Source organism: Shewanella sp. W3-18-1, assembly GCF_000015185.1.
Lineage (GTDB): Bacteria > Pseudomonadota > Gammaproteobacteria > Enterobacterales > Shewanellaceae > Shewanella > Shewanella putrefaciens.
In genome coordinates this window covers 2,993,809-3,916,554 of the sequence record NC_008750.1, presented here as the reverse complement: position 1 = coordinate 3,916,554, position 922,746 = coordinate 2,993,809, and the positions used below count along the sequence as shown (strand labels likewise).

Genomic DNA, 922,746 nt, shown 5'->3' with positions numbered 1-922,746 from the left:
AATCTCATACCCAGCGATTTAGTGAGCAAAATGTTAAGCCAATTCAGTTAGAAAGGAGATCAGAAAATGTGGTTAGAACTTAATAAAATCTGGCGATCAATTACAGGAGTCCTTCCAACAATTTCAGTTGCTTCTGTAGGCGGAAGTACATTTTTGGTTCCTCAGGCGTATGCTATTCCGTCAGTGACAATGGCAGACATTGATAGCGCTCAATTGAACCGCCTAGTCAGTTTTGACATGCAAATAAACGCAAACAGCGAAAACTTATATGCTGGTCATCGTTCTCATTCCAGCCACCGTTCTCACTCAAGCCACAGATCTCATTACTCATCTAGGACTGGAACGAGTTCATATCCATCCACATCTAGCCCTATTTATACGCAGCCAAATACTCCGACATATCCCAGCTCAGCAGCTCAAAACAGTTCTGTATCAGATACTCCATCTTATCAGGGCAGTAGTGATACCCTGAAAGCATTAGTGATGAGAGTTCAAATTTCACTCCTTAGAAATGGTTACAACATAGGAGCGATTGATGGACTAATGGGACCTAGTACTTCATTAGCACTGAAATCATACCAAAAGGATATGGGGCTGAAGGTGACGGGAACCATGACAACAGAGACACTAACTAGCTTAGGAGTTTCACTTCCATAAATGCAATGTTATGGCATAACTCAGTGTCACTGGGAAAACAATGACAATGGATATTTGCACTATGTGACTACTACGCTTTGAGGTAAAGTGAGTTAAACATAGCGGTGCGATATATCTTCCTCTGCCATTTGAGGATGATGTGGCAATTCCATATGTTGATCTTATGACTCAGAATGAAGCTTTATTCTTACCTCATTCTGAGTTTCACTAAACAAGATTATTCAACCGAACTTAATTATCAACCACAACCTTTTCATCAATAATGACGGGTAACTCTTGAGGTTTTCCTTGGCGTATCACTGTCATCATCACTTTTTTGCCGGGGGGCGTTTCTGCTATGCGATCCATCAGCATCTCGACGCCGGGGACATCTTCACCCTCGTATTTAATGATCACATCCCTTGGCATTAGCTGTGCTCGTGCTGCTGGACCATTAGGATCGATACCTGTCACTAATACGCCACGTAGATCGGGAAGATTAAGAATTTGTGCCACAACAGGGTTAATTGGTTCGCCAGAAATGCCTAATGCTCCACGGATAACGCGGCCATTTTTAATTAACTTGCCCATAATGCTGTGGGCCAATTTAATCGGAATAGCGAAGTTAATGCCGTGCCCCCCCCCTTCTTCACCAATTTGGAAGGCTGCAGTGTTTATACCAATAAGACTGCCATTAGTATCAATTAATGCGCCACCGGAGTTACCCGCATTAATCGCAGCATCGGTTTGCAAGAAGTCTAAGTAACCTGAACTTAACCCGTTGCGCCCAGTGGCACTGATGATACCTTGGGTAATGGTTTGACCTAAATTATAGGGATTACCAATGGCAAGTACGACATCACCTACTTGAGGTGGACTATCAAGATTAACCGGGACAATCGGTAAATTATCCCCCTCAATTTTAAGAACCGATAAATCGGTTTCAGGATCAAAGCCCACGACTTCAGAGGTAAATTTACGTCCATCCTGTAGTGCGACCACAATTTCGTCGGCTTTTTTAATCACATGATAATTGGTAAGGATATAACCTTCCTTACTCATTATTACCCCAGAACCAAGACCTTGGAGTGAGCCAGAATTGAGAGGGCGACGTTGATCGATACTGAGACTATAGATATTGACAACGGCAGGGGCTGCCCGGCGAACGGCTTTGGCAAAGGAAAGTTCAACGGTATTATTGGCGCGGGTTTGCAGTAGAGTATTCCCGAGATTGTTACTATCGAAATAACGAGTCACCAATAAAAACATTGCCGCCATGATAAGACCGAAAAGGATGGCTTTACCGAGATACAACAGGGTGTCTTTTATAGTCATGGCAGGATAAATATTGAAAAAGGTGAGTTAGATTAACATGTTTAGCTAGGCAAAGAATAGGGAGCGCAGGCTCCCTATTCTGATCTAAGTCTGAAAAATAGCTGATTTTTCAGCGATGATTAGTCCGTTAACGCAGTACTAAATATAACATGCTCTTATCGCGCAATATTTTTAGCGCTACGGCACCTTCTTGATCCTTAAGATGGGCTTTGAGTGCCTTAAGATCTTTAATTGCAGTGCGGTTAATTCCCACTATGATATCGCCTTTCTGTAAGCCACTCATCGCGGCGGGGGAACCTTGAGCAACATCAGTAATCGTCACTCCGCCCTTGGCAGCATTTTCTAAGGCGGCACCTTGTAACATAGGGTGCACCGCGCCTGCGGCCGAATCACTCGTTTGGCTTGCTTCACCTAAGGTGACTTTAACGGTTTTTTTATCACCATCGCGGATGATCCCTAACTCGACTTTTGCACCCGCTCCCATAGTCGCCACCTTAGCACGTAGCTCTTGGAAAGACTTAATGCCCCGGCTATCAACACTGACAATAATATCGCCCGCTTTAATACCTGCCTTTTCTGCAGCGCTACCCGCGGTCACTTCATTGACAAAGCCACCGTGCTGAGTATCTAAACCAAAACCTTGAGCAAGTTGACTATCGAGATCGCGGCCTGAAATACCAAGCACACCACGACGTACTTCACCATGTTCGACAATCTGTGCGACTAAGTTTTTCACCATATTGGCAGGAATTGCAAAACCAATACCGACGTTACCGCCTCCCGGAGCCACAATAGCAGTATTGATACCAATCAATTCGCCATTAAGGTTAACAAGGGCACCACCTGAGTTACCGCTATTAATTGCCGCATCGGTTTGAATGAAGTTTTCAAGCATTTCAATTCCTAGGCCACTACGACCTAAGGCGCTGACGATACCTGATGTCACAGTCTGACCTAAACCGAAAGGGTTACCAATGGCAACGGCAAAGTCACCTACGCGTAAATCATCGGAGTCTGATGACTTGATAGCGACAAGATTTTTAGCCTCAATTTGCAATAAGGCTATATCCGATTCGGCATCGGCACCAATGAGTTTCGCTTTGACCTCTCGACCATCGTGTAAACCAACTTGGATATCATCTGCGCCATTAATCACATGGTTATTGGTAACAATATAACCTTTATCAGCATCAATAATGACGCCGGAACCTAATCCTCTAAAAGGACGTTCTTGAATTTGTTCCTGTGGCACATTAGGGCCAAAGAAGTAACGAAATACATCAGGTACTCTTTGTTTAGAAACATGGGTACCAGTGACAGCCACAGAGACGACGGCTGGCGTTGCGCGCTCAAGCATGGGCGCAAGACTTGGCATCGACTGTCCATCAACAGTTTGTGGAATTGCGGCCTGTGAGATAGCAGGCATCATAGTCAGGGTTGCGGCTAACATTGCAGCTGAAAGTACAGATAGTTTTGTTTTCATCTATTCATAACTCCAAATAAGGGTTCAAAGATCTGGCTATAATGCGCTGTAATATACGCCCCAGATCGAATCTGTATCGGTACTGGCTATTTGCCTAGGTAACCATTCGGACACGCACCTATTTGAAAAAGTTCATTAATATTAACAAAGGTTAATTTCTTTAAGCTGGTTTTATGAGCTTTTCCGATTTGTTACTAAGGCCAACACTATGGTCGAAAGATGTACTTTTCAAGGGGGAGGATGAATCAAATCTATCAACTTAACGGGTTACCCGCTAACACTATTTTGATTGTTTACATGATGCTTCAATCTGTCGTGTATTAAAGACGATATTACGCTCAGTTTAAATATATCCTGTGTCACATTTGCCGTGCTAATATCGTCACAGTGTTATTAAAGGATAGAAGAGAATTAAACTGTGCCCCAGTTAAGCCCTTGGCAGCATTATCAAAAAGATCTTACCCGTGACGGTTTTTCCCATGATCCAGCCCAAGAAGTGGCGGTTAAAGCATTACAACGTGTATATGAGGACTTAACCACAGCCGAAATACCTCATTCTATCGTCGGTAAATTGTTTACGGCTTTAGGGTTAAAATCCGCTCCTGAAGGTATAAAAGGACTCTATCTTTGGGGCGGTGTTGGTCGTGGTAAAACCTATTTGATGGACACGTTTTTTGATGCATTGCCTGGTGATAAAAAACTGCGCGCTCACTTCCATCGTTTTATGCACCAGTTGCATTTAGAGTTGGATAAGCTAAAGGGCGTTCGCGATCCATTGATTGTGATTGCCAAACAGATGGCCGCTAAATATCGAGTGATTTGTTTTGACGAGTTTTTTGTTTCCGATATTACTGACGCTATGTTACTAGGTACGTTATTCCAAGCTTTATTTAAAGAAGGAGTGGTATTAGTTGCGACCTCAAATATTATTCCCGACGATCTCTACAAAAATGGTTTACAGCGTGCGCGTTTCTTGCCGGCAATAGCTTTGATCAATCAACATTGCGAAGTGCTTAATGTGGATTCTGGGATTGACTATCGTTTACGCACCTTAGAGCAAGCGGAAATTTATCATTACCCGCTAGATGCACAGGCAGATAAAAATTTACTGCATTACTTTTCTCAATTAGCGCCTGAGGCAGTGGTATCCACTGAAGCCATTGAAATTGAAGGGCGTGTGATACCGATTCGTCAACAAGCACAGAGTGTGTTATTAATTGATTTCAGGGCTCTTTGTGATGGACCTCGTAGTCAACGTGATTATATGGAATTGGCTCGGATTTATCATACCGTGCTGGTCAGCGGCATAGAACAAATGGGGGCATTTTTAACAGGTGACGATATCGCAAGGCGTTTTTTAGCGATGGTGGATGAGTTTTACGAGCGTAATGTAAAGCTTATTGTGTCAGCCCAAGTCCCGCTTGAAGATATCTATGCCGATGGTTTGCTTAACTTTGAATTTAGGCGTTGTCGCTCGCGTCTTATTGAGATGCAATCCCACGATTATTTGAAATCGGAACATCTTCCCTAGTCCTTGTAGACAATCGCACTCGCGTTATTTTTTTACACCATCGAGAGCGGCTCATTCCTCCTTGAGATGACTCGCCGCTTGATCGAAATTTTATGTTTTTTGTCAAAATATCAGGTGATTTTTAACTCAGCTTTGTCTATACTCCGCCACCTGCCCACGTTACTCCGCCAATTGGGCGGAAGTTGTAAGCCGAATTAAGTGCTCGAAGGGGTACTGAAAGGCAATTTTGTGTTGTTTGCAAATGCAAGCGGCATGTGAGACAGAAATTAACTTTGGGTTTTTGTAATAATGAAGACTTTTACTGCTACACCAGAAACTGTAACTCGTGACTGGTTCGTCGTTGATGCAGACGGCAAAACTTTAGGTCGTATCGCTACTGAAATTGCTACCCGTTTACGCGGCAAGCATAAGCCAGAATACACTCCTCACGTTGATACTGGTGATTACATCATCGTTATCAATGCTGAAAAAGTCACTGTTACTGGTAACAAAGCGAAAGGCAAAACGTACTACTCGCATTCAGGCTTCCCTGGTGGCATTAAGCAAATCAGCTTTGAAAAGCTGCAAGCGCATAAGCCAGAAATGATCATCGAGAAGGCAGTTAAGGGTATGTTACCAAAAGGTCCTCTGGGCCGTGCCATGTTCCGTAAACTGAAAGTTTACGCTGGCGCAGAACATAACCACGCTGCACAACAACCTCAAGTTCTTGATATCTAAACGGGATTAAGCAAATGGCTGCAACTCAGTACTACGGCACTGGCCGTCGCAAAACCTCTACAGCTCGCGTATTCGCTAAAGCTGGTAGTGGCAACATCGTTGTAAATCAACGTCCTTTGGATCAGTATTTTGGTCGTGAAACTGCTCGTATGGTTGTTCGTCAACCTTTAGAGTTAGTTGAAATGACTGACAAGCTGGACATCTATGTAACTGTTAAAGGCGGTGGTATCACTGGCCAAGCAGGCGCAATCCGTCACGGTATTACCCGTGCTCTGATGCAATTAGATGAAGCGCTGCGTCCATCGTTACGTTCTGCTGGTTTCGTTACCCGTGACGCTCGTAAAGTTGAGCGTAAGAAAGTGGGTCTACGTAAAGCACGTCGTAAGCCACAATTCTCTAAGCGTTAATTCGTTTTTGGAATATCAAAAAACCCAGCCTATGCTGGGTTTTTTATTACCTAAGATTTATTATGCTTATCAAAATAAAGCGTTAGGTTAAGTTTGAGGATGGAAATGACATTTCAATTATTTATGCTTGCGATAGCATTGGTGTTGATCTTAGAAGGAGTAGGCCCACTATTATTTCCCAATAAATGGCGTCGTTATTTAAGTGAGCTTTCCAATCAAAATCAGCAAGTTTTACGCAGAATGGGCGGTGCTTTGGTTACTGCCGGCGTGGTAATCTTGATTATTTTTTCATAAATGGCTTGCAACTTGGCCCCACAAATCTGCTAGAATCCTTTTTTAACCACAACCTTGCAGCAAACAATGGGCAAAAACGTAGTTGTTCTCGGCACTCAATGGGGTGACGAAGGAAAAGGTAAAATTGTCGACCTTCTAACAGAACAGGCAAAATATGTAGTTCGCTATCAAGGCGGCCACAATGCTGGTCATACCTTGGTTATCGACGGTGAAAAAACCGTTCTTCATCTGATCCCATCGGGTATTCTGCGTGATAATGTGAAATGCATTATTGGCAACGGTGTGGTGCTTGCACCAGACGCCCTGATGAAAGAGATCAATATGCTCAAAGATCGTGGAGTTCCTGTTGAGGAGCGCCTGCTGATTTCTGAAGCGTGTCCGTTGATCCTACCTTTCCATTGTGCCCTTGATATTGCCCGTGAAAAAGCGCGCGGTAATAAAGCTATTGGTACAACTGGCCGTGGTATTGGACCTGCGTATGAAGACAAGATCTCTCGTCGCGGTCTGCGAGTAGGCGACCTGTTCAATGCTGAACTGTTTGCTGAAAAGCTGAAAGAAGTTATGAAATACCATAACTTTATGCTGACAGAGTACTATCAAGTCGAAGCGGTTGATTACGAGCAAACGCTAGCAGATGCTTTGGCTATGGCCGATTATCTGAAGAGCATGTGTGTTGATGTGACTGAACTATTGGATACTGCGCGTAAAGCCGGTGAGCCAATTCTGTTCGAAGGCGCTCAAGGTACATTACTCGACATCGACCACGGAACATACCCATTTGTAACATCTTCAAATACCACTGCTGGTGGTGTTGCGACAGGCAGCGGTTTTGGTCCGCGTCACTTAGACTATGTCTTAGGTATCATGAAGGCTTACACCACTCGCGTAGGTGCAGGTCCATTCCCAACTGAACTATTATGTGAAGTCGGTGATCATTTAGGCACTAAAGGTCATGAGTTTGGTGCGACCACGGGTCGTAAGCGTCGTCCAGGTTGGTTGGATGCAGTGGCCATGCGCCGCGCAGTTCAAATCAACAGCGTCAGTGGTTTCTGCCTGACTAAGTTGGACGTACTTGATGGTCTCAAAGAAGTGAAGATCTGTGTGGGTTATCAACACCCCGATGGTACTATCGCGAAAGTGACACCACTTGCCGCAGAAGGTTATGAGCAGGTTACACCTGTTTATGAAACAATGCCGGGTTGGAGCGAGTCGACTTTTGGTGCGACGTCGATTGATCAACTGCCACAGGCGGCGATCAATTATATCAAGCGTCTTGAAGCGTTATTAGAAACACCAATCGACATTATCTCAACAGGTCCTGATCGTAACGAGACGATGATTTTGGTTAATCCGTTCAATTAAGACTTGAAAGGCCGTGTTTCACGGCCTTTTTCTCTTCGCGCTATCCTTTCTCTGTGCTTCCCTGTGGTTAGATATTCAGCTTAAGCTCAAGAAATAGGTTATACTGCCGATGCAAGTATTCACCCTATTGTCATTGAGAGTCGTTATGCTTCGTACTGTATTAGTTGCGCTACTGCCTTTAGTCTCTTCAATGTGCTTTGCGCAAACACTGGCAGTCGATATTTACAGACAAGATCAATTGCTTGAATTGATCCGTAGCAATCAGTATTTAGCGAAAGTAAAGCGTGATGATTGCCAATTGGTCCAAGATATTGAGGCCAGGGCTGAAGTTCTGAAGCAACCTTTATATCAATTTCTTTGGGGAGAAATGCTGAACCATGGGACTTGTGTAAAAGCAAATCCTACTAAGGGAATGCGCTTGCTACGTGATTCGGTTGAACAAGGTAGCCCTGAAGCAATGGTGAAACTTGCCGAGTATTATCAAAGTGGTAAATTTGTCATTCGCAATAAAGATCGAGCAGTTAACTATTTGTTACCTGCAGCCGCAAGCGGCGATTTACCCGCTCGTATGATGTTAGTGCGTTTATACGGTGAAGGTTACGGTAGTCCAAGGGATTACGAAATGGCCTATCACTGGTTATATAACGATGTATTTGTAGATGAGGCGACGAAGAAAAAAGCCTTATCTTTACTGCAGGTGTTAGCAGCTAAAATGCCCCCCAGTGCAGTGGCGCGGGCCCAGCAAGAGCAGTTGCGAACCCGTTAAGATGTCTCTGAAAGCAGAGACACATTATTTGGATATTGAATGATAAAAGACCCTCATTTTGAGCGTGAACAGGATAAGTACGAAAACCCTATCCCAAGCCGTGAGTATATTATCGAATACTTACGTTCTCAAAAATCACCCATCACTCGTGACAGCATCGCCGCAGCGTTAAACATTCACGAGGAAGAGCAACTAGAAGCCTTAAGGCGTCGCCTACGTGCGATGGAACGCGATGGCGAACTGGTGTTCACCCGCGGACAAAGCTATGGCTTACCAGAGAAGATGGACTTAATTTCCGGCATCGTTCTTGGGCATAGGGAAGGCTTTGGCTTTTTCAAGCCCGATGAAGGCGGTGATGACTTATTTATCTCCAACCGCGATATGTTGATGTACTTCCACGGTGATAAAGTACTGGCGCAAAAGGCAGGGTTAGATCGTCGAGGCCGCCGCGAAGCCCGTATTGTACGCCTTATTCAGCCTCGCAGTGCTGCAATTGTCGGTCGCTATCATGTCGATAGCGGTATGGCATTTGTGATTGCCGATGATAAACGCATTACCCAAGAAATTTTAGTCGCCAATGAAGACCGCAATGGCGCCCGTCAAGGTGATGTGGTTGTGGTTGAATTAACGCGTCGCCCAGGCCGTTTTGTTAAGGCTGCGGGTAAAGTGACCGAAGTGCTTGGTAAGCAAATGGCGCCGGGGATGGAAATCGAAATCGCCCTGCGTAACTATGACTTACCCCATACTTGGTCACCCGTGATCGAGAAGAAACTGCGCCGTATTCCCGATGAAGTGACCGAAGCCGATAAAGTAGGCCGTGTGGATTTACGTCATCTCCCCTTAGTGACTATTGACGGGGAAGACGCCCGCGATTTTGATGATGCAGTGTATGCCGAGAAAAAAGCAGGTGGCGGCTGGCGTTTATGGGTCGCAATCGCGGATGTCAGTTACTATGTACGCACCGATTCGGCATTAGATACTGAAGCGCGTGCCCGTGGTAATTCAGTGTATTTCCCGTCGCAAGTTATCCCTATGTTGCCAGAGAAAATCTCTAACGGCTTATGTTCGCTTAATCCTCACGTCGACCGTTTATGTATGGTCGCTGAGATGACGGTATCTGCAAAAGGTAAGTTATCGGGTTACAAATTTTATCCGGCTGTGATGTATTCCCATGCCCGTTTCACTTATACCCAAGTGGCAGAGATGTTAGAAGGCGGCCCGATTGCACCAGAGCACGAGGCCTTATTCCCACATTTGCAGTGTTTACAATCATTGTATTTAGCGCTCGATGAGCAGCGAGCCGAGCGCGGCGCGATTGCCTTTGAGACCATGGAAACGCAGTTTATTTTTAATGAGCAGCGCAAGATTGAAAAAATTGTGCCACGTGGCCGCAATCAAGCACATAAAATCATTGAAGAATGTATGATTTTAGCCAACGTTTCGGCGGCTAAGTTTGTGAAGAAACACAAAGGCGAAGTCTTGTATCGTGTACATGAAGCGCCATCAGAGCAAAAGCTAGCGAACTTTAAAGAGTTTTTGGCCGAGCGTGGCTTGACTATGACTGGCGGGCTTGAGCCAACGCCGTCAGATTATCAGAACGTGATGCTGCAAATTGCCGACCGTCCCGATGCTGAACTTATCCAAGTGATGTTGCTGCGTTCTATGCGTCAAGCAATTTATACACCTGATAATGAAGGCCACTTCGGTTTAGCCTTAGAAGAATATGCGCATTTTACCTCGCCCATTCGCCGCTATCCGGATTTAGTGTTACATCGTGTGATCCGTTATTTACTGGCGAAGGAAAGGGGCGAAGCCACTGAGAAGTGGACGCAGGATGGTGGCTACCACTATCAACTCGATGAACTCGATCAATTAGGTGAAGAGTGTTCGACCACAGAACGTCGTGCCGATGAAGCAACTCGAGATGTCAGCGATTGGCTCAAGTGCGAGTTTATGCAAGATCACGTCGGCGATACCTTCGAAGCTGTGATTGCTTCAGTAACCAGTTTTGGTTTGTTTGTGCGTTTAAATGAGCTATTTATCGATGGCTTAGTGCATATCTCAAGCCTAGGTAGCGATTACTACCAGTTTGATCCAATGCGCCAACGTCTTATCGGCGAGCACACAGGCCAAGTCTATCAAGTGGGTGATCCTGTGACAGTTAAGGTCGCTGCAGTCAACTTAGATGACAGACAGATTGATTTGATCATGCTGGGTGATGATAGCAAAGGTGGCAAGCGTAAAGTATCAGCTAGCCGTGATAAACCTATGACAGCCCGTGAGCGTGTTAATCGTGAAGGTGCTAAGCAAGGTAAAGCTGGCAAAACCGCGGCATCTAGCGCCAAAGTTGGAACAGGCAAAGCCAAACCTAAGGCCAAAGCGGGTGCTAAAGCCAAAAAAGCAACTGTAAAAGATCCGGCTAAAAAGCCAAAAGCCGCGAAGCGGAGCACGAGAAAGAAATAAATGAAAAAACAAGATATTATTTTTGGGATCCACGCAGTTGAAGCCCTGTTAAAACACAGCCCTGAGCGCATTATTGAGTTGTGGCTGTTACAAGGTCGTGATGATGAGCGTTTAACTGTGCTTGCCGATCAGGCTAAGGCCTTTGGTACGACGATTCAAGTGGCTTCTCGTAAAGCCTTGGATGACAAAGCGGAAAGCAGCCAACATCAAGGCATAGTCGCGCGCGTTAAAGCGGCAAAAGTATTGAATGAGCAAGATTTAGATGTGCTACTTGCTAACACTGAGCAACCATTCCTGTTGATCTTGGATGGTGTGACCGATCCCCATAACTTAGGTGCTTGCCTACGTAATGCCGATGCGGCGGGCGTGCAAGGTATTATCGTCCCTAAGGATAACTCGGTTGGCTTAACGGCGACAGTGAGTAAAGTGGCATGTGGCGCGGCAGAAACCGTCCCTTTATTCCAAGTCACTAATCTTGCGCGCACGATGCGCCATCTACAGGATAAAGGTGTGTGGATTGTGGGCACGGCGGGCGAGGCTGATTGCGAGCTTTATCAAGCGGATCTTAAAGGGCCATTGGCGATTGCTATGGGCGCTGAAGATAAAGGCTTACGCCGTTTAAGTCGTGAGTCTTGTGATTCGCTTATTTCTATCCCTATGGCGGGAAGCGTGTCTAGCTTGAATGTCTCGGTCGCGACAGGTGTTTGCTTATTTGAAGCAGTGCGTCAACGCCGTAGCTAATTAAATTACTCGTTATAAGCCATAAAAAGACGGATATTTTCCGTCTTTTTTATTAATTGATTAATTAAATAGGTTTAGCTAAATCTTTTGTCTCGCAGACTTGTTCATCAAGCGGCACTATCGTCTCCATTTGTGAGGCGAAAGTGCGAACGGGTTCCATATCGAAACTAAAGGCAAGTTGTTGATCATCATCTTCGTCATCACTCGTTATCGCATCTGCACCTAAATCTTCTTGATCCTCATATTCTTCTGGATTCGGAGTCATATGCTCCTGAATTGACTCGACGTCCACCCGAGGATCAAGTGCTGCAGCCAGTGGAGACGAGACTAAATCCCCTGTCGCCATTATGTAGTCTTGGGTGATATTTGTTTCCGTTTTTTGCAGTGAGTTGACATAACGTAAGCGTAAAAAGAGTACTAACGTGCAGGCGGACATAAAACCATAGAGCATGTTATTGCCTAGCCATTGCATTAGGGTGGATGCGATTAATGGACCGATACTGGCACCCAGACCAAAGGTGAGTAAGATTGTGGCTGACAAACCCACGCGTTCACTTTGCTCTACCCGAGAGTTAGCTAAGGCTGTTGCCAATGGATAAAAAGTAAATCCAAGGATCCCAAAAAGGAAAGTCATCACCAATGAAATGACGGGGTGATAGGGTGTGAGTGCAATGCCCAGAGCTAAAATACCGAGGAGCACGCAGTTGATACGAATAAGCCTGCTGCGGGGCATAATGTCGGACAGTTTGCCCATCGGCCATTGTGCCAAAAGTCCTGCAAGGATAGTGGCAGTCATGTAGGTTGCGACTTTCTCCGGTGGTAATCCTAAATTACTGGCATAGGCGGGAGCGAGACCATAAAAGGAGCCGACGATCATGCTGCCTATTGCAATGGTGGTGAGGGCCTGTGGGGCTTTTTTCCAGTAATGAGTAATTTGCAGTGGCGCTGGTATCAGTGGCGCAGGATGAATTCGGCGAGTAAGTGAAATAGGTACAATACACAGTGCAAAACAAATGGCGATAAGCAATAAGGGTTCTAAACCCAGTTCGGGATAGATACTAATGGCCCCCTGTCCGAGGATTAAGCCAAAGTAAGAGACGATCATGTAGCTCGCGAATACAGTGCCACGTTGACTATTTTCCGCTTGTTCATTTAACCAGCTTTCAAGCACCATATATTGGCACATCATCCCCATGCCAACGATAAGTCTAAGTAGTATCCATATAAATAGATCATTAACGAGAGCGTGACATAATGCCGATGCCGCAACGATACCCGCACTTGCCACAAATGCACGAATATGACCGACCTGAGCGATAAGTTTATGCCCTATCTTGGAGCCAGCAACGAGGCCGACGTAATAGGCAGACATCATGCTACCAATCCAAAGTTGTGGCACATTCGCTACAGAGAGCCTAAGTCCTAAATAAGTGGTAAGTAAGCCACCTGCCAACACAGTTAAGAGCGTTGTGCTATATAAAGAGGCGAAAGTGCGTAGCGGGTTTGCCATATACTACTCCTAAGGCGTGTTAACTTTCCGATGTTGAATTTTGTCTGCCTTGTATAAAAAAGTGTCAAATCACTCTAAACACCAACACAGCCAAAAACGCAAACAAGATAATTCTTGGCTAGTATATCAGGGGTTGGTGTTTGTAGAGTGTTGCAAATTGTTGGTGATTATCGATTTATTTTTCGTTTTTGTGTATGGGTCACTAAATTATGACCACAGAAGCATAAATGGTGCTTCAGATTACACGGAGATAATGGCGGTTTTGCACAAGGAGTTTGGGTTTAACCAAGGTTAATCGATGGTCCATTAATCCAAACAATTTACCTAAATGTATAGAGTAGATTGAATGTCGTTATCGTATCAGTTTGCTGACTCCCTTCGGGAACCACTTCAGTGTATTTAATGTTCATTCCAATTTTAAACGCCCAATCCTGAAATACGAGGTTTTTGTAGCTCATATCTAAAGTCAGTGTGTTGTTATTTTCCCCAACTTCAGCGGTGAGATCGGCATTGATACTCGTGTATTCCTGTAGTTTTTGAGAAAACTTCGCCGCTGTACGTAAAATGGCATCTTTTTCTGCGTCTGGATCGGGAACAGAAGTAGACTCAGCGGGTAAGTTATAACGGTAACCAGGACCTATTTCGAGACTCAGCTTTGTTTTATGATTACTAATAGCATTAAAACCATAACCACTTGAAAGTGTTGATATCTGGGTATAGCTACCAAATTGGTCCCACGTAAAGTCCCCACGGCCAAAAACATACCCTTTATTGAGCTTATAGTTTGACTGCAATTGCAGTTCATATTTTTCTGAAGTGGTTTGGCTTTTTTCGGATGCAAAGTAAGCTTTTAATGTGGCTTCTTGTTTGGTTTGTTTCGTGTCGTAAATGAGCTGGGTTCGGCCATTAAAACTACTCGATTCGGTATTACCTGTGTTTAGCTGTAATCCTGCTTCGACTTCAGCCGTAAAGTCGCTAGGAGGCTCCTGATAGTCGGGGGGGACGAGCGCAAATGCCGGCATTGAAAGAGAACATAAACTGATAAGAGCGGTAACTTTTAGCATTGTATTTTATTCTTGGTTGGCTGATTTCAGATATCCGAATGGGGGCGAGGCGTCATCATACCTGTATTGGCAAGCGAGGCAAAGTTATTGCTTGAGTTTCGCGTCTGCTTTCTGTACTATCTCGCGCTCAAATCAGTCACTAATTTTCGTTCCTTGCCTCTATTTGGTTTGACTGAGCCAATACCGGGGCTACATAACCGTAAGGAGCAATAAATGCGTCATTACGAAATCGTATTTATGGTTCACCCAGATCAAAGTGAACAAGTACCAGGTATGATTGAGCGTTACACAGGTGTTATCACCGAAGCTAACGGCACAATCCACCGTTTAGAAGATTGGGGCCGTCGCCAATTGGCTTACCCAATCCAAGATCTGCATAAAGCTCACTACGTTCTGATGAACGTTGAAGCACCTGCAGAAACGATCGAAGAGCTAGAAACAGCTTTCCGTTTCAACGACGCAGTTCTGCGTAACATGGTAATGCGTACTAAAGTTGCCGTTACTGAAGCATCTCCAATGGCTAGAGCTAGAGATGAGCGCGATTCACGTCGTGGCCCAGCTGGCGAACGCTCATACGATGAAGCTCACGCTGAAGAAATCGGTGAGTAAGTTTATCTGTGACCACCAATAGCTTGGTGTTGTCCGGAACCATAACCCGTTCCAGACGCTTTAAAAGCCCAGCAGGGATTGCACACAGTGTGATTATGCTGGAACACAAATCGCAGCGTTATGAAGCAGATATGCTCCGCAACGTCTACGTACAAATACAAGTGATATTGAGTGGCCCGCGCTTTGAAAGCGTCGCAGACAATCTGAAAGCAGGTGTGGAAGTGCAAGTGCAAGGCTTTATGACGCTCCAACAAGGGCGAAATGGTCAAAACCGCTTAGTTATCCATGCCGAAAATGTCGAATTGAAAACTTAGGAGACTGTCACATGGCACGTTATTTCCGTCGTCGCAAGTTCTGCCGTTTCACCGCTGAAGGTGTTGCAGAGATTGATTACAAAGATATCGTTACTTTAAAGAACTACATCACTGAAAGCGGCAAAATTGTTCCAAGCCGTATCACTGGTACTAGTGCTAAATATCAGCGCCAACTAGCTCGCGCTATCAAGCGTGCTCGTTATCTTTCTCTACTGCCATACACTGATTTACATCAGTAATTGCAGTATTCCTAATCGAATATAGAGGATTTGATAATGAACGTTATTCTGCTTGATAAAATCGCTAACCTAGGTAACTTGGGTGACCAAGTTGTAGTTAAGGCTGGTTACGCTCGTAACTACCTGCTGCCACAAGGTAAAGCTGTTGTTGCTAACGAAAGCAACGTTAAAGTATTTGAAGCTCGTCGCGCTGAATTAGAAGCTAAATTAGCTGCTGAATTAGCTGCTGCTAACCAACGCGCTGAGAAAATCACTGCCCTGGAAGCGGTTGTTATCGCTTCTAAAGCGGGTGATGAAGGCAAACTGTTTGGTTCAGTTGGCAACCGTGACATCGCTGATGCAGTAACTGCTGCTGGTGTTGAGCTGGCTAAATCAGAAGTTCGTTTACCATTAGGCGCTCTGCGTACTACTGGCGACTTCGAAGTTGAAGTTCAGTTACACACTGAAGTTAAAGCTGTTGTTAAAGTTTCTATCGTTGCAGAAGCTTAATTACATACTGCTTTAAACTAAAAAAACACCGCTTCGGCGGTGTTTTTTTATGGTTGAAATTCAGTGTTGGGCGCCATGTTATGCTTGAGCAAGTTTTGATAGGGAATGAATGCGGTAAGTAATCGGTACACATTCAATCTTAAACTACATAAGTGGCTAAGGTGCTCGCTTAAATAAAAACCGCTCATTGCATAACAGTGAGCGGTTTTTTGTCTATAACAACTGATTTAGCTTAGAAGATTAATTTCTCACTAAATCCAGTTCTTTAATCAGATTATCGGCATGGTCAACTTTATCCATCATCCACAGGATATAACGGATATCCACGTGTACGGCGCGGGTGATTGTCGGATTGAAGAACCAATCCTTAGTAATCGCTTCATAGGTAGAGTCGAAGTTAAGGCCCACCAATTCCCCTTTACCGTTAAAGACGGGTGAACCTGAGTTGCCACCTGTGGTATCTACGCTGGATAAGAAGTTAACCGGCACTGAGTTAAATTCTTCTGGTTTATCTAAGCAAGAGAACAGACGGCAAATCCAGCCGCGGGGATCTTGATAAACTGACTTCACAAGGTGATCGCCAAAGCGTTGCTCGCTAATGGCATCAAGTAGTTTTTGGGGGGCATTGTAGGGTTCGGCTCCTGTGTGTTTAGCCACTATGCCATCCAGACGAGTAAACGGCTGTTTATAGAGTGCATCACGGGATTGATAACCATCCACCATACCGTAGCTGATACGAAGTGTACCGTTGGCATCAGGGTAGACAGGCCAGTTATTGGCTTTGTAATACTCGATAACCGCGGCCATATAGTCAGGACGTGCAGTCGATAACTTACCATCGAGTATTTTTTCCGCTTTCTCCTGTGCCATATTGGTATCGTAGAGCGCAACGGCTAAACGAATAAAGGGATCGGTACTGGTTTCGAAGGTTGTCGTATCGGCATCCATCCAGGCGAGACGCTGGGCTTGGTCTGTGAGCGTCGTGAGTGAATACAAACCATCGAGTTTTGCCTCGAGATTTGTCTCTTTATTGTTGAGATCCAGTGCATCATCAAGGGCTGCTATGCGATTCGGTTGAGCAAGATACGCTGTGAGGTCTTGTCGCCATAGGGTCTTATCTACGTCAACGTGAAAGCTTGAATCGATACGTTTTAAGCGCGAGCTAAACATCGCCAAATCACGCTCTTGATAACCAATTTCGCGTTCAGCATCGCTCTTTTGTTTTTCCTTCGCAAGGCGATAAAGGCTGTTAGCGGCGGTTAACAGTGTGCTCGATTGGGCATTGGTAAAGTAATAATTACTCTGGAATACTTGTTGCTGCTCGGCGAGTAACACTTCTAGTTCTGCAATAAGATTTTGATTTAGTTTAGGGTTTTGTTTAAGCCAAGCTAAAAAATTATCTTCACGGCTTTGCTTAATGCCAATGATATCCGTGGCTTTAAAGCCCGCTAACAAACCATTAAGTTTCTTCATTCGGTTGGCCATTGAGGCCATATTACCAGCGTATTTTATGGCGATATCTGCATCTTCTTGCCCCATAGCGTCGATGGTATCAATCTGTAATTGATAGCGTTTGGCTTGGGTTGGATAGAGCCAATCACTGGCAAATTTAATCTCACTAGTGAGATTATAGCGGCTAGTCGTTCCGGGATAACCCGCAACAAACACGCCATCACCAGCCTTAACGCCATCGGCATTCACTTTAAGGTAGCTTTTCGGTTTGTAGGGAATGTTATCTTCCGCATAGGCTGCGGGCTTACCATCTTTACCCACGTAAGCCCGTAGGAAGGCAAAATCCCCCGAGTGGCGTGGGTACTCGTAGTTATCGATATCACCACCGTAGCCGCCAACACTTTCTGGCGGTGCATAGACTAAACGTACATCGCGGATCATCAATTGCTTGATTAAGTAGTATTCTAAGCCGTTATGAAAACTACGGACATTACAGCGATAGTTATCATCCACTTCACAGTTTTTTATGAGTGCTTTGCTATTATTTTGAATTTCTTCATAGCGGGTGAGGGGATCTTGACTTAACTCTTTAGTGACGTCCTTGGTTACATCGGTAACGGCTTCGGTAATATATAAACGCTCGTTCGGCCCAGCCGAAGGTTCTTTATCCATTGATGTGGCTAAAAAGCCTTGTTCTAGATAGTTATGTTCTTGCTTAGTGTTATATTGTATCGCTTTGTAGGCACAATGATGGTTTGTCACAACTAGCCCTTGGGGGGAGACAAAACTGGCGGTACAATAGCCCAGCCCGACAACGGCATTCATTGGATAGCTAGTTAGATCGGCCAGTTTTTCGGCAGGAATGTCGATTCCGCGTTCACTGAGTTTGTCTGCAATTGAAGGCATTTGATAAGGTTGCCATTGCCCTTCGTCGGCATTCGCTATGCCGGATGTCAGTACTAAGGTCGCAACCAGTGCAATACGCATGTCTTTTCCTTATTGATTGTTAGAGTGTCCGTTGGAACAGGATAACAGGTAAACCACCTGTTGCTTAACGCGGGTTTTATATCATATTTTGTTAAGTTGTTGGAAATCGGGAGTGTTAATGTCACAACAAGGTGCTTTTAAGCCTAAAAGTAAGCCAAGAGATTTGCAGCTAGATGGACTCAAGCTGCCACCGCATTCTATTGAGGCTGAACAATCGGTATTAGGCGGCCTAATGTTGGACGCCGATGCTTGGGATAAGGTGGCTGAAACGGTCGTAAAAGAAGATTTTTACTCGCGCTCGCACCGGATGATTTTTGCGGCGATGCACCGCCTAGTGGAAACCAGTCAGCCCATCGATTTGATCACGGTTTCTGAGCAACTTGAGCTTGAAAATCAGCTTGAAGAGGCTGGTGGATTTGCCTACTTAGGTGAAATTGCTAAGAATACTCCCAGTGCCGGCAATATTGTCTCCTATGCTGAGATTGTTCGCGAACGTGCAGTAGTCAGAGAGATGATCCGCGTCGCCCATGAAATTGCCGATGCGGGTTATAACCCCGAAGGCCGAGACTCCAGTGCTTTGCTCGATTTAGCCGAAAGCAAAGTCTTTAAGATTGCTGAGCAACGCACCAATGCCAACGAAGGCCCTGAAGGCATCAAAACCATTCTTGAAAAAACCGTCGATAAGATTGAGAAACTCTATAACAACCCGCACAACGGTGTAACTGGGGTATCGAGTGGTTTTAGTGATCTCGATAAAATGACCGCAGGTTTCCAATCTGGCGACTTGATTATCGTGGCGGCACGTCCATCCATGGGTAAAACGACCTTTGCGATGAACCTCTGCGAACAGGCAGCGATGAATGAAGATAAACCCGTACTTATTTTCAGTCTCGAGATGCCATCCGAACAAATTATGATGCGTATGCTCGCCTCATTAGGCCGCGTCGATCAGACTAAAATCCGTACTGGTCAACTTGATGATGAAGATTGGGCGCGGGTGTCATCGACCATGGGGATTATGCTCGAGCAGGGTAAAATGTATATCGACGATGGTTCTGGTTTAACGCCGACGGAAGTGCGTAGCCGCGCCCGTCGTATTGCTCGTGAATACGGTGGCTTATCTATGATCATGGTCGACTACTTACAGTTGATGCAAGTGCCCGCTTTATCTGAAAACCGAACGCTTGAAATTGCCGAAATCTCTCGCTCACTTAAAGCCTTGGCCAAAGAACTAGAGATCCCTGTTATTGCCCTGTCTCAGCTTAACCGATCACTGGAGCAACGAGCCGATAAACGTCCGGTCAACTCAGACTTACGTGAATCGGGATCTATCGAGCAGGATGCGGATCTCATCATGTTTATTTACCGTGATGAAGTGTATAACAACGATTCTCCAGATAAAGGCACGGCCGAAATTATTATCGGTAAGCAGCGTAACGGTCCTATTGGACGGGTACGCTTAACCTTCCAAGGTCAGTATTCTCGCTTCGATAATTATGCAGGCCCTCAGTTTGAAGAAGATTAAGCGATTGACGTGTCTGAGCATATAGATAGTGAGTTTTACAAGAACAAGTTGATGGTGATAGAAGATAAGCAACGCTTATGTATTCTTTTTATTTCTCTGGCTTTTTATTTCCTGACTTTTTCCAGAATAGGCAAGGTAAATTTTGAAACCTTTTCCCCGTGCAGAAATTAGCAGTAGTGCACTGCAAAACAATTTAGCTGTGCTGCGTCAGCAGGCCCGCGCAAGCCAAGTGATGGCTGTTGTTAAGGCCAATGGTTACGGCCATGGATTACTGAATGTGGCCAATTGTCTTGTGAACGCCGATGGTTTTGGGTTGGCGCGTTTAGAAGAAGCGCTAGAATTACGAGCGGGTGGTGTAAAGGCGCGGCTGTTGTTACTCGAGGGATTCTTTCGTAGCACGGACTTACCTTTACTGGTTGCCCACGATATTGACACTGTGGTTCACCATGAATCGCAAATAGAGATGTTAGAGCAGGTTAAGCTCACTAAACCTGTCACCGTCTGGCTTAAAGTGGATTCTGGCATGCACAGATTAGGGGTCACGCCTGAGCAATTTGCCACCGTTTATGCAAGATTGATGGCTTGCCCTAATATCGCAAAACCCATTCATCTGATGACGCATTTTGCCTGTGCCGATGAACCGGATAACCATTATACAGATGTACAAATGGCCGCTTTTAATGAATTGACGGCGGGCTTACCTGGTTTTAGAACCTTAGCTAATTCTGCAGGAGCGCTTTATTGGCCCAAAAGCCAAGGTGATTGGATTAGACCCGGTATCGCACTTTATGGAGTGTCTCCTGTTGCAGGCGATTGTGGTACAAATCATGGGCTTATCCCCGCGATGAATCTCGTTTCGCGCCTTATCGCCGTGCGTGATCATAAAGCCAATCAGCCAGTCGGTTATGGCTGTTATTGGACGGCCAAACAAGATACCCGTTTAGGTGTAGTCGCTATTGGTTACGGCGATGGCTATCCTCGTAATGCGCCCGAAGGTACACCTGTATGGGTTAATGGCCGTAGAGTGCCCATCGTTGGTCGTGTCTCTATGGATATGCTCACTGTGGATTTAGGCCAAGATGCGACTGATAAAGTCGGTGATGATGTTCTACTTTGGGGGCAGGACTTACCTGTCGAAGAAGTGGCAGAAAGGATCGGCACTATCGCTTATGAGTTAGTGACTAAACTCACGCCAAGGGTGGCGGTATGTTTAGCTTAGATAGCGTTTTTTAGGTTAATCAGCGGCACGTAAGTGCCGTTTTCTTTTAATAACAGTAGCGATACTCACTGTTAGCTTTCAAAACAGATTTCAATAAAAGCAGTACCATGTGGGCTAGTAAAAGGCATAATAATTTTGGTGCCATTGGCTTTATGGGAAATTGTATGGCCTTTTCCTGATACGACCATAGGCGTAGCCATTTCAAATTCATATCCTTTTTGCCCTAAAAGATTTTTAGCGCCACCTGTGACCATATTGGTGATTTCACCGACCAAATCGGTGACTTCCTCATTAATTTTGCCTGGGTTCTCACCGAGCATATTCTGCATAATCTGTAGTACAAGCGTTTGCTCAAATGTAATCGACAAGGATCCTTTAGTCTGTGGCCCAACCATACCGATCAATCCGGAAACATCTCCTTTGGCTAAGTTATCATTTTTTATTTGGGGTTTGCCCGGCGTCAAATCCATACTCGCCATTGTTGAAATAACATTGAGTAGCGATTGTAGGAAAGGGTTAATAAAATTGACGTTCATGCCTAAATTTGTCCTCTTTTAGCTCTAAGCCTGTCGGTTGTGGCTTATTTAAGACTAGTCGAAAAGTGGTTTTATCGCCGCAACTAGGATCACACTCTATCAGCTTAGATGAACTCGATATAAATGTACGGCTAATTTGACCATTTTCTTATCCTTTATTTGAATATTGGTAGGGAGGAGGCATTCTAAATACCTTGTTATCTCGTGTTTGCTGAAAAAGAAGTCCGTTGCTTATTCACAGGGAGATAAATCGCGATCTTCGTTTACGATACTAAGCATATCGATAAGGGGGTCTTTGCTTATTCTCCGCCGCCTTAATTTCCACAATATACGCGATTAGCGGTATAATGCGCGGCTAATATATTGTGAGCACGAAAGGGCAATGGCTATTTCTGTCTGTGCTTTTTGCGTTGTTATCGTCAATCTAGTGATGGGTTAACTTGAGCGTGAGCTTACAATGTCTCAATTTTACAATGGCTAGCTAGGCAAGAAGCCACTTGGAAAGAGTCCATCATGTCTCAACACAGAATAGATGTTAATACTTTGAAAAATAACAATATTGATACTTACTCACTCGATAGAACCTTTTCCATAGCGCCCATGTTGGATTGGACGGACCGACACTATCGTTATTTTGCACGTTTAATGTCGGCTAAGGCATTGTTATACACAGAAATGGTGACTACAGGGGCGATACTGCATGGTCGTGGTGATTACTTGGCCTATAACCAAGAAGAGCATCCTTTGGCACTGCAGTTAGGTGGTTCTAACCCGCAGGATTTAGCGCGTTGTGCTAAACTCGCGGCGGAGCGCGGTTATGATGAAGTGAATCTCAATGTCGGTTGTCCTTCCGATCGTGTGCAAAATGGTCGTTTCGGTGCTTGTTTAATGGCTGAGCCTGAGCTGGTGGCTGAGTGTGTGGATGCCATGAAGCAAGTTGTTGATATTCCAGTTACAGTCAAAACCCGCATCGGTATTGATGAGCAAGACAGTTATGAATTTCTCACGTACTTTATCGATATTGTCAACGCCAAGGGATGCACGGATTTTACTATTCATGCTCGTAAGGCTTGGTTACAAGGATTGAGTCCAAAAGAAAATCGCGAGATCCCACCACTTGATTATGAGCGAGTATATCAACTTAAACGTGATTATCCCGTGCTGAATATCAGTATTAATGGTGGCGTTACAACGCTTGAGCAAGCGCAAGGGCATTTAGCACAACTTGATGGAGTGATGATGGGGCGTGAGGCGTACCAAAATCCTTATATACTTGCGCGGGTTGATCAAGTGCTTTGCGGTAGTCAAAGAGCGGTGATTAGCCGTGAGGATGTCATTGAGGCTATGTTGCCCTATATTGAAGCGCATTTGCAGGCGGGTGGACGCTTAAATCATATCACTCGCCATATGATTGGTTTATTTCAAGGGTTACCAGGTGCTCGGGCTTGGCGTCGTTATTTAAGTGAAAACGCCCATAAAAATGGTGCAGGGATCGAGACTGTTAGGCAGGCCTTTCAAAGTATCCAGACAGAAATGACTGTGTGATTTTTGTTCTGATAAAAAATGGTGAAATTAGCTAAAGTGAGTAGTTTTTTTCACCACTTCTTATTTTTAATTTTTACCTCTCTAAATTCACCTTAAATAAATTTATTTATTTTCAGTGTGTTATTCGTTTTTTTAAAGTTGGCACGTCATTTGTAATACTCCCTTTGTCAAGTTAATTAATCGAAAGGGAAGACATCATGTTTACTTCAAATCTTAAAAAATCAGTTCAAATGAGTGTGTTATGTGTTGGATTAATCAGTAGTGCGATGGTGCATGCCCAAGCTGCCCCAATGTCAGATGTGGCGGTTGCAATTGAAAAAACACTCACAACGCAGGCTCAAGAGTTGTTAGTGAGTGCTAAACGTGAGTTAGTGCTGTCACTACACACACAACTTGCAGAAAGTATCTACGACTTTAATAACCAACTTAGCTTAAGTGCTGACAATAAAACTGAATCGGCCGCAGCCGTTGAATATAGTGCGAAGTAGTAGGATCTGCCTATGTGGTTTGTAGCCCATCTAGTGACTTTGCTACTGCTACCAGTGATTAGCCTCGCGTTGTTTTCAGGAATTATCTGCTGGTTTCAGTGGCACTGTTGCAGCGAAAAATAAGCGCGTATTTAAGTGATGAGGGAGTTTAAAATGAAACGAGTTCAAATGCGTATGGAAAATGCAGATCGTTTAGTCTGCGGTGTTGCTTCCGGAATGGCATGGCAATTTGGTTGGTCTTGTTTTTGGACAAGAGCAGTGTGGGCTGTCGCTATCCTCTTGATGCCTGGTGTCAGCTTATTGGTTTACTTTGTATTAGCGTTGTTAGTGACCCAGTGGAAGAAGTCTATTTAAGTTGGTTTGAGAGATTACCTTATAAACAGCTTATAAGCGTTAATGCTTAATCCATCAAAAAGAGGGCACTTGACCCTCATGCAAATAGTGAGCACTGAACGGTTTAGTGACATTATTTTTTTAGAAAAGTCTGGAATCTGGCTTTTGCTTCATCACTCTTTAGCCTAGCGCTAAATTGTTCCAACTCTTGATGCATTTGATGTTGTACTCGATTCTTATGTGGACGCATCAACTGGCGAGTCATTTGCAGAGCTTGTGGCGGTTGGTTAGCGAGTTTTTTGGCTTGATTAAGAGTGTAACTGAGTAAATCTTCCTGAGCGATAATCTCGTTAATCATGTTAAGTCGATAGGCTGTATTGGCATCAAAACTCTCTCCGAGTAAGAGTAGTTCTGCCGCTTTTTGATAACCAACGAGTTCAGGTAAGAGTAAGCTGGCACCAGCCTCAGGCACGAGTGCCAGATTAACAAAGGGTAGTTGAAATTTGGCAGTGTTATCGGCATACACAAGATCACAGTGTAATAGAACCGTTGTACCTATACCCACGGCGGAACCAGACACAGCCGCTACGAGTGGCTTTTTCAGTTCGAGTAGACAAAATAAAAAACGTACAGCGGGATGATTAGGCCCTAAGTCACTATTTTTCAAAAAGTCTGCAATATCATTCCCTGAGGTGAAACAATTATCTTGTCCATGGAGCATAAAGGCACGAATGTCGTTGTCTGCTTCACCTTCGATCAGGTATTCTGTCAGTTGTTTATACATATTAAGATCAAGTGCATTGCGTTTATCAGGGCGATTAAAGCTGATAATACGGACACCTTGATCATCCTGAACCTGTATATGACTCATGGGTTGTTTTCCTTTACGACGACATTGGGTAGACATGGAGTTTAAGACATTGAAACCAATATTCAAACAGATGTTTAATTGTCTCGCACTATCCTGTGCATCTTTTTCTGTGTTGGCGAGTGTGGTTGTGACCGAAGGGCATGTACGAGCTATGCCAGATACAGTGCCCAATACCGCCGCTTACTTTACGCTTGAAAACCACACAGATAAAGCGCTTCGTCTTGTTGGCGTACAAACTGATGTAGCAAAAGAAGCACAACTTCACACCATTATTGAAGAGCAAGGCATGGTTAAAATGCGACATGTTGAGGGATTTGATATTCCATCCCATGGCAAATTGACGTTAACGCCATCGGGTAATCATGTCATGTTACTTGGTTTAAAAGCACCTCTTGTCTTAGAACAACAAGTTGAATTGCTATTGCAGTTTGACGATGGCAAAAACATGGCGATAACACTACCCGTCAATAAGCAAGCAGAAAACAATGCTGAGCAAGAGCATCATCACCATCATCATTAAGGAGTCGCTTGATGCAAATAACATGGAAGCAAGTCACCGGAGTCGGTTTATTTTTAGTCTTAATCTGCTATGCAGTGAGTGTGTGGTGGAGTATTGAACCCGATACGCTTACGCCTCAAGAACTCACTGCAACAGATAAGAATGTTGTTGGTTTTGCCACTACCACATCACTGATCTTAACGGTGGAGACCTTATTGGATAAACAAGGCGGTTGGTTATCTAACGATGTGATACCGCCTTCTATCTTTATGGATAATATGCCTGCCTTTGAATTTGGCGCGTTAGAGCAAGTTCGCGATTTAGCACTTATCATGCGTAAAGAGTTTAGCCGTTCACAGTCTCAGTCTACTGCGGATAAAGATTTGGGTGAGGCACAATCTAAGCTGAATATCGACCATACAAGTTGGTTAGTGCCGAGTGCAGAAAGTGAATACCGTGATGCAGTCAAACTATTAAAACTGTATCGTGCACGCATGATGGATCCTAACAATCAAGATGCACAGTTCTATGCACGGGCTGACAATCTCAACGAATGGTTAAAAGAAATTCAAAAACGTTTAGGCAGTATGTCACAGCGTTTATCGGCGAGTGTGGGTCAGGAAAGATTGAACACGGACTTAGCTGGTGATAACTCTGCGCGTCAATCGACGCCTAATTTGGCAAGCCATCAGATAAAAACAAGCTGGTGGAAGATTGATGATGTGTTTTATGAAAGTCGTGGTGCTTCATGGGCACTCCTGAATTTTATGCGTGCAGTAGAAGTCGATTTTGCTGATGTTTTAAAGAAGAAAAATGCTGAAGTGAGCTTAAAACAAATCATTCGTGAATTGGAGGCGACTCAGCAAACCGTCTGGAGCCCTGTTGTACTAAATGGCAGTGGTTTTGGTCTAGTCGCTAATCATTCATTGGTTATGGCTAACTATGTATCCCGTGCGAATGCCGCGGTGATTGATTTAACGAACTTGCTATCTCAAGGTTAATTATGAAAAAGACACTCCTTGCCAGTGCTGTATTAGGATTTTTGATGGCCACATCGGCCCAGGCAGCAACAGTGGTTGGTTTTAAACTTGGCGGTGACTACTGGCGTGCAGATACCAGTGGTACTTTTGCAGATAAAGGGCAACCACAGCAAACTTTTAATTACAGTTCATCGGCTCAGGGTAGTTATTGGATTGCTGTTGAACATCCATTGCCATTTGTACCAAACCTTAAAATTCGTGAAAATAGTCTTGATCAAAAAGGAAAAATGTCAGGTGCTGACTTTACCTTTAATGGGCATGACTTTTCCGGTAATGTGACTAGCTATACCGATTTAAGTAACACAGATTTTGTGCTGTATTACGAGTTGTTAGATAACGATATTTTGTCATTCGACCTCGGTGCAGCCTACAAGTTAATGAATGGATCATTGCGAGTACAAGATCCCGGTCATCCAGAAGAAAAAGATGTCGATAGTGGTATTTTTATGGGGTATGCCAGCACCCATATCGGTATGCCTGGATTTGGTTTATTTGGGTTTGCGGATTTAATGTTGGGTGTGAATGAATCGAATGTCCATGACTATGCCATAGGTCTGGGGTGGGAGTTTGATGGCCTAGCAGTAGATACGCGTGTACGTGTGGGCTACCGTGAGTTTTTATTCGATGTAAATAGTTTTTCTGGGATCAGTGCTGATACTAAGTTCGATGGCTATTTTGCAGGTGTAGAAATTACTTTTTAAGCTTTATTCTGAAAATAAAAAAACCGCCAATTGGCGGTTTTTTTATTTAATGACATTAGTGCTAATCTTACTCAGCTTTTAGGCCGCTATTGATGGCAATAACATCATCTTCGTTAAGTGTGCCTGCTGCTTTCTTTAGGGCAACGATCGAATTAATGTAGCTGTAACGTGCATCAGACAATTTACGTTTTGAGTCATACAAGTCACGGGTACGGTTTAGTACGTCAACGATAGTACGAGTACCGACTTCAAAGCCCGCCTGAGTCGCTTTTAATGCGCTTTCTGATGAAATGACCGATTGCTCATAGGCACGAATTGAGCTAATTGAGGCGCCTACGTTGTTGTAGTTATTGCGTACATTCTTGACAACACTACGGTAGGTTTGCTCAAGTTTCTCACTGGCTTCAACATATTGATATTGTGCTTCATTGACTTGAGAGGTCACTTTAAAGCCTTCAAAAATGGGAATGCTTAAATTTAAGCCCACATTGACATTATCAAAATCAGGATCGTTAACACTGCCTGTTTTTTGCTCAAGCCCTTTATTATAACCAGCACTTAAGCTCAAGGATGGCATATGGCCCGCTTTGTAAAGGCTGATGGTTTCCTGAGCAATATCTTTACCAATGCGTTGGGTCATTAGATCAACACTGTTTGATTCAGCGATCTTTAGCCATTCACTTGGTGATGAAGGGGCTGGAGTCACGGCTGAGAAACGATTTGTATCTAGCACATTAAGAGTCTTGTGATCGATACCTGTGATTTCACGCAGTGCTTCGTAGCTATTGGCAAGATCGTTTTCAGCAAGGATCTCGCTGGCAGACGCTAGGTCATATTGAGCTTGAGCTTCATGTACATCTGTTATTGCTGTTAGACCTACAGCAAAGCGTTGTTTTGTTTGCTCAAGTTGACGTTCAATAGCGCGTTTTTCTGCACCTTGGAACTCGTAGTTATCTTTGGCCGTTAACACATCGAAGTAGGCTTTAGTCACGCGAGTAATCAAGGTTTGTAGCGTTGATGCATAGTTTGAATCAGCTTGAGAAGCGGCTTTCTCTGCAAGGCTTAAACCTACCCAAGCACTGTGGTCATAAATGACCTGATTTAACTTAAGACCACCCGTTAAACCACTGGTATTATCCCTAGGGTCATTCCAGGCTTTGTCATACCCTACGTTTGCACTCAGTGTTGGTAACAGAGGCGCACGGTTTTGCTCAATCTTTTCAAATAAAGCATCACGTTGCGCCTGAGCTTGTAACACGAGAGGGTCGTTAGTCAGTGCTTGTTGATAAATTTGCAGTAAATCATCTGCTTGTACCGCTTGAGCGGAAGCTGCGAGAGTTAATGCTGCGCATAAAGAACGGATCTTAAATTTCATTTGCTGTCCTTATTAGACAAAATCTCCCAAAGGAGAAATATTTTAACTTCGTTTAGACTAAGTAATGCCTTTACCAAGGCGGTTTGCGCTTCCCGACGCTTCCCGATACAGCTAAAACTTAATGATGTAGAGTCTAAAAACTCTGACACTGGCAAGTCAAATGCGAAGTGTAACAGATTTTATTTTAAAAATGTGTCAAATTGCCTTGATAATAGGCGCAAATTTAACTTTTAAGGATAGAGTATGAAACCCCCTGTTTTTTCGCAAATGGATATTGAAATTCTCGATAAAAAATCCCTATATCAAGGCTTTTTTGCGCTAGAACAGTTCACTTTTAAGCACAAACTTTTTGCCGGTGGTTGGAGTCAACCTGTCATCCGCGAGGTATTCGAGCGGGGTCACGCTGTGGTGGTATTGCCCTATGACATTCAGCGCGATCAAGTTGTGTTAATTGAACAAGTGCGCTTTCCTGCATTAGCGACCACTAAATCTCCTTGGCTTATGGAGTTAGTCGCGGGTATGATTGCGCCCACAGAGACAGCAATCGATGTTGCTCATCGTGAGCTGCTTGAAGAAACGGGCCTTGTTGCTAGAAGTATTCATTTTGTTAACAGCTACTTAGCGAGCCCTGGTGGCAGTACTGAGCGTTTTTATTTTTATTGGGCTGAAGTGGATTCAACCCAAGCCTGTGGATTGCATGGATTAGCTGAAGAACATGAAGATATCCGATTGCATGTTGTGAGCCGTGAGCACGCTTATCATAGTGTGGTGGCGGGAGAAATCGACAATGCATCGACCGTTATTGGATTGCAATGGTTGCAATTAAACTATCAGCAACTCGTTTAAGTGGGAAATAATGTGGCTACCTCCACTTCGCATCAAAAACCACGCTATCGACCGAATGTCAGTGATTTCTTGGCTCTTTGCGGCCGCAATTATGGCTATATGCTGAAATGGTTACCGCTGGATATTGCTACCGGTCAATCATGGCAGCTAAAAGGTGAGTTTGGTATATTAGTGGTGCGTATTTTAGAAAATACCAAATATACTCAATTGGTTGAGATATCTCGTCCGCTTGCAACAGGCGAGTTTGTCAATACTCCCAAGGTGTTAGTGAGAATTTATCACGATGCTAAATTAGCAGAAGTGTTAACTGGTCAACAGATTTACCAATTACGCCCAGTGTATGATTATCCCAATTTACGCATGTATCATAGTGATGAAAAGTACCAGGTAAATGCATTCCTGGAGGAGTTGTTGAAGATTGGTAACCAACAACGTTTAGTATGCCAGTCTTAGAATTTGGGTATTCAATGTGCTGAAAGAGGCAGTCTCTTACTCCATAGCTGAAGGGGAAAGTGTGCGTATAGTGCAGGTCACTGATCCGCATCTCTTTGCCGATCCTGAGGCCCAGCTACTTGGAGTCAACACCAGCAAAAGTTTTGCTGCTGTGCTTAATACCATTCGGGCGGTCGATTATCCGGCACATATCATGTTAGCCACGGGAGATTTAAGCCAAGATTATTCGGCTGAGTCTTATCAGCAGTTTGTTAGAGCTGTTACGCCGGTAGGTTTGCCTTGTCATTATCTTCCCGGAAATCATGATGATCCGCGTATTATGTATCTGCATATGCAAGGTGAGCAGATTTTTGGGCAGCAGCGTATCCTTGCTGGCAAGTGGCAAATTTTAATGCTGGATTCCACGGTTCGTGGAAAACCCGGTGGTCATATGGCGCAGAGCCAGTTTGAACTTATTGAACAGGCCATTGCGGCGCACCCTGAATGTTACACTTTACTGGTGATGCACCATAATCCGATTTTGGTTAACTGTACTTGGTTAGATCAACATTGCATGGATAATGGTGCTGAGTTTTTAGAGCGTGTGGCAATGTATCCTCAAGTTAAGGGATTACTCTGGGGGCATGTGCATCAGCGAATTGATACTCACTATGAAGGGCCGCATGGTGCGCTACAGCTTATGGCGACGCCTTCTACCTGTATCCAATTTAAGCCTTTATCACCTTATTTTGCCTTAGATGGTTTGCAACCCGGTTATCGTTTGCTGGAGTTGAAGGCCGATGGTAGCATCGGCACTAATGTTTATCGCGTACCGGGTAACCATTTTTTCCCCGATAATGATTCCAGCGGTTATTAACGCGAGTGACCGCAGCTTGAGGAACTATGCTGCTCTATATTCACGGATTCAACAGTTCACCTTTTTCAGATAAAGCGATAATGACTGCGCAATATATGGCGCAGCATCATCCGTCCGTTCTCTTTCATCAACCCCAATTACCGAATACTCCTAAGGCCGCAATGGCACTTTTACTGGAATATGTGGAAGCGGCATTGAAGGATGATGAACCACTTACCTATATTGGTTCATCATTGGGTGGGTATTTCGCCAGTTATTTAGCCGAACATTATGGTGGCCGAGCGGTATTAGTTAACCCTGCGGTAAAACCTTTTGAGTTGTTTGATGAATTTATGGGGCCACAGTTTAATCCTTATACAGGAGAAAACTACCAAGTATTGCCTGAACATAAGATGGAGGTCGCTGAATTTAATACGCCAGTTATCCGTAATCCAGATCGTTTTTTGGTACTATTGCAAAGCGGCGATGAAGTGCTCGATTACCGTGAAGCACTGAGTAAATACCATCACTGCCAATTACGGATTGAAGCGGCTGGAGATCACAGTTTTGTAGGTTACGAGCACTATCTGCAAACTATAAGCCAATTTTTACACTTACCTTGACAAACCGACATCCAGAGCCGCAACATGGCCGGATATAACAACTTATAGCGTACACTATGACGAATCAATACACCTCTGACGCCATTGAAGTCCTTAACGGACTCGATCCTGTTAAACGCCGTCCAGGTATGTATACCGATACCTCCAGACCTAACCATTTAGGCCAAGAGGTCATAGATAACAGTGTCGATGAAGCCTTAGCGGGTCATGCGACCAAAATTGAAGTTGTTTTACACCTCGATAACTCCCTTGAAGTGACTGATGATGGCCGTGGTATGCCTGTGGATATTCATCCTGAAGAAGGTATTCCAGGGGTTGAGCTTATTCTGACTAAACTGCATGCAGGCGGAAAATTTTCCAATAAAAATTATCAGTTCTCAGGCGGTTTACATGGTGTTGGTATTTCGGTTGTTAATGCCTTATCGCGCCGTGTTGAAGTTACAGTGCGTCGTGATGGTCAAGTTTATGATATTGCTTTTGAACATGGTTTTAAGGTTGAAGAGTTAAAAGTCACAGGAACCTGTGGTCGTCGTAATACCGGCACGCGCGTGCATTTTTGGCCCGATGCGAGCTATTTTGACTCTGCAAATTTTTCCAACTCAAAACTCATTTATCTGTTGCGAGCTAAAGCCGTACTGTGTCCTGGATTGCGGATAAAATTCACCAATAAGCAGACCAATGAAGTCCATGAATGGTTTTACGAAAGCGGTTTAACCGATTATCTCAAGGCTGCTGTTGGTGATAACGTCATGTTACCCGAAGAGCCCTTCGTTGGCAGTTTTAAGGGGAAAATTGAAGCAGCCGACTGGGCCATTACTTGGTTGCCAGAGGGGGGGGAATCCATCAATGAGAGTTATGTTAACCTCATTCCTACCCCACTTGGTGGCACCCATGTGAATGGATTTCGTCAAGGTTTGCTCGAATCTATGCGGGAATTCTGTGAGTTCCGTAATTTGATCCCCCGTGGCATTAAATTATCACCAGAAGATATTTGGGACAGAGCTGCGTTTATTCTGTCGGTAAAAATGCAGGATCCGCAATTTGCTGGGCAAACTAAAGAGAAACTCTCCAGCCGCCAGTGTTCCGCTTTTGTTTCAGGTATAGTACGGGATGCTTTTTCACTCTGGTTAAACTCGAATACGGAATTAGCTGAATCTTTAGCGGAATTATGCATTAACAATGCCCAGCGTCGTCTTAAAGCTGCAAAAAAAGTGGCGCGTAAAAAGGTGACGTCAGGCCCCGCATTACCAGGGAAATTGACGGATTGTAGCGGGCAAGATCCGATGCGGGGCGAATTATTTCTCGTCGAAGGGGACTCCGCAGGCGGTAGTGCGAAGCAGGCTCGGGATCGTGAGTTTCAAGCGATTATGCCGCTGCGTGGTAAAATCCTTAACACTTGGGAAGTTGACGCTTCTCAAGTATTGGCTTCTCAAGAAGTGCATGATATTTCAGTGGCTATTGGTTGTGATCCCGATTGCAATGATATTTCAGAGTTGCGTTATGGCAAGATTTGTATTTTGGCGGATGCGGACTCCGATGGGTTGCATATTGCCACCTTACTCTGTGCGCTATTTTTGAAGCATTACCGTATATTGGTCGAACAGGGTCATGTGTATATTGCTATGCCGCCACTCTTTCGTATCGATATAGGTAAAGACGTATACTACGCCTTAGACGAGGCTGAAAAAGAAGGTATTCTTGACCGTATTAGCGCTGAAAATAAAAAAGGAAAAGTTCAAGTGACGCGCTTTAAGGGCTTGGGTGAGATGAACCCCTTACAGCTCCGTGAAACAACCATGGATCCTAATACCCGTCGTTTAGTACAGTTGACGATAGATGATGTGGAAGAAACTGATTCTTTGATGGATATGTTACTTGCGAAAAAACGTTCTCCGGACCGTAAATCTTGGCTCGAAGATAAGGGTGACATGGCTTTACTTTAATGTTGTGCATTATTGCCGATAACGATAAAACATAGGCATAAAGAAAATTACAATGTTGTATATAAAAACCAATAATTATAATTATTTAAAGGTGTTCTCAGCCTATACAGTTCTATTCGTCTCTGTGATTTTACTCCCCATTCACAGCGCGGTAGCTGCATCTCAATCGGTGATGATTACCGTTTCGAAGGGATTTGGTTTATCCCTTTACGCCTCTGATTTGGGGGATGCCAAACAGATAGCGATGGGATCAAATGGCACCTTATTTGTGGGCTCTCATAAAAGTGGCACCATCCATGCCTTGGTCGATAGTAACCAAGATGGCCGAGTTGATAAGCGTTATGTGATTGCAAAAGGTTTAAAATCTCCTGAAGCAATTGCCTTTTACGATGGCGATCTGTTTGTGGCAACCGAGAATCGGGTTATGCGCTTTATTGATATAGAGCAGCGTCTGCGTCGTCCTAGTCGCCCGAAAGAAATCTACAGCGATCTGCCTGCCTCTGATAAAAAAAGTACCAGAGCAATGAATTTTGGTCCCGATGGTCGTCTTTATATCTCTATCGGCGCACCCTGTAATGTGTGTGAAGCACCAGCCCCCTACAGCAGCATAATCGCGATTAATGTCGATACAGGAGCAAATGAGCAGATTGTCTCTGGAGTCCGTGATACTACTGGGTTTGATTGGTCGCCCATCGACGGTAAACTGTGGTTTGCCGATCAAGGGCGGGATTGGATGGGGGATAATTTACCCCCCGATGAAATCAACCGTGTTGATTCTATCGGAAGCCACTATGGTTTTCCTTATTTACATGCCACCTCTGTTATTGAGCCCGCTTACGAAAAGCCTAAAAACTTAAAAATTAGTGTTCCTATTTATGAGTTACCTGCCCATGTAGCACCGACAGGGCTGGCTTTTTATCGCGGTGTTCAATTTCCAGAAGTTTTCCACAATCAACTATTTATCGCCGAAAATGGTTCTTGGAACCGCTCTAGTAAAGTAGGTTACCAAGTTGTGATGCTTAAGATTGAAAATCAACAGGTTGTGAGTCGTGAAACCGTAGTCAGTTTTCTCGACGGAGAATTCCCCGTTGCTCGCCCTTATGCGTTGTTATCAGCCGATGATGGGGCTATGTACATATCAGATGATTTAAAAGGTAACGTATATCGCTTGTTCTTTAAAGGTGGCGATAGTACTGAAGAACCACAGGAACTAGAAGAAAATGAGTGACGCAATCGAGTTAAGTTTAGATGGGGTAGAGCAAATGCCATTGCGGCGCTTTACCGAAGAGGCTTATCTGAACTATTCCATGTACGTCATTATGGACAGGGCCTTGCCACATATTGGTGATGGGCTTAAGCCTGTGCAGCGCCGAATTATTTATGCCATGAGTGAGCTAGGGCTATCGGCTCAGTCTAAGCATAAAAAATCCGCCCGTACTGTGGGTGACGTATTGGGTAAGTATCACCCCCATGGTGATAGTGCCTGTTATGAGGCCATGGTATTGATGGCGCAGCCATTTTCCTATCGATATCCCCTCGTTGATGGACAGGGTAACTGGGGGGCACCCGATGATCCTAAGTCATTTGCAGCGATGCGTTACACCGAGGCGCGTTTATCTAAGTTTTCAGAAGTGTTACTCAGTGAACTGGGCCAAGGCACCGTTGATTGGGGGGCAAACTTTGACGGAACACTGAAAGAACCCAAAGTATTGCCGGCTCGTTTACCGCATATTTTACTTAATGGTATTACAGGCATTGCCGTGGGAATGGCGACGGATATTCCGCCTCATAATGTCAGAGAATTAGTTTCTGCCTGCGTAGCCTTGCTCGATGATCCAAAGCTCGAACTTGAACAATTGATGAGCTATGTGCCAGGACCTGATTATCCGACAGAAGCCGAAATTATTACCCCGTCTGCCGATATCGCAAAAATTTATGAGTCCGGTCGTGGTTCATTGCGAGCGCGTGCGGTTTATACTGTTGAAAGTGGTGAAATTATTATCACCGCTTTGCCACACCAAGCCAGTAGCGGCAAGATTTTAGAGCAAATCGCAGGTCAAATGCAGGCGAAGAAATTGCCTATGGTGGCCGATTTACGCGATGAGTCGGATCACGAGAATCCAGTGCGTTTAGTGGTGGTGCCACGTTCAAACCGTGTCGATTGTGATCAGCTAATGGCACATTTATTTGCCACCACAGATTTAGAAAAAAGCTTCAGAGTGAACTTAAACGTACTTGGCCTAGACGGTCGCCCACGGGTGAAAGGTTTAAAAACACTCTTAACCGAATGGCTAGAATTTCGCGTAGACACGGTTAAACGTCGGCTTGAATATCGCTTAGATAAAGTGCTTTCTCGGTTACACATACTCGAAGCTTTGATGATCGCTTTCCTCAATATCGATGAAGTGATTGAAATCATTCGTTTCCACGATGAACCAAAAGTCGAGTTGATGGCGCGTTTTTCGCTAACTGATAAGCAAGCAGAAGCGATCCTCGAATTAAAGTTACGCCATTTAGCCAAGTTAGAAGAATTTAAGATCACCGCCGAGCAGAATGAACTCGAAGCTGAGCGCGAAAAGTTGGAACAGTTATTAGGTTCTGAGCGGCGGTTAAAGACCTTGATCAAGAAAGAATTAATTCAAGATGCTGAAACCTATGGCGATAATCGTCGCTCGCCCATAGTGCAGCGCCATGAATCACGGGCTTTAACCGAACAAGAGCTAACGCCGAGTGAGCCTGTAACCGTTGTATTATCTGAGAAAGGCTGGGTGCGTTGTGCTAAGGGGCATGATATCGATCCGTTATCCTTATCCTATAAGGCAGGCGATCAATATCTGTGTAGTGCCATGGGCCGCAGCAATCAGGCTGCCGTATTCATTGATTCATCAGGGCGAGCATTTGCAACGGATAGCCATACTCTGCCATCGGCTCGGAGCCAAGGCGAGCCAATCACCACCCGCTTTAATATGGCGCCTGGTGAAACGATGCAACACGTGATCATGGGTGAAGAGGAACAATGTTATCTGTTAGCCACTGATGCGGGTTATGGTTTTATTTGTACCTATAACGATATGGTGTCACGTAATAAAGCAGGTAAAGCATTACTGAGCCTGCCAACGAATGCTAAATCATTGCCGCCTAAGTTAATCGATCGCAATCGAGAAATGTCACTTCTTGCGATTACTAACGAAGGACGCATGTTGTTATTTTCCCTTGAGGCATTACCGCAGTTATCTAAGGGCAAAGGCAATAAGATTATCGGTATCCCCTCTGAGCGTGCGAAGAGTCGTGATGAGCTAATGACACACCTACAACTCGTGCCGAGTGATACTTCTGTGACTCTCTGGGCGGGTAAACGAAAACTGACCTTAAAGCCGAGTGATCTTGAACACTATCGAGGGGAACGTGGTCGTCGTGGGGCTAAATTACCGCGTGGCTTGCAGCGTGTTGATAGTGTTGAATTAGGTGAGGGTGGAGAACCATCACTTAGCATCTAATGATTGTGTATATTCGAGGGCCACTGACGCTATTTCTGCTCGGTGGCTTTTTTATAGATGTTAATAAACTCATTTTATAAATGCGTAAGATGTCGCAGTAAACATCAAGCGAGAAAGTGAGTCAACCACTGGATTCGCATCTATTATTAGCTGAATTTTAGATACAAAAAAACCGACGCTTAGTCGGTTTTATATTCTTCTAATGAAGAATTGGTACCAGTGGCCAGACTCGAACTGGCACGCTTTTAAGGGCGGCGGATTTTGAATCCGCTGTGTCTACCGATTTCACCACACTGGCATTATTGCACTTAGAGACAACAATATCTTGCTATCGCTAAGTGCAGGGAATTATACCTTTGCCCATGACAATGGCAAGCCTTTTACCTAGGCAAACATATAAATTAGATTTAACCGCTCAAAAATCATGCTCTTGAGATTATTCTGCGCCATGTGAGAGTAAAAATGTCGTATATTCCTTGTCACTTTTTTGGATATGATTAACGAGCCAAGATCGCAAGAAAGACATTAGCTCATCGGCAACATCTTCTCCTTTTCCTACACGTGTCTGAAAATCAAGAACTTGGCCCACAAGTTGCCCGTGTTTTTCTTTATGACTTTCACTTTGAGGATAACCAAAACGCTCAAATAGTTCTTCTTCATAGGAAAAATGGTTTGCAGTGTAATCCACCAATCCTTGTACTATGCGTTTTATTGCTTCTAGGCCATAGTCTTCACTTAATGTCCTATGTAATTCATTGATAAGTGAGACTAACCTTTGATGTTGACGGTTAATTTCTGGCATACCTATATCAAGTTCTGGCCCCCATGTGACAAATAACTTACTTAATGCTTGGTTTGAATTAAATAACGCTTTATCCACGTGGAATCGATGTAGTAACGAGCCAATTTCCTGCGACATGTTATACACCTTAAGACTTGATAAATTCGTGTTATTTGTACGATGTGCATTGTTTAGAGCGAGTTTTGCTACAGCACAGATATTGTTATTAATTTCTTCTGCAACTTTATATTGTTCTTCAGAGGCCGTGGCTATTTGGTGAGACATATCCGTAATAGTATTAACTTGAACGGCAATATCATTGAGGGCCTGGTGTGCTTGGTTAACCATCAATGCTGTTTCATCTGCAAGACTGACATTGTGCAACATGACTTCAAGCCCTCTATGGGCTCCTTTTTGTAATCCTGCAATCTGTTGCTGAATTTCGACCGTGGCTTCTGAGGTTCTCTTTGCAAGATTACGCACTTCATCTGCGACAATGGCAAAGCCGCGGCCATGCTCACCTGCTCTCGCACTTTCAATGGCAGCATTTAAAGCGAGTAGGTTAGTCTGTTCTGCGACTTGTGAAATGGTTTCGATAATACTGCTGATGTTATTTGTATCGGCGGCTAAATTTTCAATAACATTTTTAGTGTCATGGAGTTGCTTTGTCATTCCATTAATTTTATGGACAATATTTCCCATGATGTGATCACTTTGTTTGGCTGAGTTCTGAGCCATATCAGCGGCCTTAGCTGTGCTGGCCGCGTTTTGTGAGACGGCTTGTACCGTTGAAACCATTTGTGTTATTGCTGTCGCCGCGAGCTCAGTTTGATGTTCTTGCTCTAATACGCCTTGTTTTGCTTGCTCACTGATAACTTTGATATCTGAGGCAACATTTTTCATTCCTTCGCAGGTATCTGACAGAGACAAAATAGTACGACTAACGTCTTCTCCCATGCGGTTGATACTACGCACAACCTTGATAAACACGCCTGCATCTTTTTCATCTACCTGGTAACTTAAATCCCCATCTCCTAGATGACGGGCCGCATGTTCAAGTTTGCTTAGGTTATTAAACAGTTTATAAATATAAAAAAATAATACTGCTGCAAGCAGGAGTAAGCAGAGTGTAGCAATGATATGTCGATCTATGATTAGACAATAAAGGGGATAAACGAGTAGCAACAGAGGAAAGAAGGTTGAACGATATATGATCGTGTTCTTTTGAACTGTCATTTTTGGCTCCTTCAAAAATGGGACTGATTGGCGGAAATGAGAGAATCTATGTGTCAGAACCAGTCTCTTTAGCATCTCGATGGCTGAGATAGTTAATCCTAGCGGTTAACGCAATAAGAAACAAAGGTAATACCTTGATCTATGACTAAATACTTTCTTGGTCAAACTTGATTCGTGTCACACAATTTTTCCAAGATGAGCGTTTTGTATGGCAATGTTGGTTTTTTATTGATCAGGATCAGTGTTTAGTTAAATAAGGAAAGCTAGTTTAGAGGGGACTTCACAGGAACGAGGATCTCAGTCATGGCATTTTGGTTAGATTTAATGTTTGGTAACCCTATCGGTTTACTCTCAATGATTGTTATCTTTAGCACAATAGGGATAATTTCTTATATCACTTGGATGTTTATTGTGAAGTCAGCACAACAGCCGTAGTTTTTGCTTCCATTGTTTATTATATTCTTTGTCACAAATTGCACATTATTATGGGGGTCTTAGATAGCCCCCATTTTTTATGTCCGTAATCTACACCTACACATTGTTTGTTGGTGCTAGATAGCATGTTTACGATTTTGTACTAGACCATTCAAAAATTGTGGTCTTGCTTTGATCAAATGCTGCATTTCTTCTTGGCTTGGTTCGCCTGCGGGTAGCCGAAGTACATCGCGATTTAAATAGATGCGCGCTTTCATCGAAATTTTGTAGTCAGCCGTAGGGCCTTGAATGGCGTAATGACGTTCGTTACCAAGGTTTTCTAAGATACAGGCGTTTAGCAAGCTTTTCACAGCAGGTTCATTTTGCGGTAGAGTCAAAATAGTGGCACCTTGTAAGAAGAACTCACGTAAAAGTGCTCGCTCTGCGCGGTCAAGCAAATTCACTTTAGCTTCTATAGTTTCGGTAATACGCTTATCACTCAAATGGCGAATCGATTCATCTAGCCCTAAGTTCAGCAATTGACTTAAAAAATAAGCAATAGAAATGATGAGTCCTAAACCTACAAAATGCGCGTGTTCAGGTACAAATTTATCAAGTGCCAGTATTTCTAACACATTGAGTGGAATAGATAATAAAACGACACAACTCACCATTAACCACAGCATGATTTTGAACATCATTTTCTTAGGGCTAAAGAACTTAACTGAATCAAGTTTGAGTTTTAACATAGCATTATCCCAGTGACAAAAAATTGAACTTGTTGACTAATAAGCAAATTCAATGCCATTTGTTGGAATGTAATTGATGGATTTTTATGGTGGATAAAATGCACAATTTAAAGCATCGGGTCTATGCTTATAAACATCTCAAGCCGCTCTCGTGCATAGAAAATTTAAGATGCTGACATTCTTTAGCCAATTAATCAAAAGCCCGATAGGCAGGCATCTTACTCTGTCTATCATCCTCTTTAGCTCTTTGATCACTTTAGTGACGACAGCCTATCAACTGGTAAACGATTACCAAGGTGATATTCATCGTATCGATAGAGTTTTTTCTAACATTGAAAAGGCTAATTTAGATGTGTTGGCTGCAAGTGTGTGGGTGATAGATGAGCGGTTAATTAATACCCAGTTAAATGGGCTTATCCAATTGCCTGATATTAACTATATTTCGGTTAGGGATGATAGTGGCCAGTCTTGGAGTTCTGGAACACGGCAGTCTGAGCAGTCCCTCGATAGGGTTTTTCCTTTAGTCTACAAATCACCAACTGAAAATATCAATGTTGGTATGCTAGAAGTTCAAGTGGATATGGATGCGATTTTTCAGCGCCTCTATGACAAAGCAATCCTTATCCTATTGTCTAATGGCATTAAGACCTTCTTAGTTGCTGGGTTTATTCTTTTCTTAGTGTGGTACAACATAACCAAACATCTCGATAAATTGAGTCATTACTGTAAGCAGATCAACCTTGACGTTGAATATGAGCCCCTCCAATTTGATCGAAAAGAAAAAGCTGATGAGTTTAAGCAGGTTGCTGATGCTATCAATAATATGCAGAACCAATTGAGGCATTCCTTTGATGCACTTAAAAACTCTAAAGCCGACTTACAAATTGCCTTAGAAGATAGAGAGCGACTCCTCAAACTGGAACGTAGTTACAAAGAAGAACTCGCAAGGCAAGTTAAAGAACGAACCCTCGAATTAGAACAATCCCTTGCAGCATTAAAACGTGCGCAGCAGGTATTGGTTGAACAAGAAAAAATGGCGGCATTGGGAGGATTAGTGTCAGGTGTTGCCCATGAAATAAATACACCGATTGGCATTTGTCTTACTGCCGCGAGCGCACAACTTAGTCATATCGACGAGCTTATTGAACTGATCCATAGTGAGCACGCAACCTTGGATGAAATCAATGCCATTTTGGATGAATACCAACAGAGCTGTGAGTTGATTGTTCGCAATATCAGCAAAGCAAGCAGTTTGATCCAAAAATTTAAGACGATTGCAATTGATCGCAGTCAAGAAGAACATCAATGCTTTAACTTACATGAGCAGCTTAATGAGATTTTTGAATCGTCATTGCTGATGCATCCCAATATCGAGGTTAAAGCAAATATCCTTGTTGAGCCGGAGTTAAACATTAAAACAAACATAAGTTTACTTAATCAAATGGTCAGCAATATTCTCTCCAATGCGTTTACCCATGCATTCCAACCTCGAGAAGCTGCTCTCGTACAGGATAATCTTATTCAAATAGATGCGAGCATTGATGAAGGTTTTGTTCATATAAGCATACAAAACAATGGGGTAAAAATACCGCCAGAAGTTGCAGAGCATATGTTCGAGCCATTTTTTACAACGAGTAGAAGTAAGGGCGGGACGGGATTAGGGCTATCAGCCGCATTCAATGCGGCAACTTTATTAAATGGCACTATGAGTTACCAAGCCGATGCCTCTTTAGGTGGTGCGCAGTTCAACATCAGTCTTCCTTTTGTTCAATGTGACTTAGCTCCGCTTAATCAGTATCACGAGTTTCAAATATAAGCGATTTTTAGCTTATCTTATTGGTCGGCCTCATTGGCAATGTGTGCCAACCTTGATAATACTCGGCTTGCAGCGACAAAACCAAAGGTGCCTGTGACCATAGTGACAGCACCAAAGCCGGAAGCACAATCCATTCGCATGCTACCATCGGCGGTTGCCTTAGCGTTACATACCGAACCATCTGCTTGGGGATACACTAACTGTTCACTGGAAAATACGGCATCTATAGCAAAACGACGTTGCACGTTTTTAGAGAAGTGATATTCACGGCGTAAAATATTACGCACTTTAGCCAGCAGAGGATCTTGATAAGTTTTAGCGAGATCGGCGAGTTGAATTTGGGTAGGATCGGTTTGACCACCCGCGCCACCGACTGTCACTATCTTGATCTTTTGCCGTTTACACCAAGCAATAAGGGCCGCTTTTTGTTTCACCGCATCAATACAATCAATAACATAATCGATGTTGCCGCCTTCTTTGGCGCAAAGTAAATAGTCACCTAGGTTATCAATAGTGATAAAATCTTCAATTTCATTAACTTGGCAATCAGGATTAATATCACGGATCCGTTGTGCCATTATTGCAACTTTTGAGCGGCCAATTGTTGATATTAATGCATGGATTTGGCGATTAGTGTTGGTCACGCAGATATCATCTAGATCAATTAAGCTAATTTGCCCTATACCACTGCGTGCTAATGCTTCTGCGGCCCAAGTTCCTACACCACCAATACCAACTACCACCACATGGGAACGGGCAAATTTTGCTAACGCCTTTTGCCCGTATAAACGGCCAATTCCACCAAAGCGATTCTGATAGGCTTCAGTCATCAATACTTACCTTCTATAAGACGTTAAAAAAGCGCTCTCCCTATCAAGGCTTTGGTAAGGCCAAGATACAGGTCATTGCTGAACATTAAAAATGCGCAGTGGATTCTAAACGATTTAACCTAAAATTCGAAATCAATCTCTGCCCTTGTAAAGCGGTATTGATGAAGATTTGAATGTTAATAAGTTGATGATAAAGAAGGTAAACTGAATATTGTGATCATACTATTGAATAAAGGTATCAAAATAGTGTTTTCAATATGTAAATCAATATGATGAAAATCATGCCATTTTAAGTGTTTGTGATCTATATCGCATTTTACTTTATCCCGTCTATGCAAACTCTGCCGCGCAATATCGCTAGTTCAGTGTGAGTTAATTAGCGCCTGAGTTCTAATACTATGGTCTATGCTACTCCACCTGTTTCAGCGGCAATCTTATGTTAATTGATGCGAAATAGGGCTTAGCTGATATTGGATGTACTGTAGGTTTATATGTTGATTTTAAACTGAATTATTCAGTTTTTTAAAACTGTGTTTGAGGTGAAAATAGTTGTTTCTACCGCTTTTTTTACCCACTTATAGCTAAAAAACATACATAGACCTGCTTTATGACAAACTTGCTACAACATTAGTATATGCTACAGTTAGCGTCGCCGACTCACTTAGGCCTATGCGTCTGCTATACCTCTTAAGTAGTAAGTGAAATATGCTGTTTTACTGCTTTCATGCCAAATTGTGGTCAAGATATGGGGAAATATCCTAAAAAAGTCTGAATAAAGGCAAGGAGAACCAAAAACTTGATCTACGACACAGCCTGCAAGTCGTAAAACTGTAAAAATCGGCGGCAACTTTGTTACCGATAACCAGTAACAAATGTGTAAAACCACACAAAAACCATGAAAAATGGATAAGAACTTAGGTTCGAGGGAGCACAAAACATGAAAAAGACATTCATCTCTGCATCAGTTGCATCAGTATTGGCATTGGCTTCATTCGGTGCGCTAGCCGAAGGCCCAAGCTTCTATGGTCGCTTAGATCTAGCAGTGACCACTACTGATTCAAGCACTACTCTACAAGGTAGTACTAACAAAAAGAATCCTGTAACTTATGGCGATAGCGGTACTTATCTTGAGAATAACTTCTCATGGTTAGGCGTAAAAGGCTCTGAAAAAGTTGCCGATGGCGTAGACATTGTATACCAAATGGAGTTTGGTGTTGATAACACTACTAACTCTAGTGATACATTCAATGCTCGTAACACTTTCTTAGGTTTTAAAACGGTTGCCGGTACAGTGTTAGCGGGTCGTAATGATACCGTATTTAAACAAGCTGAAGGTAACGTTGACGTGTTTGGTAACACCAACGCCGATATCGACCGTTTAGTGAGCGCTCAAGCGGGTGCTGGTCGTAGTGGTGATGGCGTATGGTACTATTCTCCAAAAATTGCTGATTTAGTGACTCTGAACGCGACTTATTTATTTGATGATAACTATGGCACTTCAGACAGCATGTATGCCGTAAGTGCGACTTTAGGTGATAAAGCATTTAAAGAGCAAAACTATTATTTAGCCGCTGCTTATAACAAAGCTATCGATGGCGTAGATGCATACCGTGGTGTGGCTCAAGCTAAATTGGGTGACTTTACTGTTGGCGGTTTATTCCAACATGCAGAAAGCATTAAAAATGATAACCGTGATGGTAACTCATACTTTGTGAACGTAGTGTACAAACTGCAAAACGGTGTGAATCTGAAAGCCGAATACGGTAAAGATGAAGCTGGTTTCGGTAGCTACTTCAAAAATGCATCAGGCCTTAAAGATCCTGCAGATGCAAATTACTATATGAATACTAATCTTGATGACGTTAATGTCGATCAAATCACTATCGGTGCTGATTACCGTTTAGTTAAATCAACTCTGCTGTTTGCACACTATGCACACTATGAAGGTGATTTCACACAAAACGGCGTGAAAAAAGATTTGATTGAAGATGATGTTGTTTCTATCGGTGTACGTTACGATTTCTAATATCGTTAATTGATATTGATAAAAAAACCTACTGCTCGCAGTAGGTTTTTTATTTTCTAGGCGCTAACTAAAAGTGCATGGCTGATTGACCTTAAGTTTTCCTTCCGCTTAGGCGTCGCGGGGTAAGCCTTTTTCAATAATTCGTACCATTCGCGCTGTTTGACGGCGTGATTTTTGTTGCACTAGAGTGTTACTCGCAGCAAGGCGTGATAGCTGTGCATCGATGGCCCACTGAATATGTTCCAGTACCATTTCATCCACGTCGACACTTTCCTGACGCCTAGTCAGAGCCTCTAAAATAATGGGGTTTGCAGGTGCATTACCCAGTGCTACAGCAATATTACGTAGCCAGCGTTTATGGCCAATGCGGCGAATGGCGCTTCCTTCTGTTTGTTTAAGAAACTCGGCCTCACTCCATGCAAAAAGGCTAAGGAGATCAGGTTGTTTTAACTGAGGACGAATATGAAAGTCAGTTTCGGTTGTGAGTGGCGCTTGACGATTGACTGGGCATACAAGTTGGCAATCATCACAGCCATAAATTCGATTTCCCATCAGCGGTCTAAATTCTTCTGGGATAGCACCTTGTAGCTCAATGGTGAGATAAGAAATGCAGCGTCTGCCATCGACGACATAGGGTTCTACAATTGCCCCAGTAGGACAGGAGGTTATACAGGCAACGCATGTATTACACGCTTCCTGAATAGGAATATCCACGGGCAGAGGTAGATTAATAAAGAGTTCTCCTAAAAAGAACCAACTTCCCGAATCATGGTTGAGGATAAGAGAGTGTTTACCTGTCCAACCAATACCCGCTTTTTCGGCTAAGGGGCGCTCAAGTACCGGTGCAGAGTCGACAAAGGGACGAAAATCAGCAGCATCAAAACCCAGTGCAATTAACTCTGCACTGATGTGATCTCCGAGTTTTTTAAGTCGTGCACGGATTAATTTGTGATAGTCACGGCCACCCGCATAACGGGAAATATAACCTAAGTTGGGATCGGTGAGGTTGGTTGCAAAGCCAGCTTCGGGTGGCAAATAATCCATACGCACTGATATCACTCGCACTGTACCTGGATGTAATTCTTGAGGGCGCGCACGCATCATGCCGTGGCTAGCCATATAGGCCATTTCACCGTGATAACCCTTGTCTAGCCATGTCTGGAGCTTAATTTCTTCACTCGTTAAATCAGTATCGCAAATACCAACCCGTGCAAATCCTAATGCTTTTCCCCAACCTTTAATTTGTTGCGCAAGTCGAGAGAGTATCGCGGCATCGGGATAATTGGACTTAGGATAAATACTGGGCGACATGGAAATAGTGAAATGGCATTGTAAGGTGGCAATATAATACCAGTTTTACGCTCAATGCGGTGAGTTAACTCAAGCCGTTTGGAAGTCCAGAAGATGTCACTTTGCATTCAGAGGGCGATCAAGGTATAAACCTCTTCATATTATGACACTATTATCGACCTGATATTTTTCGCATATTGCCATCATTTTTAGCCATAAAAGTTATTACCGCATAGATTAGAGAGTTTGCATGATTTATTTATCAGATAGTTACCGCAAAACTGCGGAGCAAGTTTCTTTCAATGTCGCCAATAAAGTACTCCCTATGGCGACATTGCCAGAGAGTTTGTTGGAGGCTTACCAAGGCTTATACACTGAACTCTTGGAAGACCGAGAAGGTAAATTTAACCAAGCGTGGGCATCTTTACCCGCCAGTGCGCGTAATTTGATGGAACAAGCCGCATTCCACGGTTTCTATATTGCCAATGCTTGGTTGCAATTAAGCCGTGTCGCCCAAGAGATTTCTGAGCAAGCCGATACCGATAGTGCAATCCAAGAGCAAGAATACAATGGTATTTTTACGCGTTTAGCTAATGAGTCATTAAAAGAAAGCCTGCGTAAATTAAAGAAAGCCCGCACCGATCGTTCTATGCTCAATAGCTTTAAGCAAGTGATGGCGCCATAGCGTTGCACTGAAATCAAGCCTAGTGCTGAAATTAACCTAGTGCTGAAATTAACCTAGTGTTGAAATTAACCTAGTGTTGAAATTAACACTGCGCCTGAAGTTAAAAAGCCCACTACTGTAAAGTAGCGGGCTTTTTACTGGTTTGCACAAACTCAGTTAAGCTGTTTTGCCGCAACGAGCGCAGCGGCAATGGCCAGCCTTAGAATGAGGTACGTTTATAGCGGCGGTATTCTGGTTTCCAGAAATTACCTTCAATTGATTGCTGCAAAATCTCATCGCTCATAGGTAGCGTTAACCCTTGTTCTACCGCGACTTTGCCTACTGCGAAAGCAATGTGCTTACTCACGGCATGGATATCTTCCAGTTTAGGCAGTAGTGGACCTGTACCATCGATTGCCAGTGGCGAACATTCGGCAAGTGCGCGACTTGAAGCCATCAACATGGCATCGGATACATGACGTGCGCCAGACGCTAATACGCCTAAGCCAATACCTGGGAAGATAAAGCTGTTGTTGCACTGGGCAATTTCATAGGTTTCACCATCGACCACAACGGGCTCGAACGGGCTGCCCGTAGCGACGAGTGCTTGACCTGAGGTCCAATGCAAAATGTCCTTCGGTGTCGCTTCTACGCGGCTGGTGGGGTTCGACATAGGGAAAATAATCGGCCGAGCACAATGGCTGTGCATAGCGCGAATAATTTCTTCAGTGAAGAGACCCGGAACGCCAGATACCCCAATCAGCACTGTCGGCTTGGCGTTGTTTACCACATCGAGCAGTGAAATATTGTCGCTGAAGTTGTTCCAGTTTTGAATGTTGGCACATTTCTGCGCCAACTTCTGCTGGAATGGCAACAGGTTAGGCATGTTATCTAGCAATAAGCCCCAACGGTCAACCATACACACTTGAGTGCGAGCTTGCTCGTCGCTGATCCCTTCTGACACCATTTGTGCCACGATAGCTTCGGCGATACCGCAACCGGCGCTACCAGCACCGAGAAAGGCGATACGTTGCTGATTTAATTCAGTGCCCGCAGCCTTACACGCGGCGAGCAAACAGCCAACGGCAACCGCAGCGGTGCCTTGAATATCATCGTTAAAGCAGCAATAGCGATCCTTATAACGCTCTAGGATCGGCATGGCATTCTTTTGGGCAAAGTCTTCGAACTGGATCAAAGTATCCGGCCAACGCACGTGGACGGCTTGCATAAAGGCTTCAATAAACTCGGCATATTCTTCGCCACCGATGCGCGGATGGCGCCAACCCATATACATAGGATCTTCTAACAACTGCGGATTATCTGTGCCTACGTCTAAGGTAATGGGCAGGGTATAAGCCGGACTGATACCGCCACAGCTAGTGTAGAGTGACAGCTTACCGATAGGGATCCCCATGCCGCCAATACCTTGATCGCCAAGGCCTAAAATACGTTCACCATCAGTGACTACGATGATTTTAACTTTTTGGCGAGTCGAGTTATTGAGGATGTCATCGATCCTATCTTTGTTCGGATAGGAGATAAACAAACCACGGTTGCGGCGATAGTTTTTCGAAAAACGCTCACAAGCTAAACCGACTGTCGGCGTATAGATGATGGGCATCATCTCGCTGATGTTATTTTGCACTAAACGATAAAATAAGGTCTCGTTTGTGTCTTGAATATTCCGTAGGTAAATGTGCTTGTCTAAGTCGTTATTGAAACTTCTAAATTGATCGTAGGCGCGAGAAGCCTGCTCCTCAATCGTTTCAATGGCATAGGGGACTAAGCCTTCGAGGTTAAAGAAAATTCGCTCTTCTTCAGAAAATGCACTGCCCTTGTTAATCAGTGGGGCTTCAAGAATGGCAGGTCCTGCAAACGGAAGATAGAGGGGGCGTTTATTATCGTCCATGGGTAACCTTTGAGTTATTGTTTAAGTGGTCAATACGTGCTTTAAGTCACGTAAGGTTACCACGAAATGTGATCTTTGTTGTCCGCGGAAAGCGGTATTTGTGGTTTTTTTTACAGCAGCAAAAAAGTTCGCTGTTTAAAACAGGATTTTTGAGGTTGTTGAAATGGAATTGCGATGCGCTTGTGTGTATCCAAACAAGCTTAGTATAGATAAACGTAGAGGTAAAAAAACGCAGCCTAAGCTGCGTTTGATGTCATAGATTTAGCGTTATACGCCGCGATACTTAAGTGATAAGCCGCGAATAAAGTTACGCAGTATTTGATCGCCACACTCTTTAAAATTCTTGTGGTCTGGATTGCGGAACAAGGCGCTTAGCTCTGATTTTGACATTTGCACTTCGGCTAATGCCAAAGTAGCGACTATGTCTTCTTCACGCATTTCGAGAGCCACTCTCAGCTTTTTAAAGATGAGGTTGTTGTTTAAACGTGAAACGGGTGCGGGAATTTCTGCACCTTCACGTAAACCGCGTTTTTCTATAATAAGACCATCTAAAAACTGACATAGGGTCGTGTCGTTACAAGCTTTATAACCTTCTTCCTCTTCTTTACGTAGAAGATCAATCATCTCTTCGACAGGCACTTCTCTTCCAGCTTTGGCAAAAATTTTAATCATTTTTGCATTGCTAAAATCAAACACGAAGCGCAAACGGCGCAAAATATCATTATTAATCATGGTCATCTCTTGGCGCGGCTGCGCGGTCTGGTTTAAGAGGCAGTATTATATACCCAAAGCGCTTCAAAAAGCAGAATTCAGTGGGAATTTAGCGCCGTTGACTGGGTATGTTTTTTTAAGCCTTGATTGCAGTTTGGCCATTTGACTCATTACCCTTTTATGACGTTGTACCAATAGATAAACAGTGCCGCAAAAATCAGTAGGTAACTCAGGCCAAACCAAGACAGTAGTTTCATCTTAGTGCCATATCTGTCTGTCTTGGGGAGCTGTTTGCTGGTCATTAAGCGGTAATTTAACCAAGCAAAAATGACGGTGGTCATAAAGGCCAAGATCATCACAAACTCGAGTAACGGTAAGAGTGCGCCTTTAAAGAAGAGGATCAGCAATAAGCCAAAGGCACTGATGGCGAGCATGATCCCTGTGAGGCGTTTGTCTGAACTGGTCTTTGAGGTGAGTAACTGCCAGCCCATATCTAAGGTGCGACTATAACCATCGATCACTGTTACTGTGGTACTAAAAATACACAGGAACGCGACAATACCAATAAGATAACGACTCTCGCCGCCCATCACTTGGCTGTAAAGATTAATCAATTGATTCGCAAATTGCGCACCCGAATCTGAAAAATGCTCTCCACTGCCGTGCATGACCAATGCGCCAAGTGCGAGGAATACAATTGCGAGGATGGCGGTGACTAGATAGCCTAAGTTGAAATCCAGTATTGCTTGGAATTGAGTCACTTTTTCGGTCTTTTGTTTCTCGAGTAACCAGAGTGAATTCCAAGCACTGACTTCAATCGGTGCTGGCATCCAGCCCATCATGGCGACGAGAAATCCCACATGAGCCCATTGCCAAGGTGAAGGAGAGACAAAATTGCTCGCTAATGGTTGAGCATGATCCAAAGCTAAAGCCACGGCAATCAAAGTGGTTAGGGTGAGGGCGAACATGATGATCTTAGTGAGTCTATCGAGCAGTTGATAATGACCCAAAATCAGTAAAGCCAAGGAACTTAGCAATACTAGTAGGGCCAACCAATCAATGGGCAGCGGAATAAACTGGGTCAACATCGCCGCCGTTAACATGCAAACGCCCGCTGTGCTGGCGATGGCGGCGATAACATTGAGTCCAGTAAACAGCAGTAAGTAACCTCGGCCCTGTTTTAAGTAACCATGTAGTAGACTTTCCCCTGTGGCGGCCGTATAGCGGGCGCCAGCGGCAAAGAAGGGGTACTTAAGTAAATTTACCCCCAGAATAGCCCAAGCTAATTGCCAACCAAATTCGGCGCCCGCGCGAGTGGATGCAACTAAATGGGAAGCACCAATCGCGGCTGCAGCCATAAGAACACCGGGCCCCATGGCTTTAATGCCGAGCATCAGATGTGTCATCCAAGAGGATGATGTGGAGGTTACTGAGGATTCTGTCATCTTGTTATCAAAAAGACCTAACGTATTGAACTAAAATATTTTACTCAAGCTATCAATTTCATTTTTGACCGAGTAAGGCTTCTATTCGTTTTAGACTGGCAGCAATTTCGACCACATTTTGTAGAAGGATAGTGTCCAACTGTGCTGGTGAATGGGCTTGGGGGATATGATGGCTAAGACGTTCTTTTTGTTCAAGAACAAGGGTTCTAAACTGAGGCGCATCAACAATGCCAACTAAACTAATTAGGGCACCAGCACCCGATTGTCCAGCGGTTTCAACCGTGAGCTTATGTAAACCAAATAAGCGCATAATTGGACCTTGGATCAACGCCATATCGGTAATTTTATCTAAAGGCACAGTGTTTTCGGTGCGCGTTAATATGCCGCGACGTACGATAAGTTTGTTATGGGTAAGCTGGGCACTCATATTGTTAATATAGCGACGAGTTCCCCACAATCCAATTGGAAACCAAAGCAATAACAAGGGAATACCTATAATACTCAGGCTAAAATATGCGGCGCCCGATAGCAGCCAATATAAGCTTAAATTGTCTGCAAACTTAGCTTGGTGAATGATGTTGTCTTCCATACTTTCTCCATAAATCCCGTTATTCAAGCTTATGATATGGCTGTGGTGTGTACTGCTATACAAGGATGATTATCTTGGGTTATCTCTCAATGAAAATACAGATTTTTAACATATTAGGATATTCTTTTTTATCCTATGGTTTAGCAACCTATACCAATCGTATTAAATATCTGTTCATTCAGCGGGAGTTCAAAGCGCTTTAGACAAGGCGAAGGCTTGAAGGCATAGTGGTCTCTGTCAAAAGCCTTAAACGCAGTATAAAGCGCGTTGAAACCCGCCCTTCGGGAGCCACACAGGCATCCCACTCCCGTGTTGCATTAACTTAAAAGGGAATGACCATTTTTGCGTCAATGCGCCTTGGATTGAGATGCCTGTGAGGCTCTGAACTGATTAGATATTTAATGTGATTGGTATTAGTTGTTTTGAAAGACTTTTGTGAGGGAATACTTCAAAAATAAAAAGGGCAGATATCAAGATCTGCCCTTGGTCTCGTGTGTTTTTGGGTTTTAAAGCTGTGTCGCTGCCCATTTTGCACGGCTTTCGCGGCTTTCGCTCATACCATGCTGCTCACGGTAGGCTTTATAGGCTTCAACATCGAGTGGGATCAAGCTGACATCTACTTCGAGTACCAGTTTGCACTCTTTCTTAATGCGCCATGCGGATGTGTTGTAGAGTTCCGTCAGTGGGAGTGAGCTTAAAAATTCTGGATTATATTGGCTATAAATGGCTTGGGTTGGATATACCACAAAGGCGAGTTGGCGCTTAGGTTCTTTTTTAAACAAGGCTTCAATACCATCAGTGGTATTGAGCACTTGCATCTCAATAATATCGTCGATTTCTAACAGCTTCTTCTGGGCAAGCTCTGGCGCCATTGATTCACCATTCTCCCAGGCTAAGACGTCGGCTTCAGTATGATTAGTCAGTTGACCTACTTGAGCAGGGCTTAGGCTAAGCGATTGGCGTAAGTAGCTCATTTCAATGGCGTTCAAGCCAATATTTTTAGACATAATGCGGTTCTCAAGTTCGATAATAAAAAATTAGTATTTGTTTTTTAACCAAATATCTTCAACCCATTCCCAGAAGGATTCCCAATAGATATCGGCAAAGTCACCATTTTTCCAAAAGTGCACTTGACCCTCTTGGTCGATGCAATAAAAGTCATCACCCATCTGACAAATGGCAATCATGTCCCTTGGCATGCCGATTGACCAAGCATAACAGGTCACTTCGGGGAGATAAGTGTGTGAATAGGGATCGGCAACGGTAACCGGTTCAATTGCACCATAAATGACATCACTGGCGTAAAGTAGATATTCTTTTAGCTCCCTTGGCAATGAAATGAGGATCTGCTCTTCCACTTCAACGAGTTGTTCAAATGTGGGTAATTCGAGCGGAACGGGCACGCTTTCACTGCGTTCTTGGAGTTGCTCAATAATGTCGTGCATGGCATTTCCTGCGGTTAGGGCTATGGCGCGGGATTATATACCCAAACAACCTGAAGATGCGAGAAAGCGGCTTTATACCACATGATGTTGGTATCAATAGATAAAAAGGCGCTGGCACCTTTACAGGTAACCAGCGCAAGAGTGGAAGCTGTTTTTGAGTTAGGCTACGGCGACTTTTAATAAACTGGCTTCATCGACTCGTTTATAGTTAAGCCACGCTTTATGATAAAGCTTGTGTGATTCTTGGCGCAGTTGGGCAATTTGCGCTAACTCAAACTCGCTCAATGGACGCTGTTGTTTGATGGCATTGGCTTCAATCATCTGCACTTTTTCATATACCTTGTGTTCAGGACCACTTTTGATATCGGCGATATCCTGTAGGTGTAATTGCACTTCTGCAATCATGCCCGATTCGGGTAGGCGTACTAATAAGTTTAGGTCACGATAGCCAGAGGCTTTTGGTGTGGCAAAGCGGTTCTTTTGTTGAACAATTTGGGTTTGTTCACTCAATACTTGATAAACCTGCATAAGCTCTTGGATGCTATCGGTAACAATACTGGCTCTGGCAAGATCCGTAATTTTACGGGCATCACCGCTAAATTTTGTCGCCACTTTATCGGCCGCTCGTTGATAACTTTTGACTTCAGGAATAATGATATGTGCCTGAGATTGCGTTGTAATTTGCTCAAGTAATTGACTCAACTCGGCTTGAGCTTTATGGGCCTGTGAATATAAGTTTGCTAGGTTGCTTGAGGTCTGGAGTGGTATATCGAAGGTTTGGCTGCTTAGAGCATACAGACCTTGAAGATCATGACTTTGTACTTGTCTTGCACTGTAATTGCTGCGGTCTGTTTTCGTGTCATTGATATCTAAGGCGCTTGCAACGGTAGCTCGGCTTGATAGTAAAAGTAGAAAAATAAAAAAAGTACGAAATAACTTAGTCATGCGGCCTACTTCCTTATGGGTGAGTTATACAGGTCACGCATCCACCATAGGCTTCTATTGCTTAATTAAAGCTGAACCAACCATGAAGACTTGTTCATCTTGCGCATCGGTTCATATTTATCGTCTAGTAGTTTTAGGTAATAAAAATGGCGCTATCTATTACAGATTGCGCCATTTAGTGGCTCAGCCAAGATGGTTGAGCAATGATTTAAATTTGGCTTACCAAATTTTTACGCGTTTTTCTGGGGCGATATACATGGCATCACCGGGTTTTACATCATATGTGCTGTAGAACTCTGGCATGTTAGATAGTGCACCCAGTGCGCGGAATTCTGCTGGAGAGTGTGGATCGGTCGCTACGCGGTTACGCATGGCTTCTTCTTTGGCTTTTGCGCGCCAAATTTGCGTGAAGCCGATAAAGAAGCGTTGATCGCCCGTTAGACCATCAATAACGGGAGCTTCTTTACCATTAAGCGATTTTTTGTAAGCGCGATAAGCGATAGTCACACCGGATAAGTCACCAATGTTCTCGCCTAAAGTTAAGCTGCCGTTGACGTGTAGATCGTCAAACACTGCGTAACCATCGTACTGTGCGATCAGTGCTTGGCCGCGAGCAGAGAATTCTTTCAAATCTTGCTCTGTCCACCAATCACGCATATTGCCCTCGCCATCGAACTTAGCACCTTGGTCGTCAAAACCATGGCCCATTTCGTGGCCGATAACCGCGCCAATACCACCGTAATTGACGGCATCATCCGCTTCCATGTTAAAGAATGGCGGTTGCAGAATAGCCGCAGGGAACACGATTTCGTTCATGGTTGGGTTGTAGTAGGCATTAACGGTTTGTGGGGTCATATGCCATTCGTCTCTATCAATTGGCGCGCCCAGTTTCGCTAATGACTTGGCATGTTCAACTTCACTGGCACGCATAGCGTTACCGACTAAGTCATCCGCCTTGATGGTCAGTTTGCTGTAATCTTCCCATTTGTTGGGGTAACCAATTTTAGGGTTGAATTTAGCTAACTTATCCGTCGCAGCCACTTTAGTGCTTTCGCTCATCCAAGTGAGTTCTTTGATGCTGTCGCCATATGCACCACGTAGGTTTTCAACCAGTGCTTGCATACGTTCTTTGGCTTCTGGGGCAAAATGGCGTTTTACATACACTTTGCCGACGACTTCACCCAAAATATTGTTAACCGTTGCTACACCGCGTTTCCAGCGAGGTTCTTGTTCTTCTTGACCGTTCAAGGTTTTAGAGAAGAAGGCAAAGTTTTCGTTATCGAGTTCTTCACTTAAATTGCTAGCAGCGTGTGTTAGCACTTGCCACTGCATATAGGTTTTCCAAGTGGCGAGATCCGTTGTCTTGAGGATGTCGTTTAGACCTTGGATATAGCTAGGTTGATTAACGATAATATCGGTTTGCTTATCGGCACCTAAAGCGGCTAAGTAACCAGCCCAATCAATATCTGGCGCTAATGTTGGTAGATCTTTCACTTGATATAGGTTGTAGGTTTTAGTGCTATCGCGGGTTTCGACCACATCCCAATGTTTAGCAGCAATGGCTGTTTCTAGGGCGAGGATAGCTTCTGCACTAGCCTTAGGATTCGCAAGACCAGCTAGGGTAAACATTTTTTCGATATGAGCTAAATACGCCTTACGGATATTCACGAAACGCTCTGACTCGTTAAAGTAGTAGTCTTTTTCTGGCAGGCTTAAACCGTATTGCCATAGGTGAGTAGCATAGCGGCTAGAGTTTTTAGCATCGATATCGATATAAAATGCCATAGGGGTACCCGCACCAGTGATTTGGCTGTGGGCGAAGTATTTCACTAATTCATTCTTATCTTTTAAAGCATTAATGGCATCCAATTCACCCTGAATTGGTGTCACGCCCAGTTTGTTGAGTGTGGCTGTATCCATAAATGAGCGATACAAATCGGCCACTTTTTGCTCGTCTGTACCAGCGGCTAAATTAGGTGTTGCAGCCACTTCTTCGATGATGGCTTTTACATCGTCACGGGATTTTTCACGTAGATCGTAAAAGGCACCAATACTAGTGCGATCCCCTGGGATCTCTGTGTTTTTTAACCAAGTGCCATTTACATACTTATAGAAATCGTCCTGTGGACGAACCGCTTTATCAAAATGAGCAAATTCAATACCTGAGCCTAAGGCTTTAGTGACGGCGGCGGCAGTGGCTGTTTGAGTGGGTTCAGGTGTCTTAACTTCAGCCGCTTTATCATTACAGGCAGTCAGACCTGCAATTAATGAGGCACAAAGTCCCCCAATGAGTACTTTTCTCATGTCATTTCCTTCGAGTTTATTATTGTGCCCATATCTGGGGCTGTTATTGGTCTAAATGGGATCGCTTCAGGCGCAACGAGATGTATGTTAATGCTTTACTAGGAAGCGAAACAAGGTGGTTACACGGTTTAGGTGAGATTTATTATCAGTGATATGTAACTAAAAATTACTACCGAGTGTCACATAGCCTAAAAGTACAAACTTACCGTATGCAAGCCTTTTGAAGTTAGTGAACACTTAGTTCTGTTTATAGGGAAAGGCAAATAAACTTAACATATTGAAACTTAGGAGTAGAGATAGGTTGGGTATCGAACATTAAATCAGTTGAATTGCCCTTTAAGGTCATCGGCCTCATAATACGGCAGTTTTCTTTATTGAAGTTGAGTATTAACGTGCGTTTAGACAAATTTATTTGTGAAAGTACCTCTCTCACCCGTTCATTGGCCAAAAAAGCGTTGCACCGCGGTGATATCACCTGTGATGGCGTGGTTATTAAAGACGCTGGTTTTAAAGTCACTGAGGGAATGCAGATTTGCCTTGAGGGAGAACCCATTGTTTTAGTGGGTGAGCGTTATGTGATGCTCAATAAACCCGTTGATACCATTTGTTCAACCATCGATGAGGCTTATCCATCAGTGTTAAGTCTGCTCGATATCCCGAAGCCTGAAACCTTGCATATTGCCGGTCGTTTAGATGCCGATACGACGGGACTTGTGTTGATCACCAGCGATGGTCAGTGGTCACACAAAATCACATCGCCTAAAAAAGAATGCGGTAAGCGTTACTTAGTGCAACTAGCCGACCCTGTGGATGACGGCCTAATTGAGGTCTTTGCGAAAGGGGTTGCACTGCGTAATGAAGATGGTCTGACAAAACCTGCGGTCTTAGAGATTATTGATCCGCAACAGGTTCGTTTAACCATTACCGAGGGGAAATATCACCAAGTGAAGCGTATGTTTGCCGCTGTTGGTAACCTTGTGGTGGGATTGCACCGTGAACGTATTGGGCAAATTGAGTTAGATCCAGATTTAGCCCTAGGTGAGTGGCGTTACTTAACCGCTGAAGAGATCGCTTCAATCTGAAATACTCCATAAACTGAAGTACTCCATAACAATGCCGCCCAGCTGTGGGCGGCATTGTTGTTCACGGGAGGGGATTAACGTGTTTTGAGGATAAGATTACCGCTAATAGAGTTCATTTTTACCTCCGCAGTACCTGCACCTGTTTGGAAACTGAGTGACTCATTTGATATGTATTTTTGTTTTTGAGGCATATCTTGGCTTAAGCCATTTTTGATTTTTCCACTTGGGCCACCGTTTAAGTCAAAGTTGGCATCAGGTTGTTCTGGGAAGGTAAGCGTAATATCGCCGCTGACGCTGTCAACATTGGCTTTATCGAAGGTTTTTGCCAATGATATTTGAGTATCGCCGCTTACCGTTCTGACACTAATCTCTTTTGCTTTACTAAAATCGGCAGTAATTTCACCAGATACTTGTTCTACTTTAACTTTCTCGGCCAGTGTTTGACTGTTTAGATCACCACTCACGAGTCGATACTTGATTTCACCTTGACTTTCAGTGTCTTGAATTTTTCCTGAAACTGTCTCTAACATGACTTTACCTTCCAGCCCCTTCGTGGTGATGTCACCTGATACTGTGTGTAACGAAGGACTGCCACCAAGACCATCGGCGGTAATATTGCCACTGACACTATTTAAATCCAATTCACCTTTGACTTGGGCTATTTGCATATTTGCGGAGATAGTATCAGCGTTAAGTTTGACGGTTTTAGGCACTTTTATCGTGAGTTTTGAGCCTTTATCATCACTGCCGTTGTAGTGGCGAGGCATTTTATCTTCAATCGTTAAGTTATTGCCTTTTTGCTCAAAAACAAAACCTTCACTCAGTTCGTCGAGCGTACCTGTTACGCTGACTTCATCTTTATCCCAAGTCTGGATTTGTAGATCACCACGTTGGACTTTAATTTGCAGTTGGGTACCGCTAGTTATGCTCAATTGTTTGTCCACACTTTGGGCCGCAAATACAGTGCCCATTAAACCGAGATAGAGTGCTGAAGCTAATAGGCTAGCTTTTGTCAGATTAATGTTGCTCATAGGGTGTTTCCTTGTGTTGAGTTTTGAATAGGGAGTTTTTGGCCTTGTTGCAATAGATCGAGTTCACGTTGTTGCACCCAAAGCCAGAGTTGCCATAACTGTTTATCGGTTGGATTTGCTTGTAATGCCTGGTAAATCTGTAGACCTGCTTGTCTTAGTTCTGCGAGCCCTTTTTCTAACGGTGCACTAAAGTGACTCGTTTGCCAGAGGGGGGCATTTACTGAGTGTTCAAGAGCATCGACTTGCCCTTGGTGTGTGGCAGCAATTTGTGTCAGTAGGGTTTGTAATGCTTTATCACTTTCTGCACTTGTGCTCTGTGAGGTGAGTGATGCATTTGGTGTCTCCCTTTGGTATTGGAAGCCCCAAAATACGGCTAATACAATTGCCGCCGCCATTGCCCATTGCGGCAATAGGTGCCGTGTTGGCGTAGGGGTATTCACATTAAGATGCAATGGTTTATCCATACGTTTTTCAATTGTTTGCCAAAGATCCTGTTTGGGTACTAACGCCTTAGGGGCATTAGCAATCAATTGTTCGAGCTGTTCTTCACGGGAACGCGGTGGTAACGACATTACAGCATCTCCTGTAGTAATTGCTTCGCTCTGTGATATTGCGTTTTACTGGTACCAACGGCAATCCCAAGCAGCTTGGCGATTTCCTCATGTTGGTATCCTTCTATGGCGCAAAGTACGAACACCATGCGAGCCCGTTCAGGTAGTTTGAGGATAAGTTTATCCAAACCTTGATACCCTTCATCTGTGCTATGGGGTTCGATATCACTTTCAATGGGAATAAAACGCGCCCAAAAGGATTTTTGTTTACGAATACTGCTTAAAGCTTGATTCACACAAATGCTATGTAACCAAGTTGAAAATTGGCTATCCCCCCGAAATTGCGGCAATTTTTGCCACACGAGGATAAAACACTCTTGGGTAATTTCTTCAGCCTGAGCGACATGCCCACACAGGCGTAAAGCCAGAGCATAAATACGCTGATGATGGTTTACGTACAGTTGCTTAAATGCAGCACGATTTCCTTGGCTCGCGAGGGCGACAAGATCAAAGTCAGACATTGTGCTGTTGAGTGGGAGTATCCCTGCCGTCACTGTACTTTCCTATCATGCTGATTGAATATTGTAGATTTGACGCCCTGAGGGGGGCAAAAGGTTTGGAGTCAGTGAAAAAATTTTATCTAAGCCGCTATCAGCGAGTCTTACTAATAGGGAATTTGGCTATTTTGTCATAAAAGTGTCATATAACATGATGACATCCAAGTAATATTTTTAATTTTTCGCCGTTATTCAAGCTGTCTGCCAATTAAACTCGAACTATACTTTCTTAGGCGCAATCTATGTCACCACTTTCAAAAGAATACTGGTTTGTTATTGCAAGCGGTAATGCTGATTAAGAGTGTGAATACCGACATCAGAATAGGCACCACAAGTGATGATTGTATATGGTTCAGCTTTTATAGGCTGAGCTTTTATACCTTGAAGAAAATAATGATATCGGGGACTTTTATGTTAATCCGCTCAAAGTTGTTACTCAGTGCGGCAGTATCCATTTCGGCATTAATTGCGATGTTTGGCTTGCAACTTCATTCTAATTCTGTCGAATCGGAGCTTTCCCATTTGGCGCAAAATATACTCGAATTAGAACGAGACACGCTTATACTTCGTCGGAATGAAAAGGATTTCTTTGTTCGTAAGGATTTAAAGTATGTTGAAAATCATAAACAGGTTTATGGTCAGATAAGTCAATCTATCCCCGCATTGGAACAAATCTTCAAAAAATATGATGTCCCGACGCAATCTTTAGATAATTTTTATCGTCACTTAAATCAATATCAGTCAACATTTAGCGAGGTGGTAAAACTACAGCAAGAAATAGGCTTAACCCCTCAAACGGGACTTTACGGTACGCTAAGGACTGCTGTCCATAACGTAGAATCATTGCTGAAGGAATATGAGCAGGCATCTCTCGCGGTTGCAATGCTGCAATTAAGACGTAATGAAAAAGATTTTATGTTACGCCGCGAACTCCGCTATGTGGAAACCTTTGATACCAATATTGTTTCATTTAACAATAGCTTGCTTTCTTCAGGCTTAGATAGCGATATCCAAGGTAAAATTTCCGTTCTTATTGAACAATATCAAAAAGATTTCAAAGTGTTAGTTAATAAAGAACAACAGCTTGGCTTAACAGAACAAGATGGGACCATGGCGCAGATGATTGAGGCAAATAAGTTAACCGAAGCAAGCGCCGAGGAGTTGCATCGTCTGGCACTTAAAGCGATTGAGGTAGCCAAGAGCAGCAGCGTTAATCTTGGTATGATGGTGTTTTTATTAATAACAGCATTACTGTCTATTATCACCTATCTGATTATCCGCAGTATTATCACTCCTGTTGAGCGCATTACTCAGGTCATTTCTCGCATCGAGCAGAGCAAGGATTTGACCTTAAGATGTGACGCTTCGACCCAAGATGAACTAGGTAAGATAGCTGAACATTTTAATAGTATGGTGGGGAGCTTTCAGCAGTTGATCGAGCAAGTTATTGAGTCTGTTGCGACCATCAATACATCCTGTAAGCATGTATCTGAAAATGCCATGCTCGCCTCTGAAGGTGTAGCACAGCAGCTCAATGAAACCGATATGGTAGCAACAGCGATAACTGAAATGGGGGCAACCATAGATGAAATTGCCAAAACCACTGAGCTTGCCGCACTTAAGGCGGGTAAAACCCACGATAATGCGCAGAGTGGTCAACTGGAAGTTGAGCAAACCATACATAAGATCCAGTCTCTGGCCGAGCAGCTCAATAGTTCTGCATCGGTTGTGGATGAATTAGAGCGTGACAGTGAAACGATTGGCAGTGTGCTCGATGTGATCCGTGGCATTGCCGAGCAAACCAATCTCCTCGCGCTAAATGCTGCGATTGAGGCTGCACGTGCTGGTGAGCAAGGTCGAGGTTTTGCTGTGGTTGCTGATGAAGTGCGTAGTCTTGCGATGCGAACTCAATCCTCGACTCAGGAAATTGCCAATATTATCCAAACCTTACAGAGCCGTACCCGTTCTATTGTGCAGCTTATGGATGCCAGCCAAAAGCAAGGAACAGAAAGTGCGGAGCAGGCCGCCGCCGCCGGTGCACTGCTGAAACTTATCAATAATGATGTGCGTAATATTATGGATATGAGCACGCAAATTGCGGCAGCTATCGAAGAGCAAAGTATGGTTGCCGCTGAAGTGAACAAAAACGTCGTCGTGATCCGTGATATTGCTGAAGAATCATCAAAAGCGGCTGATGCTAACGCTTCGGCATCCGATGAACTTAAGGCCCAGGCCGAGTATCTCTATCGCGCAGTAAGCAATTTTAAAATCTAAACCTTTGGGGAAAACAAAAACGCACTCAAATGAGTGCGTTTCTTTTACTGCAAGTCGCCAGATTAATGGCTAAACATCGCAGAGATAGACTCTTCGTTACTTACGCGACGAATAGCCTCTGCCAGTACCGCAGACATTGTCAACTGAGTGACTTTAGCCACTTTTAACATTTCTGGACTTAAAGGAACTGTGTCAGTAACGATAACTTCATCGATCACTGAGTTGGTAATATTTTCAGCCGCTTTGCCTGAGAACACAGGGTGGGTTGCGTAAGCAAATACGCGGTTTGCACCATGTTCTTTTAAGGCTTCTGCCGCTTTACACAGAGTGCCGCCTGTGTCGATCATATCGTCAACGATAATGCAGTCGCGGCCTTGAACATCACCGATGATGTGCATAACCTGAGCAACGTTCGCCTGTGGGCGACGTTTGTCGATAATAGCTAAATCAGAATCATCGAGCAGTTTGGCAACCGCACGGGCGCGAACAACGCCGCCAATATCGGGTGAAACCACCACTGGATTATCAAGTTTCTTCGCTAACATATCTTCTAGTAGCACAGGGCTGCCGAATACGTTATCAACAGGGACATCGAAGAAACCTTGGATTTGCTCAGCGTGCAGGTCACATGTCAAAACACGGTCAACACCGACGCTTGACAGGAAATCGGCAACCACTTTCGCGGTAATAGGTACACGTGCGCTACGAACGCGACGGTCTTGACGTGCATAACCAAAGTAAGGAATCACGGCGGTAATGCGACCGGCAGATGCACGACGCAGAGCATCAACCATAACGATGAGTTCCATCAGATTATCGTTGGTCGGCGCACAAGTGGATTGGATGATGAACACATCGGCTCCACGTACATTTTCGTTAATTTGGACACTGATTTCACCATCGCTGAAACGACCAACCACTGCGTCTCCGAGTTTGCAAAATAGACGATCGGCTATCTTTTTAGCGAGACTGGGGGTGGCGTTCCCAGCAAAGAGCTTGATGTCGGGCACTGTATGAACCTCAGGCGTTTGCTTTATATTTTAGTGGCTAGAGTAACGACGATGTAGGGACGGGAGGACCCGAGGCGTTATCGTATGTGGTTACCCTAGAAGAAAGTAGTTTACGGATGATTGAGCCGCGTGATAAGCGGCGAAATATTCATCCCTTTTGCAACAAATCCTTGCATATCAGACGGTAATTTCGCCAAGGCTGCGAGAGCTTGTTGCTGTTGTGTAAATTCCCCAAACACGCATGCGCCTGTTCCGGTCATTCTCGACGGCGCATATTCTAGCAGCCAGCCCAAGGCCTTGGCAACTTGAGGGTATTTAGATACGACCAGTTTTTGGCAATCATTTATCCACGCCTGACTCATCAAAGTATCGATGGCAAGTTTTGGGGTGTTACGTGGTAAAAGGGGATCTTGGAACACTTCAGCGGTGGAAACGTGGGCATCTGGTGCAATAACTAAATACCAAGGCTCTGGTGGTGATACCACTTGTAAGCGTTCACCGATACCTTCGGCAAAAGCCGCGAAACCATGAATAAAAACAGGAATATCGGCACCCAATTTAAGACCAATTTTAGCCAGTTCTTCGGTCGATAATTGGGTGTTCCATAACGTGTTTAGTGCCACTAATGTGGTGGCAGCATCCGATGAACCGCCGCCTAAACCGCCACCCATCGGCAGACGTTTATCTAGCCAGATTTCTGCTCCACCTTTAAAGCTTGTCATTTGTTGTAATGATTTTGCGGCTCGCAGAATTAAGTTATCGCTATCTGCGACAACGCCAGCCATATTCGAATGCAAAATCAGCTCAGAGCTGTCAGTGACCTTGAAATCCAGCATGTCGCAGTAATCGATAAACTGAAACAAGGTTTGCAACTCATGATAGCCATCGGTGCGGCGGCCATTGATGTGCAAAAACAAATTAAGTTTGGCTGGCGCGGGCCAATTACGGGAGATAGCTGCTGACATGCTAAGGTTTTTCCCCAATCATTATTGTGGCCTTGCCAAGGGCTTGCCATTGATTGATTTGTAGTTTGAGTTGTAAATCACCGCGTTCAAGTTTTAATTGATGAGGGATATGAGCACCGCTCTGTAATTGCCAACTTAAAAATTCGACGACCCAAGAGGGTGGCGTTTGATCATTAATCAGTTGTTTAGGATTCGCTTTACTATCGCGGCTTAACACGCGATCCTGCGAGCCGATTTGGCCTGTTATCCAAAGTGGCAAATCAGCTAAGGGGATCGACCAACCGCTGACGCGCTCAAGTAAATCTTGGGCGTTATTGTCTTTAAAGTCTTTGCCATCAATATGTAAATGGGCGGAGTTAGGTGTCGCTTCTAGGGTTAACACCGTTGTGCCTAGCATTGTCGTGAGCGTGAGTTCATCACGCTCTTCGCTATGGCGCCAATAAAGATTGGCACTGAGCTTATCTTCAGGGGTTTTTATGGCAAGTTTGCCCTGTAATTCCCATGCTTTTGCTTGGTCTGGGTGGCTTACTGTGATGGGGGTTAAGTCATCAGCAGGAGGCAGCGTTTGGCAGCCACCCAAAAAGAGCAGGGTGCTCAAGGCAATACAAGAGAAAATGGATTCTGTGAAGCGCTTCAAATTATTCATCTATGACTGATATACCAAAGTCCTTATGATACGAGGGCTTGGGAATAATACCAATGCCAATCGTAAAATTTCCATCGGCGGTCACTTAGGATTCGCTTCTTAGCGCCAATCCATGTTTATCTAGATTGATAGAAAATTTAGGTAACAAGTTAGACCTTTATTCGGTTTTGTTAAGCGTATTCTGTTTTTAGTTGGGCCAATTCAGTAGAATGCCCTTATTAAGATAGACGCCAAGAATCTAGAAAGAGTCAGATGAGCCTTGTAGCAATCGGTATTAACCACAAAACAGCCACGGTAGACCTGCGTGAGAAAGTTGCCTTCTCTCCAGACAAAATTCATGACGCCATGAAGAGTCTGGCCAGTCGTACGCGCTCGGGTGAAGCCGTTATTGTCTCGACCTGTAATCGCACTGAGTTGTATTGCAACAATGGCGATGAGGCTGACATCATTGAATGGCTTGAAGAATATCATGGCCTAGATCATAAAGATGTGGCGCCTTGCCTATACAATTACCACGGCCAAACCGCGGTTAAGCATTTGATGCGTGTTGCTTCAGGGCTTGATTCGTTAATTTTAGGTGAGCCGCAAATTCTAGGGCAGGTGAAGCAAGCCTTCGCGAAAGCCAAGGAAGCGGGCACAGTTGCTTTAACCATAGATCGCCTTTTCCAAAATACCTTTTCCGTTGCCAAAAAAGTGCGCACCGAAACGGAAATTGGCGCTGCTGCTGTGTCGGTGGCTTTTGCCGCTGTGAGTATGGCGAAGCATATCTTCTCCTCACTGTCGACCACTAAGGTGCTGTTGATTGGTGCGGGTGAAACGATAGAATTGGTAGCCAAGCATTTAAAAGATAATGGTGTGGCCTCCATGGTGGTGGCAAACCGTACTTTAGAGCGTGCTCAGGGCATGTGTGAAGAGTTTGGTGCGACTGCAATTACGCTGGCGCAAATACCAGATTATCTCCCTAAAGCCGATATCGTGATATCCTCTACCGCCAGCCCGCTACCAATCCTTGGTAAAGGCATGGTCGAAAAAGCGCTAAAGCAGCGTCGCCATCAACCTATGTTATTGGTTGATATAGCAGTTCCCCGGGATATTGAGCCGGAAGTCGCCGATTTGGATGACGCGTTTCTGTATACAGTGGACGACCTGCATAGCATCATTGAACAGAATATGGCTTCTCGAAAAGAAGCCGCCGAGCAAGCTGAATTAATTACTGAAGAACAATCTTACCTGTTTATGGATTGGGTACGTTCTTTAGAGTCGGTCGACAGTATTCGCGAGTATCGCAATCAGAGTATGGCGATAAAAGATGAGTTAGTAGAACGCGCCCTGAATAAATTAGCTCAAGGGGGCGATACTGAGCAGGTATTGATTGAATTAGCCAATCGCCTGACGAACAAACTTATTCACGCACCAACCCAAGCCCTCACTGCGGCGAGCCGTCAGGGTGATTTGAATACACTAGGTCAGTTAAGAACAGCGCTTGGATTAGATAAAAACTAAGGTTAGCGAGTTAAATGAAGGAATCCGTTATCCGCAAGCTGGAAGGCTTGCTCGAGCGTAATGAAGAAGTTTTGGCCTTGCTTGGTGATGCATCTGTTATCGCTGATCAAGACCGTTTTCGTGCATTATCAAAAGAATATTCTCAGTTAGAAGAAGTGGTTGCAGGCTTTAAAGCTTACCAACAAGCACAGGCTGATCTTGATTCCGCCAAGGAAATGTTGGAAGAAGATGATGCTGAAATGCGCGAGATGGCGCAGGAAGAAATGAAGGCTGCCAAAGCAGAATTAGAGCGCCTTGAAAGCGAATTGCAGATCCTGCTTCTCCCTAAAGACCCTAACGACGATACCAACGCCTTTATCGAAATTCGCGCTGGTGCCGGTGGTGACGAGGCGGCGATTTTTGCGGGCGATCTGTTCCGTATGTACAGCCGTTATGCCGAAGCCAATCGCTGGCAGATGGAAGTGATGAGCTGTAACGAAGGTGAGCACGGTGGCTTTAAAGAAATCATCGTTAAAGTCAGCGGTGAAGGTGCCTACGGTAAGCTGAAATTTGAGTCGGGCGGTCACCGCGTACAACGTGTGCCAGAAACCGAATCACAAGGGCGTGTGCATACCTCGGCTGTTACCGTAGTGGTAATGCATGAAGTGCCAGAAGCTGAAGCGATTTCAATCAATCCTGCCGATCTTAAAGTCGATACTTTCCGATCATCGGGTGCGGGTGGTCAACACGTTAACAAAACTGACTCGGCTATTCGTATTACCCATATTCCAACGGGGATTGTGGTCGAGTGCCAAGATCAACGTTCGCAACATAAAAACCGTGCTCAAGCCATGAGTGTGTTGGCTGCACGTATTCAAGCGGTTGAGGATGAAAAACGTCGTAGTGCTGAAGAGTCGACTCGCCGTAGTCTGGTTGCCAGTGGTGACCGTTCCGAGCGTGTACGTACCTACAACTTCCCCCAAGGCCGCGTGAGTGAGCATCGTATCAATCTTACTTTGTATCGCTTAAATGAAGTGATGGAAGGCGATTTAGATGCGATTTTAACACCGCTGATGCAAGAGCATCAGGCCGATCTGTTAGCCGCACTGGCTGACGAGCAGGGGTAACTTTGTCCGATCAATCTAGCATCGCTGAAGCCCTACAATGGGCCTATGTGCAGTTAGCATCAACCTCTGAATCCGCTCATCTGGATGCAGAGGTTTTTCTGCTATATTGCCTCAATAAAAATCGTGCTTATCTCTATACTTGGCCTGAAAAGGCCCTGACGATTGACCAGTGGAAACGCTTTCAGCAAATGGTACTAAAACGCCAAAAAGGCGTGCCCGTTGCGCATATTGTGGGCGAACGTGAGTTTTGGTCGCTGCCTTTTATTGTCAACGACACTACTTTGATCCCGCGTCCTGATACCGAAATTCTGGTAGAAACCGCGCTAAATTTACCCCTATCGACCTATGCTAAAGTGCTCGATTTAGGCACAGGCACTGGCGCGATTGCACTGGCATTGGCATCCGAGCGTGAGTCATGGGAAATTACCGCTGTCGATAAGGTCGATGATGCTGTCGCGTTGGCTATCGCAAATCGTGAAAACTTAAAGTTGCCGCAGGTTGAAATCCTCCAGAGCGATTGGTTTAGCGCCGTAAAGTCGCGGGATTTTGACTTAATCGTCTCAAATCCCCCCTATATCGATGAGGCCGATGAACACTTGCACCAAGGCGATGTCCGCTTCGAGCCGCAAAGTGCATTAACCGCCGCTGAGGAAGGCTTTGCCGATCTCTACTATATCGCCAAAACTGCCCGCGATTATTTAAAACCTAATGGTTATATCCTACTCGAGCATGGTTTTGAACAGGCCGTAAAACTCAGAGGTAAGTTAATCGAACTGGGTTATGAAAATGTCGCCACAGTGCGTGATTTTGGCAGCAATGATAGATGCACTATGGGCAAATGGGCGGAGTAATTCGCCCTTGTTTTTAATGAAGATGTTTACATTGTGAGCCGTTATTCGTTATTTGTTGTCCACTATTCACTATTCATGAACCGTCATTCCCGCAATGCTTTTGAGCGGGAATCCAGCTTTTGGTTAGATCCTAAAGTCGTGGCCAAATTCAGTTAACGATAAATGATCTATTATTGGTCGCGTGCATTATTTTAAAGCAGCAGATCTCCCCACCTCGCCGCTCCTCGATAGAGCAAATGGCATACCTTATAAGTCTGATTATCGAAACTTATCCGTAAATATTATCACTACAATAGGCGTGCTTTGGACGGTAAATTGAACTAGACAATATTGGCTAAGTGTTAGATTATCAAAAAATTAATGAGCATGCTTTCACTCAACTGAGGTGAAAGATGAGCTTGTACATTATATAAGTGTTATAGCTAAAGCTAAGGAGAGTGCAGTGGCGTTTGACTTGTCCGAAGAACAGCTAAAGCGAACCGAGGAAGAGTTGGGAGCAAAATTGCCTCACGAATACCGTGAAGCGATGAAAATAGATAACGGAGGCGAGGCGTCTACAGAAGAAGACGATTGGGAGTTTTATCCTATTAAAGATATCTCGAATAGGAAAAGGTTATCGCGTACTTGCAACCACATTATTAATGAAACCGAGTCATGCCAAGGTTTCGGCTACTTCCCAGAAAGTGCGATCACCATTGCAGGTAATGGGTTTGGAGATCAAATGGTTTTTCTGAAAGAAGGCGAATCGTTTGGCGACACTGTGTATTTATGGCTGCATGAAACGGGAGAGCTCCAGCAATTGGCAGGTTCGTTCAGTGAAATCAAAAAGCGATAACACAGCGATGCACTGTGACATCTTTTCCGTTGCAGTTTCGCCTCCATTACAAAAAAGTTGCACGCACTGGCGGCGTCAAATGCTAAATCACCACATGGAGTTAAAATGAAGAAAATAGCATTCATCACATTGGCTGCAATTGCTTTAGTAGGTTGTAATCAAAAGGCTCAAATAGATCAATCTAAGATGTGTATTTATAGTACTGATGAAGAAGCAAAGCAGTGTAAATCAGGTGAAATGTCTTGGTTTAAGCCTAGCCGTTGGGGCAATGAGCAATTACCACTCAATGTTGCTGGTGCATATTGTGATTTTAACTACGAAGTAATGTACAACAACTCTGGTGTGATCTGTGTGTTCACAGATAAACGATTGTTATTGGTCAATTAAAATGGCCTTTACCATAGCGTAGTTAGGTGTGACGGCGTTTCGTTGTGGCAGTAGAAAAAGACAAGTAAAGATAAAAGTTGGTTCCCCGCATTCGCGAGGATGGCTTTATTTTAGGTGGCTTACTTCGTTTTAGAGAATCTACTTCGTTTTAGATGGATAACTCAGGTTTGTTGGCTGGCATTTATTTGCTCCAGTACAGTGAAATGGCTAGGTTAGATATCTGGAATTGTAGCTGAAGCATTGGGGTAGTTTACGGCCGTAGACCTTCAACATCACAACACTTTTACCATAAAGAATTTACTGCCGATTTCGGGGTAGGCTTGTTGTACCCATTGCACATGGTAACCGTGGCGCTCGTAGAAAGGCTTGGCTTGAAAATCGAGGGTATCAAGCAAGGCAAATTGACAACCGCGAGCTTTTGCTTTGGCCTCTGCCTGTAATAATAACCGCGAACCGATTTTTTGATGTCTTAGGGAACCATCAACTCAAAGATAATCAATTAAAAACCAATTACCGAAGGTTTTGCCGCTAATGCCTGCTAGCAGTTTTCCCTCTGGGTCTTGCAGTTTTAACCCCAGATTTTTACGGCTAAGCCCTTGCCAATGGGCTTGGTTAAATTCCACTATTTTTTGTTTTATCGCCTCGGCAAAATCAGCCGATTCATCGTCAATTGGCGTTAAATTCATAATCATTTTCTCTGTATTTTTGACTCAAACTAAGCGCGCTAATCAAGACGGTTAGACATTGGTATGCCGTAAAGGATTAGGGTAAACTAGCGCCTTTGTCACTGACCATAAGAATCGAAATGGAAACTTTTTACAGTCTATATCCTGCGGTTAAGCATCTGCATTTTACCTTTATCGCGTTGAGCGTGCTGTTTTTCACTGTTCGTTTTGTGTTGCATTTACGTCAGTCTGCATTGATGGATAAGAAGTTCATTAAGATTGCCCCCCATGTGATCGACACTTTCTTACTGCTTTCTGGCTTAACCTTGTGCTTTATGATCAAACAATATCCTTTTGTGGATCCTTGGATGACCGAAAAAATCGGTGCCGTTGTGGCTTATATTGCGCTAGGTGTGATTGCGATAAAAGCGAATAGGAATAAACTTTTCAAAGTGTTTGCCTTCCTCGGTGCTATAGGTTGGTTGGTCTATGCCGCCAAATTGGCGCATTTTAAACAAGCGGTATTATTGGGTTAATGGGTAAATATACACTTCAAGATGGTATTTCATTGCCTGAGTCGGCTTTGGATGTAGGTGCTCACCTTGGCTTTTCGAACCTTAAAGCGGCTAAGTGGGCGTGGTTTGAATTGGCAGGAGCGGTATTAAGTCATTACTTAGTTAATCAGCAGCAACGTTTAAATGCGCTATTACATTGGTTTTATCAAGACCTCGGTTTTTGTGCCCGCGACAATTACTTTAGTGTTGAAGCTGCAGATTTAGGTACTTGCCTTATTAGCAAGCAGGGTAACAGTACAACGCTTGCTACCGTATTGATGTTACTAGCAAAACAACTCGATTTAGAGCTTGAATTGTTGTTGCTCCCGGGTAATAGCGTGTTGCGTAGTAAAATTGCTGGCGAGGTGCGTTATTTTGATCCGCTAACAGGGAATGAGCTGACTCGCCACCAATTACACGTATTAGTGCGCGGTGAGTTAGGTAATGCGGCGCAGTTAAAGCCAAGCTATTTTAAAGCCGCTTCGGTGAAAAAACTTATTACCCGTATGCTGCATGAACTAAAAGCGGGTTGTATTGTTTCTCACCAATTTGAGGCAGCATTGGAATGCTGTAACTTGCTTTTGCAATGGCATCCAGATGATGTGCACTTAAATCGTGAGCGCGCTTTCATTGCCCAGCAATTAGGCTGCATTAATGTGGCGGTGGCTGATTTACAGCACTTTGTTGATAATAGTCCACACGATCCTGTGGTTGAAATTGTGAAGATGCAGCTTAAAGAACTTAATGAGCACGCAGAGATTTATCATTAAAAGAAGAGCCTCTCGGGGCTCTTCTTGTTTATTCAATGGTACGACTCAATCAAATCAGCAAAAAAATAATAACATTGGGCAACTGGAAGTTTGTCCAAGGACTTAAAGGTTAAGTCTCTAATATAAATAAAATAATTACTGTATTAACAGGGAGAAATTAGCATGACAGGCACGGCATTAGTTACCAATGACGCGGTGGCACTCGGGATACTTGCAACTATTTTAGGTTTTGTTTTTTATACCAGCAGTAGTCACCATCCCTTTTGGCAAAAGTTTTACCGTTTTATTCCTGCGTTATTATTGTGCTACTTCCTGCCATCACTGTTAAATACCTTTGGGGTAATCGATGGGCACACATCGCAATTGTACTTTGTTGCATCCCGTTATTTACTACCCGCTTGTTTAGTATTACTTATTTTAAGTGTTGATTTAAAAGCTATTTTAGGTCTTGGCCCTAAGGCCGTGATCATGTTTTTAACCGGGACTATTGGCATTGTGATCGGCGGACCGATAGCCTTACTTATGGTATCTGTGATTGAACCTTCTTTAATCGGTGTCGATGGCCCCGATGCGGTATGGCGCGGTATGACAACGCTTGCGGGGAGCTGGATTGGCGGCGGTGCAAACCAAGCAGCAATGAAAGAAATCTATGAAGTGGGCGGTAATATTTTTTCAGTGATGGTGACAGTCGATGTGATTGTGGCCAATATTTGGATGGCAGTATTGCTGTTTATGGCCTCAAAAGCTAAAGAGATAGATGCCAAAACAGGGGCGGATACGTCGGCTATTGAAGCATTAAAAAATAAAGTCGAAAAATATCATGCTGAAAATGCGCGAATTCCTAATCTTCGGGATTTGATGCTCATTGTCGCCGTTGGGTTTGGTATTACGGGTGTCGCCCATATTGCGGCTGATTTTCTGGGGCCATTCTTCGAAGCCAACTATCCGTGGACCGAGGATTACAGCTTAACGTCTAAATTCTTCTGGCTAGTAGTGATAGTCACAACGATTGGGTTAGCGATGTCCTTTAGCCCTGTGCGTCATTTAGAGGCGGCTGGCGCATCGAAAGTGGCATCGGCTTTCCTCTATATCTTAGTGGCGACCATTGGTCTGCATATGGATGTGAGTAAAGTACTTGATACACCACTGTATTTTCTAGTGGGTATTATTTGGATGGTAGTGCATGCGGGCTTTATGTTATTAGTGGCTAAGTTAATTAAGGCTCCCTTGTTTTATATGGCTGTTGGTAGCCAAGCCAACGTTGGGGGCGCAGCATCGGCGCCTGTTGTTGCGGCGGCATTTCATCCCGCATTAGCGCCAGTGGGCGTATTATTAGCCGTATTTGGGTATGTGTTAGGCACCTATATGGCTTGGATTTGTGGTCAACTTTTACAGTTGGTTGCCGCATAGATCGATATTCAGTTTATTGCTGGGCAGGGGTCCAGTATTTTAGAGAGAAATTGCGATGAGTAATAAAATCATAAACCTAGGTTCAATCGAAATTGCAAACGATAAACCTTTTGTGTTGTTTGGTGGCATGAACGTGCTTGAGTCTCGTGATCTCGCGATGTCGATTGCTGAAACTTATGCCGAAGTCACCCAAAAATTGGGGATCCCCTATGTATTTAAGGCCTCCTTTGATAAGGCGAATCGCTCTTCTGTCAATTCTTACCGTGGTCCAGGTATGGAGGAGGGGTTAAAGATTTTTGAAGAAATCAAAAAAACCTTCAATCTGCCATTGATCACCGACGTACATGAAACCTATCAGTGCGCACCCGTTGCTGAAGTGGTTGATATTATTCAGTTGCCAGCATTCCTTGCCCGTCAAACCGATTTGGTTGTGGCAATGGCAAAAACGGGTGCCATCATTAACGTGAAAAAACCGCAGTTTTTAGCACCTCACGAGATGCGCCATATCATTACTAAATTTAATGAAGCGGGTAATGACGAAATCATCCTCTGTGAGCGTGGCTCATGTTTTGGTTACAACAACTTAGTTGTTGATATGCTGGGTATGGATGAGATGAAGCAGTCGGGTTATCCAGTGATTTTCGATGCAACCCATGCACTGCAACGCCCTGGTGGTCGTAGTGACTCTGCGGGTGGCCGCCGTGCCCAAGCGACTGAATTAGCTCGCAGCGGTATGGCACTTGGTTTGGCAGGTTTGTTTATTGAAGCCCACCCTGATCCAGATAATGCTAAGTGTGATGGCCCATGTGCGCTACCTTTGCACCAGTTAGAAAATTATCTGAAGCAAATGAAAGCCATTGATGATCTCGTTAAATCCTTCGAGCCAATCGATACAAGTAAGTAAGGATAAAAAAGAGAGGTTGAATAAACCTCTCAAGCATAGCAGGGGAGCTTTTATGGCTCGGGCAAGAAATAAATTGCCAATATTTACGATGAAAAAGACGAAGGATAGTAAGCCGTTATTCAGATAGAATTCGAATAACTCCAGCTAAATAAGTGCATCTCTGAATAGATAAAATGAGAGACCTTAAGTGGGTCTCCCATTTTATTCTCACTACTATTTTTGGGTTAGTGCGTGTTTTGCCGCATTTGTCCCTGCGATTTTGCCGAAAATCACAGTATCAGCTACAGCATTACCACCTAGTCGGTTATACCCATGAACGCCACCGGTAACCTCACCAGCAGCAAATAAACCTTTAAGCGGTTGGCTTTGTATATCAAGCACCTCTGCTTTCGTATCAATGGCTACCCCGCCCATAGTATGGTGGATGCCGGGCGCAACTTTTACGGCATAGTAGGGGGCTTTTTCTATTGATAGTGGCATTTGTTCACGATTAAATGCCTCATCCTTACCCTGTTTGAAATAACTGTTGTAGTTTGTGATCGTTTTTTCCAAAACACTTGAAGTCATCCCCGTTATTTTTGCAAGCTCTGCAACGGTATTGGCTTTTTCAAGCATTTCTAAATGATCATACCCCTGAACCATTTTGGCTTTTTTATATAATTCATTATCAAATACTAACCAAGCATATTGTTCAGGCTGCTTTAAGATGGCATCAGAGGCTTTATCGCGGGTTGTTAATTCATTGATAAAGCGGTTGCCATCTTTATTTACCATTATGGCACCGACACCTCGAACCGTTTCTGAAATTAATATCCGGCTATCTTTCCCTACCGTTGGATGTGTTTGGATCCAATCAATGTCAGTCATACTTGCACCGACTGCTTTAGCCAGTTCAATACCATCTCCTGTTGAAGTAATATTGTTCGAGCTTGTCATACCTTTAAATGTAGGGCGATAAAAAGCAATCATCTCTTTGTTAAACCCATAGCCGCCAGTGGCTAAAACCACCGACTTAGCTGCCTGTCTTTTATACAGAAGTCCCTCATATGATATGAGGGATTTTTTTTGAACTAAATTCTTGGCTCACGATCAGATCTTTAACGGCTTTAATTGAGGCTCCCTGAGATGATAAAAGGCAATAATGATTGGGCTGAAGAACAATTTGGTCATGCTAAACTTGGTGACCCAAGAAGAACGGCTAGGCTCGTAAAAATGGCGTCAGACTTAGCTCAGCATCCCGGTAAGTCGGTAGTAAAATCGTCACCTTCACCAGCAAGTATGGAGGGCGCTTACCGGTTTATTCGAAACGATAATGTATCAGCAGACGATATTGCTGAAGCCGGTTTTCGTGCGACAGTCAATCAAGCCCACCGTTACCCCCTCCTTCTCGCTATTGAAGATACAACCACCTTAAGCTACAAGCATCGCTCTATTCGAGCGGACTTAGGACATGTCAACCAAGGTAATCGTTATCGAGGTCTGCTTGCCCATAGTATTTTGTTGTTTGCTCCTGAAACTCTTGACGTTGTTGGATTGATTGAACAACACAGATGGACCAGAGACATCAAGACTCGAGGTATCCGCCGTGAGAATTTAAAACGACCTTACGAAGAAAAAGAAGGTTATAAATGGGAAAGTGCATCACGTAATATGGCTGCACGTCTAGGAACCGCGATGGCTAACGTGATATCGGTTTGTGATCGTGAAGCCGACATCTACGATTATCTCCTTTACAAGATAGCGAACCAACAACGTTTTGTTGTGCGGTCAATGATGAGTCGTCATATAGAAGAAGGTTCAGATAAGCTTTATCATTTTGCATCAGAGCTTAACAGTGTGAAACAACGCCAAATCCAGATAGCTCAAAGGGGCGGTCGTAAAGCTCGAGAAGTCACGCTGGATGTTAAATATGCGGCAGTAACGTTAAAAACCCCGGCTAACAAAAAAGGCTCCCCCATTTCTCTGAACTATGTGGGTTGCTCCGAAGTCGGTGATGAAGAGAAGACGCTCAATTGGCATATTCTGACCAATGAGCCAGTAAACAGTGCCGAAGATGCTTTAAAAATTATCGGTTATTACGAGAAGCGCTGGCTGATTGAGGAGTATCATAAGGTCTGGAAAAGTGAAGGGACCGGAGTTGAAGACCTTCGAGTACAGAGCAAAGATAACTTAGATAGATTAGCGACTATTTATGCCTTTTTAGCGGTAAGGATCTTCCAATTGAAATTTGCCAATGAGCAAATCAAAGACATTAGCAGTGAGAAAATCTTGTCACCAAGAGCGTGGAAGTTACTTTGGCTTAAAAGAATAAAGACGCCACCTCCAGAGGAAGTACCCACTGCAAAATGGGCATATGAGCACCTGGCAAGGCTTGGTGGTTGGAAAGACAGTAAAAGAAATGGAAGAGCATCAGTAAAGACGCTCTGGGAAGGATGGCTCAAATTGCAAGCAATCCTTGAGGGTTACGAACTTGCTCTGTCTCTTGAACAGGACTTGTGATCAAGAGACAGCCGACTTAGCTGCAACCATATAGTGGCCTGAATGTTTACCATGGACGACAACACCCACAATTCTTTGTTCATCATCAACAACTAACTTGACCACTTTAGAATTGAGTCTTGTATCAACACCTTCTTTATCGGATGCTTTTCTAAGTACATCGATAATATGTGGACCAACACTTAAACCACCCGATGGACGATGTGTTCTATCGACTCTGGCGCCACCAGAACGCTTTAAATCGTCCATATTGGCGCCTAAAGATTCTAACCATTTAATGCCATCAGCAGATTGTTCCGCTAAGATTTGTACCAATTTAGGATCGTTAGCATATCGACCGCCTTTCATTGTATCTTCGACATACCATTCGATTTTATCATCGACCTTATGGTCTTTTTGCTGAGCCGTCCCGACGGCATTATACCCGCCTGCGGCGAGCATAGAGTTGCCACCACTAAATGGCGCTTTATCGAGTAATATAACGTTAGCACCCGCCTTTTTAGCTGCAATTGCAGCATTAAATCCAGCGCTACCCGCCCCAACAACAATCACATCCGTTGTTTCTTTCGGGCCTGCAGCAATCGCTTTATTTATAGCCTCATTATCCCAACCTTTGTCCCATGGCTCCTTGGATTTTGCTTTATTAAAAGGCATGTCGAGCCCTTTAAATGAATGGCATTCGTTGCAATATAATTTGGGTTGTTCATGTCCTTTATGACAAGACGTACAATTAATATCGCCTAAATGTGAAGAGTGTGGATCAATTTCAAGTTTAGGATTTGCTAGTTTTTCATAATCACCATGGCAGGATTTACATTGTTTATTTTCAAATGTTTCACTGTCACTTACCTTATTGGGTGCTGTATGGCATGTTTTACAGCCATTGATATCTTTATGAAATGATGCTAAATCATTTTTATTATCTGCAGCCCATGACGAAGCTGTTAACATTGAACATATAAAGATGCTCAAATATTTTATTTTCATGCATTTCTCCAAATGTGTTTTTATCAGTTTTATATAATGATAGTGATATCTCATTATTAAATAGTGATGTCGCGCAATGAATCGCGGTTGTTAAGTATAATTTAATGGTAGTTAAATTATATTTAACTATGTGATTTTGTTGGTTAGTTGTGATCTAAGGTGGAGATGTATTGATTTAAAGCATTAATATGGCATTGCTTTTATATTCTAAAAAGGTGATGTCAATGAAGAATGCTAAATATATTTATCTTGGTGCAGTTTTAATTTGTTCAACTCAAACATTAGCTGAGCCATTAGACTTTTATGGACGCTTATGGCTGGGTGTTGCAAATTCAAGTAATGGTCTATCTGGTAATGAAAAGGTTGATGGCTTTTCTCTTGAAAATTATGCTTCATATTTAGGTGTTAAAGGAGAATATGCTGCATATGATAACTTTAGCTTGTTATATAAATTTGAAGCAGGAATAGAAAGTTTTGATAACGATGACTCCAATATTTTTAAACCTAGAAATGCTTACTTAGGTTTTAAAACTAACTATGGGTCAGCCGTTTTTGGTCGAAATGATACTGTTTTTAAAAGTGCTGAAGGGAAAGTGGATTTATTTAATATTACCTCTAGCGATATGAATATGATCATTGCGGGTAACGATAGATTAGGTGACTCCGTAACATTAAACAGCGCTAAAGTCGTTGGTGTGACTATGGGGATTAGTTACGTTTTTGATAAGGACTTTAATCAAAAAAATCCAGAACTATCTGATAAACAAAACAATTACGCGGTAAGTTTCACTGTAGGGGATGCGTCGCTTAAAAATAAAAATCATTATGTTTCAATTGCATATGCTGATGGTTTGAATTTACTAGAGGCAACAAGATTGGTAGGCGGACTTTCCGTCGCATCGATAAAATTCGGCGCTATGTATCAGCACTCAGAGTCGAGTCTGTATGACAATATTAAAGGGAACTCCTATCTATTAAGTATGAGTGTTCCAATTGATAAATATGATATAAAGCTGCAGTATCTAAAAGATGATGCCGGGCTTGGTAAAATTACAAAAAATGCTGGAGCAGATCTAAAAACACTAAAAGAGAGTGATGCAAGTCAATATTCACTCGGGGTTGATTTTAAGGCCCAGAAGGATTTGACATTTGGTGTAGGTATCTCCTATTTTGATGGTGATTATACCGATGCCAAAGGGCATACTGAGTTCGATGATACTCTCATTTTTGTATCTACAAGATATTTGTTTTAATTATCTATAGATAAAGCGGCTATAATCGCCGCTTTATTAAAATTAGATATTTATCATGTTAATTATCTAATGTTTTAAACTATTATACTGCAAGTAAACTGATTTCCCCTCGTGGAGCATATGATGCGGATAACATTAAGACAATTGATGATCTTTAAAGCTATACATTCTGAGAGGCAGATCTCAAAAGCAGCAAAAGTGCTTCATATGTCAACACCTGCTGTCAGTATGGCACTTAAAGAATTAGAAAGTTCTTTAGGTTGCAGGTTATTTGAGCGGGTGTCGGGTGGTTTGGTTGTTAATGCCCATGGAGAAATTATATTACCTTATGCAAATGAAATGCTCTGTAAAGGGAAGGAGTTGGAAAATATATTCTCATTTCCTGAGCACGGGATTAAGGGAACCTTAACTATTGGAAGTAGTAAAACGGCTGGTAATTATGTTTTATCTAGGAAAATTCCTTTATTTAAAAGCCAATATCCAGATGTAAAAATAAAATTGGTTGTTGATAATAGTTTAGTTATTGAGAAGATGGTCTCTGAAAGAGAACTCGATTTAGGTTTTATAGATGCCAAACCAGCGAGTAAAAATCTTATTTGTGATCACTGGTTGCAAGATAATCTTTGTATTGTGAGTGGTGCGACTCATCCCGCAGCTAGTGATGTAAATACAAAGGCATGGCTAAGTGAACAATTATGGATATTCGACCATGAAGCATCGCTTTCTCGAATTCGGGCAATACAGTTATTAAAAAGTTTAAATATTCATGTCCGTGATGAAATTTGCATGTCGACAATTGGCGCGATTAAGAGAGCCATTGGGACTGGTATAGGGTTGAGTGTACTGCCTATGCTAGCTATTGATGCTGAATTAGCTCGGAAGGATCTTACTTTATTATCTGTTGATGGATGGGATTATAAACGGACTTATTGGTCAATTCAGCGAGAAGGTGAAGAATTGTCTGCACTGAGCATGAGTTTTTTAGCTTTTAGCAAGCAATCATATAATCATCTTAGCTAATCATTCTACTAGGTGAACTATTTTGCTTTCATCGGATCTTGAAATAGGATTTTTTTTAGCACTTTTACTCGTTGGTATTTTTTATACTCATTCATCCTCCATCAAGTTTTTTAACATTTTATATCGTATTTTTCCTTTAATGTTAATCTCTTACATTTTACCCACTATTTTTAGTTCACTAAATATTATTGATGCTAGTAATAGTCAGCTCACCGAAATAGCAAAAACACATTTTATGCCCAGTTGCTTGTTTTTATTGATTTTAAGTACCGATTTCTTTGCTTTAACCTTAGTGGGCAGAAAACTGCTAGGTATGTATGTGTTAGGTGCGGTAAGTATCTGCATTGGTGGTCCATTAAGTTTATGGTTTGGCGCAGTATTTTTTCCTGATGAACTCCTTTGGCAAGGGGATAATGCAGCGTGGAAAGGTATGTCAACACTGATGGCCAACTGGCTTGGTGGAACCGCGAATCAATTAGCGATCAAAGAAATTCACCATGTAGGTGATGCAGTCTTTGCAGTAATGATGGCAATTAATGTTCTTTTTTCTGGTTTATGGATGGTTATATTACTTTTTATTGCAGAACGCCAAGATAAAATTGATGATTTACTGAAGGCTGATAAAAGTTTTAGACCGATATTTTGTCATGATCTCAAGCCTAAAGTGATGCCTAAGCTAACTCGTTATTATTGGATATTGATATTGCTGAGTGTCTTTTTGATGGTGATGTTCCTTACCAATAATTTATCCTCTTTTCTTGCTAAAACCATTGCTGACCATCTTCCTGCTTTATTTAAGTATAATCTCACTTCTGATTTTTTTTGGTCAGTGTTAATTGCCACTTTCTTAGGTTTGTTATTTTCATTAACAAATGCAAGGCATGTATTAGTCAATGAAACTCGGCATCTCGCACTTTTTTTTATTTATATCATGATTATGTTGATGGGATTGAATTTTGATATTAGTGCATTGAGTGCAGCGCCATATTATGTTTGTATTGGGTTTGTTTGGTTTTTTATACATATTATTATTTTGTTTATTTTTACTGTTTTTTTTCGTTTACCTATTATGTACTTAGCAATTGCAAGCCAGTGTAATATTGGTGGGGCAGCTTCTGCGCCTGTTGTGGCGAGTGCCTTTCACCCAAGGTTAGCATCTGCTGCGGTATTGATGGCTGTTTGGGGTTACACTTGGGCTTCTTTATTGGCTTGGTATGTTGGCTTTTTAATGCAGTCTATTCAACCTTAATGTAATGATTAATAGAAAATATTTTTATTGTAATTAGGGTGATGTGTTTGAATATTTGCAACATTCATGTTTAGTATACAAATGGTTACAACAATCATATAAGGGATTTGCTAGGATGCTGACCCGTTTAAATTTACTACAAACTCAAATGCGCAATCTGATATCTGCCTATGACCTTTCGCCTAAGCATTGGGCGGTCATCTTGCTACTGCCTATCTTGCTTGCAATGGGGCTGAGTTATGCCACGACAAGCTATACGGTGCATAATAAGGCTCGGGATATTGGACATTTTAATTTAGAGCGTCTTCAAGATTTATTGAAGAAGTCAGATAGCATAAGTGAGTTTGCAATGACTCTTGGGGAGGGTGATTGCGCTAAGTTAAGTGAGTTTATGAGGTTTAGGCCTTATAACCGAGGTGTATTATTATTTAATGAAAAGGCTTTTTATTGTTCATCTATCGTCGGTGATATCAATCTTCCTCTCAATTTTCTTCTACCAGAAGATAGATTAAAAGATTCAACTTATTACATAGTGCCTGAAACCCTTGCTCGCCCCGGTGTTCCAGCGGTGATGACTGTTTCAAAAGATGCTAAAACTCACCATGGCGCGATTGTGTTAATAGAAGGTCAGTATCTTATTGATAATTTTATTCAACCTGATGTTTTTCCGCGCCCAGTGAGTAATGTCGTGCTTGGATTACACGGGGCAACATTGCCAACAGAACCCAATTTTGGTGAGGGTGACGTTATTGCGGTGCCTGCTATCGATAATGATTTTGTGATGTTATTAGAAGTGCCTAGAGCGTTTTTTGAGCATTTTTTCTGGATTTATTTTGGTGTGTCATTACCGATTTTTTTTATTTTTATCCTTTTATTGTGTCTATTATTCTCACGGAAAAAACGTCGTCACTCCCTTGCTGACGATATCCGTAGTGGTATAGAAAATAAAGAATTTTTCTTGGTTTATCAACCTGTAATTTGTACCGAAGATGGAAAAGCCAAAGGGGTTGAAGCACTTGTTCGTTGGCAACATCCTCAAATGGGGTTAGTTCGACCTGATTTATTTATTCCTATCGCTGAAGATAGTCAGTTAATTGTGCCTTTGACCAATTACATTTTTGAAAAAGCCTTAGAAGACTTTGCCAATATGGAAGTTGAGGCTGGTTTTAGGATTGGTTTTAACGTGGCGCCAGAACATTTTGCTCAAGTGGATATTGAGTCGAAATTTATCCATTTACGGGATTCTCTCCAACGTATCGGTGTCACTCCACTGATTGAGATCACTGAGCGGCAACTCTTGACGCCAGATATCTGCCAGCGTATTGAGGGGTTACGGCAGTTAGGTATTCTCGTCGCGATTGATGACTTTGGTACAGGGCAGACAACCCTCTCTTTGCTGCAAACTATGCCCTTAGATTATCTAAAAATTGATAAGTGCTTTATCGACACAATAGGACAAGAGTCGGTAACATCCCATGTACTTGATACTATTATTGAACTTTCACATAAAATGCATTATGTGGTGGTTGCGGAAGGGGTTGAAACTCAAGATCAGGCAGATTATTTAACTAGCAGACAAGTACACTTTCTACAGGGGTATTTATTTGCAAAGCCTATGAAACTTGAGGAGTTAAAACGCTGGTTAGTCGAGCAGATCTAACCTAGTCGTGATTAAAAGTAACGCGTTGGAGTTATCATATTGCATCGGCACCTTCTTCTGAGGTGCGGATGCGTACTACTTGTTCAAGATCCGTCACAAAGATTTTTCCATCGCCTACTTTACCTGTATGCGCGGCTGTCATAATGGCTTCAATGACGGCGTCTTCCTGCTCAGTATGGATGGCCATTTCAAGTTTTATTTTAGGTAAAAAATCGACAGCGTATTCGGCACCACGATAGAGTTCTGTATGCCCCTTTTGACGACCAAAGCCGCGGACTTCAGTAACCGTCATGCCATTTATACCCAGTTGGGTTAGAGCTTCACGTACATCGTCTAATTTGAACGGTTTAATTATTGTGGTGACCAGTTTCAACGTTATTCTCCAACAAATAGCAGGGTTAATTTGCACGGTTATAGCAGAAATTAGGCCATAAAAACAAAGCATTCATTATCATCATGTTAATTTAGATGTACACAGTAACAATGTCATATTTGATATAAAATGGTGCTAAATTAAGTTGGTATGCTCCATATAGGTGCATTATTTCGGTGCAACTTATTGCCCATGCTGCCCAGCAGGTTTTGATATTTCTAGCAGTTTAACTTTTTTGCACATTTCGGTATTAATAGCGGCACTTAAGCCGTGCACTTTAGCACGCTCACAGATATAGCCATTGATTTGATCTATTTCAGTGCGCCTTTGATGTGCAATATCTTGGTGCATTGAGGAAAAGTTTTCTGCCGTAAGCGTTATCACTCGATAGACTCTGTCCTGTAAGAATTTCCTATCGAGTGTTATACCATCCTGTGCAGCAACTGAAACTAACTCATCAAGGATAGCTGTAATGATGTGATTAAATTGCGGCTCTGCTAGCATTCCATTAGGGCATTGATATATTGCAGTTAAGGGATTGATTGCCGCATTAACCGCCAGTTTTTGCCATAGACAAGGAATGATGTTATCAACCCATTCACAATTGGGGATGGCTTCCAATAAGAGTTGACGATAACGCTCATCAAGCTGTTGACCACAATAATGCCCAATTTGGGTTAACCCTTGCCCTGTTTGTTTTATCTGCCAACGCTGCTGGCGAAGCACACCTTGGGATGTTGTTCCCAAACTAAGGCCGCGAGAACCGATAAGGGGAGCTAAAGCTAAGTGTGGCCCCATACCGTTATGCAGTAGCAAAATATGACACTGGCTTGAAAGTTTATCGAGTAAAGGCGTAATAGCCTCGAGTACTTGATAGGCTTTAACACAAACGATGATAAGTTTTATACCTAACAGCGCTTCTTGCTTAGGCTCAAACATTGGCACTGTGTAATGACTTTCAAGGGGAGGGCTGACCATTGTTTCTGGCTGCATTAAGGCGGTAAAGCTAAGTTGCTGCTCTTGCACTATATCCGTCGTTTTTCCAATAAAGCCGACTGGGTTTCCTGCCGTATGAAGCTGATGGCAAATCAATTGCCCTACCGCTCCTGCGCCCAGAATTGCGATTTCAATATTAGCGGAGTTCATGCTCACTTCCCTTACTTATCTTGATTTGCTCAACATCGGCAGTTTTATTCTTGCAATTGTGCAGCGCGAAAGTATTTACCATAGATCCAAAGGCAAAAGTAAAACAGCGCGATACCTGCAAAATCGGCAAGTACATCTCCTATTGATGCACTGCGGTAGGGTAAGCGGGACTGCACTAACTCGATGATTACGGCATAGCTTGCCAGTACGAGCGATAGCCAATACCACTTTGGGCGAAAAGCGAGATAGGTCAGATAGGATAGGCAAAAAAAGCTCCCAAGATGGCCAATCTTATCGATATGAGGAATGCTCTGTGAATAGGTCGGTCTGGAAAACACCAGATAACTGATTACGACAAAGGCTACGGCTAAAGCCAGTTTAAATAGGGTGTTTTTGGTTATCACGAGTATGGTTTTATTATCTTAGCGTGGGGCAATAATAGGAAAATGCGCAACCAAAGTCATCCATAACCCGAGTTTTATCTTGCCCAGAATGAAGTTAACCTTCAACTTGTGGTGTGGAGTCGGTAAACTATGGGCATTTACAATCACCTAAGGGGCGGCAACCATGCCTTCATTTGATATCGTGTCTGAAGTGGACGAAGTTGAATTACGTAACGCTGTAGAAAACTCCCGTCGTGAACTTAGCAGTCGTTTTGACTTTCGTGGAAAGAATGCTGAAATCGAATATAAAGATCATGTGGTTACTCTGTCTGCTGAAGACGATTTCCAATGTAAGCAGCTTGTAGACATTTTACGGACTCAGTTAAGTAAGCGTAATGTGGAACCTTCAGCAATGGATGTGGATGAAAAGTCGGTACACAGTGGTAAAACATTTTCGTTGAAAGTGCGTTTTAAGCAAGGGATCGAAACCGATATTGCTAAAAAAGTCGTTAAGATGATTAAAGACAGTAAGCTGAAAGTGCAATCCTCTATCCAAGGTGACACGGTACGGGTAACAGGTAAAGCCCGTGATGACTTACAAGCGGTAATGGCGTTAGTGCGTCAATCTGAATTAGGTCAGCCTTTCCAATTCAATAACTTCCGCGATTAATATAATTTAATGCCTGTTTAAGTGCATTTAAAGCTTCTATATAAAAAGCCCTCGATGCTCAACATTGAGGGCTTTTTATTTGGTAATGTTGTTAATTTGATGAAGGGTTAGCTGTCTGATTGCTTGGTTTTGATCTGTGCATCATCCATTAATGATGTGCTGGGGTGTGGCGCATATTTGTTAACTAAGGCGATCAAGAATAACACTGGAAAACCAATGACGCTGGCGGCAACAAAGAAGTTTACATAGCCAAAAGAATCGACATAAGCACCCGAAAAACCAGCAATAAACTTAGGGAATAGCAGCATGATCGAAGACAACAAGGCATATTGAGTTGCACTGTAGCCGTTGCTGGTGAGGCTCGATAGATAGGCAATAAAGGCTGCGGTGGCGATACCAGCGCTGAAGTTATCCACGGAGATTGCAAAGGTTAAAAAGGGCACGTTATAACCAATGACAGCCTGCCAAGCGAATAACAGGTTAGTGACCGCCACCAGTAAAGCGCCAAGAAAGAGTATTTTCATCGTGCCAAAACGGGCTAAGAGCACACCACCAAAAGCTGCACCAACTAAGGTCATAATAAGGCCGTATATTTTACTCAGATAGGCAATTTCTTCCTTTGTGAATCCCATATCCACATAGAAAACGTTCGCCATAATCCCCATCACAATATCTGAGATCCGGTAACAGGAAATAAGTAGCAAAATAAGGATAGCACTACGGCCATAGCGTTTAAAAAAATCGATAAAAGGCAGAACACTAGCGGTATAAACCCAGGAAATACTTGCCGCTATGGGTCGAGGATAAATCGTGCTTAGACGTTGTTTTAATTCAAGTTCAGTTGCATCTGCAGCGCGGGTATCAACTTCAGGTTCGCGGCTAAAAAGGGTGGTTAAGATCCCCACCGACATTAATCCTGCCATCACTAGGTAGGACGTTTGCCATGCCACTAAGTTATATTCGGTATTGCCTGGTTCAACCCAAGCCGCAATGGTGAGTGCGCCAGCGGTAGCAACGATCATGGCACTGCGATAACCCACTTGATAAGCCGCTGCGAGCGCGGCTTGCATTTTTTCTGGTGCCGATTCAATCCTAAAGGCATCAATGACAATATCTTGAGTGGCTGAAGCAAAGGCGACCATGAGGGCGAAAATAGCTAAGCGTTCGAGATCTTTTAAGGGATCACTAAAGGACATGCCAAGAATAGCGGCCACTAATAGCAGTTGGGCAAACAGCATCCAACTACGTCGTCGTCCGAGAAAGCGGGTAAATAAGGGTAAAGACAGCCTATCCACCAACGGCGACCAAGCCCATTTAAAGGCATATGCTAAGGCTATCCAACTGAAATAACCGATAGATGTCCGATCAACTCCAGCTTCGCGCAACCAGAATGATAGAGTAGAAAATACCAGCATCAAGGGCAGCCCTGCGGAAAAACCGAGGAAGAGGAGGATTAAAACCCGCTTGTGATAGTACACACTAAGCGCATCGAGAATGCGTTGAATAGAACCTGTTACGGACATTGGTATGAGTCTAAGTGTTGAATCTGCCTAGCTTACGGGTAAGGTGCCATTAGGTTCAAGGACTAATACCAATCCTTTTGGAACTCAGATTTGCTTATTGGCACTTTATCATAAAAAAATGACCCAGTTATGCTGGGCCATTTTGCTGTGATACCACCCTATTGATTGCCTAATATGGCAGTCTTAGACCTATTAAGGTCTTATCCCTATGCAACCGTTAGGCATTCTGCCTCCAAGACTGAGAAAGTTACAACAATCATGGATTTGCTTACGCAGATATTGATTGCCGCGAAGAGTGCTGCCTGGCCAAGTGTTAAAGCTATGGAGTAAATGCCAAAACACTTTCTCGGTTTCCGTTTGTGCGTCGCCTGTTGGATTGAGCAATTGCCATTCCTCTAGCGTATCCCAAAGATAGAGCTGTACTTCATGGAATTCGAGTTCATCACTCAAAAAGGCTTTTCCATACACAGCAAGCTGGGGTGCTTTATTATCGATGAAATCAGTTGCTGTCATCGTATGCCTCCTTTCAGTTGCTATCTGAGTATAGATGCATAATTAGCGCTTTTACTCGAATTTTTTATTATTTTTTAGGCAGTAATTTAGCCGATTTCAATATGATTGGGGTGACGGGGACATCGGGCCAATTAAGTTTAGGGTTGGTCGTTGTTTCTACTACGGCCATAGCTTCAAGTACAGGTTTACCTTCAATTATTTCACCAAAAACGGCATAACCCCAGCGGCGTTTTGAGGGGTCGAGTTTAGTGTTATCAGTCACGTTAAAGTAAAACTGGCGTGTAGCCGAGTGTGGATCGTTATCCCGAGCCATGGCAATTGTGCCCATACTATTTGTTAGACCGTTGCCAGACTCATTCACTATAGGTTTTCCCGCAGGCAGTTCATCCAATTTAGGGTTGAGTCCTCCCCCTTGCACGACAAAATCGCTAATCACGCGATGAAAAATGGTGTTGTCATATTCACCTTTTACGACATAGGTTAAAAAGTTGTCGACAGTAATGGGGGCTCGGGTTCTGTCTAACTCGACCACGATTTTGCCTAAACTGGTATCAAACTCGACTTGGGGATACAAGGTGTCAGGTTGAATGTCGATTGCAAAGCTGCTGTGACTAATACACAGGAATATGAGCGCAGATATCCAGCGTAGCATTTTGATTTCCTTATAAACTATCGGCGATTATTATTGTTGTAAAAATTGGTTTAGCTCGGGATCATTTAGAATTTCCCCCGACAGCTGGCCAAGTAATTTGTTCATATCTAATTCTAGGGTTGCAAAGTCGGGGGTTAGTGGCCCTTTTAGTGTCCCTTTGGCTTTATAGCGTTTAACGAGTTCTTGAGTCGAGTTTCGAGCTTGCACGGCAATCATTACACTGTGCTTAGCTTCATAACCAAAGGTTTTTTTGGTCACATCCATCTGTAATTCTTCTAATTGAATTTGTACCGAATGACTGGCTCCTGGATCAATTTGATAACCGGCTTGAGCAAAACCATTACGGAATACTTCGTCGAGTTGTAATTTTGGTGGTTCACTTGGGCCGACTAAGCGTGTTTTTGTGCCCTCTTCAATAAAGCGTGCAACATATTCGACATTACGGGTATCAAGGGTTTCCAGTGAAATAGGGATAGTTCTTGATATTTGTTGTTTCACATCTGGAATTTGCGGGCTAAAAGCCATATGAGTTGGCTTTTGGCTAGCGCAGCCCACGAATAGCAGGGGAAAAGTCAAAGTCAGTAATAGCCGTTTCATTGGAGATCTCGTGCAAGTAAAAGTGGTTACAGCATACCAGAAATCACTTTTGATGCCACAGAGCACCGTGATTCAGTTGAGGTACAGGCGAGGCGTATATTATACCAATCACATTAAATATCTAATCAGTTCAGAGCCTCACAGGCATCTCAATCCAAGGCGCATTGACGTAGAAATGGTCATTCCCTTTTAAGTCAATGCAACACGGGAGTGGGATGCCTGTGAGGCTCCCGAAGGGCGGGTTTCAGCACGCTTTATACTGCGTTTAAGGCTTTCGACAGAGCACCACTATGCCTTCAATCCTTCGCCTTGTCTAAAGCGCGTTGAACTCCCGCTGAATGAACAGATATTTAATACGATTGGTATTATCCATCGCGACAATTTTTAAAGACTCAATTAACTCAGATGAGAGCGTGAATGAAATATATAACGAATTTATCCCTATCAGTATGGGTAGTCTTGTTAGGCTTGAGTGCTGGCACATTAAGCTCGAATGCAACTGCAAATGATGCAACTCATCATCTCGTTGGCGCTAGCTTAGGTTACGTGCCCAAGAATTTGAAACTAAAAATGGTAAATATGATGCGGGTGATACCGTCACTGTCGATTTATATTACCGCTATATGCTCAATGAGCATTTTGGCGTTGAAGCAGGTTATTTAGCAGGGTCTGGTGGCGTGGCAAGTGCACTTGTTGAGGCATTTAGCGAGATAAAAGATCTAAGTTATCAGGGTGGCAGAATAGCCGCTTACGGTGAATATCCGTTATCGAGAGGCAATAGCTTGTATGCCAAATTAGGCGCAGCTTACACCCAAGTGAGTTATGAGATGGATAAGCAAGATAGGGATTCTGACGATATCGGTTTTTATGGTGCTGTCGGTTGGCAATATCGATTTAAGTCGGGGTTTGGTTTGAATCTAGAATATCAATATATTCCGATGAAAGAACTAGAGTTGCAGGGGATTAATGTTGGTATTAGCTACAAATTCTAATCGCTTCTCAATATCCTGCGAGCAATGATGAAAGCGCCTTTAGGCGCTTTTTGATTCTATCACTAAGGCATTTCGCTAAGATAGAATGCTGGTGGATAACAAGTTCACAACAATTTGGTGTTGCACTCTTTTAATGCAATGTGGGACAGGTTAGAGTAAAAATTCGATGTTTATAAGAGGAGAGCATAGATGCTCCCCTGTTCTTTGTGTAAGGCTGAGTCATGTCAACGATAGCAACGCAAATCGCCCCAGATAGCCTAATCAATCCGAAAGGATTACCTCATTTAGGCCATTTCGATGGCATAGTCAAAACCTTAGGTTTAGCGGATTTTGCCTACTATGACACTATGGATAAACCTGCTTCAGCGTGGGCCAAGCATTTCGATTATAAGCAGTTTCAGTTTGTTTCTTTGGTCACGCCACGTTATGTCCTTGGGGTCGCGCTTGCCGATATTGCCTATGTCGGCAGTGCTTTTTGTTATTTATACGACATTAACACTAACACACTCACCCAGCTTGATTGGCTAAAACCTTTAAGGCTTGGCTATCAGATGACGTCATCACCTGCTAATGGTAAAAGCCAAATTGGTCGTAAAGGGGCGCGGTTAAGCTTTGAGATTGTTGAGGGCGGTTGGCGGTTAATGATAGATACTAAAAACATTCAAGCCGATGTGACTTTGCATCCATTCCCCCTAAGTTTACCTATGGCGATGTGTAGTCCGACGGGATATAACGGCTGGACTTACACACAAAAGCATAATGGTTTGACCGTTAAAGGTAGTTTGACAGTAGGTCACGAGCCTCAGCCGTTGAATCAAGCCTTAGCGGGCTATGATTTTTCAGCAGGTTATATGCGCCGCGATACGAGTTGGCGCTGGGCGTCGATCAATGCGCGGATCCATGAAGGCATAATGGGGCTTAATTTAGCTGCCGGAGTAAATGAAACCGGGGCAACGGAAAATGTCTTTTGGATTAATGGCGAGCGCCATTTACTTGGGCCCGTGCAATTTGAATTTGATCGCTATGCCACTCTTGGCGCCGAAGTCTGGCGGATCTACAGCCAAAATGGTCAAGTGGATTTGCAGTTTGCGGCGCACAATTGTCGCAGTGAAAAGCGTAATTTACTTTTCCTTAAGAGTAACTTTCGCCAATTTATCGGCCATTTCAGCGGCACGATAATCGACAATCAAGGACGCAGTTATTTGCTCAGTAATGTCCTTGGTCTCGCTGAAGATCACTATGCACGTTGGTAACCGAGCATGGGGAACCGACCATTGTTGCCTGCGTTGTGGTGTTGAATGCGGTTTATTAACCTCGGTTTGGATTGAGATAACACGATAACGATAAAAAGAATCATAAAACAAGAAGAGTACAGGACGACCTTAATATGGATATCACCTCACTGATCCAGCACCCAGAAGTGTTACTGCTTATACTTGCTCCATTGTTTTTCATGTGTATTTTGCTGGAATGGTACTTTGGCGATAAAAAACAAAGATTACCTTTGAGTGCACGTTATCGTGGTCAAGAAGTGCTGTGTAATTTCAGCCTCGCGGCAATGCATCAAGGCGCAGATCTGCTCACAGGCCTTCTAATCGCTAAGCTGTATTTGGCGATTTTTGGTTGGAAATTATTCGATATTGAAATGGGTCCATTGAGCTTTATTGCCTTGATGGTTGCGCAGGACTTTTGTTATTACTGGTTCCATCGGGCGAGCCACAGAGTGCGCTGGATGTGGGCGGCTCATGTGGTACACCATAGCTCTGAGAATATGAATTTTAGCACTGCGTTTCGTCAGAGTTTAATGTATCCCTTTGCGGGCATGTGGATATTTTGGTTACCGCTGGTGGTAATAGGTTTCGATCCAAACTGGGTAATATTTGTCGTATTGTTCAATCTTGGATTGCAATTTTTTGTGCATACACAAGCGATTACATCACTTGGGCCACTTGAATGGGTTTTCAATACACCGTCACATCATAGGGTACATCACGGCCGTAATCCCCAATATATCGATAAAAATTACGCAGGTGTGCTTATCATTTGGGACAAGCTATTTGGCACCTTTGAACCTGAGGACGAAACTGTGATTTACGGGATCACTAAACCAGTCAACAGCTTTAATCCACTAAAAGTGACCTTCAGTGAATGGTGCGATATGTTTAGCGAAGTTACGGCAAAGGGGTTGAGTCTGCCACAGAGACTGAGGATCTTATTTGCACCACCGACCAATCATCAAAAACATGATTAATAAAATAGTGTAAATGGCTAATGGGAGTGTGGCCTTAGCCTTGGTAGCCTACTTTTCTTTTTTTGCAAATTAATCGCTGAAAAAATGTACTAAACCATGCTTTGGTGGTAATTTTTTGCACAAGGGATTCATCTGAGTAGGTTGCTATATGATTGATGAGCCGTATTTAACCTTGGAGGAATTAGCTTGCTTTAGTGAGCTATTTTCTCCTAATCGTATAACTCATGGCATGGAGGAGGCTAATCCTGAGCCTTGGGTTAATCATGTATTGACGGTTAAAACCGAAGTGCCGCAAGCATTGGCCTCCTTATTAGGTAAAGCCAAGTTAACGCTTTTAGCTGAGGTTGGCCCTTATAAACTGTGGTTCCCCCTTGAAATGAGACTCGATGACTTTGGGCAATTACAACCGACATTGGGTGTTCCAGAAGTCTTAGACACCACTGGTGCGGAACGGAGTTGGCGCCTGACTCAGCCTGAGGATGTGTGGATATTCGACCATGATCAGGGTGAGCAATGGTCTGTCGTGTCTTTATCGAGTTCTGGCATGGCTATTCGTGCTAAATCCCAACAACAGTTTGAACAGCTAATTGGTAGCCAAGAGTTACAGCTACAACTTCCCGATGGTGAGACGATGCGGGTAAAGATTGAACCTATCCGCCATGAAGAAGGATTGGCAATTGTGAGATTTGAAGCTGAAATCCAAGAGCGCGAAGCCTTACGTCAGTTCTTATTTAATCGCCATCGCAGCCAACACGCTAAGCTCTACGCCAGCTTACGTGGATAAGTGAGTGTTGTGACATAATCCTGTTAGATAAACTTCAGTCAATTGTAAAAATCCCTTTCTTTGTCAGGATCTTTGCCGAGTAAGTGGCTTTTCCGAGATCCTAACCTGCCAATCTGCGGTTCTATGGATTAGAATAGCCTTGAATTCAAAAACATCAGAGCGAGCGGTATGCACGTACATATTTTAGGAATTTGTGGAACCTTCATGGGTGGTCTGGCGTTATTGGCTAGGGCAAAAGGGCATAGAGTGACGGGTTCGGATGCCAATGTTTACCCTCCAATGAGTACGCAACTAGAAGAACAAGGCATTGAGCTTATTCAAGGTTTTGATCCTAGCCAATTGGGTGAAGCCGGACATTATCCTGACTTAGTCGTGATTGGTAACGCCATGAGTCGGGGAAATCCCTGTGTAGAAGCCGTGTTGAATATGGGTATTCCTTACACTTCTGGTCCGCAATTTTTGGCCGAGCATATTTTACCTGAACGTTGGGTGTTAGCGGTTTCAGGCACCCATGGTAAAACCTCAACTTCGAGCATGTTAGCGTGGATTTTAGAGGATTGTGGTTATCAGCCCGGTTTTTTAATTGGTGGTGTACCGCAAAACTTTGGTGTGTCTGCATGTTTGGGGGAATCAGCGTTCTTTGTCGTCGAAGCCGACGAATACGATAGCGCTTTTTTCGATAAGCGCTCCAAATTCGTGCATTATCATCCACGTACTCTTGTGATTAATAATCTCGAATTTGACCATGCCGATATTTTTGCCGATCTAGCGGCTATCCAAAAGCAGTTTAACCACCTGATCCGTACTGTGCCAGGTGAAGGAAAGATCATTTGGCCCGTTGATGCGCAATCGGTAAAACAGACTATTGATATGGGCTGCTGGAGTAAGCAAGAACATTATCATACAGCAGAGTCTATTACTGGTTGGTATGGCAAAGCCTTAAGTGATGATTGCCATTGTTTTGAAGTGTTTTTTGACGGCGAATCCCAAGGGGTACTTGAGTGGGATTTAATTGGTCAGCACAATATCGAAAATGCCATTATGGCGATTGCAGCCGCGCGTCATGTGGGCGTTAAGCCAAGTGCTGCGATTGAGGCTTTAGCACAATTTATACCGCCAAAACGTCGTCTTGAGTTGTTAGGTACAGTGAATGGTATCAGCGTATACGATGATTTTGCCCATCATCCCACCGCTATTGCGACCACATTAAAAGGGATGCGCGCTAAGGTCGGCCAGAGCAAAATTATTGTCGTACTTGAACCACGGTCAAATACCATGAAGAGTGGCGTGCATAAAGACACGCTCGCATATTCTATGATGCAAGCTGACGAAGCGTTTTTATATCAAGCAGATACGATTGACTGGAACATGAAAGAGGCGATGGAAGCCTCAGTGATCCCTGTCATGGTGTTGCATCAGATTGATGAGGTTGTCGCTAAGGTTGCGGCAACGGCTAAACCCGGTGACACCATAGTGGTCATGAGTAATGGTGGGTTTGGTGGTTTACATAAGAAGCTGCTTGCCGCATTAGAGCAGGCTTCAACGGTAGAGCAGGTTAACTAAGATGGTCTACGCAAAGTCGACTAAGGCAATTAGCTTAGCTTGGACTGGCGCCTCGGGTGCTCCCTATGGACTGAAGTTACTCGAATGTCTGTTGGCTTCTGGTTTTCAAGTGTTTTTGATGATTTCGAGTGCGGCGCGAGTGGTGTTAGCGACAGAGCACGGTTTGCAACTCAGTGCTAATAGCGAAAAAGCGAAACAACAACTGCTTGCTGTATTGGCAGAAAAAAATGCGGCTATTGTGGGGGAATTGGTTGTGCTTGGTAAGGATGAGTGGTTTTCTCCCCCCGCATCAGGCAGCGCCGCACCTAAACAAATGGTCATTTGTCCTTGCTCAACAGGAACACTCGCGGCGGTTGCGACAGGAATGAGCAATAATCTGCTTGAACGAGCGGCAGATGTGGTGATTAAAGAACGCGGACAGCTTATCCTAGTGCCCAGAGAAACCCCTTTTAATGCTATACATCTCGAACATATGTTGAGCCTTTCTCGCCTCGGTGTGACGATTATGCCTGCGGCGCCCGGTTTTTATCACAATCCCAAATCGGTGGAAGATCTGGTAGACTTCATGGTCGCTCGAATTCTCGATCATTTGGGCGTTGACCATGCACTAACGAGTCGCTGGGGGTATGACAAGCAGACCCACCGTGACCTCGACAATTGAGACTGATATGAAACACACCACCGAAGTGATGATTTCCGCCGAAGAGATTAACCAAAAATTGGATCAAATGGCTGAGTTAATCAATGCCCATTATGCCAACAGCGAACGCTTGTTGATGGTGGGATTGTTAAAAGGCTCAGTGGTCTTTATGGCGGACCTCTGTCGCCGTATTAAGGGCCATGTTGAAATTGATTTTATGTCGGTTTCCAGTTATGGCAATTCAATGACCAGTTCACGGGATGTGAAAGTGCTTAAAGATGTGCAATCGGATATCGCAGGCCGCGATGTGCTGATTGTCGAAGACTTGATTGACTCTGGTAATACCTTAAGTAAAGTTCGCGAGATGTTGTTGCTGCGCGAACCTAAAAGTCTTGCTCTGTGTACTTTGCTGGATAAACCAGAGCGCCGAGAAGTGGATGTTAAGGTTGATTTTATCGGTTTTACTATCCCTGATGAGTTTATCGTGGGTTATGGTATTGATTATGCCGAGCAGTATCGTAACCTGCCTTATATCGCGAAAGTTGTGCCACTCGAATAATTGCATTCTTGCTCGGTTATAACAGTTAAAACTCCCGCAACATGCGGGAGTTTTGTTTTATATAAGGTCGACGTATTGTATTTGGCTTTTTTGCCACCATCTTATTAGTCTCGTTATGTTAAGGATCAGGTACAACTATGGTGAATACTGCCCATGCTCTGGTACTCGAAGGGCTTAAAAAAACCTATAAAGGCGGCGTAGAAGCAGTTAAAGGCATTAGTCTTACTGTTAATCAAGGGGATTTCTTTGCCTTACTCGGCCCTAATGGTGCGGGTAAATCCACTACTATCGGGATTATTAGCTCTTTAGTTCAGAAGAGTTCTGGTACGGTTAAAGTCTTTGGTTATGATATTGATGAACAATTAGAGCATGCCAAATTATGCATAGGTTTAGTCCCGCAGGAATTTAATTTTAATCAGTTTGAAACGGTATTACAGATAGTAGTGAATCAAGCAGGTTACTATGGTGTACCCAAGTCTATCGCGCTTGAGCGCGCGCAAAAGTATTTAACTCAGCTAGATTTGTGGGAAAAACGTCACAGCCAGTCGCGGGAGCTATCTGGGGGTATGAAACGGCGTTTAATGATCGCCCGTGCTTTGATGCACGAACCTAAGCTACTGATTTTAGATGAGCCCACCGCTGGGGTGGATATTGAACTGCGCCGTTCTATGTGGGAGTTCCTTAAACAAATTAATCAGCAGGGTGTAACCATTATTCTCACAACCCATTATCTGGAAGAAGCAGAAATGCTATGCCGCAATATCGGCATTATCGATAATGGTGTGCTGGTGGAATGTACCAGTATGAAGGCGCTGCTCGGTAAGCTGAATATGGAAACCTTTATTCTCGACCTACGCCACGACATCAATGTCGCTCCAACGCTCGATGGCATGGTATGTCGTCTCACCGATCCCCACACTTTAGAGGTGGATGTGGCTAAAGATCACAATCTTAATGAGGTATTTCGTCAATTAACTGCCGCAAATGTGGAAGTATTGTCTATGCGTAACAAGTCAAATCGGCTAGAAGAACTCTTCGTTGAATTGGTGAATAAAACCCAGGGAGCTTTAGCATGAATCAGCTCTACTTTATTGCCTTTAAAAGTATTTTAAGTAAAGAAATCAATCGTTTTACAAGGATTTGGATTCAGACGTTAGTCCCACCTGCGATTACCATGACCTTGTATTTTTTGATTTTTGGTAACTTAGTCGGTAGCCGAATTGGGGATATGGGTGGCGTATCTTACATGGAGTTTATTGCACCCGGTTTGATCATGATGTCGGTGATCACTAACTCTTACTCAAATGTAGCGAGCTCGTTTTATAGTGCTAAATTTCAACGCAATTTAGAAGAGCTAATGGTAGCACCTGTGCCCCATTATGTAATGATTGCGGGCTATGTGGGAGGTGGTGTTGCCCGTGGCTTATGTGTTGGGTTGATTGTAACTTTAGTCGCGATGTGCTTTGTCGACATTCGCTTGCACCATGCGGGGTTGGTGATAATGACGGTCTTTTTAACCTCAGTGCTGTTCTCCTTAGGAGGCTTAATTAATGCCGTTTTTGCAAAGAGTTTTGATGATATCAGCATCATACCGACTTTCGTGCTCACCCCATTTACCTACCTTGGCGGGGTCTTTTATTCTTTAACACTTTTACCCTCATTCTGGCAGGGCGTTTCAGCACTAAATCCCGTAGTTTATATGATTAACGTGTTCCGCTATGGATTCTTAGGCTTTGCCGATATCAGTGTGCCGCTATCCATCGCCATTATGGTGGGTTTTTGTATCGCTTTATGGGCGTTAGCTTACTATCTTATCTCACGCGGGATCGGGCTGCGTTCGTAATATTTCTTCGCATTACATCTAATAAAAAGGGAGCTACTAAAGAGCTCCCTTTTGTTTTTAACAAAATATTACTTCATACGACGACGAATAAACGCCAGTGGCAAGAGTAAAGCTGTTAACCAACCAAGAGAACCGCCACCGTTCTTTTTAGCGGGTGTTGGTTTGGCTGTTACTGTGACAGTTGCAGTGCCTGGAGCACTTTCTAGCTCACCATCAGACGCAACTACTGTAAATACCAGCGATTGGGCACCTGCTGGAGCGGTGAAGCTGATCGTTCCACCACCATTTGTGAAGGTAACAGGGGTTCCACTCGTTTGTACCCAGTTATAGGTTAAAGTATCTTGGTCTATATCTGCACCATTAGCGGTAGCTGTTACTGTCGAACCTTCTACACCTGTTGAGCCTACAGGAGCGACAGTTGGCGCATCATTAACATTGTGAACGTTAATAGTGACCATTGCAGCTTCTCCAGTATTGCCATCTTCATCAACGGATGTGTAGCTCAGCGTATCAGTACCAAAGAAATCGACACTAGGGGTATAGTCAATATGACCTTCAGTACTCACCACTGCTGTACCGTGGGTAGGAGCTTGTACTATTTTTACGCCACCTAAAGGCCCCTTGGGCATAACGTCAATAACACGTAGTGCTTTTGCTGTCATGCCATCGCCAGTGACAGAGGCTTGGGCTACCTTTTGATCTGGTTTAATGTCATTTTCAAGGACATTAATAGAAACTAGAGTTTCTTCATCAGTGTCAATTACATCCGCTTGACCAACATTAAGAGACGTTGCTTTAGCACTGTAATTAATCGTTACATTACCAGCGGTTGTGTTTCTTAAGGTTACAGCATCGCCAGATGTGACAGTGCCACCAGTGCCATTAAAGTGATATGTGGTACCAATCGTTCCTCCTATGTTTTCTGCACCAATGGTGACTGCAGATGGCATGTTTGGAATATCGATATAGTTGAATACAACTTCTTCTGTAGCACCCGTCCGAATCCAAATACTGAAAGTATATTCCGAACCTGATGTATCACCATAGAGCTTGCCTTTATTCCACTCTAAAGCGAGCCATGTTACACCTGCATTGTCGGTAAATACGCCAATAGCAAGATCACCGCCACCAGTATCGCCAACCGTTTTATCTGATAGATCAAAGTCAGACCAGAATGGCGCTAGAATATTATTGGGATTTGCACCATCAGGTAGCTGCTTATTGGCATAAGAACCACTCGTATTTCCTCCCCCAACAATTGCCATACCGTTATCCGATAATGTAATTCTGGAGTAACTTACACCGTTATATTTAAAGCTAGGAACATTATAACTGAAGCTCACCTCATCACATCCAGTTCTACAAGTGATAGGGTTGGTTCCTAATCCAATGATACTTGGGAATCTTTGAGCCCCTTTTGTGGTCGCCATCTTAGGTAAATTAAGAGAACCAACCCAAGTGATTAGGCCTAAATCTTCGTTTACCTGCAAGCCATTTTGGGTTGCTCCAGCTAATGTGACATTGACATCATCTTTGGAGGTCAGCTTAGTCCCTTTAGGTGCTTGTGCTGTAAAAGTAACTGTGTTTTCAAACAGAGTATTAGTGAGTGTTGCTACCATAGGGATGACATCACTGGCGTTAATATCTGATTTGGTCGTATTGGTTGAAATTAGGGATGCATTACTTGATTCTTTAGCCAGAACAGCTAGAGGTAAGTGAGCATTTTGTCGCCCCTCATTGCTATTGATCAATATGTTTCCGAAGATCCACTCACCATATTTAGCGAAAGTTGAGTCAACTGTTACTGTAAATGTGGCAGAGGCGCCTGCGGCAAGTTCTAATGTAGACGGTGATACTGTGATACCTGTGCTATCGGATGAAGCTGATAAGCTCCAAGACGTTGTACTGTCACTTTTGTTATAAACAGTGCGAGTGAAAGTACATGGTCCAACACAAGAGTCAGAGGCGATTGATGGTTTGTCGAAGGTTAGCACCGCTTTCGCTGCTGCATCTAAATCCATACGACCAGCCCCCATGTCAAATGGGTTAGCCGCTGTTACAGAGTCATCATCAAGAATATCGACATATTTAGCCGTAGAGGTGAGCGCGGTTTTGATATCATTGGGGCTCCAGTCTGGATGCAATTGACTCATAAGAGCAGCTGCTCCCGCAACATGAGGACTTGCCATACTGGTACCTGAAATGGCATTGAAATCTAATCCTTGCCCACCATCATCTGGTGAGTAAGCAGATAGAATATCTGTGCCCGGTGCCGCGATATCTGGTTTTAGGATATTTTGATTACCGTTAGGGCCTCGTGAACTTGAGCTATTTAAATTATCAGCAAGTTCAGGTGCGATAATGCGTTTGGTTGTTGCCGACAACGTTCCAATTGTTGGCGTGTCTCCCATGGCTTCTATAATGGCTAAACCAGCATCTTTAGTAATCATTAGTGCAGGAAATGGATCATCGGGCATAGACATGGTAATCGGAGCGCCCGCAACACTATTGTATACAACGACGGCTTTGGCGCCTGCTGCTTTAGCATTGGCTGCTTTTAATGAGAAGTTACATACGCCACGAGAAATTAATGCGATACCGTCCTTAAATGAATCTGCTGGAAAGGCATCACACCCATTGGCATTCTCAGCATTTAGATTTTTAGCTGCAATGATAGGTGCTGTAATATCTGCGCTCAATACAGCATCTGAGCTTGGTATTGCGAGTAAATCTTCACCACCAGCATTGAAACTATTGGCAAAATAGCGACCAGTTGTCGTGTTCGCAACGGTAATCCCTGATTCAATACAGCCAGGACATCCCACTGTTTGTGCGCCATTACCATCATTACCTGCAGCAGTGACTACAACAACGCCAGCAGCTTCTGCCGCTTCAAACATGGTTTTATATGGGCTACTAGCAGGATCTCCACCCGCGCCACCACCCCAAGAGTTGTTAATAACATCAGCACCATCATTGACAGCATGTTCCAATGCTTCCATTAACATAATGTTTGAGCCGCTGCCTCTTTCACACTCGAGATTACTATAAAGTGCTTTATAGACCATCAGATATGCGGCTGGAGCGACGCCCGATAACTCAACAGGAATATCTTTGAATGTTGTTGAAACCTTATTACCGACAGCCGTTCCCGCAACGTGGGTACCATGCCCACCATAACCGAGTGGGCTCATGTATTCTTTTGCACAAACGGGGAAGGTCGGTTGTGACCAACGCGCAACTATGAGTTTGTTGTTACAAAAAGAGGCATCAACAGTAGAGCAATAATCATCTGAAGGTAGGTTACCACTTGGGGCAGTGAAACCTGCATCTGCAAACATTGGATTTTCGGGGCGAATACCGCCATCAATGATTGCGACTTTAATTCCTTTACCTGCATTTTCCATCCCTGAAACGGCTTCCCACATTGCTTGGGAATTAATCACTTGGTGAGATGCATCCATGTTTGTTTCATACATGGTCTCTGGGTAGACGGATTTAACGCCAGGCATTTTAGCCAGTTTTTCGGCACTTAATCCTTGACCAACAACGGTTACACCATTAAAAAGAGTTTGGAAATGACGCTCAACTTTTGCATTAGGAATTGTCTTTGCTAAAGCTGATGCAAAATTATTTTGTTCTTTGGCGAGATGGCTGGCATAGCTTTTAACTTCAGCGGATTGTACGTTTAGTTTTTGCCCTTCTTTTGTGGATGCTGTTGGAGCAAATGAACCTATCCCACCCTGATAAGCCGCCAGTGCAGGAGATTCCATTTCAACGATAAAACGCTGTGGAGCTGCAATATTGGATACAGCAACCTGAGGTTTACTGTATTTCTCATGGGAGGACATTTCAGGAGAGTATGGTTTAAAGGTAAATTCACTGTTTGCGATAGCAGCACTAGATAACAGTGCCGTGGATATGGCGATCGATAATTTTGTCTTCACAACTTCTTCCTTGTCAATTAATGCTTTCAACACACTAAATCATGTGTCTGTAGCTGAATTGTTATAGTTATGCCTCGCTCTTTTGGCGGTAGCAATGAAGTTGTAACATAAAAGTGTTGTGTATTTAACACTTTTAATGGAAAAAAGACTTATATCATATTTTGTAACTTTAATTGTGCTTAAAGCGAGATGGGGCAACTTAGGGCTTAACTGCCCTGACTATTGGGTTTTGTAAGCTTATCAAGGTTTCTGTTGACTGAATTTCATCGATAGATTGAATGCGATTAATAAGAACGTGCTGTAAACCATCAATCGATTGGCACATGACTTTTACAAAAATACTGTAATTGCCAGTGGTGTAATAGGCTTCAACGACTTCTTCTAGGGCATTGAGTTTCGCTATGGCGGCAGGGTAATCGCCAGCACTTTTAAGATTGATGCCGATAAAACAACAAACGTCATAACCTAGGGCTTTAGGGTTTACGGTGATTTGCGCACCAGTGATAATACCTGCTTGCTTCATCTTTTCTACCCTAACATGGATAGTACCAGCACTGACGCCAAAGCGTTTAGCGAGCTCTGCAAAGGGGGTTCTTGCATCTTGCATTAGGGCTTCAAGGATATGATTATCGAGTTGATCGCGCTGAAATGCGGTATCCATAAATAAACTCTCTATAACGTAATGAATTGTCATAAAGCTACGTTTTTTTATGGAGAATTGCTACCAATTTTGCCCATCTTATTTGATTTTAGTGATCATTGTTCACCCAAAGGCTCACAAAACGGAGCTTCAGTGCTAAAAGTCATGCTAACACCTGTGTAGGGATGTTTGATGGTGAGCTCTGCCGCATGGAGTAATAGGCGGGGAGCTAATGATTTAGCGAGTGGATCGGCATAAAAACCGTCTCCTAAAATAGGATGGCCTATTGCCATCATATGCACCCGTAATTGATGTGAGCGGCCCGTGATTGGGGTGAGTTTAACGAGTGTTGAACGTTTGGCTCGACTCATAACTTGATAGTGAGTGAGCGAAGGTTTACCGACAAAATGATCGACTTTTTGTTTGGGTCTATTTGGCCAGTCGCAGATAAGTGGGTAGTCAATACTACCTGTGTCGTGCTTTATATGGCCTGCAACCCGTGCAATATACGTTTTACTGGTTTCTCTATCGTGGAATTGACGTTTTAGTTCTCGTTCAGCACTACGAATAAGGGCGAGGACTATCACGCCCGAGGTTGCCATATCGAGACGATGCACGATTTGGCAATGGGGGTGTTCGGCTTTTACGCGGGCATAAACACTATCGTAATGGGCTGGATCTCGACCTGGCACAGACAACAATCCCGAAGGTTTGTTAATCACGATAATATCTTTATCTTGATAAAGAATCTCAAGCCAAGGTGTTGTGGGGGGGTGATAAATAAAATCAGTCATCATAGTGCCTATTGGTCAATGCGCGGCAAAGATACTCTGCTCAGCTTGAGGGTGCAAGTGTGGGGGATTAAGATTACTGGTTGCTAGCATTTAGTTTGGATAGAAGGAAAGCGTGTTTAGTTGATGATTTGCTGATAGAGCTACATTCGAGTTATTGCTATAATCACGCTCTTTTTTGTTCTTGATCATTTTGAGCCTGTGAAGCCATGAGCCAGCCAGAGATTTACACCCCTGAGAATCTTTCTCACGTTCATAACCGCCTCGAGTTATTGGCGCCAGCAAAAAATGCTGACTACGGTATCGAAGCCATACGCCATGGTGCCGACGCGGTTTATATCGGTGGCCCAGCATTTGGTGCTAGAGCAACGGCGGGTAACAGTGTTGAAGATATCGCGCGTCTGTGTACCTATGCTCACAAGTACCATGCTCAAGTGTTTGTCGCGCTTAATACTATCCTGATGGATAACGAACTGGCTGATGCTGAAAAACTGATTTGGCAATTGTATGAAGCCGGTGCCGATGCGCTGATTGTGCAGGACATGGGCGTATTGCAACTTAATTTACCACCGATTGCCTTGCATGCCAGTACTCAAATGGATAACCGCAGCCCTGAAAAGGTGGCGTTTTTAGAGCAAGTGGGATTTTCACAGGTTGTACTTGCCCGCGAACTTGGCCTAAGCCAGATCCGTGAAGTGGCGGCACATACTAATATGCAGCTTGAATTTTTTATTCACGGTGCGCTTTGCGTGGCCTACAGTGGGCTATGCAACTTAAGCCATGCTTTTAGTAATCGCAGTGCTAACCGCGGAGAATGTTCGCAAATGTGCCGTTTGCCGGGGAATTTAAAAACTCGTGCAGGGGATGTATTAGCGCAGAATGAGCATTTATTATCACTTAAAGACAATAACCAAACCGAAAACCTTGAAGCGCTAATTGATGCTGGTATTCGTTCATTTAAGATCGAAGGTCGCCTTAAGGATTTAAGTTACGTTAAAAACGTCACTGCCCACTATCGGCAAAAACTTGATGCGATTATGGCGCGTCGCCCAGAATTTGTGGCTTCATCCCATGGTCGTTGCGAGTACACTTTTACCCCAGATCCTGAAAAAACCTTTAACCGCGGCAGTACGGATTATTTTGTCCATGAACGTAGCCAAGGGATCAAAGATTTTCGCTCACCAAAATACATAGGCGAAGAAGTGGGTAAAGTGGTCAGCATAGGCAAAGACTTTATCCAAGTGAGTTCAACCCATGAGTTCAACAATGGTGATGGCTTAGCGTTTTTCCCCCTCAATTATGCCATGGCCAAACAGTCCGATGATAAACTCCAAGGCTTACGGGTCAATCGAGCAGAAGGGCTTAAGTTGCATATATTACAGGTGCCAAAGGACTTAAAGGTTGGGATGACGTTATACCGCAACCATAATCAAGCCTTCGAAACCTTACTCGCCAAGGAATCATCTAAACGTATTATTGGCGTGGATATGCGCTTGAGCGATACCACAGATGGACTTGCGTTGACCCTAACTGATACTTATGGGTTAAGCGCCAGCGTGAACTTAGTAGCCGAAAAAACACCTGCGACCGATATTGAAAAAACGCTGCAAACAACCCGCACTCAGCTTGGCAAACTCGGTAGTACTGACTTTGTTGCCCGCAGTATCAGTATCGATACGGCCCAAGCGTGGTTCTTACCAGCGTCAGTGCTTAATGGTTTGCGCCGTGATGCGGTTGCAGCGTTAGAAGTGGCTCGCGTGCAGGGATATATACGTCCAAAACCATGGAAATATAACCAAGATGCAGTTTATCCTGTTAAGCATTTGAGTTACTTAGGTAATGTCGCAAATCAAAAGGCGAAAGATTTTTATCAACGCCATGGTGTGATTGAAATTCAAGACACTTATGAGAAAAACGGTGTCACCGAAGATGTGCCCTTAATGATCACTAAGCATTGTTTGCGCTTTAACTTTAATCTTTGCCCTAAAGAAGTGCCGGGGATCAAAGCCGATCCTATGGTGCTCGAAATTGGTAACGATGTGCTTAAGTTGGTGTTCGACTGCCCTAAATGCGAAATGATGGTGGTCGGTGAAAACCGTCAAGTACGAGGGCTGAAGCAGATTTAATCCGTCATTTAACAGCCCCAAAATGTGGCCTCCACATTTTGGGGCTGTTAATGCGGGCTGATAATGACTTAGTTCAACACAATTGCACTGGTGTTGGTCGCTTGCTCAATCCGCTCACCGCTCATGGTGTAGGTTTCTGACAGTGCTATGCGGCCTTGTTCATCATATTGATTATGAATGCCAACCCAAAATTGTTCTTCTCCTCGAATTTGTAAATTCCCTTCTTCGGCGATATGGCTATTGGGATGGTAACGCTTCAAGGTATAAAGTTTGCTTTCATCGTCAAATTTTAAGTGATAAAAGAGCCTTAGGGTTTCTGTAGACCTTGTTGTAACCACTGGGGCGGCTTGATCTTGTGCAGGCTGGCCAGCAGTATCGCCATTACTCACATTTTTGGGGTTATCCCACTCTGCTTCGTCATCTTCTTGTGCGGTGGTATTTTCATCAATATCAAAGTAGTGGCGGCTTTCGATAAGTTGTCCTTGCTCATCTAGCCACACTTCTCGTAGGAGTTGTCCTTGAGGGGTGAAGCGTTGCCAGTGACCAAGATCAAGGTAGCGTTCTTCCGTGACTTGAATTGTGCCTGTTTCTAATATTGCGCCTTGTCTGGACAGTGACTTAGCACTAAACAAGTTGTCTTGAATACAGGTTAATAGCCAACGAATTGCACCATCCTCGTAGTATTCGATTCGTGTATCAGGGATCCCTTCTTGGTAATATTCACGTTGATTATTTTCAAGATGATAACCGCAGCGAGTATTGGAATGGCTTTGATAGGATTCGAGTATGCCTTGTTTATTATAGAAGCTGGACTCCTTAAGGTAGCCTTGGCCATCGCGCACTTCATATTCTGAAATAGTACGTATAGTGCCATCCTCATAAAACCACCGGGCGGTGCCGTCACGGTTGCCTTGGGTGTGTGGTAAATACATTTGCACTTGCTGATTTTCGTAGTATTCAATAAAGGGAGCGACCGAGAGATTGTTTTTATATTGACCTTCTGCCGACAACACACCGCTTTCGTAGTAGCTTTTAAATAAACCTTCCCTCAGGCCATTTTCTAAGTAAATCTCAAGGGCAAGTTGGCCATTTTCATGGTACCAATTGGCCATGCCTTGTTCTTTGCCATGTTCAAAATAGATTTTTTCTTCAAGTTGACCATTGGGATACCATTTTACATGCTCACCATGTAACTCACCTGTAGGATTAAATTGTTCACGCCAAGCTAATTGTCCACTCTCATAAAATTCTTCAAGGATTTTTCCTGTGCTATCGGCGCGCATTTTTTGTTTTAACACTCCATTGGGGTGATACCAAAATGCTTGGAATTCATAGCCTTGCTCGTAGTGGCGTTCAGCTTCTAGGGCACCATTGTCATAATATAAATATTCAATCCCATGGATTTGATCATTGATTAATGGGCGGGTGAGTTGGACATGCCCTGATTCATAAAATCGAGTTAATGTATTGATATATAAGCCATCACTATTGATTTCGGCCGTTTCACTTATCTTGCCATTTTCATGGTAACGCGTAATAAACATGCCATTAGGATGACGATCTTCGCTGTAATTAATGTTACCTGTATGGTGAAACCAAGTTTGTAACCCCACTTGCTGATCTTGAATAAAATGCCCTTCAAATAACAAGGTGCCAAGGGCGTCAAATTGGCGAGAAATACCATCGCGCTCACCAAAATAGTTAGATTCAACGACCTGAGTCAATTTAGGGTTTTGAGTAATAATTCTTAGGCGACGTATGCCTTGCTCGTCTTCTACTTCGTGGAAAGTACGCTGCAGTTTTCCGGTTAGGCTGGCGTGATCTTGGATATCACCACAAACGATAAAGTGCGCATCTATAGTAAAGTGGCTGATTAGTAAATCATCGATATTGTACAGTTCTACCTGCCATAACATCTTGTCTTGGTTGGGAATGACTGGAGTAATACTGCATACTTTTTCCTTGTTTAACCAAAAATATTGCTCCAGTGCATTAGCCTGATTATTGATTTCGAGCCGATCAAATTGAGTTGTATGGAAAGCGCAAGGTTCATTGGCGAACTCCCAGCCGAGAAGCTCAATTAATTGTGGAGAGTCATAATGATAGGTAGTGATCCCCCGCTCGGCATCCTGCTCCAGTGAGGTCGCAAGGGCTTCTGTTGCATGGATTTTTAAACTAAAGTGGCGACAAAAATATGGGGTTTCAATAGGAGGTTCTGCGGGTGTTACTTGTAGTAGAGTGCTTTGCTCGGCGCGATTATGTTCAGACGAATTAAAGAGTTTAGCTTTGAGCGCACGAAACAACGACATTGTGGGAAATCTCCATATCCATATGCAAAACAACATATTTATTTGATATAAGCTCATAGAAAATGAGTCTTACGCCGACCTATGATAGCGGTTTTGGATAGGGTTGCTCAATGCTTCAACGGGTAAAAGGCCGTTAAATAAAGGATAAAAAATGATTCAAAATTTTTTTAGTCACTTACCAGAGGCTTTATCCGCCGAGGTTTTTGAAAAACTGGCGGGCAATGATAGCGTGACGATTGAGCGTATTGTTTCCCATGGACAGTCAACCCCAGTTGGGCAATGGTATGATCAAACTCAATATGAGTGGGTGATGTTACTCAAAGGCGAGGCTACGCTCGAATTTGAACAAGGTGAAACCGTGACACTCACCACGGGCGATTATTTAACAATACAGCCACACCAAAAGCACCGTGTAGCCTCAACGTCGACGAGTTCAGAAACCCTGTGGCTAGCGGTATTTTATGATTAGGGGCTCTGATTAAATCAGGACTTGATTGAGCACTCTTTGCCAGTTACCACCCATAAAACGGTCGCGGTCGGTAGATTTAAAACGTGCCTTGGCTAGGGCATCGTCGATACGTTCCATGCGGTCGATATGGTTCAGTTCGGGAATGACGACATGTCTTGGTTCAGCATCAAATCCTAATACGTTTTTGGCTCGCAGGCTGTACCACCATTCTTGATATTCTTTTATGCCTTGGGCGTTGTCGTTACCGAGTGCCAGTAAGTTTTCTTGGCCACGGAGCGGAAAGTCATTAGCGATGGCCACACAGTCTACACCGCCGACACGCATAACGTATTCTAACTGACGGATGTAGTCATTTATGGTCGGCACAGGATTTGGTGTTAACCAAAAACTCATCATAAAGACGCCAAAAACACCTCCAGAATTCGCAATGGCGCGGATAACTTCATCGGGCGAACAGCGGGCATGATTGACTATCCCACGCGCCGCACCATGGCTTTGGACGACGGGTGACTTACTGATTTTGGCGACATCAAGAGCGGTTTGGGCGCTAGCGTGGCTCAGATCAACCAATATATTGCTGTGGTTGAGCTTTGCAATTAACTCTCGACCATGGGCAGTGAGTGGTTTATTCAGTCCGCCATTAGCATCATTATCTAATGCGCCCCCCGCGAAGGTATTGCCATAATGGTGGGTGAGTTGCAGGATACGTAGTCCTTGTTGATGAAATTCATCCAAGCGCGCCCATTGGTTGACATCGCTATCTTCCTCAACACAATCAGCTCCTTGAATTTGAAAATACACCGCAGTGCGTTTACTTTCCCTCGCAAGCTGAATATCTCGCCCAGTTAAACCTTGCAATAGGATATCGGGGTGATCGCTTACCCGTTTAGCGGCCAACTTAATACTTTCCATACAGGCTTTATAAGTACGCTTATAGTTTTGCGTACCATCGGGCAGTTGCAGGGTTTCAATGGCTGAAATATCGCAAAGATAGGCATCGAGTTTAGAGGCGGTAACATCAGCTAAGTCATCGGGGAGAAATGATAAACCATCAACATATAACCGCCTTGGGGCAGCCGCAAAGCTTGGAATGCTGGCGAGGGGACTTAACAGGGTTGCAGCGCCAAGACCTTTAAGAAGAGTGCGACGGTAGTGATTGACAGCCTGGTTGGGCATGCTCGATTCCTATCAATTAACGCAAATGTAACTTCTTTATACCCTATTTAGCGGGTCGAAGTCTTTGATTAAATCCCTTTTTTGGCGATTACAGCACTCAGTGTAGAAAACATTTATCTTATTGTGCAGCGTCTTTGATTGCTTTAGCGAGCGCATTCAGGCCATTAGTCCGCGATGGGCTCAGTTGACCTGCTAACCCTAATTGTTCGAAGTAAGCATGGGGATCAAATGCGTGGATCTCATCGCTAGTTTTTCCATGACAAGCACCAAGTAACAGCCCTATTAGTCCTTTTACAATGCGCGCGTCACTGTCGGCAAGGTAATAATGTCTTCCATGTTTTTCTCGGTGATAGAGCCAAGCATCACTTTCGCAGCCTTTTACTTGTGCTATATCGATGCGTAATTCAGTGCTTATGTTAGGCAATTCTTTTCCTAATAGCATGATTTGGCGATATCTTTCTTGCCAATTAGCGGCCTTGGTAAAACGCGCCAACAAGGTATCGGCATCTTGCACTAAATAGTGAAAATCGGCCTCGTTTGGTAGAGGTATGGTCGAATCTGTCATGGACTAAAATCCTGTTTAACGTCAGTTTGAACATCGAATGAGTGATGTGTGAATAAATAGCTAAATGTTGCTCGTTACAACAGCAAGTCTTTGACCGAGGCTAATGCGGCAATAAAGCGGTCAATATCGTCTTTATTCGTATAAATACCGATAGAAGCGCGGCAACAGCCCTTAAGATTGAGAGTGTGCATTAATGGCATGGCACAGTGATGGCCACAGCGCACGGCAATCCCTTGTTGATCCAGTAAAATTCCAATATCTTGATGATGTTCATCGGCGAGGTTAAAGGCAACCACGCCAATGTTGTTGTCAAAGGCGCCGTATAAATGCACCTCGCCGAGCGCGCGCAATTGGGTTTGTAAATACCTAAGTAGTTCAGCTTCATAGGCTTGAACCTGCGGTGTAAGCTCGGTTTGTAAAAAGGTAATGGCTGCGCCTAAGCCTATCACCTCGGCAATGGGTGGCGTGCCGGCTTCTAAGCGATTTGGCAGGTTGCCAAATTCTGTCGCTTCAAAGCTCACGCGCTTAATCATCTCACCGCCAGTTAACAGTGGTGTGAGCGTGTCTAATACGTCTAAACGACCATAAAGCACGCCAACGCCAGTGGGACCATACATTTTATGTCCTGAGAATACATAAAAATCGCAGTCGATTTCAGCCATATCCAGCGTTAAATGTGCCACGGCTTGCGCGCCGTCAACTAAGGTGATCGCCCCTTGTGCTTTCGCTAATTTAACTAACTGAGCCACGGGATTAACTGTGCCTAATACATTGGAAACATGGCAAAGTGCAACAATTTTAGGTTTTAATTTAAGCAAGGTTTGATAGGCGTTGATATCTAAACGGCAATCTTGCATCAGAGGGATAGGTTTAATGACAGCCCCCGTGCGTTTTGCTAGTTCCTGCCAAGGCACAATATTAGCGTGGTGGGCTGCAGTGTCGATAAGTATCACATCCCCTTTGCTTAAATGCGCTGTGAGTCCAAAGGCGACTAAGTTGATGGATTCTGTGGTGCCGTGGGTAAAAATGATTTCTTCGCGGTGTTTTGCCTTTAAAAACTGTTGCAATTGATCGCGCACTTTTTCATAGCTTAAGGTCGAACGCGCCGATAACTGATGCGCTGCACGGTGCACATTGGCATTGTCGTTGGTGTAAAACTGTGCCATGGCATCGAGTACCATTTGTGGCTTTTGGCTGGTGGCTGCGGTGTCGAGATAACATAGGGGATAGCCATCAAGCATTTGATTTAAGGCTGGGAATTGCGACCTAATCTGAGCATTGCGCTGTGTCGCCTCTAATGAACACTGTATGACAGTCGCTTCCCGCGTAGCATGGGACGTCGGATGATGAGTCACAGAGTTTGGTGTAAGCGATGCTGATTGAGTCATAGGTAAGATAAAAGGCAATGAAAAAGGCCAAAGGATCTTCTGTGATCTGTCCCTTTAATGCAAGTTTTAGCGAGCCAATCCACATCATCACTGATATGTGATGATGTATTTCCTGTGCTTGGCGTGTTAGCTCAATATTAGGGGTGAATTGTGCCCGCTATTTTTAATGGCTTATCTCTTATCTCTTATCTAGCTAAAATCCATGGTGAAAATAATTTTATGACAATGCCTGCTTCAATAAGCGATAGTCATCTATAAATGAGCCATTAAATTTTTTAGCAGCAGTGCCATCAGCGACGCACCATGGGCAGATAAAGTCGACTTTTTTAACGGCATAAATTGTGGATGTACAGGCGAATCCTGTGGCCTTACCGCAGGTGCCGCAAAAATGATACTGGTTGTGCAGTGACTGGCAATAAACTGTTGTAATATATGGTGCTAAATACCGACTAAAAATGTGAGTTCAATGGGCATGCGTATTCTTTGGTTTCTTGTGTTAACGCTGAGCATTCTTTCAGGAGCGGCTGCAGCATCGGATATTGCCAGCAGTGTTAACGGAGGTACTAATCGTCTTGCTGACGGCGGTGATTTTGAACTGGGCATGAGTGTTTACGGGATAAATCGAGTCGATGTTCGGCAAACGGATGATGGTGCTGCACAGTTGTCTTTGTTGATAAGTGGTATGTACCAGTACAAAGGGCTATTTGTTGAGATGATCCACCAATCTCAAGATGGCATTAATCTAGGGTTTAATCTTTGGAGCTCAGAGGATTGGTCTTTAGAGTTGCTGCTGGCTAATTTACAAAGTTCATGGTCTCGTCCTGATGTTGATCCCCGAACACTCGATGAAGCTGGCCGCAATGCTTATTTACTCTCGGAAGATTCTCTTTATATTGGCGCAGGTTTTCGTGCCACGCGTTATTGGGGCGATAACTACGTTTTCCAGTATAGATTAGTGTCTGATTACTACGATGACCAAGGGATTCAGAGTTCAGCTAGATTAGGCAAGTCTTGGCAAGTGCGTAATTGGAATTTTCACGTATTGGGGAGCGTCGGCTACTCATCCGCCACCTTAAATCGTTATCTTTTTGGGATCAGTAAGGAAGAAGCGACCGAACGCTTTCCTGAATATCAACCAAACAGTTCTTTTAGTTACGGTATGGAGGTGGGGGTTGCCTATCCTTTAAGTGAGAGTGTTGTCTTTCGAGCTATGTATCGCTTGAATCTGTTGTCCAAAGAAGTTACAGACAGTCCCCTAAATCAAGCCAGCTATGTCTCCTATTTTAATGCCTCTATTAGCTATGTGTTTTAGGGGGAGAGCATGAACCGATTGTATTTATGGTTAGCGTTAGTGATGCTGAGCACTTCCTTTGGTGTTTGCAGTCAGGATGATGCCGTTATTTTTACTGCGACCCCAGAACGCTGCATTGCGCTACATAAAGGGCAAACTTGCTATCAAGATGTGTTGTTTCGGTGGCAGACACCCGCGAGTGGTGAGTACTGTCTGATTTTGTCAGACCATGGACACCAGTTAACCTGCTGGACTGGCAAAGCGTTGCAAGAATACCAATATAGTTTTGAGGGGGATAAAACGGCCACTTTTAGTCTTATTCGTAATGATGATGTGCAACCGCTCGCGCAAGTCAAAGTGGTCGTGACATGGGTTTATAAGGCCCCTAAACAGAGTCAATCCGGCTGGAGGTTATTCTAACATGTCAGTTGCCAAGCACATCTTAGTCGTAGAAGACGATACCTCTCTGGCAGAGTGGATCAGTGATTATTTACTGGATCACGGTTACGAGGTGACGGTTGCCAGCCAAGGCGACTTTGCCTTAGAGATGATAGCCGATGAGACACCTGACTTAGTGCTACTCGACGTGATGATGCCCGTTAAAAATGGTTTCGATGTGTGTAAAGAGGCTAGGGCATTTTATGCAGGGCCTATTTTATTTATGACGGCTTGCGTTGAGGACGGCGATGAAATCCGCGGGTTAGATGCTGGGGCTGATGATTACCTGACGAAACCGATCCGGCCACAGGTATTGTTGGCGCGAATAAAAGCCCTATTACGCCGCGTGGGTGATGAGGAACAAAAGCTGCAATTAGTGTTTGATTCTTTAGTGTTAAATGCGACGGCAAAATCAGTCACTATTGATAAACAGCCGCTGGATTTGAATGCCAATGAGTTTGATGTCTTGTGGCTGCTCGCATTGAAAGCGGGCACGATAGTGAGTCGCAATGAGTTGGTGGCTCAACTGCGGGGCATTGAATACGATGGTTTGGATCGTTCGATTGATATCCGTATATCACGCTTACGCAAGAAATTGCAGGATGCGTTGAGTCAGCCCTATAAAGTCAAAACCATTCGTGGCAAGGGATATTTATTTTGCCGCGATGAGGTTGAGTAAGCGTTATGAAGAAGTTGATGGCTTCGCTCGTGCTGGTGGTGCTGAATGCCAATGAGTTTGATGTCTTGTGGCTGCTCGCATTGAAAGCGGGCACGATAGTGAGTCGCAATGAGTTGGTGGCTCAACTGCGGGGCATTGAATACGATGGTTTGGATCGTTCGATTGATATCCGTATATCACGCTTACGCAAGAAATTGCAGGATGCGTTGAGTCAGCCCTATAAAGTCAAAACCATTCGTGGCAAGGGATATTTATTTTGCCGCGATGAGGTTGAGTAAGCGTTATGAAGAAGTTGATGGCTTCGCTCGTGCTGGTGGTGCTAGTCGCCATTGCGAGTTTAGGTTGGTCGATAAGTGAGTTTGCAACACTTGTTGATTCTGATAATAAAACGCCTAGTCCAGCAACTCACCTTGCGGCATTAAAGCTACTGGGCGGTTCACTGGCACAGACGTTAGATAATGATCCCTTGCCCAATAATGCGTTTATAGATAACTGGAATCAGCGAAATGCAGATCAATTGTCTTTGGTGAATGAGGCGGATTTCGTCTTACCCTCAGCCCTAAAGACAGAGTTTTATTCAGGGGAATCATTACTGCTGGAGTCCGATGATGGCATCTCTTTGCATTATTTATTGCCTAAAACGGGTCAGGTGCTGAATATCAATACCCAGATAGTGACGCCCGCCGATGTGAGTTTTAACGCGAATAAGCTGTATACCATGCTTTTTTATGGCGGTGTGGTGGTGATTTTGTTGGTGTGGGTGTCTCCTTTAATCCGCCAACTGGTTAATCTCAGTAAAGCGACTCAAGCATTTGGTATGGGGGAGCTACAGCAGCGAATTCCTGTCAGTAAAACATCGTACATAGGTGCAATTGAAAGTGAATTTAATCGCATGGCCGATCGTATTCAACAATTGATCGATGACAATAAATTGCTTAGCCGGGCAGTTTCCCATGATTTAAAAACGCCAATAGCACGGCTCAGATTTGGTATTGCGGCGTTAGAAGAAACCCAAAGCGAACAGCTTAGGGTGAAGTATTTCCAACGATTGAACCGCGATCTGGACACAATGGAAGACTTGGTGATGACACTGCTCAGTTATGCCCGCCTTGATGAGGCGAATATCCAACCTGATTGGCAGCCTATTGAGCTTAATACTTGGTTGTTGGAAAAGTATCAAGGCCAAGTATATCCAGGATTTTCAGTGGAACTCATTACCAGCCCAACTCCGCTGAACATCAAAACAGATCCTAAGTATTTATCAATGCAGGTGAACAATTTACTCAATAATGCGCTGCGTTTTGGTCGTGCCAACATCCGGCTGATGTTGGCATTGGAAGATGGGATTGGGTGGTTACACGTTGACGATGATGGCCCTGGCATAGATGAACAGGAATCTACTCAAGTGATTAAACCTTTTGTGCGTGGTCAGCACAGTCGCGGAAATTCCGGTCATGGTATGGGCTTGGCGATTGTCGATAGAATTGGTTGTTGGATGGGGTCCAAATTGTGTATTGGCCGCTCTCCTGACTTGGGTGGTGCTCGTATGTCATTGAGGTTTACATTGAGGAATAATTGACTCGCTGAATATATGTATAAATGTTGCTGATATTATTAATAAAAAAGTGCATCAGCAAGTATGTAAACTGATGCACTTTTTAGCTATCCATTCGTTATCCGAGATCTACGAGCAATTAACTTTTCACATTGATATGGCTAAGTATGTAATCTGTCTCGTAGATGCGGGAACTCGCATTTTCGGGTTTGCTAGGTAAACCTGTGACTTCGACCATGACAGACGTTTCTTGATTCATCGTCGACGTTCCCCACATGATGTCATCACGGCTGTTTTTTCCCACACCGAACTGACCCACTGCATCACGATCCGTTTGTTCGCGAGTGAATGTAAAATAGGCATAACCCGCCTGTTTACATAACTCGGCCGATTTACGCATAACGTATTTACGAGCCAATGCGCGGTCAGTGTTGGTATTGCCAACAAAGCTAATCTGCCAGCTATCGGATGCAATTTGTACGGTTTCAAACCCTTTACCGAAAGACCAAAAGTGTTTTTCGGTATCGTAGGACGTGGCACAAGCTGAAAGCATCAGAGCTAGCCCGGTACATATAAACATTTTTCTGATGAGTATCATGATCTTGTCTCATAAAGTGGTTTAGAAGCTATAGGTCACGCCAAGGGTGGTAACCCACTGGTTGTTACTGTCTATTAGCGGAGAGTCAGCCATATTGGCACCTATGTGCGAGTAACCAGTGGTTTGAGTGATATCTAAATGTTTAGTGACTGGGATAACCAAAGCGTAACCTAGCTTATATGCAAAGGTACCGTCGGCTTGATAGGCAGGGCGAAACGCCGTTGCTTCAGATGACGTCACACCTGTGTAGTAGTTTGCAAAATCTTTACTGAAATAGTGCACACCCGCATAAGGCACCAGATCACCGAAGCCAAGATTGATTGGATGGTAATAGGTGATATCAGCCTGAAAACCATTATAGACACCCGTTACATCGTGTTGGAATTTGGATGATAGCGTGCCATTTCCTAAATGAAGGTCGGCGTTTAACCCCAAATCACCACTGAATTTGCGATCCTTCATGCCCGTTAAAATATCGGCATCATCGGCATCAAAGCCGGGATTCGCGACCATAAAAACGCTGAAATTGACGGTACTATCGTTATTGCCTAAAAAACGGTAGTTGATGCCGGACAGATCGGCGTTAAAGTCTTCACCGTGGTAGCCGCCATTGAGGTAGGCACCAGTTTGGTGATCTTGACCCTTATAGAACTTACTGCCTGTTGCAACTCCTGCACCCGCAAAAAACTGATCCTGATGGCTATAAATATTACCGTTGCGTATGTAGGTATTGCCTTCAGCAAGGGCATGGCTTGACATCAAAATGGTTGTGATTACAAAGCAAAGTTTTTTCATTTTTAGATCCTTATGACATCTGTCTAGTGACTGTGGCGACACTATATTTCAGATATGAATAGGACTCTGTATCCGAATGTAACCTAGAAAAGGTTATCAATGGCACTTTGCTAAACAGAGGAATAGTGTGCAGGAAAGTAGTGTTAGGGAATGCAAGAACATTAATGTCAATCAGTAGCATCAGGCACATTTTCCTGATGCTACTCCTCTAGCATTCCGCTCACTTTATCTGACTAAGGGCAGGGTAATCTAAATTGATCGGACAGTTGGTTTAATCGCACTAATAGCTCTGGCGATAAGGTAACTTTTAAACTGTCGATATTTTCTTTCAGTTGATACAAGTCGGTGGCGCCTATGATATTGGAGCCGACAAACTTACGTGAGTTAACAAAAGCTAACGCCATTTGGGCGGGTGTGAGTTTGAACTCGCGGGCCAAATCGACATAGGCCTTTGTGGCATCCAGTGCCATTTGTGAACCAGTATAGCGGGCGAAACGCTTAAACAAGGTCAGGCGCGCGCCTTCAGGCCATTGGTCGTTGCAATATTTTCCCGTCAAGGCACCAAAGGCCAGCGGCGAATAGGCAAGTAGTGGCAATTCTTCACGGTGGCTGATTTCGCTCATGCCGACTTCAAAACTGCGATTAAGCAAGTTATAGGGATTTTGCACACTTACAATACGCGGCAAGCCGTGTTTTTCGGCGAGTTGCAGGTACTTCATTAAACCCCATGGCGTTTCGTTCGACACTCCTATATAGCGTACTTTACCTTGGCGGATCACTTCGGCGAGCGCTTCTAAGGTTTCGAGGATCGGGGTTTGATGCTCATGATCTTGCTCGTCGTAAAACAGTTCACCAAAAAAGTTAGTATTACGGTCAGGCCAATGGAGTTGATAAAGGTCGATAGTGTCTATTTGGAGGCGTGCTAAAGAGGCGTCAACCGCTTGATGGATGTTGTTCCAGTCCAGCGCCATATTTTTGCGAATGTAATCACTTTTACCACCCGGTGCAGCAATTTTAGTGGCGATAACGAGGTCGTCTCGGTTACCGCGGGCCTTGATATATTGCCCAAGGATACGCTCGGTTTCCCCCTGGGTTTCTGGCTTAGGTGGTACGGGATACATTTCTGCGGTGTCGATGAAATTAATGCCATTTCCTATGGCGTAGTCTAGCTGTGCAAACGCTTCGGCTTGGGTATTTTGTTCGCCCCAAGTCATAGTGCCTAAACAAATTTTACTGACTTCAAGATTAGAATGCGGTATGCGTCTGTATTCCATCTATTTCTCCTACGGAAACTCTCTTAGTTTGAGGCTACCAAGCTTTTGCTGTAAAGCAAAGGTTAAACCATAGGTTGAAATGTTAGTGCGCTAAAAATAGCCAACAAGCAGAGCCGTGTTTACCTAGGTTAATGCATACCATTGGTTGAAGTTTGTTCTTTGAGTGTCAGTTTTCGTCCTTTTGTCATTAAATTGTGCTGAAATCTCAATTTTTGCTTATTTATGAGAATCTTAGTGATGACTAAAACAGCAATACTGTATTTATGTACGAGTTGTTATAAAACTACATTTCAGGGCTTGCATTGGGGCTGGATGTGAATCTGCGTCACGCAATCATTTAAATTTACGTATCTAACTTACGAATTTGCCGAGGAATGTGACGCCAATATCGGATTCTTTGTTAACAAACCTGTACCCTAAAGTATCTAAAAATTTTTTATGGTTGATATTTGTGATGGCAGATTTTTCAAACCAAATAATAACGATCAAAAAAGGCCTCGACTTGCCGATAGCGGGCGAGCCTAGGCAGATCATCGAATCCGGTAATAAGCCATCCCAAGTGGCCATACTGGGCGAGGAATATGTTGGCTTAAAACCGACTATGTTGGTTGAGGTCGGCGATAAGGTCAAAAAGGGCCAACCTTTGTTTGAAGATAAAAAAACAAAGGGAGTCTTATTTACCGCCCCCGCCAGTGGTGAAATTGTCGCGATTAATCGCGGGGATCGCCGAGTGCTGCAATCCGTAGTGATTGGTTGCGATGGATTAGATGTAAATGAGCAGATCCGTTTTGATATTCTCCCTGATGTGATCTCGTTATCGCGCCAAGTCGTTCAAGATCAACTCGTGAGCAGTGGTCTATGGACAGCGCTTCGCACCCGTCCTTTTTCAAGAGTGCCAGCCTTAGATAGCCAGCCTGCAGGTATATTTGTCACCGCAATAGATACTAATCCACTTGCCGCCGATCCCCGTTTGATTATTGCAGAACAGCTTGAAGCCTTTAAAACTGGCTTACAGGTGTTGACTCGCTTAACCGAAGGCAAGGTTTATCTATGTCAGGATAAGGGTGATGCCATTGCCTGTGATGTTTCACCCAATCTTGAAATTCGCCGTTTTACAGGTGTGCATCCAGCGGGGCTAGCGGGTACCCATATCCACTTCACTTTACCTGTGAGCTTAGAGCGTCAGGTATGGCATATCGGCTATCAGGATGTGATTGCCTACGGCAAGTTATTCCAAACCGGTGAGTTGTATACCGACCGCATCATCGCCTTAGGTGGCCCAAGCGTACTGAATCCACGTTTACTGCGGACTCAGCTTGGTGCTGAGTTAAGCGTGCTTGTAGCTGATGAGATTAAACCCGGTAATAACCGTGTGGTATCAGGCTCTGTGTTATCTGGCCATACTGCTGCGGGTGTACATGACTTTTTAGGCCGATTCCATAACCAAGTGTCAGTATTGGCAGAAGATGCACAGCATCAAGTGCTCCCTTGGGTTCGTGGTGGTTCGGATAAATTCTCTATCACTCGGGCTGTCACCTCTCGATTATTTGGTGCTTCTAAACGGTTTGAGTTTACGACCCATCAAGGTGGCTCACAGCGTGCGATGATGGCCTTTGGTCAATTAGATCGCGTGATGCCGCTGGATATTTTGCCTACTTTACTGGTTCGCGACTTAGTGGTGCGTGATACCGATGAGGCGCAGGCATTAGGTGCATTAGAGTTAGATGAAGAAGATTTGGCGTTATGTACCTTTGTATGTCCCGGCAAATATGACTTTGGTAAAGAATTGCGTGCCTGTCTAGATGTTATTGAGAGGGAAGGTTAATGACCAAGCAAGTTAAAAAACCTGATTTACAGGACGCCCCAGATTTACAACAAGAGTACTACGCAACGGGTAAGTCGATGAAAGGCTTTTTGCGCTCATTGGTTATTGCCAGTGGTCGCAGCACTAAGGGGCAAGTACATGTACGTGACGCAATTGACGTAAAACGTACTATGACCTTAGTCGGCCTTTGTTTACTACCTGCCATTTTATTTGGTTTATATAACGTAGGCTTACAGGCTCAGATTGCGCTCTCTACAGGATTAACCACACCTGATACTTGGAAGCTTATTATCTTTAATAGCCTTTCAGGAGGGTTAAGCGAGCAAACTGGGGTGGTGGGCTTATTTCTCTATGGCCTAAGTTTCTATTTACCCATCTATCTCACCGCATTGCTAACCAGTTTATTTTGGGAAGTAGTGTTTGCGCGGGTTCGTGGTCAAGAATTACACGAAGGCTTCTTCGTGACAGCGCTATTGTTCACCTTAATCTTACCCGTATCAACACCACTATGGCTGGTGGCCATGGGGATTTGCTTCGGTGTTGTTGTGGCTAAGGAGCTATTTGGTGGTATGGGATATAACTTCCTAAACCCTGCACTGGCGGGCCTTGCCTTTATTTACTTTGCCTATCCATCTGAAGTGTCTACCGTAAAACAGTTAGTGGCCGTTGATGGTTTTGCCGGCGCAACGGCGCTGGCACAAACCGCAGCGGGCAAACTGAGTTTTGCCGATTACTCTTGGTTTAGCGCCTTTAGCGATCCTAACTGGTGGAACAACTTTTTTGGTTTTACCGTGGGTGCCATTGGTGAAACCAGCACCTTAGCGATTTTAATCGGCGGGGCATTCCTGCTGATCAGCCGTTTAGCCGATTGGCGTATTGTTGCTGGTGTAATGCTTGGCATGATAGCCACCGCAAGCCTGTGTAATTTGATTGGTTCTAACAGCAACCAAATGATGGCAATGCCATGGACTTGGCATCTTGTGACGGGTGGTTTTGCGTTGGCGATGATGTTTATGGCGACTGACCCCGTAACGACTTCTTACACTCGTCCAGGCAAATATATTTACGGTGCCTTGATTGGGTTTATGACTGTGCTTATCCGTGTCGCGAACCCCAAAATGGCAGAGGGCGTGATGTTAGCGATTCTGTTTGCCAACCTTTGGGCGCCGTTGTTCGATTATCTGGTGGCCCGCGCCAACATCAAACGGAGATTAAAACGTCATGGTATTTAAGAAAGATACAGTGGTGGGGACCATGATCTTCACCATTACGCTCTGCCTTTTGTGTTCCTTTATGATCACTGGTACCGCAGGCATATTGAAAGAGCGCAAATTAGCGAAAAAACGTGACGAAGTGCAGCGTTATGTGCTGATGGCTGCCGATGTTAACTTAGGCCAAGGTAATGAGTTTAGAGAGATTTTTGCTAAATCGGTTAAACCGTTATTGATCAATCTAGACACAGGTAAGGTGGATTCTGACGCTAACGTGCTTGATTTTGACGAGCGTATGGCCGCCATCAATCCTGAGACCTCAAGTACGCCGAAAAAAGATATCGCCAAGATTAAAACCCGTGCGAACGATGCCCGAGTATTTAAAGTGTTCGATGACAGCGGCAAATTATCCAGCGTAGTCGTGCCCTTCTACGGTAAAGGACTATGGTCGATGATCTACGGTTATGTGGCAGTTGAACCCGATTTCAACACCATTAAAGGGCTCGTCGTGTACGAGCACGGTGAAACACCTGGAATTGGTGACTTTGTGACGGATCCTGCTTGGTTAAACCAATGGAAGAATAAGCAATTATTTGATGAAAAAGGCAAATTTGCGATACGTCTTGTAAAAGGTGGCGTTAAAGAAGGCGATGTTCACGGTGTGGATGCGGTAAGTGGCGCGACCATGACTGGCCGAGGTGTGCAGCGTGCAATGGAGTTTTGGTTTGGTGTTGAGGGTTTCCAGACCTTCTTTAACCAGTTAAAGACGTCAGCGGTGCAAGGTGAGTTTGGGGGTGAAAAATGAGCAATACTTTATCCATGCGTGACATGTTAACGGGGCCAGTGTTTGCCAATAACCCTGTTGCTATGCAAGTGCTTGGCGTATGTTCTGCCTTAGCCGTCAGTAACTCAATGCAAACGGCCCTAGTGATGACACTGGCGGTGACCTTTGTATTGGTGTTCTCTAACCTGATTATTTCGACCATCCGTAGTTTTATTCCCAACAGTGTGCGCATTATTGCCCAGATGACGGTTATTGCTTCTTTAGTGATTATTGTTGATATGGTTTTGCAAGATATAGCCTATGAATTATCTAAGCAACTATCTGTATTTGTTGGGTTAATTATTACTAACTGCATCATTATGGGCCGTGCAGAAGCCTTTGCGATGAAGTATCCACCGCACTTGGCGATTGTCGACGCTTTAGGTAATGCAATGGGTTATGGCTTGGTTTTATTAAGTGTCGCTTTTGTACGTGAACTCTTTGGCACGGGTAATTTATTTGGTCATAGCGTGTTTACCACCATCGAAAACGGCGGTTGGTATTTGCCGAACGAAATGTTTAAGTTACCACCGAGCGCCTTCTTCCTGATCGGTGCGCTGATCTGGACTATTAATGTGATCCAGCGGAAACGGGGTTAAGGAGCAGATATGGAACACTATATTAATCTATTTTTGCAGGCCGCTTTTATTGACAACATGGCGCTGTCGTTCTTTTTGGGCATGTGTACTTTCTTGGCAGTTTCTAAAAAGGTGTCTACTGCTTTTGGTTTAGGCGTTGCAGTGATTGTGGTGATGACCTTGGCCGTCCCGTTAAATCAACTGATTTATGTCAAAGTGCTAGCACCCGGCGCACTGTCTTGGGCGGGGCTCGCGACGATTGATTTAAGCTATCTGCAATTAATCACGTTTATCGGTGTGATCGCCGCTTTAGTGCAAATCTTAGAAATGTTTTTGGATAAGTACATTCCTAGCCTGTATGACTCGCTCGGGATCTTCTTGCCACTTCTCACCGTAAACTGTGCGATTTTTGCAGGGGTGATTTTTATGGCAAACCGTGATTACAACTTTACCGAATCGGCCGTATTTGCCATGGGCTCAGGCCTTGGTTGGGCGCTGGCGATTGTGATGCTAGCGGGGCTGCGTGAAAGAATGAAATTTCATGCAATCCCTGAAGGGTTACAAGGCATTGGCATCACCTTTATTACGACAGGCTTGATGGCACTTGGGTTTATGTCTTTCTCAGGGATCTCGCTTTAAAGATACTGTAGGCGAGCCATTAGCTGAGAAAGTGAAACCACATTCTTTTTAGAAAAGAGCTAGAAAAGGGTTATACGATGGAAATGGCAATTGGCATAGGCATGTTCACGCTAGTGGTCTGTTTGTTGGTGATAGTGATCCTTATCGCCAAAAAGAAATTAGTCACAAGTGGTGAAGTGACAATCGGCATCAATGATGATGCCGAAAGAAGCATTAAAGTTGCAGCGGGCGACAAGCTACTGGGCGCCTTAGCGAGTCAAAGTATTTTTATTCCGTCTGCCTGTGGTGGTGGCGGAACTTGTGGTCAGTGCCGAGTGAAAATCAAATCCGGCGGTGGTGATATCTTACCGACTGAGATGGGCCATATTACCAAAAAAGAGGCTAAAGAAGGTTGTCGTCTTGCCTGCCAAGTCGCGGTGAAAACTGATATGGAGCTTGAGCTTGACGAAGAAATCTTTGGGGTGAAAAAGTGGCAGTGTGAAGTGATTTCTAACGATAACAAAGCCACCTTTATCAAAGAATTGCTGCTTAAATTGCCCGAAGGTGAAGATGTTCACTTTAAAGCGGGAGGGTATATTCAGATTGAAGCGCCTGCCCATGTGGTGAAATACGCCGACTTTGATATTCCTGAAAAATACCGCGGTGATTGGGATAAATACGGTTTGTTTGACATCGTTTCTACCGTGAATGAGGATGTGTTGCGTGCCTACTCTATGGCCAACTATCCCGATGAAAAGGGCCGCATTATGTTGAACGTGCGGATTGCGACACCACCATCGGCCAATGTACCAGCGGGTAAGATGTCGTCCTATATCTTTAATCTTAAAGCCGGCGATAAAGTGACGATTTCAGGCCCATTTGGTGAGTTCTTTGTGAAAGAAACCGATGCGGAAATGGTGTTTATCGGCGGCGGTGCGGGCATGGCGCCGATGCGCTCACATATTTTCGATCAACTTAAAAGCAAGAAAACCAAACGTAAAATGAGCTTCTGGTACGGTGCACGCTCAACCCGTGAAGTGTTTTACCAAGCAGATTTTGATGCTTTAGCGGCCGAGAATGACAACTTCGTTTGGCATGTGGCGTTATCAGAGCCATTGCCCGAGGATAATTGGACGGGTTATACTGGCTTTATCCATAATGTGATTTATGAGAATTATCTTAAAAATCATAAAGCGCCAGAGGATTGTGAGTACTATATGTGTGGGCCTCCAATCATGAACTCTTCAGTGATTAAGATGCTTGAAAGCCTAGGCGTTGAGCCAGAAAATATTCTACTCGATGACTTTGGTGATTAACACTTAAGTTAAAGCTTAGGTTAAGGCTTGAAATTAAAGCTGCGGTTGAATCAGAACTGCAATGAGAGATTAAAGCTTGAAACTAAAAACTCGCGTTAAGGCAACTGAACGCGAGTTTTGTTTTAGATACAGAGAGAAAAGTCTTAAATCTGGCACAAGAAAATTAGAATAAACCATCTATGTCTATGTCACGTAATTAGAAGCTATTCGTTTCAATGGTCTGATACATAACGCTTGGAGAATTCATGTTTAAGTATGTCCGCGACCACCGACCCTTTATCATAAGTAAAGCCACTAATCATCTTTACATAACTCATAAACCTAGGGTCAGAAAACCTATAGTGGCCTCTCTCAATTTTAACGATCACGTTAAGCTCACTATTTTTAATCCAGCGAGAAAGACAACTTGTAATTGTACTTTTTCCTAACGCAGGATCGATTGCTTCATTTACCATTTCAACTAATTCGGAAACTAGAAAACCCTTAGGGTGGCACAATGAAGCTGCGAGTAAAACTTTCTTTGAATTTTCAGTATTTTTCTTGATAGCTTCTTCATATGATCTTTTCAAACTACCTTCTGATACTTTTGCGGCAGAAATTAATGCCTTATTAAGGTCAGCAGAAACAACCTGTTTAACTCCCTCAAAAATTGCCTCTTCAGCACACTTCAATGCAATTAAGTGAACAAAATGTGGGTATCCACCACTTACATCGACAATGTCATCAATAACATCATTATCAAAAAATAGACCTAGTTTATCTGCACCTTTTTCTACAATACTTTTCAGAGCCATTACTCCAATAGGTTGTAATGAAACTTCATGTACACATCGTTCAACAGACCTATGGTTGCAGATTAAATCCCTACCAGTACTGCTAATTCCGACAACTAGAACTTTGAGCAATGATTCATAGTCACTCAAATGTTTGATAAATTCTGCCAGCTTTAATTTTTCATGTTCGCCATTGAGAACATCCGCTTCGTCAATAATTAGAAGCGAACGTTTATCTTTCAGAGCCTTAGCTGTCCAAGATGGTGATGAAAATTGCATATCATGGCTAATTCTCTCAGTTTTTTTCTTATTGGAACCAATATTTAACCCAAATAATGCAACGCCTATCTTAGCTCCAGAGGTTTCAGAATGTTCTTGAACTGATTCTGCACAACGTACATCAATCACAACTTTTTCTAATACTTCAGAAATTATGCTCATAAACGAATCATCCGTAGAGCATTTTTTTATATAGACAGAATAGTTTAGGGCGTCTTTTGCTATCTCAGCTATTACATTTGCAAGAGAGCTTTTACCAATACCCCTATTACCATAGATTAATGCATGCTGACCTGGTGTGTTAATACTTGAGATGACACTTAATATTTCAGCTTCACGCCCTGATAGTAATTCGCTTTTATGAACAGGAGAAAATGGTGTAAATACTTCTCTTACTTTAGATTTTTCTATTAGCTTCTCTCTACGAATTACAGCATCCATATTTTCACATCCCAACAGACTCATTGATAATCAAGAAATTTAATTTTTATCAAGAAATTAATAATGAAATACACCTTGACTACGAAACCCACCACAAAAATAAAATAATAATGTATAAAAAAATCTGGTCATCCATTTTAGATCAACAACATAATGCACTTTCAGTTTGCCAACAACCTACTCTGGCTAAAATGGCTAAAATGGCTAAAATGGCTAAAATGGCTAAAATGGCTAAAATGGCTAAAATGGCTTGAATGAGAGCTATCATTGTTGATCTCCTCAACTGTTTCATCAATATATTCCTGAACGCCTTCCTTGAATTTAGCTTCGTATTCTATTTATTAAGATCTAACAGCATCGGCATTTCGCAGGCGTCGTGGCCAGTGTCACCTAGTGGTGCTGATAAATGGCTAAAGCCTAATTTTTCGTAGAGTTTTACCGCTTCTTTTAAGCTGGCGGTGGTTTCTAAATAGCAGCTTTGATAACCCGTTTCGCGGGCAAAATCGAGCGCCATAAGCGCCATACGCTTAGCTAAGCCTTTTCCGCGAATTTCGGGCATAAAGTACATTTTTTGCAGTTCACAAATGCTGGCATTATTGGCTAATGGGGCAATGCCAACACCACCTACAACGCGGCCATTTTGCTCTACCACCCAATAATTGGCGCCCGTTTGTGAGTAGATTTCACTTAAACAATCTAAGGTGGGATCAGCCACGCTATACCCTTTATCTGCGGTTAAGCCGTATTCTGCCGAAACATTGCGGATCACGTGTGCAATCGCTGCATCATCTTGTGCCGTGGCTTGGCGGATAAGGCAATCACTTTGCTGTTTGGCGTGACATATCGCTTGATTATATAGCATAAGGGCTTGTTCTATTTGTTGGGTTTGTGCCGGAGTTAGTTGGGCTAAGATCTCTTGAAATAATTGATTTTGCTGAGTATCAAGTTTAAAGAGTAACTTTTTCCCCGCGGGTGTGAGTTGTACTACTAAGCAACGGTTATCACGTGGATGAATTTGGCTCTGGGCAAGATTTTTATCAACTAAGTGTTTAATTGCTCGACTCGCATTGGATTTATCTATGCTGAGTTTGCTGGCGAGATCCTTAATCGTTTGCGGTTGGTTGCCTATTTCAAGTAAGGCATGGGCTTGGACAGGGGAGAGGGGCAAGTCACCACAGGCCGCATTGAGCATGCCTAAATGTCGCACCATATAACGAGATAAATGCCTAAGCTGGCTGGATGAGCCGCAAGGTGCTAGTCGCGATTGCGTGGATTCGTGTTGTAGATTCGCCATAGTAAAACCACAGTTTGAGTCATAGGAGTGACATAAAGTCAGACTATGTCAGTTCATTTTGGTTGTAAGTCACAACCAATTTAGTGAGGCTTACCGTTTATTGCAATATATCAATAAGAATTTTATACATAGATGGCGGGGTTTAAGAACTGTGCCATTGCAAGAATAATGGCCTGCGTATAATTGCTTTCACGGGTAGCATGACCGTGGGTGAGTAAACCTATGGCGCCACCTTTTTGCTTGATATTGACTGTATTAAACAACCTATCCATCACCACGCCGAGTTCTTCACCGGCTTCTAATGCTCGATAAACCTGCATTGGCAGAGGCAGAATGGCACTGCGACCAATGGCAAGCTGATCTTGATGACCAATGACAATATAGGCGAATGTGGCTGGGCCAAACTCAAAGCAATCCACGCCGCCTTCCATTGCAAAATAGTAATCTACTTCAGTCTGTTGTATCTGGCTTTGTTGTTGACAATAGCGTACACGATTAATGGCACCTTGGCGGGTTTCAAGATCCGTCATGGGCTGATCTGCAACACCAGAAGGGGCATCCATACCTTGCGCATCAATTTGAGCATCTGGAAAGAGCGTTGCCATGGCTTTCGCAGCCGCATTGATTTTTACAGGATTTTTCGAACCTATTTTTATCTTGATAATATTTTGTTGCATATAAGTTGCTTGTTTGGGTTTTTGATGTGGACGCTCGTTTGGATCATTGCTTAAATGGATAAAGGTGTTTAAGCCTCGGGTTTTCTATTTTGCCATATTCGCCAGAGAAGCTCAGTAAAAAATGCGGGTGAATGGGGGGCGAAATAGCCGAGTTTAGATATCAGGACGCGACATATGATTATTGCGCCTTCAGCACGTAGACTGAAATATGCAGTAATGCTATGTCCTTGAAGGAATCAACATTAAGAGATAATAATAATGAAATTCAACAAACTCGCCATTGCTATGGGTATAGCCTGCGGCATTATGCTCACAGGTTGTAACGACAACGAAGATAGTACTGCACCAGTACCAGAAAGCCAGCTTCAAACCTTCGCCCCTAACGGTCTACTTAAAGCCAATATTCGCCGTACGACCTACGGCGTGCCACATATCCAAGCTGATAACTTAGAAAGCCTTGGTTTTGGTAGTGGTTATGCGCAGGCACAGGATAATCTGTGCGTATTAGCCGATGGTTTTATCAAGGCTAACTCGCAGCGTTCTATGTACTTTGGCCCACATGCGTCACTTGATTTTTCGACGGGCTTACCCACGTCAGAAGATAACGGCAACTTAATCTCTGACTTTGCCTATAAAGCGCTAAAAATAAGGGAGCAAGCCGAGGCTAAGTGGCCTAATTTTAGTGAAAACTCGCGGGCGTTGATCCAAGGTTTTACCGCGGGCTATAACCAGTATCTTGTTGATGTTGACGCGGGTAAGCAGACGGCAGAACCTTTTTGTAACGGTCAACCTTGGGTGAAACCCATAGTGCCAGAAGATGTGGTGACGTATCTATTTTCAATTGCTTTATTACCCGGCGCAGCTAACTTTCTTGATTTGATTTTCTACGCCAATCCGGGGGATGCAGAGGAATATATGCCACGTATTGTTGGGCCAGCACCAAGCCAAGACCAAATGGCCTTTGTTGCTGATATGCAGTCTAGGTTACTTGCCCGCGTTGCACGTATTACAACGCCAGAGACGAATCCCCGCGATTTAGGTTCAAACGGGTGGGGTTTAGGTAAAGACAAAACCGAAAATGGTAAAGGTATGGTACTGGGGAATCCGCATTTCCCGCATACGGGTAATCTACGTTTTTGGCAGTCACATATCACTATCCCCGGGCATATCGATATGATGGGCGGTTCGTTAGTCGGTATGCCAGGCCCGATTAATATCGGGTTTAACAAAGATTTAGCTTGGACCCATACCTTCTCTACCGCTGAACATTTTGTAATGTATAACTTAGAGCTAGTCTCGGGTGATCGCATGCAGTATTTGTTTGATGGTAAACCTATGCCCATCAACAAAGAGACAGTCTCGATTCTCGTTAATGCAGGTCCTGCAGGCATGCTAGTGGCTGAGAAGGATATTTATACCACAGCAAAAGGCCCCATGGTTGAAGCGCCGCCCGCATTAGCCCCTTTTGGCTGGAATGATGGCAGTGCCTTTATGATCCAAGATGCCAATATGGGCACAATGGATCCCGTTGATCATTGGCTTGCGATGAACCGAGCGACGAATAAGCAAGAATTCCAACAGGCCTTTAAAGATTACGATGGGGTCATTTTCAACAACACTATGTACGCCGATAAAGAAGGAAATGCCTTCTATATTGATGACTCAACAGTCCCGGGATTATCTGAATCGGCCGTAGTGTTACTTAAAACCTCGCCCGATATTAAAGCGGCCAAGGCGCAGGCCGGATTTACGATTTTACCCGGCAATACTTCGCTGTTTAGTTTTGATGGTCCAACGCCCTATGAGCGTGCACCAAAGCTCGAGCGCAGCGACTTTGTGCAAAACTCCAATGACTCATTTTGGTCAACTAACCTGAATGAGCCATTGACTTACTTTTCACCTATGTATGGCGCAGAGGCTGGACAGTTGTCGTTACGCACTCGTATGGGGCTTCGTTTAATGCAGGACGCTGCGGGGGCTGACGGTAAGTTTAGCTTGGAAGAGCTTGAGGCGGCGGTGTTGTCTAATCGCAGTTATTTAGCTGAGTTAGTGCTGCCAGACTTAATTGCGCAATGTGATGCTCAAGGCAGTACGCCAGTTGTGGTATCAGCAAGTCTATCTAAAGATATTACGTCTGCTTGCGCGGCATTAAAGGCGTGGAACGGTAAGCAAGATAACGACAGTAAAGGTGGTGCTTTGCTGCGTGAGTTTGCCCATTTATTTAATCAAACAACGATGCTGACGAAGGGATTTGATCCCGCTAATGCAGCGACCACGCCAAACACTTTAGCGACCGACGGCAGTGCTTTAGTTGCATTAGCTCGCGCATCACTTAACTTAGAGGCGGCAGGTTTTACGCTCGATGCACAACTAGGTGATGTTCAGTTTGTTGAAAAATCGCTACCCGATGGCACGCCTAGTGGAGCGCGCTTACCTTGGCCGGGCAGCCATAATGCCGAAGGTGGCTTTAACGTGTTTTCGACCAGTCTGTCTGGCGATGATACTTTGATCCCGCAGCATAAATACGCGCCAGTGATGGATGTGGTGACAGGCAAAGCCTTAGGTTCAGGGTTAACGGCGAAGGGATATCAAATCCGTTATGGTTCGAGTTGGATGATGGCGGTGAGTTTCACTGATGAAGGTCCGGTTGCGCGTGGAATACTGACTTACTCTGAGTCTAGCAATATTTTAACGCCTGAATTTGCTGATCAAAGTGTGTTGTACTCAAGTACAAAAAGTTTCCGTCCTTTGTTATTTAAAGAGGCTGATATCGCGCCTGCTGTAGTATCGACCATGGAATTAACACTGCAAAAACCAAACTGACTGATGTAGTCGTTGCTCAAATGGCTCACCCAATGGCTCACATAATAGGTGAGCCATTTTTATCCCGCGAGCAACGCTATTTTGAAGCATCAACGCATGCAATAAGTTGTTAAAAATTAACAAACAGGAGTGTGATCCTGCTCAGCTTATGCTTGTCATTTGCTGATGATGATCTTGTTTTTGTTATTATTGTGAATATTGATGGGTTTGCTGTTTTTGTCTACAGATCGGGTTTGTCGCAATCTCGGGCTCATGGTGAATGCATTGTGTATTCATGCTGTTAATTTGTGACTTTTTTGAAGCTATTTTGAAAACTAATTACATCATTTAATAGATCCAGATCCCAATATCACGTTAATCTGAAATTCCCTTACTTTTAATGGTGTCAGATCAACTTTTAGAAGGTTTTTTTAGATATCCTTACGGCGAATTTTTTATGCTAGCCACACCGTAAGGTAACCTTTATATGCAAAAAGATGCGACGAGTGTTCTTGGTACACCCCAAAACACGCAGGAACACGATTCAACAAGACGTTTATCTTGGACGCGCCAAGACACCACTTGGATGCTGAGTTTATTTGGTACCGCAGTCGGTGCTGGAATTTTGTTTTTACCTATTAATGCGGGTATGGGCGGTTTTTGGCCATTAGTGCTTATGGCTGCCATTATCGGCCCTATGACCTACTTAGCTCACCGTGGACTCTCTCGTTTTGTATGTTCATCGAGCATTCCTGGCAGTGATGTGACTCAAGTGGTTGAGGAGCATTTTGGTGTGGGTGCAGGTAAAGCGATTACCGTGCTGTATTTCTTCGCAATTTATCCCATTGTTTTAATTTATGGAGTGGGGATCACTAACACAGTTGATAGCTTTATTGTGAACCAACTTGGTATGGCTTCACCACCGCGTTTCTTACTTTCCGGAGTTTTGATCTTCGGTATGATGGCGGTTATGGTGGCGGGTGAGAAGTTTATGCTCAAGGTCACTCAGTTACTGGTTTATCCATTGGTGGGGATTTTGGCATTTATGTCGATTTATTTAATTCCTGAATGGAAAATGGATGCACTGCAGGTTGTGCCTGAAGCGGGAGCCTTTTTAGGCACGGTTTGGTTAACGATCCCTGTGTTGGTATTTGCCTTTAACCATTCACCTGCTATTTCACAGTTTTCGGTATCCCTTAAACGTGACCATGGTGTTAATGCCGCACGTAAAGCCGATGTGATTTTACGCAATACGTCCATGATGTTAGTCGGTTTTGTGATGTTATTTGTGTTCTCCTGTGTGTTGTCTCTATCACCGGAGCAACTCGCCGATGCAAAAGCGCAAAACCTGCCGATTCTGTCTTACCTTGCAAACGTACATAACAGTGGTTTTGTAAGCTACTTTGGTCCATTTATCGCCTTTATTGCGATTGTATCGTCCTTCTTTGGGCACTATATGGGTGCAACAGAAGGTATGAAAGGGATCATCGTTAAACAGTTACGTTCGAGCAATAAAAGTATTTCAGAGCAAAAGATCAACACCTTTATTTTGGTGTTTATGTTTGTGACGATTTGGGGCGTTGCAATCAAAAACCCCAGTATTTTGGATATGATTGAAGCCTTGGGTGGGCCTATCATTGCGGCGATTTTGTATTTAATGCCTATGTATGCCGTGTATAAAGTGCCCGCACTTAAGGCTTACCGTGGCCGTATCAGCAATATCTTTGTGGTGATTGCTGGTGTACTGGCGATGACAGCGATTTTGTTTGGTTTCTTCCGCTAAGGATTAATCCTGAATGGAACTGGGTTTAGATCTAAACCCCGATATATAAAAAGTAAAAGGATCCTGTCAATGACATGATCCTTTTTATTTGGCTTACTTTTCTTCGTACATCAAATAGTAGCTCTGCTTCATCCCTAGTGCCTTGTAGGTTTGTTGTGCAGCCGTATTTTCCTGTTCGACATAAAGCCTAAAACTTGCGGCACCGCCATTGGCTTGGGCGAGGTTCTTTACCTCGTTATAGAGTTTGCCATAAATACCTTGTCGGCGATTTTGTGGACGAATATACACACTTTGGATCCAGTAATAATCCTTAGCACGCCAATCACTCCATTCAAATGTCACCATTAGCGAGCCTGCAATCTCTCCCTTTATTTCTGCGACAAGGTAAAAACCTTTTTCAGGTGCATTGAGTAGCGTACTGACACCTTTAGTTAGTGTGGTTTCATCTAACACTAAGCCTTCAGTCTCTTGGGCCATCGCTTGATTAAATTGAACTAAGGCCGTGAGATCCTGCGCTTTAGCTTTACGAATTAACATACAACAACTCCTAGGCGGTTGCCTGGCAAGGCCGCTCTTGTTTTATAAGGGATATTTGTGTGGCTTACTTTAGCACGAAATGTATCTCAGCATGGAGCAGTGGAGTCAAATGAGCGAGATAGCAACAGAAAAACGGCATTGAACCTGTAACACATCATTTTACTGTGGATATGAAAATTAGTTGGATTTTATAGCGATTGGCCTCAACGTGATATAGATCATCCTTAGATTTTTATTCATTATGCTAGACTCAGCGGTTCGCTAATTTAGTGAGTTAAGTTAGCACCTGCCATGGATAAGGCTTTGCCATATCATCATTTCAACATCAAGGTTAAAAACATGTCAAAACAAAGGTCGTCAGCGTTAGGCCGTGCTTGGTCGCGTTGGATGTCAGTGCCACTATGGCTGCAAATTTTTATTGGTATGGTGCTAGGTATCACTGTTGGGGTGGTGTTAGGTGAGCAGGCGGTTTTCTTAAAGCCTATCGGTACGTTGTTTGTGAATACAATCAAGATGTTGATTGTACCTTTAGTGTTCTGCTCTTTAATTGTCGGCGTGACGTCGATGGAAGACACCGCCAAAATGGGACGTATCGGCTTTAAATCCTTTGCGTTTTATCTCTGTACTACCGCTATTGCCATTAGTTTGGGGCTTTTGGTGGGTTATGTTATCCAACCCGGCGCAGGTGTACCGCCTTTGCAGCATGATGTTGTGCATACCGCAAAGGAAGTCCCTTCGGTTATGCAGACCTTGATCGATATTGTACCGACCAATCCTATTGCCGCATTAGCCAGTGGACAAATCTTACAAGTGATTGTATTTGCTGTCGCCCTAGGGATTGCACTGGTGCTGATTGGTGATCATGGTAAACCGGCGATTAAAGTGTTTGAGAGCTTAGCCGAGGCGATGTACAAGCTCACTGATATGGTGATGAAACTTGCGCCATATGGGGTGTTTGGCTTAATGGCTTGGGTGGCCGGTGAGTATGGTATCGACATGCTGTGGCCACTTATTAAAGTGATTATTGCGGTTTACCTCGGCTGTATTATTCATGTATTAGGCTTTTACAGCATAGTATTGCGCGTGTTCGCTAAATTAAATCCATTGCATTTCTTCAAGGGCATTAGCAATGCCATGGCAGTGGCTTTTACAACATCAAGCTCTGCTGGCACCTTACCTGCGAGCATGAAATGTGCCAGTGAGTATTTAGGGGTTAATAAAAAGATTTCGAGCTTTGTATTACCGCTTGGCACCACGATAAATATGGATGGCACAGCGTTATACCAAGGTGTGACAGCATTATTTGTGGCACAGGCCTTTGGTATCGATTTAACTTGGGTAGATTATCTCACCATTATTTTAACGGCGACGTTGGCTTCTATTGGTACTGCTGGTGTACCTGGGGCTGGATTAGTGATGTTGACCTTAGTGCTATCAACAGTGGGTCTTCCACTGGAAGGGGTAGCGTTAATCGCGGGGATTGACCGTATTTTGGATATGGCTCGTACCGTTGTAAACGTCTCTGGCGACTTAGTGGCAACGACTATTATCGCTAAATCAGAAGATGAGCTTGATGAAGCGCATTACAATGCTGATATGGTGCAAAGTGCAGTCTTAGCAGAACAAAATGCCGCCATTGAAAACGCCGCTGCGAAGAATGCTAAAGCGTAACCATTATCCCCAAACAAGCTGAAACGAGGATGTTTACACTGCTTGGAGATAGATAAAAAAACCGCCGAGGGCGGTTTTTTTATGGCAATGACCTTAGGGTTATTTCATTTTGCTTAGAATAAGCACAGGCTTGTCATCGCTGCTGAGCAAGGTCAGACGCCCTTCGACTAATGTGGCTTTTGCTACAAGTGGCATAGCCTGCATGACCTTATGCTCTTGCTGCATCAGAGCATCAACGCAGGCTTTCATTGTGCTCCCCGCTGGTGTTAATTTAAGTTCTTGGTCTTGCTGGATATATTGGCCAAAAAAGTTGTTGCAGCTGTTATTACCATGGAGTTTACCTTCAGCTTCAAAGGTGATGTGTGCAGGGCTGTAATCGATAACGGGTTTGCCTTGAATGGCTTCAATGTGCCAGCTTCCCTCTAATGGAGTCGAATTATTCTTTGTGAGGTCGGTGCCTTGGCAAGCCGTCAATCCGAGTAGTAATGCACTTACTATGAATGTTTGTTTTAACATCGTTTCTGTTCCTTTTCCCATGATTATGCCCATAGTGTGACAAGTTTAGCTCAAAATCGAAAGAGGTTTCTATGAGAGATACGGTTAAAAGTACTCTGAATTTATTGAAGTTTTTACATTGGTTAGGCGTATTGATGTTAGTTTGTGGAGTTGGGGTCTATATGTTGACGCAATGGAGTCTCGACATCAGCGGAATGTTATTCATCTCAAGTCTTATTGGTTTAGGATTAGTATTGATGTCACCTTATCCGGTAGTGCTTTTTATTCAATGGGCGAAACAACAGGAAGAAAAGTGACGTTGATGAACGGATGGAGCGCATGGAATTGTGCTTATCTTGAGGAGCAACAGGGTTGGGTTGCCCTTTAGCTAATGTATAATCATGCCCTTGAAATCGATTTTATATATGAATATAGCCGTGATAATACGATTAGCGACAGCGCAAGATATTGATTTATTAGTGGTGCTTGAGAAACGGTATCTCAATGATGAGTTAACGTCAGCAAATATTGGCCTTGAGGGGCAAGCCTTTTCTCGTAATGAACTCAGTGAATTAGTGAATCATCACTGGGTTATGGTTGCCGAGGTTGATTCAACCATTATCGGTTATGTTATCGCAGGACGGTGGACGTTTTTCGAGGCTTGGCCGATCTATCGCTCGCTATTAAATCGTCTGCCTCAGCTAAGTTGGGATGGCCCAAAGCTGACAAAAAATAATAGCTGCCAATATGGACCTATTTGGGTGCATCAAACCTATCGTGGGACAGGGGTTTTTGAGGCCCTAGTTAACGCCATTCGCTCCGTTGTTTCACCGCATTTTAGTTATATGTTGACCTTTATTGCTGAGGAGAATGAGCGTTCATTTGCCGCTCACTCGGGAAAAGCGAACATGCAAGTTGTGGACTTTTTCACGGTATCAGCAAGGGACTACTATTTAATGTTGGTGAAGACATAAGTCAGATAGCGGATTATCGCAATTGAGAACAGTGTCTTTATTGACGAATATTCAGGAGAGCAATACGTGAACGATCCATTTGTTGAGTCACTCCTAACCGCCTATGCCGAAGTCTATTTATCGGCTTGGGATAATTTGCGATTGATCCTATCTGAGTGTGCTCTTAATAAGTGTGAGGCAAGGGGATTTGAAGTCGAGTTTGCTGCTGACTCGGATCTATCGCGCTATTATTGGGTTCAAATTGGGGATATTTGGCTCAATTGCGGCCGAACCAATGCTTATTCTGTAACAATAGAAAATGTTACGGCCGATGATTTTGAGCGAGTAAAGGTAAAAAATAACGTAGAGTGCGCACTGTTATCCCAAGATCAAATTGGCTTACTTTGCATGCAAAATGCCCATTTCGACCATTGCTAAGTGGTTTAATATTAATACTCTGATTTTAGAGCCTTTAGTTATCACGAACTCGGTATGGGACAATAGTAATTTAGGAATTTGCATGTTTACTTTTGTTCAGACTAAACAAAAGTAATGCAGAGCGTGAACAGTCAGCATGGAGAAGCTTACCCGTTTAAGGGTGCAAAGCTTGGCTAGAGGCTTTACCTTTACACCATTTACCACTGTTGTGCTGCTTTTTGAATTCGCACATGCTATCCCATCGACCACTTATACCACTGTATTGACGACGAAACTCTTTGGCAGAAGTGAGCCATGCATCGGAGGCAATCCCTAACTCATGAAGGAGTTTTGGCCGTTGATTATCGATATAACCTTTTTTATCAAGGCGGATGGCTCGACCCGTCCAATCTATTAACTCAAGATAATCGACAAAATAAAACGGAATGCCCGTTTGCTGACTCTGGTGTGTTGGACCATCAAATTTGGCGAGGGATTGGTGAATAATTTGCGGCAGTTTATTTACGGATTTAACCTGTGTTTTAAGTGAGGTAAAAGCGTCACGTTGCAGGTTTAGCAAGCTAATTCTTTCTTGAATCGATGTAAAATCAGAGGATTGCAAAGAGTCTGCAACCCCCGCCCTGATTGGATTTAAATCCACGTACATCATACAGGCGAGCAGTGCTTGCTCATCTAACAGTGCTTGCGACTTAAACCGCCCTTCCCAAAAGGCACCTTTACACTCATCCTCACGATTGGCTTTGCGGGCGATTTCTTCATTAAGGCAGCGCATAAACCAGCTAACACTACTTAGCCGTTCATGCCACTCAGCGAGCAATGCATCAAGTAACATGACTTCACCGTCGATTAAGACGTCACCATTCATATACTTAGTAGCAACCGCATGGCCTTTAGTGATTTGACACCAACGACTGATAATCTCCCTTTGACTTAAGGATTTAGCTTTCTCAACATTAATTTTAAGCACTAAATGATAGTGGTTATTCATCACCGCATAGGCGCAAATATCAATACAAAAAATCGATGACAATACTTTGATTTTATCAACAATCCAGCCACGCCTATGCTCATAGCTTCGACCAGTGAGTTTATCCTCACCACATAAAAAAGCCCTGCGAACACAGCGATTTATCACATGATAGAAAGGCGTCGCATTGGCATCAATTAACTGTCTTCTGGCTGAGGTCATGAGACACTCCAAAACGACAAAAGCAAGATAATGTAAAGCCTAGTCAAAGAAGCTAAAAAACACAAAAAGATGTGGCTGTCCTCGTTTTCGTTTGTCCTCGCTTTCGTTCCTCCTCTTCAGAATCTAGTGTTATCACCTTATTTTTTATAAACTTGAGTGATTCAGGGCTCGTTTTGTCATTTATGGATAAAGCGACATTGATAACAGCGCTGGGAAACTGTACAAAGGAGTCTAATAAATATTTCCCTTCTATACGGCGCCGTGCTTAGAGATAGGATCCTAGTTTAATGATACTACTGCTGGCACTGACATATTGACGAAGGTTAACAAATAATGAATTACTATAAATTAGGTATAAATTCGGAAAGTAAAAAATGGATGGGTTATATGAATCCTAGTTCATTTTTTATAGATGGCGAAGGAAATGAATTAAGTGATGTGAAACTATCTGCGATTCAATCTGGATTCAAAGGTGTTTTATATTTCAATGCATTAAAAGAAGGTAAATCACCTCCGGTGGTCTCGGTTGGATCTAGGTTATTGGCGTTTAATGAGGATGTCTTTTTTGCGGACTATATTAATGTCAGTGGTGTCCAGTTAATACCATTTATAAATAGGCATAACAATTTAAAGTATGTGTTGATGCATGTATTTAATTACATTGACTGCGTTGATTGGGAATGTTCTAGAATTGAACGCTGGCCTCTGGGCTACATTCCAGAAGTTTGGGAATCAAAGCATGGGCGATTTTTTATTGAACCAGTTGTCAATAAGGACAAAATACCTGAAAACTTAGACGCCTTTCGTTTGTATGAGTGGGGTGGTGCATTTAATATAATAATATCCGAAGCTTTCAAAGATAAATTGTTGTCTGTGGAGTTTGATAGTTCCCTTCTTGATTTTAAACCACTATCTCTTAAATAATAAATGCCGAGGAGGTTATTAAACATCCTCGGCATAATTTTGTTTGTATATCCATCCCTCAACTTTGTAGGCACATATTGATGCGGGACACATATTGGGCAAGGTTCTTGGTGGACTGGTCAATACCCACAGATTATTGACCACTTGATGCTGATGACTTAGTAATATCATAGCAATTGTCTAGAACCACGGTGAACAGCTCCTAGACAGCCCGACCCCACAGTGTTTTTAGATTCTTTCACGTACGTAATCTCCTAATTCTATGATATTTCCAAATTCAAGAGATATACCTTTCCCATCTAGAAGCCTATATGACTTAAAATCTCTACGAAAGAACACAACAGCATCTAATGTCTTTAATTGATAAACGAGCCACCAATTCTGCCCTTCCTTTTTTGGGTAGCTCTGACGGCATGATTTTAGGTACTCTTTTATAGATAAACCACGAATTTTTCTTCTATCTAAATCTGCCTCCTTCATTACATCCGGAGGATAAACATATGCACTAAGTTTTGCAGCAGAGATACCTAAGAATTCCGCCTGTCTTTCTAATTCACTTGAAGGATTAATTATTTCTTCCAGTTCTGACTGTGTGAGATTGCTATAAATGTTATCTTTACCACATATTCCGTAACCGTCTAGCGAACCACACCTCGCATCATTAATCTGCCTATTTGAAAATACCTGCTCAATGATAAATTTGGAGCAGGTGATGAAAACATACAGAACAACTACTCAGTGGCAGATGCTACTTCAACAACGCGGCTCGTTTAGTGGCACTAATGTTGAATTCTGCCAACATCATAATGTCTCGATTACCACTTATTATAAACAACGTGCTTTACAGGCTGAGAACCAGCAAAAAATAACCTTACCAACGCGCGCTACATCATCACGCTTTATTCAACTAAAACAAACCACCACTGACGTCTGCGAGCACACTCATCAAAATACACTGCAGTTTGATACCCGCACCGGCCAACTCACCCTACCTGCAGATTTAGCAACGACCGATATCGTTGCCATTATTAAAGGGCTAATGGCATGAAGATGTTTGTTGATGTGCCCACCGTTTATGTATGTGCCGATGTGGTCGATTTTCGAAAATCGATTAATGGGTTAGCCGCCTTAGTGGAAGCAGAGCTTGAACTCCCAGTGCTCAGTGGTGCGCTATTTGTCTTTTGTAATAAAGGCCGTGACAAACTCAAATTGCTTTATTGGGATAATACCGGCTTTGCGCTGTGGTATAAGCGATTAGATAAGCATAAGTTCAAATGGCCCAAACTCATGTCACCCACCATGACATTAACCGAGCAACAATTACACTGGTTATTGTCGGGTTATGATGTCATTGGCCACAGTAAAATTGATATAGCAGGTAAGCAATTACTTTAATATTTGCGATCGATTGATGATCATCAAAGGATGTTCATTTAGCACTGGAAACCCGCTGGTGACGCCTTAAAATAGGCGTCATGAAAAATGTACTCGCCCTTCAACAGCGCATTGCTGAACTGGAAAAACTGCTCGAAAATGAGCGGCAATTATCTTTACAAAAAGATGCGCAAATAGCTGCGCTAGAAGAACGCTGGCGCCTGGCCCAACAAAAACAATTTGGCAAAAGTGCTGAAGGCTTTGTAGGGCAAGGCGAGTTATTCAATGAAGTAGAAGAGATTGTTGAAGCCGTTGAGGCTGAGCAACAATCCATTAGCTATACCCGCAAAAAACCGGTGCGTAAGCCACTGCCAAAAGACTTACCCCGTGAGCAAGTTATCCACGACATTGAAGATAAAACCTGTGATTGCTGTGGCGGTGAGCTACATAAAATGGGTGAAGATAAGTCAGAAAAGCTTGAGTTTATCCCAGCGCAAATAAAAGTCATTGAGCACATTCGGCCTAAATACGCGTGCCGTCACTGTGATAAATCCTCGACGAATACGCCAATAAAACAAGCACCAATGCCTGCAATGCCGATTAATAAAGGTATCGCGACGAGCAGTTTGCTCAGTCAGCTTATCACCAGTAAATACCAATACGGGTTACCGCTTTATCGCCAGGAAGCGATGTTCAAGCAATACGGTATTGAGCTCAGTCGCCAGACCATGAGCAGCTGGATAGACAAATCCGCCGCACTCTTCGCGCCACTAGTTGAGCGACTTAAAGCCGAACTGTTAAAGCAGCCCACGCTGTTTGCCGATGAAACGCCATTAAAGGTGGTGAAATCCGATAAAGTGAACAGCTACATGTGGGTGTATTGCTCAGGTCGAGATTCACCAGACCCGAATAATCCTATCCCTAATATCGTGCTTTACGATTTTCACAATAGTCGCGCGGCCGCGTGCGTGGTTAATTATCTTGATGGATATCAAGGGTACTTGCACGTAGATGGTTATCAAGCTTATGAAAAAACACAGGCAACCTTAACTGGCTGCTGGGCGCATGCGCGTCGTAAATTTATTGAAGCCAAAAAGCTGCAAGGTAAAAATAAAACCGGCAAAGCGGATGTGGTATTGAGCCTTATCCAAAAACTGTACGGCGTTGAGTCACGCGTTAAAGATAAAAGTGCGGATGATAAATACACGACAAGACAAGCAGTCAGTGTGTCTATACTGGACAAGCTAAAAGCATGGCTTGAGCAAAACCAACCGAATTTAGTGGGTAATACCAAACTGATAGAGGCGGCTAATTACCTGGCTAATCAATGGCACAAACTTATTCGTTATGTTGATGATGGCAGATTGAGTATTGATAATAATCGTGCAGAGCGAGCGGTAAAACCGTTTGTGATTGGTCGAAAAAATTGGTTATTCAGTCAGACAGCTAATGGGGCTCATGCCAGTGCCACGCTTTACAGCATTGTGGAAACCGCAAAGGTTAATGGCTTAGTGCCATTTGATTACATCATGGCTTGCCTTAATGAACTGTGCCAACCAGCACCGGATATAGACAGCCTGTTACCATGGAATTTTAAAAGATAGGTGTAGTTGCCCGGACGCTTACCATATTCCGCAATGAAATGAAAGATTAATTTTATTGCTGGTCATAAAGTCATCAAAAAAACACGCATCGACTTCATTATATTTTTCACAATACTTACACTTTAATGATGCTGTTGTTGACATTGTTATCCCTACAAAAAGCTAACGTCTTAGTATTTATGCGCTGCGCTGTTTGCAGGCATAAATCGCTTGTTTACTAAATCTCAAATATGGCCGCTGCCACATCCATGTAAATGGGTATAAATGATGCTATAGGAATTTGCTTTTTTGCGGTAGCGGTTTTTATACCGTTTGAAGGGTAATTAGTTGATATCTATGACTGGATGTTACCCTATGAACCAGACTAGGAAAGTCTGATTCACTAGCTCACTTTTGGGACATAAACGTGATAGACCCTTTGCTCTAACTCGTCAGTTTCTCATTAAAATTTCTATGGATTAATAAACATATAAACAGCCACTCATTATAAAACAACATAATGCACTTTCAGTTTGCCTACAATCTGCTTTGGCTAAAATGGCTTAGAATGAGAGTCCTCAAAAAAATGAAACGGGACACCCGCTTTCTAGCTTTACACTAGCGTATCAGCCTAAAGAATGAGCCATTGCCCGTTTGGGTAAGTACCAATATAACCAAAAGGTATTCTTCCACTGAGATACCAAGATAGGCGTTCACTCGTAAAGGCTGAAAGTTTAACGTCAGCTCGGAGTAGTGTAGCGAGCGTATCTGCGTCGTCGGATGTCAGTGCGCATACTTCTGCAACGGGAATCATTTTCCAAGTGGAGAGGTAAGCTGACTTAGATATTTCATCTACTTCGTTGTCAGAAATCCAAGCATGCATGTCATTTACTACTGCCTTTGTTTTTAATGAAGTAGCCAAGTTATGATCTGTTACACACAGGCTTTCATATTGGATTTCGTAAGGTGTTTCAAAAAAGGCTTCAGGATCGGATTCAATAAAAGCGGCAATGTCCGCTAATGTGCCGTATGTCTTTGCTGTTTCCTCTGGCTGACCTACATTGGCTGCCCATGCACAAGTTTGAAGTTGCTGTAATAAGGTGGCGTTATCGTTCATGGGTCAGTGGACTCTAATGGTTAGTGTATATGCTGCTTTTTATCTTGCTGTATTTGTCTTCGCATTATTAATCTACCCCATCATGCATAAAAAAACCGCTTGGTAGCGGTTTTTTATGCATCTTAATATGGGATTATAAGCCAGCGTCAGCGCGCAGTGCTTCGGCTTTATCTGTTGCTTCCCATGGGAATTCGTTGCGGCCAAAGTGACCGTAAGCGGCAGTTGCCTGATAAATTGGGCGAGCCAGATTTAGCATTTCAGTCAGGCCATATGGGCGTAGGTCGAAGTGTTGACGCACTAATTTGATCAGCACCTCTTCAGACACTTTACCCGTACCGAAGGTCTCGATACTGATTGATGTTGGCTCAGCCACACCGATAGCGTAAGACACTTGCAATTCGCAGCGATCAGCCAGACCTGCAGCAACAATGTTTTTTGCTACATAACGGGCAGCGTAAGCGGCACTACGGTCAACTTTTGATGGGTCTTTACCAGAGAATGCACCACCGCCATGACGCGCCATACCGCCGTAGGTATCTACGATGATCTTACGACCCGTTAAACCACAGTCACCCATAGGTCCGCCGATAACGAAACGGCCAGTTGGGTTGATAAAGTATTTAGTGTCTTTGCTTAACCACTGGGCAGGCAGAACGGGCTTGATGATGCTTTCCATCACGCCTTCGATCAAATCTGCTTGGGCGATATCAGGGCTGTGCTGGGTTGAAAGCACGATCGCATCGATACCGACAATCTTGTTGTTTTCGTAGGCGAAGGTGACTTGGCTTTTCGCGTCTGGGCGCAGCCATGGCAAAGTGCCGTTTTTACGTACTTCTGATTGACGCTTCACTAGTGCATGGGCATAAGTGATAGGTGCAGGCATCAGGATCTCGGTTTCATTGCTGGCATAACCAAACATTAAGCCTTGGTCGCCGGCACCTTGTTCTTTTGGATCGGCGCGATCAACACCTTGGTTGATGTCTGGAGACTGTTTACCAATCGCGTTTAATACGGCGCAGGAATCGGCATCAAACCCCATGTCTGAATGGGTATAACCAATTTCGCGAACCGTTTTACGGGTCAACTCTTCAATATCTACCCAAGCAGAAGTAGTGACTTCACCACCCACTAATACCATGCCAGTTTTGACGTAGGTTTCACACGCGACGCGTGCTTTAGGATCTTGGGCCAGAATTGCATCTAGCACAGCATCAGAAATCTGATCTGCAATTTTATCGGGATGACCTTCTGAGACCGACTCAGAAGTAAACAAGTGCTTTGCCATAGTAGGAAAATCTCGTCGTTAGCATTCAAACGTGTAGAAGCATCTACATCTAGACGGCTATTTTAGTGGAAATTCATCACTATGACACCCCCAAAGCTAAATATTTGTGTACTTAGTGAGGTAAATCCCAGCTTTAAAATCCAAACTAAAAAGCGATTTTGTTAATTAACTTTTTGAAAATAAATCATTAAATATATCTTTGGACCATTATTTTTCATTGGTATATCTAATTAAAATGCCCAAGATGGCCCGTAGGCAATCTTAAGTAAAAACTTTATGAGTGTCTTGGTATGCCGATTTTAATTACGAAGTTTGGACTATAAAAGTTCATATTCAATCTCTTTTTTATCTTGATAAAGCACGATTGACGCGATGAAGGTGAAATTGTGATGAATTTTCGTTTGCGTCATCCTCTTATGTAGGGGAAAATATGCATCCAAATTGCCCGCTAGACCCCACAAATTAAGCAGGAGAGAGCATGTCTTCCCGTAAAGTACTCGCCAACGCAATCCGTGCGTTAAGTATGGATGCAGTTCAAAAAGCAAACTCAGGCCACCCCGGCGCCCCAATGGGCATGGCAGATATTGCTGAAGTGCTGTGGAATGATTTCCTTAAGCACAATCCGAACAATCCGAAATGGGTAGATAGAGATCGTTTTATCCTCTCTAACGGTCACGGCTCTATGCTGATCTACTCTTTACTCCACCTGACGGGTTATGAACTACCGATTGAAGAACTGAAACAATTCCGTCAATTGCATTCAAAAACCCCAGGTCATCCTGAATATGGTTATACCCCAGGTGTTGAAACCACAACGGGTCCATTAGGCGCGGGCATTAGTAATGCGGTCGGTATGGCGATTGCCGAAAGAACACTAGCGGCGCAGTTTAACCGCGACGGCCACGAGATTGTTGATCACTATACTTACTGCTTCCTTGGCGATGGTTGCTTGATGGAAGGTATTTCCCACGAAGCTTGTTCATTAGCTGGCACTTTAGGTTTAGGTAAGTTAATTGCATTTTGGGATGACAACGGTATTTCTATCGACGGCCATGTTGAAGGCTGGTTTACCGATGACACGCCAAAACGTTTCGAAGCTTACGGCTGGCATGTGATTGCCAATGTTGATGGCCATGATAGCGATGCGATTCGTGCCGCTATTGAAGCGGCGAAAGCCGTGACCGACAAGCCCACCATGATCTGCTGCAAAACCATTATCGGTTTCGGTTCGCCAAACAAATCTGGCAGCCACGATTGTCATGGCGCACCATTAGGTGATGCTGAAATCGCCGCGGCTCGTGAATTCTTAGGTTGGCCACATGCACCATTCGAAATCCCTGCCGATGTTTACGCAGGTTGGGATGCTAAAGAGGCGGGTGCTGCAAGGGAAGCCGCGTGGAACGACAAGTTTGCTGCTTACGCTAAAGCATACCCAGAACTGGCTACAGAGTACGAGCGCCGTGTACTGAAAGGCGAATTACCTGCTGATTTCGAAGCTAAAGCACAGGCATTTATCCAAGAATGCCAAGATAAAGCCGAAGGTATTGCGAGCCGTAAAGCGTCACAAAATGCCATCGGTGCCTTTGGTGCTATGTTGCCTGAACTGCTTGGTGGCTCTGCCGACTTAGCGGGTTCTAACTTGACCTTATGGTCAGGTTCTAAAGGGATTCAAGACGATCCAGCCGGTAACTATGTGTACTACGGTGTGCGCGAGTTCGGTATGAGTGGCATTATGAACGGCGTGTCACTCCATGGTGGCTTTATCAACTACGGTGCGACTTTCATGATGTTTATGGAATACGCGCGTAATGCTGTGCGTATGTCTGCACTGATGGGCATTCAAAACATCTTCGTTTACACCCATGACTCTATCGGTCAAGGTGAAGACGGCCCAACGCACCAACCCGTTGAGCAATTAGCTAACCTGCGTATGACGCCAAATATGGCGGTATGGCGCCCCTGTGATGCGGCTGAAACCGCTGTTGCGTGGAAGGCGGCTATCGAACGTCGTACGGCACCAACATCACTCATCTTCAGCCGTCAAAACCTGAAGGCTCAAGTACGCAGTGCTGAGCAATTAGCCAATGTGGCAAAAGGTGCGTACGTACTGCAAGACTGTGCAGGTACACCAGAACTGATCCTGATCGCAACCGGTAGTGAAGTGCAATTGGCGATGGAAGCGGCAGCGGCTCTGACTGAACAAGGCAAACAAGTTCGCGTAGTTTCTATGCCATCAAACACTGAGTTTGATAAGCAAGATGCGGCTTATAAAGAGTCAGTATTGCCCCGTGCTGTGACTAAGCGTGTCGCCATTGAAGCAGCCCATACTGACTTCTGGTACAAGTATGTTGGTTTCGAAGGCACTGTTGTGGGTATGACCACTTTCGGTGAGTCTGCGCCAGGCAACGTGTTGCTGAAGCATTTCGGTTTCACCGTTGAAAATGTGCTGAATGCAGCAAAATCACTAGGTTAATCAGCCAAAGGATTAGATTAAATACAAAAGGTTAAACTTTTGAACTGTTAATCTGTATAATGCGGCCTGCAATCGTTTGCAGGCCGTTTTTGTATTAAGAGGAAACTGATACCTCAATGATCCGAGTCGCTATTAATGGTTATGGCCGTATCGGCCGCTCTATCCTTCGCGCTTTATATGAGTCGGGAAAACGTCAGCAAATACAGATTGTCGCGATTAATGAATTGGCTAAGCCTGAAGCCATTATTCATCTTACCCAATACGATACCACCCATGGTCGGTTTCAACACAAAGTGAAGCTTGTTGATAATCATATGTTGATTGGCGACGATGCGATAAAAATCCTCCACGAGCCTGATGCGGCAAAACTCCCTTGGCGCGAGATGGATATTGATATCGTCTATGAGGCCACGGGCGTAATCTTAGATCGTCAAAGCTGTGAAGCCCATATCCATGCTGGCGCTAAGCAAGTGCTGATAAGTCATCCATCGTCAGCCGATGTTGATGGCACTATTGTTTATGGTGTGAACCACGATTTACTGCGTGCCGAACATACCGTTGTCTCAAATGCCTCATGCACTACCAACTGTATCGTGCCAGTGATTGATGTACTCGATAAACACTTTGGGGTGAAAAGCGGTGCTATTACCACCATCCATTCGGCGATGAACGATCAGCAAGTGATTGATGCCTATCATGATGATTTACGTCGCACCCGAGCTGCAGGCCAATCTATTATCCCCGTTGACACTAAACTTGCCCGCGGTATTGAGCGGATTTTGCCACATATGAAGGACAAGTTTGAGGCCATTTCGGTGCGCGTGCCAACGATTAACGTAACCGCGATCGACTTGTCTGTCACCTTAGCGAAAACCGTTGATATTGCCAGCGTGAACCAAGTGTTAGAATTGGCCGCCAATGGGCGATTTAACGGTATTCTAGGCTATACTGATGAGCCTTTGGTATCATGTGATTTCAACCATGATCCCCGCTCCAGTATTGTTGATGGCACTCAAACTCGGGTAAGCGCTGGGCAGTTAGTTAAACTGTTGCTGTGGTGCGATAACGAGTGGGGTTTTGCTAATCGTATGTTGGATACGAGTTTGGCGATGATTGCAGCTAAACAAAGCTGAAAAATAAGAATTTATACCAATGGGTTAAGAAGTTTGTAGTTAATTCGACGGGATATCGAGTTGCTATCTACTCAAACCGATTGATGAAAAACCAGTTTGTTTTTTGATTATAAAAGGAAGCGTTACCATGGCAATTATCAATATGTCAGATCTGGATCTCCAAGGTAAGCGAGTGCTTATCCGTGAAGATCTCAATGTGCCTGTCAGCAATGGCGTCGTCACCAGTGATGCGCGCCTTAGAGCCTCTCTCCCCACTATCGAGTTAGCCCTTGCCAAAGGTGCGGCGGTAATGGTGATGTCGCACTTAGGTCGTCCAACCGAAGGTGAATACAACAGCGAATTTTCAATGCAACCTGTGGTCGATTACTTGGCCAAAGCCCTGTCTTGCACCGTCCGTTTAGCGACCGACTATTTAGACGGCGTTGAAGTCGCTGTAGGTGAAGTGGTTGTGTTTGAAAACGTGCGCTTTAATAAAGGCGAGAAGAAAAACGACGAAGCGCTATCTAAGAAAATGGCCGCCCTGTGCGACGTTTATGTGATGGATGCCTTCGGCACAGCTCACCGCGCAGAAGCGTCAACCAACGGTGTTGGCTTATACGCGCCTATCGCCTGTGCTGGCCCATTACTGGCCCAAGAGTTAGATGCTTTAGGTAAGGCGTTAGATAATCCAGCGCGTCCATTAGTGGCGATCGTTGGCGGCTCTAAAGTGTCAACTAAGCTCACCGTATTAGAAAGCTTATCGGGCATTGTGGATCAATTAGTGGTTGGCGGTGGTATTGCTAACACCTTTATCGCTGCGGCGGGTCACAATGTCGGTAAATCTTTATACGAAGCCGATTTAATTGACGAAGCTAAGCGTTTAGTGGCGAACGCCCAAAGCCGCGGCGGCGATATTCCTGTACCAACCGATGTGGTTGTGGCGGGTGAGTTTAGCCCAACGGCAACGGCGACCTTAAAATCGGTGAGCGATGTTAGCGATAGCGATATGATTTTCGACATCGGCCCAGACAGTGCCGAAGCCTTAGCCAAAATCATTGAATCTGCTGGTACTATCGTATGGAACGGCCCTGTTGGCGTATTCGAATTCGACCAATTTGGCGAAGGTACTAAGCGTATCGCCCAAGCGATTGCGGATTCTAAAGCCTTCTCTATCGCTGGCGGTGGTGACACCTTAGCGGCGGTCGATAAATACGGTATCGCCGATAAAGTGTCTTATATCTCTACGGGTGGTGGCGCTTTCCTCGAGTTCCTCGAAGGTAAAGAATTACCCGCTGTAGCTATGCTGAAAAAACGCGGCGCTTAAGAGATTGGTTTTAAACAATGCGGCGCATAAGACGCCGCAATAAGCCGCTAACTAAGTGGCTATAAAAGTAAAAGAATTATAAAAAACCGCTTATTCTCTTTTGTCATACCACAATCTGACTTAAGTGATTAAGCATAAAAATCCATCCAAACGATAGCGACCTCGGTGACCAAGCGTTAATGTGACAGTCACCCTATTATTGGAGTTAAAAAAATGGCGTTAATTTCCCTACGACAACTACTCGATCACGCGGCAGAACATGGATACGGTGTGCCAGCGTTTAACGTAAACAACCTTGAGCAAATGCGCGCCATCATGCAGGCCGCAGAAGCTACCGACAGCCCTGTTATTGTGCAAGCCTCTGCGGGTGCGCGTAAATATGCCCGTCCTCAGTTCTTAAAATATCTGATGACTGCGGCCCTTGAGCAGTATCCTGATATCCCAGTCTGTATCCACCAAGACCACGGTACTGACCCTGATATCTGTCAGCGTTCTATCCAATTAGGTATGTCATCAGTAATGATGGACGGCTCATTAATGGCCGACGGTAAAACCCCAGCGTCTTATGAGTACAACGTTGATGTGACTCGCAGAACCGTTGCATTCGCCCACGCCTGTGGTGTGTCTGTAGAGGGTGAAATCGGTTGTTTAGGCAGCTTAGAAACCGGTACTGCCGGTGAAGAAGACGGTGTTGGTGCAGAAGGCGTGTTAAGCCACGACCAACTGCTGACCAGCCCAGAAGAAGCGGCGCGCTTTGTTGCTGATACTCATGTTGACGCGCTGGCGATTGCGATTGGCACTAGCCACGGTGCATACAAGTTCAGCCGTAAACCGACAGGCGATGTACTGCGTATCGACCGTATTAAAGAAATCCATGCCCGCATTCCTAATACTCACTTAGTGATGCACGGTTCATCTTCTGTGCCACAAGAATGGTTACAGATCATCAACCAATACGGTGGTCAAATTCCTGAGACCTACGGCGTGCCATTAGAAGAAATCGTTGAAGGTATCAAACACGGTGTGCGTAAAGTGAACATCGATACCGATCTGCGTTTAGCGTCTACTGGTGCGGTACGTAAATACTTGGCCGAACACCCAAGCGAGTTCGACCCTCGTAAATTCTTAAAAGCCTCGATGGAAGCGATGGCGGATATTTGTACTATTCGCTACGAAGCCTTTGGTTGTGCGGGTCAGGCATCTAAGATTAAGCCTTTGTCTTTACAAGCAATGTACAAAGCTTATCAGTCTGGTGCGTTAGATCCTAAGATCAATATGTAAGTTTTCGGCTTAATGAAAAACCCGCTAAAAAGCGGGTTTTTTTATGTTCAAAATAGAGTCGGTTTTCAATTGTTACTCATAAATGTTAGTATTGCGCGCATTTTTTAGGCGTACTAACCCTATCAATATGTGTTTATCCAATTGGGTCGAGCAGATATGCCATAAGGTGGGTACAGCGAAATAGGAAGAGGTAGACATGAAGAAAGTACTGACCGCAGCGATATTAATGGCTGCACCTTTTATGGCGAATGCTGGGAGTGATTTTGTCAAAGGCGATAAAACATTTGCTGGTGAAGTTGAACTGGGTGCAACCTTAACCACAGGTAATACGGATACTTCATCCTACAAGGGACGTTTAAATCTTAAACATGAGCTTGGTGATTGGGAGAATCAGTACCTACTCGAAGGTTTATACAAAGAAGATACGGGTTCTGTCACTGCGAAACGGTATTTAGTCGCTGCACAAGGTAACTACAAAATGACAGACCGTAGTTACTTGTTTACAAATGCCAACTACGAAGTCGATCCCTTTACAGGGTACGAATACACTCTGTCAGGTGCAACGGGTTATGGGCATAGATTATATGATGCGACAAAGACGTTTTTAGACGTTGAAGTCGGTCCTGGTTATATCTATCAACGTCTTGATTCTGAACAGGCTATTTTAGAGGGGCAGAATTCTAACGACAGTATCGTTGCCCACGGTGTGATTAACTTTGAAACTGAAATTACCGATACTTCTAAGTTCCAACAACGTTTTGTTGCAGACTATGGTGATAAGTTAGATGCCCGCTCCGAAACCTCGTTAACGGCTAATATTATCGGCTCGTTGGCAATGAAGTTTGCGGTAATTGTGCGCTATAACAGTGAACCATTTGATAATAAGAAAAGCACAGACACTGAAACGAATATGACGTTGTTATACGCATTCTAATCGTGAGTCACATCAACTCAGAAGCACCTCAGGGTGCTTTTTTATTGGTAGATTGACAAAAATTAATGCTTTTTAGCCCGTTAGCCAGTAATGGGCATTCAGAAGTTTGCTTCTTATCAACATTTTTTACTGACTCGGTATGGTAATTTCTAAACTCATTCCCACGTAGAGATGAACTTAATGAAATTACAGCGGTTGTTTAGGGGCAGTGGAATGGCATTTCTCAGCCTATGTTGTATTGCCGTATTGGGCAGTTTCTCACCCGCGGCTTGGGCGATGGCAGACGGAATCGAGCGTCTTAATTTAACGACTGCCACGGTAGGTTATATTGCCGTCTTTGTGTTTATTGTTGGCTATATATTGGTGATGGCGGAAGAGAAATTACACTTGCGCAAGTCAAAACCAGTGCTTGTGGCGGCCGGTATTATTTGGGGCATGATCGGTTTTGTGTATACACAAAATGGGATGTCTGAGATTTCTGAGGCAGCATTTAAACATAACCTATTGGAATACTCTGAATTATTACTGTTTTTGCTCGTTGCTATGACCTATATCAACGCGATGGAGGAACGTAATTTATTTGATGCTATTCGCGCTTGGCTCGTTGGTCGGGGTTTTAGCTTAAGAACGGTATTTTGGCTTACGGGGTTTATGGCTTTTTTCATCTCCCCTGTGGCGGATAACCTGACGACTGCATTACTGATGTGCGCCGTGGTGATGAAGGTGGGGGCAGGGCAGCGTAAATTTATTACCCTTGCGTGTATTAACATTGTGGTCGCAGCCAATGCGGGAGGCGCTTTCAGTCCATTTGGGGATATTACTACATTAATGGTATGGCAAAAGGGGACGGTACACTTTGGGGAATTCTTCCATTTATTTATTCCTTCTTTAGTCAATTTTGCGGTACCTGCGGCCATTATGAGTGTGTTTATCCCGCATTATGTGCCTGAGGCTGAAACGGTAAAGGTTTACACTAAGCCCGGTGCCAAACGCATTGTTGCCCTATTTCTATTTACGATTGCTACCGCGGTGTGTGCTCATTCGCTCTTTGGTATGCCACCCGTGTTAGGTATGATGACTGGGTTAGGTTTTCTGCAGTTTTTTGGTTTCTACCTGCGTAAGACCTTCGATCGCTCGGTAGCGCGCGAACGTGCTAAAGCAGAATTAAGACACGATGAATTGCGTTTACAACAACTGGGTAGTGTCGTGCCTTTTGATGTATTTAACCGTATTGCCCGCGCAGAGTGGGATACGCTGCTGTTTTTTTATGGTGTGGTGTTATGTGTGGGCGGCTTAGGTTTTATGGGGTATTTGAGCTTAGTGTCTGAAGCCATGTACCAGCACTGGGATGTCACTTATGCCAATATCGCGATAGGGGTTTTATCATCGGTTGTTGATAATATTCCGGTGATGTTTGCGGTATTGACGATGAATCCTGATATGAGCTTAGGGCAGTGGTTGCTAGTGACCTTGACTGCTGGTGTTGGGGGCAGTTTATTATCCATCGGCAGTGCTGCTGGGGTGGCCCTTATGGGGCAGGCTAGGGGGATTTATACTTTTGGTGCGCATTTACGTTGGACGCCAGTCATCGCCTTGGGTTATGCGGCGAGTATCTTGGTACATATGTGGATGAATGCCGCGATGTTCTAAACATGTCGCTTAAGTTTTTTGAAATATAATCGAAAAGAGAGGCATCCATCGGATGCCTCTCTTTTGGTTTGGAGATTTGATGAGAGATTATTGTGGTTGAACTTGAATTAAACTCAGCTCGTTATTGGCTTTTGCCCCGTAGATCTGGATCGCCAGTTTAATGTGTGCCACTGAACGACTTGGATCCTGCTGTTTCCAATCTAAGCCTGCGATTTCAAATTGATATTTTCCGCCGGCAACCTCAGTCAATTTACCACTGCATTCACCAAGGCTTTGGCAACGATAACTTTGAGTCACATGCCAGCGTTTCCATGCTTTAGGATTAGGGGATTCCTTGGTTTTGTCGGGAAAACCAAAATAGTAAATATCATAGTTTTTTGCCGCTGTGATGGCTTCTTGCTGTGCATCTGTTAGTGAAAACTGAATGGTTCCAGTGCTAACGTTAAATTGCTCGAGTTTAAGATTGATTTGGGTGGCATCATCAATATTCACCGCATTTTCAACCGGAGGTGGTGGCGGTGGTGCTGGTGGCGTTTCTTCCTCCACTTTATTGCTGTCACTGCCACATCCTGCGAGCATTAGTGTCGCTAAGGTCACTGCGAGTAATGGGTATTTCATCACAGCCCCCTTAATTAAAGTGCCCAGTATGGCAAGTGGTGCATTCCATATCCGTTTTCACACTGGCTGCTGAGCCAAAAGTGGTTGTACTACCATGGCATTGTTGGCATTCCTGTGCATCGGGTGTTGGCTTACTGCCATTGAGGGCGGCGATATTTTCCCCTTGATAGGCGCGGTTCAATACATCGACTAAGTAGTAGGCCATCGAGGCGGATAAGCGGTAGCAGCGTTCACCTTTCTTCGCGAATGATAAGCCAGAAGCTTTCGACCAATTACTGATTGATGAGTGGCATAAAACGCTTTTTGCTTTTGATGAACTGCCGACAAGGGCTGTTTTTTCTGCGGTAGAGCCAATACCTGCAACAAATTCCGCTGAGGATAAAGGCAATGTTGTATTTTCGTAATAGCGGAAGGTGTTGGCAATCACCGCATTATTATGACCATTTATGTCATCTAAAATATTCACGAGCATACCTATCGCATTAAGGTTGCCGCAGAGCGTACCTTGTCCCGTAACACCCGCAAAACCATAAGCGGCTAAAGCCGTTGGTATTGTCTTGAACTTGTCGGCATCTGCACTATTGGATTGGGCTAGCATAGTCACAACGGCGTGAAACACTTGGTGCATACAACCGCCACCCGTTTCGTAGGCTAATTTTGCGGTTGCCATAGGATCAAGTGGTACATACTTGAGTTTTTCACCTATTGCTAATTGATATTGACCATCGGCATTGGTTGCAGCAAGAACAGAGGTTCCCATCAGCGTGGCGCCCGCTGCCGCGGTGCTAATACCGATAATACGGGTTAATGCTTGGCGTCGATTCATACTCATCTTCTATGTCCTCTTATTATGTAATTACTTTTATTTATCAAATGGTAAAGCAACATTTGTGAGGATGAGTTTAGGGCTTGCAGGGATAAATATTGTGATTTGTAAAGAAGGATATTTACCAAAAAAATATCAATCGAAGGATGAAATATTAATCTGTTTTGTCTGCTAATGAATTTTTTATAATGAGTTTAATCGATTTAAATAGGGTTTGTGTCACGGTATTTGTTGTATTTATGTGAATTTAAATCCATTTATCGCTTATTTCTACACGCTAAAATCACATTTATCCCTGTGAGCTAAAGCAAATTTTCATTTAATTAGGCCTGACCTGAGGGGGGTTTCACGAAATTATATTATTTGCACTCTTTGGGTTAGCAAGATCACAGTAATAATTAGATATCTTGCATAGACTTAACCCCATATTTTTATGAGCTTGGGAGGATATTATGCAACTGGGGGGCTGCTGGTTTGATCGTGAGCGGGGTTTGCTTATCGAGCAGTCCAGAGATGAGTCATGGCATCTTCCTCGAGCTGAACTGCAGGTGCTAAGTTTACTTGTGGAACATCAAGGGAAACTGGTCTCTAAGCATATGCTGAAAACGGGTGATGGTGCTCACCCGCCGTTAACTGACACGTCTGTTGCAAGGGCCGTGTTTATGCTCCGTTCCTTTTTGGGGCCTCAGTACGAAAGTTTGATTGAAACCGTTAAGGGCCAAGGCTACTTACTGCACAGTCCCCATGGCCAATTACCTAGGCAATTTCATCAGAAAGGATTGCAATCCATTTCTTGGTGGGGAGTGTCATTACTTTTTGGTTTAATGTTAGCGCTCTCTCTTTTTTATATCAGTCACATTGATCGGACCATACCGACAGAGCCTTTAATGTCAACTGAACTTCCCCTTGAATCAGGTCAACATATTCGTTTGTATTTATATGCCAATTCAAAAACCAACAATACGTTATTATTCGAGTTAGGCGAGCGTTTAGGGCAGGGACTTACCGCTTGTAAACGCAGCGATTGGGCCGATGTTTATACCTCGCTGTCCCATGATAAGCAATTGTTTTATATAACCCTACGAGGACATAAACTGGGACAGTCTGTTATCCGTAATATCAAGATCGCGGATCTCAGAAGACCTAAAGAGTTTATTGATGCTCAGTGGCTGCAGGAGGTTGGGATCTGTGGCTAAATGGTTAAAGTGGACGATTAATCTGGCGATCCTATCCGCATTGATTGTGGCTTGTGGCGTGATCTATATGCAATCTGTCTCGAATAAGGCCATCATTTTTAATTGCAGTTCAGAACTTTATGATCGTCACGATAATGCAGAAGATGATGGAAAGTTTTATTTATTAGTCGATGTGCTTATCTCTGCGGGCAATGCACAAATTAATTACCGTTACTTTCATCTTGATGGCACGAGCGCAGGTATGCTGTTGATGCAGGGAGAGGTAAAGAGTATGAAACCCAACAGTATGACCTATAATGTGTCGGTTAAAACCAAAACAGAGTCAGAGGATGTGGCAAAAAAAGATTGGCCAGAACACATGAAATATCTTTCATACATCAGCAGCTTACATTTTAGTGAATCTGGAAGGCATAATCTTAGCATTGAGATACTCGACAGTGATGCTAGCCAAGATTATGCCGTGGTGTTATTTCAACCTAGCAATACTGTTTGTGGCTGTCGAATCGTTAATAGCCGAATTTAATCAGTGTATTTGGTTGGATTTCAGTTTAGATTATGTTTTATCCCCATTGGTTTACAACTGCTTAGCCCCACAGTGTGAGGGTATTAAAGGTCTTTGTGTCTAAGATTCGCGTTAAACAAGAAGAATCCCTATCCATTAAGTTCAGCCACCAGATGGAAAAAGGGGATAGTCGTCAGCTTGATCTCTATTTCTTTCTACCGAAGGAGATGGGCATAGGTTCGCGCACCTTAGATGAAGAAGAATACTATTACAGTTCAATCGTTGGCCGTCGCTCATATTATTCTGAAGGCTTACATTTGCCTTTAGTTCAAGGTCGTTTCGCGAGTTTAAATCGACGGACAGTGGATGAGTTCAGGTTATACCTTAATCTGTTTGCTTATCAATTTGCTGTTGCAGTTGAAAATGATGTGAAAGAACTTCATCAGCTTACTGATGTGGCGCATTTTTACCTTGCCCTCGATGAGTTATGTGAGCAGATTGGTTTGTTATTGAAGAAGTTTCGCCGTAATGAGCCTGGAGATCCTAAGTGGAAATCTTACTTTGAAAACGCCGATAATTACCTGTCTTGGTTCTGCGAGCAGCAACTGCTAAAAGTGCTTGCCCATGCCACTCGAACGAGCGATTTTTCTGATATCCAAGAACGTGTTTTAACACTTTGTCGCAATGAATGCGCCTACCGTGATGCGAATAACTATAACTCGACGCAAACTAAACAGGATCCTAATCGTATTTCAAATAAGATGCTGTTATTACGTCGTTTAATCCAGCAAGGGGTCGTGCTTAAAGAAGAGTTAAAGCCATTGGGTATTGGCCTTAAAAAGTTTACCACTGGCTTAGCAACTGCCTTAGTGATGTTAGTGGTATCGGCGCTCATCATTAAAGCTCAGGGAGCCTTTAGCGGTTTTACTATCGCGTTAGTTCTGACGTTGGCGGTGATTTATGGCTTTAGGGAAATCTTTAAGGATGATGTGCGTAATGCCATGTGGCGATTTATTCAACGTGGACGCCCCCGCTGGAGCCGTATTTTACGGGATACAACAAGTCAGGCTGTGATAGCTAAGCAGTTAGTATGGTTAGAGTTTATGCGTCAGCAGGATTTACCTGATAAAGTGAGTGAGATCTTAAAGCACAGACATAGCCAAAATAAAGTCGATGCCGAAATCTTGCATTATAAGATTGCGACTAAAGTTAACCACAGTGAGTTTCAAGCTGGCTATTCGACCATTCAGGAACAGGTCAATTTTAGTTTCGTCCCTTTTGCCCGTTACTTAGAACGGGGAAAAGCAAAAATTTACAAGGAAGTTGAAGGTAAAATTAGCCATGAATCGGTTGAACGCCGCTATCAAGTTAACTTAATTTTAGTGTTGCGAGAGGGACGCGAGGAGCCACAATATACACGTTATAAGATCACCATGAATCGCTCTGCCATTATTGAAATTACACAGAGTCAACTGCCTGACGCTATTAATTCAGGAACCATTAAGGCTGACGACGAGTAAAGGCTTGGCCAATATTTTGATCATTATTTTGCTTTGCACGTTTGAGTGCAACTTCAGCATTGCTGAGGTATTGCTCTAATGTTTGGCCCTCTTTATAACCTGCAATACCTATGGTTATCCCTTCACCTAATCCGTTACTATTTAACTTTTCCATTGTATTAAGCGCAAAATGATGGGCTTGGGTTGCATCTGTGTCCGGTAAAATCACAATAAGTTTGCCGAGTTGCCAGTGTAGAATTTGATAGTGTGCTGGTATTTCAAGCAATAGTTGCACTTCGACTTCCTGTTGGCGAGTTTCGAGTTGATCGATATCGCTCATATGGCTCAACATCCCTTCCGGATTGATATCCATCAGCAACAAACTTGAGTGGTTGCGGCTTTGGGGAGATAACGAGGTGAAATAGCGTTCTAAATCAGAGAGGCTGAGTAAAATAGTACTACGGTGGGGAACATAGTTACGTGGCTCGATACCGTGAATACGAACAGCCGCTTGCTCTAAGGTGCAGATAATAAAGTCAATTTCACCATCGGCAGCAACATGTCCCTTAAGCGTTGCTTGCAAGCAATTTGAGTGACGCAGATTAGGTGAGCAAAGAATTTGCCCTTGCCACTGGCCTTGCATACTAATTTGTGCCGTTATCCGTTGCCACTGGTTACCAATATCATTGGCAAGTAGTGTGGCAAGATCATGGTTGAGTTCACCATTAAGTTGCATAAGGCTATCGAATACGGGGTTGATCTTAATGAGTTTGCCATTGGCATCTGTCAGCGCAGTGGCAACCGTATTATCACAGAGTAAATCACTCAAGAAGGCTTGTTCTTTACTGCTAACCAGTTCACTGATATCTGTGAGCGTCACCAATAAATGGGGCAAACCTCTGCCGACTCGCGGTGCTTGGCGTATTTGGGCTCGTAGCATTGGGCCACCAATGCTTTCGAGTGAGATTTCTCCTGCCCACTGTCCTTGTCTGTACACCTGATCCATGATTTGGGCTTGGGTGACATCGTCTAAACAAAGCGTTCTTTGTAAGCTACGGTCTGTCATTTCATCCAGTGGCACTAAGGTCCATTCAGACGCGTTTGAATTTGCGCTAATGATTCGCGCTTGTTCGTTAGCAAGAATAAAACCTATATCGCTATTAAAGAGTCCATTAGCAACATCGATACTATATTGGCGTGACCGTTGTTGAAGACGATACATATGACTTAGCAATATAACCCATGCTGCTAATAAGGTGAGTATTAAGGCTGCAACTATCACAATGTTTTGCCATTGTGCAAAGCGTGCTGCGATATCGGCATGACGAATATAGGAAAGTAAGAAGTATTGACGCCGAGTTTCATGCTGCGCGGTTAGTTCCACTTTAAGATAGACAAAGGTCGCTTCATCACCATGGAACTGGCCAAAATTATTCATCGACATTTCTCGCCACAGCGCTGGATTACTTTGGCGTAGGCTAGCGCCTAAGGTTTCTGGCATATTGGCAAGTGGGGCGAGATTGCTCACCCCCGCATAAAGTAACCCTTGGGTATCGAGTACTAACATTGGGGATTTATCACTCGAAAATGCAGGTTTTATTGCCTCAAGCATTTGTACAGTGGAATTGTAGGTAACAAGGTAGCCCATTGAACTTTGATCCGGCTTTTCAAGCCAGACCATTTGGTACATATATGGCTCTAACATCCCGTTGAGGGGAACGAACTCAAGCGGTGAAGTATAAACCTCTCGTCCACCCATGCTGCGGCTAGTATTAAGTAGCGAAGGGGGTAATGCCTCAGTGCTGAAGTTAGCGGGAGTAGAAAAGGTATAATTGCCTTGAGGATCAAACAGCGCAATCCCGAGTAATTCTGGGATATGTTGAACTAGCTCTTGCCAACTTTCCTGTAACTTTCGTTGTTGTGCAGTCGTTGGATTTTTTAAGTATTGCTTAAGTAACTCATCCTTAGCGAATAATTGGGTTCTAAATTGTTGAAAGGCGACTTTGTCTGTAATTAAGGTGCCAATGGTTTGTAGCTCACTGTATCGCTGCGTTGCCCATTCTTCTTGGAGACGGCGCTCCCCTAATGTAATGATTAAATTAGTTATTATTAGCATGCAAATCAATAGCATAGATAGCTGGCTTGCAATGGCTAGCAAGCGTTGATGTGACCAATGCAGCCCTTGGGCTAGTGAGAGTCGTGGTGCTAAGGTGTGTATGCTTGAGGTTGTCTTCAGCATGGGCCGATTATGCGTTTATGAGCCATTAATTGGGCTATGTTAACACGAAAGAGTCAACGCGAAAGAATTGTTACGCAGTACAGATAGCTGAGAAGAGCAAGGTCTAAAGCATAAGAATGTTTATAACCATTCATTTGTCGACTTGAATACGCGATTGATGCTATTCATTTATCCAAGTGCGCCTAAGATTCTGTGTTTGAAATTACAACCATTTGCGAGCACCTGTTCACGGCAGAGATCAATATCTACCCCCTCTAATCCTTCAATCGCAGACACTTGTACTGTTTCGATATAATGGGGGGCTAGGGCAATAAAAGCATTTACAGCATGGTAGGAATCAGCCAATTTGGGGCGGCAATGTTGGTTATAGGCAGCCTCATTATCCGCATTAAGCGAAATCGATAAGCTGTCTACACATTCGGCTAATTCGGGCAAAATATTACGGCGGTGAACGAGATTACCTAGGCCATCAGTATTGACTCGTACTCGGCCACCCCTTTGTTTGATCTCTTTGGCTACGGCAATAAGGGTCGGTAGATTTAATGTGGGTTCCCCGTAACCGCAGAAGACATATTCCTCAAAATCATGGACATTGCCTAACAATGGGATAATTTCTTCTGGCTTTGGCTGGTGGGTTAAAGCGAGTTGATATTCATGGATCTGCTTACTGCCATTATGTTTTGGACAGAAAACACAACGTAGGGTGCAGCGTCCTGTGATATTGAGATAGCGGCTCTTGCGAATATCGTAGACTAAGGTTTCAGTCGCACAGGTTTCATTTGTGCACACTTCTTGGGTGACATGACCATTAGGTAGGGTCTCGGTGGCTTTTATATGAGCCTCGTTCTTACTCTTGGAAGGGACTGAATTCGGCATAATATACGTTCTATTTGCTGAGGCGATGACTTATGGAGAGTTTAACGAAAGCCCTTTAGGATAACTGCCACGTAGATCGCAACTTTAGTTTTCATAAAACACTGTTAGATATAAGTTCAACAGCATTTGCATAAAAAAAGAGAGCTAAGGCTCTCTTTTTTCTAGGACATTCCTGCTATAGCTTTTCGTTTAGGGACTTAAACTCCACCGTGTGAGTGCCTGCCGTGTCTATATGCATATCTTCGGCTTTTTTAGGACGCCACCACCAGTGGAAAAATCGACTACCGGTACGTTTAGCATCATCAAGAATGATATAGAGCAGCGGGACTAAGATCAGTGTTACAACTGTCGAAAATAAGATACCAAAGGCGAGAGAGGTTGCCATTGGGATCACTATTTGTGCCTGTAAACTGCGTTCGAGAATAATGGGCACGAGTCCAACGAAGGTCGTGAGTGATGTCAGAATAATTGCCCTAAAGCGATAGCAGCCAGAGTCGATTGCCGCCTGTCTGACCGAAAGCCCTTGCTCCCGCGCTCTGTTAACAAAGTCGACCAAAATCAATGAGTCGTTTACTACCACTCCCGCCAGTGCCACTATGCCACAAAGGCTTAATACGCTCATTGCGAGCCCTTGGACTAAATGACCAAAGAGTGCTCCGATAATCCCAAAGGGGATGACCGACATGATGATAAGTGGTTGGCTGTAGGACTTGAGCGGAACCGCCATCAAAGCATAAATGGTGAACAGGGCAAAGAAAAAGCCCTGTATTAACCCCACCATGGCATTTTGCTCATCCAAGCTGCCGCCATCTAATGCCGTTTGAATTTTGGGATACTTGGCCTGCAATTGTGGCAGGTAATCTTTTTGAATTTCCTGTACCACCTTGGAAGGTTCAACTTTGTTTTTATTGGCATTTGCCGTGATAGTAATGGCTCTTTTACCATCTACACGGGTGATAGAGGCATAGGAGTCTCCCTTTTCAATTTGTGCCACAGTGGAAAAGGGGACTGATGCGCCTTGTGGAGTACGGATCAGCATATTCTCCAAATAGCCGACGGTTCGACGCTGCTCTAATGGGTAGCGCACCATGACTTTAATTTCTTCTTTATTACGTAAAATACGTTGTGCCTCATAGCCATAAAACCCATAACGTACCTGACGAGCTAAATCGGAAAGTGTTAAGCCAAGGGCTTCGGCTTCTGGGCGTATTTTTAAGCGAATCTCGTGGCTACCCGATGAGAAGTTGTCTGCAATATCATATACACCTTCATAGGTTGCCAGCTTTTGTTTGAGATCGCGCGATGCTGCGGATAACTCTTCGAGATCCGTTGAGGTTAATCTAAAAGAAATATCCCCACCGCCACCAGCATTAGTACTGGCATCAAAATTCAGCTTTTTAACGGATAGCAGTTCAGGGAGCTGTTCACGCCAAGCGGCCGCAATGGTAACACCATCAACTTCTCTATCTTCACCCTTGGTGAGTTCGGCAAAGATAAATGCTGAAGTGCGAGAACTCATATTGATAAAGCTATGTTTGACAACTTGATAGCCGTTTTCTTTCTCCATCTTGGCATTCATTTGATACAGCGCTTCTTCAATGCTCTGCACCACTTTCAGAGTGTTTTGCTCGGAGCTACCTTCGTCCATTTCAAGCTGAACTTGAATAAAATCAGATGGAATATCGGGGAAGAAGACCCAACGCACTTTACCGCTCGCGACGAGGGCAATGGATAAAATCAATACTCCAATAAAGGCGGCGACGACGTTATAGCGGTGCTTGATACAAAACTCGAGAAAATGACGATAATGGTGGTGAATAAAGTGTTGTACACCGTTGTTAAATTTTGCCTTGAAACGCCCAAATGCTCCCCTAGGCTCACCCGGTTTTTTAAACTTCATATGTGCTAAATGCGCAGGAAGAATAAATTTAGATTCGACTAAGGAGAATGCAAGGCACATGATTACCACCATGCCGATAGATTTCCAAATGATCCCCATAGGACCCGAAACTAGCAACATAGGAATAAAGGCTGCGATTGTAGTTAATACCCCAAAGGTCGCTGGCATAGCGACTTTTTGGGCACCACGGATCACATGATCGATTGAGTGGCCGTGGCGTTCCACTTCACTGTATGCACTTTCGCCAATAACAATGGCATCATCCACCACAATCCCGAGTACAAGGATAAAGGCGAATAGGGTCAACATGTTGATGGTCATAGAGAAAGGTTCTAGCGGCATGATGAGCATAGTGCCGAGGAAGCACACTGGTAGTCCCACCATCACCCAGAATGCCAGTTTCAGATCGAGGAACAAGGCCAAGATAAGAAAAACCAGCAAAGCGCCGTAGAACATGTTTGACATCATCATATTTAAACGGCCTTGGAGGTAATGGGTCATATCCCCCCAAGTGTCGAGCTGTGCATTCGCTGGCAGTGTAGCGCGTCGGTTCTCGACATATTGTTTAACTTGGGCAGCAATATCTAAGGCGTTTTGATCATCAATACTGATGACTTCGATAATGGCTGCGGGTTTGCCATTAAAGCGGGTGTATTCCAAGCGTTCTTCAAAATCGTCTTTGATTGTTGCCACTTGGGGCAACATCACTCGACTGCCATCGGCGCGGGTGGTCAGCACTATATTGGCAAAGTCATCCCCCGTGTAGGCTTGGCCTTTAGTACGCAGCAGAATATCGCCATCCTCGGCACGAATCGAACCGCCGGGCAAATCGATGGATGAATTTTGTACTGCTAGTGCTACCTGTGAGAAGGTTAGGCCATATTCACGTAACTTATCCTCAGAGACTTCGATACTGATTTCATAATCTCGAACTCCAGTGACTTTGGCGCGGGTCACGGCAGGCAATTGAGTTAAATCGTCACGAACCGATTTAGCTAATTCCTTCATATCATGCAGTGTCATATCGCCATAAACAGATACCCAAATAACGTTATTTTCGGGTTTGATCTGATAAATATTGGGTTTTTCGATATTCACAGGGAAGGTGGAGATAGCATCTAGCCTAAGTTTGGCCTCGTCTAAGACGTTTTGTACATCGTAGCCATCTTCAACTTCGATGGTAATTGATCCTACACCTTCACTGGCAACCGAAGTCACCTTCTTAATGCCATTGATATCTTGGATGGCTTCTTCAATTTTGATATTGATGCCTTCTTCAATTTCCTGAGGGGCAGCGCCTGGGTATGCGACAGAGATACTCAGTAAATTCAGGTTGAATGAAGGAAATACTTCCTTATTGATCAGTACGGTACTAAAAAGGCCGCCAATCAGTAGCGCCCACATCAAAAGGTTAGCTGCCACACTGTTTCGGGCAAACCAAGCGATAATCCCTTTTGGAGTCTCCATTATTTGACTCCAGTAGCGGCAAGGCTGGACTCTGGCGTATCATCTTTAGGCACGCTAACGGGTAATGCCGCTTCGCCTAGCACCTTAACCAATTGGCCATTAGCCATAGTGTTTGAGTGGCTTGTGGCAACCCGTTCACCGGTTTTTAAGCTGTCTTTGATATAGACATTTTCTAAATCGCTGCGGACGACATTAACATGGCGCATTTCAACGATATTTTTATCATCAATCAGGACCACTTGGTCGTTGCGAACCACATGCCTTGGCAATTTGACTATGCCATCGACAGTGCGACCTTTAATCACGGCATTGACAAAACTGCCGTATTTTAACGGTAAACTGCCGGCGATTTTCTGCTCACGTAAGTAAGGATCTTTAATCTCTGCAACCAAGTAAACCATACGATTTTCTGCATCGATCACGCCTTCACTACGAATGATATTCCCTGACCAAGTATTTTCTTTACCTGCGAGTGAGGCACTTAAGGTCACTTCAGTATCTGGATTATCGACGGACTCTAAATAGGCAAGATCGTCATTAGAAATCGGTAAGCGGATTTCGGCAATGCGTGTGTCGTACAGTTCACCTAGGTTTGTCCCTAGACTAACGTATTGACCTAAATCGACGTTTCTGGCTTTGATTATGCCATCAAAGGGAGCTCGGATAACGGTGCGTTCAAGATTACGTTGTGCACGTGCCAATGCCGCTTGGGCGTATTTCACATTAGCTTGTTCTTTTTTGAGTTGCGGAATACGTAAACCTAACTCGGGCGGTAACCCTTTGTCATAGCCCTTGAACTCAATTTTAGCGACTTCACCACGGGCAATTTCTTCATTCAATGCAGCAGTGGCTTGTGCCAGTGTCGCTTCTGCTTGCATTAAATCGGCTTCATAATCAGAGGGTTCGATTTGAGCCAATTGATCGCCTTTCTTGACAATGCCACCTGCAACAAAGTGAGGCGAAATGGTGAGCATTCTGCCTTGAACCTCAGTGACTAACTGGGTTTTATACTTAGGTGTTACAACGCCATAGGAAGGCAGGTTTAACGATACCGTTTGCTGTTCAACTTTGATCACATCAACGATAGGGATGGGGATTTCTTCAGGCTTTTGTTCAGGCGCCTCCTTTGTTTTCATCAACAAGGCTGCGCCAACAACAAATAGCAGCAGAATAAAAAAAGGAGACAGTCTCCGTAGTAGAGTTTTCATCATGTTATGGCAATATCCATGCTAAATAGCGTAATGGGCTTAAAGTATCAGAGTCTGACCTACCAATAAATTTATTTTTGTAAACTAAATGTGTCTAAAACTGATGTGGGGACACATATACTGATTATGTATTAGCATTTGAGCGAAAATTAGAGCGATAAAGTGTCGGAAGGTTCAGTTAGATAATTGGAAACTATTGAAATAATAAATAATACCTACTGAGGGCAATAGCGCTAAATCAGCCGTATTTCATTCTCTATATTCTGATATTAAAGGGCGTAGCCAACCCAATTAATGAGTAGAGTTAAATGTAAGTAATAAAAAAGCCGCATTTCAGCGGCTTTAGTTTAACTATTTTAAGTCATGTATTACTTCTTTTTGCGGGCGATTTTACTCGCTTTCTTGGCCGCTTCTTTTTTGCTTGTTTTCTTTGCAGCTTCTTTCGCTTTCACTTTGGCTTTTTTCTTGCCCGGTGTGCGCGCTTCTTTATTCTTTGGACGTAACTCTTCAATCACTCGGCGTTTTAATGGTTGCTCAATATAACGCTCGATTTTACCGACGATACGCATATCGTGGGCTTCGGCAAGCGAAATTGCAGTACCTTTGGCGCCAGCGCGGCCAGTTCGACCAATTCGGTGAATATAGGTATCGGCAGAGCGAGGCATATCAAAGTTGATCACATGAGTAATGTCGTCGATATCGATACCGCGGGCGGCAACATCGGTTGCGAGCAATACGTTGACTTCACCTTTAGTAAAGCGACTCAATGCTTGGAAACGTTTCTTTTGTTCCATATCGCCACGCATGAAGGCGCAGGGAATGCCGGCTTTGAGTAACTGGCCTTCTAAGCTAGTGACTATGTCACGGGTTTTTACAAACACAATAGTGCGTTTGACATCTTCTTGGCGCAGCAAATGGCAGAGTAGGGCAAACTTATGCTCTTTATCGTCGGCTAAATGGATCCATTGGTGGATTTTTGCCTTTTCGCTACGGGGCGCATCAACATCGATTTCTATTGGATCTTTTAACACTTCGCGGGCAAAACGCTGCACACCGCCGCCTTCTAAGGTCGCCGAGAACAGCATATTTTGTTTACGACCTTGGGCTTCGAGTGCGATGGCTTGGACGACGGATGAAAATCCCATATCGAGCATACGATCGGCTTCATCGATGATCAGTATGTCAACTTCTTCAGCGCTGAATTTGCCTTTATCTAGGTATTCCATCAAGCGGCCAGGCGTCGCAACCAGAATATCTACGTTCCCTGCCAGCGCTTCTTCCTGCGGTGCGTAGGGAACACCACCAGTAATGATGGCGATATCTAGCCCTTGGTCCGTGGCTAAGTGGCAAGCATAGCGATGAATTTGGCTCGCTAACTCACGGGTGGGGGTGAGAATTAATATGCGTGCTTGGCCCGAAAATCGACGGGGGAAATCGATTAAATGTTGTAGTGCAGGCAGTAAAAAGCTTGCGGTTTTGCCTGTGCCAGTCGGGGCGCGTGCCAGAATATCCCTCTGTTCTAGCGCATAGGGGATAGTTTCTTGCTGAATTGTGGTGGGCGAATGATGCCCCATGGCTTTTAATGACTCGAGTAAACTTGGGTCAAGGTGGAAATCTTCAAATTGCATGCACGGCGTCTCGACGGATAATAGCCGAGCATTATAAAGGTTATGTTGGTTAACTTAAATAACTTATCTATCTCTCCTGTGTTTATCTTCGCGCTTAGTGGTGAATCGCGAGATCAGAGCTTAAGGTAAAAATCTTGGGTTAAGTGCACCATAGCTTGGCTATATTGCCCAGAGGTATCGCGCAGGGTGAGTTCGCTCACTTTAGGCTCAACAGTACGGTGAGTTTGTGCTGTCAGTAGGCATAACACCCGATTGGCCCTTTTGCCTTCAACACTTTTGATATCGACTCTTTCTACCCACTCGAGCCTAGATTGGCTTAGTAAATGATTAAAATTATGTAGGCTTTGTATTGGCAGGATCAAGCTAGCGAGCCCATTGGGTGAGAGGCATTGCTCAATTGCTGCGAGTAATTCGTTAAAGCTTAATTGATCGGTGTGGCGAGCCATCGCTCTTTGGGATAATTGTGCCTGAGGGCCATGCTCAAAATAGGGGGGATTACAGATAATATGATCAAAATAGCCTTGATATTCCTCAGCTTGACTAAGCTGCTGAATACTCCCTTGCACTAAGCGTATCCGCGATGCCCAAGGACTTTGAGCAATATTGTGTTGGCAAGCGATGGCAGCCGTATCGTCTAATTCGATACAAGTAATGTTGGCTTGGCTGCGTTGAGCCGCCATTAAACCCAATATGCCACTACCTGCACCTATGTCTAAGATCTGTTTCGCGTTGGTCAGCGGCGCCCAAGCACCCAAGACTACTGCATCGGTACTGACTGCCATGCCGCAGTTAAGGTCATCGATATGAAACTGTTTGAAAGTAAATGCCATGGGTGATCAGTTTTAGGTTGGATTTCGGATATAAAGTGCGATTGAGTGGCGTATATTCTAAATCCGACTTCGCGTTTTTGGCTAACGCTTTTAAACAGCGGTTATTGTGTATTTTGTATGAATATTCGCGATGCTTCTCGGACAGCTTTTACCGATTTCACTTAATTGACTGTTAAATTTATTAGCTTTGTAACCTCAAATTAGCAGTTAGTTAGCATTACTTTACTTTTTTGAGCAAATTCCTCTTGTAAACTTGCATTGGTTTTTCAAGTCTGGTATTAGTTCTGCCCCCATTTTTAATCACTTTTATGGTTAACGGATAGGTAAACGGGTTTCTTGAGGTAAAAATAGGCTATTGCTGCTATTTTTTATTCCATCTTTGTTTATAAACTCGGCTGATATCAGTCATATTTACCACGGAATTGTGTAAACATAGATTTGCACTCCGGATGGGCTTTGTTTTAGCTATAGCTAATCGACACATAATCACTTAAGTTTGTAAAAAAACAATAAGACAAGATGGGGCTTCCAGTGCAAGACAATCAGATGAGTATCGGGGATACATTAGGTTTAGGTTTCATGACCTTCGCGTTTTTTTTAGGGGCGGGAAATTTAATATTCCCACCGTTTGCTGGCATGTTAGCTGGTGAGAATATGCCTCTTGCTATGCTAGGCTTTTTGATTACCGCCGTAGGTTTACCTTTAGTGGGACTCATCGCAGTCGCTAAGGCTCAAGGTAAGGTTATGACAATGTTGCCAGTATTTGCAGCAACGGCATTGGCGATTGCGATTTATATTATTATTGGTCCTGCATTTGCGGCGCCACGAACAGGTTTAGTGGCTTATGAGATTGGCGCTAAACCTTTTATCGATAACACGACCACAACAATGTTAGTCGGTAATGTTGAGCTTAACCTGTCGCAACTTATCTACACGTTGTGCTTCTTTACAGTCACTATGTTACTCGCGTTGTTTCCTGGCAAGTTGCTTGATAGTGTTGGTAAAGTTCTGACCCCTATTCTACTGTTGTTACTCGTTAGCCTTGCTGCGTCTGTACTATTTTTACCTGCATCAGATGTAGGGCTGGCCGTGGGGGATTACCAGAAACATCCTCTGACGAAAGGTATTCTGGAAGGCTACAACACCATGGATACTTTGGCCTCACTCATGTTTGGTATGTTGATTATTGATATTTTGCGTAAAAAGGGCATTGAACAGCCGAGTGCGCAGACAAAGTACCTCATTCGCGCCGCCTTTATCGCTGCCGCCGGTCTTGCCTTTGTTTATGTGTCATTGTTCTTTTTAGGTGCGACGGCGGGTGATATTTCCGTAGGCGCTAAAAACGGTGGTGAAATATTAACAAACTATGTTACCCACGAGTTTGGCAGCCTAGGTACTTTGTTGCTGTCGGCTGTGGTGTCTCTGGCCTGCTTAACTACGGCGGTGGGACTTGTGAGTGCATGCTCTGAGTTTTTTAATGAGTTAATGCCAAAACTTTCTTATCGTTTCTTAGTGGTTGTGTTAAGTGCTATTTGTGCCTTGATTGCTAACGTCGGGCTTTCACAACTGATTAATATCAGTATTCCGGTGTTGATGGCCGTTTATCCTGTGGCGATTGCACTGGTTGCGGTGACGTTCTTAACCGAATATTTTCCACGGCCACAGTTTGCTCACCGTATGACTCTCTCTGTCGCGCTGCTATTTGGTATCTTCGATGGGATGAAAATCGCAGCTAAAAGTCTAAAGGGTGAAGATGGTAAAGGCGTGACGGAAGCGGCGCAGAGCTTTATCGATGTGGTCAGTGGTATGTCACCCACATTGTCGATTTTACCTCTGTATGAAGAGGGGATGGCTTGGTTATTGCCAACCTTAGTGGTGATTGTGTTGTGTTTAATTATTCGTGGTGGCGGTGCAAAAACGGTCACTGCGGCATAAACAAAGACGCTGCCAGTAGCGGGTGAATTAAGTTAATATCAACGGCGTATCCTTAATATAAGAATACGCCGTTTTTTTATGGAGTATGTGTGCCTAAGACATATCAGAGCGATCCACTTATTGATGCTTTTCTTGATGACCTATGGTCGAGCAAGGGATTGAGTGACAATACGTTGTCTGCCTATCGTACGGATTTACGCCATTTTGATCGCCATCAACAGCGTCATGGCACCACATTGCTTGAGGCTACCGCGGCAGATGTTCGATCCTATTTAGCATTGAGATTAGAACAACATTTTGCGCGCACCAGTAGTGCAAGATTGCTCAGCAGTTTACGACGTTTTTATACCTATTTACTGCTGACTAAACAGATTGCTGTTGATCCTATGGCATTAATTGAGTCCCCTAAATTAACGCGTCATTTACCCCATTCGTTAAGCGAATCTCAGGTCGATAGATTGCTGTCTGAGCCCAATGTCGATGATCCTGTTGAATGCCGCGATAAAGCCATGCTCGAACTGTTATATGCAACGGGCTTGAGGGTGAGCGAGCTTGTTGGTTTGACGATGGAGCAGATGAGCCTACGCCAAGGTTTAGTGAGGATTGTGGGCAAAGGTGGCAAAGAGCGTTTAGTGCCACTGGGTGAATTGGCAGTTACAGAGGTGGAAGCCTATTTAAAATTTGCGCGGCAGGAATTACTTGGTCATAAACAATCCGATGTGGTGTTCCCGTCTAACCGTGGGCAGATGATGACGCGGCAAACCTTTTGGCACCGCATTAAACTTTATGCGCTGCGGGCGGGGATTGAAACTGCGCTTTCACCCCACACATTACGCCATGCCTTTGCGACACATTTACTCAACCATGGTGCCGATCTGCGAGTCGTGCAATTGCTTTTGGGTCACAGTGATTTATCAACAACCCAGATTTATACCCATGTTGCACGGGCAAGATTGCAGGAGTTGCACCAACAGCATCATCCAAGAGGTTGAATTTAGTTACAGTATAAATTTGCATTCTGTATGGCTTGTCTGTAACTTTTTGCCACCATACAGGGTCTATTGAGTATCTCGAGCTAGAACGACCCAATATCTCGTTATCGTGACACAATTTATAGGATGTCCCATGAAGTTGACCCCAGCATTATCATTGGTTTTTACACTCCTTGTTGCACCACTCGCCAGCGCAGCAACCACCACTTCTCCTGATACTGCTGCGATTAAGCAAAAACTCAGTGAGATGTTAGATGTCGAAGTGATTTCGATGCAGGATGCTCCGGTGGAAGGTTTGTATCAAGCCATGACGAACCGTGGCGTACTTTATATTAGTCGTGATGGCTCAAAGCTATTCCACGGTAATGTATATGATATCGATAAAGGCATGAAAAACCTGACAGAAGCCGCATTAGCGGGCCCACGTATCGCGATGATGAAACCGCTTGAAGATCATATGTTGGTCTACAAAGCCAAAAATGAAAAACATGTCATTACCGTATTTACCGATGTCAGTTGTGGTTATTGCCGTAAGTTACATAGCCAAATGGATGAATATAATAAGCTAGGTATTACAGTACGTTATTTAGCTTTTCCGCGCGCGGGTGTGCCTTCGGCTAATGCCGATGAGATGCAGGCTATCTGGTGTGCTAAAGATCCATTAAAAGCCATGACGAATGCCAAAGCGGGTCAAACAGTGCCAGCTGCCACCTGTGATGCTAAAATTGCTGAGCAATATGCATTAGGCACAAGTTTTGGTGTTAATGGTACACCAGCGATGATCCTAGCCGATGGCAGTATGATCCCAGGTTATCAACCACCTGAAGATTTATTACGCACCTTAGATATGCGCCAATAATTCGAATCAGGGTAAATTTATCCCACGAAAGGTGAGCTTAAAACTCACCTTTTTGTTATCTTATTGCCACGATTTAATGAGAGTTTGAGTCCCTTGATCCATAAGATAGTCCGTCGCCCAACCGTTGATGACAGTCATTTACCCGTCCATCTTCCACCTCTGTTAAAACAGCTTTATGCTCGCCGAGGTGTCATGCCCCATGAATGCGAGCTTGCGCTTCAAGGGCTTTTACGCCCAGAAACGATGAAAGGCTTGGTTGAAGCTGCAGCCATTATTGCTGATGCGATGCAGGCGAATAAGTCGATTTTAATCGTGGGTGACTTTGATGCCGACGGTGCAACATCAACGAGTGTGTGTATGTTAGCGCTACGGATGATGGGCGCTCTGAAAGTGGATTATTTGATCCCCAATCGCTTTGATTATGGTTATGGACTCAGCCCTGAAATTGTCGCGGTTGCCGCCTCGAAACAGGCTGAACTATTAATTACAGTTGATAATGGTATTTCCTCAATAGAAGGTGTTGCAGCGGCTAAAGCCTTTGGTATGCAAGTGATTATTACCGACCATCATTTGCCTGGCCATGAATTACCGGCTGCCGATGCGATAGTGAACCCTAACCAACCGGGCTGTCCATTTGCCAGTAAATCGATTGCCGGTGTTGGCGTTGCCTTTTATTTGATGACGGCGCTAAGGGCAGAACTTCGGACGCGAAACTGGTATCAATCCCGCGGCATCGCTGAGCCCAATTTAGGCACACTGCTCGATATTGTCGCCCTAGGCACTGTTGCCGATGTGGTATCACTCGATGCCAATAATCGAATTTTGGTCGAGGCGGGACTGCAGCGCGTGCGAGCCGGACGTTGCCGTGTAGGGATTACCGCGCTGCTTGAGGTGGCTAAGCGAAATCCGGCGCGCATTCTCGCATCTGACTTTGGTTTTGCCGTGGGGCCAAGGCTTAATGCTGCGGGTCGTCTCGATGAAATGGCGCTTGGGGTCGAAACGCTACTTTGTGAAGATATAATGTACGCTCGGCGTATGGCCGCAGAGCTTGATGGGTTAAACCAAGAGCGCCGCGAGCTGGAAGTTGGTATGCAGCAGGAAGCCTTAAAAAGCCTAGAGCATTTAAAGCTCAACGAAGCTGAATTACCTTGGGGTATCGCCTTATTTCAAGAAGATTGGCATCAAGGCGTTATCGGGATTTTGGCCTCGCGCATTAAAGACAAATATCATAGACCCGTGATTGCCTTTGCCGATGCGGGCAATGGTGAAATTAAAGGTTCGGCGCGTTCGATAAAAGGCTTGCATATGCGCGACTTGCTCGAGTTAGTGAACACTCGCCATCCAGGATTGATTATCAAATTTGGCGGTCATGCTATGGCGGCGGGTTTATCGCTCAAAGCGGGCAGTTTTGCGACATTTGCTAAAGCCTATGATGATGCGGTGCGTGAACAGCTTAAACCTGAGTTATTAACGGGCGAGCTTTGGTCCGATGGGGAACTCACTCCTACAGAGTTGAATCTTGAAATTGCTCAGCTATTGCGCAATGCGGGGCCTTGGGGACAAGCTTTCGAAGAGCCGCTCTTTGATGGTTATTTTAAAATAGTGCAGCAGCGCCTTGTTGGTGAGCGCCACCTTAAGCTTGTGCTCGAAACCCAATGCGGCACTGTGATGCTCGATGCCATTGCCTTTAATGTGGATTTGCACACTTGGCCCGATGCGACAATTAATCATGCTCGAATTGTCTATAAACTCGATGTGAATGAGTATCGCGGCAATTTTTCGCTGCAACTGATGGTTGAACAAATCGAAGCTATGTAAGCCTCAGATGACAAGGAGTTCAGTTGAAATCATTATCTGATAAAAAAATCCGCCAGCTACTTAAGCGTTTTGCTTGGATATATGCAGCTTGTCTAAGCATTCCTCTTATATCAACCTTACTCACCTCTAAGGCACAGGGGCAAGTGCTGCTTATCGGGATTTGGCCTGTTGCCTCCTTATTTTATTTTCTCGCTTACCGTCATTTAGCTAAATCCTTTCATTTTGAAATCAATCGTCACTTAGCCTTTAGTTATCATGGTGGTGGTACGTTAGCGGGGGCTTTGTATTCGCTAGCTAAATTGGTGTTATTTGCGATGGCTTTTATGCTATTTATCAGTGCAAAACAGACCTAGGTTAAGCGGCATTTATCGATATATTGGAGTGACAAATGGAATACCGAGTCAGTACAGAGCAATCTGAAATGGATTTTGAGGTTATCCATGGTTTTATCAGTAAGAGCTATTGGGCGCAGGGAATACCCAAGGCGCTGTTGCGTACAGCGCTTAGTAACAGTTTATGCTTTGGGGTCTTTGATAAGGATAATCAGCAAGTGGCCTTTGGCCGCTTAATTACCGATAAAGCCACTTTTGCCTACCTTGCCGATGTGTTTGTACTCGGATCCCACCGCGGTTTAGGTTTAAGCAAGTTGATGATGGCAGCAATTATGGAACATCCTGAGCTGCAAGGCTTAAGACGCATAATGCTCGCCACCCGCGATGCCCATGGACTCTACGCCCAGTTTGGTTTTGGTACCGTGGATCATCCTGAAACCCTGATGCAAATTCGGCTTGAGAATGCCTACCTTTAGAAAAGGATTGTTGATATTATCCTCGTTAACATCGTCATGATTAAGATAAGGAAATTCAGATGACACAACTACATTATGCCTATTTGGCCAGTTTTATGGTTTCCTCCGCTTTTTTGAATTGGTTACTCGAGGGACAAGTGCCTTGGGTGAGACTACTTTGCTTAATTTTGTTGTTTTCAACCTTCGTATTTGTCAGTTTATACCATAGTTTAAAGCGGTCGATAAAATCAAAAGATTAGAAGTAAACCCTATTAAAAACAAAAAGCCAGCTTGCGCTGGCTTTTTATCTTATGCGGTTAATATTTCACTATTATGCGGCTTTCGTTTCGGCGGTTTCTTCATCGCTGTGGCGAATTAAGTAATCAAATGCCCCCAGTGATGCGGTCGCGCCGCTGCCCATGGCAATGATAATTTGCTTAAACGGTGAGTTAGTCACGTCACCTGCTGCAAACACGCCTGGTACAGAGGTTTGGCCGCGTTCATCGACGATGATTTCGCCCCTTGGGGTTAATTCCACTGTGCCTTTTAACCATTCCGCATTGGGTACTAGCCCAATCTGCACGAAGATCCCTGCCAGCGCGATATGGTGCCTTTCACCCGTTGCGCGGTCGGTGTAGTTTAGGCCATTCACCCGAGTGCCATCGCCCGTCACTTCAGTGGTCATCGCTTGGGTAATGATTTTAATGTTACCCATAGATGCGGCTTTACGTTGCAGCACATCGTCGGCGCGCAGGGTTTTATCAAATTCCAGTACTGTTACATGTTCTACTATGTTCGCAAGGTCGATAGCCGCTTCGATACCTGAGTTACCGCCGCCGATCACCGCCACACGCTTGCCTTTAAATAATGGGCCGTCACAGTGTGGGCAGTAAGCCACGCCTTTACCACGGTATTCTTTCTCACCGGGGACGTTCATTTCGCGCCAGCGAGCGCCTGTTGCCAGCAATACGGTACGGCTACGTAATTTAGCGCCGCTTGCCAGTTCAAGTTCGAACAAACCGTCAGTCGTCAATGACACGGCTTTTTGATTATCCATGATATCAACTTCATAGTCACGCACATGGGCTTCAAGGTTCGCTACTAGCTTTGGACCTTCGGTCGCTTTGACCGAAATAAAGTTCTCGATACCCACGGTTTCAGCGACTTGGCCGCCAAACTTGTCGGCAACAATACCAGTGCGAAGTCCTTTACGTGCTGCATAAATGGCTGCTGCTGCGCCAGCGGGGCCGCCGCCAACGACTAAGACTTCGAAGGGGGCTTTTTCATTAATTTCATCGGCCTTGCGGCTGGCTGCATTGGTGTCCAGTTTATTTAAAATCTCACCTATGCTGATGCGACCTGCGGCAAACACTTCGCCATTTAAGTAGACAGAAGGTACGGCCATAATATTACGGCTCGCTACTTCTTCTTGGAATAGGGCACCATCAATCATCACGTTGGTGATATTCGGGTTAATGGCCGCCATCATATTCAGTGCCTGAACTACGTCTGGGCAGTTTTGGCAGGTCAGTGATACATAAGTTTCAAAGGCATATTTGCCCGGCAGATTGCGGATCTGCTCGATGATATCATCGCTCAGTTTGATTGGGTGTCCACCCGTGTGCAGTAATGCCAGCACGAGTGAGGTAAATTCGTGACCCATAGGCAGACCAGCAAAGCTGATTTGCGTTTTAAGTTCTGGGTTTATCACTGTCATCGCCGGGGTGCGTTCGCCCTGAACTTCTTTCAGGCTCACCAGAGAAGATAGGCTGACAATGTCATTAGCTAAACTTTTTAATTCTTGAGACTTTTTGCTCTCATCTGCAGACACGACAAGTTCAACTGGTCTCTTGAGGTTTTGCAGGTAGGTTTGCAGTTGATTTTTTAAATTCGCATCTAACATGTGATAACTCCAAAATCGCTAAAAAAGATGAATACGCGGGAGAGGTGCCAATCTAGACCCTTGCAGGGGGGCGGGACTAGATTGGCAAGGTTAACGCTTTGCGGACTAAATTAGATTTTGCCAACGAGGTCTAAAGAAGGTGCTAAAGTTTCGTCACCTGGTTGCCATTTTGCTGGGCAAACTTCGCCATCGTGAGTCGCAACATATTGAGCAGCTTGGATCTTACGAACCAGTTCTTGCGCGCTGCGGCCGATACCTAAATCGTGAATTTCAGCCACTTTGATTTGACCTTCTGGGTTAATCACGAAAGTCCCACGCAGTGCCAAACCATCTTCTTCGATCATCACGCCAAAGTTACGGCTGATAGTGCCTGTTGGGTCAGCTAGCATTGGGAAGTTGATCTTCTTGATGGTGTCTGACGTGTCATGCCACGCTTTGTGAGTGAAGTGTGTGTCAGTTGATACTGAGTAAACTTCAACGCCCATACCTTGCAGTTTTTCGTAGTGATCCGCCATGTCGCCTAATTCAGTTGGACAAACGAAGGTGAAGTCTGCTGGATAGAAGAATACAACTGACCATTTACCTAACAGATCTTGTTCAGTTACTGGAACGAACTCACCATTGTGGTAAGCAGTGGCTTTGAATGGTTTGATTGTGCTGTTGATAATTGATTGAGTCATTTTATGCTTCCATTTAGTTGATGATTACTTAAGTTCATAACGAAGACGTTTGCTTGCGTCCCGTTGATGTGGAGCATAGTACCGACTCATATGGAATTAATATAACGGATAAAAACTATCATCCTAATCGATTTAATCGAATATTGATTATTCTGCAGCGAACTTAATCGGTTTTTCCGCGGTGGGCTTGGGTTTGGTGTACCTTGGGTTTGATTTTATTGTGCTTTTGGCTTTTACCAATCGTCTTTTAGTGGGTCATAAATTGCGGATATAAAAAGGGATATCAATGATATCCCTTCAATATAAATACAATTAAAACAAGATACTGAGGTGCTAGGTGCTAGGTGCTAGGTGCTAGGTGCTAGGTGCTAGGTTTTCGTTCAGTGCTTTGGGTTGCGTTAACCAAGTGCTGAGTAAGCGCACGCCGTAACCTGTGGCGCCCGCAGGCACAACGGCGGTATCGGTCGCGGTTAAGGCGTTGCCCGCGATATCGAGATGCGCCCAAGGTTGTTCACCAGCGAAATGCTTTAAGAACATAGCTGCAGAGGATGCGCCTGCGCTGCCTTCTTTACCTGTGTTTTTCAAATCGGCAATGGTAGATTTTATTTCATCGCCATAGGCTTGATCTAAAGGTAGGCGCCACACTTTCTCGCCAACCTGTTGACCTGCATAGGTAAGTTGCTGCACCAATGGTTCGGAATCTGTAAATAGGCCAGCGTAAACGCTACCTAATGCGCTCACTTTTGAGCCTGTCAGTGTTGCAACATCAATAATCACCGACGGCTTATAATTTTCGCGGGCATACCATAAGCCATCCGCTAATACTAAGCGGCCTTCTCCATCGGTATTAAGCACTTCAACCGTTAAACCTTGAGCCGTTGTAATCACATCGCCTGGGATCATTGCATGGCCAGATATCATGTTTTCTGCCATGGGCATAATCGCGACCACATTTACAGGCGCTTTTTGAACCGCCATCGCCTTAATGGTGCCCAGTACAGTGGCGGCGCCCGCCATATCAGACTTCATGCGTGCGATGGAAGTGCCTGTCGCTTTAATATTGTAACCGCCAGAATCGAAGGTGATGCCTTTGCCGACTAGCGCAATGGGGGCTTCTTTACTACCGGGCCAGTGGGCGACAACTAACCTAGGTGGACGTTCACTGCCTTTGCCTACCGCCGCTAATGCCCCAAGGTTTAACCGCTCGATATCTTTCGCTTCGAGTACAGTCACCTTTACGCCGAGAGATTTAAGTTTACGCGCTTCGTTGGCGAAACTTTCGGGGTACATGATTCCAGCAGGGGCATTGGTCAGATCGCGCGCTAAAAACACACCGGCTTCAATAGCCTCTAGATTTTTACGGTGTTTTTGGTTGGCACTTAAGTTATCGACTGCGATTTGATAGTTTTTTTCGCTATGGTTGCTAGCCTTGAACTGGGTATAACGGTAACTACGTAGCTCAATACCATGGGCAAGCTCAGAGGCAAATAGTGGTGTAGCACTTAAGCCTTTGGTGAGCACGCGCACACTGGCTTGGGGAACAGTTTCTAGCTTTGCCGCTAGATTTCCACCGATATTATTAATCTCTCCGGGCGTTAAGGATGTGGCATCGCCAATACCCACCAATAATACCCGTTTAGCATCAATTTCACTCGGGACTAAAATCTCTAAAATCTCTCCTTGTTTGCCCGCAAAACTGTTATCTGCTGTGGCGAGATTTAACTGATCTTGGGTCGATTGAGGTAAAAAATCGATACCATAGGTAGTAGAATCTACACTTTGGAATAACACTAATGTATCTGAATTCAGTGAACTACGAGTGTCAAAACTAAAGGTTTCGGCGTTAGCATTGAGAGAGTTAAGGCACGCCAGAGCCATAACGCTTAACATAAATTTGTGCTTATTTTTCATGGTGACAACTCATATCATAGGAGAATGTAAAGAATAACAAAGCTCAGCCTTAGGGTTAACTAATTTACGCTATTTTGCTGATATTAATATTAAATCCAAGGCCCAAATCGTGTCAGTGATCGATCAAGGGCAAAACCCAATTGTTGCGATAAAGATTGAGCATGATTTTTGAGTGCCGAGGTGCCTAATATTTGAGGAGATTGGCTAGCAAAAATCACCCAATTGCCGCCGCCTGTGAGGCAAGCGTTCACATGGGCAAAGTGTTGTTGTAAGTCGGCTAACAACTCGCGATTTTGGCTATGTTCTTTCCAGCAGTTCAGCACTAAATAACCGTTGGGTTTGATGAGGTTAGTGCACTGTTCAAGGAATATTGGCGAAAGCTGCCCTGTTTCAACGCCTTTGGCTGTATAAATATCGGCAAAAATTACATCCACTTTTTTATGATCGCCAGCAGCTAAAAAAGCAATAGCATCATCATTGATAAGATTGAGCTTTTTACCTATCGGCAGCTGAAAATAGCGCTTAGCTAACTCAATCACCGCGGGGCGTAATTCCACCGCTGTTAACTTTATTGCCGCGTCGAAATTGCGCAGTGAGTGAATAATTGAGCCGCCGCCTAAACCTAAAACAATAGCGCTCTTGGGCTTACAAAACAGTAAAACCAACAACATGGCTTGCACATAAGTGTGCTGAGGAATATGGGGCGCAGCCTTAAGAATTTTACTCTGCTCATCATTATCCCCAAAAGACAGTATTCGTGAGTCATCGTAATCGAGCACGCGAATTGGGCCAAATGAATCTTGGGTTTCATGTAAGAGGGTAGAATCGACCATAGTGTGTTGTTACTCTGTTTGCTGCTTGGCTTGTTTGCGGGTGGTATAACTGGTTACGCAAAAAAGTTAGAATTCAGACGGTTTCAAAAATTGAGTGGCTATTATGACAAATCAAATCCTGCTTGCCTTTATTTATCTTGCAGTGTTTCTCTTTTTACAGCGTGCGTTAACCCATTGGGTGAGAAAACTCGCGCAAATGAAGCAAGTGAGTGTCGCACGGACCAGTTTGGTGACTCGGTTTATTTCCTATGTGATGTTTTTTATTACGCTGTCTTTGATGGCGGTCTCGCTGGGGCTTGGTTATCAGGATGTATCACTCTTTGTTTCATCGGCGTTTGCGGTGATGGGGGTCGCCTTGGTCGCCCAGTGGTCAATATTGAGTAACTTAACGGCAGGCGTGCTGATTTTTTTCGTATTTCCTTACCGCATTGGCGAGCGTATTCGGGTGGTTGATAAGGATGAAGATATCAGCGGAGTGATTATTGAAATCGCACTATTTCACGTGCTTATTCATCGCGACAATGGTGATACCATCACGTATCCCAATAACTTAATGCTTCAAAAGGCAGTGTTAAAGCTCTCAGATCAAAGTCCGCTTGCAGAGCGTCAGGCTTTACTCGAAGGCAAAAAGAAGTTTGATCCTGAGTAACAAAGGATAAAAATACATGGTCAGTGAAGAAGATGTTGGCAAATTGATTGATACTGAACTTTATAGTTCATTACTCGTCTATGCAAAAAAGAATAGCAAAGTAAATGTAAATGAATGTGATCTACCTAAAGTGTTATTAGCCTATGATGCACAAAAAATAAACGCCGCCGAGTTTTCTATTTTAGAGATGGAGAAGATAGTGTCATCGAACGTGCCACTATTTACTTGTTTCTTCGATAAAAAGATTGATACTTTTATTGATGCACCAGATGAGCACGAGAGCAATAATGATGTTATCGCAACACTGCCTTTTTATAAAAATTTCTTGGTGATATACATTATTGAGTTCTGCCTCTTAATTGAAAAGCAAGATGAACTAGAACGTTACCTTAAAAAAATAAGAGTATCAGGCAGCAAAAAATATTCACGAAAATTAAAGGAAATAATGACTGCTTTGTAATTGATTGAGAACAGTCAGAGTAATACGTGTATATAATTTTGGGCAAACTTGATAGATCTGGCCATGGTTGGCGACCTTAGTTATTTGGAGTTCGCATGTTTGCAAAGTCAATAACCATTTTTCCTTTTGGTGATATTTCAGGAAAAGGTCAATCAAAAATCTGGGAAAGGAAGTTAGATATACCTTATTTAGGGACTGGTTTTCTCATACGTATTTGGGGGACAAAAGAGGGGCCAACAGTATCCCAATGTGAGGCATTCGATAAACTCATCAATAATGCAGAGCTGATTAGAAAAGATGCAACTGCTAGGATTATTCATTTTCTTACATCTTCTGACATTGTTCCTGCAGATATTGAGCTCTCCTCATCCAATGTTTGGGCATTTTTGTTGCCATGCTTGATCGAAGTTCATGCAAATAATGAATACAGTCTTGGTATTGGTAAGCTTGGTACGAATGCCATTTCGATTGGATATAATATTTCTTTGGGTGAAGGTTTTCCCCTTTTACAGATAGGTGTTTTAGATGGCGTTATCGATGAAATATATTCCGAATAGTGATTATCTGAATGTATGATTAGCAGTTTAATATATGCAAGGATGAATCACTAAAATCATAATATTAGTTAAGGTTTTAGTGATTCATTTGATTTAAAAAATGTAGTTCGTTAGGTGTATTGTGGGCAGCCCTAAAGGCTATTTTAACGAGGCGATAAAGGCTTCTGACTTTTGGCGGTAGGATTCTTCAAATGCAATGATAGCCGCTATGATACCGGAGCCAAAAAGTACTTGTAGAGAGGGGATAAGTGTTGCTATGCCCACAGTCGACCAAAAGTTAAGACCAAATCCACGTGTCATCCAAAACTGACTCGCTAGGCCAATTAATGAAAGCGCGACGGCTAGCAACGAAACAACGGTTGTTACTCGGGTAATCATTAACAGTAACGCTAAGTTTTTTGAGGATAAATTTTTATAGGGTTTCATTTTTCTACTCTTTCCTTAAGTAGTTAATATCTAGTATGTTTAATTTATGACCTAGTGAAGCACTCTTTGAAAAAACGCGACCGCTTGCAGGTACATTTGCAGTGCGAGTGCGGGATCATAGCGTTCGCCTTCATCACGCATAAAGACGTGTTGGGCGTTGACTTCAAGCCAAGTGAAGTTACGGTTCAGCGCCATTAATTGCTGGTGGATTAACACTCGCCCCTCTGGTGATACATGGGGATCTTGCTTGCCGAACACTAACACTAATTCCCCTTGAATATCACCGCTGCGGCTCAGTGAGTCATTGCCGTAAGCGCAGGGTAGGGTGTTGGAGTGAATGTCGGTTGGATAGAGGCAAAATGCGCCTAAAATAGCGGGGTTGAGTGCGGCGCGATAGGCTAAGTGGCCGCCAATACACACGCCCATGCTGCCTACTTTGCCATTGCAGTAAGCTTGTTGAGTGGCAAAATCGACTAGGGCTTGGGTGTCGCTATCGTGGTGCTCTAAAGGTTTGGCAAATTTATCGGCGTTGCCTTTGTCTTTACCCGATTCATCATAGGCGAGTACTGTGCCTATGGGGTTGAGTTCATGGAATACTTCAGGTACTAATACGGCAAAACCATGGCCGGCAAGAATTGTGGCGGCGCGAGTGATGGGGGCGGTTTGCTGAAATATTTCGGAATAGAAGATGATACAAGGGAACTGGCCTTGTGCATCAGGGCGATAGATATAGGTGCGCATCGGGCCGGATGGCGTTGAGATATCTTGAGTTTGCTGAGTTACTAACATATTTATATTCCGCTATGAGGCTTCAAACGCTGAAGCCTCACTTTAGCAGTCAGGATTTTATCTGTCAGTTAAAACAATTCGTTACCTGACAATTCGCCCGCACTGAGTGCTTTTAGATTGCTCAAGGTTGTTTTAGCGATAGCACTTAAGGCTTCTTCGGTGAGGAAGGCTTGGTGCCCAGTGAAAATCACATTGTGGCAAGCAGATAAACGGCGGAATACATCGTCTTGGATGATTTCATTCGATTTATCCTCAAAGAATAACCCCTTTTCATTTTCGTACACATCAAGCCCCAATGAACCAATTTGGCCCAGCTTTAAGGCTTCCATTGCATCAAAGGCATTGAGTAAGCCACCGCGGCTAGTGTTAATCACCATCACCCCGGGTTTCATCTTAGCGAAGCTTTCTTTATTGAGTAAGTGATGGTTATCTGCCGTTAACGGGCAATGTAAGCTGATGATATCGCTGTTGGCATAAAGCGAATCGAGATCTTGATATTCCACATTAAGGGCTAACACGGCTGGGTTAATAAAAGGATCAAACGCAATGACTTTACAGCCAAAACCGAGTAATACCTTGATGGTTGCCACGCCGATTTTACCAGTACCAATCACGCCAACGGTTTTGCCGAACATATTAAAACCGACTAAACCTTCGAGTGAAAAATTAGCATCGCGGGTACGTTGATATGCTTTATGGATTTTACGATTTAAGGTCAACATCAGTGCGACAGTGTGCTCGGCCACAGATTCAGGTGAATAGGCGGGCACGTTAACGACTTTCATACCTAAGCGTTTAGCAGCGACTAAATCGACGTTGTTAAAGCCCGCACAGCGCATGGCAATAATTTTTGTGCCACCCTTGGCGAGTTCTACGAGTACTTCTTCGCAGAGTGAATCGTTAACAAAGGCGCAGATGATGTCAAAACCTTCGGCAAGTTTCACCGTTTGCATGCATAGACGATAATCGAAATACTCTATTTGCGCACCAAAGGCGACATTGGTACGGTTAAAATATTCTATGTCATATTGTTTTGCGCTAAAAAATCCAATTCTCATTTCAATCACCTACCCCGTTGCCTGATATTGTTATCTGCTAATGAGTGTAAGTGAGTTCGCTTTTTTTGTCCTTAACCTTGAGGTTTACCCCGCTAAAAGAGTGACCTTTATCATCAATTGGACATAAAAAAAGCGAGCCCCTGACGGCTCGCTTATTGGTTTGTTGAGTTTGCTTGAGGATCAAGCAACGGCTCTCATATTAATAGTCGTGCTATGTGAGCCTTGGGCTAGTCCTTTAGCACTGATGATTGCATTTTACTTTTTATCTTTAGCGTATTTTGCTGCAGAGGCACCCGCGATACGGCCGTAAGTTACGATATCAGAGATAGCGTTACCACCTAAGCGGTTAGCGCCGTGAACACCACCGGTCACTTCACCTGCTGCATATAAACCATCAATAGGTTTACCCGTTTTCTCGCTCTTCACTTCGGCCTTAGTATCAATCACTACACCACCCATAGTGTGGTGAACCGCTGGCGCGATTTCGAGAGCATAGAAAGGCGCTACAACTAATTCACGTGGTAAATCAGGACGTTCAAATTGAGCATCTTTACCTGATTTAACGAAACCGTTGTAAGCTGTGACTGTTTTAGCCAGTTCTGCGGCTGGAATATCTAACTGTTTAGCCAGATCTTCAATCGTTTTGCCTTCTTTAACAATGTTCAGGTGAACATAGCCTTCGATGGCTTTTAAGCTCTTACGGATTGAATCATCAAATACCAAATAAGCACTTTCGCCTTTTTGTTGCAGAATCGCCGCAGACGCTTTGTCACGGGTGGTGATTTCGTTCATAAAGCGGTTACCTTCACGGTTAACCACGATAGCCCCGTTACCACGTACCGCTTCAGTGATCATCACACCGCCTGCAGGAGAGTAGGTTGGGTGAGCTTGAATAAATTCTAAGTCGCGAGTTGCCGCACCAGCTTGCAATGCTACGTCTAAGCCGTCACCTGTGGCACCTGGGTGGTTAGTTGCTTTAAAGCCTTTTAACTTAGGATCGTACTTCGCTACGCGATCATTGTTTTTAGCAAAACCACCTGCAGCAATAACAACTGCATCGGCTTTGATCACGTAATAACCTGTGTATTCGCCTTTCACTAATACGCCAGTAATTTTACCACTCGCATCTTCAAGAATACGTACTACACGGCTGTTTAAGCGAATATCAGTGCCGCGTTTTACGGCGTTATCCCATAGAACTTGTGCGACATGGGCACCTACACCTGCGCCGCCAGTAGGACGATGGCTACGGTTAACACTTGCGCCACCCATACGGCCAACGTCTGTCATATCGGCACCCATAGAGGTTAACCAATCGATAGAGTCTGATGAGTTGTTCGCTAAGGTTTTGACTAATTCAGGATCGTTAATATTACGGCCACCTTTCATGGTGTCGTCGATCATGATTTGTTTCTTATCTTCAATACCTAACTTAGCTTGTGGCTTCGTTTCTGCAGCGTTCATACCGCCCGCAGCCAGTTTAGTATTACCACCTGGTACAGGTTCTTTTTCAAGTAGAATGACGTTTGCACCAGCATCACGGGCAGATACGGCAGCAGCTAGACCTGCACCACCTGAACCAATAATAACCACATCTGTGGTTTCTTTTGCGCCAGCGGCAATGGCTTTATCTTGTGCAGCTTTGTCTGCATCAACAGGCACAAACTTACGTTCCCATTTACCACCGTATGGCATATCAAAGCCAAAGCTATGGCAAGCGTCGCAGTAAGTTACTGATTTTTCATGGCCTTTGTGACAGCTAGTACAAGCAATTTCACCAATTAAGTGAGATTTATGGGGGGATACTTTATCTTTAGGTGCGGCGGCGGCTAATTCTTTTAAATCACCGTGGCAGCTAACACATTGGGCATTTTCATGGGTCAGGTTGTCGTTGGTAACGCCACCTTTGTCTGATACGTGGCAGCTATCGCAGCCACCCATTTCACCGTGAAAATCGGCTAGCACTTCCGGCGCTGCATAGGCCGTTCCGGCCATTGCGCCTGAGATCAGCATGGCTAGTGCTGTTTTTTGAATCTTTCTTGTGAACATGATAGTTCCTCCGCCGTACATTCATCTACTTAATAAGGGTTATTCATCGTGGCGTGATATTGGTATTTTACATAGCTCACGCACTTTAGAGCATTCTCCGCTAACAAAGTTAGCACTATCTAAAGAGGTATATGTGTATTTGTGTCACATAATTATTGTTATATCGAAAATAACATATCTAAATTGTGCAATATGATGAAAAAAACAAAATCAAACTGAAATAAATCACTTATTTGATAGGGTGAAACTTGCTTTAGTTAACATATTTATACGGGCTAGTATTCGGCTATTTGAATTAGTTTTGAAAGTTTTGAAAGTTTTGAAAGTTTTGAAAGTTTTGAAATATGTTTAGTTGTATTTTTATTTGATTGTAGTTTAGTGTAAATACGTAAATATTTACCGAGTTAAGTATTATGCAATAAGTGATATTTCGCCAGTAATTGGGGTGGAAATTTATTGTTTATTTTGCCAGTATGTTAGCTGTATGATTTTTAAAGGTTAAATTTATGCGTAGCGATCATGTGTCAGAGAGACGTTTTTGGATACAGCGACTGAGTAAAACAAGCTTAAGGGCGTTGCATATACTTGGTGTTGTCGGTGCGGGGGGAGGAATATTACTCGGCGTAGAAAAACTCCTGTGGCTGAATTACTGGTATATTGCAATGTCGACAGGAAGCATATTGATGTGTTGGGAAGTCGTACGGGATTGGCGTTGGCTTATTCAGCTTAAGGGTGTGTTAACCTTGGTTAAATTAGGTTTGCTTTGTTTGTTTATACCACTCGCAAATTATAAACCTGAGCTGCTTATACTCGTCTTGTTTTTATCTGTTATCGTTTCCCATGGTCCCGCTGGACTCAGGCATTATTCGATTGTGCATCGTCGACAAATTGAAACTAAAAAAGAGATTAAAGGCTAATGCTCCAAACAGATTGTGCACTTTTAAAGCCATCGGCATTAATAACTCAATTCCCTTGGCCATCTTTAGTGGGCTTGAATGTGCTTGATTTAGCTTGCGGTTCTGGCCGTAATGGCCTGTGGTTCTTAGCACAGGGAGCCGATGTTACTTTTGTCGATAGCGATCTGTCTCGTTTGTATGTTGAGCATCCTAATGTGCATAAACTTCAGTGGGATTTAGAGGCCCATTCGGCACCAATTTTGCCTGTCGAAGCATTTGATATTGTGTTGGTGTTTAATTATTTACATCGGCCTTTGCTGGCACAGATCGCCGCAAGTGTTAAATCCAAAGGGTTTGTTGTTTATGAAACTTTTACATGGCGCCAAGCTGAAATAGGGCGGCCACGTAACCCGGATTTTTTATTGATTGAACATGAACTCAAATCAGCATTTGCCAACTGGCAACCTTTGCATTACTTTGAAGGACAATTGAGTGAATCTCATTCGGATCGTATGAGCTTTAAAGCACAGATAATCGCTCAAAAGTGGTAGTATGCTATCCTGTCCGATCCCAAATCTATCCATGCACAAAGTAAAAGTAGAGGCCGCAGGATGTTTCCCTATCCAGAGCAATACCGCATTGCCACTCCACCGATAACGACAGCCATTATGGTGGGTTGGGCGCTGCTCAGTCATAGCGTGTTGGCGGATGCTAGCCCAGTAGCGTTATACCCATTATTTGCGCTGTTTCCTCTGATTATTGCATTACATATGTACTTAATTTGGTTGGCGAAAGGGATGGGAAGGCTCGATCAGTTTTTCTATGCGTTAGTGCATATTCCATTAGCGTTTGTGGTGTGGACGTTTACCATTATGCATGTCAATGGTAATGCATTTTCCTAGTTTATTTTCCTGATTTGTGACTACTTTACTTAAGATGTGTTCAAGGATGATTGCGTGTGGATCTAGAGTTTAAAAAACGCCAACTACTTTATTTTCCTGTTTTATATCTCAGTGGATTATTTATTTTAGGCTATAGCCTTATCCATTGGTTTTTACTGCAATTATTTAATGTAGATGAAGACCTTGGGTATTTTTGGTTACCTCTGTTGCTTCCCGGTGGATTGTTGTTTTTTTTCCTTCGGCCTAGGCTTAAACTGCTTAACTTTACGGGCAGTCATTCACGCTTTATATATCTTCTAATTGCTTCAATTTATATTGCAGTTCCTACCATCATTGCTCAGGCATACCTAAAGACGGTAACGGGCAAGTTAACTCAGCTTGATTCGATACAGGAAATCATGCTGCACCCTCCGACGCAGTTTTATCAATTAAAACGGTCTTATATCGATAAAACGCAAATCGGTTTACAGCGTAGCTTTGAAGTAACAGGTAGGAGTAATAACAGACTAACGATCAAGCTGTATATCGCCATCCCCATTTTTGCGAGCGAGGCAGATAGCCACCGCGCTCCCGCTCTGGCATGGTATGGCAAAATATACCAAGAAGAGATCAGTAATCGACTCGAACCTGATGAAAAAGAAGCGCAATTTCAAGCGTTCTTAACACGTATACAAACCGAGTTTGACGAGTTTGATCCCCATGCGTTTAATTATTTAGATCGTCTCGGCCCCTCTTCACTTTATTCGGATTTGCTCTCTGCCGCGCAAAACAGCCCCAGCTACCAAGCTGAATATCGGACTATTTTTATGCCTGCATTCACTCCCTTTGAGGCGCGAAATGGTCATAAACTAGCGTGGATTATCGGCTGGCTATTGGTTGGAGCCTTGGTGTGGTATGTGATGTTGCGACGGGTCAAACTGGATGAAGTGGCGTTGAACTCAGGGGCATTAGCAAAACAATTGGATCATCGAAATACCACCTCTGAATTACAGTCATGGCTTGAGTTCATCCGCCCTAAAGCCGGTTTTATGGTCACGCCAGTACTGATGTCTCTCAATGCATTCGTGTTTATCTTTATGGCATGGTCAAGCTCGCATGTTATTCATTTTCAGAGCCATTTTTTGCTTGAGTGGGGGGCTAATTTTCGGCCTAACGTACTTGCGGGTGAGTGGTGGCGCTTAGTCACGAGTAGCTTTATCCACGGCGGCTTAGCGCACTTAGTGCTGAATCTTTACGGATTGTTTTTCGTCGGTACCTTTATTGAGCCTTTGCTGGGTAAATGGCGACTGTTGTTGGTGTATTTAGTCTCGGGGATTCTGGCGAGTGTTGCGAGTCTCTGTTGGTATGATGCCACTATAAGTGTGGGAGCATCGGGCGCCATTATGGGACTTTTCGGGATATTAGTGATTTGGGTTTGGAAGCGGGTTTTTGCTAAAGAAATTCATTTTATCTTAAGTATCAATGTAGCGATATTTGTCACTGCAAGTGTAGTTTCTGGTTTTTTGGGTGGCGTTGACAATGCGGCTCATATTGGCGGATTCGTTAGTGGTTTACTGCTTGGGTTTCTTTTACTGCCGTATATTCGAAAACCTCAGCCCACTAAAAAACAAAAGCCGAGAAGAAAATAAATACTTCTCGGCCGTTGAAGGATGTTTCTGTTAATGTTTAGGCATGTTCAAACATTAAGAACAAATACACGATAAACAGCACTATATGAGTCGCGCCGTGCAGTGCATTGGTACGACCGCTACTAAAGCTGACCTTACAGACCATTAAACTGGTGATTAACAGCACCATGTCGGCGGGTGACAGGCCTAAATGGACTTCTTGATCTATCACGCTGCCAATAATTAATACCGCGGGGACTGTGAGTGCAATCGTCGCGAGCACTGAGCCAAAATACAGATTCATCGCCCGCTGTAATTGATTGTTTAACGCGGCCTTAAAGCCTCCTACCGCTTCGGGTGATAAAATCAAGCAGGCGACAATAAAGCCCCCTAATGCCTGTGGAGCGCCTAGGGTTGCTACGCTGTAATTGATGGGCATAGCTAAGGTTTTTGCCAGCAAGATGACCACCAACAAATAGCCAATTAATAGAATCGTATGGTAAGCATTACTGCGCAGTATGCCGTGGTGTTCCTCATGGTCTTCATGATCGGCATCGACAAAGAAATGGCTATGGCTCTTTGTCTGTACCACTAAAAAGACGCCATAGAGCAGAATCGAAATAATGATCAGCATCCAAGACATGGCTTTAGACATGCCACCGATAGTGCCACCTTCGGTAAAATTGGGCAGCACTAAACAGAGTAGGGCGAGGGGAATAATCGCCACGAGATAGGATTTTACGCCATCTAAATTGAAATGCTGGGTATGGTAACGCCAGCCGCCAAGTAATAATGTAAAGCCCACTAAACCATTGATGATTAACATGACGACGGCGAACATAGTGTCGCGCGCCATGACAGGATTGGGTTCTCCGGTCAGCATCACGGAGGAGATCATCACCACTTCGAGTGAAATGACCGATAAAGTTAAGATTAAGGTGCCATAGGGATCGCCAAGTTTAATCGCTAGCGCATCTGAGTGGCGTACCACAGAGAAAATAGCCCAAGTTACAACACCCAATAGGGCGAGCGAAACGGGGATATAGGTCGAGAGGGCGGTGCCATCGGCGAGTAAGCTATCGCCACCGTTTTTAAAGAATACTAAGGTCAGTATTCCCAGTAGTAGGGCTAACTCGTCTTTCATAAATGTCTTCATAGGCAATGTGTCCTAAACGAAAAAAAAGGCCGTTAGTATAGACACTGGTTATGGCACACTTTGCATTAAACTTCTTTTAGATTTTACAGTTGAGGTGTTGATGCTAAGGTTTTTTATTTTAACTAAGTCTGCCTACGACGGTTATCGTTAAGGGTGGTATAAATATGATTATGCTGAAGTGATTCATCTTCTAGCCTTAACTAAAAACCGATTTATGAAGGTAGTGATTTGATTAATATAGTTATTTTTTGTGTGATTGTGATTTTGTATTTTGGATTTGAACAACACCGAGATCGACAAGCCTATATGGCGATACTGCTCTATGGGGTTTATATACTTATATATGAGTTTGTCCCACCTTTCCCGAGTGTTACATCATCCCATATAGGTAAATTATACGGTTTGGTGCCTATGTTATCCGTTGGCGCTATCCTCTTTCCGCATTTCAATACCAAGTCACCAGAAGTGGTGACTCGTTGTATCGGCTGGCTGGGATTGCTTTCTGTATTCGTCATTTTAGCAATGTTTAAAATATTGATATGGTAGTAGAGCTGCCTACTGTGCTGTGCACTCAATACAGTGCACAGCGGTTTGGTTTTTATTAATGGATTAACTCTGCGGCTTAAGCTAAAAGTCGCACACTCAAAAACCGTAGACTAAAAGATGGGGAAGACATGGTCCGAGGTAATCACCGGGGGCGGTATTTCCTGATTTAAAAACTTGCCATGATGGTAGCTATTAATCACTTCTATCCAGCCATTATCCCTGAACTCGTATTGTTTACCATGAAACCTGCTCTGCTCGTCATAATTAGCAATTTCAAGCAAATAGTCTTCGGTATTACGCAGTTCCCAATGGCCGACTTGTTTACCTTGGTCGAAGCGACCGTACCAATAACGTCTCTCAGGATTTGGCCTTGGGTTGAAACCGAACTCTCCATGGGTATACACCCAGTCGCCATCCTGCTGCCCATTGCGGTATTCGCCCTTTTCATACAATTGGCCGTCAGTGGCATAGCGTTGGACTAATCCTTCGGGTTTGCCATGGTTAAAGTTTATTAATTCAAGCAATTGCCCTGAACTTGTCTGATTGCGGAACTCGCCATGGAGTTCCCCTTGGGTATCATAACTAAAGGTGAGGGTGGCATCCTCTTGTTGTTTTTTCCATTTGCCTGAGGGCTTGTCGTTGGCATATTGGCCTTGCTCGGCCAGCCATTGTTCCCCTGTTTCATGCTTAATTTTCAGCATTTCGTAGGGGCCTTCGCGCTTACCCTCTTTAAAATATTCCCGGGTAATCACTTTTACAGTTTGACTACGGTTTAGGGTTTGCAGATATAAACCGGTCAATTGGTTATCGATATGCTCGCTGCGGCTAATTAACTCACCTTGCTCAAATATTTCGTTGAGAACCCATTTTTTAAGCTTGTCTTCTTCGATGTTAGAGGTAAGTTGACCGTCACTAAAGCGTTGATGCTTACGGTAAACCCAGCTGTTGTTTTGGTGTTTTTCTTCGGTTGAACTGAGCATGTCACCCTTTTCATCGTATTTAATCGATAAGGTCACATTCCATGGTGCTTCTATGATTTCCTTTTGTGCTATCTGGCCATTTTCATAGTAATCCAGCTGTTCACCGACTTTATAGTCATTGTGGTAGCGGTAGTGGCGCTTTACCTTGCCATCACCGAAATATTCGAAGTAATCCCCGTGTTTCTTACCTTTGACATAAGCTTGGGTCGAGATGATTTTACCAAACGCCCAGTTTGTTTCGTTGCCATGTGTGAGCCCGTCCACCATTGGGGTTTCGAGGTGCAAGTTGCCATTATCATAGTACTGAGTAACACAAGTGCCGCTATTACAGATCTTGCCCCTAAGCTTTCCCTCGCTATCAAAGAGCTCGCTTATGCCGACCTCTTTACCATCTTGATAGGTGGTTTTGTAACGGATCTTTCCACCTTCCCAGTAACCTGTTTCTGGGCCTTGTTTCACACCATTTTCATAGTGGGATTCAACATACAATTGGCCCGTTGCTATATATTTTTTAAGCAGGCCATGAAGTTGGCCTTGCCTATTGCGAAAGCCTTGTTCATAGGGTTTGCCATCCTCAAAGTAACATTGATAAGCACCGCGGAATTGTTCGCTCGTGAGTGTTTTAACGATATTGTTATCGGCGAGGGAACTGGCGCAGAAAAGCGCATCGTTATCTTTGTAATAAATCTCGGCCTTATAATTTCCGTCGGTAACTTCAGTCGATTGCTTTAAATAATAGCGAGCTAACTTTTTATTTTTGATGACATTCCAGTGTTCATCGAGTAGCACGTTTTCTGCATAGGCATTGGTACTGATAGTGATACTGACAAGTACCAGTGCTCCAAGGAGCCGTTTTACTGTAAATAGACGCATAACTGCTCCTTAAGGCAAAGGTTTAAAGGTGAATTCATAGGGGATATCGACGGGGTTTTCAGAGATAGTCATATAACTCACCTTCGCGGCAGGGCCCGCAACACTTAAATAGCGGCCATCGACCAGCGCCTCTTTAATCCGCAGTTCGGTGGTTTCGGGCAGTCGAATCGTTAGGGATTTGCCTTGGGCATCCTCGACTTTAAAGTAGTTCTTAAGATCTTTACTCGGCTCGTCACCATAACCGGTTTTTGTTAGCCAAGCTTGTAAATCGATTAACCAAGGACGTGGGTTAGCTGCCTGCTCTAAGGGTTGCCAACTGATATCACCTTGGCAATGGATTTTTCCTTGGATGTGTTTATCGTAGAAAAACTGCCGCTCGCGGTCGGGCGTCATCAGGGTATAGGCTGGTCCGTTTGGGGCATTATGCTCAAACAGCCAAGTGACTTCGTGTTTCCCCTCTTTAAAACCTTGTTCTATTTCAGGTTTACAGGCACTCGCTAATGCGGCTGACATAGGAATATACAGATTATGGCCATTTTCAGTCTCAGGTTTTATCCCTTGGATCGCACTGATTTCGGCGTTTGATGGCTCAAGATCTTGATAGAGGAAGTTATTGAGGCTCGAATCGCCAAACTCGCTTAAGGGATTGGCCAGATTTTGGTTGTAGTCGGTAAAGGTCACAAAGCGGATGTTCTTGGTTTGGCTTAACTCCGGCTGTGGCTGGCTCTCCAGTATTACAACGGTTTTAGGGATTTCATCTAGCTTAAGTAGCAGGGCGCGGGTGCTAAGGTGATGAGGATCATCGACACCGATTAATTCCCCCAGCAGTTCCTTATCTGTCACCGTTAACCATTTAGGATAATCACCATCGCGACGAGCTTCGGCCATCTTTCCTTTAAATTGCTGAAAAGGAAGATTAATGTTTTTAGTCTTACTCTGCTTTGTTACGACTTTAAATAGCTTTGCCTCGGCGTTGAGCACCTGAATCGTGAGGCTCGCATCGCCAAAGGTATAGGGAGTGGCGACCAGTTCATCCCACGATTTTTCGACTATCTTATTGCTTTCAGGGATAAGGGTCAGCTTGGCGGTGATATGGTCTATCTGTTTAAGTTTATTGGCGGTGTTGTCCCAGCCTGTGGCGATAAGATCCACCGAAGACTCAATCGAGCGGTTGAAATTCATCGCCATACCTTTGCTGTGCTGCCAGAAGTGAATATCTATCGGATTTCCGCTGGCATCAAAGGCGGCTAAGTCTTCATAATTCACATTAGCAACCACATATCGCGGGCTCATATTATGCACAAAGCGCAATTGCAGCACTTCTGGCGTGTCAGCGCCCCATGGGCCAATATTATCAAGAATACCTTGCTGATCAGCTAATAAGGATTTTATAAAGTCCTTATCATGGGCTTTATATTCCCGCGGAACATCGCTAATGGGGTAGAGTTCTTTTTGCAGATCATCTATATCACGCTCGGCATCGTACCTAGCGTCGGCATGCCAAAGCATGCTCATGATATAAGGGCTATCCTTGGGCGCCATGGCGATGCGGCGGGTGAGAGTACTGCCTTGCTGCACTTCCTGTTGAAAAAACGCCATGCTTTCTAACCAACCGGTTTTGCGGTTAAGCTCGAACTTGCCATAGGCCTTAAAGTTGTCTTTTTCACCTTGTACTACCGCAAATAACTTATCTTCGGTCACTCTCTCAACCGTCCAAGTTAAGCGCGCGTCCATGGGGGCGGTAATGCTATAGCCGACCTTAGGCTCTAGCGCCACGGGCAAAGTTGGAACCTGTTCAAACAGTGACTTAAGATTAGTCCAGTGCTCAAATAGCTCGATAACCTCTTTTTGATCCGCCTTCGCGATGGGCGTCAGTTGACGGACTTCACCCTTGCTAAACTCCACATTAAAGCCGTCTTTAACCAATTGCACGATTTCATTGGACTTGCTTTTAGGGTCGATATTACTCACCGGAATAGGCAAGCCATAGTCGCTTATTTGCAACAGGTTAGGTTGGAGAAAAAAGCGGGCGTTATGGGTTAATGGCGTCGTTAAGCTGGCCGCTTTACCTGCTTCATCTTGTAATTGGTAATCCAGCAGCAATCGCGCCTGCATCACTTTGCGGGTTTCAAAGCCATCATCGAGGCTGACGGTGGAAATAATCTGATATTCACTTTGAGTGGGGATGCTAGCTGACTTGCTTGAAAGCGAATTATCGCAAGCCGTTAACCCAAGCGTGATCGTGATAGTGGTACAAATTACCCTGCATATCCTTATAGCCATTAGAACTCCATCTGCAACTTATGTTGTTGAAATGTAAAATTATTAATTTATGAATTGATGGCATTATACACAAAAATATCTCAGGGGAATAAATTAGATACCCGTCAGAAAAATATCTTTGCGTTAATCAAGGTGGCGTCGTGGGGGGGAGACATTCTATGGGATAAACCAGATGGGTTATCCCATAGAATGGTTCGAGCATTAAAACAGCAGTGTTGCTACGCCTAATAGAGCGAATAATACAGCACAGCCACGATGGATCCAGTGCATAGGTAATTTTTCTGCGCTAAAGTGCCCTGCAATCACAACAGGAACATTGGCGATCAACATGCCTAAAGTTGTACCAGCAACCACCATGGCGAGGGCATCGTATTTTGCGGCTAATACCACTGTGGCTATCTGAGTTTTATCTCCCATCTCTGCAATGAAAAATAAGATAAATGTGGCTAAAAATGGCCCCATTTTATAAAAACGACTTTCCTCCGCGTCCACTTTGTCAGGAATTAATACCCAGAGTGCAATGCCAAAGAAGGAGGCGGCAACTAAATAGCGAGCAAGATCGGGGTTTACCCAAGTGATGGCCCATTGACCAACCCAAGCTGCGGCAAAATGGTTAAACAAGGTTGATAGCAAAATACCTAAAATTATCGCGGTTTTATTTTGAAATCTTGCGGCGAGTAATAGTGCAAGCAATTGAGTTTTATCACCAATTTCGGCGATAGCAACCGTAAAGGTTGAGGCAAGTAGTGCTTCCAAGTGTGATCCTTTAGGGGTGGTTTAGACATAAGCACAATAGACCGTCCACCCCTAGGTGCGGTTATTGTGCTCAGGTCTTGCTTGGCAAATCAATGACTTGCTGTGAATACCATGGCCTGTTGCCAAGTATGTTGATATTCACCCTAGATAACGATGGCTCGAAATCCAGTTAGCTACTCCCCCGAAGCGAGGCGTGCATTATAGCGAAGTGAAGCAGAGTTTCAAGGGCGGGATGTAAATGGCGCCTGAGTTCCTCTTTAGTGTGATTTATGGCGCTATGAGCATGAATAATGAAGAGGATTTGATAACTTTGTATTTTTTGTTTGCTCAATCGCGATTAAGTTGTTGCGATACAAAATTCCATTCAGCTTTATTGATAACTGGCTTGCCCACTGGGTTTGGCTCTGTTAATGTCCCAAGTTATCTCTTTATCGATGTATTTAATCGGTACTTTATTAGGGTCACACCATTGAAAGTCACGTCACTTTTCTTCAAACGATTTAGTTAGCCTCAATGGCGACTGAGTTGAAATATTCAAAAGCTATTGGGGCCAATTGATCTGTTTAATCAAGATCTGATTGGATGCTTTAAGTTTTATGACGCTTTTAATCTAATGACGACATAGTGACGCAGGGCTTTATCCTTCAAATCGATGCAACAATATTGATAAAAATAATAAGTAAAACTTGAATAGGATGATTGTGTGAATTTAAAAATACTCGGTTCAATTGCCATTGTTGCTGGTACGGCAATTGGCGCAGGCATGTTAGCTTTGCCTTTAGCTACTGCAGCTTTAGGGATTATTCCGGCAATTTTATTACTGGTGGTTATTTGGGGCATTTCCGCTTATACCTCATTGTTAATGCTCGAAATCAATTTGCGCTCTGGTGTGGGTGACAATGTGCACGCCATTACGGGTAAGCTACTCGGTAAAAAGGGCCAGATTATCCAAGGTGCATCATTTTTAAGTTTATTGTTCGCACTAACAGCAGCTTATCTGACGGGGGGGTCATCCCTGTTAGTATTAAAAGCGCAAAATATGTTCGGTATAGTGCTGGATAACCAAGTTGCAGTACTGTTGTTTACATTGGTTCTCGGTGGATTTGCGGCGCTAGGTGTGGCTTGGGTTGATAAGATTTCACGCTTACTATTTTCTTTGATGATTTTATTGCTCGTGGTTGTGGTGCTGTTTTTATTACCCGAAGTGAGTCTTGCTAGTATGGCAACGGGGGCGATTGCGGAGTCTATGACCAGCAGTTGGATGGCGGCCATTCCTGTGGTATTCACCTCTTTTGGCTTCCATGTGTGTATTGCAACCTTAGTGCGCTACTTAGATGGGGATGTGGTTTCACTGCGCAAGGTGTTGTTAATCGGTTCGACAATTCCATTGGCTTGCTATGTGTTTTGGTTGTTGGTGACCTTAGGTACAGTGGGAGGCGCAGAGATTAGCGGTTTTAACGGATCGTTACCCGCCCTTGTCACCGCTTTGCAAGAAATTGCACACACGCCTTGGATAAGTAAATGTATTTCATTATTTGCTGATTTAGCCTTAATTACTTCTTTCCTTGGCGTAACCTTAAGTTTGTATGACTTTGTCGCCGAGCTGACCCGTGCCAAAAATACGGTCTTTGGCCGTATTCAAACTTGGTTATTAACTTTCGTGCCCCCCTTATTGTGCGCGCTATATGTGCCCGAAGGTTTTGTGGCAGTACTGGGGTTTGCGGCCGTCCCTTTAGTTGTGATGATTGTCTTTTTGCCGATCGCTATGGCCCTTCGTCAGCGTCAACCTCAGGCATTAGGTTATCAAGTTGCTGGTGGCTCGATGGCATTGGTGTTAGCAGGCCTTTTAGGGGCAGTTATTATTGGTGCACAGCTATTTGTGGCGCTCTAATCGAGTGCGATTATCTGAGCCGTTTTAAAAGCAAGTTTAGCCTGTACTATTACTCAGATGTATTTGCTTTGTAAGCGAGTTTGTCAAAGTCTGTTGGAAGCTGTGTATCATGTGATAAAGTCAGGCCCTGTGCCTGACTTTTTGCTTTTACAGGTTTTAAGGCAATCAGGTTGAGGGTCTTTCGCCCTTCAATAGACGATTAATGACAACAAAATAGCCTAGCTTGCGCGCGGCTTTATTCACATAAAACGGACTTAACACAATGAAAAAATGGTTACTTACAGTTGCCGTTGCCGCTAGTTTTGGCGCTCAAGCGGACGAAGGTATGTGGCAGCCCCACCAGTTACCCGCGATGGCCGATGAGCTAAAAGCAAAGGGATTAGAAATTGATGCCAAATCAATTTCTAAACTGACCGAATTCCCGATGAATGCCGTGATAAGCCTTGGCGGTTGCACAGCATCATTCGTATCGCCAAAGGGTTTGGTAGTCACGAATCATCACTGTGCCTATGGTGCGATTCAATATAATTCTACCCCTGACAAAAACCTGCTCCAAGATGGTTTTTTAGCTAAGACATTTGCCGATGAATTACCTGCAACCCCCGGTTCTCGCATTTATGTGACTGAAGATGTCACCAATGTGACCGAGCGTATTAAGGCAGGGCTTGAGTCCAAAGTAGGTAATGAGTTTTATCAAGGTGTTGAGCAACAAGAAAAAGCCTTAGTCGCTGAATGTGAAAAGGAAGATGGCTATCGCTGTCAGGTTTATAGCTTTCACGGTGGCCTCGAATATTATCTTGTCAAACAACTCGAAATTCGTGACGTGCGCTTAGTTTATAACCCAGCCGGAAGTGTGGGTAAATACGGCGGCGATGTCGATAACTGGATGTGGCCACGTCACACTGGCGATTTTTCTTTCTATCGTGCTTATGTCTCTAAAGCGGGAAAACCGGCGGAATTTAGCGCGGATAACGTGCCATATGAACCCAAAAGCTTCCTAAAAGTATCGGCTAAAGGCGTGAGTGATGGTGACTTTGTAATGGTCGCAGGTTACCCCGGCCGTACCAATAGATATCGCACCGCCAACGAAGTGCAAAATCAATTCGAGTGGGCTTATCCTCAAGGTAAGATCCTGCGCGAGCGCTTTATTGAGATCATTAAAGATACCGCCCCAGAGGGCAGTGACGAGCGTATCAAGTACGAAAGCCAAATTGCAGGCCTTGCCAATTACGCGAAAAATTTCACTTCTATGATTGAGTTTTACGGTAAATCGACCATGCTGGCCGACCGTCAAGCTCGCGAGGCTGAACTTGCAGCGTGGATAGCTAAAGACAGCAGTCGTGAAGCTAAATACGGCAAAACTTTAGCAGAGTTAGATACGCTAATTGCTAAAGGTAATGAGCATCAAGAGCGTGACATGATCTTAAGTTATATTGGCAATACGACTATGGTGCCTACGGCGCGTGATTTATACCGTTTAGCCAATGAGAAGCAACTGCCCGATATGGAACGTGAGCCTGGTTTCCAAGAGCGTGATATGACGCGCTTTAAAGCGAGTATGGAGCGAATCGATCGCCGTTATGCGCCAAGCGTTGATAAAGCCGTGTTGCTCGATATGCTTAAACGCTATGCCGCCCTTCCTGAGAACAAGCGCTTACCCGCACTGGATAAAGCCTTTGGTATCGACAGCAAATTCAGCGAAGCTAAGTTAGCTAAAACACTCGATAAAATGTACGCCAAAACCGATCTAGGCAACAAAGATGTACGTTTAGCATGGATGGATAAATCGGTTGCTGATTTTAAAGCGTCTAAAGATCCTTTTATTCAATTTGCCGTCGCTATGTATGACACAGATATGAGCGAGGAGAAGAAAGAAAAAGAATTAGCCGGTGAGCTGATGAAGGTGCGTCCGCAATATATGGATGCCATTATTGCCTACAACCTTGAGCAAGGTAAGCCTGTTTATGCCGATGCGAACTCAAGCCTACGTGTGACAGTGGGCCATGTGAAAGGTTATGCACCAAAAGATGGTTTAGTTGCACTGCCATTCACGCGTTTAGAGGGAATAGTGCAAAAAGACACTGGTATTGATCCCTTCGATGCCCCTAAAAAGCAGTTAGATCTGATCAAACAGAAGCAATACGGTGATTTCTATGTGAAATCAATTGATTCTGTACCAGTGAATTTTTTATCGACGCTCGATACTACTGGCGGTAACTCTGGCTCACCTACCTTAAACGGCCGCGCCGAATTAGTAGGCCTGCTGTTCGATGGCGTCTATGAAAGCATTATCGGTGACTGGGCCTATGACGATAATATCAACCGCTCAATCCAAGTTGATAGCCGTTATATGCTGTGGGTAATGAAGTATTTAGATCATGCCGACAATCTATTAGCCGAGATGGAAATCGTTAAGTAATCCATTACCGCACCAGCAATGGTGCGGCCTATAATGGCTGGATTATCAGCATCTAAGCGTTATGTAGCGTTTAAAAAGACTGCAATAACAACACAAAAAAATAGCGATAAACTCACTGAGTTTATCGCTATTTTTGTATTCTGAGGTTGGAAACCGTTTGGTGTAATTTGGTGGTGAGAAAGCCGTTTTATATAAATTTTTAATTGGTTGGGTTTGAGCTAATTGCGGGGATTCATCGTAACTCGATTTGCGGCTGGAACATGTTGGTCAGCGAATAAATCTGGCCATCCATTTTAGATCAACAACATAATGTACTTTCAGTTTGCCTGCAATCTGCTCTGGTTCAAATGATTTGAATGAGAGTCATCAAAAGTCGCAGGGACAGCATCTGAGGCAATAGATTGAGCTAATTCCTTCAAAAAAAAGTGTATTTCAGACGTGGTAAGTGAGCCCATAGTGCTTGAAAGGTGTTAGGCGATGATGGCTGTCGAAGGGATATAGTCGTTGTCAGTTGCTGTGAAAGTGCTGACAGCTTGCCGCAAAGTGCCGTCGTCACTTTTCTAAATGTTCGCAGTAATCGGTTAGTTCTTGCAGCGTTCCCACTGGGTCATGAAACAGCTTACCAAACTCAGTGGTCAGTTTAAGCCAATTGTCATGGTGGATATTTAATCTGGTCAGTAACTTGGCGCTATTAAAGCTGGGTGTCCTGTTTTGTTGTCCAGTTTTGTTCGGAGCTGCATTCAGGGTGATGTGGGGGCTGGAGGCTAGACATCTCCGGCTACCCGATTATGTGCTCGTTTAATTTTACTTTGCACCTGATTTATTGGGCTTTTTATCTATTAAAACATCCTGTTGCCATTTACTAGGTTTTTTATCCGTTCGATGAATACATCCTACCCAACAACACGGCCGCTTTTTTCCTTCTAGTAATTCTTCAACTGCCCGAAGAATTCGCTTTGTTCTAGTTTTTTCTTGTTTGGCGTCTTCAATCCAGCAAATAAATTCGTTACGGCTGATTGGCGTTAACTCTTCCCAGATATTTATAATATCTCTTTCAGTTAACGTTGTTGCTAAATCAACAGGTAATTCGTGTACAAGACCTCCAGAAATTTTTGATTTCATATTTAAAACTCATCATCAACAGTTTAAAAATTGTGGTATCAAGTTGTCGATCCAAAAAAACTAAAGTATCGATCTTTCAGATTTATAGCTTTTGATTTTGCGATTTCTCCGAAACGTTTAACTTCTATTTTCTTGCACACATAACGTCTTAGTATTTATGCGCTGCGCTGTTTGCAGGGCATAAATCGCTTGTTGACTCAATCTCAAATATGGCCGCTGCCACATCCGTGTACATGGGTATGAATGATGCTATAGGAATTTGCTTTTTTGCGGTAGCGGTTTTTATACAGTTTGATAGGTAATTATTTGATATCATTTTAGCTTTCTCATTTTTTGCGCTTATTTTTTACTGATGGATGGCTATCTAATGACACAAAACTCCAAGGAATACACCTCCCCTCGGAGTTACCGCAGGGCGAATAGAGCTCTTGATTTAATAAAGAGTGTGTGAGTTCGGTCATATATGACCGACTCGCTTTCGCAGGTGCAGGGGCGAATGAGAATCGATGATTTTCGCGCTTATGAGCGAGAGGCAAGGATTGCCGAACTGAGGTGCTTTACATGGATGTAAAGCGGTGACTTCGGAAGCGATAGCAAATTTGTCAATGAGCACAAGGGGCTTTCAACTCCGTTGGGGAGCGTCTTGGAGCATCCAACGGCCGTTTTGAGCGCGAGATAGGGATATCGAGCAGGCAGTTTAACATGGACGTTTTTGATAGGACGAGCAGTCATCCTTGGTCGACTCTTGATTAAACATCAGGGGGGAAGCCCCACGACTTTGATTTTGATTAAAGTATTCAAATGAAGTTTAGAAAACTCCAAGGTCTTACTTTGGGGCAGACGATTAACAGATATTGGTTTAATGTAAAATTCTCACCATCAATTTATATTATTGCCAGTGCTGCTTTTAGCTCTGCAATTTCCGATTTTGTCAGTGGCCGCATTTGCCCTTCTGGTAACTCACCAGATGCTAATTCGCGTAAATTCAGCGCCATTATAGTGACGCGCTCAAGATCGATAACGCGATACCCGAGTGCCTTGGACATATGCCGAATTTGTCGATTTAATCCTTGAGTCAGCACGATTTCAAAGCTGTCCAAACTGAGGCGGCGTACTTGGCAGGGCAGGGTTTGCAGATCTTTATAACGCACTCCACTTGCCATTTGTTCTACAAAATCATCAGTGAATGGCTTATCGAGGCGCACATGGTAGGTTTTACTGTGGGCAAAGCTGGGGTGCATCAGTTTATGGGTCAGCTCACCATCGTTAGTTAACAGTAACAGGCCGCGGGAGTCCTTATCTAGCCTGCCGACGGGGTAGAGTCTTGGCGCTTTGGGAAGCAGATGCAATAAGCTCGTTTTATCTTGTTCAAGCAAACGGCAATCGGTGCCGACAGCTTTATTGAATATCCAATAAGCGAGTGCTTCTGTTTCAACTATGGGCTCTGCATCTAAGCAAATGCTATCAAGGCATAGACCTTGAGCATCGCGTTGAACTAGGTTGGTATGTTTGGCTATCTTGCCATTAAGTGTAATACGCCCAGCATTAATCAAACGGCAGGCTTCACGGCGAGAGCCAATGCCGCATTGGGCAAGGTATTTTGCTAAGCGCATGGATTATCTTAGAGTAATTGGCGTAGTTGAGCGCGATGATACAGTATTTTTGAGAGACGCCGCATGGCAAAGGCAAGGCTTAAGCACCAAATAATATTGAGGTTAGTTTGGATCCACATATTGGCCGATACTGCGCAAAAATGTGTTTGAGGCTCGCAGGGGGGGAAATCCAATATCGACCAATCTAATTGCAGGCTTAAACTCATCGCACTACAAAAACTGATAATACTTAAATAAAACAGCGGCTTTGGGCATATAAATCGAGGCGCCAAACCTGCGATGATCACTAGGGCATGTAGTGTGAGGGTGCTGAGTAAATAACTCGTTGAAACCAGTCTGTGTATGCTCAAAAAATTAATGGGAAATATGCCCATTAGCACTACGGATGTTCCCACCCAAGCACCTGTTAGTGCGACATATTGGCTAAAAGTGTCGAGTTTGAGCAGGTAGAGTCCTATCATTGAAATCAGCATAGATATTCCTGCTGCCAATAAACTTAAATTAAACACATAGGCGAGTGGGGAGTTGATATAGTCACCTAGAAAATCGGCTCGCATTTGGAATACTCTCATTCCAACATGTTGATATTCAGCATAAATCGCAACTAAAACTCCAGAGGCACTGAGAAAGGCTGCGCCTACAATTAACCAAGTGATCAGGCGATGTAAATCGTAATAACTCGGCTCTTGGTGATGTAGAGGATTCATGGATACTAACAATATACTGCTATGACTGGACGGAGTGCGGTAACTTGCCTGAATTGTTTAATGAAGGCAAGTGCTGTTTGACATAAAATAGCCGCCCAAAATAACCAAGGAACGCTTAGCGTTCCTTGGTTCAGTTTTCATCTACTCGATGGAATGCTGCAGTACTCTTAGTGTCATTTAGTGTCGTTTGCGGAAAATCACAATAACGACGGCAACTACAGCTAAAATCATGCAGTACCAAGCGTGTGAAACGGCTGCTAGCGGCGTGATACTAAATGTCGATGCGATAAGTAACGCCTGAGCGCCATAGGGAATTAACCCTTGGATAATACAAGCAAAAATATCGAGTACACTGGCTGCACGTTTTGGACTGACACCATGTTTTTCGGCCAAATCCTTGGCAATATCACCCGTCACTACGATAGAAACCGTGTTGTTAGCCACACAAGAGTTAGTCACTGCGACTATACCTGCCATCCCCAGTTCCGCAGCACGGCATGAGGCTTCACCCTGTGCTTTAGAGAAACGAGTGATCAGCTTTTCAATTTGTTTACTCACAAAGGCAAGGCCGCCTTGTTGTTGCATCAGTGCCGCTAAACCACCCACAAGCATAGACAGGATAAAGATCTCCTGCATATTACTAAAACCTGCGTAAATATCCTTACCAAACTGGATTAAGCCATAATCCATCGTTAATAAGCCTGTTACTCCCGCGAGTAAAATGCCAAGGGTTAAGACGACAAACACATTTAATCCTGCGACCGCTAAAATCAAAATGGTCAGATAAGGAAGCACTTTAATCAAATCGATATCTTGTGTTGCTAACTCTGCTTGGCCTTGGCCTGCAAAGATAAAGGCGATTAAGGTCAGTAAGGATGCGGGGATTGCAAAAATTAAATTCTCGCGGAATTTATCTTTCATATCACAGCCTTGGGTGCGAGTCGCGGCAATCGTCGTATCAGAAATAATCGATAAATTATCACCAAACAAAGCGCCAGACATGACTGCACCCGCCATGATGGCATAGTCAATTTGTGCTTGGTCAGCAACGCCTAATGCAATCGGGGCGACGGCCGCAATGGTTCCCATAGAGGTGCCCATTGCGGTGGCAATAAAGGCTGCAATCACAAAGAAACCGGGTAATAACAGGTTTGATGGAATAAAGGATAAACCCAAAGCGACTGTGGCATCGACACCGCCAGTGGCTTTGGCCACGGCGGCAAAGCCACCTGCTAAAAGATAAATCAAACACATGGCAATGATATTGCTGTGACCAATGCCCGAAATAAAAGTATCAATTGATTGATTTAATTTCTGTTTTGATAAAATCAACGCCAGAATGATGGCGGGTAAAATGGCGATAACACTGGGTAATTGATAGAAGGCAAAATCAACCCTCTGACGTTGAAAATAGACGCCTGCGCCAATAAAAAGACCTAGAAAAACAAATAGTGGCAGCAAAGCAATAAAAGATGCAGGGCTATTTGTTGAAGATGTTTGTGCTGAATGGCTCAATGTTGTCTCTCTTTTTTTCAGAGTTTTACCTGCGGGATCCTTGGCAGTCAAACTCGCTTAAATTTAGTGTCGCGTCGGCATCATATCCTAGCAACTTGGAGCGAAGCATATTTGATCCCTGCGAGCCTGTCAATTTAGACGTCTAGATGTTTTTACTTCCGTTGTGAATTATTGGTTATTAGTCGGTTGTCTAAAGTCATTGAATTGGCTTTTGGGACGTTAACTTGAGGATTGCTTTACTGTTTGAAGAGACTGGAATGCCATAAGTAAATACAGTGGAGTATGGGTTTTGTGCTTTTACATATGTGTCCAAGGGGAAAATCCCCAAGGACACTTTAGCGGATTTAAGCCACTTTAAATCGAGCGACTTCTTTTTGTAGATTGCTGCAAATGGCTTTAGTGTTAACCACAATTTGCTGAGTTTCTTGGATCACCAAGTTACAGTATCTTGTTTTATCAGATAATTCAGTTAAGTTGCGGTTAATTTCTTCAGTCACATGAGTTTGCTCTTCCGTCGCGGTGGCTGTTTGAGTGGACATCTCACTGACTTTGGAGGTGGAGTTAAGGATTTCATCCAAGGCATCTTGCGTTTGACTGGCAAGCGTCACCGTTGATGTTGTAAGCGTCGCGCCCGATTCAATGCTTTTAACCGCATCATTAACCCCACGTTGTAACTCTTCAATCATGCGCTGAATATCTTGGGTAGATGTTTCAGTGCGACTCGCCAGCGTCCGTACTTCATCGGCGACGACAGCAAAGCCACGCCCCTGTTCGCCAGCGCGAGCAGCTTCAATGGCAGCATTAAGCGCAAGTAGGTTGGTTTGTTCTGCAATAGAGCGGATAACATCAAGTACGGAAGCGATATTGGCAGAATTGACTGACAGTTTTTCAATAACCGCGACTGCATTTTTAACGGATTCAGAAAGTTGCTGAATATGATTAACCGATTGCGCTAGGATATTTTTTCCTTCAATTGTCTGATCATTGACCTTAGTGATCTCGGTGGCAGTATGCAGTGCATTACTGGCGACTTCTCTTACGGCGGCGCTCATTTCATTGACGGCGGTGACAATGGTATCAACAAATTGCTCTTGTTCATGGCTGATGTTTATCGTTGTTGTTGATTTAGTCGCTAGGCTTTCAACTGTTTGGCTTACATCTTTGGTTTGGCTGATAATGGCGATAACCATTTCTTGTAGCTGAGCAACAAACTGGTTAAACGCAGTGGCAAGTTCACCGATTTCATCCTGACGTTTGATGGGGATCCTTTGGGTGAGGTTACCATCGCCATCAACAATATCGTTGATCCTATCGGTAATATCTTGGATAGCGTTCACTATGATCTTCGGACCGAAATAAGCGAGTACAAGGGCAATCATGGCGACCAAAGAGGCAATGGTAATGGAGACTTTAGTTTGCGTTGTCGCTTGCTCTGAGGCCAGTAAATCGAGTTCTTTGACTCGATCATCTGCCGCCTCACCTGCAGCATTATAAATACTCCTTAATGATTTAAATTCTTTATTGGCTTTCGTGGTATGGAGCTGTTTGGCCTTTTCAAAATCATTATTTTTAACAGCATTAATGACCTCTGATGAGGCTTGATGCCAGAGTGAGAATTGGGCTTCAAAGCCGTTGGTTGATTGCAGTACTTGTGAGTGGTTTTTGAGAATTTGTTTGAATTCACCCATTCTATCCCTTGCTTGGTCGACATTTTCCTGCCAATTGTCTATTTCACTTTTACGTTTTTCAGCACTTAATTCCTCTTGAAGTAGAACCTCTTGACTGAGTTGAGCTTGGTAAAGATCGCGATCTGCATTCAAAATGGCTGAAATGGCAGGATTAAACAATTGGCTAAACTCCTGCATCTGCTTGAGTGTTGATCTATTTTGCATTGCTCCTGTGACTGCTATAACAATGAGCACCACGGCCATAATGATAAACATAAGGGAAAATTTAACGCGAATACTGTTAAACATAGGACGATCTCCATTAATAACTTAATAAATAGCTTAGCCGTTATTTATAGAATTGCCTTTGCATGCAGCAGATTGCGATGGGATTTTGTACACATTGAAATAAGCGAAACCGCCTTGGTCACTGTTAGCAAGGCGTTGACGCATTACTTTGGATTATTCAGGACAAGCTAGGGTAGGGGGTGACTTTAGGCTTAGGTTTTATCTGCACTAGCATGACGCCAATAATGACCATAGAGCCGCCAATATAGTGATACACAGCTAAAGTTTCATTGAGGATGATAGCTGCAAGTATGGCTGCCAAAATGGGCATTAAGTTAAAAAATACGCTAGTACGGTCTGCACCGAGTTTACTTATGCCATTGATCCAAGCCCAAGGTGCTAGAAGCGATGCCGCGACAGCAGCGTACAGTATCAGTGGTGCCGATTGGCTGGTAATTGCCATACTCGGACTACAAAAGAGTAGCGGTGTTAGCATTATTACCGCGATAATTCCTTGAATATAAACCGATTCCCAAGTTGATAATGGGAGTTGCCAGCGTTTAAGTAACACACCATAGAGTGCATAAACAAAGGCACTAAAAAGCAGCAATAAATCCCCTTCGGTTATTCCGATGGCAATCTCGACGATATTGCCGTGGCTGAGCATAAAAATTAATCCAAACAGTGAGACTAACATTCCACTAAATGCCATTGGCGAGAGCTTTTGCTTTAGGAGTGGCACGGCTAAAAACAGGCTAATCATAGGTACGAGTGAGGTAATTAACGCCATATTGGTAGCTGTTGTGGTGGCCGCAGCAAAATAGGCCAAACTCTGATTGAGTACCATACCAAGTAGTGCCAAGGCAGCAAGCTTGGGTAATAAGGGCGTTATTTGTTGGCGTTTTTGCCATACAGACGCCGCCATAAAGGGTGTTAATAATAGCATCGCAAAAAACCAGCGGTAAAAAGCGATTGCCTCTGGATCTATTGTCCCAAGCGAAAGTTTGTTAACGATAGAGTTACCAGCCCAAATGAATACTGCTAGCAGAGGAAATAAATACAACATGGTCTTACCTTAGTGTATCGATGTCAGGGTCGACAAAATCAAAGTGATTGCTATTATCTACGGTCTGTTGTGATATAAATATCGCTTATAAGACAAGGTCAGTTCCAATACGGACAGATTTACCATTGCAGTGCGTTATTGTCTCATATTGGTTTGTGGTTATCGCTTGAGGTAAAAATAAGATGCAAACGGTTTTTAATCCGCAACAACTTGAGCAAGAGCCGCTTGCTGATATTTTCTTTAACTATGAAGCATTTGTGCCAAATACAGTCACACCTAAACATCAACATTCATGGGGGCAACTACAGTTAATTAGCGGAGGTATTATGGAGTTATATGCCGCAGGGCAACGATTTTTGTCCCCTTCACAATATGCGATTTGGGTACCCGCGGAGATTGAGCATGAGAGTTTCACTCGCCGTAGTATCCACTATTGTTCGATGAATATCACGGCGAAAAGGTCACAAAACCTTCCACTTGAGCCTTGTCTTTTAGCTTTAACACCGATAGCTCAATCGATAGTCAATGACTTTCGTGAGCGGCAAATCAAAGTAGTAGAAACGCTAACCGATCAGCGCTTAGTTGAGGTTTTGCTCGATCAACTGACCTTAGCTCAAGTGTTACCGCAATTTATTCCTACGGCCACCGATAAGTTATTACTGCCACTCTTGCAGGCGCTTGAAGCCGATCCCGCAAACCCAAAGACTTTCAAAACTTGGGCGAGTGAGTTACATACCACTGAGCGCACCTTAGCTCGCCGCTGCCATGAGATTCTGGGCATGAGTTTTACCGAGCTAAGACAAAGGCATAAGTTTATCTATTCATTACAACTCTTGCGTCAGGGACTTGCGATCAAAGAGGTGGCGTTAACGCTCGGCTACAACCAAACTTCACCTTATATTGTTATGTTTAAAAAATATGCCCAGTGCTCACCTGAACAGTATCGCCGCCGCGTGGGTTAGCATAAATAAAGAAGATTTAAGGTTGTACCTGTAATGTGAAATAAAAGAGGGTACCAATTTAATTGGTACCCTCTTTTTGGCCTATTTAAAGAGAGGATTTAAGGGTTTTTACATTGTGAGATAAATTAGTCGGATGCTTTTTGGCGGTTCCGTTTATCTTGACGCTTCTCTTTTAAGGTTTTCATTGGCGGTTTTTTTGCTTTTTCTTTACTCATGGTTTTTGACTCCAAAGTGAAGTAACTATTTAAATCCGCGCCGCAATTCGGTTTCAATAGTTGGGCTCAATTTTTATTTCAGGCTTAAATTGAGATGTTCCATTTAGCAAGGTAAATGATCTATTTAACACAAGATGCTTAAAATATACTCTTTAGCAATTTTTACCTCTTTACACTAAAGCGCTGCCATGACTTTTGAGAGTAAAGTATGGGTAAAAACGGTTAAATAAAAATTAATTACCTTGAGTAAATGTCGCGGCCAGTTGAGAACTTCAAAATAATATCTCCTTTTATTTTCATATTAAGCTATACCACTATTAGCGGAGCTAAAAGTGAATGAATAGTATGTTGCCACTGAATTGAACATACTGGATGCTAAAAATAAAATGCTATCAATACGTAATTACTGCACAGATTGACTTGTTTTTTTTACGATGCAACTGACATCCTTAATCATAAAAAGTACAGGTTTACCTAGAATATTAACCTGTGCCAGTTCACCTTTCGTTCGTCCAAGTAGGCTCGATCCCAAGTCTGATATGACTGAGAAGCGACCCGCACTCGGTTTGTGTTTTTGCGGGTAGACCAGTTCTACTTGGTATTCCTGTTGATCCTGTAAATTAATCAAGCAAATCTGGCGTCCTACAGTAATTTTATTACTTGAAGTATCATTCTTTAAGTATTCGAGCTTAGCGATAATCCCTGCTAATGCCGTTGGGCGTAGTGAGGAATTAAAGCTATTTTGTAAATAGTATGACTTGGTTTTTAGCACAAAAGACTGAAAAATGTCGCCAAAAAAAGAATAAGCCATGACCGCCTCTAAGTGACTAAGACAAAATATAGATAGAATAGTCCAAAAAAGATTATTCTATGTTTTCATATTTATTTTAATATTCTGCCGAGCGCTAGTTGCGCTCGGCTTAGACTGGGAATTTAGGGGCTGGACGCACTAATGTAGTAAAGTCGTTATGAGGGACGAGTGTCGAAAAAAATTGTGATGAAAATGCATTGCTAAACATAGGTTTTACATCTCCAGTCATTAGTTAATCGAAATGGTAAATCAATAATGTTTATATATAAAAAGCATCACCACACGGAGTTGATGAATGCCTAATAAATAATTGCCTCTACCATAGGACAAGTGAAAAAATAAATCAAGCCTACTTGCTAACTTATTTGGTTTACTATTTTTTATATTATTATCTACATTATGGGGCAAGCATCTTTCACTGAAGTGAGTTAATACAAAAGTGTGTATATCTTGATTTGTAACATTCAAGTTGTCAGTCCTGCTCCTGTCAATAAAATCTTAATACACATAGAAACGAGGAACAGACAGCTTACGCTCGTACACCAAATCAGCACTAACCAGCCGAGTCGATAGGCGAGGGATTTCGTTTGGGTTGTCATGTTGATCTCCTGCATATGTAAAGTCATCTAAAGTGAATCAGCGACCTAAGCCAAGTTAGCTTAGGTCGCGTTTTGGGAAGCCTCTTTTACCTGAGTCATGGCTAGTGATAGCCTGCATCCTTGGTTACTTTGCCGCGGAATACGTAGTAGCTCCAAAAGGTATAAACCAAAATCAGCGGGATGATCATCAGGGCGCCGACGAGCATAAAGCTTAAGCTGCTATCGGGCGCGGCCGCCTGCCAAAGGCTGATATTGGGCGGAATAATGTGTGGCCAGATACTGATCCCGAGTCCACTAAAACCTAAAAAAACCAGGCATAGCGTGAGTAGGAATGGCTGATAGTTATCATCACGATTTAGGGATTTTATCAAGGCCCAACTGCAGGCTAATACCAGTATTGGCACTGGGGCGAAGTAGAATAAATTCGGTAAACTAAACCAGCGCAGGGCAATATTGGGTTGCACAAAAGGCGTCCATAAACTGACTAAACCTATGGTCATCAGCAGGCATAAGGTCAGGACTCTGCCGAGTTGTTGCATGGTCGTTTTAAGCTCGCCTTGGCATTTTTTCACCAACCAAGTTGCGCCGAGCAAAGCATAGGCCAGCATAAGGCCAAAACCGCAGAAAAGTGAGAAGGGCGTTAACCAATCGAAACTACTGCCGCTAAATTGTTGCTCGCTGACCGAAATGCCAGAGATAAACGCCCCCAGTACTACGCCCTGTGAAAAGGTGGCCGTGATAGAACCGAACATAAACGCTTTATCCCAGAATGGTTTAGCTTCTGCGCCCGACTTAAATCTAAACTCAAATGCCACGCCGCGAAAAATCAATGCCAGCAGCATGATGAGCAGCGGTATGGTTAGCGCTTCGAGCACTATGGCATAGGCGAGGGGAAAGGCACCGAGCAGGCTGGCGCCGCCGAGCACTAACCAAGTTTCGTTTCCATCCCAAACGGGGGCGACGGTATTGACCATAATATCCCTGTCGTCCTCGTCGTGAATGAAGGGAAACAGTATGCCGATGCCGAGATCGAAGCCATCCATCACGATATACATTAAGGTGGCAAAAATGATGATCCCGAACCAAATCAAGGGTAGATCGAATTCCATGGTGAGCCCTTAAATATGTTTAAGATTGAATAAGTTAAACTAGATTCATTTACTTTAAAATTAATGGCTTGTTGCCGCGATATCTGGCCCTTTGCGGATGAGTCGCATCATATAGCGATAACCAACGCCGAAGATGCCACAGTAACTGACGATGAAAATCCCTAGGCTGATACTCAGGTGGGTAACGCTGTGGGAAGACACGGCATCCTGAGTGCGCATCAACCCTTGGATCACCCAAGGTTGACGGCCAAGTTCGGTGGTAAACCAACCCGCTAGTGTGGCGAGCAATCCGGCGGGGCCGAGCACGAGTACAAATCGCAGAAAGTGTTTGTTGCTGTAGAGGCTGCCTTTGCGCCTGAGATAAGCGCTCCACAGTCCAGCAAAAATCATCAATAAGCCTAAGCCGACCATGAGCCTAAAACTCCAGAACACTAACAACACATTGGGTCTGTCCTCGGCGGGATACTCAGTCAAGGCTGGCACTTGTTTGCTTAAATCATGCTTTAAGATCAGGCTCGCGAGCCCTGGGATTTCGAGACTGAAGTGGTTTTTCTCTGCGTCCATATCGGGAATCGCAAACAAGATAAGCGGTGTGGGTTTGTCACCCTCATTACGCCAATGGCCTTCCATTGCCGCGACTTTTACAGGTTGATATTCAAGGGTGTTTAAGCCGTGAAAATCGCCAATCACAGCTTGCAGCGGCGCGACAATTAACGCCATCCACATCGCCATAGATAACATCTTACGGATCGCGGGCGTGTCGTTACCTTTGAGTAAATGCCAAGCCGCCGATGCGCCTACAAAGAAAGCCGATGAAATAAAGGCCGCCACTGTCATATGGGCTAAACGATAGGGAAATGAAGGGTTAAACACTATCTGAAACCAATCCACAGGAATGACGCGATTGTTCACGATTTCAAAACCTTGGGGCGTCTGCATCCAGCTGTTTGAAGCTAAGATCCAGAAAGTTGAGATAATCGTGCCCGTGGCGACCATACAAGTGGCGAAGAAATGCAGGTTTTTGCCTACCTTCTGCTGACCAAATAGCATGACCCCCAGAAAACCCGCTTCGAGGAAGAAGGCGGTGAGGACTTCATAGGTGAGTAGCGGCCCAGTTACGCTGCCCGCGAAGGCGGAAAAAGCACTCCAATGGGTACCAAATTGATAGGCCATCACTATGCCTGAGACCACGCCCATGCCAAAGTTTATGGCAAAAATCTTCGACCAAAATTGATAGAGTTGTTGGTACACCTCATTCGCCGTTTTCAGCCATAAGCCTTCTAATACCGCCAGATAGGTGGCGAGGCCGATAGTGATGGCAGGGAAAATAATGTGAAAAGAGATGGTAAAAGCAAATTGGATCCTAGCGAGTACTGTGGCATCAAAATCAAACATAATTTCCTCGAGAGATAAGAGTCTCGTTACAAAGGCATTGATCTAGTCGCGTACACTGAGCCCTAAATTGGCTCAACGGTGAAAGCTTGTGTGCTATTAGACCATGGGATAAGCTGGCTATAACAGACACAGAATATATTGATTGGGCTATAACAGATGGCGAAGTACGAACAGTTAGCGCAGGAATTAAAGACACGAATAGCCCAAGGTGTCTGGCAGGCGGGGGACAAATTGCCATCGCTGCGCCAAACTGTGGCCGATTCGGGCTTGAGTCTGATGACAGTGCTCAATGCCTATCAGTTATTGGAAAGCCAAGGCGTGATCTCGGCGCAGGCTAAGTCTGGCTATTTAGTGGCGCCAAAGCCGGAATTAATCGCGCGCCAGGGAGAAGCTTTTCGTTATCCCGAGCGACAAAAGCCGATTTATCTTTCCGATAGCGTGGATATTAATGAGTTTGTATTCAATGTTCTGCAGGCTTCGAAGCAGGCGGACATAGTGCCCTTTGGCTCAGGATTTCCTGATCCTAGTTTATTCCCGCAACAAGCACTGGCGCGATCTTTGGTTAAGGTCACTCGGCACATGTCACCTTCTTTTGCCGCCGATAATTTACCACCAGGCAATGCGGGATTGCGTAAGGCGATCTCCCAACGTTATGCCAAATTAGGCATGAGCATTTCGCCCGACGAAATCATCATTACCTCGGGTGCCATGGAGGCGCTCAACTTGAGTTTAGCGACGCTGACTCAAGCGGGGGATTGGGTTGTCATTGAATCACCGACCTTTTATGGTGCGATGCAAGCGATTGAGCGGCTTAAGCTTAAGGCCATTGCGGTCGCGACCGATCCACAACAGGGGATTGATCTCGAGGCGCTGGCAGAAGTGTTGAAAACCTATCCAGTGAAAGCCTGCTGGTTGATGAGCCAACATCAAAATCCCTTAGGTTGCAGTTTATCGGATACTAAAAAACAAGCGCTTTATCAGCTACTAAACGAGCATAAGGTCAGTCTGATTGAGGATGATGTTTATCAAGAACTCTATGTCGATTCCAGCGCGCCAAGGCCAGTAAAAGCCTTCGATACCGAAGGATGGGTGTTGCACTGCGGCTCATTTTCTAAGTCTTTGATTGCTGGTTATCGTGTCGGCTGGGTGGCGGCGGGATGCCATGCACCGCAGTTACAACGCTTACAAGTCATGTCGACGTTATCGACCAGTGCGCCGATGCAGCTCGCCATCGCCGATTTTATTCAGTCGGCGCAATATGAACGGCATTTGAAACAGTTACGTAAAAAGTTAGCCAGCCGTAAATTGGCCATGTATCAATTATTGTGCGCGCATCTGCCCGAATCTGTGGGGGTCAACTTTGCGCAGGGCGGCTATTTTCTCTGGTTAGCGCTGCCAGCACATATGGACGCTACACAAATTTATTATCAGGCGATTGAACGTGGGATCAGTATTGCACCCGGAAATCTCTTTAGTAATCAGGTCGAGTTCCGCCATTTTATGCGTTTGAATGCCTCATACGAGTGCTCGCCAGAGATAGTCTCAGCGGTCATGGTGCTGGCCGAACTTATCCGCAACAATTTGCACCGAAGTTAAAGGCTGTGGCTAAAAAATTTTAGACTTCTAGATGTCTATCTGTTAGCTTGTTGAGCATGCACAAATCTTGTGCAATTCTCTATGTCGATTGAATACTGGGCTGCTACGGATAAGGAAGGGAAAATGAAATTAGAGTCACTGGCATTACACCATGGTTATGAGTCAGAAGCGACCACGAAGGCGGCCGCAGTACCTATCTATCAAACCACCTCTTATACTTTCGATGATACCCAGCATGGTGCTGATTTATTTGACTTAAAAGTCGCTGGCAATATTTATACGCGCATCATGAATCCTACCACTAGCGTGCTAGAGCAACGTCTGGCGGCCATTGAAGGCGGCATAGGTGCGCTGGCCGTGGCATCGGGTATGGCAGCGATTACCTATGCGATTCAAGCCTTGACTCAAGTTGGCGATAACATCGTCAGCACCAGTCAGCTCTATGGCGGCACCTATAATCTGTTTGCCCATACGCTGCCGCGCCAAGGCGTTGAAGTGCGTATGGCGGCCTTCGATGATTTTGAAGGCCTCGATGAGCTGATCGATGACAAAACTAAGGCCTTGTTCTGCGAATCGATTGGTAATCCAGCCGGCAATATTGTCGATTTACAACGTTTAGCCGAGATTGCTCATAAGCATGGCGTGCCTTTGATTGTCGATAATACGGTCGCGACTCCAGTGTTATGTCGCCCCTTTGAGCATGGCGCCGATATCGTTATTCATTCTTTAACTAAATACATTGGTGGCCATGGCACGACGATTGGCGGGGTGATTATCGATTCTGGCAAGTTTGATTGGGTCGCAAATAAAGAAAGATTTGCCTTACTTAACCAAGCCGATCCTTCCTACCACGGCGTGGTCTACACCGAAGCCTTTGGCCCTGCTGCATTTATTGGTCGTTGCCGTGTGGTACCGCTGCGTAATACCGGCGCTGCACTATCACCGCACAGTGCATTTTTACTGTTGCAAGGCCTTGAAACCTTAAGCCTTAGAATGGAGCGCCATTGTTCGAATGCCTTGGCATTAGCTGAATATCTGGTGTTGCATCCGGCGGTCAGTTGGGTGAACTATGGCGCCTTGCCGAGCAGCCCTTATCAGGATAATTGCCACAAGATCACTGGCGGAAAAGCTTCTGGGATCATCAGCTTTGGGATTAAAGCGGCCACAGCAGAAGAAGGTAAGCTTGCTGGCGGACGTTTTATCGATGCACTGCAGATGATCCTGCGTTTAGTTAACATTGGGGATGCTAAATCCTTGGCCTGCCACCCTGCGAGCACTACGCACAGACAGCTCGATGCCGATGAACTGGCACGGGCGGGCGTGTCTGAAGATCTTATTCGTATCTCGGTTGGGATTGAGCATATCGACGATATTATTGCCGATGTGTCGCAGGCGCTCGATAAGGCACTGGCGAGCAAATAGCTCGTATCGAATAGCCCATATTAAATAGCCGATACCTCATCGCTTTATTAAATCGTTAACAGTAAAAAGCCGCCATCGATTCAATTTGATGGCGGCTTTTTTAGTGCTTTAAAAACGATGTTAATCTTGCTGCAGTCGATTTCTCGCCTTTTGATAGAAGTAAGAAACAGTCAGTAAAATGACCCCGATCAGCATAAAGGCAATCACCTTTTGCACTAGCTCGAATGAAGCCATATCCAGTAATAGCACCTTAAGTGTCGATAAGGTAAATAGCCCAGCGGCAAGGCGGATCATATCGGCATTTTGTGGTTTTAAGCTGATAAACATCAACACACTGCCATGGATAACCAATAAAATCGCGCTGAGTGGGGCGGCAATAATGTTATCGAAGCTATAACTCCACATGAAGTAACTCAAGGCGAGTAACAGATGCCAACTCCACTTAAGTCCTTGTAAAGGTAAGATGCGTCTATGCAAGCGTATTGCTGCGCCGTGCTGCAAGATAAGCCTTGCTAGGAGTGCCAGTGATAAAAACTCGATTAACACAAACGAGGCATTATCACGATTAAGCCCGAGTGTTAGCTCAAAATGCAACATGATGGGCAACAGGGCTAAGCCTAAAGTGAGGCCATAGGCGAGATGGTAGCTTTCCTTTATTGCGGCTTGGATTTCGGCTACTAGGGTTAACTTCATGCTATGTAAGGCTTGGCCTACAGCTCTCTGACTTACACCTCTTTGGATCAGCAATGCAAAATAACCACTTAAGGCTAATGCCGTCATCGCTATTCCTACTGGCTCAGAATGATTAAAACCATAAACGATCACGGCCAATACCAGTGCAAAGTAATAAGGGCTTAATTGCCATTGTAGTTGCAGCAAGGGGCGCCAATGCTCGGGTAACTGGCGGTAGCGGAGCAGTGTGAAGCCCATAAACAGGGCGCCAACGGCCAGCGCCGCGAGTCCTTGCCAAGCGTGAATAAGGCAGAGCGAGGCGGTCATCAGAACCGCTAGCCAAGTGAGAATTCTGGCCTCTATGTTCAAACTCTTATGTTTAACAAAGTAGGCTAAACCTATGCTCATAAAGGTGCTCAGCCAGAGGGTGATAGCGGTATATTCCCAATGGTTGCGGATGATTTTGGGCAGCAGAATAAGCGGCAGCAGCAAATAGCAGAAGATTTGCATCGTATAAGCGGCTTTGGCAAATAAGGCATCTTTATAGTGGCGACGATACCAATAATGGGCCAAGAGTAAGGCGGTAAATAACTCAATCCGTGCCAGTTTTGCCATGAGCGGCTGGGCACTAAAGCTAAAACTGCCTGTGAGCGTTATGCCTTCAACAACCTTAAACAGCAGCGGCAATAACAAGAACCAAGCAGCAAATTCACTGAGAACGAGTCTGTCCTTTGCGCTTAAATACAGCAGTAATAGGCTGACCAGTGGCAAGATGGCGAGGTAGTAATCGCTGCTTAAAAGGTAAGCCACGAGGATAATTGTCGCCACATAAAAACCGCTTAATAGCTCTTTTAACACTCTGTTTAGCTGACTTTCTAGGGGCGAAAGCAATGCATGGTGGAGTGTTAAAAGCCGAATAACAAAGACTAAGGCGGCGCAACTTAAGGCCAGTGCTAACAGTGGAAAGCCAAAAGCTGACAAGGGAGAAATTGGCGCCCCATCGATAAAGCTTGATTCTAAAAGGCTAATGCCCGTCAGTACACTAGACGCATTGAGCCCTAATCCCATCAGTAGCAATACATAGGCTTCGGCGCGAACGGATATCAGTTCTTCTTTGGTGCCAATCCACAACAGTAATAAGGCTTCGAGCAGTAAAACTAATCCAAGGAAATCGTGGCTGAGTAAATACAGTGCGGCAAATCCCGCAAAACTGCCTGCAAAGACTAACAATAAGCCGCTGCGGGCTTTTTCTAGGTTGCCTGTGCGTTTCCAAGTTAGTTTCCAATAGAGGGCCGCGCAAATCAGAGCGTTGATTGCAAAGATTTCCCCTGCGAACTCAGTAAATTGCGTTAACTCTAATAACACAAAGGCGAGCAATGCTATCGGTAGGGCGAGTATGCGATGGCTCAGTGTATTATGTTTTTCATTATGATGGGTAAACGGCTTGGTAAATAGTAGGCTGGTGATGCCGTAGAGATAAAAGGTTGCATTAATACTGATAAGCGCCAGCAGACTGACGCCGCCAAAATCCCTGAGTGGCAATTCAATGAAATAGCTAAAGGCTTCGATGCAGCCTATGTGCAACAGGGCGGTGATTTCCAGTAATAGCGGCCATTTAAGTTTGCGACTCTGGGCAAGGGCGCCGGCACCAATAAGCAGTAAATAAGGCAGATACAATAGCGGTGCATAGCTTTGGGATAACAGCATCATAGGTGCGGTCGAACCACCGACTAAGGCGATCACGGCGATCACTTTGGCATCTAAGCGCATCGACAGGCCATAACCTGCCAAAGTGATCAATAACAGTAAAATAAAACTCGCGCTATTGGGTATTAACTCAAAATACGGCCCAATAAAGTACGCGCAGAGATAATTAAGTATGAGTCCGAGTCCGACAATACCTGAGCCAAAATCCGCCATACCCGCGCGTTTTTGGCGAATAAAAATCCCGCCCACTATGATAGCGTTCGCGCTGGCAAACCCTAGTAGCGCTTTGCCAAGTTCTGAAAACCAATGGTTGATTGAATATTGCAGTAAATACCCAAAGCCTAAGGTCAGGGTGATAATGCCTGCGACAGTCATCAAAAAGACAGGTCCTAATCCCTTGGCCTGATAATGATGGTAGAAAGATTTGACTTGCTCGTTGACTGCCGCAAAGGGTGCCATGACGGCCGCGAGTCCTTGGGATAACAACTCATCAAATTGACTCGCTGCTTGCACACTTGCCTGCAATTTGACTTCATCACTCAGTTGTTGATCTTGCGCTTGGTGTTCGGTTTTAGCGGTTTGTTCTGCTGGGGTATTTTTTGTTTTTCTTTGCCAAGGGTCTCCTTGCAAAGCGTTTTGCTGCCATGGGTTGGGTTCTGCTGGGGCTGGCGCTACGGAAGCAGGTTCAAGGGTTGGTGTTTGTGCCGCATAGGTTAATGTAGGCGCGTTATCGGCGGCGAGCACAGATGCAATCGATGAAGCACTCGCTGCCATATTCAGAGTGGTTTCAGTGGCGTCTTCAGTCGCAATTTGCTGACTTAAGGTCTCGAGCTTAGTGGAGAATTCTGCTAATTGACGACCGAGCGAAGATTGCTGCGATAAATGCAGCGATTGTAGCTGTGCCAGCTCAGCTTTTAGTTGGGCAACGTCATCCTTTAACGGCATATCTCATTCCTAAATGTTTAAGTGCTTAACTCATAAACCTTTGTCGGCAAGAAGTGTACTTGTATGTGTATTTTTCGGCTAGTTGTTGTTGATTTTTCGGAAATCTCCGACTGCGACTTTTCCAACATGTCATAGCTCTGCATAAAAAGAGCCCTGTATAAAAAAGAGCCAGATATTGCTGGCTCTCATTTAACGTGTCAATTTCGATGAGGTTATTTTTTCTGTGCTTGCAGGATCACAAATTTACCGTTGGAGGCGACTGTGGTGCAGTTCTTAAATAAGCGCTGTAATTTTACATGGTAAGCCAGATGGCGGTTGCCGACGATATGTAAGATCCCCCCTTCTTTTAAGCGGCGGCGGGCATCTAAAAACATCTGCCAGGCAATATGATCGGTAATGGCTTCACCTTGATGAAAGGGTGGGTTACACAGTACTAGATCTGGCTGCACATCATCGGGTAGATGTGTCATGCAATCGTCCCAATAGAAGTGGCCTTTGTCTGTGGGCAATTGGTTGCGTGCCCAGTTTGCCTTGGCTGATGCGACTGCCATTTCAGAATCGTCGATAAAGTGAATGTCAGCCTCTGGGAATAACTGGGCGGTGCGTAACCCCAGCACGCCATTGCCACAGCCGAGATCGACAATCGACTTAAAATCCCCTTTGGGCAGATTCTCTAGCATGATGCGTGCACCAATATCAAGTTTGTTGGCGGCAAACACATTACTTAAATTGCTGATCTCAAGTTGATATTCAGGTATGGCCCAAGTGACTTCTTTGGCTAATGGTCTTGGTTTGCCATCACTGACACAGGTGATCACTCGGGTGTTTTTCCACGCTAAGCTAGCGCTTGCGGGGCCTAAATGCTTAGCAAAGATGTCGAGTAAGGCGCTATTGATCGATTTGGATTTGGCGGCCACTAATACACGAGTACTAGCGGGTAACACTTGCGACAGGCGCGTTAGCTGGTGGGCAAAGTAGCTTAAGTTCTTAGGCAACTTCATCAGTACTAAGGCTAAGTTTTCCGGCAAGGTATCGCGGCTAGTGAACCACTGCAGATTATCCATAGGCAACTGATTGCGGCCATGATTTTGCTCTGTGCCTAAAAAGCTGGTTCTAGCATCGGTTTCAACAAATAGTGGCCAACTTGGATGCAATTTAGATAAACCGCAGCTTAAGGCGCCGAAACTGTCGTTGATAATGGCGGTTGGCACGGCGGCTTGCTCTGACTCAATAAGGCTTTTGAGTAAGTGTTCATCGGCGGCATCCCAAGCTTGAAGATTGGATTCCTGCTGAGTTGGATACCGTAAGAGTTCGAGTTCAACACCCGCTACTGAAAATTGTGTTGTCATGTGCCACACTGCGCCAATAAATTTAAGGCGCAGATTATCGCAGATTTCATGGTTGAGTGCGACGGCTCGCATGGAGGGCATCAATGCAGCAAGGTAAGTTAGGGTTTGATACAGAGGGTGAGGCTCAAATTAAACCGCCCATCACCTTAGTGCGGGGTTATCTTAATGCTGAGCAGCAAGCGGCGCTAATGAAAGAAGCGCAGACCTATCCCTTAAGTCGCCCCGAAATCCAAGTCTTCGGTCAGTTTCACGCGATCCCTCGCCAGCAAGTGTGGTTTGGCGATCTGGGCTGCGACTATTTATATTCAGGACTGTTTATCCGCGCCCTACCTTGGCCTAAATATGCTCACAAGTTGAGGGATAAGTTAGCGCGGGATTATGGCTTGGAGAGCAACGGGGTATTAGTGAATCGCTACGCCGATGGTAAAGATTGTATGGGCGCCCACAGTGATGATGAACCTGAAATTGCTCAGGGGAGTCATATTGCTTCTATTACCCTAGGCGCCACACGGGATTTTGTGCTTAAGCATAAGCACAGCCAAACCAAGTACAGCATCAGTTTGCACAGTGGCGATCTACTGATCATGCATTGGCCCATGCAAAGTGATTGGCTGCATAGCCTCCCTAAACGGTTGAAAGTAAAAGAGCCACGTTGGAACTACACCTTTAGGCAATTAGTTGTAAATTATCATGGCTAAGATCTGTAATCGAAATGTGGCAATGGTAATAAAATAAAGTAAGCAATCTTGATGAGTGAATTTGATCTTTTGCACTTGAAGCAGTACTCTGCGCCCACTGGATTTTCCCATTCTGAGACTCGAATATGTCCAATACCCAAGAGCCAGTCACAGTGGCTAATATTATCACCCATAAGTTAACAGAAAACTTCTCACCGACCCACTTAGAAGTCCTTAACGAAAGCTATCGCCACCATGTGCCACCCAATTCCGAAACCCACTTTAAAGTGGTGTTGGTCAGTGAACTGTTTGATGGGTTACGCTTATTGGCTCGCCATCGTTTAGTCAATAGCTGCTTAGCCCATGAATTGGCAACGGGAGTGCATGCTTTATCTATACATACGTTCACCCAGAGCGAATGGGATGCTAACGTCGAAGTGCCAAAGACGCCTAATTGTCGTGGTTAAGCTATTAACCTGCTGCGCATCTTGAGCCACTCCATGGGAGTGGCTTTTTGTTTTAGGTCAAATGAAGGGCATTCTTTAGTTTCCCTGTCGAATTTTCTGTGTTAACAATATGTTTTATTTTTAAAGGCGTTAAGCACTTTGCGATCGCGTAAATATGAGTATTTGATAAGACTCGATGCGCAGTGTGGGAGAAACTCGATGCATAAGTTTGGTAGCCTGCTTTTAGCGGTATTACTTTTAGGATTAGGTGGTTGTAAGCCACCATCCAGCAATACAGAAAAGGCAACACCAGACATTGCACTTAGAGCCGATGCGCAGATTATTGAATGGAAACTCGCGACCTCTTGGCCTAAAAACTTTCCAGGCTTAGGTATGGCTCCCGAACGATTTGCACGTTTAGTTGATGAGATGTCCAATGGCCGTTTAAAAATCACTGTCTATGGTGCGGGTGAGCTTATGCCTGCTTTTGCTGTTTTTGATGGCGTGAGTCAGGGCAAAATTCAAATGGCCCACGCGACTTCCTTCTACTGGAAAGGTAAATCTCCTGCGGCGCAGTTTTTTTCATCGATTCCCTTTGGTATGACTGCACAAGAAATGAATGGTTGGCTTCACTATGGTGGCGGAATGGCACTGTGGGAAGAGGTCTATCGACCCTTTGGGGTTATTCCGCTGGCTGGGGGCAATACGGGGATGCAAATGGGCGGTTGGTTTAATAAGCCCATTAATACCATTGCCGATTTTAAAGGATTGAGGGTCCGTATGCCGGGATTGGGTGGGGAAGTCTTAAAACGTGTTGGCGCTGTACCTGTTAATATGGCGGGGCGTGAGATCTATACAGCGTTGCAAACAGGTTCAATCGATGCGGCAGAATGGGTTGGACCCGTCAATGATCTTGCTTTTGGCTTGCATAAAGTGGCTAAGTTTTACTATTACCCCGGCTGGCATGAACCTGGTTCAAATATGGAATTTTTGATTAATAAAGCGGCATTTGAGAATTTGCCCGCCGATCTTAAGGCTATAGTCAAGGTTGCTGCCCGAGCCATTAATCAAGATATGCTCGATGAATATACTTCCCGCAATGTGTTAGCACTTGATACATTGGTCAAAGATAAAGGGGTGGTATTGAAAGAATTTCCCCCTGCGGTGTTGTCCGAGCTTGAGAGAATTTCAAGTCAAGTTATTGAGGACCAAGCAAATCAAGATCCTTTGATGAAGATTGTCCATGATGCATACCGAACCTATGAGAGAGGTGTGCGCCAATATCACAAAATATCGGAAGATGCCTATAGTCAGCATCGTCAGCATTAGTATTTGATTTGTGATTTTATCTTTAATTAACTTATTATCGGCCTAATTTATTTAGTGTTATGCTTGCCGTCTATAAATAGACTGTTGCAGTGGCGTTGATGTCGCCCTGAGAATTTGGAGATCCCCATGCCATTACTTGATAGCTTTACCGTTGACCATACTCGAATGAATGCTCCTGCGGTACGTGTTGCGAAACATATGAGTACACCAAAGGGTGATGCCATTACCGTATTTGACCTACGTTTTTGTACGCCGAATAAAGAAATCCTGAGCGAGCGTGGCATTCATACGCTGGAACATTTATTTGCAGGCTTTATGCGTGATCACTTAAACAGCAGCAATGTTGAAATTATTGATATTTCTCCAATGGGATGCCGTACAGGCTTTTATATGAGCTTAATTGGAGAGCCAACCGAGCATCAAGTTGCTGTGGCATGGTTAGCGGCGATGGAAGATGTATTAAAAGTCGTTGAGCAATCCGAAATTCCAGAGCTCAATGAGTACCAGTGCGGAACCTATGAGATGCATTCATTAGAGCAGGCGCAAGAGATCGCCCGTAATATCATCGCAGCAGGTGTGAGTGTGAATCGTAATGATGATTTAAAATTAAGTGATGAGATATTAGGTAAGCTATAAGCCATCATTCGTAGGGGAAAGCCATCCTTAACGGGCTTAACGACTCACAATGTCCTAGTGATATGAAGAAAGCGACCGTAGTCGCTTTTTTTTTCAAATAAATTCAGCTATTTTACAACTTAATAACAAATCGTGCGCTAACCAACATTATTTTGGGAGCTTGGCATGTCTAGTCGTTACTTTATCCTATCGTTTTGTGCCGTTGCGGTTTCTGTTCACTATTCAAGTCATCTTTTTGCGAATCCTCTCGACTCTCAAACCATCAATCTTTATGAAGTGAATGATATTTACCACAGTAGCGATGATGTGATAGCGCTGAGTCGCTTGAAAACCTTGACAATATTACCAGCCGATCGCAGCGGCAATCCTGCTAATATCAGTATGCGTTCAGTTAGCCAAGGTGTGGCCGTGTTGCAGGACCGCGTTTACTTCTCACCGGCACCTTATTCAGCACCACAATTACAGTTATTGCCTAATCTACTGCAACAGCAAAGTGTGACAGTTACGCCATTATCGGAGATGACTGTTGGTGGGCAGGGGGCATTTGGGGTGATCAGCTATCAGAGCATTGCGATGCTAGATCAAGCACAAGAGAACAAAATCACAGTTGAAGGTTCGACTGACTCCGATATGAGTGCTGAAATGAATTGGGGGGTTAAGCAGAAAGAATATGGCACGATATTAGCGGTTAACTATGAAAAGAATAAAGGTGAGGGTGATTTTTTCACTGGCCGCGATACGGATAGAACAAGCACTGACATTCTTTTTAAGATTAATGCATCGAGTCTATTAGGGGCTAGAAACCCTCAGATGACCGAGTTTACCTATCAGTTTCTCGATGTTGATAGTTATCGCTCACTCTTGGGGGTGACTGGCGCCGACTGGTTGAAAAATCCCATGATGCAGTATTCCGCTAGCGCGGAAGACCAAGCCATAGGTCGATACCATAAATATCAACTTTCCCATCAGGTTAACCTCGGTAATAGCCAATTTATCACGGACTTTTATTATCACTCCTATGCCCAACAGTTAAGCCAAGTGAACCAATTCAATGGGCTCGTGATAGATAGGCAAAGTCTTGCCGAGATCGCCGCATTTGATCGCCAGCCTTGGAATAGTGGTGCTGAACTTGCCGCCCTTGAGCAGGATAATGATTACAGCGCTTTTGGCGCGCAGACCCAATCTGTAAATCAGTATGGTGAACATCAAATTATTTACAGTGCTCGTTATCATACGGATAAAGCTGAAATGCGATTTGCAGAGCAGCAATCAATGTGGCTGCCAGATAGAAGTATTGTCAAGGCTGCATCATCTTCGATATTGGCCTATACAGATGATGCAACGGCATTGACTTCATCAGTTGATTCATTACTTAAATGGGAAGGATTACAGTTTAAGCTGGGCGTTACCTATGAGCATGTTGATGTTAATCGTGAGGTGCATTCAGCCTATGCCGGACTCGATGCTGTTGATTTTTCTGACAGTGATTGGATGCCGCAGTTGGGGGTTTTCTACGATGCGGGGAATTGGCGTTTTAGTACGGATATTCGACGGGCTTGGACGGCCGCGAGTGCGGGAAATTTTGAACAGGAAGCACAGGTCTCACTCCATTACCAAGTGAGTATGCAATATGCCCTTGAGGGGTTTAATGCCAATCTTAAAGCCTACATGCAGGAGTTTGATAATCTGCATGTGGATTGCAACGCTTATTCTTTATGTGCTGATGCGCGTTTATTCACCCAAGAGAATATTCCTGATGTGCAGACCTATGGCATTGAAGTGAGTCTGGGCTATTTGTGGAATGTTGAACATCTGACGTTTCCCCTCTCACTGAATTACCAATATATCAATTCAGAATACCAAACCAATACTTGTACCGAGATCCAAGGTTGTGTGTTCGCGGGTGATAAAATGGCGTGGCTACCCGAACAGCAACTGCAATTTAGCGCAGGAATGAAATACGAAGCGTATGAAGTTAATGTCAATGCGTTTTACCAATCGGAAAGGGAGTTGAGTCAGTTTGGTGCTGAATTAACCCCCATTGCTGGGCAGCTAAGGGTAGATTTAGCCGCAAGTTATCAATTTGATCGCCATCATCGATTTTATTTTAGAGTCGAAAATCTGTTGGATGAGTCTTTGGTAACAACAGCATCAAATAGCGGAATTCGAGTTGAAAATGGACGTATCAGCTATTTGGGGTATCAATGGCGTTTCTAAGCTACAGGATATCTTGTCTGGGATAATGCAGCGTGATCACGATAACACTCCTTAGTGGGTGTTTTTGACTAACATCGACCTTTCGCTAAATTAACTCTTTAAAAATTAATGTTATAGTACTTCCCGACCGGAATATTGTCTCTTTCTGGCCATTCACTCGGCCGGAAGGTGAACGCCGTAGCGCATGATTCTTTTAAATCCGTATTTTAGGTTTGAAAACACCTATAATTTTCGTGGCGATGCCAAGTCAATTGGGGTAAAATGCGCGCGACCAGCGTGATTGCGATCGCATTTCCGTGATAAATCTGCGCTAGCTCAATGCAGTGGGTTTTGTTTAAAACCTCAGTATTTAGCAGGAACGCGGCGCATTGTCTTTCCTTCAAAACGTAGTGCTTGTGGATATGATTACAATTAAGAAAGGATTGGAACTGCCTATAGCAGGCGGACCAGAGCAAGTTATCCATAATGGCCCAGCCATTAAACATGTAGCTACTTTGGGTGAAGAGTATATTGGCTTACGTCCTACAATGAAGATTAAAGTGGGCGATAAAGTACAAAAAGGCCAGGTTCTTTTTGAAGATAAGAAGAATTTAGGCGTTAAATATACGGCTTTAGCCAGTGGTACTATATTAGACATTAACCGGGGCGCCCAGCGTGTGTTGCAGTCTGTTGTTATTCAAGTGGAAGGAAACGACAGCGTTTCCTTTGCTAAGTATGACGCCACTGCTCTCGATACGCTCGACTCGCAACTGGTCCGTGATAATCTGATTGAATCAGGTTTATGGACTGCTTTGCGTACACGTCCTTTCAGCAAAGTTCCTGCTGTAGATTCATCTGCCGCTGGTATTTTTGTAACCGCAATTGATACTCAACCTCTTGCCGCTGATCCTGTTGTAGTGATCCGTGAGCATAAAGAAGATTTTGCTAATGGTCTTAAGATCTTAGCACGACTCACCGAAGGTAAAGTTTACCTTTGTAAAGCACCAGGCGCCGATATTCCTGCCGCAAACGCCCAAGTTGAAGAATTTGCTGGCGTTCACCCTGCGGGTTTAGTGGGTACTCATATCCATTTCTTATTACCTGCATCTGCAAAACGTACCGTTTGGCATATTGGTTACCAAGATGTAATAGCAATTGGTCAGCTATTTACGACGGGTGAACTCAATACTGAACGTGTGGTTGCTATAGCGGGTCCTAAAGCGGCTAAACCAAGATTGGTACGTACAGTTTTGGGTGCGAGCATGGCGGAATTAACTGCAGGTGAAACCTTAGCGGGTAATGTGCGTCTGATTTCAGGCTCTGTACTGAACGGTCGTACTGCTGTGGGTCCTCAAGGATACTTAGGCCGCTACCATGTTCAAGTGAGTTTGCTAGAAGAAGGTACTGAGAAAGAGTTTTTAGGTTGGGTATTACCAGGCTCAAACAAATTCTCTATTACTCGTGCATTCCTTGGGCATCTGACACCTTCTCGTTTGTTCAGTATGACAACGAGCACGGGCGGTTCAGATCGCGCTATGGTGCCAATTGGTAACTACGAGCGTGTGATGCCATTGGATATTCTTCCTACTATGTTGCTGCGTGACTTAGTTTCAGGTGATTTTGACGGCGCTGCTACGTTAGGCGCGTTAGAGTTGGATGAAGAAGATCTCGCACTGTGTACGTTCGTATGTCCAGGCAAATATGACTACGGTTCATATCTGCGTGACTGTCTAGATACGATCGAGAGGGAAGGCTAATGAGCTTGAAAGATTTTTTCGAACGTATTGAACCCGACTTTGAAAAAGGCGGTAAATACGAAAAGTTTTATGCCCTATTCGAAGCGGCATACACGATTTTTTATACGCCAGGTAAAGTGAACAAAGGTAAAACCCATGTTCGCGATAACCTCGACCTAAAACGTATGATGATTACGGTTTGGGCCTGTGCATTCCCCGCGATGTTTGTGGGTATGTACAACGTAGGTTTACAAGCACAATTAGCGTTAATCGCTGGTTTTGCGACCCCAGATGTATGGCAAGTGAGTTTGTTTGGCATGTTCGGTACTGAACTGACGGCAAATTCTGGCTGGCCAGCATTAATGTGGTATGGCGCCTGTTTCTTCCTGCCTATCTATGCGGTGACATTCGCCATCGGTGGTATTTGGGAAGTGTTGTTTGCCGCTATCCGTGGCCATGAAGTTAACGAAGGTTTCTTCGTAACCTCTATCCTGTTCGCCTTAACGCTACCAGCGACGATTCCATTATGGATGGTGGCACTAGGTATCACCTTTGGTGTGGTCGTGGCTAAGGAAGTGTTCGGTGGTACTGGTCGTAACTTCTTAAACCCTGCCCTTGCTGGTCGTGCTTTTCTGTTCTTTGCTTATCCGCTGAACATGTCAGGTGACACTACATGGGTTGTGGCAGATGGTTATTCAGGTGCGACAGCGCTGAGCCAAGCAGCTGCGGGCAGTTTAGATTATGCCTTCAACCAAAACTGGTGGGATGCCTTCTTCGGTTTTATCCCAGGTTCTGTCGGTGAAGTGTCTACATTAGCGATTCTATTAGGTGGTTTGGTCATCATCTATACCCGTATTGCTTCATGGCGCATCGTTGGCGGTGTGATGGTCGGTATGATTGCCATTTCAACCTTGCTGAACCTGATTGGTAGCGATACTAATCAAATGTTTGCAATGCCTTGGTACTGGCACTTAGTGTTAGGTGGCTTTGCATTTGGCATGATGTTTATGGCGACAGACCCAGTGTCAGCGTCATTTACTAACCAAGCTAAATGGGCATACGGTATCTTGATTGGTGCAATGGCTGTGTTTATCCGCGTGATTAACCCTGCATTCCCAGAAGGCATGATGTTGGCAATTTTGTTTGCTAACTTGTTCGCGCCATTGTTCGACCACTTTGTGGTTCAGGCAAATATCAAGCGGAGGATTGCCCGTGGCTAGTAATAAAGATTCGTTCGGCAGAACGTTATTTATCGTCGTTGGCTTATGTCTAATTTGTGCGATATTTGTGTCTACTGCAGCAGTGTTACTGCGCCCGACTCAAGCAGAAAATAAACTGCTTGATAAGCAAAAGTACATTCTGGAAGCCGCTGGTCTTATCGATACTAAAGCGGGCAAAGTGACCAAAGCGCAAATTTTGGAAACTTATAGCAAACATATCGAAGCTAAACTCGTTAACTTGAAAACCGGTGATTGGGTTGATGGTGTTGACGCTGATAAATTTGATCAACGCAAAGCGTCTCGGGATGTGAAAACTTCATTTGTACCTGAGCACGATATTGCTTCTATCAAACGTGTTGCTGAGAATGCTGTGGTTTATCTGGTGCGTGATGATCAAGGTAAATTAACGAGCGTGATCCTGCCCGTTCATGGTTATGGCCTATGGTCGACTATGTATGCCTTCCTTGCGATGGATGCAGACTTAAACACAGTGCAAAGCTTAGTCTACTACGAGCACGGCGAAACGCCGGGCTTAGGTGGCGAAGTGCAAAATGCTCAGTGGAAAGCGAAATGGCAGGGTAAGAAGTTATTTGATGAGCAAGGTAAACTCGCTATCAGCATAACCAAAAATCCCGCAGTGGCCAGCACTGAGTTTGGTGTAGACGCATTGTCTGGCGCGACATTAACCAGTAACGGTGTGCAACATTCACTGACATTCTGGTTGGGTAAAGAAGGTTTTGCGAGTTTCATTGAAAAAGCACGCAATGGAGGTCTCAGCTAATGTCTGACGCTAAAGAACTGAAACAGGTTCTGACTGGACCTATAGTCAACAACAACCCAATTGCACTCCAAATTCTTGGTGTATGTAGTGCGCTAGCAGTAACGAGTAAACTCGAGACTGCACTGGTAATGGCGTTGGCATTAACTGCGGTAACTGCGTTTTCGAACCTGTTTATCTCGTTAATTCGTAATCACATTCCAAGCAGTGTGCGTATTATCGTACAGATGACCATTATTGCCTCTTTGGTTATCGTGGTTGACCAATTGCTGCAAGCTTATGCTTACCAGATCTCTAAGCAATTGTCGGTATTTGTTGGTTTAATTATTACCAACTGTATCGTAATGGGCCGCGCTGAAGCCTATGCGATGAAAACACCGCCAATGATGAGCTTTATGGATGGTATCGGCAACGGTTTAGGTTACGGTGTGATTCTATTAGCCGTTGGCTTCGTACGTGAACTGTTTGGTAACGGTTCGCTATTCGGTGTCCAAATCCTGCACAAGATCTCTGAGGGTGGCTGGTATCAACCTAACGGTATGTTATTACTGCCTCCGAGTGCGTTCTTCCTAATTGGTATTCTAATTTGGATTATTCGTACCTATAAGCCAGAGCAAGTTGAAGCAAAAGGGTAAGTGCGATGGAACATTATATTAGCCTGTTAATTCGCTCTGTTTTCATTGAAAACATGGCACTGGCCTTCTTCCTTGGTATGTGTACTTTCTTGGCCGTTTCTAAGAAAGTGACTACTGCCATGGGCCTAGGGATTGCGGTAGTTGTAGTGTTAACTATCTCTGTTCCTGCGAACCAAGTTATCTATCAAGGGCTGTTAGCTCCTGGTGCACTTGCTTGGGCTGGCGCACCTGAAGCTGACTTAAGCTTCTTGAAATTCATTACCTTTATCGGTGTGATTGCTGCTTTAGTTCAAATACTAGAAATGGCACTGGATAAATATTTTCCACCTTTGTACAACGCGTTAGGTATTTTCTTACCTTTGATCACTGTGAACTGTGCGATTTTTGGTGCGGTATCATTCATGGTTGAGCGTGACTACAAACTGGGCGAAAGTGTGGTATTTGGTTTCGGCTCTGGAATAGGTTGGGCATTAGCTATCGTATTGATGGCCGGTATCCGTGAGAAGCTGAAGTATGCCGATGTGCCTAATGGCCTGCGTGGTTTAGGGATTACCTTTATTACCGCTGGTTTAATGGCCTTAGGTTTCATGTCGTTTTCAGGTGTGTCCCTGTAAGAGACACTCAACGGCTTCTTGAATTGGACCTTCTAAGGATAAGTTAATGGATATTCTTGGTATTTTTAAATCTACTCCACTTGAGGTTTACCTCGGTGTGAGTATGTTTACTGCTATCGTCCTGATCTTGGTATTAGTGATTTTATTCGCTAAATCTAAGTTAGTGGCGAGCGGTGACATCACGATCGGTATTAATGACGATCCTGAAAAAGCAATAAAAACCGGTGCGGGCGGCAAGTTATTAGGCGCTCTTGCCAATAACGGTATTTTCGTATCGAGTGCATGTGGTGGTGGTGGTTCTTGCGGCCAATGCCGCGTAGTGATTAAGTCTGGCGGCGGTGATATTCTGCCGACTGAACTTGACCACATCAGCAAAGGTGATGCCCGTAAAGGTTGTCGTCTTTCTTGTCAGGTTAACGTCAAAAACGATATGGAAATCGAGCTTGACGAAGAAATCTTCGGTATCAAAAAATGGGAATGTACTGTTATCTCTAATGATAATAAAGCCACTTTCATTAAAGAACTGAAGCTACAAATTCCTGATGGCGAGTCTGTACCATTCCGTGCGGGTGGTTATATCCAAATCGAAGCGCCAGCTCATCACATTAAATATGCAGATTTCGACGTACCTGCACAATACCGTGGTGACTGGGAGCACTTTGGTTTCTTCAATCTTGAATCTAAGGTTGATGAAGAAACGATTCGTGCATACTCAATGGCTAACTACCCAGAAGAGTTCGGTATTATCATGCTGAACGTGCGTATTGCTACGCCTCCACCACGTAACTTGACATTGCCTTGCGGTAAGATGTCATCTTATATTTGGAGCTTAAAAGCGGGTGATAAAGTGACGATTTCTGGTCCATTTGGTGAGTTCTTCGCGAAAGATACCGATGCAGAAATGGTGTTTATCGGTGGTGGCGCGGGTATGGCACCAATGCGTTCGCACATTTTCGACCAACTTAAGCGTCTTAAATCTAAGCGTAAGATGAGCTTCTGGTACGGTGCGCGTTCTAAGCGTGAAATGTTCTATGTTGAAGATTTTGATGGTCTCGCGGCTGAAAATGATAACTTCGTATGGCATGTGGCGCTGTCCGATCCTCAACCTGAGGATAACTGGGATGGTTATACTGGTTTCATCCATAACGTACTGTATGAAAACTATCTGAAAGACCACGAAGCGCCTGAAGATTGTGAGTTCTACATGTGTGGACCTCCAATGATGAACGCTGCCGTCATTGGTATGTTGAAAAATCTTGGTGTCGAAGACGAAAACATCCTGTTGGATGACTTCGGCGGCTAATGTTCATTAGCCTAGGATGAGAAAAGTTGCAGATGTTGAGGTTAATCTTTCATCTGCAACTTTTGCATTTAAGGGCACAAATAAGAGTAGTAGGTCACTATGTTTCAGACCTTAAAGATCAATACCTCAGCATTAAAGTATTCAGTGAACTGGCTAGTCCTCGTAGGGCTGGCCTTTTTTGTTTCAGCCTGTTCAAAGCAAAATGAAGTCATTTCGTTAGCTGGTAGCACTATGGGCACGACTTATCATATTAAAGTCGTCCCGAATGAGCAGATGCCAACGGCGCAGTTACTTCAAGCAGAAATTGATTTAGCCCTTGAGCTAGTCAATGACCAGATGTCGACGTATCGACCTAATTCAGAATTATCCCGTTTCAACCAATTGCCATTAGAGCAAAGCGTTGAAGTCTCACCAGATACCATTAAAGTGGTGCAAGAGGGAATACGTTTATATCAAGTGACGGATAAGGCACTTGATATTACCTTAGGTCCTTTGGTTAATCTGTGGGGATTTGGGCCAGACAAGCGTCCCACTAAAGTCCCCACTCAAGCTGATATTGATGCAGCGAAAGCGAAAACGGGAATTAGTGAACTCTCTGTTGAAGGTAACCGTTTAAGAAAGCACAATGCCCATTTATATGTTGATCTTTCATCGATAGCTAAAGGCTTTGGTGTTGATAAAGTGGCTTCTATTTTAGATAAATATCATGCTAGCGGTTATCTAGTGGAAATTGGCGGCGAGCTGAGTATTAAAGGAACCAAGGGAGATGGTAGCTCTTGGCGCGTGGCTATAGAGCAGCCAACCGATGAGGGTGTGGCAGTGCAACAGGTGATTGAGCCAGGCACTATGGCAATGGCGACCTCTGGTGATTATCGTAATTACTACGAGGAAGATGGCCAACGTTTTACCCATATTATTGATCCCCGCACTGGTTTACCTGTCAATCATAAGCTAGCCTCTGTGACCGTTTTGCATAAAGATTGTATGACCGCGGACGGTTTTGCGACGGCAATGATTGTTTTGGGTACTGAAGCATCATTGGAGCTTGCCAAGAAAGAACACTTGGCGATAATGCTAATAGAAAAGCAAGGCGAAGGATTTAAAGTCTACTACAGTGACGCCTTCAAGCCTTTCCTTAAGTAGTTGGAGTTAACATGAGCACTTTTATCGCGGCATTTGTGATTTTATTACTGTTCTTTTTGCTGATGTCGATAGGTTATCTTATCAAGCGCAAAGCCGTTGAGGGAAGTTGTGGCGGTTTAGGTGTATTAGGGATTGAGAAAGCCTGTGATTGTGATGATCCCTGTGACAAACGTAAACGTCGAATGGCGGCCGAAGAAGCTCGCCGTGAGAAGTTAACGAAAGACCGGATTATTTAGAACATCTCGAATCGACAATAGCCTCCCTACATTGGAGGCTATTTTTTTTGCTTATATTTTATTACTCATTTGAGATTTATCCTTGGTATTTGAGTGGGATAGGACGTTAATCTAAGCGGAAATGAGAATGGTTTTTATAATTAAATAGATGAAATATAAAGATAATTTGAGTTTGCAGCTAAACTGTACTAGGCTAGAAGCTTGATTTAGATCAATCTTTTCACGTTTACCAAGGATCGTAACTTATGAAAGGTCATCCAAAAGTGGTGGGACAACTGAATCGGGTGCTTACCTGTGAGTTGACGGCCATCAACCAATATTTTCTCCATGCCAGAATGTTTAAGCATTGGGGTTTTGAGAAGCTAAACCACGTCGAATATAAAAAATCTATTCAGGATATGAAGCACGCCGATAAGCTTATTGAACGCGTGTTGTTTCTGGAAGGATTGCCCAATCTGCAGCAACTTGAAAAATTGCGCATCGGTGAGCACAGCCAAGAAATGCTCGATTGTGATTATGCGATGGTGCAAGAGCAGTTAACGCTGCTACGTGATGCCATTACCCTGTGTGAAGCTGAGCAAGACTATGTGAGCCGAGATTTATTAGAAGATATTCTTGAAGACGAAGAAGAGCATTTAGATTGGCTCGAGTCTCAGCAGGAGTTGATCTCGTTAACGGGTATCCAAAATTATCTGCAATCACAAATCAGTGAATCATAGGAGCGAAATATGAAAGGCGATAAAGATATCATCGATGCGTTAAATCGACTCCTAACGGGAGAACTCTCGGCAATGGATCAGTATTTTGTCCATGCCCATATGTACGAAGATTGGGGCTTGAATGAACTCTATGAGCGTATCGCCCATGAGTCAGATGATGAGAAAGCCCATGCAGCAAAACTCGTGCAGCGTATTTTATTCCTCGAAGGTACGCCTAATGTTGCTGCCCGTGAGGCATTGAATATAGGTAAAGATGTAGAAGAAATGCTACGTAATGATCTCGCCTACGAATACAAGGTCGCGGATGATTTACGTAAAGTGATCGCCCTATGTGAGCAGAAGCAAGATTACCAGACTCGAGAAATACTTGAAGTGTTGCTTGACGATACTGAGTCTGATCATATGTATTGGCTCGAAAAACAACTTGGACTTATTGACCGTGTTGGACTGCAAAACTATCTGCAAACTAAGATGTAACGTCTACATGAAGATCAGCGGGTTTGCCTCGCTGATCTTATTTCTACTTTTGTACATATACTTAATCTTTTATACAGTTTATCTAACTATAAAAATCCGCCCTCACAAATTCATCCTCTGCCATCTTTATTAAATTCAGCTAATTCTGTTATGTGTGTAATGTCCTTTCTTTACAAATAGTTGTTTACGTTTTTTATATGAATTTCATCTGTTGTTGCCCCGTAAAAATTGTTAACGTGTAAAACTGTTTTTGCGCCTTATATTGTTAAATGTTGTCGGTCTGACGGGGATATAGATGGGATATATAAAACGTTCTCTAAGTTTGCAGTTGGTTGTGACGATTGTCAGCGCCTTAGCAGTACTCCTTACCTTAGTTGCCGTTTTGTTGGTAACGAAAGAAAGTAATAATACTCGTAAGCAAGTCGATGAGGATATTTCGGCACTTGTTGCATTAAAAGCCAATGAAATCAGTGGATATTTTATTGCTAAGGGTCAGGTCATCCACTCCATATTTGCTGAACCGGGTTTAGTGAGTTGGTTTAGCCAGTATCATGCCCGTGGCAGCAATCTTGCCGCTGATAGCCAATATCAAAATATTATTCGTTATTTCAAATCCTTTTCTGAGCGCGATCCCGATATAAAATCCGTATTTTTTGGTTCGGCTAATACGTTTGAATATTTTGATCTCAATGGTCGTTTCGATGGCGACCCCAATTATTACACCAATAAACGACCTTGGTGGCAGGAGGCTATCGACCAACGTGGACTCTTTGTGGGCGACCCTGCAGTGGATGCTAACGATGGCTCTATCTCTGCTACGGTTAAAACTCCTGTCTATGGGGCAAATGGTGAATTGATTGGTATCGGTGGTATGGATATTTTGATCGATACTATTGGTAAATCCCTGTTAGCACCGATCAAATATCGCAATTTTGGTCAGGCTTTCCTGATGACCGATGACGGCAAGCTGGTTTATTTCCCTGGATTTTCTGAGCGTTTTCCACCGGGCTCTTTAGCTAGTCAAGTCGACAGTCAGTTTGAAAATACGTCTGGATTCGCCTTACTAAGACAACAGATGCAACGGGAAGCTCAAGGCTTTGCTGAAGTGACGTTTAATGGCGTGCCACAGAGAGTCACTTTTGTATCTGTCGGAGGGGATTATCCTAAGCAAAAATGGCACTTAGCCTTTATGTTACCCCATGAGGTAATAGAAGCGCCTGTGACAGTGGCCTTTTGGAATGCGTGTTTAGTTGCTATCGGCATTATGCTATTAGTCGGAATAACGGTTTGGTTAATGTTGCTGCCCTTTAGACGTCAGTTATCTAAGCTATTGGATGCGATGGAGGATATTGCTGAAGGTGATAGCGATCTTTCTCAACGTATTCTAATGGATCGAGAAGATGAATTAGGCAAACTGGGTGATGCCTTTAACCGCTTTGCTGAAAAAGTTCAGCATATGTTATTGCATACCCGCACGCTAACGCAGGAAGTCGGTACAGGGGTGGAAGATGCTCGGCAAGTGTGTGAATTAGCCGTATCTTCAGTGTCATCTCAGAAACAGCAAATCGATTCTGTGGCAACCGCAGCGACACAAATGGCACAGACGAGCCAAGAGATGGCGGTGAGTGCCCAAAGAGCAAATGATTTTGCACAGAAAGCACAAACTCAAGCCCACGATGGTACTCAGATTGTTTCACGTGCGACAGAAGGGATGAAAGTACTATCTCTGCAAGTTATTGAGGCTGCAAAAGTGATTAAACACTTACGTAATAGCTCAGAACAAATCGGTGAGGTATTGAGTGTTATTCGTCATATTGCCGAGCAAACTAATCTACTGGCGCTCAATGCGGCTATCGAAGCGGCCCGTGCGGGTGAACAAGGCCGTGGCTTTGCTGTGGTGGCAGATGAAGTGCGTACGTTGGCATCGCGAACCCAAGATTCTACCGCTAATATTCAGGGCATTATTCAGACATTACAACAAAGTGCATTACAGGCAGAACAAGTGATGGAGTCTGGCGTTGAGCAGGCAAAAGCAGGTCAGGATCTGACGACTCAAGTGGAGCAAGCATTAAATGATATCGCAAATGCCATTGTGTCTATTCAGCAACAAACCGTAGAAATTACCGTGGCAATTGGTCAACAGGCGGTAGTGGCTGAGGAAGTGGCGCAAAACGTTGAGAATGTCCGTGGTTTATCGGATCAATCTTTGTTATCCAGCCAAGATCTATCGCAAAGTCTACAGGGCTTTGAACATGTAACCCGTAAACTCACCTTAAATATTGGGCAATTCAAAATCTGATCTCAGGTAGACGCGTCATCAATAAAAGGAGCTTCGGCTCCTTTTGTTTTATCTGTGGGTAAGAGAATAAGTGTGTATAGAGCACTTGATTACTGGTTTTATATACAGTATTTTGACGTTGGAGGAATTCAACGTGCGAAAAATTATTCACATCGATATGGACTGCTATTTTGCAGCAGTAGAAATGCGTGACTTTCCCGAGTACCGTGGCAAGCCTTTAGCCGTGGGTGGCAGTCGTGAACGTCGCGGTGTGATCAGCACTTGTAGTTACGAGGCGCGTAAATTTGGGGTACGTTCGGCGATGGCGACTTCCTATGCCTTTAAGCTGTGTCCCAATCTTATTTTGGTTCCCGGTCGGATGCAGGTTTACAAAGAAGTATCGCTACACATTCGTGAAATCTTCTCCCGCTACACGCCATTGATTGAACCGCTTTCCTTAGATGAAGCCTATTTAGATGTGAGTGAGTGCCAACAATATAAGGGTTCTGCAACCTTAATTGCTGAGGCTATTCGCCGTGATATCTTAGCCGAAACGGGTTTAACGGCTTCGGCGGGGATAGCACCAGTGAAGTTTTTGGCAAAGGTTGCCTCGGATCTGAATAAGCCTAACGGGCAATATGTGATCACACCAGAGATGCTTCCTGAGTTTGTTAAGACCTTATCGCTACGTAAAATTCCCGGAGTGGGTAAAGTCACCGCTGAAAAGTTAACATCCCTTGGGTTAAACACTTGTGGTGATGTGCAGGTTTATTCAAAACAAGAGTTGCTCTCCCGTTTTGGTAAATTGGGTGCAGTGCTAATTGAGCGCGCCCATGGCATTGACGGACGGGGAATTTCCATCGATCGTGAGCGTAAGTCCGTTGGCGTTGAGACCACTCTCGCCAAGGATATTTATACCTTAGAACAGTGCCAGCAGGTGATGCCGGGATTAATCCAAGAGTTGGCGTTGCGTTTAAGCCGCAGCGCTAAGGATCGAAAGATCCATAAGCAAGTCGTTAAACTTAAATTTAGCGATTTTAAACAAACCACCATAGAGCATCGCACTGAGGAGGTTTCAGTGAACCTGTTTTATGATCTTCTTACTCAGGCATTAGCTAGGCAGGATGCTCGGGGGATCCGGCTTGTGGGTATTTCTGTAGGATTAGCCGATTCAACACTTTATGTCGCATCAACATTAAACACCCAGACTCAGCTTGATTTAGCGCTCTAGGCACTTATTGAGTCGATCAATTTCATCACCAACTCGAATCGCTTAATAAGCTGAGGGTGGGTTTTCCAGCATAAAATCAATCAAGAGCCTAACCCGTAGAGGAAGATTATCGCGATCGCGATACATCAAGTAAGCGGTACGCGGAGCACCTTTCCACTCGGGCAGTATTTGAATAAGCTTGCCGCTTTGTATTCGTTCACTCGCCATGCTAATTGGTAATAGTCCAATACCGAGCCCTGCCATCACAGCTTGACTGGCGATAGCCATATCATCGACGGCTAATTTGATATTGCCCCTCGGCTCAAATTCGAAATCTTGCCCAGTGATATTATGTTGTAAGCGCCATGTTTTAGCTGGTTTTGCGATAATAACGGGATGTTGTTCGAGCTCCTCTATAGATTGCAGAGAATGCCATTGCGTTGCCGAACTACTGGCGCAAAGCACAAAGCTAATGGTGGTGAGTGGCCTTGCAATCCAATCAGGATCTTTAGGCTCGCCAACCCGAAAGGCGATATCAATCGCGTTTTCACTGACATCGATATTCATATTCGACAGGCTTAAATCGATATCGATATTAGGATAGCGTAATTGAAAGGCGTTGAGTGATTCCCCCAGCCAAAGGTAGGTGGTGTTGATGGGTGCTGAGATCCGCAGTTTTCCAACCGCTTGATGTTTATCGGCATGCAGCTCACCCGATACTTGGTTTAACTCGATAAACAGTGGGCCGCAACGTTCGAGATAACGCTGACCTGTGGCGGTAAGATTTACCCTATGGGCGTCTCGGTGCAGTAAGCGCAACCCTAAAGACTGTTCTAATAGATTGATTCGACGACTTAAGGTAGACGGTGGAATACCTAAATGCTCAGCCGCGAGCTTAAAACTGCCCTGCTGTGCCACAACCCAAAATAAACGCATATCGTCTAGGGAATAATTAAGTTTCATATTTGGAATTTAAGCTCTCAATCTTGCTAGTTTTAATAATATATGAAACTTATAAACTAAGCTCAATCCCAATTCCCTCCCAAGAGGCAGATATGAAATCCCATACCCCTTACCTGACATTCGTTTGTCTACTGATTTGTGTTTTTAGCTGGGGCAGTGTGTTTCCCATTGCTAAGCGAGTGCTGGAGGAGATGTCGGGAGAATCCCTCGTTTTCTGGCGGTTTACCATAGCCGCGGTCACGCTGGCGTTATATATCGCTTTTACGCGTCAAGCTTGGCCCAAATTGAGCTTGGGGCAATACACAGTCATCGCGTTGGTGGGCGTGATTGGTGTTGGTGGTTTAAACCTCGCCTTATTTAATGGTCTACAACACACCTCTGCGGCCAATGGCGCCTTGATTATGGCACTCAGCCCGCTGGTGACTTCAATCGTCAACGCACTATTGCAACGTGAATGGCTCAGCAGGCAACAAGTGTTTAGCTTAGTGGGTGGTTTGGCTGGCGTGCTACTGGTTATCACTAACGGCAGTTTGCAGCAATTGCTCAATTTTAGTGTTAACCAAGGTGACTTGATGGTTGCTGCGGGGATGTTCGCTTGGAGTGGTTATACTATCTGTTCGCAACGGGTTGGGCATTGGTTACCAGTGCTGCCATTTACCTTGCTGAGTATGATTGCGGCAAGTGTATCTATGTCCGTGGTTGGGCTTGGTCGTGGTGAATTTCATCCTTGGCAGGAGTTGATGGGACTGTCGATGATAGCCTTTTCCAGCGTGCTCTACATTGGTCTATTTGCGACTGTGCTGGGTTATTTATTTTGGATTAATGGTGTTAAGGCGCTTGGCCCTGCTAAGGCATCGGTCTTTTTCAATCTCGTGCCTGTCTTTGCTGCATTAACTGCTTTAGCCATGGGGCAGGCGGTAACGGAAATTCAATTGGTGGGTATGGCGATAGTGATCCTCGCGTTGATGTTACCTATGTTGGTTAATCTACGTGCAACAAGAGGCTTAGTAGTTAAGCGTTGTTAATTTGCTTTGAGGTCGGTTTAGGTGAGTTACTACTTGTTTGTAGTCGCTATTTAGTTGAGCGGTAAACTTGTTCCAGCAATATATCTCAATTGGAAAAACGAAAATAAAAAGCCGCGCTTTATCCTATAAAGCGCGGCTTTAGTATGAGTATCAACTTAAATTTTAACTGGGATTCGCTCTAACACTGCCAGTAGCAATGTCCAATATTGGCCGACAGTGGTGATGTTTACCATTTCGTCTGGGCCATGTGGATAGCGAATGGTGGGGCCAATCGAGACCATATCCATCTCTGGATACGGTTTCTTGAATAGACCGCACTCGAGACCCGCATGGATCACCATAATCACAGGCTCTTTGTGGTAAATATCTTGATAGGTTTCACGTACTATCGCCATTACAGGTGAACTGTTATCTGGTTTCCAACCTGGGTAAGCGCCGCTTAAATCAATATCGGCTCTGGCTAAGTTAGTTAACGCAGTTAACATACCTTCGACTTGGGTACGACCAGAATCGATCAGTGAGCGGATAAGGCACAGGATAGTGACTTCTTCATCGTTAGTGCTGATAACCCCAACATTGAGTGAAGTTTCAACCACACCTTCAACTTCATCACTCATGCGGATCACACCATTTGGGCACACATGCAGCAAATCGATCAGGGTATTTTGGCTGTTTTCACTCATTACACGTTTTGGCGTTGGGATAGTGTTTAACACTAAACGCATATCTGGGTCGGCAATGGCTAATTCGGTACGGATAAGCGCTTCAAACTCTGCGACTTTTTCGTTTAAGGCGCTGACGTTTTCTTCTGGCAACATAAAGCTGATATTGGCTTCCCGTGGAATAGCATTACGCAGTGAACCGCCGCTAAATTGGGTGAGTTCTAACGCTAACTCATCGGCATTTTCAAACAGAAAACGGGCCAATAGTTTGTTGGCATTGCCACGACCTAAGTGAATGTTCACCCCAGAGTGACCCCCTTTTAAGCCTGATAAGTGTAGGCTAAAGGCCGAGTAACTTTGCTCAGACGCTTGCCACACCATAGGCAGGGTGATTTGAGCATCGACGCCACCGGCGCAGCCCATATAGATTTCACCTTCTTGCTCTGAATCGGTATTGATGAGGATCTCCGCATCTAACATACCCGCTTGTAAACCAAAAGCACCTGTCATGCCTGCTTCTTCATCTATCGTCAGCAGCACTTCTAATGGGCCGTGTTTGATATCATCTGAGCCTAAAATGGCTAAAGCCGATGCCATACCAATACCGTTGTCGGCACCTAAGGTGGTGCCTTTGGCTTTAACCCAGTCGCCATCCACATAGGCTTCGATAGGATCTTTAGTAAAGTCATGCACTTTATCGGCATTCTTCTGTGGCACCATATCGATATGGGCTTGAATTACCACCGTCTTACGATTTTCCATACCGGGCGTCGCAGGTTTACGGATGATTAAGTTGCCAACGGCATCTTCGACTACGGCGAGTTGCTTATCTTTAGCCCACGCTTGGATGTGCTGGCTTAAGGCTTGCTCGTGTTTAGAAGGGTGGGGAATCGCGCAGATCTGTTCAAACCATTGCCATAATGGTTGTGGGTATAACTGACTTAAGGCTGTCACTTGAGTGTCCCTCATAAGGTCTTGTGGGTATAGGGCAAATTTGCGGCCATTCTAGCACATTCTGTGCAGCCAAATAATCACAGCGTCACAGGCTTTTGCTGAGCTGGCAGCCAAAGTTGCCAGTTCGGCTTTTTCTGGGAGTGTCGATACCATTTTTAGATTGGTAATTAGGCGATAGAGCGGGAATAATGCAGGCACAATAATGAAAAAGGATGGGTCATGTTTCAAGTTAACTTCGTTGATGTAAAAGCAGAAAGTGCCATTTTTGATGGTGAAGGCTGGGATGCAGTTGTGGTGGTGACGCCTGATCTGGATTCTATCGGTTTTGATGAGATAGGCTTATTGGCTCAGCACGGTGCCCATGTGGATAAACGTGTCGGTAAGAGCCCGATATTACTGTTTGCCCCAGGGCTGGCGGGAGGTCGCTTAATTATCGCGCCTATTACCCAAGTGAGCGATGAGTATGTAGATGTGCGAGTATACGCCGATGCTGCAAGAGCGGCGATTGCCATTGCAAAAGAGGCAGGCGCACAACGTCCGCTGCTCTATGTGGTGCCATCGAAGGACGCGCGTTTTGGTTTTGCCTCTGAAGTCGCGGCGTTAGCTTGCGGTCAAGAATTATGGCAAACCTTAGAGCTGCGTGAGGCGACGGGCTTAATGCCGGCATTTGAGGCCATAGGGTTATTATCTTCGTCAACCCATAACAGCAATTTACTCAATGCCTTAGAGGCGGGGCGCGTATTAGCGCGGGATTTATGTGGTACTGAGCCAGAGCGTATGTCGGCTAAAGCCTTTGCCGATTATTGCCTGCAATCCTTTAAAGGCAGCGTGATCAAAACTTCGGTAGTGGAAGATAGAGATATTTTAGAGCGTGATTATCCGCTGCTCAGCGCTGTGGCACGTTCTTCTTTTGCCGTTAGTCGTCATCAACCTCGCGTGGTTAAATTAGAATATCAGCCAGAAGGGAAGGTGACTCGCACTTTCTTGTTTGCGGGTAAGGGTGTGATTTACGATACGGGCGGTGCCGATCTGAAAGTCGGTGGTGCTATGGCGGGCATGAGTCGCGATAAAGGCGGCGCTTCTGCCGTGGCGGGGCTATTTAAAACCCTATCAATGCTTAAACCTAAAGGTATTCGAGTGATTGCCGAGTTGGGCTTAGTGCGTAACAGCATAGGCAGCGAAGCCTTTGTGACCGATGAAATTATTACGAGCCATGCAGGCGTACGGGTACGCATTGGTAATACGGATGCCGAAGGGCGTTTAGTGCTGGCGGATTTACTGAGCCATTTACGGATTAAAGCCGTGTCGGCGGTGCAGCCTGAACTATTTTCGGTTGCAACACTCACAGGCCATGTTGTGCGTTGTTATGGCGGTTATCCCGCGGCGGTAGAAAACTCAGTAGCAAGTTTGCAGCAATGTGCCATGACTTTACAACAGCAGGCGAGTCAGTGGGGCGAACCCTTCGAAGTGTCGACCTTACGCCGTGAAGATTTTGCCAAAATCCGCGATGTCTCTGGCGCTGCTGACATCTTATCTTCCAATAATGCGCCGTCATCGGTGACAGCCCGTGGACATCAATATCCTGCAGCGTTTTTATTGAAGGCGTCGGGGCTATTTGATCACGGGATAAATGCACCTATTCCCTTAGCTTATACTCACTTAGATATTGCCGGCAGTGCGACCGAAGGGGATCCGCTGTATGGTAAACCGACGGCCAGTCCACTCGTGGCGCTGTATCAATATGTGATCAATCGATAACGGGTCGCAACAAATAGAAATAATTCTGTAATATTTTACTTATTAGGTGGTTACAGGATTATTTCTGTTTTTATGTGAAGCAGATCGCCATTAACCCCAGTATAATTGTGTAATTTAATTACATTAAAAAGCCTTAATGAAAAAAAATACAAATAAAGGTTGTAATAAAACTACAAAACCATATAATTGCTTCCGTGGATTAGGCACTACGCCTTTCCTCTCTAGTCTATCCAGGATGGATATTTTTCTCCAAGGACCCGAGTGACAAGTCGTCTCAACGGATTTGAGAATCTCTAGTTCCAAGGAACCGAGCCAAGCTTCACTAGAGTACTTAATCACAACTAATTTAGGAGCATTGACTATGTCTTATACAGGCAACAACCATTTTTATTGGCAAAACACTTGGTTTAACACTGATGTTTTGCGTGGCGGTTTATTCGCCATGAGCTTTAAGGCCTAACCCTCCTTAAAGTGTAAGTTTCCATCATCCATCAACCTTTGTATCGCCTTTTTTGGCGTGTTTAGACTCAAGTAGCATATCGGTGTTTTTGCATGGGTATGCCAGGTTTTTCCCGCTAGCGCGGTAATGTACTTCCCCGAAAGGGACGCTTGAAATATGTCTTTGCCTGCTCATTGAGCAGGCTTTTTTTTGCCTGTCGTTTGTTGTGCTGGATTAATTGTTACTATTTACTAGTGATCCATCGTCCTTTCATTTTAAAAAACTATCCCTATAGGCTCGACGGCGGCATCCATGCCACCAACGGTCACAAGCTAAAATCGCAGCTAAAATCGAGCCACCCATGGTAAATCGCATGATTTAGGATCCTCTACTAGACTCAGTAAAAGTGTTGATGGGAGGATTTGCTATGCCGCGCCCAAGAAGAACTCAGATCAGTGTTGAGGACACGCCTTTCTACCATTGTTGCAGTCGTGTCGTTCGACGTGCTTTTTTATGTGGCGATGATGATTACTCAGGTAAAAACTATGACCATCGCCGAGCTTGGGTTGAGTCGTTATTGTTTAAACTTGAAGCGATTTTTGCGATAGATGTGGTTGCCTTTGCGGTGATGTCCAATCATCTACATGTGGTTTTACGCATTGATGTAGAGACAGCAAACCGCTGGAGCGATAGGGAGGTGCTTGAGCAATGGCATAAGTTATTTAAAGGCAATGAATTAACGCAAAAATTCGCTAAAGGTGAGTTGGTCGAGGCCCATGAGGTCAACAGATTAAAACATAGCATCGCGACGTATCGAAGCCGTTTATGTGACATCAGTTGGTTCATGCGTTGCTTAAATGAGCCGATAGCAAGGCAAGCAAATCAAGAAGATAACTGTACAGGTCGTTTCTGGGAAGGCCGTTTTAAATCGCAGGCCTTACTCGATGAGACCGCAGTTTTAGCCTGTATGGCGTATGTTGATTTGAATCCTATCAGAGCTAAAATGGCCGATACACTGGAGCAATCAGATCACACCAGTATTCAACTGCGTATTCGGGCTGCATTGAAAGGTGAGCAGCCCAAAAATCTACTGCCTTTTATTGGTAATGAACGCGAAAACCAGCCCAATGGCATTGCGTTTTCATTAGTAGATTATCTTCAATTGGTGGAGGATACAGGTCGAATTATTCGAAATGACAGATGTGGTGCTATCAGTGACAATAGCGCCAAGTTACTGACAAGGTTGAATATCCAACAAGACAACTGGCTCAAGCTCACCACAGAGTTTGGCAAGTTGTTTCATGGCCCTGTGGGAACATTGCAAGAACTTACCGATTACTGTGAGCATTTAGAGAAGCGACGACGGCACTTTGCGTCTTGCTGTCAGCACCTCAAAGCTGGCTGACTTCGAGCCTATTCATCGGCTTTACCTTTTAAAACGGCCAACCAGACAATGGGTTGGGCGACTCTTACTAAAAATCACCATTTTTCCATCAAATTGCCCGATTTAGTCGATCATCATCCATTTGAAGCATACCTTGTCAGTCTTTTTGCGACTAAGTGACTTTCCGTTGCTTGAAGCCAAGCCCAGAGTGCATTATGTTGTTGTTTTAACTTGGGTGGCTTAATTTATTGCTTTTTTAGAAGACCGGGGTACTAAACAATGACCAATAAAACGCTATCTGAAAAATTTCAAAGCACGATGGGGCAGCCCGTAGAAGTTGAAGGTACAAAAGCATACCCGATCTATAGTTTTGAATTAAATAAAGAAAAGCAGATAACCCTCAAATGGGTTAGCACCCAGTCTAATCTGAAACAGGGAATACAAATAAAAATAGATAAAGGTGTTATAGAAGTAAACGGTGAAAAATTATCAAATATCATACTGTGGGAAGACACTAGTCCAACAGAGGTATCATTCCGATGCTTACCAAAAAAAAAACGCCAAGCTAAAGGTATGGAATGTTTGGGACGTTGACGGAGTGACTCAAGCATGGGTAGGAAATGCTGGAATGGATATTTTAGAATCAAACCATAAGGTTAGATTGAGTTGCAGTGATGGCTCTGGAGATGTCAATTTCCAAAATGTAGTTGTTGAATTGAATGCTGATTGATTTCGGACAAAACGGATAGCAATAAAAGTTTGTGCTAATCAGCCCCATTTGCTTGGGGCTTTTTCTTGCTTGCAACTGGGCAATTTGACCAGCAGTCTGAGCAGTCATTGCTAGTAGAACTGGGCAGTGGCGGCCAGCAGGGCGGGCAATTTGTTGCAGTGCCATCACATGGTGGCACTGGCGCAATTGATCGCTTCTGCTGTCCATGAGTGATCACGTCTACTGTTTTGAACCGCTCAGTCTGCTGCGAGTTTTAACCAAATAGATCATTCTTGCAAAGAAGAGGGATAGCTTGTTCATCGGTTTTGATACTAACTTTAAATAATTGCCTTACAAATATTAATCCGAATCCAATTAATTAGAGTAAAAAATCTAGCAAGGTTTTGTCCAAAAGTGAGTTTATGTTTAATCGAATGACTTAGCTTAAATCTAATCAGTCTAAGATAATGAGGCTTAATTAACTCGTCATTAAGCCCTGAAAAAATACAAAACAAACCCTGCCCAACTTAATAGTAAGAGCGTTATGGCAATCCAAGTTGCGGTGGTGAATTGATTTTGAGATTCTAAGGTATCGTCTGAATCCTCTAGATCATCAATGTTATTAACTGTGCGAGATTTTGCTCTCAACTGTTGTTTACGTGCTTTATCCCGTTCACGAGCTTTGGCTTTTTGAAGCTTTTTATACTCGGCGATGCCTTTTTCAATCCCTTGGGCGATGAGTTTTGTTTGCTCTTTGGTTTGTCCCGGTTTTTGGGTGGCTTTTGCTGCAATCATTGCTTCTTGCTGGGTTTCTGTCGAGATAGTGGGTTTCATTTGGATTCTGCCTAAGTTACGCGGCGGTGGCGAAAAGTTATCGCTAAAAGTGTAAACGTAGCGATTATACCCACATTGGACTACAAAAACGTAAGTTGATTATCCTGATTTCATTAAAAAATCAGTGGATGCCCCCCCTGTGGGGCAGGGACATATATAGGCTCGTAGTCCCATACTTCTCGAATGATATCTACCGATAGCGCTTCAGTTGGTGTACCTTGGCTTACTATTTCTCCTTGTTTTAATACGATTAATTGGTCGCTATAGCGAGCCGCTTGGTTTAGGTCATGCAGTACTACTATCACAGTGTAGGCTTGTTGGTGAGCTAAGTTTTGCGCTAACTCAAGCACTCTATGCTGCTGGGCGAGATCTAATGCCGATGTCGGTTCATCTAATAACAGTATGGGAGGAAAGGGCGATTGACTGAGCTGAGTTAACACGCGGGCGAGTTGGACTCGCTGTTTTTCACCGCCCGAAAGGGTTGGATAGCTGCGCTTAGCCAGATGAGTTAAACCGACTTCAGCTAGTTTTTGCTCAACAAGAATATCCCCTTCTTTTTTACTGAGAGTTAAGGGGTATAACCCCATAGCAACGACTTCAGTCACACTAAAGGGAAACGTTAAACTCGCGTGTTGTGGCAGTACCGCTAAGGATTTTGCCAGATCGCTCCTTGGCCAATCCACTAGTTGGCTATGACCGAGTTGTATGCATTGCCTAGGCGTGCTGATTTCTTGGCAAAGTGCTTTAAGCAAGGTTGATTTTCCTGCACCATTAGGGCCGAGTAATGCCGTAACTGCGCCTGATTGAAATTGCACATTTATGTCCCGTAATACGGCTTTTTGTCCAATGGATACATTTAGCTGGCAAATATTCAACTGAGTACGCGTTGCATCTACTGTGCTGGAATAACGCGTCTCTGAAAGATGGCTAGTCAACATAAAAGGGCTCGTTTAGGTTAACTTACTGCGTTGTTGCAGTAATAAAAAGATAAAGAAAGGCGCGCCAAGCAATGCTGTGACCAGCCCTACGGGTAATTCCGCTGGTGGTAAAAACGCTCTGGCACCAATATCGGCAAGTGCCAGTAAGATGGCGCCTAAAAGTGCACTGAGCGGGAGGAGTTGCCTATGATCTGGGCCGAGTATCATGCGTACCAAGTGAGGTACCACTAAACCGATAAAGCCAATAATGCCTGTTGCTGCGACGCTAACTCCCACACCGAGTGCGCAGAGTAAAATCAACCTAAGTTTGAGCCTATCAACATCGATCCCAAGATGACGAGCCTCAGCCTCCCCCAGTAGCAAGGCATTTAGCGCCCTCGCATCTTGATAAAATCGCCAACTGATAAAAACTAAGGTCGCCACACACAGGCTGACATATATCCATTGTGCTCCTGCAATAGAGCCCATTTGCCAGAGGGTGAGATCCCTCAATGCCATATCATTTGCAAGGTAGGTGAGCACACCAATCCCCGCTCCAGCCAGTGCGGCTATTGCAACACCTGAAAGCAATAGGAGCACGACTGAGGTTCCCGTTGGGCTACTGGCAAGGCGATAGACAACAAGCGTTGTTATTAAGCCTGTAACAAAGGTACTTATTGGGATCATTAAGGGATGGGTGTTGGGTAATAGCACAATACAAATGGCGGCACCAAGCGCAGCGCCAGATGATACGCCGATAATGCCGGGATCCGCCAAGGGGTTACGGAATAACCCCTGCATCACAGCTCCACATTGGGCAAGTATTGCTCCCACGGCTAATGCCAGTAATGTCCGTGGCAGACGCACATTATTGATGACAAGTTGTTCATGTGGCGCAATATTGCCGATATTTTGCTGGGTCGCCCAATTGACCACTGCACGCAGGGCATCGATTAAACTGATACTTACGGGGCCTGTGCTCACTGAGAGTAAGCAGCTTAAGCCTAACAGTATGGTTAGGCCAAGCCAGAGCCAATGGGTTACTTGCCAGCGATTAAGCTGCATCGTGACTATTCCTATTTTGAAGGTGTTATTAACGATAGGGACTGTTGACTATGATTGATGAGTGTCGTAGCAAGTGTATCTGCTGCATTTATTGCACTTAATCCGAGCCCTCCGAGCAGTGCTTGTGCGGCAAGATTTTGAATATGTCCGTTTTTACCTGCAGGTGTATGAGCGATTAGGGGCATTTCTTGCAGCAACTCTTGGGTAATTTGCTCATTGGTTTTTTCATCGGGGGTATCGCTTCGTTTTGACAATAGGATAATGTCGGGTTGTAAAGATAAAATTCCCTCTTGAGACAGGGTCTTATAACCCTCAAAGTCGGCGATATTCGTCGCACCGGATAACTCAATAATGATATCTGCCGCGGTACCTTTTCCGCCAACCCGTGCGCCGCGCCCTTCTTGCAATAACATAAACAGAATTTTAGGCGGGGTAGTGGCATGGTGAATTTGCTGTTTTTTAGCGTGTAAGTTTTGAAGCTGTATATGTAAATCCTGTTTTAATTTAGTTGCATTATCTTGGCGATCAAGTAACAGACCTAATCTATCCACATTGTCCATTAACTGTGATTCATCGGTTGTTGCGGGTAATTGCACCACTTTAATATTGGCCTGTTTGAGTACCTTAAGCGTAGTGTCAGGCCCCATCACATCTGAGCCGATAACCAGTGTGGGGGAAAGCGCGATAATCCCCTCAGCGGAGAGCATTCTGTGGTAGCCCAATTTAGCAACATGGCTCAATTGTTCAGGGAGATAGCTGGTGGAGTCGATGGCAACTAATTTATCACCAGCATCAAGTGCAAGTACCAGTTCAGTGACACCCGCCCCCGCACTCACTAACCTGATATCTTGCTCGGCACTCACGGCATTAAGGGGTAAACCTATAGCGGAAAAAACCAGTGTCGATGAAAAAAATGCCGTGGTTACAATGCGTGATAGTGATTTATGTGCATGACGTTGTAGCCGATTATTGAGGTGATTTAATCTATTGTTATATCTCAATTGAGTGATGCATTTTAACGTGATAGTGCTGATAACACTCGCGGTTTGGTACAACATAATAAACTCCTTATTCATTTATTCTCCGCCGATTGCTATGCGCGGTTTGCTACTTGTTAACGTGCACTATTGCTCGTTCTCGGGATTATTGTTCCATCAAGATTTGAGTCTGGCTGATGGATTGTGCTTGCAGAAGCGCCAGTAGTTGCATTAAAGGTTCTACGGGCGCGGCTTTGTCGGCCGCAATAATCACGGTTGCTTCAGGCATCGTCTGAAAACGCGCGGTAAAGGCGGTGCTAAAAGTCGTTAAGTCAGTAAATGGTTCACCATCAATAGCCCAATAAGGGGCGATTGCCATGATATTGATGGCAATCGTAGGTTTGTTTTCTACCACGCTAATGGCAGAACTTGGGCTCTGAGGCACATCTACTTGTAGTGGCTCGCAAACATAATCCCGCAAGCTTGATTACATCCGGTTTTCCCGACTCAGATTAATTGATAATAAGCCAAGTGCTCGGCTCACAATCAGTGCCAATGAGATTTGCCGCTGTGCCATCGGGCTTGAATTCATCTAGCTAGGCTCACATTAGGTACCAACAAATGACTTGAGTTGCGTAAGTACGGTTTTCGTCATAATGTCCATTTCTAACAGTCTCTCCAGCGTATCCATGACCATCACTTCGTTTTCAGGTTGAATGTCTTCTGCAAGCCACCGCTCACATTGCTGCTGAAATAAACTCAGCGAACCCAGCTGTTCCTGGTAAGCTCTTTCCGTTCTGATTAGCTCACAGGCCGAAAACAAAAATAGATTACCCTTTGCTTTCTCCAGGTTGAGGGTCTGCTGTTGGGTACTGCTGTGCACTTCCTCAACCATTTGAACAAGTAAAGGCAGCATGCTAATCGGCTGCCACTGTATCTTTTCAGACATAAAGTTCCTTTAAATGGGCAGCCCAGCTTCCCGCAAGTCCTGCGTAATTTCTTTGACCCGATTAGCATCCAACTCACCTTTAAAAAATTTCCGAAGCTCAGCCGGTTTGTAATGAAACTGATCCACCAGTACTTTTTCGCTGTAGCCATGCCGGATAAGACGTGGCTCTATATCATTGATCCGTCTGGACAGGGTTAAATCCAACACGTCAACCGTGATAGGTTTCACACCCACATTAAAACCTTCTTCCAATGCCAGCGATAAGTGTTGCTCAATTTGCAATGGTGTCGTCAATCGCTCTACCAGGTAGTCGATGGCCTGTTCCTCGATGACATCTGTGGGTTTGGTTTTATCATCTGTGCAATTGTCCAGCAGCCAGTACACGTACTCGCGCAAGTTGCCCTGCATAGCATCTAATGACACGACAATGGTCCGATAACCTACTTCTTCCATCGTTGGGCCTTTTAAGTCATTTTTTAGCTTTGGATGACCGGCTAATAAAATTGACAGTTTGCCACCACCGTCTCTGATCACTTCCATCAACCGTTTTAATCCCGTCAGCGTACGATGATGCAAATCATGGGCTTCGTCCACTAACAGCACCACTGGCTTTTTGACATCCTGAATTAAGTCGCGTAATTCACGTTCCCGCTTCTCGCCGAGTTTGGGTACCCGATAGTCTTTATCTCCGCTGACATCATAAAACAGAGCGGTGATCAGCGTTCCAAGATTGGTCTTTGTCTTCTCGACAGACAACGATTTTGCAACAATGACTTTTTTCTCTTTCGCCAGTAAGTCTTGCAGTCGTGATAATGTCGTGGTTTTACCGCTGCCGACTACACCGGATAATGCAATCAGCTGCCCCTCAGGGATCACCTTTTTGAGCTGATTAAAGATCCGCCGCTGGTGCTCAGTTTCGAAATAGTCCGCGTCCCGAAAATACTTAATAATGCCGTAGTGCTCCATGACTTCAAGTTGCATGAGTGCTATCTCCTTTTGGATGGAAGTACGATTTCAGTCGTGCCATGACAACGGATTTTTCCAATGTTTCATCCAAAATGGCTTCTATAAAGTCCCGATCTGTTTGGCTTAACAGCGCCAGTGGCTTACCGAGATAGTCTGCGATGGCGAGCTTTGCTTTGAGTACACTTGAGTAGCTCAGGTCGTTATAAGGATCAGGGTCTGCAAACGGTTTATCCGCAATAACATTCACGGTTTTAAGCATCGTTTTGAGGATGGCCACATTTTGCTCGTCCCCAATATCCCGCAAGCTCAGCGACTTTGCCAAAGTTTCTAATTTATCTAATTTTTTCTCAGCCTGAGTCTTTTTAAATTTCCGGTACCGGTAGAGAGGAATAGGACCGCTGACTGGAAGATATGCTCCGTACCGCTTGCCTTCATGTTCAACAAATAGTTCGTCGTCAAACAGCCCCCACCAGAGTACAACCCGTTCACCGGCAAGTTCCGGACTGATTTCATAAACGGTGCCATCGACGCTGATCCTGGCATCAATGCCGACAGTACGTTGCTCCGGTTCTCTGGCAAATGCACAAAATCGCTCCCAGCTGCACATGCTTTGAATACCAGAAGGCGGAATATTGAGTTGCCAGTCCTCCATGCGGGAATGAGTCTCTAAACGGTGCGAGTGGTCGTTATATTGCTTTAGGTATTCCCGCAGCATGTCATTGGCTTCGACCTCATTTTTGGGTTCCCGCAGGTGATAGAGCACTTCATGGCATTCTTTGACTGTCCGAAAGGCTCGCTCGACTTTGCCTTTTGAACGGGCAGTTTTGCGCCTGTCAGTGGCGCTTGCAGGTTCATGGACTTTCAGCTCAACGCCCAAAAATACCATGACATTGCGAAATACACGGCTTTTAGCGATGGGACCATTATCCAGATAGATGGTTTTCGGGATACCACGGAATGGAAACTCGCTGTCAGACTTCGCACTCATGGCATTGAACAAAAACAGTAAGGCCGCTGGCGTATCCTCGCCATAGACGTTCCGATATTCCTGATAGCAAACCCCGCTGCGGTCATCGACCACGCTGTAGAGCATCAGCAGCGGCCTGCCTTTTTGTGGATCAAACCAGAGCGGTTCCTGCACATGCTTCAAATCAGATGGGCTTAGATCGAATTGCCAGCATTCATTGCTATATGTGGCTTGGAACCGGACCGCAGGCGTATCTCTGAGTACTTGTTTCGGATTAAAACCCCATTGCTGCAGGTAACGATTGACGGTTGCTTTGTTCAATCGTCCAACCGGCACTTTGATGAACCCATAATCCGAGCCAACACCTGTGCGCTCCAGCAGTGCAATCGCATTGGCTGTTGAAAGATGACGGCCATTTTTATTCATCGTACGGATCTTCAGCGCCGCAATGATTTCGCAATACTGTTCCAGTTCAGCCTGCGGAATGGCTCTGGGTTTACCCGCATCGCTGCGGCGGATGGATTTTGGCTGGTACAAATTGCGTAAGTGTCGGTACAAGGAACTTTCTGAAATGCCGTAGAGGGCTGTGGCCTGTGCAATGATGTCACGTCGCTGAGCACAGCGCGGCGGTAAGCCTTCCAATCGATGGTAGAGATCAATCAAAACTTCCTGTGCAATGCCGCGCTTCGCTGAGTTCATGGCATCACCTGAGCCCAACACTGCCAATACCAACTCCCTGAAGTCGTAGGTATTTATAAAGAGTGGTCTTGGAGATATTGAGCTGTGCGGCAATTTGCTGCGCACTGAGACTGCCTTGCTTGTATAATGCTTCTGCCGCTATTGCCACATTTTGGGCGTCTTTGCTAAGTCCTGCTGGTCGCCCTCCGTTGCGTCCGCGTGCCCGAGCCGAAGCCAATCCTGCTTTTGTGCGCTCCCTAATCAAATCCCGTTCAAATTCAGCGATGGAGGCAAACACATTCGTGATGAGACGCCCTTGTGGCGTGGTGGTATCCACTGGGTCGTTAAGACTGCGAAGGCCAATCTGCTGTTCGGTCAATTGGTTCATCAAATGCACCAAATGCTGTAACGACCGTCCGAGCCGGTCCAGTTTATATACCACGATGATGTCGCCAGCTCTGAGCTGACCAAGTAAATCATCAAGGCCAGGTCTTTTGGTTTTTGCGCCGGAAGCGATATCTCTAAAAACACGTTCACAACCGGCGTTTTTGAGCGCGTCTTCCTGCAGGTCAAAACTTTGCCCTTTGGTGCTGATCCGGCAGTACCCAAAAATCATCAGATAACCCTGAATCGTTCATTTAATTGAATGAAAGAGTATGGTTCTGAACGCTGATTTCATCAACCAGTTAACTGAACGGTTTTTTGAGAATTTTTTTCAGGGTTGCATGCACCTCTTGTTGGTTCATAAATACGTTCATTTTTATGAACCAAAAGAATGAGGATCGATTTTAAAGAAGATTGTTTTATTTTCAGACGAAATTAGGCCAGTGTTATCAACTGGCCGTTGTCAATTTCATCCAGCACAGCAGGACAACTCATTCACATCTTTGTGAAAGGTTTGAGCGCAGAGCTTGATCCCTTCAACCATGGTCAAATATGGAAACAACTGGTCAGCTAACTCAGTGATAGTCATCCGATTGCGGATAGCTAGAGCTGCAGTTTGGATCATTTCTCCGCCTTCATGGGCCAAAAGTTGTGCACCAATCAGTCTTCCTGTGGTCTTTTCAATCACGAGCTTGATAAAGCCGTCAGTTTCGAAATTGGCCAGTGCTCTGGGTACATTTTTCATGTCGAGTACCCGGCTGTCCGTGTGAATACCCTGCTGTCTGGCCTCAACTTCCGTCAGTCCGACGGTTGCAACCTGCGGATCGGTAAAAATGACCGCCGGCATCGAGGATAGGTCAAGTTTACTCTCGCCACCGGTCATATTCATTCCTGCGCGGCTACCCGCCGCCGCAGCGACATATACAAACTGCGGCATAGTGGAACAATCACCTGCGGCATAAACCCCTGGAACGCTTGTTTCCATCATCTCGTTAACGATGATCGCCCCGTGTTTGTCTGTCCTGATCCCAACTGCATCGAGGTTAAGACTGGCTGTATTTGCATGACGCCCTGTGCATATTAGAAGCTTGTCACAGCGTAAAGTGCCTGCATTGGTTTTCAAGGTAAACTGCCGTCCGTCATGGGAAACATGTGACGCCTCGGTATGGTTTAGAACCCTGATACCTTCATTCTCAAAGCAGTCTGTTAATTTTTCACCGAGTAACGGCTCATCGCGATAAAGAAGCGTGTGTCTGGCCAATAGGGTAACGTCACTGCCTAAACGGCGATAAGCCTGAGCAATTTCCAGCGCAACGACAGAAGATCCAATGATGACCAGATGTTCTGGTAGTTCAGTCGCAAACAGCGCTTCAGAAGAAGTCCAGTACGGGGTTTCGCTCAGACCTTCAATAGGTGGGATGGTCGGGCTCGAACCGGTAGCAATCAGCACCTTGTCAGCGTGTATTTCTTGTTGGGAGCCATCACTTTTGCTGACAATCAAAGTGTTCGCGTTTTTGAAAGTCGCCCAACCTTTTATCAAACTCAGTGCCGGATTGATATCCAGAATATTTTGGTATTTTGCCACGCGTAATTCTTCGACAAGCGCTGTTTGTTGCTCAGCCAACAGTGCGCGATTGAGCTGGGGTGAATGATTTGCCAATCCGATAAAAGGATTGTTTCGTTGTTGCTGCGCCAGTTGTGCGGCGCGGATCAGGATCTTGGACGGGACACAGCCGACATTGACACAGCAGCCGCCAATAACATCCGCACCTTCGATGAGCGTAACCTTAGCTCCTCCGTCAGCAGCTTTAATCGCACAGGCAAAAGCACCAGAGCCACTGCCAATGATCACCACCTGTTGTGGGCTGATATTTTCTGTATTGCTGAGATTAGTGTTGTCAAAACAAGTTTGAGGTTCTGGATTGACTTGTGCAGCATAACCCAGAGTTTTAACCGCCTTGACGAGATCCGCCACACTTACCTTCCCGTTTGTGGTGACCGCTGCGCTGGCATTTGCATAGGAGATCTCAACGTTATTCACTCCTTCGGTCGCATCGAGCGCATCTTTAATATGGGAGACACAGCTTGGGCAGGTCATCCCTTTTATCGATAACAAGAGCATTTTCGTTCCTCAACAGCACAGATGTATTTTCTGCGATTGTTAATTATTGCAAACCAACAAGCTCAGCTTATCGCCGAAACAGTGTCCGTAATCGTAGTAGTCTTTCCGCGCTTTACTCTTTGACCGTTGACGGATAACCCGCGTTAGTGGTGGCTTCAGTCAGTGCTTTCACCGTGGTTTTTTCGTCATCGAAGGTGACTACTGCTAACTTGGTGTCAAAGGTGACTTCAGCTTTACTGACGCCCTCGACATTTTGTAAGGCTTTTTTGACCGTAAACGGACAAGTGACGCAGTTCATGGTCGGAACTTCCAACGTAACCGTTTTCGTTTCGGCTATAGCGCTCAGGCTGGTCAACGTTAGCAAAAACAACAAGGTGATTTTCTTCATCATTCGCTCCAATAACGTATAAAACGTTAACAAAATTGAGGGTAAAAAGTATTCAGGCGAACCAGACAATCCAATAATTGCTGGTGACTAACATTAATGCTGTGAGTGCTGATAACCAAAAGATCACCTGCCTGCGTTTTCGCACTTGGGGAACTGCACAGACTGTTCCTGGAGCGCACATGTCAGTAGGTCGATAGACCTTCCAGCCAGCAAATCCAAACGAGGTTAAAACCAGCAGAATAAAAATAGGGCGATAAGGTTCTAACATGGTCAAATGACCAATCCAGGAACCACTCACCCCAAGTAGCAACAAAACGAAAGGACCGGCACAACAAACGCCTGCACCAATAGCCGCAACTATTCCACCGATAACGGGGAGATTTGACTCTTTTATGGACACGTTTTACTCCTGGGATTAGAGCTATCGGTGTCAGTGTAGATGCCGTACCATAGTACGGAGTCAAGCCCAATCGGTGGGTTTAGTTGTTATGTGGTTGTAGGGATTCGATAATGGGGCAATGGGTCTGATCCGGATTGGATGCGCATTGGCTCAGCAGGTGATGAAGAACAAGTTCCAGACTCTGCAGATCTGCAATCTTTGAGCGGACATTGGCAAGCTTGAGTGTGGCCACGTCCTGAACGCCCTGACATGGGGTATCATTGAGTGTGAGCAGATGATGGATTTCTTCCAGTGTGAACCCTAACTCCTGCGCCCGCTTGATAAATCGAAGCCGATTCAGGGTAGTGACAGGATACCGGCGAAACCCCTGTGTCGGTTTACCAGGCTGTTCAACAAGACCGCGGCGTTCGTAGTAGCGGATAGTTTCAACGTTAACGACAGCTGCATTAGCTAATTGGCCGATTGTATACAAAGTTACGTCCATTTACCGTACTTACATACGGTCTATTATAATCCAAAATTAGCCATCAATAACATTAGTACGAGATTTTGCTTCCTGAGGATTTCGATCAGCTATAACGCTGTTCATTGATAACCTCAATGCTGGTTGCTGGTCACGGCAACTCCAACATTTGTAAATTTATGCGACTGTCCACTGAGCATAATGAATGACAACTGTAGCCAGTTAATGTGAGCCGATAAGGATAAATTCAAGCTCGTTATTAATTCTGGATATCTCATTAGCAGTGATTGTGAGCCGAGCGTTCGGCTTTTTAACAGTTAATCTGAGTCCGAGAAGCCGGATGTAATCAAGCTCGCGGTATTATGTTTGCGAGCCACTACATCTACTGGCAAGCTGAGTAGTTGACTATTTGCCGTGAGTAGCAGAAACACCAACACGATAAAAATAATGTCGATGAGTGCCGTTAAATCGATATTTGGTAGCTGATCGGGTGTGGATATCCCATTGGGAGTGATGGATTTATCTGGGGTGATCATCATTGAGGCTCGGTGTGGGTATTGAGCGGCTTAATAGGGTTATTAGCTCGCTCAAACGCTTGATATGTATTGGCATTGATAGAGATATCTTCGATACCTGCTAACCAAAGATTAAGTTGATTCAATATATGGCTAGTGCGTAGGCATTGCCCTTGTGCCCAAATTCCAAAAAGATGGGCCGCGGTAATGGCGGGTACGGCAATAATGAGTCCGGCTGCAGTGGTGTTCATCGCAAGTCCTAAACCGGCGCTGAGTTGCGCTGGCGTCACTGGGCCTTGGGATTGACCGAGTTCTGCAAACATATCAATCAATCCTAAAACTGTGCCAAGTAATCCAAGTAAAGGGCTAATAATGCCAATCACTTGTAGTACCTTTAGCCCTGCCTGTAGGTCACGCTGCTGCTTATTGAGCCACAGACTCAGTAATTCTTCCCTGAGTGTTTTAGGTTGGTGAACTTGCTTGAGCAGTAAGGTGGCACCGCGGGCAAGTAAATCGTTTTGCACACTTGTTTGTTCGAGCAAAGTATTAATGTTTTCTGTTGTTGCCGTTGAGGTTGAACGACGAAGATTTTTTATCCATGCCTGTTTTTGCGGCAGGATAGATAACAAGGTTTGATGTAAAAATAAGGCACTACGTTCAAGACAGATCATTAACGCGAGAAAAGCGCATAACAACAATGGCCAAGTCAGTACGCCAAGCTGTGTTTGTAAAGTTGAAAAGTCGGTCATGGGCATTAAGTCTCTATAATCATGATAATTATCATTTGAGCGGTTTGTTTAACGGTCGCCATAAATGGTTAATTGAGTGCAAAACGGATTGGGACTCTGACCTTATAATGACTTGCCAGTTTTTGGGGTGGCGCTTCAAATTGCCAAGTCTCAACGGCTTCAAGTGCGGCCTTGTCTAACAAGCTAAATCCTGAACTTTTCACTAGGGTAAGTGCTAATTGCTCACCCCATTCGTTAAACATGACTTCTACCATTGCTGTGCCTTCTAACCCTTTTTTACGTGCAATGCGTGGATAATTGGGTCGAGGTGGTGGCGTAGTAAAAAGCGGTTTTTCTAATTCCACTATATTGGTTTTAATGCTGGTGGTTTGGTGAGTTGATTGAGTTAACTCGGCCGCCATTTCAGTCTTGGCTTGTTTTTTTTCTATATGATTTGCTGTTGTTATTTCAGAAAGCTGAGATAAGGTGGCATCGGCTAACCTCGGTTCAGCCTCTGTGGGTGGATTAACGGTTTTAGCTTGGCTTGCCGTTTTAGCTGAAGAAGGTTTGAGCATAGGCGTATCAACTGATGTTGATTTAATGCTGTGGTTTTCAACTTTTGCGGTGATGGTTTGTTCTGTATTTGATTCCGTGCTTTTGGGTGGCGTGATAATAGGTTCAGTAGCCTTAGTTTTTGCCACGTCAGTTTTCGCCACGTCAGGGTTAGCAAGGTTTTTCACCGGCATCGCTAAACTTAGGCTCACATGATTTGCGCCACGGTTTAGTGTGGAGGCAGATGTCATCGATATCGCATTCAATTGCTGTGGGACGATAGACGGCTGTGAGGCAATAACCCCAGATTGGATAGCGATAGTTAACGCGCCAAAGGCCAAATATCGTTTTGGTGTCACAGTAATCTCACCTCCTAAAAAGAAATACATCCCAGCGTTTAAGCATTTTCGCTAATTAAGATACTGCAATATAAATAAGATCGCAAATGATAATGATTACCATTTGATCTACTTTATTATCTCAGGTAGAGTGCCAGCAATTGCTTGAATAGGTGCTCAAAAAAGCAGCTATCTCGCCAATAATACCCATTTGCACTTTTTATTGAGTGTTGAGTCAGGGGAATTGAATGGATATAACGAGATATCACTTGAGGATAAAGAGATGAAAAAAAAGCCATTAGTCATCGCGATGGCGGTAGCGCTGAGTAGTTCGACGCTGAGTTTTACATTAGCAGCCGAAGACGTTACTAAGGCAGAGATTCAAGAGAGTGCCGATAAAAAACTGATTACTACTGAGTTTGATGAAGTCCTTGTGAGTGCGACACGCATCAGTGAAAAAGCCTCCGAAACTAGCCGTAGCGTGGCCGTTGTGGGTGAAGAACAGCTTGCGATTGCGCAAGCTTCTTCTGTGGCAAATGCGCTTAAACATGAGGCCAATATTTCGCTGACTAATGGCCCAAGAGCTTCATCGCAAGGGGTTGAAATCCGTGGTTTAAGTGGCGATAGAATTCTGCAAACGATCGATGGTGCAAGGCAAAATACCAGTTCAGGTCATAGGGGAACATATTTTATGGATCCTGAACTACTCAAATCGGTTGAGGTATTGCGTGGACCCGCGAGTAGTTTGTGGGGGAGCGGTGCCCTAGGTGGTGTAGTCGCCCAGAATACTAAGTCCGCAAAAGACTTTTTAGCCCCAAATGAGAAATTTGGTGGTTATCTTCAGCAGGGATATGAAACCAATGGCGATCGCGTTAAAACCAGTGGTGCCGTTTATGGACAAGAAGGCACGATTGATTGGTTACTCAATGGTTCCTATTTCGATTCAAATAATATTAAAACTGGTAACGATGAAACCCTGATCAATAGTGCATCCGATGGTGGCAGTGGTTTGGCTAAACTAGGTTGGCAAGCTGACGAGGCATCACGGTTAGAATTATCAGCAAGGGTTAATAAAACCAACGAATTAGTACCAAGTAATCCCTCTACTGTGGTCAGCAGTTCAGTTCCCTTAGTTCGTCGCCAAACGGATGATCAAAATATCACTTTAAATTATAGCCTTAACCCTACTAATAACCCTTATTTGGACACTAAAGTACAAGTGTATTGGAATAGTACGGACTACGACGAAGACCGCGTGACTAAGGGGCAAAAGGACAGCACTGAGTTTAGAACCGTAGGCGTAAATCTGAATAACAGTTCGCGCTTAGGCAATACCAAGTTGACCTATGGCGTTGATGGTTACCGCGATACCATCGAAACCGTTCGTGACGATAGCGGACAAGTCGGGCAACGCCCCGGAAACATTGATGGTGAAAGCACTGTGTGGGGGGCTTTTACCCGCGCGGATATTGAGTTGACTAAGACCTTCAACTTAGATGCCGCCCTGCGCTATGACAACTTTAAAAATGACAGTAATAACCTCAACATGTCATCGGATGATAATGAATTATCACCTTCTCTTGGTTTGAGCTGGCAGACTCAACCTTGGTTAACATTAAGTGCCCGCTATGACCAAGCGTTCCGCGCGCCTACGGTGGAGGAAATGTATTCCAGCGGGACGCATTATTGTATTCCGCCTATCCCAGGATTCTTACCCCAAGGTCTGTGTAACACCTTTGCGACCAATCCGAATTTAAAGCCTGAAACCGCTCGTAATAAAGAAATTAAAGCGGACTTACGTTTTAGTGACTTGGCGGGTGATGATGAACTGGCGGTGACCTTAAACGTCTTCCGTAACGATGTTGACGACTTTATTGTGCAGCAGGTTTCTAACCCTTGGCGTGGTATTCCAGGATTTGAGCAAACCACGTCATGGAATAACGTCGAAGATGCTCGTTTAACGGGTTTTGAAATTAGTGGCCGTTATCGCATTGGTCAAACTCGTTTAGCCATGAATTATGGTCAAACCCATGGCGAAGATCGTAAGACAGGGGAATATATTGAAGGAATACCTGCCAATAAATTCAATGTCGACTTATCTCAAGGCATTATGGATGGCGATATGAAACTGGGCACCCGAGTCACCTATGTCGCCAGTCAGTCAAATACACCTGATGGATACAGTGTGGCGAAATACGATGATTACAAACTGTGGGATATCTACGTTGCATGGGAGCCTACTATGGGGGTGATGTCGGGTGTGAGAGTGGATTTTGCCGTTGAAAATATCGGTGATGAACAGTATCAACAGGCATGGCAAACCTTGTATCAGCCAGGGCGAAATATGAAGTTATCGGCGCGTTATATGTTCTAAATGCCGGTTTGAGGAGCAAGATAAAGATGACCCTTGATACCCATATCGTGGCAAGTATCGAACCCGATACAGAACAGGTCGCGCGGCATAGCATGCTTAGACAGCGATTTGAACAGCAAGCCGATTTAATGCCAGCGCAACTTGCGAGTGAATTAGGCATTGCCGAAATGGAAGTGGTAGCTGCATTACCGCCAGAACAAGTGGTTTTTGTGCCACTAACGCAGCTCGATACTTTGCTACAAATGCTGCCAGAGTGGGGAAACTTAACCACGATTGTGATGCTTTCTGGCTGTGTATTTGAATTTAAAGGTGACTTTCCTCAGGGCAAATATGCCCACGGTTACTACAACCTCTACAGTAAGGGAGATGGGCTACATGGGCACCTCAAGTTAGATACCATGCGTGGTATTGCACTTATTAGCCGTCCTTTTAGGGGGAGTGAGAGCCATTCGATCAACTTCTTCGGTAGCGAGGGGGAGGTTGTGTTTAAGGTGTATCTCGGCCGTGATAAACAAAGGGCGCTATTTCCTGAGCAAGTGCGACAATTTAAAGCATTAGCGGCCCGTTTTGTATTGTCAGATTTAAGCTCGAATGCGTAAAAATTAACCAAATTTAAATAAAAGGAGCAAGGTCAATGAAAACTGAAATGACTGAGCAAGAACAGCGTTTAAGGGACAAACTATTACCCGAAATTGAAGCCTTTAAGCAGCAAAAGGAAACCCTGCAATTAGCAACCGTTGATATTCATGGTCAGCCCAATGCTAGTTATGCTCCCTTTGCACTGGCCGATGATGGATTTTATATTTTGGTCAGTGATCTCGCCAGACATGGCCATAATCTAAAACATTCAACCAAAGTGTCAGTGATGTTGGTTGAAGATGAAGCTGCCGCAAAATCTGTCTTTGCCCGTAAGCGTTTAACCTTTGATGCAATTGCCGAGGCCGTGCCCCGTGATACCCCTGCTTTTAGCAAAGGTGTTGCCGTGTTATCCGCTCGTTTTGGCGAAATGTCGGATAATCTTGCGGCCTTGACGGATTTTAATTTATATAAACTTGCGCCCCATCAAGGGTTATATGTGAAGGGTTTTGGTCAGGCATTTACTTTAAGTGGTGCAGAACTCTTAGATGTGGATTGGAAGCGCGATGGTCACCATGGCACTCCCAAAACGCCAGAAAGTATGCAAGTCGCTTAGGCTTTTGTCTGGTTATTTGCCAACCTAATGTAAGCCCATTCAACAATGCCAAATTCGTCATTCCTGTGAATTTGGCATTTGCGTTTTTAAGTTAATATCGCAATAGTACAGATTCCCCCTTGAATTCTTCTCGAATAGGCAGCATTTCTATTATGCCTGAATGACAGTTCCCTACCCGAAGGATGCCTCGCGTGCATGAGCCTACTGCTAAATCATCTGAATCCATTAAAACTGACATAGCTAAAAATCCAACCTCAAAGATACGGCAACGATCGGTATTACCTTGGATTGCGGGTTTCCTTAAGCCATATCAGTTTAAAGTGGTCGCCGCGATTATCTTTTTGATGATAGGTTCACTCGCTTGGTTGTCACTCGGCCAAGGAGTGCGCTTGATGGTGGACGAGGGCTTTGTGCGTGATAATGCACAGCGATTAAATGAAATCATACTGTTAGTGCTTGGGATTACCGCCATCAGTGGCACGGCGGTGTTTTGCCGTTTTTATTTAATGACTTGGCTTGGTGAACGCGTTAGCGCCGATATTCGCCTTACCGTTTATAATCAACTGCTTAAACTCTCTCCGGCGTTTTACGCTAAGGTGCGAACTGGTGAGGTGATCTCCCGTTTTACCGCCGATTCTACCTTGCTTCAAACTGTCGTAGGTTCAAGCCTTTCGATGGCACTGCGCTCTGGCGTGACTGTCCTTGGTGGTTTAGTGATGATGGGTATCACTAGCGTAAAGATGACCTTGCTGGTGCTATTGGCTGTGCCTTTAGTGCTAGGGCCAGTGATCTTTTTTGGTCGAAAAGTGCGAGTCTTAGCGCGGGAAAGCCAAGACAGGGTTGCCGATCTTGGCGCTTATGTGGATGAAACACTCCATGAAATCCACACAGTGCAAGCCTATGGACATGAGGATAAAGATCGCAGTTTATTTCATACCCGCGTTGAAGATGTGATGTCGGCGGCCAGCGGTAGAATTCGATATCGTGCACTGCTTATTTCATCCGTGATGTTTTTAAGTATCGCAGCGATTGCTATGGTGACTTGGGTTGGCGCCCATGATGTGATGGCCGGTAGGATGACAGGAGGTGAGTTGTCGGCCTTTATGTTTTACGCAGTGATGGTTGCGGGCGCCGTGGCAACGATCAGTGAAGTGATAGGTGAGATTCAACGGGCATCTGGTGCCGCCGAACGATTAATTGAACTGGCTGAAACGCAAGTAGATATTCCCGTTGCAACTCATCCAGTGAGTTTACCTGCCGATGTTAGTGGTGAGCTAGTTATTGAGGGACTCAGTTTTGCTTATCCTGAGCAGGACACCTTAGTGCTTAAAGACGTTAATATGACGATTACCGCCGGTGAGCGGGTAGCCTTAGTGGGGCCGAGTGGCGCGGGTAAAAGCACCTTATTCCAGTTATTACAGCGCTTTTATGTGCCTAGCGCAGGCAGTATTCGGCTCGAAGGGATTGATATTGCTAATCTTTTACCACAGGATTTGCGTGCACAGTTTGCCTTAGTGCCGCAGGACTCTGTGATCTTTGCCACTAGCGTGCTTGAAAACGTACGTTATGGACGAGTCGATGCCACCGAACAAGAAGTGATAGATGCTTGTATTGCAGCCCGTGCCCATGAGTTTATTAGCGAATTTACTGAGGGTTATCAAACCTATTTAGGCGAGCGTGGAGTGCGACTTTCAGGTGGGCAAAAGCAGCGGATCGCTATTGCGCGGGCGATTCTAGCTGACAGACCAATATTGTTACTCGATGAGGCGACCAGCGCCTTAGATGCCGTCAGTGAGCAGAAAGTAAAGCAAGCGCTGGATGTATTGATGGCGAATAAAACCACCTTGATTATTGCCCATCGCCTATCGACGGTCATCAATGCGGATAGGATTTTTGTGTTCGATAAGGGCGAGATTGTCGCCAGCGGCCGCCATCAAGCCTTGATGCAATCTAATGCGCTATATCGTGAATTTGCCAGTTTGCAATTGTTAACCGAAGAGGCCAATGCCTGCGCAATCAATGAGACCACTTAGGGAAAATAAAACCCAGTCGCTAGTTAATCTAGCTTACTGGGCATGTTATGGTGCGTTGGTTTTTAAGTTTTGTTTGTAAAAGCGGTTTTTATGTCCTGACTTTAAGCCTTATTTTTAAGTTCGCGGCGCAGAATTTTACCGACGGTGCTTTTAGGTAATTGCGTCATAAACTCAATGATTTTAGGTAATTTATAACCCGTTAATTGCTCGCGGCAATACTGCAAAATTGTACTTTTAGCCTGTTCATGATTGAGGTTATTGTCCTTGAGGACGATAAAGGCTTTGACCGCTTCCCCCGAGTGTTCATCTTGTACACCAACAACCGCGCACTCAATGATATCGGGATGACTGGCAAGCACATTTTCAACTTCATTAGGGTAGACGTTAAAGCCTGACACGATGATCATATCTTTTTTGCGATCAACAATTTGATGGAAACCTTCCGCCGTTGCTATGGCAATATCGCCTGTTTTAAAGAAGCCCTCTGGTGTCATCACATTGGCGGTTTCTTGTGGGTTATTCCAATATCCTCGCATCACCTGCGGGCCGCGCGCAGCTAATTCTCCTGCAGTCCCTAAAGGTACTTCAATGTTATTTTCATCTAATAGTTTGACCTCAGTACCAATCACAGGTTTACCAATAGTGCCGAGCTTTTGATAACCGGGCGCATTGAGTGAAATGACAGGGGAGGTTTCAGATAATCCATAACCTTCGCTGATCATATTACCCGTGGTTTGTTGCCAAATATTGGCCGCCGCGGCCGTGAGCGCTGTACCACCTGAGATGGTAATTTTTAAATGGCTAAAGTCCAGTGCTTTAAATTCGGGTTGATGGCACAGGGCGACAAATAGCGTGTTCAGTCCGGCAAAGCCAGTAAAAGGGTATTTAGCTAAGGTTTTTATCAAGCCGCTGATATCCCGAGGATTAGGGATCAGAACAGAGCAACCTCCGCACTCAAAATACAGCACTAGGTTCACCATAAAAGCATAAATATGGTAAATCGGTAATGGCGCAACGAAGATATCTTCGCCTTCAGATATCACGCTACCAATGCGGGATTTTACCTGCGCGGCATTGGCGAGCATATTGCCGTGGGTCAACATGGCTCCTTTAGATAATCCCGTTGTACCGCCTGTATATTGCAATGCACAGAGATCATCGAGTGTGGACGCTAGGCGGGTAAAGGTCAGTTCTGCGCCTTGCTTTAAAATATCGCAGAACGCGATATTTTTGAGGCCTGTCTTAGGTTGAATTTGAGGCTCTATTAAATCCAGAGCATGGGTTGAGATAACTAATTCAATCTCGGTAGTGGCGACCACTTTTGCTAAGGTTGGCAGCAAATCCGATAGTACAACTAAGGCTTTGGCTCCTGAATCATTAAACTGATGGATAAGTTCGCGCTCTGTATAGAGAGGATTGGTGTTGACTAGAATGAGCCCAGCCCTGATAGCGCCGTAGGCTGCAATAACAAATTGCGTGATATTGGGTAATTGGATGGCAATACGATCGCCAGGTTTGAGTTGGGTCTTGTTTTGCAAATAGGCGGCAAAGTAACGGGAGTCTCGCTCTATCTCGTTAAAACTGCTGGTTTTACCCAAGCAGGCATAGGCGGGTTTATCACCATAGCGTAGGCTGGTTTTTTCGATCAGATCGACGAGTGATGAGTAGCCTAGTTTGAGTTGGGAGTCTTGATCATATGCCATACTTAACTGCCTCAATTATGTGTTTATTCGTTGTTATTATTTTGAAATCAAACATATGTTTAGATTAGAGGGTGTGAGCACTAGAGGTCAATGCTTATCGTGAAAAACATCACAACGTCAATAAGGGTATCTTTATGTAACAAAAGTCTTTTTACTGTAAAGCATAGGACTTAACTATAGCTTAACTACCTTATCATTTATAAAGCGTAATAACTGTAAATAAGAAAGTGATTTAGATTTTGTTAGTGTTATGTATTTATTATGTGGTTGACTGCTCTTTATTTACTTAGTGCCAGTGTACTTAGTATCAGTGCATTTCGATGATGAATTTTCTTGCCGCGATTTAGGAACTGAGTTCGGCGGATGAATAGATAAAGCTGTTGCAAGGAGTGTCAGTTATTTTGTTGATGAATGTAAGACTTAAATTGACGCGTGGTGTTATGTTTCAAGCGTCAATTAAGTCTTAAATATAGAAGTTAAATTATCACTCTAAGGACTAAAGAATCCTGTTTCTTGGCTTACTTGCTGCCTTGGTTCTTTAATATCTGTGACTGAAAATCGGATCAATTTTCGCCCTGAAGGGACATTATCTTTATCGGCAAGAACCGTTACGGGATAGTCAATTTGTTCACCCGCGGCTAAGGTGATAATGGGAGCCGCAATCAAGCTAAAAGGCATTTCACTGTCAACGGCAAGTTGATATTGCTTAGTGTCTTGTGTCTTGTTGCGGATCTTCAGTTGATAGGTATTTTCAACTTTATTATCGGAGGTTTCACGGTACAGGCTTTGGCGATCGCGTATCACGTTAAGTTGAATTTCGCTGCGGTTATTTAGATCTAAGCCTATGACGATGAACATAGTAATGACCGCTGCACCGTAGCCTAAGAAACGGGGGGATCGCCAATAGGAATGGGATATTCCTTTGAGATCATTTTCACTCATATAGCCGATAAGATTTTGTTTGTAATCGAATTTCAACATGGTTTCGTTACAAGCATCAACACAGGCACCGCAGTTGATGCACTCATATTGTAAGCCGTTACGAATATCGATCCCCGTTGGGCACACTTCGACACATAAATGGCAATCAACACAGTCGCCCAAAGTAGGGTCAGCTAGATTCGTTGCTTGCTTACGTTTACGTGGACCGCGGGATTCACCACGCTGTGCATCGTAGGTTACTGTTTTAGTATTGGCATCGAACATTACCGCTTGGAAACGGGAATAAGGGCAGCAATGCAGACACATTTGCTCGCGCATCCAACCCGCATTGAGATAGGTACAAATGGCGAAGAACCAGACCCAACAAGTCACCCAGAAGCTAGCATTACCTGTGAATATATCTAAATAGAGTTCGCGTGCGGGGATAAAATAGCCAATAAAACCGCAACCAGTAAGTAAGGCTGCGAGTCCCCATAGGCTATGTTTTACGGTTCTTTTGCCGATTTTATTTGCTGTCCAAGGGGCTTTGTCGAGTAATTTACGTTTGTTGCTATTACCTTCGATACGGTTTTCTATCCATACATAGATAAAGGTCCATGCAGTTTGCGGACAAAGATAGCCACACCAAACGCGTCCCCAGAATACGGTGACAAAAAACAAACCAAAAGCCGCTGCGATAAAAATCCATGCTAATAGCGTAAAATCCTGCGGCCAGAGCGTTAACCCAAAAAAGAAAAATTGCTGCTGACTGACATCCAATAATATTGCTTGGCGGCCATTAACAGATATAAACGGCAGGGCGAAAAATAGCACAATTAACAGGCTATTCATCATGGTTCTTAAGCGTTGGAAATACCCCTTTTGTTCACGAAAATGAATTTTGCTTGAGGCAGTGGCATTTTCGAGCGAGGAGTTTGCTTTCGGGGCGGTTGAAATATTTTTAATGGGGATAAATTGCTCTGCTAAGGCAGGTTTTGCGTTTGTAATTGGGGTTATGTCGCTCTTTGGCATAAGAGAGTCCTAACGGCTTTAATAAGATTTATCCCCTATTAGCAAGCGTTAGGCCAATATGTTGTGAGTTTAATGTATTGATATTTATGGTTAAAATTAATGAACTGATTATGCATTCTCACGATATATCGCGAATTGGCGATATATCGTGTAATTTAGATTGTGGGACGCTAATTCGTTTCATTCATTTGACGTTGGATCCCCAATTTTTTCATCCGCGATCTGAGCGTGCTCGGCGGTACCCCTAAGATATTAGCTGCGCCAGAAGGCCCTGATATACGCCAATTTAAGCGTTTAAGTGTTTGTTCTATATGCCATGCCTCAGCTTCAGCTAGGGTTTGATGCTGCAGTGATAAATGTGGCGCATTTAGGTTATCGGTTGGCATTGCATGGATGTGTAAAATATCTCCTTGGGTAAGAATTGCTTCACGCTCAAGGATATTTTGTAGCTCACGTACATTGCCGGGCCAAGTGTAGGCCATCAGTTTTTGTAGGCCTTTTTGACTGACCCCGCGGATTTTTTTACCCAGTTTTCGATTCAAGTTATGGAGTATATGGCTGACTAGTTCGGGGATATCATCCAGCCTCGATCGGAGTGGCGGAACTTTAATTGGGAATACATTCAAACGGTAATAGAGATCCATACGAAATAATCCCAGCTCGACTCGTTTGAGTAAATCATGGTGGCTGGCTGCGACTAAGCGAATATCCACTTGGATGGTTTCACTACCGCCGAGACGTTCAAAGGATTGCTCTTGAATAACTCGTAGTAATTTTGATTGGGCTTCCAAACTGAGTTCTGCGACTTCATCGAGAAACAGCGTTCCCTGATGTGCAAGTTCAAATCGACCTTTTCGGCGGCTGGTGGCACCAGTAAATGCTCCTTTTTCGTGACCAAAGAGTTCACTTTCCAGTAAAGAGGCTGAGAAGGCGGCACAGTTAACGCTGATCATAGGTTTATCTTTGCGGTGACTGAGTTTGTGTAAGTTGCGGGCAACTAATTCTTTTCCTGTGCCATTTTCACCACAAATCAACACTGTACTGTCGGTGTTGGCAACCATGTGTAGTTGCTGGATCATGTGGCGGATAACACTGCTATTACCAGAAATATCCACATCACCTGTTTTATCTGCTAATTCGGCTTGCAGGTAGTGATTTTCTGATGCAAGACGTTCGGATAGTGCTTGCACTTGAATTAAGGCTTGGCGTAATGAGTGCTCAGTTTGTTTTTGAATACTAATGTCACGAAATATCGCGACTACGCCAATAAGTTGATTGTCTCGATAAACAGGAGTTGAGCTGTAATGCACAGGGAAGCTGCTACCATCTTTACGCCAAAACACATCGTGGGTGATCTCGCGGGTGATACCATCCTTTAAGGTATTGTAAATTGGACAATCTTCTTGGGGATAGTGGCTGCCATCCGCATGGCTATGATGGTGGCAATTATGGATATTTTTGCCCAGTAACTCTGCATTTTTCCAGCCTGTCATCCGTTCAGCTGCTGGATTGATAAAAACGGCATTTCCATTTAAATCAAAACCATAAATACCTTCACCCACGGCATTGAGTAGCAACTGATTTTCCGGCAGAAAATGTTTGTCTAATGGTTCTTTAGGGGAGGGGGTCTTAGTCATACACAGATTACCGAGGTAGCAAGCAGATAGCTTGATTATACACTTTATATCTTGGCGATATATCGTGACTTTGATGTTTGGCTTACAGCATGATTCGGTATCTTACATTCAATGCTCTTTCTTAGCGTGAGATGCAGTTTGTTTGGTATTTTGTTGTAGCCATCGATGTGATATGTATGAATTAAAACGCCTTTAAAGATGCTTTGATTAGAATTCAGTATGAGTATGCTGGACGACCTTGGGCCGCAGCAAGGCCATTAAGCACATCATTGATACTCAATTTTGCTGGTAACACAATGCCTTTAGGTAAACTTGGCCCATAGATTTTATTGTAAGGCGTGCCTGGTACTCCCTCATGGCGCATATATGATTCAATTGTGCTGTTGGCTTCACTCCAATTGCCTTGCATTAAAATAATATTTTCTGCCATTAGGGCATTTACAATTTGTTCTCTGTGGGTCACATCGGCTTTATTCGTTTGGCAAATCGTGCACCAATCTGAAGTGATATCGACAAAAACCGTATAACCCTGTGCGACCAGAGGAGCAATTTCGGCGGGTGCTAAGGTATGCCATTGGAGTTTTTGGTAAGCCTGATAATCTTCTCCTTTGTGTACAAATCCGATAATACTGCCTAAACCTAATGCAAAAAATCCTAAGGTAAAAATCACTGATAATGGGATGTTTTTACCTTTTCTCTTTTGCCATAACAAAAGCAGAATGACGCCGATTAGTAAACTAAGAAGAATAAAACTGATGAGGGTGATTGTGCCCATAAACGCTTCCGCTTGAGAATATCTAAAACAAGTTGGCATTTATCTTAGTCGCTAACAGCTTAAAACTACGTGAATTTAGGATATTTATCCCACTTGTATCATGTTAGTTGCAGCTCCATGTTCCAAAGCCGAGTATTAACATTAACGCCTTACTCTGCCGATGTTAGAATGTCGCTATGCGAAAACCCGTTGAGTTTATTTATCCCTTTTAGGACATATACATGAGTTTGAGTACTTGGTTTGGTTTATTGGCAATTTGTTGTTTGGGAGCTATGTCTCCGGGGCTAAGTTTAGCCATGGTGGTACGTCATACGTTAGGGGGTGGACGTAGTAAAGGGATTGTTTGTGCATGGGCGCATTCTATCGGGATCGGTTTTTATGCCTTGATCACGTTATTGGGTCTAGCCGTAGCCCTAAAAAAAGCCCCTTTACTATTTAATGGAATTGCAATTATGGGGGCTTTATATCTAGCCTGGATTGGTATTCAGTCGCTGCGCTCAAATGGTGGTGTGCAAGCAAAACTTGCTGCCGGAGAAGCAACTGATACATTCACTGCGGCGAGGGATGGATTAGCTATCTCTCTTTTTAACCCCAAAATCCTACTGTTTTTTTTGGCGCTGTTTAGCCAGTTTGTCATGGTGGCAGATAGCATGACAGGGCAGGCCTTGATTGTTTTGACCCCTTTAATCGTGGACGGTCTTTGGTATAGCTTAGTTGCGTTAATGTTGTCTCATTCGCGGGTGTTACCTAAACTTCGAGAAAAGGCGGGTTTGATTGATAAATTAACCGGTATCGTCTTAATACTGTTAGCCATTCGAGTGATTTATACGCTTTAAACCGCACGAATAATAACGCCATCAGTTGATGGCATTATTATTCAGATTTTAGGATAGCGGTTTAATTAGCTTTTAAATATTTGTACGGAGTCATCCGCTTCTGCTGGCGCTGATTCTTCCTGAATAACCGGGGGATTAGCGATATGATCTTCTAAATTATCATTCAGCATTTCACGATATTCAGAACTAAACCATTCTAGGGCGCTATCTTTTTCTGCGCCTAAATCAGCAGATTTTATGGCTGCTTCAAAGGCATTAAAACGTGCTGCAGCAAAACGCAGGGCTGTACCGACTTTACCGACATCGCCTTCTTGCTGGCTTAGCTGATTGGCTAAAGCAATAAATTGATCGGCAAGTTCAAAAATGGTGGTGTTGCTCGTTTCGGTCATGGTGCTCACTCTGGAAAATAACAAATCAATGGCCGATTCTATCCTAATTAGCTTAAGAAGGAATCGTTAAACATCAACTATTGGGATCTAAGTCGGTCGTAACGGTTCCATCGCGGGAGTCATAGTAAACGGCCAATTTGTCATTAGCTCGATAGGAATATTTACACTGACTAGGGGAGATGTAACTGGCTTTATAATCGGTGTCATCGGCATCAATATTTAAACGCGAAACGCTAGGTAGTGCATTCTGAAACAGCACTTGCCATACAGAAACGCAGTCTTCTACGTTATCCAATACGGGTGAGGCTTCATTGCCGTAAATATAGTGCTGGGCAGGCCAGCCAAAAGCGTTGAAATCGACTTGTTCAGACTGTGCTGTACCAAATACTGGTAAATCTTCGCTTGGACCTGAACCTACTTTTACTGCCCATACAGAACGAGCCAAATTGAGCCCCGTTTTAAAACCTCCTGCACTCGCTTTTACGCTGGCTATTTGTGCGTCCTGTTGTATGTTAACGAATTTGGGTAACGCCACGACAGCGAGAATGCCAAGCAATAGGATTACGACCACGAGTTCTATTAAGGTAAAACCTGCTTGTGGGTATTTTGATCTCATTATGGTCAATATGAAGCGACGAGGTGAGTTTAAAATGTGTAGGCACTATAACATTTAAAATCGGCCTAATTAACTTAAAATGGTTTTATTGTGGGCCGAGTGAGCACATTAATCTCACACTTGGCTTGTGAATGTTAGCCATGACTTTTAAGCTAGCCACATTGTAATTTGAGGATAATTATTGTGACTTTTTCAACTTGGCAGGATTTTATTGATAACCAGCGTGCACAAACTTACTACCAAGAGTTAATCGCATTTGTGAACAAAGAACGACAATTGGGCAAAGTCATTTATCCTCCTAAAGAGGATGTTTTTAACGCTTTCAAGATGACTCCCCTTGAAAATGTTCGAGTCGTACTCATTGGACAAGATCCTTACCATGGCCCAAATCAGGCGCATGGATTATGCTTCTCCGTTAGGCGTGGTATTAAGCCACCACCATCATTGGCTAATATGTATAAAGAACTGGTTAATGATATTCCTGGTTTCCATATTCCTGACCATGGTGATTTAAGCTACTGGGCCGAACAAGGGATCTTAATGCTCAATACGGTATTAACAGTTGAGCAAGGCCAAGCTCACTCACATGCCAATGCTGGCTGGGAGATATTTACTACCGCAGTATTAAAATTGTTAAACGAGCAATCTAGGCCGATTATTTTTGTGCTGTGGGGTAGCCATGCAATAAAGAAAGGTGCAGTCATTACTGCGCCGCAGCATCAAGTGTTGTGTGGGCCGCATCCATCCCCTTTATCCGCCTATCGTGGATTTTTTGGTTGTGGGCATTTTTCAAAGGTGAACCAATTGCTGACAGCGCGGGGTGAAATCCCTATACAGTGGCAAGTTTAATGACTCAATAAAAAAGGTCTTACATAGTAAGACCTTTTTTATTCTAAGTTGAGTGCAAACAATTAATGATTGCGATCAACTGATATTTTAGCCAGTGACACTAAAGCCTCTTTAAATTCGCTATCTGGCAATACATCCAGTGCTGCAATGGCTTTTTCCGATTCTTCAATCGCTTTTTGCTGAGTGTAGGTTAATGCACCACAGTGATGTAATGCGGCCACAATTTTATCAATTGCCTGCGTACCATCACCTTGCTCAATGGCTTGGCGAATAAGTTGCCTTTCCTCATTGGTGCCGTGGGCGATGGCGTAGATTAAAGGTAGCGTCGGTTTGCCCTCGGCGAGATCATCACCAATATTCTTTCCTAACTCTTCAGTATCAGCGGTGTAATCGAGCAAATCATCAGTTAATTGAAAAGCGGTTCCGAGATATTTCCCATAATTACCAAGAGCGGTTTCCTGCTCAGTGCTTGCTCCCGCTAATACTGCTGCAAGCAAGGTCGCCGCTTCAAATAACTTAGCTGTTTTACAGTAAATGACACGCATATAGCTTTCTTCAGTGGTGTCAGGATCGTTGCAATTCATTAATTGCAATACTTCACCCTCAGCCAGTACGTTGGTCGTATCCGCTAAGACCCGCAGCACTCTCATATTATCGAGTTCTGTCATCATCTGAAATGAGCGCGTGTAAAGGAAATCACCCACAAGCACACTTGCACTGTTTCCAAATAGGGCGTTCGCGGTTTCGCGCCCACGGCGAAGTGTCGATTCATCAACAACATCATCATGGAGTAATGAGGCGGTATGGATAAACTCAATGATAGCCGCGAGCTTGAGGTGTGCATCACCTTCGTAGCTTACCGTACGTGCAGCAAGCACTGACAGTAAAGGACGAAGACGCTTACCGCCACCATTGATAATGTAGAAACCTAGCTGGTTGATCAGGGCGACATCTGACTCAAGCTGTTTATATATCAGCTGATTGACTGCTTGCATATCAGTGTCAGCCAGTTGACGAATAGCGTTTAAATCCATAATAGACTCTGGTTGTGGGGCCATTACGTACCCGGCCTCTATTTTAGGCTCACGTGTTATATAGAATGAATTTTACCTAAAATTCTGACATATGACAGCACTCGGACAACTAATGTGCGAGTTATTCCGGCCTTTTTTTATTCTTTCCTAATTAGGGCTTGTCAGAAATGGATTCTTCGCGTAAACTCCGCGCCCATTGTCAATAAAGTTTTTGTAGCACCCTGCCTCCCCAAAAGTGCGAGCCAGCGTGTTAGGAATATCGGAGTAAAATAGCTATGTACGCTGTTTTTCAAAGTGGTGGTAAACAACACCGTGTAGCTGAAGGCCACACAGTTCGTTTAGAAAAATTAGAAGTTGCTACTGGTTCAACTGTTGAGTTCGATCAAGTTTTACTGATCGCTGATGGTGAAACAGTGCACGTTGGTGCTCCTTTAGTAGCTGGCGGTAAAGTCGTTGCTGAAGTAGTGAGTCATGGTCGTGGCGAGAAAGTAACTATCGTTAAGTTCCGTCGTCGTAAGCACCACGACAAGAAAATGGGCCACCGTCAGTGGTTCACTGAAGTTAAAATTACTGCTATCAACGCATAATAGGAGTCTAACTCATGGCACATAAAAAAGCTGGCGGTTCTACTCGTAACGGCCGCGATTCAGAAAGTAAACGTCTAGGTGTTAAGCGCTTTGGCGGTGAATCAGTTCTAGCTGGTAACATTATCGTTCGTCAACGTGGTACTAAATTCCACGCTGGTGTAAACGTGGGTATTGGTCGTGACCACACTCTGTTTGCATTGACTGACGGTAAAGTTAAATTCGAAGTTAAAGGTCCTAATAACCGCAAGTTTATTAGCATCGAAGCTTAATTTTCGAATCTAGCTTATACTGTTAAAGCCCCGCCTTTGGTGGGGCTTTCTGTTTTTTATGCTTCTATTTACGCTGTATCAATGATGAGTTTGGTAAATTTTTACCAAATTGAGGGCGTTGGCAGGTAAGATTGGGAGCAAAGTATCTCGAGTTTTTTGGCGACCGATGAAGTTAGACGGTATAATTCCTTCATTCAGTGATGCCAGGAGTAAGTATGAAGTTTGTCGATGAGGCAGTAATTAGGGTCGAAGCGGGCGACGGCGGTAGCGGTTGTGTCAGTTTTAGACGCGAAAAATATGTACCTGATGGTGGTCCTGATGGTGGTGATGGTGGCGACGGCGGCAGTGTGTATCTGCAGGCCGACGAAAACTTCAACACTTTGATTGAATTTCGCTTCGAGCGTTTTCACATGGCTGAGCGCGGTGAAAATGGTCGTGGCCGTGACTGTACTGGTCATAGTGGTAAGGATTTGATTTTAAAGGTGCCTGTTGGAACACGCGCGATTGATCATGATACCGAGGAAGTGCTTGGTGATCTGACAACCCACGGTCAAAAGCTATTGGTGGCTAAGGGTGGTTTCCATGGTTTAGGTAACACCCGTTTTAAGAGCAGTACTAACCGTGCACCACGTCAGAAAACCCTAGGGACGCCCGGTGAAGTTCGTAGCCTGAAGCTTGAGCTATTACTGCTTGCCGATGTGGGTTTACTCGGTATGCCAAATGCGGGTAAATCGACCTTTATTCGTGCTGTATCCCGCGCAACGCCTAAAGTTGCTGATTATCCCTTCACAACTTTGGTCCCCAATTTAGGTGTGGTCAATCCGCGTCCTGGCCAGAGTTTCGTCATTGCCGATATTCCCGGTTTGATCGAAGGTGCAGCTGAAGGTGCGGGTTTAGGTATTCGCTTCTTAAAGCATCTTGAGCGTTGCCGTATTTTATTGCACATCATTGATATTGAACCTATCGATGGAACCGATCCAGTTGAATCTGCGCGCGCTATTGTTGGTGAACTTGAAAAGTATTCTCCTAAATTGGCGAGTAAGCCTCGTTGGCTAGTCTTTAACAAAACCGACTTGTTACTTGAAGAAGAGTTGCAAGAAAAAGTTGAGCGCATTGTTAAAGAGCTAGAATGGGAAGGAGATGTGTATACTATCTCCGCCTATAATCGCGAAGGCACTAAAGAATTAGCTCTGAAGTTATTGGATTACATTGCGAGTCTGCCACCAGAAGACAATGTTGTTAATCCAGACGATGAAGTGGAATTCAAATGGGACAATTATCATCAAGCTAATCTTGATTCAGTCAATGAAGATTATGATGATGATTTTGACGACGACTTTGATGATGATGACTACGACGTAGAAGTCATTTACCAAAGATAATATTAATGTCTGAGTTTTGAGAGTCCCGTGTACGCTGATACTCAAAATGATATTACTCGGCAGGTTGTGCGTGTTGCACAACTGCTACTGGCCTATGGCGCTGAATCTGATCTCGTTGAAGAAATCAGTCAGCGTTTAGGCCAGGCTTTAGGCCTTGCTAGCGTAGAGCTTTCTATTTCCTCAAATTCCCTCGTCTTGACCAGTTTGGTTCATGGCCGCTGTATTACTACTACCCGTCGAATTCGTGAACATGGCATCAATATGACCATAGTGTGTGAATTGCAGCGGATCTGCTTATTAGCTGAAAAAGGGCTTTATGGACCTAATGAAGTTCGTAAACGTCTAGCCCGTATTGAGCCTAAAACCTATCCACCTGCTTTAGTTGTGTTAATGATAGGGCTGTCCTGTGCCAGTTTTTGCCATCTCTTTAATGGTGATTTAGCCGCGTGTGTGATCACTTTTTTTGCTTCTGCGGTAGGCATGTCCGTTCGTTTAGCGATTGCCAAACGCCATTTTAATTTATTGGTGAATTTTGCTACGACTGCATTTGTGATTAGTATGATTGCGCAAACAGGTTACGTATTTTCACTCAGTGAAACACCACAGTCGGCAATGGCGGCGAGTGTGCTCATGTTGGTGCCTGGTTTCCCTATGATTAATGCGATTTCCGATATGGTGAAAGGCCATATGAACGTGGGGATTTCACGCTGGGGACATGCAACACTGTTGACTGTATCGTCTGTGATTGGCATAACCATTGCCATGCAGCTTGGTGGTATCTTTCTATGATAGAACTACTGAACATGCTTTTACATGATGCATTTTTTTCAGCTATTCCTGCCGTTGGTTTTGCCATGGTGTTTAATGTGCCCAAGCGTTTTTTACCTTACTGCGCTTTAGCTGGCGCGATAGGGCATAGCTCGCGTACCTTGATGCTTCACTTTGGCCTTCCTATCGAATGGGCGACATTTGCTGCTGCAGCTTTAGTGGGGATGATAACAATAGGGTTTGCGAAGCGCCATTTAGCGCCACCTTTAATGTATGCTGTGGCCGCTATTATTCCGATGATACCCGGTACTTACGCATTTAATACTGTGATTGCTTTAGTGCAGTTAACTGCTCAGTCTCAGGTGAGCCAAGAGTTAACCGGCCAAGTGATCAGCAATGGTTTAAAAACCGTCTTTATTCTTGGAGCATTAGCGGTTGGGCTTGCATTGCCGAGTCTATTGTATTTTAGAACCCGCCCCGTTATTCGGTAATTCTTTATATCTACAACACTGGAGTGAGCATGCGCATTGCTATGATAGCCGCGATGGCAAATAATCGAGTCATCGGAAAAGATAATAAAATGCCGTGGTATCTTCCTGAGGATCTTAAACACTTTAAGGCGATGACTTTAGGCAAGCCAGTCGTGATGGGACGTAAGACCTTTGAGTCAATCGGTCGCCCTCTCCCAGGTCGTCATAACATTGTGATATCCCGCCAAGCTGACCTTGTGATTGAAGGTGTGACCTGTGTGACCTCATTTGATGCAGCCAAACAAGCTGCTGGTGAGTGTGAAGAGTTAGTGATTATGGGTGGTGGTCAGCTTTATCGGGAACTATTACCTCAGGCCGATATCCTCTATTTAACCCAAATTAACCTTGATGTTGAAGGTGATACCTATTTTCCTGAATGGGACGCTCGTGATTGGCAAGAAACCGAATCACTATCCTGTATAAATGCCGATGGACTGGAATATCGCTTTATCAATTTGACAAAAAAATGTTAAATTAGGTTGTTATGTTGTGTACCCTGTGCGTATGGATTGTCAAAATGTCTAAAGTATTGATCATTTTGGCGACTTAGTGGTGATGTGAGCTAACCCAGATGGCGTTGCAAAATCTAGCCGAAAACTAAGGCCATAGTGGCTAGTATCCTTTAGATATTGCTGCATCCCATACAAAATTGATAATAAAACTATAAGAAAGTATTAAGGAGTATCGGATGCGTCTTATGCCTGTGGCTTTGGCTGCGTTAATCGGTTTTAGTTATGTTTCTGTTCCAACACAAGCTGCTGCGGCTGATGCAGATCCACTTGTAGCAAGTATTTGTGATTATGTGAAAGCGAATGATAAAAACCGCTTACGTAAGAAATTGAAAGAGAGTCGCGTTAAATTACGTCAGATCTACAGCGGTATTAATTGTGATGGTCAAAGTCTGTTACGAACGGCTTATAGCGCCAATGCAAGCGATGCAGGAGAATTTGTCGCTAAGCGTTTGTCTGTGACTGAGTTAAGTGTGCCAGAATCAGACGGTATGACTATTCATGCTTGGGCAGAGGCTAATGGGCATAGTGCAAGCCCTATCACTGCTGCAGTAAAAGATCGTCTTGGTGGTTCTGCGGGTGGTGAAGAGGATTAATTCTCTTAACTAGCTGAATTTGAATTCTGATTGACGAGTGTTAAAGCAAAAATGCCGAACTACAATTCGGCATTTTTGTTACTTAAACATGTAGCGGATTAACCGTTATAGTGTATTTTTGAGGCTTTATGTTAGTCGCAATATTAAAGGTCGCTTGTGCGACCCTTATTAAGGCTGACTTATTTACACTCTAAACTCACCCACCGAAGCTTGAAGCTCCTCAGCTAATTTTGCGACTTGGTGGCTAGATTGAGCCGTTTGATCTGCCCCGATAGCGGTTTCTTCAGATATTGCAGCAATATGTTCTAGTTTTTCTGATACTTGTTGGCTGACTAAATTTTGCTCCTGTGCGGCATGCGCGATATGGGTGCCAGAGTCATAGGCTTTATGAACAGACTGACTTATCGTTTCTAATGCCAAATTTGCTTGTTCGGTTTTTTCAACACAAGCATTAGCTTGGGCACGACCCATATCCATGGCTGCTACAGCCTGCTCCGCGCCCTGTTGTAACACTTCTATCATTTGTTGAATTTCACGGGTAGAGACTTGAGTTCGAGAGGCTAGGTTACGCACTTCGTCGGCAACAACCGCAAACCCGCGCCCTTGTTCACCAGCCCTTGCCGCTTCAATAGCCGCATTTAACGCTAATAGGTTGGTTTGCTCTGCGATGCCACGGATCACATCAAGAATGGAGCCAATAGAGGCGCTATCCGATTGCACTTTATTGATGACTAATCCCGCTTTAGATACCTCATCAGCTAAGGCTAAGATAGTTAATTTATTCTCTTGCGCAATAGCGCGCATATGTTGGGTTTCTAGATCTGCCTGTTTGATTTGCTCAAGTGCTTCATCGGCACTTTGTGATACTTGTTGGGCACTAGAACTAAGTTCAGTAGTTGCGGTAGCAACTTGATCAACCTGACTTTTTTGTTCTTGTATGCCCGAAGTTGTTTGCGCTGTGATGGCTGATGTTTGCTCCGCTGCTGCTGCAAGTTGGTTCGAACGGTCCAAAATACCAATAATCAAACTACGTAGGCTGTCGACAAGTCTATTACAGTTTTTAGCCAGCTCCGCAAATTCATCGTGGCCGGAATCGTCCAATTTATGGGTTAAATTGCCAGAAGCTAAGACATTAAGTGCATGATTAACTTGCTGAAGTGAGCGTTTCAATGGATTGACTACAGCGAAGCTAATAATAATTGCTGCCACTATAGCGATTAACACAACGATAATAATACGCAGGCTGGCAGCATCAATTTCTGCCATCGTTGCTTGACTCATATTGGTAGCGATAAGTTCGATATTATTGCTAACGTCTTCCATATTGGCATCAATGATCTTTCCATCTTTTTCAATAATCGCGAGTTTATTAATTGACTCTTGAGTATGAATTAACTGGCTAGATTTAAGATCTACCATTGAATCTTTGCCTTCGACTAATGCTAAGACTTTGCCAATATCATTATTTATGGATTGTAATGTATCGGCTTCGACTATGCCTTGAGCGTGACGATTAACATATTCAAGTTTATTTTTTGTTTCACTGATAATGTAATCGAGTTCTTTAGCTATAAGCTCATGCTTACTTGTCTCTTCATTCGTGACTAAATCTGCGATGGTGGTAATAATATTGCCTAGGCTAGTGTCTATGGCGCTGGCAGAGGCTGCAATACTTTGCATATCTGGATTTTGGCTGCTCTCAAGGTCAATCACATCGAGTAGCGTCGATGAAGCGTCATCTGCCGCATTTTCGAGTTTTTTCTTTAGGTTGATAAGCAACTCTTGTTTACTCAGAGCTGACTCTCGCTCAGAAAACATCGCTAAACTGTCATGTTCGAAGATTGAGAAGCTACTACTCAGTTGAGCTATCAGTGATGATAGATTGGTTTGCCTTTGAACTAATTGAGTGAGATTGCTAATTTCACTTTTAAATTGGGTACTATGACCATCAAAGATTTTATGAATATTGGGGATGTTCGTTGATTTTTGAGTATGAAAAGCGATTAATACTTGGCGTTGTTGCTCACTTAAACTTTCTGTTAAACGATTGGTTGCTTTGAGTGCTGGTAAGCTTAACTCTTGCATCAACGCTGAACTATCTTTAAGGCTGGTATTCGTTAAGTAGGAGGTAAATCCTAGCAATAAAAGTAAAAGTGTAACAATGCTAAATCCGCCAATAACTCTGGTGGCTACATTAACTTTCATAGGATACTCCAATTATTATTATATTTTTTCCAAATGAAAAGGGGATTAAATTCAGGGCTGTGCACAATCGTTTATCGACCATAGGCCGTTTTAGTTTAACTCTTTTTTAACCTTTTTTGGGTAATTTTTTGGTCTTTTTCAAGATGCCATAGGGTTAAGTGTTCGCCCCAGCAACACCCTGTATCTAAAGCCTTTAATTTTTTATCGTTGACATTTCCCATCAGTGCAGCCCAATGGCCGAAGACTAGAGTGTGGCTTTGACGTAATGGAGAAGTGTATTCATACCATGGGCGTAACTGTGGATCAGTACAATCCTGTGGTGGTTGTTTACAATCAAAATTGAGGTGGCCATCGACATAGAGATAACGCATTCGAGTCAGAGCATTAATGCAAAAACGTAATCGAGCTATGCCTAATGCCGTTGGTTCCCAACGCTCTGCGGTATCTGTGTACATTTGGCTTATTAAAGCCTCTAGATAGTCATCTTGCTTGAGTGCATGACTAACGAGTGCTGATTCTTGTCTCAGTGTTTCTAATGACCACTGCGGAGGCACACCAGCATGGGTCATAATCAGTTGTTGCTCAGGTAATTCACGCATGAGCGGCTGTTGCCTGAGCCAATCAATTAACTCATTAATATCATCAGCTTTTAGAAGGGCTTTCAGATTGTCACTTGGTTTATCACGTTTAAGCTTACCGTGAATTGCCATCAAATGCAGATCATGATTACCCAATACGGTCTTAGCCGAATCACCAAGTGATTTGAAGAATCTTAATGTGGCTAAAGAATCGGGGCCTCGAGCAACAAGATCTCCCACCGCCCAGAGTTCATCTTGGGATGGATTAAAATCAACTTTTTCAAGTACCTTTTGTAATTCGGTAAAACAGCCTTGAACATCACCAACAAAATAATGAGCCACAATATCCTTTCTACAGTTAAATCAATGTAATAAACCTGGAGTCGCTAAGCGGAAGGGTTTTATTATCGCTTCAAAGCGTTCCCCTGACTCGCTGACCATACCATAAGTACCGTGCATGATGCCAAGAGGAGTATCAAGTAGGGTACCACTGGTATATTGATAAGCCGTATTGGGAGGAATGGTGGGCGTTTCGCCAACGACACCTGCACCTTGAACCTCGCTGGTATTGCCATTTGCATCTGTAATTATCCAGTGACGAGTCTCGAGTTTTGCCGCTTGCTCGCCCAAATTGATAATCGTGATAGTGTAGCTAAATAAGTATTTTTCATCCTCGGGGGAGGATTGCTGCTCAATATATTCAGTTTTAACTTCAACTCGAATTGAGGTGTCCAATGCGCTCATTCTTATTCCTACAATGATATTGGGCACAGGGTGTGCCCACACATAACACTACTAAGCCTTTCTATCGCAGATCATATTTGCCATTGCAACATATTGCTCGACACTGATTTGTTCAGGACGTTGGCTTTGATCAATCCCTAACTGTTCGAACTCGGCATCGCTCAGCATATGCTTGAGATTGTTACGCAGCGTTTTACGGCGCATGTTAAAGGCGGTGGTACAGAGTTGGCGTAGTACATTAACATCTTTACAGGGGAATGGCTTTTCCGCATAGGGTAAAAGACGCACAACCGCAGAGTCAACTTTAGGGGCTGGCGTAAAGCTATGGGGGGGAACCTCGAGTACAGGGACAACTTGGCAAAAATATTGCGCCATAACGGTTAAACGGCCATAGGCTTTGCAACCCGGACTTGCCGATAGACGCAGGACGACTTCTTTTTGTAGCATAAAGTGCATCGTTTCAATCTGTTCGGCAAACTCGAACAGATGGAACATTAATGGCGTCGAAATGTTATAGGGCAAATTACCGAATACTTTGAGCTTTTTACCCGGAACAACGAGCTGACTAAAATCAAATTGCAGGGCATCACCCTGATGAATGGTCAGTTTGTCTTTGAGGACGGGGTGTTTATGTAAGCGTTCAACCAGATCACGATCCAGTTCTACTACGGTGAGATTATCGACCGCCATTGCAACGGGCTCGGTTAAGGCGCCTAAACCGGGACCAATTTCCACCATGACATGGTTATTATCAGGTGCAATTGCGCCGACAATACGATTAATCACATTGCCGTCGGTTAAAAAGTTTTGTCCAAAACGCTTTCTGGCCGTGTGGCCTAAATGTACTTTGTTGCTCATTAATAATGTAATCGTTTAGTTTTTTGAGGATAACTCAATGGCTTTATTCAGAGCGCAGACAAAACTGCCGATATCGGCCTTGCCTGTGCCCGCGAGATCGAGCGCTGTACCATGGTCAACCGAGGTACGGATATAGGGTAAACCTAACGTAATGTTTACCGATTTGCCAAATCCTTGTGACTTGAGAACGGGAAGTCCTTGGTCATGGTACATGGCCAAGACGACATCTGCGTCCTGTAAATATTTGGGTTGGAACAGTGTGTCCGCTGGTAATGGACCGACAATATTCATCTGATATTCTTCGCGCAACTCGTTAAGTGCAGGAATGATCACATCAATTTCTTCCCGTCCTAAATGTCCATCTTCACCTGCATGTGGGTTTAAACCGCACACATAAATTTTCGGTGAAACAATACCAAATTTACTGATAAGGTCAGCATGTAAAATCTTGATAATATGCTGTAACCGTTGGCGAGTAATGGCTTTTGCTACATAGGCAAGTGGGATGTGGGTGGTGACTAGCGCCACTTGTAACCCGGGTGTTGCTAGCATCATCACGACATCTGGGCAGTTGGCTTGATGGGCAAAAAATTCCGTATGTCCGCTAAAAGAAATACCCGCTTGGTTGATAATCCCTTTGTGTACAGGGCCTGTGACTACGGCATCGAATTCACCGCTCATGTTTCTTTCGCCCGCATAGCGCAAGGTTTCGACTACATAAGGACTATTCTGTTCATCAAGTTTGCCACATACCGCAGCACTCACCAATTTGAATGGGGCTATGGTTAACGTGCCTGCTTCTTGAGGTTGGGGAGCCTGATCTGGTAGATACGGTCGAAAAGAGACCGTTAGACCGAGCTGCTTTGCACGGCTAGCGAGTAATTCTGGGTCGGCACAAACGACTAACTCAACAGGCCAAGCCTGTTGAGCGAGTTGTACGACTAAATCGGGGCCGATACCTGCAGGTTCTCCTGGGGTAACGGCAATGCGTTTAGTGGTCAATTTTACTTAACCTCGGTTAGTCTCAGGCTGAAAGACTTCAATGTATGCGTCTGAACGCATTTCGTCTAGCCAGTTTTGCAGTTCTTCATTAAATTTGCGACGGAAGATCAACTGGTGCGCGCGGTTGCTATTGAACTGATCCGTTGCATCGGTTTTTCTTCTTTCTTCTAATTGAGTGATATGCCAACCGTGGGTTGTGCGGAAAGGTTCACTGATTTGATCTATGGCTAAACTGCTAAGCGTTTGAGCAAATTCTGGCACATAGATATTGGGATCCGCCCAACCTAATTCGCCTCCTTTAGCCGCAGAGCCCGGATCCTCTGAATACTGACGGGCGAGATCTTCGAATTTAGCTTCTCCAGCACGAATTTGTTTTAGGAATTGTTCAAGCATCGCTTTTGCACGGTCATCGGATAAAATTGGCGATGGCTTAAGCAGAATATGTCGCGCTCTGACTTCTTCTATTTCTTTCGTTTGTAAACCGCGGGAATCCATGATCTTAATGATGTGAAACCCCGCGCCACTTTTAATTGGGCCGATAATGTCACCGGTTTTCGCTCCGCTAAGGACTTCGGCGAAAAGCGTTGGCATTTCGTTGATGTTCATATAATCCCAGATACCGCCTTCGAGGGCTTTAGGCCCTGATGATGATGCGATAGCGGTACGGCGAAAATCTTCCCCATTTTTCAAACGCTCAAGGACGATATTGGCTCGTTTGCTGGATGCTTCGAGTTGTTCACTTGTCGGGTTGTTGGGTACGTCAATTAGGATATGGCCAATTTGATATTCCACATCTTTCATACCTTGTTCTTGGATCAGTTTCACTAAACTGGATATTTCTTGCGGTGATACTTGAATACGGCGTTGTACTTGAATGCGTTGAATCTCACCTAGGGTGATTTCTTCACGTAGCTGTTCACGGTACTGACTAAAACTTAAGCCTTCACTTTCAATTTTTTGTTGCATTTGCGCGACTGACATTTTCTGTTCACGAGCGATGTTTTCAATCGCTTGATCTAATTGTAAGTCACCGATATGTAAGCCAATACGATCGGCCATTTGCAGTTGTAGACGGGTTAAAATCAAGCGTTCAATAACCTGAGTACGCAGTGCACTATCAGAAGGTAACGATTGATTTGCCGCTTTGGCATTGGCTTTTACTGTGCCAATCATGCTGACGATTTCACTTTCGAGCACAATTCCATCGTTAATTTGGACTGCGACACGATCGAGTGGTTGAGGTGCGGCCAATGTAGGTTGGCTAATCGCAAGTGCAAATAAAGCAAAAATCAGATGTTTACTGGGTTTCATCCACAAAATCCTTGGCACGTTCTAAAGTCAGGTTCGACAACTTATTTGGGTTAACTTTACCATTTATATCGAAATTACATTGAGTTGCCTAAATGTTTATCTGCTGACAACTCGATAAAGAGTACGACATTGTCTGCTGAAATTGGCGCTAGGCCAAGCTTGACTAATACCGTCGCTATCTCTTAGTAACCTAGTTGGACTCTCAGTCCTTGTTGAGGTTCAGCAATCTATCACAATTCTTTGCTAATTCCTCAGGTAAAGCGGTTTTCTGTAGTTAAACAGGCCATCATTGAGCATATCGGTGACACCGAGTGGGCCAGAGCCTCCGAGTCCTTTAATGATGACATTAAAATACACACCACTTTCAAACAGTTCGCGACTGTCGATAGCAGATGAGCCTATATTGTCGTCGTAATTAGTTTTTATTCGATAGTGGTAGCTGAGTCGAAGTGCATAGCAGCAAGACTCATATTGAAAACCTGTGTAGGTTTCGACGCTGCGGTTTTCATTGAGATCATAGTACCAGTTACCCACAAAATAGAGACTGTCATTGATGGGCCAAGCTGCGCGTACTCCCGCTTGGGAGATATTGGCGAGATCGTTGGTATTTGAGTTCAGCAAATCGGGTACGTAGCGGTAACTAAGCTGCAGTAATTTGTTGGCTTCGGGCCTAAAGTCTAGGGTTGCCTCTGTTTTTTTATTATCGCTGGTATTGGTATCGTACTGAATTGCAGCACCTAAGTACCAGTCTTGAGTGAGACGAGTATCTAATTCGGCAGCAAGTATAGAAGTCGATTGATTTTGCTCAAAAATACTATCTTCGTGGCCGAGTTTACTGTCTTCTAAATAAAAAATTTGCCCAAGGCTGAATTTAGTGACTTCTTGGTTGTGGTCATCAAAGAGACGGGTGGTCACACCGAGCGTCATCTGATTGGCATCCGCAATGCGATCAAGGCCTGAGAAGCGGCGATCACGGAATAGACCATAGTAGTCGTCTTGCAATTGAGCGGTATCGTAAATGCCGATATTTCGTTGATCTTCATATCCTACATAGAGGTATTGAAATTGTGGTTCAAGTGTTTGGCGATAATTTTGCTCAAATAACTCAGTAAAACGTTCAAAGTTGATCTGACCATTAATCCGTACCTGTGGAATGGTTCGATTAATACTGTCATCCAGATTTTTATTTGGATCGAGATTCGTTTGCCAATAATTGGTTTGCATTAATTTGACTTGGCTAGTCAGTGAGCCAGAGGGACCATGGATAGGTAAGGTGATACTGGGCGCCATATGCAAACGTGTCGCGGTGTTAACGTCATTATCCTGATGGGCAAAATTAGTTAATTCAGAATTAAAACCAAAATCTAGGTTGCTCCAAAAATCAGCCGCTCTGAAGTTAAAGTTAACCTGTGGCATGACTTGATAAGGCTTTTCTTCTTCACCAAGGACTTTAATATCTTGGACTCGGGTACTTAAATCCCAATTGTTTTCAAAGTAACTCACTTCCCCAATTCGGGATAGTTGATTATCGGTCGCGCGGTTAACATCTGACTTCAAATCATTAAAATAGTTGTTATCTGACACCTCAGTAAAGTTACTCATTACCCGCCAATGCTTATCAATAGCGCCTTGGTGCTGCCAGTTGTATAAATAACGATTAGGTCGGCTACTGAGTAATTGGTCATTGCCTAAATATTCTAAGTTTAAGCGGCCATTTTGAGCATCTCCGGCCAGATAGCGGAACTCAGTCTTAGTGAATATCCCTCTGTTAGACATATAATTAGGCGTGAATGTGAGATCATATTCTGGCGCAATGTTCCAGTAATAAGGTGCTGAAACCTCAAAACCGCTCGTCGTACTTGTACTAAAGCTAGGATAGAGAAAACCCGATTTACGTTTATCAGAAACAGGGATTGTCATGTAGGGAATGTAGAATACAGGGACCCCCGCGATTCTTACTTTGGCATTCCAAATTTCCCCCCACTCTTCTTCACTGTTGATTTTGATTTTCTCGGCCTCAAGCAGCCAAGATACATTGTCAGGAGGGCAAGTGGTGAAATTAGTATTGGTTAAAATAAGATTATTGTTGATGGTGATTTGCAATTTTTCAGCATCACCATTCACTTGTTGTCCATGTAGCCAGTATTTAGCGCCTTCCAACGTGGCGCGATTAGAGCGCATCTGAGCTTGTAGGGACTCTGCTGTAACAGTGAAGTTACTGTCTTGAAACACGAGATTGCCATTGGCATCAAATTGCTGAGTCTCTTGGTTCAGAATCGCTTCATCTGCAGCGATATGTCGGTCTCCTTGGCTAAAGACGACATTGCCACTAAAAATGGCTTGTTTGTTCATTTCTGCATTGGAACTGTCAGAAATAATACGAATTTTATTGAGTTCAGCCGCACTCATTCCCTCAGTGTGGGATTCAATTCTGGGTACTGGCGGTTCAATGACGCATTGGGATGCGGTCGTAGTAGGAGATTCGTCTGCCAGGACTAATTGCGGTAACAGGCTCAGGGCCAGAAAGTAACGGATCTGCATCTTAGGTCAATAATAATGATTTCTTAGTCTGGACAAGTATCGATGGGGAAAGTTGCAAAGTACAAGTGCAACACGGCTAAATAAATCTCTCAATTTCTTAGCTGTTTCCAAATTATATGCCAGCTATAATAAAGCAATTTTTCTTTAAGAGCCATGAAATGACTTTATCCGATCCGAGATTTATTTCCCTTAATCAGTGGCTGAATCGTTATTTTTCCTATGATGTCACACCTGTGTTGATTTCTGGTGATGCGAGTTTTCGACGTTACTTTCGGGTAACAACCGCAGAAGCGAGCTTTATTGCCGCCGATTCTCCACCAAATCTTGTGCCTATTGCCCCTTTTATTGCGTTATCGCAGGCCTACAGTGCAGCGGGATTGACAGTTCCAAAAGTGATTGTCGCTGATGAAACTCAAGGGTTTATGTTATTGAGCGATCTTGGGGATATCCAACTGTTATCGGTACTTACATTGGATAATGTGAGTGATTATTACCAGAGTGCACTTAGTTTATTACCAAAGATTGCGACAGTGGTTGAATGTACCTATCCTGATACGGGGTTAACTCAACCCTTACCGCTGTATGACGAGGCTTTTGTACGTCGGGAATTACATATTTTCACTGAATGGTTATTGGGGACTCATCTACAGCTTTCACTCAATGATGATGAGGTTCTATTACTCGATAAAAGCTTTGATATTCTAGTGGATAATGCCTTATCTCAACCTAAGGTGGGGATGCATCGTGATTTCCATAGCCGTAATTTAATGCTCCAAGGTGAGGCATTATCCGTTATCGACTTTCAAGATGCCGTTATAGGCCCTGTGACCTATGATGCTGTTTCACTTCTGCGTGATTGTTATATTCGCTGGCCACAGACCTTAGTGGCAGAGTTAATGGTGCAGCATTATCAGCAAGCCTTAGCGCACGGGTTTATACCTGTTGGTACACCTTTGAGTCAGTACCAACGCTGGTTTGATTTGGTGGGGTTGCAACGCCATATCAAAGCGGTGGGAATATTTGCTCGCTTACATTATCGTGATAATAAACCTGCTTATATGGCAGATATTCCATTAACACTTACCTACATCGTTGACATTGCAAATATTTATCCTGAACTAACGCCCTTTGCACTATGGCTGCAGGCGCGAGTTTTACCTGCATTTGATGCGGCTTATTCTAAGAGAGAGCAATGAATGAAAGCCATGATCCTAGCGGCAGGAAGGGGCGAGCGCTTAAGACCATTAACTGACACTGTACCTAAACCATTAGTGCCAGTATTAGGTAAGCCTCTCATTGTTTATCACATTGAAAAATTGGTCGCGTTGGGGATTACCGATATAGTGATTAATCATGCTTGGCTCGGGCATAAATTAGTTGAAGCGCTGGGGGATGGGAGTGCCCTTGGTGCCAACATCCGTTATAGCGCGGAAGATAATGCACTTGAAACGGGAGGCGGTATTAAACGCGCTTTACCTTTTTTGTGCGAAGACGGAAGTGATGCGCCCTTTTTAGTGATCAACGGTGATGTATTTATCGATGCTTTACCGCCTTTACCAGTGCTTGAGAACGATATTTTTGCTCACCTATGGCTAGTCCCCAATCCTGAGCAGCACCCCCAAGGTGATTTTGTTTTAAGTGGGAATAGGGTCAGTGAACAAGGGAGCACAAAGTTCACTTTTTCTGGCCTAGGTATTTATCGTCCTAGCTTATTTAATGGGACCCCAGAAGGGGCCTTTGCTTTAGGACCGTTATTGCGATCACATATGGCCCAAGGCCGAGTGAGTGGTGCTATGTTCGAAGGATTTTGGTGTGATGTAGGCACTGTGCCGCGTTTACAAGCCCTCGAGTTAACCTTGCTGGATAGCAAGTAAATTAATAGGCTTTGCTCCTTTGGTGCAGGCTGACACAAAAATATATTATTAAGATCAGGACATAAGATGCGTCTTTGGGGTAAGTTTTTTGGGTTTGTGATTGGATTTATGTTTGGTCGGTTCTTCGGTGCGCTGCTCGGTCTATGGCTTGGTCATCTTTATGATAAACGTGCCAGTTCTGGGGGAAGTTTTAGCCAGATCCTTGGGCAAGCCAAAAACCGGCAAAGTATCTTCTTTAATACTACCTTCGCGGTGATGGGGCATGTGGCTAAGGCTTCTGGTCATGTGACTGAAACCGATATTCGTATTGCCACACTATTGATGGATCAATTACGTCTTACGGGGGAAGCGCGTAAGGAGGCTCAGCAATCGTTTCGTGAGGGTAAGGCCGCCGATTTTGATTTACGTAGCAGCCTACAAGCTTTCCGTGCTGTGACCATGGGACGCAAAGAGTTGGTACAGATGTTTATGGAAATCCAAATTCAAACTGCGTTATCAGATGGTGAATTGGATGCCGCAGAACATGGGATTTTGATGACACTCGCCCAAGAACTCGGTTATGGTCGTGGACAATTAGATGAATTATTAAAGCGTTGGCAGGCGGAATATCGTTTCCATCAAACCTCAAATGGCAATAAAACCTCTATCACCGATGCCTATCATTTGCTTGGCATCACCCAAGAGGCCAGTGATCAAGAGGTGAAACGGGCTTATCGTAAATTGATGAATGAACATCACCCTGACAAGTTGATAGCCAAAGGTTTACCCCCTGAGATGATGGAGTTGGCAAACCGTAAGGCGCAGGATATTCAGGCAGCGTATGACAGAGTCAAGACTGAGCGTGGTATGCGTTAGCCTTGATTGAATTCGGTTTTATAAAAGATAAGGAATTCATAATGATAAACACTCGTAGTGTGTTGCTGTTGGCAAGCTTATTACCTATGGCCTTATCTGCTAAGGCTGATACTGACATGTTTGTTGCTCCCTATGGTGGGTATAGCCTCGGTGGTGGTCAATTTGATGTTAATCAAATTGACGTTAATAAAGACCAGACGGGAGATAAGCGGAGTGTTCGCATTGAAGAGTCTAGTCATTACGGCCTCATGCTCGGTATTGGCACGAATGATCCTGGTAATATTTATCTCTTATATAGCCGCCAAGCCTCTGAATTAAAAAGTGGCGGTCTATTTAGCCCTGACTATCTAACATCACTCGATTTAGATTACATCCATTTAGGGGGGACTTTATATTTTCCCCGTGGCGATGTTCAGCCCTACATTACCGCCAGTGCTGGTATTACCCGCATGATGCCTGATGGTTGGTCGACTGAGACGCGTTTTTCGATGGGAATTGGCGGCGGAGTTGAATATAAAGTCACATCACATTTGGGATTATTTGCCGATGTGCGTGGCTATGCGACGTTTATCGACAGTGATTCGTCACTTTTTTGTAATGAAGATGAATGCCTTTGGCACATTACCTCGGATGTGATGTGGCAAGTGCAAGCTAATTTGGGCATAAAAGTGAGTTTTTAAAAACAGATTTAATAGGAGAGCGCTATGAAGATAGTCGTACTTGATGGTGAAACCCTTAATCCTGGCGACTTGAGCTGGCATGCCTTAAGTGAATTAGGTGAGTTGACATGTTTTCCTCGTACCGCGAGCCAAGATATAGTCGCAAGGGCTAAAGATGCCGAGGTGGTGTTGACGAATAAAACCCCGCTCAATGCCGATATTCTTGCGCAGCTTCCTGCGCTTAAATATATCGGAGTGTTGGCAACGGGCACAAATGTAGTGGATTTAGCCGCTGCAAAGACGCAAGGCATAGTGGTGACTAACGTGCCAGCCTATGGGCCTGATGCAGTAGCCCAAATGGTTTTTGCCCATATATTGCACCATACCCAAGCGGTAGCGGCTCATCATCAAGCTGTTGTCGATGGTCAGTGGGCAAATTGTCAGGATTTTTGTTTTACCTTAATGCCGCTGCAATCCTTAAAGGGTAAAACCTTAGGCTTAATAGGTTACGGGGATATAGGTCAGCAGGTTGGGCAAATAGCCCTTGCGTTTGGTATGAAAGTGCTCGTGCATACCCGAACGGTACGTGAGGATTTACCTTTAGGAGTTATGTGGGCAGAACGTGATACCGTCCTTAGTGAGTCTGATATTGTTTCGCTCCATTGTCCGCTCACGCCGCAAACTGAGCAATTTATCAATCAGCAAACTCTTGCCTTGATGAAACCTAAAGCACTGCTGATTAATACAGCGCGCGGCGGATTAATCGATGAGGCCGCATTAGCCAGTGCATTGGCTCGAGGTAAGCTCTATGCCGGCGTGGATGTGCTATCAACCGAGCCGCCCAGTGCGGATAACCCGCTGTTACATGCACCCAATATTAGTATCACTCCCCACAATGCCTGGGCGACCAAGGAAGCGCGGCAGAACTTATTGAATATTGCGACGGCAAATCTCACCGCTTATTTAGCTGGTGAACGAGCTAATTGGGTGAATCCCTAAGGATTGTGGGCTGGCTTGTTCTTGTTTAAAGGGAATACGCTTCTACTCAAGAGTAAATCACGTTGGGATCGAAGGTTATTAAAATACTTGCCCAATTGATAGGTGGGCTATGGTATTCGCTCACCGACACGCAGCAAGTCCATCCGTGGATGCTCGACCGCCCCGTCCATGGGGCGGACGGTCGTCTCGCAAACCACCATGGCTCACCTGTTTAGCATCGGCGGAGCCTGTAAGTTTTAAAGAAATACACAGCATGTTTTGGACATTTCCGAGTTAAAGCCTTAACTCTAACTCGTCAGTTTCGGATAAAAATTTCTATGGATTAACGCCAAGTACTATGGCAGTTTGTAAGTTGCGTGTTGCTGCGCCTTGTTTGCCTTTAGTCGTGATAGAAAGCCCCAGACACATAGAAATCGCAGAAAGATTTGATATCTTCCTTATTGTCGGACTCGATAGCTCTGGCTCGCAGTTTATAGCCACGCACAATTCGGCTGTTGTTTTCAATGGCGAATTGAATCATCAAATCATTGCTGCTTGAATCAAGCTTCTCTAATTCAGATTTAGCTGACTCCGCATTACTTTCAGTGAAAAAACTTTCCTTCATTTGCATATTTGGCTCAATACGCAATTCTCTATGTTCGCACAGCAATTTCTCTTCAGTAGCTTCCGCATGAAGAGAGAACAAGATGGCTATGACAGCTAAAAACTTCATAACAGATCCTTAGGCGTAACGCCCAATTAAGGTGTGAGCCACACTACCACAACACTCAATTTGAACGCCGTAAACACTAAGCTAAACCCAAAATGCCAAGCGTGGGGAATCACTCTTAAATTGTTTGTTATGTATCTCTAGTCGTTAATTTTACTTTTTTCGTTTTTATAAAGCTAATACTTCCAAGCTGCTCTTCTAAATCATTCACACTTTTTACAATTGACTTACCTTGAATATCCTTAGAAAAAAACTCAATAAACAATTTAATTATTAATAAATTACTAAAAATGGCAATTAAATAAGAATGAAACTGTCCTAACAACACGTTAAGTTTACTACCTTCATGCATACTATTTACATGAGACATTGAAATTATTTGTGTAAAGTCCCAATGATGATACTTTGCCATTGGCTGATAATATTCCCTATACATTGTTTGACAAACATCATCTAAGTCTTTTGCTACGTCAAATATGTTTTTATCTAACCATTTGTTATGGTAACTTTTTTTATCTTTATTTAAGAAGAACTTATCTACGTCTGATTTGACATCATCAATCTCTTTTCTCAATTCTAATGGAAAATTTTCTCTTGACATATCATCTATAAAATCAACATAGAGACTTAATTTCCATCGATAAGCTATCTCCTTATCTACGTTTTTAGCTGAATAGGCTAAAAATAAAGCACCTTCAAACATACTTCTTGATACTAAAATAGAGTCAGAAAACCCATGCAAATGAAAAAAGCTCCTATTTTGATAATTAATCCTTTCAAGAAATAAATAAATCATCATTTTAAGTGGTTTAAATTCACCTAATTTTTCTTTAGATAAGCTATTCTCTTCGATTAAAGAGTTGGTTAATTGCATTAAGCTATCAAATATTACAGTTAACTTTTTAACATCTTTATCATCCGGTAAATTTAATTCTCTTAAATTCATGTTTATTCCTACATGTTAATTGGTGCCAAGATACATAACATTTTATTCGTGCGCATGCGCGTTTACCTCGTTGGAGCAGTGAAAACGCGCATAGTTAACTATCTGTATGCAAAGAACTTATCAGCTTTCTGCCAGATACACCATCTGGAAAAATACGCATACGCGTTTTCCAAACCTATTAACTAAAAGTATGTCACTATAGTTAATTGATTTTATAGAGTTTTATTTGTTGTTGCTGGAGTTAACGTGCACTGATTTTGTCTAAACATCATACAAAGATGCCTAAATTTAAATATGACTATATACCCATACGTTGTTAGTCGATTTCTGGTAAGGCCAAACATAGGCAAATAGATAAAAATATGTATGACAGCAGGAGTGGGAGTTTTCGATCGAGCTAACGAGCCGAAACACACTTTGGGGCATAAGCTTTTAGCCAGATGAACAGTTCGATGGTCGTTAAGATTGGCATTGTTGCAACAGTGACCGTTGGCGGCATGGATGCCGCCGTCGAGCCCTCATGGATGAGTTTATGGCGTGTCACTGGGGAAACAATGACAATTAATGCGAAATTTTAAATTATATAAATCTTTATATTCAGTATGATGCTTTATCACGTCCGTCATAACAGCATAAGTGTACAGGCCGGAGTACTCGGTTAGCGCCTTTCTTTGGTAATACAAGAAAGGCGCTTTGTGTTCTTACTGTTGATGCTTTCTTCTGCGCCAAGCGTAAGTGCCGAGCAGGACGATGATAATGGCAAAACTAAAGACCACGGGCTTTTTCAGTTTGTGGTACAGCGCATTCCATTTGGCGGCTTGATTCGCTTGTTCTCGTTTTACGGCACTGTCGAAATCGGGCGTTTGGCATTGTAAACCAAAGTGTTCAGCCCAAGGTACAAAGGGGCCATTGGCGACGTACTTTTGGTAGTAGCGCTGGGCCAGTTCATTATCCCGATACAATATCCAACCTGTGGCTTGGCAAAGCAGTGCGGCATAGGCTTGGCTGTTATGGGGCACTAAGTCTGCAGCTTTGTTTGCCAGATCTGCGGCCTGATAACGATAATGGAAGCGTTTATCGGGAATTGCTTGGCTGGCATTGACGCGTTGTTGTTCTTGCTCGGCCAGTTTTGCGGCCTCATTCCAACCTGTTAAGTCAAACATACCTTGGTAAATAGCGTAGTCTGGTGCTAATTCAAATCCTAAGATTTCCATCCCTTGGTGGCGAGCGAACTCTGCCGCTGTCCAGTAGGCTTTAGCACTTTCTATCCCTTTTGCATGTTGGGCCGTCGTAAGAGCCTTACCATAGGCTTGCGCGCTTGCATTCATATTGGGATTTGGGAAATAAGCAGGTGCTTCTTTTAGTGCACCCTCACGTAATAAGCGGCGACCAAGTAAATAACGTAGTTGGTTATTAATCGGCTCTATACTGTCGTACCAGTCGCTATCTTTGGGATAGTCGAATGCGATAGACGGCACTTGTTTATCGATAAATTGTTTAAGTTCAGCCGTGGTCAGCACACGCTCGGCGACATAGGCAATGTCTTGCCAGTATTCGTTACCACTTGCGAGCAGTTGTTGTAAGGCATCGATATATTCACCGCGCTCTAGCGATAATACCCCTTGTTCTGCACGAATTCGGCAATAAGTGGCTTGCTCTTCATCGGCATGAATGGCTTGCTGCTGAGTCTCTTGGGTATCCGTCGCTATTGGCGTGTTTTGCGCTGGGAAGTGGTGTACAGCTTGAGCATAGGCTTTAGCCGCTTCAGTTTTATCGCCTTTTTGCAGCATTAATTTTGCCGTGAGCCACCAACTGAGACCACTTTTGGGGGCAAGCGCCAATAAACGTTCGGCACTCGCATAGTCACCTAGTTGGTAATAAATCGCCGCTAATTTATCGCCCTGAGTCAGTTGTAATCCATCCGTTGGAAAGACTTTAAGGATGCTCGCTATCTTTAATCCCATCTCAGACAATTGCCCATCGTAGGCAAATTCATTGGTGCTGCTTTGCCAGTAGGCAATCAATAATTGCTGAATACTAGCTTGTTGTAAGAGTGGTTTAAGTTCTGCCGTTTCCTTAGTCATCAGTGTACGGCTTAGCATCAATAATGAATCATAACCGCTGCTATCACCTTGCGCCGATTGTGTTGCATAAAGCGCAATGGCCTTATCCAAGGCCGCAGGATCAAGGGTGACTTGTCGAGTCGTATGGGGTTCATCAGTATCTGCACTTTGGGATAAGGCTTGGCCTTGATGCAGTAAAATATAGGCCTGCTCACCTAGGCTCGATAAACTTAAACGAAGCGGATCGGCAGCGCCTTGGGCCACTTCGGTTTGCAATTGCATCAGGTAAGCGTTAGCACGATTAAAATGCTCAGGATCGGACGAGGTTTTACTTAAGATAAGCTCTATCCGTGAAAGGGAGTAGAGCGCCCATAGGCTTCGTGAGGCACGTTCTTGCTCCGGCAACTCAATCACTTTGGTAAAATAACGGCTCGCTCGATCATAATCTTTTGCATCAAATGCCACTGCACCTAAGGTGTACCAGATGAGTGCTTGAGGCAGCATTTGATCTAGCTCTGTCGCCATTTGCTCCGCTTCTACAGGACCTTGTGCATTACGTAGCGTGTTTACTTGGGCTAAGTGGGCCTCGCTTAACTCGGTATGTTCAAAGGCGCGAGTTTGAGATAGGTAGCGATGATTAACCTCATCCCAGAGATACTCTTGCGATGCTGCGGCATCTTGATACTGCCAAGGTAAAGGCTTAGCAAGCGATGTTAGTTGCTGGCTAAAAGAGGTTTGCGGTAGATAAATTAAATTACCCTGTCTGTCCTGCGTTAATTGCAAAGGAAAATCGGGGCCGCAGGCCAAGAGCATAGGAGAAAACAGGCTCAAGCACAGGAGTGTGGTTTTTTTTAGCATAAAAGCGCGGTTTTGTTTTGCCACTTTAGATGATGTATTTAGCTTATGGCGCATAAATTCCCTGTAAATGTAATGACTCACAACGTGCCCAACCGATCACTTTTTGGCCGCCAGGATTGAGCATGTACTGTTGAATTTCTGTATTAGGTATTTTAGAGAGTGAGTGGGCTTGTGTTGATATTGAAGGCGCAGCACTCTCGATTGGCGAACTTTTATTTTTAGGCGTTTCTGTAAGCTCAGTTGTTAACTGCCATGCGAGTTGTCCTTGCATCTTGCTGACACTGTAGCCATTTTGCGCATCATACCCGCTGCAAGCTTGCGCCGCTAGAGACAAAATACGAGGGAGCGAGCCCGCAATATTTCCTTTGTTAATCAGGATCAGTTGATATAACTGCGCTTCGTCTTTATTGGGCGTGTTCCCATCATTAAGGTTAGGCTCCATGAAGTTGGATGCCGTGGTTTTCCCTCTGATCTCAAGCTCAATATTAGGTGTAAGTACACCTTGCTGTGCAACGGCGATTAAGGTGCTAAGTGGCCAGACTCTTTTATCCCCTTCGAGCGGTAAGCGAAACCAGATAATGCCTTTGAGCTTTTCATCTGTTTGGTTTTGAAGCTTTTGCACAAAGGCTTGTAACATTTGAGGATCGGCCATCAGTTCCTGTACTGCATTGGCTGATTGGCGTTGATCGCGCAGCGGTGTTTCACTTTCAACTTTATAACCTGAAGCTGTGCTGATGACAGCAGAACCATAGGCGGGCAGTGCAATAAGGTAAGGCACAGCGCTAATGTTTGATAGTTGTTGTACCCATTGCCAACCTTGTTCAGCATCAAATAATCCCAAACGAGGGTCGCTTACGCTGTGAATTTGCAGCACCAGTTCATCAATACTGCTGAATAATGCGGGGAAATCGGCGCTATTGAGCCAAGCGGGCAAAGCGGTAATACTGAGTTTGAGTTCTGCGGGTAGCTGCGCTTTCAGCTTTTTAAGAAAGTAGTGATAAGCGGGGAGTTTGCTACTGGCACTGTCGTGGTCGATTTCAACGCCCGCGATGTGCGTACCTTTTGCCTGCCAATTTGCGAGTACTTTTTTGATTTTATTAATAACTTGTTCATCATTTAAATGGGTGAATTGGCCATCTAAACGCACCACAGCGATTTTGGGCCTAGGATCGGCTTGCAGCCAAGCATGGTTGACCGCGACTTCAAACCAAATATCTGCGCCATTGGGTTTAGGGTGTGCCTGCAATGCTAAAATACGTAATCCTTGGAATACACCTTGGCTTTGCACTAATGCCGTTTGATTGGCGGGGCGCCATTGGCGCTGCCAGATATAGACTTCCTGCGAAAGTGGCGCTCGAAGCGTTGTTGCTTCTGCAGCGGCACTAGTATTTGGGCTAGCCGTGATTTCATTGGAGTTCGATGTAGGCTGGCAGGCGCTTACAAATACTGAAGCGCACAACAAAGTACATAATAGCCACTGATTTTGCTTAATTTTTTTTATCAGATATTCCATGCTACTGCTATGAATTCCATGTTGAATGAGGCATTACTATGCCTGAAAAATGCCGCTTGTACATTGTGGTCAAAGATCCTGCATTAAACATCAAATCTTAAACTTCAATCATCTGATATCACATCTTAAGCTTGGTTTTCTCGTAAGGTAATAATCAAAAATCGGGATCAATTTGAAAGCGCATCTGTTCACGGGTGACGGGATGTTGAAGCATCAATAAATCGGCATGGAGATGCAGCCGATTGGCGCGAGTGCCGTACAGATCGTCACCCACAATGGGCGTATTTAGCCCCTCAGAGTGGGCGCAGTGCACTCTGAGTTGATGGGTTCGGCCTGTTTTCGGAAATAGATACACGCGGGCTGTACGTGCCATTTCATCGATATGGCTCAATTCCCAATGGGTTTGGGCCGCTTTGCCAAACTCGTGGCAAACGAGTTGCCTCGGTCTATCGTCTAAATCGCCACGTAGGGGTAAAGAGATTTGTCCCGCTGCCAGCTTATCTGCCATTGCTGTAGGAATTCCTGCTAAAAGTGCCACATAACGCTTAGTCACTGTGCGCTGGATAAACTGTTTTTGCAGCTGTTTATGGGCGTCTTTTGTCAGTGCGATCACCATTAATCCCGAGGTCGACATATCGAGCCTGTGGACGATAAGCGGCCCGGTGGCATTAGGAAAGGTTTGCTGCATCCGCGAATACACTGAGTCTTCAATCTCTTTTCCGGGCACGGATAAAAACTCGGCGGGTTTATTCACAATCGCCATCGCCTCGTCTTGGTAGAGGATGCTTAAGGTTTTGCCTTCGGCGGGGTTCATCAGCAGTGGATTATCATCGACAACAAGCCCTTCGAGCATATGCCCCAAGATAGGTTGGCATTTGCGCAGACAGGCAGGATAAAACTGTTTGTGTTGGCGAATTTCTGATTTTGGCGGTGCGCCCCACCAAAATTCGGCAATCGCCAATGGTTTAAGACCATGTTTAAAGGCGTAATGTAATAATTTTGGCGCGGCACATTCACCCGAGCCTGCGGGCGGGGTTAACTCAACCGTCCCGTTAAATATGCCGTTAAGGCTTTTTTCTGCGCCGCGAATATTCAAAAAACGATACTGCTCAAACAGCTTTTGCTGCAGCGCCGCCGAGAGCTGTTTACGCTGTTGTCTTAACGCGTCGCGTTTATCTGTCAGTTGAGTTAACGCTTGGCTGATGGCATGGATACGTTCATCCCAATAGTGTTTAATATCTCTTAACTGATTCTTTTCATTTATGCTTTCTTGGCTAAGCTTAGCCTCTGTTACCGCGTTTTCACACAAAGTCTCATCCGTCGGATTGGCAGCCCATTGCACTGCGAGTTGATGGCGTTGCGCCTTGCGGGATTGGCGACCATCGATCATCACTTGCCTGTGGGCGGCAAGCTTGGCTTGTGCTTGAGCTTGCTCAGCGTTGAGTTCGCTCAATAGCCGAGGAATATCGGGGTGATTTTCTACTGCAAGTAGCTGCTCGTTAATTTGGTTGATTTGCAGATTTTCTGCGTGGAAAAAATTGTCCTTAGCCAGCATATCAAACACAGGTGGAACAAAGCGCGGCCAATGGTTTTGCTCGGCTAACTTGCCTGAAAAGGCCGACAAATAGCCCACTTCACCCTGTGGGTTTTGCACTAAAAGTACACCAAACATTTTGCCAATCGCGCCCGTTAACTCACCCGTTAGGCCAAAGTTATGTTGCCAGTCGTTTTGCGTCTCAAGGTGATGTTGCAATTCTTCGGCGGCGATCACGCACAGTGGATGCGGTTCGTAATAGAAAGGAAAGGTAAAACGCTGCGGTAGGGCATAGGCATCAATGGCTTGTGAGAAAGAGGTAAAGCAAGAAGGCTGAAGATGCATATTGGGGTCTACTGTTGGTTTTACTTATCTGGGTTAATTATCGGAGTTAATTATCTGAGTTAAGCCACAACTTAAGATGAGGGCTAGTAAGAAAGGGCGTTAGTTTACTCTGTCGATTTGGGACTGTCGATTTTGGGCCGTCACTTTTTATTAGTGCGGCTCTGTGTTGAAAAAGGGAAATGGCATTAAAGCGCATTTCCCTTTGATGTGTCGCTTGTGCTTAAAGCCAATTTTAAACGGTTAAACCCGCTTAAAAGATGACTTTCACTTTACTGGCGCTATCGAGTGCTTTGCTGATTGCGCTGTCGATATCGATATCACGGGCAAGCGCGACACCTAAACGGCGGCGACCATCAATATCGGGTTTGGCGAATAATCTAAGCTGAGTGTTGACCGCTTCTAATGCCGCACCAATCCCTTGATAGCGGATATTGCTTGAGGTGCCTTCGGCCAAAATCACCGCCGAGGCACTTGGGCCATGCTGGTGGATATTGGGTATGGGTAGACCAAGAATCGCTCGAACATGCAGGGCAAATTCCGATAAATCTTGGCTGATGAGTGTGACTAGGCCTGTGTCATGTGGCCTTGGCGAGACTTCAGAGAAATACACTTCATTGCCTTTAACAAACAGTTCTACGCCAAATAGCCCATAACCGCCAAGGGCTTCGACCACTTTGCTCGCAATCGCTTGGGATTTTGCTAACACTTCATCGGACATGGCTTGTGGCTGCCATGACTCGCGATAATCGCCATCTTCTTGCCTGTGGCCAATGGGGGCACAAAAGTGAATGCCGTTCACAGCGCTGACCGTTAACAGGGTGATTTCATAATCGAAGGGAACAAAGCCTTCGACTATCACACGACCACCGCCAGCGCGGCCGCCTTCTTGGGCATATTGCCATGCTTTGTTGCTTTGAGCGATATCGCGAATAACGCTTTGGCCTTTGCCCGATGAGCTCATGACAGGTTTCACCACACAAGGCACACCAATTTCGCGAATGGCTTGATTAAATTCGGTTTCGGTATCACAGAAAAAATAGGGTGAAGTCGGTAAACCTAAGGTTTCGGCGGCGAGACGACGAATACCTTCTCTGTCCATCGTGAGCTTAGTTGCGCGGGCAGTGGGGATAATATTCACGCCTTCGGCTTCCATTTCCACTAAGGTTTGGGTGGCGATGGCTTCAATCTCTGGGATGACTAAGTGCGGCTTTTCTAATTCGATAATAGCCCGCAGCGCTTTAGCATCGAGCATATTGATCACATGGGAGCGATGCGCGACTTGCATGGCGGGGGCGTTGGCGTAACGGTCAACACCAATCACTTCAACGCCTAAGCGTTGCAGTTCAATGGCGACTTCTTTGCCAAGTTCACCGCAGCCGAGCAACATGGCGCGTCGTGCGCCCTCTGTGTAGGGAGTGCCTATCATGTGTGGGTACCTTTTATATTGGGATAATTGACGCCTGAGGACGTTCTTGCGCCATAGTTTACCTCGATTGCTGGCAAAACATGAGACTGAAATTGACAACTGTGTTTTTGATCAAGCTATTTAAGGGATTAACGGCGGGCTTATTTGGGGGAAGTCGTAAGAATCTGATTCACTGGGCTGTTTATGTTCACTTTTCGTTTCATAACAGATCATGAAAACCGAAAACACATAGGCATTATATTAACTAATACCGATGGCGTTGGTCGCATCATAACACTGTGATAGACCAACGCTCTTATCGAATGAATATGGCTATAAAGGCTTAGATATCAAAAGCAAGGCTACCTGGTGGTAGGAATGGCCAGCTTTGGCGAATAGGTGAACTCTCACCCTGCGCGCCAAAGAAGTAACCTGTTCTTGGGGTGGCGTAAACCACACTGCCTTTTTGCAACCCGAGTTCCTGCAGATGATGGTGGGTAAATTTGGCTTCCCATGGTTCTTCGCTATGCCAGCCGAGTGGGGCTAATTCCAGTCTCACTTCGGCGCCAATGGGGGTCATGGCAACAATATTGAACGGCAAATTGGCCTGACTGTTAGGCTTGTCTGATAGCGCCAATTCGTGACTGCGGACATAGAGCGCGCCATCTTGCTGCAGTGCTTGCTGTTCTGGAGGTGTTAAAAATGCTTGACCATTTTCCCAGCGTTTTTGTTGCCAACTGGCTTCAAAGACATTGACGTTACCCAGAAAATCAAACACAAAGCGGCTATTGGGGTGCGAGTATAGCTCAGCAGGTGTATTAATCTGTTCTATATGACCATTGCTCATCACGACCACTCTATCTGAGAGTTCAAGTGCTTCATCCTGATCGTGGGTCACAAACACGCTGGTGAATTTTAATTCGTCATGCAGGCTGCGTAGCCAGCGGCGTAGTTCTTTACGCACTTTAGCATCTAAAGCGCCAAAGGGTTCATCCAGTAGCAAGACTTCTGGCTGGGTTGCTAATGCACGGGCCAACGCAATGCGCTGTTTTTGTCCACCCGAAAGTTGTTCGGGATAGCGCTGTGCCAAGTGACCGAGTTGTACCATCTCGAGTAAATGACTGACCCGTTTTTGGATTTCTGCCGCCGAAGGTCTTTGTTTTTTAGGAATAACTTCGAGCCCAAAGGCGACGTTATCGGCGACCGTCATATGGCGAAACAGCGCATAGTTTTGAAACACAAAACCCACGCGTCTTTCACGCACATGCACTTGGGTGACATCTCGGTTGCCGAATTGAATTTGTCCGCTATCGGCTCCTTCAAGACCAGCAATAATCCGCAGCAGTGTGGTTTTGCCTGAACCAGATGGCCCCAGTAGACCTATCATTTCCCCTTCTTGAATATCGAGATTAAGGGGGGAAAGCGCCTGAAATTGGCCAAATTTCTTGGAAATATTAGTAAGACGAATACTCATAATTGGCTCTGCTCTTTATTGTCATTGGCGGTTAAACTGCGTTGTTGCCGCCATTCAACTACGGCTTTTAGCATTAGGGTAAATAGGGCGATTAGGGCCAGTAGTGACGCGCTCGCGAAGGCAGCTTCGGCCTGATAATCTTCATACAGTAATTGCACATGTAAAGGTAAGGTATTGGTTTCGCCGCGAATGTTACCTGATACTACAGCAACAGCACCAAATTCTCCTACGGCTCTGGCATTGGTGAGGATCACACCGTAAATCAGTGCCCATTTGATGTTGGGTAGGGTCACGCGGCGAAAGAGTTGCCACCATGACGCTCCGAGGATCACTGCGGCTTCTTCTTCCGATGCGCCCTGTTGCTGCATCAATGGAATAAGTTCTCTGGCCACAAAGGGGCAAGTGACAAAAATGGTCACTAATAGTATTCCCGGCCAAGCAAACATGATCTGCAAATCGTGCTCATATAACCATTCGCCCAGCCAGCCACTGTTGCCATAGAGCAGCAAATAGAGCAAACCAGCGACGACAGGGGATACCGCAAAGGGGATATCAATTAGCGTGATCAGTAACTTGCGACCGGGGAATTCAAAGCGAGTGACACTCCACGCCAGCATGACGCCGAACACTAAATTGATGGGCACTGTCAGTGCTGCCACCATCAGCGTTAAACCAATCGCATTCAGCGAATCCGGCTGAGTTAGATGCCCAATATAGCGCTCCAAACCTCCAGCAAACGCCTGCTGAAAAATACTCACCAGCGGCAATAGCAACAATAATAAGCCTAAGAGCACGGCGAAGGTAATAAGGCTCCATTTTATTAGGGGAGCTTCACCGACTCTTAAGGGTTTAAATGAGTTCATATTCGCTCCTTATCGGCCATGAATGCGGCGCAGGTAACGCGCCTGCCACAGGTTTATCAGCAGTAATAGCAATAGTGAGGTCATCAGAACCACTGAGGCAATGGCGCTGGCACCTGCAAAATCAAACTCTTGCAGGCGGACAAAGATCATTAACGAAGTGATTTCGCTGATATAGGGCATATTGCCAGCGATAAAGATCACTGCACCAAACTCACCTAGACTGCGGGTAAAAGACAGTGCCGTTCCAATCATTAATGCTGGCCAAAGGGAGGGTAAAATTACCCGCCAGAATACCGCAATATCTGAGGCGCCAAGCGTCATTCCCGCTTCTTCTTCCTCGTGGGATAACTCTTCGAGAACGGGTTGTACTGTACGAACCACAAAGGGAATACTGGTGAAAATCATCGCGACCACTATGCCTAGCGGGGTGTAGGCAACTTTTATGCCCCATTCTGCTAATAGACTACCGATTTGGCCGTTTTCCGCATAAAGGGTCGCTAAGGTGATACCGGCAACAGCGGTCGGCAAGGCAAAGGGTAAGTCTACCAAGGCATCTAAAATGCGTTTGCCGGGAAATTCATAACGCACGAGTACCCATGCGAGTAATAATCCGAAAAGGCAGTTAAATAAAGATGCCGCGAGTGCCGATAGTATGGTGACTCGGTAACTGGCAACCACTCTGGGATCGGCAATCACGCCCCAGTATTCGGACCAACTCATTGAACTGGTCTGCATGATTAGGCCTGTGGTCGGCAATAATAGGATCAGGCTGACAAACAGTAGGGATACACCTAAGCTGATGGTAAAACCGGGAAGAACCCGCTTATGGCGTAAACGCCCGTTATTAAAAATCACAGAATAATCACCCGAAAAGGTTAATCGCGTTAAACCAATATTCTATATAGTGTTCGCTCATTACTGGCTCAAGCCATATGTAAGCCACTATTTTACGGCTAACACTGATTGATAAATGCCAATTAGCGATAAACCCGGGACTTTGCCCGGGTTCTAGGTTGATATCTTACTATATTAAAGGTGATATCAACGCTTTAATAACTGATCCAGTTTGGCACCATTGGCAAATTGAGTCTCCATTGCATTATCCCAACCACCGATGATTTGCTCAACGGTTAAAAGGTCAACCGTAGGGAACTGCTTAGCAAATTCTGCCTGAACCTTTTCGTTGTGTACGCGATAGTTGAATCCTGCCAGTAGTCGCTGTGCTTCTTCACTATAGAGATAGTTCAAATACTCAGTTGCTATCTCTAATGTACCGTTACGCTTAGCATTTTTTTCAACCACAGCAACGGGAAACTCTGCCAGAATTGAGGTTTTGGGTACAACCACTTGGTAATCATCCGTACCATATTGCTGACGAATGTTGTTCACTTCCGATTCAAAGGTAATTAATACATCACCGATCCCACGTTCAACAAAGGAAGTGGTTGCACCGCGGCCGCCAGTATCAAATACAGCCACATTGCCGAGGAACTTTTTCAGGAATTGATCCAGTTCCGCCTGATTATCCTTACCATGGTTTTTCTGGGCATAACCTAATGCGGCTAGATAAGTGTAGCGAGCATTACCAGAGGTTTTTGGGTTAGGAAATACCAGCTTAACGTCATCTTTCGCTAAATCGCCCCAGTCGCTGATTTGCTTTGGGTTACCCTTACGCACCAAAAAGGCAATGGTGGAATAGTAAGGTGAACTGGCATTAGGCAGTAATTGTTGCCAATTTTCGGGGATCAATTTACCGCGATCGTGTAGCACTTGTACGTCTGTCACTTGATTAAAGGTCACCACATCTGCGGGTAATCCCTGCAGAATCGAGCGTGCCTGTGCAGATGATCCTGCATGGGATTGTTTAATCTCGACGGTTTTACCTGTTTGCTCTTGCCAGTGTTTGGCAAAAACCGGGTTATAGGCATTAAATAATTCCCGTGCGATATCATAAGAGGAATTAAGCAGGGTTTGATCTGCGGCGGTTACATTGAGCGAGGTTCCCAGAACGAGGGTCCCCAGCAGGGCCTTTATCAATTTTACGGACATTTTAAACTCCTTAATCTGGCAACTTGATCAGCGTGATGACTTGTAGATTAGTAGAATTAATTAATTATAAAAAGCCATTCATATAGAACTTTTTTGAATAACTATGAGCGATTTATTTTATGCTATAAACAATATTCACCGTGTTTGTGAGAGATAACCCACTTAGAATAGGCTATTGCTTAGCTGTTTTATCAAGTAAAGGATAACCCTTGTGTCTGACTTCCCGACAATTGAAGCCTGTATTGGGCAAACTCCGTTAGTTCGCTTGCAGCGGCTTGACTGTGGTACTTCCACTGTGCTGTTAAAGTTGGAAGGCAATAACCCCGCTGGTTCGGTAAAAGATCGCGCTGCACTTAATATGATTATTCAGGCCGAACTTCGCCAAGAGATAAGCCCTGGTGATACGCTTATTGAGGCAACGAGTGGTAATACTGGTATTGCGCTCGCGATGGCGGCGGCCATCAAAGGATACAAGATGATCCTGATTATGCCGGAAAACTCGACTCAGGAGCGTAAGGATGCGATGCAAGCCTATGGCGCAGAACTCATGCTGGTGGATAATATGGAAACCGCGCGGGATTTGGCATTGCGGTTACAAACCGAGGGTAAAGGTAAGGTGCTGGATCAATTTAATAACCAAGATAACGCTAATGCGCATTTCCTCACGACAGGCCCTGAGATTTGGCAACAAAGCCAAGGCAAGATTACCCATTTTGTGTCCAGCATGGGGACAACGGGCACCATAATGGGCGTGTCTAAATACCTTAAAACTTGTAATCCTGATATCACTATCGTCGGCCTTCAGCCCGCCGATGGCAGTGCTATTCCTGGGATTAGGCGTTGGCCGCAGGCGTATTTGCCGGGTATTTTTGATGCATCCCGTGTTGATGTCGTCATGGATATTGAAGAGCAAGATGCAAAAGCCATGGCGAGGACTTTAGCGCGGGAAGAAGGGATTTGTGCAGGGGTCAGTTCGGGCGGTGCTGTGTTTGCAGCACTGGAGATAGCTAAACAATATCCGGATTCTGTAGTCGTAGCGATTGTTTGTGACAGGGGCGATCGTTATCTTTCGTCAGGGCTTTTTTCCTGAGTTCTAGACTTTTACTCCAAAAAAATTAAGTGATATGAAATAAAAATGGGCGGAGATACGCCCATTTTAACCTGATTATTTTTGGGGTGGGAACTGCGTCAAAATTCGGCTGACGGCTTTGGCCGTATCTTGAGCTTTTTTATCGCCACCAGTATCAAAATCAAAACTATCGCTCCCACGCCAAATCAACTTTTTTGTCTTCGGGTCCACAATATCTATCTGAATGGTTTGAATTTTAGCAGTATCACTCCCCAGTGGAACGCCAACACTGGTACCTATTCCAATCCCGCCCGAACTTCCGAATGTACCAGTGCCTAATCCAATGGATAGTCCTGAATCTTTGGGCTTATCTTGGGTCAGTAAGGCGTAGGTGACATTAAAATCGGGTGATGTTGTATTTTCAACAAAACCCTTTTGAGTCAATTGATCATTGATTTCTGTTTGAATACGCTGGGCACTTAGCGGATCGTCCGTTGGCTGTGGTGTGAGCTGGGTAAAGCTGCGTAGTGCGGCGAAGTCGTAATTGAGATCGTAATCGTTTTTCGGTTTACTGCTACAAGCGCTTAATAACACTAAAGCACTCAATAGTATGGCAAGGTAACGGTATCCCATGATAGAACTCCAAGTTGTACAAACTCTGTTCAATGTGCCTTGATTAAGGTTGTTACTGCAAGTACTTTTAGATAAGCATGTTGTATTTGAATCGCTTTGAATGCAATAAAACGGCATCGTCTTAGCGCGCTGTGTTGAGTATGGTTGATTTTTAGTGAGGAATCGCAGCAGGTGATGGAACAGTTAGCCTTTTTTGAGATCCCCAGTCCTTGTATCGGTGTGTGTGCCACCGATGCGCGCGGTTACTGTAATGGTTGCCTGCGAAGCCGTGACGAAAGATTCAATTGGTTAACCTTTTCAGATGCGCAAAAATACGATGTTATTCGCCTGTGTACTCAACGCAAACGTCGTCGTCAGTTAGCGATGATGAAAGCAAGGCAAGCACAAATAGAGCAAGAAAGTGCAGCGTTAAATCCACAGCTGAATTTTGAGCCTGAGCCAGAAGCCGATCTGGATTTTGGGGACATCGAGCTAGACTAATAGGTTGAATTAGCTTGTTTAACTCGCTTTTTACATTTGCGAGTGAGATGCATGAGTGACTTTTGTTTATCTAATCCTAATGCTTATCACTGCTTACGTTTCTTTGGCCAGATTAAACTAAAGCGGGTATGTAGCGTATCGCTGACGACGCTTACATCCCCTTGATGGCGCTGCATAATACGTTTGATGATCGCCAGTCCCAAACCGTGCCCTTTATTACCATTCTGCACCGATTGGCTGCGATAAAATGGCTCGAACACTTTGGGTAAATCCACCGCAGGGATAGATTCGCCATCGTTACTCACACTTAAATTGACCCTATGCAGGGTCTGCTTAACCTCAATGATGATTTCAGTGCGGGCAAAGCGTTGTGCATTGGTCAGTAAATTCTGTAGCGCCCGTTCGATTAATGCGGGTTCTCCGAATAAGGGGAGTTTTTCGACTTCGGCCTTGAGCGTTATAGGCGTTGGACTTAAGGTTTCTAGACGCTTAATGCTTTGATTGATAAGGTTAATTAAATCGTATTCGTCTAATTGAATTCCTTCTCGCTGGGACTCTAAGCTGGCGTAGGTTAGCAGTTCTTGAAGTAAGTCTTCCATTTCTTTGATGTCGAGCTGCATTTCGTCGAGAAAGTCTTGTCGCTTCTGTTCGTCCGAATCTGGCTGGCAATACATAGGCATAAGTGCAAGAGCGAATTTGAGCCTCGCCAGAGGCGTGCGGATCTCATGGGAAACCGCATTAGAGAGGTGTTTTTGGTTCTCAATCAAGGCGCTGATATGGCGCGCCATTTCGTTAAATGTATCGGCTAATGGTTTGACTTGTGATCGATTTGACAGGCTAATCTGAGTGTTCCATTTGGCTTCGCCAAATTCTTTGGTGGCCTTACGCAGTATGCTCAAATCCCGTGAAAGCGGGCCGACCCAAATTAGCGCAACAAGGGCGAGTGATAAATAAAAGAACAGGGTGAACAGGCTGCGAAGGTTGGCTCTGGGATCTATGTCCAGCGGCCCCGCCATTAAGACTTGATCGTCTACTCGAATAAATTGCAGCAAGCTATCATCATTGGCCGTGGTGGTGAACACCTTGCTTGTGCTTAACGCTTGATTATCTGCCAGCGCGACTTGATCTGCATTGAGTAATTGCAGTGGCATCACCGGATTCGCTGGGATCGCCTCCAGATACCGTTGGCGGGTATCGGGAGGCAATTGAGCTAATAATTGCGCTAATGCCACTAACGGCGCATCGAGGGCATTATTGTCATCCACATTTTTTTGCCACAGACTGTCGAGTGTCCAGCCGATGCCAAGAATGCTCAGGCTTAATAATAAATATAAGCTGATAAAGAGACGTTTCACTGTAGTAACTTAGTTATTCCAAGCTTCTGGGGCAAATAGATAACCTTGTCCCCAAACGGTTTTAATTCTAAAAGGTGTCTCAATATTATCGTTGAGTTTTTTACGAAGTCTTGAGATCCGCACATCGATTTTTCGATCTTTACCGTCAAAGTCAATATTGAGCAGTAGCTGGTATATGTACTGGCGACTTAGCACTTGTCCCGCCTGTGAGGCCAGCAACCATAGCAGCTCAAATTCGTGGCTGGTTAAATCGACTTCTTTATCGTCAAGTCTAATGGCATGGGTATGCGGATCGATACTGAGTTTGCCAAAGGTTAAACAATGGGATTCGGCCTGTGGTGGTTGATTTTGACGGCGTAGTAAGTTGTGAATTCTTGCCACTAATAGCGCAGGATCAACGGGCTTGACCACATAATCATCGGCGCCCAATTCTAATCCTTTGATTTGATCTTCAGTCGAACCAAGCGCGCTCATCAACAGTATTGGACCTGCAAAATAGTCAGGTAATTTTTCGCACAGGCTCAGGCCATCCATGCCTGGCAGCATAATATCTAACAGTATGATATCGGGCTTATAGTTGATTAAACGCGTTAAAACAGTATCGCCGCGGCGTTCCACTTCGACATGCATGCCGTGGGATTTTAAGTAATCGACGATTAAATTTGCCAGACGGACATCGTCTTCAACCAATAACACTCTGTGGGATGCTTGTGGGCTGGTCATTAAAATAAACTCCAAGGGTTACGGTAACGTCTGCGCACCTGAGGCTGTGAAGCTGACGTGATTTTAAGTTTGGCACCTGCCAAGGTTTGATTGCTCTCTTTACTCACCATGACAAATTGAATATCAGTCGAGGTGCTTACCTTAATATTGACAGTGCGCTGATTGAGCGAATCATTACACCATTTTGGATAAGCTGGATTGTCGGATAAAATGCAAACGAGCTCATCGTTAGAGAGTTCCCACTGTAATTCCAGCGTGATCTCACAAGTTTGCTCATCATTGCTGGTAATACAAATTTCTGGTGTCACTTTCAGATTATTGTGCTTATCAGATTTTGCCTGTGCGTTATTGCTCCCAATTAAACCCAAGCAGAGAGTTAACACACAAAGCAAGTTAATCTGAGGGGGAGTCACTAATGTTAAAACCTATAGGCTGCGCCAACAAAATACGTGCTGCTGTAGTCTTTATCAAGCAAGGGACTGGCGGCAATTTCATCGGAAATTTGAGTATAACGAACTGCCAATAGCAGATCCCAATTATCTGTTAATATATAGCGTACCGTGGCTTCAGCACCTTTATTCCAACCTGAACTGGCTTGATATTTCTGGCTCCAATAGGCATTTTCGCTTGGACGGATACCATAGTAATAATCCACGACATTTTGACTTTTCCAATCCAAGACTAAGGATAAATCGAGAATCCATTGATTTACATGCCAACCATAAGTCCACTTTACTTGTGCCTCTGAGCCAGAGTGTACACTGAACATATCGTGGGAATATGCCAATCTGATTGTACCTAATTGACTATAAATAAAGGCTTCTATACCACCGAGCATAGTAAAGTGGCGCGATTCTAATGAATTAAAGACAGGCTCAGGCTCACTGCTAATACTCAGTGCAGGACGATCTGTAAAATTGGTTGCAGTTTGCGAGCTGCGAGCAAGAAAGACATTTGAAGGATCCCAGCGATAAAAATAGGCTCTGTCCAAGCTATAACTTGTCACTACATTAACACTAAAATATTCTTGTTCAGTTAAACTGTAGCCAATATTGCCATTATCGAAAAACCAACGCTCGCCGTAGTAAGCGACTGTTGGGATGAAAAATACTGGGATATCGTCAAAATCCTTTAATGGATTGGTTTTTTGCCCCCATCCGATAGCTATACCTAAATCCCAATTCCGCATTTCGATACACTCATGTTTCGTAGAGCATGTCTCTTTCGCCATTCCTACTAAGGGGATGCCGAGGGTGATTAGCAGGATAAGTAAAATACGATACATGATTAAGCGTTATGGGTCGAAGTCGTGATAAGTAGAAAAGAGATTAGCATTTTATGCTTCATTCGACAGAGGTTTAGCTAGTATGGATGCAAAATGATACAGATGTCAGATGAATAGTAGCAATGAGTTTTTTGTAACTCACTGTATATAAATGAAAAAAATATAACCCCCACCCATTTTTACGTGGTGATGTCGTCAGCCCTGAATGTTAATTTTTGTTATTATTTTGTGTCTTTTTGAGGCGTTATTGATGTGAGAATTGTGTAAAATGCGCCCGTTTCACAAAATATTGTGCCATTCAATAGGATGAATGGCACGGTAGTAAGCAGTGAAAGCTAAATGTATAGGATCACGCTAAAGGAAGCGAATGAGTCAAGTTTAGTTGAGTTCTTTAATCGTTTGATAGCCCATTTCAGTCAATTGATCGTTTACACAATCGAGCACATATTGTGGTAATTCAGCATTGTCTATTTGATCTTCAGATGCCATCTGTTGACATACCTCTGTCAACTGGGCAACGTCGGACGCAGGGGCAGGGGGGAGCGGAGATTCATTGGCAAATGGTGCAAAACTAACGAATACCGAAAGAGTGATAAGAGCTGATAACTTCTTCATTTTATTTCCTTTAGTTATTGATTGTTAACAACAGACTAAGATTTGTTCTCTTAATTCAATGTGCCAACAGCAGCAATTTATCACTGCTATTATTTTTTAGATATAAATAATTTTTAGCTAATTTGGTGAGTGAATTTTTCCGTGCTGTGCTCGTAAGTCGACATCATACTTTGGGGTATTTCTCAGACTATTTACAGGCTGTTGTCATCATACTGCCACATCTACCTTATTCCAATTGACTATACCCATAATTCATTTTTATGCATTCGCTGTCTTTAAGCTATTGAGTTAGCAGCATGCGAAAAGTTCCATCTGCAGTCGTTATTCAATGGTTACTATTTTGTCAAAAGTGCGGTTTATGTCGTTTTTCTTACTTTATTGGGATGAAGTTAATAAATATCCCTGTTTATAGAAACGCTTGATCTTATATTTGGTATCGCTAAAAAAGTAAATTTTGAACCAATGCAAATATTGCGTAAGAATCGCGATCTAAAGCACGTTCTGACTAGGGTTTACGGTAGTTATTTGAATCTAAAAAGAATATTTATTAATTAGAATGTTGAAATGCTAATTTTTATTTTATTTATTTCGTAATTGATTGATATTTATTGATTATTTTTGATTTTCTTGATGTTTTAAACTTTACGTTGCGAGTCATGTTTATGTCTACTAAAATGCGCCGCTCACAGAAACAGATAAGTGTGATGTATTTTATTAATATTTTGATTTTAATCAATTTAGTGACTCTCTAGGAGAACGGTAGTGTCGACAAAACTGGCTAATCCAGCCCCATTAGGTTTAATGGGTTTTGGTATGACGACGATTCTGTTAAATATTCATAATGCGGGATATTTCCCGATAGACTCTATGATCTTAGCCATGGGAATATTCTATGGTGGTATTGGTCAAGTCATTGTTGGCATTATGTGTTTTATGCGTGGGGATACCTTTGGGACCACGGCTTTTACATCCTATGGCTTGTTTTGGTTAACCCTTGTTGGATTAATTTTGATGCCGAATGCGGGCGTTGCGGCGAGCCCAACCTATTTTATGGGATGGTATCTGACGCTTTGGGGTATTTTTACAGCATTTATGTTTGTGGGTTCATTACGATACCCAAGGGCTAAGCAATTTGTTTTTGCTTCACTTACGGTATTGTTCTTCCTACTCGCCGCTCGAGATTTTACGGGTAATGCCCTAATTGGCACTATTGCAGGGTTTGAGGGCATTATTTGTGGTGCTAGCGCAATTTATTTTGCGATGGCACAAGTACTGAACAATGAATATGGCCGTACTATATTGCCGATTGGTGAGTTGAGAAAATAATATTTCGATCCGAGGCAATAGACAAAAGGCTGATGAAAATCAGCCTTTTTTGTTCAGTTTTTGGCTTTTATGTAAGCGATAGCTGAGTCATCTAAACAGCTTGAAGAGATATAACTGGTGCCTGCTTTATGGGTGATCAAAAAACCTTTTTCAGTTTCGTTAATACGGTATATATCCGTCCACAGTATTTGGCTATTAACATATTGTGATTGAGTGCGAATACCCTGTTCATCAATGGTTAGGGTAACGTCATTACTGGCCGCTTTACTCATCATTTGCCGCATCAGCCACCAAGCTTTATGGTATTTCACATTCAGCGCCTCGATAACGCCTAACCCTACGAAGAAGTAAGCTAAATACAGGCTAATGTCGGTGAAGATAAGCGCGATACCTATGAGTACCAGCCCAATCCCTTTGTAATAGGGTTTAAGTGTGGGATCTGGGGTGACAGATTGAGTATAACATTCATCAAAATGCGCTTTATCTAGGATATAAGTTGTGGAATAGGAATAAGGCGTAGGCATAGTGTTATCTAATTAGAAACTCGCTTTGTGGCGGCTAGTGTAGCGATTTCCGCTTTCAAAGTAACGACTTTAAGCGTGAGTGCATGATGGCAAAGTGGACCTATTTATCCACTTATGCCGATAAAGCCCAATCATATCGATAAATTATTTATGATTTGAGCCGAAAGTTGATATAGATCCTCCGCTGTTATGCATCAATAACGATTGCGCTCTGCAGGAATATCGCTTAAATACTCCACAAATTCCACTTCAAACCCATGGGCGTCGAAGAAGTAAATATTGCGTCGATAGGGGTCTTCCATGCCATCTTTAGCAATAGGGAAACCTGCCTGGGTCAGTCTTGCTATCACAGCATCTAAGTCGTCGGTCACAAAGGCAAAATGCGCTAGGCCTATTTGGTGACCCGTTAAATCGCGGTTTTCACCTTCACCATTGTCACTAAAAGCAATGTATTGATAATCATCGCCAAAATGAATCCAATTACGCGGTTTGCCGTACCAAGTGCCTTTATCACCCCCGCGTACGCGCCAGTGGGGAAAAGCCGCTTGATAAAAGCGAAGTGCTGCAGGGATGTCGTCTACCACTAAATTGATATGCTCTAAATGAATCATAATGCGTTCCTTGTAATGATTTTAGTCTGTCGTTGGTGGTTAAAATCTCAAGCCGCTTACATACCGTAACAGTATTCCTGCTGTTTGGGGTACGCTTGATTGGCATGTTGTTCACGAATGGGGGCTAATGCTTGGGCGTATTGATGCAGCATATATAAGCTGTATTGCACTCTTTCCCTAAGCGCGATATCGCGGGCACTCTCAGGGATGGCATTGAGTACATGGCTGACATTGCGAATGATTAAGTGATCGGGGATGGGCACTAATTTATTATTTTTAAGTGCATTCATTTTTAGTTCAACGATAGGGTAGGTACCGCTAATACCATCCGATATTGATACTAACAAGGTGGGTTTATGGGCGGTTTCTTCACGAGTACACATCAACAAAAAGTTCTTCAGTAATGGTGATGCCATACCGCCCCATTCCGGGGTGATCAGCACTAGCGCATCGGCTTCATCGACTCTGTGCTCTATTTCGGGCCAGTGTTCACCTTTGTTGTTTTCTTCTCCGTCCCAAAAGGGCAGATTAAACAGGCATAGTTCTAAGTGATGTATCGTGTCGTAACCCATAGTATGGGGCGATGAGAAACTGCTTTCCGCGATATAACGACCGACTTTAGCACTTTGTGAATCGGGTCTTTGGCTGGTGCTGATGATGAGTAACTTCATTAAGTAAACCTATTTGTTTATAAATTATTTGTAAGGTAATTGCTTTATTTAATCTTGTAAAGGATAAAGTAAATAAAAAAGTTTATTTAATCTGTTAAAGAGCGGGCGAATGGGGGATAATCCGTTGCGAAGACTGGAGATTTCAAATGAAAACCACTGATAAGATTGTTCAATTACTCAAGTTGCATGGCCCGCTCACCGCTAAAACCTTAGCGGAGGAATTGGCGTTAACAACTATGGGGGTGCGTCAACATCTTCAGGCTTTGGAAGATATGGGTGATGTGGATATTGAGGATAGAGTTGAAGGTCGCGGTCGCCCAACACGTTACTGGGGCTTGACTGAGCAAAGCCGCACTCACTTTGCCGATCGCCATGAGGAATTGACGGTACAGCTGATTGACTCGGTAAAAATGATCTTTGGCGACCAAGGCTTGGATAAGCTTATCGGTCACAGGGAGCAAAGTGCGTTAGTCCAATATCGTGCCGCAATGGAAGGTGCTACTGATATTCCGACACGTTTGGCCATACTTGCGAAATTACGCTCGAACGAAGGTTATATGGCGACGATGGAGCAAATCGATGGAGTGTATTTTCTACTCGAAAATCATTGTCCTATCTGCGCTGCTGCAACACATTGTTTAAATTTTTGCCGCTCAGAGTTGCAATTATTTCAGCAACTATTTGCAGATATCGCCACCGTGAATCGAGAAGAGCATATTATCGAAGGTGCACGCCGTTGTGCATATCGAATTGTGTCACTCACCCCACAAGTACCATAAACGCCTTGTTAAGACGGTATACTCAGTGAGCGTTTGTTCTTTTTATGGTGTTTGAGGCAACATGCAATCTAAACGTGGTCGACTCGATAGATATTTAAGCGCGAAGATGCAGATGCCCCGCAAATTAGTGCGTGATTTACTGCTATCTGGGCGTGTGCAAGTGGATGGGCAGATTGTTAAAGAGATGGACAGACAAGTGGATGAGTTTTCCCATATCCAACTCGATGATCAAGTTTTACAGGCCAATACTCCGGTTTATATGATGTTACATAAGCCTGTTGGCGTGGTGAGTGCGACTAAGGATAACCAACATAAGACGGTAATCGACCTACTTGATAATGAATATCGGCACGAATTGCATATCGCGGGTCGACTGGATTTAAATTCTTCTGGATTATTGCTCCTGACTAACGATAGTCGATGGTCCGAGGCGCTTATGTCACCAACAGAAAAAGTCGATAAAGTGTATCGTGTGACGCTTGCAAATCCACTAACACATGATTATGTAACAGCATTTGCTGAAGGTATGTATTTTGGTTTTGAAGATATCACGACTCAACCCGCAAAACTGGTTATCCTCGATTCCCATTTGGCTGAAGTGACGTTAAAAGAAGGTAAATACCATCAAATAAAGCGTATGTTTGGCCGATTTCGTAATCCTGTGATTGGTCTACATCGGTTATCCATTGGTGACATAGTGTTAGATGAACAGCTTCAACCTGGTGAGAGTCGAACTCTCACCGCGGCTGAGATTGCTTGCATAAAAATCTAAACTCAGAGGCTGTTCTCTAAATTAGAGTTTAAAGGCACTGACTTGATTGCGCATACTGCTGGCGAGTTTTGTTAAATTTATCACCGACTCACTTAACTCAGCCGCCGATGTTGTAGAGTGTTCGGCAATATCGCTAATGGCAATAATGCTGCGATTAATGCTCTCTGCTACACTGCTTTGCTCTTCTGCTGCGGTCGCTATGTGGGTATTTAATTCCGTGATGCTATCAACAGAAGTGACAATTTCTTTGAGCGCTTGACCTGCCTGATTAGCTTTATCATTGGCATCATCCACCTGATGAATACCTATTTCCATGGCACTTACCGCTTCTTTTACGCCCTGCTGTAGTGTCGCTATCATGGCTTCAATTTCTTGGGTTGATTTTTGGGTACGTTGGGCAAGAGTTCTTACTTCATCGGCCACGACAGCAAAGCCTCTACCTTGTTCCCCCGCGCGAGCGGCTTCAATGGCGGCGTTTAATGCCAGTAGATTAGTTTGCTCCGCAATACTTTTAATCACATCGAGCACTCGGCCAATATTTTGGCTTTCATTAGCCAAAAAGCCGATAACTTTTGCCGTTTTTTGAATTTGATCGGAAAGCTGCGACATACTGTCAATGGATTGCATCACAATACTATTACCGTTGGCAGCATAGGTATCTGCATCTTTGGCTGAATCGGCTGCTGCAGCCGCACTTTGGGCGACTTCTGCAACGGTTGCCGTCATTTCGTTCATTGCTGTGGCAGTTTGCTCTGTCTCCGCTTGTTGCTGTTGCATACGTTTATTGGTTGCTTGAGTAAAACTACTAAGATCGGTTGCTGAGTGATTAACGGTATTTGCCGCTTCGGCAATGGAATTCAAAATACCTCTTAAGTGCTCAATCACTTGGCTTAGGCTAGTTGAGATTTGCCCAAGTTCATCATTATTGAAGGTCTTAAACTTAATGGTGAGATCGGAATGTTGATGGATGGTCCTTAACTTATTTACTATATCGCTGATAGGGTTCATGACACTGCGGTTAACCCATAGGCCAATTAAGATACTGATTAACATGGCAATAGCCGATAAGATGATGAAAATCGTAATAGACGATTGATAAATGTCTTTAACGGTATTTTTTTCCTGTCCTGCAATTTTGATCTGTAATGCAATTAGCTCCGATATTTTGCCACTGATGGGGTCTATCGCGTGGTAGAGCGGCATAATATTGTCGTTCAGTTGGCCTGTGATATTACCGTTTAAACTTCTTAAGCGTGCAGTAAGGGTATTTATCTGTTGGTTTGCAGGCGCAAAGAGTGCCTCAGCTTGTTTTGCTAAGACTGATTCTTCTGAAGTAAGCTCCGTCGCTAAATATTTTTGCCAATATTGAGTAATGGTTGATTTTGCATTTTCAAGTGCACTTGCACCATCCGATGCGCTCAAACCGCCAGCATTGGTCTTATTGACGGCATCAATTACATCTACCGCATATTTATCAGCAATGACTTTTAAGTCATCAAGTGGAACCACTCTGTCGTTGTAGATACGTTCGACACCAACCTCAATTTTTCCCATCATATTTACGGCAATAAAACCGATCATAAGGAGCATGATTAGTGGAACTAAAATACCGATAAACATTTTTTGTTTAATTTGTAGGCCGTTCATATGGATGCCTCTGTGAACTAAATGAGTCCTTTGGGCAGAGCTCAAGCTATCCCTATGATGAGTCTGTAAGATTAGTTATAGCAAACTTGCGGGAGTTAAAGAGAAATGGAGGAAAATTTTATTTTAGATACAAAAAAACCTCGCTTAGCGAGGTTTAATGTTGGTACAGATGAGAGGACTTGAACCTCCACGCCCTTGCGAGCACCAGCACCTGAAGCTGGCGTGTCTACCAATTCCACCACATCTGCATGGCTATTCGATATTTCATCGAATTGACAATCTTAACACTGTGAATCTTAACTTTTGAACTGCAATTTGGTACAGGTGAGAGGACTTGAACCTCCACGCCCTTACGAGCACCAGCACCTGAAGCTGGCGTGTCTACCAATTCCACCACACCTGCACTGTATCTATCGCAGTTCTCTAACATAAGTGGCTATCGCAACCTATTTAAAGATGGTGCCCGAACCCGGAATCGAACCAGGGACACGAGGATTTTCAATCCTCTGCTCTACCGACTGAGCTATTCGGGCGACGGGCGCAATTTAAAGGCTTTTCGGGTTTTGAGTCAATAGATTTTTACTAAATAACCTAAAAATGGGTGTAGTTGCATAAGTTTTACTCGAATAAGGGATTACGCTGTACTATTACTCATTCGGGCAGATTAAAAATCGATAAAGACGCATGACTTCGTTAGTTAGAAAGGATGAACATATCTAAAAAGAATGCCCCTTCAAAGGGGCATTCTTAACTAGTTTGATAAGATTTCATTGTTTGGATAGTTAGCTTGCATTACCATGAGCACGTTTTGCTTCAGCTGGTTCTGACCTAATTCGCCGTAAGCTTCTATCATTATTTCTAAGGCCCGCTCTGTTGAAGGGGTGCCAGGATATGTTTCTAGTACTGATTGAGCTCGGATTGCCGCGGCGCTCCAAGCGTTCATTTTGAGATAATATTCGGCAACTTGAATTGAATATTTTGCCAAGCGATTTTTCAGCGAAAACATACGCTTTTGTGCATCAGCAGCATATTTGCTGTTAGGATAGGTTTTGATTAAACGGTCAAAATCTTTAAAGGCATCTTGGGCATTTTTAGGATCGCGGTCAGTTCTATCAATACTCAACATATCATGGAATAGATAGTTATCAGCCTGCATGTTGACCAGTCCTCGCATATAGTAGACATAGTCGATATTAGGATGGGTTGGGTTAAGACGGATAAATCTGTCTATATTGGCGATACCAGAAGCGACATCATCCATTTTGTAATAAGCATAAATCAAGTCTAATTGGACTTGGGTTTTATGCGGTCCGAAAGGGAAGCGAGAGTCTAGCGCTTCCAAAGAACGGACAGCTTTAGCGTAATTACCAAGCTCCATGGAGGTTCTTGCCTGAGAATAAAGCACATCAGGTGAGGTTTTGGCTGCAATATCGCTATCATCAGGGCTGCTGCTACAGGCTGATAACGCTAGTGAAAATAGGACTAAGGTAACGCCTTTGGAAAATTTATACATACTTGAATTCAATTCTTTTTAAGTTGTAGTTAAGAATTTTTCCATTTCACTATAAAATAGAAAACATCCGATTGTAACAGATAGCACACATTTTTTGACCCCTAAATGGGGATACGGTTCCTATGACACAAGAGATTAATCTAAAAAGCGAGATTTCGGCAACACAAACTGGCCTGAGATTAGATCAGGCACTAGCTGAGTTGTTCCCAGATTACTCGCGCACGCGCATCAAGGAATGGATCCTATCTGATGCAGTTTATGTTGACGGGGTAATTGTTAATAAGCCTCGCGAGAAAGTATTCGAGCTACAACAGATTGAAATTGCTGCAACTCTTGAGGAAGAAGTGCATGCAGCAGCACAGGCCATCGAGCTAAATATTGTCTATGAGGACGATCATATCCTTGTTATCAATAAGCAAGCAGGATTAGTTGTGCACCCTGGTGCTGGTAATGCTGATGGTACGCTAATGAATGCGCTTTTACACCATTGTCCCGATATTGAGCATGTGCCGCGTGCGGGTATTGTGCACCGTCTCGATAAAGACACGACAGGTTTGATGGTAGTGGCCAAAACGGTTGAAGCACAAACCCATTTAGTGGCTGCTTTGCAGGCCCGTGAAATCACTCGTGAATACGAAGCGATTGTGATGGGGACTATGACAGGTGGCGGTACTGTTGATGAGCCGATTGGCCGTCATCCAACCAAACGCACTCATATGGCGGTGCATCACTCTGGTAAACCAGCCGTTACCCATTATCGGGTTGCCGAAAAGTTCCGTAATCACACGCGTTTAAGATTGCGCCTTGAATCGGGTCGTACGCATCAAATTCGTGTGCACATGGAATACATTGGCCACGTATTAGTGGGCGATCCTGTTTATGGTGGTCGTCCGAAACCACCAAAGGCCGCGAGCCCAGAGTTTTTTGAAATTCTGAAAAACTTTAAACGCCAAGCGCTACACGCTGTGCGTCTTGAATTAGCGCACCCAGTGAGCTGTGAAATCATGAGTTGGCAAGCGCCAATTCCTGAAGACATGGTGATTTTAACGAAAGCACTGCGTCAAGACACGGTCGAACATCCGATCGAGTATTTGTAAATGTTTAATCACGATTGGCCTGTTCCTGCTAATGTTGGCATCGCTATGACAAATCGTCATGGCGGTGTGAGCGTACATCCCTATGATAGTCTCAATCTTGGGCTGCATGTCGGTGATGTTGAAGAGCGGGTGATGGCTAATCGTGACTTACTCTGCAAACAATTAGCGTTAACCGCCGAGCCTGTCTGGCTCGAGCAAGTGCATGGTACTCATGTGCTTAATTTAGACGCGCTGAGCTTAGCTCATGCTGCGGATACACCGATTGCCGATGCCAGTTACAGCCGAACCGCTGGACGAGTTTGCGCTGTGATGACCGCCGATTGTTTGCCTGTGTTGCTGTGTAATCAAGCGGGAACCGAAGTGGCTGCGGCTCATGCTGGTTGGCGTGGTTTGTGTGATGGCGTGATTGAGGCAACTGCGGCGCAGTTTAGTTCACCTATGGATGAGTTGATTGCCTACCTCGGCCCGGCTATTGGTCCACAAAAATTTGAAGTCGGCGTTGAAGTACAGCAAGCCTTTTGTACTTTACATCTACAGTCGGCAGCGTGTTTTATTCCAAGTGGTAACAAGTATCTTGCCGATATTATTGGCTTGGCTAAATTACGCTTGAGTTTACTCGGGATAAACCCTATTTATAGCGCAGATATCTGCACAGTCAGCGACACGGATTACTTCTCTTATCGTCGCGATAAGGTGACGGGACGCATGGCTTCATTGATCTGGCTTAAGTCTTAAGCTAATTCCCTTACAGCTTGTATTTATTTGCGTGTTATTCGCTTGAATTTGGCTAAATAGCCCCCATCTTTTAACTAACGAAATGTAATACCAATCCTATTTTGAACTCTCCATTTGACACGCTAATTCAAAGCCGTTCATTTGGTAAGGTATCTGGTGGATTGGCATATATCTAATATGTGAGTTTTAGGAGGCTGTATGCGACTCGATCGTATGACCAATAAATTCCAGCTTGCCATCTCAGATGCCCAATCACTTGCTCTTGGGCGTGATCATCAGTTTATCGAACCGCTACATTTGATGATGGCACTGCTTAACCAGGATTCTGGTTCAATCCATCCCTTATTAACCCAAGCGGGTATTCGTGTTAGTGCGCTGCGATCGCTCTTGAGTCAAGAGTTAGAACGCTTACCTCAAGTTGAAGGAACTGGCGGCGATGTGCAGTTATCCCAAGGGTTAATCCGTTTATTAAACCTGTGTGATAAGTTAGCGCAAAAGCGTAAAGACAAATATATCTCTAGCGAGCTATTTGTGTTGGCGGCATTAGAAGGCAGCGATGCCCTTGCTCAGGCGTTGAAAAAAGCCGGAGCAACGAAAGAGTTAATGGAGCAAACCATTGAACAAGTGCGTGGCGGCCAAAATGTCGATGATCCCAATGCCGAAGATCAACGCCAAGCGTTGAAGAAGTTTACTATCGATCTCACTGAGCGAGCCGAACAAGGCAAGTTAGATCCAGTGATTGGCCGTGACGATGAAATTCGCCGCACGATCCAAGTGTTACAACGTCGCAGTAAAAACAACCCTGTCCTTATCGGTGAACCGGGTGTCGGTAAAACGGCGATTGTTGAAGGACTTGCCCAGCGTATCGTTAATGGTGAAGTCCCCGAGGGGATTAAAAATAAGCGTGTCTTATCCCTCGATATGGGCTCATTGATTGCGGGTGCTAAATATCGTGGTGAGTTCGAAGAGCGTTTAAAAGCGGTACTTAATGAGTTGTCACAGGAAGAAGGTCAAGTGATCCTCTTTATCGACGAACTGCATACTATGGTTGGTGCCGGTAAAGGTGAAGGCGCAATGGATGCGGGTAACATGCTCAAACCTGCGTTAGCGCGTGGTGACTTGCACTGTGTGGGTGCGACAACGCTCGATGAGTATCGTCAGTATATTGAAAAAGATGCGGCGCTTGAACGACGTTTCCAAAAAGTGCTGGTGGATGAACCAAGCGTTGAAGACACTATCGCCATTTTGCGTGGACTGAAAGAACGTTACGAGCTGCATCATCATGTGGAAATTACCGATCCGGCGATTGTGGCGGCAGCGACTATGTCGCACCGTTATGTGTCGGACCGTAAGTTACCCGATAAGGCGATCGATTTGATTGACGAAGCGGCATCGAGCATCCGTATGCAGATGGACTCAAAACCTGAGTCACTCGACAGGCTCGAACGTCGTGCTATCCAGCTCAAACTGGAGGAGCAAGCGTTAGCCAAAGAAAATGATGAGGCGAGTCGTCGCAGGCTTGACCATCTGCAAGAGGAATTACGTGACGTTGAAGCGAAAGCGTCAGAGTTGAACGAAATCTGGCGTACTGAAAAAGCCGCATTAGCGGGCACTCAGCATATTAAAGCCGATCTCGAACAGGCTCGAATGGACTTAGAAGTGGCGCGTCGTGCGGGTGATTTAACTCGGATGTCTGAGTTGCAATACGGTCGTATTCCTGAGCTTGAAAAACAGCTTGATTTGGCATCGCAAGCCGAAATGCAGGACATGACGTTATTGCGTAACAAGGTCACTGAGTTCGAAATCGCTGAAGTACTGTCGAAAGCGACGGGAATACCCGTATCGAAAATGCTGGAAGGCGAGCGTGAAAAATTACTGCAAATGGAAGTGGCGCTGCACGAGCGTGTGATCGGCCAAAACGAAGCCGTCGATGCGGTCGCGAATGCGATTCGTCGTAGCCGCGCGGGTCTGGCTGATCCAAATCGCCCGATTGGCTCGTTCCTGTTCTTAGGCCCAACGGGTGTAGGTAAAACTGAGCTGTGTAAATCACTGGCGAGGTTCTTATTTGATACCGAATCGGCTTTAGTGCGCATTGATATGTCTGAGTTTATGGAAAAACACTCAGTATCGCGTTTAGTGGGTGCGCCTCCAGGATACGTAGGTTATGAAGAGGGCGGTTACTTAACGGAAGCCGTTCGTCGTAAACCTTATTCGGTGATATTGCTTGACGAAGTCGAGAAAGCGCATCCCGATGTGTTTAACATTTTACTGCAAGTGCTTGATGATGGACGCTTAACCGATGGTCAAGGTCGTACTGTCGATTTTAGAAATACAGTGATCATCATGACCTCGAACTTAGGCTCCGACATTATCCAAGAAGGATTTGGTCAAGTGACCTATGCAGAGATGAAAGCAGCGGTAATGAATGTGGTGACTCACAGTTTCAGACCCGAGTTTTTAAACCGCATCGATGAATCTGTGGTGTTCCATCCATTGGATGCTGCCAATATCAAGCGTATTGCTTCGATACAAATTGCTTCCTTACGCCAACGTTTGGCTGAAAAGGACTATACATTGGAGATCACCGACGAGGCATTATCATTGATTGCGGAAATTGGTTTCGATCCTGTGTATGGTGCAAGACCGTTGAAACGGGCATTGCAGCAAGAAGTCGAAAACCCGCTGGCGCAGAAATTACTGCGTGGTGACTTGTTGCCGGGTAAACCGATCAAGGTCAGCTGTGCGGGTGGCGAGTTAGTGTTCGAGCAATAACCAGTAGTCAGTATCGCTCCCGCTTCAAGCACTAAACGAAAAGAGCCGAGTTAAAAACTCGGCTCTTTTTATTGCATTAGCATTAATCATTCTTCGTTAATGGCTATTTCTTATCACAGAAGAGTTTGATTCTTTCCTGCTGCTGGGCAATCGAGGCTTGGCGGTCTTCCTCAGTCATAGCGACAGATTCACCCGAGTCTGAAGTTTGGCGGATAAGCTTAGTATGCGTTGTGAGTATTTCTAAATTGTGTTTTGCACTCTCACAAATGGATTTAGCCTGTTTGACGTCTTTTTCTTTAATCAGCGCCGCTGACTTTTCTAATTCATTGGCTTCAGAAGTGGGATCTGCTTTTTTTATCGGCCCGATAAAACCGACTTTCGCTTGCTCTAAATCTTCACTGTAGAGTTTTTCTGCTTTGATTTTTTCTTGTTGTGGTGCTTGTTGACTGTAATGCGTTACCCCATTTTCATCGACCCAAGTATAGATAACGCCCGCAGAAACGGGGCCAATGAAAAGACCGAGCCAGAGCCATCGATACAGTATTGTTCTGAACATGTTCACTTTTAACATCGAAATTATCCCTAACTGGTCTCTCATCGACATGATAATAAAATATGTTATCTTGAAAGCTAACTTCTCTTCACTGAACTAGCGTAATTAAGTGTATGCAAAATTCTTCAAATCAAGCAGTAAAGAATAAAGGTATCTATTTACTACCTAATCTTTTTACGACAGCAGGATTATTTTCTGGCTTTTATGCCGTGATTGCTTCCATGAATGCTAACTTTGAAGCTGCTGCAATAGCCATTTTTATAGCCATGATCTGTGATGGTCTCGATGGTCGAGTCGCAAGACTGACCAATACCCAAAGTGATTTTGGGGCCGAGTACGACAGTATGGCAGATATGGTGTCCTTTGGGATGGCGCCAGCATTACTTGCCTATAATTGGGCACTAGCTGATTTAGGTAAAATAGGCTGGCTAGCGGCATTTATTTACTGTGCTGGTGCCGCATTAAGACTTGCTCGGTTTAACACACAAGTTGGCGTTGCCGATAAGCGCTATTTTCAGGGACTCGCAAGTCCGGCCGCCGCGGCTGTTATTGCTGGCAGTATCTGGCTTGGTAATCAATACAGTCTCGATGGAAAAAATATCAGTTGGATTGCAGCCCTTGTGACTGCGGCAACGGGTCTATTGATGGTCAGCAATTTCCGCTATCACTCCTTTAAAGAAATTGATTGGCGTGGCAAGGTTAACTTTATCGTGATCTTACTGGTCGTCGGTGTGTTTGTGGTGGTGTCTGTTCAACCTGCTTTGATCTTATGTGTCGGTTTCTACTTATATGCGATTTCAGGTCCGATCATTACGATTCGAACTGTGAGAAAACTCAAAGTCGCTCATATTGTCGGTGATGATACGGTGACGAATGTCGAGATCAATTCCTCAACCCAAGCTGCCGCACAAACACAAAGTGCTACAGTTATCGAAAAAGGGAAACAAGAAGATCATCAATCTTAGGGCTCAGGCTTATTAATCATTGCCCATTATTTCCTATGCTGATCATGAAATAAGTCGTCGCACTGGGCATAACCTTTTAAAAGCCAGTTGATATAGCCAAAAATAGCTATCAACTACTGTTTATGCCTATTCAATCTATGAAAAAAGCAGCAGTAGGCTATTTTGTCTGCCAAACTTATCCTCCCAAACGGCGGATTTTCCAATAATTGCCTCGTATTTATACGTATTGATTGTTATTTGTTCGCTTGGTGTGAATTGTAAAAAAAGCGCTTGCAGAAAAAGTTTCGCTGCCTATAATGCGCATCCACTGACACGGCAGACAGCGAAAGCCAGCTGACGAGTTAGGTTGAATTGAACAGCTTTTAAGCACTTAATTCAAGCGCAGCAAGAAGTTGAAAAAACTCCTTGACGCGAAACGGGAAATGCGTAGAATACGCAGCCCTAGCCAACTGGAAGCGTTCGACGCTCAGTGTGGTACTCACCTTCTCTTACGAGGTTGAGTTGCTCTTTAACAAGATAAAACAAGAAATCTGTGTGGACACTCACAGGTGTTGAGTTAATCGAAACTGCTTAACCTTCGGGTTGGCAGTCAAAAATTTAAATCAATGTAATAATGAGTGTTCATAGCAATATGTACATAATTTTGATTTCGCTTTTTTAAAAGCGGAAACAAATGACAGAATTCATTGAGCCGTTTGACGTAAGTCAAACAACAAAACTTTAATTGAAGAGTTTGATCATGGCTCAGATTGAACGCTGGCGGCAGGCCTAACACATGCAAGTCGAGCGGCAGCACAAGGGAGTTTACTTCTGAGGTGGCGAGCGGCGGACGGGTGAGTAATGCCTAGGGATCTGCCCAGTCGAGGGGGATAACAGTTGGAAACGACTGCTAATACCGCATACGCCCTACGGGGGAAAGGAGGGGACCTTCGGGCCTTCCGCGATTGGATGAACCTAGGTGGGATTAGCTAGTTGGTGAGGTAATGGCTCACCAAGGCGACGATCCCTAGCTGTTCTGAGAGGATGATCAGCCACACTGGGACTGAGACACGGCCCAGACTCCTACGGGAGGCAGCAGTGGGGAATATTGCACAATGGGGGAAACCCTGATGCAGCCATGCCGCGTGTGTGAAGAAGGCCTTCGGGTTGTAAAGCACTTTCAGTAGGGAGGAAAGGGTAAGGTTTAATACGCCTTATCTGTGACGTTACCTACAGAAGAAGGACCGGCTAACTCCGTGCCAGCAGCCGCGGTAATACGGAGGGTCCGAGCGTTAATCGGAATTACTGGGCGTAAAGCGTGCGCAGGCGGTTTGTTAAGCGAGATGTGAAAGCCCTGGGCTCAACCTAGGAATAGCATTTCGAACTGGCGAACTAGAGTCTTGTAGAGGGGGGTAGAATTCCAGGTGTAGCGGTGAAATGCGTAGAGATCTGGAGGAATACCGGTGGCGAAGGCGGCCCCCTGGACAAAGACTGACGCTCATGCACGAAAGCGTGGGGAGCAAACAGGATTAGATACCCTGGTAGTCCACGCCGTAAACGATGTCTACTCGGAGTTTGGTGTCTTGAACACTGGGCTCTCAAGCTAACGCATTAAGTAGACCGCCTGGGGAGTACGGCCGCAAGGTTAAAACTCAAATGAATTGACGGGGGCCCGCACAAGCGGTGGAGCATGTGGTTTAATTCGATGCAACGCGAAGAACCTTACCTACTCTTGACATCCACAGAACTTTCCAGAGATGGATTGGTGCCTTCGGGAACTGTGAGACAGGTGCTGCATGGCTGTCGTCAGCTCGTGTTGTGAAATGTTGGGTTAAGTCCCGCAACGAGCGCAACCCCTATCCTTATTTGCCAGCACGTAATGGTGGGAACTCTAGGGAGACTGCCGGTGATAAACCGGAGGAAGGTGGGGACGACGTCAAGTCATCATGGCCCTTACGAGTAGGGCTACACACGTGCTACAATGGCGAGTACAGAGGGTTGCAAAGCCGCGAGGTGGAGCTAATCTCACAAAGCTCGTCGTAGTCCGGATTGGAGTCTGCAACTCGACTCCATGAAGTCGGAATCGCTAGTAATCGTGGATCAGAATGCCACGGTGAATACGTTCCCGGGCCTTGTACACACCGCCCGTCACACCATGGGAGTGGGCTGCAAAAGAAGTGGGTAGCTTAACCTTCGGGGGGGCGCTCACCACTTTGTGGTTCATGACTGGGGTGAAGTCGTAACAAGGTAGCCCTAGGGGAACCTGGGGCTGGATCACCTCCTTACCTATACGACTAACTCGATGCTTTTGAGTGTTCACACAGATTGCTTGTTTAGCTTCTCTCACGAGAAGTCAGAGCGAAACATCCCTCTAGCAGGTCGATGTAGTTCTTTAACAATTTGGAAAGCTGATAGTATTAAACACAATGATGTCTGTCGTTGTGTTGATACGAAAAAAGTTTAATGCGAGAGCATTGAACATTGAGTTCTCAAACACTTTATTAAGTGTCTTGAATATTCAAGTCTAAGGCGCGTCCACTTCTTTGGTCAGAAGTGAGACAAGTAAAACCAGCTGGTCGCAACAATTCAAGTGAAACTCATTTGGGTTGTATGGTTAAGCGACTAAGCGTATACGGTGGATGCCTTGGCAGTCAGAGGCGATGAAGGACGTAGTAACTTGCGAAAAGCGTTGGCGAGCTAGTAACAAGCATTTGAGCTAACGATGTCCGAATGGGGGAACCCGGCCGCATAAGCGGTCATCATGTAGTGAATACATAGCTACATGAGGCGAACGAGGGGAACTGAAACATCTAAGTACCCTTAGGAAAAGAAATCAACCGAGATTCCCCTAGTAGCGGCGAGCGAACGGGGATTAGCCCTTAAGTCTATGGGGTGTTAGTGGAATGGTCTGGAAAGTCCAGCGGCACAGGGTGATAGCCCCGTACACGAAAACTAACCGTAGATGAAAACGAGTAAGGCGGGACACGTGACATCCTGTTTGAATATGGGGGGACCATCCTCCAAGGCTAAATACTCCTGACTGACCGATAGTGAACCAGTACCGTGAGGGAAAGGCGAAAAGAACCCCTGTGAGGGGAGTGAAATAGAACCTGAAACCGTATACGTACAAGCAGTGGGAGCGGTACTTGAGACCGTGACTGCGTACCTTTTGTATAATGGGTCAGCGACTTACATTTTGTAGCGAGGTTAAGCGAATAGCGGAGCCGTAGGGAAACCGAGTGTTAACTGCGCGTTTAGTTGCAAGGTGTAGACCCGAAACCCGGTGATCTAGCCATGGGCAGGTTGAAGGTTGAGTAACATCAACTGGAGGACCGAACCGACTAATGTTGAAAAATTAGCGGATGACTTGTGGCTGGGGGTGAAAGGCCAATCAAACCGGGAGATATCTGGTTCTCCTCGAAAGCTATTTAGGTAGCGCCTCGAGCGAATACCATTGGGGGTAGAGCACTGTTAAGGCTAGGGGGTCATCCCGACTTACCAACCCTTTGCAAACTCCGAATACCAATGAGTACTACTCGGGAGACAGACGGCGGGTGCTAACGTCCGTCGTCAAAAGGGAAACAACCCAGACCGTCAGCTAAGGTCCCAAAGTGTATGTTAAGTGGGAAACGATGTGGGAAGGCTTAGACAGCTAGGATGTTGGCTTAGAAGCAGCCATCATTTAAAGAAAGCGTAATAGCTCACTAGTCGAGTCGGCCTGCGCGGAAGATGTAACGGGGCTAAACATACCACCGAAGCTACGGGTGCAGCCCATTAGGGTTGCGCGGTAGAGGAGCGTTCTGTAAGCCGTTGAAGGTGAAGGGGTAACCCACGCTGGAGGTATCAGAAGTGCGAATGCTGACATGAGTAACGATAAAGGGGGTGAAAAACCCCCTCGCCGAAAGACCAAGGGTTCCTGTCCAACGTTAATCGGGGCAGGGTGAGTCGACCCCTAAGGTGAGGCCGAAAGGCGTAATCGATGGGAAACAGATTAATATTTCTGTACTTCCGCTAACTGCGATGGAGAGACGGAGAAGGCTAGGCTAGCGCGGCGTTGGTAGTCCGCGTTTAAGGTGGTAGGTGGGTGACTTAGGCAAATCCGGGTTGCTATACACTGAGAGCTGATGACGAGGTCCTACGGGACTGAAGTAGTTGATGCCATGCTTCCAGGAAAATCTTCTAAGCTTCAGGTTAGCGGGAATCGTACCCCAAACCGACACAGGTGGTCGGGTAGAGAATACCAAGGCGCTTGAGAGAACTCGGCTGAAGGAACTAGGCAAAATGGTACCGTAACTTCGGGAGAAGGTACGCTCCTGTTGGTGATGAGACTTGCTCTCTAAGCTGACGGGAGTCGCAGATACCAGGTGGCTGCAACTGTTTATCAAAAACACAGCACTGTGCAAACTCGCAAGAGGAAGTATACGGTGTGACGCCTGCCCGGTGCCGGAAGGTTAATTGATTGGGTTATCGCAAGAGAAGCTCATGATCGAAGCCCCGGTAAACGGCGGCCGTAACTATAACGGTCCTAAGGTAGCGAAATTCCTTGTCGGGTAAGTTCCGACCTGCACGAATGGCGTAATGATGGCCACGCTGTCTCCAGCCGAGACTCAGTGAAGTTGAAATTGCGGTGAAGATGCCGTATACCCGCGGCTAGACGGAAAGACCCCGTGAACCTTTACTATAGCTTGGCACTGAACATTGAACCTACATGTGTAGGATAGGTGGGAGACTATGAAGTTGGGACGCTAGTCCTGATGGAGTCGTCCTTGAAATACCACCCTTGTAGTTTTGATGTTCTAACCTAGACCCCTAATCGGGGTTAGGGACAGTGCCTGGTGGGTAGTTTGACTGGGGCGGTCTCCTCCCAAAGAGTAACGGAGGAGCACGAAGGTTGGCTAAGTACGGTCGGACATCGTACGGTTAGTGCAATGGCATAAGCCAGCTTAACTGCGAGACATACACGTCGAGCAGGTACGAAAGTAGGTCATAGTGATCCGGTGGTTCTGAATGGAAGGGCCATCGCTCAACGGATAAAAGGTACTCCGGGGATAACAGGCTGATACCGCCCAAGAGTTCATATCGACGGCGGTGTTTGGCACCTCGATGTCGGCTCATCACATCCTGGGGCTGAAGTCGGTCCCAAGGGTATGGCTGTTCGCCATTTAAAGTGGTACGCGAGCTGGGTTCAGAACGTCGTGAGACAGTTCGGTCCCTATCTGCCGTGGGCGTTGGATGATTGAGGGGAGTTGCTCCTAGTACGAGAGGACCGGAGTGAACGAACCGCTGGTGTTCGGGTTGTCATGCCAATGGCATTGCCCGGTAGCTACGTTCGGAATCGATAACCGCTGAAAGCATCTAAGCGGGAAGCGAGCCCCAAGATGAGTCATCCCTTGGACTATAAGTCCACTAAAGAGCCGTTCGAGACTAGGACGTTGATAGGCATGGTGTGTAAGCGTTGTGAGGCGTTGAGCTAACATGTACTAATGACTCGAGAGGCTTAACCATACAACCCAGATGGGTTTTACAAAGAAGCCTTAGACAGAATATAAACACTTAATGAAGTGTGGACTCAAAGAAATCAGTTTTCCGAATTCACTGGAATAAGAATTTATCAACTACATCCATGTAGTTGACCCTAACGGGCCGCGCTAAAGCGCGTTAAAAATTGTTCCGGACAATTTTTTGCTTGGTGACAATAGCATTGTGGAACCACCTGATCCCATCTCGAACTCAGAAGTGAAACGCAATCGCGCCGATGGTAGTGTGGGGTCTCCCCATGTGAGAGTAGGTCATCGCCAAGCGCCTAATTATCTTGTAAAGATGTAACCAAGCCAGCTGAATAAGCTGGCTTTTTTGCATCTGTGATTGATGAAATCGACTGTATTTCTCCGCTAGCCCGTGAGTTTTATCCTTTTCTCTCTACATCAGCACTTTTTGTATTTATACCATTTCCATTAATTATATGATCTAATTGATTATCAGTTTTTTAATCATACAAAATATGAATAATCCCAACATCACAGCCTTAGTGAAATCGGAGAAAAGCACACACAAACGTATGCGCTATCTTGCCTTACTCCATTTTACTGATGGCCATTCTCGTACCCTATCGCAATCATGCTCAAGGTTAGTAGAACCAGTGTGAATCGATGGATCACCGCCTATTTAACCAAGGGCTTAGCGGTCTAGACGATACGCCCAATCTGGGCCGCACTGCTACATTGTCCACAGCACAGCAGGCCAAACTAAAAGCGTTTGTACAGCATCAAAGCCTATCTGAACAGGGTGGCAGCTTGATGGCCAAGGACGTCGGCCATTTTATCCAGACTGAATTTGGCGTGACGTTCAAGCAAGCGAATATCTACCGCTTGCTACATCAACTTGGCTTCTCTGGATGACCACTCGCTCGCTACCCAAAACAATCTGAAGCCGTACAAGAGGCTTTTAAAAAACGTCCAGATGGCAACGATCCTTAACACGCTTGGGCATGTTGCGTTCGATTGCATCGATGTTTAGTTTCAATATGAGGCCCGATTTGGCCAACAGAATACAACCACCCGTATTTGGGCCAATAAAGGCACTCGTCCACGGGCAATCAAGCAGCAACAATTTGAATCTACATATCTATATGGCGTAGTGTGTCCGGCAACGGGGCGACACAAGCGGCATGCCAATTGCGAATATATGTACGAATATTTAAAGCTGATCTCAACCGCGACGACATTCGGACGCCACATACTGGTCATCATGGGTGGAGCTAGTTGGCATCAACAGGATTTGGCCGATGACTTTGATAATCTCACCCTCCTCAAGTTGCCTCCTTATTCACCGGAGTTGAATCCAATAGAGCAGGTATGGCAATGGTTGCGTCAAAATGTGTTAGCCAACCGTTGTTTTAGTGATTATGACGACATTGTCGAACAGTGTTCCATCGCGTGGAATACCTTCATTGGGAAGAAAGTAAGAGTGAGTAAATTGCGCACTAGACAGTGGGCAAATCCGACCAATTAATTAATATAATTTATAATATTGGAGGATAGCTACTATTTGCATAATTTATCACTAGGTGGCTCTTATTACTTTTTGTCTTTATTCAAACAATCTTTGTTTAGGGATTTATGCCACTTAGGATTTGCTTATCTTTTGTTGAGGAATATGGATTTATTCCTCGATTTTATGAGAAATCCATATAGATATCCTTATAAATTCACTTACATGGTAAGACCAATTTACATTGCATTGGTGTTTTTGGTATCTATTGGTTATGTTTGGTAAGTGCGAGTTAGATCTGTACTTTGTATTTGTTGTGAATATTTAGTCTTTGCGTGTGATTTTATATGCTGCGTTTGCACCTTGCTGTTGAGTGGTGATGGGGCTCTTAAGTTCAAATTGAATTAGTGCATGTGAACAAAAATAGTTTAAGTCTAATTAGGTTAAAATTTGAAGGAGTTGTGGGGCTATGGGGGAGTTAACTCTGCAGTTGCTGGATGCTGTTGGCATTATGCTTTTGGGGATGGGTTTGGTCTATCTGTTTTTAAGTTTACTGATCCTTGGGATCCATTTGGTTGCAAAGTGGTGTGCTAAGGATGTTGCTCTTGATAGTCATTCAAAAGAATTGCAAAAAATTAAACAATCTACATTGCCTCTGAGTGTTGCACCTTTAGATCCTAAAGTTGTGGCTGCAATTACATTGGCCGTTAGACAGTATCGTTCACAGATAGAATAATGGGAAGCAGTATGACTTTTGTACCACTCGCTAAGATGGCTGTGACTAAGCCGTTACTTTTAACTGACGTTGTTCTACGAGACGCACATCAATCTATCTTAGCAACGCGTCTGCGAATCGATGATATGTTACCGATAGCGCCGTTACTCGATAAGATCGGTTTCTGGTCGTTGGAGTCTTGGGGCGGGGCGACTTTTGATGCCTGTATTCGTTATCTTGGTGAAGATCCCTGGGACAGAATTCGTGAGCTAAAAAAGGCCATGCCAAATACTCGGCAGCAAATGCTGCTGCGTGGTCAAAACCTATTAGGCTATCGCCATTATGCCGATGATTTAGTCGTGCGTTTTGTTGAGCGTGCCCATACCAATGGCGTCGATGTATTTCGTATTTTCGATGCGATGAACGATGTACGCAATCTTGAGACTGCAGTGAAAGCGGTGCGTCAAGTTGGCGGCCATGCACAGGGGACGATCTCATACACAACTAGCCCAGTGCATTCCATAGAGACTTGGGTGGATATGGCAAAGCGTCTTGAAGATATGGGATGTGATTCTTTGTGTATCAAAGATATGGCGGGATTACTTAAGCCTATGGAGGCGTTTGAGCTTATCAGTCGACTAAAATCCCAAACGCAACTCGTATTATCTATGCACTGCCATGCAACGACAGGATTAAGTACCGCCACTTACCAGAAAGCCATTGAAGCGGGTATCGATGTGCTCGATACGGCAATTTCGTCGATGAGCCAAACCTATGGACATACTGCAACTGAAACCGTTATCGCTATGGTGGAAGATACTGAGCGTGCGACTGGTTACGATATGGTGTTGCTTGAAGAGATTGCCGCTTATTTCCGTGAAGTGCGTAAGAAGTACGCTAAGTTTGAAGGCGCGCTGAAAGGCATAGATTCGCGGATCTTACGTGCGCAAGTGCCTGGCGGCATGTTGACCAATATGGAAAGCCAACTTAAGGAGCAAGGCGCGGCCGATAAGATGGACTTGGTTTTGGAAGAAATTCCTCGCGTTCGTGCGGATTTGGGTTTTTTGCCTTTAGTGACGCCTACATCGCAGATTGTTGGCTCTCAGGCAGTCATCAATGTGCTAATGGGTGAGCGTTACAAGTCACTGACTAAAGAGACTGAAGGCGTTCTCAAGGGAGAATATGGTGCGACGCCTGCGCCAGTTAATGCCGCGTTGCAGACCAGAGTCTTGCAAGGCGCAGAAGCTATTACGTGTCGTCCTGCGGACTTATTAATGCCAGAGCTGGTTAAGTTAAGGCTGGACTTGGCAGAAAAAGCGCAGGAACAAGGCATTCGCCTATCGTCAGAGCATGACGATGATGTACTGACTTATGCGCTTTTCCCACAGATTGGGTTACAGTTTTTAAAAAACCGCGACAACCCAAGTGCCTTTGAGCCTAAACCTGAATTGACTTCGGTACTTGCTGCTTCTAATGCTGCGGATCGTGGCCCTGAAACTTATACCGTGACCGTCGAAGGGCAAGAGTACGTAGTTGAAGTCGCCGCAGGCGGTGAGATCTCGCAAATCCAGCCACAGGGACAAAGTGTTCATGCTGTGCAAGCTGTGACTGAGAGTACAATGCCAGCAACAAGTCATGGTGAAGTAAGACTTGAAATGAGTGCCCCCTTATCGGGCAACATTTTCAAAGTACATGTTTCGGCAGGCGATAGGGTACGCGAGGGGGATGTGGTGATTATCCTTGAGGCCATGAAGATGGAAACTGAGATCCGTGCTCAAGGGGATGGCATAGTCGCTAAACTCTGGGTAAAAGAAGGCGATTCAGTGTCTGTGGGTTCTCAATTATTGGCCTTGGCGTAGGAGTCATTATGGAAGGGTTAATGGCTTTTTGGGCCGAAACGGGAATTGCTCACTTTACTGGTGGTCAAGTATTGATGATGGCGGTAGGAGCATTGCTCTTGTATCTCGCTATCGTGAAGGGGTTTGAGCCTTTGCTATTGCTACCCATAGGTTTTGGTGCTGTGCTGGCAAACATTCCCCATGCTGGATTTACCGAGGAAGGCGGTATCTTGTATTACGCCTATCATGTTGGAATTGAAACTGGAATATTTCCATTACTTATCTTTTTAGGGGTAGGTGCACTTACAGATTTTAGCGCCTTGATAGCTAATCCAAAAACCTTATTGTTAGGTGCCGCAGCGCAATTTGGTATTTTCTCAACACTCATTGGTGCGATAGCACTTAACTTAGTGCCCGGTTTTGAGTTTACCATGAAAGATGCCGCAGCTATTGCTATTATTGGTGGTGCCGATGGTCCTACGGCGATTTTCTTAGCTTCAAAACTGGCGCCAGAGTTGTTAGGTGCGATTGCGGTTGCGGCTTATTCCTACATGGCTTTAGTCCCGATAATTCAACCCCCAATCATGCGCTTACTAACGACCCAAGCTGAGCGCGAAATTAAAATGGAGCAGTTACGCGAAGTCAGTAAGAAGGAAAAGATCATTTTTCCTCTGATGGTTTTAGGATTGACGATTTTGTTCTTACCTGCTGCAACCCCGCTTGTCGGCATGTTTTGCCTAGGCAACTTGATGCGTGAATCGGGTGTTGTTGATAGACTATCTAAGACTGCGCAAAACGAGCTTATCAATATAGTGACGATTTTCTTAGGGTTAGCTGTGGGCTCTAAGCTTTCTGCGGAGCAATTTTTAAGGATTGAGACTCTGGGTATTTTAGTGCTTGGGGCGTTAGCGTTTAGTATTGGCACTGCGGCGGGAGTCCTGATGGCAAAGCTGATGTGCAAGCTTTCCGGTGGTAAGGTTAATCCTCTGATTGGGGCTGCGGGTGTTTCTGCCGTTCCTATGGCGGCACGCGTTGTGAATAAAGTCGGTTTAGAAGCTAACCCACACAATTTTCTGCTAATGCATGCAATGGGGCCAAATGTAGCAGGTGTATTAGGTTCCGCAGTGGCGGCGGGGATTTTACTGGCGGTGCTTGGCTAAGTTGTTTTTGCTTACAAGCCAACTGAATAAGTTGGCTTTTTTATGCAGTTAACCAAAGCAGTAGCATTAGGATCAAAATTAAGGTGCCACTGATAGCGATAATGTAAATAAACCCACGTTTGCCCTGTTTAAGGGGAATACCATTGGCTTGTAAAAAAAGCGTCCATAGCAGACAAAGGATAAGTGGAAACAGAAAAAGTTTAGTCATAGTGAGTTCTACTCTGAATAAATAGTAATAGCATAGCGTAGACTTTGAAGTTTAACAGTTTGATCTTATTGGTGGTAATTGATTCATGTTTTAGGCTTATCCATCTTGTGTCTATTGTTTTATTCTGTTCATAAAAAAGACCGCCTCAGCGGTCTTTATCAATAAGCACGGCGTTATTGTGGCGAATTTACCGATTCAGGATCTTGGGTTTCGTTTGAGTAGAATTGCGCTACATCAAGCTCATTTTCTGATTTACCAATCACAACAGCCGTCATCATATCACCTGTCACGTTTGTTGCCGTACGGATCATATCAATAATGCGGTCGATCGCGGCAATAAAGGCAATGCCCTCGAGTGGTAAGCCGATTACACCTAAAGTCACCGTTAGCATTACCATTGCACTTCCTGGAACGCCAGCGGTTCCCACTGAGGCCACGGTTGCGGTGATGGCAATCATTATGTAATCCAAGGTGTCGAGTGGGATATTGTAAATTTGTGCGATAAAGATAGCGGCAATAGCAGGATAAATACCGCCACAGCCATCCATATTCATAGTCGCCCCCAATGGCATCACAAAGGCGCTATAGCGCTTAGATACGCCCATAGTTTCAACCGCACGGGTGCTCGCAGGTAAAGTACCAAAGCTTGAAGATGTACTAAAGGCAACTAATTGCGCTGGCATGGCTTTACGGAAAAATTGTACAGGGCTTAAACCCGCGACAAATTTAACTAAACCACCGTATACAAAAATGATATGAATTAAGGCTGCTATATAAATAGCCGCAATAAATTTCCCGAGGGGTAATAATGTGGATAAACCATATGCCCCTACAACCCATGCCATCAAGCCAAAAACACCGATAGGTGTGAGTTTTAGTACCATACGAGTCAGTTGGAACATGACTTCGGCACCCGCTTCAATAGTACGTTTTAGTGGCTCCGCTTTTTCTCCGACTCTATTAATTGCAATACCAACTAAGGCTGCAAAAACAATAATCTGTAAAACCTTTCCTTCTGCAAGAGAAGCAAAAGGATTAGTTGGGATCATATCGAGTAATACTTGTGCAAAGCCTGGAATATTGCGCTCACGAACCTCTGTCGTCGAGAGCGCCATGGTGCCGCCCATATCCATTAATGAGCCCACGGCTAAACCAATTAATGACGCAATCGTTCCCGTTAACATAAACATACCTAAGGTCTTTAAGCTAAGACGCTTCAGGCTGGTTTGTGATCCTAGAGATGTAATGCTCACAACAATGGCGCAGAAAACCAGCGGCGCAACTAGCATCTTAATGGCACTGATAAACAAGTCGCCTAAAGGTTTTAGCATTGTTGCGGTTTCACCTAAAATGACGCCAACAAGTGCGCCTAAGATAAAACCTGTAAGCACTTTTTGCCAAAAAGGAATGCGGCTAATAGTTTGAAGAATCATGCATTTTCCAAAAAATAATAAAGTGTAAATCGATAGGGTTGAGATGCTAAGATGTGTATTCAGTTAAAGTAAATCAATTGATAACAACAAGCTACTCAGGCATATGATATTTTGCTATTAGGTGCATTGTATCGATAGAGGTGGGGTTATAACAAACCGTTTTAATTATAACTTATTGTCATAAATGAGTTTGTTAGTAAATGATTGAGAAAATACAATTATTTAACCAATGGAGTGTTGATATTTAAAGATTAAATATTATTCGCTCTAGTCAGTTTGTGCTTGTGAAACTCGGAGTAAAGTGTCGTTATTACTCCCTTAGTAACGCTAGGTGCTTTATTACAAAAATTCATGTTTTCATTGAGTAAGCTGTTATGTCCCAGTTATGGATCATGTTTTCTGGCGCCTTTTTAGCGGCCACATTGTTGCCAGGTGGATCGGAAGTTCTACTCATCGCTCTCTTAAATCAAGCCCCTGAAACGTGGGTATCACTTATCGTTGTCGCCAGCATTGGTAACACGTTAGGGGCGATAACCAGTTTTTATCTCGGCCGAATGGGGCGGTTTGCTAAGTCACCTGAAGATTTGATGGGCTCAAAGTATTTAAGATCTTTAGGTTTGATTGAACGCTATGGCGTGTGGGCATTGCTACTCTCTTGGGCGCCAGTTGTGGGGGATATTTTATGTGTCTTAGCGGGGTGGCTAAAACTGCCAGTAATATCATCAATATTGATGATATTAATCGGTAAAACAATACGTTATTTATTAATTGTTGCTGTGTTTATGCAGTGGCTTATGTGAAATAAAATTTTTAAGCGATATATTTGTCAGTAATACTTCAAGAAAATTCATAATAACGATAGGAACTTAGTCACTCTATACTGAGTCTTAACTGTCATTATTTAATGGTTAACAGTCTTCCGACAAATTGATGTTATAAGGGGAGTATTTTGAAAAAATGGATATTAGCAGTCGCGATTTCTGCTGCTCTTTCAGGTTGTGCGGCACAAAAGACGACAACGAATTTGCCTGCTGGCGTGAAATTAATTGAAAGTGTGCAACTAGCCGACTCACAAGTTGGTATTCCTTATAAAAAGTATCAATTAGCCAATGGGTTAACTGTTATCCTGCATCAGGATGATTCCGATCCTTTAGTGCATGTTGACGTGACTTATCATGTTGGTTCCGCCCGTGAACTTGCGGGACGATCCGGTTTTGCACATCTGTTTGAACATATGATGTTTCAAGGCTCGGAGCATGTTGCCGATGAACAGCATTTTGAAGTCGTTACCGAAGCTGGCGGTACGCTAAATGGATCAACGAACACTGACAGAACAAACTATTTTGAAACCGTGCCGAGCAATCAATTAGAAAAAATGTTGTGGTTAGAGTCGGACAGAATGGGATTTTTATTGCCTGCACTGACCAGCGAAAAATTTGAAGTGCAGCGTGAAACGGTTAAAAACGAGCGGGCACAACGTATCGATAATCAGCCTTATGGCCGTATGAGCGAGCGATTTAATCAAGCTCTATACCCAGTTGGACACCCATATTCTTGGCCTGTTATTGGGTGGCCGGATGATCTGAATCGCGCAACGGTCGATGATGTTAAACACTTTTTCCAACGTTGGTATGGCCCTAATAATGCGACGTTAACCATAGGCGGCGATTTCGATGAAATGCAAGCCTTAGCATGGGTGAATAAGTATTTTGGTGAAATACCTCGAGGCCCTGAGGTGTCGCCAGAGCCTAAAACATCGGTGAACTTAGATAAGACTCGTTATATCTCGATGGAGGATAATGTTCACTTGCCCCTTATTCGTATTGGCTTCCCGACAGTGTATGCAAGGCACCAAGATGAAGCCGCGCTGGATCTTTTAGGGAATATTTTAGGCGGTGGTAAAACGTCTTTAGTGTATAAAAACTTAGTAAAAGAAGGGCATGCCGTCCAAGCGAGTGTGAGCCATCCATGCCAAGAGTTGGCCTGTCAAATGTCAATTTATGCACTGGCAAACCCAGAAAAAGGCGGTAAGCTTGCAGATCTTGAGCTGCTCATCCTTGACTCTATCAATGAGTTTGAACAGCGCGGCGTGACCGATGAGGATCTGCAAAAAGTCAAAGTGCAGTTTGAAGCGGATACTATTTTTGCTTTGCAAAGTGTCAAAGGCAAAGTATCAACTTTAGCTTTAAACCAAACCCTGTTTGATAATCCCGATTTGATTTCGGCTGATCTTACACGCTACGAGAGCGTCACTAAAGACGACGTGATGCGTGTTTTTAAGCAATATATTAAAGATAAGCCGATGGTGGTTATGAGTGTTGTCCCCCAAGGTATGACTGCATTGGTGGCTCATCCTGATAATTTTATCCCCACAGATTTACCAATAGCCGAAACTGCCGTGGAAGGGCCGTTGCCAACGGCTAAGCTAGTATCAAGTTTTGACCGCACTAAGATGCCGATATCGAGTGCTGCGCCCATGCTAAAGGTGCCCAAAATATGGACGACTCAGTTAGCCAATGGTATTGAGGTGATGGGCACACAAAGCACTGAAACACCAACGGTTGAATTAATCGTTTATCTTAATGGTGGTCATCGATTAGTACCCGTGGAAAAGGCCGGACTTGCGAGCCTTACTGCCGAAATGCTGAATGAATCCAGCCAAAAACGTAGTACTGAGGCATTATCACAAGCCTTGGAAATGTTAGGTAGCACAGTCGATTTCAGTGCATCCGAATATCAAAGTACCATCAAAATCTCGACACTGACCGAGCATTTAGATGAAACACTTGCGATTATGGAGGAAAAGCTCTTTCAACCTGGTTTCACTGATGCCGATTTTGCTCGAGTAAAACAGCAACAGTTACAGCAAATTCAGCATATGCAGTCAAATCCAAGTTATTTGGCTAACTCGGCCTTGTTTAGCCTGTTATATGGTAAAAATAACGCATTAGGTGTGAGTGATTCAGGCACATTAGATTCTGTTGCTGCGCTGACGTTAGATGATGTTAAAGCCTTTTATGCAGAGCAATATCGTGGTGCTAATGCAAAAATTATTACCGTAGCCAATTTGCCTGAATCAGCTCTCTTGCCAAAGTTAGCGGGATTAAGCCGATGGAAAGGGGAAGCCACATCGATTCCAGCCTTGAAACCATTCCCAGAACTTAAAGGTGGCACTATTTATCTGATTGATAAACCGGGCGCTGCGCAGTCGGTGATCAATATTGCTAAACGTGCTTTGCCTTATGATGCGACGGGGGATTACTTTAAAGCTTATTTGATGAATTATCCGCTGGGTGGTGCTTTTAATAGCCGTATTAATTTAAATCTACGAGAAAATAAGGGCTATACCTATGGCGCCCGCACTGCTTTTTCAGGCGGAGCGGAGGTTGGCAATTTTGTGGCATCAAGCGATGTACGAACCGATGTAACCGCTAAAGCTGTTGCTGAATTTATTAAGGAAATTAATGCTTATCAGCAAATGGGGATGACGGATGCTGAACTTGCTTTTATGCGTAACTCGGTTTCCCAGGGGCAGGCTCTGGACTATGAAACCCCTTACCAAAAAGCGGGCTTTATGCGGATGATCCAGCGCTATCAGTTAAGCCAAGATTTTACCGCTCAGCAGGATAAAATCATTAATACTGTAACAAAAGATGAACTCAACTCCCTTGCTGCCGCTGAGCTCAATATCTCGCAAATGGTGATCTTAGTGGTAGGAGATAAAGCAAAAATTGAGGCGGATTTATCGACATTGGGCTATCCAATTGAAACCTTAGTGTTGTAAATTGATTTTTTGGCCTTATATAGATGTCAGACAAGTCAATTTGGCAATGAAATCCATTGTTAGTCTAAAGTGTCAATAAATAGTGAGACGGTGACAGCATTAGCTGTCACCGTCTGCTTTTAACCACTAAATAATGCAATTTGGCTTGCCCTACTAACAGGTTTAGATTTATTTTGAGGCGTATTTTGAAAGATAAGCCTCAAAATAAAGGTCTGACTGTTACCTTTGTCGCGATAGCGAATCACCAATCAGAGAAGCGCAAATTGAAGTCATTCAATGAATTAGTAGAACATTTCTCGGACGCTCATGGGCGCACCGCACTCTTAGGTATGTTACGTGGTATAGAGCGTGAGGCCTTACGAATCGATGAGGCTGGCTATCTCGCATTAGATACACATCCTCTCGAATTGGGCTCGGCATTGATGCATTCGCGCATTACTACGGATTACAGTGAGGCGTTACTCGAATTTATCACACCAGTGAATAACAAGGTTGAGCCACTATTAGAGGGGCTGACCGAAACTCATGCGTTTAGTGTGCGTCACTTGCATGGACAGCGTTTATGGCCTGTCAGCATGCCATGCTATGTCAAAGATGAGCACAATATTCCGGTTGCCCGTTATGGCTCATCTAACACTGGCAAGATGAAAACCTTGTATCGTAAGGGCTTAACTTACCGCTACGGTGCCCTGATGCAGATTATTTCTGGGGTACATTTTAACTTTTCTGTGTCCCAAGAATTGTGGCAAAGCCTCTATGAGATAAGTGATAAGAGCCTGACCTTTGAAGATTTTATTTCTGAATCTTACTTTGGATTAATTCGTAATTATCGCCGTTTAGTCTGGGTGCTACCTTATTTATTTGGGGCTTCACCAGCTTTGTGTAGCTCGTTTATTAAAGGGCAAAAAACCGATCTACAGTTTGAAAAGTCAGGCCGAGGTACTTTGTATTTACCCTATGCTACCTCATTACGTATGAGTGACTTAGGTTATACCAATAAAGAGCAAGAAGATCTCAACATCAGCTATAACTCATTACCCGAATATTTAGCGGGTGTGAATGCTGCCATTAAAATGCCTTCGGCAAATTTTGCCAATATTGGGGTTAAGGTAGATGGTGAATATCGACAGCTCAATGCCAATGTCCTGCAGATTGAAAATGAGTTTTACTCGCCTATTCGTGCTAAACGTGTGACACGTAGTGGCGAAAAACCTTCAGAGGCGCTAGCGCGTGCAGGAGTGGAATATATCGAAGTCAGGGCGCTGGATGTAAACCCCTTTAGCCCTATCGGAATTGAAGCAAGCCAAGTTCGTTTCCTCGATTTATTTTTACTCTATTGTTTATTAACTGAATCGCCTAAGTCAGATATCAAAGAAGAGGCTCGTTTGAGTGCCAACCTTAAATCTGTCGTGCTTGAAGGACGTAAACCCGATCTTAAGTTGTTAACGTCGACAGGTACTTTATCCTTAAAAAGCTGGCTAGAAACCCTGTTTGATACATTACAGCCTCTTGCAAAGCTGTTAGACGGTGAGGCATCGGATTACCAAACGGCATTAGCCCATTGGCGCCGTGCAGTAGATGACCCCAATCAGACCTTATCAGGACAAGTTATCCAGCATTTAATTGCTAAAGGTCAAGATCATGGGCAATGGGTGATGAAACTTGCCGAGCAATATCATCAATATTTCATTGATTATCCACTTTCTGCAGAAACGATTGCGCAGTATCAAGCTGAGGCAAAAAGTTCGCTTGAAAAGCAAGCTGAATTAGAAGCAGCCCAAAGCGCAATTTCTTTTGATGATTATCTTAAAGACTATTTTGGAGCCCAATTTTGATCATCCGGAGGGGGAGTATGACAAGTTTGAAATGGGGTGCAGTAGCGATAAGCCTATGTCTCTTTCTCTCTAGCTGTGCATCTTCGCCTGAGGAAACTTTAAGTTGTGGGACAGTATCCGGCTATTTGAAGCCTGATGCGAAAACGCATTGGTACCGTGTTGTGGTAACTCATTTAAATGGTAAAGCCGTGGTGTCCAAACCCAATTACCAATTAGCTCCTGGAGACTACGAGTTTACAGTCGCGGAATTGATTGATGATCCCTCCTTAGGCGTCTCCCTTAGTGCCCGCATTCCCAAGGTGTTCAAATTGACAGTAGAGAGGGATCAGCGTTACCACATCGGAGCGTTATTTCACACCGATAAGCGTTATATGGGAAAAGACAGTTCCTATTGGGCGCCGGGAGTATGGCAGCAAGAAGACCATGAATGTCAATTTGATTTAAGCCCAGAAACTAAGTAGATGATTAATGAATAGGTATTCTACGGCATTACTCTGCATTACTATGGTGGGATTGGTTGGATGTGCAACCTCTCCACCTAAATCCCCCGATAATCTTTGTGATATTTTTCAAGAGCACCGTTCTTGGTATCAAGCCGCTAAAGACACCCGTGATAAATGGGGCGTACCAGTACATGTGCCGCTTGCCATGATGTATCAAGAAAGTTCATTCAAGCATAACGCCGCACCACCAATGGAATATTTTTTAGGCTTTATTCCAATTGGTCGCGCGAGTGATGCCTATGGCTATGCTCAGGCAAAGAATATGACTTGGGATGATTATGTCCGCGAAACGGGTAACAGTTGGTCGAGTCGCAGTAATTTCGATGATGCGATGGACTTTATGGGCTGGTATATCAATAAGACCAATAAAATAAATGGTGTATCTAAGTGGGATGCCCGTGCTCAGTATCTCAATTACCACGAGGGGTGGGGAGGCTATCGACGTGGCTCCCATAAATCAAAGGCGTGGTTGATAAAAGTTGCCAATAAGGTTGATGAGAGATCCAAGCGTTATGCCGCTCAATATCAAACCTGTAAAGCAGATTTAGACTCTTCTTGGTTGTGGCGATTATTCTTTGGATGATTTAACCAAACGCCATCAGAATGTTGAAATTTGTATGTTGATGGCGTTTGGTGTCTATTTTTAGCTAAGCGTATTCCGCGATTGTGCGGTGATTATTGCTCCGTGATATTATCGACGGTATCTGTAAAGGCTTCTGATGCTTTAAGGGCTATTTTCTTCGCTCGTTTATGCTCATACATTGCATGATCGGCCTGTTTAAAGGATTTTGACCAATCGCTTTCGAATAGCGCAATACCAAAACTAAAGCCTAAACAGAGCTCCGTATTTTGCTGCAGACTGAACTGCATATTTTGCAAATCTTGCTCGAGCTCAGCTTGTGCACCATGGCATAGGGCAACAAACTCATCTCCTCCAAAGCGTGAGACAATCCCTTTATTTTGCCAGTAGCTCAAAATGGTATCCGCAACTTGTTTTATGGCGAGATCACCCGCCTGATGCCCATAAGTGTCATTGATGGTTTTGAGATCATCCATATCAATGATTACTACAAAGCTTCCAAAATGCGCTTTATGTTGCCATTGCAGTAAGCTGTCCTCGAAGTATTTACGATTGTAAAGTCCTGTTAAAGAGTCAAAATTAGCAAGCTTTATAATTTGTTGGGACTTCTGATAAAGAGCGATAGCATTACTGGCTTCGTGGGTCAAAATAGAAACCAAGTTGCGATCATAATCGTTAAAGGCGTCAACATGGCTGCTGTCAAGATTGAGCATTCCATAGAGCTTCCCGTCGACACGAATAGGGCTTGAAAGTGTTGAACGAATGGGCGATTTTGCGACAGTTAATAAGGTTTGTTGATCTTTTTTAGATAACCCACTACCAGAATTGATATTTTCCATATCGTTTACGACAACGACTCGATCACACTTGCCATCGGTGAGACGATATTCAAAGGACTGCTCTAAGGTGAAGTTTAGTTGTTTAAGTTTGGTTAAGTCGAGACCAACCACAGATTCAAAATGCAGCTTATGGCTAGTTTCATTGACTTTAATAATGCTGCCCATTTCTGCACCATTGATAATACAAACGGCTTTGTTTAGTAGCGCATCAAGAAAGGCGTGCTCATCTTTATATTGATTTGAAAGGTGGGCAAGTTCGTAGATAGCATCATTAATAGTGACAACTTGCTCTAAATGTAGCCATAGTCGACTGAGTCTACCTTGGTGTAAATAATAGATTAAGCTATAAGCAAAAATGTAAATGAGGCAAACAAACAGCAGCGGCAAAACACTCCGGCCTTCTGCGGGAGCATTAAAGATAAACAGTAGAACAAATAGTACTATCGGTACAATAAGTAAGAGTAAATGGTAACGATAATCTAAGCGGTCTATGGTCTTACGTTTAAAGTTATCCCTTAATTTCACTCGAAAATTCCTTTATTCGTACTATTGCTCGTGCCGGTCGAACTTAAAACGCTACTCAGTCCTTCTCGTTGAGTAGGTTTAGTATAACGAATGCTAAAAAATAAACCGATATAGAAAGATAATTCCATATCGGTACTCAGTGTTAATTCATATTATGTATTGGCAAACTCGGCCAATATCCACGCAAGAGGGGCTTGGTATTGGGTTGGCATCCAAGTTTGTAGGGCGGTGATACTCGTGTTGAGCACAGTTTGATTAGGTACCGAAAGGTTTAAATGGCCAACTTTACGACCTTGGCGCACTTCTTTGTTGTACCAATAAAGTTCAGCATTAGGCAGGCTTAACCAACGTGGGTCATTATCGATACCAATAAGATTGACCATAACACATTGAAAGTTCACCTGTGGTTCAGGTATTGCGATGCCGCACAGTGCCCTTAGGTGCAACTGGAATTGATCCATATGTGTACCCGCTTGCGTCCAATGTCCTGAGTTATGTACACGTGGTGCTAACTCATTAACAAGCAAATGATTGCCAACACGGAAGCATTCCATCGCCATCACACCAACGTATTCTAGCTCGTGCATAATGGCACTTAGCATAGTTTGCGCTTGTACTTGCAAGTGGTTTAAACGCGCTAGCGGCGAAATTGAAGCCATTAATATGCCATCTTGATGAAGATTAAGCGTCAGTGGATAAAACACACATTGACCTTCACGGGTACGAACACCTACTAATGACACTTCTTCATCAAAATTAATCGCTTGTTCAGCAATTGCAAGGTTACGCCAATCATTTGGTATATCACTCGCTTCGGCTTGTTTGAGCCAATGTTGGCCCTTGCCATCATACCCGCCAGTACGACGCTTCATCAGCACGCGGGGGCCAAAACACTGGTAAAGCTCATCGACCTGTGTTGCATCATCGACCAGTGCCCAAGGCGCAGTGGGGACGCTTAATTGATCAAGTAAGCATTTTTGACTGTAACGGTCAGCTAAGCGGCTGAAAACGGGGCCGTTAACAAAATGGGGGTGGGAACTGAGTTGTAAACTCAAGGCAGATTCTGGCCACTGTTCACGCTCAGCCGTAATGATATCTTGGGGGGATAATGGCAGTATTTCGTCTGTTGGCGCCATAATGTCTACAGCGTGAACATCGATTGCTAATGGCTCGCCTGCGTGGGTTAACATTGCGCCTAACTGGCCATTACCTAATACCCAAACCTTAGGTTTTATGTTTTTCTGGGTCATTAGACTTCCCTCGGGTCCGGGTTGTCTAACACTGCACGGGTTTGCTCTTCTCTGAAAGCCTCTAAACGAGTTGCTAGGGCGGCATCGTTATTCGCGAGGATTTGGCAAGCCAGTAATCCGGCGTTAAAGGCGCCAGCAGTACCTATGGCTAAGGTGCCAACGGCAATACCTTTGGGCATTTGTACAATCGATAATAAGCTATCCATACCCGACAGGGCTTTACTTTGTACTGGCACACCTAATACGGGTAAGCGAGTTTTAGAAGCAATCATACCGGGTAAGTGGGCGGCACCACCTGCACCTCCAATGATGATTTTAAAACCACGATCAGCGGCTGAGGCTGCAAACTCCATGAGTTTATCTGGCGTTCTATGGGCTGAGACGACTTCAACATGATAAGGCACTTGAAGTTTATCCATAATCTCAGCGGCGGCTTCCATTGTGGGCCAGTCACTCTTAGAACCCATAACAACAGCAACAAGGGCTTGCATGATAACTCCTTAACTCACTAATTTTAATTATATTCTGACCTTGTATCAGGTCTGGGTACAGTTGATGCCTATTAAGCCATTAATCGCTAGGTGCATCATGGCGCAGAATAATACCATGTAAAACGCTATTTCTGCGCGCAAAATAGCATTGAGTACGCGGATTGTGTATTCAAAGATTGATGATGTGAAATCGGCGCCAAGTTGAGGTGGTTTTAGCCCCCAAAGGCCATTAAATGTGTCTGTGGGGGCTTGAGTTGGCTTAGGAAAATGTGCTCTATCTTAAAGATTGTCTGCTACTGGTTCAGTTTGTTCAGAAACCAATGGGGCTTCTGCTAAGGCTTCACGCAGGGTTGGGTAAAACTTAAGCACCCCTTCAATGGGTTGCACTTTTGCTTTTGCGAGTGTGCGGATGGGCTGAAATTGCAGATCGGCAACAATGAGTTTGGTATTACTTTTCTTGCATTTTTCAATCAGTTTTGTCAACGCTGCTAAGCCTCCAGCATCCAGTATTGATACCCCATCGAGATACAATACAATCACTCGTTTATCTTGGGCTAAACTGGCTATTTCGGCAAAAATACGATCTGCCGCCGCAAAGAATAATGGTCCATTAATTTTGAGCACTGTCCAATCTGCGGGCAGAGGCTGATCGACATAGCGTTTATTGCTACTGATATCATAGAGTCTTGTCATTTCCGCAATTTCTTTCATAAATAGCAGAGCTGCAAGAATAATCCCCACACTAATGGCGATAACCATATCGAAAATAACCGTCAATGAAAAACAGCTCATAAAGACTAAGATATCGCTGGTGGGCGCGGTTTTGATTAAATGCACCGCTTTAGGGGCTTCGCTCATATTCCAAGCGACGACCAGTAACAATGCTGCCATAGCAGACATAGGTAAATAGGCTAACACTCCAGCTAGGGCAACTAAACCAATTAACACTACTATCGCGTGGATCATCGATGCAATCGGGCTCTGAGCACCTGCTTTAACGTTTGCAGCGCTGCGGGCAATTGCCGCTGTGGCTGGGATCCCGCCAAAAAAGGGCGTGATAATATTACCAATCCCTTGACCGAGTAATTCGCTGTTAGCACTGTGACGTTTTCCGGTCATACCGTCGAGCACCACGGCGCAGAGTAAGGATTCAATGGCGCCTAACATGGCTATTGCAAAGGCTGCGGGTAATAGTGCTTGAAAGGTCGTGAGATTAAACTCAAAGGGTTGTCCATTGGCTCCGGCTTGTAACCAAGGCCATTCAAAACTGGGTAGTACGGGTGGGATCCCCATCCCTGTAGTACCATCGGTTAATTGGTAGTGGAAACGTGTACCAATGGTTTCTATATCCGCTCCCATCGCATTGAGTGCTAAGGCGATGATGCTGCCAAGAGCAATTGCGGGCAGATGTGCAGGTACTGGAATTTTTAGTTTGGGCCAAAGCAGCATAGTCGCTAAGGTGATCGTTGCGACCAAGAAGCTAGGTAAGTGCATTGTAGGAAGTGCTTGGCCAAGAGTAATAAGTTTTGAAAAATATTGCTCTGGCATGTGCTCTATAGGTAAGCCAAAAAAATCCTTGAGTTGTAACGTGGCGATAACAACGCCAATCCCTGCCGTAAAACCTAAGGTCACTGATTCTGGGATATATAAGATTAAGCGCCCAAGACGCAGCATCGCCATGGCGACTAATATCATGCCTGACATCACGGTAGCGACCAATAATCCGGCTAAGCCAAATTGTTGTGCTATTGGATAAAGCAACACGACAAAGGCCGCGGTAGGCCCAGATACGCTGTAGCGTGAACCACCTGACATCGCAATGATAAAGCCACCGATAATCGCAGTATATAAACCGTATTGTGGCGCGACACCGCTAGCAATCGCGAGGGCCATTGCCAAAGGAATGGCGATAATTCCCACGGTTAAACCAGCAAGTAGGTCTTGCCCAAATCGTTTTAGGGAGTATTTATCTTTTACACAGGCTTCAGTGAGAGCGTGAGCAATTCTTAATGAAAACAAATGGGCAGAGTGTGACACGAGTGGGTCCAGAGTGCGGGTTATTACAAGGCTCTATTTTAAAGGCCAGATATAAATTACTGTGTGATCATGATTGCAAATTACGGTTAAGTTACTTTGTTTTGTGAAAATAGTATGCTTGGGCTAGTTTGTAAGTGCGACATTTAACCCTTTTGACATTGTGCTGCGTTAATAGGGATAAGTTAATCGCAGAGGTTTTTACATGGAACAGGCCCCAACTCAGCAGCAATACTTATCTGCTCATCATTTTTCAATTGTGCCGCTTGCGCGTAGCACTTTATGCCGTCAATCAGCAAGGAATCGAGTGTTTTTACTATCGAGTCTGACATTAGCAATCTTTTTCGGATTGAGTGGTTGCTCAGATAAGCAAAGTGATGGGGATAAATCCTTAGTCGTGCATCCTTTGACTGAGCAAGCTGAGACTGTGAGGTTAGAGAGCGAACAGAGCAAAGTATTAGCGATATATAAATCGGAGGAACTCCATCAGTTGAAGCAGGTGCAATCTTCTGAACGCTTAATCGATGCATCGTTAGCTGCAAAGCAGAGATCTGCCAAGCATGTTATCAATACTCATTATGTCGCCGCCCCCATCGCGAGCGACGCTTGGTATGGTATTAAGCAACCTGAGCGTAATAGGTTCGAGAAACAAATACAAAATGGCATTATGGTCGCGGGTGAAATCCCCATTTCGACTTTTTCGATTGATGTTGATACAGGGAGTTATTCAACGCTGAGACGGATGATTAAAGAGGGGAGCCTCCCCGAGAAGGGCACGATACGTATTGAGGAGATGCTCAATTATTTTACCTATGATTACCCCTTGCCGAATAAAAATGCAGCGCCATTTAGTGTGACGACTGAACTTGCTCCCTCACCCTACAATGACGACATGATGCTGCTACGTATTGGGCTGAAGGGCTATGAATTGACTAAATCCGAACTCGGTGCGAGTAATTTAGTTTTTTTACTTGATGTCTCAGGATCAATGGCTTCAGCCGATAAACTGCCTCTGTTGCAAACGGCGCTGAAAATGCTTACCCAGCAATTAAGTGCTCAAGATAAAGTTTCTATAGTGGTTTATGCAGGCGCTGCAGGTGTGGTGCTTGATGGCGCTTCGGGTGATGATATACAGGCATTAACCTATGCATTAGAGCAATTAAGAGCGGGGGGCTCAACAAACGGTAGTCAAGGTATTTTGCAAGCCTATCAATTAGCACAAAAGCATTTTATCCAAGGCGGCATTAATCGCGTTATTCTCGCAACTGATGGTGATTTTAATGTCGGCGTAACCAATTTTGACCTGTTAATCAGTCTAATTGAAAAAGAAAAGCAGCGAGGAATTGGCCTTACCACCTTAGGTTTTGGAATGGACAATTATAATGACCAACTGATGGAGCAGTTAGCCGATAAAGGTAATGGGCATTATGCTTATATTGATACGCTGAATGAAGCACGAAAAGTACTAGTGGATGAGTTAAGTTCGACCTTACTGACCATCGCTAAGGATGTAAAAGTACAAATAGAATTTAATCCGGCATTAGTCTCCGAGTATCGCTTAATTGGCTATGAAAACCGCGCCTTAGCCCGTGAGGATTTTAACAATGATAAAGTGGATGCAGGGGAAATTGGTGCGGGTCATACTGTGACGGCATTGTATGAATTACGCTATGCAGAAATGGGGGGAATGGCTAATGATAAGTTGCGATACGGTTATAATCCTCAAACGGGACAAGAAAAATACAGCCGCGAAGAAATTGCCTTTTTGAAGCTACGCTACCAATTACCCGATGAGAATAAGAGCCAACTGCTTACCTACCCAATACGAATCGACCAAAGTGTGAAGCATTTAAATCAGACTAGTGATGACTTTCGTTTTGCGGCAGCAGTCGCTGGTTTTGGGCAATTATTGAATCATAGTCACTATTTACATCAATTTGATTATACTAAGCTAAGTACGCTGACTCGTTCTGCTCTGGGAGATGATACCTTCGGTTATCGGCATGAATTTATGCAACTAGTGGATACCGCTGCAGTGCTTGCACAATCTAACGCCGCAGCGATAAACCAATCAATTGCACACGGCGATAAACCTTTTCCCCCAGAGGATAAACTCCATTAAAGGTCAATTTTCGGCAAATCTTGAAAGATGGACAAAAGAATTGGATCAATCAGTGTAGGGGTAAGCCAAATAATGAGGGAACAATTGTGGCACTAGCGATACCGCAAATACATGCCCATGAGCATAGCGATGAACAACTGATGCAACGCTATGCACAAGGAGATAGTCAGGCATTTGAGCAGTTATACCTGAAGCACAAGGGGGCACTTTATCGTTATTTTGTGCGCCAGTTGGGTGATAAGCAACTGGCTGAGGATTTATACCAAGAAACGTGGGGGCGGGTTATCCGTGCCGCAGTAAATTATCAAGCCAGTGCTAAATTCAGTACTTGGCTTTACCGTATTGCACATAACTTATTGATTGACCATGTCCGAGCTGTCAAGCCTGTCGATTTCATCGCAAGTGATACCGATGTGACTGGCTTAGATACTTTTGAGGGATGCGATCAAGATAAACCTGATATCCACTGGCAAGAAGCCCAAAAGAGTTTGCTACTTAAAACCTGTATTTCACTATTGCCCCAAGTACAGAAAGAAGCCTTTATTCTTAATATTGAAATGGGATTTACTGCTGCAATGATAAGCGATATCGCAGGGGTAACCCTCGAAGCAACAAAAAGTCGAATTCGCTATGCCTATCAAAGCTTAAAAGAGTGCGTAAATGCGAAATGGCAGGAGGCGGGCCATGAATAATGTCACAGTCAATACCGAAGAAACTGAAGCACGAAAGCAAGTCTCTATTTGGTATCACCAGCAGTCGTTAGAAATGCCATCCGCAAAGTTAGATCAAGATATTTTAGCGCTTGCCCAAACCCATCTTGTTGATATGGATAGGACTAGGCAAAAACCTGTGATGGTACCTTTTTGGCGACGTTTTCCATTAGCTCTATCTAGCGTAGCATCATTGATCATTGTGATTAGTGTAGCCATCTTAAATCGTCCACAAATTGATGATGTAGCCATTGTTCCGGAACTGAGTATGAGTGCACCAGTACCTCAAACAATTGAGCCTATGGTTGCAGCGAAAATGAGAGCCGGGCAAAGCGAGCAAGCGGAGCGCCGCTCAGTCGACGCCGCTCAGTCAGAAGCCATGCAAGCGAGATCACGTATGGCTGTTCAAGCTACTGAAGAATCCCTTGAGCAAGATGTCACTTCCATAGCCGCAGCAAGCCCAGTATTGCCACAACATGGGGCAAATTCTGAACATGTTGGTCGAGATATCGAAGATAAAGAATCCTTAGAGAAGTCACTACAAAGATTAAAAGTATTTATCGATACAAAAGAAAATGAGCAAGCATTAGCACTAGAGCAAATACTGCTGACTAGGTATCCCGAACTCGCGATGACGGAGGAGCTTAATAACTCGAAAGATGAATTATCTCAAACACTCCGTGCAGAATTTAAGATGCTACAACAACAGTTACATCAAGCTGTTAAGTAATACTATCGTGATTTTACTGGATGATGTTAGAGGATGCTTCGATTTATAAAACCTAATGTAATGAAAGGATGTTAGTCTTGTTGGTGCGGCAGTTTTTTACTCTAAGGTATATGATTTACTTGATCGCCGTCATAAAGTGAACAGGATTTAGCCTGTTATATTGGAGTTCGCACTATGACTTGACTAGTATCAATAGTCATGGCCTAAATTCAGGAGGCAGTATGCTCAAAAGACTTATGCATGATCATAAACATATCGCAGTTTTATTGAATGTCTTAAAAAACAAACAGATGAAACTATCTGAGGGTGAAGCGATTAATTTTATCGTGGTAAGAGACATCGTCGAGTATATGCAAGAGTATGCCGAGCGCAGCCATCATCCTATTGAAGACATTATTTATGCTTACTATTTAGCACATAAGGCCAATGACGATATTAATAAACTGAGCAGTGAGCATGAAACGGTGATCCAAGCTTCTGCGACGTTGATGAATACTTTAAATTTGATTTTGAGTGATATCGTTGTTGCGAGAGAAAAGTTAATTACAGATTTTGCTGAGTATGTTGAATTACAAGAGCGGCATATGCAAATGGAAGAGAGAGAGATATTTCCGCTCCTCGCTCAAAACCTAACGGAAGAGGACTGGTTAGTGATTGAAGAGGAATGCCAACAATCCCTTATTGATGACCCACTGTTTTTGGACCGAGAGCAGCAGGCATTTGATGAGCTACGATCTTATCTTTCCGAGTCTGAATAGAAGTAATATTTGGGCGAATAAAAAAGCGCCTAGTGCGCTTTTTTCATTCGGTTATGTTTAATACGATTGGTATAAGCATTATCAAACATAAGGTTACAACTGGATCGAATCAATATCGTAGTCAAAGTTATTATCAATTTCTTGGAGTTCTTTAAGCAAACGATGTTTATCCTTTAACGCTTCAATCTCTCGCCATTTACGCTTCTTGTTGGAGCCTCGCGAGCGATCGGGTCTTTCAACGACTTCATCTAGCGCACAACCATAATCTAAACGATCCATGGTAACCTCCTGTTGTTGTATGTTTTGTCAGCGATTAAATAACATATTTTCAAAACAGGGTGCAAGAATTATGTTTCATTTGTGTTAACTTGAAATGAAGTTTGGATGATATATTCTGGATATTAGGTACAGATATTGTCGATCGAGTTGACTATAAAGTGTTTATAAATAAAGGCATACAATAAAAAAGCCAGCAATTGCTGGCTTTTTGTTCAATTAAATTGCACCTTGTCGATACAAGTTAATCAGTCCATTACTTGAAGCGTCTAAGGCGCTGGAATCTTGTTCTGCACTGATCCTCGCGAGCACATCGTTACCGAGATTTTTACCTAACTCGACTCCCCATTGATCGAAGGAGTTGATATCCCATATTGCCCCTTGAACAAAGGTTCTGTGTTCATACAGCGCAATTAGCGCACCTAAGGTTTCTGGCGTTAGCTTGTTCATCAATAAAGTATTGCTTGGTTTGTTTCCGGGCATCACTTTATGTTTTGCTATTAGCTGTTTTTCTTCATCAGTTAACGAACTATTCGCCAATTCGGCTAACGCTTCCTCGAAGGTTCTACCTTGCATAAGTGCTTGGGTTTGTCCAAAGCAGTTTGATGCTAATTGATCATGGTGTACGCCAATGGGATTATGGCTTTGCAGCGGCATAATAAAGTCGGCAGGGATCAATGCTGTACCTTGGTGGATGAGTTGGTGGTAGGCATGCTGACCATTCGTGCCTTCACCTCCCCAAATTACGGGACCTGTACTGTAATCAACGTCAGTTCCATCGAGTGTGACTGACTTGCCGTTACTTTCCATATCGAGTTGTTGGAAGTAGGCTGGTAGACCACGTAGATAGTGATCGTATGTTAATACCACATGGGATTGAGCATTAAAAAAATTACCATACCATAGAGACAGTAGTCCCATGATGACGGGCATATTTTCTGCCAAGGGTGCACTGGCAAAATGCTCATCCATTTGGTGAGCACCATTGAGTAGGGCTCTGAAATTATCCATACCCACCAATAATGCAATAGGCAGACCTATGGCAGACCAAAGCGAGTAGCGGCCACCAACCCAGTCCCACATAGGGAAGATGTTATCGGCATCAATACCAAACTCAGTTGCTTTAGTCACGTTTGACGTGACTGCAACAAAATGCTTAGCCACATCGGATTGTAAGCCGCCTTTAGCTAAAAACCAGGCCTTGGCTGTTAAGGTATTTGTCAGTGTTTCTTGGGTACCAAAGGACTTAGAAGACATGATAAACAGTGTGGTTTCAGAATCGAGCAACTTCAGTTTTTCACTGATAGAAGTGCCATCAACGTTTGCCACAAAATGGCAATTTAAACCTTGGTTCCAGTATGGACGTAGGGCTTGAGAAACCACTTTAGGGCCAAGAAAAGAGCCCCCAATACCGATACTCACAATATCGGTTATTGCTTTGCCTGTGTATCCTTTCCATTGTCCAGAAGTCACTGTTTCAACAAATTCCTGCATTTTACTCAAGGTTTGCTGAACCTCTGGGACGATATCTTGGCCTTCGGCAATAATTGACTGACTAGCTTTGCTGCGAAGCGCGGTATGCAATACAGCGCGCTTTTCCGTGGTATTTATTATCTCGCCGGCAAACATTGCCTTAATCTTGGCTTCGAGTTGACTGTCTTTGGCTAAGGAAAATAACAGTTCAAGAGTTTCAGCCGTTGCTCTATTTTTTGAGTAATCGAGAAACAAACCACAAGCCGATAGTGACATATTTTTGAAACGTGCCGCATCAGTTGCAAATAATTCCCGCATATGGGGTAAGTTTTGTGTGTGTGCTGATAAAGCTTGCCAGGTTGAGCTTTGGGTCAAGAGTGTCATCGAATCGTCTCCGAAGAAGCTTAGTTTGAGAGTTTTGCCTTGAGCATTACTTCAAGTTTGCCCTGGTCGATGGCGAAATTACGTATACCTTCCGCTAACTTTTCAACCGCCATTGGATCTTGGTTGAAGTCCCAACGGAATTGCGCTTCAGTCAGAGGCGTCTCTGCTGCAACCGTCGTTGTCGCTGGTAAGAGTTTAGCTTGAATTTGCGCTTGAGAATTGGCTAACTCTTCTAGGAGTGAAGGGCCAATAGTTAAGCGGTCACAGCCTGCTAACTCAATGATTTCACCTATATTGCGGAAACTGGCTCCCATTACCACAGTGTTATAACCGTGCTGTTTGTAGTAGTTGTAAATTTCAGTGACCGAAACAACACCTGGATCATTGGCTGGTGCATAATCCTTACCTGTGTCTTTTTTATACCAATCTAGAATACGGCCAACAAAAGGAGAAATCAGGTAAACGCCTGCTTCAGCGCAAGCTCGAGCCTGAGCAAAACTGAATAATAATGTGAGATTGCAATTAATCCCTTCTTGCTCTAATTCCTTGGCTGCACAAATGCCTTCCCATGTAGAGGCTAATTTGATCAAAATACGAGATTTATCAATCCCAGCCTCTTGATACAAACGTACTAGCTTATGGGCTTTAGCAATGGATTTTTCTTTATCGAATGAGAGGCGGGCATCGACCTCTGTTGAGATTCGGCCTGGAACGAGCTTCAGAATTTCAACGCCGATATTGACTGCTAGCTTGTCACTCGCATCGTCAATTTGTTGCTCAAGTTCAGTGCTCTGTGTCTGTGCCCAAGCAATGGCATTATCAATTAAATAACTATATTCAGGGATTTGAGCTGCTTTTAAGATGAGAGATGGATTTGTTGTCGCATCCTCAGGTTGATAGCGTTTAATTGCTTCTATATCACCGGTATCTGCAACAATAGTTGTATATGACTTGAGTTGTTCTAACGTATTGGCCATGGAAAACATCCTTCTCAGGTAACTATCTAAACTCGGAATTCACTGATGACTATTAGAAGCGATTTTACCAACTTTTCCAACCTCGAATGTAAAAAAATTACAAAAATGACAAAACAATGTCGATTTCAATGTAAGGAACTAAAGTCATTCATTTCAGTTGGAGGGAAGTACCAATCGCTTAGGTATTATAGATGCCAAAAAACAAAAAAGTCGCTGCAAGCAGCGACTTTTGTAATGGACTGTAATGAATTACTTCAGAACAGGTTGTTTTGTTGTGGTTGTAACGATAGCTTCAATGCGACGGTTCGCAGCATGAGCTTCTTTCGAATCACCAGCAACTAACGGCTGAGTAATACCGTAACCGTTGGAGGTCACACGACTTCTGCTAATACCAAATTTTTCTACAAGAATATTGGCAACAGCGTCAGCACGCTTGTCAGACAGAACCATGTTGTATTCTGGTTTACCTACGTTTGAGGCATGACCAGCAATTTCAACTGTGAATTCAGGGTTCTTGTTCAAGTAGTTAGCTAGTCTTTCGATGTCTTTGTAGTATACATTTTTAACTACAGCAGAATCGTTAGCAAACTGGATTGAACCTACGTCTTCTTTGTTTTTCACATTTTCATAAATGGTACAGCCCACAGAGTCAACTTTATGAGTTGCTGGTGTCGCTGGACATTGATCTTTATCGTCGTATACACCATCGTTGTCTGAGTCGACAGGTGCAGCAACAACGGCTGCTACAACTGGTGCAGCGGCGGCAACTGGAGTGCCAAAACGGTAGCTAAGCTCTAGGCCCCAGTAGTTGCTATCTGCTTCAACGATGTTGTATTTGTCATCTAAGTTTTCATAACGACGGTATTTGGCTTGTAACTTCAAGTTGTCAGTGAAGTTGTAGCCGATACCTGCACCAAAGTATGGGGCGAAGTCGTCAGAGCTATATGAACTACGAGCACCAGAAATAGTATCACGTTGGCTATTTTCAAGAGTGTAATACATTGCTCCAGCTTCAGCTGATAGGCTCCAACGGTTAGCTAATGGCCAAAGACCAACTAAACCAAGTGTCGCGCCTTTTACGTCAGCATCGTTGCTAATGCCTGAAGTGGTCCAATCAGCGTTACCTAGATCACGGTAGCCGATTTCTGCACCAAAGTAGTCATTAAACATATAGCCGGCAAATATATCCCATGCGTATGGGTTGTCATCACCGTTTTGAGTTGCAATGTGTTCATAGTTATTAACGCCTAGACCTGCACCAACATACCAAGGCGTGAGTTCTTGAGATGCACTGGCAGCAAGTGGGAGCATTGACGTAAGTAAAACTACTTTTAATGTATTCTTCATCATTTGTTTAAGTCCATTGTTTATGATTCTCCACAAAATATGCTTTGCGGTTTTATGCAAAACATTGCTAGCACTGAGTGTGGGGATCCTTATGGTATTGTAGCCAGCGGTTAATTATCACCTCATTTGTTAAATTTTTCCAGTGTTAAGTCTAATGTTTTTATCGTTCACCATTCCGTTAATGCGTTTGAATGTTAAAAAGGCACTCAAAAGAGTGCCTTTAAAATGTATCGATATTGTTAGCTAATTTTGTTAATTAACGTGTCCAAACCCAGTTTTCAATTTCGATTGGATCAACACCATTTGCTTTAATATAGTTGCGATGATCAACAAGTCTCTGCAGCATATCTGTGGTAATTGAAACATGCTGAGTTTCATCTATTACGCCTTGTTGGAACAACTTATAAGCCATATCAATAACAAGGTGATAGCGTGATGTTCCATTACGAACGCCCATATCGAATGGTGTGGTTGTTGAACCTTCTTCTTCATATCCTTTAATTCTAAAACGGCGACTTCCTTTGTAATCAAAAATTAACTTTTTAATTGTATTTGGATAACCATGATAGTTAAATACAACGCCTTTATCTTGAGTAAATATTTCATCCATTAACCAAGGCTTTTCTTTAAACTTACGGCTACCTAAGCCATCACTGCTTAATTCCGTTACACTAACGAAGCGAATTCTTGCTCTTGGTAATAATTCCCGAATTAATACCAAGGATGCCATACATTCTTGAGTGACATAGTCTCCGCAGCCTGCAAGAACAATATCGGGATTCTCGTCAGAAGCAAAATCCCATACCATAACACCGTCTTTTGCTTGCTTACGGGCTTCTTCTAGGCTTAACCATTGAGGGAGTTCTTTTTTACCTGCAACAAGGATATTGAGCTTGTCACGGTCGGCAAATGCGCGCTCTGTATAGACGAGAGTACTGTTGGCATCAGCAGGTAAATAAGCCGAAATAATTTTTGGATGTTTTTCTAACATTGCCCCTAAAAATGAAGGGTTTTGGTGTGAGTAGCCATTGTGATCTTGACGCTCTAAGAGGGAAGATAGCACGACGTTACATGCTGGTAGTGGTTTACGGAAGTGGACACCTTGGCTTGCATATACATACTTACAGTATTGATCTGCCATGGATGAAACGACCTGCGAGAAGGACTCATAAGTTGGGAACATACCATGTCGTCCCGTTACTGTATAGCCATGCAACATACCGAAAAGCAAGTTCTCTGATAATAATTCAATCACTCGTCCATCGCGGGACATATCTTCATCCCAGCTTTCGATTGGCCACTGCCATGCGCGATCTGTTTCTTCAAATACCGCTTGTAATTGGTTTGAATAGGTTTCATCTGGACTGAAAATGCGTAGATTATTTTGATCACGGTTAAGCTTAAATGCATCTCGCATCCACTGACCCATTTTCAGCATTGAAAAACCACGTTGACCACGTGGAACTTCTGGACCGTAGCAGAGTTTTTCAAGATCGGGATTAGATAAAGCTCTAACTACTTCGCCACCATAGGTTAAGTGTTGGCGGCCACAGGCAAGTTGTTTCGGTGGGATTAATGAGCAGATATCGGCATCAAAAATCAGCTCACCTTTATCATTCATATGATAAAGCTCTTGGAAATGATAGCTGGCTAGCCAGTTATTGAGTGCATCAAGGTGGCCTTTGTCAGTCGCACATTTATTCACAATGACTTGATGAGATTCGCAATTGCCCTCTAGCTTGACACCATTGTATTCGCTCACGCCTGTCCAACCTTTAGCTGTCCGCATCAAGATCACTGGCCAGCGAGGTTTGACGACATCTTCACCACTACGAGCTCGGGTTTGAATCTCGTTGATCATACTGTAAGCAGTATCCATGGCATTTGTCATCTGCACATAGATATCTTCTTCTGCGTCACTGTCAACAATGATGGGGAAATAACCTAAGCCTCGGAATTCAAGATCTAGCTCTTCATGGCTCATGCGCCCCATACGAGTTGGACCAGAAATTTTATAACCATTAATATGCACTATTGGAAGCACGGCCCCGTTGGTGGCCGGTGATACTAAACGGTTTGCATACCATGACGCTGCGAGTGGGCCAGTTTCTGATTCACCGTCACCAATCAAAACAGTGGCGATTAGGTCAGGATTATCGAGAACGGCACCCCAACCTACTGAAAGTGAATAGCCTAATTCCCCCCCCTCAAGGATTTGCCCTGGAGCTTCTGGGTTCGCGTGTGAAGGATAACCATAGGCTGCTGAAAACTTTTTACAGATATCTTCGATACCAGTTTCGTTATACGGAATCGTTTCAGGGTAGAAGTGGCTTAAGGAACCTTCGAGGAATAGGTTAGCTTGTACGGCTGGGAAACCGTGACCAGGGCCAACTAAATAGATGAATGGACGATTATGTTTAACGATGAGTCTGTTAATGTTGGCATAAACAAAGTTGATACCAGGACACGTTCCCCAGTGACCGAGTAAGCGTGGTTTTATGTCAGAGTGTGCTAGTGGACGTTTATGTAAGACATTTTGTTTGAGGTAAATTTGTGATGTGGCAAGGAAGTTTGTTGCTCTGACGTACTTTTTCAGAGCGTTTATTTCATGGATGTGTGTCATATTTAGCCTCACTAGAGCTGACAAAAGTAAATTGAGTTTCGATGGGGTTACTATATTTGTAGTTTTATTACAAAAATGTGCCCTACATCCAAATTTTAAAAGTTGTTTTTGATGTTACGTTTGGTGATTTGAGTTTTCTCATTTGTTAATTTAGCTTTAACAAAGGCTTGCGTGAAGTAATGTCTAGTGACGCGGTCGGTGTTTGAGCGTGTAAATGTAGGCTTGATCACATGAGTGATTTCGAATACTGTGCTACTTTGCTGCGTTGAATTCGGTAGCCGTGATGTTGTAAATTCACGGAAGGATAATTTGAAAAAATAAATCTACTGAAATTCTTACCTTTAACTTGGAAGGATTCATTCACCACAGATGTTGTACCTTTAATTACCATTAGAGGAGCATTTGCTACGGGAAGAAGTAAAATAATATGTTAGAAACCATAGTTAATTTTTTGAATGCGCTACTTTGGGGCAAGTTGTTAGTTTATGGACTGGTAGGTGCTGGTCTTTATTTCAGTATTAGACTTGCCTTTATCCAGTTAACTCACTTTAAACATTCCATTAAAGTTATGACCATGAGCCGACAAGGTTGCGATAGCGGACTTTCTTCATTTCAAGTCTTTTGCACCAGTATGGCTGCTCGTGTCGGTGCCGGTAATATGGCAGGTGTTGCTGTCGCTATCGGTGCAGCAGGCCCTGGTGCGGTATTTTGGATGTGGCTCATCGCTATTTTAGGTATGGCGACTGCTATGGTTGAATCAACCTTAGCACAGGTTTATAAAGTTCGAGATCATAATGGTCAGTTTCGTGGTGGCCCTTCTTATTATATGGAGAAAGGACTGGGTCAGAGATGGATGGGCATTTTATTTGCAGTCTTTCTGATTATTGCATTTGGTTTAGTATTCAATGCAGTACAAGCAAATACTATCACTGGTGCTATGGAACGGGTATTTGGTTTTAATCCTACTTATGTCGGGATTGGATTGGTCGTCGCTAGTGGCTTTGTGATTGTAGGCGGTCTACGTAAAGTGGCGCGAGTCTCAGAGTTTATAGTGCCTATCATGGCGTTAGCCTATATTCTCGTTGCTTTCATTATCGTTATGTTCAATTTAGATCAACTCCCTGCAATTATTAGCTTAATTGTGAAGAGTGCTTTTGGGTGGCAAGAGGCTGCGGCTGGCGGTGTGGCTTATACTGTCTCGCAAGCGATGCAAGCGGGTATTGCTCGTGGACTTTTCTCGAATGAAGCGGGTATGGGGAGTGCGGCAAATGTTGCAGCAAGTGCATCACCTAACCCTAATCATCCTGCATCTCAAGGCTTTGTCCAAATGATGGGGGTATTTGCCGATACTATCGTTATTTGTACTGCAACGGCTGCGATCATCCTGTTATCTGGGGATATTGGCACTAGTGAGGATGGTATTCGACTCACTATCAATGCCATGTCTACTCATGTTGGAGATTGGGGGGGGGCATTTATTGCAGTCGCAATTTTCTTATTTTGTTTTACCTCTATTATTGCAAACTATTCTTATGCTGAAACGAATGTGATGTTTTTGACTGGCAATAGTACCAAGGCACTACCCTTATTCCGCTTATGTGTATTAGGTATGGTGATGTTTGGCGCCGTTGCAAAGATTAGTCTAGTGTGGAATTTAGCTGATGTCTCAATGGGGCTTATGGCTACAGTAAATATTGTGGCATTACTGCTTTTATCTGGGTTGGCTATCCGAGTCATTAACGATTATCGTGAGCAGCTTAAAACAGGGAAAATGCCAGAATTTGATCGCAGTAAGTTTCCTGAGCTTATGGATCAACTAGATAATGATATTTGGCAAGATACAGGTGATGCTAAATCAGCTAAAGTACTGTAATTCATTAGCTTAGCATTATTCTTTAGTTTGTTTATTATTGCTATTGCAAAAACCACGTATGCAATACGTGGTTTTTTTATCTCTGGTAAGTATGATGGTAAGGTCTTCTTTTTCAATTGGAGTTTTTGATGTTGATATTGGTTTCACCGGCTAAAACCCTCGATTTTGAGCAGCCACCCTTAACTCAAGTCTATTCTCAGCCTGATTTTTTATACCATAGCCAAGAGTTGATCCAAGTTTGTCGACAGTTAGCTCCGAGTGATATAGCAACACTAATGAAAGTCAGTGATAAAATTGCAGGTTTAAATGCTGCCCGTTTTGAAGGGTGGCAACCTCAATTTACTTTAGAAAATGCCAAACAAGCCATTTTTGCTTTTAGAGGCGATGTGTATACAGGCTTTGATGCCGATACATTATCATCACAAGAGCTAGAACGCGCTCAGTCACAGTTGCGTATTTTGTCGGGGTTGTATGGTTTATTGCGCCCCTTGGATTTAATCTTGCCTTATCGTTTAGAAATGGGGACTGCATTAAATAATGCTAGAGGTAAGAATCTTTATGATTTTTGGGGAGATATATTAACGCTAGCCGTTAACAAAACGCTAACGGAACAGGGTGATAGGATAGTCGTTAATTTAGCCTCTAATGAATATTTCAAAGCGATAAAAGTGAGACAGTTAGATGGGCAATTAATCACACCAGTATTTAAAGATTATAAAAATGGTCAATATAAAGTGATTAGCTTTTTTGCTAAGCGAGCTCGAGGCATGATGGCGCGGTATATTATTAAACAGCAGATAAACTCTATCGATGAATTAATAAAATTTGATGCAGCAGGCTATTACTACAGCGAAGAGCATAGTACGCAGAGTGAGCCGACTTTTTTACGTGAAGCACAATAGGAAATAGAAGGGAATAATAGAGAACGGTTAACGTCATTCTCTATTACTCCATTTACTTATTATTTTATTTCACTCGCCAATGGAGTAAGTACTATATTCGAATTTGCCATGAGATAAGCAAATTGTGCATAGGCAGCAACATTTTGCGCTAATGCCGCGGGATCAATTTTGTCTAAAGTATCATTTGGGGTGTGATGATAGTCAAAGTAATCGCGGCCATCCTGTCTCAGAGAGGCAACGGGTACTCCCTGTGTGGGCAACATTGAAATATCGGGTCCCGCTGAAGCCTGATTACTTCCAAGCGTAACGCCATTCAAGGTCATAGGTTTTAATATATTTTGCACTTTTGTGAATACGCTTTCATTTACTTTTGTATCAATTTGGTAAATGCGCCCAGCACCAAAATCAGATTCAGCGGCAATATAATGCAAAGGTAATTCTGCTTTATGGGCTTCAGCATAGGCTTTTCCTCCCATGAGACCAATCTCCTCCGCTGCATAAAGTACTACTCTTACCGTACGTGCAGGTTTTATCGGTAAATCTTGGATATGTTTTGCCGCCGCAGTCACAATGGCAACACCGGCACCGTCATCAATCGCGCCAGTACCTTCATCCCAGGAATCTAAATGAGCACCAATGAGTACTATTTCATTGGGCTTACTACTGCCCGTTACTTCGGCAATGACATTGTAAGAGGTATTAAAACCTGAGTTCTTTGGTGACATCTGCAACTCGAGTATTGCATTTGGATCGCGTCTTAGCATTGCAGTGACTAAGTCTGCATCGGGATTTGACATTGCCGCTGCGGGGATTTTGGGTACACCATCTTGGTAACGCATCACACCTGTATGGGCCATGCGGTCGTGATCTGTGCCAATCGATCGGATAATAATTGCTACAGCTCCTTTCTCTGCCGCAGCAACAGCACCTTTAGAACGTCCTCCAACACTCTTACCGTATCCTTCACCCGTGATATGGCGTTCAGTCTTTTGGTCAATAAAGGCTATCCTACCTTTGACATCCTCAGGGTTTGCTTGTTTAAGCGCTTCTAAGCTATCAAAACGGATGATCTTCGCTTGAATTCCTGTCGTTGGTGTTGCAACACTACCACCAAGAGCGGTGATTACCAGAGGCTGTTCAACGGGAAAGGTTATCTTAGCTTTGGCTTCACCGCGTTCCCATATGGGGACTTGTACTGGTTCTTTATATACTCGATCAAACCCGAGATGAGTTAATTTATCCATGGCCCAATTTACCGCAATAATATCTTTAGGACTTCCAGCTAGTCTAGGTCCGACTTCAACGGTTAAGGATTCTACGATGTCGTATCCTAATGATGAGGATAATGCGGTTTGTTGTAATAGGTAGGCATCATTATTTGTTATTGACATTGTTTCAACGTGATTTTGGCAAGCGTTTAAGCTGCTAATTAAAAGGCCTGTCATCAATGTTGTTTGGTAGCGCTTCATAGGTTTCCTTTATTTTTATTAAGCATGTCCCACTTTTAAAAACAATCTAGCAAAAAGTGTGCTTTATGTCCCGACTATATCTGTAAGGCAACGCTATATTAGCGCAGGGGTTAGATTTAGGAGAAGAAGTGCGTAATGAATATTGAATTAATGCAGGAGCGAGCCGATCATGCTGTAGTGCTATTAAAGGCACTCGCAAACGAACGCCGTTTATTTATCCTTTGTTATTTATTGAATGAAGGAGAAATGTGTGTTGGCGAAATGAACAAGAAATTAGGCTTAAGTCAATCGGCACTGTCGCAACACCTTGCTTGGTTACGCAAAGATAATTTAGTAACCACACGCAAAGAAGCGCAAACGGTATTTTACTCACTGAAAAGTGATGAAGTACGGGAGATGATCCACCTACTGAATAACATCTATTGTCATTGATATTTTTCAGATATAAAAAAACCGGCAATTGCCGGTTTTTTTGATTTGCTAGTCATTAAGCAGCGATTGCTTTGATCTTAGCGTTCAAACGAGCCTTTTGACGAGCGGCTTTATTCTTGTGAATAAGACCTTTAGTCGCCATACGGTCAACGATTGGTTGTGCAACAGCAAAAGCTTCTGTTGCCGTTTTGTGATCGCCTGCTTTAATTGCAGCGATTACTTTTTTAACGTATGTACGTAACATTGAGCGACGGCTGGCGTTATGCTGACGACGCTTTTCAGATTGAAGCGCGCGCTTCTTTGCAGACTTGCTATTAGCCAAGGTGCAACTCCTAAAAACTGGATTTGATACTTTTAAAGGCCGAGGAATATGCCTGCATTTAGTCACTTTGTCAATGACTATGATTGAATATTCATCATAAAGATAAATTAATCCAACCTGCCTTGGCTATCTTCAACCCAACTCGTGTAATATGTGGCGCAATTCTAACAGCTATTGCCGCGGTGTGACAGAGCCTGAGTCGATTTTTTGAGATGAATCACCTAATCAATTCGATGTAGGTCTGGGGGACGTTTGAGTAGAAAATTATTAAGATCTGGTATGATAGTCAGTGCAATGACATTGATATCCCGTGTTTTAGGTTTGATAAGAGATGTTGTAGTTGCAAACTTGATGGGAGCCGGAACCAGTGCGGATGTTTTTTTCTTCGCCAATAAAATTCCAAATTTTTTACGCCGCTTATTTGCAGAAGGTGCATTTGCACAAGCATTTGTTCCTGTTTTAACTGAATATCAGGAAAAGCATTCATCGGAGGAAACCCGTGAGTTATTGAGTAAGGTAGCGGGAACACTTGGTTTGTTAGTGACAATAGTCACCTTAGTTGGAGTAATAGCGTCACCTGTGTTATCGGCACTATTTGGTGGCGGTTGGTTCATCGCATGGCTTAACAATGAGCCTGATGGTGCGAAATTTGAACTTGCTACCGTCGTGCTTAAAATTACTTTCCCTTATTTGTGGTTTATCACTTTTACTGCCTTAGCTGGCTCAATTTTAAACACCCGAGGACGTTTTGCGGTATCGGCTTTTACGCCTGTATTTCTTAACGTGGCGATTATTGCTGCGGCTATTTTCTATGCACCAACATCGACTCAACCTGAAATCACTCTCGCTTGGGGGGTGTTTTGTGGTGGATTGATTCAGTTTTTATTTCAAATTCCCTTTCTTTTGCGAGAAAAGGCGCTTGTTAAACCTTCTTGGGGCTGGAATCACCCTGGTGTCGTTAAGATTAGAACGCTAATGATCCCTGCATTATTTGGTGTATCTGTTTCACAAATTAACCTTTTGTTTGATACCTTTATTGCTAGTTTTTTGATGACAGGCTCAATTAGTTGGCTTTATTACTCTGATCGATTGTTGGAGTTTCCGCTTGGGCTGTTTGGGATTGCGATTGGAACGGTTATTTTACCTGCACTTTCACGAAACCATGTTAATGCTGAAGGCGCTGGTTTTGGTAAAACCATGGACTGGGGAATAAAAGCGATTTTATTGCTTGGGTTGCCTGCAATGATGGGATTAATCGTATTAGCTAAGCCCATGTTGATGGTGTTGTTTATGCGCGGCGCTTTCTCTGTTCACGATGTAGAAATGGCTTCCTATAGTTTGATGGCTTACGGTAGTGGTTTACTTAGCTTTATGCTGATTAAAGTGCTGGCGCCAGGATATTACTCCCGCCAAGATACTAAGACGCCCGTACGATATGGCATTATTGCTATGATTACTAACATGGGGTTTAACCTCTTGTTTGCGGTACCTTTTGGATATGTTGGATTGGCGATTGCGACCTCCATGTCAGCATTGCTCAACGCGACATTACTATACCGAGGCTTGCATTTAGCGGGGGTATATCGAGTTTCGAAGCCAACGATGGTGTTTTTTGCTAAAGCCGTGGTCTCTACAGCCTTGATGGTGGTAGTCTTATACTACTTTTTGCCGTCACAATCCCAATGGCTAGAATGGCACCTGATTGAGCGTGGGAAGGCTTTGATGGGCTTAATCGCTTTGGGGGCTGTAACTTATCTGCTTGGGTTACTTGTGTTTGGAATTCGTCCTTGGTCAATGAAACGGGGAGCATGATTGCTGATTCTCATCGCTAGCTGTTATATAATCAGCCGATTTGCGCTTAGCAGTTGTCTAACGTTATGGAATTAATCCGCGGTATACATAACATTTTGTCATCTCACCATGGGTGTGTTTTGACTATAGGTAATTTTGACGGTGTTCATCGTGGTCACGCTCAAGTGATTACCAACTTAGTGCAGAAGGCGAAGCAATTATCGCTGCCATCGACGGTGATGACGTTTGAACCTCAACCACAAGAGTTGTTCAGCGGTGATAATGCTCCTGCTCGTTTGAGTTTATTACGTGATAAAGTCATTTTACTCGATGAGCTAGGTGTTGAGCGGTTAGTGTGTGTTAACTTTAATCGCGCTTTTGCGAGTCAACCTGCAGAGCATTTTATTGAAGAATTGTTAGTTCGTAAGCTCGGTGTCAAATATCTAGTTGTGGGTGATGATTTTTGTTTTGGCCAAGGCCGTAAAGGTAATTTTGACATGCTCATGCATGCTGGGGAGCGTTTCGGCTTTACGGTTGTGAGTACGCAGAGTTTTATTGTGGGGTCCCAGCGGGTGAGTTCCACTGCTGTGCGTGAACAATTGGCGAAGGGCAATCTTGAGCAGGCAAGACGTCTATTAGGTCATCCTTTTACACTCAGTGGTCGTGTTGCACATGGGCAAAAAATTGGCCGCACTATCGGATTTCCTACTGCGAATATTGCCTTAAAGCGCAATGTTGTGCCGGTACGCGGTGTGTTTGCGGTTAAATGTTATTGGGATAACAGCGATATTTATGAGGGCGTAGCCAATATTGGGTTTCGCCCGACAGTGAACGGTCAAGTGTGTCAGCTTGAGGTGCATCTTTTTGATTTTGAAGATGACATTTACGGCAAACATGTTGAAGTCGAGTTGGTGGCTAAACTCCGAGATGAGCAGCCTTTTGACTCATTGGATGCGCTAAAAAAACAGATTTTAAATGATGCAAATGAAGCCCGAGCTTTATTTGGTAATGATGCAGGCTGAAATTTATCAGTTTAATTAACGGTATAGGATCAATGAGCGACTATAAATTTACTTTGAATTTGCCGGAAACAGAGTTTCCGATGCGTGGTAATTTGGCAAATCGCGAGCCAGAGATGTTAGAGCGCTGGACAAAAGACGGTTTGTATCAGCAGATCCGTGATAGCCGAATTGGCCGTACTCCCTTCATTTTGCATGACGGCCCACCGTATGCAAATGGCAGTATTCATATTGGTCACTCAGTTAATAAAATCCTCAAGGACATTATTGTTAAGTCAAAAACCATGTCTGGTTTTGACGCGCCTTATGTTCCAGGTTGGGATTGCCATGGTTTACCTATTGAGCTGAAAGTTGAGCAAAAAGTGGGTAAGCCTGGTCAAAAAATCACTGCAGCAGAATTCCGTGAAGAATGCCGTAAATACGCTGCAGAGCAAGTTAACGGCCAACGTGAAGACTTTATCCGTTTAGGTGTGTTGGGTGATTGGCAAAATCCGTACTTAACGATGGATTTTTCAACAGAAGCTAATATCGTTCGTTCTTTATCGAAAGTGATTGAAAGTGGTCACTTGCATAAAGGCGTCAAACCTGTGCATTGGTGTACCGACTGTGGTTCAGCGTTAGCTGAAGCCGAAGTCGAATATGAAGATAAGACATCACCTGCTATTGATGTGGCGTTTGTCGCCGCTGACAGCAAAGCCGTTGCGGCTAAGTTTGGGGTAAGCGATTACTCGCATCCTGTCTCTATGGTCATTTGGACGACCACGCCATGGACGTTACCTGCGAACCGCGCCTTGTCTTTGAGTCCGGAGCTGGATTACAGCTTAGTCGAATTCGAAAAAGACGGTGTGACACAAGCGCTTATTTTAGCTGAAGTCTTGGTTGAATCTTGCCTGACTCGCTATAACGTAGAAAGCCATACAGTGCTTGGTACAACCAAAGGCGCCGCGCTTGAGCTTGTCTGCTTTAATCACCCGTTCTTGGATTTTGATGTGCCTGCAATTTTAGGCGATCACGTCACTACTGATGCGGGTACCGGTATCGTTCATACTGCACCGGGTCATGGCCAAGACGACTTTGTTGTTGGTCAAAAGTACGGTTTAGAAGTTGCAAACCCTGTTGGCGATAATGGTGTATATAAGCCTGATACTAAGTATTTTGCTGGGCAACATGTTTTTAAAGCTAACGATAACGTCGTCGCTTTGCTGAGAGAAAAAGGTGCCTTGCTGAATCACGTGGCTTACCGTCACAGCTACCCACATTGCTGGCGCCACAAAACACCAATTATCTTCCGCGCGACACCGCAGTGGTTCATCTCTATGGATAACCACGGCCTACGCACGCAAGCATTGAAAGAAATCGAACAAACCCAATGGATCCCTGATTGGGGCCAAAGTCGTATCGAAAAAATGGTTGAAAACCGCCCTGACTGGTGTATCTCACGCCAACGTACTTGGGGTGTGCCTATCACGCTGTTTGTGAACCGAGAAACCGAAGAGTTGCATCCTGATAGCGTGTCGTTAATGGAACGCGTGGCGAATCGTATCGAACAGCAGGGCATTCAAGCCTGGTGGGATCTTGATGCCGCTGAATTGCTGGGTGATGAGGCGGATCAATACCGTAAAGTGACTGATACTTTGGACGTTTGGTATGACTCAGGTTCAACCTTTTCATCAGTAGTTGCTGCACGCCCTGAATTCCATGGTCATGGTGTTGACTTGTATCTTGAAGGTAGCGATCAACATCGTGGTTGGTTTATGTCATCTTTGATGATATCAACTGCGATGAATGGTAAAGCTCCTTATAAACAAGTGCTTACCCACGGATTTACCGTTGATGGTAAAGGCCGTAAGATGTCAAAGTCTATCGGTAACGTGATTGCGCCGCAAACTGTCACTAACAAATTAGGCGCCGATATTCTGCGTTTATGGGTGGCAGCAACCGATTACAGCGGTGAGATGACGGTTTCTGACGAAATTTTAAATCGCAGCGCCGATGCTTACCGTCGCATTCGTAACACGGCTCGATTCCTATTAGCCAACTTAAATGGTTTTGATCCCGCTAAGGATCTAGTGGCCGTGGAAGATATGGTGGCGTTAGATCGTTGGGTTGTTCGCCGTGCCGCTGCGCTGCAACAGGAAATTATCGAAGCCTATGATCAATATAACTTCCATATAGTGACGCAAAAACTGATGCAGTTCTGCTCGGTTGAGTTAGGCAGTTTCTATCTGGACATCATTAAAGATCGTCAATATACGGCTAAGCAAGAAGGCCATGCGCGCCGTAGTTGTCAATCGGCGCTGTTCCACATTGCTGAAGCTATGGTGCGTTGGATTGCGCCAGTTCTCAGCTTCACTGCCGATGAAGTGTGGCAACTATTGCCTGGTGAGCGTGATGCTTATGTCTTTACCCAAGAATGGTATCAAGGCTTGAAATCAGTCACGTTAGCGACGGATTTGAGCGATGACTATTGGCAGCAGTTGCTGGCAGTTCGTAATGAAGTGAACAAAGTGATTGAACAAGCTCGGCGCGACAAACGTATCGGAGGTTCATTAGAAGCCGAAGTGACCTTGTTTGCGGATGCTACCTTGACTGAGCAATTAACCCATATTGGCGATGAATTAAGATTTGTGTTGTTGACCTCTGAAGCCAAAGTATTGCCTTTAGCTGATGCAACAACTGAAGCGGTTGAGACTGAGTTGGCATCACTTAAATTAGTGGTTGCTTCAAGCACAGCAGAGAAGTGTGAGCGTTGTTGGCATCATAGAGAAGAAGTTGGCAGCATCGAGGCTCACCCAACATTGTGTACTCGCTGCGTAACTAACATTGAAGGCGACGGCGAAGTTCGTCAGTTTGCATAAAGGATCTGTATGCCATTAACTTGGAAAGACAGTGGCTTACGTTGGTATTGGGTAGCTGTGTTGGTGTTTTTAGCCGATCAGCTATCTAAGCAATGGGTCTTAGCCAATTTTGATTTGTTTGAATCGGTGCAGTTATTGCCCTTTTTTAATTTTACTTACGTACGTAACTACGGTGCAGCTTTTAGCTTTTTAAGTGAAGCCGGAGGCTGGCAACGCTGGTTGTTTACGATTGTCGCAGTTGGATTCAGTACTTTACTGACGGTATGGTTGCGTAAGCAATCGGCTTCTTTGTGGAAGCTAAATCTTGCCTACACCTTAGTGATTGGTGGTGCCCTAGGCAATTTAGTCGACAGATTAATGCACGGTTTCGTGGTTGATTTTATCGATTTCTTTTGGGGTAAGAGCCACTACCCAGCATTCAATATCGCCGATTCGGCGATTTGTATTGGTGCTGTGTTGATCATTTGGGATGCATTTTTAAGCGGTAAATCAGAGCAAGATACAACCGAAGGAGTTAAGAAGTGACTATAACTCGTTCTTTATTATGTCATATGAATATTGTACTAGAGGATGGTTCAACCGCCGATAGCACTAAAGCCTCGGGTAAACCCGCTCGATTAAATGTGGGCGACGGCACTTTGAGTCCGGCATTTGAGGCACAGTTAGCCGATCTTTATGAGGGGGACAAACACAGTTTTACCCTCGAAGCGATTGATGCTTTTGGTGAATCTAATCCTGATGCTATCCATTATATGGATAGAAGCCGTTTCCCTGCGAATATGGACTTGGAAGCAGGAGTGATAGTGAGCTTTGCAGGTCCAGGCGGCAGCGAGATCCCTGGGATTGTGCGTGAAGTCGCGGGGGATTCAATTACCGTTGATCTTAATCATCCCTTAGCGGGCCGTAAGGTGACATTTGAATTGGATGTCGTAAAGGTACTATAAGATGAAACTCGATCCTACAAGCCCAAGCTTGAATATTTTACTCGCCAATCCACGTGGTTTTTGTGCTGGAGTGGATCGTGCTATCAGTATTGTCGAACGGGCGTTGGAATTGTTTTCACCGCCAATCTATGTTCGCCATGAAGTTGTGCATAACCGCTATGTCGTGCAAAATCTGAAAGATCGTGGTGCGGTTTTTGTCGAAGAGCTTGATCAAGTGCCTGATAATAATATTGTTATCTTCAGTGCCCACGGTGTATCTCAAGCGGTGAGACAAGAAGCTAAGGCGCGAGGGCTGAGAGTCTTTGATGCGACGTGCCCCTTAGTGACTAAAGTACATCTTCAGGTGACGCGTGCCAGCCGCAAAGGTATTGAGTGCATCCTGATTGGCCATGAAGGGCACCCTGAGGTCGAAGGTACTATGGGTCAATACGATAATCCTAATGGTGGAGTTTATCTGATTGAATCGCCAGCCGATGTTGAAGCTTTGGAAGTGCGTGACCCCAATAATCTCTGCTTCGTGACACAAACTACATTGTCTGTAGATGATACTTTGGACATTATTGTTGCCTTACAAAAAAGGTTTCCCTCTATTGAAGGTCCGCGAAAAGACGATATCTGTTATGCAACGCAGAATCGTCAAGATGCGGTACGTAATTTGTCTGCAGACGTTGATTTGTTGATTGTTGTTGGCTCAAAGAACAGCTCTAACTCTAATCGTTTACGCGAGCTAGCATTGAAAACAGGAACCCAGTCTTATCTGGTGGACACCGCGGATGATGTTGAGTCTAGTTGGTTTGATAATGTTACACGTGTAGCAGTGACTGCAGGCGCATCTGCTCCCGAGGTCTTAGTTCAACAAGTTGTTCAAGCTATCGCGACACTCGCCCCTAGTGTGGTCACAGAGGTTGAAGGCCGTAAAGAAGATACCGTTTTTGCGGTACCTGCTGAATTACGGTAACACTAAGTTGTTTTATTCAAATGATAAAAAGAGGCATCATGCCTCTTTTTTTTGCCCTGAATATTTGAAATTCATGTAAAGCATAATGGTAGTCGTACTTAGATATAATTGTTACTGGATAGTTACATTTTACTCATCTATTATTAACTACCGTAGTGCCTTTGTTGTAACATTAAGATTTTTAAAAGGTAAGCAGCTGAAAAGCTTGTCAAAAACATGACTAGAATCGAACGGTTTGAACAAAGTCATTTCCAACAAGGCTTCTCATTGATAGAAGTGCTTGTCGCGTTAGTGATTTTAGTCATTGGCTTAATAGGCATTTTTAATCTTCATATTATCGCCAAGCGCGGAAGTTTTGAATCATTTCAACAGACGCAAGCTTCTTATTATGCAAGTGACATTATCAATCGGATGAAGCTTAATCCAACACAACTGGCAAGTTACCATGGTGATTATGCTGGTGCTAAAACGGCGATCACGCCTGTATCCCCTGCGTGCGAGGGAGTTACTCTCTGTACGCCAGCCCAATTAGTTAATTGGGATTTGTATGAATGGCAGTCCGCTTTTTCCGGTGAGAATGAGGTCGTTGGTTCTCAGCATGTTGGTGGTTTAGATACGCCAACTGCCTGTATTCGAGTTAACGCCAATACAGTTTCTATCACTATGACATGGCGAGGGATTACTGAAACGAGTGATGGCATAGATAACGTAGATTGTGGAACCGCCAGTAAAAGACGGCGCGTTTTTACTCTGCAGACGGTGATTTAGATGGCGATAAAACGCTTTAATATAGCGATTATTCATTATCAAACTGGGCTGTCATTGGTTGAGCTTATGGTCGCTATGGTTATTGGCCTATTTTTAACCGCGGGCGTATTTACCATGTTTAGTATGTCATCTTCGAATGTGACAACCACAAGCCAATTTAATCAATTACAGGAAAATGGCCGCATAGCTTTAGCAATTCTTGAGCGTGATTTGAGCCAACTTGGCTTTATGGGTGATATGACGGGTACTGACTTTGTTCTTGGTTCCAACACCCAAGTGAATATTGCTGCCGTAGCGAATGATTGTGTTGGTGATGGTTTGAATAATGCTACCTTGCCAAATAATACACCTGCACATTTTCGACGCTTGTGGGGCTATGAGCAGGGCGTTGGTGCATCCCCTTTCGATTGCCTTAACAACGTCAATAACAATACCGATGTAGTACAAATTAAAAGGTTAATTGGTCCATCCCTTGCTGCTCCTTCTGGTAATAATATTTTTGTTGTAGCTAATGCTAGCCAAGCGATTTTTTTTACAGGTAACTCTTCTCCCACTATGACGAATGGGCGGATATGGGAGTACCAGCATCATGTGTACTTTATTAGTAATGATGCAGCTAAAACTCCAGTGTTACGTCGTAAAACCTTGACTAATTCTGGAATGAATAACGACGAGCAATTGGTTGAGGGAATTGAAAATCTCCGTATTCTCTATGGTTTTGATAATGATGGAGATGATACGCCAGATAGTTTTCTTTCTGCCGAGAATGTTAGTAATTTAATGTGGGAAAATCAGACTTTTCAGCGACTGGTTGCCTTGAAATTATTTGTATTAGTGCGATCGGTACAAGTTGATGCTAGCTACACTAACGAAACTCAGTATCAATTAGGTGACAAAACGATTGAAGCACCTAAGGATAGTTATCGGCGTAAGGTGATGTCTACGACAGTTGTATTGGAAAACCCAGTATTGATCCGTAGTTAAATGAGGTTTCTGATGAGCAAACAGCGTGGAATAGTGCTTTTTTTTGCACTGATTGTATTGATCATTATGACCGTCATTGGTGTTGCATTGGCTGTCAATTCTACGCAATCACTTCGTATGTCAGGCGCAGGTTCTGAACGAATTGAGGCAAAAGCGCTTGCTGATGGTGGTTTACAGCAGGTTATTACAAATTACCAAGGGGCACTTTTTGCTAACCTTGGCTTAGTAACTTCGGAAACTCTCTTTAATGGAACGCAGCAATTAACTCCGCTCCCACTTACTGGAGTTAGGGATGTTAGTTGTCAGCGAACAGACAGGGCGACTGGCGCTAATTTAGTGAGTTGTCGACGAGTGGAAATTAGCAGTACAACAACGTTTGGTCGAGACAATTTAGGGCAGATCACTGTTGTTGCTGGGATTGAACAGCAAGTACTAACAGGAAATTAATATCATGTTAAATAAGTGCTTAATAGGTCTTTTGACTGCATTAATTATTATGTTAGATGCAGTATATGCCGATGATACTGAACTATATCTTATTGATTCTACAGTCCGTTCAGGTAAGCGACCACAAGTGTTATTTATTTTCGATAACTCTGGCAGCATGTCGACAATTGAAGAGAATGCCGTGACGTCTTACTGTTCTGAAGCAGGTAAAGCTGCGGGGACTTGTAGTTATCCTACTGGATTTGATAATTTCCTCTCGGGTTATTCTGGTTATATCAATAATAAAGGGACCTATTGGAATGCGGGTGGTATAGATAATACTAATAATATGCCAACACCGGATAAGCCTAATGATGCTCGACGCTTCTATTTAGATAATAATAACTGTAATACAGCAGCAAAAGCATTAGTGGATAAAGGACGTTATACAGGTTATTTACGAGAGTTTAGCAGCAACCGAAATACTTGGAATAATCTAGCGGATAATAATGGATTTAATCAGAATGATATAGTGGATTGTTATGAAGATATTCTTAATGGAGACCCTGTTAATCCAGGAAAACTAAAAGGTGTAGCTTTTAAAAATGGATATCCAATAAATAATAAATCAATGTATACCACAGGGAGTGGTGAAGCAGATCGTTTGTCGAGTTTGAGTAATACTCAATTTGGTTCTGGTCAGCCTGTTACCTTATATAGTGCACATTATCTTGTTTGGCATAAATGGGCGACGACAACAGAAGAAGGTAAAAGTAGTGGTGGTGTAGGTACTCGGCTTGATGTTGCCAAAAGTGCGTTGATTTCTGCACTAGAATCGCTAGCAATTCCTATTGATGCTGGACTTGCAATTTTTAATTTAAATTACCCTAATGAGGGTGATGCTGACGGTGGTCGAATCGTTTATGATCTAACTGAGATGAACAGCATTAATAAAGTGAATCTGACTTCACTTATTAAAAATATGCCAGCAAAAACTAATACACCACTTTGCGAAACACTTTATGAAGCATATCAGTACTTTAGTGGTGGGCAAGTGACTTTTGGCAATAAAGATAAAAATGGCACAGGGAATAATAAAATTGATGGATATACTCCAAATAATCCTCCAAGTATATTAACCTCTGGGAGTTATACGACGCCATTTAAAAAATGTCCCGATACCGCTTATATTATCTATATTACCGATGGCGCGCCAACATTAGATAAATCGGCAGATACGCTTATTAATGGTTTAGTTGCAAACGCCAAAAACCAAGCTGCTAACTATGCTGCATTCTCGTTTACTAATGCTGGAAATAAGACAGAAACAAGCTACATGCCTGCACTCGCTGCTTATATGTATAACAATGATATTGTTATTGGAAATAAAGACTCTTTAGGTGTTGATAATAAACAAAATATACGGGTGTTTACTATCGGTTTTTCTGATGGTGCAGATGAGGCCGCAGCTCTGTTAGAAGAGACTGCTTTTAGGGGAGGGAATCCTCGTGGAAGTAATAATATCTCTAAGGGATATTATGTCGCTAAAAATGGGCTCGATTTAGTTTCAGCGTTAGAAGATGCTTTGAAATCAATTTTGACAATAGATTCATCTTTTACCTCGCCAAGTATTGCGAGTAATAACTTTGATAAGACTCAAACCTATAATTCAGCATATTATGCAATGTTTTTACCCGGCAATGGACCTCGATGGAGTGGTAATCTTAAAAAACTAAAAGTCAATGCGGCAGGCGAAATTGTAGGCCCTGGTGGAAATAATAAAGCAATTGATTCAAATGGTAATATTGCAAATGATGTTTGCACATATTGGAATACTTGCTCCGAATCAAATGATGGTAATAAAGTTCTTTTTGGAGGAGTCTTACCTTCGTTGAGAGCTAAGCTTAAAAATCGAACTATTTATACCAATAATGGTTCAAGTTTGATTAATTTTTCCAGTTCTTCTTTTATCTCAGGGCATTCTCAGGCGGATTTTGATTGGTTATATGGTGTGGATGTTGATGATGAAAATAACAACAACAATACATCAGACGCTAGAGAAGACGTTATGGGCGATCCACTTCACTCTAAACCCTTAGCTATCAATTATGGTAGTACAACAAATTTGGATGTACGGATTCTTGTGGGCACTAACCAAGGGTTAGTGCATATGTTTAAGGATTCAGATACAGGTAATAATGATTATAGTGTGGGTTCTGTTGAGGAGTCATGGGCATTTATTCCTAATGAACTTTGGGGCAATATTCCGCTATTAAGGCAAAATCCAGCGACCGGGGTGCATTCAATATACGGTATGGATCTATCACCTGTGGCATACACTGAAAGCGATACAACAGGTAAGCTCACTAAGGCTTGGGTGTATTTAGGTATGCGAAGTGGCGGTGCATCCTACTACGCTTTAGATATTACAGCCGCTGATGCCCCAACATTTAAATGGATGATTAACTCGGATAGCACTTCCTTTGAGGATCTAGGCCAAACATGGTCTGAACCTGTAGTGACTTACATTCCCGGAGTCAAGGACCCTATATTGATATTCGGTGGGGGAATGGCATCATCTGATGGTTCTGGTGCTGCAGTTTATATTGTTAATGCGGATACTGGTGCATTTATCACTAAATTTACTGCTGACGATATGGGGAGTGTTGTTACCAAAGTGGCAGTGCTAGACAGTGACAACGATGGTGCAACGGATCGTATATATGCCAGTGATATTACGGGTAATGTATGGCGTATTGATTTGGCTAGCACGACTCAAAGTGAATGGACTATTTTTAAATTTGCTTCCATTGCGGGTGAGTCCCCTAACAATCGAATGTTCTTTGCTGAGCCTGTCGTCGCACAAACTCAATTTAATAATGTTCATTCAGAGAGTGGTGTCTTAAGTTATCAAAAAATACCTTATGATGCGGTCACTATAGGAACAGGAAACCGCAACCATCCTTTAGATATGACGACAAACGATATGTTTTATGTCTTTCAAGATAGAAATGTTGTCACGCAAATTTTTGAAGAAAAACCTTCAGTACTAACCATTAACGATCTTTACGACGTTAGCAGTAGTTCCCCAGTTAGTGAGTCAGATAATGTTGCTTTTGGTAAAACGAGGGGCTGGTATTACGATTTTACTGCCAACGGAGAAAAAAGCTTATCTGCTTCACTTATTTTTGATGGCAAAGTTTATTTTACATCCTTTGTGCCCCCCACAAATCAAGCGGTAGATTTAGATGCCGGCGTTTGTGGTTTTTCTGGTCAAGGGCGATTATATGTATTTGATTTACATAAGGGCACTCGTACCTATAATCAGGTTTATTATGAGGTTGGTGAGCGGGTACCTGATACACCTCAAATCGTCATTCCAAAACCTGAGGACGGTGAGGAGGTTAAAGCATATATCATCGGTGTTGGTAAAGGTGAGTGTGAAAATGGTGAATGTAAAGGTACGATTGAGTTAGGTAGCGGCTTGGGCGCTAATAAAATTTACTACCATATTAATGAGTGATATTGAATGAAGATCGCCAGAGGTTTTACGCTAATAGAGTTAATGATTACCGTTGCGATAGTCGGAATTCTAGCGGCGATTGCTTATCCATCTTATATTGAATACGTTACTAAAAGTGGCCGTTCTGAAGGCGTTGCAGCAGTGATGCGAGTTGCTAACTTACAGGAACAGTATTACTTAGATAATAAGGCTTATGCTACAGATATGACTAAGTTAGGGTTATCTGCAAGCCCGTTCATCACTGAACATGGACATTATAGTCTCTCTTCTGAAGGGACGAGTAGTTTTAAAATTACGGCGACTGCGAAGGGAAGTCAGGCGAGTCGGGATTCTGTTTGTGCAACTATCACATTAACAGATATCGGTGTTAAAGGGCCATCTGAGGAGTGTTGGAAATGATTAAGCCTATTGTGCTCATATTTATTTCAGTGCCATTACTGGTAGATGCCGCTTCAATTGATATGATTCAGGATTACAAGTGCCATATCACTTTTGCTCAAAGTGAACAGATAGCTTTTTATCGTTGGGAATCGAGCAAAGCTCAACTTAATATGGCTAAGTTACCGAGCAAACAGTTGACGGATAATTTAGGGCGCAAGCATTTTATTCAAGATGTTGTTGAGTGTGTTCCTTTAGGTGATGAATTTAGTAATGAAAAAAGTCAAGAGCTAGACAAAAAAACACCAAGGTAACGTATTGATTCTATTTTATATTTGTATCAGCGTAGAGTGTAATAATTTTAAGTCGTATCATTTCACAACTATAAGAGATGTGTAGATGCCTTAATATCGCTTTTTAGCAACTTATACCTGTTTCACCATAGGCGATTAATCCACCAATATTAACGATTACTCCTTTAGCGGAAGAGGCTTTTGCATTAGCACAATAAATAATGCTGCCACCAGTGGCTAATCCATCTGTTGAGAAGGTAATTGTTTCTACAGAGGATTTCACTATATCAGAGGAGTGAAACCCTTCAATTACTCGCAAGGATTTTGTGCTATCTGCAGTTGAAAATATTCGAATTCCAGTGCTCCAATCAGTTCCTGCTTTACAACTTGACTCCGATTCATATGCACATACAGTCACAGCGTTACCATAATTGATGGCTTGGTTTCGGGCAAATACTAAGGTGTCATTGATTTTTCTGATATTATTATCAACACGTGTTGACTCATAAAGTGATATTAATGATGGTGATCCTATGCTTAATAATATTGCCGCAACGGCAATGGTCACCATCAATTCAACTAAAGTAAAACCAGTAAAATTTTTTAGCATAAGTTAATCCTCGCAAATACTTTGTTTAGTATAAGCGATAATATGGCTATTTTCAGCATATCTAACTTACTCTTCTAAATTCTATCTTTTGATATTTAAATAAATATAGTTAAATAACTAGTGATGAGCTTTATATCAATTTATGTTTGATTAGCTACAATTTATGTTGCTATCAGTGGAGAACCGGACGCGTCCAGCTTGGTTGACAATAACCGCTCTCGCATAGGGGCTGGTTGCTGATCCTGGGCAATATTTAAGTGTCGCATTTGTCCCTGATGCCAATCCATCAGGTTGAAAACGTATCGCTATACGATTGCATTTAACTATATCTTTGGAATAAAACGCATTAGTTTTAAAGAGTGTTTTTTCATCATTATCGAGTTGATTATTTTCATTAGTATCTACAAAGATGGTGAGGCCTACCTGCCAGTTTTGCGAACACTTGTCGTCAATGAGTGCACAAACAGTGATTTTCCTATTGAATGAAATTGCTTGATTCCGTGCAAGTTGGATCGTTTGTTGAATATTGCGAATACTGCTATCAACTCGATGTCTGGTATAAATATCGTTTAATGAAGGTACTCCTACTGTCAGTAAGATGGTTGAAATGGATAGGGTAGTAATAAGCTCAATCAAGCTAAAACCTTTTTGATGAGTATGCATGACATATCCTTGTCTTAATTACGCTTAGCATCCCGCGAGCGAGTTGATTAAGTGATAACTTAAGTAGTAAGTATAAAATCTGACCAGATAATCATTAAATTTTTTTTAGACTTTTATGTGCTAAAAGCGATTTTTGTAGAAACTGTGTTTTATGAGTAAAGCATGACATTCACTTCAATATTAACGTAAGCCCGTGTAAGCTAGTGCTATTCTGTTTGTTTATGTTGATGCAAGGGATGAGGAGTTTTTGATGAAAAAAGTTGAAGCCATTATTAAGCCTTTTAAATTAGATGATGTGCGTGAATCACTTGCAGAGATAGGCATTACTGGGATGACGGTGCTCGAAGTCAAAGGTTTTGGTCGTCAGAAAGGGCATACAGAGTTGTATCGTGGTGCTGAATATATGGTAGATTTTTTACCTAAGGTGAAGATTGAGTTGGTGATCCAAGATGATTTGGTTGATCAAGCTATTGATGTCATTGTTGAAACCGCTCGGACTGGCAAAATTGGGGATGGTAAGATTTTTGTCTCAGATGTTGAGCGTGTGATTCGGATACGTACGGGCGAAGAGAATGAAGAAGCCGTATAATCCATTTTAGATATTAAAGGGCCTCACGGCCCTTTTTTATACAATGAATTCGCGGTAGTTACATATGGTGCTGACTTTTCTGAAATATCTTTAATGGAAATTAGAATGGTTGCTTCACTAATGTAGTTATCTCTTATCTGTAACATGGTATAACTTAGCGACGCGAATAGGTTACGAGGTTGTCGTTGTGACTACGAAAAGAATAGTGATCGTTGGTGGTGGTGCTGCTGGTTTGGCTCTTGCATCTAAGTTAGGCCGTAAATGGGGTGGTAGTGATATCATTGATGTGTGCTTGATTGACAGAAGTCCTATCCATATATGGAAGCCTAAATTACATGAAGTGGCTGTTGGAGTAATAGATCAATCTATCGAAGGACTGCTTTATCGTGATCATGGGCTTAAAAATGGCTACCGTTATATTCGTGGTGAGATTGAGCAATGCGATCCTGATACTAAAACTATCCAATTGGCCGCGGTCTATAACGATGATGGGGAATTACTATTAGACCCACGTCCAATAGAGTATGATTTTTTGGTGCTTGCATTAGGTGGTGTTTCTAATAGCTTTAATACATTAGGTGCAGAGGAACATTGTATATTTCTCGATAGTTTAGAAAATGCCAATCTATTTCATCATAAACTACTCGATGCTTTACTGCAGTTAAATGAAACTCAAGAAAGAGTCAGTATCGGCATTGTTGGTGCTGGGGCCACGGGAGTTGAATTAGCTGCTGAGCTTCATCATGTCATTGAGTCTGTTAAAGAATATGGTTATCTTAACATATCTAAGAATCATCTTGATGTGCATCTCATTGAAGCCTCACCTAAAATTCTCCCCCAATTATCTGAACGTGTTAGCGCAAGGGCGCAGGCTGTTTTGGATAAAATTGGTATACGTTTACATATTGGTGTGCAAGTTAAAGAAGTGACCCGTGAGGGTTTTATCACCCAAGATGGCGATGTGATTGAAGCGGGTTTAAAAGTATGGGCCGCTGGTGTAAAAGGGCCTAAAGCCTTTCAAAACTTTACTAAATTACCTATTACTCCACGCAATCAAGTGGAGGTTGATGCTTGTATGCGAGTTAAAGGGCAGATAGATATTTATGCCCTAGGTGATTGTGCCTTATTAATTCAAGACTCTGGACAGCCTGTTCCTCCAAGGGCCCAAGCAGCAGCGCAAATGGCAGACACGTTATTTGATAATATTGTTAACCGGTTACAAGATAAGCCAGAAAAACCCTTTGTTTATAAAGATTATGGCTCGCTGGTTTCCTTGAGTCGGTTTTCTGCGGTGGGTAATTTAATGGGTAATCTACGTTCAGGCACTTTCTTTGTGGAAGGACATATTGCGAGAATTATGTATATTTCGCTATATCAGAGACATTTAGCAAGTTTATATGGGTGGTTTTCGGCGATAGTCTATCGAGTTGCGCAAAAGCTATTGAAATGGCAGCGACCAAAGCTTAAATTGCACTAACTGTGTGATGAACCAAATAAAACAGAGCTCGATTGGGCTCTGTTTTATTTGGTACTAGGTGATTTACGTCTTTGGTATGGTCGATGAGTCTCTTATCACAGGTTCTGGAGTGAATACTCTGGCAAACTTTGCATCTTGTTCTCGGCGATTTGCAATTAACAATTTTGTCGCCACTTGTGCTATTTCTGAGTTAGGTTGATGTACAGTGGTGAGTTTCGGCCAAGTTTGACGTGAAAATGGGCTGTCTTCAAAACCTACAATTGAAAGATCAGTCGGGATATCTAATCCTGCTAAACGAGCGGAAAAAAGTGCTCCAGCAGCAATTTCATCGTTGCAGGCGACGATAGCTGTTGGACGAGTTGCTAGCTTGATTAGCTTGTTAGCGCCTTCAACACCGGATTCAAATGAGTATTTTCCTTCAATTATGTAATCTTCATTCAAAACTAAATGGTTTTTTGTTAATGCTTGTTTATAACCAAGTAAGCGCTCTTTAGTCGATTCATGGTGTAAATCACCACTCAAAAATGCGATTTTTTTATGACCCAAATCAATTAAATGTTGGGTGATTTCAATCGCTCCGAATTTATCATTGACTAGTATAGTGAGTCCATCCTGAGATTTTTCATCTTCACCTGCAATGATGCGGACATAATTTGCATCAATATCACTCAGTGCTTTTAATACTTTTGGATCTTCGGACAGAGGAGGTGTAAGTACTAGACCTGCGAGTCTTGAATATTTCACTAGGGCAGTGAGTTCCTCGCAAATGGTGTTAGATTTAGCATTACAAGGATGTATTACAAGTTCATATCCTTTATCTTTACATGCGGACAAAATGCCATTTTGCATATCAATAATGTAGTAGGCATTGGGATTGTCGTAAATAAAACCAATCGCATAGGATTTCGTACCCGCTAGATTTCTTGCTGCGAGATTAGGCTGATAATTTAGCGCTTTAATCGCTTCATTCACTCTATCAATAGTGGCCTGTTTCACCGATGGTTCATTATTGGTTACACGCGATACTGTCTTAATAGACACACCAGCATACTTAGCTACGTCGTTGATAGTGACTTTCATTGATGTAAAAACTCTGTCTAAGGCCCCGAAAGGCTAATATTTCCATGAACGTAAATCCTTTATGAGCGATTTACAAGCTTACATTTTGTAGCCATCTTTATATTTGTGTGACTTTATAGTGCGGGCTTTTAGAAGGCTTAGCAATGCTGAATTGTTACAAATTGGCATTATTTTTAATTCTGTTACAAAGGAGTGTTGAGTCGTAAAATCACAGTAAATATTAACATTATGTTTTATAAGTAAAAACTTTTATTCAGATATGTAAGCATCCTACATTATGACATTTTTTATTGTCTTTAGTTATTTTGTTGTGGCAAGGATGTTGATTATTGTGTAATGTTTACCCAGACATGACAGCGTTGTCATTCCACTAGGAATGGTTATGAATACTAAAACGATAATAAAGTTATGGAAGGGAAACGAGATGCGACCATCTACCTTTAAGAAAAGTGTACTAGCTACAAATATTGCTATCCTATTGGGCAGTGCTGTATCTGTCAGCGCAGTTGCTGCGAATGATGCAGTTGCTGCTCCAGAAAACATCGAAAAAATTGAAGTTCGAGGAATGAGAGCTTCAATGAAGGCATCTGTTAACGATAAGCGTTTTTCTGACGCTGTTGTTGATGCTGTTACCGCTGAAGATATTGGTAAATTTCCAGATGGAGATGTGGGTGAGTCTTTAGGACGAATTCCTGGTGTTGCGGTTAATCGTCAATTTGGTCAAGGTCAACAAGTATCGATTCGTGGTGCTTCAAGCCAGTTAACCAGTACGTTATTAAATGGTCATTCTGTTGCTTCAACAGGTTGGTTTGATCAACAAAACATTGATCGTAGCTTCAATTATAGTCTACTTCCCCCTGAACTTGTGGGTGGCATTCAAGTGAATAAGTCATCTCAAGCAGATATTGCTGAAGGTGGGATTGGTGGCACAGTTACAGTTAAAACCCGCAAACCCCTCGATTTGGATGCAAACTCAGTTTTTTTAAGTGCTAAGGGGGATTATGGTAGTGTTTCTGAAGAAATTGATCCACAAACCTCAGGCTTATATAGCTGGAAAACAGAAGATGAGAAATTTGGCTTTTTAGTGGCAGGTTCGTTAGATAAAACTGAATATCAACGCAATGGTATTGAATCTCTGCTCGGTTGGGGAGAAATTGTTCCAACAACTTTCCAGCAAGATCGTGAACGTACGGCTTTAAATGCTGCATTTCAATATCGGCCAACGGATGCGCTCGAGTTTGGTCTGAATATCATGAGCCTTCAACTTGATGCAAATAATGCTAATACGTCAATTTTTTTATTTCCGACGCAGCGAGGGGAAAATACTTGCCTTAAGAAAAATGCAGCAGGTGTTTGTACCTTAGTTGAGCATACAGATAAAGACGGTTTTGCTTGGGCACAGACATGGGCTCGTAAAGCAAGTATGTCCTCTGACACTATTGATTTAGATTTTACCTATCAAGCAGATGATTACAAATTAGAAGGGCGAATTGGTAAAACTAAAGCTGAAGGTGGAACAGATCTTACATCTAACTACGGGCAATCAATCGGTAAACCTGAAGATTTTGCTGGCATTTATGATGCTACTGGAGATGTGATAAAAATCAATATTGCTAATAATTCATTTGATGCAAGTGATTTCAATGGTCAGCTAGAAACGGCAGGTTGGGCACTTAAAAAGCAACCGAATACGGATGAAGAGGCGTTTGCAACATTTGATATTACAATCCCTGTTGAATTAGGAGTCATAACGTCGATTAAATCAGGTATTAGCTATGCCGATCATGATGTGACACAAACAACAGAAGCTGCACTATCATCGAATATAATGGCTAAAGATGCATCAGCCTATTACTCTGGCACTATGTCATCAGGCGCAGGCTTTACTTTACCTAAACCCATCTTTAATAACATGATTAATGATGCTTACGCTGCTATTGATGGTTTTACTCTCGATAAATCAGGGTACGGTACACTACAAGAAAAGAATTTAGCGCTATATACCATGGCGACATTTGCGAGTGAAGGTGTTCGCGGTAACTTTGGTTTAAGATATATTTCTACAGATGTTGAATCTGATTATTATGCATTGAGTGACAGCGGGGTTTATGCTGATGTATTAAGCACAGATAAAGCTAGCTATAACGATGTATTGCCAAGCGTAAATATTGCATTTGATTTAGCTAGTGATTTAATTTTAAGAGCCTCGGCAGCTCAAGTTATTTCTCGCCCCAATTATGCTGATTTATTTGCGACTTCAAAATTACCCGGTTTTAATGATGGAACGCCTGGTAATGAAAAGAAAGTAACTGGTAATGTTAATTTACAGCCTTTTAAAGCATCGCAAGCGGATTTAAGTTTGGAGTGGTATTTCAGTGGTGAAGGTTTATTTGCGGCAACCTATTTTATTAAAGATGTAAGCTCATTTATTTCGACTAGAGAAAAGTTAAATCAAGAAATCGGTATAGAAGATCCTAATTTAGTGATTGCAGGCGGCAGTTCATGTGGTGTCGGTATTTACGATTGTTGGACAGTGAGTGAGAACTTTAATGCGACTGGTGGTTCAATCGATGGTATTGAACTCCAGTTGCAGGATTCTTTTGACAATGGTTTAGGTTATTCAGTGAATTATACTTTTGCTGATGCTTCATCGCCTGCTGAGAATTATGCAGATCGTGTAGGCGTGTTCTCAGATTCGTCTAAGCACACTGTTAACTTAGTTGGTTATTACGAGATGGATAATTTCTCTACTCGTATTGCGTATAACTGGCGTTCAGAATATATGATGCGTGAATTACCCGGGTTTTATGGCAACCGTGAACATCAAGCCTATGGAACACTAGATCTCAGTGCTAACTATAATGTGACAGATTATTTATCTGTGACCTTTGAAGTGGTTAACTTACTTGAAGAGGATAGTATCCAGAAAGGTGTTTCACCAGTGAATGCACCTAGTGTCATCAGTGAATTTAAAGATAATTACCCAGTATGGAGCTTCGATGGTGAGGCTCGTTATAAACTTGGTCTCGCATTACGCTTTTAAACAAGTTGATTTAATGTAGAAGCCTAGCATTTGCTGGGCTTTTTTTACTATGAAAAGAGTAAAGTTGGTATGTTGATTGTATTTAATGAGTAAAAAATTGGCTGTGTTAGTTCAACTAAATTAATTAGTAACAATTTAATCATAAGGGTGAGATATAAAATCTAAAGTTTAAGTATTAAATAAAATGTTTACTCAGTGGAAATCAGTTACTTTCTCCAGTTTGTAGTCATTTCAGGAATGAGATAAGGATAATCATGAATAAAACATTTGCCGCGACCGCTATACTCGTCGCACTTGGTTTGACTGCATGTTCAGATGTGCCAGATGCTCAGGTAGTAAATCAGGCTCCCAAACCTGCACATGCCTCGCCTGCCAGTGAGGTTAACGCCGTTTCAGGTGCATTAACTCAAACTCAATTGCAGCAATTGGGGGATACCTTAACAGCCACTTACCGTGTTGTGACTAATATTCCCGATGAGCAATGTAACAAAGCGCTGGCCGAGGGTCGCTGCTTTGTGGCCGAAATCGATTTTGTGCCGGGAATCGATATTGCCAGTCACGACTGGTCGATTTACTTCAGCCAAATGCGTCCGGTGCAATCGGTTCAGAGCGATGAATTTACAATCTCCCACGTAAAGGGCGACTTATACCGCATTGCACCGACTGCGGCTTTTACCGGTTTTAGCAAAGGTGTGAAAAAGACCCTGCGATTCCGTGGTGAGTTATGGCAATTGTCAGAAACTGATGCCATGCCTAATTACTACTTAGTGGCCGAACATTTAGCGCCAGTATTGATTGCGAGTACTCAGGTGGTGCAAGACCCTGAAACCAAATTAGAAGTGCGTCCCTATGTCGAAGGCTACACTGACATGGTGAAGCAATATCGCCGCACTGAAACTGATAAATTGCAACCCGCTGATGCAGCAAGGTTATTTATCAATAATCAAGCAGTAAGCGAAGATGCTGCACTAGCGACTAATGCTATTATTCCTACGCCGCAAAAAGTGCAAGTACATGGCACCGATAAAGCCGTGTCTTTAGCTGCGGGTATTAAAGTTGATTATCAACAGCTTGATCCAACACTGCTGACGCCAAGTCAAGTTGCGGCCGCATTAGCGCGTTTAGCCCGTCTTGGAGTGGCTGAAAACGATCAAGGTCTAGCGGTTAAATTGCAGCATAGTGCGGGCAATGAGGGCAGTTATCAGCTCGATATCAAGGCTAACGAAATCAACATCGCCGCAGCCGATGCTGCCGGTTTTTCCTATGCGCTATCTTCGCTGGCGAGTTTGGTTGATGTGCAAGACTTGCGAGTCAATGCGATGACGATCGAAGATAGTCCACGTTATCCGTTTCGTGGTATGCATATCGATGTGGCACGTAATTTCCACAGCAAACAATTGTTGCTGGATTTGCTCGACCAAATGGCGGCTTATAAGCTCAATAAACTGCATTTACACATGGCTGACGATGAAGGTTGGCGACTCGAAATCGACGGGTTACCTGAGCTGACCGACATCGGTAGTCAACGTTGTCATGATCTTGCTGAAAATACCTGTTTGTTACCGCAATTGGGCAGTGGCCCTTTTGCGGAGTCGAGTGTTAATGGTTTCTATACTAAACAAGACTATATCGACATAGTGAAATATGCTGAGGCGCGTCAAGTTCAAGTGATCCCATCGATGGATATGCCGGGCCACAGCCGAGCGGCAATTAAGTCGATGGAGGCGCGCTACCGTAAGTTACTCGCCGAAGGTAAAGCCGCTGAGGCTAAGACTTATCTACTTTCGGATGCGGACGATAAAACCGTTTATTCCTCGGTGCAGTATTACGACGACAACACGCTGAACGTATGCATGGAATCGACCTATCAGTTTGTCGATAAAGTGATTGATGAGATTGCCAAGTTACATCAAGCCGCCGGTCAGCCATTAACTCGTTATCATATCGGTGCGGATGAAACCGCTGGCGCTTGGAAGCAATCGCCCCAGTGTTTGGCGTTTGTGGCCAATAACGACAAGGGCGTGAAATCAATCGACGAATTAGGCGCTTACTTTATTGAGCGCATTTCAAATCAGTTGGCGAATAAAGGCATTGAAGCAGCGGGATGGAGCGATGGCATGAGCCATGTTCGCCCTGAGAATATGCCCGCTAAGGTACAGTCTAATATTTGGGATGTGATTGCCCACAAAGGTCATTCGCGCGCCAATCAGCAGGCGAATCTCGGCTGGGAAACCGTACTTTCTAATCCTGAGGTGTTGTACTTTGACTTCCCCTATGAGGCCGATCCTAAAGAGCATGGTTATTACTGGGCAAGCCGAGCGACCAATAGCCATAAAGTCTTTAGCTTTATGCCTGATAATTTAGCCGCTAACGCCGAGCAATGGACCGATATTCAACATCAGCCATTCGAAGCAGATGACAGAATAAAACTCGATGAGGCGGGTAAAAAAGTCTCGGGTCCAAGGGAAGAAGGCAAAGCTTTTAGCGGCCTTCAAGGGCAGATCTGGAGCGAGACAATTCGCAGTGACGATACTGCCGAGTACATGATATTTCCACGTTTGTTGATGCTGGCTGAGCGTGCTTGGCATCAAGCCGCGTGGGAAGTGCCTTATCAGTATCAAGGCGCTGTGTATAACCAAAACTCCGGAGCTTTTACCTTAGCCATGCGTGAGGCACAGGCAAAAGATTGGCAACAACTCGCGAATACTTTGGGCCACAAAGAGTTTATCAAGCTAGATAAAGCGGGAATTAATTATCGCGTACCGACGGTCGGCGCTGAGATCCGTGACGGTAAACTGTTTGCCAATATCGCCTATCCCGGGCTTAAACTCGAATACCGTAGTCTCAATGGCCAGTGGCAAGCTTATCAAGTGGGATTGGCGGTCACTGCACCAATTGAGATCAGAGCCATTGCGGCCGATGGTATTCGTAAAGGCCGAAGTTTAATCGTTAACTAAATAAATTTTTATATCTAGCTGTATTTTAAAAATAAAATACAGCCTTTTTATTTTTCTGTGTCGGTAATTTCAGAAAATTTATTTTAGATGAAAAATTGTCTTAAAAAGCAAATGACAACGCTGTCATCTTTGTTATAACATTGGGTTAACTAAGTTTAAATGCAGTCTTAACGATAAAGAATAAGCAACGGTAGCACTGCATGATAGGTGAAGAGGGTGTCATGGGGTTAGTCCAGACAAAAGATCAACCACTGTTTATAGGTGTAGATGGGGGCGGCAGTAAATGTAGAGCCACCATCTACTGCGCAGACGGTACCGTTTTAGGTACTGGTGTTGCTGGACGTGCCAATCCATTGCATGGTCTTGCACAAACATTTGAATCTATTCAAGCATCGACTCGCCTCGCCTTGCTGGATGCGGGAATGAACGAGAGTGATAGTTACTTGCTGGTGGCGGGCCTCGGTCTTGCTGGGGTAAATGTTCCTCGGTTATATCGAGACGTTACTAACTGGCAGCATCCTTTTGCTGCTATGTATGTCACTACAGATTTGCATACGGCTTGTATTGGTGCCCACGGTGGTGCCAATGGTGCTGTGATCATCACGGGTACTGGCTCTTGCGGCTATGCCCATGTTGGCGATACCAGTTTGAGTATTGGTGGTTATGGTTTTGCCTTGGGCGATAAGGGCAGCGGTGCTTGGCTTGGATTAAAAGCCGCCGAACACGTGTTGTTAGCACTCGATGGCTTTGCCGTACCAACTCGATTAACCGATATGCTGTTGAATGAGTTTGGTGTCACCGATGCGCTAGGCATTGTCGAAAATCTAGCCGGAAAGTCCTCAAGTTGCTACGCCGCATTAGCCAGAAGCGTACTCGATTGTGCCAATGAAGGTGATGCTGTAGCGACTGCTATCGTACAAGAAGGAGCGGACTATATAAGCGACATGGCACGTAAGTTATTTAGCCTAAATCCGGTGCGTTTTTCGATGATCGGTGGTCTTGCTGAGCCTTTACAAGCTTGGCTCGGTGCTGATGTGGTTGCCAAAATTTCAGAAACCTTAGCCCCCCCCGAACTCGGCGCTATGTATTTCGCCCAGCAAGAATTTAATAAGTCGTTGTCAGTGCGCATAGGCACTGAAGCTAAATCCTGTATTTGAATGTGAAGGTAAAAGACATGACAAACACTATTATGGAGCAAGAGGCTCGCACTGCACCGCAAAAAATCGCGGATAAATTAGAGGCTAACGCTGACATCATGCAGCAGTTAGGTGAGAAACTGCGCGCCTTCGCCCCCCGTTTTGTGATGATAGTTGGTCGCGGCTCATCGGATCATGCGGGAGTGTTCGCTAAATACTTATTTGAAGTTGAAGCGGGTGTACCGACCTTCGCCGCCGCACCTTCAGTGGCGAGTGTGTATGGTAAAACCTTGAAACTCGAAGGCGCGTTAGTCATTGTGATTTCACAATCTGGCCGTAGCCCTGACATTTTGGCGCAGGCGCGTATGGCAAAAAATGCCGGTGCTTTCTGTGTTGCCTTAGTGAATGATGAAAGTGCACCGATTAAAGATATCGTCGATGTCGTTGTGCCTTTACGTGCCGGCGAAGAAAAAGCCGTTGCTGCGACTAAAAGTTATCTCGCGACTTTGTCGGCGATTTTACAACTCGCCGCCGCTTGGACCCAGAGTGAATCGCTCGCTAGCGCCGTAGCGTCTTTACCCCAAGCGCTGCAAACCGCGGTGGATGCTGAGCCACAACTCACGCCAGAATCCGTTGCCGACGTGAAGAACTTAGTCGTACTCGGCCGTGGTTTAGGTTATGCGGTATCTAAGGAAATCGCGCTTAAGTTAAAAGAAGTGTGCTCAATCCATGCCGAAGCGTTCAGCAGCGCCGAGTTCCTCCACGGCCCTGTGACCTTAGTTGAGAAAAAACTCACTATCGTCGATGTCTGTATTGGCGATGAATCCTATGCTAGCCATATTGAACAAATTGAAAACGTAAGCCAACGCGGCGCCGATTTAGTGCACCTGAATCAAACCTCGACCGACATTCACCCACGTGTTGCACCGTTAGCCTTGTTACAACGTTTTTATATCGATGTGGCTGCGGTTGCGATTGCCCGTGGTATCGATCCCGACCAACCGGCTGGCCTTAAAAAAGTAACCCAAACGCTTTAAGTTGCCTAGCTTTAAGCGGCAAAGTGTAAGAGGTCTAGGTAGGCTGCACGATTAAGCATCTGCAGCTAAGCCCACGCGGTTAACTTAATTTAAGCCTTAAGCTAACTGCGTTATTTATTGAAAGAGGTTTGCGATGAAAATCACCTTGATCGCTGAGCGTATTTTTGATGGTGAATATTTCCATCAAGATGTGCCTGTGACTGTTGAAGACGGGCATATTCTGGCGTTTGATACGGTTGTTGGCGCGAAGGAAATCCGCCAAGCCGGAACGCTGGTGCCTGGTTTTATCGATGTACAAGTGAACGGCGGCGGCGGGGCGTTATTCAATGCCGATCCGAGTGTTAATTGCATTGAGACTATCGGCCGTGCCCATGCGCGTTTTGGCACGACGGGATTTTTACCCACACTTATCACCGATGATGTCAGCGTGATGGCCAATGCGGCTGATGCCGTGGCCGAGGCCTTAGTGAAAGGTAGCGCTGGCGTTTTAGGGGTGCATTTTGAAGGGCCACATTTATCTGTGCCTAAAAAAGGTGTGCATCCACAGGGCTTTATTCGCGAAATCTCAGAGGCTGAACTCGCGGTATTTTGTCGCCAAGATCTGGGGATTAAAGTGGTCACGCTTGCGCCTGAGAATGTGTCACCAGAGGTGATCCGCACGCTTGTCGCCTCGGGTGTTAAGGTGTGTTTGGGTCATTCTAATGCCGACTACGATACTGTGGTTGCGGCATTAGCGGCAGGCGCGACGGGCTTTACCCACCTTTATAATGCGATGTCACCACTTGGTTCCCGTGAGCCGGGCATGGTTGGCGCGGCGATTGAGAGTGAAACTACTTGGTGTGGTTTGATTGTCGATGGTCACCATGTGCATCCCGCTGCCGCAAAGGTCGCATTACGGGCAAAACCTAGAGGCAAAATGATGTTAGTCACAGATGCTATGCCGCCTGTCGGTATGGACGATGAGACTAGCTTTGAGCTTTTTGGTACTCAAGTGCTGAGAGTCGGCGATAGATTAAATGCCGTGACCGGTGAGCTGGCGGGTTGTGTGCTCGATATGGCGACTGCGGTCAATAATACGGTGAACTTGTTAGGTTTACCTTTGGCGGAAGCCTTGAGAATGGCGGCGTTATATCCCGCACAGTTCCTCGGGATTGACCATAAGGCTGGCCGTTTAGCACTGGGACATAGGGCTGACTTTGTCTTGCTCGATGCGCACAACAAAGTGCAGGCAAATTACATTGCGGGACAAGCCGTCTATTCAGGGCCGATTTATGCGGGCCAGGTAATAGGGGCTCGTCCTTAAACTGGGTTTGCAGCAAAGGTAATGTTTAACATCTAACCCTTATCGTATTTTGATGACAGGGGCTAAGTTTTTTTATTGTACAGCACTCATTTTAAACAGTATTAGTTTTGATCAACTTTTATAAAAGCTTTTAATAACAATAATAAAGGATGATGTATGGACACTACACAGACAAGCGCAATTGTGCCGGGAAAAGCGAATAAACCTAGGTTGATGTCTCTGGATGCACTGCGCGGCTTCGATATGTTCTGGATTTTGGGCGGTGAGGCCCTGTTTGGGGGCTTGCTTATTTTAACGGGCTGAGCAGGTTGGCAATGGGGCGATGAACAAATGCACCATAGCCAATGGCATGGTTTTCACTTCTACGATTTGATTTTTCCGCTGTTTATTTTCCTCTCTGGTGTGGCCTTAGGGTTATCTCCCAAGCGTTTAGATAAATTACCTATGAGTGAGCGATTACCAGTGTATCGGCATGGGATTAAACGACTCTTTTTATTGCTGCTACTGGGCATTTTATATAATCACGGTTGGGGTACGGGCGCGCCTGCCGATCCTGAAAAAATTCGCTATGCCAGTGTGTTAGGTCGAATCGCCTTTGCATGGTTCTTTGCCGCATTACTGGTGTGGCACACGAGTCTACGAACGCAAGTTATTGTCGCCTTGGGCATTTTGCTCGGTTATGGCGCAATGCAACTTTGGTTGCCTTTCCCCAGTGGACAGGCGGGTGTGTTCTCGCCAACGCAATCCATCAATGCCTATGTCGATTCGATTTTATTGCCTGGCGTCAGCTATCAGGGACGCACACCCGATCCTGAAGGTTTGTTATCGACCATTCCCGCCGTAGTCAATGCGTTAGCGGGTGTGTTTGTCGGGTACTTTATTGTTAAATCCCATCCTCAAGGTGAGTGGGTCAAAGTGGGATTACTCGCCACTGCAGGTGGCGCTTGGTTAGCCTTAGGTTGGCTGTTGGATGGTGTTATTCCTGTCAATAAAGAGCTGTGGACCAGTTCATTTGTGCTGGTGACGTCGGGCTGGAGCATGATCCTGCTGGCGCTATTCTATGCCTTAGTCGATGTGCTTAAGTGGCAAAAAGTCGCATTTTTCTTCGTGGTGATAGGCACGAACGCCATCATTATTTATTTAGCGTCGAGCATAGTAGATTGGAAATATATCGCCCAAAGTGTGTTTGGCGGGCTAGTAGCGGCTTTACCTCAAAGCGCTCAAGCGTTAGCTGCGGTTATCAGCTTACTTGCGGTGCAGTGGCTGGTTTTATATTGGATGTATCGGCGCAAGATTTTTTTCAGGATTTAGTCAGTTAGGTTCATTTATTCAGATAGGCCGTAGATATGTTGTGTTTGTGGCTTATTACTATTTGGATATGGCTTACGCCCTAGCAGTTTGGTTGCGGTGCCAATGTCAGAGTTATATAGCGTTGAGTGGTAAATCGTAAATGACAGCGTTGTCTTTTTGTGTTATTTGTTTTAACATCGCTGAAACAATGGTGCATTTAGATAGTAACATTAGCCATTGCGGACGAGTCGCGATACGGATATTCGGGAACTTAGGCATTAATTTAAATCCCGTTATCACCTAAATAATTAATTACTATAAGAAGCAGGTTTATGGAAATGACACTCGATAAAAGCCAGCAGAAAAGCAGCTTTCTCCCTATGGCCATAGTGGCCGCGCTCTTTTTCATCCTCGGATTCGCCACTTGGTTGAATGGTTCTTTGATGCCGTATTTGAAACAAATATTGCAACTTAATCCCTTCCAAGCGTCGTTGATCCTGTTTTCTTTCTACATTGCAGTGACCTTTACTGCCTTGCCATCCGCTTGGCTTATTCGCAAAGTCGGCTATAAGAATGGTATGGCGATAGGCATGGGCGTGATGATGTTGGCGGGTTTACTGTTTATCCCTGCTGCGGAAACACAAATTTTTGCCTTATTCCTTTTCGCCCAATTAGTGATGGGCGCAGGCCAAACCTTATTACAAACTGCGGTTAACCCTTATGTGGTGCGTTTGGGGCCAGAAGAGTCTGCCGCTGCCCGTGTGAGTGTGATGGGCATTTTGAATAAAGGTGCGGGTGTGATTGCGCCTTTGGTGTTTTCGGCGTTGATTTTAGACAGCTTTAAAGATCGTATAGGTACTGAGCTGACTCAAGTGCAAATTGAAGAAATGGCTGACGGTTTAGTATTGCCCTATTTAGGCATGGCCATTTTTATCGGTATCTTAGCGCTCGCGGTAAAAAAATCTCCCTTACCAGAGTTATTGAATGAAGATGAAGCTGCTGAAAATACTGATAAAGGGCAACTTAAAGCGGCATTATCTCACCCTAACTTAGCCTTTGGCGTGTTAGCGCTGTTTGTTTATGTGGCTGTAGAGGTGATTGCTGGCGATACCATTGGCACATTTGCTTTGTCTTTAGGCATAGAGTCATACGGTGTGATGACTTCCTATACCATGGTGTGTATGGTGCTGGGTTATTCTTTAGGTATCCTGTTAATCCCGCGTTTTATTTCCCAACCTAAGGCCTTGATGGTTTCAGCCATCTTAGGTTTAGTTCTGACATGTGGCATTTTATTTGGCGACAATAACTCTTACGCCATCGCAAATATTCTGTTAGTGCCTTTTGGTGGTGTGGCGCTGCCTGATACTTTGTTGATGATTGCCTTTCTTGGTTTAGCCAATGCGATTGTTTGGCCTGCGGTGTGGCCGCTAGCACTGTCTGGTATGGGGAAATTGACCAGTACAGGTTCAGCGCTACTTATCATGGGGATTGCGGGGGGCGCATTTGGGCCTGTGTCTTGGGGATTAATGAGCTCAGCGACAGATATGGGCATGCAGGGCGGTTATATTGTGATGTTGCCCTGTTATCTATTCATCCTGTTCTACGCGGTGAAAGGCCATAAAATGCGTCGTTGGTAATCAGTGATTATTCAAAAAGTCTTTAATAAATAACGTATTTAATGGTATTCAGATAAAAATAAAACCGCCTTATTATGCTAGTAATAGGGCGGTTTTGCATTGAGATATCACAACTGTGGGGCGTTAGAATGCGTAACTCAGGGTGGCGAGTACAGTATCTTTAGTTTTAAAGGCACCATCAGTCACTTTTTGAGCTCCAGTAAGATCTGTCCCTAACCACGCAAGTGATAGACCAAAACCTGCAAATTCAGTTGACACTCCAATAGAATAATCGGAGTAACTGTCGAAACCTTCGCCATCATCTAGGGCATCGCCAGCATTGTAGCCGTAGTGTAGATCGAGATTCCAATTTTCCACAAATGTGTAGGAATAGTTGAGTTCGGTATAGTGATAGTCTAAGTCGCTTCCTCCATAATCATTGGTAAACCAATAGGCTAGACGAAAACCTTTAAACTCAACGCCAGCAGTTACTTCAAAGTAACCAAGATCACTCTCACCTGAATAGTTATAACGATAAAGCGTGATATCGTAACTCAAATCATCATTGAGATCGTTGCCATAGGCGACATAAAAATCGTACTCAACATCCGGACCGTTATAGCCTGGCTCGTCAAAGTCCACATTACTTGCCCAAGCACCAACAGATAGGCCAGAGTCAAATCCCCAGTCTATACCCGCTTGGAGAGCGGGATCGCCTGCGGTTTGTGATATGCCACGGAAACGATAGTCGTTAGTCAGACTAATTTCCCCAGTGACTTCGGCGGCGGCAATGCCGGAGAATAGGGTTGTGGTTAGCGCGAGTCCGACAAGCTGTATCAGCCGTTTTTTATTCAGATTATTATACACGGTATTTCTCCCATTTTCTTTGTTGACTCGGACGTGCTACTAGCGACCATGCTAATCCAATCGCACCAGTGCATCCGTTGGTTTGCCAAACAACAGCCTAGGAAAACCCGTTGCTGTGACCTCATGGCGAGTTATTGCTAAGATAACTTAGCTTTTTTGAGGCTAACATCAGCCTCATTGATCTCACTTTTGTTCGAAAATGACGTAAACCTTGCGGCAGGGTTCCACTACTTCCCAAGTGCCTTGAAAACCCGCGGGTATAATAAACCTGTCGCCCACAGTGAAAGTCTGCGATTGACCTTGAAGATCGGTGATAACACTTATCCCTTCGAGGATTTCGCAGTACTCGTATTCAGTGTAGTTTATTTTCCAAGCACCTGATTCACTTTGCCAAATCCCACTGTGAAATTGATCACAAGGGCTAGAATAATGATTCTCTAACCTTTGAGTTGGATTGCCAGTTAACAACTTTTCCGTCGGTAACTGGTAGGTTTCGACGGGTGTTTGCGCCGAAGCAAAGCGAATAATGGCGTTGATGCTCACAGTCATTTGCGATTTCCTTGTTGAGCTGACATTCGGCTATTTCATCGTTGGCATCACAAACTCGGCTTGAGTCTGTTTACCCACAGGCCAGCGGGCAGTAATTGCCTTACGCTTGGTATAAAAACGCACGCCATCGGGGCCATGCATATGCAGCGGCCCAAACAGTGAACGCTTCCAACCGCCAAAACTGTGGAACGCCATCGGCACTGGGATCGGTACATTCACTCCAACCATACCGACTTGCACGTGGTGACAGAAATGCCTTGCCGCTTCACCACTTTGGGTGAAAATCGCCGTGCCATTGCCAAATTCGTGTCGGTTAATCAGCTCAAGCGCCGTTGGGTAATCTTTCACGCGCACAATCGCCAGCACTGGGCCAAAGATTTCTTCGCGGTAGATGCTCATTTCAGGCGTGACATGGTCGAACAAACAGGCGCCGAGGAAATAACCCTGTGGATTTTCTTCAACACTCAGTTTACGGCCATCGACCAGCAGCGCTGCACCTTCTTGCACACCGGCTTCAACATATTGGGTGACTTTGGCAAGGTGCTGTTTTGAGATCAGCGGGCCCATTTCCATCTCTGGCGTCAGGCCGTTGCCGACTTTTAAGGTTTGGATTTGCGGTAGCAGTTTTTCCACTAACGCGTCGCCCACATCGCCTACCGCGAGTACGACTGAAATTGCCATACAACGCTCACCAGCACTGCCGTAAGCGGCACCCATTAAGGCGCTAACGGCTTGATCTAAATCTGCATCTGGCATGAGTAACATATGGTTTTTCGCGCCGCCTAAGGCTTGCACGCGTTTGCCATGTTTAGAGGCTGTGCTGTAGATGTATTCAGCAATCGGCGTTGAGCCTACAAAGCTCACCGCTTGCACATCTTTATGGGTGAGTAAGGTATCGACGGCTTCTTTGTCGCCGTTAATCACGTTAAACACGCCATCGGGAAGACCCGCTTCTTTAAGCAGCTCGGCAATACGCATCACTGAGCTCGGGTCTTTTTCCGAGGGTTTCATAATAAAGGTGTTACCGCAGGCAATCGCGATTGGGAACATCCACATGGGAACCATCACGGGGAAGTTAAAGGGCGCTATGCCTGCGACAACACCTAAAGCTTGATTAACTGACCAAGAATCGACGCCGCCACCCACTTGCTGGGTGTGTTCACCTTTAAGCAAGTGCGGAATACCACAGGCAAATTCGACCACTTCGAGACCGCGGATCAACTCGCCCTTAGCATCGTCGATCACTTTGCCGTGCTCACGGGTGATAAGCTGCGCCATTTCATCTAGGTGCTGCTCGACTAAGGCTTTGAATTTAAAAAGCACTCGAGCACGGTTGAGCGGCGTGACTTGTGACCAGGTTTCAAAGGCGGTTTTAGCGATTGCGATAGCTTCGCCGACTTCGGTTTCGCTTGCCAGTGAGACTTGGCCACGTAGCTCACCCGTGGCGGGTTCAAAAATATCTTGGGTTCTTATACTGGCAGGGGTGTGCTGACCATTAACAAAATGAGTGATCTTGAGCATAGTTAACCTTTGATGTTCCCCGCCGCAGCGGGGTGTTAAATGTGAGAGTGGATTAAGCTGCGAGTGCGGTTATCCAACGGCGTTAATGGCATCGCTTAGGCTGTTAACCATTTGATCAATCTCGCATTTATCGACAATCAGTGGTGGTGACATGGCAATGATGTCGCCCGTGGCTCGCACTAAAGTGCCGTGGCGGAAGCAGTGTTCAAACACGCCGTAACCCCGTTTACCCGCGCCTTGAGCGTTAGGGGAGAATTGAATCCCCGCCACTAAGCCTGTGTTGCGAATATCAATCACATTCGGCAGGCCCTTGAGGCTGTGCACAGTGTCTTCAAAGTAGCGTTCAAGCTCAAAACTGCGCTCGAATAATCGCTCATGCTCATAAATTGATAGTGTGGCAAGTGCGGCTGCTGCTGCGACTGGATGACCGGAATAGGTGTAACCGTGGAAAAACTCAATCAGCTCAGTAGGGCCTTGCATGCAAGTGTCGTGGATAAAATCTTGCACGAACACTGCGCCCATAGGGATGGCGCCGTTATTGATGGCTTTAGCAGTGGTGATTATATCTGGGATAACGCCCCAACGTTGACTCGCAAAAGCGGCGCCAACACGGCCGAAAGCGGTAATGACTTCGTCAAAAATCAGTAGGATGCCGTGCTTCTTAGTGATTTCACGCAGACGTTTTAAGTAACCTTGGGGCGGCAATATCACCCCGGCAGAACCCGACATAGGTTCAACGATTACGGCGGCAATATTCTCGGCGCCATGCAGGGTCACTAACTGTTCTAATACCTCGGCTTTTTCAGCGCCAAAGGGCGAGAGTCCACGGGTAAATGCCGCATTTTGGATATCTAAGGTGTGGGGTAAGTGATCGACACCTTGTAATAATTGGCCGCTAAAGGCCTTGCGGTTATTGCTTAAGCCCCCCACAGATATGCCGCCAAAGCCGACGCCGTGGTAGCCCATTTCGCGGCCGATAAAGCGGGTGCGAGAGGCTTGACCGTTGGCTCTGTGATAGCAAAGTGCCATCTTAAGTGCTGTATCGACGGACTCAGAACCTGAGTTAGTAAAGAATACTTTGTTCAATCCCTCTGGGCTTAACTCTGTTAAACGCTCTGCGAGTTCAAAGGCGATAGGGTGACCCATTTGGAAGGAGGGCGCGTAGTCCATCTGTTTAATTTGTTTACTGACCGCTTCGCTGATTTCCTTGCGACCATGGCCTGCGTTACAACACCATAAACCGGCGGTGGCATCTAATACCTTATTACCATCAATATCCGTGTAATACATGCCTTCGGCCTTGGCGAGTAACCGCGGGCTAGCTTTAAATTGGCGGTTGGCGGTAAAAGGCATCCAGAAATGTTCAAGTGAGGGATGATCAAGTGAGGAGTCGCTTGCACAATTGAGCGGCAAATCGGCCATAGTGTCTACCTTGTCCTGTATTTTCAGGTCTTGTTTTAGGGTGGCTAATATTTGCTATGCTATGTTAGAAATAATGAACATGGAAGAGGTGTGTGCAGTTAATTATGGCAAAAAAGCTATTTTTGTAAAAAATATTGAATTTTATGGTTTAAACAGCGTAACCTGAAGCTCGAATTATGACTGTGATGATGTTTAGCATTTGCGCTAAAGTCGTCACAGACCCCTATTTTCTTGTCGATGAACGATAAACCACACCTATACGAATGATTAAGAGGTCATCATGAGCACACCGAAGAGCCGCAGCGAATGGGAAAGTCTGGCTGCCAGTCTATCTATTAATGGTAAGGCGTTTATCAATGGCGAATACCAAGATGCCGTTTCGGGTAACACCTTCGATTGTATTAGTCCTATCGATGGCCGCTTGTTGGTAAAAGTGGCTAGTTGCGATCTTGCAGATGCTAATCTTGCGGTTGCTAATGGTCGCAGCGTATTTGAGTCTGGTGTTTGGTCGCAGCAGTCTCCGGTAAAGCGCAAACAAGTGATGATACGTTTCGCCGAGTTACTGGAGGAAAATGCCAATGAACTCGCACTGTTAGAAACCCTCGACATGGGTAAACCGATTCGTTTCTCTAAAGCGGTGGATGTGGCGGGTGCTGCCCGTGCGATTCGCTGGTCTGGCGAAGCGATTGATAAAATTTACGATGAACTTGCGCCAACGGCTCACAACGAAATTGGCATGATCACCCGTGAACCAGTCGGGGTTGTGGCCGCGATTGTGCCGTGGAACTTCCCTATGCTGATGGCGTGTTGGAAGCTCGGGCCAGCGCTTGCCACGGGTAACAGTGTAGTATTAAAACCCTCTGAAAAGTCACCCTTAACGGCTATCCGTATGGCGCAATTGGCTATTGAAGCTGGGATCCCACAAGGCGTACTCAACGTGTTGCCAGGATTTGGTCATACTGTGGGTAAAGCCTTAGCGTTGCATATGGATGTGGATACGTTGGTGTTCACAGGTTCCACCAAAATTGCAAAACAATTAATGATTTATGCAGGTGAATCGAACATGAAACGCGTGTGGTTAGAGGCCGGAGGCAAGAGCCCCAATATCGTCTTTAATGACGCGCCAGATCTGAAAGCTGCTGCTGTTGCTGCGGCCGAAGCCATTGCCTTTAACCAAGGTGAAGTTTGCACCGCAGGTTCGCGTTTGCTGGTGGAATCCGGGGTGAAAGATGAGCTTATCGCGCTTATTGCTGAGGAGTTAGCCTCATGGCATCCGGGGCATCCACTCGATCCCGCCACTGTGAGCGGCGCCGTTGTCGATAAACAACAGTTAGACACAGTACTCAGCTACATCAAAGCGGGTAAAGACGAAGGTGCAACCTTAGTCCACGGTGGCAGCCAAGTTATGGCTGACACGGGCGGTGTATATGTGCAGCCAACAGTATTTTCGAATGTAAACAACCAGATGAAAATTGCCAGCGAAGAGATATTCGGCCCTGTGTTATCTGTCATTGAATTTAATGGCATGGAAGAGGCGATATCAATAGCCAACGATACCATCTACGGCTTAGCCGCTGGGGTGTGGACTTCGGATATCAGCAAGGCCCATAAAACCGCCAAAGCCCTACGCTCAGGCATGGTGTGGATCAACCATTACGATGGCGGCGACATGACAGCGCCGTTCGGAGGCTATAAACAGTCAGGTAATGGCCGAGATAAATCTCTGCACTCCTTCGACAAATACACAGAACTGAAAGCGACTTGGATCGTGCTATAAGCGCTTAGTTTTTATAACTGCTCTTTTTTTGTCTATATAAAAGAAGGAGTCGCTTTCGCTCAATACTAAAACCTCTTTTCATATTACATGGAAAGAGGTTTTTTATTTTTAGGGCGGTTTTGCCCCAAACAATACAAACAAACCATAGGGTTTACGAGGTTTTTCTATAGCTCTAGTGAATACTAAGAATATCAACTTTAAAGCTTTGCTTATTTAGTTTGAATTCTTTAATCAAAGTCAAAGTCGTGGGGCTTCACCCCACACCCGACCAAGGAGGACTGCTCGTCCTATCCTCCTTGGATGTTCCATGACGCCCCCAACGGAGTTGAAAGCCCCTTGTGCTCATTGACAAATTTGCTATCGCTTCCGAAGGATGCGTCCCTGCACCTGCGGAAGCTAGCTCGCCATCCATGGCGAGATTCACGCAATTTGTCTATTCGCCCAGCGGCAACTCCGAGGGGAGGTGTATTCCTTGGTGTTTTGAGTCGTTAGATAGCGATTCATCAGCAAAAAAATAAGCATGAAAGAACGAGAAAGCTAAAACGATATCAAGTGATTACCCACCAAGCTGTATAAAAAAACGCTACCGTAAAAAAGCAAATTCCTATAGCATCATTTATACCAATGGACATGGATGTGGCAGCGGCCAAGTCCAACAAGCGATTTATGCCCTGCAAACAGCGCAGCGCATAAATACTAAGAAGTTAGGTGAAAATGGAGTATCAGAAGGAAACAATCGTATATTCAGCCGTATTATCGGCTACAGCGCTTTTTTTTATATTGTTGCCAGTTATAAGAGGTAATCTTGGTATTGGCGCTATAAGTATATTGATCACTTTAGTAATTTATTTCTTGGTAGGCTTTGTTGGGTTCTGGCTTGGTCAAAAAATATCAGGTCAAAAACTTGTATTAAAGCCAGTATATTGGGCTGCGCCATTGTGCTTTGTAGTGCCTTTTCAGATTTCAAAATTTACTGGTTTAAACGAAGTGTTTCCTGGTGCTCATTTTCTTTTAGTAGTTGCCTTTGCATTTCTAGTTGGCTACCGCATGAATCAGGTAACCCTAGATAAAGATAAGAAGCCCCAAAGCTAACAAGCAAATTTTATCGCCAGCAAAAAGCTCTGGCTGCGACGTCAACCCGCTGCGCGACTTTCCGCGCTAAATTTGGGCGTTATTCCTTGAGAGATATATGAGCATTTTTCCCGTTGCTGTTGATGAAAAAATGGTTGGCGAATATCCGGCAGAGGCAAAATCTGGCGGCGGCTACTTCTATGATGATGTGCTTGAATATCGTGTCTGGTGTCGCCCTTGGCTTGGCGCACCAGATGAGTTTGATGGTGAAGTTTACTACTACGCGTTTTCTTCATTCGAGGCAGCTAAGGAATTTTCCGATAACACTAAAGGCTCTGAGCAACCGCTGGTTTTGGTGAAGCAAATTGAGTGGATAGATGAACCAACACTAGGTCAATTTATTCCCATGAAAGGTGAGCGCGTGACCGAGTGGTTAGTTGAATGGTTACAAGGTAATAAAAGAGCTCAGCATACAATTTCGCAGTTTATAGAGGCCAATGTTGTGGCATAACAATCGCCAGCACAATGCGCCTTTGGCGCTCGACTCGCAACAAGTTGCTCGCGTGCGTGGAGGGCGTTAATCCATAGAAATATTAATCCGAAACCAACGACTTAGAGTAAAATATCTAACAAGGTTTTTGTCCCAAAGCGTGCTGCGTAACGCTTTTAAATCTGCAGGTTACGCTAATGCCAAAAAGGTGAGCCATGGTGATTAGCGAGACGACCGTCCGCCCCATGGCCGCTCTTTGGCGTCCATGCCACCGCGACATTTGTGAATCCTGTCACGTCAGATGGGGCGACCCTGCATCTACGGATGGACTTGAACAACATCCCTGTTTAACTGCCAGTTCGCCGTCCATGGCTCTCGTTCATAAGCTCAGAAACCCTAGGTTTCTATTCACTGAGTCGACGAGCGAATGCCATGGCAAGCCTGTGTTAGTGGATACCAGCAAACGCTAAACTGTTAATAACTAAAATTACAGGTCCCCAAAAAACTGGTCTACAACACATATATGTCTGTTTCTAAGTCAGTATGTCCGCAACCATTTGACTTCAAACCGAGAGCATTTACCTGCTAATACGTGATTTTAGCGTGTAACTGCTGTAGCCTCGTGGGAATTTATTGTTTCTGGTTTTTGATCTTTTAGGATGCAAAATTCGAGCTTTGCCATCTAAGGTTCTTCGTTATTTTTCCCGTGACTTTACTGGCAAATAGCCGCTAGCAATGAGTTCACTTATTAGAGAGGGTGTCATGTGAATGCACTTCAAAACCCAATTAGGCAGTTCAATTTCGTCAAACTATTTGCACTGGCACTGCTAAGCTTTTTGGCTGGCTGTTCTTCGCTGCAGACGGGTGAAAATGGTAACTGGGTAGGATTTACCGAAACAGGTCAGGCTTCATTTTATGGGGATAAACATCAAAATAAGCAGACGGCCAGTGGTGAAATTTACAAACATAAATTAAAGACAGCAGCGCATAAAAAGTTACCCTTTGGCTCGAGTGTTAAGGTCACTAATGTTAAGAATGGTAAAAGTGTCATTGTAAAAATCAATGATAGAGGGCCTTTTGTGCGTGGCCGCATCATTGATCTGTCAAAATCGGCTTTTAGCAGTATAGGTAACACATCTTCAGGTTTGATTGACGTGAAAATTGAAGTGATTAAGTAGCGGTTAAGATTTAAAATTGTGGCAAGCTGTATCGTGGCTAAGATACTCGTAATTTAATGTTTTAGTGCCATAAAACTGAGTTCATATCGTTAATAGAAATATCCAAGGTCTCAATTTTTAAGCCAATATTTGGGCTTTGTGGCATTTGGTGAGAGACTGATGGCAGGCTCGGATAACAATAAAAGGACCCCTTATGGAATACCCGCTTGTCAGTACGCAGTGGCTCGAAGCACACCTCACCGATCCCTATTTAGTCTTGCTCGATGCCAGTATGGAAATCGTGATTGGTAAGGAACCCTTGATATACGATGAGCCTATTTGCATTCCGCGCTCACGTCGTTTCGATGTGGAGGAGCAGTTTTGCGATAAGACTTCAACCCAAATTCATGCACTGCCGACGTTTGCGCAATTTATTCAAGGGATAGCGCAACTTGGCATTGAGCCTGACAGTGTTGTTGTTATCTACGATAACCAAGGTATTTATTCATCCCCACGGGCGTGGTGGACCTTTAAAGTCATGGGCTTTAATCGAGTCTATGTACTCGATGGCGGTTTGCCCCAGTGGATTGAAGAAGACCGGATTACCTCATCGCGTTATCAAGCCGAAGGTGTCGATTATGGTCCTACGGATGTCGATACTTTGGCTGATGTGCTGCAATATCACCCTGAGCGGGTAATGGATGCCGAGGCTGTGCTTAAACGAATTGAAGATCCCGACACGGCGATTATCGATGCCCGTGGTGCGCCTCGCTTTTTAGGCCAAGTGAGTGAGCCGCGCCCCGGTGTGCGCTCAGGACATATTCCTCGCTCGGTTAATTTACCTTTTGCTCAAGTGCTCGATGGTAATAAAATCAAAACGGTCAGTGAGCTACAGTCTATTTATCAAGGGCTAGCAGCGGATAAATCCGCAAGGATATTTAGCTGTGGTTCTGGGATTACGGCGTGTATTTTGATCTTAGCTTCAGTTGCCGCGGGACATACAAATCCCATCCTCTATGATGGTTCATGGGCGGATTGGGGCAGTCGAACCGATTTGCCAATCGAGTGCTAGTTGTTTAAGCCTAAAATATTCAACTTTGCGCACTTTGGTAAAATATTAAGGAGATCGTTTTGATTGGTAGATTAATTGATAAGTTAGTGTTTGGGTTTATTCTAGTGCTTGCACTACAATTGCCGCAACTGGCTGATCATTATCAGCAATTTTTGTCCGGATTCTATGAATCGACTCGTTGGCAGGTAGAAGGCTATGAAGTAACGGCTAAGGAATATCATTACGTCGATGCCAATGAAATGATTGCTCGCCATCAACAGAACGAGGAGCCCAGTGTACGCGCAGACGCAGAGCAAAAGCTGCAGACATTGGCACGTTATAAAGCGTTAACAGAGGGTATGGCGATTTTTAATACGGGTAATTTGTTTGAGAAAACGGCCTATATGTTTAATCCTACTCGCTTTGATTATCTTGAGAAAACCATCAGTAACTTTACGCCTGGGATCCCTTTAACTACCAGTGGGATCGGTTTTGGTGTCTTAGTGGCGTTAGTCGTGCATTACCTTGGCTCAATCCCTTTTATCCTGTGGGCAAGGCGTAGAAAGCGGCAGAGATTGGCGAGTACTTAGATAACTCGCATTTAAACGGCTTGCATTTAAACAGCTTGCATTTAAACAATTGGCACTTAAACGATAGTGATGCCCATCGAATCGCTTATTCGATGGGCATCATCCGTTAGAGCTTAAAACCAGCCGTTAAAACAAGTCTTTAAATCTATGATATAGCATGCCAGCGGCGAGCATAGGTGAGCGGAATGTCGGGCCGCCGGGGAAGGTCATATGCTTGATTTTAGCGAACACATCGAAATGTCCCGCCTGTTGGCAAATGGCTTCGGCAAGCAGTTTTGCCGCCATATGGGTGGCATTCACGCCGTGTCCCGCATAGGCTTGGGCGTAAAAAATATTATTGGCATCGGGAAGGCGACCAATTTGTGGCATACGGTTAGCGCCGATACCTATCATGCCGCCCCATTCATAATCGATATGTACTCCTTTTAATTGCGGGAAAACCTTCTCAAGATTCGGTCTCAGTGCCGCTTCAATGTCTTTCGGATCTTTACCCGAATAGGTACAAAGGCCGCCAAATAACAAACGACGATCTGCGGATAAGTGAAAATAATCTAAGGCAATTCGCATATCGGCGAAGGCCATGTTTTGCGGGATAATATTCGTGCATTGGGCTTCAGTTAAGGGCTCTGTCGCCAATAAATAACTGCCCGCAGGTAACACTTTCCCCCCTACAAAGCTATTAAGTTTATGGCCAATATACGCATTGCCCGCCAGTACTAAGTATTGGCAACTGACTTCGCCCTTAGCGGTAATGACTCTTGGTTTAGCGCCTTGAATGATTTTTTCGGCGGCGCTGTATTCAAACAATTGCGCACCGAGATTGCGCGCAACGCGAGCCTCACCGAGGGCAAGATTAAGTGGGTGTAGATGGCCGCTGCCCATATCAACCAGCGCACCTTGATAAAAATTTGAGCCAATGACTTCACCTAATTGTGGCTTAGCTAATAGCTTGATCTCATGCGGATAACCCATGGCTTTGAGTGCGCTAAATTCTTCTTCAAGCTCATCCATATGGCGAGATTTAACCGCTAAATCGCAGTAACCCATTTGCAGATCGCAGTCGATACTGTGTTCTTGTATGCGATTTCGCACTATTTCAACGGCTTCAAAGCCCATCTGTTGAATTGCTTGAACACCTTCAGTGCCTATTTCACTTTGAAATTGCGAAGGATCATGGCCTATGCCGCGGATGAGTTCGCCGCCATTACGTCCCGATGCGCCCCAACCAATACGCCTCGCTTCTAGCAGCACGACACTCATGCCGCGCTGTGCGAGTTCTATGGCGGTATTGAGACCGCTAAAACCACCGCCTACGATGCAGACATCGGCATTGATACTACCTTCGAGTTGTGGGTATGCGTAAATTTCTTTAGCAGTATCAAGATAATAAGAGTGTGGATACTGTTCACTGTGCACTGGTGGTTTGTGTGCCATGATGGCTCCAAAAAATTGTTTTTATTGTAAATTGGACTTGTCTCAGTATACTCATCACACTTTTCAGATGTTCAGAAAAAGTGTTCGTTTTATTTAACACATTTTTTCTATAGAATACAATTAAAGCGTTAATTCAGGTGCTTTTGGGGTGTGAATACATTTGGGATGATGTTTATCCTGAACAATCTGTTCGTCATCTATCGGGGGTTGCCCGAACCTTTTGGGGGATGTGAAATTTGGATATTGGTGCCAGTCTCAAAACTGTTCGAAAAATGAAAGGCTTATCTCAGCGGGAATTAGCTAAACGTGCTGGTGTGACTAACAGTACGATTTCAATGATCGAAAAAAACAGTGTTAGCCCATCTGTCAGTTCTTTAAAAAAAGTATTGTCGGGTATCCCGATGTCTTTAGTGGACTTTTTCTCTATTGAAGCCACATCAGAGTGTGAACAAAAAGTGGTATATCGATCCGATGAACTGCTTGATATAGGCACAGGGCCGCTAGAATTTAAGTTAATTGGCCGTGATTATCCAAACCGGGCTATGTCTGTAATGAGTGAAACTTATCCACCGGGTTCAGATACCGGTGAAGAGATGTTAAAACATCAAGGCGAAGAGGCCGCAATGGTGATAGAAGGTAAATTCGAACTCACTGTAGGGGATGAAGTGTATATTTTGGAAACGGGTGACAGTTATTATTTTAACAGTGAGCTACCCCATCGATTCCGTAATCCTTTCGATGAGCCTTGCCGACTCATTAGTGCAACGACACCTGCAAACTTCTAATTTTCCCTATTTTGTTGCGCTGCTCTATTTAGAATAGAGCGGCGAGCTTATTTTCAGAGTCATTGTTTATCTTTTTACCCAATAGCTCGCCGCGTTATCTTTTAAGTATTCCTTCCCTGTGTAAATAATATTAGTCAAATGAACTTTCAATGATGCCATTGATGTTCACTCTCCATGGCTTTATTCGTCTTTAATTACAGCAGACTACTAGAGTGCTATTGTTGAAACGAACGAACAATAGCAGCTAACACGATGTTATTCATAAAAAATAAAAACGGTATGGACAGTGGATTTAACAAATAGATAACCTCTTGCCTAGTTTTAAATTTCGGTGTACTGTGTGAAAAAATGAACATTTAAAGTTAAAGTGTTCGATATGCTAGTAAAATGAGACCCTAAGGTGAGTTATGTCTGCAGAGTTACCCCTCATTGGTGTTATTGCGTGTAATCAACAATTGGGTTCACATCCGTTTAATATTGTTGGTGAAAAATATCTTTTAGGTGTTGTTGATGGTGCGAAAGGCTGGCCTTTGGTGATCCCATCACTCGGGCATGATTCACCTATTGACAGTATCTTGGCACGGCTTGATGGCATTTTGTTTACGGGGTCTCCTTCTAATGTTGAGCCACGCCATTATGCAGGTCAACCGAGTGAGACTGGTACTCACCATGATCCCAAACGTGACGCCACTACCTTGCCATTAATCCACGCTGCTATTGCGGCAGGAGTGCCTGTACTCGGAATATGTCGTGGTTTTCAAGAAATGAATGTGGCCTTTGGTGGCAGCTTGCATCAAAAGTTATATGAAGTTGCTGGTTTGATCGAACATAGAGAAAATGAAAATGCCGCTTTAGAGGTGCAATATGGGCCGTCACACAGTATTACTGTTGAGCCTGGGGGGGTCATTTACGAGGCTTGGGGCCGTAACTCTGCAGAGGTTAACTCTGTTCATACTCAAGGCGTGGCGCGTTTGGGTGTTGGGTTACGGCCAGAAGCTTATGCTCCAGATGGATTAGTGGAGGCCTTCTCCGTAATCGATACCAAAGAATTTGCCCTTGGTGTGCAGTGGCATCCAGAGTGGAAAGTGGCTGAAAATCCATTTTACCTCTCTATTTTCAATGCGTTTGGTGATGCCTGCCGACGTAGGGCTAAAACTCGAGTGAAATAATAATGAATAAGCTAATCGCTTTTTTAAAAGAACGAAAAATCACAGAAGTCGAATGTGTTATCAGTGATATGACTGGCATCGCTCGCGGCAAGATCGCACCCGTCGATAAGTTTCTCGATGAAAAAGGCATGCGCTTGCCAGAGAGTGTATTGCTACAAACAGTCACAGGGGATTTTGTTGACGATGAAATCTACTACCGGTTACTCGACGATGCGGATATTGATTTTGTATGTGTCCCTGACGAAAACGCGGTCTTCATGTTGCCATGGACAATCGAAGCTACGGCTCAGGTTATTCACGATTGCTACGACAGAATGGGCAACCCCATAGAGCTTTCACCGCGTAACGTGTTGAAAAAAGTGTTGTCTCTGTATGATGAACAGGGATGGGAGCCCGTTATTGCGCCCGAAATGGAGTTTTATTTAACTCGTCGCAGTGACGACCACGATTTACCCTTAAAGCCTCCTATTGGTCGTTCGGGTAGACCAGAAGCGGGTCGCCAATCTTTTTCTATTGATGCGGCTAATGAATACGACCCACTGTTTGAAGATATGTATGACTGGTGCGAAATCCAAGGTTTAGATATCGATACCTTGATCCATGAAGATGGACCCGCACAGATGGAGATTAACTTCAGTCATGGCAATCCATTATCGCTTGCTGATCAAGTTTTTATCTTTAAGCGTACCCTGCGTGAAGCGGCATTAAAGCATGATGTTTGCGCTACTTTTATGGCGAAACCTGTTACAGATGAACCAGGTAGTGCGATGCATATTCACCAGAGTGTGATTAATAAAGAAACGGGTAAGAATATTTTTACTAATGAAGATGGTACTCAAAGTGCATTATTTTTGAGTTATATCGCTGGGTTACAAAAATTTATTCCTGAGTTACTGCCATTAATGGCGCCCAATGCTAATTCGTTCCGCCGCTTTTTGCCCGGAACATCGGCACCGGTAAATTTGGAATGGGGGGTTGAAAACCGTACCTGTGGTTTACGTATACCAGAATCGTCGCCACAAAATCGCCGTATCGAAAACCGTATTCCAGGCGCGGATGCTAACTGTTATCTCGCTATTGCAGCGAGCTTACTCTGCGGTTATATCGGTATGGTAGAAAAGCTCAAACCATCAACGCCCGTTCAAGGTAAATCAAATGAAAGTCGAAGCAACAATCCCCATTGCTTACCATTGACGTTAGAAGAGGCATTGGCAGCAATGGAAGAAAGTGACGCTTGTAAGGAGTATTTAGGTGAGTCGTTCACCACAGGATTTGTGGCAGTAAAACAAGCCGAACTTGAAAACTTCCGCCGTGTAGTGAGTTCGTGGGAACGGGAGTTCTTGCTGTTAAGTGTGTAATCTATGCAGGTTTGAACATAAATTAGTCACTAATTTTTACATAGTTTCGATATGCGGATAAATGGTGTGGCTAAATTAGTTAGAAAACCCCTGCACCATAGTGGTGATTTTGCTTTACTTTGGTGCAGAATTTTTTGAATAAAATATCTTCAACTATTCTTATTAAGCTTAAAGGGTAATTCGATAAGCCATGCAGTAAGGGCCTCAATCGAAAGATTTTTTAAATTTAGCACTAACATAGGAGGTAGTATCAGATTTATTTTTATTAACCTATTGTTAGTAATGCTAAAAATGGATTTGATGCGATAGGCTTTATCCTTGTTTTAGGGACTTGAGACATTTGTCTTTATGTTGCAATATGTAGCGGATTTTTCATATCTAGTCTGTTTTTATGATTGATAATGCAATCTGAACAAATTAGTAGGTTTGGCATGAAATCTGATTACGAACAAATTGCAGTCACCTCAAACAGAAGGCATGATTATGGTGCTGTGAAGACTGCCGATGCGGTTTTTAAGGTGTAGCATTGGTCGAGAATAACAACAATAACCGAGCTGTTGGTCGGTGACACAATTTCAGGATTGATATAGGCAATTCTGCTACCCGAGAAAGGAGAAAGCATGAAGCTATTTAATAAGATGACCACCTTGGCTTTAGTGACCACAGGCGTGCTAGCAAGTGTTACTGTTCAAGCTGAGGAAGTGGTTCGCGTATATAACTGGTCTGATTATATCGCGGAAGATACCTTAGAAAACTTCAAGAAAGAAACAGGCATTCGGGTTATTTACGATGTATTTGATAGTAACGAGGTGCTAGAGGCTAAGTTATTGTCTGGCCGTAGCGGTTATGACATCGTCGTTCCTTCCAATCACTTTTTAGCGAAACAAATTAAAGCGGGTGCTTTTAAGCCATTAGATCGTTCTAAATTGAGTAACTTTAAAAATCTCAACGCGGAGCATATGAAGCAGCTTGAAAAGGCCGATCCTGGTAACCAGTACGCAGTGCCCTATTTATGGGGAACTAATGGTATAGGTTACAATATCGACAAAGTGAAAGCGGCCGTGGGTGAAGATGCGCCATTTGATTCTATGGAACTGATCTTCAACCCTAAATATGCCGAAAAAATCGCTAAGTGTGGCTTTGCTATGTTGGATTCTGCCGACGATATGGTGCCACAGGCCATGATTTATTTAGGCTTAGATCCCAATAGTGCTAAAGCTGAAGATTATGAAAAAGCGGGTGAGTTGCTGGAAAAAATTCGCCCTTATGTAACATACTTCCATTCATCTCGTTATATTTCTGACCTTGCCAACGGGGATATCTGTGTTGCTTATGGTTTCTCTGGAGATGTATTCCAAGCGGCAGCACGTGCCGATGAGGCGGGTAATGGCAATAAGATCGGTTACTCCATTCCAAAAGAAGGCGCAAACCTTTGGTTTGATATGTTAGCTATCCCTGCCGATGCTAAAAATATTGAAAATGCGCATAAGTTTATCAACTATTTATTACGTCCAGAAGTGATTGCGCCTATTTCTAACTATGTGGCGTATGCTAATCCTAATGACCCTGCTCAACCTTTGGTTGATGAAGCTGTTCGCACCGATCCTGCGATTTATCCATCTAAAGAAGTGTTAGATAAATTGTATATCGGCGAAGTCCGTCCTTTAAAAATCCAACGTGTATTAACCCGCGTTTGGACCAAAGTGAAATCAGGTAAATAATCGATTTTGGGGCAAGTTTAGCTTGCCCCTGCTTTAGTTTATTCATTTGCAGAGGGGAAAACCCCTTTCAAAACCGGGCTTGGATGGATAAACAGAGTTAGCCTTATCATTCATTTATTGCGTAAATCTCAAGACTTGAACGCGAAGCGTATCGGTATTTGGGCGGAGAAGTATTATGGCAAGCACCTCGGGCGTCACCAATAAACCCACAACAAAGACGCAAGAACATGTACTGCTCAAGATTGAGCGGGTCAGTAAATTATTCGACGATGTACGTGCAGTTGATGATGTGTCATTGACGATCAATAAAGGTGAAATTTTCGCCTTACTTGGTGGTTCTGGATCTGGGAAATCGACTTTACTGCGTATGCTCGCAGGCTTTGAAAAACCGACATCGGGCCGCATTTATCTTGATGGTGAAGATATCACCGACTTACCGCCCTACGAACGTCCTATCAATATGATGTTTCAATCCTATGCTTTATTTCCCCATATGACGGTGGCGCAAAATATTGCTTTTGGTTTGAAGCAAGACAAGCTACCTAAAGCTGAAATTGAGCAGCGCGTGCAAGAGATGCTTAAACTTGTGCACATGGAACAATATGGGAAGCGTAAACCTCACCAGTTATCTGGCGGTCAGCGTCAGCGTGTTGCGCTGGCACGCTCGCTTGCTAAGCGTCCTAAATTATTGCTGCTTGATGAACCTATGGGCGCATTGGATAAAAAGCTGCGTACCCAGATGCAACTCGAAGTGGTTGAAATTCTTGAGCGTGTTGGTGTGACTTGCGTAATGGTGACTCACGATCAAGAAGAAGCGATGACTATGGCCGGACGGATTGCCATTATGAGTGATGGCTGGATTGCTCAAACAGGCTCACCGATGGACATTTACGAAAGCCCGAACAGTCGTATGATTGCCGAGTTTATTGGTTCAGTGAATTTGTTTGGTGGTGAAATTGAAGTGGATGAAGTTGACCATTTGATCATTAAACCCAATGAATTAGCTCAATCTTTTTATGTCGGCTACGGAGTAACGACCAGCCTTGAAGATAAGCATGTATGGTTAGCGGTACGCCCTGAAAAGACGATCATTAGCCGTGAGCAACCCGAAGGTGAATATAATTGGGCGAAAGGTATTGTGCATGATATCGCTTACTTAGGTGGTATATCAGTGTATTACATTCGCTTAGAGAATGGCCAAATTGTACAGTGTAGTATGACTAACCGTGAACGCCGTGCCGATCATGCTACTTGGGATGATGAAGTGTTTATCAGTTGGGAGGACACCAGTGGCGTGGTGTTGAGATCATGAAATTACTCTCAAGATTAAAATGGCCAAGGGGACGCTTCTGGACCATAGGATTGCCCTATGCGTGGCTGCTGTTATTTTTTGCCTTACCTTTTGCGATTGTGCTCAAGATCAGTTTTTCAACGGCGGCTATCGCTATCCCACCCTATGAGCCGACGTTCCAATACGCAGATGATGTGCTAAATATTTTTTTGCATCTAGGTAACTATCTGATGTTACTTGATGATTCGCTTTATTATTCGGCCTATCTGAGTTCGTTGAAAACCGCATTTATTTCTACTTTAGGCTGCTTGATCATTGGTTATCCCATGGCTTATGCCATCGCCCGTGCCCCCGCGCGTTTGCAGACAGTTTTGCTATTACTGGTGATGTTGCCCTCATGGACCTCGTTCTTAATTCGCGTTTATGCTTGGATGGGATTGCTCAGCAATACTGGCATTATTAATAATGCACTCATATGGTTAGGTGTTATCTCTGAGCCATTACAAATTTTAAATACCAATATTGCAGTGTATATCGGCATCATTTATGCCTATTTACCCTTTATGATCCTGCCGCTATACGCCAATTTAGTGAAACTCGATATGAGTTTAATTGAGGCCGCATCGGACTTAGGTTCAAGTCGTTTAAATACCTTCTGGAAAATCACTTTCCCACTCTCTAAAAGCGGTGTGATTGCAGGTTCCATGTTGGTGTTTATTCCTGCAGTGGGTGAGTTTGTGATCCCCGAATTACTTGGCGGTCCTGATTCATTAATGATAGGTAAAGTGCTGTGGCAAGAATTTTTCAATAATCGTGACTGGCCTGTGGCGTCATCACTGGCGATTGTCATGTTGGCACTCTTGATTATTCCTATTACTTTATTCCATCGCTATCAAGCGCGTAGCTTGGAGAAAGACCTATGAAAAAGTTAAGTTTTTCTTCTGTGATGTTGTGGTTCGGACTGATTTTTTTGTACGCACCTATGCTGATCCTTGTTATTTACTCATTTAATGACTCCAAGCTCGTGACCGTTTGGGGAGGATTTTCCCCTAAATGGTATGGTGAATTATTTCAAGATCAACAGATTTTAGATGCCGTATGGACCAGTCTGCGTATAGCGTTTTATAGCTCAACAATGGCGGTCATTATCGGCACTATGGCAGCCTTTGTGATGACACGTTTTAAGCGTTCATGGGCAAAGCTGACTCTGTCGAACATGATTACCGCCCCGTTGGTAATGCCTGAGGTGATCACAGGTTTGTCTTTGCTTTTACTGTTTGTGCATATGGCAGATTTATTAGGCTGGCCAAGGGAACGGGGCATGGTGACGGTGTGGATTGCACACTCAACATTTTGTGCCGCCTATGTAGCTGTGGTGGTGTCATCAAGATTACGTGAGCTAGATATGTCAATCGAAGAGGCCGCTATGGACTTAGGCGCTACCCCGCTAAAGACCTTTTTCCTTATCACTGTGCCCATTATTTCTCCAGCATTAATGGCGGGGTGGCTATTGTCCTTTAGCTTGTCATTAGATGATTTAGTGATCGCAAGCTTTGCCTCGGGCCCGGGTGCTACGACCTTGCCTATGGTGGTGTTCTCTTCGGTACGTTTAGGGGTTTCGCCGAAGATTAATGCCTTGGCAACGCTGATCATACTGTGTGTTTCACTCATCGCTTTCCTTTCTTGGTATATGGCAAGGCGGGCAGAGAAACGTGACCGTACACCAATGAATTAGCTTAATCTTGGGATGGCTTTGTTTCTGCAAAGCCATCCTTAATTATTCTCTCCACACCCATCACCCGCTTTGCTTTGCAGGCTAGCCCTGTGACTTAAGATCACCATAATTGAATCACTGAGCTAAAAATAATCGCGTGTTTGATATATCAAACAAAATGTAAATTATTGCGCTTTTCTGGCTAGTGTTTCGTTTTATGAAAGTGTAGGATGTGATAGCTGTTTAAAATAATGAACATTAGAATTCAAGGGAACAACATGTCTGCCATACCCCACACAGGATCATATTACGCCGCATCGGCTAACGATAAAGTCGAGCGTCCGCGTCTACAGGAATCGATTGAAGCCGACGTTTGTGTGATTGGCGCGGGTTATACCGGCCTTTCTGCTGCGCTGCATTTATTAGAATCAGGCATGAGTGTGGTGGTGTTAGAAGCCGCTCGCATTGGCTGGGGCGCCTCGGGCCGTAATGGCGGACAAATCGTTAATAGTTATAGCCGTGACATTGATACTATTGAAAAAACAGTCGGTAAAGAACAAGGTAAACTCTTTGGCCAGATGGCCTTTGAAGGCGGGCAAATCATCCGCGATCGTATTGCTAAGTATAATATTCAATGCGATCTAAAAGATGGCGGTGTGTTTGCCGCTATGAACGAAAAGCAAATGGGCCATCTACGTCATCAAAAAAAACTGTGGGAAAGCCACGGCCATGTTAATCAGCTCGAACTTCTCGATGCTAAAGACATTCGCGGTGTGGTAAATACTGAGCGTTATGTCGGTGGACTACTGGATAAAAGCGGTGGTCATATTCACCCGCTTAATTTAGCCCTAGGCGAAGCGCGCGCGGTTGAATCCCTCGGCGGTAAAATTTTTGAAGACTCAGCAGTGCTGCGTGTTGATGAGGGCGATAGCCCTGTTGTGCATACGGCGCAGGGCAGTGTAAAAACCAAGTTTGTGGTCGTGGCAGGTAACGCCTATCTAGGTAAGTTAATGCCAGAGCTGCAGGCAAAATCGATGCCCTGCGGCACGCAAGTGATCACCACAGAGCCTTTGAGTGCCGATCTGGCTGCGAGCTTATTACCACAGGATTACTGCGTCGAAGACTGTAACTATCTGCTCGATTATTTCCGTCTGTCTGGCGACAAGCGGATGATTTACGGTGGCGGCGTAGTGTATGGCGCCCGAGATCCGGCAGATATCAAATCGATCATTATTCCGAACATGCTCAAAACCTTCCCACAATTAAAGGATGTGAAGATCGATTATGCGTGGACGGGTAACTTCCTACTGACGCTGTCGCGCCTGCCACAGGTCGGTCGTATCGGTAAGAACATCTATTATTCACAGGGGTGCAGTGGCCACGGTGTCACTTATACCCATCTGGCGGGCAAGTTGCTGGCTGAAATACTCAACGGCCAAGCCACGCGCTTCGATGCCTTTGCTGCATTGCCACATTATCCTTTCCCCGGCGGTCACGCACTTCGCGTCCCTTTTAGTGCTATTGGAGCTTGGTATTACACGTTAAGAGACAAACTAGGTCTCTAACATCATCACTTTTAAGAAGCTAGGTAGCTTCATAATACGAGGAAATCCTTGTGCAATTAAATGATCCGAGTTTGCTACGTCAACAGTCTTTTATTAATGGTCAATGGTGTGATGCCGTTTCTGGTGACACGCTAAAGGTGGTTAATCCCGCAACCAATGCCGTGATTGGCTACGTTCCTAATATGGGACAAGTTGAAACTGAGATGGCGATTAAGGCGGCAGAAGCGGCTTTACCTGCATGGCGCGCACTCACAGCCAAAGAGCGCGGCGCTAAGTTAAGGCGTTGGTTTGAATTACTCAATGAAAACAGTGATGACTTAGCATTGCTCATGACGACTGAGCAGGGTAAACCGCTGGCAGAAGCCAAGGGTGAAGTAACCTATGCCGCTTCGTTTATCGAGTGGTTTGCCGAAGAAGCGAAACGTATTTATGGCGATACCATTCCTGGGCATCAAGGGGATAAGCGCTTGATGGTAATTAAGCAGCCTGTCGGTGTAACCGCTGCGATAACGCCGTGGAACTTTCCTGCTGCGATGATCACCCGCAAAGCCGCTCCAGCGTTAGCTGCGGGTTGCACTATGGTAGTAAAACCTGCGCACCAAACCCCCTTTACCGCATTAGCGATGGCAGAACTCGCTGAGCGTGCCGGTATTCCTGCGGGCGTATTTAGTGTGTTAACGGGTGATGCGGTGCAGATTGGCAATGAAATGTGTGCTAATCCCATAGTGCGTAAATTATCCTTCACGGGCTCAACCAATATCGGTATTAAATTAATGGCGCAATGTGCGCCTACCTTAAAAAAACTGTCGCTAGAGCTTGGCGGCAATGCGCCATTTATCGTATTTAACGATGCCAATATCGATGCCGCCGTTGAAGGCGCCATGATAGCTAAGTACCGTAATGCCGGCCAAACTTGTGTCTGCGCTAACCGCATTTATGTGCAAGACGGGGTATACGACGAGTTCGCCTTAAAACTTAGCACTGCTGTGGGCAAGCTTAAGGTTGGAGAGGGCATCAACGAGGGGGTCACGACTGGCCCGCTGATCAATGCTGCCGCAGTCGAGAAAGTGCAAAGTCACCTTATTGATGCCATTGCAAAAGGCGCATCAGTGCTCGCGGGTGGCAAAGTCCACGATCTTGGCGGTAATTTCTTCGAGCCAACCGTACTCACCAATGTTGATAAAAGCATGCGTGTTGCCCGCGAAGAAACCTTTGGGCCACTCGCGCCGCTGTTTAAATTCAGTGATGTCGACGATGTGATTAAACAGGCTAACGATACTGAATTTGGCCTCGCCGCCTATTTTTATGGCCGCGATATTTCATTGGTTTGGAAAGTCGCCGAAGCCTTGGAATACGGCATGGTTGGCGTTAACACTGGTTTGATTTCGACGGAAGTCGCGCCCTTTGGTGGGATTAAATCTTCAGGGCTGGGCCGCGAAGGTTCTAAGTTTGGCATCGAAGAATATTTAGAAATCAAATATATCTGTATGTCCGTTTAATACGGCCCGATTTGGCGAGTGAGGAACACTAAATGACAACAACCAATGATTCATTGATGGCACGTCGCCAAGCCGCGGTTGCGGGTGGTGTCGGGCAAATACACCCTATTTTTACTGCGCGCGCCGAAAATGCGACCGTGTGGGATGTTGAAGGTCGCGAGTTTATCGATTTTGCGGGCGGCATTGCCGTGCTCAATACGGGTCATCTTCACCCTAAGGTTAAGGCGGCGGTTGCTGCTCAACTCGATAATTTCTCCCATACCTGTTTTATGGTGCTCGGTTACGAGAGCTATATCAAAGTATGTGAAAAACTCAATCAACTGGTACCTGGGGATTTTGCTAAGAAGACGGCATTATTCACCAGCGGCTCAGAAGCGGTTGAAAACGCGGTTAAAGTGGCTCGCGCCTACACTAAACGTGCTGGCGTGATTGCGTTCACCTCTGGTTACCATGGTCGCACTATCGCAGCCTTGGCATTGACCGGAAAAGTCGCGCCTTACAGTAAAGGTATGGGGCTGATGTCGGCGAATGTGTTCCGCGCTGAGTTCCCGTGCGAAATGCACGGCGTGTCCGATGACGATGCTATGGCCTCGATTGAACGTATCTTTAAAAATGATGCCGAGCCAAGTGATATCGCCGCAATTATTCTCGAACCTGTGCAGGGTGAGGGCGGTTTTTACGCCGCATCGCCCGCTTTTATGCAGCGCCTGCGGGCACTATGCGACCGTGAAGGCATAATGCTTATCGCCGATGAAGTGCAAACGGGGGCGGGTCGTACTGGCACTTTCTTCGCCATGGAGCAAATGGGTGTTGCTGCAGATATCACGACCTTTGCTAAATCCATAGCGGGTGGTTTCCCACTTTCAGGCATTACTGGTCGTGCCGAGGTGATGGATGCAGTTGGCCCCGGAGGCTTAGGTGGCACCTATGGTGGCAATCCGTTAGCCTGCGCCGCAGCACTTGCTGTTATTGAAGTGTTCGAAGAAGAAAAGCTGTTAGACCGCGCCAATGCTATAGGCGAGCGTATTAAGTCAGCACTGAATATGATGCAGGTCGAACATGCGCAAATCGCCGATGTGCGTGGTTTAGGCGCTATGATCGCCATCGAACTGATGGAAGAGGGTAAACCCGCGCCAAACGCTTGTGCAAAAGTGTTGAGTGATGCCCGTGACCGTGGATTGATTTTATTGTCCTGCGGCACTTACGGTAATGTGCTGCGTATTTTGGTGCCATTAACGGCGCCGGATGCACAAATTGATGCGGGTCTTGGTATTCTTAAAGCCAGTTTCGATGCTGTACTGAAAAGCTAATATCGCTTTGATATAAAAAGGTTTTAGATGACAGTTTTTCTCAATGAAAATCCCGCTTCGGCGGGATTTTCATTAGGGGGCGATTGTTTTGAAATTGGCTGTTTTTACTGCCAGTGACTTTCAGCACTCATCAGTTAAATGAATCGCTACTGTTTAATCTCCATTAGGATCTGCAATGCCTTCTTGCGTTTATCAAGGTCATACAAGTCATTGGTGAAGATAAACTCATTCACGCCGAGTTCTTTGGCGATCATTTCCAAACGATGCTTAATTGTCGCTGGGCCACCAGTAACAGATAAACCTAAAAAGTTATCGATATAGGTTTCTTCTTGCGCACTCCATAAGCCATCCATAGTGTCAACCGGTGGCTTTAGCCATAACTCGTGACCACGGATAAGTGCCAGCACGCGCTGTTTTGAGGTCGTGCCCAAATATTGGGCCTCTTCATCTGTATCGGCGGCAACTAACGGCAAGCCGAGCATCACATAGGGTTTATCAAGCACTTGAGAAGGTTTAAAGTCGCGGCGATAGATTTCAATCGCATCGTAGAGAAAACGTGGTGCAAAGTGGCCCGCAAACACATAGGGTAAGCCGCGCTGCGCCGCTAACTGTGCACTAAAAAGACTCGAGCCCAATAACCAAATGGGTACATTAGTGCCTTCTCCGGGAATCGCTCGCACCGCATGGCTACCATTGTAAGAGCCAAGTAGAGTTTGTAATTCACTGACTTCTTCAGGGAATTGTTCGGCGCGATTGCTATCACGGTTCAGTGCTCGGCTGGTAATTTGATCGCTGCCGGGCGCGCGCCCTAGTCCTAAATCGATTCGACCAGGATATAAGCTTTCAAGGGTACCGAACTGTTCGGCGACCACTAACGGCGCATGGTTTGGCAGCATAATGCCACCCGCACCGACGCGAATACGCTCGGTATTTCCCGCTATATAGCCAATTAATACCGAGGTTGCCGAGCTAGCGATACCGGGCATATTGTGGTGTTCGGCAAACCAGAAACGATTAAAGCCGAGCCGGTCGGCTTCCTTGGCATACTGCAAACTGTTGTGCAGCGTTTCACCCACGGTTGATCCTTGGCGCATAGGCGCGAGTTCCAATAGCGAGAAGGGAATATCGGCCAATATTGATGTCTGTTGTGACATAGGGTCTCCAAGTGACTGCCGTTTTTGCTAGCGACAACAAGAGGCGCTAACAGTGTTAGGCGTATTGTTCGTTGCATTGCTAGGCTCATTGCTAAGAAAAAGCGTTAACGGCTCAGTCTTGATGAATAAAAGGTATTCAGTGTTATTGATATGGGGTTAACGACACGACTTCTCAAGCTTTAACGGATAACACTTTCCCTTTGGTTATTTCATTCGTTATTCATGTGAGTTTGCACTTGAGCTGCGCCATTAAACTGAGTGTGTATTCGCTTTGTAACAAATCGAGGGGCTGAAGTCATCCGCGTGTGGGGGGTGATAATGTGGAACTGAAGTTCTTATTCTCAGCAACTCAGCGCTAAGCCAGTCACAGTGGGATTGCATGACTTTTGCTAAAGCTCATTTGGTTATGAGTAGCAATATAAGGGTATAAACGATGTTGAATGAGGTGATAAAAAACTGCCGATAGCAGGGCTATCGGCAGTTGATGTTATGTAAAGATCACTGGCTATCGCCAGTTAAGCATTACTGCTCGGCTTTTACATCGCGCAGTGATGCAGCGGCACTGTCATCATCAATCACATTATGTGAATGGTGGCTGTCCGTTAGGCGACGCATTAGCGGCAATACGGCTAAGGCGATAAAGGTACAAACCACGGCTGCAATCCCTAATTTGTTGAATAGACTGGTATACACAGGTAATGTTTGCAATGGATCGACTAAATCCTGTGGCACACTGGCAAAGTTGGCGACAACCCCACCTAAATATTGTGAAATGCCTGATGCCACAAAATAGGCGCCCATCATAAAGCCTCCCATGCGCGCAGGTACATAGCGAGCAATCATCGCAAGACCTAAGCCGCTCACGAGCAGTTCACCTAAAGAGTAAGAGGCATAACCCCAGATCATGATCCACGAGGAGGTTTTACCATTGACGGCAAATTGACCTGCAAAACCATAGATAAAGAAGCCAATCGCCACTACGGCAAAACCAAGTGCAAATTTCGCCGCGATAGAAAAGTCTTTATCATTGCGACCTGCCCACGAATAACTCCACGCCAGAACAGGGCTTAACACCATGATCCAGATTGGGTTAAGTGCTTGGAACTGTGCTGGAGACCAAGTCCATAAATGAGTACCAAAAACTTGGAAATCCCAATCGACGTTACGTAGCGCAAAGAGGGCAAGTGACGTTGACATTTGTTGATAGAAGATAAAGAAGAATACCGTTTGCACCGTGAGAATAAGCGCCGCGATAAGTCCAGCGCGCTCACTTGGTTCACTGGTACGAATCAAATGGAAGAAAATCCCTAACACAGCCACACCCGCGGCATAAACGAATACACGGGCAACATCTTCATATTCAAGAATAATCGCCGATGCGACCACGGAAAGTGCTGAGAGTATTAATACAATGGCAAGGTTCTTCTTGTTGACTGGGCGCGTATCAGGCTCAGATCCATAGTTTGCTAGGCTCTTATGCATAAGCGCATAGTTACCTAAACCGACAAGTAAGCCTACACAACATACGGCAAAGGCTGCATGCCAGCCAAATTCGTTGCCATACTGGGCGTTAACGTAATCTTTAATCCAAGGCGTGAGTAACATGGAGAAGGTTGAACCTACGTTTACCGCCATATAATAGATGGTAAAAGCACTGTCGATTTTAGAATCGTCACCTTCATAGATTTTACGAACTAAGTTGCCCGCATTCGGTTTGAATAGGCCGTTACCGACCACAATCACGCCGAGCGCAGAGAACATAAACCACGTATTTTCAGTGGGTACGGCCATTAGCGCATACCCTAGAGAGAGGATCCCTGCACCGAGCAGCATAGTGCGTTTTGTGCCGAGGATCTTATCCCCAACCCAACCGCCGATGGCCGGTGATACATAAATGAGTGCCGCACAAGCACTCCAGACTAAGTTTGCACGTGAGTCATCAAAGCCAAGGCGCTGCACCATAAAGTAGACAATCAGCGCTTGCATGCCGTAATAACCAAAGCGTTCCCATAATTCAATAAGAGATACAGTCATAAATGAATGTGTCTTGCTTACCTGATTGGTACCAAGAGTCATATAGCTTGCTTCCATTTTTGTTGTTTTGTGTTTGAGGGCAAGAGTATAAGGCGATAAGGATTGCAAACCAATGGTGCTAAGCGGCATAAAAGACTTTGTTACAAATCAATTTATGTATTTTAAGTTGAGATTAATAAATAGAGGGAGCAGATTTAACGAAGCTTATCGAGCTTTGCCGCATTATTAGGCGGTTGCCTCTCAAATATTTTACTTATGATTAACAAATATCTATCTTGATCACTGGTAATACCTATATGGAGTGCTATTTTTAAGGCAGGTAAGCCAATATAAAAATTAATCAGATCAAAATTATTACCCTACAGTCGTTTTCTTGGGAGTTTACTCGATGAAGCATTTGTCCATCAGTACTAAGTTGTTATGGATCACATCTGCGTTGTTTTTATCAATTGTTGCTATCTTGTCCCTGAGTCTCTGGTGGACCTTATCAGAGCAAAATTCTCAATTATCTGACCAAGTACAAACATCCCTTCAGAATGAAACTCGCGATAAGCTGGAAGCGCGTGCGGGGGAGTATGGGGCAATGGTCGCTGGTTTTATTAATGAGTCCTATCGTATTCCCTATTCTTTTGCGGGAATGCTTGAAAGTACTGCTGAGGAGTTACCGTTAAAGCGTGATCGCTTAGAACTTTCAGTTGCTGCTGTTCTGAAGAAAAATGCACAAACATCTTCCATGTATGCTCAATTTGAACCTAATGGATATGATGGGCTGGATAGTGAGTTTTTAAATGTGTCGATAAGTCACAGTGTTGCTTCATCTGGCGTGTTAGAAATTTATTATACTCGTAATGATGATGGTAGCGTTGTTCATCAACAAGTCGATGATTCATCAGAAAAATACCTCACTACCGTGAACGAGTTTGGGATCCGTGATGCAGAATGGTACCTCTGTGCTAAAGAAACCTTAAAACCGTGTTTGATGGAGCCCTATTTATACGAAATTACTCCTGGTAATAATATGTTAATGACATCACTCACTGTCCCTGTGCTTAAGCATAAACAGTTTATCGGGGTCGTTGGTGTTGACGTTAATTTACCCGTATTCCAGTCTTTGATTGACACTTTATCTAGAAGCCTTTACGACGGGCAAGCTAAGGTGACCTTATTGAGTCATCGAGGTTTAGTTGTGGCAGCGAGTCATTATAGTAAGAAGGCTCGACCTTTATCAGAATCAATTGATCCTACACTGGCGGCACAAATTATTTCGCTCCATAAAAATACTAAGTACATAATGAATGACGATGAAATTATCGTTGCTTATCCTATCAAAATTCCCCTAGCTAACGCGGAATGGTCACTTGTCATTCAAGTACCTAAGGCACAAGCCTTTAAAGCGTCAATTGAACTAGATAAAAATATGGATGAAATGGCTACTTCTCTTGGTAGTTTACTGTTGATTGTGGGATTAGTGGTTTCTGTGGTTTCAGTAATCACAATCAGCCTTGTCATTCGTAGCATTATCTCTCCACTGAAAATGATCCAAGGTCGTGTTGAACATTTAGCCAGTGCTGAAGGTGATTTGACTCAATCGATTGAGGTGGATGCGCACGCAGAGCTTATTGCATTAGGCAAAGGATTTAACTCCTTTATCTATAAGTTAAAAAATCTTATTGCTGAGTTAAAAATTCTTGCAAGTCGCACCCAGCAAGAGAGTCAATCATCGGCTCAAATTGCCCAACTGACCCGTGATAGTGTCCATCGCCAGTATGGTGAAATTGAGAGTGTGGTGACAGCCGTTAACGAAATGAGTGCCACGGCGCTCGAAGTCGCTAAAGCTTCGGAGCAAACGGCATCTGAAACCGAGGCTATGTCACGTAATATTCGCTTAAGTGAAGAGAGTTTAACTAAGGCGATGGATTTTGTGGCAACCATGTCGCAGGAGTCTATGCAAGCCAAAATGGCTGTGAGTAAAGTGGCCGAAAGCAGCACAAATATCAGCCGTATCCTTGAGGTCATTAGCTCTATTGCCGCGCAAACTAATTTACTCGCTTTAAACGCAGCGATTGAGGCAGCGAGAGCTGGGGAGCAAGGCCGAGGTTTTGCGGTTGTCGCTGACGAGGTTAGGGCATTAGCATCTAAGACGCAAAGCTCAACTGATGATATCAGTGTGCTTATTGATGCACTGCAAAAAGAAGTACATAGTGCATCGGGTATTATAGATAAAGGTGCTGAGCGCGCACAAATGGCAGTATTGCAAACTGAACAGGCGCTTGCTTCACTAAACTCAATGGTCAGCCAAATCGAAGAAATATCAGGACAGATCACCCATATTGCTGCCGCTGCAGAAGAGCAAAGTGCTGTCACGGAAGAAGTAAACCGAAATATCACAGGGATCTCAGATTCAGCATCCGAGCTTGCCCGCCTTGCGGGCGAAGCACAGCAAAGCAGTGTGGTCTTAGCTGACTTAGTGAAACAACAGCATGAACAGTTAGGTAAGTTAAAAACCTAGGTATTTATAGAGGACTCTTTGAATAGCAGTAGACCCTTTGATATGTGTTGATCGTTAAGCATCGGTCGAAGGGTTGCTTTTCTGGCGTGAGATAATATTTAGATACAAAAAAGCCCATTGAATTAATGGGCTTTTTTGTTGAATTGGGTGGTGGCCCCTCACGGACTTGAACCGTGGACCTAACGATTATGAGTCGTGTGCTCTAACCAACTGAGCTAAGGGGCCGACTTAAGGTAATCGTCATTACCTAAAGCGGGTGGAAGTATACTAAGCTTATTTGCGCTTGTCACCCGTGTTTTAGGGTGAAATTCACGCAATTGATTCAATTGGTTATCTGTTAATCAGATCAGATGAGTATTAGAGGTCAATCAGGCTTTAAATCGCGATCATATCAGTCAATACAGTGAATATTTGCTTGTTTTTAATCTATATTTTAACGACATATGGTTATGTAATAAAAAGCCCTGCACAGGGCAGGGCTTGTTTGTCAGACAGGTTATCTATTCATCTAAGAAAGATTTCAAGATCTCTGAACGTGAAGGGTGGCGTAACTTACGTAATGCTTTAGCTTCAATTTGACGAATACGTTCACGGGTAACGTCAAACTGTTTACCCACCTCTTCAAGCGTGTGGTCAGTGTTCATATCGATACCAAAACGCATGCGCAATACTTTGGCTTCACGGGCTGTTAAGCCTGCGAGCACTTCATGGGTTGCACTCTTCAAACTTTCGCTGGTGGCGCTATCAAGCGGTAATTCGAGGGTGGTATCCTCGATAAAATCACCTAAATGCGAATCTTCATCGTCACCAATAGGGGTTTCCATGGAGATAGGTTCTTTAGCGATTTTAAGCACTTTACGGATCTTGTCTTCCGGCATCATCATACGTTCTGCCAGTTCTTCAGGGGACGGCTCACGGCCCATTTCCTGTAGCATTTGACGAGAAATACGGTTTAGCTTGTTGATCGTTTCGATCATGTGCACCGGAATACGGATGGTACGCGCTTGGTCAGCGATAGAACGGGTAATCGCCTGACGGATCCACCAAGTGGCATAGGTCGAGAACTTGTAACCACGACGGTATTCGAACTTATCCACGGCTTTCATCAAGCCGATATTACCTTCTTGGATAAGATCTAAGAATTGCAGACCGCGGTTGGTGTATTTCTTCGCGATAGAAATAACCAGACGTAAGTTGGCCTCAACCATTTCTTTCTTCGCACGGCGTGCTTTAGCTTCACCAATTGACATGCGACGGTTGATATCTTTGATTGCTGAAATAGCTAAGCCGGTTTCTTCTTCAACGGCGGCAAGCTTGCTACGGCAACGTAGTACGTCTTCCTCAACCATTCTTAGGCCTTCGGCATAAGGTTTGTTTGAGGCTTTTTCTGCATGGAACCAATCGAGATTAGTTTCATTTCCAGTGAAAAACTTCACAAAGTTTTTCTTTGGCATTTTAGCTTGTTCAACACAAAGCTTCATCGCCAAGCGTTCTTGTACGCGTACGCGATCCATCATAGAACGCATGCTTTTCACTAAACGATCAAATTGTTTAGGGACTAAACGGAATTCTTTGAAGATTTCACCGATTTCAAAAAGCGCTTTGACAGACTCTGGATGTTCACGTCCTTTAGCTTCGATGATTTTCAGCGCATTTTCATAGGCGGCTCTTAGTTGACTAAAGCGTTCGCGGGCTTCTTCAGGATCTGGGCCTTTGTTGGCATCATCTTCTTCATCTGCGTCTTCATCGTCTTCATCTTCATCGTCCTCATCATCGAGGTCTTCATCTGACAGTTCAGAGCCAATATGTGTTGCAGTGGGTGCTACGTCTTCTTCATCCGGGTTGACAAATCCAGAGATAATATCAGACAGGCGCAGTTCATCGGCTTCGAATTGGTCGAATTGTTCAAGGATCATCGCGATCGCTTGTGGGTATTCGGCGACAGAGCTTTGAACGGTATTAATGCCTTCTTCAATGCGTTTGGCGATCACAATTTCGCCTTCACGAGTCAGAAGCTCAACCGTACCCATTTCACGCATATACATGCGTACTGGATCCGTTGTGCGGCCAAGCTCACTTTCAACTGTGGCTAGGGCGGCCGCGGCTTCTTCTGCTGCATCTTCGTCTGTGTTGTCTTCCGACATCATCATGTCATCGGCATCGGGAGCTTCTTCAAATACCCGAATACCCATGTCATTTATCATCTGGATAATATCTTCGATCTGGTCAGAATCGACCATGTCTGCAGGTAAGTGATCGTTCACTTCTGCATAGGTTAAGTAACCTTGCTCTTTACCTTTGGCAAGCAACAGCTTGAGTTGCGACTGCGGAGTATGATCCATAGATATCATCCAAGTTGGGAAACTGTTACAACGACGGACAATTAGCTAAATAAGCTTAAGTGCCGCGCAAATCGTCAATTATAGCCGTGTGCACATATCTGTGCTAGTCACTGGGATAGTGAATGAGGACATTTTTGCCTCAGTTTAATCCTTTCATGACTGAGATCAGCTTCTGTAGCTGTATCTTTTCTTCTTTAGTATGAGTCTGTTTGAGACTCAATTCCTGGTATCGTTGTTCAATATATTGATTGTTCAACCAAACTAGGGTTTGTTTAAACTTTTCGAGCAGGTTTTCATCCGCCACTTGATGGTCCCATTGGGCCAATTTATGGAGCGCCCCACTGTGGGGATTGTCTCTGAATTGTTCAAGTAGTTGTGCGCTGTTTAACCTTTGCTCTCGAGTTAAATCCAACAGCAGTGGCAGCAAATCAATGCCTGGCATCTGCAGATGGTTAAGTGCGGGTTGTGGGGGTAAACCCAGTCCCAGCAGAGGATGTTGTACTAACAGTGCGATGGCGAGGCGCAATGGTGTACCACGTCCTTTTAATCCTTGTTTTGCTACTGTTTTAGTTTGTTTGACACTAAAACCTAGCTTTTTTTTCATATCTTCAGAGCTATTCATACCCAGCTTGTGAGCTAAGTTCTCAAGCAGTAAGTTTTGCAGCACAGTATCTTGAATCTTCTCAATCAAAATAAAGGCTTGTTTCGCTAAATTACTTTTATCAGTACCATATTTAGTCGCTAAGGTATCAAATAGAAACTCGGGTAGTGCTATTGCACTGCCCATTAAGGTTTCAAATGCTTCTTTACCAATTTTACGCACCATAGAATCAGGATCTTCGGCCTGAGGCAGGAACATAAATCGGACTTGATCCCCCGGTTTTAATAGCGGCAATGCGGTCTCTAAGGCGCGCCATGCGGCTTCTGTACCTGCTCGGTCACCGTCGTAACAGCAGACCACTTCTTTAGCACTGCGCAGTAATAACTGAAATTGCTCTGCTGTGGTCGAAGTGCCTAATGAGGCGACTGCATAATCGACGCCAAATTGCGCCAATGCGACCACATCCATATAGCCTTCAACAATCAGCACTTTATCTGGATCGCGATGGCGCTGTTTTAGCTCGTATAAACCATAGAGTTCATTGCCCTTATGAAATATGGGCGTTTCTGGCGAATTCAAGTATTTTGGGGTGCCATCACCTAAAACTCTGCCACCAAAACCAATAACTCGCCCACGCCTATCTCGGATCGGGAACATAAGACGATCGCGAAATCGGTCGTAACGCTTGCCATTGTCGTTGGCTATTAACATGCCAGCGGTCAGTAACTTATCCTGCGCATCTTGATTCTGACGATAGCGTCCTAATAAACCGTCCCAGCCATCGGGTGCAAAGCCTATACCAAAATGTTCTACTACATCATCGGATAAGCCGCGATAGGCGAGGTAATCGATAACTTTTTGTTTATCTTGGTGTTGTCTAAGCTGGTTTTGAAAGTAGCGGCTCGCTTCTTCCATTAACTGGTATAAGTCTCGGCTTAAACCATCATCATGGCGTTTGCCGGTACCTTGTTCTCTTGGGACTTCTAAGCCAAGTTGTCCAGCCAGATCTTCTATGGCATCAATAAAATCGAGTCGATCGTATTCCATTACAAAATCGATAGCATTGCCATGGGCACCGCAGCCAAAGCAATGATAGAACTGTTTATCCCGGCTAACGGTGAAAGAAGGTGATTTTTCGCTATGAAAAGGGCAACAGGCAGAGTAGTTCTTACCCGCCTTTTTCAAGGGCACCTTACGATCGATTAGCTCGACTATGTCGGTGCGAGCGATCAGCTCATTGATAAAATCACGAGGTATTGCCATTAAGTGCTTAAAATCTCGCCTAAAGCGAATTTAAACAAACAAGCCGCGCATAGGCACGGCTTGTTCATACATTGAAACGCTAATTATTGCAATTTTGCGCGGATCATAGCGCCGATAGCGCCCATGTCTGCACGTCCTTGAACTTTAGGTTTTAATGCTCCCATTACTTTGCCCATATCCGCCATGGAGGATGCACCTATTTCAACAATAGCTGCATCAATGAACGCTGCGATTTCCGCCTCTGAGAGGGGAGTTGGCAGGAAAGTTTCAATAACTTGAATCTCTGCTGCTTCCGCTTCGGCCAACTCGTTACGTCCCGCTGCTTCAAATTGAGCAATCGAATCGCGACGTTGTTTCACCATTTTGGTTAAGACCGCTATAACCTGCTCATCAGTCAGAGATTCGCGGGTATCCACTTCAATCTGTTTGATGGCGGCTAATGCCATACGAATAGTACCCAATCTCACCTTCTCTTTGGCGATCATGGCTTGTTTCATATGGTCTTTTAGCTGATCAATTAGGCTCATAAGAGATTAGTATAAACGTACGCGACGTGCGTTTTCGCGAGAAAGCTTTTTAGCTAAACGTTTAACTGCAGCCGCTTTTGCGCGCTTACGTGCAGTAGTTGGCTTCTCGTAGAATTCACGAGCACGCACGTCAGCTAAAATACCTGCTTTTTCACAAGAGCGCTTGAAACGACGTAGAGCTACGTCGAATGGTTCGTTTTCACGTACTTTAATAATTGGCATACGCCATCACCCCTTAGGTGTAGGTTGTTCTGGTTCAATTGCTCGAACCAAGTCTATTTAAAATGGTGCGGAATTTTATACCGAGACCATAGGGCTTGTAAAGCCCTAATACTGAGTTCAGCTTTTGGGTTGCTGGGTAAGATAAGGCCTCTATGGCTGGAGTAATTATTGACATGCAGGTAGAATTAGCGCCCTTTGGTTATTTTTGATGAGGCACCATGCGGGTTTTAGGTATTGAAACATCCTGTGATGAGACAGGTATTGCCGTCTATGACGATAAGCTAGGGTTGTTATCCCATGCTCTATATAGTCAAGTGAAGTTGCATGCAGATTACGGTGGTGTGGTGCCTGAGTTAGCCTCCCGCGACCATGTTCGTAAAATTGTGCCGCTTATTCGCCAAGCCTTAAAAAATGCTGATACTAAAATCGCCGATTTAGATGGTATTGCTTACACTAAAGGCCCCGGTTTAATTGGTGCGCTCTTAGTTGGAGCTTGCGTTGGGCGTTCGCTTGCTTTTGCTTGGAATAAGCCTGCTATTGGTGTGCACCATATGGAAGGGCATCTGCTCGCACCTATGCTTGAAGAGGATGCACCTGAGTTTCCCTTTGTGGCCTTGTTGGTTTCAGGTGGCCATTCAATGCTGGTTAAAGTCGATGGCATTGGCCTTTATGAAGTCTTAGGTGAGTCTGTGGATGATGCTGCAGGTGAAGCTTTTGACAAAACGGCTAAATTGATGGGCTTAGATTATCCAGGAGGCCCAAGACTTGCTAAGTTAGCCGCTACTGGAGTTCCCGCTGGCTATCAGTTTCCCCGTCCAATGACGGATAGGCCTGGTCTGGATTTTAGCTTTTCAGGCCTAAAGACATTTACGGCAAATACGATAGCCGCAGAGCCTGATGATGAGCAAACCCGCGCCAATATCGCTAGAGCCTTTGAAGAAGCGGTGGTTGATACTTTAGCAATTAAGTGCCGCAGAGCCTTAAAGCTAACAGGCTATAACCGTTTAGTGATCGCCGGTGGTGTCAGTGCCAATACCCGTTTACGGGCAACACTAGCTGAAGTGATGACTTCAATTGGTGGGAAAGTTTATTATCCTAGAGGAGAGTTTTGCACCGACAATGGTGCAATGATTGCCTATGCAGGGTTGCAGCGTTTAAAGGCTGGGCAGCGTGAAGATCTTGCGGTAAAAGGTCAACCAAGGTGGCCGCTAGACACTTTGCCACCGCTGTTCTAATCATTTTAATTAAACATCTTATAGTCGATAAAAACTGCGCTTAAGGCGCAGTTTTCGTTGATAAATTTACGATGTTGATTAAGGATTTTTAGGACGTTTTTTACGCGATACCTTTGACTCTTCACCTTTAAGTAGCCGTTGGATATTGTCTTTATGACGAATAATGATAAGCGTCGATAGCATGGCAACGGGAATGGTAAATCGTTCGTCTAACCACCAAGTATAAAGAGGAGCTAGTAAGGCCGTAATAATAGCGGCGAGGGATGAGTAGCGACTGATTAGCAATAACACTACCCATGAAGCCATAAGGCAGATAGCAAGATCATCGCCAATCGGTGCCATGGCTCCAAAGGCTGTTGCGACTCCTTTTCCCCCTTTAAAACCAAAAAAAATGGGATAGATATGACCAAGACATGCCGCAATGGCAATCAGCCCAAGGGAAATGGCATCGATACCCATTAAATAAGCAAGATAAGTGGGCAGCGCACCTTTAAGCATATCAAAAAATAGCACCATGGCGGCCGAACTGGCACCGCCGATCCGCAGTACATTCGTCGCTCCAGGGTTCCCCGAACCTTCGGATCTTGGATCGGGTAGACCTCTCATCCTACAGACCAGCACAGCACTTGAGATAGAACCTGCCAAATAGGCGGACACAATCATCAAAAGTGTCAGTGTTAATTGACTCACATTGGTTTCCTTACGCGTCTTAAGGTATTATCGCGCAACAATTTAAAAGCCTGTTTGGCTTGTATATTCAGTCATGGGCTAAAGCGATAACTCCGCAGTCGAAAGTAGATAGCATTTCTGAACGAACAAATCCTTTTAGGAGGTTATCCTACTTCGGATTGGCTCGAGTAGAAAGTAAATTAGTTATCTCTCAGAATATTGCGAATTATACCGACTCAATCACGCTTAGCTTATCAGACCTCTTAGTAATAGGTTAGTTGGAGACAATATGGATAAGGTACTTATAAGACAATTACGAGTCGATACTGTGATTGGTGTCTATGATTGGGAGAAGACAATCCAACAGAGCTTATTTTTAGATTTAGATATGGCTTGGGATAACAAACCCGCCGCTGCAAGTGATGATTATCAGTTTGCGCTCTGTTATGAAACAGTGTCTACACGGATTACTCAGCTTATTACCGAGCGACCCATTGAACTTATTGAAACCGTTGCAGAACGTGTTGCCGACTGTTTAATTAGCGAGTTTAACGTGGTTTGGGTCAAAGTGGTGGTGATGAAACCCGGTGCAGTTGCTACAGCAGCTTCTGTTGGCGTTGAAATTGAGCGTTCACGTTAACGTTTATTACTGCGTCTATGTAGTAATGTTCAATGAATAATAGTGACGAGTGTATAGTCGTTTAAAGACGGTTCGGACAACAGCATGGCACGTATTTACATTAGTTTAGGTAGTAATATTGAGCCCGTTCAGCATTTGCAGGCAGGGTTACAGTCACTCAGAGAATGCTTTGGTCCACTCAGGCTTTCTTCTATGTATGAGAGTGAAGCGGTTGGGTTTAGTGGCACAAATTTTTTAAATATGGTGGCAAGCGCTGAAACCGATTTGAATATTGCTACGGTAGTTGCGCAGTTTAAGCAAATCGAGCAAAATCACGGCCGTCTTGTTGGTGCAAAGAAGTTCAGCCCAAGAACATTAGATTTAGATTTGTTACTTTATGATGACATAGTATGTCAAATTCCAGTGGTGTTACCCCGGGCCGAGATAGTTAATAACGCTTTTGTATTGTGGCCGTTAGCGGAGTTAGCTCCAAATCTCGTTCACCCCTTAGTCCACCAAACCTATGCAAAATTGTGGAATGACTACGACAAAGATTCACAGCGACTTTGGCCTGTGACGTTTGAATGGCCCTGTGGGCTGACGTTTTAATTTATTGATAGGGTTGTCATGGATACGTTTCAGGTAATTATTTTAGCGTTAATTCAAGGGTTAACTGAGTTTCTTCCTATATCTAGTTCTGCACACTTAATTTTACCCGCTGAGCTGTTAGGCTGGGAAGATCAAGGATTATCCTTTGATGTGGCTGTAAACACTGGCTCGTTACTTGCGGTGGTGATTTATTTTAGACATGAATTGTGGAACATGTTTACAGCTTGGATTGCCAGTATTTTTAAAGGTAAACAGTCAGATGACAGTAAACTGGCTTGGTGGATAATTCTTGCAACACTACCCGCAGTTTTTTTTGGTTTTATGGCAAAAGATTTTATTGAAACGCATCTACGCAGTGCTGAAGTGATTGCTGTTACCACTATCGTTTTTGGTTTATTGCTTTGGTGGGCAGATAAGATGTCACATCAAGATTTAACTGTTTATCAAACCGGATGGCGTAAGGCATTATTGATTGGTTTTGCACAGGCACTGGCATTAATTCCTGGAACCTCACGCTCTGGCGCTACAATGACTGCTGCGCTCATGCTGGGTTTAAGTCGTGATGCTGCCGCCCGATTTTCATTCTTAATGTCTGTTCCTGTGAGTTTAGGCGCAGCCATTTTAGTGGGTAAAGATCTATCTGAAAGTTCACTTCCTATTGATTATCAGGCGCTTACTTTAGGAACTTTGGTCTCTTTTGTTGCCGCATACCTTTGTATTCATTATTTCTTAAAAATAATCAGTCGCATGGGGATGACACCTTTCGTTATTTACCGCCTTATACTTGGCGCGGTGTTATGTGGATTTATATTTCTGTAATTTCTTTTTGCGAACCTTTTGAAGAATCGGGTCTAAGTACCCGATTTTTACATTTTTAAGTATTGCCCTTTTTTGGAGCTAACCATGAGTCTTAAATTTCAATGTCCGACATGTGGTCTGTCATTGCAGCAGCATCAATCATCGCAGGGTTTTTACTGTACAAATAAACATCATTTCGATAAAAGTGAACAAGGCTATTGGGTTTTTACTAAGCCGCAAAGACAAAAGCCGACAGGCGATTCTCGTCAGCAGGTGCGGGCTAAACGCTTTCTGTTAGAGTCAGGTATTTTTACGCCGTTAATTGATAAAATGGCCGAAATGCTCGTCGGTTCATTACAAGATGATATAAGTTTGTTGGATTATGAGTGTGTTGAAGGTTTCTATTTACGCGCTTTATCATCCAAGTTGACTGATATTGCAAAGGGATTAACGATTCAATACGTGGGCGTTGCAGATGCTGAAAATACAATATTTTCTGCTGCTAAGGCACAAACACCAGGGATCTTATGTTTGAGTACCTCCAAAGTATTACCTTTTAGCGACAATTGTATTGATGTTATTACAGTGATAGATAAACCGCTTAAGGGTAAGGAGTCTGTGCGTGTGCTCAAAGAAGATGGGCTCATGTTGTTAGTGTTGCCGGGAGCTAGACATTTATGGCAATTGAAAGAATATATCTATCCTGATTTAGCCGAAAAGACGGTGCAAATAAATTTGCCGTCTGGATTATTGATAATAGAAACTCAAACCCTGCATTTTACCTTGTCAGTGACGGGGGAGCAGGCTTTAACATTACTGGATATGACCCCCTATGCTTGGCGGGCAACGGATAGGATGAAACATAATATCCAATCCAATTATTTTGAGTCCCTTGAAATTGATTTTATATTAGTATTAGCGCGAAAATGCTTAAGCGGAGAGGCACAAGTGAGTTGTACATAATAATAAAAATGTAAGGGAAAAATGCAGAGTCTGTACAGTATGCTTACCAATAACACTGGTTTTTAGGTTGCAGGTGTTAAGCTGTTACAAATGAAATCACTTAAAAAATAGATATAAAAAAAGGCTTGGATAGATGGGCTATTCGCTTTCATCACTCACAAGCCTTTTATGCTAACCTATTAAATTATAGGTTAATTACTTATCATTACTTTTTGTAACGAGTAGCAACGTTGTCTAGACGGTCGTTAGCACGCTTAGCTTCTGCTTGTGCGTCCATAGCTGCTGCTTTAGCATCTTTAACGTCTGCAGACAATTTGCTTTGCTCAGATTTCAGAGAGCCGACATCAGCTGACAATTGATCAACTTTGTTGCCCAGAGTAGCAACGCTTTCTTCCAGAGCAGTAGTGTTTGCACAACCACCTAGTAGGGCAGTCATTGCTAAACCAGCAATCATCAGTACTTTTTTGTTCATTGTAAAAAATCCCTTAAAATAGGTTGGATTTGAATGTTTCGTCACTTTGTAATCGAAACTGCCTAATTATGACATAGCTATTTTAATTTGCTACGAATATTAATGGGTTTATCCACTATAGACATATAAATTTTTTTTAAAAGGGTTTTTTATTGGTTATATCATCATTTTTGAGTGAAAAATGGCTCCGAATTTACCGTAAAACGGTACTGTATTTACAAAATTATTACTTTTTGACTGTGCGTTCTAATCCACTGCATTTTGTTTATCACGTTTTAACTGACCAACGGCATCGATTCTATGCATGTGGAGGATTTGCTTTATTTCCTCCCCTTTAAAGCCCGCTTGAATAATTGCCTTAATATTGACATTACTCGCGACTGCAAAGCATTGGCTAAAGTATTCACCTTGCGGGTAATCCTGATGTTCAAATCCTGTACGACCGCGTATATCTGCAATACAGGCCTGTACGAGTTGTTTTAGACGTTCAGGTTTGCGCCAAAAATCGGCTTTATCAAATATCTTGATAATTGTTTCTGGTCTGAGTTTGAAGGCTTGATGCACATTTTGATGTTGATCACTGACAATTAATGCAAGATCTCTGAACTCATTCGGAATACGTAAACGTTCACACAGAGCTTTGATTATTGGTAATCCTTTTTGTCCGTGGCCATGATGTTTAGGTAAATGTTCTATGGGCGTGATCGCCTTCCCTAGGTCGTGAACGAGTGCTGCAAAACGAACGGCTTTATCCTGCGTGAGTATTGCGGCTTGGGCGAGTACCATCAAGGTGTGCAGGCCTGTATCGATTTCTGGATGCCATTTTTCGGGTTGTGGGATACCAAATAAGGCATCAAGTTCTGGGAAAAGTACTTTCAGTGCGCCACATTGACGTAATACCTCAAAAAAAACCTCGGGGTTTGAACCGCTTAAGGTTTTATCAACTTCCTGCCAGACTCGTTCAGGTGTTAAGGCGTTTAACTCTCCACTTTGGGCGATCTGCTGCATAAGCTGAAGTGTGCTGTCAGCTATTTGAAAGCCTAAGTGATGAAACCGCGCGGCAAATCTTGCAACACGTAATACTCTGAGTGGATCTTCAATAAATGCATCGGAGACATGGCGCAAGAGGCGAGCGTTAAGATCTCCAATACCATTGAAAGGATCATGTAGGTTGCCTTCTTCATCTTGTGCAATTGCATTGATAGTCAGATCTCGTCTGAGCAAGTCTTGCTCAAGTGTGACATCGGGACTGGCATAGCAACTAAAACCACCATAGCCTAACCCAACTTTACGTTCAGTACGGGCGAGTGCATATTCTTGCTGTGTTATTGGGTGTAGGAATACGGGAAAATCTTTACCCACTTGGCGGTAACCCAGTTGTAGCATTTGCTCTGGTGTCGCGCCAACCACCATATAGTCTTTATCTTTAATGGGGAGATTGAGCAGGCTGTCACGTACAGCGCCGCCGACTAAGTATATTTTCACGGATTTACTTCGCCTATGTGTCATAGTAGTAGCTTAACATGCCCGTAGCGGGCAGGGATAAATCTAACCCAGAAATTTATCTAACATTTAGATGTCACATTGATGTTGCAGATGTTTTGACAAGTACACTAGGACGCTTTAACGTGAGCGTTATTTTTTGATAAGGATGATTGGTGGTATGTACAAGGCCTTTTATGGACTCAGCGATAACCCTTTTTCAATTGCACCCAATCCCCATTATTTATTTTTGAGTGATAGGCACCGAGAAGCCCTAGCACATCTTACCTACGGTTTGGGTGAAACCGGTGGTTTTGTGCTGTTAACAGGTGAAGTGGGGACGGGTAAAACAACGGTGTCTCGTTGTTTGCTTGGGCAATTGCCCGATAATACCGATACTGCATTTATCCTGAATCCCTCACTGACTGAATTGGAGTTACTTGCCACTCTTTGCGATGAGTTGAAGATCCGTTATGGAGAAAATCCAACACTTAAGCAGTTGACCGATCATTTAAGTCATTTTTTACTCGCGAACCATGAGAAAGGTCGTAATACGGTACTCATTATTGATGAGGCTCAGCACCTACGACCTGAAGTGTTAGAACAATTACGGTTGCTCACAAATCTGGAGACAGATACCAAAAAATTATTGCAGGTGATTTTGATTGGTCAACCTGAGCTGCAATTGTTACTAAAACGTCAAGAATTACGACAGCTGGCACAGCGAATTACTGCTCGTTATCATTTATTACCTCTAAATGAAGATGAAATTGCACTTTATGTGTTGCACCGCTTACAGGTCGCCGGACGATTTGAACCACTGTTTACCCGTAAAGCGATTAAGGTATTACAGAAATATAGCGGGGGGATTCCACGCCTAATTAACTTGCTCTGTGAACGTGCGTTAATGGCTGGTTATGCACAATCCCGAGTGCCAATTGATCATCGTATGGTGAGGCAAGCAGCGGCTGAAGTGTTAGGTGAGGAAGAAAAACAACAGAATCCATACCTCTGGCCAACGGCTATTGTTGCGACTCTCGCCATTGCCTTTGGCGTATCCTATTGGTTGTTTACCCTCAATCAAAGCACTATGAGCGTTCAAGCTTCCACCGCAGAGAGTCAACCTTCTCAAAATGTTAGTATTGCTGCTCAAGACATAAAAGATGTAAATAGTGAAACCCAGTTAACTCAGGCTTTAATCAAACAACCGAGTACCCAAGCTACAATCGTAAAACCTGATCCCAGCCAACGAGTCTTAAATGAGGCAATAAACCAAAGTCGTCAAATTGATACTGCCTTTGCTGGATTGTTCAGTGTTTGGGGGAAAGTGCCTTTTAAAGGGCTAACAGCCTGCCAATCAGCCATTGAACAAGGGCTTTCCTGTTACCAACAACAGGGAAATTGGATGTCCCTTACACGGTTAAATTATCCTGCAGTAGTATATTTAGTAGATGATAATCAACAGGATTTTTACGGTGCAGTGCTTGCTGTTGATGGTGAACAATTACTTATGCAATTGGGTGAGCAGCAACTTTGGGTTGATAGGGCATGGTTTAATCAACATTTTAGCGGTACCTTTGAGATTTTATGGCAGGCACCTAGCCTACCTATGATGGAGATCAGCCAGAAGTCGAGCGTAGGACAACTTCAGTGGTTGGAGAATGCGCTTGCCCATGTGAGTAATCGTAATGCGAGAAGGGTAACGCACTTTGATCTTAAATTAGAAAATGATCTCAAAGCTTTTCAAAGCCAACATGGCTTGAAAGCTGATGGTATTGCTGGCAACCAAACATTAGTGAGACTGAATTTGTATTTAAGTGAGCAAGGCCCGCGTTTAACCGATAATGGAGCACATGGCTAATGTCCATTCTACTCGATGCGGTAACGCGTAATAAGCAACAACAGTTATCTCCTTTACCTGATGCCGTGTTAACACCACGGACAAATTATCCTGAGTCCCGTAAAGCCAGTATCCCTCTGGTTAAGCTATCGCTATTAGCGTTGGCAGTTGCTATTGGGGTAGGGATTGCTTGGGGGGTAAGTGTGTTAGAGCAAAGTGAGAAGTCGTTATCTGTAATGGCAGGACTCGCAACACCTATAAAGCAAAATGCTCCAGCAGCTAATTTGTCGCCCGTAAATCCACCACAAACTGCATCAGCCACTGAAGTAACGGAGAGTCAAATTGTTGATGTGAATTCGAGCGGAGTCCGCTTAGCGGGCAAAGTCGCGTTGCCAAGGACACAAGAGTTACCGCAAGTTGGTAACATGCAGGCAGGGCAAGTTTTAGCTGTGACAACTGGATATGTAAACAATCTGCAGCGTGATCCAAGCTATGATGACTATCTTGCAACCTCGGCGCAGGTTGATGCTAACACTCGCACAGTACAACAACTCAATACTGACGAAAGCAATGTGTTAAATCAATTTGAACAGCCTGAATATCAAGAGATGCCAGAGCAAGAGCCGATTATATTAGGTGCTAATCCGAATCGTCAGGGATTGGCACAGCTTGAGGCATTACGCCAACAGGTGAGCGCGGCAGCCGTCGATGTTGGGTTGGAGACGAACCAAAGTCGTGAGGATGATAAATTAGTTTCTACATTTCAAGATGCGCTGAAAAAGGTTGAATATGGTAATTCGGCAAAAACTCCCGTAACTCAACCTAAGTTAGATCCTATCCCCAAACAAGAGAGCGATGACATCCCTAAATATGGTCAGTTACCAGCGGGGTTACAGCTACAAGTTCCTGAATTTAATATCGTTGCTCATGTCTATTCTACTGATCCTAACAAACGCTGGTTAAATGTGGACGGCGCGGAATTGCAGGAAGGCGATAAGATTAGTGGAAAACTGACAATTATTTCTATTCGTCCAAGGGATGTGGTGTTAGAAATTCAAGGAACGCAATTTAAGGTGCCAGCAATTTGACCTAATTTGAATAAAACAAAAGGCGCTCTAGTAGGCGCCTTTTGTTTAGTCGCCTTTACTTTAAGCAAACAGCTTGTAAGCGAGTAATAACGTGAGGCAATAGCCTAAGCTATAACATAAGAATAAAGCCGGTACATATTTTAAGTAACTGACGAATGTCAATTCTTTCACTTTACTCATCGCGACTATCCCAGCTGCAGAACCTATGATGAGTAAGGAACCTCCCACACCGACGCTGTAAGTTAAGCCAAGCCATTCTGGTGTACTGAGTACGGGTTCTGCTTTTAATAACGCCGCCGTTAATGGCACGTTATCAATTAAGGCTGAGCCCATCCCCGTGACGAAGTTAGAAATGTTTGGGTTGAACATAGCATATGCTTTCGTCAGCATATCTAAGGTGCCGATTTCTTTTAGCATACCAACGAGTAATAAAATACCTAAGAAAAACAATAAAGTGTCATATTCAACTTGTCGAATATATTCAAGAATTTTAATTTCCTCTTTATCGCTACGTGTAGTGTGACCAATGAGGAACATAACAGATAGACCCGTTAGGAATGTCAGCACTGGTGGGATCCCAAAGAGAATATTGAATAACATAGTCATTAAAATAGTGCAGAAGAATACTAGAGCAATCAGCACATCAACTGTTTGATAGGTATGTTTGATAGGTGTTGTGGCGACAACACCTTCTGCTTTAAGTGAAAACAAGGTCGCGAGTAAAATAACGCTGAGGGCAGAGGGAATAAACAGTATTAATAGCTCGGACATATGAACATGCCCGCCTAAGAAAATCATCAGGGTAGTAACGTCACCAGTGATTAATGCAACACCGCCAGAGTTAACGGCGAAAATAATTAATACTGCCATCCTACGACGCATTTGTTTATCAAGCTTAAAGGTGGTTAATAGGCCTAAAGACACTAATGTGGCGGTAACGTTATCGCAGAATGCCGATAAAACCAGTGCAAACAAAGCCACTTGGATCATCAACATTCGTACAGAAACTTGTTGTGGAAACAGCTTTTGCACCATGATTTGGATCATGCCTTTTGCGTTGAGGTAAGCGACAAAAGTCATTGTTGACATCAGAAACAACCAAAGAGTCGCAATTTCGAGTAAGTTTTCGTTGAGTTGATTTGCAATAATTTTCTCATGCTCAGGATCGCCTGCTGCCATAAACAGCGCTACCCAAGAAATGCAGCCAAAAAATAAGGTGGTTTTTGCTTTATTAAGGTGGGTCACTTCTTCGAAAATAATACTGAGCAGGGCGAGCACGGCCAATATGATCAGAAAGGTATATAACATAACTGCAATTCCAACGGCTGTTTTTAGTGTAATAGCAGGCTAGAGGCATACTATAGATTGGCGTTTTCAAGGCTAAATTAAGCTTGCTGTGTTAACGCGTGCGGATCAAAACATAATGATATGAATAACGCAACTGTTAGGTGTAACTCGTTTTTGTGTTGTTTTGTGATGTATATCTTGGTGAATTTGTTTTTGATGTGGTGTTTTATGCTGGTTTTATTATTTCTAATAATGTTGTTTTGGTTTTTTATGCTGGAATGGGTTTGAGTGTAAAGTGAAATCTACGATTAAAGTCTAAGCGATTAGCGTGCGATTCTTTAATTAATCCTATTTAGCGGGTGCGATTTTTCAAATGTCATAAAAAAGAGACGCTAATGCGTCTCTTTTTACTGCTGTATAACATGCTCAGCAAATTAACTTTCGGTTTTCATACTCGCTAAAACACGATCTGCGGCTTCTAAGGTTAGGCGCAGTTCTTCTTCACCATGGGCCATAGACAGGAAGCCTGCTTCATAGGCGCTAGGTGCTAAGTAAACACCTTCGTCTAACATTCCGTGGTAGAAAGTGCGGAAGTGCTCAATATTGCACTTGGTCACTTGATCGAAGCGAGTGATCTGCTCCTGTTCAGTAAAGAAGAAGCCGAACATGCCGCCAACATAGTTGATCGCCATTGGAATACCGTGCTTATCTGCCGCGGCTTTAAAGCCTTCTGCAATACGTTTGGTTTTTGCACTCAGTGCTTCGTACAAACCTTCTTCACACAGGGCGTCCATTTGTGCCAGACCCGCTGACATCGCAATGGGGTTACCTGATAGAGTGCCCGCTTGATACACTGGGCCAGTCGGTGCGATAAATTGCATTACATCTTTACGGCCACCGAAAGCGCCCACTGGCATACCGCCACCAATCACTTTACCGAGTGTGGTTAGGTCTGGTGTGACGCCGTAATACCCCTGCGCGCCACTTTGTGATACGCGAAAACCCGTCATTACTTCATCGATGATCAGTAGCGCGCCAAACTCATCACACATATCACGCAGACCTTGGAGGAAACCTGGGACAGGTGGAATACAGTTCATGTTGCCGGCAACGGGTTCGATGATGATGCAAGAAATCTCAGTTGGATACTGTTCGAACAGGGTTCTAACTGAATCTAAATCGTTATACACAGCGGTGAGGGTGTGCTTGGCGAAATCTTCAGGAATACCGGGTGAGCTAGGTTGACCTAAAGTTAATGCGCCAGAACCAGCTTTCACTAACAGGCAATCTGCGTGGCCGTGGTAACAGCCTTCAAATTTTAAGATCTTGTCACGATTGGTAAAACCACGCGCTAAACGGATAGCACTCATAGTAGCTTCCGTGCCTGAACTCACCATGCGTACTTGCTCAATAGAAGGCACCATAGAGATGACTTTCTCGGCCATTTGCACTTCAAGCTCAGTTGGCGCACCAAAAGACAAGCCATTTTCCACCGCCGCTAATACCGCCGCACGGATTTTAGGATGGTTGTGGCCAAGGATCATCGGGCCCCAAGAACCGACATAGTCGATATAAGCTTTGCCATCGGCATCGTAAATATAAGCGCCGTTAGCTTTTTCAATAAACAGGGGTGAACCGCCTACACCATTAAATGCACGAACCGGAGAGTTAACACCGCCGGGGATGGTTTTTTTAGCCTGTTCAAATAGTGCTTCGGAACGGGTCATGTTTAGTCCTTAAAGTCTGTAGCCAATTAGCGATCGGCTTTACGTGAATACCAATTAACTGGACACTCATATTTTTCGAGTTGATTATCAACGCCGAGTGTCAATGCAAACAAAGCCATGCGAATTAACAGCCCATTGTCCGCCTGTCTGAAGATAGCAAGATTAGGATGGCTGTTTAAATCATTATCTAACTCATTGGCTTGCGCACGTGAATCCCTTGGAAGCGGATGCATAATGACAGTGTTAGATTTGCAATGCTGAGTGTAAATACTGCGATTTAAGCGGAACTTGCCGCGATACTTATTCGCTTCTTCCTGTGAAGGGAAGCGTTCTTCTTGAATGCGAGTAAGATACAGAATATCTGCGTTATCTAAATGGCCTTCAAGTTGGTCGGTTATTTTGATGCTATGGCCAGCATTTTCAATGTCAGAGATCACATAATCAGGCATGGCTAATTCAGCAGGCGAAATCAGTGTGAAGCTAATGTTCTTATACATGCAGAGTAAGCGCGATAGAGAATGCACTGTACGGCCAAATTTCAAGTCGCCCACCATAGCGATGTGCATGCCATCGATACCGCGGCCAGCACACTTAAGTTCTTTTTGAATAGTAAATAAATCGAGCAGGGCTTGAGTCGGATGTTCGTTCGAACCATCGCCGCCGTTGATCACTGGGACGCGGCTGCCTTCGGCAAACTCTTTTACCGAGTAAGAGTCGGGATGACGCATCGCAATCACATCGGAATAGGTGGATAACACCCGCGCCGTATCGTACAGGGACTCACCCTTAGATAAAGACGATGAAGCCATACCTGTGGTTTCACGCACATGGCCGCCAAGTAAATTAAAGGCGCAACCAAAACTGACGCGGGTACGGGTACTGGGTTCGAAAAACAGGTTACCTAAAATGGCGCCATCGAGCACATTATTGCGCTTCTCTCGAAGTGCATAGGGCATCATGCGGCTAGCGACATTAAAAATAGTTTGGATTGAGTCAAGATCTAACTGGTTTACGGAGAGGATATGGGATCCTTCGAACTGATTCATCAGCCTGTTTTCCAATTTGCTAGGGGGCATTTTAAGCTGCGGTATCGCGCTTATCTGCCCTGATGTTATGTAGGGTGGCTGAGGCGCGATTGTAGCAGAAGCACAGTTACAACGAAATAGCCCATTGTCACTGTGTTAGATTTTTGCGATGAAGCCCAAAAAGCTTTTAATCTGCCGTCTCAGGTTTTGAATCTTTTAATAGCAACTAGGTTTTGAAGCGATATTAGGCTTGGCCTGAACGAATCTCCTGTTGCAGGTTCGACCAACTGATTACCCCGACCACATTGTCTGGCGAATCTTGATAGATAAACACTTCACCGTTACGTTTGGGCGACAATAGTGAATAGACTTCATTGAGGGTGGTGCTGTCGCTTAGCCCTTGCATGGGATGGCGCGATAGCGTGGTACTGTCATCATAGGACTGCATTTCAAGACGAAGCATTTCGATAATGCCATCGGCATTGCGGACTAGCACGGGTCGACCTTCGGCGCGTTTTAGCACTTCGAGCAACAATTCATCGTTGTTATTGACGATAACAAAGCGTTTATCCATTAAGGCTCGCACGCCTTTTTTCTGTAGTGCTAAATTCACGGGGGCGACCTTATAACCTAGTCCCATAATTTCTAATTGCTTAAAGAAAATGGAGTCAGTCTTAAAACCCTGATAAGCAATTAAAAAAGCCGGAACTGTTACAAACATTGCCGGTAAAATAATGCTGGCGTCATTAGTCATTTCTAATAGGGCGACCAAGGCGGCCAGCGGCGCACTTAAACACACGCCCATCATGGCCGTCATGCCGATCACTGTGTAAAGCCCTACATAAGGGGCTATGGACGGAAATAGTATTGCGCTCACGAGGGCTAAAATAGCCCCAATCAAGGCACCTATGCCGTAGAGTGGTCCAATTAATCCTCCTGGAATGCCAAGGCCTATCGCCGCAATGGTTGCGATTATTTTAGCTACCAGCAGGGCGATTAAGAGTAATAAACTTGGGTGTTCACTAATGGCTTCGCTGATAGCTAAATCACCAGTGCCAAGCGCCTGGGGTAAGACTAAGCCGATCAACGTCGTGATAACAGCCGCCAATAATAGTCGGAAAATCAGTGGCCATTTTTGGCTCGTAGTGGTGACTTTTATGAGTGAGTAGTTAAAAAAAGCGGCAACACAGCCTAATACTAAGCCGCCAATGGCGAGAATCGGGTAGTGATCTAGGGGAATGTGGATCACTTGAATACGGTCAAATTCGTGCACATTACCAAACACCAGTTGGCTTGAAACTGCGCCACAAATTGCTGATAGCATAATCGGGAAAAAGTAATGGATTTTATATTCACGTACTATCACTTCGAGTACAAAAATCACCGCCGCCAAGGGCGCGTTAAAAGTGGCGGCAATCCCTGCGGCAATACCACTGGCGCACATAATGCGCACACTGTTATCGGGAAGATTGAATTTTTCGGCGAGAAAACTGGCGCTGACAGCACCCAGATGAATGGCAGGACCTTCACGGCCGACGGAGAAATTGGTGCCTAGGGCAAAGAGTGCTTGAAAAAACTGCCCAGCGGCGGATTGCAGCGGAATTTTACCGTAGTGCAGTTTAACTCTATGTAACACATAGGCTATTCCCATGCGTTTGTAGCGTTTGGAACCCAATTTCGCCACAATCCAAATTAATATTGCGCCTAAAAGGGGTAACAAGGCTCGCCAGTCGGCGACGTTCCCCGTAAAATCCAGCGCTTGTATTTGGGTGTAATGATTAGCCCAAACGAGCAAGAGTCGAAACAGTAAGATCACGCAGGATGCAAAAATAGCAAATAACAGTGCCAGTATGCACAGTTGTGCACTGATGCGGGCTTGGGATAAATGGTCACGTAGCTCATTGGTTAAATACTTTTTGGCTGTGACTATGGCATGTTGAATAGCAACTTTCTTTATCGTTAATTGCACTGCATTGGCCTGAGTTGTATTGTATCGAACTCGTCTAGAGTTGATTGTATTTTATATAGGGGCTGTTACCTAATGCCAAATTATCATCGTTGGCTAGATTGGCTGCAAGGAATTGACAGCAAGTACCGTTCATCCTCAGTGTATTTATTACTTTTAGTGTTAGTTGCTTTTCTTTTAGGTGCTTGGATAAGTTTTTGCATCTTAAGTAGCGATGAGTCCGTAGTTAAACACATTGGCAGTAACAAATCTCAAAGATTAACCGCAGAATTGGAAGAGCAGACCCAATTGCTTGCAACGCGAAATTTAGAGCTATCAATTGAGCGCGAGGCAAATGCTCAAATGCAGGAGATGTTTGGTCAGCAAATCAAAAAGCAAAAAGATCTTGAGTATGAGTTAGCGTTTTATCGCAGTATTATGTCGCCTGATGATAATGCTGAAGGTATTGCCATTCACGGACTTGAGATGACGCCTGGCGCCTTAGCTGATGAATATAACTTAAAGCTTATCTTGACTCAGTTACAAAAGCGTAAACAAGCCATTCAAGGTCGAGCCGAATTAACCCTTATCGGTGTGCAAGAGGGGAAATCTGTTGAGTTAAGTGTGAACAAACTCACGGGTTCTAAGCTCGAATTTGATTTTCGCTATTTTCAGGTCATAGATACCAAAGTGACAGTGCCAGCAGGCTTTAATTTATTGCAAGTCAAAGTGAAAGTGGTTGTCCCATCAAGCCGTTGGACGAAGAATTCACAGACAGAACGTGTTTATAGTGTCCCTGAATTATTGCAGGGTGAAAAAGAACCACGGGTAATACTTGAACAAAATAGTCAGGTAACGGATAATTTGCCCCAGAAAACTGATGTAAGAGGTAGTAATGACTGAACAAGCTGATGCAGCAATGCCAATCCAATTTACCGATGCGGCTGCAGCAAAGGTAAAAGGCTTGCTAGAAGAAGAGCAAAATCCAGCACTTAAGTTGCGTGTTTATGTAACTGGTGGCGGATGTTCTGGATTTCAGTACGGCTTTACCTTTGATGAAAAGGTCAACGAAGGCGATTTTACAGTTGAAAAACAAGGTGTCCAATTAGTCGTCGATCCAATGAGTTTACAATATCTTGTTGGCGGTGAAGTCGACTATACCTCTGGGCTCGAGGGCTCTCGCTTCTTTGTGAAAAACCCCAATGCGACCACGACCTGTGGTTGTGGAGCCAGTTTCTCCGTTTAATCTTTGCTTATTTTTCGCGAGCATATTGAGTCTTAAATGAGATTAAAAAAGCCGTCGTAATGACGGCTTTTTATTATTTTCACTATAATAACAATGAGCTAGTTCATAATGTTTAGGTTTAATTTAGGTTTAAACCATGCTTTAACTTTACCATTAAATGCAATCCACACTTGCAGTAATGATAAGGCTATCAAGGCGATAAAAATCACATAGTCAGGGAGTTTTTCCTGCCATTCACCTAAATATACCGTTGTTGGGCCAACAATGAGATTATCAGGATCGTATAGTATTACTGGCAACATACTGACCAAAGCTAATTGCACCAGAGTATAACCGCGCAACATAATAAGCCCTGCTTTCTGACGACCAATAATCGCAATCACCATAAAGAGTGTTAATAGGCAAAATAACACGCCTTGCTTTGCCATTAAGCCACTTATGGAAGCCACAACATAAAGTAACAGCAGGACAATTAAGCGTTTTGGCAAACGCGTGTCTTGCGCTATTGCAGGCGTTAGTGAAGGAGATCCTTGCTCACTCATTGAGATTCTCGCATTAGGGTTAAGGCGATTAGTGGCTTTGTTTAGGCAATAAACGCTGATCTAACTCATAAGGGGGAATAACCACGCCTAAGTCATCCTGTACAGGAAATACAGCAACAAACAGATCATCATCTTCCATGCCTGGAACCCATCTTTCATGCCATTCATCATAGGGAATGGCTAATGTTTGACAGTCGCTCCACTCATCCACAGCCCAAGATTCAGCGGCATCTTCCGTTGGCCACATAGGAATACAATCTTCTTCTTCCGTGGTCAGCATTACGCAACCGTCTTGATCCTGCAAGGTCCAAAGAACCTTATGTTCTTTAACTTGTTCAACAAGGTAATCGTAACGACCTTCAGGTGTCATCGCTGCTGTTTCAGCGAGGGTTTTAACAGTCTTGCTCATGAAAATATCTCTTTTGCTGGAATAGGGTGATGCTTGTTGTGTCCCAATGTAAAAAATGAGGGCAAAGCAAAAATCACCAGTTAGTCAAATGGTAACATTAGAGTGGGATGAGAAAAAGAACAACAGTACAGTAGGATACATTTATGGCGTGCTGTTCATCTCTACACATGAATGCCAATCTGAGGTTGCCAAGTATTATTTAGAATAAAAGCCTCAAAGTATGAAACTTTTATTCAGGTAATTTAAACCGTTATTATTTAGCGCTAAATCGTCCGCCGAGTACGGCTTCGCGGGAGGCGCCCGTAACAGCAGGAAGGTTTGCGGGTAAACCTAAGTGGTTACGCATGGCGAGCCACGCAAAGGCGATACCTTCGGCCCATTTAGGATCAACGCCAAGAGCCGAGGTAGTATCCAGTTTATAACCCGGCAATAAGGCGGCGAGACGTTGCATTAGTTGGGTATTAAACGCGCCGCCACCGCAGACAAATAGCTCTCCCTCCGGCGATAATTTGATGACATCCCTCGCGATACTATGGCAAGTCATATCTAAAAGTGTCGATTGGATATCTTCTTCATCTAAATGATTAAAGGGCGATAGTTGCTGTTCTAACCACGCTTGGTTAAATAATTCACGGCCTGTACTTTTAGGATAAGCAAGCGAAAAATAAGGATGAGATAATAGCTGAGCTAATAGGTCTGGGTTGGTTTTGCCGGACGCAGCCCATTCGCCATTCTTATCAAAAGGTTCACTTTTTACATGCTGGATCCAAGCGTCGATAAGCGTATTGCCTGGACCGGTATCGAAACCCAGTACATGTTCACTTGTTCCAGGAAGGTAAGTGACATTGGCGATACCACCGATATTCAAAATAATGCGTTTTTTGCCGATTTCGGCAAAGGTTTGCTGGTGGAATGCGGGCACTAGGGGGGCGCCTTGGCCGCCGAGGGCAATATCTTTACGGCGAAAATCGGCAATAACATCTATGCCTGTTTCCGTCGCAATAGTATTAGGATCGCCTATTTGGAGGGTAAAACCCACTTCAAGGTTTGGCATGTGGCGTACCGTTTGGCCATGGCTACCAATGGCGATGATATCTTCTTTCGCAATATTGCACTTTGCCAGTAGATTATTGACCGCCAAAGCAAATAATTGTCCTACATTGCGATCTAATCGTCCAAGGCGGTTTATTTCATCGGCACCGGGCAAACATAAACGCTGTAGCCCTTTGAGTAAATGGCTCGGAATGGCTTCTGTATGGCTGCAAATCAGCTGCGGTTGTGGGCCCGAAAAGTCGACTAATACCGCATCAACACCATCCATGCTAGTGCCAGACATAAGTCCAATATAATAAGCGTTTTTCATCGGGAAGAGTCCGTCCAGTCGTTATTGCATTGCTAATTGTGTTTGCTTGTTCTGCGAAATGGTCGCCATTAATTGTCTACTCAAGGCATCGAATTGCGGTTTTTCTTTACGTGCAATTGATTCGGCTTTAGGTAAAGTGATCGTTCTTGGATTGCGATGTACACCATTAACGATGAATTCGTAGTGTAGATGCGCCCCGGTAACTCGTCCTGTTTTTCCTAAAGTGCCGATGATTTGCCCTTGTTTAACGTTTGCCCCTTTGCTGACATTACGTTTGGTGAGGTGTAGGTATTTAGTCGTGTAAGTATCGTTGTGTTTAATAAACACATAGTTACCGTTGAATTGATTATAGCCCGACTCGATCACACGGCCACTACCCGCGGCTTTAATTGGCGTGCCTATGGCGGCAACATAATCAACACCTCGATGGGCTTTTACTTGACCTGTGACTGGGTGCAAACGCTTTGGGTTAAAGTTGGAACTGACATATTTAAAATCAACCGGTGAGCGCAAAAAGGCTTTACGCATGCTAGTACCATTTTCTGAGTAGTAGTTACCGTCCGTATAGCGAATCGCCGTATAACGCTCATCTTGGTTAATAAACTCAGCAGCTAAGATATTACCGTTACGTAAAAACTCACCTTCTGCGTATTCTTGTTCATAGATAATCGCGAAACTGTCGCCCTCACGCAAATCCAATGCAAAGTCGATATCCCAACCAAACACTGTAGATAGTTGCATGATTTGGTTCGCATTTAAGCCCGCATCAACCGCAGAGTTCCAAAAATTACTTTTAATCTTCGCGCTGGTAAAATGCGTGCGAATTTCTACATCCTTCTCAGATATTTTTTCGTGATATTGTTCTTGGTTTTTACTGATCACGAGCGTAGAAATAGCATTAATTCGATAGCGTACTTCAGTTAAATCACCCTTGGCATCTTTTGATATCACAATTTCTTCGCCAGGCATTATCTTAAGTAAATTTTGCTTAGCTAAAGGCAACTGGGTGATTTCATAAACATCTTTACTCGTTAAACCTGCGCGGTCAAATACCGCTGCTAAGGTATCGCCATTTTTAACATTAAAGTGCTCTACATCCCTATGGAGTGCACTTTCAATGGACTCGACAGCTTGATTATTGGCATTTCCTGCGGCTAGCGCATCTGTTGAGGATAATGGCTCTGCATTTGCTGGAACATCACTCGATTCACCCTCTATTGACTCAGGGCGTTGTGGTGAGCGAAAGGCGAGAGGAACATCATAACGGGTGTTAATTTGTGTTTGCTCACTTATGCCTGCGGTTTGCCTTGAAGCTTGGGCTTCTTCAGAAGGTAGGAGCATGGTTATCATAGTGATAACAGAAAGAATGCTGAGGAGAATTTGATGCTTTTTAGGCAACAATTTAAATAACGTAATAACCTTTCCCATTGACGCCGATACCGATAACCTGAGGCTTGAATAATCCCGTTAGTGTACACACTTTCAATTGTGCTGGCTAACAAGTAACATAAGTCTCCTCATTTTATGATCATGGCCTTAGGAGTCCCTGCCGAGATGGCTGATTTAGACCAAGTATTAGCAGAAATTAGACGTGGTACCGATGAGATTTTACTCGAATCGGATCTGCTGGAAAAACTCAAAGAAGGACGTCCACTTCGTATTAAGTTAGGCGCAGATCCTACTGCACCGGATATCCATCTTGGACACACAGTAATTTTAAATAAATTACGATTATTCCAAGAGTTAGGTCATGAAGTCATTTTCTTAATTGGTGACTTTACCGGTATGGTGGGTGATCCGAGTGGTAAAAATAGTACCCGTCCACCACTGACTCGTGAGCAAGTATTAGCCAACGCTGAAACCTATAAAGAGCAGGTCTATAAAATCCTTGACCCAGCAAAAACGCGCATCGAGTTTAACTCAAGTTGGTTAGAGCCTTTAGGTGCAGCGGGAATGATCCGCTTAGCATCACAACAAACCGTTGCGCGTATGATGGAGCGTGATGACTTTAAAAAGCGTTATGCCTCGGGTCAATCGATTGCTATCCATGAGTTTATGTATCCACTGCTGCAAGGTTATGACTCAGTAGCCCTTAAGGCCGACGTTGAATTAGGCGGTACTGACCAGAAGTTCAACCTGTTAATGGGGCGTGAGTTACAGAAAGCCGAAGGTCAAAAACCACAAGCTGTGATTATGATGCCACTGCTTGAGGGTTTAGACGGTGTGAAGAAAATGTCTAAATCGGCACACAACTACATTGGTGTGAGTGAACCCGCCAACGAAATGTTTGGTAAGCTGATGTCAATTTCGGACGATTTGATGTGGCGCTACTTTGAGTTGCTGTCATTCCGCCCTCTGGCTGAAATTGAACAATTCAAACAAGATGTGGTTAATGGCGCTAACCCACGTGACATTAAAATTGCTTTAGCGAAGGAAATTATCACCCGTTTCCATGATGCAGCGTCTGCCGAAAGCGCACATCAAGCCTTTGTCGATCGTGCTAAGGGAATGATCCCTGACGATATCGAAGCAATCGAGTTAGCAGCGGGTGAAGGTATTGCGATTGCCAATCTGTTGAAGGATGCTGATTTAGTGGCATCGACTTCAGAAGCGATGCGGATGATTAAGCAAGGTGCGGTGAAGATGGACGGCGAAAAGTTAGAAGATAGCCGTATGACTTTGTTCGCGGGTACTGTTGCTGTATTCCAAGTCGGTAAACGTAAGTTTGCCAAAGTGACTTTGGTATAGTGACGTTGGTCAGTGGGTTTAGGTTAAGTCATTTTAATTTATTCGTTTAAACTTCAAGAAGTTTAAACGAATAAAAAGAGCGCCTTAGGGCGCTCTTTTTTTATACTTTCTACACAGCAAGATTAAGGCGCTGTGTTTAGCTCATGCTCGGCGATATTACATCTGTCGGTACCAAAGTGTTGTCCACCACTGCATTTCCACGCCAACTGAGCCGAACTGACCTGCCACTGTTTGGCATTTTGTTTTAGGGAGATAATCAACAGCATCTGTGGATGTTGCTTGGAAAACTCGCTCACTTGATAGGTTAAAATGCTGCCTTTATGCGATTGAGTGCGCACTAAGGTAAATTTATTACCTGCATATTGGCTACTGATTTTGCTAGGATCTTTTGCCCAATTTTGTTGTTGCGCCTGCGCAATGCGTAATTGTTGATTGAAGTGATTAACAGGTTGAACTGCATAAGAAACAATAATGGGTTGCTGTGCTTGTGCTTGGGGCGACAGCATTAGGCTATAAAAGGCGACTAGGGCACATAATCCAAAAAATTTCATACAAACCTCATTGCAACAATGCTGTAAATCTGGTGAATGCATAACATTCTGGAAATTGATTCATTGTTAGCTTCGACCTGTGTCTTGGTCTCAAGTTTCAAGGAGGCACAAATTTTGTGATTACTGCATCGCCAATTGGTCTGACATGGTTTGGTAATCAATTAGATCGACATGTTCAGTCACTCTACGGTTGAGCATATCGAGTTTTAGACTGGTGACTGCAGGAATTGCCACATCAATAATTTTACCGGGTTTGCCGAATTGTTCACCGGGTCCTTTAAAATGGTAGTTACCTATCATGACCACTAAAGAGCCTGCGTTATACATATGCTCGATATTAAAATCATATTCGAGTACACCTTGATGAGCTCGTTCTAGAAAGTCGATGATAAATCGCCCTCCGGTATATTTACGGTTAGCTGTTTTATCGAAGAAAATACTGTCGCGATTATAAAATGTGATAAGAGTTTTGTAGTCGTGCTCGGTTAGTGCATCCATGTACTTTACGGCGAGTTGCTGCTCCTGTGGCATTTCTCCCGAGTTGGCTTGTGCCGATACAGGAATCACGAGAGAAGCAAACATAAGACATAAAATAAGACACAATATTCGCAAACTATTCCCTCTTAGTTTTGAGATCAAAGGCTGGTAGAGATAGATGCCATTTGATGGCGCTTAAGCGGATAATCAAGGCACTGGTCATCGCCAAAAACAGCGCCGTTTTTTCATTCATACCGTAGGTTAAACTGACGGTATAACCTATGCCACCAATGATTGAAGCCGTAGCATATATTTCTGTGCGTAACACCATGGGTATTTGCCTACAGAGTAAGTCTCGAATAATGCCTCCTCCCACGCCTGTGATCAAGCCCATTACCACGGCAATCATGCCACTCAAACCCATATTGAGGGCTTTTTCGGCACCAATCACAGTAAACAGGGCTAATCCAAAGGCATCTGCGACGGGTAAAATGTACTCGGGCACCTTGCGAGGCCGACGGACCAATAGCAAACAGGCGAGCACGGTAGCGAGGATCACTATGATGTAGTTTGGGTCGCGGATCCAAAATACGGGTGTTGCACCTATGAGCGCATCGCGGATGCTGCCGCCACCAATAGCGGTGACAGAGGCAAGAACAATGACGCCAAATGGATCCATTCTATGGCGCCCGGCGGCGAGTGCGCCGGATAAGGCAAAAACGGCTGTGCCACATAAGTCAAAAAAGTAGATCCAATGACTCATTTACTCATCTCTTTGATATGGATATTTAAGGCATCCACGGAAATACGAATTTCGATCACAGATAAGATCAGTGAATACAGCAGTAGTAATAAGCTGGCACCGAAGATAACAGAGCCCGTTTTATTTAAACCAATATAGATAAAAATCATACATAAAACACACAGCGCAAAACTGGAAACACCTGCTTCTTGCATTCTTCGTATGATGCGGATCCGCTGGCTGAGGTTTTTAATTTGATCCTTATGTACGGGTTTGTCGCCGTTACTCAACTGACGGATCAGTGCTGCCAGTGCAAAAAATCGGTTGGTATACGCGAGTAATAGCAGGGAAATTGCTGGAAATAACAACGCTGGGGTTGTTAATGAAACATGCATATTTTCAAACAAGAGAGCCTGCCTTTAACCAAGTGCTAAGGGAAATTGCATCATATCACAGGCTTTGTTGCCAACGTAAACCTGCCCATAACAGGGGAAGTACAATAACAAAACTAAACCATATAGCACTCGCGCGGGAGGTGAGTTGAATCGCTGAGGCTATATTGTTGCTAGTGGGTTGTGGGCCGTAACTGATTTTGGCCACATCGATACGTTGACCTGAAAATTTTTGTGGACCGCCTAATTCAATATGTAAAATTCTGGCCACCAAATCCACACTGAGAATATAACCCCGTAAAGCAGGATGATGTTTAGGTAATCGAAAAAGGCTTGTCATTGCCTTAGGTCCACCCTGAATAGCAATGGATAGGCTCCAAAGCCACCCGGGAATAGCCAATAATACAGTTGATAGGCTATTGACTGTGCTACAAAAATGTTGGTATTTCGGTTGTATTGGTGGCCAACTGAGTTCAAGTTGCTTAATCATTCGCACTGCAAGCACCATGGGCGCTCCAGCGATGGCAAAAAAGAAAATGGTAGCAGCAGTCCCGTAAATAGGCGCTGTGGCGAGTTTTTCTATGGTGGCTTTGGCCAGTCCGACTTCAGATAGATTATCGGTATCACGGACAACCCAAGGCTGAAGCAGTTTTTTGGCGTTTGCATTATCTTGGCGCTTGAGAGCCTGAGCGATTTCAGCGGCCACTTGGTTGAAACCTGCATCACTCAGGCAGAGATAAAGCACTAAAAACTCAAAAAACCAAGGAAAAGCAGCTAGTTCGAGTAAAAAAGTAATAATGGCCCAAAATGGAAATACCAATAATAACATTGCTAGCAAGCCTGCAGTGGCTTGTTGGCTTGCTGGACGTTCTGAACGATTCACTTTTGCGGCGAGCTGTTTTGCTAAATGGGTAAACCAAATTAGCGGCTGCATTTCTCGCGGTAAAGGGGCTAAACGTGCGAGCAATAAAGCGCAAAAAAGTATCAAAAAACCTTCAAACAAAGCACCATCAATCTCAACAAGTCGTTGATAAAAAGAACTATGCATTTGATACTTTTCCGCTTAAGGTGCTACTCAAGATTGACTATTTTAGCTGCTCAAGTAACAGCATTACCATTAGCGCTGAATGGTAACCCGCTTTGACAATATAAGAGTCGAAATCCACTGGCGAGTCATTGTTGGCGTTATCCGATAAAGAGCGGATTACCACAAATGGCACACCAAACTGGTGACATACTTGGGCAATGGCAGCACCTTCCATCTCACAGGCAGCCATAGTCGGGAAGTTTTTGAGCATGGCTTGGGTGCGAACAGGATCGCAAATAAAGCTATCGCCAGTACAAATCAAACCTTCAATTGCTTTGACTTCACCCAGTTGAGCAATCGCTTTATTGGCAGCTTCAACTAAATGTGCGGCAGGAATAAACGCAGCAGGTTGCTGTGCCATTTGGCCAATTTCATAACCAAAAGCCGTGACATCCACATCATGGTGACGCACTTCAGAAGAAATCACGATATCGCCAATGGCCAGCGTATCAACAAAACCACCAGCAGAACCTGTGTTGATCACCGCATCCGGCGTATATTTCTCGATGAGCAGCGTGGTCGCAATACTTGCAGCCACCTTACCTATGCCAGAGCGAGTTACTACTACGTCTTTACCCGCGAGAGTACCCGCAATAAATTCAATACCAGCAATGGTTTGCGATGTTGCGTTTGTCATGGCGGCGATCAGGTGAGCGACTTCTGGCTCCATTGCGCCAATAATTCCAATTTTCATGGGAGACCTTTTTGATTCAACACTTAAAGAGTGGGACACGGGAATGCTGGCTAATATACCACACAGTTTTATGCAGTCGTTATGGCGAGATTGGGATTGCTTGATAATCGTGGGATAAAACGTAGGAGGGTTAACATAAAAGCGCATGTCCTAAGGTGTGTGCTTTTATCTATCGATTTTGCCTGTCTATTTTTTCATCTGTCGATTGCGATAAGCCACTAGGAAATGGCTGAACTCGTTTGCATGAGTCCAGCCATTGGAGTGCTTGTTAAACGACTGTGGTAAAACAGTTTTTAGTGATAAAAATACGTTGGCGCTTAATTTATAGTGCTTAGTCTAAGTAGTTAAGAATACCTTGGGCTGCATCGCGACCTTCGGCAATGGCTGTCACGACTAAGTCTGAACCGCGCACCATATCACCTCCGGCAAACACTTTCGGGTTGGTAGTTTGGAATGGGTTTTCATCTAACTTATTTGCTTTGACTCGGCCCCATTGATCGAGCTCGATACCGTGTTCGGCGAACCAAGGTGCAGGGCTTGGTTGAAAACCAAAGGCGATAATAATGGCATCGGCTTCGAGCAACTGCTCGCTACCTGCAATCGCTTCAGCGCGTTGACGACCGCTTGCATCGGCCTTGCCCATGGCGGTTTCGACGCATTCAATGCCGATCACTTTGCCATCTTGGGTTTTAATCGCCACAGGTTGACGGTTAAACAGGAAGTTAACCCCTTCCTCGCGCGCATTTTGCACTTCGCGGCGTGAACCTGGCATGTTGGCCTCGTCTCGGCGGTAAGCACAGACTACGCTGCTGGCACCTTGTCTGACTGCGGTGCGCACGCAATCCATCGCAGTATCACCACCGCCTAATACCACCACACGTTTACCTTCAAGGTTCAGGTAGGGCGTTTGCGCATCTTGAGTGCCCATTAAATGATGGGTGTTACCAATCAAATAGGGCAGGGCTTGGTATACGCCTTGGGCATCTTCACCCTCAAGACCCGCTTTCATGGCAGTATAAGTGCCCATACCGAGGAAGACGGCATCGTATTCTTCGAGCAGTTGAGTAAATGGGATATCCTTACCTACAGTGACCCCGAGTTTGAACTCAATGCCCATGCCTTCTAATACACTGCGACGGGTCGCCATAACGGCTTTGTCGAGTTTAAAAGACGGAATACCGTAGGTGAGTAGCCCACCAATTTGTGGATATTTATCAAAGACCACAGCTTTAACACCGTTGCGAGACAGAATATCCGCGCAGCCTAAACCCGCAGGACCGGCGCCGACAATCGCCACTCGTTCAGGGCGTGGCGTGACCTTGCTCATATCGGGGCGCCAGCCTTGGGCGATAGCGGTATCGGTAATGTATTTTTCGACATTACCGATAGTGACAGCGCCAAAGTCGTCGTTCAGAGTACAAGCACCTTCACAGAGTCTGTCCTGTGGACAAACACGGCCGCAGATTTCGGGCAGAGTGTTGGTCTCATGCACTAAATCTGCCGCTTCCATGATGCGGCCTTGTTCCGCTAGCTTGAGCCAGTTAGGAATATAATTGTGTAGCGGGCATTTCCACTCACAATAAGGATTACCGCAATCTAAACAGCGGTCCGCTTGCTCAGCTACTTGAGGCTGAGCAAAAGGCTGATAAATCTCAATAAACTGAGTCGCACGTTTAGCCGCAGGGTATTTAGCGGGGTCTTTACGACCCACTTCAATAAATTGAAAATCGTTACTCATGCGCCATTACCCCGCTTTTACAACTAATTCTGGGCTCGATTGCTCGAGTTTGAGCAGATCGGCCACGGCAATATTTTTAGGTTTCACTAATACGAAGCAATCTAACCAGTTACCAAAATCACTTAAGATCATCTTGGCATGTTCGCTGCCCGTTTCGGCCACGTGGGCTTCAATTAAGCCTTTTAAATGTTGTTGATGGATCGGTGATTCCAGTTTTTGAGTGTCGACAAGTTCAGTATTCACACGGCGATTGAAGCGGCCAAATTGGTCGAACACATAGGCAAAGCCGCCTGTCATACCCGCGCCGAAGTTCACCCCGGTTTTACCAAGGACAACCACGATACCGCTAGTCATGTATTCGCAGCCGTTATCGCCAAGCCCTTCGACCACAGCAATCGCTCCTGAGTTACGTACTGCAAAACGCTCGCCCGCTTGACCCGCGGCGAAGAACTTGCCGCCTGTCGCACCATAAAGGCACGTGTTCCCGACAATGGCGCTGCGCTCGCTTTGGAATGGACTGCCCAGTGGTGGATAAATCACAATCTTACCGCCAGACATCCCTTTACCCACATAGTCGTTGGCATCGCCACAGAGCTTTAACTCAAGTCCTGGGCTGTTCCACACGCCAAAACTTTGGCCTGCGCTGCCGTTAAAGCTCAGTTTGATGGGCGCTTTAGTGCCTTTCACGCCGAGCGTGCTCGCTATATAGCCTGACAAGGTTGCGCCAACGGAGCGGTCAGTGTTATTGATGCTATAAGCGGCGTCGAAACTCTCGCCCTTATCGACGGCGCTTTGGCATTCGTTTAATAAATGCTGGTTAAGTAGCCCTAAATCTGCCGGTGGATTGGTTTCTTGCCAAGTACGTGACGAGGTCGCTGGCACTTTGGGTTGATACAAAATCGGTGAAAGATCTAAGCCCTGTTGTTTAGCGGTTTGTCCTTCAAGGGTATACAACCACTCACTGCGGCCAACTAAGTCCTCAAATTTACTGACCCCAAGGGTCGCCATCCATTCGCGCACTTCCTCTGCCACAAACTCAAAGTAAGTCATCACTCGCTCTGGCAGACCGTGGTAATGGTTATCGCGCAGGTTTTTGTCTTGAGTCGCAACGCCCGTCGCGCAGTTGTTCAAGTGGCAAATACGCAGGTATTTACAACCTAGGGCGATCATAGGCACAGTGCCAAAACCAAAGCTCTCAGCACCTAAGAGCGCGGCTTTAATGACATCAGTACCGGTTTTTAAGCCACCATCGACTTGCAGGCGAATTTTATGGCGTAGACCATTTTCCACGAGAGATTGATGCACTTCGGCTAAACCTAGCTCCCATGGGCTACCCGCATATTTCACTGAGGTGATTGGGCTGGCACCTGTGCCGCCGTCATACCCTGAAATGGTGATCATATCCGCATAGGCTTTGGCTACGCCCGTGGCGATAGTGCCGACACCTGGCTCTGACACTAATTTAACTGAAATCAGTGCTTTAGTGTTGATTTGTTTTAAATCGAAAATTAGCTGGGCTAAATCTTCGATGGAGTAAATATCGTGGTGTGGTGGCGGTGAAATCAGCGTTACACCAGGACGAGCATGCCGCAGTCCGGCAATTTCAACACTCACCTTATGGCCGGGTAACTGACCACCTTCACCGGGTTTTGCGCCTTGGGCGACTTTAATCTGCAATACATCAGCATTAACTAAATAATGCGCAGTGACACCAAAGCGGGCCGAGGCAATCTGTTTAATTGCAGAATTTCGTTCAGTATTAAAGCGGCGAGCATCCTCACCACCTTCACCTGAGTTTGAGCGGCCGCCTAAGCGGTTCATTGCGATAGCCAGCGCTTCATGGGCTTCAGGGCTTAATGCGCCAATACTCATAGCAGCGCTGTCAAAACGTGAGAATAGATTTGATGCCGCTTCTACATCGGTGATATCAATCGAGGTTTGAGCCCCCTTAATACCGATTAAATCGCGCAGTGTGGCAATAGGGCGATTGTCGACCAGTTCGGCAAACTTTTTATAGGTAGCAAAGTTTTTATCGATCAGTGATGCCTGTAGGGTGTTGACTACATCGGGGTTAAAGCAGTGATATTCACCGCCTTCAACGTATTTTAGCAGTCCACCTTGCGGCAATGGCACATGGGCACGGTAGGCCGCTTTGTGCAGTATTGCTTGGTCTTGGGCGATTTCTGCAAAACCGGCGCCCTCGATACGGCTAACTACACCTTTAAAGCATAAGTCGATGACTTCGCTGGCAATGCCTATGGCTTCAAATTGTTGACTACAACGGTAAGAGCCGACAGTACTGATGCCCATTTTGGACATAATTTTACGCAAGCCCTTTTCGATGCCGTAACGGAAGTTCAGCATTAATGCAATCGTATCGGTTAAACCATGGCGTTTCGCAAGATCGGAGATTGATTCGTACACTAGGTATGGATAAATGGCAGTGGCACCAAAGCCAAGTAGTACGGCAAAGTGGTGTGGATCCCGTGCGGATGCAGTTTCAACAATGATGTTGGTGTCGCAGCGCAGGCTTTTATTCACCAGCATTTGTTGCACAGATCCGACCGCCATGGCTGCGGGGATCACTTGTGCAGATTTATCAACGGCGCGATCGGATAAAATGAGTAAGGTGGTGCCACTACGAGCTAAACGTTCCGCTTCGGCTGTGATGCGGCGGATGGCGTTTTCGAGTCCTTCATTAGGATCGTAATTTAAATCGACGATATTAGCGCGATAGTAAGTGCTATCTAATCCCAGTAATTGGTTAAAATCACTGAATAATAGAATTGGCGAGTTGAACATCACCCGGTAAGCGTGCCCTGTGGTTTCATTAAACAGGTTCTGCTCGCGACCAATACAGGTCGCCAAGGACATGACATGCTTTTCACGTAATGGATCTATGGGGGGATTCGTTACTTGAGCAAATTTCTGCCTAAAATAGTCATACAGCGAACGTGACTTTTTCGACAGCACCGCCATCGGTGTATCATCACCCATTGAACCTGTGGCTTCTTCACCTTGTTTTGCTAATACCCAAATTACTTGTTCTAGCTCTTCGCGGGTATAACCAAATTGCTTTTGATATTGCAGCAATTGTTCTGGACTTAATTCGCTAGCGCCATGTTGTTCTGTGGTGAGTTGCTCTGCTGGGATCAAAGTGCGGCTGTTTTTTGCCATCCATTCTTTATAAGGGTGGCGGCGTTTAAGATCGTTATCGATTTCGAAGGATTGGTATAGGCGGCCGTTCAAGGTATCTAATACCAGCAATTCACCAGGCCCAACACGGCCTTTTTCGATCACTTCATCTGCGGCGTAATCCCAAATTCCGACTTCGGAAGCTAAGGTCAAAATACGATCTTTTGTGATCACATAACGCGATGGACGCAGACCGTTACGGTCAACGGCGCAGGCGGCATGGCGACCGTTGGTCATTACAATACCGGCCGGACCATCCCAAGGCTCCATATGCATAGAGTTAAAATCGTAGAAGGCTTTTAATTCATCATCCATTTCTGGATTACTTTGCCAAGCAGGCGGGATCAACAGCCGCATGGCTCGGTATAAATCCATGCCACCGGATAACAGCATTTCCAGCATATTATCGAGGGAGGATGAATCAGAACCCGTTTCATTCACAAAGGGAGCGGCCTGCTGCAAATCTGGCAGTAGCGGTGAATTAAATTTATAGGCACGGGCACGGGCCCATTGACGGTTACCCGTAATAGTATTGATTTCACCATTATGGGCTAAATATCTAAACGGCTGAGCTAATGGCCATTTAGGGGATGTGTTCGTTGAAAAACGCTGGTGGAATAGGCAGATAGAGCTTTTTAAGCGAATGTCCGCGAGATCGGGATAAAACGCGGGCAAATCTACAGGCATCATCAAGCCTTTATAGACGATAACTTGGCCAGACAAACTCGCGACATAGAAGTCTTTGTCATCAATGATCTGCTGTTCTAAGCGGCGACGCGCCATATAAAGGCGGCGTTCTAAGTCTTTTTCACGCCAACCGATAGGCGCGTTAATCAGCACTTGGTAGATTCGTGGCAGGCTAGCCTTGCCGATTTCCCCTAATACGTCGGGATTGACTGGTACTTTGCGCCAGCCAGCAATGCTTAAGGTTTCGCGTTCGAGTTCACGCTCAAGGATAAACTTAGCTTGGTCGGCCAATTCATTGTCTTGACTTAAAAACAGCATACCTACGGCAAACTTGCGGCTTAAATGCCAATCATTTTCTGCGGCAATTGCTTCAAAAAATTGCACGGGTAATTGCATTAATAAACCGCAGCCATCGCCAGTGCGACCGTCGGAAGCTATGCCACCACGATGTTTCATTCGATCAAGGCCATGAATAGCCGTACGCACGATACGATGACTGGCTTCGCCATCCATTTGTGCTATCAACCCAAAACCACAATTGTCCCGCTCAAAACTGGGATGATATAAGCTCATACAAAAACCTCCCTAGACCTCAACTGATTACTTCTCGGGGAGAAAATGTAAAGACTTTCTATATATGCACCCGAACCACCCAAATTAGCCTGAGATTCACTAAAGGTCAAACCAAAAATTTGCATAAAATATGGGTATTAATTCATATTTCATACACAAAACACAATGGCATTACGTTAACGTCAACAGTAAAATGTGTTGTATAACATTATGAATAAAAAGAATTTTAAAAAGGATAAAACTGATGATTTACTAAAGTGTAACATGGGGTGGGATTGTTTTTGATTTACAAATAGTGATTTTTATTGCAAATACAGTGAAGGTATAAAAAATTATAATAAGTGAATTTTTATTCTCCATGTTTGTGATGTAGATCGCTAAATGTAAGTTAAATGCAAGGGGGAGTGCACATTTTTGACAATAGTTGTGACTATCTATTCGGAGTTTTATTTACGGCAAAGAAAAACAGGCTAACTTTGTTTACAATACGCTTTTTCCTTTCGTCCAATCACTTTTTTCTTTTCTACTGTAATTTTATCTTGGTTATTAAAAATGAAGCCATTTCACGTTAGGCAGGTGTTGTAATGGGGCTTGATGCATACGTCAACACATTCGGCGCAGTTTGTAAGGCAAAATACGGCACAAGATTGCGTAAACTGACAATAGATGCCAAGTTTACTTGCCCTAACCGTGATGGCACTTTGGGGCGAGGAGGCTGTACTTTCTGTAATGTGGCGTCATTTAGCCATCAAACTGCTGATGTATTGAGTATTACTGAGCAACTCGAACAGGGAAAGAGTCGCTATCGTGAGGCGAAACCTCAGGCTCAAGCCGATAAATTTATTGCTTATTTTCAGGCTTACACCAGCACTTACGATGAGTATCAAGTGTTGATGGCTAAATACGATGAAGCAGTTAAAGATGGTGAGATAGTCGGTTTATGTGTAGGAACTCGCCCCGATTGTGTGCCGGATAATGTATTGGATTTGCTGGCGCGTTATCAGGCCGATGGTGTCGATGTTTGGTTAGAACTTGGACTACAAACTGCCAACGATGAAACGCTGCGTAGAATTAACCGTGGCCATGATTTCGCCTGCTATTGTGATACTGTTTCTAGGGCAAGAGCCCGTGGTCTAAAGGTATGCACTCATCTTATTCTTGGCTTACCCAACGAAACTCACGGCGATTATATGGCGACTTTAGCAGCTGTATTGCAGCAGGGCGTTGATGGTTTGAAGCTGCATCCTTTGCATATTGTCGAAGGTAGCACTATGGCCAAAGCGTGGCGAAGTGGTCGTTTACCTTTATTGAGTCTTGAGGATTATGCCCGCAGTGTCGGAGAGATGATCCGCCATACGCCACAGGAAGTGATTTTCCATCGGGTCACCGCTTATGCGAAAAAACCTATGCTACTAGCGCCCAATTGGTGTGCTTATCGTTGGGATGGATTAGTGGCGATTGTCGATAATTTGGCGCTTTATGGTGGACAAGGGGAAGCATTAGAGGGACGATAGTCGCAATATCAGCACTGTTTAGATACCATCCATAGTGGTAAATGTTGGATGGTGTTAATAGCAAGCTTTTGATTTGTTATAGATAAATTTGTTTTGGACTGTAAATACTGCTATAAGTTGCACTGTCAATTTTTGAGGGTATCATGTCCTGAATTTGATTTACGCATTGAACTACTTAAGGGAGGCCTCGATGGCCACAGTTGAATTAGAAGCAATCCTAGATCTCAATACTTTGGAACAGTACTGTAGTGCTATTGGTGCAGCTACCCTCTTGAAGAGTGTTGTACTATTTGAGCAACTCATGCCTGAATATGTGGGTAATCTAGTAAAGGCTAACGATGCTGAAGATAAAGATACCCTGTGTTCTGAGGCTCATAAGTTTAAGGGGGCCGCAGGCTCTGTTGGTTTGAAACGTATTCAGCAAATTGCTCAATTATTGCAACATGGTGAAGAAGATCGCTGGGCAGTAGAGCATGGTATTTGGGTTGCTCAGATTGTTGAGTTTGCAAGCGCGGATTTACAACAGCTAAAGCTGTTTCTTCAGGCAAAAATATAACGTCAGTTATAACTATGGCGTATCTGTTCAAAAGAGATGGCTGCAGCATTGACTAGATAATATTATTTATTGATAAGCGAGAGCGTGTTTGATGTTTTTGAGCACGCTGAGTCACCAGTGCAAACTTGAGCCAGTTTTTATCAATAGATGAAAACGCAGCAGAAACACTGTTCGAACTTGCCGTCACGAACAAAATGTAACCTCAAAATATCGTAACACTTCAGTTTGACCTATTGAGCCGTTGTACAATCCACTGAATGGCGATTCGGCTCACACTCTTGATAACTAATGCCGCGTTATTGTTGATACTTTATGCTAGATTAGATTTAATTTATTAATGCATAACCTTATTGGCAATCGATAAAATGAAAAGTTTACCTAGCCTCAAGAATTTATTTTATTTGGTGAATCTCCATCAAGAGCAAAATTTTAACCGCGCTGCTAAGGTGTGTTTTGTTAGTCAGTCGACGTTATCCAGTGGGATCCAAAATTTAGAAGAGCAACTAGGTCATCAATTGATCGAACGTGATCACAAATCATTTATGTTTACTGCTATTGGTGAAGAAGTTGTACAACGTTCCCGTAAGATCCTCACCGATGTCGACGACTTAGTTGAGCTAGTTAAAAATCAAGGCGAGCCAATGACGGGTGATATTCGCCTAGGCTGTATTCCTACGATTGCCCCTTTCCTATTGAGTCGCGTTGTGCGCCAATGTCAGCAAGCTTATCCTGCGATGAGTTTGTTGCTGAAAGAAGATACAACTGACCGTTTGTTAGATGCTTTAGGGAAAGGAGAGTTAGATCTATTGATCCTTGCCTTACCAGTTGATACTAGTGGTTATCACAGTATGAAGGTTGGCATTGACCCATTCAAAATGGTCATCCATAAGGATTTAGCTGGAGAAATTCATCAACCGATCGACTATCAAGCCTTACCGGATGAGAGTATTTTTTTATTGCAAAGTGAACATTGCATAACAGGCCATGCAATCACAGCCTGTCAGTTGGGGGATAGTGCCAAGGTAAACCCATTTGCCGCGACCAGTTTGCATACCTTAGTACAAATGGTAAACAGTAAATTAGGGACGACTTTCTTACCACAAATGGCGATTGATGCTGGCATTCTAAACGATACCGATTTAGTGGTAATGACACCACCAGGTGAGGCTCCTTACCGAGATATAGGACTCGTTTGGCGACAAACTACCAGCCGAATTTTAACTTTCCGCACCTTAGGTTTAATGATCCAAAAGTTACTCACTAAAGACGAAGATTAAACTTACGGCAACAGCAAAGTGTGACGTCTAGTTACAGCTTAAATTGAGTCAAGATCAGAGTGGGGAAACACCAAATACTTCTATTGAGTGTTGTTTCCCTTTTAGTTTGATTGGGCCTAGGTTGGTTAGGCGATATTCACTATTGGGATTATCTAAGCGTCCTGCTAAAGCCCCAGACACTAACATACGTTGTCCAAGGGGGTTACACTGATCTTGCAGCCTTGCTAACGTATTGAGTACGTCACTAAAGAAGCTAATTTCTTGTTTTTGTACCCCAACAACCGCTGCAACTACCTGCCCACAATGTGCTGCGGCTTTAAATTTAGGCACAAAACCGTAGTGTTCCTCAAAGTAGTGTCTTTGCCAGCTAAGCTGTTGGCTAAATTCAAAATAGATATTCATACAACGATCATGCACCACGCCTTCTTCTAACGGCCAATGGATAAGGACGGCATCACCCATGTAACGATATATTTCGGCTTCATTATTCGTTACTGTGTCTGACAATAAGCTAAAGCTATCTTGGATTAAACGGCTAAAACGATAATCACCGAGTGATTCAGCGTGTGTGGTGGAGGCAACCATATCCAAGTAAAGAAACAAACGCTGTTCATATCTCGGTTTATGGTATTTACCCATACCGATATTGAGTAAAATACGTGGGCCTACTAATAATGCCATTTGCTCAACAAAGGCTAAACTGACTCGAACAACAACAAGGTAGACAATGAGTGCTTGAAAAGAAGGGCTGTACAAAATATGCGCTGTGAGCATTTGCCTTAGCGTAGACATATGGTTTTCTATTGCCCACATATTTAAAAATTGAGTAATGTAGGCCAAGGTTGTTGCACCTAGTAATAGGAACAACCCTTTGAAAATAACTGAAAACACATAGGGAAGGCGATTGATTGCGCTAAAATCGGCAATTAAGTTTGACATCCAATGTAGGCTACCAAAGATAATACCCATATAAACCGCGAGGGTCGCAAGATCGGCTGAGCTCACCGCCCACTGGGGCAGTTCTGGTGATTGTGCATATCGAAAAAACACGAAAGCAGCCATGGCAATAGCCCAAGCTAATATCGCAAAAAGAAGTTTTTTCGCTTGTCTACGTGCTCTCACGACTCGATTTTTATCCGAATACGACCGTTATTTCAGGATGCCGTAGTTTATAGAAAATCATCACCAAAGTGCTAGTGAAATTTGTGATCTGGATCAATACAAGTCCATATCGTTACTAAAATTTAACCAAAAGCTTTATTTAGTATCATGGCGGTAAAAGCGGTCTTTAAATAAAAGCCACGAGGATTGGTCATTTTGAGGCTACCATTTTCGGCAATGCTTTGCGTTAATGCTCTGCTATTGGCTGCTTTTGGCCGTAGTTGTAATACTTCGCCGTGACGGGCTGTGAGTTTCTCAACTTTTCCTAGCGCAATAAGCTCCATTATTTCCTCCCAATCTTGTTGTAATAGACGTAATTCATCGGGATCTGGTTGCCATAAAATAGGCGTGCCAATACGGCGAGCACCGACAGATATTTGTCTTTCACCCTCGACGGGAACCCAAAGCACGCGCTGTAGTTTGTGGCAGACTAGGCTGTTTTCCCAAGTTAGTCCTTCAATTTGCGAGAGCGGCGCGACACATACATAGGTTGTTTCTAACGGTTTTCCTTGTACATTTATGGGAATGGTTTTGAGCTCGACACCTAGATGTAAAAAGTCTTGTTCAGGTTTAGAGCCCGCTGTTGCACCCAATTCCATTTCGATGAGTTGGCCAACCCAGCCCTTATCTCGCTTAAGATTTTTGGGGACGGTTATTCCTCTATTAGCAGCAATTTGTGCCAAACTTACGCCAGCCATCATATTGGCGCGCTCGAGTAATTCGGTAAGATTTTCTGGAGGGATAATTGCTTTCATGGGCGAATTTTACTTAAAAATAGTTCGTTAGCAACAGTGGTTAAAAAATGCACTAGGGATTGGCGGTGATAACATTTATAAAGGGTAACTGCTAAGTTAATGATTTTAATGTTTATATCTTCAGTATTTAGATATCTTTTTAAAGGCGCTAAAAGTTACACTCGGCTTTCCCTTACGTTCCTCACATACTTATCCACAGATATTATGGATAACTCCTAAAGTGAATGCCTTTAACCTAATGAAAAATGCAAGTCAATGCAAAAATTCGGTGTTTTTTATCGAAATGTGGATAGTTTTCAGAGTGTCCTGTGTATAACCTTTATTGTAATTTAGTCTAGAATCACTATTAAGTTTTAAGGTTAAAAATTAACCTTAAATTGTTTGTTTTACTGATGGTTTTAAAATTATTTTTTATCATGCTGATATATATTAGCTTTTTCGTTCTGCTTCAACAGTGTGCTGAACCTTGGAACTTCTGTTTTTTGGACGTTATAACAAGTTCAAGGGAGTTTCAAACAGGGATATCCACAGAAAATGTGGATATCCTTGAGAATGCCTTCTTCTGTTTGTTGATAAATAGTCCATATAGAGGAATTTATCCCATGTGCCACTTAAAATAGAGGTTTGCTGAGAGACTGGCTTTATGAAACAATCGGATTATTAAAATTATCCTTATTCGGAGTCCATGTGATTGATAGCGACGGCTTTCGCGCAAATGTGGGCATAATAATTTGTAACAGATATGGTCAAGTTATGTGGGCTAGACGTTTTGGTCAACATTCTTGGCAATTCCCTCAAGGTGGTGTTGACGATGGTGAGTCAGCAGAGGAGGCTATGTACCGTGAGTTATATGAAGAAGTCGGCCTAAGACCCGAACACGTACATATATTAACCTCGACTCGTTCTTGGTTAAGGTATCGTCTACCTAAGCGTTTAGTGAGGCAAGACAGTAAACCAGTCTGCATTGGGCAAAAGCAAAAATGGTTTCTGTTACAATTGAAAAGCCAAGATAGTGCGATTAATTTAAGTTCTTCAGGGCATCCTGAATTTGACGATTGGCGTTGGGTAAGTTATTGGTATCCCGTGCGACAAGTCGTTTCATTTAAGCGTGATGTATATCGAAAAGTGATGAAAGAGTTTGCGGCAACGGCATTGTCATTCCAAACCCAGGAAATTCCGAGGAAGCGGGGAAGGCAAAAAACGACAGGCTGATTTTCAAAGAGGATTGAAAACAGTGTTAAATACGCTTAGGGATATTACGCAGGCCGTGGCATCTGCCCACAGTTTAGAAACCGCATTAGCAGTCTTAGTTTCATCCACTAAAGCGGCAATGGATACTCAATGTTGCTCCATCTACATATTAGAAGAGCAAGAACTTGTGTTGTCGGCAACCGATGGCCTTGAAAAAAGTGCTGTTGGTCGGGTGCGTATGCCGCTGACAGAGGGATTAGTTGGACTTGCCGCCCAACGTGAAGAGGCCGTCAATTTAGCGGATGCTAGGCTTCATCCAAGGTTTAAACTCTTCCCCGAGGTTGCAGAAGAAGAATACCGTGCATTTTTAGCTGTACCTATTATCTACCAGAAAGCTGTTGTTGGCGTGATAGTGGTACAGCAGGCCAGTGCTCGTCAGTTTAGCGAGGGAGAAGAGGCGTTTTTAATGACGCTTGCCGCCCAACTTGCTATGGCTATTCGCGGGTTGAAGCAAAAAGCTCAGGTGAGTTCGCACAACCAACAGATTTTGTTTCAAGGGACTTCTGCATCTAATGGTATTGCCATTGCTCATGCATTCGTACTTGGTGGTGAAATTGCCCTTGAGCAGCCCGATGTGCGCTGTGAGGATATCGCCATTGAATCTAGCCGATTAGCGGCTGCAATGGGACGTTGTAAAGACGCGATTGGTGCCTTATCTCAACGATTTGATCGTGAGCAAGATGACGAAGTCGTCTCTATTTTCAATGCGTTACTATTATTACTCGATGATGCTAGTTTGGGGGGGGAGTACACCCGTGAAGTGCAATTAGGGTGGGCTGCTGAGTCGGCGGTAAGTCGAGTATCTTTGCGTTATATCCAACAGTTTTTTGCAATGGAAGACCCCTATCTTAAAGAACGCGCCAGTGATATTCGCGATCTCGGTCAAAAGGTATTACGTCAGCTAATCGAGCCTGAGCGTCTTGAACTTGAACCCGATAAGCCCGTCATTCTGGTGACCCGCGAAGCTGACGCCACTATGTTAGCCGAATTTCCAAGGCAAAAACTTGCAGGAATAGTCACTGAGCTTGGTGGTGTAAACTCCCATGCGGCAATTTTAGCCCGCGCTCTTGGCGTCCCAGCGATTACGGGGGTTGAGCAATTACTGTCTGCGGATATAGATCAAAAGCTATTAGTCGTGAATGCGAGCCGTGGACAACTGATGGTATCGCCATCTCCAGCCGTTGTCAGCGAGTATCGCAGTTTGATTTCAGCGCAAAAAGCATTACAACGTCAGTATGCCCAAGAGTTGTCTTTACCTTCGGTAACCATAGATGGTTCACGTATTCGTTTGTATTTAAACGCAGGATTACTCAGTGGTGTCGCCTCTGAAATAGCCGAGGGTGCCGATGGTATTGGGCTTTATCGAACAGAAATTCCTTTTATGTTACAACAGCGCTTCCCGAGTGAATCTGAGCAAGTTAAAGTCTATCAGCAAGTTTTATTGGCTGCCTCAAATCGTCCCGTGGTGATGCGAACTCTAGATGTGGGAGGGGATAAACCTCTGCCATATTTTCCAATTAAAGAGGATAACCCTTTCCTCGGTTGGCGTGGTATTCGTTTATCCCTTGATCATCCAGAGCTTTTTTTAGTCCAGTTACGGGCGATGTTACAGGCTGGTGGTGAAGGTAAGCAGTTAAGTATTTTACTTCCAATGGTCAGTAACTTGGATGAGATTGATCAAGCTTTAGAATATTTACATCAGGCATATATTGAGCTAAAACATGATGTTAATAACAAGATTGTGATGCCGCGAATTGGCATTATGCTCGAAGTACCTGCATTGTTATATCAATTAGATGAAGTGGCTAGACGGGTCGATTTTGTTTCTGTAGGAAGTAACGATCTTACCCAATATTTGCTCGCGGTTGATCGTAATAATCCACGGGTTAGTTCTCTCTTTGATAGCTACCACCCGGGCATTTTACGCGCGCTACATCAAGCTCACCTCGATTGTCTCTATCATAAACTCGATATTAGCATTTGTGGCGAGTTGGCTGGTGAGCCGATGGGGGCGATTTTGCTGGTGGCGATGGGATATGACCAATTGAGTATGAATCAAGGTAGCTTAGCACGGATAAACTATTTACTTCGCCGTGTTGCTCGTGCTGATTTAGATCAGTTACTGTCGCAGGCGTTAAGTTTATCAAATGGTTTTCAAGTACGTGAGCTGGTTAAAGAATATTTGAATGAGCAAGGTTTAGTCACAATTCTTAATTAACTAATGGCGTTTTTTGCTTTAAGCTAAGACCTCAATTTATCGCGCTGTAGGTATTCGTGTGGATAGTTTGTTAACAGTGTTCTTTATTTGCTTAGCTTTAGGTGCATTTGTCGGTTTTATGGCGGGGTTATTAGGGATCGGTGGCGGTTTAATTGTTGTGCCAGCGCTACTTTATATTTTGCCATCAGTTGGGATTAGCTCATCTCAATTGCCACATATCGCTATTGCGACTTCATTGGCCGCAATTATTCTGACCTCCATTTCCTCCGCTAGAGCCCATCATAAGCGTGGCAATATACCTTGGTCTTTATTTAAATCTATGCTGCCAGGGCTTGTGCTTGGAGCGCTTGCTTCTGGTTTTATTGCTGAACGCATTCCCGCTGATACCCTGCAGCGAGGTTTTGCAATCTTTGTGATTTTAATGACAATTCAGATGGTTTATCCGTTTAAGACTGAGTCGAATCGTCAGTTACCTAATGCTTTTGTGCTTTTTGTTGCATCTGCTTTTATTGCGGTATTGGCAGGATTAACGGGAATCGGCGGCGGTATTCTGGTTGTACCATTTTTGACTTTTTATGGTTTACAGATGCGTCAAGCTGTTGGTTTTTCTGCTGCGATGGGCTTCTTAATCTCTCTTTCTGGCAGTTTTGGATATATTATCGCAGGGATGGACGCTCCTGAATTACCTTATGGTACCGTTGGTTTTATCTACTTACCCGCCCTGTTTGGTTTAATTATCACTTCTATTTTTATGGCGCCAGTAGGCGTAAAAGCCGCGAGTACTTTGCCGACACCTGTATTAAAAAAAATATTTGCACTCTTACTTTTGTGTGTTGGTCTTAAGTTAATTTTGGCCTAGTAGCAGAGCCGCTTTTTTGACGATGTTTATGGATGTTTTATGGCATTAAGTTTTCCCGATATCGATCCGGTGATCGTACAATTTGGCCCGTTTGATATTTTAGGACAAACTTTTGAGCCTGCCTTACGTTGGTATGGTTTTACTTATTTAATCGGTTTTGTGGCTGCAATGTGGCTGTTAAACCGTTATGCAGAGCGTTCTAAGGGTGTTTGGACAAAAGAACAGGTATCCGATCTTTTATTTTATGGTTTTTTAGGGGTGATTTTAGGAGGACGCGTTGGATATGTGCTCTTCTATCATTTTGATTATTTTCTCGAAAGTCCAATGTATTTGTTTAAGATTTCCGAAGGCGGAATGTCTTTTCATGGTGGACTAATCGGCGTTATTAGTGCCATGTTCTATATCGCTTGGAAGCAACATCGTCCTTTTTTTGCTGTTGCGGATATGGTCGCACCTGTCGTCCCTATTGGTTTGGGAGCAGGGCGCATTGGTAATTTTATCAATGGTGAACTTTGGGGGCGGGTGACCGACGTGCCTTGGGGGATGGTATTTCCTTCGGGCGGCTCAGCACCGCGCCATCCTTCACAGCTATACCAGTTTGCCTTAGAAGGCGTTGCGTTATTTATTATTCTTTATTGGTTTAGCAAACGCACAACAAAAGTGGGTGCAGTGTCAGGTATGTTTCTATTGGGCTACGGTATTTTCCGGGTTGTCGTTGAAACGGTAAGGCAGCCTGATGAGCAACTGGGGCTTTATTGGGGCATGATGACCATGGGGCAGATCCTATCTGTACCAATGATTTTGTTCGGTTTATATTTAATTTTTCGTCCACAGGATAAGCAGTAATGCAACAGTATTTAGACTTAATGAAGCACATTTTAGCTGAGGGTGTGGATAAATCGGATCGTACCGGTACTGGAACTCGTTCAGTATTTGGATATCAAATGCGTTTTGATTTAAGTAAAGGATTTCCCTTAGTAACGACTAAAAAATGCCATATGCGCTCTATTATTCATGAGTTACTGTGGTTCCTGAAAGGTGAGACTAACATTGCTTACCTTCGTGAAAATAAAGTGAGTATTTGGGATGAATGGGCCGATGATAATGGCGATTTAGGCCCGGTTTATGGCGCCCAATGGCGGAGCTGGCCAACTCAGAGTGGTGATGCTATTGACCAAATATCACAAGTTATCGCTCAGATTAAAGCTCAACCAGACTCTCGTCGTTTAATCGTTTCTGCATGGAATGTTGGTGAACTCGATAAAATGGCTTTAGCGCCTTGCCATGCTTTTTTTCAGTTCTATGTGGCTGATGGCAAGTTATCCTGTCAGCTCTATCAACGCAGTTGTGATGTTTTCCTCGGCTTACCATTTAATATTGCTAGTTACGCACTACTAACGATGATGGTTGCCCAGCAGTGTGATTTAGCGCTTGGTGATTTTGTGTGGACAGGGGGGGATACGCATTTGTATTCCAATCATATGGAACAAACAGTGCTGCAATTGAGCCGGGAACCCAAACCGTTACCTTTAATGACGATTCTGCGTAAACCTGAATCTATTTTCGACTATCAATTCGAAGATTTTGAACTGACAAATTACAATCCTCATCCTCACATCAAAGCTCCTGTCGCCGTTTAGGTACATTTTTCGAGCAAACACCTCGGAATAGCCGAGGTGTTTTGTCGAAACTTACGATTATACTAGTTGTTACTATTCGTCTACACTCAATACATTATGGTTTTTCGGAGTGTAAGATGGAAAAAGCAATTAGAAATTTTCTAAGCCAAGAGTCAGCGGGCGGCATCCTATTATTGGTTGCTGTTGTCTTTGCTATGCTGATGGCTAATTCTCCTTTATCAGGACTTTATCAAGGTTTTTTAGGGACTGATGTCCAAGTTCGCGTGGGTGCGTTAGATATTCATAAACCTTTATTACTCTGGATTAATGATGGCCTAATGGCATTATTCTTCCTGCTGATTGGGTTAGAAGTGAAGCGTGAGTTACTCGAAGGGGCGTTATCAAGTGTTGCCCAAGCATCGCTGCCTAGTTTTGCTGCTATTGGTGGGATGTTAGTTCCTGCTGGTATTTATTTGTTATTTAACTATGGCGACCCAGTGACTCAAGCGGGATGGGCAATTCCTGCTGCAACTGATATTGCTTTTGCTTTGGGGATTATGGCCTTACTCGGTAATAGAGTCCCTGTTGCATTAAAAGTTTTTCTTTTAGCACTCGCGATTATCGATGATCTGGGTGTTATTGTGATTATTGCCCTATTTTATAGTAGTGACTTATCAACCATTAGTTTAGCGATTGCTAGTGTCGCGATTCTTGGTCTTGTGGGGTTAAACCGTAAAGGCATTACAGCATTGACGCCTTACGGGATTTTAGGCCTGATCCTTTGGGTTGCGGTGCTTAAATCTGGTGTTCATGCCACTCTAGCGGGTGTCATTATTGCCTTTTGTATACCACTGCGTGCTAAAGATGGAAGTTCACCTTCTGAACATCTTGAGCACAGTTTACATCCATGGAGTAATTTTCTCATTTTACCCGTGTTTGCTTTTGCGAATGCGGGGGTTGCTCTAGGAAATATGAGTTTAGATACCTTGCTCTCGCCTGTTCCTATCGGTATTGCATTAGGCTTGATATTAGGTAAGCCCATCGGAGTCATGTTATTTAGCTTTATTGCGGTTAAGTTAAAGTTAGCTCGATTACCCGATAATGTTGGGTGGATGCAAATTGCACCTGTGGCGGCTATGTGTGGTATTGGATTTACCATGTCGATGTTTATTGCATCCTTAGCTTTTGAGCAAGCTGATCCTATGTACGGTGATTTGGCTCGCCTAGGAACTCTAATTGGTTCGTTTATTGCGGCATTGGTTGGATATTTCTGGCTGTCGAAAGTATTACCTAAAAAAGGAGTATAACTATGATAAAAATTAAGCTGTTGGGAATGGCCATATTCTTTTCTTTATCATCAACTGCAATGGCGACGCAAATAGAGGCTTGTAATAAGGACGTCACATCATTGACTTGCCAAAGCTATCTTGAGGGGATTGTTGATGGTGCTCTGATGTTTAAGCCTGAATCATTAGGTGCAAGACTTGAAACTAACGGTTACGAGTCCAGAGCACTTAAATACCGCGGGGGTAAGCGTTTCCAAGAAGCTAATCGAACTTATTGCGCTAGTCGTATTCCTGACCGTAATAGCCTAGTTTTAGGTGTCACAGAGGCAGTCAGTACTGGTACCGCTGCGGATTTAGAACAGTTACAGGGTATTGTCGTTAACTTATTAGATTGCCAACGTTTAAAATAAACTCTATGAATGAACCACCATGGTGAATGCTATGGTGGCGCTTTTGTGACGGTAATGATTCTCGTTGTATCGAGATCACGTTTAGCGATAAGGGAAAACAAGCGGCTATGCTGCATCTCAATTATAACCATTTATATTATTTCTGGATGATCAAAAAAAAGGGCTCTGTTGCTAAGGCGGCTGAGGCCCTTTTCTTGACACCACAAACAATCACAGGTCAGATCAGAGCCTTAGAAGACCGGCTTAATGGTAGCTTATTCAAGCGTGTTGGGCGTAGTCTTGAGGCGACTGAACTCGGGGAGCTTGTCTTTCGCTATGCAGATAAGATGTTTAGCTTAAGCTATGAAATGCTCGATCTACTGAACTACCAAAAAGATAATGCCATTCTCTTTGAAGTGGGTATTGCTGATGCTCTATCTAAAGCGTTGGTTAGTCGAGTTTTATTATCTGTAGTACCTAGTGATAGCTCAATGCATTTAGCCTGTTATGAGGCGACACATGAGAGTTTAATGGCACGTTTACGTGAACATAAACTGGATATGATCCTATCTGATTGTGCTGGAGAGTCGCTAAAGTACCCAGAGATTTTATCTAAAAAATTGGGAGAGTGTGGCGTCAGTTTTTTTTCAGCAGACACTTACAGTGCCGACTTTCCTGCATGTTTAGAACAAGGTCGCCTATTGATTCCTGGACGTAAAACCTCTCTTGGACAGCAGTTATATCGCTGGTTTGACGAGCAAAATCTTAATGTAAAAATTCTCGGGGAATTTGATGATGCTGCGATGATGAAGGCTTTTGGCTACCTTAAACGCGGTATATTTGTCACACCGTCCATTTATCGCCAAGAAGTTATCTCCCACGGTATGAATCTGCTTGGTGAAACCCATGATGTGAAGGAGGAGTATCACGTGATGTTTGCTGAGCGTATGATCCAACATCCCGCAGTTAAGCGATTGCTCGAAACGGATTTTAGTGATTTGTTTGCTGGTCTAGATGCACAAGTTCAGCAATGCTAATTTTTGTGTAATTCAGACTGGTTTCATCGACACTCCAACACTGCTACTGATAAACTAATGCGAACTCTACTTTGGGAGAAATACCTTGGAATTAATGAATATTGCACGGGTTCGTTGGGCATGTCGTCGTGGAATGTTGGAATTGGATGTGCTGTTTCAACCTTTCGTCGAGAATATTTATCAAGATTTGTCAGATATAGATAAAGCATCGTTTATTCGATTATTAGAATGTGAAGATCCTGAGTTGTTTGCTTGGTTTATGGGGCATGAAGCCTGTCCTGATGCAGAGCTAGCTCGCATGGTTGTTAAAGTTCGTGGAAGAGCAGCACCATAGTTTTAGCGTAAAAGCCTCCTTCGACCAACGGCTCTCGTTGGTCGTTTTTATGTGCGTTTGTTCCTCATCATTCCTTATTTGGCCTTATACAGAACATTGGTTAGTGGCGCTGCTACGGCTTGGATTGTTTTTGTTATCCGTTAGCTTTTTGATATGGCAATTGTGGAGGCTTAAGGACTGGCGCTTAAGCTTTATGCTTAATGGTAAAGGTGACGGTCGATTATCCACGGGAGAACATTTCAGAATTTTAAGGCGCACATGGGTTACCCCATTCGTATGTATGATATACATCGATGTTGAAGAAAAAACGCGTTTAGTATTGCTTTGGGCCGATATGTTTACGGGTGTTGACTATAGACATTTATGCCGATTATTGCTTAAGGCTAAAATGTTGCAAGCTAAATCTCAGGCTGAAATTTAGCTTGCATAATGAATGTCTGAACGGATAAATTTTCGCTTACTTAATAGGTTGTAAAATAGTTGGACGAGGTGAGTCGAGTTTCTCTGGATGATCGATATTGTAATGCAGTCCTCGGCTTTCTTTACGTTCCATGGCACAACGGATTATAAGCTCTGCTACTTGCACTAAATTTCGCAGTTCTAACAAGTTATTACTCACTCTAAAGTTACTGTAATACTCTTGAATTTCCTGTTGTAACATTAAACAGCGACGCAGTGCCCGCTCTAAGCGTTTATCTGAGCGAACAATTCCTACGTAGTCCCACATGAATAGCCGCAGCTCATGCCAGTTATGGGCGATAACGACCTCTTCATCCGAGTTAGAGACTTTACTCTCATCCCAAGGAGGAATTTGCCCAGGTAATTGAATTTTATGTAATTGGCTTTCAATATCATGGGATGCGGCACGGGCAAACACTAAACATTCGAGAAGCGAGTTACTCGCAAGGCGATTGGCTCCATGAAGACCTGTATAGGCGACTTCTCCTATCGCGTAAAGACCATTGAGATCAGTTTGGCCATGCAAATCGGTCATCACACCGCCACAGGTATAGTGTGCAGCGGGAACAACCGGAATCGCATCTTGAGTAATATCAATACCTAATTCTAAGCAACGGCTATAGATGGTTGGGAAGTGCTTAACAATAAAATCAGCGTCTTTGTGGCTGATATCTAGGTATACACAGTCAGCCCCGAGACGTTTCATTTCGTAATCGATAGCCCGAGCAACAATATCGCGGGGGGCGAGTTCGGCACGTTCATCAAAATCTGGCATAAAACGGCTACCATCAGGACGGCGTAGATAAGCGCCTTCGCCGCGAAGGGCTTCGGTCAACAAAAAGTTACGAGCATCGGCATGGTATAAACAAGTGGGGTGAAATTGATTAAACTCCATATTTGCCACTCGGCAACCGGCACGCCATGCCATGGCTATTCCATCACCACTGGCAACATCCGGGTTAGATGTATACTGATAAACTTTTGAACAGCCACCAGTTGCCAAAGCGACAAATTTAGCTTTTACAGTTTCAACATGCTCTTCATTACGATTCCACACATAAGCCCCTAGAACGCGATTCCCTGGGCGATTTAGTTTGCGAGTCGTAATTAAATCAATGGCGTTATAGCGTTCTAATACTTGAATATTAGGGTGGGCTAGTGCACGAGCTTGCAAGGTTGTTTGCACTTCCTTACCTGTGGCATCGGCAGCATGCAAAATACGTCTGTGACTGTGACCACCTTCACGGGTGAGGTGATAGGGAGCGTCCGCAGCGTTGCCACCGTTTGTTTCTTCTTTATCAAAGGCAACACCGCATTGGATAAGCCATTGCATAGCACTTTTGGCATTTTCAGCGGTAAAAGTCACAACGTCTTTATCGCACAAGCCTGCTCCAGCGATCAAAGTATCAGCGACATGGGATTCGATAGTGTCGCCTTCATCGAAGACGGAAGCGATACCGCCTTGAGCGTAGTAGGTCGACCCTTCAGAGAGTGGGCCTTTTGAGAGCAGAATTACTTTCGCTTTTTCAGCAAGATGCAAAGCTAGTGTCAGACCTGCGGCACCGCTACCTATGACTAATATGTCAGATTGGTGTTCAACTACTTGTTTCATCGGGTATCATGATGTGACTGAGAGTACCACCTATGGTAAACCAACTGACGGATTATGGGTACTTTCCTTTTATCCTTACTTTTTTTGTATAATTTTAAGAACTTTTTCAAAGCCCGCGAGTCTACATAAGTGAATATGATTCGAGCGACTGAGAAATCAGCATTTTAGATTTGGGAGAAGTCGGCTCGGATGAGTGGACAAATAAGTGATCAACAATTAGTTGAGCGCGTACAACGGGGAGATAAAAACGCTTTTAACCTGTTAGTGCTTAAATATCAAAGTAAAGTTATCAGCTTGATTTCGCGATACGTACGTAATCAAGCAGACGTTGCCGATGTAGCACAGGAAGCGTTTATCAAAGCCTATAGAGCTTTGCCAAACTTTCGTGGAGAAAGTGCGTTTTATACCTGGTTGTACCGTATTGCAGTAAACACTGCAAAAAATTATCTCGTATCACAGGGGCGTAGAGCGCCTGCAAATGACGTTGATGCAGAAGATGCCGAATATTATGAAGGTAGTGATGCACTGAAGGAGTTCGCCTCCCCAGAACGGCTAATGTTATCGGATGAAATCAAAAAAGTGATCTTCGATACCTTAGAAACACTGCCAGAAGAATTGCGAATGGCTATCTCGTTGCGTGAACTCGATGGTATGAGTTACGAAGATATTGCCATAGTCATGGATTGCCCCGTTGGGACCGTAAGATCGCGTATCTTCCGTGCCCGAGAGGCTATCGATAAAAAACTCCAGCCTCTACTGGAAGAGTAACACCCTTATATTTAGACAGGTGAACAATGGACAAATTAGGTCAAGAATGGGTATCTGCCGCGGTCGATGGAGAGACTGATGCGCATACCATGGCAGAATTAGTTGCCGATACGCATTCGCATAGTAAGTGGCATAACTATCATATGATAGGGGATGCTATGCGAGGTGAGTTACCTCAGACTATTGTGTTAGATCTTTCCGCTAACATTGCTGCGGCAATTGAGCTTGAACCTGCGATTGTCGCCCCTCGAATTACGGCTCCTGAAATCGGCTCGCCTGCGCAAGTCTCGGTAGATACAGGTAGTAGTCGCGTTGTACCATTATTCAAGCAATTTGGGCAGTATGCTATTGCCGCAACCGTTGCGATGTTTGCGATTGTGGGGGTACAAAATTACAATCAAAATGTTGATGATATGGCATCACCATCTCCGGTATTAATGACTCGCCCATTAGTTGGCAGTGCATCGCCTGTGAGCTTGCAAACTGGCCCTGTGCAACAGAGTCAAGGCTATACTAATGAGCAGATGAATGAGCAACGTCGCAGAATTAATACTTATATCCAAGATCATATGTTGCAACAACGATTGAACACAGGTGTAGTTCTAGAGGACAATAACGAGGTTACCCCCGTTTCTGTTAATAAGTAGTAAGGAGTTAGCTTGCGTCTAATCCTGTTGGCTTTATTAGCCTTGGTATTTCCTGCAATTGCGCAGGAAGATATGCCCGCCAAAGTCTGGCTCGAAAAAATGAGTCAGGCTTTAAAAGAAAAAGAGTTTAAAGCATCAATTATTCAACTTCAGGCCGATCATATTCGGCCTTTGGTTTATATCCATGGTAAGGTTAATAATCAAGAAGTTGCTTTTCTAGAGTACCTTAATGGCCCACCTAAAAATGCCGTTCGAGTGGGTAATAGAGTCACTTTTATTGAGCATGACCAACCTGCCTATAGCATCATATCTAACCATATTCAGGGTGTTTGGCCCGCCGTATTTTCTGCCAATACGGGAGATTTAGAAGTCGGTTACCAGTTTGTCTTGGGTGGTCGAACTCGGATTGCTGGGCGTCCTGGACAAATGATCCGTTTATTACCTAATGATGAATATCGTTATGGTTTTCAAGTTTGGCTCGACATGGATACATTTCTCCCTTTGAGATACGACATGCTGACTCAAGATAAACAATTGCTTGAGCAGATTATGGTGATTGAATTGATTGAGTTTAGTGAGCCTCCCTCTATCTTACAGGAAGCTTATAAGCAAGAGTGGCCCGCGGTTATTGATCAAGCAGAACGTCAAGATGGTCAGAATTGGCAATTTTCTTGGTTACCGGCAGGATTTACAGTGGTTGTTCGAGATCATCATCGCTTAATTGGTAGCCATGAGGCGGTTGAATATATCGCATTGACTGATGGGCTTGCCAATATTTCAGTTTACGTTGCTCGAGCAGGGACAAGCCCATTGCCGGAAGAGTTGATTACCCGTAATGGCCTATCGCTTGTTTCTGAAAAGGTAGGTAATGCAGAAGTTGTTGCCGTCGGTAAAGTTCCTACCGCGACACTCGCTCGCATTGCTAAAAGCCTAACATTGCAATAGGGGCTTGGCTATGATGGAAGAAGTGGCGAGAGTCGTTAGTGCTGATAAGCATGGTTGGTTGACCGTAGAAGTAGAGCTTAAGAGTACCTGTAAAAGTTGTAGTGGCAGTGAATCCTGTGGTACTTCAGCAATTGCTCAGGCGTTTTCATCAAAAACACAGCAATTCTCTATTCAAAGTGAGCGGGTTTGTGAGCCTGGCGAGCTATTGAAGCTAGGGCTTCCAGAGAGTGTTATCCTAAAAGCAGCAGCATTGATATACCTTATTCCACTATTTGGATTATTCATTGGCGCTGCTTTAGGGCAGTTTTTAGGCCATCTTTTTGATGTTGATTCTAATCTTTTTGCAATAGTATTAGCCACACTTGGCGCGTTACTTGCGTGGTCATTTGGTAGAAATAAAGCTAAACAGCTTGAAGTTGATGCCCATCCTGTGATTTTGGCTTATTTAGGTGTAGGTGTTAGTTTAGATAAATTATCCGATTAATTTCAATTGATTAAAGTTTTATTTATGGCAATTATCATTCGTGTTAATTGCCATTTTTTGGCATAAATATAACGAGGAGTGAATCTGATTGGTATTAAAACCGCAATCAGGTACAATTTCGCTCCTTTGAACCGTATCCATTTTCAGTATTAGCCATTGCAGCATAATGAAACACATTAGAAACTTCTCAATTATTGCACATATCGACCACGGTAAATCGACGCTATCAGATCGTCTTATTCAGGTTTGTGGCGGTTTAACCGACCGTGAAATGGATTCTCAAGTGCTCGATTCTATGGATCTTGAGCGTGAGCGTGGTATCACGATTAAGGCACAAAGTGTCACTTTGGATTATAAAGCCAAAGATGGCCAAGTCTATCAACTCAATTTTATTGATACTCCAGGCCACGTTGACTTTTCATATGAGGTGTCACGGTCCTTAGCTGCTTGTGAAGGCGCTTTGCTGGTGGTTGATGCGGGTCAGGGCGTAGAAGCTCAGACATTGGCAAACTGTTATACCGCGCTGGATATGAATCTGGATGTGGTACCTATTTTAAACAAAATTGACTTACCACAAGCCGATCCAGAACGTGTTGCCGCCGAGATTGAAGATATTGTTGGCATTGATGCTATGGATGCGGTGCGTTGTTCGGCTAAAACGGGGGTCGGTGTCGACGAGGTTTTAGAAGTCATTGTTGCCAAAATTCCACCGCCAGAAGGCGATCCTGATGCACCACTACAAGCCTTAATCATTGATTCTTGGTTTGATAACTACCTAGGCGTAGTCTCTTTAGTGCGGATTAAACACGGTAGCCTGAAAAAAGGTGACAAGTTTAAGGTGATGTCCACCGGGCAAAACCATACTGCGGATCGCGTGGGTATTTTCACGCCAAAACAGACCGATAAGACTGAACTTAAAACTGGTGAAGTTGGCTTTGTGATTGCGGGTCTGAAGGAAATTCACGGTGCACCCGTGGGTGATACTTTGACCTTAGCAAAAAATGGCGCGGATAAGCCTTTACCTGGTTTTAAAAAGGTTAAACCACAGGTATACGCGGGTGTATTCCCGATTTCGACCGATGAATATGAGAACTTCCGCGATGCGCTGAACAAACTCAGTTTGAATGATGCATCATTATTCTTCGAACCAGAAAGTTCATCTGCACTCGGTTTTGGTTTCCGTATTGGCTATTTAGGCCTGCTCCACATGGAGATCGTGCAAGAGCGCTTAGAACGTGAATACAATCTAGAGTTGATCACGACTGCGCCAACCGTAGTGTATGAAGTGGTGATGACCAACGGTGAAACGATTTACGTCGATAACCCGTCTGATTTGCCCGCGATCAACAATATTGAAGAAATGCGTGAGCCGATTGTTGAGGCCAATATTTTAGTGCCAAAAGAATACTTAGGTAACGTGATTACCCTTTGTATTGAAAAGCGTGGTACTCAAGTCAATATGGTTTACCACGGTAACCAAGTAGCTGTGACTTACCATTTGCCAATGGCAGAAGTGGTCATGGACTTTTTTGATCGTCTGAAATCAACCAGTCGTGGTTATGCATCACTCGAATATAACTTTATTCGTTTTGATCCCGCGGACATGGTGCGCTTAGATATCCTTATCAACGGCGACCGTGTTGATGCGCTTGCAATGGTTATCCATAGATCCAATATTCGTCACCGTGGTTTAGCTTTAGTTGAAAAGATGAAAGAGCTAATTCCCCGTCAAATGTTTGATATTGCGATTCAAGCAGCGGTGGGCAGCCAAATTATTGCTCGTTCAACCGTTAAAGCCCTACGTAAAGACGTAACGGCAAAATGTTATGGTGGCGACGTTTCCCGTAAGAAAAAACTCTTAAATAAACAAAAAGAGGGTAAAAAACGGATGAAACAAGTCGGTAACGTTGAAGTGCCACAGGAGGCATTTTTAGCGGTACTTAAGCTCAACGAGTAATCGTGGCCGTGAGCAGTATAATTTAGTTGACTATTGCGCCGCAGTTTGCGGCGCTTTAGTTAGGTTATTGCATGATTCTGTGACGTTTTTAGATAAATGCGGTAAGTTAACTAAAGTTCGATATTCGCTGAGTTAGGAACCTTTAATTTTTCAGGCAGGAGTTCAATAAGCAATGGCAGCCTATTTTTCGATTATTTTAGTATTGGTAACCCTTATTTCGGGGCTTATCTGGTTAGTAGATGTGTTGGTTTTTGCCCCTAAGCGCCGCGATAATTTAGCGTTAGCAAAGGTTTCTCAGGCCAATTTAACTGAAGAAGCTGAGTACCAAATTATTCGTGAGTCGACCATAGTCGAAACTGCGCATTCTATCTTCCCTGTGATTGCCTTTGTGTTGATCCTGCGTTCATTCATTTATGAGCCATTTCAAATTCCATCGGGTTCTATGATGCCAACCCTCTTGGTGGGTGATTTCATTTTGGTGGAAAAATTTAGCTATGGTCTTAAAGATCCTGTATGGCGCACTAAATTAGTCGAAACAGGCGAGCCAAAGCGTGGTGATGTGGTGGTGTTTAAATATCCTGAAAATCCGCAAATTGATTACATCAAGCGTGTAATTGGTTTACCGGGTGATCGCATCATTTACCGCAATAAGCAGTTAATGCTTCAAAAAGCCTGTGGCGCAGAGCAAGTTAATTGTCCTGAACCCGAAGTCGTGGCTCGTACCGAGGTTAGCCGTGGTGATTTTAGTCAAGATGGTGTGCCTTTATTGCGTTATACCGAGCAACTTGGTGATGTTGCCCACGATATTTTAATTAATCCTACCCGTCCTGACATGCTGGGATATTTTAAGCGTGAAGGTAATTTACCCGCAGGTGAATTTATCGTGCCAGAAGGCCATTATTTCACAATGGGTGATAACCGTGATAACAGTACCGACAGTCGTTTCTGGGGTTTTGTGCCTGAAGAAAACCTAGTAGGTAAAGCGGTAGCGATTTGGATCAGTTTTGAATTTGACCGTTCACAGGCTGGCTTGCTGCCTACTTGGGTGCCAAGCGGCGTGCGTTTTGAGCGTGTAGGTGGAATTAAATAGCATGGAACCGATTAAAAATTTGCCTCGTTTGTGTCGTACTTTGGGCTATGAGTTCACTCAAATTGAACTCTTAACTCAAGCTTTGACCCATAGAAGTGCGGCAAATAAGCACAATGAACGTTTAGAGTTTTTAGGTGATTCGATTTTATCTATCGTAATATCCGACGCACTTTATCATCAGTTTCCTAAGGCGACTGAGGGCGATTTAAGCCGCATGCGTGCAACTTTAGTACGTGGTGATACTTTAACGATCATTGCCCAGGAGTTTAAACTCGGCGATTATTTATATCTCGGCCCCGGTGAATTAAAAAGCGGTGGATTTCGCCGTGAATCGATTCTTGCCGATGCGGTAGAGGCCATTATTGGTGCAATTTATCTCGATTCTGATCTCGAAGTGTGCCGAAAATTACTGCTAACTTGGTATGCCGAGCGTTTAGCTGAGATTCAACCGGGTGTGAGCCAAAAGGATGCCAAAACCTTACTGCAAGAATATTTACAAGGGTTGAAAAAGCCTTTGCCTGACTATCAAGTTATCAACATAGAAGGCGATGCTCACGATCAGACATTTACCGTTGAGTGTCGTATTGAAGACTTGAGTCAAAGCGTGATTGGTGTGGCGAGTTCACGTCGCAAAGCCGAGCAAATCGCGGCCGCTCAAGTATTGGAGTTACTAAAGAAATGACAAAAAAAACAGACTTGTCAGGTATCGATGCTGCGAATGCGGCAACTGAGCCGAGTTTAGATGAATTACTGGCAAGGATGAATGCGGCTGCGCCAACGCCGTCGGCCCAATACGATGTCACTTATTGTGGCATGGTGGCGATTATTGGTCGCCCTAACGTGGGTAAATCAACTTTGCTCAATCGTTTGCTTGGCCAAAAGATAAGCATTACCTCTAAAAAGCCACAAACGACCCGCCACCGTATTATGGGTATTCATACCGATGGTCCTAAGCAAATCGTGTTTATCGATACGCCAGGTTTGCATATCGAAGAACAGCGGGCGATTAACCGTCTGATGAACCGCGCCGCTGCAAGTTCATTAGCCGATGTGGCTATGGTGATCTTCGTGGTCGATGGCATGACGTGGACCGCCGATGATGAAATGGTTTTAAGTAAACTGCGCCGTGGCGGTGAAGAACGTAAAACTATTTTAGCCATTAATAAAGTGGATAATATCAAAGATAAAGAAGCGCTTTTCCCCTATTTGGAAGAAGTGGCGAAGAAGTATCCTTTCGATGAAATTTTACCGATTTCTGCCAGTAAAGGCACCAATGTACAGCGCATTTTAGAATTAGCTGCGGCATCTTTGCCACAAAACCCGTTCTTCTTTCCTGAAGACTATGTTACAGATCGCTCGCAACGATTTATGGCATCGGAAATTGTGCGTGAAAAACTGATGCGCTTCTTAGGGGATGAATTACCCTATGATGCGACAGTTGAAATTGAGCAGTTTAAGATGATGGAAAATGGCGTTTATCAGATTAATGCCTTGATCCTTGTTGAGCGCGAAGGTCAAAAGCGTATGGTGATCGGTAGCAAAGGCGAACGTATTCGCACTATTGCGACTCAAGCTCGCCTCGATATGGAAACCTTATTTGATAACAAAGTTTTCCTCGAAGTGTGGGTAAAAGTGAAATCCGGTTGGGCCGATGATGAACGTGCCCTACGTAGCTTAGGTTACGGTGACGATTAATTTATTTACCTTTGAGTGCGCTTATCGATGAAACGTGGCTATGTTCTGCATCATCGTCCGTATCGAGAGTCCAGTGTCTTAGTTAACCTTTTAGTTGATGGCATTGGTCGGGTTGATGTGGTTGCCCGAACGGGCAGCGGTAAGCGCTCTATCAAGAGCATTCTCCAACCTTTTCAACCGCTGATCTTTGAATTTAGCGGTAAGTCTGAGTTAAAAACATTAACCCAAATCGAAGCGGCTGCGCCTGCGGTACCTCTTTCTGGCCAAAGTTTGTTTGCAGGCATGTATATCAATGAGTTACTGGTTCGCACTCTGTCTGTGCAGCACCACGCCGAAGCGTTATTTCTCATTTATCACCGAGCCTTAGTCGGTCTTGCCGCGAAGTTTTGCCAATCCCAGTTGCGTTATATTGAACTCGCCTTACTGCAAGAGTTAGGCGCAATGCCATCCCTTAGCCGCGATACTCAGGGTGAGCCACTCGTGCCTGAGGATTATTATCAGCTGGTGCCTGAGTTAGGCTTTCAATTTGTGCTCAATTCCCGTGCTCGCAACGCCTATCAAGGTGCCATGCTGATGGCGCTTAACGATAATCAATTGACTGAAGCGCAATTTTTGAGCGCTAAGTTATTGATGCGCTCATTGTTAACGCCATTACTCGGGACTAAACCTCTGCTCAGTCGACAATTGTTCGTGAGCTCTGCCGCGCCAACTAAGATTGATGGGAATAATTCGCCCTAACTCCTGTTTTTAGCGTGAGCTTCAGTGTTTTTTTGTGTGAGGCTAAGTACAATAGGCCGCAATATCAGCGTTAAACATTAAGGAGTTCCCGATGAGCCGTATCTTATTGGGCGTGAATATCGACCATATTGCTACTCTGCGCCAAGCCCGTGGCACCAGTTATCCCGATCCTGTGCATGCAGCTGCCGTTGCTGAACATGCTGGCGCCGATGGCATCACTATCCATTTGCGTGAAGACCGACGCCATATCATAGACCGCGATGTATATCTGTTGGCAAAAACCTTGAAAACCCGCATGAATTTTGAATGTGCGGTGACCGAAGAAATGCTTAACATCGCCTGTGAAATTAAGCCGACCTATGTCTGTTTAGTGCCAGAAAAACGCCAAGAAGTCACCACTGAGGGTGGTTTAGATGTGGCAGGGCAGTTAGATAAAATCACTGCTGCAGTGACTCGTTTAGCTGCTGAGGGTATTCAAGTCTCCTTATTTATCGATGCCGATAAAACCCAAATTGATGCCGCTGTTGCTTCTGGTGCACCGCTTATTGAAATTCATACGGGCTGTTTTGCCGATGCTAAAACTGAAGCGGAAGAAGCTATTGAGTTAGCGCGTATCAGCGAAATGGCTAAATACGCCCATGGCAAAGGCTTAGTGGTGAATGCCGGCCATGGTTTGCATTACCACAACGTGAAACCGATTGCGGCGATTCCTGAGTTATATGAGCTCAATATCGGTCATGCGATTGTCGCACGTGCTGCCATTGACGGTTTAGCGACGGCAGTGAAAGACATGAAAGCGTTAATGCTTGAAGGTCGCCGAGGCGAATAATGGCGATAGTCGGCCTAGGCACTGATATTGTCGAGATTGAGCGTATTGAGGCCCATGTTGCGCGTTCTGGCGACAAGCTGGCTAGACGCGTGCTGACCGAGGCTGAATTGGCGATTTATATCGCCCATAGTCAGCCGAGTCGCTATCTTGCTAAACGATTTGCGGCAAAAGAAGCAGCCGCTAAAGCGTTAGGGACAGGTATTGGCCGTGGAGTGTCTTTTCAACACATTCATATTGGTAATACGCCAGATGGTGCGCCCACTATTCGCTTTACCGATGGAGCGCAGCAGCGTTTGGCTTTCCTCAATGGTATCTTTGGACATATTTCGATCGCGGATGAAAAGTCCTATGCCATTGCGACTGTGATCCTCGAATCGTGCTGATATCTTATGTTTGATGATGCAGGGAGCTTTATGCTCCCTTTTTACTGCTTTGTGTTTGATTGTAATATTTTTGTTGCTTATGCTGTTCAGTCGATTATTTTTGGGCTAGTTTATGGTCTAGGCGTCATGTATGGCGCAAATTTATAGGAACCAGAAACGTATAGGGACAGAGCAAAAGGAGCCCAAGATGAAATCCGCCGCAGAGCAGTTATCAACCTACAAAAGTGTGCATCTAAATCATCGTAATATTCAAACCCATTTTGTGGGTATCCCACTGATTATTTGGTCTGCTTTTTTATTACTGGCGACAATCCGCATACCATTGGGGAGTTTGGGTGACATCAGTTTAGGTCTCGTTTTAGGGGGACTCGTGCTGGTTTATTATGTGCGTCTACATGTTAAGTTGGCACTAGGCTTGACTCTTTTTTTGATCCCAGTGCTTTATACTACTGAGGTTGTTGCTCATTTTTCCTATGCCGTTTGGTTAGCCTTAGCCCTCTTTATTGTCGGATGGATATTTCAATTAATTGGTCATCGATATGAAAAAGCTAAGCCTGCATTTGTGGATGACTTAAATCAGTTATTAATTGGGCCGTTTTTTTTAATGGCAGAAGTCTACTTTATGCTTGGACTAGAAAAGTCACTTAATGAGCAAATCACTGCAGTCGCAATTGAAAAGCGTCGTATGCTTGAGGCGCAAAAAAGTAAATAAATTTCGTGGTGCACAAAATCGGCTAAACCATTAAGCCGATTTTGTTTAATTGATGAAAGCTAAGCTAACGAGGTGGATGGTAATGTAGAGGAATAACGCGCACTGTTTTTACCATGTTATCGGCAACTTCTATGACTTCTATCGGATAGCCTGCGAGGCGTAAGCTAGTGTTTTCTGAAGGAATATCTTCTAGGTATTCTAAAATTAGCCCATTAAGTGTCTTAGGCCCATCTGTTGGAAAATCCCACTTCATTTCTTTATTTAAATCACGAATTGTAATGCTAGCATCCACTAAATAGCTGCCATCCTGCTGCACAGTAATATCTTCACTTGGTGCTGTAACCATCGAAGTGGTGAAATCGCCTACAATTTCTTCTAGGATATCTTCCAGCGTTACTAAGCCTTGAATATCGCCATATTCGTCAACCACCAAACCAATCCGTTCTTTATTTTGTTGAAAATTAGCTAGTTGGACATTAAGCGGTGTCCCTTCTGGAATAAAATAAAGCTCTTTTACTGCGCGGAGCAGTGATGATTTACTAAATTGTTTTTTTGATTGTAGGCGTAATGCATCGCGTAAATGGATAAAACCCACCGCATCGTCAATCGTATCGCGGTACACCAATACTCGAGTATGGGGACTTTGGATAACTTGGCGATTGATAACCTTAAACTCATCATTCACATTGATCGCATAGAGATCAGAGCGTGGCACCATAATATCTTCAACGGTGACTTTCTCTAAGTCCAAAATAGATAACAACATTTCTTGGTGACGTTGGGGGATAAGTGCTCCGGCCTCATGTACGACAGTACGTAATTCTTCTTGGCTTAAGGCATCGCTGCTATTAACGGTTTTAATGCCCATTAAACGTAGAAATCCGGAGGTGATTAAATTAACTCCCTTTACCAATGGTGCTAATAAGACTAACAACCAACGTAAGAGTACACTGGATGGGAAGGCAATCCGCTCAGGATTCAAGGCGGCGATAGTTTTAGGCGTAACTTCGGCAAAGACTAACACGACTAAGGTGAGCACCCCTGTTGCAATGGCAACACCTAAATCTCCCCAAAGTCGCATTCCTATGATAGTCGCAATAGCAGAAGCTAATATATTGACTAAGTTATTGCCGATCAGAATAAGGCCGATAAGTCGATCTGGTCGTTCTAACAATTTTAATGCCCGTATAGCGCCTTTATGGCCATTGGAGGCGAGGTGTCTTAAACGATAACGATTGAGGGTCATCATGGCGGTTTCTGAGCCTGAAAAATAGGCGGAGAACATGATGAGCACTAGTAGGAAAATAAGGAGTGCGCTTGTCGATATAGCGTCCAAAAATAGGCTCCAATATGGCCAGTAAACTTAAGTAGATACCGATATTTAAAAAAGTGTCAAGTCAGTTAAGACCTTTACGATCTCAACTGACTTAACATTATTAACTGAGGATCAACTCTTTGACAATTCGTGCTCCAAAATAAGCGAGCGTCAGCAGGCCTGCACCTGTAAGGGTATAAATGACAGCAGTACGAATTTTACAACCGACCCAGTATTGTTGCCACAGCATAGTGATATACACAAACCACGCCATTATTGACAGTATGGCTTTGTGGCCTTTGCCATCGGCAAACATATCATCGAGGAAGATGAACCCTGTCGCTAGCGATAAACTGAGCAAAATCACCCCAATAATCACGAGATGATAAAGCTGTTTCTCAACTGTCATTAGTGGGGGAATACCGGGACTTAGCATCAATTGTTTTTTCTTGAGCTTGTTTTGGATCATGGCGAGTTGTATTGCATACAAAGCGGCAATCATTAATGCGCTATAGGCCATAAGTGACAAGACAACGTGAGCTAACACTTCGGGATAGAGTTCAAAATGGATGATAAATTTAGGTGGTAATAGCCAAAGTAGGGCTACAGATAACACAGAACAGGCATAGACCACGGGGACGACAACAATCACTTTAAGCCTAAACATCAACACAGTGAAAGTGAAGGCGATAATCCAGTTTACGAGTGAGATGACATTCGTCAGGCTAAAATTTTGGCCGTCTGTAGTGAAAATTCCCTGTGAAAGGGCTGCAGCATGTAATATCACGGCAATCGATGCGACACCTGCAACGGCCCTACGATTTGGACCTTCGGGATGAAAAAGTCGGCTTGTCACTAATACCAACGCAATGCAATAAAAAAACATGGCTGAGGCAGAAAAGATGACCATGGGTAATTAACCTATTTTGTGTTGTTAAAGGTGCCTTAAATTCCCGCTGAATCTTGCATCTTCAGGTTGTTTGGGTATTAACTGGGCAGACAGATCAAAATTTTATTTAGAATAACATGGGCTGCCAGTAAATGGGCAGTGACTTGAGTTGCAAAATTTAGCAGATTCTTGTTGTTAATCATAAATAATTCGTAATTACCACTAAAACATGAGTCTGTGCGAGTAAAATACGCAAGTGCCATCAAGATTTTTGTGGCAGTAGCATAATGCGCCCGCATCGTTATAATACAGGCATTAATCGAGATTCTTAAAGGTATAGAACAGGACGATGTTTGAGAACCTAACCGACAGACTGTCACGCACGCTGAAAAATATCAGTGGCCGTGGTCGCTTAACCGAAGAAAACGTTAAGGAAACCCTGCGCGAAGTGCGTATGGCACTGCTGGAGGCGGATGTTGCCCTGCCTGTGGTGCGTGAATTTGTTAACAATGTGAAAGAACGTGCCGTTGGCCAAGAAGTGGCTAAAAGCTTAAGCCCTGGTCAAGCCTTTATTAAGATTGTTCAAAGCGAACTTGAAAAATCCATGGGCGAAGCGAACGAAGCCCTCGATTTAGCCACTCAACCGCCAGCCGTATTAATGATGGCGGGTCTGCAAGGTGCCGGTAAAACGACTAGCGTCGCTAAGCTTGGTAAATTGCTGCGCACTCGCCATAAGAAATCCGTATTAGTCGTTAGTGCAGACGTATATCGTCCAGCAGCGATTAAGCAGCTTGAAACCTTAGCCGCTGAGGTCGATGTCGAGTTTTTCCCATCGGATGTGAGTCAAAAACCGATAGATATTGCGAAAGCGGCTATTGCCCACGCAAAACTGAAATTTATTGATGTAGTGATCATCGATACGGCGGGTCGTCTACACGTCGACGAAGCCATGATGGATGAAATCAAGGCACTTCATGCTGCGGTTAAACCTATCGAAACACTATTTGTTGTCGATGCGATGACCGGGCAAGATGCGGCAAACACCGCAAAAGCCTTTAATGAAGCTTTGCCATTGACTGGGGTTATCTTAACCAAAGTCGATGGTGATGCCCGCGGTGGTGCGGCGTTATCGATTCGCCACATTACGGGCAAGCCGATTAAATTCCTCGGTGTGGGTGAAAAGACAGACGCGTTAGAGCCATTCCACCCAGACCGTATCGCTTCACGCATTTTGGGCATGGGCGATGTGTTATCGCTTATCGAAGAAGTTGAACGTGGCGTCGATAAAGAAAAGGCCATGAAACTCGCATCGAAAGTGAAGCAAGGTGGCAGTTTCGATTTAGAAGATTTCCGTGAACAGTTACAGCAAATGAAAAACATGGGCGGTATGATGAACATGCTGGAAAAACTGCCAGGTGTTGGTCAGTTGCCGCCTGAAGCCCTCGCGCAAATTCAAGATGGCAAGATGACAGGCCAAATGGAAGCTATCATTAATTCGATGACTTCCAAGGAGCGTAAAAACCCTGATTTAATCAAGGGCTCACGCAAGCGTCGTATTGCTGCTGGTTCTGGCACGCAAATTCAAGACGTAAACCGTTTATTGAAACAGTTTACTCAAATGCAAAAGATGATGAAAAAAATGTCGGCCAAGGGCGGCATGCAAAAAATGATGCGCGGAATGCGTGGCATGATGCCGGGCGGTATGAAATTTCCAGGACGCTAATCCTACCTATTTTTACTAAAGTTAATGCATTATCAGTTGGTTGATTCTAACTATGATGACGAAGGCATCAAAGGGGCAGGTTTAATAATCGCCAGATTGGGTTGCATTCGTTGAAAAGTCAGGTAAAATCTTCCGGCTTTCTATCTGGGACTCTTCGCGAACACGGGGTTCCAGTTTTTATTTTTGCTTCAAGCAAATCATTAGAGGATTGAAAACGCATGGTTACCATTCGTTTAGCTCGTGGCGGCGCTAAAAAGCGTCCATTTTACAACATCGTTGTTGCTGACAGCCGTAACGCTCGTGATGGTCGTTTCATTGAGCGTGTTGGTTTCTTCAACCCATTGGCCCGTGGCCAAGAAGAAACTTTACGTTTAGATCTAGCACGCGTTGAGCACTGGGTTTCTAACGGTGCTGCTACAACAGAACGTGTAGCAAAATTGATCAAAGACGCTCGTAAAGCAACTGCTTAATAGCGTTAAGGTATAGATTGATGAGCAGTAACCAACAGCCAGTCGTACTGGGGAAATTAGGCTCCTGTCATGGCATTAAAGGTTGGCTGAGAATCACCGCCTATACCGATTCTGTTGAAGGTATCTTTGATTATTCACCTTGGCTTATTAAAGAAAATGGTGAATGGCGGGAAGTAAAGGTCACTCAGTGGCGATACCAAGGTAAGGCAGTTGTTGCCGAGCTTGAAGGTGTCAATACCCGGGAGCAAGCGCAAATGCTCACAAATTGTGAGATAGCGATTTTACCGGAACAGATGGATGCATTGCCAGAAGATGAATTCTATTGGCGTGATCTTATCGGTTGCGAAGTGGTCAATACAACAGGTTATAACATGGGGATCGTCGATCAGATCGTGGAAACAGGATCGAATGACGTATTACTGGTTAAAGCCAACGCTAAAGATAGTTTCGGCAAAGTGGAACGTATGATCCCCTTTGTCCCTGAGCAATTCATCAAAACGGTGGATGTGCAAGGTAAACAGATTTTAGTGGATTGGGATCCTGACTTCTAAGTCGAGGTACAACAGATGTGGTTAGGGGTAATAACCCTGTTCCCAGAGATGTTTCGTGCCGTTACAGACTTTGGTGTTACGGGTCGAGCCGTGAAAAACGGCCTGCTTGAGTTGCACACGTGGAATCCCCGTGATTTCACCCATGATAGACATAATACGGTAGATGACAGGCCTTACGGCGGTGGTCCCGGCATGTTGATGATGGTGCAACCCTTACGCGATGCCATTCATGCTGCGAAAGCAGCTGCAGGCGAAGAGGCAAAGGTGATTTATTTGTCACCTCAAGGACGCAAGCTGGATCAGCAAGGCGTGACTGAGTTGGCTAAATCATCCCGGTTGATTTTGGTGTGTGGTCGGTACGAAGGTATTGATGAGCGCATCATTCAAACGGAAGTGGATGAAGAATGGTCGGTTGGGGATTACGTGCTTTCGGGCGGCGAATTACCTGCGATGACCATGATAGATGCAGTATCGAGATTGGTTCCTGGTGTGCTAGGAAAACAAGCTTCGGCGGAGCAAGATTCTTTCTCCGACGGTTTACTGGATTGTCCTCATTACACTCGCCCTGAAAGCCTTGATGGACTCGATGTACCCGCAGTGCTGCTAAGTGGCAACCACGAACAAATTAGACTCTGGCGTTTACAGCAAAGCCTTGGTAGGACTTTACTGCGACGACCAGAATTATTGCAAAATCTAGCTCTGACTGACGAACAATCGACTCTTTTAGCGCAGTTCGTTGAAGCAATGGACAAGCATGCTTAGTCGTAGCTCAGTTAATTCTAGAACGGAGTAAGTTATGAACAACATCATTAAAATGCTCAACGATGAGCAAATGAAACAAGACGTTCCTGCGTTTGGTGCTGGTGATACAGTAGTCGTTCAGGTTCGTGTTAAAGAAGGTGACAAAGAGCGTTTACAGGCTTTCGAAGGCGTTGTAATTGCTAAACGTAACCGTGGTCTGCACTCTGCATTCACAGTACGTAAAATCTCTAATGGTGAAGGTGTTGAGCGTGCATTCCAAACGCACAGCCCTCTGATCGCAAGCATTGAAGTTAAGCGTCGTGGCCGCGTTCGTCGCGCCAAACTGTACTACTTACGTGATCGTTCAGGTAAATCTGCACGTATCCGTGAGAAATTGGCAACTAAATAATAGTTCCAGTTACAGAAAACAAGACGTAGTGTTCGCACAGAAAACCGCCCTAGTGGCGGTTTTTTGTTTTTACTGTTTAATTCTTCCTTGATCTTAATTTTGTTTACAGGCATAGTTGTCGCCTTGTTGTAATGGTGTAGCGTTACAGTATTGCGACTGGGTAGGGAATACTTTTCCTTATTCCTCATGGACATTGAGTGATTTGAACTTGTGCTCCAAATTATTCCGAATTAATAGCCTCAGGTGGTAAGCATGCAGCAGGATACGATTAACAACGTACACATCAGTTCAGAGAAAGTCTTAATCACGCCGCAAGAGCTTAAAAATGCCTTGCCACTGTCTGAGCATGCCTATCGTTATATTCTTAATGCCCGTAAAACTGTGGCTGATATTGTCCATAAACGTGATAACCGTGTGTTGATTGTGGCGGGACCTTGCTCCATACATGATATCGCCGCTGCAAAAGAATACGCTTTAAGGCTTAAAACTCTGCACGATGAACTCAGTGATGAGTTTTACATCTTAATGCGAGTCTACTTTGAAAAGCCGCGTACTACGGTCGGTTGGAAGGGCATGATTAACGACCCCGATATGGACGAATCCTTCGATGTCGAAAAAGGCTTAAAGATGGCGCGTGAACTGATGATTTGGCTCGCCGAGTTTGAGCTGCCCGTCGCCACTGAAGCACTCGATCCTATTAGCCCACAATACATTTCTGAATTAGTCACTTGGTCTGCTATTGGCGCTCGCACCACTGAATCGCAAACCCATAGGGAAATGGCATCGGGTCTGTCTATGCCGGTGGGCTTTAAAAATGGCACCGATGGTAAGCTCGATGTAGCGATTAATGCGCTAAAATCGGCGGCCAGTAGCCACAGATTTATGGGCATAAATCAACAGGGCCAAGTAGCGCTATTGCAAACTGCAGGTAATCCAGATGGACATGTGATTTTACGTGGTGGTGCAATGCCCAACTATGATGCGGCGAGTGTGGCAGAATGTGAGGCGCAGCTTCATAAAGCCAAACTTAATGCCCGCCTTATTATCGATTGCAGCCATGGCAATTCTTCTAAGGATTACACGCGGCAGATACCTGTGTGTGAAGATGTTTTTGCGCAGATCTACAATGGTAACAAGTCCATTATCGGGGTGATGTTAGAAAGTCACCTAAATGAAGGCAATCAAAGTTGTGATAGGCCATTAAGCGAGCTAGCTTACGGTGTTTCTGTGACAGATTCTTGTATTAATTGGGAAAAAACAGAAACTGTTTTACGTCAAGGCGCTGCGAAGTTATCTTCAATACTTCCAACGCGTTTCGATATGCTTAAGGTCGCTAACGCTTAAATTGGCAACAGCTTAATGGACTCAGGTATGAATGAAAAAACAACGGCCGAATTAGAACATCTTCGAAGCTTAATTGATGGTGTCGATCAGCAATTACTACATTTATTGCGTAAGCGCCTGGATCTCGTTGCACAAGTGGGCACGGTGAAACACGGCGCTGGTTTACCCATTTATGCACCGCAGCGTGAAGCAGCCATGCTAGCTAAACGCCGTGATGAAGCAAAAGCGCTAGGAATTGAGCCGCAGTTGATCGAAGATATTTTGCGTCGTTTGATGCGTGAGTCTTATCTTAATGAGAAAGATGTTGGCTTTAAACAAGTCAAAAAAGATCTAGGAACTGTGGTGATTATCGGTGGTAAAGGCCAGCTTGGTGGACTATTTTCACAAATGCTGACCTTATCTGGCTACCAAGTAAACCTGCTCGATAAAGACGATTGGCAACAGGCGGATAGCTTATTTGCCGATGCGGGTATGGTATTAGTGACTGTGCCGATAGCGATTACCTGCGAGCTTATTCGTGAAAAACTGACTCAGTTACCAGCAGATTGCATTTTGGCCGATTTGACCTCTATCAAGACTGAGCCAGTTAAAGCCATGCTTGAGGCGCATTCTGGTCCCGTCGTTGGTTTTCATCCTATGTTTGGTCCTGATGTGGGCAGTTTGGCGAAACAAGTTGTTGTTGTTTGTCATGGCCGCTCGCCGGAAAAATATCAATGGCTACTCGAACAGATCGCCATTTGGGGAGCTCGGATTGTCGAAGCTGAGCCAGCGCGTCACGACAGTGCGATGCAGTTGGTACAGGCGATGCGCCATTTCTCAACCTTTGTATATGGGTTAAATCTTTGCAAGGAAGAGGCGGATATTGAGACGCTGTTGCAATTTAGTTCGCCAATTTATCGTTTAGAGCTCGCTATGGTAGGGCGTTTATTTGCCCAAAGCCCAGAGCTTTACGCTGATATTATTTTTGCTCAGCAAGATAGTCAGCATGCAATTGGCGATTATTTAGATAACTACCGTGAAGCCCTAGAGCTGCTCAAACGGGGTGACAGGAACGAGTTTATTAAGCAGTTCCAAGCTGTTGCTCAGTGGTTTGGGGATTTTGCACCGCAATTTCAGCGCGAAAGTCGTATTATGCTGCAATCGGTCAATGATATGAAAACCAATTAATTAATAATATGTTACGCCATAAAAACGCCCATCATTGATGGGCGTTTTATTATGTCAAGTTCGACGTTGTCACATTTAATATTAGTGATCGCTTAAGGTGATAACCCTCGCAAATTTGAGAGAGGATTTTAAAAATATCTATCGCTTGTACAGGGTTTCGGTAGACTAAGTTTAAACATGCATAAATAAAGCATGAATTTAAATTAGGAGTCTATCCATGTTTTGTATTCAGTGTGAGCAAACTATTCGTACACCAGCAGGTAATGGTTGTAGCTATTCTCAAGGTATGTGTGGCAAGTTGGCCGCGACATCTGACTTGCAGGATTTATTAATTTATATGCTGCAAGGGGTTTCAGTGTATGCGGTTAAGGCCCGTGAGTTAGGTATTGTCGATGCCGAAATCGATAGTTTCGTACCTAAAGCATTCTTTTCTACTCTGACTAACGTTAACTTTGATGATGAGCGCATAGTCGCTTATGCACAGCAGGCTGCTAAATACCGCGCTAGTTTGAAAGCGGCTTATGAATTAGCCTGTGAAAGAGCGGGAAAAGTGGCAGAGCAAGTGCCAGAAGTGGCACAGTTAGTGTTGGGCACCAGTAAAGTTGAAATGCTCTCTCAGGCACCTATCGCGTTATTGAATAAAGACAAGCATGAAATCCATGAAGATATTCTTGGTTTAAGATTACTCTGCTTATATGGCCTTAAAGGCGCCGCTGCCTATATGGAGCATGCTCGCGTACTTGACCAAACAGACGCTGAGGTTGCGGGCCGATTTCACGAAATCATGGCATTCTTAGGTGAGTCGAGTGTCGATGGGGATAAGTTATTTGCCACAGCGATGGAAATTGGTCAATTAAATTACCGTATTATGGCGATGCTCGATGCGGGTGAAACCCAATCCTTCGGTCATCCAGAGCCAACGGTGGTGAATACTAAGTCAGTTAAAGGCAAGGCGATTTTAGTCTCAGGCCATGATATGAAGGACTTAGAGCTTATTCTTGAACAAACTGTAGGTAAGGGCATTAATGTCTATACCCATGGTGAAATGTTACCAGCACTGGCATATCCCGCGTTTAAAAAATATCCTCACCTTGTTGGTAACTATGGCAGCGCTTGGCAGAACCAACAGAAGGAATTTGCCAATTTCCCTGGCGCTGTGGTGATGACATCAAACTGCATTATTGATCCAAATGTGGGCAGTTATAGCGATCGTATTTTTACTCGCAGCATCGTTGGCTGGCCTGGCGTTATGCACATCATCGGTGATGACTTCTCGGCAGTAATTGATAAAGCACTTGCTTTAGAGGGTTTTAATTACGATGAAATTCCGCACAAAATCACCATAGGTTTTGCTCGCAATGCGTTAATGGCGGCAGCCCCTGCTGTGGTTGAAAATGTGAAAAATGGTTCAATAAAACACTTTTTCCTTGTGGGTGGTTGTGACGGTGATAAAGCCGACAGAAGCTACTTTACTGAACTTGCTAAATCCACACCTAAGGATTCAATAATCCTGACGCTAGGTTGTGGTAAGTATAAGTTCAATAAACTCGAATTTGGTGATATTAACGGTATTCCGCGTTTGCTCGATGTGGGTCAATGTAACGATGCTTATTCTGCGATCCAGTTAGCGATTGCATTAGCTGAAGTGTTTGAATGTGATATCAATGAATTACCTCTGAGCTTAGTGCTTTCTTGGTTTGAGCAAAAAGCCATTGTTGTATTGCTGACCTTGCTTTCTCTTGGCGTTAAAAATATCCGGACAGGGCCAACACCTCCTGCTTTCTTAACTGCAAACTTAGCCAAAATTTTAGAAGATAAGTTTGGTTTAAGAAACACGACCACCGTTGAGGCGGACTTAAAGACCATGCTAAACGTGGCTTAACTCAGCCTAGAACTATTGGTTAGTTGCGGTTTTAGCTGAATGGGTAAAACCGCAGTTTTTCGTGGGTAAAATTGCTATGAATATGAGTGTAATATCGAAAGCAGAGGCTTTATCTATTGCTCCCAAGCTAAAGGAGAGCTTCAATCATTTAGTGTGTGTTGAGCGTTGGGAAGAAACTGCTGATGTGGTGAGTTTTCGTTTTCAGGCGGGCGAGCCAATGAAGTTTGATTACAAGCCGGGGCAGTTTATGACCTTTGTGCTTGAGATTAATGGGGAACAGGCTTGCCGTAGTTATACCTTGTCATCTTCGCCTTCGCGGCCTTATTCCTTAATGGTAACGATAAAACGTGTCCCTGGTGGGCTTGTATCTAACTATCTTATCGACCATCTTTTGCCTGGTCAGAGCGTCAGAGTGTTACCACCTACAGGTCAGTTTAATCTGTTTGATATTCCTGCACAGAAATATCTTTTTTTGAGTGCAGGTTGTGGCATTACGCCCATGTACTCTATGTCGCGATATTTAACTGACAGTCAAATGGATGCAGATATCGCTTTTTTACACAGCGCCCGAACAGAAGTTGATATCATTTTTAAATCCTCCTTAGAAACCATGGCTCTGCGTCACCGCAGTTTTAAACTTCGTTATATGTTGGAATCTGTCACTACCACCAAACCTTGGCATAACGAGCCTATATTCTATGATACAGGCCGATTAGATGCCGAAAGTTTACGCAATTTAGTGCCCGATTTTGCTGAGCGAACGATATTCTTGTGTGGTCCAGAACCTTATATGCAATCGGTAAAAAGCATCCTTAACGAGCTTCAGTTTGATATGAGCCAATTGCACCATGAGAGTTTTGCTACTGCGGTTAAAGAGGCACAAAGCCGAGTCAAACAAGCTGAAATACTGGGCATAGAACACGCAAATGCCAGTTCGTCTTTTATGTTATCAATCGGCGATAAAACGCGAGCCTTATTACCTGAGCAAACCTTGCTTGAAGGTATTGAAGCCGAAGGTTTGCCTATTATTGCCGCTTGTCGCTCAGGCGTTTGTGGGGCTTGTAAATGCCAAGTGGTAGAAGGAACGACTGAGTCGAGTAGTACCATGACCTTAACACCTGCAGAAATTGAAGCGGGTTATGTTTTGGCCTGTTCAACGAAACTAACATCGGATGTGACGCTCGTTCTCTGAACGCAAAAATACCAAGGATATATTTTCATCACACAGAAATATTTTAACTCCTGAGTTGCGATTCTTGCTGTGAGAACGTAAGGTTAAAGACAAGGGCGTAGTTGTTTGCGCCTAGTCTATTCGTCTGGCTGGAGTCTCTCAATGACAACGACAACCACTTATGCCGCAAAAATTGAAGATCGCAGCCTTGGGCATTTGCTTTATGCATTGATGTCGGGCTTTCCCTTACTTTTACTGCCTGTATTACTGAGCCTATTTATTAATCTCTCTCAACGCCAATCTCATGGGAATGCACTTTTGGTATCGCATTTGCGTTGGCAGCGACATTCTAATCTTATCTTTATTGGCTTATTAGTGCTTGGCTATTGGGTGCCGATAACTTGGCTCAGTCTTTCGATTTATCTGTTTGGTATTATTTGGTTTTGCCATCGTATTATTAAAGGCTGGCTGGGCCTTATCGATGGCATCGAAGTTTAGTTGTACTCTCCTGTCTACTTGCACTTTCGAGTTTGGTTCACTTTTTTTGTTAGCTTTATGCTTTGATAGCTGTAAATGACCAGCAAACGAGTTGGTCATTTACGCTTTATCAGAGGGACATTTCCCTGTCAGTTGTACAGTTCTCTTACAACTGAACTCATCAGCTTAAGTGAATCATTGTCATTTAGGTTGCAGTTAAGCACTAAACCATCGGCTTTTAATTGTTTAATACCTTTGGTTTGTAAGATCAGTGCTTCATCCGCGATGGCGTAACAAGGATTGATGACGATAGGAAGATGACTGGTGGCTTTTATCTGAATAAGGCTCGTTAAATCCAATGTAGGAAGATTAGCGTTATTGAAGGTGCGAACGCCCGAGTCACAGAGGATCAACTGTTGATTCCCTTGGCTTAAAATGACTTCCGTTGCCGCTAAAAACTCCTCATAGCTCGCCATATCGTTACGTTCAAGTAATAGTGGGATAGGCAGAGTCCCTGCTTGAGTGAGTAAGGATTGATTAAACATATGTTTACCTGTCAAAAACAGCATATCGCCCTGCTGAGTTGCTAGGACTATATCAATTGCTTGCTCAATGGCGATAATGCATAACAGATCGTATTGATGCAACGTTTGGCGAAGCTTTGGCAAGATAAGTTCTGGACTGACAAGCTGGTTAATGTTGTCCAAAATAACGGCTTGAAATCCCGCTTCTTTAAGCTGTTTTATTTTATGTTCAAACTGCGTTAATGCTAAGTGAGACTGCTCGTGTGTGAGCACTATCTTAGCTATTGCGCCGATATTACCCGCACCAATGCAGAAAGGGCCGCAGTTAATCTCGCTTGCCTGTGCTTTGTAGGCCTTACTGTATCTAAATGGATTAGCATCGGGAACGGTATCGCTAATCACTTGGGTTTTCGAGGTGCTAGGTTCAATTAATAGCTGGCTGTTGCTCAGTTGGGTTGGTTTTACCGTCTCGCAGGGATAACAACCTAATACTTTGATAAATCGAGTGATCCGCTCTAATTGTTTTAATCCTGCTTGCATCGCTTCACTAGAAATATTGGCATCAATATCAAGGTAAAACATTTCCTCCCAAGGGGTTCCGGGAATCGGTCTTGATTCGAGTTTACTCATATTTAGCTGATGAGCTTTCAATACCAACAGGGCTTCCACTAATGCCCCCGCCTTTTGGCCCGTTGCCATAATTAAAGTGGTTTTTGCAGGCAGTTGTTCTGGCACGGCAACGGCTTTTCGGGCGACAACAATAAAGCGGCTCTGGTTAATCTTCTGATTTGCAAGTCCCGCTTCTATGGATTCTAACTGGTATAACGCACCACCTTCGACGCTACCAATAGCTGCGGCGCTATTGTCTGGGCTCTGATTGACCCTCTCCATCGCTTCAGCACTGCTTGAACAGTATTCTAGCCTTAAGTCCTTATGCTGGCTTAGGTATCTGCTACATTGACTAATTGGTTGAGGGTGGGCGTAAACGGTTTTAATGTCGCTTATTTTACTGCCGGCTTTAGCTAACAGACAGTGGCTGACTTCGATAGTCGTTTCGCCGACGATGGAAAGGCTAGTGTGTTGCAGTACATCATAAACTTCATTAATGGAACCCGATGAGGTGTTTTCAATCGGTAGGAAACCGTAATCTGCATGCCCTGATTCTACTGCTTGCACTATTTCATCGAAGCTTTGGCAACCTAAGTCCAGCATATCGACTTGACGGCGCTGGCAATAACGCGTTGCGGCAAGGTAAGAATAGGAGCCTCGAGCACCCAAGTAGGCGATACAATATTGCTGTTTTTGTGTCTCTGGATTGGCACGGCCGTGCAGATATGCTTGTTGATTTAATACTGAATCTTCAATGATGCTTTGGTAAAGTGAGATCACATAATGGGCATCGAGGCCTTTTTCTCTCCCTGCTTTGACCAGCCTAGCGAGGAGTTCTTTTTCTCTTTGTGTATCCCTAATCGGTCTGACATCAACCTCTTTACTGCGGGCAACTTCTAAACTTAAGCGGCGGCGCTCGGCGAGTAATGAGAGAAGTTCATTATCGAGATGGGTGATTTGCTCTCGAGTTTGATTTAAAGGCTGTGGTTTATGCATGATGACCTCAATTGCCGCCGTGTATTAATCAATCGTTTAAGACAAAAAAGCCTCCCATTTGGGAGGCTTTGGATTTTTACTTTCGTTTTTACACAGTAAATCCGCCTCCTAGAGTGGGGGTGTAAAAAAGAAAGTAAAAAAAGTTGCTGTCATTGTTTTCATGGGGTTAAAACTAAAGGGCTAGGGCGCGGCTGTCAATCAAAACTTGTTTAATATGAGGGATTGTCAAATAACAATCAGGGATAGCTTAATGTTCCTTAGGAGTAATCATAAAAACTCTATTTTCAAGGAGATAAAAAAGGCGAAGAGGATTATCTTCGCCTGTTTATATGTTAGCTTTGAATTAAGTTTATTCGCCTAATTCAACGCCAGCACGATTGATCAAAAATTGAGTCAAAAGAGGGACAGGACGACCCGTCGAGCCTTTATTGGCGCCACTATTCCATGCTGTGCCTGCCACATCTAAATGGGCCCAATTGTACTTTTTAGCAAAGCGCGATAGGAAGCAAGCTGCAGTAATGGCTCCCGCAGGACGACCGCCTAAGTTGGTCATATCCGCAAATGGGCTGTCGAGCATATCTTGGTATTCATCCCAAAGAGGCATGCGCCAAGCGCGATCACCGCTTTGTTCACCTGCATTTAGCAGCTCGTGCGCCAATGGGTTGTGCGATGAGAATAGGCCAGAAGCATGCTTACCTAAGGCTATCACGCAAGCCCCTGTGAGGGTCGCTGTATCAATAACCAGCTCAGGTTCAAAACGCTCAACATAGGTTAATACGTCACATAGTACTAAACGACCTTCAGCATCGGTATTAAGCACTTCAACGGTTTGGCCTGACATTGTGGTCAGAATATCACCTGGGCGATAAGCATTCCCCGAAGGCATATTTTCACAGCCTGCGAGTACACCCACGACGTTGATGGGTAAATTCATTTCACAAATGGCTTTCATTGTGCCGATAACACCCGCTGCACCACCCATATCGTATTTCATCTCATCCATAGCTTCGCCAGGTTTTAATGAAATGCCGCCAGAGTCAAATGTTAACCCCTTTCCAACCAATACGATCGGCTTTTCAGTGCTGTCGATTGCGCCTTTATATTCCATCACTGTCATGATGGATTCATTCGCACTAGCACGACCAACTGCGAGGTATGAGTTCATCCCCAGTTTGGCCATTTGCTCTTCGCCGATAGTAGTAACATGTAGATTTTCGTGCACTTCGGCCAGTTGACGCGCTTGAGAGGCCAAATAAGCAGGATTACAAATATTAGGTGGCATGTTTGCGACATCGCGACACAAGTGCATACCGGCAGATACTGCCATACCGTGTTCAATGGCGCGTTCGCCTAAGGTTAATTCTCGGCGAGTAGGGACATTGAAAACGAGTTTACGTAGAGGGCGGCGCGTTTCACCTTTACGGGTTTTTAGGGCATCGAAGCTATATAAACTACTGTTTGTCGTTTCAACGGCTTGACGTACTTTCCAATAGGTATCACGGCCTTTCACGTGCAGTTCAGTTAAAAAGCACACTGCTTCCATTGAACCAGTTTCATTTAATGTGTTGATCGTCTTAGTGATGATCTGCTTATATTGGCGTTCGTCTAGTTCTCGTTCTTTGCCACAGCCAACTAATAATACGCGTTCGCTTAGTACGTTAGGGACGTGGTGCAGTAATAACATCTGCCCAGGCTTTCCTTCCAAGTCTCCACGACGCAACAGGTTACTGATGTAACCCTCACTAATTTTGTCTAATTGCTCCGCGATACCCGATAGACGACGGGGTTCATAAACACCGACAACGATACAGGCTGAGCGTTGTTTTTCGGGGCTACCGCTCTTTACGCTAAACTCCATGGGCACTCCTAGATTCTTAAAGACAAATTTTTATATTTATTGGATAATGTCTGCTTGTCCCGAAAAGGGCCTAAGTTATTACTCCAAAGGTGATTTATTCTCGGTACTTGAGTCGCATGTTTTTGTTAAACAGCAATTAAACTTAAGTTTACCAAGAACCCCTGAAGCTGGTCAGAAAACTATCAAAAGTAGACAGTTTACATGAAAGTTAGTCTGTTACCAGCAAAAAGATAAGTTTAGAGACCGGATCCTGCCTGTGATTGTATTTAGATACCTTATTCGAGAAGTTTTTAAGGCACAAATTGCCGTACTTTTGGTGCTGTTAACTATTTTTATTAGCCAGCATTTTGTGCGCATACTGGCCGACGCCTCTGATGGCGAATTTCCTGCTTCATTAATTGTGACCCTGATTGGACTTAACATTCCCGCCTTAGTCGTTTTGGTTTTACCCTTAAGTTTGTTTTTGGGTATTTTGGTGGCTCACGGCCGCATGTACTCTGAAAATGAAATGGTGATCCTCCATGGCGTAGGCGTGAGTGAATGGTATGTCACTCGGGTGACGTTAATTCTGGCTGTAGTGAATATGTTGTTTACGGGGTACTTATCGCTTTACGTAACGCCATGGGCAGAGGAACAACAAAATCAAGTGCTTGAAAAAGCACAATCTGAGGCTGGACTTGCCGCGTTAGTTCAAGGACGCTTTCAAGCAAGTCCTAACGGCCGTGCGGTACTGTTTGTCGAGCGTATCGGCAAAGATAATGAATTAGAAAAAGTGTTTGTGGCTCAGCTACCTGAACCCTCCGATGAAACGGGGGTGACAAATGTTGTCGTGGCTAAAAACGGTCGCGTATTAGAAGACAATATGGGCGCTCAGCAATTACAACTTAATAACGGTGTTCGTTATCAGGGGAGCCCAAGATTAAAGGACTACCAAATGATCGAATTTGGTGGTTATAAAATGCAGATTAAAGAGCAGCAGGTGGATGAGCGGCGCCGTAAATTATCGGCATTGACCGTTACCGATTTGCTTAAAGTTGAAAGCGCAGAAGCAGTCGCTGAATTTCACTGGCGGCTTGCTATTCCCCTTGCGATTCCCATTATGACGTTGATTGCCGTGCCTTTAGCAAGGGTCAATGTGCGTCAAGGCAAATTTGCTAAGATGTTACCCGCAGTACTGCTGTATTTGGGGTATTTTGGATTGATGGTAGCAGGTCGTAAAGCATTACAAGATGGTGTTATTCCACAATATTTAGGTATGTGGTGGATACATTTATCGGCACTGATTATGGGAATATTTTTATTGGGTAAAGATAGACCTTTATTTGCACGTTTATCTACTGCTATGGCACGTAAGAAGGTGGCCGTATGAAGATCTTAGACCTTTATATTGCCAGAGTGATTTTAAGCACATCTGCTTTGTGTTTACTGGTGCTGACGGGGTTGTCTGGCATTATTAAGTGGGTTGACCAACTGCGCTTGGTGGGACGTGGCACTTATACCATGATGGACGCAGGTATTTATGTGCTTTTTTTAATCCCCCGTGATATTGAAATGTTTTTCCCCATGGCTGTGCTGCTCGGTGCCTTGATTGGTATGGGAATGTTAGCGTCTAACTCCGAGCTTGTGGTTATGCAGGTATCTGGATTGTCTCGTTTACAAATTACCCTTTCTGCCATGAAGACTGCTGTGCCACTGATGCTCATGGTGATGGCTCTTGGTGAGTGGGGTGCGCCAGTTGCAGAGCAAAAGGCTAACGAGCTGCAAGCGATAAAACTATCCGGCGGTAGTTTGATTAAATCCCACCGTGGTATATGGGCGAAGGATGGCGATTTGTTTGTCAATATAGGTGAAGTGGAAAATATCACCAAACTTAACAATATCACACTCTATAAGTTCAATAGTGAACTTAAACTCACTAAGGTTGTGCATGCTGAGCGGGCTGTATTTACTCGCGATAGTTGGCGTTTGTTTGATGTTAAGCGAACCGATTTGACCTATGATCAAGTAACCTTAGAGCACCTTGAGGAAGATATATGGCAATCGAGTTTAACACCCGATAAGCTCAGTGTTGTATCTGTTAAACCCGAAGCACTATCCATTCAAGGTTTACTCGGTTATCTCGACTACCTTAAAACCAATAGCCAAGATCCTAGTCGTTATGAGTTAGCGTTAGGGCGTAAGCTGATGCAGCCTGTCACGGTTGGGGTCATGATGTTAGTGGCGCTGTCGTTTGTGTTTGGCCCCTTACGTACTGTGACTATGGGCGCTAGGGTATTATTAGGTGTTGTCGCGGGTTTTAGCTTTTACATCAGCAATGAAATCTTTGGCCCTATGAGTATTGTTTATGAGCTACCCGCGTATGTCGGGGCGATGGCGCCGAGTTTGCTATTTACCGGGATTGCCTTCTACTTTATTCGGCGATGATACCTCTATTTAGCCCATAAAAAACGACGCATAAGCGTCGTTTTTTATGGGCTATTTTGGCTAGATTCTGGGAGGTTAAGCCCCGTGCCAGTTGCGCATTTGATTGGCTTCCTTTGATAGTACAACCACTTCGGAGCGTGTCATCATATCCTGCAAGGCTAATTTATCTGTGTTAATCAAAATCCATAAATTACCAACGCCAAGCAGTGACCAAATGATGCGAGCATAGGCAGTGATCAGGCTTAAATTTTGGCCGTTAGGATGTTGGATTTTAAGGCGCCAGGCGCGCATACCTAAGGTTTGCCCACCTCGACTCCAAAATAGCGCATAGAAAGTACCAACACACAGGGCGAGCCATAATTGATAAATACCATGGTAAATTGGCGTACCATTTAAGGCGTCTGAAATATGCTCAAAGCCATTCATACTGACCAGCCCTGAAGATGTTAGGCCGAAAAATATTCCAAAACCAATAGCCCCCGCAAACATATAGACCGCAAGGGCTAATAACAGATCATAGATGGCCGCACCTAATCGGCGAAAAAAGCCTGCCCGTGGAAAGTTGGCGTGTTCACTGTTTAACATTGGCAAATCCTAGTCTCAAAAAGGTGTTACTAGAGCATAATGATACTTATGCTCCGGGCTCTTCATCACGAACAAAGTGAATATTGCTAAAGCCAAAACGGGCAAATTCAACTTTTCTAAAATCCTTTTCCGCCTTTGCGCCTTTGCGTGAGGTCATGGCAATTTGTTGTTCCATGGCTAAAAACTTCGTAAGGTCAATGCCTTCCGCTTCGGCGACGGCTTCATATAAATCATGGTGTTTGTCGTAGCTAAAAGCGATAGTTTTAGTCTGACCTTTGAAGGTATAAGTGACTTGACGAGCCATGGGGGAAAACTCCTGAAATTAATTAAATTCACTTCTAAAAATAAAATACACTGCGCCTAGAATACACAAGCCTGCCCACAGATAATCGAGTTTTAAGGGTTCTTTCATATAGAAATAGGCAAAGGGGACAAATAGACTTAAGGTGATGACTTCTTGCAGAATTTTTAACTGGCCGACATTCATTACCGTGTAACCGATACGGTTAGCAGGTACTTGTAGTAAGTATTCAAATAGGGCGATCCCCCAGCTCACTAAGGCTGCAATAATCCAAGGTTTTGAGCCTAGGGTTTTTAAATGGCCATACCAAGCAAAAGTCATAAAGATATTGCTAAGACAGAGTAAGCCAATAGTTGTTAGGGTGGGATTCATTTTTAATCTCTATGATTAATTTTATAAATCATGTACATGGCATCATGGGTGTAAGAGCCAAGACACTTATCAATGGTGTGAGGTTTAAACCCCATTTTTCGCCAGTAGCTATCGGCGCCTTGCACTGCAACTAAGGACAATGAGTTGAGGTTAAAACGATCCGCTAATAGTTTTAATCGGGTGAGCGCCTTAGTCCCCGCGCCTAAACCTTGGGCTTTGGCTGAAATCGCAATATCGTGTAGATATAAGGTATCAGCCTTAGGTAAATGGGTAATAGGCTCATATAACGCCGGTGGCATATTTGTGGTCCAAGGATGAGCCAAACAATAACCAACAACGGACTCATTGACTTCAAATACAAAGCAGGACTGGGGTGATACTTGCCATTTACTTTGCAGTACATGCAGTGGCTCAGGATCCAGTTGTGAGTAACACTCATCTTGGATCGCTAAAATGGCATCCCAATCCTGTGGGGTGATTGCACGCAGTAACATGGCCGATATTTATCCCGTTCAAAGTGTCCCGATTAAAATAAGCTCGGCATTATATACCCAAACAACCTTAAGTTGCAGAATTGAGTATGGATTTAACGTACTTTATAAGGCCATTTATCGTTACTGTCGAAATGACAACTACGCAACCTATGGTCATTGCGACGATTTGCAGAGCAAGTGGCTAAGTCAGTTTTGATTGTATTCGTTCAACATGATTGAGAATGTACAGGGATAATTGCAATAGCATTGGTGCATAAAATGGAAGGAATAGACCCATTTTAGCGTTCATTTTTAATTTAGAAACGATTCGTATCTTGCTATTCTGTCGTTTACAAGTTGATAATTACAGTGACATAAATGGAATGCTGTATTGTTCAAGGAGATGATTATGTGGGCGTTTTTAGTTGAGCAGCCAAATTTACCTTACACCATTGCTTTTGCCTGTGTGCTTTTTCTGGGGGTGTTTGAAGCTTTAGCCCTCTTAATTGGTTTAAGCATGTTAAGCGCCTTGGATCAATGGGTACCTACCGATGTTGATTATCATCCCGATATGGGTGGCGGCCTTACAGGAATTGCTGGTTGGTTATGCCTCAATCGGCTCCCTCTGCTGATTTGGTTTGTGCTTGCACTGACCAGTTTTGCCATTGCGGGCTATCTCGTCAATTTTATCAGTTTAAGTGTCGTGGGCGTTCTTCTGCCACAACTGTTTACACTGCCAATTGCTGTCGTGGCAAGTGCCTTTGCTTGCCGATATCTAGGACGATTACTTGCCGACCATTTACCTAAAAATGAATCAAGTGCGATATCGCTAGATGATCTTAGTGGTTATGTTGGCACTATCACTTTAGGCTGTGCCATAAAAGGCATGCCCTCCGAAGCGGTTGTCCGCGATAAACATCAACAAAAACATTATGTTTTAGTCGAACCTGAAACTTCAGGGATCGAGTTTGCCTCAGGCACCCAAGTGGTGCTCCTTAGACGTGAAGGCCGAGTATGGTCTGCAACACGCTTTGATAATTAATCTTGAAAGTCATATTTTAATCGAGAAGGAAATCAAATGGATGTATTAAATGATGTAACGAACTCAAGCTACTTTTTCTTGCTGATTGCCGCCATGGTTGTGGTCGGTCTGACAGTGATCGGGCTGATTTTTGCCAAGCTGTATAAGCGTGCCACGAAAGAAATGGCTTTTGTACGTACAGGTTTTGGTGGTGAGAAAATTATAAAAGATGGCGGTGCTATTGTGCTTCCTGTATTGCATGAAACCATTGCCGTCAATATGAATACTTTGCGTATTGAAGTTGAGAAAACCCAAAAAGATGCCCTTATCACTAAGGACAGAATGCGGGTCGATGTGAAAGCCGATTTCTATCTACGTGTAGCGCCCAATTCAGAAGGTATCTCCATGGCGGCGCAAACCTTAGGTACGCGCACTACCCGAGTGGAAGAGCTTAAAAAGTTGATGGAATCAAAGTTTGTTGATGTGCTGCGTGCCGTGGCTGCAGAAATGACCATGACAGAGATGCATGAGCAGCGTGCCGATTTTGTACAGCGTGTACAGAATAACGTGGCTAACGATCTTGAGAAAAACGGTCTCGAACTCGAATCGGTTTCATTAACGGGTTTTGATCAAACAGATCTACAGTTTTTTAATGAAAACAACGCATTCGACGCTGAAGGTCGTGCTCGTTTGGCGAAGATTATCGAAGAAAAACGTAAAGAGACCAACGATATTCAGCAGGAAAACCGTATTAAGATTGAACAGCGTAATTTAGAGGCCGAAAAAGAGTCGCTGGAAATTGAAAAGTCGGAAGAAGAAGCCCGCTTGATCCAGCAGCAATCCTTAGAATTTAAACGCGCCGATCAGAAAGCTGAAATCATCAAGCAGAAAGAAAATAAGGCCCGTGAAGAACGCGAAGCCGAGATTGCCAAAGAGCGTGCTATCGAAACCGCAGAAATCGAGAAAACCAAAGATATCGAAACCCGCGAGATTGAAAAATATAAGCTCATTGAGCAATCACGTATTCAACAGCAACGGGATATTGAAGTTTCTGAGCAGGAAAAACGTATCGCTGTGGCGGCTAAATCTGAAGAAGAATCCGCAGCCCGTGCCCGTGCTGCCGAAGCTGAAAAACTGAAAGTTGAGAAAGAAGAAGCGGTAATTACAGCGCGCCAAGTAGCCGAAGCCAATCGTCGTAAAGAAATTGAAGTGATTGATGCCCGTAAAGAAGCTGAACGTGATGCGGTAGGTGTGACAGTGCAAGCGGAAGCTGAAAAACGTGCCGCTGAAGACAGATCGAGTGCCATTTTGATTGAGGCACGCGCCAGCGCCGATGCAAAAAAACTGCAAGCAGAAGCGGATGAAAAAGTGTATGCCGTTGAAGCTGCGGGTAAACAAGCCTTATATGAAGCAGAAAACGTGCTGCGTGATGAACAAATTGCCTTGCAAAAATCCCTTGCCATTCTTAAAGCTCTGCCAGAAATTGTCGCACAAGCCGTTAAACCGCTGGAAAACATTGAAGGGATTAAAATTCTTCAAGGTTATGGTACAGGTAATCAATTTACTGCCGGTAGCGAAGGCGTTCAACATCAAGGCGGTATCGCTGAACAAGTGACTAGTGCCGCGTTAAATTATCGCGCAAATGCGCCCGTTGTGGATGCGATGTTAAGAGAGTTAGGCTTAGTAAATGGTGAATCAGGGACGTTAAACGATCTCTTAAATGGCAATAATGCGCTTACTACAGAAGCCTTAAATGTCGTTAAGTCAGCTAACACTGGACTCAATGGTTATAGCCAAACACTGGTTGTTGATAATCAACAGCGTGATTAGTCTGATGATTAAATCATCGTCCTAAAAAATAGCCGCTCACATGGTGAGCGGCTATTTTCATTAACAATAAATTTTAGCGGTAATCTTGGCAATATAGAGCAAAGTTGCCGTGACTGACTAGATTAAGATATCGTCTTTTACTTGTGTACCTTATCAACGCCAGAAGATCGGCCTTCGGCATGACAAACTGCGCATGATTCTTGTCCTGGCTGATAAATTCGACCACCGCTGGCATCACTTTGATAAACACCACCAAAGCCTCGTGCATGGACGGCTAAACTATCAAGTTTAGTATGACATGCACTACAGGTTGCTAACGTGGGTGAGTATTCTGCAATTTGCCCTTTGTTAGTGGCACCTGGCGTGGCAACTAAGAGTGATTGTTGCTCATTCAGTCCGCTAAGATCTAATTGACCTTTACTATGACATGAGCTGCAACCATTTTTAGCATTGGGATAGGTCAGTTCTGGACGTGGTTTACCAAAACCTTCAACAGTCCGAGTCCCCGCATGCAGTGAGTGCACCATTTCTCTATAGCTTAAGGTGTTATTAAGCGTTCTATACGGCTTGATTTGATCCGATCCTGGGGTATGCATTAAGTTGGCATTGAGATACATCACTGTCTCACTATTATGGCAACTACGGCATTGTCCATCGGTTAATGCGGTTGATGTTTGAGGCGCATGACATGTACCACATTGGCTATTAGGCTCAAACATACTGCCTAACTGATGTGCGGAAAGCACTCTATCCTCTAAGCCTTTGTCATGGCATTGGCGACAAGCGTTTTCGTCAGCTTTGGTTTTAGTGTTAACCGCATCACCCGACAATGTCAGCGAGTTAATAGCACTGAGACTGACATCCTGATTAGCTATATCGCAATTAACGGCATATCCGGTATTTTTATCAGCACAAAGCACTAGCTTACTGTAGAGCTTGGATTGAGTTAAATGACCAAAATCTGCAGTTGAAAGCTGAGTAACGGTCACTTTCAGTTGATTGGCTCCCATGATGCTTAATGAAACATTTGGGTCATTTGCCAACAGATTCCATACTTTACGTTGTCCGTTGTTTACCGGTAGATTGGTGCTATCGGCTTGACCTGTCGCAATCAACCAGAAGGATTTTATCATAGGCTGAGTGGCAGGCAGTTGATCCAGTTGCTGCACTTGCAAAGTGACTTCAAGGGATTGAGCATCAGTATTTATCTTTGAACTCAATAGTTTTACTTGATAATCACTTGCTAATTTTGCTGCAGTCTTGGTCTTCGCGTTATGGAATAAGCCAACACCTTGAGGGTTGTTACTATCAGGATGGCAACCACTGCAACTCAATGCCCATGCGTTTGCAAAAATTTCCCGATTGTGGAACAGGCCTGCAACAGTACCATTCCAGTCGGTGGGAATTTGCCCTTTATGGCAGTCAAGACAGGCTGTTTTACTCGGAATATTGTAATTATCAGTTTGGGCAGTCGCACCGGGAATATGGCACTGCTGACACTGTTTCATATCACCTGGGTAGGTAACATTTGAGAAGTCATATAACTGTCCCTTATAACCCACCACTTGATATTTTGCCTGATGGATCTGATGCGTTAGCGTTGCCATATCCAGACTATTAGCGGTTTCTGGATCGCCCGAATAGCTTGTGTGGCACATAACGCAGCCTTCATAGGCAAATCGCTTACTTCCATGCATTAACAAGCGGGTATCCGCATTGGCTAGGTCATCATTATGGCAGCGAAAACAAGCTTGTTCAGGTGCGATAACTACTCGTCCTTCATCTGCCTTTGCAGCTTGTCCTGTTGCCGGAACAAAGTCATATACCGTATTGATTAAGTGAGTTTCGATAGGGCTAGTTGCAAGCGGTTTTAACTCAAGATAGATCCTATGAGTTCGTTCGGGTGCATATTGAGTATCTAACCCTGAAAATTGAGGGTAGCTCGTTAGAGGTTGACTGAAAGTGTAACGGTATTGACCATTACCCAATGAAGTTAAACAGTCACTTTTACAGCTCGTTTCAATACCTGCTTGCCATTGTGTCGCAGCCGTTACTTGAGCATTTGTAGCGGGCTCTACCAGTTTATTGATGTAACTTGTCCACTGCAGTGCAGGATCTGTCGTGCTCGTAGCCTCTGTGCTTATGGCTGTTTTGGCTTGATAGTGAGCCTGTGGAGGCGCCAGCTTAGCAATGCCTACACCTAAGGTATCGAGATCTTTAAGGTTTTCTAGGCCTGTAACGGCAATACCATTGGCATTGCTCAAGAAGAAATCAACTTGAACTTGGGTTTTGCTATCGATTGTTACATTTTCAATCGTGGCTTTAAGGGAGTTAGCTTGTTCAATGGTAATGCCCACTGTACCTGGTGGGCCTTCTTTACCATCATCACCATCGGAACAGGCTGTCATTAGACAGACTGCCATTGCGATCGGCGTAAACGCTATCCACTGAGAACGGGTATTCGTTTTCATCATTTTCCATTCCTTTTTAATTAGATTCTGTCGGGACTCTAATCGGAATGTATGCGCTCTAAATATTAACTCGGATATTAGTGAAGTTGCACTTAATTAATATTAATTAATGAATATTTTGGGCTTTATATGTTGATAACTTGAACTAAGGCTTTATTGGTTTTTTCGATATTCTTAATTCTTAAATAAGCTACTTTGATGTAAGTCTTGCTTATCGATTTAATAAATGGTCAATATGGGTAAATGTGACGCAGGTTAAAAATCAAATAGATAATTACTTTAGCATAAATTGTCGGGAATCAAAGTGTATGCATATTTTAATTATATTGCTTTGACTAATAAAGGATCAAATATGATTACCAGAAGAGGAATGCTTAAAGGCAGTATGGGCGTTGCTGTCGGTACAGTCTATAGCGGAACATTGGTGAGTTTTCTTACCGGTTGTGGCAGTGACAGTAATAGCCAAGAAAAAGTAGAAGTCATGCCAGGTGGACTCATGGTGGTAAACCCTACAGTTTGTGTGAGTTGTAGACGCTGTGAAATAGCCTGTGGTTGGAACCATGAAGGGGATAGCAGTCCCACACTCGCTCGTGTCAAAGTAGAAAAAAATATGAACTATGGCCCACATGGCGTGCAATTTGACTATGAAATACAGCGAGGTGAATGCGGTGACAGAACCGTTGTGCCTTCAACTTGTCGTCACTGTGAAGTGTGTACTGAAGTGTGCCCGCAGCAAGCTATTTCAACAAATCAACAAACTGGCGCCAAAGTCATTGATGAAGAGCGTTGCGTTGGATGTGGTTATTGTGCAGATAAGTGCCCTCAGCAAGTCATTAAAGTTGTTCGCAGCAAAATGAAAGCAGTGAAATGTGATTTATGTAACGGTAAACCTGCATGCGCGCAAGTTTGTCCTACAGGTGCAATTAAATTTTATAACTGGGAAGAGGCTGAAGCTGCATTAGAACAATATGAAAAATATACCGGCTTAGTTTCTTAAATTCAGGAGAAGTAATATGAGTGATAAAATAGGCGGGTGGGCTGGTAAAGTCCTAAGAGTTAATTTAACAACTAATCATATATGGTATGAGCCAATCAATAAATATTATGATTATATTGGTGGTATGGGCATAGGATATAAAATTCTGTGGGACAATCATAAAGACAATATAACGGCAACTGACCCTGATAATATTATTGTATTTTCCGCAGGCCCATTAACGGGTTCAGGTGTTATTTGTACCGGACGAACAACCATTACTTCCCGTAGTCCCGTAATTGAAAAACATCTGATTGCTGATGGCCATTTTGGTGGGCATTTTTCACCTGCGATGAAATTTGCAGGTTTCGATGCCATTGCCATTGAAGGCAAAGCCAGCAGCCCTGTGTGGCTTAAAATTGTGGATGATAAGGTCACGATTGAACCTGCCGATGCCCTATGGGGTAAAGGCATATTTGATACCCATGCGATGATAGCACAAATGATGGGGCCTAATGCTCAGGTTGCCGCAATTGGTCAAGCAGGGGAAAACCAAGTACCACTTTCAGTGATAATGACGCAAGGCGGGCATTCAGCGGGTGGTCATGGCTCTGTTATGGGGTCTAAAAATTGTAAAGGGATCGGTATTATTGGTACTGGTTCGGTCAAAATTGTCGCTAACAATGAAAAAATGCGCGCATTAGATGACCATATTTTAGGGATTATCGGCGCCAATAATAATGGTGTTGTCCCTTCAACACCGCAATCTTGGGCCGAGTACTCAGCGCCTATCAGTCGTTGGAAGGCTAGACCAGGGCTCAAGTGGGGCGCTGCAGATCAAGAAATTGAATTAGGTGAAGTGCCATGGAACGAACGTAACCGTATCGGTTTCCGTACTTCGATGGCTGAAAGTTATATTGGCGTGGAATATGCCAATAAATGGATGAAGCGAACTGGTGGCTGTCATTCATGCCCTATTCGCTGTTTCTGTGAACTTAAAGTCCCTGAACTTAAGAGTAAATACGGCCGCAAAACCGAACACATATCCAACGTCTGTATGGGATTCCTTGTACCACAGTATTTAATGGGCACCAAAAATGGTACAGAAGCACACGCGATGGCGGGCGCTTTAGGGGCACATATTCTCGATGACTATGGTATTTGGTGTAACTATGGATCTATTTCTCATCTATTTAAATTCTTAAAAACAAAGGATATGTTTAAGCATTTATTACCTGAGGATGAATTTAACAGTATTCCTTGGGCACTTTGGGATAACCAAGATCCGGCTTTCTTACTTGATTTTTATCGCCGAGTGGCGTTTAAAGAAGGTGAAATCTCCCACATGGCTGACGGCTTATATGATTTGATTAAGCGTTGGGGATTAGATGGAACCAACCCCGCATTAGGTTACTGGGATATCCACAAAGAAAGTGCAACGAAAGTATTTAACAAGAAAACCAATGCAGCCGTTCACCATGCCAGTGAAACCGCAGGTCAGGTTGGTACGTTAATTAACGTGGTCTTTAACCGTGATGCCCAGTGCCATTCCCACATCAATATCGTTAACAGTGGTTTGCCACATGATATGACAGTGGCGATTGCCGAGAAAAAATGGGGTGAAGGTGCATTCGATAAGGTGAATTGGTATACCCCAATCAATGCGGCCAAGATCCGTTTTGCCAAATGGTCGCTGGTGAAAAACGTGTTACACGATTCGCTGACACTATGTAACTGGATGTTCCCATTGTTGGCATCACCGGATAAGAATCGTAACTATGAGGGTGACAGCACTATCGAATCGCAGATGTTTAGTTTAGTGACAGGGATTGAAACCACTGAAGCTGAATTGGACTTTAAAGCGGAAAGAGTGCTGCATTTACACCGTGCTTTAACCGTATTGCAAATGAATGAAAGCAATATGCGCGAAGAGCATGATGTGCTCAGTGATTGGGTTTATGATTTGAATCCAGATAAAAACTTTGGCGATCAGGGCACCATCAAGATGGATCGTGCTGATATGCAAAAAGCACTGGATATGTTCTATGAAGCCTTTGGCTGGGATATTCAAACCGGAGCCCCGACTCGAGCGACGCTCAATAAGTTTGGCTTAGGGTTTGTAGCAGATAGATTAGCTGCAAAGGGCTTATTACCGAGTTGAATACAATAGTTGAACACTATGATTGAGCTTGTTGGATATATCAGAGTATTCAGTCAACACGGGCGTTTAGTCACGGCGGAGCAAATTGCCGCCGTGGCTGGACTCGAGTGGGATTGTAGCCAAACGGTTAGCTGTTATATCAGCTTAATCCTCAATAGGGATTACGCGGATATTCAGATGCGATTATCGGGTAAAGATCATTACTTTTATTCCGAAAAGTACATCGTTGAACGCTATGCTGAACAATGGCTAGCCCTTAATCGTGGGGAGGAACTTGAGGCCATTGCCGCTCAGATTAGGCGTAACAGTTGCCGTCATACTGCGGTGTTTGAGGAAAGTGTACTGACCTTTGCACCCTACCATTATGATGAACTTAAGCTGGCGAGTATCCAAGAACAGTTGCCTCAGCAGGCTGGAACCGAGGATATTTTTTACGCCGTGGATAATCAGGGTAAAGGTTATTATTACTCTACCCAAGGATTGAGTCACAGTTATGCTGAAGTGTTAGCGAATTACGATCCCTATGAGTGGTCATACTGATAATTGGTTTTGCTCCTCTTTATCTCATAAAGCGCCTACGGGCGCTTTTTTACTGGCGCTAATCTGTAGTATTTGGTTGTTACCTTTGTCGTTGTGAGGGGAGTAAAGTGGAATGGTTAATCGGAGTGATATTCCAAACTTTCTCTCTGAAACTATCCCAATAAAAGGAGTTTACCATGGCAAAAATTTTGATCATCGCGGGTGATTTTGTCGAAGATTACGAGTTAATGGTGCCATTTCAGGCGTTGCAAATGGTAGGGCATCAAGTGACTGTTGTTTGCCCCGATAAAATAGCAGGACAAACGATTAAAACTGCAATTCATGATTTTGAAGGCGACCAAACCTATAGCGAAAAGCCAGGGCATCTCTTTGCTCTAAATGGTGATTTTGCAAAGGTGAGTGCCAGTGATTTCGATGCTTTGTTGTTACCTGGAGGTCGAGCGCCAGAATATTTACGTTTAAACCCGTTAGTGCTGAATTTAGTGAAAGCGTTTTCGGTGCAAGATAAACCCATGGCGGCTATTTGCCATGGTGCGCAGTTGCTGACGGCGGCAGATGTTGTACGTGGTAAAAAGGTTTCAGCCTACCCAGCATGTGCTCCTGAAGTGAGTCAAGCGGGCGCTGAATATTGCGAGATTGCAGTAACGGCAGCGATTACCGATGGCAAGCTTGTCACCGCACCTGCTTGGCCTGCGCATCCTGCATGGCTCGCACAATTTAATAAGTTGCTTAGTGTGTAATGTGTCTAAGTGTAATGTGGCTAAGTGTAGTGTGTGATATTGCGAGATTAATGCATCCTGAAATATCAACACATCCTTGCTAACGTAATCCTTGTTAACGTAATAGGATTTAGCGTGCTTTTATGGCATAACAGTTCGGGTAGACATGTAAAGGGGAGCATAAAGGTGTGTGAAATTTATTCTGGCGCCGAACCCGAACTGTTCGCGCTTAAAACCCGCTCAATTCGAATTGATGGCGTCGTCACCAGTGTGCGTCTTGAGGCCATTTTCTGGCAAATAATCGAAGATATTGCCGATGACGCCGAACTCAGTGTTGCCGTCTTTTTAACCCGTATCTATCGAGAGGTGTTAGCTCGTCATGGGCGAGTCGCTAATTTTGCCTCTTTGCTGAGAGTGGCGTGTACCACTTACTTAAATGAGGGAAAACGATTAGTGTTGAAGCCTAAAATGGTCAGTTCAGCCAACAAACCGAGCAATACTTAGGGAGCTACGGGGGCTCCTCAAGCCTTGGTAGCTCAGTTCAATGCAGGATTGTTAGCAGTAATGACAGTTTAGTGATTATTTTTAAAAGGTTGATGACCTTAATTTAATAGTTGGCATAATGCTGGCAGCTGATTATTAGGATAAATTTGATAGGTTTTGTGGTGCTTAATCAAGCTGGTTTTCTTATTGCCTTGGCTGAGCAATAACCCATGGGACAGGGCGATACGCGTTAGTGTCTGTTCATCGGCGCGGACATATAAGTTGATTGGTTTAATAAGCTGATTATCCTTGATATGTTGATTAAACTCTTTGGCATCAATGACTAAGCTAGATTGACCATCACCATCGAGTTTTAGCTTGGCACTGATTTCAGTATCAGTAAATACCAGCCAATTGTCCTGTTTAAGTTCATCTATCATTGCGTTTAATGCGATGCCTAAAGTAGGTTCAGTTTTTTCAACCGATTGATATTGAAATACTATTCTTTCTAGTAAACGCTTGAGTTCGGCGCCCGCACCTTGGCTGCGAGCCAAGCGTATCCATGTTGTGAGGTCATCTGCAACCAGTTTAGAAAAGCGTTTTTCCTTTAAGGACTCGACCATCCAATTACACAAAAAATGGCTTTCCTGTGCGGCTGTGCGTTGTGCTTTTTTGGTTTGCGCTGATGTGGCTAAATCGGCAATACCTGCAAGGGCGAGTTCGAGCACAGCTTGATTATAGGTTTGAGAATTCATTATGACTCCACCGCAGGCTAAAGGGATTTATCTTATTGAACTTGGGCGATATTGATTGCGGCGGCGCTAGTTTAACAAAGCAGTCGTTAAATCGATAATGATTCTTACAGGCGGCTCAACTTATTACGTAGAAACCACTAAACTTGGATCGCATAAATGTTTACAATAGTGCTTAGTGAACTGCACAAATATGATTTCGATTGGAGAGCTGTAAATGGATAAGGGACTATTTAAAATATTGAAAAAAGTCTATTTCAAAAAGGCATATATCAAAGATGAAAATGGATATATGCAAAGAATAGATAATGGGGACAAGTTTGATTCTGAGTCAGGGACAACACATTATTCTTATGACGGTTTGTCTAGTGCAGAAATATTGACAATTGAGCAAAGTGGTTATCCTGTCAATGAGATTGTCAAATATAGTCACGATGAATGCATCAGCGCATATAAAACGTTGCTTGAGCATCCTCATTTATCGATTGAAAATGTGCTTTCGGCATATATATGCGGTTTTTCAAGTTTTCCGAGAGGAAGGCAACCTATATTGAGTTATTTATTTGCTCAAGCAGTTCCACAGCATACCATGCACGCAGAGGGGGATGTTTGTCCCGTTTGCTCAATAAGAAGAAATGTTTGGATAGAAAAAGGATATAAGATATTTAGTTGCTATGCTGGGAATGTATGGAATGAAAGATGGTGTGGTAATCTTGTTGAATTAGCAGAGTTTATGACTATTCCTCCCTGTACTCCTACCCCTGAGGATATCAGTATATTTAAAGCCTTGATCGAGATGATCCGCCACGCACCTCAAGATGAAACACCAGGAAAATTAGAACAACGTATCAAAAAAGCTAAGATTATTCCTCACTATGAAAAATATCATGTTCGCGGACAATTAATGGTATTAGCTGAATTAGGTGTTATGCCAAATCCTTATATAAAACCTTTATATGATGATTTTACTCATTTTGCCGATATCTGTAGCGTGAAATATCCTGGGAGTACTCGCTCGGATATTATTCTTCCCTTAGCGGGTTGGCGAGGGGAAAAGAGTATAAATGAAACTAGGCTTCAAGCATTATTTGGCAACATTATGCGGTGATATAAAATTGGTCAAAGATATAATTGAGTCAGTATAAAAAAGCGTCCAGTAATGGACGCTTTTAAAATAGCTTTGTTATAAACATTGATAAATACTAATGGTATAAATCAATAGGTGATTATTTAAGTTTTTTGGCTTTACTTGGTGCTTGGCCAACCTTCACTTTTACGCGGCGACCTTGCATGCTTTTTTCTGCAATAACTTGGGCGCCAGCATTGTCGGTTCTTTGTTGTTTTTTAGCAAAACTGCGACGGGTTTGCAGTTGTTTTAATAGCAATTCGCGGCTACCCACTTCATAGCCTGGAACTGTGACGCGGCGAATTTTTTGACCGATCAATTTTTCGATATCGGCTAAGGTACGTTCTTCTTCGCGGCTAACAAATGAGATGGCGACCCCTGTTTTACCTGCACGGCCAGTACGACCGATACGGTGAACATAATCTTCGGCGAGGAAAGGTAAATCGTAGTTAACCACGTATTCAAGGCTTGGGATATCTAAGCCGCGGGCGGCTACTTCAGTGGCAACCAGTACGCGCACATCACCCGCCACAAATTCGCGTAGGGCGCGGCGGCGACTACCTTGGCCTTTTTCTCCGTGGACCACTTCTGATGGGATACCGTCTAAATTTAACTCTTTAACTAAAGTATCAGCGGCTTCACGGGTCGCGGTAAATACCAATACCTGTTGCCAGTTTTTCTTGCCAATAAGTTCTGATAGTAATTCACGTTTACGGCGTTGTTCCACAGGGTAAACCACTTGGCTTACGGTATCTGCTGTCGTGTTTTGCTTGTCGACGCTGATCACCTGCGGTTTGACCATCATATCGTTGGCGAGTTTTTTGACTGCGCTGGAGAAGGTCGCTGAAAACAGTAAGTTTTGACGCTTTTTATTTACCGCTTGCAGAATTTTTTGGATGTCGGCACTAAAACCCATATCGAGCATTCGATCGGCTTCATCGAGCACTAAAAAATCGACGTTTGATAAACTTACATTACAGGCGGTTAAGTGTTCGAGTAAACGACCTGGGGTCGCGACTATAACATCGGCACCGCGTTTGAGCTTTTGCGCTTGAGTCTCAATCTTTACGCCGCCATAAATGGTTAATACGCTAAAATTTAAATATTTACAGTAAGCCGTGACGTTGTCAGCCACTTGAGCCGCAAGCTCGCGGGTTGGAGTAAGAATTAATACTCTTGTATTCGACTTTAAAGTTTCGCTTGGTTTTTCAACCATCTTTTGCAGAATGGGCAGGGCAAAGGCGGCAGTTTTACCTGTACCCGTTTGGGCGCTGGCGAGCACATCTTGGCCGCGGCGAATAGCGGGTATCGCTTGTTGCTGAATAGGCGTCATTTGTTGATAACCGCAATCTGAGATAGCGCGCAAAATCTCGGGGGAAAAACTAAAAGATTCAAATCTCATTTTGGATTCCTATCATTCACTTATTCAAACGCTTAAGCGCCGCAGCCTCTTTATCACTTATTTAAGGAGAGGCGCACTGGCTGGCTCATTCTTCCACACAGATTTTATAAGAAAAATGGCGGGCGCGGAGTATAGCAAAATTTTAGGCTAAAACCTGTACTTTTTAACCTGTTGGTATTTTATCTGTAAATGTTTGTGGCTTTGTGACGTGTCGTTGGGGAATTATAGTGTTCCAGTATCGCTACGAAAATAGTATGCAATTTGATTTATTAATCGTTATGGCCCCAATATTCCAGACAAAATATTGGGGCCGCTTGCACATCCTAACCAAAGGCGCGGCGTAGACCACGGGCTTTTTCAGCATTGTGTTTAAGATGATGCGCAGCATCACTAATTTGATGTGTTGCCGCGAGATTTTCTCTGCTGGTTTGGGTGATTGAATGAATATTACGTGTGATTTCATTCACGACTTGACGTTGTTGATTGGCTGCAACGGCATTTTGTTGGGCAAAGTTGTGAATTTCGCTTACCTCTTGATAAATAATGTTGACATTATCGGCTGAAATTTGGATGTCGTTGGCACAAAGCTCAGCTTGTTTACGGCTTTGTTCCATTTCTTTTGCCCAAGTATTCAGCATGTTAAACATTTTATCGATACTACGAGAAATGCTGTTGGTTGATAATTGTGTTCGGCTTGATAGCGCGCGAACTTCATCGGCAACGACTGCAAAACCACGGCCTTGATCACCCGCGCGGGCGGCCTCAATTGCTGCATTGAGGGCGAGCAGATTAGTTTGCTCGGCGATAGCGTCAATTTCTCCCATGGCATTGGCAACCTGTTCAGCTTCTTTATTTAATTGATGGGCGTTATTGGCTGCATCGGCGACGGATTTCGCTAATAGTTCCACCTTTTGGGTATTGGCCTTCATGTTGGCACTGCTTTTAAGGCAGAGATCGTAGGCGGTATTGATGCTGGTAGAGGTGAGATGGGTATTTTGGGCAACTTCGGTGATGGTTGAACTCATCTCTTCCATCGCGCTGGCAAGTTGTTCTAGTTGGTTTTTCTCTTGATCTAAACTCACATAGGTTTGTTCTGTTGTGACAACTAATTGATCTGAAATGATATGTAACTGATTAGCTTGATCTTGTGTTCGGCCAAGCACACCATTCATTTTGGCTTGCAACATAATGAGCTGAAAATCGAGAATTGATGAAGTATCTGCACCAGAATAAATATAGCGGCTGATAGAGTCATATTTTTCTTGCATTTCCATTAGCTTAGCTGGAATACGAAAAGCCTCATCATAGAAGATGGCTAAATTGAGTGTCATCAACACGGCTCCAGCAATAATCACGCCCCAGCCCCAAAAATAACCTGCAATCAGTAAGCCAGTGGAGGCAACCACAGCAGAAACTAAGCGTTTTTGCATCAAACTTAAGGGCTTATAAATAGCTCTATCTTGTTTAAGTCTTTGGTAAATATGGGTCGCTTTAGTGATATAAGGCGCTTTAGGTTGGATACGAACTGATTGGTATCCTACGATATTTCCATTTTCAAATAACGGCGAGACAAACGCATCAACCCAATAGAATCCTCCATTTTTACAGCGATTTTTGACAATACCGCGCCAAGACTGGCCAGCTTTAAGCTTTCCCCACATTTCTTTAAAAGCAGCACTTGGCATATCTGGATGGCGCACCATATTGTGGGGACTACCGATCAGTTCTTGAGTGCTATAGCCTGAAACTTCGGCAAAGCGCTCATTAACATAGGTAATCACACCGCGTGTATCCGTGGTCGAAATGAGTTCATCTTGTGGCGTTAAACGTATTTCTTGAACTGTACTGTCCATGTTAATGAATTGACTTGCAGTTGGGTTACTCTGGCTCATTTAGTGTGTCCATTCAGGGCCGATATGGTTGATTGGGGTTCAGGGCGCGGTGTTAGGCGCTAATTTTCTTGCGCTGACTCTCATCGGAGTGAGCTTGTTATGTGATAATGGTATCATTTTTGTGTGGGTATAGGAGAGCGGTTTCTCATGGCTTACTAGTGAAAATCAATCCTTTGCCTTATTTGTAAGTTATTGCAAAATATAATCTTTTTAAGTGCTGAGAATGTAGTGTTAAACGAGCGTTTATCCTGTTAAATGGTTAATTTCAGTATTTTATATAGGGTTATTATTTTCAGATGTGAAGTACGTTTGTTGAGTGCGTTTTCCTTGTTTATCCTAAATGTAAATCATGTTCAGTGATATTGGACTAATGTCTTTGATTAGGCTTGATATCACGGTACTCATGCGAGCACTTTATTGGGCTTAGTCTATTCTTTAATGGGCAACAAAAGATGGCTGATTGGGCATATAGCTTAATTTTTCCTTGCCTCTATGGCGTATCTGTATTTCACCGTTTTAGTTCATTAGCTTAAAGCGGGAATGCTACATAAGAGGAACTTCCCATGGCGATATCATTTAGACGTAGCGTAACTCAATTAGCTACAGCGTCATTGGGAACTGGAGCAGCATTGCCACATTGGCGACGTTTGATCTTTGAACGTTTATTTGGCTTTTTGGCGCTTCTTTGCATACCTGTGTATATCACCAGCGTGTATCTATGTGTCATCGCCGATCTTTGGTTTATGGCGGTATTTTAGATCGTGTTTTGAAATCAAGGGGGCTTTAAACATACTGATAGCGCTAAAAAAACGCCCAATGCTAATTGCCTTGGACGTTTTGTTTTGTAGCATGTAACTGATTTAAATGATGACGTTAGTTACTACTTACCAGCGGAGTGCTAAATGGCTGTAGTCACTTGAGCTAACCAAGCCAATTCATCACCTGACATTAACGGGGAAAGTGTATTAAACACTCGCTGATGATAAGCATTAAACCAATCAATTTCGCCTTGGGTTAACAAACGCTTATCAATAAGGCGCGCATCCATAGGGATTAAGGTTAGGGCGTCGAACTCATATATTTCACGCTCAGCCCCTTTTAGCGCTTCACAGTGCTGGACGACGACGAGGTTTTCGAGCCTAATGCCAAAACTATCTGCGCGGTAGTAACCTGGCTCGTTGGAAAGCACCATGCCGGGCATAAGTGCAATAGCGTTGACATTTTTACCTATGCGCTGTGGACCTTCGTGCACACTCAAGAAATGACCCACGCCATGGCCTGTGCCATGGTCGTAATCAAATCCATGCTGCCATAGATATTGACGGGCAAAGGCATCGAGTTGTTGACCTGTTGTGCCTTTAGGGAAGCGAGCTTGATCTAAGGCAATATGGCCTTTAAGCACTAAAGTGACCATTTTCTTTTGTTCGTCAGTCACTTTACCTATGGCTATGGTACGGGTGACATCCGTGGTGCCATCAATATATTGAGCACCAGAGTCCACTAAGTAGATGCTATCCATCGTCATCATGGCTGGTGTGCCATTGTTGTGATTGTAATGACACATTGCGGCATTAGCGCCAGCTGCCGAAATGGTATCGAAACTTGGCTCGCGATAATGCGCATCCTCAAGGCGGAAACTTTCCAGCTTAGCGGCAAGTGTACCTTCATCGTACAGGCGATTGGCGGCAACTTCGGCATCGAGCCATGCGAGGAATCGACTTACTGCAACGCCATCGCGGATATGGCATGCACGCATACCTGCCAGTTCTGCGGCATTCTTTTGTGCTTTAGGTAGCGAAACCGGATCGATTCCGGCAATTAAGTTAGCCCCCGCATTACGGGCAAGATTTTGTGCCCAAGCATTGGCTGAATGAGGATCGGCTAGCAGTTTTACGCCTGTTAAGCTGGCGAGTGTGTCGGCAAGGTCTGCTTCAGCTTTAAAGCTCACGCCAGCACCTACATGCGCCTCAATACCTTCAGGGAGTTTGTTTAAATCGGTAAATAGTTGCATATCACCATTAGCGTGTAGCAGGGCGCAGCCGAGTACGACAGGGAGGCGAGGTACATCGTTACCGCGAATATTGAGTAGCCAGCAGAAAGAATCTAAGGCGGCGATTAACGCAACATCGGCCCCTGCTTTTTTGACCAAGGCACCGATTTCGGTGCGTTTTTGTAGGCTAGTTTTGCCTGCACTCTCGTTGCTAAACAGGGTGATTGGTGCGCTTGATGGTGCGGGTCTTTCTTGCCAATGTTTGTCGATTGGGTTTTGCTCAACTGCGACTAAGTCGATTTGCGCCTTGCCTAAGGTGGCTTTGGCATTTTCATACCAAGCTAGAGTGTGTAAACGGGCATCAAACCCCACACGGGAACCTGCTGGGAGCGTGTCGCATAACCATTCAATTTGCGGTGTGTCTGTTAGGCTCTCATAACTGAATAACGTTGCATCGACCTGCAAACGCACTTGGACGGTATAACGGCCATCAGTAAAAATAGCGGCCTTATCTTTCAATACGATGGCCATACCAGCAGAACCCGTAAAGTCCGTCGCCCAGTATAAACGCTCGTTATGTTCTGGTACGTATTCGCCTAAATATTCGTCGGCACGTGGAATGATAAACGCATCTAAATGGGTGTTGGTGAGTTCGCGACGAATAGCATCTAGGCGGCTGGCTATCTTGTTTGACATAAGGGCTCCAAATTGGACTGCATTCACTGCGAGTCGGTTAGGCGTGGCTCGCCTAAATTCTGTGTTGTTATGGATGAGCTAACGAGCGAGGATTATCGCAAGCTGAATGATAGGGATGCAAGGGCACCAGATAAGGGATTTTGTATACAATCGTGAATAAACCATATTAGATAAGTATCAACTACTCCAAGATTGAGTGTGATCTTGGTTGAAAATGCATTCATGGTTGAGATGGAAGTCTAAAGATTGATCCTTATAAATTAGCAAGTTAAGTTTTATTCAATCGCTAGTATTTGCTCATTATGCTAGCATTCGCCATCTCCGCTCGGGGTCAGAGGGGAGCATATGTATCAGTGGAGTTGGCGATGCAAACATTAACAATAGACGTGGGCGGCAGTAAAGCCCTGTTCGAACTTCAGCTCGCGGGGCATACAGAACAATATAAAATCCCCACAGGTGAAGGCTTTAAAATTGAAGAGTTAAATAACCAAATTGCTGCACTTGAACGCGATTACGATTTACAGGATTACCAATTAGCGATAGCTGTACCTGGACTGGTACAACATCATCGTTTGGTTGCTTGTAAATCCTTACCCGGACTTAATGGATTAAGTAGAGATACCGTAAAAACCCAAGGAACGCTTAAGATTATCAGCAACGATATTGATGCAGGTATGCAAGCTCTCTGTGATGCAAAATATGCCTGTGAATTGTTGGTTATGTGTGGCTCTGGGATTGGTATGTCTATCGCTTTCAATGGGCAGGTCTTTTCTGGGGCAACGGGCGTTGCGGGTGAGTTAGGGCATTGCCGTATCATGTCTGAATCAGGTGAGTTTCGTTTAGAGCAACTTGCTAGCGGTGATTCTGTGCGTAGTCGTAACATCACCTCTCAGGAAGATTTGTATCGTGCTGGCAGTTATCTTGGTATGGGGTTGGCGTGGGCGGTTAATTTGCTAAACCCTAATCGTATATGGTTAGCGGGCGGTATGATGAATAGCACTCCTTACTACAAAGGATGCATCGATAATTTAAAACGAATGGCATTGAGTGCCCCCTTAGCTGAAATGAAAATTCATCGAGTCGATGATATGGAAACCTTAGTCTGTCGAGGATTATCTGTTATTTTAGCGCGGGATGTTTCACTTACTTAACCCTGTAAATAAAAAGCCCAGTGTAAATGCTGGGCTTTAACTATCGTGACTGTCGTGGATATGTCTTGTTTTAATTAATCTTAAGTAATTCCACATCGAAGATTAATACAGAACCACCGCCAATCTTGCCCGTACTACGGTTACCGTAGGCGAGATCACTGGGGATAAAGAAACGCACTTTATCACCAACAACCATCAGTTGTACGCCCTCGGTCCACCCTTTTATCACGCGATTAAGCGGAAACGCTATGGGTTCGCCGCGATCAATCGAACTGTCAAACACAGTACCGTCGAGCAAAGTACCATGGTAATGCACTGTTACCGTATCGCTGGCTTTAGGATGAATAGTGCCGTCGCCCTTGGTCAGTACTTGATATTGCAAACCTGAAGCTGTGGTGATGACGCCTTCTTGAGCCTTGTTTTGTGCTAAAAACTCATTGCCTAAACGGATATTTTCTTGCGCCGCTTTTTGGCCGTTCATTGAGGTAAAAAAGTAAAAAATCACCCCAGCAATGACAACAACAGCAAGTAACATTTTCATATAAAAACACCTTAAGTTAATTTGGGCCATGTTAGCAGTTTTTTCGGTTGCGAAGCTACTTACAGCAACTAAGTGGATGATTAGCGTTACATTTGGCCATAGCTAAACATCCCATCAAGACTTTATCCCGCTTTAGAGATCGCTTAACCTGTAGACTTAAGACTCTATAAAAATTCAATAAAAACAAATAAGAACTAGGGCGTCTTGACGCTTTCGTTCAGATAATAAACAAGGAAAGTCTATGTTAAACAAAGCGGCAAAACCTTTGGTCAAACTCGTCGACCGATATCTACCCGATCCCTATATTTTCGTGCTTTTACTTACCTTAGTCGTATTAATTGCTGCTGTGGTCGCTGAACATAAAACCCCGCTGGAAGTCATCAATTATTGGGGCGATGGCTTTTGGACCCTGTTAAGTTTTTCGATGCAAATGCTATTAGTGCTGGTGGCAGGATTTATGTTGGCCAGTTCGCCGCCGATTAAAAAATTGCTCGATGCCATTGCTGGACTCGCCAAGTCTGCCCCTCAGGCCATTATCTTAGTGACGTTAGTTTCCCTCGCTGCCAGTTGGATTAACTGGGGTTTTGGGCTAGTGGTGGGGGCGTTATTTGCTAAAGCTCTCGCGAGAAAAGTGAAAGTCGATTATCGGCTGTTGGTTGCCAGCGCCTATTCAGGCTTTGTGGTTTGGCATGGTGGGCTTGCGGGTTCGATCCCATTAACCATAGCGACAGCGGGACATTTCTCCGAATCACAAATTGGCATTATTCCCACCAGTGACACCATTTTCGCGGGCTTTAATTTACTGTTAGTGGCGATTCTGTTTGTGTCCATGCCATTAGTGAATCGCTTTATGCTGCCAGGAGAAAAAGACAGTATTTATATCGACCCAAGCACTCTCGATGAAAAAGATGGTGAGGTTGCGAGTACAACGCTGGAGATGCATAACGCCAATTTGAACGACAGCCGTCCTGCGGATAAGTTAGAAAATAGCCGTTTACTCGGCTGGAGTGTCGGTGGTGCTGGGCTTGTATATTTAGGTTATTACTTTTGGGTGCAGGGCGGCAGCCTAAACCTCAACGTAGTGAACTTCTTATTTCTGTTTCTCGCCATATTGTTACATCAAACACCACGCAGTTTGCTGATGAGTCTTAACGAGGCCATTAAAGGCGGCGCAGGTATTGTTATCCAATTTCCCTTTTATGCGGGCATTATGGCTGTGATGGTGCAATCGGGTTTAGCTCAAAGTATTTCGGAAGGTTTTGTGGCCATCGCGAGCGCCGAGAGCCTGCCATTTTGGAGCTTTATCAGTGCAGGAATTGTGAATATTTTTGTGCCATCGGGAGGTGGCCAATGGGCCGTGCAGGCACCGATTATGTTACCCGCCGCACAGGCTTTAGGCGCCGATGTGGCACGTGTTGCTATGGCTGTGGCTTGGGGCGATGCGTGGACTAACTTGATTCAACCTTTCTGGGCACTGCCCGTGCTGGCGATTGCAGGCTTAAAAGCGCGGGATATTATGGGCTTTTGTTTAATGCAATTGATGATCACTGGCGTGATTATCAGTATCGCGTTGAGCTGGTTCTAAAGGCCAAAGTGACAGCCAATTTTGTATTTTAGAGAAAGTGTAGGGCAATTTAAAATTGCCCTTTTTTTATTGGGGATGAATGAACTTAGATAAACATATCTACGGCACCCGTTTTTATGCCATAACCCAGCACGGCTAAGTTAGCGACAACGGTGAGCCAAAAGACGTTTCTAAATGAGGCTTTAACGGACTTGTGTCTTAGCAGGTTTTGGGCAAATAGAGCGCCGGGCCAACCGCCCATAAGGGCGAGCAGGTGTAATGTGCTTTCTTTAGTTCGCCATTTATTACGTTTTGCGGCGGATTTATCAATGGCATAGGCAATAAAGGTGAGAAAACTGAGTGTGAGGTACATACCCACTATTCCAACGGGAAGTAAATGCCAAAATGCGGCACCTATCATTAGCGTTAAGAAAATAATCACTAATAACAGTGATATAAGGCTAAACTTTGTATTGGATACGCTGGTCTTTGGGGCTCGGTTGTTTGTTCGCTTAAATGGTCGTTTATTGGTCATTTTATTTAGTCGTTTTATATCATTAGTCTATTTTTGTTGCTGTAAGTGCTTTTTAAACGCGAGGTGGCGCCAAAGTTTCTCCAACGGTCCTTGCTTGAAATAGCGTAAATAAAGGCTGGCTAATAGCAGCTGTACCACGGAATAGACTATTGCCATTAGCATATAGCCCCATCTGTCCAAACTTAAAAGCAATTCGGGGGCAAGATGCCTAAATACTAACACGCCAACGATGGATTGCAGAATATAGAGACTAAAAGCGAGTTTGCCGACATTTTGTAGTGACGTCAGTCTGTTAGGATTGTTCTTGCAAATTATAACCATTATATGGATGTAAATCAGCGCCATAGGAATAGCACTTAGCATGATTAGCACATCTGAAAACGCCACGAGGATGGTATTTTTTGTTAAACCTAAGACGGTATCGAGCAGTGATAGCGTTACGCTTGCTAGCACTAATTTCACCAGTACCGATTTGCTAAAACCGCGCTCAAAAGTTCCTTGCTGATATAACGCCATGCCGAGCAACATTAAGCCCGCCGTAAACCACATTAAGGTAAAAGGGATCACGAGCGCCATATAGCCGACTTGCATCAAATGCAGGAACAGTTGGTCTGCATAGCTTGAGGTCCATGCACTGTATTGCAGTGCAAATAAACTCGATTCTCGAGTGAAAGGTTCATCGCTGCCTGCAAGGCTAACCAGCGTAATAATAACTAAGGCACCAAAAATAAAAATATTCGCTTTGCGTTTAAGTTCGCCAATACTTAAGTCTTTGTAATAAAGTGCTAAAAAACCACTGATCCCATAAGTGAATAAAATGTCACCGGGCCAAATAATAATGCCATGAATTAGGCCAAATACCATCAGCCAGCCTAAACGTGAGCGAAGTAGGGGATAAGCGTTTAAGCCTTTGGCGCTAAATCGCTGATACTGAATAAAAAGTCCGACACCAAACAAGATAGAGAACAAACTGATAAAGCGACCTTCGATAAAAAAATGATTAAAAACTTTGATCATGTGATCCGACAGCGGCGGCATTTCATGGGGCGCATAGCCATAAAAACTAATCCCCATAAAGTAGATATTCATAAAAAATATCCCCAAGACGGCTAAGCCACGAATGGCATCAAGGTTGGCGTTACGCGGTGAGGATGTCGCCACTGTGCTAAGAGGCTGTGTGGAGTTTGATCTTGACCAAGTGTCGTTAGGTAAGTTTGCTTGCACGTTAGCTGAGTTCCTTTCGCTAGTAGATATGTTCGGCTTTTCATTCTGATTAAGGAAGGCTAGCTGACACTAACCCTCAATGAAATATAGATAGTGTAGAAAGTGCAATATAGGTGACATATAAAGTGGCAGAGAAAACTGTAGACTAATTATTCGCCGATATCTTCGTTCCAGAGTTTGGGATTATTGGCGATAAAGTCCTGCATTAGTTGCTTACATTCAGGGTTGTCGACCACAGTCACATCAACGCCGCGCGACTGGACATAGGCTTCAGGACCTTGGAAGGTGATATTTTCACCCACCACTACCTTGGGGATACCGTAGAGTAAAATGGCACCGCTACACATATCGCAGGGAGAGAGGGTCGAATATAAGGTGCCTTTTTGATAATCGGCGGCGCTTAGGCGGCCGGCGTTTTCAAGGCAGTCCATCTCCGCATGTAACACGGCGCTGCCTTGCTGAACGCGCTTATTGTGGCCACGAGCGACAATGTTACCGTCAATCACTAATACCGAGCCAATGGGAATACCGCCTTCGGCTAATCCTTGTTTGGCTTCATCAATGGCGGCCTGTAAAAATTCATCCATCTTGCACCCCAATTTAGGTTGTTTGGCTTAGCATAGCAGCCTGCAAACATTGAGCAAGACAACTTAAGTTACTATCTTGCTTAAAGATTAATCTTTGCTTGCTTAAAGGTTAACCTTGGCTCGCTGGCGTTAACTTATTTTTGCGGCTTTTCTGAAATCCACAATTTGATATGTCCCTTCACGACCACGACTCCTTGGGTGTCGTAGGCGGTCACGGGCACCAGCATATCGCCAGGCGTCCATTGCTCTGGCGTGACTTCGGCAACACATAAAATGTCGCTGCCCGCTTTGGCGGTGTAATCCACGCTCATGCCCTTAGGGATCCAACGTAAATGGGCGGGTATCGAGGCTTCGGCCATCACGCCCATCGCCATTTCGAGGCCATTACAAATCGCAATCACATGCACAGTTTTTATATGGTTATGAACGGCATGACGTTTTTTTATCAAGCAAGAACAGTAGTTAAGGCGCAATTCAGTGATCAGTGGTTTGATGGTGCCAAAATAAGGTGCCATGCGTGACACCATCATAGAGAAGATTTTTTGGCCAAAGGGTAAACCTTGGGTCTTGTGGTAAAGCGCAAGAACCTTATTGGGTTGGGTGCGGGTTTCTTCGTAGGTACTCATGTTTATCCTTCATCGCAGTGCAAACTAGGGAAGATAATCTTAGGCCAGTGACGATGTTAGGTCTTAGTGGCGTGGTTATCTTTTTCTGGTCGGATGAGTGTAACATTGAGGTAACAATCATTGCCAGTCGGCTGAATTAAGCAAACTTCATTTCGCGGTTTTTAGGCTAACACCGTATAATCGCGGCAAATTTGTCATTAAAGACAAACCATATTGATTTAATTACAAGGACTCACAGTGAAATATTTACTGACCTATTTTAAGGGAATGGCCATGGGGGCCGCCGATGTGGTGCCTGGGGTTTCGGGCGGCACCATCGCCTTTATTACCGGTATTCTCGATACCTTGCTTGAAAGCGTTAAGCGCATCAATCCATCCCTTTGGGGCGTGATTAAGTCGCAGGGGCTAAAAGGCGCCTTTATACATATCAATGGTGGGTTTTTAGTGAGTTTATTGGCGGGCATCCTGACCAGTATTTTTACCTTCGCTAAGCTGATTTCATGGTTATTGGTTGCGCATCCAATTCCGATTTGGTCATTCTTCTTTGGCTTAATCCTTATCTCTGTTGTGCATATGCTTAAGCAGGTCAGTGGCTTTACGCTGGCGCGTGTAGGTTTATTTGTGCTTGGCGTGTTGGCAGCGTGGGCGATTACCGTGCTCAATCCTGTGTCGGTGGAAGCCAGTTACCTTAATATCTTCTTTGGCGGTGCGATTGCGATTTGCGCCATGGTGTTACCAGGGATCTCTGGCAGTTTTATCTTATTATTGCTCGGCTTATATCCTGTTGTGTTAGCAGCGGCGAAAAATATTCAACTGGATATTCTGGCGTGTTTTGCTGTGGGTGCTGTGATGGGATTACTGACATTTAGCCATTTATTGTCGGCGCTACTGCGTAAATACCATGATGCCACTATCGTATTTTTAACCGGATTAATGCTTGGCACTTTAGGCAAAATTTGGCCTTGGAAACAAACGTTAACTTGGCGTACCAACTCCCATGGCGAACAAGTGCCTTTGCTGGAGCAAAATATTTCGCCGCTTAATTTTGAGCAGGTAACTGGTCAGCCTTCACAATTGATGTTAGCCATTGGGTGTATGTTAGCGGCTATCGCCTTGGTCTGGGGCTTAGAAAAGGTCGGTAAACGGGATTAACTCTTTGTTTGTCGCAACCTAATATTCAACAAAAGCAGCGAGATACGCTGCTTTTGTTTTTTGTGCATATGCCTATCTTACTTGAATCAGGTCAGATCTCGACTTTAGAGCGATGTTATTTTAGGCCTGTTTTAGTTACAATCCGCAGTTCATAGTTAGCGTACTCAGTCGACGTTATGCTCCAGTTTAAACTCAGTGAGAGTTTGCAGTTACGATAAGGATATAGTTGTGGAAAAAAAACAGGTCTCGTGGGTTGGTGTGGCGTTGGCAATTTTTGCCTTAGGTCATGTGGTTAACTTAATCATCGATAAGCAAGATTCTGAGATATCGCCCGAATTAAAGCAGCAAATTTCCGACACTATCTTGGCTCACAGACCACCATCCTCTGCGAATAACTTCTTCACTGCTACTCCGGATAATCTTCAGGTGGCTGACGATTCGACCAAAATCCGGATGCCCGCCAAGTTAGCCCAAGTGAGTCAAATCTACAGTAATCTCAGTGCATTTGCGGCGCTCAAGCAAGATGGCACTGTGGTGGCATGGGGCGATGCAGACTGTGGTGGCGATATCAATAACGCCCAAGAGCCTCTGGTTAATGTAAAACGGTTGTATGCGGCTGAGGATACCTGCGGCTTTGCAGCATTAACCCATGACGACAAACTTATCCCTTGGGGAATGGGGGATGAATTTATGCCTTGGACTCGAGGGGTGAGACCTGTACTGAATGATGTGCGCGATTTTGTTATGGCTAAGGGGCTTTATGCAGCCATTAAGCAAGATGGAAGTGTCGTAAGTTGGTCTTTTGAAGATGCAGCTACTGCCGAGCTAAGCTCTGGTAAACACGCCGCGCCAGCGATGACGAATGTCGTGTCTGTATCTGTTAACTATCGTGCTTTTGCCGCCTTAAAACGGGATGGGACAGTAGTGACATGGGGGCAGGCTGATTATGGTGGCGATAGTCACCAAGTGGCCTCAGAGCTTAACAATGTGAAACTACTCTATGCTAACAATAATGCTTTTACCGCGATGACAGCGACGGGCAGGTTGGTCTCATGGGGTAGGGTAAGAGCGGATCAAAAAGGCCGTGAGCAAGTGGCAAAGCTTAGCCAATTAATGCCAGCCGTAAAAGTGGTTAATACTGATAATGGCTTTGCGGCGCTGTTGGCGGATGGCAGTGTTTATACATGGGGGGAGGGGGATTTAACAGAATATCATGTTCCATTTCCTGCTCGCTTATCTCACCCAAATCGCGCCAATAAAGTGATTGATATTTTTGCAAATCATGACGCGTTTGCCGCCTTAACCATCAGTCGACAACTTATCGTTTGGGGTAATAAATTCCATGGTGCTGATACGTCAGTTCTTAAGGATAAGTTGCAAAGCGTGCATCAGGTTTATCCCTTTGATAAGGGATTTGTCGCGCTACGTGGGGATAATACGGCTATCGCTTGGGAAGGATGGGAATTGGTAGAAAAGCAGCCACGTTATCAAGAGGTCACTCAGGTGAGCAAAGTGGTGACCTACGAACGGGAATTTGCCTTTTTAAAGCAGGATGGCACTGTGGTTGATGGTCACTCTGGGCCCAAAACTGACATTACTCAAGCAACGGATATTTTTCCCACGGGTTTAGGCTTTACGGTTAAACACCAAGATGGCTCGATTGCAGTATGGATGGGGGACGATTCTGCGGTGACGCTAGATAAGCAAGCCGTTGATTTGAGCCAAATGCGCGATATTCGCAGTAATTTGCTTGATGCCATTGCTTTAATGGCCGATGGCACAGTTCAGGCATGGAATATGATGGGCTTTAGCGAGCAAGCTACCCAATAACAAGCACAATAAAACTAAAGGGCTAAGGTTATTTACACTTTAGCCCTTTCTATTTAGACGAGGCTTTTCTCACTTTCCGCTTGATTGGCTTTGATTTCCCGCAGATAGCGATAAATCGAATGCACCGAAATACCCAATCGAGTGGCCGCGACTTGGGCGCTGTCCTTAAGCTCGAAAATCCCTAATTCATGGAGTTGATTGACAATTTCGCGACTTTTTTGTGAAGTTGATACGGTAGGGTTGGAACGTACTTCATGGTTAATACTATCGATAGTGCTATGGAGTGCTTCATCAATATTACGGGCAAATACCTCGGGTGAACTGGTGAGTTCATGGTTAAACAAGTGTTCTGGCATCATAGTGCGTAGTACCGATTGCAGCGGGGCATCCATATCGGTATTGATGCATAAAAGCCCTATTGGCTGATTTTTACTGTTACGGATAACCGTGGTGATGGATCTGAGCGTCTTACCATTGGCACATTTTGTTAGGTAAGCATCGGAAATATCCTGACCCGCTTTAAGTTTAAGCAAAGCAAGATTGGTAATGGGGGCACCTACTTCACGTCCAGTAATATGGCCGTTGGCAATTTTGACTACAGACGGGTGTTTTGCATCCAAACTGTGCAGCACCACTTCAGTATGTTGGCCATACATGGCAGCAATGCCATCAACGATATTCTCGATTGATTTGAGTATATCCCAATCATTTGGGGTTAAATCTATCAGCTTCACCATTTCAACCTTTTATCATTAATTTATTTAAAATCATTAGGTTAAAATTATTACGTTGACATTATATCAATAATGGTGACATCGGTGGATGACATACCATTAAGGATCATTTTACCAATGTTTTTTATGGTTTTTTCCACATCGGTTGCGATGATGCCTTGGCCTGAAACATTTTGACTATTTAATGCCATTAAAAATGACCGCACCGCAGCACTGGATGATGTACTGACTTTCATGGCACAGGAGGCTTTTGCACCATCACAGACCATGCCCGAGCTATCACTAATGACATTTTGAATCGCAAAACAGGATTGCTCGAAGGAGCCGCCAGCAATATATACCATGGCCATAGAGGCCGCTGCACTGGTTACAGTGTTACCACAGAATGCAGAAAGTGGTGGGTAGTGGGACTTGATATAAATCGCTCCTAGGTGACTCATTATTAAGGCGCGGGCGAGCTTTTCCTCGGTGACGTTATAGCATTGCGCAGTTAATACCACAGGAATCGTCGCCGCAATTCCCTGATTACCACTGCCTAAATTGCTCATAGCGGGGAGATTGGCGCCGCCCATACGCGCATCGGATGCAGCAGCAGTTAACATCACAATTTTATTGAGTAAATCTTCGCCTATTATTCCTGCCGCAATACCACTTTTCATGGTGCGGCCCACCTCGAGTCCATAGGGCTTTGCCATGCCTTCATCGGATAACTTGCCATTTAATTCGGAAGCTTTAAGGATGAACTTGATCTGATCGAAGGGGACTTCTTGAGCGAACTGATAAATTGATTTAATACTGATATCGATGCCATCACAGATAGAGCCTGTGGCGGCACTCTGGGCGTTATCCGCGGTAAAAACGGGCTCACCATTGAGGCGTTTTTCGGCAATTAAGGTGTGACCGCCACAAATTTTAACTAAGGCTTCTTGCTCACCCGCTTTTAAGGTGACGCAGCAATAGATAAATTCTTCTGTTTCAGTTCGTTCAACTTTTACCTTACCAGCATCAATAAGATCTTGTGCTTGTGCGACTTGTTCTGGGGTGATAGCGGCAAGCACTTCTAAACCTGCCTCTGCATTACCGGCAATAGCACCTGCGGCAGCGGCGATAGCAAGGCCGATTTTACCTGTGCCAGGAACATATACGCCCATAGAGTTTTTATATAAATTATCAGAGACTTGTACTGAGATAGCTTCAGGAACTATGCCTAATAAAGTGCGAGCAACAGCAGATGCATAGGCGGCAGCAATGGGCTCTGTACAGCCTAATGCTGGCTTTACAACTTGGTTGAGGATTTGAATATACTGCTGCCATAGGGGGTTCATGCGCTTATAACCTTATTTGAATCTTTGAATGCCATATGCGGCATAATATGCAACATTATTTGCATTTTATCTTTTTTTGCAATTATTTTTTAATTAATCCTTCGTCTGAGGACAAGGCTAACCTATGTTGGGCATATTGATAGTTTGGGATGGCGGGCTTGGATTTTTCATTCGGTCAAGGATAGACTCGGTTGATGGTTTATTGGTGGAGTTTCTTACACTAAGTTGGGAAATATGAAAGAGAGAATCAAAGTAAAAGCGAATATTTTCAAGGCGCTGGGTCATCCGACCCGCTTGTGGATTGTTGAGCAACTCGCGGAGGGTGAAAAGTGTGTTTGTGAGTTTGTAGAGGTAATAGATGTTGATTTTTCGACTATTTCTAAGCATCTGTCAGTACTCCGTAATGCAGGAATTGTCGATATGGATAAACGCGGAAAGCAGATTTTTTATCGTTTAACTCTCCCTTGCCTACTTAATTCGTTAAGTTGCATTGATACGCTATTGGATCACCAAATTCAGAAGCAGATCGCATTAATAGACTAATTTCGCACCTATCATTTGGTCAAATGGCAAAATGACAAATCAATATTCTAAGGAGCGATAATGAATATCAAAATTCTAGGTACGGGCTGTGCTAAGTGTCAAAAGTTGGCAGAAGCAACAACAGCAGCGGCAGATGCACTTAATCTTGATTATCAGTTAACTAAAGTCACTGATATTGAAAAAATTATGGATTATAACGTGATGTCTACACCCGCATTAGTGGTTGATGAGCAAGTCAAACTCACGGGCCGCCTCGCCAGTGTTGATGAGATTATGACGTTACTTAAAGCCCATGCAGAGTAATAGCATTTAGGAGTCGGCATGAATGCTAAAAAAATCGTCAGAACCCTGCTGCTCAGTATTGTTTGTTTAGGATTTGCGTTGGTGGGATATCAGCAATTTGGCGCTTCAGTATTTAATGCGTCAGAGAGTATTGATGTCACTACCACTGTGTCTCCTAAGTTGAAAGATGGACTAAATGTTTATTATTTTTATGGTAATCAACGCTGTACAACCTGCGTGCGGATGGAAAAGTTTACTCAAAAAACCTTGATGGAGAATTTTTTTAAAGAAGTGCGCGATGGTGAGATGCAACTCAATCTGGTCAACGTCGACTTAGCTGAGAACCAACATTATATCGAGGATTATGAACTGATTTTTAGATCGGTTGTCATTTCAACCTCAAAGAATGGTGTTGAAACTGAGTGGCGTCGTTTAGATAAAATTTGGGAGTTGGCTAATAACGAGGTGGCTTTCCAACAATATTTGACCGAAGAGATTGAGGCTATATTGGGTCAAACCCATGGATGAGTGGGCAGTTATGCTGCTGTCTGCCTTTTGGTTTGGCATTCTAACCTCTATCAGTCCGTGCCCATTAGCGACCAATGTGGCGGCGATTTCCTATATCAGTAAAGGGATACAATCGCCCTATAGGGTCGTGGGTACAGGGCTTGCCTACACGATTGGGCGCATGCTCAGTTACTTGGTGCTCGGCGTCATATTAGTTGGTAGTTTGCTCTCGACCGTCACCTTATCCGTCACACTTCAGAAATATATGAACCTATTATTAGGCCCTATTTTGATATTGGTAGGGATGTTTTTGCTGGAGTTACTGACATTACGCTTACCCGGTGATGGCGCCTTAATCGAAAAATTAAAGGCCAAAATCAACCCGCAGGGATATTTAGGGGCTTTGCTACTGGGCGTGTTATTTGCGTTGTCATTTTGTCCCACGTCGGCGGCACTCTTTTTCGGATCGTTACTGCCGCTCGCACTAGAAGCGCAATCGAGTATTGTACTGCCAGCGATTTATGGCTTAGCCACTGGGCTACCAGTTTTAGTCTTTGCGATCCTATTGGGTGTTAGCGCCCATCGCGTCGCGAAAGCCTATAACCATATATTGGCGTTCGAGCATTGGGCCAGAAAAATCACTGGTGTGGTGTTTATCTTGATTGGAACTTATTACGCGTGGGTGAATATTTTCAGTCCATTTATTGGCGGAAATTAAGGGCGATCACAGTATTGCGTCTTTGTATATTAGGCCTCGAGGTATGGGATGCCTCGAGGCCTGAGCTTGTCTTGGACATCTAACTATTTTTTAACTCTCTGCCCATTAGCATCAATCACCACTTCACCGTCTTCCTTGGTAAAAGCGCCCAGTTGGGGCTTGGGTAAAATATCCAATACCTGTTCTGATGGACGGCACAGGCGCGTGCCTAATGGTGTAACGACGATGGGGCGATTAATTAGGATCGGGTATTCGAGCATAAAATCGATTAATTCACTGTCGCTAAACTTATCTTCACTTAAGCCTAAGGCTGTATAAGGCTCGACATTTTGCCTAAGTAAACTGCGCACCGAAATGCCCATATCGGCAATCAGTTGTAGCAATGTTTGACGGTTCGGCGGGGTCTCAAGGTAGAGGATTATGATCGGCTCAATCCCAGTGTTGCGGATAAGACCTAAGGTGTTACGCGATGTGCCACAGGCGGGATTGTGATAAATCTTAATGCTGTTGTGTTTTTCAAGATGGTTGTCAGTAGCCATAAACAAGTCTCTGATAAATAATCGCTTATAAATTGATCCATAGGCACTAAATGGATGATTGAGTGCCTATGGGCATAGATTAGAGGGAGAGGCGCAGTGCCAGTGCCGCTAGGGTGACAAATAGCACAGGTAGCGTCATCACTATGCCGACGCGGAAATAATAACCCCAGGTAATATTAATATTTTTCTGCGCCAGTACATGCAGCCATAACAGGGTTGCTAAACTGCCGATGGGGGTGATTTTGGGCCCCAAATCGCTACCAATCACGTTGGCGTAAATCATGGCTTCTTTAATCACGCCAGTTGCATTGCTACCGTCTATCGACAGGGCACCAATTAACACTGTGGGCATGTTGTTCATCATGGACGATAAAAAGGCGACCAAGAAGCCTGTGCCCATAGTGGCAGCCCAAAGCCCTTGTTCTGCCAAATAATTCAATACATTAGAGAGATAATCGGTTAAGCCTGCGTTACGAAGACCATAAACCACCAGATACATGCCGAGTGAAAAGATCACTATCTGCCATGGCGCGCCGCGAAGTACCTTAGTGGTATCTATGGCATGGCCTTTTTTCGCGACAACAAACAGGATCAGTGCACCCACAGCAGCCACTAAACTCACGGGCACACCGAGCGGTTCTAAGCCAAAAAAGCCCACCAAGAGTAAGACTAAAACTCCCCAACCGGTTTTAAAGGTGTTGAGGTCGCGAATGGCGGCCTTAGGTTCGCGTAGTTTTTGCAAGTCGTAGGTCGCGGGAATATCTTTGCGGAAAAACAGATGCAACATGACTAAGGTGGCACTAATAGCCGCAATATCGACGGGCACCATCACAGAGGCGTATTCGTTAAAACCTATGTTGAAGAAGTCTGCCGAAACAATATTGACTAGGTTAGAGACAATTAACGGCAAACTCGCGGTATCGGCAATAAACCCCGCCGCCATCACAAAGGCTAAGGTCGCTCCGGCGCTAAAGCCCAGTGCCAATAGCATAGCAATGACAATCGGGGTGAGGATCAGCGCCGCACCATCGTTAGCGAATAAGGCAGCAACAGTAGCGCCGAGTAACACTATGTAAGTAAAGAGTAAACGGCCACGACCTTTGCCCCAACGGGCCACATGCAGCGCGGCCCATTCGAAAAATCCCGACTCATCTAATAATAAACTGATGATGATCACGGCAATAAAGGTGGCGGTCGCATTCCAGACAATATTCCATACCACAGGAATATCCCCTAAGTGCACCACACCGAGCAGTAAGGCTAAGACGGCGCCAAAGGTGGCACTCCAACCTATGCCTAATCCTTTAGGCTGCCAAATTACTAACACTATGGTGAGAACAAAAATTGCCCCTGCTAACCACATACAAGCTCCTAAAAGGGCAGAGAAACTCTGCGCCTAGCCATAAAATAAATTATTAATGCTGTTGAGCCAATTGGCTTAATCGCGTAATACCAATAGGTTCTTCTTGTTGTAATGGGATTAATGCCAAGCGTGAGGCTAAGCCCTGTTGTACTTTTTCGATTTGTGCGAGTTCATGGCGAGCGCGCACTTTTAATAATGGCGAGGTCGTTCTGGCAACGGCGAGGCTATTATTGATAAGCCATGCCCAAGGTTCAATCCCTGCGCGGCGCAAATCTTCCTGCAAATTGGTGGCTTCGAGCACTGGGGTGGTTTCAGGCAGCGTAACCAATAACACTTTAGTGCGCAGTTTGTCCTGTAATTGCATCATAGGCGTGGAATAGTGAGCGGTTTCCCCCATACGTTTAGCGACTTCACGGTGATAGGCACCTGTGGCATCGAGCAATAATAAGGTATGTCCGGTTGGCGCGGTATCCATCACAACAAAGCGTTTACCCGCCTCGCGAATAATGCGCGAAAAGGCTTGGAATACGGCAATTTCTTCGGTGCAAGGTGAACGTAAATCTTCTTCTAATAAGGCCTTACCTTGGGCATCTAAATCTTTACCCTTAGTCGCTAATACTTGTTCGCGGTAGCGAGTGGTGACGTCGACGGGATCGATTCGACTCACCTGCAAATTTGCCAATTGACCATGCAGCGTGTCTTCTAGATGTGCGGCGGGATCGGAAGTCGTCAGATGCACATCTAAGCCAAGCTCTGCCAATCTTACCGCAATGGCGGCCGCTAGTGTGGTTTTACCGACACCGCCTTTACCCATGAGCATGATAAGACCATGGTCTTGTTGGGCTATTTCATCGATTAAGCTTTCCAGCGACGGCACTTGGGGCTGTTGCTCATCTATTGGTAAGGTTTGCTGATCTATTGCGGGTAAATCTAGGTCTTGCATGGGCATAAATAGTTGGCGTAACGGCGCAACTCCCACCATGTTTACGGATTGAAGCGGCAGCGTTTCGTGGGGTAATGCCGCGAGAATGGGGGATAAATTGGCGAGTACGGTTTGTTCACGCTGATAGAGCGCATTGGCAAGAGCATCCTTAAGCGTCGCGCTTTGGGGCAATACGCCGTTAATCACTAAATATTGATTTTTAAGGCCCACTTGGCGTAACTCTTGGTGAGTGCGCTCAACTTCTATCAGGGTGGATTGCTGTGGGCGTGCGACTAAGATCAAGCGAGTTTTGTCGGGATCGGCCAGTGCCGTTAAGGCCTGCGCGTAACGCTCTGCTTGTTTTTCGAGGCCAGCTAATGGGCCAAGACAGGATGCTCCCTCGGGGTTAGTCTCGATAAAACTGCTCCAAGCGCCGGGGAGTTGCAATAAGCGAATGGTATGTCCCGTTGGCGCGGTATCAAAAATAATATGATCGAAATCCTGCTGTAAAGATTCATCGGTTAATAAGCCAGTGAATTCATCGAAGGCGGCAATTTCAATGGTACAGGCACCGGAAAGTTGCTCTTCAATGCTGCGTACTACATCGGGGGGTAAAAGGCCTTTGACGGGATCCACAATGCGATTGCGATATTGCTCAGCGGCAGCCTGAGGGTCAATTTCCAGAGCTGTGAGTCCTGCAACGCTATCGATTGGCGTGAGTTGATTCCCTATGGTTTGCCCGAAAACTTGGCCAACATTCGAGGCCGGATCGGTACTGACCAATAACACCCGTTTACCTTTGTCGGCTAAGTTGATTGCTGTCGCGCAGGATAGCGATGTTTTACCTACACCACCTTTACCGGTAAAGAAGAGGAACGCGGGAGGATTCTGAATAAATTTCATTAGATTATCCTTAGTATTTTCAAACCTGAGTTGACTAACAGCAAGATGTCTTGCCACTGCAACAAGGAGCGGTATTGTTCGCAGGCTCTTCGATAGGAAGCTTCGCCCAACGGGCCAGTTCCTGCCGATTCGGATAACGGCCTGCCAATACCATTTCATCATTGAGGAGGATAAGCGGTAGGGACTCTGCGCCCGAGGTTTCTAAAAAGTGTTTGACCAAAGCATTTTCGACAAAGGCCATAGGCTGTAGAGATAAGTTAAAGCGATCTACGCTAATGCCTTGCTGTTTTAGCCATTGGCAGTCGGCGGCAAAGGTAACGAGTGCTTGGTTAACGTCAGTGCCACACACGCCAGAGCTGCAACATAAAGCGGGATCGAATATAGCAAATTGAGTCATCACATTTCCTCGTAACATGGATTCTGGTTTCAAAGCGGAGGCGATAAAAGTGGAAACAGTGCCCTATAAACGACTTTGCATGAATATATGAATTTTCATATGTACTATACGCGTGAAAAAAATGGAGTCAAACGCTCATAAAGATATTAACCACTAAAACCCACAAGATGTGATATTTAATACATTGATATATTAGGGAAATGTGAGGCTTGTCTATTTACTAGCTCTAAGTCTCAGTTTTTATATTTTTCCACTAGGTTTCACAATTGTAAATTTCAGTAAAGAGTAGATGTTTACAAATTGATCTAAATCCCAGTTATATACCTAAAAGTGTATATATTATTTTCCATACCCTTATAAGGAGTGTGGAAAATGAAGAAAGAGAATCAAGTCAACTTGGGACGGCGTCAGCTACTCAAGTCAACTGCAGCAGGAACGGTGTTAACAGGTATTGGTGGGACTTTATCTTTTACGCCTATTGTGCAGAGTATTGCCGCAGAATTACCCGTGCCACCACGTAGAACGGGTACAGGCGAATGGGTAGCAACCACTTGCCAAGGCTGTACCTCATGGTGTGCTAAGCAAGTTTATGTGATGGATGGCCGCGCGATAAAAGTGCAGGGTAATCCACACTCTGGTGTACATGGTATATCAAGTTGTCCTCGCCAGTTTTTAGGCTTAGAGCAAGTGTATGATCCCGATAGATTGCGTACACCAATGATGCGAACCAATCCTAAAAAAGGCCGCGATCAAGATCCTAAATTCGTCCCCATCACTTGGGATAAAGCATTGGATATGCTTGCGGATAAAATCATTGCGTTGCGCGAAGCAAATGAGCCCCATAAATACGCACTTCTTCGCGGAAGATACTCGCATATTAATGATTTACTCTATAAAAAGATGACCAACCTTATTGGTTCTCCCAATAATATTTCCCATAGTTCTATCTGTGCTGAAGCCCATAAAATGGGGCCTTATTACCTAGATGGTAATTGGGGATATAACCAATACGATGTTAAAAATGCCAAATTTATCCTGTCATTTGGTGCAGATCCTATTGCAAGTAACCGTCAAGTCTCTTTTTATTCGCAAACCTGGGGAGATGCGCTCGATCACGCCAAAGTAGTGGTGGTTGACCCAAGGCTGTCAGCTTCGGCGGCAAAAGCCCATAAGTGGATCCCGATTGAGCCAGGTCAAGACAGTGTGCTTGCTTTAGCGATTGCCCATGTCGCTTTAGTTGAGGGTTTATGGCATAAGCCCTTTGTTGGTGATTTTGTAGAGGGAAAAAACCTGTTTAAAGCAGGTAAAACTGTCAGTGTCGAGAGCTTTAAAGAAACTCATACCCACGGTTTAGTAGAATGGTGGAACCAAGCCCTTAAAGACTACACCCCAGCGTGGGCAAGCAAAATAACCGGCATCGATCCTAAAACCATTATCTCTATTGCCAAAGATATGGGAGCCGCAGCGCCTGCGGTGCAAGTATGGACATCACGCGGTGCGGTGATGCATACCCGTGGTACTTATACTTCGCTTTCTTGTCATGCGTTAAATGGTTTGTTTGGTGGTATCGATAGCAAAGGTGGCTTATTCCCCGGTAACAAAACACCACTCTTAAAAGAGTACCCTGAAGCCACTGACTATATGGATGAGATAGCAGCTAAAGGTGTTAAGAAGGAAAAAATTGATCAACGTGGCCGTTTAGCCTTCCCCGCAATTGCTAAGGGTAAGCCCGGTGGTGGAGTGATCACGGCAAACGTGCCTAATGGCATACTCGCTGCCGATCCCTATGAAATCAAAGTAATGCTTGCTTATTTTAATAATTTTAACTTCTCGACTCCCGAAGGGCAGCGTTGGGATGCAGCCTTAAGCAAAGTTGACTTTATGGCGCATATTACTACCAACGTGTCTGAATTCAGTTGGTTTGCGGATGTGTTATTGCCTTCTTGTCACCATATGTTTGAAAAGTGGGGCGTGTTGGATGCTATTGGTAATGGTGTCGCTCAGATATCTATTCAGCAACCCTCAATTAAACGCCTGTGGGACACCCGTACAGATGAGTCTGAAATTCCTTACATGTTAGCTAAAAAGCTTGCAGATAAGGGATTTGATGCGCCATGGCGTTATATCAATGAACAGATCCTTGACCCTGAAACAGGCAAGCCCGCCGCGGATGAAGCAGAATTTGCCAAATTGATGGTTAGATACTTAACCGCACCGCTATGGAAGGAAGATGCCTCTAAATACGGCGATAAGCTCAATTCATGGGATGAATTTGTGCAAAAAGGGGTGTGGAATAGCTCTCCTTATAAGCTTGAATCGCGCTGGGGCAAGTTTAAAACTGAAACCACTAAGTTTGAGTTTTACAGTAAGAGCTTGGAAAAAGCACTGCAAACTCATGCCGATAAGCACAAAGTCAGTATAGATGAGGTCATGCAAGCCTGTGACTACCAGGCTCGCGGTCAACTCGCATTTATTCCACATTATGAAGAGCCTTATCGCTTCGGCGATGAAGCTGAGTTCCCTTTACTGCTAGTCGATCAAAAGTCGCGTTTAGCTAGAGAAGGTCGGTCTGCAAACACACCATGGTTCTACGAGTTTAAAGATGTCGATCCAGGAGATGTAGCCAATGAAGATGTGGCTAAATTTAACCCGATAGATGGCAAGAAATTTGGTCTTAAAGACGGTGATGAAATCCGTATTACTAGCCCAGTGGGAACGCTGACTTGTAAGGCGAAACTATGGGAAGGTGTTCGTCCTGGCACTGTCGCTAAATGCTTTGGACAAGGGCATTGGGCTTATGGTCGTTACGCCAGCACTAAATTTGGTGTGACCCCCAGAGGCGGTTCAAATAATGACTTGATTGCAGACAGGTACGATCGATTAAGTGGTTCGTCAGCATTCTACAGTCATATCCGTGTTCGTGTTGAGAAAGTGTGAGGTAACCCACTATGAGATTAGGAATGGTGATTGACCTACAAAAATGTGTAGGGTGTGGTGGCTGCAGCTTAGCCTGTAAAACAGAAAACAACACGAATGATGGTATCCATTGGTCGTATCATATTGCGACCACGGAAGGGACATTCCCCGATGTAAAATACACTTACATCCCCACTTTGTGTAACCACTGTGATGATGCGCCTTGTGTGAAAGTTTGCCCAACAGGGGCGATGCATAAAGATAAGCGCGGTTTAACACTACAAAACAATGATGAATGTATTGGTTGTAAGAAGTGTATGAATGCTTGCCCATACGGTGTGATTAGCTTTAACACAGCGACACCGCACCGCCGTTGGCAGGATGATTCCGAGCTAGTCGCTAATGGGACTGCATCGCCACTTATGCTGCTTAAGCGCACAGGGGCTACTGCATCACCCAATGAAAATCCAGAGCGGGGCGATACTTACCCTATAACTCGACCAAAACGTACGACAGAGAAGTGTACTTTCTGTGATCATCGACTAGACCAAGGCTTAAACCCTGCTTGTGTTGATGCTTGTCCGTCTGAAGCGCGGGTGATTGGTGATTTAGATGATCCACAAAGCAAAATTTCTCAGTTGATTAAATTGCATAAACCGATGCAATTAAAATTGGAAGCAGGAACCGGACCGAGAGTGTTTTATATCCGTAGTTTTGGGGTTAAAACCGCTTATTAGTTGCACTCAGTGCCGATTGTTTCACCTTAAAAGCCACAGATGACTCTCTGTGGCTTTTAACTTAATACGTCTCAATCGCTAAACATCAAAGAATCTAATACCCCTTGGCCACTATGGACACCACCTTCAGTCACCATGGCAGATTTGCTGCGAATTAAATAGCCCGAATAGCTGGGGCTATGATCGGATCTATTCTCCATCGCGGGCTCGCCATCAATGTGGACGGTGAACATGCCGATTTCAGGGATCATGTCATCTATGGCTTGTATCTCCCCGTTACGCACTACCAAGGTTTGGGTTGTTCTGGGTCTTGGTTTTAAACGGCGCATCAGCGACCATGCTTGATATTGCGTAGGCTGAAGCTCGGTTAATTTACGTGAAATATCAGTACCAAACAGGCAATGACCACCCCCTTCTCCTTGATTTTTTAGCACCCAGGTATCGATTGGGGAATCGGCAACTAACTTGATGCTTTCTGCGGTGACAGGGCGCATCTCACCGAGAAGAGATTTGACGATTTGGGCTTCTTGCAATGTTAAGCCAAACTGAGTCAACGACATGTCATCCATCGATGAGAGCAACATTTGCATTCGTTTACTGGTCGCCAGTTGTTGGCCTATGGTGGCATTTAGGGCAACGCGATGTTGTTCTATCAATACACGGATCCCCATCAAGGCGTGGCAATCTTTGTTGCCGTCGATATCAGAGAATTCATAATCTGCATATTGATAGCCTGCTCGCAGATAAACTGTATCAATGGTGCCAATGCCTTCGAGTATCAGTCTATGTTGTTCTCCTGTGGTAACTTGTTCTTGTAGTTCACTAAAAGTTCTGCGAATAGTTTGTATCCCTCGTTGTTGCAACGCAAGCTCGAGTAAATGTTGGTCAAATACATTGTCTTCATTTTCTTGCACTATCATCAAAAATCTTGCTGGCCCCGCGTCCTGGAATTCCTGTTTTATTTTAAAGGTTGCTTTAGCTATGCCTGCGGATAATTGCTCAATAGCATGATTATCAACCAGCTCTCCCATAGGCAGTTGATGCCATTGCTGCAAGTAATGGTGCAATTGGTGGACTCTTTGACCAAAGGGACCCATGCCTGCGGCTATACCATTAAATTCTACTAGTTTTGGTCCTAAGTCCTTATCGTCCATAAAGTCGCTACGCATAATCAGCAACGGCATTCTCTGTACTGAGGACTGAGTATCATGGAGTTGTTGATGCATATTGAGCAAGGCGGCAAAAAAAGGCTCACTTACTGTGATAGGTTGAATTGCATCAATTAAAAAAGCATGTTCTTCAGATAGATAGTGAATAAGTTTGCCGAGCAGATGCACCGAGTTTTTTAAGTATTGATAATGGGTTCGGCTGATTAAACTCGGTGTTAAAGTAAAGGGGGCATGGCGGGCAGAATAGGGGGATTGTTTAAACGCCATACCATGGGTTAGCGCCCATTCTATAGCGTCATCTTTGGCTTTTAGACTAGTTTGTGAGTTCATTATGCTTCTCTTAAGCGAGCCGAGTTTCTTGCGAATAACAGTAAGTTGTTTGTTAGACGGCTTAGTTTTAGTTGCTTTAGTTTTAAATTATGTAGTTTAGGGGGTAGACGCCTCTGGGCCGCTACTCTAATGGCATACAATAAGTCACACTTCTGTAGCGGGCCGCAAATTTGGATCATATCGGGCGCTAAAAATGACCACAATAATTATCTCTGATTTCTTGGGTTGATATGGGCCATAATTACCCCCTCGCTGTGATTATTAAGTGATCTGTGGCGCGATAATTACGTGGATTTTTCACGATAATTCCATTTTTGACTGTTCCACATACAACTTACTCAAACAGCCAAATTGAAACCACTTTTTTACTATGCACCCTCAAGGCTCCTATCGTTTGAGCGAAACAGACAAGTATCAACCTACTCTTAACTGACAAATTAAGCCCGAATAATACCAATAAGCAGTATGGGGGTATGTCAATCATCAAACGGCGTGGAATGTTAATTAAAGACTCAACACCGTAACGGGATGTTGTGCATCGTAATGCCATTATTGCACCGTACGTCAATTACTTGAACGGCAGCTATCTAGCCTGATCGATTCACTTGAAGATCATCAGATAGGAAACATGGGACATCGCTTGCTTGAACGTTACCGCTTGTTGTCACAAAAGGCTGAATCTGGCGCTTTACTTGAATTGTTTCAAAAAGCGCAAGATAGCGAGATAACGCCGAAGCCGACATGGTTTCAGGGCGTGATCCAAGGTGGATTAGAGGAACACTATTCATAACGATACTCCTTAGCTGCTCATCAGTAGCAAGTCACTACGCTGGATAGACCACGCCACATCAATGATGCGGGTTTCGCTAAATTGTTCTTAGTGGCTTTTTCTCTATGGTAAAAAAGGATGGTAACTCATCGTCATCATCCCTTTGTTCACCACTTTAATTAATTATCTACGTGCTCGAAACACCTCGCCACGGTTATTAAGGTCATCCACCACCGCCGATTTTGTCATTTGGACAAGCTGTGGCAGCACATCCTCGAGGGTCTGAGCATCACTATCGTTTTTGACCACAATGGTATTACTTTGCTGGATAAAAACGCTGCGGCCACCCGAACCACCATTGGCGCTCGCCTGCATCGCATTCATCAAGGTTTGTTGTTGGCGGCGGGTGTAAATGGTTTCGCCACCATCGAGGAGATAGGTGCCTTCACGGGGTATGGTTCCCCCGCCGTGAAACTTACCCATGATACGGGGTAGCATAGCCATCGCGGCCACCATAGCAGCCATACCTATCATTGCACCACTACCCATGGTTGCGATCGAGGTGGTTGCTGCTGCGGGTGCCATTGAGGCTGTCACCGATCCAGCTGTACTTGCCGCAGTAGTCGTTGCCACTGCTGCATTTTTGCCCATGAGAGTATTATCAAAGGCCGCAGCTAAGGCTTTTTGGGCCATGTATTCAACCAACATTTGCACGGCTGCTTTGCCTACGCCCTTGAGTACTTGCTGTGTGGCTTGACCAAAATCCTTGGCCTCAAATATAGCATCGGCGGTAGCACTACCAATCCCTTGTGCCATTCGTGCCACGCTATCATTCCACATCTGATCCCAATCAAAAACCACGCTTTTATTAATGGCTTTCATGGCCTCAGCAAAGCGCTCATTTTCAGCAATCTTCAAATTATTTAAGTAAGTGAGTTTGGCTATATCATCCTCGGGAATTTTGGCAATTTCGGTATCGATAACTCCTAAATTATTCGCATGTGTCTGTTCTTCAGCATATTTAGGATCGAGTTGGTTTCGCAACTGACTATATGGCGTTGTCGCTTCATACTGGTTTTTCAGTTGCGCCAGCAAGCGGGTACGCTCAGCAATCGGCACGTTAGCCAATTCAAAATGGCTTTTTAATAGCGCCTCATGCTTAGCATATTCCTTGGCCGCAGCGGTAACAGGGTCAATAGCACCCAGTAAGGTTTTAAGTTGATCTTCGCGTTGCTTCTCAGCATCTTTATTTTTCTTGGTTTGTTCTTCTGAAGCTTTGGCTGCATCCAAATCAGCAGCAACTTTTGAAAGCTTGTCGGCCATTATTGGATCAAGCCCTTTAAGCGCCCCCATTTCTAGCTCATAACGCAGCTTAGCCGCTTCAGAGGTTTGACCATAAAGCGTTAACTGTTTTTGCAAATTGACCAGCATTTCAGCCGCTGTCTTAGTGAGATTGGGATCAATAATAGGACCAGGTGATGCATTGATCTCGGGCATTCCGACAGTAAATAAGGCTTGCTGCTTTTTACTGGCAAGATCTAGCTGTTTATTTAATTCTTCTGCCCGAGCTTTTAGCCGTTCTATTTGGTCAAAATTACCCGTCATTCCTCCCCAAGCATCAAATGCAGGTTCTCTATTGAGCCTATCGATCTCTGCGGATGTTGCAATCAACTCATCCCGCAATGACTTCATTTCAGTACCAAGTACACGCACTTTGGATTGACGCTCAAGCTCTGATAATCGCTGATACTTCCCGACCAATGTTTCCATTGAATCGCCTAACTCATTGGTTGAGTTAATTGCATCACGAGCGCCGCTAACCCAGTAAAGAAGCCCTAATCCCGCCATAGCGGCTATACCAACGGGACCACCAAATAATGCCATCGTCGCGTTGTATGTTCTGGCGGCCAAAGTCGCTGAAGTGGTTGCAGCAGTCACCGCTTGACGCGCCGCAGTAAGCCTTGCCTCGGCGACCACGGCTTGACCTGCCGAAATTGACGAAGCTCTCAGTGCAAGGGCCCGTTTTTCTTCTGCTAATGCTGCGGCCAAGGTCGTTGCTCGGGTTTTAGAACTCGCGATTTCAGTAACAATCAAACTCGTTGCATGAGTGCCAAGGGCGGCGGTTCCTCGCCCTAAGGCAACAGCCGCACCTGTCCCAACCACATCTAATAAGGTGCCAAAGTTTTCACTTAAGCTAACGATCCCGCTGGCAAGGTGAGCAGTAACACCATAGGTTTCGTTGCTTTTGCCAATCCAATCGCTATAGACGTTATTCAGTGCCGTTAAAGCATCCTTCACGGCGGTTGGCATATCCTCTACCGCTTTAAGGTTTTGTTGGTGCGATTGCAGCAAGGCATTGGTCAGGTCGGTAATCGACAACTTACCCGAGGTACCTAATAAGCGGATCTCCGCGCCCGTTTTACCTGTGGCTGCAGTGAGATTATTGAGAATACTCGGCATTACCCCAAAGATAGATTGCCAAGCATCGGCCTCCACTTTGCCAGACTGGATAGATTTGGATAACGCATCCTGGGCTTGCTGTGCTTTATCCGCACTTGCGGCGTTGGTCACTAGCAAGGCGCTGTAGCTGTCCACAATATCAATGGACTGGTTTAGGTTATAACCAAGGTCGCGCAAAATGGGCGACATACGGGTAAAGTTTTCGCGGGTTTCGGTCAAACTGCGATAGGTTTGGTTAGCACTGGCCACCATGCGCGATTGCGCATATTCATACTCTGCCGCACTGGTGGTGGCCATCTTCATCCGTGACGCCATTTGCCCCCATTCATCTGCGCGATCAACGACTGCCATTGTTGCCAGCCCTCCGGCTAACGCAATAGCCGATTGGTACAAACCAGCAAAATTATGCTGTACCACATCCGCAGACTTGGCCGTCGTATCTAATCCTAATGCGGCTGTTTTGCTCGCTGTGCCTGTGGCCTGTAACTCACCCGTTAAGCCGATGAGTTCTTTTTTAGCACTACCAACCACGGTCACCAGCTGGCGGCCGTCGGCGGTTAATGTCAGTGCAAGTTTTAAATCATTCATCTCATATCACCTTAACAATGTGAGTAACTATTCCAATTCAATAAAAAAATGGGTGATGGGCTCACAATCATCACCCACGGGTCAGCAACGTTCACTGACAAAAGACAGAAGACCAATTCCTACCCCACACCCACAAACACCTGGTCTTCTGCCGGAGACTAGATCCCCATCTCGGTTAGCATGGCTTCTTTTGTTGTTGCGAGTTCTACGCGATCAATCTCGCTGTAGATTTGATTGATATGGTTGCCATAAGTGGAAATACCATTGCCACCTTTTAACGTATGTATGCTGGCGAGTTTTTGAATACCTAAGCGGATATTGTCAGGTAACTGCTCAGGGAAAGATGCGAGTACTTCGTCTCGTTTTAGATCCCACATTTTGTTTTGGGCCTCAGTTACCTTACGTTGAAACAAACTACTTTCTGTGCTTCCCCAAAAACTCAGTTTAGATTCACAGTTAGTGATTAACTGGGCACAGTCATTATAAGTTGCTTCAGCTTGAGCATACTGTTGCTTAGCAGCATCAAAATCTTCATCTGTTACGGCATTTCTCATTTGGCGTTGAGCTTGCTGCATACTGAAGTTATTGGAACTCAAGCGCTGGCGTAATTCAGGTAAACGAGTACTTCGCAACTCAACCATTAGTGCAGTTTTTTGTTCAAACTCGGCTTTGGCTTGTTTAAATGCGTTAATCGCTTCAATTAATGTCATAGCTACCTCGGTTTAATTGTTCAGTGTTCGAATTTGGTTTACATTGTGTTCAAGTGATTCAGGGGGAGACTCGGCTCAATGCCCTGTAGTTGCTGTCAGCACAGCCGGCGTCTGGGCTAGATCCTTTATTTCCCCTTGAATTCTGCGCCCTTATTGCGTTCATAACGATAAAGTGCCTTTAAATCTTCTGTGATCTTGTCGATATTTCGTTCTGTCATGCTGTATTTTCGGGCAAGTTCCGCCTTGTTTCGCCCATTAAACTCCTGGTAGATGCGTAAGTTGCGAAGAAACATCTCTAATGACTTACCATTGGGGAGGTAGAGATCTCTCCCTCCCAAATAAAATGCGATAGAGGTTATGATTTTCTCAGTCAGTTTGTTAGCAACGACTTTCTCTTCAGCTAAACAGGCATCAATAACATCGCTCAGTGCCACTAAGTTTTCAGGCCATTTAGACTTAAAGATGTTCGACTGGGCTGTAGTCATACTATCGATTTGTTCGTTTATGCTTCTCATCATTTACCCTGCCTTAGAGATAGTTAGCAACTAACAGCGTCAGTTGACCATGGAGGGTATTGCTATCACCGCCATTGAAGGTGGCTTTTAATGCTTCTAATCCGGCGCGTTCTTGACTGCTACGAACGACTAATAACATTGGCTTAATCGCTAGCGGTCTGCCGCCATCGGCTTTAAAAGCTTTCATCACTTCTATTCCTGCCCATACATTCGCGGCAGTTAATTCCGCTTTAGAGCAATAAGCCATTTGCCAAAAACCATAGCCAGCATTAGCTCGACAATCGACACCAAAACGAAACTCATTTGAGCGAAAGACGAACTCATCGTCAGGTTTGGTCATTGCTGTAAACTGCATCTCACGGCGAGATTGATAAATAAAGGGTTTGAGGGCGCGACTGGTATCGAGTAAAAACCACGCAGGCCCAGCAGAAGCGCCGCCATCGTTGTAGTTACTGACAGCAACCGCATCGCCAGTACCATCAGTATTGGGATATACAGGGTGGTCAGTGGCAAAAAATGGTTTACCGTCATAGCAAAGGTTGGATGTACCACTATCTAACAGGGGTAAGAGTAACTCATCAGGAAAGACCTCAGAGCTACGCCCCATCTCTTCAAACAGTGGCGAGTAGATACCTGTGTCATCATCTTCAATATCATCGCGACTGACGGCTATTGTTGATTCAAAGGGTTTATTGGTGATGCTGTAACCGTAGGTTTTTAAGTTTTGTATAACGCGCTCACCAATCCACTCTCGAAATGTAGGCCACTGGCCTAACCAGCCGTAGGTGTTGGACTTAGAGGAGGAAGGGACTATGGTGGCAATTTGCTTATATTGGCTAGCCGCGAGTGATTTACCCTTTTCAAAGTCTTGGCTAAATGTTGTCTTTAACTTGTTTAGAATATCAGCAGAGATAATCATGGTGTTCCTTGAGTGAGTAACTTAGGAACCCATTACACCTTACCCCAAAACATTTCAGGGTAAGAAAGGTTTCAGGAAATCAATTGCCTTTATGATGGCTGGAAAAACAGAATAACTAGGGGGATTAATCAGATTTTTATCACTTTCCATATAACCTTTAAAAACGAAATGTCGAACACCACTGGTTAAACGGCCCACTCCTCATTGTAAGTATCATCAACCACCATAGATTTGCAGGTGTGACAATTCCAAACACCCTTCTGATAGCCCTTATTGATACAGCGAATGAGTTTATGACTGGCATCAAAACACTGTTGGCAAAAAGGTCCATCTCTTTGACCATCTGTAATCTTCCAATAAAATGGCTCTTCCCAGATAAGGTTATCTTTTAATTCGAGTTGCGCATGAAGGCTTCTAATTTCAGCGTCTTTAGCGGCTAATAGCTCGGTAATGCTGGCGATTTCAATCCTTGCATCAGCTAAGTTACCAATCAGATCGGCCAATTTAAGCCTAAACTCCGCTTGATCGAGTTGTTTCTCACCATCTTTGATGAGTTTCGCGACATCTGTTGCCGTTTTGATGCTGGTTAAAGCCGCACTTACCATTGCTATGTCGACCATCGGAACTTATCCACCCTAGTTTGAAGGATTAAAAGATAACTGCCATCGTAGCAACAGTGGTGACAACATCAAGTGCAATAGCGTTTAAATCCCGTTTAAATCTTTCTTAAAGCGTTTAACTAAAAAAAAGTGCGCCATGATAAGCAGTCGAAGCTAGCACTGCTTAAAATGGCGCTCAGGGCGTTTTTACTGTTGGGCGGTTTGGAGGGCACGAACTTGGGTTAAACCTACGGATAACAGCATTTGAATGCAGTTCAGTTGTCTAACAATGTGCTTTGGTGAGATAGCGTGTAAATCCTTGGCTTCATCAATAAGTGACGACAATAGCTCAAGCAGTTCAATGCCTGTTTCAATATCATCCGTACCGCCACAGCCCATGAAAAGTAGGTTTTGATGTTGGTTAATCGCATCGAGTAACGGTTGATTCATCGTGTTATTCCTCCCAACGCACGGTTACACCATGGAATTGGATAGCATGACATCTACGACGAATACCTTTAAAGTTCTCGATAATATCCACTGCCACTCGGCGAAAATCGGCAGTAGGAGAGTCAATTTGCACTACCTTTACACCAGAGTGGATCACCTTCATACCGCGCAGCCGTAGCGTACTAATCACATCGAATTTAGGGTTTTGGTGTTTCATGGTCTTACTCCTTGACTTCTGCTTTTGGAAATGAAATGGGTACGGAACACGGGCCATGGATCGTAATTATTCTGCGTCCAGAAATCTGTATGGGCATCCATCCCGCATTTGCATGGCGGCAGTTTCCCGAGTTCAGGTATGTCGTTGCATACAAAACTAACAGTTCTGATAGGTAATGAACTGTGTCAATGGGCTCATTTGCATACAGAATATCTAAACTCTCACTAACGGCCTTTATACAGCGCTGTTTTTTTCGCTCACTTCTATTCATTACTCACTCCTTACAATGTGTACTATGTGGGCACTCGTTACGGCAGGCTCGATACATTTGCACCCGCATGGTGTTGGTAGTTGAAAACTTACGCGACTGATGTCCTTGGCATACATCAAGCGTTATCTCTCCCAACATCGGGCAATCAACAGCTCGACGCATCAACACACCTTCTACCTGTGCTTGAACTCGGGCAAGGTCACCAGGATACTTACCGTTCAACACCTGACTAATCACCGAAGGGCCATAGCCAATACGCCTTGCCAGCTCTTTTCGCCCTAATCGATCACTGGCCATACGTAACTCATCAACCCAGTTCATGGACTTCACCTCGATTCACGTCATAAACCTGACGCGCTTTAACCCAGTGACGTGGTGCATGTGGCCCTGTATTTTTTAACAGCTGATGTGCCGCAAATTGGCCTGTATTGTTCATCTGACGCTTGAGATAACCCGCGCGGCGCAGCGTGCTAATAAAGGCGCACGCATACGCAATAGAAACCTCGGCAGTTTGGGCGATATCCACAGGAGTAAAACAACGCATAATGCGCATCGACTGCCACATCTTCTGCTTGGGCGAACCCATCCGATAAGGACGCTTCATCACGTTTAACGTCCTCCTTTAGCGTTAGGTCTCTGCCCAAGGAAGAAATCGCGTTTAAACTGGCTTTTACCTATCTTTAACAGCCCTTGAACTTTCGCCTCATCTTCTATCTGCGCCAGACCTACGACGAGGCGACGGACCTCGCCACGCGTCATGTCAATCAATTCATTTAACAGATCATCTTCAACTTCTACTTCACACATACCCCGCGCTAACGTGACACCATCTTCGTGATCGCAAGCGGAAAACTCGACCCAATGCATAATGCGGTTTTCAAGCTGTGCATAACGGGCTACTTTTTTACGCATTTGCCCCATACCAATCATGATCACAGGCACCGTTGATAGGTCATGGATATCGCGTAATGTCTCCATCATTTGCTCGTTACCCACAATGTGATCCGCTTCATCTATAAATAGTGGACGCTGGGTTTCTGCCAACTTTTCAATTACGCGCACCTCTAAAGCGGAACGGGTTCCTTTAGGATCAAGATCCAACTCTTCTGCAATTGCGCGCAACATGGATGACGCGTTCCATAACGCTAGTGCGCGCACATATATGCCGTTACAGCGATTGATAAGCCATGTAGTTGCGGTGGTTTTGCCTCGGCCTGTGTCACCCCATACTAATCCCATGCCAGGGGTATTAAGAGGGCGATTCTCCAGGGCCTGATAGGCACTCGCTAGGCGAGCCACGTTTTTGACAGGGATAATTTTGTGTTTCATAATTCACTCCGTTTTATTGTTTTAGGTTTTGGCGGCAGACGTTTTTAGCGGAATGCACTGTCGCCAAAGTCTTCCCACACCATGTAACGTCCCTTGTATTCAGACGTCGCTTCGTAGTTCTTTTTCCAGTGACGGTTCACTTCATCTAGTGATTTACCCGCTTGCACCACGTCATTCAAATCTAGCCAACGGCGAAAACGATCCTCCTCAGTTTCATTTTGCTTCTGCTCGCTACGCATCAAATCACGCAGCGAATCCATGTGTTCTTGGGTGATAGGCGGGATAGCGCTTTCCTTCTGGCTTAGTGCATCGCTTGCCTGTACTGCACCTTCTATCGCTGGGTTGGTAAATTCACTGCCACGCTTAGGCATCATCACTAATTTGCCTGCATCAACAGCGGCGCTGGCCATCATCCTGTCTGCCACATCGCGTACCTTGTACTTACGCTTAGCGGCTTTAATTTCCTTCTTGGCACGTTTGATATCTTCACGCTGTAAATGTCTGGCTTCTGCGGCAATTTGCGCACGATCAATGCCTTTATACTCAGCGTTAAACGCGATACATAAAAACTCCCCACTTAAGTGATTCACCACTATTTGGCCTAGATCATCCTTGTCATATAGAATGCGCACTTGTTGACCGATATAAGGCCCAAGCTCAGCGGCGATATAAATGATGTTGTCAATTTTGATGCCGGTTTTATTTACCGTACGAGTACCTCCCTGTGTTGGCACCGACAGCAACATATCCAGCGCGCGCTCGTTATCGAGGCGGATAATTTCACCTTTAAAATTACTCACCATTTCAAACGGAGTAGCATTAATACCGCTATGGATCTTGTGCATATAGACGTTATTCACCCAGTCATCGCAAAACTTTTGCAACTCCTCTGGCGTCATAGTCACATCAATCACTTCATCTTTTTGCATTAGGCGTTCAGCAAACGTTTTACGTGCTTCAAGCGCCTTACGTTCAGCGACGTTATGCCCAATAAACCCTGATTTCATTTCAAGTAAGTCATGGCTAAAGTGGCGGAAAAAACGCTCAATGTGCGGCTTCTTCCATGGGCTAAATGGTGGGCAAACTTCATATTCAATATCAAGTGAATGCAGTACCGCCATCATTCCCATTGACACGTAATCGCTACCGTTATCTATCTTGACCTTGTGCGGCTTGCCCATGGTCAAAATGGCACGACGCAGCAACGCGGCGTTTGATTCAGTTCTGGGTGTTTCAGTCACTAGCAGCTTGGGAGCGCGGGAATACACATCAATCAATCCCGTAATGTGGTATCGACGCCTTGAGCCATCGGGTAGCGTGACTTGCAAGTCCGCGGGTGTCGCATCCATTTCCCACAGTTGATTAAGATAATGAACACTTTCACTTGCGCTACCAAAAGCTGATAGGTAGTTATTTTTCCACGCATCCGGATTACGCAGGCTTTCAAGCAGATTAGAATGCTTTGCCTTCCACCATTCCATCCAACGTCTTGTTGAACGAACGCAAGGGATACGTAGCTCGCTATCCTTAAAGTCTTCTTTAATAGCCTTGAGTAACTTACCTGCCGTTGCAGTAGGAAAAGCGGCAAGAAAAGCAACAGAGTAGTCCTTCATTTCAGCTTGGGTTTCAATCAGATATTGATCTTTGGTAGGGTTGGCTCGACTGTCTAAATTAACCAATCCACCTTCTTGATAAGCCTTGCGCCAACGGCGCACGCTCACCACGCTCAAGTTGCCATGCAACGTGGTATAAATGTCATCCGCAAAAGGCAAGGATCGAGCATTAAACATCTCCACAAAGCTGCGAGTGGCCTGCATCCGTCTTACGCCTAGTGCCGCGACGTTACGAATATAGCTCTCACATGCATTCATCACCTCAAAGCGCACAAAGCAACGGTGTTTACGCACTTCACTCCAACCTTTCATGAACCGTAATGCGGCGGTTTTTTCATCCTTAGAGGCGTTTTTTTTCTCGCCAGAAAACTTCTCGTGCAGCGTTTTAGCCTGCTCAGTCTTCTTAGCGATCTGCGCTTTAGTTTTTTCCGACAGAATATGTTGTTGTGCGGCTAGTGGTAGACTGTTGAGGTGATATTCAAAACCACCGCCACGACCTTCACGCTTGCGGCATATCCACCCTTCGCGTTTCGCTCGCCTAATAACACCACTTTCAGTCTTTGGCAGTTCAGGAAAATCTTCCAATTCTTTAGCGGTAAGCCAGATATCAAGCATGAACTTCCCCTTCAAACAGTGACAATTCAGGGGACTCTGCCTTACGAACATTTTCGCTATGCCACGCAATTCCACTCATCAATACATTAAGTGAGCTAATCGTATCTGTGGCGGCACTCTGCCCTTGATAGAAACGGATCAGTAACCCCATTGCCTCACTAAACGAACCTTGTAACTCATTCACTTCACCACTGGTGGCCTTGCGGCCACTAGGTATATCAATTACTAATCTATTACTCGAAGCCGCAAGATATAGGGTCATATAATCCGCACCACAGGCATGTTCAAACGGTCTGATAAGCACAGCCGGAATGCGCCCATTTTCAAGCCATTTATATAATGTCCACTTGCTAGGCAACCCCATAAGGTCGGCAACACGATCTACAGAAAGGTTTTGTCTTTCGCGAGCAAATTCTAAGCACAGTTCCATTGCATGGCGCAGGCTATTGGCTCTTACCTTTTTCCAGTTGCGTCTACTCATTGGCTTATGCCTTAAAAAGAGTGTTCCAAACAAAGCCAGATCTTGCCGCTATGAAAGCAGCGATCACTTGACTACCATTGTTCTGCAATAAATAAACAGAGGTCATCGCTATTGCGCTCATGCGGCCCCTTGTGCTTGTGTGTTATCACAAATAGATGTGCTAGACTGTGTGAGTTTCTCTGACTTGTTAGGATGTGGGTAACGGCTAGGCCAAATAACCGCAGGCTCAACACCAATGGCGTCAGCAATAATACGCTCACCCTTTGGCCATTTGCGGGCAAGTGCATTCCATAATGTGCCTTTATTGCTATAGCCTGCCGCTCGACAGACTGCGGCTAAGCTGGTTCCTTTGCTACGTAAAGCGGCCACAATTTCCCAGCTTTCCCAGTCAGTAGTTCTGTGTGAATTGGTATGAAGATTTTTCAGATTGCCTAGATTCATTTTTCACCTCTAAATTGTGTTTAGGTTTTATTCCTTGACACAAAATATCATCGCTATAACGCGCATGTAAAGCGCTATTACGATGGTCAGAGTTGAATATATCATCTCTATTTGGTTTAATTCTTTATTTTCAATAGGATAAATAATGTCTGACGATAAAATTTTTAATCTGACAGTTGGTCAGAATGATGAAAACAACTCTGACGGCTTCACTGATAGGTTGAAAACTATAATTGGCCATAAAAGCATCCGCGCTTTTGCGCTTGACTCTGGCGTATCAGAAACCGCCATGCGGCAGTATGTATCAGGTAAAAGCGATCCATCTCGCAAGGCTCTCATCGCAATAGCACGCAGTGGTAAAGTAGGAGTTGAATGGTTGGCTAGTGGCAAGGGCCCTAAACTTACCGTTGACCATATTGAGGATAGCTACATCCAAAAAGCTGATGGTTTTATTTATGTCAGTAATATTAGGATTCAAAAGGAAGTATCTAGCGAAGAAGATACTACTTCTAAAATTGTTAATACCCGTTATGCTTTTCGTAGTGATTGGATAGAGAAGGAAGGCTTACAAGCACAAAGATTAGCGATGGTTAATGCTAAAGGCGACTCAATGGAGCCGCTAATCAAGGAAGGGGATAAATTATTAGTAGAAACCTTCTTCTATAAAGATCCTAGTGGGCGTATTCACCAGGGGCTGGAGCCTAGCACCTTTATCGAATCTGATGGTGTCTATGTCATCCGCTTAGACAAACACATGGTAGTCAAACGCCTGCAACTCGACATGAAAGGCGGGGTATATATCAAGAATGACAACCCAGCGTATGAAACAATACATCTCACAAAGGCAGAGCTGGTCAGTATTGTTATTGTCGCAAAGGTCATTTTAGCGCTACCAAGGAGGTTTTAATAGACAACCAAATTGAGCGAGTTATAATCAACCAAGTTAATGCGATGCGGAAGTGGTCAAATGCTCATTTTATGCGCCACTTTCCCCGTATGAGTTATAAATCATACTCAATTAATGCGCCACACCACTAAGTATTAAAATTTCACAATTTTTTTTCTAAGTCTTTGTTTTATCAATTTCGATTTTAGTTATTTTTATCTAATTTCGTCTAATCTCACATCCCTTCAAATGATCATCTATCTAGTCTCGTTACAACTTCGAGCTAGATCATGATTTTGTTTGTTAGCTAAATACATAGCTATAAAGAAACCCAGAGCCGATGGCCATACCTAAAATGACTGCGAGGAAAGCGGCAATCATCTGATTTTTAAAAATCGCTTTCAGTAGGATCAATTCGGTCAGGCTGGCCCCCGCACTGCCGATAATTAATGCCATCACAGAGCCCATCGCCATGCCTTTTTGGATTAACGCCGCACTGAGAGGGATAACCGCTTCCGCTCGAATATAGAGTGGGATCCCAATTAACGCAGCAGCAGGAATTGCATACCATTTTGCTTCACCTGCATAGTGAACAATAAAATCTGTAGGGATAAAGCCATAGATTAATGAACCGAGTAAAACACCCACAAAAAGATAGGGCAGTACTTTTTTGAAATCATTCCAAGTTGATTGCCAGATCCGTAACCAACGACTTTTTGATTGTGGTAGTGAATTTATCGGGGTATTGCAGCATGAGGAGGTGATGGGGGCTGGTTTTGTGTAGCAGCAAGAAGAGATAACGGGCGCAGGATCAGTGTTACAGCAAGGTACGATCACATCGCGTTGTTCATAGGCTTCCTCACGAACATACTTTTCAAATCCTAGTTTTTCAAGTGCAAAACCAGCTATTACAGACACACCCATTGCGATGACAAAATAAAATAATGCCACTTTAAATCCAAAGGTGACGACAAATAACCCGATAATAATCGGATTGAGTAATGGGCTAGCAAATAGAAATACCATCATAGGGCCGAAACCTGCACGTGCCCTAAGTAGACCTTTTAAGAACGGAATAGTGGAGCAAGAACAAAATGGGGTAATAGACCCAAGTAGCGCAGCCACCACATAACCTTTTCCATTGCGCGAGCTTAGTAGCGCTTGTATTTTTTGCGGGGTGATAAAGGCTTGTAGAATGCCCACTAGATAACTTATGGCTAGAAATAGTAGCGTAAGTTCAACGGCAAGAAAAACGAACATGCTTGCCGTTTCTTTCAGCATGGCTAGGGTTTCAGGATTCATTTTTACCTCTGTGGTATTTATATTTCGAATATTCCAGAATAATAGTGTCCAAGTGAGATGTTTTCAATACTTAATTTCTGGAATTATGGAAATATTTGGGTATGCAGTGTTGATGTGTAAATACAACTCCTAGCCTAGATTGCTTGCATGCTATTTATGTTGATGTCGCGTGGGTATAGATATTTCTGGTATTATCGAATTACTTAATAAGATGAGGCCAATATGAACATAGCCGATATGAATGTAGCTGATATGAATGTAGAGAATGCAGCTAAGGTATTAAAAGAGTTGGGTCATCCGACACGCCTCGCCCTGTTCCGGTTATTGGTCAAGGGTGGCTATACTGGTGTTGCTGTCGGTCAACTACAGGAAGCATTACAGATCCCGGGCTCGACACTCTCACACCATATTAGCGCCCTGATGTCGGCGGGAATTATCTCCCAGCGGCGTGAAGGAAGGGTGTTGTACTGCGTGCCTGATTATGAGTTATTGCAAGGGTTAGTGCATTTTTTACAGGATCAATGTTGTAGTGGCCAGTGAAGCATTGTATTAAATACTCATACATCCTTTTATATGGATATTTACATATATGATAAATCATATATAGTGTTAATATCTTTTATCAGGACCCATTCCCATGAAAAAACGTGTACTTTTTCTCTGTGTTGGTAATTCTGCTCGTTCGCAACTCGCAGAGGTATTACTAAGGCATCAAGCTCATGGGCAGTTTGAGGTGTTCAGTGCGGGTACGCAGCCTGAACCTATAGACGAGCGAACGCTTTATATTTTGCAAAAAAATAATTTGCAAACAAATGGATTACGTTCAAAATCCGTCAGTGAGTTTAGTGGCCAATCCTTTGATTTTGTGATCAGCCTCTGTGAAAAATCGACTCAAGAGTGTCAGAGTTTTCCCTTAGCGGATAAACTCATTGCATGGGATTATCCCGATCCTAGGATCGAATCGGGCACTCGTGGGTTTGAACACACCTTTAGAGAGTTGAACGAAAGGATTAAAATGTTTGTACTAGTACAGTCGAAGGACACCAATGATTAATCCGACCCAGTTTTTTAAATGTTTAGCCGATGAAACCCGCTTACGTTGTTTAATGCTAATTCAACAAGAGGGGGAGTTATGTGTTTGCGAGCTAACAGAAGCGTTGCAAGAGATCCAACCTAAGATTTCACGACACCTAGCACAATTACGTAAATGTGGTTTATTAATAGACCGTCGTCAGGGGCAATGGATTTTCTATAGTATTAGCAATGACTTACCCGAGTGGAGTAAGTTGGTGTTGAGCGAAGTCACCAGTCAAAACACTGTCTTCCTTGAAGAAAATATGCGTAACCTGTGTAAGATGGGCGGGCGCCCAGAGCGGGCTAAAGCTTGCTGCTAGCAGACTAGCAGCAAAAAATTTAACCTCAAATATACGTTTTTTCATATGTTTGTGTGTCTAAAGTTTTGCTTAATATTAAGGTGGCGCAATAATGCTGCAAATATTTTCAGATTTAGCGAGTTGGTTAACCTTTGGGGTGATGGGCCTCGATCCCAATACTAAGCTGGCCGACGCCATCCATTTTTTTATTGAAGATACCACTAAGATTTTTGCGCTGTTGTTACTGATGATTTACGCCATTGCTTTAGTGCGGGCGTCACTCAATGTTGAGCGCGTTCGGGATTACTTAGCGGGTAAAAATCGTTTTGTCGGTTATTTTATGGGAGCGGGCTTTGGTGCCGTTACCCCATTCTGCTCATGTTCGAGCATTCCAGTTTTTTTAGGTTTCACCTCCGCGGGGATCCCCGTCGGGATCACTATGTCGTTTTTGATCACGTCGCCGTTAATTAATGAAGTCGCCGTTCTGTTGCTTGTGAGTCTGCTGGGCTGGAAGTTTACTGTGGTATACGTGCTGGTTGGTATGTCAGTGGGTATGCTAGCGGGCGCTTTTTTAGACTCGATTCGCGCCGAGCGTTGGCTACAGTCCTTTGCCGCCAAAGCGTTCGAAAAAGGTAAGGCGCAAGCGAACCACGATAATGGCGAGGGTATGACATCAACATCCATGACGTTAATCGAGCGACATGAGTTTGCGAAAGGTGAGACCCTAGAGATTTTTGGTCGAGTGTGGAAATGGGTCATTATTGGGGTTGGGCTTGGCGCCGCCCTCCACGGATTCGTTCCCGATGGTTGGATTGAAGCCCACTTAGGCGATGGCCAATGGTGGTCGGTTCCTGCGGCGGTATTGATTGGCATTCCCCTGTATTCCAATGCCACAGGGGTTATCCCTATCATGGAGAGCCTTATCATTAATGGCTTACCCGTAGGGACAACATTGGCATTTTGTATGTCTACGGTTGCCGCTAGTTTCCCCGAATTTATTTTGCTCAAGCAGGTGATGCAATGGCGTTTGCTGGCCACCGTTTTTGCCATTTTACTGATTTCATTCACCTTAATAGGTTGGATATTTAACGGGATCAGCCCCATTTTGTGAGAATTATAAAAATGTTAAACATCAAAGTATTAGGTAGTGGATGCGCTAAATGCACTAAAACCGCAGAGATCATTACGGCCATTGCAAACGAGAAGGGCATCAGTATTTCTCTGGTAAAGGAAACCAATCCTGAAGTCATCATGGATTATAAGGTGATGAGCACACCTGCGGTGGTGATTGATGAGAAGCTAGTACATTGGGGCTCAATTCCCCATAGAGACATGATTGAATCCTGGTTGGTGGAATAACACTTAACTGTCACATCCATTTGATATTTTGCCCTTAACCAATGTGCATTAGCGCGGCGATATTGAACAGATAACGCTTTAATCTTAAACAAATAATATAAAACACTTAATATAAAACTGAGTGTGAAGGATACAGGTATGACAATCAAAATCGGAATAAATGGCTTTGGCCGTATGGGACGTTTAGCATTGCGCGCTGCTTGGGGCTGGGAAGAGGTTGAATTTGTGCAGATTAATGATCCCGCAGGGGATGCGGCGACCTTAGCCCATTTGCTGATATTCGATTCTGTGCATGGTCGCTGGCAACATGAGGCGAGCAGCGATGGCGATGACATTATTATCGATGGCAAGCGTATTCACTGTACTCGCAATAAAACCATTGGGGAAACCAATTGGTCTGGCTGTGATGTGGTGATTGAAGCCTCGGGTAAGATGAAAACCAAAGCAGTACTACAAGCCTATTTAGATCAAGGCGTTAAACGTGTTGTTGTTACTGCGCCTGTTAAAGAAGAGGGCGTGTTAAATGTTGTCATGGGAGTGAATCATCAACTCTATGACAAAACCATTCACCCGATTGTAACTGCGGCCTCCTGTACTACTAACTGTTTGGCGCCAATCGTTAAAGTGATCCACGAAAACCTCGGCATAGTGCATGGTTCCATGACGACTATTCACGATATTACCAACACTCAAACTATTTTAGATGCGCCGCATAAAGATCTCCGCCGTGCGCGGGCCTGTGGTTTAAGCCTAATCCCTACGACAACAGGCTCTGCGACGGCCATTACCCATATTTTCCCTGAACTCAAAGGTAAGCTCAACGGCCATGCCGTGCGGGTGCCATTAGCGAACGCCTCATTAACCGATTGCGTGTTCGAGGTGAGTCGCAAAACGACCGAAGCTGAGGTCAATCGCCTGTTAAAAGAAGCGGCGGACGGGCCGCTAAAAGGCATTTTAGGTTATGAGGAACGTCCATTAGTCTCGGTCGATTATAAAACCGATCCGCGTTCGAGCATTATCGATGCGCTATCGACCATGATTATCAATGGCACTCAGGTCAAACTCTACGCTTGGTATGATAACGAGTGGGGTTATGCCAATCGCACCGTCGAACTGGCCCGCATGGTCGGTCTGATGGATAAGGCATAGGCTTTATGGGTAAGCTGACAGGGTTCTTATCTAACATATCACCCGAGATCCGCCAGTATTTGGTGGTCACAGGCAACTATTGGGCATTCACGCTCACCGATGGCGCATTACGTATGTTAGTGGTGCTCCATTTCCATGGATTAGGTTATAGCCCGCTGCAAATTGCCATGCTATTCCTCTTCTATGAAATCTTTGGGGTAGTAACGAACTTAGTCGGCGGCTGGCTCGGGGCGCGTTTAGGCTTAAATAAGACCATGAATGTGGGCCTATTTATGCAGATTGTCGCTCTTAGCATGCTGCTTGTGCCTAGCGGTATGCTGACGGTTGCTTGGGTGATGGCGGCGCAGGCCTTGTCGGGTATCGCTAAAGATCTCAATAAGATGAGCGCTAAAAGCAGTATCAAGTTGTTGGTGCCCAATGATGCTCAGGGTGAGCTGTATAAGTGGGTTGCTATGCTCACTGGCTCCAAAAATGCGCTAAAGGGCGCGGGGTTCTTCTTGGGCGGCGCCTTACTGACCCTGTTTGGATTCCAGCAGGCCGTGTTAGGTATGGCGATTGGTCTATTGCTGGTGTGGATTTTTAGTCTGTTAAGTTTGCAGCGCGATTTAGGTAAAGCCAAAAACAAACCTAAGTTCACGGAAATTTTCTCTAAGAGTCCGGCGGTAAACACGCTTTCTGCCGCACGGATGTTTTTATTTGGTGCGCGGGATGTGTGGTTTGTGGTGGCTTTACCCGTTTATTTGGCCTCAGCCTTTGGTTGGGACCATTGGTATGTCGGCGGTTTTCTCGCACTCTGGGTGATAGGCTATGGCATAGTGCAAGGCTTTGCCCCCAGATTTACCGGTACTAAGCAGACGGGCAAAAACAAGGTTCCCGATGGGCGTAGCGCCTTAGGTTGGGCGGCGATATTGAGTATAGTGCCAGCATGCATTGCACTGGCAATAAGTTATGATTTCCATGCCGCGAATATACTGATTTGGGGATTGATGCTGTTTGGCGCCTTATTCGCGATCAACTCTTCATTACACAGCTATCTTATCGTCAGTTATGCCGATGAAGACGGCGTGTCTTTAGATGTGGGTTTTTACTACATGGCGAATGCGATGGGACGCTTGATAGGCACGGTATTGTCTGGCTGGGTGTATCAAGTGTACGGCATGGCTGCGTGCCTGTGGATCTCGGCAGCATTTATTGCGTTAGCTGCGCTTATCTCAATTAAGCTTCCAAGACATAGGGCGATATAAAAGGCATTAAACGCGAAGAAATGTCATAAATTACATCTGAATTAACATATATGTAATATTCCATATGTATTCTGGCGGTGTTACATAAAGACAGTTAAATGACACCTATGTCGCCAAATGAGGATATCACTATGAAAAAAACAGCACTAATGTCACTGCTTGGTTTAGGATTATTTGCTTGTGTTGCCCACGCTAGCGAGTTCGATTTACCCGGTTTTGTCACTGAAGTAGAAGATGGTCGTCTATGGGTGTTTAAAGAGAATTCGGCTGAGTTAACTGAGTTTAAACAGCATGGTGAACCAGCAAAGCAATTTACAGTGATCGGCGCTGGTCCTAAGGGAATGACGGTTAAGTCAGCCGACAAAGAAACCTTGGATGAATATTTAGCTAAAGTAAAAGCTAATTAATGGTATGACGCGAAAAAGGGGAGGCTTCCTTTGTGCCATCCCCTCTTTTCTTTGGGGCACTTTGATTTCGATCATAAATCGCTTTATACTTCGGTCGGTTTTATGCAGGGCTGTGTAAAAGGTGTTTTCTCTATGTTACATGGCACTGTATTTGCGCATTATTCAAATCTGAGTTTACTTACATTAACAAGGTTATCTTTAAGTGATAAGCATTAAGCCGCATTAGTTTACCCCTCCTTTTTGGATCACTAAGGTCCGTCTGTCGTACCTACCTTCTGGGTAGTTTTGTTGTACCTCCATAAATCCAATATTGATTCGTCCGGTTGACGATAAAAGCTGACCTTGCACGCTCATGTATAGCTGACCTTGCACGCTCATGTATAGCTGGCGTTAGTCTATCCTATTGGAATAAATGATTAAATTTAAACAGAGTGAGAGAAATGATACAAACCATGAAAAAAGAATGGTTCTCCAACATACGTGGAGATCTGTTAGCTGGCCTTGTTGTTGCGCTGGCATTAATCCCTGAGGCAATTGCCTTTTCTATTATTGCAGGGGTTGATCCAAAGGTCGGCCTGTATGCTTCATTCTGTATCGCTGTGGTTATCGCCTTTACTGGTGGCCGTCCTGGCATGATCTCTGCCGCAACAGGCGCGATGGCACTGTTGATGGTGACCTTAGTGAAGGAGCATGGTCTTGAATATTTACTCGCGGCGACCCTATTAACAGGTGTGTTGCAAATTGTCGCGGGTTACTTAAAGCTCGGTAGTTTGATGCGTTTTGTGTCCCGCTCCGTGGTGACAGGTTTTGTGAATGCGCTCGCCATCCTCATCTTTATGGCCCAATTGCCTGAGCTTACCGATGTGACTTGGCATGTGTATGCAATGACTGCGGCAGGTCTAGGCATCATTTACTTATTTCCACTTATTCCTGTGATTGGTAAATCTTTACCTTCCCCCTTAGTTTGTATTGTGACATTAACTGCATTTGCAGTGTATATGGGGGTCGATATCCGCACTGTTGGCGATATGGGACAACTGCCTGATACTTTGCCTATTTTCCTTTGGCCTGAAGTGCCATTGACTTTTGAAACACTAATGATCATCTTCCCTTACTCGGCAGGTCTTGCTGTGGTGGGTTTATTGGAATCTATGATGACAGCCACCATAGTCGATGACTTAACCGATACCCAAAGTGATAAGAACCGCGAGTGCAAGGGCCAAGGTATCGCCAATATTGGCGCGGGTTTAATGGGTGGTATGGCAGGTTGCGCTATGATTGGTCAGTCGATCATCAACGTTAAATCGGGTGGTCGCGGACGACTATCGACCTTTTCAGCGGGGGTATTTTTACTTATTTTGATCGTTTTTCTTGGAGAATGGTTAAAGCTTATCCCTATGGCGGCATTGGTAGCCGTGATGATTATGGTGTCTATCGGTACTTTCTCTTGGGATTCAATTCGTAATCTTAAACATCATCCTATGTCAACCAACCTTGTAATGGTTGCCACAGTTGTGGTGGTAGTCGCTACCCATAACTTAGCTAAGGGGGTATTTGTGGGGGTGTTACTCGCGGCCTTATTCTTTGCTAATAAAGTGGGACGCTTTATGGTGGTCAAGAGTGCAATGGCTACTGCAGATACTGGTCGTTATTATCAGGTTATTGGCCAAGTCTTTTTTGCTTCGGCTGATAAGTTCAGTAATTCATTTGATTTTAGGGAAGTGGTTGATAAGGTGACGATCGACTTATCTCAAGCGCATTTTTGGGATATTACCGCGGTATCGGCCCTCGACAAGGTAGTGATTAAATTCCGCCGTGAGGGGACTGAAGTGGAGTTGATTGGCCTTAACGAAGCCAGTGCAACCATAGTCGACAAATTTGGGGTTCACGATAAGCCAGAAGAAGTCGAAAAAATGATGTCTGGTCACTAATCCTCTAGCAACACAGAAATAAGGAAAATAACGATGACAAATGTGATTGCCTGTATTGACGGTTCAAGAGCCACACTGGCCGTATGTGATGCCAGTGGTTGGGCCGCCTTGCAACTGGATTCCCCTGTAATCCTATTACATGTATTGGATAAGTCAGCCTATCCGATAGAGTTAGATCTGTCGGGAAATATTGGCCTAGGTACACGGGAGCACTTGCTCAATGAAATGGTTGAGCTCGAAGCGCGCCGAGGCAAGCTGGCACTCGAGCAGGGTAAGTATATGTTGCAAGATGCGCAAATGCGCATCGTGGAGGCACAACCCGCTGTCGTGGTTGAAACCTTGCAGCGTCACGGCGATTTAGTCGAAACCCTGTTAGAGCGAGAATCCCAGGCCAAACTGGTGGTAATGGGGCGCCAAGGGGAGCAGCATCAAGATCAGACGCAGGCCATTGGCAGCCACTTAGAAAATGTTGTTCGTACGCTTAAGCAACCTATTTTAGTGGTGATGGACGAGTTTACTGCACCGACTCGATTTATGATCGCCTATGATGGCAGTGTGACCGCAAAAAAAGCCCTCGATCGAGTCGTAAGCAGTCCACTACTTAAAGGGCTCGAATGTCATTTGGTGATGGTGTCTGATGATCAATCACAGGCGACCGCTGAACTGGCGTTGGTGGCCGAGTCTCTGATGGCGGCGAATTTCAATGTGCTTACCGCCGTTTGTCAGGGAGAAGTACAAGCAGCATTAGAGGTTTATCAAGTTACACACCAAATCGATCTTATGGTGATGGGCGCTTACGGACATTCGCGTATTCGGGAGTTTTTCGTGGGCAGTAATACCACACGAATGATCAGTAAAAGCCATATCCCCTTGTTATTGTTGCGCTAACAGGTGTTGATATTTGTACATATGAGTGTCATAGACACTCATATGTACAAATCATATGGGGAGAGTCTGACACTTAAGTTTTGGAGGTGGGACAAACGAACAGCTAAAACAGCAACTGCATTTACAATTACAGCAAATGTATCAAAACCTGTTGATGCAGATAGCTGCACAACCCAATGATACTCAAGTGGTTGAACTCGACCAATCACGACAGGGCGTCTTTCGCGTATGGATGCACTGCAAGGGCAGCAAATGGGATTGGAAGCCGCACGGTGCAAACAACACCAAGTCTCGGTTTTCGCTGCCGCCATTACAAACAAAAAGGGCTTAACCTTGCGGTTAAGCCCTTCTGGTAAAATTGGTGGGGCGGCGGGACTTGAACCCGCGTCCAGAACACCTACATTTCTTTCGATACTCATTAAAATCAGTAAGTTACAATTTAATCAAATACTTATCTGATTGCTAAGGATTGATAACAATGATGATTAACAAGCTGCGTGGGCACTATGTGGACACTAGCGAATATAGCCCGCATATTCAATACAGCTTTTATAATCATCCCATGATAAAAATTTTGCATCGATTTTATGCATATTCTCTAGCATGTGATAGAACTCTGACATAGTTGATTTTTTTAACTCATCAGTTATATTTTTATCAATGATGTCAAAGTGTTCATAGTTGTGTGGGTATGCATTTTGTGAGTTGCCAGTAGAGTGAAATTCAATACTGCTAAATGATAAATTTATTAAATTGTTTGTTTGGAACGAACTAAATTTATTCCTGATTTGGAATTGTAAAGATTTAATTGATGCACCATCAATATCTTGTCTATTTAGCTTTGTTCTTTGATAAAAAGATTGAATGTTAAGGTGTTTTTCTATTAAACCAGCTAAAAGTACAATCCAATTTACAATAGTTTTTCTACTTGATGAATTCAGTGTCCTAAGGCAAGCGTGCAATTGCGCGTTAATTTGGTCAATATCACGAGTTTGTAGTTTAAAACTCTGATATATAAGTGAAAGTATTTGATCTACAGGTAAAATAAACTTCACTCTTGGATATAAAATCATATTTAAATATCTATGTATATCAGTATCTTGATGTGCAATGTAAGTATCAATATCTGGTGTTGGTAAATGAGCAACCCTGTCAAAAAATCGTTTTAAGTACTGCGGTGAATCAAAATTGGTACCATAGACTGCTTTGATAGATTCCTGCATTTGCTTAGTATCAGTCGCTACAACAAAAACAAAGTGCTCAATTTTGAAAAAATGCTTGATGACCTCAAGCATTTCAATAGCATAGGTAGGGCGGCATCGGTCAAGTTCGTCAATCAAAACTAGAACTGGGGTTTTGAAGTTATAATTTTTTCCAAGAACTTCAGCTAACTGAGTTAGTGCTGTTTTTATATTATGAATTGCTGAAATTTGTTCTTCGTATCCTGAAGCAAGCATTGAGGTAAGGCTTTTATCTTCTTCATTGAGAAATACAGAAGCCACTGCGGTGCCTACACCTCCATCACCAACTAAATGTTTAGTTGCCAAGCCTGCAATTCCGATTAGTAAAGTCTTGAATATTTTCCCTGTATATTCCTTGAACTTTTCAAAATCTTCTAACTTTCCAATCCTGCCATTAAATGCTTCTAATTGGTTTACTAACTCACTCGTTACGACCAGTAGAGGATCTTTAGAAAAATCACTTTCCCACGCGTCAATGTAAATGGTTGGATGATTTTTTTTCAGCGCTTCAATATAGACTCGCTTTAGAAACTCTGTCTTACCAGCGCCCCATGAAGCATCAATATTTAGTACAAAACCGCTCTCTTCACCAAGCATGTAATTTAAAAGGAACTCACTAAATGCTTTACGATTAAGTTTGCATGTATCGAAAGTGAACTCATCCTTCCACTCAGCGTACTTTGCATTATCTAAAAGTGATTCTGACATGTTGCTAGATTCCTAAATTCGCCAGTGGGTTTTTGGTGATGGCGTCGTCCAGATGCTCGGGGGCGAAGTGGGCGTAGCGCATGGTTTCTTTGATGTCGGCGTGGCCGAGAATTTGCTTTAATACCAGAATATTGCCGCCGTTCATCATGAAATGGCTGGCGAAGGTGTGGCGTAAAATGTGGGTCATTTGGCCTTCGGGGAAGGTGAGTCCGGTACGCTTGATGGCTTGTGCGAACGCCTTACGGCATGAGCTAAAAAGTGGGCCGCGTGACTGTGGGATTTCATCAGCTAGTGCTTTGCTGATGGGCACAGTGCGGTTCTTTTTCCCTTTGGTTTTAATAAAGGTGATGCGATTATTCACCACTTGGCTACCACGCAGGGACTCGGCCTCAGACCAACGGCACCCAGTCGATAAGCAAATTTTAACCACAATCGTGAGATGCGGATTTTTTGAATTGTCACACTCGGCCAGCACTAGTGGGATTTCTTCGGCGTACAAAAACGCCAATTCCATTTCATCAATCTTGAAATGGGATAGCCCTTCTAGTGGGTTCGGTAAGGTCCATTCACCCAGTCGCTTAAGCTCAGAAAACACCGCGCTTAAATAAGCGTGCTCATGGTTAACTGTGTGGGGTTTTACCTTTTGCTTGATGCCCATACCATCGGCGATTTCACCATCGAGACGCATTTGGCGGAAGGTAGCAAAGTCGTTCACGGTCAGCTTGCTTGCTATTGGATTACCAAGGCCGTCACAAATTAAACGCAGTTTACGCATGCGCTTTTCGGGATCGGTCAGTTGCTGGCCATGCAAGTCATGCCAACGCTGCATGATCTCCCACAGGCTGCGATTGTCTTGGGTGGCATTGCCCAGCCAAGGTTTATCGTCGACTTCTTTTAGGATATAACGCTCATAGCCTAAGGCTTCGGCCTTAGTGGTAAACACTTTACGCACACGGCGGCTATCGCGGCCAGCCACGCGCATGTCGAGTTTCCAAGTGCCGTCTGGCTGTTTAATAATTGCCATTAACTAAACCTAAAGGGAACATAGATAAGGGAAATTGCTTATCAGCAGTAAAACAAACAATGTTGTTAGGGATGCTCCGATAAATATTTTCCCAGTAGAAATAAAAAATTTATAGCGTAGCTCCCCTTTTTTTACTCGCTCCCATTCAGACTTTAATATGTGGTGAACTTCTTTTTGCAAATGTAAGTTGTGTTTTTTTACTTCAGCAATGGCCTGTGGGAATTGTTCCTTGCTACTATTGGTAACAATGTCGTCAAATAATATTTTTAATTTATTTATGGAGTTTATAAGGAGAATGTCTTTGGTTGGGTTCAATCTAAATTGCAGTCTAATTGCTGTAACCTCCAATGAACTATAGGAAGAGTTGTAGAAATCTAAGTAGATAGCTGTATCATATTTAATTTTTTTAGAGGATTGGAGTCCGTCCAATGAAAAAATACAGGAGCATGAACATGATATAAAAGTAGCAGCGTCAGCTCTAAAATCATTAATCCAAGCCTGTCTGAATTCTGATACTTTTTGCTCTTTAGCAATAACAGCACTTGATACAGCTACGATAAAACTGATCAGTGCTGCTAAGATTACTGCTCCTGCACTAATAGTCGCAACGGTTAACTCTGTGGGCATAGTTATTCTCTACTTATCTTTAAATTCTTCTGGGCAGTTCTGCTTGAGTAACTGCAGGTCGTCGTTCATTAGGGTAGGTTGTTCGCTGTCGATTGGGCCTTGGTTATTGGTGCGGCGCAAGCTCGAATGGGCATCGCGCCAATACTGGCCTATTGCGAAGCCGAGGTTTTTGGCAAACAGAGTATTATTCATTGAAACGGTGTAAGAGCTTGGGTATTTTGCATCCAATTCAGCTACACGGGCGTCTAATCTAGTCGCTTCTTTCCAGTGATAAATCTCTTGGTAAGTTTGGTTATTAGCATTCGTTACAAACTGATGTAGCTCTGCAAATATCGGTTGATAATCGTTGTATACTCTAAGTGCAAGTTGGCAATCACTGACTCGTTGGAGTGCTTGCCATTTAGCCGACTCTATCTCATCCATTGTGTTGGTCGCTGGTAAGGGAGCACTTGCGTCTGCGTTTGCTATGGGCTTGGGGTCGTTGCCAATGTCAATAATCAGTGTAATAAAAAGCACACCAAAGACAGCCGCGATGGTTAAATACACAGGTTTAACAAAACGACGGGCTTTTGCTTGCGCGGAGTTGCTAATTGTTTCCGATTTCAATTTAGACATAGCCACAGTACCTATTTCTATTAAAAATCTTCGGGATTAAACTCGCGTTTAGGGAAATTTACGCATTTATCTTTTATGTGTCTGGTTTGATATTCAAGTTCTGGGAATAATAGTGACTCGCTTATCCCTAATATCTCAAGTTGTTGTAATATTTTCGATTTTTGGCTTGCAGGAATGAGTAAATTACAAATTCTATCAGGGTTGTATCCTTCTTCTTCCATATGAAACACATTTACAACAGTTAATCCATCAATAATCTTACCGCCATGAATCGTGAACACGCCATGTTGTGTGATCAGCCTTTTGTTAAGTAAAACTGGCTCATATGGGATTGAAATGGACATAGGATTAACTTCAATTTGTTCATAGTTACTGCCGAGGAAGCCATGGGAATCTGTTGGGCCTTTACGGGTATATAGCTTTGGGAAGACGTTATTTTCCATGTGAGCATCAAGATGACCAAGGTTAATAGGATCATCAAGAGAGAATAACTGTCTATCATTTAGATAAATTGTATCTAGAAGCAAGGTACTAGCATTAACCATATCAAGGAAAGTTAATTTAGGATTTGCGCTCGTGACAAAATTTTCATACGTATTATAACGATATTGAGTAGTCTCTAACTCATCATTTAGTGAATAAAAAAACACCTTCCCATCAATATCATTTTTATCCTTACAGGCAAAATAGATGGCGACCAACAGATTTTTAGTCCAATCGAGCAGGCGAGTTGGTAGGCCATAATGTTGGGCGTAAGTTAGAAGCTCAAAGGTATTTGAGTGTTTTTCACGTGCTTCAGGATGCTGACGAACAAATTCTTTTAGCAGCTTTGCTTCATCGTAATAGCTTCCATCTTGTCTGGGGCGAAATACACTTGGTAGTAGTTTATGCGTAGCATCAGCTTGTCCTCTAAACCAGTAAATCTCATTTTTACGCATCAGCTCGTTAGCATCGTGCAACACCCTAAGTAGCTCATTCATATCAACTTCCTTGTTCTTATTTCTAAACCGTTACTAAAACCGAAACCACCTTGCCGTGGATCTTGGTGGTGTTTGGGTCTACATGTTTATTTAGCGACAACATCAATATTTGGGCTATTAAATGTAGCTAGTTCACCTTTAGTCGTCGTGAGCATTGCATTTAAACGAATAGCCATTGGAGTGTTTTTTGTCGACTTAATAAATACAACCTCTGCCCGAGTAATATGATTGCTTGACAGTACATAATACTCACCATCCCAGTTGCAACTCACATCAAACTCGGGCTGGTCTCTTTTAATATTGAGTAGTTGGCCATTAGCGTTAAGGACATAGTCCTTAGTTGCAGAGATAGAGCAGTAATTTTCCTCAACATCGCTGCCAAGATAAAAAACAACAGCAGGTTTACCTGCAAAGGTTATTTCAGACATAAGCGTTAGCCTGTCTAAATTTGCATTTAATGCACTTGCAGATAGAGGTGCTAGCAAAGCCGTTATAGCTAAAATCCATTTCATAAATTTATTCCTTAAACCGTTTCTAAAACCGAAACCACCTTGCCGTGGATCTTGGTCACATCTGCATTGATTGGGTATTTAGCATTATCATCGAATAGGTAAGTAATGCCGTCAGGGAGCAGTTTGAACGTGCCGATTTGATAGACATCACCGATGCTATAGAGATAGCGGCCACTATTTACATTTTTCTTACTAGAGTTGATAAACAGTAGGTGTCCATCTGACTTCACTACTAAATCATCATTGTCACCATCAAGTCCTAGCGCATTTAAAAATTCAGTATTAGCAAAAAAGTGATCAAGTGATGATATTTTTCCGTCATCAATAGTCACAATTTTCAAACGTGCATGCATTTTTCCATCTACGGACTCTTCTACAACCTTTCCATCGAGGAATTCAACTGTTTTAGATGCGCCATATTTGTATGGGTCTTGCTCACCATTACTTATGCCGAAGCATAGGTAATTCATTGATATTCCTGTGGCAAGATGAATTCTTATTAGCAGTTCATGAGGCGTCGTATTGCGGGTTTGCCATGTAGAAAAAGAACCGGGATGCATACCAAGTAAGTCAGCAAGTTCAAGCCTATTCTTGACGCCAAATAATTTTATTAGGCGCTCAACAATGTCTTTTCCTCCATCATAAATTGGCACCTGATCAAGTTTTATTCTGAACTCAGTATTTTTTGCTTGCGCGTAAGTCATAGTGTGATCAATAATCCAATCAGTTGATTGATATCGCAGTCCGTCAAAACTAATCGATATTAATGTGTCATTACAAAACTTTCTTAGGATAACTTGCTATGAACAATATTGCATTACAGATCGCAACGCCTTATGTGACATTTGAGCAATACGCCACGTTAAGTGGCATTCCTTTCAACACAGTGCGCGAGATGGCCAAGACTGGCCGCTTACCACTACGCCCTAAAGACCGCCCTAAAGAAAAGCCTCTTATCAATATGTTAGCCCTGACTCGTGAGGCGATGGAGCAGAAGTACTGATTGCTTGGATAGCTTTTTTATAAAGGTTAGCCAATGCGATTGTGTACTTCGCAACTCATCGTTTGACGATGTTTTGTTGTCAATTTGAGCTTATGCAAAAGGGAGATTTGCGGCCATGTATAGCAACAGTCTAGGCACACAAGCAGGCACGCTACCGCCAGCAAAAGCCGCGCACCAGCCGCATATTGCGGGGGCGCTAAGGCAATTTGCCGACGGCGAGCAACTGAATGAAGTCGCCATTGCGGCCAAGTTCAATCGCCCGCAAATGCTGCGTAACAAATTACTGCTTAATCAACCGCATCAATTGAGTATTCACGAGGCGGTCGACATTGCCAAGGCGAGCGGTAACCGCTGCATTATCGACGGCATGCTACTCGAATTGGGCTGTGCGCCCTCGATAGCGATTGATGACTTAAATCAGTGCGAGCGCATGTCGTTAACTGACCGCGCTTTAGAAATCAGCGCCAATGCTGGATGGCTGGGCAACATGGCATTAGATGTCAAAGCCCGTCGAGGTGGCGTGACAGAACGCATGCGCCACGAGGCGGTAAAACGCGCTAGCCGTGCCATGAGCGAACTCGCGTTATTTATGCACGACGTAGAACAGAAGTTTCAGGCAATACCCGTGTTATCCGTTGCATTCGATGCAGTACAAAACTTGCCCATGCCGGGCGCAATGTGAGGAGGCGTTATGGCGTTAATTATTCGCCCATTTGGGCAACCAGATGAACATTTATTAAGTCGCAATATTGCGGTGCCACCGCGTATGCAGGGGCAAATTATTGCCAGAGCGTTGACCGAGGAGGAAAGAGGGCGAAATCGTTGGCTCATTGCCAAGTTGAAGGAAAAGCATTTTGGCAAAAAAGAAAGGCCACATGCGCAGTAACGCATGTGGCCCGTATCACTGGAATGAGGAATCAATCAAATGACAAAACAAAGCATAGCACCGGCTCTGACAAATGCGCAAGTTATCGCAAATGAGGCAAATCGGGTTATTGCCACCCTAAAACTGCCTACGCCAGCGGATCGTGAAATGGTGGAGGTGGCGCTCGAATCACTTAAAGCGGTGGCCGATATTGTCGCGCCCGCTGTGGGTAAAACTATCGGCATTCGCATTATTGCCATTCGCAATAATATCGGTGTTAACAGTATTAAGGCGGCCTGATATGGACAAACATCTCTCGATGGCAACAAGCGACGTGCCTGCAACCGAAGGGCTTGTGCTGATAATTGCGGATTTGAAGTCGATGCACAAAAACGCGTTAGCAAAGGGGCTCGGCCATGCGGCGAATTTGTACCGCGGGCAAATATTGGGTATGCGCACGTTAGCTTTGTATGTGATGCACGATGGCCCCGCATTTGATGCGCTAAATGCCGCCTACGATGAAATGTGGAAGGCGCAACTAGAGGCCACAGAAGAGGGCAGAGTATGAGCACTCACAGCAATGTTCGCGCACCTAATAATGCCAATCTCATCAATCAGTCAAATGCTGAACAAGGCTTTGAATACTACACGCCAGCACCTTGGCCACAGTTGGCGAGCCAGTTAATGGGCGGGATAGATTTAGACCCTGCGAGTAATGAAATCGCTAACGCCAGCATTAAGGCTAAATCCATCTTTACTAAAGAAGTCGATGGGCTATCTAAAACGTGGCATGGCACCGTGTGGATGAATCACCCTTTCCACAGAGGTGAGCAACCCTGTTCAAGCAAATGTAAGAAAAAAGCGTGTATCAAGCGCGGCCACCATATCGACAAACCGATCCCCGGCAACGGCGATTGGATTAATAAAGTTATCAGCGAGTATGAAAGTGGCAACATAAAAGAAGCGGTGATCATCACTTTTTGTAATTCGTCTGAAGGTTGGTTTTTGCCACTGCTTAAATACGCGCAATGCTTCCCCAATGGTCGAGTGCATTACATTAAAGAGGACGGAAGTAAAGCAGATAGCTGTACCAAAGGCAGCGTGATTACCTATATCGGTAAAAACGTTGCTGAATTTGCAAGGCTGTATGGTGAGCACGGCACTATCAAAGTGCAGTTCGGTATTGTTTAAACCATGATTGCCGTTTCCCTTCCTTTTAAAACACGCCTCGCTAATCTGCCCAATCCTGTTGCCGCAGAGGTGTTAACCACATTCATCAGTGCAGCGGAGCGAAAGCCCGCTGCGCAGGTGGATTTGTGGGAAGATGCCGATGCGATAGCATTCGCCAGTGACAAGGTTGACACCACTCGCTTGTATCAGCCTATTTTCGACAAGACTGCTGAGCGCTTTACTGCGGCTAAGGGATTTGAAGTCCTAGCGCCGCTGTCGTTCCATGTGCGCAATAAAGTTAAGAACACCTATCAACAGCGGGTTAATCGTGGCGGCATTGTTGCTGGCTCGGCGTATTTACGCGAAACCATTCAGAAGTTGTCAGTGGTTTGGCATAAGTACCCATTTCATAAAATATCGGGCATGAAGTTTGTTAAGCAGTCAGAGCCTACCGAGCAAGATGATGGACAAGATGACATTGAAAACAGAGTCTTGGCTAAGGCATCGCCATTCAGTGCGTTTAGATTATTACGCCACCGTAAGTCTACCGAGCTAAAAATAGCATCCACTCAAATAGCCGATTCATGCATGGTCCAAGTAAAAGCGATCGCGGCCAGTACATCTGGCAGCATAGGTTATTTTGATGCCTATGAAGCAGCCGCCGAAATATGTAAAACGTGGGGGGTTATCCCGCCGCACTGGAACGCAGTAAAACGTGATCAGATTGAAGATGCCGCGGAGTGCGCAATTTTGCGCATGACCTGCGCCAAGTGGTGGGGAAGGCAGTTGCTAAAACTGCGTGACCAATGCTGTGAGCATTTATGTATTGTTGTCGGCTTAGTTAATCAACACTCGCCGTTTGTGAGTGATGAGTGTTTTAGCGAGTGGACATCGCAGCAGCGCACTGCCATGCAGTGGCTTGAAAGCACCATGATTGAAAACGAAGCGGGGGTAATACTGCCGCTGATTGAGGCCGCGATGGCGGGTAATGCTAATCCGTCTAATCGTTTAGTTGAGTTGATTGTGCGCGCTCGTGGCTTAGACGAACTGGCCGAGGAGTCGGGCAAGATTGGTTTTATGGTCACGCTAACCTGCCCAAGTAAGTTCCACATGAAATCCCACAAATGGGATTTGAACAACGCCAAAACCGCTCAGCAATATCTGGTAAACGTGTTTGCTAAAATCCGCGCGGCCTTAAGTTATCGCAATATTCCCTTTACCGGCTGCCGCGTCACTGAGCCGCATAAGGATTCAACCCCGCACTGGCACATGCTGTGTATGGTCAAGCCTGAGCATGAGGCCGCAGTAAAAGCCATTATCAAAAAATACGCCTATGAAGTTGACGGTAACGAGCCAGGTGCAAAAGAACACCGTTTATTAATTGAGGCGATTGATAAGCAAAAGGGTTGCGCTGTGGGTTACATCATCAAATACCTTTCAAAAAACATCATGGGCGAGCACATGCAAGGCGAGTTAGACCTTGAGACGGGCAAGCCTGTTAATGAGGTTGCGCCACGCGCCACAGCTTGGGCTAACCGCCATCGGATCCGCCAGTTCCAATTTTACGGCACTTCATCGGTACAAGTTTGGCGTGAGCTGCGCCGCATAAAAGTAGGCCCGCAATCGCCAGAGATTGAGGCTGCTAAAGCGGCCGCCTGTAATTCGGACTGGAAAGGTTTTGAAGATGCAATGCGAAACGCTCAGCTATCACTGAATTATGAAGTCACCCCGCAGGGCAATGAATACGGCGAAGTGACTAAACGCGTACAGGGGATTAGCGGTATCGCCTTTGGCGAAAAGCGCTTAATCATCACCCGTGGTGAGCGCTGGAAACTGCGCAAGGCCAACGATGATGAGCTGGAGGCATACAAGACGCTAAAGCAACGCCGCAAAGATTTATTTACCGTTAATCGCGCCATGAATGCTGAAAGCCGGCTTTCACGAAAAGAACTCAAAGACGCCATGCCGAAGTGGAGCATGGCGCTGTTGCCTTCGGCTTTTGGCTCTCCTTGGACTTGTAGGAATAACTGTACAGACCCTGTTTTGGAGCAGGTTGACGACCGGATTATCAGGCACCTTGCGCAGGTGGGCATTACTGATCCTGCCAATATTGAGCGGTTATTGTTTGATGGCTGCAGAGTAATGGACGCTGATGGCGGTGAATGGTGGGTTGATAGTGGCCAACTGCGGCATGAACCGTATCGATACCATCAAATTGAGGGGCTTTCCATGAATGAACTGCTGTTAGAAATACAATTTTAGCGGTTTTGTAGAATTGAAAAAAATCATTAAATTTTTTCGCATGATTTTTTTGAAAATGGATAAACTTATATATTAGTCAATAAGTTAGGTTTTCTTTATGGGGGTGTACTACGCTTCGTACTGCGCTTCGTACTGCGCTTCGTACTGCGTTCAGTTACTCGTTTATGAAGATAACATCTTAAGTCTCTTAGCGTTTTACCATGAGTCAAATAATCGTAAACACTCAACATGAGCATGAATTTAGTGAATATTGCACTTATGAACAAAAAATTATGGCATTAGGTTTAGTTATGCGAGTTAACGCATCGATTTTTCCAGCTATTGCACTGCTAGAACCTCATTGACTAGCCTATGTCCGAGATTACTAAAACATATGAATGACTAGGTTTGTGGTGGATGAATATTTTGCAATGCAAATTTTTCTTTTGAAATTTGATTTTCCGAAAGACGCGTACCTATTAAATATGTGGAGAATAGCTGAGGCGTTCGATTGGCGCGTCTAAATTTCGAGGTGTGTGATGGATCAAGTGCTATACAAAAAAATAATGTTACTTATTTTGATGCGAGACACTCTGAGACTGAGTTGTGTGCAATTTGAGCAAGATGTTTATGATGATCTCCTTAGCGATGTGGTTCAAATGCATGGAAAGATCATTGATGAGAGTTTTTCAATAAGTGACCGTTCTAGCTAAGGTTTTTTGTCCAGTTCTATGGCTTTCCAGATAATTTGAGAGGGGTTGCGCGTTTTCAAATGTGTGAATAATAGGAGAGGCACCGCAGTTGGTGTGCCGAATCGAGATAAATAGTAATGGAAGAAAACACGATGTTAGTTGAGCAAATGCAGATGTTGATTGATATGTATAACGGCTCAGGCACCGAGGCGAGAAAAGATCTTGCCGTTTCAATCATGGCGCTAGTGCTGGCAGCTCAGCAGCATAGCGATAGTTAAAACGCTAATTCGCGCTGTAAGGCTTTGCGCTGTTCGGGGGACAGCGCTTTGGCTAAAGCAGTGACTATCTCTGAGGTGTTTTTTGCTGAAGGGCTAAGTGTGTGGCTAAACGACACATTGGTGACGAACGTGTGACCACACTCTGGATCACTGCAGGAACAGTAAAGATTAGCGTGCGACAAACTCAGTCTATCCGTTTTACCGATTACCGATTTTTTACCACAGCTAGTGCATAGAATCCGCATACCGATCTCCCAATCGTTTGACTAGGTAGAGTTTACGGTATATCACTGTGTTTTTAAACAGTAGCAAATCAAATAGGCTTGACAAATTAAGACCACAGGACTAAATTTGGTCTTGCTCATTCCGCATCATTGATTGAGTCGGCAAGCAAGCAATGTCCAAATATCGCCACTTCATATTTGGAATCGAAATCAAAGCAACGAGAGGAGAGGTTAGTTTTTAGGTGGATATTAACTAACCGAAAAGGTGGAGTAAATGCATGAAAGAACTCAAAGTAATGTAAAACCAATCAGTTACATGAAGGCGAATGCTGCTAGATTAAGAGAAGAGTTAGCTTTTGAACCTATGTTTGTGACCCAAAACGGTGAAGAAACATTAGTGGTTCAAACTGCTGAAGCTTATCACTTGATGCAGGAGCAACTCGCATTTATGCAATTGGTTATCGACAGTGAAAACAGTATCAAAGCTGGAAAAGTAATGAGTCTAGACGAGATGCTGTCCGACCTATAGGACAACCATAATGAATAGTTCGCTAGAAATTTTGTACACCGACGATTTTAAAGCTGATGCAAAAGTAGCAATTAATTGGAAATCAAAGGTAATAGGAAATTCAGAAGCCAGAGATACGATTAAAGGTCTTTTGCAAGACATAGATAACCAACTGAGATTGTTTCCTGAATCTGGGAGAAAAATAGAATTCGTACCTATCGGTGTGCACTATTTAGAGCTGCTAAAAGGTGACTATAGAGCCGTTTATAAAATAGATAAACAGGCTAGTGGTATGCTAACCCTCTATTTATTGATGTTTTGTCATCAGCGAATGGATTATCAAACGCTGATGCGACAACGCCATATGATGAAAATCATTGGGCGCTAAAAATTCTCTTCGATATAAAATGTGAAGCATCGGCGCGTTATGCGCCAATGCTGCTATTTGTTGAGATACTCATATCAAACACCAGCTTTAGTTTGCTGCCGATCTCGGGGGCGCGATTCACCGCATCCACAAACATGTTGATCAGCGTGCGGGTTTCACTCTTAAAATACACTTCGTCATACTTAGTCGGGTCGCCAAGGCCAGCCGTGTTCGTCGGGATCATCCCGCCCAAACCAGCGGGGAACCGATGCGCGTTAAACACATCTTGGCTAGAGACGTTTTTTACATTCATAAACTCGTCTTTCGATTCAAAGTTACCGACGGGGATAATCTGAATCCCTTTCTCTTTGCCGTTCGGTATGTTCACAAACAACGACTTAAAATTGCCCACGCCTTTAGATTCTTGGATTTTCTCTTTGATATCTTTCTCGACGTCCGCGTCTAAATTCGGGTCAGTGGAATACAAGATAAAGCCCATGTGCGCGCCGTTAATGTAGTATTTGCGGCGAAACAGGGTGGAATCTTCATTCAAAAGCGCCGACTGTAAGCCGCCTAAATAGTCGGGGCAGCCATAAACCTGTTGCACTGGGTCATACACTCGCACCCAAATAATGTCTTTAGCTTTATAACGCTTAACCGTGTTTTCCCGCTCAAGCACCACAGCGCCACCGTCGCCAGCCACGCGGGTCCGGTAACTGGGCAGCGGGAACAAGCGCAGCACTTGCCCAAAACCATTGCGGATCTTGAGTAACGCAACATCGCCAAACTGAATGCAGTTTAAAAAAGCCGCGCCCATTTCCTGCGTGCTCATGCCGCCAGCCGTATAGCGCGCCGTCGCCATATTCGCCCGACTTTGCACTATGCCGCCGTGTTGCGCATTGCGGCGTGTCAAGTTCGCCAGCAGCTGTCGATCGACAGGCGGTTCCCAGTAGTTGTCGTTTTGGTTGAAATACAGCGAGTCGTAATCCGTTAGCCACATATTCGGCATCACGGTTTCGGGCATGCTAAACACCACCGTTTTAGCGGGACTTTCAGCAGTAATATGAGTGTCGTCGTTCGCGGCTGTTAGTGTTGCATCGCCCATGATGATGTTCTCTTATGTTCATAGTTAAGGGGTTCATTGATCACCGCATGGGAGATCGCGAAAAAATCGTCAGCGTGTCCGGTCACATTGTCGCGGCTCGCCTTAAACGTGATCGCACCGCCTGAATCTGTCACAGTGCGGCGAATCGATAAAAAGCTCATAGCAATGTCTTTGAGGCCTGCATCCCACTCGATGCGGCCACCTTCCACCACATCAATCATCTTCAGCACTAAGCGGGTCTTGCTGCCCACGCTGTAATGAATCGCCGTCGCCTCGCGGGGGTATAAAGTGCTAATCGAATCGAACACCCCAGCACCAATGCCTGTAGTATCGACGCCGATATAGGTCACACGGTACTTGGCATAAATCTTTTGGATTTCGGCCACATGGTGCGCAAAGTTCATCCCGCGCCAACGATGCCTCTCGAGCACGCGGAATTTTTCACCCTTCTTTTCACCAGGTGCAACAACAGCAAGAACAGCATTATCGCGGGTACGTGACGGATCATAGCCGAGCCACACCTCACGATTGCCAAACGGCCTTGGTGCAGCGGGTTTGTAATCTTGCCAGCGCGCCGCCTCGACCATGCACTTTTCAAGGTCGCTAAACTTAAACACACTGTCGGCATCATCCACAAAGATGCACATAAATAAGTTGGCAAAGTCGTCGCCGTTGTACTCGTCGCGCAGTTCGTCAATATCGAACAGCTCACAGCCACCCGCGAGCGCATCCTCAATCGTCACCACATAGCGCCACTGTTTATCAGGGCACACGCGGCCGCCATCGCGCATTTGGTCAAACGTCGGAAATTCGATTTCCTCACGTTCGGGTTTACCTTTGCGCCAGTGGTCACCAGTCCAAAACGGATAAGCGGGGTGCGCTTTAGTGGAAGGGGTAGAAAAGTAGGTTTTACGCCAGTTCGAATGCGTTGCCATTGCCGAGGCCAGCTTGTTAAGCACGTCAAACTTGCCAATCCAAAAATACTCGTCCACATAAACGTGGCCGTGGTAACTCTGTGCCGTCTTGCTGTTAGTGCTTAAAAACCGCAGTTCGGCAGCACCGTGCGCGGTATTAAGCACAATCGGGTTACCGGTTAACTCAATCTCGAAAAACTCATGCGCAATCGCAATAATATAAGAGCGGAACACCTCGGCCTGACTGCGCGAGGCCGATAGGAATATTTGCGGATCCCCCGTCAATACCGCTTGTTCGAAAGCCTCACCAGCAAAGTAATAGGTAGCGCCAATCTGGCGGCTCTTAAGAATGTTACGAATGCGTTGATGCAGGTTCTCGTGCATCTTCTTTTGATATTCAAACAGCGACGCATACCAAGGGCCGAAATCATCAGCTGTTAAATGGCTAACGTCGTTTTTCTTCTTGCGGCCTTTTCGCTTGTTACCTTCACCGACATTATTATCAGCAGTAGGGTTAATCTTGCTATTGCCGCCTTTATTGGCATTGGTGGAGCCAAAGCTATTACCTTCATTAAGCGCCGAGCGCTCAGCCTCCATCCGCTGTTTTTTAAGCCGCACATGCTGGTTAATCAGCATATCCAGCTCTTTTATTTGATTACCGCTTTTATCCTGAATATCCGTCAAAAGCACAATACGACGGGCGATGGCCTCGTCGACTTCTTCCTCACGCAGCAAATCACGCCAACCGTATTTATCAGCCCAGTAATAAATAATGCGATTGCTTGGCAGCTTTAAATCAAGGCGGATCTCGTCGGGCGTCCAACGCTTTAAATACAGCCGTTTTGCTGCCTCGCGGATCTCGGGTGAATAGGCCATAAATGCGGTCAAACGCCATCGTTAACGAATACATAGCGCCAGTGTATTGGTTTGCAGAGCCGTATTAACTGACTAATTTTCCTATCAATTCCGATTTAGCAAAAATCGGAATTGCGCAGAAGTTTGCCCAGTGATTGCCCATTGCAAACGCCTTAAGCTGTAGTCCTTACAGGTAATTTTTTAGCAAATGGGCAGGCAAAAACATGACTCAACTGGTGACAGACTGGCTACGTATCGCCACAGAAGGGAACACCTTTCAAAACGTGCCTATTCAGCGCCAATGGATTGTCGACATTGCCGAAACCTACGACGCTAAAAAATACGGCGCCCGCATTTGGCCGGAGCATCGCCGCTGGTACGGCGCATGGGGTGACGTAAAAGAAGTGAAAGCCGAAGAAGTTGACGGCAAGTTGGTACTGTTTGCCAAAATCACCCCTAATTCCCAACTGGTTTTGGCAAACGAACAAGACCAGAAAGTCTACACATCAATAGAGCTTGATGAAGATTTTACTAAATCAGGCAAAGCCTACCTGACTGGCCTTGGCGTCACAGATGAACCAGCAAGCCTAGGCACTGACCGCCTCAAATTTTCCGCTAAAGACCGTTTTGCAACCCATAAATATGGCGCACCGGAACAGCTTGTTATGAGCTACCCGCTCACTAGCACAGAAAACAAAACACCAACGGATAAGGCCACGGAAGCCGCCAGCCTGTTCAGCAAGTTAGTTAGCTTATTTTCAAATCAAGCGCCAGACCCTAAACAGGAAGCGGCAACAGACCACACCGAGGAAGAACCAATGGACAAACAGCAATTTGAAACGCTCATGGGCGTAGTTAATGGCCTAGCAACGAAAGTAGGCGAACTGGACGGCAAGGTAGAAGCCTTTGGCAAAAAGCCAGACGCGCCAGCAACCACAACTGAACCCGTTACCACCACAGTGCCAGCGGCCACGACTGAAGCCACAGGCATCACCGCCGAGCAGTTCAGCAAGTTAAGCGAAAGCATCAACGGCCTTGTTGCAAAAGTGGGCGGCATGGAAACCAAGTTCAACGCATTAAGCGCCGAAGCGCCGAACCAAGAGCCAAATCCAACAGGTACTGGCGAAAGCATTAGCTTTATCTAATTTGGCGCGAAATTAACGCCTTAACGAATTTTAGAACGGGAAAAGAACCATGAGCCAAATGCAAATTTTAAACGCCGAAGCGGCAAAGTTACTGCCTCAATACTCGGCTGGTGTGGCAAAAGCCTACGGCGTAACAGACGCTAGTAAGCAGTTCAGCGTTAGCGCGCCGATGGAAACCAAGCTGCGAGCAGCGTTACTAGAGTCTGTCGATTTCCTTGGCATGATCACCGCATTGCAAGTAGACCAAATGCAAGGTCAAGTCGTTAACGTGGGCGATTACGGTATTGCAACGGGCCGAAAAGTGAATGGCCGCTTTAATACCGATCAGGGCGTAGGTGGCAATAAATATGAACTTAAAGAAACAGATTCTTGTGCATCACTAAAATGGAACCTGTTATCAACATGGGCAAACAGCGGCAACCCAAATGAGTTTTTAAAACTCATGAAAGACAACGCAACTAAGCGTTTCGCGTTAGATATGATCCGCATCGGCTTTAACGGTAAAACTATCGCCGCTGGTGATACTGATCCTATCGCTAACCCGAACGGTGAAGACGTTAACAAAGGTTGGCATCAGTTAGTAAAAGAAAACGCACCAGACCAAATCATGGGTGAGGAAATTTACTTCAACCCAGACGCAGACGTAAACGCCTTAAAATCTCACGAATATAAAACGTTAGATGCAATCGTGACCGATTTACGCCTCACGTTAATTCATCCGTCATTACGAAACGACCCTCGTTTAGTGGTTTTAGTCGGTAGTGATCTCATTGCCGCAGCACAAATTAAGATGATGAACCTTGCCGATAAGCCCTCTGAAAAAGTGGCCGCTCAGCAAATGGATAAATCAATCGGTGGTTTGCGCGCCTACACACCACCGTTTTTCCCAGGTAAACGCATTGTCGTTACGCCGTTATCAAACATGCACCTTTACACCCAGAAAAATACCTCATCACGTAAGTCTGAAAACAACGAAGACCGCAAGCAGCATGAGGACAAATACTGGCGCAACGAAGGTTATGCGATTGAAGAGTATGAAGCCTATGCCGCAGTCGATGAAGATTTAATGACCATCGGAGCGCAGCCAGCTTAATCGATAAGTAAGTAAGCCTAGGCACCTAATCAGTGCCTAGCTATCAACTCCACCGAACACCAAAGCAGGACATTGCCATGAGTGCCATCGCCAATTTTAGAAAGCGCCGCGAGGCTGCAAAAGCCCAACAAAGCCCAACAGCTAATGAAACAACAGCCACGCCAGCGCCAGAAAACGAAGCGCTGGAATTGCTCGCCGCATTACTTGGCTGTGATGTTGACCAAGCCATTGAACAAGGTCGCGAACAAGTGGAAAAAAATGCTGAATTTGCCTCACGTACTGGATTGCAATTTGACCGCACCGAAGGCAAAGACCAAACCGCACAAGCCACCGTCACCACCGATGACCAAGGCAACATCACCAGCATCATCGAACACGCTGCAGAACTCGAAGACAGCGCCGCCACTGTGACTGACGCTGCCGAAACCGCATTAGATGCCGCCGATAAAGTCAGCGAATCCGCCGACAAGGTAAGCAGCGCAGCTGGTGATCTCGAATCCGCCGCCAGCTCAGTCGACGACAGCGCCAGCAATTTAGCCTACACCGCCGACGATCTCGGCCAAGTAGCTGCCGAACTGAAAGAAGCGACCGCAGAGCTAAAAAAGCCGTCGGCGGCGCAAGAATCCTCGCATGGCGCGAAGGCCGCAGCGCCCAAAAGCAACTCGAAAAAGTCAGGTTAACAGGCAACGTCGAGCACGCGCCAAGCCTGCATTTACAACTCATCGAGTTAGATGCAGACCTAAAGCGGCTCAAAGCCTTTGAACGACGGGCCAACAAAATCGCCCACAAACGCGACGTACTACTGCCTAAATGGCTGCCAATCGTCGAAGAGTATTTAAAACAGAAACAGGATAAGCCCAATGAAATCAATGATAACTCGATATTCGCTTATTGCGCTGTGTGGGCATTTGATGTCGGCGATCTCGCTCGCGGCCTCGAACTGTCGTTCAAAGCTATTGAGCTTGGGCAGCCCATGGCGGGCGCAATCAAGCGCAAATGGCCGGGATTTATTGCCGACACTGTATTCGATTGGGCAGAAGCTCAAGCGGAGCATGGCCACAGCATTGAGCCGTATTTCGGCACTGTGTTTAAGCGCGTTATTAACGATTGGAAACTGCCGGAACCTGTTACAGCAAAGTTCTACAAATTCGCGGGGCTGGCATTACTACGCGCAGCAAACGGGGACATTACCCCAAGCCACATCGGTGATGTGGAGCGGCTTACTCAAGCGGATCGCCTGCTCGAAAAGGCCGCAAGTTTGCACAAGCATGCTCAGGTAAAAACGGTACGTAACAAGATAGCGATGCGACTTAGAGCATTAGAAGACTTTGCCAGCCAAGGCATTGTTGATGACAGCTTAAAAAGCAACTAAGCCGCATGGGAACGACTCCCAACCCTCCAGTGCGCTAACCGAGTGTTTAACGGGTGACTGTTAAAAACCACGTCGACGTTAACCGCACTGAACCCAATTTATGATTGATGAGTAAGAAGGCAAGCAATGAGCGGATTCGGATTTCAAGCACCAGTAGAGCCAAGCATCGTTATCGATGCGGCTAGCGGCTGGCCCGAATTATCGACAGGCGAATTTCGCGAACAGCGCCGCATCCCTGAATTTTATGCTGAGCAAACCCTCGCCGACTCACTCAACCGCAGCGTGGCCGAAATCCAGCAGCAACTTATTAATTACTTAACGAGCAATCAAGAGCAGCAGGCAAGCAGCAAGGACGCACCCTTTACCCTAGGCGCCAGCCTAGCGCCTAATTTTAGTGCGCAGCAAATTAGCATTTACCGCGGGGCTGTGTACGCCCGCTCCCATGCCGATTTGCTGGGTTATTTTTCTGCCGTAGACCAAAAAGAAGCGGGTAACAACAAAGCCAACGATACCCAGCAACAAGATGCCATCCTCGCGCAATCTAACCGCGCCATGCGCCTATTGCTCGGCCTTGGCCGTGCCGGAGTGCACTCGCTATGAGCCAAACCGTCAGCCAACTACAGCAAGTCACCGCATTTTTACTCGCGAGTCTGACGCCATACGTTAAAGCCAATAATATCGACGCATGGCAAGAGCGCGGCACGCTGATCTTAAGCAGCGAAGACCTCGGACAAGGCGGCTATCAAGTCGCCAAGTGGAAGCACAACGCAGTGATCGCGATTGAGCAATTCCCGCACCGCAAATTTAACGCCTATAACCTGCTCGCCATGCTACCGGCTTTTTTAATCGATAGCGGCTGGCCGCGTGACGAATACGGCTTAGCGGATCCTGAACTTGATATCGATGTCGTGAGTAAAGACCACGCCATGGTGTTGATTGAACTGGAACTGATCGACGACATCGACCTAATTCCAGACGCCAACGGCCCAGTGCTATTTAACGGTGAGCGTTTTCGCGTGTCGCTAGTACCAGTGGACTATGCCGAAAGTGTTGATCTGCAAACTCGGCCAGAGGGCGCGCTATGAGCCTGACGATTAAGCCAAACAAACAGCAAGCACTTAACGCCAGCACCCAGATCGCCTTGTTAAAGCTGCCCAATGCTAAACGTGTTCGCATCCTAAAAACCTTAGGCCGCTATGAGCGCGCACTCGCACGTAAACGTATTCGCACCCAAACAACAGTCGATGGCGGCCAATTTGCGCCCAGCGCCAATGGCAAAAAAGGCCGCTTATTAAAGCGCCTCGGTAAAACATTAGAGCCGTTTGTAAAAAATGCTAACCGCCTCGAACTCAAACACAAAGCCGCACTCACTGGCCGCATTGCCGCACTACATCAAGACGGCGGCAAAGAGCAAATGAGCGCCGCCCGCATGGCCCGCATCCACGGCAAACCCGATTACAGCGCACCCTGTAGCCGCAGCCAAGCCAAAGCACTGGCGGCAGAAGGTTACAAAGTCCGCAAGGCCAAAGGTAAGGGCTATCGCCGTGCCAGCCTGCGCGAAATTACCGCCACCTTAAGCCAAGGCCAAGCCAGCGTGATCTTGCGCTCACTGCGCGGCAAACAACAAAAACAGCGCTGGGATATTCCCGTCGCCGCGCGGCCGTTCCTTGGCGACAGCGCCGACAACGTTCAGCGTCAGCTAGTCAGCATCATCGAGCAAATTAATCAGAGACAAAGGGGCTAACAATGTCACTAGGTAAAGTACAGGTAAATAACTTAAATCAAGGCCAAGGTGACATTCAAGCCATCGAGCGCCACTTCCTTTTCATCGGCCTAGCCGGTCATGTCGATGAAGAAAGCCAGTTATTCAGTATTGGCGCGCAAACCGATATCGAGGCGAACTTTGCCGATAGCGCCTTGCGTAAACAGTTGATCGCCGCCCAGCTTAACGCCGGGCAAAACTGGACTGCAGCCGTGTATCCACTGGCCACCGATGAAGACTTATTCGACGCCATCACCGCCGCCAACGAAGTCCAGAGCTTTGAAATGGTGGTGTTCTGTGACATCACAATCAGCGGCGCCAACTTAAGCGCCAAGCACGATTATTTAGCCAGCCTACAAGCCAGCCACGGTCGATTTGTATCAGGCCTCGTCGCCGTTGCGGGTATCGATGTCGCCACCCAAACGTGGCCGCAGTACGAAACCGCTATGGTGACACTGCAAGCGGGTGTTGCCGCGCACTTAGTCATCCCTGTGCCGCAGCTGCATGGCAATAACGTCGGCGTACTCGCTGGCCGCCTATGCAATCGCGCCGTCAGTATTGCCGACAGCCCAATGCGCGTCGCCACGGGCTCAGTAATGGGCTTAGGTGTTGCACCGATTGATAGCGCCGAAAAACCGCTCACGCTCGCCACGCTCAACACCTTAGCCAATGCGCGGTTTAGTGTGCCGCAGTGGTATCCAGACCTAGAGGGCATCTACTGGGGCGACGGCACCACGCTCGACGCCGCAGGCGGTGATTATCAATACATTGAGCACCTGCGCCCCGTGCACAAAGCCAGCCGCGAAGTACGTATTTTAGCGATTCGCCGCATTGCTAACCGCGCGCTTAACTCTACGCCAACCAGCATCGAGCAAAACAAAGCCTACTTTATGAAGCCGCTGCGCAACATGAGCAAAAGCACGGTGATTTTAGGCACTCAGTTCCCAGGTGATATTCAGCCGCCACGCGATGGCGACATCACCATCGTGTGGACGAGTAACAAAGCGGTGACCATTTACATGATCATCCGTCCGTACAACAGCCCGAAAGAAATCACCGTCAACATCTTGTTAGACCTAAACAGTATTTAAGGAGTCGCCGCAATGTCATCTCGAATTTCAGGAATGAATTATAACGTCACCGTGGGCGACACCATGATCCACGTTGACACTTGCAGCTTAACCATTACCGACAACAGCGCGGTAAGCCAAACCAGCGGCGTACCTGACGGCTATGTCGACGGCGACGTTGCGGCCAGTGGTGAACTGTCAGTCAATGCTAGCCAATTCGCCTTACTCTCAGCTGAAGCAAAAAAAGCAGGTTCTTGGCGCGCAATGCCAACGTTCGACAATATGTTTTATGCCAAGACAGCAAAAGACGAGATGAAAGTCGAAGCGTTCGGATGTCGCTTCAAGTTAAGCGACTTACTCGACATCGACAAAAAAGGCGGCCAAGCGTCACTGTTCAAAATCCCATTTGATGTGACTAGCCCTGACTTTATCCATATCGACGGCGTGCCATACCTGCGCCCTGAAGAAATCGAAAACATCAAGCAGTAAGCCAAGCAGTTAACAGAGAGCCAATAACGAATGGATGCAGTGGATTTAGTCACCCGTGAGCAGCTACGCGCCGAGCACCGTTTCGAGCAGCAACGCAAAGCACTAGCCGCCAAGCCAGTACCACAAAGCGCAACGGATTGCTCCGAGTGTGGCAACGACATACCAGAAGGCCGCCGCCAAGCAATCAAAGGCGTGCAACTGTGCACCGAGTGCCAAAGCCTAAGTGAGAAATGACATGAGCCAAATTAAAAACCACTTGATTGAAGACTTGATCGAACGTGAAGGCGGCTACGTCAACGACCCAACGGATCGCGGCGGCGAAACCATGTACGGCATTACCCTAAAAACTGCGCGCCAGTATGGCTACAAAGGTGCGATGAAAGATTTGCCCTATGAACTGGCCTTTATGATTTACGAGGCCATCTATTGGGCGCCTATAAAGCTGGATGACATCCAAGTAATCAGCGAAGCACTCACCGAGCAGTTGTTCGATTTTGGGGTTAATTCAGGCACAGGCAACGCTGCTCGCAGTCTGCAACGAGTGCTCAATGTGCTCAACAATCGCCAAACCTTGTATCCCGATTTAACCGAAGACGGGATCTTAGGTAGCCGCAGCATTGCGGCCTTGAAAACCTACATCAGCCATCGCAAACAAACGGGGCTAAAAGTGCTCGTTGAAGCAGTTCGCGGCTTGCGGATTAGCTTTTCTATAGACATTGCCGCCAATGACGAAAGCCAAGAAAAGTACAGTTTTGGCTGGTTAGACCGCATCGTAAATTTATAAGTGGGGATCTTATGAACTGGAAAGACATTGCAAGCACAGTCGGCGGCATCGCTGGCGCAGTCGCCCCGCTACTGGGTGGCCCTGTCGGTTTAGCCGTCAGCATTGGCAGCCAAATTGCGGGCGCATTGGGCACTGATAACACGCCTGAAGCCGTCGCAGCCGCATTGCAACGCGACCCTAACGCCGCACTTAAATTGCAAGAGTGGGCGATGCAAGAACGCGAGCAAATTCGCCAAGGCCATTTAGAGTTGCAACGCCTTGCGCTCGATGAATACAAAGCAGAACTCAGCGACCGCCAACAGGCGCGCCTAGTGCATAAAGACCATTGGATGCCATCAGCGCTAACTACCACCTTAGTGAGCATGTTGGCCGCGCTGATCGCTGTGTTGTTCTTCTTCCCTATCCCCAATGAAAACCGCGACTTAATTGTTTATCTGGCGGGTAACTTATTGCCGCTAGTGACAGGGGCAGTCACGTACTGGGTGAGCTCAACAAAAGACGCCAACAACCGCGAAAAATTAATGACGCTCGCCAGCCAAGGGCAAACGCAAACAACCGGAGTACCGCCAAGGCCTGCCGATCTGTATCCATCGTCAAGCACAACAAAAGCAGGAGCCTAGCGCATGGAGCTAACCAACTGGCTATTAGTGATCGTCGGCTTTATCGGCCTATTCCTCACAGTGGTAGTGCCGTTGATCGCCTACCTCAACAGCGTGGCGCATAAAACCCGTAACGAACTCAGCAACCATAAAACCCACGTTGCCGAAACCTATGCCACCAAGCACGACGTAAAAGAGCTTGGCGACCGCATGGAACGGCAAATGGAAAAAGGCTTTGAAAACCTAAAAACCTTCTTAACAAACAGAAAAGATAAGGACGCAGCATGAAAAACACTATCGAGTTAACAATCGCAGGAACAGATTTCAAGTTCAACGTTACACCAACAGCCCACGGTGATTATGTCGATGCTATCAGCCGTGGAACGATATCAGCAGCATCACATAACTTTGTGATGCGCACGATTGATGACAGCCAAAAAGAACAGTTTAAAAAGTTACTTGAAGATTCACCTGGTGCGCCATTGCAAGTCGCCGCAGCACTACGGGCTGAATACTCACCTGAACTGACTATTACCGTAAAAAAATAGAGGAGCTGATTGAGTCGATCGACTCAAATCAGCTTGAACAAATGTTCATTTTCCGCCGCCACTTTTTACCGCACGAAAGCGACGATGAACAGAGTGTAGCAAGGGCATGTTGGCTAATGAAACGCCAGCGCGAAGACCTAGAAGCCATTGTCACCAACGCCATTTGTAAGGCGTTTGGTGGCAAATAAGGGAAGTGGATAGCATGAGTTTACCCGCACCGCTAATGTTTACGATTGGACTGATAGACCAAATCACTGGGCCGATTGCCAAAATCAGCCAAGGATTAAGCGGTCTAGCGTCCAACTATCAAGCTGGAACCATGCAAATGGCCTCTGGCATTGGTGGCATCGCGGCCAGCGGTTATGCCCTGCAAAATGCCCTTATGCCAGCAATTGAAATGGACCGCGCACTTGGCGAGGTTAAATCATTGGGCGTGCAAAACGATGCCCTTAAATTGCTGGCAAACAACTCTTACGACTACGCGCTGAAGTACGGCGAATCATCAACTGATTTTGTGCGTTCAAGTTACGATATTCAATCGGCGATTGCTGGCCTGAACGCCAGTGATTTATCGCGCTTTACTATGGCGTCAAACGTGCTCGCAAAAGGCACTAAAGCCGACGCTGCCACCATTACCAGCTACATGGGCACCATGTACGGCATCTTTAAAAATGATGCAATGCAAATGGGCGAAGGGGCATGGGTTGAACGCCTAACAGGCATGACAGCGACCGCAGTACAAGCCTTTAAAACCGACGGTAAAAAAATGGCCGACGCCTTTGGTGCCTTAGGTGCCTCGGCGGGGCTTGCTCCACTGCAAGAACAAATGGCGATCATGGGCACCTTGCAAGCAACCATGCAGGGCGCAGAATCCGCCACCAAATACAAATCATTTTTAGCGGGCGTGGGCAAAGCACAAGACGCGCTCAACCTTAAATTTACCGACTCACACGGCGCTATGCTGCCGATTGTCGACATCCTCAACAAGATTAAAGGCAAATACGGCGATGTGATCAACGTGGCCGAAGGTGACGAACTCGCCAAAGCGTTTGGCTCGCAAGAAGCTGTTTCTATGGTCAAGTTATTGTTAAACGACATTAACGGCTTAAGCGGCTCAATCAACATGCTGGGCAAAGTCAACGGCATGGAACACGCCGAGAAAATGGCCGCCGCCATGACAGACCAAAGCGAACGCCTAGCACAAAGCTGGTATGTAATTCGCGCTGCCATCGGTAGCGCCATCTTACCCGCGTTTAATAGCTTTGTTGGCAAGATTGCCGACATGGGCACATCGGTGATCTGGTTCACCGATATGTTCCCCAACATTACCCGCTGGCTCGGTTATGTGGCCGTGGGCTTTACCTTAGCCGTGGCCGCTGGCGGTTTATTCACGGTAATGATGGGCGCGGGAAAAATGGCAATGACCGCATGGGGCCTTGGAGTGATGATGTGGACAGGGGCAAGCGCACTGTTTACCAGCGGCCTTGCTACCATGCGCGGCGTATTGCTGGCGCTTAATATCGCCATGTACGCCAACCCTATCGGCCTGATTGTCGCGGGTATTGCCGCCGCCGTGATTGCTGTCGGTGCCCTGATTTACTACTGGGACGACCTCAAAGCCACTATGGGCGAATGGGGCTGGGTGCAATCCATTGTCGGCATCTTCGACACCGTTTGGGGCGGGGTTAAATCTGTCTTTAACGACACTATCAATTGGATTATCGACAAACTCAATTTGATACCAGGTGTCGACATTAGCAGCAATATTACCGCAGGCAGTATGCCAAGCGTTGACGCCATTTCACCTGTGCAAGCCAACCTTACTCGCGGCGGCGTTAGCCAGCAAATCGCCAACGCCAACAGCAGCAAATCAACCACCGTCGGCAACATCAATATTTACCCGCAAAAGGTCGACACCAACTTTGCAAATTATGTCGAGATGCACTCATGAGTATCTATAGAGATTTGCACATAGAACACGGCGACGTGGTGTTAGATGTGGGCTTAAACCCCAGCTACTTAACCGACCGCGCCACCATCGCACAGGACATAGTGCACGCCATTTTAGACACAGGCTTAGCGCACTTACTCATTAGCGACCGTGGCACAGGCGTTACCGCCGACACACAAATCAAACTCAAATTGTTAGTCGAGGACGATGTACGCATCATGCCGGGCACAGTTCGCATTGAAGAAACCGCCAGCGGACAATGGTGGGTATTTGCCGAAACCATCGACTTTGGGACTATCTCATCAAGCATCATCGGAGGGGATCTTTAATGGCCGATAAAATCGACGTACCAACCATAGATTTTGCCAAAATCGTCGAAGCCGCAGGTATACCGATCACCGAGGACGGCTGGAAAGCGCTGTTTAAGCAAGATGTCGAAGCCGAAGGCAGTATCATTGCCAACGACTCGCCTTACTCGCCGTTCTGGCGCTTGATCACCGCCATTATTGCCAAGCCAGCAACGTGGATAGTTAACAAAGTGCTGATTGGTGTGATCTTGCCAAACTTATTTTTACTCACCGCCAATGATGACCAGTTTGTCGAGGCCAAAGCGTGGGAACACGATCTCACCCGTAAAGAAAGCAGCAAAACCAAAGGCAAAGTGCGCTTTAACCGCGCCGCCGCCAGTGGCCCAAGCCTATTAATCCCCGCCGGAACTTATGTGCAAACCGATGCCATTAACGGCGTGGTGTATCGCGTAGTCACGCTGGCCGATGCCATCTTGCCGCAAAACAGCTTAAGCGTGTTAGTGCCAGTGATCGCCGAAAACGCGGGCGCGGCCTATAACCTTGGCGCCGGCTATTTGCATATTTTACCCACGGCAGTCACAGGCATCGGCAGCGTCACCAACGAGGCCGAATGGCTCGACGAACTCGGCAGCGACCGCGAAACTAACGACGACTTAAAGCTGCGCACCCGCAACGCATTTACCGCCGCAGCGCCGTGGCATATCGACGCAGTTTATCGCGCAATACTGACCGAACGCGCAGGACTGGACACCGATAACGTCTATTTTGAGCACGACGCACCGCGTGGCCCGGGCACAGCTAACGCCTATATTTTGTTAGACACGGGCGAACCTTCAGCCGCCATGCTAGCCGACCTAAATCAATATGTGATGGACAAGGGCTACCACGGCCACGGTGATGATCTGCTCGTGCTCGCGATGCCAGGTGTTGATGTCACAGTCGGCGTCACGGTTTACCCATACAGCTACTTATTAGAGGCCGAAGTTGACACGCTATTAGCTGACATTGAAAACTTTATCCGCTGCGCATTTCGCGAAAATACCGACTACACCGTCACCCGCACAGAACCTTTTATCCGCTTTAGCTTTAGTAAGTTAGGCCAAGAGTTACACCGCCAATTTGCGGGCATCGAGTCGCTTAACTGGCACCAAACCGACATTACCAGCGCCAACAACGTGCCGCGCTTAAGCACGCTCACCATTGAAAACGGGAATCTATGATGAGCATAAAAATTGATTGGTCCGCACTTACCAAAATGCCTTACTGGCTGGCACGTCCAGCCAGCGAGCTAGACAAACTGCGCAAAGGCGCGGTGCGGTTTTGGCAGCGCTTTGTCGATATGCTCGCATTCCCATCAAAGCAGCTCGACCCCATGACCGCCGAGCTGGAATTTGTGCACCTACTGGCATGGGAGCGGGATATAGAGCAAATCCCCAGTGAAACCGAACTCATGTACCGCACGCGGGTGAAATACGCCTTGCCGTTCGCCAAGGGAGCAGGCAGCAAAAGTGGCTGGCTCGATATGTTTAAAAAACTCGGCATGACATGGGTGGGCATGGATGAGCGCATTAGCCAAACGGATTGGGACGTAGTGGATTTGCAATTGCTCGATAGCGACTTTGGCCCCCGACAAAAACTGATTGACTACATTTGTCGCCAGTATGGCCGCACCACGCGCCGCTATCAGTTGACCACGATTTCAAAAATGCCGCTGATCGCACCGCTGCAAACATTTGAACATCAACACAATGTTAACGTGGCAAAAGTAAACACTAACCTATTGCCAGCAAAACGATTTATGACGATGGACTGCGACTCTAGCTACCACGTTGCGCGCATTAAACAGAACTAAACAGCATTAAACGCAGAATTAAAGAGGATTGAACCAATGTCACAAGTGATCACATTAGCAGGCGAGCGTTTATTTGCACTCAAAGCGCAAAACAACCAGCAATTAGATATCGACACCTTTATTTTTGCCTATGTGCCGGGGCAAGACTCCACCGCACCGATTGACCGCAATGAAGGATTGCCACCAATTGGCCAACGTGTGCACACGCAAATTGTGCAGCAAACGGGCTTAATTAATGAAAATGCCGTGGTCTATTCATCCGTGCTTGATAGCTTAACGGGCCCGTTCGATTTCAACTGGGTAGGGCTGTATTCATCAGTTAACCAAACATTGATCGCCATTATCCACACACCAACCGTGTCAAAAACAGTCACTGTGCCAGGTGCAGCAGGGAACATCTTAAACCGCAACTTTGTGATCGAGTACAGCGGCATTGCCGAGTTAACAGGCATTACCGTTGATGCAGAAACATGGCAACTTGATTACACTGCCCGCCTGAATGGCATGGACGAACTTACCCGCCAACTGGCCGCCGATATGAACGGCAAAGACTGGTTTATTGATGACGGTTTTAAAGTTGAGCCTCGTTCAACACTCAACACATTTAAAGTGGCCGCTGGCGCGGGATATGTATCAGGCCTGCGCGTGACATTGGCAGCGGATCATATCCTCACCTTAAGTAGCTATCCGCAGTTTGTTTACGTAGATGCGTGGTTTGATGGCACCAGCGAAAGCATTTGGAAAGGCCATGTCGCCTTTACTGTAACCACCACCGAAATGGACGACTATATCGACGTCAACGGCCGCAATCACTACGTGTTTAAACTGGCACGCATCACCGCCGCCGATGTTGTGGAAGATTTGAGAAATATTGAAGGGTTAAAAGAACAAATTGAATATATAAACGAGATTACATTAGCAAAAAGAATGTCGATGGCAAATGCTAAAAAAAATAAATTTAAAAACGGCGATAAAGTATTTATTACTGATTTTGGTTATCTATATAGCTATAAAGAAAGTAGATTTATAATTGAAGGCCAGTCGCAGTCTGAAATGACGTATGACGATAACATGCACATTCTAGTTAACGCTGGCGGGATGCTGCAATTTGACGACTGGGGTAAGGTAAAAAATACCCAATCTGTAAACGCTGCTAAGTTTGCGGGCAAGCTTAAAGATAGGACAAGCGGAGTTACTGTCGACTGTTATGGTGATTCAATTACTTTTGGCCAAGCGCTTCCTAACACCGCCAACGCAACAAACAAAATTGGCGCACAAACTGGCTTTGGCGATGGCAGCTCTTATAACCACTGGCAGTTTAATAATAACTACCCGCAGTGGATTGCGTCATTTTTCGCTGAAAATATATATCAGTATAGCGCTGTTAATAATTTTGGATACTCGGGTGACCGCACAATAACGGGGTACTTGAGACATCGCGCTGTTAGCGGATCGGACGCGGCCACAATTATGTACGGCGTTAATGACTGCCTATTTGCGACAAGCAATGGATCGCAACCATCAGGATTAACCTCAACTGGCATGTATAACGTAGGCAACTACTCTGTCGCGCTGCGATTATTTGTTGCAAAGCAAATTTTGCAAGGAAAAAGCGTTACAGTTCTTGGAACAGCGCCATTTGCCAGCTTAGTTGGGTTTGATGGCAGTCAACTTGCGGCGTCTAAGCTTGCTCGGGCTTATAACGCAGCAGCAAAAAAAGTGGCTTTAGAGTTAGGCTGTCGTTTTATTGATGTGTGCCAAGACATTTTAAATCAGTATGGAATCATGGAGATTACTCAGGAGGGTACTCATCTAAGCGCAGACGGGCTTAAAATCGCGGGCTCTCGCATAGCAGCAGCGTTGGTTACTGTTGAGACAGAAAATCGCGTAACAAATGGCTCGGTATTGATAGCAAACCCAAACATTGCCTGCGTTTTATCAAAGTCGTCAGGCAACTTGCTGCCGAACGACACAAGCACGACACCACGCGGAACAATAGACAACAAGAGAACGACGCTCAATGTAGAAGCGAATTGGATTACTATCCCGTTTTTTGCTGAGACTGATAGCTTGGTAATGTTCATTAATGGCTCATGCGCCGCATCTGGAGCAGTATTCGAAATTATCCTTGATTCTGGCGCATTGCAGAGCGACTTTCATTATCAAAGGGTGAATTTTAGCGGCAAGCCTACTGCTAGTAAGGAGATAGCAAAAAGTGGGAAATTTAATCGAGAAAATACAAATATCAGCGATGATACACAGCCGTTTTTTGTCGTTGCTAATCGTGGATGGCATTCACTTTCAATCCGTAAAAATTCAGGCGATTCCTCAGTGCTGTTTGATTCAATAACTTTTGAGTCTTTAGCCAGCGTACTTGCATCGGACGCCAGCGGAGTGACAGCTAGTTGTTCAGTCAGCAATGGAGCGCTTGGCGCAGGCGCTAGCAATATCACATCAGTTTCAGAAGATTATCCAGGAGAGTTTTTAATTACATTTACAAACAGTATGGCTAATAACAAATACACTGTCGCTATTGATGTAAATGAGACTGACGCCGATCCTGTCGCTATTACTACAAGATATAAAACGGTTGGCACGGTTGGTATGGCATTCAATAAATGGAATGGTACAGCTTGGGTTAAATTCAAGCCGACAATGTTTACAGTACAAGTGATCGGCGGCAGATAAATGCTTACACTCAACTCAACCGCCATCAGCCTTAAGGGGCTCCGCATTACCGCCAGCCAAGAGCTGGCGACTGAGGACGCCAGCGGCCAAAGTTCGAGCACGGACGCCGCTGAAACGGGCATTAAGGCCAAGATGTTGTCCGTATCGGGCTTTATTAAATTTGACGATGAAGCAATGCTTACCGACATATTTAAAATGGCCGAAGCCACGGAAGGCGGCGCGCGTACCACTTATCGCATCAGCAATAAAACCGCCTCGGCACTGGGCATTAAACAGGTAAAATTCAGCAGCAAAATTGAAGCGGTGGAGCAAGAAACAACCCGCCAATGGAACGTGAGTTTTACCTTAGCAGAAGTGCGCAGCGTGCCGCAGAAAAAGGAAGAACGCGCGCCACAAGTCGCCGCCGCGCAGCAAGGCAGCACAGGCCAAGGCACAGTATTAGCCGATGAAACCGCACCGCCAGCGACCGAAGTTGAACTCACTGGCTTAATGGGCTTCCTCAAAAAAGTCGATAACGGGTTAGCATAATGGCCGAGCCTAACGCGAAATTTATCACCCGCGCTTATCTCGGTAGCCAGAAGGTCGCAGTAAGCGAGCACTGGCTAGTGTTGCAAGCATCATCACCAGGTACTTGTCAGTTAACCGTTGATAAATCCGCCGAACGCTTTACCCCTGTCGCGTTTGAAATGGGCTGGGGTGAAATGATTGAACGGGTATTTTACGGCTATATCGAGCGCATCATGCCAGCGGCTAACGGCTTGTATACCGTGTTTTGTCGGGAGTTGTCGTCAGCATTAGCGAACAACTTAAGCGTGACATTACGCCATCCAACCTTGCGCAACGTATGCGACGAAATCAAAGCCCAAGTGGGCCTTGAATTTGTATTACCAGATAAGCCTTACGCAAACACCGCCATCCCTTGTTTTTATGGTGATACCTCAGGTTATGCCATGCTGGATAATCTTGGCCGCACGTACAAGGTGCCCGATTTTATCTGGCAACAGCAGGGAAATGGCAAAATCTACTTAGGCAGTTATCAAGACTCTTTTTGGGCAGGTAAAGACATCGCCATCCCACAAAGCCTAATGACAGACCAACAAGCGGGTAAAACCGCCACCATTCCAGCAGTGCCAAAACTGCGCCCTAACGTCACCGCCAACGGCGCACGTATTGCTAAGGTCGAGTTTAAGGGCACTAACATGACGATAAGCTGGTAAACATGGAACAAATCATCAAAAAAATCGTGTTGCGATTATTCCCCGAACTCAGCGCGCAATTGCACTTACCGCGCTGGGCTAAAGTCGTTGCCTTGCCAGAGTTGCCAACAGAAGACGGCGAACGCGGCAGCGATGCGTTTTACCCACGCTATGCCGTTGACGTGCAGCTGCTAGACGAACACGGCACCGCCACCAAATCAAAAGTATTGCAAGCCGTACCATTACCGCTAAATGGTGCAGGTGATAAAGCAGGCCGACTCGAACCACCCGCTATTGGTTCCATCGTCGAAATCGCCTTTGCCTACGGCAGACCAGATAAACCCTTCATCCGTTGTGTGTTGCCGTTCGGCTGGGATCTTCCAGCCATCAAAGCGGGTGAGTCTCGCACTCAAACCCGCGAGGGCGTTTATCAGCACATAGATGACGCGGGCAACTTTGAGAATAAAACCGACGAGTCATTAACCAACATCATAGGCAAACTGGCCGATCTGCAATGCCAAACCCACAAAGTGACAGCCAGCATTGAGCAAGACCAGCGCAGCCCTAAAACGTGGATAGGCAGCGACAGCGAAAACGTGCTCAAGTTATTATCTGAACTCATGGCAACCGTTAACGCATTAGCTACCACCTGCACCAGCCATAAACATGGCAGCAGCCCAGCACCAAACGAAGCGGGTGACTTCAACAGCCAAGCATCAAAAGCCAATAGTCAGAAAGGCAGACTAGACCCCATCACCAAATAGTCGAGCCTATAAAAATTCACTTAATTGTATTTATGGCTTAATTGTTGGATAGATGATAAATTTTATTTGATACAGTAAGTTAAGTTTAATTAGCCCAATTAGGAAAACGTGCGGCGTATAATTATCAAGACGTTAGCAACTGAACCAGATTAAGTTTAGGAGTAAGAATTAATGGAGCTGGATAGAGCTGAAATTGCTAGAAAACTCAGTGAGAAGGGAGCAACACGGCCTTGCAATCGTTGCGGCCAGAATGCTTTCACTGTGCTAGAAGGATTTACCAACATCCATCTACAAAAAGATTTTTCAGCTGGGATGGTTATAGGTGGCCCGAGCGTTCCAGTAGTGCACATAGCTTGCAACAATTGTGGTGCACTCACTTCGCATGCATTAGGGGCATTAGACATGCTTCCTAAAGAGGAGGCTGCAAGTGGGAATTAACGAACCGGTTGCAAGTTTTGATATTAGTACTAGTACAGAGAGTCGCTTTGTTAATGCTCGCAGATCAAATGTGAAGACTGATCTAATTGAAATTACGGAGGATAAATTAGAGAACATTCTTCTTAAGCACTTAAAGAAAATGGAAACCAGAAAGGGATGGTTAGCACCATTGGGTTTATTAATCTCTGTTGTATTAGCGAATGTGACAGCTGCTTTCACTGCGAAGTTCGGTATTTCCGCTAGCACATGGGAAGCAGTGTTTATCTTAGGTGCTATTGGCTCAGGTATCTGGTTTATCACTAGTTTGATCGCAATGAAGCTGAATTGGAAGGAAAGCACAACTGATTTTTTAATCTCCCAAATAAAGGACTCTGAAGAGAAATAGTGCTGTCAACAAGAAAAGGCCATATTACCAAAAGTATATAATAGCAGCTTGAAAACATGGAACTGAACATGCATCCTTACACTTCATACTGATTCATCGAATAGAATTCAACACTGACTAGACGACAAAGCCCTGCCAACTGCTGGGCTTTGTCGTTCCTACAGCATAGCTAAGAAAAACTATGCGATACCAACTTATCGAGTAACTACTATTACGTCTATAACGGCCACACTGATTCAAATCAATCGAGGCCAATCGACCACGTAAAATAGCGCAACAGAGAAACCACGACACGAAATCCGCACTCTTCCTCACCCTCCTGCGGGCTTTGTATGTTAATTTTTTTTCAGTTTTAGTTTATTGCAGTTCATAGGCGCAGCCAGCGCCATTCCTAGGGGTTTTGAAGGATCAAAGATCTGAAATGATCGCGGTTTATTTCACTGTTTTACAGTTCCATACAGCGCGTTTGGTGATGGTGGAAAACATTTAAGCATTGATTTGATTGGCTTTTACGTGGATTTCGTGAGGTTTTTGCTGCTAGGATGTATCTAAGGGGAAGCGTCAAAATGATATTAATCAATAAGTTGACTAGATCTAAAACTGAAATGATTTTTTGTGTTTGATTAGCCTGAGATTTAAAGCAATAGGTAATGGGAATTGTGGGCAATGATAAATCGGTGTGGGCAATCGGTGGACAGAGCAAAGAAAAAGGGCTTAGCGTTTCCGCTAAGCCCTTGTTTTATTTGGTGGAGGCGGCGGGACTTGAACCCGCGTCCAGAACACCTACATCCAAGGCACTACATGCTTAGTCTCTCTTTTAATTAACCCGAATAAACTCCGAAAGACAGGATTTCATCGGGCGAGTCCGGTACTATTTCGCGGTTCACCCCCGGACGGAGTTCCCTCGCTATCAAATGTAAGATGACCATCTGTATACACTGCCCATTTGAGAGACCTGTGTCAGATGGCTAGCTAGCCTAAGCTGCTAGAGCGTAGTTATCGTCGTTTGCAACTATAACTGTGCGGCTTTTTACGAGGCCAACCGCCCCTCGGCATGCTCCCAGGGTTTCGTGAATCCTGTCGAATCCAGAATCGCCCCCAAGAATTTGATTGTAACTCGTAGCTTAATGATTACCTAGCATCATTTACTTCAAGTTCAATCGTTTGTTCATTATCCGTGCGTTTTTTCTTTTTTCATCACGCGGGCTTTTTCAACTTCCCATTCACGCGCTTTAGTATCTTCGCGCTTATCGTGATCTTTCTTACCTTTACCTAGGCCAATTTCCACTTTCACCCATGCACCTTTACGCCAGTACATTGAGATAGGAATAATAGAGTAGCCTTGGCGCTCAACTAAGCCAGCTAGTTTATCTAGCTCTTTACGGCTGAGTAGCAGTTTTTTCAAACGCAGGGGATCGCAGACAACGTGTGTCGATGCCGTATTCAAGGGAATAATGGTGCAGCCATGCATAAAGGCTTCGCCATTTTTCAGGAATACGTAACAGTCGGACAAGTTGACCTTACCCATACGGATAGATTTCACTTCCCATCCCATAAGGGATAGACCAGCTTCCATTTTCTCTTCGAATCGGTATTCGAAGGTTGCGCGCTTATTACGTGCGATAGTCGCAGGCGCGGCTTTGCTTGATTTTTTCTTTACCATAGTGGCGCCATTATACGCACGGTGAATCAATTTGGAATTGATATAAGGGTTTATTTGACTTATTTCAACTCTTCATTATTTTATTGCTGTTTTTTTGAACGTATCTGGTGCTTTTTGGGGGACATTTTATATCAATATTATTAATGATGGCTGCGGGCTTTGGGCAATGGGTGCGTTTTTTGTGTATCGTGATAAAATCCCGCTCAAATTTTGATTATTGCTCTTAGTTTTGATCAGTTCGTATGAATTCGTTTTATGAAGAGTGTTATGCCCTATGCCGCAAATTTCTCGAAGTGTATTAGTCCGTTTTAGTGCAATGCAAATGTATGATTTAGTTAATGATGTTGAGTCATATAAAGAGTTTTTGCCGGGTTGTGTTGGTGGTAAAGTGTTAGAGTTTGATGGTAAAACCATGTTAGCTTCGGTTGATGTGAGTAAGGCTGGTATTCGCAAAACATTTACGACTCGTAATCAAGTTGTACCGGGGAAAAGTATTGATTTAAAACTAGAAAATGGCCCTTTTAAACATTTACTCGGACAGTGGCGTTTTACGGAGTTAACCGAGGATGCTTGTAAGGTTGAGTTTGATTTAAGCTTTGAGTTCTCAAGTTCGTTGGTTGATATGGCCTTTGGTAAAGTGTTTAATGATCTTATGATGTCAATGGTGACGGCATTTACGAGCCGCGCTAAGGTAATTTACAGTGGTAAATGAAGCAGATAAGTTTGTGGTTGATGTAATTTATGCGCTGCCTACGCAACAAAAAGTTATTCCAGTGAGTATTTATCCTGGCACTTCTGCAATCGAGGTAGTGCGCCAAAGCCATATAGTGAGTTTTTTTCCTGAGATTGATTTGGATACGGTGAAATTAGGGGTGTTCAGCAACCTAGTAAAACATGACCAAGTTATTTTACCGGGGCAAAGAGTTGAAATTTACCGCCCTTTGATTGCAGATCCTAAGGATGTTCGCCGTCGCCGAGCAGATAAAGCCAAAGATGAAGGACGGGCAAATAAAGTGACAGGTGGGCGGGCTTAGGTTTATGAGTAGATACTTGCCGTTTTAATGCTAAAAAGCGCCAATAGGCGCTTTTTAGCTGGTAAAGAGGCATAAATATTACTTTATTGGTTTCTGTACCTGTGCTTCTGGCTGATTTTCTTTTACCAAAGGCTTTTCATCTGGACGTTGAACTGGGATAAGTGGATCTGTTTCTGCCACGGTTGCCATTGGTAATTTACTTTGTTCCAATGGTGTATCAAATTCTTTGCTCAGTTCATAATCACCTGTTACCGCCGTTAACTTACTTGCAGTAAAATGCAGGATCAATTCCTTGTGAGTGATGCTAGCATCACGACCACTTTTGTAGTGGTATACGTAGTACCAAGTATCATCGGCAAAGCTATCGCGCAATACAGGGCGACCAAGAATATACTCGACCTGCTCTTTAGTCATGTCTATACGTAACTTTTCAACTTGCTGCGGTTCCATATAGTTACCTTGCGGAATGTCAGGTTTATAAATCAACCAATCAAATACGCTACAGGCACTGAGCGAAACCGAGAGCGCCACAGCGCTCAGCAGGGTAAGACTTTGCTTTTTATTGATCATTGTATGCGCTACTTCTGAAAATCTGGCGGCCATAATACCCAAGCATTCCCCCTTATGACAAGGGCAATTGGTTTTTGCTGCCGTTATAGACGAATTGTGTCTGATTTCGACCTAGGTTGTGAGTGTTAGTTCTCATAATATTGAGATATTTATTTCAAAGGCTAGGGCGTGTTGACGTTTCGAGATGAACTGTTGTTACGCTCTGGTAAGCTCAATATTGCGAAACGAGGAGTGGCGTGTCGTTATTCTACAAATGACGAGTGGCTCGTATAAAAAGAAAGTAAGAACTTTGCTAGACGAATCCTTCGGGTTGCACTTGGCTGGTGTTTCTGCTGCGTTATCGTCCCTTTGTATAAAATAGCTACATAGCACGGACTTTGCTTTGCGTAAAAGCCAGTGAAATATACGTAATTTATTCATGTTATCTGGACTTTAGTGTAAGTGAGTTGTGGTTTTGTTGTGCTAAAGGGGTTAAAGTTGCGATTGTTATTTGTTTCTGTTGTGATTTCGTTTTTTGCGGGTTGGTGCGCGTTTTTGTATCCCTTTAACTATGTAGTGTTTGGCATTTCATTAACTTGTCGTTTGATTATAAATAATATGAAGTTGGGAGCATTGTGACTTGGGAACTCTTGTCTGTGTCGGAACAGGTTTGCAGCTTGCAGGGCACATTAGTGTCATTAGTCGCAGTTATATCGAGCATGCTGATATCGTGTTTTCGCTTCTTCCTGATGGTTTTTCACAGCGCTGGCTGACAAAAATCAATCCGAATGTCATTAATTTGCAGCAGTTTTATGCGCAAGATGGTGAGATAAAAAATCGCAGAGACACCTATGAGCAAATGGTTAATGCCATTTTAGAGGCTGTTAGGTCGGGTAAGAAAACCGTTTGTGCACTCTATGGTCATCCTGGAGTATTTGCTTGCGTTTCTCACTTAGCAATCTCTCGGGCGCGTGCTGAAGGTTTTTCAGCCAAGATGGAGCCGGGCATTTCTGCTGAGGCTTGTCTTTGGGCTGATATGGGAATCGACCCCGGTAACTCTGGGCATCAAAGTTTTGAAGCCAGTCAGTTTATGTTTTTTAATCATGTCCCCGATCCCACCACCCATTTATTACTTTGGCAAATTGCCATTGCGGGCGAACATACTTTAACGCAGTTCCATACCTCGAGCGACAGATTACAGATCCTCGTGGAGCAACTTAACCAATGGTATCCCCTTGACCATGCAGTGATTATTTATGAGGCGGCAAATTTGCCGATACAACTCCCCCGTATCGAACGTATACCGCTTGCGAGTTTACCCCAAGCGCACTTAACGCCAATTAGCACTTTGTTAATTCCGCCAGCAAAAAAGTTGGAATACAACTATGCTATTTTGACTAAGTTAGGGATCGGCCCCGAAGATTTGGGCTAAATTGTAGTGTGATATTGAGTCATTAATAACCAATAAGGAAAAAGTATGTCTGCATTATCGGATTTTTTTATATTGTTAGGTCAAGATGCATTGTTAATGGAAGAATACCTACAAAATCCAGAAACAGTGATGCGCGCTCATGGTTTGAGTGATGAAGAAATTGACACAGTGATGTCGGGCGATTTGGAAAAACTAAAAAGTCTGAGTGGTGATGGAAACTATAAGACATTCTTACTGGTCAATCACGGTAATAATTAATTCATCTTGAAGTCACTATTTTGCACCGCGTTAGCCATCCTAGCGTTGCTTTCTACACCTTCGATGGCTACTACAGTGGATTATGATCAAGCACTTAATGAGCTTGATGTATTGTTACAATCAGATCTTGCGGCAGCACAGAATAAATTAGCAGAGTATGAGAAGAATGTTGGTAAATTAACGGCTCTCCAATTGGGAAGGTTAAGAATTGGGCGTTCTATCAGTTATATTTTTACAGGTGATTACGCCAAAGCTTTAGAAGATTTGAATCAGGCTGAATCTTTAGTGAGCACTTCTGAACTATTGTCATCAGTCTATAGTTATAAATCAACTGCTTATATCGGTATGAGAGATTATGACAAGGCCCTATCCTCTATTTCCAAGGCGCTTGCATTAATAACGAGTATTGATGATATCAGTATTAAACGTCATGCTTATCTGCGTATTGCAAATCTTTATTATCAAATGAATGCTCTCAATGATATGGGTATCTATGCCTATAAAGTATTACAGCTAGCAAAGGTAGGCGATGTTAGGGATATTTGTCATGCAAAGGTTCTGTATGCAATTTATTTTTTAGGGGTAAAAAAGTACACAGAAGGATTTGATGCTTTCGAAGATAGTCGCCAATACTGCGAACTAAATCAATTCCCTCTGCTAGCAACAATTTCTCTTAAAGGTAAGGGCTTAGTCCTTCAGGAACAAGGTGATTATCAAGCGGCAAGGCCATTATTATTAAATGCACTTAAAGGTTATGAAGCATTTAAGTTTCAGCTAGAAATCAGTCATGTGCATGCATTGCTCGCTGAAAATTATTTTGCAACGGGTGATAGAGTTCAAGCGAAAACTCACGCCGTTAAAGTCCTCTCTTTTCCTGATGAAAATAGCTATATAGAGCATAAACATATTGCGTATCAGGTGTTTGCTGAACTGATGGCAGCAGATAAAAATTTCGAGCAAGCCTATGAATACTCAAGAAAAGAGCAACATTATAATCAGTTGATTTTTGATGAGTCCAAGATGAAGACTCTCGCTTATCAAGCTGCCCAATTTAACGCCGACGAGCAGTCGCGTGAAATCAATTTACTCAATAAAGAGCGGGAACTTTATATTGCTCAGCAAATGGTTAAAGAGCGTGAATACACTAATATGTTGATGTTTTTGACTATATTGGTAGGGGGGCTATTTTTTCTCGGCATTTTATTAGTCGTGGGAAGTTTACAAAAACGCAAGTTTATGCGGATGGCAAGAATGGATGCCTTGACGGGGGTACTCAATCGTGGCGCCGGACAAGAATTAGGTGAAAACTTATTTGTGCAGGCTACCGCGCGTGGTGGTGATTTTTGTGTAATCTTATTCGACTTAGACTTTTTCAAACGAATTAATGACTCCTATGGTCATGGGACAGGTGATTGGGCGCTGAAGAAGGTCGTTGAGTCACTTAAATCCCAAATCCGTAACGGTGATGTATTTGCTCGTATTGGTGGCGAGGAATTTGCGATTTTATTACCCTATGCTAATGAAGAAAAAGGAATGGAAGTGGCTGAGCAATGTCGGGCGCGAATAGAAGCGATTGACACCCAGCACTCTGGGCACCATTTTAACATTACTGCGAGTTTTGGTGTGAGTGGATTGATGGCAGATGATTTGAGCCTCGATCCCTTGTTGCACCGTGCGGATATGGCCCTTTATGCGGCGAAATCTAATGGGCGAAATACTGTTTATTGTTACTCTGACATATTAAAGTCAGATAAGCAGGCGACCAGTTTGGGAAATCATTTTGCCAGCATGTCGTAACCAGCATGTCGTAAGAGTGTGGACGGATTAAGTCCGGACGATTGACTACTACATTTAGAAGATTTTTTATACAGACACCTTATCTTCCTTTTTATCATTTTTCAGTAATCCCCTTTTTTATCCGTCATTCCGCAGCTAATTCCAGAATTTAAATAGTGTGATCTGGCGATCAGCTTTTCATAAAAACTACGACACCATCTTGACCGCGATCGACAGTTTTGATCTATTACTGCTATTTGACGGTCTCAAAATATGTCTACCCATCCTGTTATTAAACGCTTAGATCACCTTGGTCTCATTGCCGCCTTTTGTCACGAAATTGGCCTGCCACGGATGATAGATGCCGTTATCCCAAAATATTCTGACCACAATGTTTCTCATGGTGACGCGGTATTGGCCATGCTCCTAAATGGACTTGGCTTTCATAGCAGAACACTGCACATGTTCTCGGACTTTTTTAAGACCAAGCCTGTATCTAAGCTACTCGCCAAAGACATTGAAGCACACCACCTGACTGATGATGTACTAGGCCGCACATTAGATGCTCTATACGAAGCCGATGTCTCAGCGCTCTATCAGGTTATTGCTGAGCGTGTTGTTGATAAACTGGGCTTGACGACCGATTCTGTTCATCTTGATATCACTAGCTTCCACGTTGATGGTGAGTATGCACAAGATGAAAACACCAACGTGATTAAGCTTGTAAGAGGTTATAGTCGGGATCATAGGCCAGAGCTTAACCAAGTCGTGCTTGAACTCATCTGTGAAAACCAAGCAGGTATTCCTGTTTACATGCAAGCACTGAGTGGTAACACCAATGATGCCAAGGCATTCGCTGAAGTCACTAAAAGACACATACATTGCCTAAAAGCCGCGCAAAATAGTCGTTACTTTATCGCTGATGCCGCTTTGTACACCGAAGAAAGCATCTCCTCGCTAGATGAGCAAAATCAAAAATTCATTACCCGTGTCCCCATGACCATCAAGCTCGCAAAACAAGCACTACTTGCGCTAGAGCCAGAGCAATTAAGCACTATCGGTCATGGCTACTCAGGATGTTGGATAGACTCGGATTACGGAAAGGTCAATCAACGTTGGTTGCTCGTTCACAGTGAACAGGCCACCAAGCGGGAAGAAATCACTTTCTTCAAGAACTTAGAGAAAAACATAGCAAAAGAAATCAAAGCGTTGGAAAAGCTAAGTAAAAAACCATTCGCTTGTGAAGTTGACGCAGAATTAGCGTTTAACGATTTCAAGAAACAATGTGACTTACTTGGGTTTGAACAAGGCACTCTCATCAAACAGCCGACTTACTCTCATTCGGGCCGCCCAAAGACAGATGAAGCACCGACAGGATACCAATACTTTATCGAAGCCGCCCCCTTCACCGACCTAGAAAAAGTAAAACTGGCTAAGCTCAAAGTAGGCATGTTTATCCTCGCGACGAATGACACCGACAATGAAGCACTCACCATGGCGGCTCTTCTAGCACATTACAAATCGCAACAAAAAGTCGAGCGCGGCTTCCGTTTTCTAAAAAGCCCTGAGTTTTTAACCTCTTCCATCTTCTTGAAAAAGCCTGAGCGCATTGAAGCGTTGCTAATGATAATGACGTTGAGCTTGCTTGTTTACGCTAGTTTAGAACACAAAATCAGAGAACAACTCGCACAAACCGAAGCGTTCTTCCCAAGTATGGTAAAGAACAAGACGACCTCCAGACCGACGGCACGTTGGGTCTTCTTGCAATTCGAAGGCATAGATACGCTAGAGATTAACGGCCAAAGGTTCATCACTGGACTTCAAGATCACCAAACACAACTACTCAAATTACTCGGTAGATTCTATGAGGTAGTTTATTCCTAAATTAGCTGCGGAATGTCGGTTTTATCCCATTTATTTTTCTTAGCCTTAATTGCCTTGAGCTTGTTAACAAATTAATAAGGTATGATTAGGGATAATTGCCACACTCATGCCTAGCTTAAGGCGTGCGCCGTTATTCGATACCTATATTTTTGTTGGAGCTTTGATGGAACCGTCGAGTTTACTCACTTCTGTGCTGTTATTTTTATTAGCCGCGGTTATTTTTGTGCCTTTGGGTAAACGCTTTGGTGCCGGCCCCATCCTGTCTTATCTCGCAGCGGGAGTCATTTTAGGCCCGGGTGGTATGGCGTTAGTATCTGATCCTGCTGCGGTATTGCATTTTGCTGAGCTTGGTGTGGTGCTGATGCTTTTTGTGCTCGGCCTTGAGCTTAATCCCAGTAAATTGTGGGAACTGAGAAGTGCGATTTTTGGCTTGGGCACGGGTCAGTTGTTACTCTCATGGGCTGCTATTGGTGGATTGGCTTGGACCTTTGGTTTATCTATAGAGGCTGCTTTAGTCGTTGGCGCTGCTTTATCTTTATCGTCAACCGCTTTTGCCGTGCAATTAATGAGTGAACATCGATTATTAACAACTCCGCTAGGACGTGATGCCTTTGGTGTCTTGTTGATGCAAGATCTTGCCGTTATTCCTATGCTGTTATTAACGACCTACTTAGCACCTAATTCTGCACCAATTGAACATCATGCAGTACCTTGGTATTGGACGTGTTTGGCCTTAGTGAGTTTTGTATTAGTCGGCAAATATTTACTCCCACGTATACTTAAGTTGGTCGCAAGTAGTGGTGTACGCGAAGTGCTTACCGCTTTTGCATTATTGCTCGTCATGGGTAGTGCAGAGTTAATGGAATGGCTCGGATTATCCGCAGGTATGGGGGCCTTTATGGCGGGTATTATGCTTGCTAACTCGAGTTATCGACACCAACTTGAAACCGATATCGAACCCTTTAAAGGATTGCTGCTGGGGCTCTTTTTTATGGCTGTCGGTATGAGCATGGATCTCTCGTTACTGTTAACTGAACCACTACTTATTTTATTTATTTTAATAAGCATGTTACTTATTAAAACGATTGTTCTTATGTTGCTTGGTCGCTTACGCCACCATAAGTGGCGTCCGAGTATTGCCCTCGGTTTGATTTTGGCTGAAGGTGGTGAGTTTGCTTTTGTGTTGTTATCTCAGGCTCAGATTTCTGGCGTTGTAGGGGATAAGATCGCACAGATTTTAGTGCTTGCTATTGGTTTGTCTATGGCCGTTACGCCGATGATTTTTACGCTATTTCGTGCGACTAAAGCCAAAGTGGTGGATACAAGATTACCCGATACTATTAATGTCACCGAATCTGAGGTCGTGATTGCGGGGTTTGGCCGTGTCGGGCAAATCACGGGGCGTATATTGGCATCATCTGGGATACCTTTTGTTGCCTTGGATAAAGATGCAAGCCATGTTGATGTTATTCGTAAATATGGCGGTGAAGTCTATTTTGGTGACGCTAGGCGTTTAGATATGTTGATGTCGGCAGGAATTGCTCGCTCAAGGTTATTATTGCTTGCTGTTGATAATGTTGAGGATTCCATTGAAATAGCTCAACAAGTCAAAACTCACTTTCCTCACGTTAATATTGTTGCGCGAGCTCGGGATCGTAACCATGCTTATCGTTTGATGAGTCTTGGGGTAACAGATGTGTTTCGCGAAACCTTTGGCTCGGCTTTATCAGCCAGTGAAAAGATTCTTCAAGGTCTTGGTTTATCACAGGTGCAAGCTAATGAACGAGTTAAAATTTTTGCTGAGCACGATAAAAAGCTGGTGATTGCCAGTGCCGCTCACCAAAATGATCTGGCCACCTTGATTGATCTATCGAACAAAGGCAAGGCTGAGTTGGAATCATTAATGCGTGGCGATAGGGAAAACGTGAGCTAAGTGTTTATAGCAATAAAAAGCGACAAGAGAGCTTCACGGCTCTCTTGTCGCTTATGGGCTTAAATGAAAAGATTAGAAACTATAGCTATATTGCAGTTTCACATTGCGCTCTTCACCCGGCATTCCTCCTAAGAACATCGCTTTATTGTAATAGTCTTTATTGAATAGATTATTGATATTAAATTGGATTTTCCATGAGTCAGCAGTGTAACTTATTGCTGAATCCATCACGGTATAGCTAGGGACATAACCATCAGGAATTCCGAATGAACTTGAGTGTGTACTTCTATCATCCACATATTTAGCACCTAAACTCAGTTCAATCGGGCTTGATAATGCAAACCAGTTTGCGCCATAAGTTACCCATGCACTGGCGGTGACATAGGGAACACCTTTTTGACGGCTGTCGTAATTTGCGATGTCATTCGGGTTTTGCTTATCCCTTGCATCTTGGTACATTCCATTCAGGTTAACGCGCCATTGATCATTCAGGTGGGCATTGAGATCGAGTTCGACTCCTTGAGTATCTTCACTTCCGTCGTAAAAATACACGGGAATATTAGGGGTTAATATGCCATTGGTATAATCAGGATTGTTATAGGCGACATTAGTGCGCGAGCTTTTAAACAATACTAGTGAGCCCAGTAATTGATCCTCAAATGCCTTAAAGCGCATACCTAAATCATTGCTAATTGATTCAGAATCATCTCGGTTGGTAGCATTATCTTTTACTGCATCGAGCACACTGTAGGCAGTGCGTCCCTTTGAGTGATTGATAAAGAATGATAGATCCTCTATCGGCATGTAGGTCAAGCCTAAGTTATAGGTCATGCCGTTATCTGTGGTATCGGCCTCTGGAGTCGCTTGGGATTGGCTAATGCTATAGCGAGGATCAAGGCCTAAGTGTTCATAACTTTGTTTTATCTCATTAAAGGCAAAGCCAATCCGGGTCGTAAAACCGTAGCCTAAATAACCAACATGTTGTAATCCCAAACCCCAGGCACTGACTGTCTTGTTATAGTTAGCGGTTTTTAGTGGGTCATAGTCCTCAAATTTACCTGTGCCCCAATTCGGATGACGGATGTCATAAATATAAGGCAGAGAGCCTTGATAAGTGATTTTTCCATCTTTGTCTTTAAAGACTTGATCTGCATCGTAGATTGAATATTGCTTAAAGCGAATATTGCGATCTTCATAGTTGGCATTGATCAATAGTTCGTTGTCTATATGGCCAATTTGGAAGTCATAACGTAGGTCGGCAAAGTACTGCCACGAAGTTTCATCGGCATCAACTTTGCGGTATTCCTGTCGTCTGGCGGCAAAGGGATAAAGTACGCCATTCTCAACCAAAGGTGCGCGGGGCTCAGTGTTTATTGGGTTTTTTCCTTGCTTCCAATAAACATAGTTATAAGCACCCGTTTGGCGAGCAAAGCCTGAAGTATAATCACGATACTGCACTTGCTGATTCAAAAAGAGATTGTCGTTGAAGTAGATGTTATGGGTGAGCTTAAATCTTAATTCTTCACCTTCATTATCTTTTGCCATTGGTGAAATCAGTCCAGCATCACCAAAAGAATAAGGCGTTAGACCATCACCACTCGAGAGAGAGGCGGCCAGTTGTTGGCGTTGTTCATCGGTGAGTTGTAAACCTTTACCGCTAGGATCGTTAATTAAGTCTTGCCAAGTGACTTCTCCCGCCGTTTTTCCACCAACCGAGTCAGCATTATAAATTCGAATTGGATGGCCAATAGAGTCAACTGCAATAGCGTCTTTAATGTAAGCACCTGAAAGCATGAGATCTTGGCTATCAGTTAATACCCACTTCAAGGCGCCATACATTTCATCTCTATCTGTGCCTATATCACGGTAACCGTCACTGCGAGCGGTTTTAGCGACTAAACGGTAAGCGACATCATTTGTTAATCCCCCAGTGCTATCGAGTGCGAGTGAGTAGGTATCCCATTGACCAACTTCGGCGATAAATTTGTTTTTTGACTCGAATTGCGGTTTCTTTTCAATAAGATTGATAACGCCACCAGCACTGCCCATACCATAAAGCCCTGTAGCAGGTCCTTTTAGTACCTCAACAGATTCGACATTTGTTAATGAACGTGTTGGATTAAAAGTATTTCCAAGGCCTGCGCCACCATACATACCATCATAGGTGTAATTAGCCCCTAAGCCACGGATGACTATGTTGTCACCAATACCGTAGTTATTACCCGCTTGAGTTACGCCACTAATATTACGGATCAAATCCTGCAGATTATCTGTACCTTGGGTTTCGATCAGATCTTGGTCAACAATCACAACCGCAGCAGGGGTTTCCATGAGAGACATGTCGGATTTAGTCGCTAACCCCGAATTTTTCACCACTGAGTTCTGTCTGCCATAAACTGTGATGCGCTCAATGTTGGCTTCAGAATTGGCTGATACCGAGTTAGCTTCAGCGTATGACGTTTGCGATAAAGCGGAAAGGCAGGCGAGTGCAGTTAGTGACAAACGGAATGATTTCATTAATGGTTCCCCCAAATAAATAGGTCGCGAATAGTAATGATTTGTATTTAAGTTGGCAACATATGTTTCAGATGTCGTGGTTGAAATATGCAGTGCTGCGAATAAGTGTTACGAAAGGCGTATATTTGAGGAAGTAAAAGATGGGTGCTCGCAGAAGAAAAGCCTTATAAAAAATTGCGTCTAAGCTCCCTCCCGTTGTTATGGCGAATTTGTTTCATTTTTTTTATAAAAAAGTGATTTATTTTTTGAGTTAACCATCACATCCCACCTTGTTGATCGGGAAACGCAACCAGGTACTTAGCTTGAATCATATAGGATATGCATCTCGTTTACGTAAACGTAAAAATTAAACGGTCGTTTTAATTTGTGGTGATGGCAATGGTGGTTATCAGTATGATTTATATGGATTTAGCTTACTTCCCTCTAGGTTAGTTCAAAACATTGAGTATTTTCTACTTAGGTCTAATAGGGTGATATGTGTGTAATTATAAATTTACTTAATGTTTTTTAATTACGTAAATAATTACTTTGAGTGTCGGTTGGTAAAGTTGTCTGACAATTTTCATTTAACTGAAATCAACCTCAGTTGTTAAGATGTTTAATTTAAATTATATCATTGACTTATGTTTGTTTTTTCTGTTTGGTCTGACCAATTTTAGCATAAGGTTTACTTAGGTTAATGCGCATTTTTGCTAATCTTTGACTGTTGCAAATACAATCATTTGTCGGTAGGTTTTAGTCTTAAACAAACATTTGATGGTTTTTTGGTGAGTTTATAAGCCGTGGTGATTGGGGATGCTACTGCTTTAGAAGTCAGCGTTAAGCCTGTGAATAGTGGAGCCTCTTGGGAGGGCATCAAGATGACGGAACACACTTTGAGTGAGCAGCAATTGAATTCGACACTGGGTAAAGCCGCACCAAACGCGACACTTGATATTGTGGGGCCTGATATTCCTGGACAAGAGGTGATTTTTACCGACGGGGCTGTAGCCTTACTCGAATCTCTTTGCCGCGAGTTTGCTGGCGAGGTTCCTGTGCTACTTGCTAAACGTAAAGAAAAGCAAGCTCGCATCGATAAAGGGGGATTACCAGACTTCTTACCTGAAACCCGTGCTATTCGGGATGGTGCGTGGCAAATCCGCGGGATCCCAACAGATCTTCTCGACCGTAGAGTCGAAATTACTGGCCCCGTTGAACGTAAAATGGTGATCAATGCGCTTAATGCTAACGCAAAAGTATTTATGGCCGATTTCGAGGACTCTTTAGCGCCAAGTTGGCAAAAAGTGGTAGAAGGCCAGATTAACCTGCGTGATGCTGTTCGTGGTGATATCGAATATACCGCGCCAGAAACAGGTAAACATTACAAACTTGGCCCTCATCCGGCAGTACTTATTTGCCGTGTTCGCGGCTTACATTTGAAAGAAAAGCATGTGCAATTTAACGGTGAGTCTATTCCTGGTTCACTGTTCGATTTCGCACTGTATTTCTATCACAACTATCGCCAACTCTTAGCAAAGGGCAGTGGTCCATACTTCTATATTCCTAAGTTAGAAAGCCATATTGAAGCTCGCTGGTGGGCAAAGGTGTTTGCTTTTGTTGAGGAAAGATTTTGTCTTCAAGCAGGCACAATCAAATGTACTTGCCTAATTGAGACTTTGCCTGCCGTGTTCGAGATGGACGAAATTCTCTATGAATTGCGGTCTAATATTGTGGCGCTTAATTGTGGCCGTTGGGATTACATTTTCAGCTATATCAAAACATTAAAACGCCATAGCGACCGAGTGTTACCCGATCGTCAAGCTGTCACTATGGATACACCCTTCTTAAGTGCTTATTCAAGACTCCTGATTAAGACCTGCCACAAACGCGGTGCTTTAGCGATGGGTGGTATGGCAGCCTTTATTCCAGCAAAAGATCCCGCTCAGAACGAAGCAGTATTGCAGCGGGTTCGTCGGGACAAAGAGCTTGAGGCGCGTAATGGCCACGATGGTACTTGGGTCGCCCATCCCGGTCTTGCTGATACCGCGATGGGGATTTTTAACGAATATATAGGTCAAGATCATTGTAATCAATTACATATTACCCGTGATGTAGATGCTCCCATTCTAGCGGCTGAGTTACTTAAAACCTGCGATGGTGAGCGTACTGAGCAAGGTATGCGTCTTAATATTCGTATTGCGTTGCAGTATTTAGAGGCGTGGATTAGTGGCAATGGCTGTGTACCTATTTATGGTTTGATGGAGGACGCGGCTACCGCCGAAATTTCTAGAGCCTCAATTTGGCAATGGATCCAACATGGTAAGTCACTCTCTAATGGCAAGCTTGTGACTAAGCAACTCTTCAAGGACATGTTGGTGGAAGAACTCGCGAATGTGAAGGAAGAAGTGGGAAGTGACAGATTTACCAGTGGCAAATTCACCCAAGCGGCGGTGTTACTGGAAGATATTACTACCTCTGATGAGTTAGTCGATTTCTTAACTTTACCCGGTTACGAGATGCTAACGGCTTAAGATAAAAATTTTGTACTGTTTATGTAATACGGAATGTGCAGTGGTGGGATAAAAGCCATCTAAACCTATGAGCAGAGTGAAACTGTGGGGCAGTTTCATGATAGCTACAACCTGAAAGATAAAGGAGTGAGACAATGACTAAGGCAACGCAGAATTCACGTCAAGAGCAGATTGATGCAATCAAAAAAGACTGGGCAGAAAACCCACGTTGGAAAAATGTGCGTCGTCCTTATACGGCGGAAGAAGTAGTGAAACTGCGCGGTTCTATTGTGCCAGAAAACACTATCGCAAAGCGTGGTGCGGCTAAGTTATGGGAATTAGTCAATGGCGGGGCAAAAAAAGGCTATGTGAATTCACTTGGTGCATTAACCGGTGGTCAAGCGGTGCAACAAGCCAAGGCGGGTATCGAAGCGATTTACCTTTCAGGTTGGCAAGTGGCAGCGGATGCTAACTTAGCCGGTACTATGTATCCAGATCAATCTTTATACCCAGCTAACTCAGTTCCGGCTGTGGTATCACGGATTAATAATTCTTTCCGCCGTGCAGATCAAATCCAATGGGGTAATGGCGTCAATCCAGAAGATGAAGCATTTGTAGATTATTTCCTGCCGATCATTGCCGATGCCGAAGCCGGCTTTGGTGGTGTATTAAATGCATTTGAACTGATGAAATCGATGATCGATGCAGGCGCTGCCGGTGTTCATTTTGAAGATCAGTTAGCGTCAGTGAAGAAATGTGGTCACATGGGCGGCAAAGTATTAGTACCAACCCAAGAAGCAGTACAGAAGTTAGTCGCCGCCCGTTTAGCGGCAGATGTGAGCGGTGTAGAAACCTTGGTTATTGCCCGTACGGATGCGAACGCAGCCGATTTGCTGACTTCAGATTGTGACCCATACGATCGTGATTTCGTCACTGGAGAACGTACTACTGAAGGTTTCTATCGGGTTAGAGCCGGCCTTGACCAAGCGATTTCTCGCGGTTTAGCCTATGCGCCGTACGCCGATTTGATTTGGTGTGAAACCGCCAAGCCAGATTTAGAAGAGGCGCGAATTTTCGCCGAAGCGATTCATGCTAAGTACCCAGATCAACTGCTCGCCTATAACTGTTCACCGTCTTTCAATTGGAAGAAAAACTTAGATGATGCCACTATCGCGCGCTTCCAACAGGCGTTGTCAGACATGGGTTATAAGTACCAGTTCATCACGTTAGCGGGTATTCATAACATGTGGTACAACATGTTTGATTTAGCTTACGACTATGCTCGTGGCGAAGGCATGAAGCACTATGTTGAGAAAGTTCAAGAAGTTGAGTTTGCTGCGGCCAAGAAGGGTTATACCTTCGTTGCCCACCAGCAGGAGGTCGGTACTGGTTATTTCGACCAAGTGACGACGGTTATTCAAGGTGGTCATTCATCGGTTACCGCGCTGACTGGCTCTACCGAAGAAGAGCAGTTTTAAGCGATTGCTAAGGTCGATTTACCCGTAAGATGTTGTCAATGTAAACCCTGTTTAGCTGCATTGCAGCTGTTGTACCCCCGTGCAGTTCGCCTACATGAGCTGCACGGGTTTTTAAGTCAACACTTGTGACTTAACTTCCTACCCAGTAAGTTTTTGCTTGCCTGAGCTTGGCGACTCTATGAGTCGCTATTTTTTTCATCTTCATTACTGTGATTATTATGGTGCAATTCTGATCTAACTTAGTGCAGTATTTAGACTATTTTACAGTGACTTATTGCTATCGTGTTGTTATTAAAAGGCTATCAATTCTGGCCTAAATAATGCTGGTGTGAATACTGAAGTTTATTGCGCTACAAAGCGATTTGTTGGCATTCACATTGAGGTCACCGCTATGAAATATTACAGCCGCCGTTTAGTTAAACCCGAGCATTTAAATCCTGCAAATACGTTGTTTGGTGGTCAGTTACTAAGTTGGATTGATGAAGAGGCAGCCATCTTTGCGGCTTGCCAGATGAAGACGACTAGCCATGTCACTAAGTTGATCTCTGAAATCAATTTTATGACGCCAGCGCGCCAAGGGGATGTACTTGAATTTGGTTTAGAGTTAGTCAGTCTTGGACACAGTTCTATCACAGTGAGCTGTCAGGTACGTAATAAGATGACACAGGCTCCAGTGGTGAGCATCGATAAGATGGTGTTTGTAAATGTCAATGCTCAAGGTTTACCTGTGCCACACGGTATTCGTGCTAATGCAGCTTAATCAGCCTTGGGTATATTTGAACATCTACAGTTTTGAAATACACAGTGACGCCAAGGCGTCACTGTGATTAGTCTTCTTTTGTTAAATCTTCTTTTACCGATTTCACCGCATCTCTTGATGCGTGTCCAATCGCCCTAGTGGTGTCACGAGTAGCGTGGCCTATCTCTGTGGTGACCTCTTTAGTCGTTGTGCCGATGGCACGTCCCGCGTCTTTTAAATCCGCACAGGCCGTTGTGGCAAGCAATAGCGGGATTATAATGAGAGTCGCTTTATTCATCTTGATATCCATCCTTAAAGTGAGTCCCTAACGTTAACTGAAGCCAATATAACAGATAGTTTCAATTTGTTTAACGTCCTGATCAGGATGCTTGTGTCGCTTTTAGTGTAATTTTAGGTGCGGGTGAATAATACGGCTTATGCCTTTAGCAAACATGAGTAGGGTTCCCTTAGCGATGCCGTGTAGCTCAATTAAGTGTCTACGATACAGAGAGGTATAAACAAAACGTGCAATTTTGCCCTCGACCATCACACCACCTCCGATAAAAGACATCAAGTTTCCAACAGTGTGGAATTTAGAAAGATTGACCAGTGAGCCTAAGTCTTTGTAAATATATTGATGTATTGCTTGTTTACCCTCAAGCATAAGCACAATATTGTCCGCCGTCATCAGTGCCATTTGTCTTGCCGATTGTCCGCGGGGAGGTACCCAAGTGCCATTGGGCTGAGGGCATGCCGCACAATCGCCAATGGCAAAAATATGGGGATCTCGGCTGGTTTGCATATTTTGTTTTACCAAAATCTGGTTGATGTGGTTGGTTTCTAATCCTCCAATTTCTTTTAAAAAATCCGGGGCTTTTACACCCGTAGACCAAATCACCATATCAGCAGGGATAAAAACATCATCCGTTGTTGTGAGTCCATCTGCGGTGACTTGATTGATCCGTGTATTGGTCATCACTTTTACACCAAGCGTTGAGAGTTCCTTCGCAACAGAATCTGATATTTCTACTTTTTCAACTTTAGGCAGAATACGTTTATCCGCTTCGATTAACGTCACTTCGAGTAGATGTGCATCTATGTTGTAACCAAATCCTCGTAATTGAACCACCGCATGATGCATTTCTGCGGACATTTCTACCCCAGTCGCTCCCGCGCCAACCACTGCAATTTTAATCTTGTCGGCGAGTAGGCTGTGGCTGGCATAGCGAAGAAACTTATTGAGTAAAATTTTACGGATAGCCATCGCTTGTTCGGTATTATCGAGGAATTGACAATGCTCTCGTACGCCAGGGATATTGAAATCATTCGCGATACTCCCAATCGCAATTACTAAGTAATCATAGTCAATGCGGCGAGCGGGTAATAAGATCTCGCCGTTATCGTCACAAATGGCGGAGAGGATAACTTGTTTGTTTTGCCTATCAATGTCAGTCATTGCCCCTTGCTGGAAATGGTAGCCATGTGCAGCGGCATGGCTACGATAACTTAGTGCATCAATGCCGACATCAAGTGCGCCTGTTGCGACTTCATGTAATAGGGGTTTCCAAATATGACTTTCAGCACAATCAATTAAAGTGATTCTGGCTTTTTCTTTACGACCTAGTTTATGGCCTAATTTCGTCGCAATCTCCATCCCACCAGCACCGCCCCCGACAATGACTATGTTTGTGATGGTCATGGTAAAGCTCCTATTTATGTGGGGTAAAGTTATCGGGTGAGTGATCTAAAGAATTTTGCGTCACAAAATAGTAACAGTGGTCATCAGGTTCGGCAATTGAGCTGAAATTTGGGGTTAATAGTGTGAAATCTGAATTTTTGTATTATTTCTTTATGATTTTAAAGGTTTTTATATTTATAGGTTTGCAATAGTTATGATTGCTAACGATTGGCTTGATAAGGAAGTGTGATCTGGCGCTTGGTGGTAAGTTTGTAAATGTGCACTAGCTCACCTTGTTGTTTTGTTGGATTTTGGCGACAAGGCTGTTTTATTGAAATCAACTTAGCAAAACGCCAGCGATTTAGGGCTGGCGTTGGTATAACGGCAGGCAGAGTTCGCTAGGCTTGTTCTAACTTAGCTAATCGTTGCTGATAATCTTCAATAAGGTGCTGCATAATTTCTTCTGGCGCGGCGTCATCACAGCATTCATCTAAAAATATTTTAAAAGTGACAAGGGCATGACCATCATTTTTAAGTCTGTCACTCTGCATTGAAAAGTAGGCGTCTTCATTTTCAGCTTTACGAACCACAAATTTGCTGGTTTCGAAGGATTTATTGCCCGACAGTTCATGCCATTTGGTAATACGATTTAATGCAATTTCACAGGATTGGTTCATTTCAATATGATTTAACCAAGTAACGGGATGTTCAGGATCTTTGTAATGTGGACATCTAACGGTGTAGTTATATACGTGAGTGATTGCTGTCATAGCGTACCTACCTGTTCGAGGATATTGTTGCCATCATAGGCATCGTTTTTGAATTCGGTCAATCATTAATTATGGCTATTTTTTGTTGGCTTTTTTACAGTGGTAAGGTTTGTTTTTGTATGGAAATTAACCTGTTACTTAGATTGGTTATGGTGCTATTTAGCATGAGTTTTTTACCAATAACTTTGTGCTAGATCTCAGTTTTAAGGTAAGTTTCGCATTTACTGAATTACTGATGAATAAAGCAACAATATTGGAATGTTGTGATGGTAGCTGCCGTTGCATATTGATAGGCAACACATGATTAGCTTGATGGAGATTAGAGAAAATTGGATAAGATAGCTAAGAAATGGCACTTAATAATGGACAGGGGCCCATTCCTTAGAATGGGCCCCTCAGCTGGCTTCATCTTTTGCAGGGAAAAAGCGAACTGGGGCAAGTCTATCGGATCTGTTACAGTCTGTAACCTACCGAGATCACGTTTTTTATATCATTTCGCTATGAATATTTGACTCTCAGATCCTTTCTTCTTAAATATGCTGATTTGTGAGTGTTTTGTCAGTGTAAAAGCGCATAGATACTGACTTTTATGTTATTTTTTGTTGCCCAATTTTTAATATCTAATTGTCTTATAGAAATTGTGATAGAAAGGCCTCAATAGCGCGCCGATCATCCGTGCACTATTGAGGCCTAAAACGAATTCATTGAAGAATGATGTCGCATTGACTTATGCGCATGACAGCGAATCGTTTCTCACGCAAATTACAGCGCGTTAGTGAAGATCTGGCAGATCTCTGCGTGTGTCGCTTGTTTTGGGTTAGTAAAGCCACAGGCGTCTTTCAACGCGTTATCTGCAAGTGTTGGAATATCTTCTGCTTTTACACCTAATAAGGTCAGATTTTCTGGGATCTTAACTGAAACGGATAGCTTTTTAATTGCGCTAATCGCAGCATTGGCACCTTGTTCATCTGTCATCGCAGAGACATCAACCCCCATCGCTTTAGCAATATCTTTTAAACGAGCGGGTACAACCTGCGCATTATACTCTTGCACATGGGGCAGCAGTAGCGCATTACAGACACCGTGGGGCAAATCATAAAAACCACCTAATTGGTGTGCCATGGCATGTACATAACCTAAACTGGCGTTGTTAAAGGCCATTCCTGCAAGAAACTGAGCATAGGCCATTTGTTCGCGGGCGTTGATGTCTTGACCGTTTTCAACTGCGTTGATTAAGTTTGCCTGAATTAATTCAATGGCCTTGATCGCGCAGGCATCGGTAATTGGGTTGGCTGCCGTAGATACATACGCTTCGACCGCGTGAGTCAATGCATCCATTCCTGTTGCTGCCGTTAGACTGGCGGGCTTTTTCAGCATTAACTCAGGATCGTTAACGGATAGTAAGGGGGTGGTGTGCTTATCGACAATTGCCATTTTTATATGGCGTGCTTCATCGGTAATGATACAGAAGCGGGTCATCTCACTGGCAGTGCCTGCGGTTGTGTTGATAGCGACTAATGGCAACTGTGGTTTAGCGGATTTATCTAGACCTTCATAGTCTTTAATACTGCCACCATTGGTAGCGACAAGGGCAATACCCTTTGCGCAATCGTGGGGTGAGCCACCACCTAATGAAATCACAAAATCGCAGTTATTTGTTTTCAGCAATGCTAAACCCGCCTCAACATTCGTGACAGTTGGGTTTGGTTGAACACCATCAAATATGGTTGCAGTTATGCCATTTTTACCAAGTTTTTCTGCAATTTCACCCACTAAACCTATTTTAACAAGGGGTTTATCAGTGACAATCAAGGCACGTTTAAACCCTAAGGTTTTAATATCTCCGATAGCATCGTCTACTGCGCCTTGGCCTAATACATTGACAGAAGGAATAAAAAATTTAGCAGCCATAAAGTCACCTATTTACTTGTGATATAAAGTTGTTTTCTTTTCTTGTTACTAAACTACCAACTTGACTGGGGGTAATTTGTGACGCAGATCGAATTGAAGGCTTATTTGTAAGTGATTTCCCACTAAAGTTGGAGCTCGGTAACTAAATTGTGGTCTTTTATGACGAGAATTAGGCTAGATATACGATATGATTTTGAAGAGATTTATACAGCTTGAGTTTAATAGGCAAAAAGCCACATTTTATCTTTAACATGCCTCATTTTACTGAAATAAAGTGCTGGGATGAGTTCAATCTCACTTTCTGGTAAGGTGTTGAAGATAACTAGGGTAGGATTATATGGAAAAGTACGAACAACTATTGATTTCACTGCGCCGGGTGATCCGCGCTATCGATATTCATTCTCGCCAATTGAACAAACATTCAGGTTTAACTGGGCCACAATTGATGGTGATGCAAAAAATTGCTCAACTAGATGCTCCCCTTGCAAAACAAGTTGCTGAAGAAATTACGCTAAGTCCTGCGACAGTGACCACCATTATTGATCGTCTCGAGGGGCGTGGTTTAGTGATACGCAAACGGAGTGATACAGATAAACGTAAAGTGCATTTATCTTTAAGTGATGCTGGGCGGAGCTTATTACAAGATTCACCGAAACCGTTACAAGATCACTTTATCAAGCGTTATCAAAATCTTGAAGAATGGGAGCAAAGCCAATTGCTTTCGGCGGTTGAGCGTATAGCGGTGATGATGGATGCCGATAAAATTGATGCCGCACCTATGCTTTTAGTGGGAAAAATCCAAGGGGATGAGTGAGAGTCATACCGCCAATATTGGTTAAGTTAAGCATTTTTAAGCTATTTCACTTTCGTGCTGTATTGACTTAAAAGCAGGTACAACTCCTATAGCACTTAATCTGTTGGACAGTGGGTTTCGGACACAGTGTTAATAAAAATCTCTTGTACAGGGGTGTCAATAAAACCGTCAACCGTTTTTGTTGGCACTATGCTTATCTGATCGACCACATCCATACCTTTTACTACTTTACCAAATACCGCATAGCCGTAGCTGTTAGTCGACGCATCCAGTTGTGGATTATCCAAAATATTAATAAAAAACTGAGAGGTCGCAGAGTTTGATGCCTTGGTCCGAGCCATAGCGACAGTGCCGCGTTTATTGCTTATCCCAATAGAGGCCTCATTTTTAATCGGTGCGTCTGTAGATTTAGCGTTTAATCCAGTGGTAAATCCGCCGCCTTGAATGACGAAGTTATTGACGGTCCTATGGAATAAAGTTCCATTATAGAAAGACTTATCAACATAGTGTTTAAAGTTTTTCCCAGTGATGGGCATATTTGTGAGATCGATGGCCAAAGTGAACTCACCTTTAGAAGTGTTCATAAGATAACAAATATCTGCAGATAACGAGGGAGGAATTGGATTTGGTGTAGGGGGTGTCGTCGTTGTCTCATCATCGCTTCCACCGCATCCCATTAATGCTATGGTCAAACTGCCAGCTAAAACGAATCCTGTTAACATTTTCATCCTAATATCCTTATCTTGAGTTATTTTCGTTACAGGTAGATTTAGAGCCTAAGATCGTTGTTCGAACTAGAATGGCTTGATGTTTCTTTTTGATATCGACATTGAATGGTGACAGAGAATATGATCGGAGTTCAAGTTGGAAAGTACTTTTGATACAAAGTGTTGCAGGTTTTTATCGGTTGGTGATTCGGTTTTTCTATCGAAGGTGGATTAGGATGCGCTCTCGCAATATCTAGGTTTTTACCCCTCATTTATATCCACGCGCATTTTCGGCGCATTGCACCTTTTTTAATCATTTAGCGCTTCAATTTAGTGCACTTAAAGTATTTAACATCTACTTCAACGTCAGTGGATTTTGTGTTTTTAAGCAGAATAAATGACCAACTGACTGATTTATCAATTATCTTTCCTGTCATATGGCTGCAATAAATCTGTCGTCATGTTGTTACTTTATGCTGGCATGGTTACTGCGTATCTAAAGCTATGGATGAGCAGTCGCGGAGGCGACAAATATGGGGCTGGAGAAGTTGCTGTATTTGCGAGGGGTTGGAGCAGAGTTTACGGATTGCTTTGGCCAGTATATCCGCATTTCTGAAACCGATAGACAAGGCATTCTAACGTGCATGTTGCTGGATAATGCCTCTACTGATGGCGATCCCCAGTTCGCATCTGCTGCGCAGGCGTTATTGAGTGATGAGTCAATCGCACAACAAATTTATGAGCTTGATGCGCTTCCTTGGACCCAAGTGTTGCCTGAGTTTCAATGGTGTTTTGTCGATGAACCTTGGATAAGCCTTTATCTTCCATATAGTTACAAAACTGATATCAATATCACTATCCATTGTGAGGATGGCGAGTCGATCCTATTAAATGTGCCATTTTCTACACTGAAAGTGATTGGAGATTATCGGATCCCAGAGGCTCAAGGAGAACGTCAGTATATACAATATCGACTTGATCTCATTGAGTATGGTGTCAAAAACAACACACTTTACACTCAAACAGACATGGCCGATGAAGGACTCAATCATTTCCCAGTATTGGGTTTAGGTTACCATACAATTACTTTTGTATTACCGCCAACGGCGCTTGTCAGTCATGATCTTTTAGAGGCTCAGGTATTCCATGGCACGCTAATGGTGGCGCCACGTACGGCATATCAAGGCGTGCTAAGTACTGCTATCCAAGGAAAACGCCATAAACCATGGGGCGTGAGTATTCAACTTTACAGTTTACGTAGTGAAACCCAATGGGGAATAGGTGACTTTGGTGATCTTGAAGCACTTATCACTTTAATTGCAACACAGGGCGCTGATTTTATTCAACTTAACCCATTGCATGCCCTTGATATTGCCGCACCTGAACACTCAAGCCCATACAGTCCTTGCGATCGCCGTAGACTCAATCCTCTCTATATTCATATGCAAAGCGTACCCGAGTACGAGTTACTCGCCACAGAGTTTGCTTCATCGAGCTGGCAAGAGGCGATTCATGCACTACATCAAGATAATTGGCTTAATTACCCTAAAATAAGCGATCTGAAATACCGAGCTTTTGCTCGTTTATATTGCCTATTCTGTGAAAAGCATTTAGCACTACAAACCCCCAGAGCAAAACATTTCCATGACTTTGTGGCTGAGCAGGGCGCTGCACTGCTGGAATTTGCCGAAGCGGAATGTCTTAGAAGTCCAAGGGCAATTGTGCAGGACGCAGGATTTTATCTGTACTTACAATTTGTCGCACAAAGTCAGTTAGCACTTTGCCAATTAAAAGCGAAAGAAGCGGGAATGGGGATTGGCCTCATTCGCGATCTTGCCGTTGGCGCCGCACTTCATGGCGTAGAAGTTCAAGCCAATGTGGCGCAATTTTGTTTGAATGTGAGCATAGGTGCACCGCCTGATCCCTTTGCACCACAAGGGCAAAATTGGGGACTAACGCCATTAGATCCTATCAAACTCAAACAAGATAATTTTCGGCATTTTATCGCGCTTATGCGCGCCAACATGGAACATTGCGGCGCACTGCGAATTGATCATGTGATGGGATTGCTGCGTTTATGGTGGTGGCCGCTGGATAAAAATTTAGGTAAGGGTGCCTATGTTTATTACCCCGTTGAAACCTTGTTTGCCATTGTTTGCCTTGAAAGCCAACGAGCCCGTTGTGTCGTGATTGGGGAAGATTTAGGGCTAGTGCCTCCTGATATTATTCATCGACTTTATAACGCAGGTATTTACGGGAATGAGTTGTTTTATTTTTGCCGCGACCATCAGGGTTTTAAAGCTCCCAGTCAGTACAAACCCCAAAGTTTAATGATGCTTGCCAATCACGATGTGCCCACTTTAGTCGCTTGGTGGAGTGGCAGTGATTTGCACCTGAGGCGGCAATTATCTCTGTTTGAAACCGACGATCAATTAGCCAGTGCCTTAGCTGAACGAGCGCATGAAAAACAGCAATTACTTTCTCTTTTAGTGCACCAAGGCCTATTAGGTGAAACAAGTGTTCAGGAGATAGACATACCAAGCTTATTAACAGCATGGATGACCTTGGGGGCCTCGGGTAACAGTGCGCTTTACAGCGTGCAATGGTGCGATTTGTTAGCCGATAGCTATGCGGTCAATATTCCGGGGACTTGGCTCGAATACCCTAATTGGCAAAGGCATTTACCCCAAGGGATTGAGCAGGCGGCAAAGATGCCAGAGCTCCTGCAGCGGCTACAGCATATCGCCGCTGCTAGGCAGTTGCCTCACTAACAATGTAATGCAGCAAAACCGACAGACTGCCTGATTGAACCATTGATTGATAAACGGAAGCAAAATGATGACTCAAGCCAATGCTTACTTCTATAACGGTGCCGATGTGGCGCTGCTCAACGGTCAATATACGGACGTATTTTCACTCTTAGGCATGCACACTTCTGAAGATGGAAAATCGTTAATTGTTAGGTGTTTTTTACGCAATGCGCTCAAGGTTGATGTGATTAGCATTAAAGATGGTCGTAGGGTAGCGGGTCTTGAGAAGGTCAATGATGCGGGCTTGTTTGCAGGTACTATGGGGCGGCGAGTTAAGCCATTTCTGTACTTGTTGCGAATACAATATCCGCTTAGCCAAATAGAAATTGTCGATCCCTATCAGTTTGGTCCTTTACTCAATGCCGATGATTTATATCTGTTTGGTGAAGGGAGTGCAGAGCGAGCATACGAATTTTTAGGAGCGAACTGGCGCGATGTTGAAGGTATTGAAGGAGTACATTTTTGTGTATGGGCGCCTAATGCTAAACGGGTTTCTGTGGTCGGTGATTTTAACCACTGGGATGATACTCGGCATGTGATGCGCCAACATATGGCCAATGGTTTGTGGGAGATTTTTCTGCCCAACGTGGCGGAAGGTGCGCACTACAAATTTGATTTGGTCCACCCAAATGGAGAACGCCACGCAAAATCGGATCCAATGGCGACTCAAATGGAGTGTGCGCCGCATAATGCGTCTATTGTTCCTAAAAAATCCAAACACAGTTGGAAAGATACATTATGGATGAACAAGCGAGCAGTAACGGCGTGGCATAAAGCCCCCATGGCGATTTATGAAGTCCACTTAGGTTCATGGCGACGTAAGGGCGATAATGGTGAGCAATATCTTGATTATCAAGATCTAATTGAACAACTTATTCCCTATGTCAAAGCCCAAAGTTTCACCCATATTGAATTAATGCCCATCAGTGAATATCCCTTCGATGGCTCATGGGGATATCAGCCAGTAGGTCTATATGCCCCTACCCATAGATTTGGTGATGCTAACGGCCTTAAGGCATTTGTGGATGCCTGCCATCAGGCGGATATCGGTGTGGTTCTCGATTGGGTTGCGGCACATTTCCCTAAGGATCCCCACGGCCTAGTGCGTTTTGATGGTACTTGTTTGTATGAACATGAAGATCCGCGCAAGGGCACGCATCCTGACTGGGACACGTTAATTTACAACTATGGGCGTGGCGAAGTGCGTAGCTTTTTACTGAGCAATGCATGCTATTGGCTACGTGAGTTTCATTTTGATGGTTTGAGGATCGATGCGGTATCGTCGATGTTGTACCTTGATTATAGCCGTGAGCCGGGTCAATGGCTACCGAATGCCTATGGTGGTCGAGAAAACCTCGAAGCCATCAGTTTTCTGCAAATGCTGAATCAACGCTTGTATCAAGCCTTTCCCGGTATTTGCATGATAGCCGAAGAGTCCACCGCCTTTGCGGGCGTCACAAAACCGACAGATCATCATGGTTTGGGCTTTGGCTTTAAATGGAATATGGGGTGGATGAATGACAGCTTAAGTTACTTAAGCCGTGATCCCATTTATCGTCAATACCATCATCATCAACTGACCTTCAGTTTAATGTATGCCTATACCGAGCAATTTATGTTGTCGGTGAGCCATGATGAGGTGGTCCATGGCAAGGGCTCACTATTGCATAAAATTCCCGGTGACGATTGGCAAAAATTTGCTACTTTGCGCGCTTATTACGGTTTTATGTGGGGGCATCCCGGTAAGAAGTTGCTGTTCATGGGCAGTGAATTTGCTCAGCGGGATGAGTGGGATCATAACCACAGCTTGGATTGGCATTTATTAGCGTTTGAACCACACCAAGGGGTGCAACGCTGGCTTAAGGATCTGAATCAGTTATACCAAGGCATGTCTGCGTTATCAGTGCTTGACTACCAACCCGCAGGCTTTCGTTGGCTCGACTGCGATAATGGCAGTGCCAGTATTTTTACCTTTGTGCGCTATGGCCTTGCGGGGGATGCACCCCTCGTCTTTGTCATCAATATGACACCCAGTGTTCACCATGGATTTCGCATCGGTTTACCCCAAGCGGGGGATTTTTGTGAGTACCTCAATAGCGATAGCTATCTTTATGGTGGTAGCAACCAAGGTAATGCTGGTCTTGTGGTTGCCCAAAACCAATCATGGCAGGGGATGGAGTCGAGTGCACTTATTACGGTACCACCCCTTAGCTGTTTAGTCCTTGGCCCGGTAGCCAATCAGGTTGAGGCTAAAAGAAGATGACGGCAAGGCAAATAGTCACACCTTTGCCTGCGACGAGCATTCATTTGCCATTTGAACTTGCGGCAGGAAAACCTTTTCCATTAGGGGCGACCGTCGATGATCATGGCGTTAATTTCGCCTTATTTTCCGCTAATGCAACAGGGGTTGAACTGTGCTTATTTGACGATAAAGGTGACAGTGAAATTTATCGTATTGCCTTTAGTGAGCAAACCCAGCAGATATGGCATTGCTATGTACATGGTTTAAAGGCGGGGCAACTCTATGGTTATCGCGTTTATGGTCTTTATGAGCCGCAGCTTGGGCACAGATTTAATCCCTATAAACTGCTGCAAGATCCCTATGCTCGCCAATTAGTTGGCTTATATCAACACCATGATGCTAACTATGGTTATGAGTTAAATAATATCCATGAAGATTTATCATTCAGCACCTTAGACAACGCAGCCTATGTGCCTAAATGTAAAGTGGTGGATATTCGGTCCTTGATGGCAACGGCTGAAATCCAGCCGCTTGCGCGCGACTTTAAGCCTAAACCGTTAGAGCAAAGCATTATCTATGAGATGCACCTTAAGGGATTTACGGCATCGCATCCAACAATAGATGAAAAGCAGCGGGGTACTTTTGCCGGTTTGGCCTCCCAGCCAGCTATTGATTACTTAGTTGAACTTGGAGTGACCTGCGTTGAACTGCTTCCTGTGCAATCCTTTTTTACCGAACCCTTTTTGCTTGAAAAACAGTTAACTAACTATTGGGGCTATAACAGCATTGGCTTTTTTGCACCTGAGACCAGTTACTTATCTTCCGATGATATAGGCGAGTTTCGCGTTATGGTGGATGCACTGCATGGCGCAGGCATAGAAGTCATCCTGGATGTGGTCTATAACCACAGTGCAGAAGGCAGTCGACTCGGTCCCACTTTTAGTTTTCGTGGTATCGATAACCTTAGCTATTACCGTTTGCACCCAAATGATAAACGCTTTTATATCAATGATACTGGATGTGGCAACACGTTAAATATCAATCATCCACGTATGTTGCAGTTAGTGCTCGACTCTCTGCGTTACTGGGTCGAAGTCATGGGAGTAGATGGTTTTAGATTCGATTTAGCCGCCTGCCTTGGGCGAGAAGCCTATGGCTTTGACCCCGGTTCAGGCTTTTTCGATGCACTGCTGCAGGATCCTATCTTGTGCCATGTGAAGCTGATTGCTGAACCTTGGGATATTGGTCCCGGCGGTTATCAGTTAGGCAATTTCCCCGTGGCTTTTAGTGAATGGAATGACAGATATCGGGATACGATGCGACGCTTTTGGCGCGGCGATCATGGTATGTTGCCTGAATTTGCGCGGCGTTTTCATGGCTCGGGGGATTTCTTTGAACACAGTGGGCGTCCGCCAGCTGCCAGCATTAACTTTTTAACCAGCCATGATGGATTTACCCTAAAAGATTTAGTGAGTTATACCCAGAGACACAACCTTGCTAATGGGGAAGATAATCGGGATGGTCACCAAGAAAACTTCAGTTATCACTATGGCGTTGAGGGGCCTACCTCAGATCCGCACATCTTAGCGCTTCGCAGCCGTCAGCAACGCAATCTTTTGACGACCTTATTTTTATCCCAAGGTGTACCTATGTTGCTTAGTGGTGACGAAATTGGCCGCACCCAGTTAGGGAACAATAACGCCTACTGCCAAGACAATACGCTCAATTGGTTCGATTGGTCGGTGGCCGGGATGGATAAAGCACTGTTAAGTTTTACTCAAAAGTTAATTGCCCTGCGTAAACGCTTCCCCCTCTTGTGTGCTAAACGCTTTATCCATGAGCAGTTACTCGCTAAACCTTTAGAAGCATCCGGTGCCCGTTTAGATTGGTTTAGCCGTCAAGGTGAACAAATGACTAAGAGTCTGTGGAGTGAATCCATGTGCCGTAGCCTCTGTGTTGTTTTGTCCGGTGATTTACAGGGCTGTCGTGATGGCGTTGAGATCCAGCAAGCACTGCTATTAATGGTCAATGCCGATGATAATCCCTTGGTCTTTACACCGCCCACACTCGCCCATTTAAGTCCGTGGCAATGTCTTATCCATACCCAATTAGAGATGCCATCCCCGCTTCAAGCTGAGCCGCTGGATGCTCAGAACTCATCGATGAGATACCTGCTAGAAGATCGCAGTCTTATGCTGTTTTATGCTGATTTTATAAGGAATTAACTATGAGTAATAACAGTGAATTGAGCCAAAACATCAGCGAAGCCAAAGCGCCAAAGCGTGCCACAAAGGCGATGACGACTAAGGCATCGGGAGGGAAAACTAAATCCACTGCAGTGCCCTGTGAGCCCTGCGATGCACTGCCGGCCTCCTTTGAACGCCACGTCCGTTATGGCTTAAGCCGTGGTCAAGGCGTGAGTTGTGAGTTGTTTCAAGCACTAGCGATTAGTGTTAAGGAGCAAATGCTCGATAACTGGCGCCAAACCAGATTGAATGACAGTCGTTTTGAGCGTAAGCAAGTGGTTTATTTATCACTGGAATTTTTAATGGGTAGGGCGTTAGGGAATGCGTTATTAAGCCTTGATTTACAAGATGAAAGCAGAGATGCGCTTAGCAAGTATGCTGTCACACTTGAGGAGTTGGAAGAAGCCGAGCATGACGCAGGTTTAGGTAATGGTGGCTTAGGTCGACTTGCCGCATGTTTTCTTGATAGTTGTGCCAGCATGGACTTGTCCGTAACGGGTTACGGCATTCGTTATGAATATGGCATGTTTGCCCAAAAAATTGTTGATGGGTATCAGGTTGAGCGCCCAGATCGCTGGCTACGTGAGGGTAACCCGTGGGAGGTGCGAGTACCCAACCACAATGTTATCGTGCCTTTTTTTGGTCACACCGAATCCTATGTTGATAAGCAAGGACGCAGGCATATGATTTGGGTCGACACCCAAGATGTACTTGCCGTTGCCTATGATATGCCCGTGCCGGGTTACCGTAATGGTCGCGTTAATACCCTGAGGTTATGGAAGGCCGAAGCGACCGATGACTTTGATTTAGCTGAATTTAATCAAGGTGATTATACCGAGGCCGTGGCCCGTAAAAACTTGGCAGAACAGATCACTATGGTGCTCTATCCCAATGACGCAAGCGAAAACGGCAAAGAACTGCGATTACGTCAGCAATACTTTTTATCCTCCGCCAGTTTGCAGGATTTGCTTAAGCGCTGGGTTCATCACCATGGTAATGACTTTAGTGATTTTGCGGCCAAAAACGTGATCCAGTTGAACGATACCCATCCAAGCATTGCCGTCCCAGAGTTAATGCGTTTGCTGGTGGATGACTATGGATTTGAGTGGGAGGCTGCTTGGTCTATTACGACACACACTATGGCGTATACAAACCACACTTTGTTACCCGAGGCATTAGAGCGATGGCCTGTGCGAATGATGGCATTAATGTTGCCGCGCATTTTGGAAATTATTTATGAAATCAATGCTCGTTATTTAGATATTGTTGCCCACCATTGGCCGGGGGACAGTGAAAAATTGGCGAGTATGTCGATAATTCAAGATGGTCCAGATCCCCACGTTCGCATGGCTTATCTCGCGATTGTGGCGAGTTTTTCTGTCAATGGTGTGGCGGGATTGCATACGCAACTGTTGAAGTCAGGTCTCTTTAATGACTTTTATACCCTGTGGCCCCATAAGTTTAATAATCGTACTAATGGTGTTACCCCTAGACGATGGTTAGCCCATTGTAATCCTGCACTTGCAAAGCTATTGACGGCCCATTTAGGGCATCAATGGGTGACGGATTTAAGTCAATTGACGGCATTGAATGCCTTAACCCAAGATGCGAGCTTTATTCAAAAATGGCGCGATGTTAAGCAAGCTAATAAGGTGCAGCTTGCGAATATGATATTGAAGGAATGTGCGGTCGAGTTTGATCCGAGCATGTTGTTCGATGTGCAGGTAAAACGTATCCATGAGTATAAACGTCAACTGCTCAATATCTTACATGTGATCCATCTTTATCATCAGATCCAACAAGGTCGCATCGACAATATGGTACCGCGCTGCGTCTTGATCGGTGGTAAGGCGGCTCCCGGTTACTTTATGGCAAAACTTGTCATCAAACTCGCCAGTAATGTGGCGCATATGGTCAATTCTGATCCTGTGGTTGCCCCCTATTTACGTTTTGCATTTTTACCCAATTATAACGTCAGTGCCATGGAAAAAATTTGTCCAGGGACCGATCTGTCTGAGCAAATTTCGACGGCGGGTAAAGAGGCTTCAGGTACGGGCAATATGAAATTTATGATGAATGGCGCCCTGACTATAGGCACTTTAGACGGTGCGAATATCGAGATGCTTGAAGAAGTCGGTGAGGACAATTTTTTCCTCTTTGGACTCAATGCCGAGCAAGTCGTACAGATGCGCAGTCATTACCAACCTAAGCAAATTATCGCTAATTCTCCGGCATTATCTGACGTCATGGCGCTGCTGAAAAGCGGCCATTTCAATTTACTCGAACCTGGGATTTTCGATCCTATTATCGCGTCCATCGAGAGTGAAGATGATCCTTGGATGACGGCGGCGGATTTTGATAGTTATCGCACAGCCCAAGAAGCGGTTGCTCGCGTTTATAAAGATCCCAAGCTGTGGACGCAAATGAGTATTCGTAATAGTGCCGCCAGTGGCCGTTTTTCAAGTGATGTCACGATTGCCGGTTATCGCGATGAGATTTGGAAGTTGTAAGCATCAAATGAATTTATCGGCAGTAATGTGCCATATGGGGAGTAAAGCCTATGTCTAATGTACGTTATATCAGTAATTTAACTCGTGAAACCTATGCATTGATTCTGGCTGGCGGGCGGGGCTCGCGTTTGCATGAATTGACCGATTGGCGCGCTAAGCCCGCGCTCTATTTTGGTGGTAAGTTTCGCATTATTGATTTTCCCCTATCAAATTGCATCAATTCGGGGGTTCGCCGTGTGGGGGTCGTTACCCAATATAAGTCCCATTCCTTAATCCGCCATGTGATGCGTGGCTGGGGCCATTTTAAGAAAGAGCTCGGGGAATCGGTGGAGATTTTACCCGCATCACAACGTTTTTCTGAAAACTGGTATCAAGGCACTGCGGACGCTGTCTTTCAAAATATCGATATTATCCGCCATGAGTTGCCTAAATATGTAATGGTACTGTCCGGTGATCATGTTTATCGCATGGATTACGCAGGGATTTTAGCCGCCCATGCTGAATCTGGTGCGGATATGACGGTCTCTTGCCTTGAAGTGCCCATCGCCGAAGCTGCAGGCGCCTTTGGGGTGATAGAGGTCGATGACAATATGCGGATATTAGGTTTTGAAGAAAAACCGCAGCGGCCTAAACCATCCCCCGATAACCCAGAAATGTGTTTAGCATCCATGGGCAACTATGTATTTAACACAGAGTTTTTATTTGAGCAGCTCAAAAAAGACTCTCAAAACGCAACCTCTGACCGTGACTTTGGCAAAGATATTATTCCTTCGATCATCGAAAAACATAATGTGTTCGCTTATCCCTTTAAGAGTCCATTCCCGAATGAACAGGCCTATTGGCGGGATGTGGGAACATTAGACTCGTTTTGGCAAGCCAATATGGAATTACTATCGCCTACGCCAGCCTTGAATTTATATGATGCTAAGTGGCCCATTTGGACATTTCAAGAGCAATTGCCCCCAGCCAAATTTGTTTTTGATGACGATGATAGGCGTGGCATGGCGCTAGACTCTATTGTTTCTAGCGGCTGTATTATTTCAGGGGCAACAGTGCGTAGGAGCGTGCTTTTTAATGAAGTGCGCGTCTGTTCTTATTCCGTAGTGGAAGATTCGGTCGTATTGCCCGATGTGGTTGTGCTGCGCCATTGTAAGATCAAAAACGCCATCATTGACCGAGGTTGTATTATCCCCGAGGGAACGGTAATAGGTTACAACCATGACCACGATAGAGCGAAGGGATTTAGGGTCTCGGAAAAAGGCGTCACTTTAGTGACCCGCGATATGTTGGGATTACCAGTGGGTTATGAGTAGATACTCAATTTAAATCATTAGATGGCATTGTTAACGAGTGGGAGTGTCTATTTAAGTGAAACGCATATTAATGGTGGCAGCGGAAAACGGCGCCCTTGAGGGCGCTAAAGTGGGGGGAATGGCGGATGTTATCCGTGATTTACCCGAAGCCTTAGCCGAGGTTGATATTTGCACTGATGTGATTATGCCAAGTTATGGTTTTTTGGCCTCTCAATCAAGCAAGGCGCAGGACTTAGGTGAGTTTGAGGTCTCTTTTGGGGGGCGAACTGAAAAAGTCTGTTTGTTTGTGATACCCCATCCTAAAGTTGAAGGTGCAAATATTTACTTGCTTGAAGATGGGCTTTGGTTGTCTACGCCGGGTAAAATCTATAGCCAAGGTAGTGCTGAGCGGCCCTTTGCGGACGATGCAACTAAGTTTGCATTTTTATCTGTCTGCGTGGCACAAGCCTTGGTTACCTCAAGGATTCCTATGCCGACTGTGTTGCATTTACATGATTGGCATGCGGGTTTTTTGGCAATGCTTCGTGCTTTTGTACCTGAGTTTAGCGCCCTTAAATCGATAGCCTGCGTGTACTCTATTCATAATCTTGCCCTGCAAGGTACTCGACCACTTAGCCATGATTCCTCCTCCTTAGCTGCGTGGTTTCCCGAGCTTTTTGCATCACTTCAACCCGAGCAAAAGCAAGCAATTGTCGATCCTCGTTATCCCCATTGCATTAACCCGATGCGCATTGGCATAGTGCTCAGTGATAAAGTGCATCTTGTATCGCCCACTTATGCTAAAGAGGTCTTATTGCCTTCGGATCCTAAAGCGGGCTTTTTTGGCGGTGAAGGGTTAGAACAGGATCTACAGACAAAAGCCGAACAGGGAAAAGTGTTTGGGATCTTAAACGGTTGTACTTACCCTGATATTAAACAGGCTAAAGCGATAGCTCAGTCTTTGGCTCGCATACAAGAGGATGACTTTAAAAAACTTCTTATCACTATCGAAGCCGCATTAGTGTTATGGCAAGGAAATAAAACGCAAGTGAGTGCCGTGGATATGATGGCCTTTGTGCGTATTCAAGCCCATTGGCGTCAAGCGAGTTTAGGGAGAGTACCAGATTTGTTGCTCACCTCTGTTGGTCGATTAACGGATCAAAAAGTGCTGATTTTACGCCATTTATTGCCCTCTGGATTATCAGTATTGGAGACGTTATTACAAGCATTACAACAAACCCAACCTAATGCATTATTTATATTACTCGGCAGTGGTGATGCGAGTATTGCTGAGTTTTTTCAAACCTTAGCGGCTAAATATACAAATTTCCTCTTTCTGCAGGGATACCATGAGGCTTTATCCGAATGCCTTTACCAATTTGGTGATTTATTTGTGATGCCAAGTTCTTTTGAACCTTGTGGTATTAGCCAAATGCTTGCTATGCGAGCAGGCCAGCCCTGTCTTGTGCATGGCGTTGGTGGCTTAAAGGATACTGTGCGGGATGGTATTGATGGTTTTGTGTTTAATGGCAATAGCTTAACAGCGCAAGGGGAGGCGTTCTTACAACGGTTTACCGAGGCCATGGCCAGTTTTGAACGTGGTGATTGGCCTATTATTCGCGCCGCAGCAATTGCGCAGCGTTTTGACTGGCATTCTGTTGCTCAAGTTTATCGGGATCAACTCTATAACAATTTGTGATATCACTCCTGTAATTAGGGCATGATTTGTAAGCAATTCTGCTACACTAGTGGGGGAACTTTTTAACCTGTTACCAGTTCCCTCACTTTTGGAGTTGCGCCTTTATCCATGGATAACAGCATTTTTTTTCCGTTAGTACAAAATGCGGCATTGTTACTGGCATTAGTTTTTTTGTATGACGCGATCCCTAAAAAACATCAGCGGCAATATTTTCTGCTGTGGCGTGTCATTATTGGGTTTCTTATAGGTGGTATTGGTATCACTATTATGAGTACCCCTTGGATGTATCAACCCGGCATTATCTTTGACACCCGTTCCGTTCTCCTGTGTATTTCAGGTCTTTTCTTTGGTGGTTTACCGACATTAATTGCAGTTGCGCTGACTGGATTTTACCGTCTTAGTATCGGTGGTGATGCCATGTGGATTGGTGTTGCCGTGATAGTGTCATCTGGTTTAATTGGAGTGATATGGCGCCAATATCGTAAGTCTTATCTTGCTAATATTTCGGCGAAGGAAATGCTTTGCTTTGCCTATACAGTGCATATCGTCATGTTGTTGTGGTTTTTTACACTACCGCTGCCTGTTGCATTGCCCTTACTTGCGAAACTCAGTTTGCCTGTACTGACGGTTTATCCCCTTGCCACTTGGCTGTTGAGCCGCTTGTTGTCCAGACGCTTTGAGCTTGAGCGTGATGAACAAATTCGCCTTCAGGATGACTTCCTATTTCGTAGTCAATTTACCGTTGGCAATATCGGTATTGCGATAACGGGTATCGATCAAAAATGGATGAAAGTGAATCCACATTTATGTCAGATGCTCAAATACACTGAGAATGAACTGCTAAATATGACATGGAAGCAGCTCACTCACCCTGATGATATTGAAGCTGATATCGTTAAATTTGAGCTAATGCTAGCGGGTAAAATTGATAATTATGAAATGGATAAACGCTTTATCGCTAAGGATGGCTCAATCGTTTATACCCATATGACAGTCGCTTGTAAACGCGCCAATAATAGGGTGCTCTTAGTGATTGCGGGCTACTTGGATGTGACTGCACAAACTTTGGCCGATAGAGAAGTGCTTGCCAGTCGCGAGCAACTTGAACTGGTGTTAAACAGTAGCGATCTTGGGGTATGGGATTGGGATATTCGCAATGACCGTATCGAACGCAACGCCCGTAGTGCTGATATTCTGGGCTGTGATATTGATATGCTTAATGCTAATAGCCGCCAATGGATGGATGCGATTGTTGCCGAAGATAGGCCTAAAGTGCTGCATTCCATAGAGGCGCATATCCGCGGAGAAACGCCACAGCATAAGATGGAATACCGCTTAAATACGCTCAATCGTCAGGTTCGTTGGATCCTTGATACCGGTAAAGTTGTGAGTCGAGATGCCAACAACAATGCACTGAGGATGTGTGGAACTTACACTGATATCACTGAGGCTAAACTGATTGAAGAATCATTAAAGCTCTCAGCTCTGGTGTATGACAATAGTTCCGAGGCCATGAGTGTGCTTGATGAAAAGGGCGTAATCATCACAGTGAATGCCGCTTTTAGTGATATCACAGGCTACAAGGCTAAAGAGGTCTGTGGTCAGCATATTCGTCTCTTGTATTGCGATATTAATGGCCGCGATTTTTATGACAAGATGAATAATGCCATTAATCAAAAAGGCCAGTGGCAAGGTGAGATGCTACAGCGGCGTAAAAATGGCGAAGAATATGTTATTTGGTTAACCATCAATACCATCAAAGATAAAGAGGGTATGCCCTATCGCCGAGTCGCCTTATTTTCTGATATTACCGATAAAAAGCAAAACGAACATTTGATATGGAAACAGGCAAACTACGATACATTAACGGGCTTACCTAATCGCCGAATGTTACTGGAATACCTCGGGGCAGAGATTAAAAACGCAGACCGAAATCAAGATCATTTTGCATTATTATTTCTAGACTTAGATTACTTTAAAGAAGTGAACGATACCCTAGGGCATGAAATGGGGGATCTACTGCTGATTGAAACTGCTAGCCGTTTAAAATCCTGTGTGCGTGACGCTGATGTCGTGGCCCGTCTTGGGGGGGATGAGTTCACTGTTGTACTCAGTGCTATGGCGGATCATAAGGGCATTGAACGAGTGGCTGAGCATATTCTCAGACGCATTGCTGAGCCTTATCTTCTGGGGGAGGAAACGGCTTATATCACTGCAAGTATCGGTATTACGCTCTATCCAGATGATGCTACAAGTATTGAAGGTTTGCTTAAACATGCGGACCAAGCCATGTATGCCGCGAAGGATCAAGGACGTAATCGATTTAACTATTTCACGCCGTCGATGCAGGAATATGCTAAATACCGGATGCGACTTATTCAGGATTTACGTCAAGCGGTGAGCAATAAGGAATTTGAACTCCATTATCAACCAATTGTTTCGCTCACAACGGGAGAGGTGGCTAAAGCGGAGGCATTAATCCGTTGGACCCATGCTGAACGCGGTAGTGTATCGCCCGGTGAATTTATTTCCGTTGCCGAAGACACGGGTTTGATCGTTGAAATTGGTAACTGGGTATTTGAGCAAGCTGCACGGCAAAGTGCAGCATGGCGTGATGAATTAGGTGTTGATATTCAAATCAGTGTGAATAAATCACCCATCCAATTTCGCGATGAAGGTGCATTATTACACAACTGGTTGGAGCTACTTCAGGATTTAAATATTACTGGGGCAGGGGTCTGTGTCGAAATTACTGAAGGTTTATTGTTGGATGCGAGTATGGGGGTCACTGAAAAACTGCTGGCTTACCGTGATGCAGGGGTTCAAGTCTCGTTAGATGATTTTGGCACAGGTTACTCATCGCTCGCTTATTTAAAAAAGTTTGATATTGATTACCTTAAGATTGATCAATCCTTTACTCGGCATATAGATACAGACACCAATGATCAGATACTGTGTGAGGCCATTATTGTCATGGCCCATAAATTGGGGATGAAAGTCATTGCCGAAGGGGTTGAAACCGAGGCTCAGCGCCAAGTGCTACTCTCTGCGGGGTGTGATTATGGCCAAGGCTATTTATTTTCTAAACCCATTGCCGCGATTGATTTTGCACAAAAGTATTTAGCCACACCTAAAAATCTATCTTCTGAGTTGGCGCCAGCGTAAGGCGTTAACTCGAAAATTGCCTATAAAACCGCCGAGAATTTTGGTAGACTCCGCGCCCCGCATTGGGCACATTGAGTCTCGTCTTGAATTACTGTTCTGCCACTTATCTAAAGAGTTCCTATGAAATTTGAAACACTCGGTCTATCTTCTCCTATTTTGAATGCGATAACTGAGTGTGGCTATCAGCAACTCACTCAAGTACAAGAGAAAGTGATCCCACTAGCCTTTGAAGGCAAAGATATTATGGCCTGCGCCCAAACGGGTACGGGTAAGACGGCAGCCTTTGCTCTGCCCGTACTTGAAAAGTTAGCGGCTGAGATTTTAGTTAGTGATGGCAACGACAAACCGATTTTACGCGCTTTGGTGATGACCCCCACCCGCGAACTGGCTATTCAAGTTTGTGACAATATCCAGAAATACAGCCAATTCCTGCCACTGAAAACAATCGCAGTTTACGGCGGCGCCAATATGAATCCCCAGCGTAAAGGGGTGGAGCAGGGCGTTGATATCCTCGTGGCGACACCGGGTCGACTCTTCGACATTATCGGCCAATTCCAGTTAGATTTGTCGAGTGTGACAACCTTAGTGATCGATGAAGCCGATCGCATGTTAGATATGGGATTTGTACGCGATATTGAAAAAGTGAAACGCTTAATCGCGCCCGTGCACCAAACTATGCTGTTCTCGGCCACATACAGTGATGCAGTCAAACAGCTTGCACAAAAGATGCTAAATGAGCCTCAGTGGGTGAATGTTGCCGACACGACGACCGCATCGACCGTTGTTCAAGAAGTGTATCGGGTTGATAAGCGCCGTAAAGCCGAGTTGTTGTCAGAGCTCGTTGGCCGTAACAATTGGCGCCAAGTCCTCGTGTTTGCAAGCACTAAGGAAAGCGCCGAGCATTTATTACAAGAATTAAAGCTTGATGGCATAGCCGCTGGTGTATTCCACGGTGATAAAACCCAAGGCGCCCGTAATCGGGTATTGGAAGACTTTAAGCTAGGTAAGTTGCGTGTATTGGTTGCGACCGATGTTGCCGCCCGCGGCTTAGATATTCAAGCACTACCTTTGGTTATCAACTTAGAGTTGCCATTTTTTGCCGAAGATTATATCCACCGCATTGGCCGAACAGGGCGTGCGGGATTAGCGGGGCGTGCGATTTCGTTTGTTTCGCCCTCTGATGATGAGATGCTGACTGAAATTGAAGCTTTAATTGAGCAGAAACTGCCAGTGTCAGTGCAGCCCGGTTATGAGGAAGGTACACCGCTGCCCGCTCGTTATCGTGATATTCCCGCATCGCCGACCAAACCCGCTAAATGGAGTTATAAAGCGCCAAAGGATCGTGCTATCGGTAAATCCAGCGAAAGCCAAGCTCGTTCTCGTCAGAACATCGGGCGCGATGCGATGCGAGAAAGCCCGACTCGTGAGGGAAAGTATGCGAAAGATAAGGCGCATGGTGCAGAAGGAAAAGGATCTGCGGGCAAACCTTTTAATACGACTAAACCAAAACCACACTCAGGGAGTCGTTCTGGGTTTGGGGTATCTCGCGGTAAGAAAAACGGCTAGCCTTACTTGCCACAAAGCGCACTTTTATCCGTGCGCTTTTTGTTGAGCTTAAAGGATAATGCCCATACACTCACGCTTTCAACTCTCCCTCGTTAGCGCCAAGTGAGCTTATCTATGATAGTAAAAGCCATTCCTACCAATATCATTACCGGTTTTTTAGGTGTCGGAAAAACCTCTTTAATCAAGCAATTACTAGCAACTAAACCCGAGGGAGAGACTTGGGCTGTGTTGGTGAACGAGTTTGGTGAAGTGGGGATTGATGCAAGCTTACTCAATAATAGTGACTCAGGGATCCAAATTCGTGAAGTGGCTGGTGGCTGTATGTGCTGTGCGGCAGGGGTGCCGACTCAAGTCGCCATAAATCAATTAATTGCCCGTGTTAAACCCGACCGTTTATTGATTGAACCCACAGGGCTTGGTCATCCTAATGAGATTATCAAAGTATTGTCCGCACCCCATTATCAGAATGTGATTTCATTGCGTAGCACGTTATGTTTAGTTGATGCCCGAAAGGTAAGCGATCCACGCTACAGTGAACATGCTAATTTTATTCAGCAGTTACAAGTCGCTGATGTTGTTATTGCCACTAAAGCCGATTTATATCCAAAGCCCACACTTCCACATATTTCAGATGTTATGACAGAACTTCAAGCTTATCTGCACATGTTATCGAAAACGGATATTCCCATTATTCGCCACAGTTTCGAACAGGAATTGCCTGCGGTATTATCAACATATTTGAATCGTACTCATCAAGTCCTTAAGGTTAAACCTACTCCAGTCACAAAACCCTCAGGGCTGTTACGCCCTCTAGCGCAAGCGAGTCTTTTTGCGGAAGGAGCAAGTGAGCAAACATTAGCATTTGATCCGCGTGGCATGTTGAGAAAGCAAAACCAAGGGGAAGGCTGTTTTAGCTGTGGCTGGGTTTTTGAGCCGAGCCAAGAGTTTGATTTTGACAAGTTAATGGCCTTTATTCAGCGCCAGACACCACTGTCAGGGACTGGGAGTACATTACTGAGGTTAAAAGCAGTGATGATCACTACCGATGGTATCGCTGGATTTAACTGGGTAGATAAGGAGTTTAATGTCATCGCCTTAGACGATACGTTAGATTCAAGATTAGAAATGATTGCTATGGAAGATCTGGATTGGGAACAGATTGAACAGCAGTTAATCGAGTGCTTAGTGATATCCTGATGATATAACAAACCTAAGGAGGAATCGTGACACCATAGGTTTTACTCAGTTGTAGGAGTTCCCCTGTTTTTATCATGTCATTAAAAAAATGATCGAATTGCAGTCGTAATGGGATAAATTCGGCCTGTTTAGGGAAAGCCATAAAGCCATCTTGTATATCAATGATGGGAACTATAGGTTCAATGGTATGTGAGATTGTGATTTTTAATTGTTCAGCATCAGTATTGCGGCGATTGGTGGCAAGTAAATCGAGATCGCCCCTAGATAAACGTTCAATACCACTCTTAAGATCGACAAATTCATTAATAGCGAGCATTTGAGTTTGCTCGGTAAATGTGGCGCCATAACTCCAGCCTTGCATTTTACCTATGCGCTGATTTTTAATGCTATCGTACTCACCATTCCAACGGTTTATCTTATCTTTACGGGCATAAAACACGATTTCATCACGATAGAATGCTTTTTCAGAAAAGGCTAAAAATGCTTCCCTTTCTTTCGTGTGGTAAGGCCCAATAAGGATATCGGCTTGACCACGCTCGACCATAGATTGCGCGCGGCGCCAAGGCGTAATTTGATAGTGAATGGTCACATTGGCTTGTTCTGCGAAGCGATTCAAAATATCGACACCTAAACCTGTGTATTCACCATTCGATTTTTGTTCAAAGATTTTGCTAAAGCTAGTACCAACAGCAAGTAGGTCTTTAGCCTGCGCCGTTAAGCAAAGACCATGGAGTACCAAAAGAGCAACGAGTGCGTTGACTTTGCTAAATATCATGTCATCCCTTGAGTGATTTGAATGCGGAAGGTAAGAGCACTGTATTGTGTATCAGGTATATAAGGCGACAATTTCGTCTTTAACTTTAGAGTTAAGGTTAGCAAATTTTACGCCTATTTTTGGCGCACTAGCGTATTTTTATATCTTGAGATATATAAGTGGGTTGTTTTCTACCCTTAACTTGAAGGTGTATAAGTAGATGATCTTTAGATTGATTCACCCTATTTACATGAGCCTATTTGCTTAAACCTATTGGTTTCAATTTGTATCATTGGTTGTGAGTATTCACGCTGTATTTCAGGTATGCTTTGACGCTAAATAATTTATACGCCAATGCTGGATGGGCTATTTGAGCGGGATGTTATGAAGCTGCAGGAAATAGATAAAACTTTATATCGTAAGAACATGAATTTATTCATTGTTATTCTAGTTGTAAGCCTAGTTGTTTTGTCGCTGGCTTTTGGTACTGGATTAATTGCACTCTTTGGTGCGACGCCTGTCCCAGGTGAGCCAACAGGTAATTTTCATTGGAATCTCTTAGGGGTGATTTTCAGTCTGGGTCTGTGTAGCGCCGTGATTTACAACTTAAAAGACCGAACTTTTTTCAGTGAAATTTATTATGTGTGGCAATTGAAACAACTTCATAATCGTATCTATCGCAAATTGATAAAGATTAAAGCTGCTGCGGCGCAGAATGATGTGAATGCGTTGATTACGCTGCTTTTTTATTACACCAGTCTAAGGCAAGTGTATTTACTGGATGACAATACACTGACGTTGTCCGCGCTGACTCAAGATCTTAATCGGTTGAATACGCAAATCGAGAGCTTAGGTTTATTGCTCTCGCCTGATCAGTTTACCGCTGAACTGTTACGTGCTTTTTGATGGTTTTATGATGGGAAGATAAACAGTACAAAATGAGACTGTGGCCTTATCTTGTACTGCTTATCTTATATTCGGCGGTTAGGCGTACTGTTGGGATTTTTGCAGAGTAAGTAACCACTTACCATAGATATAAATGCCCACAGCCGAGATAGTCCCAATGGCGGCGATGATGTACCATGCCATGCCAATATTGTGGCTGTGGTACAACAGTTGGGTAAGATCGTGTGCATTTTCACCGGTGTAGCTTACCAAAGTGGTAAAGGCTTCACCCTGTGGAATGGCACTGACCTCTGCGCTGTTCATGCCGCGTTCTAGCAATAAATCCCGTGAAAATAGCTCCTTTGATGCATAAATCTCATAGAGTTTAGGGCCAAAATAGCCTTCTAATCCCCAGCCAATTCCTTGGGGCAACATCACAAATCCCAAGTACATGGCTTTTTTACCTTCGGGGGCAATATTCCCCATAAACTCATTTTTCTTCGGGCTTATCATCATCTCGCCAATGGAAAACATGGCAATGGCCAGTACGATAAACCACGCGGCATGGAAAGCGCCAATAAACACAAAGGCTAAAATACTCAGTAAACAGCCTGCAAACATTGCTGTGGTGATCCGATACTTCGCTGTCAGTGCGGCGACAATAAAGCAGCAGGTCATAATCAAACCCGCATTGAGGTTAAGCATGCCTTCAGGCATGACCTTAGTACCTTCGTTATTAAGGCCAAGCCAGAATTGCAGAATACCGTTGCGGGTGCCTTCGGTTCCAAACAAGGAGGTCACTATTACACTGGTATCAACCCATTCGGAAATATGGATAGGCAGTACATCAAATAGCGCGTTGAATAGGAACCAAAAACCAGAAAATACCAGCATGTAGTAGATCACAATTGGTTTTTTTAGCTCTCGCCAAGCATCGCGCCAGAGCGCTTCTTGCTTAATTTCCCCTGATTTAATGTGTTTATTGCGCTCTAGTCGCTCTGCTTTACCTGGTTCTGTATAAGTAAGTAAAAATAAAAAATTGAGCGAGATAATGGCGGCACAGGCAAAAAAGACATTGTCCCATGACAGTTGACGCATATGTACGGCAACCAAGGGCCCGAGGAAACCACCAATGTTAACTATTTGGTAAAAAATCCCCCAAGCCATAGAGGTATTGTTACGCTGGGTACTGAGTACTAAGGTGCCTTGAATGCCGGGTTTAAATATCCCGGTGCCTATCGCGAGCAGTAATGCACCAACGAGGAACCCCCAAAAGCTGGGGAAAAATGCCATAACTAAATAGCCAAAGATTTTAATGATGGTGGAGCCAAAGATGGTTTCTTTGTAACCAACGCGGTCGGAAACGCCCCCTGTAAATACAGGTACAAAGGTCTGCATAATGGCCCAGAGGGAAATAATAATGCCGTAGTCGCTTAGGCTAATCCCTAATCCACCTGCCGATTCTGGTGCTTTTGCGTAGAGGCCCGCACTGGCTTTTACGCCGTAATAGGCGATTCGCTCAACCAGTTCCATCCCCCCAACGAGCCAAAAAATATAACTTAAACTCGTGATGGAAGCCCACATTCCCAGCTGTTTGACTTCACGCAGATCGTTCTCTGCATTTGGGCTATTTTGACTCATATTCTTCCCTTTATTATTGTTATTTGATCTGTTTTTACATAACTCATTGTTTATAAATACATATAAACATTTTAGTTAAATGCTTTGTGTTCAGCACTAAACTGCTTTGGGTTGATTTAAGCTCCCACTTTACCTAATTCAGCTTAAAACGCCAAAAAAGTAGCAAAAAATGATGAGTTAGCCCACAACTGTTGCTTAGTTGTAGGCATAATGTCGTCTGGCTGGGATGTAAGTGTTTATGCTTAAGTTGTTGTGATTATTGTTTTTTTAACTTTAAAAATGATGAATATGCATTTTGTATTCTTGTCAAATTTAGGTACAATCCGTTGCCGCATTTTTGTCCATTATAGATTTACTTTTCTAATGCGCGCCTTTTCCTAATGATAGTGAGACACGGTAATGACAGCAGTATCCCAACCCCAGACGGATCAACATTTACTCCAAGAGCCGATTTCTAAGCTTTTTTGGCGTTATACCATACCCACCATTGCTTCCATGTTGGTAACGGGCGTGTATGTGACCATTGATGGGATTTTCGTGGGGCACTATTTAGGTGAAGCGGGGCTAGCAGGGATGATGTTAGCTTACCCAGTCGGGGCCATTTTATATGCCATCGGCGCTATGATAGGCATGGGTAGTGCAGCATTAGTGTCAATCAATCTTGGTCAAGGTAACGTGGTTAAAGCCCGCAAACTCTTGGGTAATGCCTTTAGTTTGTGTTTATTGGCAGGTGGATTTTTTGCCCTTATGGGCGGATTATTTTCACGGGATATTTTAATTGCCCTTGGTGCACAAGGGGATATCCTCGAAAATGCCAATCAATATTTATTCTGGTATTTCGCCCTGTGCCATTTCCCCATCATCTCAATGGCCTTTACCACACTTTTACGTAATGATGGTCGGCCATCTATGGTGACCTTTGTGTTAATTTTAGGGGGGGTACTCAACACTTTCTTAGATTGGTTATTTATCGTGGTATTTCCCTTTGGTTTGGCGGGCGCCGCGATTGCGACCATGTTAGCGCAGGCTGTGACGGGCTTACTGTGTTTACAGCATTTTTTTGGCTCTCGTACCCAGCTTAAAATCAACTTAGAGCAAATGAAGCTTAAGTTTGATAATTGTGTGAATATTGCCCGCGTGGGTTTACCTAGCTTTTTGATGAACCTTTATTTATCAATTGTGCTCACTCTGCACAACACGGCATTTTTATGGGTTGGTGGGCCATTGCACGTGGCGGCCTACGGGGTGGTGAGTTACACCGAAGCATTTTTCTATCTGATTTTTGAGGGCATAGCCCTTGGCACTCAACCTATCTATAGCTTCAACGCGGGTGCAGGGCGTTTTGACAGAGTTAAACAAGCGCGCAATATCGCCTTTACGATGACATTACTCACAGCAGCCTTAGGGCTTGCCTTGATTTACTCTCGCCCTGAGTGGTTAGTGTATTTATTTGCTGGTGATAATCCGAACCTAACACCTGTAGCCATTGAAGGCATGCGTTGGTATTTCTGGGGCTTACCTATGGAAGGGTTAATCTTAGTTGGGGCAAGTTTTTTCCAAGCCATTAATTGTTCAAAACAGGCATCTATCTTGACTGGCACTAAACTTGTCCTGATCGCGGCCATTATTTACTGTTTTGCTTGGGCATTTGGGGTTATAGGGGTTTGGATATCGCTCGCGACTTGCAGTACTTTGCTGACCCTATGGATGTTTTATGCAATGAAGAAGGTGGATAACCGTTTACCTTAGTAAGATATCTTTAAAGAGTATATTGACTTAAGACTAGCGTGGGATGATGTGCTCTGATACATTTCGCTGGTTTAATCTACTTGCTAAAAAATGGCTCATTAAGTAGTACAGTGAATACTTGGTCATATTACGAATAAACGACCTTAATGCTGCTGTCCTAGGTGTCTTTGGCTGTAGATACAACCGGATATTGGGCTGATTGTGCGGCCCGTTGATTTTGTTTTTTGTTTGATGAGGCTCTTATGCGCACCACTACAGTCATCTTTATGCTGTTGTTCGGCGTGTTCAATACCGTAAATGCCAGTGCTAAAGACAATGAGTTAGTGTTTGCTAGCGATTTTGAAGGCAACCGCTTAGCGCAACCTTGGTCGTGGATCATGGGGTGTCAGTTTGAAGGCGCCGAGCCACACAGCGGTGAAAGTGCTTTGCTGTGTGCCGAAGGTAATAGCAGCATTGTGAGTAAGTACCCTGTCGCGGAAGCGGGTCTGTTGGAGTTTTGGGTGAAGACTCAAAATATCCAAACTCAGTATCGGATCAATGTATTAACCTCGCCAGTATTAAAACTGGATGCCCAGTGGCAACATGTTGCCTTGATTGATATCACTCCTGGTACAAAAGAGTATTTAGCCCATAGGGTGTCTATTGATGATCCCAGCCGCCAGTATATTCGCCTCGATATTGAAGCCATTAATGGCCCCATCAGCTTGGATGATCTCAGCTTAGATAAAATTCGCCTCGATATTGCCCTGCAAAAAAATGAGCAAAAAATTATCGGTGGCATTTTAGATAAGCTAAAAGAAGATAAAAACTACGAAGTTCAAGCAGAGTCCTTTAGAACCTTAGGTAAAAACTACGCCGCCCAACTTGAAAGCCAAAGACAATATCTTGAATACTCGAATGCGATTTATTCCAGTATTACCTTTGTGCTTGCGACCTCCGAGCGTAATAAAATGTCTAATCCGCTGGGCTACAATACCTTTAGGTCGGTATTAAACGATACCAAGCGTGTAGCATCTCCCATACAGCAGGCGCGTCTAGGCTCTATGGTCAAACCCTTTGGTGACTTAGCAACCGCGACATTAAACGTAGTGAGCGCAGGTGCCTATTCTGCCTTTGCCGAACCGTTCAAATCATTTTTAGCGGCCACCTTTGACCGTTCTAACTATGACAATAGTGACTTAAGCCGCAGTGATAAAAAGTTTGCCGAAGAAAATGGCCTTAGAATTTATCAGCAGGCTGAACGTTTTATGTCTGAAATCGAGAAAGAACTGCAACAGGTTACCGCCCTCGATAATGATTTAGTCAGTATGCAAAAGAATTTAGATACGTTCCGTCGAGACCTCGACGGACATCTACGCAGTTATTTACAGCATGCCAGTATTGCCCGCACACCAGAAAACTACAGTCGAGTGATGAGTAAAGACGAGCAGACTCGCGCACTGGTGATCACCGAAGCGAGTGCCAATATTAGCGCAAAAGCGGAGGCATTACTGGCATCAAACAGCAATGCTGAGTTAGTGCAATATATGATTAAAACCACTGAAAAAATTGATGAATTCCAAGAGTTCAAAGAGCGTTTTAATCAAATTACCTCGGCGATGTTGACCTTTTACGATAAGTTTGAACGATCAATTGCCACTGAACAAAACCCCTTTACCGACCCAAGCGACCGCGCTGTATGGGAGCAACACGCTAAAAGTGCACGTAACTATATTCGCCAGTCGAAGGAAGCCTTCACTAAAGCCTTTATGTAGCGGATTGTTGTAGAAACACCGACAGAGCTTTTTCACCGATATGGCAGCGCAAGTCTTTTTCGCTGCCATTTTAGCCAGAGCGTGTTGTACGTAAATCCAAAGTACCCCAAAGCAAGACAAATTTGTTGTCAGTTATGCTGCACTTATTGTCATTATTTCTCCAGTGACACGCCGTCTTTTGATTTAATAAGCAGTATCCCTATAGGCTCGACGGCGACATCTGTAGCACACGGAAGTGTAAATGCCGCGTTTACATGGTCAATAATGTTCCCGACATCATAGTGACATTTCCCATATCCCCCTGGGTCAGATGTGAAAGAGCGGCCATGTCGCCAACGGTCACTGATGCAACAATGCCAATCTTAACTAACCCTATCGCTGTTCGTTTAGCTAAAAAAGCTATTGCCCCAAAGCAAGATATCTGAATTGTATATTGCGTTATATACATTGCCACTGTTTCCCCAGTGACACGCCGTGAATATATCCCTATAGGCTCGACGGCGGCATCCATGCCGCCAACGGTCACTGGTGCAACAATGCCAATCTTAACTACCCCTCTAGCTGTTCGTTCAGCTAAAAAGCTATTGCCCCAAAGTGTGCTAGCAAGTTGTCAGTGGCACCGTAACAAACGGACTTTGTGCTCTAAAAATTCTCATATATATATCGCTTGGTGCAAGTTGCCAGCGATTTGTCAAAATTGTACAAGTATACAGTCGTATTTAAATCATAAGAATTTTGAGCGATTTTTAGCCTGCATTCGTTCGCACTTACTCATTTGTTACAAGTTAAATGCCATTAAAATTAATAACTTAAACATTTATTTGAGTGGGTAATAGGTTCGGGAAACGCGCATGAGCGTTTTTCCGGATGGTATATTTGATGGAAAGCTGATAAGTTCTTTGCATACAGCTAGTTAACTGTGCGTGTTTTCACTGGTCTAATGAGGTAAACGCGCATGCGGACTATATAAAGGTTATGTAAGTAACCCAACCTAAAACTTAAATTCAACAACCTTGAGCTTAACCATTCAAATGTGTTGATTAAAACCATATAGCCACAATCAAACAAAAGGGGATGAATATGAAAAGTGAAAATGGGGCAAGCCGATTAAAGTCACTTAAGGTTTTATACAAATTCATTAATTTTTTCCAAAATGTTACTACTAGTCTTATCATAATATTTCTCCTTGTCATGCCTGTATATTTGTTTTGGTATTATGAGATGGGCAATCCTTACATAATATTTGGTTTCTTAGGTACAGTAATTGGGTACTATCAGATAGTCCATTACTGCAATAAACAAAAGAATATACTCGAAGAAGACTTGTCATACTTACAACAGCAATATAATGAACAAGGCTTCTCAGTCAGACCTCATAGTCTCGGAGCATTTTCGTACATTGTCCCAGACTTCAATAAGGTACAAACAGAGGAAACTTACAAAGTAAAAATCAAACACAAGAAAGATTTCTGTTTGACATTATGTCTAATATTATTAACCCTTGCAGCTTCTCATATAAAAATATTCATCTAATTTGGTGCTCAAATACTTACATAACAAAACACTTAAAACAGACTTGCTTCGCTGACTGTTTAGTGAGGCGTTAGTGGAATATTGGAGTTTGATATGCAATGGGATTTGCTCATGATTTATATAATTGTTTCAGTAGCCGTATCACTATTAACAACATTTATAGTGCAATATGTCTCATGGAAGGGAAGGGGGTTAGCTACAAAAGAAGATATTTCTGGGATCACTACAAAGATTGAGGACGTAAAGCTCAACTATTCCGAAAAATTAGAAGACTACAAAAATAGATTGTGGGAATTACAGTACGAAAAGGGTCGATTATATGAAGAATTTAAAATTAAGCATGAGATTCTTGAAAAGGTAATTGTAAGGCTAAATAAATTTGCTAGTGATGCTATTCATCATAGAATATATGCCCATCATAGAAATATTTACTTGGCACTATATAAACAAAACAACTCGGAACTCGACAACAAACAATATAGAGAATTTCAGATTAAAGCTGAGAAGTCATACCTTGATTTTGGTGAACAAAGTTACGAATTGACAGCATTGGCGAGCACTATAAAGGTTTATATAGATGATTCACTTGGTGGAAGCTTGCTTATTCTCAAGGGAAAGATTAAGAACTCTGTTAATCCGAGAAAAAATGAGGATGACTATATTCAGTTTGTTCGTTCTGAATTAGATACTAAATCGCGAGATTCTGTGCTAGCTACGACTGAAGATGCATTTTTTCAAGATTCTATAAATCCAGATGAGATTGCACATTATCTTTATCAACTCCAAGAAAGGATAAAAGATGATTGCCGAAAAACCACTAACAAATGAAGGCATAGGACTCGCTAACGCTAGCCTATGCTTTAAGCGTTATAAAACAAGGAGACAGTATGAGCAAATTGGTCGAAGAACAGTTTTATGTCAATGGCGAGCCATTCTTTGTAAACGGTGAGCCTTTTAAAGTTACTGTTGAACAAGCTATTGAGGCTGTAGAAAAAATCGAAACTATCCCTGTAGATGCGAAAGATGCAGTTAGAGATTTTGTTCGAGAGCAGTGGAATCAAATTCTAGAATCAGTCAACGAAATAACAGTTCCATCTGAGTTGTTAGAAATAATGCCAGATTTTTACCAATATCTAGAAATGGTACTTCAGTACTTCAACATCTCTTAGGCAATGTTTTATAACAAATAAGGATAGGCCGAGCGTAGCCGCGACCCATTCTCAAAAGGCATGGCAAGTGTTGAACAAGCCCGATGTTGGTTATTGACACTTTATTATGCAAATAGCTGATTGAGAATTTGAAGGTGCTAAGGTCGTATTTTGAAAGAGACTTTTGTGCAGATATGACCTGCCCTTAGCGAACAATTGGTAGAAGAGGATACTGGGCGAATCATTCGCAATGATAAACGTGGCGCCATCAGTGAAACTACAACCAAGTTACTGACAAGATTAAATATCCCCATGAAAACTGGCTCAAGCCCACTACTGAGTTTGGCAAGTTAAAGGGTCTGAGGAAGGTTTACTCAGACCCTAATAAGTACTCGGTTAAAGCAATAGCCAAATAGCGTTGACCGTTGAATGAGTCTATTTCGGAGGAGGGTTACACTGGCTTACAACACACTCCATATCTTAAGCTCGCTCTGCGATGGAGTTCATAGACTTCACAACCTAACAATGGCTCAGTTCTATTAAGAACTGCGCCAAAACGCTCAAAGTAGTCTTCATTAACTTGTTTTGCACTGATAAGTGGTACTTCAATATTGACATCTACACGACCTTTACGTATCAACGCGGGGTCAAGATTATCAAGATGATTTGTGGTCATTATGACAAGGCAATCATCAAGAGGAACGATTCCGTCTAACGCGTTTAGAACGCCACCTAAAGTGAGTGGTGGGTTGTCTACATTGCTTTCAGCAGCACGTGATACCGTAGCCTTTACACAGTCACAGTCCTCTATTAACAACATAGCTCCGGGTGGCACTTTTCTAATCGCCTTATGAATAGTGGCATCATTGACAGTCGATAGATTCAATATGTAAAGATCGCGATGATACTCAACAGCTAAGGCTCTCGCTATACCCGTCTTACCTGTACCCGTTTTGCCATGTAACAGTATGGTTAGCTTACTTACAACCGATTTTCCCCTACTGGCGAAGTTATCAACTTCCCTCATCAACTCCTGCTTAAATCCTTCATCTAGCACTAATTCACTAAAACCCGATGATTTCAATGTGCCGTAGCGACACCATTCGGTTTCTTCGAAAATATTCACTTTCGGCTCAGTAGAGATGTCTCCACGAGTATCTTCTAAAAAACGATATAGTTTATCTTTTGCCCACCATGGTGCACTTACCGTAATAGTATCGTATGCCATCGTACTATCGACCTTAGAGCGGGTAGCCAACATAAAACAACCAGCGTATTTAAACAGGTGCATACCGTAGCCGATAGACTTAACACTGACACGTCCGTCGTAACTCACACTATAGTCAAAGTACACGGCCTCAGAGATAGAGCGTGAAAAAAATGGAATAGTAGTATTACTGATCAAAAAGGACAGTTTATTGAATACCTCTGCGCGCGCCTGATGGCTATCGTCTATAGTGAGCCGCACAAACAGCAGACTACTGAGCCAACTTAACAGCTTTGCGGGGACATCTTTTAGCATGTAGACTACGAGTCCAATTAACGTAAATGTTAATACTCCAACAATGACAGCCGTCAACAAAGGATCACCATTGGTGAGCGCCTTTATTTGTAGTAATACCTCGTTCATTTACTCACCTTTACTATAAATGCCTCATGGACATAGTCGAGAATACTATCAACCGAGTCGAGGATACTATCAAGGTATCCTCAGTATGTGCGCTATCGCACGTGGTTAAAGCGACTTGATAAAGCAGCCTGACGATCTCCCTATTTATCACTAACTGTCGCCTTAGGCTGCGGCGATATTGTAGGAAATCAGGCTTTTAACATAAAAAACATTTAAGCATTCATTTTAAAGTACGTTGGTAAATATCAGGGATAGCGCCCACTCATCAAAGAGCAGGACGCATCCACAGACTGACTTGAATAACATCCGTATTTAACTGCCAGTTCGCCATATATGGCTCTCGTTCATAAGCGTAGAACCCCTCGATTTCTATTCACCGAGTCGGCGAGCGAATGCCATAACAAGTCTGTATCTGTAGGTAACATAACCCGTACAAATCAAATCTCTTAAATATCGTTATGCTAAAGTTTAAATAAGAAAGCCGCCGATGAAGGCGGCTTTTGTGTTTCGATTGTCCCGTAACCTTTGCGTTTTCTAGGTTACTTTACTTCATCATTCGTGGTTCTAGAGCAAATACACGTTCAAGCTGCAGGCACCGTGGGCGCCGACGACGAGAGCTTGTTCGATATCGGCAGTTTTTGATGGACCTGCGATAAACACCCCAAACTCACCTGAGGCTAACGTGACTTCTTTAGCTGCCTGATGTAAGTTCGGTACAATCTTATTCGCTGGCAAGGCTAAGATAAGGTTTTCACAGATAAAGGGTGTCACTCTGTGGCCTAGATTCTTATTGTTAACCCAAATGGCACCATTTTCAGCAACGCCAATGTCACCCGGGATCACTGCATAATCTATATCCCTAAGCTCGTGGGCGGTGGGTGGCATTTCACGATTGGCTTTTATCCCATCAACTAAGGAGATCACTTGTAACCCTTGGGCGATAAGTTCATCTACTTTTGCTTGTAGGGCAGCAAGACCACCTTCTTTGTGCAGTGTGCCTGCCACAGTATTGAGGTTAGTCTCAAACTGTCCGACGAGGTTTTCGAGCCTTGGATCCACTTCGATGCTTGGCATTGGGTGATTGATTAAGGCTGACAGTTTGAGCGCATTGAGAATTTCAAGTTTACTAGACATCTTATAGGCTCCTGTGTTTCTTAAACCAAGCTTCGAAGCTGGAATTGGGGGCGACTGGGAGTTCACGGTATTTGCCCCATGCGCCGCTAAATGGCTTGAGTAGACTACCGGGTAAAATGCGTAGCGCGGTTCTTGCCACACTCATAGAGCAATTTAGCATGGTTTCACTGGCCATAAATTTACCCACTAATGGCATATAACTATTTTTGCCATAAGGGAGTTGTCGCGCCTCAGCCTTAAGGCGTCTGTGGTGATGAATAATCTTATCGAGCGGTACTTTGGTCGGGCAGATAAAAGTACAGCTACCACACAAGGTACAGGCCCAAGCAATCGAGTTAGTGTCATCCAATTTAGCGCCAACGGCAATCCCGATAGGGCCGGGAATGGTGTAGTTGTAGCTATAACCACCGGAGCGGCGATACACAGGGCAAGTATTGAGACAGCCACCACAACGAATACACTTCAATGATTCTGCGAGGATTTTATCCTTGAGCATTTCAGTGCGGCCATTGTCGACGATAATAATGTGCATCTCACCTTCGGGCTGTGGGCCACGGTAAAAGGCGCTATAAGTTGTGACAGGTTGGCCGGTGGCATTGCGCGCCAGTGTTCGCAGTAAAACGGCAGCACTGTCGATATCAGGGACAATTTTGTCGATCCCCATTGAGTGCAACTGCAACTTAGGCAGGTTAGCGCCCATATCGGCGTTACCTTCGTTCGTGCAGACAACGACAGTACCTGTATTGGCGATTGCCATGTTCACGCCTGTCATCGCGGCATCGGCGCTAAGGAACTGTTCACGCAGGTGGGCACGGGCGGCGCGGGTTAAATACAAGGGATCGGCTGCCCCTGCTTTAGTGCCGAGTTTTTCATGGAAGAGATCACCGACTTCTTCCTTTTTCATATGGATAGCGGGCACCACAATATGCGATGGTGGCATTTGGGCGAGCTGAATAATGCGCTCACCTAAATCGGTGTCTATGACCTCAATACCCTGTTTTTCGAGGTAGGGATTAAGGTGACATTCTTCGGTCAGCATCGATTTAGATTTCACCAATTTTTTGACTTTGTGGCGGGATAAAATGTCATGGACAATACGATTGTGCTCGGCACCATCTTTTGCCCAGTGGACTTTTATACCATTAGCAATACAGCTTTGTTCAAAGGTTTCAAGGTATTGGGCAAGATGGGTTAGCGTGTGGAGCTTAATTTCTGAACCAAGCTGACGCAGTTGTTCCCATTCTGGGATGCTACCCGCGGCGCGGTCGCGTTTTTCTCTGAGCATCCAAAGCGCCTTTGAATGCCAGTCGACACGAGCTTCATCGCGACAAAATATATCTGCTTTGTGGGCATGCACTTGGGAGCCATGAGCCCCGTGATTATGTTGGTAAGCCATGGTGAGTCTCCTAAAGCGCCGCGTTGATCACTTGCGCTATGTGGCGAATTTCAATCGGCAATTGCTGTCTGCGGATCATGCCATCTAAGTGCAATAGGCATGAGGGATCGAAACCGACCACATAAGCAGCACCCGTTGCGGCATGGGATTGCGCTTTGTCTTTACCCATTTTTGCTGATACAGCGCCTTCATCAACGGCGAAAGTACCACCAAAGCCACAGCATTCATCGCGGCGATCGGGATAAACAATTTCGATGCCTGCAATGTTGGCTAATACGGCTTCAACTTTATTGAATCTTGGCCCCATTTGCTCACTTGGTGTTGCAAGGCTTAACATCCGGATGCCATGGCAACTGAGTTGTAGGCTAATTTTATGCGCGAAGGGCTTGGTAAAGGCGGGGATCGGCGCAATGTCGTGTAAAAACTCGGTGAGTTCATAGAGTTTGTTGATCACAGCCTGGGCTTCTGGGCTGCTATCAAACTCATGGAAATTCTCTTTGGCGGCCACTAAGCAAGAAGCGGCGGGGCAAACAATAGCGTCGCATTCCACACCCTTAAAGGCATTGAGCAATTTAAGGGTAGTACTGCGTGCTTCGTCGAAGCAACCCGAGTTTGTCATTGGCTGGCCACAGCATGTTTGACCCGCGGGTAGAACCACTTGGTGTCCGAGTTTCTCTAATAATTCCAAGGTAGCAATTGCGACATCTGGCATCATTTGATTGACTAGACACGGGATGAAAAGTGCGATTTTCATTGTGTTTTCTCTTTCTTGTTAGTGAGCGACATTGCCTTGCACTGTGACCCCAAAGTCCACACAAATGCTAAGGTAGTTGATCAAATATAGGCCTATCTTAGCGAAATAAGTAGTCCTAATTTAGAAAATGATCTTGTAGATTTTCTCAAAAATGAAAATGTTATATATATTTGATTTTAAATGGTTATTTGTGGTTTTTGCGGGCTGTTTTTTTGTAATAAAACAACCGAATAAATAATTAATGAGAAAAGTCTACAGTGCTAAATAAACGGGGCTAAAAATCACCCCGTTTGTAACATATTAACTCATTGACTATCGGCTACATTCTTCCAGTAAATAGGCTAAATGGCGGTAAGAAATACCACTGTGTTGAGTTAAACCTACCTCACACATGCGGTTAGCGTAATAGCCTTCTTTAATATCCACAGGGATAAGTTTTTTGATATTACGTAAGGCGCTGGCATTAATTTCAGGTTTATATAACCCTTTTTCACCGGCGTAACCGCAGCATTCAATTCCCGCAGGTTTTAACACTTGAGCAGAGCAGGCATTGGCAATTGCTTGCATCTTAGGTTCAAGTTTCATCTTACGGGCACTACAGCCTAAATGCAGGGCAACATTGACCTTTTTACTGATGTTAAGTTTGTTAAGTAGGTTGTCATGCATAAATTCGACAAGGTCGATAATTTGCACTTTAGGATTACCTGTTAAGGTTCTGTAGGTACAACTTAACGCATCAACCAGTACTGGCAACTTGCCGCCATTGGTCATTTTACTCACTGCATCGATAAGCTCTTGGCGTTTTGCATCGGCGTTTTTAAAGTCGCCTTTTGATTCCCACATTTGGCCACAGCATAAGTCACGTGTTTTTTCTGGCGTGATGACGTTATAGCCAGCGCGTTCCAGTAGCGTCACAACGACTTCTGGTAGAGTGCGGTTATCGGGATCTTTTGGTGTTGGGCCAAAGGTTCTGCCGCCACATGCAGGGAAGTAAACCACGGTTTCTTGGCCGGCTTTAGCTGGTGATGGTTTTGGCAGTTTGCCGCCTTTCGGGAAATCAGGATTCCAATAGGGCACTTCTTTTGAAATTAAACGGCCGGTTTTCATCAGCGCGCCAGTAATGCCATCGCCGGTGATCTTGTGGATCACGCCAAGCATGTCAAAACCTGTGCTGATCACTTGGTTAACTGCGCCAAAGTGTTTAGCTTGGAAATCTAATACTTTTTGCTCTGTGGTGGTGATATAAGGCGTGCGCAGTTTACGCACCAGTTGACCCATGCTGTTATCAACGGGACAGGCAATAGTACAAAGCTGACAAGCGGCGCAGGTATCTACTACATCATATTTTGCGGCGGCTCGCATTTCGGCTGCAGCAGCTTTATCACCGGACTGCTCTAAACGCTCAATTTCACGCAGGGTGGCAATACGCTGACGTGGTGAGAAGTTAAGGGCTGATGTCGGGCAGGTTTTTTCACAGAAACCACATTCAATACATTTATCGACAAAATCATCGACCACTGGGCAAGGCTTGATGTTTTTAACGTGGACATTGCTATCATCGTTAAGAATAACGCCAGGGTTTAGAATACCTTGTGGATCAAATATCTGCTTGATGCTCTTCATCAAAGTGTAAGCATCTTGTCCCCATTCCTTTTCAACGAACGGCGCAACAGCACGGCCAGTGCCATGCTCGGCTTTCATTGAACCGTCGTATTTGTTAATCACCATATCGGCAATATCATCCATAAAGGCATGGAAACGATCGATATCGGCTTGAGTCGAGAAAGTGGGGGTAATAATAAAGTGGAAGTTGCCTGCTAACGCATGGCCATAGATACAGCCTTCAGGGTAACCATGCTTATGGAAAAGCTCTGTGATATCGTGCGCCGCAGCCGCAAGGTGCTCTAGTTCAAAGGCTACGTCTTCGATAATAACTGAGGTTCCCTTTGGACGTTCACCGCCAACAATCGGGAATAATCCTTTGCGCATTGCCCAGTATTTGTCATAAACCGCAGGATTAGTACTAAATTCCATCGGGCGAATAAAGTCAAAACCTGCAAGTTTTGCAGTAACATCTTGGGTATAGTTTTCGAGCGTTTGAGCATCATCAGCACGGGATTCAATGAGTAGAATCGCTGATAGGGCTGGGAGTTCAGACAGCCAATCTGGCATGCCAGGCTTACCCGTTACCGCTTTAATTGATGGCCAATCGAGCAGCTCTGCCGCAGAAACACTTTCACCATTAATCAGTGGAATGGCACGTGCGGCATCTTCCATATTGTGGAATACGGCCATGGCAGAGGCTTTAAATTTAGCTTCATTAACCGTGTGGTAAGTGACTTCGTTAATAAAAGCTAGCGTACCTTCCATGCCCACCATTAAGTGGTTAATGATGTCAAATGGGTCGGTAAAATCGAGTAACGAGTTAATACCGTAACCTGTGGTATTTTTAATGGAATACTTCTTACGGATCCGATCTGCTAATACCGTGTTATGACGAGTCATATGCGACAGTTCTGTCAGTGCTTCCAGTATTTTTCCGTGGGATTGTACGAAGGCCGCTTTTGATTTTTCACAGCCTGTATCGAGCTCTGTACCATCGGCAAAGAGGAGTTTTGCAGAAGCGATAGTCTGGTAACTGTTTTGCGCAGTACCACAGCACATGCCAGAAGCATTGTTTGCCACAATACCACCGATTTTGGCTGAGCCGATGGTGGCAGGATCTGGGCCTATTTTGCGGTTAAGCGGCGCAAGTACTGCGTTAGCATCTGAACCAATAACAGCAGCACCTAAGGTGATCTGTTTGGCATCGCTACTGACTTCAATCTTTCTAAATCCATCATGGCCAAGGATTAACAGAATACCTTCACCGATAGCCTGACCAGATAAACTGGTACCTGCAGCCCTAAAGGTCACAGGTGCATTATGCTTTCGGGCAACGGCTAAAGTTAATTTTACCTGTTCTAGGGTTTCTGCATGGACGACGACTTCAGGTACGATTCTGAAGTAGCTCGCATCGGTGGACCAAGCAAAACGGCGGACGGGATCATCCGTTACCGGATGATCGCCTAATTGCGTTCTTAGATCATCGATGACCAGTTTATAGTTAATCGACATAGCATCACTCTCTTTATTAATAGATTAAAGCCGAAGCCACACACTCAGTGGCTTCGGGCACTCAATTAAATAAAACGGCTTAGAATCCACCCCATAGGGTAGCTATCGTGCCTGCCAGTAAGGCATAACCAATGGCAACAGGCATTGTTTTACGAATAATTTCTGATTCTCTACCTGCCATACCCACGACCGTTGCTGCGGCGACCACGTTCATTACGCACATCATGTTACCGGCGTTTGCACCGATACCTTGCAGTGCCAATACCAGTGTGTGGTTCATGCCAACATTGTCGGCCACACTGTATTGCAGACTGGAGAACATCATGTTCGAGAAAGTGGCTGAACCTGATAGGAAGGCACCAAAAATCCCCACAATAGGTGCCATCCATGCCCATACCGCGCCCATGGAGCCAGCCAACATATCCGCTAAAGCGACAGGCATTGAGGCAAGGCCTGCACCATTAGCGCCTGAGTTTAAGAAGATCTTCACCATAGGCACTGACGCACCTAGTGAAATAATAGTTGGCAACATGGACTTACATGAAACACCGACAGTTTGCTTAATCGCTGGGCTTTTCATTTTGAACAGGAAGAAACCGAGAATACACACTGCAACAAAGAAGGCTCCTGGTGCATATAGCGTCGCGAAGCTCGCTTTAAGCTCAGTGCCCATTAGGCCTGTCCAGCTAATGTTAAAGCTTGATAACCATGCTTTAAGCGGCATAACTGTACGAGATAACACCAACAGCGCGGCCATGATGATATACGGTGTCCAAGCGGCAATTTGTGAAAACTTGGCTTTCGCGTCTATTTTCACACCTTCTTGGTTGTCATTCTCTGCAAAATCATTCCAAGGTGTTTTAGGGAGTAAGTAGCCTTTACGTGCTACTGGGATCACTAAAGCCATACCGATCAATGCACCGATAACGGCAGGGAATTCTGGGCCTGCAAGGTAGTTGATGATCCATGCGGGGACGGTAAAGGCAAGACCCGCAAAAAGGGCAAATTTCCAAATTGCTAAGCCTTCTTTAAAGGATTTATTGCGGCCAAAAAATCCTGTCAGCATAGTCACCATAACCAACGGAATTAATGAACCCGTGATTAAGTCGATAGTGATCATATGCATGACGATATATCGAGCGTAACCGGCATAGGTACCGCCATGGGCAGCAAACTGCTCAGCAGCCATGCTTACACCACCTTGGATCAGGCCCTGTTCCATCCCAAAGAGTACGGGTAGACCAATCGCACCGAAGGATACGCAGGCTGAGTCAGCAATCAAAGCCACAACGGCTGCGGCAACAGGTGGTACACCCAGCAATACCAATAGTGGTGCGCCAATCGCTGCGGGAGTACCAAAACCTGCACTACCCTCAATAAAGGCTCCAAATAACCAACAGATGATAATGACCTGCACACGGGCATCGGCACTGATGTTAGTAAAGCCTGCGCGGATTGTGTCCATGGCACCTGAGTATTTCAGGGTATTGAGTAGGAACACGGCACCAAAAATGATGGTTAATGGTGTAATGGCTGATAACAGTCCCTCTAGGACTGATGCTGCCAGTAATGTGGTATCCATCTGCCAAATAAACACGGCGGCGAGCGCTGTGACTACCATAGAGATGGGCATAGCCTTAGATGCTGGCATTCTGAGTAATACCAAAAAGAGCATTACACTGAGCACTGGCGTCAAGCTAGCGAGGAGTTGAAGTATTGTCATGCTTGCCTCTTCATAAAGTGGTCTGACTTATTATTTATATTGGATTCTTGCTTTTGCCTTCATGTCGACTCTCAGACCGAGATATCGCAGTATGGACTGTCAATTATCATGGTCACGACATTCTGTGGTGTGTACTAGACGCTATTCAGGGTCTGACTAATATGATCTAGATCATCTTGGGTGTTAAATGAAATGCTAATTTACAGGGCTGCGGGTCGCTTCTCTCATAGGATTATTCTATCTGTGATCTCGATCACTTAGTTTGTGGTGTGGATATCAGTTTTGATTATATATGTTTAATTCAATGATGATTTTGGTTATTAAAAATAGAACTATTACTCAGATTAGCTGCCAATATTGCAATTAACTGATCCATTTATTTCATTAATGACCATTGAATGGATTTTTTGAACATTTTTAAGATGTGATTAAGGTCGCATGTATTGAGGTGAGTGAATTTTTGCACTAATGAGGTTTTTGCTTAACTGATTGTATGTAAGAGTTTTTTAATGGTTTTCTTGTGTTTTTTATTAGTGATGTAGATCACCTTTTAAATGATGCGGAAATTTAGTGTGATGAATATCACTTAATTAATTATGTTTTATTTTGAAAGTTAATAACTGTTAATAAAGTTAATTTCACTTAATTTGGGCGAACAATCAACATTATTCAAGAGTGTCGTTTGTGTAATACGTCAATAGCAATGTTAAAAAATGATGAACATCTAATAAGTTAAAGAATATTATTCAGAGAACAGCCCCCCAAAAGTGCCCTGAAATTCTTAAGTTGACTGGGTAAATTCTGTTTTAACTTTTATCAAACTGGTTAGTTGTTATTTTTGACTCGTTAAAATAACTTACTGCCCCAGCCCAACTTGGTTCTTAATACGTGGAAATAATTATGCCCTTTGGGATGAATTAGCCTTAAACGCTCAGAACTGCGGCGTATTATGATTTCATCGCCGGGTAACACGGCCAAATGCACATGACCGTCGCAACTCACCTCAAGATTCTCGCCATTTTCAGGTGACACGACCATCTTAATCGTGCTGCATGCATCGACTACTATCGGACGGCAAGATAAAGTGTGTGGAAACATGGGAACTAAAATCAATGCCTGCAGATTAGGGGTTAGAATAGCGCCTCCAGCCGAGAGGGCGTAGGCAGTAGAGCCTGTTGGCGTTGACACTATCATGCCGTCGGCACGCTGGCTGTACATAAACTGATCGTCAATATAGACCTCAAATTCAATCATATGAGCGATTTTACCCGGATGGAGCACCGCTTCGTTGACGGCGGTGTTGCTCGCTTTTAGCATACCGTGGCGATAGACTTCGGCTTCGAGTAAGAATCTATGCTCGGTATCGAACTCCCCATCAAGTACTCTGGCGAGTGCCTCTTCAAAGGCATCGGGTGGTAAGTCTGTTAAAAAGCCTAAATTACCGCGGTTAACGCCAATTACGCCCAAATCGAAGCGGGCCAATACTCTTGCCGCGCCAAGCATGTTACCGTCACCACCGACGACTATGGCTAAATCGCAGCGTGCACCAATTTCCAATAAATCGACAGCTTCAATGTTGGTGCCTAATTCGGTGGAAACGCGCTCTTCTGCTAAGACTTCATAGCCTTGCATCGTCAGCCAATGGTGTAGGCGTTTTAAGGTTTGATTTGTCCCTAGGTGATGCGGTTTGCCAATAAGGCCAATGGTATGAAACTTTGTGGTCATATTTATGCTAGATCTGGCCTTAGGCCTTGAAACGTCAAAATTGATCCCCATAATATGCCCAGAGTATTTCAGAAACAAAGCATTTTTAGCTGGAGTGAAAATGAGCAACGAATCGATTAAAGCAGAACAGGATCTGATCCAAGAGGGTGTAGAGTCTGAAGTATCTACCGCAGAAGCAAGTCTTGTTGATGAGCTTACCCAGGCCAATTTCCGTATTGAAGAGTTGGAACAGTTACTCGCTGACGCTTTGGCGAAAGTTGAAGAGCAGAAAGATTCCGTCATCCGCGCCGCCGCCGAGGTCGATAATATTCGTCGCCGTGCCGCCATGGATGTGGAAAAGGCCAATAAATTTGCATTGGAAAAGTTCGCCAATGAATTGTTACCAGTGCTTGATAATATGGAGCGCGCTCTGATGGGGACAAACCCAGAAGATGAAGCGACTAAAGCAATTTATCAAGGCGTTGAGTTAACGCAAAAAAGCTTACTTACTGCAGTGGCTAAATTTGGTGTTAAACAAATTGATCCACAAGGTGAGTCATTTAACCCTGATCAACATCAAGCCATTGGTATGCAGCCAAGTGCGGATTTTCCTGCAAATACAGTGATGTTAGTGATGCAAAAGGGCTACGAGCTAAATAGTCGTTTACTGCGTCCTGCTATGGTAATGGTATCGCAGGGCGGCCCTAGCCAAGAAACGGCGACCATTGATATTGAGGCGTAAGCTGAGATCTCGGTAGGCTTATCCAAGAGATAAAACGAAAAGGACTGCAACGGCAGTCCTTTTTTATTGGGGGAACAATTATCTTAATTGAGCTTTAGTTTTAGCTACTGTGCTAAATAAGCATTTATTTGGGCCAAAATACCTTCAGCATCCAGTTGCAAGTCATGGGTGACTTCCTCTGGTGAACCGTGCTTAATAAACTCATCGGGTAGACCGATTTGCAGCACAGGTTTTGGCATTTTGAGTTTTTGGAGCAATTCAAGTACTCCAGAACCCGCGCCGCCCATAATGGCATTTTCTTCTACGGTGACTAGGATATCGTGGGTCTGCGCCATTTCCGTCACTAGCTCGGCATCAAGCGGTTTGACAAAGCGCATATCGACAACCGTGGCATCTAAGTTATCGGCCGCAGTTAAAGCTGAGGCGAGTGTTGTACCAAAGTTTAACAGAGCAATACGCTTACCTACACGTTTTATGACACCTTTACCAATAGGAAGTGCTGTCATGGCTTCCACTTGAGTAGCCCCCGTTGCACTGCCTCTTGGATAACGCACCGCACTCGGGCCTGCATTGTAACAGTAGCCGGTATAGAGCATTTGGCGACATTCGTTTTCGTCCGACGGCGCCATAATCACCATATTGGGGATGCAGCGCATAAAGCTTAAATCGAACGCCCCTTGGTGGGTTGGACCATCGGCACCGACGATACCGCCACGATCAATGGCAAATAACACGGGTAAACGTTGCAGAGCAACATCGTGGATCAGTTGATCATAGCCACGTTGCAGGAAGGTTGAATAGATTGCTACAACAGGTTTATAGCCTTCACAGGCAAAACCAGCGCCTAAGGTTACTGCATGTTGCTCGGCAATGGCTGCATCAAAATATTGCTTAGGGAATCGCTGGGAAAACTCTACCATCCCCGAGCCTTCACGCATGGCGGGCGTAATGCCTAATACTTTGTCATCTTGTTCGGCAATATCACATAACCATTTACCAAATACCTGTGAAAAGGTTGGTAAACCAGGGGTTGTACTGGGTTTTTTAAATTGTGTTGGATCGAATTTAGGTACTGCGTGCCAGCCAATAGGATCTTTTTCCGCAGGTTCGTAACCGCGACCTTTTTTGGTCATGATGTGAAGTACCTGTGGGCCTTTGAGGTTACGCATATTACGCATAGTTTCAACCAATGCGTCTACATCATGGCCATCAATTGGACCTATGTAGTTAAAACCTAACTCTTCAAATAAAGTGCCCGGAACAACCATGCCTTTAAGATGTTCTTCAGTCCGTTTCGCCATTTCTTTTATGACAGGCATACCCTTGAGCACTTTCTTACCGCCTTCACGTAGTGTGGTATAGAAACGGCCAGACATGAGTTGTGCTAAGTGATTATTGAGGGCACCGACATTTTCTGAAATCGACATTTCGTTGTCGTTCAGTACCACGAGCATGTCATTGTGCAAGTCGCCCGCGTGGTTCATGGCTTCAAACACCATGCCGCCAGTCATAGCGCCATCGCCGATCACGGCAACAACTTTACGCCCTGCCTGTTCTTTTTCTGCGGCAACGGCCATGGCAAGGGCAGCACTGATTGAGGTACCTGAGTGACCGACACTAAAAGTGTCGTATTCACTTTCTTCACGCCAAGGAAAAGGATGTAAACCATTCTTTTGCCTAATAGTGTGCATTTTATCCCGACGACCAGTCAGGATTTTATGGGGATAAGCCTGATGCCCAACATCCCAAATTAATCGATCAAATGGGGTGTTGTAGACATAGTGCAAGGCAACCGTAAGCTCTACCGTGCCAAGCCCAGAGGCGAAATGTCCGCTGGACATGCCAACAGACTTAAGTAGAAACTCCCTTAATTCATCGGCCACTTGCGGTAAAAGGGCCTGAGGAAGTTGGCGGAGTTCATTAGGGGTATTGGCTTGTGCCAACACGGGAAACTGAGAAATGTCCAAACTCATAGCGAGATACTTCGTCTCTTATTATATTCTTCGCTCAATGATATAGCGGGCGAAGTCTGCAATTAACTGGCTATTGTATGGCAATTTAGCCAGCGCTGATAGTGCCTCTTGGATCAGTTGTGCTGCTGTGTCTTTCGCTCCCTGTAGTCCAAGCAGTTGTGGAAAAGTGCTCTTATTTGATTCTGTGTCCGAACCTTGTGGTTTGCCCAATTCTTCTGTAGTCGCAATGATATCCAGAATATCGTCTTGCACTTGGAAGGCAAGTCCTACCGCATGGGCAAATGTCATCATGGTTTGATATTGATCTTTAGGCGCATTCACGGCGATCAAGGCTAACTCAACGGCGCAACTGATAAGTGCGCCCGTTTTCATATTATGTAGCTGAGTTAATGCCTTAAGATCAATTTGTTTATCGGTTGAGGCTAAATCGATTGCTTGACCGCCACACATACCACGGTAACCTGATGCTTTTGCTAGGGCCCTAACCATGGCAATATGCTGCTCGCTGCTTATTCCTGGAACGGCTTCAGTCACAATCTCAAAGGCTAAGGTTTGCAGCGCATCTCCAGCAAGAATCGCCGTCGCTTCATCAAAAGCGATATGAACGGTAGGCTGACCACGGCGCAGCGCATCATCGTCCATTGCCGGTAAATCATCATGGATTAAAGAATAGGCATGAATGCACTCAATAGCAGCAGCACAGGCATCTAATTTTTCTAAAGTAACCCCGAACATTTGCCCCACACTGTAAACAAGGAAGGGACGAATGCGTTTACCTCCCAGCAAGGCACCATATTGCATTGCCGCTTTCAATTGGGGGGCGGTATCTTCAAGCGTACTAAAACGCTGTTTTAATTGGGTATCAACTCGCAGTTGATACTCTTGAATTGTACTGGCTAACACGCTTATTCACCCTCAACGGCATAGGGAGATAGGGGCGCATTTTCATCTTGTTTTAGTAAAATGGCCACTTTTTGTTGGGCTTGTTCGAGCTTAGCTTGGCTATTGCGAACAAGATTAATACCACGTTCAAATTGCTTTAACGCGTCATCGAGAGAGATATCACCCTGTTCTAACTCTGAGACTATTCGCTCGAGTTCACCAAGGGATTCTTCAAAACTGAGATTTTCGGGTTTCTTCGCCACGTCTATGCTTCCTTTGGTTTAGCGGACACAAGGTATATCAGGGCGGCTCAAGGGTCAAATTCCAACGACGGATATTTGCTCAATAGCACGCTTTGTCGCTGAATTTTTTTCAGAAAATATAAATTACCGCTAAACTTGCTTAGTGCTTGTCCGATAACGGACAATAGGCCTAGCTAGGTTGTAATCAAGTGATAACATCAACGATAAGTCTCAAGTGAAGATGAAAGTGTTATATATTTGGGATAACGCGAGTATAACTTTATCAATAGAGTCAGTATGATGTCGTCGATAACAAATATTGAGGAGCCGTTGTGGATTTAGCTACATTAATAGGATTAGTGGGGGCCTTTGCTTTTATCCTCGGCGCTATGGTGACCAGCGGCGGCCTGATGATTTTTTTTGATGTACCTTCGATTTTTATTGTATTTGGTGGTTCTTTCTTCGTTGTAATGATGAAGTTTAATTTAAAACAATTCTTCAGTGCAGTAAAAATTGCGGTTAAAGCTTTCATGTTTAAGATTGATAAACCTGAAGAATTGATTGAACAATCTGTGACTATGGCAGATGCTGCCCGCAAAGGTGGATTCCTCGCACTAGAGGAAGCGCAAATTAGCAACAGTTTTATGCAAAAAGCCGTGGATATGTTAGTGGATGGTCATGACGGCGAGGTGGTGCGTGCCGCCCTTGAAAAGGATATTGATTTAACCGAAGAGCGTCATCGTAATGGTATTGCCATTTTCAGAGCATTTGGTGACGTGGGTCCAGCAATGGGGATGATAGGGACTTTAGTCGGTCTCGTAGCGATGCTTTCTAATATGTCAGATCCTAAATCCATTGGGCCAGCGATGGCGGTTGCTCTTTTAACTACTTTATATGGTGCTATGTTAGCTAACATGGTCGCTATTCCTATCGCAGATAAACTTTCCCTACGTATGGGAGAAGAAATGCTGAATCGTAATTTAATTATGGATGCGGTGTTAGCAATTCAAGATGGTCAAAATCCTCGTGTCATTGAAGGTTTTCTAAAGAATTATCTTGCTGAAAAACAGCGGAAAATTGATACGACGGACGGAGAGTAGCTCATGGCGAAGTGCAAGTGTCCACCACCGGGAGCGCCGCTCTGGTTGGCAACATTTGCTGACTTGATGTCCCTATTGATGTGCTTCTTCGTATTGTTATTATCATTTTCCGAAATGGATGTATTGAAGTTTAAGCAGATCGCGGGGTCAATGAAGTTTGCTTTCGGTGTGCAAAATAAGGTTGAAGTGAAGGATATCCCTAAGGGGACATCGGTGATTGCGCTGGAATTTCGCCCCGGGCGTCCCGATCCAACGCCGATTGAAATTATTAATCAGCAAACGAATGAAATGACTGAGCCAGTGCTCGATTTTCAAGCTGGAGAGGATGACAGTGCTGGTGGGGTTCAACAGCAACGGGGTGAACAGCGTGGTGGAGAGGCAAGCTCTACGGCTCAGGAAACCGCAGAGGCAGTTAAAGCGGATGCGGCTGCTGCACAGGATAAAATCAATCAGCAAGTGAAGAAGATGGCTCAGGAATTAAATAAAGAGATCATCGATGGTGCGATTGAGATTGAATCACTCGGGCAGCAAATCATTATTCGTATTCGTGAAAAAGGCTCTTTTGCTTCGGGATCTGGATTTCTTCAACCTCGATTTAAACCTGTAGTGCGCTCGGTGGGGGAGCTATTAAAAGATGTACCGGGGGTTATTACCGTTGCAGGTTACACTGATGATATGCAGATAAGTGATGAGCTCTATAGCTCTAACTGGGATTTATCCAGTAAACGCGCTGTCGCGGTGGCCCACGAGTTAGTCCAGGTGAAAGGTTTTGACTCTAAACGCATGAAAGTGGTTGGTATGGCTTCTAACAATCCGATAGTGCCTAATGATTCACCAGAAAATCGTGCCCGTAATCGCCGAGTTGAAATTGCGATCGAACAAGGTAAGGCAAAAGAGTCTGAAGAAATTCAGCTCAAAAATTCACCTTAACACTCGGTGAGCAAAGAATAAAAAACCGCGTCTTTCACGCGGTTTTTTATTCTTTGAGTTTAGGGCGTGTTGTCACAGTTCGAGTATTTGATGCCAGAGGAGAATATTGGATTGATTGAAATAGGTGCGTCAATAGCAGCGGGTTTGTTATAATCCTCCGATTATTCTTTTTAAACCAATTTTGCTGTTTTCAAAATTGCCCGCGGAAATCCCATGAAGTTTATTGTAAAGCTGTATCCAGAAATCATGATGAAGAGCAAACCTGTGCGGATGCGCTTCACCAAAATGCTCGAAACTAATATCCGTAATGTGCTTAAAAAAGTTGACGAAGATGCCAAAGTGCAGCGTCAATGGGACCGAATTATGGTGATGGTGCCAAAGCATAAGCCTGAATTAGCTCAGGCCTTTGGTGAGCGTCTTGCTTGTATTCCTGGAATTGCTCACGTCGTACAGGTTGATGAGTATAGCTTTGAATCCGTGGATGATATTTATCAACAAGCTCTACCGGTTTACCGGGATCAAATTGCCGGTAAAACCTTCTGTGTACGGGTTAAGCGGACTGGCGATCACGACTTTAATTCCATTGATGTGGAGCGTTATGTGGGGGGCGGTTTAAATCAGTTTACCGATGCGATTGGGGTGCGTTTAAAGAATCCTGATGTCACCGTTAATCTGGAAATTGACCGCGACAAACTTTACATGGTGACTAAGCGTATCGAGGGTTTAGGTGGTTTCCCTATGGCAACACAAGAAGATGTGTTGTCCTTGATATCCGGCGGTTTTGACTCAGGTGTCTCTAGCTATCAATTTATCAAAAAGGGTGCTCGTACCCATTATTGCTTCTTCAATTTAGGTGGCGCGCAGCACGAAATAGGTGTTAAGCAAGTGGCTTATCACCTTTGGAAAACCTATGGTGAATCCCATAAAGTTAAATTTGTTTCCGTCCCCTTTGAGCCTGTGGTTGCCGAAATTTTAGAGAAAATCGACAATGGTCAAATGGGCGTTGTATTGAAACGTATGATGATGCGCACCGCGGCAAGAATTGCTGAACGTCTTGGCATCCAAGCTTTGGTTACCGGTGAAAGTTTAGGCCAAGTATCGAGTCAAACCTTAACCAACTTGAACGTCATTGATCGTTGTACTGAACTGCTGATCTTGCGCCCATTAATCGCAATGGATAAACAGGATATCATCAACGAAAGTCGCAGGATCGGTACCGAAGATTTTGCTAAATCAATGCCAGAGTATTGTGGTGTTATCTCACAAAAACCCACCGTCAAGGCAGTACTCGCCAAGGTTGAAGCGGAAGAGAAGAAGTTCTCTGAAGATTTAATCGACCAAATTGTCGCACAGGCCGTCACCATTGATATTAGAGAGATAGCAGAACAAATGGACACTCGAATTACCGAGACTGAAACTGTCATCGCCATTGAGACTAATGAAGTGGTTATCGATATCCGAGCACCAGAAGAAGAGGAACATAAACCTCTTAATATTGAAGGTGTTGAGGTAAAGCGAATCCCATTTTTTAAATTAGCGACCCAGTTTGCCGATCTCGACAAGCAAAAGACCTATTTGCTCTACTGTGAGCGAGGTGTCATGAGTAAGCTGCAGGCGCTATATTTAATTGAACAGGGATATACCAACGTAAAAGTGTATCGTCCATAAATTTAGTACACAAAAAAGCCGCATTTTGATGCGGCTTTTCTCTGGGTTCCCTCAATTGATGGACAAATCGAGTGGAATGAAAGGATTATTTGGTTTTAACAACTTGTTGTGCTGGTGTCGCTTCTTTCTCATCGGCAATGAGCAGAGTGGCTTCTTCTAAAGCTTCTTGGTGCATTTTTTCCATTGTTGTTGTCAAGTCTGCACTGATACTTGCTTGTAGATCTGCTGTGTCGATGACGATTTCGTCAACAAACGCATTGGCACTCACATGTGCACTGAGTGTTGAAACTAACACAAACGCAAACACAGATTTTAAATTGAACATAGTCGCCTCCGGGCTGACAAAGTAACGCTGTCAGACATTCCCATCATCGTTCTCGAGATTGTCCAACCAAGGTGTTTCATTGGCGCAAAATTTAACCAAAATCACTGGCCTTTACAAACGATTAAATGTAACAATACGGATTAGAAAAACTAATTAAAAATTGAGATAGAGATCACTATGTCAAGACGATTACCACCGCTTAATGCGGTTAAAGCATTTGAAGCCGCCGCACGGCACTTGAGCTTTACTCGAGCCGCTGAAGAATTGTTTGTTACTCAAGCTGCGGTGAGTCATCAAATAAAGGCATTAGAAGACTTTCTCGGATTAAAATTATTTCGCCGAAAGAATCGTTCTTTGTTGTTAACTGAAGAAGGGCAGAGTTACTTCCTCGATATTAAAGATATCTTTATCCAGCTTGCCGATGCGACAGATAGATTATTGGCGCGAAGTGCAATAGGTTCTTTAACTGTGAGTATGTCGCCCAGTTTTGCCATCCAATGGCTAGTACCTCGGCTTGCTAAGTTCAGTGAGAAAAATCCTGATATTGACGTACGTATAAAAGCCGTCGATAGCGAGGCGAGTTCTTTAACGGACGATGTGGATGTCGCTATTTATTACGGTCTTGGTAATTGGCCAGGGCTTCGTGCCGATAAGCTGAGAAATGAAGTATTAATTCCTGTGTGTTCCCCGCTGCTACTCAACGGTCCTAAACCTCTATCTCAACCTAGTGATTTAAAGTATCACACGCTACTGCATGATATGAGTCGTCACGATTGGCAGGCATGGTTTAGGCAATGTGGGATTACCGATATTAATGTGAATCAAGGACCTATTTTCAGTCATTCGTCTTTGGTATTGCAGGCGGCGGCCCACGGTCAAGGGGTTGCTCTGGGGTACAGCGTGCTGGCACGCCCCGATATCAAAGCTGGGCGGCTTGTGTGTCCATTCCAAGAAGTCTTGGTCAGTAAAGATGCTTACTACTTAGTTTGCCAGCAAAACCATGCTGAGCTGGGTAAAGTGGTGGCGTTTCGTGAATGGATGTTAGACATGTTTGCCGAGGAGTCTCGCAGTGAGTTGTTGCCCGGATAAGCCGAGTTATGTATTAGAAGGGGAGCCTGCGAGTACTTTGATTTTATTGGCCCACGGTGCGGGTGCTAACATGGATTCTGATTTTATGCAGGCCATGTCGGCGGGATTCGTTGCTCAGGGCTTCCGAGTGATGCGCTTTAATTTTCCTTATATGCAGGCGAATGCTGTAGATGGTAAACGGCGTCCACCGGACCGTGCGCCTAAATTGCTCGCGTGTTTTACACAGATGCTCGATATCGCCCACTCACAACCACAAGTTGAACGTGTGGTGTTAATGGGGAAATCCATGGGCGGTCGTATGGCGGCCCTATTAGCCTGCGATCCTGCATTAGCGGCGCGCATCGATAGGGTGATTTGTTTAGGTTATCCTTTTGTGCCACTCAAAGGCGGCGAGCCTAGATTGGAACCTTTGAATGAATGCCAAGTCCCAGTATTAGTCGTACAGGGTGAGCGGGATAAGTTTGGTGGCAAAGCGCAGATCCCAAGCTGGCCCTTGAAAGCTGAGATAGGATTGGTTTGGATAACCGACGGCGATCATAGTTTTGTCCCAAGAAAGTCGTCAGGCACCAGTGAAGCCGCTAACCTTGCACGTGCTATTGATTTATCAAGTGATTTTATTCGTGAGCTTGATGTTGAGCGAATAAATGTTGAATGAGTTAATCCCATTCCAGCAGGAGCGTTACATGCGTAAAGGTTTATTGTTACTCGCCGCCGTGAGCGGATTCTTAGCCGTCGCTTTAGGGGCTTTTGGTGCCCATGGTTTAAAAGCGGTCGCGCCACCAAACTTAATTGAAGTCTTTAACTTAGGTGTGCAATATCATTTCTACCATACCTTTGCCCTCATCATGGTTGCCTTCTCGGGCCAATGGTTAACCTCGCGTTTACTGGACTGGTCGGCATATCTCTTTGTCGCAGGCATAGTACTATTTTCGGGCTCACTATATGGACTGGCTTTGTTTGGGACTAAGTGGTTAGGTCCTATTACGCCTATGGGTGGTGGTTGTTTCTTACTCGGTTGGTTATTATTTGCCGCCGCGGTATGGCGTCACAAAGTTATCGACGGTCATGAGTCTTAATCGCTGATGCTTATGTGAGTTAACAGGCTTAGGGCGCACCTAAGCCTTTTTTATTTCTCTAATCGCAATTCAAGGTTCAGCAGTAGGCAAATAGGGCATTTGTGGATTGAAATTGGTATACTGGCACCCAAATCGATAGTCAGCCAATGCTTTGGCTTGGATTTCTCAGGGATCCCCATGAAAAACCTATTTTTATTTTGCCGCGCAGGCTTTGAAAAAGAATGCGCTGCAGAAATCCAACAGCGAGCCGGTGAGCTCAATGTGGGTGGCTTTGTTAAGGCCAACAATAACGACGCTTATGTTGTATACCAATGTTTTGAAGACGACGCTGCTGATACGTTAGTCAAACAATTACCTTTAGATTCGCTCATTTTCGCCCGCCAGATGTTTGCTGCTAGCGACTTGTTAGTCGACTTGCCTGAAAATGACAGAATAAGCCCAATCGTTGCGGCGCTCAGTGACGTCAGCAAAGCGGGTGAAGTGCGGGTTGAAACACCTGATACGAACGAAGCGAAAGAGCTATCGGCTTTTTGCCGTAAGTTCACCGTGCCGTTACGCCAGCATTTGAAAAAATCGGGCAGTTTGCTTGCGCAGGAAAATCCCAAACGTCCGATTATCCACGTGTGTTTTATTGGACCCGGCCGTGCCTATGTGGGTTATTCCTATAGCAATAACAGTTCGCCACATTTTATGGGCATTCCACGTCTTAAAATGGCGGCGGATGCGCCGAGCCGTTCTAGCCTAAAACTCGATGAAGCCTTTGGGCAGTTTGTGCCTAAAGAAGAGCAGGAAGAACGTATTCGCAGTGGCATGAATGCAGTGGATTTGGGCGCTTGCCCAGGGGGATGGACTTACCAATTGGTTCGCCGTGGTATGTTTGTGTCAGCGGTTGATAATGGCCCCATGGATGAAAAACTGATGGAAACGGGTCAAGTGAAACATTACCGTGAAGACGGTTTCCGTTTCGAGCCGCAGCGCAAAAATATCTATTGGTTAGTGTGTGATATGGTTGAGAAACCTGCGCGCGTTGCTGAACTGATTGAAGCTTGGGCGATTAACGGTTGGTTTAAGGAAGCGATTTTTAATCTTAAATTACCGATGAAGAGCCGCTATAAAGAAGTGACAGCCATTCTTGAGACCATGCAGACGATTCTTAAAGAGAATGGTGTGACTGATTTTAAAGTGCAGTGTAAGCATCTTTATCACGACCGTGATGAAGTGACAGTGCATTTATGGCTACGTCCTAATACCGCGTGGAATTAACTATGCGGGTGTGAGCTAACACCACTGCTTATTAAAAAAACAAAAAGCCCCAAAGGAAACCTTGGGGCTTTTTAGTTTAATGCGTTTCGCTTCAATCTTAACTTAGGCGATCGAGTACCGCTTGAGTGAAGTCTGTGGTGCCGTGGGTGCCGCCTAAATCGCGAGTCGTACGGTCACCTTCTTCGATGACAGCAGATACTGCTTTACGGATTTGTTCCGCTTTATCAGCCATGCCTAAATATTCCAGCATTTGAATCGAGGCCAAAATGACGGAGGTTGGATTGGCGAGGTTTTTACCGGCGATATCGGGTGCACTACCATGAACCGCTTCGAAAATCGCTGCATCACGGCCAATGTTTGCGCCCGGTGCCATACCTAAACCACCGACTAAGCCAGCACACAGGTCAGATAAAATGTCACCGAATAGGTTGGTGGTCACGATCACATCGAAGTTCTCTGGGTTCATGACTAACTTCATGCAGGTTGCATCGACGATCATTTCTTCGGTTTTGATGTCTGGGTAGCGTAGGCTCACTTCACGGGCCACTTTCAGGAACAGGCCTGAAGTTGACTTCATAATGTTTGCCTTGTGCACGATAGTGACTTTTTTACGGTTTTCTTTACGGGCCAGTTCGTAGGCGAAAGTGGCGATTTGCTCTGCGCCTTGGCGAGTCACAATACTGGTGGCTTCAGCGGTTAAACCATCGTCTGACACTTTTTGACCGTGGCCAGAATACATACCTTCGGTGTTTTCACGTACTGTGATGATATCAATGTTTTCGTAACGGGCTTGGGTTCCCTTGAAGGACAATACTGGGCGCACGTTTGCGTACAGGCCGAATTTTTTACGTAATGTCACGTTGATAGAAGTGAAGCCTTCACCTACTGGTGTTGTGAGTGGACCTTTGAGGGTGATGCGATTTTTTTCGATAAGTTCTAAGGTACGCTGTGGAAGTAACTCGCCTTGTTTTTCGAGTGCTGTTAAACCAGCATCGGCAAATTCATATTCAAAATCACAACCTGCTTTATCAAGAATTTTTAAGGCTGAATCAATAATACTTGGGCCAATTCCATCACCTGGAATTACGGTTATCGTTCTTTTTGACATGGAGAAGTCCTTCCACGGTTCGTCGTTACTGCAATTGTCTGCCCCAGTGTTAACTGGATAGCAGGACTATGAATTTGGTATTTTTCTCCCCATTATTTTAACCACCTTTGGTCAAACTTCACAGGAAATAGTGAGCGATATCACGATTTTTTATGTGCTAAAACTTGTAAAAATACTGGGTTATAACGATGATGGAGGGCCAATAGTTAAAAAAGTCTACTTTAGTCTAACAAATACATAAAAGAGGAAGACATTGAAGTTACTCCCTATCACATCTCTGGTTCTGTTATCCCTCGGGGCATTATCTGCGGTGCAGGCCGAAACCCGTACTAAGCCGCTCACTTTAACGGACATCATGCATTTTGAATCTCTCGGCAAGCCTGTGATTGCCGATAATGGTCGAGTATTTGCGGTGGAGTCAGCTCCTGATCGGGGCGATAGCCATACGATAATAAAAAATGTACACACTGGCCAAGACTATAATATCGCGGGTGGTTCAGAACCTATGATTAGCCACAATGGTCGTTATGTGGCTATGGTGGTGAAACCTAGTTTACTTACCGTTGAAACCTCTGATGCAAAGACAAAGAAGCAACTCAAGGCTGACATGGTATTGCTCGATACTCAAACGGGCACACAGACTCGCTTCGAACGCGTGAAGGAATTTGCGTTTAGTCATGCGGGTAACCATCTCGCAATTTGGTTTGAGGCTGATGAGGAAACGCCAAAAGATCCCAAAGAGGCTATTGAAACCGCAGAAATATTAACGGGAGGCCCTGTTAAGGCCGAAAAGTCCAAAGTGGATAAGTTTGATCAAGGCCGACGTTTTAGTTTGATCAATTTAGAAAACCAAGCACAACGAATTGATGCAGAGCATGTTACGGCCTATGTTTTTGATAAAGATAGCCGCAGACTTGCACTGGCAATCAATGATATCGCTAATCAGCGACATCAATTGCGATTAGTGGATTTAACCTCCCAGCAGCAATCTACGGTTTTTGAATCGAATAGTCAGCAGATTGGTGCGTTAGCGCTGGCTAAAAATGGTCGTTGGCTTGCATTTACGCAGGGCAAAGACAGCGAGTTACCTTATGGCCGCAGCTATCAGTTATCGCTGGTTGATCTGCAGTCGGGCAAACTCAGTAAAATTCCTGAGTCACCCGAGTGGAAACTCAATCGCTACACTAGTTTAAGCTTCTCATTAGACAGTGAGCGACTCTTTTTCGGCCGTGTCCCTGAGGTTAGTCAGCAGCTAAGCCTGAAGAAAATTACCGAAGAAAAGGATCTGTACGATAAAGAAATTGTCACAGGTCTGCGTGGGCTTAAGGTGTGGCATGGTGATGACCCGCGAATTAAACCTAATGAAATCAAACAATATGAGAAAGAACAACAACGTACTTATCTTGCCGTTTTACATTTAGGCTCGAATAATGTGGTACAGCTCGGCGATCAAACCGTTCCAGATGTGACGATTTCACAACATAAACGCTTTATGTTGGCGAGTTCAGATTTACCCTATCGTAAGATGACAACCTGGGCTGGCTTCTATCAAGATTACTATCTTGTTGATATTAATACTGGTCGTAAGGTGCTATTTCTAACGCAGCAGCCAAGTGATGCAGAGCCAACACTCTCAGGGAAGGGTAAATATGTGGCTTATTATCAGCAGGGTCACGTTTATCTTTATGATATTGCAGAGGGACGTCGCACTAATCTGACTCAATCTTTAAAGGTTAGTTTTGCCGATGAAGATCATGACTATCCCTCTAGTGCGCCGGGATATGGTTTTGGCCCTTGGCTAAAAGATGATGCGGGCTTTTTAGTTTATGACAAATACGATGTTTGGCAGTTTAATACTGAGTCTAAAGCGGGTTTTGTGTTAACCGCGGGGCAAGGGCGCGCACAAAAAATCCAATATCGGATCGAAGGTTTAGTGGATAATCCCGATGAGCCGACCGAGCTTTCACATAATGCGACTGTATTACTTCATGGTTACAGCGATAAAACTAAAGCCGATGGGTTCTATCAAGCAACGCTTGGCACCGCTGGTGTTAACACATTGATGCAAGGTGAGTATAAACTCAGTGTCTTGGGGCGCAGTAAAGACGCCGATACGCTCCTTTTTTCAAAGGAGCGTTTTGATTTATTCCCCGATTTATATACTGCGAGCTATAACGCACCACAAAATGCAGTGAAACAAACCGAGTTAGATAAACAGCGACAAGCCTTTAATTGGAGTCAATCCGAGTTAGTCCACTGGACTAATGGTGATGGTAAACCATTAGATGGTGTATTAATAAAGCCGACCCATTATCAACAAGGTAAGCGCTATCCAGTACTGGTTTATTACTACCAAGTGATGACGGATAGATTGCATGCATTTCCATCGATGCACATCAACCATAGGCCCAATTTTGCTTGGTATGCCGATAATGGTTATGCCATCTTCTTACCGGATATTCGGTTTGATATTGGTTATCCTGGCGCAAGTTCAGTACAAGCACTTACTTCTGGTGTACAAAAGTTAATCGATATCGGGATTGCCGATCCCAATGCCATCGGTTTGCAAGGTCATTCATGGAGTGGTTATCAAACGGTATTTGCTATTACTCAAACTAAGATGTTTAAGGCTGCTGTGGCGGGAGCACCAGTTGCTAATATGATCAGTGGATATAGCGGTATTCGCCACGGTACAGGGCTTGCGCGCCAGTTCCAGTATGAAACTGGGCAGAGTCGTATTGGTGCCAGTTTGTTTGCTGCACCACAAAAATACATTGAAAACTCACCAGTATTTTATGCTGATCGTATTCAAACGCCTTTAATGATTATGTTTGGCGATAAGGATGATGCAGTACCTTGGGAGCAAGGTATTGAAATGTATTTAGCGATGCGCCGTGCGGGTAAAGAGGTGGTGTTTTTGCAATATGAAGATGAACCGCATCATTTGAAAAAATATCCAAACAAGCTCGATTACAGTATTCGCATGATGGAATATTTCGACCATTATTTGAAGGGTAGACCTGCACCAGAATGGCTCAGTAAAGTAACCGTCTAGCGAACCACACCTCGCATCATTAATCTGCCTATTTGAAAATACCTGCTCAATGATAAATTTGGAGCAGGTGATGAAAACATACAGAACAACTACTCAGTGGCAGATGCTACTTCAACAACGCGGCTCGTTTAGTGGCACTAATGTTGAATTCTGCCAACATCATAATGTCTCGATTACCACTTATTATAAACAACGTGCTTTACAGGCTGAGAACCAGCAAAAAATAACCTTACCAACGCGCGCTACATCATCACGCTTTATTCAACTAAAACAAACCACCACTGACGTCTGCGAGCACACTCATCAAAATACACTGCAGTTTGATACCCGCACCGGCCAACTCACCCTACCTGCAGATTTAGCAACGACCGATATCGTTGCCATTATTAAAGGGCTAATGGCATGAAGATGTTTGTTGATGTGCCCACCGTTTATGTATGTGCCGATGTGGTCGATTTTCGAAAATCGATTAATGGGTTAGCCGCCTTAGTGGAAGCAGAGCTTGAACTCCCAGTGCTCAGTGGTGCGCTATTTGTCTTTTGTAATAAAGGCCGTGACAAACTCAAATTGCTTTATTGGGATAATACCGGCTTTGCGCTGTGGTATAAGCGATTAGATAAGCATAAGTTCAAATGGCCCAAACTCATGTCACCCACCATGACATTAACCGAGCAACAATTACACTGGTTATTGTCGGGTTATGATGTCATTGGCCACAGTAAAATTGATATAGCAGGTAAGCAATTACTTTAATATTTGCGATCGATTGATGATCATCAAAGGATGTTCATTTAGCACTGGAAACCCGCTGGTGACGCCTTAAAATAGGCGTCATGAAAAATGTACTCGCCCTTCAACAGCGCATTGCTGAACTGGAAAAACTGCTCGAAAATGAGCGGCAATTATCTTTACAAAAAGATGCGCAAATAGCTGCGCTAGAAGAACGCTGGCGCCTGGCCCAACAAAAACAATTTGGCAAAAGTGCTGAAGGCTTTGTAGGGCAAGGCGAGTTATTCAATGAAGTAGAAGAGATTGTTGAAGCCGTTGAGGCTGAGCAACAATCCATTAGCTATACCCGCAAAAAACCGGTGCGTAAGCCACTGCCAAAAGACTTACCCCGTGAGCAAGTTATCCACGACATTGAAGATAAAACCTGTGATTGCTGTGGCGGTGAGCTACATAAAATGGGTGAAGATAAGTCAGAAAAGCTTGAGTTTATCCCAGCGCAAATAAAAGTCATTGAGCACATTCGGCCTAAATACGCGTGCCGTCACTGTGATAAATCCTCGACGAATACGCCAATAAAACAAGCACCAATGCCTGCAATGCCGATTAATAAAGGTATCGCGACGAGCAGTTTGCTCAGTCAGCTTATCACCAGTAAATACCAATACGGGTTACCGCTTTATCGCCAGGAAGCGATGTTCAAGCAATACGGTATTGAGCTCAGTCGCCAGACCATGAGCAGCTGGATAGACAAATCCGCCGCACTCTTCGCGCCACTAGTTGAGCGACTTAAAGCCGAACTGTTAAAGCAGCCCACGCTGTTTGCCGATGAAACGCCATTAAAGGTGGTGAAATCCGATAAAGTGAACAGCTACATGTGGGTGTATTGCTCAGGTCGAGATTCACCAGACCCGAATAATCCTATCCCTAATATCGTGCTTTACGATTTTCACAATAGTCGCGCGGCCGCGTGCGTGGTTAATTATCTTGATGGATATCAAGGGTACTTGCACGTAGATGGTTATCAAGCTTATGAAAAAACACAGGCAACCTTAACTGGCTGCTGGGCGCATGCGCGTCGTAAATTTATTGAAGCCAAAAAGCTGCAAGGTAAAAATAAAACCGGCAAAGCGGATGTGGTATTGAGCCTTATCCAAAAACTGTACGGCGTTGAGTCACGCGTTAAAGATAAAAGTGCGGATGATAAATACACGACAAGACAAGCAGTCAGTGTGTCTATACTGGACAAGCTAAAAGCATGGCTTGAGCAAAACCAACCGAATTTAGTGGGTAATACCAAACTGATAGAGGCGGCTAATTACCTGGCTAATCAATGGCACAAACTTATTCGTTATGTTGATGATGGCAGATTGAGTATTGATAATAATCGTGCAGAGCGAGCGGTAAAACCGTTTGTGATTGGTCGAAAAAATTGGTTATTCAGTCAGACAGCTAATGGGGCTCATGCCAGTGCCACGCTTTACAGCATTGTGGAAACCGCAAAGGTTAATGGCTTAGTGCCATTTGATTACATCATGGCTTGCCTTAATGAACTGTGCCAACCAGCACCGGATATAGACAGCCTGTTACCATGGAATTTTAAAAGATAGGTGTAGTTGCCCGGACGCTTACTCAGTAAAGGTGAAGCCTATATAGAATATCAGACTGGTGAATAAAGTCTTGCCCTCGGGATATTGAGTATGATCCAAAAACGCCACTTATTCAGTGGCGTTTTTATTCAATAGATTCAAGCATCTATTACTCATTGGCTAAACGAGCTTCATTACTGGTATTTAAGCTGGTATCTGTCCCTGCCTCAAGGTACTGTTTATAAGTATCAGTCCCCCAAGCGATAAGTTTATTATTTTTAAATATCAGCGGAGTACATTCCCCTTTCGTTGTTATTCCATCTGATTTTTCATGGTGAGTACGATAAAAAAGCACTTGAAGTTGGTGTGTATCAAGTGTTTTAGCCTCTGAAAAATCAGCCTTGCCTAACATTGCTCTCACTTCGGTAATATCTTGCCCTAGGGTTAGATCGTTAACTTTTTGGTTCAAGTAGGCTTGTCTATCTTCCCAATTCATCTCATCGGGAGTGGGTTCATATACGAGGACTATCACGGCCACAAACGCAACATAAGCAGCAAAAATACTACCGATAATTACTGAAGTTTTTGATTTCATTTAAACTAATCCCTTTCCTCATCGAATGAATCGCCCTAGTTCGACCATAAAATACGCTTTTGTTACACCAAGGTAAATGTGTTTATTGCAACTTAGTGTTAACAATACATTTATTGCTCTATATTGGGGGCTGGATGAGGTGTGCTGTTTGCTCGGAAGTCTTTTAAATTGATATTGAGAGGCAAATCCGTTTGCAATTGCGCCAGCTTATAACTGAGACGCGCCATTTCTTTACCCTCGGCCAGTTTCTTCGCTTGTTTAGCGCCCAAGTTAGGTAATGATGAAAAGAGTGTGCTTAATGTCCTGAAGGTCTTTAAAAGTTCTGCCGCCGATTTTGGACCTATGCCTGCAATACCCGGGATCTTGTTACCGCTGTCTCCTGCCAGCGCCATTAAATCGAGAAACTGGCTACGGTCAACGCCCAGTTTTTGTTCTAATGCAGCAATATCTAGGTATTGCTGATTAAAATGATCCCACTGAGTAATGCGTGGATGATTGAGCTGGCTAAAGCCTTTATCAGTGGAAACGATTATGGCTTCTCCTTGTGCTTTAGCCGTTTTCACCGCAAGAGTGGCAATCACATCATCGGCTTCTGCGGCGGCATAGATAGAGGCGATATTAAGTGTGGCTAAATGCTCCTGTAATGCTCTGAGTCCCTGTGCAAGTGGCTCAGGCATAGGTTTACGGCCTTTTTTATAGTCGGGGTAAAGTTGTTTACGCCATGAAATTTCATCTCCATCCCACACGATAGCTATATGGGAAGGGTGGTGGACGCGCAGCAATTTAGTGCATGCCGAAGTGACGCGCTCCTTAAGGCTTTCCATATCGTTCTCATTGGGGATCGCCGCATAAATACGGCGAACCAAGTTGAGACCATCGATGATTAAAAACTTATTCATTGGCTTGGTTTGCTAACGACCTTATTTAACTATCTGATAACATGGTACATAAGCTGTGCCGGGAAGTTTCATTCTCTGTTGCTGCACAAACGCACTCAACAGGTTATCCATCATATCCATCAGTATTGGATCACCTTTCAATTGGAAGGGACCCAAATGTTCTATTTGTTTGATTGTATCCGATTTAACATTACCCGCTACTATACCCGAAAAGGCTTTTCGTAGGTTGGCGGCAAGTTTTGCTTTGTCGATGTTTAAGTGTAAATCCAAGTTGGCCATAACATCATGGCTTGGGATAAAGGGCAGTTGAAACTCCGCTTCAATCTTCAATGCCCATTGGTATTGATACGCATCGCCTGTTGCTCTGCGGTAGGCTTTGACTTGTTCCATACCTTGTTTCATTACCCGAGCCACCTCTGCGGGATTATCAATGATAATTTGATATTTTTTCTGTGCTTCATCCCCTAAGGTTGCGGCAATAAACTCGTCTATTTTTATGAAATAATCGGCGCTTTCCGTGGGACCTGTGAGGATCAGTGGGAAGGGCGTTTCCTGATTTTCTTTATTCAGTAAAATGCCCAAAATATAGAGCAGTTCTTCAGCCGTTCCCGCGCCACCCGGGAAAATAATGATACCGTGCCCGAGGCGTACAAAGGCTTCTAAGCGTTTTTCAATATCGGGTAAAATCACCAGTTCATTGACAATTTGATTAGGGGGCTCGGCAGCGATAATACTAGGCTCTGTCAAACCAATATAGCGGGCATTCTTTATCCGTTGTTTTGCGTGGCCAATCGCGGCACCTTTCATTGGCCCTTCCATCGCTCCTGGGCCACAACCGGTGCAGATATCGAGTTCTCTCAGTCCGAGTTGATAGCCGACCTCACGGGTATATTGATATTCGATGGCATTAATGCTGTGTCCACCCCAACAAACGACCACATTAGGATCTTTCATTGGCGCAATGGCTCTCGCATTACGCAGAATATCAAAGACAACGTTAGTAATATGGCTGGCATTGGCAAGATTGATGTATTTTAGGGTTTCATATTTGTCGCTAATATAAAGAATATCCCTGAGTACAGAGAACAGATGTTCTTGAATACCCGTGATAATTTGGCCATCGACAAAAGCCTGTTCGGGTGGATTGATGAGTTCTAATTTAACTCCGCGTTCCCGTTGTAGGACATTGATATCAAAGTTTTTGTATTGTTCAAATAGGGCTTTAGAATTATCGGTTTTTAAACCAGCGGCAAGTACAGCGAGTGAGCAGTTACGATACAGTTGATACAATGCGCTTTTTGCGCTTTTTTTGAGGCGATCAACTTCAAGTTGTGAAAGCTGATCCATGCTACCTTTAGGGCTAACTTTTACTATCATTTATCACTCCTTCGTTTGACAGGAGTGATAAGAGGAGGCGTATAGTCGGTCTTAACTATACGTCAATCACAACCCTGTCTCTGCTTTCATGTTTTGCTTTATAGAGTGCTGCATCGGCGCGTTCGAAGGTCTCATGTATGAGTTCATTCCCCATAACTTGTGCAGCCCCTATGGATACTGTAACTGTAATTCTCTGATTTTTAAATTTAAATGGAATGTTTTTTACTTTTTCACGCACTCTGTTTAAAAGTTGTACAATATCACCGTTACCAACATCGGGTAGTAAGAGGACAAATTCTTCACCGCCGTAGCGTGCAACAAATTCTGTATCTCGTAGGGAGTTCTTAAGTGCCATCGCAATCACCTGCAATGTCTTATCACCCGTACTGTGGCCAAAACTGTCATTAATGGTTTTAAAATGATCAATATCGGCAACCGCCACCCACAATGGACTCTTATGACGTTGATAGTTACGGTATTCCAACTCCATGCGTTCTTCTAAGGCTGCGCGGTTAGGTAATTGCGTTAAGCTATCTAATAAATTGAGTTTTTGTTGCTCGAATAACCGTTCTTTATAGGTATTTGCTTCGGTACTGAGTTCATTGAGTTCTTTGCGCATTGTTTCCATGGATTTACGCAACAGTGCTTGTTCCCTCTGTTCCAAGGCTTCTTTACGGGCTAATGCCGAGCGGATCGAGTTTAACTGTTCGGTAAGCTTTGCTTTAAGATCAACCACATCTTCAACATCTAATATGATTGCTCCTGCGTTATCAACCCGAGTATTGATCTCTCTGTTTAACTGTGTTTTTAGCTGAAAACTGCGTTGGGTGTGGTTGTAGGATTCACTGACCACTTCCCGTACCGCGGCTAGGGCATCATTTAAGGCGTATAAAAATTCTTGGGATGCCGACTTTTCCCGTGCGATGTTATCAAGCAATAAAGATAAAATGGTTTGATAAGCTTCGAGCAAATTATCGATTTCTATATCGGAAGCCAGCATCTCCTTTATGACTAACACCTGATCACGTTGATCTTTTCGGAATTCAATTTCCGAAATCATGTGGGCTAGTTCATGGGCAAGTTGTCTGTGCTTAGGTAGAATTTCAAGCTTTTCTGATTCGCTAAATTGCTGCTGTAATATGGTTTCGTAAAAGCCAATAATTTGTTTAACTTTAGGAATATATTCCCAAACTGTATGGAAAGGTTTGGAAAGATCCTGCTTGAAATAGTTAACTTCTTTTTTGAGTTTTTCGGGTGCAGAGTTAACGCGTTGGATCTGACGAACCACTTGGGCTAATCCCGCTCGACTTTCTTCGAGTTGTACCATCACATGGTGATATTGGCCTTTTAATAGGCGTTCAACATCCACTAATTCTGGCAATGCCTCATCGATCCGCTCAAACGTACTTAAGTTATGGCGAAGTTTAGCGAGCTTATTATCCAGTTCAAGGTTTTGCCCTTTACAGGCTAGGCTTAAATGGCCAATAAATTGGAGTAGTGTTTGTAACTTGGCATTTCTATCTTCATTGACTTCATCTAAGGCGAGTTTGGCCGAGTGAAGTTTTTGTTGTAATAATGCAAGTTGTGAAACGGTTGCGTTTGAATCCTTCATCCGGAGTATTTTCCTAACTCTGCAAGGCTAAAAAGCATGACGATCCTATGTCCAGATTAGCTGTGAAGTCGATATGCTACTAATGTTATAACAATGACAGTAGAGTGCAAATGCGATTTGGCTGTGTCCCCGTGATTAATGACTGATATTGATCAAATATTTTCCAGTAATTGTCTATATTGGTTATTTTCCCAGCAAGGCCAATGGATATCGTCTTTATTTGCGTTGGTTTCCACGCGGATCAATCCGCGTTCAATGCCCTTCTCGAGATGTAAAAAGAGCGGATTTGCAAAGAGCGTTGGCGGTACAAAATCGAGTGCTCTAAGACTGACATAATGATCGCCTTGAGTTGGTATGCTACGCGCGCAGGCGAGGGCCATTTGCGCTGTCTCAAATTGAAGTTGAGGCGCCATTTTCATTTCTGATTTAACCAGCAGAGGTAAGTTAATAAATCCGAGCTTAAACGTCTGGATCAATGCTTGTCTATCGAGGTACTGTCGAATTTGGCTGATAATTTGCTCTGGTTCTATCCCATGGTTGAATCGAACGGCAAATACCCCTTGACGTATAACATAGACGGGTAGGGATAGTGCATCAGATATTAGGGCCGCCAATTTAGTGTTTATGGTATTGGCAAAGTATTGGCCATAGTGAAGATCAGTCGTGACGTGCTCTGGAAATTCAATTAAGCCTAGTGCGGCTGTTGATGGTTGTTTTTGGTTTAAATGTCCAGGGCTTAAATGTGCAATTAAAGCCGCATATCCTAGGTGATGGGTAAAAGCTTCCTGCTGACTGAGTTGTGCTAACGCTTTATTTTCGATTTTGATTTGGCGGCGAGATTTGAGTTGTATCAACATAATGATAATAAATAATGCCAGAATAAAACCACATAATACCAATAGCTTATAGGTGTTTTTGGTTTCTTGCTGAGCTTCATTAAATTTATTTTGCAACAGGCTAAGTTCAAGCTTGAGTTGCTGCTCTGCGAGCGTTGATGGTGATACAGATGGGGCTTTATCTGTATTTTGCTCTTGTGAACTTAATTCAATGATCTGCTTTTGTGTCTCTATGGTTTTACCCTGTTCTCCTAAATTTTCTGCCGCGAGGGCGATGAGTGTTAATGCGGATTTTTGCTCGTCCATCAGTTTTAGTTCGGTTGCAAGCACCAATGCATTATCGGCATGACTCATCATCAATGGCCAATCCTGATTGGTTTTGGCTACTTCACCAATCAATAATTCGTTATACACTAAATAATGATGACTTTGCTTTTCTTGAAAGATTTGATTTGCCATTAATAAATATTTTAAGGCATTCGTGTTGTCACTGATATTTGAGTAGGCTTGCCCAAGGTTATGGTAGTTCAGACCTTGGGCAATATAGTTACCGCGTTTAGCATCTAATTGCTGGGCATTAAGGTAGTAATCAATAGCCTTATTCCAGTCTCCTTGTTCACCGTACACCATGGCGATGACAGTCATACAACTCGATAGATAAGTATCATTGCCCATTTTTTTAAAACCGTCAGCGGCTTCATGGGCATTCTTCAGCGCTTCATCCCATTGCTTTAAATCACGATAAACCTTGGCTAACTGCAGCTGTAGGTGGGTTTTCATTGAGGGATAGTTAGAGCGGTTAGAGAGCCGAATGGCTTCACTGTAATGTTGTAATGATTTAGTTAGTTGCTGATTTTTATTGTAATAATGGCCAAGTTTTGATTCCGCAGCAGCAATCAGATAATCATTTCGTAGCTTATAGGCGATATCACGATAGGTATGAAAGTGCATTAAGGCGGGAACATCTTGGCGTATGACTAAATGTAAACCACCTAAATGCTCGTGAATGGTGTGCTTAAGCAGCATGGCTTCAATATCAAAGCTGTCATTGATACGGCTGAGCGCCTCGTTATAGAGGGTTATTGCTTCTTGATACTTTTGTTCTGTTCGACCAATATACCTCCCCTTCAACATAGCAACAAAGGCTTGTTCATAGGGCGATTCGGCAATACTTGCGAGTAGCGCTATGATGGCATTTGCATCTTGAACTCCAACTTTAGATTTAACATTGGGTTCCATATTAAGTCGTGCCAGTAATTGCAAAAGATGCATAAATTCTGCTGGCTTATAACCTTGCTCTTGGGCTACACGCTCGAATTGTTCACGATTTTTAAAGACAATAGGGAAAGAGAGCGATTTATGTAGGGTGTCGTACATGTTTTGCGGTGTTTCACGCAGTTCAACTTCTTCAGATTCAAGATCACGACTCTGAACACTCCAGGAAACCGACATTAACAGCGTCAATAAAATAACAATAATTTTTTGCATTTTTATACTGATCTCATCTTTCCTAGGGCAAGGAATATATTTTGTTAGCTTTTGTTAGCGACTAATGAGCTTGCTACATCGACTTGTTATACTTGGGGAAATTATAAGAAGCATAATAACAGAAGGAAGCAAGAGTGAAACCCAACAGATTATCAATCTTGATGCTAAGTGGATTTTTTTCAGCCAGTGTATTTGCTGATGTAAACTATGAAATTGATTTAAGCCAGCCAGAGCAGCATTTGGCACATGTTAGGGTCATGTTTCCTGAGACGAGTGGTCACAGTTTTACCGTTAATCTTCCTGTGTGGCGTACGGGGAAATATCAAGTATTACCTTTAGCCGATGGCGTGCGCCTCTTTAGCGCTCAAGACAGTAAAGGTAATGAACTGCCATGGAAGCGCACGGCGAGCGGTGAATGGCAAGTTACGCTCAAACAACCGACCCGTGTAACGGTAACTTACCAGTTATATGCTAATGAATTAGATCAACGGGTTCGTCATATTGATGCCAGTCATGCGTTTTTAGATGCCAGTGGTGTGTTTATGTACAGTCCGCAATTTAGAGCTGAACCCGTTGAAGTGCAGTTAAAAGTGCCTAAAACATGGCAAAGCTATTCGGGAATGGCTTCTGGTCATTTAGCCCATTCTTTTATTGCGCCCAATTATGACGTGTTAATTGACTCTCCTATTGAAACAGGCATCAGTACTCATAGAAACTTCAGTGCAGATGGGAAAAAGTATGAGCTTGTTTTTTGGGGAGAAGGAAATTACAACGTCGATAAAATAGTCAAGGATTTAAAAGCATTAAGCCGTCAAGCAAAAGCCATTTGGGACGATTATCCTTTTGAGCGTTATGTTTATATGGTACATGCTACCAGTGGCGCAAGTGGGGCGACTGAACATTTAAACTCCACTATTATTCAGCTACCCCGTTTTAGTTTTCGGGAACGTAGGGATTATTTACGCTTTATTAGTACGGCATCCCACGAATTTATCCACACTTGGAATGTCAAAGCTTATCGCCCTGATGGGCTCGTCCCCTATGATTACCAGCATGAAAATATGACGGAATTATTATGGATGGCCGAGGGTTCAACTAGCTATTTCCAAGGACAGTTACTCCTTCGGGCAGGTGTGATGACACCAAAAGAGTTTCTCGACGATTTAGCCAAACGTATTGAAAAAAACCAACTTAATCCAGGGCGAGAAACTCAGTCTGTCGCCGAGGCCAGTGCGGGGCAATGGACTAGTACGGGTGGCGATTATGCGATTAATCACAGTGTGAATATTTACTCCGAGGGCTACTTAACCTCTTTAGCCTTAGACTTCTCACTTCTCGAAGACTCTAAACTGAAGCATTCTTACCGTGATGTGCACCGTCGTTTATATCAAAATCATCGGGTGCCGAAGGGATATACGGTCAATGATGTGCAGCAAATTCTAAAAGATTTATCAGGTAAAGATTACACTCCTTGGTGGCACGCTAATGTGAATCGTCCTATAAGCCTAGATTACCCAGATCTGTTAGCACAGGCTGGTTTGGTTATGTCCTATGGAAAGGATTCCAAAGCTGAGGCATTTGCGGGCATGACCTTAAGCAGTAAATATGGATCTTTGGTATTAGATCAAGTATTGCGTAATGGTCCCGCATGGCAAGCGGGCATTGTCGCGGGTGATGAAGTCCTCGCGATTAATGGTCTTAAGGTAACAGCTACAGGCTTTAATAAACGGATAAAAGATTTTAATGCTGGCGATAGCATTGAAGTAACCTTATTTAGCAACGATAAAATCAAGCAAGTGACTCTGAAACTGGGTGAGCAACAAAGTGGTATGCTGATGTTAAAGGGCAATGCTAATGCAACTAAGCAGCAAAAGGCGTTCTTTAAGGCATGGTTGGGTATTGAGTGGCCTTTTGATAATCGAGGCGAATTAGCGGTTAAAATCTAACGTATTTATGTTGTTATCTGGATTAAAAGCGCGCCTAATTTAGCGCGCTTTTTTATCATGTACTCGTTATTAAGTGAAGAGTTAGTCTTGTGTTTCTTCTAGTCCGCCAAGGGCTGATACAAGTGCGTGCATTAAGGCAACTAACTCGCTACCCATTAATGCAAAATCAGCATCTAAACGTGCCATAGGATCATCAGTACCGACTTCATCGTTCCCCGCTCTAAATTCTTCAGAGAATTTAAGACGTTTCACGCTAGCATCCGATTGCAGCAATAGCGCGATGGATTGACCAAAGTGCAGGGCTAATTTATGAACTTGTTTGCCCGTCGCTAAGTGAGCGAGCACTTCATCTTCTTTTAGATCCTGTTGCTTAAAACGTACAATGCCACCTTCATCTGCTTCTGATTTAAGCTCTGCTTCATCTTGCATTTCAAAGGGTAATGGTGCACTGCCATTCTTTAACCATTCGGTTAAATGGGATTCAACAGGCGCTTTAAAACTTAAGGGGATCACTGGCAAACTGCCGAGAGCTTTACGTAATAACGCTAATAATTCTTCGGCCTTAGTGGCACTTGAACTATCAACGAGGATCATTTCCAGCTCTGGTAAAATCAGTGCGCGAGTCTGGCTACGGCGTGAAAATGCCCGAGGTAACAAACTGGTGATAATTTCATCTTTAAGAGCATCTTTTTCTTTTTTTGCCAGTTTTCGATTTTCTTCATCCTCAATGAGAGCCACTTTTTCTTCAAGTGCTTCCTTGATGACTTGGCCTGGGAGCATTTTTTCTTCTTTAGTCGCACAAATTAAATGGCGATTGTTGGCACTATGTACCAAGGAACTGCCTTTTTTTCCTAAGGCATTGGAAAACCCAAATTTACTGATGTCTTGGCTTGAGCATGGGGAGAAAGTGAAATCTGCAAGTGCGGTTTCAAGTGCTTCAGTTTCGACGGCAAAAGGTTTATTAAAACGATAAAGAGTAAGATTTTTAAACCACATAAGAGGCGCTCATAGGAAAATAAAGTGGCAGTTTACGGCATAGTTGGGGCGGGGTAAACCTACACGCAATAGCTTAATCTAAGGGCTAATGCAGAATTCATTAAATTGTAACATTCCGGTTTTTAAGTTATTAATTATTGATATTAATGGTATTTAATTTTTATTGCTGACGTATTTTTCCGTGTATTCACCTAAGTTGTCACACTTGAAATAAAACTGAAACAGATTCATTGCACACTTTCGGTCGTTCCAAACCAATAACCAAGACGAACATAACGTCGAAAGGATTAAATGATGAACGTTTTTTGTAAAACTCTACTTGCTTCTGCGCTAGCTTCTACAACTCTGGCTTCAGCTTATGCCGCTGAACCACTGACTGTTTATGGTAAGTTGAATGTCACCGCTCAATCAAATGATGAGAAGGGTGATGCTACAACAACTATTCAAAGTAATGCTTCTCGTTTTGGTGTGAAGGGCGATTTTGCGCTGTCTAGCTCGCTTGAAGCTTTCTATACTGTGGAATATCAAGTTGATACTGGTAATGCATCAAGCGATAACTTTACTGCACGTAATCAATTTGTTGGTTTGAAAGGTGCTTTTGGTTCGTTCTCAGTGGGTCGTAATGATACCCTGTTGAAAATTTCTCAAGGTGATGTTGACCAATTCAACGATCTTTCTGGTGACTTAGGTAAACTATTCAAGGGTGAAGTTCGCGCAGCTCAAACGGCGACTTACCTCACGCCTTCAATGGGTGATTTTGTCTTTGGTGTGACCTATGTTGCCGAAGGAAATGCTGTAAAAGATCAATTTGCTCAAGACGGCTTTAGTTTAGCGGCCATGTATGGTGATGCAAAGCTGAAGAAAACTCCCGTTTATGCATCTATTGCCTATGACTCTGATGTGTCAGGATATGAGATTGTTCGTGCCACATTACAAGCTAAGTTAGCAGGTATTAAATTGGGCGGTATGTTCCAGCAACAAGAACAAACTTACAAATTAGACTCAACTAACTTACCTGTTGAAGTCTCCACAGATAGTGTTAATGGTTATCTGTTAAGCGCTGCCTATGATATTGATGCTGTGACGTTAAAAGCACAGTTCCAAGATATGGAAGACCTTGGTGATTCATGGTCAGTAGGTGCAGATTACAGCTTAGGTAAACCAACTAAACTATTCGCTTTCTACACGAACCGTTCATTAGAAGCGTCTACAGATGATGACAAATATATAGGTGTTGGCTTAGAACACAAATTCTAAATTCAGCATTAAGACTCAATTAAGGAGGCATGTTGCCTCCTTTTTTATTGCTATAAACAAACAGTTATATAAACTTATTGTGACAAATATTGTTACTGTATGGCTTAAATAGTGCGCTTATTCATAAATCTGTAATAAAAATGACTAATAATAGTCGTGTTGACATTCACTGACAGAAAATCACTTATGACTGCAAGGATATTGATAGTAGAAGACGAGTTAGCTATCCGTGAGATGCTGACTTTTGTAATGGAACAGCATGGGTTTACCACCTCTGCGGCGGAAGATTTTGATTCGGCCATTGCGCTGCTAAAGGAGCCTTACCCCGATCTGATTTTATTAGATTGGATGTTTCCTGGCGGAAGTGGCATTCAATTGGCAAAACGTTTAAAGCAAGATGAATTCACCCGCCAAATTCCGATCATTATGTTAACCGCCCGCGGCGAAGAGGAAGATAAAGTCAAAGGCCTTGAAGTTGGCGCCGATGATTACATTACTAAGCCTTTTTCCCCAAAAGAGCTGGTCGCACGTATTAAGGCTGTATTGCGTCGCAGTGCACCGACTCGTTTAGAAGAAACCATTGATGTACAAGGCTTATTGCTTGACCCTGTGAGCCATAGGGTGAGTGTGGGTGATACTGTTCTTGATATGGGGCCGACTGAGTTCCGTTTATTACACTTCTTTATGACACACCCTGAACGCGTCTATAGCCGTGAACAGTTGCTCGACAATGTATGGGGCACCAATGTGTATGTTGAAGACAGAACCGTTGATGTGCATATCAGACGACTTCGTAAAGCCGTTGAAGAGTCTGGTCATGATCGCTTGATCCAAACGGTTCGTGGTGCAGGTTATCGTTTTTCAACACGCATATAGTGCTGATGAGTGATAGGCACAAGTAGCCTTTTAGGCTATCTTGTCCTTCTCTTATTTAGCCTGATGTCTGGGTTTATTTATGTTTAACTCTTATTCAGGGTACCGGTTGTTTACGCGCTTGGCAGTGTATTTACTGCTTTGTTTGCTAATTGGTTTATTGGTAGGGAAGCCCCTCTGGATACTCGTTGTTGGTCTGCTCGGTTTACTGTGTTGGCATTACCAGCAATTGACACGTCTCAACTTTTGGCTGTGGCGAGACAAAAAACTCACTCCACCTCAAGGGAGCGGTAGTTGGGAGGGCGTGTTTAATGGTATTTATCGCTTACAGGGAAAAAACCGCCGTAGAGTGGGGCAACTTGCTGCGCTTTTAGCACGATTCCGTCAAGGAGCTGAAGCATTACCCGATGCTGCTGTGGTGCTTGATTCTGAGCATAATATTTTATGGTGTAATAAGTTAGCGCAACTGATTCTCGGTTTTGTGTGGCCGCAGGATAATGGTCAACGAATCGATAATTTAATCCGACATCCTGATTTTTCCGCTTATATCAAAAGTGCACAATATAAAGAACCGCTGGAGTTACCTTCGCCTGTATCGGATAAGCGTTTACTTGAAATCCGTATCATGGCTTATGGTGACAGACAATTGTTATTAATTGCGCGGGATATTACTCGTATACGTCAGCTAGAGGGAATGCGTAAAGAGTTTGTCGCTAATGTGTCACACGAACTTAAAACGCCGCTCACTGTGTTACAGGGCTACCTCGAAATGATGCAAAGTATGGCAGAGCCTGATTCGATGAATGTCAAGCCGCTGGCACTAATGCAGCAGCAGACTCAACGCATGCAATCCATGGTCGAACAGCTATTAGTGCTCTCGCGAATTGAAGATGCGGCAGATATAAATTTAGAGAACACCGTTAATATGTCGCAATTAATGGAAGTCCTTAAAGAAGAAGCGAAAGCACTTGCTCAAGATAGGTATGAGTTGAGTTTTTACTGTGAATCAGGACTCGATTCACACGGTAATGAGTTACAACTTAGAAGTGCTTGTTCTAATTTAATTTCTAATGCTATTCGCTACACAGAGCCTGGCGGCAAAATTACCGTACAGTGGCGAAGTGTGGCAACGGGCGGGCTTTTTAGTGTGACGGATACGGGGGAAGGTATTGCACCACAACACATTGCCCGTTTAACGGAGCGTTTTTACCGTGTCGATAGTGCTCGTTCTCGCCAAACCGGCGGCAGTGGCTTAGGGCTGGCGATTGTTAAACACGCACTTAATCACCACCATAGTGAGTTAACGATTACAAGTGAAGTGGGAAAAGGGAGTACTTTTAGCTTTGTGATCCCGCTGCATTTAATCAAACGCAAGAAATAGCATATGTAAAATATGGGATTTATTAATAATAAAAACAGGCCATTACGGCCTGTTTTATTTTGTCTATCTCACCTTTGCAGGACGGTGAACTAAAAAAAATATAAAAATGTGACATTGTCATCTAAGTGTCACATCACAGACATAGAATTGTCATTGTAGCGATTGATACTGGCTGCGTCTGAAGAAACTTAGTTAGAAATTAGTTAGCTTACTACTGGAGCATATAATGAAACTGAAAAAGCTTGTCGGCGCGATGACTCTTACTGCCGCTGGTGTATTCTCTGCCACTGCCATGGCATCGATTGATCAATCTCTGCCTACTTATGAGAAAACAAGTGGCGTATCAGGCAATCTATCATCTGTAGGTTCGGATACTTTAGCCAATATGATGACATTATGGGCTGAAGAATTTAAGCACATGTACCCTAACGTTAATATCCAAATTCAAGCTGCTGGTTCTTCTACAGCGCCACCAGCGTTGACAGAAGGAACTTCACAGTTCGGTCCTATGAGCCGCAAGATGAAGCCCAACGAAATTGAAGCGTTTGAAAAGCATTATGGTTATAAGCCTACAGAAATTCGCGTAGCAATTGATGCTTTAGCTGTGTTTGTACATAAAGACAACCCAATTAAAGGTCTAACTGCAGAGCAAGTTGATGGTATTTTCTCCTCTACGCACAAATGTGGTGGCAGTGATATCCAACGTTGGGGTGATTTAGGCCTTGACGGTAACTGGTCAGCAAAAGATGTTCAACTCTACGGCCGTAACTCAGTATCTGGTACTTATGGTTATTTTAAAGAACATGCTCTTTGTAAAGGTGATTTCAAAGCCAACGTGAATGAGCAGCCCGGTTCTGCTTCGGTAGTGCAATCAGTATCTCAATCACTTAATGCTGTGGGTTATTCTGGAATTGGCTATGTTACAGCAGGTGTAAAAGCTGTGCCTATTGCCAAGAAAGGCAATGAGTTTATCGAAGCGACACCTGAAAATGCGGCTAACGGTACTTACCCATTATCACGTTACCTATATGTTTACGTGAACAAACAACCAAACAAAGATTTAGCGCCAATGGAAAAAGAATTCATCCGTTACGTGCTGTCTAAGCAAGGTCAGCAAGTGGTAGAGAAAGACGGTTATGTCACTTTACCCAAAAGCGTTGTTGCTAAAGATTTAGAGCAATTAGGTATTCGCTTGTAAGTTAAGTCGTATCACACTTAAGGACCTCTTCGGAGGTCCTTTTTTATGGGGAGGCTTTGAGAGAAAGATTTAAGTACAAACGAAGGTATAAAAAAAAGCAACCTAAGTAGGTTGCTATAAATTCCAAATCGGAATACCGGGATGATCGCGCTAGAAACCATCTAAAGGAGAATGATGATGAACGAAGAAACTCATTGCAAAGATTCGGTTCATAATATCTGACTCAAGGTTTGAAAATTAGTTCACACAAAGAGCAAAAAAATTTATATAAAAAGATTAATACTGCGTAATAGGTGCTTTCTACAACAGCATTTTATCAACCTACCCCCCTTAAACGGCAAATGCCTAGAATATGCTTAGTTACAAAAATCCGATGATACATCCTGATCATACCATTTGCGTCTGACTAAATTTGCAGTCGATAATGTGTCTTAATTGCTACAGTGAATACAGGTTATCGAGGCGATGTCGATAGAATCAACACACAGTCATTTATTTATCAATACCGATTGGGATCTGACCCGAGATTATCATTCTTTTGCCAATAGCGAACAGGTGCAAGTGACCCATGTCTCTTTGGAGCTATCGGTGGATTTTTATGCTCAGCGCCTTACGGGTAAAGCGACACTGTCATTGAACTTTGTGCAATCACATGTTGCAGAGCTTTGGCTTGATACTCGAGATTTAACCATACTTGCCGTGACAACCGTTAATGCAGAGCCCCTTAATGTAGAGTTCCTTGATTTTGAATTCCAAGAAAACAATCCAATCCTAGGGCAAAAACTCTGTATTCGTTTACCTCGCACTCCTTGCTATCAGATTTGTATTGAATACCAAACATCCCCCAATGCACAAGGGTTGCAATGGCTAACGCCAGAACAAACCGCGGGTAAACAACAACCTTACCTCTTTAGTCAATCGCAACCCATTAATGCTCGTAGCTGGATCCCACTGCAAGATAGCCCAAAAGTGCGAATTACCTTCGACGCTAAGGTACATGTACCACAGGGGATGCGTGCTGTAATGAGTGCCATGAATCATCCAGAAACCCCATTAGAAGGCGCCTTTACATTTGAGATGGAAAAGCCCATTCCTACTCACCTAATGGCATTAGCTGTAGGAGATATAGCTTTCCAAGCAATAGGTCCAAGATGTGGCGTTTATACTGAGCCCAGTATGCTTAAGGCTGCCGTTGCCGAATTTGATGATACCGAACATATGCTCGAGGTTGCTGAAGCATTACTAGGTCCCTATGTGTGGGATCGCTATGACATCATAGTGCTGCCACCGAGTTTTCCCTTTGGTGGAATGGAAAATCCAAGATTGGCGTTTTTAACGCCAACCTTGATTGCTGGGGATAAAAGTTTGGTGTCAACCGTTGCCCATGAGTTAGCCCATTCTTGGACTGGGAATTTAGTGAGCAATGCAACTTGGCGGGATCTTTGGTTAAACGAAGGTTTTACCACCTATTTTACCAATCGAATTGTCGAAGCCGTTTATGGTAAAGAACAGGCTGAATTAGAGTGGGTGATAGAGTTTGGCCGCCTAAAAGAGGAAATGACCTCGTTACCTAAATACAAACAAACCTTACCTGCGAATGTGCAACTGGACGATCCCAATCTTGCGTTTAATCGCTTTACCTATGATAAAGCTTCCATGTTTGTTCACGATCTAGAACATAGACTCGGAAGGATTGAGTTCGATAAATTTTTAATCAAATATGTGAGCCATTTTGCTTTTAAAGCCATCACGACCGAGGAGTTTGTCACTTATGCTCAAGCAACCATATTACAAACATATCCAGATAAAATAAGTGAAGTAGAGCTGCTTGAGTGGGTTTATGGTGAAGGCTTACCAGAATGGTATAGAGGTCCAACTTCGTCGAGTTTAGATAAAGTGGATGATGCACTGGCGTGTTTTTTACAGGGGACAGCGGCAAGTCATTTAACCGTTAAAGGTTGGCGAGTTCACCACTGGCAATATTTTTTGAGTCAATTACCTGAAGTTTTGACCCAAGTCCAACTGATGGATCTTGATGACACTTTTCATTTCACCCAATCTAAGAATGCAGAAATTGCCTGTGATTGGTTTAGAGTGGCAATTCGTAATCACTATGATCCAGTTTTGCCAGCTTTAAGTGCTTATTTGATACGCATTGGCCGAGGTAAATTTGTGCGACCGCTTTATGCAGAACTACAAATTGCTGGATATGATACCGAATTAAAAGAAATTTATGCTAAAGCTCGTAAAGGGTATCATCCATCGATTCAAGTACAGTTGGATAAGTCGTTAAAATGCCCATAAATTTGAGATAAAAAAATGGCAACCAGAGGTTGCCATAAAAAATCAGAGTAGAATACAAAAGAATTCAGTGCGCTAGCGTGTTTTCCGTTGTATCCCAAAAGGGAGATGATGATGAACGACTAACCAACCTGACTCAATGCGATAAAACAGAAACTGTATCATTTGAATGAAGCTCTTTATCTAACAAGCCCCACTACCAAGTGTGCATTTAATCTCATTTGCTAATCCTTACGTATATTCAGAGTCATCATTTTTTGTAAAGTTCACTCGTTTTAGAAAAAAAGAGAAAATATTTTTTGGGATATGTTCAAGCAACCTAAATAGCAACATTTTGGGCATAGTAAAAGTGAAATGAAGAGATAAAAAAAGGCAACCAAACGGTCGCCTAGTGACCTACTCCTAGGTCAAGGGGCTGCGCTAGAAGCCCTTGGGAGAATGATGAACATGAAAAAGACATTCGCTGTTCAATACATTTGAGTGGTGCGTACGGTTAAAGTTCAATTTTATATTAAAAAAATTAATTTATTTTTTTAACTGAATATTTTCAGATGGATAGACAATAAATTATTTTAACAGTGCGTTAATCTTACTGGTTAATGCTTCAGGTTTTGTCGTTGGCGCGAAACGTTCAATGGCTTCACCTTGACGATTAACTAAAAATTTAGTGAAGTTCCATTTGATCCCTTCAGTGCCTAAAACTCCTAGAGCGGCTTTTTTTAAATACCGATATAGAGGGTGGGTATGCTCGCCGTTCACTTCAATTTTAGAGAACAGTGGGAAAGTCACCCCAAAATTCAATTCACAAAAATGTTGGATCCCTTCCTCATTTGCTTTTTCTTGGGCACCAAATTGATTACAAGGAAAACCGAGTACCACAAATCCCTCATCTTGAAATTGTTTATACAGTGCTTCTAACCCTTTGTACTGTGGTGTAAATCCACACTCACTAGCGGTATTAACTATCAATAAGACTTTACCTTGATACTGTGCCAAGGATACGGTATTGCCTTGAATATCTGTTGCTGTATGGCTGTAAATATTTGATGTCATGTTTATCTCTCCCTTATGTAGGACAATAGCATAATTAATAAATAAATTTATAACAATATACTTGTGTGCAATTCAGTTGTCTTGTTTGCTAATTATCTTAAATATCAATATAGTTACGTTAATTTAGTTGTAAAAAAGGGCGTTCATGTGACTGAACATCAAGCCGAATATGAAACAAACACTCAGGTAGATGTGGGACAGGTTGTTCAACAACTCACTGATGTAGAAGGTGAAGAGCAAGCTGAGGTCTTTAGCGAAATTCTAAACGAAGCGGAACCTGGCACCATTGCTCTGGTGCTTGAGTCTTTACCTTTAGATGAGCGTTACGAGCGTTGGCAGCAGGTTGAGTTTAGTGAACGTGTCACAGTACTCAGCTTGATGCGTGCCGATCCCCGTATGGGGATTTTGCAGCGGATGCCAAATAATGAAGTGGATTTGTTATTTGCGCAATTAAGCCCAGAAGATTTAATTGAATGGAGCGATTACCTCCCCGAGAGTTTTACTGACCGTGCATTGGCGCAAATGGGGGAGCGTCAGCGACAACGTTTTGAGTTATATGATCAATATTCAGAGAATCAAATTGGTCGCTATACGGATCACCAAATGCTGGTTCTCAGTGATAAGGCAACCGTTGCTCAGGCACAGCGTTTTTTCCGCCGTATAGAACTCGATTGTAATGACAATCTGTTTATCGTTAATGATGAAGATAAATATCAAGGTACGGTAAGGCGTTACGATATTTTTAAGCACAATCCAGATGAGTTATTAATTTCACTTCTAGCTGCGGATAGCAGAGCCTTGTCCGCCGATACGAGTTTATTGGATGCGGCTGAAGCGATTGAACATAGCCGTGAAATTGAATTACCCATTATTGATGATCTGGGTGAGTTAATTGGCCGCGTGACGCTGCGAACTGCAACGGCGTTAGTGCGTGAGCACTATGAGGCGCAATTAATGGCAACAGCAGGTATGGATGAGTCAGACGACTTATTTGCACCTATTATGAAAGGCGCTCAACGTCGAACTGTTTGGCTCGGTATTAACTTACTCACTGCGTTTTTAGCTTCAGCCACTATCGGGCTTTTTGAAAATGTGCTTTCACAGGTTGTTGCTCTGGCAGTATTGATGCCGATCGTCGCTTCTATGGGCGGGATTGCTGGTAGTCAATCGTTGACACTGATGATCCGTGGTATGGCGATGGGGCAAATTTCGGTAGGTAACGTGTTTTCATTAATGAAAAACGAACTGGGTATAGGGATTGTCAACGGTATTTTGTGGGCCATCGTGATTGGTATTGTCGCTGGTTGGTGGTTTAGTGACAATACCATTGGCATTGTAATTGCCTGTGCCATTCTGATTAATATGGCTGTAGCCGCGTTAGCTGGAGTGCTGGTTCCTATGGTATTACAAAAGTTTAATCAAGATGCGGCATTATCAGGTTCAGTCATTTTAACGACAGTTACGGATGTGGTGGGCTTTTTTACTTTCTTAGGCATGGCAACCTTACTCTATTTATAATGGAACATGGCGGCATTTAGGGGTTTAACCAATAAATAATATTGATGGATAATTTTGATATGAGTGGCATTCAGTTTGTGCTGAGCGAGAAACCAGAGGAGTTGATGTTAGCGGCAAGCTTAATAGAGCAACGCGATGATAATGCTCACCCACTGGAACACTCAGTTTTTTTTCGCTCTCGTGCAGTGGTTCTTGCAAAAACACCCCAAGGAAATATTGTTGGCTGTGCAGCAATTAAAGCTGGCGAAGGCAAAATAGGGGAGTTTGGTTATTTAGTTGTATCACCTTTATATAGACGTCAAGGGATTGCGCAAGGATTGACACAAAAACGGATTGAAGTTGCGAAATCTCTGGGGATTGCCATCTTATTTGCAACCATTCGAGCGGAAAATATCTCTAGCAGAGCCAATCTATTGAAAGCGGGATTTAAATTTTGGCGTGATTATTTAAGTATCCGTGGTACGGGAAATACTGTCGGTTGGTATTATTTAACCCTAGAAGACAGTATTAATGTTGAAACTGTAATGCAGTCTTTGGTGGGGGCTCGAACACCCACCGGTGGTTAAATAATCAGTAAGTGAAGCGAATTTATCACTTATATGTTTTTATTATGATCTTTTTAGTTTCTGATTTGTAAAAAACATTCTTTGATTACATAAATATGCAGATTTTCTTTGTTTCTTCGGTATGATCCGTGTCGATTACCCACAGTCATTATTGAGGTGTTTTTATGGCTAAGTTCAGAGTAGCAAGTGTTTTATTATTGAGCGCAGCAGCGCTGCAAGTGAATGCGTCAGAATTTAATCTTGGGTTGAACAATGACGTGGTTTCTACAGAGTTAGAACTGCAACTGAGTAAAGATACGAATGCAGTATTAGGTTATATCTACTCAGATGATAGTGGTCATATTGCCCAAGGGGCTATGCATATGACCCATGATACTGGTGTTCATCACTTTGAAGTTGGGGCAAAATTGAGCCAACTTTGGGCTGATGATGCTCCCAATGGCAGTGCTGTTTCTGTCGGAGGTCGTTATATCCTTTCCATGGGACCCAATATTTCACTCCACGCTGCCGCTTATTATGCGCCTTCTGTCCTATCATTTGGCAATGTCGATGGTCATTATGAGTTGGATTCAAAAGTCCAGTATCGTCTTACGCCCAATATGGCACTCTATGTTGGTTACCGGAAACTCGCATTCGAATATGATAATGCCCGAGATTTGACCTTCGAAGATGGTATATATATCGGTGGAAAATTCCGCTTTTAAGTCTTAGCGTTGTGTTAATTATTGAGCCGGCCAAAGTGAACATTTGGTCGGCTTTTTTATACCCTTTGTATTTATTTCATCGATTAAGCCACTAAGACGCTTACAGTACAAAATCTGCATTTATCATCTAAGTGCGGAGTATATTAATTAATCTATTGATTTTACAACTGAACATATTGAGAAAGGCTGAGAGAGGATCAGTAGAGTGAACTAGCAAGTTGGAGGGCATCCAACTTGCTCGGATTTGACAGATTTCATAAAACGCGAACTTGTTAACACAAATTCTTAAAAGCTAGGTTACTTCGATTTATGCTGATAAAAATCCACCTCTGTATCGTCCGAGAAACGACGTTTTGTATCCCTACGTCGCTGTTTTACACGTTTATTTTTTTGTTTACCTTTGACGTTATCGCCCCATGGCGCATCATCGTCGTCAAATTCATAGGAGTGTGACATGGTCAAAATTCCAAAAAATACCTGTGCCATTTTCAGCACTCGATCTTTTTACCCAAAGGTGCGATGAAGCTAAAGCGAAATTTTTCATCATTGATGGTGAAAAGTTTTGTCCAATAACCAGCTTACATGATACTCATCGGTTTACAGTGAATTTACCTGTTATTTTTCACACTTATCTTTTTGATATCTAATCAGTATTATTATTTGCTGAATGTAGTGTTTTTTATGCGTGATGATATGCGCCCAAAATCTAGGGCGCGAAGATCCAATAAAAATAATGAGTTAGTGTTACTTGTTGCGCAGCATACGCACGACAAACATACCATCACTATTTGCTTCAAAGGGCCATACGGTCAACATTTCTGTTTGTTCACCCGTAAAAGGATGGCGTATCGGCGTGAGCGTGAACTCTGGATGTTGCTGTAAAAACGCCGTCACCACGTCTTGGTTCTCGAGCGGCGACAAGGAACATGTGGCGTAAACGAGTACGCCGCCCGCTTTAACTGCGTGGCTACTGCGGCTTAAAATATCGAGCTGTAACGCGGCTTTATCGGCCACGGCTTCAACACTATCCAACCAACGCATATCAGGATTACGTCGCCAAGTGCCAGTACAACTGCAGGGGGCATCGACTAACACACCGTCGAAATGATCCGCTGGCACGGGGAGGGCAACGCTCTTCCAACGGGCAACGCTAATACCGTTAAAGTGAGCTCTTTGGGCGCGTTTAGTCAGTTCTTCTAGGGCATTGGAGCGAATATCTGACGATATAATGCTGCCCGTAGAGGGTGTTTGAGTATCAGCAGCCTTGGTCAGCATCAAAGAGCGCAGTTGCAGGGTTTTACCGCCGGCACCACTGCAGGCATCCCACCAATGGGCATCGGGTTCTGGCGCGCAAATTTGCCCTATGACCTGTGAAGCCAAATCTTGGATCTCAATATTACCGTCTTTATACAGGGCTATTTCATTAAGATTCATACTCTTGCTGCCAAGGTTAATGGCATCGTTAAAGTAATGACCATAACTAGCATCGATACCTATCGCTTGCAGTTGTGTCGCCGCATCTTGGCTAGTGATCCCCTGTGCGCGGCCCCAAATTGGTGGGCGACTGGACATAGCCTCAATTAATTGCGTTTGCAGAGCCGCATCAATAGGACACACTTGCCAGAACCAGTCGGGTAATAAATCCTGTGGTTTAAGCTTCGCCGCGGGAAATAAATGCTGCATTAGCGTGAGTTTGCCGTCGAGACTGTCAACGGCAAGTGCTTGAGCCAGTTGATAATCGATAGGCGACTGCGATAACTCATGCCAAGCTGTGGCGGTATCTTGCCAAGCATGGGCTTCCAATAACGCACTAGCGCTTAGGCTGGCAAAATAAGTCGCTGATGCTTGTTGATCGCCTATTCGCTGAAACCAACCCCACCAGCGAAATAGACTAAACAAAGATTCACGGATGACTTTACGATCCTTCGAGCCGTGTTTTTTATGTTCTCTAAAGTAATTGGCCAGAATACGGTCGGCGGGCATTTTACTGCTTTGAATTTCATCGAATAATTGCTTAATTGTACTGGCGTAACTGAGCGCACGTTTTTGCGCTGGGGTGCTCGCCTCTGCATTTAACGCTGACGATGTGTTTGAGTTGGATGCCTTGTCGGAAGAGAAGCAGCTTGGATTACCCATAAATTTAGCCTGAATTATGCTCTCTGTGGCTGCGCCTTATGTAGGAGGCATAACTGTAACAGAGGGGGAAAAATAAGTGGCGCAGAGTGTAGCAGTTTTGCCCGATAACAGGCATAAAAAAAGCCCCAAAGTCGCATCAACTTGCGGGGCTTTTTGTGTTTGAGTCACTGAAACTCATAGTGCATTCAGTACCAAAGGGTTATTTGCTGACTATCGCTCAATTACCGCTTGGAAGGTGATTATTTCGTCACCATCTTTTGGATTTGCTTAGCCCGTTCTTCATCACTCATTTCCACCGGTGGTGGCGTTATTATGCCTTTTTGGCACGCGGGTCTGAGTGCTAACTCATCTAACCAACGTTGCAAATGTGTCAGACCTTCCATATTGATGCCGCTCCACTCGTGGATCCGTACCCAAGGCCAAGTGGCGATGTCGGCAATCGTGTATTCGTCACCAGCAAGGTATTGATTTGTAGCTAGTTGAGTATTCATAACCTCGAATAAACGTCGACCTTCTTTTTGATAACGGTCAATGGCTGCGGGGATTTTTTCAGGGAAGTACCTAAAGAATACGTTGGCTTGTCCCATCATGGGACCGACACCGCTCATTTGGAACATTAACCATTGGATCACCTGTGAGCGCTTTTTAGGATCGGCTGGCAGGAATTTACCTGTTTTTTCGGCGAGATACAGCAGAATCGCACCCGATTCGAATACCACAAAATCCTCGTTATCGCGGTCGATAATGGCGGGAATGCGACCGTTGGGATTGATGGCGATAAACTCGGGCTGTTTTTGCTCACTGGTGCTGAAATCTAATTTATGGACGCGATATTCAAGTCCCATTTCTTCCAGTGCGATGGAAATTTTAAAACCGTTAGGGGTCGCGGCTGTGTATAAATCTATCATGATGATTCCTTATATTTTTAAAAATCGAGATCGAGCGCAAAACACAGATAGGCCATCAGTTGAGTGCAATGTGCAAACTGCTCGGCACAAAAACGGGCGGCATCTGGGCGGCAGAGCTCCTCAAAGGCGATATTTTTAACTGCGATAAAATCTTTTCGTTTTAGCTCAGTGAGCATAGGGTGGTTTTTATCAAACCCTTTTGGGGGGCGAGTTAAGCTATCTCCATCCATAGTAAACCCATGGTTTTGCAAGGTTTGTAATGCTTTTTTATAACCGTTGGGATTTTCATCGATACAAGTGCGAATGGCATTTAAGGCTTTTGATTCTGGGTGCCAAATCCCTGCGGCAATAAAACAGCCGTCTTCGGCAATGTGCAAATATAGTCCTGGCGCATGCACATCTTTACCTTGAAAATGCCGAAATTGAATACCGATATTGGTTTTATAGGGCGTTTTATCTTTGCTAAAACGGCTGTCTCGCTGGGGACGCATCAGACTGCCACCGACTTTTTTCGGTACGGCAGTGAGCCTAGGCGAGAGGGCGAGAATACTGGGCTGCATTTGCTCGATAAACTGCAGTGCAGGTGTTCGCACAGTCTCTTCGTATTCTGCCTGATGGGCTTTAAACCAGTCGCGGGAGTTGTTTTGTGCCAGTTTATTTAAAAATTGCAGGCTTGCTGCGCTGAATGTTGAACCCGTCGCGATGGGGGTGTTAGTTGTTAAAGTGGCCATTATCGATGAACCTTATTAATGCATATAAAACGAGTGCAAACAGCATAGATGTTAACCAAGCGAAGCAGAGGCGAGTCGCCCGTATGCTTCACTTATCCTGCCAAAGAATGCTATCAAGAGGATAAAGTGCTGTTTAATTTGGTACTAATACTGCCAGTCTTTAGCAAGATCTTCACTTAAATTTTCCAATGAAAGGTTTTCCTATCGTTTGTCTATTTACATGTAAAGCTAATTGAGAACTATTCTTATCTTTCGTTTTGATGCCTATAATGCCGTCCTAATTTTACATTGAGTCGTAAATAGGAAGATGCTGAATGTGTTATCAGCCTAAATTAGGGAAGTTAAAAACGAAAGTCAGTCTATTTGTTGTGGGGATTTTACCTTCACTACCGTTACTTGCATCGGATGTTCTGGGTGAACCGAAAGTACAGCCCATTGAAGTCATACAAGTTCACGGACAACAGTATCGACGTGTGATGACGGTGACTAAACCCGGTGAAGCGATTATTTCCATGGATCAAATCGAGGAGATGCAGGCGACAACTTTCGCCGAAGTGATCGATGATATGGCCGGCGCCCATATTGATGGCGGCACTCGCAGTGGTGGTGAACGTATTAATGTCTGGGGCTTTGGCGAGACTGAAGATTTTAATGTTTATGTGGATAATGCTCCGGTGGGATTTGAGCAGTATCGCTATGGATCATTTTTCCTCGATCCTGATCTCATCAAGCGAGTGGAAGTGATTAAAGGTGCCCATGATGTGCGCTCTGGCAATGGCGGTTTTGGTGGTGCCATGTATGTTGTCACTAAATCGGCTGATGATTTTCTTAAATATGATCAATCCCTTGGCGCGCGAGTCAAAACCAGCTACGCCAGCAATAATGACGCTATGGGTTATACGGGGACAGTTTATGGCCGCGTGAATTCATCTCTATCTGGTTTGCTGCATCTGACGCGTCGCGATGCGGGGGACGTCACCTTAGCCAATGGTGAAGAGTATGAATATTCAGGCTATGAGCAAAATAACTACCTAGGTAAGATGGATTACGCACAGGGCGATCACCAATTAGCGTTGAGCGTGACCCATTATCTTGATGAGGGCCGCAAACCTTGGGCTAACCGCCGTGGCCCTATGCCTGCAATTTCGGACTACAACATCAAAAAGTACGGTTCCTACGAGCAGGCTCTGTATGCCACAACCGCCTACAACACTTATGAAGACAACACTTGGTCGGCTAATTATCGCTATTCGCCGAGTAATCCCCTGATCGATACCCAAGTGGTCATTTCCCATTCGGCGAATGCACGCCACTGGGTAAGACCCGATATCGCGTGGGAGAAAATGACGGTTTCCGTAGGCAACTTCGGCCATGAATCTTGGCTAGATTACAAACGTGACTACATTGATATCAATAACTTGAGTTTGATTGGCGACCATGAGATCACCACTGGATTACAGTACCGTAGTCTTGACCGCACTTCGCTTGTGTTTAACAAGAGTTATGAGAAGAATCCTGAGAAAAACTTTGGCTGGTACACACCTTACTATCAACCTGAAGGTCGCCAAGACACCTATGCCGCCTATGTTCGCGATGCAATTCATATTACTAATGACTTAACTGTGACTCCCTCGCTGCGATATGACTTTATCTACAGTATAGGTAGGCCAAATATTGCGCCAGATTACAACGATATTGCTGCGGGCCACGACTATAGCTCGACCCATCATTCGGGTTTCTCACCAAGATTAGGTATAGATTACCAACTGACAAATCACGCTCGGTTAAACTTTGATTACGCCTATAGTCTGCAAGCCCCTGTGGTGGATGAAATTTATGCCGTGCAATACGCTAAGGCGAGTATCACTGGCACGAGTCGCAACATTGATGTCGAACGCTTGCATGCCTTCAAATTAGGCCTAATGACGCAGCACCAGCATGTACTTGCCAATGAGGATGCCTTATCGACGCAAATCGCCCTGTTTGCCAACTTAGGCCGTGATGATATTGCCCAGCGCCGCGGAGCTAAGTCTGATAAAACCCATTTAATTCAAAGTGGTTACACAAATCTTGATGGTTACCATATTTACGGTGCCGATTTTGAAGCCCAATATCGCTATCAAGATGTGTTCAGTGATCTTGCGGTTTCATGGCTGCAAGGTAAACACAATGGTTCGCTCAGAGATAGCCAAGATGACGATGAATACTTAGCTAACATAGCCCCACTCGATATTCGCCTGCGTTTAGGCATGTATATTACCGATGACATTTCTATCGCTTGGCAGGGCGCTTGGTATGACGCTCAAGATCATGTTCCCCACGGTGATATCTTTAATGCCGAGTCACCCAGCGAGAATTATTTCCTACAGAATGTGTATTTTGCCTATGAACCTCAAGCTATTTTAAAGGGATTAAGTGTGCGTTTGATGGTAAAAAATCTCACCAATCAGCAAGTGGTACCGTTTCTCTCCGATGGGATACCCGCAGCTGGGCGTGATGTTCGTTTGAGTTTAGCCTATGAATTTTAAAGACTAATCACTAAGGCTGTGTGGACTAGGCATATATAGCTCATAAAAAATAGGGTTATATTGCCTCAGCCCCCTGCCGAAAAATGCCAGTTTATGGCATAATCCGCGTTTTACTAGGCATATAGAACAGAAAAATGACTGAAAATGAATTGCTAAGTCGCTGTGGCGGCAAGTGTGAACTGTGTGGCAGCGAGCTTGAACTCTCTATTTATGATCTGCCAGCCTCCGATGGCCGTGACAATGAGATCATGATTTGTGAAACCTGCAGTGGCCAAATTGCGGCACCGGATACCATGGACATGAACCACTGGCGTTGTCTGAATGACAGCATGTGGAGTCCTGTACCGGCAGTTCAAGTGATGTCATATCGTATGCTTAAGCGCTTAAATGGTGAAAGCTGGGCGCAAGATTTGCTGGATATGCTTTATCTTGAAGACGATTTAAAAGCGTGGGGTGATGCCGAAGTTGCCGCAGCAGGTGACGATGCGACGCCAACGTTAGACAGTAATGGTGCAGTGCTCAATGCTGGCGATACTGTGGTCATCATCAAAGACTTAAACGTGAAAGGCACTAGCTTTGTGGCTAAGCGTGGCACAGCTGTGCGTAACATTGCTTTGACCAACAACCCAGAGCATATCGAAGGCCGCGTTAACGGTACTCGTATTGTGATTCTGACGTGCTTCGTTAAAAAGTCTTAAGTTTCGCTTAGTGTGAGCGCGATTTATTTAGCTCAATACAAAAAAAACCACCATGATCGTTAGCCGACATGGCGGTTTTTTTATGTTGAGTTAGGTAGTTAAGATACGCAGCGGGTGATTTGATATTGGCGTGCATAGCCCTGCGGATTAAATTGCCAAGATAATATCCACGCGATCACACTTAAGCCACCGAGTAATAACCAAGCACTGTTAAAGCTGTTGAAATTATCGCGAATTAATCCGGCAATCCAAGGCGAGATAGCCGCTATGGTATATCCCACACCCTGCACGAAGGCGGTTAATTTACCTGCTAACATAGGATTTTGTTGATGATCCATAGTGACAATCAGCCCGAGTGGAAAAATCCCGCCAATACCTAATCCTGCAAGTCCCGCCCATAAAAATAGCGATACTTGAGGGGCGAGTGCCAGTCCCATAAAGCCAATGAGTTGTAGCAAGCAGAGTAGGGCTATGATGGCACGTCTGTCCGTCGACTTGCTGGCAAGCCAAGGAAACACTAAGCCCGCGATCACTTCCATGCTGGTTAAAAAACCTAACACTAATCCAGATTGAGTTTGGCTATAACCTAGCTCGACCGCGTAGGGGGCTAACCATGCAAGTACGCAGACATAACAACTTGTACCTAATGCAAAAAATATCGCCAATAGCCAACTGCGACGAAAACGCCAAAAGTTAAGTTGCAAAGCTTGCTCTTTTGCTTGGCTCGGTAATGCGGCTTTATGTTTAATCAGGAGCCACAGCACGAGTGCGAATATGCCTAGCCAAGTCCAATGACCTAGACCCGCGCGCCAACCTAAGTTCATCCCGATAAAAGGCGCGCTACTCGCCGCTAATGCGGCGCCGCCCATAATTGCAGTGACGTAAAGCCCCATCATTAAGGGCACCCGTTCACCGAAATTAAGCTTAATCATGGCGGGCATTATGGTTTGAATGAGGGCGATTGCGACCCCTGCCAGTAATGCCGAGCAGATAAGCCAATTGGCATCTATCGCCCAGAAGCGCATTGCAGTAGCGGCGATCAGCAGTAGCAATGATCCCGTCATTACGGTATTGAATCCTAAGCGTTTAGCGATACTAAAGCCTGCAAAACAACCCAGTCCCATGGCGAGCACAGGCAGCAATGTCAGCATAGACGCTAAGGTAAAACTTAAACTGATATCCTTTTGTATGCTGGGCAGTAAAGGCCCAACGGAGGCGAGAATGGGCCGTAGATTTAGACCAATAAGGATGAACGCGAGTCCGAGCAGCAATAAATTCACTTTCTCTGTCAGGGGGGATCGCATGGATTGTCTCCAAAAATAAGCTGAGTTTGATTTGCTGAAAAAGTGATTTGTAGCAGCATTTAGCATACTCATGATGATTTCCTTTCAACAACAGTAGGTTGAAACCACATCACTACAATTCAAAAAGAATCTCTTTCAGATGTATCTCGATATAAAGATATTTTAATTCTGCGAGAAAATGACTAAGATGTAAAGAATGATGTAAAGAATCTTTATATTGAGATAAACCTATGACAGCTAAAATGACGCTAACTAATGCCAGTCCTGCGGATACTAACGCGAGTTCTACGGATACAAAGAAAGCGGATTCGAATACCAAAGAAGATGGCCTCGATAGAATTGTTGAACAGTGGCAACAGCAAGGTGTGACTGAGGATTTGATCCCTATGGCTGTGCTCGGGCGAATCGCTCGTTTAACGAAATATATCGAAGTGGTACTGCTGCAATGCCACGCCGAATTTGGCTTAGGTCAGGGGGAGTTCGATGTGCTCGCGACGTTAAGGCGCTCGGGAGAGCCGTTCACACTCTCGCCTTCGCACCTTTATCAGAGCATGATGCTAAGTTCTGGCGCTATGACCAGTCGTTTAGACAGACTCGAAAATAAGGGACTGATCGAACGGGAGCACAGTAAGGAAGATCGTCGTGGTGTCCATGTCTCGTTAACTGCTGAGGGTAAGGAGCTCATTGATAAGGCATTACCTCAGCATATTCAATGTCAAAGTGCGTTGTTCGCGGGCGTGAGCGTCGAAGATAGGCCTGTGTTACTGCAGATTTTAAAATCTTGGCTGAATCAATTTGAGCCGCAATAATTCGTTTAAAATCCCACTTTAGTCTTTAAAGTAGGCTGATATGCAATAGCGGATCACTTTAGCAAAAATGCGGTAAACATGAGCCAACCGCACGGGATAACATTTGATAGAACAAGGGAGTTGCCATGGTAAAAAGACGTGAAGCATTTGAATTAGCAGGTAAACGAGTCACAGCGGGGACTCAACTTGGGATCAAGTTGCCAGTCGCAAAATTATATACCGATACGCAACTCGAAATTCATGTGGAAGTGTTTCACGGAGCCAAACCTGGTCCGACTTTACTGGTCTGCGCCGCCATTCATGGGGATGAACTCAATGGCATTGAAATTTGTCGGCGTTTATTAGCTAGGGTCAATCCAAAGAATCTGGCGGGCACGTTAATTGTGGTGCCAATAGTTAATGTGTTTGGTTTTATTCAGCAATCCCGTTATTTACCCGATCGCCGTGATTTAAATCGATGTTTCCCAGGTTCCAGTAAAGGGGCGCTGGCAAGCCGTTTAGCTAATCTGTTTGCGACTCAGTTATTAGTGCATGCAACCCATGTGATTGATTTACATACAGGGGCCGTCCATAGGGATAATTTGCCGCAAATTCGCTGTGATACGAATGATGAGACTATGCTCTCCATGGCGAATGCCTTTGGTGCACCGCTGATCATGCATTCTAAAGCGCGCGGTGTTTCTATGCGAGGTTACGCTAATCAACAGGGCATTCCTTGCATTTTATATGAGGCTGGTGAGGCATTACGTTTTAGCGAGTTGTCGATAAAATCAGGCCTTAAGGGTGTGCTCAATGTGATGCGCAGTTTAGATATGCTTAAAGGGCGAGTGAGCAATAAAGGATCGAGTGTCAGTGCTATTCGCAGTTATTGGGTTCGCAGTGAATCCGATGGTTTAGTGAATATGAAGCTTAAACTGGGCCAACGGGTGACTAAGGGCTATATTATTGCCCATATCGTCAGTCCTCACGGTGGTGACAGTGTGGCCATTCGCGCCCCAACCGACGGTATTATCATAGGAATAAGTAATATCCCTGTGACTAACGAAGGTGAGGGTATGTTTCATATTGCCCAGTTCGAAGGTGACGAGATTGAAATTGCCAACGAACAACTCGATGAATTCCTAATGGAATATGCCTAGAATCCCTACAATTTAAACCGCTCTACTGAGCTGGTGAGTGAATGGGCAAGCAGAGTGACTTCATTACTCCGTTTGGCCATGTCCATGGCTTCATTGGCATTTTGAGTTGCTGCTTGTGCTGCCTCGCTCATGCTCGACTCAATTCGCTGACTGTAATTAAGTTGTTCATGGGCGGCTTGGATGATGTGTTGGCTCATGTGATTAATTGAATACAATGAGGCTTCAATCTGACCTATAGCACCATGTAGCGCCTGACTTTGTTCAACACATTCATTCGCTTGATGTTGGCCAGTCCTAATCGCATCGGCTGCAGTGGACGTTTCTTGTTGCAGAGCCGTGATCATGGTTTGAATTTCGGCGGTGGCGGCTTGGGTACGCGAAGCAAGCGATCGCACTTCATCGGCAACTACAGCAAAACCACGACCATGTTCTCCTGCTCTAGCCGCCTCAATTGCCGCATTTAATGCCAGTAAATTGGTTTGCTCTGCGATGCTACTGATCGTCGTTAAAATGCCCCCAATATTATCGCTATGGATACTTAAACGTGACATGATTTCGACTGAATGGCTTAAACGTGCACTGAGTTCAGTGATTTTCGTACGGTTATCATCGGCAATTTGTTTTACTTGATTACCGTATTGGGAGGCTTGGTTGATTTGTTCTGCGGATTCTGATGCTTGTTCTGTCACAAGATTTGAGCTAGTAAACATCTGTTCTGCCAAGGCTTTCGTTTCATCGACGCGGCTAATTTGCGCCGTTGCGGCATTGGCGATGCGCTGGCCTTGTTCATTGGTTAGAGTCGCAGAGCTGTCCAATAAATGGGCATTTTGGCTGATGTTGGTTAGTAGCTTGGCAAGATCGTCACTTAGGGTGTTCATATTATCTATCAAGGTGCCAAATTCATCGTCATGGTGTTTGTGAATACGTTTAGATAAATCCCCTTGAGCTATGCTGGCGAGCGCGCCATTGACTTGGGCCAAAGGGGTGAGCATAGCTTTGGAGGTAAAGAAGGAAATAAAACTCACCATAACGATAAATACCAGTGCGAGCACAATCGCTAAGGTTTGACCCTGTTGAATATCATTACTGGCAATGGTTTGCAGATTGCTAAATCGGCGGTCGGCTAAGGTGATTAATTTATCTAAGGCAAGGTTATTAGCATTAAAATCTTTGTCGGCATTTTGATAATGTTGTTCAGCTTGTATTTGTGCCTCAATGACCCTTTTTTGTGTTTGATAAAGTTCGGCGGGTGTCGCGAGTAAAGAGGAAATAATGGCGAGTTGTTGTTCAAAAATGGATAGCAAATCTAGGGTATCTATTCCCATCGTTTGTTGTTTTAAAAAACTAAAATTGGTATTGAGATTACCCAGCAGTAAACCAACATCTTGCTGGTGGGAATCAATGGTATTTACCGTTTTAGTGTGTGTAAGTTCTCCCATAGTATTACTTAAGGTGTAAAGCATATCGTCGATACGTGTACCTGTACCGATAATTTCTTCGAGTAAGGCTGGATTGTCTGGCAGGGCAATTGTTTCCAGATCGATCATGGCATTACTGGCTTGAGTTTTGGCTTCATTTAGCTGGTTAAAAAGGTGTTGATAAAGCAGTTTTGCCTGTTCACTAGCGAGTTTAGCTTCAAACATGGCCTGAGTTTGCTGTAAGTAAGACTGGTATTTTACTTGCGCTTCTTTCAATGACGTTTGCATTTGCGGTTGATCTACTACCCTTTGCACTAATTCATTTTCGATATTTTGGTATTTTCCCTGCAGGGCGGTAAAAGCTTGTTTGCTTTGAGTTAAAGCAGAACTGTCCTGTTGGCTATAGGCGAGTGTCGCCAGCCGTGACATTTTGAGTAACACTAACTGCAAACTGTTACTCTGTTTTTGTACTGGAACAGCTAAGGTTTCAATATTTTGATAAGCCATTTGCACTTGGGTGAGTGAATAATAAAAAAAGCCACTTCCTGCAATAAGCAGGGCACCTATAGCGCTAAAACTTAAGATCATTTTTTGTTTAATGCTGAGTGTTAACATAGGGCTTATTGCCTCTTGCTAGTGCCGTTTCTAGGTGGATTTATTTAGCATCCTAGGGCATTAATTATTAGGGTGCTGTTTTTATTGATATATTCATTTAAGTGTAGCAGAGTTCTACAGGAGTAAAGTTGCTCACTTTGTTTTCAGTTTAATGGGCGTGAAAGGAGAGAAATGAAAACGGTAATGTTAGGTGAGTCGGCCGTAGTGCCAACAAAAATTATCTGTGTTGGGCGGAATTATGTGGATCATATCCATGAGTTAGGCAATGAAATACCTGAGGATATGGTGGTATTCCTAAAACCTAATTCAGCGATAACGACCGAGCTTCACTCACAACATTTGGGTGAAACGCTGCATTATGAAACTGAACTTTGCTTTATGTTCCTGCATGGTCGTTTTAGTCATGTTGCAGTGGGTTTAGATCTCACAAAACGTGATTTGCAAACTAAGTTAAAAGCTAAGGGATTGCCTTGGGAGCGAGCAAAAGCCTTTGATGGTGCAGCGTTATTCAGTCCGTTTGTGGCGATTGATGATGCAGAGGCACCACTGCATTTCACCTTGAGTATCAATGACAAGCTAGTCCAAGAGGGGCATATCGATTTAATGATTTACAAACCTCAAACCATATTGTCCGAGCTACAGGCATTTATCAGTCTCGATGAGGGCGATATTGTGATGACAGGCACACCCAAGGGCGTGGGAAGTATTCCCGCTAAAAGTGTATTTAACGTCACGCTGAGCCGTGGCCTGCAAGCGGGGGCTGAACCTTTGCTCGAATATCAATGGCTGAGTGTTTAGCGCCTGATAATATTATGTTGCACGAAGCCGAGTGACTCACCTGTTTGAGTCATTCGCCACAACTCAAGGTGTTTAACAGCACTTATCTCTGTGCGATTAATGTTGGATAATTACAGTCCTGCAACGGCTTCCATATCGAGTTCGATATCAGTGCAGCCTTTAGCGCAGAAGATCCCCGCAGTTTGTTCCGCTTTTACCTGCTCGGGTAATACCACTTTTAGCGTTTGCTTACAGCTTGGACATTGGACTGGTTTACCTTTAAATACCCGTTTAATCAGATTTTTCTGCTCATTGAATGAAGCAGCAGTAGTTTGGTTCAATACGGTAAAAGGGCTAGTCGAGGCTGTCGTCATTGGTGCGAAAATCCTTAGCGAAAGGTTAAATAAAACCACATTGTTCGAGTTAATGTGCCATCGATGATGGCTGTGAATGACGGTGATTATAACGTCAGTGAGTGTAGTCGCTAAGTCACGACTATCTATAAATTGACATTTATTTCCCCCGCGGTTGCGCAATTTTTGCGATATTTGCTGAACTTTGGCTGACTAATACAAAAATAAACTCAATTTCAGTTCATTCATAGGTTTGTTTTTCAGTGCTATCTGTAATACTGCTTTTGTCTACAAATTGGGGTGATACTGCTGCAAACTGAAATGAAATTTAAAGGGTGATTGGGGGAAATAATGAGTACGTTTGTAAAGTTAACCATAGCCGCAACAGTCGTCGTACTCGGCATACTTGCCGCGGGCATCTATCGTTTTAATATGACGAATGATGATGTGTTTATGGTCGTGGAAGATGGCCGAGTGATGCCATTTGATGATGCGATGGCTCTAGAGAATGCGAAGGCACAAGCTAATCGTGTTGACATTAATGAGACAGATCTTGTCGTACCAAGTGAGATAAAACCAGTTGCCAATGCATCAGAGGTGATGCTGAAACTGTTTACGCTTAATACTGCTAACCCCTTTGAAGTACATTTACCCGAAGGACATAAACCTGTGGCATTAACGCATTTTATTAAAGTTAAGCAAACAGAGTTTGCCATTGGCGACTATCAAGACGGTGACGTCAAGGGACGAGTATTGCTCGATTATATGCGTATTACTCCGCTTAATTTTGATCCCGCATTAGAGCCAGACACACAGAGTAATGCTCCTATTCAATTGGATTTGAATGCGCAAACAATGCCCTTTGTTGCGCCATTTATTGTGACAACTCAAGGTTCAGGGGTGTTTTGGTATCTTGGATTATTTAATCTCGATTATGAACACTCCAGTTTGAAGCATTTGGGGAGTGTTTTGATTGGAGATAGGATTGAGGTTGATAATGTTGAACCTGTTTATCCCTTTGAGTCACCTTATAAAATCGCCGTTACCTATAGAGATAGGGCACCTAATCAACCTATGTCAGAAAATCCTGAAATCGTTAAAACCTTAGAACTGACAGTTACTGAAACGGGGATTAACTAGAGCGTGCGATGCGTTATGGGTATTTTTGCAGAGTGTGAATAGGGTCTGCTGCCAACAATAAAAACAAAACCCGCCTAGGCGGGTTTTGTTTTTGGACCGATAATTCAGTCATATAGATTGATGTTAATCATTTGTGAAGGCGCTGTTTTGGAGCTGATTTATCAAACCTTTTTAACTATGCTGATTTTATCAACCACCTTTTTAACATCGTCGGTGTTTTCAGCAATTTTTAGCGCGAGTTGACGCTCTGCATCGCTTGCGACTTCCCCTTTGAGAGTCACAACACCATCGGCAACATCGACGTTAATTTGGGTGCCAGAAACATCGGTTGAAAATAATAAACGGGTTTTGACAACGGTGGCGACTTTGGAGTCGGTTAAGGTTTTCATCACATCGCTGGTACCATCATCTTTACTCATTACGGTTAACTTGTTATCGACATCTTTTACCCCATCTAGGCTTTTGATAAGCTCCGTTGCAAGGGCTTTATCGACGCGACTTTCTACTTGTCCGGTTAAGGTCACATGACCATCTTTTACATCGGTCATAATGTCAAAGGAGTTCAGGTTAGTATTGAGTAACAGGGTCGTTTCTGCTTTACCATCAATCCAAGCATCTTTGGCTTCATTTTTCCAATCTTGAGCTGCAGCCACATTTAAGCTGATTGAACCGATAAGTAAGGTTGCTAATACTGTTGCTGTTTTCATGATGATATCCTCAGTTGTTGACTCAAGGATAGATATAGCGTGAATCGTGCCAATGTTTTTAACTTATTGATTTATATATTTATATAATGATTTTATCTTTGATTTAGGCTTGTTGTAGAGGCCATTAATCGGTCTTTTTTACCGAATAAATGTAATTATTGCAGAGAGACCCTCGATGCAATTGACATGAAAAACCGCACAAGACTGTGCGGTTAGTAACTAGGGCGTTAAGGGTTATGAAGGGATTGCATGGCATCGCAACTGATTTGTAACCAAGCAGTGCCTTCGGCAAGTTGACATGTGAGATGTGGATGATGTGCTTGTTTTACTGCCCGCTTTAGTTGAGTTAGCACTTGTTGCTCGATCTCGATAAGAGCCGCAATGGCCACAGAGATTACGTGTTGTTCTAATAGCGTTTCAACTTGAGCATAAGGATTTATTTGTTGGTTAGTGATGTTACCTGTACTTGGATAGTCTTGCGGTAAGGATAGTCTGATTAATAGACGTTTATAGACAGAGGATTGCACCCTAAGAATACGTTGCAGGTTATAGTCATCGACCAGAGAGATCGCGCGAGTGTAGAACTCATCTCCCCTCTGGCAGAGTGTAATAATCCCCTCGCTAAGCTTGATATCGGCGCTGATATCAGTCTGATGTTGCACAACATTAGACTTCATAATCCATCTCCTTATGCCTGAGTCCGGCATTCTTGAGTTAATAATGTCAGTTTTGTTCAGCTACCATGCATATTCCGTTCTCGTTTTTAGTGGTAGATTAAAAGACTGATTTATAGAGCGATATTTTTAGTTAGTTCAGTTATTCGATTGGTATGTCGGAAACTATTACCATTGATGTTGTTAAAGTTTCACGGCTGGCATACAGTGGATCTTCATACACAGGAGTGAACTTAGCATGGCTCGACCAACACTTTTTTATCACCTACAGGATTTAGGTGCCGAGCAAGCACTTGTGCAACTTGAGGGTGCCTTACATTTTAATAAACTGCGTAGTATTGATGACTTACCTTGGCTTGCCCAGCTTGAAGCCAATCATGTTGATGTTGCAGTTATTGAGTTTCCTTGTCTTAGTCACGAGGACTATCTTGATTTAATGAAAAATGCAGCTATGTCGGGGATTGAGTTTATTTTTCTCTCTAATGGTCAGCCCAATCCCAACCTAGATAAGCTTATGGCGCAATATGCAGGTTATCATCTTCGCAAGCCATATGATATGTCACTGATAAGTAGTATTTTAATTGATTTTGCCCAGCATTTAGTCGCTAGTTCACCCAGCCGTTCAAGCCCCTTTTTAAGCGAGTTAGACCAATACGGTTTACTTGTCGGTTCGTCGGCGCCTATGCATAAGTTGTATCGCACCATTCGTCGTGTATCAGTCACCGACAGTAATGTATTAATTATTGGCGAGAGTGGTGTAGGTAAAGAGTTAGTCGCTAATACTATCCACTTAGCAAGCCCGAGAGTGAATGAGCCTTTTATTGCGATTAACTGCGGCGCTCTCAGTCCCGAATTGGTTGATAGTGAGTTATTTGGACATGTTAAAGGGGCGTTTACTGGTGCAAATCGGGATCATAAAGGGGTTTTTGAACAGGCGGAAGGTGGAACGTTATTTCTCGATGAAATAACGGAAATGCCTATAGAGCATCAAGTAAAGTTACTTAGAGTGCTAGAAAATAATGAGTATCGCCCAGTGGGGGGAGACAAAGTACTCCACTCAGATGTACGCATTGTGGCGGCAACGAATCGTGATCCTCTTGCGGCAATAGAGGCTGGGCTATTTCGAGAGGATTTATATTTTCGCTTGGCTCAATTCCCGATTAGAGTTCCACCATTAAGGGTTCGTGGTGAAGATATTATCGGATTAGCGCAGCATTTTCTGGCTTATCGTAATGTGGCTGAAAAGCAGTGCAAAGTTTTCTCAGAGGAAAGTCTGCGGATGATTGCTGCAAATCGTTGGACAGGCAATGTACGCGAGTTAAAACATGCCGTTGAGCGGGCTTATATTCTGGCGGATCAAGAGATTTTGCCGAGTCATTTGCAGCTAGAACAGGAAATCGATAACGCCAAAATTGCTGAGGAAGAAGTGATTATTCCCCAAGGGATGCGTTTAGATGATTTGGAGAAAATTGCCATTTATCAAGCACTAGAGTCCAGTAATGGCAATAAAACCGATACTGCTGAACAATTAGGGATTAGCGTTAAAACCCTCTATAACAAGCTCAGTAAGTATGAACAGCAAGTCGAGGCAGGTGAGCCTACTGCAAAATAATGAGTGTGTTTCAATATAGATGAAGAAGTGATTGACGTTGAGGCATCAAGACATCAAGGCATTAATGCCACAGATGATTACAAGGTTGTTTCTTCGGTTATTTCTTGATAGGGAACAAACACCTTAAGGGATGCGGGTTGAACCTCAATGGTAAGATCCGCAGGCTCAAACACTTCGCCATCAATCACATATTTACACTTAGGCTGACTGCGAATGGTGACCTTTTTAGCGTGGGCGTGGTGGACTTTACTTAGGCGAGCTTGTTGAACTTTTAGATCTTTATGGCCTTCTTTTACCCACCCAGCGATTGCTAATTCGGCTAAGCCAAGCAAGGGGCCTTTGGGGTCATCGTCCGCATCCAACCAGGTAATATCGAGCAATCCATCGGTCATATTGGGTTCGCCATTTCCTTGTGCTAGCAAACTGGTAAAGGGGGCGGCATTGGCAATTACTAAGCTGTGGGTACGGATCGTTATCGGCGCGGCATCGTCCAAACTTAACGAGATAGTTAAGGTTTCTGCCATACTCATCGCTTGCCATAGACCATCGAGGTAGGCCAGTTGACCTAGGGCGTTTTTACGCTCGCGGTTTGCTGATTCAATCATTTTTTGCTCAAATCCAATGCCGACAAGTAACAACACTAACTCATCATTACAACGTGCGGTATCTATAGCTTGGGTGTGTCCTTGAATAATATTATCCAGCGCCTGAGAGATAGGAATTATCTTGCTGCCTAAACCAAATAGCGCATGACTTAAGGCGTTCGTCGTTCCTAAAGGAATAATCCCTAACATGATATCGGTATTCACAACTTCTGATGCGACCTCGGTTACCGTACCGTCTCCGCCACAGGCGATAACGATATCTGCGCCTGCACTGCGGGCCTGTTGAGCGAAGATATTTGCGGTTTCGTCTGCTGTTGTGAGAGTTAACGTCAGGTCAAAATAGGCTTTGAGTTCATCTTGGATTTGTTCGCTGTATTCTTGCCATTTTCCGCCGCCAGAGACTGGGTTGGCGATAATCCATGCTACTTTGTGGATGTTAATTTTCCCTTGACTGAGCATGCGCTCAAGCGCGCGTAATTGCCATTTGTTTAAGCCTGCGGTTTTGCGAACTTGCTTTATCTGTTGCAGTACTTCTACGAAGTGCTGTTGTTTATCTTTACAAACCAAATAAGCGGCGAGTACCAGCACTGAGCGGCCACGACCCATAGCACAGTGGATGAGTACCTTTTTATTGGCGCGCACTTGGCGGTGCAGCCAGTTAACGGCTTGATTGAGTTGGGCACTGGTCGGCACACTATGATCTAAGATGGGAATATTTAAATACTCAATATGATCTTCAAACTGTGACCAATCTAAGCCATCAAACTCAGCGGTGACATCCAGAATGGCAGTGATCTTATTGGCTTTAATCTTTTCCAGATCCGCAGGAAAGAGTCGACAACCGAGATACAGATGTTCATCTATCCTCTGCATCGATGGCACTGAATCACATTTTCTCGCCCAATGGTTATAGAGTCGGCAACCCAATAAAAAAGGGATAAAACCCCAGCGAATATACCAAGGAATAGTGCCATCTTGGCGTTTTCTAAAAATACTGGCGCGATTAAACCAATAGGCTGAGCCGACTAAAAACAGTGACAGGCTCGTCCATGCCCAAATGAACGTAAGCAGAGGAGAAGTTCCTGCCACCGCCAAATAGGCGAATAGCATGGCACCTGCTGTGTACAAATATTTGATGTGGATCTTCGTTAGCATGCAAGTTCTCCAATGCTGTTGCTTTTGGTTAAATTCGTTGCACTTGAAATGGTTGAATGTGAGATGAAGATGTTGAAATGATTGAGTGTAAACCAAAAGGGTAGCAGTAGATGTGTCTATTGCTACCCTAAATCAGATAAAGCTTGTTAGCCTAGCACTTAGTATCTTTAGCCTTAACGCCTTCTTTGACTTCTTCACAGGCATCTTCGATAGCGTTGCCTACATCGGTAATGGCATCATCGATCTTTTCACCGGCATCTTCGGCTTTGTTATCACTACAGGCAGATAGGCCTAGGGCGAGTAATAATGCCAGTGCTGCACTTGTCATTAGCGTAAATGGTTTCATATCTATTTTCCTCTCCAATAAAAATTAAGGGCGCGGGGCTCTACCTTTGATGGCATTGACCAACAGTGAAATCACCAGTAACACAATAAATAAGAAGAAAATGATTTTTGCGATACCAGCAGCGGCTCCTGCAATACCGGTAAAACCAAAGAGCCCAGCAATAATGGCAACAACCAAAAACATTAATGTCCAACCTAACATATTAACCTCCTATCCCAGTCTTTATCCTTCATCTGACCCGTTTGTGTCATTTGTAAGGTAATGGTGAGTGGTTATTTATAGGATGCGAGCTTAATGCCAATGTGGTTTTTTAAATATAACATTTTGATTTTGTTTGTTTATATTTAGCTTTAGTTGATTTTTTTTAGTTTACTTAAATGCAAATTAAGCAATTTTTACCTTACTTTCGGTAAAAGTTTCAGCCTCAATAACTGTGCTTTTTATCAATAAAAAAGCTGACACTGTTACCCATGCCAGCTTTATATACAAGGTGTTACGTTGAGGCTAATCGGTTAAAAACGATTTAGCGGTTTCCAGCGTTGCAGGCTAACTGGAATGCTCGCGCCTTGGGATAACAGCAGGTTAATCCGCGCTTGATACGCCGCGCCCACCATTAAATGTTTGGCTAAATCCACCGCATTACGGGCCTTATAGTCATCTAAATAACTGCCTTTGGCCCACGCATTAAATGCGCCAAGGGCAGGGCCTGCCCAGATTTGGTAATCCATTTCGCGGCCGACTTCACCTGTGTTTGACCAGCGGCTCGATAAACCCAAATACCAGCGGAAAATCAGCGCCATCTTACGTTTGGGGTTATCCAGTGCGCGCTCGATTTGCTTAGGATCGCGCTCGTTAAAGTGGGCGACTGTGCCAGCCCAAATATCATCGAGTGATGAGCGGAACACTTGCTCTTCGAGCTTTTTACGCTCGTCCGCAGGGATGGCATCAATCGAATCGTAACGGGTGTAGATTTCATACAGCTTATTGGCGCGCATCGGGAACAGAGTGCCGCGCTTAACCACTTGTAATTTCACGCCCATTTCGAACATATCGGCGGCAGGTGCCATAGTCACATCGGCCATTTCTGTGGTGGCGAGTAACTTACGTGTGTGTTCACTCGCGCCCGCCTCCACACATGCTTGGTTGATTGAACCTGTGACGATAAAGGCCGCGCCCATGTTGAAGGTGGCTAATGCTGCATCGGGTGTACCAACGCCGCCGCCAGCACCAACACGGATGGGCGTCTTGTATTGATACTTAGCTTGGATTTCATCTTTGAGTGCCAAAATCGTCGGCAAAAGCGTGACTAACGGACGATTGTCGGTATGGCCGCCAGAGTCGGCTTCGGCTGTGATGTCATCCGCCATCGGCACAAGCAATGCCATCGCCATTTGGTCTTGGCTGATAAGACCGTCACTCACTAGTTGCTGGAGGATTTTGGCAGGCGCCGGTTCCATAAACTTAGTCGCGACTTCGGTACGGCTGATTTTTGCGATGACTTTGTTGCCAATGACTATTTCGCCATGTTCGTCGCGGCTCAATCCCGCTGCGCGGTAATAGACGATCTGCGGCGTTAAACCTAAAAATGCCGAGGCTTCGACTGTGCGCACTTTATGTTTTAAAAACAGCTCAACGCTGCCGCGCTCTAATGCGGGCTCGCTTGGGCTGTGAATTAAGTTAAAAGCGTAAGGGCCATTGGGCAGCGCCGCTTGAATGCGGGTAATGGCCGCTTCAACGCGGGATGGAATTAACCCCGCCGCGCCAAATGAGCACAAAATGCCCGCTTGGCCCAGCGCAATAACCAGTTCTTCCGAGGCAATACCGTTGGCCATAGCGCCGGCGTAGTAAGCGTATTTAACCCCGTGTACGCGGCGAAAATTACTGTCGCCTAAACTTTGGGTGCCAAGGGCGGGCGCAAAGGCGCTGACGGGGTGTGAGCCAAGAGGCGCTTGGCTGTCGCTTGTGGTTACTTCGGCCGTTTGCGCTATGCCTAAGCCTTTTTCGCTGTGATTGACTAAGTAACAGGCTTGGCTTAAATCTTTGAGTTTTTTGCCTAATGAGTCGATATCAAAGCTCAGCGCGGCATCGTTGACTTGCCACGGCCAAGGGCTGAGTTTTTCGTTATTGCTATTGTATTGATCTAGAGTATGGCTAGTCATAGGTGTTCTCATGTTATTTGTGCCGCCTTGGTGATGTGGATAGCCAAGGCGGCGCAATTATTTGTTATTCGTTATTTGTTATTCGAGATTAGCGTCTTTCTAACAGCGTAAACTCGCTAGGCTTCTTCAATACAGATGGCGATATCTTTAACTTCATAAATCCGCAGACCATCTTTACTCAAGTTGGCATCGCCCATAATGATGCGTTTGCCATTGTCGTCTGTCACGCTGGTAATGTGCACATCCAGTGACATCTGCTTGTTTAATGGGTTAATTTGACCGCGATACTTCCATTTGATATCCGATAAAATCTGCCCGAATTTTGGATTGTTAAAGCCCGCGCCAAGGTCTTGGTCAATCGCATAGGTTTGCATCAGCTCGATAATGGCTTCAACCCCTAATGAGCCTGGCATCACAGGATCTTGATGGAAATGGAATTGGAAGAACCAATCACTTGGGTCAATGGTGCGCTCGGCGTATAAATAGCCAAGGCCCGCTTTACCGCCGGCTTTCACGATTTCAGCCTTGTCGATAAAGTTAAGTTGACCGCCCGCTAAACGGTAATGTGGTTGACCTTTTGGTGCGTTAAAGCTGCGATGTTGTTTATCTAACAGATTGATTTGGCTATCGGCTACTATGCCATGTTGCACATGCCAAGGCTGAGTTGTCTTGCCGTTGTCTATGCCTAACTGGTTTTTCAGCGCATCGCCCTTGAAGTAACCAAATACCGCTTTTCCTTGGTAGAAAGGCTCGCCATCGCAGCTTAATTCAAAACTGAAATTCTGAATGATGTTGCTGCCAGCGATCACAGTCGATAACAAACGTGAGTCGTTTACGATTGTCTTGCCGCGTAAATCCACATGGCGCAGCAGCTTACCGCTACCGTCCAAGTTGCGGAAAAATAGCTCTTGGCCGGGGAAGCCCAAGGTGGTGCCCATATAACCTGAGATAAAACCGTTTGGCTGCAGTGATATTTCCATCAGCACAGAATAGGGCATCACGGCATGATGGCTGTTTTTATCGTAATACCAAGCACTTGCGGGCACTTCGTATTCAGCGATACACGAAGAGGGCTTTTTCAGCTCGCCGCGCTTGCCGTCAATCGCAACCACGCGGGTGGTCAGCTGTAAATCACCGCAAGGCGTGCGCGGTGGAATAAGGCCGCGATAGATACTGAAATCGGGGCCGAAGCAGTTTTCGATGTCGCCAGTGGCAAATTCGAACATGTGGTACGGCGTGAACGGCAGGGTATCGGGCACGCGGTTGGCGTACTTTGAATCCGCTGGCGCAATCGGCGCAGCCACATGCTTTAGCGGCACTACGCCTTTGTTGGTTGGCGCAGTTAAATCAGGCAACTGTGCCATCAGTGGCGCCGCTAACGATACTGGTGTTGAAACCAATGGCGCAGCCGAAGCAGTATTTTTAGCTACATTTTTAGTTGTATTGTTAGCTGTGCTGGCATGATTATCCGCGAGGTAGCGGGTGCATTCGGCTTCTTCTTTGATCATCACCCCAAGGTTTTGGAAATCCACGACCACTTTGCCATTGAGCAAAATATCGATATTCGCCTTAGCATACGGGCGCGGGCTCATACCTATTTCGGTGATTTCCATGCGATAGGTGAGCAGGCCAGATTGCGGCAAAACTTGACCGCGACAGCGCACTTTTTGTGACGCATTTTCTAGCGGTTGGAAACGACCGTCTTTTACACCGAGGTGCATCCCAATATGCAGCATAAAGAATTGCAGTAATTGACCACAGCCTTCGGCCATTAATGATCCCGCCATCACTTGGTCGCCCTTGAAATGACACGGGAAATACCAATGATCAGCTTCGAGCTGCTTATGGCCTTGAACTGAGCCTAAACCCCACGCACCGCCATGCACCTCAAGATTGCTGACCTGTTCAATCATCAGGAATTTTTCAGATGCAAAACATAAAGAGGGCTGCAAACCATATTGGGCTTGATGCGCCGCGTGTGCGCCGCCAAAACAGCCACCGATATCGGCGCCGAGCAGTTTATGGATTTGGCTGTAATCAAATTGGTTTTGCGCGCAATCAAGCAGCGGATTAAAGCACGGTTTATTCGGATTATTCAAGGCTAGGTTGCGCGCTTTGATTTCGGCTTCGGTGTGAATAACGCCTTTGCCGTCGGCCAGTTCTTTATCGGTGAAGAAGCCGGCACAGCCGCCATCCATTTTCAGGATCAGCTTGTCGCCCACGAAACATTCGTAGGAGAAGAAGAACAACAAGGTATCACCATTGCGGGCAAAGTGATTGATGGAAATGTCGTAGCGCAGGGTGTCGCCACCGCGCGGTAAGTCGCCAAGGAAGGTCAAGGTGCAATCGAGCAGGCGATAAACGCGCTCGCCCTTGTTTTCAAAATCGATACCTAAGTAGCTGATCAGCATCAAGTCGCATTGACCCGATTCGACCGCCACGGCCCAAGGGATTTGGCCATCGACCAAATACGGTGCATCCACAGGAATATCGTATTCAGTGGTCATAGTGCAAGGCTGATATTGGTTCATCTGAGCGTTTAATTTCGTTACCCGAGATACCAGCAAATAGTCAGTCGTTGGCAGGCGTACACGACGCGAATAGCTGTCGATAATGGCGTAATCTGGGCCAAATACTTTAGCAATATCACCTTCGGCGTACTCGACTAAATCTGCATAATCCCAAATGCAAGGCTTGCTTATCGGTGTTGGCGGCGTGTACTCAGGCACTTTTGCATGATTGGGATAAAGCACTGGATGTGGAAGAACCGCTGTCGCAGATGCCTGAACAATGGCTTGCTGTTGTACTGGCGCAGCTTGGCCATTGACGGCTAACTCGCTGGCAAGCTGGGCTTTCATCAAGGCATCGGCTAGTTTCAAGCCTTCAGCACGGCTTTGTAAAAAGGCTAAATGGGCTTCACGGGCGAGTTGCTGATTGCTTAAAAATGCCGCGTCTTTTAGCTCTGCTTGAGTGGCGTTTTTATTGGTGCTTAGGGCATTAATTGGCATGCTGCTTAATGTCTCTTTTTGTTGAGCCGTGGTTGGGCTGCTTGTTGCAAAGCTATTCGTGTCTTTGCTCGCTATTTGGGCCAAATGTTTGCGCTGGCTGCGCGCTGGTAATGCTGTCATGGCTTGGGCTTTTTGTTGTATAGCATCAAGGCCTGCGAGCGGCGTATCAAGGATATGCTGATAGATATCGCGGCCACCGAGCGTTACTTGTTTTATTAAGTGTTTTTGCTCAGAAAGCGTTAAATCTTGATCTAGCCTTTGCTGCAAATTGTATGCTTGCGTGGCACTTTGGCTGAGCAGTAACTGCGAGCATTTACCTTGGCTAAACGTCGCTACGAGCGCGTGCTGCTGAGCTTGAGAAGAATGCTTGTTAAGTTGCGCTTGATTTTTAAGCTGCAACAGCGCGCTCAAAATACTCGCCATACCCGCAGCGGCAAAGTTGTGGCCTAGGGTATCAGCGGCTTGGCTGCGCTGGTTCACACTCGGCAGCAGCGTATTGAGTACCAGCTCTGAATCGGCAAGTTGCTCAACCGCAATACTAGTTTCAATCAAGCTAATCTGGCTGCTATTCACCTTGGCTTGGGTTAGCAAATCATCGCAAATACGCGCAGCGTTGCTGTGACCTTGTGGGTCACACATAGGGCCAAACACTTGGCCGCTGATGTGACCATAACTGTCGCCATAGCTGTTGCTATTACTTTGGGCATTGGCATCGTTATTGCGAACTTCAATGCTTGATTGCGCTGTCGTGAGCACTAATGCGCCTGCACCTTCACCGACTTTCCAGCCTGTGTCAGTGGCAGTAAATGCCACTGGTGATACGGCATTTTTGAGGATCACTTGCTCTAGACTGCCACTTAAATCGACGGCGGCGATCACTACGGCATCTAAGGACTCTTGGGATAACAGGTTTTCGGCCACATCGATACAGCGAGCGACCGATTGCTCCGCCGCCGAAATGGTAAAGGCAGGGCCGTTAAAGTCCCAAAGGGATGCGATACGTGACGCCATGATGTTGCCAATAAAACTGGTGTATTGGTTCAGTTTGGCGGCATCGAGCACACTGTCCATGGCGATTTTTTCAAGGGCGAGATACTCGGCTTGCGTGAGTGTTATCCCTTGTTTTTTAAGACTGTCTGCCAGTTGGGTGTGTAGATTTACGCGGCCACGGAACTGGTGTAATTCGAGTTCAGTTTCCATCGCCACTAATACGGCCACCTTGCCACCTGGCATTAAGTTAGCATCACGAATCGCTTCATCGGCTACTTTGATCAGCAGCAGTTGCTGGGAGATCAGGCGGTCGTCTTCATTGGGCGGCACTTTAAAGCGCAGGAAGTCAAAATCGAACTGGTCGATATAGGCGCCTTGCGGTACAGAGGGCAAGCCAAAGTTAGCTAAGATCTCAGGATGTTTATCTAAGCCTTTCCAGCGTTTAGCGGGCAGCGGGATAAAGGCATCTTGCTTCGCGCTTATGGTGTTATCCAGCGCATTTATGGAGGATAAAGGCCCGAAGTGCGATGCTAAGCCAATGATATTTAATGGTGTATGTTGATAGCTTACTTGGGCTGTACTCTGCTGATGTTTGCTACTGGTATTTGCTGGTACATAGGATTCCAGCAATAAATGCGCGTTACAGCCGCCAAAACCAAACACGGAAACACCCGCGTGGCGGCGGTCATTGCCAGCTTTATCGGGCCACGCATGCAGTTCTGTCGGTAGATTTTTACCGCTAAACAAACCCTTAGGTGAGGATATCGGCGCCGATAAATTAATACTTGGCGGCAAGCGGCCCGAGCGCATGGCAAAAATCATCTTCATGATCCCCGGCATGCCCGCGGCTGTGAGTAAATGGCCTAAGTTGGATTTTGCCGAGCCGATCAGCGGCACTGCAGAGCCCGCGAGTTTGTCCTCAAAGAAGCGTTCCATCGAGGCGAGTTCGACTTTATCCCCAAGCGGCGTGCCCGTGGCATGGCATTCAATCACTTCGATATTGGCAGGCAGTGTGTTTGCTGCACTATAGGCGCGCTCGAAGGCCTGCACTTGGCCCTTGCTGTTGGGGCTTAATACGAACTGGCCTTTACCGTCGTTCGACAAACCAATGCCGCTGACGACCGCATAGATGTTGTCGCCATCGCGCTCGGCATCTTCTAAGCGTTTTAATACCAAAACCCCAGCGCCTTCACCGGCGAATAAGCCTTTGCTGTTGCTATCAAAGGGCGCCGAAATACCGTGATCTGGGTAGGCGTGGAAAATTGAGAATCCCATGTTGATAAAGAAAGGATCAGCGCCCGATACTGCGCCCGCAAGCATCATATCGGCCTTGCCTGTGGTCAGGTAATCGCAAGCGAGTTTGAGCGCATAAACCGAGCTGGCGCAGGCGGCATCGAGACTTAACTGAGTGCCACCTAAACCGAGTGCATCGCTGACCAGCTTTGAGGCTGTATGGGCAACCGCGCCATTGGCGACGTTTAATGCTTGGCTATTGGCATTGAGATCGTTAACTGAGTTGCCAAAATCAGCCAGCTGAAATGCGCTTTGGTTAAGTTTCTTTTGCAGCGCCTTTTCAACGGTTTGATGATACAGAGGCAAAAATAATTCATTAGAGCGGGCCGTGGGGAACGACAAGGTTCCCATTACGATACCAGTGCGCGCCAGTACGGTATCGCTTGGGGCAATCCCTGCGTCTTGCAGGGCTTTACGACTGCAATCGAGTGCCCATAAAAAGCTTTCATCTAAACCGTCAAAGGCGGACTCAGGCAGTTGATAGCCCCTAGCATCAAACTTAAAGTGTTGAATGTAGCCGCCCTTATCACAGTAAAAACGGTCAGACTGACCCTGCACACCTTGGTAATCGGCGGGATTGGCATTGAGCTTCTCGCGGCTGATTTGGGTGCGAGAGTCTTTTTTATCCAGCAGATTTTGCCAGAAGGTTTGGGGATTATCGGCGTCAGGATACTGAGTCGCAAGACCGACAATCGCAATTTTTGACGCACTTTTTGATGCGCGGTTTGACGCAATGGTAGGCACGGTAGTTTTATCAATAGTAGGGGAATGCTGAGAACTCACTGGGGTTCTCCTTGTGGTGATACTGCTGATGATAAAGGGGCTGCATTAGTACTTAATGGCTTAATGAGCGGCGCGAGCGACAGCGGCACTCTGTGGCTTATCAGCTGAGCTAAGCACTTGAGTAAGCTGGTAATCGCATCGGCACCCTTGGCATTGCAAGCAATGGCGACTGTTGCCTCGTTCGCCGTGCTTTGGCCTGCATGGGCATGGCTGATTTTATCGATAAGTGTGCTGGTTTGCCTATCGGCGCCCACTTCGACAAATAGCCTTGCGCCTTGCTCAGTGGCATTTTGAATGAGCGCACTAAAGTCGAGTGGCGAACAAAAGGTATCAGCAATCGCGCGGCCAATGCTGTGGCTATCCACGGTTACTGGCGCAGTTTGTGCTGCGCTAATAAAGCGAATAGGCAGATCTTGCGCCGCCGCTTCCAGCGCCTTAGGTTTCAGTGCCTCAGGTTTTAACGCTTGAGTATAGAAATCTTGTACTTGCCCGTGGACTAGCATGGCAGGTGCGGTATGCATTGCCGTGACGCGATTGGCGGCAATCCCACGTTTGCCTAGCTTTGCAAGCAGGGCTTTACAGCTTGTTTCGCAGCCGGCAATGACGCAGGTATCACCTTGAATGATGGCTAAGTAGGCGCGAGGGAACTCTGGCAATAATGCCTTGATTTCATGACTATTGGCGCGCACCACAAAGCTGTTCCACACTATGGATTCATTATCCTTAAGCTGCCATGCTCGGCGCACTGCGGTTAGCTCGCCAGAAATGGCATGGTTGAAAATATCGCTATTTTCGGTGGCGTTGATCATAGCATGGGGTGTTTGCCACACATCTAGGCTGGCCCACATGGCTGCTTCGCCCATTGAGTAACCGAGCGCCATTTTTGGCTTAATATTAAAGACTTGGGTCAACAGCTTAGTGAATAGATAGCTGGCGCCCACGCCACTAATCGCTTGCTGGCTTAAGCTCATGCTTGCTGCGGTTTTAATATTCTCGGCATAAATCTGCGGTGATTGCAGCATGGCGCTTAAATCGCCTTCACGCTCCAGTTGGTGATACAGCGCGGGGAAATACTCATGCAAGTTATTGAACATATTGGCGTAAACAGTGCCAACGCCGGGATATACAAAGGTCAGCCCCGCATCCTCTAGCGGCTTAGCGGTAAAGCAGCTGCCCGCTGGCGTTTTAAAGTGTTGACCATGATGACGCACTGCATGATTTTCAAGCGCCGCAAGCATAGCTTTGGCTTCAAGTTTGAGGTCGTCAATCGATGCCGCCATCAAGACTAATGCCAGTGTTGCGTTGGCATCATAGCGTTCAAACAAGAATGCGAGTTGATGTGATGCAAATGACGTGTTTAGTGCGCCAATCTCTAGTGAACTAAGCAACTGAAACAGTTTTGCTTTTAGCTCATTAATACTGTCACCACTTATCGGCACAAACAGCCGGTTTTCATCAACAAGAGCTTTGGGCGCGATAACTTGTGTGCCTTGGGTCAGCACAATACTTTGGCTTAGATTTCGAGACTCACCCGTTTGATTTGACGTTTTTGCGACAAGATTTAGGCACAACACCCGCGCTTGATGTTGGCCGCTAAACCAATAGCCTGCTTGATGATTTGTGCCGCTTGCCGCTTTAATATCAGTTGCGCCATGAAGCGGCGCTTGTGTTCGCGCAGCGAGGGCGGTTACGCCTTGGCGCAGCGCAACAAATGCCTCGTTGAGTGTGTTGGCGACGAGCTGATGCTGAACGGTTTGTGCAGGGCTGCGCTTTGCCGCCACTAACGCCGCATTTGCAACAGCCGCTGCATTAGCAACACCTGCATTTACAACACCTGTAGTCTCATTGCCAGCGGCAAAGCCAGCAATAAACGCGTGGGCGTGAAGACGCAGTTTGGCGGCGCGTAAACCATCAAGCAAATACAGGGACTGAGTCAAAGGCTGGGGCTGATTGCCATCATTGAATTTAAGTTCAACGAGCTTGCCTTGCTCAATGGCTGTTGTTGCTTGGCCTAACAAGGCAGTGAGCGAGCTTTGCTCATACACTGACGGTTCATGCACTTTTGGTTCATGAGCTGTCGGCTCTTGTGTTGTAGATGGGGCAGCATCTAAAGCGCAAATTTGAACTCTTTCACGTTCCGCAAACGTCTCTAATATTTGGGCTGAGTGAGAGTCAAGATTGACCGCGTCGCCAAGCAACACTGCAATACGCAGTGGCTTGGCAAGCTTTTCAGTCATAGCCGTGTCAGCTATCGAGGTTTCAGTTTGGCCGCTATGTAGCGTTGCTAAAGTGTGGGTTAAGTTCACTCGACTTTTGCCTCCACGCTTTCAATGGCTTTATTCGCTGCGGTTTGATTAGCAGCAACTTTATTAGCTAAGAATGCACCGTTAAGGTTTTTGCTGATGGTGACTTTGGCGTTGTTCATCTCACAGCTTAAGCGGCCATCTTGATGATACAGCGTGATATTGGCTTCAAGGGCACGGCCAGAGTGTTTTACTACTTCGAGCACTAGATACCCTTTATCGCCAAAGGCAAACGGCGCATGGGAAATAAACTCACCAATGCTTGATGGTAAACTCGCCGCGCCATATTTGAGTCTCGCCCACACTAGCATCGCCTGTAGCAACAAATCTTCCGCAAAAGCTTGTGAGCCTTTAGGGGCCAGATTGGGCACAAAACTCCCGCAGTCCGCTAACGCAACATGGGGTAGGCTCACCTTGGCGATTAAGCTCGCATCGTCAAATTTCAATACAGACTCAATACCTTGCAGTCTTGGGCCGTGGAAAAGCGTGCCGTCGCTGTAAAGGCTGCTCGCGGTTGTGATGACAGAAAGTCCCGCCAAGCTTTGCGCGTCAAAGGCTGTTGCTTTGCTGTTAGTGGCTAAGTAATCACTCGCCGCGTCATCAACAGCATCATCAACGACTAGGATGGCCTGATATTGCGGACGACCTTCAAAGCTGATTAAGGCACTGAATTGTTCACTCAAGCGCTCGTCAGTGTTTGTCGCGGCGTTATCCGTTAACGCAATCGGTGCAAGTTCAAGTTCTAGCGTGATTGGCGCTTCACTTTCTAACACTCCATTTTGTAACACGGCAGTGTCGAAAATAATGCCCTTCAACAGCTTGTAGCTTTGCACTTTGACAGGCTGCTTAAGCACATCAAAGGCGGCTTCACGCATCCACTGAATCGCGCACACTGTCGGTAATACGGGATGACCGTTAATGCAGTGATCTTCAATAAAGATCATTGCCTTAGGGTCCAGTGTGCGCTGCAGTGTTAGCGGTCGCGTGAAAGCGATTGCAGCAAGTGTTGATGCCAAAGCATGCGGACCCGACGCGTCAGTGGTCAGATCCGCTTCAGGCTTTTTTAGATTGCTACCTTCAGTCTCTTGCAATTTATTAGAAGTGTCGTCATGAGGTGCGCTGCCTTGCATGTCAGTACCGACCAGCAATTGTACGCCTGTGTTGCTCAGTAATTGGCTCGCAAATAACTCAGCACCCGCCTTTAACGGGATCACATAAACACCGCGATCCATAAACATCTTTTTCAGCGCAGGATTCACCATGCCGCCGTCCCACGGGCCCCAATCGAAGCTCATCACTTTGGCATTTGGCAGTTGCTGCGCCAGTTGCAGTGCGGCTTTGTTGAGTATGTCGTTGGACATAGCGTAATCGCTTTGGCCGGTATTGCCGTAAAAACCCGCTGCCGAAGAGAATAGGGCAATCAGTTTTAATTTATCTAAATCCAGTGCGGCAAGCAGATTGCTAATGCCTGTGACCTTAGTGCCATACACCCGTGCCAACTCATCTAAAGTTTTGTCTTGGATGTGTTTATCAGCGAGTACGCCCGCACCATGGATGATGCCAGTAATCGGCGACAACTCGGTGATCGGCACTATAGTGCTGGCGATCGCATCTGGATTGTTTACATCGAGACTTAAGTACTCGGCGCTCGCGCCCACGGCGGTAAAGGCTTCTAGTGCGGCTGCAATTTCTAGGCTGCTTTGCACTGACCATACTAAGGCATCCACTTGTTTTGGCGTGGGTTTCTCGCCCAAGCTTTGAATGTGGGCAATGGCAGCGGCTTTAAGTTCGCTGTTATTTTTACCCTGTGCCCAAGCGGGAATGGTTTGTTGGCTGCTTCTGCCGGCAAGGATAAAGTGCGCCTTGCTGCGTTTGGCTAAACTTAGCGCACATTCAAAGGTCACGCCTTTTGCGCCGCCAGTCACCAGAATTTTATCTGCACTGGTCAAGTTTGCCGCGTTGTGGCGGGTATTAGCCTTGCCAGCAACTAAGGTTACGCGCTCAAGTGCTTGGGCTGCGCCTTGGCTAACACCGACTTCCAATACGTTATCGGTTGCAAAGAGCTCAGCGATCACCGCATTGGCCAGTTGCTTGGCATCAAGTGCTGGCGCGATATCTAAGGCGCGGCAATGCACGTTCGGCCACTCGTGGCTCAAGGTTTTAGTCAGACCTGCCAATGCCGCTTGGTTTAACTCGCTGCGGGCAATTTGGCTGTGGTTAAGATAACCAAAGCCACCGTCGATACGACTGACGCTGATAAAACTACTACCAGTATTGGCGGTTGCTGCTGTTGTTAAAAACGGTTGTAAGTGCTTGGCGAACAAGAACGCTTGCTCGACCGACGCTTTGGCGGCACTGGACAACACTAAACCTTTCGCATCGGCTGAGGTTTTATGTTGTGGTTGCAGATGAATAAAGCCTGCAACCGTACCTAAGCTTTTGATCTCATTAATCACTGCGCTGATGCTGGCATCGTCAATCGCCGCCAATGTGAAGCTGGCAATGTGGCTATTGAGCGGTGATGCACTGGCTACAAGGCTTTCTGGCGAGCGCACAACCGCAACAGTTAGACCTTGAGCATGCAATTTTTCAGCAAGTACGCCAGCATTGTGACCATCATCGCTAATGATAATGCAGGCATCTTTAGCAAAAACGCGTGGCAGACCTTGTTGCGCTGATTGCTTTGACGATTGCTGTGGCGATAGTTGCGTTAGCTCAGCCGCCGCTGGCAACTTTTTTAGCACCACCTCGCTATGGGGTGGTAAATCATGTGGTGGTAAATCGATAGTAGGTTCAGGCTGAACGACAGCGCTAACTGGCGCAGCATTCTGGCTTACCGCGTTTTGGCCTAGCTTGCTTTGCCCTATTTCTTTCGAAAAGAGTGCAACGATTTCACCTAAGGTGCGACACTCGGCCAGATCTTCAGGATTGAGTTCAGGCAAGCCCGGCAGTTCGTCTTGCACTGTGCCTAGGATTTCAACGCGCTTGATAGAATCGATACCTAAATCGGCTTCCATATCCATGCTCAGTTCTAGCATTTCAGTGGGGTAGCCCGTCTTGTCGGCCACCACAGCCATCATGGTGCTCTCGATTTCAGAAGCATGCACTAACGCAGTGCTTAAACCGTTGGCGGCAGGCGCAGCTTGTGCTGTTGTAGAAACTACAACTGAACCTGCTGCTGGTAGCTTGTCATTTTGTGTAAGCTTACTTTGCATGTAGTCAACGATTTCACCCAAAGTACGGCACTCGGCCAAATCTTCTGGGCTGAGCTCAGGTAAACCTGGCAGTTCGTCTTGCACTGTGCCTAGGATTTCAACGCGCTTAATTGAATCGATACCGAGATCGGCTTCCATATCCATGCTCAGTTCCAGCATTTCAGTGGGGTAGCCCGTCTTGTCGGCTACCACTGCCATCATGGTTTGTTGAACAAGTGCAGCACTTAAGCCGTTATTTGTTGCAACTGTGACTGACGTTGCTATTGGAGCTGAAACCGAGCCCACTGCTGGCAGTTTAGAGTTCATGTAGTCAACGATTTCACCTAAGGTACGACACTCGGCCAGATCTTCTGGGCTGAGCTCTGGTAAACCCGGCAGTTCGTCTTGTACTGTGCCTAAGATTTCAACGCGCTTGATAGAATCGATACCTAGATCGGCTTCCATATCCATGCTGAGCTCCAGCATTTCAGTCGGATAGCCTGTCTTGTCAGCCACCACAGCCATCATGGTTTGTTGTACTAACGCAGCGCTTAAACCGTTAACGGCAGGTGCGGCTGTTGCCACTTGAGTTGCCACATTTGCAGTAGTAATAGGCGCTACGATAATTGAACCCACTGCTGGAAGCTTGTCATTTTGTGTAAGTTTACTTTGCATGTAGTCAACGATTTCACCCAAGGTGCGACACTCGGCCAAATCTTCTGGGCTAAGTTCGGGTAAACCCGACAGTTCATCTTGCACTGTGCCTAGGATTTCAACGCGCTTGATAGAGTCGATACCTAAATCGGCTTCCATATCCATGCCAAGTTCCAGCATTTCAGTGGGGTAGCCTGTTTTATCGGCAACCACAGCCATCATGGTGCTCTCGATTTCAGAAGCCTGAACAAGTCCAGCACTTAAGCCGCTCGTTGCTGGTGCCGCAGGTGTCACTTCTGGCATCACTACAGCAGGCATGACTAATGCAGGAGCGGCAGGCGCAACTTGTACAGTCACAGCAGGTGAATAAGCAACGGGAGCGGTTTGCACAACAGGTGCAACAGGTGTGCTAACCGCTTCCGTTGCAACAGCTTGAGTCACTGGTGCAGCATTATGTGGCATTGTCGTTGCAGCAACAGGCGCTGGATCAACAGATGCTGGAGCCGGCGCAGTTGCTCGTGGCTGACTTGCAACTGCTGGAGTAAAGTTAATCGGTGCATTGTTTAACATCGCCAAGGCCGCTTGGCTGCTACTGCTTTGTAGCTGCATAAATTCGGTGTGGCTTTGCAGGGTTTGCGCTTGATGCTGGTGGAACATTTCCATCGAGCGTTGCAGGCTTTCAGGGATTGCAATGCCAAGGCTTGCCATCTTGGCTTGTTCTGTCATCAGTGTCGTGAAGGTATCGCCATATTGCTGCGGGATAGCTAAAAACTGTTGATGTAATTGCGCCGCTTGAGATTGTGCGCTGAAAAATGCCGTTAACGCATCGCCGCTGACGCTTGCTGTACTTGGGCTCAACTGGGCCGTCGCTTGTTGCTGGTGATTGCTTAAGCCTTGCGCAACACTTGGGGATTTTTGTTTCATTTCAACAGTTGCCACTTGATTCGTTTCCACTTCTATTATTTTTTCAACCACTTTTTCGACTATGACTTCTTTCTCAACAACTTTTTCGACAACCGTTTCAACGATGCGATCCACATATTGCACTTGGCTAGTCACGCTGCCTGTGGCGAGGGATTTCGCCATCTTAGCTTTGGTTGCAGCACTAATATGGTTAGTGGCTGTGAGTTTGATGTTCATCGCTGATGGCGCTTCACGTTCGGCAATTTCTTGTGACGTTACGGCTTGATAGGGGTCAACCTCAGTTAACGCCACACCGGCTACCGCGAGTTGTACTGCAGCTAAGCGTAATTGACTGTCACTATCGCCCTTAGGATTCGGGTTCATGCTGACAAGGCAAAGCTCATTTAAGTGTTCACCTAAGGTATTTTCAACTAACTTTTGCAGTATGTTCTTAGGGCCAAACTCAACAAACACCCGAGCGCCAGCGTCATACATGGCCTGCAGTTGTTCGCTAAAGCGAACCGATTGCAGCATGTGTTGTTTAAATTCTGCTTTAATCGCTTTGCCATCGGTTGGGTGTAATTGACCCGTGCCGTTGGCATAAAGTGCGATTGAAGGTGCGCTGAATTTAGCTTTATCAATGGCTTTGGCAAAGGGTTTTTGTGCGTGTCCAACCAATGGGGTATGGAACGCGCCTGAGACGGGTAGGGCAATCGCTTTAAAGCCCAGTTCGCTAATGGCTTTCGCGGCCAGCTGAGTTTGTTCTGTGCCACCTGCGATAACTAATTGCGTCGGTGCGTTGTAGTTGGCAATTTTAACGCCATCAAACTGGGCTAAACAGCGATTGAGCGCATCGATATCATTCTTTTGCTTAAGAATGATGGCGAACATGGTTCCTAAATCAACTGCTTTACTCGCGGTATCACTTGGCACTTGCGCCATGGCATGCCCACGGGCGAAGGCCAGTTCGACGTAATCTTCATTGGAAATCACGCCTGCCGCGCAAAGGGCTGACAATTCACCAAAGCTATGACCCGCAACCATATCGGGGGCAAAACCCGCTTGAGTTAATAGCGAATATTGCGCCATTGAAATCGCGCCAATGGCGCTTTGAGCGAACAGGGTATTGGTCAGCGCCGCTTCTTGGGCTTTAACTGCATCGGCATCGAATGCCGGAATAGGATAAAGGATGTTTGATAACGGCGTTTGGCCGTGGTGAGCAAATACCTTATCGCTGGCCGTCACTTGTTGGCGCATTTCGGGGAAATGGCAGGCGAGTTCGCGGCCCATGTTCAGGTACTGTGAACCTTGACCGGCAAACAGGGCGGCTACTTTCTTTGATTCATTTTTAGCGACCAAGGCATGGGAGCGGTAGCTGATCCCTGACGGTAATTGCCATGCCTCGCTTGCGCTGGTTTCTAGGTGCCCGCTTTCTAAATGCGCACTGCTTTCTAGATGAGAGATGGCTTGATTTAACTGAGCTTGCAGCTGAGCGATATCCTTAGCCACAAAACCTAAACGGGCATCTGTGCTTGCCAGTGGGCGCAGCGGATATTGCTGAGCGATAGCGTTCAGGCTCGCAGCGCTGCTCTTATTCGCGTTTGCGCTCGTGTTCACGCTTTGGCTCAGCGCAGCTTTTAACTCGCTAAGCAGCGCGGCTTTATTGGCTGCGGCAAACAATAGCGTCTGCGGCACACTGCGCTGACGATATTGCTCGTCACGGCTATGCTCAGGTTTGTATTCTTCTAATACAAGATGGAAGTTCGTGCCGCCAAAACCAAAGGAGCTTACACCAGCACGGCGCGGCGTTGCATCGGCGCGCTGGAACCATGGGCGAGTTTCGGTATTTAAATAGAATGGTGAGCTTTCGATATTCAGTTTTGGATTAGGCTTGCTAACGTTAATGGTCGCAGGCAATACCTTGTGGTGCAGCGCTAGCGCGGCTTTGATCACCCCCGCAGTACCTGCGGTGGACTTAGTGTGGCCCACTTGGGATTTCACTGAACCTAACGCGATATGTTGATTTGTGTCGTTGCCTTGGGCAAATACCGATTTTAAGCCGTTGAATTCAGCCACATCACCTGCGGCAGTACCCGTGCCATGGGCTTCAACTAAGCCAATGCTGTGCGGGGCAAAACCTGCATCGTCGTAAGCGCGTTCGAGAGCTTTAGCTTGGCCCTCAGGGCGCGGCGCATAAATACTCTTAAACTTACCATCCGATGAGGCGCCAACGCCTTTGATGACGGCATAAATTCGGTCGCCATCGCGTTCGGCATCTTCAAGGCGTTTAAGCGCGACCATGCCGATCCCTTCGCCGATCATCATGCCTTTTGAATCGATATCAAAGGGTTGAATGGTTTCGTTAGTGGTGAAAGCTGGCGTTTTTGAGAAGCTCATGTACATGGACGGCGAGTTGTCGGTACAGACGCCGCCGGTGATCATCATGTCGCTGCGACCTTCGGTCAGTTCAGTTAGCGCCATACGCATAGCAGCGAGCGAGCCCGCACAGGCTGCATCGACTACGCAGTTCATGCCGCCAAAATCAAAACGGTTAGCGATACGGCCTGCAATGACGTTGCCTAAGGACCCAGGGAAAGAGTTCTCTTCCCAGTGGATATATTGGTCTTGGAACTTTTTGATCAGCATTTCGCTGTCTTCATCGCTCAGGCCGCTGCTTTTGAATACTTTTTTAAGCACTGGATATTGCAGGCGCGAGTTCAAGCTCTGACTGATTTTTTGACCACCGCCAACCCCTAGGGTGATGCCGATACGATCACGATCGTAATCGATGGGCAGATTGGCGTCGGCAAGCACTTCTTTGGCGACAATCAGCGACAGCAGTTGCGAGGTATCTGTCAGCTCAAGAATATTGGGCGGCAGACCGAATTCCATTGGATTGAAGTCGACTTCTGGTAAAAAACCACCGCGTTTACAGTAGCTTTTATCGGCTTTGCTTTTGTCGGCATCGTAGTAATCTTCGGCGCGCCAATGGGTGTCTGGGATGTCAGTAATGGCATCGATTTTTTCGCTGATCAAATCCCAAAACTTATTTAAATAACGCGAGTTAGCGAAGATGCTGGCCATGCCGACGATGGCAACAGGCATATCTTTTAAACGTTTGTTGAGTCGTTTATCTTTTTTTGACTCAGTCGCAGAATTAGGTACAGAAGGGGTATGGCTCATAAAGAGTCTCCACGGGTCGACCTGGATACGGTGACCTTGTTTTGGGATCCAGCCGCGCTTGTCTTTGGCGTGCCATGGGCACCGGGAAAACGGGCTAAGAAGGTGTGATAGTTGCGAACGAGCAACTTTCGTAAATGAAACGGCCCATGTCTGAGGACATAGGCGATATATCTATTGGTCGCTTGGGTATTGCTGTCTTGATAAATATCGAGGTAAATCCAATCACTTGCTGTGTCTACGCCTAATAGTACTGAGCTTGGCGCTTGCTCAGTGAGTTGCGGCGGTATGGTGAGTGACACCACTTGCACCACAGTATTGCCGTCGGTACTCGGCAATGCGAGGGCTTTGGCCAAGGTTTCTGGATTGACCGTATAGGTTTGGATATCGCTGCCTTGCGTCACAGGCAATTGATTAAAATAGCGTTCGGGTACTTGTGGTGCTTCAAATTCATCGAGCCGCGATATGCCGTAGCGCTTTAAGCAGCGGGCAAGGCCGGAGCGCGACACATTGGGATTAATAAAGGTTTGAGTGGCTTTTAGTAGCCGGTCTAAGGGGAGTTTTAATTGGTATCTTAGGCCGACAACCACATATTCTTCCATCGGTGTGAGCGTGGTATTGAGGTGATGCGGAGTATTGGGACAATCAACAATCGACTCACGTTTACGCCATTTGCGAACTGTGGCTTCGGTGATATTTAGAATTTTGGCAAGCTGACTCACACTCAGATCCGATTGCTGAATAAAGAGTCTCATCTCAGGCGTGGTAGTCGCATTGCTATGCCTCGATTGAGTGTGCTTTTCTTCTCGACTCGCTCCAAGCTTTCCCGTTTTCTCCGAGGGCTTTTCATCAGTTGCGCTAGTGGTCATTAATAATAATTATCATCCGACATAATCTACTGGGACTGTTTACTACCTATCTATAAGATGAGGTCGATGACGTGCTCTCGTAAAATGGCACACTAATCCTAGAATTTATGCTTAGAGGCAATGCAATGGGGATGCAGATTACCTGAGGTTTTGAGTCGATACAATCATGTGGGACTAGAATTTAAGGGGAAAGGCACTTTGATGCTATTTTTGTGCACTTGGATGGGTATTGCAGAGATTGGCAAGATTCAACAGATTTTCCAGTTGATAAAGTGAATACTGCGGTTTTTTACATTGTCAGGGTAAGATAGCGCCATAAATTCAGCTTAATCGAAATAAAGTGATCTTTATTTCACACCATCGCTTTAATGGCATTGCATGAGGAGTGTTCGATGCATATCGAACTGTTTTTTATCCCATTAGGGGAGATAAATGATGAGCTACAAACACATGCTAAGGTGTTGTTAAGTGAGGATGAACTCTCAAAAGTTATGCGTTATCGAGCACCTAAAGCGCAAATAAATGGTTTGCAGGTTAGGGCGGCACTGCGTTTAGTGTTATCAAAAGTGGCGACTTTATATCCAAAAGACTGGTGCTTTGAATACGGTCTTAAGGGAAAACCCTGTTTAACGGCAAAGCAAAAGCAACAAACAGGGCTCGAGTTTAATTTAAGTCATAGTGGCGACTGGTTATTAATTGGTGTTGTTAAGCATCAAGAGACAAGCCCTTGTTTATTTGGTGTTGATATTGAGAGGTCGCGCCCCAAAACGGATATTTATCCAATCCTGAATCATTATTTCTCCCACCAAGAAACCGAAGCACTGCTGGCATTGGCAGATGAATCGGCCCAGCGGCAACGTTTTTTCGATCTTTGGGCATTAAAAGAGTCCTATATTAAAGCCACTGGATTAGGTTTAGCTCAGTCACTTAAATCCTTCGCTTTTGAATTAGCGGATTTAAATTGGGATAACTTTAGCGATGATGGTGTGGAGTTAGATGATCCTTATATATGCACTCAAGTTAATACAAATCCGATAGAATTTATTGAGCTTAAGCGCTGTGGTAGGCAACACGGGAGCGCACTTAAGATCCCTCCAAGGCTAGGTATATATCGAAATGTTCGATTGAATCAGCTTAATACAGCCGATTCTTACTGTTGGCATGTTTGTTTTGGCAGATTAAATCGAGAATATCGTTTTGCGCTGAGTTTGGCTTCTACAGACGCGAACCGCCTACATGTGGGGCATTCAGTCCTGCCGACAAGGCTTTCGATGCAAATGCTGAGTATAGAAACATTACTTAATATTTCGTCTTAATTAACAAAAGCCCTGCTAAATGGCAGGGCTATTTATTAATACGGTTATCGAGCGTTTTTAGCTTCAATCCCATGCGGTAAAGCGGCTTATTACCTTTCCAGCTTATTGTCTTGCCAGTCGATGGCCTTCACCGGGTTGTTCAAAGTCGCTGCGATAGGGGTTGATATCTAAACCACCTCGGCGGGTATAACGGGCATAAACCGTTAATTTGGCACAGTGACAGTACCGCTTTAAATCGACGAAAATCCGCTCAACACATTGCTCGTGAAACTCATTATGCTGGCGGAAAGAAATCAAATAGCGCAGCAGTTTTTCGCGATCGATTTTAGGCCCTTGGTAACGGATCATTATGCTACCCCAGTCAGGTTGCGATGTGATCAAACAGTTAGATTTCAGTAGGTTTGAATTAAGCGTTTCCGCCACTATTTGTTTATCATCAGTACTGTTTTCTAAGTAATCAGGGTTAAAACTATAATCGCTGACTTCAATATCGAGATCATCTATGCAAGTGCCTGGTAACTCTACTATGCGTTGAGAACCGAAACTTCTAGGTTCAATAATCCTTACCGTTACATCACCTTGAGCGCAGTGACTAAGATCTTGGACTAAGGTTTTTTGTACTGCATCGATATTGCTAAATTTAGTCTGATTAAAACTATTTAAATATAATTTAAAAGATTTTGACTCAATTAGGTTTAGGCTTTGATAGCTTAAATGGATCTCGGCTATGGCAACCATAGGTTTACCTTTGGTATTCAGCCAAGACAGCTCATAACCCGTCCAGATATCGGCACCGTGGAAAGGCAAGGCTTCCGTAAGATTGATCGCGTTACGGTTGAGTGATCGAGGAACCCCTTGTAACAACGAAGCATCATACTCGGCTTGGTAGTCAGTGGCTTTACCTAATGTTAGGCCAGTAAGCGCTTTGGCATCACTATAAGGGGCGTGATTCTTTGTCATCAATACTGTTTCCATGTCAAAATAGGCGCACATTATACCTGAAATTGGATTGTGCTTAAGTGTCTTGTCTGCCTGCGCTAGATAAATTTTTGCAAAACTATCATCAAGCTTACCTAACTACTTTAGGCGAATTACCGCGATATTACCCGCAAGGTGAGCCTTCTGTATGCATTCAAGGTGAATTTTTTGCTGATTCTGACAAACCCATCGCTTGGCAGCCTGTTAAGCGTGATGAAGTCGGTAGTTTTACCAATGTGGAACATGCGCTAGATCTGCCTTTATGGCCTGATATCCATCTATTTTACGGTCAGTATTTTTCAGCCCCATTACTATTTGACTCAAAATGGGGAACAGGTGAGTTACTGCAAGTGTGGAACGATGATGATTTTAAATGTCTACAGCAAAACGTAATTGGTCATCTGATGATGAAGAAAAAACTGAAACAGCCGCCAACGTGGTTTATCGGTTTGTTAGATGAGGGCGATAAAATGCTTACCATTAATAACAGTGATGGCAGCGTATGGATTGAAATTCCAGGAGAAGAGCAATCTGAACAATTATCCACGAGTTTGACTGCGTTTATCGAAGCATTATCACCACGGATAGCACCACCCGTTAAGCATGAAGAATTACCTATGCCCGCGTTAGATCATCCAGGTATTTTCGCTAACATTAAACGTATGTGGCAAAACCTCTTCGGCAAAGGTTAACACTCGTGAGCGAAATGCTTTCCTCTCAACCTAAGTGCTAACGCTTAACTTCTGTGTGGCTTGTCTTAGGCTGAGTTTTGCAACGGGATAAGCAGATATTATTGATGATCCCAAGATAGATTTGACACTATTCTGCAAGGCTCGCAGCGAAAGTGAAATATATCCAATAAAGGTTCATCGAGTTTCCAATGTTGATTGCCACAACGTGGGCAAGGCCGTGCCATTTCTGAGGCGAGATCTTGGCCCCCAACTCGATATAAATAGTAATAGGTCGGGATCTTAGTCAGATATTCGATACGACCACGTAAATCCCAACCTCTACGAAATAAATCACTGTCTGGACTCGATAACTCCTCTAACGCGGCAAATTCAGCCTTAGTGGCCGCCGCCATTTGCAGCTCGTCACAGGCTTGCCATTCGCTCTGCCAACGGATAATACGTTTATGATCGCCATTGAAGGTTGCGGGGAGTCGGTATAAGGGAATGGGGAGAAGATTATCGCCGCTGCGCAGGGGCGAGCACATATGTACATAACTCGTGTACAACAATTGCCAGCTGGGAGTTTCAGTATTACTGACCTCAGAATTAATGTCCTGACCGATAAATTTTTCCCGAGGCGCGAGGAGTTTGGCCTCGGTTAATTCTGCTAAGGCTTTCTTGACCCAAGGACTATGGTATTTATAGGCTAAACTGGATTTCTCTGGTAGCAGCAAACGCACCCTAAACTCGCCGTCATTAAAGGCGACAGCAAATTCTCGCCCTAATATTTGGCCGTTAGCTCTATAGGCTTCAAGGAGTTGATTGATGGCCTTTTCTGCGGCAGAGATGGTCGTGTCGGCAAAGCATTCAAAACGCAGTTCAGTAACAAACATTAAGCCATTTTTCCTTGGGATTCTAATAGACTGATCCGCTCTTTAAGCACAAGCAGTTCATTCTTTAATTGAACGATTTCTGTATTTTGTTGCTGGATATAATGCTCAAAATGCTGTTGTTGGGCAATGAGGCGAGCAGAAAGAGCCATTAGGGTTAAGGCTTCATTTGTATCAGCTGTTGCTGCAATCGGATTTGTGATTATTAATTCAGCTAAGCGCTCACGTTCAGCTTTCGGCATAGCTTTAAATTGTTGTAAACCTTGGATTAATATCGGTAACGGCAGACTATTACCTAAACGGGTTTTGATTAACGCTAAACTTGGTACTTTGCCGCTAGCTTCGAGAGCACGTGCAACAGCTAATACTTGGTCAATGTTGCTCATAATGAGTGAAATTCCTTAATTTATTGCGTGATAATAAACCAATATGCAGATGATTGTTATATTTTGATTTATAAAACAATGTGTTAAATCTTGGCACCTGTTTTGCTTTTAATTGCATCTCAATAACAATTACACAGGATGTCATATGATGAACACTAAATTAAATCGCACAATAATGGGTCTCACTTTTTTAGGGGTTGCAAGCTTAGGTCTTAGTGGCTGCGTGGTCAATGTTGGAGAGGGAGAATCCCATTGGAAAAATCGCGAATCTTGGGAAAAAGTACAGCATAAAAATCGTAATAATTTAACCCAATTAAGTTTAGGTATGACTAAGGATCAAGTGATGATCATTATGGGAAATGCCGATTTTAGCGAAGCCTATATCCAAAATGGCGATGTTAATAAAGAAGTCATCGTGTTGTTTTATCGCACCCAGCACACTCACAGTGATGGTAAAACAACTAAGGATGAATGCACTCCCATTGTCATCAGTAATAATGCTTTAGTAGGGTGGGGTGAAACGGCATACAGTAAAATTTAGAAACTATTCCCCACTAAAGCATTAAAGATAATTAGGCTTTTCTAAGTTGAGTATCTAACTGTTCAACTAGTTGAGTCCATTTCGCATCAGCTTCTAAGGCCTCAGTAATAAAGTTCTTTTGGGCTTCGGTCCAAAAGGACGCTTCGCTTAAATGTATTTGATGGTCAATCTTATGGTTAGCAATAAACTGAGTAATAGCTTCGGGTTGATTATCTAGACCGAGTTGTTCAAACAAATGGCTTAAATCTACTGGAGTGGTATCCATTGACTTTCCCTATTCAATATATGCGTTAGCTTCTAGGGTATGCGTCTGATGGAAAAATGCAATCTTTGATTAAAATTTGCACTTTTTAGTTTCCTTGATACATTGATTTATACCTATTAAGAGTGTGATCTAAATCAAGGAATTCTACTTATGGACAACCATACCTTGGACGAGTACCGTGCAGTGTATTTGACTGCTGAAGATTTACGGGTTGCCGCTTCCATCCTCTATAACGCTTACCACGATGATCCTTTCTTTGTTGAATCTTTGTTTTCCTCAGATAAAGCTGCCTACGAACAAAAATTACGAGCAGCAATTCGTGAAGAACTCAACTCGTTGTGGCAGCAAAAACAGGCACTGATTGGTCTGTTTGATCAAGAGCGGTTAGTGGGTGTGGTTTGTGTTGTTACTCAAGAAGTCCCATTAGGAGAGGCACGATATTGGCACTGGCGTTTAAAAATGTTGCTCGGAACGGGTTGGCAATCTACTCAATCTATTATGAAAAAAGAATCGAGTATTGTTGAACTCTTGCCAAGTAATCGTTGTGGGATCCTACAATTTATTGCCTTAACGCCAAGCGAACAACATAAAGGTTTAGGGCATCAACTTGTACAAGCCGTTGTTAGCTGGTGCGATGAGCAGCGTGAACTCGATGGTATTGGCGTGTTTGCAGCACAGGAAAGCCATACCCATTTGTTCACTCAGCACGATTTTGTCTCCTTAGGTGAACTGACTATTGGCAGTATCTCAGGACAATTATTATTTTATGCGGGGCAACAAGATGAATGAACGCTTCACTCGTTTTTCTGATTTTGGTTTAGGAAGGATGACGGGGACGTAAAGTGAGAAGCTCATGCTCTTGTGAGAGATCGCTTACAAAGGTTGTAGGATAAAATGTTTTCTTTGTTGATTGTTTTGTAATCACATGTCAGCTAATCTTTTTTAATTCATTTGGTTAGGTTGTTTGCATAGATTTATGGCTGAAATTTTGGTTTGTGAGTGTTCTTTGAGTAGAACAAAAAAATACGTATTAGCGTAGAATTCTCTCATGGCCAAGTTAAATGGATTGCATAGATTGCAGCACAGGCCAAATGGACGCAGGAAGCAATGAATTTTGATTTAAGGATGGATACAGGACACGCTTAGGGATTAAGCATCTACTCGATATAGGATGTATCGAGTCAAGGATAAGTATAAGGGTGAACAGCTTATACTCAATCAGGAAGAGAAATATGCAGGATGCAACAGGACTAAGCCATAGGATATGGTTGGATCCGAAGCAGGATATTCGGTTCAAAGGACTGAGTGTTAAAGGTTTACTTTAAACACAGGGATAAAAAGGGATTCAAGGACGATGCTGGATGCAAACGAACGCATGGATGGTGCAGGGAGCACTCATTAAGCAGGAAGGCTTACAAGGGATAAATGGGGCGCACTGGGTGCGCCCTTTTCTTTTTGTCTTTCTGAATTTTTTCATCGCCTAAAATATTCAAATTGCCTGATTCTGTGTGAGATATCTCTCACATATATGTAAGTTATTTGTAAATCCATAGAAAGAAAAAAACATTTCCTTATTTAAAAGCTGATTTATATTAATGGCTTACAAGTTATTTTTGATTATTTCTTTTATATTGCAATTAACATCATTCTATCTCTATTAAGAAGCAAGAAGTTAGCTAGCGTAGAATTGGCTTTGTAGATGGAAAGACTGCTTATCAGGGATAGATAACTTAGTTGCATAGGGACGGCAATGGCACATGGAGTGCGATTGAAAGGATGCTATTTACCCTATTTCATGGATGATGGTGGAACCGCTCAAGAAAGAGCAAGCTTAGCATAAGGATAGCTAAGAAATAGGAATGTATGTCAATACAGGGAAATATCAGGGATTGATCAGGGATGATGCAGGATGCTCGAATTCGCAAGGATGGTGCAGGGAGCACAATAATAGCAGGATGGCTTAACAGAGAACCAGAGGGTGTGATCTTAGGATCACACCCTTTCTTTTTAGTCAATTGGCCGTCGTTAGTGAATACTTTAGGAAATGACGTTATTTGGATTTGGCAATACTAGGGTTTTAGTGACATTTCCCCGAGTTACACCCACCTTGACTGCCGCAGCCGCCAAACTTGCCTTGTGCAGTGGGGGCTTCATGCCATTCAGGTTCTGGGAATATCGGCCATTCAATTTTTTGAATTTTCTTACCCAACATCCAAATATGACCTCGATATTGATTAATACCATCGGTGCTAAATTCAAATAAGTACTTTGCTTTCCAACAAATTCCTGTGGTTCCACCTAGGCTTGGGCGCGCAGTTTCCATTGCAATTGCCAAAAGTTGAACCTTCTGTCGACAACATTCTTTATCGGCAAAAATACGGCTTAATTCTGCCATTTGACGTAGTTGCCAAAAAAATGCGGCAATGACAACAACCGCAATAATTAACAGTAGATCTGACATCATTTACTTGCTGCCTTAAACAAACCACCGATGGCTTGTGATAGTTGAATGCTTCGATTGGGATTTCTTAATTCACCTAGTAATAGATTGCGTAAACTAGGGATTGCCACAATATCAGCAAAGATCTGATTAAAAAAGGTTTGGGGCTGTAGTGCAAGCGCTTCTAAGTAAATACTGCGACTTAACTCCTGCTTTAGCACAGTCCAATTGCGTCCAGCGATACTTATGAGGGTATTTGCATCTAGGTTAGATCCTTGATGCAAGTGGGCTAACGCTTTTTGACTTAGTTCGCTATTTGATGCTAATGCCCTGAGAAAATACGCTTTATGTTCAGGCTCTGCTGCGGTGAGTTTGTTTAAGATTTTGTTGGCAAGCAAGGGACTAATTTGTACATGTTCTAAGCATTGGCAAAGGGCAATTTGTACTTCAATGGCTGCCGAATCGAAACTGGTGAGTAGTTTTGCTTCATGGTCGAGTTCATTTGCTCGAACGCATACATCTGCAATGCCTTGTATACCAATATGTTGCCATTGACTTGGCGCAATTTGTCCCGATAAATATTGCATGGCAAATTCATATTGAACTGATGCATGCTGCCCTAATTGTTTACGAACTAAGGCGTTAAAGACTGCTAATTTTTCCTGGCTTGGTGTAAAGCTAAAAGGGTTATTTGCAAGATGCTCCTGTTGTTCATTACTCAGTGGTTGAGTTGGATCTTGCCCAAGCGCCGATAATACCATTTCAATAAATTGTGAACGTGGAGCAGGTGAGAGCAACCCTTGTTCATCTAAAGCCAGTTTTAGAAACCAAATAAAGTGTTGCTGACTCGCATCCCAAAACACGATTGCAAATTGTGCATGTCCTTGAATAGGGTAAGGATAGGGCGTAGCAAGGGATTCGATTTGATGGAATGCTAACATATCAATGTGTTGTACCCTACGGCCAAGATCATACACTTGAAATTGGGTTTTTGCGGTCGTTAAAAACTGGCTTAAAGTTGTAATTTCAGTCATTGGGTTGCCATACGGATCAAAAGAGGCTCAATAAATTGGCGACATTATAGGGGGAAGTGAAGCCAGATGGTATGATTGCCGAATTTTAAAGGGGCTGATGGTTCAGTGAACTTTATCATTGCGCTTGATGCTAAATGGAGCTCAATTCTATGTTATATAGCCAAACACAGGCGAAATTAGAACAAATTGCGCAGTGCTTACAGCAATTTGGATTATGGTCGCAAAGATCGCCTTCAGATGAGGCGATGGCAAGCACTGCTCCCTTTGCTTGCGATCTTATGCCCTTAGAGCATTGGCTACAGTTTATTTTTATCCCCCGTATGCAAGCGTTAATTGATGCTGGGCAGCCATTGCCGACAAGCATTGCTATAGCGCCCATGGCACAACATGTATGGCAAGAAATCACTAAATTACAGCCGTTAATTGGGCTATTGAATGAATTGGATATGTTGTTAAATGAACCAAGATAATATGTGGCTTGATATGCCAGATGATGAATTAGATCATGTGGTATTGGATAATACCGATGAGCAAGCGCCCGATATTCGAATCCTCTTTGAAGATGAACATATTGTAGCGATCCATAAACCCGCAGGTTTATTAGTACATCGCAGCTATTTGGCTCGCCGCGAGCGTTTTTTTGCCATGCAGTTAACTCGTGATTTAGTTGGGTGTCATGTGTTCCCTGTGCATCGTTTAGATAGACCAACTTCTGGCGTGTTATTATTTGCCAAGAGCAGTGAAGTTGCTAATGCGTTATGTGAGCAATTTGCTGAGCATTCCATAGAGAAACAGTATCTTGCGCTAGTTCGTGGCAACATGCATGAAAGTGGGATATTGGATTATCCCCTCAAAGTTGAACTTGATGAGCTTGGAGATAAACATGCCCGCCAAGATAAAGCAGCACAGGATGCCGTTACGGCTTTTAAGCCCTTACTCAATGCTGAAATTCCATATCCATCGGGACGATATCCGACGAGCCGCTTTGCATTAGTGCAACTTACCCCAAAGACTGGACGTAAACATCAGCTTAGAAGACACATGGCACATTTACGCCATCCCATTTTAGGAGATACAACCCACGGTGACGGAAAACAAAATACCTTTTTCCGCGAGCATTTCGGCATTAATCGTTTATGGCTTATCGCGAAAAAGCTCACTTTCACGCATCCTGTCACTCAATCTCGACTCAGTATTGAAACCGAGCTTGAACAACAATGGGAAACGGTGTTCACAGGACTTGGCTGGGATGACGTTGTCTTGAGCAATGATGCGCCATTTTTGATCGCTAAAAATTAGCCCATATTTTTGACACTTACTCTCTTGTCTCGCTGAGCTTATCAAGGTTTAGTGTCAATGCTTGCTAAAATATAGGCAAGTTATTAGGGCATTTTGGCTTTTAATGGACGCAGTTTTTGCATCATATTGGCTAAAGTTGAAAAACCTGGCGTAGGGAAGTGAGGAGATTGAAGTTCTTGCTGGGCGGCGTGGAAATAATTTTTGCGTCGAGTATTGGCGGTTTTATGATGTTGTTTGAAGTGTTTTTGCCTAGTGGTCTGTCGCATCAGTTGCCTTCCTCATGCCCAATAACTTGATTTCTTAAAATTTTTTACGCCGTCACTTGCTCTAAAGCCTGAGAATAAAGTAAGTTCAGCTTAATAGAGTTTTATACGCGGGGCGGAGTATATCATGAAAAAGGTCAATTTGGTGTTTGGCACTGTGTATGGAAGTGCACAATTTACCGCCGAAACCTTAGAAAAGGAATTAACGGTTTTAGGTTATAAAGTGAGACTATGGCAACCCAATGAGATTGCAAACTTTATTCCCCCTAAAGATGAAATATTAGTCGTAGTGACCTCCACCACAGGGCAAGGCGATCTACCTGAAGATATCCAACCGTGGTTTTATCATTTAAAGCATACCGCACCTTATTTACCCGAGCTTAAATACAGTGTGATTGCGCTGGGTGATTCTGGTTACGATACCTTTTGTGGTGCTGGTCGGGCTGTCGATGAATTGTTAAGTGAACTTGGCGCTACATCCATAATGGAGCGTTTAGAAATTGATGCCTGTGAGACCATGGAACCCGAGGTTGAAGCAATAAAATGGCTGGAACGCTGGAATCAAGTCGTCAAATCCGAGCTCGTCGCTTAGGTCGGTTTGTCACACAGCAGTGGTTTAAATTTGCTCAGCGCTTAAGTCAGGCGCTGCTCATTCCTATTGCTATTTTACCTGCTGCAGGGATCATGCTCGGCTTAACGGCCACCCCGATTGCTTTTGTCCCCGAAGAGTTAACCATTTTGATGTTGGCAGTGGGTAAATTGATTTTTGCTATTATGCCGATGTTGTTTGCCGTGGCCGTTGCCATTGGGTTTTGTCGTGATCAAGGTATTGCCGCATTCACGGCGGTATTTGGTTATGGCGTGATGACGGCAACATTAGCAGCGTTGGCGGATCTTTACCATTTACCGACTCAAGCGCTGCTGGGAATGGAAACCTTAGATACTGGGATTGCAGGTGGCATGTTGCTCGGCGGCATAACCTGCTTAACGGTGCGAGTGAGCCAATATATTCGATTACCTGCTATTTTCTCCTTCTTTGAAGGACGACGCAGTGCATCTTTACTCATTATTCCATTAGCAATGTGTTTAGGTTACGTGCTTGCCCACATCTGGCCGTCATTATCATTATTGATTGAGCACGTATCCGATTGGGCTGTTTATCAAAAGCCTGCCATGGCTTTCGGTGTCTATGGTACGTTTGAGCGTTTGCTTATTCCCCTTGGGTTGCATCATATTTGGAATGCGCCGTTTTACTTAGAAGTGGGGCAATTTCAGACTCAAGGTACAGACGTTATTCGTGGAGAGGTCGCACGTTATTTAGCAGGCGATCCTCAAGCTGGCAATCTTGCTGGTGGGTATTTGATTAAAATGTGGGGACTACCTGCGGCGGCACTTGCTATGTGGCGTTGTGCCGATAGATCTGAGCGCAATCGTGTGGCGGGTATTATGCTTTCAGCGGCGGCGGCTTGCTGGCTGACAGGTGTGACTGAACCTATCGAATTTGCATTTCTGTTTGTGGCGCCGATCCTCTTTATTATTCATGCTCTGTTATCTGGTTTTGCATATTTTATCTGCATAGTGCTTGATATTCACCATAGCATTGTCTTTTCCCATGGCTTGGTAGACTTTATGCTTTTATTCCCTCTTTCACGTAATACTAGTTGGTTTATTTTTCTTGGACCTTTAACCGCAATAGTATATTACCTATTATTTAGATTGAGCATTGTAGCTTTCAACCTGAAAACGCCTGGTCGATTAGAACCTGAGGATGGGCATAGGAGTAAGGAAAGTTTAAGGGCGATTATTGCCGCATTGGGGGGGCGTGAAAATATTGTTGAACTTAATGCTTGTCTAACAAGGCTGCGCTTAAGTGTTAATCGGCCTGAGCTAGTGAATAAAGTGCGTTTGAGTCAGTTAGGGGCCAAGGGCGTTATTGTGATGGGAAAAGGGGTGCAAGTCGTTTATGGCACTAAAGCTGAAACTTTGCGTAAAGTATTGCAACGCTATATCGATACCCGTCGGTAAACATATCCTATATTTTTAACCGATTGCTTAGTTTTGTATTCGCCAAATTTACGGCTTTAATTTTACGAATTGTTGAATCAATTATCTGAAATGTAGGATTTATTATTTAATTTAATGGCTTTTATGCTGTTTGATTTTATTGGCTGTGGCAAACTCCAAAATAGGGATAATTCAGGAGAGTTCATTTTGCAGTCAATGATCAGTGCCGACGTGGCCAAAACTTCAACCGTGTTAGAACGAAAAATCTTAATGACAGATTGTGCCGATGCCCAAGGCTTAATCGCTAAGATTACAAGTGTTTGTTTTAACCATAAGCTCAATATTATTAAAAACAGCGAGTTTGTGGATAATGCTCAGGGACGTTTTTTTATGCGCACTGAGTTAGAAGGCGTATTCCACAGTGAGCAATTATTGCAGGACTTACGGGATGTGCTGCCAGTACAAAACCACATGACTTTAGTTAGTGCGGGTAAAAAGCGCATTGTGGTGTTAGTGACGAAAGAGGCGCACTGCTTAGGCGATCTATTAATGAAAGCCTATTATGGCGGATTAAGTGTTGATATCGCGGCGGTAGTAGGAAATCACGATGCACTACGCGAACTGGCGGAAAAATTTAATATTCCCTTCCATCTTGTTAGCCATGTTGGTCTTGATAGAACCCAGCATGAGCAAGCATTGCTTGGCGCAGTCGCGCAATATGAACCAGATTATTTGGTATTAGCGAAGTACATGCGAGTACTCACGCCCGATTTTGTTGCACAATATCCAAATCGTATTATCAATATCCACCATTCATTTTTACCTGCTTTTATTGGTGCAGCGCCCTATCGTCAGGCTTGGGAGCGAGGAGTGAAAATTATCGGAGCGACCGCGCACTTTGTGAATAATTGCCTGGATGAAGGCCCCATTATTAAGCAAGACGTTATTCCCGTAGATCATAGCTATAGCGCGCTAGAAATGGCAAGAGCGGGGCGAGATGTGGAGAAGAGTGTACTGAGTAAGGCGCTACAGTTAGTGCTCAATGAACAAGTTGTAGTGTATGGTAATAAAACTATCGTATTTTAAGTTGTTAGTAAGGGGAGAGTATCGGATGTGAGCCGCTACTCATACTCCACGCTTACTTACAGTCATATATCTATTTTTATAATTAAATTGCTTGTGAGGGTGTTACTAGAATTTTTTGACAACTAATCGTAAGTTGTTTATTCCAATGCATTAATCATGGATGGGAGTGATAAATGTCAACTAGTCGAAGTCTTATCGTTGGGATGAAGGATCTCCCAGACAATTTGGATTTATCATGGGCGCAACTCGATGAGCAATTTCGAGTGCAACGAATGAGTAAAGCCTTTTACGTTCGTTGTAAAAGGTCTGCAGCACAAATCATCAATCAACCTATCTCTGAGCTTTTTAGCGCCTTCAACAGTGAACTTTGTGCAAATATTCGACGGCGGCAAAGGCAAGTAATTGGTTTTCAGTTACAAGATGATCAAGGCACTCGATTACATTTTTCATTGCATTTAGTGCCAAATGTTGGTTGGAATTTGATTTTATCTGATTCTAATTTTGAAGATCCACAGATGAAAGAATTGCACTCGGATTACCGACGCGCGATTCAAGCAAGTGATGCGTGGTTGCAACATATTGAAGATGTAATTAAATCTCCTCAAGATGAGGTTTTTAGAGTCGCAGTATCTAAGGCTATCTCCTTAACGGGCAGTCAATACGGATTTATTTTGCTGCACAATGAAAAGTCTGGAGCGTTGACACTGGCTGCGCGTTCTGAATACCCCATCCCTAAGATGAATGAAGCGGATTTTGTAAAAGAGAATTCGCAAGTTTCAGAGCTTGAATGTCGTTTATGGCTTGAATGTGCAAGAAACTACAAACCTATTATTCACAATGATAGGGATAACCTTCCACATCGAGGGGATTTTGCATTTGATCGGTTGCTACTGACAGGGCGTTATATTGCGGTGCCGATTTTATTTCGCACCCGTATGGTCGGATTGGTTTGTGTTATCGGTAGGGAGGAACCTTATACACGCAGTGATGCAAGATCTTTACTCACCTTTGCGAGTATTCTTTGGCATACCATAGAGTTACCTCGATCATTGCGTGCGGTTTCCCGTCAATCCAAAATTATAAAAGCGCAGAAAGAGCAATTATCTCAGTCCTTAACTCAGTTGATTAGTGCGATTTCAGAAGCGCTGGAGCTGAAAGATGCCTATACCGCAGGGCATCAAAAGTCGGTTGCACAGTTAAGTTATCTGATAGGAGAGAAACTTGGCTTAGAACCACAGCGTTTAGAAGGGCTTAAAATTGGTGCATTAGTACATGATATTGGTAAGTTAGCGATTCCATCGCAGATACTAACTAAGCCCTCGCAGCTTTCAAAAGAGGAATATGCGTTAATTCAGACTCATCCACTGCATGGTGCAGAAATCGTTGAGGAGGTGGAATTTCCTTGGCCGATTAAAGAAATGATCTTGCAGCACCATGAGCGGCTGGATGGGTCGGGTTATCCAGCGGGGTTAAAGGATAAAGAGATATTGTACGAAGCCAAAATTATTGCTGTGGCGGATGTTGCGGATTCTATTTTATCCCACAGACCCTATAGGCCTTCTTTGGGATTAAAAAAGATGACCGATGTGCTTAGAGCGGGTAAAGGCACATTATTCGATCCTGAGATTGTTGAAGCTTGCCTTACCATTCTCGTGAATCAAGAGATGAGTATCAGTGATCATATTGGTAGTGTCTTACTTGAGCCTATTATTGAAATTACACTTGACCATGAGCTAGAGGATATACAGCGTTTATTTACTCAGTCGAGTTCGAAAGTTGCGGTTGTATTGGATGAGTCCCGTAATATCGCAGGAGTCGTTACGCTGAACCTACTCGATCACTGGCTTAGCCCTAGATTAGGTACTGCTGCTGAACGTGACTATGATCGTGCTCTTTTACATAAAAAGGCCCATCAAATGATGATGCGCAATGTCCCCATCATTAATGACGTTGCCACAATAGAAGACGCACGAATTCAATTAAATCAATCGAATAGTGATTTTCTTGTTGTGGTTAATAAAATGCAAAGACCATTAGGTGTTATCGGTTGGCGAGAAATCGCTATGGTACGAAATGCGATCAATGAGTTTGAGCGTTTAATATAAAAGCTAATATTTTGCATGAAAAAAGATGCCATAAGGCATCTTTTTTGTCGCAAGCGGTTGAGTATAGTGCTAATCCACTATGCGTAATAACTCGTTGATACCCACTTTTCCGCGGGTTTTTGCATCCACTTTCTTAACGATAATCGCAGCATACAGGCTGTACTTGCCACAGGCTGAGGGTAGATTGCCAGAGACAACCACAGAGCCCGCAGGTACACGGCCATAATGCACTTCGCCAGTTTCGCGATCGTAAATTCGAGTGCTTTGGCCGATATACACGCCCATAGAAATCACTGAGCCTTCTTCAACTACTACGCCTTCAACAATCTCAGAGCGCGCGCCGATAAAGCAGTTATCTTCAATGATGGTCGGCCCAGCTTGCAATGGCTCAAGTACCCCACCAATGCCTACTCCACCGGATAAATGCACGTTTTTACCGATTTGTGCACATGAGCCAACTGTCGCCCAAGTGTCAACCATAGTGCCTTCATCAACATAGGCACCTAAGTTCACATAGGATGGCATCAACACTGTGTTTTTACCGATAAATGAGCCTTTACGTACTGTCGCCGAAGGCACTACACGAATGGCTTCGGCTTTAAAGCGGGCTTCATCGTACTCGGCAAATTTTAACGGCACTTTGTCGAAGTATTTGGTTTCTGCGCCATCGATAACCGCATTATCGAAAATACGGAAGGACAGTAATACTGCCTTTTTCAGCCATTGGTGCACATGCCATTGGCCGTCGATTTTCTCGGCGACACGGACTTCACCTTTGTCGAGCATATTGATGACATGTTGCACATCGCTACGCACATTGGCGTCGACTGTACTTGGTGTGATGTCGGCGCGCGCTTCAAAAGCCGCCTCAATACGTTGGCGTAAAGCCTCCATTTACTTCTCCCTCTGGTTTAGTTAATTAAACTGATTCGGTATTGTTTGCGCTTAGCGCACTGATTAACGCTTCCCTAAGGGTATTCTCTTGGGTTGCGTTTAGTTGTAGCCCATCATTAGTCTGCAACATAAAAAAATCTTCTGCTCGTTCGCCAATAGTAGTGATCTTAGCGGCGAGTAACGTGATATTGCAGCGGTAAAAAATATCACCCACTTTAGCCAATAATCCAGGTGAATCTAAGGCGATAAGTTCCATCATACTTGTACCATGACGGCTGCTTTCGAGAAAACTGACTTGCGTTGGGACATGAAAAGGTTTCATTTTACGCGACAGTTTTCTAAAACGCGGTAGTTTGGGATTATCGCTCGAAAGGGCCTTCTCAAGGGCTTTACGGATACTTTGGATGCGTGAAAGCTGGCTTACTGGCTCACCATCCTGTTCTAAGATCACAAAGGTATCGAGGGCATAGTTATCTTTTGAGGTCATGATGTTGGCATCATGGACGTTGATATTTTTATTGTCGAGCACCGCCATCACGGTTGCGAACAATTTTGGCCTATCTTGGCAATAGACAAATAACTCAGTGCCGCCACGGGTGGTGTGTTTAGACACTAAGACTAAGGGCTCATCCTGTTGTTTGTGCTTCAAAATCGCTTCGGCGTGCCATGCGACTTGATTGGGCTGGTGGCGTAAAAAGTAATCCGCCTTAAAGCGCTGCCACAGGGTATCTAAGTCTTTTTCTTTTAATCCGCGGCGCAGTAGCTCTTTTTTTGCCTTGGCCTGATATTCACGCACTCTGGCACGAATATCGACGGGTTTTTCTTTACCACGGGCGAGCACTCTTTGGGTTGAAAAGTACAAATCGCGTAACAGTGAGCCTTTCCAGTTATTCCAGGTTTTTTCGTTGGTGGCGCAGATATCGGCGACGGTTAAGCAGTACAGATAACTTAAATGCACAGCATCACGGACCTTGTTAGCAAAGTCGGCCACCACATCGGGATCGGAAATATCCCTGCGCTGGGCAGTAACTGACATCACCAGATGATTCTCAACCAGCCAAGCCACTAAACGGCCATCGTGATCATTTAACCCGTGCAGCTTACAAAAGGCGAGGGCGTCGCTTGAGCCAAGTTTACTGTGGTCGCCGCCGCGGCCTTTAGCAATATCGTGGAAGATAGCGCCTAATACGAGTAAGCCCTTTTTCGGCAATTGGTTGATCAGAATCGAGCCTAAGGGAAATTCTTCCTTTTGTTCTGGCTGCGAAAAACGCTCGATATTCAGCAGTAATCTGTGGGTATGTTCATCCACCGTATAAGCATGAAACAGGTCGAACTGCATCTGGCCTTCAATATTTCGCCATGCGGGTAAATAGGCCGATAACACACCGTGTTTATGCATTAAGGATAAGGCGACTATCCCGCGAGGGTGGCGCAGAATTTCCATAAAGGCTTGGCGACAAAGCGGGTTTTCTTGTAATGCTTGAGATTGTGCGCGTCTTGCACGGCGCAGCGAACGCAGCGTTGGTGCATAAATGCCTTTGATGTTGGAGTTTTTAGCGACTAACAAAAACAGCCGGACAATTTCTTCGCCGCTATCGAACAGATCATCGCTTAGCGCTTCAATAAAAGTGCCGCGGCGCTGGTAGTGTTTATCTATCGATTGAATTTCTAAAGCTTTTGTGTGCCCCAGTGTTGCCCGTTTAAATAGCTGCAGCAACATTTCGTTCAGCTCCATCACTCGGCGTACCGTGCGATAGTAACGTTTCATCATTTGCTCAACAGCAAGCTGGGTGGCGTCTTCATACCCCATGAGTTCGGCAACTTGGCGCTGTACATCAAAGAGTAAGCGATTTTCATCGCGACCGACCACCATGTGCAGGGCAAAGCGTAACTTCCACAAAAAGTGCTGACATTCGAGCAGCTCTTCTAATTCACCAGGCTCTAAAAAGTCGTATTGGACTAATTCTTCGAGGCGAGCGGCACCAAAGTGACGCATAGCCACCCAAGCAATGGTTTGAATATCCCTAAGGCCACCGGGACAACTCTTGATATTGGGTTCTAAATCGAAGGCACTGGCTCTGGCATGGCGGGCATTTTGCTCATCCCGTTTGGCGATAAAAAAATCGCTTGAAGTCCAAAAGTCACTCTGACGAATCGCATCATAAAGTTGATCGAATAAAAATTCGGGCCCTTCGAGCAATCGTGCCTCTAACAGATTGGTGGCTATGGTGATGTCTTCACGGCCGAGGATAATCGTGTCGTTTAACGTACGGACACTGTGGCCGATTTCCAGATTGGCATCCCACAGAAAGGCAATAAACTGACTGAGTGCCGCTTCGGCAGCGGGTGACAAGATATCATTAAACAGGAACAGCAAGTCGACATCTGAGTGGGGATGCAGCTCCCCACGGCCATAGCCGCCCACGGCAATCAGGGCAATATCATATTCTCTTAGACCGTGCTGTTCCCAAGCTTGCTTTACAAGGGCATCGACAAATTGACAGCGCTGCGTGACGAGCTCTTCAATCGGGGTTTTAGCCTTAAAACTGGCCAAAAGAATCTGATTCTGTTCGATTAATGAGTGTTTTGCGATCTGCGCTGTATTCATCGAGGTCCTTGTTTGGATTATTTTAGTGATTGATAAATCTTGGGAAGTCTTCTTCCTCACGCAGGGTGAGTACTTCAACCCCTTTTTCAGTCACAAGTAAAGTATGTTCCCACTGGGCGGAGTTTTTACCATCAGAGGTGGTAACGGTCCAATTATCCTTACGATCTAGCACTGTGGTGTGTCGACCTGCGTTGATCATCGGCTCAATAGTAAAGCACATGCCTGGGCGCAATATTGTGTTGTCGCCGTTACGATAATGCATGACTTGGGGTTCTTCATGGAAACCCGCACCAATACCGTGGCCACAATAATCTTGCACGATGGAATATTTCTCAAGGCCTGTTTTGCTGGCTTTGATGAATTTTTCGATAGTATTGCCAATTTCACCCAATTTTAAGCCTGGACGTACTTTACGAATGGCAAGATACAGGCTTTCTTGGGCAATACGACATAAACGCTTATCTTTTGGGCTGACGTCACCAATTAAAAACATCATCGAGGTGTCGCCGTGATAGCCATCTTTAATCACTGTGATATCGATATTGAGAATATCGCCATCTTTCAATGGGGGATTGTCAGCGGGAATACCGTGGCAAATCACATTATTGACCGAAGTACAAATTGATTTTGGAAAACCATGGTAGTTGAGCGGGGCAGAAATCGCACCTTGCTCTTCGGTATATTTTGCGCAGATATCGTTCAGTTCATTTGTGGTCACACCCGCTTTAACATAAGGCGCGATCATTTCTAAAACCTGTGCGGCAAGCTTTCCGGCGGCACGCATTTTTTCGATTTCTTCAGCTGTCTTGATGACTATACTCATTGCGTTTTCTCTTGTGTCTTCGAAGTCTATTGGCTACGCAAACCCTATGCAAAAATTTGTGCTTTAAGGCTATTTATGGTATAAAGCGCGCCGTTATGTTTAAGTCTTGATGAATTGTCCAAGCCAGATTTTGGTCTGATTTGATGGTGGCAAGACTAAAGATGGCGGCCATTATACATGGCAAATTGTCTAAATACTAAATCACACACGTGTCGACACATTCTTCGGGGTGCCCTCAGCTGTTAACTGCGGGGTCGAAGACATGGGATACGTGGAGGTCTAACCCCCTAAATTTTAAGGTAATAGAAATGACTACAGTTTCAATGCGCGATATGCTCCAGGCCGGTGTCCACTTCGGTCACCAAACCCGTTACTGGAACCCAAAAATGAAGCCATTCATTTTCGGTGCTCGCAACGGCGTTCACATCATCAACCTAGAGCATACTGTGCCAATGTTCAATGAAGCCCTTGCTTTCATCAGCAACGTTGCTTCAAAGAAAGGTAAAGTATTATTCGTTGGTACTAAACGTGCTGCTGGCGAAGCGATCAAAGAAGCCGCAATCTCTTGTGATCAGTACTATGTCGATCACCGCTGGTTAGGCGGTATGCTGACTAACTGGAAAACCGTTCGTCAGTCAATCAAACGTCTGAAAGAACTGGAAAGCCAATCAGTAGATGGTACTTTCGACAAGCTGACCAAGAAAGAAGCGCTGATGCGTACTCGTGAGCTTGAAAAGCTGGAAAAATCTTTAGGCGGTATTAAAAACATGGGCGGCCTGCCAGACGTATTATTCGTTATCGGCGCTGACCATGAGCATATCGCTATTAAAGAAGCTAACAACCTGGGTATCCCTGTTGTTGCAGTTGTTGATACTAACTCTGCGCCAGATGGTGTTAACTACATCGTTCCTGGTAACGACGACGCGATGCGTGCTATTCGCCTGTACACTACTTCTGTAGCTGCTGCTGCTAAAGCTGGCCGTGGTCAAGATCTGGCTGTTCAAGCTGAGCAAGATGGTTTCGTAGAAGCCGAATAATAATAAGGTGGGATGATTATCATCACCCTTATTAACCAAGATTTTTGATTGGTTAACAGGGGCCATACGGCCCCTGTTTTATATCTGCAAATTAGTCGAATTTTTAGAGAGGATTTAACAATGGCAATTTCTGCTGCCCAAGTTAAAGAACTGCGTGATCGTACTGGCGCAGGCATGATGGATTGTAAAAAAGCCTTAGAAGAAACCAACGGCGACATGGAGTTAGCAATTGACAACATGCGTAAGTCTGGTGCTGCTAAAGCTGCTAAAAAGGCGGGTAACATCGCTGCTGACGGTACTATCCTGATCAAAAATGGCGAAGGTTTCGCTGTTCTGTTAGAAGTAAACTGTCAAACTGACTTCGTTGCTAAAGACGCTAACTTCTTAGGTTTTGCTAACTCAGTATTAGACGTTGCCGCAGCGTCTAAAGTGGCTTTAGAAGACTTAAAAGCACAGTTCGAAGAAGCACGTGTTGCGTTAGTTGCTAAAATCGGTGAAAACATCAACGTTCGTCGCGTTGAGTACATCGATGGTGCTAAATTAGCGTCTTACCGTCACGGTGAGCGTATCGGTGTGGTTGTAACCGGTGACGCAGATGACGAAACGCTGAAACACATCGCTATGCACGTTGCCGCTTCTAAGCCAGAATACGTTAACCCAGAAGACGTTCCTGCTGACGTAGTTACTCGTGAACAAGCGCTGCAAATCGAAATCTCTATGAATGAAGGCAAACCTGCTGACATCGCAGAGAAAATGGTTGTGGGTCGTATGAAGAAGTTCACCGGTGAGATCTCTCTGACTGGTCAAGCTTACATCATGGAACCAAAGAAAACTGTTGGCGAATTCTTGAAAGAGAAAGGCGCTAAAGTCACTAACTTCATTCGTTTAGAAGTGGGTGAAGGTATTGAGAAGAAAGAAGAAGATTTCGCAGCAGAAGTTGCTGCTCAAATCGCTGCTTCTAAAAAGGCTTAATCGCCAACGCTAAATACCCCCAAGACCGCGGCAATAGCTGCGGTCTTGTTATGACCAGGATAAAAATTATGAGCACCAATCCAAAACCTACATTTAGACGCATTCTTCTAAAATTAAGTGGCGAAGCACTGATGGGCGACGAAGGCTTCGGCATCGACCCTAAAGTATTAGATCGCATGGCTCAGGAAGTGAAAGAGCTGGTAGAGTTAGGTATTCAGGTGGGTGTGGTCATTGGTGGTGGTAATCTGTTTCGCGGTGAGGGCCTAGCAAAAGCAGGTATGAACCGTGTGGTGGGCGATCACATGGGTATGCTGGCAACGGTGATGAATGGCTTAGCTATGCGTGACGCTTTGCACCGTGCCTATGTTAATGCTCGTCTAATGTCGGCGATACCCTTAAAAGGGGTGTGTGACGACTACAATTGGGCTGAAGCGATCAGTTTATTAAAATCTGGCCGAGTGGTAATTTTTGCTGCTGGTACAGGTAATCCTTTCTGTACAACGGATTCTGCGGCCTGTTTACGTGGCATTGAAATTGAAGCTGAAGTCGTGTTAAAAGGCACTAAAGTTGATGGCGTTTACTCTGACGACCCAATGAAAAACCCTGATGCAGTCAAGTACGACGAATTAAGTTACAGTGAAATACTTGAAAAAGAATTAAAAGTAATGGACTTAGCAGCCTTTACTATGGCGCGTGATCATGACATGCCTATCCTTGTGTTCAATATGAACAAACCTGGCGCCCTACGTCGTGTGATTATGGGTGAAGAAGAAGGCACGTTGATCAGAGCGAAAAAAGTTATTTAATGACCAAGAAGGACATTTAACGTGATTGAGAACATTAAGAAAGATGCGCAAGAGCGTATGGGTAAGTGCGTAGACGCAACTAAAAATCAAATGGCTAAAGTACGTACAGGCCGTGCGCATCCAAGTTTACTTGATTCAATTCAAGTCTCTTACTACGGTACGATGACGCCATTAAACCAAGTGGCGAACGTGGGTGTTGAAGATTCGCGTACTCTGTCAGTGACTGTATTTGACCGTAGTGCTATCCAAGCGGTTGAAAAGGCGATTATGAGCTCAGACTTGGGCCTAAACCCAATGTCTGCTGGGGCCACATTACGTATTCCCCTACCAGCGCTGACAGAAGAACGCCGTAAAGACTTTATTAAAGTGGTACGAGCTGAAGCCGAAGGTGGTCGCGTGGCGATTCGTAACGTGCGCCGCGATGCGATTTCTGAAGTGAAAAAGCTTGAAAAAGCCAAAGAATGTACTGAAGACGATGTTCGCCGCTTTGAAGATGACGTTCAAAAGTTCACTGATGCTCATATTAAAAAGGTCGACGAGATTTTAGCGGCCAAAGAAATTGAGTTGATGGAAGTCTAATCTCAGGCTCGATAAGCTAGAGTTGATGCGCCGTGTAGGGGTATACTACACGGCGTTTGTCTATTTTAAAGGGTTGTATTAGATGTCATCCACAGTGGAATTTGATCCGCAACCTAGGTCGACCGAGTGTGAACATTATGCTCAAACGACCTTGCCTGGACAATTACCCGAACTCGTGAAACAGTCGTTACCTAAGCATGTTGCTATTATTATGGATGGCAATGGCCGCTGGGCTCAAACGCAGGGTAAACCACGGGTGATGGGACATAAAGCCGGCGTAAAGGCAGTAAGACGTGCAGTCAGTACGGCGAGTCAATTAGGTATTCAATCGCTCACTTTATTTGCGTTTTCTAGCGAGAATTGGCGTAGACCCGATAAAGAAGTCAGCTTGTTAATGGAGTTGTTTTTTACCGTATTACAACGTGAAATTAAGCTGCTACATAAGAATCAAGTTAAGCTCAATATTATTGGTGATATCAGTCGTTTTTCTGTCCGCTTACAGAAACAAATTAGTGCTGCACAGGAGAAAACCGCCGCTAATACTGGCTTGATTTTGAATGTTGCTGCCAATTATGGTGGCCGTTGGGACATACTTCAAGCGGCGCAAAAGTTAGCTGAAAAGGTCGCAACTGGCGAAATGACCAGCAGTCAGTTCACCGAAGAAGCCCTAAGTGCACATTTATGCATGCAAAATCAGAGTGAAGTTGATTTAATGATCCGCACGGGTGGAGACTGCCGTATCAGTAATTTTGTGCTGTGGCAGGCTGCCTATGCTGAGTTGGTGTTTATTGACACCCTTTGGCCTGATTTTGATGAACAGGCTTTTCATGAAGCGATAGCTATTTTTGCAAGTCGCCAGCGCCGCTTTGGTCTGACGGGAAGTCAGATTGATGAGATGCGCGCATTGTAAAACGTCATGAGGGATTTTTTTTGCTAAAACAACGTATAATAACAGCAATTTGGTTAATTCCATTAGTCTTGGGAGCCATTTTTTTGCTTCCATCAGAGTACTTTGCTTGGGCTTTAGTAGCCGTATTTCTTATTGCCGCGAAAGAGTGGGGTAGGATTATCGATAGCCAATGTGATGTTACACAATGGAGTTTTACTTGTACCGTCGGTATTTTACTGGTCGTCCTTAATTTGATTGTCCCCATCGATGCGGTTTGGCTTAGGGGACAATTACATCCCATTTATTTAGCCGTGATATCAATAGGGGCTTTATGGTGGTTAATTTCACTTCTACTTGTTATTACTTATCCTAAAACGGCAAGGTTATGGCAAAAAAGTCCTATGTTAAAGTCCATGTTTGGCCAGTTAACGCTCGTGCCATGCTTTGTTGCTTTGATTGCGCTAAAATCGATTAGCTCACAGGTTTCGAGCTACTATGGCCCCTCGCTGGTTCTACTTGTCATGCTCATTGTATGGGCTGCTGATTCTGGCGCTTACTTTGTTGGTAAAGCGATAGGTAAAACGAAATTAATGCCAGCGGTGAGTCCAGCTAAAACCCTCGAAGGCTTACTCGGTGGTTTAGTGACAACGATGATAGTGGTTGCAGGTGTTATGTATTATTCACCGGAACAGGAACTTGGCTTAGTTGTCGCTGTCACTTTGTTCGTCGCTTTAGTCTCGGCGCTGGGAGATTTATCTGAGAGTATGTTTAAACGCGCGGCCTGTATTAAAGATTCTGGCACTATTTTGCCCGGGCACGGCGGCGTGCTCGATCGTATCGACAGCCTGACTGCAGCCTTGCCGGTGTTTACCCTTATCTACATTGCATTCTGGATGTAACGCTATGCAAAATATGGTGATTCTGGGTGCGACAGGCTCGATTGGCGCCAGTACCTTAAGTGTGATTTCGGCTAATCCATTGGCTTATTGCGTTTATGGCTTAGTGGCTAATGCGAGTGTGGATAAAATGCTGGCATTATGCATTACCCACCAACCTAAAGTTGCTCATATGGTCGATGCTGTCGCGGCAAAGGCATTACGAGCTCAGCTTCCTGCTGCGCTTAATATCCAAGTGACAACGGGTAACGATGAGCTTCTGGCGTTAGTGACCTCATCAAAGGTCGATACCGTTATGGCGGCCATTGTTGGCGCTGCTGGGTTAGTTCCGACGCTTGCTGCCGTTAATGCGGGCAAACGAGTATTGCTAGCCAATAAAGAAGCCTTAGTTATGTCGGGTGAGTTGTTTATCGAGGCGACTAAGCGTTCAGGCGCAACTTTACTGCCTGTAGACAGCGAACATAATGCGATTTTTCAATGTTTACCCCAAGAGGTACAGGCTAATCTTGGTCGTTGTGATTTAGCCGCATCCGGTATTTCCCATATTCTGCTAACGGGTTCTGGTGGACCATTTTTACGTTCAGATTTAGCAACACTTGCGGCCATGACACCCGCACAGGCCTGTAAACATCCTAATTGGTCTATGGGACCTAAAATCTCTGTCGATTCGGCGACTATGATGAATAAGGGATTAGAGTTCATTGAGGCGCGCTGGTTGTTTAATACGCAAGCTAACCAACTTAAAGTGGTTGTTCATCCGCAGAGTGTTATCCATTCAATGGTGCAATATATTGATGGCTCTGTTATTGCACAAATGGGAAACCCTGACATGCGGACACCGATTGCCCATTGCATGGCCTATCCACAAAGAATTCACTCTGGTGTTGAACCTTTAGATTTTTTCAAAGTCGGACAGTTAAGCTTTTATGAACCTGATTTTGAGCGTTTTCCCTGTTTGGCGCTGGCTATGGCAGCCTGTGCCCAAGGCCAAGAGGCGACAACGGTACTCAATGCGGCGAATGAGATCGCGGTTGAGGCTTTTTTACAAGGACAAATAGGCTTTACGCAAATTGCTAAAGTGAATGAAACTTGCTTAGCATTCGTCCCGAGTGGAACTATGACCAGCATTGAAGATATTATCGCGTTAGATACGCAAAGTCGCATTTATGCGCGGGAAACTTTAGCTAAGATCGCTTAAATATTAGCGTTCTGTTGATAAACGGATAACGTAAGGAGTGGGATGTTAGATTTTTTATGGAACTTAGGTTCTTTTATCGTGGCGTTGGGGTTGTTAATTACCGCCCACGAATACGGTCATTTCTATGTCGCGCGTCGCTGCGGCGTTAAAGTCGAGCGTTTCTCTATTGGTTTTGGCAAGGCCATTTGGCGCCGTATGGGTAAAGATGGCACTGAATATGTGGTCGCCATGATCCCCCTCGGTGGTTACGTCAAAATGCTCGATGAGCGTGTCGAAGATGTGCCTGACGAGCTAAAACATCAGGCGTTTAATCGTAAAACGGTATGGCAACGTATTGCGATTGTTGCCGCAGGCCCGATAGCCAACTTTATTTTTGCTATTATCGCATTGTATTTTATGTACTTGATTGGTGTGCCATCACTTAAACCGGTGATCACTTCTACGATTCCAGGAACTGCTGCTGCGCAAATTCAAGTCACTGAACCTATGCAAGTGACGGCAATATCAGGTCAGCGTGTGCGCAATTGGGAAGAGGTGAATCTTGCGCTTGTTGGTCATATTGGTGATCCCAGCTTGAGTGTTTCCCTTGCGCCATTAAATAGTTTGCAGGGGTTTGAGTCAAATGCCAGAACCTATACGTTAGATACACGCCAATGGCGCTTTGATCCTGAAAAGGAATCACCGATAACCACCTTAGGGTTAGGGATTTATCGTCCAGAGATTGAACCTAAGGTTGCCTTAATCAGTGAAGGAAGTGCTGCAGCAAATAGTGAGTTAAAGGTTGGCGATACGCTCGTTGCTATCAATGATGAACCTTATACCGATTGGCAGGCTTTTGTTGACATTATTCAACATTCTGCCAATGTGCCTGTGAGTATAATGGTGCGTCGCGATGGCGAACAGTTTGTGGTTACTGTGACGCCGACAAGTACAAAAAATGCTGAAGGTAAAGAGATTGGGGTACTAGGTGTCAGCCCCGCACAGGCACAATGGCCTGAGAATATGCGTTTACAACTAGAATATGGGCCAATCGATTCTTTTGCTATTGCTGCAGATAAAACATGGCAACTTGTTGCAGTCAGCTTTAAGATGATTGGCAAATTATTTACCGGCGATGTGTCGGTGAAAAACCTGAGTGGACCCATCTCGATAGCACAGGGTGCGGGCAGTAGTGCAAACTATGGCTTGGTCTATTTTCTCGGGTTCCTCGCGCTCATCAGCGTCAATTTAGGCATCATTAACTTGCTGCCTTTACCTGTGCTCGATGGGGGACACCTGCTGTATTACTTTATTGAAGTAATAACTGGTAAACCTGTGCCTGAAAAGGTGCAGGAAATAGGATTCAGATTTGGGGCAGCAATACTGCTGATGTTGATGAGCATTGCGCTTTTCAATGATTTTGCCCGACTCTGAGCAAGGACAGACTAATAATTAGAAGTGCTCTATGAGATTGAATAAACTTTTTGCCTCGATGTTATTCGTCGGTGCGTCGTTTTCAGGGACTGTGTTGGCGGATACTTTCCAACCCTTTGAAGTGACCGACATCCAAGTTGAAGGTTTGCAGCGAGTCGCACTTGGTGCTGCCTTGTTAAGCTTACCAGTAAAAGTAGGTGACACTGTTGATCAGTTAAGAATTCAACAAGCCATTAAAAGCCTGTATGCATCGACTAACTTTGAAAATGTCTCTGTCAGTCGTGACGGCGGTGTCTTGGTGGTGAAAGTCACCGAACGCCCAACCATCAGTGCTGTGACATTTGAAGGCAACAAAGACATTAAAGACGAACAGTTACAGGAAAGTCTGGACGGTTCTGGTGTTAAAGTCGGTGAGTCGCTCGATCGCACTATGCTGACAGGCATTGAAAAAGGTTTGCAGGATTTCTACTACGGCGTAGGTAAATACGGCGCCAAAGTTGAAGCTCAGGTGATCAACTTACCCCGAAACCGCGTTGAACTAAAATTTAAATTTACCGAAGGGTTAGCGGCTGAAATTCGCCAAATTAACGTGGTTGGTAATAAAGAGTTCACCGATGCTGAGCTTATCGGCATGTTGGAACTGAAAGATTATGTGGCTTGGTGGGATTTATTTGGTGAGCGCCGCTACCAGAAGCAAAAGCTTCAAGCCGATCTCGAGACTATCAAAACCTATTATCACAATAAGGGTTATATCCGCTTTGAAGTCACTTCGACTCAAGTGGCGATGACACCTGACCGCAAAGGTTTATATATCACCATCAACGTTAATGAAGGTGAGAAATATAAAGTAAAAGACATCAATTTAACCGGCGATTTAATGGGTCGTGAAGAATTGATGCGATCTATTTTACCGATTAAAGCGGGTGATATGTACAACGGCGGTGATGTGACCTTTACCGAAGAAATGTACAGTAAATATTTAGGTCGTTTTGGTTACGCTTATCCTGAAGTAAAAACTTATCCAGAAATTGATGATAAAACGAAAGAAGTGACGTTAAACATCAATGTTAAACCAGGCAAACGGGTTTATGTTCGTGCGATTAACTTTACGGGTAATACTGTTACTAAAGATGAAGTGATGCGCCGTGAACTGCGTCAGATGGAAGGTGCGTGGTTAAACTCGGCACAAGTTGAGCAATCAAAAGCGCGTCTTAACCGTTTAGGCTATTTTGAAACTGTTGATACTGAAACTATTCAAGTTCCTGGCACCGATGATTTAGTTGATATCGCTGTAAAAGTGAAAGAACAGCCATCAGGTTCATTTAATGCAGGTGTGGGTTACGGTACTGAATCAGGTTTAAGCTTGCAGTTTGGCGTGCAGCAAAACAACTTCTTAGGTTCGGGAAATCAAGCTGGCATTAGTATGAGTACCAACAAATACTCGAAAAATGTCAACTTATCTTATACCGATCCCTATTGGACTAAAGATGGCGTGAGCTTAGGGGGAAGCATTTATTGGAGTGAATTTGACGCCAATGAAGCTAACTTAGAACGCTATAAAAACAGTTCGTATGGTGTGGCGCTTAACTCAGGTTTCCCAATTAACGAATACAACCGTATTAATGGTGGTATTGGTTATCGTCATAACACGATTTCTGAAATTTCAGCCTATGAGCAAGCACTGCGTTTCTATAATATTTATCGAAACGATGATCCTAATGCCGACTTAAGTTTTGATAACTTTGAGCTGAGTTTAGGTTGGTCACGCAGTACCTTAAACCGTGGCACTTTCCCAACGGATGGTTCATCACAACGTCTAAACGGTAAGATGACGGTTCCTGGTTCAAACCTGCAATACTTTAAAACTGATTTTGATACCAACTATTACTTCCCTGTTACCCGCAGTCATAACTTTGTGGTCTTAGCTCGTGGCCGTTTAGGTTATGGTAACGGTTACGGTGAGTACAATAATAATGAGCAAATTCTACCTTTCTGGGAAAACTATTATTCCGGCGGTAGCACCTCATTACGTGGCTTTAAGTCAAACTCGGTTGGTCCTCGTTCATTCTATCTCTACCGTGGTAGTGAGCCTTGTGCACCTGATCCATCAGGTGATGGTTGTAGTTTACCGGGCGATCCTAACAGTATTCAGGTGAGTTCAGGTCGTTCAATCGGTGGTAATGCGATTGCAACGGCAAGTATGGAGTTTATTGTACCCACACCGTTCTTAGATGAGGCCTATTCAAATTCGGTGCGTACAAGTTTCTTCCTCGATGCCGGTAACGTATGGGATACAGAGTTTGATTTTGATGCTTACCAAACACTTCCTGCTGAGGAATTTGCTAAATTGCAGGATTATAGCGATCCATCGCGTATCCGCGCCTCTTGGGGGGTGAGCCTACAATGGTTATCACCAATGGGACCTATGGTATTTAGCCTAGCGTGGCCACTTAAGGAATACGAAGGCGATCAAACAGAGATCTTTTCGTTCAATATTGGCAAAACTTTTTAAAAGGCATACACTCGGCAGGTTTTGCTGAAAATAACAAGGCTACAAGGAGTCTACTTTGAATAAGATGGTAAATCGCGCCCTGATGACATTGGTTTTATTAGGTGCGCCATTAATGGCACATGCTGAGAAAATAGCCGTTGTGGATATGGGCGAAGTGTTTGAACAGCTGCCACAACGCGAACAGATCTCTCAAGCGCTTAAAGCTGAGTTTGGTGATCGCATGGCCGATGTACAAAAGATGCAAGAAGAAATGCGTTCTCTGATGGAGAAGCAGCAACGTGATGGCGCGTTAATGAATGACACGCAAAAAACGGAGCTGGTTCGTAAAATGGAATCGCTAAAATCTGAATATCAGTTAAAAGGCAAAGCACTCGATGAGGATTTACGTCGTCGTCAAGGTGAAGAGCAAAATAAACTGTTAGTTAAAGTGCAAAAAGCCATTAATACAATCGCTGAAAAAGACCAATATGACTTGGTATTACAACGCGGTGCCGTCATTTATGTTAAGCCAAACGCTGACATCAGTGGCAAAGTGGTTGAAGCCTTGAGTAAAGGCAAGTAATCAATGAAGAGTGTGACTTTAAAAGAGCTCAGTTTGCTGTTAGACGGTGTTATTCAAGGGGACGATACGTTGGTGATTAACAGCGTAGCAACCTTAGAAAATGCGAAATCAGGCCAACTCTCTTTTTTAGCCAACAGTAAATACCGCTCTCAGCTTGAGGCAACTCAAGCGAGTGCGGTGTTATTGTCCGCTAAAGAGGCGCAGGAGTATCAAGGCACTGCGTTAATTGTAAAAGACCCTTATGTGGCTTTTGCCCGTACAGCCCAATTTTTAGATACTACGCCTCAAGCGGCCGTCGGTATTCATCCTTCAGCGCAAATTGATCCTTCAGCTCGTTTAGGCGAAGGGGTGGCTATTGGTGCCAATGCGGTGATCGGGGCTAATGTTATCCTCGGCGAGAATGTGCAGGTCGGTGCAGGCACTGTGATTGGCCAAGATGTGATTATTGGTTCTAACACTCGTCTGTGGGCGAATGTGACTATCTACCATGATGTGCATTTAGGTCAACATTGTATTATCCATTCTGGCGCGGTATTGGGATCAGATGGTTTTGGTTATGCTAATGAGCGTGGTCAGTGGGTTAAGATCCCACAAACCGGTGGTGTACGTATCGGCGATCGGGTTGAGATTGGTGCGAGTACAACGGTAGATCGCGGCGCTTTAGGCCATACCGAGATCCATAACGGCGTAATTATCGATAATCAAGTGCAGGTTGCCCATAACGATATCATAGGTGAGAATACTGCCATTGCGGGAAGTACCACTATTGCTGGCAGTGTGACTATTGGTAAGTATTGTATTATTGGTGGTAATTGTGCCATCGCGGGTCACCTATCGATTACTGATGGTGTACATGTATCGGGCTCAACCAATATTACTGGAAATATGCGTGAACCGGGTTTGTATTCCTCTGCGACTGTTGCAATGGAAAATAAGGTTTGGCGTAAAAATACAGTTCGCTTCCGTCAATTGGATGAGTTGTTCCTGCGCGTTAAAACGCTGGAAAAGAATTTAAAAACCCCAGATTAATTGCCAAGGCAATTTGAGGAACTAGGTTCGTGTCTAATCAAATGAACACTATGGATATTACAGAGATACTCAAGTATCTGCCCCATAGATATCCATTCCTATTAATTGATCGTGTGCTTGACTACACCCCTGGTGAAAGTCTACATGCGATTAAAAATGTGTCTATTAATGAGCCTTTTTTTCAGGGACATTTCCCTATACAGCCAGTCATGCCTGGCGTGCTTATTTTAGAAGCGATGGCCCAAGCTACGGGCTTGCTTGCATTTAAAACAATGAGCAATGATGTGCCTCCTCCTGGAGTGCTTTATTATTTTGCTGGTATCGATAATGCGCGTTTTAGACGTGTGGTTGTGCCAGGTGACCAAATCCATTTTGAAGTCAAAATGATTAAAGAGCGCCGCGGGATTGGCGTCTTCTATGGTGAGGCCAGAGTGGATGGTGAAGTGGCTTGTTCCGCTGAAATCATGTGTGCCCGCAGAGAGATTAACCAGTGATAGATACATTAGCGTTTGTGCATCCCGATGCAAAGATTGGTAAGAACGTCACCATAGGTCCATGGAGTTATATTGGTGCGGGTGTCGAAATCGGTGACGATTGTTGGTTAAGTTCCCATGTGGTGGTAAAAGGCCCAAGTATTATCGGTAAGGGTAACCGCATTTTTCAATTCGCCTCCGTGGGTGAAGAGTGTCAAGATAAAAAATACGCAGGTGAACCGACACGCCTTATCATTGGTGATAACAATGTGATCCGTGAGCATGTCACAATTCATCGCGGAACAGTTCAAGATAACAGTGAAACTCGCATTGGGTCGAATAATCTGTTTATGAACTACGTGCATATCGCCCATGACTGTGTGGTGGGCGATAACGTGATTTTAGCTAATAATGCTTCTATTGCGGGTCACGTGCATGTGGGGGACTGGGCTATTTTAGGCGGCATGACGGGTGTGCATCAATTTGTACATATCGGCGCCCATGCCTTTACTGCAGGATGTTCCTTATTATTGCAGGATGTGCCCCCCTTTGTGATGGCGGCGGGGCAGCCCGCGATTCCCCGCGGGTTAAATACTGAAGGTATGAAGCGTCGTGGTTTTTCTAAAGAAAGCCAATTGGCGGTGCGCCGTGCTTACAAGACCTTATACCGCAGTAGCTTAACTATCGACGAGGCGGTTGAGGCCTTAGCTGAAGATGCACAAAACGATGCACAGGTGAAGTTACTTGTTGAATTTGTAAAATCATCGGGTCGCGGCATTATTCGTTAAGAGTTGTTATAACTCTCACGCTATGCCATTCATAGGCACTGCTTGTTAAATTCTGCTCTTGAAAATGTCATGGCAGACATTTTTCACCGCAGTGCCATAAACTTGTTAGATATGATTGGTTTATGAGCAAAAAATCTCAATTAGTGTTTGCAATGGTCGCCGGAGAACTCTCCGGCGATATTTTAGGTGCAGGGTTAATGGCTGCACTGCAAAAATCACATCCCGATGCGCGCTTTGTCGGTATCGGTGGTCCTCGTATGGAGGCACTGGGTTTTGAATCTCTATTCGCGATGGAAGAATTAGCGGTGATGGGGATTGTCGAAGTGTTATCCCGCTTGCCTCGACTATTAAAAGTACGCGCTTCTTTGATTAAAGACATCACTGCCCTAAAGCCTGATTGTTTTATTGGCATTGATGCACCGGACTTTAATATAGGCCTCGAACTTAAACTCAAAGCGCGTGGTATTAAAACGGTCCATTATGTCAGTCCATCGGTGTGGGCGTGGCGGCCAAAGCGTATTTTTAAAATTGCTAAGGCCACCCATATGGTGCTGTCTTTATTGCCCTTTGAGAAAGCTTTCTACGATAAACATCAAGTACCTTGTACCTTTGTCGGTCACACTTTGGCCGACGATATTCCGCTGCGAAGCGATAAAGCGGCGGCGCGCCAGTTACTCGAACTTGATGCCGATGCCGAATATTTAGCGATTCTCCCCGGTTCTCGTGGTGGTGAACTCAAGCAATTAGCGGAGCCTTTTGTTAAAGCGGCTTTACTGATTAAAGAAAATTTCCCCGATATTCGTTTTGTCACACCGTTGGTCAACCAGAAGCGTCGTGATCAATTTGAGCAAGCGTTGAAAGATCATGCGCCGGATTTAGAAATCCACATGGTTGAAGGGAAATCAAGGGAAGTGATGACCGCCGCTGATGGTATTTTATTAGCTTCTGGTACCGCAACGTTAGAGGCAATGTTGGTTAAGCGCCCGATGGTTGTCGCTTACCGTGTCAGTCCGCTCACATATCGCATTGCTAAGAGCATGATGCAAGTTAATCGTTTCTCTTTGCCTAATTTACTGGCGGGAAAAGATGTAGTACCTGAGCTCATTCAAGATGATTGTACGCCAGAGAAAATTGCCGCAGCGGTAACGGTTGAACTCAACCGCGATTTTGCGCCGCTGAATGCTGAATTTGAGCGGCTCCACCAGATGCTCCGTTGTGATGCGAGCCAAAAGGCCGCAGACGCTGTGATGCGACTTGTGGAGACTAAGGAAGGTTAATTATGGCGGTCTTTAAAGTGCTAACTCCGGCCGATATTGTGGCTTTTTCGACAGGACTGATTGCTGGGGTTGATGAAGTGGGCCGTGGCCCCTTGGTCGGCGATGTTGTGACTGCGGCCGTGATCCTCGACCCAAATCAGCCCATCAGTGGACTCAATGATTCGAAAAAACTCAGTGAGAAGCGCCGTGAAGCCCTGTTTGATGAGATTTGTGAAAAAGCCCTGTGTTATCACATCGGCCGTGCAAGTCCTGCTGAAATCGATGAACTTAATATTTTGCATGCCACTATGCTTGCCATGCAGCGCGCCGTTGCTGGGCTTAATCTCGCGCCTAAACTCGTGTTAGTGGATGGTAATCGCAGCCCATTTTTTAGCCATAATAGTCAGTCAATTGTCAGTCATAGCATCATTAAAGGAGATGGTCTTATCGCCAGTATCAGTGCGGCGTCGATTATTGCCAAAGTGACCCGAGATCGTGAGATGGACGCGCTTGATGCCGCTTATCCGCAATATGGTTTTGCTAAGCATAAGGGCTACCCGACTAAGGCACATTTCGAGGCCATCGCTGAACATGGTGTATTCGACCAATACCGTAAAAGTTTTAAACCCGTCAAGGCATTACTCGAGGGCTAATGCGTATTTTTACGCCATAGCCCCAGTTATCCAGCAAAGTCACTGGCCCTAGGTGCGTGACTTTGCTAGTCTGCTTTTTAGTTATTGTTAACCTGCAATTCAAAGATAATCCTAATTATGTCCGATCCTCGTTTTGTGCATCTTCGTGTCCACAGTGACTTTTCTATGTCCGATGGCGTAGCCAAAGTTAAACCTATTCTTGCCCAAGTTGAGGCGTTAGGTATGGCTGCGGTCGCCTTGACGGATCAAAACAACTTCTGTGGATTAGTAAAGTTTTACAGTGGCTGCCATGGTGCGGGGATTAAGCCCATTATTGGTGCCGATTTTTGGATGCAAGTGCCTGGGTTTGAAGGTGAATTCTGTGCGTTAACCATTATCGCAATGAACAACGTGGGTTATCAAAATCTCACTCAAATTATCAGCCAAGCCTATTTGCGGGGGCAGGTGGCGGGTCGAGTGGTGATCGATCAAGAGTGGTTACTGACCTATAACGAAGGCATATTATTGCTTTCTGGCGCTAAGGAAGGTGATATTGGTAAGGCGTTACTTAAGGGGAATAATACTCAAGTTGAATCCCTTTGTGAGTTTTATCAAACCCATTTCGCTGAACGCTACTTTTTAGAGCTAATCCGCACGGGTCGACCCGATGAAGAGCGTTATTTGCATATGGCCGTTGCGTTGGCGCAGGAAAAAGGCTTCCCGGTTGTGGCCACCAATCAGGTCGTGTTTTTAAAACCCGAAGATTTCGACGCCCACGAAATTCGCGTGGCTATCCATGATGGCTTTACTCTTGCGGATCCCCGCCGTCCTAAAAAGTACAGTGAGCAGCAATACTTACGTAGTGAAGAGGAAATGTGCGAGCTATTTGCTGACATTCCTGCCGCACTTTCTAATACGGTTGAAATCGCTAAACGCTGTAATGTGACAATTCGTTTATACGAGTATTTTCTGCCTAACTTCCCTACGGGCGATATGTCCATCGAAGACTTTTTGGTGGATTGTTCGAAGAAGGGTCTCGAGGAGCGCCTCGCGTTTTTATTTCCCGATCCACAGGTTCGTGCCGAGCGCCGCGGCGAATACGATGAGCGCCTAGATATCGAATTGCAAGTGATCAACCAAATGGGTTTCCCCGGTTACTTCTTGATCGTGATGGAGTTTATCCAATGGGGTAAGGATAATGGGATTCCTGTAGGGCCGGGCCGTGGGTCGGGCGCAGGTTCGCTTGTTGCCTATGCTCTTAAAATTACTGACTTAGATCCGCTTGAATTTGACTTGCTGTTCGAACGATTCCTCAACCCCGAGCGGGTTTCTATGCCCGACTTTGACGTCGACTTCTGTATGGATAGACGGGACGAGGTGATAGACCATGTGGCCGAGTTATACGGCCGTGAAGCGGTGTCGCAAATCATCACCTTCGGTACTATGGCCGCAAAAGCGGTTATCCGCGACGTTGGCCGCGTGCTAGGTCATCCCTATGGTTTTGTTGACCGTATTTCAAAACTTATTCCCCCTGAGCCAGGGATGACACTGGCTAAAGCCTTTGAGGTCGAACCTGCGCTGCAGGAGTCCTACGACGCCGATGAAGATGTTAAAGATCTTATCGACATGTGTCGTAAACTTGAGGGCGTGACTCGTAACGCAGGTAAGCATGCGGGTGGGGTGGTAATTGCACCCACTAAAATTACCGATTTTGCACCACTTTATTGTGATGCAGAGGGTAAAAACCCAGTAACACAATTCGATAAAAACGATGTGGAAACCGCAGGCCTTGTGAAGTTTGACTTCTTGGGGCTACGTACCCTCACAATTGTCGATTGGGCGCTGGAGATGATCAACAAAGTGGAGGTCAAAAATGGCCGCCCTCCTGTACGTATCGAGGCAATTCCTTTAGACGATCCTGCCTCGTTTCGATTATTACAGCGTTATGAAACCACCGCTGTTTTTCAGCTTGAATCCCGCGGTATGAAGGATTTGATTAAGCGACTTCAACCGGATTGCTTCGAGGATATGATCGCGCTTGTCGCCCTGTTCCGTCCAGGGCCTTTGCAATCGGGCATGGTGGATAACTTTATCGAGCGTAAGCATGGCCGCGAGGAAGTGTCTTACCCAGATTCCCAATACCAGCACGAATCCTTAAAGGAATTACTCTCACCTACCTATGGCATTATCTTGTATCAAGAGCAGGTCATGCAGATAGCGCAGGTGCTTTCTGGCTACACTCTGGGCGGCGCCGATATGCTTCGCCGTGCCATGGGTAAGAAAAAACCTGAAGAGATGGCTAAACAGCGTAGCATCTTTAAAGAGGGCGCGATTAAAAATGGCGTCGACGGTGAGTTGTCGATGAAAATCTTCGACTTAGTGGAAAAGTTTGCTGGTTATGGTTTTAACAAATCCCACTCCGCCGCTTATGCCTTGGTTTCCTATCAAACCTTGTGGTTGAAAACCCATTTTCCTTCACAGTTTATGGCGGCGGTGATGTCCGCGGATATGGATAACACCGACAAGATAGTGACACTGGTTGATGAGTGCGAACGCATGGGGCTCACTCTGATCCCGCCCGATGTGAACAAAGGGCTATTTAAATTTACTGTCGATGATGATCTGCGAATTGTTTATGGTATCGGTGCCATTAAAGGTGTGGGTGAGGGCCCTGTTGAGTCGATTTTAGAGGCGCGTAAAGATGGCCCCTTTGTTGATTTATTCGATTTCTGTGCCCGTATCGACCTGAAAAAACTCAATAAACGTGTGATTGAAAAGCTTATCTGCGCGGGTGCCTTAGATTCCCTCGGACCGCATCGCGCTTCGATGATGGCGACCTTACCCGAAGCGATGCGCGCCGCCGATCAACATGCCAAAGCGCAGGCAATTGGTCAGCACGATATGTTTGGCCTACTTAATAGTGAGCCGGAAGATAGCAAACAACAGTTTGTGGAATGTATCCCATGGCCAGATAAAATTTGGCTTGAGGGAGAGCGTGAAACTTTAGGGTTATATTTAACTGGTCACCCTATTAATCAATATCTTAAAGAACTTAAGTACTATACTTCAGGGCGCTTAAAAGATGTGCATCCTACTGAACGTGGTAAAACGGTAAAGGCCGCAGGTTTAGTTGTCGCGACTAGGGTGATGCTGACCAAACGCGGTTCAAAGATGGGATTGTTGACACTCGATGACAAGAGTGCGCGCCTCGAGGTGATGTTATTTACCGAAGCCTTTGAGAAATTTAATCACTTGCTCGAGAAAGATAGGATCCTTATCTGCGAAGGTGAAGTAAGTTTTGATGATTTTGCTGGTGGTAATCGGATGACTGCTCGCAATATTATTGATATTGGTGAGGCGCGTAGCCATTTTGCTAAGGCGCTTGAAGTCGACCTTGATGCCGAGAAGTTAACTCCTGCGGTTTTAGACAGTATTGAACAAGCCATGAGCCCTTGGCGAAGTGGTGCTGTGCCAGTACTCATTAATTACAGTCAAACTCTGGCTAAAGGACAATTTAGACTTGCTGATAGTTGGCGAGTTAACCCTTCTGATGAATTAGTCTTCGCCCTTGAAAGTTTACTTGGCCCAAATAAAGTTAGGATCGTGTTTTGACGTATAATCATTTTTTGGTTTAATGCTTAGATTTATTCAATATTATCAAAGGATAATGGATGTCAGTCCCCGATCTCTGTACCCATGTCAGTGTTTTTTTAGACTCACTTAAATTGAAAGCGGGTAGAAAGTTAGTGCTGGCTTACAGTGGTGGTGTTGATTCAGAAGTCCTTGCCTATTGCCTTAGCAAGTATGCTAAACAGCATGGGGAGCTTCAATATCAACTTGTTTATGTGCACCATGGTTTGAGTCAACATGCCGATGCTTGGGCACAGCATTGCATTACACGGGGACAACATTATGGTCTACCCACGATAATTGAGCATGTTCAAGTGAAGCTGGGTCCAAGGATGAGTATTGAGGCTGAAGCTCGCAGGATGCGTTATCAGGCAATTGAGCAGCATGTAGGTTCAGATGATCTGCTGCTTACCGCGCACCATGAGGACGATCAACTCGAGACGATTCTACTCGCCCTTAAACGTGGTCAAGGCCCAAAAGGATTAGCGGCGATGGGACAGATCCAGCCGTTAATGCAGGGCATTCAAGTGCGACCTTTATTGGATGTGAGCCGTGAGCATATTGAGGCTTATGCGAGTGCTAATGGATTGGTGCATATCGAAGATGAAAGTAATCAGGATGACAAGTATGATCGTAATTTTTTACGTTTAGACATTATTCCTCGCCTTAAGGCTCGTTGGTCAAGTATTGCCACAACAGCGAGTCGCAGTGCTTTCCTATGCGCTGAGCAACAAACTGTCATTGATACAGAGGTCAGCCTCCGTTTACCCACTTGGCTCACGCAAGCAAAATTTACCCAACAGACGGTATTTAACCTCAATGGATTTGACTCTTTGACACCAAGCTGGCAAGCGCTATTACTGCGTGGATTTATCGAGTCGCAGGGGGTTGCATTACCCTCTTTTGTGCAACTTAATCAAATTATTCATCAGTTACTTAATGCAAAAGATGATGCCAAAGTGCTTATTCGTGTGGGCGATTGTGCGTTGCGCCGTTTTGCCAATCAACTTTATCTTGAGCATTATTCCAAGCATGTAAAATCATCAACTGAATATGCCAAGAAGTGTATTGATATTTCCGAAAGCAGCCTAAGCATGCTCATCAATGGTGATATTGAAACCTTAGTCATCCCAGATCCCCAAGGTAAAAATATTCAATTTGGATTAAGTCAACAAGGACCAAGACTCAAGCTTCCGCCATTGAATACTGTGGTGAGTGTACGTTATCAATTACCAGGGCAGCTTCGTTGCCATCCCCACAATCGCAGTAAAGGACGTGAACTTAAAAAACTTTGGCAGGAATACGCAGTGCCGCCATGGTTACGAGGGCAGGTGGGGTTTGTATTTTATGGCGAGCAGATGGTCATGGCACTCGATCTTTGGATTGAAAAGGCATTTTGTGTAGAGGATGAGGCTGTTGGGTTGCTGCAGCACCAATGAGGTTAATTATGGTGATTTGGCATCCCTGCATTTGCTCCCTAAATTGATTAAGATAACTATTTTTAGCCTAGTTTATAACCATTGCGACCTGATGCCTTAGCTTGATATAAGGCTTTATCGGCTAATTCATACAACTGTTCAGCCTCTAGAATATCGTTAGACTCTGCTGCACCTAAACTACAACTTACCCCAAACTGATTAAAACAATGATGCTGATTTGTGCCTGTGACTATTCGTTCGCATAATAAACTTGCGGCTTGGATAGTTCCTTGAACGATAACCACAAACTCATCACCACCAATGCGAAATGCCTGATCCGTATTACGGATCGTGTTGCGAATAACGTCACCAAATTCTTTAAGAATATAGTCACCGCATTTATGGCCAAATTTATCGTTGAGTTGTTTGAAGTTGTCTAAATCCAACACAACTAAAGATATTACGCCTTGTTTACGATGGGCCCTAGCAATGGCCTTTTTAAGGCTTTGGTTGTAGTAATGACGATTACCTAAGCCTGTAAGCGAGTCAAACATCGCCTGCGTTGACATTTCTTGGTACAAGATGGCATTGGCTAGTGGTTGTTGTAATAAGGGCTCTAATTCTTGTAAAAGTGCCGATTGTGACGGTGTCAGTGGCGTGAGTAATTGATATTGGATGTTGAGCGAAACACCATTGCAAATCAATTGATGTTTTAAACTGATACCGTAACGTTTACCCCAAGTTAATTTATGCACATTGCTGAGTAGACGTACTCCTTGAATAGGCAAGTATTGTTCCAGCATTTTGCCATAGCAGGCAAAGACTGTCCGAGGATCTAAACTGGCATGTAGCTGTTGGAGCACTTGAACTAAATCCAACGGTGGTGCATTTGGACTGTATATATCTGCTTGGTAGCCGTATTCCTCAGGGTACAACACTGTTGCTAAACCAAAGTCCATCATTATTACTCCAGCAAACTGAATTGCGGTACGACATTTTTATTATTTAAAGCAAATTTTATGCCGTAATTTTTGTGGAGTGATTTATCATTTTATATCAGTTGGTTAAGTTGTAAGTTCGAGATTATATTTTTTATATGCCAGCAATTTGACAGTCGTCGACTCTGGTCTGTGTTTGCTGAGGAGTGGATATAAGGAGAAGGGATTTTGTGTCGTATTGTGGATATTGTGGAAACGGAATGATTAGGTCTATTCGCTAATATTTTTATAAAACACCAATAAAAATGCCGACGCAATGTCGGCATTTTCTGCAATTTGTTATCTGATTAATCTATCCCTTGCGAGATAGGAATTAATTACAGAACAACAACGTTCGCAGCTTGAGGACCTTTTTGGCCTTGTTCGATATCAAAAGAAACCTTTTGACCTTCACCAAGGGTTTTAAAGCCTTCTGAAACGATTGCGCGGAAATGAACGAATGCGTCAGCGCCACCATTGTCAGGAGAAATAAAACCGAAACCTTTTTCTTCGTTAAACCATTTAACTACACCAGTAGTTTTAGACATGAATGTCTCCAAAATTTTCAAACAAAATAATTCGCAATTATGCGGGAACTTAGCCAGAAATAGAATTATTTACATTGATGATAAGTTATGAGTGGAAAGCTTCATGACAGCAAACGAGTTACAGGGTGCAGCGAAGGTTTTCAAATACATAATATTGCTTATAAATAGGTCTGAATCACAGGCCGGAGTGCAGATTAACATACTCTGACCTTTTGTATAGCTTTATTTTTAGTTTATGCCATTTCCCTGTGCGTGCTTTCAAAGCTCATTGGGAGTGAAACATAATTTAACTCAAATTATTCATATAGATAATTGATATTTCAATGAGTTTTGATTTGAAAAATTATTTATACATATGGATGAGGTGTATTGGCTTCGGCTTATAGTTGCTATTTGTTTTAGTTGCTATTCATTTGCAATGATTCGTTACGTTATTAAATTGTTGCTCAATTGTGTCGATGTTATTCTGGTCCAGCCTATAATACCAATCACATTAAATATCTAATCAGTTCAGAGCCTCACAGGCATCTCAATCCAAGACGCATTGACGCAGAAATGGTCATTCCCTTTTAAGTCAATGCAACATCGGAGTGGGGTGCCTGTGTGGCTCCCGAAGGGCGGGTTTCAACGCGCTTTATACTGCGTTTAAGGCTTTTGACAGAGCACCACTATGCCTTCAAGCCTTCGCCTTGTCTAAAGCGCGTTGAACTCCCGCTGAATGAACAGATATTTAATACGATTGGTATAAGACTCTCGGTTTTCCACACTTTAATTTAATGATAAATGGAGCGTTAAGATTGAAAACAGTATTGAAACGAATCGGACTCGGTAGCTTAATTTTAGTATTACTGTTAGTGGGATTGGCTGCGCATGAATGGTATGCCAAAAAGCCCTTTTTCTTTCGCGCTTTTTTAGACCGTAGTGTTGTAAAAATGGCCTTTGAAAGTCCTGAAACCTTAACTTCGTTAGGCTTTTTAGAATCTTTTGGGGTGACAGGGCATAATGCGTTATTGGATGATGGTAGCCCTGAAGCATTGGATAAAGTTTTTACTAAGGTACGTGAACTTAGGGAAACACTGCTGAGTTACCAAGATGATGATTTGGATGATAATCAACGTATTTCTAAGGATATTGCCCTGTATCTTGCTGATTTTGCGTTAGCGTCAGAGCCATATCGTTACCATAACTATCCATTAAATCAGTTATTTGGTGTGCAGAATGGCTACCCTAGTTTTATGCAGGCACAGCACCAAGTTAATTCGGTGGGAGATGGTGAAAATTATTTATCTCGTTTACAACAAGTCAAAACAAAGTTTAGCCAGACACTCGAAGGTTTAAAAATCCGTGAAAACAAAGGTATTGTCCCACCTAAGTTTGTGATTGAACGGGTATTGACTGAAATGAATGCCTTTGTCCGTGCCCCTGTATCAGAGAATATTCTTTATAGCTCCTTTAAAACCAAATTGGCCGAAACAGATATTGCTGCGGGTGAGCAAGAGCGTTTACTCGCTGGGGCCGAAACCAATATTAAAGAATTTGTGTATCCTGCCTATCAGTTATTTATTGATTATTTTACTCAATTACAAACCAAAGCGGGCACCAACGATGGTTATTGGGCGTTGCCAGATGGTGATGTAGCCTACGAACAGCTTTTGAAGTTTTTTACTACGACCAATTACAGCGCCGATGAGATCCATGCCAAAGGATTAGCGGAGGTAAGTCGTATTCAGAGTGAAATTATGACCATATTGGCCGATGAAGGTTACGATGTGGATCAAGGATTCTCGGTTGCTATTGAGGCGCTTGCCGCTGATCCTAAGTTTTATTATGAAGATAGCGATGCGGGACGAGCGCAAATTTTAGTGGATTATCAAAGTATTCTTGATGAGATCAACGCAGGATTAGATGGTGCATTCCGTATTCGTCCAGAGGCGGGAATGGAGGTTGTGCGTATTCCTGAATTTAAAGAGAAAACGGCACCGGGAGCTTACTATCAGCAACCTGCGATTGATGGTAGTCGCCCAGGGCGTTTCTACGCCAATCTCTATGATATTAAGGCAACACCCAAATATGGTATGCGTACGTTGGCATATCACGAAGGTATTCCAGGGCATCATTTCCAAATTGCGGTGGCAATGGAGTTAGAAGGTGTGCCACTTATCCGTAAAATGGCGCCTTTTACGGCCTATATCGAGGGTTGGGCGTTATATAGTGAGCGTTTAGCTTGGGAATTGGGCTTCCAGAAAGATCCCTTTGATAATATTGGTCGTTTGCAGGCAGAACTCTTTAGGGCCGTGCGTTTAGTCGTGGATACAGGTATTCACCACAGCCGATGGACACGTGAGCAAGCCATTGACTATATGAAGAAAAATACGGGTATGTCCGACCGTGATGTGACCGCTGAAATTGAGCGTTACATTGTCATGCCGGGTCAAGCGACGGCTTACAAAGTCGGGATGATGAAAATACTTGAGTTAAGGGAAAAGGCTAAGTTGGCGTTAGGTGATAAATTCGATTTACGAGATTTCCATGATGTAGTGCTTAAAAATGGCGCTGTGCCTTTAGATATTCTGGATAAACTGGTGAATCGATACATTGCGGAGATACAAAGTAAGAAGTAGCTGGTAATAGTTTGTTATTTAAAGTCTTTATATCTTTGGTTATTTCATGAAACACCTGCAAAGTGGTTTTTTTGTACCGCTTGCAGGTATGATGTGATTTGCGTAAAGCGAGTGCGATTCTGGCTTTCGCTAATCGCTTTCAATACAATCCCAATCACTCATTGATAAATGCTCGCAGACAATAGCGTGATGCCGTCTGCGGGTATTTTTAGTTTCAAGGTTTTGCTGATGAATCGTTTATCCCCCCAAGAGCCAATTCAATTGACTCAAGCCTCCGTTGAGTCATTATTCACGCCGCCGACGTTAATGCGAGCCCGTGATTATGTGATGAAAGGGCGGGTATTAAACGTAAAAGCAAACGCTGATTTTCGCCATATTGAAGGTTTGGTCAGCGGTACTGAACGTACTCCTTATCGACAAGATATCCGTCTTGTTAGCGTTAACCATAAGCTGATCATGAACGGTTTTTGTTCCTGTCCTGCAACGGGGCATTGCAAACATATTGCCGCCGTACTTTACAGTTTGCTCAGTGATAAAACGGTGGAAGATCAACGTATCACCCAATGGCTACATTTACTGGATGAAGCCGACGATCTTAAACTTTATGACGTTGATACGCTTTATGAAGATCGTGTGCTCTATGTGCTTTCGAAGGATGATAATGGTGTATTTGTTGAATTTCGCCGTGGCAAATTGGCTAAGAAAGGTGGGTACAACAAAGGGTCAAAGGTTGCGCTATCCGATGTGCAATATTTTATGCCCGCTTGGATCGGTTCTGATGATGTGCTTATTCTTAACTTGGTTATGTCGACCCGTCGCCACGGTGCTTCACGTCTCTATTTAAAAGCGCAGTTAGGTGCGGTCGCGTTAGAGAGAATGCTTGCGACCGAACGTTGTTTTTGGGAGGAAAGCCGTATTCCTCTGAGTCAAGGGGAGGCGGTAAGCCCTGTTTTTGTCTGGAGTGATATTGATAGTGAGCATAAACAAATACAGTTGGTGTTGCCCAATAAGGACAATTGGGAGCTGATCTCCACCGCGCCACCTGCTTATATTGAGTTGGATTACTTTAAGGTAGGAGCTGTAAAAACAGACATTAGTATCGATAAGTTAATGTTGTTAAATCATATGCCTCCGGTGCCAAGTTCACAGATAGAAACGGTGAGTCATAAGCTGATAAAACATTTCTCCGCCAAAGTAGTTCCCACACCTCTTCCGATTGATTTTGTAGAACTTCAGGCACCTTTGCAGATAAGGTTAACGCTAACGTCACAGGACTTACCTGAGCATGCGATGGCTCAACCATTCGTATTACTGGAGTATGTTTATCAAGATGTGGTGCTTGGGGGGCGTTATATTGATGAGCCGCTATCTTTAGTCACTCAGGGAGGCAAAACATACCAAGTCATGCGGCAGGTCACGTTGGAAAAAGACGCGATTACTCGTTTGATGGCGTTAGAATTTGCTGAACTTGATCCCTCATTTTTCCCTAATAGCAATAGCCTAAGTAGTATTTGGAGTTTAGGGCATTTACCTGAAGCCATTAAAAAGTGGTTAAGGTTTATTGAGCTCTGTATTCCGGCCTTAGAGGACTTGGGTTACCAAGTCTGTTATGCCGAAAACTTTAGCTTAAATGTGATTGATACTCCTCTTGCTATTGAGCTTGATGACTCAGAGGAAGGCTGGTTTTCCCTATCTCTCAATGCGGATATTGATGGCCAAAGTATTCCTATGTTGCCCCTGATTGCCACTTGGCTTAAACAGCATGGGGAACCTGCGGATGATGCTGAATTATTACTCCCAAGCCCAAATGGTGATTGGTTAAAAGTCAAAGCCAGTGTGATTAAACCATTGGTGAGCATTATTTTAGAACTATTTGAGAGTCACAAAGGCCACAGTGTTGCGTTACCAAAGTATCGAGCCCATTTGCTGAATGATTTTGTCGAGAGTGAAATACGTTTATTAAATGGTGAGCGGGTGAGAAGTCTGGCGGCAAAATTGGATCAATTTCAGGGTGTCGTTGAGGTGGATTTACCTCAGCAATTACAAGCTGAATTACGACATTATCAACATCAAGGTTTAAATTGGCTCTGTTTTTTAAAGGAATATCAGCTTGGTGGCATTTTGGCCGATGATATGGGACTCGGTAAAACGATTCAAACATTGGCCTTTTTACTCAAACAGCAAGCGCTTAAGTCCACGGGAGCGAGTTCCTCACCAAGTTTAATCATTTGTCCCACGAGTTTAGTGGGTAACTGGGCCAAAGAGGCGACTAAGTTTGCCCCTTCATTAAAGCTGGTGGTGATCCATGGTGCAGCCCGTAAACCCTTGCTTGAGTGCTTAAATGAATTTGATGTTGTTGTAACGACCTATCCGTTAATGATGCGTGATAGCGAATATTATCAGCCGCATATATTTGAACATATTGTCTTAGATGAAGCCCAGCAGATTAAAAATGCCCAAGCAAAAGTGACTCAAATAATTAAAGAGTTACGCTCCCCATTCAAGTTATGTTTAACAGGAACGCCACTGGAAAATCACTTAGGTGAGCTTAAGTCTTTGATGGATTTTTGTTTACCAGGGCTTTTAGGGACAAATGCCTTTTTTAACAAATCCTTTAGACATAGTATCGAGCGTTATGGCGATACAGATAAAGCAAAGGCATTGAGCCAGCGTATTGCTCCTTTTGTGCTGCGTAGAACAAAAGATGAAGTCGTCAGTGAATTACCGGCGAAAACCGAAATCGCTCAAATCTTAGAACTTGAGAAAGATCAGCGTAATCTCTATGAGAGTATTCGCTTAGTCATGGAGAAAAAACTGCGGGATCTATTTGCAAACCAAGGTGTTAACAGTAGCCATATTGAATTTTTAGATGCGCTGTTAAAGCTACGTCAGGCCTGCTGTGATCCGCGTTTAGTCAAGTTAGAGCAAGCACAAAAAGTAAAGAATAATGCTAAGCTGGATTGGCTTAAGCAAAACTTGCCTGAGATGGTGCAAGAAGGCCGTAAGGTATTGATATTCAGCCAGTTCACTAGCATGCTGACCTTGATTGAAGCAGAGCTGCAATCGTTAAATATTGATTACAGTAAACTGACAGGACAAACCCGTTGGCGTCAAGCGCAAATTGATCGATTTCAAGACGGTGATACACCTGTGTTTTTAATCAGTTTAAAGGCCGGGGGAACAGGGCTAAATCTCACGGCTGCCGATACCGTTATTCATTACGACCCTTGGTGGAACCCTGCCGCAGAAAAGCAAGCCACAGATAGGGCACATCGTATTGGTCAAGATAAGCCAGTATTTGTGTATAAATTAATTGCTGAAGGTACTGTTGAGGAAAAAATCCAAGAAATGCAGCAGCATAAGCAAAATTTGGCCGACAGTATTCTTGAAGGGAAAGGCAAAGGGGCATGGCAGGGTAGTGCCGATGAACTGTTATCGCTTTTTAGCTAATTCGGACCCGTTTCTTTTAATAATTACATTATTTGACTGAGGTGAACCATGCAGTACCAAGTCGACACTCATACACATACCGTGGCATCGACCCATGCCTATAGCACGATTCATGACTATTTAGCGGTGGCGAAACAAAAGGGGATCCGTCTATTTGCAACGACAGATCATGGTCCCGCTATGGCAGATGCACCGCATTTTTGGCATTTTGTGAATTTAAGAGTGCTGCCGCGTATGGTTGATGGTGTTGGGATCCTTCGTGGTATTGAGGCAAATATTAAAAATATCGACGGCGAGATTGATTTCTTTGGGGATTATCTAAAGCAGCTTGATATCGTGCTTGCGGGATTCCATGAGCCTGTCTATCCACCCTCGGATAAAGCAACCCATACCGAAGCCATGATTAATACCATTAAGAGTGGCAAGGTCGATATCATTACCCACCCAGGTAATCCTGCATATCCTATTGATATTGATGCTGTTGCTCGTGCGGCAGCCGAATACGGTGTTGCCCTTGAAATCAATAACTCTTCCTTTGAAGTGTCGCGTAAGGGCAGTGAAGCCAATTGCACCGCGATTGCAAAAGCGGCGAAGGAGTTTGGTACCATTCTTGTGATGGGCTCAGACTCCCATGTGGCTTTTAGCTTAGGGGGATTTGAACGAGCCCTAGCCATCATTGATGCCGCAGGATATCCCAAATCTCAGCTACTTAACCGTAGTCCATCTGTATTGTTAGGCTTTCTAGCGCAACGCGGTCATCACACTGTGGCTGATTTACAGGCTTTATTTGATGAAGCGGTTTAACACATCCGCCTTAGTCGATTTAGCTTGGTGAATGATTAATTTATTCTTAATTTTCAATTGATGACAGTGGCATAATGCCAAGATATTTGCGGAATGAAGGATATTGTGGTGATCGATAAAAGGGCAATTGCACTGACACTCACAAAGCAAGATTTGCTTGAGGTTGTTAATATCGCCAAGGCTGCGGGTGATGCGATTATGGCGATTTACGAACAGGATGATGTTGTCGTCAGCCATAAGGGAGATGATAGTCCTATCACGATGGCAGATGTTGCTGCGCATCATATTATTGTGCAAGCGCTTACTGCGCGATTTGCTGGTATCCCTGTGATGTCTGAAGAAGCTTCGGATATTCCATGGGAGGAGCGGCGTCAATGGCAATGCTATTGGCTTATTGATCCTTTAGATGGCACCAAAGAATTTATTAAGCGAAATGGTGAGTTCACCGTTAATATTGCGCTTATTCATCAAGGGATTGCAATTGCTGGTGTTGTTTATGCCCCCGTGTTTAATACCTTTTATTATGGCGCTAAACATTTAGGCGCATGGCGGCAAAAAAAGGATGTTGAGGAGCCCCTTGCTGGGGTTACCTGTCAACGCGATGTGCCTATTATCGTGGGTAGTCGTTCGCATTTAAGTCCAGATCTCGCCGAATATTTAGCGCGGCTAGGTGAGCATAAGATGCTCAGTGTAGGAAGCTCACTCAAATTTTGTCTATTGGCACAAGGTGACGCCGATTTGTACCCTCGATTAGGCCCAACCAGTGAATGGGATACGGCTGCGGCGCAGGCCGTACTGGAAAGTGCTGGGGGTAAAGTAGTTCGTTACGGCTCAGATGATGCGTTAACTTATAATCAAAAATCGGAAATATTAAACCCTTATTTTATTGCTACAGCACCGGGTTGGGTAGGATAACCAGATCGGTGAATCGCGTGATGGTTATATATCAACTCGATAAGGCAAAAGAGGCACACTGGAGTCATTGTTATGGTACGCATAGGCGTGGATTTAGGTGGAACAAAAATAGAATTAGTGGCCCTTAGTGAAGAAGGTAATGAGCTTTTTCGTAAACGTATTACGACCCCCCGTGACTATCAAGGCACCCTTAGGGCCATTGCTGATCTAGTTTACGAAGCTGAGGCGACGCTGGGTGAGAAAGGCACTGTTGGCGTTGGGATCCCTGGGGTGATTTCCCCCTATTCAGGTTTAGTGAAAAATGCCAATTCGACATGGATTAATGGTCACCCTCTCGATGTGAATTTAGGCGAATTGCTTGAGCGTGAGGTTAGGGTTGCGAATGATGCCAATTGCTTTGCAATATCGGAAGCTATAGATGGTGCGGCGGCAGGGAGGTCTGTGGTTTTTGGCGTGATCATTGGTACAGGTTGTGGTGCTGGTGTTGCCATTAACGGTAAGGTTCATGCGGGTGGAAATGGAATTGGCGGCGAATGGGGCCATAATCCGTTACCTTGGATGACAAAGGATGAGTTCAATACGACCCGCTGTTTTTGTGGTAATCCAGATTGTATTGAAACCTTTATCTCTGGAACTGGTTTTGTGCGTGACTACAATGCGGCGCTTATTGCGGTGGGTGATTCTGGGGCCTTGGCTAAATCGGGTGCTGATATTATGGCTCTGGTTGATAAAGGCGATATCATTGCGATGGCAGCATTTGAACGCTATGTGGATAGGCTTGCGCGCTCCCTTGCCCATGTCATTAACTTACTCGACCCTGACGCGATAGTGCTAGGTGGTGGCATGTCGAATGTTGAAGCGATTTATCCTCGATTGCCAGCACTACTAACCCGTTACGTGGTTGGACGAGAATGCCGTACACCAGTATTACAAAACCTTTATGGTTGCTCGTCAGGGGTCCGAGGCGCCGCTTGGTTGTGGGAAAAATAATCCCTGCGAACAGATTATTTATACCATCGTCCAGCTAAATGCTGGGCGATGCGTTTATGGCACTTTTGATGCTATGATTGCGCTTCTTTGGGTTATTTGGCATAGATCTTCATGTTTTGGGTTAAGAAAGTGGTCTCGCAGGGAATAATGCCTATTCCCTTTATCCTGCTGTTATTGCTTGTTTCTTTATTTATTTGGCGCCGTACTATGGCGAAATATTTAGTGGCGAGTGCTTTTATCCTTTTGCTCTTTTTAAGTAGCCAACTAAGCGTAAGAACACTTGTTCGCCCGCTAGAATCAATCTATCCCATTAATTCCGCGCCTATTAGCGGTCAATGCTTTGTCATGGTGTTAGGCTCTTCTCACTCAGATATTCAAGCAGCAACCGCAGTACAGTCCTTATCGGCAGTTGCGTTAGCCAGACTATCAGAGGGGATTCGTCAGCTAGGGCTTGGTCAGGATTGTATTTTGATTGTCAGTGGCTGGGGAGGAGAACTTACCCAAATTTCCCATGCAGAAATGATGGCGAAGGCTGCAGTGGAGTTAGGGGTTGATAAAATTAAAATTATTCAATTTCCGCTAGCGAGAGATACCCTAGAAGAAGCGCAATATCTCAAGTGGGAACTTGGAGATTCATCTTTTCGTTTGGTCACATCGGCATCTCATATGCCAAGGGCTATGGCTATTTTCACTGGAAAAGGCTTATTGGCCAGTGCTGCTCCTACGGATTTTAGGGCGCGAGATGATTTTTGGTGGCGACTGACTGCCGATAATCTCGTGTCATCCCAGCGGGCCATCCACGAATATATTGGCCGTTTATGGCTTTGGATAAAACAGGAATAAAATATGACCTCAGAGTCTGACGTGGTATCGGTACGACCATTATCTAAGCGAAATGGGTTAACGCTCACTTGGGGAGGCGCCTGTTCTCTTATATTAGGCTTTGGGTTATTCATCCTTTTCCCAACACTTTTTGCAATAGGGCTAGTTTTTTTCAGTTTAGGGGCGATTGCACTGATCTTGGGATTAGCGAAGGTCTATGAGCCTGAAACGACGATAAGCTTAGATGAAAAAGGATTAAGTTATTTTCATCGCCGCGGAAAAGTGTTCATCGCATGGGATAATATTCAGCGTCTTGATATTCCTCGTGTGACTCAAGGTTTCAACACCATTGAACTGTCTTATTTAGGCATTAAATTAAAACACTTAAATCCGGTTCTCGATAACATATCCCTACGCTTAGCGACAGGATTATTGACTGAGCAACGTCCATTATTAGTGACCGCTGCTTCTCAGCAGGAAGATCTTGCTACCCTAGAGACATACCTTGGTACTGAATTTAGTCCTTTAGTGATTGAAGGGGACAGATATCGTGGTGTGCTGGCGATGTTTGGTCATCGCTGCGTTATGCTTGATACCCATTTAGGCTATCACCTCTATATTCCCCACGACAGTTTGGACCGAGACCCAAAAGAATTTATTAAACTGTTAAGGCAGCGTATTGCACAGGGGATATCATAGTTAGGTCTGAGGGCTCTACTAAAACGAGAAGGTCACTGGTGCAATAATGCCAATCCTCACTAACCCTATCGCTGTTCGTTTAGCTAAAAGCTTTTGCCCCAAAGCAATTCAGCACTCCATTTTTGCCCACCACTTTAATTGCATATATGCATGAGATTTTATAACCCATATTTGTTCAACTGTGAGCACTATTTCCTAAAATTTAAGTGTCTATTTATCACAACCTGAGGAGGTTTGTATGGACGCTTGGAATAAAGGTCATCCCATGGGCCAAAAAAGACCTTTTAAATTGGAAGAGATTTGGCGCATTCGTACTCGTTTGGAGTTAGAGCATAATATTGCAGAGTTAGCGTTACTTAATTTAGCGATTGATTCAAAATTGCGCGCTTGTGACTTACTGCATTTGAAAGTTCAAGACATTACCTCAGCAGGCATCATCAATCCGCGCGTGCGCTTAACACAACGTAAAACTCACCGTGAAGTGCAGTTTGAAATTACGCCACCAACCCAACATTGTCTGACCTCTTGGTTACTTGAAAAGCGACTCATCGCAGAGGATTACTTATTTCCCAGCCCAAGGTGTGCTCATCAACCGATGAGTTACAGCTATTACCGCGCGATAGTCAAAAACTGGGCGCGTCAGTTAGGCCAAAATAGTGAGTTGTACGGCACACATTCACTGCGCCGAACCAAAGCCACGCTGATTTACCGCAGGACGAAAGATATTCGAGCCATTCAAATTTTGCTTGGTCATGTCAAGTTAGATAACACCGTCCGCTACTTAGGTGTTGAGATTGAAGATGCACTGCGCATATCGGAATCCATTGAGGTGTAAATGGATAAAGGCAGTGGCCGACTTGAGCGCCATTGCCTTGGTCTAATCGCACGTGGTACAGCCTCAAAAAACATTCCCCTATTTTACTGTAGTTAGCCTTATCGCAACATTGATTCGCAAGCACTTAAATTAATCGCGCGTTTTTAATGTGTTGCAACTATGTATGTATTTTTGTATTTTAATTTGACAAAAATGGATGTTGGACTAAAGGGAATATCATGTTGCCACTGTGGACACCGCACCGTAACTCATCTTTTGCCGCTTTTATGTTATTGCTTGGACTTGTATGGGTAACACCGAGTTATGCGGCGTTAACGAGACCGAATGTTGAGATAGACCCCGTATTGCCAAACATTCCTTTCCCTGTGGATGCGCCGACTCTTTCTGGCAGCCAATTTACGTCAATAGTGGAATTACGCTGGAGTATTAATTGCTCTGTCACTGCCGTTAATATTCAAGAATCTGTCGATAATCAGTCTTGGACAACTGTCTATACGGGATTAGGTCAAGCGGATAGTGGTGCTGCTGCCTATGCTACGTTTGCTGTTGGGGGTGATGTTTGCAGTGGTGGTTGGTCTAGCAAACGATTATTGCAACTCCCTAATAAGACCCTCCCTGGTTATTACTACCGCATCAATGCTTGTATCGGTTCATCCTGTAGCGCCTATAATTTGCCTATTTCAGTGGGCACTCCTTCTGCGCCTTCTGCCCCCTCGGCTCCATCCTCTATCTCGACTCCTGCAACCAATACTGCAGGCGCCTTTAGTGTTTCTTGGGCTGGCGCCAGTGGCGCTACGCGTTATGAGTTACAGCAACGCATTAATGGTGGCGCATGGATTGCTCAATATTCAGGCGCTGCTACGAGCTATGCATTGTCGGGACTCACTTCTGGCACTTATCAATATCAAGTGCGTGCTTGCACTACAGCGTGCAGTGCTTGGATGTTATCAAGTAATACGCAAGTGGCTTTACCTGTTACCGGCAGTGATTGGAGTAACCTATCCCCAGTAACGGTTGCTGATGCGGGTGGCAGTGACCGCGCACCTTCTGAGGCCATTGATTTTCGAGCGTCTGCGGTTAATGGACTGGCGAGTGTCTCCGGTGGCGCAGCTGTTTTTTCTGTGCCCATCGACATTCCGCCGGGTCGCAATGGCATGCAGCCAGCGGTGAGTCTTGATTATTCATCACGCTCAGGACAGGGTATCGCGGGAGTGGGCTGGTCAGTGACGGCGGGCTCTGCGCTGCACCGTTGTGATACCACGGTTGCCCAAGAGGGGCTGAGTCGTGCGGTTATCATGAGTGCCAGCGACCGTTTGTGTCTCGATGGGCAAAAGTTAATGGCTGTCAGTGGCCAATATGGCACATCAGGCGCGCAATATCGTACCGAGTTAGATCAATTTGCCAGAGTCACCCAATACGGCGCGTTAACCAGTGCGGCCACCTACTTTGTCGTCGAGCGTAAAGACAATATCGTGGCAACTTATGGCGGGACAACCGACAGTCGGCATATTGCCCTAGGGCACACGTTACCCATGACGTGGGCCATCAACAAACAACAAGACCGTGCGGGCAACACCATGACCTATGCCTATCTCAATGCAGGCAGTGGTGAGTATGCGCTCAGCGCGATTGATTACACCGGGCACCAGTCAAGTGTCGGTAATCGCAAAGTGGCATTTCAGTATGAAACGCGGCCAGACCAAGCTCGCCATTATCTTGCCGGTGGACTTATCCGCTCCACCCTACGACTTAAGGCGATTGAGTCACAGCTAGATAGTATCCCACTACGCCGATATGAATTGGCGTATGACACGAGTTCACACACTCAACGCTCGTTGTTGCAATCAATAAAAGAGTGTTATCAAGGTCAGTGTAAAGTCGCAACGGATTTACGCAGCTACGCCCCGTTGTTGGCGTGGGATAGCCGGGATTCCAGCAGTAGCACACATCGCGTTATCAGTCCTGTCGCGGGTAATGGTCGTCACGACCAGACGCGTCGGATGGATTTAAACGGTGATGGCATTCAAGAGCTCGTTCACCTGAGTGCGCAATACGATGGGACAGATAAGTTAATCAGTTATTTGGTGAAAATTTACCAACGACAAGCCAGTGGCGATTACACGCTTGCCTATGACGCCTCGGCACAGTCAAGCGATATTGCTAACGGTATCTTTTATTACCCACAAGGGGACTTGAATGGTGATGGCATTAGTGACTTTTTCATTGTCAACCGCACGAGTGGGCAAGTGAGCTTGTTTCAATTTAATCAGGACTTAGTCCCACAACCCCTTATTCCCACGAATGTCATCCTGCCGAGCGACTTTTGGACTAACCCCTCTGGCGTGGGGTCCACCCTACAGATTTTAGATTTGAATGGCGATGGTCATCAAGATTTTGCCTATATCGGGGCTGACCACAAGCTTTATTACTACCAACACCAAGGCGGAGTGACACCGAGTTTTTCAGGCCCTCACCTACTCACAACGCGCAGCAAGACAACCTACGAGGGCAAGAGCTATCTCGAGCAGATACGTTTTATGGATATGGACGGTGATGGTGTGATGGATGTGGTCAAGACCTTGCGCCTTGCCAACGCCTCCGAGCAAATCAGTGTCCAGTTTGGTAGTATTTCATCCAACGGCTTGTTAACCCTTGGGGCCGCGGTATCCAGTGCCACGCTAGGACTGCCCACCAATCATGTTAACAATGAGTATGTGTTTGCTGATATCAATGGTGATGGTTTAGCTGATTATATTCGTGCACTGCAAGTGGGCAGTAGCTTCAGTTGGCAGGTACGAGAAAATCGCGGTAATCGCACCTTTGCCCCAGAGCGCAGCTTAGGAACGGGGACGGGTATTCATGCCCATCAAAATGGCACGACTCGAATACAATCACGCTGGGGCGGGCTGCGCGTTGCCGATATTGACAGTGACGGGGTGGATGAGCTACTGGTTGCCACGCACAGTCTGGATAATGTGTGTGTGGGCTTCTCTGGCAATCCTAATAGCAGTGGCAGTCAAGAACCCTATGATGTCACGGTTTGTAATGATGACTTGCACCGCAGCGACGTCAACTTGAGCAGCCACCCCTGGCTGACAATTAACATTGACTGGTCTCGCTATGACGCTCGGCGCTTTCATTGGACGGTACTCGATTTTAAAGACAGTAGCGCAGGGGCCACTATCGGCCGTGAAACCCCCAATGTGGTTTATGCACCTATTTCATCGTGGATGGCTCGCAATGGTGACAGCTCAGTAGGTCTACAGATTGAAGATATTGATAATAATGGTTTTGCTGATTTCAGTTACCAAATGATGACCAGCTACAACCAAACCGCAGGTCAAGGCCAGTACATCAATGTTGCGGGCCAACCTTACTATTACGCCAGGTTATCCATGTATTACGCGAGTGGCTCGCCAGCCTATACCGGTGGGTATTTTGAGCAATACAATCAGGCAGGTGAAGGGGCTGACCGCGGCAAGTTGGTTGATACTGTGTATGAAGTCCAAGATGGCCTCGGTAAAACCTATCGGTGGGATTATGCTCCCTTGTCGAGGGTGCTCACGGGTCGCATTGATAATACCCCGTTTTATCAGGTGCCACCGGAGCGGTATGTTGATAACGACCCAAGTAGAACACATTTTTACTTCACGTCGTCGATGTATGTGGTGAGTGACAGTTTCAGCGATAACGGGCGCGGAGGCACTCAGCAGACGCAATACCACTATAGAGAAGCTATCTATAATCGCGCCGGCAGAGGCTTTCAAGGGTTTAGAACCATCATTGCCGATGATGTTGACCGCGGCCTGCGCAGCATTCACGAATACCATCAATTATTTCCGTTAACCGGAAAACTGCAAGAGTCTCGCATGTGCCTCAGTAGTGAACCTGAATATGCTTGTGAGCTGACACCGTTGGTCCGCGAGAAGATTGACTATGACGCGCTAGCGACCACCCCGTCAGGGACGCAGTGGGTTTACCCCGTGTTCGTTGTTAAACAGCAGTGGGATTTACAGGGGACACCCTTGTCCAGGGCAGAAACCCAAGTCAATCCTAGTGATGTGGACGAATGGGGCAATATTAGCAAGCAAACTCAAACCGTTACTGATTACATTAAAGGGCAAGCCAACACTTACAGCAGTATGACTGAAACCAGCTTTGCTGTTGATACTAATAACTGGTGGCTGAATAAGTTCAACTGGACACGCACGACCCACAATACCGCGCAGCGCAACTGGGGAGATGACCCGGTAGGCGCGACGGATAAGGCGCAGTGGCAATTGCAAACGGTCAATACGTGGGATAGTGCGCATCGCCTCCCCATCAAGATGACCTATACCGCCAGTAACAGCAGTTGCAATCGCATCGAAGAAACCGGATTAAACAGTTACGGTCTGCCACTATGGACTAAAACCACAGGGCAAAGCAGTACGTGTAGTGCCTTGGCGGCAAGGCAATCGAGCTTTACCTACACCAAAGACGGCACAACCCAAGCTGATGATGGCTACCTGCCTTACAACGTCACCAATGCCAAAGGTCATATCACCACTACCGAATACGATGTGGGGTTAGGGCTCCCCACCAAAGTGATAGCGCCTAATAATATCGTCACCCAAACCCAGTACGATGGTATCGGTCGGCCGGTGCTAGTGCAGCAGACGGGCAGCCCCACCCGCTATCTGCGCTATTTACTGGCCAGTGAGGGTAACAATCCGCCTCAGGGCAACGACAATATTCCCGTGGTAATGACCCGCACCAGTGGTGCCGGTATCCCTGATACGGAGCAGTATTTTGACGGCCAAGGTCGTTTACTGCGTACTGCAACCCAAGGCTTTGATGGGGGTTATCAGTATCAGGATAAACATTATGATGCACTTGGACGCTTAACCCGAGAATCGACGCCCTATGGTAACGGCACGGCGGCAGATTATACCGAGTTCAGCGATTTTGATGCGCTTGATAGACCCGGCAGACGCACCATTCCTAATGGGCGCTCCGGCGGGCTAGAGTCCCTATACACCTATAACGGGTTAACCACGGATATCAATGTCGAAGGACGCTTGATGTCACGTACCTATGGCAGTCAAGGCTGGCTGTATGAAACGGTGGATGCCGGCACTTCAAGTCAGGAGCCAGGCACTAACCGTTTTGCCTACGATAGTGCCGGCAGACCGTTAGTTATCCGCGATGCCAACAATCATGATATCACGGCAACTTACAACGGCTTTGGTCATAAAACTCAAGTCATTGACCCTAATCAAGGCACTACCAATTTTGGTTACAACAGCCTAGGCGAGATGGATAAGCAAACCGACGCCAATGGCGTGCTGCAAACCACTGTGCTCGATGTGTTAGGGCGTGTCACCAGTAAAACCACCACGGGCGGCAGTGCACCAGGGACAGCGACCTTTGTGTGGGACACCCTCAAACAAGGCTTGCTGACGTCCGAGACCGAAAATGGCGTCGCTCGCACTTATGCCTATACGCCCGCGCTGCAACTGGCACAAACCACGGTCACCGTCGATAGCACCAGTCGCACAGTTAAGCATCAGTACGATGGCTTCTATGGCAGACCAAAAGCCTTGGAGTATCCGAACGGCTTAACCCTGAAATATAGCTATAACGATTATGGTTACCTCGAGCAGACCAGCAATGCTGCTTCTGGCTACCTTTATCGTCAAGTCACTGCCATGGATGAGGCAGGCCATATCACGGGGGCTGACCTTGCTAACCGGGTGATGTCGGAATCTCGCAGCTATTACAGCGAAGGCACCATGGCAAGTGTCGAAGTGGATGGCCCGCTGGGGCGGATTCATGCGCACTACTACGATGGCTACGATGAGTTTATGAACCTCACCAGTGAGCGTGATGGGGTGACAGGCCTAACTAAGAGTTACCGTTATGACACGCTTAATCGCCTAACCGAGTATCAGTTTAGCAATACCAATCCGACCTTTAGCGCCACGGTTAACTATGCCTACAACAAGGTCGGTAACTTCCTTAACAAGACCGACTACAGTGCCAATAGCACCACTGCCTACCGTTATGGTGGCAGCGCCAGCTGTGCCGCGGGCAATAATGCCGGCCCCAATGCCGTATGTCAGCTAACTAAACTCAATGGCACCACGGTGAGTTTTCAATACGATAATCGTGGTAATTTACGTGTAGGTGATGGTCTCACCATGACCTACAATGCCATGGATAAACCGCTAAGCGTCTCAGGCCGTGGTGCAACAACGAGTTTTGTCTATGGCAGCGATAATATGCGCGCCAAGCAAAGCCGTACCGTCGGTAGCACAACGACAACCACCTATTATGTCGATAAGTACTATGAAGCCGACAGTGATGGCAGCTGGCGTGCCTACCTTGATGATATCGCGGTACTGAGTTATACCCCAACACGCAGCCATTTGCTGCAATTTACCCTCAAGGATAGACTCGGCAGTGCCACCACCCTAGCGGACCAACATGGCAATATCGTTAGCCAGCGCTATTTTGACCCCTTTGGCCGCACCACGGACCTTGGTATAAACCATCAGCTGGATATCCAGAATAAAAACACGGTACTCTCACAGCTACAGGATTTAGCGGTCACCAATAAGAACCGCCGCGGCTTCACCGACCACGAGCATTTGAATGAACAGCAGCTAATTCATATGAACGGGCGGATTTACGACTATAACCTCGGTCGGTTTATGAGTGTGGACCCGTTTATACAGAGTCCGACCTCAACCCAGAGCGTCAATCCCTACAGCTACATCATGAACAACCCGCTCGCAGGGACTGACCCAACGGGATACTATGCCGAGTGCCCAGATAAAAACGAAGGATGTCCTAAGCCAGAAGAGGAAAAGAGGCGAATGGACGGCAGTGGTCGTGGCTCAGGCTGGACGGTTATTTACGATAGAAGCAGTAATGGTTCAAGTCGGCAATCGAGCTCGGCAACAGGTACACAGAAAACCGAGGCAATAGGCTCTCCGAAGCAGAATGCGGGTAAGATTGGGGGAGACAATAAGTCTAATAACTCTCGACTGGCTGAAATAGAGAAACATCTTGACTCTGTTTCCACTCCAGAAACTGATGAGGCGATTGTTCAAGCTGAAGTAGGCTTTAGTGAGACTAGCTCAGAGTTAACAGCATCCAAAGGAAGAGCTAGAGCGGCATCAACAAATATGCAGCAGCCTTTGATTAATGCGAGTGTGAATCGATTAATCAACCAAATTCAGGCGATAGATCCATCATTTCGGTATAGCACAGCAAGACCCTCTTTCGGTCTGGGGAGTCAGTATAATCAGAGAGATGTTTCTTCTCTGACAGATACTCTGGCTAGAATGCGTCAGGAGAGTGGCGGCTGGACTGTTACTTCAAGAATTAAGGATGCAGGATTGCCTAATAGTGGTCCTATTCGGTATATACCACCAAGAAATTATAAAGCATCAATGACTCTACCCAGAGGACCAGGAAAAGGATTTGTTGACAGGTTTGGTAACGAGTGGATTAGAGGGCCATCTAGAACGAGGGGTCAATCATATGAATGGGATGTTCAGCTTTCACCGCGCGGCCGAGAGCAGATGGGACGTTGGTCAATCGATGGCCAACATTTAAATGTATCACTTGATGGAACAATTACTCATTAGGATAATGGAAAAATGAAATATCAATTCTATGAAGTGGTTAAGGTTGTTCGTTCGTATTCGAGTATTAGAGAAATCGACGGCAAGGTAGGGGTGGTTGTAGGCTTTTCAAACGATGATATTGGAAATGAAATTTTCTCTGTTCTTATTGCTGAAACAGAAGAGGTCTGGAGCATACCTGAAGATGAAATTGAAGCAACAGGCCAAGTGTTGACGAAACTACAATATGAGAATCGTGATTATATAGGCCTTCTAGAAAAATAATAAAAGAGAAAGAGATCGGACATGAAATGCAGGACAGGCTGATCTCTTTTGGCTTAAACCTACTGCGAATGCCACAGAATACAGCTCCCTTCGGAGTTGCCGCAGGGCTAATAGGCAAATTGCGTTAATATCGCCATGGAGGGCAAGCTAGCTTTCGCAGGTGCAGGGACGCATCCTTCGGAAGCGATAGCAAATTTACCTATGAGCACAAGGGGCTTTCAACTCGGTTAGGGGCGCCGAGGGATTTCAAAAAAGAGCGGCTAGATATAACCACCGAAATGAAAGTGTTCTTTAACAATTAAAAAACACAGTCACCGTTGATGGCGTGAGTCGCACAGTTAAGCATCAGTACGATGGCTTATATGGCAGACCAAAAGCCTTGGAGTATCCGAACGGCTTAACCCTCAAATATGCCTATAACGATTACGGCTACCTCGAGCAGACCAGCAATGCTGCCTCAGGTTATGTGTATCGTCACATCACTGCCATGGATGAAGCGGGCCATATCACTGGCGCCGACCTTGCTAACCGGGTGATGTCTGAATCGCGGACTTATTACAGTGAAGGCACCATGGCGAGTGTCGAAGTGGATGGCCCGCTTGGGCGGATTCATGCGCACTACTATGATGGCTATGATGATTTTATGAACCTCACCAGTGAGCGTGATGGGGTGACAGGCCTAACTAAGAATTACCGCTATGACACGCTAAATCGGTTAACGGAGTATCAGTTTAGCAATACCAATCCAACCTTTAGCGCCACGGTTAACTATGCCTACGACAAGGTGGGTAACTTCCTTAAAAAGACCGACTACAGCGCTAATAGCACCACTGCCTATCGCTATGGTGGTAGCGCCTGTGGTTACAAGCCAAACGCAGTGTGTCAGCTCGATAAACTCAATGGCACCACGGTGAGTTTTCAATACGATAATCGCGGTAATTTACGTGTGGGTGATGGCTTAACCATGACCTACAACGCCATGGATAAGCCACTGAGTGTCTCTGGCCGCGGTGCCACCACCAGCTTTGTCTATGGCAGCGATAATATGCGCGCCAAGCAAAGCCGCACTGTTGGTAGCACGACGACAACTACCTATTATGTTGATAAGTATTATGAAGTTGACAGCGATGGTAGCTGGCGTGCTTACTTAGACGACATTGCAGTACTCAGTTATACCTCACAGCGTGGTCATTTGCTGCAATTTACCCTCAAGGACCGCCTCGGCAGCGCAACCACCCTAGCGGACCAAAATGGCAATATCGTTAGTCAACGCTACTTTGACCCCTTTGGTCGCACCACGGACCTTGGTATAAACCATCAGTTGGATATCCAGAATAAAAACACGGTACTCTCACAGCTACAGGATTTAGCGGTCACCAATAAGAACCGCCGCGGTTTTACCGACCACGAGCATCTGAATGAACAACAGTTAATTCATATGAATGGGCGGATTTACGACTATAACCTCGGCCGATTTATGAGCGTGGACCCATTTATACAGAGTCCGACCTCAACCCAGAGTGTGAATCCCTACAGCTACATTATGAACAACCCGCTCGCAGGGACTGACCCAACGGGATACTATGCCGAGTGCCCAGATAAAATAGCGGGATGTAAACCGAATAAGGAAACCCCCGAGAGAAAGGAGCGCAGTGGCCGTGGTTTTGTGGGCGGAGTCATTTACCAGAGCAGTGATAATGGTTCAAGTCGGCAATCGAGCTCGGCAACTGGTACGCAGAAAACCGAGGCAATAGGTTCTCCGAAGCAAAATGCTGCTAACGGAGAAACGGCACCTAAGCCTACGGAGAATGATGGCTGGAGCTATATAGGCCAAAATGCTGAAGGAATGGAGAACTACCAGACCGTCTACACACCTCCTTCAGCAGGCATGATTACAGCCTCTCAAGCCAGTTTCTTATTCGTGATGGCGGCCGTTGATGGGCCTGCACCAATAGGTGATGGGTTGGCTATTGCTGTTGGAGCAGGATTTGTCGCTTATAACATGTCCCATGGCAATAAATCAGACTCATTAAAAGCGTTAGCAATAATGAGGGGGGATGCTGTTTCAAGCCCAGGCTCACCGATGCCTGATCCTGATGATGAACAAAATAATGATGGTCGGCCTAATGGAGTTCCAAAGAATTGGGTGAAAGAAAAGGCTAAAAAAGATGGTCATATTAAATGGGTTAATCCCAAAAACCCTCATGATTACGTGAGGGTTAAACCTAACGGAGAGATAACTCAAGTTCGAAATGGAATGGCATACGATCAGTATGGGAATCGTGTCGCATTACGTTCACCAGAAGCTCATGGTATAACCAGAGATAATTTTATTTTTAGGAAATGATAATGATTGAGCTTGATACTTGGTTAGAGAATATTATCGGAACATGTGAGATGCTAACTGATGGAACTATTGAACAGGCATGGTTAAGTGATGATGGTTCGAAAACATCGATTACTAGTTTCGATGAGCTTTACGAGCAGATTTTTGATGATTTGGATTCAGAACAATATGTTCAAAGCAGTGAGTTTATAAATGGTCTTACAGAAACGTCAAGACATGTTGCTAACGATTTTTTGATTTCGATTCAACAGCTTGATGATTATAAAGTTAAGAGGGAAATTGAGCAGAGCAGTTTGCTTTTAGAAAGTAAACAGTGGAGTTCACTATTGGTGCTTGCAGAAAGATTATTGAAATTATTGAGATCAGAGGTTAAGAAAGTATAAAAAGCCATCTGTAATTCTGTTCATATGAATTATCCGCAAATCAGCCCCATTTACTTGGGGCTTTTCTTGCCTGAAACCGGGTGATGTCGGAGTCGCGGACTTATTACAGCGAAGGCACCATGGCAAGTGTCGAAGTGGATGGCCCGCTGGGGCGTATTCATGCCCACTACTACGATGGTTATGATGAATTTATGAATCTCACCAGTGAGCGTAATGGCGTCACTGGGCTCAACAAAAGCTACCGTTATGACGCCCTCAATCGGTTAACGGCGTATCAGTTTAGCAATACCAACCCGACCTTTAACGCCACGGTTAACTATGCCTACGATAAGGTGGGTAACTTCCTTAACAAGACCGACTACAGTGCCAATAGCACGAGTGCCTACCGCTATGGCGGCAGCGCCTGTGGTTACAAGCCAAATGCCGTATGCCAGCTAACTAAACTCAATGGCACGACGGTGAGTTTTCAATACGATAATCGCGGTAATTTACGTGTGGGTGATGGCTTAACCATGACCTACAACGCCATGGATAAACCGCTGAGCGTCTCAGGCCACCAGTTTTGTCTATGGCAGCGATAATATGCGCGCCAAGCAAAGCCGTACAGTCGGTAGCACAACCACCTATTATGTTGATAAGTACTATGAAGCCGACAGTGATGGCAGTTGGAGAGCCTACCTTGATGATATCGCGGTACTCAGTTACACCCCAACACGCAGCCATTTGCTGCAATTTACCCTCAAGGATAGACTAGGCAGTGCCACCACCCTAGCAGACCAACATGGCAATATCGTTAGCCAGCGCTATTTTGACCCCTTTGGCCGCACCACGGACCTTGGTATAAACCATCAGTTGGATATCCAGAATACAAACACGGTACTCTCACAGCTACAGGATTTAGCGGTCACCAATAAGAACCGCCGCGGCTTTACCGACCACGAGCATTTGAATGAACAGCAGTTAATTCATATGAACGGCCGGATTTACGATTACAACCTCGGTCGGTTTATGAGCGTGGACCCATTTATACAGAGTCCGACCTCAACCCAGAGTGTCAATCCCTACAGCTACATTATGAACAACCCGCTCGCAGGGACTGACCCAACGGGATACCTCGCCGAATGCCCAGATAGAAACGAAGGATGTCCTAAGCCAGAAGAGGAAAAGCCTGAGAAAAAGAGGCGAATGGACGGCAGTGGTCGGGGCTCAGGCTGGACGGTTATTTACGATAGAAGCAGTAATGGTTCCAGCAAAGGTCAGGCCGCCGTTGCCAGCTCAATAGCCAATGCTGGTAAGACTGCTGATATTGGCTCGCAGAAGAATATTGCCCAAAATTCAAGCGCAGGAAATAGCGGTACTAGTCGAGGTGACAGTTCACTCCAAGAGCAAATTAAATCGGATGCTCATAATTCAATAGTCCGTGCTGGTGAAGAGCTTGGTGTAGATATGGGGCAAGGCTCACATGCTGATTATGGAGGTGTTGATGCCAAGTGGGGCAGTGTTACGAGAGGTGAAAATGGAAATATTACCAATGCAACTATTAGTTGTGATAGAGCCTGTCAAATGGGCGCTGCAAATCAGGGGAGAATAACCTCTCATGATATAGCTATGGCTGCAATGAGATCTTCTTACTTACATTCTCAGAGGCAAGTCGCTCAAGGCACGTATAAGGCTGTTGAGTATGGTTCTTACGCTTTTCTAGGGGGGGAGATTGTCGCAGCTTCAATTGCCAGATGGTCGTTTTTAAAGGCAACTGAAAAATTAGCGTATTTTGGATTGATAGGAGAAGCTGCATCACTTGCGACCGGCGTTGATGGTTCAGCAGCGGCAGTAATGCAAGGGGCAAAAACTCTTATTCCGAGAATGAGGGTGGTACCATCGGTCGGAAAGCCGAAGATTAGGGTTGATAAGAATGGACAGTACATTGTTGAGTAGTGCACACGTTTATTACAACCGTGTAGCTCTACTACATATATTATTTTTAGTAGTGCTATATGTGATTGTTGATGGCTTCATAATTGACTACGGCATAGATAAAAATGCTTTCTCTAAAGGTTTTTACTCGAAGCTTCTGTTGAGTATTTTGTATCTGGTAGGTAGTAATGGTGATAGCAGTATCAAAATAAAGGATAATTCAATTGATGCAGCATTTCACTTTTCAGTATTTTCACTTTGTTTATGGATGGGTGTAGCAAGCTTTTTGCTGGAAGAGGTCAACATCAGTCGTATTGTTGGTATATTTTTAATTTTTGGGGGCCTCGCTGCATTTAACTTAATTGATGAACTGTTAAAAGTTGCTAGGGTAAGGATACCTTCTCCATCCATTCTGTCGTACGCCACTGAGACTGCGTTGAAAATACTCTTGTTTTCAGTGTTTTGTTTCGCACTGTTTTTCTTGGCAATGGGGGAATGGGTGTGGGAATTAAAGCCCTTTTATGAATGGTAAGCATCAAACTATTTTGACCACCGTTCTTTGAACGGTGGGAATCTGCTTCAATCATCATTCTTGTGTCATTCCCGTCTTTACTGTCAAGCAGTCAACTCGTTATCGTTGGCTTGCTTAGCCAGTTTAGCGATCTCCTGCAGTGCCTGTTGCTAGGTCTTTTGTTCGACAAGGAATTCAATGGACAGGAAGGTAGAGCGTACGGTCAAAATAGAGTTGTCAATGAGCCCCATTTCTTGGGGCTGTTTCTTGCCTGAAACCGGGCAATTTGACCAGCAAGTAGTAACTAGTAGAAGTGGGCAGCCTTTAACAGCCGAGTGCGCAACTTGGTGCAGCGCCGCCAATTGGTGGTGCTGGCACAATTGATCGCTTCTGCTGTCCATGAGTGATCACTTCTACTGTTTTGAACCGCTCAGTCTGCTGCGAGTTTTGACCAAATAGATCATTCTTGCAAAGAAGAGGGATAGCTTGTTCATCGATTTTGATACTAACTTTAAATAATTGCCTTACAAATATTAATCCGAAATCAATTAATTAGAGTAAAAATCTAACAAGGTTCTGTCCCAAACTGTGTTGCGTATGTCTTTTAAATCTACAGGTTACGCTAAAGCCAAAACGGTGAGCCATGGTGATTTGCGAGACGACCGTCCGCCCTATGGACGGGGCGGTCGAGCATCCAAGGATGGACTCGCTGCGTGTCGGTTAGCGAATGCCATGGCTCATCATAAGCCTGCATTTAAAGAATTAGTGCTATCCAGAAATTCTTAAAGTACTTCTGTCCAAAAGTTTCTTATGTTCAATCGAAAGAATTCGCTCAAGCCTAATCAGGTTGAACAATTTAGCAAAATACTCATGACTTAATTTTTGAACCTACTGATTACGCTAATTAAGTGAAAGGTAAGCCAGGGAGATTTGCGAGACGACCGTCCACCCCAAGACGCTTTTTGGCATTAATGCCATCGCGGCATTTGTAAATCCTTTCACATCAGACGGTGCGGCCCTACATTTGAACAACATCCATATTTAACTGACAGTGCACAGTCCATGACTCTCATTCATAAACCGAGTCATTAGATTGAAGCCTACTTGCCGATTTAGTACGCCTTTTTCTCTGATTATTACACGATAAAAAGGCGATAAAAAAGGGGACCTTAATGGTCCCCAATGAATTGCAGGGGCACTACGTAGAGTAGTGCAGGGCTACCCTCAGGTACTAGTGTGCACCCCCTGCGTGTACCTTATCTATGCCATAGGTTTTGCCTTCAGCATGGCAGGTTGCACAAGATTCAATCGGCAAGGTCGCATCTGTCACTGCATCAGCTTCGACAATTGCGCCATTAGTTCTAAAGTGCGCTACCGCTGCTGCATCTGAGTGAGCGTGACAACTACGGCATGATTCAGCCACAGGTGAAATATAGTAATTCCCAACTTTGACTGAACGTTTTGCTGAAGCTAAACCACCGTCATTCGCAAACAGTTTAGTATTATCTTTATGACATGCTGAACATGCAGTTTCGGGAGAAGGATAACCAACTAATTTACCTTCAGCATCACGGAAGATCCCTGCGATAACATCAAAGTTACCACTGTGGAAACGGTGTGATACGGTGAATAAGTCTTTGTTCTTGAAGGTGACATTCGGATTGATTACTTTGCTGCCATCTGTACCTTTATAAACAACGGTTGGATGACCAGATGCACCACTTGTATCATTGTGACAGTGCATACATTGATCAAAGGTGTAAGTGCCATGTCGAGTGCCTTTGATATAGTCCAAGGTGCCATGACATGCGTTACATTTTGCTTCTTCCACAGTAATACGAGCAGGATCAGTCATACGCGCTTTGACGACAGTACTGCTATCTAAGCTGTAAAACTTAACTGGTGCAGTGTTTCCTATTGGATTTGTTGGACCAAATTCAAGCCCTGTCGCATTACAACTGGCCACTTTGCCCGCTTTAATACAGACGTTCGCTTCGGAACCGACATACAGAGTACCTACAGCTTGTGCATCAGGAATCTCTTTAACAAAGGTTAAGACACCATTTGAAAGAGTACCTTGAGCTAGGTTTACACTAATTGCGGTTGGTTTGACATCCCGCCATGCATAGACAGTACCGTCAGTTGCTACGTTACCTAATAGCAGACCGTTAGCAACAAACATACCTGTTGGGTTTGTTGTTGCATTATAGGTGGCTAAACTTGTGCCATTAGGAATAGGCGCGCCATTCATGGTGACATTTGCGGTTAATGTTAATGTTTTCATGCCTAGCGTGGCTGATGGTCCAACGGATGCGCCCGTAAAATCAACGGTAAACAGCGATGCATACTCTGCACGTTTGCCTACACTGTGTACGGTTTCAGGCGCTAAGCTGCCAGTACCATGACATGCTTTACATTGAGTATCATCCGTCTGCGCTAAACCAAACTCAGAATGGTTTTCTCCTGTGGTAAAGTTCACATTGATATGGCAACCCACACAGGCCTGCGCATAAATATTTGTGTTATAGCTAGGGGCGCCATCATGGCAGGATTTACATTCTTTTAAGTCCGATGGGAAACCAATTTCACCAAAGTATTCTTTTGCTTCACCACTTAGACTACCACTAATGTGATGGCCAGCATGGAGTCTGTGGATCATTGGACCAAAATCAAACACCCAGCCTTCGGCTAATTGCGCTTCAGTGGGTACAAGATCTGGGTTATGGCAAGCGACACAGTTTTCAACACTTTGATAGTTGTGGTGAGCCTCAATTTTCGCAATATGGCCATCGACTTCGCCATGACACTTGATACATGCGGCACTGCTTACTGTATCTTTTGCTGATACTGCTAATTCATCGGTAGCAGGAATAAAGTCAACAGGTGCAGACAATACTTTGTCAGATAAAGCGACACCAGTGCTATTTACGATGTTGTAGGCTCGCAAGATAACTCTGTGCAATGCATTCGGATTATCGTTTGGATTGATGATTGGTGCGGCACCAGAATAAGTCCAACTCGCCGTATAGCTGCCTGGATTATTTACATCTTCAGTTAAAGTACAAGCGTTTTTAGTACCGTTAAGGCCTGTTAAAGTACAAGTTAATGAAGTACCAGCTTGATTTGCTGTTGCATTATTCTGCCATTCAATTGGTGCACCTGTACCTGAAGTGTTTTCATTGGCGGTTAAGGAGTAAATGGCTATTTTGTCGAGTCCCATAAAGGGAACATCTTTACCTGCATTTTTACCTGTTAATGAAAACTTAATACTGAATCCTTCACTGCTCGTTACCTTGATATCTTGAGGACTTACAGTAAATTTGAGGTCGGTAATTGAGTCAGCGGTTTTAGCAAATGTTCCTGCTGGTGCCCCTGGCGTACCAGGTGTTCCGGGGGTGCCTGGCGTTCCAGGAGTACCTGGTGTACCTGGTGTACCAGGTGCGCCATCTTTACCATCATCCCCGTCTCCGCAGGCGGTTAAACATAGAGCACTGGTGAGTGCCAGTACCAGTAGAGATTTATTGTAGTTTTTCATCATCGCGTCCCTTTTCTTTCTATAAGACTGCGTGTGCAGCGTCTCTAATATAGGGCGAACCATCTACTTATAAAGTGGTATTTGTGAGTTTGTATCTGATATGTGAAGGATGATTTAACAACTTAAAATGGTAATTTCAAAAGATGAATTTAATCATTATGAAAAATGAAATAGCCCAAAATAAATGTGATGAATATTGCAAATATTTACGTTGATTTTTAATAAATTAATTAGATTAATTTTCATTTAAGCATCAGCCTGAATAATATTTGGCTTTTATTTTTGAGATGCACAATAGATAGCGCATTTTTATCGGAGATAACTTAATAAATTGGCATGTATGGAGAATGAAACGAGGATAAAATAACAAGGCTAACATTATGTTAACCTTGAAGCATCTCTCTGCGATTTTATAGGGTTGGGATAAGTGTTGTGATAAGTGGACTAACGACAATATCGCATTGTGTTTGGCTGTAGCGTCTACGAGCCCTTGGCTTTTCAACTAAATAATATTGCGGCGGCAGCATAGAATCGTGTAAGCGGTGTAGCTCAGTGAGTGATAATGGCACTAGCTTGAGCCCGGGCATATGCTTCACTGTGTGCATATCGATACTTGAACAAAATGCCACACTTTGTATCGTGAGCAAGTGGGCATACCATTCTTCCCTATCTATAACTCTATCAATTGAAGGTAATAGTATACCTTGGCGTTGGCAGAAAAATTCAAGTGGATCGACTTTGCTATTAAACCCTTTCAGATCTAAGCATAAAAATGGATGGCGGCAAATATGCTCTAGTGTAATACTTAATTCAGTTTGCCAGATTGGATGATGTTTTGAAGCCACAACATAGATCCCTGATATACAACCCAATCTGGTATAGCTTAATTCTTTATTATCGGCATTTTCTAAGGTAATTCCAAAATCTAGTTCGCCTGCGTGAATTAATTCAGCACTATTTTCTTGCCATTTATGTAATCGTATTTTACCTAATTGGGTTATCACATCTGGTGAGCTAAGTTGTGGTGCTAAGAAACTCAGTAACTCATTACTGACAGCAATATGTAAGGGGAAATCTGTTGTGTTATGGGTATTTTGGATTTGAAGTGCTGATTGCTCAAGATTGTAAACTGAGTTTGTAAATTGGCAAATTGCGGCGTATAAACTTTCGGCTAAAGGTGTCGGTTTTAGCCCTTGCTGGCGCCGGTAGAATAGCTCATCGTTAAAGGTCAAACGTAATGCATTAAGACAACGGCTAATCTTGGGTGCTGAAACATCCAGCGCTTTAGCTGCACTATTGGCGTGTCCAGTATCGAAAATTGTCTTAAAAACCAGTAAAGTAAACACATCAAGTTCACAGATTTGTTTTAGTAACGGGTTGCTCATTTTTTATTGCCCTATAATGACTCTTAATGTGCGCTTGTTTATTTTATTATTCAGCTTTGCGCACTTAACCTTTAATTAATACGTTACTCCTATCGATTTATAAAAAACCACTGAAACACCATATCGATAGCGCCTTTTTAGGCGTTAACGTTAGCATTAGTTGTACGGATTAACTGTGACTTCATTTGCAAAGCAACAAATATTTAACCATTGTAAATTACTACGAAAGGGGTAGGGCACATCAGTTAGGATGAGGTTGATTTTGTACTAGCTCGAAAGGCCAAATGATAGGCAAGTTTATGGAAAATCTGTGGGTTAATTTTTGTGGCAAATAAGCGTTTCTTGCGGGGAAGGGAGAGTATGTGTTCGAATTGTCGACGTATCTTCTTTGATCCTTAATCCGATAAATTGCCCACCCTCCATAATTTGCATGGATGTACTGGCGACTTCTCCATCGACTATGCCATTACGTTGGATCACTAAACGCTCACAGATCAAACGGCCTTTAAAGTATCCATTGACCATAAATTCTTGGCATTTAATTTCCCCTTGGACATTTCCCCCTTGTTCTATGGTGATATTGGCATTTGACAGTATTTGACCACAGATTTCACCACCAATGAGCACATCACCTGAAAACTCAATATTGCCAGTGAGTTTAGTGCCGTTTGCAATAAAACTTAGCGCAAGTTTTGGCTTAGGGGTAAAAAAGGATTTTTTCCCAAACATAATAAGGTCATCCAATCTAATTAGGCGCGAGATCTTAGCGTAAATCAAAGTATAAGCACAGCTAAGTGTCGACGTATTTTTTAGGTATTCATTCTATTGATTTAATTGCGATAGCTTGACTTGGACAGGGGGCCACGCAGGCACCGCAACCTGTGCACTGTTCGAGATTGATCGTCGGGCTGGGAGCCTTGCCTACACTGAGGATGAAACTAATCGCTCGGGGTTCACAGGCATCCTTACAGCTTTGGCACCATATCCCTTGATAAGTTAAGCAATTCTCTTGGATCTGTGCTTTGATTTGCCATGCTGTTTGGGTCAGATCAAAAATATCTTCAGGACAATGTTTTGCACAAAGGGTACAGAAAGTGCATTCATTGTTATTAAAAGATATTTCAGGATATCCACCATCACCTTTCACAATAATTTGAGTTTCACAGGCATTAATACAGGCAGAACAGCGAGTGCACACATCGGTGAACTCGATATCATCACGTACCCAAGGCGGTCTTAGCGCGTTATTTCTTCGGCGGCTAAAAAGGTTACGGCGACTGTGATTAATACTCTGCGTCATGTTGTTCTTCTGTATGTCGATCATTCACAACAAAAATAATGGTTTAGATGATAATAAAAATGGCCTGTGATATTTCTACAAGCCATTTATTTTATTATCCTTTATAACCATTTGGATTGGTTGATTGCCAATGCCAACTACTATTAGCCATGTCTTCTAGAGTATGGGTTGCATGCCAGCCTAGGCTTTGCTTCGCGTGAGTGGGATCGGCATAGCAAGCGGCAATATCACCGGGGCGACGCGGCGCAATTTGATAGGCAATCGTTTTACCGCAGGCTTTTTCAAAGGCTTTAACCATATCTAATACACTGTAACCTTGACCTGTACCTAAGTTATAAGTGACAAGGCCCGGTCTTATGGCGAGTTTCTCAAGGGCTTTTAAATGGCCTTTGGCTAAATCCACCACATGGATATAGTCACGTACACCCGTACCATCGTGAGTTGGATAATCATGGCCAAATACGCTTAAGACGGCACGTTTACCTACTGCAACTTGGGCAATAAATGGCATCAAGTTATTAGGAATATCGTTAGGGTCTTCACCTATCAGGCCACTGGAGTGGGCTCCGACGGGATTAAAATAACGAAGGCGTGCAATATTCCAACTTGGATCGCTATGGTGAAGATCTGCCAATATATGTTCAACCATTAGTTTAGATTGGCCATAGGGATTGGTTGCCCCTGTTGGGAAATCTTCAGTAATAGGCAAGCTTGCAGGATCACCATAGACGGTTGCTGATGAGCTAAAAACAAGATTTTTCACCTTAAACTCCGCCATAACTTGGCAGAGGACTAAGGTACCAGTGACATTATTCTCATAATACTTAAGGGGCTTAGCAACAGATTCTCCCACTGCTTTTAGCCCTGCAAAATGGATCACAGAGTCGATAGCATGATCGCTAAAGACTTTTTGTAATAATGCTTTATTAAGAATATCGCCCTGATAAAACGTGACCGATTTACCTGTTATCCGTTCAACACGGTTTAATGCTTCGATGCTCGAATTAGACAAGTTGTCTAAAACAATTACCTCGCTACCCGCTTTGAGTAATTCAACAACGGTATGGGTGCCAATATAGCCAGCACCTCCGGTCACTAAAATCGTCATTATTTAATTCCTTTTACAACGTTTTTTAAATAGTGCGCAAAATCTTCACCGATCTCGCTGTGGCGCAGGGCATATTCAACGTTAGCACGCATATAACCTTGTTTGTTACCGCAGTCGTGGCTCTTACCTTCCATGTAGTAAGCATTTACGGTTTCTTGCTTCATTAACATCGCAATCGCATCCGTTAATTGGATTTCATCGCCCGCACCTGCAGGTGTTTTAGCCAGTAATGGCCAGATGCTGGCAGGTAATACATAACGACCAACAACGGCTAAGTTAGAAGGCGCTTCATCTACTGGTGGTTTTTCTACCAGTTCGACTAATGGTTCAGATTCACCTGGTTGTAAATCATGGCCATTCACATCGGCAATACCGTATTGGTTGACCATGTTGTGTGGCACACCTTCAACCATGATCTGGCCCACTTGCGTCTCATCAAAAAGCTCAACCATCGCAGCCAAGTTGTCTTTGCTGAGGTTGCAACTTGCATCATCGATGATGACGTCAGGTAGCAATACGGCAAAAGGAGCGTCACCTACAACGGATTTGGCACATAAAATAGCATGACCTAAACCTTTAGCCTGGGATTGGCGAACACTGATCACAGTTACATCTTTAGGACAAATAGACTGAACAGCTTCTAGCAGTTGACGCTTTACACGGCGTTCTAGCTGGGCTTCTAATTCAAAACTGGTATCGAAATGGTTTTCGATGGAGTTTTTACTGGCATGAGTTACGAGTACAATTTCTTTGATCCCAGCCGCAATAGCTTCACTGACGACATACTGAATCAATGGCTTATCAACAACGGGTAGCATTTCCTTGGGAATAGCTTTGGTCGCGGGAAGCATACGAGTGCCTAGGCCTGCGACAGGAATAACGGCTTTACGAATTTGATGTTGTTTCATTGCGAACCTTTTAGGTCAAGGAGAGGCGGTTAATGGCCAATATTGTAAATGACCTGCACAGAAAAGCTATTTACAAACACTGAATTTTATCGGTATTTCGGTGTTTTATCAGTCGTTAGTCTTACATGTAACATTAAGAGTTATATATTGTTGGCAATAAACTTTCGTTTATTGAGGATTACAATGATTTTGTAATATTTGCTTTACGTTTACGTCACAAGATTGATTGAACAATAAAGTGTGAGGGAGTTAACAAAAAACAAGGCTTAGCTCACTATTGACACTATCAGCGTCAGTATGAAGTGAATGATATGACTAAAGGAACCACCTACATCGCCCGCAAGGCTGATGACACTGGGTATATAGATTACTCGCAAGAAGAGCATGATATTTGGAGCCAACTTTACGCCCGCCAAGCGGTTAATCTCCCTGGCCGAGCTTGTCTGGAATACCTTAACGGACTCGATGCGTTAGCGATGCCAAAGGATCGTATTCCACAACTCGCTGAAGTTGATCTTGTATTACAGGCAACAACAGGCTGGAAAACGGCAGCAGTACCCGCACTAATATCATTCGGCCACTTTTTTGAACTCTTAGCGAATAAAGCGTTTCCAGTGGCGACATTCATTCGCCGTAAGGAAGAGTTTGATTACCTGCAAGAACCAGATATTTTTCACGAAATTTTTGGTCATTGCCCTTTGCTTACCAATCCTTCATTTGCCAATTTTTCGCATATGTATGGCCAATTGGGTTTAAGTGCTAGCAAAGAAGAACGGATATTTTTAGCGCGTTTATACTGGTTTACCGTTGAGTTTGGCTTACTTCAACCAAAAGAGGGCCCCTTATGTATCTATGGCGGTGGCATTTTAAGTTCACCCGGTGAAACCCTATATGCAATGGAGAGCGAAGTACCCGAACGTAAGCCCTTTGATTTACTGGATGTGCTGCGCACACCTTACCGAATCGATATTATGCAACCGATTTACTATGTGATTGAGCATATTGAGATGTTGGATGACATTGCCAAAATGGACATTATGAGTTATGTCACTAAGGCTCGTCAGTTAGGTTTATTTCCCCCTAAATATCCTCCGAAAGCGAAGGCGAGTTAATCATAATTTGCTGGATGATTTGGTTTAGTTATTTGATAAGTAATGAGTAAAGTGCAACTGAATGCCCCTATAGCGGTTGCCAAGAGGAGTAAGTATGACAGTGTTATCTGATATGAAATGTGAAGCGTGCCAAGCCGATGCGCCTAAAGTGACCGATGAGGAATTGGCCGAACTTGTGCGGATGATCCCTGACTGGAGCGTGCAGGTCCGCGACGGTATTATGCAACTTGAGCGAGTGTATAAGTTTAAAAACTTTAAACTCGCAATGGCATTTACGAATAAATTGGCTGAGTTAGCAGAAGAAGAATTTCATCATCCCGGTATATTCACTGAGTGGGGTAAAGTCACTGTGACTTGGTGGTCACACTCTATCAAGGGATTGCACCGGAATGACTTTATTATGGCAGCCAAGACTGACCAGTTATTAGGTTAAAATCTTATTTTTTAAAATCAGCGGGTTAACTTTGTTTTTTCGCTGATTTTATCTTCCTGTTACAAATGTGCTGTAAACTTGACTTGCCACTTTCTATTTTACCTTCTAACGTATACACGCCTAGCTATAAATCTATCGTTTACGTTTGCGTAAAGCTAAACTGCTAACTAAGCAATTATCGCTTTTACTAATATGTATGGATAATAGCTCTGCACGGGTTATCCCAAAATTCAAATCAAAAAGGGAATATCAGTCATTATGCGCTTGGAAGTCAGTTGTCAAGATCGCGTGGGTTTAGCGAAAGATATTTTAGTCGTGTTAGAACGCTATGGTATTAATTTGATTGCCATAGATGCCAGTAACCAAGGCTTTTTGTACCTACAGTTTGCTGAAATCAGTTTTGAAACCTTAAGTGCTTTGATGCCACAAATTCGCAAAGTGGAAAGTGTTCACGATGTGCGTACCGTGTCGTTTATGCCATCAGAACAAGAACATTACGCCCTAAAAACCCTTCTAAAAACATTACCCGATTCCGTTTTCTCCATTGATGTCAAAGCCCGTATTCGTATTGTAAATGAGTCTGCGTTATTGAATATTGGTATGGGGGAGCATGAAGTACTTGATGAGTCATTAAATCATTGGGTACAAGGTTTCAACTTCAGCCGTTGGTTAAGTGAAAGCCAAGTATTGCCGCAAGCGGCACGGGTACAAATTGGCCCGAATGAGTATCTTGCCGAAATGCTGCCTATCTATCTGCCTGATGACGATGATAAAACCATCCTTGTGGGTGCAGTGGTATCACTAAAATCTCCCGCACGTGTCGGTAAACAATTTAATGCATTGCAAAATCAAACAATGGGTTTTGAAAATGTGTTAGCAAGCAGTGACAAAATGAAAGAGGTACTTAAGCAAGCGCGGCGTATGGCACAGCTTGATGCGCCGTTATTGATAACGGGAGAAACGGGTACTGGTAAAGAATTAATGGCTAGAGCGAGTCACGATGCCAGCATGCGTCGCGAAAAACCGTTTATTGCCATTAACTGCGCAGCTTTACCCGACAGCGCCGCTGAAGAAGAATTATTTGGTTATGTCAGTCAGGGCAAAGTCGTCAAAAGAGGATTCTTTGAGGAAGCTAAGGGGGGCACAGTATTTCTCGATGAAGTGGCAGAAATGTCTAAGGCTGCTCAAGTTAAGCTGCTTCGGCTATTGCAAGATGGCACTTTTAGACGTATGGGCGGTGATGAAGAAGTCCGTGCGGATGTGCGGATTATCTGCTCTACCCAGAAAAATTTAGCCGAACTGTGCCAAACCGGTGAGTTTAGGGAAGATTTGTATTATCGCATCCATGTACTGAGCTACCACATTCCCTCATTACGCGAACGCAAGATGGATATTATCCCGTTAACTGAAATGTTCCTTGAACATTATAGCCAACAGTTATCGAGCCCTGTGCGCCGCATCTCGGCCCAGTGCCGCGATCATTTGCTCACCTACGCTTGGCCGGGTAACGTGCGTCAATTAAAGAATGCCGTATTTAGAGCGGTGTCAATGTGGGATGGTTCAGCAGAGTTGACGGTGGAACAGCTTAAATTGCCTTCCTACGCCGAAGGTTTTGGTTACTTTGATAATGAATTTGAAGGTAATCTCGATGATGCAATGAAGCAGTTTGAGGCGAGTCTATTGCGCCGATTATATCCGGCCTATCCGAGCACTCGCCAGTTGGCGAAAAAGCTCGGTGTGTCACACACTGCTATTGCCAATAAACTGCGTGAATACAAAATAACCAAGCGTCGTTAGACAGTGTATCGCTGGCTTGATGCGATAGATGTAACCGTATCGTTCCACTTAGTTGCCGACTTTTCAGGCATATTGCTTACCGAGATATTGATAAGCGGCAACTGGGTTATAAACGTAATGATTAGTTTACGAAATGTGAAATAAGTGTTCTAAATGTGATTTGTGTCACGCTATAGAAATCTTGGTCGGTATCGGGTATTTCTACGCGCAATAAAGACACTGCAACACTCAAGGGAACATGTATCTGTTAGCGCAAACGGCATAAAAGAGTGTGTCCTTAAGTGAGTCAAATTTAGAAAAATAGAATATCAGCTGGGTGACGCAGCGCGTTTCCCTGCACAATAAAATTGTACGCTTAGCCCAAGAGCACTGGAGCCAATATGAAACTTGCTAGTTATAACAATGGTCGCCGCGATGGTCAGTTGATGTTAGTCAGCCGCGATCTCACTAAAACGGTTGCCGTACCTGCCATTGCCCATATTATGCAGCAATTACTCGATGGTTGGGATTTACTGAGACCACAATTGCAAGAATTGTACGATGCGTTAAATGAAGGCATGTTAGATAACGCTCAAGCGTTTGATGAGGCCAAGTGTTTATCACCATTACCACGAGCATACCAATGGGCCGATGGTAGCGCCTATGTGAATCATGTTGAACTAGTCCGTAAAGCCCGTGGCGCAGAAATGCCAGAAACCTTCTGGACCGATCCACTGTTTTATCAGGGCGGCTCGGACAGTTTTATTGCCCCTAAAGCGGATATCCCATTGGCGAGTGAAGACTGGGGTATCGATTTTGAATCTGAAATTGCGGTTATTACCGATGATGTGCCTATGGGGGTGAGTACTGACAATGCAGCTAAGCACATTAAATTGTTGATGTTAGTTAACGATGTGTCATTGCGTAACTTGATCCCGGGTGAACTGGCGAAAGGCTTTGGTTTCTTCCAATCTAAACCATCGAGCAGTTTTTCGCCTGTGGCTGTGACACCGGATGAATTGGGTGTCCGTTGGGAAGATTCGAAAGTGCATTTACCGTTGATCACCTATTTAAATGGTGAATTATTTGGTCGTCCGAATGCAGGCATCGATATGACCTTTAATTTTAGCCAATTAATTGCCCATGTTGCCAAAACTCGCCCATTAGGAGCAGGTGCTATTATTGGCTCAGGTACGATTTCTAATTATGACCGCAGCGCAGGCTCAAGCTGTTTAGCGGAAAAACGTATGTTAGAAGTGATTGCTGAAGGCAAAGCCACTACGCCATTTATGCGTTTTGGCGACACTGTGCGCATCGAAATGCTCGATGATAACGGAGTGTCGATTTTCGGTTCAATCGATCAAAAAGTAGTTGAATACAAAGCGTAGTTTTTTCCCTTTAAAGCGAATATCGACTCAGAGTAACGGGGCTTAATTGCCCCGTTTTTGTAATGGCAATTATAAGGACATAATTAGATGAAACTATATGGTTATTGGCGTTCCAGTGCAGCTTATCGGGTTCGTATCGCCCTTAATCTCAAGGGGATTTTAGCTGAGCAGTTTTCAGTGCATCTCGTACGTGATGGTGGTGAGCAGCATACGGCGGCCTATCGTGCACTTAATTCACTGGAGTTAGTCCCCACCTTAGTGGTGGGTGATGATGAGGACAGAGATGCGCTAGCTCAATCTTTAGCCATTATTGAATATATTGATGAATTATATCCTCAAACACCGCTATTACCTGCCTCAGCACTCGAACGGGCCCATGTGCGTGCTATGGCGCTGACGGTTGCCTGTGAAATTCATCCACTAAACAACTTACGGGTATTGCAGTACTTAACGCAAACCTTAGCGGTTGATGATACGGCTAAAAATACTTGGTATCACCATTGGGTTGCTATTGGATTTACAGCACTTGAAACTCAGCTTCTGCGCCACAGCGGTCGTTATTGTTTCGGGGACTCAGTGACATTAGCCGATCTTTGTTTAGTACCACAGGTGTATAACGCTCAGCGTTTTAATGTGGATTTAACGCCATATCCGAATATCATGCGCGTGTGGGCAGAGTGTAATCAGCTTGACGCTTTTGCCAATGCTGCGCCAGAGCGCCAAGCGGACGCAATATAACGAATGACGCGGATAAATAGATAATATGAATGGTACTGTCATGCTCAATATGCTTTTCGTTGACAGTAAACCCAATAGTGATGTGATGTATGAAGCAGAACGAAAGAGTCAGTTACTCGAATGGATAACCCAAGATTACGAGCGTGTGAGGGCGCTTGAACTTGCGTTCCTATGCGCCAAAGTACACTCTATGCCGCAGTGGTGCCTTGCGGCGGGATTTGTACGCAATCTCGTATGGGATCGTTTACATGGGTTTCAGTATAGTCTACTCAATGATATTGATTTAATTTATTTTTGCCCCTTAGATACTCGCCCTGAACGTGATAGGGCGATTGAAGCTTATCTCTATAAACAAGCGCCTGATTTACCTTGGTCGGTAAAAAATCAGGCGCGAATGCACCTTAAAAATCAAGATCCCCCTTATCTGTCTTGCATAGATGCCATGACCTATTGGCCGGAATTAGAAACGGCAGTTGGTGTGTGTTATCAAAAAAACACTATTGACCTATTGAGTAATACGCCACGAGTGAATGCCTTAACATTGGTCGCTCCTTTTGGTGTAAATTCACTCTTTGAATTAAAACTGACAGCCAATCCCAGTAGAGCATTATCGATTTTTCATCAACGCGTTTTGGATAAAGGTTGGCTTATTCAATATCCTTTACTTCAATTAATCTATTAATGTTTAACTTGCATATCACGGTTATTTTTATCCCCCCAAGCGTTAAATTTCTCACTTTCCAATAAACCGCATTGGCTTATTTTGCCCACAAATCAGTGTAACTAAAATGTTACGCTTAAATTTAAGTATTAACCCTTATTAGGTGAATAAGTCATTACTAATAAATGCTGCGTATCACATAAATTAAAGGGGTATTGTCAATAAATGTTTGCATTTCGTGATTAGGATCCCAAGTGTGATACCTATAAGTGGGTATTGGCGGGGTGGATTGATTTAGATCAATAAAAGCAGTGGATATCTCTGGCAGTGTAATCCGTAAATGTTAAGGATGTAATACAAAACAAAAACCTATGTTGTACATATGGAGTATGATGATGAATAAAAATATCGTTTCTACTGTTATCGCTGCGACCCTTTTAGCCGCTGGGTTTACTGCTTCTGTCTCTGCTCATCAAGCCGGTGATATTATCGTGCGTGCGGGTGCCGTAGTTGTTGCCCCAAATGAATCAAGTCAAGATGTTGTTATCCCTAGCGCAAATCTAGGTGAGTTTAAAGTCAATAATAATACTCAAGTTGGTCTGAACTTTGGTTATATGTTGACCGATAACATTGGGGTTGAGTTATTGGCAGCAACACCATTTAGCCATGATGTATCACTCGCGGGTGTGGGTAAGATTGCTGAAACGAAACATTTACCACCAACCTTAGTGGTTCAGTATTATTTTGGTGACGCACAATCAAAATTACGCCCTTATATTGGTGCAGGTGTGAACTATACAAAGTTCTTTGATAATAAATTCACTAATGATTTAGGTGGGGATTTAACTAACCTAGATATGAGCGATTCTTGGGGACTCGCTGCGCAGGTTGGCTTAGATTACCAAGTTAATAAAAACTGGTTGGTCAATGGATCAGTTTGGTACGCCAAGATAGACACAGATGTAGAATTTAAATACAAAGGTGCACCCGTTAAAATCGAAACAGATATTGACCCATGGGTTTATATGATTAGCGTTGGCTACACTTTCTAATTTATTAGAAATAACGAAAAAGGAGCCGAGGGCTCCTTTTTTGTTTGATTGCAATAATGTTTACAATACCAAAGATAACTTAATGCTTAGGCTTTTTAGCCTTCCAATGGCGAGTGTTGTAGATAAACTCGGGCAAAATCTTAGTTAACCAAGCGACAAGGCGCCAGCGTTTGGTGACATATACACGACGTTTACCTTGTTTCATTGCCTTGATGATTTGCGCTGCGACTTGTGGCAATGGGGCAAGCCACATCGCACTTTGCTGCATCGCAGCTTTATCGAGTAGGCCGAGTTGGATATCGGTGATGGTAATGGGTAACTTAAGGCGCTGGGCATGCATACTTAAGCCCTCAAGGTAGTTCTGTGCAAAGGCTTTTGAGGCGTGATAAGCCACGCTTGGTCCACCGCGCAGGCCTGCAATAGAGTTAATTGCTGCCAATTGGCCATAACCCTGTTCACGAAACAGTCTAAATGCCGTATTGCAGATCGCGGCAAAACCACGCACATTTACGTCGATAATATCTTGCTCTGGTAACCATGGTAACGCGGGATCGTAGCTATTAAGGCCTGTATTAACTAAGACTAAGTGTGCTCCACCTAGATTTTGCCACACACTTTCAAGTTGACTAATAATGGCTTGTGGTTGCTCTATCTGCAGCGCAAATACTTGTACTTTTGTGGGCAAGGATGAGGCAAACTCACGTAATGATTCGGGATCTTGAGCAAACAAGGCTAATTCAACCTGCTGTTCAGCCAACTGTTTTGCAAGTTCACGGCTCAAATGTGAGCTAGCGCCCACAATGATTGCAGTTGCTTGGGTCATAAATTTATCGTCAACGAAATGGTGGCTTATGATAGGAACATATGTTCATCAAGACAAGATTTATAGCATGGACATGTGGACATCCAGAAGTCTTTATGTATGATTAGGAGAAACGTAATGAGTCAATGGCTAAAGTTAAGTGCATTGAGATTAGTGGCGCAGAGATTAACTGCAATGGTATTCATCACTGTTGTGGCTTTATTGGCGGGTTGTGCGACACCCAATGCAATTGTCGAAATCAAGGGTGAGGCAATTTACCGTGAGCGCATTGCATTGCCGCCAGAAGCAAAGCTAATTGTGCAATTGCTCGATGTATCCAAAATGGATGTGCCTGCAATAGTGATTGCTGAACGGGTTAAACAAGGTGCTGGCACTCCAACACCCTTTAGTTTTGTTATCGGGCGCGATCAGTTTGAGCAAGGGCATACTTATGCCATAGGTGCACGAATTATGCTCGGTGATAAGTTACTGTTTATTAATACTCAGGCCTACCATGTTGATCTTCATTCAACCGAGGCCATGACCATAATACTTGAAAAAATCGGCGAGTGATTTGCGGTAAATATAGATAGCAAACGCGCCGAATCCGTTGGTTTTTACGAACAGAAGAGGCGCGGTATGCCGGTTAGAATTCCAGATCATTTGCCCGCAGCAGGGGTATTAGAGTCAGAAAATATTTTCGTTATGTCCGAGACGCGGGCAGCGAATCAAGATATCAGGCCGATGAAGGTGCTGATCTTGAACTTGATGCCGAACAAAATAGAGACCGAAACCCAGTTATTGCGCTTGCTGGGTAACACGCCTTTACAAGTCGATGTGGATTTACTGCGTATTCACGACAAAGAGTCCAAGCATACTTCCATCGATCATATGAATACCTTCTACCGTGACTTTGAAGATGTACGCCACAAAAATTACGACGGCCTTATCATCACAGGAGCACCACTTGGGCAAATCGATTTCGAAGATGTGGTCTATTGGGATCATATTCGTGAAATTATCGATTGGTCCCAAGAGCATGTCACCTCAGTGTTGTTTTTATGTTGGGCGGCCCATGCGGGCCTGTATCATCTCTATGGTTTAAATCGAAAAATATTACAACAGAAGCGTTCTGGCGTGTTTGTACATAGACGTACTTGTCAGCATTTCCCGCTGTTACGTGGTTTTGATGATGAATTTTTTGCACCTCATTCTCGGTTTGCCGAGATGGATGTGGAAGACATTAGACAGCACCCACAGTTGCAAGTGTTAGCGCAATCCGATGAAGCAGGGGCCTATTTAGTACTAAGCCGCAATAATCGTAACTTGTTTGTGATGGGCCATCCTGAGTATCAAAAATCGACCTTAAACGATGAATACCATAGGGATTTAGCACAAGGCTTAAATCCCAATGTGCCACAGAACTATTATCGCAATAACGATCCTGAAGCCGAAGCCATTGCCCGTTGGCACAGCCACGGTAGTTTATTGGTCAGTAATTGGCTTAATTATTATGTTTATCAATTAACACCTTATGACTTAAGTGATATGACGGCGATGACACCGTGGGAATCGCGCCAAGAAACATTGCCTTAGACTGTTTTTGGGGAAGACGCGCGTAGTGCAGTGATTCTATTGACTGCACTACGCGTTTACAGTGTTACAACTTAAATTGCGTCACTAATTTATCCAAGTGAATCGATAGCTTCTGCAGGTTAGCACTCGAGGCTGTTAGTTCATCAGCAATTTCCGATGTTTCTGTGGTTAATTGATTGATATCTTCCACATTTCGGCTTATTTCAGCCACAACCATAGACTGTTCTTCTGTTGCTGTTGCGACTTGAATATTCATATCGCTGATTTGGCTGATATGTGAGGTGATAAGTGTTAAGGAGTCATTGGCATCATCCGCTTGTTTTACGACCATGCCACTTTGTTCGTGACCACGTTTGATTGCTGACACTGTTTTGGCTGATTGCTCTTGCAGCTTATCGATCATGGTTTGAATTTCATTTGTTGACGATGCCGAACGACTCGCAAGGTTTCGCACCTCATCAGCGACGACGGCAAACCCGCGTCCCGTTTCGCCTGCACGTGCGGCTTCAATCGCGGCATTGAGTGCTAACAGGTTAGTTTGTTCTGAAATACTTCGGATAGTATCCAAAATGCTGCCAATTGAGTTGGTTTGCATGGCTAGCGAGGCAATATCGCTGCTGATATGTTGAATTTCGATTGATAGCGAACTCACTCCTTGCCGAGCTTGTGCAACAAGATTTGCACCACTATGGGCTTGATTATCGGCTTCTTTAGCCGCATTTGCGGCTTGAGTTGCGTTGTCGGCAATGTTCTCCACTGTAGTACCCATTTCATGGATTGCCGTCGCAATTTGTGTGGTACGGTCACGCTCGTTAATACAATTTCTATGGGTTGCTTGGGCTTTGCTTGCGACATCATTTGCAGTATGGGCAAGTTGACGAGAGTTTTCTGCCACAGTTTCAATCGCGCTGCGTATCTTCAGCACAAACTGATTAAAATGCAGGGCAATATCGCTTAATTCATCATGCCCCTTTAACTCAATCATATTGTGTAAATCAAGTTTATCGCTGGCAGAAGAAATATGTTGTTGTAATAACGCCACGCGAAGGCGTAGACGACGCAGCATTACAAACCCTAGAAAAATGGAAATAATCAGTGCGACGGCCAATACCACGAACATTTCCATGCGTGTATTTTGGTAGTTTTGTTGACTCTCTACGAAGCTGGCGTTGCCCTGTTGTAGTAACGAGTCAAGAATGGCATCGGTACTCTTTCGCATAATGTTGTAGCTAGCTGCGAATTGATTACGATAAATGTCTTGCGATTTTGCCACGTCCCCGCTTTCCATCGCAGCAAGCATAGGCGCGAGTTCGTCACTTTTGACTTTATCAAAGATGTCGATCAATTTTTGTACTTCGGCACGGGTGATGGGGTTTACTTGGGCGTCACGTGCTGCTTTTAATGCTGCATCCATTTCTGGAATATCCTCAGCCCGGGTTTCTGTCACTCGGGTTAATACGCCTTTTTGATCCTTCATCGTTGGTATTTCTTGCAGAATAATAATATCAATGCCCACTCGCATGCGGGGAATTCGGGAAGCGACCTCCGCCATTGACCTTAATGGTGCGCTAGTATTTTCAGCGAGTTTTTTAGTTTGATCTTGCATACCAGATAAGCCTTGAAGCGCCGTCAAGCTGATCAAGATAAGAGCAATACAAGGTATAGCAATAACCCCGATAAAATGGGTCTTAAGCGTCATCTAATTGAGCATGTCTTTCCTTCCTACTTCTATTTAGGGTTATTTGGCTAGGTTGTATAAGGTTAGAGTGTTTGGTATTTCCACTATAGGATAGGAACAATTGTTTGAATATCGATGTTCTTAAATTCCTGCATTGAGTTATGTATTCCTGTTGTTATGCACCTATTTGAGCTAGTTGATAAAAATGCTAACTATCTAGTTGATCATAGTTATTTTGTAGGCAACCACCAAATTGGTTTGTTGATACTTGATCCCTTTTTATCCTCAATTTCCGATTTCGCTGTAAATCCTTACTGACAATTTTCACCCGATAAAATCGATACATTAGACCAAGGAATACTTGCTTTACGTTCGCGTAAACGTCAGAGTGGTTTTATTGTCGATTTTATTAAACGTCCCGAGCAGAGGCGAGCACTAAGCCTGTGGTCAATTTAGGTTGGAGTTTCCATGAGTACTGAACAGTTAAATCAAGAGATCGTTATTGTTGCCGCTAAACGCACCCCTATGGGTGGTTTTCAAGGCAGTTTGTCATCCGTTGCATCACCGACTCTAGCCGCGACAGCCATTAAGGGCTTGTTGGTGGAGACTCAATTGGCGGGTGAGCATGTTGATGAAGTCTTGATGGGCTGTGTATTACCCGCAGGTTTAGGTCAAGCGCCTGCACGTCAGGCCACTTTAGGTGCGGGGCTACCACTTTCAGTGGGGGCGACTACTGTGAACAAAGTATGCGGTTCAGGCATGAAGACGGTCATGTTAGCCCACGATTTGATTAAAGCGGGCAGTGCAAAAGTGGTGATCGCTGGCGGTATGGAAAGCATGAGCCAAGCACCATATCTCTTGGATAAAGCCCGTAGCGGCATGCGTATGGGCCACGGCAAAATGCTCGACCATATGTTTTTAGACGGTCTTGAAGATGCCTACACGGGTGGCGCTATGGGAACGTTTGCCCAGAAAACCGCCGATGAATTTGGTATCACCCGCGAGCAGATGGATGCTTTCGCCCTAAGCTCGCTCGAAAAAGCCAATGCCGCGATTAACTCGGGCGCCTTTAAGGCCGAAATTACCCCAGTCACAGTTAGTGATCGTCGCGGTGATGTGACTGTCGACACCGACGAGCAACCCGGTAATGCTCGACCAGAAAAAATTCCTACGCTGCGCCCAGCTTTTAGCAAAGATGGCACTATCACAGCGGCTAACTCTAGCTCGATTTCCGATGGCGCAGCGGCATTGATGCTGACCTCTCGCGGCGAAGCTGAGCGTTTAGGCTTAACTGTATTAGCCACCATCAAAGGCCACACGACCCACGCCCAAGAGCCTTCACTCTTTACCACTGCACCTGTCGGCGCTATGGCGAAATTACTGGCCAATGTCGGTTGGTCAACGGATGAAGTTGATTTATTCGAAATCAACGAAGCCTTCGCCATGGTGACTATGCTTGCCGTGTCTGAACTGGGTTTAGATGTGGCTAAAGTTAACGTCAATGGCGGCGCCTGCGCCTTAGGTCATCCTATTGGCTGCTCGGGTTCACGTTTGCTGGTGACCTTAATCCATGCTTTAAAAACCCGCGGCCTTAAACGCGGTGTTGCCTCGCTGTGTATCGGCGGTGGTGAAGCGACGGCGATGGCCATCGAGGTCTAATCGCTTAACATTTTAGTTAAATCAACAAGGCTTAGATTAACAAGACTTAGATCATTAAGATTTGAATCAACAAGACGGGGCTGGCAAGGGCAATCACTTCCCTTGAGGATAATCATAATATCGCACCGCCAGCCCATCACTCTACAAGGAAAGGATTGCAACATGACCACACAAGTAAAGCATTACATTGACGGCGAGTTTATCCAAGGTACGGGCACATCACAGATTATTGTTACCAATCCCGCGAATAACTCGCCGATTGCTGTGATTAATGCTGCCACTAGCGAAGAAGTTCACGCCGCGATTGCCAGCGCCAAAGCGGCCTTTAATACCTGGAAAGAAGTGCCAGTGTCTGAACGTGCGCGCGTCATGTTGCGTTATCAACATCTGCTAAAAGAACATCACGACGAACTGGCGACCATTCTTGCAAAGGAAACCGGTAAAACCTTCGAAGATGCCAAGGGCGATGTATGGCGTGGTATCGAAGTCGCTGAACATGCTTGTAATGTGGCGTCATTATTGATGGGTGAAACCGTCGAGAACGTCGCGCGTTCAATTGACACTTACAGCTACACTCAACCACTCGGTGTGTGTGCGGGTATTACGCCATTTAACTTCCCTGCGATGATCCCGTTATGGATGTTCCCATTGGCGATTGCCTGCGGTAACACTTTCATTTTAAAGCCTTCAGAACAAGATCCTATGACGCCGCAGCGTCTGGTTGAGCTGTTTGTTGAGGCGGGCGCACCTAAGGGCGTATTGCAATTAGTGCATGGCGATAAAACCGCCGTAGATATCCTGCTGGCAGACCCTGCGATTAAAGCCATTTCTTTCGTCGGTTCTGTGGCTGTGGGTCAGTATATTTATAAAACGGGTACCGATAACTTAAAACGCGTGCAAGCCTTTGCGGGTGCGAAAAACCACTGCGTTATTATGCCTGATGCAAACAAACAGCAAGTGATCAACAACTTAGTTGGCGCTTCTGTGGGCGCGGCGGGTCAGCGTTGTATGGCGATTTCGGTTGCCGTGTTTGTTGGTGCCGCTAAAGAGTGGATCCCAGAATTAAAAGAAGCGTTAGCCAAAGTTCGCCCAGGTTTATGGGACGATAAAGAAGCGGGTTATGGTCCGGTTATCAGCCCTGCGGCCAAGGCGCGGGTGCTTAAACTTATCGCCCAAGGTAAAGCCGAAGGCGCCGAGTGTTTACTCGATGGCAGCGACTTTACCGTGGAAGGTTATGAATCCGGTAATTGGATTGGCCCAACCATGTTCGATAAAGTCACCACTGAGATGAGCATTTACAAGGAAGAAATCTTCGGCCCAGTATTGTGCTGCATGGAATCAGACTCCTTAGAAGCCGCCATCGAACTCGTCAATGCCAGCCCTTATGGCAACGGCACTTCTATCTTTACCGCTAGCGGCGCGGCGGCCCGTAAATATCAACACGAAATCGAAGTCGGCCAAGTGGGGATTAACGTGCCTATTCCTGTGCCATTACCTTTCTTCTCATTTACCGGTTGGAAGGGCAGTTTCTACGGCGATCAACATGCTTATGGCAAGCAAGCGGTGCGTTTTTATACCGAGACCAAGACCATCACTTCTCGCTGGTTCGAGTCCGATATCGCCGTAGCTTCAACGCCAAATATGAGCATTAACCTACGCTAAGCTCGGTGATTAATCGATAAACCACGGCGTCTTTACGGCGCCCAATTTATTCAATAAAAAAGTGACCATAGAGTCATAGGAGAGCCCAATGGATTTTAATTTCAACGATGACCAACGCCAGTTTGCCGATCTGGCGCGCCAGTTTGCCGCGGAAGAATTAACCCCGTTCGCCGCCAAGTGGGATGAAGAACATCATTTCCCCAAAGACGTGATCCAAAAAGCCGGTGAGCTGGGTTTTTGCTCTCTGTATTCGCCAGAATCCGAAGGTGGCATGGGCTTATCGCGCCTCGATGCCTCGATTATTTTTGAAGAACTTGCCAAGGGCTGCACCGCGACCACGGCCATGCTGACCATTCACAATATGGCGACTTGGATGGTGACGACTTGGGGCACTGAAACCCTGCGTCAGACTTGGTCCGAGCCGTTAACCACAGGGCAGATGTTAGCGTCATATTGTTTAACTGAGCCGGGTGCAGGTTCGGACGCCGCATCTTTGCAAACCAAAGCGGTGCGCGACGGCGATGAGTATGTGATTTCAGGCTCGAAAATGTTTATCTCAGGTGCGGGCGCCACTGAGCTTTTAGTCGTTATGTGCCGTACAGGCCAAGCTGGGCCTAAGGGGATTTCGGCGATTGCCATTCCGGCGGATGCCGCTGGCGTTATTTATGGTAAAGCTGAAGATAAAATGGGCTGGAATGCCCAGCCGACCCGTCAAATCACCTTTGAAAACGTGCGTGTGCCAGTGGCGAACTTGCTCGGTGAAGAAGGCCAAGGTTTTGCGTTCGCGATGAAAGGTTTAGATGGCGGTCGCATTAATATCGCGACCTGTTCTGTGGGGACGGCGCAGGCAGCGCTTGAGCGCGCAACTCAATATATGAATGAGCGCCAGCAATTTGGTAAACCGTTAGCGGCTTTCCAAGCGCTGCAATTTAAGCTTGCCGATATGGCGACAGAATTAGTCGCAGCCCGCCAAATGGTGCGCCTTGCGGCCTTTAAACTCGATAGTGGCGATCCTGAAGCCACGGCTTATTGCGCTATGGCGAAACGCTTTGCCACCGATGTGGGTTTTCAAGTCTGCGATGCGGCGCTGCAAATTCATGGTGGATATGGTTATATAAGGGAGTACCCGCTGGAACGTCATTTCCGTGATGTGCGTGTGCACCAGATTTTAGAAGGCACTAACGAAATTATGCGCTTAATTATCGCCCGTCGTTTACTCGATGAAAATGCAGGACAAATCCTGTAAGTCAACGCGCAATATGCGTGACTTACCGGTCGGCGATAACAGAAAAGGAGTCTATAAAGATGGAATATTTAGTTGAACGTATCGAAGGCCACACGGCCATTCTGACGATGAATAATCCGCCAGCCAACACTTGGACCGCCGAGAGTTTGCAGGCGCTTAAAGCCAAAGTGCTTGAGCTGAATGCCAATAAAGAGATTTACGCCTTAGTGTTAACGGGCCAAGGGCAAAAGTTCTTCTCCGCCGGCGCCGATTTAAAACTGTTTAGCGATGGTGACAAAGGCAATGCGGCGACAATGGCAAAGCATTTTGGTGAAGCCTTTGAAACCTTAAGCCAATTCCGCGGTGTGTCGATTGCCGCAATTAACGGCTATGCCATGGGCGGCGGCTTAGAAGTCGCGCTCGCCTGCGATATTCGTATCGCCGAAATTCAAGCTGTAATGGCATTACCCGAAGCGACTGTCGGTTTATTACCCTGTGCGGGTGGCACCCAGAATCTGACCGCATTAGTCGGTGAAGGTTGGGCTAAGCGGATGATTTTATGCGGTGAGCGCATCGATGCGACTCAGGCATTGAATCTGCGTTTAGTGGAAGAAGTGGTCGACACGGGTGAGGCCCTTAATGCGGCAATCGCCTTAGCCGTCAAAGTGGCTAATCAGAGCCCAAGCAGCGTGACAGCGTGCAAGACGCTTATTCAAGCGGGGCGCACTATGGCGCGTAGCCAAGCACTGCCGATTGAACGCGAACTCTTTGTCGGATTATTTGATACCGAAGATCAGGCCGAAGGTGTGAATGCGTTTTTAGGGAAACGTAAAGCCGAGTGGAGAAACCGCTAATGACTCAAGTAGTAGATCGGGCCACGACCACACAAAATGTGGTGTTTCAGACCTTAGCCACCGCTTCCGGCAAGTTGATTGGGGTGGTGACACTCAATGTGGAAAAAGCCCTCAACGCCTTAGATTTAGGCATGGTGCGCGCTATGACGGCGCAGCTGAATCTGTGGAAGAAAGATCCCCTGATCGCTTGCATCGTATTAGATGGCAGCGGTGAGAAGGCCTTTTGTGCCGGGGGTGATGTGCGGGCTTTATACCATGCTTCCATTGCCGCCAAAGGGCAAGTGACTGAAGTAACCAAGGTTTTCTTCGAGGAGGAATATCGCCTCGATCATCTACTGCATACCTACGGTAAACCTGTGTTGGTGTGGGGCGATGGCATAGTCATGGGCGGCGGGCTCGGTTTGATGGCGGGCGCGAGCCACAGAGTCGTTACCGAAACCTCGCGCATCGCCATGCCAGAAGTCACCATCGGCCTGTATCCCGATGTGGGCGGCAGTTATTTCCTTAATCGTATGCAGGGCAAGATGGGATTGTTTTTGGGATTGACCGCCTATCAACTCAATGCCGCCGATGCCTGTTATGTGGGATTGGCCGATCATTATCTGAACCGCGATGACAAAGAGCTGATGTTTGATGCTATGGCAACCTTAGATTGGAGCGATACGCCAGCGCTTAATCACCAACGTTTAGATAGCATGATCAACGAGCTGTCTAACCAAGTGGATATTCCTAAGGGCGAGAGTGTATTAGCTGAAAGCCAAGAGATTATCGACAGGTTGATGGCGGGGAGTTTACAAGATATTGCAGCACGTATGTCAACACTGATATCGGAAGAAAAGTGGCTAATCAAGGCGCGGGATACTTTTCTTGCGGGTAGTCCTATCAGTTGGCATTTAGTCTATATCCAAGCACAGCTTGGTTCAAAATTAAGTCTAGCCCAATGTTTTAAATGGGAATTAACGACAAGTGTTAACGTCTGCGCCCACGGTGATTTCTGTGAAGGTGTACGTGCACTCTTGATCGATAAAGACAAGAAACCTCAATGGCGTTTTAAGGATGTTAACTCAGTGCCCACAGCGGTACTTGAGCAAATATTGGCTTCTCCATGGGGCGAGGCACATCCTTTTAACCAACTGAGTTAAGCGTTTAAGGGCTGGTTGAGTTGGCTAAGCGCTGTGTTTATAGGCTTAGCCAAGTTCACTTTACTCTGTGATAGTGACGGCATCATTAGCGGACTAGCATTATCACAACACTAACAAAGAACAGCACACAGGAGTGACGGCATGAGTACAGTAGCCTTTATCGGTTTAGGTAATATGGGCGGCCCAATGGCGGCCAATTTATTAAAAGCGGGTATGACGGTTCGCGTCTTTGATTTAGTCCCCGAGGCTATGCAGCAATTGGCCGAAAAAGGCGCCTTAGTATCAAGTACCGCCTGCGGCGCTGCGGCGGGCGCAAGTGTGGTGATTACTATGTTGCCTGCGGGCAAGCATGTAAAAAACTTATATTTAGGCAATGGAACAGACAAAGGTCTGCTTGAAGTAGTTGCAGGTGATACCTTGCTTATCGATTGTTCAACCATCGATGCGCAAAGCGCACAACTCGTGGCGGCCGAGGCGGCTAAAAGTGGCATCGAATTTATGGATGCACCGGTTTCTGGCGGCACGGCAGGCGCGGCGGCGGGCACCTTAACTTTTATTTGTGGTGGCTCGGATTCCGCTTTTGAACGTGCACAGCCCGTACTTAAGGCTATGGGTGTGAATATCTTCCACGCAGGCGGTCCAGGGGCGGGGCAAGTCGCTAAAATCTGCAATAACATGTTGTTATCTGTGCTGATGGTCGGTACTTCTGAAGCCCTGCAAATGGGGATTGACCATGGTCTCGATCCTAAAGTGCTATCGGATATTATGAAGGTCAGCAGTGGCGGAAACTGGACGCTTGAGAAGTACAATCCCTGCCCAGGCGTGATGGAAACGGTGCCTTCTTCTAAGGGCTATCAGGGTGGCTTTATGGTAGATTTGATGGTCAAAGATCTCGGTCTGTCACAAGAAGCTGCATTATTGAGCAACTCTAGTACGCCAATGGGCGCTTTAGCCCGCAGTTTGTATGTCAATCATGCAAGACAAGGCAATGGTCGCCGAGATTTTTCCAGTATATTTGAACAATTTGCACCACTTAAAAAATAGACACAGATAACAAGGGATCACCAGATGGATTTAAAAGATAAGGTTGTCGTCATTACTGGCGGCGCGGGTGGCTTAGGCCTAGCAATGGCGCAAAATTTTGCGCAGGCGGGTGCTAAGTTGGCGCTTATCGATGTGGACCAAGAGAAACTCGAGCGAGCCTGTGCTGAGCTAGGATCGGACACTGAAGTCCAAGGTTATGCCTTAGACATTACCGACGAAGAAGATGTCGTTGCTGGTTTTGCCTATATTCTCGAAGACTTTGGCCAAGTAAACGTATTAGTGAACAACGCCGGTATTCTGCGTGATGGCATGTTAGTCAAAGCCAAAGACGGCAAGGTCACTGATCGTATGTCTTACGAGCAATTCCAATCGGTGATCAATGTGAACCTGACTGGTAGTTTCCTCTGTGGCCGAGAGGCCGCAGCGGCCATGATTGAATCGGGTCAAGCGGGGGTGATTGTTAACATCTCTAGCCTTGCTAAGGCGGGCAATATGGGTCAGTCAAACTACGCGGCTTCAAAAGCGGGTGTTGCGGCTATGTCTGTCGGCTGGGCAACGGAATTAGCGCGTTACAATATCCGTAGCGCAGCGGTTGCACCGGGCGTGATCGCAACCGAGATGACGGCGGCAATGAAGCCTGAAGCGCTGGAACGTTTAGAGAAGTTAGTGCCTGTTGGCCGCTTAGGTCATGCCGATGAGATAGCTTCCACCGTACGTTTTATTATTGAAAACGATTATGTTAATGGTCGAGTGTTTGAAATCGATGGTGGTATTCGGTTGTGATATTTGTATCTCATTGATATTAAAATAAACCGAGCGTTTGCTCGGTTTTTTATTGCTCGATGGCGTCACGGGTAATTTTGTCTATATAATACCAATCGTATTAAATATCTGTTCATTCAGCGGGAGTTCAACGCGCTTTAGACAAGGCGAAGGCTTGAAGGCATAGTGGTGCTCTGTCAAAAGCCTTCAACGCAGTATAAAGCGCGTTGAAACCCGCCCTTCGGGAGCCACACAGGCATCCCACTCCCGTGTTGCATTAACTTAAAAGGGAATGACCATTTCAGCGTCAATGCGCCTTGGATTGAGATGCCTGTGAGGCTCTGAACTGATTAGATATTTAATGTGATTGGTATAATTGGAATTAGCTTGTCGGAGTTGACATTTCGTTGTTAACCTTCAACAATCTCCCACCCGTTTTTTTACATAACTTTACAAACATGTGTATAGCATGTCATGGAGCTTGAAATCTGGATGTCTTGGCAGGAAAAAGCCCTCTGGCTTGAGAAAATCACTAAGCGCATGATGTTAATCGTGGGTGTGCTTGGGCTGATTGTGATTTACTGTGGGTTCTTTTTTCTGCTCTTCAGTGGTCGCTCTGTCGCTGTGATCCCATGGTTTTTCCTTGTCTCACCTTGGATTTGCATCTATTTCGGGTTGACTCAGGTACAACAAATAAAAGTGTTAAATTGGTTTATCAACAAATTTAAAAAATAGCCCTTAGGGTAAATTAAGATTTTGTTTTAGTTTGTGATATTAGCAAACATGGGGAAAACAATGGAGTTAGGACGCTATCTTCCATCTCTGTTAAGCGCAATATTGCTGCTTAGCGGTTGTGAGCGTACGCAAATCACGGACACACCAGCGAAAGAATATGGCGATCGTATTGTGGCGCCTTATGGTAGTTGGCAATCCCCGTTGTCGGCGGTAAATGTGTTTGAACAGGCCGATAGCGTGGCCGAGTTACAAAGTGTGGGTAATGCCATTTACTTTGCCGAATCGAGTGGCAAGTCCCAAGGTAAAGTGGGGATTAAGCGCCTTGACAAGAATGCTAATGTCATTGAAGTGGTTTCCCCTGAGTTCAATGTTAAATCTACGGTTCATGAATATGGTGGCGCGGCATTTTTGGGGATTGGCCAGAGCTTATTTGCCACCAAGTTACAGGATCAGCTTTTTTACCGTTTTGCACCGAATCAACCACCTCTGCCCCTAACCCCTAATGGCACTCGTCATGCGGATTGTATCGCCTATCCAAAAGGTTCGCGCATTATCTGTGTGCGTGAAGATCACCGCCAAGAAGGTGAACCTAAGGCGAGTTTAGTGACGATTAATCTTAATTTCGCAGGTGAGGGCGATACCTTTGTCTCGGGGCATGATTTTATTGCTTCACCCACTATTTCTCCTGATAACACTCAGCTTGCGTGGATAACATGGGAACATCCCTACATGCCTTGGGACAACAGTGTGTTATGGCTAGGGGATTTAGATCGTAAAGGCCAATTAAAAAATATCCGAAAGATAGTCACTCCTGAACATTCCTCTGTGACTCAACCTTTGTTCAGCCCGGATGGACAGCTTTATGTCGTCGCAGATATCAGCAATTGGTGGAATATTTATCGTGTGACATCAGCGGGTTTGCTTGTACCTGTGTTTACCAAAAATGCCGAGTTTGCAGTGCCTGATTGGCGCTTAGGTAATCATAATTATGCCTTTGAATCGGCCAATACGCTTATCGCCAGCTATGTTGAAGGAAATCAGGCTGCTTTGATTAGGATCTATTTAGACTCGGGTTTAACTGAATCTTTGGCGGTTGATTTTGCAGAAATAACCCAAGTTATTAAGGGAGAGGATGGGGTTTATTTTGTTGGGGCTAAGGCGACGCCAGAACAAGGTGTTTACCAAGTTGTAGGGCGTGGTACAGAGCTTGTGTATGCCCCCGCATTGCCAAAACTTGATCCTAACTATATTTCACGGGCAAGGAATATTGCCTTCACAACGGGTGAAGATCAGCAGGCATATGGCTATTTTTATGCACCAGTGAATCCTAAGTATGTTGCGCCCCATGATACTCGTCCGCCGTTAATTGTGATGTTACACGGTGGTCCTACCGCGCGTGCGAGTCTTGCCTATCGTAGTGATATTCAGTTTTGGACCAGTCGCGGTTTTGCGGTGCTCGATTTAAATTTTCGCGGAAGTAGTGGTTTTGGGCGTGCTTATCGTCAAAGTCTCTATGGAAAATGGGGGCAGAGTGATGTGGAAGATGCGATTAACGCGGCCAAGTATTTAGTCGCGAAAGGCTGGGTAGATGGCAGCAAACTGGCGATTCGAGGGATCAGCGCGGGCGGTTTGACAGTGATGTCATCATTAGCTTTTTATGATGTATTCCATGCGGGAGTGAGTTACGAGGGGATCAGTGATTTCGAGCAGCTTGCCAAAGGTACCCATAAGTTTGAGGCGGGTTATTTAGATCAACTGATTGGCCCCTATGCCGATAACCCAAGTCGTTACCGTGAGTTATCACCGCTAAATCATTTAGAAGGGTTTAATGAGCCACTCCTTATCTTTCAAGGGCTGAGAAATCAAATTGTCCCTGCTCATCAATCACAAAAAATCTATGAAGCGCTTAAAGCCAAGGGCGTGCCAACAGCTTATATCGCCCATGACGATGAGCCTCATGGTGGGAGAAAGCCTGAACATAAGGCCGCAGGATTAGAAATGGAACTCGCATTTTATGGGAAAGTGTTTCAATTTACTCCTGCAGGTAAATTGCCTGAGCTCGTGCTGGATAATGCGGCAGCCTTACATTAGTTCAGTTTTATGAGGTTGATTTAAGCTCAAGGTTAAGGCTATCAATAATGGCGCAATGGGGCTGCGAACCTCCTTGGCATTGAGTCACCATATGTTGCAGTTGTGTTCGCAGATTTTGTAATTTCACAATTTGCTGTTCAACATAGGCAAGATGGCGGCGAGTGAGTTGTCTAACATCTTCGGCATTGCGGCTTTCATTATCCCTTAACCCGAGCAGCAGTTTACAGTCATCTAGACTAAATCCCAGATCGCGGCACTGGTGAACAAACTTAAGTGACTCAATATCGTGGGGGCGATAAACTCGGTAACCTGCCTCATTGCGTTCGGCATGTACTAGGCCAATATCGTGATAATAACGAATACTCTTAACGCTTAAACCTGTTTGTTTAGCCACTTCGCCTATTTTCATTTAAACCTCGGTAAGCTGCGTACCTAAAAATTTCGACTGGATCGCATTCAATCAATTCTTCCTTGACTCTCCCGTGATGGGAGACTTTATCTTAACCCTATCGCGTTCAAGTGCAAGTGAGGAATATTTCATGTCATTGATTAGACTCTATGTTACCAATATGAATTGTGCTGGCTGTGTTGCCAAGATTGAAAAGGCGTTTGCTGTCCAAGAAGGAGTAGAAGCTCGGGTAAATCTTGCCGATAAACAAGTGACCATTAATGGCACTATGGGTGCCGATGTCGCGATTGAGCTGATGGCGAGCGCGGGGTTTTCGGCTGAAGTGATTGTCGATGCCAAGGCCGCAGCCGAAGAAAAACGCCTTGAGGATGCGGCCGAGTATCGGCTTAGAATGCGCCAAGCTATTATCGCGCTCGCGATTGGTATTCCTATGATGTTATGGGGATTACTGGGCGGCGAAATGATGATCAATAGCCCGAGTATGCAATTAGGTTGGGGCATTATGGGGCTTATCACGCTACTTTTGCTGGTGACCACGGGAAGGCATTTTTATCAGGGGATGTGGCGGGCGCTCAAGGCCAAAACCACCAATATGGATACCTTAATCGTGCTGGGTACCAGTACGGCATGGGCTTATTCCATGCTGGTGGTCATACTGCCAAATGTATTTCCTTTGGATACTCGCCATGTTTACTTTGAGGCGAGTGTGATGATTTTAGGTTTGATTAACCTAGGTCACGCGCTAGAGCTTAAAGCGCGTGGCAAAACCAGCGAGGCGGTGCAGCGTTTGCTCGGGCTTCAATCCACCACTGCGATTCGTATCGGTGATAAGGGCGATGAGCAGGTTGAGATAAGTCAGTTGAAACTGGGCGATAAACTGCGTTTACGCCCGGGAGACAGAGTGGCCCTCGATGGTATTGTTGAAATGGGGCAATCATTGTTAGATGAAGCCATGCTCACGGGTGAGCCCATTCCCGTCGTGAAAAATATGGGGGATAACCTAAGCGCGGGGACGGTTAACGGTAATGGCAGTTTGGTGTATCGCGTGACGGCTGGGCCACAAGATACGCGGCTTGCAAAAATTATTGCACTGGTGCAAGAGGCACAAACATCAAAATTACCCATAGGGCGATTGGCCGATAAGATCTCCGCGGTATTTGTTCCAACAGTGGTGGCGATTGCGCTGCTAGCGGCGGCTATCTGGTACTTTGTTGGGCCTGCGCCCGCCTTAAGTCATGCACTCGTCGTGCTCACCAGCGTGTTGATTATCGCTTGCCCCTGTGCGCTGGGGCTGGCAACACCGATGTCCATTATGGTCGCGGTAGGGCGAGCGGCACAAATGGGCGTATTAGTTAAAAACGGTGAGGCATTACAAACGGCGAGCAGGGTTGATTGCGTGGTGCTGGATAAAACGGGCACAGTTACCTTAGGTAAGCCACAAGTCACTGATTTCATGTTAGTGCAAGCACTAAGTGATACTGATAAAGGAGCCTTACTGGGCGAAATTGCTAGCCTAGAGCAACACTCTGAGCATCCCTTAGCGGGGGCGATTGTCAGTTATGCTAAGGAGTCACTCTCGCCATTGCCCGAAACGCAGGCATTTACGAACCATCAAGGTAAGGGGATTGAAGGCAAGGTTGATGGTGTATCGCTAGCGATCGGTAATCTCGCCTTGATGACGGCATTGGATATTGTAAATTCCGATGGCAGCGCCTTAGATCCTAGTGCGACATTAAGCTTTGCCAACCAAGGTAAAACCCCAATTTATGTCGCCAAAGCGGGTAAGTTAGTGGCCACTATTGCCCTTGCCGATCCGATTAAAATTGATGCAAAAACAGCCATCAGCGCCATGCTACAGCAGGATATTCGCGTTGTGTTACTTACGGGCGATAATCCACAAACCGCGCAGGCAGTGGCGGACCAAGTGGGCATTACCGAAGTGATTGCAGGTGTATTACCAGAGCAAAAACAACAACATATTAAAGCATTGCAACAACAAGGGCATATCGTCGCTATGGTGGGTGATGGCATTAACGATGCACCAGCTTTAATGAGCGCTGACGTCGGCATTGCCATGGGATCGGGTACTGAGGTGGCGATTGAGAGTGCCGATATGACACTACTTTCACATCAACTGATAGTGATCGCTAACTTATTAGCCCTATCGCGCGCAACCATCACCAATATTAAGCAGAATCTCTTTGGTGCTTTTGTGTATAACAGTTTAGGTATTCCGGTGGCGGCGGGGGTACTTTATCCCCTAACCGGGATGTTGTTAAGCCCCGTGATTGCAGGTGCCGCCATGGCATTATCTTCGCTTACCGTGGTAACCAACGCCAATCGTTTAAGGAAACAGAAGTTATAGCCTTTGCCTTAACGTAGATCCGATGTGGATTAAGCCGCCAAGGCAAGGCTTAGCCGTTGAACGCCGTTGAACTTAGTGAGTTAAGATCATTCATTTGTCATCAGAGCCTGTGAAAATAGGACAGAATAAAGCGTGAAATTGCAGTGGGATTAAGTGGTTAGGCACTCGAGTTAGCAGAGTGCGGCGCTTAATTCCACGCGAATGGCTGAGGTCTTTTTAGTTGATAATTTAGCCCAAACTGCTATAGTGCCACGTTTATTTTTACCCCCTCAGGTTTGATAAAATGGGTTTATGCTTAGTTGCATTGCCAAAAATCTAACCAACATTACTCGATTTGGAAGTTCATTTTGATCACAACAGCGAATATCACCATGCAGTTTGGCGCTAAGCCACTGTTTGAAAACATCTCAGTTAAATTTGGCGGCGGTAACCGTTACGGTCTTATCGGTGCGAACGGCTGTGGTAAATCAACCTTCATGAAGATCCTTTGCGGTGATCTAGAACCAAGCAGCGGCAACGTGTCTTTGGATGTGAATGAGCGTCTGGGTAAGTTGAGCCAGAACCAATTCGGTTATGAGGAATACACGCTTATCGATACAGTGATCATGGGGCACAGTGAACTGTGGAAGGTTAAACAAGAGCGTGATCGAATTTATTCTTTACCCGAAATGAGTGAAGAAGACGGCATTGCCGTGGCAAACCTTGAGATGGAATTTGCCGAAATGGACGGTTACACCGCCGAATCTCGCGCGGGTGAATTGTTGTTAGGTGTGGGTATTGGCATTGAAACCCATTTTGGTTTGATGTCTGAAATTGCTCCGGGCTTAAAACTGCGGGTGTTGTTAGCCCAAGCCCTGTTCTCCGATCCCGATGTACTGCTGCTTGACGAACCCACCAACAACTTGGACATCGATACCATTCGCTGGTTACAGGACGTATTGAACCAACGCGATAGCACCATGATCATTATTTCCCACGACCGTTACTTTTTAAACTCAGTCTGTACCCATATGGCGGACTTAGACTACGGTGAACTGCGCGTTTACCCTGGTAACTACGACGAATATATGCAAGCGGCTACCCAAGCCCGTGAGCGTTTAATTGCGGATAATGCGAAGAAAAAAGCCCAAATTTCTGAGCTGCAAACCTTCGTTGCACGTTTCTCTGCCAACGCTTCTAAGGCAAAACAAGCGACGTCCCGCGCCCGTCAAATCGACAAAATTAAGCTAGATGAAGTCAAAGCCTCTAGCCGCGTGAACCCCTTTATTCGTTTCGAGCAAGAAAAGAAACTGTTCCGCAATGCCTTAGTGGTTGAAAACTTAACTAAAGGTTATGACACACCGTTATTCAAAGACTTGAACTTAATCGTTGAAGTGGGCGAGCGTATCGCGATTTTAGGTGAGAACGGTGTCGGTAAAACGACATTGTTACGAACGCTTATCCATGATATTCCGCAGGATGAAGGTCATATTCAATGGTCTGAAAACGCCAACATTGGCTACTATGCACAGGATCATGAGTCTGATTTTGCAAATGATATGACCTTATTTGAATGGATGAGCCAATGGCGTAAACCTGAAGACGATGACCAATCGGTACGTGGTATTTTAGGTCGTATGTTGTTTGGTTCTGACGACATTAAAAAGTCAGTCAAAGTGCTGTCGGGTGGTGAGAAGGGCCGGATGTTATTTGGCAAGCTCATTATGCAAAAAGCCAATATTTTGATGCTCGACGAACCGACCAACCATATGGATATGGAATCGATTGAGTCATTAAACAACGCCTTAGAAAAGTACGAAGGCACTTTGTTGTTTGTGAGTCACGATCGTGCATTTGTATCATCATTGGCTAACCGTATTATTGAAATTACTTCTAGAGGTGTAAATGATTTCAAAGGCACCTATGATGAGTTCCTTGCGAGCAAAGGTATTGAAGGCTAATTGTTTGCCTTAAGTGCTTAAACCTTGTTTAAATAAAAACGCCGCTCATATTGAGCGGCGTTTTTATTTATGGTGTTTGCCTCTAGTGTTTGCCTTGGCTAAGCGGCTATTGCTTTACCTCGGCGCTCTTTTGCTCGACATAAATTAAGCTATCAGTATCAAAACCTTTGGCTTTAGCCATCTTGATAAATTGCTGAATTACCTCGGGGGATACCGTTGGGGTTCTGGCCAGTAACCATAAATAATCCGTATCTGGCCCAGAGATAAAGGCGTATTGGTAGTCTTGTTGGTCGAGTCCAAACACCACATAGGCACCATAAAACGGCCCAAAGAAAGAGACTTTTAAGTAGGCTTCATTGTCCCCATTCACAAAATAGGCTTTACCTTCGGCTTCTTTCCATTCCTGTTTAGCGGCGGAATAGCCCCGATTAATCACCTTTACGCCACCATCGGGCTTAAGGCTGTATTCGGCGGTGACTTGGGTTAACCCGCGCTCGAAGGAGTGGTCGAGCCTCGCAATTTCGTACCATTTCCCTAAGTAGCGATTGAGTTCAAAGTCACTTACGGGTTGAACATTTTTAGGCATACCCAAGCAGCCAGTCAGTATTAATACACAGATCATTAAAAGTAGTTTTTTCAACACAAACTCCAAAAGTTAACGACTGCTAATGATAGTCTCGCAATATCTTAACCTTGGCAAATTCAATCTATCCCTCCGCGATGTGTACCGCTTTCACTTTTGTCTGGTTTATCCATCCGTGGGTTATGCTGATGTTTTATCATCAAACCGACAGCGCTTAATTGAATAGATTAAATAATCGATTTTCGTGATCGGAAATGGTTTAAGGGATCTTGGCAATAAGCCCCTTTAATTCGCTGCAATTGGGCATAGTGTTGCGCAAAGTACACTGCGGTGGGTATTGTTTTGTCCTTATAACTAATAAAAGCCCCCGAAGTATTGGGAATGTCTGCATCGCGGCAGGCATCAATCCAATCCAGCGCTCGATTTATCCTTGTGTAAACTGAGTTGTCATGGAGCTGGGCTTTTTCCTCTAGCTCTGCATTCCACCATGCCTGATATTGGATAATATAGGCTTTTTCTTTATAGGGAAAAGCGCTCTGCTTTTGTTGTGATTCACTGATTTTTCTATAAAAATCTCCAGCGATGGCATTAAGTGTGACATAGGTAAAAAGACCTAATTGGCGGTTTCCCTCAAGGGTTTGCGTCGAGGTGAGGCTTTCAAGCAAGTTAATATGTCCCGTTTTAAGCCCCGTCTGATCCGCTAAACGTGAGGTGACTCTGTGGGGCGCGGGTTGACTTAAGTCCTGCCACTTCACCCCTTTCATCTGCAGGTTTTGACCCCATGCTTGCAACGCCGCTTGGCTTTGCTGTAAATATTGAAACGACTCTCTGTTCCAACTTTCCATTAATTGTTCGCCATAGGCTTGGGTAAGTCCGCCTAAGGGCTCAATACGAATGCGATCGGGCTTTAAACCAACCTCGGAAAACTGACTGTTAATAAAGTAGTCTAAACTGGCAAGATTTCCCTCCCAATGGCCGTACATAACACAATTATGTTTGATTGAATTGGGGTCAAAATCCGTAATGCATGTGCCGATTCGGTTAGGTTCTTGTGTTAACTCAGCCCCTTGTTTTGAGCAGGCTTCAGCCATCGTACTGGCTAGGGACTTTGTCTGGATCTTCAAATTGGTGCCGAGCAAACAGGATGTATTATCGGCATTGATCGTTTCTTCCCAACGCTCGAGTAAACGCATTGTAGGCGTTGTCTCGATTAAGGTTTGTGTCTCGGGCTGATAGCAATTCCATTCAAGTTCAAACTTAAGCAGGTTTGGGGGAAGGGGAAAGGTTTGTACAAAAAAACGCGTGACTATGCCATAACTTAAGCCGCCACCACCTTTTAAGGCCCACAGCAGTTCGGGTTTATTGGCTGCTGAGATGACTTGGGTTTCGCCTATACCGAGTACAATTTCAGCCTGTAATAATGATTCACAGCACATACCGTATTTACGACACCAAGGTCCCCAACCGCCGCCCATTATAAAACCAGATATGCCAACTGTTGCAGTGGTGCTATGGGGAATCATCAAGCCCTTTTTAGCGAGGGCCGTCGTTAGTGTGGCTATAGTCGTGCCCGGGCCAATCGCGGCAATGCCACTGATGGGATCAATTTCAATACTATCCATATTGCTTAGGTCGATCACTATAGTATTAGTTTGGCCACTTTCCCCCTCATGATCGTGCCCGCCGGAGCGTACACTAATGGGCAAGTTATAGTCGATAGCGGCCTTATAGACGACTTTTACATCATGGGTACTAGTGCATTTAATAATCGCAAGGGGCCTTTTTTGTAAGCGTCGATTAAAGAGTTGGCAAGCCAGTTGGTAGTTAATCATTTGCTTACCTGTGCTCACTAAAAATTGTTGTTCGCTATAATAGCGTCCATTGGTAATGATATTTTCAGCTCGAATATATGAGCGCACCTCATTAAGAAAATGCATAAAATGTTTTGCTTGAGTAATGACGGTATTTTCGCTGATACGAATTTCAGCACTTAATCTGGTTTCGGTTGATTGGTTTATAAGGCAATCAGACTCAAGTTCATCTACGGCATTTATATGGACAGTGGAACGATAAGGGGTGAGTGACTTAAAAATATCAACACTGATTTTTATATCAATGCACTCGCTGGCGATATAATCTACTTGGTAAATAAAATGTGGCCAACATTCATTGCTTGATTCAATAATATAGGCGCAGCGCTCATTGGCGGGAATGATATTAGGGAGTTGCTTTAAAAATAGATTGCTACTAGGTGTCAGTTTTTTGAAGTCATATTCAGTATCATTAAAGATAATAAGCATGACTTCTTGTCTTTTTGGTTTAATAAAATTAACTGTCTCACCATGATCACTATGCCTTTTTTGATAAATATGCAGATTGTTTTCAGTAATTACTTTTTGCTGATAAGGGTATTGGTAATAATCGAATATTTCAGCATCCGATAAACAGCGATTTAACAGTGTTGTGTCAATAATGCTGCCATCAAAGATTGCATCAATATGTTTATTGGAAAGCAAAAAATCTGAATAAGATGCACCATCTGTAATCAGTGGAATATGTTGCTGTTGGATATGAGTGATCTCACTATCGATATAACATTTTATTTCATTGTATTGATAGCAGATGGATAATAAATGCCAATGATCATCATTAAGCCCTCCGAGAGTTGAAATAGCCTCTATGCGAAGTAAAGTGGTGTTAATCGCGCATTCAATATGGCCCAGTGAATTAATTTGGACAGAAAATCCTGTCTGGGTTGGCTCACTGGCATACTGGTAAATATGGCCGCCATGAGTCGTTTTTAACCAGCATTGAAAGGTAAAAATATCGAGTGGGCAAGTGCCTATAGGAAGTACTATTTCTGTAACACTCGTCTCTTTCGTCGATGTTGGCTTATGTTTCATCTGTTGCAGTCCCTATTATTTCCGCTGATGATTTCCCTAATTGGGTGAACAAGATAAACAGGTTCACCCTTTAAAGCGCTAAGCTCTAAATGCTGGGCTTAGCCTTTTAAAGTGATGTATTAATTCGGTCGCGACCATCGGCCTTTGCACGGTACAGCGCGGTATCGGCGGCGCAGAGCATTGCCATTGAGGTACGAAACTGTCCATTGACCTCACTGGCAATACCTTGGCTTGCACTGACAGAGACATAGTCACGTAGGCCTTGCTCGGTAAAACGTAGGGCATTAATCCCTTGCTGTATTTTCTGGGCAATGGTGAGTGCCATTTTGGCATTATGATTGGGTAGGATCAGCGCAAACTCTTCGCCGCCGTAACGGGCAGCAAGTCCAATGTCGAGAGGTACTATGTCTGCGATAACTTTGGCAATTTTTCTAAGGCATTCATCACCTTGGATATGACCAAACTGATCGTTAAACACCTTAAAGTAATCCACATCAATAATCACCACGCTAAGAGGGCGCAGCTTAGCGGTGCATTCTTCCCAATAGTGTTGCAGTATTTCATCAAAGTAGCGGCGGTTCGCAAGTCCCGTTAGTGAGTCAGTAGCAGCCAACTTACGTAGCTTCTGGTTTTCTTCTTTATGTTGGGTTAAATCATGCATCACCATCACGAACAATGGCTCATGGCTCGGAATATAGGAGATTGACAGTTCGACCTCTTTTGCCTTGCCAGAGGCCGTGATTAAGGTGATTTCCTCTGCGGAGTGCTCTACTGGAATACCACAGTTTTTACCTAATTTAATATCGTTGCTCAGCAGGTTGTTATAGCGAGCTTGATGGTGCTCGGTCAAAAAGTTGCGCCAATCTTGTCCCGTTAACGTGGCTTGAGGACAATCCAATAGATCGGCACTACGCTGATTGCAAGATCGGATAAAGCCGTTGGCATTAACCAAGATAACGACCTCGGTTAAATGTTGAATAAAGAGTTCAATGGTCTGGAGGGAAGAATGCTCGAAAAAGTTCAGCGGTAACTCAGTCCCATTAACCTGCTTAGTTGCAGGCAATGCAGCATCATCGACAATGGATAAAGCGGATTGTTGGCGTACCAGTTTCGGTGAGTTTGTCATTATTATCTTTCTCCGTGAACTTTTATCATCTGCGCTAGGCGCTTTTCTGAGGATGACTTTATTCTGGCGGAAGAAAAGATACCTTCTGCTTACCTTCTGATTTAACTTGATGATTTTAAATGTTTTAAATTTTACCTTCTGAGTCGTTTTGTCTGCGATTAGGAGTATGGTTAGCTGGGCGCTTGCTTACATTTCGCAAGATTGGGGCTAAATATCCCCCAATCTTAAGCATTAAGACTGAGTCGAATATTTGTTGTTAGGGCAATTTAACGCAGTGTGAGTCCATTAATTTGCTCGGGATGTAGTGCTTGGCTATGGACTATTGGATTTAAATCCACATACATCATACAGGCCAGTAGTGCTTGCTCATCTAACAGTGCTTGTGATTTAAAACGACCTTCCCAGAAGGCGCCTTTGCACTCATCTTCTCGATTGGCTTTACGGGCAATCTCTTCATTTAAACAACGCACCTCTTCTTTAAATCAAAGGCAAGAAATACTACTCAATCGCTCTTGCCATTCGGTAATTAACCCATCGAGCAACATGTGTTTTCCTTCGATTAATGCATCACCATTCATATACTTAGTGGTAATGGCATGGCCTTTAGTGATTTGGCTCCAGCGGCTGATAATCTCTTTTTGCGTTAAGGATTTCGCCTTCTCAATATCAATTTTGAGTACTAGGGGATAGTGGTTATTCCTTGTCTATTTCGCAAAGAGGGCATAGGCGCAAATGTCGATACAAAAGATGGTGGATAATGCTTTGATTTTATCGACAATCCAGCCACGTCTATGCTCATAACTGCGGCCTGTGAGTTTATCCTCACCGCACAGAAAAGCCCTTCTGACACAGCGATTTATCACATGATAGAAGGGCGTTGTATTAGCATCGATAAGCATTCTTCTGGCCGAGGTCATCATCCGCTCCAAACAGACGCAATCAAGATAATGTAAAAGCTAGTATAAGAGGGGATAAAGCACAAAAAGACATGGCTGCTGAGATGGTCACCTCGGTCTCGGCATCGCAATGTGCCATGATTTAGGTGCACAAAATCTGACTCGAGGTGACCGATATGAACTATAAACTTATCAGCATTGATTTGGCAAAAACAGTCTTCCAAGTGGCAGCATTTAACCCAGATAACACGATTGCTTTTAACCGTAAAATCAATCGCCCAGCATTGCTTGATACGCTCAGGCAATGCGAGCCGACATTAGTGGTGATGGAAGCTTGTTACAGTGCTAATTACTGGGGACGGGCTATCGAAAAGCTCGGCCATACCGTCAAGCTTATCCCCGCCAGAATGGTGAAAGCTATGCTGGTTGGTAATAAAAATGACGCCAATGATGCGGTTGCTATCGGAGAAACGGCTAGTCGCCCTAAAGTGAGTCTACTTCGTCCAAAAACGGTCGAGCAGCAGGATATTCAATCTTTACTGCGCATTCGTGAACGCTTGGTGGAGAATCGCACGGCTAACTGCAATCAACTGCGTGGTTTCCTTGCGGAATACGGCCTGATTGTCGCAAAGACTCGCCGCCAGTTGATGTTAGCCATTCCGCTCATTCTTGAAGATGCTGACAACGAATTATCCACGGTTGCCAGAGGGTTTATTCAACGACTCTATGAGTTTCAGTTGTATTTAAATGAACAAATCGACCAAGTTGCACAGGACATATTAGCCCTTGCCCAAGCCATGCCGCAGTATCCATTATTGCTAACTATCCCCGGTGTCGGTCCTATCGTCGCATCCACATTATTAGCCAGTATTAATGAAGTGAATGATTTTAAAAATGGCCGGCAATTGGCGGCATGGCTAGGACTAACCCCTTCACAATACAGTAGTGGCACGACCAATCGGCTCGGCAAGATAACCAAGCGCGGAAATCAAACGCTTCGGCGGTTACTTATCCATGGTGCAAGAACCGTGATGAACTGGTGCGATAAGAAAGACGACTCACTTAGTCAATGGCTCCAACGGCTTAAACAACGCCAACACGTCTGCAAAGTGACGGTTGCCTTAGCAAATAAGATGGCGCGGATGGTGTTTGTGGTGATGAGCCGCAGACAAGTATTTGATATGAATAAGGCATGTAAAGTGGTGGCATAATACAGCGTTTTTTGCGTAAATAGACTCAAAATGTAAATAGATAAATGTCCATCAAAGCACAACAGCGGTAATGGTATTAATGAGTTAAACGGTTTGTCTTACCCAAAACCTGACCGGGACAGTGGCCTTCGAGGCCATATGGCTGCCAAGGAGGGTAAGACGTCAATTTGGATCTCATTAGGGCGCAACAGACGCCGGATATATGTCGCAAGACCGCGAACCATTAACGACTGATACCCCGTTGTGAAAGGTGATTTATCGATTAGCACAAATTAGTTTGAATAAAGTAGGACATTGACCTTGCTAACCCCAAGGTGACCATATATGTCCCCGCTTTTGGTCCCCGCTTTTGGCCGATAAGCAGAAAAAGGGGACACATTAGCAAAAGCTACCGTCCCCGATTTATTGCGGTTTTGATTAATTTGGGTCGTTGATGATTTCTGGATCAGGACTCAGTAGCATTAGAGTATTGGTACTATTTGTTAATATAAACTGGAATTTTGTTGTGCCTGGTGTGTGGTCCAGATCAACCATTTGCAGCAGTTTACCATCACTGCTTAAGGTTACAGCATCAATAATCTGATCGAATGGGGTTAAAAATCCTGCGCCTACGAACTTTAGATCTTTTCCTGTTTGGTCATCAAGTAGATAAGTGATAGTACTAGCGGCTGTGACTGTAACATCGCCTTGGCATTCAGCGCCTTCGGCATCAGTATAGCTAAAAACAGGTTCACCATTTTCTAGTGTGACGGTAACTTTAATATAGTGCGCTTGACCATAAGTATTTTGCATATAATATTTCCTTGTTGGTTGTTAAAATTTAATATCTTTAATTGATGCTGCTTTAAGTTGCTTAAGTAATGTAGGGGAAGTCTCTAACTCTCCTAAACAATCTAAGGCTTTTGCATAAGGGTATAAGTATTGAGGGTCTTTATCTTTTTTTTGAATGGACTCTAGTCTTCTCTTTGCGCTTAGACAATATTTTTTCATTGAGTTAAGGTCGTTTATATTTTTTGATTGTTTAGCTATTAATAGTTCAGTTTCAGCTAGGCTAGCATAGTGTTTATAATCATTTGGAGCATCTTTAATTAAGTCTTTGAGTAACAAAAATGCTTTATCTAAATATACTAGTGCCTTTTTAGGTTGTTCAAGTATTTGGTAGTAATAAGCTGAGTTTTTAAGGTGGGTGGCCTTAAGTTGTTGGTAACGTTTACTCTTTATAAAGCTTTCACTTTCGCTAGCTAGTTCTACATCTAATGTTTCAGGTGTGTATAGAACTCGTTTATCTTGAATATTTGCATTAAGTAACATTAGTTGGAGTTTTAGATAGTATAGTTTTACTTTCCATGAAGTATTTTGGTTATCTAAATTTAAAGCTTGTTGTATAACTCGTTCGCCTTGTAATGCATTATCGAAAGCTAGGCTTAGTTGTCCTTGATATTCATATAAAAATGAAAGTCTCTGATATCCAATAGATAGCCTGTCAAGTAAATATCCGTCTGCATCTTTTAACTTACGTTGGGCTTCTAATTCCGATTGCAGTTGTAAGTTAATTGTAATTGCAGAGTTTAAATCCCCAAGAGACACTGCCGCACTCGCTAACCAAGATCGTGCATTCGCAATATCCGCAATCAGCTGGCTATCTTGAGGCGCTTTTGCCAAGGCGAGCAATTTAAGCCTTAGCGACTCTTCAAAATCTTGTTGTGCTTTGGCAAATTCCTGTTGCTTCATCGAAACTGAGCCCAAAGTGTTATGGGCGTAAGAAAGTTCCATGAGCGCATCTTTATCTTCGGGTGCAAGGGCGTACATAGTTTGGCTATAGGCTAAGTATTGCTCGAAAAAAGGGCGCGATGCAGCCCAGTCGCTAACATCATATTTAAGTTGTCCGAGCCAAAATGCATTGGCGCCTAGGGTTTTCAGTAGGGCTAGGTTGTTTGGTTGCAAATTCAATAGCGGCAGCATTTTCTCCTGCGCGGCGAGCAGGGCGCTACGGGCTTCATCGATTTTATTGCGCGAATAGGCCACTTCGCCCATCGCCTCTAGGGTTTGACCATGTTGAAAACGGGCATCAAAACTTAAATGTGCATCATCATCTTGATGGGAAAAATCACTGAAATATTCCAGTGCTTTATTGCTGATACCATCGAGTAAATCCATACGGCCGATGCCGCGCATCTTGTCGGCGAAGTCACCCACCATAAAGCCGAGCAAATCTTCGGCGGCGAGGCGTTTTTGCAGGGCAAGTTTTTCGGCTTCTATGCTGCGCACGCTCATAATGACGGAGGTTAAGGTGAGGACGCACAGCAGGGCGACGGTTAGGCGCCTAGTCCAGCGCAGCATATTGGCGCGTTTGCTGGAGGCTGCGATAAAGGCGGTTTCGGGATCGTCTAAATCGAATAACGGATTTTGGCTGAGGCTTTGGGCCTCTTTCAACGGCTTGCCGTCGGCGAGCAGATAAGCGCTGTGTTTAGCTTCACTGAGCCAACGCTTAGATAAATGCTGTAGGCGACTCTTAATGCTTAAGCTGTCGTTATGCTCACTAATCCAAGCGGTTGCCCGCGGCCAACGGCGTAAAAGTGCTTCGTGGGCGATGCTAAAACAGGGCTCACCATTTTGCAGATGCGACACGAATAAGCGGCTATCGACCATGGCTTGCACTAGGGCGGTTTCGGCCGTGCTTTGTAGTTGTGACCAGCGAGCGGTGCGGCTGGTGATGGACTTTTCATCTTCGCGCAGGGTCACTAGCAGGGATAAAATCCGCGGCAGACTGGCTTTTTCGGCATCACTTAAGTGTGAAATCGCCTGCTCGGCATTTTTGCCAATCGCCCCTTCAATACCGCCAAGTGCATGATAAACAGAGACTAATAACTTATCGTCGGCGCTGCGTTGCAAATACAAGGCTTGCAGAGTGTATTGCAACATCGGCAACGCATCTGGGTTACTGGCGGCATCGCTGCAGAGCATTTCGTCGAGCGGCATCGCGGTGTCGCTGTCAACTTCCCAGCTTAAGTTGGCAGCCACTGCGGGCAGACGGATCATTTGTAATAGCTCAGTGCGTGTTGGCGGCGCTAGGTCAAAATGGGCGCCCCGGGCTTTACCGGCCATTAGGCTTGGGTAATTGACTAATAAAGGATAAAAATCGTTGCGACAGGCACTGAGAATTAACACTGCATTTGAGGTGGCAAGATGCTCTAGCAGTTCGATAAAAGTCGTGCGCTCGCTAACGCTAAATAACGGTGATGAGAGCAACACTTCTAATCGGTCGATAAACAAGGCGAAACGCGGCGTTGCATAGGGCTGATTTTTAAGTGCTTGTTTGCACTGCACGATAATATCTTGGATATCTTCAGTAAGCTTGATTGCCAACGTATCGGCGCTCATCCCCTCGAAGACTGGAGTGTCGTTGACTTCCCAATCGAGCATGGCACTGGCCAGATCGGTGAGCAGTTGCCCTTTGGCAACATCGGCAAAGTCGAGGCTGCTAAAGGAGGGGACGCCGACCCCATTAAAGCCATTTGCCTTCATTAAATTTGGCAATACCCCCGCATTAATTAAGGAAGATTTACCGCTGCCACTGGGGCCTAAAATCAGACAGAAGGCACGGCCAAAATGGATTTGCTGGCTAATGCGGTTAAGTAAGGTGGTGATTTGTTCGCTACGGCCAAAAAACACCTCGGCATAGTTGGCGCTATAGGCTTGTAACCCGGGAAAAGGTGAGCCGCCTTGCCAAGTTTGTGGGCTGGCGGTGGCTTCGTGCCCCACGGGAAAACGCACTTCGGCTAAGGTGCGATAACCACGTTTGCGAATGGTTTCAATATAAGTGGACTCGGTGGCACTATCGCCTAATGCGCGGCGTAGCTGGTTGATAATCTTGTGTAGTGGATTATCACCCGTATCTATCCCTTGCCAGCAATGACTGACAATTTCATCACTGCTTACGACTTCGTTTGCCCGTTGACACAGAAATAGCAGCACATCCATGGCCTTAGGCTCAAGTTGTTTGACTTGTTTGCCGAGGAGCAGACTGTTGGCGCTGGGATTAACTTGCCATTCACCAAAGAAAAATGTGCTGTCACTCATAGGGGTTTCCATTTATTGAGCAACTATGGATACGTATTATCTTAAGTTGCTTTTATTATTTTTAGATAAAATTGTTATAAAAAGGCTGTGTAACCAGTAAGATTGACGACGTCAAAACCTTGACATTATGCCGATAATAAAAGGTGTTTAAAAGGATTGTACCTTGATAATTCTGCAAAGTTTATAACGGCTACATGACGGTATCATCGCACGTCTTGTTGCTAAAGTGTTTGTTGTTTGTATTTTCAGCATGTGGCACGTTAAGTGACAAAGCCATCATCGTAAAAGAGTGAAATAATTCATCCCTTGGGCATGTGCGCGAAAGATTGGTTTAGGATAAAGATATTGGCTTTGGATCCTTCTCGTGCATTTAAAGACCAAACCGATTAGGCTCTTAGGAATAACCAAAGTGGCTAAGACGAGTGTTTATTTGCACTGTTAAGCAAGGCCATGTTTATGGATACGACAATGGAGAATTCGCTTGGCTATAGAACACAATGAGATGGTGAGCACGTTAAATAGATTGCACTGCCGCACAAATTTCACCATTAAAAATATTACCGAATATATGCTGCCTGAGACGAAAGAAGCTTTCTATCTACATTTAGATGGCAAATCGCCGAATCTGATTATTCGCCCCGCATTTGAGGTGTTTTCGGGGGAACTCGCTACTCTTGCTGGAGTGCATGCCAAATACGATTACTTTCATAATGGGGAGATGACGCGTTTCCCTAAGCGTTTGCATAAGAGCCTGACTGAAACCCATTATGGTCTTGCCTTTAGTTTTGACTCGGTTGAAGCCGTACAGCAATTCATTACCCGTTTGAGTGCGATAGTGAAAGGCGCATAAGCTTTTACTGTATAAATCTTTAATAGAAGGCCGCTTAATTTTTCGATTGAGCGGTATCTAAATTTTAACCATGCAGTCCTAGGGTTAAATTCCTCAATATCAATGAAAATGAGGAATTTAACTGCTGCCTTTTCACGCGGCTTTTCAGTATATTCATCAGTAGATGAATTTTGTTGGAGCTTGCCATGTCGCTCGTCCCCGGTCGTCCAAAGGGGCTGGTCCCTTTTACCGTCCAACCCACATCACAGCCGTTTATTCCCAGTCGACCAAAGGGGAGTTCTGACGCTCGCCAACGCTTAATTATCGCTGCCTTAAGCCTTTTTAGTCACCGCAGTTATCCAACGGTATCGACCCGTGAAATTGCTCGCGAAGCTGGCGTCGATGCTGCGCTTATCCGTTACTATTTTGGCTCAAAAGCAGGATTGTTCGAACAAATGGTGCGTGAAACCCTTGAGCCAGTATTAGCGCGTTTACGCGAAATATCTGCAGCTCAAGCGCCTAATAATATGAGTGAACTTATGCAAACCTATTATCGTGTTATGGCGCCAAATCCTGGACTACCAAGGTTAATTATGCGGGTATTGCAAGAGGGGGATGGTACGGAGCCCTACCATATTATGTTGTCTGTGTTTGATCATATTTTATCCCTTTCTCGGCAATGGCTCGAATCCACATTAGTCAATGCGGGATACTTAAAAGAGGGGATTGATCCTGATTTAGTCCGTTTAAGTTTTGTGAGTCTGATGGTGTTTCCACTTATTGCACCACCTGTGTTGATGCGACAGTTTGGTTTTAGTGTCGATGCCGATGATTTACAGCGCTTAGCATCGCATAATATGCAGGTTTTTACTCAGGGTGTGCTGCGCGAACCGAGGAATGTGTGATGAGTGCCAATCTTAGCTTTATTATGCGTGTGGGCATGAGTTGTGCACTTTTGCTTTTGGTGGCTTGTACTGAAGAATCACCAAGGGTGCTGGGCACTGTTGAACGGGACAGGCTAACGCTCACCGCTCCCGTCGGGGAACTGATTACTCAAATAAATGTGGTTGAAGGTCAAAGGGTTAAAGCGGGTGAAGTGTTAATTCAGCTCGATGCAACCTCAGCTAATGCGCGCCTAGCCCTGCGCCAAGCTGAGCTTGATCAGGCAAAAGCTAAGCTTTCCGAGGCTGTCACTGGTGCGCGTTTAGAGGATATTGATAGGGCTAAAGCCGTACTCGATGGCGCGAATGCCACTGTGAAAGAGGCTCAGCGAGCCTTTGAGCGAACAAATCGTTTATTTGCCACAAAAGTGCTTAGCCAAGCGGATTTAGATACGGCCCGAGCGGCGCGGGATACCAGTTTAGCGAAACAGGCTGAGGCGCAGCAGAGTCTACGTTTGTTAGAAAATGGCACTCGTAGTGAGCAACTCGCGCAGGCCAAAGCAGCAGTTGCTGCGGCCAGTGCCAGTGTCGCAGTTGAGCAAAAAGCTTTAGCAGACTTGAGCTTAGTGGCGGCGCGTGATGCCGTTGTCGATACGTTGCCTTGGCGCGAGGGCGATCGTATCGCCGCAGGCACTCAGTTGATTGGTTTACTGGCGAGCGATAATCCCTATGTGCGGGTATATTTACCTGCGACTTGGTTAGACAGAGTGAAGGCGGGCGATAGCGTGAATATCCTGGTGGACGGTCGTGAGGCACCGATTGCGGGTACAGTGCGCAATATTCGCAGTCAACCCGCTTACACGCCGTTTTATGCGCTCAATGAACGCGATCGTGCACGGCTGATGTATCTAACGGATATCACAATTTCCAGCGCGGGTCAGGATCTACCTACAGGCATGGCATTAGAAGTTGAACTCGATGTGTTGCAACTCGATGTGCTGCAAAGAGTGCAGCAGCCATGAGCCAAACCGATTTTGTTATTCAGACCCAAGGGATGACCCGCGCCTTTGGTGGTATTAATGCGGTAGAAAACCTTGATTTAGCCATTCCCAAGGGGACAATTTACGGATTTCTCGGCCCCAATGGCTGTGGAAAATCCACCTCGATCCGTATGTTGACTGGGCTACTGAGCCCAACGTCCGGGAATATTCGTGTCTTGGGTGAAACCTTACCCGGCGCCGAGGAAAAATTACGTCGCCGCATTGGCTATATGACGCAGAAATTCTCCCTATACGATAATCTTTCAGTGCGGGAAAACCTTGAGTTTGTCGCGCAAATTTATGGGCTTACCCGCCGTCAGTCCCAGCAGCGCTTAGCGGAGTTATTGACGCTTTACGATTTAGTCGGCCGCGAGAAACAAATGGCGGGCTCCATGAGTGGCGGTCAGAGGCAGAGATTAGCCCTCGCGGCCGCGACTTTACATCACCCAGAATTGTTGTTTCTCGATGAACCCACCTCGGCTGTTGATCCTGAAAATCGCCGCGAGTTTTGGGAGCGGTTGTTCGATCTCTGCGCCCAAGGCACCACGATACTGGTGTCGACTCACTATATGGATGAGGCCGAGCGTTGCCACGGTTTAGCGATTTTGGAGCGGGGGATAAAGCGCGCCGATGGTTCACCGCAGCAATTGATGGCGGCCATGGGCGCACGGGTACTCGAAGTTTCGGGTGATGATTTACGCACATTAAAACAATCGCTGATGAGTGAGTCTGCCGTGTTGTCGGCGGCGCAAATTGGTAGTCGTTTACGGGTATTAGTGCGAAGCGATATAGCCGATCCGTTAGCTTGGCTTAAACCAAAAATCGCAAATAGAGCGATGGAAGAAGTGCGTGCCAGCCTAGAGGATGTGTTTGTGACTTGCACGGGCGAGCGCTTGGCCGCTCACGCCAAGGAGGCTAGCCATGTGGCGTAGAATTTTTGCAATTGTGGTTAAAGAGCTGCGGCAATTGTCTCGGGATCGCATGACCTTTGGCATGATAGTGATGATTCCTTTAGTGCAACTGATGCTGTTTGGTTATGCCATCAATACCGATGCGCGCCACTTGCCCGCGGGTCTGGTGAATTTAAGCGATTCGGCCTATAGTCGCACACTGATACAGGCGGTTGAAGCAACGCAAGTGGTGGATTTTAAACAGCGTTATCTAAGCGCGGCCGAGGCCGAGGCGGCGATCACTCGCGGTGAAGTTAAAGCTGTACTGTATTTACCCGCCGATCTCGATGAGCGTTTAGTGCGTCATCCTAGCTTTGCTGACCAGCAATATTTAGCGCAACCCGTCGGTCAATGGCTGGTGGATGGCTCGGATACCGTAGTCGCCTCAACCATTCGCAGCTTAAGGCAAATGCCGCTGGATGAAATTGCAGGTCGGGCGCTAAAAACTGCTACGCCGAGTTTTGAAGTAGTGCAATATTTCAACCCTGAACAGCGCTCTGTGGTCAACATAGTGCCCGGCCTGTTGGGGGTGATTTTGACTATGACCATGGTGATGTTTACTTCCGCCGCCATAGTGCGCGAGCGCGAGCAGGGCAATATGGAATTTTTGATCACCACACCGGTTAGGCCACTGGAGTTGATGCTCGGTAAAATTGTGCCCTATGTGTTGGTGGGTTTTGTGCAAGTGACGATTATTTTGAGTGCTGGGCATCTGCTATTTGACGTACCTATTCGCGGTGGGCTCGATTCCATTGCCCTTGCCGCCATGTTGTTTATTTGTGCCAGTTTAACCTTAGGTTTAGTGATCTCGACGATGGCGAAAACCCAACTGCAGTCGATGCAGATGACGGTATTCGTGTTGTTACCTTCTATTCTGCTATCTGGCTTTATGTTTCCCTTTGATGCTATGCCCATCGCCGCGCAGTGGATTGCCGAAGCCTTACCCGCAACGCACTTTATGCGTATGTCTCGGGCGATAGTGCTGCGGGATGCCCAAGTGATGGATCTGCAATTTGATGCCCTGTGGATGATAGGTTTTACCTGTATTGGGTTGCTTATTGCGAGTTTGCGATTCTCGAAACGCTTGGATTAGATCGTGCAATTGTTAGAGTTATGATATAGCGCAAATTATCGATAAACAGTCCTGTTAAGCCCTTGAAATAGATGTTACTTAATTAAGATTTACCTTACACTGCGATGCAATATGTGTTCCTCATTTATTTACCACCACCGCAGTTAGTCTTCTCAATAAACAGACGTTTCGCGTTTTAACTGGATTTATGCGCGTCTAGGTTTGATATCGGGTGGGGGAGCTAGGATTGGGAACCGCCATTATGCTTAGCGAAGGAAATTCATTATGCCTCCCATTATTTGTCATAGCGCGCTCGATGCGGTTTCATTAATTCAAAGCGGTGAATACCTGTGGACCCATTCCATGGGGGCAACGCCAAGAATTTTATTAGATGCGTTGGCGCAGCACGCACTGACTAAAGATAATCTCACGCTATTACAATTGCATACCGAAGGCGCAGAATCCTTAAGCCACCCTAGTTTAAAAGGACATTTACGGCATCGTTGTTTTTTCGGCGGTGTGCCCACTCGGGCATTATTACAAAGTGGCGATGCGGATTATGTGCCGATTTTCCTCTCGGAAGTGCCCAAACTCTTTCGTAGCGGCGAGCAAAAAATCGATACCGCGATTATCCAAGTGTCGCCGCCCGATAAACACGGTATGTGCTCCTTAGGGATTTCAGTTGAAGCCACGCTTGCGGCTTGCCAAGTGGCGGGTAAAATTATCGCCCATATTAATCCACAAATGCCGCGCACCCACGGTGATGGCTTTATCCATATAGACCGTTTTGCTGCTGTGTATGAACAGAGTGCGGCCCTGCCGATTCATTCTTTCTCGACTGGTGATGCAGTGAGTTTGGCCATCGGGAAACACGTCGCGCAATTGGTGCAAGATGGTGCCTGTTTGCAGATGGGCATAGGCGCTATTCCCGATGCGGTGTTGTCTTGTTTGACAGGGCACAAGGACTTAGGCGTTCACACTGAGCTATTTTCTGATGGCATTTTGCAACTGGTTGAAAAAGGCGTGATTAACAATAGTAAAAAGTGCTTTTATCCCGGAAAATTGGTCACAGGTTTTGCCCTTGGTAGCCAAAAACTATATGATTATGTTGATGATAATCCAGCGGTGATTTTTATGGATATTCAGCAAGTGAATGACACCGCAATTATCCGTAAAAACCCCAATGTGATGGCGATTAACTCGGCGTTGCAGGTCGATCTTTCAGGGCAAGTGTGCGCTGACTCCATTGGCACTAAAATTTATTCGGGCGTGGGCGGGCAGATGGATTTTATCCGTGGTGCGGGGTTATCCGAAGGTGGACGCTCCGTTATTGCCCTGCCAAGCACTGCCGCAGGTGGGACGCTTTCTCGCATTGCCAGCGTGTTATCACCCGGCGCAGGGGTTGTTACCACTCGAGCCCATGTGCATTACATAGTGACCGAATACGGCGTGGCGAATTTGCGCGGCCGCAGCCTACGCGAACGGGCACAAGCGCTGATCGCCATCGCTCACCCAGATTTTAGGGAACAACTAAGTCGTGATGCCTTTGATGTGTGGGGATTAAATCTATAGCATTGTAAATTATGGTGTTATGGCTTGCTATCGAGTTTGCAGTGGAGCAAGCTCGCTGAGCGTAAAGGGTTGGTTTTAATACGTCGTTTAATAGCGGTAAAGAGTCATTTATCTGTCCCGATATGGTATAAACTCTTGGCGGGTTTGACCGACAGATTTATAAAGAAAGGAGTCAATAATTTAAATGGATGAGATTGAATTAAAAGCATATTTAACAGAGAGGGTGTTATCTTTTTGTACGCGCTGGAACAGTATCGAAAATACCCTCTATACCGAAAGAACTGCCGAAGAAGATAAGCTACGGCAGGAATTGCCAGTGGCTGAATTCCATTATGCGAAGCAAACCGATTGGTTTACTTTACTGAGTGAGCAAATAGCGCCATTATTTGACGATTTTTGCACCGATAAGCCCCGTATTTACGGCGGAAAAGTGCGTAATTCCTTCGGGTTTCCTTCAAAATTTAATGGTTGCGATCATCCTCTTGAAGTGCAAATTACTTTAAAAAATAAAAGCAGAGCCGAAATCTATATTAAAACCAACACTAAGTTCGAAGATGAGTATTTGTTTATTGCTCTCAAAAAAGCCGATGAATGGCGTATCGATAGCTATAAAAATCGTCGCTATGGCAATGAGAAATGGAGCGTACAAATCCTTTAATTCAGCTTGTTCTCAATGCTTGACGTCAGTAAAAAATGACTAAAAGCATTGAGTTTAGTAACGTCGGTTTAATTTAAGTGACGCACTGAGACACAAAAAATATTGTGTAAATGGAACATCTTTATGCCATTAGATAATGCTCTTATTGCTCGAATCAAAGCCGAGATATTGCGGTTTACAACGGTTGAGGTTGAGCAATTTTTATTAGCTCATCCAGATAAAACCTTTTATGCCTTTGCTTTTGACACCCATGCGGAATATGCAGAATTAAATCTTTGTTTTAATACCGAGGCAGATTTTCAGCAGCGATTGACCTATTACCAGTCTGGGGAATGGGCTGAGTCATACCAAAGCCCTGAGGCAATCCAAGAACTTAAATTCAATACAGGTGACTGGGAGTATCAATGTTTTAGTACATGTTATGTGCTTTCAGAGGATGAGTTGCAGACGATTCAACAGAGCTTACCCGAGGATGACTTTAGTGAGTGGGAGGAGATAGTGCGGCAAATACGCGCAGTGTTTAACGAATGCCTAGTGCAGTTTACCCAAACTGAAGTCTATCAAGCGATTCCTAAAACCGATGGTTTTATGGCCTTTAGTATCGACCATGATGAAGATGTATCGGATATTGTGATGTCACCAGTCTTGTCGTAGTGCTCAACTTTATTGTTTTAATTTGGCTGTGTGTCTATTGTAAATCGAATGCAGTTACTCACGTGACTGGTATCATCCTCTCCTTAATGACCGTCCATCCGTGGCGGTTCTACTATGATATGTCATCACCCTTTCATTTTTGCCGTCATTCCCGCAATGCTTTCTCTTACTTCTGACTTCCACAATACATCTTTAATTTAAATGTTATACATATAATGTATTTTATAGATTGGTTAACTGGGTCAATAAACGGCCATGAAAAACTCATTACAATTGCATTGGATTTGTATATTCATTTTTAAATTTGATATGGGGTATTTAAATGGAAGGTTTGCGCCGCCTGCTAGGAAACATGACGGTAACCAATAAGTTAAGGCTTGGTTTTGGGATCTTGTTATTGCTGATATTTATTGTGGCAGCGGCTGGATACAGGGGACTTACCTCAATCGATATCAGCAGTAGTCGGTTGGAGTTTATTGCCAATGTCGATAAAACATTGCTTGCGGCCAAGGCTGCACGATTAGAATTTATCGCAAATGGCGATTTAACCAAATTGGATGAACTCCAGAGCTTAATTGAAAATACAAAAAGCGGTTTACAGCAACAATTGTCAGCGTCTAGCGATGCCCACGATCGGCAGTATCTTCAAGAATCGCTAGTGGCGATGGATCGGTATCATCAATCGATAAATCAGTTTAGTGATGTGTTTAAGCATAAACAGGAATTGAAAGTCACGGGGGCTCAAGTGGGGGCCAAGTTGGTTGCCACCTATGCGGAGCTGGTCGATAGAATGACCAACAGGGCCCAAGCGACACAAAATACTGAATTATTAAAAGATGCCTTAAGTGTTAGCCAGCAAATGACCATGTTACGTTATCACATCCGAGGCTATGTCTATGATGCTAGTGATCTTAATTTAAAAACGGCAAAAGATGCCATTGCTAGATTGTCACAGACTATCGCCACACTTAAGGGGGAGGATACCGTACAAGCCACCCAGATATTGGACCGTTACGACCATGATATTGATGCTATGGTCAATGTTAACCGTGATATGGATAACCTAGCCCAGTCAATGGGCGGCGCAGCACAAACATTGATGGTGAATATTCGTGAATTAGTTGACATCCAAAAGCATCGACGGGCAGACGCTGATGCCCAAGCAAAGGCCGTGGTACTTGGCGCGTTAATTGTCGCCTTGGTTGTCGGCCCCTTACTTGCGTGGTTAATCAGTGGACAAATTGTCGGGCCACTTAAACAAACTCTCCTTACGGCGAGAAAAATTGCCGCAGGTGATTTAAGCAGCACTATCCACTCAGAGCGTCAGGATGAGATGGGGGAACTATTGCGTGCCATGGGTGAAATGAATAGCACCCTTAAGCAAGTGTTGACACAAATAGGCGATAGCGTGGTGCAGTTGGCTTCATCGGCTGAGGTGCTTTCTGCGGTCACTGAACAAAATAGTGCGGGTATGCAAAATCAGCGTAGTGAAACTGACCAAGTTGCCACCGCGATTAATGAAATGGCGGCGACAGTGCAAGAGGTATCTACCAGTGCTGAAAATGTCGCGCTAGCGGCTAAAGAGGCGGATCACACCACTGCGATAGGTAATAAAAAAGTTATTGAAGCGGTCAGTCAAATCGAACTGTTAGCCAAGGAAATCGCGACCACGGCATATGCGATGGAGCGCTTACAATCGGAAAGTGACAGTATCGGTTCCGTCCTTGATGTGATCAAATCGGTTGCACAACAGACCAATTTACTCGCGCTAAATGCGGCCATTGAAGCAGCAAGAGCAGGTGAGGCGGGACGGGGATTTGCAGTGGTGGCCGATGAGGTGCGAAGCCTTGCGAGTCGAACACAATCCTCTACCGAAGAAATTGAAAATATGATTGTTAATTTGCAAAAGGGGACATTGGAGTCGGTACAAATGATGACCAAAAGCCGGACATTGAGTGATGGCGCAGTGTCATTATCCCGCGAAGCGGGTGAAATGTTAGTGGATATTGCCGATGCGGTTAGCCGTATCCAAGATATGACACATCAAATCGCGGCTGCCTCGGAAGAACAAAGCGCCGTGGCAGAAGATATTAATAAAAGTATTGTGAGAGTGAGGGATATTGCCGAGCAAACCGCTGATGGCGCGGCAGAAACAGCGCGTTCTGCCGATGATCTTGCTAGCCTTGGTGTTACGTTAAAAGGGTTACTAAGACGTTTTCACTTATAGGTTTGACTGATCTTATTCGTGAGCATTACTGACCATGATAAAAAGGTCGTAGATATGCTTAATATGATGATTTATATCATTTAAATTTCTACGATCTATTGATGTTAGTAGGCCATAATTTCCAATGTCTCGATTATCTGCTTGCCTTGTTCAAGCCCTACATGCTTAACAATCATCGTTTTAATTAGCTCAACATAGGTTGGCTGGATATCGAAGTTATCATCGAAAAGGGCATCGCCAGCTTGCGTAATAAGTGCTGCTAACTCATTAAAGCAGCGAGACATTTGGGCTAAATCGGTAAAAAGAAGACTGGGCTCCCAACGGCCTGCACCATGGCGAGCGAAAAGAATGTGTCCGTCCTTTAAATGATAAATTAAGGGGTCGCCATGGGAGCTTGCCAACACTAACCAATTGTTATCCCAAGCAGGTTCCCGCGCTCGGGTGATACCGTGCCAGCGATAACCCATTTGAAAATCGATTAGGTCTTCACATCTTGGAAATTCAAATAGGGCAAAACCGATATCGAGTTGGCGTGAGTCAGGAATCGCCGTGCTTAAAAACGGTTTTAATGCTGGTGGGATTATTAAGTCCATCGCGGTTACATTCCTTTGTCATTGAAGCGTACAACTGATTTTTACGCAGTAAATGTGTTGCCCAAAGTACTATTAAGCTGATTTCCCCATGCACTCTGCTAGCAATTTGACGAAAAAGTCGCTGCCTTTGCGTTCGCAAAAGGCGATGTTGCGCTCGGGGATAGTTTCTGGGTCATTGTAGTTAGCAAGAGCTAACTCCATGCTAGCTTCGCGAATAATATGCAGGGTTGGATAAGGCGCGCGGTTGGTAAAATTCGCCGCCGAATCCTGTGGTTCGTCCTCGAAACAATAGTCGGGATGAAAGTGTGCAAGTTGATAAACGCCTTCGTAGTCGTTATCGAATAATTCGTCATTTGCTATATCGACGAGGTCAAGATAAGCATAAAAACCCTCAAAACCTCGGGGCAGAATAAACAGCGTAGTTTCGACTTCGGGGTGCGCATCAAGATATTGGCATTCTTCGATGAGCGCCTTGAGCACGAGTTTGACTTTAGTTTGTTCCACCACAAGATAGCGAATACTGCCGCGCTCGACTTCGCGTCTGGCGAAGGGGCAAATATTGTATTTCATGATCACTTTTTTCACCCAGTTGTCGGTTTGTTGAGTGATCATGTCAATTTCGTTCATGGCGGTGGTTTGCTCGTACTTAAAAATTAGGGGGCGATCATAGGGATGATAGACGCCACAAGCAAGACTGCCATAGTGATATTAAATATCTTCTGCTGCCGCTCATTTTTCAAAATCCGCTTCAGGGCAACCCCAAACCCAAGCCAGACAATAGCACAGGGAAACGCGACACATAAAAACACCGTCGCAATCGTGATGATTTGCGGAGTTAATTCCTGCTGCACTGAGGTAAAGGTCGCAATTGCACCCACCGCCATAATCCAGCCTTTAGGGTTAACCCATTGAAAGGCTGCCGCTTGAATAAAACTAAAAGGTTTTGCAATGGCTTTACCTTCCATCTTGCTACTGCTGTTGGCAATCAACCAAGACAGATATAAAAGGTATGCGATGCCGATGACTTTAATCACTTGATGGATAATAGGATAGGCTTGAAATACCGCGCTTAAGCCTAGACCAATGGCTAAGATCATGGTCGGGAAACCAAGGCTTATGCCCATCAGATGTGGAATACTGCGTTTAACGCCGAAATTCACCCCTGAAGTCATCAGCATAATATTATTTGGCCCCGGGGTGATCCCCGATGAAAAGGCAAATAGCGCGATAGCGAGTATTAACTCCATAGATAGATCTCATACCTGTAATTGTCGTTTTTGGCATTGTGATAAGGGCATTTTCCCTCAAATTTAAGTGCTGTTGCTATTGCTCTGACAGACACTCGGCGAGGCATTCTAGCGGGTAAATTTGGCCGCGCCTATATGTCGTATGGCGTCGATCTCAAAAAATACGATAAAGGTTCTGTACTATCGATGAAATGCTGTTATCTCTGCCCACAACCCAAACGGTGAAATAGGACGATCGACGTTTAAATAATAAGGTACTTCTAGCACACGATTTATTGTTTTAGAGATTGCTAATTCAATTATTTGAGGAGATGATTATGCCTCGAGCAACATCGACGTATCGTTGATTTTTCAATATTGATTGTCAGTGTTGCAGCAGTGATATGTCTAACAAGGTTGTGAACTTAGCGTCTGATGGCGCGATTAGTACTTGGGCGTGTTGACGTTTCGAGATTAAATTTTGTTCGCTCTGGCAAGCTCGTGATCGCGAAACGAGGAGTGACGTGTAGTTATTCTACTCAAATGACGAGTGACAAAGAGCAAGAGCTTGCCAGACGAACCCTTCGGGCTGCGTTTGGCTGGCGTTTCTGCTGCGTTATCGCCCGTTTATGTAGAATAACTACACTGCACGGGCTTTGCCTTGCATAAAAGCCAGCCAACTCGCTGCAAAAATAACCCTGAAACGTCAACACGCCCTTAATAAAGGGAAATTATTATGGCACAAAGTATCTTTGTTAATCTGGCTGTTGAGAGCGTTCAGAAATCACGCTATTTCTACTCAGGACTTGGTTTTGCTATCAATGAGCAATACAGCAATGAACAGGCAGCCTGTGTTGTTATAGCGGACAATATTTTTGTGATGTTGCTGGCTAAGCCGTTTTTCTCAGGCTTTACGGATAAGGCCATTGCCGATGCCCATTCCACGACTGAGGTGCTCAACTGCCTTGACTGCGAAAGTCGGGAATGTGTTGACCAACGGGTTAAACTCGCTGAAAAACATGGCGGCAAAGCCTATCGTGAAGCCAAGGATCAGGGTTTTATGTACGGCCATGCGTTTGAAGATCCCGATGGGCATATCTGGGAACTTGTCTACATGGAAGCGCAAGGTTAGTGCATCCACATACAAATTCATCTAAACCAAGCTTGTCCAATAATAGCGCGCGTTGTGTGACTTAAGCTGTACACAACGCAGCGCGCCTATGTTTAATTAACCAGCCTATCTTAAGCTGACTTATTCCCTCGATTGGAAATATGAGTCTCGAGAAATTCCTTTATAAAATCAAAATCATCCACATTTATTTCCCTAGGTGTGAACGACACTTGGCCGGAAATGTGGGAAAAGTTGATCGTGAAGGTAGGAATACCCCTTCTACTTTTTAGGTATTTTGTACTGGCAATCTCATCCAAAGGAACAAACAGTTGCTTCATCTCAAAAAGATGAAATTCGGCATCGTAAACATGAAAAATGAGGCCTTCTTGATAGATATCGATGTAATAGCCATCTGGCCCCGCTTCGGCTAATTTCCTTTGTTCATTTTTAGCGGCTTTGCCTAGTCTTATCGATTCAGAAATGATCAAGAAGACGAAGAAAAATGCCATCACAACGGCTAAAACGACAACAATTGTAAATCCTATATCCCAGGGTTCTGCCGATAGCGATGCCGTCAGTTCCTTCCATGGACCGCTTGCTATTATCAGCGGGATTATCAAGAGCAAAAATATTCCTGATTGTTTACTACGTAATTTTTGTTGGAATGCACAGCGACGGATAAAATTTTGAGGTCCTTGTTTCATCAAGAATATTCCATATAAAGATGTTCTTTACTTTGGGGAAGCCGAGCGCCATTTTCATCCATATGAACGCAGGGCGTGAGTGCTAATGAGTTATTGCAAGATGAGGGTAATCAATCATGCTAAACACTGGTACTGCACCAATGCTTTGGGTATGAGCCTGTTGAGGTTCTACTCTCAGCATGTCGTTCAGCATATCGACGTTCTACTTAAGCTATCTAGACGCTTTACTACTGTCATCTAACGGTTTAGCAATGAGTGTGCTGACAGCCATAACGGATTTCAACACACTCATTTGACATGGATTTTACCTTATATCAGTCAGTTAACGCCACACTCACTTCATAGGCACTAAATTTACGGATATTAATCACCCCCGTATCAAAGAGTAAATATTGGCCTTTAATTCCTTGCAAAATCCCGCTGACAACGGCTTCCTTATCAAAATTATGTGAGGTGATTTTTTTGGGGAAGGTATCAATCGGATAATGAATTGTTTGAATCTCTTCCTGCAAGCGATCGATGCGGTAGTCGCCTTTTTGCATACCGATTTCATGTAGCTTGGCTTCAATTTGCGGGATCAGTTCCGCAGCCTTAGCATTTAAATCGATATCGTCGGCATGGCCCTTTAACATGGCTTGCCAATGGGTTTTGTCATTAACCAATTTAGCGAGTTCGACTTCAACTAAACCTGAAAGCTGCCTTGTTGAGACTTTAAATATCGGTAAACCTTGGGTGGCACCTTGGTCTATCCAACGAGTGGGCAGTTGAGTATGGCGGGTAATGCCGACTTTAACGCCTGAAGTATTGGACAGATACACATAATGTGGCACGAAACAGTGGTTTTGCGCCCAATCGGGTTCGCGGCAAGTCCCTTGGTCGTAGTGGCAGGTTTCTGGTTTCATAATGCACATATCACAGCTAGCCAGTTTTTGCATACACACAAAACAATGCCCCTGCGAATAACTCTTTTTGGTCTTTTTACCGCAATTACAACAATAAATATTGCCTGTATGCGTCAAGGTGAGTGATTTACCTATTAAAGGATTGAGTGGCAGTAATTCATCCCCAACAATGAGCTGGTATTGTACTTGCTGCGCATCATCTAGCTGTGCGCGCATCTTTTTTAGCGTTCCTAACATGGGTATTCCTATTTTTGTGTGCATCTTGGTGCTCATCAAGCGTTAAGTGCACACATTATCTTTAATGTCACTGCGTGGTTGGCAGTATACAAGATTATCCAAACCAGTTTAGATAGGATTTTTTATTAAGAGAGTCGATTGATAGTAAGTTGAGAGAGCCGGTTGGAGCAGTCTCTCCACGATAACGGATACAAAATGCCGTAGTTACTCGGCGGCATTTTGTCTTTTAGCTATTTAGTCTTGAGATAAAGTGCAATGTTAACGGCTCAATCGGTCAAGCACGAGATCATCCCCTAGGGCATAGAGAGATTCAGCAAGTTGATCTTCTTGGGCTGTATCGGTTAATCCAAGGCTAATCGTTGCGCGAAATAAGGCGATACCCGTGTGGCCAGCGGTTTCATATTGGCTGCTAAATTGTTCGATATTGATCCCAAGTGCATTAATTTTATTTGAAATATCAAGTACTAGCCCCGGTCTGTCGTAGGCGACAAGGCTGTAGCTTAAGCGTTTAATGGGCTTGAGGGATACCGATGTTTTAGCATAGGTGAGGGTGAGGCCATCAATGCATTCTAGGGCTTCGATTAATTCGTCCATGCGCATTGAGGGGAGTTCGAGTAACAAAATAGCGGCAAAGACACCGTCAATATGGCGGAGTTCTGAGTCGAGCCAGTTACCACCGTGACGGCTTACCGCATGGGCAATTTGTTCAACTAATCCTTTTCTATCAGGTGCTTGTAGTGTGATCAAATATCGTAGCATAGTGACTGACTCCTATTTTGTATAAAAGGCACCTTTTTTAAAACGGGGTGTAACACAACTGTCATCTTTGCGTCATATAATCCAACGCACTTAGAATGAAGGATGTTGTTATTGCTCAGTTTACGTTCAAACAGTGTAAGCATAGCACTCAGCAAATCCTAGCGAAAAACGCTAGCTATTAATAAATAGAGGTTCTTAATGGAAAGTCAGGTCACTCAACCTGGTTCTGCGTCTCACAATATGTTGAAAGGTGGACGTTCAAGTCGCAGGGCATTTAAGGATAAAGCGGCTCAAATTGGGGTCACTATTGGCGGCACTATGGTGTTTGTCGCCCTATTGTTGATCTTCTTTTATTTGCTGTATGTGATAAAACCCATTTTTGATAGTGCGGATGTGACGCCTATAAAAACGGTGAGTTATCAGCATGCCGATACTGCGACGCTTATGGTTGGCGTCGATGAACAAAATGAGGTCATGTACCGTGTCTCCGTTGATGGTCAAGTGGATTTTTACACTGTGGCTGACGGCAGTTTGCTCTCATCTTTTTCGCAGTCACTACCAGAGGGCGTGACAGTGACAAGTGCTGCGGTAGCTGCACCGAGTGAACAACGCTTCGCACTAGGATTAAGCAATGGTCAAGCTTTGATAGTGGGGATTGAGTTTGGTTTAACTTACCCAAATAACAAGCGCTTGATCACCCCTAAATTACGTTACCCTGCTGGCGAAGCCCCTGTCACTATTGACGAGTCAGGTGCGGCAATTACCAAACTTACTTTTATTTATAGCTCAGATAAGATGAGCTTTGCCTATAAAGATCATCTTGGGATTTGGCGTTTAAGCCGCCTCGAAGGTCAAGAGAATCTGATGACTGAGCAGGTTGAATGGACGACTACGACGTCGATTATTCAAGATGCACCTAAAAAAGTGGCTCAGCAGTTGATGACGCCAGACCAACGTCAGTTGATGTTGCAAATGGGCAACAAAGTCTTTGTATACGATATCCGTGATGCTGAAAATATTGAATTAATGCAAGTGATTGATGCTGAGAAGGATAAGTCAAAGGTGAATCAGATAGCGCTGTTAGCGGGCGCTAGCTCTATTTTGGTCAGCTATGACTCAGGTGTGGTTGCTCAGTACTTTCAAGTCAATGGTCCTAAAGGTCGCTTATATCAGGAAATCCGTGAGTTTAATGACTTACCTCCTATTGCCTCTATCGCCTCTGAATTTTACCGTAAGAGTTTTGCCGTAATCAGCCCAGAAGGGGAGTTGTCATTACTCTACACCACAAGCCATCGTGAACTCTTTGACGAAAAATTTGATCTTAAAAACCCCGGTATGATGGGTTTTAGCCCTCGCTCAAATAGCTTAGTGGTTGAAGCGGATAAGAAGCTACATATCTTCAGTGTGGAGAACTCCCACCCTGAAGTGTCATGGACCGCTATGTGGAACAAGGTTTGGTACGAAGGTTATCCTGAGCCTAAATTTGTATGGCAATCCACCTCTGGCTCCGATGACTTTGAGGCCAAGTTAAGTTTAATGCCATTAGCCTTTGGCACGATGAAAGCGGCACTTTATGCCATGTTGTTTGCGGTGCCATTATCCATTGCTGGCGCTATTTATACGGCTTACTTTATGTCACCTAAAGTGCGCGCTTTAGTTAAACCAACAATTGAAATTATGGAAGCTTTGCCAACGGTGATTTTAGGTTTCTTGGCGGGACTCTGGTTGGCGCCGCTGATAGAGGAGCATTTACCCGGTATTTTAATTCTCTTGGTGTTATTGCCGACATCTATCCTGACCTCAGCCTATGCTTGGAGTCGATTACCTGTCCAATGGAAACAGCGTTTGCCCGAGGTATATCAAGAGCTTATGCTTATCCCCGTGATTTGTTTTATCGGTTGGTTCTCCTTTGCCATTAGTCCGATGATTGAAGTCGCCCTGTTCGATGGTAACACCCGTCAGTTTATCACTAATGAGCTGGGTATCACCTTCGATCAACGTAACGCGCTGGTGGTGGGTATCGCCATGGGCTTTGCGGTGATACCAACCATTTTCTCGATTGCTGAGGATGCCATTTTTTCTGTACCTCGCCATCTTTCAAACGGCAGTTTGGCGCTAGGTGCTACACCTTGGCAAACCTTAACGCGAGTCGTGCTATTAACCGCAAGTCCTGGGATTTTCTCCGCGGTAATGATGGGGCTAGGGCGCGCCGTGGGCGAAACCATGATTGTACTGATGGCAACAGGTAATACCGCGATTATGGAATGGAGCGTGTTTGAAGGTATGCGTACCTTGGCTGCGAACATTGCAGTAGAAATGCCAGAGTCGGCGATTGGTAGCTCCCATTATCGTGTGCTCTTCCTCGCGGCATTTGTGTTGTTCGTATTTACCTTCTTCTTTAACACCATTGCTGAAGTGGTGAGACAGCGTCTACGTGACCGCTATAGCTCGCTGTAACGGAGATAAGATAATGACTTTAAATACTATTTCGCCAATGACCTTGAGAGGTTTGTGCAATGGGTAAGTGGGTAAAATCAGGCTCGCCGTGGATTTGGATGACAGGCGGAGCGGTGAGCATCAGTTTGATTGCGGTATTGGGCTTATTACTGCTGATAGCATGGCGTGGCTTAAGTTACTTCTGGCCTGCGGATATTTATCAATGGGAGCTTGAGGATAGTTCGGGTGTTCGCTCAACCTTAATCGGTGAGATTTACGATAGGGAAGAAGTCCCATCTGAGCGTCTTATTGCTGCGGGACATGTGTTTAAAGAGCCTCCAGCCGAGTTTGTAACCCGTTACTTAGTCAAAACCGGTAACCGTGAATTTGTTGGCTTAGATTTCCGTTGGATATTAGCGACTGACATTATTAGTCGCTCCGTTCCTGAGGATGTCGCCATGATTGAGCGTACTAAAAACGGTAACTTTTATGGTTATCCGGTGGCAGTAATAGAAGATGGTAAGCGCCTTGATTTAGTGAATGATGCTATAGAGTCATCACTGATGGAACATATTGACCGAGCGGTAGCCCTGTCGGACAAGGCACTCAAACTACAAAAGCAAGATATTGGTGCAATTAACTACGCAATCGAAAGACTGCGTTTAAAAGAGCGTCGTTATGAGTTAGATGGTGAGCTGACAGATAGCCGTAAGTCAGAACTGGCTACGGCGAAGGAGGCCCTCCAGAAAGATTACTTAGTGCTGGAAAAAGAACTCTTTACCCTACGTGATGAGGCTGCCCGCGATTCGGTTATCGTGCGCGATATGCGTGGTGTTGAAGTGGAGTTAAAGCTTGATTCGGTTTTGGATGTGACCTATGTGAATCATTTGGGATTGCTGGGTAAAGTACGCCATTGGTTTGTGGGCCTAGGTCGATTTATGAAGGATGATCCCCGTGAAGCCAATACCGAAGGCGGTGTGTTTCCGGCGATTTTTGGCACCGTATTCATGGTATTGCTTATGGCAATTATTGTGACGCCTTTTGGTGTAGTTGCGGCAATTTATCTGCATGAATATGCCAAAAAAGGGCCGATCACTAAGATGATCCGTATCGCCGTGATTAACTTAGCAGGTGTTCCTTCCATTGTTTATGGTGTATTCGGTTTAGGTTTCTTTGTCTACATGATGGGCGGTTCCATCGACCAATTGTTTTACGCTGAAGCCTTACCTGCGCCCACATTTGGCTCGCCTGGGGTGATTTGGTCGGCGCTGACATTGGCGATTCTGACTCTGCCAGTGGTTATTGTGTCGACAGAAGAAGGGTTGAGTCGGATCCCAAGCGCCGTGCGTCAAGGCAGTTTGGCTCTGGGTGCCACTAAGGCCGAAACCCTGTGGCGGATTGTGATCCCGATGGCAAGCCCTGCGATCATGACGGGTCTGATTTTAGCCGTTGCTCGCGCTGCCGGTGAAGTGGCGCCGCTGATGTTGGTGGGTGTGGTGAAATTAGCACCGACATTACCACTGGACTTTAACTTCCCGTTTGTGCATTTGGAACGTAAGTTCATGCACTTAGGGTTCCATATTTATGATGTTGGCTTCCAGAGTCCTAACGTCGAAGCGGCGCGTCCTCTGGTGTATGCGACCTCCTTCTTGCTGGTGACTGTGATAGTGGCACTTAACTTAACAGCCATTAGTGTGCGTAATCATTTACGTGAAAAATATCGTTCGCTTGAGCACTAACCAGCGATTATCCTGAAAGTATTAGGACTGAATATGATTTCTATAGATTCGACAGCAATGAAAACGAACACCTTTGATTTGGCGAACTTAAGCCAGAACGATACCGCTCTGGAGATCCGCAACTTAGATTTGCGCTATGGCGATAAGCAAGCGCTGTTTAATGTATCGATGAAGATCCCCAAGAAGCAAGTCACTGCCTTTATCGGCCCCAGTGGGTGTGGTAAATCGACCTTACTGCGCTGCATTAACCGTATGAACGATTTAGTGGATAACTGCTATATCGACGGCGAGATTTTGCTGCACGGTCAAAATATTTACGACAAAAAAATTGATGTGGCAGCCCTGCGTCGAAATGTGGGCATGGTGTTCCAACGTCCAAATCCATTTCCAAAGTCGATCTATGAGAACGTGGTTTACGGCTTACGCTTGCAAGGCATTAATAATCGTCGAGACTTAGATGAAGCCGCTGAGCGTTCACTGCGCGGCGCGGCTATTTGGGATGAAGTGAAAGACAGATTGCACGATAACGCTTTTGGTTTATCGGGTGGTCAACAGCAACGTCTGGTGATTGCCCGTGCAATTGCGATTGAGCCAGAAGTGCTATTACTCGACGAACCCACATCGGCACTCGATCCTATTTCAACCTTAACCATTGAAGAGTTAATCACTGAGCTGAAAACCAAATATACCGTGGTGATAGTGACTCACAATATGCAACAGGCGGCACGGGTATCGGATCAAACTGCTTTTATGTATATGGGTGAATTAGTGGAATATGCGGATACCAATACCATTTTCACTACGCCGAAAAAACGTAAAACAGAAGATTACATCACCGGACGTTACGGTTAATCAGTGATTAAATAAACGCCACAGTCTAGGCGAGAGCCTAGGCCTTGAAACACTTGAGTAAAAGGTTGGCCAAATGGAAAATATGAATTTAAGTAAGCATATCTCAGGACAGTTTACCGCTGAACTAGATGATATCCGTAACCGCGTACTCGCTATGGGTGGCTTGGTTGAACGTCAGCTAGAACAAGCGATTGATGCTTTAAGTGCCCTCGATGCTGAGTTAGCCCAACGGGTGATTGATGGCGACCATAAAGTCAATGGTATGGAAGTTTCGATTGATGAAGAATGCACCCGCATCATTGCGAAACGTCAACCCGCGGCCAGTGATTTGCGTTTAATTATTGCCATATCTAAATCCATTGCCGATCTAGAACGTATTGGTGATGCTTGTGTGCGAATCGCAAAAGCGGCACTCGATAAGCGTTTAAATAATCAACAACCTTTGTTAGTTAGCATTGAAAATATGGGGCGTCATGCGACTCGGATGTTACATGCGACCTTAGATGCGCTGGCGCGTATGGATGCCGATACTGCGTTAGAACTGCACAAAGAAGATGCCAAGCTTGACCGTGAATATGAAGGCATTATCCGTCAGCTAATGACCTATATGATGGAAGACCCACGCTCAATCCCCGATATTTTAGACGTACTGTGGGCTGCACGCGCAGTTGAGCGTGTCGGTGATCGTTGTAAAAATATCTGCGAATACATTATTTACTACGTAAAAGGTAAAGACGTTCGCCATACTTCCTACGAAGATATGGAAAAGGATATGAAAGGCTAAGACAAGCGCCAACTTTACTGTTTAATCCCTTTGCTAAATAAAACGCTCCGCAGTCTCTGTGGAGCGTTTTGCTTTTGGTGGTATTAAATGCCATTAATCAAATGCCATGTCCATTGGCTCATCTTTTGGACATTAGCGTAATCAGTACGTTAAAAACAGTTAGACGATAGCGTGAATTATCTACAGTTTTAATATGGCTTATGAGCTAAATCTAGGGCGACTATGTAGGCCCAATTATTCTTACTCTCAACATTTTTGACAATAATTCACTAAGAAATTGTCAAAAATCCACAGTATTCATTCAACATGATGTCCAAATTAGATTGCTTTCGCTATAAACGACTTTTAAAAAAATTGATCAAAAACAAGTATTTACTGATGCCTTTAGTTAAGTCGGGTGTTAAAGTTACTTTAACGAAGCAATGTTGTTAATACCTCGCCTCGTTATTCATATCACTCTCAAGACTGCAAGCCGTTCCATTTTTACCGTACTAACCTTGACGGGGTGAAACAGTAAACAGCCTTCAATGCAGGAAGCTATACAATGTTAAGAAAACTAAAAATCGGCAAACGCTTAAGCGTTGCCTTTGGCATTATGACGTTGCTCACGGTTTTAGTGGGACTTACCGCCATTCAGCGCTTTAACAGTGTTGAAGTCAATATCAGTAATATCGCAGAGCATCGACTCCCAGCTTCGTTATTAGCTGGTGAACTCAACAAAGATTTTCTATTTATTAGGCTGTATACACTTAATTTAATGTATGCGGAAACGGATGCTGAACGGCAACGTCATCGCGATCGCATCCGTAATGAGCTGGATAACTTTAAAACCAATATTGATAAAGTAGAGGTGTTTCAACGTACGCCAGAAGGGCACAAGGTACTAGAGCAGGTATTAAAGGCCAAAGACGGCTACGATCAACTGCATCAACAGATCCTGAGATTAAACGAGCAACGCCAATATACCGAGTCTATTGCATTGCGTAATGCAGGGTTAAATGATGCCGCTATTAAAGTATCAAATGCGATAAGTGCCTTAGCAGATTACCAGCAAGAAAGATCCTTAGTGGAAGCAAACAGTGCAAAACACACGATAGAATTAGCACTTAGTACTATGATTGCTATTGTGGTTTTTGCGGTTATCGGAGCCGTTGTGCTGGCTTATTTCTTTAGCCGCAGTCTCATTGGCCCTATGCAAAATGCCGTAGCTATCTGTCAGCGTATTGCCAGTGGCGATTTAACCCAAAAGTTTGCCGATGATGCCGCGGACGAAGCTGGGGATATGATCCGCAGCATGGCTGTTATGCAACAGCAATTGCAGCAAACACTAAGTGAAATTAATCACTCATCTTCGCAATTGGCCGCGACCTCTGAAGAGCTTAGCGTCGTTACCGATCAATCTAGCCAGACATTACACCAGCAAAGTCAAGAACTCGAATTAGCAGCGACGGCGGTGACTGAATTAACGACAGCCATTGAAGAAGTTGCCCGCAGTGCTAGTGCAACATCGAGTGACTCTGAAACCGCAAATATTAAAGCTCGTCAAGGCAAAGAGCGTGTTCAGCATACGATTCAAACCATACAAACCCTTGAAGGTGAATTACAACAAGCCCGTCAGGGAATTCAGCAATTAGCGAGTCGGGTAAACGAAATCAGTTCAGTATTGGATGTGATTAGAGGCATTGCCGAACAAACTAACTTGTTGGCATTGAATGCTGCTATTGAAGCTGCCAGAGCAGGTGAAAGTGGTCGAGGTTTTGCCGTAGTTGCCGATGAGGTGCGCGCATTGGCACATCGTACACAGGAATCAACCAAAGAAATTGAGCGTATGATGCATTTAGTGCAAGCTGAAACTCAGACTACCGTTAACACCATGCAAAATAGCAGCAATCGTGCCACTGAAACCTTGCTTATTGCCCAGCAGGCTGGTGATGCCTTACAACAGATTGCCACCGCTATTGCTCAAATTAATGAACAAAATCTTACCATTGCCAGTGCAGCAGAAGAGCAGGCGACAGTGGCGCGGGAGGTTGATGGCAACCTTTTGAATATACGAGATTTGTCACATCAAACTTCTGCGGGGGCCCATGAAACTCAAGCATCAAGTGCCGATCTTGCTCGTTTAGCAGAAACCTTAAATTCGCTGGTAACGTCTTTTAAAGTTTAGGCCATCTACGACAGATCAATATTGGAAAGGTGTTAAGTCAAAACCGTATACTAAACACCTTTCTATCCCCATTGTTAGCCAATGCTTTGGTTTACAAAAGCTGTTACACCAACCACATTATTGTTTTTTGCCATCACATTTCTTTTAAATCCAAAGCGAACAGTAGAGGTAATAAAGCCAGTTTACCTTCTGCTATAAGGCTATCTTGCCTACCGCGTGCAGGCGGGCAGATATTCGGATAACTCAAGCAGGTTTAAGTCGGGGTCGCGGATATAGACAGAGTTTATCCGACCTGTGGCGCCAGTTCGTAGCACCGGACCCTCAATGATATCAATTTGAAGGGCGTTTAAATGGGTGATCACTGCTTCAATATTATGACTGACCACAAAACACAGATCGGCACTGCCGGGCGTTGCTAGGGCGGCCTTAGGCTCAAATTCAGCACCCGCTTGATGTAAGTTGATTTTTTGATCGCCAAAAATTAAGGCAACGCGCCCGTTGCCAAATATCACTTTTTTCATTCCTAATACACTTTGATAGAAGGCGACGCTGGCCTCGATATCTTTTACGGTTAACACTAAGTGGTCTAGGCGAGTCACGCGCATATTCTTTCCCTCGATGCCATAGCGATTTGTTATTGATTTTATCTGCGCCTTACCTTACATCAAGTGCTGATGCAAAAGTGACTCTGTGGTAGCATTTGTGGTGTTTCTAGGCGTAAATATTTTATGCCTTTTTTTATCCCATAGATGAAATGAGAGTGTCATGAAGAAAACCTTAGCCCGCGGCTTAATGAACTTACTCCCTATGGCCCTAAGCCTCTGGTTGTTTTGGTCGTTATTTGTGTCTTTGGATGGTTTAGGGATTTTTATTTTAGCGTTGGTAGGGATTAACCAACATTTTGTCGGTGTCGGTTTTATCTTAGTCGTGGCCTTAGTGTTTGCGGTCGGATTATTGTTTTCGGTCAGTCCCATCGTATGGATCTATGGTTGGATAGAGCGTCAGTTAATGCGCTTTCCTTTATTTAAGTCTGTGTATGGCAGTATTCGCGATATTGCTTCCCTGATGAATCGTGAAGGCAAGCTAAATACCCAACAAACAGTGTTGGTTAAACAAGCAAATGGGGGTTATGTGGTCGGGTTTATTATGACAGATACTCCGCCTAAGCCCTTACTCGATGCATTACCCGAGGGAGATTGGGTGCCAGTGTTATTTCAATTGAGTTATCAAATGGCGGGGGTAACGAGTTTAGTTAAGCGAGATGATCTTATTCTTGTCGATTGGTCATTTGAGGAGGCGATGCGCTTTAATCTTACGGCGGGAATTTCTCAAACACCTGCGACCCAATAGGCGACATCTAAGTCAGTTTAAACCCTATTGATAGGGTTAAATATCAAGTTTTGTGCATTTTGTGGTATAATTCTGTGGCGGCTTAATGAGTCGCCATTTTTTATGCTAATTATCCCAGTTTAAACTGAGCCTTATACTGTGGCTTTTATTGGGATTAGCTCACCTATGTTCTATTTCCTATCGAATAAAACAAGATAACGAATATGACATGACAAGGTATTGCGAAAAGCGAATGCTTGTTATGCATTATTGGGTGTGTTGGCTATGACATCTGTATATGTCGTGGCATTGGCGTCGCGATTATTCCGTTATCTACGCTTATTCAATGAATCCGGTGTACTAAACGAGGATTCAGTTGGCTGAATAGGGAGCTTGCTAAAACAAGGGAGTCTTAATGTCGATTAAAACGAGTATCAACCCACCGGTATTTTATTCATCGGTTTTTCTTATCACCTTAATGGTGATGATTTGCGCAGTGTGGCCAACAGAGGCGAATGCTTTTTTTAAATCAATGCAGTCATGGATAGAGATGAAAGCAGGTTGGCTTTATATCTTGAGTGTGGCTATTTTTTTAATTTTTATCATTTTTGTGATGGTGAGCCGTTTTGGTGATATCAAACTTGGCCCCGATCATTCCGTGCCCGATTATAGCTATAAAAGCTGGATTGCCATGTTGTTTTCGGCGGGGATGGGCATTGGCCTGATGTTTTTTGGGGTGGCTGAGCCCGTAATGCATTTTTTGGCACCACCCGATGCGACTCCCGAAACCATTGCCGCCGCGAAAGAGGCAATGAAGATCACTTTCTTCCATTGGGGGATTCACGCTTGGGCAATCTATGGCGTGGTGGCGTTGAGCCTAGCCTATTTTTCCTATCGCCATAAGTTACCCCTATTACCCCGCAGTGCCCTGTATCCCTTAATTGGTGAGCGAATTTATGGGCCTATTGGTCATGCGGTCGATACCTTTGCCGTGCTCGGTACTATGTTTGGTGTGGCGACATCACTGGGGTTTGGGGTGTTGCAGGTCAATTCAGGACTGAGTTATCTGTTTACCGACTTACCCAATAACACTCTAGTGCAAGTGTCTCTCATCATAGGTATTACCTTATTAGCAACGCTTTCGGTGTTTTCTGGGCTCGACAAAGGGGTAAAGCGTTTGAGTGAGCTTAACCTTGGTCTGGCGATTTTACTCTTGTGTATTGTGTTAATCCTCGGTCCCACTGTGATGTTATTACAGGCTTTTGTGCAAAATACCGGCGGATATTTAAGTGATTTAGTGAATAAAACCTTTAATTTATATGCCTATCAACAGAAGGAAGATTGGCTGGGTGGTTGGACATTACTCTATTGGGGGTGGTGGATTTCATGGTCGCCATTTGTCGGGACTTTTATTGCGCGGGTGAGCCGTGGTCGAACAATCCGTGAGTTTTTAATTGGTGTGTTATTTGTGCCTTCGGCATTGACCTTCCTATGGATGACAGTATTTGGTAATTCGGCTATCAACGCCATTATGCATCAAGGGGCGACTTATTTAGCTGAGGCGGTCAATACCGATGTTTCTGTGGCGCTATTTGTGTTTTTTGAACATATGCCATTTTCGACATTGCTGTCAGGCATTGCGATTTGTTTAGTGGTGACTTTTTTCGTCACATCATCGGATTCTGGCTCCTTAGTCATTGATAACTTGACCTCTGGCGGTGATAACAATGCACCTGTATGGCAGCGAGTATTTTGGGCATTACTTCAAGGTGTGGTGGCTTCAGTGCTGTTATTGGCGGGGGGGCTACAGGCATTACAAACCGCGGCAATTGCCAGTGCTATGCCATTTTTAGTCGTTATGTTATTGATGTGCCTTGGTTTATATAAAGCACTAAAAAATGATTGGCTTAAGATCAACAGTGTACAGATGCACAATACTAGCGTGCAGTACGCCAAAACCAATATCAGTTGGGAGGAGCGTATTGAAGTGCTAGTGTCACATCCGACAGAGGAAGACGCGCGGGTTTTTATCAATAATGTGGCGACCCCTGCATTATCAAAAGTCTGTCAGCGTTTTATGAGCAAAGGTATTGTCGCTGATCTCGAATACATCGAGGGAAAAGTCAGGCTAGTTGTCAGTAATGAAGTTAACTTACCCTTTGTATACGGTGTACGTTTGCGTTGTTTTGAGATTGTAAACCCGATAGGGGAAGAGCTAGAGCAAGGGAATACGTCGTACTATCGCGCTGAGGTTTACCTTGAGCAGGGTGGGCAGCATTACGATGTAATGGGTTATACCGAAGAGCAAATCTTGGCGGATGTCGTTACCCAATATGAAAAATATTTGCACTATCTACATCTTTCTAGCGCTGATCAGGGTCATGTTGCATAAACCGTTTTTTTGCGAGTGAATGTGTGGATTAGAATGTGTTTAACGCCTTATGATCTAAGGCTCATATTGCTCCAAGTGATAAGTCAGATTATCCTTGGGACAATTTTTGAGGTCTGTTTTAAGTAAGGTGACAGCATGTCAGTTAATCAAGGTGAGAGTAAATTAGATAAAGTATTAGCCGAGGCGCGGGAATACAAAGCCAAACGTGAGAGTGGTTACCGTGAGCAGGCGTTAAAACTTTATCCTTGGGTGTGTGGCCGCTGTACTCGAGAATTTACCCCGAAAAACCTAAGCGAACTGACGGTGCACCACAGGGATCATAATCACGATAATAATCCATCTGATGGATCAAATTGGGAGTTATTGTGCTTGTATTGCCACGATAACGAACATTCCCGTTTTGAAGAATTGATCCGCTACGGTAGCACTACTGAGACCAAACAAGCCGCGGCGACCTACAATCCTTTTGCCGATTTAAAAGCCATGATGAAAAAATAGTGACAAAAGGCCTGACATTGTCAGGCTTTTTTCGCTAAACGGGCCTCAGCTTCTAGCCATGTTGCGCGGCTTAATATGTGTTGATTTTTATCGTCTTTAAACAAGGCTTTACGGGCAGGGAGTTGGTTTAATATATCAACTTGTTGCGCTTCGCTGGCATCGCGCCAACGGACGATTTCATCAATATGACGAAAACAGCCCATGCAATAATTTTCATCATTTAAGCCGCAGCGTGCAACGCAGGGTGAAAGCATGTTGATCCTTTTTCGGTGACGATGATTAACCGTTAATGTTAGGTGCTAGCTTGAGGTTAAGTTCGCGCTAGCGCGCCACGATACTAACATTTTTCTCATTAAAGTCATTTTGTCCATTAAACCTTTTGTCTATTAAAGCCATCGACTAGGCAAGATAAAGTGAGCTGATGGCAAGACAAGCATTTTTACACTGGGCATAACGTGAACCAAGATAATTTGCATACAATACTCACTTACTCACAGAAGTTTAGCGAACTGAATCAGTTGCTTGAGCAGAGTACTTCCCTCTGGCAAATGCGTGCTTTTGAGGCATCGTCCTTACCTTGGGCCGCTAAGTTCCCGCATTTAGCCGAGGCGGTATGGGCTATCGCTGATGAAAACTTGGATAAACTCGATGCAGATCAAGGCTTGTTAGTCGATGCCCTATCTCCCGCATTAGATCTTGATTTGAAGACGTTAGGCCTAAAGTGGAATTTAGCCCTGCTACGCACTTCAAATGCTGAACTTATTGATAGTGCTGACGCAAATAAACCAAAGCATATTTCGGCCACTCGCTTCTCTTTTGAGGATGAAGCCCATTTTAGTGCCCATATAAAGGGCCGTAAGTGGGAGCAAATTCATGCATTTGTGCAGCATTTACCTCACCATGATTTACCCGTGCTTGAATGGTGTGCAGGTAAGGGGCATTTAGGACGATTAATTGCTAAAGCACGCGGCGTTGATGTTGTGAGCTTAGAATGGCAGGAAAAGCTCTGTGAAGAAGGCCAAGCCTTTGCTCATAAATGGCAATTATCTCAACGCTTTATTTGCGTCGATGCCTTTGACATTGTCGATAGCCCTTTGAGTGGCGATGGTAAACACTCAAATCCTTTATACGCACAGCAGCACGCGGTGGCGCTCCATGCCTGCGGTGACTTGCATGTGCGATTGTTAACCCTTGCAGCGACTGCGGGCACTCAGGCGCTCGCTATTTCGCCCTGTTGTTATCATCTTATCCATGCGAGCCATTATCAGCCTTTATCAACGGTGGCAAAGCAGAGTGCACTCACACTGACTCGCCATGATTTGCAATTACCACTGCAGCAGAGTGTGATTGCAAGCCCGAAACAACAGACGCTACGTCACCAAGAAATTGCGTGGCGTTTAGGGTTTGATGCGTTGCAGAGGCAATACCGAAATGTAGATGAATATTTACCTATTCCATCGATAAAACAGAGCCAACTGAGTGGCTGTTTTGCCGATTTTTGCCTGTGGGCCGCGACACAAAAATCGGTCAATTTACCACAACATATTGATTTTAATCTTTGGCTTGAAACTGGGTATCAAAGACAACGATTGACCAGACGCATTGATTTAGTCGCGCATTTATTTCGTTCAGTACTCGAACAGTGGTTAATACTCGATCGCTGTTGTTTTTTGCAGGAGCAGGGATACCAAGTTAGCGTGAGTGAATTTTGTGCAAACAGCGTAACACCTAGAAATGCACTCATTTTGGCGTTAAAGTCAGTTGATTAAAAAATAGCGTCTAAAAATATACTGTACTGCAATGTTTTTTATGAACTATTTCTGTATTAGTTCATTTGAAACTAGTGTTAATGCTGTTAACGTGCCAGTGGTTATGCGTATCGCTGTGAGACAAGTCTTATACTGAGGATGGTTTTTTATTGAATCATCGGGCTTTTCTTGTTCAAATGTCGCATTAATGACGAATAACAACTGAAAGCTGACCCTCGGTCAGTGATTCTAGTGAGCGAATAAAACAGTTTCATGAAATATTCCCGCGTATTTATTAATAGCCTGGCTTATGAACTGGCACCTGTAGTGGTTTCCAGTAGCGAGCTAGAGTCTCGCCTTGCGCCTTTATATCAAAAGTTCCGTATTCCTATGGGACAATTAGCGGCATTGACAGGTATTACCGAACGCCGCTGGTGGCCTAAAGGACACCAATTATCCGATGGTGCGATTAACGCAGCGCGTAAAGCCATTGCTGAAACGGGAATAAATGTCGCTGACTTAGGGGCTGTGGTGTACACCGGAGTCTGTCGCGATCAACATGAACCTGCCACCGCTTGTCGTATCGCTGCTGAGCTTGGTGTATCCAAGGACACCGCCATTTACGATATCAGTAATGCCTGCTTAGGGGTGTTATCGGGTATTTTAGACATTGCTAACCGTATTGAACTGGGTCAGATCAAGGCGGGTATGGTGGTTTCCTGTGAATCGGCACGGGATATTGTTGATGTGACTATCGATAATATGCTTGCTTCTCCAACCATGCAGAATTTTGCCCAATCATTGGCGACCCTCACGGGAGGCTCTGGTGCCGTGGCGGTTATCCTTACCGACGGCAGCTTACCGCTAACGAACGTGCGTAAACATCAACTGCTTGGCGCATCGCATTTATCTGCTCCAGAGCATCATCAATTATGTCAGTGGGGATTGCAGGAAGTGGGGCATAATCTTTACCGTGAGTTTATGCGTACCGATGCGGTAACCCTGCTGAAGGAAGGTGTTGAGCTGGCTAAACACACTTGGGAGCATTTCCTTGAGCAGCGCAATTGGCTGGTTGAGCAAGTGGATAAAGTGATTTGCCACCAAGTGGGTGCATCGAACCGCAAACAAGTGCTGAGTGCGCTTAATATTCCGCCCGAAAAAGAATTTCCTACCTATCAATTGCTTGGCAATATGGGCACAGTGTCTTTACCTGTGACGGCCGCCATGGCCCATGATGAAGGTTTTTTACAAGCGGGCGATCAAGTGAGCTTTTTAGGTATAGGTAGCGGCTTGAATTGCATGATGTTAGGCATTAAGTGGTAGGGGCGCTTTAGGTCTTTTACTGCCATTGTCGGCGTTCCCATAAAAGACTGACTCGCTAAATTCGCTCTCATAAATAGAACCAAAATAGGAAGCGTCATGTTAGACACTCTGTTGCCTTTTCAACGTCATTTTTTTAACCGTAATGGTAACAAGCTGCATTATATCAATGAAGGCCACGGTGAACCTGTGGTGATGGTTCATGGTAATCCAAGCTGGTCGTTTTATTACCGCAATTTAGTGAGCGCCTTAAAAGATTCTCATCAATGCATAGTGCCGGATCATATCGGCTGTGGTCTGTCGGATAAGCCCGATGATAGCGGCTACGATTACACACTTAAGCGCCGTATAGATGATCTCGAAGCCTTGCTCGATAGTTTAAATATCAAAGAGAACATCACCTTAGTTGTGCATGATTGGGGCGGCATGATAGGTATGGGCTATGCGGCGCGTTATCCTGAACGCATTAAACGCTTGGTGATATTGAATACTGGGGCCTTCCATTTACCTGAATCTAAACCTTTCCCTTGGCCTTTATGGATCTGTCGTAATACTTTGTTAGGCACAGTTTTAGTGCGTGGTTTTAATGCTTTTTCATCTATCGCATCCTATGTTGGTGTGAAACGTCAGCCAATGGCGAAATATATCCGTGAGGCTTACGTTGCGCCGTTTAACTCTTGGTCAAACCGCATTTCTACTCTGCGCTTTGTGCAGGATATTCCGCTGCGTGAAGGTGATAGAAATTATCAGTTAGTCTCTGATATCGCAGCAAGTTTGCCTAAATTTGCCAAAGTGCCGACCCTGATTTGTTGGGGGCTGAAGGATTTTGTGTTCGACAAACACTTTTTAGCTAAATGGCGCCAGCACATGCCCCATGCGACTGTGCATGAATTTGCCGATTGCGGTCACTATATTTTGGAAGATGCCAGTGACGAAGTGATTGCCCATATAAAAGGTTTTATGGCCGATGAACAAGTCGCATCTGCGTCCGCTGAACGGGCTGCAGGTTAATGTCGACGTTGCTTGAAAAAGAAGTGATCCCTTTGGTGACGGAAACGTCACTTTCAACTGGCACGTCTCAATCAGCAATAGCCAGTGATGCCAATATTTGCCGTCATCTTAAACAAGCTGCCCATGACATTCCCCATCATCTTGCTGTAGCAGTACAAAGCGCGAAGGGCGCTTCTGTGGCGAACTTACGTTACAGCGAGCTGGACTTTCTCAGTCTTGACCGACAAAGTGATGTGATAGCTTTTGCGCTTAATGCCCATGGTATTACCCGCGGTATGAAGGCTGTGCTGATGGTTACGCCGAGCCTCGATTTTTTTGCCTTAACCTTTGCGCTGTTTAAAGCGGGGATTATCCCCATTCTTGTTGATCCTGGCATGGGGATTAAAAACCTTAAGCAGTGCTTTGCTGAGGCTGCGCCCGATGCTTTTATTGGTATTCCCAAGGCGCATATTGCAAGGCGCTTATTTGGCTGGGGTAAGGGCACCATAAAGATATTGCTCAATGTTGATGGTGGCAAAACAGGCTTCGCTGCAAAATTGAACTGTATGGCTACTGGCGCTATGAGTCTATCGACGCTATTGCAAAATACCTCGGCACAATCCTCTGCTCAAAAGTCGCCATATCCTATGGTGTTGCTAAAGCCAAATGAAATGGCGGCGATTCTATTCACCAGTGGCAGTACGGGCACACCTAAGGGAGTTGTCTATAGCCATGCAATGTTTGAGGCGCAAATTCAAGCGCTAAAAAACGATTATGGGATTTGCCATGGTGAGCGCGATTTAGCAACGTTTCCGCTGTTTTCACTCTTTGGTCCGGCGTTGGGTATGGCATCTATTGTGCCCGAAATGGATGCCAGTAAACCCATCACAGCTAACCCCGAATTTTTGTTTGCCGCGATTGAGCAATATCAATGCAGCAATATTTTTGTTAATCCTGCGCTGCTCGAACGTTTAGGCCGTGCGGGGGAGCAAAAGCAACATACATTGCCGAGTGTCAAACGGGTTATTTCGGCGGGGGCGCCAGCGACGATTGCTTCTATTGCTCGTTTTAGCAAGATGCTAAGTGATGGCGTACCTGTATTAAATTCCTACGGCGCAACTGAATCTTTGCCCATCAGTATGATTGCCAGTGATGCTTTATTTGCCACGACCGAGATGACAGATAATGGCGCTGGCATCTGTGTTGGCCATGCTATTGATGGTGTCTCTATTGGCATTATCGGCATAAGTGAAGCCGTCATACCCGAGTGGGATGATGCTTTACTGCTTAAGAATGGTGAAATTGGCGAGATAATAGTACAAGGGCCCATGGTGAGCCAATCATACTATAAATATGATAGCCAACGTGATAATCAACGCGATAGTGCGACTGCGATGGCTAAGATATGGGATCCTGTCGCCAATTGCGTTCGACATAGAATGGGCGATTTGGGTTATCTTGATGACCAAGGTCGGTTATGGATGTGTGGACGTAAAGCTCACAGAGTTGATGCCACCCATAAAGGGAAGTTTGCTAAGCGTTATTATTCGATTCCCTGTGAGCGTATTTTTAATACGCATCCTAATGTGAAACGCTCTGCTTTAGTGGGTGTGAAAGTAGCGAATGAAATCACACCGTTAATCTGTATCGAACTGGATACATCACTGGTGTGTAATAAAAGTCAGCAGCTTTATCAAGAGCTTACTACGCTTGCTGAGCAATTCCACCAAACTCAGGGGATAAAACGATTTTTGATTCATCCGGATTTCCCAGTGGATGTACGGCACAATGCCAAAATTTTTAGAGAAAAATTAGCCGTATGGGCGCAATCCCAAACGAAAGGCTGATTTAAAGCTCTGCAGCTTTTTCCTGCATTTTTAACGTTATATTCTGTGTTCATTTGAACAAACTTGCTTATTTTTAAGCGTTTATGCTTATTTTTAAACTCTTACACTGACTTTTAAGCTCATATCAATGCGCTGAAATGGATGCCTAAATGACGAACAATCCAATCAAAAATCCGACACTAGCGCAATTCGACACACTCGAACAAACTGCGCTTACGCAGCTTGCCCTTAAGGCAACGCATGCCTTTGTGACGGGAGCTGGGGGGTTTTTAGGTAAGGCCATTTGTTTAAGATTGTTAGCGGCAGGCATTAAGGTCACAGGCTTTGCACGTGGGCATTACCCAGAGCTTGAAGCGTTGGGTGTTGCGATGAAGCAAGGGGATCTCGTCAATAAGGAGCAACTTCAGCAGGCGATGCAGGGTTGCGATATCGTGTTCCATGTGGCGTCTAAAGCGGGGGTTTGGGGCGATCGAGACAGTTATTTTTGTCCTAATGTGAAGGGCGCTGCTAATGTGATTGCTGTTTGTAAAGCATTAAAAATAAATAAGTTAGTCTACACCAGCACCCCGAGCGTCACCTTTACAGGCCAAGATGAGTCAGGGATTGATGAGTCTACCCCCTACGCATCTACATTCCTTAATTATTACGCTCACTCGAAAGCCATTGCCGAAAAAATGATGCTAGATGCTAACCAAGTGAGTGAAGTATCAGTTGAAAATACTGAAGCAACTCAAATGATTACACCTTATGCATTAAAAACAGTCGCTCTGCGGCCGCATTTGATATGGGGCCCCGGCGATCCCCATCTTGTGCCTCGGGTACTGGAACGTGGCCGTTTAGGAAAGTTAAAACTGGTTGGCCGCGAAGATAAACTCGTCGATACCATCTATATCGATAATGCTGCCTATGCCCATGTACTCGCCGCCTTAGAACTTTGCCAACCTAAACCAAAGTGTCAAGGCAAAGCCTATTTTTTGAGTAACGATGAGCCTATTACTATGGTAAAAATGCTCAATCTGATCTTAGCCTGTGATGGATTGCCCCCTGTTACTCGACGTGTGCCTCGAACTGTGGCCTATATCGCTGGCGCGGCATTGGAAAGCCTGTATTTTTTGCTTAAGAAAAAAGAAGAGCCCCTTATGACGCGTTTTGTCGCACGCCAGTTATCTTGCAGCCATTATTTTGATATCAGCGCTGCCAAGCGTGATTTGGGGTATTGTGCGCTGGTCTCTCTTGATGAGGGGATGGCAAGGCTCAGGACTTCACTTTTAGATTAATCTACATTAGATAAATCCAGCCTATTTTTTTAAGTGCTTATGGCATTGAAATGGATGAAATAATCAATCTATGGCTTGTGGTGAATGTAAAACGTCGATTTTTAGGCAGAAAATAGGTCGCTGTAAGCGCTGTATGTGGCAACTGACTTGCCTATCTGTTATTGGCTGGCCCCTATGGTGGTATTGCTATTGGGATACACCGCTGGAGGTCAATTCGATTGCTTTACTCTTTTTTTGCTGTGCTGTTAGCGGCTTACTTATGTTGCATCTTGTGGTGTTGGTTTATCGTTATTTTCGAGACTAAGGTTTCGAGACTAAGGTTTCGAGACTAAGGTTTCGAGACTAAGGTTTCGAGACTAAGGTTTCGAGACTAACAAGTCATTTGAACCCTCTTTGCTTTGCTCCTGACATTCTTTATCGCTCTTATTTACTCTTATCTGTTTATTTTCCCTATACTTTTAAGAGCCTATTAGAATAAATGGGATCTTAAATGAACATTAATCTTTTAGCTTTTGCTTTTTCTCTATATTTCATTATGTTAGAACCTATTTGTCGGGCTTTTTAGGTAAAGCAGTATTCTCACCTTATTAAGGAGACTTATGGCGTTTTTTACCACCCTGTTTGTGGGTTACCCGCTTTGGGTTTGGTTAATGTTTTTCGGTTTTGTGCTGGCGTTATTAGCCTTTGACCTGGGGGTATTGCACAAGGAACAGCATGAAATTACCGTTGCAGAAAGCCTAAAGTTATCGGCTTTTTATATCTGTATGGGTTTACTGTTTGGGGCTTGGCTCTGGTGGTATAAGAGCCCGACAGCAGGAATGGAGTATCTGACAGGGTATCTAATTGAAAAGTCGTTATCTATGGATAACGTCTTTGTTATCGCGTTAATCTTCAGTAGCTTAGGCATCCCACGCCTATACCAACATAGGGTGCTCTTCTGGGGAATTATGGGCGTAATAGTGTTGCGTGCCATATTGATTGGGTTTGGTGCTGTGCTTGTTGCTCAATATCAAGCAGTCCTTGTGCTGTTTGGCGTTTTCCTGATTTTCACTGGTGTGAAAATGTTGTTCTCAAATGATGAACACACAGATATCCAAGATAATAAATTTTACAAATGGTTACGCACTAAGATGCGCTTTACGCCAACCCTGCACTATGAGAAGTTTTGGGTGCGTGGTGAGGATCATCAGTTAAGTAAAGGATGGTGGGCAACGCCGTTATTTTTGGCATTGATCTTGGTTGAAACTGCAGATTTAGTCTTTGCAGTTGACAGTATCCCGGCAATATTTGCGATTACTCAAGATCCATTTATTGTTTACACCTCAAATATCTTCGCCATTCTTGGTTTACGTGCACTGTACTTTGCTTTAGCAGCCATGGTACATCGTTTCGAATACCTAAAATATGCTCTATCTGTGGTGTTGGTGTTTATCGGGGTGAAAGTGGGTTTAGTGTACTTTAACCATGAAGGTATTATTGATTTTAAAATTCCAACCGCCCTTTCATTAGGTGTGACCTTCGGTTTATTAGTGGCTGGGGTGTTGTATTCACTTTGGCGAACGCGTGGCCAAACGGTAGGGAAGTAACCTTCCTTTTCGTGAAATTAATGCAAATTAGCTTGTTCTTCTACGTGCTTTTTCCTAAGGTGATTGCAAATGATTTTCAATGAGGTGTGATATGAATACCCATCTGCAGTTACAGGTAAACCATTGGCTTGAAAATGATCCAGACCCTCGCACTCAAGCCCAGTTACAAACCCTAATTGATAGTGGCAATGAAGCCGAACTCGCAGCGCGCTTTGCGGGTCGCTTGGAATTTGGCACCGCAGGATTACGTGGTGTCGTCGGCGCTGGGCCTATGGGGATGAACCGTTTGGTGATCCGCCAAACCTCTGCTGGTCTTGGTGCTTATCTACTTGATCAGATTAAAGATGCCGCCGAGCGTGGCGTGGTGATTGGTTATGATGGCCGCCACGATTCATTTAATTTTGCCCATGATGCGGCGAGTGTGCTCACCGCTATGGGGATTAAGGTGCGCTTAACGTCCAAAGTAGCGCCAACGCCGCTGGTGGCCTTTGGGGTAAAACATTTTAATGCGGCAGCGGGCATTGTGGTGACCGCGAGTCATAACCCGCCGCAATACAATGGCTATAAAGTCTATTGGGAGAATGGCGCGCAGATTATTCCGCCCCACGACTCGGGCATTGCCGCGCAAATTGAGCGTGCAGCGAATCAAGCGATTCCGTTTTTAGAGCATGATGACGCGGTAAAACAAGGTAAGTTGATACTCCTGCAGGACGATTTTTACCAAAGCTATCGTCATGGCGTGCAGCAAGCAGAGGTGCTGCAAAACCATACCGCTCCTGAAAAGGTGAGTTTAGCCTATACCGCCATGCACGGCGTGGGTGCCGAAATGGCTGAAACGGTATTGAAAGATGCTGGTTTCACCCAAGTGTATTCGGTTGCCTCCCAGCGTGAACCCGATGGCGATTTCCCGACGGTGAACTTCCCAAACCCTGAAGAAAAGGGGGCGATGGATTTAGTGATTGCCGAGGCGAAAAAACACGGCGCTATGCTCGCCTGTGCTAACGATCCCGATGCCGACCGTTTTGCTGTTGCAGTGCGTCGTGATGATGGCGAGTATCAGATGCTGACGGGCGATCAAGTCGGTGTGCTCTTTGGACATTACTTGCTATCTCACGCTAAAGATAATCAACGACTTACGGGCACAACGATAGTGTCATCGAGCCTGTTATCTAAAATTGCTCAAGGGTTTGGCACGCAAAGCTTTACCACGCTCACCGGCTTTAAGTGGCTGATGAATGTAGGGATTGCAAAAACTTCGCCTGAGGATCAATTCCTGTTTGCCTATGAAGAAGCCCTTGGCTATACGGTGGGCAGTATGGTGTGGGATAAAGATGGCTTGTCGGCGCTGGTTGCATTTGCCCAATTAACTGCCGAGCTAGTGGCGAAGGGGCAAACGATTTGGGACAGACTCGAGCAAATTTACCGTGAGCATGGGTTCCATCTCAATGCGCAGGTGAGCATTGCCTTAAAACCTGACACGCCCAATATTGGCGCCTATTTGCGCGAACATCCACCGCTGAAGATTGGTGAGTTAGATGTGCTCTCAACCGATGATTTAAAGGCCCTTGAGCGTCGTTTTGCCGATGGCAGTGTTGAGAAAATCGACTTACCACCGAGCGATGTATTGACTTACTGCTTAGCGGGCGGGGCTCGGGTGATCGTCAGACCATCTGGCACTGAACCTAAAATTAAGTGCTACTACGAAGTGGTAGAAACTATGGTTGATACAGATACCTTAGCCATCGCCCAAGCGAGGGCGAGCAAAGCCATGGATGATTTTATTCAGGCACATCAAGCCAGTTTGCCAAAATAATCTTGGTTGCTGGCTAAGTTAAAACAATAAAATTCACTTTTATTTAAAGGCTACTGACATCATGCTGTCAGTAGCCTTGTTTTATTCTTGTTGTCGCCCGTTAATGATTCAGTCCTGAATTGTACGAATAAGGTTTTGAATCATTGATATTTTTTCAACAAGGAGAAAGTGAAAATGTTATCTATTGCACCGTTAGTTTGGGGTGAAATTCCTGTCAGTGACATGAACCGTGCCGTTGCTTTTTATCAACAGCATTTTGGGGTCGAGTTTAAACGTGACGATATGGAAGACATGGAATATGCGAGCATAGTCACTGAGGATGCGAGTGCGGCGAGCATAGGGCTAGTCAAGTGCAGTATGAGCCAGCCGTCAATGCAGGGCAGCACTGTGTATTTGCATTTCAGCACCCATTTGCAACCTTTAGTGGATAAACTCGCTGCCGCCAATGTGAATATTTTGCTGCCAGTGACGCCGATTAATGATGGAGAGTGCGGTTACATTGCGTTATTTGCCGATAGTGAAGGCAATAAAGTGGGTCTGTGGTCTAAGGATAAGTAGTCTCGAGTGATTAATGTATTAGCGTCGTGGCCTTATGCCATGACGCTAAAATCACGCAATTAACTAAAGCATGGGTTTAGATTTCTATGGAAGAAACAAAGATGGATGTGGTTTATATTGATGCTCGACCCTTACTTGGACTCAGTACCCGCACGAGCAATAGGGCTGAAATGTCCGCCGATAGCGCGAAAATAGGCGGTCTGTGGCAAGCCTTTTTTGAATCATCCCAGCTCACCGCTATGCTCAATTCGCCCATGTATGGCGTGTATTATGATTATGAGTCAGACATGAATGGCGAGTTTTCTGTGCTGGTGGGTAAGGCAATTGATGCCCCTGTTGATACAAGTCATTTTATGCCATTGGAGCTTAACGCGGGCAAGTACCTAAAATTCACCGCTCAGGGTGATATGCCCCAGTGTGTTATCGATCTTTGGGGGCAAGTGTGGGGTTATTTTAGCGCGGCTGAATGTTTGCATCAGCGGCGTTATCAAACGGATTTTGAAGTCTATCTTAGTGCTACTGAGGTTGAGATCTATATCGGGATTTTATGATTCAAATTGTAAAAAACATTTAAGAGTGAATTAAAGGATTAAATCAGAACTAATGCGCCGCGCTGACCGCCTATTTCAAATAGTGCAAATTCTCAAACATAAACGCCTGACCACAGCCCAAGAGTTGGCTGAACGGTTAGAGGTGTCCACGCGCACGGTTTACCGTGATGTGCAGGATTTGTGTTTAAGCGGCATTCCTATTGAAGGAGAGGCGGGGGTCGGCTATTTGTTGCGCCACGAGGTGAATGTTCCGCCCTTGATGTTTAACGAAGCCGAATTGGAGGCGATTCAAGTTGGCATGCGTATGGTGCAAACTTGGGGTGGCAAAGAACTCGGTAGTGCCGCTCGGCAGGCGATGATTAAAGTCGAAGCTGTGTTGCCTAAACGATTACAAGCCTACCAATCCTTAATGTTTTCACCGGATTTTTACCTCGATTCCAATGAGTTTCAATTCCTCGATCCCTTGCGTAATGCGGCTCAGCGCCGCGAATACGTCAAACTCTTCTACCAAGATGTCAAACTGGATGTTACCGAGCGGGAAGTTAGGCCGCTCGCCATCTATTTTTGGCGTGGTACTTGGACCTTACTGACATGGTGTGAGCTACGTGCTGATTTTCGTAATTTCAGGGTCGATCGCATCACAGGCCTTGTGCGGTTAAATCGCCATTTTGATCTCACTCTCGGGCAAGAGCTTGAAGATTATATTTGCCTAATGGATAAAGAAAAATAGTCCCATACTTAGCACTGTGGTCAGCAAGGTATTACGGGTGACGAGCGCCAACACTGTAGCGACTATGGCGCAGATGAGATAGCTGTTATCTAGGCTGAGATCAAGCTGACCTTCTTGCACAAACACTATGGGTGCAAAGATTGCAGTGAGTACCGCAGGGGCTGAGTAACTTAAAAAGGTTTGGGTGCCCTTACTTAATCGCAGTGGTAGTTTAGGCTCAAGTAGTAAATGACGACTGATAAACACAACCGCCGCCATTGAAAAGATCATTAACCAAATCATGCTTTTTCTCCTGACAGTGTTTTTGTCTCAGTCAGACTTTCATTACCAGTATTCGCCTCAGTTTTTGTCTTAATGTCAGGCCCAGCTTCTGTATCCATTTCTGTTTTGGCCTGTGTGCTTGCTAACTGACTTACGGATTGTTCTGCGCGTTCCGTTTCTTTGGTCACTTTGGCGTAAAGTACACCTGCCGTCATTCCCGCAATGGCGGCAATGAGCAGTCCCGCTTGAATTTTAAAAACGGCGCATACCACTGCTAGGGTGAGCGACACTAATACACAGACGAGAATCGATGGTTTTTTTATGGTAGGAACAACCAGAGCGATAAAGGTGGCTGCGATGGCAAAATCTAATCCCAACTCACCTAAATTCTCGATAGCATTGCCCGCCACTATGCCAAGTAGTGTGGCTATGTTCCAACCGATATAGAAACTCAAACCGCCGCCAAGGGCGTACCAAGGGTCGAACTTATGCAACTTGCCTTGATTGGCGATGGCAAATAGTTCATCTGTGAGCAAAAAGCCCAATGTTAGGCGCCACTTTAACGGCAACGGACTGATTTGACTGCGCATCGCCATTGCATATAACAGATGGCGTGAGGTGATGAGTAACGTCGTAATTAAGATACTCCACAGACCAATACCAGCTTTCACCATGCCTAGTGCCACTAATTGAGCAGCGCCCGCAAAGATAATCGCCGACATGGCTTGGCTCTCAATGGGCGTTAACCCAACCTCAATGGCGAAGGAGCCCGCTAAAATTCCCCAAGGAACCACTGCTATTGTCAGCGGCATCATGGCCAAGGTGCCTTTTAAAAATGCCTTGGATTTCGATGGATGCACAGGATAAACATCAGGTTCTATAAGCTTGTCGGTGGTCACTTTGGCTCCTAAAAATAGCGGCGACGCGAGGGTCGCTATTAAACAATGAATACTTGGATAAGGTTGCTTGCTTAGTTAATCGAGGAGAAAGCAAGAATGAGCATGGTAGATTAACCTAAAGTGGTTGTTTAGGCTTGGATAATATTGCGGCCTATTTCTTTGGCAAATTGCCCTGGCGTAACACCGACTGTCTTTTTAAAATGTCGATTCAAGTGACTTTGATCGTGAAAACCACAATCGAGGGCGACATCGAGCAGTCGTGTGCCTTGTTTGATTTTTCCTTTGGCGAGTCTTACTCTGGCCTGAATTTGGTAAGCATGGGGTGGTAAGCCGTAATAACGCTGAAATTGCTTCAGCAAATAATAGGGGCTTAATCCCGCGAGTGTTGCCAGATCTTCAAGGGAGATGTCGGCCGCAGGATGATCGTCGATAAAGGATTTCACCAGTGCTAACGCAGGCTTCGCGATTACAGCGAGGTCATCGCTTGGGTGATTCTTGCCATGGCGTGTCATCAACTGTGTCAAGCTTGAATAGACCAAGCTTTCGCGCAGTAAGCGATTGTCCGATGTATCTAAGGTAGTAAAGGTGAAGCGCAGTAATTCGGCTAATTCAGGATCGTACACTACGGGCTCTGGGAAATAGGGCGCACCACGGTTTGATGCTAGATCACTGTTAATATTGGCAAACTGTGCGGGTACTGGATACATGGCACGATAGGACCAACCGCCCTCTGTGGCGCTACAGCCATTATGGACTTCGTCGGCGTTAACGAGAATGATGCTGTGCTTTGGCGCCACATGGTTGCCACCCGTGCGATAAAAACGCTGCGCCCCCGTTTCAATCACCCCGACGGTGTAACCTTCGTGGGTGTGCCGACTAAAGTTTTGTTTATGGTAGTGGGCATTGAGTAACTCGAGGCCACCTAATTCATCGGCAATCTGGTAGGCCGCATGTTCTGTGTTCACACTAGGCCTCCGTGTTTAGTGTATGAATGGGCGGGTTGTGCCTGATAGTAACCCAGAAACCCTCAGTGCTTTTGTACAAAATTGCGCATATTGGATTTTGTTTGCGTTTAATGACGGTTTTTTATGTTTGTTGCTTAATGCTTGTCGCTTGAGATTTTTTGTTCAGTCTTGCTCGCGATAGGCGATATTTAGGTTGCCTGCTGTAATGTTGTGAGTTCTGCACCCGCGATAGCCTCAAGGTGTTGAGTGATTTTTTCTATCGGCCAATCCCACCAAGCGATGGCAACAAGCCCATCTATCACAGTTTGCTCGAATCTCAACTTGATCACTGTGGCAGGATTACCGCCAACCACTGCGTAGGGCGGTACATCTTTTGTCACTACGGATTGACTGGCAACAATGGCGCCGTGGCCAATTTTCACCCCAGGCATGATAGTGGCGTTATAACCAATCCACACGTCGTTACCGATACAGGTGTCGCCCTTAAAAGGTAAATCTTCGGGCTTGGGCGCCGCTTTCTCCCAGCCATTGCCGAAGATATAAAAAGGGTAGGTGGAGAAGCCAGACACTTGATGATTGGCGCCATTCATAATGAATTTCACGTCTTTCGCAATGGCACAGAATTTACCGATATTCAGTTTATCGCCAATAAAGTCAAAGTGATAAAGCACATTCGACTCGAATCTCTCAGGCCCTGCTGGATCGTCATAATAAGTGTAATCACCGACAATAATGTTCTCGCGAGTAATAAAATTTTTAAGAAAACCAACCTGAGGAAAGCCTTTCATCGGCGCTTTATCGTTGGGGTTTGGGCCTAACCGCGGGTGAGAGTGGGGACTTGGCATGAATACCTCCGTGCTTAAAAGACTCGCTTGCTATGCTAACGCATTATCTTTTTTGAATCGTCTGACTTTGGTACGCATATTCTTCATCGGGGAGTAAGTATTGAATTGGATCATACGGCCCAGAGTCCATTTATCGTACCAAGTTACTCCATATAACTGCTGATCACTGAGGCTAGCAATCAGCGTTGACAGCTTTTTCATTGTCAGTTCATATTCATTAAGTAAATCAGTATATTGCCATTGGCTATATTCTCGGTGAAATCGCTCTGCTAATAATCCCAGTTGATTCCATTTATAACCCGTATCGGGAAAATCAACGGGGAGTGCTTGCGATGTTAACTCGTACCACTTGAGCACTAAGTTACCCCAACCAATAAGGTAAGCGACTGTATCACTTACACTAATTTGTGTACCTTTGATGTTTCCTTCTATACTGCACACACGGGACATTTGGGCTGGGATTGAACGATAGTCTGCCATCAATTTGGGGAAAACTGAGTGAATAGCCGATTCAAGCTCTTGTTTTGATTGGGGTACAGATGACATCACTACCTCGTCTACATTAGATGCTTAGGCTGAGTTTAACATCATCTATTGGGCTATTTAGTATTCACCTGTCACAATAAGCTCTTGTTCAATAGATTCAACCACTAAGGCAAGTGTACTATTGTCTCGCTTAAAGCCGACAGAGCAAATTGCCATCGCGCCGTTACCACAGGTTATTTCGGGGTAATCTGCTGTTATTGGCGTTTCATCTTCTGCTACAGGCGCTAATACCCAGCCAGCAGCTAATAAACTTGATTTCACCTCAGTGTACTTTTTACCCCATAACGCGCTGGTGTCCTGTGCTGGAGCATATAGAGGCAATGCGCCTAGGCTTAGCATGATCACAGGGAGAAGGATTTTTCGCATATAAAGCATCTTAGTTCCTATGTTGTTTAGAGCTTGTGGACGAGCAATCATATCATCAAACCCTATCGATAAAGGTGCGATTTATCCCCCCCTTAATTCAGTTGATACTTATATGGCTGCACGTAATAAACGATCCATTTACCTGCTGTATTTTCTCCCATCGGGTAGGTTAGCAATCCATCTACTATAATGGAGGTGCATAAAAGGAATGTTATCTAGCGCACAGAGCTTATCTATGATTAATTCATTGAGAATAGGTATATTAGTTAAACTGCTTATTTGGGGAATATGTGTATATACTCCGATTTCTTATGCTGTTGATGTTTTTATTATCAACCATCCCGAATCTGAAAATGACCATCGATATGAATATACCTATGATCTCTTAACATTAATTATTGAGGCCACTCAATCTGATTTTGGCGATGCATCGCTGCAAGTGTCTGATGTAGTTATGAGCCGAAATCGCATTTTTAGGTCATTAGTCGATGGGAAAATTGTCAATGTGATGGCAGAAGCCTCAAATTCGCTGTGGGATGAACAACTTATCCCGATAAAAATCCCTATTCGTAAAGGGATTCAGGGATTCAGAGTTTTTATTATCAAGAAGGAGAATTTATCTATTTTAGCCAATATAAATTCACTGGCACAGTTAACGTCTTTGGATACAGGTTCAGGTAGTCAATGGTCTACAAAAGTAGCAATGCAACAAGCAGGTTTCAACGTGATAGAAAGTACTCAGTATGACAATTTATTCAATATGTTATCTATGGAGCGCTTTGTGACATTTGGCCGAGGGGTTAATGAAGCTTTTCAAGAGGTTGAGTTGTTCAAGCAAAGTTATCCAGATTTCATTGTGGATGACAATATCCTGCTACATATACCGCTGGCCACCTACTATTATGTGTCTCCTAATCAGCCTCGGTTAGCCCAGAGAATACAAGTCGGTCTTAAAAGAATTATTGCGAGTGGTCAGTTTGATAAATTATTTTATCAGCGTCACTGTGAATTTCTTTTAAAAAGTAAACTGAATGAAAGACGGATTTTTAAAATTGATAATCCATTAATCTTAGAGTCAGAAATCACTTCAATTGTGGGTAAGGATTTTTTACTTAATCCAAAAGATGATTTTTCGGTATTATGTCAAAAATATCGAGGTATCAACTGAATATCACGCCGGTATATAATCCACTGCGGCTCAGAAAATCTCTCGTAATCTACAATATCAGTAGCAACGCAAATACCCTCAAGCTAAATCATTTTCTCAACTCGGCCTAGCGGCCATAATTTCCCTGCATCTGGCTGCAAGATTTAAATAGTATTTTCGTTAGATGAAGCCATTTGTTGCTAATTTGTCGGTAAATAATAAAATTGACGAGTAATTTACTTATCCATATGTAGTTGATTATAAATACCGTTAATTATTAACAAAACCCATGCCTGTACACATTCCCCTCTATAATCTTTCATTTTCAAGCAGGTATTTATGGGAATGTCTTCCACCTTTAATCTTAGAGATGTGTGGATGTCCTTACTCTGTCTTTTTTATTTTTCAGATGATTACGATGACATGGATGCTTGGGGTTAATCTGAAGGTAGCTTTACAAGGGATAATGGAATGGACCCATCCACTTTAAATCGGCCTCGCAATGGGCCACGATGTAGTCGCTAAAACTCATCAGAAAGAGGACGGGTCCACCTATGAAGATTACTACAATCGGTTTAGATATCGCAAAGTCTGTTTTTCATGCTGTTGGCGTCGATAAAGCGGGCAAGTTAATCAAAAAGAAAATGCTTAGACGCAAAGACTTGCTACCCTTTGTCGCGAAAATTGAGCCTTGCCTTATCGTTATGGAGGCGTGTGGCGGCGCGAGTTATTGGGCAAGAGAATTCGAGCAATTTGGGCACGTAGTTAAGTTAATTGCCCCGCAGTATGTGGTTCCTTTTAGGCAAGGTAATAAAAATGACTACAACGATGCGCTAGCCATTGCGGAGGCTGCGCAGCGGCCCAACATGCGGTTTGTAAAACCCAAAAGCGTCGAGCAGCAAGATGTGCAACTGCTCCACCGTATGCGCGAACGATTAACGAAACAATCAACCGCCTTAATCAACCAAGTGCGAGGCATGTTAGCTGAATACGGTATTGTCATTACCAAAAGTAAATCGGCTTTTAAAGCCCAGTTACCTGATATTTTGATCGATGAAGCCAATACACTGACCACCAAGGGTAGAGCCATCTTTTATCAGTTATATGATGAGGTTATCGACATTGAGAAACGGCTTAAGAGTTGTGACACCCAAGTACTAAACGAAACTCAAAACAATGTGATTTGTCAGCGATTACAGACTATTCCTGGTGTTGGGCCTGTCACCGCTACGGCGATTTATGCTGCAGTGGGTGACGGTAAAGACTTTAACAATGGCCGACATTTTTCAGCTTGGTGTGGCTTAGTACCTAAGCAGCACAGCAGTGGCGGGAAAGATAACCTCCTCGGGATAAGTAAGCGGGGAAACGCCTATTTACGTACGCTGTTTATTCACGGCGCCAGAGCGGTGTTGCGACACAGTGGGAGTAAGTCGGATAAGTTGAGTTGTTGGGCTATCCAGCTAGCGGAACGCCGAGGTTTCAATCGTGCGTGCGTGGCCGTCGCGAATAAGCTCGCCAGAATGTCATGGGTTATCGCGGCACGTGAAGAAGAGTTTCGGCTCGCTATGTAACAACATCAAATGTACTTATTATGTTAACGATTAACCAACCAGCAAGTTGCTAAGACACTTGATTTGATGATGAGACAGTCAGACTGATCTACTAAAAACCTTACGAAAACATAGGCTCTGATGAAGCCGCAGGGATGATAAGGACAGTAGAAGCAAATATCCATCAGGGCCAGAGGAATCCCTCAATAACAGGCCGAATATATGGGTGCAATGAACTCTTCTCAAAATTGATATCGAATGTCTTGCAAACCGGATGGGTCCATATAAGTTTTATAGCTGCGATTTGGGATTGGTTAACTTATTAGAACACCTAAGTGGGTTAAATTATTTAAAAGCAAAGTCAACGTCGTGGGGCTTCACCCCACACCCGACCAAGGAGGACTGCTCGTCCTATCCTCCTTGGATGCTCCAAGACGCCCCTAACGGAGTTGAAAGCCCCTTGGGCATTTAGCGTCCTTATGCTACCGCGTCAGACGCTCGTCCCTGATTCGACTGACGCTATCTCGGCATCCATGCCTCGCTCACGCAACGAACGCAAATGCCCTGCGGCAACTCCGAGGGGAAGGTGAACTCCTTCACTTTTGTGTTGTTTGCAAGTCATGCAAAGCAAACTGAGTAATGCTTACTACCACTTTTAGAAATTTAACAATGAGTGTCTCGTTAAACTACTGTCTTTCTATGGGTTTCTCGTTAAATTTTGTTTGTACTCATGTTGGGATTGATAAATTCCCCAAATGATCAGACCAAATACGAAATAGAACATTTTTTGCGCTGAAAACTCGATTGTCAACGTAGGATGTTCTAGATTGCGGTATAGAATGCTATTAGAAATCGTCTCTGTTATCGTCAGAATAAATGGATAGCTAATCAATGCGATAGACGATATTTTCGCGAATTTGTACGTTTGAGGTTGTTTAATGAATTTTGCAATAAATAGTAACGCAAATGATAGCGTCAGATTGCTTATCCATAAAATAGCCGCCGTAATTCGTACTTGAGTATGACTGGCTTGTTCCGCATCGGGATAAACCTCTAATATCTCCTGCAAGTAGCTTGCTGGGCTCACTAATCCCCAAACAGGGTAAAGGCATAGCAGCACGGCAGTGAGCATTAAAATATATCTGATAAACATCCTTTTTCTCCGACAGATGCTGCTTGGAAAGCAATACTTGTTATACGAATCAATATGTTAGAGTTGTTTTTTACAAGTTGCGATTGCTTTAGCTAAAACTAAATTATTGTGACAAAATCCTTGTTGTTGGATTGCATACTATTTTTTAGGCGTCAACAGCAGAATAGATAAGTAACAAAGATAGCGGGATGGAAAATAGACCAATTAAACGGAATTTATTGTTGAAGTATTGAGCAGACCATAGCGCAAACTTCCTATGTAACCTTGGAGGCGTTAACGCCAAGCCCATTCCGACACCTAACAACACAATACCTATCGCAAAAATGGCCTGTGGAAACTGAGTATCGGTTGAGTAATGGGTAAAAATGAGACCCGCAATAATTCGGCTGGTCACCTCAGCAATATGGAAGTAGGGCTGTTCGCTAAATGAAATAATCCCCTTAGAGAAAGACTCAGGCTTTACAGCCATCACTAGACTTAATAACAACATCAATAGACCAAAAGCTGCAATAAAGTACATAGTCGTTCCTTGATATAGTGATGTTTTGATGTTGAAACTATAAATCCAGTGACATAATTAAGCACTCTCATTCCAGTGACACGCTCTGCTTAAATAATAAAAGTCATCCCAGAGGGGTCGACGGCGGCATCTACTGCATATGGATGCGCGAATGCCACGGTCACATGGTCAATTATGTTCCCGACATAATAGTGATATTCCCCATATCCCTATGGGTCAGATATGAATGAGCGGCCATGCCGCCAACGGCCACTTCCACGAGTGTGCTTAATTTCGTTAATTCCTGTGTACCTTTTTAGCCAGTTTTCACACTATCAATTTCCATTTCCAAGTCGGCACATCAGGACATATATTCACTTTTAACCTTAAAAATATGTAGGTGTCCTTACTCTTTTTATTTTTTTGAGGCTATAAGTCCGTCTTTACAATTAAGCACTTTCATTCCAGTGACACGCCATTAACTCATCCCTGAGGGCTCGACGACGGCATCCATGCCGTCAACGGTCACTTCCATGAGAGTGCTTAATTTCGTTAATTATTGTGTACCTTTTTAGCCAGTTCCCACACGATCAATTTCCATTTTCAAGTCGACACATCAGGGCATAAATTCACTTCTAGCCTTAAAAATATGTGGATGTCCTTTCTTTCTCTCTACAATGCCGTATTCCGCTAACATCCCTCAGACTTGATTAAGGCGGTTGATTGTTTAGTTAATCGTTCGCGCATGCGGTGGGGCAGTTGCACATCTTGCTGCGCGACGCCTTTGGGGTTTACAAACCGCATGTTGGGTCGCTGCGTAGCTTCAGCGATGGCTAAGGCATCGTTGTAGTCATTTTTATTACCTTGCCGAAAAGGCACCACAAATTGAGGTGCGATTAGCTTGACGTTATGGCCCAACAGCTCAAATTCTCTGGCCCAGTAATTTGCTCCACCACACAGCCCCTTCATTATCAGACAGATATAGGCCTAACAGCTCTTTTTTACCTTCGACGTTAAGGGCCAAAATGGTGTAAACCGCCTTGCTAATAAAGCGACCGTTCTCTTTGATTTTATAGTGAATCGCATCGAGCCATATGACGGGATAAAGCGGCTCTAGCTCGCGTTCACGCCATGCTTGAAGCTCAGGGAGTAACTTGTCAGTGATGGCGTTCACCGTGCCGTTGGACACCGACATGCCGTACATGTCTTCGATATGCGCGCGAATATCTTGGTAGCTGGAGCCTAATGAAAATAAGCCAATGATTTTACGCTCCATTTCATCGGTAAGTTGGGTTTGGTGCTTTTTGACTAATTGAGGTTCGAAGGTGCCCGCCCTGTCCCTGGGCGTGTTCAACTCGAAGTTGCCAAGGGGGCTTTTAACCGTTTTAGTGGTTTTACCGTTTTTACGATTGGCGCCTTCAGTGCTCGCCAAATGGCCATCCAGCTCTGCCGCCAAGGCCGCTTCAGTGAGTTGTTTAATCAAAGGGGTTAAGATGCCATCCTTGCCGGTGAGGTCTTTTCCTTCACGTAGTGCTTGAATGGCAGCATTGATATCAAAAGTAGGTGTGGTCATAAATCATCTCTTTTTGGTATAGCTTAAAGAAATGACACAGAAATTTGAACACTACCCGGGTAGGCTTTCCTCCCGCTTAAAATCCCCTATACCTATAAGCGCACTTAGTCAACGCTGTGAAGCGTAGGCAAGTTAACCCGCAGTGAGGCTGCGTATCCCAAGGGTAAAACCATGCGCACAACAGCTAAATACCCATATTTTCAAACTTTGCCGCAGATTACACCGAAATTTGCCAAGGGCGAATTCAACTGCGGACGTGACCTTCGATGACATGGATGTCATCGTAGAGCCGCCATGGATGGCTTCACGGCGTGTCACGGAAGCAATGGAATTCGCCGTATCCGCAACGAGAGCAGAAGTGCTTGGTTTTAACTTAACCTTCCTTCATCCCAGCACTACAAACAAAACAACCGCAAGAAATTTGCGGCTGTTTTTGATTAACACTCTGTATTTAAATGAGATTAAAAGCTTTCGCTAAACAACTCACTATTCAGCAATCATCGCCATTAGCGCGGGTAGAAACTCTTTATCTAATGCAGCGATTTCGCTTTGCTCGACCAGCACTTGATTTAGAATTTCATGGCTGGTGAGGGGGTTGGCGAGTACTACGCGAAACACCACGGTCGCTTGTCTAAAATAGCGGGCGGGGGAGATGCGGGTGCGGGAGACGAAGGATTTGCCCTGTTCGCGCTGGTGCTTTTGAATAAACTGGGTAAGCCCATCGAGCAGTTCATTAAAGCGGGCAAGTTTTGCAGTGTCACCTTGCTCAATCGCCACTTGTATCGCGGCTTGCACCTTGGCGGGCACATAACGATAGGTTAGTAGGCAAAGTTCAGGCTCAGTAACTAGCTCAAAATCCTTATGGGCTTTGATTTGTTCGGCAAAATAACGGGCTTTTTCAATGCTGTTATTGATTAAGATTTCATAACCATCGAGGCCGATGATCTGTAAGCAAGCGTGCACTAACATCGCCATGCCGGGGCGCGAACCTTCCAGCGTTTGACTGCCTAAATCCTTTGAACCACGGCGCAAAATATATTCTGCATGGTGGGCAATGGCGTGGGCAAACTCGGGGTTTTTAAATAACACCATGCCAGCGCCCATAGGCACATACATCTGCTTATGGGCATCAATAGTCACCGAATCAGCAAGTTCGATACCTGCGAGTAAGTGGCGGTATTTATTGGATAATAAACTCGCACCTCCCCATGCTGCATCTACATGGAAATGGCAATTTAGCTCTTTTGCCAGCGCAGCTAACTCAATCAGCGGGTCGACATTACCGGTTTCAGTTGTACCAGCCACGCCAACAATGGCCAATACCTTGATATTTTTACGGGCAAGTTCAAGCGCCGCTTCGCGCATCTTGGCGATATCGACTTTATTGTGGCTATCCGTGGGAATACTAATGATATTATCGCGACCAATACCGAGCAGATCGACCGCTTTACCTAGGGAGTAATGCCCGCGTTCCGAGACCAAAATCGCTAAATCATCATAACCATAATAGCGCAGCGCCTTGAGTAGCCCTTCGCGGGTAACACCTTTAAACTCACCATCTGCCTTTAATAATTGGTTACGGGCAATCCACAGCGCCGTGATATTGGCAACCGTACCGCCTGAACAAAAAGCCCCGAGGGAATGATTCGCACTGTGCATCCAGCTTTGATAAAAATCCGTGTCTTGGGCGTAAATCAAGTGGTGCATCATGCCGAGCACTTGGCGCTCAAGCGGTGTAAATGCCTTAGAAGTTTCGATTTTGACCAGATTTTGATTCAGACCTACCATCATTTTCGACAGGGGCAACACAAAGTAAGGCAGGGCCGATGTCATATGACCAATAAAACTTGGCGCAGAGGTATGTACCGAATGCGCCACCAGATTTTGCATAATTTCATCGGTGTAATCGGAGACAAAACGAGGCTGAGTTGGGATCTTAAAGGCTTGAAAATCGGTTTCGATTTCCGACAAAGGTTTTTCGAGCGCGGCAATGCTGTCACCCAAAAAGCCTGCTAAATCCTCGGAAAGCTTCTGCTCGATAATACTTAGCGTCGATTCTGCATCTTCGGGCACGGTAAATATACGCATTAGGCTTTCTTCAGATGCCGTGGCTTGACGAGGGAGTTTTTGGGTCATGGGGCGTGCCGTCTATTAATTTTTATAGTGAAACCGTCAATTCTTCCAAAGAGGACAATGAAACCTAGGACTCTTAAATTCAATCTAACGGATTACCAAAAAGGGAGCTCACTTTACTGCAAGGTCTTTTAGGCATCAAGTAATAAATACAGACGATGCTTCAGGGGTTAAATGGCTAAGGCGCCATTGTGACGCCTTGAAGCTGTGATCAATAAGTTCTTCTGGTCTCTGAGTTAACCCCTTGGAATGCCTTGGCCTAACACAATCACTGAGGCGATATTACGTGCAGTATTAGAAAGATTTAGTTTGGCATTTGCCAGTACATCATCAAGCGGACTTAAGTGCGGGATGATAGGAAAAATCGCTGACATTCCTTGCTCTAGAACGGCATTGGCATTCTCCCCTAGGCAGCCAGCAATACCAATCGTTGGGATCCCTTGAAGTTTGGCCTGTTTTAAAACCCCCATTGGGGTTTTGCCAAAAATGGTTTGTCCATCGATGCGGCCTTCGCCTGTGATCACTAAATCGGCACCGCGGATTTTGTCAGCAAGACCTACGGTTTTCATCACAATTTCAACACCGGGTTTCAGTTCTGCATCTAAAAAGGCCATTACACCAAATCCCATGCCGCCTGCCGCACCTGCGCCAGCTTGTTCACGGTGATCCTCTGTGGCTGTGGTTGCAAACACATTGGCATAGTGGGCAAGGGCTGCATCTAACTGTTTAACCATTTCAGGTGTCGCGCCTTTTTGTGGGCCAAAAATCGCCGAAGCACCCCGTTCGCCGCACAGGGGGTTATCTACATCGCAGGCGACTTCAAAGGTACATTCACGGAGTAATGGATGGGCGTTGGTCATATCAATGCTGGCAAGATTGGCCAGCGCTGCGCCGCCAGAAGGGAGGCTTTTACCTTGGCTATCCAGCAATAGAATATCCAGCGCCTGAGCCATACCCGCGCCGCCATCGTTAGTGGCACTGCCGCCTAGCCCTAAAATGATGTGCTTTATCCCCCGATTAAGCGCATCACAAATTAGCTCGCCCGTTCCATAACTTGTGGTGATAAGTGGATTACGAAGCTCCCTTGGCACATGGTGTAGCCCAGAGGCAGAGGCCATTTCAATGACGGCAATTGCGCCTTGATGGGGTTTGTTATTTGCGTGACTATTTAAACCATTACCGAGAATGCCATAGTGAGCTTGTACTTTATGCCCAAGTGGCCCCATGACTTCTAGATTAACAATACTGCCGCCTGTGGCATCGACCATAGACTGCACTGTACCTTCGCCGCCGTCGGCAACGGGAATTTTAACTATGTTACATTCGGGGATCACCTGTTTAATACCTTGCTCTATGGCGTTGGCGACATCGAGTGCACTTAAGCTTTCTTTAAATGAATCGGGGGCGATAACTATCTTCATTAAAAATCCTACAGCTTTTTGGGCGCAGTCACGCGCCCAAGGATGAGATTAGCGCTAGATTAGAGTAGCACTAGGCTTAGAATATAAACGGTAATCATGGCGGTGACGCCTTGAATAAGGGTTGCCATGGTTTGGGCTTTATAGGCTTGCTTAACGCTCATACGACTAAATTGAGTGACAACCCAGAAGAAGCTGTCATTGGCGTGGGAAACCGTCATCGCACCTGCACCAATCGCCATAACCGTCAGTACTCGGCCCATCTCGCTGCCAAGACCAATATCGCCAAGCATAGGTGCAACCAAGGCAGAAGTTGCCACTAACGCCACAGTAGATGAACCCTGCGCCGATTTCAGTGCCGCGGCGACGATAAAGGGCATAAAGATACCGACCCCAAGGGCTGATAGTGAGGTACCTAAAAAGTCACCAATAGGGGTAACTTTTAACACAGCACCAAAGGCGCCGCCGGCTCCCGTGATTAAAATAATCGGGGCTGCGGTGACAAGTCCTTGGCTAATACGTTCGCTAAATTCACTGATTTTATTTTCGCTTTTTAATAGCGTTAAGGATAAAAACAGACCAATAAGCAGCGCATTAACGGGTTGACCGAGGAACACTAGCACATCAAACAGGGTTTCTTTGCCTAATGGTGCAGAAGGGAAGTTAGCAATAGAGCCTAAACAAATTAACAGGATAGGCACAAAAATAGGTGCGAAGGCCTTTAGTGGACTAGGTAGCGCGCCATAGCTTTGTTTCAGTGATTCATAATCTTCTAATTGTGTTTTTAGCTCATCTGCGCCTTCACCATCTGGCTCAACGCCAGCAAAACGGTTTGCCCACCACATCCCTGCGAGTGATGCTACCGCTGCAACAAATAACCCGACGCCAATCACTAAGCCTAAATTTGATTCTAAGCCTAAGTTACCGGCTGCTGCGATAGGGCCAGGTGTCGGTGGGACAAAAGTGTGGGTTGCATATAAACCTGTGGCTAAGGCAACACTCATCGACACGCTTGAAACCTTCATACGGTTAGCCATCGATTGCTTTAACGCGTTTAAAATGACAAAACCCGAGTCACAAAAGACCGGAATCGACACCAGATAACCGATAATCGACATGGTTAATGTCGGAAAGCGTTTACCTAATACTTTAATAACCACATCGGCCATGGTAATCGCCGCGCCGCTTTTTTCGAGAATAATGCCAATAATTGTTCCTAAAACAATCACTAAGCCTATATAGCCTAAAATATTACCAAAACCCGTCGTGATGGTTTTGGCGATTTCTCCGCTGGGTAATCCATAGGCGAAAGCCGCAATAAAGGCCGCGAGGATTAAGGTTAAAAAGGGGTGTAATTTAAATTTTGAGGTCGCGATAACAATAAATGCGATCACGCCGATAAGAATAAGCACTAAGTTCATAGTTTGTCCCGTTCAGTTCTTGGCTGAGGTTTTGACTGATATTGTAGGGTGCATCTCTGATTTGGGCATGAGTCCAAATCCGGGGTGCTTTAAGGTCATCCTATTATTGTGCAGGCATATTTGAATAGCTTTGGTTAAACCCACGGAATTACCGAGTTATCCCGCCCCATTTTTGTGCGTGCGCACAAAAATGGGGGGATGAATATAAAGAGAACCGCTGAAATGTTGTCGCTTATGAGTTAATCCCCGTTGTCGTGCTAACAATGGGGATTAATGTGGGATTGAGTGGCTGAGGTTATTGCCTGCGAATAAATGACTCAACATAAGCGGCAGTACGGGCATTGAGTATAGGATCGGCCGACGCGGTAATTCCCTTGGGTAATAACAGCGGGTTAAATATGCCTTTATCGCATTGCATCACTTGGGGATCGCTGTCTCTTTCACCATTAATTATCACTTGGCCGACCAACAAGCGCTGGCGAGTCTCAGGCCAGATCACGGTTGGGTCATTAATCTCATCGCCCGCTTCGGCAAGTTGAATATAGAGGTTCCATTGTGCTGGTTGGGTTTTAATGCGCTCGAGTAATTCAGCTTTTAAAAAATCATCACTGAGATCCGAAAGCTCTTTGGCACTGAGGGCGGCAGTACCTGCCACGGGCTCAAAAATCCACTTACCCGCGACCGTTTCACTGTGCTGAGCACCACCTTTTTGGGTGGTAAAGAGAAAACTGTTTACGCCAAAATAACGGCTATTGGCAAAACTTGGGCTAGGTGGCAATTGCTTTAGGTAATCGAAAAAGGCTTTAGCATCGGGCTGATTATCGATAAGCCACTGCCGACCTTCGGCGCCTTGTTTCACCTTGGTCTGAAAGGTAAAAAAATCCTCAAGATTACTGGCAAAAAACACTGGGACGTTAGTCGTCACAAAATTGAGATTCTCCTTTTCACCATCAATTTTGAGGGAAAGAAAGCGTCCAGGAGTTTTATCGGAAATCTGTGGATTTGTTCCTCCAAGGGAAAAGCGTGCGGTAACTTTAATCGCCTCTTGCTGAAAAAAAGGAATATCTAAGGTTTTTTGCAATTGTGGATCTGGCTTAAAAGTGCCTGATGTACAAAATCCTTTCGCATGATTACGCAGCTTTACTGCTTTTCCCGCTGCTCGACTGGCGGCATCGGGTGTACCATTGACGGCATCGACTAATTCAGGAATGGTTTTTTCAGCAGCACTGAGTATCGGTGAAATCAAGGTAAAACCTGCAATAATGCTCGCTTTGACAAGTAACGTGAGTGAGTTCGGGTTCATGGTCATTCCTTTCTATAAATTGAGTCCGGATGGCTCTGACCCAATAAGAAAGGGGATACGGTATAAATCTTTCAATCGACCCATTATTTTTACTTACAGGCTTAGCCTATTTTAGTTTTACGGATTACCCCGTGTTTTTTGAAGAATCAATAAGCTGCCCGAGATACAGGCTTAGCAATCCATGTAAGGATTGAATATCGGCTTGGGTGATTTGTTGAATTTTATCGAGGCGATACCTTAGGGTATTACGGTGAATAAATAAGGTGTTAGCACATTGCTGGGCATCACCGAAGTGGGTGATATAGGCGGCTAAGGTTTTACGTAATTGACCGTTTTTATCCGCTTTTGCAAGTTGTTGATAAGGCGTTGCCAGTGCTTGGCCACGCCAGTCATGTTTAAGCCCTGAAAGCAGTACTTGCAGTGAATAATCTTCGAACAGGTATTTATTCCCTTCTGGGTTGAGTTGTTTACCCAGTGCTAAGGTTTCCAATGCCGTTTGATAGGAGCGTGCAATACCGCCGTTTTCGGGAAAAAAGTGGCCTAGGGCGATTTTAAAATTAAGGTTCATCTGCGCGGGTAAGCGCTGGAGCAATCGATCTATACGTTGATTCTCAAGCTCTGGATCCCACTGTTTTCCATCTAAAAAAGCGGGTTTTAAAATCACAAGCTGCGACATGGAGGTCATGGCTATTAAGTTGCCACGATCGGGGTATTGAAGTAAATGCAACACTTGCTTAAGGGTTTCACCGACCCTGTGGTTACGATCATCAGTAGCATTCACTTGAAGGGTATCCGCTAAGTCAATGGCAAGGGGATCTGAGGGCCGTTTCGGTATTTTTATTGGCGTACTTTTCTCACTGATCTCTATGATAGCCGCGACTCTTGGCATACTCATATCAATATCAAGTTGTTTTGCCCAGCGATGTAACTGCCTATCATCGGTTTCTGCTTTGATAAGCTGCAGGATAAACTCTTCTCTTTGGCGATTTTCCCATTGCAGTTTATCTTGCAGGTTGGCTTGTTCAACAATCATTTCGGCGGTCATTTTCAGTAATTCGCCGTAATGGGTTAGCTCGTTAGGATCGCCTGTTATACCGACAACACCGATAATTTGTCCTTGATAATGCAAAGGTAAATTGATACCGGGTTTGACACCATGCAGACTTGCTGCGACCTCTTGGCTTATCTCGACATTGCGATTTTGGGCAATTGCCAATAGTGCGCCCTCGTGGATGGAACCTATTCGCTTAGGATCCCCTGAGCCTAATATCATCCCTTGGCCATTCATCACATTGATATTGTGACCAATGATTTTCATGGTGCGACTGACAATTTGTTTGGCTATGGCTGAATCGAGAAGATACATAAAAGGGCCTAGTCTTGCTGCTGTAATAGGGATAAAACACGCGCTCTTAATCTCGGTAACTGATCTGTTTCAAACTCAGGATGTTGCTTAAGCCAACGGTTATTACGTGGGCTAGGGTGAGGTAACACAATATACGTTGGCCAACATTGTTGCCATTGCTCAGTTGCTTGCGTCACTGTGATGGACTTTTGTTTGAGTTTGCGAGGTGTGTGCGTTGCCGTATCTAGTTTATCCAGTGGCGTGGTAGATTCGGTAAAAAGTTCGCGGGGAAGATGATAATCGATGGCATATTGCCCTAGGATCACTATCAGCTCAATTTGTGGCATTAATGCTAATAATTGAGGATGCCAAGTGGCGGCGCATTCGGGGCGGGGTGGTTTATCACCTTGCTTCTTACCGTTTCTTTCAATACTGCCAGGGAAACAAAATCCCATAGGAATGATGGCAAAAAGGGCTGGATTGTAAAATTGCTCCCGAGTGACATTTAACCAAGAGCGTAGCCGCTCACCGCTAGCATCGTCGAACGGGATGCCTTTATCGTGGGTTTTAATCCCCGGTGCTTGGCCTGCAATTAAAATTCGCGCTTGGCGACTTGCTTGTAATATGGGTTTAGCTGCTAAGGGCAAATGGGCTTGGCACTGATTGCATGCCCTTATCTTTGCTAATAAAGATGTGATGGATGCTGAATTTGGCATACTTGTACATGCACCTTGAGTGGCTATTTTCATTAGTGTTGCAGCATGATAACTGTTTGATAGAGCCAATAAATCAATAGTGTGTAACCTAGTGCTAAACCAAGATAGCTTAAGAGTTTAGGCATTTTACTTGGCGTAGATGCAAGGCAAATATGGGCAACGACAAGCGTAAAAAAACACAAAGGCGGGATTAAATAACTTAATAAAAAGAGAATGAGTGCGCCGATACTTAAAATCCAGTCAGCATTGCGGTTGGTGACTTTATCAATTTTATTCAGTTGTAATGGCAGTAATATTAAGCCTGTGCCAACACAAATAATGCCAAAGTTAAGGGCAAAGTCGCTCCATCCTCGATGATCATAAAGGGCCAGTACTAGGCTAATAATGGGGATAAGCGATGCGCTTAAGACATGACCATAGGTAAAACGCTTGCTACGATACTTACCAGCCCAAAAGAATAACCCCTGTAAAAATAAGTTAAGTAAGGTAAAACCACCTAATCCTAAAATGATAAAAATACTGGCAATACCGCCAGAGGCGTCAAAGGCTGAAGCGGGTAAGGGTAGCAGGCTTAGGCACAATAACGTGGGCAATGATGACAACCATTGATGTGGGAAGATGGAAGACTTAATTTGCATGGGCTCAAACGATTAACCAAAAGATTGAATTAAGATCCGCTAAAGTGAGCTAAAACTCAAGAAATATGGTTTTTATCAACGGACTTTCACTCCAGAGTCTGATCTTATTCAAGATTTTTGCTTGTCGTAGCGCTTAAACAAAAGCCCGCAAAATGCGGGCTTTTGGATTTAAACATATTGAGCGTTAGAGTTTGTAGCTCATGCTTAGCATGATCATCTGTGCCGTGTAGTCATGGCTATTGCTGCCAAAGCCTACGACGTTCCAAATGCCATCAACAGCGATATCATTCGCGGCGTCATTATCTTTATAGTTCTCAACTTTATAATCTAAGCGCCAAGCCATTTTCTCGGTCGCTTGATATTGAGCATATAAATTAATGTTATGTACTTTGGCAAAATAATCACCATAGTCGCCAGTGATACCTTGTCTTACTTGAGTGTTACTGTCGGAGTTTGAATAAGTGTAATCCAATCCCATACGTAGCTTGTTCTCAAGTAAATTGTTGTAACTAATGCCAGCACCAACGACATCAACCTTATCTTCGATATAGCCTGTCCAAGTTGGATTGCTGTAATTGCTGGTGCCCGCTTGTTCAGATTCAATGATTTGGTAGTTGTAGAACGCCGTTGCCAGTAAGTCAGTGGTGATCATATAACTGATATTGGCATCATAACTGGTGTCTTTTGACTCCGTTAAACCAATTACTGTGTCGGTATAATCATCAAGCGCATAACGGGCACCAACATCAATGGTTAGACTATCGATAGGCGTGTGGGTGATACGTGCTTCTACTTGGGTTCTGTCACGGTCAGCCAAATTATACTTACGTAACAGGCTGTTGGTTTCAGAAGATGTCCATTCGGAGGCTTGATACTGCGAGCCATCACGTTGGCCATAGCTGCCTTTTACCCACATGTCCCACATCTCAAAGCTATTGACTCTAAAACGTGCCCAAACGGTATTCTCATCCGTGGTCTCACGGTCTTGATAATTACGTTCGTCACGTTTGAAGTCATAACCGCCATCAAGCTTCATGCCTTGGGTAATACGGTAATCTGCCGCCACTTTAAAGCGTTGGCTACGATTATCGTAAGGTGTGTTATAAGCCACTTTACCGTTGACATTATTGATGCTGATCTGCGTCCATTCTTCAATCTGGGTATTATTATCGCGGTCGTGGTAGTCGTAACTGCCGCTTAAGCGCAAGGAGTTAGTGACTTTACTCACTAACTTCAAGTTCATACCGAGAAGATCAACTTTGGCATCAACCGCTTCGGTCGGGATCTGAAAACCATAACCAGACGTTACTAGCGCTTGATCTTGGCTCATTTGTCCCGCAAGAAGACGGCCAGATACCACATTGGTATTGTCATTATATTGACCCATCAATGACACAGTATGTGACTGGTTATCAGGATCAAGGGCTATCGATCCTTTGGTTTGAGCACCAAAAGTGGGGTTGAAAGCACTGTCAAAATTTAACTGGTTGTACTCATTTTTGAAAATAGAACCATTATAGTTAAGTGCAGTAAACCAACGATCACCCTTAAGCTTAATACCCGCTTCAATGGTGTCTGTGGTGTAATCCACAGGCTCTGCTAACATCATGGATTGGTTAAAGAAACTACCAGATGCTTGTTTTAATCCGGTTTTTTCTTCACGCATGTAGTTCACATAGGTGCTCCACAGCGATTCGCCTTGATACGCAAAACCCAACCCCATACGTTCACGTTTGAGTGACAGTTCGAGTGAGTTCAGATTATCCATCAATAACGGCATTTGGCTGCTAGAACCAGCAGTAATCCAATTGCTTGGCAATGTTAAGTTATTTCCACCAATACCTGAGTAAGGTGTTAAGGCGTTATTGGTGTCGTAAGTCGCAATTTGGCGGTAATTAACATTAACATTGTACTGGCCAAGTTTGCCCGCATTAACGTCTAAACGCCCGCCATCCATGCCTAACTGGTAGGCATCAATGTTGGCGCGATAACCTTTTTCACCACTGTAGGCTAAGTCAGCGTCAAATTTGCCTGCGACTTCATTTGAGGTGCCAAAAGCATTAGCCGAGCGAATATCATCCTCGCTGTTATAACCAACGCCCACACCCACAGTACCAGATACGCCCGTTTCAACGATGCAGCCCTTACAGCTCCATGCTGAAAGTTTGACCTTTTCAGTGTTGGCATTAGCAATGCCATAACCATCAGCAGCAACGGCAAACCCGGTATTTGCTAATAACGCCAGAGTGATCAAATTGAGTTTAAATTTCATTTTCTCTTCTCCTTAGCGCTGTAATAGCTTGCCAGATGGATGGTTTGAACCATGAACCTGACTATGGCAATTTAAGCAGCTTCTTCCACCCGTAAAGGCATTATCACCCACGTTTGAGCCTAAACCAGTGTTTCCTAAATATGGATTACTGGCGTGGCCGTCGCTGGCATGACATTGCTGACACAACTGAGGTGCGCGGGTTTTTAGCATGGCATCATTCACACTACCGTGAGGATTGTGGCAAGTGACGCAATTTTCAGTAACGGGTGCATGCTCCCAAAGTTTTGGGCCGCGTTTTTCAGCGTGACAGGCATAACAGGTTTCGTTGACGCTAGGCTTATTAAGATCGGAATCCGTCATGCTCCCATGGGGATTATGACAATCGCTACAGGTCATTTGAGCCCATTTTAATGGATGACTTGAGCGTTTATTCATATCTGCTTTTTGCTTGGTATGGCAGCTAGTACACACTTCCATCTCAGTGTTTTTTGATAACACAGGATCTTTGGCTACGTGAACTTGGTGACAAGAGGCACAGGCAACATCGGCATTGTCATGGTGACCACCATTCCAAGACATACGTTTGTCATCTTGGTGACAGCCCATACAGACACTGTTTTGTTTGTCGGCACTTAAGGTGGATTGCTTACCGAAAGTGATCATCGGTTCATTGCCACCTTTATTGTGATTCCCCATTGGACCATGACAGGCTTCACATTGTAGGCCAGCCATTGGGCTCTTAGAGGAATCAATCGCACCATGAACACCTTTGAAGAGGTCCATGACTTTTTCAGACTTTTTGTGACACATTAAACAAGAATCCGCCCCTTTAGGAGAATAACTCCCTTCAGCGAACTTTTTATCTAAGGTGGCTTCGACTTCCTTTGGCGTCATTTTTTCATCCCACTTCGAGGCATGAGCACTCGGAGCAAGACACAATGACATGACTACCGACATCGCCAAAGAAATGGCAAGTGTAGGTAGTAACTTTTTCATTCTTAAGTTGTTCTTCATAATAGGCTTCCCAATTTGTCCCAACAAATTTCAAGAAAGGGGGAGTTAGACTCCCCCCGCTTGGGCAAATTACATTTTCACTTGAGTGTGATCTGTTGGAGTGGGTTTATGACAGTAGAAACAGGTTTCTGACTGCACTGCCTGGTTGGCTTGGGTGTAATCACCGTTCACAATCGCGCCCATATTTTCTAAGCCGTGGCCAATGGATTCTGGCGTATGGCATGAAATACAAGTGGCTGTGATTGGTGTGGTGTATTTACCCGCAGTAGTTGCCAGCGCACCTTTGACCTTGAATGAATCGAGGTTGAAGTCGTTATGACATTGAGTACATTCTTTGATGACACCTTGTTTACCGTGAACAACGTGTAATTTCATCTCCAATGCACCTTTGTTAGCACCACTTGCGTAAGTACCATCTGGGGTATGGCAGGTGACACAAGCATCAACACCAACGGTCATTTTGCCATTAAGCTGGCGACCTAATTGTTCTGTCATCACAAAGCCCGCATGGTGACCTTTGTGAATTTCAAATGTATCACTGTGACAGCCTACACAAGTATCAAATTTCACTGAATTGATATGGCGCATGCTTGGCGCATTACCAGATTTGGTACCAAAGGCTAACTCAGCTTTCATACTGGTGGTTTCACTACCCGTTGCACAAGCGATTAAGCTAGAGCCTGAGCTACACATTTCTAGACCGATAAAGGTAAAGGCGGTATCCGTA

Annotated in this window: 805 protein-coding genes, 5 tRNA genes, 3 rRNA genes, 2 other RNA genes, 14 pseudogenes and 1 other annotated feature (2 of these 830 cut by a window edge); of the genes and pseudogenes, 478 read left to right on the top strand and 351 right to left on the bottom strand. The window is 44.5% G+C overall.

Translation table 11 applies throughout. From position 1 onward, the window contains the following. Positions 1-83, top strand: the end of a protein-coding gene (gene hxsC / locus SPUTW3181_RS17835; RefSeq protein WP_011790687.1) for a His-Xaa-Ser system radical SAM maturase HxsC. It extends 1,120 nt beyond the left edge of the window; only the last 83 of its 1,203 coding nucleotides appear in the window; its start codon lies beyond the left edge, outside the window; its stop codon occupies positions 81-83. Beyond that, the gene (hxsA, locus tag SPUTW3181_RS21725) at positions 67-657 is read left to right on the top strand and encodes a His-Xaa-Ser repeat protein HxsA (RefSeq protein ID WP_014609858.1); all 591 of its coding nucleotides are present in this window, start codon (positions 67-69) and stop codon (positions 655-657) included. The genes hxsC and hxsA overlap by 17 nt, the downstream gene beginning before the upstream one ends. Positions 658-888: 231 nt before the next feature. On the opposite strand, the gene degS is transcribed toward hxsA, so the two are convergent. Together degS and degQ are read right to left on the bottom strand one after the other, a co-directional pair. Continuing rightward, on the bottom strand, positions 889-1,971 hold the full coding sequence (gene degS, locus SPUTW3181_RS17830) for an outer membrane-stress sensor serine endopeptidase DegS (protein ID WP_011790686.1): 1,083 nt from the start codon (positions 1,969-1,971) through the stop codon (positions 889-891). A gap of 127 nt (positions 1,972-2,098) precedes the next feature. After that, positions 2,099-3,454 (bottom strand): Do family serine endopeptidase DegQ, encoded by a 1,356-nt coding sequence (degQ, locus tag SPUTW3181_RS17825; RefSeq protein WP_011790685.1) that lies wholly within the window; start codon positions 3,452-3,454, stop codon positions 2,099-2,101. A 418-nt stretch (positions 3,455-3,872) separates the two neighbouring features. Between degQ and zapE the strand changes: the two genes are divergently transcribed. The 8 genes from zapE (at position 3,873) to rlmB (ending at position 11,735) form a co-directional block, all read left to right on the top strand. Next, on the top strand, positions 3,873-4,985 hold the full coding sequence (gene zapE / locus SPUTW3181_RS17820) for a cell division protein ZapE (RefSeq protein ID WP_011790684.1): 1,113 nt from the start codon (positions 3,873-3,875) through the stop codon (positions 4,983-4,985). A 288-nt stretch (positions 4,986-5,273) separates the two neighbouring features. Continuing rightward, entirely contained in the window at positions 5,274-5,702 is a 429-nt protein-coding gene (rplM, locus tag SPUTW3181_RS17815; RefSeq protein WP_007650458.1) for a 50S ribosomal protein L13, read from the top strand. Between the two features lie 14 nt (positions 5,703-5,716). Further along, the gene (gene rpsI, locus SPUTW3181_RS17810) at positions 5,717-6,109 is read left to right on the top strand and encodes a 30S ribosomal protein S9 (protein ID WP_006083052.1); all 393 of its coding nucleotides are present in this window, start codon (positions 5,717-5,719) and stop codon (positions 6,107-6,109) included. Between the two features lie 105 nt (positions 6,110-6,214). Beyond that, positions 6,215-6,403, top strand: a complete 189-nt coding sequence (locus SPUTW3181_RS17805; protein ID WP_014609861.1) for a DUF2065 domain-containing protein — start codon at positions 6,215-6,217, stop codon at positions 6,401-6,403. A gap of 66 nt (positions 6,404-6,469) precedes the next feature. Next, on the top strand, positions 6,470-7,765 hold the full coding sequence (locus SPUTW3181_RS17800; RefSeq protein WP_011790682.1) for an adenylosuccinate synthase: 1,296 nt from the start codon (positions 6,470-6,472) through the stop codon (positions 7,763-7,765). A gap of 109 nt (positions 7,766-7,874) precedes the next feature. Continuing rightward, positions 7,875-8,531: a flagellar protein MotX gene (gene motX / locus SPUTW3181_RS17795; protein WP_011790681.1), complete on the top strand. Its 657-nt coding sequence runs from the start codon at positions 7,875-7,877 to the stop codon at positions 8,529-8,531. 39 nt (positions 8,532-8,570) lie between these two features. Beyond that, positions 8,571-10,994: a ribonuclease R gene (gene rnr, locus SPUTW3181_RS17790; protein ID WP_011790680.1), complete on the top strand. Its 2,424-nt coding sequence runs from the start codon at positions 8,571-8,573 to the stop codon at positions 10,992-10,994. Next, positions 10,995-11,735 (top strand): 23S rRNA (guanosine(2251)-2'-O)-methyltransferase RlmB, encoded by a 741-nt coding sequence (gene rlmB / locus SPUTW3181_RS17785; protein WP_011790679.1) that lies wholly within the window; start codon positions 10,995-10,997, stop codon positions 11,733-11,735. It begins immediately after the preceding gene. 64 nt (positions 11,736-11,799) lie between these two features. Here rlmB and SPUTW3181_RS17780 read toward each other — a convergent pair whose 3' ends face one another. Then, positions 11,800-13,245: an MFS transporter gene (locus SPUTW3181_RS17780; RefSeq protein ID WP_011790678.1), complete on the bottom strand. Its 1,446-nt coding sequence runs from the start codon at positions 13,243-13,245 to the stop codon at positions 11,800-11,802. A 320-nt stretch (positions 13,246-13,565) separates the two neighbouring features. Then, positions 13,566-14,309 carry a YdiY family protein gene (locus tag SPUTW3181_RS17770; RefSeq protein ID WP_011790677.1) on the bottom strand — a complete coding sequence of 248 codons (744 nt, stop codon included), beginning with the start codon at positions 14,307-14,309 and terminating at the stop codon, positions 13,566-13,568. Between the two features lie 213 nt (positions 14,310-14,522). On the opposite strand from SPUTW3181_RS17770, the gene rpsF reads away from it, so the two are divergent. The 4 genes from rpsF to rplI are packed head-to-tail and all read left to right on the top strand — an operon-like array spanning position 14,523 to position 15,960. Continuing rightward, a complete protein-coding gene (gene rpsF, locus SPUTW3181_RS17765; protein WP_011790676.1) occupies positions 14,523-14,918 on the top strand; it encodes a 30S ribosomal protein S6 in 396 nt (131 codons plus the stop codon). Between the two features lie 8 nt (positions 14,919-14,926). Then, positions 14,927-15,232 carry a primosomal replication protein N gene (gene priB / locus SPUTW3181_RS17760; RefSeq protein WP_011790675.1) on the top strand — a complete coding sequence of 102 codons (306 nt, stop codon included), beginning with the start codon at positions 14,927-14,929 and terminating at the stop codon, positions 15,230-15,232. A gap of 11 nt (positions 15,233-15,243) precedes the next feature. After that, positions 15,244-15,471, top strand: coding sequence for a 30S ribosomal protein S18 (gene rpsR, locus SPUTW3181_RS17755; RefSeq protein ID WP_006083042.1), 228 nt, complete (start codon positions 15,244-15,246; stop codon positions 15,469-15,471). Positions 15,472-15,507: 36 nt separating this feature from the next. Continuing rightward, positions 15,508-15,960 carry a 50S ribosomal protein L9 gene (rplI, locus tag SPUTW3181_RS17750; RefSeq protein ID WP_011790674.1) on the top strand — a complete coding sequence of 151 codons (453 nt, stop codon included), beginning with the start codon at positions 15,508-15,510 and terminating at the stop codon, positions 15,958-15,960. Positions 15,961-16,200: 240 nt separating this feature from the next. Here the strand turns inward: rplI and SPUTW3181_RS17745 are convergent, their stop codons facing one another. Further along, positions 16,201-18,399 (bottom strand): S46 family peptidase, encoded by a 2,199-nt coding sequence (locus tag SPUTW3181_RS17745; RefSeq protein WP_011790673.1) that lies wholly within the window; start codon positions 18,397-18,399, stop codon positions 16,201-16,203. A gap of 118 nt (positions 18,400-18,517) precedes the next feature. Here SPUTW3181_RS17745 and dnaB point away from each other — a divergent pair, with 118 nt between their 5' ends. Both dnaB and alr read left to right on the top strand, forming a co-directional pair. After that, on the top strand, positions 18,518-19,924 hold the full coding sequence (dnaB, locus tag SPUTW3181_RS17740) for a replicative DNA helicase (protein WP_011790672.1): 1,407 nt from the start codon (positions 18,518-18,520) through the stop codon (positions 19,922-19,924). A gap of 142 nt (positions 19,925-20,066) precedes the next feature. Beyond that, entirely contained in the window at positions 20,067-21,143 is a 1,077-nt protein-coding gene (alr, locus tag SPUTW3181_RS17735) for an alanine racemase (RefSeq protein WP_011790671.1), read from the top strand. A 71-nt stretch (positions 21,144-21,214) separates the two neighbouring features. On the opposite strand, the gene SPUTW3181_RS17730 is transcribed toward alr, so the two are convergent. Continuing rightward, complete coding sequence (locus SPUTW3181_RS17730; protein ID WP_011790670.1) at positions 21,215-21,679, bottom strand: chemotaxis protein CheX; 465 nt, start codon at positions 21,677-21,679, stop codon at positions 21,215-21,217. A 513-nt stretch (positions 21,680-22,192) separates the two neighbouring features. Between SPUTW3181_RS17730 and dusA the strand changes: the two genes are divergently transcribed. The 3 genes from dusA to SPUTW3181_RS17710 all read left to right on the top strand — a co-directional run bounded on the left by dusA (position 22,193) and on the right by SPUTW3181_RS17710 (position 24,066). Continuing rightward, positions 22,193-23,224 carry a tRNA dihydrouridine(20/20a) synthase DusA gene (gene dusA / locus SPUTW3181_RS17725; protein ID WP_011790669.1) on the top strand — a complete coding sequence of 344 codons (1,032 nt, stop codon included), beginning with the start codon at positions 22,193-22,195 and terminating at the stop codon, positions 23,222-23,224. Between the two features lie 197 nt (positions 23,225-23,421). Then, the gene (locus SPUTW3181_RS17720; protein ID WP_011790668.1) at positions 23,422-23,712 is read left to right on the top strand and encodes a hypothetical protein; all 291 of its coding nucleotides are present in this window, start codon (positions 23,422-23,424) and stop codon (positions 23,710-23,712) included. Positions 23,713-23,865: 153 nt separating this feature from the next. Beyond that, positions 23,866-24,066 (top strand): PspC domain-containing protein, encoded by a 201-nt coding sequence (locus SPUTW3181_RS17710; protein WP_011790667.1) that lies wholly within the window; start codon positions 23,866-23,868, stop codon positions 24,064-24,066. A gap of 112 nt (positions 24,067-24,178) precedes the next feature. On the opposite strand, the gene SPUTW3181_RS17705 is transcribed toward SPUTW3181_RS17710, so the two are convergent. Further along, positions 24,179-24,916, bottom strand: a complete 738-nt coding sequence (locus SPUTW3181_RS17705; RefSeq protein WP_011790666.1) for an enoyl-CoA hydratase-related protein — start codon at positions 24,914-24,916, stop codon at positions 24,179-24,181. 34 nt (positions 24,917-24,950) lie between these two features. Here SPUTW3181_RS17705 and SPUTW3181_RS17700 point away from each other — a divergent pair, with 34 nt between their 5' ends. From SPUTW3181_RS17700 to SPUTW3181_RS17690, 3 genes are read left to right on the top strand one after another with little or no spacing between them, the layout of a single operon-like run. Next, positions 24,951-25,436, top strand: a complete 486-nt coding sequence (locus tag SPUTW3181_RS17700) for a copper chaperone PCu(A)C (protein WP_011790665.1) — start codon at positions 24,951-24,953, stop codon at positions 25,434-25,436. Between the two features lie 11 nt (positions 25,437-25,447). Further along, positions 25,448-26,416 carry a DUF2333 family protein gene (locus SPUTW3181_RS17695; RefSeq protein WP_011790664.1) on the top strand — a complete coding sequence of 323 codons (969 nt, stop codon included), beginning with the start codon at positions 25,448-25,450 and terminating at the stop codon, positions 26,414-26,416. 2 nt (positions 26,417-26,418) lie between these two features. Continuing rightward, positions 26,419-27,156, top strand: a complete 738-nt coding sequence (locus SPUTW3181_RS17690; RefSeq protein WP_014609870.1) for a TIGR04219 family outer membrane beta-barrel protein — start codon at positions 26,419-26,421, stop codon at positions 27,154-27,156. A 67-nt stretch (positions 27,157-27,223) separates the two neighbouring features. On the opposite strand, the gene tolC is transcribed toward SPUTW3181_RS17690, so the two are convergent. Further along, entirely contained in the window at positions 27,224-28,531 is a 1,308-nt protein-coding gene (gene tolC / locus SPUTW3181_RS17685) for an outer membrane channel protein TolC (RefSeq protein ID WP_011790662.1), read from the bottom strand. A gap of 243 nt (positions 28,532-28,774) precedes the next feature. Here tolC and nudF point away from each other — a divergent pair, with 243 nt between their 5' ends. From nudF to parC, 7 genes are read left to right on the top strand one after another with little or no spacing between them, the layout of a single operon-like run. Continuing rightward, a complete protein-coding gene (gene nudF / locus SPUTW3181_RS17680) occupies positions 28,775-29,377 on the top strand; it encodes an ADP-ribose diphosphatase (protein WP_011790661.1) in 603 nt (200 codons plus the stop codon). Positions 29,378-29,389: 12 nt separating this feature from the next. Then, positions 29,390-29,830 carry a DUF1249 domain-containing protein gene (locus SPUTW3181_RS17675; protein WP_011790660.1) on the top strand — a complete coding sequence of 147 codons (441 nt, stop codon included), beginning with the start codon at positions 29,390-29,392 and terminating at the stop codon, positions 29,828-29,830. A gap of 16 nt (positions 29,831-29,846) precedes the next feature. Then, positions 29,847-30,686, top strand: a complete 840-nt coding sequence (gene cpdA / locus SPUTW3181_RS17670) for a 3',5'-cyclic-AMP phosphodiesterase (RefSeq protein ID WP_011790659.1) — start codon at positions 29,847-29,849, stop codon at positions 30,684-30,686. 26 nt (positions 30,687-30,712) lie between these two features. After that, positions 30,713-31,288, top strand: coding sequence for a YqiA/YcfP family alpha/beta fold hydrolase (locus SPUTW3181_RS17665; RefSeq protein WP_011790658.1), 576 nt, complete (start codon positions 30,713-30,715; stop codon positions 31,286-31,288). 56 nt (positions 31,289-31,344) lie between these two features. Beyond that, the gene (gene parE / locus SPUTW3181_RS17660) at positions 31,345-33,231 is read left to right on the top strand and encodes a DNA topoisomerase IV subunit B (RefSeq protein ID WP_011790657.1); all 1,887 of its coding nucleotides are present in this window, start codon (positions 31,345-31,347) and stop codon (positions 33,229-33,231) included. Positions 33,232-33,283: 52 nt separating this feature from the next. Continuing rightward, positions 33,284-34,459, top strand: a complete 1,176-nt coding sequence (locus SPUTW3181_RS17655) for a PQQ-dependent sugar dehydrogenase (RefSeq protein ID WP_011790656.1) — start codon at positions 33,284-33,286, stop codon at positions 34,457-34,459. Next, complete coding sequence (gene parC / locus SPUTW3181_RS17650) at positions 34,452-36,728, top strand: DNA topoisomerase IV subunit A (protein WP_011790655.1); 2,277 nt, start codon at positions 34,452-34,454, stop codon at positions 36,726-36,728. Before SPUTW3181_RS17655 ends, parC begins: the two co-directional genes overlap by 8 nt. Before the next feature lie 211 nt (positions 36,729-36,939). Here parC and SPUTW3181_RS17645 read toward each other — a convergent pair. Together SPUTW3181_RS17645 and SPUTW3181_RS17640 are read right to left on the bottom strand one after the other, a co-directional pair. Then, positions 36,940-37,026, bottom strand: a tRNA-Leu gene (locus SPUTW3181_RS17645). Positions 37,027-37,164: 138 nt separating this feature from the next. Continuing rightward, positions 37,165-38,745 (bottom strand): bacteriohemerythrin, encoded by a 1,581-nt coding sequence (locus SPUTW3181_RS17640; RefSeq protein WP_011790654.1) that lies wholly within the window; start codon positions 38,743-38,745, stop codon positions 37,165-37,167. 303 nt (positions 38,746-39,048) lie between these two features. Here SPUTW3181_RS17640 and SPUTW3181_RS17635 point away from each other — a divergent pair, with 303 nt between their 5' ends. Further along, a complete protein-coding gene (locus tag SPUTW3181_RS17635) occupies positions 39,049-39,180 on the top strand; it encodes a DUF3149 domain-containing protein (RefSeq protein ID WP_011790653.1) in 132 nt (43 codons plus the stop codon). A gap of 116 nt (positions 39,181-39,296) precedes the next feature. On the opposite strand, the gene SPUTW3181_RS17630 is transcribed toward SPUTW3181_RS17635, so the two are convergent. Then, the gene (locus tag SPUTW3181_RS17630) at positions 39,297-39,908 is read right to left on the bottom strand and encodes a superinfection exclusion B family protein (protein WP_011790652.1); all 612 of its coding nucleotides are present in this window, start codon (positions 39,906-39,908) and stop codon (positions 39,297-39,299) included. A 169-nt stretch (positions 39,909-40,077) separates the two neighbouring features. On the opposite strand from SPUTW3181_RS17630, the gene SPUTW3181_RS17625 reads away from it, so the two are divergent. Next, positions 40,078-41,724, top strand: coding sequence for an ATP-binding protein (locus tag SPUTW3181_RS17625; protein ID WP_011790651.1), 1,647 nt, complete (start codon positions 40,078-40,080; stop codon positions 41,722-41,724). 17 nt (positions 41,725-41,741) lie between these two features. On the opposite strand, the gene tcdA is transcribed toward SPUTW3181_RS17625, so the two are convergent. Next, positions 41,742-42,554, bottom strand: a complete 813-nt coding sequence (tcdA, locus tag SPUTW3181_RS17620) for a tRNA cyclic N6-threonylcarbamoyladenosine(37) synthase TcdA (protein ID WP_011790650.1) — start codon at positions 42,552-42,554, stop codon at positions 41,742-41,744. 937 nt (positions 42,555-43,491) lie between these two features. On the opposite strand from tcdA, the gene SPUTW3181_RS17615 reads away from it, so the two are divergent. Beyond that, complete coding sequence (locus SPUTW3181_RS17615) at positions 43,492-44,580, top strand: porin (RefSeq protein ID WP_011790649.1); 1,089 nt, start codon at positions 43,492-43,494, stop codon at positions 44,578-44,580. Between the two features lie 108 nt (positions 44,581-44,688). On the opposite strand, the gene queG is transcribed toward SPUTW3181_RS17615, so the two are convergent. Continuing rightward, entirely contained in the window at positions 44,689-45,891 is a 1,203-nt protein-coding gene (gene queG, locus SPUTW3181_RS17610; RefSeq protein ID WP_011790648.1) for a tRNA epoxyqueuosine(34) reductase QueG, read from the bottom strand. A 229-nt stretch (positions 45,892-46,120) separates the two neighbouring features. Between queG and SPUTW3181_RS17605 the strand changes: the two genes are divergently transcribed. After that, positions 46,121-46,555 (top strand): DUF3069 domain-containing protein, encoded by a 435-nt coding sequence (locus SPUTW3181_RS17605; RefSeq protein ID WP_011790647.1) that lies wholly within the window; start codon positions 46,121-46,123, stop codon positions 46,553-46,555. Between the two features lie 199 nt (positions 46,556-46,754). Here the strand turns inward: SPUTW3181_RS17605 and SPUTW3181_RS17600 are convergent, their stop codons facing one another. The 8 genes from SPUTW3181_RS17600 to SPUTW3181_RS17565 all read right to left on the bottom strand — a co-directional run bounded on the left by SPUTW3181_RS17600 (position 46,755) and on the right by SPUTW3181_RS17565 (position 55,882). Next, positions 46,755-48,443: an NAD-dependent malic enzyme gene (locus tag SPUTW3181_RS17600; protein ID WP_011790646.1), complete on the bottom strand. Its 1,689-nt coding sequence runs from the start codon at positions 48,441-48,443 to the stop codon at positions 46,755-46,757. 267 nt (positions 48,444-48,710) lie between these two features. Next, positions 48,711-49,175, bottom strand: a complete 465-nt coding sequence (locus SPUTW3181_RS17595; protein ID WP_014609922.1) for a DUF1456 family protein — start codon at positions 49,173-49,175, stop codon at positions 48,711-48,713. A gap of 149 nt (positions 49,176-49,324) precedes the next feature. Further along, entirely contained in the window at positions 49,325-50,599 is a 1,275-nt protein-coding gene (locus SPUTW3181_RS17590; protein WP_011790644.1) for an Nramp family divalent metal transporter, read from the bottom strand. 58 nt (positions 50,600-50,657) lie between these two features. Next, positions 50,658-51,188, bottom strand: coding sequence for a PH domain-containing protein (locus tag SPUTW3181_RS17585; RefSeq protein ID WP_011790643.1), 531 nt, complete (start codon positions 51,186-51,188; stop codon positions 50,658-50,660). Between the two features lie 506 nt (positions 51,189-51,694). After that, the gene (locus SPUTW3181_RS17580; RefSeq protein ID WP_011790642.1) at positions 51,695-52,195 is read right to left on the bottom strand and encodes a DUF4447 family protein; all 501 of its coding nucleotides are present in this window, start codon (positions 52,193-52,195) and stop codon (positions 51,695-51,697) included. 30 nt (positions 52,196-52,225) lie between these two features. Next, positions 52,226-52,633: an SMI1/KNR4 family protein gene (locus tag SPUTW3181_RS17575; protein WP_011790641.1), complete on the bottom strand. Its 408-nt coding sequence runs from the start codon at positions 52,631-52,633 to the stop codon at positions 52,226-52,228. 159 nt (positions 52,634-52,792) lie between these two features. Beyond that, positions 52,793-53,578, bottom strand: coding sequence for a RelA/SpoT domain-containing protein (locus tag SPUTW3181_RS17570; RefSeq protein ID WP_011790640.1), 786 nt, complete (start codon positions 53,576-53,578; stop codon positions 52,793-52,795). Positions 53,579-53,797: 219 nt separating this feature from the next. Further along, complete coding sequence (locus tag SPUTW3181_RS17565) at positions 53,798-55,882, bottom strand: M13 family metallopeptidase (RefSeq protein ID WP_011790639.1); 2,085 nt, start codon at positions 55,880-55,882, stop codon at positions 53,798-53,800. A gap of 329 nt (positions 55,883-56,211) precedes the next feature. Between SPUTW3181_RS17565 and rsuA the strand changes: the two genes are divergently transcribed. Next, the gene (gene rsuA, locus SPUTW3181_RS17560) at positions 56,212-56,964 is read left to right on the top strand and encodes a 16S rRNA pseudouridine(516) synthase RsuA (RefSeq protein WP_025007855.1); all 753 of its coding nucleotides are present in this window, start codon (positions 56,212-56,214) and stop codon (positions 56,962-56,964) included. 74 nt (positions 56,965-57,038) lie between these two features. On the opposite strand, the gene SPUTW3181_RS17555 is transcribed toward rsuA, so the two are convergent. From SPUTW3181_RS17555 to SPUTW3181_RS17545, 3 genes are read right to left on the bottom strand one after another with little or no spacing between them, the layout of a single operon-like run. Beyond that, on the bottom strand, positions 57,039-57,995 hold the full coding sequence (locus SPUTW3181_RS17555) for a DUF4097 family beta strand repeat-containing protein (protein ID WP_011790637.1): 957 nt from the start codon (positions 57,993-57,995) through the stop codon (positions 57,039-57,041). Next, a complete protein-coding gene (locus tag SPUTW3181_RS17550) occupies positions 57,992-58,567 on the bottom strand; it encodes a hypothetical protein (RefSeq protein WP_011790636.1) in 576 nt (191 codons plus the stop codon). The genes SPUTW3181_RS17555 and SPUTW3181_RS17550 overlap by 4 nt, the downstream gene beginning before the upstream one ends. Continuing rightward, positions 58,567-59,100 (bottom strand): RNA polymerase sigma factor, encoded by a 534-nt coding sequence (locus tag SPUTW3181_RS17545; RefSeq protein WP_011790635.1) that lies wholly within the window; start codon positions 59,098-59,100, stop codon positions 58,567-58,569. Before SPUTW3181_RS17545 ends, SPUTW3181_RS17550 begins: the two co-directional genes overlap by 1 nt. 414 nt (positions 59,101-59,514) lie before the next feature. On the opposite strand from SPUTW3181_RS17545, the gene SPUTW3181_RS17540 reads away from it, so the two are divergent. Next, positions 59,515-61,377: a methyl-accepting chemotaxis protein gene (locus tag SPUTW3181_RS17540; RefSeq protein WP_011790634.1), complete on the top strand. Its 1,863-nt coding sequence runs from the start codon at positions 59,515-59,517 to the stop codon at positions 61,375-61,377. A gap of 62 nt (positions 61,378-61,439) precedes the next feature. Here SPUTW3181_RS17540 and SPUTW3181_RS17535 read toward each other — a convergent pair whose 3' ends face one another. The 3 genes from SPUTW3181_RS17535 to lolB all read right to left on the bottom strand — a co-directional run bounded on the left by SPUTW3181_RS17535 (position 61,440) and on the right by lolB (position 63,998). Next, positions 61,440-62,387: a ribose-phosphate pyrophosphokinase gene (locus tag SPUTW3181_RS17535; RefSeq protein WP_011073601.1), complete on the bottom strand. Its 948-nt coding sequence runs from the start codon at positions 62,385-62,387 to the stop codon at positions 61,440-61,442. A gap of 110 nt (positions 62,388-62,497) precedes the next feature. Then, entirely contained in the window at positions 62,498-63,352 is an 855-nt protein-coding gene (ispE, locus tag SPUTW3181_RS17530) for a 4-(cytidine 5'-diphospho)-2-C-methyl-D-erythritol kinase (protein WP_011790633.1), read from the bottom strand. A gap of 1 nt (position 63,353) precedes the next feature. Then, entirely contained in the window at positions 63,354-63,998 is a 645-nt protein-coding gene (lolB, locus tag SPUTW3181_RS17525) for a lipoprotein insertase outer membrane protein LolB (protein ID WP_011790632.1), read from the bottom strand. Positions 63,999-64,250: 252 nt separating this feature from the next. On the opposite strand from lolB, the gene hemA reads away from it, so the two are divergent. The 5 genes from hemA (at position 64,251) to SPUTW3181_RS17500 (ending at position 68,680) form a co-directional block, all read left to right on the top strand. After that, the gene (hemA, locus tag SPUTW3181_RS17520) at positions 64,251-65,501 is read left to right on the top strand and encodes a glutamyl-tRNA reductase (RefSeq protein ID WP_011790631.1); all 1,251 of its coding nucleotides are present in this window, start codon (positions 64,251-64,253) and stop codon (positions 65,499-65,501) included. A 14-nt stretch (positions 65,502-65,515) separates the two neighbouring features. Next, positions 65,516-66,607, top strand: a complete 1,092-nt coding sequence (gene prfA, locus SPUTW3181_RS17515; protein WP_011790630.1) for a peptide chain release factor 1 — start codon at positions 65,516-65,518, stop codon at positions 66,605-66,607. A 2-nt stretch (positions 66,608-66,609) separates the two neighbouring features. Next, entirely contained in the window at positions 66,610-67,458 is an 849-nt protein-coding gene (prmC, locus tag SPUTW3181_RS17510) for a peptide chain release factor N(5)-glutamine methyltransferase (RefSeq protein WP_011790629.1), read from the top strand. A 442-nt stretch (positions 67,459-67,900) separates the two neighbouring features. Then, positions 67,901-68,293 (top strand): SMI1/KNR4 family protein, encoded by a 393-nt coding sequence (locus SPUTW3181_RS17505; RefSeq protein ID WP_011790628.1) that lies wholly within the window; start codon positions 67,901-67,903, stop codon positions 68,291-68,293. Between the two features lie 105 nt (positions 68,294-68,398). After that, positions 68,399-68,680: a hypothetical protein gene (locus SPUTW3181_RS17500; protein ID WP_227498122.1), complete on the top strand. Its 282-nt coding sequence runs from the start codon at positions 68,399-68,401 to the stop codon at positions 68,678-68,680. 272 nt (positions 68,681-68,952) lie between these two features. Here SPUTW3181_RS17500 and SPUTW3181_RS17495 read toward each other — a convergent pair. Further along, a pseudogene (locus SPUTW3181_RS17495) lies at positions 68,953-69,366 on the bottom strand (GNAT family N-acetyltransferase). 119 nt (positions 69,367-69,485) lie between these two features. On the opposite strand from SPUTW3181_RS17495, the gene SPUTW3181_RS17490 reads away from it, so the two are divergent. The 4 genes from SPUTW3181_RS17490 (at position 69,486) to kdsA (ending at position 72,983) form a co-directional block, all read left to right on the top strand. Next, entirely contained in the window at positions 69,486-69,881 is a 396-nt protein-coding gene (locus tag SPUTW3181_RS17490; protein ID WP_011790625.1) for a SirB2 family protein, read from the top strand. Next, positions 69,881-70,669, top strand: a complete 789-nt coding sequence (locus tag SPUTW3181_RS17485; protein WP_011790624.1) for a tetratricopeptide repeat protein — start codon at positions 69,881-69,883, stop codon at positions 70,667-70,669. Before SPUTW3181_RS17490 ends, SPUTW3181_RS17485 begins: the two co-directional genes overlap by 1 nt. A 162-nt stretch (positions 70,670-70,831) precedes the next feature. After that, positions 70,832-72,079 (top strand): DUF819 domain-containing protein, encoded by a 1,248-nt coding sequence (locus SPUTW3181_RS17480; protein WP_011790623.1) that lies wholly within the window; start codon positions 70,832-70,834, stop codon positions 72,077-72,079. Positions 72,080-72,134: 55 nt separating this feature from the next. Continuing rightward, positions 72,135-72,983: a 3-deoxy-8-phosphooctulonate synthase gene (gene kdsA / locus SPUTW3181_RS17475; RefSeq protein WP_011790622.1), complete on the top strand. Its 849-nt coding sequence runs from the start codon at positions 72,135-72,137 to the stop codon at positions 72,981-72,983. 213 nt (positions 72,984-73,196) lie between these two features. Here kdsA and SPUTW3181_RS17470 read toward each other — a convergent pair whose 3' ends face one another. Next, positions 73,197-74,018 carry a flavocytochrome c gene (locus tag SPUTW3181_RS17470; protein ID WP_227498166.1) on the bottom strand — a complete coding sequence of 274 codons (822 nt, stop codon included), beginning with the start codon at positions 74,016-74,018 and terminating at the stop codon, positions 73,197-73,199. A gap of 90 nt (positions 74,019-74,108) precedes the next feature. On the opposite strand from SPUTW3181_RS17470, the gene SPUTW3181_RS17465 reads away from it, so the two are divergent. Next, positions 74,109-75,482, top strand: a complete 1,374-nt coding sequence (locus tag SPUTW3181_RS17465) for an IS4-like element ISSpu9 family transposase (RefSeq protein ID WP_011789101.1) — start codon at positions 74,109-74,111, stop codon at positions 75,480-75,482. Here SPUTW3181_RS17465 and SPUTW3181_RS17460 read toward each other — a convergent pair whose 3' ends face one another. Next, on the bottom strand, positions 75,483-76,469 hold the full coding sequence (locus tag SPUTW3181_RS17460) for an FAD-dependent oxidoreductase (protein WP_227498121.1): 987 nt from the start codon (positions 76,467-76,469) through the stop codon (positions 75,483-75,485). A 224-nt stretch (positions 76,470-76,693) separates the two neighbouring features. On the opposite strand from SPUTW3181_RS17460, the gene SPUTW3181_RS17455 reads away from it, so the two are divergent. The 4 genes from SPUTW3181_RS17455 to SPUTW3181_RS17440 all read left to right on the top strand — a co-directional run bounded on the left by SPUTW3181_RS17455 (position 76,694) and on the right by SPUTW3181_RS17440 (position 81,651). Next, positions 76,694-77,722, top strand: a complete 1,029-nt coding sequence (locus tag SPUTW3181_RS17455; RefSeq protein WP_011790621.1) for a porin — start codon at positions 76,694-76,696, stop codon at positions 77,720-77,722. Between the two features lie 147 nt (positions 77,723-77,869). Further along, entirely contained in the window at positions 77,870-78,742 is an 873-nt protein-coding gene (locus SPUTW3181_RS17450; protein WP_229781425.1) for a LysR family transcriptional regulator, read from the top strand. Between the two features lie 22 nt (positions 78,743-78,764). Further along, positions 78,765-79,991: a DUF819 domain-containing protein gene (locus SPUTW3181_RS17445; protein ID WP_011790619.1), complete on the top strand. Its 1,227-nt coding sequence runs from the start codon at positions 78,765-78,767 to the stop codon at positions 79,989-79,991. A 115-nt stretch (positions 79,992-80,106) separates the two neighbouring features. After that, complete coding sequence (locus tag SPUTW3181_RS17440; RefSeq protein ID WP_011790618.1) at positions 80,107-81,651, top strand: cyclic diguanylate phosphodiesterase; 1,545 nt, start codon at positions 80,107-80,109, stop codon at positions 81,649-81,651. A 34-nt stretch (positions 81,652-81,685) separates the two neighbouring features. Here the strand turns inward: SPUTW3181_RS17440 and SPUTW3181_RS17435 are convergent, their stop codons facing one another. The 3 genes from SPUTW3181_RS17435 to SPUTW3181_RS17425 form a co-directional block, all read right to left on the bottom strand. Next, positions 81,686-82,024 (bottom strand): P-II family nitrogen regulator, encoded by a 339-nt coding sequence (locus SPUTW3181_RS17435; RefSeq protein WP_014609932.1) that lies wholly within the window; start codon positions 82,022-82,024, stop codon positions 81,686-81,688. A 183-nt stretch (positions 82,025-82,207) separates the two neighbouring features. After that, positions 82,208-83,170, bottom strand: a complete 963-nt coding sequence (locus tag SPUTW3181_RS17430; RefSeq protein WP_011790616.1) for a ketopantoate reductase family protein — start codon at positions 83,168-83,170, stop codon at positions 82,208-82,210. Between the two features lie 44 nt (positions 83,171-83,214). After that, complete coding sequence (locus tag SPUTW3181_RS17425) at positions 83,215-83,574, bottom strand: VanZ family protein (RefSeq protein ID WP_011790615.1); 360 nt, start codon at positions 83,572-83,574, stop codon at positions 83,215-83,217. Positions 83,575-83,737: 163 nt separating this feature from the next. On the opposite strand from SPUTW3181_RS17425, the gene SPUTW3181_RS17420 reads away from it, so the two are divergent. Beyond that, positions 83,738-84,223: a YajQ family cyclic di-GMP-binding protein gene (locus SPUTW3181_RS17420; RefSeq protein WP_011790614.1), complete on the top strand. Its 486-nt coding sequence runs from the start codon at positions 83,738-83,740 to the stop codon at positions 84,221-84,223. A 107-nt stretch (positions 84,224-84,330) separates the two neighbouring features. On the opposite strand, the gene SPUTW3181_RS17415 is transcribed toward SPUTW3181_RS17420, so the two are convergent. The 4 genes from SPUTW3181_RS17415 to SPUTW3181_RS17400 all read right to left on the bottom strand — a co-directional run bounded on the left by SPUTW3181_RS17415 (position 84,331) and on the right by SPUTW3181_RS17400 (position 87,508). Beyond that, the gene (locus tag SPUTW3181_RS17415) at positions 84,331-85,746 is read right to left on the bottom strand and encodes an AmpG family muropeptide MFS transporter (protein ID WP_011790613.1); all 1,416 of its coding nucleotides are present in this window, start codon (positions 85,744-85,746) and stop codon (positions 84,331-84,333) included. Between the two features lie 192 nt (positions 85,747-85,938). Further along, on the bottom strand, positions 85,939-86,259 hold the full coding sequence (locus SPUTW3181_RS17410) for a hypothetical protein (RefSeq protein WP_011790612.1): 321 nt from the start codon (positions 86,257-86,259) through the stop codon (positions 85,939-85,941). 67 nt (positions 86,260-86,326) lie between these two features. Next, entirely contained in the window at positions 86,327-86,911 is a 585-nt protein-coding gene (locus SPUTW3181_RS17405; RefSeq protein ID WP_011790611.1) for a peptidylprolyl isomerase, read from the bottom strand. A gap of 30 nt (positions 86,912-86,941) precedes the next feature. Next, positions 86,942-87,508, bottom strand: a complete 567-nt coding sequence (locus SPUTW3181_RS17400) for a YajG family lipoprotein (RefSeq protein ID WP_011790610.1) — start codon at positions 87,506-87,508, stop codon at positions 86,942-86,944. A gap of 426 nt (positions 87,509-87,934) precedes the next feature. On the opposite strand from SPUTW3181_RS17400, the pseudogene SPUTW3181_RS22290 reads away from it, so the two are divergent. The 9 genes and pseudogenes from SPUTW3181_RS22290 (at position 87,935) to SPUTW3181_RS17355 (ending at position 96,140) form a co-directional block, all read left to right on the top strand. Continuing rightward, positions 87,935-88,500: pseudogene (locus SPUTW3181_RS22290) on the top strand (porin family protein). A gap of 221 nt (positions 88,501-88,721) precedes the next feature. Beyond that, the gene (locus tag SPUTW3181_RS17390) at positions 88,722-89,753 is read left to right on the top strand and encodes a DUF2804 domain-containing protein (protein ID WP_011790608.1); all 1,032 of its coding nucleotides are present in this window, start codon (positions 88,722-88,724) and stop codon (positions 89,751-89,753) included. Positions 89,754-89,887: 134 nt separating this feature from the next. Then, positions 89,888-90,751: a sterol desaturase family protein gene (locus SPUTW3181_RS17385; protein ID WP_011790607.1), complete on the top strand. Its 864-nt coding sequence runs from the start codon at positions 89,888-89,890 to the stop codon at positions 90,749-90,751. A 148-nt stretch (positions 90,752-90,899) separates the two neighbouring features. Further along, positions 90,900-91,535, top strand: coding sequence for a hypothetical protein (locus SPUTW3181_RS17380; protein ID WP_011790606.1), 636 nt, complete (start codon positions 90,900-90,902; stop codon positions 91,533-91,535). A 168-nt stretch (positions 91,536-91,703) separates the two neighbouring features. Next, complete coding sequence (gene mpl, locus SPUTW3181_RS17375; protein ID WP_011790605.1) at positions 91,704-93,098, top strand: UDP-N-acetylmuramate:L-alanyl-gamma-D-glutamyl-meso-diaminopimelate ligase; 1,395 nt, start codon at positions 91,704-91,706, stop codon at positions 93,096-93,098. A gap of 1 nt (position 93,099) precedes the next feature. Beyond that, on the top strand, positions 93,100-93,759 hold the full coding sequence (locus tag SPUTW3181_RS17370) for a flavin prenyltransferase UbiX (RefSeq protein ID WP_011790604.1): 660 nt from the start codon (positions 93,100-93,102) through the stop codon (positions 93,757-93,759). 7 nt (positions 93,760-93,766) lie between these two features. Next, positions 93,767-94,297: a hypoxanthine phosphoribosyltransferase gene (hpt, locus tag SPUTW3181_RS17365; RefSeq protein WP_011790603.1), complete on the top strand. Its 531-nt coding sequence runs from the start codon at positions 93,767-93,769 to the stop codon at positions 94,295-94,297. Between the two features lie 137 nt (positions 94,298-94,434). Next, positions 94,435-95,373, top strand: coding sequence for an ABC transporter ATP-binding protein (locus SPUTW3181_RS17360; RefSeq protein WP_011790602.1), 939 nt, complete (start codon positions 94,435-94,437; stop codon positions 95,371-95,373). Beyond that, a complete protein-coding gene (locus SPUTW3181_RS17355; protein WP_011790601.1) occupies positions 95,370-96,140 on the top strand; it encodes an ABC transporter permease in 771 nt (256 codons plus the stop codon). The genes SPUTW3181_RS17360 and SPUTW3181_RS17355 overlap by 4 nt, the downstream gene beginning before the upstream one ends. Positions 96,141-96,208: 68 nt before the next feature. Here SPUTW3181_RS17355 and SPUTW3181_RS17350 read toward each other — a convergent pair whose 3' ends face one another. The 3 genes from SPUTW3181_RS17350 to rluA all read right to left on the bottom strand — a co-directional run bounded on the left by SPUTW3181_RS17350 (position 96,209) and on the right by rluA (position 101,521). Next, positions 96,209-100,087, bottom strand: a complete 3,879-nt coding sequence (locus tag SPUTW3181_RS17350; protein WP_011790600.1) for a S8 family serine peptidase — start codon at positions 100,085-100,087, stop codon at positions 96,209-96,211. Between the two features lie 199 nt (positions 100,088-100,286). Next, on the bottom strand, positions 100,287-100,748 hold the full coding sequence (gene asnC, locus SPUTW3181_RS17345) for a transcriptional regulator AsnC (RefSeq protein WP_014609941.1): 462 nt from the start codon (positions 100,746-100,748) through the stop codon (positions 100,287-100,289). A gap of 95 nt (positions 100,749-100,843) precedes the next feature. Then, a complete protein-coding gene (rluA, locus tag SPUTW3181_RS17340) occupies positions 100,844-101,521 on the bottom strand; it encodes a bifunctional tRNA pseudouridine(32) synthase/23S rRNA pseudouridine(746) synthase RluA (protein WP_041408248.1) in 678 nt (225 codons plus the stop codon). A 206-nt stretch (positions 101,522-101,727) separates the two neighbouring features. On the opposite strand from rluA, the gene SPUTW3181_RS17335 reads away from it, so the two are divergent. Next, positions 101,728-103,644, top strand: a complete 1,917-nt coding sequence (locus tag SPUTW3181_RS17335; RefSeq protein ID WP_011790597.1) for a peptidase U32 family protein — start codon at positions 101,728-101,730, stop codon at positions 103,642-103,644. 68 nt (positions 103,645-103,712) lie between these two features. Here the strand turns inward: SPUTW3181_RS17335 and SPUTW3181_RS17330 are convergent, their stop codons facing one another. Continuing rightward, positions 103,713-105,953 carry a toxin-antitoxin system YwqK family antitoxin gene (locus SPUTW3181_RS17330; RefSeq protein ID WP_011790596.1) on the bottom strand — a complete coding sequence of 747 codons (2,241 nt, stop codon included), beginning with the start codon at positions 105,951-105,953 and terminating at the stop codon, positions 103,713-103,715. A gap of 151 nt (positions 105,954-106,104) precedes the next feature. On the opposite strand from SPUTW3181_RS17330, the gene SPUTW3181_RS17325 reads away from it, so the two are divergent. After that, positions 106,105-106,422: a cupin domain-containing protein gene (locus SPUTW3181_RS17325; protein WP_011790595.1), complete on the top strand. Its 318-nt coding sequence runs from the start codon at positions 106,105-106,107 to the stop codon at positions 106,420-106,422. Positions 106,423-106,431: 9 nt separating this feature from the next. On the opposite strand, the gene SPUTW3181_RS17320 is transcribed toward SPUTW3181_RS17325, so the two are convergent. The 4 genes from SPUTW3181_RS17320 to SPUTW3181_RS21720 all read right to left on the bottom strand — a co-directional run bounded on the left by SPUTW3181_RS17320 (position 106,432) and on the right by SPUTW3181_RS21720 (position 109,957). Continuing rightward, positions 106,432-107,598, bottom strand: coding sequence for a membrane dipeptidase (locus SPUTW3181_RS17320; protein ID WP_011790594.1), 1,167 nt, complete (start codon positions 107,596-107,598; stop codon positions 106,432-106,434). Between the two features lie 118 nt (positions 107,599-107,716). Then, positions 107,717-108,163, bottom strand: coding sequence for a SufE family protein (locus tag SPUTW3181_RS17315; RefSeq protein WP_011790593.1), 447 nt, complete (start codon positions 108,161-108,163; stop codon positions 107,717-107,719). A 74-nt stretch (positions 108,164-108,237) separates the two neighbouring features. Beyond that, positions 108,238-109,551, bottom strand: a complete 1,314-nt coding sequence (locus SPUTW3181_RS17310; protein ID WP_011790592.1) for an aminotransferase class V-fold PLP-dependent enzyme — start codon at positions 109,549-109,551, stop codon at positions 108,238-108,240. A gap of 217 nt (positions 109,552-109,768) precedes the next feature. After that, positions 109,769-109,957: a CbrC family protein gene (locus tag SPUTW3181_RS21720; protein WP_227498165.1), complete on the bottom strand. Its 189-nt coding sequence runs from the start codon at positions 109,955-109,957 to the stop codon at positions 109,769-109,771. 66 nt (positions 109,958-110,023) lie between these two features. Here SPUTW3181_RS21720 and SPUTW3181_RS17305 point away from each other — a divergent pair, with 66 nt between their 5' ends. The 5 genes and pseudogenes from SPUTW3181_RS17305 (at position 110,024) to SPUTW3181_RS17285 (ending at position 113,538) form a co-directional block, all read left to right on the top strand. Continuing rightward, positions 110,024-110,863 carry a MipA/OmpV family protein gene (locus SPUTW3181_RS17305; RefSeq protein WP_014609947.1) on the top strand — a complete coding sequence of 280 codons (840 nt, stop codon included), beginning with the start codon at positions 110,024-110,026 and terminating at the stop codon, positions 110,861-110,863. Between the two features lie 9 nt (positions 110,864-110,872). After that, a complete protein-coding gene (locus SPUTW3181_RS17300; RefSeq protein ID WP_011790590.1) occupies positions 110,873-111,262 on the top strand; it encodes a DUF3019 domain-containing protein in 390 nt (129 codons plus the stop codon). A gap of 1 nt (position 111,263) precedes the next feature. Continuing rightward, positions 111,264-111,959: a response regulator transcription factor gene (locus SPUTW3181_RS17295; RefSeq protein ID WP_011790589.1), complete on the top strand. Its 696-nt coding sequence runs from the start codon at positions 111,264-111,266 to the stop codon at positions 111,957-111,959. A gap of 41 nt (positions 111,960-112,000) precedes the next feature. Next, a pseudogene (locus SPUTW3181_RS17290) lies at positions 112,001-112,237 on the top strand (winged helix-turn-helix domain-containing protein); the annotation flags it as partial. Between the two features lie 5 nt (positions 112,238-112,242). Beyond that, positions 112,243-113,538: an ATP-binding protein gene (locus SPUTW3181_RS17285; RefSeq protein ID WP_011790587.1), complete on the top strand. Its 1,296-nt coding sequence runs from the start codon at positions 112,243-112,245 to the stop codon at positions 113,536-113,538. A gap of 115 nt (positions 113,539-113,653) precedes the next feature. Here the strand turns inward: SPUTW3181_RS17285 and SPUTW3181_RS17280 are convergent, their stop codons facing one another. The 3 genes from SPUTW3181_RS17280 to SPUTW3181_RS17270 all read right to left on the bottom strand — a co-directional run bounded on the left by SPUTW3181_RS17280 (position 113,654) and on the right by SPUTW3181_RS17270 (position 116,181). After that, positions 113,654-114,112, bottom strand: a complete 459-nt coding sequence (locus SPUTW3181_RS17280) for a CC0125/CC1285 family lipoprotein (RefSeq protein ID WP_011790586.1) — start codon at positions 114,110-114,112, stop codon at positions 113,654-113,656. A 21-nt stretch (positions 114,113-114,133) separates the two neighbouring features. Further along, entirely contained in the window at positions 114,134-114,907 is a 774-nt protein-coding gene (ompV, locus tag SPUTW3181_RS17275; protein WP_011790585.1) for an outer membrane protein OmpV, read from the bottom strand. A gap of 233 nt (positions 114,908-115,140) precedes the next feature. Beyond that, the gene (locus SPUTW3181_RS17270; protein ID WP_011790584.1) at positions 115,141-116,181 is read right to left on the bottom strand and encodes an NADP(H)-dependent aldo-keto reductase; all 1,041 of its coding nucleotides are present in this window, start codon (positions 116,179-116,181) and stop codon (positions 115,141-115,143) included. A 454-nt stretch (positions 116,182-116,635) separates the two neighbouring features. Here SPUTW3181_RS17270 and SPUTW3181_RS17265 point away from each other — a divergent pair, with 454 nt between their 5' ends. The 6 genes from SPUTW3181_RS17265 to nqrF (SPUTW3181_RS17240) all read left to right on the top strand — a co-directional run bounded on the left by SPUTW3181_RS17265 (position 116,636) and on the right by nqrF (SPUTW3181_RS17240) (position 122,552). Beyond that, entirely contained in the window at positions 116,636-118,006 is a 1,371-nt protein-coding gene (locus SPUTW3181_RS17265) for a Na(+)-translocating NADH-quinone reductase subunit A (RefSeq protein WP_011790583.1), read from the top strand. Further along, positions 118,006-119,238, top strand: coding sequence for an NADH:ubiquinone reductase (Na(+)-transporting) subunit B (locus tag SPUTW3181_RS17260; protein ID WP_011790582.1), 1,233 nt, complete (start codon positions 118,006-118,008; stop codon positions 119,236-119,238). Before SPUTW3181_RS17265 ends, SPUTW3181_RS17260 begins: the two co-directional genes overlap by 1 nt. Next, on the top strand, positions 119,228-120,022 hold the full coding sequence (locus tag SPUTW3181_RS17255) for a Na(+)-translocating NADH-quinone reductase subunit C (RefSeq protein ID WP_011790581.1): 795 nt from the start codon (positions 119,228-119,230) through the stop codon (positions 120,020-120,022). The genes SPUTW3181_RS17260 and SPUTW3181_RS17255 overlap by 11 nt, the downstream gene beginning before the upstream one ends. Next, positions 120,019-120,639: an NADH:ubiquinone reductase (Na(+)-transporting) subunit D gene (locus SPUTW3181_RS17250; protein WP_011790580.1), complete on the top strand. Its 621-nt coding sequence runs from the start codon at positions 120,019-120,021 to the stop codon at positions 120,637-120,639. Before SPUTW3181_RS17255 ends, SPUTW3181_RS17250 begins: the two co-directional genes overlap by 4 nt. Positions 120,640-120,648: 9 nt before the next feature. After that, on the top strand, positions 120,649-121,257 hold the full coding sequence (nqrE, locus tag SPUTW3181_RS17245; protein WP_011790579.1) for an NADH:ubiquinone reductase (Na(+)-transporting) subunit E: 609 nt from the start codon (positions 120,649-120,651) through the stop codon (positions 121,255-121,257). Positions 121,258-121,334: 77 nt separating this feature from the next. Next, positions 121,335-122,552, top strand: coding sequence for an NADH:ubiquinone reductase (Na(+)-transporting) subunit F (gene nqrF / locus SPUTW3181_RS17240; protein ID WP_014609952.1), 1,218 nt, complete (start codon positions 121,335-121,337; stop codon positions 122,550-122,552). A 212-nt stretch (positions 122,553-122,764) separates the two neighbouring features. Here nqrF (SPUTW3181_RS17240) and SPUTW3181_RS17235 read toward each other — a convergent pair whose 3' ends face one another. The 4 genes from SPUTW3181_RS17235 to yjjX all read right to left on the bottom strand — a co-directional run bounded on the left by SPUTW3181_RS17235 (position 122,765) and on the right by yjjX (position 126,016). Next, on the bottom strand, positions 122,765-124,045 hold the full coding sequence (locus SPUTW3181_RS17235) for an ATP-binding protein (protein WP_011790577.1): 1,281 nt from the start codon (positions 124,043-124,045) through the stop codon (positions 122,765-122,767). 142 nt (positions 124,046-124,187) lie between these two features. After that, a complete protein-coding gene (locus SPUTW3181_RS22250) occupies positions 124,188-124,313 on the bottom strand; it encodes a hypothetical protein (RefSeq protein ID WP_264636512.1) in 126 nt (41 codons plus the stop codon). A 66-nt stretch (positions 124,314-124,379) separates the two neighbouring features. Next, positions 124,380-125,339, bottom strand: coding sequence for a bifunctional helix-turn-helix transcriptional regulator/GNAT family N-acetyltransferase (locus SPUTW3181_RS21715; RefSeq protein WP_011790576.1), 960 nt, complete (start codon positions 125,337-125,339; stop codon positions 124,380-124,382). Positions 125,340-125,461: 122 nt separating this feature from the next. Beyond that, a complete protein-coding gene (yjjX, locus tag SPUTW3181_RS17225; protein WP_011790575.1) occupies positions 125,462-126,016 on the bottom strand; it encodes an inosine/xanthosine triphosphatase in 555 nt (184 codons plus the stop codon). A gap of 258 nt (positions 126,017-126,274) precedes the next feature. Between yjjX and SPUTW3181_RS17220 the strand changes: the two genes are divergently transcribed. Both SPUTW3181_RS17220 and SPUTW3181_RS17215 read left to right on the top strand, forming a co-directional pair. After that, positions 126,275-128,839, top strand: a complete 2,565-nt coding sequence (locus SPUTW3181_RS17220; protein ID WP_011790574.1) for an acylase — start codon at positions 126,275-126,277, stop codon at positions 128,837-128,839. 466 nt (positions 128,840-129,305) lie between these two features. After that, positions 129,306-130,601, top strand: coding sequence for an HAAAP family serine/threonine permease (locus SPUTW3181_RS17215; RefSeq protein ID WP_011790573.1), 1,296 nt, complete (start codon positions 129,306-129,308; stop codon positions 130,599-130,601). A 93-nt stretch (positions 130,602-130,694) separates the two neighbouring features. Here SPUTW3181_RS17215 and SPUTW3181_RS17210 read toward each other — a convergent pair whose 3' ends face one another. Then, positions 130,695-131,138 carry a GNAT family N-acetyltransferase gene (locus SPUTW3181_RS17210; protein WP_011790572.1) on the bottom strand — a complete coding sequence of 148 codons (444 nt, stop codon included), beginning with the start codon at positions 131,136-131,138 and terminating at the stop codon, positions 130,695-130,697. A 339-nt stretch (positions 131,139-131,477) separates the two neighbouring features. Here SPUTW3181_RS17210 and SPUTW3181_RS17205 point away from each other — a divergent pair, with 339 nt between their 5' ends. Next, positions 131,478-132,809, top strand: coding sequence for a dicarboxylate/amino acid:cation symporter (locus tag SPUTW3181_RS17205; protein WP_011790571.1), 1,332 nt, complete (start codon positions 131,478-131,480; stop codon positions 132,807-132,809). A 99-nt stretch (positions 132,810-132,908) separates the two neighbouring features. Here the strand turns inward: SPUTW3181_RS17205 and SPUTW3181_RS17200 are convergent, their stop codons facing one another. Beyond that, positions 132,909-133,325 carry an META domain-containing protein gene (locus SPUTW3181_RS17200; RefSeq protein WP_011790570.1) on the bottom strand — a complete coding sequence of 139 codons (417 nt, stop codon included), beginning with the start codon at positions 133,323-133,325 and terminating at the stop codon, positions 132,909-132,911. Between the two features lie 71 nt (positions 133,326-133,396). Between SPUTW3181_RS17200 and SPUTW3181_RS17195 the strand changes: the two genes are divergently transcribed. The 3 genes from SPUTW3181_RS17195 to SPUTW3181_RS17185 all read left to right on the top strand — a co-directional run bounded on the left by SPUTW3181_RS17195 (position 133,397) and on the right by SPUTW3181_RS17185 (position 134,695). Beyond that, complete coding sequence (locus tag SPUTW3181_RS17195) at positions 133,397-133,621, top strand: hypothetical protein (protein ID WP_011790569.1); 225 nt, start codon at positions 133,397-133,399, stop codon at positions 133,619-133,621. A gap of 120 nt (positions 133,622-133,741) precedes the next feature. Continuing rightward, entirely contained in the window at positions 133,742-134,278 is a 537-nt protein-coding gene (locus SPUTW3181_RS17190; protein WP_041408457.1) for a GNAT family N-acetyltransferase, read from the top strand. A gap of 66 nt (positions 134,279-134,344) precedes the next feature. Beyond that, positions 134,345-134,695 (top strand): hypothetical protein, encoded by a 351-nt coding sequence (locus tag SPUTW3181_RS17185; RefSeq protein WP_011790567.1) that lies wholly within the window; start codon positions 134,345-134,347, stop codon positions 134,693-134,695. Positions 134,696-134,849: 154 nt separating this feature from the next. Here SPUTW3181_RS17185 and SPUTW3181_RS17180 read toward each other — a convergent pair whose 3' ends face one another. After that, positions 134,850-135,884 (bottom strand): transposase, encoded by a 1,035-nt coding sequence (locus SPUTW3181_RS17180; protein ID WP_011790566.1) that lies wholly within the window; start codon positions 135,882-135,884, stop codon positions 134,850-134,852. A gap of 333 nt (positions 135,885-136,217) precedes the next feature. Between SPUTW3181_RS17180 and SPUTW3181_RS17175 the strand changes: the two genes are divergently transcribed. The 4 genes from SPUTW3181_RS17175 to SPUTW3181_RS17155 all read left to right on the top strand — a co-directional run bounded on the left by SPUTW3181_RS17175 (position 136,218) and on the right by SPUTW3181_RS17155 (position 139,786). Beyond that, positions 136,218-136,808, top strand: coding sequence for a hypothetical protein (locus SPUTW3181_RS17175; RefSeq protein WP_014609964.1), 591 nt, complete (start codon positions 136,218-136,220; stop codon positions 136,806-136,808). A 712-nt stretch (positions 136,809-137,520) separates the two neighbouring features. After that, positions 137,521-137,856 carry a hypothetical protein gene (locus tag SPUTW3181_RS17165; protein ID WP_014611559.1) on the top strand — a complete coding sequence of 112 codons (336 nt, stop codon included), beginning with the start codon at positions 137,521-137,523 and terminating at the stop codon, positions 137,854-137,856. Next, positions 137,853-138,203, top strand: coding sequence for an IS66 family insertion sequence element accessory protein TnpB (tnpB, locus tag SPUTW3181_RS17160; RefSeq protein ID WP_011790089.1), 351 nt, complete (start codon positions 137,853-137,855; stop codon positions 138,201-138,203). Before SPUTW3181_RS17165 ends, tnpB (SPUTW3181_RS17160) begins: the two co-directional genes overlap by 4 nt. Positions 138,204-138,283: 80 nt before the next feature. After that, the gene (locus tag SPUTW3181_RS17155; RefSeq protein WP_011790088.1) at positions 138,284-139,786 is read left to right on the top strand and encodes an IS66-like element ISShes9 family transposase; all 1,503 of its coding nucleotides are present in this window, start codon (positions 138,284-138,286) and stop codon (positions 139,784-139,786) included. Between the two features lie 610 nt (positions 139,787-140,396). On the opposite strand, the gene SPUTW3181_RS17150 is transcribed toward SPUTW3181_RS17155, so the two are convergent. Continuing rightward, positions 140,397-140,882 carry a hypothetical protein gene (locus SPUTW3181_RS17150; RefSeq protein ID WP_011790565.1) on the bottom strand — a complete coding sequence of 162 codons (486 nt, stop codon included), beginning with the start codon at positions 140,880-140,882 and terminating at the stop codon, positions 140,397-140,399. A 133-nt stretch (positions 140,883-141,015) separates the two neighbouring features. After that, positions 141,016-142,167: a methionine adenosyltransferase gene (gene metK / locus SPUTW3181_RS17145; protein ID WP_011790564.1), complete on the bottom strand. Its 1,152-nt coding sequence runs from the start codon at positions 142,165-142,167 to the stop codon at positions 141,016-141,018. Positions 142,168-142,645: 478 nt separating this feature from the next. On the opposite strand from metK, the gene tkt reads away from it, so the two are divergent. The 6 genes from tkt to nhaD (SPUTW3181_RS17115) all read left to right on the top strand — a co-directional run bounded on the left by tkt (position 142,646) and on the right by nhaD (SPUTW3181_RS17115) (position 150,941). Beyond that, positions 142,646-144,640 carry a transketolase gene (tkt, locus tag SPUTW3181_RS17140; RefSeq protein WP_011790563.1) on the top strand — a complete coding sequence of 665 codons (1,995 nt, stop codon included), beginning with the start codon at positions 142,646-142,648 and terminating at the stop codon, positions 144,638-144,640. A gap of 116 nt (positions 144,641-144,756) precedes the next feature. Then, positions 144,757-145,773: an erythrose-4-phosphate dehydrogenase gene (gene epd, locus SPUTW3181_RS17135; RefSeq protein WP_011790562.1), complete on the top strand. Its 1,017-nt coding sequence runs from the start codon at positions 144,757-144,759 to the stop codon at positions 145,771-145,773. 127 nt (positions 145,774-145,900) lie between these two features. Then, positions 145,901-147,076 carry a phosphoglycerate kinase gene (locus tag SPUTW3181_RS17130; protein WP_011790561.1) on the top strand — a complete coding sequence of 392 codons (1,176 nt, stop codon included), beginning with the start codon at positions 145,901-145,903 and terminating at the stop codon, positions 147,074-147,076. 213 nt (positions 147,077-147,289) lie between these two features. Continuing rightward, positions 147,290-148,357: a class II fructose-bisphosphate aldolase gene (gene fba, locus SPUTW3181_RS17125; RefSeq protein WP_011790560.1), complete on the top strand. Its 1,068-nt coding sequence runs from the start codon at positions 147,290-147,292 to the stop codon at positions 148,355-148,357. Positions 148,358-148,553: 196 nt separating this feature from the next. Further along, the gene (locus tag SPUTW3181_RS17120) at positions 148,554-149,291 is read left to right on the top strand and encodes a YdiY family protein (RefSeq protein ID WP_011790559.1); all 738 of its coding nucleotides are present in this window, start codon (positions 148,554-148,556) and stop codon (positions 149,289-149,291) included. Between the two features lie 180 nt (positions 149,292-149,471). Continuing rightward, positions 149,472-150,941, top strand: a complete 1,470-nt coding sequence (gene nhaD, locus SPUTW3181_RS17115) for a sodium:proton antiporter NhaD (protein WP_041408246.1) — start codon at positions 149,472-149,474, stop codon at positions 150,939-150,941. An 87-nt stretch (positions 150,942-151,028) separates the two neighbouring features. On the opposite strand, the gene SPUTW3181_RS17110 is transcribed toward nhaD (SPUTW3181_RS17115), so the two are convergent. Both SPUTW3181_RS17110 and SPUTW3181_RS17105 read right to left on the bottom strand, forming a co-directional pair. Beyond that, on the bottom strand, positions 151,029-151,559 hold the full coding sequence (locus SPUTW3181_RS17110) for a hypothetical protein (RefSeq protein ID WP_011790557.1): 531 nt from the start codon (positions 151,557-151,559) through the stop codon (positions 151,029-151,031). 10 nt (positions 151,560-151,569) lie between these two features. Further along, positions 151,570-152,391 (bottom strand): hypothetical protein, encoded by an 822-nt coding sequence (locus SPUTW3181_RS17105; RefSeq protein ID WP_011790556.1) that lies wholly within the window; start codon positions 152,389-152,391, stop codon positions 151,570-151,572. Positions 152,392-152,837: 446 nt separating this feature from the next. Here SPUTW3181_RS17105 and SPUTW3181_RS17100 point away from each other — a divergent pair, with 446 nt between their 5' ends. From SPUTW3181_RS17100 to SPUTW3181_RS17090, 3 genes are all read left to right on the top strand, one after another. Next, positions 152,838-153,581: a winged helix-turn-helix domain-containing protein gene (locus SPUTW3181_RS17100; RefSeq protein WP_011790555.1), complete on the top strand. Its 744-nt coding sequence runs from the start codon at positions 152,838-152,840 to the stop codon at positions 153,579-153,581. Beyond that, on the top strand, positions 153,574-154,104 hold the full coding sequence (locus tag SPUTW3181_RS17095; protein ID WP_011790554.1) for a hypothetical protein: 531 nt from the start codon (positions 153,574-153,576) through the stop codon (positions 154,102-154,104). The genes SPUTW3181_RS17100 and SPUTW3181_RS17095 overlap by 8 nt, the downstream gene beginning before the upstream one ends. A 95-nt stretch (positions 154,105-154,199) precedes the next feature. Further along, complete coding sequence (locus tag SPUTW3181_RS17090; RefSeq protein ID WP_011790553.1) at positions 154,200-155,603, top strand: hypothetical protein; 1,404 nt, start codon at positions 154,200-154,202, stop codon at positions 155,601-155,603. Here SPUTW3181_RS17090 and SPUTW3181_RS17085 read toward each other — a convergent pair. From SPUTW3181_RS17085 to SPUTW3181_RS17060, 6 genes are all read right to left on the bottom strand, one after another. Continuing rightward, complete coding sequence (locus SPUTW3181_RS17085) at positions 155,584-157,821, bottom strand: PAS domain-containing protein (RefSeq protein WP_011790552.1); 2,238 nt, start codon at positions 157,819-157,821, stop codon at positions 155,584-155,586. The genes SPUTW3181_RS17090 and SPUTW3181_RS17085 overlap by 20 nt on opposite strands. A 168-nt stretch (positions 157,822-157,989) precedes the next feature. Then, the gene (locus SPUTW3181_RS17080; RefSeq protein WP_011790551.1) at positions 157,990-158,697 is read right to left on the bottom strand and encodes a TatD family nuclease-associated radical SAM protein; all 708 of its coding nucleotides are present in this window, start codon (positions 158,695-158,697) and stop codon (positions 157,990-157,992) included. Positions 158,698-158,872: 175 nt separating this feature from the next. After that, positions 158,873-162,064, bottom strand: coding sequence for an efflux RND transporter permease subunit (locus SPUTW3181_RS17075; RefSeq protein ID WP_011790550.1), 3,192 nt, complete (start codon positions 162,062-162,064; stop codon positions 158,873-158,875). Then, the gene (locus SPUTW3181_RS17070) at positions 162,064-163,275 is read right to left on the bottom strand and encodes an efflux RND transporter periplasmic adaptor subunit (RefSeq protein ID WP_011790549.1); all 1,212 of its coding nucleotides are present in this window, start codon (positions 163,273-163,275) and stop codon (positions 162,064-162,066) included. The genes SPUTW3181_RS17075 and SPUTW3181_RS17070 overlap by 1 nt, the downstream gene beginning before the upstream one ends. Positions 163,276-163,640: 365 nt before the next feature. Next, on the bottom strand, positions 163,641-164,900 hold the full coding sequence (gene srmB / locus SPUTW3181_RS17065) for an ATP-dependent RNA helicase SrmB (RefSeq protein ID WP_011790548.1): 1,260 nt from the start codon (positions 164,898-164,900) through the stop codon (positions 163,641-163,643). Positions 164,901-165,013: 113 nt separating this feature from the next. Then, positions 165,014-165,730, bottom strand: coding sequence for a tRNA1(Val) (adenine(37)-N6)-methyltransferase (locus tag SPUTW3181_RS17060; protein WP_011790547.1), 717 nt, complete (start codon positions 165,728-165,730; stop codon positions 165,014-165,016). A gap of 519 nt (positions 165,731-166,249) precedes the next feature. Here SPUTW3181_RS17060 and brnQ point away from each other — a divergent pair. The 6 genes from brnQ (at position 166,250) to SPUTW3181_RS17030 (ending at position 172,142) form a co-directional block, all read left to right on the top strand. Further along, positions 166,250-167,665 carry a branched-chain amino acid transport system II carrier protein gene (gene brnQ, locus SPUTW3181_RS17055; RefSeq protein WP_041408245.1) on the top strand — a complete coding sequence of 472 codons (1,416 nt, stop codon included), beginning with the start codon at positions 166,250-166,252 and terminating at the stop codon, positions 167,663-167,665. An 89-nt stretch (positions 167,666-167,754) separates the two neighbouring features. Beyond that, positions 167,755-168,657 (top strand): site-specific tyrosine recombinase XerD, encoded by a 903-nt coding sequence (gene xerD, locus SPUTW3181_RS17050; RefSeq protein ID WP_011790545.1) that lies wholly within the window; start codon positions 167,755-167,757, stop codon positions 168,655-168,657. Between the two features lie 133 nt (positions 168,658-168,790). Then, positions 168,791-169,516, top strand: a complete 726-nt coding sequence (dsbC, locus tag SPUTW3181_RS17045; protein WP_011790544.1) for a bifunctional protein-disulfide isomerase/oxidoreductase DsbC — start codon at positions 168,791-168,793, stop codon at positions 169,514-169,516. A 93-nt stretch (positions 169,517-169,609) separates the two neighbouring features. Then, entirely contained in the window at positions 169,610-171,334 is a 1,725-nt protein-coding gene (gene recJ / locus SPUTW3181_RS17040; protein WP_041408456.1) for a single-stranded-DNA-specific exonuclease RecJ, read from the top strand. A 23-nt stretch (positions 171,335-171,357) separates the two neighbouring features. Beyond that, entirely contained in the window at positions 171,358-171,687 is a 330-nt protein-coding gene (locus SPUTW3181_RS17035; protein WP_011790542.1) for a hypothetical protein, read from the top strand. Between the two features lie 35 nt (positions 171,688-171,722). After that, on the top strand, positions 171,723-172,142 hold the full coding sequence (locus SPUTW3181_RS17030) for a GNAT family N-acetyltransferase (RefSeq protein ID WP_011790541.1): 420 nt from the start codon (positions 171,723-171,725) through the stop codon (positions 172,140-172,142). A gap of 310 nt (positions 172,143-172,452) precedes the next feature. On the opposite strand, the gene ahpF is transcribed toward SPUTW3181_RS17030, so the two are convergent. From ahpF to SPUTW3181_RS17005, 4 genes are all read right to left on the bottom strand, one after another. Beyond that, positions 172,453-174,024, bottom strand: coding sequence for an alkyl hydroperoxide reductase subunit F (ahpF, locus tag SPUTW3181_RS17020; RefSeq protein WP_011790539.1), 1,572 nt, complete (start codon positions 174,022-174,024; stop codon positions 172,453-172,455). A 110-nt stretch (positions 174,025-174,134) separates the two neighbouring features. Continuing rightward, complete coding sequence (gene ahpC, locus SPUTW3181_RS17015) at positions 174,135-174,704, bottom strand: alkyl hydroperoxide reductase subunit C (protein ID WP_011790538.1); 570 nt, start codon at positions 174,702-174,704, stop codon at positions 174,135-174,137. Positions 174,705-175,058: 354 nt separating this feature from the next. After that, a complete protein-coding gene (locus SPUTW3181_RS17010) occupies positions 175,059-176,615 on the bottom strand; it encodes a leucyl aminopeptidase (protein WP_011790537.1) in 1,557 nt (518 codons plus the stop codon). Positions 176,616-176,704: 89 nt separating this feature from the next. Next, positions 176,705-177,448: a spermidine synthase gene (locus SPUTW3181_RS17005; RefSeq protein WP_011790536.1), complete on the bottom strand. Its 744-nt coding sequence runs from the start codon at positions 177,446-177,448 to the stop codon at positions 176,705-176,707. A gap of 103 nt (positions 177,449-177,551) precedes the next feature. Here SPUTW3181_RS17005 and SPUTW3181_RS17000 point away from each other — a divergent pair, with 103 nt between their 5' ends. The 3 genes from SPUTW3181_RS17000 to SPUTW3181_RS16990 all read left to right on the top strand — a co-directional run bounded on the left by SPUTW3181_RS17000 (position 177,552) and on the right by SPUTW3181_RS16990 (position 179,114). Next, positions 177,552-178,097: a mechanosensitive ion channel family protein gene (locus tag SPUTW3181_RS17000; RefSeq protein ID WP_011790535.1), complete on the top strand. Its 546-nt coding sequence runs from the start codon at positions 177,552-177,554 to the stop codon at positions 178,095-178,097. A 16-nt stretch (positions 178,098-178,113) separates the two neighbouring features. Next, the gene (locus tag SPUTW3181_RS16995) at positions 178,114-178,557 is read left to right on the top strand and encodes a hypothetical protein (RefSeq protein WP_011790534.1); all 444 of its coding nucleotides are present in this window, start codon (positions 178,114-178,116) and stop codon (positions 178,555-178,557) included. 95 nt (positions 178,558-178,652) lie between these two features. Further along, positions 178,653-179,114: a hypothetical protein gene (locus tag SPUTW3181_RS16990; RefSeq protein WP_011790533.1), complete on the top strand. Its 462-nt coding sequence runs from the start codon at positions 178,653-178,655 to the stop codon at positions 179,112-179,114. A gap of 138 nt (positions 179,115-179,252) precedes the next feature. Here SPUTW3181_RS16990 and SPUTW3181_RS16985 read toward each other — a convergent pair whose 3' ends face one another. The 4 genes from SPUTW3181_RS16985 to fccA all read right to left on the bottom strand — a co-directional run bounded on the left by SPUTW3181_RS16985 (position 179,253) and on the right by fccA (position 183,436). Continuing rightward, positions 179,253-179,540, bottom strand: a complete 288-nt coding sequence (locus SPUTW3181_RS16985) for a hypothetical protein (protein WP_011790532.1) — start codon at positions 179,538-179,540, stop codon at positions 179,253-179,255. A 51-nt stretch (positions 179,541-179,591) separates the two neighbouring features. Continuing rightward, positions 179,592-180,329 (bottom strand): dienelactone hydrolase family protein, encoded by a 738-nt coding sequence (locus SPUTW3181_RS16980; protein ID WP_011790531.1) that lies wholly within the window; start codon positions 180,327-180,329, stop codon positions 179,592-179,594. Between the two features lie 68 nt (positions 180,330-180,397). After that, positions 180,398-181,387, bottom strand: coding sequence for a 2-hydroxyacid dehydrogenase (locus tag SPUTW3181_RS16975; protein ID WP_011790530.1), 990 nt, complete (start codon positions 181,385-181,387; stop codon positions 180,398-180,400). A 255-nt stretch (positions 181,388-181,642) separates the two neighbouring features. Next, the gene (fccA, locus tag SPUTW3181_RS16970) at positions 181,643-183,436 is read right to left on the bottom strand and encodes a fumarate reductase flavoprotein subunit FccA (protein ID WP_011790529.1); all 1,794 of its coding nucleotides are present in this window, start codon (positions 183,434-183,436) and stop codon (positions 181,643-181,645) included. Positions 183,437-183,942: 506 nt separating this feature from the next. Between fccA and SPUTW3181_RS16965 the strand changes: the two genes are divergently transcribed. Genes SPUTW3181_RS16965 through SPUTW3181_RS16950 form a run of 4 tightly spaced genes read left to right on the top strand, consistent with a single transcriptional unit; the run spans position 183,943 to position 186,862 of the window. Next, entirely contained in the window at positions 183,943-184,353 is a 411-nt protein-coding gene (locus SPUTW3181_RS16965) for a hypothetical protein (RefSeq protein ID WP_011790528.1), read from the top strand. Continuing rightward, positions 184,353-184,883: a class I SAM-dependent methyltransferase gene (locus SPUTW3181_RS16960; RefSeq protein WP_011790527.1), complete on the top strand. Its 531-nt coding sequence runs from the start codon at positions 184,353-184,355 to the stop codon at positions 184,881-184,883. Before SPUTW3181_RS16965 ends, SPUTW3181_RS16960 begins: the two co-directional genes overlap by 1 nt. A 60-nt stretch (positions 184,884-184,943) precedes the next feature. Continuing rightward, complete coding sequence (locus SPUTW3181_RS16955; RefSeq protein ID WP_011790526.1) at positions 184,944-185,234, top strand: hypothetical protein; 291 nt, start codon at positions 184,944-184,946, stop codon at positions 185,232-185,234. Positions 185,235-185,290: 56 nt separating this feature from the next. Continuing rightward, entirely contained in the window at positions 185,291-186,862 is a 1,572-nt protein-coding gene (locus SPUTW3181_RS16950) for a rhomboid family intramembrane serine protease (RefSeq protein WP_011790525.1), read from the top strand. Between the two features lie 37 nt (positions 186,863-186,899). Here SPUTW3181_RS16950 and SPUTW3181_RS16945 read toward each other — a convergent pair whose 3' ends face one another. Continuing rightward, positions 186,900-187,997, bottom strand: coding sequence for a calcium:proton antiporter (locus tag SPUTW3181_RS16945; RefSeq protein ID WP_011790524.1), 1,098 nt, complete (start codon positions 187,995-187,997; stop codon positions 186,900-186,902). Between the two features lie 228 nt (positions 187,998-188,225). On the opposite strand from SPUTW3181_RS16945, the gene SPUTW3181_RS16940 reads away from it, so the two are divergent. Beyond that, positions 188,226-188,543 carry a hypothetical protein gene (locus SPUTW3181_RS16940; protein ID WP_014609989.1) on the top strand — a complete coding sequence of 106 codons (318 nt, stop codon included), beginning with the start codon at positions 188,226-188,228 and terminating at the stop codon, positions 188,541-188,543. Between the two features lie 110 nt (positions 188,544-188,653). Here the strand turns inward: SPUTW3181_RS16940 and SPUTW3181_RS16935 are convergent, their stop codons facing one another. From SPUTW3181_RS16935 to SPUTW3181_RS16925, 3 genes are all read right to left on the bottom strand, one after another. Continuing rightward, positions 188,654-190,396 (bottom strand): toxin-antitoxin system YwqK family antitoxin, encoded by a 1,743-nt coding sequence (locus SPUTW3181_RS16935; RefSeq protein ID WP_011790523.1) that lies wholly within the window; start codon positions 190,394-190,396, stop codon positions 188,654-188,656. 9 nt (positions 190,397-190,405) lie between these two features. Beyond that, positions 190,406-192,679: a hypothetical protein gene (locus tag SPUTW3181_RS16930; RefSeq protein WP_011790522.1), complete on the bottom strand. Its 2,274-nt coding sequence runs from the start codon at positions 192,677-192,679 to the stop codon at positions 190,406-190,408. Between the two features lie 201 nt (positions 192,680-192,880). Further along, complete coding sequence (locus SPUTW3181_RS16925; protein WP_011790521.1) at positions 192,881-193,435, bottom strand: TMEM165/GDT1 family protein; 555 nt, start codon at positions 193,433-193,435, stop codon at positions 192,881-192,883. Positions 193,436-194,138: 703 nt separating this feature from the next. Between SPUTW3181_RS16925 and SPUTW3181_RS16920 the strand changes: the two genes are divergently transcribed. Together SPUTW3181_RS16920 and SPUTW3181_RS16915 are read left to right on the top strand one after the other, a co-directional pair. Next, a complete protein-coding gene (locus SPUTW3181_RS16920; RefSeq protein WP_011790520.1) occupies positions 194,139-195,326 on the top strand; it encodes an amino acid permease in 1,188 nt (395 codons plus the stop codon). Positions 195,327-195,588: 262 nt separating this feature from the next. Further along, positions 195,589-197,745 carry a S46 family peptidase gene (locus SPUTW3181_RS16915; RefSeq protein ID WP_011790519.1) on the top strand — a complete coding sequence of 719 codons (2,157 nt, stop codon included), beginning with the start codon at positions 195,589-195,591 and terminating at the stop codon, positions 197,743-197,745. Positions 197,746-198,297: 552 nt separating this feature from the next. Here SPUTW3181_RS16915 and SPUTW3181_RS21700 read toward each other — a convergent pair. The 7 genes and pseudogenes from SPUTW3181_RS21700 to SPUTW3181_RS16885 all read right to left on the bottom strand — a co-directional run. Continuing rightward, positions 198,298-198,444 (bottom strand): annotated as a pseudogene (locus SPUTW3181_RS21700) (transposase); the annotation flags it as partial. 105 nt (positions 198,445-198,549) lie between these two features. Next, the gene (locus SPUTW3181_RS16910) at positions 198,550-198,867 is read right to left on the bottom strand and encodes a YdeI/OmpD-associated family protein (RefSeq protein WP_011790518.1); all 318 of its coding nucleotides are present in this window, start codon (positions 198,865-198,867) and stop codon (positions 198,550-198,552) included. Between the two features lie 884 nt (positions 198,868-199,751). Next, positions 199,752-200,480, bottom strand: a complete 729-nt coding sequence (locus tag SPUTW3181_RS16905) for a 23S rRNA pseudouridine(2604) synthase RluF (RefSeq protein ID WP_011790517.1) — start codon at positions 200,478-200,480, stop codon at positions 199,752-199,754. Positions 200,481-200,488: 8 nt separating this feature from the next. Further along, the gene (locus SPUTW3181_RS16900; RefSeq protein WP_011790516.1) at positions 200,489-201,187 is read right to left on the bottom strand and encodes a hypothetical protein; all 699 of its coding nucleotides are present in this window, start codon (positions 201,185-201,187) and stop codon (positions 200,489-200,491) included. Positions 201,188-201,364: 177 nt separating this feature from the next. Beyond that, a complete protein-coding gene (locus SPUTW3181_RS16895) occupies positions 201,365-202,702 on the bottom strand; it encodes a Na+/H+ antiporter NhaC family protein (protein WP_041408244.1) in 1,338 nt (445 codons plus the stop codon). Positions 202,703-203,046: 344 nt separating this feature from the next. After that, entirely contained in the window at positions 203,047-204,678 is a 1,632-nt protein-coding gene (locus tag SPUTW3181_RS16890; RefSeq protein ID WP_011790514.1) for a methyl-accepting chemotaxis protein, read from the bottom strand. A gap of 157 nt (positions 204,679-204,835) precedes the next feature. Continuing rightward, positions 204,836-205,723: a DMT family transporter gene (locus SPUTW3181_RS16885; protein WP_011790513.1), complete on the bottom strand. Its 888-nt coding sequence runs from the start codon at positions 205,721-205,723 to the stop codon at positions 204,836-204,838. 182 nt (positions 205,724-205,905) lie between these two features. Between SPUTW3181_RS16885 and SPUTW3181_RS16880 the strand changes: the two genes are divergently transcribed. Further along, a complete protein-coding gene (locus SPUTW3181_RS16880; protein WP_011790512.1) occupies positions 205,906-206,685 on the top strand; it encodes an AraC family transcriptional regulator in 780 nt (259 codons plus the stop codon). Positions 206,686-207,303: 618 nt separating this feature from the next. Here the strand turns inward: SPUTW3181_RS16880 and SPUTW3181_RS16875 are convergent. The 4 genes from SPUTW3181_RS16875 to SPUTW3181_RS16865 form a co-directional block, all read right to left on the bottom strand. Further along, positions 207,304-207,711 (bottom strand): GreA/GreB family elongation factor, encoded by a 408-nt coding sequence (locus tag SPUTW3181_RS16875; protein ID WP_011790511.1) that lies wholly within the window; start codon positions 207,709-207,711, stop codon positions 207,304-207,306. 464 nt (positions 207,712-208,175) lie between these two features. After that, the gene (locus SPUTW3181_RS21695; protein ID WP_014609997.1) at positions 208,176-208,310 is read right to left on the bottom strand and encodes a DUF2474 domain-containing protein; all 135 of its coding nucleotides are present in this window, start codon (positions 208,308-208,310) and stop codon (positions 208,176-208,178) included. Between the two features lie 101 nt (positions 208,311-208,411). Next, complete coding sequence (cydB, locus tag SPUTW3181_RS16870; RefSeq protein WP_011790510.1) at positions 208,412-209,419, bottom strand: cytochrome d ubiquinol oxidase subunit II; 1,008 nt, start codon at positions 209,417-209,419, stop codon at positions 208,412-208,414. 60 nt (positions 209,420-209,479) lie between these two features. Further along, complete coding sequence (locus SPUTW3181_RS16865) at positions 209,480-210,814, bottom strand: cytochrome ubiquinol oxidase subunit I (RefSeq protein ID WP_011790509.1); 1,335 nt, start codon at positions 210,812-210,814, stop codon at positions 209,480-209,482. A gap of 156 nt (positions 210,815-210,970) precedes the next feature. Here SPUTW3181_RS16865 and SPUTW3181_RS16860 point away from each other — a divergent pair, with 156 nt between their 5' ends. Then, a complete protein-coding gene (locus SPUTW3181_RS16860) occupies positions 210,971-212,410 on the top strand; it encodes a PLP-dependent aminotransferase family protein (RefSeq protein ID WP_011790508.1) in 1,440 nt (479 codons plus the stop codon). A gap of 123 nt (positions 212,411-212,533) precedes the next feature. Continuing rightward, positions 212,534-213,832 (top strand): O-acetylhomoserine aminocarboxypropyltransferase/cysteine synthase family protein, encoded by a 1,299-nt coding sequence (locus tag SPUTW3181_RS16855; RefSeq protein ID WP_011790507.1) that lies wholly within the window; start codon positions 212,534-212,536, stop codon positions 213,830-213,832. Between the two features lie 120 nt (positions 213,833-213,952). Here the strand turns inward: SPUTW3181_RS16855 and SPUTW3181_RS16850 are convergent, their stop codons facing one another. Together SPUTW3181_RS16850 and SPUTW3181_RS16845 are read right to left on the bottom strand one after the other, a co-directional pair. Beyond that, positions 213,953-217,156 (bottom strand): DUF2339 domain-containing protein, encoded by a 3,204-nt coding sequence (locus SPUTW3181_RS16850; RefSeq protein WP_011790506.1) that lies wholly within the window; start codon positions 217,154-217,156, stop codon positions 213,953-213,955. A 212-nt stretch (positions 217,157-217,368) separates the two neighbouring features. Beyond that, positions 217,369-218,505 (bottom strand): methyltransferase, encoded by a 1,137-nt coding sequence (locus SPUTW3181_RS16845; RefSeq protein ID WP_041408455.1) that lies wholly within the window; start codon positions 218,503-218,505, stop codon positions 217,369-217,371. A gap of 83 nt (positions 218,506-218,588) precedes the next feature. Between SPUTW3181_RS16845 and SPUTW3181_RS16840 the strand changes: the two genes are divergently transcribed. The 17 genes from SPUTW3181_RS16840 to dinB all read left to right on the top strand — a co-directional run bounded on the left by SPUTW3181_RS16840 (position 218,589) and on the right by dinB (position 236,159). Continuing rightward, positions 218,589-219,203, top strand: coding sequence for an alpha-ketoglutarate-dependent dioxygenase AlkB family protein (locus SPUTW3181_RS16840; RefSeq protein ID WP_011790504.1), 615 nt, complete (start codon positions 218,589-218,591; stop codon positions 219,201-219,203). A 125-nt stretch (positions 219,204-219,328) separates the two neighbouring features. Next, on the top strand, positions 219,329-219,649 hold the full coding sequence (locus tag SPUTW3181_RS16835) for a BolA family protein (RefSeq protein ID WP_011790503.1): 321 nt from the start codon (positions 219,329-219,331) through the stop codon (positions 219,647-219,649). Between the two features lie 198 nt (positions 219,650-219,847). Beyond that, complete coding sequence (locus SPUTW3181_RS16830; RefSeq protein ID WP_011790502.1) at positions 219,848-220,957, top strand: TRAP transporter substrate-binding protein; 1,110 nt, start codon at positions 219,848-219,850, stop codon at positions 220,955-220,957. 126 nt (positions 220,958-221,083) lie between these two features. Then, positions 221,084-221,593 carry an S-ribosylhomocysteine lyase gene (gene luxS, locus SPUTW3181_RS16825; protein WP_011790501.1) on the top strand — a complete coding sequence of 170 codons (510 nt, stop codon included), beginning with the start codon at positions 221,084-221,086 and terminating at the stop codon, positions 221,591-221,593. Positions 221,594-221,758: 165 nt separating this feature from the next. After that, complete coding sequence (locus SPUTW3181_RS16820; RefSeq protein WP_011790500.1) at positions 221,759-223,810, top strand: TonB-dependent receptor; 2,052 nt, start codon at positions 221,759-221,761, stop codon at positions 223,808-223,810. 401 nt (positions 223,811-224,211) lie between these two features. Continuing rightward, complete coding sequence (locus tag SPUTW3181_RS16815) at positions 224,212-225,546, top strand: Na(+)-translocating NADH-quinone reductase subunit A (RefSeq protein WP_011790499.1); 1,335 nt, start codon at positions 224,212-224,214, stop codon at positions 225,544-225,546. Further along, positions 225,546-226,745, top strand: a complete 1,200-nt coding sequence (locus SPUTW3181_RS16810) for an NADH:ubiquinone reductase (Na(+)-transporting) subunit B (RefSeq protein ID WP_011790498.1) — start codon at positions 225,546-225,548, stop codon at positions 226,743-226,745. Before SPUTW3181_RS16815 ends, SPUTW3181_RS16810 begins: the two co-directional genes overlap by 1 nt. Continuing rightward, complete coding sequence (locus tag SPUTW3181_RS16805) at positions 226,738-227,526, top strand: Na(+)-translocating NADH-quinone reductase subunit C (RefSeq protein WP_011790497.1); 789 nt, start codon at positions 226,738-226,740, stop codon at positions 227,524-227,526. The genes SPUTW3181_RS16810 and SPUTW3181_RS16805 overlap by 8 nt, the downstream gene beginning before the upstream one ends. Then, entirely contained in the window at positions 227,526-228,158 is a 633-nt protein-coding gene (locus SPUTW3181_RS16800; protein WP_011790496.1) for an NADH:ubiquinone reductase (Na(+)-transporting) subunit D, read from the top strand. Before SPUTW3181_RS16805 ends, SPUTW3181_RS16800 begins: the two co-directional genes overlap by 1 nt. Before the next feature lie 5 nt (positions 228,159-228,163). After that, entirely contained in the window at positions 228,164-228,772 is a 609-nt protein-coding gene (gene nqrE / locus SPUTW3181_RS16795; protein ID WP_011790495.1) for an NADH:ubiquinone reductase (Na(+)-transporting) subunit E, read from the top strand. A 46-nt stretch (positions 228,773-228,818) separates the two neighbouring features. Continuing rightward, entirely contained in the window at positions 228,819-230,075 is a 1,257-nt protein-coding gene (gene nqrF / locus SPUTW3181_RS16790; protein WP_011790494.1) for an NADH:ubiquinone reductase (Na(+)-transporting) subunit F, read from the top strand. A gap of 99 nt (positions 230,076-230,174) precedes the next feature. Beyond that, entirely contained in the window at positions 230,175-231,218 is a 1,044-nt protein-coding gene (locus SPUTW3181_RS16785; RefSeq protein WP_011790493.1) for an FAD:protein FMN transferase, read from the top strand. Between the two features lie 11 nt (positions 231,219-231,229). Further along, positions 231,230-231,454, top strand: coding sequence for a (Na+)-NQR maturation NqrM (gene nqrM / locus SPUTW3181_RS16780; RefSeq protein ID WP_007645837.1), 225 nt, complete (start codon positions 231,230-231,232; stop codon positions 231,452-231,454). A gap of 245 nt (positions 231,455-231,699) precedes the next feature. Continuing rightward, complete coding sequence (gene bfr / locus SPUTW3181_RS16775; protein WP_011790492.1) at positions 231,700-232,173, top strand: bacterioferritin; 474 nt, start codon at positions 231,700-231,702, stop codon at positions 232,171-232,173. Positions 232,174-232,182: 9 nt separating this feature from the next. Continuing rightward, the gene (gene bfr, locus SPUTW3181_RS16770; protein ID WP_011790491.1) at positions 232,183-232,650 is read left to right on the top strand and encodes a bacterioferritin; all 468 of its coding nucleotides are present in this window, start codon (positions 232,183-232,185) and stop codon (positions 232,648-232,650) included. A gap of 295 nt (positions 232,651-232,945) precedes the next feature. After that, positions 232,946-234,949, top strand: a complete 2,004-nt coding sequence (locus SPUTW3181_RS16765; protein WP_011790490.1) for a methyl-accepting chemotaxis protein — start codon at positions 232,946-232,948, stop codon at positions 234,947-234,949. Between the two features lie 133 nt (positions 234,950-235,082). Next, positions 235,083-236,159, top strand: a complete 1,077-nt coding sequence (dinB, locus tag SPUTW3181_RS16760) for a DNA polymerase IV (protein ID WP_011790489.1) — start codon at positions 235,083-235,085, stop codon at positions 236,157-236,159. A 42-nt stretch (positions 236,160-236,201) separates the two neighbouring features. Here the strand turns inward: dinB and SPUTW3181_RS16755 are convergent, their stop codons facing one another. Further along, the gene (locus SPUTW3181_RS16755; RefSeq protein ID WP_011790488.1) at positions 236,202-237,101 is read right to left on the bottom strand and encodes a LysR family transcriptional regulator; all 900 of its coding nucleotides are present in this window, start codon (positions 237,099-237,101) and stop codon (positions 236,202-236,204) included. A 92-nt stretch (positions 237,102-237,193) separates the two neighbouring features. On the opposite strand from SPUTW3181_RS16755, the gene SPUTW3181_RS16750 reads away from it, so the two are divergent. After that, positions 237,194-238,126, top strand: a complete 933-nt coding sequence (locus SPUTW3181_RS16750) for a DMT family transporter (protein WP_011790487.1) — start codon at positions 237,194-237,196, stop codon at positions 238,124-238,126. A gap of 155 nt (positions 238,127-238,281) precedes the next feature. Here the strand turns inward: SPUTW3181_RS16750 and SPUTW3181_RS16745 are convergent, their stop codons facing one another. After that, positions 238,282-239,742 (bottom strand): aminoacyl-histidine dipeptidase, encoded by a 1,461-nt coding sequence (locus SPUTW3181_RS16745; protein WP_041408243.1) that lies wholly within the window; start codon positions 239,740-239,742, stop codon positions 238,282-238,284. Positions 239,743-239,961: 219 nt separating this feature from the next. Here SPUTW3181_RS16745 and SPUTW3181_RS16740 point away from each other — a divergent pair, with 219 nt between their 5' ends. The 3 genes from SPUTW3181_RS16740 to SPUTW3181_RS16730 all read left to right on the top strand — a co-directional run bounded on the left by SPUTW3181_RS16740 (position 239,962) and on the right by SPUTW3181_RS16730 (position 243,917). Continuing rightward, positions 239,962-241,500, top strand: a complete 1,539-nt coding sequence (locus tag SPUTW3181_RS16740; protein WP_011790485.1) for a peptidase M17 — start codon at positions 239,962-239,964, stop codon at positions 241,498-241,500. A gap of 866 nt (positions 241,501-242,366) precedes the next feature. Further along, entirely contained in the window at positions 242,367-243,344 is a 978-nt protein-coding gene (locus SPUTW3181_RS16735; RefSeq protein ID WP_011790483.1) for a hypothetical protein, read from the top strand. Between the two features lie 258 nt (positions 243,345-243,602). Continuing rightward, complete coding sequence (locus SPUTW3181_RS16730) at positions 243,603-243,917, top strand: hypothetical protein (RefSeq protein ID WP_041408242.1); 315 nt, start codon at positions 243,603-243,605, stop codon at positions 243,915-243,917. Between the two features lie 49 nt (positions 243,918-243,966). On the opposite strand, the gene SPUTW3181_RS22010 is transcribed toward SPUTW3181_RS16730, so the two are convergent. The 17 genes and pseudogenes from SPUTW3181_RS22010 to SPUTW3181_RS16650 all read right to left on the bottom strand — a co-directional run bounded on the left by SPUTW3181_RS22010 (position 243,967) and on the right by SPUTW3181_RS16650 (position 257,326). Further along, complete coding sequence (locus tag SPUTW3181_RS22010; protein ID WP_011790482.1) at positions 243,967-244,260, bottom strand: hypothetical protein; 294 nt, start codon at positions 244,258-244,260, stop codon at positions 243,967-243,969. A gap of 261 nt (positions 244,261-244,521) precedes the next feature. After that, entirely contained in the window at positions 244,522-244,866 is a 345-nt protein-coding gene (locus tag SPUTW3181_RS16725; RefSeq protein ID WP_011790481.1) for a DUF2956 domain-containing protein, read from the bottom strand. A gap of 113 nt (positions 244,867-244,979) precedes the next feature. Continuing rightward, positions 244,980-245,804 carry a heme ABC transporter ATP-binding protein gene (locus SPUTW3181_RS16720; RefSeq protein ID WP_011790480.1) on the bottom strand — a complete coding sequence of 275 codons (825 nt, stop codon included), beginning with the start codon at positions 245,802-245,804 and terminating at the stop codon, positions 244,980-244,982. A 12-nt stretch (positions 245,805-245,816) separates the two neighbouring features. Next, complete coding sequence (locus SPUTW3181_RS16715; protein WP_011790479.1) at positions 245,817-246,848, bottom strand: FecCD family ABC transporter permease; 1,032 nt, start codon at positions 246,846-246,848, stop codon at positions 245,817-245,819. 11 nt (positions 246,849-246,859) lie between these two features. Then, entirely contained in the window at positions 246,860-247,906 is a 1,047-nt protein-coding gene (locus tag SPUTW3181_RS16710) for an ABC transporter substrate-binding protein (protein ID WP_011790478.1), read from the bottom strand. An 85-nt stretch (positions 247,907-247,991) separates the two neighbouring features. Beyond that, positions 247,992-248,282, bottom strand: a pseudogene (locus tag SPUTW3181_RS16705) (biopolymer transporter ExbD); the annotation flags it as partial. A gap of 150 nt (positions 248,283-248,432) precedes the next feature. Beyond that, a complete protein-coding gene (locus SPUTW3181_RS16700; RefSeq protein WP_011790476.1) occupies positions 248,433-248,774 on the bottom strand; it encodes a hypothetical protein in 342 nt (113 codons plus the stop codon). Positions 248,775-248,783: 9 nt separating this feature from the next. Beyond that, on the bottom strand, positions 248,784-249,755 hold the full coding sequence (locus tag SPUTW3181_RS16695; protein ID WP_011790475.1) for an ExeA family protein: 972 nt from the start codon (positions 249,753-249,755) through the stop codon (positions 248,784-248,786). Then, positions 249,745-251,385 carry a DDE-type integrase/transposase/recombinase gene (locus tag SPUTW3181_RS16690; RefSeq protein WP_167313644.1) on the bottom strand — a complete coding sequence of 547 codons (1,641 nt, stop codon included), beginning with the start codon at positions 251,383-251,385 and terminating at the stop codon, positions 249,745-249,747. Before SPUTW3181_RS16690 ends, SPUTW3181_RS16695 begins: the two co-directional genes overlap by 11 nt. A gap of 25 nt (positions 251,386-251,410) precedes the next feature. Further along, positions 251,411-252,001, bottom strand: a complete 591-nt coding sequence (locus tag SPUTW3181_RS16685) for a recombinase family protein (RefSeq protein ID WP_011790473.1) — start codon at positions 251,999-252,001, stop codon at positions 251,411-251,413. Positions 252,002-252,238: 237 nt separating this feature from the next. Continuing rightward, positions 252,239-253,891, bottom strand: a complete 1,653-nt coding sequence (merA, locus tag SPUTW3181_RS16680; RefSeq protein WP_011790472.1) for a mercury(II) reductase — start codon at positions 253,889-253,891, stop codon at positions 252,239-252,241. Positions 253,892-254,003: 112 nt separating this feature from the next. Beyond that, positions 254,004-254,279, bottom strand: coding sequence for a mercury resistance system periplasmic binding protein MerP (merP, locus tag SPUTW3181_RS16675; RefSeq protein WP_011790471.1), 276 nt, complete (start codon positions 254,277-254,279; stop codon positions 254,004-254,006). Between the two features lie 52 nt (positions 254,280-254,331). Beyond that, positions 254,332-254,679, bottom strand: coding sequence for a mercuric transporter MerT family protein (locus SPUTW3181_RS16670; protein WP_011790470.1), 348 nt, complete (start codon positions 254,677-254,679; stop codon positions 254,332-254,334). Between the two features lie 79 nt (positions 254,680-254,758). Next, entirely contained in the window at positions 254,759-255,163 is a 405-nt protein-coding gene (gene merR, locus SPUTW3181_RS16665) for an Hg(II)-responsive transcriptional regulator (RefSeq protein ID WP_011790469.1), read from the bottom strand. A gap of 356 nt (positions 255,164-255,519) precedes the next feature. Further along, a pseudogene (locus SPUTW3181_RS16660) lies at positions 255,520-255,678 on the bottom strand (biopolymer transporter ExbD); the annotation flags it as partial. Then, a complete protein-coding gene (locus SPUTW3181_RS16655) occupies positions 255,678-256,412 on the bottom strand; it encodes a MotA/TolQ/ExbB proton channel family protein (RefSeq protein ID WP_011790467.1) in 735 nt (244 codons plus the stop codon). The pseudogene SPUTW3181_RS16660 and the gene SPUTW3181_RS16655, both read right to left, overlap by 1 nt. Before the next feature lie 62 nt (positions 256,413-256,474). Further along, complete coding sequence (locus tag SPUTW3181_RS16650) at positions 256,475-257,326, bottom strand: energy transducer TonB (RefSeq protein WP_011790466.1); 852 nt, start codon at positions 257,324-257,326, stop codon at positions 256,475-256,477. Between the two features lie 232 nt (positions 257,327-257,558). Here SPUTW3181_RS16650 and SPUTW3181_RS16645 point away from each other — a divergent pair, with 232 nt between their 5' ends. The 4 genes from SPUTW3181_RS16645 to SPUTW3181_RS16630 all read left to right on the top strand — a co-directional run bounded on the left by SPUTW3181_RS16645 (position 257,559) and on the right by SPUTW3181_RS16630 (position 262,874). Next, positions 257,559-259,649 (top strand): TonB-dependent hemoglobin/transferrin/lactoferrin family receptor, encoded by a 2,091-nt coding sequence (locus tag SPUTW3181_RS16645; RefSeq protein WP_011790465.1) that lies wholly within the window; start codon positions 257,559-257,561, stop codon positions 259,647-259,649. A 26-nt stretch (positions 259,650-259,675) separates the two neighbouring features. Continuing rightward, positions 259,676-260,248: a heme utilization cystosolic carrier protein HutX gene (gene hutX, locus SPUTW3181_RS16640; protein ID WP_011790464.1), complete on the top strand. Its 573-nt coding sequence runs from the start codon at positions 259,676-259,678 to the stop codon at positions 260,246-260,248. Between the two features lie 35 nt (positions 260,249-260,283). After that, entirely contained in the window at positions 260,284-260,841 is a 558-nt protein-coding gene (gene hutZ, locus SPUTW3181_RS16635) for a heme utilization protein HutZ (RefSeq protein ID WP_011790463.1), read from the top strand. Between the two features lie 224 nt (positions 260,842-261,065). Beyond that, a complete protein-coding gene (locus SPUTW3181_RS16630; protein WP_227498164.1) occupies positions 261,066-262,874 on the top strand; it encodes an ABC transporter transmembrane domain-containing protein in 1,809 nt (602 codons plus the stop codon). Positions 262,875-262,975: 101 nt separating this feature from the next. On the opposite strand, the gene SPUTW3181_RS16625 is transcribed toward SPUTW3181_RS16630, so the two are convergent. From SPUTW3181_RS16625 to SPUTW3181_RS16610, 4 genes are all read right to left on the bottom strand, one after another. Beyond that, a complete protein-coding gene (locus tag SPUTW3181_RS16625; protein WP_011790461.1) occupies positions 262,976-264,577 on the bottom strand; it encodes an AMP-binding protein in 1,602 nt (533 codons plus the stop codon). Between the two features lie 489 nt (positions 264,578-265,066). Next, positions 265,067-266,530 (bottom strand): cytochrome c oxidase accessory protein CcoG, encoded by a 1,464-nt coding sequence (gene ccoG / locus SPUTW3181_RS16620; RefSeq protein ID WP_011790460.1) that lies wholly within the window; start codon positions 266,528-266,530, stop codon positions 265,067-265,069. 170 nt (positions 266,531-266,700) lie between these two features. Next, complete coding sequence (locus SPUTW3181_RS16615) at positions 266,701-268,167, bottom strand: sigma-54 interaction domain-containing protein (RefSeq protein ID WP_011790459.1); 1,467 nt, start codon at positions 268,165-268,167, stop codon at positions 266,701-266,703. A 214-nt stretch (positions 268,168-268,381) separates the two neighbouring features. Next, the gene (locus tag SPUTW3181_RS16610) at positions 268,382-268,942 is read right to left on the bottom strand and encodes a thioredoxin family protein (protein ID WP_025008563.1); all 561 of its coding nucleotides are present in this window, start codon (positions 268,940-268,942) and stop codon (positions 268,382-268,384) included. 221 nt (positions 268,943-269,163) lie between these two features. Between SPUTW3181_RS16610 and SPUTW3181_RS16605 the strand changes: the two genes are divergently transcribed. Beyond that, positions 269,164-269,778: a LysE family translocator gene (locus SPUTW3181_RS16605; protein ID WP_011790457.1), complete on the top strand. Its 615-nt coding sequence runs from the start codon at positions 269,164-269,166 to the stop codon at positions 269,776-269,778. A 65-nt stretch (positions 269,779-269,843) separates the two neighbouring features. Here SPUTW3181_RS16605 and SPUTW3181_RS16600 read toward each other — a convergent pair whose 3' ends face one another. Continuing rightward, positions 269,844-270,167, bottom strand: a complete 324-nt coding sequence (locus SPUTW3181_RS16600) for a DUF3144 domain-containing protein (RefSeq protein WP_011790456.1) — start codon at positions 270,165-270,167, stop codon at positions 269,844-269,846. A gap of 73 nt (positions 270,168-270,240) precedes the next feature. Beyond that, positions 270,241-270,783: a Tfp pilus assembly protein FimT/FimU gene (locus SPUTW3181_RS16595; protein WP_011790455.1), complete on the bottom strand. Its 543-nt coding sequence runs from the start codon at positions 270,781-270,783 to the stop codon at positions 270,241-270,243. A gap of 183 nt (positions 270,784-270,966) precedes the next feature. On the opposite strand from SPUTW3181_RS16595, the gene ung reads away from it, so the two are divergent. Continuing rightward, positions 270,967-271,632: a uracil-DNA glycosylase gene (ung, locus tag SPUTW3181_RS16590; protein ID WP_011790454.1), complete on the top strand. Its 666-nt coding sequence runs from the start codon at positions 270,967-270,969 to the stop codon at positions 271,630-271,632. A gap of 62 nt (positions 271,633-271,694) precedes the next feature. Here ung and ispB read toward each other — a convergent pair whose 3' ends face one another. After that, positions 271,695-272,666 (bottom strand): octaprenyl diphosphate synthase, encoded by a 972-nt coding sequence (gene ispB, locus SPUTW3181_RS16585; protein WP_041408450.1) that lies wholly within the window; start codon positions 272,664-272,666, stop codon positions 271,695-271,697. Between the two features lie 275 nt (positions 272,667-272,941). Here ispB and rplU point away from each other — a divergent pair, with 275 nt between their 5' ends. From rplU to SPUTW3181_RS16550, 7 genes are all read left to right on the top strand, one after another. Beyond that, positions 272,942-273,253, top strand: a complete 312-nt coding sequence (gene rplU, locus SPUTW3181_RS16580; RefSeq protein ID WP_011790452.1) for a 50S ribosomal protein L21 — start codon at positions 272,942-272,944, stop codon at positions 273,251-273,253. A gap of 14 nt (positions 273,254-273,267) precedes the next feature. Next, positions 273,268-273,522, top strand: a complete 255-nt coding sequence (rpmA, locus tag SPUTW3181_RS16575; protein ID WP_007650346.1) for a 50S ribosomal protein L27 — start codon at positions 273,268-273,270, stop codon at positions 273,520-273,522. A 215-nt stretch (positions 273,523-273,737) separates the two neighbouring features. Then, complete coding sequence (cgtA, locus tag SPUTW3181_RS16570) at positions 273,738-274,904, top strand: Obg family GTPase CgtA (protein WP_011790451.1); 1,167 nt, start codon at positions 273,738-273,740, stop codon at positions 274,902-274,904. A gap of 27 nt (positions 274,905-274,931) precedes the next feature. Further along, a complete protein-coding gene (locus SPUTW3181_RS16565) occupies positions 274,932-275,693 on the top strand; it encodes a threonine/serine exporter family protein (RefSeq protein WP_011790450.1) in 762 nt (253 codons plus the stop codon). Further along, positions 275,690-276,163: a threonine/serine exporter family protein gene (locus tag SPUTW3181_RS16560; protein WP_011790449.1), complete on the top strand. Its 474-nt coding sequence runs from the start codon at positions 275,690-275,692 to the stop codon at positions 276,161-276,163. Before SPUTW3181_RS16565 ends, SPUTW3181_RS16560 begins: the two co-directional genes overlap by 4 nt. 29 nt (positions 276,164-276,192) lie before the next feature. After that, positions 276,193-276,675 carry a type 3 dihydrofolate reductase gene (gene folA / locus SPUTW3181_RS16555; protein WP_011790448.1) on the top strand — a complete coding sequence of 161 codons (483 nt, stop codon included), beginning with the start codon at positions 276,193-276,195 and terminating at the stop codon, positions 276,673-276,675. A 215-nt stretch (positions 276,676-276,890) separates the two neighbouring features. Further along, positions 276,891-277,307, top strand: coding sequence for a DUF3718 domain-containing protein (locus SPUTW3181_RS16550; protein WP_011790447.1), 417 nt, complete (start codon positions 276,891-276,893; stop codon positions 277,305-277,307). Positions 277,308-277,490: 183 nt separating this feature from the next. Here SPUTW3181_RS16550 and SPUTW3181_RS16545 read toward each other — a convergent pair whose 3' ends face one another. From SPUTW3181_RS16545 to lptD, 7 genes are all read right to left on the bottom strand, one after another. Continuing rightward, a complete protein-coding gene (locus SPUTW3181_RS16545; protein ID WP_011790446.1) occupies positions 277,491-279,512 on the bottom strand; it encodes a methyl-accepting chemotaxis protein in 2,022 nt (673 codons plus the stop codon). A 95-nt stretch (positions 279,513-279,607) separates the two neighbouring features. Then, positions 279,608-280,432 (bottom strand): symmetrical bis(5'-nucleosyl)-tetraphosphatase, encoded by an 825-nt coding sequence (locus SPUTW3181_RS16540; RefSeq protein ID WP_011790445.1) that lies wholly within the window; start codon positions 280,430-280,432, stop codon positions 279,608-279,610. Between the two features lie 21 nt (positions 280,433-280,453). After that, a complete protein-coding gene (apaG, locus tag SPUTW3181_RS16535) occupies positions 280,454-280,834 on the bottom strand; it encodes a Co2+/Mg2+ efflux protein ApaG (RefSeq protein WP_011790444.1) in 381 nt (126 codons plus the stop codon). A 51-nt stretch (positions 280,835-280,885) separates the two neighbouring features. Then, on the bottom strand, positions 280,886-281,692 hold the full coding sequence (gene rsmA / locus SPUTW3181_RS16530) for a 16S rRNA (adenine(1518)-N(6)/adenine(1519)-N(6))-dimethyltransferase RsmA (protein WP_011790443.1): 807 nt from the start codon (positions 281,690-281,692) through the stop codon (positions 280,886-280,888). Between the two features lie 15 nt (positions 281,693-281,707). Next, positions 281,708-282,694, bottom strand: coding sequence for a 4-hydroxythreonine-4-phosphate dehydrogenase PdxA (pdxA, locus tag SPUTW3181_RS16525; protein ID WP_011790442.1), 987 nt, complete (start codon positions 282,692-282,694; stop codon positions 281,708-281,710). 6 nt (positions 282,695-282,700) lie between these two features. Continuing rightward, positions 282,701-284,005 (bottom strand): peptidylprolyl isomerase SurA, encoded by a 1,305-nt coding sequence (surA, locus tag SPUTW3181_RS16520; protein ID WP_011790441.1) that lies wholly within the window; start codon positions 284,003-284,005, stop codon positions 282,701-282,703. Positions 284,006-284,248: 243 nt separating this feature from the next. Then, positions 284,249-286,546, bottom strand: a complete 2,298-nt coding sequence (gene lptD, locus SPUTW3181_RS16515) for an LPS assembly protein LptD (protein WP_011790440.1) — start codon at positions 286,544-286,546, stop codon at positions 284,249-284,251. A gap of 116 nt (positions 286,547-286,662) precedes the next feature. Here lptD and SPUTW3181_RS16510 point away from each other — a divergent pair, with 116 nt between their 5' ends. From SPUTW3181_RS16510 to SPUTW3181_RS16490, 5 genes are all read left to right on the top strand, one after another. Beyond that, positions 286,663-287,742, top strand: coding sequence for an aminoglycoside phosphotransferase family protein (locus SPUTW3181_RS16510; protein WP_011790439.1), 1,080 nt, complete (start codon positions 286,663-286,665; stop codon positions 287,740-287,742). After that, positions 287,743-288,420 (top strand): N-acetylmuramate alpha-1-phosphate uridylyltransferase MurU, encoded by a 678-nt coding sequence (murU, locus tag SPUTW3181_RS16505; protein ID WP_011790438.1) that lies wholly within the window; start codon positions 287,743-287,745, stop codon positions 288,418-288,420. 66 nt (positions 288,421-288,486) lie between these two features. Further along, a complete protein-coding gene (djlA, locus tag SPUTW3181_RS16500; RefSeq protein ID WP_011790437.1) occupies positions 288,487-289,275 on the top strand; it encodes a co-chaperone DjlA in 789 nt (262 codons plus the stop codon). 41 nt (positions 289,276-289,316) lie between these two features. After that, positions 289,317-289,955 carry an outer membrane beta-barrel protein gene (locus tag SPUTW3181_RS16495; RefSeq protein WP_011790436.1) on the top strand — a complete coding sequence of 213 codons (639 nt, stop codon included), beginning with the start codon at positions 289,317-289,319 and terminating at the stop codon, positions 289,953-289,955. Positions 289,956-289,979: 24 nt separating this feature from the next. Then, positions 289,980-290,933: a D-2-hydroxyacid dehydrogenase gene (locus SPUTW3181_RS16490; RefSeq protein WP_011790435.1), complete on the top strand. Its 954-nt coding sequence runs from the start codon at positions 289,980-289,982 to the stop codon at positions 290,931-290,933. Positions 290,934-291,312: 379 nt separating this feature from the next. On the opposite strand, the gene SPUTW3181_RS16485 is transcribed toward SPUTW3181_RS16490, so the two are convergent. Both SPUTW3181_RS16485 and SPUTW3181_RS16480 read right to left on the bottom strand, forming a co-directional pair. Beyond that, the gene (locus tag SPUTW3181_RS16485; RefSeq protein WP_011790434.1) at positions 291,313-291,645 is read right to left on the bottom strand and encodes a hypothetical protein; all 333 of its coding nucleotides are present in this window, start codon (positions 291,643-291,645) and stop codon (positions 291,313-291,315) included. Positions 291,646-291,772: 127 nt separating this feature from the next. Further along, entirely contained in the window at positions 291,773-292,588 is an 816-nt protein-coding gene (locus tag SPUTW3181_RS16480; protein ID WP_011790433.1) for a DUF5677 domain-containing protein, read from the bottom strand. Between the two features lie 440 nt (positions 292,589-293,028). Between SPUTW3181_RS16480 and SPUTW3181_RS21905 the strand changes: the two genes are divergently transcribed. Next, a complete protein-coding gene (locus tag SPUTW3181_RS21905) occupies positions 293,029-293,166 on the top strand; it encodes a hypothetical protein (protein WP_157037397.1) in 138 nt (45 codons plus the stop codon). 123 nt (positions 293,167-293,289) lie between these two features. Here the strand turns inward: SPUTW3181_RS21905 and SPUTW3181_RS16475 are convergent, their stop codons facing one another. From SPUTW3181_RS16475 to cysP, 8 genes are all read right to left on the bottom strand, one after another. Further along, the gene (locus SPUTW3181_RS16475) at positions 293,290-295,563 is read right to left on the bottom strand and encodes a tetratricopeptide repeat protein (RefSeq protein ID WP_011790432.1); all 2,274 of its coding nucleotides are present in this window, start codon (positions 295,561-295,563) and stop codon (positions 293,290-293,292) included. Next, entirely contained in the window at positions 295,553-297,022 is a 1,470-nt protein-coding gene (locus SPUTW3181_RS16470; RefSeq protein ID WP_011790431.1) for a DUF3142 domain-containing protein, read from the bottom strand. Before SPUTW3181_RS16470 ends, SPUTW3181_RS16475 begins: the two co-directional genes overlap by 11 nt. A 154-nt stretch (positions 297,023-297,176) precedes the next feature. Then, on the bottom strand, positions 297,177-298,901 hold the full coding sequence (locus tag SPUTW3181_RS16465; protein ID WP_011790430.1) for an RluA family pseudouridine synthase: 1,725 nt from the start codon (positions 298,899-298,901) through the stop codon (positions 297,177-297,179). A 250-nt stretch (positions 298,902-299,151) separates the two neighbouring features. Beyond that, on the bottom strand, positions 299,152-300,327 hold the full coding sequence (gene purT / locus SPUTW3181_RS16460) for a formate-dependent phosphoribosylglycinamide formyltransferase (protein WP_011790429.1): 1,176 nt from the start codon (positions 300,325-300,327) through the stop codon (positions 299,152-299,154). A 322-nt stretch (positions 300,328-300,649) separates the two neighbouring features. Then, a complete protein-coding gene (locus tag SPUTW3181_RS16455; RefSeq protein ID WP_011790428.1) occupies positions 300,650-301,780 on the bottom strand; it encodes a sulfate/molybdate ABC transporter ATP-binding protein in 1,131 nt (376 codons plus the stop codon). Further along, positions 301,777-302,643, bottom strand: a complete 867-nt coding sequence (gene cysW, locus SPUTW3181_RS16450) for a sulfate ABC transporter permease subunit CysW (RefSeq protein ID WP_011790427.1) — start codon at positions 302,641-302,643, stop codon at positions 301,777-301,779. The genes SPUTW3181_RS16455 and cysW overlap by 4 nt, the downstream gene beginning before the upstream one ends. A gap of 9 nt (positions 302,644-302,652) precedes the next feature. Next, a complete protein-coding gene (gene cysT / locus SPUTW3181_RS16445; protein ID WP_011790426.1) occupies positions 302,653-303,498 on the bottom strand; it encodes a sulfate/thiosulfate ABC transporter permease CysT in 846 nt (281 codons plus the stop codon). A gap of 186 nt (positions 303,499-303,684) precedes the next feature. Further along, positions 303,685-304,692 carry a thiosulfate ABC transporter substrate-binding protein CysP gene (gene cysP, locus SPUTW3181_RS16440; RefSeq protein ID WP_011790425.1) on the bottom strand — a complete coding sequence of 336 codons (1,008 nt, stop codon included), beginning with the start codon at positions 304,690-304,692 and terminating at the stop codon, positions 303,685-303,687. 211 nt (positions 304,693-304,903) lie between these two features. On the opposite strand from cysP, the gene cysM reads away from it, so the two are divergent. Then, complete coding sequence (cysM, locus tag SPUTW3181_RS16435; RefSeq protein ID WP_011790424.1) at positions 304,904-305,782, top strand: cysteine synthase CysM; 879 nt, start codon at positions 304,904-304,906, stop codon at positions 305,780-305,782. 75 nt (positions 305,783-305,857) lie between these two features. Here the strand turns inward: cysM and SPUTW3181_RS16430 are convergent, their stop codons facing one another. Beyond that, a complete protein-coding gene (locus tag SPUTW3181_RS16430; RefSeq protein WP_011790423.1) occupies positions 305,858-306,394 on the bottom strand; it encodes a DUF4136 domain-containing protein in 537 nt (178 codons plus the stop codon). Positions 306,395-306,568: 174 nt separating this feature from the next. Between SPUTW3181_RS16430 and SPUTW3181_RS16425 the strand changes: the two genes are divergently transcribed. Beyond that, the gene (locus SPUTW3181_RS16425; protein ID WP_041408241.1) at positions 306,569-306,874 is read left to right on the top strand and encodes a DUF1289 domain-containing protein; all 306 of its coding nucleotides are present in this window, start codon (positions 306,569-306,571) and stop codon (positions 306,872-306,874) included. A gap of 86 nt (positions 306,875-306,960) precedes the next feature. Here SPUTW3181_RS16425 and SPUTW3181_RS16420 read toward each other — a convergent pair whose 3' ends face one another. The 5 genes from SPUTW3181_RS16420 to SPUTW3181_RS16400 form a co-directional block, all read right to left on the bottom strand. After that, on the bottom strand, positions 306,961-308,229 hold the full coding sequence (locus SPUTW3181_RS16420; RefSeq protein WP_011790421.1) for an ATP-binding protein: 1,269 nt from the start codon (positions 308,227-308,229) through the stop codon (positions 306,961-306,963). Positions 308,230-308,238: 9 nt separating this feature from the next. Then, the gene (locus SPUTW3181_RS16415; RefSeq protein ID WP_011790420.1) at positions 308,239-308,952 is read right to left on the bottom strand and encodes a response regulator; all 714 of its coding nucleotides are present in this window, start codon (positions 308,950-308,952) and stop codon (positions 308,239-308,241) included. Then, positions 308,952-309,365 carry a DUF3019 domain-containing protein gene (locus SPUTW3181_RS16410; RefSeq protein ID WP_011790419.1) on the bottom strand — a complete coding sequence of 138 codons (414 nt, stop codon included), beginning with the start codon at positions 309,363-309,365 and terminating at the stop codon, positions 308,952-308,954. The genes SPUTW3181_RS16415 and SPUTW3181_RS16410 overlap by 1 nt, the downstream gene beginning before the upstream one ends. A 5-nt stretch (positions 309,366-309,370) precedes the next feature. Beyond that, positions 309,371-310,237 (bottom strand): MipA/OmpV family protein, encoded by an 867-nt coding sequence (locus SPUTW3181_RS16405; RefSeq protein ID WP_011790418.1) that lies wholly within the window; start codon positions 310,235-310,237, stop codon positions 309,371-309,373. Between the two features lie 378 nt (positions 310,238-310,615). Further along, positions 310,616-310,852: a hypothetical protein gene (locus SPUTW3181_RS16400; RefSeq protein ID WP_011790417.1), complete on the bottom strand. Its 237-nt coding sequence runs from the start codon at positions 310,850-310,852 to the stop codon at positions 310,616-310,618. Positions 310,853-311,614: 762 nt separating this feature from the next. Here SPUTW3181_RS16400 and SPUTW3181_RS16395 point away from each other — a divergent pair. Further along, positions 311,615-312,178 carry an acetate uptake transporter gene (locus SPUTW3181_RS16395; RefSeq protein ID WP_011790416.1) on the top strand — a complete coding sequence of 188 codons (564 nt, stop codon included), beginning with the start codon at positions 311,615-311,617 and terminating at the stop codon, positions 312,176-312,178. A 53-nt stretch (positions 312,179-312,231) separates the two neighbouring features. Here the strand turns inward: SPUTW3181_RS16395 and SPUTW3181_RS16390 are convergent, their stop codons facing one another. From SPUTW3181_RS16390 to SPUTW3181_RS16380, 3 genes are all read right to left on the bottom strand, one after another. After that, on the bottom strand, positions 312,232-312,702 hold the full coding sequence (locus tag SPUTW3181_RS16390) for a YcxB family protein (RefSeq protein ID WP_011790415.1): 471 nt from the start codon (positions 312,700-312,702) through the stop codon (positions 312,232-312,234). A 194-nt stretch (positions 312,703-312,896) separates the two neighbouring features. Next, positions 312,897-313,313, bottom strand: a complete 417-nt coding sequence (locus tag SPUTW3181_RS16385; protein ID WP_011790414.1) for a VOC family protein — start codon at positions 313,311-313,313, stop codon at positions 312,897-312,899. A gap of 56 nt (positions 313,314-313,369) precedes the next feature. After that, positions 313,370-313,984, bottom strand: coding sequence for an NADPH-dependent FMN reductase (locus SPUTW3181_RS16380; RefSeq protein ID WP_011790413.1), 615 nt, complete (start codon positions 313,982-313,984; stop codon positions 313,370-313,372). Positions 313,985-314,130: 146 nt separating this feature from the next. Here SPUTW3181_RS16380 and SPUTW3181_RS16375 point away from each other — a divergent pair, with 146 nt between their 5' ends. Both SPUTW3181_RS16375 and SPUTW3181_RS16370 read left to right on the top strand, forming a co-directional pair. Continuing rightward, the gene (locus tag SPUTW3181_RS16375; RefSeq protein ID WP_011790412.1) at positions 314,131-314,763 is read left to right on the top strand and encodes a helix-turn-helix transcriptional regulator; all 633 of its coding nucleotides are present in this window, start codon (positions 314,131-314,133) and stop codon (positions 314,761-314,763) included. A 61-nt stretch (positions 314,764-314,824) separates the two neighbouring features. After that, on the top strand, positions 314,825-315,535 hold the full coding sequence (locus tag SPUTW3181_RS16370; protein WP_011790411.1) for a pseudouridine synthase: 711 nt from the start codon (positions 314,825-314,827) through the stop codon (positions 315,533-315,535). Between the two features lie 21 nt (positions 315,536-315,556). On the opposite strand, the gene SPUTW3181_RS16365 is transcribed toward SPUTW3181_RS16370, so the two are convergent. The 5 genes from SPUTW3181_RS16365 to SPUTW3181_RS16345 all read right to left on the bottom strand — a co-directional run bounded on the left by SPUTW3181_RS16365 (position 315,557) and on the right by SPUTW3181_RS16345 (position 318,695). Then, entirely contained in the window at positions 315,557-317,182 is a 1,626-nt protein-coding gene (locus SPUTW3181_RS16365) for a methyl-accepting chemotaxis protein (protein ID WP_011790410.1), read from the bottom strand. Positions 317,183-317,343: 161 nt separating this feature from the next. Further along, positions 317,344-317,430 (bottom strand) — tRNA-Leu (locus tag SPUTW3181_RS16360). A 68-nt stretch (positions 317,431-317,498) separates the two neighbouring features. Next, positions 317,499-317,585 (bottom strand) — tRNA-Leu (locus SPUTW3181_RS16355). 54 nt (positions 317,586-317,639) lie between these two features. Continuing rightward, positions 317,640-317,715, bottom strand: a tRNA-Phe gene (locus SPUTW3181_RS16350). Positions 317,716-317,933: 218 nt separating this feature from the next. After that, positions 317,934-318,695 (bottom strand): outer membrane protein assembly factor BamD, encoded by a 762-nt coding sequence (locus SPUTW3181_RS16345; protein ID WP_011790409.1) that lies wholly within the window; start codon positions 318,693-318,695, stop codon positions 317,934-317,936. A 122-nt stretch (positions 318,696-318,817) separates the two neighbouring features. On the opposite strand from SPUTW3181_RS16345, the gene rluD reads away from it, so the two are divergent. The 3 genes from rluD to clpB all read left to right on the top strand — a co-directional run bounded on the left by rluD (position 318,818) and on the right by clpB (position 323,299). After that, a complete protein-coding gene (gene rluD / locus SPUTW3181_RS16340) occupies positions 318,818-319,792 on the top strand; it encodes a 23S rRNA pseudouridine(1911/1915/1917) synthase RluD (protein WP_011790408.1) in 975 nt (324 codons plus the stop codon). Then, positions 319,793-320,527 (top strand): peptidoglycan editing factor PgeF, encoded by a 735-nt coding sequence (gene pgeF, locus SPUTW3181_RS16335; RefSeq protein ID WP_011790407.1) that lies wholly within the window; start codon positions 319,793-319,795, stop codon positions 320,525-320,527. Between the two features lie 198 nt (positions 320,528-320,725). Beyond that, a complete protein-coding gene (clpB, locus tag SPUTW3181_RS16330; RefSeq protein ID WP_011790406.1) occupies positions 320,726-323,299 on the top strand; it encodes an ATP-dependent chaperone ClpB in 2,574 nt (857 codons plus the stop codon). A gap of 103 nt (positions 323,300-323,402) precedes the next feature. On the opposite strand, the gene SPUTW3181_RS16325 is transcribed toward clpB, so the two are convergent. Next, positions 323,403-323,870, bottom strand: a complete 468-nt coding sequence (locus SPUTW3181_RS16325; RefSeq protein WP_011790405.1) for a DUF4124 domain-containing protein — start codon at positions 323,868-323,870, stop codon at positions 323,403-323,405. Positions 323,871-323,965: 95 nt separating this feature from the next. Here SPUTW3181_RS16325 and pssA point away from each other — a divergent pair, with 95 nt between their 5' ends. The 8 genes and pseudogenes from pssA to SPUTW3181_RS16275 all read left to right on the top strand — a co-directional run bounded on the left by pssA (position 323,966) and on the right by SPUTW3181_RS16275 (position 335,499). Continuing rightward, positions 323,966-324,817: a CDP-diacylglycerol--serine O-phosphatidyltransferase gene (gene pssA / locus SPUTW3181_RS16320; protein ID WP_011790404.1), complete on the top strand. Its 852-nt coding sequence runs from the start codon at positions 323,966-323,968 to the stop codon at positions 324,815-324,817. Between the two features lie 721 nt (positions 324,818-325,538). Then, positions 325,539-327,081 (top strand): 16S ribosomal RNA (locus tag SPUTW3181_RS16315). A 327-nt stretch (positions 327,082-327,408) separates the two neighbouring features. Beyond that, positions 327,409-330,301 (top strand): 23S ribosomal RNA (locus SPUTW3181_RS16310). 180 nt (positions 330,302-330,481) lie between these two features. Next, a 5S ribosomal RNA gene (rrf, locus tag SPUTW3181_RS16305) occupies positions 330,482-330,597 on the top strand. The 16S, 23S and 5S rRNA genes sit together here, the layout of an rRNA operon. Before the next feature lie 200 nt (positions 330,598-330,797). Then, positions 330,798-331,807, top strand: a pseudogene (locus SPUTW3181_RS21680) (IS630 family transposase). Between the two features lie 448 nt (positions 331,808-332,255). Beyond that, entirely contained in the window at positions 332,256-332,522 is a 267-nt protein-coding gene (locus SPUTW3181_RS16285; protein ID WP_011790401.1) for an OadG family protein, read from the top strand. An 11-nt stretch (positions 332,523-332,533) separates the two neighbouring features. Further along, a complete protein-coding gene (gene oadA, locus SPUTW3181_RS16280; protein ID WP_011790400.1) occupies positions 332,534-334,360 on the top strand; it encodes a sodium-extruding oxaloacetate decarboxylase subunit alpha in 1,827 nt (608 codons plus the stop codon). Positions 334,361-334,368: 8 nt separating this feature from the next. Then, positions 334,369-335,499, top strand: coding sequence for a sodium ion-translocating decarboxylase subunit beta (locus tag SPUTW3181_RS16275; RefSeq protein ID WP_011790399.1), 1,131 nt, complete (start codon positions 334,369-334,371; stop codon positions 335,497-335,499). A 40-nt stretch (positions 335,500-335,539) separates the two neighbouring features. Here SPUTW3181_RS16275 and SPUTW3181_RS22005 read toward each other — a convergent pair whose 3' ends face one another. Together SPUTW3181_RS22005 and SPUTW3181_RS16265 are read right to left on the bottom strand one after the other, a co-directional pair. Next, positions 335,540-335,707: a hypothetical protein gene (locus tag SPUTW3181_RS22005; protein ID WP_011790398.1), complete on the bottom strand. Its 168-nt coding sequence runs from the start codon at positions 335,705-335,707 to the stop codon at positions 335,540-335,542. A 173-nt stretch (positions 335,708-335,880) separates the two neighbouring features. Beyond that, on the bottom strand, positions 335,881-337,140 hold the full coding sequence (locus SPUTW3181_RS16265) for a dicarboxylate/amino acid:cation symporter (protein ID WP_011790397.1): 1,260 nt from the start codon (positions 337,138-337,140) through the stop codon (positions 335,881-335,883). A gap of 374 nt (positions 337,141-337,514) precedes the next feature. Here SPUTW3181_RS16265 and SPUTW3181_RS16260 point away from each other — a divergent pair, with 374 nt between their 5' ends. The 5 genes from SPUTW3181_RS16260 to SPUTW3181_RS16240 all read left to right on the top strand — a co-directional run bounded on the left by SPUTW3181_RS16260 (position 337,515) and on the right by SPUTW3181_RS16240 (position 343,845). Beyond that, the gene (locus tag SPUTW3181_RS16260) at positions 337,515-337,940 is read left to right on the top strand and encodes a YqaA family protein (RefSeq protein WP_011790396.1); all 426 of its coding nucleotides are present in this window, start codon (positions 337,515-337,517) and stop codon (positions 337,938-337,940) included. A gap of 149 nt (positions 337,941-338,089) precedes the next feature. Next, positions 338,090-340,924: a M16 family metallopeptidase gene (locus SPUTW3181_RS16255; RefSeq protein WP_011790395.1), complete on the top strand. Its 2,835-nt coding sequence runs from the start codon at positions 338,090-338,092 to the stop codon at positions 340,922-340,924. A 185-nt stretch (positions 340,925-341,109) separates the two neighbouring features. Further along, entirely contained in the window at positions 341,110-342,759 is a 1,650-nt protein-coding gene (gene gshA, locus SPUTW3181_RS16250) for a glutamate--cysteine ligase (protein WP_014610058.1), read from the top strand. A gap of 17 nt (positions 342,760-342,776) precedes the next feature. Next, on the top strand, positions 342,777-343,220 hold the full coding sequence (locus tag SPUTW3181_RS16245; RefSeq protein WP_011790393.1) for a hypothetical protein: 444 nt from the start codon (positions 342,777-342,779) through the stop codon (positions 343,218-343,220). Between the two features lie 7 nt (positions 343,221-343,227). Further along, positions 343,228-343,845, top strand: a complete 618-nt coding sequence (locus tag SPUTW3181_RS16240) for a hypothetical protein (RefSeq protein WP_011790392.1) — start codon at positions 343,228-343,230, stop codon at positions 343,843-343,845. A 92-nt stretch (positions 343,846-343,937) separates the two neighbouring features. On the opposite strand, the gene SPUTW3181_RS16235 is transcribed toward SPUTW3181_RS16240, so the two are convergent. The 4 genes from SPUTW3181_RS16235 to dauA form a co-directional block, all read right to left on the bottom strand. Next, positions 343,938-345,206 carry a sensor domain-containing diguanylate cyclase gene (locus tag SPUTW3181_RS16235; RefSeq protein ID WP_011790391.1) on the bottom strand — a complete coding sequence of 423 codons (1,269 nt, stop codon included), beginning with the start codon at positions 345,204-345,206 and terminating at the stop codon, positions 343,938-343,940. 152 nt (positions 345,207-345,358) lie between these two features. Beyond that, positions 345,359-346,456, bottom strand: coding sequence for a 5-(carboxyamino)imidazole ribonucleotide synthase (gene purK, locus SPUTW3181_RS16230; protein ID WP_011790390.1), 1,098 nt, complete (start codon positions 346,454-346,456; stop codon positions 345,359-345,361). Further along, the gene (gene purE / locus SPUTW3181_RS16225) at positions 346,456-346,947 is read right to left on the bottom strand and encodes a 5-(carboxyamino)imidazole ribonucleotide mutase (RefSeq protein WP_011790389.1); all 492 of its coding nucleotides are present in this window, start codon (positions 346,945-346,947) and stop codon (positions 346,456-346,458) included. Before purE ends, purK begins: the two co-directional genes overlap by 1 nt. 279 nt (positions 346,948-347,226) lie before the next feature. After that, complete coding sequence (gene dauA, locus SPUTW3181_RS16220) at positions 347,227-348,984, bottom strand: C4-dicarboxylic acid transporter DauA (RefSeq protein WP_011790388.1); 1,758 nt, start codon at positions 348,982-348,984, stop codon at positions 347,227-347,229. A gap of 202 nt (positions 348,985-349,186) precedes the next feature. On the opposite strand from dauA, the gene SPUTW3181_RS16215 reads away from it, so the two are divergent. The 4 genes from SPUTW3181_RS16215 to SPUTW3181_RS16200 all read left to right on the top strand — a co-directional run bounded on the left by SPUTW3181_RS16215 (position 349,187) and on the right by SPUTW3181_RS16200 (position 353,301). Next, positions 349,187-351,103 carry a vWA domain-containing protein gene (locus tag SPUTW3181_RS16215; RefSeq protein ID WP_011790387.1) on the top strand — a complete coding sequence of 639 codons (1,917 nt, stop codon included), beginning with the start codon at positions 349,187-349,189 and terminating at the stop codon, positions 351,101-351,103. Between the two features lie 86 nt (positions 351,104-351,189). After that, entirely contained in the window at positions 351,190-351,795 is a 606-nt protein-coding gene (locus tag SPUTW3181_RS16210) for a sigma-70 family RNA polymerase sigma factor (RefSeq protein WP_011790386.1), read from the top strand. Continuing rightward, the gene (locus tag SPUTW3181_RS16205) at positions 351,788-352,543 is read left to right on the top strand and encodes a hypothetical protein (RefSeq protein WP_011790385.1); all 756 of its coding nucleotides are present in this window, start codon (positions 351,788-351,790) and stop codon (positions 352,541-352,543) included. Before SPUTW3181_RS16210 ends, SPUTW3181_RS16205 begins: the two co-directional genes overlap by 8 nt. Before the next feature lie 221 nt (positions 352,544-352,764). Further along, positions 352,765-353,301: a hemerythrin domain-containing protein gene (locus tag SPUTW3181_RS16200; RefSeq protein WP_011790384.1), complete on the top strand. Its 537-nt coding sequence runs from the start codon at positions 352,765-352,767 to the stop codon at positions 353,299-353,301. A 93-nt stretch (positions 353,302-353,394) separates the two neighbouring features. Here the strand turns inward: SPUTW3181_RS16200 and SPUTW3181_RS16195 are convergent, their stop codons facing one another. The 5 genes from SPUTW3181_RS16195 to SPUTW3181_RS16175 form a co-directional block, all read right to left on the bottom strand. Then, the gene (locus SPUTW3181_RS16195; protein WP_011790383.1) at positions 353,395-353,580 is read right to left on the bottom strand and encodes a DUF3545 family protein; all 186 of its coding nucleotides are present in this window, start codon (positions 353,578-353,580) and stop codon (positions 353,395-353,397) included. Between the two features lie 216 nt (positions 353,581-353,796). Next, positions 353,797-355,434, bottom strand: a complete 1,638-nt coding sequence (pgi, locus tag SPUTW3181_RS16190; RefSeq protein ID WP_011790382.1) for a glucose-6-phosphate isomerase — start codon at positions 355,432-355,434, stop codon at positions 353,797-353,799. 20 nt (positions 355,435-355,454) lie between these two features. Next, positions 355,455-356,411, bottom strand: a complete 957-nt coding sequence (gene tal, locus SPUTW3181_RS16185) for a transaldolase (RefSeq protein WP_011790381.1) — start codon at positions 356,409-356,411, stop codon at positions 355,455-355,457. Positions 356,412-356,660: 249 nt separating this feature from the next. Further along, entirely contained in the window at positions 356,661-357,761 is a 1,101-nt protein-coding gene (locus SPUTW3181_RS16180) for an OmpA family protein (RefSeq protein WP_011790380.1), read from the bottom strand. A gap of 253 nt (positions 357,762-358,014) precedes the next feature. Next, positions 358,015-360,381 (bottom strand): phosphoketolase family protein, encoded by a 2,367-nt coding sequence (locus SPUTW3181_RS16175; protein WP_011790379.1) that lies wholly within the window; start codon positions 360,379-360,381, stop codon positions 358,015-358,017. A gap of 427 nt (positions 360,382-360,808) precedes the next feature. Between SPUTW3181_RS16175 and SPUTW3181_RS16170 the strand changes: the two genes are divergently transcribed. Both SPUTW3181_RS16170 and yaaA read left to right on the top strand, forming a co-directional pair. Then, the gene (locus tag SPUTW3181_RS16170; protein WP_011790378.1) at positions 360,809-362,254 is read left to right on the top strand and encodes an alanine/glycine:cation symporter family protein; all 1,446 of its coding nucleotides are present in this window, start codon (positions 360,809-360,811) and stop codon (positions 362,252-362,254) included. A gap of 128 nt (positions 362,255-362,382) precedes the next feature. Continuing rightward, positions 362,383-363,156 carry a peroxide stress protein YaaA gene (yaaA, locus tag SPUTW3181_RS16165; protein ID WP_011790377.1) on the top strand — a complete coding sequence of 258 codons (774 nt, stop codon included), beginning with the start codon at positions 362,383-362,385 and terminating at the stop codon, positions 363,154-363,156. Positions 363,157-363,215: 59 nt separating this feature from the next. Here yaaA and SPUTW3181_RS16160 read toward each other — a convergent pair whose 3' ends face one another. Then, positions 363,216-364,625, bottom strand: a complete 1,410-nt coding sequence (locus tag SPUTW3181_RS16160; protein ID WP_011790376.1) for a M28 family metallopeptidase — start codon at positions 364,623-364,625, stop codon at positions 363,216-363,218. Between the two features lie 135 nt (positions 364,626-364,760). Between SPUTW3181_RS16160 and SPUTW3181_RS16155 the strand changes: the two genes are divergently transcribed. Next, positions 364,761-365,057: an ArsR/SmtB family transcription factor gene (locus SPUTW3181_RS16155; RefSeq protein ID WP_006084975.1), complete on the top strand. Its 297-nt coding sequence runs from the start codon at positions 364,761-364,763 to the stop codon at positions 365,055-365,057. Between the two features lie 55 nt (positions 365,058-365,112). On the opposite strand, the gene rpsT is transcribed toward SPUTW3181_RS16155, so the two are convergent. After that, complete coding sequence (gene rpsT, locus SPUTW3181_RS16150) at positions 365,113-365,379, bottom strand: 30S ribosomal protein S20 (protein ID WP_011790375.1); 267 nt, start codon at positions 365,377-365,379, stop codon at positions 365,113-365,115. 252 nt (positions 365,380-365,631) lie between these two features. Between rpsT and murJ the strand changes: the two genes are divergently transcribed. The 12 genes from murJ to SPUTW3181_RS16090 all read left to right on the top strand — a co-directional run bounded on the left by murJ (position 365,632) and on the right by SPUTW3181_RS16090 (position 379,342). Further along, entirely contained in the window at positions 365,632-367,191 is a 1,560-nt protein-coding gene (gene murJ, locus SPUTW3181_RS16145; RefSeq protein WP_011790374.1) for a murein biosynthesis integral membrane protein MurJ, read from the top strand. Between the two features lie 65 nt (positions 367,192-367,256). Continuing rightward, positions 367,257-368,192, top strand: coding sequence for a bifunctional riboflavin kinase/FAD synthetase (gene ribF, locus SPUTW3181_RS16140; protein WP_011790373.1), 936 nt, complete (start codon positions 367,257-367,259; stop codon positions 368,190-368,192). Positions 368,193-368,224: 32 nt separating this feature from the next. Then, complete coding sequence (ileS, locus tag SPUTW3181_RS16135; protein ID WP_011790372.1) at positions 368,225-371,047, top strand: isoleucine--tRNA ligase; 2,823 nt, start codon at positions 368,225-368,227, stop codon at positions 371,045-371,047. Between the two features lie 9 nt (positions 371,048-371,056). Then, the gene (lspA, locus tag SPUTW3181_RS16130; protein ID WP_011790371.1) at positions 371,057-371,572 is read left to right on the top strand and encodes a signal peptidase II; all 516 of its coding nucleotides are present in this window, start codon (positions 371,057-371,059) and stop codon (positions 371,570-371,572) included. Continuing rightward, on the top strand, positions 371,569-371,991 hold the full coding sequence (gene fkpB, locus SPUTW3181_RS16125) for an FKBP-type peptidyl-prolyl cis-trans isomerase (protein WP_011790370.1): 423 nt from the start codon (positions 371,569-371,571) through the stop codon (positions 371,989-371,991). The genes lspA and fkpB overlap by 4 nt, the downstream gene beginning before the upstream one ends. A 28-nt stretch (positions 371,992-372,019) precedes the next feature. Further along, entirely contained in the window at positions 372,020-372,949 is a 930-nt protein-coding gene (gene ispH, locus SPUTW3181_RS16120) for a 4-hydroxy-3-methylbut-2-enyl diphosphate reductase (RefSeq protein WP_174520865.1), read from the top strand. A gap of 216 nt (positions 372,950-373,165) precedes the next feature. Beyond that, entirely contained in the window at positions 373,166-373,717 is a 552-nt protein-coding gene (gene pilV, locus SPUTW3181_RS16115) for a type IV pilus modification protein PilV (protein WP_011790368.1), read from the top strand. Further along, positions 373,718-374,701 carry a PilW family protein gene (locus SPUTW3181_RS16110; RefSeq protein ID WP_011790367.1) on the top strand — a complete coding sequence of 328 codons (984 nt, stop codon included), beginning with the start codon at positions 373,718-373,720 and terminating at the stop codon, positions 374,699-374,701. A gap of 12 nt (positions 374,702-374,713) precedes the next feature. After that, positions 374,714-375,148, top strand: a complete 435-nt coding sequence (locus SPUTW3181_RS16105) for a PilX N-terminal domain-containing pilus assembly protein (protein ID WP_011790366.1) — start codon at positions 374,714-374,716, stop codon at positions 375,146-375,148. Between the two features lie 4 nt (positions 375,149-375,152). Beyond that, the gene (locus SPUTW3181_RS16100) at positions 375,153-378,650 is read left to right on the top strand and encodes a pilus assembly protein (RefSeq protein WP_011790365.1); all 3,498 of its coding nucleotides are present in this window, start codon (positions 375,153-375,155) and stop codon (positions 378,648-378,650) included. A 6-nt stretch (positions 378,651-378,656) separates the two neighbouring features. After that, complete coding sequence (locus SPUTW3181_RS16095; protein WP_011790364.1) at positions 378,657-379,049, top strand: type IV pilin protein; 393 nt, start codon at positions 378,657-378,659, stop codon at positions 379,047-379,049. Then, complete coding sequence (locus SPUTW3181_RS16090) at positions 379,046-379,342, top strand: TapY2 family type IVa secretion system protein (RefSeq protein ID WP_011790363.1); 297 nt, start codon at positions 379,046-379,048, stop codon at positions 379,340-379,342. Before SPUTW3181_RS16095 ends, SPUTW3181_RS16090 begins: the two co-directional genes overlap by 4 nt. A 103-nt stretch (positions 379,343-379,445) precedes the next feature. Here the strand turns inward: SPUTW3181_RS16090 and SPUTW3181_RS16085 are convergent, their stop codons facing one another. Together SPUTW3181_RS16085 and SPUTW3181_RS16080 are read right to left on the bottom strand one after the other, a co-directional pair. Further along, positions 379,446-379,931, bottom strand: coding sequence for a GspH/FimT family pseudopilin (locus SPUTW3181_RS16085; RefSeq protein WP_011790362.1), 486 nt, complete (start codon positions 379,929-379,931; stop codon positions 379,446-379,448). A 150-nt stretch (positions 379,932-380,081) separates the two neighbouring features. Continuing rightward, the gene (locus tag SPUTW3181_RS16080; protein ID WP_011790361.1) at positions 380,082-380,594 is read right to left on the bottom strand and encodes a GspH/FimT family pseudopilin; all 513 of its coding nucleotides are present in this window, start codon (positions 380,592-380,594) and stop codon (positions 380,082-380,084) included. Between the two features lie 250 nt (positions 380,595-380,844). On the opposite strand from SPUTW3181_RS16080, the gene glnB reads away from it, so the two are divergent. Beyond that, positions 380,845-381,183 (top strand): nitrogen regulatory protein P-II, encoded by a 339-nt coding sequence (glnB, locus tag SPUTW3181_RS16075; protein WP_011790360.1) that lies wholly within the window; start codon positions 380,845-380,847, stop codon positions 381,181-381,183. 187 nt (positions 381,184-381,370) lie between these two features. Further along, positions 381,371-382,660: an NAD(P)/FAD-dependent oxidoreductase gene (locus SPUTW3181_RS16070; RefSeq protein ID WP_011790359.1), complete on the top strand. Its 1,290-nt coding sequence runs from the start codon at positions 381,371-381,373 to the stop codon at positions 382,658-382,660. A 63-nt stretch (positions 382,661-382,723) separates the two neighbouring features. Here SPUTW3181_RS16070 and SPUTW3181_RS16065 read toward each other — a convergent pair whose 3' ends face one another. Further along, positions 382,724-383,740 (bottom strand): LacI family DNA-binding transcriptional regulator, encoded by a 1,017-nt coding sequence (locus SPUTW3181_RS16065; protein ID WP_011790358.1) that lies wholly within the window; start codon positions 383,738-383,740, stop codon positions 382,724-382,726. 424 nt (positions 383,741-384,164) lie between these two features. On the opposite strand from SPUTW3181_RS16065, the gene SPUTW3181_RS16060 reads away from it, so the two are divergent. From SPUTW3181_RS16060 to nagP, 7 genes and pseudogenes are all read left to right on the top strand, one after another. Beyond that, positions 384,165-386,783 (top strand): TonB-dependent receptor, encoded by a 2,619-nt coding sequence (locus tag SPUTW3181_RS16060; RefSeq protein ID WP_011790357.1) that lies wholly within the window; start codon positions 384,165-384,167, stop codon positions 386,781-386,783. A gap of 254 nt (positions 386,784-387,037) precedes the next feature. After that, entirely contained in the window at positions 387,038-389,740 is a 2,703-nt protein-coding gene (locus SPUTW3181_RS16055; RefSeq protein ID WP_011790356.1) for a family 20 glycosylhydrolase, read from the top strand. A 221-nt stretch (positions 389,741-389,961) separates the two neighbouring features. Beyond that, positions 389,962-390,897, top strand: a complete 936-nt coding sequence (nagK, locus tag SPUTW3181_RS16050) for an N-acetylglucosamine kinase (protein ID WP_041408448.1) — start codon at positions 389,962-389,964, stop codon at positions 390,895-390,897. Positions 390,898-390,914: 17 nt separating this feature from the next. After that, positions 390,915-391,913 carry a glucosamine-6-phosphate deaminase NagB-II gene (nagB-II, locus tag SPUTW3181_RS16045; RefSeq protein ID WP_011790354.1) on the top strand — a complete coding sequence of 333 codons (999 nt, stop codon included), beginning with the start codon at positions 390,915-390,917 and terminating at the stop codon, positions 391,911-391,913. A gap of 133 nt (positions 391,914-392,046) precedes the next feature. Then, a complete protein-coding gene (nagA, locus tag SPUTW3181_RS16040; protein WP_011790353.1) occupies positions 392,047-393,216 on the top strand; it encodes an N-acetylglucosamine-6-phosphate deacetylase in 1,170 nt (389 codons plus the stop codon). Between the two features lie 156 nt (positions 393,217-393,372). Continuing rightward, positions 393,373-394,527: pseudogene (gene nagX / locus SPUTW3181_RS16035) on the top strand (transmembrane glucosamine N-acetyltransferase NagX). Positions 394,528-394,844: 317 nt separating this feature from the next. Next, complete coding sequence (nagP, locus tag SPUTW3181_RS16030; protein ID WP_011790352.1) at positions 394,845-396,143, top strand: N-acetylglucosamine MFS transporter NagP; 1,299 nt, start codon at positions 394,845-394,847, stop codon at positions 396,141-396,143. Between the two features lie 123 nt (positions 396,144-396,266). Here nagP and SPUTW3181_RS16025 read toward each other — a convergent pair whose 3' ends face one another. From SPUTW3181_RS16025 to SPUTW3181_RS16010, 4 genes are all read right to left on the bottom strand, one after another. Continuing rightward, on the bottom strand, positions 396,267-396,989 hold the full coding sequence (locus SPUTW3181_RS16025) for a TorF family putative porin (protein ID WP_011790351.1): 723 nt from the start codon (positions 396,987-396,989) through the stop codon (positions 396,267-396,269). A 183-nt stretch (positions 396,990-397,172) separates the two neighbouring features. Continuing rightward, positions 397,173-397,538, bottom strand: a complete 366-nt coding sequence (locus SPUTW3181_RS16020) for a cupin domain-containing protein (protein ID WP_011790350.1) — start codon at positions 397,536-397,538, stop codon at positions 397,173-397,175. A 30-nt stretch (positions 397,539-397,568) separates the two neighbouring features. Further along, positions 397,569-399,059: a CoA-acylating methylmalonate-semialdehyde dehydrogenase gene (locus tag SPUTW3181_RS16015; RefSeq protein ID WP_011790349.1), complete on the bottom strand. Its 1,491-nt coding sequence runs from the start codon at positions 399,057-399,059 to the stop codon at positions 397,569-397,571. 69 nt (positions 399,060-399,128) lie between these two features. Then, positions 399,129-400,481 carry an aspartate aminotransferase family protein gene (locus tag SPUTW3181_RS16010; protein ID WP_011790348.1) on the bottom strand — a complete coding sequence of 451 codons (1,353 nt, stop codon included), beginning with the start codon at positions 400,479-400,481 and terminating at the stop codon, positions 399,129-399,131. Positions 400,482-400,761: 280 nt separating this feature from the next. Between SPUTW3181_RS16010 and SPUTW3181_RS16005 the strand changes: the two genes are divergently transcribed. From SPUTW3181_RS16005 to SPUTW3181_RS15980, 6 genes are all read left to right on the top strand, one after another. Continuing rightward, on the top strand, positions 400,762-402,258 hold the full coding sequence (locus SPUTW3181_RS16005; protein WP_011790347.1) for an aldehyde dehydrogenase: 1,497 nt from the start codon (positions 400,762-400,764) through the stop codon (positions 402,256-402,258). A 708-nt stretch (positions 402,259-402,966) separates the two neighbouring features. Further along, positions 402,967-403,350 carry a hypothetical protein gene (locus SPUTW3181_RS16000; protein WP_157037396.1) on the top strand — a complete coding sequence of 128 codons (384 nt, stop codon included), beginning with the start codon at positions 402,967-402,969 and terminating at the stop codon, positions 403,348-403,350. A gap of 97 nt (positions 403,351-403,447) precedes the next feature. Continuing rightward, positions 403,448-403,840 carry a hypothetical protein gene (locus SPUTW3181_RS15995; RefSeq protein WP_011790346.1) on the top strand — a complete coding sequence of 131 codons (393 nt, stop codon included), beginning with the start codon at positions 403,448-403,450 and terminating at the stop codon, positions 403,838-403,840. A gap of 743 nt (positions 403,841-404,583) precedes the next feature. Further along, positions 404,584-404,997 (top strand): septal ring lytic transglycosylase RlpA family protein, encoded by a 414-nt coding sequence (locus SPUTW3181_RS15990; RefSeq protein WP_011790345.1) that lies wholly within the window; start codon positions 404,584-404,586, stop codon positions 404,995-404,997. A gap of 193 nt (positions 404,998-405,190) precedes the next feature. Further along, positions 405,191-406,048 (top strand): sulfurtransferase, encoded by an 858-nt coding sequence (locus SPUTW3181_RS15985; protein ID WP_011790344.1) that lies wholly within the window; start codon positions 405,191-405,193, stop codon positions 406,046-406,048. Between the two features lie 59 nt (positions 406,049-406,107). Then, positions 406,108-406,617, top strand: a complete 510-nt coding sequence (locus SPUTW3181_RS15980; RefSeq protein ID WP_011790343.1) for a DUF2937 family protein — start codon at positions 406,108-406,110, stop codon at positions 406,615-406,617. 126 nt (positions 406,618-406,743) lie between these two features. On the opposite strand, the gene SPUTW3181_RS15975 is transcribed toward SPUTW3181_RS15980, so the two are convergent. After that, positions 406,744-408,051: an NAD(P)/FAD-dependent oxidoreductase gene (locus SPUTW3181_RS15975; RefSeq protein ID WP_011790342.1), complete on the bottom strand. Its 1,308-nt coding sequence runs from the start codon at positions 408,049-408,051 to the stop codon at positions 406,744-406,746. 236 nt (positions 408,052-408,287) lie between these two features. Here SPUTW3181_RS15975 and SPUTW3181_RS15970 point away from each other — a divergent pair, with 236 nt between their 5' ends. From SPUTW3181_RS15970 to gabT, 10 genes are all read left to right on the top strand, one after another. Then, a complete protein-coding gene (locus SPUTW3181_RS15970; protein WP_011790341.1) occupies positions 408,288-408,836 on the top strand; it encodes a cupin domain-containing protein in 549 nt (182 codons plus the stop codon). A 407-nt stretch (positions 408,837-409,243) separates the two neighbouring features. Further along, a complete protein-coding gene (locus SPUTW3181_RS15965) occupies positions 409,244-410,005 on the top strand; it encodes a gamma-glutamyl-gamma-aminobutyrate hydrolase family protein (protein WP_011790340.1) in 762 nt (253 codons plus the stop codon). 2 nt (positions 410,006-410,007) lie between these two features. Beyond that, entirely contained in the window at positions 410,008-411,363 is a 1,356-nt protein-coding gene (locus SPUTW3181_RS15960; RefSeq protein WP_011790339.1) for a glutamine synthetase family protein, read from the top strand. A 620-nt stretch (positions 411,364-411,983) separates the two neighbouring features. Then, positions 411,984-413,084, top strand: coding sequence for a polyamine ABC transporter substrate-binding protein (locus tag SPUTW3181_RS15955; protein ID WP_011790338.1), 1,101 nt, complete (start codon positions 411,984-411,986; stop codon positions 413,082-413,084). Between the two features lie 175 nt (positions 413,085-413,259). Further along, positions 413,260-414,396 carry a polyamine ABC transporter ATP-binding protein gene (potA, locus tag SPUTW3181_RS15950; RefSeq protein ID WP_011790337.1) on the top strand — a complete coding sequence of 379 codons (1,137 nt, stop codon included), beginning with the start codon at positions 413,260-413,262 and terminating at the stop codon, positions 414,394-414,396. Continuing rightward, the gene (locus SPUTW3181_RS15945; RefSeq protein ID WP_011790336.1) at positions 414,393-415,298 is read left to right on the top strand and encodes an ABC transporter permease subunit; all 906 of its coding nucleotides are present in this window, start codon (positions 414,393-414,395) and stop codon (positions 415,296-415,298) included. Before potA ends, SPUTW3181_RS15945 begins: the two co-directional genes overlap by 4 nt. Then, on the top strand, positions 415,295-416,110 hold the full coding sequence (locus tag SPUTW3181_RS15940; RefSeq protein ID WP_011790335.1) for an ABC transporter permease subunit: 816 nt from the start codon (positions 415,295-415,297) through the stop codon (positions 416,108-416,110). Before SPUTW3181_RS15945 ends, SPUTW3181_RS15940 begins: the two co-directional genes overlap by 4 nt. Before the next feature lie 257 nt (positions 416,111-416,367). Further along, entirely contained in the window at positions 416,368-417,654 is a 1,287-nt protein-coding gene (locus SPUTW3181_RS15935; protein ID WP_011790334.1) for an NAD(P)/FAD-dependent oxidoreductase, read from the top strand. Positions 417,655-417,704: 50 nt separating this feature from the next. Then, complete coding sequence (gabD, locus tag SPUTW3181_RS15930) at positions 417,705-419,153, top strand: NADP-dependent succinate-semialdehyde dehydrogenase (RefSeq protein WP_011790333.1); 1,449 nt, start codon at positions 417,705-417,707, stop codon at positions 419,151-419,153. Between the two features lie 32 nt (positions 419,154-419,185). Beyond that, entirely contained in the window at positions 419,186-420,463 is a 1,278-nt protein-coding gene (gabT, locus tag SPUTW3181_RS15925; RefSeq protein WP_011790332.1) for a 4-aminobutyrate--2-oxoglutarate transaminase, read from the top strand. A 146-nt stretch (positions 420,464-420,609) separates the two neighbouring features. Here gabT and SPUTW3181_RS15920 read toward each other — a convergent pair whose 3' ends face one another. Beyond that, on the bottom strand, positions 420,610-421,617 hold the full coding sequence (locus SPUTW3181_RS15920) for an LLM class flavin-dependent oxidoreductase (protein WP_011790331.1): 1,008 nt from the start codon (positions 421,615-421,617) through the stop codon (positions 420,610-420,612). A gap of 522 nt (positions 421,618-422,139) precedes the next feature. Then, positions 422,140-423,693: a peptide MFS transporter gene (locus SPUTW3181_RS15915; protein WP_014610092.1), complete on the bottom strand. Its 1,554-nt coding sequence runs from the start codon at positions 423,691-423,693 to the stop codon at positions 422,140-422,142. Positions 423,694-424,039: 346 nt separating this feature from the next. On the opposite strand from SPUTW3181_RS15915, the gene SPUTW3181_RS15910 reads away from it, so the two are divergent. Continuing rightward, a complete protein-coding gene (locus tag SPUTW3181_RS15910; RefSeq protein WP_011790329.1) occupies positions 424,040-426,160 on the top strand; it encodes a methyl-accepting chemotaxis protein in 2,121 nt (706 codons plus the stop codon). Between the two features lie 148 nt (positions 426,161-426,308). Here SPUTW3181_RS15910 and SPUTW3181_RS15905 read toward each other — a convergent pair. From SPUTW3181_RS15905 to rpsU, 5 genes are all read right to left on the bottom strand, one after another. Further along, positions 426,309-426,385: transfer RNA gene (locus tag SPUTW3181_RS15905), tRNA-Ile, on the bottom strand. A 275-nt stretch (positions 426,386-426,660) separates the two neighbouring features. Then, positions 426,661-428,502: an RNA polymerase sigma factor RpoD gene (gene rpoD, locus SPUTW3181_RS15900; protein WP_014610094.1), complete on the bottom strand. Its 1,842-nt coding sequence runs from the start codon at positions 428,500-428,502 to the stop codon at positions 426,661-426,663. A 139-nt stretch (positions 428,503-428,641) separates the two neighbouring features. Further along, positions 428,642-430,366: a DNA primase gene (gene dnaG, locus SPUTW3181_RS15895; protein ID WP_011790327.1), complete on the bottom strand. Its 1,725-nt coding sequence runs from the start codon at positions 430,364-430,366 to the stop codon at positions 428,642-428,644. Positions 430,367-430,449: 83 nt separating this feature from the next. Then, positions 430,450-430,893 carry a GatB/YqeY domain-containing protein gene (locus SPUTW3181_RS15890; RefSeq protein ID WP_011790326.1) on the bottom strand — a complete coding sequence of 148 codons (444 nt, stop codon included), beginning with the start codon at positions 430,891-430,893 and terminating at the stop codon, positions 430,450-430,452. 6 nt (positions 430,894-430,899) lie between these two features. Next, entirely contained in the window at positions 430,900-431,115 is a 216-nt protein-coding gene (gene rpsU / locus SPUTW3181_RS15885; RefSeq protein WP_006080725.1) for a 30S ribosomal protein S21, read from the bottom strand. 218 nt (positions 431,116-431,333) lie between these two features. Here rpsU and tsaD point away from each other — a divergent pair, with 218 nt between their 5' ends. Beyond that, complete coding sequence (gene tsaD / locus SPUTW3181_RS15880) at positions 431,334-432,350, top strand: tRNA (adenosine(37)-N6)-threonylcarbamoyltransferase complex transferase subunit TsaD (protein WP_011790325.1); 1,017 nt, start codon at positions 431,334-431,336, stop codon at positions 432,348-432,350. 78 nt (positions 432,351-432,428) lie between these two features. Here the strand turns inward: tsaD and plsY are convergent, their stop codons facing one another. Beyond that, on the bottom strand, positions 432,429-433,040 hold the full coding sequence (gene plsY / locus SPUTW3181_RS15875) for a glycerol-3-phosphate 1-O-acyltransferase PlsY (protein ID WP_011790324.1): 612 nt from the start codon (positions 433,038-433,040) through the stop codon (positions 432,429-432,431). A gap of 268 nt (positions 433,041-433,308) precedes the next feature. On the opposite strand from plsY, the gene folB reads away from it, so the two are divergent. The 4 genes from folB (at position 433,309) to SPUTW3181_RS15855 (ending at position 436,008) form a co-directional block, all read left to right on the top strand. Beyond that, the gene (gene folB / locus SPUTW3181_RS15870; protein WP_011790323.1) at positions 433,309-433,659 is read left to right on the top strand and encodes a dihydroneopterin aldolase; all 351 of its coding nucleotides are present in this window, start codon (positions 433,309-433,311) and stop codon (positions 433,657-433,659) included. 84 nt (positions 433,660-433,743) lie between these two features. Continuing rightward, the gene (gene folK / locus SPUTW3181_RS15865) at positions 433,744-434,247 is read left to right on the top strand and encodes a 2-amino-4-hydroxy-6-hydroxymethyldihydropteridine diphosphokinase (protein ID WP_011790322.1); all 504 of its coding nucleotides are present in this window, start codon (positions 433,744-433,746) and stop codon (positions 434,245-434,247) included. Between the two features lie 18 nt (positions 434,248-434,265). Beyond that, positions 434,266-435,066 (top strand): undecaprenyl-diphosphate phosphatase, encoded by an 801-nt coding sequence (locus SPUTW3181_RS15860; protein ID WP_011790321.1) that lies wholly within the window; start codon positions 434,266-434,268, stop codon positions 435,064-435,066. An 84-nt stretch (positions 435,067-435,150) separates the two neighbouring features. Continuing rightward, complete coding sequence (locus SPUTW3181_RS15855; protein ID WP_011790320.1) at positions 435,151-436,008, top strand: putative RNA methyltransferase; 858 nt, start codon at positions 435,151-435,153, stop codon at positions 436,006-436,008. A 205-nt stretch (positions 436,009-436,213) separates the two neighbouring features. On the opposite strand, the gene SPUTW3181_RS15850 is transcribed toward SPUTW3181_RS15855, so the two are convergent. Then, a complete protein-coding gene (locus SPUTW3181_RS15850; protein ID WP_011790319.1) occupies positions 436,214-436,480 on the bottom strand; it encodes an Lpp/OprI family alanine-zipper lipoprotein in 267 nt (88 codons plus the stop codon). Positions 436,481-436,726: 246 nt separating this feature from the next. Further along, on the bottom strand, positions 436,727-437,965 hold the full coding sequence (locus tag SPUTW3181_RS15845; RefSeq protein WP_041408239.1) for a multifunctional CCA addition/repair protein: 1,239 nt from the start codon (positions 437,963-437,965) through the stop codon (positions 436,727-436,729). 178 nt (positions 437,966-438,143) lie between these two features. Between SPUTW3181_RS15845 and SPUTW3181_RS15840 the strand changes: the two genes are divergently transcribed. Together SPUTW3181_RS15840 and SPUTW3181_RS15835 are read left to right on the top strand one after the other, a co-directional pair. Next, entirely contained in the window at positions 438,144-439,823 is a 1,680-nt protein-coding gene (locus tag SPUTW3181_RS15840) for an ExeA family protein (RefSeq protein WP_011790317.1), read from the top strand. Then, positions 439,823-440,890 carry a general secretion pathway protein GspB gene (locus SPUTW3181_RS15835; RefSeq protein ID WP_011790316.1) on the top strand — a complete coding sequence of 356 codons (1,068 nt, stop codon included), beginning with the start codon at positions 439,823-439,825 and terminating at the stop codon, positions 440,888-440,890. The genes SPUTW3181_RS15840 and SPUTW3181_RS15835 overlap by 1 nt, the downstream gene beginning before the upstream one ends. A gap of 60 nt (positions 440,891-440,950) precedes the next feature. Here the strand turns inward: SPUTW3181_RS15835 and nhaD (SPUTW3181_RS15830) are convergent, their stop codons facing one another. The 4 genes from nhaD (SPUTW3181_RS15830) to SPUTW3181_RS15815 all read right to left on the bottom strand — a co-directional run bounded on the left by nhaD (SPUTW3181_RS15830) (position 440,951) and on the right by SPUTW3181_RS15815 (position 446,898). After that, positions 440,951-442,198: a sodium:proton antiporter NhaD gene (gene nhaD, locus SPUTW3181_RS15830; RefSeq protein ID WP_011790315.1), complete on the bottom strand. Its 1,248-nt coding sequence runs from the start codon at positions 442,196-442,198 to the stop codon at positions 440,951-440,953. A gap of 413 nt (positions 442,199-442,611) precedes the next feature. Then, positions 442,612-443,904 (bottom strand): glutamate-1-semialdehyde 2,1-aminomutase, encoded by a 1,293-nt coding sequence (gene hemL / locus SPUTW3181_RS15825; protein ID WP_011790314.1) that lies wholly within the window; start codon positions 443,902-443,904, stop codon positions 442,612-442,614. 26 nt (positions 443,905-443,930) lie between these two features. Next, on the bottom strand, positions 443,931-444,950 hold the full coding sequence (locus SPUTW3181_RS15820) for an aspartate carbamoyltransferase (RefSeq protein ID WP_011790313.1): 1,020 nt from the start codon (positions 444,948-444,950) through the stop codon (positions 443,931-443,933). Between the two features lie 223 nt (positions 444,951-445,173). Next, entirely contained in the window at positions 445,174-446,898 is a 1,725-nt protein-coding gene (locus SPUTW3181_RS15815; RefSeq protein ID WP_011790312.1) for a chloride channel protein, read from the bottom strand. Positions 446,899-446,970: 72 nt separating this feature from the next. Between SPUTW3181_RS15815 and SPUTW3181_RS15810 the strand changes: the two genes are divergently transcribed. Continuing rightward, entirely contained in the window at positions 446,971-447,777 is an 807-nt protein-coding gene (locus tag SPUTW3181_RS15810; RefSeq protein ID WP_011790311.1) for a DUF6776 family protein, read from the top strand. Beyond that, positions 447,770-448,120, top strand: a complete 351-nt coding sequence (gene erpA, locus SPUTW3181_RS15805) for an iron-sulfur cluster insertion protein ErpA (RefSeq protein WP_011790310.1) — start codon at positions 447,770-447,772, stop codon at positions 448,118-448,120. Before SPUTW3181_RS15810 ends, erpA begins: the two co-directional genes overlap by 8 nt. 98 nt (positions 448,121-448,218) lie before the next feature. On the opposite strand, the gene SPUTW3181_RS15800 is transcribed toward erpA, so the two are convergent. The 4 genes from SPUTW3181_RS15800 to SPUTW3181_RS15785 form a co-directional block, all read right to left on the bottom strand. Beyond that, on the bottom strand, positions 448,219-448,662 hold the full coding sequence (locus SPUTW3181_RS15800; RefSeq protein ID WP_011790309.1) for a hypothetical protein: 444 nt from the start codon (positions 448,660-448,662) through the stop codon (positions 448,219-448,221). A 28-nt stretch (positions 448,663-448,690) separates the two neighbouring features. After that, positions 448,691-449,071, bottom strand: coding sequence for a DUF2750 domain-containing protein (locus tag SPUTW3181_RS15795; protein ID WP_011790308.1), 381 nt, complete (start codon positions 449,069-449,071; stop codon positions 448,691-448,693). A 253-nt stretch (positions 449,072-449,324) separates the two neighbouring features. After that, positions 449,325-450,434 carry an anhydro-N-acetylmuramic acid kinase gene (locus SPUTW3181_RS15790; protein ID WP_011790307.1) on the bottom strand — a complete coding sequence of 370 codons (1,110 nt, stop codon included), beginning with the start codon at positions 450,432-450,434 and terminating at the stop codon, positions 449,325-449,327. Positions 450,435-450,455: 21 nt separating this feature from the next. Beyond that, positions 450,456-451,862 carry a peptidoglycan DD-metalloendopeptidase family protein gene (locus SPUTW3181_RS15785; RefSeq protein WP_011790306.1) on the bottom strand — a complete coding sequence of 469 codons (1,407 nt, stop codon included), beginning with the start codon at positions 451,860-451,862 and terminating at the stop codon, positions 450,456-450,458. 126 nt (positions 451,863-451,988) lie between these two features. Between SPUTW3181_RS15785 and tyrS the strand changes: the two genes are divergently transcribed. Then, the gene (gene tyrS / locus SPUTW3181_RS15780; protein WP_011790305.1) at positions 451,989-453,182 is read left to right on the top strand and encodes a tyrosine--tRNA ligase; all 1,194 of its coding nucleotides are present in this window, start codon (positions 451,989-451,991) and stop codon (positions 453,180-453,182) included. A 122-nt stretch (positions 453,183-453,304) separates the two neighbouring features. Here the strand turns inward: tyrS and SPUTW3181_RS15775 are convergent, their stop codons facing one another. The 8 genes from SPUTW3181_RS15775 to gltB form a co-directional block, all read right to left on the bottom strand. Then, on the bottom strand, positions 453,305-453,733 hold the full coding sequence (locus tag SPUTW3181_RS15775; protein ID WP_011790304.1) for a hypothetical protein: 429 nt from the start codon (positions 453,731-453,733) through the stop codon (positions 453,305-453,307). Between the two features lie 120 nt (positions 453,734-453,853). Then, positions 453,854-454,345: a nuclear transport factor 2 family protein gene (locus SPUTW3181_RS15770; RefSeq protein ID WP_014610107.1), complete on the bottom strand. Its 492-nt coding sequence runs from the start codon at positions 454,343-454,345 to the stop codon at positions 453,854-453,856. Position 454,346: 1 nt separating this feature from the next. Next, positions 454,347-454,973 (bottom strand): trimeric intracellular cation channel family protein, encoded by a 627-nt coding sequence (locus SPUTW3181_RS15765; RefSeq protein WP_011790302.1) that lies wholly within the window; start codon positions 454,971-454,973, stop codon positions 454,347-454,349. Next, a complete protein-coding gene (locus SPUTW3181_RS15760) occupies positions 454,970-455,347 on the bottom strand; it encodes a DUF2721 domain-containing protein (RefSeq protein WP_011790301.1) in 378 nt (125 codons plus the stop codon). The genes SPUTW3181_RS15765 and SPUTW3181_RS15760 overlap by 4 nt, the downstream gene beginning before the upstream one ends. 55 nt (positions 455,348-455,402) lie before the next feature. After that, positions 455,403-456,392, bottom strand: a complete 990-nt coding sequence (locus tag SPUTW3181_RS15755; protein ID WP_011790300.1) for a cobalamin biosynthesis protein — start codon at positions 456,390-456,392, stop codon at positions 455,403-455,405. 37 nt (positions 456,393-456,429) lie between these two features. Next, positions 456,430-457,125 (bottom strand): 5'-methylthioadenosine/adenosylhomocysteine nucleosidase, encoded by a 696-nt coding sequence (locus tag SPUTW3181_RS15750; RefSeq protein WP_011790299.1) that lies wholly within the window; start codon positions 457,123-457,125, stop codon positions 456,430-456,432. 331 nt (positions 457,126-457,456) lie between these two features. Continuing rightward, positions 457,457-458,863 carry an FAD-dependent oxidoreductase gene (locus SPUTW3181_RS15745; protein WP_011790298.1) on the bottom strand — a complete coding sequence of 469 codons (1,407 nt, stop codon included), beginning with the start codon at positions 458,861-458,863 and terminating at the stop codon, positions 457,457-457,459. 6 nt (positions 458,864-458,869) lie between these two features. Further along, on the bottom strand, positions 458,870-463,318 hold the full coding sequence (gene gltB, locus SPUTW3181_RS15740) for a glutamate synthase large subunit (RefSeq protein WP_011790297.1): 4,449 nt from the start codon (positions 463,316-463,318) through the stop codon (positions 458,870-458,872). A gap of 584 nt (positions 463,319-463,902) precedes the next feature. Here gltB and SPUTW3181_RS15735 point away from each other — a divergent pair. The 3 genes from SPUTW3181_RS15735 (at position 463,903) to oxyR (ending at position 466,665) form a co-directional block, all read left to right on the top strand. Then, the gene (locus SPUTW3181_RS15735) at positions 463,903-464,832 is read left to right on the top strand and encodes a TIGR01212 family radical SAM protein (protein ID WP_011790296.1); all 930 of its coding nucleotides are present in this window, start codon (positions 463,903-463,905) and stop codon (positions 464,830-464,832) included. Between the two features lie 190 nt (positions 464,833-465,022). Beyond that, positions 465,023-465,388, top strand: coding sequence for an Hpt domain-containing protein (locus tag SPUTW3181_RS15730; protein ID WP_011790295.1), 366 nt, complete (start codon positions 465,023-465,025; stop codon positions 465,386-465,388). Positions 465,389-465,753: 365 nt separating this feature from the next. Continuing rightward, positions 465,754-466,665 carry a hydrogen peroxide-inducible genes transcriptional activator OxyR gene (oxyR, locus tag SPUTW3181_RS15725; protein ID WP_011790294.1) on the top strand — a complete coding sequence of 304 codons (912 nt, stop codon included), beginning with the start codon at positions 465,754-465,756 and terminating at the stop codon, positions 466,663-466,665. Between the two features lie 54 nt (positions 466,666-466,719). On the opposite strand, the gene SPUTW3181_RS15720 is transcribed toward oxyR, so the two are convergent. Together SPUTW3181_RS15720 and mutH are read right to left on the bottom strand one after the other, a co-directional pair. Then, positions 466,720-467,787, bottom strand: a complete 1,068-nt coding sequence (locus SPUTW3181_RS15720) for an adenylate/guanylate cyclase domain-containing protein (protein WP_011790293.1) — start codon at positions 467,785-467,787, stop codon at positions 466,720-466,722. 122 nt (positions 467,788-467,909) lie between these two features. Then, entirely contained in the window at positions 467,910-468,581 is a 672-nt protein-coding gene (mutH, locus tag SPUTW3181_RS15715) for a DNA mismatch repair endonuclease MutH (RefSeq protein WP_011790292.1), read from the bottom strand. 687 nt (positions 468,582-469,268) lie between these two features. On the opposite strand from mutH, the gene rppH reads away from it, so the two are divergent. The 10 genes from rppH to SPUTW3181_RS22180 all read left to right on the top strand — a co-directional run bounded on the left by rppH (position 469,269) and on the right by SPUTW3181_RS22180 (position 477,995). Beyond that, complete coding sequence (gene rppH / locus SPUTW3181_RS15710) at positions 469,269-469,793, top strand: RNA pyrophosphohydrolase (RefSeq protein ID WP_011790291.1); 525 nt, start codon at positions 469,269-469,271, stop codon at positions 469,791-469,793. 22 nt (positions 469,794-469,815) lie between these two features. Beyond that, entirely contained in the window at positions 469,816-472,050 is a 2,235-nt protein-coding gene (ptsP, locus tag SPUTW3181_RS15705; RefSeq protein WP_011790290.1) for a phosphoenolpyruvate--protein phosphotransferase, read from the top strand. Between the two features lie 58 nt (positions 472,051-472,108). Next, positions 472,109-472,909 (top strand): sulfite exporter TauE/SafE family protein, encoded by an 801-nt coding sequence (locus tag SPUTW3181_RS15700; RefSeq protein ID WP_011790289.1) that lies wholly within the window; start codon positions 472,109-472,111, stop codon positions 472,907-472,909. A gap of 39 nt (positions 472,910-472,948) precedes the next feature. Continuing rightward, a complete protein-coding gene (gene lgt, locus SPUTW3181_RS15695) occupies positions 472,949-473,755 on the top strand; it encodes a prolipoprotein diacylglyceryl transferase (RefSeq protein ID WP_011790288.1) in 807 nt (268 codons plus the stop codon). Then, positions 473,755-474,549: a thymidylate synthase gene (gene thyA / locus SPUTW3181_RS15690; RefSeq protein ID WP_011790287.1), complete on the top strand. Its 795-nt coding sequence runs from the start codon at positions 473,755-473,757 to the stop codon at positions 474,547-474,549. Before lgt ends, thyA begins: the two co-directional genes overlap by 1 nt. 116 nt (positions 474,550-474,665) lie before the next feature. After that, positions 474,666-475,835: a Na+/H+ antiporter NhaA gene (gene nhaA / locus SPUTW3181_RS15685; RefSeq protein ID WP_011790286.1), complete on the top strand. Its 1,170-nt coding sequence runs from the start codon at positions 474,666-474,668 to the stop codon at positions 475,833-475,835. 2 nt (positions 475,836-475,837) lie between these two features. Then, on the top strand, positions 475,838-476,224 hold the full coding sequence (locus tag SPUTW3181_RS15680; protein ID WP_011790285.1) for a hypothetical protein: 387 nt from the start codon (positions 475,838-475,840) through the stop codon (positions 476,222-476,224). Positions 476,225-476,331: 107 nt separating this feature from the next. Further along, positions 476,332-477,240 carry a transcriptional activator NhaR gene (nhaR, locus tag SPUTW3181_RS15675; protein ID WP_011790284.1) on the top strand — a complete coding sequence of 303 codons (909 nt, stop codon included), beginning with the start codon at positions 476,332-476,334 and terminating at the stop codon, positions 477,238-477,240. A gap of 85 nt (positions 477,241-477,325) precedes the next feature. Further along, positions 477,326-477,574, top strand: a complete 249-nt coding sequence (locus tag SPUTW3181_RS15670; RefSeq protein ID WP_014610118.1) for a succinate dehydrogenase assembly factor 2 — start codon at positions 477,326-477,328, stop codon at positions 477,572-477,574. Next, positions 477,555-477,995 (top strand): protein YgfX, encoded by a 441-nt coding sequence (locus SPUTW3181_RS22180; protein WP_014610119.1) that lies wholly within the window; start codon positions 477,555-477,557, stop codon positions 477,993-477,995. Before SPUTW3181_RS15670 ends, SPUTW3181_RS22180 begins: the two co-directional genes overlap by 20 nt. A 36-nt stretch (positions 477,996-478,031) precedes the next feature. Here SPUTW3181_RS22180 and nadB read toward each other — a convergent pair whose 3' ends face one another. Beyond that, positions 478,032-479,645 carry an L-aspartate oxidase gene (gene nadB / locus SPUTW3181_RS15660; protein ID WP_011790281.1) on the bottom strand — a complete coding sequence of 538 codons (1,614 nt, stop codon included), beginning with the start codon at positions 479,643-479,645 and terminating at the stop codon, positions 478,032-478,034. A gap of 189 nt (positions 479,646-479,834) precedes the next feature. Here nadB and rpoE point away from each other — a divergent pair, with 189 nt between their 5' ends. From rpoE to SPUTW3181_RS15600, 12 genes are all read left to right on the top strand, one after another. After that, positions 479,835-480,413 carry an RNA polymerase sigma factor RpoE gene (rpoE, locus tag SPUTW3181_RS15655; RefSeq protein ID WP_011790280.1) on the top strand — a complete coding sequence of 193 codons (579 nt, stop codon included), beginning with the start codon at positions 479,835-479,837 and terminating at the stop codon, positions 480,411-480,413. A 26-nt stretch (positions 480,414-480,439) separates the two neighbouring features. Then, on the top strand, positions 480,440-481,060 hold the full coding sequence (locus tag SPUTW3181_RS15650) for a sigma-E factor negative regulatory protein (protein ID WP_011790279.1): 621 nt from the start codon (positions 480,440-480,442) through the stop codon (positions 481,058-481,060). A 12-nt stretch (positions 481,061-481,072) separates the two neighbouring features. After that, complete coding sequence (locus SPUTW3181_RS15645) at positions 481,073-482,005, top strand: MucB/RseB C-terminal domain-containing protein (protein ID WP_011790278.1); 933 nt, start codon at positions 481,073-481,075, stop codon at positions 482,003-482,005. Positions 482,006-482,015: 10 nt separating this feature from the next. Then, complete coding sequence (locus SPUTW3181_RS15640) at positions 482,016-482,489, top strand: SoxR reducing system RseC family protein (RefSeq protein WP_011790277.1); 474 nt, start codon at positions 482,016-482,018, stop codon at positions 482,487-482,489. A gap of 166 nt (positions 482,490-482,655) precedes the next feature. After that, positions 482,656-484,446: a translation elongation factor 4 gene (gene lepA, locus SPUTW3181_RS15635; RefSeq protein ID WP_011790276.1), complete on the top strand. Its 1,791-nt coding sequence runs from the start codon at positions 482,656-482,658 to the stop codon at positions 484,444-484,446. 172 nt (positions 484,447-484,618) lie between these two features. Further along, on the top strand, positions 484,619-485,536 hold the full coding sequence (gene lepB / locus SPUTW3181_RS15630; RefSeq protein ID WP_011790275.1) for a signal peptidase I: 918 nt from the start codon (positions 484,619-484,621) through the stop codon (positions 485,534-485,536). Position 485,537: 1 nt separating this feature from the next. Next, on the top strand, positions 485,538-486,218 hold the full coding sequence (rnc, locus tag SPUTW3181_RS15625) for a ribonuclease III (RefSeq protein WP_011790274.1): 681 nt from the start codon (positions 485,538-485,540) through the stop codon (positions 486,216-486,218). Further along, entirely contained in the window at positions 486,215-487,231 is a 1,017-nt protein-coding gene (era, locus tag SPUTW3181_RS15620) for a GTPase Era (RefSeq protein WP_011790273.1), read from the top strand. The genes rnc and era overlap by 4 nt, the downstream gene beginning before the upstream one ends. A 27-nt stretch (positions 487,232-487,258) precedes the next feature. Beyond that, positions 487,259-487,969 carry a DNA repair protein RecO gene (recO, locus tag SPUTW3181_RS15615; RefSeq protein ID WP_011790272.1) on the top strand — a complete coding sequence of 237 codons (711 nt, stop codon included), beginning with the start codon at positions 487,259-487,261 and terminating at the stop codon, positions 487,967-487,969. Between the two features lie 91 nt (positions 487,970-488,060). Further along, entirely contained in the window at positions 488,061-488,798 is a 738-nt protein-coding gene (gene pdxJ / locus SPUTW3181_RS15610; protein ID WP_011790271.1) for a pyridoxine 5'-phosphate synthase, read from the top strand. Next, positions 488,798-489,181 carry a holo-ACP synthase gene (gene acpS / locus SPUTW3181_RS15605; RefSeq protein WP_011790270.1) on the top strand — a complete coding sequence of 128 codons (384 nt, stop codon included), beginning with the start codon at positions 488,798-488,800 and terminating at the stop codon, positions 489,179-489,181. Before pdxJ ends, acpS begins: the two co-directional genes overlap by 1 nt. A gap of 187 nt (positions 489,182-489,368) precedes the next feature. Continuing rightward, positions 489,369-489,893 (top strand): DUF962 domain-containing protein, encoded by a 525-nt coding sequence (locus SPUTW3181_RS15600; RefSeq protein ID WP_011790269.1) that lies wholly within the window; start codon positions 489,369-489,371, stop codon positions 489,891-489,893. A 64-nt stretch (positions 489,894-489,957) separates the two neighbouring features. Here the strand turns inward: SPUTW3181_RS15600 and SPUTW3181_RS15595 are convergent, their stop codons facing one another. Together SPUTW3181_RS15595 and SPUTW3181_RS15590 are read right to left on the bottom strand one after the other, a co-directional pair. Next, positions 489,958-491,229, bottom strand: coding sequence for an HlyC/CorC family transporter (locus tag SPUTW3181_RS15595; protein ID WP_011790268.1), 1,272 nt, complete (start codon positions 491,227-491,229; stop codon positions 489,958-489,960). 100 nt (positions 491,230-491,329) lie between these two features. Next, positions 491,330-492,118 (bottom strand): inner membrane protein YpjD, encoded by a 789-nt coding sequence (locus SPUTW3181_RS15590; protein ID WP_011790267.1) that lies wholly within the window; start codon positions 492,116-492,118, stop codon positions 491,330-491,332. A gap of 328 nt (positions 492,119-492,446) precedes the next feature. Here SPUTW3181_RS15590 and ffh point away from each other — a divergent pair, with 328 nt between their 5' ends. From ffh to SPUTW3181_RS15535, 10 genes are all read left to right on the top strand, one after another. Continuing rightward, positions 492,447-493,820: a signal recognition particle protein gene (gene ffh, locus SPUTW3181_RS15580; protein WP_011790266.1), complete on the top strand. Its 1,374-nt coding sequence runs from the start codon at positions 492,447-492,449 to the stop codon at positions 493,818-493,820. Positions 493,821-494,038: 218 nt separating this feature from the next. Continuing rightward, positions 494,039-494,290, top strand: a complete 252-nt coding sequence (gene rpsP / locus SPUTW3181_RS15575) for a 30S ribosomal protein S16 (protein WP_011790265.1) — start codon at positions 494,039-494,041, stop codon at positions 494,288-494,290. Positions 494,291-494,310: 20 nt separating this feature from the next. Further along, entirely contained in the window at positions 494,311-494,841 is a 531-nt protein-coding gene (gene rimM, locus SPUTW3181_RS15570) for a ribosome maturation factor RimM (protein WP_011790264.1), read from the top strand. Positions 494,842-494,856: 15 nt separating this feature from the next. Then, complete coding sequence (trmD, locus tag SPUTW3181_RS15565; RefSeq protein WP_011790263.1) at positions 494,857-495,603, top strand: tRNA (guanosine(37)-N1)-methyltransferase TrmD; 747 nt, start codon at positions 494,857-494,859, stop codon at positions 495,601-495,603. Between the two features lie 34 nt (positions 495,604-495,637). Continuing rightward, positions 495,638-495,991, top strand: coding sequence for a 50S ribosomal protein L19 (gene rplS, locus SPUTW3181_RS15560; RefSeq protein WP_006080791.1), 354 nt, complete (start codon positions 495,638-495,640; stop codon positions 495,989-495,991). Positions 495,992-496,243: 252 nt separating this feature from the next. Beyond that, positions 496,244-497,335, top strand: a complete 1,092-nt coding sequence (locus SPUTW3181_RS15555) for a 3-deoxy-7-phosphoheptulonate synthase (RefSeq protein WP_011790262.1) — start codon at positions 496,244-496,246, stop codon at positions 497,333-497,335. Positions 497,336-497,362: 27 nt separating this feature from the next. Next, positions 497,363-498,502 (top strand): bifunctional chorismate mutase/prephenate dehydrogenase, encoded by a 1,140-nt coding sequence (tyrA, locus tag SPUTW3181_RS15550; protein WP_014610126.1) that lies wholly within the window; start codon positions 497,363-497,365, stop codon positions 498,500-498,502. 217 nt (positions 498,503-498,719) lie between these two features. Beyond that, the gene (gene hcp, locus SPUTW3181_RS15545; RefSeq protein WP_011790260.1) at positions 498,720-500,384 is read left to right on the top strand and encodes a hydroxylamine reductase; all 1,665 of its coding nucleotides are present in this window, start codon (positions 498,720-498,722) and stop codon (positions 500,382-500,384) included. Between the two features lie 76 nt (positions 500,385-500,460). Next, a complete protein-coding gene (locus SPUTW3181_RS15540) occupies positions 500,461-501,576 on the top strand; it encodes a hybrid-cluster NAD(P)-dependent oxidoreductase (RefSeq protein WP_011790259.1) in 1,116 nt (371 codons plus the stop codon). A 141-nt stretch (positions 501,577-501,717) separates the two neighbouring features. Beyond that, on the top strand, positions 501,718-502,053 hold the full coding sequence (locus SPUTW3181_RS15535; protein ID WP_011790258.1) for a hypothetical protein: 336 nt from the start codon (positions 501,718-501,720) through the stop codon (positions 502,051-502,053). A 128-nt stretch (positions 502,054-502,181) separates the two neighbouring features. Here SPUTW3181_RS15535 and SPUTW3181_RS15530 read toward each other — a convergent pair whose 3' ends face one another. Together SPUTW3181_RS15530 and pepA are read right to left on the bottom strand one after the other, a co-directional pair. Next, complete coding sequence (locus SPUTW3181_RS15530; protein WP_011790257.1) at positions 502,182-504,161, bottom strand: chorismate mutase; 1,980 nt, start codon at positions 504,159-504,161, stop codon at positions 502,182-502,184. Positions 504,162-504,201: 40 nt separating this feature from the next. After that, positions 504,202-504,321, bottom strand: a sequence feature (Phe leader region). A 189-nt stretch (positions 504,322-504,510) separates the two neighbouring features. Further along, on the bottom strand, positions 504,511-506,019 hold the full coding sequence (gene pepA / locus SPUTW3181_RS15525; RefSeq protein WP_011790256.1) for a leucyl aminopeptidase: 1,509 nt from the start codon (positions 506,017-506,019) through the stop codon (positions 504,511-504,513). A 256-nt stretch (positions 506,020-506,275) separates the two neighbouring features. Between pepA and lptF the strand changes: the two genes are divergently transcribed. Together lptF and lptG are read left to right on the top strand one after the other, a co-directional pair. Beyond that, positions 506,276-507,388: an LPS export ABC transporter permease LptF gene (gene lptF / locus SPUTW3181_RS15520; protein ID WP_011790255.1), complete on the top strand. Its 1,113-nt coding sequence runs from the start codon at positions 506,276-506,278 to the stop codon at positions 507,386-507,388. Continuing rightward, complete coding sequence (gene lptG, locus SPUTW3181_RS15515; protein ID WP_011790254.1) at positions 507,385-508,443, top strand: LPS export ABC transporter permease LptG; 1,059 nt, start codon at positions 507,385-507,387, stop codon at positions 508,441-508,443. The genes lptF and lptG overlap by 4 nt, the downstream gene beginning before the upstream one ends. Positions 508,444-508,518: 75 nt before the next feature. On the opposite strand, the gene SPUTW3181_RS15510 is transcribed toward lptG, so the two are convergent. The 4 genes from SPUTW3181_RS15510 to SPUTW3181_RS15495 are packed head-to-tail and all read right to left on the bottom strand — an operon-like array spanning position 508,519 to position 510,195. Beyond that, on the bottom strand, positions 508,519-509,028 hold the full coding sequence (locus SPUTW3181_RS15510) for an RDD family protein (RefSeq protein ID WP_011790253.1): 510 nt from the start codon (positions 509,026-509,028) through the stop codon (positions 508,519-508,521). A gap of 46 nt (positions 509,029-509,074) precedes the next feature. Continuing rightward, on the bottom strand, positions 509,075-509,332 hold the full coding sequence (locus SPUTW3181_RS15505) for a DUF2960 domain-containing protein (protein WP_011790252.1): 258 nt from the start codon (positions 509,330-509,332) through the stop codon (positions 509,075-509,077). 18 nt (positions 509,333-509,350) lie between these two features. Continuing rightward, positions 509,351-509,701: a DMT family protein gene (locus SPUTW3181_RS15500; protein ID WP_006082592.1), complete on the bottom strand. Its 351-nt coding sequence runs from the start codon at positions 509,699-509,701 to the stop codon at positions 509,351-509,353. Positions 509,702-509,703: 2 nt separating this feature from the next. Then, positions 509,704-510,195, bottom strand: a complete 492-nt coding sequence (locus SPUTW3181_RS15495; RefSeq protein ID WP_011790251.1) for a GNAT family N-acetyltransferase — start codon at positions 510,193-510,195, stop codon at positions 509,704-509,706. Between the two features lie 388 nt (positions 510,196-510,583). Here SPUTW3181_RS15495 and SPUTW3181_RS15490 point away from each other — a divergent pair, with 388 nt between their 5' ends. Together SPUTW3181_RS15490 and SPUTW3181_RS15485 are read left to right on the top strand one after the other, a co-directional pair. After that, on the top strand, positions 510,584-511,216 hold the full coding sequence (locus SPUTW3181_RS15490) for a YqiJ family protein (protein WP_011790250.1): 633 nt from the start codon (positions 510,584-510,586) through the stop codon (positions 511,214-511,216). 36 nt (positions 511,217-511,252) lie between these two features. Further along, positions 511,253-513,025 carry a flotillin family protein gene (locus SPUTW3181_RS15485; RefSeq protein ID WP_011790249.1) on the top strand — a complete coding sequence of 591 codons (1,773 nt, stop codon included), beginning with the start codon at positions 511,253-511,255 and terminating at the stop codon, positions 513,023-513,025. Positions 513,026-513,162: 137 nt separating this feature from the next. Here the strand turns inward: SPUTW3181_RS15485 and SPUTW3181_RS15480 are convergent, their stop codons facing one another. After that, complete coding sequence (locus SPUTW3181_RS15480) at positions 513,163-515,499, bottom strand: OmcA/MtrC family decaheme c-type cytochrome (RefSeq protein ID WP_011790248.1); 2,337 nt, start codon at positions 515,497-515,499, stop codon at positions 513,163-513,165. A 349-nt stretch (positions 515,500-515,848) separates the two neighbouring features. On the opposite strand from SPUTW3181_RS15480, the gene SPUTW3181_RS15475 reads away from it, so the two are divergent. The 5 genes from SPUTW3181_RS15475 to SPUTW3181_RS15455 all read left to right on the top strand — a co-directional run bounded on the left by SPUTW3181_RS15475 (position 515,849) and on the right by SPUTW3181_RS15455 (position 520,396). Then, complete coding sequence (locus SPUTW3181_RS15475) at positions 515,849-516,493, top strand: 4Fe-4S dicluster domain-containing protein (RefSeq protein ID WP_011790247.1); 645 nt, start codon at positions 515,849-515,851, stop codon at positions 516,491-516,493. A 16-nt stretch (positions 516,494-516,509) separates the two neighbouring features. Further along, on the top strand, positions 516,510-518,633 hold the full coding sequence (locus SPUTW3181_RS15470) for an aldehyde ferredoxin oxidoreductase (RefSeq protein ID WP_011790246.1): 2,124 nt from the start codon (positions 516,510-516,512) through the stop codon (positions 518,631-518,633). An 18-nt stretch (positions 518,634-518,651) separates the two neighbouring features. Continuing rightward, entirely contained in the window at positions 518,652-519,173 is a 522-nt protein-coding gene (locus SPUTW3181_RS15465; protein WP_011790245.1) for a hypothetical protein, read from the top strand. A 176-nt stretch (positions 519,174-519,349) separates the two neighbouring features. Continuing rightward, on the top strand, positions 519,350-519,913 hold the full coding sequence (locus tag SPUTW3181_RS15460; RefSeq protein ID WP_011790244.1) for a DJ-1/PfpI family protein: 564 nt from the start codon (positions 519,350-519,352) through the stop codon (positions 519,911-519,913). A 165-nt stretch (positions 519,914-520,078) separates the two neighbouring features. After that, complete coding sequence (locus SPUTW3181_RS15455; RefSeq protein ID WP_011790243.1) at positions 520,079-520,396, top strand: ribbon-helix-helix domain-containing protein; 318 nt, start codon at positions 520,079-520,081, stop codon at positions 520,394-520,396. 98 nt (positions 520,397-520,494) lie between these two features. On the opposite strand, the gene SPUTW3181_RS15450 is transcribed toward SPUTW3181_RS15455, so the two are convergent. Then, positions 520,495-521,130 carry a DUF2913 family protein gene (locus SPUTW3181_RS15450; protein WP_011790242.1) on the bottom strand — a complete coding sequence of 212 codons (636 nt, stop codon included), beginning with the start codon at positions 521,128-521,130 and terminating at the stop codon, positions 520,495-520,497. A gap of 214 nt (positions 521,131-521,344) precedes the next feature. Between SPUTW3181_RS15450 and SPUTW3181_RS15445 the strand changes: the two genes are divergently transcribed. Beyond that, on the top strand, positions 521,345-522,235 hold the full coding sequence (locus tag SPUTW3181_RS15445; RefSeq protein ID WP_011790241.1) for a hypothetical protein: 891 nt from the start codon (positions 521,345-521,347) through the stop codon (positions 522,233-522,235). A 118-nt stretch (positions 522,236-522,353) separates the two neighbouring features. Here the strand turns inward: SPUTW3181_RS15445 and SPUTW3181_RS15440 are convergent, their stop codons facing one another. Both SPUTW3181_RS15440 and SPUTW3181_RS15435 read right to left on the bottom strand, forming a co-directional pair. Beyond that, complete coding sequence (locus SPUTW3181_RS15440; RefSeq protein WP_011790240.1) at positions 522,354-523,655, bottom strand: DEAD/DEAH box helicase; 1,302 nt, start codon at positions 523,653-523,655, stop codon at positions 522,354-522,356. A gap of 323 nt (positions 523,656-523,978) precedes the next feature. Beyond that, on the bottom strand, positions 523,979-525,547 hold the full coding sequence (locus SPUTW3181_RS15435; protein WP_011790239.1) for a methyl-accepting chemotaxis protein: 1,569 nt from the start codon (positions 525,545-525,547) through the stop codon (positions 523,979-523,981). A gap of 563 nt (positions 525,548-526,110) precedes the next feature. On the opposite strand from SPUTW3181_RS15435, the pseudogene SPUTW3181_RS21675 reads away from it, so the two are divergent. Then, positions 526,111-526,302, top strand: a pseudogene (locus SPUTW3181_RS21675) (phosphohydrolase); the annotation flags it as partial. 143 nt (positions 526,303-526,445) lie between these two features. Here the strand turns inward: SPUTW3181_RS21675 and SPUTW3181_RS15430 are convergent. After that, positions 526,446-528,233 carry an aminopeptidase P family protein gene (locus SPUTW3181_RS15430; RefSeq protein ID WP_011790237.1) on the bottom strand — a complete coding sequence of 596 codons (1,788 nt, stop codon included), beginning with the start codon at positions 528,231-528,233 and terminating at the stop codon, positions 526,446-526,448. A gap of 365 nt (positions 528,234-528,598) precedes the next feature. Between SPUTW3181_RS15430 and SPUTW3181_RS15425 the strand changes: the two genes are divergently transcribed. Beyond that, entirely contained in the window at positions 528,599-529,384 is a 786-nt protein-coding gene (locus SPUTW3181_RS15425; protein WP_011790236.1) for an ROK family protein, read from the top strand. 70 nt (positions 529,385-529,454) lie between these two features. Here the strand turns inward: SPUTW3181_RS15425 and SPUTW3181_RS15420 are convergent, their stop codons facing one another. After that, positions 529,455-529,925, bottom strand: a complete 471-nt coding sequence (locus tag SPUTW3181_RS15420) for an FKBP-type peptidyl-prolyl cis-trans isomerase (RefSeq protein ID WP_011790235.1) — start codon at positions 529,923-529,925, stop codon at positions 529,455-529,457. A gap of 241 nt (positions 529,926-530,166) precedes the next feature. Here SPUTW3181_RS15420 and SPUTW3181_RS15415 point away from each other — a divergent pair, with 241 nt between their 5' ends. Next, a complete protein-coding gene (locus SPUTW3181_RS15415) occupies positions 530,167-531,510 on the top strand; it encodes a short-chain fatty acid transporter (RefSeq protein WP_011790234.1) in 1,344 nt (447 codons plus the stop codon). A gap of 85 nt (positions 531,511-531,595) precedes the next feature. Here the strand turns inward: SPUTW3181_RS15415 and SPUTW3181_RS15410 are convergent, their stop codons facing one another. The 4 genes from SPUTW3181_RS15410 to SPUTW3181_RS15395 form a co-directional block, all read right to left on the bottom strand. Next, positions 531,596-532,024, bottom strand: coding sequence for a DUF1294 domain-containing protein (locus SPUTW3181_RS15410; protein ID WP_011790233.1), 429 nt, complete (start codon positions 532,022-532,024; stop codon positions 531,596-531,598). A gap of 27 nt (positions 532,025-532,051) precedes the next feature. Further along, positions 532,052-533,248, bottom strand: coding sequence for a DUF418 domain-containing protein (locus tag SPUTW3181_RS15405; RefSeq protein WP_011790232.1), 1,197 nt, complete (start codon positions 533,246-533,248; stop codon positions 532,052-532,054). A gap of 149 nt (positions 533,249-533,397) precedes the next feature. Beyond that, the gene (locus tag SPUTW3181_RS15400; protein WP_011790231.1) at positions 533,398-533,835 is read right to left on the bottom strand and encodes a nucleoside deaminase; all 438 of its coding nucleotides are present in this window, start codon (positions 533,833-533,835) and stop codon (positions 533,398-533,400) included. A 134-nt stretch (positions 533,836-533,969) separates the two neighbouring features. Further along, on the bottom strand, positions 533,970-534,461 hold the full coding sequence (locus SPUTW3181_RS15395) for a hotdog fold domain-containing protein (protein WP_011790230.1): 492 nt from the start codon (positions 534,459-534,461) through the stop codon (positions 533,970-533,972). Positions 534,462-534,698: 237 nt separating this feature from the next. Here SPUTW3181_RS15395 and SPUTW3181_RS15390 point away from each other — a divergent pair, with 237 nt between their 5' ends. Together SPUTW3181_RS15390 and SPUTW3181_RS15385 are read left to right on the top strand one after the other, a co-directional pair. Beyond that, a complete protein-coding gene (locus SPUTW3181_RS15390; protein ID WP_011790229.1) occupies positions 534,699-535,613 on the top strand; it encodes a DUF368 domain-containing protein in 915 nt (304 codons plus the stop codon). A 228-nt stretch (positions 535,614-535,841) separates the two neighbouring features. Beyond that, entirely contained in the window at positions 535,842-537,443 is a 1,602-nt protein-coding gene (locus tag SPUTW3181_RS15385) for a hypothetical protein (protein WP_011790228.1), read from the top strand. 53 nt (positions 537,444-537,496) lie between these two features. Here the strand turns inward: SPUTW3181_RS15385 and SPUTW3181_RS15380 are convergent, their stop codons facing one another. Both SPUTW3181_RS15380 and SPUTW3181_RS15375 read right to left on the bottom strand, forming a co-directional pair. Continuing rightward, positions 537,497-538,177 (bottom strand): transcriptional regulator, encoded by a 681-nt coding sequence (locus SPUTW3181_RS15380; RefSeq protein ID WP_025007397.1) that lies wholly within the window; start codon positions 538,175-538,177, stop codon positions 537,497-537,499. 50 nt (positions 538,178-538,227) lie between these two features. Beyond that, on the bottom strand, positions 538,228-539,502 hold the full coding sequence (locus SPUTW3181_RS15375) for a serine dehydratase subunit alpha family protein (protein WP_011790226.1): 1,275 nt from the start codon (positions 539,500-539,502) through the stop codon (positions 538,228-538,230). Positions 539,503-539,736: 234 nt separating this feature from the next. Here SPUTW3181_RS15375 and SPUTW3181_RS15370 point away from each other — a divergent pair, with 234 nt between their 5' ends. From SPUTW3181_RS15370 to SPUTW3181_RS15355, 4 genes are read left to right on the top strand one after another with little or no spacing between them, the layout of a single operon-like run. Then, positions 539,737-540,045 (top strand): ArsR/SmtB family transcription factor, encoded by a 309-nt coding sequence (locus tag SPUTW3181_RS15370; RefSeq protein WP_011790225.1) that lies wholly within the window; start codon positions 539,737-539,739, stop codon positions 540,043-540,045. A gap of 60 nt (positions 540,046-540,105) precedes the next feature. Beyond that, a complete protein-coding gene (locus SPUTW3181_RS15365; protein WP_011790224.1) occupies positions 540,106-540,348 on the top strand; it encodes a thioredoxin family protein in 243 nt (80 codons plus the stop codon). 18 nt (positions 540,349-540,366) lie between these two features. Further along, complete coding sequence (locus SPUTW3181_RS15360; RefSeq protein ID WP_011790223.1) at positions 540,367-540,855, top strand: nitrophenyl compound nitroreductase subunit ArsF family protein; 489 nt, start codon at positions 540,367-540,369, stop codon at positions 540,853-540,855. Beyond that, entirely contained in the window at positions 540,848-541,552 is a 705-nt protein-coding gene (locus tag SPUTW3181_RS15355) for an aromatic aminobenezylarsenical efflux permease ArsG family transporter (RefSeq protein WP_011790222.1), read from the top strand. Before SPUTW3181_RS15360 ends, SPUTW3181_RS15355 begins: the two co-directional genes overlap by 8 nt. Before the next feature lie 83 nt (positions 541,553-541,635). On the opposite strand, the gene arsC is transcribed toward SPUTW3181_RS15355, so the two are convergent. The 4 genes from arsC to arsD all read right to left on the bottom strand — a co-directional run bounded on the left by arsC (position 541,636) and on the right by arsD (position 545,676). After that, complete coding sequence (arsC, locus tag SPUTW3181_RS15350) at positions 541,636-542,091, bottom strand: glutaredoxin-dependent arsenate reductase (RefSeq protein ID WP_011790221.1); 456 nt, start codon at positions 542,089-542,091, stop codon at positions 541,636-541,638. A 79-nt stretch (positions 542,092-542,170) separates the two neighbouring features. Beyond that, positions 542,171-543,454 (bottom strand): arsenic transporter, encoded by a 1,284-nt coding sequence (locus tag SPUTW3181_RS15345; protein WP_011790220.1) that lies wholly within the window; start codon positions 543,452-543,454, stop codon positions 542,171-542,173. Between the two features lie 52 nt (positions 543,455-543,506). Beyond that, the gene (gene arsA, locus SPUTW3181_RS15340) at positions 543,507-545,279 is read right to left on the bottom strand and encodes an arsenical pump-driving ATPase (RefSeq protein WP_011790219.1); all 1,773 of its coding nucleotides are present in this window, start codon (positions 545,277-545,279) and stop codon (positions 543,507-543,509) included. Positions 545,280-545,313: 34 nt separating this feature from the next. Then, a complete protein-coding gene (gene arsD / locus SPUTW3181_RS15335) occupies positions 545,314-545,676 on the bottom strand; it encodes an arsenite efflux transporter metallochaperone ArsD (protein ID WP_011790218.1) in 363 nt (120 codons plus the stop codon). A 372-nt stretch (positions 545,677-546,048) separates the two neighbouring features. Here arsD and arrA point away from each other — a divergent pair, with 372 nt between their 5' ends. Together arrA and arrB are read left to right on the top strand one after the other, a co-directional pair. After that, on the top strand, positions 546,049-548,613 hold the full coding sequence (gene arrA / locus SPUTW3181_RS15330; protein WP_011790217.1) for an arsenate respiratory reductase molybdopterin-containing subunit ArrA: 2,565 nt from the start codon (positions 546,049-546,051) through the stop codon (positions 548,611-548,613). An 11-nt stretch (positions 548,614-548,624) separates the two neighbouring features. Continuing rightward, positions 548,625-549,329: an arsenate respiratory reductase iron-sulfur subunit ArrB gene (arrB, locus tag SPUTW3181_RS15325; protein ID WP_011790216.1), complete on the top strand. Its 705-nt coding sequence runs from the start codon at positions 548,625-548,627 to the stop codon at positions 549,327-549,329. 71 nt (positions 549,330-549,400) lie between these two features. Here arrB and SPUTW3181_RS15320 read toward each other — a convergent pair whose 3' ends face one another. The 16 genes from SPUTW3181_RS15320 to SPUTW3181_RS15250 all read right to left on the bottom strand — a co-directional run bounded on the left by SPUTW3181_RS15320 (position 549,401) and on the right by SPUTW3181_RS15250 (position 562,805). Further along, positions 549,401-550,828: a glutathione synthase gene (locus SPUTW3181_RS15320; RefSeq protein WP_011790215.1), complete on the bottom strand. Its 1,428-nt coding sequence runs from the start codon at positions 550,826-550,828 to the stop codon at positions 549,401-549,403. Positions 550,829-551,415: 587 nt separating this feature from the next. Further along, positions 551,416-551,616: a hypothetical protein gene (locus SPUTW3181_RS21900; protein ID WP_157037395.1), complete on the bottom strand. Its 201-nt coding sequence runs from the start codon at positions 551,614-551,616 to the stop codon at positions 551,416-551,418. 9 nt (positions 551,617-551,625) lie between these two features. Beyond that, an RNA gene (locus SPUTW3181_RS21670) (hammerhead ribozyme type II) lies at positions 551,626-551,697 on the bottom strand. Between the two features lie 83 nt (positions 551,698-551,780). Further along, positions 551,781-554,645: a tape measure protein gene (locus SPUTW3181_RS15315; RefSeq protein WP_011790214.1), complete on the bottom strand. Its 2,865-nt coding sequence runs from the start codon at positions 554,643-554,645 to the stop codon at positions 551,781-551,783. Positions 554,646-554,803: 158 nt separating this feature from the next. Then, positions 554,804-555,355 carry a hypothetical protein gene (locus tag SPUTW3181_RS15310; RefSeq protein ID WP_011790213.1) on the bottom strand — a complete coding sequence of 184 codons (552 nt, stop codon included), beginning with the start codon at positions 555,353-555,355 and terminating at the stop codon, positions 554,804-554,806. A gap of 125 nt (positions 555,356-555,480) precedes the next feature. Further along, positions 555,481-555,873 carry a Mor transcription activator family protein gene (locus tag SPUTW3181_RS15305; RefSeq protein WP_049824077.1) on the bottom strand — a complete coding sequence of 131 codons (393 nt, stop codon included), beginning with the start codon at positions 555,871-555,873 and terminating at the stop codon, positions 555,481-555,483. A gap of 10 nt (positions 555,874-555,883) precedes the next feature. Next, entirely contained in the window at positions 555,884-556,789 is a 906-nt protein-coding gene (locus tag SPUTW3181_RS15300) for a Mu-like prophage major head subunit gpT family protein (RefSeq protein WP_011790211.1), read from the bottom strand. Between the two features lie 185 nt (positions 556,790-556,974). Beyond that, entirely contained in the window at positions 556,975-557,409 is a 435-nt protein-coding gene (locus SPUTW3181_RS15295; RefSeq protein ID WP_011790210.1) for a hypothetical protein, read from the bottom strand. Positions 557,410-557,595: 186 nt separating this feature from the next. After that, positions 557,596-557,838, bottom strand: a complete 243-nt coding sequence (locus tag SPUTW3181_RS15290; protein ID WP_011790209.1) for a hypothetical protein — start codon at positions 557,836-557,838, stop codon at positions 557,596-557,598. 4 nt (positions 557,839-557,842) lie between these two features. Beyond that, positions 557,843-558,055: a hypothetical protein gene (locus SPUTW3181_RS15285; protein WP_011790208.1), complete on the bottom strand. Its 213-nt coding sequence runs from the start codon at positions 558,053-558,055 to the stop codon at positions 557,843-557,845. Between the two features lie 274 nt (positions 558,056-558,329). Beyond that, positions 558,330-558,647, bottom strand: coding sequence for a helix-turn-helix domain-containing protein (locus tag SPUTW3181_RS15275; protein WP_049824076.1), 318 nt, complete (start codon positions 558,645-558,647; stop codon positions 558,330-558,332). Continuing rightward, positions 558,634-558,933, bottom strand: coding sequence for a hypothetical protein (locus SPUTW3181_RS15270; protein WP_041408236.1), 300 nt, complete (start codon positions 558,931-558,933; stop codon positions 558,634-558,636). The genes SPUTW3181_RS15275 and SPUTW3181_RS15270 overlap by 14 nt, the downstream gene beginning before the upstream one ends. Before the next feature lie 2 nt (positions 558,934-558,935). Beyond that, positions 558,936-559,655 carry an AAA family ATPase gene (locus tag SPUTW3181_RS15265; protein WP_011790205.1) on the bottom strand — a complete coding sequence of 240 codons (720 nt, stop codon included), beginning with the start codon at positions 559,653-559,655 and terminating at the stop codon, positions 558,936-558,938. A 44-nt stretch (positions 559,656-559,699) separates the two neighbouring features. Then, positions 559,700-561,883 carry a DNA-binding protein gene (locus SPUTW3181_RS15260; protein WP_011790204.1) on the bottom strand — a complete coding sequence of 728 codons (2,184 nt, stop codon included), beginning with the start codon at positions 561,881-561,883 and terminating at the stop codon, positions 559,700-559,702. Further along, positions 561,876-562,364, bottom strand: coding sequence for a hypothetical protein (locus SPUTW3181_RS15255; RefSeq protein WP_011790203.1), 489 nt, complete (start codon positions 562,362-562,364; stop codon positions 561,876-561,878). Before SPUTW3181_RS15255 ends, SPUTW3181_RS15260 begins: the two co-directional genes overlap by 8 nt. A gap of 117 nt (positions 562,365-562,481) precedes the next feature. Then, entirely contained in the window at positions 562,482-562,805 is a 324-nt protein-coding gene (locus SPUTW3181_RS15250; protein ID WP_011790202.1) for a helix-turn-helix domain-containing protein, read from the bottom strand. A gap of 145 nt (positions 562,806-562,950) precedes the next feature. Here SPUTW3181_RS15250 and SPUTW3181_RS21360 point away from each other — a divergent pair, with 145 nt between their 5' ends. After that, a complete protein-coding gene (locus tag SPUTW3181_RS21360) occupies positions 562,951-563,712 on the top strand; it encodes a helix-turn-helix transcriptional regulator (RefSeq protein WP_011790201.1) in 762 nt (253 codons plus the stop codon). Between the two features lie 282 nt (positions 563,713-563,994). Here SPUTW3181_RS21360 and SPUTW3181_RS15240 read toward each other — a convergent pair whose 3' ends face one another. Continuing rightward, on the bottom strand, positions 563,995-564,993 hold the full coding sequence (locus SPUTW3181_RS15240) for a permease (RefSeq protein WP_011790200.1): 999 nt from the start codon (positions 564,991-564,993) through the stop codon (positions 563,995-563,997). Between the two features lie 252 nt (positions 564,994-565,245). Here SPUTW3181_RS15240 and SPUTW3181_RS15235 point away from each other — a divergent pair, with 252 nt between their 5' ends. The 11 genes from SPUTW3181_RS15235 to SPUTW3181_RS22175 all read left to right on the top strand — a co-directional run bounded on the left by SPUTW3181_RS15235 (position 565,246) and on the right by SPUTW3181_RS22175 (position 573,803). Continuing rightward, positions 565,246-565,533, top strand: a complete 288-nt coding sequence (locus SPUTW3181_RS15235; RefSeq protein ID WP_041408438.1) for an ArsR/SmtB family transcription factor — start codon at positions 565,246-565,248, stop codon at positions 565,531-565,533. Between the two features lie 97 nt (positions 565,534-565,630). Then, positions 565,631-566,047 carry an arsenate reductase ArsC gene (locus SPUTW3181_RS15230; RefSeq protein ID WP_011790198.1) on the top strand — a complete coding sequence of 139 codons (417 nt, stop codon included), beginning with the start codon at positions 565,631-565,633 and terminating at the stop codon, positions 566,045-566,047. Continuing rightward, a complete protein-coding gene (locus tag SPUTW3181_RS15225) occupies positions 566,040-566,387 on the top strand; it encodes a metalloregulator ArsR/SmtB family transcription factor (protein ID WP_011790197.1) in 348 nt (115 codons plus the stop codon). The genes SPUTW3181_RS15230 and SPUTW3181_RS15225 overlap by 8 nt, the downstream gene beginning before the upstream one ends. Before the next feature lie 91 nt (positions 566,388-566,478). Continuing rightward, a complete protein-coding gene (locus tag SPUTW3181_RS15220; protein ID WP_011790196.1) occupies positions 566,479-567,477 on the top strand; it encodes a permease in 999 nt (332 codons plus the stop codon). Between the two features lie 11 nt (positions 567,478-567,488). Beyond that, the gene (locus SPUTW3181_RS15215) at positions 567,489-567,725 is read left to right on the top strand and encodes a thioredoxin family protein (protein WP_011790195.1); all 237 of its coding nucleotides are present in this window, start codon (positions 567,489-567,491) and stop codon (positions 567,723-567,725) included. A 138-nt stretch (positions 567,726-567,863) separates the two neighbouring features. Next, positions 567,864-568,874: an ArsJ-associated glyceraldehyde-3-phosphate dehydrogenase gene (locus SPUTW3181_RS15210; protein ID WP_011790194.1), complete on the top strand. Its 1,011-nt coding sequence runs from the start codon at positions 567,864-567,866 to the stop codon at positions 568,872-568,874. A gap of 5 nt (positions 568,875-568,879) precedes the next feature. Next, positions 568,880-570,118 carry an organoarsenical effux MFS transporter ArsJ gene (gene arsJ, locus SPUTW3181_RS15205; RefSeq protein ID WP_011790193.1) on the top strand — a complete coding sequence of 413 codons (1,239 nt, stop codon included), beginning with the start codon at positions 568,880-568,882 and terminating at the stop codon, positions 570,116-570,118. 131 nt (positions 570,119-570,249) lie between these two features. Next, positions 570,250-570,525, top strand: coding sequence for a hypothetical protein (locus SPUTW3181_RS15200; protein ID WP_011790192.1), 276 nt, complete (start codon positions 570,250-570,252; stop codon positions 570,523-570,525). A gap of 440 nt (positions 570,526-570,965) precedes the next feature. Beyond that, positions 570,966-572,456 carry a SulP family inorganic anion transporter gene (locus SPUTW3181_RS15195; RefSeq protein ID WP_011790191.1) on the top strand — a complete coding sequence of 497 codons (1,491 nt, stop codon included), beginning with the start codon at positions 570,966-570,968 and terminating at the stop codon, positions 572,454-572,456. 33 nt (positions 572,457-572,489) lie between these two features. Continuing rightward, a complete protein-coding gene (locus tag SPUTW3181_RS15190) occupies positions 572,490-573,344 on the top strand; it encodes a universal stress protein (RefSeq protein WP_011790190.1) in 855 nt (284 codons plus the stop codon). 228 nt (positions 573,345-573,572) lie between these two features. Next, positions 573,573-573,803, top strand: coding sequence for a hypothetical protein (locus tag SPUTW3181_RS22175; RefSeq protein ID WP_041408235.1), 231 nt, complete (start codon positions 573,573-573,575; stop codon positions 573,801-573,803). A gap of 56 nt (positions 573,804-573,859) precedes the next feature. On the opposite strand, the gene SPUTW3181_RS15180 is transcribed toward SPUTW3181_RS22175, so the two are convergent. The 7 genes from SPUTW3181_RS15180 to SPUTW3181_RS15150 form a co-directional block, all read right to left on the bottom strand. Continuing rightward, positions 573,860-575,293, bottom strand: a complete 1,434-nt coding sequence (locus SPUTW3181_RS15180; RefSeq protein ID WP_011790188.1) for a P-loop NTPase fold protein — start codon at positions 575,291-575,293, stop codon at positions 573,860-573,862. Between the two features lie 4 nt (positions 575,294-575,297). Next, on the bottom strand, positions 575,298-576,317 hold the full coding sequence (locus SPUTW3181_RS15175) for a tyrosine-type recombinase/integrase (RefSeq protein ID WP_011790187.1): 1,020 nt from the start codon (positions 576,315-576,317) through the stop codon (positions 575,298-575,300). Positions 576,318-576,326: 9 nt separating this feature from the next. Then, the gene (locus SPUTW3181_RS15170) at positions 576,327-576,944 is read right to left on the bottom strand and encodes a hypothetical protein (protein ID WP_011790186.1); all 618 of its coding nucleotides are present in this window, start codon (positions 576,942-576,944) and stop codon (positions 576,327-576,329) included. Positions 576,945-576,953: 9 nt separating this feature from the next. Next, positions 576,954-577,559, bottom strand: a complete 606-nt coding sequence (locus tag SPUTW3181_RS15165) for a hypothetical protein (RefSeq protein ID WP_011790185.1) — start codon at positions 577,557-577,559, stop codon at positions 576,954-576,956. 20 nt (positions 577,560-577,579) lie between these two features. Next, on the bottom strand, positions 577,580-578,539 hold the full coding sequence (locus SPUTW3181_RS15160) for an FRG domain-containing protein (protein ID WP_011790184.1): 960 nt from the start codon (positions 578,537-578,539) through the stop codon (positions 577,580-577,582). Between the two features lie 86 nt (positions 578,540-578,625). Then, the gene (locus tag SPUTW3181_RS15155) at positions 578,626-579,051 is read right to left on the bottom strand and encodes a hypothetical protein (RefSeq protein ID WP_011790183.1); all 426 of its coding nucleotides are present in this window, start codon (positions 579,049-579,051) and stop codon (positions 578,626-578,628) included. Between the two features lie 11 nt (positions 579,052-579,062). Next, on the bottom strand, positions 579,063-579,755 hold the full coding sequence (locus tag SPUTW3181_RS15150; protein ID WP_011790182.1) for a helix-turn-helix transcriptional regulator: 693 nt from the start codon (positions 579,753-579,755) through the stop codon (positions 579,063-579,065). A 98-nt stretch (positions 579,756-579,853) separates the two neighbouring features. On the opposite strand from SPUTW3181_RS15150, the gene SPUTW3181_RS15145 reads away from it, so the two are divergent. From SPUTW3181_RS15145 to SPUTW3181_RS21895, 8 genes are all read left to right on the top strand, one after another. Beyond that, positions 579,854-580,054 (top strand): hypothetical protein, encoded by a 201-nt coding sequence (locus SPUTW3181_RS15145; RefSeq protein ID WP_011790181.1) that lies wholly within the window; start codon positions 579,854-579,856, stop codon positions 580,052-580,054. 115 nt (positions 580,055-580,169) lie between these two features. Continuing rightward, positions 580,170-580,736 carry a phage regulatory CII family protein gene (locus SPUTW3181_RS15140; protein ID WP_011790180.1) on the top strand — a complete coding sequence of 189 codons (567 nt, stop codon included), beginning with the start codon at positions 580,170-580,172 and terminating at the stop codon, positions 580,734-580,736. Positions 580,737-580,745: 9 nt separating this feature from the next. After that, positions 580,746-580,940: a hypothetical protein gene (locus tag SPUTW3181_RS15135; RefSeq protein ID WP_041408233.1), complete on the top strand. Its 195-nt coding sequence runs from the start codon at positions 580,746-580,748 to the stop codon at positions 580,938-580,940. A 39-nt stretch (positions 580,941-580,979) separates the two neighbouring features. After that, entirely contained in the window at positions 580,980-581,219 is a 240-nt protein-coding gene (locus SPUTW3181_RS15130; RefSeq protein WP_011790179.1) for a hypothetical protein, read from the top strand. A 1-nt stretch (position 581,220) separates the two neighbouring features. Beyond that, complete coding sequence (locus SPUTW3181_RS15125; RefSeq protein ID WP_014620654.1) at positions 581,221-581,487, top strand: hypothetical protein; 267 nt, start codon at positions 581,221-581,223, stop codon at positions 581,485-581,487. Continuing rightward, positions 581,484-582,110, top strand: coding sequence for a hypothetical protein (locus SPUTW3181_RS15120; protein ID WP_011790177.1), 627 nt, complete (start codon positions 581,484-581,486; stop codon positions 582,108-582,110). The genes SPUTW3181_RS15125 and SPUTW3181_RS15120 overlap by 4 nt, the downstream gene beginning before the upstream one ends. A gap of 3 nt (positions 582,111-582,113) precedes the next feature. Continuing rightward, the gene (locus SPUTW3181_RS15115) at positions 582,114-584,351 is read left to right on the top strand and encodes a replication endonuclease (protein WP_011790176.1); all 2,238 of its coding nucleotides are present in this window, start codon (positions 582,114-582,116) and stop codon (positions 584,349-584,351) included. An 808-nt stretch (positions 584,352-585,159) separates the two neighbouring features. After that, positions 585,160-585,300 (top strand): hypothetical protein, encoded by a 141-nt coding sequence (locus SPUTW3181_RS21895; protein ID WP_157037394.1) that lies wholly within the window; start codon positions 585,160-585,162, stop codon positions 585,298-585,300. Here the strand turns inward: SPUTW3181_RS21895 and SPUTW3181_RS15110 are convergent. Beyond that, positions 585,297-585,545 carry an ogr/Delta-like zinc finger family protein gene (locus SPUTW3181_RS15110; RefSeq protein ID WP_011790175.1) on the bottom strand — a complete coding sequence of 83 codons (249 nt, stop codon included), beginning with the start codon at positions 585,543-585,545 and terminating at the stop codon, positions 585,297-585,299. The genes SPUTW3181_RS21895 and SPUTW3181_RS15110 overlap by 4 nt on opposite strands. A 253-nt stretch (positions 585,546-585,798) precedes the next feature. Here SPUTW3181_RS15110 and SPUTW3181_RS15105 point away from each other — a divergent pair, with 253 nt between their 5' ends. Both SPUTW3181_RS15105 and SPUTW3181_RS15100 read left to right on the top strand, forming a co-directional pair. After that, positions 585,799-586,053 carry a type II toxin-antitoxin system Phd/YefM family antitoxin gene (locus SPUTW3181_RS15105; protein WP_011790174.1) on the top strand — a complete coding sequence of 85 codons (255 nt, stop codon included), beginning with the start codon at positions 585,799-585,801 and terminating at the stop codon, positions 586,051-586,053. Positions 586,054-586,063: 10 nt separating this feature from the next. Further along, positions 586,064-586,420, top strand: a complete 357-nt coding sequence (locus tag SPUTW3181_RS15100; protein WP_011790173.1) for a type II toxin-antitoxin system RelE/ParE family toxin — start codon at positions 586,064-586,066, stop codon at positions 586,418-586,420. A gap of 37 nt (positions 586,421-586,457) precedes the next feature. On the opposite strand, the gene SPUTW3181_RS15095 is transcribed toward SPUTW3181_RS15100, so the two are convergent. Both SPUTW3181_RS15095 and SPUTW3181_RS15090 read right to left on the bottom strand, forming a co-directional pair. Beyond that, positions 586,458-587,504, bottom strand: coding sequence for a phage portal protein (locus SPUTW3181_RS15095; RefSeq protein WP_011790172.1), 1,047 nt, complete (start codon positions 587,502-587,504; stop codon positions 586,458-586,460). Next, positions 587,486-589,306 (bottom strand): terminase large subunit domain-containing protein, encoded by a 1,821-nt coding sequence (locus SPUTW3181_RS15090; protein WP_264636441.1) that lies wholly within the window; start codon positions 589,304-589,306, stop codon positions 587,486-587,488. Before SPUTW3181_RS15090 ends, SPUTW3181_RS15095 begins: the two co-directional genes overlap by 19 nt. 191 nt (positions 589,307-589,497) lie before the next feature. Here SPUTW3181_RS15090 and SPUTW3181_RS15085 point away from each other — a divergent pair, with 191 nt between their 5' ends. The 24 genes from SPUTW3181_RS15085 (at position 589,498) to SPUTW3181_RS14970 (ending at position 607,717) form a co-directional block, all read left to right on the top strand. Then, positions 589,498-590,418, top strand: coding sequence for a GPO family capsid scaffolding protein (locus SPUTW3181_RS15085; RefSeq protein ID WP_011790170.1), 921 nt, complete (start codon positions 589,498-589,500; stop codon positions 590,416-590,418). Between the two features lie 49 nt (positions 590,419-590,467). Continuing rightward, on the top strand, positions 590,468-591,511 hold the full coding sequence (locus SPUTW3181_RS15080; RefSeq protein ID WP_011790169.1) for a phage major capsid protein, P2 family: 1,044 nt from the start codon (positions 590,468-590,470) through the stop codon (positions 591,509-591,511). A 77-nt stretch (positions 591,512-591,588) separates the two neighbouring features. After that, a complete protein-coding gene (locus tag SPUTW3181_RS15075) occupies positions 591,589-592,191 on the top strand; it encodes a hypothetical protein (protein WP_011790168.1) in 603 nt (200 codons plus the stop codon). Continuing rightward, positions 592,134-592,883: a phage terminase small subunit gene (gpM, locus tag SPUTW3181_RS21660; protein ID WP_319795847.1), complete on the top strand. Its 750-nt coding sequence runs from the start codon at positions 592,134-592,136 to the stop codon at positions 592,881-592,883. The genes SPUTW3181_RS15075 and gpM overlap by 58 nt, the downstream gene beginning before the upstream one ends. 126 nt (positions 592,884-593,009) lie before the next feature. After that, positions 593,010-593,483, top strand: coding sequence for a head completion/stabilization protein (locus SPUTW3181_RS15065; protein ID WP_011790166.1), 474 nt, complete (start codon positions 593,010-593,012; stop codon positions 593,481-593,483). After that, positions 593,480-593,968 (top strand): phage tail protein, encoded by a 489-nt coding sequence (locus SPUTW3181_RS15060; protein ID WP_011790165.1) that lies wholly within the window; start codon positions 593,480-593,482, stop codon positions 593,966-593,968. The genes SPUTW3181_RS15065 and SPUTW3181_RS15060 overlap by 4 nt, the downstream gene beginning before the upstream one ends. Beyond that, entirely contained in the window at positions 593,965-594,627 is a 663-nt protein-coding gene (locus SPUTW3181_RS15055; protein ID WP_011790164.1) for a hypothetical protein, read from the top strand. Before SPUTW3181_RS15060 ends, SPUTW3181_RS15055 begins: the two co-directional genes overlap by 4 nt. A gap of 2 nt (positions 594,628-594,629) precedes the next feature. Then, on the top strand, positions 594,630-595,736 hold the full coding sequence (locus SPUTW3181_RS15050; RefSeq protein ID WP_011790163.1) for a DUF2586 domain-containing protein: 1,107 nt from the start codon (positions 594,630-594,632) through the stop codon (positions 595,734-595,736). Positions 595,737-595,748: 12 nt separating this feature from the next. Beyond that, positions 595,749-596,204, top strand: a complete 456-nt coding sequence (locus SPUTW3181_RS15045) for a phage protein (protein ID WP_011790162.1) — start codon at positions 595,749-595,751, stop codon at positions 596,202-596,204. A 30-nt stretch (positions 596,205-596,234) separates the two neighbouring features. Continuing rightward, positions 596,235-596,438 (top strand): TraR/DksA C4-type zinc finger protein, encoded by a 204-nt coding sequence (locus SPUTW3181_RS15040; RefSeq protein ID WP_011790161.1) that lies wholly within the window; start codon positions 596,235-596,237, stop codon positions 596,436-596,438. A 1-nt stretch (position 596,439) separates the two neighbouring features. Further along, positions 596,440-596,988, top strand: a complete 549-nt coding sequence (locus tag SPUTW3181_RS15035; RefSeq protein WP_011790160.1) for a glycoside hydrolase family 108 protein — start codon at positions 596,440-596,442, stop codon at positions 596,986-596,988. Positions 596,989-596,999: 11 nt separating this feature from the next. After that, positions 597,000-597,608 (top strand): hypothetical protein, encoded by a 609-nt coding sequence (locus SPUTW3181_RS21355; RefSeq protein WP_011790159.1) that lies wholly within the window; start codon positions 597,000-597,002, stop codon positions 597,606-597,608. 3 nt (positions 597,609-597,611) lie between these two features. Beyond that, a complete protein-coding gene (locus tag SPUTW3181_RS15025; RefSeq protein ID WP_011790158.1) occupies positions 597,612-597,875 on the top strand; it encodes a hypothetical protein in 264 nt (87 codons plus the stop codon). Next, the gene (locus SPUTW3181_RS15020) at positions 597,872-598,135 is read left to right on the top strand and encodes a putative phage tail assembly chaperone (RefSeq protein ID WP_011790157.1); all 264 of its coding nucleotides are present in this window, start codon (positions 597,872-597,874) and stop codon (positions 598,133-598,135) included. The genes SPUTW3181_RS15025 and SPUTW3181_RS15020 overlap by 4 nt, the downstream gene beginning before the upstream one ends. A gap of 41 nt (positions 598,136-598,176) precedes the next feature. After that, positions 598,177-598,323, top strand: coding sequence for a DUF6890 family protein (locus tag SPUTW3181_RS22355; protein WP_259486327.1), 147 nt, complete (start codon positions 598,177-598,179; stop codon positions 598,321-598,323). Positions 598,324-598,337: 14 nt separating this feature from the next. Then, positions 598,338-600,086: a phage tail tape measure protein gene (locus SPUTW3181_RS15015; RefSeq protein WP_011790156.1), complete on the top strand. Its 1,749-nt coding sequence runs from the start codon at positions 598,338-598,340 to the stop codon at positions 600,084-600,086. Beyond that, entirely contained in the window at positions 600,083-600,415 is a 333-nt protein-coding gene (locus SPUTW3181_RS15010; protein WP_011790155.1) for a DUF2590 family protein, read from the top strand. Before SPUTW3181_RS15015 ends, SPUTW3181_RS15010 begins: the two co-directional genes overlap by 4 nt. Continuing rightward, complete coding sequence (locus tag SPUTW3181_RS15005; protein ID WP_011790154.1) at positions 600,415-601,614, top strand: baseplate J/gp47 family protein; 1,200 nt, start codon at positions 600,415-600,417, stop codon at positions 601,612-601,614. The genes SPUTW3181_RS15010 and SPUTW3181_RS15005 overlap by 1 nt, the downstream gene beginning before the upstream one ends. Next, on the top strand, positions 601,611-602,246 hold the full coding sequence (locus tag SPUTW3181_RS15000) for a hypothetical protein (RefSeq protein WP_011790153.1): 636 nt from the start codon (positions 601,611-601,613) through the stop codon (positions 602,244-602,246). The genes SPUTW3181_RS15005 and SPUTW3181_RS15000 overlap by 4 nt, the downstream gene beginning before the upstream one ends. Positions 602,247-602,282: 36 nt before the next feature. After that, entirely contained in the window at positions 602,283-604,934 is a 2,652-nt protein-coding gene (locus SPUTW3181_RS21655; RefSeq protein WP_011790152.1) for a phage tail protein, read from the top strand. Beyond that, positions 604,935-605,462 (top strand): hypothetical protein, encoded by a 528-nt coding sequence (locus tag SPUTW3181_RS14990; protein WP_011790151.1) that lies wholly within the window; start codon positions 604,935-604,937, stop codon positions 605,460-605,462. It begins immediately after the preceding gene. Continuing rightward, positions 605,462-606,151: a hypothetical protein gene (locus tag SPUTW3181_RS14985; protein WP_011790150.1), complete on the top strand. Its 690-nt coding sequence runs from the start codon at positions 605,462-605,464 to the stop codon at positions 606,149-606,151. The genes SPUTW3181_RS14990 and SPUTW3181_RS14985 overlap by 1 nt, the downstream gene beginning before the upstream one ends. A gap of 2 nt (positions 606,152-606,153) precedes the next feature. After that, positions 606,154-606,894, top strand: a complete 741-nt coding sequence (locus SPUTW3181_RS14980; protein WP_011790149.1) for a hypothetical protein — start codon at positions 606,154-606,156, stop codon at positions 606,892-606,894. 427 nt (positions 606,895-607,321) lie between these two features. Beyond that, a complete protein-coding gene (locus SPUTW3181_RS14970) occupies positions 607,322-607,717 on the top strand; it encodes a hypothetical protein (protein ID WP_011790148.1) in 396 nt (131 codons plus the stop codon). A gap of 744 nt (positions 607,718-608,461) precedes the next feature. Here SPUTW3181_RS14970 and ssrA read toward each other — a convergent pair. Further along, positions 608,462-608,817: a transfer-messenger RNA gene (gene ssrA / locus SPUTW3181_RS21650) on the bottom strand. 71 nt (positions 608,818-608,888) lie between these two features. Further along, positions 608,889-609,380: an SsrA-binding protein SmpB gene (smpB, locus tag SPUTW3181_RS14965; protein ID WP_011790147.1), complete on the bottom strand. Its 492-nt coding sequence runs from the start codon at positions 609,378-609,380 to the stop codon at positions 608,889-608,891. A 274-nt stretch (positions 609,381-609,654) separates the two neighbouring features. Between smpB and SPUTW3181_RS14960 the strand changes: the two genes are divergently transcribed. Then, on the top strand, positions 609,655-610,092 hold the full coding sequence (locus SPUTW3181_RS14960) for a type II toxin-antitoxin system RatA family toxin (protein WP_011790146.1): 438 nt from the start codon (positions 609,655-609,657) through the stop codon (positions 610,090-610,092). Further along, positions 610,082-610,414 (top strand): RnfH family protein, encoded by a 333-nt coding sequence (locus SPUTW3181_RS14955; RefSeq protein ID WP_011790145.1) that lies wholly within the window; start codon positions 610,082-610,084, stop codon positions 610,412-610,414. The genes SPUTW3181_RS14960 and SPUTW3181_RS14955 overlap by 11 nt, the downstream gene beginning before the upstream one ends. A gap of 78 nt (positions 610,415-610,492) precedes the next feature. Here SPUTW3181_RS14955 and SPUTW3181_RS14950 read toward each other — a convergent pair whose 3' ends face one another. Beyond that, entirely contained in the window at positions 610,493-610,984 is a 492-nt protein-coding gene (locus SPUTW3181_RS14950; RefSeq protein WP_025007415.1) for an outer membrane protein assembly factor BamE, read from the bottom strand. A gap of 619 nt (positions 610,985-611,603) precedes the next feature. On the opposite strand from SPUTW3181_RS14950, the gene SPUTW3181_RS14945 reads away from it, so the two are divergent. From SPUTW3181_RS14945 to SPUTW3181_RS14925, 5 genes are all read left to right on the top strand, one after another. Continuing rightward, entirely contained in the window at positions 611,604-612,395 is a 792-nt protein-coding gene (locus SPUTW3181_RS14945; RefSeq protein ID WP_011790143.1) for an SAM-dependent methyltransferase, read from the top strand. 45 nt (positions 612,396-612,440) lie between these two features. Beyond that, positions 612,441-612,653 carry a hypothetical protein gene (locus tag SPUTW3181_RS14940; RefSeq protein ID WP_011790142.1) on the top strand — a complete coding sequence of 71 codons (213 nt, stop codon included), beginning with the start codon at positions 612,441-612,443 and terminating at the stop codon, positions 612,651-612,653. 63 nt (positions 612,654-612,716) lie between these two features. Then, positions 612,717-614,450, top strand: coding sequence for a GGDEF domain-containing protein (locus SPUTW3181_RS14935; protein WP_011790141.1), 1,734 nt, complete (start codon positions 612,717-612,719; stop codon positions 614,448-614,450). A 252-nt stretch (positions 614,451-614,702) separates the two neighbouring features. Then, positions 614,703-616,313, top strand: coding sequence for an IS1634-like element ISSpu7 family transposase (locus SPUTW3181_RS14930; RefSeq protein ID WP_011787758.1), 1,611 nt, complete (start codon positions 614,703-614,705; stop codon positions 616,311-616,313). A gap of 163 nt (positions 616,314-616,476) precedes the next feature. Further along, positions 616,477-618,246, top strand: a complete 1,770-nt coding sequence (locus SPUTW3181_RS14925; protein WP_011790140.1) for a monovalent cation:proton antiporter-2 (CPA2) family protein — start codon at positions 616,477-616,479, stop codon at positions 618,244-618,246. Between the two features lie 72 nt (positions 618,247-618,318). Here the strand turns inward: SPUTW3181_RS14925 and SPUTW3181_RS14920 are convergent, their stop codons facing one another. Continuing rightward, positions 618,319-620,763, bottom strand: a complete 2,445-nt coding sequence (locus SPUTW3181_RS14920; RefSeq protein ID WP_011790139.1) for a TonB-dependent receptor — start codon at positions 620,761-620,763, stop codon at positions 618,319-618,321. An 860-nt stretch (positions 620,764-621,623) separates the two neighbouring features. Here SPUTW3181_RS14920 and aceB point away from each other — a divergent pair. The 3 genes from aceB to SPUTW3181_RS14905 all read left to right on the top strand — a co-directional run bounded on the left by aceB (position 621,624) and on the right by SPUTW3181_RS14905 (position 625,490). Next, entirely contained in the window at positions 621,624-623,273 is a 1,650-nt protein-coding gene (gene aceB, locus SPUTW3181_RS14915) for a malate synthase A (protein WP_041408431.1), read from the top strand. A gap of 134 nt (positions 623,274-623,407) precedes the next feature. Then, complete coding sequence (gene aceA / locus SPUTW3181_RS14910; RefSeq protein WP_011790137.1) at positions 623,408-624,730, top strand: isocitrate lyase; 1,323 nt, start codon at positions 623,408-623,410, stop codon at positions 624,728-624,730. A gap of 391 nt (positions 624,731-625,121) precedes the next feature. Then, complete coding sequence (locus tag SPUTW3181_RS14905; protein WP_011790136.1) at positions 625,122-625,490, top strand: acyl-CoA thioesterase; 369 nt, start codon at positions 625,122-625,124, stop codon at positions 625,488-625,490. Between the two features lie 67 nt (positions 625,491-625,557). Here SPUTW3181_RS14905 and SPUTW3181_RS14900 read toward each other — a convergent pair whose 3' ends face one another. From SPUTW3181_RS14900 to yiaY, 4 genes are all read right to left on the bottom strand, one after another. Beyond that, a complete protein-coding gene (locus SPUTW3181_RS14900) occupies positions 625,558-625,767 on the bottom strand; it encodes a hypothetical protein (RefSeq protein ID WP_014610151.1) in 210 nt (69 codons plus the stop codon). Positions 625,768-625,869: 102 nt separating this feature from the next. After that, positions 625,870-627,168 (bottom strand): NAD(P)/FAD-dependent oxidoreductase, encoded by a 1,299-nt coding sequence (locus SPUTW3181_RS14895; protein ID WP_011790134.1) that lies wholly within the window; start codon positions 627,166-627,168, stop codon positions 625,870-625,872. A 377-nt stretch (positions 627,169-627,545) separates the two neighbouring features. Beyond that, a complete protein-coding gene (locus SPUTW3181_RS14890) occupies positions 627,546-627,917 on the bottom strand; it encodes a hypothetical protein (protein WP_011790133.1) in 372 nt (123 codons plus the stop codon). A gap of 762 nt (positions 627,918-628,679) precedes the next feature. After that, a complete protein-coding gene (yiaY, locus tag SPUTW3181_RS14885) occupies positions 628,680-629,828 on the bottom strand; it encodes an L-threonine dehydrogenase (RefSeq protein WP_011790132.1) in 1,149 nt (382 codons plus the stop codon). Positions 629,829-630,165: 337 nt separating this feature from the next. On the opposite strand from yiaY, the gene SPUTW3181_RS14880 reads away from it, so the two are divergent. After that, on the top strand, positions 630,166-630,642 hold the full coding sequence (locus tag SPUTW3181_RS14880) for a MarR family winged helix-turn-helix transcriptional regulator (protein ID WP_011790131.1): 477 nt from the start codon (positions 630,166-630,168) through the stop codon (positions 630,640-630,642). A gap of 95 nt (positions 630,643-630,737) precedes the next feature. Here the strand turns inward: SPUTW3181_RS14880 and SPUTW3181_RS14875 are convergent, their stop codons facing one another. Next, entirely contained in the window at positions 630,738-631,370 is a 633-nt protein-coding gene (locus tag SPUTW3181_RS14875) for a peptidylprolyl isomerase (protein WP_011790130.1), read from the bottom strand. Between the two features lie 512 nt (positions 631,371-631,882). Here SPUTW3181_RS14875 and malQ point away from each other — a divergent pair. The 9 genes from malQ (at position 631,883) to SPUTW3181_RS14830 (ending at position 650,076) form a co-directional block, all read left to right on the top strand. Continuing rightward, positions 631,883-634,120 (top strand): 4-alpha-glucanotransferase, encoded by a 2,238-nt coding sequence (gene malQ, locus SPUTW3181_RS14870; RefSeq protein ID WP_011790129.1) that lies wholly within the window; start codon positions 631,883-631,885, stop codon positions 634,118-634,120. A 64-nt stretch (positions 634,121-634,184) separates the two neighbouring features. Beyond that, a complete protein-coding gene (gene glgB / locus SPUTW3181_RS14865) occupies positions 634,185-636,422 on the top strand; it encodes a 1,4-alpha-glucan branching protein GlgB (protein WP_011790128.1) in 2,238 nt (745 codons plus the stop codon). Beyond that, positions 636,419-638,626, top strand: a complete 2,208-nt coding sequence (glgX, locus tag SPUTW3181_RS14860) for a glycogen debranching protein GlgX (protein ID WP_011790127.1) — start codon at positions 636,419-636,421, stop codon at positions 638,624-638,626. The genes glgB and glgX overlap by 4 nt, the downstream gene beginning before the upstream one ends. A gap of 2 nt (positions 638,627-638,628) precedes the next feature. After that, positions 638,629-641,157: a glycogen/starch/alpha-glucan phosphorylase gene (locus SPUTW3181_RS14855; protein ID WP_011790126.1), complete on the top strand. Its 2,529-nt coding sequence runs from the start codon at positions 638,629-638,631 to the stop codon at positions 641,155-641,157. A 50-nt stretch (positions 641,158-641,207) separates the two neighbouring features. Continuing rightward, a complete protein-coding gene (gene glgC, locus SPUTW3181_RS14850) occupies positions 641,208-642,470 on the top strand; it encodes a glucose-1-phosphate adenylyltransferase (protein WP_011790125.1) in 1,263 nt (420 codons plus the stop codon). A 70-nt stretch (positions 642,471-642,540) separates the two neighbouring features. Beyond that, positions 642,541-644,148: a glycogen synthase gene (locus tag SPUTW3181_RS14845; protein ID WP_011790124.1), complete on the top strand. Its 1,608-nt coding sequence runs from the start codon at positions 642,541-642,543 to the stop codon at positions 644,146-644,148. Positions 644,149-644,256: 108 nt separating this feature from the next. Then, positions 644,257-647,313 carry an EAL domain-containing protein gene (locus SPUTW3181_RS14840; RefSeq protein WP_011790123.1) on the top strand — a complete coding sequence of 1,019 codons (3,057 nt, stop codon included), beginning with the start codon at positions 644,257-644,259 and terminating at the stop codon, positions 647,311-647,313. A gap of 120 nt (positions 647,314-647,433) precedes the next feature. Continuing rightward, positions 647,434-648,879: a DEAD/DEAH box helicase gene (locus SPUTW3181_RS14835; protein ID WP_011790122.1), complete on the top strand. Its 1,446-nt coding sequence runs from the start codon at positions 647,434-647,436 to the stop codon at positions 648,877-648,879. A 114-nt stretch (positions 648,880-648,993) separates the two neighbouring features. Further along, entirely contained in the window at positions 648,994-650,076 is a 1,083-nt protein-coding gene (locus tag SPUTW3181_RS14830) for a CobW family GTP-binding protein (protein ID WP_011790121.1), read from the top strand. Positions 650,077-650,089: 13 nt separating this feature from the next. Here the strand turns inward: SPUTW3181_RS14830 and SPUTW3181_RS14825 are convergent, their stop codons facing one another. Continuing rightward, positions 650,090-650,851 (bottom strand): substrate-binding periplasmic protein, encoded by a 762-nt coding sequence (locus tag SPUTW3181_RS14825; RefSeq protein ID WP_011790120.1) that lies wholly within the window; start codon positions 650,849-650,851, stop codon positions 650,090-650,092. Between the two features lie 363 nt (positions 650,852-651,214). Between SPUTW3181_RS14825 and SPUTW3181_RS14820 the strand changes: the two genes are divergently transcribed. Continuing rightward, positions 651,215-651,736: a DUF3087 domain-containing protein gene (locus SPUTW3181_RS14820; protein WP_011790119.1), complete on the top strand. Its 522-nt coding sequence runs from the start codon at positions 651,215-651,217 to the stop codon at positions 651,734-651,736. A 78-nt stretch (positions 651,737-651,814) separates the two neighbouring features. On the opposite strand, the gene SPUTW3181_RS14815 is transcribed toward SPUTW3181_RS14820, so the two are convergent. After that, on the bottom strand, positions 651,815-653,356 hold the full coding sequence (locus tag SPUTW3181_RS14815) for an MFS transporter (protein WP_011790118.1): 1,542 nt from the start codon (positions 653,354-653,356) through the stop codon (positions 651,815-651,817). A gap of 399 nt (positions 653,357-653,755) precedes the next feature. Between SPUTW3181_RS14815 and SPUTW3181_RS14810 the strand changes: the two genes are divergently transcribed. From SPUTW3181_RS14810 to SPUTW3181_RS22285, 5 genes and pseudogenes are all read left to right on the top strand, one after another. After that, positions 653,756-655,105: an MATE family efflux transporter gene (locus SPUTW3181_RS14810; RefSeq protein WP_011790117.1), complete on the top strand. Its 1,350-nt coding sequence runs from the start codon at positions 653,756-653,758 to the stop codon at positions 655,103-655,105. Positions 655,106-655,347: 242 nt separating this feature from the next. Beyond that, positions 655,348-656,859 carry a hypothetical protein gene (locus SPUTW3181_RS14805; RefSeq protein ID WP_011790116.1) on the top strand — a complete coding sequence of 504 codons (1,512 nt, stop codon included), beginning with the start codon at positions 655,348-655,350 and terminating at the stop codon, positions 656,857-656,859. Between the two features lie 1,626 nt (positions 656,860-658,485). Further along, positions 658,486-659,220: a hypothetical protein gene (locus SPUTW3181_RS14795; RefSeq protein ID WP_041408229.1), complete on the top strand. Its 735-nt coding sequence runs from the start codon at positions 658,486-658,488 to the stop codon at positions 659,218-659,220. Between the two features lie 59 nt (positions 659,221-659,279). Further along, positions 659,280-659,561: a hypothetical protein gene (locus tag SPUTW3181_RS14790; protein WP_011790112.1), complete on the top strand. Its 282-nt coding sequence runs from the start codon at positions 659,280-659,282 to the stop codon at positions 659,559-659,561. Positions 659,562-659,765: 204 nt separating this feature from the next. Continuing rightward, a pseudogene (locus SPUTW3181_RS22285) lies at positions 659,766-659,893 on the top strand (transposase); the annotation flags it as partial. A 98-nt stretch (positions 659,894-659,991) separates the two neighbouring features. On the opposite strand, the gene SPUTW3181_RS14785 reads toward SPUTW3181_RS22285, so the two are convergent. The 7 genes from SPUTW3181_RS14785 to nadK form a co-directional block, all read right to left on the bottom strand. Continuing rightward, on the bottom strand, positions 659,992-661,170 hold the full coding sequence (locus SPUTW3181_RS14785; protein ID WP_011790111.1) for an AAA family ATPase: 1,179 nt from the start codon (positions 661,168-661,170) through the stop codon (positions 659,992-659,994). Between the two features lie 564 nt (positions 661,171-661,734). Next, a complete protein-coding gene (locus tag SPUTW3181_RS14780) occupies positions 661,735-662,304 on the bottom strand; it encodes a LutC/YkgG family protein (protein WP_011790110.1) in 570 nt (189 codons plus the stop codon). A gap of 1 nt (position 662,305) precedes the next feature. Continuing rightward, on the bottom strand, positions 662,306-663,700 hold the full coding sequence (locus SPUTW3181_RS14775) for a lactate utilization protein B (protein ID WP_011790109.1): 1,395 nt from the start codon (positions 663,698-663,700) through the stop codon (positions 662,306-662,308). 10 nt (positions 663,701-663,710) lie between these two features. After that, the gene (locus tag SPUTW3181_RS14770; protein ID WP_011790108.1) at positions 663,711-664,454 is read right to left on the bottom strand and encodes a (Fe-S)-binding protein; all 744 of its coding nucleotides are present in this window, start codon (positions 664,452-664,454) and stop codon (positions 663,711-663,713) included. 312 nt (positions 664,455-664,766) lie between these two features. Beyond that, positions 664,767-667,571, bottom strand: a complete 2,805-nt coding sequence (locus SPUTW3181_RS14765; RefSeq protein WP_011790107.1) for an FAD-binding and (Fe-S)-binding domain-containing protein — start codon at positions 667,569-667,571, stop codon at positions 664,767-664,769. 79 nt (positions 667,572-667,650) lie between these two features. Further along, complete coding sequence (locus SPUTW3181_RS14760; protein ID WP_011790106.1) at positions 667,651-669,294, bottom strand: L-lactate permease; 1,644 nt, start codon at positions 669,292-669,294, stop codon at positions 667,651-667,653. 846 nt (positions 669,295-670,140) lie between these two features. Further along, the gene (nadK, locus tag SPUTW3181_RS14755) at positions 670,141-671,019 is read right to left on the bottom strand and encodes an NAD(+) kinase (protein WP_081429782.1); all 879 of its coding nucleotides are present in this window, start codon (positions 671,017-671,019) and stop codon (positions 670,141-670,143) included. Between the two features lie 100 nt (positions 671,020-671,119). On the opposite strand from nadK, the gene grpE reads away from it, so the two are divergent. Further along, positions 671,120-671,740, top strand: coding sequence for a nucleotide exchange factor GrpE (gene grpE / locus SPUTW3181_RS14750; RefSeq protein ID WP_011790104.1), 621 nt, complete (start codon positions 671,120-671,122; stop codon positions 671,738-671,740). A 104-nt stretch (positions 671,741-671,844) separates the two neighbouring features. Here the strand turns inward: grpE and dxs are convergent, their stop codons facing one another. From dxs to xseB, 3 genes are read right to left on the bottom strand one after another with little or no spacing between them, the layout of a single operon-like run. Continuing rightward, a complete protein-coding gene (dxs, locus tag SPUTW3181_RS14745; protein WP_011790103.1) occupies positions 671,845-673,713 on the bottom strand; it encodes a 1-deoxy-D-xylulose-5-phosphate synthase in 1,869 nt (622 codons plus the stop codon). Between the two features lie 21 nt (positions 673,714-673,734). Continuing rightward, positions 673,735-674,616 carry a (2E,6E)-farnesyl diphosphate synthase gene (gene ispA / locus SPUTW3181_RS14740; protein ID WP_011790102.1) on the bottom strand — a complete coding sequence of 294 codons (882 nt, stop codon included), beginning with the start codon at positions 674,614-674,616 and terminating at the stop codon, positions 673,735-673,737. 2 nt (positions 674,617-674,618) lie between these two features. After that, on the bottom strand, positions 674,619-674,858 hold the full coding sequence (xseB, locus tag SPUTW3181_RS14735; RefSeq protein WP_011790101.1) for an exodeoxyribonuclease VII small subunit: 240 nt from the start codon (positions 674,856-674,858) through the stop codon (positions 674,619-674,621). A gap of 311 nt (positions 674,859-675,169) precedes the next feature. Here xseB and pomA point away from each other — a divergent pair, with 311 nt between their 5' ends. The 3 genes from pomA (at position 675,170) to thiI (ending at position 678,535) form a co-directional block, all read left to right on the top strand. Beyond that, a complete protein-coding gene (gene pomA / locus SPUTW3181_RS14730) occupies positions 675,170-675,937 on the top strand; it encodes a flagellar motor protein PomA (protein ID WP_011790100.1) in 768 nt (255 codons plus the stop codon). A 3-nt stretch (positions 675,938-675,940) separates the two neighbouring features. After that, the gene (locus tag SPUTW3181_RS14725) at positions 675,941-676,867 is read left to right on the top strand and encodes a flagellar motor protein MotB (protein ID WP_011790099.1); all 927 of its coding nucleotides are present in this window, start codon (positions 675,941-675,943) and stop codon (positions 676,865-676,867) included. Positions 676,868-677,080: 213 nt separating this feature from the next. Further along, positions 677,081-678,535, top strand: coding sequence for a tRNA uracil 4-sulfurtransferase ThiI (gene thiI, locus SPUTW3181_RS14720; RefSeq protein WP_011790098.1), 1,455 nt, complete (start codon positions 677,081-677,083; stop codon positions 678,533-678,535). A gap of 85 nt (positions 678,536-678,620) precedes the next feature. Here thiI and SPUTW3181_RS14715 read toward each other — a convergent pair whose 3' ends face one another. Continuing rightward, positions 678,621-678,860 (bottom strand): hypothetical protein, encoded by a 240-nt coding sequence (locus SPUTW3181_RS14715; protein ID WP_011790097.1) that lies wholly within the window; start codon positions 678,858-678,860, stop codon positions 678,621-678,623. Between the two features lie 177 nt (positions 678,861-679,037). On the opposite strand from SPUTW3181_RS14715, the gene SPUTW3181_RS14710 reads away from it, so the two are divergent. The 4 genes from SPUTW3181_RS14710 to rlmM all read left to right on the top strand — a co-directional run bounded on the left by SPUTW3181_RS14710 (position 679,038) and on the right by rlmM (position 682,288). Next, positions 679,038-679,949, top strand: a complete 912-nt coding sequence (locus tag SPUTW3181_RS14710) for a transcriptional regulator GcvA (protein WP_011790096.1) — start codon at positions 679,038-679,040, stop codon at positions 679,947-679,949. Then, on the top strand, positions 679,930-680,604 hold the full coding sequence (locus tag SPUTW3181_RS14705; RefSeq protein WP_011790095.1) for an alpha/beta family hydrolase: 675 nt from the start codon (positions 679,930-679,932) through the stop codon (positions 680,602-680,604). Before SPUTW3181_RS14710 ends, SPUTW3181_RS14705 begins: the two co-directional genes overlap by 20 nt. A 28-nt stretch (positions 680,605-680,632) precedes the next feature. Beyond that, a complete protein-coding gene (locus tag SPUTW3181_RS14700) occupies positions 680,633-681,025 on the top strand; it encodes a DUF423 domain-containing protein (RefSeq protein ID WP_011918954.1) in 393 nt (130 codons plus the stop codon). Positions 681,026-681,202: 177 nt separating this feature from the next. Then, positions 681,203-682,288 (top strand): 23S rRNA (cytidine(2498)-2'-O)-methyltransferase RlmM, encoded by a 1,086-nt coding sequence (gene rlmM, locus SPUTW3181_RS14695; protein ID WP_011790093.1) that lies wholly within the window; start codon positions 681,203-681,205, stop codon positions 682,286-682,288. A 97-nt stretch (positions 682,289-682,385) separates the two neighbouring features. Here the strand turns inward: rlmM and SPUTW3181_RS14690 are convergent, their stop codons facing one another. Next, positions 682,386-683,396, bottom strand: coding sequence for an isocitrate dehydrogenase (locus tag SPUTW3181_RS14690; RefSeq protein ID WP_011790092.1), 1,011 nt, complete (start codon positions 683,394-683,396; stop codon positions 682,386-682,388). Between the two features lie 253 nt (positions 683,397-683,649). Here SPUTW3181_RS14690 and SPUTW3181_RS14685 point away from each other — a divergent pair, with 253 nt between their 5' ends. The 4 genes from SPUTW3181_RS14685 (at position 683,650) to SPUTW3181_RS14670 (ending at position 688,787) form a co-directional block, all read left to right on the top strand. Further along, a complete protein-coding gene (locus tag SPUTW3181_RS14685; RefSeq protein ID WP_011790091.1) occupies positions 683,650-686,451 on the top strand; it encodes a prolyl oligopeptidase family serine peptidase in 2,802 nt (933 codons plus the stop codon). Positions 686,452-686,521: 70 nt separating this feature from the next. Beyond that, a complete protein-coding gene (locus SPUTW3181_RS14680) occupies positions 686,522-686,857 on the top strand; it encodes a hypothetical protein (RefSeq protein ID WP_014611559.1) in 336 nt (111 codons plus the stop codon). Next, on the top strand, positions 686,854-687,204 hold the full coding sequence (gene tnpB / locus SPUTW3181_RS14675) for an IS66 family insertion sequence element accessory protein TnpB (protein ID WP_011790089.1): 351 nt from the start codon (positions 686,854-686,856) through the stop codon (positions 687,202-687,204). Before SPUTW3181_RS14680 ends, tnpB (SPUTW3181_RS14675) begins: the two co-directional genes overlap by 4 nt. Positions 687,205-687,284: 80 nt before the next feature. Next, positions 687,285-688,787: an IS66-like element ISShes9 family transposase gene (locus tag SPUTW3181_RS14670; protein WP_011790088.1), complete on the top strand. Its 1,503-nt coding sequence runs from the start codon at positions 687,285-687,287 to the stop codon at positions 688,785-688,787. A gap of 148 nt (positions 688,788-688,935) precedes the next feature. Here the strand turns inward: SPUTW3181_RS14670 and SPUTW3181_RS14665 are convergent, their stop codons facing one another. The 5 genes from SPUTW3181_RS14665 to SPUTW3181_RS14645 all read right to left on the bottom strand — a co-directional run bounded on the left by SPUTW3181_RS14665 (position 688,936) and on the right by SPUTW3181_RS14645 (position 695,573). Beyond that, on the bottom strand, positions 688,936-689,361 hold the full coding sequence (locus SPUTW3181_RS14665; protein ID WP_011790087.1) for a DUF3192 domain-containing protein: 426 nt from the start codon (positions 689,359-689,361) through the stop codon (positions 688,936-688,938). 110 nt (positions 689,362-689,471) lie between these two features. After that, positions 689,472-690,260, bottom strand: a complete 789-nt coding sequence (gene xni, locus SPUTW3181_RS14660; RefSeq protein ID WP_011790086.1) for a flap endonuclease Xni — start codon at positions 690,258-690,260, stop codon at positions 689,472-689,474. A gap of 21 nt (positions 690,261-690,281) precedes the next feature. Continuing rightward, positions 690,282-691,637: a nucleotide 5'-monophosphate nucleosidase PpnN gene (gene ppnN / locus SPUTW3181_RS14655; RefSeq protein ID WP_011790085.1), complete on the bottom strand. Its 1,356-nt coding sequence runs from the start codon at positions 691,635-691,637 to the stop codon at positions 690,282-690,284. 55 nt (positions 691,638-691,692) lie between these two features. Beyond that, the gene (locus tag SPUTW3181_RS14650; RefSeq protein ID WP_011790084.1) at positions 691,693-693,249 is read right to left on the bottom strand and encodes a sensor domain-containing diguanylate cyclase; all 1,557 of its coding nucleotides are present in this window, start codon (positions 693,247-693,249) and stop codon (positions 691,693-691,695) included. A gap of 152 nt (positions 693,250-693,401) precedes the next feature. Then, positions 693,402-695,573: a tetratricopeptide repeat protein gene (locus SPUTW3181_RS14645; RefSeq protein WP_011790083.1), complete on the bottom strand. Its 2,172-nt coding sequence runs from the start codon at positions 695,571-695,573 to the stop codon at positions 693,402-693,404. Positions 695,574-695,707: 134 nt separating this feature from the next. On the opposite strand from SPUTW3181_RS14645, the gene SPUTW3181_RS14640 reads away from it, so the two are divergent. After that, positions 695,708-697,519, top strand: coding sequence for a M61 family metallopeptidase (locus SPUTW3181_RS14640; RefSeq protein WP_011790082.1), 1,812 nt, complete (start codon positions 695,708-695,710; stop codon positions 697,517-697,519). Between the two features lie 81 nt (positions 697,520-697,600). Here the strand turns inward: SPUTW3181_RS14640 and rdgC are convergent, their stop codons facing one another. Continuing rightward, positions 697,601-698,515 carry a recombination-associated protein RdgC gene (rdgC, locus tag SPUTW3181_RS14635; RefSeq protein ID WP_011790081.1) on the bottom strand — a complete coding sequence of 305 codons (915 nt, stop codon included), beginning with the start codon at positions 698,513-698,515 and terminating at the stop codon, positions 697,601-697,603. Positions 698,516-698,806: 291 nt separating this feature from the next. Between rdgC and SPUTW3181_RS14630 the strand changes: the two genes are divergently transcribed. The 5 genes from SPUTW3181_RS14630 (at position 698,807) to SPUTW3181_RS14610 (ending at position 705,528) form a co-directional block, all read left to right on the top strand. Further along, complete coding sequence (locus SPUTW3181_RS14630; protein ID WP_011790080.1) at positions 698,807-699,772, top strand: porin; 966 nt, start codon at positions 698,807-698,809, stop codon at positions 699,770-699,772. Between the two features lie 186 nt (positions 699,773-699,958). Continuing rightward, positions 699,959-700,648: a phosphate regulon transcriptional regulator PhoB gene (gene phoB, locus SPUTW3181_RS14625; RefSeq protein WP_011623460.1), complete on the top strand. Its 690-nt coding sequence runs from the start codon at positions 699,959-699,961 to the stop codon at positions 700,646-700,648. 79 nt (positions 700,649-700,727) lie between these two features. Then, positions 700,728-702,026: a phosphate regulon sensor histidine kinase PhoR gene (phoR, locus tag SPUTW3181_RS14620; RefSeq protein ID WP_011790079.1), complete on the top strand. Its 1,299-nt coding sequence runs from the start codon at positions 700,728-700,730 to the stop codon at positions 702,024-702,026. A 226-nt stretch (positions 702,027-702,252) separates the two neighbouring features. Continuing rightward, on the top strand, positions 702,253-703,224 hold the full coding sequence (locus SPUTW3181_RS14615) for a PstS family phosphate ABC transporter substrate-binding protein (RefSeq protein WP_011790078.1): 972 nt from the start codon (positions 702,253-702,255) through the stop codon (positions 703,222-703,224). Between the two features lie 465 nt (positions 703,225-703,689). Further along, positions 703,690-705,528: a M1 family metallopeptidase gene (locus tag SPUTW3181_RS14610; protein ID WP_011790077.1), complete on the top strand. Its 1,839-nt coding sequence runs from the start codon at positions 703,690-703,692 to the stop codon at positions 705,526-705,528. Positions 705,529-706,092: 564 nt separating this feature from the next. On the opposite strand, the gene SPUTW3181_RS14605 is transcribed toward SPUTW3181_RS14610, so the two are convergent. After that, positions 706,093-706,578, bottom strand: coding sequence for a glutathione peroxidase (locus tag SPUTW3181_RS14605; protein WP_011790076.1), 486 nt, complete (start codon positions 706,576-706,578; stop codon positions 706,093-706,095). A gap of 147 nt (positions 706,579-706,725) precedes the next feature. Between SPUTW3181_RS14605 and SPUTW3181_RS14600 the strand changes: the two genes are divergently transcribed. From SPUTW3181_RS14600 to SPUTW3181_RS14590, 3 genes are all read left to right on the top strand, one after another. Further along, positions 706,726-708,096 carry a magnesium transporter gene (locus tag SPUTW3181_RS14600; protein WP_014610185.1) on the top strand — a complete coding sequence of 457 codons (1,371 nt, stop codon included), beginning with the start codon at positions 706,726-706,728 and terminating at the stop codon, positions 708,094-708,096. 59 nt (positions 708,097-708,155) lie between these two features. Beyond that, the gene (locus SPUTW3181_RS14595) at positions 708,156-708,662 is read left to right on the top strand and encodes a GNAT family N-acetyltransferase (protein ID WP_014610186.1); all 507 of its coding nucleotides are present in this window, start codon (positions 708,156-708,158) and stop codon (positions 708,660-708,662) included. Positions 708,663-708,826: 164 nt separating this feature from the next. Beyond that, positions 708,827-709,366: a YfaZ family protein gene (locus SPUTW3181_RS14590; protein WP_011790073.1), complete on the top strand. Its 540-nt coding sequence runs from the start codon at positions 708,827-708,829 to the stop codon at positions 709,364-709,366. A gap of 297 nt (positions 709,367-709,663) precedes the next feature. Here SPUTW3181_RS14590 and SPUTW3181_RS14585 read toward each other — a convergent pair whose 3' ends face one another. The 4 genes from SPUTW3181_RS14585 to SPUTW3181_RS14570 form a co-directional block, all read right to left on the bottom strand. Beyond that, entirely contained in the window at positions 709,664-709,822 is a 159-nt protein-coding gene (locus SPUTW3181_RS14585) for a small highly charged protein (protein ID WP_041408228.1), read from the bottom strand. A gap of 288 nt (positions 709,823-710,110) precedes the next feature. Next, positions 710,111-711,502, bottom strand: a complete 1,392-nt coding sequence (locus tag SPUTW3181_RS14580; protein WP_011790071.1) for an RsmB/NOP family class I SAM-dependent RNA methyltransferase — start codon at positions 711,500-711,502, stop codon at positions 710,111-710,113. A gap of 239 nt (positions 711,503-711,741) precedes the next feature. Next, positions 711,742-712,410: a glutathione S-transferase family protein gene (locus tag SPUTW3181_RS14575; RefSeq protein WP_011790070.1), complete on the bottom strand. Its 669-nt coding sequence runs from the start codon at positions 712,408-712,410 to the stop codon at positions 711,742-711,744. Positions 712,411-712,427: 17 nt separating this feature from the next. Beyond that, on the bottom strand, positions 712,428-713,141 hold the full coding sequence (locus tag SPUTW3181_RS14570; RefSeq protein WP_011790069.1) for a DUF2461 domain-containing protein: 714 nt from the start codon (positions 713,139-713,141) through the stop codon (positions 712,428-712,430). Positions 713,142-713,455: 314 nt separating this feature from the next. Between SPUTW3181_RS14570 and SPUTW3181_RS14565 the strand changes: the two genes are divergently transcribed. Both SPUTW3181_RS14565 and SPUTW3181_RS14560 read left to right on the top strand, forming a co-directional pair. Further along, entirely contained in the window at positions 713,456-715,669 is a 2,214-nt protein-coding gene (locus tag SPUTW3181_RS14565) for a TonB-dependent receptor domain-containing protein (RefSeq protein WP_011790068.1), read from the top strand. A 134-nt stretch (positions 715,670-715,803) separates the two neighbouring features. Further along, positions 715,804-716,367: a PhnA domain-containing protein gene (locus tag SPUTW3181_RS14560; protein ID WP_011790067.1), complete on the top strand. Its 564-nt coding sequence runs from the start codon at positions 715,804-715,806 to the stop codon at positions 716,365-716,367. A gap of 98 nt (positions 716,368-716,465) precedes the next feature. Here SPUTW3181_RS14560 and SPUTW3181_RS14555 read toward each other — a convergent pair whose 3' ends face one another. Further along, positions 716,466-717,671 carry an MFS transporter gene (locus SPUTW3181_RS14555; protein ID WP_011790066.1) on the bottom strand — a complete coding sequence of 402 codons (1,206 nt, stop codon included), beginning with the start codon at positions 717,669-717,671 and terminating at the stop codon, positions 716,466-716,468. Between the two features lie 230 nt (positions 717,672-717,901). Here SPUTW3181_RS14555 and SPUTW3181_RS14550 point away from each other — a divergent pair, with 230 nt between their 5' ends. Next, entirely contained in the window at positions 717,902-718,480 is a 579-nt protein-coding gene (locus tag SPUTW3181_RS14550) for a MarR family winged helix-turn-helix transcriptional regulator (RefSeq protein WP_011790065.1), read from the top strand. 125 nt (positions 718,481-718,605) lie between these two features. Further along, complete coding sequence (locus tag SPUTW3181_RS14545; RefSeq protein ID WP_011790064.1) at positions 718,606-719,619, top strand: succinylglutamate desuccinylase/aspartoacylase family protein; 1,014 nt, start codon at positions 718,606-718,608, stop codon at positions 719,617-719,619. A gap of 5 nt (positions 719,620-719,624) precedes the next feature. Here SPUTW3181_RS14545 and SPUTW3181_RS14540 read toward each other — a convergent pair whose 3' ends face one another. Beyond that, positions 719,625-721,652, bottom strand: a complete 2,028-nt coding sequence (locus SPUTW3181_RS14540) for a methyl-accepting chemotaxis protein (protein WP_011790063.1) — start codon at positions 721,650-721,652, stop codon at positions 719,625-719,627. Positions 721,653-721,823: 171 nt separating this feature from the next. On the opposite strand from SPUTW3181_RS14540, the gene SPUTW3181_RS14535 reads away from it, so the two are divergent. Beyond that, positions 721,824-722,450 carry a fumarylacetoacetate hydrolase family protein gene (locus tag SPUTW3181_RS14535; RefSeq protein WP_011790062.1) on the top strand — a complete coding sequence of 209 codons (627 nt, stop codon included), beginning with the start codon at positions 721,824-721,826 and terminating at the stop codon, positions 722,448-722,450. Between the two features lie 110 nt (positions 722,451-722,560). On the opposite strand, the gene SPUTW3181_RS14530 is transcribed toward SPUTW3181_RS14535, so the two are convergent. Further along, positions 722,561-722,803: a hypothetical protein gene (locus SPUTW3181_RS14530; RefSeq protein ID WP_011790061.1), complete on the bottom strand. Its 243-nt coding sequence runs from the start codon at positions 722,801-722,803 to the stop codon at positions 722,561-722,563. 330 nt (positions 722,804-723,133) lie between these two features. Here SPUTW3181_RS14530 and SPUTW3181_RS14525 point away from each other — a divergent pair, with 330 nt between their 5' ends. Continuing rightward, on the top strand, positions 723,134-723,922 hold the full coding sequence (locus tag SPUTW3181_RS14525; RefSeq protein ID WP_011790060.1) for a hypothetical protein: 789 nt from the start codon (positions 723,134-723,136) through the stop codon (positions 723,920-723,922). 161 nt (positions 723,923-724,083) lie between these two features. Here SPUTW3181_RS14525 and SPUTW3181_RS14520 read toward each other — a convergent pair whose 3' ends face one another. After that, positions 724,084-724,629, bottom strand: coding sequence for a BON domain-containing protein (locus SPUTW3181_RS14520; protein WP_011790059.1), 546 nt, complete (start codon positions 724,627-724,629; stop codon positions 724,084-724,086). 227 nt (positions 724,630-724,856) lie between these two features. Beyond that, the gene (locus tag SPUTW3181_RS14515; RefSeq protein WP_011790058.1) at positions 724,857-725,306 is read right to left on the bottom strand and encodes a hypothetical protein; all 450 of its coding nucleotides are present in this window, start codon (positions 725,304-725,306) and stop codon (positions 724,857-724,859) included. A 235-nt stretch (positions 725,307-725,541) separates the two neighbouring features. Between SPUTW3181_RS14515 and SPUTW3181_RS14510 the strand changes: the two genes are divergently transcribed. Then, positions 725,542-726,915 (top strand): sigma-54 interaction domain-containing protein, encoded by a 1,374-nt coding sequence (locus SPUTW3181_RS14510; protein ID WP_011790057.1) that lies wholly within the window; start codon positions 725,542-725,544, stop codon positions 726,913-726,915. Positions 726,916-726,992: 77 nt separating this feature from the next. On the opposite strand, the gene SPUTW3181_RS14505 is transcribed toward SPUTW3181_RS14510, so the two are convergent. The 8 genes from SPUTW3181_RS14505 to SPUTW3181_RS14470 all read right to left on the bottom strand — a co-directional run bounded on the left by SPUTW3181_RS14505 (position 726,993) and on the right by SPUTW3181_RS14470 (position 748,357). Beyond that, complete coding sequence (locus SPUTW3181_RS14505; RefSeq protein WP_011790056.1) at positions 726,993-728,675, bottom strand: diacylglycerol kinase family protein; 1,683 nt, start codon at positions 728,673-728,675, stop codon at positions 726,993-726,995. 151 nt (positions 728,676-728,826) lie between these two features. Next, positions 728,827-729,021, bottom strand: coding sequence for a hypothetical protein (locus SPUTW3181_RS14500; RefSeq protein WP_011790055.1), 195 nt, complete (start codon positions 729,019-729,021; stop codon positions 728,827-728,829). Between the two features lie 24 nt (positions 729,022-729,045). After that, positions 729,046-729,222, bottom strand: a complete 177-nt coding sequence (locus SPUTW3181_RS21630; RefSeq protein WP_011790054.1) for a DUF1328 domain-containing protein — start codon at positions 729,220-729,222, stop codon at positions 729,046-729,048. A 311-nt stretch (positions 729,223-729,533) separates the two neighbouring features. Next, positions 729,534-731,180 (bottom strand): eicosapentaenoate synthase subunit PfaD, encoded by a 1,647-nt coding sequence (gene pfaD / locus SPUTW3181_RS14490; protein ID WP_041408430.1) that lies wholly within the window; start codon positions 731,178-731,180, stop codon positions 729,534-729,536. A 116-nt stretch (positions 731,181-731,296) separates the two neighbouring features. Beyond that, entirely contained in the window at positions 731,297-737,254 is a 5,958-nt protein-coding gene (locus tag SPUTW3181_RS14485) for a beta-ketoacyl synthase N-terminal-like domain-containing protein (protein ID WP_011790052.1), read from the bottom strand. Beyond that, positions 737,251-739,560: a PfaB family protein gene (locus SPUTW3181_RS14480; protein WP_011790051.1), complete on the bottom strand. Its 2,310-nt coding sequence runs from the start codon at positions 739,558-739,560 to the stop codon at positions 737,251-737,253. Before SPUTW3181_RS14480 ends, SPUTW3181_RS14485 begins: the two co-directional genes overlap by 4 nt. Next, complete coding sequence (locus SPUTW3181_RS14475; protein ID WP_011790050.1) at positions 739,557-747,491, bottom strand: type I polyketide synthase; 7,935 nt, start codon at positions 747,489-747,491, stop codon at positions 739,557-739,559. Before SPUTW3181_RS14475 ends, SPUTW3181_RS14480 begins: the two co-directional genes overlap by 4 nt. Further along, positions 747,488-748,357, bottom strand: coding sequence for a transcriptional regulator (locus SPUTW3181_RS14470; RefSeq protein WP_011790049.1), 870 nt, complete (start codon positions 748,355-748,357; stop codon positions 747,488-747,490). Before SPUTW3181_RS14470 ends, SPUTW3181_RS14475 begins: the two co-directional genes overlap by 4 nt. Before the next feature lie 392 nt (positions 748,358-748,749). On the opposite strand from SPUTW3181_RS14470, the gene SPUTW3181_RS14465 reads away from it, so the two are divergent. Further along, complete coding sequence (locus tag SPUTW3181_RS14465; RefSeq protein WP_011790048.1) at positions 748,750-749,673, top strand: 4'-phosphopantetheinyl transferase family protein; 924 nt, start codon at positions 748,750-748,752, stop codon at positions 749,671-749,673. A 102-nt stretch (positions 749,674-749,775) separates the two neighbouring features. Here the strand turns inward: SPUTW3181_RS14465 and queF are convergent, their stop codons facing one another. Further along, positions 749,776-750,633, bottom strand: coding sequence for an NADPH-dependent 7-cyano-7-deazaguanine reductase QueF (gene queF, locus SPUTW3181_RS14460; protein WP_041408227.1), 858 nt, complete (start codon positions 750,631-750,633; stop codon positions 749,776-749,778). Between the two features lie 59 nt (positions 750,634-750,692). Here queF and syd point away from each other — a divergent pair, with 59 nt between their 5' ends. Continuing rightward, positions 750,693-751,343 (top strand): SecY-interacting protein, encoded by a 651-nt coding sequence (gene syd / locus SPUTW3181_RS14455; RefSeq protein ID WP_011790046.1) that lies wholly within the window; start codon positions 750,693-750,695, stop codon positions 751,341-751,343. A gap of 98 nt (positions 751,344-751,441) precedes the next feature. On the opposite strand, the gene SPUTW3181_RS14450 is transcribed toward syd, so the two are convergent. Both SPUTW3181_RS14450 and SPUTW3181_RS14445 read right to left on the bottom strand, forming a co-directional pair. Next, positions 751,442-752,215: a Zn-ribbon-containing protein gene (locus SPUTW3181_RS14450; RefSeq protein WP_011790045.1), complete on the bottom strand. Its 774-nt coding sequence runs from the start codon at positions 752,213-752,215 to the stop codon at positions 751,442-751,444. Beyond that, positions 752,215-752,598, bottom strand: coding sequence for a hypothetical protein (locus SPUTW3181_RS14445; protein WP_011790044.1), 384 nt, complete (start codon positions 752,596-752,598; stop codon positions 752,215-752,217). Before SPUTW3181_RS14445 ends, SPUTW3181_RS14450 begins: the two co-directional genes overlap by 1 nt. Positions 752,599-752,743: 145 nt before the next feature. Between SPUTW3181_RS14445 and SPUTW3181_RS14440 the strand changes: the two genes are divergently transcribed. After that, positions 752,744-753,139, top strand: coding sequence for a DUF3192 domain-containing protein (locus SPUTW3181_RS14440; protein ID WP_011790043.1), 396 nt, complete (start codon positions 752,744-752,746; stop codon positions 753,137-753,139). 31 nt (positions 753,140-753,170) lie between these two features. Here the strand turns inward: SPUTW3181_RS14440 and SPUTW3181_RS14435 are convergent, their stop codons facing one another. Beyond that, positions 753,171-753,404 (bottom strand): DUF2789 domain-containing protein, encoded by a 234-nt coding sequence (locus SPUTW3181_RS14435; RefSeq protein ID WP_011790042.1) that lies wholly within the window; start codon positions 753,402-753,404, stop codon positions 753,171-753,173. Between the two features lie 150 nt (positions 753,405-753,554). On the opposite strand from SPUTW3181_RS14435, the gene SPUTW3181_RS14430 reads away from it, so the two are divergent. Beyond that, positions 753,555-754,193 (top strand): GNAT family N-acetyltransferase, encoded by a 639-nt coding sequence (locus SPUTW3181_RS14430; RefSeq protein WP_011790041.1) that lies wholly within the window; start codon positions 753,555-753,557, stop codon positions 754,191-754,193. 572 nt (positions 754,194-754,765) lie between these two features. Further along, positions 754,766-754,888, top strand: coding sequence for a hypothetical protein (locus tag SPUTW3181_RS22245; RefSeq protein WP_262917222.1), 123 nt, complete (start codon positions 754,766-754,768; stop codon positions 754,886-754,888). 593 nt (positions 754,889-755,481) lie between these two features. On the opposite strand, the gene SPUTW3181_RS14425 is transcribed toward SPUTW3181_RS22245, so the two are convergent. Together SPUTW3181_RS14425 and SPUTW3181_RS14420 are read right to left on the bottom strand one after the other, a co-directional pair. Beyond that, positions 755,482-755,868 (bottom strand): DUF3301 domain-containing protein, encoded by a 387-nt coding sequence (locus tag SPUTW3181_RS14425; RefSeq protein WP_011790040.1) that lies wholly within the window; start codon positions 755,866-755,868, stop codon positions 755,482-755,484. Continuing rightward, positions 755,865-756,878, bottom strand: a complete 1,014-nt coding sequence (locus SPUTW3181_RS14420) for a DUF3549 family protein (protein WP_011790039.1) — start codon at positions 756,876-756,878, stop codon at positions 755,865-755,867. Before SPUTW3181_RS14420 ends, SPUTW3181_RS14425 begins: the two co-directional genes overlap by 4 nt. A gap of 149 nt (positions 756,879-757,027) precedes the next feature. On the opposite strand from SPUTW3181_RS14420, the gene SPUTW3181_RS14415 reads away from it, so the two are divergent. Together SPUTW3181_RS14415 and truC are read left to right on the top strand one after the other, a co-directional pair. Then, positions 757,028-757,348 carry a YqcC family protein gene (locus SPUTW3181_RS14415; RefSeq protein WP_011790038.1) on the top strand — a complete coding sequence of 107 codons (321 nt, stop codon included), beginning with the start codon at positions 757,028-757,030 and terminating at the stop codon, positions 757,346-757,348. Continuing rightward, the gene (gene truC / locus SPUTW3181_RS14410) at positions 757,335-758,177 is read left to right on the top strand and encodes a tRNA pseudouridine(65) synthase TruC (RefSeq protein WP_011790037.1); all 843 of its coding nucleotides are present in this window, start codon (positions 757,335-757,337) and stop codon (positions 758,175-758,177) included. The genes SPUTW3181_RS14415 and truC overlap by 14 nt, the downstream gene beginning before the upstream one ends. Positions 758,178-758,260: 83 nt before the next feature. On the opposite strand, the gene SPUTW3181_RS14405 is transcribed toward truC, so the two are convergent. Next, the gene (locus SPUTW3181_RS14405; RefSeq protein ID WP_011790036.1) at positions 758,261-758,443 is read right to left on the bottom strand and encodes a hypothetical protein; all 183 of its coding nucleotides are present in this window, start codon (positions 758,441-758,443) and stop codon (positions 758,261-758,263) included. Between the two features lie 124 nt (positions 758,444-758,567). Between SPUTW3181_RS14405 and SPUTW3181_RS14400 the strand changes: the two genes are divergently transcribed. From SPUTW3181_RS14400 to SPUTW3181_RS14385, 4 genes are all read left to right on the top strand, one after another. Then, on the top strand, positions 758,568-759,032 hold the full coding sequence (locus SPUTW3181_RS14400) for a flavodoxin (RefSeq protein WP_011790035.1): 465 nt from the start codon (positions 758,568-758,570) through the stop codon (positions 759,030-759,032). After that, the gene (locus SPUTW3181_RS14395; protein WP_011790034.1) at positions 758,984-760,465 is read left to right on the top strand and encodes a PTS transporter subunit EIIC; all 1,482 of its coding nucleotides are present in this window, start codon (positions 758,984-758,986) and stop codon (positions 760,463-760,465) included. The genes SPUTW3181_RS14400 and SPUTW3181_RS14395 overlap by 49 nt, the downstream gene beginning before the upstream one ends. 195 nt (positions 760,466-760,660) lie before the next feature. Further along, entirely contained in the window at positions 760,661-761,530 is an 870-nt protein-coding gene (purU, locus tag SPUTW3181_RS14390; protein WP_049824089.1) for a formyltetrahydrofolate deformylase, read from the top strand. 173 nt (positions 761,531-761,703) lie between these two features. Then, the gene (locus tag SPUTW3181_RS14385; protein ID WP_011790032.1) at positions 761,704-763,635 is read left to right on the top strand and encodes an HD domain-containing phosphohydrolase; all 1,932 of its coding nucleotides are present in this window, start codon (positions 761,704-761,706) and stop codon (positions 763,633-763,635) included. Positions 763,636-763,704: 69 nt separating this feature from the next. On the opposite strand, the gene dapD is transcribed toward SPUTW3181_RS14385, so the two are convergent. Genes dapD through map form a run of 3 tightly spaced genes read right to left on the bottom strand, consistent with a single transcriptional unit; the run spans position 763,705 to position 767,960 of the window. After that, the gene (gene dapD, locus SPUTW3181_RS14380) at positions 763,705-764,529 is read right to left on the bottom strand and encodes a 2,3,4,5-tetrahydropyridine-2,6-dicarboxylate N-succinyltransferase (protein WP_011790031.1); all 825 of its coding nucleotides are present in this window, start codon (positions 764,527-764,529) and stop codon (positions 763,705-763,707) included. Between the two features lie 25 nt (positions 764,530-764,554). Beyond that, positions 764,555-767,155 (bottom strand): bifunctional uridylyltransferase/uridylyl-removing protein GlnD, encoded by a 2,601-nt coding sequence (glnD, locus tag SPUTW3181_RS14375; protein WP_258555074.1) that lies wholly within the window; start codon positions 767,153-767,155, stop codon positions 764,555-764,557. Between the two features lie 4 nt (positions 767,156-767,159). Beyond that, on the bottom strand, positions 767,160-767,960 hold the full coding sequence (gene map, locus SPUTW3181_RS14370) for a type I methionyl aminopeptidase (protein ID WP_011790029.1): 801 nt from the start codon (positions 767,958-767,960) through the stop codon (positions 767,160-767,162). 308 nt (positions 767,961-768,268) lie between these two features. Here map and rpsB point away from each other — a divergent pair, with 308 nt between their 5' ends. The 17 genes from rpsB (at position 768,269) to tilS (ending at position 788,071) form a co-directional block, all read left to right on the top strand. Next, entirely contained in the window at positions 768,269-768,997 is a 729-nt protein-coding gene (gene rpsB, locus SPUTW3181_RS14365) for a 30S ribosomal protein S2 (RefSeq protein WP_011790028.1), read from the top strand. 120 nt (positions 768,998-769,117) lie between these two features. Beyond that, positions 769,118-769,969, top strand: coding sequence for a translation elongation factor Ts (gene tsf, locus SPUTW3181_RS14360; protein ID WP_011790027.1), 852 nt, complete (start codon positions 769,118-769,120; stop codon positions 769,967-769,969). 68 nt (positions 769,970-770,037) lie between these two features. Then, on the top strand, positions 770,038-770,775 hold the full coding sequence (gene pyrH / locus SPUTW3181_RS14355) for a UMP kinase (RefSeq protein ID WP_011790026.1): 738 nt from the start codon (positions 770,038-770,040) through the stop codon (positions 770,773-770,775). A gap of 21 nt (positions 770,776-770,796) precedes the next feature. Then, positions 770,797-771,354, top strand: a complete 558-nt coding sequence (gene frr, locus SPUTW3181_RS14350) for a ribosome recycling factor (RefSeq protein ID WP_011790025.1) — start codon at positions 770,797-770,799, stop codon at positions 771,352-771,354. 82 nt (positions 771,355-771,436) lie between these two features. After that, a complete protein-coding gene (locus SPUTW3181_RS14345; protein WP_011790024.1) occupies positions 771,437-772,264 on the top strand; it encodes an isoprenyl transferase in 828 nt (275 codons plus the stop codon). Between the two features lie 20 nt (positions 772,265-772,284). Further along, positions 772,285-773,142: a phosphatidate cytidylyltransferase gene (locus SPUTW3181_RS14340; protein WP_011790023.1), complete on the top strand. Its 858-nt coding sequence runs from the start codon at positions 772,285-772,287 to the stop codon at positions 773,140-773,142. Positions 773,143-773,146: 4 nt separating this feature from the next. Continuing rightward, positions 773,147-774,337 (top strand): 1-deoxy-D-xylulose-5-phosphate reductoisomerase, encoded by a 1,191-nt coding sequence (gene ispC / locus SPUTW3181_RS14335; RefSeq protein WP_041408226.1) that lies wholly within the window; start codon positions 773,147-773,149, stop codon positions 774,335-774,337. 42 nt (positions 774,338-774,379) lie between these two features. Beyond that, positions 774,380-775,750, top strand: a complete 1,371-nt coding sequence (gene rseP, locus SPUTW3181_RS14330; protein WP_011790021.1) for a sigma E protease regulator RseP — start codon at positions 774,380-774,382, stop codon at positions 775,748-775,750. 31 nt (positions 775,751-775,781) lie between these two features. Next, positions 775,782-778,262 (top strand): outer membrane protein assembly factor BamA, encoded by a 2,481-nt coding sequence (gene bamA / locus SPUTW3181_RS14325; RefSeq protein ID WP_011790020.1) that lies wholly within the window; start codon positions 775,782-775,784, stop codon positions 778,260-778,262. Between the two features lie 64 nt (positions 778,263-778,326). After that, on the top strand, positions 778,327-778,824 hold the full coding sequence (locus SPUTW3181_RS14320) for an OmpH family outer membrane protein (RefSeq protein ID WP_011790019.1): 498 nt from the start codon (positions 778,327-778,329) through the stop codon (positions 778,822-778,824). A 3-nt stretch (positions 778,825-778,827) separates the two neighbouring features. Continuing rightward, positions 778,828-779,853, top strand: coding sequence for a UDP-3-O-(3-hydroxymyristoyl)glucosamine N-acyltransferase (gene lpxD / locus SPUTW3181_RS14315; RefSeq protein WP_011790018.1), 1,026 nt, complete (start codon positions 778,828-778,830; stop codon positions 779,851-779,853). A gap of 29 nt (positions 779,854-779,882) precedes the next feature. Next, positions 779,883-780,347, top strand: a complete 465-nt coding sequence (fabZ, locus tag SPUTW3181_RS14310; RefSeq protein WP_011790017.1) for a 3-hydroxyacyl-ACP dehydratase FabZ — start codon at positions 779,883-779,885, stop codon at positions 780,345-780,347. Continuing rightward, entirely contained in the window at positions 780,344-781,114 is a 771-nt protein-coding gene (gene lpxA, locus SPUTW3181_RS14305) for an acyl-ACP--UDP-N-acetylglucosamine O-acyltransferase (protein WP_011790016.1), read from the top strand. Before fabZ ends, lpxA begins: the two co-directional genes overlap by 4 nt. Before the next feature lie 122 nt (positions 781,115-781,236). Further along, entirely contained in the window at positions 781,237-782,391 is a 1,155-nt protein-coding gene (lpxB, locus tag SPUTW3181_RS14300) for a lipid-A-disaccharide synthase (RefSeq protein WP_011790015.1), read from the top strand. A 2-nt stretch (positions 782,392-782,393) separates the two neighbouring features. Continuing rightward, positions 782,394-783,023 carry a ribonuclease HII gene (rnhB, locus tag SPUTW3181_RS14295; protein WP_011790014.1) on the top strand — a complete coding sequence of 210 codons (630 nt, stop codon included), beginning with the start codon at positions 782,394-782,396 and terminating at the stop codon, positions 783,021-783,023. 117 nt (positions 783,024-783,140) lie between these two features. Further along, positions 783,141-786,614 carry a DNA polymerase III subunit alpha gene (gene dnaE / locus SPUTW3181_RS14290; protein ID WP_011790013.1) on the top strand — a complete coding sequence of 1,158 codons (3,474 nt, stop codon included), beginning with the start codon at positions 783,141-783,143 and terminating at the stop codon, positions 786,612-786,614. A gap of 59 nt (positions 786,615-786,673) precedes the next feature. Continuing rightward, a complete protein-coding gene (tilS, locus tag SPUTW3181_RS14285; protein ID WP_011790012.1) occupies positions 786,674-788,071 on the top strand; it encodes a tRNA lysidine(34) synthetase TilS in 1,398 nt (465 codons plus the stop codon). A 62-nt stretch (positions 788,072-788,133) separates the two neighbouring features. Here tilS and SPUTW3181_RS14280 read toward each other — a convergent pair whose 3' ends face one another. Next, positions 788,134-789,009 (bottom strand): GGDEF domain-containing protein, encoded by an 876-nt coding sequence (locus SPUTW3181_RS14280; protein WP_025007455.1) that lies wholly within the window; start codon positions 789,007-789,009, stop codon positions 788,134-788,136. A 356-nt stretch (positions 789,010-789,365) separates the two neighbouring features. Next, positions 789,366-789,575 carry a cold-shock protein gene (locus SPUTW3181_RS14275; RefSeq protein ID WP_011790010.1) on the bottom strand — a complete coding sequence of 70 codons (210 nt, stop codon included), beginning with the start codon at positions 789,573-789,575 and terminating at the stop codon, positions 789,366-789,368. A gap of 797 nt (positions 789,576-790,372) precedes the next feature. Between SPUTW3181_RS14275 and SPUTW3181_RS14270 the strand changes: the two genes are divergently transcribed. The 16 genes and pseudogenes from SPUTW3181_RS14270 (at position 790,373) to SPUTW3181_RS21885 (ending at position 814,550) form a co-directional block, all read left to right on the top strand. After that, positions 790,373-792,196: a DUF885 domain-containing protein gene (locus SPUTW3181_RS14270; protein ID WP_041408225.1), complete on the top strand. Its 1,824-nt coding sequence runs from the start codon at positions 790,373-790,375 to the stop codon at positions 792,194-792,196. 228 nt (positions 792,197-792,424) lie between these two features. After that, positions 792,425-795,646 (top strand): DEAD/DEAH box helicase, encoded by a 3,222-nt coding sequence (locus SPUTW3181_RS14265; RefSeq protein ID WP_011790008.1) that lies wholly within the window; start codon positions 792,425-792,427, stop codon positions 795,644-795,646. A gap of 48 nt (positions 795,647-795,694) precedes the next feature. Then, positions 795,695-796,450, top strand: a complete 756-nt coding sequence (locus tag SPUTW3181_RS14260) for a phosphatase (RefSeq protein WP_011790007.1) — start codon at positions 795,695-795,697, stop codon at positions 796,448-796,450. Between the two features lie 108 nt (positions 796,451-796,558). After that, a complete protein-coding gene (gene cysQ, locus SPUTW3181_RS14255; protein ID WP_014610226.1) occupies positions 796,559-797,365 on the top strand; it encodes a 3'(2'),5'-bisphosphate nucleotidase CysQ in 807 nt (268 codons plus the stop codon). Between the two features lie 72 nt (positions 797,366-797,437). Next, entirely contained in the window at positions 797,438-798,355 is a 918-nt protein-coding gene (mak, locus tag SPUTW3181_RS14250; protein ID WP_011790005.1) for a fructokinase, read from the top strand. A gap of 147 nt (positions 798,356-798,502) precedes the next feature. Next, entirely contained in the window at positions 798,503-799,198 is a 696-nt protein-coding gene (locus SPUTW3181_RS14245) for a YdcF family protein (RefSeq protein ID WP_011790004.1), read from the top strand. Between the two features lie 3 nt (positions 799,199-799,201). Beyond that, a complete protein-coding gene (locus SPUTW3181_RS14240) occupies positions 799,202-799,876 on the top strand; it encodes a DUF2982 domain-containing protein (protein WP_011790003.1) in 675 nt (224 codons plus the stop codon). A 238-nt stretch (positions 799,877-800,114) separates the two neighbouring features. Next, positions 800,115-800,711, top strand: coding sequence for a tyrosine-type recombinase/integrase (locus SPUTW3181_RS14235; protein ID WP_011790002.1), 597 nt, complete (start codon positions 800,115-800,117; stop codon positions 800,709-800,711). A gap of 218 nt (positions 800,712-800,929) precedes the next feature. Further along, positions 800,930-808,348, top strand: coding sequence for a polymorphic toxin type 17 domain-containing protein (locus tag SPUTW3181_RS14230; RefSeq protein WP_011790001.1), 7,419 nt, complete (start codon positions 800,930-800,932; stop codon positions 808,346-808,348). A gap of 12 nt (positions 808,349-808,360) precedes the next feature. After that, complete coding sequence (locus tag SPUTW3181_RS14225; RefSeq protein ID WP_011790000.1) at positions 808,361-808,609, top strand: Imm31 family immunity protein; 249 nt, start codon at positions 808,361-808,363, stop codon at positions 808,607-808,609. Between the two features lie 301 nt (positions 808,610-808,910). Next, positions 808,911-810,956 (top strand): annotated as a pseudogene (locus tag SPUTW3181_RS14220) (RHS repeat domain-containing protein); the annotation flags it as partial. Positions 810,957-810,958: 2 nt separating this feature from the next. After that, positions 810,959-811,339: a hypothetical protein gene (locus SPUTW3181_RS14215; RefSeq protein WP_011789998.1), complete on the top strand. Its 381-nt coding sequence runs from the start codon at positions 810,959-810,961 to the stop codon at positions 811,337-811,339. A 119-nt stretch (positions 811,340-811,458) separates the two neighbouring features. Continuing rightward, the gene (locus SPUTW3181_RS22170; RefSeq protein WP_041408224.1) at positions 811,459-811,920 is read left to right on the top strand and encodes a hypothetical protein; all 462 of its coding nucleotides are present in this window, start codon (positions 811,459-811,461) and stop codon (positions 811,918-811,920) included. Between the two features lies 1 nt (position 811,921). Beyond that, a complete protein-coding gene (locus SPUTW3181_RS22165) occupies positions 811,922-813,274 on the top strand; it encodes an RHS repeat domain-containing protein (RefSeq protein ID WP_041408223.1) in 1,353 nt (450 codons plus the stop codon). Then, complete coding sequence (locus SPUTW3181_RS14200; RefSeq protein WP_011789997.1) at positions 813,252-813,785, top strand: hypothetical protein; 534 nt, start codon at positions 813,252-813,254, stop codon at positions 813,783-813,785. The genes SPUTW3181_RS22165 and SPUTW3181_RS14200 overlap by 23 nt, the downstream gene beginning before the upstream one ends. 576 nt (positions 813,786-814,361) lie before the next feature. Next, the gene (locus SPUTW3181_RS21885; protein ID WP_157037393.1) at positions 814,362-814,550 is read left to right on the top strand and encodes a hypothetical protein; all 189 of its coding nucleotides are present in this window, start codon (positions 814,362-814,364) and stop codon (positions 814,548-814,550) included. A 445-nt stretch (positions 814,551-814,995) separates the two neighbouring features. Here the strand turns inward: SPUTW3181_RS21885 and SPUTW3181_RS14195 are convergent, their stop codons facing one another. From SPUTW3181_RS14195 to galU, 6 genes are all read right to left on the bottom strand, one after another. Beyond that, positions 814,996-817,302, bottom strand: a complete 2,307-nt coding sequence (locus SPUTW3181_RS14195; protein WP_011789996.1) for an OmcA/MtrC family decaheme c-type cytochrome — start codon at positions 817,300-817,302, stop codon at positions 814,996-814,998. 407 nt (positions 817,303-817,709) lie between these two features. After that, the gene (locus SPUTW3181_RS14190; RefSeq protein WP_011789995.1) at positions 817,710-818,684 is read right to left on the bottom strand and encodes a LysR family transcriptional regulator; all 975 of its coding nucleotides are present in this window, start codon (positions 818,682-818,684) and stop codon (positions 817,710-817,712) included. A gap of 315 nt (positions 818,685-818,999) precedes the next feature. Further along, positions 819,000-819,413 carry a bactofilin family protein gene (locus SPUTW3181_RS14185; RefSeq protein WP_011789994.1) on the bottom strand — a complete coding sequence of 138 codons (414 nt, stop codon included), beginning with the start codon at positions 819,411-819,413 and terminating at the stop codon, positions 819,000-819,002. An 88-nt stretch (positions 819,414-819,501) separates the two neighbouring features. Beyond that, positions 819,502-819,984 carry a ferredoxin-type protein NapF gene (gene napF, locus SPUTW3181_RS14180; RefSeq protein ID WP_014610233.1) on the bottom strand — a complete coding sequence of 161 codons (483 nt, stop codon included), beginning with the start codon at positions 819,982-819,984 and terminating at the stop codon, positions 819,502-819,504. A 94-nt stretch (positions 819,985-820,078) separates the two neighbouring features. Beyond that, positions 820,079-821,092 carry a UDP-glucose 4-epimerase GalE gene (galE, locus tag SPUTW3181_RS14175; protein ID WP_011789992.1) on the bottom strand — a complete coding sequence of 338 codons (1,014 nt, stop codon included), beginning with the start codon at positions 821,090-821,092 and terminating at the stop codon, positions 820,079-820,081. After that, complete coding sequence (gene galU / locus SPUTW3181_RS14170) at positions 821,092-822,000, bottom strand: UTP--glucose-1-phosphate uridylyltransferase GalU (protein WP_011789991.1); 909 nt, start codon at positions 821,998-822,000, stop codon at positions 821,092-821,094. The genes galE and galU overlap by 1 nt, the downstream gene beginning before the upstream one ends. Before the next feature lie 311 nt (positions 822,001-822,311). On the opposite strand from galU, the gene phhA reads away from it, so the two are divergent. From phhA to ompW, 7 genes are all read left to right on the top strand, one after another. Further along, positions 822,312-823,112 carry a phenylalanine 4-monooxygenase gene (gene phhA / locus SPUTW3181_RS14165; RefSeq protein WP_011789990.1) on the top strand — a complete coding sequence of 267 codons (801 nt, stop codon included), beginning with the start codon at positions 822,312-822,314 and terminating at the stop codon, positions 823,110-823,112. A gap of 94 nt (positions 823,113-823,206) precedes the next feature. Further along, a complete protein-coding gene (locus tag SPUTW3181_RS14160) occupies positions 823,207-823,545 on the top strand; it encodes a 4a-hydroxytetrahydrobiopterin dehydratase (RefSeq protein ID WP_011789989.1) in 339 nt (112 codons plus the stop codon). Between the two features lie 258 nt (positions 823,546-823,803). Then, positions 823,804-825,342: a transcriptional regulator TyrR gene (gene tyrR, locus SPUTW3181_RS14155; protein ID WP_011789988.1), complete on the top strand. Its 1,539-nt coding sequence runs from the start codon at positions 823,804-823,806 to the stop codon at positions 825,340-825,342. 380 nt (positions 825,343-825,722) lie between these two features. Then, complete coding sequence (locus SPUTW3181_RS14150; RefSeq protein ID WP_011789987.1) at positions 825,723-826,709, top strand: fumarylacetoacetate hydrolase family protein; 987 nt, start codon at positions 825,723-825,725, stop codon at positions 826,707-826,709. Positions 826,710-826,796: 87 nt separating this feature from the next. Continuing rightward, entirely contained in the window at positions 826,797-827,447 is a 651-nt protein-coding gene (maiA, locus tag SPUTW3181_RS14145) for a maleylacetoacetate isomerase (protein WP_011789986.1), read from the top strand. A gap of 40 nt (positions 827,448-827,487) precedes the next feature. Further along, positions 827,488-828,129 (top strand): nucleotidyltransferase family protein, encoded by a 642-nt coding sequence (locus SPUTW3181_RS14140; RefSeq protein WP_049824075.1) that lies wholly within the window; start codon positions 827,488-827,490, stop codon positions 828,127-828,129. A gap of 371 nt (positions 828,130-828,500) precedes the next feature. Continuing rightward, a complete protein-coding gene (ompW, locus tag SPUTW3181_RS14135) occupies positions 828,501-829,160 on the top strand; it encodes an outer membrane protein OmpW (RefSeq protein ID WP_011789984.1) in 660 nt (219 codons plus the stop codon). Positions 829,161-829,239: 79 nt separating this feature from the next. On the opposite strand, the gene SPUTW3181_RS14130 is transcribed toward ompW, so the two are convergent. After that, positions 829,240-829,983 (bottom strand): SDR family NAD(P)-dependent oxidoreductase, encoded by a 744-nt coding sequence (locus tag SPUTW3181_RS14130; protein ID WP_011789983.1) that lies wholly within the window; start codon positions 829,981-829,983, stop codon positions 829,240-829,242. Positions 829,984-830,100: 117 nt separating this feature from the next. Between SPUTW3181_RS14130 and SPUTW3181_RS14125 the strand changes: the two genes are divergently transcribed. After that, positions 830,101-830,535: a YbaY family lipoprotein gene (locus SPUTW3181_RS14125; RefSeq protein ID WP_011789982.1), complete on the top strand. Its 435-nt coding sequence runs from the start codon at positions 830,101-830,103 to the stop codon at positions 830,533-830,535. Between the two features lie 66 nt (positions 830,536-830,601). Beyond that, positions 830,602-831,558: a homoserine O-acetyltransferase MetA gene (gene metA, locus SPUTW3181_RS14120; RefSeq protein ID WP_011789981.1), complete on the top strand. Its 957-nt coding sequence runs from the start codon at positions 830,602-830,604 to the stop codon at positions 831,556-831,558. Between the two features lie 64 nt (positions 831,559-831,622). Here the strand turns inward: metA and SPUTW3181_RS14115 are convergent, their stop codons facing one another. After that, positions 831,623-833,257, bottom strand: a complete 1,635-nt coding sequence (locus SPUTW3181_RS14115; RefSeq protein ID WP_011789980.1) for a methyl-accepting chemotaxis protein — start codon at positions 833,255-833,257, stop codon at positions 831,623-831,625. 447 nt (positions 833,258-833,704) lie between these two features. Between SPUTW3181_RS14115 and SPUTW3181_RS14105 the strand changes: the two genes are divergently transcribed. The 9 genes from SPUTW3181_RS14105 (at position 833,705) to SPUTW3181_RS14065 (ending at position 844,410) form a co-directional block, all read left to right on the top strand. Continuing rightward, complete coding sequence (locus SPUTW3181_RS14105) at positions 833,705-834,895, top strand: thiolase family protein (RefSeq protein WP_011789979.1); 1,191 nt, start codon at positions 833,705-833,707, stop codon at positions 834,893-834,895. A gap of 162 nt (positions 834,896-835,057) precedes the next feature. Continuing rightward, entirely contained in the window at positions 835,058-836,557 is a 1,500-nt protein-coding gene (locus SPUTW3181_RS14100; RefSeq protein WP_011789978.1) for a CoA-acylating methylmalonate-semialdehyde dehydrogenase, read from the top strand. An 88-nt stretch (positions 836,558-836,645) separates the two neighbouring features. After that, complete coding sequence (locus SPUTW3181_RS14095; protein ID WP_011789977.1) at positions 836,646-837,803, top strand: acyl-CoA dehydrogenase family protein; 1,158 nt, start codon at positions 836,646-836,648, stop codon at positions 837,801-837,803. A gap of 59 nt (positions 837,804-837,862) precedes the next feature. Next, entirely contained in the window at positions 837,863-838,636 is a 774-nt protein-coding gene (locus SPUTW3181_RS14090) for an enoyl-CoA hydratase (protein ID WP_011789976.1), read from the top strand. Continuing rightward, a complete protein-coding gene (locus SPUTW3181_RS14085; RefSeq protein WP_011789975.1) occupies positions 838,636-839,778 on the top strand; it encodes an enoyl-CoA hydratase/isomerase family protein in 1,143 nt (380 codons plus the stop codon). The genes SPUTW3181_RS14090 and SPUTW3181_RS14085 overlap by 1 nt, the downstream gene beginning before the upstream one ends. 141 nt (positions 839,779-839,919) lie before the next feature. Beyond that, positions 839,920-840,822 carry a 3-hydroxyisobutyrate dehydrogenase gene (mmsB, locus tag SPUTW3181_RS14080; RefSeq protein WP_011789974.1) on the top strand — a complete coding sequence of 301 codons (903 nt, stop codon included), beginning with the start codon at positions 839,920-839,922 and terminating at the stop codon, positions 840,820-840,822. Positions 840,823-840,846: 24 nt separating this feature from the next. Then, entirely contained in the window at positions 840,847-841,605 is a 759-nt protein-coding gene (locus tag SPUTW3181_RS14075) for an SDR family oxidoreductase (RefSeq protein WP_011789973.1), read from the top strand. A gap of 471 nt (positions 841,606-842,076) precedes the next feature. Continuing rightward, positions 842,077-842,319, top strand: coding sequence for a hypothetical protein (locus SPUTW3181_RS14070; RefSeq protein ID WP_011789972.1), 243 nt, complete (start codon positions 842,077-842,079; stop codon positions 842,317-842,319). A 60-nt stretch (positions 842,320-842,379) separates the two neighbouring features. Then, a complete protein-coding gene (locus tag SPUTW3181_RS14065; protein ID WP_011789971.1) occupies positions 842,380-844,410 on the top strand; it encodes an alpha/beta hydrolase family protein in 2,031 nt (676 codons plus the stop codon). A 7-nt stretch (positions 844,411-844,417) separates the two neighbouring features. Here SPUTW3181_RS14065 and SPUTW3181_RS14060 read toward each other — a convergent pair whose 3' ends face one another. Continuing rightward, positions 844,418-844,819: a MerR family DNA-binding protein gene (locus SPUTW3181_RS14060; protein WP_011789970.1), complete on the bottom strand. Its 402-nt coding sequence runs from the start codon at positions 844,817-844,819 to the stop codon at positions 844,418-844,420. Between the two features lie 130 nt (positions 844,820-844,949). Between SPUTW3181_RS14060 and SPUTW3181_RS14055 the strand changes: the two genes are divergently transcribed. Next, on the top strand, positions 844,950-847,184 hold the full coding sequence (locus tag SPUTW3181_RS14055) for a heavy metal translocating P-type ATPase (RefSeq protein WP_011789969.1): 2,235 nt from the start codon (positions 844,950-844,952) through the stop codon (positions 847,182-847,184). Between the two features lie 347 nt (positions 847,185-847,531). Continuing rightward, positions 847,532-849,124, top strand: a complete 1,593-nt coding sequence (locus tag SPUTW3181_RS14050) for an ABC-F family ATPase (protein WP_083758266.1) — start codon at positions 847,532-847,534, stop codon at positions 849,122-849,124. Between the two features lie 106 nt (positions 849,125-849,230). On the opposite strand, the gene SPUTW3181_RS14045 is transcribed toward SPUTW3181_RS14050, so the two are convergent. The 4 genes and pseudogenes from SPUTW3181_RS14045 to SPUTW3181_RS14030 form a co-directional block, all read right to left on the bottom strand. Next, on the bottom strand, positions 849,231-849,764 hold the full coding sequence (locus SPUTW3181_RS14045; RefSeq protein WP_041408221.1) for a lipocalin family protein: 534 nt from the start codon (positions 849,762-849,764) through the stop codon (positions 849,231-849,233). 170 nt (positions 849,765-849,934) lie between these two features. After that, complete coding sequence (locus SPUTW3181_RS14040; RefSeq protein ID WP_011789966.1) at positions 849,935-852,610, bottom strand: FAD-binding protein; 2,676 nt, start codon at positions 852,608-852,610, stop codon at positions 849,935-849,937. Between the two features lie 106 nt (positions 852,611-852,716). Next, positions 852,717-853,736, bottom strand: coding sequence for a sensor domain-containing diguanylate cyclase (locus tag SPUTW3181_RS14035; protein WP_011789965.1), 1,020 nt, complete (start codon positions 853,734-853,736; stop codon positions 852,717-852,719). Positions 853,737-854,056: 320 nt separating this feature from the next. After that, positions 854,057-854,653 (bottom strand): annotated as a pseudogene (locus SPUTW3181_RS14030) (alpha-amylase family glycosyl hydrolase); the annotation flags it as partial. 155 nt (positions 854,654-854,808) lie between these two features. On the opposite strand from SPUTW3181_RS14030, the gene SPUTW3181_RS14025 reads away from it, so the two are divergent. Then, entirely contained in the window at positions 854,809-855,843 is a 1,035-nt protein-coding gene (locus tag SPUTW3181_RS14025; RefSeq protein ID WP_011789963.1) for an IS110 family transposase, read from the top strand. 417 nt (positions 855,844-856,260) lie between these two features. Here the strand turns inward: SPUTW3181_RS14025 and SPUTW3181_RS14020 are convergent, their stop codons facing one another. Then, positions 856,261-856,635, bottom strand: a complete 375-nt coding sequence (locus tag SPUTW3181_RS14020; RefSeq protein WP_011789962.1) for a DP-EP family protein — start codon at positions 856,633-856,635, stop codon at positions 856,261-856,263. Between the two features lie 21 nt (positions 856,636-856,656). Further along, positions 856,657-859,923 (bottom strand): winged helix-turn-helix domain-containing protein, encoded by a 3,267-nt coding sequence (locus tag SPUTW3181_RS14015; RefSeq protein WP_041408220.1) that lies wholly within the window; start codon positions 859,921-859,923, stop codon positions 856,657-856,659. 502 nt (positions 859,924-860,425) lie between these two features. On the opposite strand from SPUTW3181_RS14015, the gene SPUTW3181_RS14010 reads away from it, so the two are divergent. The 9 genes from SPUTW3181_RS14010 to SPUTW3181_RS13970 all read left to right on the top strand — a co-directional run bounded on the left by SPUTW3181_RS14010 (position 860,426) and on the right by SPUTW3181_RS13970 (position 869,806). Beyond that, complete coding sequence (locus tag SPUTW3181_RS14010; RefSeq protein ID WP_011789960.1) at positions 860,426-860,773, top strand: hypothetical protein; 348 nt, start codon at positions 860,426-860,428, stop codon at positions 860,771-860,773. A 185-nt stretch (positions 860,774-860,958) separates the two neighbouring features. Beyond that, on the top strand, positions 860,959-861,657 hold the full coding sequence (locus SPUTW3181_RS14005) for a TetR/AcrR family transcriptional regulator (RefSeq protein WP_011789959.1): 699 nt from the start codon (positions 860,959-860,961) through the stop codon (positions 861,655-861,657). Beyond that, complete coding sequence (locus tag SPUTW3181_RS14000; protein ID WP_011789958.1) at positions 861,657-862,655, top strand: HlyD family secretion protein; 999 nt, start codon at positions 861,657-861,659, stop codon at positions 862,653-862,655. Before SPUTW3181_RS14005 ends, SPUTW3181_RS14000 begins: the two co-directional genes overlap by 1 nt. Further along, positions 862,652-863,605 (top strand): ATP-binding cassette domain-containing protein, encoded by a 954-nt coding sequence (locus tag SPUTW3181_RS13995; RefSeq protein ID WP_011789957.1) that lies wholly within the window; start codon positions 862,652-862,654, stop codon positions 863,603-863,605. The genes SPUTW3181_RS14000 and SPUTW3181_RS13995 overlap by 4 nt, the downstream gene beginning before the upstream one ends. Further along, positions 863,595-864,716 (top strand): ABC transporter permease, encoded by a 1,122-nt coding sequence (locus tag SPUTW3181_RS13990; protein WP_011789956.1) that lies wholly within the window; start codon positions 863,595-863,597, stop codon positions 864,714-864,716. Before SPUTW3181_RS13995 ends, SPUTW3181_RS13990 begins: the two co-directional genes overlap by 11 nt. A gap of 264 nt (positions 864,717-864,980) precedes the next feature. Further along, positions 864,981-866,267, top strand: a complete 1,287-nt coding sequence (locus SPUTW3181_RS13985) for an acetyl-CoA hydrolase/transferase family protein (protein WP_011789955.1) — start codon at positions 864,981-864,983, stop codon at positions 866,265-866,267. Between the two features lie 184 nt (positions 866,268-866,451). Then, positions 866,452-866,925, top strand: a complete 474-nt coding sequence (locus tag SPUTW3181_RS13980) for an NTF2 fold immunity protein (RefSeq protein ID WP_011789954.1) — start codon at positions 866,452-866,454, stop codon at positions 866,923-866,925. A 123-nt stretch (positions 866,926-867,048) separates the two neighbouring features. Continuing rightward, positions 867,049-867,579 carry a DUF4303 domain-containing protein gene (locus tag SPUTW3181_RS13975; RefSeq protein WP_011789953.1) on the top strand — a complete coding sequence of 177 codons (531 nt, stop codon included), beginning with the start codon at positions 867,049-867,051 and terminating at the stop codon, positions 867,577-867,579. 322 nt (positions 867,580-867,901) lie between these two features. After that, a complete protein-coding gene (locus SPUTW3181_RS13970) occupies positions 867,902-869,806 on the top strand; it encodes a methyl-accepting chemotaxis protein (protein ID WP_011789952.1) in 1,905 nt (634 codons plus the stop codon). A gap of 104 nt (positions 869,807-869,910) precedes the next feature. Here SPUTW3181_RS13970 and SPUTW3181_RS13965 read toward each other — a convergent pair whose 3' ends face one another. From SPUTW3181_RS13965 to SPUTW3181_RS13955, 3 genes are all read right to left on the bottom strand, one after another. Next, on the bottom strand, positions 869,911-870,399 hold the full coding sequence (locus SPUTW3181_RS13965; protein ID WP_011789951.1) for a hypothetical protein: 489 nt from the start codon (positions 870,397-870,399) through the stop codon (positions 869,911-869,913). Between the two features lie 72 nt (positions 870,400-870,471). Continuing rightward, on the bottom strand, positions 870,472-871,026 hold the full coding sequence (locus tag SPUTW3181_RS13960) for a DUF1415 domain-containing protein (RefSeq protein ID WP_011789950.1): 555 nt from the start codon (positions 871,024-871,026) through the stop codon (positions 870,472-870,474). Positions 871,027-871,052: 26 nt separating this feature from the next. Further along, positions 871,053-871,646: a LysE family translocator gene (locus SPUTW3181_RS13955; RefSeq protein ID WP_011789949.1), complete on the bottom strand. Its 594-nt coding sequence runs from the start codon at positions 871,644-871,646 to the stop codon at positions 871,053-871,055. 715 nt (positions 871,647-872,361) lie between these two features. Between SPUTW3181_RS13955 and SPUTW3181_RS13950 the strand changes: the two genes are divergently transcribed. Continuing rightward, entirely contained in the window at positions 872,362-872,757 is a 396-nt protein-coding gene (locus SPUTW3181_RS13950) for a VOC family protein (protein ID WP_011789948.1), read from the top strand. Positions 872,758-872,867: 110 nt separating this feature from the next. Here SPUTW3181_RS13950 and SPUTW3181_RS13945 read toward each other — a convergent pair whose 3' ends face one another. The 3 genes from SPUTW3181_RS13945 to SPUTW3181_RS13935 all read right to left on the bottom strand — a co-directional run bounded on the left by SPUTW3181_RS13945 (position 872,868) and on the right by SPUTW3181_RS13935 (position 875,338). Beyond that, positions 872,868-873,440, bottom strand: coding sequence for a hypothetical protein (locus tag SPUTW3181_RS13945; RefSeq protein WP_014610257.1), 573 nt, complete (start codon positions 873,438-873,440; stop codon positions 872,868-872,870). Positions 873,441-873,754: 314 nt separating this feature from the next. After that, positions 873,755-874,579, bottom strand: a complete 825-nt coding sequence (locus tag SPUTW3181_RS13940; RefSeq protein ID WP_011789946.1) for a DUF2797 domain-containing protein — start codon at positions 874,577-874,579, stop codon at positions 873,755-873,757. A gap of 258 nt (positions 874,580-874,837) precedes the next feature. After that, positions 874,838-875,338 (bottom strand): glycine cleavage system protein R, encoded by a 501-nt coding sequence (locus SPUTW3181_RS13935; protein ID WP_011789945.1) that lies wholly within the window; start codon positions 875,336-875,338, stop codon positions 874,838-874,840. A gap of 198 nt (positions 875,339-875,536) precedes the next feature. On the opposite strand from SPUTW3181_RS13935, the gene SPUTW3181_RS13930 reads away from it, so the two are divergent. The 5 genes from SPUTW3181_RS13930 to SPUTW3181_RS13910 all read left to right on the top strand — a co-directional run bounded on the left by SPUTW3181_RS13930 (position 875,537) and on the right by SPUTW3181_RS13910 (position 883,316). Next, positions 875,537-877,795 (top strand): ABC transporter permease subunit, encoded by a 2,259-nt coding sequence (locus tag SPUTW3181_RS13930; RefSeq protein ID WP_011789944.1) that lies wholly within the window; start codon positions 875,537-875,539, stop codon positions 877,793-877,795. 59 nt (positions 877,796-877,854) lie between these two features. After that, the gene (pstA, locus tag SPUTW3181_RS13925) at positions 877,855-879,513 is read left to right on the top strand and encodes a phosphate ABC transporter permease PstA (protein WP_011789943.1); all 1,659 of its coding nucleotides are present in this window, start codon (positions 877,855-877,857) and stop codon (positions 879,511-879,513) included. A gap of 33 nt (positions 879,514-879,546) precedes the next feature. Further along, positions 879,547-880,365, top strand: a complete 819-nt coding sequence (pstB, locus tag SPUTW3181_RS13920; RefSeq protein ID WP_011789942.1) for a phosphate ABC transporter ATP-binding protein PstB — start codon at positions 879,547-879,549, stop codon at positions 880,363-880,365. 73 nt (positions 880,366-880,438) lie between these two features. Beyond that, the gene (gene phoU / locus SPUTW3181_RS13915; protein WP_011789941.1) at positions 880,439-881,149 is read left to right on the top strand and encodes a phosphate signaling complex protein PhoU; all 711 of its coding nucleotides are present in this window, start codon (positions 880,439-880,441) and stop codon (positions 881,147-881,149) included. A gap of 544 nt (positions 881,150-881,693) precedes the next feature. Next, positions 881,694-883,316 (top strand): methyl-accepting chemotaxis protein, encoded by a 1,623-nt coding sequence (locus tag SPUTW3181_RS13910; RefSeq protein WP_011789940.1) that lies wholly within the window; start codon positions 881,694-881,696, stop codon positions 883,314-883,316. A gap of 209 nt (positions 883,317-883,525) precedes the next feature. On the opposite strand, the gene SPUTW3181_RS13905 is transcribed toward SPUTW3181_RS13910, so the two are convergent. Beyond that, positions 883,526-883,921 carry a VOC family protein gene (locus tag SPUTW3181_RS13905; protein ID WP_011789939.1) on the bottom strand — a complete coding sequence of 132 codons (396 nt, stop codon included), beginning with the start codon at positions 883,919-883,921 and terminating at the stop codon, positions 883,526-883,528. 160 nt (positions 883,922-884,081) lie between these two features. On the opposite strand from SPUTW3181_RS13905, the gene SPUTW3181_RS13900 reads away from it, so the two are divergent. From SPUTW3181_RS13900 to SPUTW3181_RS13890, 3 genes are all read left to right on the top strand, one after another. Next, the gene (locus SPUTW3181_RS13900; protein WP_011789938.1) at positions 884,082-884,666 is read left to right on the top strand and encodes a DUF502 domain-containing protein; all 585 of its coding nucleotides are present in this window, start codon (positions 884,082-884,084) and stop codon (positions 884,664-884,666) included. A gap of 394 nt (positions 884,667-885,060) precedes the next feature. Next, complete coding sequence (locus tag SPUTW3181_RS13895) at positions 885,061-887,037, top strand: BCCT family transporter (RefSeq protein WP_011789937.1); 1,977 nt, start codon at positions 885,061-885,063, stop codon at positions 887,035-887,037. 135 nt (positions 887,038-887,172) lie between these two features. Beyond that, the gene (locus SPUTW3181_RS13890; RefSeq protein ID WP_011789936.1) at positions 887,173-887,535 is read left to right on the top strand and encodes a YajD family HNH nuclease; all 363 of its coding nucleotides are present in this window, start codon (positions 887,173-887,175) and stop codon (positions 887,533-887,535) included. 20 nt (positions 887,536-887,555) lie between these two features. Here SPUTW3181_RS13890 and SPUTW3181_RS13885 read toward each other — a convergent pair whose 3' ends face one another. Further along, positions 887,556-887,789: a DUF1289 domain-containing protein gene (locus SPUTW3181_RS13885; RefSeq protein WP_011789935.1), complete on the bottom strand. Its 234-nt coding sequence runs from the start codon at positions 887,787-887,789 to the stop codon at positions 887,556-887,558. A gap of 201 nt (positions 887,790-887,990) precedes the next feature. Between SPUTW3181_RS13885 and SPUTW3181_RS13880 the strand changes: the two genes are divergently transcribed. The 11 genes from SPUTW3181_RS13880 (at position 887,991) to SPUTW3181_RS13830 (ending at position 899,955) form a co-directional block, all read left to right on the top strand. Beyond that, positions 887,991-889,304, top strand: coding sequence for a methyltransferase (locus SPUTW3181_RS13880; RefSeq protein ID WP_041408219.1), 1,314 nt, complete (start codon positions 887,991-887,993; stop codon positions 889,302-889,304). A gap of 252 nt (positions 889,305-889,556) precedes the next feature. After that, positions 889,557-890,606, top strand: a complete 1,050-nt coding sequence (locus SPUTW3181_RS13875) for a 3-oxoacyl-ACP synthase III (RefSeq protein WP_011789933.1) — start codon at positions 889,557-889,559, stop codon at positions 890,604-890,606. A gap of 96 nt (positions 890,607-890,702) precedes the next feature. Beyond that, entirely contained in the window at positions 890,703-891,614 is a 912-nt protein-coding gene (locus SPUTW3181_RS13870) for an alpha/beta fold hydrolase (RefSeq protein WP_011789932.1), read from the top strand. Continuing rightward, complete coding sequence (gene oleC, locus SPUTW3181_RS13865) at positions 891,614-893,440, top strand: olefin beta-lactone synthetase (RefSeq protein ID WP_011789931.1); 1,827 nt, start codon at positions 891,614-891,616, stop codon at positions 893,438-893,440. The genes SPUTW3181_RS13870 and oleC overlap by 1 nt, the downstream gene beginning before the upstream one ends. Before the next feature lie 149 nt (positions 893,441-893,589). Beyond that, positions 893,590-894,717, top strand: a complete 1,128-nt coding sequence (gene oleD, locus SPUTW3181_RS13860; RefSeq protein ID WP_011789930.1) for a 2-alkyl-3-oxoalkanoate reductase — start codon at positions 893,590-893,592, stop codon at positions 894,715-894,717. 70 nt (positions 894,718-894,787) lie between these two features. After that, positions 894,788-895,021: a DUF3624 domain-containing protein gene (locus SPUTW3181_RS13855; protein ID WP_011789929.1), complete on the top strand. Its 234-nt coding sequence runs from the start codon at positions 894,788-894,790 to the stop codon at positions 895,019-895,021. A gap of 295 nt (positions 895,022-895,316) precedes the next feature. Continuing rightward, the gene (locus SPUTW3181_RS13850) at positions 895,317-896,303 is read left to right on the top strand and encodes a TerC family protein (protein WP_011789928.1); all 987 of its coding nucleotides are present in this window, start codon (positions 895,317-895,319) and stop codon (positions 896,301-896,303) included. A 91-nt stretch (positions 896,304-896,394) separates the two neighbouring features. Beyond that, positions 896,395-898,116, top strand: coding sequence for a phospho-sugar mutase (locus SPUTW3181_RS13845; protein WP_011789927.1), 1,722 nt, complete (start codon positions 896,395-896,397; stop codon positions 898,114-898,116). 174 nt (positions 898,117-898,290) lie between these two features. Then, on the top strand, positions 898,291-898,674 hold the full coding sequence (locus SPUTW3181_RS13840) for a VOC family protein (protein WP_011789926.1): 384 nt from the start codon (positions 898,291-898,293) through the stop codon (positions 898,672-898,674). 101 nt (positions 898,675-898,775) lie between these two features. Beyond that, on the top strand, positions 898,776-899,225 hold the full coding sequence (locus SPUTW3181_RS13835) for a GyrI-like domain-containing protein (protein ID WP_025007491.1): 450 nt from the start codon (positions 898,776-898,778) through the stop codon (positions 899,223-899,225). A gap of 52 nt (positions 899,226-899,277) precedes the next feature. Further along, positions 899,278-899,955 (top strand): helix-turn-helix transcriptional regulator, encoded by a 678-nt coding sequence (locus SPUTW3181_RS13830; RefSeq protein WP_011789924.1) that lies wholly within the window; start codon positions 899,278-899,280, stop codon positions 899,953-899,955. On the opposite strand, the gene SPUTW3181_RS13825 is transcribed toward SPUTW3181_RS13830, so the two are convergent. The 6 genes from SPUTW3181_RS13825 to SPUTW3181_RS13800 all read right to left on the bottom strand — a co-directional run bounded on the left by SPUTW3181_RS13825 (position 899,935) and on the right by SPUTW3181_RS13800 (position 903,846). Next, positions 899,935-900,237: an AzlD domain-containing protein gene (locus SPUTW3181_RS13825; RefSeq protein WP_011789923.1), complete on the bottom strand. Its 303-nt coding sequence runs from the start codon at positions 900,235-900,237 to the stop codon at positions 899,935-899,937. The genes SPUTW3181_RS13830 and SPUTW3181_RS13825 overlap by 21 nt on opposite strands. Further along, a complete protein-coding gene (locus SPUTW3181_RS13820; protein ID WP_011789922.1) occupies positions 900,234-901,115 on the bottom strand; it encodes an AzlC family ABC transporter permease in 882 nt (293 codons plus the stop codon). Before SPUTW3181_RS13820 ends, SPUTW3181_RS13825 begins: the two co-directional genes overlap by 4 nt. 128 nt (positions 901,116-901,243) lie before the next feature. Continuing rightward, positions 901,244-902,080 carry an AraC family transcriptional regulator gene (locus tag SPUTW3181_RS13815; protein ID WP_011789921.1) on the bottom strand — a complete coding sequence of 279 codons (837 nt, stop codon included), beginning with the start codon at positions 902,078-902,080 and terminating at the stop codon, positions 901,244-901,246. Positions 902,081-902,268: 188 nt separating this feature from the next. After that, a complete protein-coding gene (locus SPUTW3181_RS13810; protein WP_011789920.1) occupies positions 902,269-902,925 on the bottom strand; it encodes a Vat family streptogramin A O-acetyltransferase in 657 nt (218 codons plus the stop codon). A 30-nt stretch (positions 902,926-902,955) separates the two neighbouring features. After that, positions 902,956-903,471, bottom strand: a complete 516-nt coding sequence (locus SPUTW3181_RS13805; RefSeq protein ID WP_011789919.1) for a ClbS/DfsB family four-helix bundle protein — start codon at positions 903,469-903,471, stop codon at positions 902,956-902,958. Positions 903,472-903,528: 57 nt separating this feature from the next. Then, the gene (locus SPUTW3181_RS13800) at positions 903,529-903,846 is read right to left on the bottom strand and encodes a hypothetical protein (RefSeq protein WP_014610273.1); all 318 of its coding nucleotides are present in this window, start codon (positions 903,844-903,846) and stop codon (positions 903,529-903,531) included. A 199-nt stretch (positions 903,847-904,045) separates the two neighbouring features. Between SPUTW3181_RS13800 and SPUTW3181_RS13795 the strand changes: the two genes are divergently transcribed. Both SPUTW3181_RS13795 and SPUTW3181_RS13790 read left to right on the top strand, forming a co-directional pair. Continuing rightward, a complete protein-coding gene (locus SPUTW3181_RS13795) occupies positions 904,046-905,005 on the top strand; it encodes a hypothetical protein (protein ID WP_011789917.1) in 960 nt (319 codons plus the stop codon). Positions 905,006-905,538: 533 nt separating this feature from the next. Next, a complete protein-coding gene (locus SPUTW3181_RS13790) occupies positions 905,539-906,555 on the top strand; it encodes an IS110-like element ISSpu22 family transposase (RefSeq protein WP_011789916.1) in 1,017 nt (338 codons plus the stop codon). 676 nt (positions 906,556-907,231) lie between these two features. On the opposite strand, the gene SPUTW3181_RS13785 is transcribed toward SPUTW3181_RS13790, so the two are convergent. The 14 genes and pseudogenes from SPUTW3181_RS13785 to SPUTW3181_RS13720 form a co-directional block, all read right to left on the bottom strand. Beyond that, on the bottom strand, positions 907,232-907,687 hold the full coding sequence (locus SPUTW3181_RS13785) for a hypothetical protein (RefSeq protein WP_011789915.1): 456 nt from the start codon (positions 907,685-907,687) through the stop codon (positions 907,232-907,234). A 145-nt stretch (positions 907,688-907,832) separates the two neighbouring features. Then, entirely contained in the window at positions 907,833-908,207 is a 375-nt protein-coding gene (locus SPUTW3181_RS13780; protein ID WP_011789914.1) for a hypothetical protein, read from the bottom strand. A 643-nt stretch (positions 908,208-908,850) separates the two neighbouring features. Beyond that, positions 908,851-909,146 (bottom strand): annotated as a pseudogene (locus SPUTW3181_RS22350) (IS110 family transposase); the annotation flags it as partial. Further along, positions 909,124-909,759, bottom strand: a pseudogene (locus SPUTW3181_RS13770) (IS256 family transposase); the annotation flags it as partial. The pseudogenes SPUTW3181_RS22350 and SPUTW3181_RS13770, both read right to left, overlap by 23 nt. Before the next feature lie 486 nt (positions 909,760-910,245). After that, on the bottom strand, positions 910,246-911,895 hold the full coding sequence (gene panP, locus SPUTW3181_RS13765) for a pyridoxal-dependent aspartate 1-decarboxylase PanP (protein ID WP_011789911.1): 1,650 nt from the start codon (positions 911,893-911,895) through the stop codon (positions 910,246-910,248). A gap of 233 nt (positions 911,896-912,128) precedes the next feature. Then, positions 912,129-913,313: a glycerate kinase gene (locus SPUTW3181_RS13760; protein WP_011789910.1), complete on the bottom strand. Its 1,185-nt coding sequence runs from the start codon at positions 913,311-913,313 to the stop codon at positions 912,129-912,131. A gap of 59 nt (positions 913,314-913,372) precedes the next feature. Continuing rightward, positions 913,373-914,731, bottom strand: coding sequence for a GntP family permease (locus SPUTW3181_RS13755; protein WP_011789909.1), 1,359 nt, complete (start codon positions 914,729-914,731; stop codon positions 913,373-913,375). A 295-nt stretch (positions 914,732-915,026) separates the two neighbouring features. After that, positions 915,027-916,034, bottom strand: a complete 1,008-nt coding sequence (locus SPUTW3181_RS13750; protein ID WP_011789908.1) for a catalase family peroxidase — start codon at positions 916,032-916,034, stop codon at positions 915,027-915,029. A gap of 124 nt (positions 916,035-916,158) precedes the next feature. Next, positions 916,159-917,400, bottom strand: coding sequence for a sugar diacid recognition domain-containing protein (locus SPUTW3181_RS13745; protein ID WP_011789907.1), 1,242 nt, complete (start codon positions 917,398-917,400; stop codon positions 916,159-916,161). Positions 917,401-917,408: 8 nt separating this feature from the next. Next, the gene (locus SPUTW3181_RS13740) at positions 917,409-918,095 is read right to left on the bottom strand and encodes a uracil-DNA glycosylase family protein (protein ID WP_011789906.1); all 687 of its coding nucleotides are present in this window, start codon (positions 918,093-918,095) and stop codon (positions 917,409-917,411) included. A 32-nt stretch (positions 918,096-918,127) separates the two neighbouring features. Continuing rightward, the gene (locus SPUTW3181_RS13735; protein ID WP_011789905.1) at positions 918,128-918,733 is read right to left on the bottom strand and encodes a hypothetical protein; all 606 of its coding nucleotides are present in this window, start codon (positions 918,731-918,733) and stop codon (positions 918,128-918,130) included. A 184-nt stretch (positions 918,734-918,917) separates the two neighbouring features. Beyond that, positions 918,918-921,005, bottom strand: a complete 2,088-nt coding sequence (locus SPUTW3181_RS13730) for an MtrB/PioB family decaheme-associated outer membrane protein (protein WP_011789904.1) — start codon at positions 921,003-921,005, stop codon at positions 918,918-918,920. 12 nt (positions 921,006-921,017) lie between these two features. After that, a complete protein-coding gene (locus SPUTW3181_RS13725; protein ID WP_011789903.1) occupies positions 921,018-922,019 on the bottom strand; it encodes a DmsE family decaheme c-type cytochrome in 1,002 nt (333 codons plus the stop codon). A gap of 69 nt (positions 922,020-922,088) precedes the next feature. Beyond that, on the bottom strand, positions 922,089-922,746 hold the 3' portion of the coding sequence (locus SPUTW3181_RS13720; RefSeq protein ID WP_011789902.1) for an OmcA/MtrC family decaheme c-type cytochrome. It continues 1,307 nt past the right edge of the window; the window shows 658 of its 1,965 coding nt (coding positions 1,308-1,965); its start codon lies beyond the right edge, outside the window; it ends in the stop codon at positions 922,089-922,091.

What these genes read in the sequence shown, in the direction of transcription:
- hxsA (WP_014609858.1), top strand. Translation starts at nt 67, where the DNA reads ATGTGGTTAGAACTTAATAAAATCTGGCGATCAATTACAGGAGTCCTT.
- degS (WP_011790686.1), bottom strand. Translation starts at nt 1,971, where the DNA reads ATGACTATAAAAGACACCCTGTTGTATCTCGGTAAAGCCATCCTTTTC.
- degQ (WP_011790685.1), bottom strand. Translation starts at nt 3,454, where the DNA reads ATGAAAACAAAACTATCTGTACTTTCAGCTGCAATGTTAGCCGCAACC.
- rplM (WP_007650458.1), top strand. Translation starts at nt 5,274, where the DNA reads ATGAAGACTTTTACTGCTACACCAGAAACTGTAACTCGTGACTGGTTC.
- rpsI (WP_006083052.1), top strand. Translation starts at nt 5,717, where the DNA reads ATGGCTGCAACTCAGTACTACGGCACTGGCCGTCGCAAAACCTCTACA.
- SPUTW3181_RS17805 (WP_014609861.1), top strand. Translation starts at nt 6,215, where the DNA reads ATGACATTTCAATTATTTATGCTTGCGATAGCATTGGTGTTGATCTTA.
- SPUTW3181_RS17800 (WP_011790682.1), top strand. Translation starts at nt 6,470, where the DNA reads ATGGGCAAAAACGTAGTTGTTCTCGGCACTCAATGGGGTGACGAAGGA.
- motX (WP_011790681.1), top strand. Translation starts at nt 7,875, where the DNA reads ATGCAAGTATTCACCCTATTGTCATTGAGAGTCGTTATGCTTCGTACT.
- rnr (WP_011790680.1), top strand. Translation starts at nt 8,571, where the DNA reads ATGATAAAAGACCCTCATTTTGAGCGTGAACAGGATAAGTACGAAAAC.
- rlmB (WP_011790679.1), top strand. Translation starts at nt 10,995, where the DNA reads ATGAAAAAACAAGATATTATTTTTGGGATCCACGCAGTTGAAGCCCTG.
- SPUTW3181_RS17780 (WP_011790678.1), bottom strand. Translation starts at nt 13,245, where the DNA reads ATGGCAAACCCGCTACGCACTTTCGCCTCTTTATATAGCACAACGCTC.
- SPUTW3181_RS17770 (WP_011790677.1), bottom strand. Translation starts at nt 14,309, where the DNA reads ATGCTAAAAGTTACCGCTCTTATCAGTTTATGTTCTCTTTCAATGCCG.
- rpsF (WP_011790676.1), top strand. Translation starts at nt 14,523, where the DNA reads ATGCGTCATTACGAAATCGTATTTATGGTTCACCCAGATCAAAGTGAA.
- rpsR (WP_006083042.1), top strand. Translation starts at nt 15,244, where the DNA reads ATGGCACGTTATTTCCGTCGTCGCAAGTTCTGCCGTTTCACCGCTGAA.
- rplI (WP_011790674.1), top strand. Translation starts at nt 15,508, where the DNA reads ATGAACGTTATTCTGCTTGATAAAATCGCTAACCTAGGTAACTTGGGT.
- SPUTW3181_RS17745 (WP_011790673.1), bottom strand. Translation starts at nt 18,399, where the DNA reads ATGCGTATTGCACTGGTTGCGACCTTAGTACTGACATCCGGCATAGCG.
- dnaB (WP_011790672.1), top strand. Translation starts at nt 18,518, where the DNA reads ATGTCACAACAAGGTGCTTTTAAGCCTAAAAGTAAGCCAAGAGATTTG.
- SPUTW3181_RS17730 (WP_011790670.1), bottom strand. Translation starts at nt 21,679, where the DNA reads ATGAACGTCAATTTTATTAACCCTTTCCTACAATCGCTACTCAATGTT.
- dusA (WP_011790669.1), top strand. Translation starts at nt 22,193, where the DNA reads ATGTCTCAACACAGAATAGATGTTAATACTTTGAAAAATAACAATATT.
- SPUTW3181_RS17720 (WP_011790668.1), top strand. Translation starts at nt 23,422, where the DNA reads ATGTTTACTTCAAATCTTAAAAAATCAGTTCAAATGAGTGTGTTATGT.
- SPUTW3181_RS17710 (WP_011790667.1), top strand. Translation starts at nt 23,866, where the DNA reads ATGAAACGAGTTCAAATGCGTATGGAAAATGCAGATCGTTTAGTCTGC.
- SPUTW3181_RS17705 (WP_011790666.1), bottom strand. Translation starts at nt 24,916, where the DNA reads ATGAGTCATATACAGGTTCAGGATGATCAAGGTGTCCGTATTATCAGC.
- SPUTW3181_RS17700 (WP_011790665.1), top strand. Translation starts at nt 24,951, where the DNA reads ATGGAGTTTAAGACATTGAAACCAATATTCAAACAGATGTTTAATTGT.
- SPUTW3181_RS17695 (WP_011790664.1), top strand. Translation starts at nt 25,448, where the DNA reads ATGCAAATAACATGGAAGCAAGTCACCGGAGTCGGTTTATTTTTAGTC.
- SPUTW3181_RS17690 (WP_014609870.1), top strand. Translation starts at nt 26,419, where the DNA reads ATGAAAAAGACACTCCTTGCCAGTGCTGTATTAGGATTTTTGATGGCC.
- tolC (WP_011790662.1), bottom strand. Translation starts at nt 28,531, where the DNA reads ATGAAATTTAAGATCCGTTCTTTATGCGCAGCATTAACTCTCGCAGCT.
- nudF (WP_011790661.1), top strand. Translation starts at nt 28,775, where the DNA reads ATGAAACCCCCTGTTTTTTCGCAAATGGATATTGAAATTCTCGATAAA.
- SPUTW3181_RS17665 (WP_011790658.1), top strand. Translation starts at nt 30,713, where the DNA reads ATGCTGCTCTATATTCACGGATTCAACAGTTCACCTTTTTCAGATAAA.
- parE (WP_011790657.1), top strand. Translation starts at nt 31,345, where the DNA reads ATGACGAATCAATACACCTCTGACGCCATTGAAGTCCTTAACGGACTC.
- SPUTW3181_RS17655 (WP_011790656.1), top strand. Translation starts at nt 33,284, where the DNA reads ATGTTGTATATAAAAACCAATAATTATAATTATTTAAAGGTGTTCTCA.
- parC (WP_011790655.1), top strand. Translation starts at nt 34,452, where the DNA reads ATGAGTGACGCAATCGAGTTAAGTTTAGATGGGGTAGAGCAAATGCCA.
- SPUTW3181_RS17640 (WP_011790654.1), bottom strand. Translation starts at nt 38,745, where the DNA reads ATGACAGTTCAAAAGAACACGATCATATATCGTTCAACCTTCTTTCCT.
- SPUTW3181_RS17635 (WP_011790653.1), top strand. Translation starts at nt 39,049, where the DNA reads ATGGCATTTTGGTTAGATTTAATGTTTGGTAACCCTATCGGTTTACTC.
- SPUTW3181_RS17630 (WP_011790652.1), bottom strand. Translation starts at nt 39,908, where the DNA reads ATGTTAAAACTCAAACTTGATTCAGTTAAGTTCTTTAGCCCTAAGAAA.
- SPUTW3181_RS17625 (WP_011790651.1), top strand. Translation starts at nt 40,078, where the DNA reads ATGCTGACATTCTTTAGCCAATTAATCAAAAGCCCGATAGGCAGGCAT.
- tcdA (WP_011790650.1), bottom strand. Translation starts at nt 42,554, where the DNA reads ATGACTGAAGCCTATCAGAATCGCTTTGGTGGAATTGGCCGTTTATAC.
- SPUTW3181_RS17615 (WP_011790649.1), top strand. Translation starts at nt 43,492, where the DNA reads ATGAAAAAGACATTCATCTCTGCATCAGTTGCATCAGTATTGGCATTG.
- queG (WP_011790648.1), bottom strand. Translation starts at nt 45,891, where the DNA reads ATGTCGCCCAGTATTTATCCTAAGTCCAATTATCCCGATGCCGCGATA.
- SPUTW3181_RS17605 (WP_011790647.1), top strand. Translation starts at nt 46,121, where the DNA reads ATGATTTATTTATCAGATAGTTACCGCAAAACTGCGGAGCAAGTTTCT.
- SPUTW3181_RS17600 (WP_011790646.1), bottom strand. Translation starts at nt 48,443, where the DNA reads ATGGACGATAATAAACGCCCCCTCTATCTTCCGTTTGCAGGACCTGCC.
- SPUTW3181_RS17595 (WP_014609922.1), bottom strand. Translation starts at nt 49,175, where the DNA reads ATGATTAATAATGATATTTTGCGCCGTTTGCGCTTCGTGTTTGATTTT.
- SPUTW3181_RS17590 (WP_011790644.1), bottom strand. Translation starts at nt 50,599, where the DNA reads ATGACAGAATCCTCAGTAACCTCCACATCATCCTCTTGGATGACACAT.
- SPUTW3181_RS17585 (WP_011790643.1), bottom strand. Translation starts at nt 51,188, where the DNA reads ATGGAAGACAACATCATTCACCAAGCTAAGTTTGCAGACAATTTAAGC.
- SPUTW3181_RS17580 (WP_011790642.1), bottom strand. Translation starts at nt 52,195, where the DNA reads ATGTCTAAAAATATTGGCTTGAACGCCATTGAAATGAGCTACTTACGC.
- SPUTW3181_RS17575 (WP_011790641.1), bottom strand. Translation starts at nt 52,633, where the DNA reads ATGCACGACATTATTGAGCAACTCCAAGAACGCAGTGAAAGCGTGCCC.
- SPUTW3181_RS17570 (WP_011790640.1), bottom strand. Translation starts at nt 53,578, where the DNA reads ATGACTAAGTTATTTCGTACTTTTTTTATTTTTCTACTTTTACTATCA.
- SPUTW3181_RS17565 (WP_011790639.1), bottom strand. Translation starts at nt 55,882, where the DNA reads ATGAGAAAAGTACTCATTGGGGGACTTTGTGCCTCATTAATTGCAGGT.
- SPUTW3181_RS17555 (WP_011790637.1), bottom strand. Translation starts at nt 57,995, where the DNA reads ATGAGCAACATTAATCTGACAAAAGCTAGCCTATTAGCTTCAGCACTC.
- SPUTW3181_RS17550 (WP_011790636.1), bottom strand. Translation starts at nt 58,567, where the DNA reads ATGTCGTTACCACCGCGTTCCCGTGAAGAACAGCTCGAACAATTGATT.
- SPUTW3181_RS17540 (WP_011790634.1), top strand. Translation starts at nt 59,515, where the DNA reads ATGTTAATCCGCTCAAAGTTGTTACTCAGTGCGGCAGTATCCATTTCG.
- ispE (WP_011790633.1), bottom strand. Translation starts at nt 63,352, where the DNA reads ATGTCAGCAGCTATCTCCCGTAATTGGCCCGCGCCAGCCAAACTTAAT.
- lolB (WP_011790632.1), bottom strand. Translation starts at nt 63,998, where the DNA reads ATGAATAATTTGAAGCGCTTCACAGAATCCATTTTCTCTTGTATTGCC.
- hemA (WP_011790631.1), top strand. Translation starts at nt 64,251, where the DNA reads ATGAGCCTTGTAGCAATCGGTATTAACCACAAAACAGCCACGGTAGAC.
- prfA (WP_011790630.1), top strand. Translation starts at nt 65,516, where the DNA reads ATGAAGGAATCCGTTATCCGCAAGCTGGAAGGCTTGCTCGAGCGTAAT.
- SPUTW3181_RS17500 (WP_227498122.1), top strand. Translation starts at nt 68,399, where the DNA reads ATGAAGAAAATAGCATTCATCACATTGGCTGCAATTGCTTTAGTAGGT.
- SPUTW3181_RS17490 (WP_011790625.1), top strand. Translation starts at nt 69,486, where the DNA reads ATGGAAACTTTTTACAGTCTATATCCTGCGGTTAAGCATCTGCATTTT.
- SPUTW3181_RS17485 (WP_011790624.1), top strand. Translation starts at nt 69,881, where the DNA reads ATGGGTAAATATACACTTCAAGATGGTATTTCATTGCCTGAGTCGGCT.
- SPUTW3181_RS17480 (WP_011790623.1), top strand. Translation starts at nt 70,832, where the DNA reads ATGACAGGCACGGCATTAGTTACCAATGACGCGGTGGCACTCGGGATA.
- kdsA (WP_011790622.1), top strand. Translation starts at nt 72,135, where the DNA reads ATGAGTAATAAAATCATAAACCTAGGTTCAATCGAAATTGCAAACGAT.
- SPUTW3181_RS17465 (WP_011789101.1), top strand. Translation starts at nt 74,109, where the DNA reads ATGATAAAAGGCAATAATGATTGGGCTGAAGAACAATTTGGTCATGCT.
- SPUTW3181_RS17460 (WP_227498121.1), bottom strand. Translation starts at nt 76,469, where the DNA reads ATGAAAATAAAATATTTGAGCATCTTTATATGTTCAATGTTAACAGCT.
- SPUTW3181_RS17455 (WP_011790621.1), top strand. Translation starts at nt 76,694, where the DNA reads ATGAAGAATGCTAAATATATTTATCTTGGTGCAGTTTTAATTTGTTCA.
- SPUTW3181_RS17450 (WP_229781425.1), top strand. Translation starts at nt 77,870, where the DNA reads ATGATCTTTAAAGCTATACATTCTGAGAGGCAGATCTCAAAAGCAGCA.
- SPUTW3181_RS17440 (WP_011790618.1), top strand. Translation starts at nt 80,107, where the DNA reads ATGCTGACCCGTTTAAATTTACTACAAACTCAAATGCGCAATCTGATA.
- SPUTW3181_RS17430 (WP_011790616.1), bottom strand. Translation starts at nt 83,170, where the DNA reads ATGAACTCCGCTAATATTGAAATCGCAATTCTGGGCGCAGGAGCGGTA.
- SPUTW3181_RS17420 (WP_011790614.1), top strand. Translation starts at nt 83,738, where the DNA reads ATGCCTTCATTTGATATCGTGTCTGAAGTGGACGAAGTTGAATTACGT.
- SPUTW3181_RS17415 (WP_011790613.1), bottom strand. Translation starts at nt 85,746, where the DNA reads ATGTCCGTAACAGGTTCTATTCAACGCATTCTCGATGCGCTTAGTGTG.
- SPUTW3181_RS17410 (WP_011790612.1), bottom strand. Translation starts at nt 86,259, where the DNA reads ATGACAGCAACTGATTTCATCGATAATAAAGCACCCCAGCTTGCTGTG.
- SPUTW3181_RS17405 (WP_011790611.1), bottom strand. Translation starts at nt 86,911, where the DNA reads ATGCTACGCTGGATATCTGCGCTCATATTCCTGTGTATTAGTCACAGC.
- SPUTW3181_RS17400 (WP_011790610.1), bottom strand. Translation starts at nt 87,508, where the DNA reads ATGAAACGGCTATTACTGACTTTGACTTTTCCCCTGCTATTCGTGGGC.
- SPUTW3181_RS17390 (WP_011790608.1), top strand. Translation starts at nt 88,722, where the DNA reads ATGTCAACGATAGCAACGCAAATCGCCCCAGATAGCCTAATCAATCCG.
- SPUTW3181_RS17385 (WP_011790607.1), top strand. Translation starts at nt 89,888, where the DNA reads ATGGATATCACCTCACTGATCCAGCACCCAGAAGTGTTACTGCTTATA.
- SPUTW3181_RS17380 (WP_011790606.1), top strand. Translation starts at nt 90,900, where the DNA reads ATGATTGATGAGCCGTATTTAACCTTGGAGGAATTAGCTTGCTTTAGT.
- mpl (WP_011790605.1), top strand. Translation starts at nt 91,704, where the DNA reads ATGCACGTACATATTTTAGGAATTTGTGGAACCTTCATGGGTGGTCTG.
- SPUTW3181_RS17370 (WP_011790604.1), top strand. Translation starts at nt 93,100, where the DNA reads ATGGTCTACGCAAAGTCGACTAAGGCAATTAGCTTAGCTTGGACTGGC.
- hpt (WP_011790603.1), top strand. Translation starts at nt 93,767, where the DNA reads ATGAAACACACCACCGAAGTGATGATTTCCGCCGAAGAGATTAACCAA.
- SPUTW3181_RS17360 (WP_011790602.1), top strand. Translation starts at nt 94,435, where the DNA reads ATGGTGAATACTGCCCATGCTCTGGTACTCGAAGGGCTTAAAAAAACC.
- SPUTW3181_RS17355 (WP_011790601.1), top strand. Translation starts at nt 95,370, where the DNA reads ATGAATCAGCTCTACTTTATTGCCTTTAAAAGTATTTTAAGTAAAGAA.
- asnC (WP_014609941.1), bottom strand. Translation starts at nt 100,748, where the DNA reads ATGGATACCGCATTTCAGCGCGATCAACTCGATAATCATATCCTTGAA.
- rluA (WP_041408248.1), bottom strand. Translation starts at nt 101,521, where the DNA reads ATGACTGATTTTATTTATCACCCCCCCACAACACCTTGGCTTGAGATT.
- SPUTW3181_RS17335 (WP_011790597.1), top strand. Translation starts at nt 101,728, where the DNA reads ATGAGCCAGCCAGAGATTTACACCCCTGAGAATCTTTCTCACGTTCAT.
- SPUTW3181_RS17330 (WP_011790596.1), bottom strand. Translation starts at nt 105,953, where the DNA reads ATGTCGTTGTTTCGTGCGCTCAAAGCTAAACTCTTTAATTCGTCTGAA.
- SPUTW3181_RS17325 (WP_011790595.1), top strand. Translation starts at nt 106,105, where the DNA reads ATGATTCAAAATTTTTTTAGTCACTTACCAGAGGCTTTATCCGCCGAG.
- SPUTW3181_RS17320 (WP_011790594.1), bottom strand. Translation starts at nt 107,598, where the DNA reads ATGCCCAACCAGGCTGTCAATCACTACCGTCGCACTCTTCTTAAAGGT.
- SPUTW3181_RS17315 (WP_011790593.1), bottom strand. Translation starts at nt 108,163, where the DNA reads ATGACAGATTCGACCATACCTCTACCAAACGAGGCCGATTTTCACTAT.
- SPUTW3181_RS17310 (WP_011790592.1), bottom strand. Translation starts at nt 109,551, where the DNA reads ATGACTCAATCAGCATCGCTTACACCAAACTCTGTGACTCATCATCCG.
- SPUTW3181_RS17305 (WP_014609947.1), top strand. Translation starts at nt 110,024, where the DNA reads ATGCGTATTCTTTGGTTTCTTGTGTTAACGCTGAGCATTCTTTCAGGA.
- SPUTW3181_RS17300 (WP_011790590.1), top strand. Translation starts at nt 110,873, where the DNA reads ATGAACCGATTGTATTTATGGTTAGCGTTAGTGATGCTGAGCACTTCC.
- SPUTW3181_RS17295 (WP_011790589.1), top strand. Translation starts at nt 111,264, where the DNA reads ATGTCAGTTGCCAAGCACATCTTAGTCGTAGAAGACGATACCTCTCTG.
- SPUTW3181_RS17285 (WP_011790587.1), top strand. Translation starts at nt 112,243, where the DNA reads ATGAAGAAGTTGATGGCTTCGCTCGTGCTGGTGGTGCTAGTCGCCATT.
- SPUTW3181_RS17280 (WP_011790586.1), bottom strand. Translation starts at nt 114,112, where the DNA reads ATGATACTCATCAGAAAAATGTTTATATGTACCGGGCTAGCTCTGATG.
- ompV (WP_011790585.1), bottom strand. Translation starts at nt 114,907, where the DNA reads ATGAAAAAACTTTGCTTTGTAATCACAACCATTTTGATGTCAAGCCAT.
- SPUTW3181_RS17270 (WP_011790584.1), bottom strand. Translation starts at nt 116,181, where the DNA reads ATGGAATACAGACGCATACCGCATTCTAATCTTGAAGTCAGTAAAATT.
- SPUTW3181_RS17265 (WP_011790583.1), top strand. Translation starts at nt 116,636, where the DNA reads ATGGCAGATTTTTCAAACCAAATAATAACGATCAAAAAAGGCCTCGAC.
- SPUTW3181_RS17260 (WP_011790582.1), top strand. Translation starts at nt 118,006, where the DNA reads ATGACCAAGCAAGTTAAAAAACCTGATTTACAGGACGCCCCAGATTTA.
- SPUTW3181_RS17255 (WP_011790581.1), top strand. Translation starts at nt 119,228, where the DNA reads ATGGTATTTAAGAAAGATACAGTGGTGGGGACCATGATCTTCACCATT.
- SPUTW3181_RS17250 (WP_011790580.1), top strand. Translation starts at nt 120,019, where the DNA reads ATGAGCAATACTTTATCCATGCGTGACATGTTAACGGGGCCAGTGTTT.
- nqrE (WP_011790579.1), top strand. Translation starts at nt 120,649, where the DNA reads ATGGAACACTATATTAATCTATTTTTGCAGGCCGCTTTTATTGACAAC.
- nqrF (WP_014609952.1), top strand. Translation starts at nt 121,335, where the DNA reads ATGGAAATGGCAATTGGCATAGGCATGTTCACGCTAGTGGTCTGTTTG.
- SPUTW3181_RS17235 (WP_011790577.1), bottom strand. Translation starts at nt 124,045, where the DNA reads ATGGATGCTGTAATTCGTAGAGAGAAGCTAATAGAAAAATCTAAAGTA.
- SPUTW3181_RS22250 (WP_264636512.1), bottom strand. Translation starts at nt 124,313, where the DNA reads ATGATAGCTCTCATTCAAGCCATTTTAGCCATTTTAGCCATTTTAGCC.
- SPUTW3181_RS21715 (WP_011790576.1), bottom strand. Translation starts at nt 125,339, where the DNA reads ATGGCGAATCTACAACACGAATCCACGCAATCGCGACTAGCACCTTGC.
- yjjX (WP_011790575.1), bottom strand. Translation starts at nt 126,016, where the DNA reads ATGCAACAAAATATTATCAAGATAAAAATAGGTTCGAAAAATCCTGTA.
- SPUTW3181_RS17220 (WP_011790574.1), top strand. Translation starts at nt 126,275, where the DNA reads ATGAAATTCAACAAACTCGCCATTGCTATGGGTATAGCCTGCGGCATT.
- SPUTW3181_RS17215 (WP_011790573.1), top strand. Translation starts at nt 129,306, where the DNA reads ATGCAAAAAGATGCGACGAGTGTTCTTGGTACACCCCAAAACACGCAG.
- SPUTW3181_RS17210 (WP_011790572.1), bottom strand. Translation starts at nt 131,138, where the DNA reads ATGTTAATTCGTAAAGCTAAAGCGCAGGATCTCACGGCCTTAGTTCAA.
- SPUTW3181_RS17205 (WP_011790571.1), top strand. Translation starts at nt 131,478, where the DNA reads ATGTCAAAACAAAGGTCGTCAGCGTTAGGCCGTGCTTGGTCGCGTTGG.
- SPUTW3181_RS17200 (WP_011790570.1), bottom strand. Translation starts at nt 133,325, where the DNA reads ATGTTAAAACAAACATTCATAGTAAGTGCATTACTACTCGGATTGACG.
- SPUTW3181_RS17195 (WP_011790569.1), top strand. Translation starts at nt 133,397, where the DNA reads ATGAGAGATACGGTTAAAAGTACTCTGAATTTATTGAAGTTTTTACAT.
- SPUTW3181_RS17180 (WP_011790566.1), bottom strand. Translation starts at nt 135,884, where the DNA reads ATGACCTCAGCCAGAAGACAGTTAATTGATGCCAATGCGACGCCTTTC.
- SPUTW3181_RS17175 (WP_014609964.1), top strand. Translation starts at nt 136,218, where the DNA reads ATGAATTACTATAAATTAGGTATAAATTCGGAAAGTAAAAAATGGATG.
- SPUTW3181_RS17165 (WP_014611559.1), top strand. Translation starts at nt 137,521, where the DNA reads ATGAAAACATACAGAACAACTACTCAGTGGCAGATGCTACTTCAACAA.
- tnpB (WP_011790089.1), top strand. Translation starts at nt 137,853, where the DNA reads ATGAAGATGTTTGTTGATGTGCCCACCGTTTATGTATGTGCCGATGTG.
- SPUTW3181_RS17155 (WP_011790088.1), top strand. Translation starts at nt 138,284, where the DNA reads ATGAAAAATGTACTCGCCCTTCAACAGCGCATTGCTGAACTGGAAAAA.
- SPUTW3181_RS17150 (WP_011790565.1), bottom strand. Translation starts at nt 140,882, where the DNA reads ATGAACGATAACGCCACCTTATTACAGCAACTTCAAACTTGTGCATGG.
- metK (WP_011790564.1), bottom strand. Translation starts at nt 142,167, where the DNA reads ATGGCAAAGCACTTGTTTACTTCTGAGTCGGTCTCAGAAGGTCATCCC.
- tkt (WP_011790563.1), top strand. Translation starts at nt 142,646, where the DNA reads ATGTCTTCCCGTAAAGTACTCGCCAACGCAATCCGTGCGTTAAGTATG.
- epd (WP_011790562.1), top strand. Translation starts at nt 144,757, where the DNA reads ATGATCCGAGTCGCTATTAATGGTTATGGCCGTATCGGCCGCTCTATC.
- SPUTW3181_RS17130 (WP_011790561.1), top strand. Translation starts at nt 145,901, where the DNA reads ATGGCAATTATCAATATGTCAGATCTGGATCTCCAAGGTAAGCGAGTG.
- fba (WP_011790560.1), top strand. Translation starts at nt 147,290, where the DNA reads ATGGCGTTAATTTCCCTACGACAACTACTCGATCACGCGGCAGAACAT.
- SPUTW3181_RS17120 (WP_011790559.1), top strand. Translation starts at nt 148,554, where the DNA reads ATGAAGAAAGTACTGACCGCAGCGATATTAATGGCTGCACCTTTTATG.
- nhaD (WP_041408246.1), top strand. Translation starts at nt 149,472, where the DNA reads ATGAAATTACAGCGGTTGTTTAGGGGCAGTGGAATGGCATTTCTCAGC.
- SPUTW3181_RS17110 (WP_011790557.1), bottom strand. Translation starts at nt 151,559, where the DNA reads ATGAAATACCCATTACTCGCAGTGACCTTAGCGACACTAATGCTCGCA.
- SPUTW3181_RS17105 (WP_011790556.1), bottom strand. Translation starts at nt 152,391, where the DNA reads ATGAGTATGAATCGACGCCAAGCATTAACCCGTATTATCGGTATTAGC.
- SPUTW3181_RS17100 (WP_011790555.1), top strand. Translation starts at nt 152,838, where the DNA reads ATGCAACTGGGGGGCTGCTGGTTTGATCGTGAGCGGGGTTTGCTTATC.
- SPUTW3181_RS17085 (WP_011790552.1), bottom strand. Translation starts at nt 157,821, where the DNA reads ATGCTGAAGACAACCTCAAGCATACACACCTTAGCACCACGACTCTCA.
- SPUTW3181_RS17080 (WP_011790551.1), bottom strand. Translation starts at nt 158,697, where the DNA reads ATGCCGAATTCAGTCCCTTCCAAGAGTAAGAACGAGGCTCATATAAAA.
- SPUTW3181_RS17075 (WP_011790550.1), bottom strand. Translation starts at nt 162,064, where the DNA reads ATGGAGACTCCAAAAGGGATTATCGCTTGGTTTGCCCGAAACAGTGTG.
- SPUTW3181_RS17070 (WP_011790549.1), bottom strand. Translation starts at nt 163,275, where the DNA reads ATGATGAAAACTCTACTACGGAGACTGTCTCCTTTTTTTATTCTGCTG.
- srmB (WP_011790548.1), bottom strand. Translation starts at nt 164,900, where the DNA reads ATGCAATTTGAAGATTTCCACCTTGACCCAAGTTTACTCGAGTCATTA.
- SPUTW3181_RS17060 (WP_011790547.1), bottom strand. Translation starts at nt 165,730, where the DNA reads ATGGCATTTACTTTCAAACAGTTTCATATCGATGACCTTAACTGCGGC.
- brnQ (WP_041408245.1), top strand. Translation starts at nt 166,250, where the DNA reads ATGGGGCTTCCAGTGCAAGACAATCAGATGAGTATCGGGGATACATTA.
- dsbC (WP_011790544.1), top strand. Translation starts at nt 168,791, where the DNA reads ATGAAGTTGACCCCAGCATTATCATTGGTTTTTACACTCCTTGTTGCA.
- SPUTW3181_RS17030 (WP_011790541.1), top strand. Translation starts at nt 171,723, where the DNA reads ATGGAATACCGAGTCAGTACAGAGCAATCTGAAATGGATTTTGAGGTT.
- ahpF (WP_011790539.1), bottom strand. Translation starts at nt 174,024, where the DNA reads ATGTTAGATGCGAATTTAAAAAATCAACTGCAAACCTACCTGCAAAAC.
- ahpC (WP_011790538.1), bottom strand. Translation starts at nt 174,704, where the DNA reads ATGACTCAATCAATTATCAACAGCACAATCAAACCATTCAAAGCCACT.
- SPUTW3181_RS17010 (WP_011790537.1), bottom strand. Translation starts at nt 176,615, where the DNA reads ATGAAAAATAAGCACAAATTTATGTTAAGCGTTATGGCTCTGGCGTGC.
- SPUTW3181_RS17005 (WP_011790536.1), bottom strand. Translation starts at nt 177,448, where the DNA reads ATGGTCGATTCTACCCTCTTACATGAAACCCAAGATTCATTTGGCCCA.
- SPUTW3181_RS17000 (WP_011790535.1), top strand. Translation starts at nt 177,552, where the DNA reads ATGACAAATCAAATCCTGCTTGCCTTTATTTATCTTGCAGTGTTTCTC.
- SPUTW3181_RS16995 (WP_011790534.1), top strand. Translation starts at nt 178,114, where the DNA reads ATGGTCAGTGAAGAAGATGTTGGCAAATTGATTGATACTGAACTTTAT.
- SPUTW3181_RS16990 (WP_011790533.1), top strand. Translation starts at nt 178,653, where the DNA reads ATGTTTGCAAAGTCAATAACCATTTTTCCTTTTGGTGATATTTCAGGA.
- SPUTW3181_RS16985 (WP_011790532.1), bottom strand. Translation starts at nt 179,540, where the DNA reads ATGAAACCCTATAAAAATTTATCCTCAAAAAACTTAGCGTTACTGTTA.
- SPUTW3181_RS16980 (WP_011790531.1), bottom strand. Translation starts at nt 180,329, where the DNA reads ATGTTAGTAACTCAGCAAACTCAAGATATCTCAACGCCATCCGGCCCG.
- SPUTW3181_RS16975 (WP_011790530.1), bottom strand. Translation starts at nt 181,387, where the DNA reads ATGAGAATTGGATTTTTTAGCGCAAAACAATATGACATAGAATATTTT.
- fccA (WP_011790529.1), bottom strand. Translation starts at nt 183,436, where the DNA reads ATGTTCACAAGAAAGATTCAAAAAACAGCACTAGCCATGCTGATCTCA.
- SPUTW3181_RS16965 (WP_011790528.1), top strand. Translation starts at nt 183,943, where the DNA reads ATGCGTAGCGATCATGTGTCAGAGAGACGTTTTTGGATACAGCGACTG.
- SPUTW3181_RS16960 (WP_011790527.1), top strand. Translation starts at nt 184,353, where the DNA reads ATGCTCCAAACAGATTGTGCACTTTTAAAGCCATCGGCATTAATAACT.
- SPUTW3181_RS16955 (WP_011790526.1), top strand. Translation starts at nt 184,944, where the DNA reads ATGTTTCCCTATCCAGAGCAATACCGCATTGCCACTCCACCGATAACG.
- SPUTW3181_RS16945 (WP_011790524.1), bottom strand. Translation starts at nt 187,997, where the DNA reads ATGAAGACATTTATGAAAGACGAGTTAGCCCTACTACTGGGAATACTG.
- SPUTW3181_RS16935 (WP_011790523.1), bottom strand. Translation starts at nt 190,396, where the DNA reads ATGCGTCTATTTACAGTAAAACGGCTCCTTGGAGCACTGGTACTTGTC.
- SPUTW3181_RS16930 (WP_011790522.1), bottom strand. Translation starts at nt 192,679, where the DNA reads ATGGCTATAAGGATATGCAGGGTAATTTGTACCACTATCACGATCACG.
- SPUTW3181_RS16915 (WP_011790519.1), top strand. Translation starts at nt 195,589, where the DNA reads ATGAAAAAATGGTTACTTACAGTTGCCGTTGCCGCTAGTTTTGGCGCT.
- SPUTW3181_RS16910 (WP_011790518.1), bottom strand. Translation starts at nt 198,867, where the DNA reads ATGAAATCAAAAATTTCTGGAGGTCTTGTACACGAATTACCTGTTGAT.
- SPUTW3181_RS16905 (WP_011790517.1), bottom strand. Translation starts at nt 200,480, where the DNA reads ATGCGCTTAGCAAAATACCTTGCCCAATGCGGCATTGGCTCTCGCCGT.
- SPUTW3181_RS16900 (WP_011790516.1), bottom strand. Translation starts at nt 201,187, where the DNA reads ATGAATCCTCTACATCACCAAGAGCCGAGTTATTACGATTTACATCGC.
- SPUTW3181_RS16890 (WP_011790514.1), bottom strand. Translation starts at nt 204,678, where the DNA reads ATGTTTAACAGTATTCGCGTTAAATTTTCCCTTATGTTTATCATTATG.
- SPUTW3181_RS16885 (WP_011790513.1), bottom strand. Translation starts at nt 205,723, where the DNA reads ATGTTGTATTTATTTCCTCTGCTAGCAGTATTCATTTGGGCTGGTAAC.
- SPUTW3181_RS16880 (WP_011790512.1), top strand. Translation starts at nt 205,906, where the DNA reads ATGCAAACGGTTTTTAATCCGCAACAACTTGAGCAAGAGCCGCTTGCT.
- SPUTW3181_RS16875 (WP_011790511.1), bottom strand. Translation starts at nt 207,711, where the DNA reads ATGGCTTATTCTTTTTTTGGCGACATTTTTCAGTCTTTTGTGCTAAAA.
- SPUTW3181_RS21695 (WP_014609997.1), bottom strand. Translation starts at nt 208,310, where the DNA reads ATGACAACCCAAACGAAATCCCTCGCCTATCGACTCGGCTGGTTAGTG.
- cydB (WP_011790510.1), bottom strand. Translation starts at nt 209,419, where the DNA reads ATGGAATTCGATCTACCCTTGATTTGGTTCGGGATCATCATTTTTGCC.
- SPUTW3181_RS16865 (WP_011790509.1), bottom strand. Translation starts at nt 210,814, where the DNA reads ATGTTTGATTTTGATGCCACAGTACTCGCTAGGATCCAATTTGCTTTT.
- SPUTW3181_RS16860 (WP_011790508.1), top strand. Translation starts at nt 210,971, where the DNA reads ATGGCGAAGTACGAACAGTTAGCGCAGGAATTAAAGACACGAATAGCC.
- SPUTW3181_RS16855 (WP_011790507.1), top strand. Translation starts at nt 212,534, where the DNA reads ATGAAATTAGAGTCACTGGCATTACACCATGGTTATGAGTCAGAAGCG.
- SPUTW3181_RS16850 (WP_011790506.1), bottom strand. Translation starts at nt 217,156, where the DNA reads ATGCCGTTAAAGGATGACGTTGCCCAACTAAAAGCTGAGCTGGCACAG.
- SPUTW3181_RS16845 (WP_041408455.1), bottom strand. Translation starts at nt 218,505, where the DNA reads ATGACAACACAATTTTCAGTAGCGGGTGTTGAACTCGAACTCTTACGG.
- SPUTW3181_RS16840 (WP_011790504.1), top strand. Translation starts at nt 218,589, where the DNA reads ATGCAGCAAGGTAAGTTAGGGTTTGATACAGAGGGTGAGGCTCAAATT.
- SPUTW3181_RS16835 (WP_011790503.1), top strand. Translation starts at nt 219,329, where the DNA reads ATGTCCAATACCCAAGAGCCAGTCACAGTGGCTAATATTATCACCCAT.
- SPUTW3181_RS16830 (WP_011790502.1), top strand. Translation starts at nt 219,848, where the DNA reads ATGCATAAGTTTGGTAGCCTGCTTTTAGCGGTATTACTTTTAGGATTA.
- luxS (WP_011790501.1), top strand. Translation starts at nt 221,084, where the DNA reads ATGCCATTACTTGATAGCTTTACCGTTGACCATACTCGAATGAATGCT.
- SPUTW3181_RS16820 (WP_011790500.1), top strand. Translation starts at nt 221,759, where the DNA reads ATGTCTAGTCGTTACTTTATCCTATCGTTTTGTGCCGTTGCGGTTTCT.
- SPUTW3181_RS16815 (WP_011790499.1), top strand. Translation starts at nt 224,212, where the DNA reads ATGATTACAATTAAGAAAGGATTGGAACTGCCTATAGCAGGCGGACCA.
- SPUTW3181_RS16810 (WP_011790498.1), top strand. Translation starts at nt 225,546, where the DNA reads ATGAGCTTGAAAGATTTTTTCGAACGTATTGAACCCGACTTTGAAAAA.
- SPUTW3181_RS16800 (WP_011790496.1), top strand. Translation starts at nt 227,526, where the DNA reads ATGTCTGACGCTAAAGAACTGAAACAGGTTCTGACTGGACCTATAGTC.
- nqrE (WP_011790495.1), top strand. Translation starts at nt 228,164, where the DNA reads ATGGAACATTATATTAGCCTGTTAATTCGCTCTGTTTTCATTGAAAAC.
- nqrF (WP_011790494.1), top strand. Translation starts at nt 228,819, where the DNA reads ATGGATATTCTTGGTATTTTTAAATCTACTCCACTTGAGGTTTACCTC.
- SPUTW3181_RS16785 (WP_011790493.1), top strand. Translation starts at nt 230,175, where the DNA reads ATGTTTCAGACCTTAAAGATCAATACCTCAGCATTAAAGTATTCAGTG.
- nqrM (WP_007645837.1), top strand. Translation starts at nt 231,230, where the DNA reads ATGAGCACTTTTATCGCGGCATTTGTGATTTTATTACTGTTCTTTTTG.
- bfr (WP_011790492.1), top strand. Translation starts at nt 231,700, where the DNA reads ATGAAAGGTCATCCAAAAGTGGTGGGACAACTGAATCGGGTGCTTACC.
- bfr (WP_011790491.1), top strand. Translation starts at nt 232,183, where the DNA reads ATGAAAGGCGATAAAGATATCATCGATGCGTTAAATCGACTCCTAACG.
- SPUTW3181_RS16765 (WP_011790490.1), top strand. Translation starts at nt 232,946, where the DNA reads ATGGGATATATAAAACGTTCTCTAAGTTTGCAGTTGGTTGTGACGATT.
- SPUTW3181_RS16755 (WP_011790488.1), bottom strand. Translation starts at nt 237,101, where the DNA reads ATGAAACTTAATTATTCCCTAGACGATATGCGTTTATTTTGGGTTGTG.
- SPUTW3181_RS16750 (WP_011790487.1), top strand. Translation starts at nt 237,194, where the DNA reads ATGAAATCCCATACCCCTTACCTGACATTCGTTTGTCTACTGATTTGT.
- SPUTW3181_RS16740 (WP_011790485.1), top strand. Translation starts at nt 239,962, where the DNA reads ATGTTTCAAGTTAACTTCGTTGATGTAAAAGCAGAAAGTGCCATTTTT.
- SPUTW3181_RS16735 (WP_011790483.1), top strand. Translation starts at nt 242,367, where the DNA reads ATGCCGCGCCCAAGAAGAACTCAGATCAGTGTTGAGGACACGCCTTTC.
- SPUTW3181_RS16730 (WP_041408242.1), top strand. Translation starts at nt 243,603, where the DNA reads ATGACCAATAAAACGCTATCTGAAAAATTTCAAAGCACGATGGGGCAG.
- SPUTW3181_RS22010 (WP_011790482.1), bottom strand. Translation starts at nt 244,260, where the DNA reads ATGGACAGCAGAAGCGATCAATTGCGCCAGTGCCACCATGTGATGGCA.
- SPUTW3181_RS16725 (WP_011790481.1), bottom strand. Translation starts at nt 244,866, where the DNA reads ATGAAACCCACTATCTCGACAGAAACCCAGCAAGAAGCAATGATTGCA.
- SPUTW3181_RS16720 (WP_011790480.1), bottom strand. Translation starts at nt 245,804, where the DNA reads ATGTTGACTAGCCATCTTTCAGAGACGCGTTATTCCAGCACAGTAGAT.
- SPUTW3181_RS16715 (WP_011790479.1), bottom strand. Translation starts at nt 246,848, where the DNA reads ATGCAGCTTAATCGCTGGCAAGTAACCCATTGGCTCTGGCTTGGCCTA.
- SPUTW3181_RS16710 (WP_011790478.1), bottom strand. Translation starts at nt 247,906, where the DNA reads ATGTTGTACCAAACCGCGAGTGTTATCAGCACTATCACGTTAAAATGC.
- SPUTW3181_RS16700 (WP_011790476.1), bottom strand. Translation starts at nt 248,774, where the DNA reads ATGTCTGAAAAGATACAGTGGCAGCCGATTAGCATGCTGCCTTTACTT.
- SPUTW3181_RS16695 (WP_011790475.1), bottom strand. Translation starts at nt 249,755, where the DNA reads ATGCAACTTGAAGTCATGGAGCACTACGGCATTATTAAGTATTTTCGG.
- SPUTW3181_RS16685 (WP_011790473.1), bottom strand. Translation starts at nt 252,001, where the DNA reads ATGATTTTTGGGTACTGCCGGATCAGCACCAAAGGGCAAAGTTTTGAC.
- merA (WP_011790472.1), bottom strand. Translation starts at nt 253,891, where the DNA reads ATGCTCTTGTTATCGATAAAAGGGATGACCTGCCCAAGCTGTGTCTCC.
- merP (WP_011790471.1), bottom strand. Translation starts at nt 254,279, where the DNA reads ATGAAGAAAATCACCTTGTTGTTTTTGCTAACGTTGACCAGCCTGAGC.
- merR (WP_011790469.1), bottom strand. Translation starts at nt 255,163, where the DNA reads ATGGACGTAACTTTGTATACAATCGGCCAATTAGCTAATGCAGCTGTC.
- SPUTW3181_RS16655 (WP_011790467.1), bottom strand. Translation starts at nt 256,412, where the DNA reads ATGCCCATGACCGACTTTTCAACTTTACAAACACAGCTTGGCGTACTG.
- SPUTW3181_RS16650 (WP_011790466.1), bottom strand. Translation starts at nt 257,326, where the DNA reads ATGTATTTCTTTTTAGGAGGTGAGATTACTGTGACACCAAAACGATAT.
- SPUTW3181_RS16645 (WP_011790465.1), top strand. Translation starts at nt 257,559, where the DNA reads ATGAAAAAAAAGCCATTAGTCATCGCGATGGCGGTAGCGCTGAGTAGT.
- hutX (WP_011790464.1), top strand. Translation starts at nt 259,676, where the DNA reads ATGACCCTTGATACCCATATCGTGGCAAGTATCGAACCCGATACAGAA.
- hutZ (WP_011790463.1), top strand. Translation starts at nt 260,284, where the DNA reads ATGAAAACTGAAATGACTGAGCAAGAACAGCGTTTAAGGGACAAACTA.
- SPUTW3181_RS16625 (WP_011790461.1), bottom strand. Translation starts at nt 264,577, where the DNA reads ATGGCATATGATCAAGACTCCCAACTCAAACTAGGCTACTCATCACTC.
- ccoG (WP_011790460.1), bottom strand. Translation starts at nt 266,530, where the DNA reads ATGCCAAAGAGCGACATAACCCCAATTACAAACGCAAAACCTGCCTTA.
- SPUTW3181_RS16615 (WP_011790459.1), bottom strand. Translation starts at nt 268,167, where the DNA reads ATGACTAAGACCCCCTCCCCTAAAGAACCATTAGACAAACATTTTCTG.
- SPUTW3181_RS16610 (WP_025008563.1), bottom strand. Translation starts at nt 268,942, where the DNA reads ATGGGCACAATCACCCTCATCAGTTTTATTCTTCTTAGTTTACTAATC.
- SPUTW3181_RS16605 (WP_011790457.1), top strand. Translation starts at nt 269,164, where the DNA reads ATGAGTTTGAGTACTTGGTTTGGTTTATTGGCAATTTGTTGTTTGGGA.
- SPUTW3181_RS16600 (WP_011790456.1), bottom strand. Translation starts at nt 270,167, where the DNA reads ATGACCGAAACGAGCAACACCACCATTTTTGAACTTGCCGATCAATTT.
- SPUTW3181_RS16595 (WP_011790455.1), bottom strand. Translation starts at nt 270,783, where the DNA reads ATGAGATCAAAATACCCACAAGCAGGTTTTACCTTAATAGAACTCGTG.
- ispB (WP_041408450.1), bottom strand. Translation starts at nt 272,666, where the DNA reads ATGGATTTAAACGCTATTCGTCAACTGGCTGACACTGATATGCAAGCA.
- rplU (WP_011790452.1), top strand. Translation starts at nt 272,942, where the DNA reads ATGTACGCTGTTTTTCAAAGTGGTGGTAAACAACACCGTGTAGCTGAA.
- rpmA (WP_007650346.1), top strand. Translation starts at nt 273,268, where the DNA reads ATGGCACATAAAAAAGCTGGCGGTTCTACTCGTAACGGCCGCGATTCA.
- cgtA (WP_011790451.1), top strand. Translation starts at nt 273,738, where the DNA reads ATGAAGTTTGTCGATGAGGCAGTAATTAGGGTCGAAGCGGGCGACGGC.
- SPUTW3181_RS16560 (WP_011790449.1), top strand. Translation starts at nt 275,690, where the DNA reads ATGATAGAACTACTGAACATGCTTTTACATGATGCATTTTTTTCAGCT.
- folA (WP_011790448.1), top strand. Translation starts at nt 276,193, where the DNA reads ATGCGCATTGCTATGATAGCCGCGATGGCAAATAATCGAGTCATCGGA.
- SPUTW3181_RS16550 (WP_011790447.1), top strand. Translation starts at nt 276,891, where the DNA reads ATGCGTCTTATGCCTGTGGCTTTGGCTGCGTTAATCGGTTTTAGTTAT.
- SPUTW3181_RS16545 (WP_011790446.1), bottom strand. Translation starts at nt 279,512, where the DNA reads ATGAAAGTTAATGTAGCCACCAGAGTTATTGGCGGATTTAGCATTGTT.
- apaG (WP_011790444.1), bottom strand. Translation starts at nt 280,834, where the DNA reads ATGAGCGCATTGGACACCTCAATTCGAGTTGAAGTTAAAACTGAATAT.
- rsmA (WP_011790443.1), bottom strand. Translation starts at nt 281,692, where the DNA reads ATGAGCAACAAAGTACATTTAGGCCACACGGCCAGAAAGCGTTTTGGA.
- surA (WP_011790441.1), bottom strand. Translation starts at nt 284,005, where the DNA reads ATGAAACCCAGTAAACATCTGATTTTTGCTTTATTTGCACTTGCGATT.
- lptD (WP_011790440.1), bottom strand. Translation starts at nt 286,546, where the DNA reads ATGCAGATCCGTTACTTTCTGGCCCTGAGCCTGTTACCGCAATTAGTC.
- SPUTW3181_RS16510 (WP_011790439.1), top strand. Translation starts at nt 286,663, where the DNA reads ATGCCAGCTATAATAAAGCAATTTTTCTTTAAGAGCCATGAAATGACT.
- murU (WP_011790438.1), top strand. Translation starts at nt 287,743, where the DNA reads ATGAAAGCCATGATCCTAGCGGCAGGAAGGGGCGAGCGCTTAAGACCA.
- djlA (WP_011790437.1), top strand. Translation starts at nt 288,487, where the DNA reads ATGCGTCTTTGGGGTAAGTTTTTTGGGTTTGTGATTGGATTTATGTTT.
- SPUTW3181_RS16495 (WP_011790436.1), top strand. Translation starts at nt 289,317, where the DNA reads ATGATAAACACTCGTAGTGTGTTGCTGTTGGCAAGCTTATTACCTATG.
- SPUTW3181_RS16490 (WP_011790435.1), top strand. Translation starts at nt 289,980, where the DNA reads ATGAAGATAGTCGTACTTGATGGTGAAACCCTTAATCCTGGCGACTTG.
- SPUTW3181_RS16485 (WP_011790434.1), bottom strand. Translation starts at nt 291,645, where the DNA reads ATGAAGTTTTTAGCTGTCATAGCCATCTTGTTCTCTCTTCATGCGGAA.
- SPUTW3181_RS16480 (WP_011790433.1), bottom strand. Translation starts at nt 292,588, where the DNA reads ATGAATTTAAGAGAATTAAATTTACCGGATGATAAAGATGTTAAAAAG.
- SPUTW3181_RS21905 (WP_157037397.1), top strand. Translation starts at nt 293,029, where the DNA reads ATGAACAGTTCGATGGTCGTTAAGATTGGCATTGTTGCAACAGTGACC.
- SPUTW3181_RS16475 (WP_011790432.1), bottom strand. Translation starts at nt 295,563, where the DNA reads ATGCGCCATAAGCTAAATACATCATCTAAAGTGGCAAAACAAAACCGC.
- SPUTW3181_RS16470 (WP_011790431.1), bottom strand. Translation starts at nt 297,022, where the DNA reads ATGGAATATCTGATAAAAAAAATTAAGCAAAATCAGTGGCTATTATGT.
- SPUTW3181_RS16465 (WP_011790430.1), bottom strand. Translation starts at nt 298,901, where the DNA reads ATGCATCTTCAGCCTTCTTGCTTTACCTCTTTCTCACAAGCCATTGAT.
- purT (WP_011790429.1), bottom strand. Translation starts at nt 300,327, where the DNA reads ATGATAGGCACTCCCTACACAGAGGGCGCACGACGCGCCATGTTGCTC.
- SPUTW3181_RS16455 (WP_011790428.1), bottom strand. Translation starts at nt 301,780, where the DNA reads ATGAGTATTCGTCTTACTAATATTTCCAAGAAATTTGGCCAATTTCAG.
- cysW (WP_011790427.1), bottom strand. Translation starts at nt 302,643, where the DNA reads ATGAACTCATTTAAACCCTTAAGAGTCGGTGAAGCTCCCCTAATAAAA.
- cysP (WP_011790425.1), bottom strand. Translation starts at nt 304,692, where the DNA reads ATGTCCGTAAAATTGATAAAGGCCCTGCTGGGGACCCTCGTTCTGGGA.
- SPUTW3181_RS16430 (WP_011790423.1), bottom strand. Translation starts at nt 306,394, where the DNA reads ATGGGATACCGTTACCTTGCCATACTATTGAGTGCTTTAGTGTTATTA.
- SPUTW3181_RS16425 (WP_041408241.1), top strand. Translation starts at nt 306,569, where the DNA reads ATGGAACAGTTAGCCTTTTTTGAGATCCCCAGTCCTTGTATCGGTGTG.
- SPUTW3181_RS16415 (WP_011790420.1), bottom strand. Translation starts at nt 308,952, where the DNA reads ATGACCAGCCCACAAGCATCCCACAGAGTGTTATTGGTTGAAGACGAT.
- SPUTW3181_RS16405 (WP_011790418.1), bottom strand. Translation starts at nt 310,237, where the DNA reads ATGTATCGTATTTTACTTATCCTGCTAATCACCCTCGGCATCCCCTTA.
- SPUTW3181_RS16400 (WP_011790417.1), bottom strand. Translation starts at nt 310,852, where the DNA reads ATGAAGAAGTTATCAGCTCTTATCACTCTTTCGGTATTCGTTAGTTTT.
- SPUTW3181_RS16390 (WP_011790415.1), bottom strand. Translation starts at nt 312,702, where the DNA reads ATGCCTACGCCTTATTCCTATTCCACAACTTATATCCTAGATAAAGCG.
- SPUTW3181_RS16385 (WP_011790414.1), bottom strand. Translation starts at nt 313,313, where the DNA reads ATGATTCATTTAGAGCATATCAATTTAGTGGTAGACGACATCCCTGCA.
- SPUTW3181_RS16380 (WP_011790413.1), bottom strand. Translation starts at nt 313,984, where the DNA reads ATGAAGTTACTCATCATCAGCACCAGCCAAAGACCCGATTCACAAAGT.
- SPUTW3181_RS16375 (WP_011790412.1), top strand. Translation starts at nt 314,131, where the DNA reads ATGAAAACCACTGATAAGATTGTTCAATTACTCAAGTTGCATGGCCCG.
- SPUTW3181_RS16370 (WP_011790411.1), top strand. Translation starts at nt 314,825, where the DNA reads ATGCAATCTAAACGTGGTCGACTCGATAGATATTTAAGCGCGAAGATG.
- SPUTW3181_RS16365 (WP_011790410.1), bottom strand. Translation starts at nt 317,182, where the DNA reads ATGAACGGCCTACAAATTAAACAAAAAATGTTTATCGGTATTTTAGTT.
- SPUTW3181_RS16345 (WP_011790409.1), bottom strand. Translation starts at nt 318,695, where the DNA reads ATGTATAAATTTTCCAAAGGCGTTACCTTAGTCCTATTTTCACTAGCG.
- rluD (WP_011790408.1), top strand. Translation starts at nt 318,818, where the DNA reads ATGACACAAGAGATTAATCTAAAAAGCGAGATTTCGGCAACACAAACT.
- pgeF (WP_011790407.1), top strand. Translation starts at nt 319,793, where the DNA reads ATGTTTAATCACGATTGGCCTGTTCCTGCTAATGTTGGCATCGCTATG.
- clpB (WP_011790406.1), top strand. Translation starts at nt 320,726, where the DNA reads ATGCGACTCGATCGTATGACCAATAAATTCCAGCTTGCCATCTCAGAT.
- SPUTW3181_RS16325 (WP_011790405.1), bottom strand. Translation starts at nt 323,870, where the DNA reads ATGTTAAAAGTGAACATGTTCAGAACAATACTGTATCGATGGCTCTGG.
- pssA (WP_011790404.1), top strand. Translation starts at nt 323,966, where the DNA reads ATGCAAAATTCTTCAAATCAAGCAGTAAAGAATAAAGGTATCTATTTA.
- SPUTW3181_RS16285 (WP_011790401.1), top strand. Translation starts at nt 332,256, where the DNA reads ATGGGGGAGTTAACTCTGCAGTTGCTGGATGCTGTTGGCATTATGCTT.
- oadA (WP_011790400.1), top strand. Translation starts at nt 332,534, where the DNA reads ATGACTTTTGTACCACTCGCTAAGATGGCTGTGACTAAGCCGTTACTT.
- SPUTW3181_RS16275 (WP_011790399.1), top strand. Translation starts at nt 334,369, where the DNA reads ATGGAAGGGTTAATGGCTTTTTGGGCCGAAACGGGAATTGCTCACTTT.
- SPUTW3181_RS22005 (WP_011790398.1), bottom strand. Translation starts at nt 335,707, where the DNA reads ATGACTAAACTTTTTCTGTTTCCACTTATCCTTTGTCTGCTATGGACG.
- SPUTW3181_RS16265 (WP_011790397.1), bottom strand. Translation starts at nt 337,140, where the DNA reads ATGATTCTTCAAACTATTAGCCGCATTCCTTTTTGGCAAAAAGTGCTT.
- SPUTW3181_RS16260 (WP_011790396.1), top strand. Translation starts at nt 337,515, where the DNA reads ATGTCCCAGTTATGGATCATGTTTTCTGGCGCCTTTTTAGCGGCCACA.
- SPUTW3181_RS16245 (WP_011790393.1), top strand. Translation starts at nt 342,777, where the DNA reads ATGACAAGTTTGAAATGGGGTGCAGTAGCGATAAGCCTATGTCTCTTT.
- SPUTW3181_RS16240 (WP_011790392.1), top strand. Translation starts at nt 343,228, where the DNA reads ATGAATAGGTATTCTACGGCATTACTCTGCATTACTATGGTGGGATTG.
- purK (WP_011790390.1), bottom strand. Translation starts at nt 346,456, where the DNA reads ATGACCCAGAAAAACATAAAACCTAAGGTTTGGGTATTAGGTAATGGC.
- purE (WP_011790389.1), bottom strand. Translation starts at nt 346,947, where the DNA reads ATGCAAGCCCTTGTTGCTGTTGTTATGGGTTCTAAGAGTGACTGGCCC.
- SPUTW3181_RS16215 (WP_011790387.1), top strand. Translation starts at nt 349,187, where the DNA reads ATGGAACAGGCCCCAACTCAGCAGCAATACTTATCTGCTCATCATTTT.
- SPUTW3181_RS16205 (WP_011790385.1), top strand. Translation starts at nt 351,788, where the DNA reads ATGAATAATGTCACAGTCAATACCGAAGAAACTGAAGCACGAAAGCAA.
- SPUTW3181_RS16200 (WP_011790384.1), top strand. Translation starts at nt 352,765, where the DNA reads ATGCTCAAAAGACTTATGCATGATCATAAACATATCGCAGTTTTATTG.
- SPUTW3181_RS16195 (WP_011790383.1), bottom strand. Translation starts at nt 353,580, where the DNA reads ATGGATCGTTTAGATTATGGTTGTGCGCTAGATGAAGTCGTTGAAAGA.
- pgi (WP_011790382.1), bottom strand. Translation starts at nt 355,434, where the DNA reads ATGACACTCTTGACCCAAAGCTCAACCTGGCAAGCTTTATCAGCACAC.
- tal (WP_011790381.1), bottom strand. Translation starts at nt 356,411, where the DNA reads ATGGCCAATACGTTAGAACAACTCAAGTCATATACAACTATTGTTGCA.
- SPUTW3181_RS16180 (WP_011790380.1), bottom strand. Translation starts at nt 357,761, where the DNA reads ATGATGAAGAATACATTAAAAGTAGTTTTACTTACGTCAATGCTCCCA.
- SPUTW3181_RS16175 (WP_011790379.1), bottom strand. Translation starts at nt 360,381, where the DNA reads ATGACACACATCCATGAAATAAACGCTCTGAAAAAGTACGTCAGAGCA.
- SPUTW3181_RS16170 (WP_011790378.1), top strand. Translation starts at nt 360,809, where the DNA reads ATGTTAGAAACCATAGTTAATTTTTTGAATGCGCTACTTTGGGGCAAG.
- yaaA (WP_011790377.1), top strand. Translation starts at nt 362,383, where the DNA reads ATGTTGATATTGGTTTCACCGGCTAAAACCCTCGATTTTGAGCAGCCA.
- SPUTW3181_RS16160 (WP_011790376.1), bottom strand. Translation starts at nt 364,625, where the DNA reads ATGAAGCGCTACCAAACAACATTGATGACAGGCCTTTTAATTAGCAGC.
- SPUTW3181_RS16155 (WP_006084975.1), top strand. Translation starts at nt 364,761, where the DNA reads ATGAATATTGAATTAATGCAGGAGCGAGCCGATCATGCTGTAGTGCTA.
- ribF (WP_011790373.1), top strand. Translation starts at nt 367,257, where the DNA reads ATGGAATTAATCCGCGGTATACATAACATTTTGTCATCTCACCATGGG.
- ileS (WP_011790372.1), top strand. Translation starts at nt 368,225, where the DNA reads ATGAGCGACTATAAATTTACTTTGAATTTGCCGGAAACAGAGTTTCCG.
- lspA (WP_011790371.1), top strand. Translation starts at nt 371,057, where the DNA reads ATGCCATTAACTTGGAAAGACAGTGGCTTACGTTGGTATTGGGTAGCT.
- pilV (WP_011790368.1), top strand. Translation starts at nt 373,166, where the DNA reads ATGACTAGAATCGAACGGTTTGAACAAAGTCATTTCCAACAAGGCTTC.
- SPUTW3181_RS16110 (WP_011790367.1), top strand. Translation starts at nt 373,718, where the DNA reads ATGGCGATAAAACGCTTTAATATAGCGATTATTCATTATCAAACTGGG.
- SPUTW3181_RS16105 (WP_011790366.1), top strand. Translation starts at nt 374,714, where the DNA reads ATGAGCAAACAGCGTGGAATAGTGCTTTTTTTTGCACTGATTGTATTG.
- SPUTW3181_RS16100 (WP_011790365.1), top strand. Translation starts at nt 375,153, where the DNA reads ATGTTAAATAAGTGCTTAATAGGTCTTTTGACTGCATTAATTATTATG.
- SPUTW3181_RS16095 (WP_011790364.1), top strand. Translation starts at nt 378,657, where the DNA reads ATGAAGATCGCCAGAGGTTTTACGCTAATAGAGTTAATGATTACCGTT.
- SPUTW3181_RS16090 (WP_011790363.1), top strand. Translation starts at nt 379,046, where the DNA reads ATGATTAAGCCTATTGTGCTCATATTTATTTCAGTGCCATTACTGGTA.
- SPUTW3181_RS16085 (WP_011790362.1), bottom strand. Translation starts at nt 379,931, where the DNA reads ATGCTAAAAAATTTTACTGGTTTTACTTTAGTTGAATTGATGGTGACC.
- SPUTW3181_RS16080 (WP_011790361.1), bottom strand. Translation starts at nt 380,594, where the DNA reads ATGCATACTCATCAAAAAGGTTTTAGCTTGATTGAGCTTATTACTACC.
- glnB (WP_011790360.1), top strand. Translation starts at nt 380,845, where the DNA reads ATGAAAAAAGTTGAAGCCATTATTAAGCCTTTTAAATTAGATGATGTG.
- SPUTW3181_RS16065 (WP_011790358.1), bottom strand. Translation starts at nt 383,740, where the DNA reads ATGAAAGTCACTATCAACGACGTAGCTAAGTATGCTGGTGTGTCTATT.
- SPUTW3181_RS16060 (WP_011790357.1), top strand. Translation starts at nt 384,165, where the DNA reads ATGCGACCATCTACCTTTAAGAAAAGTGTACTAGCTACAAATATTGCT.
- SPUTW3181_RS16055 (WP_011790356.1), top strand. Translation starts at nt 387,038, where the DNA reads ATGAATAAAACATTTGCCGCGACCGCTATACTCGTCGCACTTGGTTTG.
- nagK (WP_041408448.1), top strand. Translation starts at nt 389,962, where the DNA reads ATGGGGTTAGTCCAGACAAAAGATCAACCACTGTTTATAGGTGTAGAT.
- nagB-II (WP_011790354.1), top strand. Translation starts at nt 390,915, where the DNA reads ATGACAAACACTATTATGGAGCAAGAGGCTCGCACTGCACCGCAAAAA.
- nagA (WP_011790353.1), top strand. Translation starts at nt 392,047, where the DNA reads ATGAAAATCACCTTGATCGCTGAGCGTATTTTTGATGGTGAATATTTC.
- nagP (WP_011790352.1), top strand. Translation starts at nt 394,845, where the DNA reads ATGACACTCGATAAAAGCCAGCAGAAAAGCAGCTTTCTCCCTATGGCC.
- SPUTW3181_RS16020 (WP_011790350.1), bottom strand. Translation starts at nt 397,538, where the DNA reads ATGACTGTGAGCATCAACGCCATTATTCGCTTTGCTTCGGCGCAAACA.
- SPUTW3181_RS16015 (WP_011790349.1), bottom strand. Translation starts at nt 399,059, where the DNA reads ATGCTCAAGATCACTCATTTTGTTAATGGTCAGCACACCCCTGCCAGT.
- SPUTW3181_RS16010 (WP_011790348.1), bottom strand. Translation starts at nt 400,481, where the DNA reads ATGGCCGATTTGCCGCTCAATTGTGCAAGCGACTCCTCACTTGATCAT.
- SPUTW3181_RS16005 (WP_011790347.1), top strand. Translation starts at nt 400,762, where the DNA reads ATGAGCACACCGAAGAGCCGCAGCGAATGGGAAAGTCTGGCTGCCAGT.
- SPUTW3181_RS15995 (WP_011790346.1), top strand. Translation starts at nt 403,448, where the DNA reads ATGAGCATTTTTCCCGTTGCTGTTGATGAAAAAATGGTTGGCGAATAT.
- SPUTW3181_RS15985 (WP_011790344.1), top strand. Translation starts at nt 405,191, where the DNA reads ATGGAATACCCGCTTGTCAGTACGCAGTGGCTCGAAGCACACCTCACC.
- SPUTW3181_RS15975 (WP_011790342.1), bottom strand. Translation starts at nt 408,051, where the DNA reads ATGGCACACAAACCACCAGTGCACAGTGAACAGTATCCACACTCTTAT.
- SPUTW3181_RS15965 (WP_011790340.1), top strand. Translation starts at nt 409,244, where the DNA reads ATGTCTGCAGAGTTACCCCTCATTGGTGTTATTGCGTGTAATCAACAA.
- SPUTW3181_RS15960 (WP_011790339.1), top strand. Translation starts at nt 410,008, where the DNA reads ATGAATAAGCTAATCGCTTTTTTAAAAGAACGAAAAATCACAGAAGTC.
- SPUTW3181_RS15955 (WP_011790338.1), top strand. Translation starts at nt 411,984, where the DNA reads ATGAAGCTATTTAATAAGATGACCACCTTGGCTTTAGTGACCACAGGC.
- potA (WP_011790337.1), top strand. Translation starts at nt 413,260, where the DNA reads ATGGCAAGCACCTCGGGCGTCACCAATAAACCCACAACAAAGACGCAA.
- SPUTW3181_RS15945 (WP_011790336.1), top strand. Translation starts at nt 414,393, where the DNA reads ATGAAATTACTCTCAAGATTAAAATGGCCAAGGGGACGCTTCTGGACC.
- SPUTW3181_RS15940 (WP_011790335.1), top strand. Translation starts at nt 415,295, where the DNA reads ATGAAAAAGTTAAGTTTTTCTTCTGTGATGTTGTGGTTCGGACTGATT.
- SPUTW3181_RS15935 (WP_011790334.1), top strand. Translation starts at nt 416,368, where the DNA reads ATGTCTGCCATACCCCACACAGGATCATATTACGCCGCATCGGCTAAC.
- gabT (WP_011790332.1), top strand. Translation starts at nt 419,186, where the DNA reads ATGACAACAACCAATGATTCATTGATGGCACGTCGCCAAGCCGCGGTT.
- SPUTW3181_RS15920 (WP_011790331.1), bottom strand. Translation starts at nt 421,617, where the DNA reads ATGTCACAACAGACATCAATATTGGCCGATATTCCCTTCTCGCTATTG.
- SPUTW3181_RS15915 (WP_014610092.1), bottom strand. Translation starts at nt 423,693, where the DNA reads ATGACTCTTGGTACCAATCAGGTAAGCAAGACACATTCATTTATGACT.
- SPUTW3181_RS15910 (WP_011790329.1), top strand. Translation starts at nt 424,040, where the DNA reads ATGAAGCATTTGTCCATCAGTACTAAGTTGTTATGGATCACATCTGCG.
- rpoD (WP_014610094.1), bottom strand. Translation starts at nt 428,502, where the DNA reads ATGGATCATACTCCGCAGTCGCAACTCAAGCTGTTGCTTGCCAAAGGT.
- dnaG (WP_011790327.1), bottom strand. Translation starts at nt 430,366, where the DNA reads ATGGCAATACCTCGTGATTTTATCAATGAGCTGATCGCTCGCACCGAC.
- SPUTW3181_RS15890 (WP_011790326.1), bottom strand. Translation starts at nt 430,893, where the DNA reads ATGAGCCTAATTGATCAGCTAAAAGACCATATGAAACAAGCCATGATC.
- rpsU (WP_006080725.1), bottom strand. Translation starts at nt 431,115, where the DNA reads ATGCCAATTATTAAAGTACGTGAAAACGAACCATTCGACGTAGCTCTA.
- tsaD (WP_011790325.1), top strand. Translation starts at nt 431,334, where the DNA reads ATGCGGGTTTTAGGTATTGAAACATCCTGTGATGAGACAGGTATTGCC.
- folB (WP_011790323.1), top strand. Translation starts at nt 433,309, where the DNA reads ATGGATAAGGTACTTATAAGACAATTACGAGTCGATACTGTGATTGGT.
- folK (WP_011790322.1), top strand. Translation starts at nt 433,744, where the DNA reads ATGGCACGTATTTACATTAGTTTAGGTAGTAATATTGAGCCCGTTCAG.
- SPUTW3181_RS15860 (WP_011790321.1), top strand. Translation starts at nt 434,266, where the DNA reads ATGGATACGTTTCAGGTAATTATTTTAGCGTTAATTCAAGGGTTAACT.
- SPUTW3181_RS15855 (WP_011790320.1), top strand. Translation starts at nt 435,151, where the DNA reads ATGAGTCTTAAATTTCAATGTCCGACATGTGGTCTGTCATTGCAGCAG.
- SPUTW3181_RS15850 (WP_011790319.1), bottom strand. Translation starts at nt 436,480, where the DNA reads ATGAACAAAAAAGTACTGATGATTGCTGGTTTAGCAATGACTGCCCTA.
- SPUTW3181_RS15840 (WP_011790317.1), top strand. Translation starts at nt 438,144, where the DNA reads ATGTACAAGGCCTTTTATGGACTCAGCGATAACCCTTTTTCAATTGCA.
- SPUTW3181_RS15835 (WP_011790316.1), top strand. Translation starts at nt 439,823, where the DNA reads ATGTCCATTCTACTCGATGCGGTAACGCGTAATAAGCAACAACAGTTA.
- nhaD (WP_011790315.1), bottom strand. Translation starts at nt 442,198, where the DNA reads ATGTTATATACCTTTCTGATCATATTGGCCGTGCTCGCCCTGCTCAGT.
- hemL (WP_011790314.1), bottom strand. Translation starts at nt 443,904, where the DNA reads ATGACCCGTTCCGAAGCACTATTTGAACAGGCTAAAAAAACCATCCCC.
- SPUTW3181_RS15820 (WP_011790313.1), bottom strand. Translation starts at nt 444,950, where the DNA reads ATGAATCAGTTCGAAGGATCCCATATCCTCTCCGTAAACCAGTTAGAT.
- SPUTW3181_RS15810 (WP_011790311.1), top strand. Translation starts at nt 446,971, where the DNA reads ATGCCAAATTATCATCGTTGGCTAGATTGGCTGCAAGGAATTGACAGC.
- erpA (WP_011790310.1), top strand. Translation starts at nt 447,770, where the DNA reads ATGACTGAACAAGCTGATGCAGCAATGCCAATCCAATTTACCGATGCG.
- SPUTW3181_RS15800 (WP_011790309.1), bottom strand. Translation starts at nt 448,662, where the DNA reads ATGAGTGAGCAAGGATCTCCTTCACTAACGCCTGCAATAGCGCAAGAC.
- SPUTW3181_RS15795 (WP_011790308.1), bottom strand. Translation starts at nt 449,071, where the DNA reads ATGAGCAAGACTGTTAAAACCCTCGCTGAAACAGCAGCGATGACACCT.
- SPUTW3181_RS15790 (WP_011790307.1), bottom strand. Translation starts at nt 450,434, where the DNA reads ATGAAAAACGCTTATTATATTGGACTTATGTCTGGCACTAGCATGGAT.
- SPUTW3181_RS15785 (WP_011790306.1), bottom strand. Translation starts at nt 451,862, where the DNA reads ATGGGAAAGGTTATTACGTTATTTAAATTGTTGCCTAAAAAGCATCAA.
- tyrS (WP_011790305.1), top strand. Translation starts at nt 451,989, where the DNA reads ATGGCTGATTTAGACCAAGTATTAGCAGAAATTAGACGTGGTACCGAT.
- SPUTW3181_RS15775 (WP_011790304.1), bottom strand. Translation starts at nt 453,733, where the DNA reads ATGAAATTTTTTGGATTATGTGCCCTAGTCGCCTTTTATAGCCTAATG.
- SPUTW3181_RS15765 (WP_011790302.1), bottom strand. Translation starts at nt 454,973, where the DNA reads ATGAGTCATTGGATCTACTTTTTTGACTTATGTGGCACAGCCGTTTTT.
- SPUTW3181_RS15760 (WP_011790301.1), bottom strand. Translation starts at nt 455,347, where the DNA reads ATGCATGTTTCATTAACAACCCCAGCGTTGTTATTTCCAGCAATTTCC.
- SPUTW3181_RS15755 (WP_011790300.1), bottom strand. Translation starts at nt 456,392, where the DNA reads ATGCATAGTTCTTTTTATCAACGACTTGTTGAGATTGATGGTGCTTTG.
- SPUTW3181_RS15750 (WP_011790299.1), bottom strand. Translation starts at nt 457,125, where the DNA reads ATGAAAATTGGAATTATTGGCGCAATGGAGCCAGAAGTCGCTCACCTG.
- SPUTW3181_RS15745 (WP_011790298.1), bottom strand. Translation starts at nt 458,863, where the DNA reads ATGAGTAACGATTTTCAATTTATTGAAGTGGGTCGTAAAGACCCCGCT.
- gltB (WP_011790297.1), bottom strand. Translation starts at nt 463,318, where the DNA reads ATGAGCTTATATCATCCCAGTTTTGAGCGGGACAATTGTGGTTTTGGG.
- SPUTW3181_RS15735 (WP_011790296.1), top strand. Translation starts at nt 463,903, where the DNA reads ATGGGGCTTGATGCATACGTCAACACATTCGGCGCAGTTTGTAAGGCA.
- SPUTW3181_RS15730 (WP_011790295.1), top strand. Translation starts at nt 465,023, where the DNA reads ATGGCCACAGTTGAATTAGAAGCAATCCTAGATCTCAATACTTTGGAA.
- oxyR (WP_011790294.1), top strand. Translation starts at nt 465,754, where the DNA reads ATGAAAAGTTTACCTAGCCTCAAGAATTTATTTTATTTGGTGAATCTC.
- mutH (WP_011790292.1), bottom strand. Translation starts at nt 468,581, where the DNA reads ATGAAAGCAATTATCCCTCCAGAAAATCTTACCGAATTACTCGAGCGC.
- lgt (WP_011790288.1), top strand. Translation starts at nt 472,949, where the DNA reads ATGGCATTAAGTTTTCCCGATATCGATCCGGTGATCGTACAATTTGGC.
- thyA (WP_011790287.1), top strand. Translation starts at nt 473,755, where the DNA reads ATGCAACAGTATTTAGACTTAATGAAGCACATTTTAGCTGAGGGTGTG.
- nhaA (WP_011790286.1), top strand. Translation starts at nt 474,666, where the DNA reads ATGGAAAAAGCAATTAGAAATTTTCTAAGCCAAGAGTCAGCGGGCGGC.
- SPUTW3181_RS15680 (WP_011790285.1), top strand. Translation starts at nt 475,838, where the DNA reads ATGATAAAAATTAAGCTGTTGGGAATGGCCATATTCTTTTCTTTATCA.
- nhaR (WP_011790284.1), top strand. Translation starts at nt 476,332, where the DNA reads ATGCTGCATCTCAATTATAACCATTTATATTATTTCTGGATGATCAAA.
- nadB (WP_011790281.1), bottom strand. Translation starts at nt 479,645, where the DNA reads ATGAAACAAGTAGTTGAACACCAATCTGACATATTAGTCATAGGTAGC.
- rpoE (WP_011790280.1), top strand. Translation starts at nt 479,835, where the DNA reads ATGAGTGGACAAATAAGTGATCAACAATTAGTTGAGCGCGTACAACGG.
- SPUTW3181_RS15650 (WP_011790279.1), top strand. Translation starts at nt 480,440, where the DNA reads ATGGACAAATTAGGTCAAGAATGGGTATCTGCCGCGGTCGATGGAGAG.
- SPUTW3181_RS15640 (WP_011790277.1), top strand. Translation starts at nt 482,016, where the DNA reads ATGATGGAAGAAGTGGCGAGAGTCGTTAGTGCTGATAAGCATGGTTGG.
- lepA (WP_011790276.1), top strand. Translation starts at nt 482,656, where the DNA reads ATGAAACACATTAGAAACTTCTCAATTATTGCACATATCGACCACGGT.
- lepB (WP_011790275.1), top strand. Translation starts at nt 484,619, where the DNA reads ATGGCAGCCTATTTTTCGATTATTTTAGTATTGGTAACCCTTATTTCG.
- rnc (WP_011790274.1), top strand. Translation starts at nt 485,538, where the DNA reads ATGGAACCGATTAAAAATTTGCCTCGTTTGTGTCGTACTTTGGGCTAT.
- era (WP_011790273.1), top strand. Translation starts at nt 486,215, where the DNA reads ATGACAAAAAAAACAGACTTGTCAGGTATCGATGCTGCGAATGCGGCA.
- recO (WP_011790272.1), top strand. Translation starts at nt 487,259, where the DNA reads ATGAAACGTGGCTATGTTCTGCATCATCGTCCGTATCGAGAGTCCAGT.
- pdxJ (WP_011790271.1), top strand. Translation starts at nt 488,061, where the DNA reads ATGAGCCGTATCTTATTGGGCGTGAATATCGACCATATTGCTACTCTG.
- acpS (WP_011790270.1), top strand. Translation starts at nt 488,798, where the DNA reads ATGGCGATAGTCGGCCTAGGCACTGATATTGTCGAGATTGAGCGTATT.
- SPUTW3181_RS15600 (WP_011790269.1), top strand. Translation starts at nt 489,369, where the DNA reads ATGAAATCCGCCGCAGAGCAGTTATCAACCTACAAAAGTGTGCATCTA.
- SPUTW3181_RS15590 (WP_011790267.1), bottom strand. Translation starts at nt 492,118, where the DNA reads ATGGTCATCTTTTCTGCCTCAGCCATGTTTTTTTATTGCATTGCGTTG.
- ffh (WP_011790266.1), top strand. Translation starts at nt 492,447, where the DNA reads ATGTTTGAGAACCTAACCGACAGACTGTCACGCACGCTGAAAAATATC.
- rpsP (WP_011790265.1), top strand. Translation starts at nt 494,039, where the DNA reads ATGGTTACCATTCGTTTAGCTCGTGGCGGCGCTAAAAAGCGTCCATTT.
- rimM (WP_011790264.1), top strand. Translation starts at nt 494,311, where the DNA reads ATGAGCAGTAACCAACAGCCAGTCGTACTGGGGAAATTAGGCTCCTGT.
- trmD (WP_011790263.1), top strand. Translation starts at nt 494,857, where the DNA reads ATGTGGTTAGGGGTAATAACCCTGTTCCCAGAGATGTTTCGTGCCGTT.
- rplS (WP_006080791.1), top strand. Translation starts at nt 495,638, where the DNA reads ATGAACAACATCATTAAAATGCTCAACGATGAGCAAATGAAACAAGAC.
- SPUTW3181_RS15555 (WP_011790262.1), top strand. Translation starts at nt 496,244, where the DNA reads ATGCAGCAGGATACGATTAACAACGTACACATCAGTTCAGAGAAAGTC.
- tyrA (WP_014610126.1), top strand. Translation starts at nt 497,363, where the DNA reads ATGAATGAAAAAACAACGGCCGAATTAGAACATCTTCGAAGCTTAATT.
- hcp (WP_011790260.1), top strand. Translation starts at nt 498,720, where the DNA reads ATGTTTTGTATTCAGTGTGAGCAAACTATTCGTACACCAGCAGGTAAT.
- SPUTW3181_RS15540 (WP_011790259.1), top strand. Translation starts at nt 500,461, where the DNA reads ATGAATATGAGTGTAATATCGAAAGCAGAGGCTTTATCTATTGCTCCC.
- SPUTW3181_RS15535 (WP_011790258.1), top strand. Translation starts at nt 501,718, where the DNA reads ATGACAACGACAACCACTTATGCCGCAAAAATTGAAGATCGCAGCCTT.
- SPUTW3181_RS15530 (WP_011790257.1), bottom strand. Translation starts at nt 504,161, where the DNA reads ATGCATAAACCACAGCCTTTAAATCAAACTCGAGAGCAAATCACCCAT.
- pepA (WP_011790256.1), bottom strand. Translation starts at nt 506,019, where the DNA reads ATGGAGTTTAGCGTAAAGAGCGGTAGCCCCGAAAAACAACGCTCAGCC.
- lptG (WP_011790254.1), top strand. Translation starts at nt 507,385, where the DNA reads ATGAAGATCTTAGACCTTTATATTGCCAGAGTGATTTTAAGCACATCT.
- SPUTW3181_RS15510 (WP_011790253.1), bottom strand. Translation starts at nt 509,028, where the DNA reads ATGTTAAACAGTGAACACGCCAACTTTCCACGGGCAGGCTTTTTTCGC.
- SPUTW3181_RS15505 (WP_011790252.1), bottom strand. Translation starts at nt 509,332, where the DNA reads ATGGCTCGTCAAGTCACTTATACCTTCAAAGGTCAGACTAAAACTATC.
- SPUTW3181_RS15500 (WP_006082592.1), bottom strand. Translation starts at nt 509,701, where the DNA reads ATGAATCCCACCCTAACAACTATTGGCTTACTCTGTCTTAGCAATATC.
- SPUTW3181_RS15495 (WP_011790251.1), bottom strand. Translation starts at nt 510,195, where the DNA reads ATGTTACTGCGTGCAATCACCCCACAGGATTGGGATGCCATTTTAGCG.
- SPUTW3181_RS15490 (WP_011790250.1), top strand. Translation starts at nt 510,584, where the DNA reads ATGTGGGCGTTTTTAGTTGAGCAGCCAAATTTACCTTACACCATTGCT.
- SPUTW3181_RS15485 (WP_011790249.1), top strand. Translation starts at nt 511,253, where the DNA reads ATGGATGTATTAAATGATGTAACGAACTCAAGCTACTTTTTCTTGCTG.
- SPUTW3181_RS15480 (WP_011790248.1), bottom strand. Translation starts at nt 515,499, where the DNA reads ATGATGAAAACGAATACCCGTTCTCAGTGGATAGCGTTTACGCCGATC.
- SPUTW3181_RS15475 (WP_011790247.1), top strand. Translation starts at nt 515,849, where the DNA reads ATGATTACCAGAAGAGGAATGCTTAAAGGCAGTATGGGCGTTGCTGTC.
- SPUTW3181_RS15470 (WP_011790246.1), top strand. Translation starts at nt 516,510, where the DNA reads ATGAGTGATAAAATAGGCGGGTGGGCTGGTAAAGTCCTAAGAGTTAAT.
- SPUTW3181_RS15465 (WP_011790245.1), top strand. Translation starts at nt 518,652, where the DNA reads ATGATTGAGCTTGTTGGATATATCAGAGTATTCAGTCAACACGGGCGT.
- SPUTW3181_RS15460 (WP_011790244.1), top strand. Translation starts at nt 519,350, where the DNA reads ATGGCAAAAATTTTGATCATCGCGGGTGATTTTGTCGAAGATTACGAG.
- SPUTW3181_RS15450 (WP_011790242.1), bottom strand. Translation starts at nt 521,130, where the DNA reads ATGAATTCTCAAACCTATAATCAAGCTGTGCTCGAACTCGCCCTTGCA.
- SPUTW3181_RS15445 (WP_011790241.1), top strand. Translation starts at nt 521,345, where the DNA reads ATGGATAAGGGACTATTTAAAATATTGAAAAAAGTCTATTTCAAAAAG.
- SPUTW3181_RS15440 (WP_011790240.1), bottom strand. Translation starts at nt 523,655, where the DNA reads ATGAGATTTGAATCTTTTAGTTTTTCCCCCGAGATTTTGCGCGCTATC.
- SPUTW3181_RS15435 (WP_011790239.1), bottom strand. Translation starts at nt 525,547, where the DNA reads ATGAGCCAGAGTAACCCAACTGCAAGTCAATTCATTAACATGGACAGT.
- SPUTW3181_RS15430 (WP_011790237.1), bottom strand. Translation starts at nt 528,233, where the DNA reads ATGTCAAACAAGATAGCCAGCCGCCTAGATGCTATTCGTCGCGAACTC.
- SPUTW3181_RS15425 (WP_011790236.1), top strand. Translation starts at nt 528,599, where the DNA reads ATGCAAACATTAACAATAGACGTGGGCGGCAGTAAAGCCCTGTTCGAA.
- SPUTW3181_RS15420 (WP_011790235.1), bottom strand. Translation starts at nt 529,925, where the DNA reads ATGAAAATGTTACTTGCTGTTGTTGTCATTGCTGGGGTGATTTTTTAC.
- SPUTW3181_RS15415 (WP_011790234.1), top strand. Translation starts at nt 530,167, where the DNA reads ATGTTAAACAAAGCGGCAAAACCTTTGGTCAAACTCGTCGACCGATAT.
- SPUTW3181_RS15410 (WP_011790233.1), bottom strand. Translation starts at nt 532,024, where the DNA reads ATGACCAATAAACGACCATTTAAGCGAACAAACAACCGAGCCCCAAAG.
- SPUTW3181_RS15400 (WP_011790231.1), bottom strand. Translation starts at nt 533,835, where the DNA reads ATGGATGAATTTTTACAGGCCGCCATTGATGAAGCCAAACAAGGATTA.
- SPUTW3181_RS15395 (WP_011790230.1), bottom strand. Translation starts at nt 534,461, where the DNA reads ATGAGTACCTACGAAGAAACCCGCACCCAACCCAATAAGGTTCTTGCG.
- SPUTW3181_RS15375 (WP_011790226.1), bottom strand. Translation starts at nt 539,502, where the DNA reads ATGAACCCCCTATGGCAGCAGTATATTCAAATCCTCAACCAAGTTGTA.
- SPUTW3181_RS15370 (WP_011790225.1), top strand. Translation starts at nt 539,737, where the DNA reads ATGAAAGAGAGAATCAAAGTAAAAGCGAATATTTTCAAGGCGCTGGGT.
- SPUTW3181_RS15365 (WP_011790224.1), top strand. Translation starts at nt 540,106, where the DNA reads ATGAATATCAAAATTCTAGGTACGGGCTGTGCTAAGTGTCAAAAGTTG.
- SPUTW3181_RS15360 (WP_011790223.1), top strand. Translation starts at nt 540,367, where the DNA reads ATGAATGCTAAAAAAATCGTCAGAACCCTGCTGCTCAGTATTGTTTGT.
- SPUTW3181_RS15355 (WP_011790222.1), top strand. Translation starts at nt 540,848, where the DNA reads ATGGATGAGTGGGCAGTTATGCTGCTGTCTGCCTTTTGGTTTGGCATT.
- arsC (WP_011790221.1), bottom strand. Translation starts at nt 542,091, where the DNA reads ATGGCTACTGACAACCATCTTGAAAAACACAACAGCATTAAGATTTAT.
- SPUTW3181_RS15345 (WP_011790220.1), bottom strand. Translation starts at nt 543,454, where the DNA reads ATGTGGTTAGCAGGGGCAATTTTTGTTCTCACCATAGTGTTAGTAATT.
- arsA (WP_011790219.1), bottom strand. Translation starts at nt 545,279, where the DNA reads ATGAAATTTATTCAGAATCCTCCCGCGTTCCTCTTCTTTACCGGTAAA.
- arsD (WP_011790218.1), bottom strand. Translation starts at nt 545,676, where the DNA reads ATGACTCAATTTGCTATATTCGATCCCGCTTTATGTTGCAGCTCTGGC.
- arrA (WP_011790217.1), top strand. Translation starts at nt 546,049, where the DNA reads ATGAAGAAAGAGAATCAAGTCAACTTGGGACGGCGTCAGCTACTCAAG.
- arrB (WP_011790216.1), top strand. Translation starts at nt 548,625, where the DNA reads ATGAGATTAGGAATGGTGATTGACCTACAAAAATGTGTAGGGTGTGGT.
- SPUTW3181_RS15320 (WP_011790215.1), bottom strand. Translation starts at nt 550,828, where the DNA reads ATGAACTCACAAACTAGTCTAAAAGCCAAAGATGACGCTATAGAATGG.
- SPUTW3181_RS21900 (WP_157037395.1), bottom strand. Translation starts at nt 551,616, where the DNA reads ATGAATAGTGTTCCTCTAATCCACCTTGGATCACGCCCTGAAACCATG.
- SPUTW3181_RS15315 (WP_011790214.1), bottom strand. Translation starts at nt 554,645, where the DNA reads ATGAATGATTTAAAACTTGCACTGACATTAACCGCCGACGGCCGCCAG.
- SPUTW3181_RS15310 (WP_011790213.1), bottom strand. Translation starts at nt 555,355, where the DNA reads ATGACATTAATTGAAGCGATTAACGCATTTAAACAAGCCAAAGCCGAG.
- SPUTW3181_RS15305 (WP_049824077.1), bottom strand. Translation starts at nt 555,873, where the DNA reads ATGATGAGAAGCATAAACGAACAAATCGATAGTATGACTACAGCCCAG.
- SPUTW3181_RS15300 (WP_011790211.1), bottom strand. Translation starts at nt 556,789, where the DNA reads ATGATTATCTCTGCTGATATTCTAAACAAGTTAAAGACAACATTTAGC.
- SPUTW3181_RS15295 (WP_011790210.1), bottom strand. Translation starts at nt 557,409, where the DNA reads ATGGTCGACATAGCAATGGTAAGTGCGGCTTTAACCAGCATCAAAACG.
- SPUTW3181_RS15290 (WP_011790209.1), bottom strand. Translation starts at nt 557,838, where the DNA reads ATGAATCAACCGTTACTCGATGCGATTAACCAACATCAAAACCTACTT.
- SPUTW3181_RS15285 (WP_011790208.1), bottom strand. Translation starts at nt 558,055, where the DNA reads ATGAAACACCAAAACCCTAAATTCGATGTGATTAGTACGCTACGGCTG.
- SPUTW3181_RS15275 (WP_049824076.1), bottom strand. Translation starts at nt 558,647, where the DNA reads ATGAACTGGGTTGATGAGTTACGTATGGCCAGTGATCGATTAGGGCGA.
- SPUTW3181_RS15265 (WP_011790205.1), bottom strand. Translation starts at nt 559,655, where the DNA reads ATGAAACACAAAATTATCCCTGTCAAAAACGTGGCTCGCCTAGCGAGT.
- SPUTW3181_RS15260 (WP_011790204.1), bottom strand. Translation starts at nt 561,883, where the DNA reads ATGCTTGATATCTGGCTTACCGCTAAAGAATTGGAAGATTTTCCTGAA.
- SPUTW3181_RS15255 (WP_011790203.1), bottom strand. Translation starts at nt 562,364, where the DNA reads ATGAGTAGACGCAACTGGAAAAAGGTAAGAGCCAATAGCCTGCGCCAT.
- SPUTW3181_RS15250 (WP_011790202.1), bottom strand. Translation starts at nt 562,805, where the DNA reads ATGAATCTAGGCAATCTGAAAAATCTTCATACCAATTCACACAGAACT.
- SPUTW3181_RS21360 (WP_011790201.1), top strand. Translation starts at nt 562,951, where the DNA reads ATGTCTGACGATAAAATTTTTAATCTGACAGTTGGTCAGAATGATGAA.
- SPUTW3181_RS15240 (WP_011790200.1), bottom strand. Translation starts at nt 564,993, where the DNA reads ATGAATCCTGAAACCCTAGCCATGCTGAAAGAAACGGCAAGCATGTTC.
- SPUTW3181_RS15235 (WP_041408438.1), top strand. Translation starts at nt 565,246, where the DNA reads ATGAATGTAGAGAATGCAGCTAAGGTATTAAAAGAGTTGGGTCATCCG.
- SPUTW3181_RS15230 (WP_011790198.1), top strand. Translation starts at nt 565,631, where the DNA reads ATGAAAAAACGTGTACTTTTTCTCTGTGTTGGTAATTCTGCTCGTTCG.
- SPUTW3181_RS15225 (WP_011790197.1), top strand. Translation starts at nt 566,040, where the DNA reads ATGATTAATCCGACCCAGTTTTTTAAATGTTTAGCCGATGAAACCCGC.
- SPUTW3181_RS15220 (WP_011790196.1), top strand. Translation starts at nt 566,479, where the DNA reads ATGCTGCAAATATTTTCAGATTTAGCGAGTTGGTTAACCTTTGGGGTG.
- SPUTW3181_RS15215 (WP_011790195.1), top strand. Translation starts at nt 567,489, where the DNA reads ATGTTAAACATCAAAGTATTAGGTAGTGGATGCGCTAAATGCACTAAA.
- SPUTW3181_RS15210 (WP_011790194.1), top strand. Translation starts at nt 567,864, where the DNA reads ATGACAATCAAAATCGGAATAAATGGCTTTGGCCGTATGGGACGTTTA.
- arsJ (WP_011790193.1), top strand. Translation starts at nt 568,880, where the DNA reads ATGGGTAAGCTGACAGGGTTCTTATCTAACATATCACCCGAGATCCGC.
- SPUTW3181_RS15200 (WP_011790192.1), top strand. Translation starts at nt 570,250, where the DNA reads ATGAAAAAAACAGCACTAATGTCACTGCTTGGTTTAGGATTATTTGCT.
- SPUTW3181_RS15195 (WP_011790191.1), top strand. Translation starts at nt 570,966, where the DNA reads ATGATACAAACCATGAAAAAAGAATGGTTCTCCAACATACGTGGAGAT.
- SPUTW3181_RS15190 (WP_011790190.1), top strand. Translation starts at nt 572,490, where the DNA reads ATGACAAATGTGATTGCCTGTATTGACGGTTCAAGAGCCACACTGGCC.
- SPUTW3181_RS22175 (WP_041408235.1), top strand. Translation starts at nt 573,573, where the DNA reads ATGGATGCACTGCAAGGGCAGCAAATGGGATTGGAAGCCGCACGGTGC.
- SPUTW3181_RS15180 (WP_011790188.1), bottom strand. Translation starts at nt 575,293, where the DNA reads ATGTCAGAATCACTTTTAGATAATGCAAAGTACGCTGAGTGGAAGGAT.
- SPUTW3181_RS15175 (WP_011790187.1), bottom strand. Translation starts at nt 576,317, where the DNA reads ATGGCAATTATTAAACAGCCAGACGGCACTTGGAAACTCGACATGCGC.
- SPUTW3181_RS15170 (WP_011790186.1), bottom strand. Translation starts at nt 576,944, where the DNA reads ATGCCCACAGAGTTAACCGTTGCGACTATTAGTGCAGGAGCAGTAATC.
- SPUTW3181_RS15165 (WP_011790185.1), bottom strand. Translation starts at nt 577,559, where the DNA reads ATGTCTAAATTGAAATCGGAAACAATTAGCAACTCCGCGCAAGCAAAA.
- SPUTW3181_RS15160 (WP_011790184.1), bottom strand. Translation starts at nt 578,539, where the DNA reads ATGAATGAGCTACTTAGGGTGTTGCACGATGCTAACGAGCTGATGCGT.
- SPUTW3181_RS15155 (WP_011790183.1), bottom strand. Translation starts at nt 579,051, where the DNA reads ATGAAATGGATTTTAGCTATAACGGCTTTGCTAGCACCTCTATCTGCA.
- SPUTW3181_RS15150 (WP_011790182.1), bottom strand. Translation starts at nt 579,755, where the DNA reads ATGACTTACGCGCAAGCAAAAAATACTGAGTTCAGAATAAAACTTGAT.
- SPUTW3181_RS15145 (WP_011790181.1), top strand. Translation starts at nt 579,854, where the DNA reads ATGAACAATATTGCATTACAGATCGCAACGCCTTATGTGACATTTGAG.
- SPUTW3181_RS15140 (WP_011790180.1), top strand. Translation starts at nt 580,170, where the DNA reads ATGTATAGCAACAGTCTAGGCACACAAGCAGGCACGCTACCGCCAGCA.
- SPUTW3181_RS15135 (WP_041408233.1), top strand. Translation starts at nt 580,746, where the DNA reads ATGGCGTTAATTATTCGCCCATTTGGGCAACCAGATGAACATTTATTA.
- SPUTW3181_RS15130 (WP_011790179.1), top strand. Translation starts at nt 580,980, where the DNA reads ATGACAAAACAAAGCATAGCACCGGCTCTGACAAATGCGCAAGTTATC.
- SPUTW3181_RS15125 (WP_014620654.1), top strand. Translation starts at nt 581,221, where the DNA reads ATGGACAAACATCTCTCGATGGCAACAAGCGACGTGCCTGCAACCGAA.
- SPUTW3181_RS15120 (WP_011790177.1), top strand. Translation starts at nt 581,484, where the DNA reads ATGAGCACTCACAGCAATGTTCGCGCACCTAATAATGCCAATCTCATC.
- SPUTW3181_RS15115 (WP_011790176.1), top strand. Translation starts at nt 582,114, where the DNA reads ATGATTGCCGTTTCCCTTCCTTTTAAAACACGCCTCGCTAATCTGCCC.
- SPUTW3181_RS21895 (WP_157037394.1), top strand. Translation starts at nt 585,160, where the DNA reads ATGGAAGAAAACACGATGTTAGTTGAGCAAATGCAGATGTTGATTGAT.
- SPUTW3181_RS15110 (WP_011790175.1), bottom strand. Translation starts at nt 585,545, where the DNA reads ATGCGGATTCTATGCACTAGCTGTGGTAAAAAATCGGTAATCGGTAAA.
- SPUTW3181_RS15105 (WP_011790174.1), top strand. Translation starts at nt 585,799, where the DNA reads ATGCATGAAAGAACTCAAAGTAATGTAAAACCAATCAGTTACATGAAG.
- SPUTW3181_RS15100 (WP_011790173.1), top strand. Translation starts at nt 586,064, where the DNA reads ATGAATAGTTCGCTAGAAATTTTGTACACCGACGATTTTAAAGCTGAT.
- SPUTW3181_RS15095 (WP_011790172.1), bottom strand. Translation starts at nt 587,504, where the DNA reads ATGGGCGATGCAACACTAACAGCCGCGAACGACGACACTCATATTACT.
- SPUTW3181_RS15085 (WP_011790170.1), top strand. Translation starts at nt 589,498, where the DNA reads ATGACTCAACTGGTGACAGACTGGCTACGTATCGCCACAGAAGGGAAC.
- SPUTW3181_RS15080 (WP_011790169.1), top strand. Translation starts at nt 590,468, where the DNA reads ATGAGCCAAATGCAAATTTTAAACGCCGAAGCGGCAAAGTTACTGCCT.
- SPUTW3181_RS15075 (WP_011790168.1), top strand. Translation starts at nt 591,589, where the DNA reads ATGAGTGCCATCGCCAATTTTAGAAAGCGCCGCGAGGCTGCAAAAGCC.
- SPUTW3181_RS15065 (WP_011790166.1), top strand. Translation starts at nt 593,010, where the DNA reads ATGAGCGGATTCGGATTTCAAGCACCAGTAGAGCCAAGCATCGTTATC.
- SPUTW3181_RS15060 (WP_011790165.1), top strand. Translation starts at nt 593,480, where the DNA reads ATGAGCCAAACCGTCAGCCAACTACAGCAAGTCACCGCATTTTTACTC.
- SPUTW3181_RS15055 (WP_011790164.1), top strand. Translation starts at nt 593,965, where the DNA reads ATGAGCCTGACGATTAAGCCAAACAAACAGCAAGCACTTAACGCCAGC.
- SPUTW3181_RS15050 (WP_011790163.1), top strand. Translation starts at nt 594,630, where the DNA reads ATGTCACTAGGTAAAGTACAGGTAAATAACTTAAATCAAGGCCAAGGT.
- SPUTW3181_RS15045 (WP_011790162.1), top strand. Translation starts at nt 595,749, where the DNA reads ATGTCATCTCGAATTTCAGGAATGAATTATAACGTCACCGTGGGCGAC.
- SPUTW3181_RS15040 (WP_011790161.1), top strand. Translation starts at nt 596,235, where the DNA reads ATGGATGCAGTGGATTTAGTCACCCGTGAGCAGCTACGCGCCGAGCAC.
- SPUTW3181_RS15035 (WP_011790160.1), top strand. Translation starts at nt 596,440, where the DNA reads ATGAGCCAAATTAAAAACCACTTGATTGAAGACTTGATCGAACGTGAA.
- SPUTW3181_RS21355 (WP_011790159.1), top strand. Translation starts at nt 597,000, where the DNA reads ATGAACTGGAAAGACATTGCAAGCACAGTCGGCGGCATCGCTGGCGCA.
- SPUTW3181_RS15025 (WP_011790158.1), top strand. Translation starts at nt 597,612, where the DNA reads ATGGAGCTAACCAACTGGCTATTAGTGATCGTCGGCTTTATCGGCCTA.
- SPUTW3181_RS15020 (WP_011790157.1), top strand. Translation starts at nt 597,872, where the DNA reads ATGAAAAACACTATCGAGTTAACAATCGCAGGAACAGATTTCAAGTTC.
- SPUTW3181_RS22355 (WP_259486327.1), top strand. Translation starts at nt 598,177, where the DNA reads ATGTTCATTTTCCGCCGCCACTTTTTACCGCACGAAAGCGACGATGAA.
- SPUTW3181_RS15015 (WP_011790156.1), top strand. Translation starts at nt 598,338, where the DNA reads ATGAGTTTACCCGCACCGCTAATGTTTACGATTGGACTGATAGACCAA.
- SPUTW3181_RS15010 (WP_011790155.1), top strand. Translation starts at nt 600,083, where the DNA reads ATGAGTATCTATAGAGATTTGCACATAGAACACGGCGACGTGGTGTTA.
- SPUTW3181_RS15005 (WP_011790154.1), top strand. Translation starts at nt 600,415, where the DNA reads ATGGCCGATAAAATCGACGTACCAACCATAGATTTTGCCAAAATCGTC.
- SPUTW3181_RS15000 (WP_011790153.1), top strand. Translation starts at nt 601,611, where the DNA reads ATGATGAGCATAAAAATTGATTGGTCCGCACTTACCAAAATGCCTTAC.
- SPUTW3181_RS21655 (WP_011790152.1), top strand. Translation starts at nt 602,283, where the DNA reads ATGTCACAAGTGATCACATTAGCAGGCGAGCGTTTATTTGCACTCAAA.
- SPUTW3181_RS14990 (WP_011790151.1), top strand. Translation starts at nt 604,935, where the DNA reads ATGCTTACACTCAACTCAACCGCCATCAGCCTTAAGGGGCTCCGCATT.
- SPUTW3181_RS14985 (WP_011790150.1), top strand. Translation starts at nt 605,462, where the DNA reads ATGGCCGAGCCTAACGCGAAATTTATCACCCGCGCTTATCTCGGTAGC.
- SPUTW3181_RS14980 (WP_011790149.1), top strand. Translation starts at nt 606,154, where the DNA reads ATGGAACAAATCATCAAAAAAATCGTGTTGCGATTATTCCCCGAACTC.
- smpB (WP_011790147.1), bottom strand. Translation starts at nt 609,380, where the DNA reads ATGGTAAAGAAAAAATCAAGCAAAGCCGCGCCTGCGACTATCGCACGT.
- SPUTW3181_RS14960 (WP_011790146.1), top strand. Translation starts at nt 609,655, where the DNA reads ATGCCGCAAATTTCTCGAAGTGTATTAGTCCGTTTTAGTGCAATGCAA.
- SPUTW3181_RS14950 (WP_025007415.1), bottom strand. Translation starts at nt 610,984, where the DNA reads ATGATCAATAAAAAGCAAAGTCTTACCCTGCTGAGCGCTGTGGCGCTC.
- SPUTW3181_RS14940 (WP_011790142.1), top strand. Translation starts at nt 612,441, where the DNA reads ATGTCTGCATTATCGGATTTTTTTATATTGTTAGGTCAAGATGCATTG.
- SPUTW3181_RS14935 (WP_011790141.1), top strand. Translation starts at nt 612,717, where the DNA reads ATGGCTACTACAGTGGATTATGATCAAGCACTTAATGAGCTTGATGTA.
- SPUTW3181_RS14930 (WP_011787758.1), top strand. Translation starts at nt 614,703, where the DNA reads ATGTCTACCCATCCTGTTATTAAACGCTTAGATCACCTTGGTCTCATT.
- SPUTW3181_RS14925 (WP_011790140.1), top strand. Translation starts at nt 616,477, where the DNA reads ATGGAACCGTCGAGTTTACTCACTTCTGTGCTGTTATTTTTATTAGCC.
- SPUTW3181_RS14920 (WP_011790139.1), bottom strand. Translation starts at nt 620,763, where the DNA reads ATGAAATCATTCCGTTTGTCACTAACTGCACTCGCCTGCCTTTCCGCT.
- aceB (WP_041408431.1), top strand. Translation starts at nt 621,624, where the DNA reads ATGACGGAACACACTTTGAGTGAGCAGCAATTGAATTCGACACTGGGT.
- aceA (WP_011790137.1), top strand. Translation starts at nt 623,408, where the DNA reads ATGACTAAGGCAACGCAGAATTCACGTCAAGAGCAGATTGATGCAATC.
- SPUTW3181_RS14905 (WP_011790136.1), top strand. Translation starts at nt 625,122, where the DNA reads ATGAAATATTACAGCCGCCGTTTAGTTAAACCCGAGCATTTAAATCCT.
- SPUTW3181_RS14900 (WP_014610151.1), bottom strand. Translation starts at nt 625,767, where the DNA reads ATGAATAAAGCGACTCTCATTATAATCCCGCTATTGCTTGCCACAACG.
- SPUTW3181_RS14895 (WP_011790134.1), bottom strand. Translation starts at nt 627,168, where the DNA reads ATGACCATCACAAACATAGTCATTGTCGGGGGCGGTGCTGGTGGGATG.
- SPUTW3181_RS14890 (WP_011790133.1), bottom strand. Translation starts at nt 627,917, where the DNA reads ATGACAGCAATCACTCACGTATATAACTACACCGTTAGATGTCCACAT.
- yiaY (WP_011790132.1), bottom strand. Translation starts at nt 629,828, where the DNA reads ATGGCTGCTAAATTTTTTATTCCTTCTGTCAATGTATTAGGCCAAGGC.
- SPUTW3181_RS14880 (WP_011790131.1), top strand. Translation starts at nt 630,166, where the DNA reads ATGGAAAAGTACGAACAACTATTGATTTCACTGCGCCGGGTGATCCGC.
- SPUTW3181_RS14875 (WP_011790130.1), bottom strand. Translation starts at nt 631,370, where the DNA reads ATGAAAATGTTAACAGGATTCGTTTTAGCTGGCAGTTTGACCATAGCA.
- malQ (WP_011790129.1), top strand. Translation starts at nt 631,883, where the DNA reads ATGGGGCTGGAGAAGTTGCTGTATTTGCGAGGGGTTGGAGCAGAGTTT.
- glgB (WP_011790128.1), top strand. Translation starts at nt 634,185, where the DNA reads ATGATGACTCAAGCCAATGCTTACTTCTATAACGGTGCCGATGTGGCG.
- glgX (WP_011790127.1), top strand. Translation starts at nt 636,419, where the DNA reads ATGACGGCAAGGCAAATAGTCACACCTTTGCCTGCGACGAGCATTCAT.
- SPUTW3181_RS14855 (WP_011790126.1), top strand. Translation starts at nt 638,629, where the DNA reads ATGAGTAATAACAGTGAATTGAGCCAAAACATCAGCGAAGCCAAAGCG.
- glgC (WP_011790125.1), top strand. Translation starts at nt 641,208, where the DNA reads ATGTCTAATGTACGTTATATCAGTAATTTAACTCGTGAAACCTATGCA.
- SPUTW3181_RS14845 (WP_011790124.1), top strand. Translation starts at nt 642,541, where the DNA reads ATGGTGGCAGCGGAAAACGGCGCCCTTGAGGGCGCTAAAGTGGGGGGA.
- SPUTW3181_RS14840 (WP_011790123.1), top strand. Translation starts at nt 644,257, where the DNA reads ATGGATAACAGCATTTTTTTTCCGTTAGTACAAAATGCGGCATTGTTA.
- SPUTW3181_RS14835 (WP_011790122.1), top strand. Translation starts at nt 647,434, where the DNA reads ATGAAATTTGAAACACTCGGTCTATCTTCTCCTATTTTGAATGCGATA.
- SPUTW3181_RS14830 (WP_011790121.1), top strand. Translation starts at nt 648,994, where the DNA reads ATGATAGTAAAAGCCATTCCTACCAATATCATTACCGGTTTTTTAGGT.
- SPUTW3181_RS14825 (WP_011790120.1), bottom strand. Translation starts at nt 650,851, where the DNA reads ATGATATTTAGCAAAGTCAACGCACTCGTTGCTCTTTTGGTACTCCAT.
- SPUTW3181_RS14820 (WP_011790119.1), top strand. Translation starts at nt 651,215, where the DNA reads ATGAAGCTGCAGGAAATAGATAAAACTTTATATCGTAAGAACATGAAT.
- SPUTW3181_RS14815 (WP_011790118.1), bottom strand. Translation starts at nt 653,356, where the DNA reads ATGAGTCAAAATAGCCCAAATGCAGAGAACGATCTGCGTGAAGTCAAA.
- SPUTW3181_RS14810 (WP_011790117.1), top strand. Translation starts at nt 653,756, where the DNA reads ATGACAGCAGTATCCCAACCCCAGACGGATCAACATTTACTCCAAGAG.
- SPUTW3181_RS14805 (WP_011790116.1), top strand. Translation starts at nt 655,348, where the DNA reads ATGCGCACCACTACAGTCATCTTTATGCTGTTGTTCGGCGTGTTCAAT.
- SPUTW3181_RS14795 (WP_041408229.1), top strand. Translation starts at nt 658,486, where the DNA reads ATGCAATGGGATTTGCTCATGATTTATATAATTGTTTCAGTAGCCGTA.
- SPUTW3181_RS14790 (WP_011790112.1), top strand. Translation starts at nt 659,280, where the DNA reads ATGAGCAAATTGGTCGAAGAACAGTTTTATGTCAATGGCGAGCCATTC.
- SPUTW3181_RS14785 (WP_011790111.1), bottom strand. Translation starts at nt 661,170, where the DNA reads ATGAACGAGGTATTACTACAAATAAAGGCGCTCACCAATGGTGATCCT.
- SPUTW3181_RS14780 (WP_011790110.1), bottom strand. Translation starts at nt 662,304, where the DNA reads ATGTCTAGTAAACTTGAAATTCTCAATGCGCTCAAACTGTCAGCCTTA.
- SPUTW3181_RS14775 (WP_011790109.1), bottom strand. Translation starts at nt 663,700, where the DNA reads ATGGCTTACCAACATAATCACGGGGCTCATGGCTCCCAAGTGCATGCC.
- SPUTW3181_RS14770 (WP_011790108.1), bottom strand. Translation starts at nt 664,454, where the DNA reads ATGAAAATCGCACTTTTCATCCCGTGTCTAGTCAATCAAATGATGCCA.
- SPUTW3181_RS14765 (WP_011790107.1), bottom strand. Translation starts at nt 667,571, where the DNA reads ATGTCGATTAACTATAAACTGGTCATCGATGATCTAAGAACGCAATTA.
- SPUTW3181_RS14760 (WP_011790106.1), bottom strand. Translation starts at nt 669,294, where the DNA reads ATGACAATACTTCAACTCCTCGCTAGCTTGACGCCAGTGCTCAGTGTA.
- nadK (WP_081429782.1), bottom strand. Translation starts at nt 671,019, where the DNA reads ATGACCACAAAGTTTCATACCATTGGCCTTATTGGCAAACCGCATCAC.
- grpE (WP_011790104.1), top strand. Translation starts at nt 671,120, where the DNA reads ATGAGCAACGAATCGATTAAAGCAGAACAGGATCTGATCCAAGAGGGT.
- dxs (WP_011790103.1), bottom strand. Translation starts at nt 673,713, where the DNA reads ATGAGTTTGGACATTTCTCAGTTTCCCGTGTTGGCACAAGCCAATACC.
- SPUTW3181_RS14725 (WP_011790099.1), top strand. Translation starts at nt 675,941, where the DNA reads ATGGCGAAGTGCAAGTGTCCACCACCGGGAGCGCCGCTCTGGTTGGCA.
- thiI (WP_011790098.1), top strand. Translation starts at nt 677,081, where the DNA reads ATGAAGTTTATTGTAAAGCTGTATCCAGAAATCATGATGAAGAGCAAA.
- SPUTW3181_RS14715 (WP_011790097.1), bottom strand. Translation starts at nt 678,860, where the DNA reads ATGTTCAATTTAAAATCTGTGTTTGCGTTTGTGTTAGTTTCAACACTC.
- SPUTW3181_RS14710 (WP_011790096.1), top strand. Translation starts at nt 679,038, where the DNA reads ATGTCAAGACGATTACCACCGCTTAATGCGGTTAAAGCATTTGAAGCC.
- SPUTW3181_RS14700 (WP_011918954.1), top strand. Translation starts at nt 680,633, where the DNA reads ATGCGTAAAGGTTTATTGTTACTCGCCGCCGTGAGCGGATTCTTAGCC.
- rlmM (WP_011790093.1), top strand. Translation starts at nt 681,203, where the DNA reads ATGAAAAACCTATTTTTATTTTGCCGCGCAGGCTTTGAAAAAGAATGC.
- SPUTW3181_RS14690 (WP_011790092.1), bottom strand. Translation starts at nt 683,396, where the DNA reads ATGTCAAAAAGAACGATAACCGTAATTCCAGGTGATGGAATTGGCCCA.
- SPUTW3181_RS14680 (WP_014611559.1), top strand. Translation starts at nt 686,522, where the DNA reads ATGAAAACATACAGAACAACTACTCAGTGGCAGATGCTACTTCAACAA.
- tnpB (WP_011790089.1), top strand. Translation starts at nt 686,854, where the DNA reads ATGAAGATGTTTGTTGATGTGCCCACCGTTTATGTATGTGCCGATGTG.
- SPUTW3181_RS14670 (WP_011790088.1), top strand. Translation starts at nt 687,285, where the DNA reads ATGAAAAATGTACTCGCCCTTCAACAGCGCATTGCTGAACTGGAAAAA.
- SPUTW3181_RS14665 (WP_011790087.1), bottom strand. Translation starts at nt 689,361, where the DNA reads ATGAAATCAAAAACTTCAGTAATTATCGGTAGTATTTTTGCTGCTTAT.
- xni (WP_011790086.1), bottom strand. Translation starts at nt 690,260, where the DNA reads ATGAATAAGTTTTTAATCATCGATGGTCTCAACTTGGTTCGCCGTATT.
- ppnN (WP_011790085.1), bottom strand. Translation starts at nt 691,637, where the DNA reads ATGATAGTAAAAGTTAGCCCTAAAGGTAGCATGGATCAGCTTTCACAA.
- SPUTW3181_RS14650 (WP_011790084.1), bottom strand. Translation starts at nt 693,249, where the DNA reads ATGAAGGATTCAAACGCAACCGTTTCACAACTTGCATTATTACAACAA.
- SPUTW3181_RS14645 (WP_011790083.1), bottom strand. Translation starts at nt 695,573, where the DNA reads ATGCAAAAAATTATTGTTATTTTATTGACGCTGTTAATGTCGGTTTCC.
- rdgC (WP_011790081.1), bottom strand. Translation starts at nt 698,515, where the DNA reads ATGTGGTTTAAAAATCTTACTCTTTATCGTTTTAATAAACCTTTTGCC.
- SPUTW3181_RS14630 (WP_011790080.1), top strand. Translation starts at nt 698,807, where the DNA reads ATGATGAACGTTTTTTGTAAAACTCTACTTGCTTCTGCGCTAGCTTCT.
- phoB (WP_011623460.1), top strand. Translation starts at nt 699,959, where the DNA reads ATGACTGCAAGGATATTGATAGTAGAAGACGAGTTAGCTATCCGTGAG.
- phoR (WP_011790079.1), top strand. Translation starts at nt 700,728, where the DNA reads ATGTTTAACTCTTATTCAGGGTACCGGTTGTTTACGCGCTTGGCAGTG.
- SPUTW3181_RS14615 (WP_011790078.1), top strand. Translation starts at nt 702,253, where the DNA reads ATGAAACTGAAAAAGCTTGTCGGCGCGATGACTCTTACTGCCGCTGGT.
- SPUTW3181_RS14610 (WP_011790077.1), top strand. Translation starts at nt 703,690, where the DNA reads ATGTCGATAGAATCAACACACAGTCATTTATTTATCAATACCGATTGG.
- SPUTW3181_RS14605 (WP_011790076.1), bottom strand. Translation starts at nt 706,578, where the DNA reads ATGACATCAAATATTTACAGCCATACAGCAACAGATATTCAAGGCAAT.
- SPUTW3181_RS14595 (WP_014610186.1), top strand. Translation starts at nt 708,156, where the DNA reads ATGAGTGGCATTCAGTTTGTGCTGAGCGAGAAACCAGAGGAGTTGATG.
- SPUTW3181_RS14590 (WP_011790073.1), top strand. Translation starts at nt 708,827, where the DNA reads ATGGCTAAGTTCAGAGTAGCAAGTGTTTTATTATTGAGCGCAGCAGCG.
- SPUTW3181_RS14585 (WP_041408228.1), bottom strand. Translation starts at nt 709,822, where the DNA reads ATGTCACACTCCTATGAATTTGACGACGATGATGCGCCATGGGGCGAT.
- SPUTW3181_RS14580 (WP_011790071.1), bottom strand. Translation starts at nt 711,502, where the DNA reads ATGGGTAATCCAAGCTGCTTCTCTTCCGACAAGGCATCCAACTCAAAC.
- SPUTW3181_RS14575 (WP_011790070.1), bottom strand. Translation starts at nt 712,410, where the DNA reads ATGATAGATTTATACACAGCCGCGACCCCTAACGGTTTTAAAATTTCC.
- SPUTW3181_RS14570 (WP_011790069.1), bottom strand. Translation starts at nt 713,141, where the DNA reads ATGGCCACTTTAACAACTAACACCCCCATCGCGACGGGTTCAACATTC.
- SPUTW3181_RS14565 (WP_011790068.1), top strand. Translation starts at nt 713,456, where the DNA reads ATGTGTTATCAGCCTAAATTAGGGAAGTTAAAAACGAAAGTCAGTCTA.
- SPUTW3181_RS14560 (WP_011790067.1), top strand. Translation starts at nt 715,804, where the DNA reads ATGACTGAAAATGAATTGCTAAGTCGCTGTGGCGGCAAGTGTGAACTG.
- SPUTW3181_RS14555 (WP_011790066.1), bottom strand. Translation starts at nt 717,671, where the DNA reads ATGCGATCCCCCCTGACAGAGAAAGTGAATTTATTGCTGCTCGGACTC.
- SPUTW3181_RS14550 (WP_011790065.1), top strand. Translation starts at nt 717,902, where the DNA reads ATGACAGCTAAAATGACGCTAACTAATGCCAGTCCTGCGGATACTAAC.
- SPUTW3181_RS14545 (WP_011790064.1), top strand. Translation starts at nt 718,606, where the DNA reads ATGGTAAAAAGACGTGAAGCATTTGAATTAGCAGGTAAACGAGTCACA.
- SPUTW3181_RS14540 (WP_011790063.1), bottom strand. Translation starts at nt 721,652, where the DNA reads ATGTTAACACTCAGCATTAAACAAAAAATGATCTTAAGTTTTAGCGCT.
- SPUTW3181_RS14535 (WP_011790062.1), top strand. Translation starts at nt 721,824, where the DNA reads ATGAAAACGGTAATGTTAGGTGAGTCGGCCGTAGTGCCAACAAAAATT.
- SPUTW3181_RS14530 (WP_011790061.1), bottom strand. Translation starts at nt 722,803, where the DNA reads ATGACGACAGCCTCGACTAGCCCTTTTACCGTATTGAACCAAACTACT.
- SPUTW3181_RS14525 (WP_011790060.1), top strand. Translation starts at nt 723,134, where the DNA reads ATGAGTACGTTTGTAAAGTTAACCATAGCCGCAACAGTCGTCGTACTC.
- SPUTW3181_RS14520 (WP_011790059.1), bottom strand. Translation starts at nt 724,629, where the DNA reads ATGAAAACAGCAACAGTATTAGCAACCTTACTTATCGGTTCAATCAGC.
- SPUTW3181_RS14515 (WP_011790058.1), bottom strand. Translation starts at nt 725,306, where the DNA reads ATGAAGTCTAATGTTGTGCAACATCAGACTGATATCAGCGCCGATATC.
- SPUTW3181_RS14510 (WP_011790057.1), top strand. Translation starts at nt 725,542, where the DNA reads ATGGCTCGACCAACACTTTTTTATCACCTACAGGATTTAGGTGCCGAG.
- SPUTW3181_RS14505 (WP_011790056.1), bottom strand. Translation starts at nt 728,675, where the DNA reads ATGCTAACGAAGATCCACATCAAATATTTGTACACAGCAGGTGCCATG.
- SPUTW3181_RS14500 (WP_011790055.1), bottom strand. Translation starts at nt 729,021, where the DNA reads ATGAAACCATTTACGCTAATGACAAGTGCAGCACTGGCATTATTACTC.
- SPUTW3181_RS21630 (WP_011790054.1), bottom strand. Translation starts at nt 729,222, where the DNA reads ATGTTAGGTTGGACATTAATGTTTTTGGTTGTTGCCATTATTGCTGGG.
- pfaD (WP_041408430.1), bottom strand. Translation starts at nt 731,180, where the DNA reads ATGACTAGCCATACTCTAGATCAATACAATAGCAATAACGAAAAACTC.
- SPUTW3181_RS14475 (WP_011790050.1), bottom strand. Translation starts at nt 747,491, where the DNA reads ATGAGCCATACCCCTTCTGTACCTAATTCTGCGACTGAGTCAAAAAAA.
- SPUTW3181_RS14470 (WP_011790049.1), bottom strand. Translation starts at nt 748,357, where the DNA reads ATGACCACTAGCGCAACTGATGAAAAGCCCTCGGAGAAAACGGGAAAG.
- SPUTW3181_RS14465 (WP_011790048.1), top strand. Translation starts at nt 748,750, where the DNA reads ATGCATATCGAACTGTTTTTTATCCCATTAGGGGAGATAAATGATGAG.
- queF (WP_041408227.1), bottom strand. Translation starts at nt 750,633, where the DNA reads ATGACAAAGAATCACGCCCCTTATAGTGATGCCAAAGCGCTTACTGGC.
- SPUTW3181_RS14450 (WP_011790045.1), bottom strand. Translation starts at nt 752,215, where the DNA reads ATGTTTGTTACTGAACTGCGTTTTGAATGCTTTGCCGACACGACCATC.
- SPUTW3181_RS14445 (WP_011790044.1), bottom strand. Translation starts at nt 752,598, where the DNA reads ATGAGCAACATTGACCAAGTATTAGCTGTTGCACGTGCTCTCGAAGCT.
- SPUTW3181_RS14440 (WP_011790043.1), top strand. Translation starts at nt 752,744, where the DNA reads ATGATGAACACTAAATTAAATCGCACAATAATGGGTCTCACTTTTTTA.
- SPUTW3181_RS14435 (WP_011790042.1), bottom strand. Translation starts at nt 753,404, where the DNA reads ATGGATACCACTCCAGTAGATTTAAGCCATTTGTTTGAACAACTCGGT.
- SPUTW3181_RS14430 (WP_011790041.1), top strand. Translation starts at nt 753,555, where the DNA reads ATGGACAACCATACCTTGGACGAGTACCGTGCAGTGTATTTGACTGCT.
- SPUTW3181_RS22245 (WP_262917222.1), top strand. Translation starts at nt 754,766, where the DNA reads ATGCAAACGAACGCATGGATGGTGCAGGGAGCACTCATTAAGCAGGAA.
- SPUTW3181_RS14425 (WP_011790040.1), bottom strand. Translation starts at nt 755,868, where the DNA reads ATGATGTCAGATCTACTGTTAATTATTGCGGTTGTTGTCATTGCCGCA.
- SPUTW3181_RS14420 (WP_011790039.1), bottom strand. Translation starts at nt 756,878, where the DNA reads ATGACTGAAATTACAACTTTAAGCCAGTTTTTAACGACCGCAAAAACC.
- SPUTW3181_RS14415 (WP_011790038.1), top strand. Translation starts at nt 757,028, where the DNA reads ATGTTATATAGCCAAACACAGGCGAAATTAGAACAAATTGCGCAGTGC.
- truC (WP_011790037.1), top strand. Translation starts at nt 757,335, where the DNA reads ATGAACCAAGATAATATGTGGCTTGATATGCCAGATGATGAATTAGAT.
- SPUTW3181_RS14405 (WP_011790036.1), bottom strand. Translation starts at nt 758,443, where the DNA reads ATGCGACAGACCACTAGGCAAAAACACTTCAAACAACATCATAAAACC.
- SPUTW3181_RS14400 (WP_011790035.1), top strand. Translation starts at nt 758,568, where the DNA reads ATGAAAAAGGTCAATTTGGTGTTTGGCACTGTGTATGGAAGTGCACAA.
- SPUTW3181_RS14395 (WP_011790034.1), top strand. Translation starts at nt 758,984, where the DNA reads ATGGCTGGAACGCTGGAATCAAGTCGTCAAATCCGAGCTCGTCGCTTA.
- purU (WP_049824089.1), top strand. Translation starts at nt 760,661, where the DNA reads ATGATCAGTGCCGACGTGGCCAAAACTTCAACCGTGTTAGAACGAAAA.
- SPUTW3181_RS14385 (WP_011790032.1), top strand. Translation starts at nt 761,704, where the DNA reads ATGTCAACTAGTCGAAGTCTTATCGTTGGGATGAAGGATCTCCCAGAC.
- dapD (WP_011790031.1), bottom strand. Translation starts at nt 764,529, where the DNA reads ATGGAGGCTTTACGCCAACGTATTGAGGCGGCTTTTGAAGCGCGCGCC.
- map (WP_011790029.1), bottom strand. Translation starts at nt 767,960, where the DNA reads ATGAGTATAGTCATCAAGACAGCTGAAGAAATCGAAAAAATGCGTGCC.
- rpsB (WP_011790028.1), top strand. Translation starts at nt 768,269, where the DNA reads ATGACTACAGTTTCAATGCGCGATATGCTCCAGGCCGGTGTCCACTTC.
- tsf (WP_011790027.1), top strand. Translation starts at nt 769,118, where the DNA reads ATGGCAATTTCTGCTGCCCAAGTTAAAGAACTGCGTGATCGTACTGGC.
- pyrH (WP_011790026.1), top strand. Translation starts at nt 770,038, where the DNA reads ATGAGCACCAATCCAAAACCTACATTTAGACGCATTCTTCTAAAATTA.
- SPUTW3181_RS14345 (WP_011790024.1), top strand. Translation starts at nt 771,437, where the DNA reads ATGTCATCCACAGTGGAATTTGATCCGCAACCTAGGTCGACCGAGTGT.
- ispC (WP_041408226.1), top strand. Translation starts at nt 773,147, where the DNA reads ATGCAAAATATGGTGATTCTGGGTGCGACAGGCTCGATTGGCGCCAGT.
- rseP (WP_011790021.1), top strand. Translation starts at nt 774,380, where the DNA reads ATGTTAGATTTTTTATGGAACTTAGGTTCTTTTATCGTGGCGTTGGGG.
- bamA (WP_011790020.1), top strand. Translation starts at nt 775,782, where the DNA reads ATGAGATTGAATAAACTTTTTGCCTCGATGTTATTCGTCGGTGCGTCG.
- SPUTW3181_RS14320 (WP_011790019.1), top strand. Translation starts at nt 778,327, where the DNA reads ATGGTAAATCGCGCCCTGATGACATTGGTTTTATTAGGTGCGCCATTA.
- lpxD (WP_011790018.1), top strand. Translation starts at nt 778,828, where the DNA reads ATGAAGAGTGTGACTTTAAAAGAGCTCAGTTTGCTGTTAGACGGTGTT.
- lpxB (WP_011790015.1), top strand. Translation starts at nt 781,237, where the DNA reads ATGAGCAAAAAATCTCAATTAGTGTTTGCAATGGTCGCCGGAGAACTC.
- rnhB (WP_011790014.1), top strand. Translation starts at nt 782,394, where the DNA reads ATGGCGGTCTTTAAAGTGCTAACTCCGGCCGATATTGTGGCTTTTTCG.
- dnaE (WP_011790013.1), top strand. Translation starts at nt 783,141, where the DNA reads ATGTCCGATCCTCGTTTTGTGCATCTTCGTGTCCACAGTGACTTTTCT.
- tilS (WP_011790012.1), top strand. Translation starts at nt 786,674, where the DNA reads ATGTCAGTCCCCGATCTCTGTACCCATGTCAGTGTTTTTTTAGACTCA.
- SPUTW3181_RS14280 (WP_025007455.1), bottom strand. Translation starts at nt 789,009, where the DNA reads ATGGACTTTGGTTTAGCAACAGTGTTGTACCCTGAGGAATACGGCTAC.
- SPUTW3181_RS14275 (WP_011790010.1), bottom strand. Translation starts at nt 789,575, where the DNA reads ATGTCTAAAACTACTGGTGTAGTTAAATGGTTTAACGAAGAAAAAGGT.
- SPUTW3181_RS14265 (WP_011790008.1), top strand. Translation starts at nt 792,425, where the DNA reads ATGAATCGTTTATCCCCCCAAGAGCCAATTCAATTGACTCAAGCCTCC.
- SPUTW3181_RS14260 (WP_011790007.1), top strand. Translation starts at nt 795,695, where the DNA reads ATGCAGTACCAAGTCGACACTCATACACATACCGTGGCATCGACCCAT.
- mak (WP_011790005.1), top strand. Translation starts at nt 797,438, where the DNA reads ATGGTACGCATAGGCGTGGATTTAGGTGGAACAAAAATAGAATTAGTG.
- SPUTW3181_RS14245 (WP_011790004.1), top strand. Translation starts at nt 798,503, where the DNA reads ATGCCTATTCCCTTTATCCTGCTGTTATTGCTTGTTTCTTTATTTATT.
- SPUTW3181_RS14240 (WP_011790003.1), top strand. Translation starts at nt 799,202, where the DNA reads ATGACCTCAGAGTCTGACGTGGTATCGGTACGACCATTATCTAAGCGA.
- SPUTW3181_RS14235 (WP_011790002.1), top strand. Translation starts at nt 800,115, where the DNA reads ATGGACGCTTGGAATAAAGGTCATCCCATGGGCCAAAAAAGACCTTTT.
- SPUTW3181_RS14230 (WP_011790001.1), top strand. Translation starts at nt 800,930, where the DNA reads ATGTTGCCACTGTGGACACCGCACCGTAACTCATCTTTTGCCGCTTTT.
- SPUTW3181_RS14225 (WP_011790000.1), top strand. Translation starts at nt 808,361, where the DNA reads ATGAAATATCAATTCTATGAAGTGGTTAAGGTTGTTCGTTCGTATTCG.
- SPUTW3181_RS14215 (WP_011789998.1), top strand. Translation starts at nt 810,959, where the DNA reads ATGATTGAGCTTGATACTTGGTTAGAGAATATTATCGGAACATGTGAG.
- SPUTW3181_RS22170 (WP_041408224.1), top strand. Translation starts at nt 811,459, where the DNA reads ATGGCAAGTGTCGAAGTGGATGGCCCGCTGGGGCGTATTCATGCCCAC.
- SPUTW3181_RS22165 (WP_041408223.1), top strand. Translation starts at nt 811,922, where the DNA reads ATGCGCGCCAAGCAAAGCCGTACAGTCGGTAGCACAACCACCTATTAT.
- SPUTW3181_RS14200 (WP_011789997.1), top strand. Translation starts at nt 813,252, where the DNA reads ATGGACAGTACATTGTTGAGTAGTGCACACGTTTATTACAACCGTGTA.
- SPUTW3181_RS21885 (WP_157037393.1), top strand. Translation starts at nt 814,362, where the DNA reads ATGTCTTTTAAATCTACAGGTTACGCTAAAGCCAAAACGGTGAGCCAT.
- SPUTW3181_RS14195 (WP_011789996.1), bottom strand. Translation starts at nt 817,302, where the DNA reads ATGATGAAAAACTACAATAAATCTCTACTGGTACTGGCACTCACCAGT.
- SPUTW3181_RS14190 (WP_011789995.1), bottom strand. Translation starts at nt 818,684, where the DNA reads ATGAGCAACCCGTTACTAAAACAAATCTGTGAACTTGATGTGTTTACT.
- SPUTW3181_RS14185 (WP_011789994.1), bottom strand. Translation starts at nt 819,413, where the DNA reads ATGTTTGGGAAAAAATCCTTTTTTACCCCTAAGCCAAAACTTGCGCTA.
- napF (WP_014610233.1), bottom strand. Translation starts at nt 819,984, where the DNA reads ATGACGCAGAGTATTAATCACAGTCGCCGTAACCTTTTTAGCCGCCGA.
- galE (WP_011789992.1), bottom strand. Translation starts at nt 821,092, where the DNA reads ATGACGATTTTAGTGACCGGAGGTGCTGGCTATATTGGCACCCATACC.
- galU (WP_011789991.1), bottom strand. Translation starts at nt 822,000, where the DNA reads ATGAAACAACATCAAATTCGTAAAGCCGTTATTCCTGTCGCAGGCCTA.
- phhA (WP_011789990.1), top strand. Translation starts at nt 822,312, where the DNA reads ATGACTAAAGGAACCACCTACATCGCCCGCAAGGCTGATGACACTGGG.
- SPUTW3181_RS14160 (WP_011789989.1), top strand. Translation starts at nt 823,207, where the DNA reads ATGACAGTGTTATCTGATATGAAATGTGAAGCGTGCCAAGCCGATGCG.
- tyrR (WP_011789988.1), top strand. Translation starts at nt 823,804, where the DNA reads ATGCGCTTGGAAGTCAGTTGTCAAGATCGCGTGGGTTTAGCGAAAGAT.
- SPUTW3181_RS14150 (WP_011789987.1), top strand. Translation starts at nt 825,723, where the DNA reads ATGAAACTTGCTAGTTATAACAATGGTCGCCGCGATGGTCAGTTGATG.
- maiA (WP_011789986.1), top strand. Translation starts at nt 826,797, where the DNA reads ATGAAACTATATGGTTATTGGCGTTCCAGTGCAGCTTATCGGGTTCGT.
- SPUTW3181_RS14140 (WP_049824075.1), top strand. Translation starts at nt 827,488, where the DNA reads ATGCTCAATATGCTTTTCGTTGACAGTAAACCCAATAGTGATGTGATG.
- ompW (WP_011789984.1), top strand. Translation starts at nt 828,501, where the DNA reads ATGATGAATAAAAATATCGTTTCTACTGTTATCGCTGCGACCCTTTTA.
- SPUTW3181_RS14130 (WP_011789983.1), bottom strand. Translation starts at nt 829,983, where the DNA reads ATGACCCAAGCAACTGCAATCATTGTGGGCGCTAGCTCACATTTGAGC.
- SPUTW3181_RS14125 (WP_011789982.1), top strand. Translation starts at nt 830,101, where the DNA reads ATGAGTCAATGGCTAAAGTTAAGTGCATTGAGATTAGTGGCGCAGAGA.
- metA (WP_011789981.1), top strand. Translation starts at nt 830,602, where the DNA reads ATGCCGGTTAGAATTCCAGATCATTTGCCCGCAGCAGGGGTATTAGAG.
- SPUTW3181_RS14115 (WP_011789980.1), bottom strand. Translation starts at nt 833,257, where the DNA reads ATGACGCTTAAGACCCATTTTATCGGGGTTATTGCTATACCTTGTATT.
- SPUTW3181_RS14105 (WP_011789979.1), top strand. Translation starts at nt 833,705, where the DNA reads ATGAGTACTGAACAGTTAAATCAAGAGATCGTTATTGTTGCCGCTAAA.
- SPUTW3181_RS14100 (WP_011789978.1), top strand. Translation starts at nt 835,058, where the DNA reads ATGACCACACAAGTAAAGCATTACATTGACGGCGAGTTTATCCAAGGT.
- SPUTW3181_RS14095 (WP_011789977.1), top strand. Translation starts at nt 836,646, where the DNA reads ATGGATTTTAATTTCAACGATGACCAACGCCAGTTTGCCGATCTGGCG.
- SPUTW3181_RS14090 (WP_011789976.1), top strand. Translation starts at nt 837,863, where the DNA reads ATGGAATATTTAGTTGAACGTATCGAAGGCCACACGGCCATTCTGACG.
- SPUTW3181_RS14085 (WP_011789975.1), top strand. Translation starts at nt 838,636, where the DNA reads ATGACTCAAGTAGTAGATCGGGCCACGACCACACAAAATGTGGTGTTT.
- mmsB (WP_011789974.1), top strand. Translation starts at nt 839,920, where the DNA reads ATGAGTACAGTAGCCTTTATCGGTTTAGGTAATATGGGCGGCCCAATG.
- SPUTW3181_RS14075 (WP_011789973.1), top strand. Translation starts at nt 840,847, where the DNA reads ATGGATTTAAAAGATAAGGTTGTCGTCATTACTGGCGGCGCGGGTGGC.
- SPUTW3181_RS14070 (WP_011789972.1), top strand. Translation starts at nt 842,077, where the DNA reads ATGTCTTGGCAGGAAAAAGCCCTCTGGCTTGAGAAAATCACTAAGCGC.
- SPUTW3181_RS14065 (WP_011789971.1), top strand. Translation starts at nt 842,380, where the DNA reads ATGGAGTTAGGACGCTATCTTCCATCTCTGTTAAGCGCAATATTGCTG.
- SPUTW3181_RS14060 (WP_011789970.1), bottom strand. Translation starts at nt 844,819, where the DNA reads ATGAAAATAGGCGAAGTGGCTAAACAAACAGGTTTAAGCGTTAAGAGT.
- SPUTW3181_RS14055 (WP_011789969.1), top strand. Translation starts at nt 844,950, where the DNA reads ATGTCATTGATTAGACTCTATGTTACCAATATGAATTGTGCTGGCTGT.
- SPUTW3181_RS14040 (WP_011789966.1), bottom strand. Translation starts at nt 852,610, where the DNA reads ATGAAACATAAGCCAACATCGACGAAAGAGACGAGTGTTACAGAAATA.
- SPUTW3181_RS14035 (WP_011789965.1), bottom strand. Translation starts at nt 853,736, where the DNA reads ATGACAAACTCACCGAAACTGGTACGCCAACAATCCGCTTTATCCATT.
- SPUTW3181_RS14025 (WP_011789963.1), top strand. Translation starts at nt 854,809, where the DNA reads ATGAACTATAAACTTATCAGCATTGATTTGGCAAAAACAGTCTTCCAA.
- SPUTW3181_RS14020 (WP_011789962.1), bottom strand. Translation starts at nt 856,635, where the DNA reads ATGCAAAATACTTATGGTCAAGCGCACTATATTAAAGTTACCGTCACA.
- SPUTW3181_RS14015 (WP_041408220.1), bottom strand. Translation starts at nt 859,923, where the DNA reads ATGAGTGACAGCACATTTTTCTTTGGTGAATGGCAAGTTAATCCCAGC.
- SPUTW3181_RS14010 (WP_011789960.1), top strand. Translation starts at nt 860,426, where the DNA reads ATGGTGAGCACGTTAAATAGATTGCACTGCCGCACAAATTTCACCATT.
- SPUTW3181_RS14005 (WP_011789959.1), top strand. Translation starts at nt 860,959, where the DNA reads ATGTCGCTCGTCCCCGGTCGTCCAAAGGGGCTGGTCCCTTTTACCGTC.
- SPUTW3181_RS14000 (WP_011789958.1), top strand. Translation starts at nt 861,657, where the DNA reads ATGAGTGCCAATCTTAGCTTTATTATGCGTGTGGGCATGAGTTGTGCA.
- SPUTW3181_RS13995 (WP_011789957.1), top strand. Translation starts at nt 862,652, where the DNA reads ATGAGCCAAACCGATTTTGTTATTCAGACCCAAGGGATGACCCGCGCC.
- SPUTW3181_RS13990 (WP_011789956.1), top strand. Translation starts at nt 863,595, where the DNA reads ATGTGGCGTAGAATTTTTGCAATTGTGGTTAAAGAGCTGCGGCAATTG.
- SPUTW3181_RS13985 (WP_011789955.1), top strand. Translation starts at nt 864,981, where the DNA reads ATGCCTCCCATTATTTGTCATAGCGCGCTCGATGCGGTTTCATTAATT.
- SPUTW3181_RS13980 (WP_011789954.1), top strand. Translation starts at nt 866,452, where the DNA reads ATGGATGAGATTGAATTAAAAGCATATTTAACAGAGAGGGTGTTATCT.
- SPUTW3181_RS13975 (WP_011789953.1), top strand. Translation starts at nt 867,049, where the DNA reads ATGCCATTAGATAATGCTCTTATTGCTCGAATCAAAGCCGAGATATTG.
- SPUTW3181_RS13970 (WP_011789952.1), top strand. Translation starts at nt 867,902, where the DNA reads ATGGAAGGTTTGCGCCGCCTGCTAGGAAACATGACGGTAACCAATAAG.
- SPUTW3181_RS13965 (WP_011789951.1), bottom strand. Translation starts at nt 870,399, where the DNA reads ATGGACTTAATAATCCCACCAGCATTAAAACCGTTTTTAAGCACGGCG.
- SPUTW3181_RS13960 (WP_011789950.1), bottom strand. Translation starts at nt 871,026, where the DNA reads ATGAACGAAATTGACATGATCACTCAACAAACCGACAACTGGGTGAAA.
- SPUTW3181_RS13955 (WP_011789949.1), bottom strand. Translation starts at nt 871,646, where the DNA reads ATGGAGTTAATACTCGCTATCGCGCTATTTGCCTTTTCATCGGGGATC.
- SPUTW3181_RS13950 (WP_011789948.1), top strand. Translation starts at nt 872,362, where the DNA reads ATGGCACAAAGTATCTTTGTTAATCTGGCTGTTGAGAGCGTTCAGAAA.
- SPUTW3181_RS13945 (WP_014610257.1), bottom strand. Translation starts at nt 873,440, where the DNA reads ATGAAACAAGGACCTCAAAATTTTATCCGTCGCTGTGCATTCCAACAA.
- SPUTW3181_RS13940 (WP_011789946.1), bottom strand. Translation starts at nt 874,579, where the DNA reads ATGTTAGGAACGCTAAAAAAGATGCGCGCACAGCTAGATGATGCGCAG.
- SPUTW3181_RS13935 (WP_011789945.1), bottom strand. Translation starts at nt 875,338, where the DNA reads ATGCTACGATATTTGATCACACTACAAGCACCTGATAGAAAAGGATTA.
- SPUTW3181_RS13930 (WP_011789944.1), top strand. Translation starts at nt 875,537, where the DNA reads ATGGAAAGTCAGGTCACTCAACCTGGTTCTGCGTCTCACAATATGTTG.
- pstA (WP_011789943.1), top strand. Translation starts at nt 877,855, where the DNA reads ATGGGTAAGTGGGTAAAATCAGGCTCGCCGTGGATTTGGATGACAGGC.
- pstB (WP_011789942.1), top strand. Translation starts at nt 879,547, where the DNA reads ATGATTTCTATAGATTCGACAGCAATGAAAACGAACACCTTTGATTTG.
- phoU (WP_011789941.1), top strand. Translation starts at nt 880,439, where the DNA reads ATGGAAAATATGAATTTAAGTAAGCATATCTCAGGACAGTTTACCGCT.
- SPUTW3181_RS13910 (WP_011789940.1), top strand. Translation starts at nt 881,694, where the DNA reads ATGTTAAGAAAACTAAAAATCGGCAAACGCTTAAGCGTTGCCTTTGGC.
- SPUTW3181_RS13905 (WP_011789939.1), bottom strand. Translation starts at nt 883,921, where the DNA reads ATGCGCGTGACTCGCCTAGACCACTTAGTGTTAACCGTAAAAGATATC.
- SPUTW3181_RS13900 (WP_011789938.1), top strand. Translation starts at nt 884,082, where the DNA reads ATGAAGAAAACCTTAGCCCGCGGCTTAATGAACTTACTCCCTATGGCC.
- SPUTW3181_RS13895 (WP_011789937.1), top strand. Translation starts at nt 885,061, where the DNA reads ATGTCGATTAAAACGAGTATCAACCCACCGGTATTTTATTCATCGGTT.
- SPUTW3181_RS13890 (WP_011789936.1), top strand. Translation starts at nt 887,173, where the DNA reads ATGTCAGTTAATCAAGGTGAGAGTAAATTAGATAAAGTATTAGCCGAG.
- SPUTW3181_RS13885 (WP_011789935.1), bottom strand. Translation starts at nt 887,789, where the DNA reads ATGCTTTCACCCTGCGTTGCACGCTGCGGCTTAAATGATGAAAATTAT.
- SPUTW3181_RS13875 (WP_011789933.1), top strand. Translation starts at nt 889,557, where the DNA reads ATGAAATATTCCCGCGTATTTATTAATAGCCTGGCTTATGAACTGGCA.
- SPUTW3181_RS13870 (WP_011789932.1), top strand. Translation starts at nt 890,703, where the DNA reads ATGTTAGACACTCTGTTGCCTTTTCAACGTCATTTTTTTAACCGTAAT.
- oleC (WP_011789931.1), top strand. Translation starts at nt 891,614, where the DNA reads ATGTCGACGTTGCTTGAAAAAGAAGTGATCCCTTTGGTGACGGAAACG.
- oleD (WP_011789930.1), top strand. Translation starts at nt 893,590, where the DNA reads ATGACGAACAATCCAATCAAAAATCCGACACTAGCGCAATTCGACACA.
- SPUTW3181_RS13855 (WP_011789929.1), top strand. Translation starts at nt 894,788, where the DNA reads ATGGCTTGTGGTGAATGTAAAACGTCGATTTTTAGGCAGAAAATAGGT.
- SPUTW3181_RS13850 (WP_011789928.1), top strand. Translation starts at nt 895,317, where the DNA reads ATGGCGTTTTTTACCACCCTGTTTGTGGGTTACCCGCTTTGGGTTTGG.
- SPUTW3181_RS13845 (WP_011789927.1), top strand. Translation starts at nt 896,395, where the DNA reads ATGAATACCCATCTGCAGTTACAGGTAAACCATTGGCTTGAAAATGAT.
- SPUTW3181_RS13840 (WP_011789926.1), top strand. Translation starts at nt 898,291, where the DNA reads ATGTTATCTATTGCACCGTTAGTTTGGGGTGAAATTCCTGTCAGTGAC.
- SPUTW3181_RS13835 (WP_025007491.1), top strand. Translation starts at nt 898,776, where the DNA reads ATGGATGTGGTTTATATTGATGCTCGACCCTTACTTGGACTCAGTACC.
- SPUTW3181_RS13830 (WP_011789924.1), top strand. Translation starts at nt 899,278, where the DNA reads ATGCGCCGCGCTGACCGCCTATTTCAAATAGTGCAAATTCTCAAACAT.
- SPUTW3181_RS13825 (WP_011789923.1), bottom strand. Translation starts at nt 900,237, where the DNA reads ATGATTTGGTTAATGATCTTTTCAATGGCGGCGGTTGTGTTTATCAGT.
- SPUTW3181_RS13810 (WP_011789920.1), bottom strand. Translation starts at nt 902,925, where the DNA reads ATGCCAAGTCCCCACTCTCACCCGCGGTTAGGCCCAAACCCCAACGAT.
- SPUTW3181_RS13805 (WP_011789919.1), bottom strand. Translation starts at nt 903,471, where the DNA reads ATGTCATCTGTACCCCAATCAAAACAAGAGCTTGAATCGGCTATTCAC.
- SPUTW3181_RS13800 (WP_014610273.1), bottom strand. Translation starts at nt 903,846, where the DNA reads ATGCTTTATATGCGAAAAATCCTTCTCCCTGTGATCATGCTAAGCCTA.
- SPUTW3181_RS13795 (WP_011789917.1), top strand. Translation starts at nt 904,046, where the DNA reads ATGTTATCTAGCGCACAGAGCTTATCTATGATTAATTCATTGAGAATA.
- SPUTW3181_RS13790 (WP_011789916.1), top strand. Translation starts at nt 905,539, where the DNA reads ATGAAGATTACTACAATCGGTTTAGATATCGCAAAGTCTGTTTTTCAT.
- SPUTW3181_RS13785 (WP_011789915.1), bottom strand. Translation starts at nt 907,687, where the DNA reads ATGTTTATCAGATATATTTTAATGCTCACTGCCGTGCTGCTATGCCTT.
- SPUTW3181_RS13780 (WP_011789914.1), bottom strand. Translation starts at nt 908,207, where the DNA reads ATGTACTTTATTGCAGCTTTTGGTCTATTGATGTTGTTATTAAGTCTA.
- panP (WP_011789911.1), bottom strand. Translation starts at nt 911,895, where the DNA reads ATGACCCAAAAACTCCCTCGTCAAGCCACGGCATCTGAAGAAAGCCTA.
- SPUTW3181_RS13760 (WP_011789910.1), bottom strand. Translation starts at nt 913,313, where the DNA reads ATGAAGATAGTTATCGCCCCCGATTCATTTAAAGAAAGCTTAAGTGCA.
- SPUTW3181_RS13755 (WP_011789909.1), bottom strand. Translation starts at nt 914,731, where the DNA reads ATGAACTTAGTGCTTATTCTTATCGGCGTGATCGCATTTATTGTTATC.
- SPUTW3181_RS13750 (WP_011789908.1), bottom strand. Translation starts at nt 916,034, where the DNA reads ATGAACCCGAACTCACTCACGTTACTTGTCAAAGCGAGCATTATTGCA.
- SPUTW3181_RS13745 (WP_011789907.1), bottom strand. Translation starts at nt 917,400, where the DNA reads ATGTATCTTCTCGATTCAGCCATAGCCAAACAAATTGTCAGTCGCACC.
- SPUTW3181_RS13740 (WP_011789906.1), bottom strand. Translation starts at nt 918,095, where the DNA reads ATGCCAAATTCAGCATCCATCACATCTTTATTAGCAAAGATAAGGGCA.
- SPUTW3181_RS13735 (WP_011789905.1), bottom strand. Translation starts at nt 918,733, where the DNA reads ATGCAAATTAAGTCTTCCATCTTCCCACATCAATGGTTGTCATCATTG.
- SPUTW3181_RS13730 (WP_011789904.1), bottom strand. Translation starts at nt 921,005, where the DNA reads ATGAAATTTAAACTCAATTTGATCACTCTGGCGTTATTAGCAAATACC.
- SPUTW3181_RS13725 (WP_011789903.1), bottom strand. Translation starts at nt 922,019, where the DNA reads ATGAAGAACAACTTAAGAATGAAAAAGTTACTACCTACACTTGCCATT.